Annotated in this window: 828 protein-coding genes, 3 tRNA genes, 2 other RNA genes, 46 pseudogenes and 1 riboswitch (2 of these 880 running past the window's edge); of the genes and pseudogenes, 396 read left to right on the forward strand and 483 right to left on the reverse strand. The window is 59.9% G+C overall.

The features are described 5' to 3' along the window. A protein-coding gene (locus ISN39_RS09620) for a GTP-binding protein (RefSeq protein WP_194729890.1) crosses the window boundary here: on the forward strand, window positions 1-35 show its end. It extends 1147 nt beyond the left edge of the window; 35 of the gene's 1182 nt are visible here — the last part of the coding sequence; the start codon falls outside the window, past its left edge; the stop codon is at window positions 33-35. 252 nt (window positions 36-287) lie between these two features. Here ISN39_RS09620 and ISN39_RS09625 read toward each other — a convergent pair whose 3' ends face one another. Then, the gene (locus ISN39_RS09625; RefSeq protein WP_194730144.1) at window positions 288-1025 is read right to left on the reverse strand and encodes an adenylate/guanylate cyclase domain-containing protein; all 738 of its coding nucleotides are present in this window, start codon (window positions 1023-1025) and stop codon (window positions 288-290) included. A gap of 240 nt (window positions 1026-1265) precedes the next feature. Between ISN39_RS09625 and ISN39_RS09630 the strand changes: the two genes are divergently transcribed. Continuing rightward, window positions 1266-1916 carry a glutathione S-transferase family protein gene (locus tag ISN39_RS09630; RefSeq protein WP_194729891.1) on the forward strand — a complete coding sequence of 217 codons (651 nt, stop codon included), beginning with the start codon at window positions 1266-1268 and terminating at the stop codon, window positions 1914-1916. A gap of 114 nt (window positions 1917-2030) precedes the next feature. On the opposite strand, the gene ISN39_RS09635 is transcribed toward ISN39_RS09630, so the two are convergent. The 12 genes from ISN39_RS09635 to ISN39_RS09690 form a co-directional block, all read right to left on the reverse strand. After that, window positions 2031-2462 (reverse strand): DUF4440 domain-containing protein, encoded by a 432-nt coding sequence (locus ISN39_RS09635; RefSeq protein WP_194729892.1) that lies wholly within the window; start codon window positions 2460-2462, stop codon window positions 2031-2033. Window positions 2463-2699: 237 nt separating this feature from the next. Then, the gene (locus tag ISN39_RS09640) at window positions 2700-3014 is read right to left on the reverse strand and encodes an RcnB family protein (protein ID WP_194729893.1); all 315 of its coding nucleotides are present in this window, start codon (window positions 3012-3014) and stop codon (window positions 2700-2702) included. Window positions 3015-3160: 146 nt separating this feature from the next. Further along, window positions 3161-3667: a GNAT family protein gene (locus tag ISN39_RS09645; protein ID WP_194729894.1), complete on the reverse strand. Its 507-nt coding sequence runs from the start codon at window positions 3665-3667 to the stop codon at window positions 3161-3163. A gap of 2 nt (window positions 3668-3669) precedes the next feature. Beyond that, window positions 3670-5283 carry a glycoside hydrolase family 43 protein gene (locus ISN39_RS09650; RefSeq protein WP_194729895.1) on the reverse strand — a complete coding sequence of 538 codons (1614 nt, stop codon included), beginning with the start codon at window positions 5281-5283 and terminating at the stop codon, window positions 3670-3672. Between the two features lie 93 nt (window positions 5284-5376). Then, on the reverse strand, window positions 5377-6408 hold the full coding sequence (gene mgrA / locus ISN39_RS09655) for an L-glyceraldehyde 3-phosphate reductase (protein WP_194729896.1): 1032 nt from the start codon (window positions 6406-6408) through the stop codon (window positions 5377-5379). A gap of 68 nt (window positions 6409-6476) precedes the next feature. Further along, complete coding sequence (locus ISN39_RS09660; protein WP_194729897.1) at window positions 6477-7610, reverse strand: Gfo/Idh/MocA family oxidoreductase; 1134 nt, start codon at window positions 7608-7610, stop codon at window positions 6477-6479. Window positions 7611-7619: 9 nt separating this feature from the next. Then, entirely contained in the window at window positions 7620-8381 is a 762-nt protein-coding gene (locus ISN39_RS09665; protein WP_194729898.1) for a sugar phosphate isomerase/epimerase, read from the reverse strand. 35 nt (window positions 8382-8416) lie between these two features. Continuing rightward, window positions 8417-10876: a glycoside hydrolase family 2 protein gene (locus tag ISN39_RS09670; RefSeq protein WP_194729899.1), complete on the reverse strand. Its 2460-nt coding sequence runs from the start codon at window positions 10874-10876 to the stop codon at window positions 8417-8419. A gap of 232 nt (window positions 10877-11108) precedes the next feature. After that, on the reverse strand, window positions 11109-12194 hold the full coding sequence (locus tag ISN39_RS09675) for an ABC transporter ATP-binding protein (RefSeq protein ID WP_074068605.1): 1086 nt from the start codon (window positions 12192-12194) through the stop codon (window positions 11109-11111). Between the two features lie 2 nt (window positions 12195-12196). Further along, window positions 12197-13114 carry a carbohydrate ABC transporter permease gene (locus ISN39_RS09680; RefSeq protein WP_074068607.1) on the reverse strand — a complete coding sequence of 306 codons (918 nt, stop codon included), beginning with the start codon at window positions 13112-13114 and terminating at the stop codon, window positions 12197-12199. Between the two features lie 12 nt (window positions 13115-13126). Next, complete coding sequence (locus ISN39_RS09685; RefSeq protein ID WP_074068610.1) at window positions 13127-14017, reverse strand: sugar ABC transporter permease; 891 nt, start codon at window positions 14015-14017, stop codon at window positions 13127-13129. A gap of 99 nt (window positions 14018-14116) precedes the next feature. Beyond that, window positions 14117-15352, reverse strand: coding sequence for an ABC transporter substrate-binding protein (locus ISN39_RS09690; protein WP_074068612.1), 1236 nt, complete (start codon window positions 15350-15352; stop codon window positions 14117-14119). A 456-nt stretch (window positions 15353-15808) separates the two neighbouring features. On the opposite strand from ISN39_RS09690, the gene ISN39_RS09695 reads away from it, so the two are divergent. Continuing rightward, window positions 15809-16849 (forward strand): LacI family transcriptional regulator, encoded by a 1041-nt coding sequence (locus tag ISN39_RS09695; protein WP_074068614.1) that lies wholly within the window; start codon window positions 15809-15811, stop codon window positions 16847-16849. 427 nt (window positions 16850-17276) lie between these two features. Here the strand turns inward: ISN39_RS09695 and gndA are convergent, their stop codons facing one another. Then, window positions 17277-18728, reverse strand: coding sequence for an NADP-dependent phosphogluconate dehydrogenase (gene gndA, locus ISN39_RS09700; protein WP_194729900.1), 1452 nt, complete (start codon window positions 18726-18728; stop codon window positions 17277-17279). Between the two features lie 158 nt (window positions 18729-18886). Between gndA and ISN39_RS09705 the strand changes: the two genes are divergently transcribed. Continuing rightward, window positions 18887-19285, forward strand: a complete 399-nt coding sequence (locus ISN39_RS09705; protein WP_074068619.1) for a polyketide cyclase — start codon at window positions 18887-18889, stop codon at window positions 19283-19285. A 3-nt stretch (window positions 19286-19288) separates the two neighbouring features. After that, entirely contained in the window at window positions 19289-19645 is a 357-nt protein-coding gene (locus ISN39_RS09710) for a VOC family protein (protein WP_194729901.1), read from the forward strand. Between the two features lie 9 nt (window positions 19646-19654). Here the strand turns inward: ISN39_RS09710 and ISN39_RS09715 are convergent, their stop codons facing one another. From ISN39_RS09715 to ISN39_RS09775, 13 genes are all read right to left on the reverse strand, one after another. Further along, the gene (locus ISN39_RS09715) at window positions 19655-20362 is read right to left on the reverse strand and encodes a PAS domain-containing protein (RefSeq protein WP_194729902.1); all 708 of its coding nucleotides are present in this window, start codon (window positions 20360-20362) and stop codon (window positions 19655-19657) included. 189 nt (window positions 20363-20551) lie between these two features. Continuing rightward, window positions 20552-21487 carry a lipid A biosynthesis lauroyl acyltransferase gene (locus ISN39_RS09720; protein ID WP_194729903.1) on the reverse strand — a complete coding sequence of 312 codons (936 nt, stop codon included), beginning with the start codon at window positions 21485-21487 and terminating at the stop codon, window positions 20552-20554. 4 nt (window positions 21488-21491) lie between these two features. Continuing rightward, window positions 21492-22520 (reverse strand): zinc-binding dehydrogenase, encoded by a 1029-nt coding sequence (locus tag ISN39_RS09725; RefSeq protein ID WP_194729904.1) that lies wholly within the window; start codon window positions 22518-22520, stop codon window positions 21492-21494. A 54-nt stretch (window positions 22521-22574) separates the two neighbouring features. Next, a complete protein-coding gene (locus tag ISN39_RS09730) occupies window positions 22575-23861 on the reverse strand; it encodes a beta-ketoacyl-ACP synthase (RefSeq protein WP_194729905.1) in 1287 nt (428 codons plus the stop codon). Between the two features lie 11 nt (window positions 23862-23872). Beyond that, complete coding sequence (locus ISN39_RS09735; protein WP_194729906.1) at window positions 23873-25078, reverse strand: beta-ketoacyl-ACP synthase; 1206 nt, start codon at window positions 25076-25078, stop codon at window positions 23873-23875. Further along, window positions 25075-25557 carry a 3-hydroxyacyl-ACP dehydratase FabZ family protein gene (locus ISN39_RS09740; RefSeq protein WP_074068632.1) on the reverse strand — a complete coding sequence of 161 codons (483 nt, stop codon included), beginning with the start codon at window positions 25555-25557 and terminating at the stop codon, window positions 25075-25077. Before ISN39_RS09740 ends, ISN39_RS09735 begins: the two co-directional genes overlap by 4 nt. Before the next feature lie 114 nt (window positions 25558-25671). Continuing rightward, window positions 25672-25989, reverse strand: a complete 318-nt coding sequence (locus tag ISN39_RS09745; protein ID WP_022715027.1) for an acyl carrier protein — start codon at window positions 25987-25989, stop codon at window positions 25672-25674. A 152-nt stretch (window positions 25990-26141) separates the two neighbouring features. Next, entirely contained in the window at window positions 26142-27122 is a 981-nt protein-coding gene (gene cbiB / locus ISN39_RS09750) for an adenosylcobinamide-phosphate synthase CbiB (RefSeq protein WP_194729907.1), read from the reverse strand. After that, window positions 27119-28120 (reverse strand): threonine-phosphate decarboxylase CobD, encoded by a 1002-nt coding sequence (gene cobD, locus ISN39_RS09755; protein ID WP_194729908.1) that lies wholly within the window; start codon window positions 28118-28120, stop codon window positions 27119-27121. Before cobD ends, cbiB begins: the two co-directional genes overlap by 4 nt. Next, a complete protein-coding gene (locus ISN39_RS09760; protein WP_194729909.1) occupies window positions 28117-29424 on the reverse strand; it encodes a cobyrinate a,c-diamide synthase in 1308 nt (435 codons plus the stop codon). Before ISN39_RS09760 ends, cobD begins: the two co-directional genes overlap by 4 nt. Beyond that, the gene (gene cobA / locus ISN39_RS09765; RefSeq protein ID WP_194729910.1) at window positions 29421-30263 is read right to left on the reverse strand and encodes a uroporphyrinogen-III C-methyltransferase; all 843 of its coding nucleotides are present in this window, start codon (window positions 30261-30263) and stop codon (window positions 29421-29423) included. Before cobA ends, ISN39_RS09760 begins: the two co-directional genes overlap by 4 nt. A 185-nt stretch (window positions 30264-30448) precedes the next feature. Continuing rightward, a complete protein-coding gene (locus tag ISN39_RS09770) occupies window positions 30449-31399 on the reverse strand; it encodes a nucleoside hydrolase (RefSeq protein ID WP_194729911.1) in 951 nt (316 codons plus the stop codon). 70 nt (window positions 31400-31469) lie between these two features. Continuing rightward, complete coding sequence (locus ISN39_RS09775) at window positions 31470-31889, reverse strand: cobalamin biosynthesis protein (RefSeq protein WP_074070300.1); 420 nt, start codon at window positions 31887-31889, stop codon at window positions 31470-31472. 100 nt (window positions 31890-31989) lie between these two features. Between ISN39_RS09775 and ISN39_RS09780 the strand changes: the two genes are divergently transcribed. After that, on the forward strand, window positions 31990-32802 hold the full coding sequence (locus ISN39_RS09780; RefSeq protein ID WP_074070299.1) for a TSUP family transporter: 813 nt from the start codon (window positions 31990-31992) through the stop codon (window positions 32800-32802). Between the two features lie 7 nt (window positions 32803-32809). Here ISN39_RS09780 and cobO read toward each other — a convergent pair whose 3' ends face one another. The 4 genes from cobO to cobU are packed head-to-tail and all read right to left on the reverse strand — an operon-like array spanning window position 32810 to window position 38978. Next, window positions 32810-33442 (reverse strand): cob(I)yrinic acid a,c-diamide adenosyltransferase, encoded by a 633-nt coding sequence (gene cobO / locus ISN39_RS09785; protein WP_194729912.1) that lies wholly within the window; start codon window positions 33440-33442, stop codon window positions 32810-32812. An 18-nt stretch (window positions 33443-33460) separates the two neighbouring features. Continuing rightward, window positions 33461-37390: a cobaltochelatase subunit CobN gene (gene cobN, locus ISN39_RS09790; protein ID WP_194729913.1), complete on the reverse strand. Its 3930-nt coding sequence runs from the start codon at window positions 37388-37390 to the stop codon at window positions 33461-33463. Window positions 37391-37399: 9 nt separating this feature from the next. After that, on the reverse strand, window positions 37400-38449 hold the full coding sequence (gene cobW, locus ISN39_RS09795) for a cobalamin biosynthesis protein CobW (protein ID WP_194729914.1): 1050 nt from the start codon (window positions 38447-38449) through the stop codon (window positions 37400-37402). Window positions 38450-38453: 4 nt separating this feature from the next. Next, window positions 38454-38978: a bifunctional adenosylcobinamide kinase/adenosylcobinamide-phosphate guanylyltransferase gene (cobU, locus tag ISN39_RS09800; protein ID WP_194729915.1), complete on the reverse strand. Its 525-nt coding sequence runs from the start codon at window positions 38976-38978 to the stop codon at window positions 38454-38456. Between the two features lie 316 nt (window positions 38979-39294). Beyond that, window positions 39295-39690, reverse strand: a riboswitch (cobalamin riboswitch). Between the two features lie 163 nt (window positions 39691-39853). Here cobU and ISN39_RS09805 point away from each other — a divergent pair. Beyond that, window positions 39854-41644, forward strand: coding sequence for a chloride channel protein (locus tag ISN39_RS09805; protein ID WP_194729916.1), 1791 nt, complete (start codon window positions 39854-39856; stop codon window positions 41642-41644). On the opposite strand, the gene ISN39_RS09810 is transcribed toward ISN39_RS09805, so the two are convergent. After that, entirely contained in the window at window positions 41641-43095 is a 1455-nt protein-coding gene (locus ISN39_RS09810; RefSeq protein WP_194729917.1) for a cobyric acid synthase, read from the reverse strand. The genes ISN39_RS09805 and ISN39_RS09810 overlap by 4 nt on opposite strands. 592 nt (window positions 43096-43687) lie before the next feature. On the opposite strand from ISN39_RS09810, the gene ISN39_RS09815 reads away from it, so the two are divergent. Further along, window positions 43688-44683: a glycine betaine ABC transporter substrate-binding protein gene (locus ISN39_RS09815; protein WP_194729918.1), complete on the forward strand. Its 996-nt coding sequence runs from the start codon at window positions 43688-43690 to the stop codon at window positions 44681-44683. A 95-nt stretch (window positions 44684-44778) separates the two neighbouring features. Then, the gene (locus ISN39_RS09820; protein ID WP_194729919.1) at window positions 44779-45129 is read left to right on the forward strand and encodes a hypothetical protein; all 351 of its coding nucleotides are present in this window, start codon (window positions 44779-44781) and stop codon (window positions 45127-45129) included. Between the two features lie 6 nt (window positions 45130-45135). Here the strand turns inward: ISN39_RS09820 and ISN39_RS09825 are convergent, their stop codons facing one another. Together ISN39_RS09825 and ISN39_RS09830 are read right to left on the reverse strand one after the other, a co-directional pair. Then, window positions 45136-45291 carry an entericidin A/B family lipoprotein gene (locus ISN39_RS09825; RefSeq protein WP_039845170.1) on the reverse strand — a complete coding sequence of 52 codons (156 nt, stop codon included), beginning with the start codon at window positions 45289-45291 and terminating at the stop codon, window positions 45136-45138. Between the two features lie 103 nt (window positions 45292-45394). Further along, on the reverse strand, window positions 45395-46336 hold the full coding sequence (locus ISN39_RS09830) for a LysR family transcriptional regulator (RefSeq protein WP_194729920.1): 942 nt from the start codon (window positions 46334-46336) through the stop codon (window positions 45395-45397). 67 nt (window positions 46337-46403) lie between these two features. On the opposite strand from ISN39_RS09830, the gene ISN39_RS09835 reads away from it, so the two are divergent. Then, on the forward strand, window positions 46404-46676 hold the full coding sequence (locus ISN39_RS09835; RefSeq protein WP_194729921.1) for a hypothetical protein: 273 nt from the start codon (window positions 46404-46406) through the stop codon (window positions 46674-46676). Between the two features lie 43 nt (window positions 46677-46719). Here the strand turns inward: ISN39_RS09835 and ISN39_RS09840 are convergent, their stop codons facing one another. Next, entirely contained in the window at window positions 46720-47529 is an 810-nt protein-coding gene (locus ISN39_RS09840; RefSeq protein ID WP_194729922.1) for a sulfite exporter TauE/SafE family protein, read from the reverse strand. Window positions 47530-47602: 73 nt separating this feature from the next. Then, on the reverse strand, window positions 47603-48505 hold the full coding sequence (locus tag ISN39_RS09845; protein WP_194729923.1) for a universal stress protein: 903 nt from the start codon (window positions 48503-48505) through the stop codon (window positions 47603-47605). Between the two features lie 365 nt (window positions 48506-48870). Here ISN39_RS09845 and ISN39_RS09850 point away from each other — a divergent pair, with 365 nt between their 5' ends. Beyond that, window positions 48871-49314: a hypothetical protein gene (locus tag ISN39_RS09850; RefSeq protein WP_194729924.1), complete on the forward strand. Its 444-nt coding sequence runs from the start codon at window positions 48871-48873 to the stop codon at window positions 49312-49314. Between the two features lie 37 nt (window positions 49315-49351). Here the strand turns inward: ISN39_RS09850 and ISN39_RS09855 are convergent, their stop codons facing one another. From ISN39_RS09855 to ISN39_RS09890, 8 genes are all read right to left on the reverse strand, one after another. Next, the gene (locus ISN39_RS09855; protein ID WP_074068664.1) at window positions 49352-49540 is read right to left on the reverse strand and encodes a hypothetical protein; all 189 of its coding nucleotides are present in this window, start codon (window positions 49538-49540) and stop codon (window positions 49352-49354) included. Between the two features lie 388 nt (window positions 49541-49928). Further along, window positions 49929-50615: a winged helix-turn-helix domain-containing protein gene (locus tag ISN39_RS09860; protein ID WP_074068666.1), complete on the reverse strand. Its 687-nt coding sequence runs from the start codon at window positions 50613-50615 to the stop codon at window positions 49929-49931. Between the two features lie 17 nt (window positions 50616-50632). Beyond that, window positions 50633-51316: a phosphate regulon transcriptional regulator PhoB gene (gene phoB, locus ISN39_RS09865; protein WP_022714998.1), complete on the reverse strand. Its 684-nt coding sequence runs from the start codon at window positions 51314-51316 to the stop codon at window positions 50633-50635. A gap of 34 nt (window positions 51317-51350) precedes the next feature. Continuing rightward, window positions 51351-52064, reverse strand: coding sequence for a phosphate signaling complex protein PhoU (phoU, locus tag ISN39_RS09870; RefSeq protein ID WP_074068669.1), 714 nt, complete (start codon window positions 52062-52064; stop codon window positions 51351-51353). Between the two features lie 34 nt (window positions 52065-52098). Next, entirely contained in the window at window positions 52099-52914 is an 816-nt protein-coding gene (pstB, locus tag ISN39_RS09875) for a phosphate ABC transporter ATP-binding protein PstB (RefSeq protein ID WP_074068671.1), read from the reverse strand. 13 nt (window positions 52915-52927) lie between these two features. Beyond that, window positions 52928-54214, reverse strand: a complete 1287-nt coding sequence (gene pstA / locus ISN39_RS09880) for a phosphate ABC transporter permease PstA (protein WP_074068673.1) — start codon at window positions 54212-54214, stop codon at window positions 52928-52930. Next, on the reverse strand, window positions 54214-55593 hold the full coding sequence (gene pstC / locus ISN39_RS09885; RefSeq protein WP_074068676.1) for a phosphate ABC transporter permease subunit PstC: 1380 nt from the start codon (window positions 55591-55593) through the stop codon (window positions 54214-54216). Before pstC ends, pstA begins: the two co-directional genes overlap by 1 nt. Before the next feature lie 61 nt (window positions 55594-55654). Then, window positions 55655-56692 carry a PstS family phosphate ABC transporter substrate-binding protein gene (locus ISN39_RS09890; protein WP_074068678.1) on the reverse strand — a complete coding sequence of 346 codons (1038 nt, stop codon included), beginning with the start codon at window positions 56690-56692 and terminating at the stop codon, window positions 55655-55657. A gap of 399 nt (window positions 56693-57091) precedes the next feature. Between ISN39_RS09890 and phnC the strand changes: the two genes are divergently transcribed. The 7 genes from phnC to ISN39_RS09925 all read left to right on the forward strand — a co-directional run bounded on the left by phnC (window position 57092) and on the right by ISN39_RS09925 (window position 63259). Further along, window positions 57092-57937 carry a phosphonate ABC transporter ATP-binding protein gene (gene phnC, locus ISN39_RS09895; protein ID WP_194729925.1) on the forward strand — a complete coding sequence of 282 codons (846 nt, stop codon included), beginning with the start codon at window positions 57092-57094 and terminating at the stop codon, window positions 57935-57937. A gap of 87 nt (window positions 57938-58024) precedes the next feature. Further along, on the forward strand, window positions 58025-58930 hold the full coding sequence (gene phnD / locus ISN39_RS09900) for a phosphonate ABC transporter substrate-binding protein (protein WP_194729926.1): 906 nt from the start codon (window positions 58025-58027) through the stop codon (window positions 58928-58930). Window positions 58931-59002: 72 nt separating this feature from the next. After that, a complete protein-coding gene (gene phnE / locus ISN39_RS09905; RefSeq protein WP_194729927.1) occupies window positions 59003-59965 on the forward strand; it encodes a phosphonate ABC transporter, permease protein PhnE in 963 nt (320 codons plus the stop codon). A 10-nt stretch (window positions 59966-59975) separates the two neighbouring features. Beyond that, window positions 59976-61505 carry a phosphonate ABC transporter, permease protein PhnE gene (gene phnE, locus ISN39_RS09910; RefSeq protein WP_194729928.1) on the forward strand — a complete coding sequence of 510 codons (1530 nt, stop codon included), beginning with the start codon at window positions 59976-59978 and terminating at the stop codon, window positions 61503-61505. Between the two features lie 539 nt (window positions 61506-62044). Next, complete coding sequence (locus ISN39_RS09915; RefSeq protein ID WP_194729929.1) at window positions 62045-62446, forward strand: hypothetical protein; 402 nt, start codon at window positions 62045-62047, stop codon at window positions 62444-62446. 21 nt (window positions 62447-62467) lie between these two features. Beyond that, entirely contained in the window at window positions 62468-62644 is a 177-nt protein-coding gene (locus tag ISN39_RS09920) for a hypothetical protein (RefSeq protein ID WP_194729930.1), read from the forward strand. A 234-nt stretch (window positions 62645-62878) separates the two neighbouring features. Next, window positions 62879-63259: a DUF6481 family protein gene (locus ISN39_RS09925; RefSeq protein ID WP_194729931.1), complete on the forward strand. Its 381-nt coding sequence runs from the start codon at window positions 62879-62881 to the stop codon at window positions 63257-63259. A gap of 76 nt (window positions 63260-63335) precedes the next feature. Here the strand turns inward: ISN39_RS09925 and ISN39_RS09930 are convergent. From ISN39_RS09930 to ISN39_RS09940, 3 genes and pseudogenes are all read right to left on the reverse strand, one after another. Next, window positions 63336-63494 (reverse strand): annotated as a pseudogene (locus ISN39_RS09930) (hypothetical protein); the annotation flags it as partial. Between the two features lie 18 nt (window positions 63495-63512). Beyond that, window positions 63513-63836: pseudogene (locus tag ISN39_RS09935) on the reverse strand (integrase core domain-containing protein); the annotation flags it as partial. Window positions 63837-64075: 239 nt separating this feature from the next. After that, window positions 64076-65149, reverse strand: a complete 1074-nt coding sequence (locus ISN39_RS09940) for a helix-turn-helix domain-containing protein (protein WP_246763316.1) — start codon at window positions 65147-65149, stop codon at window positions 64076-64078. 315 nt (window positions 65150-65464) lie between these two features. On the opposite strand from ISN39_RS09940, the gene ISN39_RS09945 reads away from it, so the two are divergent. From ISN39_RS09945 to ISN39_RS09990, 11 genes and pseudogenes are all read left to right on the forward strand, one after another. Beyond that, a complete protein-coding gene (locus tag ISN39_RS09945) occupies window positions 65465-67015 on the forward strand; it encodes an AbgT family transporter (RefSeq protein WP_194729932.1) in 1551 nt (516 codons plus the stop codon). Between the two features lie 37 nt (window positions 67016-67052). Beyond that, a complete protein-coding gene (locus tag ISN39_RS09950) occupies window positions 67053-68264 on the forward strand; it encodes a M20/M25/M40 family metallo-hydrolase (RefSeq protein WP_194729933.1) in 1212 nt (403 codons plus the stop codon). 87 nt (window positions 68265-68351) lie between these two features. After that, window positions 68352-70187: an SLC13 family permease gene (locus ISN39_RS09955; protein ID WP_194729934.1), complete on the forward strand. Its 1836-nt coding sequence runs from the start codon at window positions 68352-68354 to the stop codon at window positions 70185-70187. Window positions 70188-70264: 77 nt separating this feature from the next. Continuing rightward, window positions 70265-70795 carry a hypothetical protein gene (locus ISN39_RS36210; protein ID WP_246763317.1) on the forward strand — a complete coding sequence of 177 codons (531 nt, stop codon included), beginning with the start codon at window positions 70265-70267 and terminating at the stop codon, window positions 70793-70795. After that, window positions 70735-71307: an AI-2E family transporter gene (locus tag ISN39_RS36215; RefSeq protein WP_246763328.1), complete on the forward strand. Its 573-nt coding sequence runs from the start codon at window positions 70735-70737 to the stop codon at window positions 71305-71307. The genes ISN39_RS36210 and ISN39_RS36215 overlap by 61 nt, the downstream gene beginning before the upstream one ends. A 539-nt stretch (window positions 71308-71846) precedes the next feature. After that, the gene (locus ISN39_RS09965) at window positions 71847-72113 is read left to right on the forward strand and encodes a hypothetical protein (RefSeq protein ID WP_194729935.1); all 267 of its coding nucleotides are present in this window, start codon (window positions 71847-71849) and stop codon (window positions 72111-72113) included. A gap of 135 nt (window positions 72114-72248) precedes the next feature. Next, window positions 72249-73862 (forward strand): alpha/beta-hydrolase family protein, encoded by a 1614-nt coding sequence (locus ISN39_RS09970; RefSeq protein WP_246763329.1) that lies wholly within the window; start codon window positions 72249-72251, stop codon window positions 73860-73862. A gap of 657 nt (window positions 73863-74519) precedes the next feature. Continuing rightward, the gene (locus ISN39_RS09975) at window positions 74520-75719 is read left to right on the forward strand and encodes a succinylglutamate desuccinylase/aspartoacylase family protein (RefSeq protein ID WP_194729937.1); all 1200 of its coding nucleotides are present in this window, start codon (window positions 74520-74522) and stop codon (window positions 75717-75719) included. A gap of 433 nt (window positions 75720-76152) precedes the next feature. Continuing rightward, entirely contained in the window at window positions 76153-76449 is a 297-nt protein-coding gene (locus tag ISN39_RS09980; RefSeq protein ID WP_194729938.1) for a PRC-barrel domain-containing protein, read from the forward strand. A gap of 72 nt (window positions 76450-76521) precedes the next feature. Beyond that, window positions 76522-77150, forward strand: a pseudogene (locus ISN39_RS09985) (hypothetical protein). 198 nt (window positions 77151-77348) lie between these two features. Next, complete coding sequence (locus ISN39_RS09990; RefSeq protein ID WP_194729939.1) at window positions 77349-80687, forward strand: adenylate/guanylate cyclase domain-containing protein; 3339 nt, start codon at window positions 77349-77351, stop codon at window positions 80685-80687. Window positions 80688-80824: 137 nt separating this feature from the next. Here ISN39_RS09990 and ISN39_RS09995 read toward each other — a convergent pair whose 3' ends face one another. Next, window positions 80825-81040, reverse strand: coding sequence for a hypothetical protein (locus tag ISN39_RS09995; protein WP_194729940.1), 216 nt, complete (start codon window positions 81038-81040; stop codon window positions 80825-80827). A 489-nt stretch (window positions 81041-81529) separates the two neighbouring features. Between ISN39_RS09995 and ISN39_RS10000 the strand changes: the two genes are divergently transcribed. Continuing rightward, the gene (locus ISN39_RS10000) at window positions 81530-81778 is read left to right on the forward strand and encodes a hypothetical protein (protein ID WP_194729941.1); all 249 of its coding nucleotides are present in this window, start codon (window positions 81530-81532) and stop codon (window positions 81776-81778) included. Window positions 81779-81877: 99 nt separating this feature from the next. On the opposite strand, the gene ISN39_RS10005 is transcribed toward ISN39_RS10000, so the two are convergent. The 4 genes from ISN39_RS10005 to ISN39_RS10015 all read right to left on the reverse strand — a co-directional run bounded on the left by ISN39_RS10005 (window position 81878) and on the right by ISN39_RS10015 (window position 85889). After that, entirely contained in the window at window positions 81878-83644 is a 1767-nt protein-coding gene (locus tag ISN39_RS10005; RefSeq protein WP_194730146.1) for an adenylate/guanylate cyclase domain-containing protein, read from the reverse strand. 363 nt (window positions 83645-84007) lie between these two features. After that, window positions 84008-85129 (reverse strand): 5-methylcytosine-specific restriction endonuclease system specificity protein McrC, encoded by a 1122-nt coding sequence (gene mcrC, locus ISN39_RS10010; protein WP_246763318.1) that lies wholly within the window; start codon window positions 85127-85129, stop codon window positions 84008-84010. Continuing rightward, window positions 85129-85356: a hypothetical protein gene (locus tag ISN39_RS36220; protein WP_246763319.1), complete on the reverse strand. Its 228-nt coding sequence runs from the start codon at window positions 85354-85356 to the stop codon at window positions 85129-85131. Before ISN39_RS36220 ends, mcrC begins: the two co-directional genes overlap by 1 nt. After that, the gene (locus ISN39_RS10015; protein WP_246763320.1) at window positions 85353-85889 is read right to left on the reverse strand and encodes an AAA family ATPase; all 537 of its coding nucleotides are present in this window, start codon (window positions 85887-85889) and stop codon (window positions 85353-85355) included. The genes ISN39_RS36220 and ISN39_RS10015 overlap by 4 nt, the downstream gene beginning before the upstream one ends. Window positions 85890-86255: 366 nt before the next feature. Here ISN39_RS10015 and ISN39_RS10020 point away from each other — a divergent pair, with 366 nt between their 5' ends. Together ISN39_RS10020 and ISN39_RS10025 are read left to right on the forward strand one after the other, a co-directional pair. Then, entirely contained in the window at window positions 86256-86453 is a 198-nt protein-coding gene (locus tag ISN39_RS10020) for a hypothetical protein (RefSeq protein ID WP_194730148.1), read from the forward strand. A 295-nt stretch (window positions 86454-86748) separates the two neighbouring features. Next, window positions 86749-87768, forward strand: coding sequence for a GlxA family transcriptional regulator (locus ISN39_RS10025; RefSeq protein WP_039845252.1), 1020 nt, complete (start codon window positions 86749-86751; stop codon window positions 87766-87768). Between the two features lie 16 nt (window positions 87769-87784). On the opposite strand, the gene ISN39_RS10030 is transcribed toward ISN39_RS10025, so the two are convergent. The 7 genes from ISN39_RS10030 to ISN39_RS10060 all read right to left on the reverse strand — a co-directional run bounded on the left by ISN39_RS10030 (window position 87785) and on the right by ISN39_RS10060 (window position 96682). Continuing rightward, a complete protein-coding gene (locus ISN39_RS10030; RefSeq protein WP_194729942.1) occupies window positions 87785-89116 on the reverse strand; it encodes a diguanylate cyclase in 1332 nt (443 codons plus the stop codon). A 203-nt stretch (window positions 89117-89319) separates the two neighbouring features. Next, window positions 89320-90150 (reverse strand): response regulator, encoded by an 831-nt coding sequence (locus ISN39_RS10035; protein WP_183922805.1) that lies wholly within the window; start codon window positions 90148-90150, stop codon window positions 89320-89322. Between the two features lie 171 nt (window positions 90151-90321). Then, the gene (locus ISN39_RS10040) at window positions 90322-90585 is read right to left on the reverse strand and encodes a hypothetical protein (RefSeq protein WP_074068843.1); all 264 of its coding nucleotides are present in this window, start codon (window positions 90583-90585) and stop codon (window positions 90322-90324) included. Window positions 90586-90706: 121 nt separating this feature from the next. Continuing rightward, on the reverse strand, window positions 90707-93247 hold the full coding sequence (locus ISN39_RS10045; RefSeq protein ID WP_194729943.1) for a mechanosensitive ion channel family protein: 2541 nt from the start codon (window positions 93245-93247) through the stop codon (window positions 90707-90709). A gap of 88 nt (window positions 93248-93335) precedes the next feature. Then, window positions 93336-93887: a DUF924 family protein gene (locus tag ISN39_RS10050; RefSeq protein WP_194729944.1), complete on the reverse strand. Its 552-nt coding sequence runs from the start codon at window positions 93885-93887 to the stop codon at window positions 93336-93338. Between the two features lie 20 nt (window positions 93888-93907). Next, a complete protein-coding gene (locus tag ISN39_RS10055) occupies window positions 93908-94963 on the reverse strand; it encodes a histidine kinase dimerization/phosphoacceptor domain -containing protein (RefSeq protein WP_194729945.1) in 1056 nt (351 codons plus the stop codon). Between the two features lie 273 nt (window positions 94964-95236). Next, window positions 95237-96682 (reverse strand): MFS transporter, encoded by a 1446-nt coding sequence (locus ISN39_RS10060; protein WP_194729946.1) that lies wholly within the window; start codon window positions 96680-96682, stop codon window positions 95237-95239. 248 nt (window positions 96683-96930) lie between these two features. Between ISN39_RS10060 and ISN39_RS10065 the strand changes: the two genes are divergently transcribed. The 4 genes from ISN39_RS10065 (at window position 96931) to ISN39_RS10080 (ending at window position 98949) form a co-directional block, all read left to right on the forward strand. Further along, window positions 96931-97191: a hypothetical protein gene (locus ISN39_RS10065; protein ID WP_074068847.1), complete on the forward strand. Its 261-nt coding sequence runs from the start codon at window positions 96931-96933 to the stop codon at window positions 97189-97191. 109 nt (window positions 97192-97300) lie between these two features. Further along, on the forward strand, window positions 97301-98272 hold the full coding sequence (locus ISN39_RS10070) for a DMT family transporter (protein ID WP_194729947.1): 972 nt from the start codon (window positions 97301-97303) through the stop codon (window positions 98270-98272). A gap of 122 nt (window positions 98273-98394) precedes the next feature. Next, window positions 98395-98625 carry a hypothetical protein gene (locus ISN39_RS10075; protein WP_022714918.1) on the forward strand — a complete coding sequence of 77 codons (231 nt, stop codon included), beginning with the start codon at window positions 98395-98397 and terminating at the stop codon, window positions 98623-98625. 87 nt (window positions 98626-98712) lie between these two features. Continuing rightward, window positions 98713-98949, forward strand: coding sequence for a hypothetical protein (locus ISN39_RS10080; RefSeq protein WP_039846821.1), 237 nt, complete (start codon window positions 98713-98715; stop codon window positions 98947-98949). Between the two features lie 6 nt (window positions 98950-98955). Here ISN39_RS10080 and ISN39_RS10085 read toward each other — a convergent pair whose 3' ends face one another. Then, window positions 98956-99144 (reverse strand): hypothetical protein, encoded by a 189-nt coding sequence (locus ISN39_RS10085; RefSeq protein ID WP_194729948.1) that lies wholly within the window; start codon window positions 99142-99144, stop codon window positions 98956-98958. A gap of 257 nt (window positions 99145-99401) precedes the next feature. Between ISN39_RS10085 and ISN39_RS10090 the strand changes: the two genes are divergently transcribed. Then, entirely contained in the window at window positions 99402-99806 is a 405-nt protein-coding gene (locus ISN39_RS10090) for a hypothetical protein (protein ID WP_074068851.1), read from the forward strand. A gap of 61 nt (window positions 99807-99867) precedes the next feature. Here the strand turns inward: ISN39_RS10090 and ISN39_RS36225 are convergent, their stop codons facing one another. Next, the gene (locus tag ISN39_RS36225; RefSeq protein ID WP_239598311.1) at window positions 99868-100026 is read right to left on the reverse strand and encodes an entericidin; all 159 of its coding nucleotides are present in this window, start codon (window positions 100024-100026) and stop codon (window positions 99868-99870) included. A 242-nt stretch (window positions 100027-100268) separates the two neighbouring features. Here ISN39_RS36225 and ISN39_RS10095 point away from each other — a divergent pair, with 242 nt between their 5' ends. Further along, a complete protein-coding gene (locus tag ISN39_RS10095) occupies window positions 100269-100628 on the forward strand; it encodes an SPW repeat protein (protein ID WP_194729949.1) in 360 nt (119 codons plus the stop codon). Between the two features lie 555 nt (window positions 100629-101183). Here ISN39_RS10095 and ISN39_RS10100 read toward each other — a convergent pair. Together ISN39_RS10100 and ISN39_RS10105 are read right to left on the reverse strand one after the other, a co-directional pair. Next, window positions 101184-101503, reverse strand: a pseudogene (locus ISN39_RS10100) (hypothetical protein). A gap of 202 nt (window positions 101504-101705) precedes the next feature. Beyond that, window positions 101706-102008: an HNH endonuclease gene (locus ISN39_RS10105; RefSeq protein WP_194729950.1), complete on the reverse strand. Its 303-nt coding sequence runs from the start codon at window positions 102006-102008 to the stop codon at window positions 101706-101708. 428 nt (window positions 102009-102436) lie between these two features. Here ISN39_RS10105 and ISN39_RS10110 point away from each other — a divergent pair, with 428 nt between their 5' ends. The 7 genes from ISN39_RS10110 (at window position 102437) to ISN39_RS10140 (ending at window position 105084) form a co-directional block, all read left to right on the forward strand. Beyond that, window positions 102437-102763, forward strand: a complete 327-nt coding sequence (locus ISN39_RS10110; RefSeq protein WP_194729951.1) for a helix-turn-helix transcriptional regulator — start codon at window positions 102437-102439, stop codon at window positions 102761-102763. Window positions 102764-102779: 16 nt separating this feature from the next. Then, the gene (locus tag ISN39_RS10115; RefSeq protein WP_246763321.1) at window positions 102780-103016 is read left to right on the forward strand and encodes a hypothetical protein; all 237 of its coding nucleotides are present in this window, start codon (window positions 102780-102782) and stop codon (window positions 103014-103016) included. 261 nt (window positions 103017-103277) lie between these two features. Then, window positions 103278-103598: a helix-turn-helix domain-containing protein gene (locus tag ISN39_RS10120; RefSeq protein WP_246763330.1), complete on the forward strand. Its 321-nt coding sequence runs from the start codon at window positions 103278-103280 to the stop codon at window positions 103596-103598. Beyond that, on the forward strand, window positions 103595-103813 hold the full coding sequence (locus tag ISN39_RS10125; RefSeq protein ID WP_246763322.1) for an AlpA family phage regulatory protein: 219 nt from the start codon (window positions 103595-103597) through the stop codon (window positions 103811-103813). The genes ISN39_RS10120 and ISN39_RS10125 overlap by 4 nt, the downstream gene beginning before the upstream one ends. After that, on the forward strand, window positions 103810-104025 hold the full coding sequence (locus ISN39_RS10130; RefSeq protein WP_194729953.1) for an AlpA family phage regulatory protein: 216 nt from the start codon (window positions 103810-103812) through the stop codon (window positions 104023-104025). Before ISN39_RS10125 ends, ISN39_RS10130 begins: the two co-directional genes overlap by 4 nt. Window positions 104026-104508: 483 nt before the next feature. Further along, window positions 104509-104655 (forward strand): hypothetical protein, encoded by a 147-nt coding sequence (locus tag ISN39_RS10135; RefSeq protein ID WP_194729954.1) that lies wholly within the window; start codon window positions 104509-104511, stop codon window positions 104653-104655. Window positions 104656-104775: 120 nt separating this feature from the next. Further along, window positions 104776-105084: a hypothetical protein gene (locus tag ISN39_RS10140; protein WP_194729955.1), complete on the forward strand. Its 309-nt coding sequence runs from the start codon at window positions 104776-104778 to the stop codon at window positions 105082-105084. Between the two features lie 293 nt (window positions 105085-105377). Here ISN39_RS10140 and ISN39_RS10145 read toward each other — a convergent pair. From ISN39_RS10145 to ISN39_RS10155, 3 genes and pseudogenes are all read right to left on the reverse strand, one after another. After that, window positions 105378-106404 (reverse strand): annotated as a pseudogene (locus ISN39_RS10145) (IS110 family transposase). A 286-nt stretch (window positions 106405-106690) separates the two neighbouring features. Then, a pseudogene (locus ISN39_RS36230) lies at window positions 106691-106804 on the reverse strand (ATP-dependent DNA ligase); the annotation flags it as partial. 450 nt (window positions 106805-107254) lie between these two features. Then, complete coding sequence (locus ISN39_RS10155) at window positions 107255-107524, reverse strand: hypothetical protein (protein WP_194729957.1); 270 nt, start codon at window positions 107522-107524, stop codon at window positions 107255-107257. 1282 nt (window positions 107525-108806) lie between these two features. On the opposite strand from ISN39_RS10155, the gene ISN39_RS10160 reads away from it, so the two are divergent. Both ISN39_RS10160 and ISN39_RS10165 read left to right on the forward strand, forming a co-directional pair. Beyond that, window positions 108807-109028 carry a hypothetical protein gene (locus ISN39_RS10160; RefSeq protein WP_194729958.1) on the forward strand — a complete coding sequence of 74 codons (222 nt, stop codon included), beginning with the start codon at window positions 108807-108809 and terminating at the stop codon, window positions 109026-109028. A gap of 26 nt (window positions 109029-109054) precedes the next feature. Beyond that, a complete protein-coding gene (locus tag ISN39_RS10165) occupies window positions 109055-109354 on the forward strand; it encodes a hypothetical protein (protein ID WP_194729959.1) in 300 nt (99 codons plus the stop codon). Between the two features lie 60 nt (window positions 109355-109414). On the opposite strand, the gene ISN39_RS10170 is transcribed toward ISN39_RS10165, so the two are convergent. The 17 genes from ISN39_RS10170 to ISN39_RS10250 all read right to left on the reverse strand — a co-directional run bounded on the left by ISN39_RS10170 (window position 109415) and on the right by ISN39_RS10250 (window position 122477). Continuing rightward, window positions 109415-110593 (reverse strand): hypothetical protein, encoded by a 1179-nt coding sequence (locus ISN39_RS10170; RefSeq protein ID WP_194729960.1) that lies wholly within the window; start codon window positions 110591-110593, stop codon window positions 109415-109417. Between the two features lie 24 nt (window positions 110594-110617). Then, window positions 110618-110953 carry a hypothetical protein gene (locus ISN39_RS10175; RefSeq protein ID WP_194729961.1) on the reverse strand — a complete coding sequence of 112 codons (336 nt, stop codon included), beginning with the start codon at window positions 110951-110953 and terminating at the stop codon, window positions 110618-110620. Next, window positions 110950-111135 (reverse strand): anaerobic dehydrogenase, encoded by a 186-nt coding sequence (locus ISN39_RS36235; protein WP_246763323.1) that lies wholly within the window; start codon window positions 111133-111135, stop codon window positions 110950-110952. Before ISN39_RS36235 ends, ISN39_RS10175 begins: the two co-directional genes overlap by 4 nt. Window positions 111136-111178: 43 nt before the next feature. After that, complete coding sequence (locus ISN39_RS10185; protein WP_194729963.1) at window positions 111179-111574, reverse strand: hypothetical protein; 396 nt, start codon at window positions 111572-111574, stop codon at window positions 111179-111181. Next, window positions 111571-111870 (reverse strand): hypothetical protein, encoded by a 300-nt coding sequence (locus tag ISN39_RS10190; RefSeq protein WP_194729964.1) that lies wholly within the window; start codon window positions 111868-111870, stop codon window positions 111571-111573. The genes ISN39_RS10185 and ISN39_RS10190 overlap by 4 nt, the downstream gene beginning before the upstream one ends. Further along, window positions 111867-112397 (reverse strand): peptidoglycan recognition family protein, encoded by a 531-nt coding sequence (locus ISN39_RS10195; protein ID WP_194729965.1) that lies wholly within the window; start codon window positions 112395-112397, stop codon window positions 111867-111869. Before ISN39_RS10195 ends, ISN39_RS10190 begins: the two co-directional genes overlap by 4 nt. A 621-nt stretch (window positions 112398-113018) precedes the next feature. Next, entirely contained in the window at window positions 113019-113429 is a 411-nt protein-coding gene (locus ISN39_RS10200; RefSeq protein WP_246763324.1) for a hypothetical protein, read from the reverse strand. A 112-nt stretch (window positions 113430-113541) separates the two neighbouring features. Next, entirely contained in the window at window positions 113542-113955 is a 414-nt protein-coding gene (locus tag ISN39_RS10205) for a RelA/SpoT domain-containing protein (protein WP_194729967.1), read from the reverse strand. Window positions 113956-114322: 367 nt separating this feature from the next. Continuing rightward, on the reverse strand, window positions 114323-115072 hold the full coding sequence (locus ISN39_RS10210; RefSeq protein ID WP_194729968.1) for a nucleoid-associated protein: 750 nt from the start codon (window positions 115070-115072) through the stop codon (window positions 114323-114325). A 268-nt stretch (window positions 115073-115340) separates the two neighbouring features. After that, the gene (locus ISN39_RS10215; RefSeq protein ID WP_194729969.1) at window positions 115341-115505 is read right to left on the reverse strand and encodes an Arm DNA-binding domain-containing protein; all 165 of its coding nucleotides are present in this window, start codon (window positions 115503-115505) and stop codon (window positions 115341-115343) included. 158 nt (window positions 115506-115663) lie between these two features. Next, a tRNA-Lys gene (locus ISN39_RS10220) sits at window positions 115664-115739 on the reverse strand. A 125-nt stretch (window positions 115740-115864) separates the two neighbouring features. Next, window positions 115865-116779 carry a PhzF family phenazine biosynthesis protein gene (locus ISN39_RS10225; RefSeq protein ID WP_039845266.1) on the reverse strand — a complete coding sequence of 305 codons (915 nt, stop codon included), beginning with the start codon at window positions 116777-116779 and terminating at the stop codon, window positions 115865-115867. A 64-nt stretch (window positions 116780-116843) separates the two neighbouring features. Next, a complete protein-coding gene (locus ISN39_RS10230; RefSeq protein ID WP_194729970.1) occupies window positions 116844-117590 on the reverse strand; it encodes an NUDIX hydrolase in 747 nt (248 codons plus the stop codon). Continuing rightward, window positions 117587-118699 carry an endonuclease/exonuclease/phosphatase family protein gene (locus ISN39_RS10235; RefSeq protein ID WP_194729971.1) on the reverse strand — a complete coding sequence of 371 codons (1113 nt, stop codon included), beginning with the start codon at window positions 118697-118699 and terminating at the stop codon, window positions 117587-117589. The genes ISN39_RS10230 and ISN39_RS10235 overlap by 4 nt, the downstream gene beginning before the upstream one ends. Before the next feature lie 72 nt (window positions 118700-118771). After that, complete coding sequence (locus tag ISN39_RS10240) at window positions 118772-119800, reverse strand: ABC transporter ATP-binding protein (protein ID WP_194729972.1); 1029 nt, start codon at window positions 119798-119800, stop codon at window positions 118772-118774. Next, window positions 119788-121482, reverse strand: coding sequence for an iron ABC transporter permease (locus ISN39_RS10245; protein WP_194729973.1), 1695 nt, complete (start codon window positions 121480-121482; stop codon window positions 119788-119790). Before ISN39_RS10245 ends, ISN39_RS10240 begins: the two co-directional genes overlap by 13 nt. Before the next feature lie 17 nt (window positions 121483-121499). Then, a complete protein-coding gene (locus tag ISN39_RS10250) occupies window positions 121500-122477 on the reverse strand; it encodes an ABC transporter substrate-binding protein (RefSeq protein WP_194729974.1) in 978 nt (325 codons plus the stop codon). A gap of 172 nt (window positions 122478-122649) precedes the next feature. Here ISN39_RS10250 and ISN39_RS10255 point away from each other — a divergent pair, with 172 nt between their 5' ends. After that, window positions 122650-123708 (forward strand): aldo/keto reductase, encoded by a 1059-nt coding sequence (locus ISN39_RS10255; RefSeq protein ID WP_194729975.1) that lies wholly within the window; start codon window positions 122650-122652, stop codon window positions 123706-123708. Between the two features lie 22 nt (window positions 123709-123730). Here the strand turns inward: ISN39_RS10255 and ISN39_RS10260 are convergent, their stop codons facing one another. Beyond that, entirely contained in the window at window positions 123731-124951 is a 1221-nt protein-coding gene (locus tag ISN39_RS10260; RefSeq protein ID WP_194729976.1) for a PLP-dependent aminotransferase family protein, read from the reverse strand. Between the two features lie 213 nt (window positions 124952-125164). On the opposite strand from ISN39_RS10260, the pseudogene ISN39_RS37620 reads away from it, so the two are divergent. From ISN39_RS37620 to ISN39_RS10275, 3 genes and pseudogenes are all read left to right on the forward strand, one after another. Further along, window positions 125165-125371, forward strand: a pseudogene (locus ISN39_RS37620) (AbrB/MazE/SpoVT family DNA-binding domain-containing protein); the annotation flags it as partial. Between the two features lie 5 nt (window positions 125372-125376). Continuing rightward, window positions 125377-125565: pseudogene (locus ISN39_RS10270) on the forward strand (PIN domain-containing protein); the annotation flags it as partial. Next, window positions 125565-126137 carry a class I SAM-dependent methyltransferase gene (locus ISN39_RS10275; RefSeq protein WP_194729978.1) on the forward strand — a complete coding sequence of 191 codons (573 nt, stop codon included), beginning with the start codon at window positions 125565-125567 and terminating at the stop codon, window positions 126135-126137. The pseudogene ISN39_RS10270 and the gene ISN39_RS10275, both read left to right, overlap by 1 nt. A 55-nt stretch (window positions 126138-126192) precedes the next feature. On the opposite strand, the gene ilvC is transcribed toward ISN39_RS10275, so the two are convergent. The 3 genes from ilvC to ISN39_RS10290 all read right to left on the reverse strand — a co-directional run bounded on the left by ilvC (window position 126193) and on the right by ISN39_RS10290 (window position 128943). Continuing rightward, window positions 126193-127212, reverse strand: coding sequence for a ketol-acid reductoisomerase (ilvC, locus tag ISN39_RS10280; protein WP_022714456.1), 1020 nt, complete (start codon window positions 127210-127212; stop codon window positions 126193-126195). Between the two features lie 51 nt (window positions 127213-127263). Then, window positions 127264-127929, reverse strand: a complete 666-nt coding sequence (locus ISN39_RS10285; protein WP_194729979.1) for a TetR/AcrR family transcriptional regulator C-terminal domain-containing protein — start codon at window positions 127927-127929, stop codon at window positions 127264-127266. Between the two features lie 105 nt (window positions 127930-128034). Then, a complete protein-coding gene (locus ISN39_RS10290) occupies window positions 128035-128943 on the reverse strand; it encodes an AraC family transcriptional regulator (RefSeq protein ID WP_074068864.1) in 909 nt (302 codons plus the stop codon). Between the two features lie 272 nt (window positions 128944-129215). On the opposite strand from ISN39_RS10290, the gene ISN39_RS10295 reads away from it, so the two are divergent. Both ISN39_RS10295 and ISN39_RS10300 read left to right on the forward strand, forming a co-directional pair. After that, on the forward strand, window positions 129216-129587 hold the full coding sequence (locus ISN39_RS10295; protein WP_194730151.1) for a VOC family protein: 372 nt from the start codon (window positions 129216-129218) through the stop codon (window positions 129585-129587). Window positions 129588-130085: 498 nt separating this feature from the next. Then, window positions 130086-131132, forward strand: a complete 1047-nt coding sequence (locus ISN39_RS10300) for an NAD(P)-dependent alcohol dehydrogenase (RefSeq protein ID WP_194729980.1) — start codon at window positions 130086-130088, stop codon at window positions 131130-131132. 35 nt (window positions 131133-131167) lie between these two features. Here the strand turns inward: ISN39_RS10300 and ISN39_RS10305 are convergent, their stop codons facing one another. Beyond that, on the reverse strand, window positions 131168-132433 hold the full coding sequence (locus tag ISN39_RS10305; RefSeq protein ID WP_194729981.1) for an NAD(P)/FAD-dependent oxidoreductase: 1266 nt from the start codon (window positions 132431-132433) through the stop codon (window positions 131168-131170). Window positions 132434-132522: 89 nt separating this feature from the next. Beyond that, window positions 132523-132987: an Lrp/AsnC family transcriptional regulator gene (locus ISN39_RS10310; protein ID WP_028739539.1), complete on the reverse strand. Its 465-nt coding sequence runs from the start codon at window positions 132985-132987 to the stop codon at window positions 132523-132525. Window positions 132988-133144: 157 nt separating this feature from the next. Between ISN39_RS10310 and ISN39_RS10315 the strand changes: the two genes are divergently transcribed. From ISN39_RS10315 to ISN39_RS10330, 4 genes are all read left to right on the forward strand, one after another. Continuing rightward, a complete protein-coding gene (locus ISN39_RS10315) occupies window positions 133145-133864 on the forward strand; it encodes an aspartate/glutamate racemase family protein (protein WP_194729982.1) in 720 nt (239 codons plus the stop codon). A gap of 65 nt (window positions 133865-133929) precedes the next feature. Continuing rightward, entirely contained in the window at window positions 133930-134847 is a 918-nt protein-coding gene (locus ISN39_RS10320; RefSeq protein ID WP_194729983.1) for a helix-turn-helix domain-containing GNAT family N-acetyltransferase, read from the forward strand. A 62-nt stretch (window positions 134848-134909) separates the two neighbouring features. Next, window positions 134910-135527 (forward strand): TetR/AcrR family transcriptional regulator, encoded by a 618-nt coding sequence (locus tag ISN39_RS10325; protein WP_194729984.1) that lies wholly within the window; start codon window positions 134910-134912, stop codon window positions 135525-135527. Window positions 135528-135609: 82 nt separating this feature from the next. Then, on the forward strand, window positions 135610-136818 hold the full coding sequence (locus tag ISN39_RS10330) for an MFS transporter (RefSeq protein ID WP_194729985.1): 1209 nt from the start codon (window positions 135610-135612) through the stop codon (window positions 136816-136818). 8 nt (window positions 136819-136826) lie between these two features. Here ISN39_RS10330 and ISN39_RS10335 read toward each other — a convergent pair whose 3' ends face one another. Continuing rightward, a complete protein-coding gene (locus tag ISN39_RS10335) occupies window positions 136827-137246 on the reverse strand; it encodes a helix-turn-helix domain-containing protein (RefSeq protein WP_194730152.1) in 420 nt (139 codons plus the stop codon). A gap of 112 nt (window positions 137247-137358) precedes the next feature. Here ISN39_RS10335 and ISN39_RS10340 point away from each other — a divergent pair, with 112 nt between their 5' ends. After that, window positions 137359-138246, forward strand: a complete 888-nt coding sequence (locus tag ISN39_RS10340) for an SDR family oxidoreductase (RefSeq protein WP_194729986.1) — start codon at window positions 137359-137361, stop codon at window positions 138244-138246. Between the two features lie 332 nt (window positions 138247-138578). On the opposite strand, the gene ISN39_RS10345 is transcribed toward ISN39_RS10340, so the two are convergent. Beyond that, entirely contained in the window at window positions 138579-139331 is a 753-nt protein-coding gene (locus ISN39_RS10345) for a pyridoxine 5'-phosphate synthase (RefSeq protein ID WP_194729987.1), read from the reverse strand. Between the two features lie 427 nt (window positions 139332-139758). Between ISN39_RS10345 and ISN39_RS10350 the strand changes: the two genes are divergently transcribed. After that, complete coding sequence (locus tag ISN39_RS10350; RefSeq protein WP_194729988.1) at window positions 139759-140445, forward strand: MerR family transcriptional regulator; 687 nt, start codon at window positions 139759-139761, stop codon at window positions 140443-140445. A gap of 34 nt (window positions 140446-140479) precedes the next feature. On the opposite strand, the gene ISN39_RS10355 is transcribed toward ISN39_RS10350, so the two are convergent. Further along, a complete protein-coding gene (locus ISN39_RS10355) occupies window positions 140480-141607 on the reverse strand; it encodes an ATP-dependent RecD-like DNA helicase (protein ID WP_194729989.1) in 1128 nt (375 codons plus the stop codon). A 173-nt stretch (window positions 141608-141780) separates the two neighbouring features. Between ISN39_RS10355 and ISN39_RS10360 the strand changes: the two genes are divergently transcribed. Continuing rightward, complete coding sequence (locus tag ISN39_RS10360) at window positions 141781-142347, forward strand: DUF922 domain-containing protein (RefSeq protein WP_194730153.1); 567 nt, start codon at window positions 141781-141783, stop codon at window positions 142345-142347. On the opposite strand, the gene ISN39_RS10365 is transcribed toward ISN39_RS10360, so the two are convergent. After that, entirely contained in the window at window positions 142325-143923 is a 1599-nt protein-coding gene (locus ISN39_RS10365) for an ABC-F family ATP-binding cassette domain-containing protein (RefSeq protein WP_194730154.1), read from the reverse strand. The genes ISN39_RS10360 and ISN39_RS10365 overlap by 23 nt on opposite strands. A 259-nt stretch (window positions 143924-144182) precedes the next feature. On the opposite strand from ISN39_RS10365, the gene ISN39_RS10370 reads away from it, so the two are divergent. From ISN39_RS10370 to ISN39_RS10380, 3 genes are read left to right on the forward strand one after another with little or no spacing between them, the layout of a single operon-like run. Beyond that, window positions 144183-144563 carry a hypothetical protein gene (locus ISN39_RS10370; protein WP_194729990.1) on the forward strand — a complete coding sequence of 127 codons (381 nt, stop codon included), beginning with the start codon at window positions 144183-144185 and terminating at the stop codon, window positions 144561-144563. A gap of 10 nt (window positions 144564-144573) precedes the next feature. After that, a complete protein-coding gene (locus tag ISN39_RS10375; protein ID WP_194729991.1) occupies window positions 144574-145089 on the forward strand; it encodes an RNA polymerase sigma factor in 516 nt (171 codons plus the stop codon). Further along, window positions 145086-145868 carry an anti-sigma factor gene (locus tag ISN39_RS10380; protein WP_194729992.1) on the forward strand — a complete coding sequence of 261 codons (783 nt, stop codon included), beginning with the start codon at window positions 145086-145088 and terminating at the stop codon, window positions 145866-145868. The genes ISN39_RS10375 and ISN39_RS10380 overlap by 4 nt, the downstream gene beginning before the upstream one ends. A 3-nt stretch (window positions 145869-145871) precedes the next feature. Here ISN39_RS10380 and ISN39_RS10385 read toward each other — a convergent pair whose 3' ends face one another. From ISN39_RS10385 to nthA, 3 genes are read right to left on the reverse strand one after another with little or no spacing between them, the layout of a single operon-like run. Next, on the reverse strand, window positions 145872-146243 hold the full coding sequence (locus ISN39_RS10385; protein WP_194729993.1) for a nitrile hydratase accessory protein: 372 nt from the start codon (window positions 146241-146243) through the stop codon (window positions 145872-145874). Further along, window positions 146230-146889 carry a nitrile hydratase subunit beta gene (nthB, locus tag ISN39_RS10390; RefSeq protein ID WP_194729994.1) on the reverse strand — a complete coding sequence of 220 codons (660 nt, stop codon included), beginning with the start codon at window positions 146887-146889 and terminating at the stop codon, window positions 146230-146232. Before nthB ends, ISN39_RS10385 begins: the two co-directional genes overlap by 14 nt. After that, window positions 146886-147521, reverse strand: a complete 636-nt coding sequence (nthA, locus tag ISN39_RS10395) for a nitrile hydratase subunit alpha (protein WP_194729995.1) — start codon at window positions 147519-147521, stop codon at window positions 146886-146888. The genes nthB and nthA overlap by 4 nt, the downstream gene beginning before the upstream one ends. A gap of 99 nt (window positions 147522-147620) precedes the next feature. Between nthA and ISN39_RS10400 the strand changes: the two are divergent. The 3 genes and pseudogenes from ISN39_RS10400 to ISN39_RS10410 all read left to right on the forward strand — a co-directional run bounded on the left by ISN39_RS10400 (window position 147621) and on the right by ISN39_RS10410 (window position 149744). Further along, window positions 147621-148900, forward strand: a pseudogene (locus ISN39_RS10400) (SDR family oxidoreductase). Continuing rightward, window positions 148900-149376, forward strand: coding sequence for a DUF2269 domain-containing protein (locus ISN39_RS10405; RefSeq protein ID WP_194729996.1), 477 nt, complete (start codon window positions 148900-148902; stop codon window positions 149374-149376). The pseudogene ISN39_RS10400 and the gene ISN39_RS10405 overlap by 1 nt, the downstream one beginning before the upstream one ends. A 110-nt stretch (window positions 149377-149486) precedes the next feature. Then, complete coding sequence (locus tag ISN39_RS10410; protein ID WP_233426691.1) at window positions 149487-149744, forward strand: hypothetical protein; 258 nt, start codon at window positions 149487-149489, stop codon at window positions 149742-149744. A gap of 39 nt (window positions 149745-149783) precedes the next feature. On the opposite strand, the gene ISN39_RS10415 is transcribed toward ISN39_RS10410, so the two are convergent. Then, complete coding sequence (locus tag ISN39_RS10415) at window positions 149784-150377, reverse strand: LysE family translocator (protein WP_194729997.1); 594 nt, start codon at window positions 150375-150377, stop codon at window positions 149784-149786. 159 nt (window positions 150378-150536) lie between these two features. On the opposite strand from ISN39_RS10415, the gene ISN39_RS10420 reads away from it, so the two are divergent. Continuing rightward, complete coding sequence (locus ISN39_RS10420; RefSeq protein WP_194729998.1) at window positions 150537-151385, forward strand: aldo/keto reductase; 849 nt, start codon at window positions 150537-150539, stop codon at window positions 151383-151385. 35 nt (window positions 151386-151420) lie between these two features. On the opposite strand, the gene ilvN is transcribed toward ISN39_RS10420, so the two are convergent. Together ilvN and ISN39_RS10430 are read right to left on the reverse strand one after the other, a co-directional pair. Further along, window positions 151421-151993 (reverse strand): acetolactate synthase small subunit, encoded by a 573-nt coding sequence (gene ilvN, locus ISN39_RS10425; RefSeq protein ID WP_194729999.1) that lies wholly within the window; start codon window positions 151991-151993, stop codon window positions 151421-151423. 25 nt (window positions 151994-152018) lie between these two features. After that, window positions 152019-153812 (reverse strand): acetolactate synthase 3 large subunit, encoded by a 1794-nt coding sequence (locus ISN39_RS10430; protein ID WP_194730000.1) that lies wholly within the window; start codon window positions 153810-153812, stop codon window positions 152019-152021. 349 nt (window positions 153813-154161) lie between these two features. Between ISN39_RS10430 and ISN39_RS10435 the strand changes: the two genes are divergently transcribed. Continuing rightward, a complete protein-coding gene (locus ISN39_RS10435; RefSeq protein ID WP_194730001.1) occupies window positions 154162-156198 on the forward strand; it encodes an ATP-binding protein in 2037 nt (678 codons plus the stop codon). 4 nt (window positions 156199-156202) lie between these two features. Here ISN39_RS10435 and ISN39_RS10440 read toward each other — a convergent pair whose 3' ends face one another. Next, window positions 156203-156463 carry a hypothetical protein gene (locus ISN39_RS10440; protein ID WP_039845299.1) on the reverse strand — a complete coding sequence of 87 codons (261 nt, stop codon included), beginning with the start codon at window positions 156461-156463 and terminating at the stop codon, window positions 156203-156205. Window positions 156464-156535: 72 nt separating this feature from the next. Further along, on the reverse strand, window positions 156536-157438 hold the full coding sequence (gene miaA, locus ISN39_RS10445) for a tRNA (adenosine(37)-N6)-dimethylallyltransferase MiaA (RefSeq protein WP_194730002.1): 903 nt from the start codon (window positions 157436-157438) through the stop codon (window positions 156536-156538). Here miaA and serB point away from each other — a divergent pair, their 5' ends adjacent. Together serB and ISN39_RS10455 are read left to right on the forward strand one after the other, a co-directional pair. After that, window positions 157439-158329, forward strand: coding sequence for a phosphoserine phosphatase SerB (gene serB, locus ISN39_RS10450; RefSeq protein ID WP_074068891.1), 891 nt, complete (start codon window positions 157439-157441; stop codon window positions 158327-158329). It abuts the gene before it with no gap. Then, window positions 158326-158892, forward strand: coding sequence for a GNAT family N-acetyltransferase (locus ISN39_RS10455; RefSeq protein WP_194730003.1), 567 nt, complete (start codon window positions 158326-158328; stop codon window positions 158890-158892). Before serB ends, ISN39_RS10455 begins: the two co-directional genes overlap by 4 nt. A gap of 126 nt (window positions 158893-159018) precedes the next feature. Here the strand turns inward: ISN39_RS10455 and ISN39_RS10460 are convergent, their stop codons facing one another. The 5 genes from ISN39_RS10460 to ISN39_RS10480 all read right to left on the reverse strand — a co-directional run bounded on the left by ISN39_RS10460 (window position 159019) and on the right by ISN39_RS10480 (window position 163604). Beyond that, a complete protein-coding gene (locus tag ISN39_RS10460; protein ID WP_074068893.1) occupies window positions 159019-160626 on the reverse strand; it encodes a DegQ family serine endoprotease in 1608 nt (535 codons plus the stop codon). A gap of 102 nt (window positions 160627-160728) precedes the next feature. Then, window positions 160729-160914, reverse strand: a complete 186-nt coding sequence (locus tag ISN39_RS10465) for a DUF2065 domain-containing protein (protein WP_022714421.1) — start codon at window positions 160912-160914, stop codon at window positions 160729-160731. A gap of 9 nt (window positions 160915-160923) precedes the next feature. Further along, entirely contained in the window at window positions 160924-161856 is a 933-nt protein-coding gene (locus ISN39_RS10470) for a protease modulator HflC (protein WP_194730004.1), read from the reverse strand. A 3-nt stretch (window positions 161857-161859) separates the two neighbouring features. Continuing rightward, entirely contained in the window at window positions 161860-162936 is a 1077-nt protein-coding gene (hflK, locus tag ISN39_RS10475; protein WP_039845307.1) for an FtsH protease activity modulator HflK, read from the reverse strand. Window positions 162937-163085: 149 nt separating this feature from the next. Beyond that, the gene (locus ISN39_RS10480) at window positions 163086-163604 is read right to left on the reverse strand and encodes a dihydrofolate reductase (protein ID WP_074068895.1); all 519 of its coding nucleotides are present in this window, start codon (window positions 163602-163604) and stop codon (window positions 163086-163088) included. A 202-nt stretch (window positions 163605-163806) separates the two neighbouring features. Between ISN39_RS10480 and ISN39_RS10485 the strand changes: the two genes are divergently transcribed. Both ISN39_RS10485 and ISN39_RS10490 read left to right on the forward strand, forming a co-directional pair. Then, window positions 163807-164073: a hypothetical protein gene (locus tag ISN39_RS10485; protein ID WP_194730005.1), complete on the forward strand. Its 267-nt coding sequence runs from the start codon at window positions 163807-163809 to the stop codon at window positions 164071-164073. Continuing rightward, window positions 164074-164289, forward strand: coding sequence for a hypothetical protein (locus tag ISN39_RS10490; protein WP_074068897.1), 216 nt, complete (start codon window positions 164074-164076; stop codon window positions 164287-164289). It begins immediately after the preceding gene. Between the two features lie 12 nt (window positions 164290-164301). Here the strand turns inward: ISN39_RS10490 and ISN39_RS10495 are convergent, their stop codons facing one another. Beyond that, entirely contained in the window at window positions 164302-165219 is a 918-nt protein-coding gene (locus ISN39_RS10495) for a thymidylate synthase (protein ID WP_194730006.1), read from the reverse strand. 136 nt (window positions 165220-165355) lie between these two features. Between ISN39_RS10495 and ssrA the strand changes: the two genes are divergently transcribed. The 4 genes from ssrA (at window position 165356) to ISN39_RS10515 (ending at window position 166929) form a co-directional block, all read left to right on the forward strand. Further along, window positions 165356-165719, forward strand: a transfer-messenger RNA (tmRNA) gene (ssrA, locus tag ISN39_RS10500). A 128-nt stretch (window positions 165720-165847) separates the two neighbouring features. After that, complete coding sequence (locus tag ISN39_RS10505) at window positions 165848-166360, forward strand: SspB family protein (RefSeq protein ID WP_074068899.1); 513 nt, start codon at window positions 165848-165850, stop codon at window positions 166358-166360. Between the two features lie 64 nt (window positions 166361-166424). Continuing rightward, window positions 166425-166619 (forward strand): DUF4169 family protein, encoded by a 195-nt coding sequence (locus ISN39_RS10510; protein WP_194730007.1) that lies wholly within the window; start codon window positions 166425-166427, stop codon window positions 166617-166619. A gap of 97 nt (window positions 166620-166716) precedes the next feature. Beyond that, window positions 166717-166929 carry a ribbon-helix-helix domain-containing protein gene (locus tag ISN39_RS10515; RefSeq protein WP_022714412.1) on the forward strand — a complete coding sequence of 71 codons (213 nt, stop codon included), beginning with the start codon at window positions 166717-166719 and terminating at the stop codon, window positions 166927-166929. A gap of 9 nt (window positions 166930-166938) precedes the next feature. Here ISN39_RS10515 and ISN39_RS10520 read toward each other — a convergent pair whose 3' ends face one another. The 3 genes from ISN39_RS10520 to ISN39_RS10530 all read right to left on the reverse strand — a co-directional run bounded on the left by ISN39_RS10520 (window position 166939) and on the right by ISN39_RS10530 (window position 173280). Continuing rightward, window positions 166939-170652 carry an AsmA-like C-terminal region-containing protein gene (locus ISN39_RS10520; RefSeq protein WP_194730155.1) on the reverse strand — a complete coding sequence of 1238 codons (3714 nt, stop codon included), beginning with the start codon at window positions 170650-170652 and terminating at the stop codon, window positions 166939-166941. Window positions 170653-170741: 89 nt separating this feature from the next. Continuing rightward, window positions 170742-172154 (reverse strand): FAD-linked oxidase C-terminal domain-containing protein, encoded by a 1413-nt coding sequence (locus ISN39_RS10525; protein WP_194730008.1) that lies wholly within the window; start codon window positions 172152-172154, stop codon window positions 170742-170744. Window positions 172155-172245: 91 nt separating this feature from the next. Beyond that, entirely contained in the window at window positions 172246-173280 is a 1035-nt protein-coding gene (locus tag ISN39_RS10530; RefSeq protein ID WP_194730009.1) for an aldo/keto reductase, read from the reverse strand. 90 nt (window positions 173281-173370) lie between these two features. On the opposite strand from ISN39_RS10530, the gene ISN39_RS10535 reads away from it, so the two are divergent. Together ISN39_RS10535 and ISN39_RS10540 are read left to right on the forward strand one after the other, a co-directional pair. Continuing rightward, complete coding sequence (locus ISN39_RS10535; protein WP_194730010.1) at window positions 173371-174273, forward strand: LysR family transcriptional regulator; 903 nt, start codon at window positions 173371-173373, stop codon at window positions 174271-174273. Between the two features lie 214 nt (window positions 174274-174487). Then, window positions 174488-175579 carry an AbrB family transcriptional regulator gene (locus tag ISN39_RS10540; RefSeq protein ID WP_194730011.1) on the forward strand — a complete coding sequence of 364 codons (1092 nt, stop codon included), beginning with the start codon at window positions 174488-174490 and terminating at the stop codon, window positions 175577-175579. Here ISN39_RS10540 and ISN39_RS10545 read toward each other — a convergent pair. Further along, entirely contained in the window at window positions 175539-176426 is an 888-nt protein-coding gene (locus tag ISN39_RS10545; RefSeq protein WP_194730012.1) for an AraC family transcriptional regulator, read from the reverse strand. The two genes, ISN39_RS10540 and ISN39_RS10545, sit on opposite strands and share 41 nt — an antisense overlap. 31 nt (window positions 176427-176457) lie before the next feature. On the opposite strand from ISN39_RS10545, the gene ISN39_RS10550 reads away from it, so the two are divergent. After that, entirely contained in the window at window positions 176458-176865 is a 408-nt protein-coding gene (locus ISN39_RS10550; protein ID WP_194730013.1) for a DUF2000 family protein, read from the forward strand. A gap of 52 nt (window positions 176866-176917) precedes the next feature. On the opposite strand, the gene ISN39_RS10555 is transcribed toward ISN39_RS10550, so the two are convergent. From ISN39_RS10555 to ISN39_RS10570, 4 genes are all read right to left on the reverse strand, one after another. Beyond that, window positions 176918-177583 (reverse strand): OmpA family protein, encoded by a 666-nt coding sequence (locus tag ISN39_RS10555; protein WP_183922600.1) that lies wholly within the window; start codon window positions 177581-177583, stop codon window positions 176918-176920. A gap of 196 nt (window positions 177584-177779) precedes the next feature. Further along, window positions 177780-178778: a flagellin gene (locus tag ISN39_RS10560; protein ID WP_194730014.1), complete on the reverse strand. Its 999-nt coding sequence runs from the start codon at window positions 178776-178778 to the stop codon at window positions 177780-177782. 265 nt (window positions 178779-179043) lie between these two features. After that, window positions 179044-182196 (reverse strand): efflux RND transporter permease subunit, encoded by a 3153-nt coding sequence (locus ISN39_RS10565; RefSeq protein ID WP_194730156.1) that lies wholly within the window; start codon window positions 182194-182196, stop codon window positions 179044-179046. 2 nt (window positions 182197-182198) lie between these two features. Beyond that, window positions 182199-183383: an efflux RND transporter periplasmic adaptor subunit gene (locus ISN39_RS10570; RefSeq protein ID WP_194730015.1), complete on the reverse strand. Its 1185-nt coding sequence runs from the start codon at window positions 183381-183383 to the stop codon at window positions 182199-182201. A 352-nt stretch (window positions 183384-183735) separates the two neighbouring features. Between ISN39_RS10570 and ISN39_RS37860 the strand changes: the two are divergent. Together ISN39_RS37860 and ISN39_RS37865 are read left to right on the forward strand one after the other, a co-directional pair. Further along, window positions 183736-184590 (forward strand): annotated as a pseudogene (locus ISN39_RS37860) (UvrD-helicase domain-containing protein); the annotation flags it as partial. A gap of 147 nt (window positions 184591-184737) precedes the next feature. After that, window positions 184738-186327 (forward strand): annotated as a pseudogene (locus ISN39_RS37865) (3'-5' exonuclease); the annotation flags it as partial. Window positions 186328-186986: 659 nt separating this feature from the next. On the opposite strand, the gene ISN39_RS10585 reads toward ISN39_RS37865, so the two are convergent. The 3 genes from ISN39_RS10585 to ISN39_RS36250 form a co-directional block, all read right to left on the reverse strand. Further along, window positions 186987-187334, reverse strand: a complete 348-nt coding sequence (locus ISN39_RS10585) for a hypothetical protein (protein WP_074068909.1) — start codon at window positions 187332-187334, stop codon at window positions 186987-186989. 75 nt (window positions 187335-187409) lie between these two features. Continuing rightward, complete coding sequence (locus tag ISN39_RS10590) at window positions 187410-187811, reverse strand: DUF488 family protein (protein WP_194730016.1); 402 nt, start codon at window positions 187809-187811, stop codon at window positions 187410-187412. Between the two features lie 241 nt (window positions 187812-188052). Continuing rightward, window positions 188053-188304 carry a hypothetical protein gene (locus tag ISN39_RS36250; protein WP_246763326.1) on the reverse strand — a complete coding sequence of 84 codons (252 nt, stop codon included), beginning with the start codon at window positions 188302-188304 and terminating at the stop codon, window positions 188053-188055. Window positions 188305-188599: 295 nt separating this feature from the next. Between ISN39_RS36250 and pncA the strand changes: the two genes are divergently transcribed. After that, window positions 188600-189226: a bifunctional nicotinamidase/pyrazinamidase gene (gene pncA, locus ISN39_RS10600; RefSeq protein WP_194730017.1), complete on the forward strand. Its 627-nt coding sequence runs from the start codon at window positions 188600-188602 to the stop codon at window positions 189224-189226. Window positions 189227-189229: 3 nt separating this feature from the next. On the opposite strand, the gene ISN39_RS10605 is transcribed toward pncA, so the two are convergent. Further along, complete coding sequence (locus ISN39_RS10605; RefSeq protein WP_074070319.1) at window positions 189230-189478, reverse strand: DUF2164 domain-containing protein; 249 nt, start codon at window positions 189476-189478, stop codon at window positions 189230-189232. Between the two features lie 131 nt (window positions 189479-189609). Here ISN39_RS10605 and ISN39_RS10610 point away from each other — a divergent pair, with 131 nt between their 5' ends. Next, window positions 189610-190329 carry an AzlC family ABC transporter permease gene (locus tag ISN39_RS10610; protein ID WP_194730018.1) on the forward strand — a complete coding sequence of 240 codons (720 nt, stop codon included), beginning with the start codon at window positions 189610-189612 and terminating at the stop codon, window positions 190327-190329. A gap of 1 nt (window position 190330) precedes the next feature. Then, entirely contained in the window at window positions 190331-190639 is a 309-nt protein-coding gene (locus ISN39_RS10615; protein WP_039845329.1) for an AzlD family protein, read from the forward strand. A gap of 21 nt (window positions 190640-190660) precedes the next feature. Here ISN39_RS10615 and ISN39_RS10620 read toward each other — a convergent pair whose 3' ends face one another. Continuing rightward, window positions 190661-192496 (reverse strand): aminopeptidase P family protein, encoded by a 1836-nt coding sequence (locus ISN39_RS10620; protein WP_194730019.1) that lies wholly within the window; start codon window positions 192494-192496, stop codon window positions 190661-190663. A 277-nt stretch (window positions 192497-192773) separates the two neighbouring features. On the opposite strand from ISN39_RS10620, the gene ISN39_RS10625 reads away from it, so the two are divergent. Further along, window positions 192774-192947, forward strand: a complete 174-nt coding sequence (locus ISN39_RS10625; RefSeq protein WP_165918524.1) for a hypothetical protein — start codon at window positions 192774-192776, stop codon at window positions 192945-192947. 156 nt (window positions 192948-193103) lie between these two features. On the opposite strand, the gene ISN39_RS10630 is transcribed toward ISN39_RS10625, so the two are convergent. The 3 genes from ISN39_RS10630 to ISN39_RS10640 are packed head-to-tail and all read right to left on the reverse strand — an operon-like array spanning window position 193104 to window position 195737. Next, window positions 193104-193982 (reverse strand): 50S ribosomal protein L11 methyltransferase, encoded by an 879-nt coding sequence (locus ISN39_RS10630; protein WP_194730020.1) that lies wholly within the window; start codon window positions 193980-193982, stop codon window positions 193104-193106. 17 nt (window positions 193983-193999) lie between these two features. Beyond that, the gene (locus ISN39_RS10635) at window positions 194000-195127 is read right to left on the reverse strand and encodes an NAD(P)/FAD-dependent oxidoreductase (RefSeq protein WP_194730021.1); all 1128 of its coding nucleotides are present in this window, start codon (window positions 195125-195127) and stop codon (window positions 194000-194002) included. A 4-nt stretch (window positions 195128-195131) separates the two neighbouring features. Further along, window positions 195132-195737, reverse strand: coding sequence for an SCO family protein (locus ISN39_RS10640; RefSeq protein ID WP_194730022.1), 606 nt, complete (start codon window positions 195735-195737; stop codon window positions 195132-195134). A 153-nt stretch (window positions 195738-195890) separates the two neighbouring features. On the opposite strand from ISN39_RS10640, the pseudogene ISN39_RS36255 reads away from it, so the two are divergent. Together ISN39_RS36255 and ISN39_RS10645 are read left to right on the forward strand one after the other, a co-directional pair. Continuing rightward, window positions 195891-196175: pseudogene (locus ISN39_RS36255) on the forward strand (methyl-accepting chemotaxis protein); the annotation flags it as partial. A 2-nt stretch (window positions 196176-196177) separates the two neighbouring features. Beyond that, window positions 196178-196645 (forward strand): chemotaxis protein CheW, encoded by a 468-nt coding sequence (locus ISN39_RS10645; protein ID WP_022714385.1) that lies wholly within the window; start codon window positions 196178-196180, stop codon window positions 196643-196645. Between the two features lie 49 nt (window positions 196646-196694). Here the strand turns inward: ISN39_RS10645 and ISN39_RS10650 are convergent, their stop codons facing one another. Together ISN39_RS10650 and ISN39_RS10655 are read right to left on the reverse strand one after the other, a co-directional pair. Then, window positions 196695-197189, reverse strand: a complete 495-nt coding sequence (locus ISN39_RS10650; RefSeq protein WP_194730023.1) for a CreA family protein — start codon at window positions 197187-197189, stop codon at window positions 196695-196697. Between the two features lie 64 nt (window positions 197190-197253). After that, entirely contained in the window at window positions 197254-197844 is a 591-nt protein-coding gene (locus ISN39_RS10655; RefSeq protein WP_194730024.1) for a 3'-5' exonuclease, read from the reverse strand. A 310-nt stretch (window positions 197845-198154) separates the two neighbouring features. Between ISN39_RS10655 and ISN39_RS10660 the strand changes: the two genes are divergently transcribed. Then, window positions 198155-198646, forward strand: a complete 492-nt coding sequence (locus ISN39_RS10660; RefSeq protein WP_194730157.1) for a GNAT family N-acetyltransferase — start codon at window positions 198155-198157, stop codon at window positions 198644-198646. Between the two features lie 381 nt (window positions 198647-199027). On the opposite strand, the pseudogene ISN39_RS10665 reads toward ISN39_RS10660, so the two are convergent. The 10 genes and pseudogenes from ISN39_RS10665 to aqpZ form a co-directional block, all read right to left on the reverse strand. Beyond that, a pseudogene (locus ISN39_RS10665) lies at window positions 199028-199318 on the reverse strand (type II toxin-antitoxin system HigB family toxin). Beyond that, entirely contained in the window at window positions 199294-201450 is a 2157-nt protein-coding gene (ligA, locus tag ISN39_RS10670; RefSeq protein WP_194730025.1) for an NAD-dependent DNA ligase LigA, read from the reverse strand. Before ligA ends, ISN39_RS10665 begins: the two are co-directional and overlap by 25 nt. A gap of 236 nt (window positions 201451-201686) precedes the next feature. Further along, window positions 201687-203360, reverse strand: coding sequence for a DNA repair protein RecN (gene recN, locus ISN39_RS10675; protein WP_194730026.1), 1674 nt, complete (start codon window positions 203358-203360; stop codon window positions 201687-201689). 13 nt (window positions 203361-203373) lie between these two features. After that, window positions 203374-204243, reverse strand: a complete 870-nt coding sequence (locus ISN39_RS10680) for an outer membrane protein assembly factor BamD (RefSeq protein ID WP_183922579.1) — start codon at window positions 204241-204243, stop codon at window positions 203374-203376. 266 nt (window positions 204244-204509) lie between these two features. Next, complete coding sequence (lpxC, locus tag ISN39_RS10685; RefSeq protein WP_194730027.1) at window positions 204510-205466, reverse strand: UDP-3-O-acyl-N-acetylglucosamine deacetylase; 957 nt, start codon at window positions 205464-205466, stop codon at window positions 204510-204512. Between the two features lie 289 nt (window positions 205467-205755). Beyond that, the gene (ftsZ, locus tag ISN39_RS10690; RefSeq protein WP_194730028.1) at window positions 205756-207462 is read right to left on the reverse strand and encodes a cell division protein FtsZ; all 1707 of its coding nucleotides are present in this window, start codon (window positions 207460-207462) and stop codon (window positions 205756-205758) included. A 56-nt stretch (window positions 207463-207518) separates the two neighbouring features. After that, the gene (gene ftsA, locus ISN39_RS10695) at window positions 207519-208850 is read right to left on the reverse strand and encodes a cell division protein FtsA (protein ID WP_022714376.1); all 1332 of its coding nucleotides are present in this window, start codon (window positions 208848-208850) and stop codon (window positions 207519-207521) included. Beyond that, window positions 208847-209779: a cell division protein FtsQ/DivIB gene (locus ISN39_RS10700; RefSeq protein ID WP_194730029.1), complete on the reverse strand. Its 933-nt coding sequence runs from the start codon at window positions 209777-209779 to the stop codon at window positions 208847-208849. Before ISN39_RS10700 ends, ftsA begins: the two co-directional genes overlap by 4 nt. Continuing rightward, a complete protein-coding gene (locus ISN39_RS10705; RefSeq protein WP_194730030.1) occupies window positions 209767-210693 on the reverse strand; it encodes a D-alanine--D-alanine ligase in 927 nt (308 codons plus the stop codon). Before ISN39_RS10705 ends, ISN39_RS10700 begins: the two co-directional genes overlap by 13 nt. A 298-nt stretch (window positions 210694-210991) precedes the next feature. Beyond that, on the reverse strand, window positions 210992-211678 hold the full coding sequence (gene aqpZ / locus ISN39_RS10710; protein WP_194730031.1) for an aquaporin Z: 687 nt from the start codon (window positions 211676-211678) through the stop codon (window positions 210992-210994). Between the two features lie 253 nt (window positions 211679-211931). Here aqpZ and ISN39_RS10715 point away from each other — a divergent pair, with 253 nt between their 5' ends. Further along, entirely contained in the window at window positions 211932-213236 is a 1305-nt protein-coding gene (locus ISN39_RS10715; protein ID WP_074068925.1) for an MFS transporter, read from the forward strand. A 100-nt stretch (window positions 213237-213336) separates the two neighbouring features. Here ISN39_RS10715 and murB read toward each other — a convergent pair whose 3' ends face one another. From murB to ISN39_RS10800, 17 genes are all read right to left on the reverse strand, one after another. Continuing rightward, window positions 213337-214311 carry a UDP-N-acetylmuramate dehydrogenase gene (gene murB / locus ISN39_RS10720; RefSeq protein ID WP_074068926.1) on the reverse strand — a complete coding sequence of 325 codons (975 nt, stop codon included), beginning with the start codon at window positions 214309-214311 and terminating at the stop codon, window positions 213337-213339. Continuing rightward, window positions 214308-215723, reverse strand: a complete 1416-nt coding sequence (gene murC / locus ISN39_RS10725) for a UDP-N-acetylmuramate--L-alanine ligase (protein ID WP_194730032.1) — start codon at window positions 215721-215723, stop codon at window positions 214308-214310. Before murC ends, murB begins: the two co-directional genes overlap by 4 nt. After that, window positions 215720-216844 (reverse strand): undecaprenyldiphospho-muramoylpentapeptide beta-N-acetylglucosaminyltransferase, encoded by a 1125-nt coding sequence (gene murG, locus ISN39_RS10730; protein WP_194730033.1) that lies wholly within the window; start codon window positions 216842-216844, stop codon window positions 215720-215722. Before murG ends, murC begins: the two co-directional genes overlap by 4 nt. Before the next feature lie 191 nt (window positions 216845-217035). Next, a complete protein-coding gene (ftsW, locus tag ISN39_RS10735; RefSeq protein ID WP_039845350.1) occupies window positions 217036-218190 on the reverse strand; it encodes a putative lipid II flippase FtsW in 1155 nt (384 codons plus the stop codon). Window position 218191: 1 nt separating this feature from the next. Next, a complete protein-coding gene (gene murD / locus ISN39_RS10740; protein WP_194730034.1) occupies window positions 218192-219604 on the reverse strand; it encodes a UDP-N-acetylmuramoyl-L-alanine--D-glutamate ligase in 1413 nt (470 codons plus the stop codon). A 7-nt stretch (window positions 219605-219611) separates the two neighbouring features. Further along, entirely contained in the window at window positions 219612-220712 is a 1101-nt protein-coding gene (mraY, locus tag ISN39_RS10745; protein WP_022714365.1) for a phospho-N-acetylmuramoyl-pentapeptide-transferase, read from the reverse strand. Between the two features lie 22 nt (window positions 220713-220734). Beyond that, window positions 220735-222168: a UDP-N-acetylmuramoylalanyl-D-glutamyl-2,6-diaminopimelate--D-alanyl-D-alanine ligase gene (locus ISN39_RS10750; RefSeq protein ID WP_194730035.1), complete on the reverse strand. Its 1434-nt coding sequence runs from the start codon at window positions 222166-222168 to the stop codon at window positions 220735-220737. Next, entirely contained in the window at window positions 222165-223682 is a 1518-nt protein-coding gene (locus ISN39_RS10755; RefSeq protein WP_194730036.1) for a UDP-N-acetylmuramoyl-L-alanyl-D-glutamate--2,6-diaminopimelate ligase, read from the reverse strand. The genes ISN39_RS10750 and ISN39_RS10755 overlap by 4 nt, the downstream gene beginning before the upstream one ends. Before the next feature lie 6 nt (window positions 223683-223688). After that, window positions 223689-225440: a penicillin-binding protein 2 gene (locus tag ISN39_RS10760; protein ID WP_194730037.1), complete on the reverse strand. Its 1752-nt coding sequence runs from the start codon at window positions 225438-225440 to the stop codon at window positions 223689-223691. A 2-nt stretch (window positions 225441-225442) separates the two neighbouring features. Next, window positions 225443-225883: a hypothetical protein gene (locus tag ISN39_RS10765; protein ID WP_074068932.1), complete on the reverse strand. Its 441-nt coding sequence runs from the start codon at window positions 225881-225883 to the stop codon at window positions 225443-225445. A gap of 1 nt (window position 225884) precedes the next feature. Further along, window positions 225885-226910 carry a 16S rRNA (cytosine(1402)-N(4))-methyltransferase RsmH gene (gene rsmH / locus ISN39_RS10770; RefSeq protein ID WP_194730038.1) on the reverse strand — a complete coding sequence of 342 codons (1026 nt, stop codon included), beginning with the start codon at window positions 226908-226910 and terminating at the stop codon, window positions 225885-225887. A gap of 14 nt (window positions 226911-226924) precedes the next feature. Next, complete coding sequence (mraZ, locus tag ISN39_RS10775) at window positions 226925-227365, reverse strand: division/cell wall cluster transcriptional repressor MraZ (RefSeq protein WP_246763327.1); 441 nt, start codon at window positions 227363-227365, stop codon at window positions 226925-226927. Window positions 227366-227783: 418 nt separating this feature from the next. Continuing rightward, an RNA gene (rnpB, locus tag ISN39_RS10780) (RNase P RNA component class A) lies at window positions 227784-228181 on the reverse strand. A gap of 56 nt (window positions 228182-228237) precedes the next feature. Then, on the reverse strand, window positions 228238-229413 hold the full coding sequence (locus ISN39_RS10785; protein WP_194730040.1) for an FAD-dependent oxidoreductase: 1176 nt from the start codon (window positions 229411-229413) through the stop codon (window positions 228238-228240). A gap of 54 nt (window positions 229414-229467) precedes the next feature. Continuing rightward, window positions 229468-230031: a lytic transglycosylase domain-containing protein gene (locus ISN39_RS10790; RefSeq protein WP_074068935.1), complete on the reverse strand. Its 564-nt coding sequence runs from the start codon at window positions 230029-230031 to the stop codon at window positions 229468-229470. A 262-nt stretch (window positions 230032-230293) separates the two neighbouring features. Then, window positions 230294-231055 carry an N-acetylmuramoyl-L-alanine amidase gene (locus tag ISN39_RS10795; RefSeq protein WP_194730041.1) on the reverse strand — a complete coding sequence of 254 codons (762 nt, stop codon included), beginning with the start codon at window positions 231053-231055 and terminating at the stop codon, window positions 230294-230296. After that, complete coding sequence (locus tag ISN39_RS10800; protein WP_039845360.1) at window positions 231052-231759, reverse strand: DnaJ family molecular chaperone; 708 nt, start codon at window positions 231757-231759, stop codon at window positions 231052-231054. Before ISN39_RS10800 ends, ISN39_RS10795 begins: the two co-directional genes overlap by 4 nt. 389 nt (window positions 231760-232148) lie before the next feature. On the opposite strand from ISN39_RS10800, the gene ISN39_RS10805 reads away from it, so the two are divergent. The 3 genes from ISN39_RS10805 to ISN39_RS10815 all read left to right on the forward strand — a co-directional run bounded on the left by ISN39_RS10805 (window position 232149) and on the right by ISN39_RS10815 (window position 235112). Further along, the gene (locus tag ISN39_RS10805) at window positions 232149-233360 is read left to right on the forward strand and encodes a pyrophosphate--fructose-6-phosphate 1-phosphotransferase (protein WP_194730042.1); all 1212 of its coding nucleotides are present in this window, start codon (window positions 232149-232151) and stop codon (window positions 233358-233360) included. Between the two features lie 58 nt (window positions 233361-233418). Continuing rightward, entirely contained in the window at window positions 233419-234054 is a 636-nt protein-coding gene (locus tag ISN39_RS10810; protein ID WP_039845362.1) for a LysE family translocator, read from the forward strand. Window positions 234055-234167: 113 nt separating this feature from the next. Next, window positions 234168-235112 carry a lytic transglycosylase domain-containing protein gene (locus ISN39_RS10815; RefSeq protein ID WP_194730043.1) on the forward strand — a complete coding sequence of 315 codons (945 nt, stop codon included), beginning with the start codon at window positions 234168-234170 and terminating at the stop codon, window positions 235110-235112. Window positions 235113-235132: 20 nt separating this feature from the next. On the opposite strand, the gene ISN39_RS10820 is transcribed toward ISN39_RS10815, so the two are convergent. Beyond that, window positions 235133-236515: a serine hydrolase gene (locus ISN39_RS10820; protein ID WP_194730044.1), complete on the reverse strand. Its 1383-nt coding sequence runs from the start codon at window positions 236513-236515 to the stop codon at window positions 235133-235135. A gap of 178 nt (window positions 236516-236693) precedes the next feature. Between ISN39_RS10820 and ISN39_RS10825 the strand changes: the two genes are divergently transcribed. The 4 genes from ISN39_RS10825 to ISN39_RS10840 all read left to right on the forward strand — a co-directional run bounded on the left by ISN39_RS10825 (window position 236694) and on the right by ISN39_RS10840 (window position 240866). After that, window positions 236694-237938, forward strand: coding sequence for a DUF3419 family protein (locus tag ISN39_RS10825; RefSeq protein WP_194730045.1), 1245 nt, complete (start codon window positions 236694-236696; stop codon window positions 237936-237938). Further along, the gene (locus ISN39_RS10830; protein ID WP_194730046.1) at window positions 237935-238618 is read left to right on the forward strand and encodes a class I SAM-dependent methyltransferase; all 684 of its coding nucleotides are present in this window, start codon (window positions 237935-237937) and stop codon (window positions 238616-238618) included. Before ISN39_RS10825 ends, ISN39_RS10830 begins: the two co-directional genes overlap by 4 nt. 116 nt (window positions 238619-238734) lie before the next feature. Further along, window positions 238735-239532, forward strand: a complete 798-nt coding sequence (locus ISN39_RS10835; RefSeq protein WP_194730047.1) for a GH25 family lysozyme — start codon at window positions 238735-238737, stop codon at window positions 239530-239532. Between the two features lie 80 nt (window positions 239533-239612). Beyond that, complete coding sequence (locus ISN39_RS10840) at window positions 239613-240866, forward strand: lytic murein transglycosylase (RefSeq protein WP_194730048.1); 1254 nt, start codon at window positions 239613-239615, stop codon at window positions 240864-240866. A gap of 520 nt (window positions 240867-241386) precedes the next feature. Here ISN39_RS10840 and metF read toward each other — a convergent pair. The 5 genes from metF to ISN39_RS10865 all read right to left on the reverse strand — a co-directional run bounded on the left by metF (window position 241387) and on the right by ISN39_RS10865 (window position 246823). Continuing rightward, window positions 241387-242289, reverse strand: coding sequence for a methylenetetrahydrofolate reductase [NAD(P)H] (gene metF / locus ISN39_RS10845; protein WP_194730049.1), 903 nt, complete (start codon window positions 242287-242289; stop codon window positions 241387-241389). Between the two features lies 1 nt (window position 242290). Continuing rightward, entirely contained in the window at window positions 242291-243307 is a 1017-nt protein-coding gene (locus ISN39_RS10850; protein ID WP_074070323.1) for a metalloregulator ArsR/SmtB family transcription factor, read from the reverse strand. 165 nt (window positions 243308-243472) lie between these two features. Further along, on the reverse strand, window positions 243473-245122 hold the full coding sequence (gene ettA, locus ISN39_RS10855; RefSeq protein ID WP_194730050.1) for an energy-dependent translational throttle protein EttA: 1650 nt from the start codon (window positions 245120-245122) through the stop codon (window positions 243473-243475). Window positions 245123-245262: 140 nt separating this feature from the next. After that, on the reverse strand, window positions 245263-246027 hold the full coding sequence (locus ISN39_RS10860) for a methyltransferase (RefSeq protein WP_194730051.1): 765 nt from the start codon (window positions 246025-246027) through the stop codon (window positions 245263-245265). Window positions 246028-246082: 55 nt separating this feature from the next. Beyond that, a complete protein-coding gene (locus tag ISN39_RS10865; RefSeq protein WP_074068947.1) occupies window positions 246083-246823 on the reverse strand; it encodes a ribonuclease in 741 nt (246 codons plus the stop codon). Between the two features lie 149 nt (window positions 246824-246972). Here ISN39_RS10865 and ISN39_RS10870 point away from each other — a divergent pair, with 149 nt between their 5' ends. Genes ISN39_RS10870 through ISN39_RS10885 form a run of 4 tightly spaced genes read left to right on the forward strand, consistent with a single transcriptional unit; the run spans window position 246973 to window position 251755 of the window. Further along, on the forward strand, window positions 246973-247902 hold the full coding sequence (locus ISN39_RS10870) for an alpha/beta hydrolase (RefSeq protein WP_194730052.1): 930 nt from the start codon (window positions 246973-246975) through the stop codon (window positions 247900-247902). Between the two features lie 14 nt (window positions 247903-247916). Next, the gene (locus ISN39_RS10875) at window positions 247917-248867 is read left to right on the forward strand and encodes a DMT family transporter (protein WP_194730053.1); all 951 of its coding nucleotides are present in this window, start codon (window positions 247917-247919) and stop codon (window positions 248865-248867) included. Window positions 248868-248885: 18 nt separating this feature from the next. After that, on the forward strand, window positions 248886-250100 hold the full coding sequence (locus ISN39_RS10880) for a CaiB/BaiF CoA-transferase family protein (RefSeq protein WP_194730054.1): 1215 nt from the start codon (window positions 248886-248888) through the stop codon (window positions 250098-250100). Next, complete coding sequence (locus ISN39_RS10885; protein WP_194730055.1) at window positions 250097-251755, forward strand: thiamine pyrophosphate-binding protein; 1659 nt, start codon at window positions 250097-250099, stop codon at window positions 251753-251755. The genes ISN39_RS10880 and ISN39_RS10885 overlap by 4 nt, the downstream gene beginning before the upstream one ends. 40 nt (window positions 251756-251795) lie before the next feature. On the opposite strand, the gene ISN39_RS10890 is transcribed toward ISN39_RS10885, so the two are convergent. The 3 genes from ISN39_RS10890 to ISN39_RS10900 all read right to left on the reverse strand — a co-directional run bounded on the left by ISN39_RS10890 (window position 251796) and on the right by ISN39_RS10900 (window position 253446). Beyond that, a complete protein-coding gene (locus ISN39_RS10890; RefSeq protein WP_074068952.1) occupies window positions 251796-252140 on the reverse strand; it encodes a RidA family protein in 345 nt (114 codons plus the stop codon). Window positions 252141-252196: 56 nt separating this feature from the next. Next, complete coding sequence (locus tag ISN39_RS10895) at window positions 252197-252535, reverse strand: TIGR01244 family sulfur transferase (RefSeq protein WP_074061771.1); 339 nt, start codon at window positions 252533-252535, stop codon at window positions 252197-252199. Window positions 252536-252606: 71 nt separating this feature from the next. After that, the gene (locus ISN39_RS10900) at window positions 252607-253446 is read right to left on the reverse strand and encodes a DUF4432 family protein (RefSeq protein WP_194727516.1); all 840 of its coding nucleotides are present in this window, start codon (window positions 253444-253446) and stop codon (window positions 252607-252609) included. Window positions 253447-253691: 245 nt separating this feature from the next. Here ISN39_RS10900 and ISN39_RS10905 point away from each other — a divergent pair, with 245 nt between their 5' ends. Next, complete coding sequence (locus ISN39_RS10905) at window positions 253692-255071, forward strand: L,D-transpeptidase (protein WP_194727517.1); 1380 nt, start codon at window positions 253692-253694, stop codon at window positions 255069-255071. Window positions 255072-255297: 226 nt separating this feature from the next. Here ISN39_RS10905 and ISN39_RS10910 read toward each other — a convergent pair whose 3' ends face one another. From ISN39_RS10910 to ISN39_RS10935, 6 genes are all read right to left on the reverse strand, one after another. Beyond that, window positions 255298-256011: a ParA family protein gene (locus ISN39_RS10910; protein WP_074068955.1), complete on the reverse strand. Its 714-nt coding sequence runs from the start codon at window positions 256009-256011 to the stop codon at window positions 255298-255300. A gap of 232 nt (window positions 256012-256243) precedes the next feature. After that, the gene (locus tag ISN39_RS10915) at window positions 256244-257398 is read right to left on the reverse strand and encodes an iron-containing alcohol dehydrogenase (protein ID WP_194727518.1); all 1155 of its coding nucleotides are present in this window, start codon (window positions 257396-257398) and stop codon (window positions 256244-256246) included. Continuing rightward, a complete protein-coding gene (locus ISN39_RS10920; protein WP_194727519.1) occupies window positions 257395-258780 on the reverse strand; it encodes an aldehyde dehydrogenase family protein in 1386 nt (461 codons plus the stop codon). The genes ISN39_RS10915 and ISN39_RS10920 overlap by 4 nt, the downstream gene beginning before the upstream one ends. A 200-nt stretch (window positions 258781-258980) precedes the next feature. Then, window positions 258981-260351 (reverse strand): glutamine synthetase family protein, encoded by a 1371-nt coding sequence (locus tag ISN39_RS10925; protein ID WP_194730158.1) that lies wholly within the window; start codon window positions 260349-260351, stop codon window positions 258981-258983. Window positions 260352-260500: 149 nt separating this feature from the next. Then, the gene (locus ISN39_RS10930; RefSeq protein ID WP_194727520.1) at window positions 260501-262048 is read right to left on the reverse strand and encodes an amino acid permease; all 1548 of its coding nucleotides are present in this window, start codon (window positions 262046-262048) and stop codon (window positions 260501-260503) included. 124 nt (window positions 262049-262172) lie between these two features. Next, window positions 262173-262940 carry an N-formylglutamate amidohydrolase gene (locus ISN39_RS10935; RefSeq protein WP_194727521.1) on the reverse strand — a complete coding sequence of 256 codons (768 nt, stop codon included), beginning with the start codon at window positions 262938-262940 and terminating at the stop codon, window positions 262173-262175. Window positions 262941-263121: 181 nt separating this feature from the next. On the opposite strand from ISN39_RS10935, the gene ISN39_RS10940 reads away from it, so the two are divergent. From ISN39_RS10940 to ISN39_RS36260, 6 genes and pseudogenes are all read left to right on the forward strand, one after another. Then, complete coding sequence (locus ISN39_RS10940) at window positions 263122-263994, forward strand: MurR/RpiR family transcriptional regulator (protein ID WP_074068961.1); 873 nt, start codon at window positions 263122-263124, stop codon at window positions 263992-263994. 190 nt (window positions 263995-264184) lie between these two features. Beyond that, entirely contained in the window at window positions 264185-265288 is a 1104-nt protein-coding gene (locus ISN39_RS10945; RefSeq protein WP_074068962.1) for an ABC transporter substrate-binding protein, read from the forward strand. Between the two features lie 74 nt (window positions 265289-265362). Then, window positions 265363-266256: an ABC transporter permease subunit gene (locus tag ISN39_RS10950; protein ID WP_022714326.1), complete on the forward strand. Its 894-nt coding sequence runs from the start codon at window positions 265363-265365 to the stop codon at window positions 266254-266256. Further along, complete coding sequence (locus ISN39_RS10955; protein ID WP_194727522.1) at window positions 266253-267038, forward strand: ABC transporter permease; 786 nt, start codon at window positions 266253-266255, stop codon at window positions 267036-267038. The genes ISN39_RS10950 and ISN39_RS10955 overlap by 4 nt, the downstream gene beginning before the upstream one ends. Window positions 267039-267044: 6 nt before the next feature. Further along, window positions 267045-268106 (forward strand): ABC transporter ATP-binding protein, encoded by a 1062-nt coding sequence (locus ISN39_RS10960; protein WP_074068963.1) that lies wholly within the window; start codon window positions 267045-267047, stop codon window positions 268104-268106. 110 nt (window positions 268107-268216) lie between these two features. Beyond that, window positions 268217-268386: pseudogene (locus ISN39_RS36260) on the forward strand (MFS transporter); the annotation flags it as partial. Window positions 268387-268471: 85 nt separating this feature from the next. Here the strand turns inward: ISN39_RS36260 and ISN39_RS10965 are convergent. The 5 genes from ISN39_RS10965 to ISN39_RS10985 all read right to left on the reverse strand — a co-directional run bounded on the left by ISN39_RS10965 (window position 268472) and on the right by ISN39_RS10985 (window position 273802). Further along, complete coding sequence (locus ISN39_RS10965) at window positions 268472-269473, reverse strand: ABC transporter ATP-binding protein (protein WP_022714322.1); 1002 nt, start codon at window positions 269471-269473, stop codon at window positions 268472-268474. An 11-nt stretch (window positions 269474-269484) separates the two neighbouring features. After that, a complete protein-coding gene (locus tag ISN39_RS10970; RefSeq protein WP_194727523.1) occupies window positions 269485-270549 on the reverse strand; it encodes a Gfo/Idh/MocA family oxidoreductase in 1065 nt (354 codons plus the stop codon). Then, complete coding sequence (locus ISN39_RS10975; RefSeq protein WP_074068965.1) at window positions 270546-271388, reverse strand: carbohydrate ABC transporter permease; 843 nt, start codon at window positions 271386-271388, stop codon at window positions 270546-270548. Before ISN39_RS10975 ends, ISN39_RS10970 begins: the two co-directional genes overlap by 4 nt. 12 nt (window positions 271389-271400) lie before the next feature. Beyond that, window positions 271401-272345: a sugar ABC transporter permease gene (locus ISN39_RS10980; RefSeq protein ID WP_194727524.1), complete on the reverse strand. Its 945-nt coding sequence runs from the start codon at window positions 272343-272345 to the stop codon at window positions 271401-271403. A 197-nt stretch (window positions 272346-272542) separates the two neighbouring features. Then, complete coding sequence (locus ISN39_RS10985; protein ID WP_194727525.1) at window positions 272543-273802, reverse strand: ABC transporter substrate-binding protein; 1260 nt, start codon at window positions 273800-273802, stop codon at window positions 272543-272545. Window positions 273803-274325: 523 nt separating this feature from the next. Here ISN39_RS10985 and ISN39_RS10990 point away from each other — a divergent pair. Further along, window positions 274326-275210, forward strand: a complete 885-nt coding sequence (locus ISN39_RS10990; RefSeq protein ID WP_194727526.1) for an N-acetylglucosamine kinase — start codon at window positions 274326-274328, stop codon at window positions 275208-275210. Beyond that, entirely contained in the window at window positions 275207-275968 is a 762-nt protein-coding gene (locus ISN39_RS10995; RefSeq protein WP_074068969.1) for a GntR family transcriptional regulator, read from the forward strand. The genes ISN39_RS10990 and ISN39_RS10995 overlap by 4 nt, the downstream gene beginning before the upstream one ends. Here ISN39_RS10995 and ISN39_RS11000 read toward each other — a convergent pair. Both ISN39_RS11000 and metH read right to left on the reverse strand, forming a co-directional pair. Next, window positions 275932-276199 (reverse strand): annotated as a pseudogene (locus ISN39_RS11000) (type II toxin-antitoxin system prevent-host-death family antitoxin). The gene ISN39_RS10995 and the pseudogene ISN39_RS11000 sit on opposite strands and share 37 nt — an antisense overlap. Window positions 276200-276344: 145 nt before the next feature. Continuing rightward, a complete protein-coding gene (gene metH, locus ISN39_RS11005) occupies window positions 276345-280118 on the reverse strand; it encodes a methionine synthase (protein ID WP_194727527.1) in 3774 nt (1257 codons plus the stop codon). Window positions 280119-280292: 174 nt separating this feature from the next. Here metH and ISN39_RS11010 point away from each other — a divergent pair, with 174 nt between their 5' ends. Then, the gene (locus ISN39_RS11010; RefSeq protein WP_074068971.1) at window positions 280293-281552 is read left to right on the forward strand and encodes an AGE family epimerase/isomerase; all 1260 of its coding nucleotides are present in this window, start codon (window positions 280293-280295) and stop codon (window positions 281550-281552) included. A 193-nt stretch (window positions 281553-281745) separates the two neighbouring features. Here the strand turns inward: ISN39_RS11010 and ISN39_RS11015 are convergent, their stop codons facing one another. The 4 genes from ISN39_RS11015 to ISN39_RS11030 form a co-directional block, all read right to left on the reverse strand. After that, window positions 281746-282234 carry a heme-degrading domain-containing protein gene (locus tag ISN39_RS11015; RefSeq protein ID WP_194727528.1) on the reverse strand — a complete coding sequence of 163 codons (489 nt, stop codon included), beginning with the start codon at window positions 282232-282234 and terminating at the stop codon, window positions 281746-281748. An 80-nt stretch (window positions 282235-282314) separates the two neighbouring features. Then, window positions 282315-282716: a DUF4174 domain-containing protein gene (locus ISN39_RS11020; protein ID WP_039845403.1), complete on the reverse strand. Its 402-nt coding sequence runs from the start codon at window positions 282714-282716 to the stop codon at window positions 282315-282317. Between the two features lie 98 nt (window positions 282717-282814). Continuing rightward, window positions 282815-283198, reverse strand: coding sequence for a hypothetical protein (locus tag ISN39_RS11025; protein WP_039845404.1), 384 nt, complete (start codon window positions 283196-283198; stop codon window positions 282815-282817). Between the two features lie 240 nt (window positions 283199-283438). Then, window positions 283439-284149: an SIMPL domain-containing protein gene (locus tag ISN39_RS11030; protein ID WP_246763331.1), complete on the reverse strand. Its 711-nt coding sequence runs from the start codon at window positions 284147-284149 to the stop codon at window positions 283439-283441. A 191-nt stretch (window positions 284150-284340) separates the two neighbouring features. Between ISN39_RS11030 and ISN39_RS11035 the strand changes: the two genes are divergently transcribed. Continuing rightward, window positions 284341-284416 (forward strand) — tRNA-Ile (locus ISN39_RS11035). A gap of 587 nt (window positions 284417-285003) precedes the next feature. On the opposite strand, the gene ISN39_RS11040 is transcribed toward ISN39_RS11035, so the two are convergent. Together ISN39_RS11040 and ISN39_RS11045 are read right to left on the reverse strand one after the other, a co-directional pair. Continuing rightward, window positions 285004-285396 (reverse strand): hypothetical protein, encoded by a 393-nt coding sequence (locus ISN39_RS11040; protein WP_194730274.1) that lies wholly within the window; start codon window positions 285394-285396, stop codon window positions 285004-285006. A gap of 71 nt (window positions 285397-285467) precedes the next feature. Then, window positions 285468-286079 carry a hypothetical protein gene (locus ISN39_RS11045; protein ID WP_194727530.1) on the reverse strand — a complete coding sequence of 204 codons (612 nt, stop codon included), beginning with the start codon at window positions 286077-286079 and terminating at the stop codon, window positions 285468-285470. A gap of 940 nt (window positions 286080-287019) precedes the next feature. Between ISN39_RS11045 and ISN39_RS11050 the strand changes: the two genes are divergently transcribed. The 5 genes and pseudogenes from ISN39_RS11050 to ISN39_RS11070 all read left to right on the forward strand — a co-directional run bounded on the left by ISN39_RS11050 (window position 287020) and on the right by ISN39_RS11070 (window position 296466). Beyond that, complete coding sequence (locus ISN39_RS11050) at window positions 287020-292902, forward strand: AAA family ATPase (protein WP_194727531.1); 5883 nt, start codon at window positions 287020-287022, stop codon at window positions 292900-292902. An 852-nt stretch (window positions 292903-293754) separates the two neighbouring features. Next, on the forward strand, window positions 293755-294042 hold the full coding sequence (locus ISN39_RS11055) for a hypothetical protein (protein ID WP_246763184.1): 288 nt from the start codon (window positions 293755-293757) through the stop codon (window positions 294040-294042). A 65-nt stretch (window positions 294043-294107) separates the two neighbouring features. After that, a pseudogene (locus tag ISN39_RS11060) lies at window positions 294108-295073 on the forward strand (PepSY domain-containing protein). A gap of 166 nt (window positions 295074-295239) precedes the next feature. Next, on the forward strand, window positions 295240-295530 hold the full coding sequence (locus ISN39_RS11065; protein ID WP_194727532.1) for a hypothetical protein: 291 nt from the start codon (window positions 295240-295242) through the stop codon (window positions 295528-295530). 660 nt (window positions 295531-296190) lie between these two features. Continuing rightward, window positions 296191-296466, forward strand: coding sequence for a hypothetical protein (locus ISN39_RS11070; RefSeq protein WP_194727533.1), 276 nt, complete (start codon window positions 296191-296193; stop codon window positions 296464-296466). A gap of 214 nt (window positions 296467-296680) precedes the next feature. Here ISN39_RS11070 and ISN39_RS11075 read toward each other — a convergent pair whose 3' ends face one another. The 6 genes from ISN39_RS11075 to ISN39_RS11100 all read right to left on the reverse strand — a co-directional run bounded on the left by ISN39_RS11075 (window position 296681) and on the right by ISN39_RS11100 (window position 305407). Beyond that, window positions 296681-298846 (reverse strand): cellulose synthase catalytic subunit, encoded by a 2166-nt coding sequence (locus tag ISN39_RS11075; RefSeq protein ID WP_194727534.1) that lies wholly within the window; start codon window positions 298844-298846, stop codon window positions 296681-296683. Continuing rightward, complete coding sequence (locus ISN39_RS11080; RefSeq protein WP_194727535.1) at window positions 298831-300135, reverse strand: hypothetical protein; 1305 nt, start codon at window positions 300133-300135, stop codon at window positions 298831-298833. The genes ISN39_RS11075 and ISN39_RS11080 overlap by 16 nt, the downstream gene beginning before the upstream one ends. Window positions 300136-300170: 35 nt before the next feature. After that, window positions 300171-301556, reverse strand: coding sequence for an HlyD family efflux transporter periplasmic adaptor subunit (locus tag ISN39_RS11085; protein WP_194727536.1), 1386 nt, complete (start codon window positions 301554-301556; stop codon window positions 300171-300173). Between the two features lie 524 nt (window positions 301557-302080). After that, complete coding sequence (locus tag ISN39_RS11090; RefSeq protein ID WP_194730159.1) at window positions 302081-303850, reverse strand: adenylate/guanylate cyclase domain-containing protein; 1770 nt, start codon at window positions 303848-303850, stop codon at window positions 302081-302083. Window positions 303851-303857: 7 nt separating this feature from the next. Further along, the gene (locus ISN39_RS11095) at window positions 303858-304856 is read right to left on the reverse strand and encodes an ABC transporter substrate-binding protein (protein WP_194727537.1); all 999 of its coding nucleotides are present in this window, start codon (window positions 304854-304856) and stop codon (window positions 303858-303860) included. Window positions 304857-305167: 311 nt separating this feature from the next. Then, the gene (locus ISN39_RS11100) at window positions 305168-305407 is read right to left on the reverse strand and encodes a transporter (RefSeq protein WP_246763185.1); all 240 of its coding nucleotides are present in this window, start codon (window positions 305405-305407) and stop codon (window positions 305168-305170) included. A gap of 121 nt (window positions 305408-305528) precedes the next feature. On the opposite strand from ISN39_RS11100, the gene ISN39_RS11105 reads away from it, so the two are divergent. After that, window positions 305529-305786, forward strand: coding sequence for a hypothetical protein (locus ISN39_RS11105; RefSeq protein ID WP_194727538.1), 258 nt, complete (start codon window positions 305529-305531; stop codon window positions 305784-305786). Between the two features lie 541 nt (window positions 305787-306327). Here ISN39_RS11105 and ISN39_RS11110 read toward each other — a convergent pair. The 7 genes and pseudogenes from ISN39_RS11110 to ISN39_RS11140 form a co-directional block, all read right to left on the reverse strand. Beyond that, on the reverse strand, window positions 306328-307977 hold the full coding sequence (locus tag ISN39_RS11110) for a GMC family oxidoreductase N-terminal domain-containing protein (protein WP_194727539.1): 1650 nt from the start codon (window positions 307975-307977) through the stop codon (window positions 306328-306330). A gap of 14 nt (window positions 307978-307991) precedes the next feature. Beyond that, window positions 307992-308769: pseudogene (locus ISN39_RS11115) on the reverse strand (3-ketoacyl-ACP reductase). Further along, window positions 308769-310273, reverse strand: a pseudogene (locus ISN39_RS11120) (GMC family oxidoreductase). The pseudogenes ISN39_RS11115 and ISN39_RS11120 overlap by 1 nt, the downstream one beginning before the upstream one ends. Before the next feature lie 29 nt (window positions 310274-310302). Beyond that, a pseudogene (locus ISN39_RS11125) lies at window positions 310303-311586 on the reverse strand (aldehyde dehydrogenase family protein); the annotation flags it as partial. A 402-nt stretch (window positions 311587-311988) separates the two neighbouring features. Then, window positions 311989-312300: a hypothetical protein gene (locus ISN39_RS11130; RefSeq protein ID WP_194727541.1), complete on the reverse strand. Its 312-nt coding sequence runs from the start codon at window positions 312298-312300 to the stop codon at window positions 311989-311991. A 104-nt stretch (window positions 312301-312404) separates the two neighbouring features. Continuing rightward, complete coding sequence (locus ISN39_RS11135) at window positions 312405-312827, reverse strand: secondary thiamine-phosphate synthase enzyme YjbQ (protein WP_074068991.1); 423 nt, start codon at window positions 312825-312827, stop codon at window positions 312405-312407. A gap of 13 nt (window positions 312828-312840) precedes the next feature. After that, window positions 312841-313194 carry a DUF1428 family protein gene (locus ISN39_RS11140; protein WP_074068992.1) on the reverse strand — a complete coding sequence of 118 codons (354 nt, stop codon included), beginning with the start codon at window positions 313192-313194 and terminating at the stop codon, window positions 312841-312843. A 358-nt stretch (window positions 313195-313552) separates the two neighbouring features. Between ISN39_RS11140 and ISN39_RS11145 the strand changes: the two genes are divergently transcribed. The 3 genes from ISN39_RS11145 (at window position 313553) to ISN39_RS11155 (ending at window position 316579) form a co-directional block, all read left to right on the forward strand. Beyond that, on the forward strand, window positions 313553-314551 hold the full coding sequence (locus ISN39_RS11145) for an ABC transporter substrate-binding protein (RefSeq protein ID WP_022714285.1): 999 nt from the start codon (window positions 313553-313555) through the stop codon (window positions 314549-314551). A gap of 116 nt (window positions 314552-314667) precedes the next feature. Then, window positions 314668-315555 carry a proline/glycine betaine ABC transporter permease gene (locus ISN39_RS11150; protein WP_074068994.1) on the forward strand — a complete coding sequence of 296 codons (888 nt, stop codon included), beginning with the start codon at window positions 314668-314670 and terminating at the stop codon, window positions 315553-315555. Next, a complete protein-coding gene (locus ISN39_RS11155; RefSeq protein ID WP_194727542.1) occupies window positions 315548-316579 on the forward strand; it encodes a glycine betaine/L-proline ABC transporter ATP-binding protein in 1032 nt (343 codons plus the stop codon). Before ISN39_RS11150 ends, ISN39_RS11155 begins: the two co-directional genes overlap by 8 nt. Here ISN39_RS11155 and ISN39_RS11160 read toward each other — a convergent pair. From ISN39_RS11160 to dnaG, 13 genes are all read right to left on the reverse strand, one after another. Then, window positions 316576-316974 (reverse strand): DUF427 domain-containing protein, encoded by a 399-nt coding sequence (locus ISN39_RS11160; protein WP_194727543.1) that lies wholly within the window; start codon window positions 316972-316974, stop codon window positions 316576-316578. The two genes, ISN39_RS11155 and ISN39_RS11160, sit on opposite strands and share 4 nt — an antisense overlap. A gap of 69 nt (window positions 316975-317043) precedes the next feature. Next, complete coding sequence (locus ISN39_RS11165; RefSeq protein WP_194727544.1) at window positions 317044-317934, reverse strand: DMT family transporter; 891 nt, start codon at window positions 317932-317934, stop codon at window positions 317044-317046. A 71-nt stretch (window positions 317935-318005) separates the two neighbouring features. Further along, window positions 318006-318812, reverse strand: coding sequence for an AraC family transcriptional regulator (locus ISN39_RS11170; protein ID WP_194727545.1), 807 nt, complete (start codon window positions 318810-318812; stop codon window positions 318006-318008). Between the two features lie 64 nt (window positions 318813-318876). Beyond that, entirely contained in the window at window positions 318877-319041 is a 165-nt protein-coding gene (locus ISN39_RS11175) for a hypothetical protein (RefSeq protein ID WP_194730275.1), read from the reverse strand. A gap of 81 nt (window positions 319042-319122) precedes the next feature. Next, window positions 319123-320262, reverse strand: a complete 1140-nt coding sequence (locus ISN39_RS11180; protein ID WP_194727546.1) for a DUF930 domain-containing protein — start codon at window positions 320260-320262, stop codon at window positions 319123-319125. Between the two features lie 167 nt (window positions 320263-320429). Then, entirely contained in the window at window positions 320430-320723 is a 294-nt protein-coding gene (locus ISN39_RS11185) for a GYD domain-containing protein (RefSeq protein WP_022714277.1), read from the reverse strand. 222 nt (window positions 320724-320945) lie between these two features. Then, the gene (gene rpoD / locus ISN39_RS11190) at window positions 320946-323000 is read right to left on the reverse strand and encodes an RNA polymerase sigma factor RpoD (protein ID WP_022714276.1); all 2055 of its coding nucleotides are present in this window, start codon (window positions 322998-323000) and stop codon (window positions 320946-320948) included. A gap of 450 nt (window positions 323001-323450) precedes the next feature. Further along, on the reverse strand, window positions 323451-323798 hold the full coding sequence (locus ISN39_RS11195; protein WP_194727547.1) for a GFA family protein: 348 nt from the start codon (window positions 323796-323798) through the stop codon (window positions 323451-323453). 9 nt (window positions 323799-323807) lie between these two features. After that, complete coding sequence (tdh, locus tag ISN39_RS11200; RefSeq protein ID WP_092585140.1) at window positions 323808-324845, reverse strand: L-threonine 3-dehydrogenase; 1038 nt, start codon at window positions 324843-324845, stop codon at window positions 323808-323810. 170 nt (window positions 324846-325015) lie between these two features. Next, entirely contained in the window at window positions 325016-326203 is a 1188-nt protein-coding gene (locus ISN39_RS11205) for a glycine C-acetyltransferase (protein WP_194727548.1), read from the reverse strand. Between the two features lie 288 nt (window positions 326204-326491). Next, the gene (locus ISN39_RS11210) at window positions 326492-326953 is read right to left on the reverse strand and encodes a cupin domain-containing protein (protein WP_194727549.1); all 462 of its coding nucleotides are present in this window, start codon (window positions 326951-326953) and stop codon (window positions 326492-326494) included. Window positions 326954-327053: 100 nt separating this feature from the next. Further along, window positions 327054-328910 (reverse strand): DNA helicase RecQ, encoded by a 1857-nt coding sequence (gene recQ, locus ISN39_RS11215; protein WP_194727550.1) that lies wholly within the window; start codon window positions 328908-328910, stop codon window positions 327054-327056. Beyond that, entirely contained in the window at window positions 328910-330889 is a 1980-nt protein-coding gene (dnaG, locus tag ISN39_RS11220) for a DNA primase (RefSeq protein WP_194727551.1), read from the reverse strand. Before dnaG ends, recQ begins: the two co-directional genes overlap by 1 nt. Window positions 330890-331416: 527 nt before the next feature. On the opposite strand from dnaG, the gene ISN39_RS36265 reads away from it, so the two are divergent. Further along, window positions 331417-331638: a BrnA antitoxin family protein gene (locus tag ISN39_RS36265; RefSeq protein WP_246763186.1), complete on the forward strand. Its 222-nt coding sequence runs from the start codon at window positions 331417-331419 to the stop codon at window positions 331636-331638. Window positions 331639-332208: 570 nt separating this feature from the next. Next, complete coding sequence (locus tag ISN39_RS11230) at window positions 332209-333066, forward strand: hypothetical protein (protein WP_074069006.1); 858 nt, start codon at window positions 332209-332211, stop codon at window positions 333064-333066. 2 nt (window positions 333067-333068) lie between these two features. Here the strand turns inward: ISN39_RS11230 and ISN39_RS11235 are convergent, their stop codons facing one another. Next, window positions 333069-333521, reverse strand: a complete 453-nt coding sequence (locus ISN39_RS11235; RefSeq protein ID WP_039845442.1) for a GatB/YqeY domain-containing protein — start codon at window positions 333519-333521, stop codon at window positions 333069-333071. 274 nt (window positions 333522-333795) lie between these two features. On the opposite strand from ISN39_RS11235, the gene carA reads away from it, so the two are divergent. Then, a complete protein-coding gene (gene carA, locus ISN39_RS11240) occupies window positions 333796-335001 on the forward strand; it encodes a glutamine-hydrolyzing carbamoyl-phosphate synthase small subunit (RefSeq protein WP_194730160.1) in 1206 nt (401 codons plus the stop codon). 125 nt (window positions 335002-335126) lie between these two features. Then, on the forward strand, window positions 335127-335447 hold the full coding sequence (locus ISN39_RS11245; protein ID WP_194727552.1) for an antibiotic biosynthesis monooxygenase: 321 nt from the start codon (window positions 335127-335129) through the stop codon (window positions 335445-335447). A gap of 16 nt (window positions 335448-335463) precedes the next feature. Here the strand turns inward: ISN39_RS11245 and ISN39_RS11250 are convergent, their stop codons facing one another. From ISN39_RS11250 to ISN39_RS11260, 3 genes are all read right to left on the reverse strand, one after another. Then, window positions 335464-336867 carry an MATE family efflux transporter gene (locus ISN39_RS11250; protein WP_074070328.1) on the reverse strand — a complete coding sequence of 468 codons (1404 nt, stop codon included), beginning with the start codon at window positions 336865-336867 and terminating at the stop codon, window positions 335464-335466. 145 nt (window positions 336868-337012) lie between these two features. Continuing rightward, window positions 337013-338260 (reverse strand): TCR/Tet family MFS transporter, encoded by a 1248-nt coding sequence (locus ISN39_RS11255; protein WP_194727553.1) that lies wholly within the window; start codon window positions 338258-338260, stop codon window positions 337013-337015. A gap of 413 nt (window positions 338261-338673) precedes the next feature. Then, window positions 338674-338970 (reverse strand): LysR family transcriptional regulator, encoded by a 297-nt coding sequence (locus ISN39_RS11260; protein WP_246763187.1) that lies wholly within the window; start codon window positions 338968-338970, stop codon window positions 338674-338676. A gap of 116 nt (window positions 338971-339086) precedes the next feature. Between ISN39_RS11260 and ISN39_RS11265 the strand changes: the two genes are divergently transcribed. Next, window positions 339087-340082 carry an aldo/keto reductase gene (locus ISN39_RS11265; protein ID WP_194727554.1) on the forward strand — a complete coding sequence of 332 codons (996 nt, stop codon included), beginning with the start codon at window positions 339087-339089 and terminating at the stop codon, window positions 340080-340082. 80 nt (window positions 340083-340162) lie between these two features. Here the strand turns inward: ISN39_RS11265 and ISN39_RS11270 are convergent, their stop codons facing one another. Then, a complete protein-coding gene (locus tag ISN39_RS11270; protein ID WP_074069010.1) occupies window positions 340163-341095 on the reverse strand; it encodes a neutral zinc metallopeptidase in 933 nt (310 codons plus the stop codon). Window positions 341096-341606: 511 nt separating this feature from the next. On the opposite strand from ISN39_RS11270, the gene ISN39_RS11275 reads away from it, so the two are divergent. From ISN39_RS11275 to ISN39_RS11295, 5 genes are all read left to right on the forward strand, one after another. Continuing rightward, a complete protein-coding gene (locus tag ISN39_RS11275; RefSeq protein WP_194730161.1) occupies window positions 341607-342632 on the forward strand; it encodes a zinc-dependent alcohol dehydrogenase family protein in 1026 nt (341 codons plus the stop codon). A gap of 172 nt (window positions 342633-342804) precedes the next feature. After that, window positions 342805-346290: a carbamoyl-phosphate synthase large subunit gene (gene carB, locus ISN39_RS11280; RefSeq protein WP_194727555.1), complete on the forward strand. Its 3486-nt coding sequence runs from the start codon at window positions 342805-342807 to the stop codon at window positions 346288-346290. A 73-nt stretch (window positions 346291-346363) separates the two neighbouring features. Continuing rightward, on the forward strand, window positions 346364-347581 hold the full coding sequence (locus tag ISN39_RS11285) for a DUF2235 domain-containing protein (protein ID WP_194727556.1): 1218 nt from the start codon (window positions 346364-346366) through the stop codon (window positions 347579-347581). Between the two features lie 252 nt (window positions 347582-347833). Further along, window positions 347834-348310 (forward strand): transcription elongation factor GreA, encoded by a 477-nt coding sequence (greA, locus tag ISN39_RS11290; protein ID WP_194727557.1) that lies wholly within the window; start codon window positions 347834-347836, stop codon window positions 348308-348310. A gap of 39 nt (window positions 348311-348349) precedes the next feature. Then, complete coding sequence (locus ISN39_RS11295; RefSeq protein WP_194730162.1) at window positions 348350-349390, forward strand: glycosyltransferase family 4 protein; 1041 nt, start codon at window positions 348350-348352, stop codon at window positions 349388-349390. Between the two features lie 293 nt (window positions 349391-349683). Here the strand turns inward: ISN39_RS11295 and ISN39_RS36270 are convergent, their stop codons facing one another. Both ISN39_RS36270 and ISN39_RS11305 read right to left on the reverse strand, forming a co-directional pair. Next, a complete protein-coding gene (locus ISN39_RS36270; protein ID WP_237361691.1) occupies window positions 349684-349881 on the reverse strand; it encodes a hypothetical protein in 198 nt (65 codons plus the stop codon). A 150-nt stretch (window positions 349882-350031) separates the two neighbouring features. Further along, window positions 350032-350502 carry an Lrp/AsnC family transcriptional regulator gene (locus tag ISN39_RS11305; RefSeq protein WP_022714252.1) on the reverse strand — a complete coding sequence of 157 codons (471 nt, stop codon included), beginning with the start codon at window positions 350500-350502 and terminating at the stop codon, window positions 350032-350034. Between the two features lie 780 nt (window positions 350503-351282). On the opposite strand from ISN39_RS11305, the gene trxB reads away from it, so the two are divergent. The 5 genes from trxB (at window position 351283) to ISN39_RS11330 (ending at window position 356123) form a co-directional block, all read left to right on the forward strand. Further along, a complete protein-coding gene (gene trxB, locus ISN39_RS11310) occupies window positions 351283-352257 on the forward strand; it encodes a thioredoxin-disulfide reductase (protein WP_194727558.1) in 975 nt (324 codons plus the stop codon). Window positions 352258-352280: 23 nt separating this feature from the next. Then, the gene (locus tag ISN39_RS11315; RefSeq protein WP_039845452.1) at window positions 352281-353177 is read left to right on the forward strand and encodes a LysR family transcriptional regulator VtlR; all 897 of its coding nucleotides are present in this window, start codon (window positions 352281-352283) and stop codon (window positions 353175-353177) included. A 545-nt stretch (window positions 353178-353722) separates the two neighbouring features. After that, on the forward strand, window positions 353723-354016 hold the full coding sequence (locus ISN39_RS11320) for a metalloregulator ArsR/SmtB family transcription factor (RefSeq protein ID WP_194727559.1): 294 nt from the start codon (window positions 353723-353725) through the stop codon (window positions 354014-354016). A 105-nt stretch (window positions 354017-354121) separates the two neighbouring features. Continuing rightward, window positions 354122-355246: an alkene reductase gene (locus ISN39_RS11325; protein WP_194727560.1), complete on the forward strand. Its 1125-nt coding sequence runs from the start codon at window positions 354122-354124 to the stop codon at window positions 355244-355246. Window positions 355247-355319: 73 nt separating this feature from the next. Further along, window positions 355320-356123 carry an aminoglycoside phosphotransferase family protein gene (locus tag ISN39_RS11330; RefSeq protein WP_074069017.1) on the forward strand — a complete coding sequence of 268 codons (804 nt, stop codon included), beginning with the start codon at window positions 355320-355322 and terminating at the stop codon, window positions 356121-356123. 127 nt (window positions 356124-356250) lie between these two features. On the opposite strand, the gene ISN39_RS11335 is transcribed toward ISN39_RS11330, so the two are convergent. The 4 genes and pseudogenes from ISN39_RS11335 to ISN39_RS11345 form a co-directional block, all read right to left on the reverse strand. Next, window positions 356251-356535: a DUF2188 domain-containing protein gene (locus tag ISN39_RS11335; RefSeq protein WP_022714246.1), complete on the reverse strand. Its 285-nt coding sequence runs from the start codon at window positions 356533-356535 to the stop codon at window positions 356251-356253. Between the two features lie 224 nt (window positions 356536-356759). Next, window positions 356760-356864 (reverse strand): annotated as a pseudogene (locus ISN39_RS36275) (PIN domain nuclease); the annotation flags it as partial. Between the two features lie 77 nt (window positions 356865-356941). Beyond that, window positions 356942-357085, reverse strand: a complete 144-nt coding sequence (locus ISN39_RS11340; protein ID WP_156886434.1) for a hypothetical protein — start codon at window positions 357083-357085, stop codon at window positions 356942-356944. 96 nt (window positions 357086-357181) lie between these two features. Beyond that, entirely contained in the window at window positions 357182-358384 is a 1203-nt protein-coding gene (locus ISN39_RS11345) for a pyridoxal phosphate-dependent aminotransferase (RefSeq protein WP_194727561.1), read from the reverse strand. 352 nt (window positions 358385-358736) lie between these two features. Here ISN39_RS11345 and ISN39_RS11350 point away from each other — a divergent pair, with 352 nt between their 5' ends. From ISN39_RS11350 to ISN39_RS11360, 3 genes are all read left to right on the forward strand, one after another. After that, window positions 358737-359108 carry a hypothetical protein gene (locus ISN39_RS11350; protein WP_194727562.1) on the forward strand — a complete coding sequence of 124 codons (372 nt, stop codon included), beginning with the start codon at window positions 358737-358739 and terminating at the stop codon, window positions 359106-359108. Then, on the forward strand, window positions 359108-359470 hold the full coding sequence (locus tag ISN39_RS11355; RefSeq protein WP_194727563.1) for a hypothetical protein: 363 nt from the start codon (window positions 359108-359110) through the stop codon (window positions 359468-359470). The genes ISN39_RS11350 and ISN39_RS11355 overlap by 1 nt, the downstream gene beginning before the upstream one ends. Before the next feature lie 62 nt (window positions 359471-359532). Then, the gene (locus ISN39_RS11360; RefSeq protein WP_194727564.1) at window positions 359533-360681 is read left to right on the forward strand and encodes a PQQ-dependent sugar dehydrogenase; all 1149 of its coding nucleotides are present in this window, start codon (window positions 359533-359535) and stop codon (window positions 360679-360681) included. A 5-nt stretch (window positions 360682-360686) separates the two neighbouring features. On the opposite strand, the pseudogene ISN39_RS36280 reads toward ISN39_RS11360, so the two are convergent. Next, window positions 360687-361108 (reverse strand): annotated as a pseudogene (locus tag ISN39_RS36280) (DUF3052 domain-containing protein); the annotation flags it as partial. On the opposite strand from ISN39_RS36280, the pseudogene ISN39_RS11365 reads away from it, so the two are divergent. From ISN39_RS11365 to ISN39_RS11375, 3 genes and pseudogenes are all read left to right on the forward strand, one after another. Then, window positions 361101-361272: pseudogene (locus tag ISN39_RS11365) on the forward strand (EamA/RhaT family transporter); the annotation flags it as partial. The pseudogenes ISN39_RS36280 and ISN39_RS11365 overlap by 8 nt on opposite strands. Window positions 361273-361743: 471 nt before the next feature. Then, complete coding sequence (locus ISN39_RS11370; protein WP_007534130.1) at window positions 361744-361959, forward strand: cold-shock protein; 216 nt, start codon at window positions 361744-361746, stop codon at window positions 361957-361959. A gap of 145 nt (window positions 361960-362104) precedes the next feature. Then, on the forward strand, window positions 362105-362518 hold the full coding sequence (locus tag ISN39_RS11375) for a BA14K family protein (protein WP_039846847.1): 414 nt from the start codon (window positions 362105-362107) through the stop codon (window positions 362516-362518). 69 nt (window positions 362519-362587) lie between these two features. On the opposite strand, the gene ISN39_RS11380 is transcribed toward ISN39_RS11375, so the two are convergent. Beyond that, window positions 362588-363232: an MBL fold metallo-hydrolase gene (locus tag ISN39_RS11380; protein ID WP_194727565.1), complete on the reverse strand. Its 645-nt coding sequence runs from the start codon at window positions 363230-363232 to the stop codon at window positions 362588-362590. 276 nt (window positions 363233-363508) lie between these two features. Here ISN39_RS11380 and ISN39_RS11385 point away from each other — a divergent pair, with 276 nt between their 5' ends. Then, window positions 363509-364126 (forward strand): DUF1236 domain-containing protein, encoded by a 618-nt coding sequence (locus tag ISN39_RS11385; RefSeq protein WP_074069026.1) that lies wholly within the window; start codon window positions 363509-363511, stop codon window positions 364124-364126. A gap of 272 nt (window positions 364127-364398) precedes the next feature. On the opposite strand, the gene ISN39_RS11390 is transcribed toward ISN39_RS11385, so the two are convergent. Further along, a complete protein-coding gene (locus tag ISN39_RS11390; RefSeq protein ID WP_194727566.1) occupies window positions 364399-365292 on the reverse strand; it encodes a branched-chain amino acid aminotransferase in 894 nt (297 codons plus the stop codon). Window positions 365293-365584: 292 nt separating this feature from the next. On the opposite strand from ISN39_RS11390, the gene ISN39_RS11395 reads away from it, so the two are divergent. The 4 genes from ISN39_RS11395 to ISN39_RS11410 are packed head-to-tail and all read left to right on the forward strand — an operon-like array spanning window position 365585 to window position 368721. Continuing rightward, window positions 365585-366028 carry a MarR family transcriptional regulator gene (locus ISN39_RS11395; protein ID WP_051154449.1) on the forward strand — a complete coding sequence of 148 codons (444 nt, stop codon included), beginning with the start codon at window positions 365585-365587 and terminating at the stop codon, window positions 366026-366028. After that, window positions 366029-366727 carry a response regulator transcription factor gene (locus tag ISN39_RS11400; RefSeq protein WP_022714235.1) on the forward strand — a complete coding sequence of 233 codons (699 nt, stop codon included), beginning with the start codon at window positions 366029-366031 and terminating at the stop codon, window positions 366725-366727. Between the two features lie 28 nt (window positions 366728-366755). Beyond that, on the forward strand, window positions 366756-368132 hold the full coding sequence (locus ISN39_RS11405) for an ATP-binding protein (RefSeq protein ID WP_194727567.1): 1377 nt from the start codon (window positions 366756-366758) through the stop codon (window positions 368130-368132). A 7-nt stretch (window positions 368133-368139) separates the two neighbouring features. Beyond that, the gene (locus tag ISN39_RS11410) at window positions 368140-368721 is read left to right on the forward strand and encodes a DUF1349 domain-containing protein (RefSeq protein WP_194727568.1); all 582 of its coding nucleotides are present in this window, start codon (window positions 368140-368142) and stop codon (window positions 368719-368721) included. Window positions 368722-368789: 68 nt separating this feature from the next. On the opposite strand, the gene ISN39_RS11415 is transcribed toward ISN39_RS11410, so the two are convergent. The 5 genes from ISN39_RS11415 to ISN39_RS11435 all read right to left on the reverse strand — a co-directional run bounded on the left by ISN39_RS11415 (window position 368790) and on the right by ISN39_RS11435 (window position 371429). Continuing rightward, window positions 368790-369050: a hypothetical protein gene (locus tag ISN39_RS11415; protein ID WP_194727569.1), complete on the reverse strand. Its 261-nt coding sequence runs from the start codon at window positions 369048-369050 to the stop codon at window positions 368790-368792. Window positions 369051-369101: 51 nt separating this feature from the next. Continuing rightward, a complete protein-coding gene (locus tag ISN39_RS11420) occupies window positions 369102-369443 on the reverse strand; it encodes a tRNA-binding protein (RefSeq protein WP_022714231.1) in 342 nt (113 codons plus the stop codon). Between the two features lie 9 nt (window positions 369444-369452). Continuing rightward, entirely contained in the window at window positions 369453-370271 is an 819-nt protein-coding gene (gene proC, locus ISN39_RS11425; RefSeq protein WP_194727570.1) for a pyrroline-5-carboxylate reductase, read from the reverse strand. A gap of 1 nt (window position 370272) precedes the next feature. Next, window positions 370273-370773: a YbjN domain-containing protein gene (locus tag ISN39_RS11430; protein ID WP_194727571.1), complete on the reverse strand. Its 501-nt coding sequence runs from the start codon at window positions 370771-370773 to the stop codon at window positions 370273-370275. A gap of 395 nt (window positions 370774-371168) precedes the next feature. Continuing rightward, the gene (locus tag ISN39_RS11435) at window positions 371169-371429 is read right to left on the reverse strand and encodes an accessory factor UbiK family protein (RefSeq protein WP_022714228.1); all 261 of its coding nucleotides are present in this window, start codon (window positions 371427-371429) and stop codon (window positions 371169-371171) included. A gap of 193 nt (window positions 371430-371622) precedes the next feature. Here ISN39_RS11435 and lgt point away from each other — a divergent pair, with 193 nt between their 5' ends. From lgt to ISN39_RS11470, 7 genes are all read left to right on the forward strand, one after another. Further along, the gene (lgt, locus tag ISN39_RS11440; protein WP_194727572.1) at window positions 371623-372471 is read left to right on the forward strand and encodes a prolipoprotein diacylglyceryl transferase; all 849 of its coding nucleotides are present in this window, start codon (window positions 371623-371625) and stop codon (window positions 372469-372471) included. Window positions 372472-372492: 21 nt separating this feature from the next. Continuing rightward, window positions 372493-373593 (forward strand): class I SAM-dependent methyltransferase, encoded by a 1101-nt coding sequence (locus ISN39_RS11445; RefSeq protein ID WP_194727573.1) that lies wholly within the window; start codon window positions 372493-372495, stop codon window positions 373591-373593. Window positions 373594-373692: 99 nt separating this feature from the next. Next, entirely contained in the window at window positions 373693-374487 is a 795-nt protein-coding gene (pgeF, locus tag ISN39_RS11450; protein ID WP_194727574.1) for a peptidoglycan editing factor PgeF, read from the forward strand. Window positions 374488-374491: 4 nt separating this feature from the next. Further along, on the forward strand, window positions 374492-375643 hold the full coding sequence (locus ISN39_RS11455) for a Xaa-Pro peptidase family protein (RefSeq protein WP_074069034.1): 1152 nt from the start codon (window positions 374492-374494) through the stop codon (window positions 375641-375643). 98 nt (window positions 375644-375741) lie between these two features. Then, window positions 375742-376563: a hypothetical protein gene (locus ISN39_RS11460; protein ID WP_194727575.1), complete on the forward strand. Its 822-nt coding sequence runs from the start codon at window positions 375742-375744 to the stop codon at window positions 376561-376563. Window positions 376564-376668: 105 nt separating this feature from the next. Next, the gene (locus ISN39_RS11465) at window positions 376669-377601 is read left to right on the forward strand and encodes a ribose-phosphate pyrophosphokinase (RefSeq protein ID WP_022714222.1); all 933 of its coding nucleotides are present in this window, start codon (window positions 376669-376671) and stop codon (window positions 377599-377601) included. A gap of 119 nt (window positions 377602-377720) precedes the next feature. Further along, window positions 377721-378197, forward strand: coding sequence for a Kazal-type serine protease inhibitor (locus ISN39_RS11470; RefSeq protein WP_246763332.1), 477 nt, complete (start codon window positions 377721-377723; stop codon window positions 378195-378197). 93 nt (window positions 378198-378290) lie between these two features. Here the strand turns inward: ISN39_RS11470 and ISN39_RS11475 are convergent, their stop codons facing one another. Next, window positions 378291-378767: a 2'-5' RNA ligase family protein gene (locus ISN39_RS11475; protein WP_348651955.1), complete on the reverse strand. Its 477-nt coding sequence runs from the start codon at window positions 378765-378767 to the stop codon at window positions 378291-378293. Between the two features lie 129 nt (window positions 378768-378896). Then, entirely contained in the window at window positions 378897-380366 is a 1470-nt protein-coding gene (locus ISN39_RS11480; protein WP_194727578.1) for a hypothetical protein, read from the reverse strand. 370 nt (window positions 380367-380736) lie between these two features. Here ISN39_RS11480 and ISN39_RS11485 point away from each other — a divergent pair, with 370 nt between their 5' ends. From ISN39_RS11485 to ISN39_RS11505, 5 genes are all read left to right on the forward strand, one after another. Continuing rightward, window positions 380737-381351 (forward strand): 50S ribosomal protein L25/general stress protein Ctc, encoded by a 615-nt coding sequence (locus ISN39_RS11485; RefSeq protein ID WP_074069038.1) that lies wholly within the window; start codon window positions 380737-380739, stop codon window positions 381349-381351. A 185-nt stretch (window positions 381352-381536) separates the two neighbouring features. Continuing rightward, a complete protein-coding gene (locus ISN39_RS11490; protein WP_194727579.1) occupies window positions 381537-383894 on the forward strand; it encodes an EAL domain-containing protein in 2358 nt (785 codons plus the stop codon). A gap of 24 nt (window positions 383895-383918) precedes the next feature. Then, complete coding sequence (locus ISN39_RS11495; RefSeq protein ID WP_194727580.1) at window positions 383919-384638, forward strand: ABC transporter substrate-binding protein; 720 nt, start codon at window positions 383919-383921, stop codon at window positions 384636-384638. An 85-nt stretch (window positions 384639-384723) separates the two neighbouring features. Next, window positions 384724-385440: an aminoacyl-tRNA hydrolase gene (pth, locus tag ISN39_RS11500; RefSeq protein ID WP_194727581.1), complete on the forward strand. Its 717-nt coding sequence runs from the start codon at window positions 384724-384726 to the stop codon at window positions 385438-385440. Window positions 385441-385445: 5 nt separating this feature from the next. Next, the gene (locus ISN39_RS11505) at window positions 385446-385901 is read left to right on the forward strand and encodes a GNAT family N-acetyltransferase (protein ID WP_194727582.1); all 456 of its coding nucleotides are present in this window, start codon (window positions 385446-385448) and stop codon (window positions 385899-385901) included. Here the strand turns inward: ISN39_RS11505 and ISN39_RS11510 are convergent, their stop codons facing one another. Together ISN39_RS11510 and clpS are read right to left on the reverse strand one after the other, a co-directional pair. Next, window positions 385902-386285, reverse strand: coding sequence for a hypothetical protein (locus tag ISN39_RS11510; protein WP_194727583.1), 384 nt, complete (start codon window positions 386283-386285; stop codon window positions 385902-385904). Window positions 386286-386358: 73 nt separating this feature from the next. Next, window positions 386359-386670 (reverse strand): ATP-dependent Clp protease adapter ClpS, encoded by a 312-nt coding sequence (gene clpS / locus ISN39_RS11515; protein WP_074069044.1) that lies wholly within the window; start codon window positions 386668-386670, stop codon window positions 386359-386361. A gap of 366 nt (window positions 386671-387036) precedes the next feature. On the opposite strand from clpS, the gene ychF reads away from it, so the two are divergent. From ychF to ISN39_RS11530, 3 genes are read left to right on the forward strand one after another with little or no spacing between them, the layout of a single operon-like run. Next, the gene (ychF, locus tag ISN39_RS11520; RefSeq protein ID WP_194730163.1) at window positions 387037-388140 is read left to right on the forward strand and encodes a redox-regulated ATPase YchF; all 1104 of its coding nucleotides are present in this window, start codon (window positions 387037-387039) and stop codon (window positions 388138-388140) included. A 32-nt stretch (window positions 388141-388172) separates the two neighbouring features. After that, window positions 388173-388634 carry a MaoC family dehydratase gene (locus tag ISN39_RS11525; RefSeq protein WP_194727584.1) on the forward strand — a complete coding sequence of 154 codons (462 nt, stop codon included), beginning with the start codon at window positions 388173-388175 and terminating at the stop codon, window positions 388632-388634. Next, complete coding sequence (locus ISN39_RS11530; RefSeq protein WP_194727585.1) at window positions 388631-389098, forward strand: MaoC family dehydratase; 468 nt, start codon at window positions 388631-388633, stop codon at window positions 389096-389098. The genes ISN39_RS11525 and ISN39_RS11530 overlap by 4 nt, the downstream gene beginning before the upstream one ends. 9 nt (window positions 389099-389107) lie before the next feature. Here the strand turns inward: ISN39_RS11530 and ISN39_RS11535 are convergent, their stop codons facing one another. The 5 genes from ISN39_RS11535 to ISN39_RS11555 form a co-directional block, all read right to left on the reverse strand. Then, entirely contained in the window at window positions 389108-389650 is a 543-nt protein-coding gene (locus ISN39_RS11535; RefSeq protein ID WP_028739503.1) for an adenine phosphoribosyltransferase, read from the reverse strand. A gap of 117 nt (window positions 389651-389767) precedes the next feature. Continuing rightward, window positions 389768-390652, reverse strand: coding sequence for a cytochrome c1 (locus ISN39_RS11540; RefSeq protein WP_194727586.1), 885 nt, complete (start codon window positions 390650-390652; stop codon window positions 389768-389770). Window positions 390653-390673: 21 nt separating this feature from the next. Next, entirely contained in the window at window positions 390674-391945 is a 1272-nt protein-coding gene (locus tag ISN39_RS11545; protein ID WP_074069047.1) for a cytochrome b N-terminal domain-containing protein, read from the reverse strand. Between the two features lie 14 nt (window positions 391946-391959). Then, window positions 391960-392538, reverse strand: coding sequence for a ubiquinol-cytochrome c reductase iron-sulfur subunit (gene petA, locus ISN39_RS11550; protein ID WP_194727587.1), 579 nt, complete (start codon window positions 392536-392538; stop codon window positions 391960-391962). A gap of 241 nt (window positions 392539-392779) precedes the next feature. After that, a complete protein-coding gene (locus tag ISN39_RS11555; RefSeq protein ID WP_194730164.1) occupies window positions 392780-394669 on the reverse strand; it encodes an ABC transporter ATP-binding protein in 1890 nt (629 codons plus the stop codon). A 163-nt stretch (window positions 394670-394832) separates the two neighbouring features. Here ISN39_RS11555 and ISN39_RS11560 point away from each other — a divergent pair, with 163 nt between their 5' ends. Then, entirely contained in the window at window positions 394833-395057 is a 225-nt protein-coding gene (locus ISN39_RS11560; RefSeq protein ID WP_194727588.1) for a CopG family transcriptional regulator, read from the forward strand. Window positions 395058-395225: 168 nt separating this feature from the next. Here the strand turns inward: ISN39_RS11560 and ISN39_RS11565 are convergent, their stop codons facing one another. Beyond that, on the reverse strand, window positions 395226-397082 hold the full coding sequence (locus ISN39_RS11565) for an ABC transporter ATP-binding protein (RefSeq protein WP_194727589.1): 1857 nt from the start codon (window positions 397080-397082) through the stop codon (window positions 395226-395228). A gap of 381 nt (window positions 397083-397463) precedes the next feature. Between ISN39_RS11565 and ISN39_RS11570 the strand changes: the two genes are divergently transcribed. After that, entirely contained in the window at window positions 397464-397925 is a 462-nt protein-coding gene (locus ISN39_RS11570) for a tRNA (cytidine(34)-2'-O)-methyltransferase (RefSeq protein ID WP_194727590.1), read from the forward strand. A 202-nt stretch (window positions 397926-398127) separates the two neighbouring features. Continuing rightward, window positions 398128-399774 (forward strand): Na/Pi cotransporter family protein, encoded by a 1647-nt coding sequence (locus ISN39_RS11575; protein WP_194727591.1) that lies wholly within the window; start codon window positions 398128-398130, stop codon window positions 399772-399774. Window positions 399775-399777: 3 nt separating this feature from the next. Here ISN39_RS11575 and ISN39_RS11580 read toward each other — a convergent pair whose 3' ends face one another. Then, window positions 399778-400038 carry a hypothetical protein gene (locus ISN39_RS11580; protein ID WP_022714201.1) on the reverse strand — a complete coding sequence of 87 codons (261 nt, stop codon included), beginning with the start codon at window positions 400036-400038 and terminating at the stop codon, window positions 399778-399780. Between the two features lie 179 nt (window positions 400039-400217). Here ISN39_RS11580 and hemF point away from each other — a divergent pair, with 179 nt between their 5' ends. The 3 genes from hemF (at window position 400218) to ISN39_RS11595 (ending at window position 401841) form a co-directional block, all read left to right on the forward strand. Further along, window positions 400218-401132 (forward strand): oxygen-dependent coproporphyrinogen oxidase, encoded by a 915-nt coding sequence (gene hemF / locus ISN39_RS11585; protein ID WP_074069053.1) that lies wholly within the window; start codon window positions 400218-400220, stop codon window positions 401130-401132. A gap of 116 nt (window positions 401133-401248) precedes the next feature. Next, window positions 401249-401530, forward strand: coding sequence for a hypothetical protein (locus ISN39_RS11590; protein WP_194727592.1), 282 nt, complete (start codon window positions 401249-401251; stop codon window positions 401528-401530). A gap of 125 nt (window positions 401531-401655) precedes the next feature. Further along, window positions 401656-401841 carry a DUF1059 domain-containing protein gene (locus ISN39_RS11595; RefSeq protein ID WP_074069055.1) on the forward strand — a complete coding sequence of 62 codons (186 nt, stop codon included), beginning with the start codon at window positions 401656-401658 and terminating at the stop codon, window positions 401839-401841. On the opposite strand, the gene ISN39_RS11600 is transcribed toward ISN39_RS11595, so the two are convergent. The 3 genes from ISN39_RS11600 to ISN39_RS11610 are packed head-to-tail and all read right to left on the reverse strand — an operon-like array spanning window position 401842 to window position 404362. Then, entirely contained in the window at window positions 401842-403095 is a 1254-nt protein-coding gene (locus tag ISN39_RS11600; RefSeq protein ID WP_194727593.1) for a CCA tRNA nucleotidyltransferase, read from the reverse strand. Then, window positions 403092-403742 carry a CoA pyrophosphatase gene (locus ISN39_RS11605; protein WP_194727594.1) on the reverse strand — a complete coding sequence of 217 codons (651 nt, stop codon included), beginning with the start codon at window positions 403740-403742 and terminating at the stop codon, window positions 403092-403094. Before ISN39_RS11605 ends, ISN39_RS11600 begins: the two co-directional genes overlap by 4 nt. Continuing rightward, window positions 403739-404362 carry a DUF1285 domain-containing protein gene (locus ISN39_RS11610; protein WP_074069058.1) on the reverse strand — a complete coding sequence of 208 codons (624 nt, stop codon included), beginning with the start codon at window positions 404360-404362 and terminating at the stop codon, window positions 403739-403741. Before ISN39_RS11610 ends, ISN39_RS11605 begins: the two co-directional genes overlap by 4 nt. Before the next feature lie 158 nt (window positions 404363-404520). Between ISN39_RS11610 and ISN39_RS11615 the strand changes: the two genes are divergently transcribed. The 4 genes from ISN39_RS11615 to ISN39_RS11630 are packed head-to-tail and all read left to right on the forward strand — an operon-like array spanning window position 404521 to window position 411346. Then, a complete protein-coding gene (locus ISN39_RS11615; protein ID WP_022714193.1) occupies window positions 404521-405531 on the forward strand; it encodes a MoxR family ATPase in 1011 nt (336 codons plus the stop codon). 13 nt (window positions 405532-405544) lie between these two features. Further along, on the forward strand, window positions 405545-406465 hold the full coding sequence (locus ISN39_RS11620; RefSeq protein ID WP_194727595.1) for a DUF58 domain-containing protein: 921 nt from the start codon (window positions 405545-405547) through the stop codon (window positions 406463-406465). Beyond that, window positions 406462-409275 (forward strand): DUF4159 domain-containing protein, encoded by a 2814-nt coding sequence (locus ISN39_RS11625; protein WP_194727596.1) that lies wholly within the window; start codon window positions 406462-406464, stop codon window positions 409273-409275. Before ISN39_RS11620 ends, ISN39_RS11625 begins: the two co-directional genes overlap by 4 nt. Window position 409276: 1 nt before the next feature. Then, window positions 409277-411346, forward strand: coding sequence for a hypothetical protein (locus ISN39_RS11630; RefSeq protein WP_074069061.1), 2070 nt, complete (start codon window positions 409277-409279; stop codon window positions 411344-411346). A 7-nt stretch (window positions 411347-411353) separates the two neighbouring features. On the opposite strand, the pseudogene ISN39_RS11635 reads toward ISN39_RS11630, so the two are convergent. After that, a pseudogene (locus ISN39_RS11635) lies at window positions 411354-412668 on the reverse strand (MFS transporter). A 72-nt stretch (window positions 412669-412740) separates the two neighbouring features. Next, a complete protein-coding gene (locus ISN39_RS11640; RefSeq protein WP_194727597.1) occupies window positions 412741-413241 on the reverse strand; it encodes an N-acetyltransferase in 501 nt (166 codons plus the stop codon). Window positions 413242-413518: 277 nt separating this feature from the next. Here ISN39_RS11640 and ISN39_RS11645 point away from each other — a divergent pair, with 277 nt between their 5' ends. After that, window positions 413519-414508 carry a glutathione S-transferase family protein gene (locus tag ISN39_RS11645; protein ID WP_194727598.1) on the forward strand — a complete coding sequence of 330 codons (990 nt, stop codon included), beginning with the start codon at window positions 413519-413521 and terminating at the stop codon, window positions 414506-414508. 3 nt (window positions 414509-414511) lie between these two features. Here the strand turns inward: ISN39_RS11645 and ISN39_RS11650 are convergent, their stop codons facing one another. Continuing rightward, window positions 414512-414991, reverse strand: a complete 480-nt coding sequence (locus ISN39_RS11650; RefSeq protein WP_246763188.1) for an NUDIX domain-containing protein — start codon at window positions 414989-414991, stop codon at window positions 414512-414514. 59 nt (window positions 414992-415050) lie between these two features. Here ISN39_RS11650 and ISN39_RS11655 point away from each other — a divergent pair, with 59 nt between their 5' ends. The 4 genes from ISN39_RS11655 (at window position 415051) to ISN39_RS11670 (ending at window position 418201) form a co-directional block, all read left to right on the forward strand. Further along, the gene (locus ISN39_RS11655) at window positions 415051-415971 is read left to right on the forward strand and encodes a metallophosphoesterase (RefSeq protein WP_335727755.1); all 921 of its coding nucleotides are present in this window, start codon (window positions 415051-415053) and stop codon (window positions 415969-415971) included. Window positions 415972-416116: 145 nt separating this feature from the next. Further along, the gene (locus tag ISN39_RS11660; protein ID WP_194727599.1) at window positions 416117-416677 is read left to right on the forward strand and encodes a hypothetical protein; all 561 of its coding nucleotides are present in this window, start codon (window positions 416117-416119) and stop codon (window positions 416675-416677) included. Between the two features lie 168 nt (window positions 416678-416845). Then, on the forward strand, window positions 416846-417352 hold the full coding sequence (locus ISN39_RS11665; RefSeq protein ID WP_194727600.1) for an RNA polymerase sigma factor: 507 nt from the start codon (window positions 416846-416848) through the stop codon (window positions 417350-417352). 3 nt (window positions 417353-417355) lie between these two features. Then, window positions 417356-418201 (forward strand): anti-sigma factor, encoded by an 846-nt coding sequence (locus tag ISN39_RS11670; RefSeq protein WP_194727601.1) that lies wholly within the window; start codon window positions 417356-417358, stop codon window positions 418199-418201. A 3-nt stretch (window positions 418202-418204) separates the two neighbouring features. On the opposite strand, the gene ISN39_RS11675 is transcribed toward ISN39_RS11670, so the two are convergent. Next, entirely contained in the window at window positions 418205-419170 is a 966-nt protein-coding gene (locus ISN39_RS11675; RefSeq protein ID WP_194727602.1) for a zinc-binding dehydrogenase, read from the reverse strand. Window positions 419171-419175: 5 nt separating this feature from the next. Between ISN39_RS11675 and ISN39_RS11680 the strand changes: the two are divergent. Then, window positions 419176-419656 (forward strand): annotated as a pseudogene (locus ISN39_RS11680) (helix-turn-helix domain-containing protein); the annotation flags it as partial. Between the two features lie 43 nt (window positions 419657-419699). Here the strand turns inward: ISN39_RS11680 and leuA are convergent. From leuA to ISN39_RS11695, 3 genes are all read right to left on the reverse strand, one after another. Further along, window positions 419700-421415, reverse strand: coding sequence for a 2-isopropylmalate synthase (gene leuA, locus ISN39_RS11685; RefSeq protein WP_194727603.1), 1716 nt, complete (start codon window positions 421413-421415; stop codon window positions 419700-419702). 325 nt (window positions 421416-421740) lie between these two features. Next, entirely contained in the window at window positions 421741-422925 is a 1185-nt protein-coding gene (locus ISN39_RS11690; RefSeq protein ID WP_194727604.1) for a benzoate/H(+) symporter BenE family transporter, read from the reverse strand. 265 nt (window positions 422926-423190) lie between these two features. After that, window positions 423191-423778: an ATP-dependent Clp protease proteolytic subunit gene (locus ISN39_RS11695; protein WP_194727605.1), complete on the reverse strand. Its 588-nt coding sequence runs from the start codon at window positions 423776-423778 to the stop codon at window positions 423191-423193. 162 nt (window positions 423779-423940) lie between these two features. Here ISN39_RS11695 and ISN39_RS11700 point away from each other — a divergent pair, with 162 nt between their 5' ends. Beyond that, window positions 423941-424666 carry a hypothetical protein gene (locus ISN39_RS11700; protein ID WP_194727606.1) on the forward strand — a complete coding sequence of 242 codons (726 nt, stop codon included), beginning with the start codon at window positions 423941-423943 and terminating at the stop codon, window positions 424664-424666. A gap of 104 nt (window positions 424667-424770) precedes the next feature. Then, complete coding sequence (locus ISN39_RS11705) at window positions 424771-425538, forward strand: DUF2076 domain-containing protein (RefSeq protein ID WP_194727607.1); 768 nt, start codon at window positions 424771-424773, stop codon at window positions 425536-425538. A gap of 16 nt (window positions 425539-425554) precedes the next feature. Here ISN39_RS11705 and queF read toward each other — a convergent pair whose 3' ends face one another. Next, window positions 425555-426019 (reverse strand): preQ(1) synthase, encoded by a 465-nt coding sequence (gene queF, locus ISN39_RS11710; protein WP_074069075.1) that lies wholly within the window; start codon window positions 426017-426019, stop codon window positions 425555-425557. Continuing rightward, the gene (emfA, locus tag ISN39_RS11715; protein ID WP_194730165.1) at window positions 426019-426933 is read right to left on the reverse strand and encodes a CDF family cation efflux transporter EmfA; all 915 of its coding nucleotides are present in this window, start codon (window positions 426931-426933) and stop codon (window positions 426019-426021) included. Before emfA ends, queF begins: the two co-directional genes overlap by 1 nt. Window positions 426934-427147: 214 nt before the next feature. Between emfA and ISN39_RS11720 the strand changes: the two genes are divergently transcribed. Both ISN39_RS11720 and ISN39_RS11725 read left to right on the forward strand, forming a co-directional pair. Then, complete coding sequence (locus ISN39_RS11720; RefSeq protein WP_194727608.1) at window positions 427148-427636, forward strand: MarR family transcriptional regulator; 489 nt, start codon at window positions 427148-427150, stop codon at window positions 427634-427636. Then, a pseudogene (locus ISN39_RS11725) lies at window positions 427633-428312 on the forward strand (GNAT family N-acetyltransferase). Before ISN39_RS11720 ends, ISN39_RS11725 begins: the two are co-directional and overlap by 4 nt. A gap of 45 nt (window positions 428313-428357) precedes the next feature. Here ISN39_RS11725 and ISN39_RS11730 read toward each other — a convergent pair. Continuing rightward, complete coding sequence (locus ISN39_RS11730; protein WP_074069078.1) at window positions 428358-430547, reverse strand: anthranilate synthase; 2190 nt, start codon at window positions 430545-430547, stop codon at window positions 428358-428360. A 262-nt stretch (window positions 430548-430809) separates the two neighbouring features. Beyond that, window positions 430810-432945, reverse strand: a complete 2136-nt coding sequence (locus tag ISN39_RS11735; protein WP_194727609.1) for a TonB-dependent receptor — start codon at window positions 432943-432945, stop codon at window positions 430810-430812. A gap of 279 nt (window positions 432946-433224) precedes the next feature. Here ISN39_RS11735 and ISN39_RS11740 point away from each other — a divergent pair, with 279 nt between their 5' ends. Next, window positions 433225-434088 carry an extensin family protein gene (locus ISN39_RS11740; RefSeq protein WP_194727610.1) on the forward strand — a complete coding sequence of 288 codons (864 nt, stop codon included), beginning with the start codon at window positions 433225-433227 and terminating at the stop codon, window positions 434086-434088. 54 nt (window positions 434089-434142) lie between these two features. On the opposite strand, the gene ISN39_RS11745 is transcribed toward ISN39_RS11740, so the two are convergent. Both ISN39_RS11745 and ISN39_RS11750 read right to left on the reverse strand, forming a co-directional pair. Further along, window positions 434143-434331: a hypothetical protein gene (locus ISN39_RS11745; RefSeq protein WP_237361694.1), complete on the reverse strand. Its 189-nt coding sequence runs from the start codon at window positions 434329-434331 to the stop codon at window positions 434143-434145. Between the two features lie 65 nt (window positions 434332-434396). After that, window positions 434397-436073, reverse strand: coding sequence for a formate--tetrahydrofolate ligase (locus ISN39_RS11750; protein ID WP_074069081.1), 1677 nt, complete (start codon window positions 436071-436073; stop codon window positions 434397-434399). Window positions 436074-436977: 904 nt separating this feature from the next. Between ISN39_RS11750 and ISN39_RS11760 the strand changes: the two genes are divergently transcribed. Continuing rightward, the gene (locus ISN39_RS11760) at window positions 436978-437703 is read left to right on the forward strand and encodes a LuxR C-terminal-related transcriptional regulator (RefSeq protein WP_194727611.1); all 726 of its coding nucleotides are present in this window, start codon (window positions 436978-436980) and stop codon (window positions 437701-437703) included. Between the two features lie 33 nt (window positions 437704-437736). Then, window positions 437737-438195, forward strand: a pseudogene (locus ISN39_RS11765) (diguanylate cyclase). 3 nt (window positions 438196-438198) lie between these two features. Here ISN39_RS11765 and ISN39_RS11770 read toward each other — a convergent pair. The 3 genes from ISN39_RS11770 to ISN39_RS11780 form a co-directional block, all read right to left on the reverse strand. After that, entirely contained in the window at window positions 438199-439326 is a 1128-nt protein-coding gene (locus tag ISN39_RS11770) for a DUF2333 family protein (protein ID WP_074069083.1), read from the reverse strand. Between the two features lie 141 nt (window positions 439327-439467). Further along, the gene (locus ISN39_RS11775) at window positions 439468-440538 is read right to left on the reverse strand and encodes a hypothetical protein (RefSeq protein WP_194727612.1); all 1071 of its coding nucleotides are present in this window, start codon (window positions 440536-440538) and stop codon (window positions 439468-439470) included. A 52-nt stretch (window positions 440539-440590) separates the two neighbouring features. Beyond that, the gene (locus ISN39_RS11780; protein ID WP_074069085.1) at window positions 440591-441193 is read right to left on the reverse strand and encodes a thymidine kinase; all 603 of its coding nucleotides are present in this window, start codon (window positions 441191-441193) and stop codon (window positions 440591-440593) included. 235 nt (window positions 441194-441428) lie between these two features. Here ISN39_RS11780 and ISN39_RS11785 point away from each other — a divergent pair, with 235 nt between their 5' ends. From ISN39_RS11785 to ade, 9 genes are all read left to right on the forward strand, one after another. Next, window positions 441429-442382 carry a choline ABC transporter substrate-binding protein gene (locus ISN39_RS11785; RefSeq protein ID WP_194727613.1) on the forward strand — a complete coding sequence of 318 codons (954 nt, stop codon included), beginning with the start codon at window positions 441429-441431 and terminating at the stop codon, window positions 442380-442382. A 78-nt stretch (window positions 442383-442460) separates the two neighbouring features. Then, window positions 442461-443306, forward strand: a complete 846-nt coding sequence (gene choW / locus ISN39_RS11790; protein ID WP_022714157.1) for a choline ABC transporter permease subunit — start codon at window positions 442461-442463, stop codon at window positions 443304-443306. Next, entirely contained in the window at window positions 443303-444352 is a 1050-nt protein-coding gene (choV, locus tag ISN39_RS11795) for a choline ABC transporter ATP-binding protein (protein WP_074069087.1), read from the forward strand. Before choW ends, choV begins: the two co-directional genes overlap by 4 nt. Window positions 444353-444384: 32 nt before the next feature. After that, complete coding sequence (locus ISN39_RS11800; RefSeq protein ID WP_194727614.1) at window positions 444385-445140, forward strand: pyridoxamine 5'-phosphate oxidase family protein; 756 nt, start codon at window positions 444385-444387, stop codon at window positions 445138-445140. Between the two features lie 106 nt (window positions 445141-445246). Beyond that, window positions 445247-445564: a metalloregulator ArsR/SmtB family transcription factor gene (locus tag ISN39_RS11805; protein WP_074069088.1), complete on the forward strand. Its 318-nt coding sequence runs from the start codon at window positions 445247-445249 to the stop codon at window positions 445562-445564. Between the two features lie 290 nt (window positions 445565-445854). Further along, window positions 445855-447180, forward strand: a complete 1326-nt coding sequence (locus ISN39_RS11810) for an aspartate aminotransferase family protein (RefSeq protein WP_194727615.1) — start codon at window positions 445855-445857, stop codon at window positions 447178-447180. A 222-nt stretch (window positions 447181-447402) separates the two neighbouring features. After that, a complete protein-coding gene (locus ISN39_RS11815) occupies window positions 447403-448461 on the forward strand; it encodes an alpha/beta fold hydrolase (RefSeq protein ID WP_194727616.1) in 1059 nt (352 codons plus the stop codon). Window positions 448462-448728: 267 nt separating this feature from the next. Then, window positions 448729-449835, forward strand: a complete 1107-nt coding sequence (locus tag ISN39_RS11820; RefSeq protein WP_092585054.1) for a branched-chain amino acid ABC transporter substrate-binding protein — start codon at window positions 448729-448731, stop codon at window positions 449833-449835. Between the two features lie 133 nt (window positions 449836-449968). Beyond that, window positions 449969-451666, forward strand: coding sequence for an adenine deaminase (gene ade / locus ISN39_RS11825; protein ID WP_194727617.1), 1698 nt, complete (start codon window positions 449969-449971; stop codon window positions 451664-451666). A gap of 313 nt (window positions 451667-451979) precedes the next feature. Here ade and ISN39_RS11830 read toward each other — a convergent pair whose 3' ends face one another. Continuing rightward, the gene (locus ISN39_RS11830) at window positions 451980-453617 is read right to left on the reverse strand and encodes an alpha-glucosidase (RefSeq protein WP_194727618.1); all 1638 of its coding nucleotides are present in this window, start codon (window positions 453615-453617) and stop codon (window positions 451980-451982) included. Between the two features lie 268 nt (window positions 453618-453885). Here ISN39_RS11830 and ISN39_RS11835 point away from each other — a divergent pair, with 268 nt between their 5' ends. The 9 genes and pseudogenes from ISN39_RS11835 (at window position 453886) to ISN39_RS11875 (ending at window position 462676) form a co-directional block, all read left to right on the forward strand. Then, window positions 453886-455466, forward strand: a complete 1581-nt coding sequence (locus ISN39_RS11835; protein WP_194727619.1) for a peptide ABC transporter substrate-binding protein — start codon at window positions 453886-453888, stop codon at window positions 455464-455466. A 47-nt stretch (window positions 455467-455513) separates the two neighbouring features. Beyond that, window positions 455514-456437: an ABC transporter permease subunit gene (locus tag ISN39_RS11840; protein ID WP_022714146.1), complete on the forward strand. Its 924-nt coding sequence runs from the start codon at window positions 455514-455516 to the stop codon at window positions 456435-456437. Further along, a complete protein-coding gene (locus ISN39_RS11845) occupies window positions 456434-457351 on the forward strand; it encodes an ABC transporter permease subunit (RefSeq protein WP_194727620.1) in 918 nt (305 codons plus the stop codon). The genes ISN39_RS11840 and ISN39_RS11845 overlap by 4 nt, the downstream gene beginning before the upstream one ends. A gap of 2 nt (window positions 457352-457353) precedes the next feature. Further along, window positions 457354-458346, forward strand: coding sequence for an ABC transporter ATP-binding protein (locus tag ISN39_RS11850; protein WP_074069096.1), 993 nt, complete (start codon window positions 457354-457356; stop codon window positions 458344-458346). Further along, window positions 458339-459322, forward strand: coding sequence for an oligopeptide/dipeptide ABC transporter ATP-binding protein (locus tag ISN39_RS11855; RefSeq protein ID WP_074069097.1), 984 nt, complete (start codon window positions 458339-458341; stop codon window positions 459320-459322). Before ISN39_RS11850 ends, ISN39_RS11855 begins: the two co-directional genes overlap by 8 nt. Window positions 459323-459490: 168 nt before the next feature. Further along, window positions 459491-459802, forward strand: a complete 312-nt coding sequence (locus tag ISN39_RS11860; protein ID WP_239599483.1) for a hypothetical protein — start codon at window positions 459491-459493, stop codon at window positions 459800-459802. Window positions 459803-459967: 165 nt separating this feature from the next. Beyond that, a pseudogene (locus ISN39_RS11865) lies at window positions 459968-460310 on the forward strand (hypothetical protein). Between the two features lie 140 nt (window positions 460311-460450). Then, a complete protein-coding gene (locus tag ISN39_RS11870; RefSeq protein ID WP_194727622.1) occupies window positions 460451-461362 on the forward strand; it encodes a sugar kinase in 912 nt (303 codons plus the stop codon). A gap of 135 nt (window positions 461363-461497) precedes the next feature. Then, a complete protein-coding gene (locus tag ISN39_RS11875; protein ID WP_194727623.1) occupies window positions 461498-462676 on the forward strand; it encodes a glycosyltransferase family 1 protein in 1179 nt (392 codons plus the stop codon). 4 nt (window positions 462677-462680) lie between these two features. Here ISN39_RS11875 and ISN39_RS11880 read toward each other — a convergent pair whose 3' ends face one another. Beyond that, window positions 462681-463694 (reverse strand): alpha/beta hydrolase, encoded by a 1014-nt coding sequence (locus tag ISN39_RS11880; protein WP_194727624.1) that lies wholly within the window; start codon window positions 463692-463694, stop codon window positions 462681-462683. Between the two features lie 158 nt (window positions 463695-463852). On the opposite strand from ISN39_RS11880, the gene ISN39_RS11885 reads away from it, so the two are divergent. Beyond that, the gene (locus ISN39_RS11885) at window positions 463853-464293 is read left to right on the forward strand and encodes a MarR family transcriptional regulator (RefSeq protein WP_194727625.1); all 441 of its coding nucleotides are present in this window, start codon (window positions 463853-463855) and stop codon (window positions 464291-464293) included. 497 nt (window positions 464294-464790) lie between these two features. After that, a complete protein-coding gene (locus ISN39_RS11890) occupies window positions 464791-465228 on the forward strand; it encodes a hypothetical protein (RefSeq protein WP_074061913.1) in 438 nt (145 codons plus the stop codon). Between the two features lie 104 nt (window positions 465229-465332). On the opposite strand, the gene der is transcribed toward ISN39_RS11890, so the two are convergent. The 3 genes from der to ISN39_RS11905 form a co-directional block, all read right to left on the reverse strand. Further along, complete coding sequence (der, locus tag ISN39_RS11895) at window positions 465333-466751, reverse strand: ribosome biogenesis GTPase Der (RefSeq protein ID WP_194727626.1); 1419 nt, start codon at window positions 466749-466751, stop codon at window positions 465333-465335. A gap of 15 nt (window positions 466752-466766) precedes the next feature. Beyond that, entirely contained in the window at window positions 466767-467450 is a 684-nt protein-coding gene (locus tag ISN39_RS11900) for a tetratricopeptide repeat protein (RefSeq protein ID WP_194727627.1), read from the reverse strand. Window positions 467451-467551: 101 nt separating this feature from the next. After that, window positions 467552-468136: an NnrU family protein gene (locus tag ISN39_RS11905; protein WP_194727628.1), complete on the reverse strand. Its 585-nt coding sequence runs from the start codon at window positions 468134-468136 to the stop codon at window positions 467552-467554. 120 nt (window positions 468137-468256) lie between these two features. Here ISN39_RS11905 and ISN39_RS11910 point away from each other — a divergent pair, with 120 nt between their 5' ends. After that, window positions 468257-469255 carry a polysaccharide deacetylase gene (locus ISN39_RS11910; RefSeq protein ID WP_194727629.1) on the forward strand — a complete coding sequence of 333 codons (999 nt, stop codon included), beginning with the start codon at window positions 468257-468259 and terminating at the stop codon, window positions 469253-469255. A gap of 246 nt (window positions 469256-469501) precedes the next feature. On the opposite strand, the gene sbmA is transcribed toward ISN39_RS11910, so the two are convergent. Together sbmA and ISN39_RS11920 are read right to left on the reverse strand one after the other, a co-directional pair. After that, window positions 469502-470767 carry a peptide antibiotic transporter SbmA gene (gene sbmA, locus ISN39_RS11915; RefSeq protein WP_194727630.1) on the reverse strand — a complete coding sequence of 422 codons (1266 nt, stop codon included), beginning with the start codon at window positions 470765-470767 and terminating at the stop codon, window positions 469502-469504. Between the two features lie 120 nt (window positions 470768-470887). Continuing rightward, the gene (locus ISN39_RS11920) at window positions 470888-472069 is read right to left on the reverse strand and encodes a YbfB/YjiJ family MFS transporter (RefSeq protein ID WP_194727631.1); all 1182 of its coding nucleotides are present in this window, start codon (window positions 472067-472069) and stop codon (window positions 470888-470890) included. Between the two features lie 157 nt (window positions 472070-472226). Between ISN39_RS11920 and ISN39_RS11925 the strand changes: the two genes are divergently transcribed. Further along, window positions 472227-472817 (forward strand): PadR family transcriptional regulator, encoded by a 591-nt coding sequence (locus ISN39_RS11925; protein WP_194727632.1) that lies wholly within the window; start codon window positions 472227-472229, stop codon window positions 472815-472817. 109 nt (window positions 472818-472926) lie between these two features. On the opposite strand, the gene map is transcribed toward ISN39_RS11925, so the two are convergent. The 7 genes from map to ISN39_RS11960 form a co-directional block, all read right to left on the reverse strand. Beyond that, window positions 472927-473685 carry a type I methionyl aminopeptidase gene (gene map / locus ISN39_RS11930; RefSeq protein ID WP_039845544.1) on the reverse strand — a complete coding sequence of 253 codons (759 nt, stop codon included), beginning with the start codon at window positions 473683-473685 and terminating at the stop codon, window positions 472927-472929. Between the two features lie 41 nt (window positions 473686-473726). Then, on the reverse strand, window positions 473727-474788 hold the full coding sequence (locus ISN39_RS11935) for an LLM class flavin-dependent oxidoreductase (RefSeq protein WP_194727633.1): 1062 nt from the start codon (window positions 474786-474788) through the stop codon (window positions 473727-473729). 358 nt (window positions 474789-475146) lie between these two features. Then, window positions 475147-475614, reverse strand: coding sequence for an SRPBCC family protein (locus ISN39_RS11940; RefSeq protein ID WP_074069110.1), 468 nt, complete (start codon window positions 475612-475614; stop codon window positions 475147-475149). Between the two features lie 103 nt (window positions 475615-475717). Then, window positions 475718-476977 (reverse strand): RNA polymerase sigma factor, encoded by a 1260-nt coding sequence (locus ISN39_RS11945; protein ID WP_194727634.1) that lies wholly within the window; start codon window positions 476975-476977, stop codon window positions 475718-475720. After that, on the reverse strand, window positions 476974-477348 hold the full coding sequence (locus tag ISN39_RS11950; protein ID WP_022714124.1) for a YciI family protein: 375 nt from the start codon (window positions 477346-477348) through the stop codon (window positions 476974-476976). Before ISN39_RS11950 ends, ISN39_RS11945 begins: the two co-directional genes overlap by 4 nt. A gap of 142 nt (window positions 477349-477490) precedes the next feature. Beyond that, complete coding sequence (locus ISN39_RS11955) at window positions 477491-478045, reverse strand: TetR/AcrR family transcriptional regulator (protein WP_194730167.1); 555 nt, start codon at window positions 478043-478045, stop codon at window positions 477491-477493. Between the two features lie 15 nt (window positions 478046-478060). After that, the gene (locus tag ISN39_RS11960; RefSeq protein WP_194727635.1) at window positions 478061-478522 is read right to left on the reverse strand and encodes a nuclear transport factor 2 family protein; all 462 of its coding nucleotides are present in this window, start codon (window positions 478520-478522) and stop codon (window positions 478061-478063) included. A 165-nt stretch (window positions 478523-478687) separates the two neighbouring features. Between ISN39_RS11960 and ISN39_RS11965 the strand changes: the two genes are divergently transcribed. Continuing rightward, window positions 478688-479713 carry an acyltransferase family protein gene (locus tag ISN39_RS11965; protein WP_194727636.1) on the forward strand — a complete coding sequence of 342 codons (1026 nt, stop codon included), beginning with the start codon at window positions 478688-478690 and terminating at the stop codon, window positions 479711-479713. A gap of 30 nt (window positions 479714-479743) precedes the next feature. On the opposite strand, the gene glpK is transcribed toward ISN39_RS11965, so the two are convergent. Next, complete coding sequence (glpK, locus tag ISN39_RS11970) at window positions 479744-481237, reverse strand: glycerol kinase GlpK (RefSeq protein WP_194727637.1); 1494 nt, start codon at window positions 481235-481237, stop codon at window positions 479744-479746. Between the two features lie 221 nt (window positions 481238-481458). Here glpK and ISN39_RS11975 point away from each other — a divergent pair, with 221 nt between their 5' ends. The 4 genes from ISN39_RS11975 (at window position 481459) to xdhC (ending at window position 487212) form a co-directional block, all read left to right on the forward strand. Then, entirely contained in the window at window positions 481459-482235 is a 777-nt protein-coding gene (locus ISN39_RS11975) for a 3-hydroxybutyrate dehydrogenase (protein ID WP_092585026.1), read from the forward strand. Between the two features lie 29 nt (window positions 482236-482264). Next, window positions 482265-483731, forward strand: coding sequence for a xanthine dehydrogenase small subunit (gene xdhA / locus ISN39_RS11980; RefSeq protein WP_074069117.1), 1467 nt, complete (start codon window positions 482265-482267; stop codon window positions 483729-483731). Window positions 483732-483890: 159 nt separating this feature from the next. Beyond that, complete coding sequence (gene xdhB, locus ISN39_RS11985; protein ID WP_194727638.1) at window positions 483891-486230, forward strand: xanthine dehydrogenase molybdopterin binding subunit; 2340 nt, start codon at window positions 483891-483893, stop codon at window positions 486228-486230. Between the two features lie 169 nt (window positions 486231-486399). Further along, window positions 486400-487212 (forward strand): xanthine dehydrogenase accessory protein XdhC, encoded by an 813-nt coding sequence (gene xdhC / locus ISN39_RS11990; RefSeq protein ID WP_194727639.1) that lies wholly within the window; start codon window positions 486400-486402, stop codon window positions 487210-487212. On the opposite strand, the gene ISN39_RS11995 is transcribed toward xdhC, so the two are convergent. Then, window positions 487188-487391, reverse strand: coding sequence for a hypothetical protein (locus ISN39_RS11995; protein WP_074070342.1), 204 nt, complete (start codon window positions 487389-487391; stop codon window positions 487188-487190). The two genes, xdhC and ISN39_RS11995, sit on opposite strands and share 25 nt — an antisense overlap. Window positions 487392-487493: 102 nt before the next feature. Here ISN39_RS11995 and ISN39_RS12000 point away from each other — a divergent pair, with 102 nt between their 5' ends. Further along, window positions 487494-488390 (forward strand): LysR substrate-binding domain-containing protein, encoded by an 897-nt coding sequence (locus ISN39_RS12000; protein ID WP_194727640.1) that lies wholly within the window; start codon window positions 487494-487496, stop codon window positions 488388-488390. A gap of 6 nt (window positions 488391-488396) precedes the next feature. Here ISN39_RS12000 and ISN39_RS12005 read toward each other — a convergent pair whose 3' ends face one another. Then, the gene (locus ISN39_RS12005) at window positions 488397-488729 is read right to left on the reverse strand and encodes a hypothetical protein (RefSeq protein WP_022714113.1); all 333 of its coding nucleotides are present in this window, start codon (window positions 488727-488729) and stop codon (window positions 488397-488399) included. 537 nt (window positions 488730-489266) lie between these two features. Here ISN39_RS12005 and ISN39_RS12010 point away from each other — a divergent pair. From ISN39_RS12010 to ISN39_RS37870, 3 genes and pseudogenes are all read left to right on the forward strand, one after another. Then, complete coding sequence (locus ISN39_RS12010; RefSeq protein WP_194727641.1) at window positions 489267-490505, forward strand: urate hydroxylase PuuD; 1239 nt, start codon at window positions 489267-489269, stop codon at window positions 490503-490505. Beyond that, window positions 490502-491815 carry a guanine deaminase gene (gene guaD, locus ISN39_RS12015; RefSeq protein WP_194727642.1) on the forward strand — a complete coding sequence of 438 codons (1314 nt, stop codon included), beginning with the start codon at window positions 490502-490504 and terminating at the stop codon, window positions 491813-491815. The genes ISN39_RS12010 and guaD overlap by 4 nt, the downstream gene beginning before the upstream one ends. After that, window positions 491814-492099 (forward strand): annotated as a pseudogene (locus ISN39_RS37870) (transcriptional regulator); the annotation flags it as partial. The gene guaD and the pseudogene ISN39_RS37870, both read left to right, overlap by 2 nt. 4 nt (window positions 492100-492103) lie before the next feature. Here ISN39_RS37870 and ISN39_RS12025 read toward each other — a convergent pair. Next, window positions 492104-492952 carry a LysR family transcriptional regulator gene (locus tag ISN39_RS12025; RefSeq protein WP_194727643.1) on the reverse strand — a complete coding sequence of 283 codons (849 nt, stop codon included), beginning with the start codon at window positions 492950-492952 and terminating at the stop codon, window positions 492104-492106. Window positions 492953-493047: 95 nt separating this feature from the next. Here ISN39_RS12025 and ISN39_RS12030 point away from each other — a divergent pair, with 95 nt between their 5' ends. Together ISN39_RS12030 and ISN39_RS12035 are read left to right on the forward strand one after the other, a co-directional pair. Further along, on the forward strand, window positions 493048-494013 hold the full coding sequence (locus tag ISN39_RS12030) for a quinone oxidoreductase (RefSeq protein ID WP_194727644.1): 966 nt from the start codon (window positions 493048-493050) through the stop codon (window positions 494011-494013). Between the two features lie 76 nt (window positions 494014-494089). After that, window positions 494090-495232 (forward strand): alpha-hydroxy acid oxidase, encoded by a 1143-nt coding sequence (locus ISN39_RS12035; RefSeq protein ID WP_194727645.1) that lies wholly within the window; start codon window positions 494090-494092, stop codon window positions 495230-495232. Window positions 495233-495241: 9 nt separating this feature from the next. On the opposite strand, the pseudogene ISN39_RS36290 reads toward ISN39_RS12035, so the two are convergent. Beyond that, a pseudogene (locus ISN39_RS36290) lies at window positions 495242-495494 on the reverse strand (transposase); the annotation flags it as partial. A gap of 261 nt (window positions 495495-495755) precedes the next feature. On the opposite strand from ISN39_RS36290, the gene ISN39_RS12040 reads away from it, so the two are divergent. Continuing rightward, window positions 495756-496160 carry a hypothetical protein gene (locus ISN39_RS12040; protein ID WP_246763191.1) on the forward strand — a complete coding sequence of 135 codons (405 nt, stop codon included), beginning with the start codon at window positions 495756-495758 and terminating at the stop codon, window positions 496158-496160. A gap of 308 nt (window positions 496161-496468) precedes the next feature. Here the strand turns inward: ISN39_RS12040 and ISN39_RS12045 are convergent, their stop codons facing one another. Continuing rightward, the gene (locus tag ISN39_RS12045; RefSeq protein ID WP_194727646.1) at window positions 496469-497092 is read right to left on the reverse strand and encodes an FMN-binding negative transcriptional regulator; all 624 of its coding nucleotides are present in this window, start codon (window positions 497090-497092) and stop codon (window positions 496469-496471) included. Between the two features lie 27 nt (window positions 497093-497119). Here ISN39_RS12045 and ISN39_RS12050 point away from each other — a divergent pair, with 27 nt between their 5' ends. After that, window positions 497120-498622: a PLP-dependent aminotransferase family protein gene (locus ISN39_RS12050; RefSeq protein ID WP_194727647.1), complete on the forward strand. Its 1503-nt coding sequence runs from the start codon at window positions 497120-497122 to the stop codon at window positions 498620-498622. A 284-nt stretch (window positions 498623-498906) separates the two neighbouring features. Here ISN39_RS12050 and ISN39_RS12055 read toward each other — a convergent pair whose 3' ends face one another. From ISN39_RS12055 to tnpA, 10 genes are all read right to left on the reverse strand, one after another. Further along, window positions 498907-499146: a tautomerase family protein gene (locus tag ISN39_RS12055; protein ID WP_210388695.1), complete on the reverse strand. Its 240-nt coding sequence runs from the start codon at window positions 499144-499146 to the stop codon at window positions 498907-498909. A 229-nt stretch (window positions 499147-499375) separates the two neighbouring features. Next, complete coding sequence (locus ISN39_RS12060; protein ID WP_194727648.1) at window positions 499376-500116, reverse strand: metallophosphoesterase family protein; 741 nt, start codon at window positions 500114-500116, stop codon at window positions 499376-499378. A gap of 3 nt (window positions 500117-500119) precedes the next feature. Further along, window positions 500120-500476 carry a hydroxyisourate hydrolase gene (uraH, locus tag ISN39_RS12065; RefSeq protein ID WP_194727649.1) on the reverse strand — a complete coding sequence of 119 codons (357 nt, stop codon included), beginning with the start codon at window positions 500474-500476 and terminating at the stop codon, window positions 500120-500122. After that, the gene (locus ISN39_RS12070) at window positions 500473-500973 is read right to left on the reverse strand and encodes an ureidoglycolate lyase (RefSeq protein WP_074069131.1); all 501 of its coding nucleotides are present in this window, start codon (window positions 500971-500973) and stop codon (window positions 500473-500475) included. The genes uraH and ISN39_RS12070 overlap by 4 nt, the downstream gene beginning before the upstream one ends. A gap of 3 nt (window positions 500974-500976) precedes the next feature. After that, window positions 500977-501339 (reverse strand): DUF86 domain-containing protein, encoded by a 363-nt coding sequence (locus ISN39_RS12075; protein WP_074069132.1) that lies wholly within the window; start codon window positions 501337-501339, stop codon window positions 500977-500979. After that, entirely contained in the window at window positions 501336-501629 is a 294-nt protein-coding gene (locus ISN39_RS12080; RefSeq protein WP_074069133.1) for a nucleotidyltransferase family protein, read from the reverse strand. The genes ISN39_RS12075 and ISN39_RS12080 overlap by 4 nt, the downstream gene beginning before the upstream one ends. A gap of 57 nt (window positions 501630-501686) precedes the next feature. Next, a complete protein-coding gene (alc, locus tag ISN39_RS12085; protein WP_194727650.1) occupies window positions 501687-502709 on the reverse strand; it encodes an allantoicase in 1023 nt (340 codons plus the stop codon). Continuing rightward, on the reverse strand, window positions 502710-503207 hold the full coding sequence (gene uraD, locus ISN39_RS12090) for a 2-oxo-4-hydroxy-4-carboxy-5-ureidoimidazoline decarboxylase (protein WP_074069135.1): 498 nt from the start codon (window positions 503205-503207) through the stop codon (window positions 502710-502712). It abuts the gene before it with no gap. Further along, window positions 503207-504130, reverse strand: coding sequence for an allantoinase PuuE (puuE, locus tag ISN39_RS12095; RefSeq protein WP_194727651.1), 924 nt, complete (start codon window positions 504128-504130; stop codon window positions 503207-503209). The genes uraD and puuE overlap by 1 nt, the downstream gene beginning before the upstream one ends. Window positions 504131-504245: 115 nt before the next feature. Beyond that, complete coding sequence (gene tnpA / locus ISN39_RS12100; protein ID WP_281438282.1) at window positions 504246-504704, reverse strand: IS200/IS605 family transposase; 459 nt, start codon at window positions 504702-504704, stop codon at window positions 504246-504248. 36 nt (window positions 504705-504740) lie between these two features. On the opposite strand from tnpA, the gene ISN39_RS12105 reads away from it, so the two are divergent. Together ISN39_RS12105 and ISN39_RS12110 are read left to right on the forward strand one after the other, a co-directional pair. Then, a complete protein-coding gene (locus tag ISN39_RS12105; protein WP_194727652.1) occupies window positions 504741-505070 on the forward strand; it encodes a helix-turn-helix domain-containing protein in 330 nt (109 codons plus the stop codon). Beyond that, a complete protein-coding gene (locus ISN39_RS12110) occupies window positions 505067-506011 on the forward strand; it encodes an RNA-guided endonuclease TnpB family protein (RefSeq protein WP_194727653.1) in 945 nt (314 codons plus the stop codon). The genes ISN39_RS12105 and ISN39_RS12110 overlap by 4 nt, the downstream gene beginning before the upstream one ends. Here ISN39_RS12110 and ISN39_RS12115 read toward each other — a convergent pair. The 5 genes from ISN39_RS12115 to ISN39_RS12135 all read right to left on the reverse strand — a co-directional run bounded on the left by ISN39_RS12115 (window position 505988) and on the right by ISN39_RS12135 (window position 509964). Next, entirely contained in the window at window positions 505988-506290 is a 303-nt protein-coding gene (locus ISN39_RS12115) for an AzlD domain-containing protein (RefSeq protein ID WP_194727654.1), read from the reverse strand. The two genes, ISN39_RS12110 and ISN39_RS12115, sit on opposite strands and share 24 nt — an antisense overlap. Continuing rightward, entirely contained in the window at window positions 506287-506952 is a 666-nt protein-coding gene (locus ISN39_RS12120) for an AzlC family ABC transporter permease (RefSeq protein WP_194730170.1), read from the reverse strand. Before ISN39_RS12120 ends, ISN39_RS12115 begins: the two co-directional genes overlap by 4 nt. Before the next feature lie 106 nt (window positions 506953-507058). Beyond that, window positions 507059-507916 carry an AraC family transcriptional regulator gene (locus ISN39_RS12125; protein WP_194727655.1) on the reverse strand — a complete coding sequence of 286 codons (858 nt, stop codon included), beginning with the start codon at window positions 507914-507916 and terminating at the stop codon, window positions 507059-507061. 47 nt (window positions 507917-507963) lie between these two features. Then, window positions 507964-508671: a DUF1045 domain-containing protein gene (locus ISN39_RS12130; RefSeq protein WP_074069139.1), complete on the reverse strand. Its 708-nt coding sequence runs from the start codon at window positions 508669-508671 to the stop codon at window positions 507964-507966. A gap of 114 nt (window positions 508672-508785) precedes the next feature. Further along, on the reverse strand, window positions 508786-509964 hold the full coding sequence (locus ISN39_RS12135; RefSeq protein ID WP_194727656.1) for an FAD-binding oxidoreductase: 1179 nt from the start codon (window positions 509962-509964) through the stop codon (window positions 508786-508788). Between ISN39_RS12135 and mnmD the strand changes: the two genes are divergently transcribed. Beyond that, on the forward strand, window positions 509963-510679 hold the full coding sequence (gene mnmD, locus ISN39_RS12140; RefSeq protein ID WP_194727657.1) for a tRNA (5-methylaminomethyl-2-thiouridine)(34)-methyltransferase MnmD: 717 nt from the start codon (window positions 509963-509965) through the stop codon (window positions 510677-510679). The two genes, ISN39_RS12135 and mnmD, sit on opposite strands and share 2 nt — an antisense overlap. On the opposite strand, the gene ISN39_RS12145 is transcribed toward mnmD, so the two are convergent. Further along, complete coding sequence (locus ISN39_RS12145) at window positions 510676-514056, reverse strand: response regulator (protein WP_194727658.1); 3381 nt, start codon at window positions 514054-514056, stop codon at window positions 510676-510678. The genes mnmD and ISN39_RS12145 overlap by 4 nt on opposite strands. Window positions 514057-514306: 250 nt before the next feature. Here ISN39_RS12145 and ISN39_RS12150 point away from each other — a divergent pair, with 250 nt between their 5' ends. The 3 genes from ISN39_RS12150 (at window position 514307) to ISN39_RS12160 (ending at window position 518775) form a co-directional block, all read left to right on the forward strand. Further along, complete coding sequence (locus ISN39_RS12150; protein ID WP_194727659.1) at window positions 514307-514756, forward strand: hypothetical protein; 450 nt, start codon at window positions 514307-514309, stop codon at window positions 514754-514756. 333 nt (window positions 514757-515089) lie between these two features. After that, window positions 515090-516745 (forward strand): DEAD/DEAH box helicase, encoded by a 1656-nt coding sequence (locus ISN39_RS12155; RefSeq protein WP_194727660.1) that lies wholly within the window; start codon window positions 515090-515092, stop codon window positions 516743-516745. A 254-nt stretch (window positions 516746-516999) separates the two neighbouring features. Then, the gene (locus ISN39_RS12160; protein ID WP_074069145.1) at window positions 517000-518775 is read left to right on the forward strand and encodes a radical SAM protein; all 1776 of its coding nucleotides are present in this window, start codon (window positions 517000-517002) and stop codon (window positions 518773-518775) included. Window positions 518776-518781: 6 nt separating this feature from the next. Here the strand turns inward: ISN39_RS12160 and ISN39_RS12165 are convergent, their stop codons facing one another. After that, window positions 518782-519672 carry a DMT family transporter gene (locus ISN39_RS12165; RefSeq protein WP_074069146.1) on the reverse strand — a complete coding sequence of 297 codons (891 nt, stop codon included), beginning with the start codon at window positions 519670-519672 and terminating at the stop codon, window positions 518782-518784. A gap of 172 nt (window positions 519673-519844) precedes the next feature. Continuing rightward, window positions 519845-520837 carry an inositol 2-dehydrogenase gene (gene iolG / locus ISN39_RS12170; RefSeq protein ID WP_194727661.1) on the reverse strand — a complete coding sequence of 331 codons (993 nt, stop codon included), beginning with the start codon at window positions 520835-520837 and terminating at the stop codon, window positions 519845-519847. A gap of 153 nt (window positions 520838-520990) precedes the next feature. Here iolG and ISN39_RS12175 point away from each other — a divergent pair, with 153 nt between their 5' ends. Further along, window positions 520991-521227: a hypothetical protein gene (locus ISN39_RS12175; RefSeq protein ID WP_194730171.1), complete on the forward strand. Its 237-nt coding sequence runs from the start codon at window positions 520991-520993 to the stop codon at window positions 521225-521227. On the opposite strand, the gene ISN39_RS12180 is transcribed toward ISN39_RS12175, so the two are convergent. Together ISN39_RS12180 and ISN39_RS12185 are read right to left on the reverse strand one after the other, a co-directional pair. Beyond that, window positions 521228-521713 (reverse strand): hypothetical protein, encoded by a 486-nt coding sequence (locus ISN39_RS12180; RefSeq protein WP_194727662.1) that lies wholly within the window; start codon window positions 521711-521713, stop codon window positions 521228-521230. 57 nt (window positions 521714-521770) lie between these two features. After that, window positions 521771-522775 (reverse strand): LysR family transcriptional regulator, encoded by a 1005-nt coding sequence (locus ISN39_RS12185; RefSeq protein WP_194727663.1) that lies wholly within the window; start codon window positions 522773-522775, stop codon window positions 521771-521773. Window positions 522776-523047: 272 nt separating this feature from the next. Between ISN39_RS12185 and chvE the strand changes: the two genes are divergently transcribed. From chvE to ISN39_RS12235, 9 genes are all read left to right on the forward strand, one after another. After that, window positions 523048-524112: a multiple monosaccharide ABC transporter substrate-binding protein gene (gene chvE, locus ISN39_RS12190; RefSeq protein WP_074069150.1), complete on the forward strand. Its 1065-nt coding sequence runs from the start codon at window positions 523048-523050 to the stop codon at window positions 524110-524112. Window positions 524113-524210: 98 nt separating this feature from the next. Further along, window positions 524211-525749 carry a multiple monosaccharide ABC transporter ATP-binding protein gene (mmsA, locus tag ISN39_RS12195; protein WP_074069151.1) on the forward strand — a complete coding sequence of 513 codons (1539 nt, stop codon included), beginning with the start codon at window positions 524211-524213 and terminating at the stop codon, window positions 525747-525749. After that, complete coding sequence (gene mmsB / locus ISN39_RS12200; protein WP_022717091.1) at window positions 525746-526954, forward strand: multiple monosaccharide ABC transporter permease; 1209 nt, start codon at window positions 525746-525748, stop codon at window positions 526952-526954. Before mmsA ends, mmsB begins: the two co-directional genes overlap by 4 nt. Before the next feature lie 111 nt (window positions 526955-527065). Next, window positions 527066-528061, forward strand: coding sequence for an AraD1 family protein (araD1, locus tag ISN39_RS12205; protein ID WP_194727664.1), 996 nt, complete (start codon window positions 527066-527068; stop codon window positions 528059-528061). 71 nt (window positions 528062-528132) lie between these two features. Further along, a complete protein-coding gene (locus ISN39_RS12210; RefSeq protein WP_194727665.1) occupies window positions 528133-529566 on the forward strand; it encodes an aldehyde dehydrogenase family protein in 1434 nt (477 codons plus the stop codon). Between the two features lie 59 nt (window positions 529567-529625). Next, window positions 529626-531365 carry an L-arabinonate dehydratase gene (araD, locus tag ISN39_RS12215; protein ID WP_194727666.1) on the forward strand — a complete coding sequence of 580 codons (1740 nt, stop codon included), beginning with the start codon at window positions 529626-529628 and terminating at the stop codon, window positions 531363-531365. Between the two features lie 430 nt (window positions 531366-531795). Then, a complete protein-coding gene (locus tag ISN39_RS12225) occupies window positions 531796-532038 on the forward strand; it encodes a hypothetical protein (protein ID WP_194727668.1) in 243 nt (80 codons plus the stop codon). Between the two features lie 44 nt (window positions 532039-532082). Next, a complete protein-coding gene (locus ISN39_RS12230) occupies window positions 532083-532958 on the forward strand; it encodes a transglutaminase family protein (protein ID WP_194727669.1) in 876 nt (291 codons plus the stop codon). A gap of 90 nt (window positions 532959-533048) precedes the next feature. Beyond that, window positions 533049-533876: a transglutaminase family protein gene (locus tag ISN39_RS12235; protein WP_194727670.1), complete on the forward strand. Its 828-nt coding sequence runs from the start codon at window positions 533049-533051 to the stop codon at window positions 533874-533876. Between the two features lie 12 nt (window positions 533877-533888). Here the strand turns inward: ISN39_RS12235 and ISN39_RS12240 are convergent, their stop codons facing one another. From ISN39_RS12240 to ISN39_RS12265, 6 genes are all read right to left on the reverse strand, one after another. Next, window positions 533889-534152 carry a DUF1488 family protein gene (locus ISN39_RS12240; RefSeq protein ID WP_074069159.1) on the reverse strand — a complete coding sequence of 88 codons (264 nt, stop codon included), beginning with the start codon at window positions 534150-534152 and terminating at the stop codon, window positions 533889-533891. 4 nt (window positions 534153-534156) lie between these two features. Continuing rightward, window positions 534157-534387, reverse strand: a complete 231-nt coding sequence (locus tag ISN39_RS12245) for a hypothetical protein (RefSeq protein ID WP_194727671.1) — start codon at window positions 534385-534387, stop codon at window positions 534157-534159. A 99-nt stretch (window positions 534388-534486) separates the two neighbouring features. Then, window positions 534487-535305: a transglutaminase family protein gene (locus tag ISN39_RS12250; protein WP_074069161.1), complete on the reverse strand. Its 819-nt coding sequence runs from the start codon at window positions 535303-535305 to the stop codon at window positions 534487-534489. 12 nt (window positions 535306-535317) lie between these two features. After that, on the reverse strand, window positions 535318-536262 hold the full coding sequence (locus tag ISN39_RS12255; RefSeq protein ID WP_183922188.1) for an alpha-E domain-containing protein: 945 nt from the start codon (window positions 536260-536262) through the stop codon (window positions 535318-535320). Further along, entirely contained in the window at window positions 536262-537671 is a 1410-nt protein-coding gene (locus ISN39_RS12260) for a circularly permuted type 2 ATP-grasp protein (protein WP_022717103.1), read from the reverse strand. Before ISN39_RS12260 ends, ISN39_RS12255 begins: the two co-directional genes overlap by 1 nt. A 272-nt stretch (window positions 537672-537943) precedes the next feature. Then, window positions 537944-539167: an ROK family transcriptional regulator gene (locus ISN39_RS12265; RefSeq protein WP_194727672.1), complete on the reverse strand. Its 1224-nt coding sequence runs from the start codon at window positions 539165-539167 to the stop codon at window positions 537944-537946. 224 nt (window positions 539168-539391) lie between these two features. Between ISN39_RS12265 and xylF the strand changes: the two genes are divergently transcribed. The 4 genes from xylF to ISN39_RS12285 all read left to right on the forward strand — a co-directional run bounded on the left by xylF (window position 539392) and on the right by ISN39_RS12285 (window position 543016). After that, a complete protein-coding gene (xylF, locus tag ISN39_RS12270) occupies window positions 539392-540432 on the forward strand; it encodes a D-xylose ABC transporter substrate-binding protein (protein WP_074069165.1) in 1041 nt (346 codons plus the stop codon). A 263-nt stretch (window positions 540433-540695) separates the two neighbouring features. Beyond that, on the forward strand, window positions 540696-542009 hold the full coding sequence (locus tag ISN39_RS12275) for a sugar ABC transporter permease (RefSeq protein ID WP_022717107.1): 1314 nt from the start codon (window positions 540696-540698) through the stop codon (window positions 542007-542009). Window positions 542010-542023: 14 nt separating this feature from the next. After that, a complete protein-coding gene (locus tag ISN39_RS12280; RefSeq protein WP_074069166.1) occupies window positions 542024-542806 on the forward strand; it encodes an ATP-binding cassette domain-containing protein in 783 nt (260 codons plus the stop codon). A 133-nt stretch (window positions 542807-542939) separates the two neighbouring features. Beyond that, window positions 542940-543016: transfer RNA gene (locus ISN39_RS12285), tRNA-Arg, on the forward strand. 124 nt (window positions 543017-543140) lie between these two features. Here the strand turns inward: ISN39_RS12285 and ISN39_RS12290 are convergent. From ISN39_RS12290 to ISN39_RS36295, 4 genes and pseudogenes are all read right to left on the reverse strand, one after another. Then, window positions 543141-543407, reverse strand: coding sequence for a hypothetical protein (locus tag ISN39_RS12290; RefSeq protein WP_246763192.1), 267 nt, complete (start codon window positions 543405-543407; stop codon window positions 543141-543143). Then, complete coding sequence (locus ISN39_RS12295) at window positions 543388-545070, reverse strand: hydantoinase B/oxoprolinase family protein (protein WP_194727673.1); 1683 nt, start codon at window positions 545068-545070, stop codon at window positions 543388-543390. Before ISN39_RS12295 ends, ISN39_RS12290 begins: the two co-directional genes overlap by 20 nt. Before the next feature lie 11 nt (window positions 545071-545081). Continuing rightward, window positions 545082-547166, reverse strand: a complete 2085-nt coding sequence (locus ISN39_RS12300) for a hydantoinase/oxoprolinase family protein (RefSeq protein ID WP_194727674.1) — start codon at window positions 547164-547166, stop codon at window positions 545082-545084. Between the two features lie 327 nt (window positions 547167-547493). After that, window positions 547494-547760, reverse strand: a pseudogene (locus ISN39_RS36295) (DNA-binding protein); the annotation flags it as partial. A gap of 76 nt (window positions 547761-547836) precedes the next feature. Here ISN39_RS36295 and ISN39_RS37625 point away from each other — a divergent pair. Continuing rightward, window positions 547837-547971, forward strand: a complete 135-nt coding sequence (locus tag ISN39_RS37625) for a hypothetical protein (RefSeq protein WP_281438283.1) — start codon at window positions 547837-547839, stop codon at window positions 547969-547971. 488 nt (window positions 547972-548459) lie between these two features. Here ISN39_RS37625 and ISN39_RS12305 read toward each other — a convergent pair whose 3' ends face one another. Both ISN39_RS12305 and ISN39_RS12310 read right to left on the reverse strand, forming a co-directional pair. Then, on the reverse strand, window positions 548460-548828 hold the full coding sequence (locus ISN39_RS12305; protein WP_246763193.1) for a hypothetical protein: 369 nt from the start codon (window positions 548826-548828) through the stop codon (window positions 548460-548462). Window positions 548829-548868: 40 nt separating this feature from the next. Further along, window positions 548869-549219, reverse strand: a pseudogene (locus tag ISN39_RS12310) (DnaB-like helicase C-terminal domain-containing protein); the annotation flags it as partial. Window positions 549220-549652: 433 nt separating this feature from the next. Here ISN39_RS12310 and ISN39_RS12315 point away from each other — a divergent pair. Next, window positions 549653-550069, forward strand: coding sequence for a cupin domain-containing protein (locus tag ISN39_RS12315; protein ID WP_194727675.1), 417 nt, complete (start codon window positions 549653-549655; stop codon window positions 550067-550069). A 267-nt stretch (window positions 550070-550336) separates the two neighbouring features. After that, the gene (locus ISN39_RS12320; RefSeq protein ID WP_194727676.1) at window positions 550337-551311 is read left to right on the forward strand and encodes a dienelactone hydrolase family protein; all 975 of its coding nucleotides are present in this window, start codon (window positions 550337-550339) and stop codon (window positions 551309-551311) included. Here the strand turns inward: ISN39_RS12320 and ISN39_RS12325 are convergent. Then, on the reverse strand, window positions 551299-551643 hold the full coding sequence (locus ISN39_RS12325) for a diguanylate cyclase (RefSeq protein WP_281438284.1): 345 nt from the start codon (window positions 551641-551643) through the stop codon (window positions 551299-551301). The genes ISN39_RS12320 and ISN39_RS12325 overlap by 13 nt on opposite strands. A 224-nt stretch (window positions 551644-551867) precedes the next feature. Further along, window positions 551868-552143 (reverse strand): hypothetical protein, encoded by a 276-nt coding sequence (locus tag ISN39_RS12330; protein WP_194727678.1) that lies wholly within the window; start codon window positions 552141-552143, stop codon window positions 551868-551870. 581 nt (window positions 552144-552724) lie between these two features. On the opposite strand from ISN39_RS12330, the gene ISN39_RS12335 reads away from it, so the two are divergent. Next, complete coding sequence (locus ISN39_RS12335; RefSeq protein ID WP_194727679.1) at window positions 552725-553105, forward strand: hypothetical protein; 381 nt, start codon at window positions 552725-552727, stop codon at window positions 553103-553105. A 591-nt stretch (window positions 553106-553696) separates the two neighbouring features. Here the strand turns inward: ISN39_RS12335 and ISN39_RS12340 are convergent. From ISN39_RS12340 to ISN39_RS12380, 8 genes are all read right to left on the reverse strand, one after another. Then, entirely contained in the window at window positions 553697-554104 is a 408-nt protein-coding gene (locus tag ISN39_RS12340) for a cytochrome b/b6 domain-containing protein (protein ID WP_194727680.1), read from the reverse strand. A 1058-nt stretch (window positions 554105-555162) separates the two neighbouring features. Further along, window positions 555163-555507, reverse strand: a complete 345-nt coding sequence (locus ISN39_RS12350) for a hypothetical protein (RefSeq protein WP_194727682.1) — start codon at window positions 555505-555507, stop codon at window positions 555163-555165. Between the two features lie 79 nt (window positions 555508-555586). Then, the gene (locus tag ISN39_RS12355) at window positions 555587-556759 is read right to left on the reverse strand and encodes a low temperature requirement protein A (protein WP_194727683.1); all 1173 of its coding nucleotides are present in this window, start codon (window positions 556757-556759) and stop codon (window positions 555587-555589) included. A 734-nt stretch (window positions 556760-557493) separates the two neighbouring features. Continuing rightward, the gene (locus tag ISN39_RS12360) at window positions 557494-558783 is read right to left on the reverse strand and encodes an alpha/beta hydrolase (RefSeq protein WP_246763333.1); all 1290 of its coding nucleotides are present in this window, start codon (window positions 558781-558783) and stop codon (window positions 557494-557496) included. A 205-nt stretch (window positions 558784-558988) separates the two neighbouring features. Next, entirely contained in the window at window positions 558989-561223 is a 2235-nt protein-coding gene (locus ISN39_RS12365; protein WP_246763334.1) for a tetratricopeptide repeat protein, read from the reverse strand. Window positions 561224-561455: 232 nt separating this feature from the next. Then, entirely contained in the window at window positions 561456-562469 is a 1014-nt protein-coding gene (locus tag ISN39_RS12370; protein WP_194727685.1) for an HAD family hydrolase, read from the reverse strand. Between the two features lie 69 nt (window positions 562470-562538). After that, the gene (locus ISN39_RS12375; RefSeq protein WP_194727686.1) at window positions 562539-564155 is read right to left on the reverse strand and encodes an arylsulfatase; all 1617 of its coding nucleotides are present in this window, start codon (window positions 564153-564155) and stop codon (window positions 562539-562541) included. A gap of 170 nt (window positions 564156-564325) precedes the next feature. Then, window positions 564326-565993, reverse strand: coding sequence for an arylsulfatase (locus tag ISN39_RS12380; RefSeq protein ID WP_194727687.1), 1668 nt, complete (start codon window positions 565991-565993; stop codon window positions 564326-564328). Between the two features lie 349 nt (window positions 565994-566342). Here ISN39_RS12380 and ISN39_RS12385 point away from each other — a divergent pair, with 349 nt between their 5' ends. The 3 genes from ISN39_RS12385 to ISN39_RS12395 all read left to right on the forward strand — a co-directional run bounded on the left by ISN39_RS12385 (window position 566343) and on the right by ISN39_RS12395 (window position 569356). Next, a complete protein-coding gene (locus ISN39_RS12385; protein ID WP_194727688.1) occupies window positions 566343-568226 on the forward strand; it encodes a HAMP domain-containing sensor histidine kinase in 1884 nt (627 codons plus the stop codon). A 5-nt stretch (window positions 568227-568231) separates the two neighbouring features. Then, window positions 568232-568867 (forward strand): response regulator transcription factor, encoded by a 636-nt coding sequence (locus tag ISN39_RS12390; RefSeq protein WP_194727689.1) that lies wholly within the window; start codon window positions 568232-568234, stop codon window positions 568865-568867. Between the two features lie 102 nt (window positions 568868-568969). After that, window positions 568970-569356, forward strand: a complete 387-nt coding sequence (locus ISN39_RS12395; protein WP_194727690.1) for a response regulator — start codon at window positions 568970-568972, stop codon at window positions 569354-569356. 195 nt (window positions 569357-569551) lie between these two features. Here ISN39_RS12395 and ISN39_RS12400 read toward each other — a convergent pair whose 3' ends face one another. The 4 genes from ISN39_RS12400 to ISN39_RS12415 all read right to left on the reverse strand — a co-directional run bounded on the left by ISN39_RS12400 (window position 569552) and on the right by ISN39_RS12415 (window position 578624). Continuing rightward, window positions 569552-571819, reverse strand: a complete 2268-nt coding sequence (locus ISN39_RS12400; protein ID WP_194727691.1) for a glycosyltransferase family 4 protein — start codon at window positions 571817-571819, stop codon at window positions 569552-569554. Beyond that, the gene (locus tag ISN39_RS12405; RefSeq protein ID WP_194727692.1) at window positions 571816-575055 is read right to left on the reverse strand and encodes a glycosyltransferase; all 3240 of its coding nucleotides are present in this window, start codon (window positions 575053-575055) and stop codon (window positions 571816-571818) included. The genes ISN39_RS12400 and ISN39_RS12405 overlap by 4 nt, the downstream gene beginning before the upstream one ends. Beyond that, window positions 575052-577280, reverse strand: a complete 2229-nt coding sequence (gene glf, locus ISN39_RS12410; protein ID WP_246763335.1) for a UDP-galactopyranose mutase — start codon at window positions 577278-577280, stop codon at window positions 575052-575054. The genes ISN39_RS12405 and glf overlap by 4 nt, the downstream gene beginning before the upstream one ends. A 177-nt stretch (window positions 577281-577457) precedes the next feature. Then, window positions 577458-578624 (reverse strand): glycosyltransferase, encoded by a 1167-nt coding sequence (locus tag ISN39_RS12415; RefSeq protein WP_246763195.1) that lies wholly within the window; start codon window positions 578622-578624, stop codon window positions 577458-577460. 775 nt (window positions 578625-579399) lie between these two features. On the opposite strand from ISN39_RS12415, the gene ISN39_RS12420 reads away from it, so the two are divergent. The 3 genes from ISN39_RS12420 (at window position 579400) to ISN39_RS12430 (ending at window position 581577) form a co-directional block, all read left to right on the forward strand. Next, a complete protein-coding gene (locus ISN39_RS12420) occupies window positions 579400-579687 on the forward strand; it encodes an oxidoreductase (protein ID WP_194727694.1) in 288 nt (95 codons plus the stop codon). A 449-nt stretch (window positions 579688-580136) separates the two neighbouring features. After that, window positions 580137-581060 carry a PhnA-like protein gene (locus ISN39_RS12425; protein ID WP_194727695.1) on the forward strand — a complete coding sequence of 308 codons (924 nt, stop codon included), beginning with the start codon at window positions 580137-580139 and terminating at the stop codon, window positions 581058-581060. 25 nt (window positions 581061-581085) lie between these two features. After that, a complete protein-coding gene (locus tag ISN39_RS12430; protein WP_074069200.1) occupies window positions 581086-581577 on the forward strand; it encodes a ferritin-like domain-containing protein in 492 nt (163 codons plus the stop codon). A gap of 365 nt (window positions 581578-581942) precedes the next feature. On the opposite strand, the gene ISN39_RS12435 is transcribed toward ISN39_RS12430, so the two are convergent. After that, entirely contained in the window at window positions 581943-582653 is a 711-nt protein-coding gene (locus ISN39_RS12435; protein WP_074069201.1) for a Crp/Fnr family transcriptional regulator, read from the reverse strand. Window positions 582654-583336: 683 nt separating this feature from the next. Here ISN39_RS12435 and ISN39_RS36305 point away from each other — a divergent pair. The 3 genes and pseudogenes from ISN39_RS36305 (at window position 583337) to ISN39_RS12445 (ending at window position 585414) form a co-directional block, all read left to right on the forward strand. Beyond that, window positions 583337-583795 (forward strand): annotated as a pseudogene (locus tag ISN39_RS36305) (hypothetical protein). An 83-nt stretch (window positions 583796-583878) separates the two neighbouring features. Next, a pseudogene (locus tag ISN39_RS12440) lies at window positions 583879-584739 on the forward strand (SDR family oxidoreductase). 165 nt (window positions 584740-584904) lie between these two features. Beyond that, window positions 584905-585414 carry a sigma-70 family RNA polymerase sigma factor gene (locus tag ISN39_RS12445; protein WP_074069202.1) on the forward strand — a complete coding sequence of 170 codons (510 nt, stop codon included), beginning with the start codon at window positions 584905-584907 and terminating at the stop codon, window positions 585412-585414. A 104-nt stretch (window positions 585415-585518) separates the two neighbouring features. Here the strand turns inward: ISN39_RS12445 and ISN39_RS12450 are convergent, their stop codons facing one another. Further along, window positions 585519-585884, reverse strand: a complete 366-nt coding sequence (locus tag ISN39_RS12450; protein WP_074069203.1) for a hypothetical protein — start codon at window positions 585882-585884, stop codon at window positions 585519-585521. A gap of 592 nt (window positions 585885-586476) precedes the next feature. Here ISN39_RS12450 and ISN39_RS12455 point away from each other — a divergent pair. Further along, window positions 586477-586668, forward strand: a complete 192-nt coding sequence (locus ISN39_RS12455; RefSeq protein WP_194727696.1) for a CsbD family protein — start codon at window positions 586477-586479, stop codon at window positions 586666-586668. Between the two features lie 298 nt (window positions 586669-586966). On the opposite strand, the pseudogene ISN39_RS36310 reads toward ISN39_RS12455, so the two are convergent. The 6 genes and pseudogenes from ISN39_RS36310 to ISN39_RS12485 form a co-directional block, all read right to left on the reverse strand. After that, window positions 586967-587079 (reverse strand): annotated as a pseudogene (locus tag ISN39_RS36310) (ribonuclease); the annotation flags it as partial. A gap of 114 nt (window positions 587080-587193) precedes the next feature. Beyond that, the gene (locus ISN39_RS12465; protein WP_194727698.1) at window positions 587194-588183 is read right to left on the reverse strand and encodes a DUF3618 domain-containing protein; all 990 of its coding nucleotides are present in this window, start codon (window positions 588181-588183) and stop codon (window positions 587194-587196) included. Then, window positions 588180-588596: a phage holin family protein gene (locus ISN39_RS12470; RefSeq protein ID WP_194727699.1), complete on the reverse strand. Its 417-nt coding sequence runs from the start codon at window positions 588594-588596 to the stop codon at window positions 588180-588182. Before ISN39_RS12470 ends, ISN39_RS12465 begins: the two co-directional genes overlap by 4 nt. Next, entirely contained in the window at window positions 588589-589137 is a 549-nt protein-coding gene (locus ISN39_RS12475; RefSeq protein WP_239599460.1) for a nutrient deprivation-induced protein, read from the reverse strand. The genes ISN39_RS12470 and ISN39_RS12475 overlap by 8 nt, the downstream gene beginning before the upstream one ends. A 655-nt stretch (window positions 589138-589792) precedes the next feature. After that, window positions 589793-591835 carry an AI-2E family transporter gene (locus tag ISN39_RS12480; RefSeq protein WP_194730174.1) on the reverse strand — a complete coding sequence of 681 codons (2043 nt, stop codon included), beginning with the start codon at window positions 591833-591835 and terminating at the stop codon, window positions 589793-589795. A gap of 261 nt (window positions 591836-592096) precedes the next feature. Next, window positions 592097-592447 (reverse strand): DUF2200 domain-containing protein, encoded by a 351-nt coding sequence (locus ISN39_RS12485; RefSeq protein WP_194727701.1) that lies wholly within the window; start codon window positions 592445-592447, stop codon window positions 592097-592099. Between the two features lie 107 nt (window positions 592448-592554). Here ISN39_RS12485 and ISN39_RS36315 point away from each other — a divergent pair. Then, window positions 592555-592842: pseudogene (locus ISN39_RS36315) on the forward strand (Ku protein); the annotation flags it as partial. 112 nt (window positions 592843-592954) lie between these two features. Here ISN39_RS36315 and ISN39_RS12495 read toward each other — a convergent pair. Next, window positions 592955-593695 carry an SDR family oxidoreductase gene (locus ISN39_RS12495; RefSeq protein WP_194727703.1) on the reverse strand — a complete coding sequence of 247 codons (741 nt, stop codon included), beginning with the start codon at window positions 593693-593695 and terminating at the stop codon, window positions 592955-592957. Window positions 593696-593829: 134 nt separating this feature from the next. On the opposite strand from ISN39_RS12495, the gene ISN39_RS12500 reads away from it, so the two are divergent. The 3 genes from ISN39_RS12500 to ISN39_RS12510 all read left to right on the forward strand — a co-directional run bounded on the left by ISN39_RS12500 (window position 593830) and on the right by ISN39_RS12510 (window position 596917). Next, window positions 593830-594498, forward strand: coding sequence for a TetR/AcrR family transcriptional regulator (locus tag ISN39_RS12500; protein WP_194730175.1), 669 nt, complete (start codon window positions 593830-593832; stop codon window positions 594496-594498). Window positions 594499-595017: 519 nt separating this feature from the next. Further along, window positions 595018-596364, forward strand: coding sequence for a mechanosensitive ion channel domain-containing protein (locus ISN39_RS12505; RefSeq protein WP_194727704.1), 1347 nt, complete (start codon window positions 595018-595020; stop codon window positions 596362-596364). A 46-nt stretch (window positions 596365-596410) separates the two neighbouring features. Next, a complete protein-coding gene (locus tag ISN39_RS12510; RefSeq protein WP_194727705.1) occupies window positions 596411-596917 on the forward strand; it encodes a hypothetical protein in 507 nt (168 codons plus the stop codon). A gap of 29 nt (window positions 596918-596946) precedes the next feature. On the opposite strand, the gene arsK is transcribed toward ISN39_RS12510, so the two are convergent. From arsK to ISN39_RS12540, 6 genes and pseudogenes are all read right to left on the reverse strand, one after another. Further along, entirely contained in the window at window positions 596947-598173 is a 1227-nt protein-coding gene (gene arsK / locus ISN39_RS12515) for an arsenite efflux MFS transporter ArsK (protein WP_194727706.1), read from the reverse strand. Continuing rightward, a complete protein-coding gene (arsH, locus tag ISN39_RS12520; RefSeq protein ID WP_074069212.1) occupies window positions 598170-598895 on the reverse strand; it encodes an arsenical resistance protein ArsH in 726 nt (241 codons plus the stop codon). The genes arsK and arsH overlap by 4 nt, the downstream gene beginning before the upstream one ends. After that, window positions 598870-599292, reverse strand: coding sequence for an arsenate reductase (glutaredoxin) (gene arsC / locus ISN39_RS12525; RefSeq protein ID WP_194727707.1), 423 nt, complete (start codon window positions 599290-599292; stop codon window positions 598870-598872). The genes arsH and arsC overlap by 26 nt, the downstream gene beginning before the upstream one ends. Beyond that, window positions 599289-599981: an MIP/aquaporin family protein gene (locus ISN39_RS12530; protein ID WP_194727708.1), complete on the reverse strand. Its 693-nt coding sequence runs from the start codon at window positions 599979-599981 to the stop codon at window positions 599289-599291. Before ISN39_RS12530 ends, arsC begins: the two co-directional genes overlap by 4 nt. A 2-nt stretch (window positions 599982-599983) precedes the next feature. After that, window positions 599984-600492: pseudogene (locus ISN39_RS12535) on the reverse strand (arsenate reductase ArsC). Next, window positions 600489-600845, reverse strand: coding sequence for a metalloregulator ArsR/SmtB family transcription factor (locus tag ISN39_RS12540; RefSeq protein ID WP_194727709.1), 357 nt, complete (start codon window positions 600843-600845; stop codon window positions 600489-600491). Before ISN39_RS12540 ends, ISN39_RS12535 begins: the two are co-directional and overlap by 4 nt. A gap of 42 nt (window positions 600846-600887) precedes the next feature. Between ISN39_RS12540 and ISN39_RS12545 the strand changes: the two genes are divergently transcribed. Both ISN39_RS12545 and ISN39_RS12550 read left to right on the forward strand, forming a co-directional pair. Continuing rightward, window positions 600888-601412 carry a DUF6428 family protein gene (locus ISN39_RS12545; RefSeq protein WP_194727710.1) on the forward strand — a complete coding sequence of 175 codons (525 nt, stop codon included), beginning with the start codon at window positions 600888-600890 and terminating at the stop codon, window positions 601410-601412. 592 nt (window positions 601413-602004) lie between these two features. Further along, complete coding sequence (locus ISN39_RS12550) at window positions 602005-603417, forward strand: efflux transporter outer membrane subunit (RefSeq protein WP_194730176.1); 1413 nt, start codon at window positions 602005-602007, stop codon at window positions 603415-603417. A gap of 685 nt (window positions 603418-604102) precedes the next feature. Here ISN39_RS12550 and ISN39_RS12555 read toward each other — a convergent pair. The 4 genes from ISN39_RS12555 to ISN39_RS12570 all read right to left on the reverse strand — a co-directional run bounded on the left by ISN39_RS12555 (window position 604103) and on the right by ISN39_RS12570 (window position 608899). Further along, entirely contained in the window at window positions 604103-604870 is a 768-nt protein-coding gene (locus ISN39_RS12555) for a response regulator transcription factor (RefSeq protein WP_194727711.1), read from the reverse strand. Window positions 604871-605255: 385 nt separating this feature from the next. Continuing rightward, window positions 605256-605963 (reverse strand): Crp/Fnr family transcriptional regulator, encoded by a 708-nt coding sequence (locus ISN39_RS12560; RefSeq protein WP_194727712.1) that lies wholly within the window; start codon window positions 605961-605963, stop codon window positions 605256-605258. Window positions 605964-606212: 249 nt separating this feature from the next. After that, window positions 606213-607469 carry a polysaccharide pyruvyl transferase family protein gene (locus ISN39_RS12565; RefSeq protein ID WP_194727713.1) on the reverse strand — a complete coding sequence of 419 codons (1257 nt, stop codon included), beginning with the start codon at window positions 607467-607469 and terminating at the stop codon, window positions 606213-606215. Next, window positions 607466-608899: a hypothetical protein gene (locus tag ISN39_RS12570; RefSeq protein WP_194730177.1), complete on the reverse strand. Its 1434-nt coding sequence runs from the start codon at window positions 608897-608899 to the stop codon at window positions 607466-607468. The genes ISN39_RS12565 and ISN39_RS12570 overlap by 4 nt, the downstream gene beginning before the upstream one ends. Window positions 608900-609041: 142 nt before the next feature. Here ISN39_RS12570 and ISN39_RS12575 point away from each other — a divergent pair, with 142 nt between their 5' ends. The 4 genes from ISN39_RS12575 to ISN39_RS12590 all read left to right on the forward strand — a co-directional run bounded on the left by ISN39_RS12575 (window position 609042) and on the right by ISN39_RS12590 (window position 621328). Further along, a complete protein-coding gene (locus ISN39_RS12575; RefSeq protein WP_194727714.1) occupies window positions 609042-609899 on the forward strand; it encodes a glycoside hydrolase family 16 protein in 858 nt (285 codons plus the stop codon). Between the two features lie 266 nt (window positions 609900-610165). Then, a complete protein-coding gene (locus ISN39_RS12580) occupies window positions 610166-612085 on the forward strand; it encodes a non-ribosomal peptide synthetase (protein ID WP_246763196.1) in 1920 nt (639 codons plus the stop codon). Beyond that, window positions 612082-619683, forward strand: coding sequence for a non-ribosomal peptide synthetase/type I polyketide synthase (locus ISN39_RS12585; RefSeq protein WP_194727716.1), 7602 nt, complete (start codon window positions 612082-612084; stop codon window positions 619681-619683). Before ISN39_RS12580 ends, ISN39_RS12585 begins: the two co-directional genes overlap by 4 nt. A 49-nt stretch (window positions 619684-619732) precedes the next feature. Then, on the forward strand, window positions 619733-621328 hold the full coding sequence (locus ISN39_RS12590) for a hypothetical protein (RefSeq protein ID WP_246763197.1): 1596 nt from the start codon (window positions 619733-619735) through the stop codon (window positions 621326-621328). Here ISN39_RS12590 and ISN39_RS12595 read toward each other — a convergent pair. After that, window positions 621252-622046, reverse strand: coding sequence for a 4'-phosphopantetheinyl transferase superfamily protein (locus ISN39_RS12595; protein ID WP_194727718.1), 795 nt, complete (start codon window positions 622044-622046; stop codon window positions 621252-621254). The genes ISN39_RS12590 and ISN39_RS12595 overlap by 77 nt on opposite strands. A gap of 240 nt (window positions 622047-622286) precedes the next feature. On the opposite strand from ISN39_RS12595, the gene ISN39_RS12600 reads away from it, so the two are divergent. Then, entirely contained in the window at window positions 622287-623780 is a 1494-nt protein-coding gene (locus ISN39_RS12600; protein ID WP_194727719.1) for an oligosaccharide flippase family protein, read from the forward strand. 450 nt (window positions 623781-624230) lie between these two features. Here ISN39_RS12600 and ISN39_RS12605 read toward each other — a convergent pair whose 3' ends face one another. From ISN39_RS12605 to ISN39_RS12620, 4 genes are all read right to left on the reverse strand, one after another. Beyond that, window positions 624231-624914, reverse strand: coding sequence for a sugar transferase (locus ISN39_RS12605; protein ID WP_074069225.1), 684 nt, complete (start codon window positions 624912-624914; stop codon window positions 624231-624233). Window positions 624915-625122: 208 nt separating this feature from the next. Continuing rightward, window positions 625123-626424 carry a glycosyltransferase family 4 protein gene (locus tag ISN39_RS12610; protein ID WP_194727720.1) on the reverse strand — a complete coding sequence of 434 codons (1302 nt, stop codon included), beginning with the start codon at window positions 626422-626424 and terminating at the stop codon, window positions 625123-625125. Window positions 626425-626428: 4 nt separating this feature from the next. Further along, window positions 626429-629689, reverse strand: a complete 3261-nt coding sequence (locus ISN39_RS12615; RefSeq protein WP_194727721.1) for a Wzz/FepE/Etk N-terminal domain-containing protein — start codon at window positions 629687-629689, stop codon at window positions 626429-626431. A 32-nt stretch (window positions 629690-629721) separates the two neighbouring features. Next, on the reverse strand, window positions 629722-631062 hold the full coding sequence (locus tag ISN39_RS12620; protein WP_194727722.1) for a polysaccharide biosynthesis/export family protein: 1341 nt from the start codon (window positions 631060-631062) through the stop codon (window positions 629722-629724). A gap of 303 nt (window positions 631063-631365) precedes the next feature. On the opposite strand from ISN39_RS12620, the gene ISN39_RS12625 reads away from it, so the two are divergent. Beyond that, window positions 631366-632556 (forward strand): glycosyltransferase, encoded by a 1191-nt coding sequence (locus ISN39_RS12625; RefSeq protein ID WP_194727723.1) that lies wholly within the window; start codon window positions 631366-631368, stop codon window positions 632554-632556. Between the two features lie 42 nt (window positions 632557-632598). Here ISN39_RS12625 and ISN39_RS12630 read toward each other — a convergent pair whose 3' ends face one another. The 3 genes from ISN39_RS12630 to ISN39_RS12640 form a co-directional block, all read right to left on the reverse strand. Then, a complete protein-coding gene (locus ISN39_RS12630) occupies window positions 632599-633642 on the reverse strand; it encodes a Gfo/Idh/MocA family oxidoreductase (RefSeq protein ID WP_194727724.1) in 1044 nt (347 codons plus the stop codon). A 189-nt stretch (window positions 633643-633831) separates the two neighbouring features. After that, complete coding sequence (locus tag ISN39_RS12635; RefSeq protein WP_074069229.1) at window positions 633832-634173, reverse strand: SMR family transporter; 342 nt, start codon at window positions 634171-634173, stop codon at window positions 633832-633834. A 21-nt stretch (window positions 634174-634194) separates the two neighbouring features. Next, a complete protein-coding gene (locus ISN39_RS12640; protein WP_194727725.1) occupies window positions 634195-634758 on the reverse strand; it encodes a TetR/AcrR family transcriptional regulator in 564 nt (187 codons plus the stop codon). 154 nt (window positions 634759-634912) lie between these two features. On the opposite strand from ISN39_RS12640, the gene ISN39_RS12645 reads away from it, so the two are divergent. Together ISN39_RS12645 and ISN39_RS12650 are read left to right on the forward strand one after the other, a co-directional pair. After that, window positions 634913-635302: a group II truncated hemoglobin gene (locus ISN39_RS12645; RefSeq protein ID WP_194727726.1), complete on the forward strand. Its 390-nt coding sequence runs from the start codon at window positions 634913-634915 to the stop codon at window positions 635300-635302. Window positions 635303-635310: 8 nt separating this feature from the next. After that, entirely contained in the window at window positions 635311-635682 is a 372-nt protein-coding gene (locus ISN39_RS12650; RefSeq protein WP_194727727.1) for a DUF423 domain-containing protein, read from the forward strand. 2 nt (window positions 635683-635684) lie between these two features. Here the strand turns inward: ISN39_RS12650 and ISN39_RS12655 are convergent, their stop codons facing one another. The 6 genes from ISN39_RS12655 to ISN39_RS12680 all read right to left on the reverse strand — a co-directional run bounded on the left by ISN39_RS12655 (window position 635685) and on the right by ISN39_RS12680 (window position 638943). Next, entirely contained in the window at window positions 635685-636050 is a 366-nt protein-coding gene (locus ISN39_RS12655) for a VOC family protein (RefSeq protein WP_194727728.1), read from the reverse strand. Next, window positions 636047-636361 carry an antibiotic biosynthesis monooxygenase gene (locus tag ISN39_RS12660; protein WP_194727729.1) on the reverse strand — a complete coding sequence of 105 codons (315 nt, stop codon included), beginning with the start codon at window positions 636359-636361 and terminating at the stop codon, window positions 636047-636049. The genes ISN39_RS12655 and ISN39_RS12660 overlap by 4 nt, the downstream gene beginning before the upstream one ends. Before the next feature lie 10 nt (window positions 636362-636371). Continuing rightward, window positions 636372-636638, reverse strand: a complete 267-nt coding sequence (locus ISN39_RS12665) for a hypothetical protein (protein ID WP_194727730.1) — start codon at window positions 636636-636638, stop codon at window positions 636372-636374. After that, window positions 636635-637048 (reverse strand): DUF2325 domain-containing protein, encoded by a 414-nt coding sequence (locus ISN39_RS12670; RefSeq protein WP_039845630.1) that lies wholly within the window; start codon window positions 637046-637048, stop codon window positions 636635-636637. The genes ISN39_RS12665 and ISN39_RS12670 overlap by 4 nt, the downstream gene beginning before the upstream one ends. 109 nt (window positions 637049-637157) lie before the next feature. Continuing rightward, the gene (locus ISN39_RS12675; protein WP_194727731.1) at window positions 637158-638438 is read right to left on the reverse strand and encodes an energy transducer TonB; all 1281 of its coding nucleotides are present in this window, start codon (window positions 638436-638438) and stop codon (window positions 637158-637160) included. 61 nt (window positions 638439-638499) lie between these two features. Beyond that, window positions 638500-638943 carry a hypothetical protein gene (locus ISN39_RS12680; protein ID WP_194727732.1) on the reverse strand — a complete coding sequence of 148 codons (444 nt, stop codon included), beginning with the start codon at window positions 638941-638943 and terminating at the stop codon, window positions 638500-638502. A gap of 143 nt (window positions 638944-639086) precedes the next feature. On the opposite strand from ISN39_RS12680, the gene ISN39_RS12685 reads away from it, so the two are divergent. The 7 genes from ISN39_RS12685 to ISN39_RS12715 all read left to right on the forward strand — a co-directional run bounded on the left by ISN39_RS12685 (window position 639087) and on the right by ISN39_RS12715 (window position 644096). Next, window positions 639087-639266: a hemin uptake protein HemP gene (locus ISN39_RS12685; RefSeq protein WP_039845633.1), complete on the forward strand. Its 180-nt coding sequence runs from the start codon at window positions 639087-639089 to the stop codon at window positions 639264-639266. A gap of 9 nt (window positions 639267-639275) precedes the next feature. Continuing rightward, window positions 639276-640328: a ChuX/HutX family heme-like substrate-binding protein gene (locus ISN39_RS12690; protein ID WP_194727733.1), complete on the forward strand. Its 1053-nt coding sequence runs from the start codon at window positions 639276-639278 to the stop codon at window positions 640326-640328. A gap of 12 nt (window positions 640329-640340) precedes the next feature. Then, a complete protein-coding gene (locus ISN39_RS12695) occupies window positions 640341-641267 on the forward strand; it encodes a hemin ABC transporter substrate-binding protein (RefSeq protein ID WP_194727734.1) in 927 nt (308 codons plus the stop codon). Between the two features lies 1 nt (window position 641268). Next, window positions 641269-642384, forward strand: coding sequence for an iron ABC transporter permease (locus tag ISN39_RS12700; protein ID WP_194727735.1), 1116 nt, complete (start codon window positions 641269-641271; stop codon window positions 642382-642384). A 12-nt stretch (window positions 642385-642396) separates the two neighbouring features. Beyond that, window positions 642397-643191 (forward strand): heme ABC transporter ATP-binding protein, encoded by a 795-nt coding sequence (locus tag ISN39_RS12705; RefSeq protein ID WP_074069242.1) that lies wholly within the window; start codon window positions 642397-642399, stop codon window positions 643189-643191. A gap of 143 nt (window positions 643192-643334) precedes the next feature. Beyond that, window positions 643335-643685, forward strand: a complete 351-nt coding sequence (locus ISN39_RS12710) for a DUF883 family protein (protein ID WP_194730178.1) — start codon at window positions 643335-643337, stop codon at window positions 643683-643685. Window positions 643686-643694: 9 nt separating this feature from the next. Then, window positions 643695-644096, forward strand: coding sequence for a hypothetical protein (locus tag ISN39_RS12715; RefSeq protein WP_194727736.1), 402 nt, complete (start codon window positions 643695-643697; stop codon window positions 644094-644096). Between the two features lie 12 nt (window positions 644097-644108). Here ISN39_RS12715 and ISN39_RS12720 read toward each other — a convergent pair whose 3' ends face one another. The 3 genes from ISN39_RS12720 to ISN39_RS12730 form a co-directional block, all read right to left on the reverse strand. Next, on the reverse strand, window positions 644109-644630 hold the full coding sequence (locus ISN39_RS12720; protein ID WP_194727737.1) for a cupin domain-containing protein: 522 nt from the start codon (window positions 644628-644630) through the stop codon (window positions 644109-644111). 222 nt (window positions 644631-644852) lie between these two features. Then, complete coding sequence (locus tag ISN39_RS12725; RefSeq protein ID WP_022717008.1) at window positions 644853-645407, reverse strand: RNA polymerase sigma factor; 555 nt, start codon at window positions 645405-645407, stop codon at window positions 644853-644855. 10 nt (window positions 645408-645417) lie between these two features. Next, entirely contained in the window at window positions 645418-645624 is a 207-nt protein-coding gene (locus ISN39_RS12730; RefSeq protein WP_074069245.1) for a NepR family anti-sigma factor, read from the reverse strand. 270 nt (window positions 645625-645894) lie between these two features. Here ISN39_RS12730 and ISN39_RS12735 point away from each other — a divergent pair, with 270 nt between their 5' ends. The 4 genes from ISN39_RS12735 to preA all read left to right on the forward strand — a co-directional run bounded on the left by ISN39_RS12735 (window position 645895) and on the right by preA (window position 650966). Further along, complete coding sequence (locus ISN39_RS12735) at window positions 645895-646689, forward strand: response regulator (protein ID WP_074069246.1); 795 nt, start codon at window positions 645895-645897, stop codon at window positions 646687-646689. Window positions 646690-646927: 238 nt separating this feature from the next. Continuing rightward, complete coding sequence (locus ISN39_RS12740) at window positions 646928-647881, forward strand: sensor histidine kinase (protein WP_194730179.1); 954 nt, start codon at window positions 646928-646930, stop codon at window positions 647879-647881. A gap of 397 nt (window positions 647882-648278) precedes the next feature. After that, window positions 648279-649640: an NAD(P)-dependent oxidoreductase gene (locus tag ISN39_RS12745; RefSeq protein WP_194727738.1), complete on the forward strand. Its 1362-nt coding sequence runs from the start codon at window positions 648279-648281 to the stop codon at window positions 649638-649640. Between the two features lie 12 nt (window positions 649641-649652). Then, window positions 649653-650966 (forward strand): NAD-dependent dihydropyrimidine dehydrogenase subunit PreA, encoded by a 1314-nt coding sequence (gene preA / locus ISN39_RS12750; protein WP_194727739.1) that lies wholly within the window; start codon window positions 649653-649655, stop codon window positions 650964-650966. A 181-nt stretch (window positions 650967-651147) separates the two neighbouring features. Here preA and ftrA read toward each other — a convergent pair whose 3' ends face one another. Both ftrA and ISN39_RS12760 read right to left on the reverse strand, forming a co-directional pair. Further along, window positions 651148-652113, reverse strand: coding sequence for a transcriptional regulator FtrA (gene ftrA, locus ISN39_RS12755; protein ID WP_194730180.1), 966 nt, complete (start codon window positions 652111-652113; stop codon window positions 651148-651150). A gap of 74 nt (window positions 652114-652187) precedes the next feature. After that, window positions 652188-653510 (reverse strand): hypothetical protein, encoded by a 1323-nt coding sequence (locus ISN39_RS12760; RefSeq protein ID WP_194727740.1) that lies wholly within the window; start codon window positions 653508-653510, stop codon window positions 652188-652190. 111 nt (window positions 653511-653621) lie between these two features. Between ISN39_RS12760 and ISN39_RS12765 the strand changes: the two genes are divergently transcribed. The 4 genes from ISN39_RS12765 to ISN39_RS12780 are packed head-to-tail and all read left to right on the forward strand — an operon-like array spanning window position 653622 to window position 656333. Then, window positions 653622-654014 (forward strand): transposase, encoded by a 393-nt coding sequence (locus tag ISN39_RS12765; protein ID WP_194727741.1) that lies wholly within the window; start codon window positions 653622-653624, stop codon window positions 654012-654014. Continuing rightward, window positions 654011-654358, forward strand: coding sequence for an IS66 family insertion sequence element accessory protein TnpB (gene tnpB, locus ISN39_RS12770; protein WP_194727742.1), 348 nt, complete (start codon window positions 654011-654013; stop codon window positions 654356-654358). The genes ISN39_RS12765 and tnpB overlap by 4 nt, the downstream gene beginning before the upstream one ends. 45 nt (window positions 654359-654403) lie before the next feature. Further along, a complete protein-coding gene (locus tag ISN39_RS12775) occupies window positions 654404-656041 on the forward strand; it encodes an IS66 family transposase (protein ID WP_194727743.1) in 1638 nt (545 codons plus the stop codon). A gap of 19 nt (window positions 656042-656060) precedes the next feature. After that, window positions 656061-656333, forward strand: coding sequence for a hypothetical protein (locus ISN39_RS12780; protein WP_194727744.1), 273 nt, complete (start codon window positions 656061-656063; stop codon window positions 656331-656333). A gap of 328 nt (window positions 656334-656661) precedes the next feature. On the opposite strand, the gene ISN39_RS12785 is transcribed toward ISN39_RS12780, so the two are convergent. From ISN39_RS12785 to ISN39_RS12800, 4 genes are all read right to left on the reverse strand, one after another. Continuing rightward, complete coding sequence (locus tag ISN39_RS12785; RefSeq protein WP_194727745.1) at window positions 656662-657654, reverse strand: ATP-binding protein; 993 nt, start codon at window positions 657652-657654, stop codon at window positions 656662-656664. A gap of 45 nt (window positions 657655-657699) precedes the next feature. Beyond that, complete coding sequence (locus ISN39_RS12790; RefSeq protein ID WP_194727746.1) at window positions 657700-658083, reverse strand: hypothetical protein; 384 nt, start codon at window positions 658081-658083, stop codon at window positions 657700-657702. Between the two features lie 23 nt (window positions 658084-658106). Beyond that, on the reverse strand, window positions 658107-659945 hold the full coding sequence (locus ISN39_RS12795; RefSeq protein WP_194727747.1) for a DDE-type integrase/transposase/recombinase: 1839 nt from the start codon (window positions 659943-659945) through the stop codon (window positions 658107-658109). A 157-nt stretch (window positions 659946-660102) separates the two neighbouring features. After that, window positions 660103-660489: a hypothetical protein gene (locus tag ISN39_RS12800; protein WP_194727748.1), complete on the reverse strand. Its 387-nt coding sequence runs from the start codon at window positions 660487-660489 to the stop codon at window positions 660103-660105. Between the two features lie 107 nt (window positions 660490-660596). On the opposite strand from ISN39_RS12800, the pseudogene ISN39_RS12805 reads away from it, so the two are divergent. Further along, window positions 660597-661565: pseudogene (locus ISN39_RS12805) on the forward strand (ATP-binding protein); the annotation flags it as partial. 343 nt (window positions 661566-661908) lie between these two features. On the opposite strand, the gene ISN39_RS12810 reads toward ISN39_RS12805, so the two are convergent. From ISN39_RS12810 to ISN39_RS12820, 3 genes are all read right to left on the reverse strand, one after another. After that, a complete protein-coding gene (locus ISN39_RS12810; RefSeq protein WP_194727749.1) occupies window positions 661909-662556 on the reverse strand; it encodes a BON domain-containing protein in 648 nt (215 codons plus the stop codon). 124 nt (window positions 662557-662680) lie between these two features. Beyond that, window positions 662681-663460, reverse strand: coding sequence for a trypsin-like peptidase domain-containing protein (locus tag ISN39_RS12815; RefSeq protein WP_246763198.1), 780 nt, complete (start codon window positions 663458-663460; stop codon window positions 662681-662683). A gap of 107 nt (window positions 663461-663567) precedes the next feature. Beyond that, a complete protein-coding gene (locus tag ISN39_RS12820; RefSeq protein WP_194730181.1) occupies window positions 663568-664551 on the reverse strand; it encodes a zinc-dependent alcohol dehydrogenase family protein in 984 nt (327 codons plus the stop codon). A gap of 163 nt (window positions 664552-664714) precedes the next feature. Between ISN39_RS12820 and ISN39_RS12825 the strand changes: the two genes are divergently transcribed. After that, the gene (locus ISN39_RS12825) at window positions 664715-665014 is read left to right on the forward strand and encodes a hypothetical protein (protein ID WP_194727750.1); all 300 of its coding nucleotides are present in this window, start codon (window positions 664715-664717) and stop codon (window positions 665012-665014) included. 162 nt (window positions 665015-665176) lie between these two features. Here ISN39_RS12825 and ISN39_RS12830 read toward each other — a convergent pair whose 3' ends face one another. Beyond that, window positions 665177-665635, reverse strand: a complete 459-nt coding sequence (locus ISN39_RS12830) for a pyridoxamine 5'-phosphate oxidase family protein (RefSeq protein WP_194727751.1) — start codon at window positions 665633-665635, stop codon at window positions 665177-665179. 129 nt (window positions 665636-665764) lie between these two features. Here ISN39_RS12830 and ISN39_RS12835 point away from each other — a divergent pair, with 129 nt between their 5' ends. Beyond that, complete coding sequence (locus tag ISN39_RS12835; RefSeq protein WP_194727752.1) at window positions 665765-666586, forward strand: universal stress protein; 822 nt, start codon at window positions 665765-665767, stop codon at window positions 666584-666586. On the opposite strand, the gene ISN39_RS12840 is transcribed toward ISN39_RS12835, so the two are convergent. Together ISN39_RS12840 and ISN39_RS12845 are read right to left on the reverse strand one after the other, a co-directional pair. Then, window positions 666583-668445: a heavy metal translocating P-type ATPase gene (locus ISN39_RS12840; RefSeq protein ID WP_194727753.1), complete on the reverse strand. Its 1863-nt coding sequence runs from the start codon at window positions 668443-668445 to the stop codon at window positions 666583-666585. The two genes, ISN39_RS12835 and ISN39_RS12840, sit on opposite strands and share 4 nt — an antisense overlap. 28 nt (window positions 668446-668473) lie before the next feature. Further along, window positions 668474-668798 (reverse strand): annotated as a pseudogene (locus ISN39_RS12845) (TraR/DksA family transcriptional regulator). Between the two features lie 237 nt (window positions 668799-669035). On the opposite strand from ISN39_RS12845, the gene ISN39_RS12850 reads away from it, so the two are divergent. Beyond that, window positions 669036-671717 (forward strand): HAD-IC family P-type ATPase, encoded by a 2682-nt coding sequence (locus tag ISN39_RS12850; protein ID WP_194730182.1) that lies wholly within the window; start codon window positions 669036-669038, stop codon window positions 671715-671717. 66 nt (window positions 671718-671783) lie between these two features. Further along, on the forward strand, window positions 671784-672617 hold the full coding sequence (locus ISN39_RS12855; protein WP_194727754.1) for a universal stress protein: 834 nt from the start codon (window positions 671784-671786) through the stop codon (window positions 672615-672617). A 73-nt stretch (window positions 672618-672690) separates the two neighbouring features. Here the strand turns inward: ISN39_RS12855 and ISN39_RS12860 are convergent, their stop codons facing one another. From ISN39_RS12860 to ISN39_RS12885, 6 genes and pseudogenes are all read right to left on the reverse strand, one after another. After that, on the reverse strand, window positions 672691-673425 hold the full coding sequence (locus tag ISN39_RS12860) for a sulfite exporter TauE/SafE family protein (protein ID WP_194727755.1): 735 nt from the start codon (window positions 673423-673425) through the stop codon (window positions 672691-672693). 44 nt (window positions 673426-673469) lie between these two features. Beyond that, entirely contained in the window at window positions 673470-673967 is a 498-nt protein-coding gene (locus ISN39_RS12865) for an EF-hand domain-containing protein (protein WP_194727756.1), read from the reverse strand. Between the two features lie 97 nt (window positions 673968-674064). Then, window positions 674065-674676, reverse strand: a pseudogene (locus tag ISN39_RS12870) (HAD-IC family P-type ATPase); the annotation flags it as partial. Between the two features lie 257 nt (window positions 674677-674933). After that, on the reverse strand, window positions 674934-675878 hold the full coding sequence (locus ISN39_RS12875) for a lysozyme inhibitor LprI family protein (RefSeq protein ID WP_194727757.1): 945 nt from the start codon (window positions 675876-675878) through the stop codon (window positions 674934-674936). Between the two features lie 617 nt (window positions 675879-676495). Then, window positions 676496-676699, reverse strand: coding sequence for a hypothetical protein (locus ISN39_RS12880; RefSeq protein ID WP_194727758.1), 204 nt, complete (start codon window positions 676697-676699; stop codon window positions 676496-676498). Between the two features lie 10 nt (window positions 676700-676709). Beyond that, entirely contained in the window at window positions 676710-676895 is a 186-nt protein-coding gene (locus ISN39_RS12885; protein WP_194727759.1) for a hypothetical protein, read from the reverse strand. Window positions 676896-677161: 266 nt separating this feature from the next. Here ISN39_RS12885 and ISN39_RS12890 point away from each other — a divergent pair, with 266 nt between their 5' ends. From ISN39_RS12890 to ISN39_RS12905, 4 genes and pseudogenes are all read left to right on the forward strand, one after another. Further along, window positions 677162-678079 (forward strand): Ku protein, encoded by a 918-nt coding sequence (locus ISN39_RS12890; protein ID WP_194727760.1) that lies wholly within the window; start codon window positions 677162-677164, stop codon window positions 678077-678079. Window positions 678080-678094: 15 nt separating this feature from the next. Beyond that, window positions 678095-678907: a Ku protein gene (locus ISN39_RS12895; RefSeq protein ID WP_194727761.1), complete on the forward strand. Its 813-nt coding sequence runs from the start codon at window positions 678095-678097 to the stop codon at window positions 678905-678907. A 4-nt stretch (window positions 678908-678911) separates the two neighbouring features. Further along, a pseudogene (locus ISN39_RS12900) lies at window positions 678912-679173 on the forward strand (hypothetical protein). A gap of 66 nt (window positions 679174-679239) precedes the next feature. After that, complete coding sequence (locus tag ISN39_RS12905; RefSeq protein ID WP_194730183.1) at window positions 679240-679872, forward strand: hypothetical protein; 633 nt, start codon at window positions 679240-679242, stop codon at window positions 679870-679872. A 247-nt stretch (window positions 679873-680119) separates the two neighbouring features. On the opposite strand, the gene ISN39_RS12910 is transcribed toward ISN39_RS12905, so the two are convergent. Then, window positions 680120-681469 carry a hypothetical protein gene (locus ISN39_RS12910; protein ID WP_194727762.1) on the reverse strand — a complete coding sequence of 450 codons (1350 nt, stop codon included), beginning with the start codon at window positions 681467-681469 and terminating at the stop codon, window positions 680120-680122. Window positions 681470-681568: 99 nt separating this feature from the next. On the opposite strand from ISN39_RS12910, the gene ISN39_RS12915 reads away from it, so the two are divergent. The 12 genes and pseudogenes from ISN39_RS12915 to ISN39_RS12970 all read left to right on the forward strand — a co-directional run bounded on the left by ISN39_RS12915 (window position 681569) and on the right by ISN39_RS12970 (window position 692600). Then, window positions 681569-682522, forward strand: coding sequence for a hypothetical protein (locus tag ISN39_RS12915; RefSeq protein WP_194727763.1), 954 nt, complete (start codon window positions 681569-681571; stop codon window positions 682520-682522). Window positions 682523-683122: 600 nt separating this feature from the next. Further along, window positions 683123-684766, forward strand: a complete 1644-nt coding sequence (ccoN, locus tag ISN39_RS12920) for a cytochrome-c oxidase, cbb3-type subunit I (protein WP_194727764.1) — start codon at window positions 683123-683125, stop codon at window positions 684764-684766. Window positions 684767-684770: 4 nt separating this feature from the next. Then, window positions 684771-685523, forward strand: a complete 753-nt coding sequence (ccoO, locus tag ISN39_RS12925; RefSeq protein ID WP_194727765.1) for a cytochrome-c oxidase, cbb3-type subunit II — start codon at window positions 684771-684773, stop codon at window positions 685521-685523. A gap of 18 nt (window positions 685524-685541) precedes the next feature. Further along, window positions 685542-685712 (forward strand): CcoQ/FixQ family Cbb3-type cytochrome c oxidase assembly chaperone, encoded by a 171-nt coding sequence (locus tag ISN39_RS12930; RefSeq protein ID WP_003546168.1) that lies wholly within the window; start codon window positions 685542-685544, stop codon window positions 685710-685712. Then, a complete protein-coding gene (ccoP, locus tag ISN39_RS12935) occupies window positions 685703-686581 on the forward strand; it encodes a cytochrome-c oxidase, cbb3-type subunit III (RefSeq protein WP_194727766.1) in 879 nt (292 codons plus the stop codon). The genes ISN39_RS12930 and ccoP overlap by 10 nt, the downstream gene beginning before the upstream one ends. Further along, window positions 686578-686772 carry a hypothetical protein gene (locus ISN39_RS12940; protein ID WP_018484642.1) on the forward strand — a complete coding sequence of 65 codons (195 nt, stop codon included), beginning with the start codon at window positions 686578-686580 and terminating at the stop codon, window positions 686770-686772. The genes ccoP and ISN39_RS12940 overlap by 4 nt, the downstream gene beginning before the upstream one ends. Continuing rightward, window positions 686773-687597: a DUF2189 domain-containing protein gene (locus ISN39_RS12945; protein ID WP_194727767.1), complete on the forward strand. Its 825-nt coding sequence runs from the start codon at window positions 686773-686775 to the stop codon at window positions 687595-687597. 13 nt (window positions 687598-687610) lie between these two features. Then, entirely contained in the window at window positions 687611-689875 is a 2265-nt protein-coding gene (locus tag ISN39_RS12950) for a heavy metal translocating P-type ATPase (protein ID WP_194727768.1), read from the forward strand. Then, window positions 689876-690034: a cbb3-type cytochrome oxidase assembly protein CcoS gene (gene ccoS / locus ISN39_RS12955; protein ID WP_018072397.1), complete on the forward strand. Its 159-nt coding sequence runs from the start codon at window positions 689876-689878 to the stop codon at window positions 690032-690034. 34 nt (window positions 690035-690068) lie between these two features. Next, window positions 690069-690380 carry a hypothetical protein gene (locus ISN39_RS12960; protein ID WP_194727769.1) on the forward strand — a complete coding sequence of 104 codons (312 nt, stop codon included), beginning with the start codon at window positions 690069-690071 and terminating at the stop codon, window positions 690378-690380. Between the two features lie 308 nt (window positions 690381-690688). Beyond that, window positions 690689-691378: pseudogene (locus ISN39_RS12965) on the forward strand (DNA polymerase IV); the annotation flags it as partial. Window positions 691379-691628: 250 nt separating this feature from the next. Then, window positions 691629-692600, forward strand: coding sequence for a DMT family transporter (locus tag ISN39_RS12970; protein WP_194727770.1), 972 nt, complete (start codon window positions 691629-691631; stop codon window positions 692598-692600). 87 nt (window positions 692601-692687) lie between these two features. Here ISN39_RS12970 and ISN39_RS12975 read toward each other — a convergent pair whose 3' ends face one another. Then, window positions 692688-693200, reverse strand: coding sequence for a thermonuclease family protein (locus ISN39_RS12975; RefSeq protein WP_194727771.1), 513 nt, complete (start codon window positions 693198-693200; stop codon window positions 692688-692690). Between the two features lie 141 nt (window positions 693201-693341). Between ISN39_RS12975 and ISN39_RS12980 the strand changes: the two genes are divergently transcribed. After that, window positions 693342-693797 (forward strand): hypothetical protein, encoded by a 456-nt coding sequence (locus ISN39_RS12980; RefSeq protein ID WP_194727772.1) that lies wholly within the window; start codon window positions 693342-693344, stop codon window positions 693795-693797. A gap of 97 nt (window positions 693798-693894) precedes the next feature. Then, window positions 693895-694509, forward strand: a pseudogene (locus ISN39_RS12985) (SOS response-associated peptidase); the annotation flags it as partial. A gap of 451 nt (window positions 694510-694960) precedes the next feature. Here the strand turns inward: ISN39_RS12985 and ISN39_RS12990 are convergent. Further along, the gene (locus ISN39_RS12990; protein ID WP_194727774.1) at window positions 694961-695887 is read right to left on the reverse strand and encodes an ABC-three component system protein; all 927 of its coding nucleotides are present in this window, start codon (window positions 695885-695887) and stop codon (window positions 694961-694963) included. 344 nt (window positions 695888-696231) lie between these two features. Here ISN39_RS12990 and ISN39_RS12995 point away from each other — a divergent pair, with 344 nt between their 5' ends. Together ISN39_RS12995 and ISN39_RS13000 are read left to right on the forward strand one after the other, a co-directional pair. Then, on the forward strand, window positions 696232-696648 hold the full coding sequence (locus ISN39_RS12995; RefSeq protein ID WP_194727775.1) for a rhodanese-like domain-containing protein: 417 nt from the start codon (window positions 696232-696234) through the stop codon (window positions 696646-696648). A 111-nt stretch (window positions 696649-696759) separates the two neighbouring features. After that, a complete protein-coding gene (locus ISN39_RS13000) occupies window positions 696760-697812 on the forward strand; it encodes a magnesium and cobalt transport protein CorA (protein WP_194727776.1) in 1053 nt (350 codons plus the stop codon). Window positions 697813-697856: 44 nt separating this feature from the next. Here ISN39_RS13000 and ISN39_RS13005 read toward each other — a convergent pair whose 3' ends face one another. Further along, the gene (locus ISN39_RS13005) at window positions 697857-698867 is read right to left on the reverse strand and encodes an NAD(P)-dependent alcohol dehydrogenase (RefSeq protein WP_194727777.1); all 1011 of its coding nucleotides are present in this window, start codon (window positions 698865-698867) and stop codon (window positions 697857-697859) included. 102 nt (window positions 698868-698969) lie between these two features. Between ISN39_RS13005 and ISN39_RS13010 the strand changes: the two genes are divergently transcribed. Further along, a complete protein-coding gene (locus tag ISN39_RS13010; RefSeq protein ID WP_194727778.1) occupies window positions 698970-699869 on the forward strand; it encodes a LysR family transcriptional regulator in 900 nt (299 codons plus the stop codon). A gap of 128 nt (window positions 699870-699997) precedes the next feature. Next, window positions 699998-701506, forward strand: a complete 1509-nt coding sequence (locus tag ISN39_RS13015; protein ID WP_194727779.1) for a GAF domain-containing protein — start codon at window positions 699998-700000, stop codon at window positions 701504-701506. A gap of 23 nt (window positions 701507-701529) precedes the next feature. Here the strand turns inward: ISN39_RS13015 and ISN39_RS13020 are convergent, their stop codons facing one another. Beyond that, window positions 701530-702174 carry a TetR family transcriptional regulator C-terminal domain-containing protein gene (locus ISN39_RS13020; RefSeq protein ID WP_074069255.1) on the reverse strand — a complete coding sequence of 215 codons (645 nt, stop codon included), beginning with the start codon at window positions 702172-702174 and terminating at the stop codon, window positions 701530-701532. A 291-nt stretch (window positions 702175-702465) separates the two neighbouring features. Here ISN39_RS13020 and ISN39_RS13025 point away from each other — a divergent pair, with 291 nt between their 5' ends. Genes ISN39_RS13025 through hydA form a run of 3 tightly spaced genes read left to right on the forward strand, consistent with a single transcriptional unit; the run spans window position 702466 to window position 705448 of the window. Further along, window positions 702466-703719, forward strand: a complete 1254-nt coding sequence (locus ISN39_RS13025) for a Zn-dependent hydrolase (protein WP_194727780.1) — start codon at window positions 702466-702468, stop codon at window positions 703717-703719. Beyond that, the gene (locus ISN39_RS13030; protein ID WP_074069257.1) at window positions 703716-703997 is read left to right on the forward strand and encodes a hypothetical protein; all 282 of its coding nucleotides are present in this window, start codon (window positions 703716-703718) and stop codon (window positions 703995-703997) included. Before ISN39_RS13025 ends, ISN39_RS13030 begins: the two co-directional genes overlap by 4 nt. Continuing rightward, window positions 703994-705448, forward strand: a complete 1455-nt coding sequence (hydA, locus tag ISN39_RS13035; protein WP_074069258.1) for a dihydropyrimidinase — start codon at window positions 703994-703996, stop codon at window positions 705446-705448. Before ISN39_RS13030 ends, hydA begins: the two co-directional genes overlap by 4 nt. Before the next feature lie 210 nt (window positions 705449-705658). Here the strand turns inward: hydA and ISN39_RS13040 are convergent, their stop codons facing one another. Further along, entirely contained in the window at window positions 705659-706072 is a 414-nt protein-coding gene (locus ISN39_RS13040; protein WP_194727781.1) for a cupin domain-containing protein, read from the reverse strand. A 99-nt stretch (window positions 706073-706171) separates the two neighbouring features. On the opposite strand from ISN39_RS13040, the gene ISN39_RS13045 reads away from it, so the two are divergent. The 6 genes from ISN39_RS13045 to ISN39_RS13070 all read left to right on the forward strand — a co-directional run bounded on the left by ISN39_RS13045 (window position 706172) and on the right by ISN39_RS13070 (window position 714919). Next, window positions 706172-706954, forward strand: coding sequence for an ABC transporter ATP-binding protein (locus ISN39_RS13045; protein ID WP_194727782.1), 783 nt, complete (start codon window positions 706172-706174; stop codon window positions 706952-706954). Window positions 706955-706966: 12 nt separating this feature from the next. Continuing rightward, window positions 706967-707851, forward strand: coding sequence for an ABC transporter permease (locus ISN39_RS13050; RefSeq protein WP_194727783.1), 885 nt, complete (start codon window positions 706967-706969; stop codon window positions 707849-707851). After that, window positions 707848-708975, forward strand: coding sequence for an ABC transporter permease (locus ISN39_RS13055; protein ID WP_194727784.1), 1128 nt, complete (start codon window positions 707848-707850; stop codon window positions 708973-708975). The genes ISN39_RS13050 and ISN39_RS13055 overlap by 4 nt, the downstream gene beginning before the upstream one ends. Window positions 708976-709029: 54 nt before the next feature. Continuing rightward, a complete protein-coding gene (locus ISN39_RS13060; protein ID WP_194727785.1) occupies window positions 709030-710001 on the forward strand; it encodes an ABC transporter substrate-binding protein in 972 nt (323 codons plus the stop codon). 413 nt (window positions 710002-710414) lie between these two features. After that, window positions 710415-711602: an efflux RND transporter periplasmic adaptor subunit gene (locus tag ISN39_RS13065; protein WP_194727786.1), complete on the forward strand. Its 1188-nt coding sequence runs from the start codon at window positions 710415-710417 to the stop codon at window positions 711600-711602. Window positions 711603-711613: 11 nt separating this feature from the next. After that, window positions 711614-714919, forward strand: a complete 3306-nt coding sequence (locus ISN39_RS13070; protein ID WP_074069265.1) for an efflux RND transporter permease subunit — start codon at window positions 711614-711616, stop codon at window positions 714917-714919. A 171-nt stretch (window positions 714920-715090) separates the two neighbouring features. Here ISN39_RS13070 and ISN39_RS13075 read toward each other — a convergent pair whose 3' ends face one another. The 18 genes from ISN39_RS13075 to ISN39_RS13165 form a co-directional block, all read right to left on the reverse strand. Next, entirely contained in the window at window positions 715091-715360 is a 270-nt protein-coding gene (locus ISN39_RS13075) for a hypothetical protein (protein ID WP_194727787.1), read from the reverse strand. A gap of 783 nt (window positions 715361-716143) precedes the next feature. Further along, window positions 716144-716755: an urease accessory protein UreG gene (gene ureG / locus ISN39_RS13085; protein ID WP_039845662.1), complete on the reverse strand. Its 612-nt coding sequence runs from the start codon at window positions 716753-716755 to the stop codon at window positions 716144-716146. Between the two features lie 75 nt (window positions 716756-716830). Further along, entirely contained in the window at window positions 716831-717502 is a 672-nt protein-coding gene (locus ISN39_RS13090; protein WP_194727788.1) for an urease accessory protein UreF, read from the reverse strand. Between the two features lie 6 nt (window positions 717503-717508). Beyond that, a complete protein-coding gene (gene ureE / locus ISN39_RS13095; protein WP_039845664.1) occupies window positions 717509-717988 on the reverse strand; it encodes an urease accessory protein UreE in 480 nt (159 codons plus the stop codon). Between the two features lie 78 nt (window positions 717989-718066). Then, window positions 718067-718933: a GGDEF domain-containing protein gene (locus tag ISN39_RS13100; RefSeq protein ID WP_194727789.1), complete on the reverse strand. Its 867-nt coding sequence runs from the start codon at window positions 718931-718933 to the stop codon at window positions 718067-718069. A 344-nt stretch (window positions 718934-719277) separates the two neighbouring features. Further along, window positions 719278-720990 (reverse strand): urease subunit alpha, encoded by a 1713-nt coding sequence (gene ureC, locus ISN39_RS13105; protein WP_022716980.1) that lies wholly within the window; start codon window positions 720988-720990, stop codon window positions 719278-719280. Between the two features lie 3 nt (window positions 720991-720993). Further along, window positions 720994-721617, reverse strand: coding sequence for a Urease operon accessory protein (locus tag ISN39_RS13110; RefSeq protein ID WP_194730185.1), 624 nt, complete (start codon window positions 721615-721617; stop codon window positions 720994-720996). An 11-nt stretch (window positions 721618-721628) separates the two neighbouring features. Beyond that, window positions 721629-722042, reverse strand: a complete 414-nt coding sequence (locus ISN39_RS13115; protein ID WP_074069271.1) for a lysozyme inhibitor LprI family protein — start codon at window positions 722040-722042, stop codon at window positions 721629-721631. A gap of 23 nt (window positions 722043-722065) precedes the next feature. Further along, window positions 722066-722371: an urease subunit beta gene (locus tag ISN39_RS13120; protein ID WP_022716977.1), complete on the reverse strand. Its 306-nt coding sequence runs from the start codon at window positions 722369-722371 to the stop codon at window positions 722066-722068. An 11-nt stretch (window positions 722372-722382) separates the two neighbouring features. Continuing rightward, window positions 722383-722637: a DUF1272 domain-containing protein gene (locus ISN39_RS13125; RefSeq protein ID WP_074069272.1), complete on the reverse strand. Its 255-nt coding sequence runs from the start codon at window positions 722635-722637 to the stop codon at window positions 722383-722385. A gap of 10 nt (window positions 722638-722647) precedes the next feature. After that, window positions 722648-722950: an urease subunit gamma gene (locus ISN39_RS13130; RefSeq protein ID WP_024315673.1), complete on the reverse strand. Its 303-nt coding sequence runs from the start codon at window positions 722948-722950 to the stop codon at window positions 722648-722650. Between the two features lie 22 nt (window positions 722951-722972). Beyond that, on the reverse strand, window positions 722973-723794 hold the full coding sequence (locus ISN39_RS13135; RefSeq protein WP_194727790.1) for an urease accessory protein UreD: 822 nt from the start codon (window positions 723792-723794) through the stop codon (window positions 722973-722975). A 161-nt stretch (window positions 723795-723955) separates the two neighbouring features. Then, window positions 723956-724651, reverse strand: coding sequence for an urea ABC transporter ATP-binding subunit UrtE (urtE, locus tag ISN39_RS13140; protein WP_039845671.1), 696 nt, complete (start codon window positions 724649-724651; stop codon window positions 723956-723958). 221 nt (window positions 724652-724872) lie between these two features. Next, complete coding sequence (urtD, locus tag ISN39_RS13145) at window positions 724873-725628, reverse strand: urea ABC transporter ATP-binding protein UrtD (RefSeq protein WP_194727791.1); 756 nt, start codon at window positions 725626-725628, stop codon at window positions 724873-724875. 6 nt (window positions 725629-725634) lie between these two features. Beyond that, window positions 725635-726798: an urea ABC transporter permease subunit UrtC gene (urtC, locus tag ISN39_RS13150; protein WP_194727792.1), complete on the reverse strand. Its 1164-nt coding sequence runs from the start codon at window positions 726796-726798 to the stop codon at window positions 725635-725637. After that, window positions 726795-728414 carry an urea ABC transporter permease subunit UrtB gene (gene urtB, locus ISN39_RS13155; protein ID WP_194727793.1) on the reverse strand — a complete coding sequence of 540 codons (1620 nt, stop codon included), beginning with the start codon at window positions 728412-728414 and terminating at the stop codon, window positions 726795-726797. Before urtB ends, urtC begins: the two co-directional genes overlap by 4 nt. A gap of 120 nt (window positions 728415-728534) precedes the next feature. After that, complete coding sequence (urtA, locus tag ISN39_RS13160) at window positions 728535-729827, reverse strand: urea ABC transporter substrate-binding protein (RefSeq protein ID WP_074069277.1); 1293 nt, start codon at window positions 729825-729827, stop codon at window positions 728535-728537. A 200-nt stretch (window positions 729828-730027) separates the two neighbouring features. Next, the gene (locus ISN39_RS13165; RefSeq protein ID WP_194727794.1) at window positions 730028-731905 is read right to left on the reverse strand and encodes a phosphatase PAP2 family protein; all 1878 of its coding nucleotides are present in this window, start codon (window positions 731903-731905) and stop codon (window positions 730028-730030) included. 180 nt (window positions 731906-732085) lie between these two features. Here ISN39_RS13165 and ISN39_RS13170 point away from each other — a divergent pair, with 180 nt between their 5' ends. From ISN39_RS13170 to ISN39_RS13185, 4 genes are all read left to right on the forward strand, one after another. Continuing rightward, window positions 732086-735472 carry an ATP-binding protein gene (locus ISN39_RS13170; protein ID WP_194727795.1) on the forward strand — a complete coding sequence of 1129 codons (3387 nt, stop codon included), beginning with the start codon at window positions 732086-732088 and terminating at the stop codon, window positions 735470-735472. Beyond that, complete coding sequence (locus tag ISN39_RS13175; RefSeq protein WP_194727796.1) at window positions 735465-736382, forward strand: response regulator transcription factor; 918 nt, start codon at window positions 735465-735467, stop codon at window positions 736380-736382. The genes ISN39_RS13170 and ISN39_RS13175 overlap by 8 nt, the downstream gene beginning before the upstream one ends. An 87-nt stretch (window positions 736383-736469) precedes the next feature. Beyond that, a complete protein-coding gene (locus ISN39_RS13180; protein ID WP_246763202.1) occupies window positions 736470-736856 on the forward strand; it encodes a GNAT family N-acetyltransferase in 387 nt (128 codons plus the stop codon). 140 nt (window positions 736857-736996) lie between these two features. Further along, window positions 736997-738181, forward strand: a complete 1185-nt coding sequence (locus ISN39_RS13185) for an acyltransferase (protein WP_194727798.1) — start codon at window positions 736997-736999, stop codon at window positions 738179-738181. Between the two features lie 26 nt (window positions 738182-738207). Here ISN39_RS13185 and ISN39_RS13190 read toward each other — a convergent pair whose 3' ends face one another. From ISN39_RS13190 to ISN39_RS13220, 7 genes are all read right to left on the reverse strand, one after another. Then, a complete protein-coding gene (locus tag ISN39_RS13190) occupies window positions 738208-739176 on the reverse strand; it encodes a D-glycerate dehydrogenase (protein WP_194727799.1) in 969 nt (322 codons plus the stop codon). Window positions 739177-739311: 135 nt separating this feature from the next. Continuing rightward, window positions 739312-740433: a branched-chain amino acid ABC transporter substrate-binding protein gene (locus ISN39_RS13195; RefSeq protein WP_074069284.1), complete on the reverse strand. Its 1122-nt coding sequence runs from the start codon at window positions 740431-740433 to the stop codon at window positions 739312-739314. 120 nt (window positions 740434-740553) lie between these two features. Then, entirely contained in the window at window positions 740554-740907 is a 354-nt protein-coding gene (locus tag ISN39_RS13200; protein ID WP_074069285.1) for a DUF6867 family protein, read from the reverse strand. Window positions 740908-740931: 24 nt separating this feature from the next. After that, window positions 740932-741660, reverse strand: coding sequence for an ABC transporter ATP-binding protein (locus ISN39_RS13205; RefSeq protein WP_022716961.1), 729 nt, complete (start codon window positions 741658-741660; stop codon window positions 740932-740934). Further along, the gene (locus ISN39_RS13210; protein WP_022716960.1) at window positions 741660-742538 is read right to left on the reverse strand and encodes an ABC transporter ATP-binding protein; all 879 of its coding nucleotides are present in this window, start codon (window positions 742536-742538) and stop codon (window positions 741660-741662) included. The genes ISN39_RS13205 and ISN39_RS13210 overlap by 1 nt, the downstream gene beginning before the upstream one ends. After that, on the reverse strand, window positions 742538-743929 hold the full coding sequence (gene livM, locus ISN39_RS13215; RefSeq protein WP_194727800.1) for a high-affinity branched-chain amino acid ABC transporter permease LivM: 1392 nt from the start codon (window positions 743927-743929) through the stop codon (window positions 742538-742540). The genes ISN39_RS13210 and livM overlap by 1 nt, the downstream gene beginning before the upstream one ends. A 4-nt stretch (window positions 743930-743933) precedes the next feature. Next, a complete protein-coding gene (locus ISN39_RS13220) occupies window positions 743934-744836 on the reverse strand; it encodes a branched-chain amino acid ABC transporter permease (RefSeq protein WP_039845683.1) in 903 nt (300 codons plus the stop codon). 77 nt (window positions 744837-744913) lie between these two features. On the opposite strand from ISN39_RS13220, the gene ISN39_RS13225 reads away from it, so the two are divergent. Beyond that, window positions 744914-745222, forward strand: coding sequence for a hypothetical protein (locus ISN39_RS13225; RefSeq protein WP_194727801.1), 309 nt, complete (start codon window positions 744914-744916; stop codon window positions 745220-745222). 21 nt (window positions 745223-745243) lie between these two features. Here ISN39_RS13225 and ISN39_RS13230 read toward each other — a convergent pair whose 3' ends face one another. After that, window positions 745244-745636 carry a VOC family protein gene (locus ISN39_RS13230; protein WP_074069289.1) on the reverse strand — a complete coding sequence of 131 codons (393 nt, stop codon included), beginning with the start codon at window positions 745634-745636 and terminating at the stop codon, window positions 745244-745246. 329 nt (window positions 745637-745965) lie between these two features. On the opposite strand from ISN39_RS13230, the gene ISN39_RS13235 reads away from it, so the two are divergent. Then, complete coding sequence (locus ISN39_RS13235; protein ID WP_194727802.1) at window positions 745966-746448, forward strand: isoprenylcysteine carboxylmethyltransferase family protein; 483 nt, start codon at window positions 745966-745968, stop codon at window positions 746446-746448. Between the two features lie 148 nt (window positions 746449-746596). Here ISN39_RS13235 and ISN39_RS13240 read toward each other — a convergent pair whose 3' ends face one another. Next, window positions 746597-747286: a VOC family protein gene (locus tag ISN39_RS13240; RefSeq protein WP_194727803.1), complete on the reverse strand. Its 690-nt coding sequence runs from the start codon at window positions 747284-747286 to the stop codon at window positions 746597-746599. A gap of 298 nt (window positions 747287-747584) precedes the next feature. On the opposite strand from ISN39_RS13240, the gene cysQ reads away from it, so the two are divergent. Next, the gene (gene cysQ, locus ISN39_RS13245) at window positions 747585-748403 is read left to right on the forward strand and encodes a 3'(2'),5'-bisphosphate nucleotidase CysQ (RefSeq protein ID WP_194727804.1); all 819 of its coding nucleotides are present in this window, start codon (window positions 747585-747587) and stop codon (window positions 748401-748403) included. Window positions 748404-748934: 531 nt separating this feature from the next. Here cysQ and ISN39_RS13250 read toward each other — a convergent pair. Further along, window positions 748935-749681, reverse strand: a complete 747-nt coding sequence (locus ISN39_RS13250; protein WP_194727805.1) for a LuxR C-terminal-related transcriptional regulator — start codon at window positions 749679-749681, stop codon at window positions 748935-748937. A 392-nt stretch (window positions 749682-750073) separates the two neighbouring features. On the opposite strand from ISN39_RS13250, the gene ISN39_RS13255 reads away from it, so the two are divergent. Then, window positions 750074-750349 carry a DUF1153 domain-containing protein gene (locus ISN39_RS13255; protein ID WP_007533628.1) on the forward strand — a complete coding sequence of 92 codons (276 nt, stop codon included), beginning with the start codon at window positions 750074-750076 and terminating at the stop codon, window positions 750347-750349. Window positions 750350-750373: 24 nt separating this feature from the next. On the opposite strand, the gene ISN39_RS13260 is transcribed toward ISN39_RS13255, so the two are convergent. Next, window positions 750374-750841, reverse strand: a complete 468-nt coding sequence (locus ISN39_RS13260) for a paraquat-inducible protein A (RefSeq protein ID WP_074070367.1) — start codon at window positions 750839-750841, stop codon at window positions 750374-750376. A gap of 107 nt (window positions 750842-750948) precedes the next feature. Between ISN39_RS13260 and ISN39_RS13265 the strand changes: the two genes are divergently transcribed. Then, window positions 750949-751227, forward strand: a complete 279-nt coding sequence (locus ISN39_RS13265; protein ID WP_194727806.1) for a GNAT family N-acetyltransferase — start codon at window positions 750949-750951, stop codon at window positions 751225-751227. A 98-nt stretch (window positions 751228-751325) separates the two neighbouring features. On the opposite strand, the gene ISN39_RS13270 is transcribed toward ISN39_RS13265, so the two are convergent. Beyond that, window positions 751326-751676, reverse strand: coding sequence for a flagellar export protein FliJ (locus ISN39_RS13270; RefSeq protein ID WP_074062076.1), 351 nt, complete (start codon window positions 751674-751676; stop codon window positions 751326-751328). A 441-nt stretch (window positions 751677-752117) separates the two neighbouring features. Between ISN39_RS13270 and ctrA the strand changes: the two genes are divergently transcribed. After that, window positions 752118-752819, forward strand: a complete 702-nt coding sequence (gene ctrA / locus ISN39_RS13275; protein WP_003542362.1) for a cell cycle two-component system response regulator CtrA — start codon at window positions 752118-752120, stop codon at window positions 752817-752819. Window positions 752820-752946: 127 nt separating this feature from the next. On the opposite strand, the gene ISN39_RS13280 is transcribed toward ctrA, so the two are convergent. Next, window positions 752947-753309 carry a response regulator gene (locus ISN39_RS13280; protein ID WP_194727807.1) on the reverse strand — a complete coding sequence of 121 codons (363 nt, stop codon included), beginning with the start codon at window positions 753307-753309 and terminating at the stop codon, window positions 752947-752949. 119 nt (window positions 753310-753428) lie between these two features. Then, window positions 753429-754079, reverse strand: coding sequence for a histidine phosphotransferase family protein (locus tag ISN39_RS13285; protein ID WP_194727808.1), 651 nt, complete (start codon window positions 754077-754079; stop codon window positions 753429-753431). A 185-nt stretch (window positions 754080-754264) separates the two neighbouring features. On the opposite strand from ISN39_RS13285, the gene ISN39_RS13290 reads away from it, so the two are divergent. Together ISN39_RS13290 and ISN39_RS13295 are read left to right on the forward strand one after the other, a co-directional pair. Next, window positions 754265-754861: an EipA family protein gene (locus tag ISN39_RS13290; protein WP_074069309.1), complete on the forward strand. Its 597-nt coding sequence runs from the start codon at window positions 754265-754267 to the stop codon at window positions 754859-754861. 120 nt (window positions 754862-754981) lie between these two features. Further along, window positions 754982-756136, forward strand: a complete 1155-nt coding sequence (locus ISN39_RS13295) for a hypothetical protein (protein WP_194727809.1) — start codon at window positions 754982-754984, stop codon at window positions 756134-756136. Window position 756137: 1 nt separating this feature from the next. Here ISN39_RS13295 and ISN39_RS13300 read toward each other — a convergent pair whose 3' ends face one another. Together ISN39_RS13300 and ISN39_RS13305 are read right to left on the reverse strand one after the other, a co-directional pair. Next, the gene (locus tag ISN39_RS13300; RefSeq protein ID WP_194727810.1) at window positions 756138-756959 is read right to left on the reverse strand and encodes an RNA methyltransferase; all 822 of its coding nucleotides are present in this window, start codon (window positions 756957-756959) and stop codon (window positions 756138-756140) included. A 5-nt stretch (window positions 756960-756964) separates the two neighbouring features. Continuing rightward, window positions 756965-757348 carry a hypothetical protein gene (locus ISN39_RS13305; RefSeq protein WP_194727811.1) on the reverse strand — a complete coding sequence of 128 codons (384 nt, stop codon included), beginning with the start codon at window positions 757346-757348 and terminating at the stop codon, window positions 756965-756967. Between the two features lie 37 nt (window positions 757349-757385). Between ISN39_RS13305 and ISN39_RS13310 the strand changes: the two genes are divergently transcribed. The 3 genes and pseudogenes from ISN39_RS13310 to ISN39_RS13320 all read left to right on the forward strand — a co-directional run bounded on the left by ISN39_RS13310 (window position 757386) and on the right by ISN39_RS13320 (window position 760230). Continuing rightward, on the forward strand, window positions 757386-758411 hold the full coding sequence (locus ISN39_RS13310; protein WP_074069313.1) for an RluA family pseudouridine synthase: 1026 nt from the start codon (window positions 757386-757388) through the stop codon (window positions 758409-758411). A 172-nt stretch (window positions 758412-758583) separates the two neighbouring features. Next, window positions 758584-759492: an RNA polymerase sigma factor RpoH gene (gene rpoH, locus ISN39_RS13315; RefSeq protein ID WP_194727812.1), complete on the forward strand. Its 909-nt coding sequence runs from the start codon at window positions 758584-758586 to the stop codon at window positions 759490-759492. Window positions 759493-759588: 96 nt separating this feature from the next. Next, window positions 759589-760230, forward strand: a pseudogene (locus ISN39_RS13320) (glutathione S-transferase family protein). Window positions 760231-760278: 48 nt separating this feature from the next. On the opposite strand, the gene ISN39_RS13325 reads toward ISN39_RS13320, so the two are convergent. After that, complete coding sequence (locus ISN39_RS13325) at window positions 760279-762690, reverse strand: hypothetical protein (RefSeq protein WP_194727813.1); 2412 nt, start codon at window positions 762688-762690, stop codon at window positions 760279-760281. Between the two features lie 62 nt (window positions 762691-762752). Further along, window positions 762753-764051 carry an adenylosuccinate synthase gene (locus tag ISN39_RS13330; protein WP_194727814.1) on the reverse strand — a complete coding sequence of 433 codons (1299 nt, stop codon included), beginning with the start codon at window positions 764049-764051 and terminating at the stop codon, window positions 762753-762755. 195 nt (window positions 764052-764246) lie between these two features. Between ISN39_RS13330 and ISN39_RS13335 the strand changes: the two genes are divergently transcribed. Further along, window positions 764247-765164, forward strand: a complete 918-nt coding sequence (locus ISN39_RS13335) for a DMT family transporter (protein WP_194727815.1) — start codon at window positions 764247-764249, stop codon at window positions 765162-765164. Window positions 765165-765166: 2 nt separating this feature from the next. Here ISN39_RS13335 and ISN39_RS13340 read toward each other — a convergent pair whose 3' ends face one another. Further along, window positions 765167-766012: a GNAT family N-acetyltransferase gene (locus ISN39_RS13340; protein ID WP_194727816.1), complete on the reverse strand. Its 846-nt coding sequence runs from the start codon at window positions 766010-766012 to the stop codon at window positions 765167-765169. Between the two features lie 396 nt (window positions 766013-766408). Between ISN39_RS13340 and ISN39_RS13345 the strand changes: the two genes are divergently transcribed. Continuing rightward, window positions 766409-767257: a DUF6030 family protein gene (locus ISN39_RS13345; protein ID WP_246763203.1), complete on the forward strand. Its 849-nt coding sequence runs from the start codon at window positions 766409-766411 to the stop codon at window positions 767255-767257. Here the strand turns inward: ISN39_RS13345 and ISN39_RS13350 are convergent, their stop codons facing one another. The 3 genes from ISN39_RS13350 to ung form a co-directional block, all read right to left on the reverse strand. Further along, window positions 767258-767866, reverse strand: a complete 609-nt coding sequence (locus ISN39_RS13350; protein ID WP_194727817.1) for an alpha/beta hydrolase — start codon at window positions 767864-767866, stop codon at window positions 767258-767260. Between the two features lie 11 nt (window positions 767867-767877). Then, window positions 767878-768810, reverse strand: coding sequence for a VOC family protein (locus ISN39_RS13355; RefSeq protein WP_194727818.1), 933 nt, complete (start codon window positions 768808-768810; stop codon window positions 767878-767880). Between the two features lie 139 nt (window positions 768811-768949). Next, window positions 768950-769651 (reverse strand): uracil-DNA glycosylase, encoded by a 702-nt coding sequence (gene ung / locus ISN39_RS13360; protein WP_022716932.1) that lies wholly within the window; start codon window positions 769649-769651, stop codon window positions 768950-768952. 154 nt (window positions 769652-769805) lie between these two features. Between ung and ISN39_RS13365 the strand changes: the two genes are divergently transcribed. From ISN39_RS13365 to ISN39_RS13380, 4 genes are all read left to right on the forward strand, one after another. Beyond that, on the forward strand, window positions 769806-771233 hold the full coding sequence (locus ISN39_RS13365; protein WP_194727819.1) for a phosphomannomutase: 1428 nt from the start codon (window positions 769806-769808) through the stop codon (window positions 771231-771233). A 33-nt stretch (window positions 771234-771266) separates the two neighbouring features. Next, window positions 771267-772694 carry a mannose-1-phosphate guanylyltransferase/mannose-6-phosphate isomerase gene (locus ISN39_RS13370; protein WP_194727820.1) on the forward strand — a complete coding sequence of 476 codons (1428 nt, stop codon included), beginning with the start codon at window positions 771267-771269 and terminating at the stop codon, window positions 772692-772694. A 93-nt stretch (window positions 772695-772787) separates the two neighbouring features. Further along, window positions 772788-774098 (forward strand): UDP-glucose/GDP-mannose dehydrogenase family protein, encoded by a 1311-nt coding sequence (locus tag ISN39_RS13375; protein WP_194727821.1) that lies wholly within the window; start codon window positions 772788-772790, stop codon window positions 774096-774098. 9 nt (window positions 774099-774107) lie between these two features. Beyond that, a complete protein-coding gene (locus ISN39_RS13380; protein ID WP_194727822.1) occupies window positions 774108-775124 on the forward strand; it encodes an NAD-dependent epimerase/dehydratase family protein in 1017 nt (338 codons plus the stop codon). Here the strand turns inward: ISN39_RS13380 and ISN39_RS13385 are convergent. The 5 genes from ISN39_RS13385 to ISN39_RS13405 all read right to left on the reverse strand — a co-directional run bounded on the left by ISN39_RS13385 (window position 775072) and on the right by ISN39_RS13405 (window position 784468). Then, window positions 775072-776919, reverse strand: a complete 1848-nt coding sequence (locus tag ISN39_RS13385; RefSeq protein ID WP_194727823.1) for a GGDEF domain-containing phosphodiesterase — start codon at window positions 776917-776919, stop codon at window positions 775072-775074. The genes ISN39_RS13380 and ISN39_RS13385 overlap by 53 nt on opposite strands. A 131-nt stretch (window positions 776920-777050) precedes the next feature. Continuing rightward, complete coding sequence (locus ISN39_RS13390) at window positions 777051-778835, reverse strand: IlvD/Edd family dehydratase (RefSeq protein ID WP_194727824.1); 1785 nt, start codon at window positions 778833-778835, stop codon at window positions 777051-777053. Window positions 778836-778979: 144 nt separating this feature from the next. Further along, the gene (locus ISN39_RS13395) at window positions 778980-782177 is read right to left on the reverse strand and encodes an efflux RND transporter permease subunit (RefSeq protein ID WP_194727825.1); all 3198 of its coding nucleotides are present in this window, start codon (window positions 782175-782177) and stop codon (window positions 778980-778982) included. A 230-nt stretch (window positions 782178-782407) separates the two neighbouring features. Next, on the reverse strand, window positions 782408-783595 hold the full coding sequence (locus ISN39_RS13400; protein ID WP_194727826.1) for an efflux RND transporter periplasmic adaptor subunit: 1188 nt from the start codon (window positions 783593-783595) through the stop codon (window positions 782408-782410). Window positions 783596-783643: 48 nt separating this feature from the next. Further along, a complete protein-coding gene (locus tag ISN39_RS13405) occupies window positions 783644-784468 on the reverse strand; it encodes an alpha/beta hydrolase (RefSeq protein ID WP_074069330.1) in 825 nt (274 codons plus the stop codon). 165 nt (window positions 784469-784633) lie between these two features. On the opposite strand from ISN39_RS13405, the gene ISN39_RS13410 reads away from it, so the two are divergent. Then, entirely contained in the window at window positions 784634-785545 is a 912-nt protein-coding gene (locus ISN39_RS13410) for a LysR family transcriptional regulator (protein WP_194727827.1), read from the forward strand. Between the two features lie 256 nt (window positions 785546-785801). Here ISN39_RS13410 and ISN39_RS13415 read toward each other — a convergent pair whose 3' ends face one another. After that, a complete protein-coding gene (locus ISN39_RS13415; RefSeq protein WP_194727828.1) occupies window positions 785802-786542 on the reverse strand; it encodes an SDR family oxidoreductase in 741 nt (246 codons plus the stop codon). A 122-nt stretch (window positions 786543-786664) separates the two neighbouring features. Here ISN39_RS13415 and ISN39_RS13420 point away from each other — a divergent pair, with 122 nt between their 5' ends. Together ISN39_RS13420 and ISN39_RS13425 are read left to right on the forward strand one after the other, a co-directional pair. Then, window positions 786665-787567: a LysR family transcriptional regulator gene (locus ISN39_RS13420; RefSeq protein ID WP_194727829.1), complete on the forward strand. Its 903-nt coding sequence runs from the start codon at window positions 786665-786667 to the stop codon at window positions 787565-787567. Window positions 787568-787618: 51 nt separating this feature from the next. Next, complete coding sequence (locus tag ISN39_RS13425) at window positions 787619-788206, forward strand: DNA-3-methyladenine glycosylase (protein WP_194727830.1); 588 nt, start codon at window positions 787619-787621, stop codon at window positions 788204-788206. Here ISN39_RS13425 and ISN39_RS13430 read toward each other — a convergent pair whose 3' ends face one another. Genes ISN39_RS13430 through ISN39_RS13440 form a run of 3 tightly spaced genes read right to left on the reverse strand, consistent with a single transcriptional unit; the run spans window position 788207 to window position 791445 of the window. Then, window positions 788207-789751 (reverse strand): DHA2 family efflux MFS transporter permease subunit, encoded by a 1545-nt coding sequence (locus ISN39_RS13430; RefSeq protein ID WP_194727831.1) that lies wholly within the window; start codon window positions 789749-789751, stop codon window positions 788207-788209. Next, the gene (locus ISN39_RS13435) at window positions 789744-790988 is read right to left on the reverse strand and encodes an HlyD family secretion protein (protein ID WP_194727832.1); all 1245 of its coding nucleotides are present in this window, start codon (window positions 790986-790988) and stop codon (window positions 789744-789746) included. Before ISN39_RS13435 ends, ISN39_RS13430 begins: the two co-directional genes overlap by 8 nt. After that, on the reverse strand, window positions 790981-791445 hold the full coding sequence (locus ISN39_RS13440; protein WP_194727833.1) for a MarR family transcriptional regulator: 465 nt from the start codon (window positions 791443-791445) through the stop codon (window positions 790981-790983). Before ISN39_RS13440 ends, ISN39_RS13435 begins: the two co-directional genes overlap by 8 nt. A 406-nt stretch (window positions 791446-791851) precedes the next feature. On the opposite strand from ISN39_RS13440, the gene ISN39_RS13445 reads away from it, so the two are divergent. Both ISN39_RS13445 and ISN39_RS13450 read left to right on the forward strand, forming a co-directional pair. After that, complete coding sequence (locus ISN39_RS13445) at window positions 791852-793024, forward strand: efflux RND transporter periplasmic adaptor subunit (protein ID WP_194727834.1); 1173 nt, start codon at window positions 791852-791854, stop codon at window positions 793022-793024. Next, window positions 793021-796194 (forward strand): multidrug efflux RND transporter permease subunit, encoded by a 3174-nt coding sequence (locus ISN39_RS13450; protein WP_194727835.1) that lies wholly within the window; start codon window positions 793021-793023, stop codon window positions 796192-796194. Before ISN39_RS13445 ends, ISN39_RS13450 begins: the two co-directional genes overlap by 4 nt. A 3-nt stretch (window positions 796195-796197) precedes the next feature. Here the strand turns inward: ISN39_RS13450 and ISN39_RS13455 are convergent, their stop codons facing one another. From ISN39_RS13455 to ISN39_RS13470, 4 genes are all read right to left on the reverse strand, one after another. Beyond that, the gene (locus tag ISN39_RS13455) at window positions 796198-797205 is read right to left on the reverse strand and encodes an acyltransferase (protein ID WP_194727836.1); all 1008 of its coding nucleotides are present in this window, start codon (window positions 797203-797205) and stop codon (window positions 796198-796200) included. Between the two features lie 44 nt (window positions 797206-797249). Next, entirely contained in the window at window positions 797250-798515 is a 1266-nt protein-coding gene (locus tag ISN39_RS13460) for an O-antigen ligase (RefSeq protein WP_194727837.1), read from the reverse strand. An 11-nt stretch (window positions 798516-798526) separates the two neighbouring features. After that, a complete protein-coding gene (locus tag ISN39_RS13465; protein WP_239599444.1) occupies window positions 798527-799747 on the reverse strand; it encodes a polysaccharide biosynthesis/export family protein in 1221 nt (406 codons plus the stop codon). 121 nt (window positions 799748-799868) lie between these two features. After that, window positions 799869-800549 carry a sugar transferase gene (locus ISN39_RS13470; protein ID WP_022716912.1) on the reverse strand — a complete coding sequence of 227 codons (681 nt, stop codon included), beginning with the start codon at window positions 800547-800549 and terminating at the stop codon, window positions 799869-799871. A gap of 772 nt (window positions 800550-801321) precedes the next feature. Between ISN39_RS13470 and ISN39_RS13475 the strand changes: the two genes are divergently transcribed. Together ISN39_RS13475 and ISN39_RS13480 are read left to right on the forward strand one after the other, a co-directional pair. Continuing rightward, window positions 801322-801609 carry an exopolysaccharide production repressor protein gene (locus ISN39_RS13475; RefSeq protein WP_194727839.1) on the forward strand — a complete coding sequence of 96 codons (288 nt, stop codon included), beginning with the start codon at window positions 801322-801324 and terminating at the stop codon, window positions 801607-801609. Between the two features lie 134 nt (window positions 801610-801743). Beyond that, window positions 801744-802745 (forward strand): glycosyltransferase family 2 protein, encoded by a 1002-nt coding sequence (locus tag ISN39_RS13480; protein ID WP_194730187.1) that lies wholly within the window; start codon window positions 801744-801746, stop codon window positions 802743-802745. A gap of 6 nt (window positions 802746-802751) precedes the next feature. Here ISN39_RS13480 and ISN39_RS13485 read toward each other — a convergent pair whose 3' ends face one another. Next, window positions 802752-803711, reverse strand: coding sequence for a glycosyltransferase family 2 protein (locus tag ISN39_RS13485; RefSeq protein WP_074069345.1), 960 nt, complete (start codon window positions 803709-803711; stop codon window positions 802752-802754). Window positions 803712-803834: 123 nt separating this feature from the next. Continuing rightward, complete coding sequence (locus ISN39_RS13490) at window positions 803835-804290, reverse strand: hypothetical protein (protein ID WP_194730276.1); 456 nt, start codon at window positions 804288-804290, stop codon at window positions 803835-803837. Between ISN39_RS13490 and ISN39_RS13495 the strand changes: the two genes are divergently transcribed. The 7 genes and pseudogenes from ISN39_RS13495 to ISN39_RS13525 all read left to right on the forward strand — a co-directional run bounded on the left by ISN39_RS13495 (window position 804274) and on the right by ISN39_RS13525 (window position 812711). Continuing rightward, window positions 804274-805353, forward strand: a complete 1080-nt coding sequence (locus tag ISN39_RS13495; protein WP_210388697.1) for an acyltransferase — start codon at window positions 804274-804276, stop codon at window positions 805351-805353. The two genes, ISN39_RS13490 and ISN39_RS13495, sit on opposite strands and share 17 nt — an antisense overlap. Before the next feature lie 3 nt (window positions 805354-805356). Continuing rightward, a complete protein-coding gene (locus ISN39_RS13500; RefSeq protein ID WP_194727841.1) occupies window positions 805357-806148 on the forward strand; it encodes a glycoside hydrolase family 16 protein in 792 nt (263 codons plus the stop codon). Window positions 806149-806229: 81 nt separating this feature from the next. Next, window positions 806230-807372: pseudogene (locus ISN39_RS37875) on the forward strand (glycosyltransferase); the annotation flags it as partial. Between the two features lie 60 nt (window positions 807373-807432). After that, window positions 807433-808428, forward strand: a complete 996-nt coding sequence (locus ISN39_RS13510) for a glycosyltransferase family 2 protein (RefSeq protein ID WP_194730188.1) — start codon at window positions 807433-807435, stop codon at window positions 808426-808428. After that, entirely contained in the window at window positions 808428-809354 is a 927-nt protein-coding gene (locus ISN39_RS13515) for a glycosyltransferase (protein ID WP_074069347.1), read from the forward strand. Before ISN39_RS13510 ends, ISN39_RS13515 begins: the two co-directional genes overlap by 1 nt. Then, window positions 809351-810358, forward strand: a complete 1008-nt coding sequence (locus ISN39_RS13520; RefSeq protein ID WP_194727842.1) for a glycosyltransferase family 2 protein — start codon at window positions 809351-809353, stop codon at window positions 810356-810358. The genes ISN39_RS13515 and ISN39_RS13520 overlap by 4 nt, the downstream gene beginning before the upstream one ends. A gap of 4 nt (window positions 810359-810362) precedes the next feature. Further along, the gene (locus ISN39_RS13525) at window positions 810363-812711 is read left to right on the forward strand and encodes a polysaccharide biosynthesis tyrosine autokinase (protein ID WP_194727843.1); all 2349 of its coding nucleotides are present in this window, start codon (window positions 810363-810365) and stop codon (window positions 812709-812711) included. On the opposite strand, the gene ISN39_RS13530 is transcribed toward ISN39_RS13525, so the two are convergent. Further along, a complete protein-coding gene (locus tag ISN39_RS13530) occupies window positions 812712-813449 on the reverse strand; it encodes a metallophosphoesterase family protein (protein WP_194730189.1) in 738 nt (245 codons plus the stop codon). It lies immediately after the preceding gene. 224 nt (window positions 813450-813673) lie between these two features. On the opposite strand from ISN39_RS13530, the gene ISN39_RS13535 reads away from it, so the two are divergent. Then, window positions 813674-814750, forward strand: coding sequence for an acyl-CoA dehydrogenase family protein (locus ISN39_RS13535; protein WP_194727844.1), 1077 nt, complete (start codon window positions 813674-813676; stop codon window positions 814748-814750). Window position 814751: 1 nt separating this feature from the next. On the opposite strand, the gene ISN39_RS13540 is transcribed toward ISN39_RS13535, so the two are convergent. Beyond that, window positions 814752-815219: an Rrf2 family transcriptional regulator gene (locus ISN39_RS13540; protein ID WP_074069351.1), complete on the reverse strand. Its 468-nt coding sequence runs from the start codon at window positions 815217-815219 to the stop codon at window positions 814752-814754. A 334-nt stretch (window positions 815220-815553) separates the two neighbouring features. Here ISN39_RS13540 and ISN39_RS13545 point away from each other — a divergent pair, with 334 nt between their 5' ends. Genes ISN39_RS13545 through ISN39_RS13580 form a run of 8 tightly spaced genes read left to right on the forward strand, consistent with a single transcriptional unit; the run spans window position 815554 to window position 823636 of the window. Beyond that, the gene (locus tag ISN39_RS13545) at window positions 815554-816285 is read left to right on the forward strand and encodes a FadR/GntR family transcriptional regulator (RefSeq protein ID WP_039845753.1); all 732 of its coding nucleotides are present in this window, start codon (window positions 815554-815556) and stop codon (window positions 816283-816285) included. Beyond that, window positions 816282-817865: an ABC transporter substrate-binding protein gene (locus tag ISN39_RS13550; protein ID WP_194727845.1), complete on the forward strand. Its 1584-nt coding sequence runs from the start codon at window positions 816282-816284 to the stop codon at window positions 817863-817865. The genes ISN39_RS13545 and ISN39_RS13550 overlap by 4 nt, the downstream gene beginning before the upstream one ends. A 58-nt stretch (window positions 817866-817923) precedes the next feature. After that, complete coding sequence (locus ISN39_RS13555; protein ID WP_194727846.1) at window positions 817924-818883, forward strand: ABC transporter permease; 960 nt, start codon at window positions 817924-817926, stop codon at window positions 818881-818883. Between the two features lie 3 nt (window positions 818884-818886). Beyond that, window positions 818887-819762: an ABC transporter permease gene (locus tag ISN39_RS13560; RefSeq protein ID WP_194730190.1), complete on the forward strand. Its 876-nt coding sequence runs from the start codon at window positions 818887-818889 to the stop codon at window positions 819760-819762. A 19-nt stretch (window positions 819763-819781) separates the two neighbouring features. After that, complete coding sequence (locus tag ISN39_RS13565; protein ID WP_074069355.1) at window positions 819782-820699, forward strand: dihydrodipicolinate synthase family protein; 918 nt, start codon at window positions 819782-819784, stop codon at window positions 820697-820699. A gap of 8 nt (window positions 820700-820707) precedes the next feature. Beyond that, window positions 820708-821724, forward strand: coding sequence for an ABC transporter ATP-binding protein (locus ISN39_RS13570; protein ID WP_194727847.1), 1017 nt, complete (start codon window positions 820708-820710; stop codon window positions 821722-821724). Next, the gene (locus ISN39_RS13575) at window positions 821725-822678 is read left to right on the forward strand and encodes an oligopeptide/dipeptide ABC transporter ATP-binding protein (RefSeq protein ID WP_194727848.1); all 954 of its coding nucleotides are present in this window, start codon (window positions 821725-821727) and stop codon (window positions 822676-822678) included. A 19-nt stretch (window positions 822679-822697) separates the two neighbouring features. Then, entirely contained in the window at window positions 822698-823636 is a 939-nt protein-coding gene (locus ISN39_RS13580; RefSeq protein WP_246763204.1) for a dihydrodipicolinate synthase family protein, read from the forward strand. Here the strand turns inward: ISN39_RS13580 and ISN39_RS13585 are convergent. The 7 genes from ISN39_RS13585 to ISN39_RS13615 all read right to left on the reverse strand — a co-directional run bounded on the left by ISN39_RS13585 (window position 823633) and on the right by ISN39_RS13615 (window position 830112). Further along, window positions 823633-824664 carry an L-idonate 5-dehydrogenase gene (locus ISN39_RS13585; protein WP_194727850.1) on the reverse strand — a complete coding sequence of 344 codons (1032 nt, stop codon included), beginning with the start codon at window positions 824662-824664 and terminating at the stop codon, window positions 823633-823635. The two genes, ISN39_RS13580 and ISN39_RS13585, sit on opposite strands and share 4 nt — an antisense overlap. 14 nt (window positions 824665-824678) lie before the next feature. Continuing rightward, window positions 824679-826085, reverse strand: a complete 1407-nt coding sequence (locus ISN39_RS13590) for a TRAP transporter large permease (protein WP_194727851.1) — start codon at window positions 826083-826085, stop codon at window positions 824679-824681. 4 nt (window positions 826086-826089) lie between these two features. After that, window positions 826090-826662 carry a TRAP transporter small permease gene (locus tag ISN39_RS13595; protein ID WP_194727852.1) on the reverse strand — a complete coding sequence of 191 codons (573 nt, stop codon included), beginning with the start codon at window positions 826660-826662 and terminating at the stop codon, window positions 826090-826092. Window positions 826663-826725: 63 nt separating this feature from the next. Further along, window positions 826726-827700 (reverse strand): sialic acid TRAP transporter substrate-binding protein SiaP, encoded by a 975-nt coding sequence (locus tag ISN39_RS13600; protein ID WP_194727853.1) that lies wholly within the window; start codon window positions 827698-827700, stop codon window positions 826726-826728. 23 nt (window positions 827701-827723) lie between these two features. Beyond that, window positions 827724-828476, reverse strand: coding sequence for a FadR/GntR family transcriptional regulator (locus ISN39_RS13605; protein WP_194727854.1), 753 nt, complete (start codon window positions 828474-828476; stop codon window positions 827724-827726). Between the two features lie 113 nt (window positions 828477-828589). Continuing rightward, complete coding sequence (locus tag ISN39_RS13610) at window positions 828590-829666, reverse strand: Ldh family oxidoreductase (protein ID WP_194727855.1); 1077 nt, start codon at window positions 829664-829666, stop codon at window positions 828590-828592. 14 nt (window positions 829667-829680) lie between these two features. Beyond that, window positions 829681-830112 (reverse strand): helix-turn-helix domain-containing protein, encoded by a 432-nt coding sequence (locus ISN39_RS13615; protein WP_039845766.1) that lies wholly within the window; start codon window positions 830110-830112, stop codon window positions 829681-829683. A 97-nt stretch (window positions 830113-830209) separates the two neighbouring features. Here ISN39_RS13615 and ISN39_RS13620 point away from each other — a divergent pair, with 97 nt between their 5' ends. Next, entirely contained in the window at window positions 830210-831649 is a 1440-nt protein-coding gene (locus tag ISN39_RS13620; protein ID WP_194727856.1) for an MFS transporter, read from the forward strand. A 34-nt stretch (window positions 831650-831683) separates the two neighbouring features. Here ISN39_RS13620 and ISN39_RS13625 read toward each other — a convergent pair whose 3' ends face one another. Further along, the gene (locus tag ISN39_RS13625; protein ID WP_194727857.1) at window positions 831684-833519 is read right to left on the reverse strand and encodes a hypothetical protein; all 1836 of its coding nucleotides are present in this window, start codon (window positions 833517-833519) and stop codon (window positions 831684-831686) included. A gap of 84 nt (window positions 833520-833603) precedes the next feature. After that, a complete protein-coding gene (locus tag ISN39_RS13630) occupies window positions 833604-834224 on the reverse strand; it encodes a nuclear transport factor 2 family protein (protein ID WP_194727858.1) in 621 nt (206 codons plus the stop codon). A gap of 359 nt (window positions 834225-834583) precedes the next feature. Here ISN39_RS13630 and ISN39_RS13635 point away from each other — a divergent pair, with 359 nt between their 5' ends. Together ISN39_RS13635 and ISN39_RS36320 are read left to right on the forward strand one after the other, a co-directional pair. Beyond that, a complete protein-coding gene (locus tag ISN39_RS13635) occupies window positions 834584-837826 on the forward strand; it encodes an adenylate/guanylate cyclase domain-containing protein (RefSeq protein WP_194730191.1) in 3243 nt (1080 codons plus the stop codon). 26 nt (window positions 837827-837852) lie between these two features. Beyond that, a pseudogene (locus tag ISN39_RS36320) lies at window positions 837853-838040 on the forward strand (ISAzo13 family transposase); the annotation flags it as partial. Here the strand turns inward: ISN39_RS36320 and ISN39_RS36325 are convergent. The 5 genes from ISN39_RS36325 to ISN39_RS13660 all read right to left on the reverse strand — a co-directional run bounded on the left by ISN39_RS36325 (window position 838027) and on the right by ISN39_RS13660 (window position 841558). Next, window positions 838027-838167 carry a hypothetical protein gene (locus tag ISN39_RS36325; RefSeq protein WP_246763205.1) on the reverse strand — a complete coding sequence of 47 codons (141 nt, stop codon included), beginning with the start codon at window positions 838165-838167 and terminating at the stop codon, window positions 838027-838029. The pseudogene ISN39_RS36320 and the gene ISN39_RS36325 sit on opposite strands and share 14 nt — an antisense overlap. Before the next feature lie 179 nt (window positions 838168-838346). Further along, window positions 838347-839624 carry a HipA domain-containing protein gene (locus ISN39_RS13645; RefSeq protein ID WP_194727860.1) on the reverse strand — a complete coding sequence of 426 codons (1278 nt, stop codon included), beginning with the start codon at window positions 839622-839624 and terminating at the stop codon, window positions 838347-838349. Next, on the reverse strand, window positions 839611-839952 hold the full coding sequence (locus ISN39_RS13650; RefSeq protein WP_194727861.1) for a helix-turn-helix transcriptional regulator: 342 nt from the start codon (window positions 839950-839952) through the stop codon (window positions 839611-839613). The genes ISN39_RS13645 and ISN39_RS13650 overlap by 14 nt, the downstream gene beginning before the upstream one ends. Before the next feature lie 280 nt (window positions 839953-840232). Further along, the gene (locus tag ISN39_RS13655; RefSeq protein ID WP_194727862.1) at window positions 840233-840424 is read right to left on the reverse strand and encodes a DUF3008 family protein; all 192 of its coding nucleotides are present in this window, start codon (window positions 840422-840424) and stop codon (window positions 840233-840235) included. 114 nt (window positions 840425-840538) lie between these two features. Further along, entirely contained in the window at window positions 840539-841558 is a 1020-nt protein-coding gene (locus tag ISN39_RS13660) for a Gfo/Idh/MocA family oxidoreductase (protein WP_194727863.1), read from the reverse strand. A 537-nt stretch (window positions 841559-842095) separates the two neighbouring features. On the opposite strand from ISN39_RS13660, the gene ISN39_RS13665 reads away from it, so the two are divergent. The 6 genes from ISN39_RS13665 to ISN39_RS13690 all read left to right on the forward strand — a co-directional run bounded on the left by ISN39_RS13665 (window position 842096) and on the right by ISN39_RS13690 (window position 848374). After that, window positions 842096-843073 (forward strand): TRAP transporter substrate-binding protein, encoded by a 978-nt coding sequence (locus ISN39_RS13665; protein ID WP_194727864.1) that lies wholly within the window; start codon window positions 842096-842098, stop codon window positions 843071-843073. A 145-nt stretch (window positions 843074-843218) separates the two neighbouring features. Next, window positions 843219-843797 carry a TRAP transporter small permease gene (locus ISN39_RS13670; RefSeq protein WP_194727865.1) on the forward strand — a complete coding sequence of 193 codons (579 nt, stop codon included), beginning with the start codon at window positions 843219-843221 and terminating at the stop codon, window positions 843795-843797. A gap of 4 nt (window positions 843798-843801) precedes the next feature. Continuing rightward, window positions 843802-845082, forward strand: a complete 1281-nt coding sequence (locus tag ISN39_RS13675; protein WP_194727866.1) for a TRAP transporter large permease — start codon at window positions 843802-843804, stop codon at window positions 845080-845082. 9 nt (window positions 845083-845091) lie between these two features. Then, window positions 845092-845865, forward strand: a complete 774-nt coding sequence (locus ISN39_RS13680; protein WP_194727867.1) for a FadR/GntR family transcriptional regulator — start codon at window positions 845092-845094, stop codon at window positions 845863-845865. Window positions 845866-846057: 192 nt separating this feature from the next. Further along, window positions 846058-847968, forward strand: coding sequence for an adenylate/guanylate cyclase domain-containing protein (locus tag ISN39_RS13685; protein ID WP_194727868.1), 1911 nt, complete (start codon window positions 846058-846060; stop codon window positions 847966-847968). Between the two features lie 133 nt (window positions 847969-848101). Next, on the forward strand, window positions 848102-848374 hold the full coding sequence (locus tag ISN39_RS13690) for a DUF982 domain-containing protein (protein WP_194727869.1): 273 nt from the start codon (window positions 848102-848104) through the stop codon (window positions 848372-848374). 208 nt (window positions 848375-848582) lie between these two features. Here ISN39_RS13690 and ISN39_RS13695 read toward each other — a convergent pair whose 3' ends face one another. Beyond that, window positions 848583-850337, reverse strand: coding sequence for an ABC transporter ATP-binding protein (locus ISN39_RS13695; RefSeq protein WP_194727870.1), 1755 nt, complete (start codon window positions 850335-850337; stop codon window positions 848583-848585). Window positions 850338-850586: 249 nt separating this feature from the next. Between ISN39_RS13695 and ISN39_RS13700 the strand changes: the two genes are divergently transcribed. Further along, on the forward strand, window positions 850587-851768 hold the full coding sequence (locus ISN39_RS13700; protein ID WP_246763206.1) for an ELM1/GtrOC1 family putative glycosyltransferase: 1182 nt from the start codon (window positions 850587-850589) through the stop codon (window positions 851766-851768). On the opposite strand, the gene ISN39_RS13705 is transcribed toward ISN39_RS13700, so the two are convergent. Further along, window positions 851769-852683 (reverse strand): glycosyl transferase, encoded by a 915-nt coding sequence (locus ISN39_RS13705; RefSeq protein ID WP_194727871.1) that lies wholly within the window; start codon window positions 852681-852683, stop codon window positions 851769-851771. 260 nt (window positions 852684-852943) lie between these two features. Between ISN39_RS13705 and ISN39_RS13710 the strand changes: the two genes are divergently transcribed. From ISN39_RS13710 to ISN39_RS13720, 3 genes are all read left to right on the forward strand, one after another. Next, window positions 852944-853660 carry a membrane-anchored protein gene (locus ISN39_RS13710; protein ID WP_194727872.1) on the forward strand — a complete coding sequence of 239 codons (717 nt, stop codon included), beginning with the start codon at window positions 852944-852946 and terminating at the stop codon, window positions 853658-853660. Between the two features lie 322 nt (window positions 853661-853982). Next, window positions 853983-855911 carry an acyltransferase family protein gene (locus tag ISN39_RS13715; protein ID WP_194727873.1) on the forward strand — a complete coding sequence of 643 codons (1929 nt, stop codon included), beginning with the start codon at window positions 853983-853985 and terminating at the stop codon, window positions 855909-855911. A 197-nt stretch (window positions 855912-856108) separates the two neighbouring features. Continuing rightward, entirely contained in the window at window positions 856109-857188 is a 1080-nt protein-coding gene (locus tag ISN39_RS13720) for a polysaccharide pyruvyl transferase family protein (protein WP_194727874.1), read from the forward strand. A gap of 356 nt (window positions 857189-857544) precedes the next feature. On the opposite strand, the gene ISN39_RS13725 is transcribed toward ISN39_RS13720, so the two are convergent. Then, on the reverse strand, window positions 857545-858354 hold the full coding sequence (locus ISN39_RS13725; RefSeq protein WP_194730193.1) for a 3-deoxy-manno-octulosonate cytidylyltransferase: 810 nt from the start codon (window positions 858352-858354) through the stop codon (window positions 857545-857547). 68 nt (window positions 858355-858422) lie between these two features. Then, complete coding sequence (locus ISN39_RS13730) at window positions 858423-859127, reverse strand: glycosyltransferase (protein ID WP_194730194.1); 705 nt, start codon at window positions 859125-859127, stop codon at window positions 858423-858425. A 250-nt stretch (window positions 859128-859377) separates the two neighbouring features. Here ISN39_RS13730 and ISN39_RS13735 point away from each other — a divergent pair, with 250 nt between their 5' ends. Beyond that, the gene (locus ISN39_RS13735; RefSeq protein ID WP_194727875.1) at window positions 859378-860349 is read left to right on the forward strand and encodes a glycosyltransferase family 92 protein; all 972 of its coding nucleotides are present in this window, start codon (window positions 859378-859380) and stop codon (window positions 860347-860349) included. 335 nt (window positions 860350-860684) lie between these two features. Here ISN39_RS13735 and ISN39_RS13740 read toward each other — a convergent pair whose 3' ends face one another. Continuing rightward, window positions 860685-862697, reverse strand: coding sequence for an acyltransferase family protein (locus tag ISN39_RS13740; RefSeq protein WP_194727876.1), 2013 nt, complete (start codon window positions 862695-862697; stop codon window positions 860685-860687). A 596-nt stretch (window positions 862698-863293) separates the two neighbouring features. Between ISN39_RS13740 and ISN39_RS13745 the strand changes: the two genes are divergently transcribed. Next, window positions 863294-864010, forward strand: a complete 717-nt coding sequence (locus tag ISN39_RS13745) for a hypothetical protein (protein WP_194727877.1) — start codon at window positions 863294-863296, stop codon at window positions 864008-864010. Window positions 864011-864244: 234 nt separating this feature from the next. Here ISN39_RS13745 and ISN39_RS13750 read toward each other — a convergent pair whose 3' ends face one another. The 10 genes from ISN39_RS13750 to ISN39_RS13795 form a co-directional block, all read right to left on the reverse strand. Then, window positions 864245-866317: an acyltransferase family protein gene (locus ISN39_RS13750; RefSeq protein ID WP_194727878.1), complete on the reverse strand. Its 2073-nt coding sequence runs from the start codon at window positions 866315-866317 to the stop codon at window positions 864245-864247. Between the two features lie 374 nt (window positions 866318-866691). After that, window positions 866692-867540, reverse strand: coding sequence for a glycosyl transferase (locus ISN39_RS13755; RefSeq protein WP_194727879.1), 849 nt, complete (start codon window positions 867538-867540; stop codon window positions 866692-866694). Window positions 867541-867652: 112 nt separating this feature from the next. Next, a complete protein-coding gene (locus tag ISN39_RS13760; protein WP_246763207.1) occupies window positions 867653-868876 on the reverse strand; it encodes a right-handed parallel beta-helix repeat-containing protein in 1224 nt (407 codons plus the stop codon). Between the two features lie 63 nt (window positions 868877-868939). Continuing rightward, window positions 868940-870238, reverse strand: coding sequence for a capsular biosynthesis protein (locus ISN39_RS13765; RefSeq protein ID WP_194727880.1), 1299 nt, complete (start codon window positions 870236-870238; stop codon window positions 868940-868942). Beyond that, the gene (locus ISN39_RS13770; protein ID WP_194727881.1) at window positions 870235-871830 is read right to left on the reverse strand and encodes an LTA synthase family protein; all 1596 of its coding nucleotides are present in this window, start codon (window positions 871828-871830) and stop codon (window positions 870235-870237) included. The genes ISN39_RS13765 and ISN39_RS13770 overlap by 4 nt, the downstream gene beginning before the upstream one ends. Before the next feature lie 36 nt (window positions 871831-871866). Beyond that, the gene (locus ISN39_RS13775) at window positions 871867-872730 is read right to left on the reverse strand and encodes an SDR family NAD(P)-dependent oxidoreductase (RefSeq protein ID WP_194727882.1); all 864 of its coding nucleotides are present in this window, start codon (window positions 872728-872730) and stop codon (window positions 871867-871869) included. Between the two features lie 14 nt (window positions 872731-872744). Continuing rightward, window positions 872745-874160: an aminotransferase class I/II-fold pyridoxal phosphate-dependent enzyme gene (locus ISN39_RS13780; protein ID WP_194727883.1), complete on the reverse strand. Its 1416-nt coding sequence runs from the start codon at window positions 874158-874160 to the stop codon at window positions 872745-872747. Window position 874161: 1 nt separating this feature from the next. Then, the gene (locus ISN39_RS13785; protein WP_194727884.1) at window positions 874162-881604 is read right to left on the reverse strand and encodes a type I polyketide synthase; all 7443 of its coding nucleotides are present in this window, start codon (window positions 881602-881604) and stop codon (window positions 874162-874164) included. 224 nt (window positions 881605-881828) lie between these two features. Then, a complete protein-coding gene (locus ISN39_RS13790; RefSeq protein WP_194727885.1) occupies window positions 881829-883007 on the reverse strand; it encodes a polysaccharide biosynthesis/export family protein in 1179 nt (392 codons plus the stop codon). A 675-nt stretch (window positions 883008-883682) separates the two neighbouring features. Continuing rightward, window positions 883683-886154, reverse strand: a complete 2472-nt coding sequence (locus ISN39_RS13795) for a galactosyltransferase-related protein (protein ID WP_194727886.1) — start codon at window positions 886152-886154, stop codon at window positions 883683-883685. A 243-nt stretch (window positions 886155-886397) separates the two neighbouring features. Here ISN39_RS13795 and ISN39_RS13800 point away from each other — a divergent pair, with 243 nt between their 5' ends. The 3 genes from ISN39_RS13800 to ISN39_RS13810 all read left to right on the forward strand — a co-directional run bounded on the left by ISN39_RS13800 (window position 886398) and on the right by ISN39_RS13810 (window position 888947). Continuing rightward, on the forward strand, window positions 886398-887168 hold the full coding sequence (locus tag ISN39_RS13800; RefSeq protein WP_194727887.1) for a CatB-related O-acetyltransferase: 771 nt from the start codon (window positions 886398-886400) through the stop codon (window positions 887166-887168). Between the two features lie 182 nt (window positions 887169-887350). Beyond that, a complete protein-coding gene (locus ISN39_RS37630) occupies window positions 887351-888661 on the forward strand; it encodes a calcium-binding protein (protein WP_281438286.1) in 1311 nt (436 codons plus the stop codon). A gap of 94 nt (window positions 888662-888755) precedes the next feature. Next, complete coding sequence (locus tag ISN39_RS13810; protein ID WP_194727888.1) at window positions 888756-888947, forward strand: hypothetical protein; 192 nt, start codon at window positions 888756-888758, stop codon at window positions 888945-888947. Here ISN39_RS13810 and ISN39_RS13815 read toward each other — a convergent pair. Next, window positions 888912-890078 carry a capsular polysaccharide biosynthesis protein gene (locus ISN39_RS13815; protein ID WP_246763208.1) on the reverse strand — a complete coding sequence of 389 codons (1167 nt, stop codon included), beginning with the start codon at window positions 890076-890078 and terminating at the stop codon, window positions 888912-888914. The genes ISN39_RS13810 and ISN39_RS13815 overlap by 36 nt on opposite strands. Before the next feature lie 503 nt (window positions 890079-890581). Here ISN39_RS13815 and ISN39_RS13820 point away from each other — a divergent pair. Together ISN39_RS13820 and ISN39_RS13825 are read left to right on the forward strand one after the other, a co-directional pair. After that, a complete protein-coding gene (locus ISN39_RS13820) occupies window positions 890582-891619 on the forward strand; it encodes a phytanoyl-CoA dioxygenase family protein (protein ID WP_194727889.1) in 1038 nt (345 codons plus the stop codon). A gap of 124 nt (window positions 891620-891743) precedes the next feature. Next, window positions 891744-893636, forward strand: a complete 1893-nt coding sequence (locus ISN39_RS13825; RefSeq protein ID WP_194727890.1) for a hypothetical protein — start codon at window positions 891744-891746, stop codon at window positions 893634-893636. 95 nt (window positions 893637-893731) lie between these two features. On the opposite strand, the gene ISN39_RS13830 is transcribed toward ISN39_RS13825, so the two are convergent. From ISN39_RS13830 to ISN39_RS13840, 3 genes are read right to left on the reverse strand one after another with little or no spacing between them, the layout of a single operon-like run. After that, on the reverse strand, window positions 893732-895018 hold the full coding sequence (locus ISN39_RS13830; RefSeq protein ID WP_194727891.1) for an RkpR, polysaccharide export protein: 1287 nt from the start codon (window positions 895016-895018) through the stop codon (window positions 893732-893734). Further along, window positions 895018-895677: an ABC transporter ATP-binding protein gene (locus ISN39_RS13835; RefSeq protein ID WP_074069402.1), complete on the reverse strand. Its 660-nt coding sequence runs from the start codon at window positions 895675-895677 to the stop codon at window positions 895018-895020. The genes ISN39_RS13830 and ISN39_RS13835 overlap by 1 nt, the downstream gene beginning before the upstream one ends. Next, window positions 895674-896444: an ABC transporter permease gene (locus ISN39_RS13840; protein WP_194727892.1), complete on the reverse strand. Its 771-nt coding sequence runs from the start codon at window positions 896442-896444 to the stop codon at window positions 895674-895676. Before ISN39_RS13840 ends, ISN39_RS13835 begins: the two co-directional genes overlap by 4 nt. Before the next feature lie 534 nt (window positions 896445-896978). Here ISN39_RS13840 and ISN39_RS13845 point away from each other — a divergent pair. Continuing rightward, window positions 896979-898169 (forward strand): right-handed parallel beta-helix repeat-containing protein, encoded by a 1191-nt coding sequence (locus ISN39_RS13845; protein WP_194727893.1) that lies wholly within the window; start codon window positions 896979-896981, stop codon window positions 898167-898169. A gap of 309 nt (window positions 898170-898478) precedes the next feature. Next, window positions 898479-898919: a hypothetical protein gene (locus tag ISN39_RS13850; protein ID WP_194727894.1), complete on the forward strand. Its 441-nt coding sequence runs from the start codon at window positions 898479-898481 to the stop codon at window positions 898917-898919. A gap of 24 nt (window positions 898920-898943) precedes the next feature. Here the strand turns inward: ISN39_RS13850 and ISN39_RS36345 are convergent, their stop codons facing one another. The 6 genes from ISN39_RS36345 to ISN39_RS13875 all read right to left on the reverse strand — a co-directional run bounded on the left by ISN39_RS36345 (window position 898944) and on the right by ISN39_RS13875 (window position 901105). Next, window positions 898944-899411 (reverse strand): hypothetical protein, encoded by a 468-nt coding sequence (locus tag ISN39_RS36345; protein ID WP_246763209.1) that lies wholly within the window; start codon window positions 899409-899411, stop codon window positions 898944-898946. A 76-nt stretch (window positions 899412-899487) separates the two neighbouring features. After that, complete coding sequence (locus tag ISN39_RS13860) at window positions 899488-899661, reverse strand: hypothetical protein (RefSeq protein ID WP_194727895.1); 174 nt, start codon at window positions 899659-899661, stop codon at window positions 899488-899490. A gap of 129 nt (window positions 899662-899790) precedes the next feature. Further along, a complete protein-coding gene (locus ISN39_RS37635) occupies window positions 899791-899913 on the reverse strand; it encodes a hypothetical protein (RefSeq protein WP_281438287.1) in 123 nt (40 codons plus the stop codon). A 102-nt stretch (window positions 899914-900015) separates the two neighbouring features. Further along, window positions 900016-900294, reverse strand: coding sequence for a hypothetical protein (locus ISN39_RS13865; protein WP_194727896.1), 279 nt, complete (start codon window positions 900292-900294; stop codon window positions 900016-900018). Next, window positions 900291-900548 (reverse strand): hypothetical protein, encoded by a 258-nt coding sequence (locus tag ISN39_RS13870; RefSeq protein ID WP_194727897.1) that lies wholly within the window; start codon window positions 900546-900548, stop codon window positions 900291-900293. The genes ISN39_RS13865 and ISN39_RS13870 overlap by 4 nt, the downstream gene beginning before the upstream one ends. A gap of 80 nt (window positions 900549-900628) precedes the next feature. Beyond that, entirely contained in the window at window positions 900629-901105 is a 477-nt protein-coding gene (locus ISN39_RS13875; RefSeq protein ID WP_194727898.1) for a M15 family metallopeptidase, read from the reverse strand. A gap of 14 nt (window positions 901106-901119) precedes the next feature. Between ISN39_RS13875 and ISN39_RS13880 the strand changes: the two genes are divergently transcribed. The 3 genes from ISN39_RS13880 to ISN39_RS13890 all read left to right on the forward strand — a co-directional run bounded on the left by ISN39_RS13880 (window position 901120) and on the right by ISN39_RS13890 (window position 905880). Continuing rightward, window positions 901120-901260, forward strand: a complete 141-nt coding sequence (locus tag ISN39_RS13880; protein WP_194727899.1) for a hypothetical protein — start codon at window positions 901120-901122, stop codon at window positions 901258-901260. Between the two features lie 243 nt (window positions 901261-901503). Then, on the forward strand, window positions 901504-902436 hold the full coding sequence (locus ISN39_RS13885) for a methyltransferase domain-containing protein (RefSeq protein ID WP_194727900.1): 933 nt from the start codon (window positions 901504-901506) through the stop codon (window positions 902434-902436). Window positions 902437-902460: 24 nt separating this feature from the next. Then, window positions 902461-905880 (forward strand): HAD-IA family hydrolase, encoded by a 3420-nt coding sequence (locus tag ISN39_RS13890; RefSeq protein ID WP_194727901.1) that lies wholly within the window; start codon window positions 902461-902463, stop codon window positions 905878-905880. Window positions 905881-906163: 283 nt separating this feature from the next. Here ISN39_RS13890 and ISN39_RS13895 read toward each other — a convergent pair whose 3' ends face one another. The 3 genes from ISN39_RS13895 to ISN39_RS13905 are packed head-to-tail and all read right to left on the reverse strand — an operon-like array spanning window position 906164 to window position 908196. Further along, on the reverse strand, window positions 906164-906559 hold the full coding sequence (locus ISN39_RS13895; RefSeq protein WP_194727902.1) for a hypothetical protein: 396 nt from the start codon (window positions 906557-906559) through the stop codon (window positions 906164-906166). Then, a complete protein-coding gene (locus ISN39_RS13900; protein ID WP_194727903.1) occupies window positions 906513-907343 on the reverse strand; it encodes a hypothetical protein in 831 nt (276 codons plus the stop codon). Before ISN39_RS13900 ends, ISN39_RS13895 begins: the two co-directional genes overlap by 47 nt. After that, entirely contained in the window at window positions 907318-908196 is an 879-nt protein-coding gene (locus ISN39_RS13905; protein WP_194727904.1) for a hypothetical protein, read from the reverse strand. Before ISN39_RS13905 ends, ISN39_RS13900 begins: the two co-directional genes overlap by 26 nt. A gap of 433 nt (window positions 908197-908629) precedes the next feature. On the opposite strand from ISN39_RS13905, the pseudogene ISN39_RS13910 reads away from it, so the two are divergent. Then, window positions 908630-908782, forward strand: a pseudogene (locus ISN39_RS13910) (SOS response-associated peptidase); the annotation flags it as partial. Window positions 908783-909079: 297 nt separating this feature from the next. Then, window positions 909080-909934, forward strand: a complete 855-nt coding sequence (locus ISN39_RS13915; RefSeq protein ID WP_246763210.1) for a hypothetical protein — start codon at window positions 909080-909082, stop codon at window positions 909932-909934. Between the two features lie 253 nt (window positions 909935-910187). Here the strand turns inward: ISN39_RS13915 and ISN39_RS37880 are convergent, their stop codons facing one another. The 3 genes from ISN39_RS37880 to ISN39_RS13935 all read right to left on the reverse strand — a co-directional run bounded on the left by ISN39_RS37880 (window position 910188) and on the right by ISN39_RS13935 (window position 914811). After that, on the reverse strand, window positions 910188-912521 hold the full coding sequence (locus tag ISN39_RS37880; protein ID WP_194727905.1) for a M10 family metallopeptidase: 2334 nt from the start codon (window positions 912519-912521) through the stop codon (window positions 910188-910190). A 436-nt stretch (window positions 912522-912957) separates the two neighbouring features. Further along, window positions 912958-913662, reverse strand: coding sequence for an autoinducer binding domain-containing protein (locus ISN39_RS13930; protein ID WP_246763211.1), 705 nt, complete (start codon window positions 913660-913662; stop codon window positions 912958-912960). 243 nt (window positions 913663-913905) lie between these two features. Continuing rightward, window positions 913906-914811 carry a LysR family transcriptional regulator gene (locus ISN39_RS13935; protein ID WP_194727906.1) on the reverse strand — a complete coding sequence of 302 codons (906 nt, stop codon included), beginning with the start codon at window positions 914809-914811 and terminating at the stop codon, window positions 913906-913908. A gap of 167 nt (window positions 914812-914978) precedes the next feature. Here ISN39_RS13935 and ISN39_RS13940 point away from each other — a divergent pair, with 167 nt between their 5' ends. From ISN39_RS13940 to ISN39_RS13970, 7 genes are all read left to right on the forward strand, one after another. Continuing rightward, entirely contained in the window at window positions 914979-915890 is a 912-nt protein-coding gene (locus ISN39_RS13940; protein ID WP_194727907.1) for a nucleotidyltransferase and HEPN domain-containing protein, read from the forward strand. Window positions 915891-916087: 197 nt separating this feature from the next. Continuing rightward, window positions 916088-916336 carry a hypothetical protein gene (locus ISN39_RS13945; RefSeq protein ID WP_194727908.1) on the forward strand — a complete coding sequence of 83 codons (249 nt, stop codon included), beginning with the start codon at window positions 916088-916090 and terminating at the stop codon, window positions 916334-916336. 237 nt (window positions 916337-916573) lie between these two features. Next, window positions 916574-917614 carry an ABC transporter substrate-binding protein gene (locus ISN39_RS13950; RefSeq protein WP_194727909.1) on the forward strand — a complete coding sequence of 347 codons (1041 nt, stop codon included), beginning with the start codon at window positions 916574-916576 and terminating at the stop codon, window positions 917612-917614. A 9-nt stretch (window positions 917615-917623) separates the two neighbouring features. Next, window positions 917624-918505, forward strand: coding sequence for an ABC transporter permease (locus ISN39_RS13955; protein WP_194727910.1), 882 nt, complete (start codon window positions 917624-917626; stop codon window positions 918503-918505). A gap of 15 nt (window positions 918506-918520) precedes the next feature. After that, window positions 918521-919324: an ABC transporter permease gene (locus ISN39_RS13960; RefSeq protein WP_194727911.1), complete on the forward strand. Its 804-nt coding sequence runs from the start codon at window positions 918521-918523 to the stop codon at window positions 919322-919324. Continuing rightward, the gene (locus ISN39_RS13965; protein WP_194727912.1) at window positions 919321-920418 is read left to right on the forward strand and encodes an ABC transporter ATP-binding protein; all 1098 of its coding nucleotides are present in this window, start codon (window positions 919321-919323) and stop codon (window positions 920416-920418) included. The genes ISN39_RS13960 and ISN39_RS13965 overlap by 4 nt, the downstream gene beginning before the upstream one ends. A 116-nt stretch (window positions 920419-920534) precedes the next feature. Further along, window positions 920535-920895: the 5' end (the start) of a TauD/TfdA family dioxygenase gene (locus ISN39_RS13970; protein ID WP_194727913.1), read on the forward strand. It continues 509 nt past the right edge of the window; 361 of the gene's 870 nt are visible here — the first part of the coding sequence; the start codon lies at window positions 920535-920537; its stop codon lies off the right edge, out of view.

The following is a 920895-nucleotide window of genomic DNA, read 5'->3' on the forward strand; positions in this document are numbered from 1 at the left end:
AATGGCGGAATCTCCCCGACCCCTTCGCAAGCTGAACTGCACGCAGCATGACGGCAATCGCAATCAGGCCGTTTCGCTGTATCTGCGAGGAATGTGAACCGCTGCCGCCGATCGAGGGACTGAGCGAGCCCCCTGAGAATGGGGCTGCGTCTCGCGGGATCTCGCCAAGGGAGATTCTGCTATCTGCAGCCAAAAGCTGCGTTGGAAACGGAAAGCCGCCTGGGTAAACGAAAGCGCGGCCCGGCCCTAAATGTGCGGTATTCAAGCGACCCGGCATTCAACGGTGCTCAGATCGAGTAAAGCTCAATCGGCTTCTCAAAGCCCTTCAGGCGGTATGCCCGACCTTTGCTGTCGGCCGTTTGGCTCTGCGCCCGCTCACAAACGGCCTTGGTGACGAGAATCCGCCCTGCGTCAGCGACTGACTGCGCGCGAGCGGCAGTATTCACAACCGTTCCAATCGCAGTCAGGTCGCGATGCGATCGGCCGAACTCTCCGAAGCTGGCCTCGCCGGTGTCGATGCCGATGCCAATGCCGAGTTCACTTCCGTCCAGCCCGGCACCCTCAGCCATGTGACGTTCACGACGCAACTGGCAGCGGCGCTGAATCTCCCGTGCAGCGAGCACAGCACGTTCGGCGTGGTCCTGGTGGTGGATCGGAAAGTTGAATATTGCCATGATGGCGTCCCCGACCGTCTTGTTGAGAAGGCCGTCGTATTGCCAAATGGCTGTGGCACATTCATCGTAGAAATCATCCAGCAGCGACGAGACAGTATCTGCCGAAAGCGACTGCGAAAGCGTCGTATAGCCTCTCAGATCCGCAAAAAGCACGGATACATCAACAGTGATCTTGCGGGCTTTCATCACGCGTGTGAACATGAGTTCGCAAATCGTGCAGGTGTTCGGATTCATCCGGCTCGGGCGGATGCCGAAGGCGCGGAAGGGAATGGAAGCCGGTCCGCGCAGAGGCACCGGGAGGTGCATCTGCTGCCAGCAGCCCTTGCAAATCCTGGATCGAGAAAACGACATCTTGCCGCCGCCCTGTTTGCGTGCCGTTTCGCGATTTTCGCACATCCGGGCCGGAAAATCCTCAAAAAAGCCTGCCGTTGTTTTGCAACCGGGACCGCGTCATCAGAAGTCCCATTCCACGATTTGCGACAATACAAACTGGCGAAAGAAATTCATGGATGAAGGGGCGATCGCAGACATGGGTGTCTGAATCTCGTTTAGCCACTCGTCTTCAAGACAGACGTCCTATGGAGAACAGCGATGACTATCACTATTACCGCCTTTGAACGGTCGCCCGATGGCGGCAAAGGTCTGGCGCGTGACATGCGCGTTCGCTGGGCGTTCGAAGAGGTTGGCGAGCCTTACGAAGTTCGTCTTCTTTCGTTTAAAGCAATGAAGGAACCCGCGCATCTCGCGCTTCATCCTTTCGGGCAGATTCCGACCTATGAAGAAGGCGATCTCACCCTGTTTGAGTCGGGGGCAATCGTGTTCCATATCGCGGAGCGCCATGCGGCCCTGCTGCCGGACGATGCGAATGCCCGGGCGCGCGCGATCACATGGATGTTTGCCGCGCTCAACACGATGGAGCCGACGATCGTCGATCGCGAAGTCGCTAGGCTCTTGGAGGGCGACGAGACTTGGTACGAGCAGCGCCTGTCTGTCGTCGAGGAACGCATCCGTAAGCGGCTGAGCGAACTTTCCGATCGCCTTGGCGATGCCGACTGGCTAGACGGCGAGTTCAGCGCCGGCGACCTTCTGATGGTGTCGGTGCTGCTCAGGCTGAAAGGATCGGGCATACTGGACGAATATCCGAGCCTCTCCGCCTATGTCGCCCGCGGTGAAGCGCGGCCCGCATACAAGCGTGCTTTCGACGCTCAGTTGGCGGTTTTCATCGCCGCATCGACCGGCTGACAAAGGTCCGCTCTGGCCGGCTCGAAGCGGTCATGGAAGTCTTTCATCCAATTGTGATCCTGACCCCAGGAATCGCGCGACGGAGCGGTGTCGTAATCGGGCAGTGAGCGGACTTCAGATGATGCCGTGCTTCCTTAAAAGCGCCTGCTCGTCGCCTGACACCCAGCCGAAAACTTTCGGTTCCCCGTCCAGCTCTTGGACGAAGTAGTGAACATCAAATTCTATCGCTACGTCCGATTGATCCTTGCGGACATAGGTTGCCCTCCAAGCGACATGGGCCACGCAATGATGTTCATCTATGGGCGAGAGGCGGACATTGCGTATCCGCATCTCCTTCGTCCCTATCGCCCGATAGTGCGCATAACCTTGCGCCATGACTTGCTTGAGTTGATCGTCGTTCTTTCCAGTCATCACCCCAGCGGGCGAGGCAGCTATGAAGTCGGATGCATACAAAGATGCGACCTCATCCATGTCTATGTCGCTGCCGAGGGACTGCTTGAAACAGCGTTCGTATCGCTCGAAAAGCTTCCTTACGCTGGCCTCCATGGTTTCTTCTCCGACTGCAGATAGTTCTGTAGTGTCGTGAGCCGAAAAGACCCTATCGCGAAGTTCCGATTAAAGCGCCAGATTTGCAGCTGATTCTTACACCGTCGCAAAATTGGACTTTTGCCAGCACCAGCATTCACCAAGGCCTCGTGAAAATATCTTCAATGAGTCGGCCGCCCGCAGCGTCTTGCTGCGAGCGACTTTAGAGCCCAAAGGTGGCTTTTTAAGAACGCCCGATCAGCGGGCAGCGATGATGCTCGAGACAATCCCGCTCGTGACGCCGATCAGCAGGAACTCGTTGTCGACCCTGACCCAGCGATAGCCGCGCGGCGGCGCCGACAGGCGGTAGCGGCGGTAGTCGCGGACTTCGGCCATGTGGCGGCGTTCGGCAGCAGTCATGCGATGACCCTTCGTCCAGCGGTATTTGTGGACCACGACCTTCTTTTCGATAACGACCGGACGGCGGTGCTCGGCAGCACTTGCCTCTGATGCGAAAGCAATCGGCGCAATCAGGAAGGAAACGGAAAGCAGGGTTGTGAATATCTTTTTCATCGGGGGGATCCTCGTGTTGAACACGCCCGAAACTACGTCCAGGAAGGTGAACCGAATCTGAAAGTTAAATTAAACTTTTGTAATAGAAAACTGACGCTTATAAGCATAATCTTATACTTTTGTTTCGCCTTTTAAAGCGGCCGCATTCAAGTCAGGCTGAAGATCAAAGCCATGTTGACGACGTCGAGATAGCGGCCGTCGATATGAACGGCGTCCTTGCTCACGCCCTCGCTGACGAAGCCGGCCTTCTCGTAAAGGCGGATTGCGCGGGCATTGTCGGCATGGACGCTGAGCTCAACCCGTATAATGTCGTATTCCCTTGCCTGCTTCAGCGTCGTCTCCATGAGACGCAAGCCGAGGCCCTGTCCGCGATGGGCAGGGACGATGCCCATGCCGAGCGATCCCCGGTGCGCATGCGACGGAAAGAAATGCCGGCGGATATCGCACCAGCCGATCACCCCGCCGTCCTTTACTGCGACAAATTGCGGATGCCTGTTCTCGATCATGTCGAGAACGAATTTCCGTGTGTCTTCGAGCGGCGGGGCCTCAAGGAAGGTGAGATACCTGCGTTCACGCGCAACAACGTCGAGAGCCTGGTGATAGCTCTCGATGTGCCGGACGGCGATCGGTTCGATGACGATATCGGGCGCCATTTTCAAAGCTCTTCGTAGTTGAACCAGTCGAAATCGGCTGTCTTGGCACGCCCAGATGTGTCGAAGGCGAAGACGCCGGCGAAGGCACCGGTGAAGGAGCCGTGCTCGCCGCGGCCACCCTCGTCGGAGACAACGCCGGCATCGAGAACCGGGCCGATCGGCTGCCAGGCGCCCTTTCCTTCCGTCTGCCAGAAGAACTGCAGGTCGTTGTCGCGGATTTCCATAGAAAGCTGGACGCGGCCTTCCGCCGGAAGGGCGACGCCGCTGCCAGCCGGGAAGCTGAGACGGCCATTCGGATAATCCCCATTGCAGGAAAGGATGGTGACGCAACGGCCGAGCTTTTCGTGCAGCGTCACGGCTACGGCGTGCAACTTGTGGCGATTGTAGTAATGCGTCAGGCCGGCGACCTGCTGGTAGGTGTCCGGGTCGAACTCTACGACAGTCTCGGCTCGGAAACTGTGATGCTCCTGGCGGCGGGCGACGAGCGCCTGCTCGAACCACGAGCCGATGCTTTCGCGGGCGATGAGGCGCAGATGGCCGGGGCGTCCGGTCAGATCGAAGATGCGCTCCGGCTGCGGCGTGCGCAGCCACTGGAAATCCGCAGGCAACTTGCCGCCATCGAAGCTATATTCGGTGCGAACCGGTTTTTCGGCGCGAACCGCGCCCTTGAGGCCCGGAACTTCGACATCCGGCACCGTCGTGCCGTTTTCGAGGTAGAGCCAGCCGTCCGCCTTCCAGACGCATTTCTGCAGGCTGGTTTCGCGACCAAGCGTGCAGCGGCGCTTCGGCGGCAGCGGCCGCCCGCAAAGATGCGTGTGATAGACTTGCCCGTCGGGCGTCTCGACATACTGCCCATGCCCTGCCCGCTGCAGAACGGCTTCCGGATTGTCCTTGGAGGTAATGAGATGGATACTCGGATGCATCTCGTAAGAACCGTCGATGTTGCGCGAACGCGCCATGGTGACCGCGTGATCATAGCCCGTGCCGCCTTCGGCGGTCGTTAGATAATAGTAGCCGTTGCGCTTGAAGAGATGCGGGCCTTCGACAAGGCCGAGCGGGCTGCCGGCGAAGATGTTCCTGATCGGACCTTTCAGCGCCTTCGTGACTGGATCCCATTCCTGAAGCAGGATGCCATCGAAGGCCGGATGCTTGGGCGCGCCGCCATAGCTTTCCGTGCGGTGGTTCCACTGCATGTTGACGAACCACTTGCGGCCGTCGTCGTCATGGAAGAGCGACGGGTCGAAACCCGAGGAGTTGACGTAGACCGGATTAGACCACTCGCCCTCGATGGTCGGCGAGGTGACGATGTAGTTGTGCGCGTCCTTGAAGTTGCCGTCGAAGCGCTTGACGTCGGTATAGACCAGCCAGAACTGCCCATCGGCATAGGAAAGACACGGCGCCCATACGCCGCAGCTATCGGGATTGCCGCGCATGTCAAGCTGCGATTGGCGCTCCAGCGGACGGCGCACCAGTGTCCAGTTCACCAGATCGCGCGAATGGTGGATCTGCACACCCGGATACCATTCGAAGGTCGAGGTCGCGATGTAATAGTCGTCGCCGACGCGGCAGATAGACGGATCGGGATTGAAACCAGGCAGAACGGGGTTGCGGATCATGACAGCTGCTCCTCCGGATAGCCGCAGACTGCGGCACGTACGTCAGACTGAATGAGAAACGCCCGGCAGTTTCCGGCCAGGCGTTGCTTGCGCTTATTCTCGCTCTGCGGATTTCGCCCAGAGATTGACGTCGGCCTCGCGGGCGTAGACATCGATCTCCTTCAGCTCTTCCACCGTGAACTCAAGATTGTCGAGCGCCTTAACGCAATCGACGATCTGCGACGAACGGCTGGCTCCGATCAGCGCCGACGTCACCCGGTCGCCACGCAATACCCAGGCAATCGCCATCTGCGCCAGCGTCTGGCCGCGGCGTTCGGCAATGCTATTCAGCTTGCGGATGTTGTCGATGATCGACGGGCGGATGAAATCACGCTTCAGGAAGTGGTTCTGAGCCGCACGGCTGTCTTCCGGGATGCCGGCGAGATATTTGGTCGTGAGCATGCCCTGCGCCAGGGGTGAAAAGACGATCGAGCCCATGCCGACCTCGTCCAGCGTATCGAGCAGCTTGTCGTCCTCAACCCAGCGGTTGAGCATGGAATAGCTCGGCTGGTGGATGAGGCACGGCGTGCCGAGATCCTTGAGGATCGCGGCTGCTTCCCGCGTGCGCTGCGAATTATAAGAGGAAATTCCAACATAGAGCGCGCGGCCGGAGCGGACGATATAGTCGAGCGCGCCGCAGGTCTCTTCGAGAGGCGTATCCGGATCGAAACGGTGCGAATAGAAAATATCGACGTAGTCGAGGCCCATGCGCTTCAGGCTATGGTCGCAGGAAGCGATCAGATATTTGCGGCTGCCCCACTCGCCATAGGGACCCGGCCACATTTCGTAGCCGGCCTTCGACGAGATGATGAGTTCATCGCGCAGGCCCGCGAATTCGGTACGAAGGATTTCGCCGAAGGCGGTTTCGGCCGAACCTGGAGGCGGGCCGTAATTGTTGGCAAGGTCGAAATGGGTGATGCCGAGATCGAAGGCAGTGCGGCACATGTCGATCTTGCGCTCATGCGGCGTGTCGCCGCCGAAATTGTGCCAGAGACCGAGGGAAACGGCAGGAAGCTTCAGGCCGGAGCGGCCCGTGCGGTTATACTTCATCTTCGAATAGCGGTCGGAAGCCGGTTGCCAGCTCATGGTCCTGATCCTTTGGAAAAGTGCGCGCGGGCCGGAAAAGCCCGCGCGGAAAATAGCCCCTTGAAGGCCTACTTCAAGAGCGCCTGAGCCTCTTCGATGCCAAGCGCGGCGGGCTGCGTGCAGGTCGTCGTGAGTTCCACGAACCTGCCCTCCTCGCCCGATTTCAGGATCGAGGTCATGACGTCGACGCCATGCAGCGTGCGCTCCAGCGAGCAGCGGGCATCGCGGCCGTCGATCAGCGCCGCGACCATGTCAGCAAGACCTGCCGTGCGGTAGTTGGCGCGCGGGCCTTGCGGGCTTTCCTGGTTGAACCTGCCGAAGGGATGCTCCCAGGCTTCAAGCGGCTTGATGTCCTTGTCGCGGCCGCTGGCCTCGACGACGCCGCCAAAGAAGTTCGGGTCTGGAACGAAAAGGGTGCCATCGGTGCCGTAGAGCTCCATATTGGCATGGCGATGCGACCAGACATCCCAGCTCGCCGTCAGCGTCACCGTCGCACCGCTGACGAATTCCAGCAGTGCCTGGACCGTCGTCGGCGTCTTGACCGGAATCGTCTCACCGTGGCGTGGCTGGCTGGTGATTGTGCGTGTCTCCGACGCCATCGAGGTGATCGCGCCGACGCGCTTCACCGGGCCGATGAAATTGATGAGGTTGGCGATGTAATACGGACCCATGTCGAGGATGGGACCACCGCCCGGCAGGAAGAAGAAGTCCGGGTTCGGATGCCACATCTCCATGCCCGGCCCCATAACATAGCAGGCGCCGGAGGTGATGCGCCCGATGCCGCCCTCGTCGACATATTTGCGGGCAAGCTGGTGCGCACCGCCGAGGAAGGTGTCCGGCGCGCAGCCGACGGAGAGCTTCTTCTCCTTGGCGATGCGGCGTAGATCCTCACCCTGTTCCAGCGTCAGCACGAGCGGCTTTTCAGAGAAGACGTGCTTGCCGGCCTCAAGCGCCGCCTTCGAGACCGGATAATGCGCATCGGGGATCGTGAGGTTCACGACGACGTCGATCTCGTCATTGGCAAGAAGCTGCTCGATGGTCTGAGCGGTGACGCCGTATTCCTCGGCGCGAAGTTCGGCTACCTGCACATTGATGTCCGCGCAGGCCAGAATTTTCAGCCCCTTGAAGAGGGGCGCGAGCGAAAGGTAAGTGGTGGAGATGTTGCCGCATCCGATGATGCCGACGCCAAGTTCCTTGGTCATGGTTTGCCCTCAGTAGGTCTTGAAGGATGCGATCGAGCGGGTGATCAGGCGATCGATGTCGCTCGGATTGTCGTGCTCGACGACGTAGTGCTTCACCCTGGTCCCCTTGAGCGCAGCGATCAGCTTGGGCCAGGCAAGTGTGCCGTGACCGATATCGGCCCAGCCGTCCTCGTCCTTGTTCTCGCCGACCGGCGCGATGTCCTTGACGTGTACGGCAGTGATGCGTGAGCCGAGCTTCTCGATCCAGGCGAACGGATCCGCCCCGCCACGGACGACCCAGGCGATATCCGCTTCCCACGAAATGTCGGGCGCGCCTTCGAAGATGCGCTCGATTGGCAGCGAGCCGTCGGCAAGCTTCACGAATTCGAAGTCGTGATTGTGCCAGCCGAATTCGTAGCCGGCGTCCTTATAGGGTTTGGCCATTTCCTGCAGGCGCTTGCCAAACGCAAGCCAGCCGGCGCCGTCCGCTGGACGCTGGTCGGCGGCAAGATGCGGTGCGTAGATCGAATCCATGCCGAGCGTCTTTGCGATGTTCAGCGATTTCTTGACTTCGCCGTCGAGGAAATCCGGGCTGAAATGGCCGGTTGCCATCGTGAGAGCATTCTTGTCGAGATCGGCGCGCAGGCCCTTCAAATCAGCGTCGTTGAGATCGGCATAGATGCCTCCGAAGCCTTCGACCTCCGAATAACCGGCCTTGCCGAGCTTTTCGAAGATTGCCGAATAGGGCTGGAAATTGCGGGCGCTATAAAGCTGGAAACTCAGTTTCGTCATCATTTTCTCCTCGGGCCTCGTGCCCTTTCTCAAAATCAATCTGCGGACTGGCAGGAATGCAGGTCGTAGAAACGGAAGTCCGGAAGCTCGCCGTCTTGGAGCGGCTTTGCCGGGGTAAAGAGGATGCGGCGGGTCTCGCCAGCTGCCAGATCGAAGGCATTGTCGGAATATTTGCCGTCGGTCTCGGTCTCGATCATCACGAACAGCGCCAGTCCCTTGGCGGTGACATTGAGGCAGACCGAGCCGTCTTCCTCGACATATTCGCGGGTCACCTGGAGACCGGCAGGCTCCAATTCGAGTGCCTTGTAGGTGCCGTGAACGTAGTGCCCCTCACCGCCCATGCCGTTCGACGCCGTGAAGCGCCACCCAAGCAGCGTGCCCTCGGGGATATCCGAGACATTGATCGCCGTTGCCGTCACGGCAGCATCCGGCGTGCAGACGGCTTGGATATCCTTCAGGTGCCTGCGCTCGCCCTTCATCGTCAGAATGGAAATCGATAGATCGGCGCTGACCTCCGAAAGCGTGTCGTTGACCAGCGAGAATCGGATCGTTTTGCCGTCCTCCGATGGAATGGCGGCCACGGCGACCGGCTGGAAGAATCGCTTGACGAGATAGTGCATCGCCTTCCAGCGCCCGCCGTAGTCGAGGCTCGACCAGGACGCGACCGGCCAGGTGTCATTGAGCTGCCAGTAGATCGTGCCCATGCAATGGGGTTTGAGCGACCGCCAATATTCCACCGCCGTCTTGATCGCCAGCCCCTGCTGGATCTGGCTGAGATAGACGAAGTTCGGAAAGTCCTTGGGGAAGCGGAAATAGCGGAACATCGTGCCCGCGATCCGCTCATTGCCGCCGGCATTCTTTTGATGCAACTCCATCACCGGCGACGCGATGTTCAAGTCCCTCTTATCGGCATAAGTCTTGATGACCGGCAGTGAGGTATAGGACTGGAAACCGAATTCGGAGCAGAAACGCGGCCGCACCGAGCGGTAATTGTCGAACGACTTGTTTTCGTGCCAGACCGACCAGTAGTGCATGTCGCCGGAGCCATCTGCATGCCAGGCGTCGCCGAAATCCAGATAGCCGGAGGCCGGGCTCGACGGCCACCAGATCGCACCTGGCGCCGCCTTCTTCATCGCCTGCTCGATCGTGCGGTTCAGCCGATCATAGGAGACGAGATAGCGGTCGCGGTCCCGCTTCGACTCGTCGAACCAGGTAAGCGCACCGACCAGTTCGTTATCGCCGCACCAGAGCGCGATCGAGGGATGCGAGGCCAGGCGTTTGACCTGATAGTCGACTTCGAGCGCGACATCGTCGAGGAAGTCTTCTGTCGAGGGATAGAGGTTGCAGGCAAACATGAAATCCTGCCAGACCATGAGGCCGAGCCGGTCGCACAGGTCATAGAACCAGTCGTGCTCGTAAAAGCCGCCACCCCAGACGCGGATCATGTTCATGTTCGCAGCTTTTGCCGACTGCAGCAGGTCCTCCGTCTTCTCCGGCGACGACAGCGAAAACAGCGCATCCGCCGGAATCCAGTTCGCACCTCGGCAGAAGATCTCGCGGCCGTTGACCTTGAAAGCGAAGCGGCTGCCGGCCGCATCCGGCGTAGTGATGAGTTCGACGGTGCGAAGGCCGATCTGCTTCGTCACCACATCTGACGGCAGATCGACGGTCAGCGCATAAAGCGCCTGCTCGCCGCTGCCGGAAGGCCACCACAGTCGCGGTTTTTCGACATAGAAGATATGATTGACCACCGTCTCGCCGGCATTGACACCGACATCGAGTCGGATACGTTCGCCGTCGAGCGCGAAGTGCACCGGCACGATGCCGGGGTCCTTCGCGAAGAGCGTTGCCGTGACCTGCAGTTCGACGCTGCCGTCGAGGCTATGCGTCTGGCGCGTCGTGACGTGCTCGATGCGCGCCGTCTCGAGTTTCTTCAGTGCGATCGTGCCATAAAGCCCGAGCGGCGCGATCGCGATGTTCCAGTCCCAGCCGAAATGGCATTGCGGCTTGCGCAGCATATTGCCGTTGGCGATCGGCGAGTTGCCCGGGTGATAGGGTACGTAGAAAGGCTGCCTGCCCTGCCGCTCTGCGCCGGCGGCAATGCTCGAATGCAGCACGACGCGGATCGTGTTTTCACCTCCCTTCAACATGCTCGAAACATCCGGCCGGTAGCGGCGAAAGCAATTGTCGGCCGCTAGCACGACGAAGCCGTTGATAAAGACAGAGGCAACGGTGTCGAGGTAATCGATGTCGAGATACCAGTCGCCTTCGGCATCATCGAGCTGGAAGCTTCGCTCGAGCACCCAATCCCGATGCGCGACCCACTGAACCTGCTCTTCGTTGCGGCCGAAATAGGGATCCGGAATGAGCTCTGCCGCGTGAAGCGCCGTATGGAGGTCGCCCGGAAGCGTGATCGATGTGGTGACTTCGCCTTCAGCGGAGGCGAGTTGCCAGGAACCGGAAAGATCGATGGACGAAGTATTGGACGTGGTCATTCTCTGATCTCGAACATTGGAACGAGGATGCCCTCGCTTGCCCAGGAGCACGTGACTGCCCCTCACCCTAGCCCTCGCCCCGCCTGCGGGGAGAGGGAATTTGCCGAACGCAATATTGCGATCGGGGAAGGCGCTGCGGCATATCTGCTTCTCCCAGTCTGCGGGAAGAAGGTGCCAGGCAGGCGAATGAGGGGCTGGCTACCGCCCTCGCCCACCGCACACTCGCCGCCTCCTAAATTCTCTCCTCCGTCTCAGCATCGAAGAGCGATGCCAGCGACATGTCGAAGCTGAGCTTCACCGGTGTTCCCACCTTGAAGCGGCGCGCGCCATTGATGCGCACCGACATCGTGTGACCGGCGTGCTTCAGCCAGAGGAGGTTGTCGGCGCCCATCGGCTCCTCGATGTCGACGGTCGCATCATGCACTTCGGGGCCGAGATTTTCGTCGACCTTGATGTGCTCCGGGCGCACGCCGAGCACCACCTTGCGGCCCGATTGCAGCGGTTGAGCCGCATCATAGCCGTCGAGCGAGAAGCTGACGCCGTTAGATCTGAACACCGTCTTGTCGCTGTTCTTGGTCAGCTCGCCGTGCAGGAAGTTCATTGACGGCGAGCCGATGAAGCCTGCGACAAAAAGATTGCGCGGCCTGTTGTAGATGGTCGTCGGATCGTCGAGCTGCTGAATGATGCCGCTTTTCATGATCGCGATGCGGTCTGCCAGCGTCAGCGCCTCGATCTGGTCGTGGGTGACGTAGATCATCGTGTTTTTCAGCGACTGGTGCAGGCGCTTGATCTCGACGCGCAATTCCGAACGCAGCTTGGCATCGAGGTTAGACAGCGGCTCGTCGAACAAGAACACATCGACATCGCGCACCAGTGCGCGGCCGATCGCCACGCGCTGGCGCTGGCCGCCGGACAGTTCGGCGGGCTTGCGCTTCAAAAGCGGCTGGATCTGCAGGATTTCGGAGGCGCGCGCCACGCGCTTGTCGATCTCGGCCTGCGGCACCTTTGCAACGCGAAGTCCGAAGGACAGGTTCTTCTCGACACTCATCTGCGGGTAGAGCGCATAGGACTGGAACACCATGCCGATGCCGCGGTCCTTGGGCTCTTCCCAGGTGACGTTCTTGCCCTTGATGAAGATCTGTCCCGCGGATGCATCAAGCAGCCCGGCGATGCAGTTGAGCAGCGTGGACTTGCCGCAGCCCGACGAGCCGAGCAGGACCAGGAATTCGCCGTCGTTAATGTCGAGGTTCAGGTCCTTGAGGACGCTGACGGCGCCGAAATTCAGCGACAGATCTTTGATGGAAACGCTTGTGTTCATGATCAACCTTTCACTGCGCCAGCGGCGATACCGCGGACGAAGAGACGTCCGGACACGAAGTAGACGATAAGCGGCACCGCACCGGTGAGCAGCGTTGCGGCCATGTTGACGTTGTATTCCTTCACGCCCTGAACGGCGTTGACGATGTTGTTGAGCTGCACCGTCATCGGGAAATTCTGGTTGCCGGCAAAGATCACGCCGAACAGGAAGTCGTTCCAGATACCGGTGATCTGGATGATCATCGACACGACGAAGATCGGCAGCGACATCGGCAGCATGATGCGGAAGAACACCTGCCAGAACCCTGCCCCATCCACACGCGCAGCCTTGAAGAGTTCGGGAGGCAGTGATGCGAAATAATTTCGGAAGAGCAACGTGTTGATCGGCATGCCGAAGATCGTGTGCACCAGGACGACGGCCCAGATGGTCGAGAAGATGCCGAGCTCGCGCATGATGATGACGAGCGGATAGAGCATCACCTGATAGGGGATGAAAGCGCCGAAAAGCAGGATCGTAAAGAAGACTTCCGAACCCTTGAAGCGCCAGTAGGACAGGCCGTAGCCATTCACCGAGGCGATCGCCACGGAAATAATGACGCTCGGAATGGTGATCTTGACCGACTTCCAGAAGCCGACGCTGATGCCGGAGCAATCAAGGCCTGTACAGGCCTGGCTCCATGCCTTGACCCAGGGCTCGAAGGTGATCTGCACCGGCGGAGCGAAGATATTGCCCATGCGGATTTCTGTCATGTCCTTGAGGGAGGTCACGACCATCACATAGAGCGGCAGAAGATAATAAAGCGCGGCGACTGTCAGGATGCTGTAGAGGATGATGGTCGAGGGCGCGAACATGCGACGCGGCCTTGCGCCTGCCGGCTCGACGACGCTGGCGATGCTGTTGGTGGTGGTGGCTATGGCCATGATCGTGCTCCCTCAGGATCGCTTCTGGCGGAACTCGGCGAGAGCCCACGGAACCAGGATGATGAAGACGGTGACGAGCATCACGGTCGAAGCCGCAAGGCCCTGCCCGAGATTGGCGCGCTCGAACATGAACGAATAGACGTACTTGGCGGGCACTTCCGATGCAAAGCCGGGTCCGCCCTGCGTCATTGCGACGACGAGGTCATAGACGCGTACGATGCCGGAAGCGACGATCACCAGTGTGGTGACGAAGACGCCGCGCATCATTGGAATGATGATGAAGAGGTATGTGCGCCACGCCGGAATGCCGTCTACGCGCGCCGCCTTCCAGATTTCGGAATCGATGCCGCGCAGGCCGGCAAGCATCAACACCATGACCAGCCCCGTCCCCTGCCAGAGGCCGGCGATGACGAGCGCATAGATGACGGTATTCTTGTCGCCGAGCAGCGCGAGGCTGCCCCCCGGAAGACCAAGATCGTTCAAAACCTTCGGCACTCCGAGGCCGGGATCGAGAATCCACTGCCAGACGAGCCCCGTCACGATGAACGACAGGGCGAACGGATAGAGAAAGATCGTGCGGAATGTGTTCTCGAACCTGATCTTCTGATCGATGAGAACAGCCAGCAGGAAGCCGATGATGAAGACGAATGTCAGCACGCAGACGCCGTAGGTGGCAAGATTGAGAACCGACTGGTTCCAGCGCGAATTGCCGAAGAGGCGGCTGTACTGGTCAACGCCCACGAAATCGCTCGTCGGTAGCAGCCGCGACGACGTGAACGAGTAGAAAACGGTCCAAAGCGTGCAACCGATGAAAATCACGATGACGGTCAGCATCATAGGGATTGCTGCGACCTTCGCATTGAGGTTGCGCAATAGGCCAAACGGCCGGCCGGCATGAGCCATCAATACCTCCTGTTGGCGGTCAGGGGCGCGACCAGACTGGAAAGCTGTGTCCGCTCGCGCCCCATAAAACCGTCTCAAGTTATGAGAGCGTCTGTGGCCTTACTGGGCCTGCGAGATGATGTCGGCCTGACGATCGATTGCATCGTCCACAGACATCTTGGAGCTGAAGAATTCGAGCGCGAGATCCTGCAGCTGGCCCTGCGTATCGGAATCGAGCATCTGCTCGGTCGAAGGCAGAACGTTGTTGAGGTCCGACAGGATTTCGATGCCCTTCTTCATGCAGGCGTTCGCAGCTTCGAGATCGACGTCGCCTCGAACCGGCAGCGAACCCTTGACCAGATTGAATTTGACCTGGACTTCCTTAGAGAGAAGCAACTTGGCAAGTTCAAGCTGCGCCTTGGTGATTTCCGGATTGCTGTTCTTCGGGAAATAGAAGGCGTCGCCGCCCGTATCGAGCTGCGCATTGAAGCCGAGACCGGGCAGGCAATCGTAGTCGGTGCCGGCAACCTTCTTCGCGACGCCGAATTCACCCTGCGCCCAATCGCCCATGATCTGAGCGGCAGCCTTGCCCTCGATCACCATGTTGGTGGCAACGTTCCAGTCGCGGCCGGAATAAGCCGGATCGACCATATCGCGGGCCTGGGCGAATGCGGTCCAGACCTTCTTGTTCTGATCGCTGCGAACGGCCTCTTCGCTCTTCTTGTCGTTGATCTGCAAGTAGAGGTCTTTGCCGCCGATGCCGGCCTGCATGACGTTGCGGATGCCTTCGACCTGCCACGGGGCGCCGGTGGCGAGCGGCGTGATGCCCTTCTCCTTCAGCTTCGGCGCGTCGGCTGCGAGCTCGTCCCAGTTTTTTGGAACAGCCATGCCGTTGTCTTCGAAGACGTGGCGGTTGAGCCACATCCACTGCCAGGAGTGGATGTTGATCGGCACGCAATAGATCTTGCCTTCATAGACGCAGGCGTCGAGCAGCTTGGCCGGACGGATGACGTCCTTCCAATGTTCCTCCTCGGCAAGGGGCGTCAGATCCGTCATGAGGCCTGCCTTGATGAGTTCCTCGGCGTCGCGGCCGGTGTTCATCTGGGTAGCGCCCATGGGGTTGCCGCCGAGAATTCGACTAATGATGATCGGGTTGGCGGTGGTGCCGGAACCGGCAATAGCGCCGTCGACCCACTTGTTGCCACTCGCATTGAAGCTGTCGGCAAGGACCTTGACGGCGGCAGCTTCACCGCCGGATGTCCACCAATGGGTGACTTCGAGATCGGTCGCGTTGGCCGCGCCAAGCGGCAGCACGACGGAAGCGGCAAGCACAGCCGCCATCGAACGAAAATTCATGAGTTCTCCTCCCTCACTGAAACGTTGCCGGAAAAACTTAGTGCAATCGACATTTTGGCGCAACAGCCCGCTGTCAAAATTCTATGCGAAACTCGCCATTGCTACCCATGCCTGTTCTTGCTTCACAACTCCGCGACATATGGCGTTAGGTTGGGCATTCAAGATTGCATGATGACGAACGGAGCAATATATTGATATTATATATTAATTTCTATTATGGCGCATGTCGTCTGAAGAAATCGCCTTCGCAATTGCAAAGATCCAAGCTTGAAACCGCAATTCAACCTAAGCGTCTAGTGATGGTGCGAACATCATAAAAAGTGCTCGACATCTCCACTGTATCGTTACAGATTTAATGGCTCAAGTGAGGAGTGTTGTTCAGCGGGGAATGTGCTTACGGCTTTACGAAAAACATTCTATAAGCGGACCGAAATCGCACGAGGGTGACATAAAGGGATGGAAAACAAGGGAAATTCCGGGGGAGCGGCAGCGGCTATCCAGCGCGAACGGCCGACGCTGAAGACAATCGCCTTCATGACGGGCCTGGGCATTACCACGGTTTCGCGCGCACTCAAGGACGCACCGGATATCGGCGCGGAGACCAAGGAGCGCGTGCGTATGGTCGCCCGCCAGCTCGGCTACCAGCCGAACCGCGCCGGCGTACGCCTCAGGACCGGTAAGACCAATGTCATCGCGCTCGTTCTTTCCATCGACGAAGAGATCATGGGTTTCTCGAGCCAGATGGTCTTCGGTATTTCCGAGGTGCTGACCGGCACGCCGTACCACATCGTCGTGACACCGCACTCGCACAGCAAAGACCCGATGCTGCCGGTGCGCTACATCCTGGACACTGGCTCTGCCGATGGCGTCATTATTTCCCGCATCGAGCCCGACGATCCGCGCGTGCGGCTGCTCGCCGAGCAGAACATGCCCTTCGCGACGCATGGCCGGACAGATGCGGGACTGGTCCACCCCTATCACGATTTCGACAACGAATCCTTCGCGCACGAGGCGGTGAAGAGGCTCGTCGAGCGCGGCCGCAGGCGCATCGCTCTGCTCCAGCCGGCGAGCAAGCTCACTTACTATGCCCATACGAGGATTGGCTTCCAGACCGGTCTTCACGACTATGGCGCCGAGGAAGTCCCCCTGCGCGTCAACACCGATACGCCGCTGGAGGAGGTCAAGACCGCGGTCGAAGCGATGATGCGCATGCCGAACGCGCCCGACGGCATCGTCTGTTCGGCCGGAAGTGCCGCTATTGCCGTCAACGCCGGCATCGAGGCGACAAGTAAGCGCGTCGGCTACGATATCGACATGGTTTCAAAGCAGTCCGCGCCGATCCTGAACTGGATCAGGCCCGAGATCATCACCGCCAATGAAGACGTTCGCCACGCCGGCCGCGAACTGGCCAAGGCCGTCATCGCCCGCATCGATGGCATTGAGCCGGAACTGCTGCAGAGCATCAGCAAGCCGGTCTGGCCGGACGATCGCAGATAGGCGGTCACGTTTCCTGGTGCAGAGGCGCCGAATTATCCTTCTTCGCCGCAGTTCGGCACGGAAAAGCTGGCGCGCGCTTTTCGCGGAGTTATCCGATGCGGCTATCCTGGCTGGACACTCCCTCTCCCGCCTCAGTGGTTAAGGGTGAACGCTGCTCGCGGCAACTTGGAGTGTGTTGAGACGGTGCCAATACTTCTGGCAATCAAGCTCACCTAAGGCGCAAGATCGCACGGCGCGACCCTCAAGGCTGATGGCATGTCGTTTTTCCTCGCTCCTCACCGACTGACTTGATGAGGCCGCAGGAAAGCAAATGTGGAAGAGACCACGGGAAGCGGACAAGCAGCGCAGCTCCATGATCCTGCTTCGGTATGTTCAAAATAAAATAAGCCCGATCGAAACCGGGCTTTTTCCTTGTTCGATCGATACCTCAGAACGTCGAAGCGCCGCTGCCCCATGGGCCATGGTGGAAATCCTTGCCATCGAGGCGGTCGAAGCCGTGGGCGCCGAAGAAGTCGCGCTGGGCCTGGATGAGGTTCGCAGTGCCGCGGCCCTGGCGGTAGGCGTCGAAATAGGTGAGCGCCGAGGTGAGCGCCGGAACCGGCAGGGCGGCCGCAAGTGCTGCCGCAACGACGCGGCGAAGCGACGGGATCGATTCCTTGACCATTTCGGAGAAGGCCGGCGTGACGATGAGGTTTGCCGCATCCGGCGCCTTGGTGAAAGCGCTGGTGATTTCGTCCAGGAACTGCGAGCGGATGATGCAGCCGGCCCGCCAGATCTTGGCGATCACCGGCATCGGCAGCGACCAGTTGAACTCGCGGGAAGCCTCCGCCATCACGGCAAAGCCCTGCGCATATGCGCCGATCTTGGCGGCAAACAACGCCAGTTCCAGATCCTTGTCGAGGTCCTGACCGTAGGCGATCGGGAAATCGTATTTCGGCTTTCCGAAGATTCTCTCGGCGGCTTCGCGCTGGTCCTTCATCGAGGAGATGCTGCGCGCCGCAACGGCAGCTTCGATAGCGGTCGCCGGAATGCCCATGTTCTGTGCTTCGATCGCCGACCACTTGCCGGTGCCCTTCTGGCCGGCCTTGTCGAGGATCATGTCAACCATCGGCCCCCCGGACACGGGATCGGTCGCCGCCAGCACCTTTTCGGAGATTTCGATGAGGTAGGAATTCAGGCGGCCCTTGTTCCATTCGCCGAAGATGTTGCTGATTTCGCCGGCGCTCTTGCCGAGGCCGTCGCGCAGGATGCCGTAGATTTCGGCGATCATCTGCATGTCGGCGTATTCGATGCCATTGTGGATCGTCTTGACGAAGTGACCCGCACCATCGTTGCCGAGCCAGGCGACGCAGGGATCGCCGTTGTACTTGGCGGCAATCGAGGTCAGAACCTTCTCAACGCGCTTCCAGGAGTCTTCGGTACCGCCGACCATGATCGACGGGCCGTGGCGGGCGCCTTCTTCACCGCCGGATACCCCCATGCCGATGAAGGTCAGCTCGGTATCCTTGAGGCGGTCGAAACGGGCGATCGTGTCACGGAAATTGGCGTTGCCGGCATCGATCATGATGTCGCCTTTGGAAAGGTGCGGCCGCAGCGCTTCCATCTGCTGGTCGACAGCCTCGCCCGCCTTGATCATGATGATGATCGGACGCGGCGGGCGGATGGCCTCGACGAATTCCTCGATGGTCTTGCAGGGGACGATCTGCTTCTTGAGATCACCGGCGCTTTCGTAGAACTCGTCCGTCTTTTCGGGAGTGCGGTTGAAGACTGCAATCTTGTTGCCTTTTTCCGCAATGTTGAGTGCCAGGTTGGAACCCATGACGGCAAGGCCGATCAGCCCGATTTCTGCCTTTTCCACGATACACCTCCGATGAGTCATTTTGGACCGGTGTTGTGGCACTCTCCGGGAAAAACGGCAAGTCTGGAAGGACGCCGATCAGTTCGGCAGCGCACAGTTCGGAGGCTGACCGGCCGTTTCTTCAATACGCCGCCTTCCTGTCTGCTATTATCGGCGGAGGAAACACCAAGGAAAATCCGATGAGCACCCTGCCTGCCAAAATTGTTCACTGCTCGATCAATCGGTACTGGAAGGAGGTCTACGACTTTGCCGGCAAGCCGGAAAACATGTCGCTCTGGGCCTCGGGGCTGGCCTCCGGCCTCGAACCGCAAGGAAGCGACTGGATCGCGCACGGTCCTCTGGGAACGGTGCGTGTGAGCTTCGTCCCGCACAACGAGTTCGGCGTCATCGACCATACGGTAACAATCGAAAGCGGACTACGGGTCTACAACGCGCTGCGAATCGTGCCGAACGGCGACGGCTGCGAGGTGATGTTCACGCTGTTGAAACAGCCAGGCATGACGGACGACCAGTTCGCCGCTGATGCCGCCCATGTGCAGAAGGACCTCGGCGCCTTAAAATCGCTGATGGAGATATAACCGATGGAAAAAAGCGCAAACGACCTGAAGATCGACTACATTGAATTCAACGTCGCCGACATAGCGGCGGCAAAGGCCTTCTACGGTAACGCATTTGGTTGGAGTTTCACCGATTATGGCCCCAGCTATTGCGAATTCAATGACGGCCGCCTGACGGGCGGCTTCACAAATATCCAACCGCCGCGCCCGGGTGGTGGCCCGCTTGTGATCCTATACGCCGACAAACTTGAGGAAGCGCTGGAGAAGGTCGAACAGGCCGGAGGCAAGATCGTAAAGCCGATCACCGCCTTTCCGGGCGGCCGGCGGTTTCACTTCCTTGACAAGGATGCCTACGAACTGGCCGTGTGGAGCAAGACTTAAAGCCGGAAGCTAGGCAGCGATTGTCGAGATCGCATCGGCAGATTCCAGCACGACAAGCGCACCTAGAACTTGCCCGGACAGGTCGCGCAGCGGCGACATGCGGCAACGCGTGCGCCTGCTTTCACCGCGCTGTTCGTAGTTGTATTCGACATGCTGCCCCGCGAAGCAGGCGTCGAAGTTGGCTTTCGCTTGTGCCACGAACTGTTCCTCGCCGATGAATTCCATCACATGGCGGCCGATCATGTCGATCGGCCTTCGTCCGAGATATGCACAGTTCACCGGATTGGAATAAAGATAGCGGTAGTCGCGCGTGAGCACCGCAACACGATCCGGCAACGTCTCGAGAATCGCCGAATTGAGAAAATTCCCGTTGTCGACATTGGGCACATAGGCCTTCGGTGCAGGTAGCGGCAATTCCCGCGGCAACGCGAAATCCGCACGCGGCAGCGCGCCGAAATAGCGCTCCAAAAGGGATATGAGCATGGCTGAGTGATGGCTGACGCTGGCAGCGTCATCGGCATCCTGCTGCAGCAGATAGCCGACAAACTGAAGCTGCATGTACATCTCCATCAGGTTGGACGCGTGATGGTCCACAATTGTTTGGACCAAAAGATCGAGACCACCATCAAGAGTTGCAACACGCCGATCGTCGCCAAGACGAATTGCCTCTTCGATCTGCGAGCAGCGTGATGAGAAAGCTTGCAAAAGCTCGAGCAAGGCGCCTCCAGATCCCTTATTCTCCAAAGGGATTCACATTCTCCTCGCTTTGGCAGAATTCAACGCATATGACATAAACATGAATCCCGCTACTCGCCCTAGTAGCGACGGATAACATGATTAGGATTCACGTTCAACGTGGACGGCACATGGGTTTTAGTGGATGAGATATGAGAGGTTGAAAGCCCTTCACTTAAGAACTTCGTGCTTTACCTTCCACCGGTCGTGGTACCAGAGCCATTGGGCCGGGTATTCCCGCACCCAGCTTTCGACCTTGTCGTTCAGCATCTGAGCGGTCGCCGTCAGGTCGAGATTGCCCTTCTCGTCGCGCGGCATGTCCAGCTTCGGCTCGATCTCCAGCCGATAGCGGTTGCCGGGAAGCCGGATGCAGCGCGCAGGATAAACCTCGCAGTTGAACTGGCGGACGAGTTTCGGCAAGAGCGGGTTCGTCTTCGTGTCCAGGCCGAAAAAGGTGGTCTTCAGCCCTTTGCGGAACTTCTGATCGACGAGAACGCCGACACCCTGCCCGGCTTCGAGCTGACGCGCCAGCGCAAAGGCCGAGCCGGCATGCGACGGCACGAGCTTGCCCATGCGGGCGCTGCGGAAATCGAAGACCTTCTGGGCGACATAAGGATTGTTCGGCGGACGGAAGAGAACCGTCACATGCAGACCGAAGGCAGCGCTGCTGACGGGCAGGAGTTCGAAATTGCCCGTATGCGCCGTAAAGACGATGAACGGCCGGGGATTGTCCCGCAGGTCGAGGAAGATCGGGATGCCCGAGACCTCCACCCTGCCCGGATCGGTCCTTTCCGGATCGAAATCGAACAAACGGTCCAGAAAGACGTATTCGGCGGCGAGCCTTCCCATATTGCCCCAACTCGCCAGGGCGATTTCTTCTAGCTCGGCCCCACCCTTCTCGGGGAAGGCGTTGCGCAGGTTGAAGAGCATCAGCTTGTGGCGCGACGTGTGCGGACCGATCTTGCGGGTCAGCCAATCAGCAAATCGGATCGCGCTATCTGCCGGAAACAGCTTCAGGAAATTCATGAAGCCAAAGGCCAGCTGAGCGATCAGCCATTGGCGGAAATGCTCGAGCTTCAGAACGATCCGGGTGAGGAAGAGCTTCACCGGTTCAGTCCATCTTCAGGATGATCTTGCCGAAGATCTGGCGGGATTCCATGCGTTCGAGCGCACGGTCGATATCGTCGAAGCTGACTTCGGTGTCGATGACCGGATGAACGAGGCCGCGGCCCATCTTCTGCATGGCATTCGCCATATTCTCGATGCGGCAGCCGAAGGAGCCGAGCAGCTTCAGCTGCTGCTGGAAGAGCATCATCAGGTTCATGTCGGTGGAAACGCCCGACGTCGAGCCGCAGGTGACGAGGCGGCCGCCGCGCTTCATGCACAGCATCGAGCCCGCCCAGGTGTCCTTGCCCACGTGTTCGAAGACGACATCGACGCCCTTTTTTTTCGTGAGCTTGCGCACGACGCCCTCGAAGCGGTCCTTGCGGTAATTGATGACGTGATCGGCGCCGAGCGCCTTTGCCTTCTCGATCTTGTCGTCCGAGCCGACGGTGGTGATCACGGTGCAACCGATCTTCTTGGCGAGCTGGATTGCCGCCGTGCCGATGCCCGAACCGCCGGCATGCACGAGGATCGTCTCGCCGGGTTCGAGCTTGGCATTGTCGAAGAGCATGTGCTCGACGGTCCCGAAGGTGACGGGCGCCAGAGCCGCGCCGATGGCATCGACGCCGGGCGGTGCCGGAACGAGCAGGCGGGCCGGAAGGTTCACCTTCTCCTGCGCAAAGCCGTCAAGATGGAAGCCATGGACGCCGGAGACGTGTTCGCAGAGATTGTCGCGGCCTTCGCTGCACGGACGGCAGAGACCGCAGGTGCGCGCGCCGTAGATTGCGACCAACTGGCCGGGCAGGACATTCGCGACGCCCGGGCCGATCGCCTCCACGACGCCCGAGGCCTCCGCGCCGATGACGAGCGGCATCTTGCGCTTGGCGAATGCCATGCCGCGCCAGCCCCAGACGTCGATATGGTTGAGGGCGACTGCCTTGACCCGCAGCGTCACCTCACCGGCAGCCGGAGCATCCGGTTCCGGCAGATCGGTGATCTCAAGCTTGCGGTCATCGATCAGTTGCAAAGCGCGCATAAAAAACCTCTCGCCTCGAAGGCGTCTTCTCTCTCTTATTTTGTCGGCAACCGCTTAAGCCGGTTCGAGCGCCATGACAAGGCTGGCGTTCTGCCCGCCGAAGCCGAAAGAGTTCGAAAGCACGGCGGAGACCTGCTGTTCGCGCTTCTTGTTCGGTACGACATCGAGAACGATAGATGGATCCGGGTTGTTGTAGTTAATCGTCGGCGGCAGCGTGCCGGTGAGCATGGTCTGCAGCGAGAACACCGCTTCGACCGCGCCAGCCGCCGTCAGCGTATGGCCGATCATCGACTTGTTGGAGGACAGCGGAATGGAGGCCATGCGCTCGCCGAAGACGGCAAGCATCGAGCCATATTCCATCTTGTCGTTTTCCGGCGTCGAGGTGCCGTGAGCATTGATGTAGCCGATGCCGCTTTCATCGATGCCGGCATCGGCAAGCGCGGCACGGATCGTCGCGATCGCCGGGCCGCCATCCGGCGACGAACGGGTGCGATGGAAGGAGTCGGCCTTTTCACCCGCGCCCTTCATGATGCCGAGTACCTTGGCGCCACGCGCGACAGCCGCTTCCAGTGATTCGAGGACCAGCGTTGCTGCACCTTCGGCGATGACGAAACCGTCGCGATCCTTGCTGAAGGGCTTGGAAGCCTTGGTCGGCGGATCGTTCTGCGTCGACAGCGCGGAAAGCAGCGAAAAACGGATGAGCGCTTCGGCGCTCAGCGAACCATCGGTCGCAACCGCAAGGGCGCGATCGGTACGACCCTGGCGGATCGCCTCGATGCCGAGCTGGATCGCGGTGGCGCCAGAAGCACATGCGGTCGAAAGCGTCACCGGCAGCCCGCGCGTGCCGAAACGGTCGGCCAGACGCTCGGAGATCGCGCCGAAGAGTGCTGCTTCATGGAAGGCGGCATCCGTGCGCTGGCGCATCGCGGCCAGGAACCGCTCGTAGGCATCGCCCGGATGCTCGGACGGCGGCGAACGGTCGGCGAGATCGAAGCGGGCGCTCCATTCCGGCTCGATCGGCGGCGCGGCGAGAAAGAGCGGACCGTTGAAATCGCCGGAGATACCGGCATCGCAGAGCGCTTCAACCGTCGTTTCGCGGGCGAAGGCGTAGGAACGCTCAACGGCGTTCGGCACCGGGATGTCGATGAAATCAACAGTGCCGGCAATGCGGGTCGAGAGCCCGTCGGTCGGAAAGCGCGTGATGCCGTGGATCCCGGAAGTGCCGGAGGTCAGCGCCGCCCAGTTGTCCTTGAGCCCTTGGCCGAGCGAGGTGATGATTCCCATACCCGTGACCGCGACGATCGGGCGGCCGAGGTGATCCTTGTAAGTCGCTTCTGTCATTTGATCACTCCTCACGCATCCGCGGAAAGAACGGCGACACCCTCGCCGCGCTGGTGGCCGACTGCGGTGACGACAGCGGCCGTGGTACTCGCGCTCATCGGTTTTTCGTGCGCGGCATCGAAAGGCGGCACCTTCGCTTTGCTGTCGACGGCGAGTGCCGCAAAAGCAAGTCCAAGGGTAAACTGCGCTTCGATGGCATGGCCGGACACGCCGCCGAAGCCGCGGACGACCGCGCCCGGAAGCTGATGCTCCAGAACCGCCTTTTCGCGCTCTGCCAGATCATGCATGCCGGTCGAGCCCGAGAAGATCGCAGTCGTTTCCGGCGCAAGCTTCTTGGCCGGCTGCAGCAGGCGCTCGAGACGAACCTCAAGGTTTCCGGCATTCCGGTTACCGCGGTCGCCCTCGATGGAATCGATCCTCGCATAGATATGCGCCCCCCGCGCTTCCGCGTGCTTGCGCGATTCCAGAACGAGAAACGCCCCGGCCGAACCCAGGATCATGCCGCCGCCTTCGGTATCCTTGCGCGACCAAAGCGGCGCCCATTTGCCCTGCAGGTGAGCGCCGATCGATTCGGGCAAAAGGATCATGTCCTGACGCTCGGCGGCAAAGGCGCCGCCGACGAGCGCATGCGAGGATTCGCCCGACTTGATCCGGTAGAATGCGGTTTCGACGGCGGAGATGCCTGCAGCCTCCTCGCCCATGAACGTCCGCGAGGAACCGGTGACCTTATGGACGATCGAAATATTGCCGGCAAGGAGGTTGGAAAGCTGCGCCAGGAAGAGCGTCGGGCGCAGTTCCGTGGTCAGCTTCTCGTTGAGTAAGAGCTCGCGATCATTGCGCTTCAGGCCCTCGTCGACGATCAGCGTATCGACATTGATGTCACGCTCACCGCCGCCGGCGGCCACGATCATGTCCATCCTGCCGCAGGTTTCCGCATTCTCCTTGAAGCCCGCGTCATCGAGCGCCAGGCCGGCGGCAAAAACGCCGATGCGCTGCCAGTTCTCCATCTGGCGCTGGTCGCCGCGCTTGGCGATCTGCTGCGACCAGTCGATTTCCGGCAGCGGATGCACCGGATAGGGCTTGAATTTTTCAGTCTCGATGATCGGCTCCGGCGCTCGACCTGCCGTCAAGAGCGCGACATGCGCATCCTTGCCGACGCCCTGACAAGTGACGATACCGACGCCGGTGATGACGACATCATTTTGAGCCTTGCTCATCCCTTTACTCCCTGCGCGGCGATCGCATCCATCAGGCCGACCTCGCCCGCGCGCTTTTTCACGATATCGCCGAGCGGAACCTCGCTGAAGGGCATGGTGCGCAACTTCAGTTGCGCATCGCAGACCTTCTTGCCGCCGCTCGTGATCTTTGCCTTGGTCACGGCAAAACCGGACCCGTCATGCTCCAGAAACGCCTCGATGTCGAGAACCGCCTCTGGCTCGACGAAGGTTCGCATCTTGGCGCCATCCACCGACATCAGGAACGGCATCGCGGCAAAATCAGTCGCGGCCAGCACCAGCATGCCCGAGGCCTGCGCCATGGTTTCAATGAGAAGCACGCCCGGAACGAGCGGCATACCCGGAAAATGGCCTTCGAAGACGGGGCTATTCGCCGGCACAACGGAACGCGCCTTGAGCACACCCTTTTCGAGGTCGACCGCTTCCACGCGGTCAATCATCTGGAAATATTCCAGCAGCATCGGATCCTCCGGCCCGGCGGGAAAGCGAGCGCCGGATACGCCTAGTTAGGAACAAAACCGCCCGGCCGCTACGGTTCGCAGAGGCAGGGCGGAGAAAAAAGATAGCTGTGTCGCTCAGGCCTTAGCGGCGCGAAGCTCATCGATCTTGGCACAGAGGTTCTTCAGCACGAAATATTCCTCGGTGGAAACCTTCCCCTCGTTGACTTCCTGCGTCCACTTTTCGAGCGGGATCTTGATGCCGAATTCCTTGTCGATGGCGAAAACGATATCGAGGAAGTCGAGGCTATCGATACCGAGGTCGTCGATCGTATGGCTCTCCGGCGTGATCGTCTCGCGATCGATCTCGCTGGTTTCTGCAATGATGTCGGCAACTTTATCGAATGTAGCGGTCACGCGCTGTACCTCTTTCAATGACGAATTTATCCCCCTCATAGGCAAATCCATTTCAAAAGCCAATGCTTTCGCATGATCTGCTTTCAAATTTGACGGGCAACTGTTGCCGAAACAGCAATTCGCATAAAGGCTCGGAACACCAGGCCAGCATTCTTACCTGGATAGCGCCGCAACTCTCCTGCGAAGCACAGTCAAAGCAGAGCGACGAATGCCAGAAACACGGCGATCGCCAGTATCATGCAACTCGCATTGAATACTGCGATCCCGTCTTCGACGTCCTTGACGGTGGCGGTGCCGCGGCCCGCGCCGTTGATCATCGGTTCGCTGACGACAATGCCGGAATAGACGCGTGGACCTGCCAATTGAACATCAAGTGCACCGGCCATGGCCGCTTCCGGCCGGCCGGAATTCGGTGAGCGATGCAGACCGCCGTCGCGGATCGCAACCTGGAAGGCCTCGCGGCTGGCGCTTGCGCCGCGCCGAAGCCAGGCGCCAGCGGCAATCAGCACGATGGCAAGACGGGCGGCCGGCCAATTCGCCAGATCGTCGAGGCGAGCCGAGGCCCAGCCGAAATCGATGTACTTGTCCGACTTGTGTCCGATCATCGAGTCGGCGGTATTCAGCATCTTGTAGAGGAAGAGGCCGGGCAGGCCGAGGACGACATACCAGAGCGCCGGTGCAACGACGCCGTCGGAGAAGTTTTCGGCGAGGCTTTCGATTGCCGCACGGCAAATGCCCGGCTCGTCCAGTGTTTCTGGATCGCGCCCGACAATGCGGGAGATGGCCTTGCGACCGCCGACGATCCCCTCGCCGCGCAAGGCTTCCGCCACCGCAGACACGTGATCCGCAAGGCTCTTCTGCGCCAAGAAGATCGCGACGCAGGCAACTTCGAGAAGAATTCCCACAAAGCCGAACAGTCCGAAGAACCAGTGCAGCACGAGCCCGGCGGCGGCGCTGAACGCCAACAACACCGTGATCGAGACGGTGCCGTTCAGCCGCCGCTCGGCCTTCGTCAGCGTCTCGCTGTTGAACTGCCGGTCGAAATTGGAAATCGCTTTGCCGAAGAGGACGACGGGATGCGGCAGCCGCGACCACAGCCAATCCGGATCGCCGACGATCCGGTCGAGAAGGAGCGCCAGCAACAGCACGAGGAGATTTTCGTCGATCGTCATCCGTCAAAACTTTCCAAAGCGACCACAAGCCTGTTGTCGGCGGCGAAATCGGGCGGGAGGCCGAAACGCAGCCATTCCGGCGCATAGTCGAACTTGCGGACGAGAATATGGTGGCGGCAGAGATGCGTGTGAATGCGGCCTGCGCGGCTGTCTTCGACGAGCGAAAAGAGCCGAGTTCCGCCGGTCATTTCCAAACCGGCGCCTTTCAACACGCCCTCCAAGGCATCCTGGCGCTCGGCGATCTTGCGGATGATCGGAGCCGTATCCGACCGCAGCAAGGACGCGGCAATCGACAGCGCCGGGCCGGACACCGCCCAAGGGCCGAGCCAATCCTCGAAACGCGCGCGGATATCGCTTGCAGTCACGACGAAGCCGAGCCGCAGACCTGCGAGTCCGAAGAACTTTCCGAACGAACGGAAGATGACGAGATTTGAAAACCGCGATGCCAGAGGCACGAGACTCAAATTCGGCTCAGCATCGCCGAAGGCTTCGTCGACGACGAGACAGCCGCCCTGCCCTTTCAGCCGGTCATGCAGCGCGGCTAGCTCGTCCGGCTTATAGCTTTGGCCATCGGGATTGTTCGGATTGACGACGACGGCAAGCGCGTGCCGGTCGTCGACAGCCCCGATCCCATCGACCGCATCCACGATAAAGCCGGCTGACCGGAACGCCTTGTCGTATTCGCCATAAGTCGGCGAGACGATCGCGATTCGCCTGCCGGGCTCAACCAGTCTGGGCAGAAGTTGGATCACCGATTGCGTGCCTGGAACAGGCAACGGCAGGAGATCGCCGCTGCGGTAATAGTCGCTGGCAGCGGCAACGGCCGATTGCACCAGATATTTGTCCGGCAGGCGATGCCAGGATTCAGCAGGAATGTCCGGCAGCGCCGCCGGGCACGGATTGATGCCGGTCGATAGATCAAGCCAATCCTGCGGCCTTCCGCCAAAGGCAGCGGCGGCGGCCGAGATCCCGCCGCCATGCAGGATCGCAACACTCATGCGGCGGCTCCGGCAAGGTCGATCAGATGCATATAAGACCCAGCGATCTGGCCGCGGCGAAGGCCGGCTTCACCGAGACCGATGCCGAGAGCATCGCTCACCGTGAAGAGCCTGTCGGCGTCGCCTTCGCGAACGACAGTGGAGTAATGATATTCATGGGCCGTCATGGCATGGTCGAAGAATGCCCCGTCGACCGGCTGAACGCGGCGATAGCCGAGATGCCGGCTGCGCTCTTCATAGCTGGTCACAAGCGGCAGCAGGCCGAGCATCTCGTGCCGCGTGGCGCCGGCATCGATCAGCCCGTCGCCAAGAACCATGTAGCCGCCGCACTCGCCGTAAATGCGCGTGCCGCGTCCTGCAGCCTCGATCATCGCCCGACGGAAATTCTGCGCACCCGCGATCTCTCCGGCATGCAGTTCCGGATAGCCGCCCGGCAGATAGATCGCGTCGGCATCGGCAGCGGGTGCTTCGTCGGCCAGCGGCGAGAAGAAGGCGATCGTTGCCCCGCGGCGGCGCCAGCCGAGCAGCATATGTTCGTAGGAAAAGGCAAAGGCGATGTCGCGGGCAACGGCAATCCGGCTTCCAAGCGGCGCCAGCCGATGGATATTCGCCGCCGAGGGAACGTTGAGACCCTGGCGCGCGGTGCGCAGAAGAAACTCGAAATTGCACTCGTCGGATACGGCTTCGGCAGCATGCTCGATAAAGTCCTCCAGCCCCTGATGCTCGCCCGCCTGCACGAGGCCCAGATGCCGCTCCGGAAGCGCCAGTGTCTTGTCGCTGCGGATGACCGCGATGACCGGCATGCGGATCGCATCGAGCGCCTGGCGCAGCATCGTCTCGTGCCGCTCGCTGCCGACCTTGTTGAGAATGACGCCGGCGATGCGGACATCGGCGCGGAAGCTCGCAAAGCCGCTGACGAGCGGCGCGACCGAATGCGACATGCGCGAAGCGTCGACAACGAGCACGACGGATAGGCGAAGCATGGCGGCGAGATCGGCCGCGGTCCCCTTGCCGTCGGCCGCACCGTCGAAGAGGCCCATCATCGCCTCAATGACCAGGATGCGATCGCCGGACCGGTGCAGCGCGGCATTGGCGGAAATCAACTCGGGCCGCATGGCCCAGGCGTCGAAATTCAGGCAAGGCGTGCCGCTGGCGGCGGAGTGAAAGGCAGGATCGATATAGTCCGGGCCGGCCTTGCCGGGAGCGACCGCAACACCGCGGTTGCGAAGCGCCCGAAGCAGGCCGAGCGTGATCGTAGTCTTGCCGGAGCCGGAGGACGGCGCAGCGATCAGCAACCCGCTCATGCCGTCACCTTCCCTCCGGTGCGGCGAAACGGATCGGGCTGTAGCCTGCGCCCCGCCAAAGCACCCAGCCAATCGAGCGACGGGCGCAATCTCACGACCTCGCCGACGACGACAATTGCAGGCGGCTCCAAGCCGGACGCCGCGACGGCGCCCGGTGCTTCGCCAAGCGTCGTTTCTAGAACCTGCTGCCCGCTGGTTGCCGCGTTGCAGACGAAGGCGACCGGCTCCGACGGATTGCGGCCCGCCGTGATGAGGTTGGCGCTGATCTGGGCGATATGCTTCATCGCCATATAGATGACGATCACCGGCGAACCGCGGCCGATCGCCTCCCAATTGATCGCATCCGGCACGATGCCGGAAGAATCATGGCCGGTGAGGAACGTGACCGCATGGTTGATGTCGCGGTGGGTGACTGGAATGCCAGCATAGGCGAGCCCGCCGATCCCGGCCGTAATGCCCGGCACGATGCGGAACGGGATGTTGTGCTCGACCAGCGTCAGCGCCTCTTCGCCGCCACGGCCGAAGACGAAGGGATCGCCGCCCTTCAGCCGCAGCACGCGTTTGCCGGAGCGCGCAAGTTCGACCAGGCGAAGCGAGATATCCCGCTGATTCGCGGAAGGCTTGCCGCCTCGCTTGCCGGCATATTCGAGAACGGCATCGGGCCGCGCGAGCCTCAAGCATTCCTCGTTCACCAGCGCGTCGTGAATGATCAAATCGGCTTCCGCCATCGCCTTAGCGGCAAGCAGCGTCAGCAGGCCAGGATCGCCCGGCCCGGCGCCGACGAGCCAGACGCTGCCCGGCTCCAGCGCCGGCAGATGGGAGAATGCGCTTTCGATCATTCAGGTGATCTATGCCCGGCAGCAGGCAAGGTCAACGGCAACGGTGAAAGCCGACCACAGGCTGCCGGGTGAAAACTGACTCAATTTTGGAAAGGGTTGAATCCGAACTTAAGGAAAGCAAGCCATCCCATTGATCGGATTCAGCAAGAACCGGCCGGAGGAGACGCCGGCCGGTCGGCAATTCATCAGGCGCGCAGCAGCGTCTCGCGAACGAGGCCGATCACCTTTTCCGACTCGACGCCGGTGCAGACGATCTGGCTCGGCAGGCCGTCCCAATCGCCGGGCGGGAAGCGGCGGCCGTCCGGCTTCAAGATCGTCTGGCCGTCGGCAATACCGCCACAGACGACGCGAACAGAACCTGTGATGGTCGAAAAGAGTTCCGGCGCCACGACATAGACGCAGGCGCAGCTGTCGTGGACCATCATTCCGTCATCGACCGCATGCGCGTAGAAATCGATGTAGAACTGCGAGAGATCGTTCAGCAGTTTGACGGCCCTGTCGCCCTCTGCGGCGGCAGCGGCGAGATAGCGCCGGCTCATGGTCGTGACCGCCGTCACGTCGAGGCCGATGACCACAACCTTCCAGGGAGCGGTCAGGACGATGTCGGCAGCTTCCGGATCGCCGTGAATATTGGCTTCTGCGACTGGCGAGACATTGCCCGGCACATAAAAATTGCCGCCCATGATGACGACGGCCTTCACGAGCTTGGCGATCTCCGGATCTTCCTTCAGGGCCAGCGCAAGGTTCGTCATGCGGCCGACGGCAACGAGCGTCACCTCGCCCGGATTGGCGCGCACGGTGTCGACGATGAACCGGTAGGCCGGGCGCGGATCGAGCGGCACATCGACCGTTTCCGGCACGTCGATATTGCCGAGGCCATTGTCGCCATGCACGAAGGTCGGCCAGTCGATCTCCTTGCGCGACGGATCGATCGTCGTACCCGTACCCTTGGCGACGGGGGCTGAAATATTCCATTCGCGCTTCAAAAACAGCGCGTTGCGCGTCGTCGCTTCGATCGAGGCATTGCCGAAAACGGTCGTGATGCCGATCAGATCGACGTCGGGGTGACGATGCAGGAAGAGGAGCGCCATGGCGTCATCGACGCCCGGGTCCGTGTCATAAATGACCTTGTGCATGAGATTTCCTTTTATGCTGTTCGCCGCGTGCCGGAAAACGCCTCGCGAAGTGGCGACACCATAGCGCCCGTTATTCTTTCTGCAACCGCATGCGGGCGATCGCCGCAGTTGCGTGCGCAGATTTGATCTTGGGCACCGCAAGCTCTGCGTTGCGGCCGCAAGCGGCAAGCGCAGCCGACTCGGCAACGCCGTGGCAGCCGACCCGGGCAAAGACGATGTCGGATGGATTCTTAAGGCGCGGCGTCTCTTCCTCAAGGCGTGCGGCACTGAAAAACAGCATCGGCACGCCGAAATGCCTGGCGGCCTCGATAATAGCAGGCTCCCCGGCCCGGCCGTCGATCGACGCGATCGCGGCGAGTTCACCGGGCGCCAGACCGCCCAGCCACAAAACCTCGGCCGCAAGCGCCATGACTTCGTCGGGCGGCGTGCCGCGCTCGCAACCGAGGCCGAGGACATGGCGGCGTGAAATATCGAACGTGATCCCTGTCATCGGCCCTATTTTGAAATGCATGCGTGTCCTTCCAGCCATTGCAGCCGGAAGCCGGAAATGCAACATGGCGCGGACTTCAGTCCTGCCTTCGAGTTCCGCCGTGTCCGATATCGCACCCCATCTTCTTCTTCTCCTCTGCCTTGCCGGCTTTTTTGCCGGCTTTGTCGATGCCATCGCCGGCGGCGGCGGGCTCATTACCGTCCCGGCGATGCTGATCGCAGGGATTCCGCCGCTCCAGACGCTCGGCACGAACAAGGTACAATCCGTTTTCGGAGCAGCGTCCGCGACGATCGCCTATGCGCGCAAGGGCCATGTGAACCTTCGAGAACAACTGCCGATGGCCATGATGGCGGCTATGGGCGGTGCGCTCGGTGCGGCCCTTGCGACGATCGTGCCCGGCGATGTCCTGCGCGCCATCATGCCGGTGCTGCTTATCGCGATCGCGCTCTATTTCGCCTTCAAGCCAAACCTCAACGACCTCGATACCCACCGCCGCATCACGCCTTTCGTCTTCGGCATGACCTTCGTGCCGCTGATCGGCTTTTACGACGGAGTTTTCGGCCCGGGCACGGGTTCCTTCTTCATGCTTTCCTTCGTGACGCTTGCAGGTTTCGGCATGCTGAAGGCGACGGCGCATACCAAGCTTCTGAACCTTGGCTCGAATATCGGCGCGCTCATCGTCTTCGCCTCCTTCGGAGCAACGCTCTGGACGGTCGGGCTGATGATGGGTGTCTGCCAGTTCCTCGGCGCACAGGTCGGCTCACGGCTTGCGATGCGCACCGGCGCCAAGCTCATCAAACCACTGCTCGTGACGGTTTGCATCGCGTTCACGATCAAGCTTCTGTCCGACCCGACGAACCCTCTCCGCCTCTGGAGCCTGGCAATGGCCTCCGATTACCTGCCGGGAAATTGATCCGCCATCAGAACTCCACGCCGGGCTGTCCCTTGATACCGGAGCGGAACGGATGCTTGATCAGCTCCATTTCCGTGACCAGATCGGCGATCTCGATCAGCTCGTCCTTGGCGTTCCGGCCGGTCAGCACGACGTGAGTCATATAGGGTTTCTCGGCCTTGAGAAATGCGGCCACCTCGTTGACGTCGAGATAGTCATAGCGGAGCGCAATATTGATCTCGTCGAGCAGCACCATGGAATTGCGCTCGTCGCGGATCAGTTCCTTCGCCTTCTCCCACGCAGCCCTCGCCGCTGCAACATCGCGCGCGCGGTCCTGCGTCTCCCAGGTGAAGCCTTCGCCCATCGTATGAAACTGACAAACGTCGGAGAAATGCTTCTCGATCAGGTCGCGCTCGCCGGTCCACATCGCGCCCTTGATGAACTGCACGACGGCAGACGGTTTGCGGTGGGCGATATGTCGGAAGATCATCCCGAAGGCGGCCGACGACTTGCCCTTGCCTTTTCCGGTATGGACGATGATCAGGCCTTTCTCGTCGGTCTTCGTGGCCATGATCTTGTCGCGCGCGGCCTTCTTCTTGGCCATCTTTTCGGCGTGACGTGCATCGTCCTTCTCGCCGCTTTCCACTGCTTCTTCGCTCATTGTTCTTCCCTCTAAACCTTATGCCGTTTCTGTGTGACGTGACGGTGCGAGATCGAAGCGCGCCGAATTGCTGCGCGGCGTCCAGAGCCTGCGCTCGATCGCTTCGAGCAGCCGCTCCTTCATGTCCGCAAGCGCCGCCGGGTTCTTCTCCGCCATGAAATCGCGGACTTTCGGATCGGCGACGAAGGCCTGGTAGACGGCCTCGAAATGGTGGTTGCCGACGGCACCCGTCGTCGCTGCAAAAGCGAAGAGGTAATCGACCGTCGCGGCGATCTCGAAGGCGCCCTTGTAGCCATGGCGCATGACGCCATCGATCCATTTCGGATTGACCGCACGCCCGCGCACGACGCGACCGATCTCCTCCTCCAGCGAGCGGATCACCGGCTTTTCGGGCCGCGAGTGATCGTTGTGGTAGATCGCGGGACGTACTCCACCCAGTTGTTCGGCCGCGGCCGCCATGCCGCCTTCGAATTGGTAGTAATCATCGCTGTCGAGCAGGTCATGCTCGCGGTTGTCCTGGTTCTGCACCACGGCCTGGATGGAGCGCAGGCGCTCCTCGAAGACGCCGCGTTCGGCCCTGCCTTCCTCCGCCGCGCCGTAAGCATAGCTGCCCCAGACAAGATAGGATTCCGCCAGATCGGCCCGCCGCTCCCAGCCCTTTTCGTCGATCAAAGCCTGCAGGCCCGCACCATAAGCACCAGGTTTGGAGCCGAAGATGCGGTAGCCGGCGCGTTTCTGTGCGGATGCCTCATCGAGGCCGGCTGCGGCAAGGCGCGCGGCTTCGCCGCGCATGCGGGCGGCGATCGGGTTGTCGGCGGCATCTTCATCCAGAGCACCTACAGCGCGGATTGCCCTGTCAAATAGCGCGATCTGTTCGGGAAAGGCATCCCGGAAGAAGCCGGAGATGCGCAGCGTCACGTCGACCCGCGGGCGCCGGAGCAGCGCAGGCGGAATGATCTCGTAGCCGGTGACGCGCCGCGAGGTCATGTCCCAGACCGGCTTGACGCCGATCAGCGCCAGCGCTTGCGCGATATCGTCGCCGCCGGTGCGCATGTTCGATGTGCCCCAGGCCGTCAGCCCGAACGAGACCGGCCAGTCGCCATGGTCTTGAACGTAGCGCCGGACGAGCAATTCGGCGGATTTTTTGCCAAGTTCGAAGGCTGCAGGCGTCGGAACGGCGCGGCTATCGACTGAGTAGAAATTCCGCCCTGTCGGAAGCACGTCCGGCCGCCCGCGCGTCGGCGCGCCGGAAGGACCGGGAGCGACGAAGCGGCCGTCGAGACCGCGAAGAAGGCCCGCGATTTCAGCCTTGCCGCAGGCGAGGATGGAAGGCTTCAGGCGGGTTTCGATCTCGGTGAGAACCGATTGGGTTGCCGGCCAGTCTGGCGGGCATGGAATTTCACCGGCGACCAGTTCTGCGGCAAGCAATTCGATGCGCTCGACGGTGTCGCCGTTGGTGCGCCAGGGGGTATTGCAGGTCTCTACCAACAGCGAGGGCCGCGGACCGAGCCAGGGCGCCGACATATCGCAATCGAGGGGGTCGAAGGCTAGCGACTGTCCCCCAACGGAGAGAAGGTGGCCCGAAGGGTCGGACGAGACGCAGGGGGCGGAATGTTCGGCCTGGCTGGCGCCTGCTCGTTCGCTCCTTTTGTCGCTTACCCCCTCATCTGTCCTGGCGGACATCGTCTCCCCGCGCAGGAAAAGAGGGAACCCAAAAAACGCATCTGCCGCAATCGCCCGGTGCAGGCTGGCATCGCCCCGCTCGCCCAAACTGCGCGGAACGCGGGCCAGTGCCACCGTGAGATCAGTCAGTAACCGGCCCTGCGGCGCAACACCGAACACATGCAGGCCATCGCGAATCTGCATTTCCTTCAGATCGCAAAGATAGGCGTCGAGCTTCTTGAGCGCCTCGTCCCCGCTCTCGCCTTTGGCGATCCCCGCATCCCGGTCGAGACCAATATCGGCGACGAGATCAAGGATCTGCTTGGCGAGCAGCCGAATGCGCCGCGGGTCGCCGCCGGAGGCCTCGTAATACTCGTCGACCAGCGCTTCCAGGTCCTTCAACGGGCCATAGCTCTCGGCCCGCGTCAACGGCGGCGTGAGGTGATCGATGATCACGGCACTCGAGCGCCGCTTGGCCTGCGTGCCTTCGCCCGGGTCGTTGATGATGAAGGGATAGAGATGTGGCAGCGGGCCGAGGATCGCTTCCGGATAACATTCCGGAGACAGCGCCAGCGCCTTGCCCGGCAGCCATTCCAGATTGCCGTGCTTGCCCATATGGATCACGGCATCGGCGCCGAATTCCTCGCGGAGGAAGGCATAGAAGGCGAGATAGCCATGCGGCGGCACGAGGTCCGGTGAATGGTAGCTTTCCTTCGGATCGATGTTGTAGCCGCGTGCAGGCTGGATGCCGATGAGGAGATTTCCGAAGCGGGTGAAAGGCAGGGCGAAACTGCCGTCTTTGAAATAGGGATCGGACGCCGGGTCCCCCCAGCGGGCGGCAATCTCGTCTTGAATCTTTTTCGGAAGAGATGCGAAGAACGCTTTGTACCCATTCAAGCAAAGCGTCTCGCGGATCACCTTGCCATCGTGTCCGGAATTGGTCGGCCCCTCGGCGAGGTGCCGCATCAGCGCATCGCCATCAGCCGGGAAACCGGAAACAGCGTAACCCGCATCCCGCATCGCCTTCAGCACCTCGATCGTGCTGGCTGGCGTATCGAGGCCGACGCCGTTGCCGAGGCGTCCGTCACGGTTTGGGTAGTTTGCAAGCACCAGCGCGATGCGCCGCCCCGCAAGCTGCCTGTTTCGGAGGCGCGCCCAGTTGGCGGCGAGTTTCGCCGTATAACGCATGCGATCGGTATCCGGCTCGCTGGCGACGATATTGGCCTCGACGGCCGCGTCGTAACGGGCGGCAGACTTGAACGAAACGGCCCGCGCCAGCACGCGGCCATCGACCTCCGGTAGCGCGACGTTCATGCCGAGATCGCGGGCGGAAAGGCCTTGCGATGACGAGGCCCACGCCTCCTTGGATGTGGCGGAGAAAATCGCCTGGAGAACGACGGCGCCGTTTGTTTCAAGCACGCTCGGCGCGCGATCGGCGCCGGGCGCAGACACGGCAAAGCCGGTGGTGTTGATCACCACCTCGGGCGGCGCTTCTGCAAAGATGCGCTCGAGAATGCCGGTCGACAGCGGATCCTTGAGGCTATAGGCGAAGATCGGCAGAGGGCGCAGGCCTTCCGCCGCCAGCGCTTCGATGAGCGCTTCGACGGGGGCCGTTTCGCCGCTTTGCACGAGCGCGCGGTAGAAGCTGATGGCGACGGTGGGTTTGAATCCGGCCTCTTCCTTCGAGTTTGGGATACCGCACGCGGAAACAACTTTCCACTCCTCAACCCCAATCACACCTCGACCCGGCCACCAGATACCCGCCTTCATCAGCGGCGCAGCCGCGCCCGGCTTCTCATCGCCGGAGAGCATCGCCGTCGCGTAATCGAGAAAGCTTCGCGAATTCCCGTCGCCGCCTTCGATCAGATAAGCCCAGAGCGCGTTGAGATCGTTGAGCGGCACGTTCGAAAATGGCGTCAATCCGGCATCCGGCTTCGAATCCCCAGGCAGCACCGCAATCATCGCACCATGCCGCGCCGCGCAGGCATGCAGCGCCTCCAGCGCGTAGTGGAAGTAGCTCGCGCCCCCAAGCGCCCGGACGATGATCAGCTTTGCGCACCTCGCCGTGCGCTCGACATAGGCATCGACGGACATTGGGTGCTTGAGGCTCATCAGGCTGGCGAGCCGGAGCGTGAAAGGCCTTCCGCCTTGCGCGTGAGCCGCGGCGATCGCCGCAAGCTCCGTATCCGCCGCAGACAAAAACAGGATATCGGCGGGCGATTGGCCGAGGTCGATCGCCTCGTCGCCGTCGCTGATCGTTCCTCTCTGGGCAAGAAGCAGATGCATGGCCGAGCCTTAGACGAGTGCCTGGATGGCCTTGCGGACGGTATTCTGATCCATCTCGTGCAATCCGATCACCACAAGCCGTGTGCCGCGCGCTTCGCCCGGCGCCCAAGCGCGGTCGAAATACTGGTCGATACGGCTGCCGACGGCCTGGACCTGCAACCGCATCTGCTTGCCCGCGACATCGGCAAAGCCCTTCAGGCGCAGAACATCGTGCTCGGCAATCACGCCTTTCAGCTTCTCGGTGAAGCCTGCCGGATCGTCGATCGGGCCAAGGTCGACCACGAAGCTGTCGAACTCGTCGTGATCGTGCGGCGTGCCGTCCTCATGCTCCAGCTCGTGATGAGACTTGCGGTTGCCGATGTCCTCTTCAGTACCGATGCCGAGGCCGAGCAGCACGCTTGTCGGAACCTCGCCGTTCCTCGCCTCGATCATCGCCGGCTTGCGGGCGATGCGGGAGGCCACTTCGTGGCGCACGCGGCTGAGCCCTTCGCCGTCAAGGAGATCGGTCTTGTTGAGCACGATGAGGTCGGCGCAGGTCAGTTGGTCCTCGAAGAGTTCTTCGATCGGGCTTTCATGATCGAGCGAGGCGTCGTCTGCGCGGCGCGCATCCACCGCATCGTGATCGTCGGCAAAACGGCCGGCCGCGACGGCCGCGCTGTCGACGACGGTGATGACGCCATCGACGGTCACTTCGCTGCGGATATCCGGCCAGTTGAAGGCGGCAACGAGCGGCTGCGGCAGGGCAAGGCCGGAGGTTTCGATGACGATGTGATCCGGACGCTGGGCGCGCTCGAGAAGCTTCGTCATCGTCGGAATGAAATCGTCGGCAACGGTGCAGCAGATGCAGCCGTTGGTCAATTCGATGATATCGTCCTCAGTGCAGTTTTCCGCGCCGCAGCCCTTCAATACATCGCCATCGACGCCGAGATCGCCGAACTCGTTGATGATCAGCGCGATCTTCTTGCCGCCAGTGTTGGAAAGCAGGTTGCGGATCATCGTCGTCTTGCCGGCGCCGAGGAATCCGGTGATGACGGTTGCGGGGATCTTCTGCTGGCTCATAGGTTCAACCCTTCATTTTCAGCGGCAAACCGGCCGCGATGAAATACACTTCCGCGGCTTCCGCCGCTATCATCTGGTGCAGCCGTCCGGCATGGTCGCGGAAATCCCGGGCCATGCGGTTTTCCGGCACGATGCCGAGGCCGACTTCATTGGAAACGATGACGAGCCGCGCTCTTGCCTTCGGCAACCAAGCGGCAAGTGCTGCGAATTCCGCTGCCATGTCGCGCTCCTCCATGATCAGATTGGTGACCCAGAGCGTCAGACAATCGACGAGGATCGCCCGGTCCTCGCGGTCGATAATGGAAAGACGGGGGACGAGCTCCAGCGGCTCCTCCTGCGTCGTCCAGAGTGGGCCGCGATCGGTTTTGTGGCTCTCGATCCGCTGACGCATCTCCTCGTCCCAGGCCCGGCCCGTCGCAACGTAGTGGCGCTCAAGCCCGCTATCGGCAATCAGCTGCTCAGCAAAACGGGATTTGCCGGAACGCGCGCCGCCGAGGACGAAGGCGGTGCCGCATGTGGGATGAGTCATCTGGAGGCCTGCGGCGTAAGAAACGGCTCTGCCGAGGTATGGCGCAGCCAACCCTCATTCCTGTGCTTGTCACAGGAATCCAGTGCCCCCAAGTCCTTGGGCGCGGAAGACACCCTCGAGATGGCTGTTTCATTTACGGCGCGGACGCGCCGTGGCGGGTTTCTTGTGACAATCCTCGGGTTAAACCCGAGGACAGGAATGCGGGAAGTCGAAAGTGCGGTGTCCCGCAAAGACGCCACAAAATGCGGCATGGAATTCCATCGTTCAGCCATGACAACCTCCGTGCTGGCAGCGGGGAACAATGCCCAGAATGGGCTCTTCGCCCGGCACGCATGGCAGGTCTCCTGGCTCGCGGGTGTCGGCCGACCGGGGCGACCATCTAAGGTCGCCCCTGATCGCGCCAGTGGATCTTCCTCGCCTTCCCGGCTGCATTCTCGTGAAAAGGCGGACGATTCGTAGAAATAGAGGCGTCCTGCCCCGGCTGATCACAATGCATTTCCAGTGGCTTTTCCGGCGCCCCAGCCACTTCACCTGATCCGCAACATGCGAAAGGAGCCGTGAAATGGCCTGAACGCCGGACGGAAGACCCTGACCGCTCTACAGTCGCGGGGTCGGCTGTGATGAAGACGCCCGGCTTGGGTCCGTCCCTTCACATTCCCTTTTCATCCGGAACGGCATCTGCCGTCCCGGAACCATCCGTAAGTAATTCATCGTTAGGCAAGCCGCCTTCCGAAGTCAATTGCGGGCACCCAAATGAAACCGGCGGCGAACAGCTTCCAATTCGCGGTGCCTTTCGCGCCGGGCTTTCGCCACATTTCGGGAGCAAGCGCCCCTCTCGCCCTTGACGCTGTTGGCCGCCACCTAGTTCTTTGCATATGCTCACGAAATTGAATTTCCCGCGCCTCTACCGGCTCTACCGCCTGCTCGACGCCGGGCGGCTTCGTGCGCTTGCCCGCCGCAGTGAAATGGGCATGGTCTTCGCCGGGATCGCCGTCGGCGTGACGTCGGGCCTGGCTGTCACCGGCATGAGCCTCCTCTCGCGCGAGCTGCATCGCTTGATCTTCGGCATCAGCGACATCGAACGGCTGAGTTCATCGCAGACAAACGACAAATTCCTGCTTCTGATGGCGCCGGTCTGCGGCGGGATGCTGCTCGGCCTTCTGTTTTTCATCCTCGCGAGAACCCGCAAGAAGCCCATGGTCGATCCCATCGAAGCGAACGCTTTGCATGGCGGACGGCTGTCGCTGACGGATAGCATCATCGTCGCCGTGCAGAATCTGGTTTCGAACGGCTTCGGCGCCTCCGTCGGCCTCGAGGCGGGCTATGTCCAGCTCGCGGCGGGTATCGCCTCCAAGCTCGGACTGAAGCTGCAGCTCCGCCGTGCAGATCTGCGCGTCCTTGTCGGCTGCGGCGCCGCCGGTGCGATCGCCGCGGCCTTCAACGCACCACTGACAGGCGCCTTCTATGCATTCGAGCTCATCATCGGCACCTACACGATCGTGTCGCTGACGCCGGTCGTCGTTTCCGCGCTCGTCTCGACGCTCGTCGCGCGCCTGCTGGCGGGAAGCGATTTCATGATCGATGTCGGGGAGTTCGGCACGGTGGTTCCGGCTGATTATATCCCTGCCCTGTTGCTTGGCGCCTTCAGCGCCGGCGTCGGCATCCTGATCATGCAGGGCGTAGCCTTCATCGAGGAGCTGGCGCGCAAGAGTTCGGTTCCGACGCCGCTTCGCCCGGCGCTCGGCGGCATCGTCGTCGGCCTTCTGGCGATGATTACGCCGCAGGTGCTTTCGGCGGGCCATGGCGCGCTGCATCTGAACCTTGGCCGTGATGTTGCCATCCCGGTCCTGGTCGGTCTTCTCCTGCTGAAATCCTTCGCATCGGCGATCTCCATCGGTTCCGGCTTCAGGGGCGGCCTCTTCTTCGCCTCACTCTTCATGGGCGCTCTGCTCGGCAAGCTTTTCGCCTATGCTGCCCCCTATTTCGCCCATGCGACGCTGACGCCCGTGATCTATGCCGTGGTCGGCATGAGTTCGCTCGCCGTTGCGGTCATCGGAGGGCCGCTGACGATGACGTTCCTGGCGCTCGAGATAACCGGGGACTTTCCGATCACCGCGCTGGTACTTGCGGCCGTCATCACCTCGTCGCTCGTCGTGCGCAACACGTTCGGCTACTCCTTCGCGACATGGCGTTTTCATCTTCGTGGCGAAAGCATCCGCAGCGCCCATGATGTCGGCTGGATCCGCAATCTGACGGTCGACAAGCTGATGCGCTCGGACGTGAAAACGGCGAAGGTCAGCATCACGATTGATGATTTCAAGAAGGCCTTCCCGATCGGATCGAGGCAGCGCGTCATCCTCGTCGACGACTCCGACAAATATGCCGGCATCGTGCTCGTTCCGGAAATCTACGCGAGCCCGGTTGCCACCGACGACGAGGGCAAGGATCTGAAGGATTTCATCCGCTACCGGAACGACTTCCTGCAGCCGCAGATGAACGCAAAGCAGGCGGCGGCGATCTTTGACAAGACGGAGAGCGAAGCACTCGCCGTGCTCAACAATCTGATCGAGCGCCGCGTCGTCGGCCAGCTCAGCGAAAGCTATACGCTGCGCCGCTACAGCGAAGAGCTCGACCGCAGGCGCCGCGAGGTCTCCGGCGAAATCTAGCCGAGAAGCCCGGCCAGCCAGCCTTTGTCGAGATGGATTTCGAGTTCGTCCGCGACCTCGTCGAGCGCCTGGTCGACGCTTTGACGGTAGCTCCGCCGTTCGCCGGATAGGCCGAAGCTCTCGAGAAGCTTGCCGCGATAGGCATCGCTGCCGAAAAGGCCGTGCAGATAGGTGCCCATGATCCGGCCGCCAGCAGATACCGCGCCATCGGCCACACCGTCGATCACCGCTGATGGCCTGGCGCAGTCCGGCCCGGTCGTGACGCCCAAATGGATCTGGTAGCCGGCAAGCGGAACGCCGTGTTCGGCCGAGACCGCCAGGCTGTTCCGCACGGTCTTTTCCGGCGCCATTTCGGTCTCGACATCAAGCAATCCAAGACCCGGTGTCACAGTGCTCGCCCCCTCGATGCCGAGCGGATCGCGAACCGTGCGCCCGAGCATCTGATACCCGCCGCAGATGCCTATGACGCGCCCGCCACGCCGGATGTGCGTCTCCAGATCGCGGTCCCAGCCGGCAGCGCGCAGATCACGGAGGTCGGCAATCGTCGATTTCGACCCGGGCAGGATCACCAGCGCTGCATCGCCCGGCAGCCGGTCTCCCGGCTTCACGAAGACGAGCTCGACATCGGGCTCGGCACGCAGAGGATCGAGATCGTCGAAATTGGCGATGCGCGGCAGAACCGGTACGGCGATCTTCAACGCACCGGAGGCGCCCCTGGCGAGGCGCTCCAGCACGACGGAGTCCTCCGCCGGCAAGCGGGCGGCGGCCTTCAGCCAGGGCACCACGCCGAAACACGGCCATCCGGTGAAGCGATTGATCGCTGCGTTGCCTTCATCGAAGAGCGAAACATCGCCGCGGAACTTGTTGATGATATAACCGGAAATCATCGCCCGGTCGTCATCCGAAAGGATCGCGTGCGTGCCGGCAAGAGAGGCGATCACGCCGCCACGATCGATATCGCCCACGAGCACGACTGGCACCTTGGCGCGGGTGGCAAAGCCCATATTGGCGATATCGCCGGGACGCAGGTTGATTTCGGCCGGCGAGCCCGCGCCCTCAACGATGACGAGATCGGCGCCTTCCGAGACGATCGTAAAACTCTGCAGGACATGTTCAAGAAGCAGCGGCTTTAACCTCTGGTAGTCACGGGCCTTCGCCTGCCCGAAGACCTTGCCCTGCACGATGATCTGGCTGCCGTTTTCGGATTGCGGCTTGAGGAGAACCGGGTTCATGTGTATCGACGAGGACGTGCGCGCCGCAAGCGACTGCAGCCACTGCGCCCGGCCGATCTCCCCGCCGTCATCGGCAACAGCCGCGTTGTTCGACATATTCTGCGGCTTGAAAGGCTTCACCTTGAGGCCGCGATTGGCCGCAAGCCGGCAAAGCCCGGCAACGAGCACCGTCTTGCCGACATCCGAGCCGGTTCCCTGCAACATGATCGCCTTGGTCATGCGATGAGGCCTACAACGCGGTACGATCCGCGGTCAATCGTCTGTCCGAAATGCGAAAACCGCGCGGGCTGGCGGGCGCCGCGCGGTCTGCCGAAAACTCTGGCGTATTCGCCAATACACGGCGAAACTCGTATTCTCCGGGACGCACTACCTGATCCGGAGAAAGCGGCGGTTGTCCCCCGCCGTGGTTCAACTGATAGCGTGACATTCTTACCGGAGTGTTATTGCGGAACTCAGCAATGGTGGATTTTGACCTTTTTTGACATTTTACCGATTCTCGATCCGCATGCAGTTCATTGAGGTCAAGCTCGATGCAGACTTTCGCTCGTGGATCAGTGGGAATATTAGCTCATTCAAATCAGTCGTTTAGCTCAAAAAAATTCGGCCGCAAGCGGATTTCAATTGCCATGTCAAAGGCGTAGGCTGGGATGTAATCGGAATGTCCCAGGCCGGCGATCGCGATGCAAAAAAACGCATGGCACCTGAAATTGCGACGGCCAAACTGCTGCATGCATTCATTGAACGAACGCATTGGGCGGTTAGTATTACATCCAAAAGCTGCATGTCAGCATCAAAAATCGGGGAACGAGCGATGAAGATCATCCTGGCTTGGCTGTTTATTGCCGTATGTCTCGTCGCCGGCGGCCGCGCCGCGCAGGCTGATTGCGGTAATGTTTCGATCGCGGAGATGAGTTGGGCCTCGGCGGCGATTGCCGCCAATTTCGACAGCTTCATTCTCAAAAACGGCTATGGATGCAATGTCAGGACCGTGGCCGGCGATACCGTGCCCACTTTTGCTTCGATGGATCAGAAGGGCGAACCCGATATCGCACCGGAACTCTGGACCGCGTCCGTCAGGACTCAACTCGAGGCGGCAGTGAAGAGCGGGCGCCTGATCCAGGCCTCCGAGATTTTGTCGGATGGCGCAATCGAAGGCTGGTGGATCCCGAAATTCATCGCCGATGCAAATCCCGACATCCGCTCCGTACAGGATGCCCTGAAACGGCCAGACCTCTTCCCCGCGCCGAAAAATGCCGCCAAGGGCGCCGTCCACAATTGTCCGCCGGGCTGGAGCTGCCGGATTTCGACAGCCAATCTCTTCAGGGCCTTGAACGGCGAGAAGGCCGGTTTCGAGCTGATCGACAGCGAAAGCCCGCAAAGCCTGGACGATTCGATCGGCGCAGCCTTCGACGCCAAAGTTGGCTGGCTCGGCTATTACTGGGCACCAACGGCGATCCTCGGCAAATACGACATGACACGGCTCAGTATGGGTGTCAGCCACGATAAGGCGGAATGGCTGGCCTGCACCTCGGTCGAAGGCTGCGCGCGTCCGCAGCTTAACGCCTATCCCGTCTCCCAGGCCTTTACCGTCGTCACCAAGGCCTTTGCCGACCGTGCCAGTCCGGAACTCGCCTACTTGCGCTCCCGCACCTGGGACAACAACACCATAAACGACATTCTGGCGTGGCAGGACGAAAACCGGGAAAGCAGCGAGAACGCCGCGCTCTATTTTCTGCGCAACTACCCCGAACTCTGGACACGGTGGATGCCGGCTGACGTCGCGGAAAAGGTGAAGGCCGCTCTTTGAGCAATTCCAGCCTCGCGTAGGCTATCGCTCCTAGGCTGACGGCATATTCTAGTCAAACGACTGCCGGGCCATGGCAGCAACGCAATGGATGACCGATGACGCCAGCCGCTTCCTTTCCCGATCGCGACACTGTTGCCAGCAAATTTGCAGGCGCTTCCGAAGCGGACAGGTCGTATCTTGCGCTGCTCATGGAAAATGCAGCGCAGGACGACAGCCTGATCGACGGCTTGCATCGGTATCTGGATCTGGCCGCGGCTGCGCCCTTTCTCAATTCACTGAAACTTGAAAATACCGGAATGTGGGTTGGTGAAGCCGCGCCGGCGCGGCTTCAGATCCGTTTGACCGAAGCGGCGAAATCAAGCCAGCATCCGGCCTATCTTGCTTTCCGCACTGGCCTCAACCGATCGGGCGGCCTCGAACGCGCCTATCCTGCCGCAACGGTCTGAAAAGATTTAGCGGCGTGCGGCGCGGTTGACCGAATGGCCGGCATCCTGCGTCGCGTTGACGGCGTTTGCCGTATCACGGCCCACGCCACGGATGGTATTGCCACAGGAAGAAAGCGCCAGAAGCAGCATCAGCGCTGCGCCGATTTTGACCGTTATCGTCATTTTGGAAATCCTCTTTTGCAAACTAGAAATCGCGCGGCCGAGGCAGCATGCTGCTCTCGCCGTTCAACGCGCCGAAATCCATTAAAGTTCCTCGCCGTCCGGATCAAGCGGCGGCGGCCTTTGCCTTTTCCGCGAAAGCAAAGCGGATGCTGTCGGCGACCGCCTCCATAGGCCCCGAGAGCTGGGAGGCCGTCAGCAGCCGGATGTCGAACGAGCCGAGTTCAGGCAGGCCTTCTTGCGCACCGAGCATCACCATGCCGTCGGCCACATAGGAGCGCGGCAGCGGCGCGATCGCAAGGTCGGAAAGCACGGCGGCGCGCTGCGCCATCGTATGGCCGCTGAGATAGGCGACGCGGTAAGGCCGCTTGTTACGCTCAAGCTGCGCCAGTGCCTCCTGGCGCCAGATGCAGCCATCCTCCCAGATCGAGATCGGCAGGGGATCGCGCCTGTGGGCAGTACCGCATTTGGCGCCTGCCCAGACAAGGCGTTCACGAAACACGATCTCCCCGCCGGTCGGAAACGGCCGCGTGGCGCAATTGATCAGCGCCAGATCCAGCCTCTGCTCTTCCATGCGCTTCTTGAGGCCGATGCTCATGTCGATCGTCACGTCGACCATGATGCCCGGATAGCTCTCCGCGAAGCTCTTCAGGATACTTGGCAGCAGCCGCTCGCCGATATCCTCCGGCGCGCCGAGCCGCACGACGCCGCTGAGTTCCGGCATGATGAAGCGCGAGACCGCCTCGTTGGAGAGCGCCAAGATATTGCGAGCGTAAGTCAGCAAGAGCTCACCGTGCTGCGTCAGCGTCACCGAACGCGCATCACGCAAAAAGAGCGTCGCGCCGAGCTGTTCCTCGAGCTTCTTGATCTGCATGGAAACCGCCGACGGCGTGCGGAACACAGCCTCGGCTGCAGTCGAAAAATTACCCGTTTCCGCAATGGCGACAAAGGTTCTCAGAACATCATTGTCGAGCAACGGGATCGGGCGGCGAAAGGGCATAGTCATCGTCGCATCTTTCAATTTTTCTGATATTAAACACCATATCATTTCGTTTGTTTGAAAGTCAACGCAAAGCTATTTTAGCAACATGGCTCGATAAACAAAGGAGGCCATAATGACCGAGGCTGCACACAGCATTCTGGACATCTTCTTTGCGTTCAGGGCAAGGCAACTGCAGCGCACCACCTGGGAGAACACTATGCGGCAGATGACCGCGCTGCCCAGCCACCTGATCGCTGATGTCGACCCATATGCGCTCAACAATACCCGAGAAGGAGGCACGCAACCTTCTCCTCACCAGAGTTCTGCACGTTTGGCGATACAGACACTGCATGAAATGCGGTTCACGCCCGGCTCGTCCGCCGCCAGCTATCATCGCAACGTGTAGCTGGCTCCTAGGTGTGCAAGTCGGGGGTGTGCCCTCACTTGAACTATTGATGCCGCCAGACTTTCAACGCTGAAATCAGGAGGATCACGGCAAGCGTAGGCAATAGGAACACACTCGGTACAATGCTGAGAAGTAACCCGCCGATGAAGGTTCCGACAGTCGATCCCGCCGCCATCACGAGCAGAAATGCCTTGTTGCGACGGATAACCGAAAAGCTCTGATCCCGGCTGTAGCGGGTGAAGCCGACAAGCATCGTCGGCAGGCTCACCGCGAGCGAGAGGCTTCCGGCCAGCTTGATATCGGCGCCGAACAGTAGCACCAAAGTCGGTATCAGCAATTCCCCGCCTGCCACGCCGAGCAGCGAGGCTACCACGCCGATGACGAAGCCTGCGATCACGCCCGCGATCAGCTGGAACGGCCCAGTCAGAACCGGCTGACCTGCACGAGCGTCATGGCCGAGGACCAGCACCGCCGCGATAACAACGAGCAGGACGGCAATAACCTTGTAGAGCGTTTCCGATTTCAGGCGCGTTGCCCATCCGGCCCCACACCATGCACCAAGCAGGCTTCCGGCGAGCAGGTTGGCGGCGATAAGCCAGTTTTCGGCGATAACGGCGAAAGGCACCGTTCCGGCACGGAGCGGCAGGGCCGTCGCGACCACGACGAGGCTCATGGCTTTGTTAAGAATGACGGCTTCCAGGGCCGCGAAATTGAAGCGGCCAATCAGCAACGGCAAACGAAATTCCGCGCCGCCGAGGCCGATCAGCCCACCGAGCGCGCCAATAATTGCGCCTCCCGCGAATGCCATGGGTAAGTTGCGCGATTGAGATGCGGCCGCCGTTTCGTGTGTCATCGATATAGCCAGATGGAAGTACCGACTTTGTAGCGGCTTTTCTTGGCGCAGGCGAGATCAAGCGTCGCCGCCGCTAATGCTTCATCATCACTGGATGTGGCGAATGCGACAGCAGGTAGTGAGTGACACGGCCGAGCAGCAGCTCCAGGAAATAGCCATGGTTGAAAGCGCCAATCAAAAGGCACGTCGCATCCACCGACTTGGCGAAATCGAGGATCGCCTCTCCGACGGACCGGCTTCCCGAGCTGATTGCAACGACGTCGCCGTCAAGCCCCAGCTGATCTAGCAATTCCCTTGCCGTTGACTGGTAGCTTCCGTCCGGTTTGTCGTTGACGCATAGAACCGTCAAGCGATCGGCCGCAGCCAGCCAGCGCCTGGCGGCGGCGACGGCACCCTGCGCATGATCATGCGGTTTCCAGCCGATCACCACATGCCCCAGCAGATTGCCGGCATAGGCATCGGCAGGTGGTGCCAATACCAGCTTGTGCTCATTGAAAAGGAGATCGTGAAAAGCGTCGCGGGCATCCATGTTGCCATGGCATGGGGCGACGACGAGCGCCGTCTCATGGGCTTCGGCGGTCACGCAGCGATTGAGATCGCCGCGGCAGTCATCGAGAAGGAGCCGTTCTCGGCTGGGCTTGCCCTGCTTCCAATCCTCGAAGGCGCGGGCGACCCGCTCGAACCGCTCTTGCGGCGAGCCTTCGGCCAGGTCGCGCAGCATCTGCAGATCGATCTCCTCGGGCGCGGCGATCATCCGTTCCGGATCCGCACCGACATGGGCCACGGCCATGGTGCCGTGGATGGCGCGGGCGGCGTCTTCTGCGATATCCAGGCAAGGCTGCGCAGTTGCCGGATCGGGCAGCAGAGCGAGAACGTCGGCATGGACGGTCACTTCCCGCACATGGCCGGCGAAGATGACACCGGCTTCTGCCGGGGGCGGTTTCCGCGGGGTGTCGTTTACGGTCGCATTGCTCATACCGGGCCTCCTTTCGCGAGTGCTCCCACCTCGCTCCCGGTCGATCACGTTTGAAAGTTTACTCCTGTGTCCCATGGCTAGCAAACGCTGCACACTTGTTAGCACGCAATCACTCGTTGCCATGGAAGTGACGGTAGGAACTATTCCATGCACTTCATGACAACCCTAGCGTCATTGGCCCCACGGCCGCCCAGGCCGAAATGAAATGGAGAATCTACGCGAAATGCGCCTCCCTGCCCCGCGGCGGCCATCCCGCCGCGGAGCAAATGATCGTGGCGAAGCCGCGCCGCTTTCGCACCACTTGCGGCATCCTTTTGAACAATCAGGCAGTTTCCGCGTTCATTTGAAGGGCAAAGGAGCTCTTGATGTCATACGGATCGCTGAGTGCTTTTGGTGACACCTGGTGCCGGTACAGCCCGGACACCGAGACCCTCGAGGCCGCTCATGACCTGGTGGACCAATACCTCGTGTTCGCCGAGGAAGCGCAAGTGGGAAATGACATCATCGACGAGATCGAGCTGCCCGTCCCGAAGCCTGTCCTGATCAAGTCGTTTGGCCTCGTCATCGCTGCCGAGCACCGTCCGCAGATAAGAACTCTGCTGATCAAGGCCGCCATGACGCTTGCCCAGTACCGCGACGACGTCGGACCACGGATGCGGTTAAAGCCTACGACACCGCACGGCAGGCCGCGGGCGGCCCGATCGCGGGAATTCGAGCGCCGTCTCGAAAAGAAGCTTGTGGCGGTCGCTGCAGAACGGATCAACCTCGGCGCGTTCTATCGCCGCGCCTTTATCGAGGCCATGCATTGACGCCAGGTGCGGTCGCACCTTGCCTTGCCCGCGACGTTCAGATCGCCGCCTGCATCAGGTAGAGGGATCGTTCCGGAGGAAGCTGTGCAACCATTTTCATCATGATCTTGGGATCGACATGGGGAACGGATCGCAGTTGGCCGTCCCGGTAGATGATCGTCAAGACGCGCGTCTCTTCGTCATAATCGAGTTCAGCGATCGTTTTCGTGTACACCAGGAACCGCATGCCGTTTACACCTCGCTGGTCAATGGAACATCACCAAGGTGATGGTGCCGACCATGACCCACCCGGAAACGATAATCAGGGACATTCTCAACAACGCCGTCTTGATCGTCATGGAATACTCCAAATCGCTTCAACCAAACTAGCTGTACTTTGGGACGAGTGTGGCCTATCGGGCCGAACCCTCATCCCGGCGGGATTATATGTCTGACGCCCTTAGGCGAGTATGGGAGCCGAAGGCGTGACTGGAATCACCTCCAGCGCGACTAAGCACACCCTAATATAGGCAGTCGCGTGAAATCGACGTGACACACGTATTGCGCGAACAGCTGTATCGCGCGTCTCAATCTGTGCGCACAGCGACGGGGATAGGATAGGAACCTGATCCGGATCAGAAGTCGCCGAGTGCGTAGCCGGCGCCACGCACCGTCCGGATCACCTTATCGGCCTTGCCGAAACTGATGCCCTTCCGGAGACGCCCGATGTGTACGTCGACAGCGCGCTCATCGACACTGGCATCGTTACCCCACAGCGATGCCCTCAATTCCGATCGGGAGTGGACGCGGCCGGGGGACTTCATCAGAAACTCGAGCAGCCTGAACTCGGTGGGGCCGAGCTTGACTTCCTTCTTCTGCCTGTGAACCCGGCGGGCGTTCTTATCGAGCGTCAGATCCCCGACCTTCAGCGTGCTCTCCAGCAGCGCTGGATTGAGACGCCGCAGGAGGTTCCGCAAGCGGATGAGGAGTTCCACGGGGGAGACTGCCTTTATGAGGCAGTCGTCGGCTCCGGCGGAGAGAACGGCCAACCGGTCCTGCTCGAGGGCCGAGTCCAGCAGCACCACGATCGGAAGGCGGGCGGTCGCTCCAGTTGTCCGGAACTGGCGGCATGTCGAGATTGCCATCGAGCCAGGAGCCGGCGCACCGAATATCACCGCATCAGGCAGCCGCAACGCCACGAGCTCGACCAGCGACGCATGCGGGTGAAGACAGTTCACCGAATACCCTTCTGTCTCCAGAGCATGCTTCAGTGTCGCGAGCAGATCTTCGTCCTGCTCAACAACAAGTACCCGCACCGACATCTTCTCCGGCCTCCCTGCTATGCTTCCATCGAATATCCTGCGCCGCGGACGGTGCGGATGACGTCCTGCATGTTGGAGAAGTTCAGCGCCTTGCGCAGTCGACCGACATGAACGTCCACGGTGCGCTCGTCGACATAAATGTCGTGGCCCCAGACACCGTCCAGAAGCTGCGAACGCGAGAAGACGCGGCCGGGCGACGACATCAGGAATTCCAGTAGACGGAATTCGGTCGGGCCGAGACGGACTTCGCGGCTCTTGCGGTGAACACGATGCGTTTCGCGGTCGAGTTCGATATCGCCGCATTTCAGCACCGTGGAGAGCACCTCGGGCTTGGCGCGGCGCAGCATCGCCTTGACGCGGGCAACGAGTTCGGGCGTGGAGAACGGCTTGACCACGTAGTCGTCGGCGCCGGTGGAAAGGCCGCGCACACGCTCGCTTTCCTCGCCGCGCGCCGTCAGCATGATGATCGGCAGACGCTCCGTTTCCGGGCGCATGCGCAGGCGGCGGCAAAGCTCTATGCCCGACACGCCCGGCAGCATCCAATCGAGGATCAGAATATCCGGCGTGCGCTCCTGAAGCCTGATTTCGGCCTCGTCGCCGCGCAGAATGGTGTCGACCTCGAAACCTTCGGCCTCAAGGTTATAGCGAAGAAGCACGCTCAGTGCCTCTTCGTCTTCAACGACTGCAACTCTCGGGATCATTCGGTTCTGTCTCCTGAGGGCCGGTTCGGAATTGTCATTCCGTGACCGCGCCGACGGTGTTGGCAGTATCGTCCTTCGGACGTTCGCCTTCCGGCTGTGCGCCGGTCGCCATGTAATAGATCGTTTCGGCAATGTTAGTGGCGTGATCGCCGATGCGCTCGATGTTCTTCGCACAGAAGAGAAGATGCGTGCAGCTGGTGATGTTGCGCGGATCTTCCATCATGTAGGTCAACAGCTCGCGGAACAGCGAGGTGTACATCGCGTCGATTTCCTCGTCGCGCTCGCGGATCGACTTCGCCTTGTCGGCTGAACGCGAGGCATAGACGTCGAGTACTTCCTTGAGCTGGACCAGCGCCAGTTCGGAAAGATGCTCGAGACCGCGGGCGAGCTTGCGCGGAACGCCGGTGCTCTGCACGGCGATGACACGCTTGGCGGTGTTCTTGCCGAGATCGCCGACGCGCTCGAGATCGGCCGCGATGCGGATCGAGCCCATGATCTCGCGAAGGTCCGAGGCCACCGGCTGGCGGCGGGCAATCGTGACGATCGCCTTGTCGCCGATCTCGCGCTCGGCGTGATCCATGACGACATCGTCGGAGATGACCTTCTGGGCCAAGCCAGCGTCACCGTTAACCAGCGCGCGGACGGCGTCCGACACCATCTGCTCGGCAAGCCCGCCCATTTCCGAGATGCGGCGGGACAAATACTTCAGATCCTCGTCATAGGCAGAAAAGATATGGGTCGATGCCATTGGGATTGTCCTTGAATAGCCTGAACGCCGCAGCTCAGCCGAAGCGGCCCATGATGTAATCCTGGGTGCGCGGGTCGTCCGGATTGGTGAACATCTTGTCGGTGTCATTCTCCTCGACGAGATTGCCGAGGTGGAACATGGCGGTGCGCTGCGAAACGCGGGCTGCCTGCTGCATCGAGTGCGTCACGATGACAATACTGTAGTTCTCGCGAAGCTCGTGGATCAGCTCCTCGACCTTGGCGGTCGCGATCGGATCGAGCGCCGAGCACGGTTCGTCCATCAGGATGACTTCCGGGCTGACGGCAACGGCGCGCGCGATGCACAAGCGCTGCTGCTGGCCGCCCGACAGACCGGTGCCGGATTCCTGCAGGCGGTCCTTGACTTCGTTCCAGAGGCCGGCCTTATGGAGGCTGCTTTCGACGATCTGATCAAGGTCGGCCTTCGACCTCGCAATTCCATGGATGCGCGGTCCGTAAGAAACGTTCTCGTAGATAGACTTCGGGAACGGGTTCGGCTTCTGGAAGACCATGCCGACGCGGGCGCGGAGTTCCACGACGTCGATGTCCGGATCGTAGATATCCGCGTCGTCCAGCTTGATTTCGCCCGTGACGCGGCAATTGTCGATCGTGTCGTTCATGCGGTTCAAGCAACGCAGGAACGTGGACTTGCCGCAGCCCGATGGGCCGATGAGGGCGGTAACAGTGTTTTCGCGGACGTTCAGGTTCACGTCGAAAAGCGCACGCTTCTCGCCGTAGTAGACAGACACCGTCTTGCCGACCATCTTATAGGCGCTCGTATTCAGTTTCTGCTCCAGAGCCTTCTCAACTGCTGTTTCAGTCAACATGTTCATAATCCTTACTCCGTTACCAGCGGCGTTCAAAACGCTGCCTGAGGAAGATGGCGATTGCATTCATCAATATGAGGAAGCCCAACAGCACGAGAATTGCGGCGGAGGTCCTCGATACGAAGCCGCGCTCCGGGCTGTCCGCCCAGATGTAGATCTGGCTGGGAAGGGCCGTCGACGCCGCGAAGATACCATCCGGCGGGCTTGTGATGAAGGCGTTCATACCAATGAGCAGCAGCGGCGCCGTTTCACCAAGCGCTCGCGCGAGCGAGATGATCGCGCCGGTCATGACGGTCGGCATGGCGAGCGACAGCACGTGATGGAAGATCATCTCGTGCTTGGAGGCGCCGACCCCGAGAGCCGCCTCGCGGATCGAGGAAGGCACCGCTTTCAGCGACACGCGTGTGACGATGATGAGCGTCGGCAGCGTCATCAGCGAGAGAACGAGGCCGCCGACGAGCGGAGACGACCGCGGTAGGCCGAAGCCGTTCAGGAAGACGGCGAGCCCGAGGAGACCGAAGACCACCGACGGGACCGCCGCAAGGTTGTTGATGTTGATCTCGATGAGGTCGGTGAAACGGTTCTTGGGAGCGAACTCTTCCAGGTAGATCGCCGCCGCGATGCCGATCGGGAAGCTGATCGCGAAGCAGACCAGCAGCGACCAGAACGATCCGGAAATCGCGCCAGCCAAGCCAGCCAGTTCCGGGAAGCGGCTGTCGGCATTGAGGAAGAGCGCCCAGTTGAACGGGCTGGAGATCACGCCCTTGGATACGAGCTGGTCGATCATGCCGATCTGCTCGTCGCTGACGCGGCGCTGGCTCTCGGGCGTGTCCCGGCTGATCTCACCCTTGACGAACTGGTCGGCCGGGTCCGACATCGGGATAACGAAGGTGCTCGGCCCCTTAAGGCGCGCCGGATCCTTGATGACCGCGTCGCGGACGAGGAACGGTGCCGACGACGTGAAGAGGTCGAAGTAGGCCTTCTCCTGCCTGCGAGGCAAATCCCCCACCTGAGTGCGCAACGCGTCGCGTACAGCGCCGCGCCAATCGGCCTTCATCATATCGCTTGTATCGAGCTCAGCTTTGCTCAGGTCGATGTTGATGGTGGCCACCGTCTGGGTGAACGCCTTGTACCCCGTGAGCGTCAGAGAACCGATGAGGAAGGCGAGGAAGCCGAGCGCGAAAACAATCGCGATCATGCCATAAACCTGGAGACGGCGCTCGGCGGCATAGCGTGCCTTCCGGCGCGCCTTCATGTCGTCCGAATGCCAGTTGACACGCGTTCCGGCGACTGCGGTCGTGGACATCAGTATTTCTCCCGGTACTTGCGCACGGTGCGCAGCGCGATGAGGTTCAAGCCGAGCGTGACGAGGAAGAGCACGAGGCCGAGTGCAAAGGCCGCCAGCGTCTTCGGGTTGTCGAACTCCGAGTCGCCAATCAGCAGGGTGACGATCTGGACGGTCACGGTGGTGACCGCGTCGAACGGGTTGAGAGTAATCTTCGCGATCAGGCCGGCCGCCATGACGACGATCATCGTCTCGCCGACCGCACGGCTGAGTGCAAGAAGGACGCCGCCGATAATCCCTGGCAAAGCGGCGGGCAGCAGGACCTTGCGGATAGTCTCTCCCTTCGTCGCGCCAAGAGCCAGCGAACCGTCGCGCATGGCACGGGGCACTGCGGCAAAGGCGTCGTCCGAAAGCGAGGAAATGAACGGGATGATCATCACACCCATGACAAGGCCGGTGGCAAGCGCGCTGTTCGGCGACGAGGGTATCCCGACGGCCGCGCCCAGAGCCCTGATAGCAGGGGCGACAGTCAGCACGGCGAAGAAGCCGTAGACGACCGTCGGAACACCGGCGAGAATTTCGAGAAGCGGCTTCACGACGGCACGGAACCGCGGGTGCGCATACTCGGTCAGATAGATGGCGGAGAGGATGCCTGTCGGCACCGCGACCAGCATCGCGATCGCAGAGATGACAAACGTTCCGAACAGAACGGGAAGAACGCCGAACGCGCCCTGCCCCGCCACTTGGTCCGCACGAATGGCGATCTGAGGTTCCCAGCGCAGGCCGAAGAGAAATTCGGTAACCGGCACCTTCGCAAAGAAGTGCAGCGCTTCGAAGACGAGCGAGCCGACGATGCCCAGCGTGATGATGATGGCGACCAGGGAGGAGAACATCATGAAGCCCGTGACCGCAGTCTCGACGCTGTGGCGGGCGCGATACCGTGGGCTGATTACCTTCATGCCGAGGAACGCGCCGACGGCGGCGATGCAGAGGCCAATGGCCGTCATCAGGTAGGTAGAGTAGGTCTGGAGGGACCGCAGGTGCTCTGCTGCAGCGGCAACCTCGGGCGACGGCTGGCGGAACAGGTTTCCGGCCGCGACCTGGCGGATTTCGCCGATCAGCAGCGACCGTGCGGCACCGTCCATGGCTTCGGAGCCTGGATATGAGGCCACCACAAGCTGATTGATGACGCTGGACTGGAAGGCGAGCCAGAGAAGAAGAAATACGAAAGCGGGAACAGCAGTCCAAATCGCGGCATTGAGGCCGTGGTAAATCGGCCGGGAATGCGCCTTTATGCGGCTCGTTCCTGCCGTTGTCGCTACGGCGAGGGCGCGCGAGCCTCCAAAGTAGGCCGCGATCACGGCCGCGGCAACCAATACGAGGAAGAGATAACCGGACATGTTGCCCCCATGTGAGAAGAAGCCGCCCGCGGGGTGCGCGGGCGGCCGGTGAAATTCGATATTACGAGCCGAGCTTCTTGGCGGCCAGGACAGCCTTCTCGACTTCCTCGCGCTTGGAGTCGTCAAGCGGCGTCAGGCCACGTTCGGCAAGATAGCCGTCCTCGCCCATCGAAGCCTTGGAAGTGTACTCTTCCAGGAACTCCTTCATGCCAGGAATGACGTCGCGGTGCGCATTCTTGACGTAAATGAAGAGCGGGCGGGATACCGGGTAGGAGCCGTCCTTGATGGTGTCGAAGCTGGCTTCCACACCTTCGATCTTGATGTCCTTGAGCTTGTCTTCGTTCTCGTAGAGGAACGAATAGCCGAAGATGCCAACGGAATTCGGATCGGATTCAAGACGCTGAACGATGAGGTTGTCGTTTTCGCCGGCTTCGATGAACGGACCGTCCTGGCGCATGCGCGAGCAGGCTTCCGTGTATTTCTTCTCGTCGGCCTTCTTGATGTCGGCCATGCCAGGAACCTTGGCGCAGCCCTCGAGCATGACCAGTTCGACGAAGGCGTCGCGGGTGCCGGAGGTCGGCGGCGGGCCAAAGGCGACGATGTTGACGTCCGGAAGGGACTTGTCAATGTCGGACCACTTCTTGTTCGGGTTGGCGACGAGGCCGCCCTTGCCGTCGGGAAGCTGGGCAGCGAGCGCCTGGAAGATCTGTTCCTTGGTCAGGTTCCAGTCGCCAGTATTGGAACGGGAGACGGCGATCGAGAGGCCGTCATAGCCGATGAGGGCTTCTGTGATGTCGGTCACGCCGTTGCCGGCGCAGAGCTTGACTTCCGATTCCTTGATCGCGCGGGAAGCGCCGGTGATGTCTGCGAAGTCTTCGCCGACGCCGCCGCAGAAGGCCTTGAAGCCGCCGCCCGTACCGGTCGACTCGACAACCGGGGCAGGCTTGCCGGTCTTGTTCGCGAACTCTTCAGCGACGGCCTGGGTGTAAGGGAACACGGTGGACGAACCGACGATCTTGATCTGATCGCGGGCCGATGCGACGCCTGCGGTTGCCAGCAAAATAGCGGCGACTGCGCAGCTTCCGAGATATTTCTTCATGGATACTCTCCCGTAGAATTTAACGATGACGCTTCGGCGTCGGCTCCCCTCTATAGGCACCACGTAACAGTTTTGTGACAGTTTTGTATCAATTCATTGTACGGGAAGGAAGGCATCGGCGATGCGCGCCAGCTGCGCCAGTGAGGCCGATTTTTAAGTATCGAACCAAAAACAAATTAGACAAACAGAGTCAATGCCTTCCCGACACTTGCCCATCTGATTTCGAACTGAGCGGGCAGGTTCCGGCGTCCAGGCAGAAAAGAGCTGGCCAACACATCCATTATCCGTCGCGCAGCCAAGGGAAAATCGGCAAACATTATAAAAGTGACATAAAACCGACATTACACCGTTAAGAACGCGGCATATGTCCCCTCCAACGCAATGACGAGGGACGCGCCAATGCTGGAAATAACGGATTTGACCCGGCGGTTCGGTGGCAAGACGGCGGTCGACCAGACGAACCTGAGAATACCGCAGGGCCAAATGGTGGGCATCATCGGCCGCTCGGGCGCCGGCAAATCCACGCTTCTTCGCATGATCAACCGCCTGCAGGAGCCGACGTCCGGCTCCATCCGATTCAGCGGCGTCGAAGTCTCCGCACTCCGCGGCGAAGCCCTGCGCAACTGGCAGCGCGATTGCGCGATGATCTTCCAGCAGTTCAATCTCGTCCCTCGCCTCGACGTTCTGACCAATGTCATGCTCGGCCGCCTCAATCACCGCCCGACCATGCTGAGCATCCTCAACATCTTCAGCCGCGACGAGCGCATTCATGCGATTGCGGCTCTGGAGCGCCTCGGCATCGAGCAGACGGCGCTGCAGACCGCCGGCACGCTCTCCGGCGGCCAGCAGCAGCGCGTGGCGATCGCGCGCGCCCTGATGCAGAACCCGAAGATGGTACTCGCCGACGAGCCGATCGCCTCGCTCGACCCGCTGAACGCCAAAATCGTGATGGATGCGCTGCGCGACATCAACGAGCGCGAGGGCATTACCGTCATCACCAACCTGCATACGCTCGATACGGCGCGCAACTATTGCGAACGCATTGTCGGGATGGCCGCCGGCCGCGTCGTTTTCGACGGCAAGCCTTCAGAGCTGACAGCGGCTGCGGTCAAGGAAATCTACGGCACCGACAAGGATGGCGCCGGCATCGACGAGACCATGACGTCTACCTCGATCAACATGCCCGCGCCAGCCACCGCTCAAGCATCCGTCGGCCTGCAACCGGTTGCCCTGGCGGGCCTCTGAGAGACGGCGGCGATCGACCGCCCCGTCAAGGGCACACTTCTTCGTAACAGCAAGACCACCGGGGAACCGGTCAATCAGGAGAGAACCATGTTGAAGAAAGCACTCTTTGCCGCGACAGCGCTTTTAGCGCTTGCCGGCGCTGCCGCAGCCGAAGACCTCAAGGAATTCCGTGTCGGCATTCTCGGCGGCGAAAACGAGGCTGATCGCCTGCGCAATTTCCAGTGCCTGTCGGAAAAGCTTCCCGCTGCGATCGGTGTCGAGAAGGTCTCCTTCTTCCCGGCAGCCGACTATGACGGCGTCGTCCAGGGCCTGCTCGGCGGCACGCTGGACTACGCAGAACTTGGCGCCTCCGCCTATGCCAAGGTCTATCTCGCCAATTCCAAGGCCGTCGAACCGATCCTGACGACCGTGCAGACCGACGGCGCAACCGGCTATTACTCGGTCATGGTCGCCCGCAAGGACAGCGGCATCAAGAAGCTCGAAGACATGAAGGGCAAGAAGCTCGGCTTTGCCGATCCTGACTCGACTTCCGGCTACCTTGTTCCCCTCGTCACGCTGCCGGAAGCCATTGGCGCTCCGGTCAAGGAATACTTCTCTTCCACCGGCTTTGGCGGCGGCCACGAGAACCTCGTCTTGGAAGTCGTAAAGGGCAACTTCGACGCGGGCACCACCTGGGCGTCGGGCGTGGGCGAGTTCAAGGATGGCTACAGCTCCGGTAACCTTCGCAAGATGGTCGACAAGGGCATCCTGAACATGGACGACCTCGTCGAACTCTGGAAGTCGCCGCTCATCCCGAACGGCCCGGTCGTCATCCGCTCCTCGCTGAACGACGACATGAAGACCAAGTTCAAGGCATTCATGCTCGGCCTGCCGAAGTCGGACCCGGCCTGCTTCGCTGCCATCCAGGGCGGCGACTTCAAGGGCTACACCGAGGTCAACGTCGACTTCTACAAGCCGATCATTGACGTCCGCAAGGCAGCCATTGGCGGCTGATACCGTTTCCTCCCGCAAAGCCGCCGGATCCCTCCGGCGGCTTTGCCATATCCCACGTTCGACAGGCTGAAGATGAGCGACACTGCGCTGCGCCACCCCCCGAGTGAAACTGCAAGCATGATCGAGCGGCACTGGCATGAGCTTGCCTCCCGGCGCCGCGGCCAGACGTTGCTTGCCCTGTTTCTCGTCGTCGTCTTCACCGCGGGTTCGGTGTGGTTCGCCAATGAGACCAACGCGGGCAAATTTTGGGACCGCCTCCGCTATCTGGCGGACTTCGTGGGGGACCTCGTGCCGCGCGACGCGTGGGAGCCGGTGCGTGCCCTGCTCGATCTCCCCTCCCCCTATTACGACGGGAGCCAGAAGTACGACTACCCCGAGGGCCGGTTCTACGTCACGCAGACCCTCTACGTTCCGGAATATGTCGAAAAGATCGTCGAGACGGTGAATATCGCCATCTTCTCCACAGGCGTCGGCTTCTGCCTGGGATTCGTGCTCTGCTTCTCCGCAGCGAAGAACATGACGCCGAATCCTTATGTCAGGGGCGCCGTACGCCGCTTCATGGAAATTCTTCGAGCGTTTCCCGAGGTCGTCATCGCAGGCTTCTGTCTGGCAATTCTGTCGCTGGGGCCGGTCCCTGCGATCATCGCACTATCCGTCCACACCACCGGAGCGCTCGGAAAGATGTTCTTCGAGGTGGTGGAGAACGCCGACATGCGCCCCGACGAAGGCCTGCGGGCCGTCGGCGCGACCTGGCTCGAACGGGTCTGGTTCGCAATGGTGCCGCAGGTCATGCCCAACTTCGTGAGCTATTTCCTCCTGAGGCTTGAGATCAACGTGCGGGCGTCCACGATCATCGGTGCGGTCGGCGGCGGCGGCATCGGCGAGCTTCTCAGGCTCTCGATCGGACAGGGTCATCCGGCCAAGACTCTTGCGATCGTATTCCTGCTTTTCTGCACCATCATTGCCGTCGACCAGTTCTCCGCATGGCTGCGTAAAAGGCTGGTCGGCGAGCAGTCGTTCCGCGCCGTGGTATGAGGTTGCATCGATGAACACGCTTTCGCCCGTCCAAAAGGCCGACATCGCCGCGCGCCACCCGCAGCTCTTCGACACCACCTCGCTGCGCCGCTACCGCGCTCCTCTTCTCGTCATTCTCGCAGCCGCCTATGTCGCGTTCTCGTTCTGGTTCTTCGCGTTCGGAAAGGTCTTCTCTCAGGCCGACTACTCGATCGCCGGCACCTACCTTGCCGACTGGATCTCCTTCGAGGTTCGTCCCGAGATCGACATGGCAGCCGACGGGACCATGAAGATTTCCTATTCCCGGTTCGATCCGCTCGGCGAACATCCGAACCCCGACTGGGTGCAGACCGAAAAATCCGTCGTCACCCATCAGACCGGCACAGCCACACCGACGGCCAGCCCGTCCGAGCCACAGACAAAGCCGAAAAGCAGCATATTGCTGATGGCTCCCGGTGCGGCCATGGGATCGTCCGCACCTAAAGGGTCCGGCTCGCCCGCGCAGCACCCGGTGGCGACCGCTCCGGCAATCGTCACCGAGGAGGTTGTCACACGGGCGCGGATCGCCATGAGCAGCAGTTCCTCGATAGAAATGACTGCCAATAAGGCGGTGTTGACGAGAGGCGGAGAAACGGTCGTCGTGCCGATGGGCAGGCCGGACATCCGCATTGGAGCTCCCCTTCCGGACTGGGCGTCGCAGAGGCGGCCGGGCGAGAAGATCATAGCCAGCTTCGGATTCGCGGGCTGGGCGGAAGTCACGACCAACGACGTCAAGGTCCACAAGCGGTTTCTCGGGTGGGTGAATTTCCTGTTCGACACGCGGTCTCCCTTCTTCGGGAAGCCATATTCCGAGGTTGCAAGCCTCATCCTCAGCGGTCCACGCATCGACCCGGAGCGAAGCAACCTCGCTCTCGCCTGGGACAACATCCTCTACAACAGCGAATGGCAGCACCTCGACGTCTGGACGAAGCTCCTGCAGACCATCGTGATGGCGTTCGTGGGCACCCTGTTCGCCTCGCTCGTCGCTTTCCCCCTGGCATTCGTGGCGGCACGCAACATCACCCGCAACCGCCCTACGAACCAGGTGACGAAAAGGTTCTTCGATTTCCTTCGCTCCGTCGACATGCTGATCTGGGCGCTTTTCTTCACACGCGGCTTCGGGCCTGGGCCTCTGGCCGGCATCTCGGCGATCTTCTTCACGGATACCGGGACGCTGGGCAAACTGTATTCGGAATCGCTCGAGAACATCGACGAGAAGCAGCGGGAAGGCGTCCGCTCCGTCGGAGCGTCGCCGATTGCGGTGCAGCGGTTCGGCGTCCTGCCGCAGGTGCTTCCTGTCTTCGCGTCCCAGGCCCTCTACTTCTGGGAGTCCAACACGCGCTCCGCGACGATCATCGGCGCCGTCGGCGCGGGAGGAATCGGCCTCAAACTCTGGGAGGCGATGCGCACCAACCAGGACTGGGAGAACGTCGGCTACATGGTGCTCCTCATTCTGATTGTCGTGTTTGCCTTCGACGCCGTCTCGAATGCGATCCGGTCACGTCTGATGGGACGCCGCTGAACGCTTGGCAGCAGGCGTTTGGTTCTTGTGTCAGCTCACTGAATTACTATCTATGATGAGTGCTCCTACGAAGACTTATCGAGGTTTATTTTTCCTCGACTGCGTCTTTTGCTCATCGTTCAAGATGAGCTTCCTGAGTCAACAAACTGCATTTGGCAGACAAAAGAATTCGCCTCGTTTTGCCCACTTGCCGGCGGAAGTTGATAATGATTCAGCTAACTGATTGAAATACTTAAGCCTGGAACAAATATTGATCGAAGCCGCCCGTCACTTTCATCTATTGCGACAAGCCTCTTTTCCCAGTTTCGTCCCTAAGCGTACCGAGGACCGTCGCAGGCGAATCCGCCTTCGGCGCACTCTGCGATTAGCCGCATGATGAGAAGATCGAACTTCGCGTGCAACTCTCATTATCCGGGTCCTGGGCATTCAGCGTGTCTCCTGGTGAGCAGGCAACACACGACGCGAGGTTCGTTTCATTGTGAGGGAACATTCCCCATAGCATCTCAGTTTAGCGGCATGAAATTCAAGAGGATGATGCCATGGCTACCCATTTAGACGAGCGCGGCAACCGGGTCGCGTCAGAGGACAAGGATAAGGATAAGGATGTCGTGGAATCGCCGGTCGAAGCACGACAAGGGTTTCTGGGCCGTCCGGTCTTGATGGTCCTGGTCGGGGGCCTGTTTCTGGCGATGATCGCTTGGGGCATCTCGGAAATGTTTGGCGAGGCGGTTGACAACGATGCGGCGACCGACGTCAACCAATCGACCACGACGGAGCCGAATGCCGTTGTCACTCCTACCGACCAAAAGGTGATCGACAATACCCCTCCGGCCGGTGAGAAGATGCAAACCGCGCCGACGGATCGCGATCCGACTGCTGGATCCGGTACGGGCGGAGATTCTCAGTCTGTCGCGCCAGCAGGCACCGAGAAAACACAATAACCTCCGACGAAAAGAAGACACATGACAAAGCGCGAACTCATCGATAGCGGCACCGACAAACGCTACGTCCGGCGCGACGAAGACGTCCGGCTCAAGGAATCAGTGGACGTCGGAAAATCTCTGGCAACCGACCGCCGCACGAAGGCCAAGACAATGGCAAAAACGGGCGAAGGTGACAAAGGCGATCACGAGCGCTGATGAAGATCACTTTGTCTTGCATTGTCATGAATTCGCTTCGGAAAGGCGATTTCGCTCATTTCGGCCCTCGCGAGCCGCAGCCATTGTTTGACGCTTTTCGCCCCAGATTCTTAGCCGCCCCCGCAATTGTTTGTGAGGGAGGGTCAGGTTATTATAGAGCAATGCCGTGTCGTATGCTAAGTGCGTGGATAGCTGTGAACGGCATAGGAAAACCACACGACAGGACGATATAGCTTGAGACATCCAGGCGATGATAATTTTGCCAATCGTCGCAAAGCGGCGAACGAAGCCAAGCAGCACCTGCTTGACAAACTCAAGGCCGCGCCCAAGGCCGACGACCCTGAGATGGTCGCCAGGCGAGCCGAACGACGGGCCACAGCCGAGGCGCGTGAACTACGACGTGCCGAGCGCGTGAAGTCAAAACAGGAAGAAGCGGAACGCAACCTTGCCGCCGCAGCCGCCCTGGCTGACGCAGCCAATGCTGAGGCGCGGGCGAAAGCCGAGGAGCGCGAAACGCAAGAAAGAGAGCGAATTGCCAGAGTGATCTCAGACGAGGCAGATCGGAAGGCTGAGCGGGACCGCCGCTACGCAGCCCGCAAGGCGCGGCGCGTCTAAAAGACAAGGCAGGTCTGGTTGATCAAAGTCCTCAGACTATGAGGACGATCAGCTTTCGGTCGAACAGGCAGACGATGGATCGTGGTCGTTGGTTCGGTGGCAGCTTGTCAGCGAGGATGGCGATGAAGACCAGGTTGTCGATCCCCAACACGATTTCGAGAGCGATCAAGGTCGCAAGACCAGCCCAAGCCTCTGGATCAGACATGTCGACAGAGCCGCATACCGCGAAATGCATAGAGCGTGAAGACAGATCGTTGTAATCGCTGCGCCAACTAGAAAACGCCGACCGAACATGAGCCAGTGACGAGAAAAGCGTTTCATTCAATAGCTCATCTCGCAACCGTACATTGAAGCTCTCGATGAAGGCGTTCTGGATTGGCTTGCCAGGCGCGATGTAATCCCAACCCACCTTGGTTCAATCCGTCCATTGAAGGATCACGTTGCTGGTGAATTCGCTGCCATTGTCACTGACGATCATCTTGGATTTTCCGCGTTCCTCGATGATCCGATCCAGCTCACGAGCAACACGCAGGGCGGAGAGCGAGGTATCGGCCACGAGACCCAGGCATTCTCTGGTAAAAGAAAACTTCCTTCTGGAAGCAAGAAAAAGTTCCCCTGATACCACTATATGTGACGAACTCGGTTTAAAGAGAATCATCCAAGCCACTGATTTGCAACAACACGGTCAGCTTATAGCGGATCTCATCCGTCAGCACCCGTAGAACGACCGTGACTATCGTTGGGTTGTTCCGTTGTCGCGGAAGCGGGTCACCAATTCGCGATGCTCAAGTTAGGCAGGGCAGCAAGGCGGCCGGACTAGGCGACACCACGAAGGGCCTGGCAGAGTGTGAGCGGGCCTCCATGCCGAAGATTCTTCTCTCGTTGAACATGAAAGACATCCCGGAACCAACCGACCTCCCGCGCCTCTTTTGGCGTCATTCCAAACTCGTGTCTGAAGGCCCGGCTATATGCGGACGGATCGTCAAAACCCCATTCCTCCGCGATATGAAATATAGCCCGAACGTCATTGCTATTGGTGATTCCTGCACGCGTCCTGACCAGACGCTCATGCCGGATATAGGCCGCAACACCACCCAGCGGCTCGAATAATCGATATAACCGGGAGCGCGAGACACCTAGCTCGCTGCAGATCGTCTCGGCAGTGAGCGAGTGGTCGGCAAGTCTCGTGTTTATCAAACGCTTGGCGCGTTCCAGAACCACCGCCCCGATTGGTGTGTGAGCGTCTACGACCCGATCTTGCGAGGGAGCTAGACACGCGATGATAAGGTTCCTCGTGGCCTCGACCACGTATGGCACCTCTGCCACGGTGAGGTCGGCCAACGATCGAGCCAGAAGCACAAGGTAGTCGGCGAGGAGATGGCCGAACGCTCCCTCCATCTTCCTATGGAGCAGGCTCTCGAGCGTGGACGTCGCGACAAACCCATCTGACGGAAGAAAGACCGACAATGCGCCCTCATCTTCCACCATAACCTCGAACGGTTTGGCCAGGCATCGAAGATGGGGCAAGGTCTGCCCTCCAGAGGCGCGCTCCAGGGCCTGGACCGGCAAGCACAAATACCAGTTATCCAATGCCGCCTTCTTCACGTGCCGCCATTCGTGGGCGTAGCCTTTTCCTGGCAGGACAGTGGAAACAACCAGCATCGAACCGAGTATCCAGACCTTCAGTCGGGCGGGAAAGGAACCGTCCGCGCTCTTGCAGAATGTCAGATCAGCGACGCCAACGTGAGCACTCCTGAATATCTCGAATTGGTTGTCCCTGGGAAACGATTGGGTACTCAGATCTATCGAGCAAGGGAATTTGTAATCAATCGCTCGCTCGGTACCCGTCTCTGGCATGTTGTCCATGACAATACCTTCGCCGATGTCCACGAAAGATTTTTCATTTCAAACCTGAGCAGTAGTATCATTTTTTACAACAAACCACAACCGCTACGGAGGTATTTGGAGATCGTGATATCGCGCTACAGCTGCATTTCGCGCCGCACGGCGCTGTTTTCTACTTCGCGCTTCTTGTGGCGGCAGCCTCGCCCCACTGCGGGATCTTTTCGGGACACCCTGCTCAGGTTGTGGATTCTGCGCTCACGACTCTGCGGCTGCTCCAACTAAGATGGGTTGTAGTTCGTCCGCGTCGGCGATGTCGGCGTTGCGCCTCGCGCTGCGGGGCTAAGGGGTAGGAGATCACCCATGTCCACGGCGGGAGCGGCTCCAAAAACCGTTATGCAGAGATTCCTCGATGGGGTCGAAAAGGTGGGCAACATGGTCCCCCACCCCGTCATAATCTTTCTCATCCTCATCGCCATAGTGATTGGACTGTCGGCCCTTCTGGGTACATTCGGTGCCTCGATAACCTTTGAGCGGATCAATCCGGAAAGCCATGAGATCGAAGCCGCTACGACTTCGATCAGGAGCCTGCTGAACACCGACGGCATCCGCTTCATGTACGAGTCGCTCATCCCGAATTTCATGAGCTTCACCGCGGTCGGGCTGATGATAGCCGCGATGGTTGGCGCTGGCGTCGCCGAGGAATCCGGGCTTGTGACGGCGTTGATTCGGAAACTGGTGATTGTATCCCCGCGCTGGGCGCTGACCTACATCCTTGCTTTCGTGGGCATCATCGCCAGCGTTGCGGCGGACGCTGGCTATCTCGTCCTTATTCCTCTCGCGGGCATCGCATATCTCGCTGTCGGGCGTCACCCCCTTGCAGGTCTCGCCTTGGGCTTTGCCGCCGTCGCCGGGGCATTCACCGTGAACATGCTGATCAAGCCGCTCGACGCGGTTCTTGTCGAGTTCACCAATGACGCCGCCCATCTTGTCGACGCGACCAGGTCGATCGGGTTGGCCTCCAATGTCTGGTTCTCTGTCGCATCAGTTCTGTTCCTGACCGTAGTGATTGCCTTCATTTCGGACCGCATGATCGAACCGAGGCTCGGCCCTTACACCCCTGACCGACCGGTGGACGGTGAGCGCACCGGCGAAGGAGCGGTGCTTTCTGAATCGGAATCACGGGGGCTGCGGTTCGCGTTGTTCGGACTGATTGGCCTCGTGATCGTGTTCTGCCTCCTGACGCTGCCCAGCGGCGCACCGCTACGGAACGCCGAGACGGGCGAACTGATCGGCAACTCGCCTTTCATGAACGGCCTAATCGCGCTGATCATGCTGATCTTCCTTGTCTCCGGCTGGTGCTACGGAATCGGAGCCGGCACTCTTCGGACTCTCACCGAGGTGATCACGGCGATCGAGAAATCCGTCAGGAATCTAGGAGGCACGATCTTCCTATTCTTCGTGCTGAGCCAGTTCGTCGCCTATTTCACGTATACTAACATGGGCACCGTCATGGCCCTGAGCCTCTCCGGAGCGCTGCAGGCCGCCAGTATCGGAGCACTGCCCTTGCTCCTCGGATTTATCATCGTCGTCGCGATCATAGATCTCCTGCTGACGGGTGCGATCGCCAAATGGGCGATATTCGCACCAGTCTTTGTTCCCCTTCTGATGAAGCTCGGAGTAGAGCCGGAGGCGGTCCTAGCTGCCTATCGTGTTGGGGATTCTCCGATGAACGCCATCACTCCGCTGAACGCGTACTTCGCGTTGGTCGTAGGTTTCGCCCAGAAGTACGACAAGTCGGCTGGCGTCGGGACCATTGTATCCCTGATGCTGCCTTACGTGGCTTGGATGTTCGTGTCGTGGACCTTGCTATTCGCGGCTTGGAAGATGGTGGGACTACCCTGGGGGCTATGAGAGCTGCTTGAGCGCCAGAATCTAATCGCATCAAAGGATGGACACGATGGACAACCCCTCGATTCCCTTGGACAAGACTGCTGCCGAAGAACACCTCATGCGGTTCCTCTCCGTCGAAGGCGTGACAGGTCATGAGGCGAACATCGCGTCGGCGGTCATCGAAGCTCTGAAAGCTGTTGGCGTTCCTGAAGCGGATATCCGCTTCGATGATGCAAACGACAGGATTCCTCTGCCAACCGAAACGGGGAACCTGATTGTCGATCTTCCGGGAACCCGCCCCGGCCCTCGCCTGCTATTCTCCACGCATCTCGACACCGTCCCTTTATGTGCGGGGGCAAAGCCGCGACGTGATGGCGACCGTATAGTATCGGACGGAACAACCGCTCTCGGTGGCGACGCGCGCACAGGAGTAGCGCTTCTGGTGGTGGCGGCGGAGATGCTGATCAAGCATAACCTCCCGCACCCGCCAATCACCCTCCTGTTCACCGTGCGCGAAGAGAGCGGATTGCATGGCGCGCGCGAACTCGATCCGGCCGTCCTCGGCGGACCGGTGATGTGCGTCAACGTCGACGGCCAGCTCGCATCGGACCTCATCGTTGGAGCAGTGGGGCAGGAGAACTGGGAAGTGGAAATCCACGGACAGGCGTCCCACGCCGGCGTCGCTCCGGAGAAGGGTATCTCAGCGACGCTCGTGGGAGCTCTCGCCCTTGCCGAGGCCCATGCGGCAGGCTGGTTCGGGAAAGTCGAGAAACCCGACGGTCGCGGCACAAGCAACATCGGAATATTCGGGGGGAAGAACGGCGGGCCTGCCGGCGACGCCACCAACGTCGTCACCGACTACGCCTTCCTAAGAGGCGAGGCCCGCAGCCCCGAACTGACCTTCGCGACGATAATCGCCAAGGGATATAAAGCCGCTTTCGAGAAGGCGAAGAACAGCGTGAAAGACCACCACGGAGCGACTGCCCGCGTGACCTTTACCCACAAAATCGCCTACCCGCCCTTCAAGCTGAACGAAGATGCACCCGTCGTGGTTCGTGCGACCAAGGCAATGAAGTCGCTGGGACTCGAGCCGAACTATCTGTTCTCAAACGGCGGCCTCGACGCAAACTGGCTAGACAAGCACGGCATCCCGACGATCACGATCGGCGCAGGCCAAGCGGAAATCCACACCGTGAAGGAGTATGTCGACCTCGCGGAGTACGAGAAAGGATGCCGCCTGGGTGTGCTTCTCGCGACGATGCCGGACTAGCCTTCACTTAGGACGTGCGAATGATCGCGCGAACAGGGACCTGCAAAGTTTTCCGCCAGACGCAGTTGTTAGAAGGAAGCTGACCAATTGAGCCCGATAGCCTATATCGCCGCAATCGTCGCCGGGGCCGTCGTTTTGTTCGTTTGGAACAAGCTGCCAGTGGTTCTGGTCGCCATCATGACCGCAATGGCACTCTGGGCAAGTGGGGTGTTGACGGTCGAGCAGGCACTCGCAGGGTTCGGAGATCCTGCTGTCATCTTCATCGCATCACTGTTTGTGATCAGTGCAGGCCTCGAGGTGACCGGCGTGACGGCCTGGGCAGGACAGCTTCTCATCCGCGGAGCGGGCAAGGAAAGCAGATTTCGCCTTCTGCTACTGACCATGGGCCTGGTCGCGCTCCTTACAGCGCTCATCAGCGTCAACGGGGCCGTCGCCGCCCTGCTGCCAGTGGTGGTGGTTATTGCAGTAAGGCTCCGGCGGTATTCATCGCAACTTCTCATGCCGCTGGTGTTCGCCGCGCATGCCGGATCGAAGCTCGCGCTTACCGGATCCCCGGTGAACGTGCTGGTCTCGGACGCTGGCCGCGATGCTGGTGTAGGCGAATTCGGCTTCTTCGAGTTCGGGCTCGTCGGTGTTCCACTGCTTGCCGGAACCATGGCAATAATCATACTCTTTGGCCGTCCTCTCCTGCCGGAACGGAACGGCGCGGCGATGCCGGCCGACTTTAGCCGGCACGCCAAGACGCTGGTCGAACAATATGGCCTTGAAAGCGGTATTCACCAGATGCGGGTGCGGGCAAGCTCGCCTTATGTTGGCGCAGCAGCTTCGTCCATCGTTCTCTCGGGGACGGCCAATCTTCAACTGGTTGCCGTACAGGACGCCGAGACGGGCGCGCCTCTCCGCAGAGCTACTATCGCCGAAGGAGACTACCTCCTGGTGCGGGGCGACAACGAGGCGGTGGCGGCTCTCGCCGCCGACATGCATCTAGCCTTCCGTGAGAAGACTGAATCCTCAAGCGGCGAGGACATGCTCTTTAATCGCCGGTCCGGCCTTGCGGAGGTAGTCATTCCGCCCCGCTCGGGCCTAATCGGCAGGTCAGTGTTCCCTGGTATGGTCACAGAAAGCGGAGACCTCATCGTTCTCGCGGTACAAAGGGGCGGCAACGAGATCGACAGCGAGGCAGGCGGCAAACGCTCAGGCACGACCACCTTGCAGGCTGGCGACACGATGCTACTTCAAGGTACCTGGAAGGCATTGGATATGCACCTCGACGACCCGGATGTCCTGGTCGTCAGCTCGCCGGAACTTGTCCGGCGTCAAGCAGTTCCAATGGGTCCGGGAGCATGGCAGGCGATCGCCATCCTTATCGCCATGGTGTTTCTGCTCGCGACGGGAATAGTGCCTCCGGTTGTTGCGGGTCTCCTGGCTGCCGGCGCGACGATCCTCGCCGGGATCATGACGGTCGAGCAGTCGTATCGCGCGATAGGATGGACGACCGTGATTCTTGTCGGCGCCATGATGCCGCTTTCCACAGCGATGGTGGAGACGGGAGCGGCAAAGCTTATGGCCGAGCAGCTTGTCGATCTAGTTGGCGATGCGGGACCTATCGCTCTTCTGGCTGGTCTCTTTCTGATGACCGCCGTGCTGGGGCAACTGATCAGCAACACGGCGACAGCCCTGATCATCATTCCCATCGGCGTGGCCGCAGCGACGACCATGGGCGTTTCCCCTCATCCGGTTCTCATGAGTACGTCCGTCGCCGCAGCGGCGGCGTTCCTGACCCCGATCGCCACACCGACGAACCTGATGGTCATGGGACCGGGAGGGTATGCGTTCAGCGATTACTGGAAGCTCGGCCTGCCTCTGATTATATGGTTCTTCGTCGTCTCGGTATTCATCGTTCCTCTCATATGGCGCTTCTAGGGTGGAACTCCTACCGCCATAACCTCGGTTTATCCCGGAGTTGCCCACATGCCGCCGATTGTCCCTCGAGGTGCACGATGATTGAGCGCGCTCCGGCAGCTGTGCCGACCATCCTTACAGTGATCGGCACGACAACGGCCCTTTATTTCGCGGACGCGGTGCTGGCACCTGTCGCAGGCGCGCTGTTCATCATCGCCATACTGTGGCCGCTTCAAAGCCGCCTGCAAGTACATCTGCCCAGAGTTTTGGCGTTGGCCATCGTCGCGGCGCTGCTGTTAGGGATCTTTCTAGTGTTCATGTCCCTCCTGACGTTGAGCTTCGGCAGGATCGGGCGCTCGCTGATGGCGGATGTCGGTCAGTTTCAATTGCTTTACACTCGCCTCGCCGAATGGCTGGAGGGGCATGGAATACCTCTGGGCGGAGTCTGGGCCGATAACTTCAACTCCCGGGTCCTGTTGCGCGTCCTGCAAGGAATTTCGGCTCGGCTGAACACGATGTCGCGTTCTGGCTCGTGGTTCTCGTTTATGTCATCCTCGGACTTTTGGAGGTGCCCGACTTGGGAAACAGGATCCGTCGGCTGGCAGACAGCCGAAACGCTGCTCACATGATCAAATGCTTCGCACTCGCGTCATCGAGGATCCGACGTTACCTTCTTATCAGGACGATCATGAGCGCGGCAACCGGGCTGGCAGTCTGGGCACTTGCCGCTGCATTCGGTCTGCGATTGGCCGCCGAATGGGGAATAGTCGCGTTCGCATTGAACTATATCCCGTTCATCGGTCCCTGGATCGCGACGCTGCTTCCGACATGCTATGCCCTTGCTCAGTTCCAGTCCCCGCAGTCCGCTCTGGTCGTCTTTGCATGCTTGAGTGCTGCACAGTTTGTGATAGGGAGCTACATCGAGCCAAGAGTGGCGGGAAACACGCTCGGCATCTCTCCGTCGCTCGTCCTCTTTTCCGTCTTCCTTTGGACGTTTCTCTGGGGAATATTCGGCGCGTTCATCGGCGTGCCCATCACGATCGCGGTCCTCGCGTTCTGCACCCAGTTCGCGTCGACCAGATGGATAGCGGAACTTTTGGGCACAGAGGGGGTGGCAAACGGAGAACTTGAACGCAGCTGACGCTCGATCCGCCGCGCGCACTCCTGTCAAACTGATGTCTGCTAGGGACGAGAACGAGAACCAGCCGACGCCGTCTTGCATGGGCGATGTCTGGTTGATGAATCCTGACAAGGCCATCAGTTCGCCGTTGTCGCCGGTCGCCATTTTTAGCGCCTCTGCAGGTTTGTACGGCGACCAAGCCGTGCAAGCGAAGCTTCCGACCGGAACGGCTGGTTCCTCGAAGTCGTCTGCCAGGCTTGGAGCGAGCGCATCTGGCGACACAGTAAAAACGACCGATATTCATAGCCGATACCACCGTCTTCCGAAGCCTGCCATCCATGCACCCATCGAACAGATCCGTCGGCGCTGCTCCTCCTATTGACCACGGGCCTTTGTGGTAGCTTTTTCGCGGATCATAATCTTCTCGTAGTGGTGGTCATGAGCCGAGAATCCATGACCTTGACGCTCCGTCCCAATTCATGGAGCAGGTCGCCGTCTTCCTTGACAACCCACAGTCTCAGAGAATGATGCATCCATCGGCACAATCGATGGAGGTCGCGATGGGCAACTTTGTTGCCGCCAAGCTGTGCCTGGCACTGATCCTGATGACGTTCGTCTCCCAGCCCGCGCTCGCGCAATCTGTGGATGTCAATATCCGCATAGGGACAAGTCTCGTCGAGGCTACTTCGCCTCCGCGGATCCGATATCAGGCGGGTAGATTGCCGGGACGCTTCTACATCTACCGGGCCCGGCTCGGCATAAGACGGTTCGAGGTCGCATTGAACTCGCGTGATCGGGTGGTGGATATGCGGCCAATAAGGAGGTAGCAGCTTCCCCACGGCCATGCGCGACAGCCTATGCTCGTCGTGGATGTGCAATTGAGGCGGGAGCAGCTATGCAGAAGGTGTCTCGATTTGCCCCAATTTATCGAAAGGCTCAAGCTGCACTCCCGCGCGGGAGTGATGATGGCGCTGTTGTTTTTCGCCGGGTCGCTGACACCCAGCATGATTCCGAGAACCGACCTCATTCAAGGAATATTATCGGGACTCGCGACAGCGCTCGGGTATGGCATCGGGCTTTCGATAACCGCGACATGGACTTTTCTCCAGCTTCCACCGGCAAAGGGGCTGATTGCGCGGGTGATAGCTACGGCGGCCACGCTCGCATGCGCGGTAGTCGCGCTCGCGGCTCTTTTGAAAATGCCTGATTGGCAGAACTCCGTCCGGCTGTTGATGGGATTGGAAGCCGTCGAGATTGGCAGTCGACTACGGACTGCACTGGTGACGGCTCTTGTTTTTCTAATGCTTGTCCTTTTGGGACGTCTCTTCAGGTTCTGCTTCGTACGCGTCTCGACGACATTCGAGCGCTTCGTTCCCGTGCGGATTTCCTATGCGATCGGTGCGATCGTCGCGACAACCTTGTTCTGGTTCGCCGCCGAAGGTATTCTCTTTAGGGTGGCGTTGAGGGTGATGGATTCGTCCTTTCAGGAACTCGATGCTCTGGTGGAGGACGACATCCCCCGCCCCACACAGCCAGGGAAGACTGGAAGCCCCCCGTCCGAGGTGTCATGGGACAATCTGGGGCGGCAGGGACGCCGATTTGTATCATCCGGACCCACCGAGGCTATGATCCGGGACTTGTTCTACGGCGAAACCGTTGAGCCGATCCGAGTCTATGTCGGAATGAATTCTGCCGGAACCGCGGAAGAACGGGCGGAGCTCGCCCTGCGGGAGCTCATGCGGACTGGCGCATTCGAGAGATCGATATTAATCATTGTCGTTCCGACCGGGACTGGGATGGTCGATCCAGCCGCTCTTGATACGGTGGAGTACCTACATCGAGGCGACGTGGCGAGCGTCGCGGTTCAGTATTCCTATCTTGCAAGCTGGCTTTCACTCCTCGTGGAGCCCACCTACGGTAGCGAGACAGCCGTGGCCTTGTTCCGCGCAGTGTACAACTACTGGATCACGCTTCCACGCGACGACCGCCCCAAGCTCTATCTCCACGGACTAAGCCTCGGTGCCATGAACTCCGAGCTATCGGCCGATCTGTACGATATTATTGCCGATCCGTTCCAAGGCGCTCTGTGGAGCGGGCCTCCGTTCACGAGCAGAACCTGGCGGTCGGTGACGAACGGCCGCGATCCACGGACACCCGAATGGCTCCCGCGGTTCCGCAGCGGCTCAGTTTTTCGATTCACGAACCAGAAGAACGCATTGGATATCCCCGGCGCTGTCTGGGGGCCGATGCGGATCGTCTACCTCCAATATGCCAGCGATCCGATCACCTTCTTCGACACTGCCACGTTATACCGGGAGCCGGACTGGCTTCGTCCACCACGAGGCCCCGACGTCTCGACGGAAATCGCCTGGTATCCAGTCGTCACGATGTTGCAGCTCGCTGTCGACATGGCAATCGCGACAACGTCGCCAATGGGTTACGGGCACGTGTTCGCCCCGGAGCACTACATCGACGGATGGGTAGCGGTGACCGATCCGCCGAACGTAACCGCCGACGACATCTTGCGGCTGAAGACTTTCTTCGCCAATCGCCGAACCGGAAGCGGAACCGACTGACAGAAAGGAAGTCGAATTAGGGGAATCACGGACATGGACTGAGGCAACGATCTTAACCGCGCGCCCGGGGTTATCCCGGTGTGGCTGACTACATTGGACGATAGGCCGCGAGAACAGAGCAGCGCTTTCAAGAATATCGTCTGATGTAGGACGAGACGCACAGTTTTGGAATTCTGAGCCAATGGCAAGGCGGCCAGAAGGCGCTATCTTCAACGACTGAAACGGAACTGATTAGGTTTGACTATTCCAGTACTGATTATCTCGATGGTAGTGGAAAGCAACAGAACAACAACTGCGGCGCTGCGCTGCTTGCGCTCTCATATGCAGGCATCGTGAGGGTTCTCAAACTGTAACCACGATCCACCGGCGATTGCAACGAAGTCCAGGCATTCCTGAAGCAACCGCCCAAATTGCATCCCGGCTGCCCTCGGTTCTTGCCAACGGTGGCCTCCGGATTCGGGACTGTTGATCGAGCGTGAGCGGAAAGTGGTGCGGTGACGATGCTGTCGAAGGCATCGTAGCGGAACCGCGAATTTATGCACTAGGTGCATTCATCTCGCGAACGTGGGGGCCCTGCTCAGATGTCGATCGAACTAAATCATGAAATGCCAGGAAATCTATCCGCCACCCCACCCACATTTCACAAGGGACTTCATCATGTCCGGCAACTCCAAAAGAGGCCTCGACCGTCGCGATCTGCTAATAGCATCCATCGCCACGGTCGGCGCCGCGGCCACTCTCGCAGCTGGCTCTGTGAAAGCCCAGGATGCAGCGGCTCCCTCTGCCGAAGCCGCATCCGATGGGTCTCAGGGAACGGTCTATACCGGCGAAGTGATCCAAGGAAAAAAGGTCGTCAGCGCGCTCGACGTCAACGATCTGGAATCTGGGCAGAAGCACCTCTTGTATTTTCAGGGCGTGCAGATGCCCACCGGACAGTACTGGTATGTGTCAGTGACGGTCGCCAAGGGGGCGAAGCCGGGCAAGCGCGTCGTCATGACCAGTGGCGTGCATGGCGACGAGATGAGTTCCATACATACGGTCCAGACCGTGATGAACCAGCTCGACCCGGTGCAGATGTCGGGCACGGTGATGACGGTCACGGACATCTCCCGCCCGGCCATCGAGGGCATGCAGCGTAGATGGCCCAATTTTGGCAGGGGCAACGATCTGATCGACATGAACCGGGAATGGCCAGGGAACGAGAACGGCGCCACCGCGCCGAGCCGACACGCCGGGCTCCTGTTCAACCGACTGCTGCGGCCGAACGCCGACGCCGCGATCGACTTCCACACCGGGACGAGCGGTTTCGATGTCACTGCATTCAACATCGGCGGCATGGACATTCCCGAGGTCAAGGCGATGGTGGAACTCTACCCAGTCGGCCAGATCTTCGACAGTCATGTGTATCCCGGTGTCCTTCACAACGCTTTTGTCGACGCAGGCATCCCGTCCTTTTGCCCGGAGATAGGCGCTGCACGGGTCTTGGACCTCGAGATGATCTCGCTGTTCGTGGAAGGTACGATGAACGTCCTCAAGCATCACGGTATCATTGCTGGGCCCGTGGGGCGCACAGGCAAGGACGTGAGTGTTTTTCTTGGCAACAGTGCGTTCCCGATACTAGCAACAGAAGGCGGGATCGTCGAGCACCTGGTCAAGCTCAACGACAAGGTCGAAGCCGGGCAGAAGGTGGCGATCCAGCGCAACAGCTTCGGTGAGGTTGTTGCGGAATATACAAGCGGCGTTACCGGAGAGGTGACGGGCCAGCGCAGCGACGCGATGTCCGAGCCTGCCAACCCCCTTGTATTCATCCTTTTCCAAAAGCCGCCGCCGGAGGGCGTCGAGGCTTACCCTGAGTGATCTTACGCGGCCTCGACCGCGGCAAGTCAACACGTCGTGCTGAGCCGCGTGCTCAAGCGAAGAACGGGCACCGCTCCCGGAAAATGGCGGCAGATGATGTCCACTGCCGAACTAAGCACCTCAGGAGAGATACACACCATTGCACTTAAGCCAGAAGGCGGATCGTGTTCGTTCGACCTGTCAGCGGACAAGGGTGCGGCCTGGTCGACAATTCGCTGGCCACGAACGCTAGAGCGCAGTCCACAGAAGCTAGCCGCGTTGTCAGGCTCGATCCGTTATACCCTGACCAACCCAGGGTTACCTCGAATCCTCGACATGTATCTTATGTTCCCACCGCTATTGAGAAAGATGAGCCGATCCTGATTATCCGGCAACATCCGGAACATTCAGTCTGCGATCCGATTACCCCTCCTCCACATAGGAGGAAGCAATCATGGATCATACAAACCACGTTCGCCTGACCACCTCGGAACTCACTCCAGCCGTCCTCGAAGGAGCGACCATCTATGGCGCCGACGATCAAAAGGTCGGCAAGGTCGATCACATCCATGGAGCGGGCGCCGGAGGATCTGCCGTCATCGATGTTGGAGGTTTCCTAGGCATCGGTGCGAAGCCTGTTGCAGTTCCGATCTCGGATCTCGAGTTCATGCGCGATGAAGACGGTGATGTTCATGCCGTTACGAGCTGGACCAAGGACGAGCTCAAGCAGATGCCCGAACACCGCGACTGATGCGGCCATCCGATGCCTTCCGTCCTGTCGTTCTCGTTGACGCTGCAGGGCGGAAGGCCCATTTAATCCCGCATGGCAAAACCCAGGACCAATGACGATGCGGAGCTGATCAAGGAGTGGTCCCTGTCGCCCGCGGCTACGCTCGGATCATCCGTGCGTGCCAAGGGAATGTTGCTAGAAATTCGCGCCCGGCTTCTGCGGCGGTGAGAAAGTCGCTCGACATCGAAGCGGGTGTTCTGACATTGGCGATGGCTGAAAAGGCCAAGAGTGCGTTCCGTGCTACTTCATCGATTATTTCCAACGCGCTTGAAGGCATCGAAAGCCTGCCTGTCATCCCCCGTGAAATCCAGGATATCCTGACGATCTCTACCACTGAGAGGCATCGGTGGCTCAACGACGGTCGCTTGCCCAGCGCAGGAACCCGTACGGTAAAGCTTCGAGGGCGCGCGAGGAAGATTACCTTCCACGTCTTCGATCCACGTGTCGTCGAGGACATCCTGGACAGGGACTTGGTGACAATCTGGCGCGAGGAAGATGCCGAAGCTGCTGCCGAGAACAGGCATCGGGCCGCGTTGAAAGCGAAGCTCACGCGTTCGCTACGCAGCAGCAAGAAACCTTCAACAGAAGGAAGCTCCGATGATGCCTCGCGTCCGAAGTTAAGCGGATGGGAAGAGTTCGGCCGCGACGGACTCCTCCGCTAGTTTAGGAAAAGAGGGCCGAAACCGGATAAGGCAGCGCAAGGGATACCTTGTCATCTTCGATGTATTCGATAAGCGGGACGATCTCTTCCGGCCAGCCGCGCCTCGAGGCATGGAGCTTCAGTCGCTTGCGGGTTCACTCGCGATGGATGTGCGATCGACCACGGTCGTGGTATTATTGCCCACGGGGAGGTAGTTGTCATGCCGGACATCGCCTCATGGCTGGCCCGCCTCGGGCTGGACAAGTACACCGAGGCGTTCACCGCCAACGAAGTCGATTTCGATGCGCTTCGACATCTCAGTGAAGAAGACCTGAGCGAGCTGGGTTTACCCCTTGGGCCGCGTCGCAAGATCCTGGCGGCGTTTGCCGCAATGGACGCCATGTCATCAGCGAGTTCCGCCCCAACGCCTTCGCGAGCCGAAGCCGAACGGCGGCAATTGACAGTGGTATTCATCGATCTTGTGGGGTCGACCGAGCTGTCACAGCGGCTGGATCCGGAGGAAATGCGCGAGGTCTTGCGAGCGTACCAAAGTGCGGTATCGATGGCGATTGCACGGTACGACGGTTACGTTGCGAAGCTCATGGGCGACGGCGTCCTCGCCTATTTCGGTTGGCCAAGCGCGCATGAAGACGACGCCGAACGGGCAGTGCGGGCGAGCTTGGCGGCAGCGGCTGCGACCGCCAGCCTGACGACCCCGCTGGGCAAACCCCTTGCAGCCCGGATAGGCATTGCCACCGGTCTCGTCGTGGTCGGCGACCTCGTTGGCGAAGGATCAGCGCAGGAACAGGCCGTTGTCGGCGAAACGCCCAACCTTGCGGCGCGCTTGCAAGCCTTGGCCGAGCCAAGCACCGTCGTGATCGCTGACAGCACGCAGCGGCTGGTTGCCGGGTTGTTTGAGATGATCGATCTCGGTCTCCAGGGGCTCAAGGGCTTCGCAGCTCCCGTCCCCGCGTGGCGCATCGTCGGCGAGGCCGATGCCGAGGGACGTTTCGATGCGCTGCACGCCATCACGACACCGCTGGTGGGGCGATCCGAGGAACTCGACGTTCTGCTTCAACGTTGGCAGATGGCCCGAGAAGGGCAAGGTCAGGCGGTGATGCTGTCGGGGGAACCCGGCATCGGCAAGTCGCGCCTGACCGCCGCGTTGGAAGAGCGACTGAATACCGAGCCACACGCACGCTTGCGCTACTTCTGTTCCCCCTACCATGTGAACAGCGCACTCTACCCGGTGATCCAGCAGCTTCGGCGCGCTGCCAGACTTGGAAGGACCGACAGTACAAATGCGAAGCTGGACAAGCTCGAGGCGCTGATGCTGCGATCGACCCCGGACATAACCGAAGCTGGCCCGCTTTTGGCAACTCTGTTGTCAATCGACACCACTGGCCGCTATGCGCCGCTGACGCTGACACCGCAAGCGCAGAAGGCCCGTACGCTCAGCGTTCTCATCCAACAGCTTGAAGGGATCACGGCGAACCACCCTGCTACGATGGTCGTAGAGGATGCGCATTGGCTCGATCCGACGACAGCCGAATGGCTCGACATGCTCATGGAACGCCTGCCCGATCTGCCGGTGCTTCTCATCGTCACCTTTCGTCCCGAATTCCGCCCGCCTTGGCGGGGATTGTCACATGTGACGGCCCTCTCGCTTGGCCGTCTCGAGCGCGATCAAGGAGCAGCGATTGTAGACCGGGTAGCCGGCGGCAGGACCCTGCCTTCGGACGTCAAGAACCAGATATTGGCCAGGACGGAGGGCGTGCCGCTGTTCGTCGAGGAGTTGACGAAGACCATCCTTGAGTCTGGCCTCCTTGTCGACGTCGGCAATCATTATCGATTGAAGGGTCCATTGCCATCGCTTGCGATCCCATCGACTTTGCAGGATTCACTGATGGCCCGCCTCGACCGACTCTCTTCGGTCAAGAACATGGCGCAGATCGGCGCGTGCATCGGTCGCGTCTTCCACCACCGGCTGCTGGCGGCAGTCGCCGGATGTGATGCCGTCAGGCTCAGGGATGATCTTCAGAATCTCGAAAAATCCGGGCTCGTCCTGCGAAACGGCGTCGCCCCGGAAGCCACGTACGCCTTCAAGCATGCACTGGTGCACGACGCGGCGTATCAGAGCCTTCTCAGGAGCCGACGGCAACAAATCCACGCGAGCATCGCGTCAACTCTGGAGCGGCACTTCCCCGAAGTCACCGAGACCGAACCTGAGACACTCGCGCACCACTACACGGCCGCCGGGCTGGCCGATCAGGCCGGAGACTACTGGCTGAAAGCAGGGCGGCAGGCGCAGAAACGCTCGGCGAATATCGAAGCCTTGGCCCAACTCGGGAGGGGATTGGAGGTGGTCGCGTCATTGCCCAGCACGGAGGCCCGCTTAAAGCGTGAAGTCCATTTACAGAATGCCATGGGCGTGGCCGCAATGGCCGTCAAAGGCTGGGGCGCTCCGGACGTTTTGCACGCCTTCTCATCGGCACGCAAACTTTGCGAGAGGCTGGACGACAGCAAGGAGCTCTTCGTGGCGGTTCGGGGCGAAGCCTCATACCAACTGATATCGGGTCACTTGCGCGAGGCGGACGACCTCGGCCGCCAATGTCTGCGGATCGCTCAGTCGGCGAATGATTTAAGCCTCCTCCTCGAAGCGCATCATCAGTTGTGGGCAAGCAAACTCTTCCTCGGGGATTATCGAGCCGCCGAGGAACACACAAGCTGGGGGATCGCGAATTACGATCGCGAGCGAGATCATCGCCTGACCTATGTCTATACGGGTCATGACCCCGGCGTCTGTTGCAGGAACTACTCTTCGGAGATTCTTTGGATCCACGGTTACCCCGACCAGGCTCTGGACCGCGTTCGAGAGGCGGTGTCGCTGGCCAAGCGCGTGTCTCATTCCGTGAGCATCGCCACCGCGCTGAGTAACTTGGCCATAGTCCATCTCCTGCGCCGTGAACCTGGGGCAGCCCGCGAAGCGGCGCAGGAGCAGCTTGAGGTCTCGACCGAATTCGACTTGCCACTCATGGCCGGGGGGGCCCGGTCGAAAATCGGCTGGGCACTCGCCCAGCAAGGGAAATTGGAAGAGGGTATCCGGGAAATGCGCGAAGCGGTTGAAGCCGTTGCGGCTACCGGTGCAGACATGGGCATGGCGTTCCGCCTCTGTGTCCTGGCCCAAGCGCATGCGCAGCTCGGCGAGGTAAGCGAAGGGCTGATCTTGCTTGAGCAGGCGTTCGACATCACCGCCAAGACTGGATCGAAATATCAAGTGCCCGAGCTACTCCGCACCAAAGGCGAACTCTTATCGCGCATGGAACCCCACTGCAGCGGTGCTGAGAGGTGGTTTCGAAAGTCACTGACGATGGCGCGCACCGAGGGTACCAAATCGGCGGAGTTGAGAGCTGCCACAAGCCTCGCCAGGTTTTACTTCGACCAGGGCCGCAACAAAGAGGGTCGAAAGCTTCTTGCCCCCATCTATGCCTGGTTCACCGAAGGCTTCGAGACTGGCGACCTTGTCGATGCCAGGGCCTTGCTTGAGCACCTGAGGTAGGCGCAATCAAGTAGCCCTGCCAGTCTATCGCCTTCGTCGCGGCCGCGAAGGCCAAAGGGACCGCTTGCCGTTTGGGAGACGTCGCGTATCCTCCCGCCACGCCATCTCCTTCGCCTGCAAGTGACGACGTGGTGCCGCTAGTCGTTCTCGTCCTCGGCTGACGCTTCCTTCACATCCAGATCCAGAAAGCTCTCGTCCTTTTCGCTGACGACAGGATCCTGCCACGCGGCGACTAGCCATCCGTCATGGTTCTTCGAAACCTGACGGAAGCGTAGTTGCTTGTCTGATTGATAGTAGGCGGCGAACTTCTGATTGGCGCCTTCATCGAAATCATCAGGGTGTGCCTTCACCATGACGAGAAGCCCTGGGCGACCGAGGACACGCTGGGCTTGGGGGTGGGTTGAAACGATCCTCCGCTACCACGTTTCGTTAGGAAAAGCAGATACTTAAGTGTAGTCTGTCGCGTTTTGCAGGAATGCGAAATTGCAGCCGGTCGCTGTTGGAGACCGGTTTGCGCCATGCGGACTCCACCGTTGCAGTAGCAGGCGCTGCGATTTACATCGATCACGAATCCTGTTCAGATCGCGTTGAAACTGACGACATCATGTCGCTTGAATGCTGATGTTCCTGTAATGTTCCTTCTGGAAATCGGAGTCAATACGACGCCAGATAGGAATAATCTCCCACAATTTAGTTTTTCCGAAGATTGTTTCGATGAATCAGGCACGTAGCCGAATCTCGTAAGTCACCGGCTTTATTGAAAAAAATTTTGTCGTATGTGAAGGATTGCCTTCGCCGCCCTGTCCGATTAACAACCCGGCCGTTTCGTCATGGAGCCGTCGTTGCCCGGGAAGACCAAGAAGCCACTCGACTTGTCCTCGACACTGCGTCAGGTGCGCGATCCCATCATAGAGGTCGAGTGCCAGGCCTGCGGTCACTCAGGCAGCTACGTCCGCGCAGAACTCGTCAAGAAGCATGGTGCCAGCGTGACGTTCGCCCGGCTCCGGCGCATGTCAGCGTTAGGTTGCGACCGCTTGGTCGCTGCCGAGGGTGATCAATGCGGCACCCGCTTCCCATGCCTGCAGACCTAGTTCGTCAGGAAAATCTCGCCGATCTTAGAAGTCGGTGGGTACGGACGTTTCCCGCCACCACCTTATGATCTCCGCGTCCGAAACATGCCTTAACTGCAGTCAGTGTTCAGGCAATCCTGCTTGCCGCAAGCCCTCGGCCATTTGATCTGCCCATTGCGGTATGGCTCGAAACACAGGCCGTGTCAGATAGCGCTGGATCGTAAAGCCCGGCTCGGCTGCCAGCAGCTTTTTCGCCGCCCATCGAGCTGTGTCCTCGTCACCACTCATTGCCGACCAGGCAGTCATCATCCGGTATGGCCACGTCACCTCCGGGTGTTTGTTGACTACCTCCCGGGCGATGGTGACTGCCTCGGAAAGGTTGCCTGCCAACGCCAAGGAGAGAGCCAAGCCCATTCTCATATTGAAGGCGAGTGGATCCGCCGGACTAAGCGTCATCGCCCGCTCGAAACGCTCCTTCGCGCGATCAGGCTGGCCTTTGTAGCTTGCGACCCATCCATACCTCGCCCATGCCCAGGCATTGTTTGGATCGAGCGCCAGTGCTCTTTCGAGATAGGCCGACGCACCCTCCTGATCGCCGCAGTGACTCAACGCCCCCCCGGTAGCGGTCAAGGCAGTCGGATCATCGTCAATCGAGGCTGCTGCAGCCTCGATGGCGCTTAATGCGCATTCGAGGTCCTTCTCTGGTTCTTCAGTCCAGATGTAGCCGAGGTTCTGGGCATGGCACCAGGCTAAGAAAGCATGGGCGCGGCCGTACGTAGGATCGATTCCGATGGCGTCCTGAAGGAGCGGGATTGCCCGCTTGATAGCATCCTTGTTGTGACCCCAGAGGTATGGGTAAGCGCGCATGACGAGGTCGTAGGCGCGCAGACTGCTGGGCGGCTTGCGCATCGCGAGCTCGATTTCCGCGCTGCGAATGGCTGGATGGACTGCGCCCGCGACCTGCGCCGCGATCCTGTCCTGGAATTCGAAGATGTCCTGGATCGCGCCCTCATAGCGCTCGGACCAAAGCTGGGTCCGCATCTCAGCTTCAACAAGTTGCACCGAAATACGCAGCCGGTCCCCTCCCCGTCGGACGGTACCTTCGACCACATAGGTCACGCCAAGTTCCCTGCCGACACTACGCACGTCGACGAAGCGACCCTTGTACGTGAACGCAGACTGGCGCGCGATCACGAAGAAATTTCGAACTCGGGAGAGAGCCGCGGTGATTTCCTCCACGACGCCGTCCACGAAATACTCATCGCTCTGGCCGCTAAGGTTGTCGAAGGGCATGACCACGATCGATGGCTGGTCCTTGCCAAAGCGGGCCGAAAACGATCGCACCGACCCTGTCTCATTTCCTTCACCGTTCTCTTCCGGCCAATCCACGCGAAAGACAGAAACTGGCTTGGGGATGTTTTTCAGGACGCGCTCTCCAAGGCTGGTGAGCGTGAACAGTACTTTGCCGTCGAGATGCTCGCGCACCGACCCGGAAATGCATATGCCTGATGGAGCGGCCATCTCCTGCAGGCGCGCCGCGATGTTCACGCCGTCGCCAAGCAGATCATCGCCAGACACGATCACGTCGCCCAGATTGATGCCGATGCGAAATTCCAGGCGGCGATCCTCTGGAAGGTCGTTTGAGTGGCTGGGAAGGCTGCGCTGCATTTCAACCGAGCACCGGACGGCCTGCACAGCACTTGGGAACTCCGCGACAAGGCCGTCACCTGCGCTGCCGAAGATACGACCGCCATGCTCGCGCACTAATTCGGCGATCCGACTGTGACACAAGTTAAGTGCACGAACCGTGCTTTCCTCGTCCAACGCCGTAAGGCGGCTGAAGCCAGCAACATCGGCGGAAAGGATGGCTGCAAGCTTTCGATCCACAGCGGTGACCGCTCCTGCGGCGTACAATCGTTGGGTGGATATGCGCGCATTTAATGCCGCGACTTTACCTCTGAACATAGTCAAAATCCACCGCGCGTACACCTGAGCGCTGGCGGCTCCTCGCTGGCTCCTTGCTAGTCGTTCCGAAACCAGCGGGTTTTGCCGAGTAGCCTGTTTTGCTGCACTTGGAGAGTGTCTTTTGGTGCGTAGTTTGCGATCATGTTCACCGTTGGTTCGGCCTATTCAACGGCAATCGGTGGCGACTCGCATTTGGGGCAAGCAAGATCGAATCCATCCTGTCCGCGCTCCAGGTTTTCTCAAACACCGATAGCCTCAGACGCTGGCGCTAGCGTCGCGAGGCGATCACCGTCGATTTTCCATGATGTCCAAGAGGGATTGGCGCAATTCGCCGGGATGCAGAGACAAATCGACGGTAACGAAACGAAACCGATGTCCTTGGATTGTGACGGCTTCATCAATGTGCCGTTTAATGGATGGATGGAGTAGGATTCCTTCTGCTCGGTCGGCGCAATCATCTCCCAGTCCGGCCTGGGAGTGCAAATATGCGTAAAGCTGATAGATATGTGCGCTTTTGAGTCCTTCGGAACCGTGCGAACGCGGCGCAAGGATGCCCGTGAACTTTGTGTCCAGGACAACCCTCCGGTCCGTTCCTTTTCGAAAGAAGATGTCCGCGCGCATAACGGGAAGGATTGCATGGAGGCCATCCGTCGGCTCGCTGGCACTCCATCTGAATTGCGTTTGTCTGCTTACCGCCCATCCGTCACGTCCATGTAGCTCATGACGATAGAATCCAAAGTCAGCCTGCTCGAATATTTGGCGGAGAAGATGCTCGTCGCGGTTAAGGCCGGTAAGTCGTGTAGCACCAGCCTTCTCAGACGGGAGGACGAGATCCAATGCAAGTTTCGCAACTCGAACCATGAGCGCGTCGTCCCCGTCGTTACGGGCGAAACTGTCGCGTGAAACCTCCGCTCTCGACGGAAGTCTCGGCGCTACTCCGGCGTCGAGCAGTGTTTTCGCCAGCATATCACATTGGCGGGCCAATTCCAGGTTGCCTACCCTTGTACATGTCTGGATCAACGCCGCGAGCACGAGACGGTTACGTGGCGTATCGAGCGTCAGTTCCTCGAAACGGCAGGCAATCTGGCCCCGGCTCGTAAGTAGTTCGGCTTCTGTTCTCAACCAATCGATGCGTCCGCGGACCCGATTGAGATTTGCTGCCCGTGCCTGATACCCGCGCGAGAGGTTCCGTCGCAGTCTGCGCTCGACGACGAACGCTAGAAGCCGCCCAAGGATGTCCGGAAGCTCGGCATCGTTCTCGACTTCCGTTTCAAATGGATCAAAGAACTCTGCGAGGCCCGAGGCGTAGACCAATAGCACCCAAAGGTTCCGAATGGGGATGCCGGCTTGACTTACCCAGGCCTCCTCGCTCACGTGCGGCACCGAATCCGAAGATGCTCCCGCCATCAAATCGACTCCAATTGTGCGATCTGGGCCTCTGCTTCCTTGATGTTGTCATACCAATATTCTTCGAGAAGTGGCATTATCTCCGTACGCACAGTCTCCAAATACCACGACCTCCACTCCTGATCCGTGACGCCAGGCGCGACGTGCGGCGTTACGAAGCTGTGACCGACCTGGAACTGACGGCCGAGCGAGCGTTCTCCTTCGATGGCTGTATTAAGCGATGTCATTTCCGCCGCGATTGCGGACACAAGGTTCTCCGGCGCGCCCGTTCGACCAGCCATCGCTTCCAGGTTTCGTTGAACTGCGGTGAGAGCGACACGAATGAAAAACGACGCCGCAGCGCGAGATCGACGAGCGCGAGCGATCTGTCTGCCAGGTTCATGGTTCCGATGAGATATAGATTCTCCGGAACGTACACGCGTTCATCGATCGTCCTCGGATAGGCGAGCCGGAGAGCTTCGGCGGGCGAACGTTTTCCATCCTCGATAAGGGTTAGCATCTCGCCGAGGATCTGGGCAGGGTTTCCCCTGTTGATTTCCTCGACGACGAGCACGTGCGGCGTCTGAGGATCGGCTCTGGCGGCGGCGACCGCATCAAGGAAAACGCCATCGACAAGCTGCAGTCCTTTCGATCCATCAGGCCGCCAACCTCGAACGAAATCCTCGTAGGAGAGCGTGGGTTGAAATTGGACGGCCGTGAGTCTTTGATGGTCTCGCGCCCCAATCAGTGCATACCGGCGTCGACGCCACAACGGAAGCACTGGAACCGAAAAAAAAACGATTCAGGTTCGCGTGAAAAGCTGGGAAGATGAATTAGGAAAGCAGCGCAGGTCGAAAATGACGCGCGAATTTGGCGAAATGCTTCAATAATTTTTCTAAACTAGCAATAAGAAAAATGTCTTCATAACAATTGCTTAGCGCAAATTCCCACCCGCGCAGTATCAATTTTTTCGGCAAAAAGATCATTTTGAATTGGTCCTGTAATATGCGGTTGCGGCGGCAAACGGGAACCGCCCCGATAGGTTCAACAAATCTGATCGTATCCATAAAATCTATTCGTTTGTTTGATGGATGGCCAGGGAGCATATTAAGCATCAAGCGCAAACCTCGTGAGAAAGGAAACGATGATGACTACGATCGGTTACCGGGATGGCAAGAGCTCATCCTCCGACGCGCACTTTGATGTAGCAAGCCTTGCCCGCAGGCTCGCACATTCCTGGCACCAGTGGCAGAACGCGCGGGAAATCGAATCCATGCCTTTCGACATTCGCAAGGATATTGGTTGGCCGTCTGCGGAAGACGCGGATGAACGCAAGGTTATGTAATGAATGCGACATACCTCCCCGCTTGAAGGCGGCGCCAGCCCACCGGCAGCGCCGCCTTCATCGTCTCAGCGCCCCGCAGATTTAATCTTGAATTCTAGAGGCATATATCTTCAAACAAGCCGATGCCGCAACTTTTGCCGACTGTTTTCGTCATTTGACGACGATCAAATTCGCCAATGTCGCAAAATAGCTCTTCACGGCCGCATTTTTCCATGCGAATGTCGCTTTCGAGACATCGGAACGACGCATTCCACGCAACGAATAGGCAATCGCCCCTCGAGCATGGATTTTTCTCATGAACAAGATGCTGACCAAGAAGCGTTCTCTCGTCTTCTTTATGGTTCCCCAGTTCACCATGCTGCCCTTTTCGGCGGCGATCGACACGCTGCGCATCGCCAACCGCATGCTCGGCTATCAGGCTTATACCTGGCGGCTGACCTCGGTCGACGGCAACAAGGTCTATTCCTCCTGCGGCATCGGCGTCGAGGCAAATTCGTCGCTTGCCGAAGAGCGCCGACACCTCGGCGGTGAAAACCGCCCGAACATGGTGCTCGTCTGTTCGGGCATCGATGTCGAGGATTTCAACAACAAGTCCGTCAATGCCTGGCTTCGCGAATCCTACAATCGCGGCGTGGCCGTCGGCAGTCTCTGTACGGGCGCGCATGTGCTTGCTCAGGCCGGGCTCTTGAACGGCAAGCGCTGCGCGATCCACTGGGAAAACCTGCCGGGTTTCTCCGAAGCCTTTCCGCAGGCGGAGGTCTATGCCGACCTCTACGAAGTGGACAGCAATCTCTACACCTGCGCCGGCGGCACCGCGTCGCTCGACATGATGCTGAACCTCATCGGCCAGGATTTTGGCGAAGCGCTCGTCAACCGTGTCTGCGAGCAGCATCTGACCGATCGTGTCCGCAGTCCGCACGACCGCCAGCGCCTGCCGCTGCGCGCCCGCCTCGGCGTCCAGAATTCCAAGGTTCTGTCGATCATCGAACTGATGGAAGGCAATCTCGCCGAACCTCTGTCGCTGCTTGAGATCGCTGATGGCGCCGGCCTGTCCCGCCGCCAGATCGAACGGCTTTTCCGGCAGGAAATGGGCCGGTCTCCCGCCCGCTACTATCTGGAGATCCGGCTCGATCGCGCCCGCCACCTGCTGGTGCAGTCTTCAATGCCGGTCGTCGAGGTCGCAGTCGCTTGCGGCTTCGTTTCCGCATCGCATTTCTCGAAGTGTTATCGCGAACTTTACAACCGTTCACCGCAGCAGGAGCGCGCCGAGCGCAAGCTGACGATGGCAACGGCTCGCCAAGCGATCGCAGCATAACAAAGATGGCGGCGCACTACTGCGCCGCTTCCTCCGTCATCCTGGCGTCGGAATAGACCTGGTTACGGCCCTTGTGTTTGGCCATGTAGAGAAACTGGTCGGCGGCGTTGAGGTAATTCTCGAAGGTTTCGTAGCCCGAGATTTCCGCAACGCCGATCGAGATCGTGACCGACAGTTCCTCGTCGTCGGCAGCCACCTTCAGCCGTGAGATATCCGAGCGGATTTCGTCGCAGAGCTTCGTTGCCGCAGCCGAATCCACCATCGGGAAAAGGATCGCAAACTCCTCGCCGCCGAGGCGCGAGAGAAGATTGTCGCTGCCTTCGAAGATTGCAGCAAGCCGGCTTGCAACCGCCTTCAGCACCTCGTCGCCGATCTCGTGGCCATAGGTGTCGTTCAGCCGTTTGAAATGATCGATGTCGAGGATAGCGACTGAACTCGGCGATTTCTGCCTCAGGCACTCGTTCACGACCTTCGGCCCGTAATCGTAGAAATAGCGGCGGTTATAGAGGCCGGTCAGATAATCGCATGCGGCGGCGGATCGCAGTTGCTTCATCTGCGTCAGCGTTTCGACATTGTTGGCAATGCGGCACTGAAGCTCCTCGGCCACGAACGGCCTGTAAACGAAGTCGCTGGCGCCGGCCTTCAGGAAGCTTGCCGACAGCATCCGGTCGTTGGACGAGGAGATGCCGATGACCCGCATCCTGTCGGAACCGAAGCGATGACGGATTCGCCGTGTCAGCTGATAGCCCGTCATGTCCGGCATGTGATGGTCGGTCACTACGAGTTCAATGTCGCTATAGGCCTCAAGCGCAGCCAGAGCTTCGAGCCCCGAGGTTGCCTCGACGACCATGTACTGCTGCGCCTTCAAGAGGTCGACGAGCACCTGGCGCGCAGACGGAACGTCATCGACAACGAGGACGCGCGTCTTGCGGTTCAGCATCGCGCGGCGCACGGTCGCGACCAGATTGTCGAGCGCGAATTCATTGTCCTTGAGGACGTAATCGATGACATTGCGTTCCAGTATCCGGTTGCGGGTCGCGGTATCGAAGGTCGCGGTAAAAACGATCGTGGGAACATTGTGCTCGATCGTGCAATCAAGCGCCTCGCCATAGGGCGAATCCGGCAGGTTCAGATCGACGACGGCCATCGTGAAGCCCTGACCGTCCTGCGCCAGAGCCTCCTGCAGCGCCTTCAGCGAAGAACAGGGTTTGACGTTGAGGCCGAGTTCGGCCTGAAACCGATGGCAGAGCACGGCGGAAAACATCCGGGAATCTTCAACCAGAAGTAACTTCTGGGTTCCGAAGCGTGGGCCTGAGCCGTCCCGACTGAAATCCGCCTGAAATGCCATGCCCCCTACTCTCCCAAGTGCAATGAAAACCCGAATCGGCCTTCATTGCGGCGGCAGGGACGATAGCCGAGAGGCCGCAAGGGTTGAAGGGGCAGAACGGCTATAAAGTAACCTCTAATTGCAACAATTCGAGATATCTTAACAGCGGCAGGGGGCTCCTCATTCATCCGGGCGGCCTCCTGATACCGGGTTCGATCCTCGAATCAGGCAACGGCCCTCTCCTTCTTCATCGTCTGGATCTGCAGCAGCGTGTCGAGGTTTTGGTTGACGCGGCAATAGAACTCCTCGTCGATGAACGGGCGCAGCATGAAATCGTTGCCGCCCGCCTTGAGAAAGCGCGCCGAAAGCAGCCGGTTAGATGAGGACGAGACGCCGATGATGCGCAGCTGATGCGAGCCGATATTGGCGCGGATGCGCCGCGTAAGCTCGAAGCCGTCGATATCGGGCATGTTGTAGTCGGTGACCATGAGGCCAATGTCGCGATTGGCCTTCAGGATCTCGAGCGCCTTGGCGCCGCTCTCGGCAACGCTGACGCGGAAGTTATAGCGCCTCAGGCGGCTGGAGAGCAGCGCGCGCGCCGTGGCGCTGTCGTCCACGATCAGCACGTGATGGCGCTTGTTGGTCAGGAAACGGCAGATCGCTTCGGCGAGCAGATCGACTGCGAAGATGTTGTCCTTGAGGATGTAGTCGACGATATCCTTCGCCATCAGTTCGTCGCGCAGGCCCTCGTTGAAGGTGCCGGTAAAGACGATGGTCGGAATGCTGAGATCGACCAGATATTCCAGCGCCTCGCCCTTCTCAGCACCGGGGAGGTTGATGTTGGAGATCGCGAGCATGATCGGCTCGGAAGACTTGTCGTAAGCAAGCTGCAATTCCTCGAAATTGCGGCAGATCTCGACGTCGATATCGAAAAGCTCTTTCAGCCGTTTGCTGATCATCGACGTAAAGACATTTGAATCTTCAGCGAGAATAATACGCGCACCAGCAAACATCTCTCCGGAATACTGCATTCCCGAAATGCCTAAAAATGACATAGCAAACCTTTTGATGGAAATTCTGTCCCCGGCCGAACCGATACATCAATTCGTTTGAGTATTTGTTAATCGACGTAGCGCGATGCCATAAGAAGAAGGCAGTCCGTAAGACCGGCTGCTATTTCTCGACTTATGCTTAAGAGACTATGCGCGAAGGGCTGTGCCGAACGTCTACTTGATGATCGCCGAGCCTTTGACGATCTCGATAGTCTCGCCGCCGCCGAGGCCGATGCGGTCGCCATCCGGCGTCGTCATGAAGCAGCCTGTGGCGCAGAGCGTCTCCGATGCGCCGGCATCGACGAAGACCTCGACGCGGTTTCCGCCTTCGGTGACGATAACGACGACCGGTGCCGGATCAGTGTTGGTGATTGTCGCCGCTTCAGCGCCCGCGGCGATGAGAAGCGAAAGAAGCATGACCGTGGCAAACCTTGCCATTCAGCGCGGCGCAGCGATGCGCCCTCCCCTGGAGCGTCTCGGCGCTGCTGCCCCAGCAGCGAAATCCCGATTGCCCAGGCTTTATAAGCGAGAGCCTCTGAACGATCCCTGAATAAAATCCTTAGCCTTTGCGATTGCCATCGGCCGCTTTGCTGCGCAGCTGTCGCACCGCTCCGCTGTCCGTCACGCCGGTATCGCCGACAGGCTGTTCGTCTGCTCTTGTCGAGGAAGGTTCCAGCGCCGGAGCAGGCACGTGGTCGCGGTGAAAAATGACATCGCTCTGCGGCAGCGGGATTTCGATCCCTTCTTCCTTGAAGCGTTTGAGGATGGCGATACGCAGGTTGTTCCTGACGTTCATGCCCTCGCCCATGTCGGCCAGCATGAAGCGCAGCTCGAAGTCCAGCGAATAGGCGCCGAAACGCAGGAACTCGACATGCGGCTCTGGATTGCGCAGCACGAATGGCGCCTCGTTGACCAGCTCCAGGAGGATATCCATGACCTTCTGCGGATCGGCGTCGTAGCTGACGGAAATGGGAATTTCCGAACGGCCGACCTTGTTGCGGTGTGTCCAGTTGCCGACCGCAGCATTGATGAGTTCGGAGTTCGGCACGATGATCGACTGCTTGCGGAAAGTCTCGATCTCCGTCGCACGCACGGAAATGCGCGTCACGATGCCTTCTGCCGTGCCCGAGACGACATGGTCACCGACCTTGAATGGCCGTTCCACAAGCAGGATCAGGCCCGAAACGAAATTCGAAACAATGTTCTGCAGGCCGAAACCGATACCGACCGAAAGAGCCGAAGCAACAAGTGCCAGGTTCGAAAGGTCGATACCTGCCGCCGAAACGCCGATGATCGCTGCAACGGCGACGCCGAGATAACCGATGCCGGTCTTGACGGAATTGCGCACGCCGAGATCGACATGGCTTCGCGCCATGACGTTGCTGTCGAGCCATCGCTGAACCCAGCGGGTCAAGAAATAACCGCCGGCGAAAAGCAGAATACCGGTAAAGATGCCGAGCAGCGAAATGCTGATCCCGCCGAGGCGGACCTCCGTGAAAAGACGGTAGGCGATCAGCTGAAGATCCTGGATATGGAAGCCCCAGAGCAACAGGATCAGGGGAATGCCGGTCATGAGCGCAACGGCATAGATCGCAAGTCCCACGCCAAGGCCGACCTGATCGATCGCCACCGGCCCCATATTGAAGCGGCTCTTCAGGAAACGGCCGATGAAGGTTTCGCCGAAGCTCTCCTGCTTGGAAATCGCCTTGCCCGAGAGCAGGCCGATATAGGTGGTCACGATGATCGCGCCGGTGATGATGAACTGCGTGGCGACAAAGCGGGCAAGGCCGACATAGCCGGTCAGCGCGGTCACGATGAGACCTAGGCCGAGCAGGCGAAGGATGATCGCCATGCCGCGCGGCCAGTGGCGCCCTGGCGCATCGGGATCTCCGTCGTGCGCCAGCATCGGACGCCCGAAGGAGGCCGCGATCAGGATGAGACCGATAATCAGCGCCGCAATCAGGCTTCTGACGACGGTCAAAACCAGCGGTGAGCCCATCGCTTCGCTGACGCTGCCGAACAGGTAGTCGAGCGCATTGACAATCGCCATCGCCAGCAGGCAGGCGCCGATCGATTGCGCGCCGCGATTGGAAAGGCGCACGAGGCGCCACTGCGGCTCCCGGGGAGCGAAGACGGCATTGCTGAAGCGGCCGACGAAATAGATCAGCCCGATCGCTCCGAAAAGAGCGGCGACAACAGGCGCAATATCCGGCCTCAACACGTTGAAACCATTGAGGAAGATATATGAGGTCACCAGCACTGCGGCAAGCGCGAAGGTGCGGATCAGCGTCGACCAGAAGGCAATCGAGAGCCGGCTGATATAGGAAGGATTCTCGACGCCGTCGTCCCGCGTCAGGTAGCGGCCGAACATCCGGTAGCCGCCTGAAAGCATGACCAGGCCTGTCGCGAGCGACATGAAGATCGCGGCGAACATCGCGAATCGCTTGAACTTCCACACGAAACTCAGCCAGCTCGAAAGTGCCTGCCGGAACTCGCCAACCTCCTCGACAAAGGCCTTGGCCGCATCGTCGAGCACCGACACCGAAACCTCGGTGCGCCTCAGCAAAGTAGCAGCAAAAAGCCGCCGGCGGGTTTCAACCACTTCGTTCATCAGCTGGTTGATGGCAAGCGAGAGGTTTTCGGCATCGCCGGTCACGGCATTGATCTGCGCGCGCTCTGCCGTCAGCGCATTTCGCTCCTCGGTAACGATCTGCGCTTCCGGCGGCTGTCCCTCCTTCGGCGGATCGCCGAGCTCGGTGAGACGGCTCTTGATCTGATCGAAACGCGGGCGGAGATTGACGGAGGTCGTGAGAATGTGGCGTCCCAGTTCATCCACCTGCGCGGACAGGCTGACGAGAGCGTCGTCATTGTCGGCGTTCTGCTTCACGCCGTCCTGCAAGGACGCGAGCTTTGCCTTGGCCTTTTCGATCTCCTTGACTGCTTGGTCGAGCCCCGTATCCGCAAGGGGAGCCGGCGCCTCCGTCTGCGCCTGCGGTTGCGGCGGCTCCTGCGCAGCCGCAAAGCTGCCAGGCAGACCGGCAGCCGATACTGCAAGCATCAAGCAAAGAAGCGTCCGGAGCAGAATGATTGTCAGCCGCAAAATGTCCCCGCAAGGATTCTGTTCATCAGTGAGGCCTGCTTCTTATAGCAAAGAAAGGCGACAGAAAGGCGGAAGTTGTTTTCGCCGCTCAGAAACCGGCGCCGGGCCTGGCAAGATAATCCAGTTCGGCCGTCGTCGAAACTCTTCCGCTGATGGCGTTGCGGTGCGGAAACCGGCCGTAGGCAGCGATCACGTCGCGATGGCGAATGGCATAATCGAGATATTCCGCATCGCCAAGCGCCTGAAACAGCATCACCGACCGCTCCTGCTCCGCCATGTCCTCGGCATGCTCGAAAGGCAGGTAGAAGAATGTCCTGCATTCTTTCTCGACGATCTGATCGGCACCGGCATCGAGCGCCAGTTTCGCCTCGCGCAGCGCCAATCCGTCGGTCGCAAACGCAAGCGGCGTGTTCCGATAGATATTCCGCGGAAACTGATCGAGCACGACGACCGCGGCGAGCCGGTTCTGCGGGCTCGCATGCCAGGCGCCGATCACGCCGCCCGCCAGTGCCAGGTGCGTATCCCGGAAACGGTGCCGAATTTCCTCATCGAGTGAGAGGGTCCTTTCGAACCACTGCTCGCGGCTGCATTCCTCGAACCAGAAGGAATACACCTCCTCCGGCGTGCATATCTTGGCCACCGCTCCCCTCCCTGCGCCCGTCAATCGATGGAAAAGACCAGTATGGCCCGGGTGCCGCGATGGGCCGGGTCATAGGTCAACTCCGATTTGAGGCTTGCTGCCATCGCGGTCAATATCTTCGTGCCGAGGCCGGTGCCCTTCGCGGGGCTGGAATGGTCGAAGCCGGCGCCATCGTCCTCCACGACGAGACGCAACTGCTCGCCCGCTTGCTCGACGATGACCCTGATCTCGCCTTCAACACCTTCGTTATAGGCATATTTGAAAGCGTTGGTGACGAGTTCGCTGACGATGAGGCCAAGCGTGACGACCTTGTCGGTCGGCAGATCCATCGGCTGGGCGGTCAGAACGATTCGGTGCGGCCGCTTGTCGTCGCGAATGGAAGCCTCGAGTTCGCTCAAAAGGTTCTCGACATATTCGTCAAGCTGCACGGTGCCGATCTGGCGGCTGTTGTAGAGGCGCCGGTGGACGCTCGCGATGGCGTTGATGCGCATCTGCGTTTCGTGCAGCGCGTCGATCGCCACCTGGTCCGTCGTCATCGACGACTGCATGCGGATCAGCGCTCCGACAAGGCCGAGGCTGTTTGCGATACGATGATTGACTTCGGCAAGCAGCATTTCGGCGCGGTCCCTCTGCTGGCGGATCACTTCTTGCGCATCAGCCGTCTCGCGCCGGTAGCGCGCACGTTCCAGCCCTTGCTCCAGCGTCGCCGCAAGCAGATCGAAATAATCGGGGGAACTGCCCTTGAGGACATAATCGTCGGCGCCCGCCCTCAACGCCGCAACGGCAATGCCGGTGTCGTCGGAGGCAGTCGCATAGATCACCGGCGGATGATCCGGCAGCGCCATCAATTGCGGCAGGACATCGAGTCCGGTTTCCGTTTGCAGGAGATGGTCGATCACGACAGCATCGATGCCGCCTTCAGCAATCCGCTTCAATCCGGCCGCGCCGTCTCGCACCCATTCCACCGCGAAACCATGGCGAGCGAGGTTCTCCTTCAGCCGCAGCGCGAGCGTTTCGTCGTCATCGATGTAAAGGATGCGGATTTCGAGATTCGCATCATCAGCCGAGTCACGCATTGGGCCTCCGGACTTTGCCAAGCAGCAACGCAACTGCCCGGCGGCCGGGTCGCCTGCATTCGAATGTCGTATTGTATCGGCCATTGCGCGTAAACAGCGGCAAAGCCTCTGTCCCCCTGCAGACCTTCAATCGAAGGAAGTTCGCATTTGAAATCATGCCGGCAATATGACCCCGCCCGCTGGAGACTCCGCGGGATAAAAAGATACTGCGAACGCAGAAAGATGCGCAAACCCGAAACTAAACGCGGCCGGACCGGAATGGTTCCATCGCCTTCACTTTTCTTGAAAGCGCTTGTGCTTGGACACTTCCGCGCCGGCATCTGCAGGCAAACTGAAAAAGCGTAACGACGACATGATCCCCATCAGGCCGACCGCCAAAAAGGCCCAGCGGAAATCGATAAGCGCAGGCTCCAGTGCCGAGCGAAGCGCGGTTGAGATATTAAGCAGAGCCGCCGCAACAGCGACGCCGAGCAGCATGGCGGCCTGCTGGAGCATGCTTGATAATGTCGAGGCAGAGCTGCGCTGCGCCGGGCTGATATCGGCGAAGGCAAGCGTGTTCAGCGCGGTAAATTCCATCGAGCGTGAAAGACCGGCCGCAAGCAGGATCGCGTAGATCACCGCCAGCGGCGTATCCGGCGTGAAAAAGCCGCACGCAATGATGCATAAAGCCGCAATCAGCCCATTCACGCAAAGGACATTGCGGAATCCGAACTGCGCAAGCAGCGGCGTGGTCACTGCTTTCATGCCGAGATTGCCGAGAAAATAAACCAGCAGGTATGTGCCCGCGGCAATCGAGTTCAAACCGAAACCGAGCTGGAACAACAGCGGCAGCAGGAAGGGCGTGGCGTTGATCGCTATCCGGCAGGCCGTGCCCGCAGAGAGCGTCGAAATCGCAAAGGTCTGGACCTTGAACGCCGAGAGGTCGAGCAGCGGATTTTCCACCTTCAGGAAATGCCGGGTGGCCATGACGGAAAGCACGATGCCGGTTGCAAGCATGGCAAAGACTAGAAGCAGGCTGCCTTCCCGCTTCACGGAGAGCTCGAGCGCGGCAAGCACGAATGTCATTCCGGCACCGCTCAGGATGAAGCCCGGCACATCGAGACGACCCGGGTTCTCTTCGCGCTGCTCCGGCACGAAGCGCAGCACGAGCGCCATGCCGAGAAGGCCAATCGGAATATTGATCAGGAAGTTCCAGTGCCAGCTTGCATAGGTTGTGATGAAGCCGCCGAGCACCGGTCCGATGACCGGAGCCGTCAGCGCCGGCCAGGTGATGAGCGCGATCGCATTCACCAATTCAGACTTCGGCGCACTCTTCAAAACGATGATGCGCCCGACCGGCGTCATCAGCGCACTTCCGGCGCCCTGGATCGCACGTGCGACGATGAATTCCGTAAGACTGCCGGAAAGGCCGCAGAAGAGCGATGCCCCGGTGAAGACGCCAATCGACGCCAGGAATATCCGCCGCGCACCGAAACGGTCGCCAAGCCAGCCGGAAAGCGGGATGAAAGCCGACATGGACAGCATGTAGACGGTGATGCCGATGCTCATCGAGACCGGCTGCACGCCGAAGCTCGCCGCCATCTGCGGCAGCGAGGTCGCGACGATCGTGCCGTCGAGGATTTGCATGAAGAACGATACGGCGACGACCAGCGCAACGATCTTCGCCTGACCTGCGCTCGGCGCTTCGTCCGTTTTTTCACTCGTCTGTAGTGTTGTCATCGATATGCCATTGCGCATTGCGGAGGAGAAGTGCGTATCGCCGCTGGGAACCGGGCAGGCAGGAATTCGGCACCCTGAATACGCTCCTTACGCTGCCGGGAAAAGTCAAAACGGTCCGTGCCCGCTTACAATTTCCGGTTTCCTGCGCGATCCTGTACGCATCAACGGCACAAATTGGCTTCACAAGCGTTTGATGATGACCGGGGCGGCAGATTTCGCCGCGCCGGAATTCAACCGAGGATATTTCGATGACGCCGGAAGACCGCCGCGCCGTTTTCAGCCATCGCAAGATTGCAGCCATCGTCAAGGGAATGACACAGGAAGACGGAACTGACCTACCCATCACCGGCAAGTCGCTTGGCGAGGCGATCCTCTTCGTCTCCGAAGAAGCGGCAACCGATGCGTCGGCCGTGCATATCATCTACGGTGAGCACGGTTCGCTAAGCTACACGGATTGCCTGAGCATCTACCGTGAATACGGAGCAGAGCTTCGCAGCGAATTGACGTAGACGGAAAGAGCAGTGCCCATTCGCATGGCAGCTATTCGCAACCGCATCTGCTCTCCGCAAGGTTTTTTTCGTATTCGGGAGACAACCTCCTCAAGTTCGATTCGAGAACATGTCCCCCACCCATTCGCCGCTCCGCGGTGTCCTCGTCGCATTCGCCGCCTATGCAGTCTTCGCTTTTAGCGATGCCTCGATCAAGATCCTTCACGGTGCGATCCCGTCTTACCAGGTGGCCTTCATCGGCTCGATCTTCGGCCTGGTCGTTTTGCCGGTGATCAAAGCGCGGGATGATTCCTGGCTCGATATCGTCCAGACATCGAACCGCATACTGTGGGCGCTTCGCTTCGTCTGCGGAGCGATCGGCGCGATCGCCTCGATCATCGCCTTCACGAAGCTGCCGATGGCGGAGGCCTTCTGTCTCCTCTTCCTGCTGCCCTCCTTCGTGACGATTCTCTCGGTCATCTTTCTTAAGGAGGACGTGCGCTGGCAGCGCTGGACGGCTGTCGTCGTCGGTTTCATCGGCGTGCTGACCGTGTTGCGGCCCGGCTTTCGCGAATTGTCGGCGGGCCATCTGGCGGCCGCAATCGGCGGCTTGAGCGCAGCCATTTCCATCGTCATCCTGCGGGCGATGGGCCCCGCCGAAAAGCGCATTTCGCTCTATGGCGCCGGGCTTCTCGGAACGCTGATCGTCAGCGGCCTTCTGATGCTCTCGGATATTGCCGTTCCGACGCCGCGCGAGTGGCTCTTCATGGCGAGCTATGGCATTCTTGGAGCGATCGGCAACGTGCTTCTGATGACGGCGGCCCGCTTCGCGCCCGCAAACCTCGTCGCCCCGCCTCAGTACAGCCAGATGATCTGGGCAATCGTCTTCGGCTATCTCATCTTTGATGATACCATAGATCTCCCGATGGCCGCCGGCATCGTTTTGATCATCTGCTCGGGCCTGCTCACGCTCGCCCGCGAACGCAAGCGCGGTACGCCGCTTCCGGCCGCCGTCGTCTCGGTGGACAATCAGGCCCCCGTCTCTGCAACGGTGGAGCTTGCTGAAGCCAGCTTCGACGGCGTGGAACATCCTGCCGAATAGGCCCGCAGTGGCCATAGTCCGGCCCTCGCTCGCTGCTATTCGAAAGCCGGGACAGTCTTTAGCTCCTTCGGCAACGGAACAATCCGGAGAGGCGCTTGTTCCAGATAAAAGAGGGAGTTTTCATGACTGATGAACCCAAGGAACGCGGTGAGCCCGTCCCGCCGTCGCCCGCCGAGGAAGAAACGCGCCTACTGGCGGAGGAGCGGCGCAGCTGGCTGATCTGGACCTTCGGGATCGCCGGAGCGATCGCCGTTGTCATCATCATCGGCAGCATAGCCATTTCACCCGGTCCTGATCAGGCGACGACCGGCTCTACACGACCCCCGCCCCAGGTCGAAGCGCCGGCACCTTAAATGGGCTGGTGCCGCTGCATGAAAGCATTCTGGCTTTCATGTGCAGCCTTTCAGCTGTATGACGCGATAAAAATGAAAAGGAAGCCGATGGCCGCACGAGACCGTTTTTCGAAAAAGCTGACCTGCCCGCAATGCGGCAATACCGGCTTCGCCGAGGCCTCGGAGGACGACCACCCTTCGCGCAAGAATCCCGCATTTCGTGTCGATCAGCTGCCCAAAGGCTTCTTCGAGCAAAAATCCTCGAATTTCCAGGAAACATACATCATCCGCTGCGAATGCAGCCGCAAGTTTCCATTCCGCGCACTGACGGAAAAGACCGCCTGAACCGGCTCAGGCGAGGCCCAGCGGGATTACCGCAACCTTGCGGCTAGGACCATAATCACGCTCATGCGACGTAGGATAGCGGTCATTACGGCGAGCGCTGAAATCGATGCGGTTCGATTCGAAGATACCGTCGGGATAGGTGCCGGTGTCGTCGGTTTCGACTTCGGATTTGGCGGTAACGATTCTAAAGATCATGGGCTCCTCCAGTTCGCCGCCTTAACGGCCGGCGGCACGCTTCCGTTCCGTCATATCCCCGAGATAGTTAAAAATTAACCATACTTCGCGGACAGAAGACGAAATCAAGGGCCGCCTTTGGCTAAGCAAAGAGCCGCTGCCGCGAAGAGAGCAGTGCGTCTCTCCCTGCAAGGGATGTGGATTTACTTTCACCTTCCGCATTTTCCTACCCCCAAGGAAGTGGTATTCTTTACATGGATAAAACATAGGGGGAACTCATGCCACGCGTAGCAGAACTTTACTTCAAGACCGCAATCGTCTTCTTCATTATCGGGATCGCCATCGGTTTGAACATGGCCATTTCCCACGATCATACCGTTATCGGCGCCCATGCCCACTGTAATCTCTTGGGCTGGGTCAGCATGGCGATTTTCGGAGGGTATCATGCACTGAACCCGAAGAAAGCGGAACGCCGCATCGCTATGATCCAGTATTACATCTACACGGCGGGCCTTACGGTATTGGTCCCGGCGCTCTACATGATGCTGCGGGGGAATGCGGCCATGGAGCCGGTCGTCGCCGTTTCGTCACTGATCATCTTCGCCGGCGCTCTGCTCTTCGCCTTCATCATCTTCTCGCCGAAGGAACCGGCAATTACCCCGTCAGCAGCACCGGTGCGGTAGGATCAAGACTGAGACGCAAAAGCGAGGGGCAGCCCATGCTGCCTCCTGCTTAGCCCAACATCTACCTCTTTTTCGAATCAGCTGACAGCACGCGATGCGACGCGTCGTCCATAGCGCGGCTCGCTTCCTGGCCATCACGCTTTAGGCCCCAGGCCGTATTTCCGCAAGACGAAAGCAGCAGTGCCGCGAGGCAGGCGAAGGCGAGCATGGATTTCGGCATCGATATCCCCTGATAGGAATTGGCAATGCCGTGAACATGTTACACAAAACGGCAAAATCAATGCCGTGGGTCGAACAACTCCGGTCTTCAATCCCAAATCATGAATACGAAGATCGCCATTCGACGCGAAGGCCTCATCGGCGCAGCCACTTGAATGATGAACATCAGAAATTACTTATATTAATAGGCGTGCAGTGCACGCGGGAATGATGCTTAGCTAGGCATCATGCTGGGAGGTTGTTATGGCAAACACACTGATGGAAGGAAGAAGGATACAGGATTGGGTCAACCTGGTCCTGGCGGTATGCTTGTTCATCTCGCCATGGGTTGTCGGCTTTGCGGCTGAAGCCGCGCCGACCTGGAACGCATGGATCGTCGGCATCATTCTCGGCGCCCTGGCGATCACGGCGCTTTCGGCTTTCGCCGAATGGGAGGAATGGGCAAACCTGGTAGTCGGCCTATGGTTGATTGCCTCGCCATGGGCGCTCGGCTTTGCGGCCAGCGCAGCAGCGATGTGGACGGCCGTCATCATGGGAGTGCTCGTCGCTGCGATATCGCTATGGGCAGTCTGGGATGTTCATCATCCCCATGCTCACGCCTAGGCGCGGGTAACAGCAGTCCGACTGGCTGGATAGCATGCATTAAGGCAGTGAGGCGGCGTACAGCAAAACAGCCGCCTCGCGAAACGTTTGTTCGTTCTTACGGTTCTACTGAATGCCCTGCATAATAGGGAAAATGGTGGGTGATGTATCTGTCAAACTGTTTTTTTAAGTATTTGAATAAACGTACCTATCTCTTACAGCCATATGTATAATACCCCCAATTATACCCCCAAAGACCATCCCGCATCCCAAGAGTCCAGCTTCGCACAACCTTTGTATAATTTCTCCAGGTGCCGCCTGCTGATAGGTTGTCATTGCCTCATCTCACCCCAGCCCCCCCGGATGAGGCGAGCAAGCAGCGCCTCGGTGTTTCTACCCCATCTCTCACCGTGGCCGACGGATAACGCATCCGTCTTGACCGTCTCGACTGGCCAGGTTGAGACGGTCTTTCTTTCGCGTGTGCCACCAAGAAAAAAACCCGCCGGCTGATGAGGCCGACGGGCTGGGCTGAGGGGTAAACCGTTCGCTTTTTCCCTGACCTGCGAGCGCCACCGACTAGAAATCAAAATAGAGGGTCACTCCCGACCGCCGGTGGTAGCGGTAATGTCAGGATAGCCGCCGTAGTACCGAGGATAGCCGTAGTACCCGTATCGGCGAGGGTAGCAGTTGCCGTAGTAACGGCAGGAACGGTAGGCGTACCGCCGGTTCCAATTGCGACCCGAACGCCAATGACCATGGTGCCGTTTTTTGACCTGCACGACATCGCCGGTCTGCACCTGTTCTGCTTTCGGCACGAAGATCGGCGCAGCGTTTAGCGGTAGGGCGAAAGAGGCAGCCAGGACTACAGCTGCGAGGGCGGATAAGAGCTTTTTCATCATGAACTCCTCCTCGCTATCTACATTGAACCATCGCGCCTGAACCACCGATGAACGTTGCGTGGCGGCGACTTGCGCTTAGCAGAGTCAACTGGCCGGCGCGCTGCTGGCGTGGGTGCAGGTGGTGACCGCGCCGGCCTTTGGCAACTGGGAGCCGCCGGCTGCCATAGCGCGGCGTCGACGAGGCGGTTGGCGCTAGCCTCTAAGGCCCGCGCCGAGGCGCGCGGGGCGACGCGCACTCAATTAATTCCCAGAGTTCTCCACGACGGTACGTCGTATAGAGCAACCAATCCATTCCACCGCGCTCCTCGTTGCAGCGCTTGCACGCCAAGGCGATGTTGTCGCGATTGTTGCGGCCGCCTTCCGAGCGGCGCCGCAGGTGTTCCATAGTTTCAGCGTTTGGTGGCTGCTTGCGCGGCGGCTTGTCGCTCAGCACCATCAGTCCCCCGCAGAGACCACCTTGCTTCTCGCGAATCTTGATGCGGTTCTGGATGTGGCGTGTCATGTGGTCAGCCCTTGAGCGGTTCCAGGGCGCCGGCCATTACGGTGCGCAGAGGGCGCCCGTAGGCATCGCCGATAACTTCAATGTCGTATAGCTCGATGCCTCGCGCTGTTCGTCTGCGACCAAGCACCCTAGCCTTCATTTCACTTCCAAACTGGACGTCGGCGCCGATCCTGAACTTCCAAGCTGCGCGATAAACGCGCCGTGGTCTTCTGGCTGGGCGATCGGCCATGGTAACTGCCCGCGTTACGGGCAAGGCCACGGAGCCTCGTCTTGCAATGAGACCGCGCGGCAAAAGGGTTCTATCGTCGGGCTGATCCGCGTGTGCATGGTCACTGTGGCTCCTCGTTGTGTTTGTATTCGAAGTGTGCATAATAAATGCAACATCGCGCAAACCATGTCAACATAAAAAGTGCAATAAGGGTTATTTTATGATTACTCCCTCTCAAAGCCGCGCCGCGCGGGCACTCGTGGAATGGTCCCGTGAGCAGCTAGCAGAGGTCTCTCGCGTGGCTCTTCGAACGATTGTTGATTTCGAGCGAGGGGCCAGGGCGCCACGCGAAGTCACGATTCTCGCTATCGAGAGGGCATTTTCTGACGCTGGCATCGCCTTCCTCGACGGCGACTACTCCGGCTCAGGTGGCCCAGGTGTTCGGCTCGTGGCGCCCGCTGGCAAGTCGATCGACGCCGACGACACGCAGATGGTTCAATACCGCGAGTATCTCGTGAATGACGCGCCCCCAGGCGCTGGTGGCTGAAGTCAGCGGAGCCCCCTTGAATATTCCCGATCTAGTGGCTTCTGCTAAGACCGTTCACGCCCGTTACAGCGCGGGCCGCATGGAACGTGAGACCGTGAGAGAATGGATTGGCAGGCTCGGTGCTTACGATGGCCCTACTGGCGAACGCGTACGGGAAGCAGCTGAATGGTTTCGTGCCAATAAAAACGAACCGGTATCTGAGGAAGTCAGATTGAAGGATCTCGAACGGCTCGCTGCAATCTTTGCATCTTGACCAGAACATTATCTCTCAATAATTTCTACCTGCGGCTTCACCAACCGTAGCGGCAACCAACCTCACATCACCACATCGAGGAGACCGAAAAGAAGCTCTCCGGCATTCGTGCCGGCGGCAGGTCTGTAAACTCGTTATGTGGAACAAATGGACAAATCTAGACTTCAACAAGCCGCCCTCGCCTACGCCCGCTCCGCTCAGCCGCTCGATCCCGAAATAGGCTGGAGGCGCGAAGACGTGCAGTTGGCATTTATGGCTGGCATGGAAGCTCTGGCTGTGCCGCGGCTTTTATCCCTGCCGGAAGTCGCGCGCACCCTAAATGTGTCAGCGTCGACGATCCATGACCTTGTGCGCCATGGGGAGCTCGCGTTCGTTCACGCTGGCCGCGGCACAATGCGGAAGCACCTGACATTCAGCGCAGACGAGATCGCGAGTTTCATTAGGCGTAATACCCAGAGAACCTATTATGCCCCGGGACCGAAGACGGCCCGCTATGGAACGCGGAAGCGCCCGCACGAGCTCGCGGTCGAACGAGGAACGGCAATTGAACGCGCGAAGCTCAAAGAAGAGCCGAAGAAGTGACGCGAAAGATCCCAGCAGAGGAAAGCGTCATCCTTATCTCTCCCAAAGAAGTCACACGCCTAACCACCCTCAGCCGTACTCAGATTGATCGATATCGCGCCGACGGCCGATTTCCGATGCCCGTAATCATAGGGCCGAAACGCATGGCATACGTTCGCGCTGAGGTCATCGCCTGGATCAAGGATCGAATTGCCAATCACAGGAAGCCCGCATGAAACGCGTCCCCGATGAAGCTTCAATCCTCGTGTCGGTGAAAGAAGTCGAAAAAATGACTTCAATGTCCAGGACAATGGTCAATCGCTACCGCGAGCAAGGCCGCTTCCCGCAACCGGTGGAACTCGGCGATCGACGAGTTGCGTTCGTCAAATCTGGGATCATCGAATGGATTGAGGCAAAGATAGCAGCGCGCGGAGAGGCGGAAAAGTGAGTCACCTTCTTGATAAGCTCCTCACGCCTGAGCAGATCGCCGAGCGCATTAAGGCGTCCAGTGGAATACACCTCACTGGGCGCACAGTGTGGGAGAAGGCCAGACGACTGGGTATTGCGAGGAAGATTGGCCGGTCGATGCTCATATCAATCGACGACGTTCCCCTTTTGTTGAAGAAGAGACGAAAGAGGACAAGCGCGAGCGAGTGATGGAAAAATCTGCAATTCGGACGGGCGAGCAAGCTTTGGCCCTTCTCCGCAAGGCTCGCGCACAAAGGTCGAAAACGGCCCGGAAATGACCTCCTCCCCTCGCCTCATCGGCCGCAAAGAAGCCGCAGCTTATTGCGGTCTAACGCCTTGGGCTTTTCGGCTTGATAGCCTCAGGGGAGATGCCATCAGCCATTCCCGGAAGTGGGACAGAAGACACGCAAAGGTCAGTTATAACCTTTCCGCAAAAACCTTATACCCACCCGAAGACGCCTTCATGATCGAAGGCTTCGGCGCGTTGCCGGTGGTGCCGCCGAAATATGTTGCGGCGACGCTGCGACGCGGATTTAGGGCTTGGCTCGTCACAGACGAGGGCCACGCAGAAATTGAACGAACAGACACTTGGAAAAACTGGAAGTTTTGAGGCGTGGTGCCGGTATTCACGGACAATCGACGAGGCCGACATAGAGCGTCTTGCCGACCGCCACGCGGAACAAACACGCCATCGCTTCATTTCACTACCACCAAAGATGAGGAAAGTGGCATGACATACGACCCAAACAACCCGAACGACCCGAACCGCCCGCTTAACCCGACCAGCGAGCCTGACCTACGCACGACACCGGTTCGCCGGCCCTCGTGGGGCGCTTGGATCGCCGGGATCGCGGTCTTCGCGATTGCGGCTTTCGCAATCGTAGAGTGGCTCGATGAGCCGGATACGGACCCTGCGACAACGGCTTCAACGACGAATTCGGAGCCTGCTCTAGCACCGGCGACGCCGTCCGCGCCGGCTGACAACAATGCAACTCCGGCGCCGGCCGCTCCTCCGGCAGGTGGCGGCACGCAGCAGTAAGCTTGTCCTTGACGGCTGATCCCGCATGTACGGCGGGAATACGGGCCACCTGGAAAGGTGGCCCGCTCAGCGCAAACACTTCCCGGTCTTTGGCTATGGCTGCAGAGAGAGATACGGCATTGCGAGATAGTGCGCATGCCTGTCTGGTTCACGCGAGCAAAAACGACCATTTACAGCACCGTGCTTTGAGCACATTCTTCGCCACGGGCTGTTTCTGCTCAGAGATGACCATAGCTTATGTCCAGAATATTATTAAATGCTACGCCGATTGTTGCTTGACCGATCGGTCACAGCTATACCGGTTTGGCTTCAGGTCGACGATATACTCCGCCTTCGGTAAGCAAGGCCCAGACTATTCTCGCGGTCTTATTTGCAACTGCGACAGCAGCGACTTTATAGGGCCGCCTGGCAACGAGAGTTTTCAGCCAGGGGCTTGCGTTCCGGCCTATTTTCGCCCCGCGAAGTACCGCCATAGCACCGAGCACGAGTAATGATCGTAATGTCGGGTTGCCGCGCTTTGAAATTCTCCCGGGTCGGCTCTTGCCGCCGCTATCATGAGCTCTGGGCGTGAGGCCAAGCCATGATGCAAATTGCCTGCTAGATTTGAAAGCAGCAGGATCTGGTACATATGCCTTGATCGTGGACGCCGTAACTTGTCCCACCCCTGGAATCGTCATCAAACGAATAACGTCGTTGTCTGTCCTGGACAACGAGGTGATGTCACGTTCCAAGCGGGCAATTTTCTCTGAGCGCATCGACCTCATCCAAAATAGCGGAAACTGCATGGCCTACAGCAGAAGGGACGCGACCTGTTTGATCGCCGTCCAAGGACCTCGCTAAAGCCTCTAACCGGACTGTACCGGTGCCAACAATCAGTCCGAATTCTGCCAGATGGCTTCGGATGGCATTAAAGGCCTTCGTTCTCTGTCGGATGAACAATGCACGCGTTTTGATCAAAACGGTCAGCGCCTGCTGGTCAGCCGTTTTCACAGGCACGAGACGCATTCCCTCTTGTAGTGCAGCAACGGCGATGGCCTGAGCGTCGGCCGCGTCCGTCTTGTCTCGTTTGACAAATGGCTTGACGTACTGACCGGGTAGAATGATGGCCTTATGCCCCAGTGCTTCAATTTCTCGCGCCCAGTAGTGAGCGCTGCCGCCTGCTTCCATTGCAACGGCGCATGGTGACAATTGCTGAAAGAACGGCTGCACATCGCTGCGGCGGAGCCTCTTGTTGAAAAGCTTTTTGCCATCGGCGTCCAGGCCGTGAACTTGGAAAACGTTTTTGGCTAAGTCCAAGCCGATAGTCGCGACTTTCTCCATTGTTAATCTCCTCATGTGGATGGACAGAGGAGCCATATGTCGACTTCAGTTTCGCAATAATGAAGGCTGCGAAGGAGGATGAAACCGGGCCATCATTATTCGATAGGTGGCGAGTGGCGCCCCTTCGGGCCGAAAACCGCCTTTGGCAGGCACCGGAGGGCGTGCGAAGCTCGCCGAAAAGCGAATTTGCTTTAAAGTGGCGAGACTTGACTGAGGCGGCGGATGACCAGCAACGAGATCATCACTCTCATTCTTTCATGCGTCATTATCGTATCGGCTTTTGTTGCGGCATGGGATCGAGGGGAAGGTTCGGCTGCGCTGGATCGCGTGGCTTGCGCGGCCGGGATCGAACCGGCTTATCGGATGCGAGCAGCGGCTTTGAAGCTGGAGACTTGGCCATCTGATGATTGCATCAGGGAATGCTTAAAAAGAAAACGAAATTTGAGGCAATGACGACGGAAGAATATCAGCCGAAATACAAATGGCGCGAGACATGGCCCGGCGAGGGCCACCAGGACATTGTTTCTTTGGATGGAGATTTGTAGTTCGGGCGCATTTATCTCGACCTAACCAGCGGGTCGCGCATCCGCCAGTGGCGATGGGCGATCAATACTATCCCTTGGCAGAGCCAGAGCATCCTGCCTCACAACGGCTGGGCACCCACGGCGCGAGAGGCGTCGCGAAAGGTCGAAGAGCTTTATGAGCAGATCAAAAGCCTGCATGGACGGTAGTGGATAAAATCTAACGCTTGGTGCCCACTTCGCGAAGGGCCGCCCGCGCCGGAACGTCGGAAGGCGCAATCCTGGCCCAACTCAGCGTGATCCGTTTTGACGCACTTTCATCAGGCCGATCACTTGCCGCCCTCAACCTCGATGTAGATTTCGACTGGGTCGATAACCGTGTCTGCAGCCTTCGCCTTCGCGGTTTCCGCAGCGCCCATCGTCTCTTGCATTTTGGCGAGGTCGACATTCTCCCAGAGGATCGAGACACGGTTTGTCTCGGCGTGTTTGAAAATCCGATGGTTCGAGCAGAATTTCGAAAACACCGCTTTGCGGTTTTCGCTGCCCTTGAGCCAAATCTCCATATTGCCCACGGCGTGGGTTACGACCACCATCGTCATCGCGCTTCTCCATTGTCCGTTGAGCCGAGACCCAGAACGGCCTTGGCTTTGTGACGTTAGCACGCTGACACGCGTCCGCCCAATTCGAAATGGAGATGGGCATCAAGTGTCAGACTTTAGCCACTAGGGGATTTAGGCCGGGGCCATTTCACACCTTAGCTCGGCCAAGGAGCATGGCCCCTGCGCCGCGGTTATCAACCTCTGATCGGCGCAGGATAATGATAGGCTGCGCCGACCGCTACGGAATTCAACGCCTATCAGTTCGGCGCTGAGCTCTAGCACCCCACCAGACAAAGCTAGGGTACGGCTACGTCGTTCAACGTAATGTAGTCGTCACTAAAATATGCTTAATGAAGGCGAGGCGTTCCCGCCTCGATCTCCAATTGTCATGCTCTTTGGCCCGCCAACACCCCGGCGGGCCTTTTTCATTTCAGGGCTTGCCCCCCACAGATGATGGAGGGGTATACGAGTGGATAGCTCGCCTGATGCGAATGCATCTCTTTATTAGCAAGTACAAAAATGCTCTTGTGGGGATGCCTCCGCATAGGCAATCGTACTACCTCCCGATAGTGCGTGGGCTCTCTCTCCAGAGCCCGACTGCTTGGCCCGCCTCGCCTAGTGGCGGGCCCTTTTCATTTTAGTGGTCCCCCACCACATGATGATGCGGTGCGTGTTGCCCGCAAAAATAACCAATATGTCACATCCAAGTCACTCGACAATAAATACCAAGTATGTTGGAGTCGTTCTTGCTCGGCTAATCAGTTTTGAGAAATGGCGATACTTGCATGACACAAATTCGAAATGCACTACTGACCGTTGAGACTTGGGCGCGATACCCGTTGTCCGACGGCGAGGATATGGACACCAACTTGCCGGGTCTCCGTGAGGCTTGGGATAAGGATCTAGTTCGGGAAGACAGTTCCGGCTTCGACGCCTGCATGCATTTCTCATTGACCCGCGCTGGTGTGGAGTTCCTTCACGGCCCTCAACCTTCCTTACGTGACAAAATATTGAAGTCTGCGAGACGCCTGTTCGGTCATATCGTTGGAGATCCCGTCGCTGAACGAACGTCTTAAATGCGTTCAAGATTGCTGCCTTGGCGATGCGATTCGCTCAATTAATGTGAAGACCGCCGCCGACGTAGTATCCGGCTTTGAAGACGTTGGATGATGCGGTGGCTGGGGTGTTGCCTAAAAGGATCATGGTCATTTCTTGCACCCTTACCGTGCATTAACAATCATGATACTCGTCTCCTCCAGTCGTGTGGTTGGGGGCAAACACCGTGGCATTCGCATTTCCTCGCTTCGGCAGAACAGCCGAGCTAAGAGCTTTTGTTGATGAGAGCAAATGGCATCTCTGCAGAACACCGTTCTTCGCCAAGCGAACCATTGACGGAGGCAAGACCGGCGGCATGGGCAAGACTTGGCGGCGCAAAACCGTGAACGGATGGGAATACCGCCAAGACGCCGAAACCCTCGAAGAATTCGAGGCTCGCCAGTACTAGCACCATCAAACAATGCAGAGCATCAGATGCCATCGCAGCTTTACGACCTCGTCGTCGAAATCCACCGGGAAGCCGCCAAGTCCTTGGATGGGACATACACGCTCAGCGAGGCATCAGTCGATGACGAAGAGCGAAAGCTTATTGAGCAGGCGGCCCACGCCGGTCTGATTAACCTCAGGGTTAAAGATGACTTCGGTGACTATTTCATCATGTCATTGACGACTGAAGGGCGGCGCGAATTCAACCTCCCCGAGGTTAAGCGGAATCCGCTTTGGGCGCGGCTTCTCGCAATGATCTCCTCGGGTATCACCAGCCATTCGCGGTGATCCAGTTTGCAATGAAATTGCCCATTGCCGCATGCCCTGTGATGATGGGGCGGTGGGGTGTTAGGCGACCGGCTTGCTGCCGTAATCCCGTGCGATCAGCTCCGGCAGCGTCAGGACGCGCAACTCGTTTGCGTTCTGCTTAGCCTGCAAATAATCAAGGAACGGAATGTCACGAGCCGCGTCGTGATTGTGAATGTGAATAATAGCTGTTGTCCCGCGAAGTATGGCAAGGTCGACAACAGCTTGCATTTGTGCAGCCGACTGCCCGGTCGCCGTATTGCTGTTCATCATGAGTCCTTGATCAGCATCAAAGCCGAAGCGCGTATACTCCTGTCCGGTTAGCGTTGTTCTGCCGATCTTCAGGCCCGCCGCCTTGAGTGCGGTCTGAAGCTTTCCAACCGCGAAAGCGCCGCTCCAATCGACAGCAAGCGCCGGTTTCGTCTGCACCGGAACGGGATTGCTCAAGGTGAAATGCGTTGTGTCGGCCACGGCGGTGACGGTCGTTCCGGCTGGGATGCCGTAACCTGCCATGCTCATTCCGACCGCTACGGCAGTTGCGGGCGCGGCACCTGCAACAACGTTGTTCGATCCATCCCCGGTCAAGGCCGCGATCTGGATGCGGGTGGCATTGTTGTCGGTTTCACCGTTCGGATACCAGAACGCGTCCCAGCCCCATCCGAGCGCGCCCGCCGAAAGGCCATGATCAACAAGCCACTGCTTGCCTTCTGCTAGCTCCGTGACGACTGCAGCCGGGTTTGCCCTCAAGGTCATCAAGGCGTCGTCACGCGTGCCATCGAGGCACATCGCCGCGACACCCGCATCATACATTTCCTGAAGCTCTTCAATTAGCATACGGCCTGAGATGCGGGTTCCGTCCAGCCCGATCATCCCCCAAGGCACCATGCAGGTAAATTTCAGACTGCGATTCTGGTATTCCGGGAAAGCCTGCTGATGCTGCGACAGGAAGCCGTCATCGTAGGTTGGGCATATGGTCGGGATGCCGCCAGCGTTTCGCACGGCAGCATCCACCCGTAGCGTTGCGCCGTAGGGCAGAACTTGGGGAGCGGTGCCCATATACTTCGTTCCGGCACCGAGCGCCACGACGTTGGCATTTTCCGAGACGTGCTGTGCACCGAGCGAGTTGCTGCCGGAAATACTGGACGTATTGCCAAACCGAACCGCCACAGCAAATGAATTTGCTGCCGTTGAACCGACGGCCAAAAGTTGGGCTGCTGCCATGATGATCTCCTAGTATGTGGTTGGTTAGGCTCTGGTAGTGCGCGTGGTGCGCTCGAATGCGCGGTCTAGCCTCTCGTGGAGACCGTCGATGCGATTGCCGACGCCTTCGATGGCTCTGAGCAATTGCGCCGTCTGTTCTTGCATGCCAGCCTTGGTTGCGAATGTTTCTGCGGCATGGAGCTTGTGAGCGGCGAGGTCAGTAGTGGCCTTGTCTGCCTTGCCTTCTGCAGCCTTTATCCTGCCGTCCGTGGCCTTGTCTGCCTCCTTCACGCGGCTATCGATGCGCCACCAGATGCCCCAGCCAGCGCCAGCCACGGTCAGGAAGAAGAGAACCGCCTTCATGATTTCCTCTGGCGTCATTTCTTCACCGCCTTGCCAGCCAAGCCAGCATCGCGGTCGGCGTAGAAATCACGCAGCGCCAAATGGCGACGAACGCACGACAGCAGCCGTTCGCGGTCCTTGATCCACAGCTTCTCAAGCTGCGCTTGCGCCAGCGGCTTGTCGCCGATATCGACAGGCCCGACGCACTTCTCGAGCAACATGCTATCCGCCTTCCGCAACACAGGCGGCGGGACGACGACTAGTTTATCGTATCTGGTTGATACGGCGCACGCTGGGAGCACCAAGCACAGGCTTGCCAGCATCAGGATCTTGGTCAGCTTCACGCTGGAGCTCCTCAATTCTTTTTTCGAGTTGTTCGGTGATGGCGGCGTCGGCTGCAATGCGTGCGGCTTCGCGCTCTTTGGCTGCGTTGTTGGCCGCGTCCTGGCGCTCGATTTCGGCGGTGCGTGCGTCTGCGGCTTGCCGTTTCATCTCGGCTATCTCTGCCGTAAACTTGGCGCTAGCCGCACCGTACCCGCGGTCATAAATGCCGTCGTAAACCTTGTATCCAGCAAGGAGCACGAGGCCGGCCGCAAGCAGGATGGCCGCGCCCTGTACCAGCCATTTGTCGATGCCAAGGAATTTTGCGATCCACGTCATGCTAGTTGATCCTCCGGCGTTGCGGACTTTGTCACAGGCGGCTCTATCGGGTAGTAACCGCCCGCCGTCGCTCCGCTCTGCGTGATCGACTGCACGTAAGACCGCAGGTCCAAATGACCGACACCCAGATATGCGCCGGCGATTCCGAGCACGAAGGCGAAGCCGCTAGCCGCCACATACGCGGCCTGCAAATAAACGATGGCTAGATAGATCGCGCCCCAAGCAAGCGCGACGTTGATGCCAACGAGCCATTTTGAGAAGCGGCGCTTACTTCTTTTTATTGGTGCTACAGTCATAGCCGCCCCGCCACGGCCGCACGCAGCAGATCGCCGCACGCCTTGGCGCCCTTCACTTCAGGCGCGAATGCCAGCCGCGTGAAATCCCACTTGCCGCGCTGCTTGATCCCCAAGTTCCCCTGCACTTCAGCATGGCTAAGCACAGTGCGGGGCGTGACGGGGATGCCGTAGGCGTGGCACAAATCCGCCACCACGGAAGCCAACTTGTCCCACTGCGCCTTGGTCATCGGCGACTTGCCGGGATTAAACGGCGCCTCCGTCGCCAGAGCCATGCAGCACAACGACACGCCGATGCTGCCACTGTTGCAATTCAGCGTGTGAGCGGCATAGCCCTTCTTTGCTGGCGATTCGTTCAGTGCGATCGATGGGCGCCCGCGCACCACATTGCCATCGGCTTCAATCAGGATGTGATAGTGTTCACGATCGAAATTTGTCGCGTTGTGGCCGCCGGCCGTCCAATGGCAAATCACACGCTCCATTTGGGCGCGCGGAAGCCACCCCTCGGGCAGCGCAGTTGTGGTGGTCATTTGGTTGTCCTTGGTGGATTGGTGGCTAAGCAGAGCGCACGAGCCCGTTTGCAGGCGCGAGGACCGGCATGGCTTTCTCCAGAATGTGGGGAAGCGTGGATTGAGTTTGCGCTGTGGATATCGGGGAAAACCCCGAACAATCCTGAATGATGCTCACATAAAATCGACCGAAAGCTGCACCTGCACGCGGAGGCCGTCAGTCAAGTTCTCCAGATTGGGGAAGTATCCTACAAAAGAGGTAGATATAATTAGCGATCGCTTATGTTACGCATGCCTTCGCGGCAGTTGTATTGCCGTCGCCGCGCTATCAGAGCGGGTCGCATCTGGGGTGCGGCCCGTTTCATTTTGATCGATAGCATGTCGTTGAGGTCAGGCGCGGAAGCACCCGGCGCCAGTTGGCGGCGAGTAAGATATTCCTGTGGTGGTGAGATCAGATCGGCACGCGCCCGGTGGATATTAACCCGTCATTATCCTTACCGGATCATTGAGATGGTCGACAGCTGGCGAAAATCGGAGTCGTCCGGCCGAGCGCAAAGATCACCGTGGCATTAGGGAATGGTTTGTGACGGACGAGGGGCGCGCAGAGATCGAACGAATTGATACGTGGCGGGATTGGAAGTTTTAACCGTGCAGCCCGTAACCCAACAGTGAGTACAATGGCGCCAACTCTTCATCGCTTAGGGGACTATCAACTTTTGCGTTCTCGGGAGATCCCGAGATAGCGAAAAGCACAAGTAACACGGCTGGAACATCGAAAATAAAATCCGATGCATCCCGATTGGCGAGCCTTTCTCTGATGTAAGGCTTTTTGTCGAGCCATTCCCGCAGGTCGGCCGAAAAGTTTGCACCCGCAAACTTCTTATAGTGATCGATCAGCCGAGTGTTGAGAGGCGAAGGTATGGGTTCCCGGCCGGTGAGTGCACGATATTCCACCATGAGATCGGCCTCGACCTCGCGTGCCGACCTTTCTTTGGTGCGGATTATCTCGACCACTTCTGAGAAGTAATCGTCAGTCGCTTCGATGAGTGCCATGCTCTTGGCCGCGGCACGCATCATCTCCGGAGTAGTGGCAACGGAGGGCTTGTATATCGTGTCGTGCGTCAGCTCACTGTATGCATGTTGGAGCAATGTCCGAACTTGAATCTCACATGGAAGATCTGCCGGGAGATCCACCCCCGTGTTTCAAACCCGGTTTCGACCGGACTACGTAATGCAGTGACTGATAGTCGAAGACGGAGGGGTTGGCCTGTCGCTCTAACTCGAAGTCTCGAGCCTTATCCGCGGTCCAATAAGCGGTTGCGCTCTCAATGCATTTTCCTATCAGGCGGACATCTTCGTTCAGCAATACAACAAACCTCACACCGACTTTATCTTCGATGTCATTGTAGGGATCGGCATACTTTTTCCGGATGAAAGCTTTCTGAACAAGCGACTCCTCCGTCTTCACACGGGGGACGACAGGCATACGTAGAAACAGCCCCAAGCCTGTGGGGGCTAGTTCCACCGTTAGCAACTGCACAATCTTGTCGACAACGAAATGGCCCCAAGCATCATACACGGGGCGCTCACGTTGCCATCGTTCGACAAAAGCCTTTCGATCAGTCACAGCTGATCGGTCATCGTTCGATTAATGGTGATCTGGATCCACATTTGTTTGCCTTCGCCTCCAAACTCCTCAGCGGGAGCTTCTTTGATTGTAACTTCGTGGTTGTGCAACAATTCGGGCGGTACAGAAAACTCGATATTGTCACCGAATTAAAATTTCCTTCTCCTAAGCCGGGCGCCCATCTCGGCGGTATCCCTGACTACAGCCCGCTCGGGGAAGCGTTTCGACACCATGAAACGCTTGTAGGCGTCCTTTTGGTCGTTGGGCAGATACTTGTCTGCGAATTCGTGGGTAGTAAAGGTCGCTGCCTGCTCGGTCTTTACGAAAGTATAGAGCGCATCTCCGAGGTCGCGCTTCTTGTCAGGTGAAAACGGCCCGCGTCGCACAACTCTTTGGTCAGGTCGTAGAAGCGTGAGGTCTCGTATGCACCATTTGCTGGGAACAAGCAGCCAAAGAAGCTCTCGTAAAAGTATTGAGCAGCTGTTTCGCGGTGCGAACTCGAAATGTTGCTGTCGAAGATTATTGCTCGCCAGTAGAAACCGTCATCTTTGGGTTCCTGAACGAGAAAGCCGATTTTATACAATCGGGTGGCCGGCGTGAGAAAGATGTTGTCGAGGAATTCGGTAAGAATTTTCTCCGCGTTTTTGCTGCGTCGGAAGCCGCTCTGCGTTTCGGCCTTAATCACTCCCAGGAATTTTCGTTCAGGAACACCGAAGGATCCGTCGAATGCGATTACCACTCCTCCGGGAATGCTTCTCGCTTTCTGAGCAGATGCAAGACGCACCGCAATTTCCTTAGATACTTCAAGAAAATCAGTGTCATCAAGGTCGATAAGCCGGCCGGCGATATCGACCATGCTGCTAGCTGAAAAGTCAGAGATATGCATTTCAATGCTCTTTGACTGCGTCGACAGCGCTTCCGTTACTCGGAGCGTGAAGGCTCCCTTTGCCGCCGCCTCCAAATCTTCAAGCGCTTCACCGTACACGGGATCTTTTGGCTGCCTGTCGTCATCACGTTTCAACACCTCGTGCATGACCACGCGGTTAATCTTGAGGTTCTCCAGCTGCATTACGGCTCCGAATCAATGCTTGGTTGAAAGTAAAGTAGCATTGACAAACAACCCGTTATCACAACAGGAACATAAAGAGAACATTGTGCACGACGTGCGCGAAGTCAACAAGAAAATGGTTTTCTATTTTGAAGCTGGTCGTCGAGACTCGCCCGCCGCTCATCTGAACGCGTCCGGGCCGTAGTGCCAGCGGGAACGGAAACTTTTCACCGCGTCTTTGGTTTGACACACGGATCGCGCGGCACAGCCCTCCTGTAACAGTGCTTGCTTATGGTCCGAGCGATAGGAGCTTCTCGGCGCCAGCAAACCGATATTTGAGCCTCCAATGTTTTCCACCGGCCGGCGTGACATGGACGTAGAGCCCGCCGCTGTCGCTTAGTTTATAGGCCTTATCTTTCGCTGCTGCTTTTTTGATCGCTGTGTCGGTCAGCACTTATCATACCCCCAATGACGCGCCGCCTACCCCCATTCACACCCCCAATCTTGTGGGCTTGGGTGAATAAGATTGGCAACACATGGAAACAAAGAACCGCAAGAAGGCGTGAGTTTCAAGGCTTCTGGCAATTCATGAACTAGCATGGGAAAGATAAATGGTGGGTGATGTAGGGCTCGAACCTACGACCCGCTGATTAAGAGTCAGCTGCTCTACCAACTGAGCTAATCACCCGTTCGCGCTTGGCTGCGCGGTGTGACGGGGCGTATAAACAGGATCGCAGGCCTTGTCCAGCGCCCTGCGGAAAATTCTTTGATTAATTTCGAAGATTTTTCTGCATGGCTGAAATGGGAATGAAATCAAAGGTCGAGCGTACCCGTGGCAAGGCGCACCGCCTGCCCCCCGATCCGGGCATTGGAGATGGTGCCGGCCTCGACATCGACATGCAGGTGGATGAAGGATGGCCGCCCCATCTCCACCCCCTGTTCAATCGTGATCGGATGATGGCCGTCCGGCAGCCGGTCGAAATGGTGGATCGCTCCCGAAAGTGCCGCGACTGCGGAGCCGGTTGCGGGATCCTCGGATATCCCCATGTCGCTTGCAAACATGCGCGCGTGGAACTTCGCCGAATGGTTGACGCCGGCGCGGCAGTAGATATAGGCCGAGGCCAGCGAACCGTCGACGAAGGGCACGGTCTTTTCAAAGAGCTGCGGATCGAATTCCAGCCGTTTTGCAACCCCGACATCGTGGACCGGCACGAGCAGGAAAGGAACGCCGGCGCTCCAGATCGAGGGCACGTGATTTTCGAAACCGATCTCCGTCACCTTGAGCGACAGCGCATTGGCGATGCCGAGCTTTTCGAGCGGCATATTGATCTGCTGCGATTTCCGCGGAAGATCGAATTCGGCAAAGCTCACCTCGCCCCGCCGCAGCCGGACCGCGCAGCGCACCGGCCCGACATTTTCCTCCAATACCGAAACGAGATCGAGCGTCATGTCGCGGCCGTGCGCCTCTTCGGCAAGGGCAATCGCCGTGCCGACGGTCGGGTGGCCGGCGAAGGGCAGTTCGCGGCCCGGCGTGAAAATCCTGAGCTTGGCTGTATAGGCTGGATTTGCCGAGGGGCGTACGAAGACTGTCTCGGAGAGATTAATCTCGCGGGCGATCGATTGCATCGCCTCCTCGCTGAGATCGTCGCCGTCGAAGATGACGGCCAGCGGATTTCCCGCGAGTTTGCGGTCGGTGAACACGTCATAGACGCTGTAGCTGCGCGCCACATCGGCCTCCTTAATCGGTCATCGAACCTGCAACCTGCCCGACCGGCGAAACGAGTGCAAGATATTAGCCCTCGTTTGTACTAGCGAAATACCAATCGATGATCGGAAGCATGGCGACGTTATAGGGATAGGCCGAGTGATCAGCAGAACGGATCGCAACCGCTCCGGCAATTTCCTTGTCCTCGGCAACGAGCATATGGGCCGCGATCCGCCCAATCATTTCGTCCGCAGCCAGGCCGAAACGGAACAGCCGGAACACGGTGACCGCGCGGCGGAAATGGCAGGCGTAGTAAGTGGTATCCGGCGTTGCATTGCGAAGTTCCATGCCTGTCTCCTCGAGCACTTCGCGCCGCATATTGCTCTCGACGTCGCAACGGCCGCCGGCGATATCGTCGAGGTCCAGCGAGCCGGCGGCGCAATAGACCTGACCGGCATTTGCCGTATGCGCGCCCATGCGCACGGCGATGATCGCGCCATCTGACGAGACCATGATGCCGAAGGCAAAAAGGTGGATGCCGCCGCGGCGCTCGGCCTGCTTGCGCCACCACAGAAAGGTGGAGAAGGGAATGATGTGGCCCCTGCCCGCAATACCGCCATCGTTCAACGCAAGCTGATGCTGAAACACCATACGACCATCGAAAAGCTCCGGTTTGGCCGATATCTCGCGCTTCCAGTTCTCGCTCGCGAGTGCTGCATTCTGCAGATGATAAGGATGCTCGCCCGCCAGCACGCGAAGGTCGATGGAGGCGACAGGAAAAACAGTCTTCTCCGGCGGCCAGCCGGTAAGATCGTCTGAAAATGCAAGACTCATGTCAAATCCAGTGTCATGACGACGGGGCAATGGTCGGAGGCTTTCGGCCGATCCCAGCCGGTGCGCGGATAGCGCTCGACCTCCTGGCCGGGCGGAAAGATAGTGCGGAAGGGCTGACCGTTGCGGATGATCTCCGGCACCCGGCCGGTGTTCGCTTGCGCAAGCGCCGGCGAGAGCCAGAGATAGTCGAGCTGGCAAAGCCACTGCTCTTCCGGTCCCCGCGCGTGATAGAGCGTCCAGCGGTCGAGCGGATCGCGGCGGCGCGCGACATTCTCGGCAAAACCGTCATGGCTGAACACGTCGAGCGCGCTTTCGGTTTCGTCCGTGTGTTCGAAACGGTATCCGCTGCGACGCACGCCGATGACGTTGACGCGCTCCTGGTAGTCGTTCATGTCGCCGCAGATCACGAAATTCTTCCTGGCGGTATGTCCGGCGCCGAAACGGCTCTCGACAATCCGGCGCACGGCCAGCGCCTCCGCCCGGCGGACAGGCATCGTTGCCTGCCGGCTGCTGACGCCGTTGGTGCGCGGCCCATCCATCGACTTGAAATGCACGACATAGAGCGTCAGCGGCACACCGCCGATCGAGAGATCAAGTTCCAGGCAGTCGCGCTTGAAGATCTTGTCGTCGATGCGATTGGTGAGCGCCAATTGATCGTTGAACAGATCGAGCTCGCGATAGGTGAGCATCGCGTGGCTCTTGATCTCCTTCAGTTCGATCTTCTGGCCGTCGTGCGTTTCCTCGCGTACGAGGACCGCGACATCGATGCCGCGGCTGTCATTACCCTTGACGAGATACTTCTGCCGGTAGCCGGTTCCCACCATCCGGAAAAGATAACCGTACTCGAAGGCTTGCAGTGCCCCCATGCTATCAATTTCCTGCAGGCAGAGAATGTCCGCATCGGCATCGGCGATCGCAAGCGCCGTCATCTGACGTGTATCGTCGGTCGAGGCGACGACCCGCGCTTGCTCGAGCTGCTGGTAGACGCCTTCGCTCTGTATCTCAAAAAGCTTGATGACGCGGTCCTGGCGCAGTTGGTTGCGAAAACCGGTAAAATCGAAACGCGTCATCAGGTTTTCGACGTTGAACGTGGCAATGCGAAGCGACATCGAACATTTCCGGTTGGCGTTATGTCATTTGTAGAGACGAAAGAGGCATTCGGGAAGGCAGCGAGACGGAAATCAGAGCCGCCATGCCGAACGGATCGCAATCTTCAGCGCATCGCCCGCCTGCACCGTCGTGCGGCTGAAGGCACGCAGCATCTGGCCGTCCGCCAGGGCGAGTTTCAGCGCATAACGCTCGCCTTCATAGAGAACCGATTCCACCGTGGCCGGAATGCCCCCGCCACCGAGCAGGACGTCTTCCGGACGCACGAGCATATCGATCTGCGGCCCCTCGCTCGGTTGATCTAGAATGATGGCCTGCAGCGCATTCCAATCGAAATTTCGCTTATCACCGCCAGGGGACCGCGTAGTCAGGATCGCCCCCCGCCCGATCAATCCGCCGACCATCCGGCCTTCCGGGCGTGCATAAATCTCGGCAGGCGGCGCGACCTGCAGCAGGTGGCCCTCCGACATCACCGCAACGTCCGTTGCAAGCGCCATGGCCTCACTCTGGTCATGCGTCACATAGATCATGGTGGCGCCGGAGCGCAAATGAAACTCGCGGAAACTCTCTTCCATCTCCTGCTTCAGGTGCCGGTCGAGATTGGCGAGCGGCTCGTCGAGCAGAACCACATCTGGCGATGTCACCAGGCAGCGCGCCAGCGCCACGCGCTGGCGCTGGCCGCCAGAGAGGTCGGCCGGACGCCGCTCGGCGTATTCCGCAAGCCGCACGGTCGAAAGGGCGTCTCGCACCTTCCGGCGATAGGCTTCGCCCACAATGCCGCGCACCTTCAGAGGATAACCGACATTATCGGCGACATTCATATGCGGCCAGAGCGCGTAGGACTGGAAGACCATCGCCATGTTGCGCCGTTCGGGCGGCAGGGATTGCGACGCGTCCGCAAGCAGCCGCTCGCCGAGATGGATCGAGCCGTCGGTCGGCGTCTCGAAACCTGCAATCATTCGCAGCACCGTCGTCTTGCCGCAGCCGGAGGGACCGAGCAGCGCCAGGAATCCACCCTCGCGCACGTCGAGTGAAAGTGCGCTCACCGCTGGTCTTCCAGTGCCGAAATCCTTACCGACATGATTGAGGATCAGCTTCGCCATGGCACCACTCCCTTGGGCAGCCGCTTTGCCAGCAATTCCAGAAGCAGCATCATGACGATGACCATCAGGACGATAAGCACGGAAAGCGCAGACGCCAGATCCGAACTGCCGCTGTCATCGAGATTGTAGATCGCCACGCCAAGCGTCTGGGTGCCCGCAGACCAAAGCAGCGCCGAAATCGTCAGTTCGTTGCAGGCAATTAGAAAGACGAGGATGACCGAGGCGCCAGCCGCAGGCGCAATCAGCGGCACTATGATATCCCTCAGCCGGCGGAAGAAGCCTGCGCCGGAAAGCCGCGCTGCCTCCTCCAGCGCCGGATCGAGCTGATGGAACGCGCTGACGACCGGCTTCAGGCTGACGGCAAAGAAGCTGGAGAGGTAGGCGATCAGGATGATCCAGATCGTGCCGTAGAACGTGATGTTGAGAACCGGCAGCGGCGCGGCGAAGACGAGGATGAAACAAACGGCAATGACGATGCCCGGCAGCGAATAGGGTATCTCAATCAGACTTGAGACGGCGCGCGAAATCGCATCTCTGCGCCGCGTCAACGCATAGGCCGACAGAACAGTCACCAGCAGGAGACACATGGCCGTTCCGGCCGCAAGAGAAAGCGAATTGACGAAGGCCGTCCGCGTCACCGCCTGGCGAAAGAGGATTTCATGAAAAGCGTTGAAGGACATGGTCTTGAAGCTCAGTGGCACGCCATAGGCCGGCACCAGCGCGCCGGCGAGCAGCGCGAAGAACGGTGCGGCCAGCATGAAGAACAAGATGACCCAAAGCAGCGGCGCGAACAGATATTTCCAGCCACCGAGATCGAAGGTGGCAGTCGCACCCGAAAGGCCAAGCACGCGATAGTCTCGGCCGCGCAAGGCCCGATCCTGGATCGCAAGCCCGGCGACGGAGATAATCGCGATGATGGCCGACAGCAGAGCGACTTCGCCGAATGTGCGGCTGGTGAAGGCCGAGAATTTCGAGAAGATCAGCGTCGGTAAGGTGTAGATCGAGGCAGGAATGCCGAGGATCGCCGGGATGCCGAAATTGCCGGTGCAGGAGACAAACGAGATCGCCGCACCCGCGATGACACCGGGCAGCGACAGTGGCAGGATGATATCGCGAAAGACACGAAAGCTGGATGCGCCGGAAAGCCGCGCGGCCTCGACGCCGTCGCGCGGCAATGCCATCAGCCCGGCCCTCAGAGCCAGGTAGACGAGCGGCGCGTGCTGCACGCCATAGAGCAGCGCAATACCGCCGACCGAATAAAGCGGCTGCGGGGAGCCGAGCGGCGGCGCGATATGCAGCGCTTTGAGAAGCGGGCTCGACGGGCCGGACATCTGCACCCAGGCGAGAGCCGTCACCTGCGGCGGGATCATCATCGGCAGCACGAAGAGGAAGCTCAACAGCCCCTTCCCGCGAATATCCGTCAGTGTCAGCAGAAATGCGAAGGCGCAGCCGATGACGAGTGAAATCACCGTGCCAAGGATGGCGGTGACGATCGTGTAATAGGTGGCCGACCAGAGTGCGGGATCGGCAAGCACGGCAGACACGCCGCCATTTGCCAACGCGGCGATGCCTGCAACGGCAAGCCGCGCCAGCGGCAGCACGCTGAGGATCAGAACCACCAGAATGATGAGAGGAAACAACCAGGCCGGCTGGCTGCTTCCTGCACGAACATATCCCTGCATCGGGTATCCGGTGGTGATCAGTTCGATCCGTAGATGCCCGAGAAGGTCTTCAGATCCTGATCGGTATTCTTCAACGCTTCGCCAGCCTTGATCGGCAGCACCTTGATGCTGTCGCGTGCAGGGAAGCCTTCCGGCAGCTTCATACCGTTGCGGGCCGGAATATAGCCGAGCTTCAGGAAGCCTTCCTGACCCTTTTCGGAAAGCACGTAGTCGACGAATTTTTTCGCCGCTTCGGCGTTCTTGGTGCTTGCTAGAATGCCGACCGGCTCGGTCACGGCCGAAACACCCTCTTGCGGGAAGACGAACTCGACGGGTGCACCCTTTGCCTTCTCGCGGATCGGCATATAGTCGACGACCATGCCATAGGCCTTTTCGCCCGAGGCGACCGACTTCAAGACAGCGCCGTTGCCGCCGGCAGCTATGGCACCGTTTGCGGCAAGCGCCTTGTAGTAGTCCCAGCCGAGGCCATCGACTGCAGCCAGCGTCTGGGCGTGGATGAGCGCGGCACCCGAGGTCAGCGGGCTCGGCATGGCAACGAGGCCCTTGGCTTCGGGCTTCGTCAGATCCTTCCAGCTCGCCGGCTTCATCGAGGCCGAGGTATTGTACATGATGCCGGTGGTGATCAGCTTCGTTGAATAGTAGTGGCCGTCAGCATCGTAGAGAGCGGCGTCGTAGCTTGCGGCTTCCGGCGACTTGTAGGCGAGCAGCTTGCCGGCCTCCTTGAGGCGCTCCAGCGTCACCGTATCGGCGATCAGCAGCACGTCGGCAACCGGGTTGCCGGCTTCGATCTCGGCCTGCAACTTCGCCATGATCTTCGGCGTGCCGTCACGCACCCAGTCAACCTTGACCTCCGGATTTTCGGCCATGAAGCCATCGACCGTCGCCTGCGCGTCCTCGTTCGGCTGGCTGGTATAAAGCACGAGATTGGCAGCCTCAGCCGAAACGGAAACGAGACCGGCAGCCAGCAATGCGGCAAAGATGGAGAGCTTCTTCATGGCAATTCCCTCATGATGAACATGACGGTTCCATAGAGAGGCCGAATAACATGATTGTGACAGTCGGCCATGGCCTCCGCGAATACTGGCGCGAGCCGCACTTGACCACGACGGTACCCCGCTATTTTCTAACCCGCGTTTCTTTTTTGATTTTGAATTTGGGAGATGAGCAATGGAATATCGTCTACTTGGCCACTCGGGCCTCAAGATTTCGACCGTGACGATGGGCACGATGACCTTCGGCGGCAAGGGCTGGGCGAAGATGGTCGGCGATCTCGGCGTTTCCGAAGCCCGCCGCCTTGTCGATCTGTGCCTCGATGCGGGCGTCAACCTGATCGACACCGCCGATGTCTATTCGGCCGGCGTCTCGGAGGAAATTCTTGGCGAAGTCCTCGGCGGCAAGCGCAAGAACGGCGTGCTGATCGCGACTAAGGCGCGCTTCCCGATGGGCGACGGCCCGAACGATGCGGGCTCGTCGCGCCAGCACCTGATCGCGGCCTGCGAGGCAAGCCTCAAGCGCCTGAAGACCGATGTCATCGATCTCTATCAGCTTCACGAATGGGACGGCCAGACGCCGCTCGAAGAAACCATGGAGGCCCTCGATACGCTCGTGCACCAGGGCAAGGTCCGCTATGTCGGCTGCTCGAACTTTTCAGGCTGGCACATCATGAAGGCGCTCGGCATTAGCGAAAGGGACAAGCGCCAGCGCTTCGTCAGCCAGCAGATCCACTATACGCTCGAAGCCCGCGACGCCGAATACGAGCTGCTGCCCGTCAGCATCGATCAGGGGCTCGGGGTTCTCGTCTGGAGCCCGCTGGCGGGTGGTCTCCTCTCCGGCAAGCATCGCCGCAATCAGGCCGCTCCGGAAGGTACCCGTCAGTTTGCCGGATGGACCGAACCACCGATCCGCGACGAAAACCGCCTCTGGAATATCGTCGAGACGCTGGTGGCGATCGCCGAGAGCCGCGGTGTATCGGCCGCGCAGGTGGCGCTTGCCTGGCTGATCGGCCGCAAGGCCGTGACTTCCGTCATCATCGGCGGGCGCACCGAAGCGCAGTTCAAGGACAACCTCGCCGCTGCCGAACTGAAGCTGACCGAGGAGGAGCGCAGGCGCCTCGACGACGTCAGCCTGCCGCCGGTGATCTATCCCTATTGGCACCAGCTCAATACGGCGAGCGACCGTCTGAGTGAGGCGGACATGGAATTGTTCGCCCCGCACCTGAAGAAATAGGCTTCTAAGGGATCGGCGGCGCTCAGCCTTCGATTTCCTTTGCGATCAGCTTGCCGAGGCGGCCGATGCCTTCCTCGATCATGACGTCGTTGGCGCAGGAGAAACTGACGCGGATCGTGTTTTCGCCCGAGCCGTCGGCAAAGAAGGCCCTGCCGGGAACGAAGGCGACCTTTGCGGTCTCGATCGATTTTGCAAGAAGCGCCGCACCGTCCATGCCCTTCGGCAGCGTGATCCAGATGAACATGCCGCCTTCCGGCTTCGTCCAGGTGATACCGGCTGGCATATGCTTGGCAAGTGCGGCCAGCATCGCGTCGCGGCGGTGGCTGTAGGCCGCCTTGATCTTTGCGACCTGCGCATCGAAGCCGCGCTCGGCGACCTGGGTGATCGCCATCTGGTTGATCGTCGAGGAATGCAGGTCAGCGGCCTGCTTCATCAGCACCAGCTTGCGGATAACCGGCGCGTTGGCGACGACGAAACCGACGCGAAGACCGGGCGCCAGCGTCTTCGAGAAGCTACCGCAATAGATCGTGCGCGTGTTGTCGATATGCCCCTTCTTGGCGATCTCCAGCGCCAGGATCGGCGGGATCGGCTCGCCGTCATAACGCAGCGACTGATAGGCGGCATCTTCGATAACGGCGATATCGAGTTCTTCCGCAAGTTCGAGTACCTTTTCACGGCCCGCGCGATCGACGGTCTCGCCGGTCGGGTTCGAGAAGTCCGCCGAGAGATAGGCGAACTTCACCTTGCCGCCGTTCTGGGCGGCGGTGGCGCGGTAGGAATCCGGCGTCCGGTTGCCGTTCGGCGTCAACTGATCGTAAGACGGCTCGTATGCATTGAAGGCCTGCAACGCGCCGAGATAGGTCGGCCAGGTGACGAGCGCCGTATCCTTCGGCGACAGGAAGAGCTTGCCAAGATAATCGAGGCCCTGCTGCGAACCCGAAACGATGAAGACATTGTCGAGCTCACAGGGGATATCGAGCGCAGCCATCTGCTTCACCAGCCATTCGCGTAGCGGCTTGTAACCTTCGCTCACCGAATACTGCAGCGCCGAGCTCACTGCCGCACTATTGAAAATATCGGCATAGGCCGCCTGGAATTCCTTGTCGGGAAACAGCGCCGGATCCGGAATGCCGCCGGCAAACGAAATGATGTCCGGCTGATCGAGAAGCTTCAGCAGCTCGCGGATTTCCGATGCACGCATGCGCGACGATCGCGTCGCAAACATATTCTCCCAATTCAACATGGGCATTTCCTCATATTTTCTATAGCCGCCACCAGACCATGCAGCGGCATTTATGTCAATAATGCTGACCTATTTTCTTGTCCTGGTAACAAGTTTCAGGTCTTGTATTCGAAAGCTGCAAGCACAGGAATAGCGAGACAAAGGAAATTGAGCGGATCTTGACTGCCCATGCTGTATTCTTGCCTTATGGATATCGATAAAGCAGAGGCAAGAATGGCAACTGCGACCTTATCTGCGAAATTTCAGATTTCCATTCCGAAGGAGGTCCGGGACCAACAACATTGGTCGGCCGGACGGGAATTCGTCTTTCTCCCGAAAGGAAAAGGCGTATTGCTGATGCCTGTGCCGGGATTGAACGATCTCCGCGGCCTTGCGCAAGGCGCAAACCCAGAGAATTACCGCGACAGAAACGACCGCTTTGACCCGCCACATGCATCGTCGTACCGCTCGATACAATGCTCGCCCGGCGGGCGTCAGAGGTCTCGGCCTCTCACAAGCTGGCCATGGCCGACGCTATCGTCTATGCGACGGCAGAGCTTCACGATACCGATATTTTAACGCTGGACGCTCACTTCAAAGATTTGGAGCGTACCGTTGATTTCGAGAAAGCTTGATGACGCCCTCATTCTATGACGAAAATGCCGAAGTCTATGCCTTGCGGAACCGCAAGCTGCCGACGGCGCGGCTCGACGCGTTTCTCTCCGCCCTACCTTCCGGCGCCTGCATCCTCGAACTCGGTTGCGGCGGTGGACAGGATAGTGCCTATATGCTCTCCAAAGGCTTCGACGTGATGGCGACGGATGGCTCGGTGGAACTGGCCAAGCAAGCTGAAAAACTGATCGGCAAGCCCGTCAAGGTGATGCGCTTCGAGGAGTTGGAAGCCAAAGACGAATTCGACGGCGTCTGGGCCGAGGCCAGCCTGCTGCATGTGCCGCGAAAGGACTTGCCCGCTGTGCTAGCCCGTATCCGCCAGGCGCTGAAGGATGGCGGCGCGCTCCATGCAAGCTTCAAGGCGGGGACGGCAGAGGGACACGATAGCTTCGGCCGGTATTACAACTACCTTTCCGCGGCCTGTCTGTTTGAATTGCTGATGGCCGGCGGCTGGCGGAACATCACCATCGATGAAGTCGATGGTAGCGGCTACGACAACAAGCCGACGCGCTGGCTTCACCTGCGAGCACAATAATGAAAGGGCCGGAGCTTCCGCCCCGGCCCTTCCAATTCCAGCAGTCAAGACGCGCCTAGTTCACGCTCTTGTCGACCAGCTTGTTCTTGCCGATCCACGGCATCATGCCGCGGAGCTTCGCGCCGACTTCTTCGATCTGGTGCGAGTCGTTGACGCGGCGGATGCCCTTGAAGCGCGAGCCGCCGGCGCGGTATTCCTGCATCCATTCCGACGTGAACTTGCCGGTCTGGATGTCTTTCAGGACGCGCTTCATTTCGGCCTTGGTTTCTTCGGTGATGATGCGCGGGCCGGTGACATATTCGCCCCACTCGGCCGTGTTCGAGATCGAGTAGTTCATGTTGGCGATGCCGCCTTCATAGATCAGGTCGACGATCAGCTTCACTTCGTGCAGGCACTCGAAATACGCCATTTCCGGAGCGTAGCCGGCTTCGACCAGCGTTTCGAAACCAGCGCGGATGAGCTCGACGAGACCGCCGCATAGAACGACCTGTTCGCCGAAGAGGTCGGTTTCGCATTCTTCGCGGAAATTGGTCTCGATGATGCCCGAACGGCCGCCGCCGACGCCGCAGGCGTAGGAGAGAGCGAGTTCAAGCGCATTGCCGGACGCGTTCTGGTGAACGGCAACGAGGCAGGGAACGCCGCCGCCCTTCTGGTATTCGCCGCGAACCGTATGGCCCGGGCCCTTCGGCGCGATCATGACGACGTCAACGGAAGCCTTCGGCTCGATGAGGCCGAAGTGGACGTTGAGGCCGTGTGCGAAAGCGATCGCGGCGCCGTCGCGGATGTTGGCAGCGATTTCCGACTTGTAGATGTCGGCCTGCAGCTCGTCAGGCGTCGCCATCATCATCAGGTCGGCCCACTTGGCGGCTTCTGCAACCGTCATGACCTTAAAGCCGTCGGCTTCGGCCTTCTTGACGGTCGGCGAACCAGCCTTGAGCGCGATGACGACGTTGCCGGCGCCGCTGTCCTTCAGGTTCAGCGCGTGGGCGCGGCCCTGCGAACCGTAGCCGATGACGGCGACCTTCTTGGACTTGATGAGGTTGAGATCGGCATCACGATCGTAATAGACGCGCATTTGAAGTTCCTTCCCTTTTGCTTGTCGTGTTGATTGGTAAAACAGCGGAACTCAGCTCAGCGCCGGCATTTCCGCCAAAACCTTCTCCGTGCCGTAGAGGCGGAGGAAAGCAGTCACCGCCCTCTCCGCCTGCCGCGCGGTATCCTTGAGACCTGGCTCGCCGAGCAGCATGCGCACATGCAGGTCAGAGACGATCAGGCCGTAAAGCGTGTGATAGGCCTCGTCGGCATCATAAAAGCGCAGCAGCCCTGCCCGCTTCCCCGCATCGATCAGCGCCATGGCGCGGCGGTCGATCTGGCGGCGGCCGCGCTCCAGAAGCAGCTTGCCGAGCTTCGAGCCGTCGCGATGCGACTGGCCGATCGCCAGCCTGTTTAGCGCCAGCGAAACATCGCCGGCCAGAACCTCCAGCAGGTCGCGTGCGAAGAGGACGACATGGTCATGCAGACTCGTCGCCGTCAGCCGTTCGCCGTTGCGCTCGAACGTGCGCACCTTGCTGGCCTGATAGGCAATCATCGCCGACAGCAGGCCATCGCGGTCGCCGAACCATTTGTAGAGGCTTTCCTTGGAGCAGTTGGCAGCGCGTGCGACGCCCGACGTCGTCAGCGCCTTCTCCCCGCCATCGACAAGGAGCTGCAGCGCCTGCTCCAGAACGGCGTTCTGACGCGGCGAAAATTCGCTGGGCTCCAAGGTTTCGACAGACACGATATGCGCTCCCAAAATACGTACCGTACGGTACGGTTCGTGGATGCTTATCGCGCAGTCGCCCTCACCCGTCAAGAGGGGGACGAGAGGCGAAGCAAAAATTTTCTGGAGCCGGCCGCTTTATTCGGCAGCGGTCGCCAAGCGCTCTGCGTCGACGTCGCGCGCAGGCGAGATGCCGTAGAGACGACTGTATTCCCGGCTGAACTGCGACGGGCTTTGATATCCGACGCGATGCCCGGCCATTCCGGCATCCAGCCGCTCGACCAGCATCAAGCGACGCGCCTCGTGCAGGCGGAGCTGCTTCTGGAACTGCACCGGCGTCAGCGCGGTGACAGATTTGAAATGATGATGGAACGACGAGACGCTCATGCCAACAAGCTCGGCGAGCGCTTCAATCCTTAAAGGTCTTGCATAATTTTCCCTGAGCCATCCCACGGCGCGGGCAATCCTGTTGCTCTGGCTTTCTGCGAGCGCAATGTTCAAGAGGTGCGGGCCGACGGGCCCGGTCAGCACGCGATAGAGGATTTCCTGCTCGATCAGCGGTGCCATGGCAGCGATATCATTTGGACGGTCAAGCAGGCGCACCAGCCGCACGGCCGCCTCCAGCAGTTCCGGCGGCGCGGCGTTGACCGCCATGCCCCGCAGCCCCTCGGTATGCGCCGCTGGACGGGGGATATCGACGCGGCGCAGAAGCGCAGCAACCCTTTCGGCATCGATCGCCATTGCAAAGCATAGATGGGGCGCCTCCGGGCTTGCCTCCGTCACGCGCCAAGCGACCGGAAGGTCAAGTGACGTCAGAAGATAGTCGCCGGTGCCGTAGTTCAGCGTTTCCGTCCCGAGCCTGACGCTCTTTGCGCCCTGCAGCACCATAGCGACGCACGGGCGGTAGGCCGAGTGAAAGGGTCCCGCCGGCTTTGAACGGCGGCTCAGGAAGAGGTTGCCGATGGCCGTCGCGAACTCGCCCTCCCCGGACGTATGGCGCGCCGCGATAGACGCGATTTCCTGATAAGGGTTGAAGGGCAATGTCATGGGATAACTCGTTCTGAGATGGTGCAGGTCCACCTTATCTAAGCTTCACGGCAGCATCCTACAAACCCGAAGTCGCATTATCAGGTCTCGGGAAGCAAGGGAGTGGCCGCCATTGCGGAAATGGACCGCTGAGGACAGCTCGGCGTCAGGATCGGCCGTTGCGGCATTCGCGAAACCTCCTATTCTGCCAAGTTGCAAAAGCCTCATGCGGAACTCGCGCGCTTTGGTCAGTATCTTGCGGCAATGAATTTGAGCCTGTCGAGAGGAAAATGATGCGTTTTATCAATCCTATTCCTTTCGTTCGCGACATCAATCGCTCGAAGGAATTCTACAACCAGCTGCTCGGCCTGAAAATTATAGAGGACGCCGGAAATTTCGTCCTTTTCGAGTCCGGCTTTGCAATCCATGAGGGACGATCGCTTGAACAAACGGTCTGGCGCCAGGCGCGTGACGGAGCCGAATCCTATGGGCGAAGAAACTTGCTTTTGTATTTCGAACATGGCGATGTCGATGCCGCCTTTGAAAAGATCGCGCCGCATGTGGAGTTGATTCACCCCGTAGAAAAACAAGCGTGGGGACAGAGGGTCTTCCGTTTTTACGATCCGGATGGGCACGCAATAGAAATTGGCGAACCACAGAGCTGAAGAGGAACATTTGACTTCGAATTGTCCGGATTATCCTGACAGGTCAGGTGAACCCTGACTGCGAAGGCAGCCTTCGAATTGGACACGCTAGTCGCTGAATACGGCCGCATTTTAGAGTGCATTGCGGCGAGGCAACAACGGAAAGATTGCTAGCTCTACTCAGGCCGGCTCAAGAAGCGGTTGAGGGGAAGAGCACCAACTCCAATCGGTCGTGGAAACGCGTCGGTCCCGCGGGGTTAGTTGGAGGCGTTGCGCATATCCCGACAATCTGCGTGGCGACGTTTTTCACACGTGAAGGTCCGCTGATCATCATCCTGTAGCACGGCCCAGCACACCTGAATGACAGCACCGAACCTGCGACTTCCGCCAATAGCATTTTGCTGGCGGGTAGCGGATTTGCAGGATCGTGCAAAAAGCTCGCAGGATCGCTCTAACGCCACCTTGCAGTTTCGATGCATTGTCCGGCCGTCCAATTCCTCAAATCAAAGGAAGATTCAGATGGCTATTGCAAAAGGCTATGCCGCCACTGACGCGTCAAAACCGCTGGCGCCCTTCACCTTCGAACGCCGTGAACCGAATGACGATGACGTCGTCATTTCCGTCCAATATTGCGGCGTCTGCCATTCCGATATCCACCAGGCCCGCAACGAATGGGGCAATTCGCGTTACCCGATGGTGCCGGGCCATGAAGTTGCAGGTGTGGTTTCGGCTGTCGGCTCGAAGGTCACGAAGTTCAAGGTCGGCGACCGCGTGGGCGTCGGCTGCTTCGTCAATTCCTGCATCGGCTGTGCCACACGCGATCTCGATTACGAGCATTTCTTGCCAGGTCTCACCCAGACCTACAACGACGTCGAAGCGGACGGCGAAACGCCGACCTATGGTGGCTATTCCGACTCGATCGTCGTCAAGGAAGGCTATGTCCTCTCCTTCCCGGACAACATCCCGCTCGATGCCGGCGCGCCGCTGCTTTGCGCCGGCATCACGCTCTATTCGCCGCTTCGTCACTGGGGGGCCGGTCCCGGCAAGAAGGTCGCAATCGTCGGCATGGGCGGTCTCGGCCACATGGGCGTCAAGCTCGGCGCCGCCATGGGCGCCGACATCACCGTGCTCAGCCAGACGCTGTCGAAGAAGGAAGACGGCCTGAAGCTCGGCGCCAAGGACTATTACGCTACCAACGATGCCGAGACCTTCAAGAAGCTCGCCGGCACCTTCGACCTGATCATCAACACGGTCGGCACGGCGATCAACTGGAACGCCTACCTCAACCTCCTGAAGTTCGACGGTTCCATGGTGCTTGTCGGCGTTCCGGAACATGCTGTTCCTGTCCACGCCTTCTCCGTCATCGCCGGCCGCAAGAGCCTTTCGGGTTCAATGATCGGCTCGATCAAGGAAACGCAGGAAATGCTCGATTTCTGCGGCGCGCACAACATCGTCTCCGAAATCGAGAAGATCGCCATCCAGGACATCAACGAAGCCTACGAGCGCGTCATCAAGAGCGACGTGCGCTACCGCTTCGTCATCGACATCGCCTCGCTGGCGGCCTGACAACGGAAGGGCGGCTCACCCGAGCCGCCTTTCTCTTAATTCTCTTCCCGCATGGTTTCCTTCTGGGTGATCAGCCGCGCGCTGTGCTGACCGCTGAGATAGATCCACAGCCAGCTCCAGGCAACGGCAAAGCGCGAGCGCGTCCCGATCAGGAAGTAGATATGGGCAATGCCCCATATCCACCAGGCGATCCACCCCTTCAGCTTGATCTTGCCGAAATCGATGATGGCAGCGCTTTTCCCGATCGTCGCAAGGCTTCCCTGATGCCAGTACCGGAAAGGTCCTGGTGCCGGCTTTGCCTGTAGGCGCGCGCGGATGACCTTTGCGACGTAAGCGCCCTGCTGCTTGGCGGCAGGCGCGATCCCGGGCACCGGCTTGCCGTTGTCCTGAACGACGGACGCCGTATCGCCGATGACGAAGACATCTGGCAATCCCGGCGCGCGAAGGTCTTTTTCGACAATTGCCCGCCCTGCCCGATCGGCGGGAATATCTAGCCATTTTGCCGCAGGCGAGGCCTGCACGCCAGCCGCCCAGACGATCGTCTTGCTGGCAATGAACTTCTCGCCGACTTTCACGCCGGCGGCGGTGCAGTCCGTTACGAACTCGCCGAGGTGAACCTCGACGCCGAGCTTTTCGAGCGCCTGCTGCGCATAAGCCGAAAGCTCCTCGGCGAAGCTTGCCAGCACCCGCGGCCCCGCCTCGATCAGCACGACCTTCGCCTTGCGCGTATCGATGTTGCGGAATTCCCGCGGCAGCGTCTTGCGCGCCAGCTCGGCGATGATGCCGGCAAGTTCGACTCCGGTCGGTCCTGCGCCGACGATTGCGAAGGTCAGAAGCGCATCACGCGTGACCGGATCGGTTTCCGTCTCCGCACGCTCGAAGGCGAGCAGCACGCGCCGGCGGATCGTCGTCGCGTCCTCCAGCGTTTTCAGGCCTGGTGCGACGGGCGCCCACTCGTCGCGGCCGAAATAGGCATGCGTTGCGCCCGTGGCCAGAACAAGCGTATCATAACCTAACGTCAATCCGCCGCGTAACGTCACTTGCTTTGCCGCGGTGTCGACGCCGGTGACTTCGCCGAGCAACGTCGTAACATCCGGCCTGTTGCTGTAGAGATGACGGATCGGCCAGGCGATCTCCGATGTCGATAGGATCGTCGTCGCGACCTGATAGAGCAGCGGCTGGAAGAGATGGTGGTTGCGACGATCGACCAGTGTGATCTTGGCCCCTGTACCCTTGAGCCCGTTGACGAGTTGTAGCCCGCCGAAACCCCCGCCGACAACGACGACCCGATGATCGCTCATGACATAACCTTTTTGCTGTTTTGCTGACGCAAATGTCGCCCTTTGCAGGGAGGTTTCAACGGCCGGTTCGACATAGCTGCCGTGCGATCTTAATCGGCATAGCCGACCGGGATCGCGCTGCCGCTTTTCAATATCTCCATGGAAATCGAAGCCGAGACGTCGAACAGCTCGATCTTGCGGACGATCTGCTTGTAGATGACGTCGTAATGTTCGACGCGCGGCAGCACGATCTTCAGGATGTAATCCTGATTGCCCGTCAGCCGATGGGCCTCGACGATCTCCGGAATGCCGCTGATCGCCCTGCGAAACGTCTCAATCCATTCGTCGGAATGATGCGCCGTCTTGATCAGCGCAAAGACGGTGGTCGGCACGCCCATCTTTTCGCGGTCGAGCACGACGATGCGTCGAGCGATGTGGCCGCTTTCCTCAAGGCGCTGGATGCGCCGTGAACAGGCCGAAACCGAAAGCGCGACGCGCTCTGCAAGATCGCTTACGGAAATGCCGGCATCGGCCTGGAGAAGGTCGAGAATCTTTCTATCGCGATCATCAAGCATTGCCATCTCTTTAATTGACGCTGATTTTTTGCACATTACAGAAATCTTACGCAAACTGATAGTTCGTTACTGCAATCAACGTCAAAGAATGCAAACATTCGGCGCAGCGACTGAGGCATGCTTTACGCGTCAGAAATCAAAAAGCAGGAGCGTGGAAATGCAGACAATTGGCCTGATCGGCGGCATGAGCTTTGAAAGCTCGGCGGTCTATTATCGTCTGGTGAACGAGATGGTGCGCGAACGCCTTGGCGGTCTCGCATCGGCCGAACTCGTCATGCATTCCGTCAATTTCGAAGAGATCGTCGCCATGCAGAAGGCCGGCGACTGGGACGGCGCTGCAGCACGCCTCGGCAATGCAGCGCTTCGCCTGCAGACCGCCGGCGTCCGCTGCGTTCTCATCTGCACCAATACCATGCACCTGATCGCCGATCAGGTGGCATCGCGCCTCTCGGTTCCGCTGATCCATATCATCGACGAGACGGCGAAGTCGCTCAAGGCAGCCGGCCGCAAGCGTCCGCTGCTGCTCGCAACCCGCTACACGATGGAGCATGGTTTTTACGCGGACCGCATGAAGGGCCTGGGCGTCAACGTGACGGTCCCGGATGCAGCCGACCGCACCATCGTTCACGACATCATCTTCAACGAACTTTGCGCCGGAAAGGTGCTCGACAGTTCGCGGACGAAGCTGATGGAAATCATCGAACGCGAACGCGCCAAAGGCGCAGACAGCATCATTCTAGGCTGCACCGAGATCTGCCTCATCCTGGACCCCGGCAAGCTGCCTCTGCCCGGCTTCGACACCACGGCGATCCATGCAAGGGCGGCCGTCGATTTTTCAATCGGCAAGGAGCGGAGCGATGAAACAGAAGCTGCATAACATGCAGTTTACTTGACTGAGTCAATCAATTGCAGGACAAAGTCTCCTATCAGGAGATTTTGTCCATGCCCGATTCCTCCCTTATCGATGCCGCCCGCGACTTCAATCGCTTCTACACCAACTTCCTCGGCGTGCTGAACAAGGCCTATCTCGACTCGCCGTTCACCTTGACGGACGCACGGGTGCTGTTCGAGATCGGCTCGCACGACGGAATAACCGCCGTCGCGCTCGTCCGCGACCTGCATCTCGATCCCGCCTATCTCAGCCGCATTCTGAAGCGCTTCCGCAGCGACGGTCTCATCGAGACGAAGGCCGATCCCGCCGACCTGCGCAGCCAGATCATCACGGTCACCGGCAAGGGAGAGGAGCAATTGCAGGAACTCGGCCGCCGCTCGAATGTGCAGATCGCCGAACGTTTCGATGCGCTTGCCCTTGGCGAGTCGCAAAGCGTCTTAAACGCGATGCAAACCATCCGCTCGCTGCTCGACCCGGGCGTCAAACCGTCCCCCGCGGTCATCCGCGCACATAGACCCGGCGATATCGGCTGGATCGTGCAGAGCCAGGGCAAGGCCTATGCCGAGGAATATGGCTGGGACATGCGCTTCGAAGGCCTGGTGGCCGAGGTCGCCGGCAAGTTCCTGGCGACCTTCGATCCTGCGATGGAATATTGCTGGATCGCCGAGCGCAATGGCATCAACGTCGGGTCTATTCTTGTGACGAACGGCGGCGACGGCGTTGCCAAGCTCCGCCTTCTCTATGTCGACGAGGCCGCGCGCGGGCTTGGTCTCGGCAAGACGCTGGTCGACGAGTGCATTCGCTTCGCGCGGGCGAAAGGTTACCGCCAGATATCGCTCTGGACCAACGACGTTCTGCACGCCGCACGCAGCATCTATGTCAAAGCCGGTTTCCGTCTTGTCTCCGAAGAGAGACACCGCATGTTCGGGCCAGAGGAAAACGGCCAGACCTGGGTTCTCGACCTCTGATTTTGTCGTGTCGCAAAAGTTTCGCTTGATTTGGAAACGATCATTTCCTAATTAGGTGAGCCATGACGACGGCAACCCTCGATGACAAAATCCGATCCCGCGGCAGGCCGCGCGAATTCGACACGGACGCTGCGCTCGACAAGGCGCTCTGCGTCTTTTCCGAGCGCGGCTACCACGCAGCCTCGATCAGCGAATTGACGGACGCGATGGAGCTTACCTCCGGAAGCGTCTACAAGGCCTTCAAAGACAAGCGCGGCATCTTTCTTGCCGCCTTTGACCGGTACCGCGCCGTGCGCCGCGGCCTGCTTGATGAGCGCCTGGACAGGGTCGAGACCGGCCGCGACAAAATCCGTGAAATCCTGCGCTTTTACGCTGCGTCATCGCATGGCGTCATCGGCCGTCGCGGCTGCCTCGTCGTCGGTAGCGCCAACGAGCTTGCGATCTTCGACGAGGAGGCCGCGGAACGCGTCGCCGCTGCTTTTGCCGCCAACGAGGACTTGCTGCTGAACCTCATCCGGCTCGGCCAGTCCGACGGCTCGATCCTAAAAACGCTGGACGCTGTAACGGCTGCCCGCGCCCTGCTGTGCCTGACGAAGGGCATGCGCGTCGCCGGCAAGACCGGCCGCCGAGAGGACGACATGACCGCCGTGGCGGACGCCGCCATAAAACTTCTCGACTGACAGCGCTTCGCCCGCAACAAGCGGGTGGCGCAGAACGACTTCAAGACCGATCCTCCCCCAGATCAGCATACCGGAGTTTTTCATGAGCATTTCAACTGCAACGAATGAGACCGCTATACCCCGGGCGATCTCGCCTTTGATGACATTCCTTTTCGCGGCCGCCTGCGGCCTCGTCGCCGCCAATCTCTATTACGGCCAGCCACTGGCCGGCCCGATCAGTGCCGATCTCGGCTTCACGCCGGCAGCCACGGGCCTGATCGTGACGCTGACGCAGATCGGCTACGGTCTCGGCCTGCTCCTCATCGTGCCGCTCGGCGACCTGCTCGAGAACCGCCGCCTCGTGCTGATGCTGATCCTAGTATCGGCAGTCGCGCTCGTCGGCGCAGCACTCTCCTCAACGCCCGCCCTGTTCCTGCTGGCCTCGCTCTGTATCGGCCTCTCTTCGGTCGCGGTGCAGGTTCTGGTGCCTTTCGCCGCCCATATGGCGCCGGATGCGATGCGCGGCCGTGTCGTCGGCAACGTCATGGGCGGCCTTCTCTGCGGCATCATGCTGGCCCGCCCCTTTGCGAGCTTCATCGCCGAAGCCTCGTCGTGGCACATGGTCTACTACATCACCGCGGTCGTCATGGTCGGGCTGGTCCTCATCCTGCGCGCAAATCTGCCGGTTCGCACCCCGCACACGAAGCTCGGCTACGGTGCACTGCTTGCCTCGATGCTGCACCTTGCGATGACCTCCCGCATCCTGCAGCGCCGCGCGCTCTATCAGGCCGGAATGTTCGGTGCCTTCAGCCTGTTCTGGACGACGACGCCGCTTTTGCTTGCAAGCCCGGCTTTCGGCCTGACCCAGAACGGTATCGCGCTCTTCGCGCTTGCCGGCGCTGCCGGTGCCGTCGCCTCGCCGATTGCCGGACGCCTGGCCGATCGTGGGCTGACGCAGATCGCTTCGGCCTTTGCCATGCTGCTCGGCATGGTGTCCTTCGTCATCAGCCATTTCGCAGCCGACGGCTCGCTGACCGCGCTCATCCTTTTGACGGCAGCAGCGATCCTTCTGGATTTCGGCGTGACGACCAATCTGGTCTGCGGCCAGCGCGCGATCTATGCGATCAGCGCCGACCATCGCAGCCGTCTGAACGGTCTCTACATGGCGACCTTCTTTGCCGGCGGCGCTCTCGGCTCCGCGCTCGGCGGCTGGGCCTATGCGGCGGGTGGATGGACGATGACAGCCTGGATCGGCTTCTGTTTCCCGGCTTTCGCCTTCCTGCTCTTCCTCACCGAGGGGCGCGGCAAGTAAGCCGCGCCTCAACCTTCAGCGGTATCGAAGCGGGCGCGGGCGTCGCGAACGGCGTCATGATTTGCTTCCGCCCAGTTCAAAAGCAGCGCCAGCGTGGCGTAAAGCGAGCGTCCGAGTTCGGTGACCCGGTATTCGACGCTTGGCGGCTTCGTCGGAAACACCTCCCGCTCGATATAGCCTTCGCGCTGCAGGTCGCGCAGCGTCTGCGTCAGCATCCTCTGCGAGATATCTGGTATCTTCCGCCGCAGCTCACCGAAGCGGTATGGCCGCGCGGCAAGCGCTTCCAAAAGCAACGTCGACCACTTGCCGCCGATCTGCTGCATCATGTCCCGGACAGGACAATTGCTGAAATCGAGACTCCCCAGATCGATCTCCCGGCGGATGCCGGGGGCGGGCTTGCTCTTCAGATTGAGGACAGCGCTCATAATGGGACGGTTCCCTTTTGGTAACGTAGAGCGGAAAAACTGCCTTCTTTACAGCTCGAAGTCAATTCCTATTTTAGAGCTGCTCTCTTTTTGAGACCACCATAGAGGAAGACCTATGAGCGAAACGATTCTCGTCACCGGCGCGGCCGGCCAGCTTGGCCGGCGCGTCATTCATCACCTGCTCGAAACCTACAACGTTCAGGCCCGAAGCATCATCGCCGCCACCCGCGACCCGGCGAAACTCGCGTCGCTCGCCGCCAAGGGCGTTGCCACCCGCAAGGCCGATTTCGACGATGCGGCAAGCCTCGAAGCCGCTTTCAGGGGCGTCGATCGCCTGCTGATCATCAGCACCGACGCGCTCGCCGTCCCCGGCCAGCGTCTGACGCAGCACAAGGCCGCCGTGGAGGCTGCGGCAAAAGCCGGCGTGAAGCACATCGCCTATACCTCGATGCCCTCGCCGGACAAGTCGCTCGTCACTTTCGCGCCGGACCACCTCGGCACCGAGAACGCCATCAAGGCTGCCGGCATTCCCTACACGATCATCCGCAACGCCTGGTATTTCGACAACTATCTACACGGCATGCCGCATAACCTGCAGTCCGGCAGCTGGTACACGGCAAGCGGCGACGGCAAGGTTTCCAATATCTCCCGCGAAGACTGCGCATTGGCAATTGCCGCCGCCCTCGCCTCCGGAACGGGCGAGAGCGCGACCTACACGCTGACGGGCAGCCAATCGCTGACCGCCGACGAGATCGCCGCCGGCATCGCCGCTGCTGTCGGAAAGCCTTTGCAGGCCGTCAAGGTCAGCGACGAGCAGCTCGGCCAGGGCATGCGCGGCGCAGGCCTTCCCGATTTTGTCGCCGACATGCTGGTCTCAGCCGACGCCAACATCCGCGCCGGCAACTTCGACCTCCTCACAGACGACTTCAGGGCGCTGACCGGCAAGCAGACGCAGAAGCTCGAGGACTTCTTCGTTGCAAACAAGGCGGCTCTGCTGACGTAAAGCGTCGATTGCTGCCTCATCAAGAGTTGATGGGGAGGGCAAGGCGGGCATCTCCTGGCACTTCAATCGCAGGCAAGGGAGCGGCAAACAGGGCGCCGCTGTCTTGGCCTTCTCTCCCTTTTCTCATTCATGTGCCTTTCACAGGAATCCAGCGCGGCGCAGGAGACTCCCTTCAAGGTAAATGAGTCATTCACGGCGAAGACGCGTCGTAGCTGGATCTCTGTGACAATCCTCGGGTTTAACCCGAGGACAGAGATGAGAAAGATGAGACGTCGAGACCCTCTGCACCTCATTGCGCGCCCCTCGTCCTTCGAAAGAAGAAGCACTGTCCCTCATATCTTCTGCCCGCACGCACGGCAGAACCGCCGCACAGTTTCCGCCATGCCGTATCCCAGTGCATCCGCGGTCAGGCCGTGACCGATAGAAACTTCCGCAAGCCTCGGGATGCGCTTCACAAGCGGCGGCAGGTTGGCGACGGTCAGGTCGTGGCCGGCATTGACGCCGAGGTCGATTGCGAGTGCTGCGTCCGCCGTCTTGCCGAGCGCTTCGAGAATGGGGCCTGCCCGCTCCGGCGCATCGTAGCAGCCGCCATAAGGGCCGGTATAAAGCTCGATCCGGTCCGCTCCCGTCGCCTTGGCGATCTTCACCGCCTCGGCATCACCGTCGCCGTCGGCAAACAGCGAAACCCGGGTACCCATCTTCTTCAGTTTTGCGACGACATCCGTGAGAAAAGCCTGGTGCTTGCGGAAATCCCAGCCGTGGTCGGAGGTCGCCTGCGATGGATCATCGGGCACGAGGGTCACCTGCTCGGGTGCGGCACCTCTACAGAGATCGAGGAATTCCTGCGTCGGATAGCCCTCGATATTGAACTCGGCCTCCGGAAACTCGTCGTCGATCAGATTGCGGATCACCGGCAGGTCAGAGAAGCGGATGTGCCGCTGGTCCGGCCGCGGATGGACGGTCAGCCCGCTGGCCCCCGACTGCAAGGCGATGCGCCCCAGCGCCTCGACGCTCGGCCAGGGCAAATCGCGCCTGTTGCGCAGCATGGCGATGGCGTTGAGATTGACGGAAAGCGTCGTCGGCATGTCGATGATCCATTCAGTGCGATAAGCGTGAGCTGCTTTTTATGCCAATGGGCCCGGCGAGGCCAACGAGATTCGCATATGACTGCATGCAAATCTGTGATGGACGCCCGCATGGTCGGAAGTGTCTACGGCAGGAGTATTTCCCATTCCGCCGCAAGAAATTCAGCCGCCGCGGGCACCCTATCCGGCCAACCTTACGTTGGATATAAGTTTTCGGACGCTGCGTTGCTATCCTATTTAAAAGCGATTATTTTTAGCACTTACAAAAATGTCCGTTCACGCATAACGTGAGAATAAGTATCGAGTAAGTACGCCGCGTACTGCTTCTTCCCGACGACAAGAACGCCTCGAGGAAACACCACTCCGCAGCGCCTTCGAAGCAACTGGCAAAACCGCATGAGGTGCAACTTTTGCCCCAGGAGGGTTCATGCCAGACGGTACCAAACGTGCCGCCGCCGGTAAGTCTTCGGAGCGCCGGTCCAGATACCGGTTCCTGCCATCTGCCGCACTGCCGCCGGATTTGCCTGAGGGACCGGTGCCTATCGCCGAGATGGCGAACGCATTCGGGGTCACGCACAGGACGCTGCATTTCTACGAAGAGAAAGGACTGCTGTCGGCAAATCGTATCGGCCTGATGCGCGTTTACGGCGAGGACGACGTGATGCGCATGGCCGTCATCAACGTCTGCCGCGAGACCGGGATGCCGATCGCGGTCATTCAGGAGCTGATGGACGAATTGCGCCGTGCCTCCTCGCAGGACCAAGCAGAGGCAATCTTCCAGGAGGCGCTCGCCGTGCGCAAGCGCGAGCTGACGGCGGAAATGTCGACGCTGCACCGTCAGCTGCAACAGGTCAGCGATCTGCTCGACCCCGATGCCAGCAGCGAGATACCGCCGCTGAACGACAACGAGGATCAATCCGCCCTTTCGGATGAGGAACTGCGCTGCCTCTCGTTGATGGCCGAAGGCTTCTCGACGCAGCGCATCGCCCGCGCGCTTGACCTGAAGCATGACGAAGCACAGGCGCTCGAAGCTGACATCATCCTGAAGTTCCGGGCAAACAACCGCTTTCAGGCGATCACCAAGGCAGTGCTTCTCGGCATCGTCAAGGTATAACGTTCCGGCAACGGCCGCCACCGTTTCCGCAGCTTCACCGCACGATCGTCAGCGTCTCCGCCGCGCGCGTGATCGCCGTGTAAAGCCAGCGTTCGCGCGTATCGCGGAAGGCCCAGCTTTCATCGAAAAGCACGACATTGTTCCACTGCGAGCCCTGCGCCTTGTGCACGGTGAGCGCATAGCCGTAATCGAATTCGTCGTAGCGCTTGCGCGTATTCCACGGGATTTCGCCTTCGACATCCTCGAAAACCTGCTTCAGCAGCTTGATCTTGGCTGCGCCGCGATCCATGTCGTCGTCTTCCGGCCGCACGAGCAGGTTGATGCCCGGCTTCGTCGTCTCCTTCGATGACGTCATTACCTGCCAGAGCGAACCGTTGAGCAGCCCCTTGGCGGGGTCGTTGCGCAGGCAAACGAGCTTGTCGCCCGTCTGCGGATAATCCGCCGTGAAGCCCTTCAACTCCCGCAGGCGCTGGTTATAGCGCCGCCGCGTGCGGTTGGTGCCGACAAGCACCTGATCTGCATCGAGCACCAAGGCCTGGTTGACTTCGTTCTTGGCGATCACCTGGGCGGTGCCGTAGTCGCCATACATGATCTCCTTGCCTTCGCGCACCTGCATCGCAAGCTTGATGATCGGATTGTCGCGCGCCTGGCGGTGAATGTCCGTCAGCAGGTAATCCGGCTCCTGATTGGTAAAGAAGCCGCCGCCCGATACCGGCGGCAGCTGGCCGGGATCGCCGAGCACCAGGATCGGCGTGCCGAAGCTCATCAGATCCTTTCCAAGCGCCTCGTCGACCATCGAGCATTCGTCGACGATGATCAGCGCCGCCTTGGCGACCGGGCTCTGCCGGTTGATGGTGAACATCGGCGTCATCGAGGTTTTGCCGGTTTCCTCGTCCTCGACAGCCTCTTCCCCACGCGGGCGATAGATCAGCGAATGGATGGTCTTGGCATTGCTGGCACCGCGCGAGCGCAACACCTGCGCCGCCTTGCCGGTGAAGGCGGCAAACAACACGTCGCCATCGACATTCTCCGCAAAATGCTTGGCGAGCGTCGTCTTGCCCGTTCCGGCATAGCCGAACAGACGGAAGAGCGGCGACCGGCCCTCCTTCAGCCATTTCGAAACGGCCTTCAGGGCTTCGTCCTGTTGCGGAGCAAATTGCATGGGAGCGACTTGGCAGGATTCGCAGCCGCGAAGCAAGGTGGAAAAGTGCGCCCGCAGATTGCTGCCGCGCGATTGCCTGCTTTCAGCCGCTTGAACGCAGGTTTTGCGCCCTTTAGTGTCGCCACGTTGCTTGAGGGATTCACGTGAGAAGAAGCATTCAATTATGCCTGATGATGGCGGCCCTGCCGATACCTGCTGCCGCCCACGCGGAATGGCAGGCCATCGAACAGGTCAAGCCATATACAATCACTGGCAAATCCGGCGCCGAGCTCTACGCATCGATCGGCGAACACGGCCCGAAGGCTGGCATCGGACGCGTCATCGCGCACACGACGTTCAAGCTCACCTGGACCAGGAAATACGAGCCGCAGGCGGACAGGTCCTGCAGGCTGACTGTGGCTCGGCCGAAACTGATTATCACTTACACTCTACCTGAGCCTACGACACAGCTGCCACCTGCAACCAAGGCAAGCTGGGACAGCTTCATTACTGGCGTCGAGACCCACGAGCGCTGGCACGGCGAAACCATAAAGCATATGGTCAACGCGATTGAAGCCTACAGCCTCGGCCTCACCGCCGCCGACGATCCGGACTGCAGCAAGATCCGCGTCGTGCTGACAAAACGCCTCGGCGAACTCTCCGGCTACCAGCGCCAGCAGGGCCGCGACTTTGACAAGGTCGAAATGGGCCAAGGCGGCAACATCCAGCAGCTTATCCTCAAGCTGGTAAACGGCCCGTAGGCAACTCCAGCCTGCGCGTAATCCCAATGCCTTCCAGGAAGACTTCGTCGTGACTGACGACCAGCAGCGCGCCGTCATAGGCACGCAATCCGCTCTCGACCGCAGCGATCGAATCGAGGTCGAGATGATTGGTCGGCTCGTCCAGGATCAGGAGCGAAGGCGGTTCCGGTCCGCCCAGAACGCACGCCAGACCGGCCCGCAACAGCTGGCCGCCGCTGAGCGTCGATACGATCCGGAGCGCCGCATCGTCCCTGAACATGAACCGGGCGAGCGCCGCCCGACAGGCATTTTCAACCGCGCGCGGGTTTATCCGCAGGAAGTTGTCGCGGATCGAAATCGACGGATCGAGAAGACTCACCTGTTGATCGAGCATTGCGAACTTGGAAATGACCGAGACCGTCCCGGTCCACGGCTTCAACTCCGCGGTGACAAGCGCCAGCAATGTCGTCTTGCCCGAACCGTTCGGGCCGGTGACGGCGATGCGCTCCGGTCCAACGATGCCGAAGGACAGATCGCTGAGGACCGGCTCGGCAGGCCGATAGCCCGCCGTCACGGAATCCATCTTCAGGACGACCTTGTTGGCAGGCAGTCCGGCCGGCGGAAGCGTCACCGAAAAGGGCTGCAGGATTTCGATCTTCTCGCGCGCGGCTGCTGCGTCTTCGAGCGCCTGGGTGCGCCGGCGTTCGGCAAGCCGGGCGTTATCGCCGCCTGTTGCTTCGCTGCGCTCCTTCAAGCCGCCGGCGACGATACGCGGCATGTCGCCTCTGGCAGCCTTCTTCCGGCCGATACGATCCCTGCGAGCTTGCCGTTCGGCCGTTGCTTGGGCGCTTCGGGCAACCTCGGCCACACGCTTCTCGGCATCGGCGAGATCATGCTGCACGGCAGCCAATTCTAAAGCCTTGCGCTCCTGATACTGGCTCCAGTTGCCGACGTAACGCGTGGCCTCAAGCGAAGTCAGTTCGACGATGGCGTCCATGATTTCGAGCAATTCCCGGTCATGGCTGACGACGATGGCCCCCGCCCGCCAATTTGCAAGGAGTTCGATGACGGCGTGGCGGCCATCGCGGTCGAGATTGTTGGTCGGCTCGTCCAGGATGAGAAAATCGGGCTCCGAGAACATCAGCGCTGCAAGCCCTGCCCGCGTGCGCTGTCCACCCGACAGTGCGACAAGGCGCGTTTCGGGCTCAGCGTCGATCCCCGCGCGATCGAGAGCCGAAGCAATGCGGGCTTCCAGCATCCAGTCGGCAGATGCAAGCTCTTCAGCGGTCGCCTCGCCCACCTCGGCACGCCGAATGACGGCGAGCGCCTCGGTCACGCCGAAGAGATCGCCAACCGTCTCCTCGGCTTCCACCTGGACCCTTTGGCGGAGCACGCCCAGGCGACCGCCTAACGCAATCGTCCCGGACAAAGGCTGGAGTTCGCCTGAGATCAGCTTGAGAAGCGTGGTCTTGCCAACGCCGTTGCGGCCGACAAGACCCGTTCGGTCCGCGCCGAAGCTTAGATCGAGACATGAGAAAAGCGGGCGGCCGTCAGGCGCGGACCACAACAGATTGGAGAGTGTGATGAATGCAGGCATGGACATGAAATTCCCCGGTGGCAAGGCGAATTGGCGATGCGATCGGGTTGAAATCCATTGCTGCACACATCCTGTTGAGATCAACGATGGCCGGTAATTTAAGTGACGAGTGTATCTGGTTCAAGCAGGGTCAATCTCGGCACGGCACCAAACGCGGCATTCATTCAAAAATCCCTCACACCGCATGGAATAAAATCACTGCTTTCGGTGTCTCATCTCCGGTAAGCAAAAAAGCTGCCGAACGTGAGGAGAGACCCACATGAAATCCGTAAAATTCTTGATCGCTTTCGCCGTCGCATCTGCTGCGGCAACGGCTGCATTCGCGGCAGCGCCGGTCATGACCATCGAATCCGCCAAGGGCAAAGTGCTCGCCGGCGAAAACGGCATGACGCTCTATACCTTCAAGAAGGACACGAAAGGCGTTTCCAATTGCTACGACCAATGCGCCAAGAACTGGCCGCCGCTGATGGCCGCTGGCGATGCGAAGGCCGATGGTGCATATTCGATCATCGACCGCAAGGACGGCACAAAGCAATGGGCCAAGGACGGCATGCCGCTCTATTTCTGGGTGAAGGATACCAAGAAGGGCGATATCACCGGCGATGGCGTGGGGGGCAACTGGGACCTTGCCAAACCCTGAGTGGACCGGCGTGAAGACACCCGCACCCGAAACATTCGAGGGCCAGATCCTGGCCCTCCTTCCCTCGCTCCGGCGCTATTCGCGAAGCCTCACCCGCTCCGACGCCGACGGCGAGGATCTGCTGCAGGACTGTGTCGAGAAGGTACTTGCCCGCCGTTCGCAGTGGCGTGGCTTGAACCTGCGCGGCTGGGCGCTGACTATCATGACCAATCTCTACCGCAACACCCGCCGCCAGAGCCCGCCCAGCATGATGGTCGAGCTTGACAGCGCCGAAGACATGCCCTCGCCCGAGACGACCGCCGATCCGCTAGAGCGCTTGCGGCTGGAAGACGCGCTGAACAGCCTGTCGGAGGAAAACCGCGCCGTGCTGATGCTGGTTATCATCGAAGGCTATACCTACAGCGAGGTGGCCGCCGCGCTCGACATACCGGTCGGCACCGTCATGTCGCGCCTGTCGCGCGCGCGTCAGCGGCTTGGAGACCTAATGAAGGCCGACAATGTGATTACGCTTCGGAGACCGAAATGAACGAGACCAACTCGACCGTGCCCGAAGCGGACCTCCACGCCTATGCCGACGGGCAACTGCCCGAAAACGCCCGCGCCCGTGTGGAGGCTTGGCTGCAGGACAATCCCGAGGACGCTGCCAAGGTGACGGCATGGCAGGCGCAGAATGCTGCGATCCGTTCAACGTTCGCGCCTTACGAAAAATCCAAGGAAAGCGACATCCTGCTGGTCGATCCGGAAAATGGCGCTTCCGTTTGGCCGAAACGTTCGGCCATTGCCGCAGCCGCCGTCGCTCTCTTCGCGCTTGGCGCCCTTGCCGGTCATTACGGCCCTCCGCTCGTCCAGCAACCCGAACTGCAGCTTGCCGCTTCCGAGACACTGCCGGCAGAGGCGCAGAACGCCTTCCTGGTCTATGCAGGCGAGGTCCGCCATCCTGTCGAAGTCTTCGCCAATGAGGAAGCGCATCTGGCGACCTGGCTCGGCAAGCGGCTTTCTATTCCGAACCTGAAGGTGCCGGATCTACAGGCCCTCGGCTTCCGGCTCGTGGGCGGACGGCTGCTGCCGGTGGATGGAAAGCCGGGCGCGATGTTCATGTACGAGAATCAGGGTGGCGAACGCCTGACCGCGCTGATCGGCCGCAACAAGGCGAACCGGACGACGAGCTTCCGTTTCGCCTCCGCCGGCGGTGTCGAGACATTCTACTGGATCGACGGCGAGCTCGGCTATGCCGTCACCGGCGAGATTTCGCGCGATATGCTGCGGCAGGTGGCCGAGGAGTGCTACAAGCAGTTCCCGTCGTGACGATCAGCGCAGCGGATCGTTGGAAAGCTCGATCGGCTTTCCGTGCGGCGTGGCTTCCGCCGCACGCTGCCAGCTCTCCTGCAGCGAAAGGATGGCGCCGGCATCGGCGATGCCTTTGTTGACAAGGAGCGAGGATAGCGCCGCGACCCAGCAGTCGAAGTAGTCGCTGCCATCCACCACCCGGCCCGGCTTGTGCAGTTCGGCCGAAAGCGTCTCCGCCCACTCGCTCCATGTGAAGAGACCGCGTTCGTGGAGGTGCACTGTCATTGCAAAAGCAGCAGCCGCCCAGGGCTCGGGAAAGACCGGCTCGCCATCGGCGGATTTCGGCAGTTGGGGCGATCGCGTCAGCGGCGATGCCGTTTCACAAAGGCTCAAGGTAGCTCTCCCAGGCATCGATCGAAACCGTCAGCGATGGATCGGCGCCCTCGCCCCAGATTTCCCTGCCATCGAAAACGACGGTATAGACCCATTGTGGATTCTCGCCCTTGCCATGCGCATTGTCGTCCGGGAACACGAAGGAGCCTTGCACCGCCTCGACCACGCCATTCTTGGCACGCGCATAGCGCGGCAGCCGGGTATGGGTTTCCGGATTAAAATTCCTTGTCCGGACCTTCTCGCCGACGGCAAAGCGCGCAGCCCTTTCCACCGGACGGTCGCAAGCGCCGCCGCGCGCCAGAACGTTCGCAACCATATCCGCCTTCAGAACCCGTTTCGGCACTGCTCCGGCCGTCTGCTTGTGGCCGGCATCGATCTCCGCAGCCGTTGCAAATCCGTGCCGATCGAGCAGCACTTCCAGCGCCCGCATCCATATTTCGTAATAGCTTGCGGAGAGATAATCAGCTGGCAAAATATTCTCGCGCGCATGCCGGCTCTCATCGATCGTCCAGGCACCGAAGGCACCGCACGATAGCGTCAGACCAAGCGCACGCTTCTCCCACTCAGCATGGAAATACGGCTCGTCCTTTTCAGCCGCGACCGGCCCGAACCCCATCTGTCCACCAAGATCGTGCGGCCCGTTCATGCGGCTGCTCCCGGATTAGACGCAATTGCCGTCCCGATCATCGCATCGCGACTGACGAGACCGGCAAGTTGCTGCTCGCTCAGGCCTTCCGTTCCCTCGGGGCGCTCGGGAATGACGAGATAGCGCAGCTCGGCCGTCGAATCCCAGACCCGGATTTTCTTTTCCGCGGGCAGCGTCAGGCCGAATTCGGCAAGCACGCCGCGCGGATCGATCACCGCCCGCGAGCGATAGGCCGGCGCCTTGTACCAGACCGGCGGCAGGCCGAGCACCGACCAGGGATAGCAGGAGCAAAGCGTGCAGACGACGAGGTTGTGGGTCTTGGGCGTATTGAAGACGGCGCGCATGTGCTCGCCCTGCCGCCCGGTATAGCCGAGGCTCGCAATTGCCGCCGTCGCATCGCTCTCCAGCCATTCGGCGAATGCCGGATCGCTCCAGGCCTTTCCCACGACATGGGCGCCGTTGCGCGGGCCGATCTTCGTCTCATAGGTCTCGACGATCGCATCGATCGCCGCCGGATCGATCAGCCCCTTCTCCGTCAACACCGTCTCCAGCGCCTTCACCCGCGCCTGCATGTCCGAATAGCGGTTGTCGTGATGATGATGATGGTGATCATGATCAGGATGATCGTGCAAGACGAGGCCCTCCGCGCATAGGATGATTATCTTTAGGCGCGTGAATGCAGCCCGCCAAGCTAATCTATGCGCCTTGCGGTTTTTCGATATTCTCGGCGCATGAACATTCTGATTCTCGGCGCAACAGGTTTCATCGGCTCCGCGGTCGCCGCCCGTCTGGTGGCCGATGGCCATGCCGTGAGCGGCCTAGGCCGCACTCCTGTCCGGGCTCGAATCAAATGGCCCGATGTCCGCTGGCTGCGTGCCGATCTCGCCCACATGACCACAGCTGCCGATTGGCAAGAGACACTGAAAGACCAGCATATGGTCGTCAATTGCGCAGGCGCCTTACAGGACGGCTTCTCCGACGACCTTGCCGCATCGCAGGCAGATGCGATGCTGGCGCTCTATACCGCGGCCAAGCGTCGGACGTCCGCCTCATCGTCCAGATATCAGCAAACACGGATGCTCCAGTTGCCGACCTGCCGTTCCTCGCCACAAAACGCCGCGGCGACGATACCCTAGCGTCAAGTGGTTTACCTTACGTCATTTTGCGTCCGGCACTCGTTGTCGGGCGCAATTCCCATGGCGGCTCAGCGCTCTTGCGGGCGCTCGCATCAATGCCATTTGTGTTGCCGCTTTTCCATTCGCAAAGCCCGGTCGAGACGATCGATATCAAAGATGTCGCTGCAGCCGTCAGCGCAGCAGTCTGCGGCGAAATTGCCAGCGGAAAAGATATTGCACTCGCATCCAGCGAGACGCTCATGCTCTCCGAGCTCGTGAAACTGCATCGCCAATGGCTAGGCCTTCCGCCCGCGCCCATCATCCCCATCCCAGCAGCGCTGGCAAAACCCGTGACTTGGCTCGCCGATATTGCGGGGCGCCTCGGCTGGCGTTCGCCCTTGCGTTCGACCGCCATGGCCATCATATCCAAAGGCGTCACAAGCAATGGAACGGTTCCAGCCATCCGCAGCGGCTCAGTCGCGGCCACGCTGGCAGCCAACCCGTCGGGCATTCAGGATCTGTGGTTCGCGCGCCTCTATCTGCTGAAGCCGCTGATGGCCGCCGGCCTCGCTCTGTTTTGGCTGCTGTCCGGCATCATTCCGCTTCTGTCGCCACAGACGGCAAGTCAGCATCTTTTACCCTTCATGCCGACCGCCACTGCAATGGCGCTCACGCTTTTCACGTGCGCCGTCGACATCGCGCTCGGTTCAGCACTCATTTTCCGGCCCATCGCCCGCAAAGCCCTTCTCGCCATGTTCGCCGTCTCCCTCGCATATCTCGCGGGCGCAACCCTGCTCGAACCCTCACTCTGGCGCGATCCGCTGGGACCTCTCGTCAAGGTCCTCCCGTCGCTTCTGCTGACGCTCGTCACCCTTGCCATTCTGGATGAACGCTGATGCTTGCAGAACTTCTACTGCTTGCCCACGTGATCGGCGCGACCGTGCTCTTGGGCACCGGTGCAGGGATCGCTTTTTTCATGGCAAAGGCGCACAGGACGCAAGCGCCGGAACTGATTGCGCATGTCGCGGGAACCGTTGTGATCGCCGACACGATTTTCACCGCAACGGCTGTTTTTCTCCAGCCGGTGACAGGTTATCTGCTTGCCACCATCATCGGCTGGCCGCTCGGCGAAGGCTGGATCGCCCTCTCGCTCATCCTCTATGTCGTTACCGGCCTTTTCTGGCTGCCGGTCGTCTGGATACAGGTCAGGCTTCGCGATCTTGCACGCGCAGCCGCCACTGCTGGCGAACAGCTGCCGCCGGAGTATTTCCGGCTCTACCACATCTGGTTCGCCTGCGGGTTTCCGGCCTTCTTGGCAGTGATCGGCATCCTCTGGCTGATGGTCAACAAGCCTTCGATCACCCTGTTTTAGCATCAGTCAAGTTAGGCAGCGTCCCCAAGGGCTAATCCCATTGCACCCGAGGTCCAATCGGGTTTGCGTGATATTCTCCGCCATCTCGCAAGTAGGGGAAAGGTATTGCGATGAACAGGATCACTCTTCCCGCAGCAGCGCTCGGCGCTGTATTCGCTTCCTGGGCAAGCGCGGACGACTATCGCGATCTGAAAAAGGGCGAGTATCAGATCCCCGGACATCCCTATAAGTCCGCGGAGAACTGCCAGCGCACCGCTCCGGTCGGCAAGTTCGACCGCCGTTGCGACATTCCGCTCCTGGGCTTCCGCAACTTTACCGACCCGACGATCATCGTTCAGTCTGGCGGCATCGGCGGGTTCGGCATCTAAGCGCCTCTGCGGGCGGCCGCCTGGACCGTCCGCTTTTTTCTATTTCAACATCGGCCAGAGGCTCAGCACCAAGAGCACCGCCATGGTGACGTTGAACCATTTGAGCCGCACCGGGTCGGACAGCCATTTGCTCAATGCGGAACCGAAGCCGGCCCAGGTCGAAACGCTTGGAATGTTGACCGCGGCAAAGGCAAGGCCGACGATCAGGACGCTGGCGAGATAGAGGTCGGGATTGGTGTAGGTCGCCATGGCCGTTACCGCCATGACCCAAGCCTTGGGATTGACCCACTGGAAGGCGGCAGCAGCAAGGAATGACATCGGCTTGACGCTGTCCTTGCCTCCGCTCAGCGCCCGCGACGTCGCGATCTTCCACGCGATCCAGACGAGATAAATGCCGCCCGCAAATTTCAGCGCCGTGTAAAGCGCAGGCACCGTTCGCAGCAACGCGCCGAGCCCAAGTCCGACGCCGAGAAGCAGCGAGAAAAAGCCGGCGCCGATGCCCAACATATGCGGGACCGTCCGACGAAAGCCGAAATTCACCCCGGATGCAAAGAGCATCATATTGTTCGGCCCCGGCGTGATCGATGTCGTGAAGGCAAAGAGAACGAGAGCCAGAAACGTATCCAGCGGCATGGAACCTCCCGTAGATCGTCAACCCATGACGATCCCTGTCGATTGAAATCCGCTAACCCGCCTGCATTTCCTAAGCCAGATAATCATTGTCATGGTGACAGGATTGCTTGAAAGATGACGCGTCTGCGCAATCTTTGAGGAAAAATGAAAGATTCGGCCATGCAAGACGACCCTATCCCGGCGATCACCTTCCCGAACGGCATCGAAGTCCCCGCTCTCGGCCAGGGCACCTGGAACATGGGAGAACGGGCGTCGGAAGCCGAGCGAGAAATCGCAAGTCTCAAAGCCGGCATAGAGCTCGGCATGACGCTGATCGATACGGCCGAAATGTACGGCGAAGGCGATTCCGAGCGCATCGTCGGCCGCGCCATCAAGGGCCGACGCGACGGCCTGTTCATCGTCACCAAGGTCTATCCGTGGAATGCCAGCCGCAGGGGCACGATCGAAGCCTGCGAGCGGAGCCTTTCACGTCTCGGCATCGACCAGATCGACCTCTACCTGCTGCATTGGCGGGGCGAGCATCCGCTGGCCGATACCGTCGAAGCCTTCGAGGACCTGAAGGACGCCGGAAAGATCGGCGCCTGGGGCGTTTCGAACTTCGATATCGGTGACATCGAGGAACTGCTTGCCGTTCCGGGCGGCCGGCATGTCGCTGCCAACCAGGTCCTCTACAATCTCGCGCGCCGCGGCATCGAATATGATCTCCTGCCCTGGTGCCAGGATCATGGTGTCCCGGTCATGGCCTATTCGCCGATCGAACAGGGCCGCATCCTGCACAATCCCGAGCTCATCCGCATCGCCAAGGCCAATCAGGCAACCCCGGCTCAGATTGCCCTTGCCTTCCTTCTCGAACGCGACGGCGTGATCGCCATTCCGAAGACGTCGAATGCCGACCGCGCCGCTGAAAACCGCGATTGCGTCTCGCTCGATATCAGCGACGAGGACTGGGCGGCGCTCGACGCCGCCTTCCCGCCGCCGACCCGCAAATCGGCGCTCGAAATGCTCTGAGACTTCAGGCTGCCGCGCGCTGGCCAGACGCCGGTTCACATCCCCTGCGGACCGCGGTTCATGGCGGCGATGCCGGTGCGGCAGACTTCGATCAAGCCGAGCGGCTTCATGATCGCCACGAACTGATCGATGTTGGAGGACTTGCCGGTGATCTCCAGAATGAAATGATCGACAGTCGCGTCGACCACCTTGGCGTGAAAGGCATCGGCAAGACGCAGCGTCTCGGCCCGGGTTTCGCCGGTCCCGATCACCTTGACGAGCGCCACTTCCCGTTCGATCGGACGCTCCTGCCCGAGTTCGCGAGCACGCACCGTCAAGTCCACGACGCGGTGCACCGGCACGATGCGCTCGAGCTGGGCCTTGATCTGCTCCAGCACATGCGGCGTGCCTCGTGTCACGATGGTAATGCGCGACAGATGCGCCTGATGCTCGGTTTCGGAGACCGTGAGGCTTTCGATGTTGTAGCCCCGGCCGGAGAACAGGCCGATGACGCGGGCAAGGACGCCCGGCTCGTTATCGACGAGAATCGAGAGCGTATGGTTCTCGGCGGCTGCGGTTTCCGGCGAGATGAAGTAGGCGGAGCCTGTCGGCTGTAGATGTGCGTTCATTGTCTTGGCTTCCTCACCTTCGATATCAAACGAGCTGACGGCCCTTGGCGTCGATCGCATTGGCGACCGCTTCGTCCGTGGCTTCGTCCGGCAGCAGCATCTCGTTATGCGCCTTGCCCGATGGGATCATCGGGAAGCAGTTGGCGAGATTGGCAACGCGGCAATCGAGGATGACCGGCCTCTTCACGTCGATCATCTCCTGGATCGTACCGTCGAGATCATCCGGCTTTTCGCAGCGCAGGCCGACGGCGCCATAGGCTTCCGCCAGCTTCACGAAATCCGGCATCGCCTCCGTATAGGAATTGGATAGCCGGTTGCCATGCAGCAGCTGCTGCCACTGGCGGACCATGCCCATGTACTGGTTGTTCATGATGAAGATCTTGATGGGCGCATTGTGCTGGATCGCCGCCGACATTTCCTGGATGCACATCTGGATCGAAGCATCGCCGGCAATATCGATGACGAGGCTATCAGGATGGGCGATCTGCACGCCGAGCGCTGCCGGCAGGCCGTAACCCATCGTGCCAAGGCCGCCTGAAGTCATCCAGCGGTTCGGCTGTTCGAAACCGAAGAACTGCGCCGCCCACATCTGATGCTGGCCGACTTCGGTCGTGATGTAGGTATCGCGGTCCTTCGTCAATTCGTACAGCCGCTCAAGCGCATATTGCGGCATGATGACGTCGTTGCTCTTCGTGTAGGCGAAGGAGTTGCGCGCACGCCAGCGGGCGATATTCGTCCACCAGTCGGAAAGCTGGCCCTTCTCCGGCCTCTTCGGCAGAGCACGCCAGAGGCGAACCATGTCTTCCAGAACGTGGGCGACATCGCCGCGGATCGGGATGTCGACGCGAACATTCTTGTTGATCGAGGACGGGTCGATGTCGATGTGGATCTTCTTGGAATTCGGCGAGAAGGCATTGATGCGGCCGGTAATGCGGTCGTCGAAGCGGGCGCCAATGCAGACCATGACGTCGCAATCGTGCATCGCCATGTTGGCCTCGTAGGAACCGTGCATGCCGAGCATCTTCAGCCAGTTCTTGCCGGAGGCCGGATAGGCGCCGAGCCCCATCAGCGTCGAGGTAATCGGGAAGTCAGTGAGTTCGACCAGCTCGCGCAGCAGCTTGCAGGCTTCCGGACCGGAATTGACGACGCCGCCGCCGGAATAAATGACCGGACGACGCGCCCTGGCCATCAGCTCGATTGCCGCATGAATCTGATTGAGATCGCCCTGGAGTTTCGGCTGATAGCTCTTTTGGATCGCATGATCGGCCGGCGGCGTATAGGTGCCGGTCGCGAACTGGATGTCCTTTGGAATATCGACGACGACCGGGCCGGGACGGCCGGACTGCGCGATACGGAAGGCTTCATGGATGATGGCAGCGAGCTCGTTGACGTCCTTGACCAGCCAGTTGTGCTTGGTGCAGGGGCGTGTGATGCCGACGGTATCGCATTCCTGGAAGGCATCGGAACCGATGAGCGAGGTCGGTACCTGGCCAGTGAGGCAGACCAGCGGAATGGAGTCCATCAGCGCGTCCTGCAGCGGCGTGACGGCATTGGTTGCACCCGGACCGGAGGTGACCAGCATGACGCCGACCTTGCCGGTGGAGCGGGCATAGCCTTCGGCCGCATGGCCGGCGCCCTGCTCGTGGCGGACGAGGATATGCTTGATCTCCTCCTGCTGGAATATCTCGTCATAGATCGGCAGCACCGCACCGCCCGGATAGCCGAAGAGATGTTCGACACCGTTGTCCTTCAGCGCCCGCAGAACGATCTCCGCGCCTGTCATGCGAGTGTCTGGTGTCTGGTTGTCCGTGCCCGTCATGTTTTCTGTTCCGTTTTGACTGCTGGAATTGAGGTCTTCGGTGCGGAAGCCTGGATTTCAGGCATAAAAAAAGGCCCCAGAGGGAGCCTGTCAACTAGCGCATGGGTGGCTATCGCCGGATGGTTACACCATCCTGCCCATGCGCTTTCCCACCACAATAAGAGCTGCTGCTATTTTCATGGGCGCAATTGATAGACAGAAAATTTCACAGCGTCAACGCTTCCCGAAATAAAAAATCGGCGCGCGCTAAAGGATGTAGCGCCGGTTATCCCGCTAAAAAACAAGAGGCCCGAAGGGTTTTGTTAAAGGATAAATCATATGATCGCCTGCTAACGCAGGGAGTAGGCCGTTGCTCAACAACGACTTGCAAACGTCAGGCAAAGCCAGCGAGCAGGATCGCCGCGACAACCTAACCCCCGGGAATCGCTTCCTCGGCCGCGTCGTCGCGTGCAGCGGCTCACGCGCGACCATCGCCGCCGTCGCAGAGGCCGGCGGCACCGATCTCACCGAACTCTGGTCCGTCGGCCGCCTGATTTCGATCAGCGTCGGCCGAAACCGCGTCGTCGCCCTCGTTTACGCCATGAACACCGGCACGCATGCCTGGGGCGAGGGAGAGGACAACTATTTCAGGATCGAGACCGAGCTGCTCGGCGAAGTCCGCGTCGAGGAAAATGGCCGCGAGGAATTCTCGACCGGCATCTCACGCTATCCCCATCTCGGCGCCATTGCGCACCGCATCCGGGCCGCCGATCTGATGCGCATCTACGACGCAGGCACCGGGACGACGGCGGTCATCGGCAACCTCACCCAGGACGAAAGCATCGATGCGGCGATCCACATCCCCTCGATGCTTTCCAAGCATTTCGCCATCGTCGGCTCCACGGGCGTCGGCAAATCCACGGCCGTCTCGCTGCTTTTGCACAAGGCGATCGAAGCCGATCCGAAGTTGCGCGTCCTGATCCTCGATCCGCACAACGAATTCGCCGCCGCTTTCCCGAAGCATTCGGTCGTCATCGATACCGACACGCTCGACCTGCCCTTCTGGCTGATGCGGCTTGAAGAATTCGCAGAAGTCGTCTTCCGCGGCCGCGCGCCAGTGCCTGAGGAACTCGACATGCTTCGTGACATCATGCCGGACGCCAAGCGCGCCTTTCGCGGCAGCGACAATTCTCTGGTCCGCCGCACCACCGAGAAGAGCTCGATCACCGCCGACACGCCGGTCCCCTACCGCATGGCCGACCTGCTGGCGCTTATCGACGAGCGCATCGGCCGTCTCGAAGGCCGCGCCGAGAAGCCCTTCCTGCGCTCGTTGAAGATGCGCATCATCGCGGCGATCAACGATCCGCGCTACCACTTCATGTTCTCCAACAACACGATCAGCGACACGATCATGGACACCGTGGCGCAGATATTCCGCATTCCTGGCGACGACCGGCCGATCTGCACGTTCCAGCTTTCCGGTATCCCGTCGGAAGTGGTGAATTCGGTCGCCTCCGTCCTGTGCCGCATGGCCTTCGAAATCGGGCTCTGGAGCGACGGCGCTGTCCATATGCTCGTCGTCTGCGAAGAAGCGCACCGCTATGTTCCGGCCGATCCGAACCTCGGCTTCATCCCGACGCGCCAAGCCATCGCCCGCATCGCCAAGGAAGGCCGCAAGTACGGCGTCTCGCTCGGCATCATCACGCAGCGCCCCGGCGAACTCGACCAGACGATCCTCTCACAGTGCTCAACGCTGTTTGCCATGCGCCTTGCCAACGATCGCGACCAGGACATCATCCGCTCGGCAATCCCGAATTCGTCGATCTCGACGACGAGCTTCATTTCCTCGATCGGCAACGGCGAAGCGATCGCCTTCGGCGAGGCGATCAGCGTGCCGATGCGCATGCGTTTTTCGCGCGTCGAGCAGCATCTGCTGCCGAAGGCGAACGGGGCGACCGCCAAACATTCCGACGAGGATCCCGATACGGTCGATCTGCGCAAGATCGTGACGCGCATGCGCGCCGTCAGCGGCGGGCCGGATATTTCGTCTTTCCAGCAAAGCTACAGTGCCGCGCAGAGCGACATGCTGTTCGACGACGAAGAGCCGTCGGAGGATGCTCCCTATCCGGCATCCGTCTCTGCGCCGCCGCTGGCGCCGACCGTTTCCTACAGGCCGGACATGCTGCCGCGCAGCCATGCGCCGCGCGAGCCGCAAACCGCACCGGCGCAGACATCTTTGGATAGCCGCCTGGAAGCTCTCCGGCGAGAGATGCGCCGCGAGGAGACAACGTCCCAGCGGCCGGTGTTCTCTCAAGACCCGGCTGCCAGCCCGCACCGCGAACCCGGCATGTCGCTCCGCGAGAGCATTCTCAAGAAGCCGCTCAGGAGCCTCCATAACAAGGATTGAGGCCTCATTGCCCCTCAGATTGCCTGGCTGCAGCGGCAATGACACTCAGGTGGCGCTCTATCAGCGTCAGAAAGGCGATCGTTCCGCAGACCAGGGCGGCGACCACGATGCCGGCGATCGCGCCGAAAATCGCTCCGATCACGAACATTCCGGACCCGCCTTGAGCCGAGGCGGCGGTTGCGCCGGACAGCGTGAAGAAGGCCAGAATGACGATTGCAATCAGGGCATTGATGGAAGCAAGCGTCTTTGCGAGAAAATTGTTCATGACATCTCCTGGCCGATGGTTTCCGTTCGCAATGATGATAACCAGCTGACCGACTTGAAGCTTACGCCCTGATCACGGCTGCGGCGATGTCAGGCGCTTCCAGCTCTCGTCCATCTGATTGCGAAACCAGGTCATCTGCCGCTTGGCATATTGCCGTGTCGCGGCAGCACCCTTCTCGATCACTTGGCTGCGCGTCATCTCGCCCTTCAGCATGGCTGCAATCTGCGAAACGCCGATCGCCTTCATCGCCGGCCTTTCCGATGAAAGGCCGAGTGCCAGCAGCGACTTGACTTCATCTTCCGCACCCTGCTCCAGCATTTTCTCGAAGCGCCCGTTGATGCGCTGGTGGAGCACGGCGCGTTCCGGCAGGACGATGATCTTTTCCGCACGCGCCGGATCGACGATCAGCGGCCCCGCCTGCCCTTGGAAGCGCAGGATCGATTGCCCCGTTGCCTCCACCACCTCCAAGGCACGCACGATGCGTTGCCCGTCCTGGATGCTGAGACTGCCGGCAGCGGCCGGATCGAGCTTGGCGAGTTCGGCATGCAGCGTTTCCGCGCCGTCATTCAGCAGGCGCGCCCGTAGCCGGTTGCGGATGTTTTCCGGTATCGCCGGCATATCCGACAGGCCGCCTGTCAGCGCCTTGAAATAAAGCCCCGTCCCGCCGACGAACACCGGCAACTGTCCCTTGGCACGCAGACTGGGCAGCAATGCCGTGACATCCCGCAACCAGGTCCCCGTCGAATAGGCAGCGCCTGCTGGCACATGGCCGTACAGATGATGTGGCACGCCCTGCATCTCCGCCTCGGACGGCCGCGCCGTCAGGATGCGCAGCGTGCCGTAGACCTGCATGCTGTCGGCGTTGATGACAGCGCCGCCGTGGCGTTTCGCCAGTTCCACGGCAAGCGCGGACTTGCCGCTGGCGGTCGGCCCGGTTATCAGGATCGCACTTGTTGCGCTCAGAAGGTTTTCCATATGGCTCTCGTTGCCACGCTTGTTGCCAATCCGTCAAATCCCGTTCTCACGCCGAGGCTTGCCGAACAGGCCGCCGAAACCGTGACGGCATCCGGGCTCTACTGGCTGGCAGACGGCATCGCCTGCGATATCGCCCTTCGCGACGGCACCGATCCGCAAGCGGCGGAGGCGAATATCCTCGCGGCCATCGCCAGCGCACCGATCGATCTGGTCGTCCAGGAGGCCGATACGCGCCGCAAGAAACTGCTGATCGCCGACATGGATTCGACGATGATCGGGCAGGAGTGCATTGACGAGCTCGCAGCCGAAGTCGGCCTTAAGGACAAGGTCGCCGCGATCACCGCCCGCGCCATGAACGGCGAGATCGCTTTCGAACCCGCACTGCGCGAACGCGTTGCACTCCTGAAAGGCCTGCCGGTTTCAGTTATCGACGAGGTTATCGCCAAGCGCATCACGCTGACGCCCGGCGGCCCGGAATTGATCGCCACGATGAAATCGAAGGGCTATTATACCGCCCTCGTCTCCGGCGGCTTCACCGTCTTCACCAGCCGGATCGCCGCAACTCTGGGCTTCGACGAAAACCGCGCCAACATTCTTCTTGAAGAGGGAGCCTTGCTCTCCGGCTTCGTGGCCGAGCCGATCCTCGGCAAGCAGGCGAAGGTGGATGCACTCAGCGAAATTTCCGCAAGGCTCGGTATCTCCACCGAAGAAGCAATCGCCGTCGGCGACGGCGCCAACGATCTCGGCATGATCCACCTCGCCGGCTCCGGCGTCGCCCTGCACGCCAAACCCACCGTCGCCGCCGAAGCGAAAATGCGCATCAACCACGGCGATCTAACCGCCCTGCTTTATATCCAGGGTTACCGGAAGACGGATTTTGTGACGCCATGACAGTGATCGCGACGACGGACCGCCTGCTTTTGCGCAATTGGACAGATGCGGACCGGCCGCTTTTCCACGAGATCAATTCCGATCCTGAAGTGATGGAATTCTTCGCCTTTCGCCGCGACCGCGCCGAAGCAGATTCGATGCTGGATAATATCCGCAATGCCATCGCCACGGACGGGCTTGGTTTTTATGCCATGGCACTGAAAGAAACCGATGAGCCGATCGGCTTTTGCGGCCTCTGGAGGCCCGAACTCGAACCGTTCCTCCCGGCAGGCACCATCGAAATCGGCTGGCGTCTTGCCAAACGGCATTGGGGCAAGGGATATGTGACGGAAGCGGGAGAAGCATCACTTCGCCATGGTTTCACTCAGTTCAATCCTCCCGAAATCGTCTCTTTTGCGGTAGCGGACAATCATCGTTCCACCGCAGTCATGCGCCGACTTGGCCTACACCACGATCCGGACCGCGATTTCGATCATCCCCGAATTCCCGACACGCATCCGCATCTGAAACGCCACGTGCTCTATGCGATCAGCCGTCAGCAATGGGAACGAACGATCGGCTGACACCGATTACCCATGCGCGACAGAGACAGGAGAATGTCGTGCTGTTGTCGTATCGTCGTCACTGGCGCAGACATCGGTGCGGAGCGGTTCACCAGTTCCTGAAAGGATCAGCCATTCCGCGTTTTGTTATTCCATTGGCACTGCGATGAACCGCAGATCGCCGTTTGCCGAGGCGATCATCAGCTGCGCGTTGCGGCGGCCTTCCTGCTTCAACGACTGCACCTTCGCAGCCACGGCATCCGGCGACTTCATGAATTCCTGGGCGACCTCGACGATCACGTCGCCGGCCTTCAGGCCCTTTTCGGCGGCGGCCGAGCCGGGTGCCACCTCGGTCACCACGACGCCGTCCACGCTTTCCGCAATGCCGAAGGTCTTGCGGATCTCGGGGCTGAGCTGCGACAGCGAGAGGCCGAGCACATCCTTCGGCGTCCTGGCATCGGGCGTCACCGGCGCCTGCTGATCGGTCTGGCCCTTGCCGTCGGGTGCCGGCTGGACCTGATCCTGATCGGGATTCGGCTCGTCCATGTCGTCGTTCTCCTCCGGATCAGGATTGATCACACCATCCGGAGAGGTATCAGCGTCGTTGGAAGCGGCCTGATCGCTGTCCTCCAGACGACCGAGCGTCACCTTGACAGTCTGCTCCTTGCCGTCACGCAGCACCACGACGTCCACTTCCTTGCCGACTGGGCTTTCGGCCACGACACGCGGTAGGTCGCGCATCTCATTGACTGGCTTGCCGTCGAATTTCAGGATGACGTCGCCCGCCTTGATCGAACCGTTGTCGACCGGCCCGCCCTTGATGACACCGGCGACGAGCGCACCCTTGGCGGTATCGAGACCCAGGCTGTCGGCCACGTCGTCGGTGACCGGCTGGATGCGCACGCCGAGCCAGCCGCGGCGCGTTTCTCCGAATTCGCGAAGCTGGTTGACCACTCCCGCAGCAAGCTCCGAAGGCACCGAAAAGCCGATACCGATCGAGCCGCCGCTCGGCGAAATGATGGCCGTGTTGATACCGATCACCTCGCCCTTCATGTTGAAGAGCGGACCGCCGGAATTGCCCTTGTTGATCGCCGCATCGGTCTGGATGAAGTTGTCGTACGGGCCTGCGTTGATATTGCGGCCGCGGCCGGAAATGATGCCGACAGTCACCGACCCGCCGAAACCAAACGGATTGCCGATCGCCATCACCCAGTCGCCGATGCGCATGTCGCTAGAATCACCAAACTTCACGGCCGTCAGCGGCGTCCTCGGTTCGACCTTCAGTACCGAAAGATCGGTCTTCGTGTCCGTTCCGATGAGCTTGGCTTTCAGCTTGGTGCCATTGGCAAAATTGACCTCGATGTCGTCTGCGCCCTCGATCACGTGGTTGTTGGTGACGATATAACCCGATGGATCGATGACGAAGCCGGAGCCGAGCGAGCTGACATTGTGGTTGCCGCCCTGGCCGCCCTGCTGCTTATTGAAGAAGTCGTTGAAGAATTCCTGGAACGGCGAGCCGTCCGGTGCGCGCGGCGCCGGGCCGGCACCTTCATCGCCCTTGATGTTCTGCGAGGTGGAGATGTTCACCACCGCATCGAGAAGCCCTTCAGCAAGATCGGCAACAGAGGCCGGACCATTCAACGGAGGCGTGCTCTGCGCTTCAGCAGCGCCGGTCAGACCAATATTTGCCAGAAGTGCAACACCGGCCAGGAGAGCGAGCGATCGTCTGAAGGTCGGGCGTGTCGTGGGGGCCATCAAGCTTCCTCTTATGCGGTCAAAGCGGCAGTCTGACCATCAACATAGGGCGGAATGATGGAGCGTGAAATCACCTTTTCGCGAAATCCCGTGCAATCTGCGTCAGCGTCTGACGAACCAGACAAGCACGACACCGAGCACGACGGCGCCAAGTCCGAAGATGCGTAGCTGGCGCTCCGGAACCGTCGGAAGCAGCCGGGCCATCTCGACAAGAAAACGAGGGGCCAGTGCGTAGACCAGCCCCTCGATGATGAGAAAGAAAGCGATTCCTGTCAGGAAATCCTGCATCCGGATGCGTCAGTTTGATGGGACCGCAGGTGCCGGGGCTTGAGGTGGAGCCGGAGGCGTCGTGCCCTTGGAATTGTCGAAATACCGGAAGAATTCCGTATTCGGCGACAGCACCAGCGTCGTATCCTGGGACGACAGCGCGGAGGAATAGGCCGCCATCGAGCGGTAGAACTCGAAGAACGACGGATCCTTGCTGAAGGAGTCTGCGAAGATGCGGTTGCGCTCGGCATCGCCCTGACCGCGGATGATTTCCGCATCGCGCTGGGCTTCCGCCGTGAACTCGACCACCTGGCGATCGGCGATAGCCCGGCGCCGCTGGCCCTCTTCGGTGCCTTGCGCGCGCAGCAGCTCGGCCTCGGCGAGACGCTCGGCCCGCATGCGGCCATAAGTCTGCGGCGCCACCTGCTGAGTCAGGTCGGTCCGGCGGATACGCACGTCCTGGATATTGATGCCGAGATTTTCGGCGTCGCCATGCAGGTCGTCGCGCACTTCGAGCATCATCGCCACGCGCTCGTCCGAAAGGGCGGCATCAAAGTCGCGCAGACCGTAGACACGGCGGAGCGACGAATCGAGCTGGGTGCGAAGGCGCGCTTCGGCGGCCTCGCGGTCGCCCGATACCGTCTCGCGGAACTTGCGCACGTCCTTGATGTCGTAGATCACGAAAGCATCGACGTCGAACGTCGAACCGCCGCGAACCTGGACGCGAATATTGTCAAGGTCGAAGCGCAGCGCCTGCTTCTCGACGATCTGGACGCGATCGGCATCCATGAAGGCGAGCGGCAGCTTGAAGTAGATGCCCGGCTCCGTCTTCACCGACTGGATCTGGCCGAAGCGCACGACGATTGCCTGCTCGCGCGCATTGACCACGAAGACCGAGGAATAAGCGATGACAAGCACAACGGCGAGCAGGATGATGATAACGGGAAGTCTGTTCGATGTCATGGCTCAACCTCCCTGCTGTGCCGGTTTGCCGATCTCGTTGAGCGGCAGGTAGGGAACGATCCCCTGCTTCTCATCGATCACGACCTTCTTGGAATTCTTCAGCACCTGTTCCATCGTCTCGAGGAACAGGCGCTTGCGGGTCACTTCGGGAGCCTTCGAATATTCTTCGTTGATGGCAGTGAACCGCTGCGCCTCACCGTCCGCTTCCTTGACGACACGGTCCTTGTAGGCAGCCGCTGCTTCGCGAATCTGGGCCGCGTCGCCTCGTGCCTGGCCGAGCTTCTGGTTGGCATACTGGTTCGCTTCTTCGACGAGGCGTTGCTTGTCCTGTTCGGCGCGCTGCACCTCTTCGAAGGCATCGGCGACATCGCGCGGCGGCGCCACGTCCTGAATGGTGACCGCGGTTACCGCCATGCCCGCATTGTAACGGTCCATCGTGCCCTGCACGATGGCGGCAACCTCCGTTTCGATCGGCTGGCGGTTGTTGCGGAAGGCATCCTGCGCCGGGCGCCGGCCAATGATTTCGCGCATGGCGCTTTCAGCCACCTGCTGCAGCGTTTCGGCCGGGTTTTCGACGTTGAAGAGATAGGCCTTGGGATCGATGACGGTGAAGAAGACCGAGAACTCGACGTTCAGGATGTTCTGGTCGCCCGACAGCATGAGACCTGTCGAAGACGATGCCGACGTCGAACCGATATTCTGCTGCTGCACCGTCACCTTGACGATCTCGACGGTTTCCATCGGCCAGAGGTGGAAATGCAGCCCCGGCGTCGAAATCTCTTCCTTCGGCTGGCCAAAGCGAAGCTCGACACCACGCTCGTCCGGCTGGACGATGTAGATGCATTGGAAAAGCCAGAAGACGACAAGAACCGCGGCAATAATCACTGCCACGCCGCCGTTGAAACCGCCGGGTACGATGTTGCGGAGCTGATCCTGGCCGCGTCGGATGATATCTTCCAGATCGGGCGGCCCGCCCCGGCCGCCGCGCGGGCGGTTCGGCCCCTGCCCCCACGGTCCCTGATTATTACCGCCGCCGCCGCCCCATGGGCCGCCGCCGCCATTCTGATTGCTCCAGGGCATCAAAACCTCGTTGTTCGTTAAACTCCCAATCGCATCGTGCCCGCGGGGGCGGCAGGCTTTAAGCGATTGTGACCGTTATAGGTATCGCCGCAGCTGCTTTCAACGCGGCATGAAGAACTTGGCGATATTTATTGATAAATATTTCGTTTTCAGGCGCTGCGGCGCTCATAGACGACGAAGCGCGTCGGATAATTGTCCTTTTCCCCTGCCGGTACATCGATTTCTTCAATTACCATCCAGGCGGCAGGGTCGATCGAAGGGAAGGATGTGTCGCCCGCAACATGGGTTTGCACATGCGTGACGCACATCCGGTCTGCAAGCGCCATTGCCTGCGCATAGATTTCTCCGCCGCCGGCGATGATGATCTCGGTCTGGCCAGTCTCGCGCGCCAGCCTTTCGGCAATCCCGATCGCCTCGGGAAAAGAACGCGCCATTGTCACATCCGATTGCTCGATCGTCGCGTGCCGGGAAATCACCACATGCGGGCGCCCGGGCAGCGGCTTGCCAAAACTCTCATATGTCTTGCGCCCGACCACGAGCGGCTTGCCGAGCGTCATTGCCTTGAAGCGCTTGAGATCGGTCGAAAGCCGCCAGGGCATATCGCCGTCGCGTCCGATGACGCCATTTTCGGCCACGGCAACGACGATGGTCTTTCTGATGTCGGACATGAACTTCCTGAGGTTGAAGGGACGGCTTGGCCCGCCGGATCTACCGCCGGGCCGGCCAACAAGCAAGAGAGGCTCGATAAAATCCCGTCCACGCCTGCGGGCACGTCCGAATGCGAGATATCGCAACGCAGCATAAGCAATTCGTAAACCACGCCGTACGTTTCAATTTTACTCCAGAAAATGCTACGTTAAGTTGAGTTTTATGGGAAACAGATCTGCGCAAAACAATCGGCCGAGCCGCATCGACCTCGTCATCGTCGCCATGGCGGCGGGGCTTTTCGCGTGGGTTGTCACAGGCGGCAAGGCCGGTTCTCCGGTAACGACAGGCCTGGGCACGGCATTCGCCTGGCATTTTATGGGCTTTCCGATCATCCCCGTGAAACGCAAGGAACGCATGCTCGGTCGGTTCGGAAAGCGTCTGTTAACGGCTGTCGGCCTAATCCGGAAAGATGACGGAAGGCTGATGTGAATGATGAATGCGATGCCTCGATTTGACGTGATCTGCGACCCGATGAACCAATGGATCGTCTGGGACCACGTCACGGAGTCGCCTGCGTCGTTCGGCGGACAGATCCTCGACGGGCTGGACGAGCAGGAGGCAGGCCGGCTCGCGAAAGTCATGAACGAGCTTCACGGAAGTCAGCAAGCACTTGCCGATTGCAACGGAAAGCGCTCGGTCCGCTAGGACAATCGTCCGTCAGACGGCGACCGGGGCATCGATCCGATCGTGCGACTGATATCCTACGACCTCGAAATCGTCGATCCGATAACCGTCGATCTCGTCGGGCTCGCGCGTCAGCACCAGCTTGGGAAAGGGCATGGGCTTGCGCGCAAGCTGCTCTTTGGCCTGATCGAGGTGGTTCAGGTAGAGATGCGTATCGCCTCCGACCCAGATGAGTTCACCCCGATCCATCTGCACCTGCTGGGCGACCATAGCAAGCAATGCTGCCTGCTGGCATATATTGAAAGGCGCGCCAAGGAAAATATCGCAGGAGCGCTGGTTCACGAGCATGGAAAGCTGCGGCCGGCCGCTGCCGCGCTGCAGTCCGGAAACGTGAAACTGATAGGTCATATGGCACGGAGGAAGCGCCATCTGATCAATCTCGCCCACATTCCAGGCGTGGAACAGCATGCGCCGGCTCGTCGGATTGGTCTTGAGGCTATGGACGAGCGCGCCGATCTGATCGTGTTCAACCCCGTTCCGGTCAAGCCACCGCCTCCACTGCTTGCCGTAGACCGGTCCGAGATCGCCCCATTTCGCCGCGAAAGCGTCGTCTTCGAGAACGCGCTTTTCGAACCGGTCCTGGGATATCTCCTCGCCCGTCGCCTTGCGGTAAGCAGCAAGCGGCCAGTCCGTCCATATCTTGACGTTTTCCTTGAGCAGCGACTGGATGTTCGTCTGCCCGGTCAGAAACCAGAGCATCTCCTTCACCGCCGTCTTCCAGAAGACCTTCTTGGTCGTAAACGCCGGGAAGCTGCCGTCCGAAAGATCGAAGCGCATCATCGCGCCGAACGTCGAAAGCGTGCCCTCGCCGGTGCGATCCATCCGCCGATCGCCCTTCTCCAGCAGATGGGACATGATGTCTAGATATTGATATTCAGGATGACGCTGCATCCGTGTCTCCCCGTGTGCGATCACATGGTCGCGGCCGATTCCGTTTCCCAATTTAGGCGCTTCTGCCGCTGAAACCAACTGTGCGGAGGCTTATCCCGGCAATTCTCATGCTGCCTGCAACGGTTTTGTGACGTATCCCCTTTCCATGCGCTTCGGAAAACACTATATCAGCCTTGCCGGTTTTCGGACCGGCTATGGCGATAAATGAGCGGTGTAATAAACCTATTGGACCCGGGGGCGGTACCCGGCGCCTCCACCAAAAACAGCCGGTTCACGACTGCTTTTGATGGGGGCGAAACAGGATCGACAAGGGTGTAAAGATCGACTTTTTGCTCGGCATGATACCGCCGTTATCGGGTCACAAGTGTAGTTGCAAACGACAACAACGCTAAGGAATATGCTCTCGCTGCCTAACGGCGGTGCGGGAATTCCGCTCTAAGTCCTTTTGGTTAGCACCTTAAGGCGGGGTCCGAAGGCACCTGGCAACAGAAGCCTTCACCTTCTCCCTGCCGCCCAAATCATGTATTGTTTGTGAAGCTGACTCGGACACTTAGCCTTTCCCAAGGCCGCCGGACATGGCATATACCCTTGTGAAAAGACTTCCGAACCAAAGAAAGACAGGAAAAGTATGGGGCAGGACCACATCCGCTACGACATTCTGGCACAGGACGCGCTGCGTGGCGTGATCCGCAAGGTCTTGTCCGAAGTCGCAACGACGGGCCGCTTGCCCGGCGACCATCATTTCTTCATTACGTTTCTGACCGGTGCACCCGGCGTCCGCATCTCGCAGCATCTGAAATCCAAGTATCCGGAGCAGATGACCATCGTGATCCAGCACCAGTTCTGGGATCTGAAGATCACCGAATCGCTGTTCGAGATCGGCCTTTCCTTCTCCGACGTGCCCGAAAAGCTGGTCATCCCCTTCAATGCCATCCGTGGATTCTATGACCCTTCGGTCAATTTCGAACTTGAATTCGACGTGCCGCTGACAGACGGCGAGGAAGTTCCCGCGGCCGAAATCACCGCCTATCCGGTCGCACCCGAAAAAGGCGAGGAACCGCCGGCGGCAAAACCCGCCGAGGGTGACGAGAAGAAGCCGGGATCCGTCGTGTCGCTCGACGCCTTCCGCAAGAAGCAGTAGATGCCAAGGGAAGCAGACGCTTCCCTTTTTCATGTGCCCTTTTCCAGCCGGACGGAGGCAAGCCATGAGCGCAGAAATCGTTAATCTCCGCCAGTTCAAGAAGAAGCAGGCCCGTTCCGAAAAGGACAAACAGGCCGAGCAGAATCGTATCCGTTTCGGCCTCACCAAGACCGAGAAGCAGCTGACCAAAGCGCTGAACGAGAAGGCCGAAAAAGCACACCGACAAGGCCGAATCGAAAAGGACGAAGGCGGCGAATGACGGCGCAGACGGGCCGAAAAGAATCCGCAGTCAATCGCTTGGCGGTATTTCCTCCCTCAATCTGTGAACTCCGCGAAAAAGGCCTGCGGAAAGCCCGATGATCCGCAAGCATTCCGCCAGCCTGCATGGACACCGCACCAGCTTCTCGCTGGAGGACGAATTCTGGGCCGAGCTGAAAGCGATCGCCACAGCCCGCGCCATTCCGCTTGCGGCCCTCATATCCGAAATCGACGACCGGCGAGAGCCGGAAAGCAACCTCTCCTCCGCGCTGCGGATCCATGTCTTGAGCTGGTTGAAAAACCGCAGCTAGAGCGAGCCTTTACTGCGGCAACGGCACGCCCGGCAAGGCATCGAAATTCAGCCGGTTGCCGGTTATCGGTGGTGGCTGGTTGAGCTGCTGCGCGCGGCGCGCCGCCTCCTCAGCAGCGGCGTTCGCCTCGGCCTCCGCCTTCGCCTTTGCTTCAGCCTTCGCCTCCGCCTCGGCCTTTTGCCGCGCAGCTTCCGCGGCAAGTGCGCGCAGGCGCTCCTCTTCGGCCTTGCGCTGCGCCTCGATCGCCGCGGCTCTTGCGCGTTCCGCATCGTTGAACTTGTAAAGCGCCACCTCGCGCCGCAACCGCTGCTTTTCCAGGACGTTCGACTGCAGCCGCTCGACACGCCGGCGTTCGCGTTCGAATGCACGAAGCGACAGATATCCGGCGAGATCGGTTACATCCATCGTCCGGCCGGGCGATGCGAGCAATCCGGAATAGTTGAGCCGCAGCGCGGGCTCCGAGCCTGCAAGCGCTTCCTCGCCCGGATTGAGAGTGATGTTCAGCGATGCGTTGATGCGCTCCTGCGGCAGGCTGAGTTGCGCATTGCCGGTGACCTTGGCGAGTTCGTTGGTAACGGTGACGTTCTGCACGCGGAGCACGCCGTCGGTGATGTTGAACGGAATGCCCGTCGGCGGAAGTTTCGCCTCTCCATTGTTGAGCAGCGTTTCGACGATCGGATGTATCTTTCCGGCATTGAGCTGGTCCTGCATCGGATCCGTTGCAGCAAGTAGCGGCGGCAGGATCGCAAGGTTCAGCCCGCGCACGGTAGTCTCGCCAAGCCGCAGCTCGCCGGAGCCCGTGAGCGAGCTCACGAGGTCCGTCATCGTCTTGCCGGAGGCTTCCATACCGAGAGAAAGCCCGAACTTGCCGTTCGCAACCGGCGCGCCGTCGCGCGGCCAGACGACGCCGGCGAGATCGGAATCGGCAAGCGAAAGCTTCGTTTGGAAGAAGCCGGTGCCCTCGGCATTGGTAAAAAGCAGGTTGCCGGAAAGCTGGCCGCCGTCCCAGCCGCCCTTCATGTCGTTGAGCTGCAGTTCGTCGCCCTTGTAGACAGCATTGGTGGTGAAGCCGGTTACGGCTGCCGACCATCCCGGCCAGAACTCCTTGGACGAAAACTTCAGGTTGACATCCATATCCTTGAACACCGGCTGCCCAAGTACTGCGGTCGAGAAGTTGCCCGTCGCAGCATCTGTCATCGGGCCATAGACGGCCTCGCCCAGCCAGGCCGCGTCGGCGCGGTCAAGCGCAAGTTCGCCGCTCGCTGTCGTCCTGTCTGTCTTGCGATTGACCGTCAGCGCACCCGAAAACTGATTTTCCGCGGCATGACCCTTGAGGTCGGAGAAGACGACCTTGTCGCCATCGATGGTTGCCGTTGTTTGCAGCCCGAAAGGCAGCCCGGTTCCCATCTGCGGCAGCGCAATGCCGTTCATCACGAGATACGGATCGAGATCGGCGCTCTCGAGCGAGACGCCGATCTGGCCGTTCATGAAATTCCCGGGACGGACATCGACCTTGCCATTCGCAGTAAAGGACGTCCGGTCCGTCGCAAAGGTCAGCGATGCATCGGCCGGATCGGTACCGCTTGCCTGGACTTTCAGGGCGAGCCGGCCGTTGGCATCAGCTTCGACCGGAAGCGGATCGAGGCCCGCCTGCCCGAACAGGATCGAAGTCGTTCTGTTTTCAAGCGTCGCCTCCAGATTGGTCGTGCCCTTGCCCGTCAGCGCCAACAGATCCGACATGCGGTAGTCGAGGTTCACGCGGCTTCCGTTGGAAACGCCGGCAAGCGTCAGCGCAAGCCCGTCGCCCTCGTCGCCGCCAAGCGTCAGCGCACCGCGCAGCGCCGTGTTGGTGTACCAGGCGGCATTGCGCACCAGCCGGTCCATCACCGGATGCTGCGGCAGATGCTCCTTCAGCATCGTGAAGAAAGGTCCCGGATCGGCGGACTTCAAGGTGATCTCCCCCGAGCCCTTGTAATCGAGCAAGGAGCCTTCGGCGCGGCCGGTGGCGGTGATTTCGGCGCCCGCCAGATTTTTGGCGACCAGCTTGTCGACGGCAAGCGCCCCGTCTGCGATCGTAAAGCTGGTTTCGACATTCTCTGCCTCGACGCCGAAGGCGCTGAACTTATCCGCCTTCAGCTGTGCCGTAATCTTGTGGTCGAGCACATTTTCGCCTGCGTCCTGCCCCGTGAACAGACCCGTCAGCGCCCTCAGCGCATCGAGGTCGATCGCATCGCCGGCAAGGTCGACGTTCAGCAGGGGCGGCTGGTTCTCCAGCGCTTGCCGTTCCAGCTTGCCCTTCAGCGTAGCGGGGCCGATGGCAATCTCCAGATTGTTGAAGCGCTGCTGCTGATGCGTCAGGCTGACATCGGCGGAAAAGCCCGCCTGCTTCAATTGACGGATCGCGGGGTCGACCGAACCCGCAAGCCAGGAGGCAAGCCCCGAGGGCTGATTGGAGGCAACGGTAATCTGCCCGTTGAAGGAAGGGTCGCCCCTTAGCGTCAGCTGGCCCCGGCCCTCCACCTGGGTGCGCCCGGGCAGCGTCCCGACGGCATTGTCGATCGTCCAGCCGTTGCCGGCCGGCTGCAGATCGAGCTGCACGTCGCGGATGGTCGTATCCCCGGCAACGATCGCCGGCAGCTTGACGCTCGCCTTGCCCTGCACCTGCGGCACGGGAATCTGGGCGATGATGCTGATCAGTGAATTGAGCCGCTGCCGGGCGGACAGGCCGGGATCGCGCGCGGTCTTGCCGCCTGCGCCCTGATTGCCGATCCTGTTCACATCGATCTGCTGGCCGTCGGCGATCAGCAGGAACTCGGGCGCGTTGCCGGTATCGAGCGTCGCCTCGCCGGTGATCACATAGGGATCGTCCACTGAGCCGATTTCCATCCGGTACTCGGAAAGCCGGATGCGCTCGTTGGTCAGTTCGAAGCGGCCCTTGAGGCGCGGCGGCAGTGCATTCTTGTCGTCGGATTTGGCCGCGCCGCGGTTCTCGACCGCAGCCGACATGAGGCCCTGATAATTCGGCTTTCTGTCGGCCAGCTTCAGCTGACCATCGAGATCGATTTTGACCGGACGCTGATCGGGTATCAGCTGCGTCCTGACCTGCAGCGCGCCGGTTTCGTCGGGCTGTCCGCTGGAAATCGAAAAGCTGCCATGCTCGCCGTCGAGCGCCGCATCGCCTTCGATCCGCCAGGGGCCTGCCAGCGACCGGGCGGACATTTCCGCGTTCAACCCCGTAATGCTGCGGGCGCGGCCCGACTGATCGTCGATGAACTGCACGTCGCCGCCGGTGACATGCACACTTTCCAGAACGACGGTCTTTGCAGGAATCTCCGGCCGGCTGCCGCGCATCCAATCGAGCGTGCCGTCCTTCAACAGGCGAAGACGCAGCTTCGGATTGACGACGCGCATATCGAAAATAAGCGCCTCGCCGGAAAGGAACGGCGCAAGTTCGGCATCCATGGCGAATTGCTCGATCTGCACGATCGGCTGGCCGTTGGATTCCTGCCCGACACGCACGTCATGCAGCGTTACCGACGGAAAAGGCAAAAGGCGCGCATCGACCGTGCCATGCACCGTCACCTTCTTGCCGATGATGCGGCTTGCCTGCTCTTCGAAATTCCTGCGAAAGTCAGTCCAGTCGATGAAAAGCGGCGCGAGCAGTGCCACGAAGAGCACTACGACGATCACTCCCCCCAAAAAGACGAGGAACCGGCCCATCAAATCAAGCATTCTCCATTCGGGATTCCGTTGCCGACACTACTGTTATTCATGCCGGGAGCAAAGCCGAAGATCATGAGATTGTTCCGTTTTCACACAAGATGAAAAATCTTGCCTGGATTGAAGATATTGTCAGGATCGAGCGCCCGCTTGACCTGCCGCATAAGATCGACTGCACCGCCGAGTTCCTGCTCGAGAAACGCCATCTTTCCCTGTCCTATCCCATGCTCTCCGGTGCATGTTCCATCCATCGCGAGAGCCCGCTGGTTGAGCCGCACCACGAAATTCTCCGCAACCGCGACACCTTCCGCCGTCTTGTCGTCGAACAGGAGAAGCACGTGAAAATTGCCATCTCCTGCATGGCCGACAATCGGCGCCAGCAGACCATGTTCCTGGATATCGGCCTGCGTCTCGGCAACGCAATCGGCAAGCCGTGATATCGGAACACAAACATCGGTCGAAAGTGCGGCAAGCCCGGGCGCCAGCGCGCGGCAGGCCCAATAAGCATCGTGCCGTGCCTTCCAGAGCTTGTTGCGTTCCTCGGCGTTTGCCGTCCAAAGGAATTCGCCGCCACCGCATTCGGCCGCGATCTCGGCAAACTGCGCCGATTGAAGCTCGACGGTCTCGTCGGTTCCGTGGAATTCTAGGAACAGCGTCGGGCTCTCGGCGTAGGTCAGACCCGAATAGGCGTTACATGCCCGCATCTGCACGTCATCGAGCAATTCGATGCGCGCGACCGGAATGCCCATCTGGATTGTCATGATGACCGCGTCGCAGGCGGCTTTGATTGTCGGGAAGGAGCAAGCCCCGCCGGCGATCTTCTGGGGAATTCCCTGCAGCCGCAGCGTCACCGAGGTCAAAATCCCGAGCGTGCCTTCGGCGCCGACGAAAAGGCGCGTCAGGTCGTAACCCGCCGAGGATTTGCGCGCCCGGCGCGCGGTGCGGATTTCCTTGCCGTTGGCCGTCACGGCCGTAACCGAGAGCACATTGTCCTTCATCGTGCCATAGCGCACGGCGTTGGTTCCGGACGCCCGCGTCGAAGCCATGCCGCCGATCGAGGCATTCGCGCCGGGGTCGATGGGAAAAAAGAGGCCGGTATCGCGGAGATAAACGTTCAGTTCCTCGCGCGTGATGCCCGGCTCGACGGTACAATCGAGGTCTTCGGCATTCACTTCGAGAACCCGGTTCATCCGGCTGAAATCGATCGAAACCCCGCCATTCGGGGCATTCACCTGCCCCTCCAGCGAAGAACCGGTGCCAAAGCCGATCACCGGCACCTTGTGTTCGGCACAGACCTTGACGGCGGCCTTCACGTCGTCGGCCGTCTCGGCAAACAGCACACCGTCGGGCAACTGCGCGGGAATGTAGGTGGTCGTATGCGCATGCTGGGCGCGGAAGGATTCGCCGGTCTGGAAGCGCTCGCCGAAGCGCTGTTTCAAGATGCCGACGACCGCGAAAATGCCCTCCTCGTTGCGTTTTCCAGCCTTTGCATCGCTGAGCGCCATCCTGTTGATCTCCCATACTATCCGCCGTCACGGGCAGGTTGGTATGGGACAACGGATGGCGCCTGTCCAGTCAAGAGTCTCGTGAGATGGCTCAAACGAGCGGTGGATTGAGCCGCGCGAAGCCTTCCTGCCGCCTGTATGGGAAATACGGATAAGGCGCCGACACCGCGCTGACCTTTTCGAGCCTTTCGACCTGCTCCTTCGTCAGCGACCAACCGACGGCACCGAGGTTCTGGCGCAGCTGCTCCTCGTTGCGCGCCCCGATGATGACACTGGACACGGTTGGCCGGGCGGTCAGCCAGTTGATGGCGATCTGCGGCACCGTCTTGCCCGTCTCCACGGCAATCTCATCGAGAATGTCGACGATGTTGAAGAGCATTTCGTCATCGACCGGCGGGCCGTATTCCGCCGTCAGGTGCAGCCGGCTTCCTTCCGGTATCGGCTGGCCGCGGCGGATCCGGCCGGTCAGCCTGCCCCAGGCAAGCGGGCTCCAGACAAGCGCACCCACGCCTTGGTCGGCGGCGAGCGGCATCAGCTCCCATTCGTAGTCCCGGCCCGCCAGCGAATAATAGACCTGATGGGCCACGTACCGCGCGTAGCCATGCCGCTCCGAGACGGCGAGCGATTTCATCAGCTCCCAGCCGGCGAAATTCGACGCGCCGATATAGCGCAGCTTGCCGGCAGCAACGAGTCGATCGAGCGTCGAAAGCATCTCCTCGACCGGCGTCGAGGCATCAAAGGCATGCAGTTGCAGCAAATCGATATAGTCTGTGCCGAGGCGGCGAAGCGCGTCATCGACGGATTTGATCAGCCGCAAGCGCGAGGTTCCCCAATCTGCCGGCCCGTCACCCATCGGCAAGGCCATCTTCGTGGAGATGAGCACGGCGTCGCGCTTGCCGCCGATCGCCTGCCCCAGAACCTCCTCCGATGCGCCCGCCGAATAGACGTCGGCGGTATCGAAGAGATTGACACCTGCCTCGAGGCAGATATCGACCAGACGCCGCGCCTGCGCCGCGTCGGTATTGCCCCATGCGCCGAACAATGGGCCGCTGCCGCCGAAGGTGCCCGCGCCGAAACTCAAGACCGGCACTTTGAGGCCGGATGCACCGAGATTTCTGTATTCCATGGACTGTCTCCTGTTGTCTTGAGAGATAGACACTCGCTAAGGCGCGATATAGATTGCCAGCGAGAAAGTCATTTGTGATTTGAATTCATCATGAGCCGTCAGGACATCAATCGCGCCGGCGAAATGGACGTCTTCGTGCGCGCCGTCGAGCTCGGCGGCTTTAGCGCCGCGGCAACCGCCTGCCGGATGACCCCGTCGGCCGTCAGCAAGCTCATCGCCCGCCTCGAAGCTCGGCTTGGCACACGTCTCATCAACCGCTCGACGCGGCGCCTGCAACTCACGCCGGAGGGTTGCGCATTCTACGAAAGGAGCGTCTCCATCCTTGCCGATATCGCCGAGGCCGAGCGCTATGCCTCGGCAGGCGAACAGGCGGCCGGGCCGATCCGTATCAATACCAGCGCGTCCTTCGGCAATCATGTGCTCGCGCCCCTCCTATCATCCTTCATGGCGCTTTATCCGGCCGTGACGCTCGACATTTCCTACACGGACAAGGTCGTCGATCTCATGGAGGTGCGCGCCGACGTCGCAATCCGAGCCGGACCGCTGAAGAATTCCAGCCTGATCGCCCGCAAGCTCGGTGCAGCCCGCAAGCTCATCGTGGCCTCGCCGGACTACCTTCGCCGCCATGGTGAACCGAAGTCGATCGCCGATCTCCAACAGCACTGCCGCATCGGCTTTTCCTATTCCCGCGCCATCGGCGGCTGGCCGCTACTTGATCAAGACGACACGGTGCTTGTGACGGTGTCGCCGGGCATTCAGGTCGGCGACGGCGAAGGGATGCGCCACCTGGCACTTTCCGGCGCCGGCCTGGCGCGCCTTGCCGTCTTCACTGTCCGCGCCGATATCGCCGCAGGAAGACTGGTATCTGTCCTTGAAGATCTGAACCCCGGCGACCTTGAGGAATTCTATGCCGTCTATATCGGCCAAGGCGGCCCGCTGCCCGCCCGCGTCCGCGCACTGCTCGATTTTCTCGCAGCCAACGTTCGTCTCTAGCCCGAGCCTTGCGCCTGTCGCAACGCTGCTATTCGGCTGGCGCGCGCCAGGCGGAATTTTCGCCAACGCGGCCATATTTCGCAATTGCGGCCGGCTTAACCTGCCCATATACCGGCGATAGATTTCCGGCTGCTCCCGCCGGGTCCTTATGTTGCTACCGATGAATTTCTATGCCGTTCACCGCGGCCCATCGGACGGAAAAGACAGGCGTTCGATGCCGTTTAAAGCCGCAAGCCGAGCCATACGAGAAGCCAGCCTGCCGAGATGGGTTCTGCTGCTAAGCCTCTCCACCTCTCTCGTTGTCGTTCTTGAAGTTTTCGCCCTTCCGGCATCGCTGCTCGTTGGGCCGATGATCGCGGCGATCTTTCTCGCCTTGATGATCGGCAAGGGCCAGATGCGCGTACCCTACTGGTCCTTGCAATTCGGGCAGGCTCTGGTCGGCCTGATGATGGCGCGCGCCATCACGCCGGACATTCTCGCCACGATGGCCAAGGATGCGCCGCTCTTCATGCTGGTCATCGTCTCGGTGATCGCCATCGCAGGCGTGCTCGGCTATCTCCTGACCCGGCTGCAGGTGCTGCCCGGCACCACCGCCGTCTGGGGCTCCTCCCCCGGCGGCGCCTCGGCCATGGTCATCATGTCAGAGGCCTATGGCGCCGATGCCCGCCTTGTCGCCTTCATGCAGTATCTGCGCGTCGTCTTCGTCTGCGTGGCCGCTTCCGCCGTCTCGCGCCTCTGGGTCGCCGCCGACGGCGAGCTGCCACCGCTTATTCTCTTCCCGCCGATCGACTGGCCGGCATTTGCCGCGACTGTGCTGCTTGCCTGCAGTTGCGTCTATGCCGCCTTCCGTTTCCGAGTCCAGGGCGGCACCATCATCCTGCCGCTTCTCGCAGGCTCTCTGTTGCAGGGTTTCGACCTCCTGACGATCGAGCTGCCGATGTGGCTGCTCGCGATCAGCTATGCCCTGATCGGCTGGAGCATCGGGCTGCGTTTCACCCGTTCGATCCTGAAGCATGCCGCCCGCGCTCTGCCGCGCGTCTCCGCCTCCATCCTGCTTTTGATGTCGATCTGCGGGCTGATGGCCGTGGCCCTGCACAAATTCGCGGGCATCGATCCGCTGACAGCCTATCTCGCGACCAGCCCTGGCGGTGCGGATTCGGTTGCCATCATCGCCGCCTCTAGCGATGTCGACTTGCCCTTCGTCATGGCGATGCAGGTGGGGCGGTTTGTGGTGATCCTGTTTACCGGGCCGATGCTCGCGCGCTTCATCGCGCGGAGGAGCGGCCTGGCCGAGAACCCCGCCTGAGCGCGGCCCATTGGCCGGGCGTCATGCCGTAGGCTTTCTTGAAATGCCGGTTCAGGTGGCTCTGATCCGCAAAGCCGGTGGCAAAGGCGACGTCCGATAGCTCGCTGCCCTCGCCGATCATCGCCCGCGCCTGCTGCAGCCGCCGCATCAGAAGGTAGCGATGCGGACTGGTCGCGAATGCGGCCCGGAAATGCCGCGACAACGCAAAGCGGTCGAGTCCTGTTACCGATTCAAGCTCGCCGGAACGCACCGTTCGCGTCGCATGTGCTTCAAGGTAGTCGCGGGCGCAACGGGCCTGATTCCAGGCGATACTGGCGGGCAGCCTGCGCAATGCCTTCGCGTGCCTTACAAGCCCGTCGGCTATGCGCATCAGGAAATCGTCGACGAAGAGCTCGTCGAGCTCTCCATCGAGATCAGTCAGTGCGCCAAGCAGGACGCCGGCAAGAACCGCATCGCTGATGACAGGCTGGTCGACAAAAGGCAGCCCGAGTTTCCCGGCTTCCAGGCATTCGGCAAGCAGCGAGGGCTCCAGGTAGAGAATACGGTATTGCAGCCCGTCATTGGTGCCCGCCCCGCCGTCATGCACCTCGTCTGGATGCAGCACGATCACCTGACCGGGCATGCTGAAGCGCCTTTCGCCGCGATACGAGAAGGCCTGCACGCCCTTCAGCGTCACACCGAGCCCATAAGTGTCGTGCCGGTGCGGCTCGAAGGCATTTCCGCTGAATTTCGCCTCGATGCGCTCGATCCCGGGAAAGGCTGGCGCTGCCACAATGCCGTCGCCGCCCTGCGGCACGCACAAACGTTCAAGACCCTCGAAGACCTGCGGCGTTACATCCTGGCTCAACGCGACCTCGAACCGCATGAAAGAGACTGGAATGTTTGATACCAAAATTGCGATCGTTCTGCGAAACAATCTTGCGTCATGGCAGAAGCTGAATGTAACCGCCTTTTTGATGAGCGGCATCGCCGGGCAAAATCCCGCGATCATCGGCGAGGCCTACAGGGACCGCGCCGGCAACACCTACAATGCCATGTCAGTCCAGCCGATCATCGTGCTATCGGCCGATGAGGCGACGATTTCAGCGATACATCGCCGCGTGCTGGAGCGCGAGATTCCATCCTCGCTGTTCATCGAGGAGATGTTTGCAACCGGCCATGACGCCGCCAATCGCGCGGTATTTGCCGAATACGCGCCGGAAGATGCCAAGGTCGTGGGCGTCGCTCTGCGCGCCGGCAAGAAGATCGTCGACAAAATCACTAAGGGCGCGACGATGCATGCCTGAAACGAAAGACGGCCGGCGATGATCCGGCCGTCTTTGATAAATGTGGCGCAGTTCAGCTCTGCGTGATCGGCGCGATCTGAATCTCGACACGGCGGTTCTGGGCGCGGCCAGCCTCCGTCGCGTTCGACGCGACCGGTTGCGACGGGCCAAAGCCGACGGCAGAGACGCGACGCTGGTCGATACCCTGTCCGCCGAGATAACCGGCAACCGAAAGGGCGCGGCGCTGCGACAGATCCTGGTTATGCTGCAGGCTGCCGGTGGAATCCGTATGGCCGTTGACATCGATCAATGTGCGGTTGAACTTCCTGAGCACGATCGCTACCGAGTTCAGCGTCGGATAGAAGCCCGGCTTCACGGCGTCCTGGTCGATGTCGAAGGTGATGTTCGACGGCATGTTCAGGATGATGTTGTCGCCGTTACGCGTCACCGAAATGCCGGTGCCCTGGAGCTGGGCGCGGAGTTCCGCTTCCTGCTGGTCCATGTAGTTGCCGATCGCGCCGCCTGCGAGCGCGCCGAGGCCCGCGCCGATCAGCGCCGCATTGCGCGGGCCATGCCCGCGTCCGCCAAGGGCGGCACCCGCAAGCGCTCCGCCGACAGCTCCGAGCATTGCCCCGCCTGCGGTATTCGACATTTTCTGCTCGCCCGTATAGGGGTCGGTCGTGGTGCAGGCGGTCAGGTAGCTGGCGGCCATCGCCAGAAGTACGAATTTCTTGATCATGGACAGAAAGCTCTCCGTTCGAAGCTGGCCCGAGCAAATATTATGGAATGCGGCAACAAGATGAACGCGTCCCCTCCGATAAAACAAAATCAGTAGAATGGACACGTCTCGCTTGCACAAATCCCGAGGATATCGCCAATTTGCCACAGCAGTCTCGACAGGCTCGATAATATCGAGACGGGCGGGTCGCATGCGCTTAGAAGGCCTGGAAGAGCTGTCTTACGGTGTCGTAGCTGGCATTGGCGATCGAGAGCGCCTGCAGGCCAAGTTGCCGCTGCGTCTGCAACGCCGTGAGCTTGCTCGACTCCTCTTCCATATCGGCATCGACCAGACGCCCGATGCCTGAGCTGTACGCGTCGAAAAGCGTTTTCGCGAACTCGTTCTGCAGCTCGATGCGTTTTTCCAGCGCACCAAAAGCCGAGCCCACGGTGGTCGCCTGCCTGAGAATGCCGTCCACTACGCTGATCATCTCATCGACCTGATCTTTTGTCGTCGAGGATGAAAGCCCGATCTCCACTTGTCCGGCGGTATTGCCCGCCTTGCTCAAAATCATGACGTAGTTCTGCGAAGCGCCCATTTCCGTCGCGAAATAGGATGATGTCAGAGCGCCGTATTCGCCGCTCCCGCCGGAACGGTCGTCGACGAGGTAGCGGGCATCCTTCGATGTGGTGACGCCCGTCGACGGCAGGTCGATATGATAGGTCAGCGTGCCAACGGTGACGGTGCCGTCGGCATTGCGGATATAGGACGCCGGAATCTGCTTCGGCTCGGTGGGATTGTCTTCATCCGTAAGGACGACCCAGTTGTCGCTGTTGAAGGCTGCCGCTTCGGCGACGGAGCGCAACTGTGCCTTCAGCTGCGTCAGCTCCTCATTGATCTTTTCCTTGTCCACACCCTGTTCGGTCGCAGCGACAAGTTTCGCCTTGATTTCGGAAACGACGTCAACGGCGCGGGCAACGCCCGTATAGGCCGTACCCATTGTGGCGGCCGCCATGCCGAGCGCATCCTGAATGGCAGCATGCGCCCTATTGTCGGAGCGGGCCGTCGTCGCCACCGACCAGTAGGCGGCGTTGTCGCGGGCCTGTTCGACGCGAAAGCCGGACGAGACGCGGTTCTGCGTCCGCGTCAGGCTGTGGTTGATATCACGAAGCGTATGCAGCGCCGCATCGACAGATGTGCGTTGAAAAATACTCACGGGAACGGAACTCCGAACACAACTACATGCTACTCACAAACAGCGAACCGTGTCCGCGAAACGTCATGTTCGGGCGCTGAAATCAGCGGGTGGGCGAGCCTCCGAAACGCTGAGGCATCTGATCGGTTACGGGTAGATCATTGCGTTTTATGCTTAAGAAACATCTAACGTTCAGAAGAAATTTATTCTGTTTTGCAACGTTCATTGACCACGAACACGCCGCCGCGATGGGAGGCGGCGACGTTTTAAGCAGACGGCGTCAAATCTATTCCGCTGCCTGCAGATGCTTGGGATCGGGCACCGGTTTCGGCCGTGCCGCAATCGCCATCTCCTCGTGCAAACGGGCTTCCTCATGCGCATGTGGCTTGGCAAAGCGCGCCACCAGAAGATAGGCGACCGGCGTGATAAGGAGCGTGACCAGCGTTGCGAAACCCAGTCCGCCGACGATCACCCAGCCGAGCGCGATACGCGCTTCCGCGCCTGCGCCATGCGCAAAGACCAGCGGAACGCCGCCGAGGATGGTGGCGATCATCGTCATCATGACCGGGCGTAGCCGCAGTGCACAGGCGCGTTCGATCGCCTCGCGCACTTCTACCCCGCGGTCGCGGAGCTGGTTGGCGAACTCGACGATTAAGATACCGTTCTTTGCCATGACGCCGACGAGCAGCACGAGGCCGATCTGGCTGTAGATGTTGAGGCTCGATCCCGTGATAATGAGCGCGAAGACGGCGCAGGCAAGCCCAAGCGGCACGGTCGACATGATGATCAGCGAGGACAGCACGCTTTCGAACTGCGCCGCCAGCACCAGGAAGATGATCACGATCGCAAAGCCGAAGGTGAGTGCCATGCCGCTGGAGTTCTCTTCGAGGGTTGCCGCTTCGGCAAGCGGAATAAGACGCGCCCCTGGCGGCAGGATCGGCTCGGCAAGTTCCGTCACCTGCTTGACGGCATCGCCGAGCGACATGCCCTCTTTAAGGCCTGCCGTGATCGCGACGGAAGCGAGTTGCGATTCACGGTTCAGCTGCGGCGCAACCGCGCCTTCCTTCATCGAAGCGATGACCGACATCGGTACGATCTTGCCCTCGCCGGTCTTCAGGAAGACGTTTTCGAGATCCGTCGGATCATCGATCGGCCGCATGGTCGAAGTGAGCAGAACCGGATAGGCATCGCCATTGACGAAGACGTCGACGACGGAGCGTCCCTCGAGCAGCGACTGCATCGCCGTCGAAAGCCCGGTGATATCGATGCCGAGATCGGAAGCCCGCTCGCGGTCGATCGTGACCGAGACCTGCGCCTGCGTCGGCTCGTTGGTCAGGCGCGGCGTATCATACTGCCCGGTCGCGTCCAGCGCCTGCACCAGCTCGACGGCGGCAGCCGTCAGGCGGTCGTAGTCATTGCCGACGAGCGCCATCTGCAGGCCGCTGCCGGCGCCGCGAATGCGCAGGCTGTTCGAGGATATCGCATTGCCGCGAAGTGCGGGCACGCGCGATGCCGCCCGGTTGATGTCCTGGACGATCTCCGCCTGCGTGCGCTCGCGCTCGCCCCAAGGCGCCAGCGTCAGCACCATGAAGCCGCTATTGGCCGAGCCGCCCTGGCCGGAGATCGAAAAGACGTTCCTGATGTCGCCGCTGTCGACCAGCGGCTGCAGGTATTCTTCGACGAGCTGCAGCTTGTCGCGCGTATATTCGAGGCTCGATCCCTGCGGTGCGGTGAGCCGCATCATCACCACGGCGCGGTCCTCGTTCGGCGTAAGCTCGCTCTTGACCGTCGAGAAGGCGACAAGCGCCGCCCCGGCAAAGAAAACCGACGCGACAATGACGACCAAGGGCGCGTTGAGGCAACGCTGCAGGCTCCATTGGTAGACACGCGCAAACGCTCCGCCGAAGTGGCCGAGCGCGCCATGATCCTCCAGCATTGGCTTCGTCAGCATGCGCGAGGCGAGCATCGGACAAAGCGTCAGCGCGACGATCGACGAGAGACCGACCGAGAAGGCCAGCACGAAGCCGAACTCCCGGAAGAGACCGCCCACCTGCCCCGGCAGGAATGACAGCGGAATGAAGACAGCGGCAAGCGTTGCCGTGGTCGCGATGACCGCGAAGAAGACCTCGCGCGTGCCGAGGACGGCGGCCGCCCGCGGCCCCATGCCTTCGGCGCGCCGGCGCACGATGTTCTCGAGCACCACGATCGCATCGTCGACGACAAGACCTGTCGCCAGGACGATGGCGAGCAGCGTCAGGATATTGATCGAAAAGCCCACGAGATAGATCGCAGCCAGCGTGCCGATCAAAGCCACCGGCATGCTGACCGCGGGGATCAAGGTAGCCCGCCAGTCTCGCAGGAAGAGGTAGATGACGCCGGTGACGATGACGCCGGCAAGGATCAGCGCCAGCACGACCTCGTGGATCGCTCCCTGGATGAACACGGCGTCGTCGCTGGTGATCGCGATCTTCGTGCCTTCCGGCAGCGCCTTCGAAAGCTGCTCGACCACCGTCTTGATGCCGCTCGAAATATTGAGCGTATTTGATTGCGCCTGGCGGATGACGCCGAGGCCGATGCCGCGCTTGCCATTGGAGCGCAGCGCCGTATCGCCGTCACGCGGCCCGAGCGTCACCGTCGCGACGTCGCCGAGACGCACGCGGTCCTGCAGGATGACATTGGCGAAATCCTCCGGCTTCTGCAGGCTCGCCGTGGCGCGCACCACGATGTCCTGTGTCGTGCTCTTCAGCGATCCGGCAGGAACGTCGAGGGCGGAGTTGTCGAGCGCCTCCGTCAGATCGCCGACCGTCAGCCCGCGGCTTGCGAGAGCGCCCTGGTCGACATCGACCCGGAAGATCTTTTCCTGGTCGCCATATTGCTCGACATCGGCAACGCCATCGACGGAGGCCAGCCGGTCGACGATCTCGTTTTCGACGAGGAGCGTCAGGTCATCCATGTCGAGCTTGGTCGAGGTGACCGCAAGACGCATGATCGGCTGTGAATCCGCATCCGCCTTGACGATCTGCGGGGCGTCGGCATCGTCCGGAAGCTGCTCCATGATGCGCCCGATCGCATCGCGCACGTCGTTTGCGGCGACGGCGAGATCGACGGTGTCGGAGAACTCCAGCGTCACGCGGCTTTGGCCGAACTGCGATTGCGAGGAGATCGATTTCAGCCCGCTAACGCGCGCAACTGCGCCTTCGATGACCTTCGTCAGCTCTTGATCGATCGTCTGCGGTGCAGCGCCGTCGAACATGGTGCGCACGGTCACGACCGGGCGGTCGACATCCGGCAGTTCGCGCACTTCGACCCCGGCATAGGCAGCAAGACCCGCCACCACCATCAGCGTATTGAAAACCAGCGCCAGGATCGGGCGGCGCACGAAGAGTGCCGTAAAGGTCTGCTTGCCGGAGGCTCTCTCTGGAAGTTCGGTGACGGTCACGTTCATTGTGTCGCGACCCCGTTGTTCGAGGCCAGTTCATTGCCGGTCCGCACTGGCCCGCCCTCGCGGACGCGCTGCAGACCCTGCGTCACGATGGCGTCCCCATCCTTGATGCCGGCCTTCACGAGCACGAAATCCGGATTGCGTTGCACGATGCTGACGCGCACCTTGTGCGACTTGCCGTCGACCACCTGCCAGACGAACGAGCCCTGCGAATCCCACTGAACGGAAACCGGATCGACCGCAGGATATTTGTCGCCTGCGAACTTCATGCTGACATTGAAGGACATGCCGGCGCGAAGCTCGTCGGCGCGGTTGTCGATCTTGGCGCGGATGCGCAGCGTCCGGCTGGCCGCGTCGATGCGGTTGTCGACTGCCTGGACCTCTCCGGTGAACACCTGTCCCGGCCGCGCGACCGACGTTACCTCAACCGGCTGGCCGACGGAAACCGTATTGGCGAAGCGCTCCGGCACCCAGTAGTCGACCAGGATTTCCGAGCGGTCGTCGAGCGTCACGATCGGCGTGCTGGTGGTCACGTTGTCGCCGATGTTGACTGGGACGATGCCGACGATACCGTCGATGGGCGCCACGATATTGCGCCGGGTGAGATTGAGCTCGGCGGCCTGCAGCTGCAGCCGCGCGCCCTGCTCGGCAATCTCGGCATCGAATACGTCCATGCGCGCAACGCTGGATTTAATGTTGTGATAGAGATTGGATTTCTCGATCGCGCTCTTCAGCGCCACTTCGGCCTGCCCCTTGGCGATCACCTGCTCCTCGCTGTCGAGCTTGGCAAGCACCTGACCCTGCTTGACCTTGTCGCCGGACTTGATGAGGATTTCACGGATCGTGCCCATTGCCTGCGGCGTCACCGCCACCGAGCGGATCGCGTCGCCTGTGCCGATCGCGTTCAGCCGGTCGTTGACCACGCCCTGCACGACGGCCTGTGTCACGACTAGAACGGCGCTGTTGCGCCCGCCGCCATTGCGTCCTCCGCCGCCCTGGGCGCCCTCGCCTTGCCCCGACGCACCGCCACCGGGCTCCACGGGAGGAGCCATCTTGGCGACAATGTTTTCCGGGACGCCGGCATTTCTCAAAACATCAGCCGCACCCGGCACAAGAAAAATCCATCCGGCAAAGCCGGCCGCAATAACGATAAGAGAAAGAACAAACTGCTTCCAAAAAGCCATTCACGTCTCCGAAGGGACCAAGGGGGCAGACCTGGGACGATCGAAAGAGCGCCTTTAGACATATTCCCCACCTGACTGCGGCAATATCGCCCCTTTACAAGCGGCCATCAAGCGCACGTGCCAGTCATTACAGAATTGTAATCTCCATCCTCGCGAAAACAGGTCACTTTTGCTTGAGCGGAAGCGTATTTCCGGCCTGAATTGCCAATCGCTACTTTAGGGGATTGGATAGGCATGTGCCGCCGCCCCAAATGCGCCGCGCCGGCAAGGTCGGCTTTCGTCCTGGAGGCGCTGGAATGAACCAAGAACATCTTTTCTGGCCTTTCCATCCCGAATCACTACATTACGCGCCATGAGCAATAGTTTCGACGATATCCCCTTCTTCGACGAAGAACCGGGTGAAGCGCCGCGCAAGCCGCAGGCGCCCGCCCCTGCAGCCGGAGGGATTGCCGCCCGCGCCATGGCTGCCCGCGACGGCGGCAAGCGGCCGGACTACCTCGCAGGCCTGAACCCCGAACAGACCGAAGCGGTCGAAACGCTGGAAGGCCCGGTCCTCGTGCTGGCGGGCGCCGGCACTGGCAAGACCCGCGTGCTGACGACCCGCATCGCGCATATCTTGAGCACCGGGCGCGCCTTCCCCTCGCAGATCCTCGCCGTCACCTTCACCAACAAGGCGGCGCGCGAAATGAAGGAGCGCATCGCGCTACTCGTCGGCGGCGCCGTCGAAGGCATGCTCTGGCTCGGCACCTTCCACTCGATCGGCGTCAAGGTGCTTCGCCGCCACGCCGAGCTCGTTAACTTGCGGTCCGATTTCACCATCCTCGATACCGACGACGTCGTGCGCCTCATCAAGCAGCTGATCCAGGCCGAGGGCCTCGACGACAAGCGCTGGCCGGCCAAGCAATTCGCCGGCATGATCGATACGTGGAAAAACAAGGGCCTCGGCCCCGCCGACATTCCCGAAGGCGACGCCCGCGCCTTTGCCAACGGCAAGGGCCGGGAACTCTACTTCGCCTATCAGGCGCGATTGATGACCTTGAACGCCTGCGATTTTGGCGATCTGCTGATGCATCCCATCGCTATCTTCCGCAAGAACCCGGACTTGCTCAAGGAATACCACCAGCGCTTCCGCTATATCCTCGTCGACGAATACCAAGATACCAACACTGCGCAGTACATGTGGCTGCGGCTGTTGGCACAGCGGCCGAGCCGCAAGTCGATCTCCCCCCTTGTGGGAGAAATGCCCGGCAAGGCAGAGGGCGATATCCCCTCGGACAGCGGCGCGAGTACACCCGCCTCGGTCGGCTCCCCCGACATCTTCCCCACAAGGGGGGAGATCAGGGACACCACCATCAACATCTGCTGCGTCGGCGACGACGACCAGTCGATCTATGGCTGGCGCGGCGCGGAAGTGGACAATATCCTGCGCTTCGAGAAAGATTTCCCGGGCGCCAAGGTCATCAAGCTGGAGCGCAACTACCGCTCGACCGAACACATCCTCGGCGCCGCCGCGCATCTAATCGCGCACAACGAAGGCCGGCTCGGCAAGACGCTGTTCACCGACCGCGTCGATCCCGAAGACGTCAAGGTGCAGGTGCATGCCTCCTGGGACAGCGAAGAGGAAGCCCGCGCCATCGGCGAGGAGATTGAGGCCCTGCAGCGCAAGCAGCATAACCTCAACGACATGGCGATCCTGGTGCGCGCCTCCTTCCAGATGCGCGAATTCGAAGATCGCTTCGTGACGCTCGGCCTCAACTACCGCGTCATCGGCGGCCCGCGCTTTTACGAGCGCCTCGAAATCCGCGATGCCATGGCCTATTTCCGCCTCGTCGCCCAGCCCGCCGACGACCTCGCCTTCGAGCGCATCATCAACACCCCGAAGCGCGGCCTCGGCGACACGACCGTGCGCGCGCTGCACGACTACGCCCGTGCCCGCGACATCCCGATGCTCGCCGCAGCCGCCGACATCATTGAAACGGACGAGCTGAAACCGAAGGCGCGCAAGGCGCTCTTCGACGTGGTGCATAGCTTCAGGAACTGGCAGCAAAGGCTTGAAACGACTCCGCATACCGAACTTGCCGAGCAGATCCTCGAGGAGTCCGGCTACACCGACATGTGGAAGGCCGACAAGACGGCGGAAGCGCCCGGCCGGCTGGAAAACCTCAAGGAACTCATCCGCTCGATGGAGAGCTTCGAGTCGTTGCGTGGCTTCCTGGAGCACGTCGCGCTGGTCATGGATGCCGAGCAGAACGAAGACCTCGACGCCGTCTCGATCATGACGCTGCATTCGGCCAAGGGGTTGGAATTCGACACTGTTTTCCTGCCAGGCTGGGAAGAAGGCCTCTTCCCGCATCAGCGCTCGCTCGACGAAAGCGGCCGCGCCGGGCTTGAGGAGGAGCGCCGCCTCGCCTATGTCGGCATCACCCGCGCCAAGCGCCGCTGCCACATCTGGTTCGTCTCCAACCGCCGCATCCACGGCCTCTGGCAATCGACCATCCCCTCGCGCTTCCTCGACGAACTGCCGGAAACCCATGTCGAAGTCGCCGAAGTCGAGCAGAGCTACGGCGGTTACGGCCGCGGCGGCTACGGCCAGTCGCGCTTCGACAAGGCCGACCCCTTCGCCAATTCCTATTCCACCCCCGGCTGGAAACGCGCCCAAGCCAACAAGACCGACGCCACCCGCGACAATTGGGGCACCCGCTCGGGCCACGCGGTCGAACGTATCGGCTACGGCGAAAGCGGCCCCAGGGGCCGCACCATCGAAGGCGAACTCGTTGCCAAATCCACCTCCACCGAACCCTCCCGCTTCCAGATGGGCGACCGCGTCTTCCACCTGAAATTCGGCAATGGGAATATTACCGGGATCGAGGGCAACAAGCTGACGATCGATTTTGATCGGGCCGGGCAGAAGAGGGTGTTGGATGGGTTTGTCGAGCGTGTTTGACGAGCCGGCCCGCGCGGCACGAGGCATCTCGTCAAAAGGCTGACCCTGACATTCACAGCCGGCTTTTTTCGCGTTTATGCCGCCCCATTGCTTGAAGCAAAAAGCCGTCTCGGAATCGTCACACGCAACCCTGATTTCATTGTATCCATGCGACATCCATCGGCCACCTAGGCTTGTTTTGAAGCACCTTCGTACAGAAATTTGCGCAGTTAAATACGGATCAAGCTTAATCGTCGTATAGGCACTGCAATAAAACCCTGAATTTAGATTGAATGTATCCGGCATTTGGCAATCGTTGCAGACGAGAGCTCGAGACGCTGTTCGAACGGGCTGGGGCCTCATTCCGACATCGGCGTAAACTGCACCTCACCCCCATTCGTGACTTCCCCCTCCGAGCTCCCTCCCCCATACTCCCTTCGGGCTGGAATAGGAGGATAGAGATGAAACGCTATTCACTATCGGTGATTGGTCTGTCTCTGGTGATTGCCGTTCTCAGCAATCCGGGCATTGCACTGGCAGCTTGCAACAAGCTTATTGGGACCTGACCTCTTCAACCATCCATGCGGACGGCGACGCGACGGCGCTGCGCCCAAAGCGGAACCTGACGGCCGGGTAGAAGCGTGTGCCGAGCGTCTTGTGGAGCGGGCATGAATGCCCGCTCACCCCAGCATCGGCATCTTGCCCATCCCCAGAATATCGTTGACGAGCGCGATGGCGATGCCGATGGCGACGATGCCTAATCCGATCAGGAAGAGCCGCCGCGACCGGTCGTATTTGGCAGCAATCAGCGAATCCCGCGCCAAAAGGTCGGCGAAGACCTTCACCTGCAGACCGATGCCGACGGTCAGGAGCAGCATCGGCAGGATGTCGATGCGGCTCCAGTCGTTCGGGTTGGAGACCCAGCGGCTGATGAAGCTCAGCGAAAAGCCGAGAATGATGCCCGCAGCCGTCAGCGAGCCGTTGCGGAAGGTGGCGTCGATCTTCTCTTCTGGCCCTGGCTCGGTCATGGCTTGCTCCCGGCTGCTCTTCGTGGCCAAGGAAGGCAGAAATAACCGGGATCGGCAAGAGAGCGCATCTGCCGCCTAGGCGCTGGCCTTCGCCGTGAGCTGCGCGCCACGCTCCGCAAGAAGCCCGCGCAGCAGGCTGCGGTGGCAGCGGCTTTCGTTTTCGCAGTAGCAGCCGACGGCGAAGTTGGCGGTGTGCGAGAGTGCGGCCAGCGTGTCGAGGACCCGACTGGTGTCGGGTGCGGCCATTTCCTTGCGATAGGCGCGGGAAAAGGCCTTCCACTGGGCTTCGGTCTGCGCTGCCTTCGCCTCGGCCACCAGCTCCTGGCTCGGCGACAGCATCGGCAGCCAGACGTCGTAATAGTCGCGGCTCGCAAACTCCCCCTTCGGCACGCCGCGCGGCGGGCGGCGCACGGTGCCGATGCGCAAGCCCTCGTCCTTGCTCCGTGGCGAGCCCAGTTGCACGATGCTGATTGCCATTGTGGTCTCCTCGACTGGCCGGACGAGAAATCTAGCGCGATGGCCGTGTTTTCGCCAGCGGGCAAGACACACCCCCGTGGGTGCATGAGCCGGTTGGCGTCCAATCCGCTCGCGGGCCGGGCATTACAAAACCTTCGTTTTAAAATCATGTTTTATCCTTGCCAAGCCGCCGAGCGATCGACTGGTATCTGCTTGTCGGCGACGAGACCGCCTTCCCGCGATCGGCCGCCGCCTCGAGGAACTACCGGCTTTCGCCCATGCGCTCGTCGTCGCCGAAGTTGCAGGCCCCGAAGAGGAGCCGGCGCTGGAAAGCAAGGCCAGGCTGACGACACTCTGGCTTCATCGCGGCGCGGCACCGGCCGGTACCACGGATCAGCTCGACCAGGCTTTGCGTGGCCTCACGCTTCCCGCCGGCGACGGATATGTCTGGATCGCTTGCGAAGCCCTCGTCGCCAAGCGCTTGCGCGCCATCATGGTCGATGAACGCCAGCATCCGAAAGCCTGGATCAAAGCAGCGGGCTTCTTCTGTAACGGGCCTTCCCGACTCAATCCCTTATGAGCTTATCCCTCGCCGAGTGCTTGCTTCTGTCCGCAGTCGGCGCTGGGATAGGCTTGGGGCCTGCGTTACCCGAATGAGGCGCCGCGCGGCAGGCCGCGTCGCGCCATCTCACTCGCGGCGCATGCGCGCTTCCTCCAAAAAAAGCTTGCGCTTGACCACTTGCAAATCCACTAGTTGATAGCGGCATATCCGCTTGGCATGCTGCACCGCAAACGTATGGAGTCGCCGGATGAAAGCGTTATTGCTGGTCGATATTCAGAATGGTTTTTGCCCAGGCGGCAATCTTCCGGTGCCGGACGGCGATCAGGTGGTGCCGGTCGCAAACAAGCTGATCGACAGCGGCAAATACGATCTGATCGTCGCCTCGCAGGACTGGCATCCACCCGGCCACGGAAGCTTTGCCTCCTCCCATCCGGGCAAGAAGCCTTTCGAAATGGGCGAGCTTTCCGGCAAGCCGCAGATGATGTGGCCGGATCACTGCGTAAAGAACACCCTCGACGCCGAACTGCATCCGGCGCTGAAATCCGAAGAGATCGACCTCATCCAGCAAAAGGGCGAAAATCCGCTGGTGGACAGCTATTCCGCCTTCCGCGACAACGACCAGGATGCCTCGACCGGGCTTTCCGATTTCCTCGAAGACCAGGGCGTGACAGAGCTCGACGTCTGCGGCCTGGCGACAGACTATTGCGTCAAATTCTCGGCGCTCGATGCGCTGGAGATGATGCCCGGGATCAAGGTCCGCTTCATCGAGGATGCAAGCCGCGGCATCACGCCTGAAGGGGTGGCTGCCGCAATCGACGAGATGCACGCACGCGGCATCGAGATCATCGACAGCCAAAAGGCTCTCGCCGGCTGAGGCTCAGTCCCGCGCCGCCTGCTCCAGCCCGTAGATATCGTCTGCAAGGTCGTCGGCACGCTTCAGAAACGCCGCATGTGCATCCTGCAGGCCCTGCTTGTAATAGGCGGCGCCGATCTCCTTGGCGAAGAAGTCGAGGACCAGTTCCGACTTGAGCAGCCCGACCGGCTGATCCAGTTCCTTGTCGAAGAAGTGCTGGATCCGCGCAATCAGCGCCGCCTTATCGTCCTTGGAAAAGTCTATCGGCTTCATCGTCTCGTCTCCTGCCATTGTCAGAGGTTCCCACCGTTCAGCGAAATCGATCGGTCGATCAAGGAAATTCGATTGCGGCGGAGGCGCCGGGCACATAGAGCAGGTTCGTTTTTGAAGGAGGACAGCTGCCGATGAGTCGCGGGGATTTCGTCGAGGGTTTGCGGGGCGGCTTCACAGTCGCCGTGGCGTCCGCGCCTTTCGCAGCGCTATTCGGCGCGCTTGCCGTTGATAACGGCATGTCGCTCGGCGAGCTGACGCTGATGAGCGCCACCGTGTATGCGGGTGCCAGCCAGATGGTCGGCATCGAGCTTTTCGGGAACAACGTCCAGGCCTGGCTCATCGTCGCCTCCATTCTCGCAGTCAATTTCCGCCATGTTCTCTACTCGGCGGCGATCGCGCGCTACGTCCGCCATTTCACGCCGCTGCAGAAGTTCTTCACCTTCTTCCTGCTCGTCGACCCGCAATTCGCCGAGATGGTGAAGCGCGGCGAGGAGGGCAAGCCGGTCACCTTCATCTGGTATCTCGGCTTCGGCATCATCATCTACGTGCCCTGGGTGCTGGTCAGCCTTCTCGGCGGGCTGCTCGGCAGCTTCATCGGCGACCCGAAGGCGCTCGGCCTTGATATCCTGCTGCCCGCCTATTTCCTTGGTATCGTGCTCGGCTTCCGCAACCGCGACAACTTCCTGCCGGTCGCCCTCGTCAGTGCCGTCGCCTCTGCGATCGCCTACCATTATGTTGGCTCACCCTGGCATGTCAGCCTGGGTGCTGCGGCCGGCATCACCTTGGCTGCACTGCTGCCATTGCCTGGCGCGCTCAAGCCCGAACCCGAAAACGAACCGCACGAGGTCTGACATGGAATTCGATCTCCAGATGGTCCTTGTGATCCTCGCATCGGCTGTTGCGACCTATGCAACGCGCATTGGCGGCTATGTGCTCATCACCACGATGAAACGCATCCCGCCGCGCATGGAGGCAGCCCTCAACGCCGTCCCTGCCGCCGTGCTGACGACCATCGTCGCACCGGCCTTCTTCGACGGCGGTTGGGATTCCAAGCTGGCGCTTGTCGTCGCCCTCATCGTCGGTCTCAGGGTGTCGCACACCTGGATGCTCGTCGCGGCCTGGCTTGTCGTCATGGCCTGGCGCCGCACGATCGGATTCTAGGGCCGCGCGGCGCTTTAAACCTCAATATTCCAGCGGCAGCGTCGCATTCTCCAGCCAGGCTTTGACGTCCTCGTCGTGGATTAGCGGCATCAGCGCTTCGCGGGTGCGGGCGTGATAATCGTTGAACCAGTGCAGCTCGTCATGCGTCAGTAGTTCGGGAATAACGATCGTGCGGTCGATCGGGCAGAAGGTCAGCGTCTCGAAGCCCAGCATCGGCATGTCGCCGCCATCGATGTCCTCCGCCTCGCGCACATAGATCAGGTTTTCTGTGCGGATACCGAAGCTGCCCGGCCGGTAATAACCCGGCTCGTTGGAAAGGATCATGCCGGGCAGCAGTTCCTGCGTCGAAAGCCTCGATATGCGCTGCGGCCCCTCGTGCACGGAAAGATACGAGCCGACGCCGTGGCCAGTTCCGTGCCCGAAATCGACGCCCGCCCGCCAGAGCGCGATGCGCGCCAGCGGGTCGAGATCGCAGCCCCGCGTGCCCTTCGGAAAGCGCGCCGTACTGATCTGGATCATGCCCTTCAGCACCAGTGTGAAATAGCGCTTCTGCTCTTCCGAAACCGCGCCGATGCCGACGGTGCGGGTGATGTCCGTAGTGCCGTTGATGTATTGAGCGCCGGAATCGATCAGGAAAAGCTCGCCAGCATTGATCGTCCGGTCGGTGTCGACCGTCACGCGGTAGTGCATGATCGCGGCATGCTCGCCGGCGCCGGAAATCGTGTCGAAGGAAACATCCTTGAGCGGGTTCTGCATGTTCTGGCCGACGCTGGCGCGCACGGCCTCCAGCTTCTCGGCCGCGGCAATCTCCGTCACCGTGCCCGGCTTTTCCTGCGACAGCCAGTAGAGGAACTCGACCATCGCCGCGCCGTCCTGCAGGTGGGCCGCCGCCGAGCCGTTGAGTTCAACGCTGTTCTTCACCGCCCGCGGCAGCTTGGCAGGATCGGCACCCTCCACCACTTCGCCGCCTGCCTTGCGGATGATGTCGGCAAGCGCATAGGAGGCGATGTCCGGATCGATCATAACCCGGCGGCCATCCTTCGACACGGCCGCAAGCCTTTCGTCGAGCGAAGACGGCGGCAGTTGCACGCATATCTGCGCAAGATAGGCCTCCGGCTCGATGCTGGTCTTGCGCTTATCAAGGAACAGCTCGGCCTTGCCGTCTGCATGGATGATGGCACGGGCAAGCGGATGCGGCGTATGCGGAACGTCGGCACCGCGGATATTGAAGATCCACGCAATCGAAGACGGATCGGCGATCAGCACGGCTGCCGCATTCTTCTTGGCGAGATCGGCGGCAATCGTCGCAAGCTTGTCCTTTGCCAGCGTGCCGGCCTGGGCGACATTCTGGATGACGACGGCCCCGAGCGGTTCGGCCGGCCGATCCGTCCAGAGCCTGTCGAGCGGATTGTGCGGCAGGATCACCAGCGTGCCGCCGATCTCGGCAAGCGCCTTTTCAAGACGCCGCACGTCGGCGCCCGAATGCAGCCACGGATCGATGCCGAGACGCATGCCCTGCTTGCCGTTCTTGGGAATCCAGACATGCGGCGGCTCGTTGACGAGGTCGCCGCCGGTAAAGACGGAACTATCAACCTGCTCGGCAAGCTGCGTGACGTAGCGGCCGTCGACGAAAATGATCGCCTGGCTATGGGTGATGAGCGCAATGCCCGCAGACCCGGTGAAGCCGGTCAGCCACGCCAGGCGCTCCGCTCCCGCCGGCACATATTCGCCGTTGTACTCATCGGCACGCGGCACGAGAAAGGCGTCAATGCCGAGCGCCTCGAAACTCGCGCGCAGTTGCCCGACCCGATCGCGGCCGAATTGTGGCGTGGAGGTGACCTCAAAAGACTGGAACATCTGAAAACCCAATAGCTGTATCCGAATCCGCCAAAAAGCGGGGCGGCCCATGTTATCGAAAAATCAGGGCAATGGGAGAAAAAGCAGCCACTTTGCCCCATGTCAGGCCGCTCAATATTTTGGCAGAAATGTGACAAGAAAACCGAAACTGGCACGCTTTATGCATTCAACGCATGGCTCCCATGAATGAAACCCTCTGCCTCAGGATTTGGGAATAGCTATATACGGCGCATCAAACGGCTTCGGAAACCGAGCCTGCAACGAAAAGGAAATGAAAATGACTGCCTCTCTGTCGCGCTTCGCTTACAGCAGCCCGGTGCAGGCTGGCGAACGCCAGACTGTGCATCACGTCATCGGTGCCCGCCGCCCGCTCAATGGGGATAGCCTCAAGATGCTCGGCACGGGCCACAAAGTTACGCACCACAAGGGTGTACCCAGCTACGCGTTCTGAGCTATTTGCCGTTTCGTTTCTCCTCCTCCCTCAACGGACCGGCAATCAGAACTGTAGAGCCCGCTCGAGCGCTCCTCCTCCTTCGAGCTCGCGGGCATGGCCGTTTAACGGTCGAAGGCGGTGCCAATGGCACCGCCTTCTTTTTTTGCCGGTAGCTTACGGACGGTCGAGATGGATCGTCACCCAGCCGTTTCGCCAGATGGTGCGGACGTGGCGGAGCTTCGCGCCATTATAGGCCGAAAGCACCTTCCAGCGCTGTTCTGCGAGGATGCCTGACAGGATCACCGAACCGGAAGGCGCCAGGTGCTCGGCCAGCTTCGGCGCCATCTTGATCAGCGGCCGCGCCAGAATATTGGCGATGATAAGGTCGAACGGCCCGTGTTCCGCAAAGGCCGTCGAATGAAAGCCTGGCGCAGTCTTCGCAACGATCCCCGAGGCAATGCCGTTCCGCCGCACGTTTTCGGCCGCGACACGCGTGGCGATCGGGTCGATGTCGGTTGCGAGAACTGGGATATTCTTGAGCTTGCGCACCGCAATCGCCAGGACGCCGCTGCCCGTGCCGAGGTCCAGCGCATTGCCGACCGGCCGCGAACGCAACACGCTGTCGATCACCTCCAGGCAGCCGGCCGTCGTGCCATGATGGCCGGTGCCGAAAGCCTGCCCCGCATCGATTTCGATACCGATATCCCCGGGGCGGACCTTGCCGCGATCATGCGAGCCATGCACGAGGAAGCGCCCTGCCCGGACAGGCTTCAGGCCTTCAAGGGATTTCGCCACCCAATCGATATCGGGAATGACTTCGCGCTCGACCCTCAGGTCGGGGAACGGCGCCTTAAGCGCCTCCTCGACGCGAAGGCGAACCTCGTCCTCGTCCTCCCTCATCATATAGACGGAGGCTTCCCAGATATCCTTCTTCTCATCGATCTCGGTCGTCGCAATCGCGAAGTCCTCTTCACCGAAAACTTCGGTCAGAAGATCGAGAACCTGCCCGGCCTTTTTTTCGGCCGTCGTCACATACAGGCGAATTTCACTCACTCGAACTTTTCCTATTTCTATTGCGCGCCGTCGATCCAGACCGGCGGCGGCGTGTCATAACCGGCAACGCTGCGAAGAAACCGCCTGGCAAAGCCCGGAACGCGGATCAGCAGCGGTGTGAAAAAATTGCGAAGGCCGATCGCAACCGGATGATGCATGGTCACCAGCCTCGTTAGCCCATAGGTCTGCTTCAAGACCATTTTGACCGCCGGCATTCGAAGGTCCGCATAGTCCTGTTCCCTGCCTTCCGATATCAGATAGGCGAGCCAACAGGCATCCTCGATGCCGAGATTCATGCCACGGGCGCCCGCCGGCGAATGGATATGCGCCGCATCACCAGCGAGGAAGACGTTACCCTTCGACATGCGCTCGACATGCCGGAAATGGATGCGGAAATTCGCGGTCCACACCAATTCGCCGCCAGGCACCGGATGGGCGATGCGGCTTTCGAAATCGGGAAGCGTCGAGAGGTAGCGCACAGAATCACCGGAAACGGGAATCCGACCGACCATGCCGGGATTGAACAGGCTGATCTCGACGTAACGCGGATCGATCGGCTGCGGATAGCGGTAGTCCGCAAGATAGAAGGCCTTTTCGATCGCCTCGCCCGGGAAGCCGAGGCCTGCAGCCTTGCGCACGGTGGAATGTGCGCCATCGGCACCGATCAGGATATCGAGGTCGACTTCCTCGCGGGAGCCATCTGCGCGGCGCAGCGTCACATGCGGTCGGTCCATCGTGCCGGTGACGCTTTCAAGCACCGTCTGCCATTCAGGCTCGACTTCATAGTCGGAAAGCTTGCCGAGCAGCAGCCGTTCCGTATAGCCCTGCGCAAGCACCTGGATTGCCGGAAAGCGGCCGTCGATTTTGGAAGGATCGATCTCGAAAAGCACTTTCTTGCCCGACCGTACCCGAAAGCGATCGATCCGATAGGCCTCCTGCTGGATTGCGTCAGCGGCCCGGGAAGGCGAAAGCAAGGTCAGCGTGCGCGCATTGATGCCGAGCGCCCGGCTTTCCGAAAGCGGCACCGGGCCTACATCGCTGTCGATGATGCGCGGGCGAAAGCCTCGCCGGGCAAGCTCGATTGCTACCGCAAGACCCGTCGCGCCGGCACCGGCGATCAGGATGTTGCGATGCCCGGCCCCCATAGTTTCATCCCTTGCTGATCAAATTCTCCAGCTTCTTTACCGCCGTGTCCGGGTTTTCGCCATAGGCGATCGTGCCGGCGAAACGGCCCTCGGAATCAAGGAGGAAGACAGATGCCGTGTGATCCATCGTATATTCACCATTCGGATCCTTCTCATCGACCGGCACCTTCTTGGCGTAGACGCGGAAGCCCTTGATGACGTCGGCAACCTTCTCCGGCGGACCGGAGATGCCGGTGATGCGCTTCGAAACGTTCGAGACATACTGGTTCATGATTTCCGGCGTATCGCGCTCCGGATCGACCGTGACGAAATAGGCCTGTATCTTGTCGCCCGCCGGATCGACTTTCTCCATCCAGCCATTGAGCTCGAAGAGCGTCGTCGGGCAAACCTCGGGGCAATGCGTGAAGCCGAAGAACACCGCGGTCGGCTTGCCGCGCAACGCCTGCTCGGTGATCGGCTCGCCGCTTTGGGAAACGAGCGTGAACGGAACGCCGAACGGCCCCTCGGCGAGCGGCATATCCCTCGTCTTCGTGATGTTCAGCGTCAGCCATCCGAGCACCGCCGCGACGATGATGACGGCCACCCAAACAGCAACACGGAAATTCTTCATGTCTGCGACCCCTGAAAGCAAGCGGACGGCGCGGCCCGCGACTGCCCGCCTGATAGCTCTTCGGCGCCACGCAGGCAATTCAACATCCCGTTTTCCCGCCCGTGATTAATCGCCTCACCCTCCGCTTTGGCAGATGTTTGCGTATCGGCGGTGCACGTTAAATCAATCGTAACCTCTGCGAGCGAAAAATCCGTTGGACTGAACGACATCAACACTGCCATCAGCCACGGACGCCGAAATCCGATCCGCTGGGTAGGCAGTTCAAGACCGGCGAGGGCATGAACGCCCGTCACCCGCCGCGAGAAGCAACCGCCGCCTCGCATCCGAAACCTTTCACCTGCACGGAGCCTGATTGGCGAAGTCGCGGGCGCATTCAGTGGCGGCGCCGCCGCCAAAGCCGTGGCCGCTTCGGCCGGAGACAACTGGGAAGAATTCTGATCATGACAAGCGCCATCATCACACAGGCCGGTTCCCATCTCGAAATCGTTTCCTTTCATCTCGCCGAACAGGAATTCTGCATCGACATCATGGCGATCCGCGAAATCCGCGGATGGGCGCCGGTGACGCCAATGCCGCACACGCCGCCCTACGTGCTCGGCCTCATCAACCTTCGCGGTGCAGTGATCCCGGTCATCGACATGGCCTGCCGTCTCGGCATGAAGATGACGGAGCCGTCGGAGCGCTCCGCCATCATCGTCACCGACATCGCCGGCAAGCTCGTCGGCCTCCTCGTCGAGCAGGTTTCCGACATGATGACCATCAAGAGCGAAGACCTGCAGCCGCCGCCGGAAATCATCCCGGAAGCCCAGCGCGCCTTCTGCCGCGGCATCGTGGCGCTGGAAAAGACCATGGTCTGCTTCCTGAACCTCGACACTGTCATCGCCGACGAACTGGCACAGGCTGCGTAAGAAGCCTTCCGCTCAAAACCAGGGGCCCGGCGAAAACCGGGCCTTTTCGTTATTGCGGCTTGCCGTTCTTCCAGGTGACGTTCTGGCCGTAGAGCGGGATCGTCGAGATCGACATCTTCGCCGAGCCATCCGTCAGCTCGCGCGAATGTGCGAGATAGATCAGCGTGTCGTTGGACTTGTCGTAGATGCGGTTAACGACCAGCTTCTTCCAGATGAGCGACATGCCCGCCTTGAACACCTCGTCGCCATCTCTCGAGAGATTGATGTCACCGATTTCGATCGGTCCCGTCTGGCGGCAGGCGATCGAATTGTTCGAGGGATCCTCGAACCAGTTGCCGTTTTTCACCCGGTCGATCACGCTGCGGTCGAAATAAGTGACGTGGCAGGTCACGCCCTTCACCTCCGGATCGGCGATGGCATCGACGATGATGTCGTTGCCGATCCAGTCGACGCCGACCTTGCCGACGACCTCGGCAGACGCGGCCCCTGCGCTAAGCGCGGCAACCGAAGCGGCGGAAAGAACAAGCTTGCGCAAAGTGGACATGGCGGCTCCGTGAATAATCCGCTTCACTAGATAAGTACGGCCACCGCCAAAACAAGAAAGCTGGCTATGCCTTGCGGCAGGTGCAGGGTTCGTAGCCGTTTGCGGTGAGCCTGCCGGGTGTCATGCCGATTGCCGCGGGAATGGCATGCACCGCAACGGCCTTGACGGCCCTTGCCATCTCGATCGCCGCATGGGCGCAGACGGCAGCATCCTCCGCGGCATTGTGGTGGGAAAAGCGCAGGCCGAGATGCTCGGCGATCACGTTCAATCTGTGCGAGAGGAACTGCGGCCAGATGCGCTGCGCCATCTTGAGGCTGCAGAGATAACTGAGTTCCGGATAGGACTGGCGATAAAGGTCGAGCGAAGCGCGCCAGACGCTGAAATCGAAGGCGGCATTGTGCGCGATCATCGTCGCGCCCCGGAAATCATCGTGGAATTCCTCCATGACTTCCGGAAATTCCGGCGCATCTTCCACATGCTCGGGCCGGATGCCGTGGATTGCGATATTCATCCCGGAAAAACGCATATCCTTCGGCCGGATCAGCCGTTCCTCGACACGAGTGACCCTGCCCTCATCGATCCAGGCAAGCCCGACCGAACAGGCGCTGCCGCGCTGCTCATTGGCCGTTTCGAAATCGATGGCGATGGTCTTCAAGGCTGCTCCGCGATTCTGCCGTCAACGACAGGCTTATCGCGCGGCTTCAGCCAGGCAAATGCCGCAGGTTGACTTTCGCGAAAGGATCAACGACTTTTTGCTGATGATCCGATCGAACATCATTCCCACGGCCATCCATATGACCACGACCCATGCAGGGTGCGGGGCAGCATTGGCACGTTAGCCGTCCGATCAGTCCCGAAAGCCCTGCCGAGGTGAGCAGGGTTTTTGAAGTCTGCTCTCCTCTTTCAAATTCAAGGAGAGCATTTTGAAAGCGATAGAAAACAATCCATCCGAACGTCCGCCAGCGATGGCAGGCTTGACCATTCGGGCGTTGCGCGCCTCCGATATCGAGGCAGTGACGGCGCTCATCAACCTGCCAGGCTTCCGCTTCGGCACCCTGCGCCTGCCCTATCAAACCGTCGACGAAACCCGCAAACGCTTCGAAAACGCCGGCCCTGGCCAGGTCAACCTCGTTGCGGAATTGGACGACCGGATCGTCGGTGACGCAGGCATGATGCGCTATCTGGGGCGGCGCAGCCATGCAGCCAGCATCGGCATGGGGGTCCACGACGATTTCACCGGCAAGGGCATCGGCAGCGCATTGCTCGCCGAACTCATCGACATGGCCGACAACTGGATGAACATAAAACGACTGGAACTATCGGTGTACACCGACAACGAGGCCGCGATCGCCCTCTACAGAAGATTCGGCTTCGAAGAGGAAGGCCTGCTCAAGGCCTTTGCCTTCCGTGCCGGGGGGTATGTCGACGCTTATGCGATGGCGCGGGTGCGCCTCTAGCCGGTCTAAGCCAGGGCCAGCTTGTAAGGCTTTCCGAGGCGATCGGCCAGAATGGCCCCATGCCTCGTTGAGCTTAACGATCATTTCCACCGTAAGCGCGCGCTTGCGACGGAGAATCTCGAAGGCCCGGGAACGGGATCCAAAAACATCGCCGAGGTCAGCCTGCGTGCGGCCGGCATGTCCATGAAGGCATGAAGAAAGTCGACCGGCTCCACTTCGGCCGCCGGAAAGTGCCGGCTTTCATAGGCTTCGATCGGATCGGAAAGCACTCGGATCGATCCGCCTCCGCGCAGCCGGTTGCCAGAGGCGCACCGAAATACGGTGTGATTTCGCCAATCGCCCAAGCGAGATCAGCATCGCTTCCAATCGGCCCGATGTCCGTTACACAATCTGCGGATCGATCCTGTCACATTCAGCATGCGTCCCGACAAATTTGATCAGCCCACGCCATAACTATGCGCGACATGCACGATCAACCGGTATTTTGCGGCCGATGTCGAAGATCACCCTGTGATAGCCAGCGAGATCGACGTTGGTGCCGAATGTCTTCTTGATATCTGACGGTCCCGTCCGGTTCGCCTTGCTGACGATTGAATACCGAACGCCTAAAGGCACCTTCGCCCGAGGATGCCGCTCCTCAAGTGAGCTTATCCACGGATCAGCGCCAGCCACTCGTCCTCATCCATGGTCTGGACGCCAAGCTCGCGCGCCTTGTCGAGCTTCGAGCCCGCACCCGGTCCGGCAACGACGATATCTGTCTTCTTGGAGACCGATCCGGCGACCTTTGCGCCGAGGCTCTCGGCTTTGGCTTTGGCCTCGTCGCGGGTGAACTTCTCGAGCGAGCCGGTGAAGACCACCGTCTTGCCGGAAACCGGGCTGCCGGAGGTGACCGGCTGCTCCGCCTCCTGCGGCGTCACTTCCGAAAGCAGGGCCGAGATTACCTCGACATTGCGCGGCTCCTTGTAGAACTCCACGATCGCGCGGGCGACGATCTCACCGATGCCTTCGATGGCGTTCAGGTCGTTCCAGGCATCGCCGGAGAGTGGCGCGGCCTCCTTCATCGCCGCGGCAAAAGCCTCGTAGGTGCCGTAGGAGCGCGCCAGCAGCTTTGCCGTCGTCTCGCCGACATGGCGGATGCCCAGCGCGTAGATGAAGCGGTGAAGCGCGATGCTGCGCCGTTCGTTGATCGCCGCATATAGCTTGCCGACGCTGACCTTGCCGAAGCCTTCGATATTTTCGAGCTTCGTCAACGAATTCTGCTGGCGCCGCTCCAGCGTGAAGATATCCGGCGCGGTGCGGATCCTCAGTGCCTCCTCGTCGCTCTCGAAGAAGAAGTCGATCTGTTTCGATCCCAGGCCCTCGATATCCAAGGCATTGCGCGAGACAAAATGCTTGAGATGCTCGGTTGCCTGCGCCCGGCACACGAAGCCGCCGGTGCAGCGCGTGACCGAATCGAGCTTTCCGGTTTTCTCGTTTCTTTCGCGCACCGCATGCGAACCGCAGACCGGGCAGCGCTTCGGAAACTCGTAGGGCACCGCGTCCGCCGGCCGCTTTTCCATGACGACATCGAGCACTTGCGGGATGACGTCGCCGGCCCGCTGCACGATCACGGTATCACCAATCCGGATATCGTGCTCCTCGTCGCGAATGGGCTCACCGGAATTGCCGAGACCCTTGATGTAATCCTCGTTGTGAAGCGTCGCGTTAGTCACTACCACACCGCCGACTGTGACGGGCGTAAGCCGCGCAACAGGCGTCAATGCACCGGTACGCCCCACCTGAATCTCGATCTTCTCGACGGTGGTGAAGGCCTGTTCCGCCGGGAATTTATGCGCCGTCGCCCAGCGCGGGCTGCGCGAGCGGAAGCCAAGGCGCTGCTGCAGTTCAAGGCTGTCGACCTTATAGACGACGCCGTCGATATCGTAGTCGAGGTCGGGGCGCTTCAGGCCGATCTCGTCGTAATGGGCGAGGATATCGGCCACAGAATTCAGCCGCTTCATCGCCGGATTGACCGGAAAGCCCCAGTCCCTGAAGCGCTGTACCATGTCGAATTGCGTGTCGGCCGGCATGTCGGACATTTCGCCCCAGGCGTAGGCAAAAAATTTCAGCTTGCGGCTTGCCGTCACCTTCGCGTCGAGCTGGCGCAGCGATCCGGCTGCCGTGTTGCGCGGGTTGACATAGGTCTGCTTTCCCTCGGCCTCCATCTGCTTGTTGAGCGCCATAAAGTCGCTCTTTGCCATGTAGACTTCACCGCGCACTTCCACGACGGCCGGCACCCCCTTCGGCAGTTCGTTCGGAATCTCCTTGATGGTGCGGATATTGGCCGTGACGTTCTCGCCCGTCGTGCCGTCGCCGCGCGTTGCAGCCGTCACCAGCCTGCCGTTCTCGTAACGGATCGACATGGAGAGCCCATCGATCTTCGGTTCGGCGGTAAAGGCGATCGACTGGTCCGGCAGGCGCCCGAGGAAGCGATAGACGCCGGCCACAAAATCCTGCACGTCCTCCTGCGAAAACGTATTGTCGAGCGACAGCATCGGGCGCGCATGGACGACCGGCGCAAAGGTCACCGAAGGTGCAGCGCCGACGCGGCGCGACGGGCTGTCTTGGCGGATCAGCTCCGGAAACCGCGCCTCGATCGCATCGTTGCGCCGCTTCAGTGCATCGTAATCGGCGTCCGAAATCTCCGGCTGATCCTTGCCATGATAGAGCGCGTCGTGATGGGCGACCTCTTTCGCCAGCCGCGCGAGCTCGGTGGCGGCATCGTCGATCGTCAGGTCTTCAACTGCAACGGATTCGGTCGGCATACGGGATCACTCCAGAGAATCTGGAATCGTTTTAGAGCAAAAATTATGGATTGAAAGAGAGGTGGATGAGGCCGCCCTTCTTCCGCCTGCCGGCACCTTCTCCCCGTTGTGACGGGGAGAAGGTATATGCCCGCGCCGTTTCAGCAGTACGTCCGCTTGAGTGAAGCACGTCCCCTCTCCCGTCAAAACGGGGGAGAAGTTGGGGTGAAGATCAATCCCACGGCATGACCTTGTGCCTAACCATTTCCCGCCAACAGCCGAGCCGCAGCCGCCCTCGCCTCTTCGGTCACGGAGGCTCCAGCAAGCATGCGGGCGATTTCTTCCGTGCGGTCCTTGTGCACCATCGTCGCGACGCGCGTGGCAATCTTTTCAGAGCCGTCGGAAACCGGTCCCTTGGAGATAAGCAGGTGCGTTGCTGCACGCGCGGCGACCTGCGGGGCATGGGTGACCGAGAGAACCTGCACGCGGTCGGAGAGCCGCTTCAGTCGCTGGCCGATCGCATCGGCAACGGCACCACCGACACCGGTGTCGATTTCGTCAAAGACGAGCGTCGGCGCCGAACCGCGATCGGCAAGCGCCACTTTCAGAGCAAGCAGGAAGCGCGAAAGCTCGCCGCCCGATGCCACCTTCATGATCGAGCCCGGACGCGTCCCGGGGTTCGTCTGAACGTGAAACTCGACGACATCGATGCCCTCGGCCGTTGCGTCTGCCGCGTCGGTCGTCATCTCGATCATGAAGCGCGCACGCTCCAGCTTGAGCGCCGGCAATTCCGCCATGACGGCGGCGGCGAGCGCTTCGCCTGCGTGGTGACGCTTGTCCGAAAGCGAGCGGGCCGCGGCATCGTAATTCGCCTTGGCGACACCCACCTCGGCTTCGAGCTTCACCAGCTTCTCCTCGCCGGCATCGAGATCGGCAAGGTCGGCGATCATTCGCACGGCAAGCGCCGGAAGCTCGGTCACAGGCACGGAATATTTGCGGGACGCGGCGCGCAGGGCAAAGAGTCGCTCCTCGACGCGCTCCAGTTCCTTCGGATCGTATTCCGTCTTTCGGAGTGCTGCCTCCACTTCCATCTGCGCGTTGGAAAGCTGGTCCAGAGCCGCATCGAGCAGCGCCACCGTGTCTTCCAGCAGTCCAGGCGCCTCGTGGCTCTTGCGCTCCAGGCGGCGCACCAGCGAGGCGATATGCGGCACCGGAGAGGCATTGCCGTTCAAAAACTCGGAGGCCTCGGCGATGTCGCCTGCAATGCGTTGCGCTTTCATCATCTTCTGGCGGCGGTCGGCAAGCTCCTCCTCCTCGCCGTCCTGCGGCGAGAGCTTTTCCAACTCGTCGACGGAGGACCGGAGATAGTCGGCTTCGCGGGCCGCGTTCTCCACCTTTTCGCGATGCTTTTTCAGCGTTCGCTCCGCGTCGCGCCAGATGCGGTAAAGCTCGGACACCGCCGCCGCATCCTCGTTGATGCCGGCGAAGGCATCGAGCAGAAGCCGGTGCGCATGCGTATCGACAAGCGCACGGTCATCGTGCTGGCCGTGGATTTCGACGAGCATCTGCCCGGCCTGGCGCATCAGCTGCACGCTCACCGGCTGATCGTTGACATAGGCCTTGGTGCGGCCGTCGGCCGATTGCTGGCGCCGGAAGATGAGGTCGCCCTCGTCATCAATCCCGTTCTCGCGCAGAAGCTGGCGGACACCGTGATCCATCGGCACGTCGAAGACGGCCGTCACCTGCCCTTTGTCCTCGCCGTGGCGCACGAGACCGCCGTCGCCGCGCCCGCCAAGCGCCAGCGAAAGACTGTCGAGGAGAATGGATTTGCCGGCACCGGTTTCGCCCGTCAGAACCGAGAGCCCGGTTTCGAAGGCAAGATCCAGCCGCTCGATCAGAACGATATCGCGGATCGAAAGCTGGATCAGCATTGCGTGTCAGGCCTCACGAGCCGAGCAGCAGCTTCCTGCCGGCTGCGGAAATCCAGGAGCCCTTGTTCTCCCGGGGCTCCGCACCGCCCGACTGCAGCAGCTTGAAGGAATCGGCATACCACTGGCTATCCGGATAGTTGTGACCGAGAACGGCGGCTGCCGTCTGGGCTTCTTCGACGATTCCCATCGCGTAATAGGCCTCGACGAGACGCGCCAGCGCTTCCTCGATCTGATTCGTGTTCGGATACTTCTCAACCACGATACGGAAGCGGGAGACGGCTGCAAGATATTCCTTGCGCTCGAGATAATAACGGCCGACCTGCATTTCCTTGCCGGCGAGCTGGTCGCGGGCGTAGCGGATCTTGGCCTGCGCGTCGTCGACATATTCGGAGTCCGGATAGTTGTCGATGACGGCCTGCATGGCTTCGATGGTCTTGGAGGAAGCCCGCTGATCCTGCGTCACGTCGGAAATCTGCTTCGAATAGCTGAGGCCGATCAGATACTGAACATATGCCGCATCTTCAGACTTCGGATATTGCGCCATATAGCGGTTGCCCGATGCGAGGGCGTCGTCGATCTTGCCCTGGCGGTACTTCACGAAGGTGCTCATCACGAGAGCCTTGCGCGCCCATTCGGAGAACGGGTTTTCGCGGTCGATCGCGTCGAACTTGCGCGCGGCTTCGGCCATGTTGCCGGCCTTCATGTTGGCAAGCGCCTGGTTGTAGAGGACGTCCGGCGGATCGTTGTTAAGGCCGAGCTTGGTGATGTCGATATCAGGGTCCGACTGGCAACCGGAAATCAAGGCGCCTGCACTCAAAATCACGAGCGATGCGAGCAAAGCGCGCGCTGTCTTCATCATACCTTCAGACCTTGCATAATCCATAGAAGAATCCCAACTGCCGCTACCCCACCCTGCGGCAGCCACACCTCGCGGGCGTTTCTAGCCACAAATGTGTGGCGAGAGCAACGCAATGATGAGCCATTAACGCATTTTTGTGGCAGCAAGCGTCAGAATATCCCGGTTTTTGACTTTAATCGGACCTGTTGCTCCTAAGCATATGCTGCAGAACAGTTATCGGCTTACGGAAGTGCTTAAAAAAAAACCGCCTCCCGAAAGAGGCGGCCCTGGCCTGAAATTTGGTGTGGAGGTCATGCCGACCAGGGGGCGAATCCGGGAGCGTTAACGGCGACGAAATCGCGGGGTGTAACGCGCGGGCGCGCAGCAGAAGTCTCGACAACTTCGTAGGCAGTCGTGTCGCTGAGCAGCGCCTTCAAAGCATTGGCATTCATCTTGTGACCACCGCGATAAGAGCGGTAGCAGCCGATGAAGGGAGCGCCGGCAAGTGCCAGGTCGCCGACGGCATCGAGCGCCTTGTGACGCACGAACTCATCCTTTGCGTAGCGCAAGCCTTCGACGTTGATGACCGTATTGTCGTCGGAGATGACGACTGAATTCTCAAGTGACGAACCGAGCGCATGGCCGGAGGCCCAGAGACGCTCCACGTCACGCATGAAGCCGAAGGTGCGTGCGCGCGACAGTTCGGACTTGAAGGTCGCTGCCGTCAGATTTCCTTCCCATTTCTGATGGCCGATCAGCGGGCATTCGAAATCGATCTCGACTTCGAAGCGCGTGCCGTCATACGGACGGAACTCGCTCCAGGAGCCGCCATGCTCGATGCGAACCGGCTTGGTGATGCGGATATAGCGGCGCTTCACGCCGAGCGAAACGAGGCCAATCTGCTCGATCGCCTCGATAAAGGGTGCCGAACTGCCGTCCATGATCGGCATTTCGGCGCCGTAAACCTCGATCACGACGTTATCGAGGCCGAGCGCGTAGAGCGCTGCCATGACATGTTCGATCGTCGCAACCGAATGCGCCGGGGAAAAGCCAAGGACGGTGCAGAGATCGGTGCTGCCGACCTGAGCGGAGACGGCACGCAGCTCGGTGACGCTGCCGTCGTCATGCATGCGATGGAAAACGACGCCGGTATCGACTTCAGCCGGATTGAAAGTAATGGTGACTTCCGCGCCGGAATGGACGCCGGTGCCCGAAAGCGTCACCGGGCGCGAAACCGTCGTCTGGAAGCCAAGCATGCCAATAACCATAAAATTCTGCCTTTATTGCATTTACGGTCCGTAGCGCCAAAAGCACCGAATAACCAACCGCCAACCTATTTTGCCCATCGCCGAATTGTCGCCATGAAGGCGGCAAGGCACGGTCCCATGACGTCATTCATACGTGCGGCCGGGCTCCAATCCAAATCACTGTTCGTTTCGCTTTGTTACGAAACCATCCGCTTGAAATGATTTAGGAATCATCAACTTATATGACACTTTGAAACAGCTGCGCCCGGAACCGTGATCCCGGGCACATGCGTGGCGATTCTGTGTCCGCTCAGTTCGACTGGCGGCGCAAGAAGGCAGGAATCTCAAGCTGGTCGTCTTCCTGCATCATGCGGGCCTGCGGAACACTGCGGCCCTGGTCGTCGAGATTGCCGCGGCGTGGCGCATAAAGGCTCGCCTCGGGCGAGAGCGGGCGGCGCTGCTGCGAAGCGGCGGCAGGCGCTGCCGTCATCTCGGGAGCGACTTCCTCTTCGCGGCGGCCGAGCGAATTGGTGATTCGCTTCAGCAGGCCCATCGGGCCGCGCTCCTCATGCGCCTGTGCGGCAGCTGGTTGGGCGCGGTGATCGATCTCGGCCTGAACGACCGGCGGGAAGTCCTCGACCTTCGGCATGCGGACCGGCTGCTGCATGGCAGGTTCCTGGCGAACCGGCTGCTGCTGCATGACCGGCTGCGGCGCCGGCTGGCTCATAACGGGTGCCGGCGCGGGCTGCACCGGAGCCGGACGAGCGGCCGGAGCTTCTTGAGCGGCTGCGAAGATGCGGCTCTGCGGACGGAACGCGTCCTGAGCAACAGGCTGCTGAACCGGAGCTGCAGGCCGCGGAGCCGGGATTTCGAGCTCGCGTTCGATCTCGGCTTCTGCCATGCGGATGGTCTGCGCGATCGGATCGGCCGGCTTCGGTGCCTGCATGATTGGCGCAGGCTGAACTGCGGCCGGTGCCGGAGCAACGGCCGCGGAAGGACGGATAGTCGGCTTGGCGGCAGGCTGGAAGTTCTTGGCAGCAGCTTCGTTCATCGCACGGTCGATACCGGTCGCAACGACAGAGACACGGATGATGCCTTCGAGCGATTCGTCGAAGGTCGCGCCGAGGATGATGTTGGCATCCGGATCGACTTCTTCGCGAATGCGGGTCGCAGCCTCGTCGACTTCGAAGAGCGTCAGGTCGCGGCCGCCGGTGATGGAGATCAGGAGGCCCTGAGCACCCTTCATCGAGGTTTCATCGAGCAGCGGGTTGGCGATTGCAGCTTCGGCAGCCTGCATCGCGCGTCCCTGGCCGGATGCTTCGCCGGTGCCCATCATCGCGCGGCCCATTTCGCGCATGACCGAGCGGACGTCGGCGAAATCGAGGTTGATGAGACCTTCCTTCACCATCAGATCCGTGATGCAGGCAACGCCCGAATAGAGAACCTGGTCGGCCATGGCGAAAGCATCGGCGAAGGTCGTCTTGTCGTTTGCGATACGGAAGAGGTTCTGGTTCGGAATGACGATCAGCGTATCGACTGACTTCTGCAGTTCCTCGATGCCGGATTCGGCAAGACGCATGCGGCGGCCGCCTTCGAAGTGGAACGGCTTGGTGACGACGCCGACGGTCAGGATGCCCTTGTTGCGCGCGGCCTGCGCGACGACCGGCGCAGCACCCGTACCTGTGCCGCCGCCCATGCCGGCGGTGACGAAGCACATATGCGTGCCGTTGAGGTGATCGATGATCTCATCGATGCACTCTTCGGCGGCTGCGCGGCCGACTTCCGGCTGCGAACCGGCACCGAGACCCTCGGTGACGTTGGCGCCGAGCTGGATGATGCGTTCGGCCTTCGTCATGGTCAGCGCCTGGGCATCCGTATTGGCAACGACGAAGTCGACGCCCTGGAGACCGGCAGAGATCATGTTGTTGACAGCATTGCCGCCGCCGCCGCCGACACCGAACACGGTGATACGCGGCTTCAGCTCAGTGATATCCGGCTTTTGCAGCTTGATAGTCATGGTACCTGTTCCTTCTCTTTATGGCCGCATCGCCACGCCGGCCAATTCACTCAATATCAGAAGCTTTCCTTCAGCCACTGGCCCATCCGGGCGATGCGGCTGTTATTACCCCCAAGCGACATGAGCAGACCGCTCTGTGACGCATGTGTTTCCATGTCCGCGACCTGCGGATAGATCATCAGTCCGACCGCCGTCGAAAACGCCGGTCCCTTGGCTGCCGTCGGCAGACCCGAGACGCCCATCGGACGGCCGATGCGGACGTTGCGCGCCAGGATGCGCCGCGCCACTTCCGCAAGACCGGTCAACTGGCTTGCGCCGCCCGTCAGCACGACGCGCTTTCCGACGATCGGGCTGAAGCCCGAGCGCTGGATCCGGTCGCGGATCAATTCCATCGTTTCCTCGATGCGTGCACCGACGATGCGCGAAACGAGCGCGCGCGGCACCTGCGTCGGCTGATCGCGCTCGTCTTCCCCGATCGGCGGGATCGAGATGAGCTCGCGCTCGTCAGAGGAGTTCGAGAATGCCGAAGCGTGAACCACTTTCAGGCGCTCCGCGTCTTCGATGCGGGTCGAAAGGCCGCGCGCCAGATCGGTCGTGACGTGAAGGCCCCCAAGACCGACGGCATCCGTATGGACCAGCTTGCCTTCGGCAAAGACCGAGATCGTCGTCGCGCCGCCGCCCATATCGATCGCGCAGCAGCCGAGCTCGACCTCGTCGTCGACGAGAGCCGCCAGCCCGGAGGCGTAAGGTGTCGCAACGATGCCCTCGACGGAGAGATGCGCGCGATTGACGCTGAGCTCGAGGTTCTTCAATGCGGCACGTTCGGCGGTCACGACATGCATGTCGACGCCAAGCACATCGCCATACATCGCCAGCGGGTCGCGGATACCGCGTTCGCCATCGAGCGAGAAGCCGGTTGCGAGAGAGTGCAGCACGGCGCGATCCTGGCGCAGCGACTGCTGGCAGGCGGCTGCAAGCACCTTCTTGAGATCGTTGAGTTCGACTTCCTGGCCGCCGAGATCAATCGTCGCCGTGTAGATGTCGCTGCCCAGACGGCCGGCCGTCAGATTGACAATCAGGCTTTCGACGGTAAGGCCCGCCATACGCTCGGCCGCATCGACGGCAAGTCGGATGACGCCTTCGAGCGCATCGAGATCGGCGATGACGCCGGTCTTGATGCCGCGGGAGCGCTGGTGGCCGATGCCGATGATTTCGATGTCGTGCGTGCGGCCCGGAAGAATCTCGCTCTCTTCGCGGGGCGTCAGGCGGCCGATCATGCAAACGACCTTGGTCGATCCGATGTCGAGCACCGAAACGATATGCGACCGCTTCGACGACAGCGGCTTCAGGCGCGGCAATCCGAAATGGGACGAACCGAACAAGCTCATATATTCTGCCCCGCCTTCTTCAAATCCTTGGTCCGCTGATCGACAACGACCTGCCGGCGCGCCATCGCCTCCGGGGTCAGTTGGATCGCGGTCCTGTCCACCAGCCTGAGATCGACCGCTGCGATGTCGCGCGCCAGAAGATCCTGTTCCTTGTTGAATTTCGACAGCCTGGCGAGCGCCTGATCGACATCGTCGGACGGCAGCTTCACCACCACGCCGTTATCCATGTGCAGGTCCCAGCGGCGGCCGGAGACCCAGACGTAAGCCTTCACGCGCGACGTGATGTCCGGCCACTTCGAAAACTCGCCTTCGAGCGAAGCCGCAGCACTTTCTGCATCTCGGCCGACAACGAGCGGCAACGTCGAAAACTTGTTGTCGCGAAGCGGCGCAATGACGCTGCCATTCCTTTCGATCAGCGAAAGCTCCTGCCCGTGCTGCCAGATCGCATAGGCCTGGCGCTCCTTGAGCTTGACCTCGATCGTCTTCGGATAAATCTTCCTGACCTCGACGCTTTCGACCCACGGAAGCTTGACGATCTTCCGGCGCGCAGCATCGACATCGAGCGCCACCAGCGACGTCGTTCCGTCGAGACCAAGAAGTTCAAAGATTTCGATTTCGGAGGTTTCGGAATTGCCCGAAACCTTCACATCCTCGATGGCGAAACCGGCAGCCGTCGTCGCCGCCTGCGCGACTGTTTCCGTATGGCCGCCGAGCGACATGCCGTAGAGGCCGGTCGCCGCGAAGAATGCAAGGGCAGAAATCGTCCCGGCATGCGCAGGAATATGGATCCGGCCAGTTCCGAGACTGACGAGGAAGCGCACCGCACGGCGCAGCGGACGCGGGAGAACCATCCGCCCATCGCCCTCAGCAAGAGCGACGCTCGGTTGACGGCTTGGGCGCCCTATCCTTTTGACCGTCAACGAGAACAAGAGGCGTCCTCCACCATCCAACGCAAGAATTCACCAAAGGAATAACCGGCATGGCCGGCCATTTCGGGCACAAGGGAGGTTGGCGTCATGCCCGGCTGGGTATTCACTTCCAGCCAGATAACTTCACCATCTTCGGAGAACCGGTCGTCGTAACGGAAGTCGGACCGACTGACCCCACGACAACCAATTGCTTGATGCGCCCTTAACGCCAATGTTTGTATTTTTTGGTAAATATTCGGTGAAATTTTCGCCGGGATGACGTGTTTTGAGCCGCCCGCAGCATACTTGGCATCATAGTCATAGAAGTTGTGACCCTGCGGCACCACTTCGGTCACGCCGAGAGCCTTGTCGCCCATGACACCGCATGTCAGTTCGCGGCCATAGACATACCGCTCGACGATGACCTCTTCGCCATAGCGCCACTCCGGCGAACTGATGATCTGCGGCGGATGGGCCTGATCCTCGTGAACGATCACGACACCGAAACTGGAGCCCTCCCGGACAGGCTTCACGACATAGGGCGGCTTCATTGGATGCTCGGCCGGAAAGGCGAAGCGATTGATGACTTCCGATTGCGCCACAGGGACGCCGGCCGCCGCCGCAACCCCCTTGGCCTTGCCCTTGTCCATCGCAAGCGCAGAGGCAAGAACGCCGGAATGCGTGTAGGGAATTTCGAGATATTCGAGGATGCCCTGGATGGTGCCATCCTCACCGAAGGGGCCATGCAGCGCATTGAAGGCGACATCGGGACGAAGCCCCGCCAGCTTCGCAGAAATATCGCGATCGACATCGATCCGCGTAACCTGGAAGCCCTCGCCCTCGAGAGCATCCGCGCAAGCCGTTCCCGAAGACAGGCTCACCGGCCGCTCCGAGGAAAATCCGCCCATCAGGACAGCGACATGCTTGCGACTCATACGAACCCCCAAAATAAACCTCAGCCTGATTTTCGAGGCTTGCACCAAGCTTGCCCGCGAATCCGCTTCGCCTCAGACATGGGAGGGATATGACAACATTATGGTTAATGAAGTGTTTACTTTTATTAACCGGGTGCCTTCCCGAAAGGTTTCCACCCCTCAGGAACCCCTCTCGGCCTGCATGTTTCCGACTCGAAATCAGCGCGTTGGGGCGACATGCTGAAGTTCGCTCACAGCATGAAAAAACCCGCACAGATGATCCATGCGGGTTCGCCCGGACAGGCGGCGAAGGCCGCCCTCAGTCGTCCTTGTCGAGCAGGTTCCAGACAAGCCCGCCAAGCGCACCGCCGGCGATCGGCGCCAGCCAGAAGAGCCAAAGCTGCTGCAGGGCCCAGCCGCCGACAAAGAGAGCCTGGCCTGTCGAGCGGGCGGGATTGACGGATGTGTTCGTCACCGGGATCGAGATCAGGTGGATCAGCGTCAGCGCCAGGCCGATCGCAAGCGGCGCAAAGCCAGCGGGTGCCCTGCCATGCGTGGAGCCCAAAATGACGATCAGGAAGACCAGCGTCAGAGCGACTTCGATGACCAATGCCGAAGTCAGCGAATAGCCGCCGGGAGAATGCTCCCCATAGCCGTTGGAGGCAAAGCCTCCCAATTCAAAGCCGGCCTTGCCGCTTGCAACGAGATAGAGGAGAGCGGCGGCCGCAATGGCACCGATCACCTGCACGACGATATAGGGAACGAGGCGTCCCACCGGGAATCGGCCGGCGACCGCAAGGCCGACGGAAACGGCCGGATTGAAATGGCCCCCCGAAACGCCGCCCACGGCGTAAGCCATCGTCAGCACGGTCAGGCCGAATGCCAGTGAAACACCGGCAAAGCCGATTCCAAGGTCCGGAAAGGCTGCAGCAAGAACGGCACTGCCGCATCCGCCAAAGACCAGCCAGAACGTCCCCAAAAACTCTGCAATAAGCCTTTTCTGCATATTTCTTCCTTCAATCTCAATCAGAGAGCGAAGAAGGAAGTCGCCTAAAACTGATTCCCGTCAATCCCCTCAATTTCAGGTAGCGTTGGCCACGCAGCTAATCATAGTACGCGAGACGAAAATCATCGCGGTGCGGCGGCATCGGATTTCATCACTTTCTTGCCCATTCGGCGTTTGCGCGGAATTAAAATTGCGTTAAGAGCCTTCGACCCTTTCCAAGGGCGCTCTTTATTAAATCCCGAATGGAATAAAAATGTCTGACGCGATATCTCCCGTATCGCCGACCTCCGCTTCATCGAACAGTGCGCAAGTCAATTCGCCGGCGCGCGTTCTGATCGCGAGCCTTGTCGGCACCACGATCGAATTCTTTGATTTTTATGTCTATGCGACGGCAGCCGTCCTGGTCTTCCCGACGCTGTTCTTCCCGAACAACGATCCGACCACCGCCCTTCTCGCTTCCTTTGCCACCTTCTCGATCGCCTTCTTCGCCCGTCCGCTCGGCGCCGTTGTCTTCGGTCATTTCGGCGACAGGATCGGTCGCAAGACGACGCTGGTCGCCGCCCTCCTGACCATGGGTATTTCTACGGTCGTTATCGGCCTGCTGCCCTCCTACGGATCGATCGGCGTCGTGGCGCCGCTGCTGCTCGCATTGTGCCGGTTCGGCCAGGGCTTCGGCCTCGGCGGCGAATGGGGTGGCGCTGTTCTCCTCGCAACCGAGAATGCGCCGGAAGGCAAGCGCAGCTGGTACGGCATGTTCCCGCAGCTCGGCGCACCCGTCGGCCTCTTTCTCTCCTCCGGCGTCTTCTGGCTGCTGCTGCAGGTCATCTCGCAGGACGCGCTTTTGAGCTGGGGCTGGCGCGTTCCATTCATCGCCTCGATCGTCCTGATCGTCATCGGCCTGTGGGTTCGTCTCTCGATCACTGAAACACCGGCCTTCCAGAAGGCAATTGACAAGCATGAGCGTGTTGCCGTGCCGGTTGCGGAACTGTTCCGCAAGCACAAGCGCAGCTTGTTCCTAGGCACCTTCGTGGCGCTCGCGACCTTCGTGCTCTTCTACATCGGCTCGGCCTATCTGCTGTCCTACAACGTCAAGGTTCTGAAAATTCCCTTCCTGGACGCGCTGGAAATCCAGATTGTCGGCTCGGTCGCCTTCGGCATCTTCATCCCCGCCGCCGGCAGGCTCGCTGAAAGATTCGGACGCCGCGAAGTGCTGATCCTTACCACCGTCGTGATCGGTATCTTCTCGTTCTTCCTGCCCGGCCTGATGACGGGCGGCGAAGGCAGCATCGTCGTCTTCGCGATTGTCGCCATGGCACTCATGGGCATGACATACGGCCTGATCGGTACCGCGCTGGCGGCCCCCTTCCCGACCGCAGTGCGCTACACCGGCTCGTCGATCACCTTCAATCTTGCCGGCATCTTCGGCGCCTCGCTGGCCCCCTATATCGCCACCTGGCTGCAGACGAACTACGGCATGCTTTATGTCGGCTACTATCTCGGCCTTGCTGCCGTGATCACGCTGATCTCAATCCTGGCATCGGGCCGCGACGAAGTCTGATCGAGACTGCCTCCAGGTCAATCAAAGGCCGCGGCGGTTTCCCGTCGCGGCCTTTTTCATTACTGGCAATCGACTGGCCGTTCTGGATAGATAAAAATGGCTATTCGCTGGTCACACCCTGGAACGGGCGCACCTCGCGGCCCGGCATGAAGACGCCGAGGCGCTTGATTTCCCATTCGAGCTTGACGCCGGAATTTTCGAAGACTTCACGGCGAACCTGCTCGCCGAGATATTCGAGATCGTAGCCCGTCGCCTGCCCCATATTGATCATGAAATTGCAATGAAGCGACGACATCTGCGCGCCGCCGATGACGAGACCCCGGCAGCCCGCTTCGTCGATCAGCTTCCAGGCCGAATGACCTTGGGGATTCTTGAAGGTCGAACCACCGGTCTTCTCGCGGATCGGCTGCACGGTCTCGCGGTGATTGCGCACCGCATCCATGTCGGCGCGGATCTTCGCCCGGTCCTCCGGATAGCCCTCGAAAAGCACGGAGGTGAAGATGAGATCAGGTGAGGCCGTGGAATGACGGTAGGAATATCCCATGTCTGCATTCGACAGCACGAGCTTGTTGCCCTTGCGGTCGATGGCATTGACCTCGACCAAGCGATCGCGGGTCTCGCTGCCATTGGCGCCGGCGTTCATGCGCGCCGCACCGCCGATGCTGCCCGGGATGCCATAGAAGAAATGGAGGCCGCCGATGCCGTTGTCCATCGCCATCGCGGCCACATGCTTGTCCGGGCAGATGGCACCGGCGAGAATGCGGTTGTCGCCCGCAAGCTCGACCGAACCGAAGCCCTTGGCAGAAAGCCGCAAGACGACGCCCGGAATGCCGCCATCGCGCACGAGAATGTTCGAACCGACGCCCACGACCGTCAGCGGCACCTCTTCCGGCAGGATTTTCAGGAATGCGATAAGGTCCGCCTCGTCGTGCGGCTGGAACATCAGCTCGGCAAGACCGCCAGCATGGAACCAGGTGACACGGTCCATGGGGGCATCCGGCGTGATACGGCCCCGGATATCCTTCACACCTTCTCCGAGAGACTCGAGAAGCTTTTCCCCATTCACCTGTTTCATGCAGACTTTCCCGAAAGACCTTCCAGTTGCTTGGGCAGCGAGACTGCCCAGTAAGTTATATTCCCAGCCCCTAAGAGAACCACAAAATCGCCGGGCTTTGCAATGTCCGCGACCATTTCAGGCAAAAGCTCCTGATGAGCGAGGAAGCGCGCGTCGCGATGGCCACCCGCTTTGATGCGGGAAACGAGTGCCTCGGAATCCACGCCTTCGATCGGATCTTCGCCCGCGGCATAGACCGGAGCAAGGAAAATGCTGTCGGCATCGTTGAAACAGGCGGCAAACTCTTCGAACAGGCTGGAAAGGCGCGTGTAGCGATGCGGCTGATGAACGGTGATGACGCGGCCCTTGCAGGCTTCGCGCGCGGCCTTCAGCACGGCCTTGATCTCGACCGGATGATGGCCGTAGTCATCAAAGATCTGCACGCCGTTCCATTCGCCGGTCAGCGTAAAGCGGCGCTTGACGCCGCCGAAGGAGGCGAGGCCCTTTGCGATGTCGGCGCTCGAAATGCCGAGGCGGTTGGCGACCGCAATCGCTGCCGTTGCATTCGAAATGTTATGTCGGCCGGGCATCGGCATCACGAGATTGTCGAGCCTGATGACCTGTCCCGTGCGGCGGCGGCGGATTTCGACGTCGAAGATCGACCGTGCACCGTCGATGCGCACATTCATGAAGCGCACGTCGGCCTGCGGATTTTCACCATAGGTAATGACCTTACGGTCTTCGATGCGGCCGACGAGAGCCTGGACCTCCGGATGATCGAGGCACATGACGCCGAAGCCGTAGAAGGGCACGTTCTCGACGAACTGCCGGAAGGCGGCGCGCACGGCGTCGAAATTGCCGTAGTGGTCGAGATGTTCCGGATCGATGTTGGTCACCACCGCGACGTCAGCGGGCAGCTTCAGAAATGTGCCGTCCGACTCGTCGGCCTCGACCACCATCCACTCGCCCTCGCCCATGCGTGCATTCGTGCCGTAGGCATTGATGATGCCGCCGTTGATGACGGTCGGATCGAGCCCGCCTGCTTCGAGCAGCGTGGCGACGAGCGATGTCGTCGTCGTCTTTCCATGCGTGCCACCGATGGCGATTGCATTGCGGAAGCGCATCAGTTCGGCGAGCATTTCGGCGCGGCGCACGACCGGCAGCAGCTTCTCGCGGGCGGCGATAAGCTCCGGATTGTCCTTCTTGATGGCGGTCGAGACGACCACAACTTCAGCATCACCCAGGTTTTCCGCCTTGTGGCCGACGAAGACTTCGATGCCCTTGTCACGCAGGCGCTGCACGTTGGCGCTGTCGGCCTGGTCCGATCCCTGCACGCGGTGGCCGAGATTATGCAGCACCTCGGCGATACCGCTCATGCCGATCCCGCCGATCCCGATGAAATGGACGAGGCCGATCGCCTTCGGCATTTTCATGACTGTGTCCCCTTGAACTGTGCAATTGTACGTCCGGCGGCAATAGCCTCAACCATGCCGGCAAGCAAGTTCGCAGCGTCCGGTTTCCCGGCCTGCTTTGCGGCTGCCGCCATCCGGGCGAGCTTTTGCGGGTCGTTCATCACATGTGTCAGGATAGAAGCGATCTTCTCCGGCGAGAGCTCCGATTGTGCGATGACCTTCGCGCCACCGGTCGCGGCAAGGGCTGCGGCGTTCGCCGCCTGATCGTGATCAAGTGCATGCGGATAAGGCACAAGCACGGCCGGACGGCCAATGACCGAAATTTCCGAAACGGTCGAGGCGCCCGAGCGGCAGATCACCAGATGCGCATTTGCAAGGCGCTCCGCCATATCGGTGAAGAACGGCGCGATATCCGCCCCCATCTCAAGCCTGGCCACACAGCCGCTCACCATTTCCATGTCTTCGGGGCGCACCTGCTGGGTAATGCGCAACCGCGCACGCAACTCGTCGTCAAGCAGGCTGATCGCCGTCGGCATCGCCTTGGAGAAATATTGCGCCCCCTGGCTGCCGCCGAAGACGACGAGATTGAAGGGCTCTCCGGCATGGGAAGGCTTGTATGGCACCTTCGCCGCTTCGATGATCGCCGGACGCACCGGATTGCCGGTGGTCACGGTCTTCTCGGAATAAGCGCCGCCATTCTCCGGCAGGAAACCGCCGGCGATCGCCTGCACGCGTTGCGCCAGCGCCTTGTTGGCGCGGCCCATCACGGCGTTCTGTTCGTGGATCATCGACGGCACGCCGAGGCGCGTGGCGGCAAGCAGCGGCGGCACGGTCGGATAGCCGCCGAAACCAACGACGACCGCAGGCTTCAGCCGCTGGATCAGTTTCTTGGCGGCACGCATTCCGGTCCACAGCGTCCACAGCGAACGCGCGACTGCGACCGGGTTCTTCGAGCCGATCGTCGCCGACGGCACGACGTGGATTTCATCCGCGGGGAATTTGCCGGCAAAGCGCTCGGCACGGCTGTCCGTCACGAGATGCACGGAATAACCGCGCGCCTTCAGCTCGTATGCCAAAGCCTCTGCTGGAAACACGTGGCCGCCGGTGCCCCCGGCGGCGAGCAGGATGATACCTTTGCTCATCGGTAGGTTCGCCTTTCAACCAGGCAGCCGCCCCTCATCTGCCTGGCGGCACCTTCTCCCCGTATTGAGGGGGAGAAGAACGCATGCCGCAACTTCTTAGTACCCCTCACCGTCTCATGGGGCACGTCCCCTCTCCCGGCAAGCGGGCAGTGGGTTAGGGTGGGGGACAATTTAGACGGCACGGGCATATTTTACTCCGCCGGCATTCCGTGCGGCACGCGGAAGAGGCTCCGCTCCTGTGCACGTTTTTCCGGGCGATGGCGCGTCAGCGCGAGAATAAAACCGGCGGTCACGCAGATCGCGACCATGGACGAACCGCCGTAGGAAATCAGCGGCAGCGTCATGCCTTTTGCCGGAAGCAGCTCGAGATTGACGCCGATATTGATGATCGACTGGATGCCCATCTGAAGCACGAGCCCCGCGACGGCAAACCGGTTGAAGTCGTTCTTCTCCTTATATGCGTGCGATAGCCCCCTCAAAACAAGGACCGTGAAGAGCAGAACGAGCGCGATGCAGAAGATGATGCCGAATTCCTCGGCGGCGACCGAGAAGATGAAGTCGGTATGCGCGTCCGGGATGATGCGCTTGACGATGCCCTCCCCCGGTCCTTTACCAAACCAGTCGCCGCGGATGATGGCCTCGCGCGCAGTGTCGATCTGGAACGTGTCGCCCTCGCCGGTCATGAATTTGTCTATTCGCCCCGCCACGTGCGGGAAGACGTAGTAGGCGCTGAGCAGCCCGCCAGCACCGCCGGCGCCGAGCAGGATGATCCATATCCAGGGCATGCCCGCCATGAAGAACATGCCACCCCACACGGCCGTCGTCAGGATCGTTTGGCCAAGGTCAGGTTGGGCGACGAGCAGAGCCGCGACCATCCCAAAGAGGATGATCGCAAAGAGGTTGCCCGGGATTTCCGGCTGACGCGCATGCTCTGCAAAGAGCCAAGCACAGACGACGACGAAGGCGGGCTTCATGAATTCCGACGGCTGGACCGAGATGCCGGCAAGCGTCACCCAGCGTCGGGAGCCTTTGACCTCGATGCCGAAGAAAAGTGCCAGGACCATCATGGCGAGCGAGATGACAAGCAGTAGGATGGCGGTCCGTCGCACCTGCCGCGGCGTCAGAAAGGAAAGCCCGATCATGACGGCGATCGAGGGGATCATGAAAGCCGCGTGGCGCTTCACAAAATGGAACGGCTCGAGCCCGATGCGCTCGGCAACCGCGGGCGAGGCCGCAAAGGAGAGCATGAAGCCGACGCCCATCAGGAAGATGAACATCGCCAGAAAAAAGCGGTCGATGGTCCAAAACCAATCGGCCAAAGGCCCACGTTCCGCACGGCTCACCATGTCATTTATCTCCTGTTGCCGAACCGACCAGCATAGTCACTCCGTCGAGCGCTGCCACATGGCTGACAAATGCATCGCCCCTGACTTCGAAGTTCTTGTACTGGTCGAAGCTTGCGCAAGCCGGGGATAACATCACCGCGGATGGACCAGTGTCATCTTTTTCCGCATCGGCCGCGGCATGGGTAACCGCGCGTTCCAGCGTCCCCGAAATCTCGTAGGGCACCGCCTCGCCGAGCGTCGCGGCAAATTCCGCCGCCGCTTCGCCGATCAGATAAGCCTTGGCGATGCGCGGGAAGAACGGTGCAAGCGTCGTGATGCCTCCCGCCTTCGGCAGACCACCGGCGATCCAGTAGATGCGATCGTAGCTGGAAAGCGCGGGCGCTGCGGCGTCTGCGTTAGTCGCCTTCGAATCGTTGACGAAGACGACGTTGCCGCGTGTCCCGACCGGCTGCATGCGATGTTTGAGGCCGGGGAAGGAGGCAAGCCCGGTGCGAATCTCTTCGGCCGAAACGCCGACGGCAAGGCAGGCGGCGACCGCCGCAGCGGCATTCTGCGCATTGTGGCCGCCGCGTAGCGTCTGGATGCCGTCGAGATCGGCAAGCGGCAGAGCCGCAGCCGAAGAAGCCTGTATGAGCTTCGTACCCTCGGCATAGATTCCATCGGCCAGCGGATGGCGGCGCGAAATGCGGACGACCTTCGTTCCTGCCCGCTCGACGCGATCAGCGATCATTTCGCAATGACTGTCATCGACGCCAACGATAGCGGTGCCGCTGCCGGCAACCAGGCGCTCCTTGATGCCGGCATAGTGCTGTATCGTGCCGTGACGATCGAGATGATCAGGCGTCAGGTTGAGCAGGATGCCAGCAGAGGGATTCAGCGTCGGCGCCAGATCAATCTGGTAGGAGGAGCACTCGACGACATAGTAGCGTCCGGCCTTCGGCGGATCGAGCGTCAGCACGGCCGTTCCGATGTTGCCGCCAAGCTGCGTGTCGCGGCCGCTGGATTTCAGGATATGGGCAATCAGCGCGGTCGTCGTCGACTTGCCGTTCGTGCCTGTGATGGCGATGAACGGGCAATCCGGCGCATGCGCCCGGCGCTCGCGCACGAAGAGTTCGACATCGCCAACGATATCGACACTGGCGGCGCGGGCGAGATCGACCGTCCAATGCGGTTTCGGATGCGTGAGCGGCACACCCGGAGACAGAACGAAGAGCGACTGAACGCTCCAATCGATGCTTCGCAGGTCCGCGGTATGGATTCCCTCGGCGGCCGCCTTGGTGACACTGTCCGGATTGTCGTCCCAGGCCGTGACATGGGCGCCGCCCAGAATGAGCGCGCGGGCCGTTGCAAATCCGGACCCGCCAAGCCCGAATAGGGCGACCTTCTTTCCTGCAAACGTCGTGACAGGAATCATGTCCGCCTCACCGCAGCTTGAGGGTCGAAAGGCCGAGCATCGCAAGGCCGACGGCGATGATCCAGAAGCGGATCACCACTTGGCTTTCGGTCCAGCCCTTCTTCTCGAAATGGTGATGGATCGGCGCCATCAAGAAGACGCGGCGCCCGGTCATTTTGAAGAAGCCGACCTGGATGATGACCGAGAGCGTTTCTGCAACGAAGAGACCTCCGATGATTGCCATGACGATCTCGTGCTTGGTCGCGACCGCAACGGTGCCGATCGTGCCGCCGAGCGCCAGCGAACCCGTATCGCCCATGAAGATTGCGGCGGGCGGCGCATTGAACCAGAGGAAGCCGAGGCCTGCACCGATGACTGCGCCGAGAACCACGGCAAGTTCGCCCGTGCCGGGCACGAAGTTGATCTGCAGGTAGTTCGCAAAGACCGCATTACCGGCAAGATAGGCGATGATACCGAAGGAGGCGGCGGCAATCATCACCGGAACGATCGCTAGACCATCGAGACCGTCCGTCAGGTTGACGGCGTTGCCCGCCGAAACGATGACGAAGCCACCGAAGGCCACGAACACGATGCCGAGATTGATCAGGAAATCCTTGAAGAAAGGGAATGCGACCGAGGAGCCGAAGGTCGAGCCTGCGGTACCGGAGGCAAGCGCGGTGCGCATCATGAAATAGACGGCGATGCCGGCAATCACGAACTCTATGCCGAGACGCGCCTTGCCCGAGAACCCCTTATCGCTCTGTTTCGTGACCTTGAGATAGTCGTCGTAAAAGCCGATCGCGCCGAAGCCGAGGGTAACGAGCAGCGTCGCGACAACATAGACGTTGGAAAGGTCGGCCCACAGAAGCGAGGCGCCGACGATGCCTGCGAGGATCATCAGCCCGCCCATGGTCGGCGTGCCGGCCTTCTTGAAGTGCGTCTGCGGCCCGTCGGCGCGGATCGGCTGGCCCTTTCCCTGGCGGATTCGGAGCGAGTTGATGATCATCGGCCCGAAGAGGAAGACGATCAGTGCGGACGTGAAGAGAGAGGCGCCTGTACGGAAGGTAATGTATCTGAACAAGTTCAGAAATTTCAGTTGGTCCGACAGTTCGACTAGCCAAATCAGCATTCGGGGCCCCTTGTTTACCCGGTCAAAGTTCGCGTTGCGTGTCTACAAATGGCGCAAACCTGTCAAGGATCGCAGCGACAATCTTGCCGAAGCCTATCCCCAAAGACGATTTCACCATCAACACGTCGCCAGGCGCGACCGAGTTCAATACATATTCCGTCAGTTCTTCCGTCTTCTCGCGGTATTCGATCTGCACGCTGTCGGGAAGCGATTCCTTCAGCGCCAGCATGTCCTTGCCCGCAAGCCAGACATGTTCGATGCCGGCCGCAAGCAGCGGCCCGGATAGGTCGGAATGAACCTTTTGCGCGTATTCGCCCATTTCCAGCATGTCGCCGAGCACGGCGATGCGGCGCCCGCGGCCTGCCGGACCGGCTGTGGCAAGCAGCGCGATCGCCGCGCGCATCGAGGCGGGGTTGGCGTTGTAGCTTTCGTCGATCAGCGTGAAGCTGCCGTTTCCGATCGACAACTTGTGGCGGCGACCCCTGCCCTTTTCGGGCTGCAGGGTGGCCAGCGCTGCGATCGCCTTGTCGAGGTCCGCGTTAACGAGCGTGACGATGCCGAGAGCGGCCAGCGCATTTTCCGCAATATGCCGTCCGGGCGCGCCGATCGCCACTTCGAACGTGTCGCCGTCGATCGTCAGCCAGAGCGCCGAGCTTTCGTCCGAACCGTTGAATTCCGCAAGGCGGAACTCGGCCTTCGCGTGCTGGCCGAAGGAATGGATATTCTCGATGCCGAGCGACTGCGCCGTCCGTTCGAGGAAATTGTATTGGTCGCTGTCGCGGTTGAGCACGACATGCCCGCCGTGCACCAAGCCTTCGAAAACCTCCGCCTTCGCCGCGGCGATTTCCTTGATGCTCTTGAAATTGCCGAGATGCGCGGGAGCGATCGTCGTGACGACGGCGACATGCGGCCGGATCATCTTCACCAGCGGCCGGATTTCGCCCGGGTGGTTCATGCCGACTTCAAAGACGCCGAAGTGCGTGTCGAGCGGCATGCGTGCCAGTGTCAAGGGCACGCCCCAATGGTTGTTGAAGGAGGCGACGGAGGCGTGCACCTTTCCGGACGGCGAAAGCACGTGGCGAAGCATCTCCTTGGTCGTCGTCTTCCCGACAGAGCCCGTCACCGCAATGATCTGAGCCCGCGAACGCTGACGCGACGCGACGGCAAGCCGACCGAGGGCTGCGAGCACATCGTCGACGACGATCATCGGAACAGTCAATCGGCCAAGCCCCGGAAGGCGGGCTTCGCTGACGACGAGAAGTGCAGCACCGTTCGCCATCGCCATCGAGGCGAAGTCATGGCCGTCGACCCGGTCGCCCTTGATGGCGAAGAAGGCTTCGCCGGTACCGATCGAGCGGCTGTCTATGGAAATGCCGGTGATGCCTTCAGGAAGCGTGCCGAACGGGCGGCCCGCCATGGCGGCAATCATGTCATCGGTGGTCCAAAGCCAGTTCACGATTTCAGCTCCTCCAAAGCTTCGCGCACTTCGGCGTGGTCCGAGAACGGCAGCGTCACACTCCCGATGGTCTGCCCTTCTTCATGCCCCTTGCCTGCAACGATGAGTGTGTCGCCGGATTTCAGCATGCCGACGGCCTCGTAGATCGCCTCCGAACGGTCACCGATCTCGGTGGCGCATGGCGCCGCAGCCATGATCTCGGCTCGGATCGAGGCCGGCTCCTCGGAACGCGGATTGTCGTCCGTGACGATCACCACATCGGCCAGGCGGCAGGCGATCTCACCCATGATCGGACGCTTGCCCCGGTCGCGGTCGCCGCCGCAGCCGAAGACAAGGATCACGCGCCCGGTCGTGAAGGGACGCACGGAATTCAGTACATTTTCCAGCGCATCCGGCTTGTGGGCGTAATCGACATAAGCAAGTGCGCCATCCTTCGTATGGCCGACGAGTTCGAGACGCCCCGAGGCGCCCTGCAGCTTTTCAAGCGCGGCCATCGCGATCTTGGCTGAAACGCCGGTGGACATGGCAAGCGCCGCGGCAACCAGCCCATTGGCGACCTGAAAATCGCCGGCGAGCGGAATATCGACCTCGAAAATCTCGTCACCGCAATGAACTTCGGCGATCTGCTTGTGACGGAAGTGCTCGACCCGCTTCAGCGCCAGATAGTCCCCTTTGCGGCCGACGGTGCGGACATCGTGGCCCGCATCCTTCGCCGCTTTGATCGCCTGCTCGGACCAGGCATCGTCGGCGAAGATGACGGCAGGCGAACCCTTCGGCAGCAACGTATCGAAAAGCCGCATCTTGGCGGCCATGTAGCTTTCGACGGTCGGATGATAATCCATGTGATCGCGGCCGAGATTGGTGAAGGCGGCAGCCGAAAGCTTCACGCCATCCAGACGGCACTGATCGAGACCGTGGCTCGATGCCTCCATCGAAGCGTGCGTCACGCCCTCGTCAGCGAGATCGGCCAGCAGCTTGTGCAGCGAAACCGGATCGGGCGTCGTCAGCGAGCCGTATTCGTTGCGCATCGGCGAAACGACGCCGGTCGTGCCGATCATGGCCGCCGGATGTCCGGCATAGGCCCAGATCTGGCGCGTGAAGGAAGCGACGGAGGTTTTGCCCGCCGTGCCGGTTACGGCAACCATCGTCCGAGGCTGCCTGCCATAGAAATGCGATGCGGCAACGGAGAGAAAACGGCGCGGTTCCTTGACCGCCAGGACAGGAATGGGAGCCTCGACGGCTTGAGCCGACACGGCAAGGGTCGCGCCATGTTTGGCGGCATCGGCGATATAGACCGCGCCGTCCGCCTTCGAGCCGGCCACCGCAATGAACGCCATTCCGGCTTCGATCTTGCGGCTATCGGCTGAAAGCCCGGAAATCTCCAGCCCGCCTACCGGCCCTTCGAGTTGCTCCTTGATTTCCGGAAACGCGCTTCCGGCTATGTCCCGCAGTTTCATCGAATGTCTTTTCTCTCTCACGCCGCCCACCCCACGCGAATCGGCGCTGGTATTCATTCACACTCAATAAGACACCAGCAAGGCCGATCCGTCTTGGCCAAATTGCGGTTCGATACCGAGGATGGGTGCGGCACGCCGGATGATGTTCTTGACCATTGGCGCAGCCGTGTAGGCAGCGATGTTCTGGCCCTTTTCGCCGTTATGTGGCTCGTCGCAGAAGGTCAGCACGACATATTGCGGACTATCGATCGGGAACGCCGCGATGAAAGCGTTGAAATTCAAATCATTCGCGTAGCGGCCGTTGACGACCTTGTCGGCCGTGCCCGTCTTGCCGCCAACGTTGAAGCCTGGCACGTCGGCGTTGCGTCCCGAACCTTTGAGGCCGTTCAGCTTGAACAGGTAGCGGATTTCGTCGCTGGTGCTCTTCTTGACGACGACCTCGGCCGTCTCGTCTGCCTGGTCACGGGTGCGCGGCAGGAAGGTCGGCTCGATGAGCTTGCCGCCGTTGACGAGGGCTGCGCCGGCAACGGCCGTCTGCAGCGGTGTCGTCGAGACGCCATGGCCGAAAGAGATCGTGATCGAGTTGATCTTCTTCCAGACCTTCGGCTGGCTCGGCATCTTCACTTCCGGCAGTTCCGTCCGCATCTTAGTCAGCAGCCCAAAGCGCGTCAGATAGTCCTTCTGCAGGTCCATGCCGACGATATCGATCATCTTCGCCGTGCCGATGTTCGACGAATATTCAAAGATTTCCGGCACGGTCAGCCAGCGGCGCTGACCGTGGAAATCGTTGATCGTAAAGCCGCCGATGCGGATCGGGCGGCTCGCATCGAAGCTGTCGTTAATGCTGACCTTGCCGCTGTCGAGCGCCATGGCCGTGCTGAAGGTCTTGAAGGTCGAGCCCATTTCGAACGTGCCGTTCGACATGCGGTTCAGCCAGCCTTCCTTGGCGCCCTCTTCCGGATTGTTGGGGTCGAAGTCCGGCGCTGAGGCCATGCCGAGCACTTCGCCGGTATGAATATTAAGGACGACCGCGCCCGCGCCCTTGGCTTCGTAGTTGGTGACCGCGTTTATCACGACGTCGCGCACGATGTTCTGGACGCGCAGGTCGATCGAGAGCTTGACCGGCTCGAGCGGCTGATCGCTGGTCATTCCTACCGATGCCAGGTCGGCAAGGCCCTGGTCGTCGATGTATTTTTCCATGCCCGCGACGCCGCGGTTGTCAATGTTGACGTAACCGAGAATATGCGAGGCCGTCGGACCACCCGGGTAGAAGCGACGCTTTTCCGGACGGAAACCGATACCGGGAATGCCGAGCGCCAGAATCTGGCTCTGCTGCTTCGGGGTCAGCTGGCGGCGAAGCCACGCGAAATGCGAACTCTTGACCGAGAGCTTCTTGTAAGTGCCCTTCACGTCGAGATCGGGCAGGACAGTCGCAAGCTTCTCGATTGCCTCATCGGCATCGACGATCTTGTTCGGCTCGGCAAAAAGGGAAACCGTGCGGATGTCGGTCGCCAGCACTTCGCCGTTGCGATCGAGGATGTCGGGCCGCGACGCCATCAGGCGGTCCGGTGGCAGGATGCTGGAAACGACTTCCGGATCCTTCATCCCATATTCGACCAGGCGGCCGCCGATGACGCCGTAAAGCGCGGTGAACCCGAGGATCAGCAGGCCGACGCGGCTTTTGGCCTGACCGGACTTCTTCTTGCGCGAGCCTTCAAGCGGCAAGCTGCCCGACGGGCCACCGAAGCGGTTATAGACGCCGGAGGAGAAATGCGCCTGGCTTTTCAGGACCATGATGCGAGAGAGAAACGACATGGCTACTCCACAGATCCCGTTGACATCAGATCCTCTTCTTCCGCCCGCGGTGCCGGAGTGGGAACCGGCTGCGCCTTGGCAGCAACGGCCGTACCTGCGCGTGCACCAGGCTTCTGGCCGTTCTTCGCCTCCGTGATTTCCGGAACCGGAACCTGCGATTTCAACATCGGCAATTCGCGCATATGGACGAGCGCGGTGGAGTCCGTCGGCTGCAACTTCAGTTCGCCATTATAGGTGTTCACCAGCCGCTCCAGCCGGTTCGGCTGCGATTGCAGCGCCCAGTCGGCCTTGAGCAGATCGATCGTATCCTTTTCGAGCTTGATCTCGGCTTCGAGGCGATGAACCTCTTCGAGCTTCAATTCTGCGCGGTGCTTGATTGTATAGGTCACGGTGGCCGCTGCCGTCATGACGCCGATGAGCACAAAGTCGAACGTTCTCAGCATATCAACCCCCAAGCTTTCCGAGGCTGGCAAGACTGGGCAATCCGAAGATCGACATATCCCCAGCTTCGGCCGGCGCATTGGTACGCGTGCCGGCCCGCAGCTTGGCCGAACGCGCCCGCGGATTGGCCTCGGCTTCAGCCTTACCTGCAGCAATCATGGATTTACCGATTGGTTCGAAGGTCGCCGCGCGCTCATGGGCGATCGGCAGATGGCGCGAGCCTGAAGCTTTGCCCGCGCGGTCGGAGAAGAATTTCTTGACGATCCGGTCTTCCAGCGAATGGAAGGTGACGACCACGAGACGGCCGCCGGGCTTCAAGACGCGCTCGGCGGCAAAGAGCGCCTGCCCGAGCTCGCCAAGCTCGTCATTGACGAAGATGCGAAGCGCCTGGAAAACGCGGGTCGCCGGATGAATCTTGTCCTTCATCTTGCGCGGCGTCACCACCTCGATGAGCCCGGCGAGATCGCGCGTCGTTTCGAACGGCTTTTCGGCCCGGCGCTTCTCGATGGCATGTGCGATACGCGGCGCCTGATCTTCTTCACCGAGGAAATGGAAGATGCGGATGAGTTCGGCGACCTTTGCGCGATTGACGACGTCGGCGGCAGAAACGCCGGAAGCAGACATGCGCATGTCGAGCGGGCCGCTCTTCTGGAAGGAGAAACCGCGCTCGGCCTCATCGATCTGCATCGAGGAAACACCGATGTCGAGCACGACGCCGTCGAGTCCACTCTCAGGCGCATGATCGGCCAGGCTGGAAAACTGCGAATGCGTGAGCTTCAGGCGGCCGCCATAGGCTGCAACCATGTCCTGGCCGGCCGCAATTGCCGTAGGATCCCGATCCAGCGCGATCACATCGGCGCCGGCATCGAGAATGGCCGATGTGTAGCCGCCGGCACCAAAGGTTCCATCGAGAATGATTTTGCCGGAAGCCGGCTGAAGTGCTGAAAGCACTTCAGCAAGAAGAACCGGAATGTGGCGAACCGGTCCGCCACCGGCATCAGTTGAACCTCCGCCAGGATTCGCCGCCATTCCGTACCCTCGTTCTATCCGGAGCGCCTGCCCGCCAGCCTGCGCTCCCCTCGTGCCTGTATCTGCGCCGCCTGGAATGCCTGCGGCTGCCACAGCTGAAAATGGTCCGCCCGACCGACGAAGGCCACCTCGTCCGAGATGCCGGTAAAGTCGCGGATGAAGTCCGTGACCATCAGCCGCCCCTCGGCGTCGAGCTTCATGAAGACCCCGCCCCCATGGATAAGAAGCGACATCTCGTTCGCATCCGGCGAAAACGGATCCTCCGCAGCGATCTGCCGCTCGAACCTTTCGAGAAGATCCGGGCCGCCGACGCTGATCGCCGGAAACACAAAGTCCTGAAAGCAATAGAGCTCCTGGACTTTGCGCTGCGCCAGAACGGAGCGAAAGGCCGCGGGCACGGAAACCCTGCCCTTGGAATCGATCCGGTTGGTCGCATTCGAAAGGAAGCGGCTCATGACACGAAACATCCGTTCCCGAAAGAGCCCGAGCAGAATTCAGATGCCCGGAACCCTCAAATTCAGACACAGCTTCACCAGCCGGATGAACGAAAATCCATCCGGCGCCTCCGGAAAGGAAGACGCCTTGGCTTTGCGATTGACGGGCGTTTGATTGCCCTCGTGCAGTGCATTTATGGGATACCATGGGACCATATGGGCGTCAATGGGAAACGCCCGTCTCGCGATGAGCGCAGTATCGAAAATTTATAAGCTGTTAAGTTTAACAAAGGGTTAGGATCGACATTTCCGCTCGTCCCAGAAAGCATCGATGAGAAAAAGACATCCGCACGACGGCACATGCGCGATCATGCGCAAAAATCGCGAACAATCAGAGGATTACGGATCGGCGCCCCGAAATCCGACGCCACAGAAGTTAATCGCCAGTTGGCCTGTAAGCCGGGTTCTGTATGGCTCCGGCCGAAGCCGGAACGTGGCAGCCATTCCTCTGGGACAGCGTTTGCACGCTGCCTCACGCAACCCACCCGGATGACTGACCCGGAAACCGGCCGGCGGGCTTTCGCCCGCCACGTCATCCCTATTCGGTCTTGCTCCCGGTGGGGTTTACCGTGCCGTCGCCGTTGCCGGAGACGCGGTGGGCTCTTACCCCACCCTTTCACCCTTACCTGCGCAAGCGCAGGCGGTTTGCTTTCTGTGGCACTTTCCCTGAGGTCGCCCTCGCCGGACGTTATCCGGCACCGTATTTCCGTGGAGCCCGGACTTTCCTCACCTTACCGCCTTTCGACATTGGTAAAGCGCGGCTGCCCGGCCAACTGGCAGGGCTCAAATAGCCGAGAGTGCCGCCAATTGCCACTGGAAATATACGGATGACATTACCGGAAAGAAGGTTTGAAATCGGTAGCGTAGCCCTGATCCCCGATTTCACCCTTAAACAACAGCTCAGCCCCAAGACGGCCAATCTCGTCGGAACTCTTCGCCGAAGTGCCGGAGCAGCCGGTCAGCACCGCAAACAGTGGAGACGAAGCATAGCCGATCATCGGATAACGGCTCTTCGTATGCGAGACGGCGCAGGCCGCCGTCGAAACGGAAAGCGGCCGCAGATCCGGAACAAGACGGCGGACAATCGCCATGAGATGGTCGCGCACCGCCGGCCGGCCGTCGGTCCGGAACCAGGCACGCAAATCCTTCTCGGTCTTAAGTAGGTAGTCATCGGGATCGCCGCCGATCTTCAGATAGAATTTCAAGTCAGGATAGCGGATCGGAGGCAGCAGATAGATGTCGGTCTCCGGCGCCTCGACGATCAAGGACGGCATGGCGGCAAACTCTGCGGCCTGCGCCTCGTTCACCTCGAACAGTGCGACCGTGCGCCCATGAACCGACATATCAACCGATTGCGGCAACAGATTCTCGCCAATGGAAAAACCGCCTGCCGCAAGCAGCACTTTTTCCGCCGAGTAGACCTTGCCGCCCGAGGTCTCGACAACAGCAACCCCGCCCGCCTCGCGGATCGCCGTCACAGCGTCGCGAACGACTGTTGCACCCGCCTTTTCCGCAATGATCGACTGCGCCTTCACCAGTTTGCGCGGACTGATATGGCCGGCGCCCTTTACCTGGAATACGCTCTCGCAGCCGTCCGGCAGGGCAAAGAATGGAAACGCTGCTTTGAGGCTCGCCTCGTCGAGCAGCTTCGTTTCGACACCAAGCGATGCAGCGGCTTTGGTCGTGTTGACGATATAGTCGCTCTGGGCCGGCGCCACGAAGGCGCAACCCGCTTCGGTGTAGAATGTGATGCCGCTCTCTGCTTCGATCTCAGCATATCGGGCGATGGAACGATTGGCGAGCAGCGCCCAGTCGCGATCCGGATCGACGGTCCGGGTGATGCGGCCCTCGTCGTAATGGCTGGCGAAAACACCCTGATGCGCCTTGCGATTTTCCGGTTCGTCTGGACCGATCACGGCAACGCCGTCCGTCTGTCTCGCCAGATGCTTCGCCGCCGCCGCGCCCATCATGCCGCGGCCGACGACGATATATTTGAAATCAGCCGCCATATCTCACCTCGCTATGAGGTCCAGATAGCACGGCGGCCGACGCGATTCATATTCTTAAATCGAGGTTTGCGCCGCGCTTGACATAAGAGTCAGCACTTTGCCGCAATAGGCCTTTGAGATCGGGTTCATCTTCCGTGCGCCGTGGCCGGCATTGTATTTGAGGATGGTGTTGCAGGTCTGCCCGCCGCCGAGCTCGTGGGCAGCCGCTAGATATTTCATCCCATATTTGATGTTCGTTTCCGGATCGAAGAGGCCCTTCTTCGTTCCCGAATAACCCATCATGCGCGCCGTTGCCGGCTTGATCTGCATGAGGCCGATCTCGCCTGCGCTGCCGCGTGCCTTCGGGTTGAAATTGCTCTCGACACGGACGACGGCGTGGGCAAGCTCGACAGGCACGTCATATTGCTCGGCGTATTTGGCAATTAGAACGGAATACTTATTGGCCGTGAAATCGGGCATTGCATAACCGCTTTGGCGGTCGACGGTCTTGAAAAGGACCGTCTGGGTTTTCTCGTTGCCGTCATTGTTTTTATTACCTGCATCGCCAGCAACAGCGCAGCCGTACCCTGCCAGCAGCAGACTTGCGCATGCCGCTGCACCAATAATCAAATGTCTCATGTAGTCTAGTTACTCCGACCCAAAGAATTACTGGACTGCGCGCCTCGCCGTCTTCCGGTTCCACGTGCCAAGGACTGGCAACGTTCCGCAGCAATTCTTATCGTTTCATTTTGACTCCCGCAGCTACACACAAAAACAGCCGCGAGCGCCGTTCAGCGACCGGGGTTAGACCATCGCAATGAGGAGATAATAGGGAAATGATGTGGCAGTGCAGCATTCAAGGTCGTTTGCGCAAAAACGTTGCTTGAGCGTCACACAGACGTCATGAATAACGCGGCAGCGCAGAGAGCAGCCGGTGCAGCGTGTCGATCGTCGAAAAGTCGGCAATGCCGTCGACGCGCTCCTGGCGGAAATGACGCTGGAAGGCCTCCACGTCGCCCGCCGTTCTCTCGGAGAATTCACCTGTGATTTCCGTGGCATAACCGTAAAGCGAGAGCATCGACTGCAGGGCTTCGACCGGTTGGCCGCAGTCGCCCCGCTGGAAGAAGCGCCCGCCGGTGATCGGCGCTGGTTCGACCCAGTGTCCTACCCCTGCGTGATGCAGTTCCGCCCACGGAAATTTCTCGCCCGGATCGACCTTGCGAATGGGTGCAACGTCCGAGTGCGCAAGCACCCTTTCCGGTGCGATCGACCAACGTTTGCCGCAATCACGACACAATTCAATCACCGCCGCAATCTGCTCTTTAGGGAAGTCCGGCAGGCCGCCCGGATGCCCGGCATTGGCGATTTCGATGCCGATGGATCGGGAATTGATATCCCCCTCGCCGTGCCAGCTGCCCTTGCCGGCATGCCACGCCCGACGCGCCTCCGCAACGAGCTGAACGACGTCGCCGTTCTCGTGGACGAAATAGTGGCAGGAGACCTGGCTCTCCTCGCGACAGAGCCAATCGAGCGCCGAGCCCGGCGTCGGCATGCCCGTGTAATGAAGGATGATCATATCCGGTTTGCGCCCGTCCGCACGCTCGCCATGGTTCGGCGACGGCTGCACGCAAGCCTTGCGATAGTCGGCCTCGAACGAGGTCATGCGGCGCGGCGTTCCTTCTCGATCGTCGCATAGGCATCGTTGAGGGCAGCCATGCGCTCGTTGGCGATCGCGTGGAACTCCCTGGGCACGCCGCGCGAAATCAGCCGGTCGGGATGGTTCTCGCTGACAAGGCCGTGATAGCGGCGGCGGATCGTCGGGAAATCGTCGGAAGGCGAAACGCCGAGGACCTTGTAAGGGTCCCGGCCGATCGAAACATGGCGCGCCGCGATCTGCTCGAAACGTTCTTCGCTCATCTCGAAGATCTGGCCGATATGACGGAGGAAATTCATCTCCTTCTCATGGACCGCGCCGTCCGCCTTGGCGATGTGGAAGAGGCCGTCGAGCACGTCTTCCAGAACAGCGCAATTGGAGGCGCAGCTGACGCACAGTGAAGAAAGCTTCGCAGCATAGGCCTCGTAACCCGCGACATCCTGGCGCGCGAGATTGTAGAGGCGGGCAACGTTCTTCGCCTGGTCCTGCGGAAAGAAGAAAATGTCGCGGAAAGCCCGGACTTCCTTCTCGCTGACGATCCCGTCGGCCTTCGCCATCTTGGCGGAAAGCGCGATGATGGCAACGGAGAACGCGACCTTGCGACGGGTCTCGGGATCACCCTCGAAAACCGTGCGGATCGCCTCGACGATCGCCGAGAGCAGGTTACCCGCAGCGTTGCCAACAGCATTCAACAGTTTTTCCCAGAAGGACATCGAAGTTTCTCGCATCGCAATATGAAAATACCTTGATCAAATAATCATAGCCATTGCAAGGCGGCGATTGGTCGTAGGATTGAAAACACTTTTCACAATTCGGTAATTGTCGCGTCTCTTATCAGGCGAGAGACAGCATTCGCATGCGCACCTTTATGCGCCTTTCGGACAGGCTTCATTGCCTGCTCGAGATTTTCCACAGCGCGTCTCAGAAAGCAAATCGGGGCTTGAAACGATTAGATGCGTCCTTCTTGCCACCTTTCTTGCCTTGCCCGCCGGAGCCGCGCATTTTTCGTAAATTCTTTGCTTTACAGGCCTCTTTCCCTGCCGCATCCATGCGTTAGGTAAGCTGCATGCGACTACCCGCACGAAGCACTCAAGGAGGGAAAATGGCCAAACAGAAAGTAGCAATGCTGACCGCCGGAGGCCTGGCTCCCTGTCTTTCCTCTGCCGTCGGCGGCCTCATCGAGCGCTACAGCGACGTCGCGCCGGATGCCGAGCTCATTGCCTATAAATCCGGGTATCAGGGCGTGCTGCTTGGCGACAGAATCCAGATCAGCAAGGAAATGCGCCAAAAGGCGCCGCTTCTCCACCGCTTCGGCGGCTCGCCGATCGGCAACAGCCGCGTCAAGCTCACCAATGCCGCCGATTGCGTCAAGCGCGGCTTAGTCAAGGAAGGTGAGAACCCGCTTCGCGTCGCCGCCGAACGCCTTGCCGATGACGGCGTCACCATCCTTCACACCATCGGCGGCGACGATACCAACACGACTGCTGCCGATCTCGCAGCCTATCTCGCTGCCAATAATTACGACCTTACCGTCGTCGGCCTGCCGAAGACGGTCGACAACGACGTCGTGCCGATCCGCCAGTCTCTGGGCGCCTGGACGGCGGCTGAAGTCGGTGCGCATTTCTTCGACAATGTGAGCAACGAGCAGAGTGCGGCGCCACGCACGCTCGTCATCCACGAGGTCATGGGCCGCCACTGCGGCTGGCTGACGGCGGCGACCGCCCGGGCCTATCTCAGCCGTACGAAGAACTACGAATATGTCGACGGGATGATGATGAATGCGGGCCTGAAAAGCATCAATGCCGTCTATCTGCCGGAAATGGCTTTTGATCTGCAGGCCGAAGCCGAACGCCTCAAGGAGATCATGGACAAGACCGGCCATGCAACCGTCTTCGTCTCTGAAGGCGCCTGCCTCGATGCCATCGTCGCGGAGCGCGAGGCCGCCGGCGAGACCATCAAGCGCGATGCCTTCGGCCATGTTAAGATCGACACGATCAATGTCGGCGGCTGGTTCCAGAAACAGTTCGCCAACCTCGTCAATGCCGAGCGTTCGCTGGTCCAGAAATCCGGCTATTTCGCCCGCTCCGCGCCCGCCAATGCCGACGACCTCCGCCTCATCCACAGCATGGTTGACCTGGCTGTCGAAAGCGCCCTCAACAAGGTCTCCGGCGTCACTGGCCATGACGAAGGACAGGACGGCAAATTGCGCACCATCGAGTTCCCCCGCATCAAGGGCGGCAAGGCCTTCGATCTTTCGACCAGATGGTTCGCCGAAGTGATGGATACGATCGGACAAAAATACCAGGAAGCATGATTGACGCAGGGCTAATATGGTGTCTTTGCTTGTTTCCTAGGGATTAGGAGGAGATTCCATGTCGCTTGAAGCCTGGCTCGCTTTCGCCGCCGCATCCGCCATCATGCTTGCCATTCCGGGGCCGACCATCCTGCTCGTCGTGTCCTATGCGCTTGGCCATGGACGAAGGACGGCGCTGGCGACGGTGAGCGGCGTGGCGCTCGGCGATTTCACGGCGATGACGGCTTCCCTCTTCGGCCTCGGTGCGGTTCTGGCGGCATCGGCAATGCTCTTCACGGTGCTGAAGTGGATTGGCGGCGCCTACCTCATCTGGCTAGGCATCAAGCTTTGGCGCGCGCCGCTCATCACCGAACCGGTGGCCGACAACGACAACCTGCCGGAAGAGAAGTCGCTGAAGATCTTCCTGCACGCCTATATCGTGACGGCGCTCAATCCGAAGAGCATCGTCTTTTTCGTCGCCTTCGTTCCGCAATTCCTCAACCCCGCAAAGCCCTTCTTCGAACAGATGGTCATCATGGAGCTGACCTTCCTCGTTCTCGCCGCGATCAATGCTTCGACTTACGCACTTCTAGCGAATGCCGCACGCGGCCTCATCCGCAAGGCCAGCGTACAGCGCGCCGTCAATCGCACCGGCGGGACGTTATTGATCGCTGCAGGCGCCGTGACGGCCGGTTATCGCCGGATCGCCGCCTGACGATTTTCGCCGGGTTGCGGCGCAACAGCGAATAGGTTAATGGCAAATCAGGGTTCAGGGTCTCGATAAATTTTAAATGCTGCCAGGGCGGCGCGATTCACGAAAGTGACAGAATGGTAGCGAACGGATTTTCCGGCCTGAAACGCGGCCTTGTCGTGACGACAATGCTCTGCGGTATAGCCGGATGCTCGACGGTCGAGTACACGTCCCAGGCGGAATTGACCGCTGTGCAGAGCGTCGTTCCAACCCCGAAGCCTGGCGAAGATGCGATGATGATGGCCGCCGTACCGGCCGCCGACGGCACCAGCCATCCCGAAACCGCATTCGCAGCTTCCAACCCGCAGGCGACACCCGCTTTGACCGCCGCCGCAACGGCAATGCCGGCGACGGCAACGTCCGCCGATCCTGCCATGCAGCAGGCGATGACCGCGAGTGGCACACAGATTCCACTGACGCCGGAAATGACCGCGATCCAATCGGTCGTGCCGACCCCCCGTCCAGGCACTCCGGCATCGCCATCGAACCAGCTTGCCTTCGCAGCGACAGCGCCGCAGAGCGGCGCCCTGGCTGCCATCGCCTCCGTCGGGCCCACGCGGCGTTCGATGTCGGATTTCACCTTCGACGAGTCCGGTCCAATGGACCCGCCGGCCGCGCCGCCGATGTTCAGCGACAGCGACATTGATACGGCGCCGACCGCGGAAAAGAGCTTTATCAGCAAGCTGATCAGCAAATATTCGAAACTTTACGAAGTCCCCGAAACATTGATCCACCGCGTCGTGCACCGCGAAAGCCGTTACAATCCAAAGGCTTACAACAAGCGCGGTTATTTCGGCTTGATGCAGATCAAATACAATACGGCCAAATCGATGGGCTATGACGGCGCGCCCACCGGCCTTCTCGACGCCGAAACCAACATCAAATATGCCGCGAAATATCTGCGCGGCGCATGGCTCGTTTCCGACAACAAGGAAGAAGATGCCGTGAGGCTTTATGCGCGCGGCTATTATTACGATGCCAAGCGCAAAGGCATGACGAGTATTGCCCAGGGCAACTACTAAGCTTTCGCCTTCACATACGCTCAACTGGCAGGCAGCGCGGCCAGCAGCTCTTTCAGCATAAGCTGCGGCTTGTAGCCGAGGCGGCCTGGCGTCAAGCCCATGCGGACGAAGACCAGATCGGCGGACGGCACGATCGCCATGCTTTGCCCGTCATGTCCTTCCAGCCAGAAGGTATCTTCCGGCAGCCCCGCTTCGGCGCTCGTATCTCCGCCGGGTGCTACGAGCCATGCCTGACCTTGCGTATATTTACCGCCCGACGATTGCGTCGGCGTTCGCATCGCCCTGGCAAACCCCTCCGGCAACAGCCGCTGACCGTTCCAGACGCCGTCCTGAAGCAGGAATTGCCCGAAACGCGCCCAATCGCGCGCCGTCGCGTAGAGATAGGAACTGCCTGCAAAGGTGCCACGGGCATCGACCTCCAGCACCGCACTCGACATGCCGAGCGGCTTGAAAAGTGCCTCCCTCGGATAAGAGAAGGCCCCTTTCTGGTCGCCTACCCCATCCATCCAGATTCGCGACAATAGGACCGCCGTGCCGCTCGAATAACGGAAGCGTTCGCCGGGCTTTGCTTCGAACGGCGCATCGGCGGGCAACGAAACCATATCGGGGTCGAGATAGAGCATGCGCGTCACATCCGTGACATCGCCGTACTCCTCGTTGAAAGCCAGGCCGCTTTCCATGCCCAGGAGATCCCGGAGCCTGATCTGCGACCGTTCGTCATCCTTCCACTGCGGCAAAAGGTTGGTCGCGTTGAAATCCAACTTTCCATCGAGCATGGCGCGCCCGACGAGCGCCGCATTGACTGTCTTGGTCATCGACCAGCCAAGCAGAGGCGTCCTCGCATTAAAGCCTTCGCCGTAGCGCTCCGCCACGATCCGGTCGTTGTGAACGACGACCATCGCGCGCATTTGCGGACCGGCCAGCACGTCGTTTGCCAGCAGCGACGCAAGCGCTCCGTCGTTAGCTTCAGCAACGCTCTCGCCTTCCGGCCATAGTGCCGCGTTCTCCGGAACCATCTGCGGCGGCGTATCCGAAGGTGCCGCCTCGGCAGCAGCCTTGAAATTGCCGTCAGGCACGCTCGTGCAGCCGAACGCCCCCCGATAGAGCGCATATCCCGGTGCGAAGAGCCCCAGGATGCGCGCCGTCACATGCCCCTGATCCCGATCGACCGAAACCCTCACCAATCGCAGCAGCGGATTGCCCGGCGCCTGTACGTCGCCGTAGAGCACCGCTTGCGGGTCGCGTCCTGCCAAAAAGACATTCGAGCAGACGATCTTCGCCGCATATCCGTCACCCACGCGCAACAGCTCCGGCGGATTGACGTATAGCCAGGTCCCGCCTCCGATGACGATGACAACGGAAGCAGTGGCGAGTGCCTTCACGATACGCAGAACAAATCGCATGTCATAGCCTCCACGAATGGAGAAAAGCAGGAAATCTCTTCACAAAAAAGAGCACAAGAACGCGAGTGCCGTTTCCTGCCAGGCAATTCCTGTGGAAATCGATACCCACAGTCTGCGTCATCAAACTGTAGCAGGGACGCGCTACACGCCCTGAACGCAAAAAGGGTGACAGACTCATATGACGGAATTTGCACCGGATACCGGCTTCCGCAAGAACCGGAAACTCAAGGACGCTCTTCTCCGCCACAAGGCATTTTCCAAGGACGGCTTTTCGGAACGGCTTTTCGGCCTGCTCTTTTCCGGCCTCGTCTATCCGCAGATCTGGGAGGATCCGGATCTCGACATGCAGGCAATGGAACTGCAGCCGCATCACCGCATCGTCACGATCGGCTCGGGCGGCTGCAACATGCTCGCCTATCTCTCCAAGGCGCCGGCCTCCATCGATGTGGTCGACCTCAACCCGCACCATATCGCGCTCAACCGCCTGAAGCTTGCTGCCTTCAAGCATCTTCCCGGCCATACCGACCTGGTACGCTTCCTCGCCATGCCCAACGAGCGCTCGAACAGCCAGGCCTTCGACCACTTCCTGTCGTCCAAGCTCGATGAGACGACACGCGCCTATTGGAACGGCCGCAAGTTCGGCCGCCGCCGCGTCACCGTCTTCAACCGCAATTTCTATGAGACCGGCCTGCTCGGCCGCTTCATCGGCGCGGCCCATCTGCTCGCCCGCCTGCACGGCGTCGATCTCAAAGAGATGACAAAGACCCGCTCTATCCGCGAACAGCGCCAGTTCTTCGACGAGCAGGTTGCGCCCCTCTTCGAAAAGCCGGTGGTGCGCTGGATTACAGGGCGCAAGAGCTCGCTTTTCGGTCTTGGCATTCCGCCGCAGCAATATGACGAGCTTGCCAGCCTCGCCGCCGATCAGTCGATCGCACCGGTGCTGAAGCATCGCCTCGAAAAGCTCGCCTGCCATTTTCCGATGAGCGAAAACTATTTCGCCTGGCAGGCATTTGGTCGCCGGTATGCCTCCGATGACGAAGGCCCGCTGCCGACCTATCTGAAGCGGGAGCACTACGAGGTGATCCGCGCCAATGTCGATCGCGTCAACGTCCATCACGCAAGCTTCACCGAGCTTCTCGCCAAGGAACCCGCCGCCTCTCGCGACCGTTATATCCTGCTCGACGCGCAGGACTGGATGACGGACCAGCAGCTGAACGAGCTCTGGGCGGAGATTACCCGGACCGCCCGCCCCGGCGCCCGCGTCATCTTCCGCACGGCGGCCGAAAAAAGCGTCATCGAGGGCCGTCTTTCCCCGGCGATCCGCGAACAATGGGAATATTTCGAGGAGAAGTCCCGAGATATGACCGCACTCGACCGTTCGGCCATCTACGGCGGCTTCCACATTTACGGAAAAAAGGCGTGACCGAAATCCGCACCATCGTGGACGAGAAAACCGAAAAGCATGCCAATCTTATGGACGGCATGTATCGCTACCAGCGCCATATCTACGATCTGACGCGCAAATACTACCTGCTCGGCCGCGACCGTACGATCCGCAATCTGGACGTCCCGGAAGGCGGCACGCTGCTCGAAGTAGGCTGCGGCACCGGCCGCAACCTGGTGCTCGCACACCGGCTGTTTTCCGGCGCGAGGCTCTATGGCCTCGACATTTCGCAGGAAATGCTGATTTCGGCGCGTAAGACATTCGCCACGAAGGCCGCGGTTGCCGATTTTCGCGTTGCCGACGCGACCGCCTTCACCCCACGGGACTTCGGTGTCGGCGGCTTCGACCGGGTCCTCATTTCCTATGCGCTCTCGATGATTCCCAATTGGGAACGCGCCGTCGATGCCGCAATCGCCGCATTGAACCCCGGCGGGCAGCTGCACATCGTTGATTTCGGCCAGCAGGAGGGCCTGCCGGCCTGGTTCAGGGCGGTGCTGAAGTCATGGCTTGCAAAATTTCACGTCACGCCTCGCGCCGATCTGCGCGAGGTGCTGGAAGCGCAAGCCCATGAAAACAACGCGACATTGTCGTTCGAGACGATCGGCCGCGGCTATGCCTGGCGGGCAGCAATCATCGCCCGGCCTTCACAAATCACTTGAAACTAACCGATTTTTTACGTTGATATGTTGAAAGAGGGGGATTCCTCTACTGAAACTCGTCTTTCGAAGGTCAAGCTGTGGGGCAAGTCGATCATTCGGTCCACGACGGGACATTTATGCGCCGGATTTTGTTTTGTGTATTGCCATTGGCTATCATGTTGGCCGGCTGTACTTCATCGGGATATGATTATCTTGAGACCGCATCCATAAAACCGAAGACCCGCTTCAAGGATACCGACCCGCAGGATTTCGGGGCGAAGCATCCGCATCGGAACGAGGTTCACGGCATCGACATCTCCAAGTGGCAGGGCGATATCGATTGGCAGACGGTGAAAACTTCGGGCGTCGCCTTTGCCTTCATCAAGGCGACCGAGGGCAAGGATCGGTTCGACCCGCGCTTCAATGAATACTGGCAGCGCGCCCGCGCCGTCGGCATCCCCCATGCGCCGTATCATTTCTATTATTTCTGCTCGTCGGCCGATGAGCAGGCCGACTGGTTCATCCAGAACGTCCCGCAGGAATCGATGCGCCTGCCCCCGGTCCTGGACGTCGAATGGAACGGCGAATCGAAGACCTGCCGCTTCCGGCCGGACCCGGCGACCGTCCGCGCTCAGATGCAGCGCTTCATGGACCGCCTCGAAGCCTATTACGGCAAGCGGCCGATCATCTATACATCGGTCGATTTCCACCGCGACAATCTGCAGGGTTATTTCCAGGACTATCACTTCTGGGTCCGCTCGGTGGCCGCGCACCCGGAAGTCACCTATGCCGACCGCCGCTGGGCCTTCTGGCAGTACACGTCGACCGGTGTGATCCCCGGCATCAAGGGCCCCGCAGACATCAATGTGTTTGCGGGCTCCTCAAAGAACTGGGCCAACTGGGTGGCTTCCGTTTCTAAGGACAGAAATTCTTAGTAACGTCCGCCGATCTTTCTTGCTTCCGTCACATTCATCTGTGAAAGCAACGGACATATTTCGGATACAAGGACGAACTCATGCACCGCTCGCTTAGAAGCCGCTCTGCACTTGCTCTTTTGTTTGCAATCACCGCGGCAACCACGGCATTGGCTCAGCAGCAGGCAATGGCTCCGGCGGCCTCCCCGCCACCGGCGGCAACGCCTCAGGCTCCTCCCGTGGCTTGCGCCGGCGATCTTGCCGAATTTCTGGCTGGCGTGAAGGCCGATGCAATCGCCGCCGGCGCCTCCGCCGAAGCTGCCGACAAGGCGCTCGCCGGCGCGCAGATCGATCCCAAGGTTCTGAGCCGCGACCGCGCGCAGGGCGTCTTCAAGCAGACCTTCCTCGAGTTTTCGCAGCGTACCGTCAGCCAGGCCCGTCTCGATATCGGCCGCCAGAAGCTGAAACAGTTCGCAGACGTCTTCGCCAGGGCCGAGCAGGACTATGGCGTCGCCCCGGGCGTCATCACCGCCTTCTGGGCAATGGAAACGGACTTCGGCGCGGTTCAGGGCGATTTCAATACGCGCGACGCGCTCGTCACGCTGGCGCATGACTGCCGCCGTCCCGAACTCTTCCGCCCGCAATTGATCGCGCTCATCGAAATGGTTCAGCACGGCGACCTTGACCCGGCGACCAATACCGGCGCATGGGCGGGCGAAATCGGCCAGGTGCAGATGCTTCCGCGCGACATCGTCGCCTACGGCATGGACGGCGACGGCGATGGCCATGTGCGGCTGAAGGAGAGCGGCCCGGACGCCATCCTGACGGCTGCGAAGTTCATCCAGCATCTCGGCTTCAAGCGCGGCCAGCCCTGGCTGCAGGAAGTCACCCTGCCCGACAACCTTCCCTGGGAAAAATCAGGCCTCGGGGGCACCATGACGGCGGGCGAATGGTTTGCACTCGGTGTCCAACCGCGTGACGGCAACACCAGCTTCGGCAATCTGGAGGGTGACCTCGTTCTCCCGCAGGGCCGTCACGGACCGGCCTTCATCGCCTACCCGAACTTCAAGATCTATCTCGAGTGGAACAAGTCGTTCATCTACACGACCTCGGCCGCCTATTTCGCCACCCGCTTTGGCGGTGCGCAGCCCTATCTCAAGGGGACGCCGGAACAGGGCCTTGCGAATGACCAGATGAAGCAGTTGCAGACCAAACTGCAGTCGAAGGGCCACGATGTCGGTCAGATCGACGGCATCCTGGGTTCCGGCACCCGTGTCGCGATCCAGAAGGAGCAGCAGCGTCTCGGAATGCCCGCCGATGGCTGGGCGACGCCCGGCCTGCTGAGCGCGCTGTGATCAATCCATTTTCGTGAAGGCCGGCCCATTCGATCGCGTCCCGGAAAACGCCGGGGCGCGATTTCGATTTCCCGCATCATATCAGCAGCTTCCGGTCATGCCTTTATGTAGCCATCGCCGTTAACGGGCCAATCGCCCAATTTAACGCACGGTTAAAATGTGTGAATAAAATTCCATCGTGATTTGGCAATTAATTCCAATTGCTTAGCCGATCAGAACGTGGCTCATCCGCAGTCCGCCGCTGCGCTGCAGCATAGATTCCGCTTTCCACGCGACACAATTCAGACATATTATGTGCCGGTTAACGCGAGGAGGCAGACATGGGTATCACACGATCCTTGAATGTCCTGTTGGTCAGTGCAGCGTTCGCGTTCGTCTTGTCCATGCTCTTCATTTGAGCGGTCGGCGAACCCTATGACTGGAATACCTAGCTCCTGACAAGCTAACAGTTCAGCCAATTAAAAAGCGCATGTCACCGCCAGACATGCGCTTTTTTATTCGATGCCGATTGCCGCCGCTCTCAGGCAGCGGCGCCCGCTGCCCTCTTTGCGCCCTCGCGCCTGAGGCCGAGATTGGTGAGCACGGCTGATACCAACGGCGAGCGGTTCATCGTATAGAGATGAAACTCGTCCAGCCCGCGGCGGACAAGATCCTCGATCTGCTCGACGGCGACATCGACGGCAACCTTCGCCCGCTCCTCCACCTTGTCGTCGAGACCGGCAAAGCGCTCGTCGAGAAAGGCCGGGATCACCGTGCCGCATGCGCTGGCAAATCGCTTCAGCTGCGTCAGGTTCTGGATCGGCATGATGCCGGGAACGATCGGGATTTTGACGCCTGCGGCCCGCACCTTCTCCAGGTAGCGCTCGAAATTGTCGTTGTCGAAGAAGAATTGCGTCAACGCGCGGTCCGCGCCGTTGTCGGCCTTTCGCTTCAGCATGTCGATATCGGCCGCCACGTCCCGGCTCTCCGGATGTTTCTCCGGATAGGCGGACACCGAAATCTCGAAATCGCCGATCTCGCGAAGGCCGGCCACGAGTTCGGCCGCATTGGCGTAGCCGCCCGGATGAGGCTGGTAAGGCACCCCTGCCCCGCCCGGCGCATCGCCGCGCAACGCCACGAAGTGCTTCACGCCAGCCTTGCGGAAATGGTCGATCACCTGGTGCGTTTCTTCCTTCGTGGCGCCCACGCAGGTGAGATGCGACGCAGTCGCAAGCGGCGTTTCGTTGAGGAACCGCGTCACGGCCGTCATCGTCGGTGCCTTCGTGGTACCGCCAGCGCCATAGGTCACCGAGACGAAATCCGGATCCCAGTCCTGCAGCTCGGCCACGGTCTTCCAGAGCTGACCTTCCATCTCCTCCGACTTCGGCGGGAAAAATTCGAAGGAAATGCCGATATTGCGGCGGTCTCCGGTGTTCAATGCCATATCATACCTCCCCGGCCAATACTGTTTCGGCGCCTTCGGATGCAATGAGGCGCCTCGGATCGCGCGCAAGCCAGATCGTGACCGTAAGCCCCTTCTCGCCCGGCTGACCCGGATGAAGATCGACGGTCTGCTCCACATCGAGCCCCGTCTTGCGCAGCCAGTCGGTCATCGACTGATGCGAGAAACCAAGGCGGACATGCGCGTGCTCGTCGCGAAGATATTCGAGCCCATGCGGCGCAAGGTCGATGACCATGAGACGCCCACCGGGTGCCAGCATCCGCGCCGCCTCGGCGATCGCGATTTCCGGCTGATCGAAGAAGTGCAAAACCTGATGAATGGTGACGAGATCGAAATCCTGTCCCTCGAACGGCAGGTTCAGGATGTCGGCATGCCGCACCGAAGCCTTGGTGATGCCCGCCCTGTCGAGATTGGCGCGGGCGACGCTCAGCATGTCACGGCTGGCATCGACGCCGATCGCCCGGCGATAGAGCCCGGAAAGCAGCTCCAGCATGCGGCCGGTCCCCGTGCCGAGATCGAGCAGCGAATAGACCGGCTGGTTACCGAGCAGCTTGATGACCGCGGCATCCACCTCTTCGTCGGCGGCGTGGAGGCGCCGAAGCTCGTCCCATTCGGCGGCGTTGCGGCTGAAATAGGCCTGCGCCCGCTCTGCCCGCTGACGCTTCACGGCTAAAAGCCGCTCGCCATCGCGCAGGATCACCGGGTCGTTCTGGGACGCGTGTGTTAGCAGCACGCGCACCAGCGCCGCCGCCTTGCCGTCCTGCCTCAGCCGGAAATAGGCCCAGGCACCCTCCTGATAGCGATCGATGAGGTCGGCCTCACCGAGCAGCTTCAGATGCCGCGAAATGCGAGGCTGAGACTGTCCGAGAATTTCCGTAAGATCGGTCACCGTCAGGTCGCCGGCGGCAAGAAGCGCGAGAAGCCGCAGGCGCGTCGGCTCACCGGCCGCCTTCAAGACGTCCACCAGCGCATCCAATCCAAGCCTCACAGCTTCAGCCATATCCCGACCCAATCAACATATAAAGATATCTTTATGTGATTTGAGAAGGCCTGGCAAGCAGGAATCCGCTCTGTTCACGAAATTCACTGCTCTGAAAGCGACCGGCAAAAATACAAAAACCCCGGCGCTTGCCGGGGCTTCCGATCCAAGAGACGGCGCTGACGATCAGCGCGTCAGGCGCTTGTAGGTCACCCGCTTCGGATTGACCGAATCCACGCCGAGGCGGCGCATCTTGTCCTGCTCGTAATCTTCGAAGTTGCCTTCGAACCATTCGACATGGCTGTCGCCTTCGAAGGCGAGGATATGCGTTGCAAGCCGGTCGAGGAACATGCGGTCGTGGCTGATGATAACGGCGCAGCCAGCGAAGTTTTCGAGCGCGTCCTCGAGCGCGGCCAGCGTTTCCGTATCGAGATCGTTGGTCGGTTCGTCGAGGAGGATGACGTTGCCGCCGGCCTTCAGCATCTTGGCAAGATGGACGCGGTTGCGCTGGCCGCCGGAAAGCGTGCCGACCTTCTGCTGCTGGTCGCCGCCCTTGAAGTTGAAAGCGCCGCAATAGGCGCGCGAATTCACTTCGTGCTTGCCGAGCTTGATGATGTCGTTGCCGGCGGAGATCTCTTCCCAAACGGTCTTGTTGCCGTTGAGCGCATCACGGCTCTGGTCGACATAGCCGAGATCGACGGTATCGCCGATGCGGATTTCGCCGCTGTCGGGCTTTTCCTGGCCGGTGATCATGCGAAAGAGCGTCGTCTTGCCGGCACCGTTCGGGCCGATGACGCCGACGATGCCGCCCGGCGGCAGCTTGAAGCTCAGGTTCTCGATCAGGACGGTATCGCCATATCCCTTGGTGAGGTTCTCGGCCTCGATGACGACCTGGCCGAGACGCTCACCGACCGGGATGACGATCTGGGAGTCGCCGGGACGGCGGTCGGCAGCTGCCGCCACCAGTTCGTCATAAGCGCGGATACGCGCCTTCGACTTTGCCTGACGCGCTTTCGGGCTGGAGGCAATCCATTCCTGCTCACGAGACAGAGCCTTCTGGCGGGAGGCTTCTTCGCGGCCCTCCTGCTGCATGCGCTTCGCTTTCGCTTGCAGATAAGCCGAATAATTGCCCTCATAGGGAATGCCGCGGCCGCGGTCGAGCTCGAGGATCCAGCCGGTGACATTGTCCAGGAAGTAGCGGTCGTGGGTGATCATTAGCACGGAACCCGGATATTCGCGCAGGTGCTTTTCGAGCCAGGCGATCGTCTCGGCGTCGAGGTGGTTCGTCGGTTCATCGAGGAGCAGCAGGTCCGGCTGGGCAAGCAGCAGGCGGCAGAGCGCCACGCGGCGCTTTTCGCCGCCCGAAAGATTGTCGACCGAAGCATCGCCCGGCGGGCAGCGCAGCGCGTCCATCGCCATCTCGACCTGGTTTTCCAGGTCCCAGAGGTTCTGGCTGTCGATGATGTCCTGGAGCTTCGCACCCTCTTCCGCCGTCTCGTCGGAATAGTTCATCATCAGCTCGTTGTAGCGGTCGAGGATCGCCTTCTTGGAGGCCACACCTTCCATGACGTTTTCGAGCACCGTCTTCGACGCATCGAGCTGCGGCTCCTGCGCCAGGAAGCCGAGCGTTGCGCCCTCGGCGAGCCAGGCTTCGCCGGTATATTCCTTGTCGAGGCCGGCCATGATGCGCAGGACGGTGGACTTACCGGCGCCGTTCGGGCCGAGGATACCGATCTTGGCGTCGGGGTAGAAGGAAAGGTGGATGTTCTCCAGCACCTTCTTGTTGCCATAGGCCTTGTTGAGGCCGGCCATATGATAGATGAACTGACGTGCCATTATGCGCTGCTCCGGGCGGAAACTTGAAAACCGTGGCCGCTATGTAGGCGAAAGCCGGCTTTCGGGCAACGCCGAAACCGGCTTTCTCTACGGCAATCGATTTGGTTCCGTTCGAAAAGCAAGGGATTTGCCTGATCTCGTCAGGCTTTCCGCCCAGTCGCATGAAATAGCCGAGCCATCGCACGGTATGGGTCACGAAGCGAAGCAGCGCGCTCAAGCGCGATGAGCTCGGCGGCGAGCGCGCCGTCAAAGGTCTGCTCGTCAAGATGATCGGAAAACACGCGGACCCCTCGCCATTGGCAGTCGGCAAAGCCACAGGCCCCCATTTGCTGAACAACCGCCGAAGGATCGTCACCGCGCGTTCTAATTCCAAGGTTGCCGATGCTGGCTGCCGCGCCGGTTTCGATCAGTTCCCTTGCCGTCGCGTAGTCTCCACGCAGCGCTTGCCGGAAACCGCCAGAGAGTGCGTTTTTCGTCAAGATGCTAAGCAGCCCGCCGCGTTTCACATGGCTTGCCAATTTTCGGATGGCAGCGGCACTGTCGTCCAAGTACATCAGTACGCCATGGCAGCAAACTGCATCGAAGAGATGTTCTGATGCGAAATCGGTGATGTCGCGCAGCGCAAACTCAAGCCGGCTGCGCACTTGCTCCGGCAGCTCTGCCTTGCGCAGATTTGCCCGGCGCAGCATTTCAGGCGAAGCGTCAATGCCGAGAACTCTAAAACCGGCTTCGGATAGACGCGCGGATATCTCGCCATCGCCGCACCCCATATCCAGAACCGTTCCGCCGGCAGACGTGAGGCCGGCCACGACTTCGAACACCAGCTCGTGACGTATTTTGCCGCGTATCCCAGCCGAGTATCTCTGGTAGGCGTCCCCCACGCTTCCGAAGTCATCCAGCCGCATCGTTCTCCCACCCCGCTTCGAGCCGTGCTCCAGTCCCGAACCTCGCGACAAACTCTCAGAACCCCGCAGCGTCGACAACACCTTCGTCGCAGCCGAAGGAGGTGCGGCCGGCGTTTTGCATGAGTTTTGCAAGCCCCGCACCGGCGCCGGCGGCCGAGCCCGCATCCTCCGACAGCCCGATCGTCAGCTCGCTGATCACGCGGACGCCGCCCGCGCGCCGGCAGCTCATCTTCACACGCTCGCCAGCGCCCGCCCCGAAGCTCTTGTCGAAAGCCGTCTTGATCTGATCGGCCTTGACGGTCTTGCCGACATTCGCGGCAAAGAGGTCGCGCACCGCCGAGCCGTTGAGGTCATCCATCAGGCGGATCGCCACGCCGAAATAATCGTCGGCGCTCATCTTCGTGCAGGTGCCGTGCTTCGTCCATTCATGACGTTCGAGGCCCGATTGCGTTCCGGGCATGGCCTTTGCAAGGGCTGACGCATTCTCAACCGTCAGCTTGACCTCCGGCAGCTTTTGCCAATCGCCTTCTTTGTCGACTGCCTGCAAGTCCTTCGATACACCGCAATAGTTCTGCCGCAGCGGCCACAGGCCGTGCAGCGAGAAATTCGTCGCGTCGAAGCGCTCCTTCGTCTGGCTGCTGCATTCCGGCTTCCTTTGGTTTGTCTGGCAGAATGCCGGCTGCCAACTTGCGGCAAGGATGAAGCGCGTTCCCCCTTCGCCTTCCTGGGCAACCGCAAAGCCAGCCAAAACCATTGACAGAACAAACGCCATCCAGCGCAGAAACACCCTGCTCATCGCCACTCCCCGCAGACAGAACAATTCAGGAACAAGTAAGCACGAAGCCCAAAACCCTGCAACCCTCACTCGCAGGAAATTCCACTGCAAACATGCGCCGGGATGTTGCATTTGGCTCGCGATCTGCTCTGTTGCAGCGGGAGGATGGAATGTTTTCGCAGACACAATGGCTTAAGACGCCCGAGGCGACGCTCGCCTTTCATCATGAGGCAGCCAGCGGTGGCCCGCGCGGCATCGTGCTGATCTCCCACGGACTTGCTGAACATTCGAAGCGCTACGCAGGCTTTGCCAAGGCGATGGCCGGGCGCGACTATCATGTCTATGCGCACGACCACCGGGGCCACGGCGAGACGGTGGCCGACGGCGCGCCGATCGGCCAGTTCGCCCGCCGCAACGGCGTGCAGCAGGTTCTTGCCGACATGGTCGCCATGCGGGACTATGCGGCAGGGTTCCATCCAAACCTTCCCGTGATCCTCTTCGGCCACTCCATGGGCGGGCTGATCGCGCTCAACGCTGCAGTAACCTATCCGGAAAAATTCGGTGCCCTCGCCGTGTGGAATTCGAACTTCGCTGTCGGTCTGACAGGCCGGGCCGCGCAAGCCATCCTGCTTGCCGAGAAAGCCCTGAAAGGTTCCGACGTTCCGAGCGGCCTGCTGCCGAAGCTCACCTTCGACACCTGGGGCAAATCCATCCCCGGCCACCGGACGGAATTTGACTGGCTCTCCCGCGATCCGGCCGAAGTCGACAAATATATCGCCGATCCGCTCTGCGGCTTCGATGCTTCCGTTTCGCTCTGGCTCGACATATTCGAACTCACCTTTCGCGCGCCGCAGAAGCGGCATCTCGACAGGCTGCGAAGGAACCTGCCAATCCACCTCGTCGGCGGCGGAAGGGATCCAGCGACCGATTTCGGAAAAGCGGTGATGTGGCTGTCAAACCATTTGAAACGGCACGGTTTCTCCCGTATCACGGCCGAAATATATCAGGAGAAGCGGCACGAGACGCTGAACGAGATCGGCGCCGAAGCGGCGATTTCGGCCTTTGCCGATTGGTGCGATGAAGCAACCGCAAGATCCTGACCAGCGGACCGGAAATGAACAGCGCAATAACGAAGAATAGCTCCTCCGAAGTCAGCATGGGCCTGATGCTCATGTTTATTTCGGTGCTCGTATCGCCTCTGATCGATATTTTCTCCAAGCTTGCCATCACGACGATTCCGTCTGCGGAGATCACCGCAGCACGTTTTGCCATACAGGCTCTCTGCATGCTTCCGATCGTGATCTGGCGCAAAAAACTGACGGATTCGTCATGGAGGCAGAGCCTCTTCCACGCGATCCGCGGCGCCATCATTACCATTTCGATGATCTCGTTCGTCACCACGCTGAAATACATGGCGGTCGCAGATGCGATCGCGATCTTCTTCGTCGAACCCATCATCCTCACCATTCTGAGCAGCCTATTTCTCGGCGAGACGATCGGCTGGCGGCGCTACACAGCCTGCGGCGTCGGTTTCTTCGGCGCGATACTGGTCATTCAGCCGAGCTTCCAGGAAGTCGGCTACGTGGCGCTGTTGCCGGTCGTCAGCGCAGTCTGCATCGCCATCTCCGCAATGATGAACAGGGCGCTGGCGCAGCGCGAGGACCCGTGGGTGATGCAGTTTCACATGGGCTTGTGGGGTCTGCTCTTTTGCGGTGTCCTGCTTTTCTTCGCCCGTGGAAGCGGCTCGGATGTGTTCGAACCGGTAATGCCAACCATGATAGGCCTCGTCTGGCTCCTCGGCGTCGGCGTAACGGCCGCGATCGCCAGCATCCTCGGCGTCTATGCCTACCGCTCCGCACCCGCCTCCACTTTGGCGCCGCTGCAATATTTCGAGATCGTCTCGGCCACGATCTTCGCATGGCTGGTTTTCGGCGATTTTCCCGACGCCATCAAATGGCTGGGCATTCTCATCATCATCGCATCCGGACTTTACATCATCTGGCGCGAGCGCCGCTTTGCATCCAAACCCGTATCCGATACATCTGAGGCAACGCGGGCACCATGATCCGTTCTTGGGAGGAACATGACGGACAGTCGTAAGAAACCGCCGCTTGCCGGCATCAGGGTGATCGAGCTCGCCCGCGTCCTGGCAGGCCCCTGGGCCGGGCAGATGTTGGCCGATCTCGGCGCAGACGTCATCAAGGTCGAAAATCCGGACGGCGGCGACGATACGCGGCAATGGGGGCCTCCCTTCGTCGAGGGCGGCGACGGCGAAAACCTTTCAGCTGCCTATTATCACTCCGCCAATCGCAACAAGCGCTCTGTCACGGCCGATTTGAAGACCGAGGAAGGCCAGTCGCTGGTGCGACGGCTCGCGGCAACGGCCGATGTCCTGATCGAGAATTTCAAGCTCGGCGGCCTCGTCAAGTACGGCCTCGACTATGAGAGCCTGCGCAAGATCAATCCGAAGCTCGTCTACTGCTCCATCACCGGCTTCGGCCAGTCTGGCCCCTATGCCAGCCTCGCGGGCTATGATTACATCGTCCAGGGCATGTCCGGCTTCATGTCGATCACCGGCGAGCCGGATCGCCAGCCGATGAAAGCAGGCGTCGCCATCGCCGATATCTTCACCGGCATCTATGCCGTGGCGGCGATCGAGGCAGCCCTCATCCATGCGCTGAAAACCGGTGAAGGCCAGCTTGTCGATATGGCGCTGCTCGACGTGCAATCCGCCGTGCTCGCCAATCAAAACATGAACTATCTGGTCTCCGGCCGCGCGCCGGCGCGGCTCGGAAATGCCCATCCGAATATCTCTCCTTATGAGGTCGTGCCGAGCGCGGACGGTTACCTGATCCTTGCCGTCGGCAATGACAACCAGTTCCGGCGTCTCTGCGTGATCCTCGGCCTCGATGGCATCGCCGGCGACGAGCGCTTTTCGACCAACAAGGCCCGCGTCGTCAACCGCGACGAGGTGCGCCGCCTGATCTCGACCGAGACGTTGAAATGGCAAAAAGCCGACTTGCTGAAAGCCTGCGAAGAAAATGCCGTGCCAGCCGGCGCGATCAACACGATCGAGGAGATGTTCGCCGATCCGCAGATAAAGGCGCGCGGACTGCGCATCGATCTGCCGGATGCGGCAGGAAACGTGATCCCCGGCGTGAGGACGCCGGTTGTGCTCTCCGAAACGCCCCTGCGTTACGAGAGGCCGGGCCCTCGGCTGGGCGAGCATCAGGAAGAGGTTCTGGCTGAGCTCGAGGCATTGGAGCGCGCCGAACGGGAGGGGAAATCCGCACTATGAAGAAGACCGGCGGCGAGCTGATTGTCGAAGCGCTGAAGGCAAACGGGGTCAAGCGACTTTCCTGCGTGCCCGGGGAAAGCTTCCTCGCCGTGCTGGACGCGCTTTATGACACCGATATCGAAGTGATCGTCTGCCGTCAGGAAGGCGGTGCCGCGATGATGGCCGATTGCTGGGGCCGGCTCACCGGCGAACCCGGCATCTGTATGGTCACCCGCGGGCCTGGCGCCACCAACGCCACGGCGGGCCTGCATATCGCCAGGCAGGATTCGATCCCGATGATCCTCTTCATCGGTCAGGTCCAGCGCGATGCCCGCGAGCGCGAAGCCTTCCAGGAGGTCGAGTTCCGCCGCGCGCTGACCGAATATGCCAAATGGGTCGGCGAAATCGACGATGCGGCGCGCATTCCCGAATTCGTGACCCGCGCCTTTGCCATTGCCACCTCCGGCAGGCCCGGGCCTGTCGCGCTGTCACTGCCCGAGGACATGTTGCGCGACGAAGTAGACGCGCCGCGCGCGAAGCCTTATGCCCGCGTTCCCGCTCATCCCGGGCGCCGTCAGGTCGACGATTTCTACATGCGGCTGCTGAAGGCCGAACGGCCGATGGTCATACTCGGCGGCACACGCTGGGATGCAGATGCGGTTGCCGATTTCCGCGTCTTTGCCGAACGCTTCAAGCTGCCGGTCGGCTGTTCCTTCCGCCGCCAGATGCTCTTCGATCACCTTAGCCCGGGCTATGCCGGTGATGTCGGCATCGGCATCAATCCGGTGCTGGCCAAGGAGATCAAGGAGAGCGATTTGCTCATCCTGCTCGGCGCCCGGATGTCGGAAATGCCGTCGTCAGGCTATACGCTGGTCGACGTCCCCTACCCGGCGCAATCGCTCGTCCACATCTATCCCGACCCGTCCGAACTTGGCCGCATCTACCGTCCGGACCTTGCGATCTGCGCATCGCCGCAGGACTTCGTCGCCGCCCTTACCGATCTCGAAGCGCCTGCCGAACCGCGCTGGGCGGAACGGACGCAGCATATGCACCAAGCCTATCTTGCCTGGTCGAGGCCGCCGCAAACGGGCCCCGGCGCCGTTCACATGGGACCGATCATGGAATGGATCGAGGGCAACACGAAGGCCGACACGATCTTCACCAATGGTGCCGGCAACTATGCCACCTGGCTGCACCGCTTCCATCGCTTCAGGCAGTTCAATACGCAGGCGGCCCCCACATCCGGCTCGATGGGTTACGGCCTGCCGGCTGCCGTGGCCGCCAAGCGGCTTTTTCCGGAGCGCGAAGTCATCTGCTTTGCCGGCGACGGCTGCTTCCTGATGCACGGGCAGGAATTCGCCACCGCCGTCCGCTACGACCTCCCAATCATCTCTCTCGTCATCAACAACGGCATCTACGGCACGATCCGCATGCATCAGGAACGTGACTATCCCGGCCGTGTCAGCGGTACGGATCTCACCAATCCGGATTTCGCGGCCCTTGCCCGCGCCTATGGCGGCCATGGTGAAACGGTGGAGAAAACCGAGGACTTCGCGCCTGCTTTTGAGCGGGCCCGCGCCAGCGGCAAGCCTTCGATCATCGAGGTGAAGCTCGATCCCGAGGCGATCACGCCGACACGCACGCTTACCGAAATCGCGCAAACAAAAAGCCGGTGAGCGAACCCACCGGCTTTGAACCTGGCAAATGGCGCCGATCTTAGTCGATTGCGGCGATGACGATGAACTCGACCTTGTACTTCGGTGCGGCGAGCTTGGCCTCGCTGGTGGCGCGTGCCGGCGTGTTCTTCGGGTCGACCCAGGCTTCCCAGGCAGCATTCATTTCCGCAAAGTAGGAAATGTCGGAGAGATAGATCAGCGTCTGCAGAATCTTCGACTTGCTGGAACCTGCAGCAGCAAGCAGACGATCGACTTCGGCAAGCGCCGACTTGCACTGATCGGTCACGGTCTCGCCTTCGCCGACCTGACCGGCGAGATAGACGGTGTTGCCGTGGATGACCGCGCCGCTCATGCGGGCGCCGACGTCGATACGCTTGATGCTCATGATGTTCTCCTGAGTTTTATGAAATAAAGGGCACGGCCGAAAGCCGCGCCAAAAGATCAGCCGCGAATATGATGGGTCTTCTGATAGATCGCGGTAGAGCGTGCGCCGGAACGGCAATAGCCGAGCATCGGGCGCGGAAATTCGTCGAGTGCGTCGACCATGCCTTGCACGGCTTCCTCCGTCACGCCCATCGCGCCGACGGGCACATGCGCGATGTCGAGGCCGAGTTCCTTGGCGCGGGCTTCGATCACCGAAAACGGCGTCTGGTCCGGGCTTTCCTGGTCCGGGCGATGGCAGACGATCGACTTGAAGCCCATCGCCTTGATCTGGTCGAGATCTTCCAGCGTGATCTGGCCGGATACCGAATATTCGTCGTCGATCTGGCGGATGTCCATCGCGCGTTCCTCCTGAAAATCAATGGCAGAAGCTCTACGATGCGGGACCGGAAGCGTCAACAACAGTTCGCTCAGAGGAAGGCGAAGCGAAGCCCATAGCTGCGGCTCTCGCCCGGCTGCAGCATGTTGAACTCGCCGCCTGCTTGAAGCTCGCGACGCGAGACCCAGCGATGCGAAACCGGTTCGATGCCGAAAACGTCCGCCGGCGTCTTCTGGTTCCGCCAGACCTGCAGGTGCGGCAGCGTATCCGCGCGGAAACGCACGCACAGCGTCTTGCCGCTTGCGGCTTTCATCGGACCGAGCCGGACTTCGGCAAAGCCATCCGTCACGGCCGGGGCCTCGACGCAAAAGAGGCCGCCAAGCTCTTCGCCGAAGGTCCATGGAAAACCACCGCCTTCGAGCATCGTCCCTTCCAGGCGCGTACCGGCATCGAGCCATTTGCCGCCGGTATTCATGTGGTACATCAGGAAGGTCGGCACCGCCTGATCGCTGGTGTTGACGACCCTGTCGTCCAGCGAGACCTCCCCCGTCGCGCCGTCGATGCGCCAAAGCCGTTCGATCCGCTGCGGCAATCCTTCGACGGTAACGATATCGATGTGGGCGCAGCACTCGGCATTGCCGTTTTCGAATTTGGTCCAGAGAACCTTGGCCGGATGACCGGAGGCCGAACCGTGCAGCGGGTAGACCTTGCCATCCGTGCGCCCCCTGATCGGCTCGCGATGGCGGATATGATCCGGACCGCAGGTGAAGAGAAAGCCTTCGAGCGAGTGGTCGATACGCGAATCGCCGTCGTCAGGAATGGCGCGCTTCGGCGCGATATCGACGCCGTCGACGATGCATCCGCCGATATCCATCACCGATGTTTCGTCCAGCATCAGGCGCGGCCCCTTGGCGGCGGCAAACTCGATCATTGCAATTCCTCCCGATCTTAAAGCTGCCGTAGGGTTAGGATCCGTCCGCACATACGTCAATCGCGGCAAACCTGTTGCGCACAACCGGCGATGCGCCATGGAACCCGCTTGCCAAACCAAACGTTTTGCCTCAGGCAGAAAGCACGGTAATTTTCATCTTTTCTTTAGTACGAATTCATAAATTCCACACTAGCGTCAAAATTCGCAGGTGTGTGTCGGCCAAATCACTGTTCGAGGTGTAAGACGTGAATCGCTTTTTGAAATCGGGGATGTCCCTCGCCGCAGTCGTGCTGGCCCTTGCCGCTGCCGCACCGGTTGCCGACGCGCAGCAGTACGGCCGCCGCCAGCGCGATGTCGTGATGGTGACTCCCGACGGTGCGATCATCGATTACATTCCGCCAGGCGCCGACGTCTATTATTCGCGGGATCGCAACGGCAACCGCGTCCTGCTCGATGGTTACGGCAACGTCGTCGCGACGGAAATGCGCGGCAGCGGCTATTATCCGCGCCCCCCTGCCCGCGAAGCCCATAACAATGACCCCTACTACCCGGACAACAGCTACGGCAGCACGCGTTATGTGGAGCGCGGCGCCGTGACCGGCTCGATCCCGCGCGATGCGGAAATCCAGCGCGATCCACTTTACGATCAGCCCTATCCGGATGCCAACGGGGAAAGCTACCCGCAGAACGAGGACTATGCGTCGATTGAACCGGATCAGCCGTTCCCGGGCGACATGCAACCGAAGCTGCCCTCAGAACCGGTCATCACGCTCCAGGGAAAATCGAAGCCTGAGATCGTCGCCATCCAGGTCTTCCTCGACCGCGCGGGCGTTTCTCCGGGCGTCATCGATGGCCACATGGGGTCCAACGTCACCAAGGCGATCTATGCCTATGAGCAGATGACCGGCGAAAAGCTCGACCCCAACAATACCGAAGCGATCCTCGAGCAGCTGCGCCTGTCGGGCGGATTACCCGTCACCAGCTACACGATCACGCCGGCAGATGCCGCCGGGCCTTATGTGGCCGCGATTCCGGAAGACTACTCGCAAAAGGCGCTTCTGCCTTCGATGGCCTACACCTCGACGACCGAAATGCTTGCCGAGCGCTTCCACATGGACGAAGCCTTCCTCAGGGAAATGAACCCGGGCGCAGACTTCACCGTGCCCGGCACGATCATCAAGGTCGTCAATGCCGGGCAAGCCAAGACCGGCGCCGTCGCGAAGATTCTCGCGGACAAGGCCAAGAAGCAGGTCTTCGCCTATGACGCTGCTGGAAATCTCGTCGCCGCCTATCCCGCCTCGATCGGCTCCAGCGATACCCCTTCGCCCTCCGGCCTCGTCAACGTGGAACGCGTCGCTCTGAACCCCGGCTATACCTACAACCCGAAGATCAACTTCCAGCAGGGCGCAAACGACCGCATCCTGAATATCCCACCTGGCCCGAACGGTCCCGTCGGCACGGTCTGGATCGCCCTTTCAAGGCCGACCTACGGCATTCACGGCACGCCGGAACCATCCAAGATCGGCCGCACCCAGAGCCACGGCTGCATCCGTCTGACGAACTGGGATGCCACGGAGCTCGCCAAGATGGTAAGGCCCGGCGTGACAGTCGAGTTCGTCGATTGAATCCGCTGCCCCTCCGCCTGCCGGCACCTTTTCACCTTTCTGACGGGGAGAAGGGAGATATGCGGCATCTTCTCCGTTTCTCCTGGCCATTTCGCGAGCGGTTCCTCGCGCCGTTCACCGGGAGATGGTTAGGGTGAGCGCGTCCGCCACGACACAAGTTTGAGCCGAGCCCAAACAAAAAAACCGCCGGATCGCTCCGGCGGTCGGTTCAAATCATCCCCAATATTCAAGCCGCCGAACGGATCAGTGGTCCGGTTGTCCGGGCGCAAGCGGCTAGCTTGGCCGGCACCTTGCGAATGATTTCCTCGGCAAAACAGAGCGCATTCTCGCAGGCCTTCTCCAGATTGGAAACCCGCATCGGGTCCATATCGTGCAGCGTGCCGCCGCAATCGAAGATGTCGCGGAATGCCGCACGCTCGATGATCGCCGTATCGAGGACCGGAACGTTCCGCTCGTTGAGCAGCGCCTTGACGAGTTGCAGTGCACGGGTGGTCACCATTGAATTGACACGGGTAAGCACCACCGAATGGCCGATCTTGATGCCCGCCTTCTCATCCAGATACTGCAGCAATTCCAGCACCTGCGCCCCGCCGCGCGCATCCATGGCACAGCCCTGGATCGGGATCAGCACATGGTCGGAGAGGCCGATTGCGGTGGCCAGCAGCGGATTGCGGGCGCCCGGCAGGTCGATGATAAAGTAGTCCGTGGAATGCTTGTTCTCGCTGATGTGCTGCGGAAGCGAGGCGGACGTCACGAAGTCGATGACCTGAATATTCGCCACATGGCCGGAAATCTCGTGCCAGCGGGAAATCCAGTGCTGAGGATCGGCATCGAGAATGGTGATGCGGTAACCTTTGCGGGCAAGTTCCGTCGCGAGCAGAAGGACGGCCGTGGTCTTGCCTGCCCCGCCCTTGGTGTTTGCAAATGTGATGACTGGCATGTTCGATCCTCGAAGGGAAATATCGCGAGCCGGATATCGCTCTCTTTGCGCACTTTCGGCTTCATCGTGCGGTTAACGTATCCTTTCCGATGATGGTTAACAAAATCCAAACAAACGCGCCGAAATTGCAGCCCGCATTTTTCACATCCCTAAAAGTTGGGATGCCGGAAAACGAAAAAAAGCCCGGAAAGCTTGGGCTTTCCGGGCAAGTTTTGACGGTCCGCCTTTTTGATCAGAAGCAGTCTTTGAAAAGCGTCTTGGTATTTTCGAGCGTCATCGGGACGGGATTGCCGCCCGCGCTCGGGTCTTCGATTGCCATCGCCGAGAGCGCGTCGATCCGGTCCGGTGCGATTCCCATGGCCGAAAGGCTTTCCGGAACCCCGAGTTCAAAGCGAAGCTTCAGCACGTAATCATAGAAACCGTCGAAGCCGCCGGAGATGCCGAGATAGGCCGCAGCGCGTGCGATCTTCTCTTCGATCGCTGCGCGGTTGAAGCGCAGCACCGCCGGCATCACGACGGCATTGGTCATGCCGTGATGCGTGTTGTAGACGGCGCCGATCGGATGCGACAGCGCATGGATGGCGCCGAGGCCCTTCTGGAAGGCGACAGCGCCCATGGCGGCAGCCGCCATCATGTTGGCGCGGGCTTCGAGGTCGGTCCCTTCCTTATAGGCACGTGGCAGGAATTCCTTGACGAGGCGCATGCCTTCCAGCGCGATACCGGCAGACATCGGATGATAGAAGGGCGAGGAATAGGCTTCCAGGCAATGCGCAAAAGCATCCATGCCGGTCCCGGCGGTGATGATCTTCGGCATGCCGACGGTCAGCTCCGGATCGGCAATGACGACGCCCGGCAGGAATTTTGGATGGAAGATGATCTTCTTTACATGCGTTGTGGAATTGGTGATGACGCTGGCGCGGCCGACTTCCGAGCCAGTGCCGGCCGTCGTCGGCACCGCAACGATCGGCGCAATGCCCTCGACGCTCGCACGCGTCCACCAGTCCCCAATATCCTCGAAATCCCAGACCGGACGCGTCTGGCCGGCCATGAAGGCGACGCACTTGCCGAGATCGAGGCCCGAACCGCCACCGAAGGCGACGACGCCGTCATGGCCGCCGTCCTTGAAAGCCTTCACGCCGGCATCGAGGTTCATCTCGTTCGGGTTCGGATCGACGTCTGCGAAGATCGCGCGGCCGAGGCCTGCATCTTCCAGGATGTCGAGCGCATTCTTGGTAATCGCCATCGAGGCCAGGCCGCGATCGGTAATCAGCAGCGGCTTCTTCATGCCAAGGCTCTTGCAGGCGTCCGCCAGCTCCTTGATGCGGCCGCGGCCGAGCTTGACGGCTGTCGGATAGCTCCAGTTGGCTGTGATATTGCTGCTGCTCATGCTGTGACTTTCTTGAGGTGATAAGATTTCGGGCGCGTCAGATTGTGGAAGCCAATGATCGACAGCGAGCCGCCGCGGCCGGTTTCCTTGACGCCGGTCCAGCAAAGCGCCGGATCGAGGTAATCGGCACGGTTCATGAAGACGGTGCCGGTTTCGATTTCGCGGCCGAGCCGTCCTGCCCGCTCAGGGTCCTTCGTCCAGAGCGAAGCCGTCAGCCCGTACTGGCTGTCGTTCATCAGCGCGATGGCTTCGGCATCGTTCTTGACCTTCATGATGCCGACGGCCGGGCCGAAGGTTTCTTCGCGCATGAAGGCCATCGAGTGATCGACATTGACCAGAATCTGCGGCGCGAGATAGGCTCCGCCGTCATCTTGCGGGAAGAGCTTCGGATCGATTAGCGTCCTGGCACCCTTCGAGACGGCATCGGCGATCTGCTCGCGCACGACTTTGGCGAAACGCTTGTTGGCCATTGGACCGAGCGAGGTTTCCGGATCGAGCGGATTGCCGAGTTTGTAATTGGAAACCCAGGCGACCGACTTCTCGACGAAGCTGTCATAGAGCGACTCGTGCACATAGATACGCTCGATGCCGCAGCAGCATTGGCCGGAATTGTAGGTCGCGCCATCCATCAGCGTATCGACGGCCGCATCGAGATCGGCGTCTTCCATGACGTAGCCCGGATCCTTGCCGCCGAGCTCGAGGCCGAGGCCTGTAAAGGTGCCGGCTGCAGCCCGCTCCATGGAACGCCCACCTTCGACCGAACCCGTGAAGTTGATGAAATTGAAGCTTCCTGCCGCAATCAGCGCCGAGGTCGTTTCGTGATCGAGGAACACGTTCTGGAAGACATCCTCCGGAACACCTGCCTCGACAAAAGCCTGAACCAGCCGCTCGCCCACCAGAAGCGTCTGCGATGCGTGTTTCAGGATAACGGTATTGCCTGCCATCAGCGCCGGAGCGATGGTGTTGATCGCCGTCATATAAGGGTAGTTCCACGGGGCGATCACGAAAACGACGCCATGCGCTTCACGCTCGATACGGCGCTCGAACTTGTCGCTCTCTTCGACAACAAGCGGCGCCAGCGCGTCGGCAGCGATCGACGCGACATAGTTGGAACGCTCGTTGAAGCCCCGATATTCGCCGCCATACTTGACCGGCCGACCCATCTGCCAGGCGAGCTCCGGCACGACGAGATCGGACATCTCGTTGAGCCGCGCGACGCCTTTGAGCACAAGCTGCACGCGCTCCTCCAGCGGCCGCTTCGCCCAGGCCGTCTGCGCCTTGCGGGCGCGGGCGACAACGTCCTTAGCCGCCTCTAGCGAGAGCGCCGAGCGCTCTGCGAAAACCGATCCGTCGACCGGCGAAATGCATTGGATCATAGTCATGATCGAATCCTGCCTTTGTATTCTTCAAATCTCTTCGGGCACCAGCCCCTCATCCGCCGGCCGACACCTTCTCCCCGCAAGCGGCGCGAAGGAAGTATGCCGCACCGGTCTCGTCAATCGCAACGCCCCTTAGGGCAAGTCCCCTCGCCCCCTCAAAGCGGGTCAGGGTGAGGGAGAGCAACGACAGACCGCAAAATGCCTTACGCCCTTTCAAAGCCTCTCGCCACTTCCCAATCCGTCACGCGGCGGTCGTATTCCTCCTGCTCCCATTCGGCAGCGCGCGTGTAATGGTCGATGACGTCGTTGCCGAAAGCCTTCCGCAGCATCTTCGATTCCGTCATGGCGACCGTCGCGGCACGAAGCGTGTGTGGAATCTCGCGGATATCGCGCGCGCCATAGGCGTCGCCGACGAATGGCGCTTCGAGTTCGAGCCTGTTCTCAATCCCCTCGATGCCAGCCGCCAGCAGTGCTGCAAAGGCGAGATACGGATTGAGGTCCGAACCGCCGACGCGGCATTCGATCCGGATCGCTTTGGTTTCGTCGCCGCACAGGCGGTAGCCGGCGGTGCGGTTGTCCTTGCTCCAGATCGCCTTCGTCGGCGCGAAGGTGCCGGCCATGAAGCGCTTGTAGGAATTGATATAGGGCGCCAGGAAATAGGTGATCTCGCTCGCGTGGGCGAGAAGGCCGGCCACGTAGTTTCGCATCAACGGCGACATTCCGTATGTACCCTTCTCATCGAAGAATAGCGGCGTCTTGCCGTCGGCGCTCCAGAGCGACTGATGGATATGAGAGGAGCTCCCGGCCGACGTATAGCTCCATTTGGCGAGGAAGGTGATCGCCTTGCCCTTCGACCAGGCGATTTCCTTGCAGCCGTTCTTGATGATGGCGTGCCGGTCAGCCATCGTCAGCGCGTCGGCGTAGCGCACATTGATTTCCTCCTGCCCCGCCGAAGCCTCACCCTTGGAATTCTCGACCGGAATGCCCGCACCCTGCAAACCGGTACGAATCGCCCGCATCACATCCTCTTCCTTGGTCGTCTGGAAGATGTGGTAGTCCTCGTTGTAGGCGCTGGCGAGCTTGAGATTGCGGTAGCCGGCGGCATGCGCAGCCTCATAGGTCTGGTCGAAGAGGAAGAATTCGAGCTCGGATGCCATGAAGGCCTTCATGCCCATGTCTTCGAGGCGCTTGACCTGCTTCTTCAGGATGGCGCGCGGCGAATGCGGCACCTCTTCGTGCGTGTGATGGTCAAGCAGATCGCAAAGGACCAGTGCCGTTCCTTCGAGCCAGGGAATGCGGCGCAGCGTCGAAAGGTCCGGTTTCATCGTGTAGTCGCCGTAACCCTTCTCCCAGCTCGTCGCCTTGTAGCCGGAGACGGTTTCCATCTCCATGTCGGTCGCGACCAGATAGTTGCAGCTATGCGTTTCCTTCCAGGCGCTTTCGAGGAAATATTCCGCCTGGAAGCGCTTGCCCATCAAGCGGCCCTGCATGTCCACCTGGCAAGCGAGAACGGTATCGATGCGCCCTTCGGCCACGTCCTTCTTGAGATCATCGAAAGTATAGCTGTTGCTCATCATTTATCCGCCTGAAATCTGGATTGGAAACTCGGGGCAATGAAACGGCATGCAGGGGCCGCCATGACCGACCAGATGCCTTTTCGTTGAACCGGTGATGGGGCCGCGCGAACGGCGGCCCCGCCATTTGAGAGGGAAGCTCGGTTTTCTTACGCTTCGCCAACGGCCTTTTCGGCAGCCGCGATTTCAGCCTGGCGCTTGGCGACTTCCTCGCCGATCGGCGGGCCCTTGAAGCGGCGCTTTTCGAAGCCGTACCAGACGACGCCAGTCACAATAAGGAAGCCGACGGTGATGTAGAGTGCCCAGTCATTCGGCGGCTGGATGCCGAGAACGAAAATAAGCACCATTGCAATGATCGAGAGCACGGCAAAGAGCTTGAACATCGCCTCGCCGAGGTTCCACGGCCCCATCTTGTCCCACTTCGACGTACCCCAGGCGAAGAGGCCGAGCGTGATCGGGATCGCGAAGGAGAAGAAGAGGAAGATGACGGTGCACGAAACGACGATGGTATAGACCGGCGTTTCGCCGATCGAAACGAGCGACGAACCCCACACGAAGAGGACGGCGAGGATAGAACCCGTCCAGATCGCGGCAACCGGCGTGCGGTGCTTCGGGCTGACCTTCGACAGTGCCTTGGATGCCGGCAGACCGCCGTCACGCGAGAAGGCGAAGATCATGCGGGAAACCGAGGTGACCGTTGCGAGGCCGCACAGCCACTGGCTAATGAAGATGGCGAGGTAGAGCAGATCCTTGACGATCGGGTTCACCTGGCTGTCCATCGCCCAGAAGAACACGTTCCAGCCCTGCTTGGCAGCTTCGTCCATGCTGGGCAGCATCAGAACGAATGAGCAAAGCATGATGTAGCCGAAGAGCGCCGACCAGAGCACGGAGGAAATCATGCCGCGCGGCACGGAATGCGCCGCCTTTACGGTCTCTTCCGACGTATGCGCTGACGCGTCATAGCCGGTGATCGTGTAGATCGGCAGCAGGAGGCCGAGCAGGAACACCCAGGTAGCGGACGTCGCCGGCCACACGTTGCCGCCGGTTTCGCCCGAATAGTTGGAGAAGGTGAAGAGACGGCCGAACTCGTAGGACGGAGCAGCGATCAGGCAAACCGCGGCAAGCGCGATTGCCGTCGCGAAGATCAGGTAGCCAGAGAAGTCCGTGAGCTTGGCGGTCAGGCCGATGCCCATATGGTTCACGAGCGCCTGCGCACCGGTGATGATGATCAGGAAGACGATGCGAACGAATGTCGTGTCCGTCAGCCCGAGATAGCTCGTGCCGAAGGAGCCCATGAAGAAGTAGTACGTACCGACGTTGATGGCACCGAGCACCGTCACGAGGCCGAGCAGGTTGAACCATGCGGTCAGCCAGCCGGTGAAGCGGTTGCCGAGGATGGAACCCCAGTGGTAGAGGCCGCCCGCGGTCGGATAGGCGGAGCTGATCTGCGCCATCGCAACGGCGAAGACGAGCGAAATGAAGCAGCCGAGTGGCCAGCCGATGCCGATCGCAGCACCACCCGCGCCGGCAGTCGCCTGCGCCAGCGAATTGATGCCGCCGGAAAGGATGCAGATGATCGAGAAGGAGACGGCAAAGTTCGAGAACGAGCTCATCCGCCGTTCCAGTTCCTGGGCATAGCCCATCGAATGCAGGATGCTCATATCCTGCTTCTTATCAAGTTCGGTATAGTCCGACATGACTTCCCCCTGTTTGACGATCGGCAGCGGAATTGCCGCAGATCCAGTGCCAAAGTTGCCCGCTGGCTTTCGCCATACGGACAGATCGCAGTTAGACTGCTCCCTGGGGTCTTTTCTTTTATGGTCAGGCTTCCAGGCTTTGCTGGAGGAGCCCTGTCAGATAGTCGGCCATGACCCCTTGGCCGGCATCGTCGCTGATAAGGTCGTTGCGGACCTCGATCATTACATTGCGGAGCCCGTTCGAGAGCCCGTGCAGGATCAGCGTGTGCGTCACGCCGTCCTCAGGGCCATAGGGCTCGTTGCGTTCGGTTTTGTAGAGCGGCGCGTCAGCCGCCCCTGCCAACATGCTGTCTGCCAGCCGGCTGTCAGCATCGTGCAGGATGCCGAGCTCGACGGCACGCTCCTTGCCATTATAGACCGGCGTGAAACTGTGAACAGTGACGATGACCGTCTCGTGCCCCTGCGCCTGACGGTCCTTGATGAGACGGCTTACTGCATCGTGGAAAGGAAGATACAGCGCTTCGGTACGGGCCTGCCGCTCCTTTGCGCTCAGACTCTGATTGCCGGGGATGGCATAGATTTCGCTCTTCTCGGGCATTGCGCCCGGCGATTCCGGCGGGCGGTTGCAGTCGTAGATCAGGCGAGAGAAGCGCTGAAAGACGAGTGGTGCGTCAAGCGTCGTCGAGATGCCGCGTGCAACGGCCAAAGCGCCTGGATCCCAGGCGATGTGGCTATTCAACGCTTCTTCGGAAAGGCCGAGATTGCCGAACTGCTCGGGCAGCGCTCGCGAGGCATGTTCGCAGATGACCAGCAACGGGCTCTTGCCGTGCAGCCGCTCGATGCCGACGCAGTCTCCATCCGCTTCGCTTAGAATCTTGAGCTGAGTGAGCACCTACCCGCGCCTGCCCTTCCCTTAATAAAATCTTTACAAGAAAAGAATTCTTCAGTCTTCGGGCGGTGTCAAGCGCGCTCTGAAAATTTCTTTTCATGACAGTGGTTGACATGGATTGTGACAGCGTTGTTAACTTTGAGTGGGAAAGTGGCACAAGACCAATCCCGGGGAGCAAGATCGCGTGAGCGCTGCGTCGAAGACGGTTTCGGACGTCATCCATTCGCATTTCGAAGCGCTGACGCGCGCCGAGAAGCAATTGGCCGAGAGTCTGCTGGATAACTATCCCGTTTCAGGGCTGGGCAGCATCACCACGATTGCCGAGAACGCCGGCGTCTCGACGCCCACCGTCGTCCGCATGGTCCAGAAGCTTGGCTTCAAGGGTTACCCGGATTTCCAGGCGCATCTGCATCAGGAGGTCGAAGCGACGATCTCCAATCCGATCGCCAAGCACGACCGGTGGGCTTCCAATGCGCCGGGCACCCATATCCTCAACCGTTTTGCCGATGCCATCATCGCCAATCTGCGCCAAACGCTGAGCGGTCTCGACACCGCGACCTTCAACAGCGCCGCTGCCCTGCTTTCGGATCGCAAGCGCGGCCTTTATTTCGTCGGCGGTCGCATCACGGGCGCGCTTGCCGAATACTTCTTCACCCACATGCAGGTCATCCGGCCGAATACCGCCCTCTTGTCGTCCAACTCGTCGAGCTGGCCGCAGTATGTTCTCAACATGAATGCCGGCGACCTGCTGATCATCTTCGACATCCGCCGCTATGAGCAGGAGATGGTGAGCCTTGCCCAGGCGGCCCGCACGCGCGGCGCCGAAATCATCGTCTTCACGGACCAATGGGGATCGCCGGCGGCAAAGCTTGCGAGACACGCCTTCCGCGTCCAGATCGAGGCACCGTCGGCTTGGGATTCCTCGGTCGTTACGCTCTTTATCGTCGAAGCGCTCATCGAAGCGGTCCAGAATACCACCTGGGACGAGACGAAGGAGCGCATGAAAACACTGGAGGGCCTGTTCGAACAGACCAAGCTCTTCCGAAAACCCGGCTAGGAGGAGAGGCAGGAACGAACAAAAACAATGAGGCTGCGTGAAGGAAATAGAACTGCGTGTCGCAGACGAAACAGAGTTCGAGAAATACTGGGAATCATAAGAAAAACGAACGTCACGCGACCGTCATACAAGCTTCATGCAACGCCAGTAACAGCATCGCCAGACCACTGAAAACCGAAGGAGAACAACAGTGATCTCTAACATTTCTCGACTGCTCTCGCTTTCTACTGCGATCGTCGTAGCTTCGACTGCGATTGCCGCAGCAGAACCGAGCGCCGAACTCATCGCTGCCGCCAAGAAGGAAGGCACGCTGACGACCATCGCTCTCCCGCACAACTGGTGCGGCTATGGCGACGTCATTGCCGGCTTCAAGGCCAAGTATGGCATCGAAGTCAACGAACTGAACCCGGACGCAGGTTCGGGCGACGAAATCGAAGCAATCAAGGCCAACAAGGGCAACACCGGCCCGCAGGCTCCGGACGTCATCGACGTCGGCCTCTCCTTCGGCCCGTCGGCCAAGGCTGAAGGCCTCATCCAGCCCTACAAGGTCTCCACCTGGGATTCCATTCCGGACTCCGCCAAGGACGCCGACGGCTTCTGGTACGGCGACTACTACGGCGTTCTTTCGTTCGTCGTGAACACCGACATCGTCAAGAACGTCCCGAAGGATTGGGCCGACCTGAAGAAGTCCGAGTATGCCAATACCGTTTCGCTCGCTGGCGATCCGCGCGCTTCCAACCAGGCTGTTCAAGCCGTCTACGCCGCTGGTCTTGCTGCGGGCGAAAAGGATGCCACGAAGGCTGGCGAAGCAGGTCTTGCTTACTTCGCAGAGCTCAACAAGGCCGGCAACCTCGTTCCGGTCATCGGCAAGTCCGCGTCGCTGGCTCAGGGTTCCACCCCGATCATCGTCGCCTGGGACTATAACGGCCTCTCCTGGCGCGACAGCCTCAACGGCAACCCACCGGTTGAAGTCGTCGTTCCGGCCTCGGGCGTCGTTGCCGGTGTCTACGTTCAGGCGATCTCCGCCTTTGCTCCGCACCCGAATGCTGCCAAGCTCTGGATGGAATACCTCTATTCCGACGAAGGTCAGCTCGGCTGGCTGAAGGGCTATTGCCACCCGATCCGCTTCAACGACCTTGCACAGAAGGGCCTGATTCCGAAGGAACTGCTCGACAAGCTGCCGCCGGCTGAAGGCTATGCCAAGGCTATCTTCCCGACGCTCGACGAGCAGGCCGCAGGCAAGACCGCCATCACCACCAAGTGGGACAGCGTCGTCGGCGCCAACGTTCAGTAAGGCATGACATCCGGCCTCCCCGCCCTTATAGCGGGGAGGCATTTTCTTTCACTCCGACGCCCCCGGATGAGCGCATGAGCACCGTTTCAACGCCTATGGCGAGCACCGCCCCCCTGATCAATAAGGATCGCGTGATCGACTGGCTGGGTATCGCGCCCTTCGTCATCTTCGCTCTGCTGTTTCTGATCATCCCCACGCTTTATCTCGTCGTCGGCGCCTTCCTCACGCCGGAAGGCGAATTCACGTTCAAGAACATCGGCGATCTCTTCACGCCGTCGATCATGAGCGCCTATTGGATCAGCATCCGCGTATCGGTGGCTTCCGCTCTCGGCGGTGCGCTGATCGGCTTCTTTCTCGCCTGGGCAGTCGTCCTCGGGGGGCTGCCCTCCTCTGTCCGCTCGACACTTTTGACCTTCTCCGGCGTCGCATCGAACTTCGCCGGCGTGCCGCTTGCCTTCTCGTTCCTGGCAACGCTCGGCCGCACCGGCCTCGTCACCATCTTCCTGCGCGACTGGTTCGGCTTCAATCTCTACGGCACCGGATTCAACCTTTTATCCTTCTTCGGCCTCACCATCACCTACATGTACTTCCAGATCCCTCTGATGGTGCTGATCCTGACGCCGGCGCTCGACGGCATGAAGAAGGAATGGCGCGAGGCCGCTGAAATCCTCGGCGCCACGAACCGCCAGTACTGGACGATGGTCGCCCTGCCGATCCTCTGGCCGAGCCTGCTCGGCACGACGCTGCTGCTCTTTGCAAACGCCTTCGGCGCCATCGCCACAGCCTATGCGCTGACAGGAAGCTCCCTGAACATCGTTCCGATCCTGCTTTACGCGCAGATCCGCGGCGATGTTCTTCACAACCCGAACCTCGGCTACGCGATCGCGCTCGGCATGATCGTCATCACCGGCGTCTCCAACGTCCTTTACCTGATGCTGCGCATGCGCGCCGAACGGTGGCAGAAATGAAAGCTCAACGTCTCGGCGCCTGGATCGCCATCTTTTTGGGTGCGTCCTACTTCATCATTCCGCTGATCGGCACCATCGAGTTTTCGCTGCGCATGCGCCGCGGCGTATACAGCTTCGATGCCTATCAGTCGGTCTTTTCGGACATCCAGTTCCGCGAGACCTTCGGCTATTCCATGCTGATGGCCCTCTTGACAATCGTCTTCGGCATGCTGCTCGTCGTGCCGACGGCCTATTGGGTTCGCCTGCGCCTGCCACAGATGCGCCCGATCGTGGAATTCTTGACGCTGCTGCCGCTGGTTATCCCGGCGATCGTCATCGTCTTCGGCTATCTGCGCATGTACAATTCGTCGTCGGTCCTGCCGTTGACGGGTTCTACGACAGGTACGAACATCCTGCTTGTCTGCTCCTACATCACGCTGTCGCTGCCCTACATGTATCGAGCGGTCGATACCGCCATGCGCGCCATCGACGTCCGCACGCTGACAGAGGCGGCCGAAAGCCTCGGTGCCAGCTGGCCGACCATCATGTTCCGCTGCATCTTCCCGAACGTCATGAGCGGCGTGCTATCCGGCGCCTTCATCACGCTGGCGATCGTCATGGGCGAATTCACGATGGCTGCCCTCCTCAACCGGCCGGCCTTCGGGCCTTATCTGCAGCTCGTCGGCGCCAACAAGGCTTACGAGCCGTCGGCGCTCGCCGTCATTGCATTCTCCATCACATGGCTCTGCATGGGTCTGCTCAACCTCATCTCCCGCTTCCAAAAATCCGCCCCCGCAAGGTAACTGGCCATGTCATTCCTCACGCTGACCAATCTTCAGAAGTCCTTCGGCCAGGTTCAGGTCGTCCATAATTTCAACATGAGCATCGAGAAGGGGGAATTCGTCTCCTTCCTCGGGCCGTCGGGCTGCGGCAAGACCACGGTGCTGCGCATGATCGCCGGCTTCGAGACGCCGACCGGCGGCAGCCTGTTCATCAACGGCAAGGATCAGCGCCCGCTGAAGCCGAACCAGCGCAACATCGGCATGGTCTTCCAGGCTTACGCGCTTTTCCCGAACATGAACGTGCACGACAACGTCGCCTTCGGTCTCAAGGTTGCGGGCATGCCGAAGGCCGACATCGATGCGCGCGTGAAGGAAATGCTGGGCCTCATCCGCCTCGACCATCTCGCTGATCGCTTCCCCTACCAGATGTCCGGCGGCCAGCAGCAGCGCGTGGCGCTTGCCCGCGCGCTTGCCGTCAAGCCGCAGGTTCTGCTGCTCGACGAACCGCTCTCCGCGCTCGATGCGAAGATCCGCGTGTCGCTGCGCGAAGAGATCCGCCTCATCCAGCAGAAGCTCGGCATCACCACCATCTTCGTAACGCACGACCAGGAAGAGGCGCTCTCGATCTCCGACCGTATTGTCGTCATGAATGCCGGCAAGGCGGATCAGATCGGCACACCCTTCGAGGTCTACAACACGCCCGCAACCCGTTTCGTCGCTTCCTTCGTCGGCACGCTGAACATGATCGAGGCGAAGGTCGTCGATCCGGCGGCAAACCGCATCCAGATCGGCGACCAGGGCGTGACGCTCAAGCAGTCGCTCGCAGCCTACAAGGCGGGCGAGACCGTTTCGCTGGCGCTTCGTCCGGAAGCGGGCTCGCTTTCCGACAGCGTCAAGAGCGATACGGCGCTGACCGGTCAGGTCATCTCCGCCCACTTCCTCGGCTCCGTCATCCGCACCCGCATGAATGTCGGCGGCAACGTCATTTCCTTCGACATGTTCAACAGCCCGGGCGTCACCCCGCCGCAGGCAGGCGAAACCGTCACGCTCCGCTTCATGGCCGCCGACCTGCTCGTCGTCCGCGATTGATCTTGCTTGAATAATCGGACAAGGGCGCCATTCTCCGTGGCACCTTTTTCTCGATGCTGCTGGCCTGGATCCTGTCGGCCGGGATCGTCGTCACCACGCGGATGGCCGCGACCAACGCGATCTTCGGCGGCCTCACCCCGCTTGTGGTCGCGTCATTGCTGCCGATCAATCCGATGGCGCGTGCCTATTACCTGCTCTTCATCGCCGTACTGGCCTTCATCCTCGGACTTTACCTGATGCAAAGGGCGACAGCGTCGAAGCCGATATCGGCATCGAGGAGCGAACGGAGCGGCTGGCGCAGAAGGCGCGAGGAAGATCCGTATGGCGCGAGGGTGCGGCAGGAGGCCGCGCCCCTCCCGTCGCCCTTACCGTATCGCCTGCTCGTTTTCATCGAAGCGATGCATATGCGCCTTGTCCGGCGTCGCATAAACAATCTCGTCCGGCTCGTACTTGTGTTCGCCAAAGAGGCGCGCCGTCAGCAGGCCGCACTGGTCGGTCTCCAGATAGACGATCGTATCGGCGCCGAGATGCTCGACATGCACGATTTTCGCCTTCCAGGTCCCCTGCTCGCGTGAAAGCGTCAGATGCTCGGGACGAACACCGATCGTCCTCGCCTCCTTGTCGCTGAGCTTTTCTGCCGGGATAAAGTTCATCATCGGCGAGCCGATGAAGCCAGCGACGAAGACGTTGGCCGGACGATTGTAGAGTTCCATCGGCGAACCGACCTGCTCGATCGCACCGGCGTTCAGCACGACGATCTTGTCGGCCAGCGTCATCGCCTCGACCTGGTCGTGGGTGACGTAGATCATCGTCGCCTTCAGGCTGCGATGCAGGCGGGCGATCTCCAGGCGCGTCTGGACGCGCAGCGCCGCATCGAGATTGGAAAGCGGCTCGTCAAAGAGGAAAAGTTCCGGTTCGCGCACGATGGCGCGGCCGATCGCGACGCGCTGGCGCTGACCGCCGGAGAGCTCGGCCGGCCGGCGCGCGAGATAAGGCCCCAGCGACAGCATCGATGATGCCTTGCCGACGCGCGTCTCGATCTCGTCCCTCGGCATTCCGGCCTGCTTCAGGCCGAGTCCCATGTTGTCCTTCACGGTCAGGTGGGGATAGAGCGCGTAGGATTGGAAGACCATGGCGATACCGCGCTTGGCGGGCGGCGTCAGCGTCTCGTCCTTGCCGTTGATGAGGACGGCGCCGGAGGTCACGTCTTCGAGACCGGCGATGCTGCGCAGCAGGGTCGATTTTCCGCAGCCAGACGGTCCGACGAAGATGACGAATTCGCCGTCCCTGACCTCAAGGTCGATGCCCTTCAGCACCTCATGCGTGCCATAGGTCTTGCGTATGGATTTGAGTTGAAGCGATCCCACTAGTCGTTCCCTTACAGTTTGACCGGTTTGCCGGTGCGCACGCTCTCATCGGCGGCGAGGCAGATTCGTAGCGATTGGACGGCATCTGCCATGTGGCGATTGAGGTCGAGATCCTCGCGAATGGCCTTGAGCATGAAGGACTGCTCGCGGTCGCAGAGCTCCTGATGGCCGGGTTCGCCCGCCATCGTCATGTCCTGATCCGGATTGATGAACTTGCCGTCCGGCCCGGTTTCGGCATTGTGCAGCCGGATGACGGAGGTCTTGGTGTGCGTGTCGATGTCGTCCGATTTCGCCTTCGGGTCCATGACGATCGAGACCGCCCCCTTCGGCGACATGACATCTTTCACGAAGAAGGCCGTCTCCGAGATCATCGGCCCCCAGCCGGCCTCGTACCAGCCGACGGAACCATCCTCGAAGATCACCTGCAGGTGGCCGTAATTGTACATGTCCGGCGCGACCTCGCCGGAAAGCCGCAGCCCCATGCCGCGCACCTCGACGGGCTTGGCATCGGTGATCTGGCACATGACGTCGACATAATGCACGCCGCAATCCACGATCGGCGATGTCGTCTGCATCAGCGATTTGTGCGTCTCCCAGGTCGGACCGCTGGATTGCTGATTGAGGTTCATGCGGAACACATAGGGCGGCCCAAGTTTTCGTGCTTCCTCGATCAGCTTTATCCAGGATGGATGATGGCGAAGGATGTAGCCGATCACCAGCTTCCGCCCGGCCTTCTTCGCAGCCGCCACGACGCGCTCGGCGTCGGCGACAGTCGTTGCAAGCGGCTTTTCCACGAAGACATCGCAACCGGCCTCGAATGCGGCGACCGCATAGCCGGCATGGCTGTCGGAATAGGTGCAGATGGAGCAGAGGTCGGGCTTCAGCTCGGCCAGCGCCGTCTTGAAGTCCGGATAGATGCCTAAGCCCTGCAGCTCCGGCGCAAGCTCCGGCTTCGAGCGGTTGACGAGACCGACGATTTCGAAGTCCGGATTGTTGTGATAGGCGAGCGCATGGCTGCGGCCCATATTGCCGAGCCCCGCCACGAGAACACGGACCGGCTCCTGCGAAACGGTCATTTCACTGCTCCGGAGGTGATGCCGCGGATCAGCTGCCGCGAGAAGATGACGTAGAGCACGAGGATCGGCAGGATCGCCAGCGACAGCGCAGCCAGAACCGCGTTCCAGTTGGTGACGAATTGCCCGATGAATATTTGCGAGCCGAGCGTTACGGTCTTGGTGGATTCGGCCGGCGCCAGGATCAGCGGGAACCAGAGATCGTTCCAGATCGGGATCATCGTAAAGACCGCAACCGTCGCCATCGCCGGGCGCACAAGCGGCAGCACCAGCCGGAAGAAGATTGCGTATTCGGAAAGCCCGTCAATGCGGCCGGCATTCTTCAGGTCATCGGAGACCGTGCGCATGAATTCCGACAGGATGAAGATCGCCAGCGGAATGCCCTGCGCCGTATAGACGAGAACCAGCGCTGTCAACGTATTGACGAGACCCGCCGCCACCATGCCCTGCAGGATGGCGACCGTGCCGAGACGGATCGGGATCATGATGCCGATCGCCATGTAGAGGCCCATCAGCGTGTTGCCGCGGAAGCGGTATTCGGACAAGGCGAACGCCGCCATCGCGCCGAACAGCAGCACGAAGAAGATCGAGACGACCGTCACGATCAAGCTGTTCTGGAAATAAGTCGCGAAGTCGCCCTGCCCCAGCACCGTCTGATAGCCGACAAGGCTGAAGGTCGAGGGCGTCGGAACCTGCAGCGGCGAACGGAAGATCGCGTTGCGGTCCTTGAACGAGTTGATGATCGTGAGAAACACCGGAAAGACGGCGACGAGCGTGTAACCGATCAAAGCCAGGTGAACGAGCCCGGTGCGGATCGGCGATGTGCGTGCTCTGTTGGACATGGACCACGCTCCTCAGAACTGATACCGGCGCATGCGCCGCTGGATGGCAAAAAGATAGAAAGAGACGCCAGCGAGAATGATTAGGAACATCGTCGTCGCGATCGTCGCCCCCATGGAACGGTCGCCGAGCTGCAGCTGGAAGCCGAAGAAGGTGCGGTAAAGCAGCGTTCCCAGAATGTCGGTCGACTTGTCGGGACCGGCAAGCGCGCCCTGCACCGTGTAGATCAAGTCGAAGGCGTTGAAATTGCCGACGAAGGTCAGGATCGAGATGATGCCGATCGCCGGCAGGATGAGCGGTAGCTTGATCTTCCAGAACTGTGCCCAGCCGGTGATACCGTCGCATTCCGCCGCCTCGATCACCTCTTCCGGAATGCTGAGCAGCGCCGCGTAGATCAGCATCATCGGGATGCCGATATATTGCCAGTTGGAAATCAGCGAGACGGCGACCAGCGCCGGGCCGGACTGGCCGAGCCAGGGCGCGAAGAAGGATTGCATGCCAACAAGGCTCATCAGCCAGGGTGCAACGCCCCAGATCGGCGAGAGGATCAGCTTCCAGATGAAGCCGACGATCACGAAGGAAAGCAGCGTCGGCAGGAATATCGCCGTGCGGTAGAAGGCGACGAAACGCAGCCGCGGCGTGGACAGAAGCGCTGCAAGCGCAACGCCGATCGGATTCTGCACGCACATATGAATGGCGAAAAAGATCAGGTTATTGACAAGCGCATTCCAGAAATCATGCGCCCAGTGCGGATCGCCGAACAACACCTTGTAGTTCGCAAGGCCAACGAAGGCGGGCACGCCGTCAACCACATTGTAGAACGAAAGCCTGAGCGTTTCGATCAACGGCAGGATCATGATCGCCGAGTAGACGACGACTGCCGGGAGAAGAAAGACGCCGATATGCCAGCGCACCGGGCGCTTGAGCGAAATCGGGGTTTCCGATGTCAGATCGGTCATTGTTTCTGGCTCGCTTTGCTTCGTTCTCTCCCTCATCCCTGTCCTCGGGTTTATCCCGAAAATTACACAGGGATCCAGTTGCGCCGCCTCGGCGGCGCGGGAGACTCTTCTCACGCGAAAGACTTCGCGTGGCTGGATTCCGGTGACGAGCACAGGAATGAGGGCGGCGGAAGATCGCCGCCCTTCTTGCTGGAGGCTTACTTGGCCGGCTTGTACCAGCTGTCGAGACCCTTCTGGAGCTTTTCGGCGGCCACTTCCGGCGTATCCGTGCCGTTGATGACGTTGGCTGATTCAATCCAGGTTTCGTTTTCCAGGTTCGGCGTACCACGCTGCAGGATCTGATAGGTCGAGCGGACGGTCGACTTGTACGGGCCGCGCCAGGAAACGAATTCCTGAGCCAGCGGATCGCTCATCTTCACCTGGTTTGAGTTCAGGCTGAAGAAGCCCGGCAGCGAGTTCGCGTAGATGTCTGCGAATTCGGCGGAAGCAACCCAGCTCAGGAATTTCTTGGCTTCCTCGGCATGTGCGCTCTTGGTATTCAGGCCGACACCGATGTCCGGATGGTCGGAGATGTAGCCGGTGTCGCCAGCCTTCGGAACCGGCGGCGGGAATGCGCCCATCTTGAACTGCGCCTGGCTGTTGAACAGCGAAATTTCCCACGAGCCGGCCGGGTAGATCGCCGCACGGCCGAGCGTGAAGAGGTTCTGGCTGTCGGAATAGGTCTGCGCTTCGAAGCCGTCGCCGAGATAGGGCTTCCACTTGGCGAGTTCCTTGTAGGGCTCGACCCATTCGGCATCCGTCAGCTTCTTCTTGCCTTCGATCAGGGCCATGCGGCCCTCTTCGCCCTTCCAATAGTTCGGGCCGATATTCTGGTAGCCCATGGTTGCGGCTTCCCAAAGGTCCTTCGTGCCCATCGCCATGGGGATGTAGGTGCCGTCCGCCTTGATCTTTTCGAGAGCGGCGTAGAACTCGTCCTGCGTCTTCGGAACGGCGATGCCGAGCTTGTCGAAGGCGTCCTTGTTGTAGATGAAGCCGTGAATGACCGAAGCCATCGGAACGCAGAAGGTCGACTTGCCGTCGTCGGTCGACCAGGCAGCCTTCGCAACCGGCGTGAAGTTTTCCATGCCCGGCAGGCTTGTTAGGTCTGCAAGCTGCTTCTTGTTAAAGAGTTCGAGCGAGGCGTCGAACGGCCGGCAGGTGATGATGTCGCCTGCGGAGCCGGCGTCGAGCTTGGCGTTCAGCGAGGCGTTGTATTCCGTCGGCGCTGTCGGGGAGAAAACGAGCTTGATGCCCGGGTTCTTGGCTTCGAAGGCCGGGATGATCTTTTCCTGCCAGATCTGCAGGTCGTCGTTGCGCCAGCTTTCGATCGTCAGCGTGACATCCGCAGCATAGGCAAAGCCGGCAGACGTGAGCAGACTGGAGGCAAGCAGCAGGCTTTTCAGAGCAGTGTTTTTCATTTCCCTCTCCTGTTTTAAGCGCCGCAGGGCGCCATCTTGGTTCTGAAACAAGCAGTTGGCGTGCCTGAGGATTACACCCAACGCCCCTTGGAAGGGCCGCCAGCAACTGCCGGCCCCCGAAAGCTCGACGGACGCGGAAAGCAATGACGCTGCCGGCCCGTATGCGCCCTCCCGATACGCTGAACCGGGCGCGATAATCTCCTAAGGAAAAAGCTGCAGGCGGCTTGGTCTCCATGGCGTTTGCGCCGAAGCGGCAATCGTGATGCGACCTGAAACCGGCTAATGTCCTGATGCCGGTTTTTCTCTGCCTCTACGTGCTGTTCCCTTTTCCGGAATTAAGGCCAAAAAAATACCAATTGTCCAGCCGATTTTAACTTTTGGCGCCCAAAAATTTCAGTTAAAAATTTTATCATTGAAAATCAATAACATATAAGCGCAAAATTTTCGAACCAATTCTGCTTGGTAAATGGTATTTTTTTGGTATTGTAGCAAAAACCTAAAGCATGCAGCGTTCGGAGGCTCGATGACGGAATTGGCAATCGGCATAGACGGGGGCGGATCGAGCTGCCGGGCTGCAGTTGCGGACAGCAAGGGCAACGTTCTGGGCCGCGGCAAGGCGGGGCCTGCCAACATCCTCTCCGATCTCGATAACTCTCTCCTCAATATCATTTCGTCAGCGCGCGAGGCTCTGCGGGATGCGGGTCTGCCTGGTGAAACCGTTTCCAAGGTCTGCGCCGTCGTCGGCGTCGCGGGCGCCAATGTCGGCGACTACGGAGCCCGCATCGAGCACGCCCTGCCCTTTGCAGATTGCCATGTCGTCACTGATGCCCTGATCGCGCTTGAGGGCGCCCTCGGCGATTCGGACGGCGTCATCGGCGCTTTCGGCACCGGCTCGGTCTACAATGCCCGCAGGGACGGCAAATTGCGAGGTATCGGCGGCTGGGGCTTCGTCGTCGGTGATCAGGCAAGCGGCGCGCGCCTCGGCCGCGACCTATTGGAAAAGTCTCTGCTCGCCTACGACAAGGTGCGCCCGTCTTCGCCGCTGACGGTAAAGCTCATGACCGAGTATGGCGACGACCCCGAACGCGTCGTCGAATTCGCCCACGCCTCGAAACCCAAGGAGTTTGCCCGATACGCGCCGCTTGTCTTCGATTACGCCGCACAAGGCGACGAGATCGCAATAGGCATCATCAAGGACGCCGCTGCGGCGATCGACGATAACCTGGACGCCCTCCTCTGGCCGGAATGCCCAGCGATCTGCCTGCTCGGCGGCCTCGCAAAGGCCTATGAACCCTGGCTCGCCGAGCGGCACAAAGTCCTTCTCAGAGAGCCGAAAGGCGACGTCCTCCAGGGCGCGATCGATCTCGCATTAAAATTTCTTCAGGAGCGGCAGAAGGGTGCGGCATGACGGATGATTTCGCCAGCATCCTTTCGCCCGAGCGGCTTCAAGGCGGCGGCAGCGGCCCGCTCTATGTCAAACTGCGCCGCACCCTTGAAGAAGCCATTCGCGCCGGCACGCTCGGCCACGGCGATGCCTTGCCGCCGGAACGCGACATTGCGGAGTTCGCGACCGTCAGCCGAGTCACGGTCCGCAAGGCGATAGACGAACTCGTCGCGGACGGGCTGCTCGTGCGCCGCCACGGCTCCGGCACTTTCGTTGCCAAGCCGGTCTCGAAGGTCGAACAGCGGCTGTCCCAGCTCACCTCCTTCACTGAGGATATGGCCCGCCGTGGCATGACCTCGCGCTCCGAGTGGCTGCATAAGGGCATCCATACGCCCTCGCCCGACGAGATGATGAACCTCGGCCTTGCCGCCGATATCAAGGTCTCACGGCTGAGCCGCCTGCGCATCGCCGACGACCAGCCTCTGGCAATCGAGAACGCCAGTGTCTCGGGCGAATTCCTGCCGGACCCTTTCGTGGTCACGACATCGCTCTATGCCGAACTCGAGAGGCGCCAGGTTCGTCCCGTCCGCGCGGTGCAGCGCATCTCAGCCACCAATATGAAGGAGGCCGACGCCCATCTGCTTGGCGTCCCCGTTGGCGCCGCCGGCCTTTCGATCGAGCGTATCTCCTACCTCGGCTCGGGGCGTGCCGTTGAATTCACACGCTCGCTCTATCGCGGAGACGCTTATGATTTTGTGGCGGAACTGACGATCGGAGCCTGAGACCTACTACCTTCCCAAGCTGCGATGTCCTCCTCATCCATCAATTCGAAAAAGTTCGGACCCGTTCCGATAGCTTTCTCTTTGAGAAAACCAATCTGAAACGAGATCTGCGCGGGGCGCCAGCTTCGCAACCGGCTTCTGTCCCTTCACAATAACCACTTCTTCGCCAGCGCGTGCGGCCTCAATCAGCTTCAACACATTGATCTTGGCGGCGCAGACAGTCACCGTCATCAGCGCACCCTGAGCCGACTTAGCTATCTGCTCCATATACTACCGATTCCCCGGGCTTTAGAGATACCAAAAAAATAAACCCGGAAAGCGAAGCACTTTTCCGGGTTTCTTGATCAATGCCTGAAGACATCGCATACGCCACGCGTTACGCCGCGTCGTCGATCTCCTCGGCAGCCTTGCGCGGCACGTAGTTGAGCACTGGCCCGAGCCAGCGTTCCACTTCGGAAATCTCGATGCCCTTACGCGCGGCATAGTCCTCGACCTGGTCGCGCTCCACCTTGGCGACGCCGAAATAGTAGCTGTCGGGGTGGCCGATATAAAGGCCGGAGACCGAAGAACCGGGCCACATGGCGTAGCTTTCCGTCAGCTTCACGCCGGCTGCCTTTTCGGCGTCGAGCAGGCGGAAGAGCGTCGCCTTTTCCGTGTGGTCGGGTTGCGCCGGATAGCCCGGCGCAGGGCGGATGCCGGCATATTCCTCGGTGATGAGTTGCTCGTTGGTCAGCGTCTCGTCCTTGGCATAGCCCCAATATTCGCGCCGGACCCGTTCGTGCATGCGCTCGGCGAAGGCCTCGGCGAAGCGGTCGGCGATCGCCTTGACGAGGATCGAGGAGTAGTCGTCGTTGGCACGCTCGAACCGCTCCGCGATCGCAATTTCCTCGATGCCCGCGGTCACCACGAAGCCGCCGACATAGTCCTCGACGCCGCTCGATACCGGTGCGACGAAATCCGACAGCGCAATGTTCGGGCGGCCATCGCGCTTGGAAAGCTGCTGGCGGAGCGTGTAAAAGGTCGCAAGCTCTTCGGCGCGCGCCTCATCCGCGAAGAGACGGATATCGTCGCCGGCGCTGTTCGCCGGCCAGAAGCCGATGACGGCACGCGGCCGGAACCACTTCTCGTCGATCACCTTCTTTAGCATCGCCTGCGCATCTGCCCAGAGGGCACGCGCCGCCTCGCCCTGCTTCTCATCTTCGAGGATTGCTGGGAAGCGTCCGCGCAATTCCCATGTCTGGAAGAACGGCGTCCAGTCGATATACTTGGCGATCTCCGCCAGATCATAGTCCTCGAACACCTTGGTGCCGATGAACTGCGGCCTAGTCGGCTTGTAGGCGGCCCAATCCACCTGCTGCGCATTCTCACGGGCGCGGGAAAGCGGCAAACGAACCTTCTCGGCTTCGCTGCGCGCATGAGCAGCGGCAACCTTGGCATATTCGCCGCGGATATCGTCGATATAGCCCTGGCGCGTATCTGGAGACAGCAAGGACGAGACGACGCCGACGGCGCGGCTTGCATCCGTCACATAGACCGCCTGGCCCTTCGCATAGCCGGGATGGATCTTCACCGCGGTATGAACGCGGCTCGTTGTCGCGCCGCCGATCAGGAGCGGGATATCGAAGCCCTCGCGTTCCATCTCGGCTGCCACATGCACCATCTCGTCGAGCGACGGCGTGATGAGGCCCGAAAGGCCGATGACATCGACTTTTTCGGCCACCGCCGTCTCGAGAATCTTTGTCGCCGGCACCATCACGCCGAGGTCGATGATCTCGTAATTATTGCAGGCAAGTACGACGCCGACGATGTTCTTGCCGATATCGTGCACGTCGCCCTTGACCGTCGCCATCAGGATCTTGCCGGCAGTCTTTCTGTCGTCGCCGCCATTGAGGCGCTTTTCCTCTTCCATGTGAGGCAGCAGCACGGCGACCGCCTGCTTCATCACCCGCGCCGACTTGACGACCTGCGGCAGGAACATCTTGCCGGAACCGAACAGATCGCCGACGACGTTCATGCCGGCCATCAGCGGGCCTTCGATGACATGCAGCGGACGTGCCGCCTTCTGGCGGGCCTCTTCGGTATCGGCCTCGATATATTCTGTGATGCCGTTGACCAGAGCGTGTTCAAGACGCTTCTCGACCGTCCACTCGCGCCAGGAAAGATCCTGAACTCTGGCCTCCTTCGTCCCTGCGCCACGGAAACGCTCGGCGACTTCGAGCAGGCGCTCGGTACCATCCGGGCGCCGGTTAAGCACGACGTCTTCGCAGGCTTCGCGCAGCTGCGGATCGATCTGGTCATAGAGCGCAAGCTGGCCGGCATTGACGATGCCCATGTCCATACCCGCCTGGATGGCGTGGTAGAGGAACACGGCATGCATTGCCTCGCGCACCGGCTCGTTGCCACGGAACGAGAAAGACAAGTTGGAAACACCGCCGGAAATATGCACCAGCGGCATGCGCTGGCGGATCGTGCGCGTCGCCTCGATGAAATCGACGCCGTAATTGTTGTGTTCCTCGATGCCGGTGGCGACGGCAAAGATGTTAGGATCGAAGATGATGTCCTCTGGCGGAAAGCCCGCCTTCTCGGTCAGGAGCTTATAGGCGCGGGTGCAGATATTCACCTTGCGCTCGTAAGAATCCGCCTGTCCTACCTCATCGAAAGCCATGACGACGACGGCCGCACCGTAGCGGTGCAGCAGCTTCGCCTGGGCGAGGAAATTCTCCTCGCCTTCCTTCAACGAGATCGAGTTGACGATCGCCTTGCCCTGAACGCACTTAAGGCCCGACTCGATGATCGAAAACTTCGACGAGTCGATCATCACCGGCACCCGGGCAATATCCGGTTCGGCCGCGATCAGGTGCAGGAACTCGACCATCGCCTTTTCGGAGTCGATCAGGCCTTCGTCCATGTTGACGTCGATCACCTGCGCGCCGTTTTCCACCTGATCGCGGGCGACGTCCAGGGCCGCATTGTAGTCGGCGTTGGTGATCAGCTTGCGGAAGCGGGCCGAGCCGGTAACGTTGGTGCGCTCGCCGACGTTGACGAAAGGAATGTCCTTGGTCAGTTCGAAAGGCTCGAGCCCCGACAAAGACATAAAAGGCCGGTGTTCCGGGATCGGCCGCGGCTTGTACTTGGCAACCGTCTCGGCAATCGCGCGGATATGTTCCGGCGTCGAGCCGCAGCATCCGCCGACGATATTGACGAGGCCCTCGCGGGCGAAGCTGTCGATCTGCGCCGCCATCAGCTCCGGCGTCTCGTCGTACTGGCCGAATTCGTTCGGCAACCCGGCATTCGGATAGGCGCAGACGAAGGTGTCGGCAACACCCGCGAGCTCCTGCAGATGCGGACGCATCGCATTGGCGCCGAGCGCGCAGTTGAGGCCGATTGTGAACGGTTTGGCGTGGCGCACCGAGTTCCAGAAGGCTGAAGGCGTCTGTCCAGACAGCGTGCGGCCGGAAAGGTCGGTAATCGTGCCCGAGATCATCACCGGCAGGCGGATACCCTTGGCTTCGAACCGCTCCTCACAGGCAAAGATTGCAGCCTTGGCATTCAGCGTATCAAAAATGGTCTCGATGAGGATAATGTCCGCGCCACCGTCGATGAGGCCATCGATCTGCTCGCCATAGGCAATGCGAAGCTCGTCGAAGCTGATCGCACGGAAACCCGGATTGTTCACATCCGGCGAAATCGAGGCAGTGCGGTTTGTCGGGCCGATGGCGCCCGCCACGAAACGGCGGCGGCCATCCTCGCGCTCGGCGCGGATCGCCGCGCGGCGCACGATCTCGGCACCCTCTTTATTAAGCGCGTAGACCTCGCCTTCCATCTGATAATCGGCCTGCGCGATGCGGGTCGAGGAGAAGGTATTGGTTTCGAGAATATCCGCGCCAGCCTTGGCGTATTTATAGTGGATTTCCTCGATCGCATCTGGCTGCGTCAATATCAGAAGATCGTTATTGCCCTTCTGGTGACAGGCGCAACCGATGAAGCGATCGCCCCGGAACTGGTCCTCATCGTAGGCGAGCCCCTGGATCTGCGTGCCCATGGCGCCGTCAAGAACGAGGATTCGTTCGCTCGCGGCTTTCCGCAGAGCTGCAAAGACTTCGCTGCCGTCGCGTTTTGCCCCTTCGGGGCCGAAAAGATTGTCGAACACGGGCGGACTCCTTGACGTCGTTTTAAAGACCAAAGTGACCAAATCACATAAAGATATCTTTATGTCAATATATGCCTGACGTTTCCGGTTTTGCAAGGCTGGGCGGGTGACAGACCAGAGCGTGCTCTATATAGGCCTTTCGCAAGGCGTTGTGCATGAAATCGGAGGAGTAACATGGCACCTGCAATCGGCGGCACCGGGCTCGGAAACTGGAGCGCCCGCGCCTATCACCGCAACTGGCTTCTCACCCAGGCAAGCGGCCTTTTCGATTTCTTCCAGCACAATTCTGTCAATCCCAAGGGCGGTTTTTACGATCTCGACGATCATGGCAAGCCGCTTGATGCCGAGGGACAGGTTCGCAGCATTCATATTGCGTCGCGCGCAGTCCACTGCTTCTCGATCGGCGTCCTTCTCGGCCGTCCGGGTGCCGCCAGCGTCGTCGATCATGGCATGGACTACCTCTGGAACCGCCATCGCGACAAGAAGAATGGCGGCTATTTCTGGTCGCTGAACAATAATGGCCCCGTTGATTCCAACAAGCAGGGCTACGGCCACGCCTTCGTGCTGCTGGCTGCGTCCTCAGCGAAAACCATCGGCCATCCGCTGGCCGACGGAATGTTGGCCGACATCACGGAAATCCTGAACACGAAGTTCTGGGAGCCGCAGCATGGCGCCATCGCCGAAGAGTTCACCGCCGACTGGCAGCCGCTCGACGGCGGCGCCTATCGCGGCCAGAATTCCAACATGCACCTGACCGAAGCGCTGATGGCCGCCTTTGAGGCCACCGGCGACAAGGAATATCTCGCCAAGGCCGAAAGCATCGCCAATCTTGTCATCCTCCACGCGGCCGGTTCCGTCGGCTGGCGCGTCGCCGAGCATTTCAGCGCCGATTGGGCTATCGACAAGAACTACTATCATCCGAACGAAATGTTCCGTCCCGCCGGCACCACGCCCGGCCACTGGCTGGAATGGGCCCGGCTCATCCTGCAGCTGTGGTCACTCGGCGGCAAGCGCCACGACTGGATGCCGGACGCGGCGAAGGCCCTCTTCGCACAATCCATGGCGCTCGGCTGGGACGACGACAAGGGCGGCTTCTTCTACACGCTCGATTGGCACGACAAGCCCGCCAAGCGCAACAAGCTCTGGTGGCCCGCCTGCGAGGGCGCCGGCGCCGCCCACTTCCTCAACGAACACCTGCCGAGCGACTTCCACGAGCAAAGCTACCGCAAGATCTGGAACGTCATCGAACGCGCCTTTATCGACCATGAGAACGGCGGCTGGCACGAAGAACTGACGGAAGACCTCGTTCCGTCCCACAGCCTCTTCCCCGGCAAGGGCGATATCTACCACGCGCTACAGGCCTGCCTCATCCCGCTCTTCCCGGCGACCGGCAGCCTGACCAAGGGCATCATCGAGGCTGGCGGGACGATTTGAGGCAATTGCCGGCGCGGGCGCTTCCCTCAGACGCCCACATTCCTGTGCTTGTCACAGAGATCCAGCAGCGCCATGTCCATGGCGCGGGAGACTCATTGAGGCTAGCCAAAAAGAGAGTCATTCACGGCGCAGGCGCGCCGTGCCAAGCACAGGAATGAGGGTCACGTAAAGTGGCGCTCCGCAGTTAAATCCCTCATCTCAGCCGCAAGATATCCAAATCCTTCGCCAGCATCAGTGACAGCGCCTCCACGACGAGATTGTGGTCGTCGCGCTGCGGCAGGCCCGAAACCGTGACGGCGCCGATGCAGCCGGTTCCCTTGACGTTGATCGGGAAACTGCCGCCATGCGGCGCGTAGTCGGCGCCGGAAAGCCCGTTGTCTTCGACCGTCTTGCCGTCCTTCTGCAGCTTCAGGCCACAGGCATAGCTGCTCTTCCAATAGCGGAACACCATGTTGCGCTTGCGGCGAACCCACTGGACGTTGTCGGGCGTGGCGCCTGGCAGCGCCGCGTAGAAGACCGGCATGGAATGCAGCGTGACGTCGATTGCCACGCCAAGGCCGCGTTCGGTCGCGAGTTCGTGCAAGAGCTTGCCGAGTTGCCAGGCGGTGGTGAGATCGAAGGCGTCGAAGCTCAGCACCTTTTCCTGCTCAGCGATCCGGCCGAGATCCTCTTCGATGGTCATAAAACTCGCTCCTCTTGCGTCATCGAACCGGCGGAAAACATCCGCATCCGGCGGCAAAAGTAAAGCAGAATTACCGAAGCTCAGTGCGGCATCGACGACAGCGCGCCTATGATTTCCTCGGGCCGCACGGGCTCGCTGGAGCGCAGCTTCACGGTGCCGTCGCGGTCGAGCAGGACAAGGCCGAATTCACCGGGCTGCGGTCCTTCGAGGTCATCGCGGATTTCATCGGCGTCGAGGTCGTAGGAGCCTTCGAAAAGCGGAAACACCCCGCCACCGGCGATACTGAACACCTCGATATCATCCTCGATGAAACGCAGATGCGAGGTGCGTAGCAACTCGTCCTGAACGGCCGCACGATCATCATCCGCATCCGCAAATATGATGAGCACGCGCTTTGAGCCAATGAATGGTTTGAGACAGTCCGGCGAAACGGGCGCACGCGGCGCCGGACCCATGATTTCGCGTATGATTGATTTTAGCATGGTGCTCACATCCTTCGTGTCTGTCTTCAACGATTGGAAGTGAGACCGGTTCCCTGCGAGCGTGACGGGACCGCGGCCTGGCGCGATCCCTCAAAGGCTCATTCGGGCGGCTTGCGCTCTGCAGTGCGGCTGGAGACGGCCATGATATCGGCGCCGCCGTTGGCAAGAAGGCGTTTGCGCACCAGCACGCGCATGACGCGGGCGGCCGTCGAGAAGCTCATCTGATCGAGCGGCCCTTCACCTTCCCAGGGTTTGGTAAGTCTTTCGGTGACGGCGCCGACAATGTTCATCGGCACGATGTCGTCGCATTCGCGCATGGCTTCGAAGACGAGGCTGATCGGGATGACCCGTCCTTCGAACGTGACGATCGGTTCGGTAAGTTCCGTATCCCATTCCTCGAAGGCATAGAGCGCTTCGCGGAACAATTCCTGAAGGGTGATCGGGGCGTGTCCGTTGTGAAGTGGCGGCAAGGCATTCGTCATGTCTGTCTCCTCTTGTGGATTAAGCCAGTTCCTCCTCATCGGCCGGGATCGAAGCAGGACACACAGAACCCCAGGGTTCCCTCCGGACCGAATAACACGATCGATTTTATAGTGTAACACTCGCGTGATAAAGCGATTTATGCCCACCGGGCTGCCGACACGCCTCCGGAATGGGATAAGCCGCTGATATCGCTCAAGAACATCAACGGCTTTTTTTCACTTTGAAGTGGAGAATTGAGGCTACTGCTCGAGTGCGAAGGTGACGTTGACGGTAACATTATAGGCATTTTCGCCGCCCTGAACCGGCACAGCGGCGTCGCTTGCCTCCTTCATCATCGCCGCGCGATAGACCGGCTGCGGCAGCGGCCGAACGCTGTTTTCGCTGATTTCGATGATGCGGCCGAGCTTCACGCCGGCAGCCTCCGTCAGCGTCTTTGCCTTCTTGATCGCTGCCGCGACGGCATCCTTGCGGGCCGCCTCGATTGCCGCGTCCGGCTTGTCGTTGGTGAACTGGATGTCGCCGCCCTGGTTGACGCCGAGCGTCACGGCCTGGTCGATGATGCCACCCAGCTCGCCAAGATCGCGCACGCGAACCGTCAGCCCGTTGGAAACCTGGTAGCCGATCAGTTCCGGCGGCTTCGGCTGGCCGTCGTTGTTCTGCGGATAGTTATACTGCGGCTGCACAGAAAAGCCCGAGGTCTGCAGGTCCTTGTCGGCAATCCCGCCCTTCTTCAGCGCTGCCAGCACCCCAGCCATCGCCTTGTTGTTCTCGTCGAGCGCCTCGCGCGCCGTCTTCGCCTGCTTGACGACGGCAAGGTTGAGCACCGCCATGTCCGGCGCCAGCGCCGATTCCCCCTCGCCCGAGACCATGATCACCGCCTCGCGCGGCTTCGTTTCGTCGGCAGCCGAAGCCGAAGCCCCCGCCAGCCCGGCAGGCATGCCGATCAGCATGCCGAAAGCCACGTTTCTGATAGTCCGTAGCGCCATTTTTTCACTCCTTGGTTGTCGCCATCCCGCCTCACTCTTTGACGATTGATTGTGAAGCTATTGCGGCAGCGTCTTGTCGCTGCATCCGAATTGCGTTAGAGCGAAATCGCACCGGGGAGCCATTGCCCCGCTGCCCGCGCGGCAAAGCCACGCGAGGGCCTGTAGCTCAATGGTTAGAGCCGGCGGCTCATAACCGCTTGGTTGGGGGTTCGAGTCCCTCCGGGCCCACCATCATTTTCAACAAATTGTTGATTTTCCTCCTCATTTTCCTTGTTTCTGTCCCACTTTTCAAAGTTGGCCTATGAAAGTGGGACATTGTTCTCGTTTCGGTCGGGAACCAAGAGCTTCGCGGCGTGGCCTGAGAGCTTCTTGCGGCGAGCGGCACGAGTGTAAAGGTCAGCCTGCTGACTCGTCGTCCAACCGAAGATCGCTTTGAGCTGGTCGCTGGTCGCTCCGTTTTCGCAGCGATTGAAGCCCCGCTTCTTACAAGCCGTGCGCCGAGCAATGGAAAAAGCCAGCCTCGTCGCACCATTGGCGCATCTTATTTCCCAATCCTTTGTCGGAGAACGGCTTGCCGTATTCAGTGACTAGGAACGTGAGTGGACCAGCCGGCACATGTGCGAGTTCGTCCAACAGATTAGGCAGTACCGGTATATTGACATCTACGCGGCTTGACCGGCTCGTCTTGCCGGGCCAGCCGTCGCTCAGGTGTAGCCGCCCTAATATGGCAGCACCAGATAGCCGCACCCCGGTAAACATGAAAATTGCCAGCGCCAGGCGCGCAGTCGTCCCCGGCTAGTGACAAGCCTCGTATTGCTCTATCTCCTCAAGCTTCCATGTGTGAAACCCGTCGCCGGACTTAAGCGCTTGATGCCGTTACAGGGATTCGTCTTTGCCTCGCCAACCTCAATTGCCCCAGCGAAAAGAGCGCTGATTGCCTTCACTATGTTGTTGGCCGCGCCGGGAGCATCTATGCGGGCGTCGCGGATCGCGGTCACATGCTTGCGCTCAAGAAGCTCAAAGGGCTTGTCGCCGTGCTTGATGCAGATTGCATCTGGCGCTGGATGCATAGCGGCGAGATCATTGCCCATACTCTGACCGAACCAGGACACGGCCAGATCGGCGGTCCGACCGGACAGTTCACTGCCGACGGCGCCCATGGCGGAAAGCCAACCTACGATGCCGTCATCAACCACAGCGCTGCTGCCCATCCGGCGAGGTCCTGCCCCTGTGGGACGCGGACCGCCGCGAACGTCGTCGGATTGGAGATGAAGAAGGTCCTTCAGAAATTGAACCGCACGCCGAAGACATTTGCACTGGAGCCGCCGTGCACGTCGCCGAGCGTCCCCCAGGCTCCGGACCGGTGGTGTATCCGCCAGAAGAAATCGACGTCGGGCATGGCGTTGAAGGAAAGGTTCAACTCGGGGCCGAGATAGAACAGCGTTCTGGCGTCCCCGTTATGCTCCAGCTCGTTCTTGCGCTCCCGTCCCTCCTGGGTATGCGTGACATGGCTGATGCCAAACGTAAAGGCTGGTGAGATACGGACGGTATCACCAATCTCGAAACCGTCGTAGCGAGCGACGCCGCCGCCCCAGAATTCCGCATTCGGATGCCCGCCGGATCTTCCGGCGAGCCCCGCTTCCAGTCCGAACCTGAAGGAGCCCATCCTAGCCGGGAAGTACTGGTAGCCGAGGCCGAAGATCGGGAGGTCCTCGTATGTGACGCCGAAAGGATTGGCTGCCTGGAGGATGTCGGCGTCGACCATCGTGCCGCCGAAGGCGAATACCGACTGATTGACGTCGCGGTTCTGGGCCTGCGCGTCGGTTGTTCCCAAGAACGGCATAGTGGCAGCGCCAAGCAGCAGAGCAAGCGGGATGGCGGTTGAAGGCTTCATATCGGATCTAATCCTGGACTTCATGTTTTCTCCAGCGTGCGCATTCACCTAAGGCTCTGGAACAGCTCCTGACTGGGCGGAAGACACTGTCCGCTAGCCCCTGCATGCGGCCCCGCAGTATCGTCAACGGGGTCCTGAGTTCGGGGGATCGCGGAATTTTACCATCGACGTGCTCACGCCATTCCCTATCTATAAAATGTTCCATTTTGCAACGCGTTGCAAATCCCGTTTGAATGGCTGGAAGAACGAAGTTTCAGAAGTAATTTTGCGCCCCCGGCCTAAAACCAGCGCCAGCTTCGAAACGCGGTTGCAAACGGTCGATCGATAGGTTCCAACATTGGGTCCGACAAAAGAGAACTCGCATTGAATTTATTGCGTAAAATGTGTTGCTCCACCCTCCTTTGGTGCCTACCGCAGGTTAAGCGCGTTTGGAAGCCGTGACTTGCAACGCGTTGCAAAGTCAGCTTTGCGCCGATATCGTTGAAAAAGTCCGTTTTCTACAACGTCTGATTTTTCGGAGGGCCGTAGAGGCCGACACAGTAAATTGACGTGGGGACCTGCCTATTCTGCCATCAAGCAGCGTGTGAGCTGTGTAGCGGAATTGAGGCGGATCGAGCAGCAACATTCGCTTAGATCGCGAATTGGCCGACTTTTCGCTAAGCCCCAATTTTGGAGTTTTCCAACACAATCCGCCACTTCCGGAGCTTTGCTAATGATGCCGGGAACGTCGCGTTTCTGACCCCAAAGCGGAAGTTCATCGACCGGAGGAGACTGTCCCCTGCCGGTACACGGTCGAATGAGCAGACGAGATATGCTAGTATGCCTTCCGGCCAACTTGGGAGGACGAGGACAAAAAGACGGAGAATCTGCCAGGATCGCTAAGTCGGCGATGGCGTGCGGCAATCGACCCCTCGCGTTAGGCGCCGATGGAGATAACGCCTTGGAGGTGTTGTGGGAGGATAGTGAACGCGTGTTCTGCCGGGGACAGCGCCTGTGCGCTGACGGCCAGTGGAACGCTGTGCTGGCGGTGCTGCCCGCCGCCGAGCACCTGAAGCCCTCAAGCCTCGATCGCCTCGCCCACGAGTATCAATTGAAGGACGAACTGGATGGTGCATGGGCCGTGCGGCCGCTGGAGCTCGTGAGCGAAGGCGGTCGGACCATGCTGGTGCTCGAGGACCCCGGCGGCGAGCCGCTCGACCGCTTGATCGGCAAGCCCATGGAAGTGGGAAATTTCCTGCGTCTCGCGATCAGCATCGCTGTGGCGCTCGGTAAGGTTCACCAGCGCGGTCTCATCCACAAGGACCTCAAGCCGGCCAATATCCTGGTAACGGGCTCAGGCGCCGAGGTGCGGCTCACCGGCTTCGGCATCGCATCGCGCCTTTCGCGAGAGCGCCAGTCGCCCGAACCGCCCGAGGTGATCGCCGGGACGCTCGCCTATATGGCGCCGGAGCAGACCGGGCGCATGAACCGCTCGATTGATGCCCGCAGCGACCTCTATGCCCTTGGTGTGACCTTTTATCAAATGCTCACCGGCGTACTGCCGTTTACGGCTGCCGATCCGATGGAATGGGTGCACTGCCATATCGCACGGCAGCCGGTGCCGCCCACCGAGCGGCTGAAAGAAATCCCCGCCGCCGTCTCGGCAATCATCATGAAGCTGCTCGCCAAGACGGCCGAGGAGCGTTACCAGACCGCGGGCGGCGTCGAGCGCGACCTCAGACGCTGCCTTGATCAGTGGGAAACCGAGGGCCGCATCGGCGAGTTCCCGCTCGGTGAGTACGACACGCCCGGCCGTCTGCTGATCCCGGAAAAACTCTACGGGCGAGAGCGGGAGATCGAGATCTTGCTCGCTGCCTTCGAGCGGGTCGTCACCAGCGGGACGCCGGAACTGGTGCTGGTCTCCGGCTATTCGGGCATCGGCAAGTCTGCGATAGTTCATGAGCTGCACAAAGTACTGGTGACGCCGCGCGGGCTGTTCGCGTCCGGCAAGTTCGATCAGTACAAACGCGATATTCCGTATGCGACGCTGGCACAGGCTTTTCAGAGTCTCATCCGGGGGCTTCTCGCGAAGAGCGACGTCGATTTGGCACTCTGGCGCGACGCGCTTCTGGAGGCGCTCGGCCCGAACGGGCAGCTCATGGTCGATGTGGTCCCCGAGCTGAAGCTCATCATCGGCGACCAGCCACCGGTTCCGGAGCTTCCGCCGCAAGACGCGCAACGGCGATTCCAGCTGATATTCCGGCGGTTCATCAGCGTCTTTGCCCGGCCCGAACATCCGCTAGCGCTGTTCCTCGACGATCTCCAATGGCTCGACGCGGCGACGCTCGACCTGCTAGAGGATCTACTGACCCGGTCGGATGTCCAGCACCTAATGCTGATCGGTGCCTATCGCGACAACGAAGTCACCGCCGCCCATCCTTTGATGCGGAAGCTTGACGCGATCAAGACCGCCGGCGGCAAGGTCGCGGAAATCACGCTTGCGCCGCTTACTCAAGACCATCTCCGGCAGTTGATTGCGGATGCGCTCCACTGTCAGCCCGAGCGTGCAGCCCCGCTCGCACAGATGATGCTCGACAAGACCGGCGGCAATCCGTTCTTCGTCCGTCAGTTCCTGTTTTCTCTCGCCGAAGAGCGAATGCTCACCTTCGATCATGACGCGGCATGCTGGTCCTGGGATCTCGAGCGCATTCACGCCAAGGGATACACCGACAACGTCGTGCACCTCATGGTCGGCAAGCTCGCGCGCCTGCCGCCCGAAACGCGGGAGGCGTTGCAGCAGTTCGCCTGTCTCGGAAACATCGCAGATACCACGATGCTTTCACTCGTCCTCGAAACCCCGGAGGAGCAAGTCCCCGAGGCCCTGTGGCCTGCCGTCGCTCATGAACTGCTCGAGCGTCTGGCAGGCGCCTACCGGTTCGTCCACGATCGCGTTCAGGAAGCTGCCTATTCGCTGATCCCGGAGGAGCGGCGCGGCGAGTTGCACCTTCGCATAGGGAGACTGCTTGCGGCGAACACTGCGCCGGAGCTGATTGACGATTATGTTTTCGACATTGTCAGCCAGCTCAATCGCGGGTCCGCACTGATCACCTCAGCTGAGGAGCGCGAGCAACTGGCGAAGTTCAATCTGCTGGCCGGCAGGCGCGCCAAGGCCTCGACGGCATACGCCGCGGCGCTCAACTACTTCGTTGCCGGCACGACACTGCTGCCGGAAGACGCCTGGGAGCGCCAGCACCAACTGGCGTTCGCGCTTGAGCTGAACCGAGCCGAGTGCGAGTTCCTCATTGGCGCGCTGGCGGACGCGGAGGAGCGGTTAGCACAGCTTTCCAATTGTGCTGTCTGCTCCGACGACAAGGCTGCTGTCGCCTGCCTGCGCATCGATCTCTATACTGCGCTCGGTCAGACCAGTCGCTCCGTGGCCGTCGGTCTCGACTACCTCCGGCAGCATCTCGGTATAGACTGGTCGCCACATCCAGGCGACGAGGACGCGCGCCGCGAATACGCGCGAATCTGGTTGCAGGTCGGGAGCCGGACGATCGAGGAGCTCATTGATCTGCCATTGATGAGCGATCCGGCCTCCCTCGCGGCGCTGGATGTTCTGACGAAGCTCGTGTCGGCCGTTTGGCATACCGATGCGAATCTAGCGTGTATGGCGATCTGCGGAGCGGTCAATCTCAGCCTCGAGCGAGGCAACAGCGACGGCTCCTGCTACCACTATGTATCGCTTGGCCATGTTGCCGGGCCGCGCTTCGGCGACTATGCGGCCGGATTTCGATTTGGGCGGCTCGGATACCAACTGGTCGAACACCGCCAGCTGAAGCGCTTCCAAGCCAGGACCTATAAGGACTTTGCGGCTCACGTCTTACCTTGGACGAGACATGTCCGGGCCGGCCGCGACATCTTGCGGCGAGCGCTTGAAATTGCCAACCAGAGCGGCGACCTCACCTTTGCCGGATACAGCTATGTCAGTTTGAATTCGAACCTGCTGGCGGCGGGCGATCCGCTTATCGAAGTGCAACGCCAAGCGGAGATTGGCCTCACGTTTGCGCAGAAGGTGCGATTCCAGTTCGTTATAGACCTTGCCAGCGCGCAGCTCGGCCTCGTCCGGACGCTGCGCGGGTTGACCCAGAAATTCGGCTACTTTGACGATTGCGGATTTGACGAACTTGAGATTGAGCGCCGGTTTTCGCACAATCCAGATTTGGTTCTTGCGGAAACCTGCTACTATGTGAGAAAACTCCAGGCGCGGTTCTTTGCGGGCGACTATGAGGCAGCCGTCGATGCGTCATTGAGGGCGCAGCGGCTACCTTGGATATCCGTGGCGCCATTCGAAGAAACTGCGGAGCATCATTTCTACGGCGCCTTGGCCCGCGCCGCCTGCTGCGACTCTGCTGCCGCTGACAAGCGCGTTCGGCATTTGGAGGCTTTGGCCGCCCACCACAGACAGCTTCAGGTCTACGCGGAGAACTGCCCGCAGAACTTCGAAAACCGCGCCGCATTGGTCGGCGCGGAGATTGCGCGGATTGAAGGCCGGCCTTTAGAGGCCATGGATCTTTTCGAACAAGCCATTCGCTCGGCCCGCGACAACAGCTTCGTCCAAAACGAAGCCCTCGCCTATGAACTGGCCGGCCGCTTTTACTCGGCGCGCGGGTTTGAAGAAATCGCGCGCATGTATCTGAGGAACGCCCGGCACGGCTATCTGCGCTGGGGCGCCGATGGCAAGGTGCGGCAACTCGACGAGATGTATTCATACCTCCGGAAGGAGCCTGTGGCCGTTCCGACGGGCGTGGTCGGGACCTTGCTAGAGCAACTCGACCTCGCGATGGTGATCAAGGTCTCACAAGCCATATCGGGCGAGATCGTGCTGGAAAAGCTAATCGATACGCTGATGCGCACCGCCATGCAGCAGGCCGGTGCCGAGCGAGCCGTGTTGGTGCTTGCTTGGGGGCCTGTGCAGCGGATCGCGGCAGAGGCGACGACAAGCGGCGATGCGGTGAGCGTGCATCTGCGCGAGGAGGCGATCTCCGAGGCCGTGCTGCCGCAGGCCGTGCTTCAATACGTGCAGCGCACGCAGGAGACCATCATGCTCGATGATGCCGCGGGCCAGTCTCCGTTTGCTGCGGATCCTTATGTCCGACAGCGCACCGCCCGATCGGTCCTGTGCCTGCCACTGCTCAATCAAGCGAAGCTCATCGGGATGCTGTATCTCGAGAACAACCTTGCCCCCCATGTCTTCGCCCCGGCCAGTATCGCGGCGCTGAAGCTCATCGCCTCGCAGGCGGCGATCTCGCTGGAGAATACGCGGCTGTACCGCGATCTCGCGGAACGCGAGGCGAAGATCCGGCGCCTGGTCGAGGCCAACATTATCGGGATCATCATTTGGGATTTCGAAGGTCGGATCATCGAAGCCAATGACGCTTTTCTCCGCATGGTGGGTTACGACCGTGATGATATCGTCTCTGGTCGCCTGCGCTGGACGGACCTGACGCCGGCCGAGTGGCTCGAGCGCGATGTTCAACAGTTTGGGCCAAAGCTGAAGATGACCGGGAGCTTGCAACCCTTTGAGAAGGAGTATTTCCGCAAGGACGGCAGCCGTGTGCCCGTGCTGATCGGCGTCGCCACGCTACAAGAAAGCGGGGACCAAGGCGTCGCTTTCGTGCTCGATCTGACCGAGCGCAAGCGCGCGGAAGCGGCAGTCCGGCGGAGCGAAGAAGAGCTTCGTGATGTCATCGAGACCGTTCCGGCAATGGTGTGGACCGCCCTGCCCGACGGCAGTGTCGACTTTATGAGTCAGCGTTGGCAGGAGTTCACAGGCCTCTCTCCGGAGGAATCGTTGGGATCGGACTGGGGAGCCGCAGTTCACCCCGAAGACCGTGAGCAACACGAGGGTAGGTGGCGTGCGTCCCTCGACACGGGCCACTCGTTTGAGGCCGAGATGCGTCTCCGCAGCGCTGCTGGTGGAGATTATCGCTGGTTTTCGGACAGAGCCGTGCCGCTGCGGGATGAGGACGGAAACATTCTCAAATGGTATGGGTTCGTTGTCGACATCGAAGACCGCAAGCGAGCCGAGGAGGCGCTGCACAAAGCGGAGGCCGAGCTCGCGCATGTGGCGCGCGTGGCGACAATGGGGGCGCTAACTTCCTCCATCGCCCATGAGCTCCACCAGCCGCTGGGCGCCATCGTCACCAACGCTAATGCGGCCTTGCGCTGGCTCGCCGGCCAGCCCCCCGACATCGATGAGGTGCGGGAGACGCTGGGGCGCATCGTCCGGGATGGCCACCGGGCCGGCGAGGTGATCGGGGGGATGCGCGCGCTGATCAAGAAGACCGCCGCCGTCACGGCTCGGGTGGACCTGAACGGCCTCATCGAGGATGCGGTCGCCCTCGTCCAAAGCGAGCTGCGCCGCCACCGGATTTTGCTGCGGACCGAGCTGGCGGACGATCTGCCGCCCGTGGCGGGTGACCGGGTGCAATTGCAGCAGGTGATTCTCAACCTGATGATGAATGGCATCGAGGCCATGAATGAGGTGGCGGACCGGCCGCGCGAGCTGCTGATTACGTCGCGTCGCGAGGCATCCGGGGCAGTGCTGGTCGCCGTGCACGACACCGGCACCGGGTTCGACCCGCAGAGTGCGGAGCAGGTGTTCGCACCGTTCTACTCGACGAAAGCAGAGGGCCTCGGCATGGGCCTGGCGATCTGCCGGTCGATCATCGAAGCGCACGGGGGGCGATTGTGGGCAAGCGCCAATGAGCCTAGGGGTGCCGTGTTTCAGTTCACTTTGCCGTCAACACAAAATGAGATTGCTCCCGCCGAGCATGCCGGGTGACTGCCAGTGGCGTGAGCCTGCGAGTCCTGATTGGACGGTAGCTGAGAGCCGTCCGACAATGGCACGGGTTCTACTTCCTGCATTCAAGCCTGAGAGGCCGCAATAGCTTCGGTTCATTACGCAACCAAGGGCAGGAAATATCCTTTGTCGGCTGACAAGCCTGGCTTCTCCGCGTCTGACCACTGACCACCAACCCCTTGCGGGTCATTCCGGAATATCTCGATGTGGGGCGGCTTCGGGCCAGCAGCGGAAGATCGCTGACTTCCGGAATGCGCCAGCTAGTCTAGCGGTCGTTGACATCAGGCTCAAATGTCCGCAGCGGACCAAACCGTGGCGTGGCGTTGCCGTGACTGTCCTCGAGCGCGAATGTTCAAGCGCGTTCAGAAAGGGAAGCACCTTAATGGATGCCGATGGACCAATTGTCACTCCTTTCACTCGCCTGCTCGGTATTCGCCATCCAATCGTGTCAGCCCCGATGGGGCGTGCCTCACGGCCGGACTTGCCGCAGCAGTGACCAACGCCGGCGGCCTCGGCGGGCTTGGTTTCAGTTGGGACAGCCCACAACGCATCGAAGAGCTGGTTGGTGCCATGCGATGCTGGGCGCATCAGGTGTGCTTTCGGACCCATTGCTGACGTGTCTGCGAGGCGGCAATACTGAAACCATCAGCCCCCTCGCATTCCCGTAGTCCGACCAATTGTGTCCAGTGACTTTTAACCGCAACTGTGCGATGGGCACTCTATGAAGACCCTGCGGCTCATACCGCGAGACAGGATATCTGCAACAGCCATTGCGATGCTGCTCGCTTATCTGTTGCTGTTGCAGTGCTCTTGTCGGGCACGTCGCAAGGAACAATGGCAGCCCCTGCGGTCGATCCGCTCCACGCCATCTGCTTCTCATCGGGGTCCGTTGGCCAGGCAACGGACGATGAAAGCCCGGCCAAGAAGTCGATTGACTGCCGGTGCGGCATGCTCTGCCGCCTGGCTTCAACAGACATGCCGGCGATCGTCGGCGGAGAGGACCCGGTCGCTTTTGCCGCCCTTGAAGTTGCGATCGGCGCGGCGATTCTCTTTGAAGAGGTCGCCTCGCTGCCGCTCCGTCGTCTGATCGCCGAGCCTCGCGCCCCTCCGCTTTTCTCCTGATATCGCCGTTCAATCGCCGACCGCACATCGCGGATTGGCCGAGTTTTGATGTTTTGGAGTCACCAATGACGGACCTGATCATCGGGCAGGAGACCACCGGCGCTGCCGTGCCACCCGCGTCCGACCTCTATCGCGCCGTGTGGCGCTGGCACTTCTATGCAGGCCTGCTGATCCTGCCTTTTATGATCACTCTGGCGATCACTGGAGGCCTTTATCTCTTTCATAGCGAGATCGACGCGGTTGAAGCGCCGGGTGTTCTGGCGTGACACCCATGCGATCACCGGTATCCTCGTCGGCTTCTTCATCGTCTTCCTGGCCATCACCGGCATGCCCTGGTCCGGCGTCTGGGGCGCGAAGATCAACGAATGGGCGAATGGCAACAATTTCGGCTATCCGGCCGGGGTCCGCGTCGCCGTGCCGATGTCCGACGAACATCTCGATCATGTCGCGAAGACGTCCTGGTCGCTCGAGCAGGCACAGGTGCCGCAGTCGCCCGACCATCAGCACGGCGCTACCCCGATCGGCCTTGATGAAGCGGTCGCCACATTCGACCGCCTCGGCCTGCATCATGGCTATGCAATCAACGTCCCGACGACGTCGACCGGCGCTTATACTGGCTCGGTCTATCCCGACGATCTGTCGCAGCAGCGCGTAGTGCACCTCGACCAGTATTCCGGAAAGCCGCTCATCGACATGAGCTATACGGACTATGGGCCGCTCGGCAAGTGGCTCGAATGGGGCATCAACGTTCATATTGGGCAGGAGTTCGGGCTGGCGAACCAGATTGTGCTACTTGCGGTCTGCATCGCGATCGTCATGCTCGCAGTCTCTGCCGGCGTCATGTGGTGGAAGCGCCGGCCGGCGGGCTCGCTCGGCGTGCCGCCCTGCCGTCCGACAAGCGGGTGTTTCGGTGCCTGCTGGCAATTCTGATCGCTGGAGGTATCGTCTTTCCGCTGGTCGGACTATCTCTCGTGACTATGCTTGGGTTGGATTGGGGCTGCTCGAAGCTTTTGAGGCTGCGAACGGCCTGAACGAAGACGTCATCGCCGGAATGGCGTCCTCCTCGCGACCGCGCACATGCACACCGACAAGGCAATGCCTTCATTCAGGTCATACCTGGCCGTGCCGGCGACGTGAATGACTGCATCAGCGTCCTGACTGGCGAGTTCCGGTGGCTTGATGCCAAGGAGGTGACGCTTGTCCTTTCGAAGCCCGAAGCCGGCATTGAGCCGTTCACCGCACCGCCAGATGATGGCAATCGAACCGGGCGACAACGACAAGCTCAAGGAGCTTGAAGGCCTGCTCACTCTGGACGGCACCAAATTCCGGTATTTCACCGGCGTCTCGCGCCCGGAGCTGGTGTGCCCCGATAGCTACGTTCTGGACCAGTATTATCTCGATCTGCCAGGCAGAAAGGCGGCTCAGGTAGCCCTCCTTCTCGACTACAGAACCAATCCGCCGCAGTACCCTGTTGGCAAGCCTGGATGAGGGCGAATAAACCCCCGGCTCTGATCACGTGGGCGTAACGACCCGCTTTTCACTGCACCCGGGCGGAGGCCTACCGTGCCGACCCGCCGGACGCCAAGCTTCATTTCTCTGAAACCGGCCATTTCGCTCTCAAGGAATACCTGAACGAAATCGCCGCTTTGATCTCCGAATTTCTAACGAGCTTTAGGTGAAGCGTCCACGGAACCGAGCGACAATATCCCTCGGTATAGGCCCGCGATATCCAAGATCAATATTCGGGGCGTGGGGGGCTTGCTAAAGTTTCTGAACGGAAACCAACTCGGACATCACGACAATGCGACACGTCCCCACCCGCGACACTTCTCGCGGACACGCGCTACCCGTTGCGTTTGCCGGAATAGTACTGAGTATGATCGGCGCTTATGCCGTCGGCCTCGCCCTCATGTCGACAAAGCCCGCCGGGACGCGTATCTACGTCCCCATCCTTGCCGAATGCGCCATTCCCGAGTGCGGGGCATCGCCGGGGGCGACCTGCTCCGTCAACGGCGAGTTTGTCCGTATGAAGGTCGGACCGACCGAGCGATGTTCATAAAAGGTGCACGCCTTCCCCACGCACGTACCGGCGAAGGCAACGTAGCAAGCAACTGAGTTCGCCTGCATCCCCCACACCGGAGCGATAACATGGATGTGATCACGAACCTCAACAAGATGACGCCAGGCGAGAAGTACGGCGTTATTCGTCTCCTAAGCCGCAGGCTCCACTTCTCCGCCATTCTGGCGAAGCAACGCGGCGACGATTTCTGGGACAGGTTGGAGCGCCTGGCCGATCGGCTGCTCCGCGAGAGCGATGCTATGGTCACGGGGGGACCGTGCATCTCCGATCCCATCCTGGTCGAGGCAGCGGACCTGCTCGCTCGGTTCGACAACGCGGCCGTTGAAGACGTTTCCAAAGGATGATTTGAGTAACACGTCAAGCAACATTGGTGAATCGCAGAAAAATGTCGATCTTAACTCCGTTCTATCGAAACATATTCTGATTAACGGATAGAAAACCCGGTTTGCCTACCGATCGCTGACATAGAGCATAGAAGCTTGAATGATAGCCAACTCCCAACCGTTGAAGTTCGAGGTTTCCTGAGGCATCCGGACCAAGCGTTAGCAGTCGTTCCGCTCACTCCGCCAGAGGCGGCGCAGCACTCGCCGCTCCGATCCGCAAAAGCGGCGCCCTTGGTGCAACACGCGACCTCCGCCACCGTAGCAGAGCCTGCCGCGATCTGACGCTGACGGCGTGCTTTTCGATGCTACCGGCAAGCTTCGAGGGGCGATCGAACGCGCGGCGCCAGAGGCCGCGGATGGCGGCCAGCGGATAGGCGCGGGTGGGCATGGCCTGCGGCATCTCGCTGAACAGGCGCTGGATCATCTTCCGGCGTACATCCTCGGCGGTCTGCCGGATTTCCCAGTCGTAGCGGCGGTCCCGGACTGCGACGATGGACATGGATAGGCCGAGGCGCGCCCTATCCACGCCGCTCACCCTGCCCGCGACGTCGAAGTCGGCGAAGGGCGAAAAGATCACGATGTCGCCTGCACGAATCTGCCCGGCCGTCCGATTGTCATGCAGCGTGATCTCGGCCTTGCTGATTGAAATGGTGTCGACCGTGCAGGGCATACGATTGCCGTCGCGTGCAAGATCTGCCTGCCGTGCGACCGGAAACCGGATGCTGTCAAGCGGCTCGCGCGGAAGTTCTATGCAAACGAGCAGGGAAACGAAGGCATAGACCATGACGACCATGCCCCACGCGACGCTGAAGCCGTCGAGGTCGTTGTAGGTGCCCATCAGGGGACCGTTGAGCATACCCATGAACGTCAGGATGATGACCAGGAGGAACGTCCCGGCGATCGGGTAAAGAACATCGACGCGCGCCCGGTCCTCGCCCTTGGCCGTGACCTTGAACGGCCGCCCGAACGGATGGATGAGGGCGTGAAGCAGGGCGATCGTGATAGGGATCGCCGACACCATTTGCGACACTTCCGTAAAGAGCGGCATGCTGCGCCGGCCAGAAACCCAGGCATGAAATACCCACATGCCGCCGACCATCGGAAGCGCATAGAGGAAGAAGGCTTCCGGTTCCATCTGGATCGCCGGCAGGCCGAGGAAGTAGTAGAGGATCGGCGCTGCCATCAAAAGCAGGATGAACGGGCGGCAGAACCAGAAGAGCAGTCCGTGGAAATAATGCAGCCGTTGCAGGAAGGTGTATCCGCGGCCGAAGAACGGGCCATCCCGGAGCAGCGCGACCTGAATGGTTCCGAGGCACCAGCGGCAGCGCTGGGTAATATAGCCTGAGAGGCTTTCGGCCGAGAGCCCGACGCTCAGGCGTTCGTTCAGCCAGCGGGTCTTCAAGCCCTTCTGCAGCAGCCGGTAGGTCAGGTGGATATCCTCCGTGACCGTTTCCTGCGGCATGCCGCCAATCAGGCCGAGCGCATCGCGCCGAACGATGCAGGACGTGCCGACGCAAAAGGCAGCCCCCCATCCGTCCTTCGACGGCTGCATGACGTCGAAGAAGATGCGCTGGTCATCGACCCATGCCTTCGATGCCAGGAGGTTATGCTGGACGGGGTCGGCATTGTAGTAGAACTGCGGTGTCTGGATGAGCCCGATCCCTGGATCGGCGAACTGGCCGACGGTGCGCTTCAGGATGGCGCGTTGCGGCGCAAAATCGGCGTCGAGAATGAGGATGAAGGGCGCGTTGGTCTCCTTCGCCGACTGCCGGATGGCATTGTTGAGATTGCCGCCCTTGGCGCCCACATTGTCGCCGCGCCGCAGATATCGCACGCCAACCTCGGTGCAATAATCCTCCAGCCAGTCGCGGCGTCCGTCATCGAGCACCCAGACAGTGAAATTCTGATAGTCGATCGCCTTTGCGGCAAGGATCGTGCGCTCCAGAATGGATAGCTCTTCATTATAGGTGCAGATGAAGACATCGACGGCCGGCGGCGATGCGGCGCCGGCGATGGTGAGTTCGCTCGCGTCCGCAGCCGCACTGTGGTCCGTCCGCCGGAAGAAAAAGACGATCGAAAGCACCGTATAGAAGATGACGACGATTTCGAAAGAGAGATAGGCGCGCGGCCACAGCGCATAGGCGCTCCATTCGAAGTCCGGCAGCGTCTTGGTGATGCGGAAATAGAGATAATTCAACAACATGACGATGAGGATCATGCCGAAGATGACGCGATCCTTGCCCCGGCGGCTGTCGAGCAGCCAGGCGCAGCCCATGATGAGCGCAAGCGCCAGCAGCGAGAAGAGAATGGCGTCCGAGAGAGTGACTACTTCGGGGGACATGGGCTATCCTTGCTGATCAGCGCCTGGCCCGCGCGGCCGAGGAAAGGGTTGAGGTCAAGCGCGGCAAGCACGGCCCAGCCGGTCGCCCCGATATGCGGAAGACGGTAATATTTGAAATCGCCGGGCGAGGAGTTGGGACCGACCTGAAGGCCTGTCGAAAGCTGCTCGTTGACCGTCGCATAGATGAGTCCGCCGGGCGTGACCTGGGCAGCGATGGTCTTGAACAAGGGTTCGGCCTTTTCGGGCTGTCCGGCAAGCCGCAGAACGAGTGCTGCCTGCGCCGTGCCCTCGAGCCAGATGCCGTCCCGGTCGCTGTTGAAGTCGAAGCCGCCATCGACGCCATGGTTAAGCTCGGTCCATTCCATGACCCGCTCGACCTTGGTCTTGAAGTCCGGCACGGCGATCAACGGCCACAATTCGGCGTCGAGCCCCGACATCGCGATATTCGGAGCGTTGCTGTCGGGGGCGCTGCCGATATAGAAGCGCCCCTCGCCGTCGTCCCACATGGCACGAAGGAACTTCAGAGCGCTGTCGCCGCGGTGGGTCCAGTCGCCGCCGGCGTCCAGACGCGCAAGCCAGCTATCCGCGGCGTAGATATCCAGATTGTGTTCCGTCGATTTCCAGGTCATGCGCTCAGGCGCCGGCTCATGGCCGAAAAAGCCGCCGAAATAACCCGGGCTTTGTGGATCTGCCGTGCTGCGATGGATCCAATCCATGATCTTGCGTGCGGTGTCGAGATAGGCCGGCTGTTCCGTCTCCTCGTAGGCCATCAGCAGCGCCAGCGCGCCCCATGCGGTGCTGCCCGTCGCACTCCCGACTTGGTAGCCGTCCTCGATCCAGGAATTGCTGGCCGCACTCCAATAGCCGGGCAGCAGCATTCCCTCCTTGCCCGAAACGACCGGACCGGACCGGTAGGCATTTCTCAGCCGTCCATCATGATAATGACGGTCCGTCTCCACGGCGAGCACAAGGGCATCGGCGATGCGGCGCGCTTCGGCCTTTCGCTTGCAGCCGTAAAACGCCATTAGGGCAAGCGCGTTGTCATAGGTAAAGCCGGTGTTTTCCAGAGCCGGATGGAGCGCCGAGCCGCCGTTTGCCGGTTCGAAACTGCGCAGGACGAAGGGCTGCGCCGGATCGCCGCCCATCTGGGCAGCCAGCCCGTCGCAAAGCGTGCAGGCAAGCTCCTGATGTTCGCTATCGGCAAGCGCCGGGAATGCTGGCAGGACAATCACTGCCGCGGCGAGCAGCAGCAAGCGTCCTATGTTGATGGTCGATCTCAGATGCTTCATTGTTGACCCTCATCAATGCAGCGGAAAAACCAGCGTTACGGATTGGTGGGTTCGGCAGCGGCTGAGCGCGGCGCCGTCGCCTTGTCGAAAAGCGCGGACGCCGAATGTATCGTCCCGGGCGACGCCAGCCTGTCCATCGCCAGCTTCGAATAGCGGGCGATCCGGGAGACGATCGTCTCGCCCAATGAGACGATCACATCCTCGCCAACATGACATCCAAAGAATTTGTCGTTGTTCTGATGCGCCGGACCGCCTCCCTTGCCGGCCGGTTCGTCGATCTTGACGAGCACATAGACCTCGTGGCCTTCGGCTTCCGGAAACTTCGCGTAATAGCGATTTTCCGGGCCTGAGTTGAAGTAGCGCACGATCTTGTAGATATGGGCGTCGCGCTTGACGCCGAGGCTGCGGAAATTGACCATCGCCGGCATGCCGATCTCGAGCGACGTCACATCGCGGCTGCGATAGACGGCGGCAGCAAAGGCCTCGTTGCAATCCAGCGATTTTGCCACCGGCTGGCCCTGCATCACGAAATCGCCGAAGGATGCGTCGACGCTGACGATCTGGCCATGGCGCTCGGCGACGACCTCGGCGGCCCCGGTCTTGCCAAGCCGACCCTCCTCCCGTGCGATCAGGTTTTCGACCTGCTGCTTGCGCTCCGTCATCTGGTTGATCTCGATGTTGTCTTCGGCGATCTCGCCGGCAAGCTTGGTGCGCTGCATTTCAAGCGTCAGCAGATTGGCGGCGACGGTACCGCCGGTGTAGATGTCGCGTTCGACGAGCGACAGGACAATCTCGTTGCGGCGCAGTTCGCCGCGCGCGGAGTCGAGTTCGTACTGCGCGGCGTTACGCTTCTGGCGCTGCGGTTCGATGCTGGCCTCGGAGATCAGCTTCTTCTTCAGAAGCACCAGCTGCCTCTGCAGCAGGGCGTTTTGTTCATTGAGCCGCGCCTCGTAGGTCTGCACGTTGTAACGGGCATTCTCGATGACCGCCGAAAGCTCGCTGATCACGCCGTCCTTGACGTCCGCGATCTGGCTCTTGACCTTCTGGAGCTGGTCGGTGCGTTCCTGAACGACGCTTCTCGTATTGTTCAGCTTTTCGGTGAGATCGAGCTTCTCAAGCCGCAAGCCGGTCAGCGACGTCTGGTCCTGGTTGGGATTGGAGACCGTCGCCATGACATCGCCGAGCTTGACGACTTGTCCGACCTGCAGGGAAATCCTGTCCACCCTGCCGTAAATCGGCGAGGCGATCATTTGCACCGGCGCATTGATGACTGCGCGCGTGGAGACAATGAAAAACTGATTGGGGATCATCGCCATGGCGATCGTGAAAATCAGCATAAAGGCGAACACATAACCAAGTGCCCTTGATACTGAAAGTATCTTATGATCACGCGGATCAAGTAATAGATTTTCGTCCTTCATTTTCGCCAATCCTGACTTTTTACACTACAGGCCGAATAGAAGGGCGTTTCCATGTATATTTTTTATTAGTTATATTTTATATCGATGAAACTCGAGTATGCAAACGAAATTTTTTCTATGGTCTCGATGTTTAGATTCAATATCGGTACGAGAAGTATCACCGATAATGCAATCAACCATCTTGTTTAAGTAATTCATGCAATTAATACGCGCAGAACTGGATGCAATCGCGTTTCATCCATCCTCGAGCTCGCCTCTTCTAGTCCGCGGAATTTCGGCGCGATGGCCGCGACGTGCATGCTGACCAGAAGTTGTCAGATCGCTAAAACGCACAGTTTAAGCTAATCGCTCGTTATCATTATAAAAGATCGAGCTTTCCCAAGCTGCTGCTTGTCGACGCGCATGAAGTCGAATCCATCGCCCGCACCTAACGCGATGGCCGCTGTCAAAGAGCAAGAGAATTGGCCGCGAGATTATGGCGCAAAGTTGCCGCAGGCTTACGGCCAAACCTAACTTTTCGACCCTCATCCGGATGGCATGGCATCCGACCTAGCGCTTCCCGTTCCGAGCTCATACGCTGGTACTTGCTCATCGAAACCTTTGAGCTGCCGCGGGCCGAGCGCGACCAATGAAATTTTGCCACGCACGGATTGCGCCACGGCGTGATCGACGAGGATTTGCTGATCATCGGCGGACGAACAGAGTCGCGACGCAAGGTTCACGACATGTCCGATCGCAGTGTAGTCAACACGGGCTTCATAACCAATTCGGCCGACCGTCGCCCATCCCATCGCCAGTCCTATGCCGAAGCCAATCACATGACCGCGCAGACGCCATTCGGCGATCAGGCGCTGGATGGCGTCCTGCATGTCGATCGCCATCTCAACAGCACGAAGCGCCGGGTCTGCGCATGGCACCGGGGCGTTGACGAGCACCATCAAACCGTCTGCCGCGAAGTTGGTCAGCGTGGCCTCGTAGCGTGTAATGATCGCGCCGAGTGCCTCATAGTACTCCCGCAAGACCTGCATGATCTCCTCGGGTTCGGTGTGCGCCGAAAAAGCGGTGAAGCCACGTAAATCGCAGAACACAGCGACGACTTCTGCGCGCTGTCCGGCGAGCACGCTCTCGTCGCCGGACTTTTCGACGAGTTCCGCGACCTGCGGCGCCAGAAAACGCTTCAGCCGTGCAATCCGCTCTGAACGATCCCGCGATACGGCGAGTTCTTGCGCCATTTTATTGAACCGGTCCGCTAGCCGTTCGAATTCGTCTCCTGTGGCGATGTCGATCCGGTGCTCGAACTGTCCAGCACCGATTTTTTCGGTGCCTTCCTCCAGCAGGCGGATTGGTCCGGTCATCCGCCTGGCAAGCCAGTAGGCAAGCGCCGATGCGAAGACGGCGGCGGCGAACAGCAGGCCACCCGTCCGCCACAATGAAGCATACAGCGGTGCGAAAGCCTCGGCCTGCGCCTGCTCCACGAACACGGTCCAACCGAGATTGGGGATCGCCGCCATGGCGGTCACAACCGGTTCATTCTCGGCGTTGCGGGCCGTGGTCGCCTGTCCGCCTGTGGCGGCAATTTCGTCCCGCAATCTGATGAGGGCCGCCGCTGTCTTCTCGTCAGTGCCCTGCAACACCTTGCTGATATCGGGGTGGGCGATGAGCCGGCCGGTCTGATCGAGAACAAACGCCCGGCCACTACTACCGACGCGAATTTCCGAAACGACTGTCCAGACAAGCTTCAGGTTGATCTCCGCGACGACGATGCCACCTGCCTTGCGGTTTCCGGCCATGGCCATGGTCATGAACGGTTCGGAGCCATGGCGGAAGGTGACTGGCCCATACCATGTGCCATTCGAACGAACTCCCACGACAGCAGGATCGCCAGAGCGATCCGATCCGCCTTCCATCCTGTTCAAGTCAGTACGGGAGACATGCAGCCGTTCGACGCCGACATCGTCAACAAGGGTGATGCTGACGATCGCCGGGACTCGTCGCATCACTCGTAATGCATCCAGCCGATGCTGTCCCTCATCCTGGGTCCAGGATTGCTGGACCGTCCAACCCAGTTGATCCTTGATGCCGTCGAGAAAGCTCTGAATTTTGCCGGCCGCCGATGTGGCCTCTACCCTTAGTAGAGCGCTGAGCATGGCACGCTGGTCGCGATAGCCGAACCAGGCGTCGCCGATGCCGCTAACAGCCAGCGGGACAATGACCGCAGCGAAGAAGGCGAGGAAGTACTTCCGGAACAGCGATCGGCGCATCGGGGCGGCTTGGAGCTGGACCGAACGCCACACACCATCCTCACTCGATGACTTCATCAGCCATCAGCAAAACGGTCTGCGGCAGCTCGATCCCGAGGGCATTGGCTGTTTTCAGATTGACCGACAAGTCGAACTTCGTCGGCTGCTCGATCGGCAACGCCCCTGGGTTGGTGCCTTTCAAAATGCGATCGACATAAAAGGCGAGCCGATGTTGCATTTCGCCATAGTTAGCCGAATAGGCCATCAGACAGCCATCTGCAACGTACCACGAGCCCCAAGCCATGGTGGGCAGGCGATGCTCGATCGCCAAGGCGGCGATTCGCGACGACTGGTCGGCCAGCATGAGGTCGGGAAGCACGAAGGCAGCTTGAGCGCCATCGGCCTTCATGCGCGAGAACGCAGCATCGAGTTCGCCCGGCTCGCTGACTTGCTGGAGGCTCAACGCCACTCCGAGGTGGCGGGCAGCTTGCTTGGTGTCCGCTTCGAAGGGGAGATATGACACCACCGGGTTTGCCAGCACGCCGACAGTGGCAAGCCCCGGTATGGCCTCCATCAAAAGCTGCAGGCGTTTGGCAGCTAGTTCGGTGGCGTAATAAGTGACGCCCGTGAGATTGCCCCCAGGTTTTGCGAGGCTGCTCGCCAAGCCTACCGCAACCGGGTCACCGCTGATGATGGTCACGATTGGAATCGCATCGGTCGCTCCTTGAGCAGCATGCGCCGCCGGCTGAGACGATGTCACGATCACATCCACGGGGAGCTGCACCAGGTCCCTCGCCGCGGCCGCAAGGCGACTGTCTTGCTTACTCGCGCTCCGGCACTCGAAGCTGAGTTCGTGCAGCGTGTAACCCAGGTCGTGAAGCCCTTGCATGAACATTCCGAACTCACTGGTTTCGCTCGCATACGGCATACCGCAGGGCGACCATGCGAGAAGGCCGATTCGTGGCGTCTTGGCCGACGTCTGCTGCGCGCCGGCGATGGCAGGAAAGCTCATCGCAAGAGCAACTGCCAGGCAAAAGTAGTGTCGTCGTTTCGGTTTCATCCGAACACCCCTCGCCGACCACGGCACATGGCGGATGGATGGTGAGATCAAGCTAATTGCTGCAAGCTGACATTTCGACGCGCCCCTTCCCGAGAAGGAGCGACCGACGAACAAGCCAAGATATTCAGGGGACGAAAGTATAGTCGATATTGTCGCGGATTGGTAGCGCAGACGGGACATGGAGGCGTGTCCAACCAATCTCTTAGGCGGCGAATAGCGATTGAGACGGCGGCGAACGTCCCCAATCGGCGGTGGGTTCAATTGATCGCTGCAACACTCTGCGAACCTCTCCGCTGGTGAGACTGTCAGCGTCAGCCACGGTTCTCCGCTCCGAACTCGCAGTAGCCCTTCAGGTTCACATACCCGTCGGTGGTGTCGTTGGCTTCGAATTTGTAACCGATCTGCGGGCCGATGCCAAAGACGCGGGATTTGAAGTCCCCGAGCGTCGCACCCACGCCGCTATCGCCTGTCAACTGCCGGAAGATGTAATCCGACCAGACCGTATGGGTGTGCTCATCGACGAACTGCAGCCGCCCAGTCGATGTGGGCATCGATGCCGCTCCGAAATGCCGGCCTACTTTGCGAGCGCCTCGCTCGCCCTTCTCATAAAACTCGACAACAGAAAGCTTAAAAGCCAGGCTGTGTTTCGACATGCAAAACCCCCGAAGGTTGATGTCCAACATTCGGGGGTCAGTTCTGGCGGGCTTTTTATTACCTTACTGCTGCGCCGGAGGCGTTGCCGGCGGTGTTGCCGGTGCCGGTTCGGTAGCCGGCGGCGTTGCCGGTGCCGGAGTTGCCGGGGCCGGCTCGGTTGCCGGTGGCGTTGCCGGTGCGGTCGACGTTGCCGGTGGCGTTGTAGCTGGCGGCTGGGTCGTTGTTGTCTCGCCGGCGGGCGGTGTGGCTGGCGGTGCACTCGTGCGCGGCCAGTAAATCGCTGCAAGGGCTATGATTACAACAACAGCCGCGATACCGATCCACATTGCCCATGGTGACCGGCGGTCGCTTCCCGGTGTCGAACGAACATCCGGTCCAGGTCTATTAAAATCATTGGTCATAGTAGTCCTCCTGTACACTCTAAAACTACTAAGTGCATAAAAGGTTCCATGCTGTGTTATGATGCGACGCTCGAATATTGCAAAACCGCCTAAGTTTCGAATGCTATTCCTCTTCGGACATTCGCAAAGCGGTGTCTGCCGCACATCGCATCGAAAGCGATTATACCATCTTTTGCTCTTCCGATCGCAAAAAAGAGGAATTCGATATTCGGAAAGGTGATTTGCGCTCGTCATGATGCCGTGGCAGCATTCGCCTCCAGCATTCCGGCTTTGGCCGGCAGCATGACTGTCACCGAACAAGCATGAAAATCGTGCCCATGGGAGGGAAACATGTCCGATCAACTGCCGATGTTCATCCTTCAATCGATCGTTATCTTCGGCCTCGTCGGCGCGCTCTTCATTCGCGCCTGACCTGTCTAGCGAACGTCTGACCTTGCTCTCGGCCGCGTGTCGTTGCGTTCCCAGGAGAAGATGGCGCGTGGCAAGGGTTCGCGCCCGCGAATGATGTCGGCTCCCTTCTCCCCGACCATGATCGTCGGACCGTTGGTATTGGGAACACGCGGCATGACGGAGCTGTCGCACACGCGCAGTCCCTCCAGCCCCCTCACCTTCAGATCGAGACCCACGACGGCCATGGCATCCGCGCCCATCTTGCACGTGCCGACTGGATGGTGATCCGTCTTGGCATTGGCGCAGCCGTAGTCGAAAAGCTGCTCGTCGGTGACGACGCCGCTTCCCGGCAGCTTCTCCTCCAGCACATAAGGCTTCAACGCCGCCTGCTGCATGATCTCGCGGGCGATCTTCAAGCCCTCGATCGACATCTTCCGGTCATGCGGATCGCTCCAGTAATTCGGGTCGATCAGCGGCGCATCCGCCGGATCGGCAGATGCGAGACGCACGGTGCCGCGCGAGCGCGGATGCAAATAAGCGGAATTCAACGTCACCCCGGCGTTCTTCAGCCGGGCGACGCCCGCCTCGATACCGGAGCCGAGGCCGAGATGGAACTGGACATCGGGGGACCGCGCGTTTGGATCCGCATACCAAAAGCCGCCGGTCTCGAAGAGCGAGGAGGCCACGGGGCCTGAGCGGAAGAGCACATATTGCAAGCCCGCCCAAAGCGTGCGGTGCAGCTTGGCGACGCCGTCATAAGTGTGGTCGCCGGTGCATTCGGAAAGGACGAAGAGGTCGAGATGATCCTGCAGATTGCCGCCGACGCCGGGCAGATCATGCTTCACATCCACGCCAACAGCTTTCAGATGGTCCGCAGGCCCGATTCCGGATTGCAGCAGCAGCTTCGGCGACCCGATAGCACCAGAAGAAGCGAGGACCTCCCGCTCGGCGCGGATGAGCTCGACGCCGTTGCGTCCGGCAACCTCGACGCCGATCGCTTTTCTACCCTCAATCACGATCCTCACAACGCGGGCATTCATCCGGATGGTCAGGTTACCCCTGTCTCCGATCGGTGACAAATAGCCGAGCGAGGCCGAGGAGCGGCGGCGGTCGCGCTGCGTAAGCTGATAGAAGCGGACGCCCGCCTGCTGCCGGCCGTTGAAATCGTAGTTATAGGGAATGCCGAGCTCTTGCCCCGCCCGGATATAGGCGTCGCAAATCGGCAGCGCGGAAACCGGCATCGAAACGCCGAGCGGTCCGCCATAGGAATGGTAGTCGTCGGCAAAACGCTGATTGTCTTCGGCGCGTTTGAAGTAGGGCAGAAGGGAGCGATAATCCCAGCCATCGCAGCCCTCCTCGCTGGCCCAGAGATCGTAGTCGGCGGCATTGCCCCGCGTATAGAGCTGCGCATTGATCGACGAGCCGCCGCCGATGACCTTGGCCTGCGTATAGCGCAGCACCCTGCCCTTCATGTGCCTCTGCGGCACCGTCTCCCAGCCCCAGCTCGCGACGCCCTTCGTCATCTTGGCAAAGCCTGCCGGCATGTGGAACAGCGGGTTCCAGTCGCTGCCGCCTGCTTCCAAAAGCAGCACTTTGACATTTGGATCGTCGCTCAGACGGTTGGCGAGAACGCTGCCCGCCTGGCCGCCGCCGGTGATGATGTAGTCGTATGCCATCCCAAATCCCCCGCTCAAAGGCGGCCGATCGAAAGCCCGCCACCAGCATCGATCACCGAGCCCGTGGCAAAGCCGAAGCTCCCCGACGCGAGGGCTGCGACGATCGCGCCGATGTCCTCGGCCTTCCCCCAGCGTTTCATCGGCACGAGCCCGCCTGAAATCAACGCCTCGTATTTTTCGGATACCGTCGCCGTCATCGCCGTGCGGATGATGCCTGGCCGCACTTCGAAGACGCCAATGCCGCTCTCGGCAAGCCGCACCCGCCAATCCCTTGGTGAAGGCTGAAAGGCCGGCTTTGCTGATGCAGTAGTCCAGCCGCTCCGGCGACGTCAGCTCAGAGGAAACGGAGGTGATGTTGACGATCGAACGGGTTGCCTGCCCGGCGCCGCTTGCCAGCATCGCCTTGACGACCGCCTGCGTGAAGAACACCGTCCCCCGCAGATTGGTGTCGAGCACCGCGTCGAAATTCTCCGGCTTCAGCTCGATGAAGTCGCCGCGGACAATCGAGCCGATGCCGGCATTGTTCACCAGGCAGTCGATCGCCCCGAATGTCTGCAGGACGTCCTCGATGGTTGCGGCATGCCCGTCAAGGTCCGCCAGGTCAGCCTTCAGATAAGAGGCGTCGACCCCGAGCGAACGCAATGTCTCGACCACCGGATCGTTCGCCCCGGCATCCTCTATTCCGGTGATCGCGACGTCATGCCCCGCCTTCGCCAACGCCTCGGCAATAGCCAGTCCGATACCTTGTCTCCCTCCGGTGACAAGCGCGACCGGCCGCCTTCCCTGTGCCATCACGCGAGTTCCTTCTGCAGGATATGATCCCCGACGCGCAGCGCCTGCGCTGCCACCGTCAGCGCCGGATTGACCGCGGCGGACGTCGGCAGATAGCTCGCATCGACGACGAAGAGGTTCGGATGGTCGTAGGCGCGGCACCAGATGTCGAGCGGCGCCTGCGCCGGATCGTTGCCGATTCTGATCGTGCCGCACTGATGCGACGGCGTGCGCTTGTCGAATGGCCGCGAGAGCACCAGAGGAAAGCCCGCCGCCCTCAGCGCCTGCTTCAGCTTCTTCACCAGCATCAGATGCGCCGGCCAGTTCGTCCGCACCCACTGCAACAGAATGCGCTCGCCATCGACCATGATGCGGCTTTCGGGATGCGGAATGTCCTCGCTCATCGCATAGAAATCGATCGCATGCGCCGAGAGTTTGTTCAGCATCCATTCCGGCAGCGACGGCATATTGGCCTTGAGGATGGCGCCGGAAACGCGGCCGAGCAGCTGGACATTGCCGAGCGGCGGCCCGCTCTCGCCGTCCGTGAGGTAATAGTCGTTGAAACCGAAGGTCTTCTGATAGATCGCGTCGTTTCGATAGGTCGGCGAGACCGCGATCACGGCGCTCGAATTGTGGTTCATGAAATTGCGGCCGACCTGGTCCGAGCTGTTGGCGAGCCCTTTTGGGTTCTTCTCGTCCGCCGAGCGCAGCAGCAAGACGGCGGATTGCACCGCGCCGGCCGCAAGGATCACGAGCTTCGGAGAGACCGCCTCGTCGGCGCCATCCTTGCGGTAATGAACCGTCTCGTGCGCTTGCCGTCAGCCGCCGCTTGAAGCCGTGTCACCCGCGATCCGGTCTGCAGCCGGACGTTCGGATGCTGCAGCGCCAGCGCAAGGCCGATCGTCTCGGCATCCATCTTGCCGTCGAAACTGTTCGGATGCGCGTCCCAGGGCGTCTTCGCCTTGGCAAGCCAGCGCTCGATATCGATGCCGAGCGGCAGCGAATACGGATGCAGGCCGTTCCGCTTCATCCGCTCGCGCACAAGCGCAATCGACGGCTCGTCGGGCACGGGCGGAAAGGCGTAGTTCTGCGAATGTACAGGCTCGGTAGGGTCTTCGCCGATCTGCCCGCGCACCTGATAAAGCTGCTCCGCCCGGCTATACCATGGCTCCAGTTCTTCGTAGGCAAACGGCCATGCGGGCGAGATGCCTTCCAGATGCTGCATCTCATAAAAATCCTCGCGCCGGTAGCGCACCATGACCGCTCCGAAGAACTTCGAATTGCCGCCGACATTGTAGTAATTGCCGGGATTGAACGGCTTGCCATCCCTCTCGTACCAGAATTCCTTTGGCCGGAAGTGGCCGCGCTGGAAGATCGCGCGCTGGTCGCGGTTCTCCGGCCGGTCCTCGATATGCCCGCCCGCCTCAAGGACGAGGATATCGGCGCCAGAAGGAGCAAGCGCGGCAGCGATGGTCGCTCCGCCGATCCCCGAGCCGATGATGACGATGTCCTGCTGCTTCACCAAGCGATCCTCCCAGAACGCAAGCCCTTGGCTCAGCGCGGCATCCACCAGCCCGTCCGGGCGCCGATATGCATGTTGAGCGTCTTGGTCTCCGTATAGTCTTCCACCGCATGCCGGCCGAGTTCGCGACCGAGGCCCGATTGGCGATAGCCGCCGAAGGGCAGTTCCGCCGCACCATCCATGAAGGTGTTCATCCAGATCGTGCCGGCCCTTACCTTTCGTCCGATCGTCAGGCAGGTGTCGAAGTCGCGGCTCCAGACGCTGGCCGAAAGGCCGTAATCGACGGAGTTCGCGATGCGGACAGCATCCTCCGCAGTCTCGAAGGTCAGCACCGAAAGCACCGGTCCGAACACCTCCTCGCGCGCCACCGCCATCTCCGGCTTGACGCCGGAAAGGATTGTCGGTGCCATGTACTGGCCAAAACCGAAGTCGATATGGCTGCCGCCAAGCGTGACATTCGCACCACTGCCCACGGCGGCGGAAACATAGCCCTGAACCTTCTCCAGATGCTGCGGCGTGATGATCGCACCCACCTGCGCCGATGGATCCAGTGGATCGCCGACCTTCACCTTTTGCGACAGCGCCGCCACCCGCGACGTCACGTCGTCGGCGATGTCGCGATGCAGGATCAGTCGCGATCCGGCATTGCAGCATTCGCCTGCATTGAAATAGGCGCCGAAGACGGCGGCATCGACGAAGGCGTCGAGATCGGCGTCCGGAAACACGATCTGTGGATTCTTGCCGCCAAGCTCCAGCGACACTTTTTTGAGCGTCTTTGAGGCGTTTTCCATCGTCAGCCGGCCGATGCCGGTCGAGCCGGTGAAGGAGACCATGTCGACATCCGGATGCCCGGTCATCGTCGCGCCGACGGCTGCACCCGTGCCGACGATGATGTTGACGACGCCCGCCGGAACGCCCGCCTCCATCAGGATTTCGCCGAGCACGAGGGTCGAGCCGGAGGTGAGTTCAGATGGCTTGGCGACCGCCGTGCAGCCCGCTGCAAGCGCGAAAGGCAGCTTCTGGCTGACGATCAGGAACGGGAAATTCCAGGGCGTGATGATCGAGACGACGCCGACGGCCTCCCGCAGCACGACGCCGAGCGTTCCCTCGCTTAGCGTATTGTGCCCGTCACAGACGCCGAAGGCAACCGCGTCGTTGAAGCAGACCGCAGCCGTCGGAGGGGCAGCAAGCCGCATCGCCGTCCGCGGCCTTAAGCAGAGGATTGCGGCATTCACCTTGGCGCGCGTCGTTTCGTTAACGAGCGAGCTTCCCTGCAGCACGAGCGATACGGTCGACTTTGAAACGCCGGCGGCATTCGCAATGTCGATAACGGTCACCCGCTCCCTGCTCATGATTGCTCCTCCAAGACTATCCAAATTTGTCAGGAAATGAATTGCAGCGCAGTCACACCGTTCTCGGATCCGTTTGGAACGTTCTAAATCAAGGCGATAAAGCCCTGTAAAAAATGCATCCCCGAACACAAAAGCGTACCGGAATTGACAAAAGTGCACTTTGCAGCCGTACTCGACGGTACTAATGAAATGAGCGTCGCTTCTTCTTTTCCCCGAAGCGGCCTAGAACTCAGCCTCGCCCGTCGCGAGGCTTTTTTCATTTAGCGTCCGCCCGGCAATAAAAAACCGCCCTTGCCGTGATCCGAGAAGAATTGGCAAAGGCGGTTCTTGTGCCGCCGCGTCTGAAAGACCGGCGGCTGCTACTTTTTAACGGCGGATCAGCGGGCAGCCACGGACATTCGCGAAGGTCATGCGGTCCCAACCACGGCGGTCACGGCCGGCAACGACGACGCGGCGCGGTGTGACATTGACGACGCGCACGTCGCGCAGGCCGGTCCAGCGAGCCGCGCGGACAGCCATGACTGGCGAGCAACCGCGGTAGACCGGTGGCGGACGATGATACTGGACGTCGATGACAACACCGCGCTCCGGGCCTGCTGCGGCAGCAGTCGAGAAGCTGGCGGGGATCGAAGCAATGGCAAGCAATGCGGCAAACGATGCCTTGGCAATGTTGGTCATCGGGTTTTCCTAGTTTCAAAGAACGATCGAACTCCCTACCGGGGATGATTCGACAATAGAGGGCTAAAACTGAATGGCGTTCGAATTGCGTATTCAGGTTCGGTTCAGGCGCTGACATGCAGCACGATTTCGCGACGATGAGGACGGTCGCGATGCTCGAAGAGATAGAGCCCCTGCCAGGTGCCGAGCACCATCTTGCCGCTCGTAACAGGAATACCGAACGAAACCTGTGTCAGCGCCGCCTTGATGTGGGCAGGCATGTCATCCGGACCTTCGGTCGTGTGGACAATCCAGCGCATCGATGGGTCCGATGACGGCGGCACGAGCCGGCGGAAGAAGGCACTGAGATCCGTCCGCACATCCGGGTCGGCATTTTCCTGGATCAAGAGCGAACAGGAGGTGTGGCGCAAAAAGACGGTGAGCAAACCTTCGTCCACGCCGGTTGCGCGGACGAAGCCAGCCGCCTGGTCGGTGAATTCATAGAGGCCCTGCCCCCGGGTTGAAACGGAGATGATCGCCTGGGGCATGGAACTCCCTTTTTCAAAGTTCAACGACAGTTTCGAAGCCGCCGTAGATCATTCGCTTACCATCAAAGACCGTTTTCCATTCATCGCCCTGCAGGCGTGGATCGGACATGACCTTGGCCACTATATCGTCGCGCTCCGTCCTCGATCCATAGACGATCCAGGAAAACCCTACCACTTCGTCTTCCTTCGCCATCACCGCACGCGGAAACGAAGTGAGTTCGCCATAGGGCACGTCGTCGGCAAGGCACTCGACATATTTGAGCGCACCATGCTCTTTCCAGATCGAGCCGGCGAAATTCGCCAACTTCTTGTAAGCCTCGATATTGGCTTTCGGAACAGCCACGACGAATCCATCGATGTAAGGCATTGTCGTTCTCCTAACTTCGTTGACGATCATAGGACGGATGGCGAGCGCGAGGCCCGACACTATAGGTGAGAAAATATGCGTGATCCGCCGATTTCCAGCCCCGCGGCGTCCCGGTCTTGGCAAGATCAGGCAAAAGACGCGTTTCTTTCTGAATGATCCGCTTGGCACAATTTGCGTCCCATTGGAACGATTGTTCCGATCACCTGACCAGCCATTGAAAGAAAACGTCAATGCGCCATTTTTTGACGCAAACGGAATGGCGCATGGCGCATGAAAGCATGCTCAATAGGCTTGCTGGCGGACGCGGTGCCGCAGGCGCCCGGGTTCACGTCACACCGCGACCAGAGGGAACAAGAAAATGAAAGCACTTTTGGCTTCAACCGTCCTTGCAGCTGGCCTGATCGGCCTTTCGAGCACGGCTTCGGCCGCGGAGTGTGGCAACGTCACCATCGCCAGCATGAACTGGCAATCGGCCGAAGTTGCCGCAAACCTCGACAAGATCATCCTCGAGGAAGGCTATGGATGCACCGCCGAGATCGTCAGCGGCGACACGGTTCCGACGCTCACATCAATGGCTGAAAAGGGTGAGCCGGATGTCGCACCGGAAGCCTGGGTAAGCCTCCAGCCGGAACTCGTGAAGCGCGGCCTGGAAGGCGGCAAGGTGGTCGCTGCCTCGAAAATTCTTTCGGACGGCGCGATCCAGGGATGGTGGATCCCCAAATACATCGCCGAAGCCCATCCAGACATCAAGACGATCCCTGATCTCTTCAAGCATCCCGAACTCTTCCCTGCTCCCGAAGACAAGAGCAAGGGCGCCGTCTTCAATGGCCCTCAAGGCTGGGGCGGAACGGTCGTGACCTCGCAGCTCTTCAAGGCCTATGGCGGCGACAAGGCCGGCTTCACGCTGGTTGATACCGGCTCGGCAGCCGGCCTCGACGGTTCCATCGCCAAGGCCTACGAAGGCAAACAGCCCTGGGTCGGCTACTACTGGGCCCCGACCTCGCTCCTCGGCAAATATGAGATGGTGAAACTCGGCTACGGCTCCGAATACGATGCGGCGGAATGGAAGCGCTGTACCTCGGTTGCCGATTGCCCCGATCCCAAGCCGAACGCCTGGCCGGCCGACGACGTTCAGACGCTCGTGAGCAAAACCTTTGCCGATCGCGCCGGCCCGGCCATGGACTATCTCAACAAGCGTGCCTGGACGAACGACACCGTTAACAAGCTGATTGCCTGGATGACCGACAACCAGGCTACCGGCGAAGACGGCGCCAAGCACTTCCTCAAGGAAAACGAAGCCCTGTGGAAGGAATGGGTCTCTCCGGAAGTCGCCGAGAAGATCAAGGCTTCCCTCTGATCCCTCATGATCCGCAAGCAGGCGGTGCTTGACATCCAGGCACCGCCAGCCCGATCCTTTTGCGCGACGGCCATAAGAAGAACGGGCCGCCGCCGCTTTAGCCATGGGGAACTAACATGGACTGGCTCTGGAAATTTCCGACAATGGATGCCGACACGCTGCGCGTTCTCAAGAAGAACGTGGACGAAGGCTTTCGCGCTTTTACCCGCGCTTACGGCGACAGCATCGAAGGGCTGTTCAGCCCGCTGCAAAGCTTTCTGATCTGGGCTGAAAGGCTGCTCACCGGCACGCCCTGGCCGCTGGTGATCTTGGTCGTCGCCGGCATTGCCTGGCTTGGAAGCCGCAATTGGAAGATTGTCATCGGCTGCGCCGCGACGCTTCTGCTGATCGGCTGGTTCGACATGTGGGAAGACACGATGAAGACCGTTTCGATGATCTTCGTCTGCACGCTGCTTTCGGTCGCGATCGGCATTCCGATCGGCATCGGCATGTCGCGTTCCAACCGGCTCCAGAATGCCGTCAATCCGGTGCTCGACGTCATGCAGACCATGCCGAGCTTCGTCTATCTGATCCCGGTCGTCATGCTGCTCGGCATCGGCCGCGTGCCCGGCGTCATCGCCGTCGTCATCTATGCCTTGCCGCCGATGATACGCCTCACCAATCTCGGCATCCGCATGGTCGACAAGGACGTGCTCGAAGCGGCCGACGCCTTCGGTTCATCGAGCTGGCAGAAGCTGCGCAACGTCCAGCTTCCATTGGCGTTGCCGACCATCATGGCCGGCATCAACCAGACGATCATGATGGCACTCGCCATGGTCGTCATTGCTTCGATGATTGGCGTCCAGGGCCTCGGCCAGCCCGTCCTCAAGGCCATCGCCAACCAGTACTTCACCCTCGGCGTCTTCAACGGTCTCGCCATCGTCGGCATCGCCATCATCTTTGACCGCATCAGCCAGGCCTATGGTCTCAGGCTGCAGAAGCACCGGGAAATCGTGCATGGCTAGTCAGTCGATTGAAATACGCAATCTCTACAAGATTTTCGGTCCGCGTGGCGGCGATTTCATCGAAGCCGTCACCAAGGGCATGTCGAAAACCGAGCTCAACAAGGAGCACGGGCATGTCCTCGGACTGAAGGATATCAACATCTCGATTCCCGGCGGCAGCATCACCGTCATTATGGGGCTTTCCGGTTCCGGAAAGTCGACGCTGATCCGCCACGTCAACCGTCTGATCGACCCGACAGCGGGCGAAGTGCTCTATGGCAATACCGACATCTGCAAGATGAGCGAAGAGGAACTCCGCGAGTTCCGCCGCCGCAGGACGGCGATGGTGTTCCAGAAGTTCGGCCTGCTGCCGCATCGCAACGTGCTGCAGAACACCGTCTACGGACTGGAAATACAAGGCGTGCCGAAGGGCGAGCGCGAAGAGCGTGCGAATATCTGGATCAGGCGCGTCGGGCTCGACGGCTTTGCCGGGCATTATCCGAACCAGCTTTCGGGTGGCATGCAGCAGCGTGTCGGCCTTGCCCGTGCACTCACCAACGATGCCGAGATACTCTTGATGGACGAGGCCTTTTCCGCCCTCGACCCGCTGATCCGCGTCGACATGCAGAGCGTGCTGCTCGACCTGCAGAAGGAACTGAAGAAGACCATCGTCTTCATCACCCACGATCTCGACGAGGCATTGCGGCTTGGCGACAAGGTCGCCATTCTGCGCGATGGCGAGCTCATCCAGCAGGGCTCAGCCGCCGATATCGTGCTCAATCCCGCAAACGACTACATCGAGGCCTTCGTCAAGGAAGTAAACCGCAGCCGCGTCATCCCGATCGAAGCGCTGATGGAGCCGCTCAGCAATCCCGCAAGCGACACCGTGATCCGCATCCCCGGCAAATCGACCGTGGAGGAAGGTATGCGGATGATGACCGAAAGCAACGTCACGCACGCGACCGTCACCGGCGCCGATGGCCTGCCCGCAGGCCGCGTGTCGCTGGAAGGTCTCGTGCGCTGTCTTGTCGGGACGGGACACTAAAACTCGCCGGCCTCAGGCGCCTGCAGTTCTTCGATCGAATCGACGCGATCCGGATAGAACGCCATACGGTCCTTGATTTCGCGCATCGCCGCATGCGGGTTTTCATAGGTCCAGATGGCGTTCTTCGCGCGCTCGCCGCCAGGCGTGATGCTGTAATAGGAAGCCTCGCCCTTGTAGGGGCAATAAGTAGAGTGGTCGGTGCGTTGAAGCAGCGACATGTCGACATCCTTGCGCGGAATATACTGCACCGGCGGATAGGAAGCCTCGCGCAATGTCAGCGCATCGCGCGTATCAGCGACGATCTTGCCGTCGTGCTTGACGACGACGCGCGCTGGATTGTGGTCTACGGTGATCGGATGATCAGGCCCGGGAATCTTGATCGGCTTGTCTGACATGAGCGTTCGCCTTCGAAAGATTGCACTGTCCCTACATAGGGTCGTACCCGGCGCTTCCCAAGGGGTCCGTCACGCGCGCCGCACCCGGGCAAGTGCGGAAAAGCCGAGCCCCAGAACGGCGGCGAGCACACAGGCGACGCCGAAAATCTGATGGAGGCCGACCGGCTCGCCGAGCAGAACGAAGGCAAAAATGACGGCGGAGACCGGAGCGATTGCAGTAAATAGCGAAGCCTCGCTGCCGCTGACGCGCTCTAAGCCCGCGTACCACAAGATGAAGCCGCCGACGGTGGGCACCAGCGCATAATAGACGACGGCCGAGAGCGCCGCTCCCGAAAAACCGCTTGCGGCATGGCTTTCGAAGAGAGCCGGAATGCCGGCAACGAGGAAACCGATGCCGGTCATCAGCGCCGACTGCGTGAGCGGCAGGATCTCGCTCTGCATGCGCTTGTTGAGAAGAATGAACAGCCCCTCGCAGATGACGGCGCCGAGGATCAGCGCATTGCCGGCCAGTGAGCCGCCTGCGGATGCGCCTGGTGTCACCGCGACCCAGAAGACGCCGAAAGCAGCAAGCGCGATGGCAACCAGCAGGAAGCGGTGCGGCCTTTCGCCGAGAATGAGGATCGAGATCACCGCCGAGACGACCGGCAGCGTGCCGATGATGACGCCGGCATTCGTCGCCGACGTCAGCTGCAGGCCGGAGATCAACAACGTCGTATAGCCGACGCTGCCCGCCCCTGCCTGCGTCACGAGGATGAGCCAATCGTGGCGCGACAGTTTCGGCAGCCGCGATCGGGTGAGCTGCATCAGAAGCAAGAAGAAGGGGAATGCCGCAGCGAAACGCAGTGCCGTTGCCGTAAACGGCGGAAGGCCTGATGCGATGATCTTGCTGGCGATCACCGTGCTGCCGACCGTGATCATCGCCAGCGTCAGATAGATGTAGCCCTGAAATGCTTTTGTCATGGGATTCTCCGTTTCGATGGACGAAGAAAACCGCAAAGACGAAGTAGCTTCTTGAACGAAATTGCAGGCCGTCAGGCAAGTGCCGTGGCATAGACACGCGGCGTGAGGCCGTATTTGGCAGTGAAGACGCGTGTCATGTGGCTCTGATCGGCAAAGCCGCTGGCCAAGGCGGCTTCGGCAAGCGGCGTGCCGGAAGCGATCAGGCGGCGGGCCATGTGGATGCGCGCCTGGACGAGATAGGCATGCGGCGTCATGCCGGTTGCTTTCGCAAAACCGCGCAGCACCTGAAACCGGCTAAGGCCGCTTTCCCGCGCAAGATCGGCAAGCGAGACATTGGCGAGGGGATCGCCGTCGATCAGGCTCTGCGCCTTGCGGATCGTGCCCGGCGCCATACGCGCCACGTCCGGCATCGGCTGTTCGCGCATCACATCTGCAACAACGCCGAGGAGCAGTTCTTCGCGTGCAAGGTCATCCTGCGTGGAACTGCGGGTGATTGCGGCAAAGAGGCTCGCGAAGCGTGCTGCAAGGACGCTGTTTTGAATAACGGGGCGCGGAATTTCCGAGCGCATCATCCTGCTTTCGCCGGCATCCTGCGCGAGATCGCCGATGATCGCCGGATCGAAATAGAGGATGCGCCACGACCGCCCCTCGCCGATCGGTGCGCCGTCATGGACCTCGTTCGGATTGACGGTGATGAGATCGCCGGCTTCCGCCTCGACCATGCCGCGCCCGCTCAGCGACTTCTGCGCACCGGAGACTATCAGGCCGATGCCGAATTGTTCATGCGTATGCCGTGCGAAACTGTGGCGGGTTTCCGCTTCCACGGCCTCCACCCCGGCCATCGCCGAACGGTGCATTGTGAACTGACTTTTGGCCACGCAGCGTCTCCTTCCGGCCGGACTCTGCCAGCGGCAGGCGAAGCACGCAACGTCTTTGCCGAGATTAGTGAAGTGTTTCAGGCCAGATTTCGTCGGAGAGAATTTTCAGGGCGTCGTCGAGCGCTGCGACCAGAATATCGGTCAGCTCATCACCCTTGTTTTCGAGGAACGCCAGGCTCGCGGCCTCGTCCTGCATTTCAAAGAAGCGCTCGATCTCGTTCGACATCATCGTCCTTTCATTCACCGGAACATTCAGCGATGAAAGCAGACTAGGAGAGCTCACTTGCGCAGGGCTGGTGCGAGCCCCGTGTCAGAACTCCGGAAGATTACGGCTCCGCCACAGGCTGGGCGGGATCGGATCGCCGACATCGACGGCAAACGAGACGATCCTGGTTACGCCCTCGTCCACCTCGCAGCGGAATTGAACGTCGTACCAGCCCTCGCGCGTGCGGAAGGCACCGCGCCGGACATCGAGCACCGTACCGCGGGGCAGCGCGTAAGTGGGGACCATCACCGGATTGTAAGCGGGCGATCCGTGAACCAGTTGCTCGAGAAGCTCGGTGCTGCAAAGCTGCGCGGCGCGCCTTCCGCGCGGCATGTTGCCCATGGCGGTCCGGGCGATCGGATCATCCGTTTCGTTCTGCGAGAACAGCGTCTTTGCTTCCTTCAGCTCGGTAGGCTTTTCAGCCTTCGTCGTTTCCGTCTGGTCGATCTTGGGCTGGTCCGCAGGCTTTGCCTGTTCGAAGCCGATTTTCGCCTGGTCTCCTGCGCCAGCCGCAGGTCCGTTCCTCTGCGGGTCGATATTGGCCACATCAACCTGAGGCAGATTGACATCGTCCGGCACCGGGTTTGCCGGTGGCTGGTCCGTGGCGGGAGGCTTTGCCGCGGCCGTTTCGGCAGGCTTGGGCTCATCCGGTTTCGGCTCGTCGGGCGGCGTCACCGGTGGCTCGCCAGCCTCCGCCGAAGCATTGCCCGCTTCGGATTTGCGCGGGCCACTATCCTTGTCGCCAAATTCGAAGACGGGCCTCAGGACGGGCATTCTCTGTCCCTTCCCCTCCTTGTCGGAGGGATCGTTCCTGGCTTCGGATTTCGGCGGTTCGGACGGCTTCTCTTCCGGCTTGGCATCCGGCGGAGGAGGTGGAGGAGGAGGTGGTGGTGGGGGCGCTGGCGGTTTCTGCTCAGCCTTCTCCTCGATCTTCGGCAGTTCGGGAGGTTTCTCAGGCGGCTTTTGCTCTTCCGCCTTCTTTTCCTCGGCCTTCTTCTCCTCCGGCTTCTTTTCCTCTTCCGGCGGAGGCACGAGATCGACGTTCACCGTCTCCTCTTCCGGCGGCTGCGGCGTCTTTTCAGGCAGCTTCACAAGGAAAAACGCAACGACGGCAATATGCAGCGCGATCGAGGCCGCGACACCCCAACTGATCTCTCTCCAGCGCTTTGCGACGATCTTCTGCATGCCCGCGAATTATGCTCTCCGACAAGGTACGGATGTGGCCTTTTAAGAAGGCAGCATCAAGCCGCAAAACAAAAAAGTCCTTTGCCGCGCGACCGAGCTTAGGCCGCGCGGCGGATCGTCCACATCTTTTCACCTTCACGAGGCTGCGATCCGCAGGCCGATCGCCGCTAGCCGAGCGAGCCTATGATTTCGCGATAGGCAGCCTCCGGAAACGCCTTTAGCGTTTTCGTGCGAACGTTGCCGGCCGTCGCAAGCTGCAGCGTGAACCGCGCCATCACCGCGTCGTCCGGCGCCTCGCATATGGAGACCATGTCGTATTCACCCATCGTCAGAAAGAAATCCTTGAAGGAGCCGCCCATCTCGCCGAGCGCCTTCTTTGCCGCGTCCAGCCTTTTTGCCGAGTCGCGTGCACTGCGAACGCCTTGATCCGTCCAGTTGATAAGCATGACGTAAGTGGTCATTGCACACCTCCCTACGGAGGGTTTTGGTCCACGCAGGTATGTGGCGACCTTCGCTCACGCGCTGCGGCCGGTTCCGTCCCCCGTATCATCCGGATTATACCATTGAGCTGCGCGGAAAGCGACGGAATGTCTGGGAACCCAAAAAGAAAGAGCCGGGACGAACCCGGCTCTTCGATCATCAATCAGTCAACCGCAAGGCTGTCATCGCAGCCGGTACGGCTCTTAGCTGTCCAGGAAGCTGCGGAGCTTTCTGGAGCGGCTCGGATGCTTGAGCTTGCGCAGCGCCTTCGCCTCGATCTGGCGGATACGTTCGCGGGTAACCGAGAACTGCTGGCCGACTTCCTCGAGCGTATGGTCCGTGTTCATGCCAATGCCGAAGCGCATGCGCAGCACGCGTTCCTCGCGCGGCGTGAGCGAGGCGAGAACACGCGTCGTCGTCTCGCGCAGGTTCGCCTGGATGGCGGCGTCGATCGGCAGCAGCGCGTTCTTGTCTTCGATGAAATCGCCGAGGTGCGAATCTTCCTCGTCGCCCACGGGGGTTTCGAGCGAGATCGGCTCCTTGGCGATCTTCAGGACCTTGCGGACCTTTTCGAGCGGCATTGCGAGCTTTTCGGCCAGTTCCTCCGGCGTCGGCTCGCGGCCGATTTCGTGCAGCATCTGGCGGGACGTGCGGACGATCTTGTTGATCGTCTCGATCATGTGCACCGGAATGCGGATCGTGCGCGCCTGGTCGGCGATCGAGCGGGTGATCGCCTGGCGGATCCACCATGTCGCATAGGTAGAGAACTTATAGCCGCGGCGGTATTCGAACTTGTCGACCGCCTTCATCAGGCCGATATTGCCTTCCTGAATGAGGTCGAGGAACTGCAGGCCGCGGTTGGTGTACTTCTTGGCGATGGAGATGACGAGGCGAAGATTCGCTTCGACCATTTCCTTCTTGGCGATGCGCGCTTCGCGCTCGCCCTTCTGCACCATGTGCACGATGCGGCGGAATTCCGAAATCGAGATGCCGGTTTCCGTGGCGAGGTTCTGGATCTCCTGGCGGATGTCACGGATCGTCGTGTTCTCGCCCTTGGCGAATTCCTTCCAGCCGCGCGCAGCCAGATTGCCGATCGACTTCATCCAGTTCGGATCGAGCTCGGCACCCTGATACTGCTCCAGGAACGAGTCGCGCTTGACGCCGTAGGATTCAGCCAGACGCAGCAGGCGGCCTTCGTTCTGAACGAGGCGCTTGTTGATGTCGTAAAGCTGCTCGACCAGAGCCTCGATGCGGTTCTGGTTGAGTGACAGCGACTTGACGGCCTTGATCAGCTCGTCCTTGAGTTCCTTGTAGCGGCGCTCTTGGGCAGAAGACAGCGTGCCGGTCGCGGCAAGGCGCTGCTCGACCTGCTGGTCCTGCAGTTTGCGCAGCTTCTTGTAGGTCTCGGCGATGAGGTCGAGCGTCTCCATGACCTGCGGCCGCAGCTCTGCTTCCATGGCTGCGAGCGAGAGGTTGGATTCGTCTTCGTCCTCTTCCTCTTCTTCCACGGGCATGCCTTCGCCGCCAACATCGGTGATGTCGTCGTCGCCGGAACGCATGCGGCGGGTCTTTTCCTTCTCTTCGGCGGCCTTGCGGTCAGCCTCGATCTTTTCAGGGCTCTGGAACTGCGGGGCGGCCTTGGCTTCCGGACCGGAATAGGTCGTTTCGAGATCGATGATCTCGCGAAGCAGGGTCGTGCCCTCGTTCAGTTCGTCGCGCCAGATGATGAGCGCCTGGAAGGTGAGCGGGCTTTCACAGAGCCCGGCGATCATGGTTTCGCGGCCGGCCTCGATGCGCTTCGCGATGGCAATTTCGCCTTCGCGCGACAGGAGCTCGACGGAACCCATCTCGCGCAGATACATGCGCACCGGATCGTCGGTACGATCGGTCGGCTCCTTCTTCTTTGCCGTTGCAAGCGCGGTGCCGCCGGAAGGCGCGAGTTCGCCGCCTTCGCTCTCGTCATCGCCGCCCGCGTCGTCGTCGTCACCGCCGCTCTGGCCTGCCTCTTCGGCTTCTTCGTCTTCGATGACATTGATGCCCATATCGGACAACATCGCCATCGTGTCTTCGATCTGCTCGGACGTCACTTCCTCGGACGGAAGAACGGCATTCAGCTCGTCCATCGTCACGTAGCCGCGCTTCTTCGCGGCCTTGATCATTTTCTTCACCGCGTCATCGGAAAGATCGAGAAGAGGGCCGTCGGATGCGCCGTCGCGTTCGACTTCCGCTTCTTCGTTCTCTTTGACCTTGGTTACCATTTATATCGTCGCCTTCCTGACGCTATTCAAACTCGCTGCGGTGAACGGCCCTCGAAGCCTGAGTGCGCAAACCCAAGCCTCGAATCACCTTACCCACCTAACGGGATGACCTTTAATGCCCAATTAACCACGATCGCTGATGCCGGACGACAGAGCTTTAGTGCTTCGAAATTTCCGGCCATGGTTATGTGCGATCCGCCTCGACCCAGTTCACCGCTTATCAAGTCGAACGGTGATTCCCACAATTTTTGTTCGCGTCAAGCTTTTCCACTAAAAAAGCCGTCGAAAACACGGAAAAAGCCTTATCCACAGGCTGGGAACCGCTCAAGCGATTGCTTCGCTTAGATAGGATGTCACCGCAAGAAGACAAGGGGAGCAAGAATTCTTGCCACGGCAACGAGAGATCTTCCTGGTTTTTAGCTGCCGTTGCAGGATATCCGCCGCCCATCGCTATCGGAACGCACCATCGTAAGGCATGATTTCCAGAGAACCGAGATCGATCACGGGAATACAGCGCAGGTTGACCGATGCCATGGGATCGCCGTTCGGAAGAACGCCTTCGCCGTAGGGTGCAATACCGCAGTCGCTGCAGAAGTGATGTTTGATGACATGGTTGTTGAAAGTATAGGTCGACTTGTTTTCTTCCGGCGTCTGCAGCTTTAGCTTGTCGCGCGGTACGAAAGCAAGCAGGCCGCCCCGCCGGCGGCAGAGCGAGCAATTGCAATCGATCGCCGTCTTGAAGTCTCCGTCCACCTCGAATGCGATCTTGCCGCAATGGCAGCTTCCTTCGTAGATCATCGTTTTCCCCTAGTTCCAATCCATCACGACCTTGCCGGAATTGCCTGAGCGCATCGCCTCGAAGCCGTCCCGGAATTCGTCGATCTTGATACGGTGCGTGATGACCGGCGACAGATCGAGCCCGCCTTGCACGAAGGCGATCATCTTGTACCAGGTCTCGAACATCTCGCGACCGTAGATGCCTTTGAGGTTCAGCATCTTGAAGATGACCTTGTTCCAGTCGATCTCGAAACCAGCCGGCGCGATGCCGAGGATTGCGATCTTGCCGCCATTGTTCATCTTGTCGATCATGTCGCGGAAGGCGGGTGCTGCACCCGACATTTCCAGGCCGACGTCAAAACCCTCCGTCATGCCGATCGCCTTCATGACATCGGCAAGGTTCTCCTTCGACGCATCGACGACGTAGTCGATGCCGAGTCTGCGCGCCAAATCCAGCCGGTGCGGGTTGATGTCGGTGATGACGACTTTGCGGGCGCCGGAACGTTTGGCGACGAGCGCGCCCATGATGCCGATCGGGCCTGCACCGGTGACGAGTACGTCCTCGCCGACGAGATCGAAAGAAAGTGCTGTATGAACCGCATTGCCGAAAGGATCGAAGATCGCGGCGATCTCGTCCGGGATGTCGTCCGGGATCGGCACAACATTGGCTTCCGGAATGCAAACGAACTCGCCGAAGGAGCCGGGACGGTTGACGCCGACGCCAAGCGTGTTGCGGCAAAGGTGCCCCCTGCCGGCGCGGCAGTTGCGGCACTTGCCGCAGACAATATGGCCCTCGCCGGAGACCCGCTCGCCGACATGGTATCTGGTGACGGCGGAACCGATCTCGGCGATCTCGCCGCAGAACTCATGACCGACGACCATCGGCACCGGAATGGTCTTCTGCGCCCACTGGTCCCAGTTCCAGATATGGACATCCGTACCGCAGATCGCCGACTTCTTGACGCGGATCAGAACGTCGTTCGGCCCGACCTCGGGAACCGGGACGTTTTCCATCCAGAGCCCGACTTCCGGTTTCGACTTGACCAGCGCCTTCATCATATTCGACATTCGAGGTTTCCCGTCTTGTAGTGCCTAGCTTCGCTGTTTCCCTTCTCCCCTCGGGGAGCACGGCACACCGTTAATTGCTCTTCTTCCATTCAGAGCGTCGCTGACGCTTCGGCCCCTCATCTGTCCTTTTGCATCTTCTCCCCGCCGGGGAGAAGATGGAGCAAGCGGCGTCAAATGACGCCCAGTTCCCTGCCAGCTTCCGCGAAAGCCGCAACCACGCGCCCGACATCCGCCCTGGAATGCGCCGCCGACATCTGCGTGCGGATGCGCGCCTGGCCCTTAGGCACGACCGGGAACGAAAAGCCGATCACGTAAACACCTTTCTTCAGCATCAGCGCCGCCATGTCCTGTGCGAGCTTGGCATCGCCGAGCATCACGGGAATGATCGGATGCCCCTCGCCCGCCAGCGTGAAACCGAGCTTGGTCATCTCCGCGCGGAAGAGCGCAGCATTCGCTGAAAGTTTTTCGCGCAATGCGTTGCCGTTCTCGATCAGATCAAAGACCTTGAGCGAGGCGGCGGCAATAACCGGTGCAAGCGTATTGGAAAAGAGATAGGGCCGCGAGCGCTGCCGCAGCCATTCGACGATCTCGGCCTTCGCCGAAGTATAACCTCCCGAAGCACCGCCGAGTGCCTTTCCGAGCGTGCCGGTGATGATATCGACACGGCCTTCGACGCCGCAATGTTCCGGCGAACCACGGCCATGCCTGCCGACGAAGCCGACGGCATGGCTGTCGTCCACCATGACCATGGCGCCGTATTTCTCCGCGAGATCGCAGACACCTTGCAGGTTGGCGATGATGCCGTCCATCGAGAACACACCATCGGTCGCGATCATCTTGAAGCGGCTGCCTTCGGCCTTCTTCAACTCTTCTTCCAGCGCCTTCATGTCGTTGTTGGCATAGCGGAAACGCTTGGCTTTGGAGAGTCGCACGCCGTCGATGATCGAGGCATGGTTCAGCGCATCGGAGATGATCGCATCCTCCTCGCCAAGCAGCGTCTCGAACAAACCGCCATTGGCATCGAAACAGGAGGAATAAAGCAGCGTGTCCTCCATGCCGAGGAACGACGAAATGCGGGATTCGAGTTGCTTGTGCTCCTCTTGCGTGCCGCAGATGAAGCGGACGGAGGCCATGCCGTATCCATAACGGTCGAGTGCCTTTTTGCCCGCCTCGGCAAGCTCGTCGTTATCCGCAAGGCCAAGATAGTTGTTGGCGCAGAAGTTCAGCACGCGCTCGCCGGAGGCGATGGCGATTTCGCCGGCTTGCTTCGAGGTAATGACGCGCTCGGACTTGTAAAGGCCGGCATCCTTGAGCGCGGAGAGTTCGCCGCGCAGATGTGAGATGAATTGCGAGGTCATTGACGGTCTTTCTTCCGATGCTTCCGACTGTCGCCGAGTTAGCATATTGCCATCGGCTTGTCTTGTTCAGCGCTGAACCGAAACCAGCAGGAAGCAGCCTTCCGCAGCACGATGGAGCTGGCACGCACAACACCGCCCTTGATTTCGCCGATTGACCTCGCTCGGAATTGCCTCCTTCGTCAACGGCCATGTCCTGACCGTCGATTGCGGCATGACCGTCAGGATGTGAAAACTGCCCTTGCGGCTAGCTTCACCCGGTGGATGGACTGCAAGATGCCGATCTTGATCCTAGAGTTCGGCTTCCATTTCGACGTCAACAAGTCCGAAACGCTTCTGAATGGGAAAGATGGCCTCCGGCGTGCTGGCGCCGGTGCGTTCGAGTTCCATGAAGAAATGTTCGAAACCACCGGGCGTTACGACGGCCATCATGCGCCCTGTCGCATCGCTGATGTTTTTCCACGCATGCGGCACGTTCGGCGGCAGAACAACAGTGGTGCCCAAAGGCGCATCGATCACCTCGTTGCCGCACCAGAAACGATAGGCTCCGGCAATCACGCGGAAAACCTCGGTCTCCCGCGTATGCATGTGCGGCGCCGGTCCTGTTCCGGGCGCCGAAAATGTCTCCCACATGCCGAGCACGCCACCGGTTTCTTCTGTCGTCGCATGAATAAAGACCTGCCCGTCGTGCAGATGTCTAGCAATCCGCTCACGCCCGGGCAACGAAACCACCGCTCTGTTGAAAATTGTCATTGAAGCTCCCCCGGACTTTAGGGGAAACATATCAGAGGTCTGGCACGCAGAACATCACCCGATTGCATTAGACAGGCCCTTGCAACCGCCCCATTCCGGTCTAGTCGTCGTTTGCCAGAATGACGTCCAGAAACGCATCGCCATAGCGCTCAAGCTTCGATTGCCCTACGCCCGAGATGTTCAGCAGCTCCTTCCGGCTCCTTGGCCGCTCGGTGGCGAAGGCGATCAGCGTCGTGTCGGGGAAGACGACATAGGGCGGAACGCCGAGGGATTTGGCGATCGAGGTACGTTCGGCCCGAAGCGCTTCGAAGAGAAGGCCGTCGGCGCCGGAAAGGCCGGAGCGGCGCTCGCTACGTTCGGCTTTTTTGGTGCGGCGTTCCGAGGCCGGGCGATCCTTGCGGAAGAAGACCTGGCGTTCATGCTTGAACACGGCACGGGCATCCGGCTCCAGCTTCATCGCGCCATAGGCCTCATGATCGATGCGGATCAGACCCATGGCAAGAAGCTGGCGGAAGACGGATTGCCAGATGCGGGCCGGGATATCCTTGCCGGCGCCGAAGACCGGCATGTCCACATGGCCGAAGCGCTCGGTCTTTTCATTGTTATTGCCGAGAAGCACATCGATCACATGGCCGGTGCCAAAACGCTCGCCGGTGCGATAGACGGCGGCAAGCGCCTTGATCGCCGCTTCCGTCCCATCCCAGGTTTCAACAGGCTTCAGGCAGGTATCGCAGTTGCCGCACTTGCCGGCATGCGCCTCGCCGAAATGCCCAAGGATCGCCTGGCGGCGGCAGGAAGCCGTTTCGCAGATGGCGAGCAGCGCGTTGAGCTTGCCGCGTTCGATGCGTTTGATCTCATCGGCCGCATTGCCCTCGTCGATCATGCGGCGGCGCTGGATGGCGTCGGACATGCCATAGGCCATCCAGACCTCCGACGGCAGGCCGTCGCGCCCAGCACGGCCGGTTTCCTGGTAATAGGCCTCGATGGAGCCCGGCAGGTCGAGATGGGCGACATAACGCACATTCGGCTTGTCGATGCCCATGCCGAAGGCGACTGTGGCGACGAGGCAAAGCTCTTCCTCTTTCAGGAACGCATCCTGATTGGCATCGCGCAGCGACCGGTCCATGCCGGCATGATAGGGAAGCGCGCGGATGCCCTGGGTGTTCAGCCAATCTGCCGTGTCTTCGACCTTGGCACGCGACAGGCAGTAGATGATGCCGCTATTGCCCTTGTGCCTCGAGAGGAACCGCAGGAGCTGCTGGCGCGGCTGATCGCGCTCAACGATTTCGTAGGAAATGTTCGGCCGGTCGAAGCTGGTGGTGAAAACCTTGGCGTTGTTCAGCGCCAGCCGTTCGATGATGTCGTCGCGGGTGTGCGGATCGGCAGTCGCCGTCAATGCAATGCGCGGCACGCCCGGATAGTGTTCTGCAAGCCTGCCGAGTTCGCGATATTCCGGACGGAAGTCATGCCCCCATTGCGAGACGCAGTGCGCTTCGTCGATCGCAAAGAGGGCGATCTTCGCACTACCGATCGTCTCTCTGAAGCCGTCCATGAGGATCCGCTCCGGCGTGACATAAAGAAGATCGAGCTGACCCGCCGAGAGTGCCCGGCGGACATTGACGAATTCCTCGCGGGTGAGCGACGAGTTGATCGCTGCAGCGCGGATGCCGAGCTGCTTCATCGCCTCCACCTGATCGCGCATCAGGGCAATCAGCGGCGAAACGACGATGCCGACGCCGTCGCGGCAGAGCGCCGGGATCTGGAAGCAGAGCGATTTGCCGGCGCCCGTCGGAAAGAGCACCACGGCATCGCCGCCTGCCACGAGCTGATCGATCACTTGCTGTTGCTTGCCGCGAAACGCGGGATAGCCGTAGACGCGCTTCAGGATAACGAGCGGGTCCCGGCCGTTGCCGAAGAGCGCACCTGCGGCCGAAAATGCCATGTCGCCGCCGTCCATCAGTGGCTAGCCGCGCCCTTCACGCGGCCGGAAAGCACACCGAAACCATCGATGATGGCTTCCTGGTTCTCCAGCCGGAGGCCTTCGAAATGAACTTCCTGCAGGGCGCGCATCAACTGGTCGATGACATCGCCGTCTCCGGCCTCTGTTGCCTCTGCAATCTCGCGTTCGAGCTCGATCTTCTGCCAGCGCAGCGCCTTGGCGCGCTTGTGGAAGGCAAGCGCCTGGCGGTAGCCCTCGCGGGCATCCTCCATGGCCGCCTCCTCCGTCGCGATCCAGAGGCGCGCGTTGCGAATCTGCTGCTCCAGGCTCTTAAGGAGCGCGCCGAAACCCTGCTCCTCCAGCCGCTCGATCAGGTATTCGCGCGTCAGATGCGGCCCGGCGACGGCCGCCGCAGCACCGAGCACACCTGACCATAGTCGCTGAAGCTCGCGGTTGTCGTAATCGATCGAGGCGATTTCGTCATACTCGTCCTTCATCAGGGCGGGATGATTGACGATGGTGAGCGCCAGCACGCTTTCGCGCAACGCCGGAATTTCCTGATGCCCGCGCACGAGACCCGAACGCGCAAGGCGCTCGGAAACGCCGCCGCCGGAGATGCGCGCGCCGCGCGCCTCCTGCCCGCCGCGTCCGCCGGGCCGGCCGCCGCGATCGAAGCTTCGGCGCTCGCCACGGTTTTGGAATTGCGGCTGAAAGAATGCGTTGAGCCGGTCCCGGATGTCCTGCTGATAGTGGCGGCGGACATTTTCGTCGACGATGACGGCGACCATCTGCTTCAGTCGGGCTTCGAGTTCGGCGCGCGCCTCCGGCGTATCGAATTTGCCCGCGTTGATCTCCCGGCTCCAGAGCATCTCGGCGAGCGGCTTTGCCTGGCTCATCACCTTGTCGAAAGGCGCACGGCCATCGTGGCGCACGAGGTCATCCGGGTCCTTGCCATCTGGCAGCAGCGCAAAACGCACGGTTCGGCCGGGCTTCAGATGCGGCAGCGCCAAATCTGCGGCACGGTTTGCGGCGCGGATGCCGGCGCCATCGCCATCGAAGCAGAGCACCGGCTGCGGTGTCATTTTCCAAAGCAGTTCGAGCTGGTTCTCCGTAAGAGCCGTACCGAGCGGCGCAACGGCATTCTCGACGCCGGCCTGATGCAACGCGATGACGTCCATATAACCTTCGACGGCGATGATGGTGCCGGCGCCGTCTGCGCCTTGGATCGCTCGCCGGGCGCGCGCGAAATTGTAGAGCACATTGCCTTTGTGGAAGAGCTCGGTCTCGTTGGAATTGAGATATTTCGCTGGCGCATCCGGCGACATGGCGCGGCCGCCGAAAGCGATCACCTTCTCCCGCGACGAGAGGATGGGAAACATGATGCGGTCGCGGAAGCGATCGTAGCTGACCGGCACGTCGGGACCATGGACCACAAGACCGCAGGCTTCGATCTGCTCCTTGGCAACGCCCTTGCCCGCCAGAAACTCCTTGAGCGCATTGCGGCTGTCCGGCGCAAAGCCGAGGCGGAAGGTGTCGATTGTCCGGCCCGTCAGTCCGCGGTCGCGCAGGTATGCCCGCCCCCGCGCGCCGTTCGCCGTCTGCAGTTGGTCCTGGAAGAACTGCGTCGCCAGTTCCATGACGTCCTGAAGCGAGCCGCGCTCCTTCTCGCGCTTTTCCATGACAGGATCGGCGATCGGCATGGCGACACCCGCCATATCGGCGATCTGCTGAACGGCTTCGGGGAAACTCAGGCCCTCAAGCTCGGTCAGGAAGCGGAAATGGTCGCCAGTGACGCCGCAGCCGAAGCAGTGATAGCGGCCCTTGCGGTCCTCGCAGTGAAAGCTCGGCGACTTCTCGCCGTGGAACGGGCAGCAGGCCCAGTAATCGCCGCGCGAAACATTGGTCTTGCGCTTGTCCCAGCTCACGCGACGGCCGATCACATCCGAAATCTGGACGCGGTCGCGTATCTCATCGAGAAAGGAATTGGAAAAGCGCATATGAACCTCTTGGCGAACCATCATATACGCAGGTTTGGCGGAACCTGCCATGAACTTCGGCGGAAAGACGCGCTATTCACAGGCTTGACGCCCTCGAGTTTGCATAGACGACGACGCATGCGTGCCTAGAAGCAGACGCATGCGTGCCTAGAAGCAATTGAACTTTTAGACGCAACATGGAGCCTGTTCACAAGCAGTTCTCGTCCTTCGAATGGGACGAAAACAAGCAGCGAGCAGATATCCATGAAACCTGGAACCGACTTTCCAAAAGCAGCGGCTGCATAGAACGAACCGCATCTGGAAAGAATCCGATCGACATGGAGGAGTTCGCACATGGGCAATCTCTCCGGTTCGCTCATGGTAATCGCGATCGTCTATACGCTGCGCGCTGAATCGTGCGGCACGCAAGAACGAGCGAAGAGCGTATCGTCAGGTATTCGGCTGAAGAGATCCAAAAATGATTGCACGCGGCGAAGACCGGACCGACCACGCCCGCGTCGACGCCATGACCGACGAGGACATCGAGCGTGCCATGGCGACGATTTCGACTGGGTGGATTCGTCGACATTGACTGGTCGAAGGCGGAAGCCGTTTGCCCGACCGCCAAGAAACCGCTGTCAATATGGCTGGACCAGGAGGTAGTCGATTTCTTCCAGGCAAGCGGCAAGGGCTATCAAACTCGCATCAACGCCGTCCTGCGCCACGATGTCCAGCCGCAGAAGGTTTTGAAAGATCGACTCCGAAAATAACAAAAAAGACAATCAAAAAAGCGTGACAGCTTGCGGCCGAGGGGTGCGACAACTGTGCACGCCGACCGCCGGTCCGCAATCCGAACAGACCAAACAGGGTCGCGGCAAGACAAGCCTCCCGACGAATAAAATCATTGATTATCAATCGATTAGCGCGCGTTTAAGAAGATGGCGGGATAAGCCTGGCGTTGTCCGTGCGCACCGTTCATTCGCATTTAACAAGCTCACGATCGAATTATTATATTTTTGTAATTTGAATCCTCTGCTGCATCGCAATACGCTCCTTCCCAACAAAGCGATCCCCGAGCGAGGCTCCATCCCTACCCCCGGCGCCGCCTCGCAAGGGTGCCTTTGCAAATACGCCGCTGGTTTGGGTTTCGGCCTGCGTCGCCAGCGACAAGCAAAGAGCAAGAAGGCAGGAGCGCCCCCAGCTCCTGCCTTCTTTACTTTTGGGCTTTAACCTTGTCGGTTAACTGACCATCGGAATTTTGCAGCATCCTTGTGCAAAGTAACATTGACAGGCGCGTCCTTCATAACAGATGGAATACGTGTGCCCGCCTGGAATGTTCGATGTCTATTACCGCAGAAAAACTTGCAGCCGATGATCGTTTTTTTGAAGCGGTATTACTCTGCGCTAATGAGATGCTTGCGATCTATCGCGAAAGCCCGCGCATTGCCTCGATCTTTGCCGCACAGCAGCGCTGGCTGATGGCGCATGCCGGATTTGCGCTGCACTACGGCTATCCAGACGGCATAAAGAAAGGGCTTTACTCCGGCCGCTTTGTCGAATTCGTCGTCGCCAACAAGATCGCCAGCCGCAATACCGCTGCCGCTTTCATGCAGGAAATGCTTGCCTATCGCTTCCTGAGGCCGGCAAGCGGCCAGAGCGATCGCCGCACGCGGCTGCTTGAGCCGACGGAAACGGCCGAGCAGCATTTCCTGAAGTGGCTGCTCGCCCATCTGTTCATCCTCGACGGACTCGATGGCGGGAAACGCTTCGAGCGGGCAAGCGCGGATCTTTCCACCATCGGCAAAATTCAACCGCTGATCGCCAAGGCGATCATCGAAACCGATGCCGTGCGCGATCCCGGCAGGACCTTCAATCTCTTCAACTGGGCAAATTCGGGCGGGCTGGTCATGGATTATCTGATGTCGCGCCTGCCGGGCTTCGATCGGTCGAAGGAGCACATGGCTCTTGGTCCGGTATCACTCGGCGAAATCCGTGCGCAATTCATGATTTCGAATACGCACCTGAAGCGCCTGCTTTCACAGGCCGCCGAAATGGGAAGCATCGGCTGGGAGGAGCCGCCGCGCAAGGGCGATCTCTGGCTCTCGCGCGGCTTCATTCTCGAATACTGGAATTATCAGGCCGCGAAATTCGCGGTCGTCGATGCTGCGGCCGAGGCAGTGCTCGGCCCGGCTGCATAGGCCTATTTCAGCAGTTCTTTGACCGTGCCGGACGCCTTGGCGAAGTCCATTTGGCCGGCATAGTGTTCCTTGAGCGCCGCCATGACCTTCCCCATGTCCTTCGGCCCCTCGGCGCCGGTCTCCTTGATGATGGCAGCGATATTCGCCCGCACTTCGGAGTCCGAAAGCTGCTTCGGCAGGAAGTCCTGGATCACAGTGATCTCGGCACGCTCTTTGGCAGCGAGTTCCGGACGGGCGTTCTCTTCGTAGATCTTCGCCGATTCGTCGCGTTGCTTCACCATCTTGGCGAGGATCTGCAGAATCTCGTCATCCGGAGCCTCGCCTTTGCCTGTGCCGCGATTGGCGATATCACGGTCCTTGATCGCCGCCTGGATCAGGCGGACGGTCGAGAGCCGTTCGGCATTCTTGGATTTCATCGCGTCCTTGAGCGCGGTGGCGACCTGATCGCGCAGCATTATCTTCACTCCTGTTGAATGGCGCTTCATAAACCAGCCCGATGGCAGGGATCAAATAAATTGCGAGATTTGCGCGAGAAAGCGAAGGAAAAGGCGGCCGATCCACGCTAGAAAGATTGACGCCGGGGCACAGCGCGGCTATCTACCGCCACCTGCACCAAAATTCGTGATCAGGCCTGAGATGCGCTGCGAGAAGCTGCGCCCATACCCTTGCGAACACAAATGGCAGTCTGACGGCCCCAAGACGTCAGGACCTGCCGGAAACGGGATGAAGATGACCGCGACAGCACCCTGGACAACCGAAAAGCCGACCGCCCTGCTCGTTCTGGCAGATGGAACCGTGATCGAAGGCAAGGGGATCGGCGCCACCGGCAAGGTCCAGGCCGAAGTGGTCTTCAACACGGCGCTGACCGGCTACGAGGAAATCCTGACCGACCCCTCCTATCTCGGCCAGATCGTCACCTTCACCTTCCCGCATATCGGCAATATCGGCACAAACGACGAAGACATCGAAGACCTGACGCCGGCAGCGCGCCACGGCGCGGTCGGCGTCATCTTCAAGGCCGACATCACCGAGCCCTCCAACTACCGAGCCGCAAAGCATCTCGATGCCTGGCTGAAGTCCCGCGGCGTCATCGGCCTCTGCGGCATCGACACCCGCGCGCTCACCGCCTGGATCCGCGAGAACGGCGCACCGAATGCGGTGATTGCTCATGACCCGAACGGCGTCTTCGACCTTGAAACCCTAAAGGCGGAAGCCAAGGCCTGGAGTGGCCTCGAGGGCCTCGATCTCGCCAAGATCGCCTCCTCCGGCCAGTCGTCGCAATGGGCGCAGACGCCTTGGATCTGGAACGAAGGCTACGCAGAACTCGGCGCCGACAAGGCGAAATACCATGTCGTCTGCCTCGATTACGGCGTGAAGCGCAACATCCTGCGCCTCTTTGCAGGCCTCGACTGCAAGGTCACGGTCGTTCCGGCAACGACCAGCGCCGAGGACGTGCTTGCCATGCAGCCGGACGGCATCTTTTTGTCGAACGGCCCGGGCGATCCGGCGGCAACCGGCGAATATGCCGTGCCGGTGATCCGGAAGCTGATCAAGACGGACATCCCGGTCTTCGGCATCTGCCTCGGCCACCAGATGCTGGGCCTCGCGCTCGGCGCAAAGACCGAAAAGATGCACCAGGGCCATCATGGCGCCAACCATCCAGTGAAAGACCATACGACCGGCAAGGTCGAGATCGTCTCGATGAACCACGGCTTTGCGGTCGACACGAAGTCGCTACCGGAAGGCGTTGAGGAGACTCACGTTTCCCTCTTCGACGGCACCAATTGCGGCCTGCGCGTCGCCGGCAAGCAGATCTTCTCCGTCCAGCACCATCCGGAAGCCTCTCCCGGCCCGCAGGACAGCCATTACCTCTTCCGCCGCTTCATCAACATGGTGCGCGGGAAGAAAGGCGAAGCAGCGCTCGCCGAGCGTTGAGACGCAGTGGTCAGCCGAACGAAAGCCCGCCTGCCGCGGGCTTTTTCTTTTACCTGGCGCTTGACCTCAACTTAACTTGAGGAACTAGACCGGTTGCCGTGACATCGACAACCAAGGAGATGGTGATGAACGGCGCTTTTTATCGCGTGGACAAGTTTGCTGTGCCGGAGGAGGCACGCGAGGAGTTTCTGATCAATGTGTTGAAGACGCACGAGGTACTGCAGGCCCAGGAAGGCTTCATCCGGCACACGGTACTGGAGCAGGTTTCGGGGCCGGGCGAATTCAATTTCGTGACGATTGCCGAATGGGAAAGCGCCGAGATCGTCGAGCGGGTAAAGGCCGCCGTCCAGGCGGCGCACCGGGCGCGAAACTTCGATCCGCAGGCGCTTTTCACGCGGCTCGGCATTCGCGCCGACATCGCCAATTACAAGCCGGTTGCAGCTTGACGATTAAATGGCCGGTTCAGGCGCCGGCCATTTTCCCCTCGTGACGCACGAGAATGTAGAAACGTGCGCAGAGCATGACCGCGGCAGCCGCAAGGCCGACGAGAAAACCGAACCAGATGCCGACGCCGCCGAAGCCCATTGGGAAAGCGAAGAACCAGGCAAGGAAGAATCCGATCGGCCAGTAGGCAATCAGCGCCATGATCATCGGCACACGCGCATCCTTGAGGCCGCGCAGCAAACCATTGGCAACCGCCTGCATGCCGTCGACGAGCTGGAAGAGACCGGCAACGACGATGAGCGGACCGGCGTAAGCCAGCACCTGCGGCGCTTCCGGCGAACTGACGTCCAGGAACAAGCTGCCGAGGAATTCGGGCATGATGGCAAAAAGCACGCCACCGATACCGGAGATCGCCGCCGCGATGATCAGTACCGCGATCGAGGCGCGAACCAGAGCGGAATGGTCCCCCTGCCCGTGCGCAATGCCGACGCGGACAGTTGCGGCCTGCGAGAGGCCGAGTGGGATCATGAAGGCAATCGACGCCCATTGGAGCGCAATGCCATGTGCCGCAAGCTCGATCGTGCCGATGTAACCCATCAGCAGCGAGGCAACTGTAAAGAGGCTGACTTCCGCAAGAATAGTCACGCTGATCGGCAGACCGAGACGAACGACGTCCCAAAGCGCGTGCCAATCAGGCCGCCAGAAACGCACCAGGATCTCGTAACGCCGCGTCTCCTCCCTCATCTGCACATAGGCGAGGATGAAGAAAAAGCCCGCAGTCTGCACTGCGACCGAGACGATCGCAGCGCCCTGAAGGCCCATTGCCGGAAAGCCGAAATGACCGAGGACGAGGGCGTAGGCGAAGATCGCGTTCATCACCAGCATGGCGATGGTGACATTGAGGACGACGGCAGCCTTGCCGATCGCGCTGACGAGCGCGCGCACAACATTGTAAAGCAGCCCCGGCAGCACGCCGAAATGGCCGATCAGGATATAGCCGTGCGCAAGCTTTGCCACTTCCGGCTTCTGGCCAGCGGCGAGCAATATCTCCTCGGCATAGAAGAAGGCCGGCTGCATGACGAGCCAATAGACGGTGACCATCCAAAGGCCCATGCGCATCGAGCGACGAACGGTGACGACATCGCCCCGGCCGTAAGCCTGCGCGACCATCGGGATAACCGCGATGGCAAAGCCCGAACCGAAAATCAGGATCGTGAACAGAAACTGCGCCGACAGCACCATGGCAGCCAGGTTCTCGGCGCCGAGGCGGCCGACGATCATCACGTCCGTCGTGTTGATGCCAAGCTGGGCAAGCTGGGCGCCGATGAACGGAATGCCGAGCGCTAGCGTAGCGCGGAAATGCGCACCCCAGTGATTGTCGGTTTGCGGCGCAAGCCTGTGCACGTCGATCGGCGCGTCCATCAGAGCCATTCCTGTTTGGTTGAATCACTTCGGGCCGCATTTCGCGGCAAAGTAATACCGGGCCTTAGATCAAAGGCCCGCAAAGAGCCACCCTAAAAGGGGCAGATGATGAAAAATTCATCACATCATCACGAATTCTGATAGCTCATTGCGCCGGCGCCTCCAAGGCTTCCGAAGGTTTCGGTGTCCGGACCTTCGCGAGGAACACCAGGGCCGCCGACAGAATAAAGAAGGCGGCGAGCAGGTAGGGAGCACCGGCAAAGGTCACCGGAGCATCCGGCCCGGTGAAATAGCCGAACATCTGCGTGAAGATCAGCGGGCCGGCGATCGTCGTAATGCTGCTGAGGCTGGTCAGCGCTCCCTGCAATTCGCCCTGCGCGGATGGCGGCACCTTGCCGGCGGCGATGCTGCGAAGCGGCGGATCGGCGACGTTTTCCATCACGGTCAGAATAATGACCGTGTAGACGACCCAGCCCTCCCAGGCGAAAGCATAACCCGTCAGACCGACGGCAGAGAAACAAAGGCCGACGATGGCGGTCTTCCACTCACCGAGCACCGGCACGATCTTTGGCAGCACAAGCCCCATGACGATCGCAGCGCCGATGCCGTAGATGCCGAGCGAAAGGCCGATCTGGCCTTCGCTCCAGCCGTAGCGATAGGTCGAGACGAAGGACCAGACGGACGGATAAACGGCGTGTGCCAGCCAGAAGAGGAACATGACGGCGCCGACCCAACCAATGCCGGGATAATTGCGCATCTGCTTCAACGCGCCCAGCGGATTGGCTCGCTTCCATTCGAAAGTGCGCCGATGCTTGGCGTCCAGCGTTTCCGGCAACAGGAAATAGGCCGCAGCGAAATTGAGGAAGGAAAGCGCCGCTGCGCCGAAGAATGGAACACGCGGGCCGAATTCGCCGAGTAAACCGCCAATGACCGGACCAATGGTGAAGCCGACGCCGAAGGCGATGCCGATCAGGCCGAAATTCTTTGCGCGGTTCCCGTCATTGCTGATGTCGGCGATATAGGCAGAACACGTCGCATAGCTGCCGCCGCTGAAGCCTGCGAGCGCCCGGCCGACAAAAAGCATCCAGAAGCTGGTGGCGACCGCGCAGATCAGATTGTCGATCGCGAAGGTCAACACGGAGAGAAGCAAGATCGGACGGCGGCCGAAACGGTCACTGAGATTGCCAAGCAGCGGCGAGAACAAAAACAGCATGCCGGCGTAGACGACCAGCAGCCAGCCGCCGTCGAGTGCGGCATCGCTAATGGTTCCGCCGGTAAGTTCCTCAAGATAGGCGGGCAGCACCGGCATGATGATCGCAATGCCGATCACGTCCAAAAACAGGATCAGGAAAACGAGGAAGAGGCCGCGGCGAACGAATTTGGGATCAAGCATGGAACATCTCTCAACAGCGGATTGCTTTCTGGAAAGACGATCTCGTCGCCGGGGTTGTTACATAGCTCAACGAGAAAAATGAAACAATACGTGAACATTTCAAAGTTTTTGATCAAGCCGCCAGTGAAATTGATCGGCGGGCGGAACAAACGGGGACTCTAAGCGGGCCGCCGCTACTCCTTCACGAAATCGACGAAGGCGCGCAGTGCAGGCGGCATGTGCCTGTGGCTGGCATAATTGAGGAAGGTCCGGAGAATTCGGTGACTCACTCCTGAAGGATCGGGCAGATCGGCGCGAGTTCGCTACCTGCAATGGTTGGAGCGAGCCCTTCCTCGAAGGAACCGATGAGACCGGCGAACGCAGAACCACCTCCATCTCGATGACGTTGGCCACCAGCGGCCCGGACGGCGAGATCACCAGCGTTTCGCCGTCGCTCTCGAACTCCCAGTCGAGACGTGCGCCGCTTTGACCGAGTGCCGAAACAATCGCCAAGCGCCGACACGAGGCGCTCCTGGCCTTTCGCCTGCTTGGGTCGGCGTCATGCTGCGGGTCGTGGCGGTTGAGGAAACGCACGCCGAGCCGCTGTTCGAGCTACGGAGAGATGCGCTAAGCGAAGATGGCGACACACCGCGTTTGCGGGCTGCCGTGCGAAAGTTCCGTTCCCTTGCAATGGCGGCAAAGGCAGCCAGATCACTGAGAGGCAAAGTCATCCATTGTGCGTAGCTCCGTACAGGTTGGTCGATATTATACGGGTTATCGCACAAATTCAGGCCGGGTACAACACGTCTGAGGATGCCGCTAGGTTATCGAAAAAAGGGAAAAAGAGATGCACACCTATCGTTTGGCAAAGACCGGGCCCGAAGTTTCCGCCATCGGCCTCGGTTGCATGGGTATGTCGGGCATGTATGGCCCTTCGGATCGCGAAGAGGGCATCGCCACCATCCATGCCGCGCTGGATGCCGGCGTCAACCTGCTGGATACGGGAGATTTCTACGGCATGGGCCATAACGAGATGCTGATCGGCGAAGCGCTGAAGGGCCGCAAACGCGAGAATGTCGTGATCAGCGTCAAGACCGGAGCGCTCCGCGATCCGCAGGGCACGTGGCTCGGCTACGATTGCCGGCCGGCGGCGCTCAAGAACTTCGTCGCCTACTCGCTGCAGCGTCTCGGTGTCGACTACATCGACATCTACCGCCCTGCCCGCCTCGACCCGAACGTGCCGATCGAAGAGACCGTCGGCGCGATCGCCGACATGATCAAGGCCGGTTATGTCCGGCATGTCGGCCTTTCCGAAGTCGGCGCCGACACGATCCGCAGGGCGGCGGCCGTTCATCCGATCGTCGATGTTCAGATCGAATATTCACTGATTTCCCGCGGCATCGAAGATGCAATTCTGCCCACCTGCCGCGAACTCGGCATCTCGATCACCGCTTACGGCGTGCTCTCGCGCGGCTTGATCAGCGGCCACTGGCAGAAGGGCCAGGAATCGGGCAAAGGCGATTTTCGCGGCTACAGCCCCCGTTTCCAGGAAGGTAATGTCGACCAGAATCTGGCGCTCGTCGAAGAACTCCGCAAGATCGCCGAGGCAAAGCGGGTTTCAGTCGCCCAGATCGCAATCGCCTGGGTTGCCGCACAGGGCAAGGACATTATCCCGCTCGTCGGCGCCCGCCGCCGCGACCGGCTGACGGAAGCGCTCGGCTCAAGAGCCGTCGAGCTTTCTGCAGATGATATGGGCACCATCGAACGCGCCGTGCCGAAGGATGCGGCGGCAGGTGCGCGCTACCCGGATGCGCAATTGCAGCATATGGACAGCGAAAAATAGGGCCATAAGCTCCTGCTGGCAGCGCCCTCCCCAGCCCCCTCCCTGTCAAAATGAGGAGAGGGTGAGCAAAAGATGCTTGCTCAAACCGGGCCGGAGAACGTATCGCAGGCGGCGAGCTGGCCGCTGTCGAAGCCTCGCTTGAACCAGCGCATGCGCTGGTCCGACGTGCCGTGATTGAAGCTTTCCGGCACGACATAGCCCTGGCTGCGCTTCTGCAGCGTGTCGTCGCCGATCTGCTGAGCGGCGTTCAGCGCCTCTTCAAGGTCTCCGGCATCGAGCATGCCTTTCTGCTCGGTATATTTCCCCCAGATGCCTGCAAAGCAATCGGCCTGCAGCTCGACACGCACCGACATCTTGTTGGCCTCGGCTTCGCTCATGCGCTGGCGCGCCTCGTTGAACTTCGGCAGGATGCCGAGCAGGTTCTGGACGTGGTGGCCGACTTCATGGGCGACGACGTAGGCTTCGGCGAAGTCGCCGGAGGCGCCAAATTTTCTCTCGAGCTCCTGGAAGAACGCGGTGTCGAGATAGACCTTGTGATCGCCGGGGCAATAGAACGGTCCGCTGGCGGCGGATGCGAAACCGCAGGCCGATCGCGTAGCCTCCGCAAAGAGCACCAGTGTTGGCTCCTCATAATCCCTGCCCTGAGCCTGGAAGATGCCCTGCCAGGTGTCCTCGGTTTCGGCCAGCACGGTACGCATGAATGCGGTCATCTCGTCATCGGCGGGCGTGCTAGTGCCTTCCGATTGGCTCTGCTCGTAGCCGGAGCCGCCCGTCATGCCGCCATCCAACACCTGCATCAGGTCGATGCCCATCGCCTTGAAGATCAGATAGATGACAACGAGGAAGATGATCGTGCCGATCGAAAGCCCGCCGCCCCTGCGTCCCACACCGCCGCCGGTTGGAAAGCTGAAGCCGCCGTTGCGGCCGAACGGATTACGGCCGAACCCGCCACCTGTCGCATCACCGCGGCGATCCTCGACATTGTCCGACTGGCGGCGCCCCTTCCATTCCATCTGAACTCTCCCCTGGCGATGCGCAGGCATGCGCTCTAAGGCAATTATATATCCGGCGAGGGCGTGAAGGCCAGCAGGTTTCAGGCAAAGGGCTTTAGACGCGGACAAAGCGCAAGAATGGCACCGATCGTCGCGAGCACAATGCCGGCCATGGCAAAAGCCGTATCGTTCCGGCTGAAGATCATTTCATTCATGATCCGCCCCGGCACCAGAGTGAACAGACCGGTGCAAGATCGCTACGCCGAAGACGTGGCGCCTCGGCCGCGAACTCGTGTTCCTTGCGCTTTACCGATGCGCTGAAGGAGACGGATGCCACGGCCGATGCCCCTTGTCGAGCGCTTGAAGCGGGACAACGGAAGCTCCTTATCCTGACGCGCGAGGCCTTCGAAATCAGATCAGCCGTGGCTATGCGGCTGAGGTGCGGCGTCGCTTCGGATGAAGAAAATGCACCAAATGCTTGACGTGACTCCCGCTTTCGCCCTCACTGAAGGAGAGGATGCGGGAGGACATGATGAAAGCTGTACGCCTGGAAGCGACGGGGCGGCTTGCCGTGAGCCGAATGGAAAAGCCGGTGCCAGGCCCTGGCGAAATGCTGGTGAAGGTCGAAGCGTGCGGCATCTGCGGCACTGACCGCCATCTCTTCTTGGGTGAATTTCCGTCGAAGCCACCGGTGATACTCGGGCACGAATTTGTCGGCATCATCGAAACCGTTGGGCAAGGCGTGACCGCCTTTCGCCCCGGCATGCGGGTGACCGGCGACCCGAACATCGCCTGCGGACGCTGCCCGGAGTGCCAGCGCGGACGTGTCAATCTCTGCCGGAACCTGCAGGCGATCGGCATTCATCGGGATGGCGGTTTTGCCGAATATGTCTGCATGCCGGAGCAACAGGCGTTCGAACTGCCTCAGTCGCTGGCGCCGCTGCATGGCGCCTTTTGTGAACCCCTCGCCTGCTGTCTGCACGGCGTCGATCTGGCAAAGATCAGGGCCGGCGCATCCGTGGCCGTGCTCGGCGGTGGCGTGATCGGACTGCTGGTCGTGCAGCTTGCGCGGCTCGCCGGTGCAACGCGCGTCGTGCTGGTGACGCGCAACGCCGATAAACGGCGGCTTGCCGAAGACCTTGGCGCGACGGCAACGGCCGACCCCTCATCAGGCGACGTCGCCGATCTGGTGACGGCTGACCACGGCCTTCTGCCGGGCGGTGCCGATGTGGTGATCGAATGCGCCGGCGTTGCGGAGACCATGGAACAGGCTCCTCTCCTCGCCCGCCGCGGCGGCACCGTCGTGATCCTCGGTGTCATGCCGCAAGGCGCCAGGATTTCCATGCAGCCCTTCGATCTGCTGTTTCGCGAGATCAAGCTGGTGAACTCGTTTCTGAACCCCTTCACCCACGGCCGCGCTGCGGACCTGATCGCCTCGGGCGTCATCAAGGTCGAGCCTCTCATCTCCCGCCGGATCGGGCTTGATGACGCGCCGGAAGCGATCGCCAATCCGGCACGCAACGGCGAGATACGCGTCATTGTGGTACCCGGCCCGTAAACGGCATTTCAGGAGTTTTCGGATTCCTGTCGATTCCGCGATTTATGGGGTTCCGTTTGCAAATACATTTGCCTATAAGCCGCTTCTAGCCTGAAAAGACCCCTCGTGCGCGACCGACCCGGTGCCTCCCACCCTGGCCGGCTTTTTGCGCAGCTAGAAACGGATATCGTCCATGCCGAAGCGCCAAGACATCAAATCGATCCTCATCATCGGCGCGGGACCGATCGTCATTGGCCAGGCTTGCGAATTCGACTATTCCGGCACCCAGGCCTGCAAGGCGCTGAAGGAGGAAGGCTACAGGGTCATCCTTGTCAACTCCAACCCGGCGACAATCATGACCGACCCGGGTCTTGCGGACGCGACCTATGTCGAGCCGATCACCCCGGAAGTCGTCGCCAAGATCATCGCCAAGGAGCGGCCGGATGCGCTGCTGCCGACCATGGGCGGCCAGACGGCGCTGAACACGGCTCTTTCGCTAAAGCGCATGGGTGTGCTCGACCGATACAATGTCGAGATGATCGGCGCCAAGCCGGCGGCGATCGACATGGCGGAAGACCGCGCCCTCTTCCGTGAAGCCATGGCCCGCATCGGGCTGGAAACGCCGCGCTCGATGCTGGCGAACGCCACAGACATCAAGGACGCCGACCGCAAGATGCACGAGGCCGAGCGCACAAAGCTGCGCGAAAGCCTCTCCGGCGCCGCGCTCGACACTGCGCTGGACGATCTGGAAAACCAGTGGAACCTGGGCGAGAGCGACCGCAAGCAGCGCTATTTGAACCACGCAATGGCGATCGCCGCTCAGGCACTCGATGACGTCGGCCTGCCGGCCATCATCCGCCCGTCCTTCACCCTCGGCGGCACCGGCGGCGGCATTGCCTACAACCGTTCGGAATTTTTCGACATCGTCGGCGGCGGCCTCGATGCTTCGCCCACGACCGAAGTGCTGATCGAGGAGTCGGTCCTCGGCTGGAAGGAATATGAAATGGAAGTCGTCCGCGACAAGGCGGACAATTGCATCATCATCTGCTCGATCGAAAACATTGATCCGATGGGCGTCCACACCGGCGACTCGATCACCGTCGCTCCGGCGCTGACGCTGACCGACAAGGAATATCAGATCATGCGCAACGCCTCGATTGCGGTGCTGCGCGAGATCGGCGTCGAGACTGGCGGCTCAAACGTCCAGTTCGCCGTCAATCCGAAGGACGGCCGCCTCGTGGTCATCGAGATGAACCCGCGCGTTTCGCGCTCTTCGGCGCTCGCCTCCAAGGCAACCGGTTTCCCGATCGCCAAGGTCGCGGCGAAACTCGCGATCGGCTACACGCTGGACGAACTGGAAAACGACATCACCGGTGGCGCCACACCCGCCTCCTTCGAACCGTCGATCGATTATGTCGTCACCAAGATTCCGCGCTTTGCCTTCGAGAAGTTCCCGGGCGCCTCGCCGATCTTGACGACGGCGATGAAGTCCGTCGGCGAAGTCATGGCGATCGGCCGTACCTTCGCCGAATCGCTGCAGAAGGCGCTCCGCGGCCTCGAAACGGGCCTGACTGGCCTTGATGAAATCGAAATTCCAGACGTCGAGGAAGGCGAGTCCAGCCAGAACGCCATCCGTGCCGCGATCGGCACGCCGACGCCCGATCGCCTGCGTATGGTTGCCCAGGCGCTGCGCCAGGGCATGAGCGAGGCCGAGGTTCACGAGGGCTCCAAGATCGACCCGTGGTTCATCGCCCAGTTCAAGGCAATCGTCGACATGGAGGCCCGTATCCGCGAGCATGGCCTACCGAGCGACGCCGTAAACCTGCGCATGCTGAAGGCCATGGGCTTTTCGGACGCGCGCCTCGCGACGCTGACGAACAAGCGTCCGAAAGAAGTGGCGGAACTTCGCAACAGCCTGAATGTCCGCCCGGTTTTCAAGCGCATCGACACCTGCGCGGCCGAATTCGCCTCGCCGACTGCCTATATGTATTCGACTTACGAAACGCCCTTCGTCGGCGCCGCCCGCTCCGAGGCGCAGGTCTCCGACCGCAAGAAGGTCGTCATCCTCGGCGGCGGTCCGAACCGAATCGGCCAGGGTATCGAGTTCGATTACTGTTGCTGCCACGCCGCCTTCGCATTGAAGGATGCCGGCTACGAAGCGATCATGATCAACTGCAACCCGGAAACGGTCTCGACCGACTACGACACCTCCGACCGCCTCTATTTCGAGCCCCTAACGGCCGAAGACGTGATCGAAATCCTGCGCGCCGAGCAGGAAAAGGGTGAGGTCGTCGGCGTCATCGTCCAGTTCGGCGGTCAGACGCCGCTGAAGCTTGCCGAAGCGCTGGAAAAGAACGGCATCCCGATCCTCGGCACCGCGCCGGATGCGATCGACCTTGCCGAAGACCGCGACCGCTTCCAGAAGCTCCTGATGAAGCTCGACCTCAACCAGCCGAACAACGGCATTGCCTATTCCGTCGAGCAGGCCCGCCTCGTCGCCGCCGAAATCGGCTTCCCGCTGGTGGTACGCCCCTCCTACGTTCTCGGCGGCCGCGCCATGCAGATCATCCACTCGGAATCGATGCTGCAGACCTATCTGCTCGACACCGTTCCGGAACTGGTTCCGGAAGACATCAAGCAGCGCTATCCGAACGACAAGACCGGCCAGATCAACACGCTGCTCGGCAAGAACCCGCTGCTTTTCGACAGCTACCTGACGAACGCCATCGAGGTCGACGTCGACTGCCTCTCCGACGGCGATGACGTCTACGTCGCGGGCATCATGGAGCACATCGAAGAGGCCGGCATCCATTCCGGCGACTCGGCCTGCTCGTTGCCGCCGCGCTCGCTGTCGGGGGACTTGCTCGACGAGCTCGAGCGCCAGGCAAAGGCCATGGCCAAGGCGCTGAATGTCGGCGGTCTGATGAACGTGCAGTTCGCTATCAAGGACAGCACCGTCTACGTACTCGAAGTCAATCCGCGCGCCTCGCGCACCGTGCCATTCGTGGCAAAGACCATCGGCGCGCCGATTGCCAAGATCGCCGCCCGCGTCATGGCCGGCGAGAAGCTGGATGCGGCCTTCGCCGCCTACGGCCAAAAGCCCGATCCGCGCGCCCTGAAGCACATCGCCGTCAAGGAGGCCGTCTTCCCCTTCGCGCGCTTCCCGGGCGTCGATACGCTGCTTGGGCCTGAAATGCGCTCGACCGGGGAGGTCATCGGCCTCGACACCGATTTCGCCCTTGCCTTCGCCAAGTCGCAGCTCGGCGCCGGCGTTGAACTGCCGCGTGACGGGACGGTCTTCGTCTCTGTTCGCGACCACGACAAGCCGCGCGTGCTGCCTGCGATCCGTGTTCTTGTAGGCGAAGGTTTCAAGGTACTCGCCACCGGCGGCACGCAACGCTTCTTGGCTGAAAACGGCATCCAAGCGACGAAGATCAACAAGGTGCTCGAAGGCCGTCCGCACATCGAGGATGCGATCCGCAACCGCCAGGTCCAACTTGTCATCAACACGACGGACGGCAACAAGGCGATCTCCGATTCGAAGTCGCTCCGCCGCGCGACACTGATGCAGAAGGTGCCGTATTACACGACCATGGCCGGGGCCGAAGCAGCCGCCCAGGCGATCAAGGCGCTGAAGGCCGGCAACCTCGAGGTTCGCCCGCTGCAGAGCTATTTCTGAGCATTAGACGACCGGAAGTTGCCGTAAAACCTCCCGGATGTTACCGTTGCGGCGGTACATCCGGAGCGGTTGATTGGCAAAGAACATCGTCATTCTGTTCGATGGCACATCGAACGAGATTTCGGCCGACCGGACCAATATTGTCAGACTGTTCGGCACCTTGAAACGCTCGGATGAGCAGATCGTCTACTACGATCCAGGCGTCGGCACGTTCGGCGCGGCCAATGCCTGGTCGAGACTGCTTCGCAAATCCTATGAGGTTTTCGGGCTCGCGACGGGCTGGGGCCTCGACCAGAACGTCAAGGAAGCCTACCGCTTCCTGGTCGAAAACTACGATCGCGGCCCGCCCGACGCCGCTCGGCGGCATTCCGACCGCGACCGCATCTACATCTTCGGCTTCAGCCGTGGCGCCTATTCGGCGCGGGTGCTAGCGGGTTTCATCCATGCCTTCGGTCTTACAAGCCGGCATCATCTCAACCTGCTCGATTATGCCTACAGGACCTACAAGGGAATTTCCGCGCACGAAGAGAAAGCCGGCGGCGCTGCAGAGAATGGTGGCGAGGATCCGTCCTCTGCTTTCGCCGCCATGCGTCTCTACGAACGCATGCTCAGAAACGACCGCCCGCCGATCAAGCTGCTTGGTCTTTTCGATACGGTGACCTCAGTGATCGAAACGGGGAAATGGTTTCCGCAGTTCAAGACCCATCCTTTCACCCGCAAGAACCCGAGCGTCGAATGGGTACGGCACGCAGTCGCCATAGATGAACGGCGGACCATGTTCCAGCCAGAGCTCTGGGAGCGGGACCAGGAATATTGGGGCCGCCCGTTCCGGCCGAGGGCACCGGTGGCGAAGCAGAATTTCCGGGAAGTATGGTTCACCGGCGTCCACGGCGATATCGGCGGCGGCTATCCGGAAGCGCAAAGCGGGGCAGTCAAGATTCCCCTCGCCTGGATGATCCAGGAAACGCAGCCGGCCGGGCTCCTCTACCGCACCCGCATCGTCAACGACATCGTGCTCGGAAAAGGCGGGAAGAGGTATGTGCCGCTGGACGCCACTGCTCCATTCCATGATTCCATGACCGCCGGATGGAAAATCCTCGAATACATTCCGCGGCGCGTGCCGGAAAATTCCTGGCGCAAGCACGGCAACCGCAATGCGATCTATTTCCCGTTGAGCGACCTGCGCTTCATTCGGGACGATGCGCTGATCCATATCTCGGTCAAGGAACGGATGAATGCCAGCCCCTACAATCCGCCGAATCTGCCTGCAGATCCTGACTTCGTTTCTTAACGGCTTGAATCACTCTCTGCGATCAGTTGTCCAAGCGCTTGATCCGACTCACATCTTCACCAACGCGATCGGCGTGCTGCAAGGAGACAGTTAGCCGGGCGCGCCACATTACGAATTTTATGGAAATCGGCGGCAACGATCTGCTATAAGCGGGCGATTAGGATTATTGCACGGTTCCGAAGTCCCCTTCGGGACCTGTTTTCTTTTGTGTCGCTGCCTGACTATAGGACACGAAGATCAAAGGACAGGAAAATGGTTGATAAGGTTCCGATGACACAGGGTGGTTTCGTCAAGCTGCAGGAAGAGCTGCGCTGGCGTCAGCAGGAGGAGCGCCCGCGCATCATCGAAGCGATCGCCGAAGCCCGTTCCCATGGCGATCTTTCCGAAAACGCCGAATATCACGCAGCCAAGGAAGCGCAGAGCCACAACGAGGGCCGCATCAGCGAGCTCGAAGACCTGACGGCGCGCGCCGAAGTGATCGACCTTGCGAAGATGTCCGGCGACAAGATCAAGTTCGGCGCCAAGGTCAAACTCGTCGACGAGGACACCGAGGAAGAAAAGACCTACCAGATCGTCGGCGATCAGGAAGCCGACGTAAAAGCCGGCCGCATTTCCATCTCCTCCCCGATCGCCCGCGCGCTGATCGGCAAGGTAGTCGGCGATTCCATCGAGGTCATCGCACCGGGCGGCTCGAAAGCCTACGAAGTCCTGTCGATCTCCTGGGGTTGATTGCCTGTGGCGGAAACGGTCGAGCCGGCCGCGATCGATATTGCTGACGTCGAAATCATCGCACCGAACTTCAAACAGCGCCTGTCCGGCGTCACGTCGACGATCGTTCAGCTGATCCCCCTCCAGGTCAGACTCGGCATCAAGATTGCGACGCTCGGCCCCGGCTTACCGAAAGACCTACCGAAGCTGACGTGGAGACAGCTTCTTGGCGCATGGCGTCCGTCAGCCGGACGCCGGCAGCGCGTATGGCATGCACGCCGCAACAACGAGATGGCCGCTGGTATCGTGCTGCGGCACGTGTTGCGCATGCCGCTGAAGCTGCTTTTTACGTCGGCCGCCCAGCGCCGCCATACCGCCTACACGCGCTGGCTTATCCGCCGGATGGACGCGGTCGTCGCGACCAATGCCCGATCCGGTTCTTTCCTCCAGGTGCCGCATACTGTGATCCGCCACGGCGTCGATCTGGAACTTTTCCATCCACCCCAGACCGCCGAGGACACCATAGAGGCCACCGGCCTGCCCGGCAGGTATCTCGTCGGCTGCTTCGGCCGCATCCGGCATCAGAAAGGCACCGACCTTTTCGTTCGGTCGATGATCGATCTGCTGCCGCAACATCCGGATTGGACGGCGGTGATCTCCGGCCGGGTAACGGCAGAGCATGGAGCTTTCGCCGACAAGCTGAAGGCCGATATCGCCGCCGCCGGCCTTGCCGATCGGATCGTCTTTCTGGGCGAAGTGCCAGACATCAAGGTCTGGTATCGCCGCCTAACCCTATATGTTGCCCCTTCCCGAAATGAAGGTTTCGGGCTGACGCCTCTCGAAGCTATGGCCTCGAAGACTGCGGTTGTGGCATCGGACGCCGGAGCCTATGCCGAAATGATCGAGGACGGGACGAACGGAAGCGTCGTTCCGGCCGGCGATGGCGAAGCTCTCACGAAGGCAATCGCCCCCTATCTCGCCGATCCACAAAGGACGCTCGCCCGTGGCGAGATTGCGCTCGCGCATGTGCGGGCGAATTTTGCGCTGGAAGGCGAAGCGAGGGCGTTGAAGGCCGTCTATGAGGATCTTCTACGGCAGTAGCGGTCAATTCTATCGATTACGGCTTGCGCTTGAAACGTTCGAGATAGGCACTGGCGACCGCATCTTCCGAGAACCGCTTATCAGCGTCGCGTTGCCGCCCGCCGCCAGCTTGGCGGCGAGGACAGGATCATTGAATCAGCCGCTCGATCGCCTTCGCGAAACCATCGACATCGCCGATTTCGGCAAAGAGACCGTTCGCGCAGCTCGGCCCCTCCGATCGGCTCGAGACCACCGGCTGTGCTGCGCCCAGCTTCGAGGATAGCCTTGCCGAGCAGCTCATGGTTCGACAGGCATCACGAAGATGTCGACGTCGGCCGCGAAAGCCGCGCATCCTTCTGCCAGCCAAGGAAGCGGACACGATCGACAATGCCGAGATCGGCCGCAACCTTCTCGACATTCTTTCGCTCCTCGCCGTCCACGCCCGGCAGCTTGGCAATGGCAGGCGTCAGCAAAGCGAACTCCTTGCGCGGAACAAAGCGACCCATGGACATGACGACAGGTGCATCTTCCGGTGTCTTCAGCGCGGGCCCGATCGACCGGCGCGAGGCGCTCCCGTATTCGTGAAATTGGAAGTGACCTCGACGCCGCGCGTCCAGCCCAGTTCCTCTCTCGACAATCGGAGATACCGCGCGCCAGTATGTCTAAATATCTACCAGAGAGACATCCTTTACCTGTCGGATGGTCAACATCGTCCGCACGGTATCCACATTCTCCGTGGCCGTGAGCTCTTCGATCACGAAATCCTGAAAGCCCGCGAGGTTCTCAGCGACGCACTGCAAGAGAAAATCGGATTCGCCCGACACCATCCAGGCCTCTCGCACGAGCGGCCAATTGGCTGTCTGCTTCGCAAATGCCTTCAGATTGGCATCCGACTGGTGTTTCAGGCCGACCATACAGAAGGCCACCAGATCATAACCGAGCGCCGGCGCATTCAAAAGCGCCCGATAGCCACGGATGAAGCCGGATTCTTCCAGCTTACGCACCCGCCTGAGACACGGCGGCGCCGATATACCGACCCGCTCGGCAAGTTCGACATTCGTCATCCGGCCATCATTCTGGAGCTCGCGCAGAATCTTCATATCTATTGCATCAAGTTCGACGCGCATCACCATGGTAGAGCTTCCTGTTTCTTTTCGATCGGCCGTTTGCAGGCCGCTTCCTATTATTGCCCGCGACAACTTCAAACGCCGCGCTTCGCTGCCAAAGTATATTCAGTTGAGGTTCGAACTTGCCCTTGACGAGGGCATGCACGCCTGTGATGAAGCCTTGGATAGGTGCAAACCACACAGTATCTTAGCACCCGCGCCAATCCATACATCGTCCTAGTTAAGCGTCTACCGAACCGCCTTGCTTTATAATCGTGTTGCTGCCGAGATGCAGTGACCTCGGCAACAGCAAGCCTCTAGCGAGGCAATAGCGCGAAAGCGGCCCTATATGCACCTCGATCCTTAAGGCTTCTTCATCTGATCCGATGCCCAAATCTGGGATGTTGAGCCGCGCTCGACTGATTGGCCGGGAGAAGAATAGGTCAGAGATCCATCGTAGACAAAATCGATACCGCCTTTCGTCAGACACTGTTTTCAATATCTCTTGGTACTCGCTCGCGGATCCTTCAACGGAAATGGTGATCGGCGCTTGCCCATTGCTGGCTCTCTGTTGTAGCGGTGTCGATGAAATGGTCGATAACAGCATCAGCCAGCGAAAACGAGGGCGTCGGGGTCGAACCAACAAAAACATCTGCGGATAGCCCATGATAATAACGCAAGCACTTGTGCGTATTCCATGCTGTCCCCTTGAAAGGTAGCTTGGTTCATCCCTAGACTATACAAAAGCGTTTATTACGATATCTCGCACGGCTTCGACAGGATGCCTGCCACCAAAGGATCCGGACCATGACTGCCCGACACACTAAAGTTCTCATCATCGGCTCCGGTCCCGCGGGCTATACGGCCGCAGTCTATGCGGCACGCGCAATGCTGAAGCCGGTGCTGATCGCCGGGATGGAGCAAGGCGGGCAGTTGATGATCACGACGGACGTCGAGAACTATCCGGGCTTTGCCGATCCGATCCAGGGCCCGTGGCTGATGGACCAGATGCTGCAGCAGGCCAAGCATGTCGGCGCAGAGATCGTCAGCGACATCGTCACCGAGGTCGAGATGAACCAGCGGCCCTTCGTAGCCCGCACCGACAGCGGCCAGGTCTGGACCGCCGATACACTGATCATCGCGACCGGCGCCAAGGCAAAATGGCTCGGCATCGAAAGCGAACAGCATTTCCAGGGCTTTGGCATTTCAGCCTGCGCCACCTGCGATGGCTTCTTCTATCGCAACAAGGACGTCATCGTCGTTGGCGGCGGCAACAGCGCCGTCGAGGAAGCCCTTTATCTTTCCAACATCGCGAAGTCGGTGACGGTCGTGCATCGCCGCGATGCGTTCCGCGCCGAAAAGATCCTGCAGGAGCGCCTCTTCTCGAAGGAGAATGTGACGGTTCTCTGGAACACCGAAGTCGCCGAAATCACCGGCACGCCGGCGAAACCGCCGATGCCGCCTTCCGTTACCGGCGCGCGCTTGCGCGATACCCGCACCGGCGCCATCAGCGACGTTTCGGTCGATGGCGTCTTCGTGGCGATCGGCCATGCGCCGGCAACCGAACTTTTCAAGGGCAAGCTCAAGCTCAAGGACAACGGCTATCTCTGGACCGCTCCGGATTCGACTGCAACCAGCATAGAGGGTATCTATGCTGCGGGTGACGTGACGGACGATACCTTCCGGCAGGCGGTCACCGCCGCCGGCCTGGGATGCATGGCCGCCCTCGAAGCCGAGCGTTATCTCACGGGCCACATGCCCGTCGCCGTGGCCGCGGAGTAAGATCGGCTATGAGGGGTGGGGGGATGCCATTGGATTGGGACAAGCTGCGTATTTTTCACGCGGCTGCCGAGGCCGGATCGTTCACGCATGCGGCCGACAAGCTGCATCTCTCCCAATCCGCGATCAGCCGCCAGGTGAGCGCGCTGGAGCAGGACGTCGGCACCAAACTCTTCCACCGCCATGCCCGCGGCCTGATTCTGACGGAACAGGGCGAACTGCTCTATCGCACCGCCCATGATGTGCTGCTGAAGCTCGAGACGGTGAAGATGCAGCTCACGGAAACGACGGAAACGCCCAGCGGCAAGCTGCGGGTGACCACCACCGTCGGCCTCGGACAGGGCTGGCTGACGGACAAGATCCAGGAGTTCATGCAGCTCTATCCGGACGTCCAGATCCAGCTCATTCTCGACAACGAGGAACTGGACGTGAACATGCGTCACGCAGATTGCGCCATCCGCCTGCGCCAACCGCAGCAGTCCGATCTCATTCAGCGCAAGCTCTTCACCGTGCATATGCACGTCTATGCCGCTCCCTCCTATATTAACCGCTACGGCGAGCCTCAGTCGGTCGAGGATCTGGACAATCACCGCATCATCACCTTCGGCGAGCCCGCCCCCAGCTATCTGCTGGACGTAAACTGGCTGGAGATTGCCGGCCGCTCTTCGGACAACAAGCGGATTCCGCATCTGCAGATCAACAGCCAGACCTCGATCAAGCGCGCCTGCCTGCTTGGCATCGGCGTCGCCTGCATGCCGGATTACATCGTCGGACGCGATCCGGGCCTCATCCAGCTAGCGATCAACGCCGACGTGCCCTCGTTCGACACCTATTTCTGCTATCCGGACGAAATCAAGAATGCCGCAAAGCTGAAGGCATTCCGCGATTTTATCGTCAGCAAGGCGAGAAACTGGAACTTCTGATTCCCGTTTTTGTTCACTAAAATGCAGACCATGCAACCAACGCATGACTGGCATGCACAAAAGAGGGTTGCCGTTTGCTCAATTAAACACCATATCGCACTCAGCTGATGCACACGGTGGCTTTTCCTCCCAGTTCCACCGCATTAGCTGTTCCCCTCTGGAGGTTTTTGACCTTCACACCTTAAAGGGCCCCGAACTTTCGGCGGCCCTCTTTTTTTGCCCAGAATCGCTGCATCGCAACATAATTTGTGCAGCGCATGGCAGGCATGCATAATAATGCATTGAAAGCTGCCCAAGAAAGCACCATATCGCACATAGCTGATGCACTTCGGTGGCTTCTCTCCCAGTGCCACCGCATTAGCTGTTCCCCTCTGGAGGTTTTTTGACCTTCACACCTTAAGGGCCCCGAGCTTTCGGTGGCCCTTTTTTTTGCTTAAAATTTAGGCGTTCATCAAAACCGAACAGCTCACGTGCTCGTGATTTGCATATCGAAAAACGACGATCCATATATCGAAAGAATTCGTTTTATAGTTCGGCACGAGACGATGGATAGAGATGAAGTCCTGAAAGCGCTTTCCCATCCGATGCGGGTGGAAATCCTCAATTGGCTGAAAGATCCGAAGGAGCACTTCTCCTCCCAGGAGCACCCTTTGGAAATGGGTGTCTGTGCCAGCCAGTTCGAGCGCTGCGGCCTTTCGCAATCGACCGTATCCGCTCATCTCGCAACATTGAGCCGCGCCGGCCTCGTCACGACCAGGCGCGTCGGCCAATGGGTTTTCTACAAGCGCAACGAAGAAACGATCGCTGCCTTCCTCAAGCAACTAAGCCAGGATCTGTGACAGCCTGATCGGCCTCGTCGCCACCGCACTTGCCTATCTCTCCGCCGGGTCGAGTTGCCCCGCCATGGCGGAGTGATCCTCCCGCCAGAACAGGAAAGGACTTCCATGAACAAGCTTCTCGAACCCGCGCAGATTGGCGACATTGCCGTCAGGAATCGCATCGTCATGGCACCGCTGACCCGCAACCGCTCGCCCGGCGCGATCCCGAACGATCTGAACGTCGAATATTATCGCCAGCGTGCCACAGCCGGTCTCATCATCACCGAGGCAACGGCCATCACACACCAGGGCCAAGGTTACGCCGACGTTCCCGGCCTCTACAAGAAGGAAGCCCTCGATGGCTGGAAGCGCGTGACGGATGCCGTGCATGCAGGCGGCGGCAAAATCGTCGTGCAGATGTGGCATGTCGGTCGCATATCGCACACCACGCTGCAGCCGAACGGCGGCAAACCTGTCTCCTCAACCAATAAAGTCGCGACGGCGAAGACCTATCTGGTCAACGCCGATGGCACCGGCAGCTTCGCGGAGACCTCCGAGCCGCGTGCGCTCGAGACGTCTGAAATTCCCGGCATCATCGAGGATTATCGCAAGGCAGCGCGCGCTGCGATCGACGCAGGCTTCGACGGCGTCGAAATCCACGGCGCAAACGGCTACCTGCTCGACCAATTCCTGCGCGATGGTATCAACGACCGCACCGACCAGTATGGCGGCTCGATCGAAAACCGCGCTCGCTTCACCTTCGAGGTGGTCGATGCCGTGACCCGGGAAATCGGTGCCGGCCGCACGGCGATCCGTATTTCGCCGGTCACACCCTCGGGCGAAAGCTATGATTCGGATCCGCAGGCGCTTTTCACCTATGTCGTCGAAGGCCTCGCCAGATATGACCTCGCCTATGTCCACGTTGTCGAGGGCCAGACGGGCGGCGAGCGCGACTACACGCAAGGGACAAATCCACCCTTCGACTACAAGGATCTGCGCCAGGCTTATGAAAAGGCGGGCGGGCATGCAAACTGGATGGTCAACAACGGCTACGACCGTCAGATGGCAATCGATGCCGTCGAAAGCGGCCGCGCCGACCTGGTCGCCTTCGGCAAGCCCTTCATCGCCAATCCGGATCTGGTCGAACGCCTGCAGAAGAACTTGCCGCTGAACACGCCGGACCAGGCCACCTTCTATGGCGGCGGGGCAAAGGGCTACATCGACTATCCACTGCTCGAAAAGGTCGCCTGACCTTCAGACGTGCCGGACGAAATCCCGCCTTGCGCGGGATTTCTTTTTCAACTCCTGCCGTTAGAATGCGGCCATGTTCGAATCCCATCTCGACCGCTGGTCGCTGGCGCCCGACGGCGAACCGATCATCACCCATTCCAGTCACCTCCTGCCCGTCCTTTGGAACGGCAAACCGGCAATGCTCAAGAAGTCTCGTGACGAGGCCGAAAGGGCCGGCGGTGCGTTGATGCACTGGTGGGACGGCGCCGGTGCCGCCAAGGTCTATGCTCATGATGACGAAGCTGTTCTGCTCGAACGGGCGACGGGCGGTCGCTCGCTGCTGAAGATGGCGATGGATGGCGAAGACGATGAGGCAAGCCGGATCATCTGCCGCACCGTCGAAAGACTGCACGCACCGCGGCAAAAGCCCCTGCCCGGCCTCATTCCGCTGCGCCGCTGGTTCCGGGAACTGGCGCCTGCAGCGAGAGCTTATGGCGGCATTCTTCCCGAATGCGGTGCTATCGCCGAGGCGCTGCTTTGCGATCCGCGCGATCCGGTCGTGCTGCACGGCGACATTCACCACAGCAACATTCTCGATTTCGAAGAAGACGGGTGGCTTGCGATCGACCCGAAGGGCCTGATCGGCGAACGCGGCTTCGACTATGCCAATACTTTCGCCAATGAAGACCTTCCGGCCATCAGCGTGCCGGGGCGCCTCCAGCGCCAGCTCCGGATCGTTTGTGCCGAAACCGGCATGGAGCCCAGACGCCTGCTGCAATGGATTGCTGCCTATTCCGGCCTGTCGGCGGCTTGGTTCCTCGGCGACAATATGAATACGTCGGCAGAGAGCCCGCTTGCCGTCGCGCGCATCGCTCTGGCGGAGTTGCGGCAAGCCTAGCGGCTTCCTTCAATAAAGGTCAGAGGATGGTTTCTTCATGCGGCAGATCGTGCCACGCGCAAGAGCCTGCGCTTGAATGCCGCGGAAAAGCGGCTTCATCAACATGGTCGTCGAACGGGCGCTCGGCTCAGGCACGCGGAGAGACATCGGCGGAACCGCCACCCTTCCATTTGGTATCGACGACTTCCGTCTCCGGCCGGTCGCCGCCTTCGGCATATTCCTCATGCCATTTGCCTTTCTCGTCCTGCCAGCTGATCTCGGCGGAATCGCCGCCGACCTGCTGTTCGGCCGCGACGATGCGGGCTGCCTCCAGCGCTTCGGCATGCGACGGGAATGCTTCGGAATAGACTTCTCCCAGCCGGTAGGCCCAGCCGCCGTCATGGGGAACGACCTCGTAAACCACCTTGATCATGCACCTCTCCTCTTTTCTCGTTACCCGATCTGTCGGCAATCAGCCGAAGGTCGCCGGACTGCATCCGGTTCCATCGCGCGCGGCAAGGCGAGAATTACGAGGCACGCCGCGATTGCTTCCGGCTGACCAATATCGGCAGTATTCCATTAAATGCACAAGACTGCAAATTCGCCCCGCAGTCGCACTGCCTGATGGGGAAGATCATCGGCTGTCGAAGAACCGAATCAGAATTTCAGGGCCGGCGGATAACCTGCCAGAGCGCAGTCGATCGTCACAAGCTGCAGTCCTTCGACTTGCCATTGGGCGAGCAGAAGGCGGTCGAAGGGATCGCCTCTGGCAGGGGATCATCGAAGTCGTCGGATGAACATCTCCGCCCTCGTCATCCCCCTTGTAGGCTTCGGCCGGATCAAGGCTCACCGCCGCGCGTCTTATGCGGGACGAGATCGAAGACCGGACGGTCGTTTCGCGTTACGACAATCGTGTTCCCTTCCTCGACCTCACGGGCAAGCTCAGTCTGGCCGTTCTCGGGATTGCGGATCGAGGTTTGCATCCGTCAAATGCACGCGCAGCCACACCGTCAACGATCGAATGAAAAGGGAAAGGCCCGCCATCGCTGACGGGCCTTTCTTCAATTCTGCCAACTGCCTTACTTGCAGGCGGCGCAGAAGCGCTGGATGCGCTTGCAGGCTTCCTCGAGCAGAGCTTCCGAGGTCGCATAGGAAATGCGGAAGTTCGGGCCGAGGCCGAAGGCCGAGCCGTGCACGACGGCGACGCCTTCACTTTCGAGCAGCTCAGAAACGAAATCTTCGTCGGTCTCGATGGCCTTGCCCGAAGGCGCGGTTTTGCCGATAAGGCCGGCGCAGGACGGGTAGACGTAGAAGGCACCCTCCGGTGACGGGCAGGTGATGCCTTTGGCCTGGTTCAGCATAGAAACCACCAGATCGCGGCGGCCTTCGAAGATCTTCTTGTTCGCCGGGATGAAATCCTGCGTCCCGTTCAGCGCCTCGACGGCGGCCCACTGGGCAATCGACGTCGCACCCGAGGTCTGCTGCCCCTGGACCATGTCCATCGCCTTGATGAGCTCAAGCGGGCCGGCCGCGTAGCCGATGCGCCAGCCGGTCATCGCATAGGCCTTGGAGACCCCGTTCATCGTCAGCGTGCGATCGTAGAGCTTCGGCTCGACTTCGACCGGCGTGACGAACTTGAAGTCGCCATAGGTCAGGTGCTCGTACATGTCGTCGGTCAGCACCCAGACATGCGGATGCTTGAGCAGCACGTCGGTCAGAGCCTTGAGTTCGGCATGCGTATAGGCGGCGCCTGACGGGTTCGACGGCGAGTTGAAGACGAACCACTTGGTCTTCGGCGTGATCGCCTTGTCGAGATCGGCTGCCTGGAGCTTGAAGTTGTTTTCCTGCGTGGTCGGGACGATTGCAGGTGTGCCGCCGCAAAGCGCCACCATCTCCGGGTAGGACACCCAGTAGGGAGCCGGAATGACGACTTCATCGCCCGGATTCAGCGTCGCCATGAAGGCGTTGAACAGGATCTGCTTGCCGCCGGTGCCGACGATCGTCTGCTCCCAGGAATATTCCAGGCCGTTCTCGCGCTTGAACTTCGCGGCGATCGCCTTGCGTAGTTCCGGGATGCCGGAAACCGGCGTGTACTTCGTCTCGCCGCGATTGATCGCGTCGATGGCGGCCTTCTTGATATTGTCCGGCGTATCGAAGTCCGGCTCGCCGGCGCCGAGGCCGATCACATCGCGCCCCTTTGCTTTCAGCTCACGCGCTTTCTGGGAGACGGCGATGGTGGCTGAAGGCTTCACACGGGAAAGAGCATCGGCAAGAAAGGCCATGATATCGGTCCTATACGGTTGAAACGGGCAGAAGGCCGGGACCGGAGTTCTGCGGTTAGCTCTATGTCCAATGTGCGGCGGCATTTCAAGCGCAAAGGCGTGATGGTGCCAATGATTCTTATTGATCAATTGCCGGGCGCGGCGGCCGAAGTATGAATCACTTTGCGAAGAACTTGAATCATTCTCTGAAGAGATGCGGATTTCATCCCTGGAATCAAAAACTTCGCCGGATTCGGCCTTCGCCATGATTATGCCGCAACAAATGACACGGCATGCCGCAATTCGGTCGCGAGCCTGCCGGGATCTAAGCCTCATCTTTAGCGCTCCGTAATTGGTTGTTGAGGGTATGCCAATGTTTCTGGAGGACGAGCGAGCCGCAGCGCGGCTTCGCGCCCGCCGGGTTTCGCTTTCTTTTTTGATTGCAGCAGGCGTTGTCGCCGCTTCGACGATGATGGCATTCGGGGTCATTTCGACAGCTCGCGCCGAAGGGATGCCGCAGTTGCCGAAGACCGAGCAAACAACCGGCTCCGTCGCCGCGCCGGTGCCGGCAGCAACCGAAGCGATCGCTCGGCCTGCGGCTTCGGCGAAGCCGCCGCGGACGACGCACGCCGACGGGCAGATCATGCGCGGGCTGACCATGCTGCTTTTCGCCCTGACCGCTGCGGGCGCACTTGCAGTATGGCGCCGCCGTATCAAGCGCCTATTAACCACGAGGACCCGGTAATGATGTCAAGTCCCCGCAACGGAAACCGGCATCAGGATGCGTACGGGTTCGAACCGCTTCCCTCCTACCTCGAACTGGCCATGGCGACCGCGGCAGCCGCAGCCCATGATGGGCCGAAGCAGCGTGAGAAAGGCTTCCTTTTCTCGCGCTTTTCGACGGTCGAGCGGTTGATTGCGCTCGGCATTGCCGGGCTTGCCCTTTATGGTATCGCGCTGATGAGCGACGGCTTCTACATCAAGGGAAAGGCTGCCGTCGCGCAGATCCTGCTGCAGCGCGCCTTCGCGGGACCCGAGCTGGTGGACACGACGCCGACCGCCTCCATTCAACCTCAAAACACAAAGCCGTTATCCGCGCCGCAATAAGGTTGAAGCGCCCTGCCCTCCGCTCCACGTTGAAAGCGGATGAAAGCGACGGGAAACGTCACATGACTATCGCCAGAACATTCGCCGCTTCGCTGCTTTTCGGCGCGCCGGTCTTCGCACCCGGCTTTGCCGCGGCGGCAGACAGGGTCGAGACCGAAAAGGTCGCAGTCAGCGTCGAAACCCTGGCGGAAGGGCTGGAGCATCCCTGGGCTGTGGAAGTGCTGCCTGACGGCGCCTATCTGGTGACCGAACGGCCTGGGCGGATGCGGATCGTCAGGGACGGCACGCTTTCAGATCCGATCGGAGGCGTGCCGGACGTCCGCGCCCGTGGCCAGGGCGGTTTGATGGACTTGGCACTTGCGCCGGATTTTGCGACGAGCCGCACGATCTATTTCACGGCATCGACCGCCAATCGAAGAGGCTCGGGAACCGAAGCCTTCAGCGCCACGCTTGCCACCGACGGCAGCAAACTCGAGAACGTGAAGACGATCTTCACGATGAAGCAGTTCACCGGCGGCAGTATCCAATACGGATCGCGCATTGCCATCGCGGGCGACGGTAGTCTCTTTATCAGCATCGGCGACCGCGGCAACCGCAATCGCTCGCAGGACTGGAAGGATGATGCCGGCTCGATCGTGCATATCAATGCCGATGGCAGCATCCCTGCGGACAACCCGTTCAAGGACAGCGGAAAGGCGCTGCCGGAAATTTGGTCGAAAGGCCATCGCAACCCGCAGGGCATCACCTTCGACATTGCCGACGGCAAACTCTACACCGTCGAGCACGGCGCGCGCGGCGGCGACGAAATCAATGTCATTGAACCCGGCAAGAACTACGGCTGGCCGATCATCAGCTATGGACGCAATTACTCCGGTTCAAAGATCGGCGAAGGCACGGCCAAGAAAGGACTGGAACAGCCGCTGCATTATTGGGATCCGTCGATCGCGCCAGGCGCGCTCGCGATCTATCGCGGCAAAATGTTTCCGGAGTGGGACGGCGACTTCCTTGTCGCAGCGCTCAAATTTCAACTGCTCTCCCGCATGCAGCGCGATAAAAACGGTACCTTCGTTGAAGGGGAGCAGATTTTCGAGGGTGATTACGGCCGCCTGCGGGATGTTATCGTTGCACCGGACGGTGCGCTCTTGATAGTCACGGACGAGGCCGATGGCGCACTGCTGCGTGTCTCGCGCTCCGACCGCCAGAACGGATAGGCACTGCGCAGTTCCTTGCGGATCACGAATTTCAGGCCGGACCAGACGGCATCGACGGAACAGACCTTGACGTCCACGAGACCGGTCGGAAGCAGGATTTCCCGCAGCACATCCTCAGTTATCGTCGTCGGCAGGCGTGCTGCCTTCTTCGGCCAGGATATCCAAAGCATGCCGTCAGGCTTCAAGGCCCTCAAAAGGTGACCCGCCATCCCTTCCAGGACAACTCGCTTGGCTTCGAAGACATGTATGTAGTCAAAACATGTGCCGTCTTCGGGCAGCGCATCATCAACGCGCGAGAAGCCGGCAAAGCCGCGGATCTCGCCGAACGTGTCGGCACGCCGATCAGCAAGGCCGCCTGCCCGTCCCTCAGGCCGAGCTTTTTGGCATGCGGAGTTCCGGAGTAACCGGCGGTCATTCTAGCCGCCATCTTCCTCTCCCCCGAAGCGCTCTTCGGCTCGGCAACTCGGCGCCCTGCTGCTTGGAGAGACGATGCCGCCGCTCGGCTATGCAGGCTGTGCGCTGATGTTTATCGCTATGCTTGTGGTCGAATTGGTACCGGAAGTCGGAAAGAGGCGCAGCCAGCCCGCCTGAGGTATGGCTTTTTCCGGGTTGGACGGCAATTCTGGAAAAAAATTTAGGACGCGCTATCATTGCATTTTTGGGAAAAACTGCTCTCAACTTATATTGCAAGCAATACAAAACCTTAATCATACGTGGACTGCGAGCGAAATTTTGCGTTTTGACGCAAATAGGATAGCCGACCTGAATGTGCTTTCGATAACACGTTAAAAAACTTTTGCTTGCCAATTCCCCTTAATCGCAGCAATCTCACGGCGTTCGGGCATTTTGCGAGCATGGGAAGTCCTTAAGTATGTGCGCGCCGGAAACGCTAATATTCCGGTCAGCCGGTCTCGCCAAGATGGGGAATAATCCCGTCATGAGACAGGCCGAGGTAGAGGGGACCTTTTTCTCGAATTTCAAGAATTGCCTGCCAACGCCCCGCAAGGGACATAGTTGATGCTGCCCGTGTGGATGGCGGGCAGAGAGAAAAGGACCTGACGCATGGCCGAGACTGGCACTGTAAAATTCTTCAATACCGACAAAGGCTTCGGATTCATCAAGCCGGATAAGGGTGGCGCCGACATCTTTGTTCACATTTCTGCCGTTCAGGCTTCCGGGCTTGCCGGCCTGACGGAAAATCAGAAGGTCAGCTTCGACACGGAGCCGGATCGTCGCGGCAAGGGCCCCAAGGCCGTCAATCTGCAGATTGCGGGCTGAGGCCTCCACAAGGCCGTCGAATTCGAGTTGAGGCCCGGCAGCTATGCCGGGTTTTGTCGTTCAGCGTCCGTTCAGATACCGCCACTATGTTGTCATCATCACGGTGCAGGAACCGCTCACGGGGTTCCAAGAACAGGATATGATCATGAACAGGCTCGCCAAGACATTTCTTCTGACCGCTACTGCCGCAGCCCTCACCCTTTCTGTAATCGGCGAAGCATCCGCCCGTGACCGCTGGCACCGCCATCACAATGGCGACGCAGCGCTTGTCGGCGGCGCCGTCGGTCTCGCAACCGGCCTGATCGTCGGCTCGGCCATCGCCAATCAGCCGCGCTATTATGAAGAGCCGCGCTATATCGATCCGCCCTATGAGCCGGAATATGAAGCCGTGCCGGTTTACCGCGCACCGCCGCGTTACTACGCCCCTGTCCGCGCTGATATCGAGCCCTGGACGCCGCAGTGGGAGCGCTACTGCTCTTACCGCTACCGCAGCTTCGATCCGAGAAGCGGCACCTTCGTCGGCAACGACGGCCGCGAGCACTTCTGCACCGCAGGCTGATCCGCGGACCATTTTAAACGCAAAGCGCCGCTTATCGGGCGGCGCTTTTGTTTTGGTCGTCTGTCGAGATCAGATACCCCTGAGGAACGGGTTGCCGCGTCGCTCGTCGCCGATGCGGCTGCCAGGGCCATGCCCGCAGATGAAGCCGACATCATCTCCGAGAGGCAGCACCTTGTCGCGGATCGAACCCAGCAGCTGCTGGTGATTGCCACCCGGCAGATCGGTTCGGCCGATCGAGCCGTTGAAGAGCACGTCGCCGAGATGGGCGAAGTTCTGGGCGCGATTGAAATAGATGACATGGCCGGGCGCGTGGCCGGGCGTGTGATAGACTTCAAACTCGTGGCTACCGAAGGAAATCCTGTCGCCATCCTTCAGCCAGCGGTCCGGCACGACGTTTTGAAGACCGGTAATGCCGTATTGTTGCGCCTGCATCTCGATCCGTTCCAGCAATGGCCGATCGTCCTCGTGCGGACCGACGATTTCAACGCCGAGCGTTTCCTTCAGTTCTTTCGCGCCACCCGCGTGGTCGAGATGCCCGTGCGTCAGCCAGATCTGCTTGATGGTCAGGCCGTTCTCCTTAAGCGCTTTGAGAATGACCGGCACATCGCCGCCCGGATCGACGACTACGCCCTCCTTCGTGTCCGGATCGAAGAGAACCGTGCAGTTCTGCTGGAAGGGTGTCACCGGAATGATGCCGGCCTGGAGCATGCCCATGATATGCCTCGCTTGTCTCTGCCTGCTTCCGATATAGCCGGAAAGGTCATCAAAGCCAGCCGCTTTTTGGCGGGCATCGCCCTTGCCTCACGCCTTCAAGACGCATCGTAACAACAGTTCATCGCTTCTGAAATGTCCGGGCGCTGCCCAGCTTTATCATTAAATTTCAATTCGTTGCGATTTTCCGATGAATCCAGATTTCAGCCCGCGCGGTCAAGCGGCGGAACTAGATGGTGAACGAAGCGTTTCACTCCAGCTAAAGCAAGGAGAAAAAGAATGACCTTCACGAGAAATCTTTTCCTGGCAGGTGCCGTGCTCGCCGCGAGCGCTGGCTTTGCCCATGCGGAAATGAGCGCGACGGCCATCAACGACCTCAACGTGCGGTCCGGGCCTGGCCCGCAATATCCCTCGGTCGGCGTCGCAACGCGCGGCTCTGCGGCCATCTTGGATGGCTGCATCCAGGGCAGCCGTTGGTGCCGCGTCGATGTTAACGGCATGCGCGGCTGGGTCTATGCTGAATACCTGCAGGTCGAGCACCAAGGCAACGCGATGATCGTCGAAGAGAACGAGGCCGTTCTTGGCGTCCCGTCTGTGACTTATGAGTCGACCGCAACCGTCGTGCCCGCCGATCCGCAGCCCGCGCCCGGCGATGAACTGCTTGGCCCTGTCGGCTCCGTGGAAGCGATAACGCCACCGGAGACGGTCCGCACCTATATCGAAACCACGCCGACGCAGACGGTTCAGTTGGGCGGCGATGTCGTCGTGGGTGCCGAGGTTCCGGATACCGTGACCTTCCAGGAGATTCCCGACTACCAATACCGCTATGTGCGCATCAATGACCGGCCCGTGCTGGTCGATCCCGGCACCCGCCGCATCGTCTATGTCTATCAATAGGCGTGCGGTGTGAGGCGGTCGTTGGACCGCCTCATTCCGTTAGAGTTTCCCGCAGCTTTCTGCCGCACCGAACCGCGCGCATGGGTTGCTTTCGGCGCGGTGATCTGATTGCCCCGGGAGGAAATCATGGAAGAGCGCTTCCATTCATCACGCAACTGATTGCCGGTGCACGATGGCATCCTCGACCGTGGTCGGAATAATGATGGCGCGGGCGCGGCAAAACCAAAGTCCGGTGCGCGGAAGGCGCGACCGGGCTTTGTACGATGGAGACCTTACTCGGCCGCGATAGACGCCGCCGGATAAACTTCCTTCATGTAGTCGTTCATCAGCGTCTCGGAGATCGTTGCCGGCGTGAATTTATAAGGTCCGATCTCGGAGACCGGCGTCACTTCCGCAGCAGAGCCCGTCAAGAAGCATTCGCTGAAGCCCGAAAGCTCTTCTGGCTGGATTGCCCGCTCGACGACCGGATAGCCGCGGCGCTTGGCGAGTTCGATCACCGTCTGGCGCGTAATGCCGTTAAGGAAGCAGTCGGGAAGCGGCGTATGGATGACGCCGTCCTTGACGAAGAAGATGTTGGCGCCCGTCGCTTCGGCGACCTGGCCGCGGTAATCGAGCATCATCGCATCTGCATAGCCCTTGGCCTCCGCGGCATGCTTGGAGATGGTGCAGATCATGTAGAGGCCGGCGGCCTTCGACGAAGACGGCGCCGTCTTCGGGTCGGGGCGGCGATATTCGGCGATATCGAGGCGGATGCCCTTAAGCTTTTCGGCGGGATTGAAGTAGCTGCCCCACTGCCAGATGGCGATCGCGACATTGATGCGGTTCGACTGCGCCGAAATCCCCATCATTTCGCTACCGCGCCAGGCGATCGGGCGCACATAGGCCTCGGAAAAACCTTGGCGCTTCAGCAGTTCGATAGTTGCCGCATCGAGTTCCTCGACCGAGTAAGGCACCTTGAATCCAAGGATTTCAGCGGAGTTGTGAAGACGCTGATTATGCTCCGTCAGCTTGAAAACGCGGCCGCCATAGGCGCGCTCGCCTTCGAAGACCGCGCTGGCATAATGCAGACCATGCGTCAGCATATGAACCTTCGCGTCCTTCCACGGCACGAATTCGCCGTTGAACCAGATTTCGCCATCCAGCTGGTCGAAGGGAACTGAAGCCATTCTCTTATCCTCCGGCGCCCGCACGCCATGCCTGTTGATTGTTGCCCATATTACGTTTTATCCACTACGCAGTGGGGAAAAATATGCGTTGTATGGGGAGGAAAGACGGGCCGGTTTCGAACGAACGTCCCGCCTCCGCAAAGTCCGGGGAAGCTAACAGCGGCGTAAAATTGTGTCAACAAAGCTGACATATCTTTGCGTTTCCCGGGGCCCGCAGAACGAGAAAGGAAATGACGTGGCGGCACGACAGACCAGCTCGAAAGTAGCCAAAGGCGAACCATTGGCCGCACCGATGGAAAACACCGGCATCATCGATTTCGAGATCATCGAGCTCTTCTTTTTCGCCTATCGCGATTTCGTCTCTGATCCGGATGCGATCCTGGAAAAGAGCGGGTTCGGCCGGGCTCATCATCGGGTAGTGCATTTCGTTAACCGTGAACCGGGCATGACCGTTGCCGATCTTTTGGATACATTGAAGATTACCAAACAGAGCCTCGCTCGAGTGCTCAAACAACTGATCGATTCGGGGTATATTCGTCAGGTTGCTGGGCCTGAAGACCGGCGCCAGCGTAAGCTTTATCCGACTAAGACTGGGCGCGAACTCGCGCTCGCTCTGGCGGAGCCGCAATCGCGCCGCATTGAGAGAGCATTCGACGGTGCCGCTCCGGACGTGCGCGAAAGTGTAAAGGCATTTCTGAGGGGTATGAGGGACAGGCAAACAACGAAAGCGGATTGAATGGCGGGGAAGACAATCATTTCTGATGACGCGGCGCATCTGCTGGTGGTCGATGACGACACCCGAATCCGCGCTCTTTTGAACCGTTACCTGACGGAGAACGGCTTCCGGGTGACCGTGGCTGCGGATGGTGCCGAGGCGCAACGCAAGCTCGCCGGGCTCGACTTCGATCTCATCATCATGGATGTGATGATGCCGGGAGAATCCGGCATCGACGTGACGCGCGGCCTGCGCGCCATTAAGAACGTGCCGATCATCATGCTCACAGCGCTTGCGGAATCCGACAATCGCATTGCGGGCCTTGAAGCCGGCGCCGACGATTATCTCTCGAAGCCTTTCGATCCGCGCGAACTGGTGCTGCGCGTCAATAATATCCTGCGCCGCAACGCCTCGGACGCGCCGAAGATCGAGCAGATCATGTTCGGCCCATACACTTTCTCGCTCACCCGAAAGGAATTGAAGAAGGCGACGGAGGTGATCCGCCTCACCGACCGCGAGCAGGAAATCATGCTGCTTTTTGCCAAGCGCGCCGGCGACACCATTCCGCGGCACGAGCTCATCGGCAACGACGTCGACGTCGGCGAGCGCACGATCGACGTGCAGATCAATCGCCTCCGCCGCAAGATCGAGGACGACCCTGCAAATCCTGTCTGGCTCCAGACGGTTCGTGGTATAGGATACAGGCTGAGCATCGATTGATGGCCTCAACGTCAGGATCGCGATAGTGATGGTAACTTTCGACTCCCTGCGCCGCGAAGAACGATCGCCAGCCTCTGGATGGAAAGGATTAGGCCGCTGGCTGCGCCGCCACCTGCCGACCGGTCTCTACGTCCGTTCGCTGCTGATCATCATCATTCCCATGGTGCTGCTGCAGTCCGTCGTCGCCGCGGTCTTCATGGAGCGTCACTGGCAGATGGTGACGCAACGCCTGTCGATGGCCGTCACCCGCGATATTGCGGCGATCATCCAGATCATCGAAACCTATCCGCAGGATACGGACTACAGCGAGGCCACGCGCATCGCCCGCGAGCAGTTGAACCTGCAGATTTCGATCGAGCCTGACGGAGATCTGCCGCCGCCGCGCGAAAAGCCGTTCTTCTCCATCCTCGACGGCATCCTGAGCGATGAGATCAGCGACCAGATCAAACGACCCTTCTGGATCGACACGGTGGGAGACTCGAGCCTCGTCGAGATCCGTATAAAGCTGGACGACAAGATTCTGCGCGTTTTGACCAAGCGCAACCAGACCTATGCGTCGAACACGCACATTTTCATCGTCTGGATGGTCGGCGCTTCTCTCGTGCTCATCGGCGTGTCGATCATCTTTCTGCGCGGTCAGATTCGGCCGATCCTGACGCTCGCGCAAGCCGCCGAAAGCTTCGGCAAGGGACACAAACACGATGACTTCTATCCGCGCGGCGCCGACGAGGTCAGGCGCGCGGGTCTTGCCTTCATCCTGATGCGCGAACGCATCGAACGGCAGATCGAACAGCGAACCGCAATGCTGACCGGCGTCAGTCACGACCTACGCACGGTGCTCACGCGCTTCAAGCTGCAGCTTGCCCTTGCCGGCAATAGCCCGGAACTGCAAGGACTGAATGACGACGTCAACGACATGCAGTCGATGCTCGAAGCCTACATGGCCTTTGCGCGCAGCGAGATCGAGGAGGATGTCGGAGAACTAAAGCTTACCGAACTGCTCGGAAAGATCGCAACGGACTTTGCTCTGCACGAAAAGCACCTCACCTATTCGATCGAAGGCGAAGACAAGATCTCGGTCCGGCCGAACGCATTTACGCGCCTGGTGACCAACCTCGCATCCAACGCCCGCCGCTATGCGAATACGCTGAACATCGAAGCGAAGCACGGCGCAAAATGGCTGACGCTGAATTTCGACGACGATGGCCCCGGCATTCCCGAAAAGAACCGCGAGGATGTCTTCAAGCCCTTCTTCCGTCTGGATGAAGCACGCAATCTGGACGATTCCGGCACCGGGCTCGGCCTTGCGATCGCGCGCGATATCGCCCGTAGCCATGGCGGCAATGTCACGCTCGGCGACAGCCCGCTCGGCGGTCTCCGCGCCACCATCCGCATCCCCGCGTGAGTTCCAGATGGCAATCGACCGGAAAGAAATGACCTGGCTCAATCCTCCGCCCTTGGCGGAGCTTCACGAGGGTGCATTGCACGTCCGATCGGGCGACAAGAAGGACTTCTGGCAAGGTACCTATTACGGGTTCCACCGTGATGACGGCCATTTTCTCTATCACCGGCGCAAGGGCGACTTCACGGCAGAAGTGACATTTTCCGGACGCTATCAAGAGCTGTACGACCAGGCCGGCCTGATGGTCCGAGCAGATTCAGCGCACTGGATGAAATGCGGAATCGAATATACCGACGGCGCAAAACACTTCAGCACCGTCGTGACCAATAGCAATTCCGACTGGTCGGCCTTTCGCATCGAGCACGAATTCGAGCTGCTCTTCCTTCGCGTGACCCGCAACAGGGACGCTATTTTCATTCAGTACCGGACCGACCGGATCAGCGAATGGCGCATGGCGCGCCTCGCCTGGTTCGATCCGTCGATTGAGGAGGTTATGGTCGGCCCGGCATTCTGCTCGCCGCAGCGCTCTGGCTTCGAAGCCATCTTTCATGATTTCACACTGACCGATCCGGTCTCGCGCGACATTCACTGATCACATCAGCACGGTACGTTTTTTTTAACATCTTCCCGCCCTAAAAAACGGGGATTTTCAGGGGCGGCTCAGGCCGCCCTTTCGCGTTCTCGGGAGACGGGTTTAACCGCCTTCGATGGCCGTGTTCCGGCTGCTAGGATGTTGACCGCCGCGTTGACGTCGGCATGGTCTGCGTGTCCGCAGGAGAGGCAAAGGACCTTTGGGATGACCGACGCCATCCAAAAGCCCGCCGTTTTCGATTGCTGCAACGACATCTTCAAAGCATATTCGGCGACCGGGCGAGCCTTCAGCTGATTGTTTTTCTCAACGCTCCAAGTCGCTTTGATCATGCCCGTATTGTATCGATAACGTCTGGCATGCCAATTGAACCGAAACTCGGATTACATCAACTTCCTGCCGTTCGGCACCGGCTTGTCGGTTGCAGCAAGAACGATCGCACCCGCTTCGTCTTCGAAGCCGAGCGTCAGCACTTCCGAGCGGAACGGTCCGATCTGGCGCGGCGGGAAATTCACCACCCCGAGAACCTGGCGGCCGACGAGGTTTTCCAGCGTGTAGTGAACAGTGATCTGCGCCGAGGATTTCTTGACGCCGATTTCCGGGCCGAAATCGATCAGCAGCTTGACGGCCGGCTTTCGGGCTTCCGGAAAGGGCTGGGCCTCAATGATCGTACCGGCACGAATGTCCACACGCTCGAAATCGGCGTAGGTGATTTCTTCAGCCATAGCGCATCCTCAACCGGCAAGCTCTTCGGCACGCGCGCGCGCAGCCGCAAGAGCCTCGTCGAACAACGGCTGCATGCCCTCTTCTGCCATAAGCACTGAAAGGGCCGCGGCCGTCGTGCCGCCCGGCGAGGTTACGTTCTGGCGAAGCTTCGAGGCGTCGTCGGGGGACTGGTGTAGGAGTTCACCAGCCCCCGCGACAGTTTCCCGTGCAAGGCGCATGGCAAGGTCCGCCGGCAGGCCAAGTTTACGGCCTGCTTCTGCCATACACTCGACGAGATAGAACACATAGGCCGGGCCGCTGCCTGACAATGCCGTCACGGCATCGATATCCGATTCGGCCGAAACCCACTCGACCGGACCCGAGACGCGAAGAAGCGAATGAACGCGATCGCGCTGCCCGGCGCTGACGCGCGGATTGGCGAAGGCGCCGGTGACACCGCGGCCGATCATGGCGGGCGTATTTGGCATGGCGCGGACCATGGCGGCTTCGCCGAGATGCTTTTCGAGGAACGCCAGCGTCTTGCCGGCAGCCACCGAAACGACCACCGTCTTGGATCCGACGGCGCTTTTCACCGGTGGCAGGACTGTTTCCATCACCTGCGGCTTCACTGCGAGGAAGATGACATCCGCTTTGAGGCCGGCGGGAACGGTTGAGGCATGCGTCGCGCCCGCATCGCCGATGATCTTCATCATCGCGGGCGACGGACCCGGATCGACCACGACAACGGAGGATCCCGGCACTCCGCTCTTCAGCCAGCCGGAGAGCATCGCACCGCCCATATTGCCGGCGCCGACGAGAACGACTGTATCGGAAGACGATGGTGACATTTTACGCTTCGCCGACCGTTTCGAAGAGGACCGCTTCCATGGCCTTGGCAGCATCCAGGCCGGACCAGATGACGAACTGGAACGCCTGATAATAAGCTTCGCAGGTATCGAGCGCGCTGGAAAGCAAAACTTCTACCTGACGGTTGGTTGGCTCGGCACCGCCCGCCAGAAGCAGCGACTGCCGGAAGATGATCACGTCTTCCTGCCGCCACAGATCGAAATGACCCATCAGAACCTGCCCGTTGATCGCCGCCAAAAGCTTGGTGACCTCGTTGACGCGAGCTTCTGGAACCTTGATATCGAACGCGCAGCCGAGATGCAGCGCCTCGAATTCCTCCATCCAGGAGAAGGAAACGTGGTAATCGGCCCACTTCCCCTCGACCGTCATTGCGATCTCGTCCTCGCCCGACCGCTCAAACGACCAGTCGTTATTGGCGGCGACGTACTCGATCATGTCGACCGGGTTCGACTGACGCCCGAATTCCAATTCCATAAGGCTCATGCAGCACCTTCTTGACCGGAATGAATGCGACTGAACTTGGGTTTACGAACACAAGAAAAGACACACGCAAATACCGGAACCACCACTCGGATGTTCGTTGAACCGCTGCCAGACCTAACGCAGTGAACCTGCCCGGAGCTTACCAATGTCCGCTTCGAATCATCATTTAAAATCAGTGTATAACGCCCCCGGTGACAAGCCAGCCCCTCTCCGGTCATTTCCGGAAAGGCACTGTGGACAGCCGTTCGGAATTTGATTTCAGAAGGAGGTTGTAAACGACTCTGCGTATTGGCTTTTTTGGCAGTGTCCACAGGTGGAAAACGACACCTGATTTTTTTGTCGATGAGGCGGCGTGCCGCTTAAGCGCCACACCGTACCCTGTGCCTGAATGGGATTTACTTCGTTTTTGCGGCTAGCTTTGCTTCGAGCGCGGCGACTCGGGCAAGCAGCGCTTCGTTCTCGTCGCGCGCCTTGATCGCCATTTCGCGGACGGCCTCGAATTCCTCGCGCTTGACCACATCCATGGTGTTCAGCCAGCGTTCGGCCTGAGCGTTGAAGGCAGTCTCTATTTCCTTGCGCACACCCTGGGCAGCGCCCGCTGCATCCGTCATCAGCTTGGCGAATTCGTCCATGATGCGGTTTGTTCCACTGGTCATGGCGGTTTTTCTCCTTCCCACCACATGATTTTGATGGGCCTGAGGCCCTAGGAATGAGGTAGGGCTTTGCTGTTAAGGATGCAAGCGCTTTGCTCTGGATAAGCCGCTTCGGGCATTGCTCTGCCTCACAATCGACTTGACCGCTTCGTATCGCAACGCCATGTTCCGCGCACATCAACGGGTGGAAAAAACCTTGCCGACTGCAGCCAATCTTGTTTCGATCATGCCCTTTCCGGATATCGATCCGATCGCCTTTTCGATCGGCCCTCTGGCTGTTCACTGGTACGGTCTCGCCTATGTCGCAGGCATCATGCTCGGATGGCTCTATGCCCGGCAGATCGCCAGCAATGATGCGCTTTGGCCGGGCAATGCCTCGCCGATCACCAAGGCGCAGATCGACGACTTCATCGTCTGGGCAGCCCTCGGCATCGTTCTCGGCGGTCGCATCGGCTACATCTTTTTCTACGATCTGCCGGCCGTGATCGAGAGCCCGCTCCGTGCCATCGAGATCTGGAATGGCGGCATGTCCTTCCACGGCGGAACCATCGGCACGACGATCGCCATGATCCTCTTTGCGCGCAAGAACGGCATTCCGGTCTGGAGCCTTTTCGACATCGTCGCTACCGTGGTGCCGATCGGCCTATTCTTCGGCCGCATTGCAAACTTCGTCAACGGCGAGCTTTGGGGGCGACTTACGGATGTGCCCTGGGCAGTCGTTTTCCCGACCGGTGGGCCTTTTGCGCGGCATCCGAGCCAGCTCTATGAAGCAGGCCTCGAAGGCATCGTGCTGCTGCTTTCGCTTGCTCTTATCGTCTACGGTTTCCGGGCGCTGAAATCACCGGGGCTTGTTACCGGTCTCTTCGTCTGCGGCTACGCGCTGTCACGCATATTTGTCGAGTTGTTCCGCGAGCCGGATGCGCAGCTTGGTTACCTGCTCGGCACGAACTGGCTGACCATGGGCATGGTCCTTTCCTTCCCGATGGTCCTGCTCGGCATCTGGGCGATGGCGCGTGCCCGCCGCCAGGCCGCTTTGCAGCATTGAGCCCGTCAGGACGGTACGATCATGACGACCGCACTCGGTGAAAAGATAAAGTCGATCATTCAGGCGAACGGGCCGATCAGCGTCACGGATTATTTTTCGCTCTGCCTCGCTGATCCGGAATACGGCTACTATCGCACCCGCGAGCCCTTCGGCCGGTCCGGCGATTTTGTCACTGCGCCCGAAGTCAGCCAGCTCTTCGGCGAAATGATCGGGGTCTTCGTCGTGCATGCCTGGCAGCGCCATGGCGCGCCGGCAGGCGTGCGCCTCGTTGAAATCGGCCCCGGTCGCGGGACGATGATGGCCGACATGCTGCGCGTCATCGAGCGTCTCGCCGCGCCGCTTCTCGAAAATATAACGGTTCATCTCGTCGAAACGAGCGAGCGCCTGCGCGGTATCCAGCAGCAGACGCTTGACGCACATGAGGGCAAGATCAGCTGGCATGCCGATTTCGAGGAAGTGCCGCCGGGCTTCACGCTGATTGCGGCAAACGAGCTATTCGACGCCATACCAATCCGCCAATTCATCAAGACGCCGACCGGCTTTCGTGAGCGCATGGTTGGCCTCGATATCGATGGCGAGCTGACATTCGCCGCCGGGATCGCCGGCATCGATCCGGCACTGCTGCCTGAAAAACCGCAGGCCGCGCCGGCCGGCACGCTCTTCGAGATTTCGCCGGCCCGGCAGGCTGTGATGATGACGATCTGCGATCGCCTGAAGGCTTTCGGCGGCACGGCGCTGGCGATCGATTACGGCCATCTCGTCACCGGCTTCGGCGATACGCTACAGGCCGTGCGCATGCACGAGTTCGATCCGCCGCTTGCCCATCCCGGCGAAGCGGACCTGACGAGCCATGTGGATTTCGAAGACCTTGCGAAGATCGCTGTCGGCGCCGGGCTGCATCTCAACGGCGCGTTGCACCAGGGGGATTTCCTGATCGGCCTCGGCATTCTCGAGCGCGCCGCCGCTCTCGGCCGCGATCGTGAACCGCGCACCCAGCAGATCATCCAGAGCGCGGTGGACCGGCTGGCCGGCTCCGGCGAGGGCCGGATGGGCGAGCTTTTCAAGGCGATGGCCGTCTCCTATCCGGCCGTCGATCTCATGCCGTTCCGCCCGGTGGATTGACAGGATGCGCGGCCCTGGGCCAACATCCGGCGCAATCAAGAATGCTTCGCCGGGCGGGCCGGCGGACAATGTCGCCGTTCAAACACCCCGGAATCACTGATGCAAGACGCGGCCTCTCCCGCACCGATCGAAAGCGCGCTGTTGAACGAAGCGGCCGGCGAAGCGATCCGCCACGGCTATTTCACACGGGCGGGCGGCGTCTCGGAAGGGCTCTATCGCGGCCTGAATGTCGGGCTTGGCTCGAACGACGACCGCGCAAAAGTGATGGAGAACCGCCGTCGCGTTGCCGCCTGGTTCAGCCAGCCCTTGGAAAGGCTCGCGACAGTCCATCAGGTTCATTCGCCAGATGCGGTCACCGTCGACAGCAGCTATGACGGTACGCACCCCGAAGCCGATGCGCTGGTCACGGCAACGCCTGGCATCGTCCTCGGCATTCTTGCTGCGGACTGCGGCCCGATCCTGTTCGCCGACCCGGAAAACCGGGTGATCGGCGCCGCACATGCCGGATGGAAAGGCGCACTGACCGGCGTCCTGGAAAACACCGTTGCAGCGATGGAAAGACTTGGAGCGAAGCGCCGGACCATCATCGCCTGCCTCGGCCCCTCGATCAGCCAGAAAAGCTATGAGGTCGGCCCGGAATTCGTCGAGCGCTTCGTCACACAGGATTCGTCTTACGAGCGCTATTTCATTCCTTCGAAGAAGTCGGGCCATGCGATGTTCGACCTTCCGGCGCTGACCATCGACCGGCTGCTGAAGGCGGGTGTGCGTGCCGAAAGCCTTGGCATTTGCACCTATCCGGACAGCGAGCGCTTTTTCTCGTACCGGCGCACCACACATAATAAGGAGCCGGACTACGGCCGCCAGATTTCAGCGATCAGCATCAGGGAGATTTGACCGAATGGCACTGCATTTCGAAAGAGCCGAATTCGCAAGCCGCCTCACGCGCCTTACCGACCAGATGCGCGCGGAAAAGCTCGATGCCGTCCTGCTCTTCGCGCAGGAAAGCATGTACTGGCTGACGGGCTACGACACGTTCGGCTACTGCTTCTTCCAGACGCTGGTGGTCAAGGCCGATGGCACGATGTCGCTGATTACCCGCTCTGCGGACCTTCGTCAGGCCAAGCACACGTCGATCCTCGAAGACATCCACATCTGGGTCGACCGCGTCAATGCCGATCCGACGCTCGACCTTAGGAACCTGCTGGTCGATATGGACCTGCTGGGCGCGCGCATCGGCGTCGAATACGACACCCACGGCATGACCGGGCGAATCGCCCGCCTGCTCGACGCCCAGCTTTCCACCTTCGGCCAGATCGTCGATGCCTCCTATCTCGTCAGCCGCTTGCGCCTCGTGAAAAGCCCAGCTGAGGTGGTCTATGTCGAGCGTGCCGCAGCCCTTGCAGACGATGCTCTGGATGCCGCAATCGGGCTGACCAAGTCCGGCGCCGACGAAGCGGACATCCTTGCCGCCATGCAGGGTGCGGTCTTTTCCGGTGGTGGAGACTACCCCGCCAACGAATACATCATCGGTTCCGGCACGGACGCTTTGCTCTGCCGCTACAAGGCCGGCCGCCGCAAGCTCGATGCAAACGACCAGCTTACGCTCGAATGGGCGGGCACCTATGCCCACTATCACGCAGCCATGATGCGCACGATCGTCATCGGCGAGCCGACGCACCGCCACCGCGAACTCTATAACGCCTGCCTGGAAAACCTGCAGGCGATCGAAACCGTGCTGAAACCGGGGCACACCTTCGGCGACGTCTTCGACATGCATGCGAAGATCATGGACGAGCGCGGGCTTGCCCGGCATCGGCTGAACGCCTGCGGCTATTCCCTGGGCGCCCGCTTCTCGCCGTCCTGGATGGAACATCAGATGTTCCATGTCGGCAATCCGCAGCCGATCGAGCCGAACATGTCGCTCTTCGTGCACATGATCATCGCCGATTCCGACACCGGAACGGCCATGACGCTTGGCCAGACCTACCTGACGACGACGGATGCGCCGCGGACGCTTTCCCGCCACTCGCTCGATTTCATCGGCGCATGACGGGCAATCACCGGCAAGAATCCGGAATTGACAGCGGACAGCCCCCGCCCCCATAAATTAGGCGGGCTGATGCGAATGAGGGAAGGACGACGACAGCGATGACGCGAGCTCAGACTGCGCCGATGCTCCTTGCCTGCCTGGCCGCGCTTTCCGCTTGCAACACCACCGATGCGCTGACGCCGCAAGTCGATATTGGCGACTCATCGTTTGGCCGCTCCTCACCCGTCACCCAGCGCGAAGTCGAGCGCATGGCAGGCTCAGAGCCTCCGCGGGCCTTTGCTGGCGAATCCAGGCAGGCCGGCTATCACCCGGCATACAACAATCAGACTTACAGATCCGGCCCCGGCGCGCCGCCGACGACAATGCAGGAGCAGGCCGACGCGCTTGCCCGGCGCGGACCCTCGCCCGCAGCTTCGCAGCCTGTCGAAGGCCGGACGCTTGACGAACCGGTTTCCAATGCGCAGGCGGAAGAAGAAGACATGGGCAATCTGGCCCCTGCCCGCCAGCAGAAACGGGTCGCAGCCATCGATCCTGCCGCCTCCTCCGCAATCGGTGGCAACACCGTTCGCTTCCTGCCGATTATCGGTGCTCCCGTCCAAGCGGTGACGCCGCTTTCCCGCCAGCTTGGAGCCGAGGCGCGCTCGCACGGTCTCTCGATCAAGAGTTCGAACGACACCAGCAGCGACTATATCCTGAAGGGTTACCTCTCGGCCTTTACCGACGAAGGCAACGTGACCGTCGTTTACGTCTGGGATATCCTCGACGGCAGCGGCGCCCGCCTGCACCGCATCCAGGGACAGGAAAAGGTGCCGTCCGCGGCACAGGATCCCTGGGTCGGCGTTCCTGCCTCCGTCATGCAGCAGATCGCCACGAAAACGATCACCGAGTTCAATTCCTGGCGGCAGACGCGCGACGGTTAGCAACAGGCTTTTTACAAATATCAAAGCCTGTGGCGCCTTTGCGCTTGCATTCGGAAGCAAGCTGGCTAAAAAGCGCGGCTATCAGCAGACAACAGGCGGGCCAAAATGAAGGTTTTCGCAGGCAATTCGAACCGGCATCTTGCCGAAGCGATCTGCACCTATCTCAATGTGCCCCTGGGCAAGGCCAGCGTCAGAAGATTTGCCGATCAGGAAATCTTCGTCGAAATCCAGGAAAACGTCCGCGGCGAAGACGTCTTCGTTGTCCAGTCGACCTCCTTTCCGACCAACGATCATCTGATGGAACTGCTGATCATGATCGATGCGATGCGCCGTTCGTCCGCGCGCCGCATCACGGCAGTTCTTCCCTATTTCGGCTATGCCCGCCAGGATCGCCGCGCCTCAGGGCGCACGCCGATCTCCGCGAAGCTGGTCGCCAACCTTATCACCGAGGCCGGTGCCGACCGCGTTCTGACGCTCGACCTGCATGCCGGCCAGATTCAGGGATTCTTCGACATCCCGACGGACAACCTCTACGCCGTTCCGGTTCTGACGCGCGATATCAAGGCCAATTACGACATCAGCAACGTCATGGTCGTTTCGCCGGACGTCGGCGGCGTCGTCCGCGCCCGTTCGCTTGCCAAACGCCTCGACTGTCTTCTGGCGATCGTGGACAAGCGCCGTGACCGCCCAGGTGAATCCGAAGTCATGAACATCATCGGCGACGTCGAAGGCAAGGATTGCCTGCTGATTGACGACATCGTCGATTCGGGCGGCACGCTTTGCAACGCCGCCGATGCGTTGCTGGCCCAAGGTGCGGCAAGCGTCACCGCCTACATCACGCACGGCGTTCTTTCCGGGGGCGCGGTCACCCGCATCACCTCGTCGAAGCTGCGCGAACTGGTGATCACCGACTCGATCCAGCCGACCACCGCCGTCCAATCGGCCCACAATATCCGCGTCATCACGACCGCAACCCTTATCGGCGAAGCGATCAACCGCACCAGCCAGGAAGAATCTGTTTCCAGTCTCTTCGACTGAGAGTTTTCCTCGTCGGCAAAAGATAGGCAAGGTTGTATTTTTCGTCTTCTTCGGCGGCCCGCTTTCGGCTAGTCTCACGCAAAGTGATTTGCATGGGAAGCCCTATGACGGCAATCAATATGAAATGTTCAGTCGGCTCGAAGCGCTTTGCGGTTCTCGCGCTTATTCCCCTGCTTTCCGCCTGCACGGTAGAGGTCGATCCCGGTCCATCGCGCCCGCCGCCCCGCCCGTGGCCGCCGCAGCAGCAAATGTGCACCATGGAATATGCGCCGGTCTGCGGCGAACGCGGCGGCCGGCTTCAAACCTTCGGAAATGCCTGCCAGGCCCGCAACAGCGGCTTCATGATCGTCGGCCGCGGCGAATGCCGCCGCGCACCGCCGCCCTTTGCGCGCCCCGAGCCGGATCGTCCCGGGGGCCCCGACTGGCCGGATCGCCAGGACAGACCTGACCGTCCAGAACGCCCGGGCGGCATCTGCACGCGCGAATATGCGCCGGTCTGCGGTCAGCGCGGCCGTCAGACACAGACCTTCCCGAACCCCTGCGAGGCAGGCAATGCAGGCTTCCGGATCATCAGCGGCGGCGAGTGCCGCTTCTGATCATCGGCCCGATACCGGTGATGATGTTGGCCCAAAGGACCGGCCGCCTAGCCCGACTGTGCCAAAGCGGTTTGGAAAGGCGACTGCATGCGGTCATGGTGTCAACTTGACTTCGCTCAAGACCTCGACTGGCACAAACTGCACAATATCCAACGCATCGAATGTCACGGAGAATTGTGCCTCTGTTTCGGATGCCCACTTGATGGCGGGCTCGAACATGGACCCGGGGATCTTCATTGCGATCGTGCAATGAGGCACCCAGCGATCGGGTCGATAGTGCTCACGACAGAGCGCTGGGTCTATTTCACGATGGACGGCCGCGTGAAGTTGCAGCAGCCGATCATTCGATACAGGACGCGCCCACAACACTAAGAATTCGTGTTGAAAATAGCGAATACCCGAAAAAGTCACGGGTATTGCCGATTGAGCGCCTAAAATTCTGGACAGCACATCGGTGGGCGCAAAATCCTCATACACCGCTAAGGTCACATGCGCAGGATAGTCTAGGGCCTTCATCGATGGAGCAGGTTCGAACGCCGACGCTTCCTGCCAAAGCTCGACTATCGGCAATGCGGTCTCGTTTAAGCATTTCAGACTTATCGCATGAGGCATGCGCGAAACGCCTCCAACGCCATTGTCGGCCACTTTTAGGCGCCCAGAGGGGCCGTGACAATCATTGTCGCCTGGCGCTCAGCAAAATCATTCCTGCTTATCCGGCCCCTTGAGCTGTTGGCCATTGACGGTCACCGTGCCATCGGGGCTGACCGTCACGTCCCAGCGCTGCCGGCCGTCCGGATCTGTCTTGGCGAAACCCTTGACCATCAGCATTCCGAAGGACGCCTGATTGAGCTCGGGATTGGTCTTGGCAAGCTCCTGAACCGCCGCGATGGTCTTGTCGTAGTCGCGCGCCAGAATGGAGGCCTGCAGCGCATAGTCGTCCTTGCCCGCATCGATGCGGCTCTCGACCTTTGCGGATATATCGATGTCGTAGACGCCGGACTTGGCGCTGACCTTCGAAAAGTCGATCACAAACCTGCCATCGCGGAAAAGCCGCTCCACGGCCTTCTTGCCCGCGTCCTCCCCGCCCTCCGGCGGTTTGGTGAGATCAAGTTTCATGAATTCATCACCGAATGCCGCAAAATCCATATCCGGAACGGCGAACTGCACATCGACTGCCTGAGGCAGAAAGGCGGAATAGGCGGCCGGAACCATCGGGCTGTCAAATGTGACGTCGGCAGCATTCAATGCAACGCCAAGCTGCGTTGCATTGCTCGGCCCATTTACAGCCAGGCGGTAGCCGAAGCTCTTGGCGCCGCCTCCGCCCGCAGCACTCGTCACTGCAAGATTGTTGAGGGTGATGGTTTCCTCGAGCGAAGAGATCAGCGGAAAAGCGTCGCGCAGCATACCCTTCAGCTTTTCCTCGCTCTCCTTGCTCATCTGCTTTTCCTCGGCATGGTCGACTGCGAAGACGACAATGTCCCTCAATTGCTTTGCCGGCAGGCTGTTGACCTTGGCGTCGAAATCGATGGTATCGGCAGTGATCTGGAGCGGCGGCATTTCCTTCCCGCTCACCTGCTCGGCAAACGCTGTCAAAGTGCCGTTCGCCGCAAAGTCCGTCCTGTCGGCGGAAGCGCCATCAGCGGAGGTAAGCTTGTATTTCATGCCGCCGAAGCTGGCATTGACCTGTTCGGTATCGGTCGCGGTCGTGACTTTGATATCCTTGGCGCTGAAATCGCCGGTGCGGAAATAGCTGATCGCCGGATCGAAGACCGAGGTATAGACCATTGAGGCGATGGAATAGGTGAAATCGGTGCGCTTCTGGTCCGGTCCCTTGAAATGTCCGGAAACGTTCAGGCTGTTGTCGCCTTCGACATTCCAGAGCCCGTTGTCCTGCGGCGTGGCGAACATCGAAATCGGTTTCAGGCCGTTGATCGCAAGATCGGCCGGGTTGACCTTGGAAAGCAGCTTGGCCAGGTCGTAGATGATCTCGTAGCGCGCACCGGCCGGATTGACGGCGACGACGCCGCTCTTGGCAATGTCTTCGGGCAGCAGGCTGTTGAGATGGTCGCGAATGGCGTTTGCACCATCGCGGTCGATTTCAGCCGCATGGCCCGCCGTCATCAATCCGAAAACAACGGCGCTCGTCGCCGTGATCAGCCTGTACCGCATGTATGTGCTCCTCCGCCTCGTCGATCGGCGGTCATGTGAGAATGTGCGCGGCCGGATGTCAACTCAGGCTTGCCGAAAAGGCAAGCCCTGGAGCTGCTGAATCGCAACATTTAGAAACCGAATTTGATACCGGTCCTGTCTCTATTGTATTACCGCGTAGGATTTATTTCGCAGTATCCTGGCACTGACCGGCAACCCGAGATATAGGGGCCGCGTCGCCTTGCGTTTCCGCTTCACTTATACTATAGCGCACGCGTCCGCGCAGACACCCTTGGAGGCAACGCGGATGAGGAAGGCCCAAACGCCCCTCCAGTCACCGGAAGGATGATACCGCACGGAGACTCTCCAAATAACCTCGAAAGGAATAGCCATGAGCCAGGAAACTTACGAGCTCAAGGCCGAGGCGCGCGAACGGGTTGGTAAGGGGTCCGCCCGTGAACTTCGCCGCAACGGTTTGATTCCAGCTGTCATCTATGGTGACAAGCAGGCCCCCATTTCTATCGCTCTCAGCACCAATGAGGTGACGAAGCGCATTCATGCCGGTAGTTTCATGACCACTGTTGCGACGATCGACGTCGGCGGCGAGAAGTACAAGGTTCTGCCGAAGGACTATCAGCTCGATCCGGTTCGCGACTTCACGATGCACGTGGATTTCCTCCGCGTCTCCGGCAACACGCAGGTCACCGTCGAAATCCCGGTTCACTTCATCAACGAAGAGAAGTCGCAGGTGAAGATCGGCGGCGTTTTGAACATCGTTCGCCACACAATCGAAGTTCATTGCCCGGCTGATGCGATCCCGGAATTCTTCGATATCGACCTCTCCGGCAGGAAGATCGGCGACAGCATCCATATCTCCGAAGTCACACTGCCGAAGGGCGTGACAACGGTCATCGACCGCGACTTCACGATCGCAACGATCGTTGCTCCGGCCGCTGGCGTTGAAGAAGAAGCTCCGGCTGAAGGCGAAGGCGAAGCGGAAGCATAATCCGCATACACCAATTCGTAATTATAAGGCCCGCTTTCCCCTGGAAGGCGGGCCTTATCAATTTTAACGCGAGCCCACTTCAGCAACATTTAACACATTCGTGAAAGCATTCCCCAAGCATTTCTACACTTGCCGCTCTTTGCCGCTATGGCCGCGAAGCGAGAGCCCGGGGAGAAAACGGAACCATGAACAATTCCGTTGAGAACAGATTTTTTGCGATTGTTTGCGGGGCGCTTCTCATATTTGTCGCTCCGCTTTTTGTATTGTTTCTCTTCCTTTCCTCCGAGCGCGCCGACAAGGAAATACGCGACCACATCTCCGTTCTTCTGGTTGCCAATTCCCAGGCGCTTGCAAAGCCGCTCTGGGATCTGGACGAAGACAGCGTAACGCAGATCAGCGCCACGATGGTTTCGCAGGGCGCGATCGTGAAGGTCGAGGTTCGCGATCAATCCAGTCAGCTCAACGTGACGCAATCGACCATCCCGAAATCCTTTGATGGCGAGCTCGTTCAGGTTTCCCGCGCAATCATCTACAACACGGTCGACGGTCCGAAGAACCTTGGCAGCATCGCGGTCTATTATCCGAAGCTTGGCCTCTTCTCCGGCCTGAAGCATGAAGAAGTCGTTTTCATATCGATCTTCATCTTCGCCGTGCTCACCGTCTTCGGCACCGCACTGATCGGCAACCGCCTCTTCGTCATCCAGCCACTCATGCGGCTTATCGCGGCCATAGAGGCCACCCGTCAGCTTGGATCGCGCCATCACGTCGATTGGCAGTCAAGCGATGAGATCGGCCGCCTTGCCCGCAGCTTCAACGAGATGCAAACGAAGCTGGAGAGCGAGGAGAAGGAACTGAAGCTCGCCCACCGCCTCGCAACCGATATCTATAACCTCACGCCCGCCATGCTCTTCTCGCTGGACAACGAGGATCGCATCATAGCGGTCAGCGACTATTGGCTGGTCGCAACGGGCTACGGCAGGGCGGAGGTGATCGGACGCAGATTTTCCGAACTCGTGACGTCCGATACCCGCGACGCGTTCCAAAACCGCAAGGAAGGTTTCGAGAACGGCGCGGCACTGGACGTAACCGTGAAGTTCCTCTGCGCAGGCGGCCGCATCATGGACGTGCTGATCCTGGAATCCAAGACAGCCACCGGACCAAACCAGCTCTCGCTGTCGGTCATGACCGACGTGACCGCACTGAAGGCCTCGGAAGACCGCAACCACCGCCAGGCGATCACCGACCATCTCACCGGCCTGCTGAACCGCCAAGGCTTCGAGACCGCCCTCGACGGCAAGATCGCCGAAGCCGACGCCGCTGGCCAGGAGCTTGCCTGCCTCTTCATCGATCTCGACCGCTTCAAGTGGATCAACGACAATATGGGCCATGCCGAAGGCGATCGCGCACTGCGCGAGCTCGTCGAGCGGCTCAACAAGCATCTCGCGCCCTCCGATCAGGCAGCGCGCCTTGGCGGTGACGAATTCGCTATTCTGCTTCCGGCCAAGGACGGCGAGAAGCGCGCCAGGGCGATGTGCGAGCAGATTGCCACCGTCTTCGAGGCGCCTTTCGGCCCCGACCTGCATCTGAGCGCCAGCATCGGCATCGCCATCTATCCGCGCCATGCGTCGAATGCAGCCGAACTGCTGCAGAAGTCGGATATGGCGATGTATTCGAAGAAGCGTGACGGCAAGAATGGCGCGCAGATATTCGACAACAGCATGCTGGACAGTGCAAGGACGCGCGCCGAGATCGAAAGCCACATCGAAAATGGCCTCGCCGAGGATTGGTTCGACGCCTATCTGCAGCCGATCGTTGGCCTTGACGATCACCGCATCGCCGGCTTCGAAGCGCTTCTGCGCCTCAATCACCCCCAGAAGGGCCTGATGCCGCCGGCTGGCATCATCCACGTCGCCGAGGAGACCGCCAAGATCGTCCGCGTCGGCAACGTCATCATGGAAAAGGCGATCGGGCATCTGGCGAATATCTCCCGGATCCCGGGCATGCAGGATACCTATCTCGCGATCAATTTCTCGCCGCTGCAGTTCGAAGTCACCCTGCCCTCCCGCCTCGCCGGGCTCGTCGGGCGGCACGGCATCCGTCCGGATCGAATTGTCGTCGAAATCACCGAAGCCGTTCTGATGCACGACAATCCGCAAATACGCATGGTGCTGACCGAACTGCGCCGTTTCGGCTGCCGCATCGCCCTTGACGATTTCGGCACCGGCTACTCGTCGCTGAGCTATCTCAACCGCTTCCCGGTCGACATCATTAAGGTCGACCAATCCTTCACCCGGTCGATCAACGACACGAATGATGACGTCCGCCACAAGAGCCGGATGCTCATCGAAGGCATCACCACGCTCTCGCACAAGATGGACTGCACCGTCATCGCGGAAGGCATCGAAACCGAAGAAGAATGCCGCACCCTACACCAGATGGGGCTTGACTACGGTCAGGGCTACCTCTTCCATCGTCCGCAGAATGCCTCGAAATTGATCGAGGACCTCACAGCCGTGGTAAACGAGGTCGCCCAAGCCTCGTGATCGGCGCATTGAAGGTGGAAATAGATGAAAAAGCTCCTGCTTCTTGCTTTTCTGACGCTTCCTTGTGCAGCGCCGGCACAGTCGCAGACCGTCAATTTCACGACTGAAGAATACGCGCCTTTCAACTATCGCGACGGGAAGGTGATCAAGGGCGCGACCGTCGAACAAGTCGAAAAGGTCATGGCCGATATCGGCGTCGACTATACCATGGAGATGCTGCCCTGGGCGCGAGCCTACAGCCTCGCGCAATCACAGCCCATGACCTGCGTTTTTGCCACGGCACACAATGCCCTGCGCGATCCCCTCTTCAAATGGATTGAGCCGCTGCTCGTCGATCGCAATATCTTGATCACACGGAAGGGATCGGGCGTCGTTGCGAATGACCTCGAGGCGTCCAAGAAATATACCGTCGGCACGCAGCGCGAAGATTATACTGAGATGGTGTTGAGGCAAAAGGGCTTTACCAAGCTCGATATCGCCACCGACTTCAATGCCACGCTTCGCAAGCTTCTCGGCGGCCGTATCGACATGATGCCCATTTCAGAGCTTTACTTCGAAAAGCTGAAGGCGGATCAGCCGGTGGAGGTGGTCACCATGCTCTCCTCACAGCCGATGGGTATCGCCTGTCACAAGGATTTTCCATCCGATCTTCAGGTGCGGATGCAGACCGCCCTCGACAAGCTGATCACCGACGGCACCCAGAAAGAGATTTTCCTGAAGTATGGGCTGCATCTCGGCAATTAGCGCCGCGCCGTGCCTTTGCGCTTGACTTCCTGCCCGTTTCGCGGTGGGGAAGCGGGCAGTAGGCATTCAAGAAACGGACTGGCCAATGCTGATCATCGCGGGTCTCGGCAATCCCGGGAGCAAATATGCCGGAAACCGTCACAATATCGGCTTCATGGCAGCCGACGCCATCCACCGGCGCCACGGCTTTTCCCCCTGGTCCAAGAAGTTCAAGGCGGAAATTTCGGAAGGCGAGCTTGGTGGCGAAAAGGTGCTGCTGATCAAGCCGCAAACCTACATGAACCTCTCCGGCGAAGCCGTCGGCGAAGCCATGCGTTTCTACAAGCTGCAGCCTTCCGATCTCGTCGCCATCTATGACGAGCTCGACCTGCCGCCCGGCAAGGCCCGGCTGAAGATCGGCGGCGGCAATGGCGGCCATAACGGAATCAGGTCGCTCGACGCCCATTGCGGCAAGGATTACCGGCGCCTGCGCCTCGGCATCGGTCACCCTGGCGTCAAGGAACTTGTGCAGCACCACGTCCTCGGCGATTTCGCCAAGGCCGACCAGGTCTGGCTGCAGCCGCTCCTGGAAACGCTTGCCGACAATGCCGACATGCTGGTGCGCAAGGAGGATTCGCAGCTGATGAACAAGCTGGCGCTCGCCGTCGGCGGCAAGGCGGAGGAGGACAAGCCGAAGCCCGAAAAGAAGCCGGCAGCGCAATCCCACATCCATCAGGCGCGAAATCACGCGCAGCCTAAGCTGCCTGCGACCGGCCCTATGGCCGAAATGCTGAAGAAGATGTTCGGCAACAAGGGCGAGTAAGCAAGATGCCGAAGCGAGATATCATGATCAAGCCCGCCGGGCCCGGCGACTTACAGGCGCTTCTCGAGCTCTATCGCCACCTCAATCCCGATGATCCAGCGATCGATCCCGCCTGGGCAAGCGACCGCTTCTCAACCATCCTCGCCCAACCGGGCATGACCATATTTGTCGCGCTGGCCGCCGATATGCCTGTTGCATCCGCTACGCTGATCATCACACCCAATCTCACGCGAAACGGTGCTTCATACGCTCTGGTCGAGAATGTCATCACGCACGCCGATCACCGCAGGAAGGGTTATGCCGGCGCGTTGATCCGTCATGCCTGCGCAACGGCCTGGGCGGAGAATTGCTATAAAGTGATGCTCCTTACCGGTTCAAAGAACCCCGCGACGCTGCGTTTCTACGAAAACTGCGGCTTCATGCGGGATAAGACCGGCTATCAGATCAGGCGCCCCGGCTGATCAAAGCAATTGCAGCTCTTGAAGGCGGTCGAGGAGGAGTTCCCAAAGTGCCTTGGCTCCGTCGTCGATCGCCGTTGCCATCAGGATCGAGGCATCCTCTACGAACAGCATCGTGCCAATGCCGGCAACGACGGCAATGGAGCAGGCAATGCGCAGGTTCTTGAGACTGTCGGGCCGATAGTAGCCGGCATCGTCATATTCCGTTCCGAAGAGCATGTCGGAAAGATCATATCCGTCCGAAATGGTCAGATCAATGATCGGCTTGTCCGAAAGCCTGTCCGGATAGACGTTGAACAGCGCACGGACGACATGGCCTATCGCACCGAAGATCGCAAAGAGCGCCGCGGCGACGAAATAATGCCAAGTAGCTGCCTCAGCATGCATGCGCGCCTCCGTCGTGGGCGCAATCTAGCGGCAATTGACGGATGGCGGCTTAAGAAGATTGGTTAAGAAACGCCTATTCTTCGGGTTCTGCCGTAAACATCAGCGGGAAGCCTGCCTCCTTGGCATAGTCCATCGCCTCCTTGACCTTGGTCTCGGCAATGTCCTTGGCGCAGACGACGACCACGCTGGAGCCCATTTTATGCGCCGTCATCATCACCCGGTATCCCGTCTCCTCGCTCATACGGAAAACGGCTTTGAGGATCATGACGACGAACTCGCGTGGCGTATAGTCGTCGTTGAAAAGAAGAACCTTGTAGAGCTTGGGCTTATCCAGCTTCAGCTTGACCTTCGTTTTCGGCTTTATGGCAACGTCGTTGTCACTCATCGGAAAATCCACCCGTTGATGACATGAGAGGTAGTTTCTAAACTAGACAAGCATTGTCGGTTAGGGAATTTCGACACTCACCTGTCGATTGCGAGCCCGGACTACAGCCTTGCGATCAGGGAAGAGCTCAAGTTCAAGCTCGTCGCCGGGTGTTTGACACCAAGATGGTCTAGGTCTCCTTGGGTGAAGGTCACCTGCCCTTGGTGAAATCCGCAATATTACGTCTCGAAATCTCCGCGTGCAGAAAATAGGCCAGCGTTTCCCGATCGGCAAGTGAGCAGCGGTAAAAGCGGCGGAAGACTTGACCGCATGGCTCCTTTATCCCATAGGCAAGGCAACGATTTCAGCGAATACGGACATCCAGTCATGGGCTTCAAATGCGGTATCGTCGGTCTGCCGAATGTCGGCAAGTCGACACTCTTCAACGCGCTCACCAAGACGGCAGCGGCGCAGGCGGCGAACTATCCCTTCTGTACCATCGAGCCGAACACCGGCGAAGTCGCCGTTCCAGATCCACGGATGCAGAAGCTCGCCTCGATCGCCAGCTCGAAGGAAATCATCCCAACCCGCATTTCCTTCGTCGATATCGCCGGTCTGGTGCGCGGCGCGTCCAAGGGCGAAGGCCTCGGCAACAAGTTCCTCGCCAACATCCGCGAAGTTGATGCCGTCGTGCATGTGCTGCGCTGCTTCGAGGATGACGACATCACCCATGTCGAAGGCCGCATCAATCCGGTCAGCGACGCCGAAACCATCGAAACCGAGCTGATGCTTGCCGACCTTGAAAGTCTCGAGCGCCGTGTCGAGCAAACCCGCAAACGCGCCGCCTCCAAGGACAAGGATTCGCTGACCCAGCTTCCCGTCATGGAAGCGGTGATCAAGCTCCTCAACGAAGGCAAGCCGGCTCGTCTATTGCTGAAGACGCTCGGCGCCGACGAAATCGAAGTCCTGAAGGGCCTGAACCTTCTGACTTCCCATCCGGTGCTCTACGTCTGCAACGTCGCGGAAGCCGAGGCAGCAACAGGCAACGAACATACCGAGGCTGTTGCCGAGATGGCGAAAGCCCAAGGCGCCGAATGCGTGATCATCTCGGCCGCGATCGAGTCCGAAGTGGCTCAACTGCCGGAAGAAGAAAGCAAGGAATTCCTCTCCGCACTTGGTCTCGAAGAAGCCGGCCTCGACCGCCTAATCCGTGCGGGCTATCACCTGCTCGACTTGATCACCTATTTCACCGTCGGCCCCAAAGAGACCCGCGCTTGGACGATCGTGCGCGGCACCAAGGCACCGGCCGCTGCCGGCGTCATCCACACGGATTTCGAACGCGGCTTCATCCGTGCCTTCACTATCGGCTATAACGACTACATCGCGCTGGGCGGCGAAACCGGTGCCAAGGACGCGGGCAAAGCCCGGGACGAAGGCAAGGAATACGTGGTTCAGGACGGCGACGTAATCCACTTCCGCTTCAATACCTGATCGGCCGCACGGCCGAGGGAGGACGAGGCCAGATGAAGCTAGTTTTTGAAGACTTCGAGCCGGGCCGCAGCTTTGCGCTAGGCCCGATCGCCGTGACGGCGCAGGAAATCATTGAGTTCGCAACCGAATTCGACCCGCAGCCGATGCATATGGACGAGATGGCCGGACGCGCCAGCATCCTTGGTGGGCTCGCGGCTTCCGGCTGGCATACTTCCGCGCTCTTCATGCGCATGATGGCCTATGGTTTTCTGCTGAATTCACATTCCCAGGGCGCACCCGGCATCGACGTGATGGAATGGAGGAAGCCCGTGCTTGCCGGCGACACGCTGTCCGGGCGTTCGACGGTGCTGGAGTCGCGCACCATGCGCTCGCGGCCGGGGATCGGCATCGCCCGCTTCAAGCATGAGGTCCAAAATCAGCACGGCGATCTGGTCTGCTATTGCGAAAACTGGATCATGTTCAGCATGCGCTACACAGCGGAGACAAACCCATGAGGATGGCGGAGCTTTATACGATCGGCGAAAAGGCCGCGATCGGCGGCTATACCTTTACCGAGGAGCGGATCATCCATTTCGCCACGCGCTTCGATCCGCAGCGCTTCCATGTTGATAAGGAAGCAGCCAGGAAGACGCTCTTCGGCAATCTCTGCGCCTCGGGCTGGCATACATGCGCCGCCTGGATGCGAACTTTCCTGGATTACTGGGAAAAGGAAACCGCGCGACTTGCCAGGGAGGGCGTCGCCCCGCCGAAGCTCGGCCCTTCGCCCGGCTTCCAGAAGTTGCAATGGCTGCGTCCGGTCTTCGTCGACGAGACGGTCAGCTATTCGGTGACCTTGCTTGCCAGCCGGCCTCTCACATCGCGGCCGGGCTGGTTCCTCAATTCGACCCTCAACGAAGGCGTCAACCAAGACGGCGCGCCTGTCATCCGCTTCGAGGGCAGCGTGCTCGAATTCGAGTAAAGCCGGGCTTCAGTGCCCGGCGAATTCGACCAGCGTGTGGACATTCACCCCGAGCTCATCGAGCTTCCTGCGGCCGCCGAGATCCGGCAGATCGATGACGAAGCACGCACCGACGACTTCCGCACCCATCTGGCGAAGTAGCTTCGTCGCGCCGACGGCCGTCCCTCCGGTTGCAATCAGATCGTCCACGAGAATGACCTTCTCGCCCGGCTGAACCGCATCCCGGTGCATCTCCATCTCGTCGACGCCATATTCCAGGCTGTAGGCGATCCGCACGGTATCATGCGGCAGCTTGCCCTTCTTGCGGATTGGCACAAAGCCGGCCGAAAGCTGATGCGCCACGGCGCCGCCGAGAATGAAGCCGCGCGCTTCCATGCCGGCGATCTTGTCGATCTTCAGGCCCGCATAGGGCTGCACCAGTTCATCCACAGCGCGGCGAAACGCCCGCGGATTGCCGAGCAGCGTCGTGATGTCGCGAAAGATAATGCCGGGCTTTGGATAGTCCGGGATGGAGCGGATGCTAACCGCAAGCTCCGAGGCAATATTGTTCATGGAAAGTCCGTCTGTCTGCGAGGGCATTTAGTCGGTTGCACCCTATCAACTGACTGACATGGAACCAACAAAAAAGGCGGCCCGAAAGCCGCCTTTTGCTGGTTGAGCTAGAACCGCTCAGTGCTCCTTGTTGGCATAGACCGAGCGCTTCGTCAGGAAGATGAGACCCGAGAAGATCAGCAGGAACACGATGACCATGAAGCCGGTGCTCTTGCGCTCTTCGAGGTGCGGCTCTGCGGCCCACATCAGGAAGGCGGAGACATCCTTGGAGTACTGATCGACGGTCTGCGGCGTGCCGTCGTCATAGGTCACCTGATCGTCGGAGAGCGGCTTCGGCATCGCGAAGGCCGCGGCAGCGTTGAAGTAAGGGTTGTAATGCGCGCCCTCTGGAACCTGGAAACCCGCCGGCGGCTCTTCATAGCCGGTCAGCAGCGAGTAGATATAGTCCGGCCCGCCTTCCTGATACTGCGTGAAGATATCGAAGACGAACTGCGGGAAGCCGCGGGTTATCCCGCGGGCCTTCGCGATCAGCGAAAAGTCCGGCGGCTCCGCGCCATTGTTCGCGGCGGCAGCGGCCTGGGCGTTGGCGTATGGCGACGGGAAATAATCCGAAGGGATAGCCTTGCGTGTGAACATCTCACCCGCAGAATCCGGGCCATCTTGAACTTCGTAGTTCGCGGCAAAAGCCTTGACCTGCGCCTCGGAGTAGCCGAGTTCGCCGAGCATGCGGAAGGGAACGAGGCTCATCGAGTGGCAGGCGGAACAGACTTCCGCATAGACCTTCAGGCCGCGCTGCAGCTGGCCCTTGTCATAATGGCCGAACGGGCCGGCGAAGCTCCAGTCCTGCTCCCGCGGGTGCTTCAGCGGATAGTGCGGCGTGGCGCCTTCCTCGTGCTCGGCCGGAGCAGCGCCCTCGCCGTGCGTCGCTTCCTGAGCGAATGCAGCAGTTCCGAGGATAGCTGCGACTGCGAGCGGCAGAATGCTTGCAACAAGCTTTTTCATCGTTCTATTCCTTCCGCTCGCTTATGCCTTGACCGTAGCTGTTTGTTGATTGCGCTTTTCCAGTACGGCTTCGGTGATCGAGTTTGGAATGCGGCGCGGCGTCTCGACGAGACCAAGCACTGGCATGGCGACCAGGAAGAAAGCAAAGTAAAGCAGCGTGCAGATCTGCGAGATCAGGACGAAGGCACCTTCCGCCGGCTGGGAACCGAGCCAGCCGAGGATGATCGCGTCGATCACGAACAGCCAGTAGAACATCTTGTACCAGGGGCGGTAGACCGCAGAGCGGACCTTCGACGTGTCGAGCCATGGCAGGAAGAACAGCACGATGATCGCGCCGAACATCACAAGGACGCCGCCGAGCTTGGAATCGATCGGACCGATGTTGAAGGTGATCGAGCGCAGCATCGCGTAGAACGGCAGGAAGTACCATTCCGGAACGATGTGCGCCGGCGTCTTCAGCGGGTCAGCCGGGATATAATTGTCCGGATGGCCGAGGAAATTCGGCATGTAGAAGATGAAGTAGGCGTAGACCAGCAGGAAGATCGAAACGCCGAGTGCGTCCTTGAGGGTTGCATAGGGCGTGAAGTGGACGGTGTCCGTCTTGGTCTTGACCTCGACGCCGGTCGGGTTCGTCTGGCCGGTCACGTGCAGCGCCCAGATATGCAAGACGACAACGCCTGCGATGATGAAGGGCAGCAGGTAGTGCAGCGAGAAAAAGCGGTTGAGCGTCGGGTTTTCAACGGCAAAACCGCCGAGCAGAAACTGCTGCACCCATTCGCCGACCAGCGGGAAGGCCGAGAAGAAGCCGGTGATGACGGTCGCGCCCCAGAAGGACATCTGGCCCCAGGGCAGAACGTAGCCCATGAAGCCGGTCGCCATCATCAGCAGATAGATGAGAACGCCGAGGATCCAGAGGATTTCGCGCGGCGCCTTGTAGGAGCCGTAGTAAAGGCCGCGGGCAATGTGCAGGTAGACCGCGACGAAGAAGAAGGAGGCGCCGTTGGCATGCATATAGCGCAGAAGCCAGCCGTGGTTGACGTCGCGCATGATCTTTTCGACGGCATTGAAGGCGACCGAGGTTTCGGCAGCATAATGCATGGCAAGCACAACGCCGGTCAGGATCTGCACGACCAGCATGACCGAAAGCATGGCGCCGAAGGTATAGGCATAGTTCAGGTTACGCGGAACCGGATATGCAACGAAGCTGTCGTAGACCATGCGCGGCAGCGGCAGGCGCGCATCGATCCACTTCTCGAGGCCGGTTGATGGCTCGTAGCTGGAATGGCCACTCATAAATCAGTCTCCCCTCAACCGATCTTGATCACTGTATCGGAAACGAACGAATAGGTCGGAATCGGCAGGTTCGTCGGCGCCGGACCTTTACGGATGCGGCCGGCCGTGTCGTAGACCGACCCATGGCAGGGACAGAACCAACCGTTGTATTCGCCGGCCTGTCCGAGCGGCACGCAACCGAGATGGGTGCACGAACCGATCATGACGATCCAGTTTTCCTTGTCCTTGCCGGCAGAGCGGTCGACACCGGTTGCCTGCGCTTCGGCCGGAAGGTTCTCGTTGCGTGCGATCGGATCCTTGAGATCCGAAAGCGGAACCTCGTCGGCGGCCTTCACTTCCTCGGGCGTACGGTTGCGGATGAACACCGGCTTGCCGCGCCACTTGGCGGTCAGCGACATGCCCGGCCCAAGGCTCGATACGTCGACTTCGATGGAAGCAAGAGCGAGCGTGGACGCATCCGGACGCATCTGATCGATGAACGGCCAAGCGACCGCCGCAGCGCCGACGGCGCCTGCCATACCAGTGGTGAGATAAAGGAAATCACGGCGCGTGGGCTCCCGTGAAGCCTCGCTTGTCGTTTCGTGTTCGCTCACGGCTAAACCATCCTCTGCGCAATTTTCGCGGAATTCCGCCCTGCCCCTCTAAGCGGCGAATCTACACAGACACAATTCGGCCTTAGATTCCCCGCCAATCCGGCGCGTTCTATGCTTGATCGCAAATTATGTCCAGCCTTGACAATAGTATGAGGGCACAATGTCGCGGGTATTTTCAGATGATCTTTCTACCGCAATCCCCTGGATTCAGCGGATCGGAGCCTTGCTGGCGGACGCATGCCTAAACGGCCCTCGCCTCGCGCCCAGGCATATCTTCGTCTGCACCGAGGAAGCCGCCGGACTGGCGCGCCCATAGCTCGGCATAAAGCCCGCCACTTTCGACCAGGGATTTATGCGTGCCTTCTTCGATGATTCGGCCGCGATCGACAACAATCAGCCGATCGAGCGCGGCAATCGTCGAAAGGCGGTGAGCGATAGCCAGCACAGTCTTCCCCTCCATGATCCGGCTGAGATTGGACTGGATCACCTCTTCCACCTCGGAATCGAGCGCCGAGGTCGCCTCGTCGAGCACCAGGATCGGTGCGTCCTTCAGCATGAGGCGCGCGATTGCGATGCGTTGCCGCTGCCCGCCGGAAAGCTTCACGCCGCGCTCGCCGACATGCGCGTCGAAACCCTTGCGCCCCTGCTGATCGTGCAAGCGCTCGATGAAGCCGAGCGCCTCTGCCCGCCGTGCGGCATCGAGCAGCCGTTCCTCGTCCGCATCGGGCCGGCCGAAGAGGATGTTGTCCCGGACCGAACGGTGCAGCAGCGACGTATCCTGGCTGACGACACCGATCTGCATGCGCAGTGACTCCTGGCTGACCGCAGCAATATCCTGGCCATCGACAAGGATGCGCCCGCCTTCAAGGTCGTAGAGGCGCAGCAACAGATTGACCAGCGTCGACTTGCCGGCGCCGGAGCGCCCGACGATCCCGACCTTCTCGCCGGGTGCGACGGTGAGCGAGAAATTCTCGATGACACCCTTGCCCCGGCCGTAATGGAAGGAGATGTTTTCGAAGCGGATGCTAGGCTCCCTGACGACGAGATCGGGGGCATTGGGCCGATCGACGAGACCGAGCGGCTGCGAGATCAATTCGGCAGCATTCTGGATCGTGCCCAGATTGCGCATGATACCGTTGAACTGCGTCATCAGGCGCCCAAGAAGGAAGTTGAGGCGCAGGACGAGGGCCAGCGAAAAAGCCACGGAACCGGAACTCACCAACCCGCGCAGCCACAGATCGACGCTTAACCCGCCCATCGTCACGATCATCAGGCCGGAAAGCAGCGCCATGGAGGCACGTACACCGGTAATGAACCGGGTAAAGCGCAGCACGGTATCCTGATAGATATCGAAACCCTGGCGCATGTAGCGGTCGCTCTCCTCGTCACGAGCGAAAAGCTTCAGCGTCTGGATGTTGCTGTAGGAATCGACCATGCGGCCGTTGAGCATAGAGGCGGCTTCCGCAGTCTCGCGCGAGTGATAGCGGATGCGCGGCACGAAATAGCGGGCGAGCACGCCGAAGGCAGCGAGCCAGAACAGCACGACGGCCGCAAGCGAAAAATCGAGCTGAGCCACCAGCACCAGTGTCGTCGCCGCGTAGATTCCGACGAACCAGACGCTCTCCATGAGCGAGGTCACGAGATCGCCCACCGCCTGGCCGGCCGACCAGACCTTCGTCACGATCCGCCCGGAAAAATCGCTCTGGAAAAAATGCAGCGATTGGCGCGAGACGTGGAGATAGGATTGCCAGCGCGCGAGATTGTAAAAACCCGGCGTGATGACCTGCTGATCGACCAGCGCGATGAGGAAGACCACAACGAAACGGACAAAGCCGATCAAAGCCAGCATTCCGAAGAGCTCGCTGCCGTGTGCAGCAAGCATCTCGCTCCAGCCAACGCCCGGCCTGACTGTGCTCAAAATATCGACCAGCCGTCCGACGAACCAGAAAAGCGCCGCCTCGATCGCCGCCGACATCCCGCCGAGGACGAGCATCGCGACGAAGGGCCATTTCGCCTGGCCGATGTAGAACCAGATGAAGCCGGCCGTCGAACGCGGCGGCTGTATATTGCCGCGCCGGCGGAACGGATCGATCCAGTTTTCAAACAGATTGAGTATCGGGCGCAGGAGCATCATTGCGTTATAGTCCGAGACAACCCTGCGGCAAAGGCAACGGAGGGCGGACACAACCTTATATTTTGGTAATTTTCGGTAACATCGGCGGCATCCGTGTTGAATGTCGCTGACCTCGTGACGATCTCGGAGTACAATGGCCGCTTATCGGAGAAATACCGTCATGGAAACGAGGGTGCTCGCGTCGCATATTCCGCTTCCGCTTGCGGACAGACTCGATGAAACCGCAGCCCAACTCGGCATATCGCGCGACACGATCGTCAGCGAGGCGGTTGCCGCATGGCTCGACAACGAGGAAGAGCGCCGCGTGACGGCACTCCGCACGATGGCAGGCGCCATCGTCGTGGTCGAGCGTCACAGGGTAAGAGACTGGGCAGACAGCCTGTAAACCGGCAACGGATCTTTTGGGAATCATTCAGTGCCTGCGGCAGCTCGCGCCGACCGTGCTAAACGCGAAGAATGCCGCGATTTCTCTCCTGATCAGGATAACAGGGCTTCTTAACTGGTCTCAACAGTTAAGAAGCCCTCCCCGCTTTCGCCGGGAGGGCCTTTCGCTTTACTCCGCCGCTTCCTCCGCTTCTTGCGAACGATCGGCGAGGAAGCCGCCGGACTGGCGGGTCCAGAGATCGGCATATATGCCGCCCTGACTGACGAGATCGGCGTGCGAACCGGCCTCGATGATCCGGCCCTTGTCGAGCACGATCAGGCGGTCCATCTCCGTCAGCGTCGACAGGCGATGGGCGATCGCGATCACCGTCTTGCCTTCCATCAGCGCGAAGAGGTTCTCCTGGATCGCCGCTTCCACTTCGGAATCGAGCGCCGAGGTCGCCTCGTCGAGCACCAGGATCGGCGCGTCCTTCAGGAACACCCGGGCGATCGCAACGCGCTGACGCTGGCCACCGGAGAGCTTCACGCCGCGCTCGCCGACCTGCGCGTCGAGCCCCTTGCGGCCCTGCATGTCGACAAGCCCTTCGATGAACTCCCAGGCATTTGCCCGCTTCCCCGCCTCGATCACATCCGCGTCCGTCGCATCCGGACGGCCGTAGGCGATGTTGTCGCGGATCGAGCGGTGCAGCAGCGACGTATCCTGCGTCACCACGCCGATCAGCGAGCGGAGGCTTTCCTGCGACACCAGCGAGATATCCTGGCCGTCGATGGTGATGCGGCCGGCTTCCAGATCGTAGAAGCGCAGCAGCAGGTTCATCAGAGTCGTCTTACCGGCGCCGGAGCGGCCGACAAGGCCAACCTTCTCACCCGCCTTGATGTCGAGCGACAGGTTGTCGATGACGCCTTTGCCCTTGCCGTAATGGAAGCGGATGCGCTCGTAATGGATCGCACCCTTCTTCGCCTGCATCGGCGGTGCATCGCGCTTGTCGGTGATGTCGTGGTTCTTCGTCATCATCTCCATGCCGTCATAGACCGTGCCGATGTTTTCAAAGAGCGCCGATACCTCCCACATGATCCATTGCGACATGCCGTTGACGCGCATCGCAAGGCCGATCGCGATGGCGATCGCGCCGACCGAAATCTGGCCATTCAGCCAGAACCAGATCGATAGGCCCGAGATGGCGAAGAGCGCCACGCAGTTGTTGATGTAGACGCACACATGGAACAGCGTGACGCGACGCATCTGCTGGTGCACCGTCTGCAGGAATTCGTCCATGCCGGCCTTGGCATAGCCTTCCTCCCTGCCCGCATGCGAGAAGAGCTTGACGGTCGCAATGTTCGTGTAGCTGTCGACCACCCGGCCGGTCATCATAGAGCGCGCATCCGCCTGCTGCGCCGCGATCCTGCGCAGCCGGGGCACGAAATACGATACGATGCTGACATAGATGGAAAGCCAGACCAGGATTGGCACCATCAGCCGCCAGTCTGCCGCTGCGATCACGATGATCATCGTCAGGAAGTACGTGACGACATAGACGAAGACGTCGAGGATCTTCATCGTTGTTTCACGAACGGCAAGCGAGGTCTGCATCACCTTGGTCGCAACGCGTCCGGCAAACTCGTTTGCAAAGAAGGTCATGCTGTGGCGCAGCAGGAAGCGGTGCATCTGCCAGCGCGCGATCATCGGGTAGTTGCCGAGCAGGACCTGATGCATGATAAGTGAATCGAGCCCAGCCGCCAGCGGCAGGCCGACGAGGATCAAAGCCGCCATCCAGGCAAGCTTGTGCCATTCGTTCTGCAGGAACGTCGCCTTGTCGGCATTCGTCAGCCAATCGACGATATCGCCGAGGAACTGGAAGAGTGCCACTTCGCCGATCGCAATCAGCGCCGTCAGCACGGCCATGGCTGCAAGCCAGGGCGCCGCAGGCTTCGTATAGTGCCAGCAGAAGGCAAAAAGACCCTTCGGGGGAACGACAGGCTCCTCACTCGGAAAGGGGTTCAGTCGCTGTTCGAACCAGCTAAACATGAAAGTGCTCCGGAACTTCACCGTTCCACCTCCCGGCCTGCGCAAAACGCACTAAGGCACATATGGGAACCGGACGTTCGAGGGGCGAGGCCACGACAGCCGCGCAATGGATCAAAAATGGGGAATTTTAGAAAGCTTGCGCTCAGGAGCGCGAGATCGCCACGCTTGGTATCGCGGCTGGAAGGCGCGTAAGCATCAGAATATTCATGTCGGCCCTCCCTAGCTGGCGATTGAAGATGCGCACCAATAACGCGAAAATTGCGAAATTTCCAGTCCGAAGTCGGAAAAAATTGAACAATTCATGGGCAAAAGGCGCCCTGTTGCGCCGAAATCACAGTTGAACTAGGTCTCTTTGCCTCAAACAGCAAGACGGAACTTCGGATGACCAATCTCAGACTGGCGCTCTATCAGCCCGACATCCCCGGCAATACCGGCACGATCCTGCGTCTTGCCGCCTGCCTCGGAGTTGCCGTAGACATCATCGAGCCCGCCGGCTTCGACATTTCCGACCGCAACCTGAAACGCGCCGGCATGGACTATATCGCAACCGTTGCGCTCACCCGTCATGTCAGTTGGGATCGCTTCGAGCAATGGCGGGCTCCAACGGGCCGCCGCATCGTGCTCGCCTCCACCAAGGCATCGGTCCGATACACGGATTTCGCATTCCGGCCGGACGACATTTTGCTGTTTGGCCGCGAAAGCGCAGGCGTTCCGGATCATGTACATGAAAGAGCCGCCGGGCGTATCCTGATCCCGATGGTCGAGGGCCAGCGCTCGATCAATGTCGCGGTCTCCGCCGCGATGATCGCCGGCGAGGCCATGCGCCAGACCGTCTGGCGCTGATTTCGCTTCTGAGAGACCTCGTGAAGCCTCGCCATGATATGTCGCAAACGGCGTTGTGATATCCAGGAACAGGCGTATTATAATTAGCCGGACAATCAAAAAGTGAGATCCAGGCCACGATTTCAAAGAGATGGCAATGCGCTGAGACACCGATTGCGCAGCATTGCGCCGGCCGTGAACAAGAAGAAAAGACCCGCAGAGAATGGAATCCACGATCGTCATGATAAACCTGTTCGGCGCGGTAGCCTTGCTGCTGTTCGGCCTTGCGCAGGTGAAGGACGGTGTGTCGCGGGCTTTCGGTGCGCGGCTGCGAACAGGTCTTGCGACGGGCACGCGTGGCGGCTTGCGCTCCTTCGTTTCAGGCTTTTTCGCAACGCTGGCATTGCAAAGCTCCACGGCAACGGCGCTGATGGTCGCCTCCTTCGTCGAGCGCGAACTGGTGAAGCCACGCATGGCGCAGATCGTTCTGCTCGGTGCCAATGTCGGCACGGCCGTCACAGCCTGGATCGTCGCGACCGGTATCGAATGGCTGTCGCCGCTCGTCATCCTGGCGGGTATCATCCTCTATCGTAGCGGCTCGACCGCACGCCAAGGTGGTGGCACCGCACTGATCGGCATCGGCCTGATGCTCTTGTCTCTGCATCTTTTGAGCGGCGCGACAGAGCCTATGCGCCAATCGCCCGCGCTTGCCGCCTTTATCGGCTTGCTCGACAACGCCTGGCCGGTGGCGCTTGTGTTCTCCGCCGGCATTGCCTTCGTCTCCTCGTCGAGCCTTGCCGCCGTTGTCCTGATCCTTTCCCTGGCATCGACCGGTATTGTCTCGGCGGGATTGGTGATCGTTCTCATCCTGGGTGCCAATCTCGGCGGCGCAATTCCGCCGGTCGTCGCTTCGCTTGGCGGACCTGCCTCGGCAAAGCGCGTTACGCTTGGCAACCTGATCGTGCGGGCCGCCGGCTGCGTGATCGCACTCCCGCTTGCCGGCTACGGCGCCGAGCTTCTGGAGATGCTGCCGCTCGATCCCGCCAAGCTGCCGGTCGATGCGCATCTCGGCTTCAACCTGATCCTCGCCGCTGTCGCCTGGCCGTTCTCGCGCCTGTTGTCGCAGTTGATGCTGCGTCTCGTTCCGGAAGAAGCACAAACCGACAATGGGCCGAAATATCTCGACCAGCACGAGCTGTCGACGCCCGTCGTGGCGCTTGCAAGCGCCACTCGCGAAGTCCTCGGCGTCGGCGACCTCATAGAGCGCATGCTGATCCGAGCCTCCGACGCCTTCGAGCAGAACGACCTGACCAAGCTCAAGGAAATTCCCACGCTCGAAAAGCGGGTCGATAGCCTGCAGCAGGAAGTGAAGGTCTATCTTTCCAAGCTCGGCCGCGAGGGCCTGAGTGAAGAGAACGGCCGCCACTCGATCATCATCATCGACTACGCGATCAACCTCGAGCATATCGGCGATATCATCGAAAAGGGCCTGCTGCCGCAGATCAGCAAAAAGGCTTCGCTCGGCCTGCGGTTTTCCGACGACGGTTACCAGGAGCTCAAGAAGCTCTTCCATTTGACGATCGACAACCTGCGGATCGCGCAAACGATCTTCGTGACGCGCGACTTCAATCTCGCCAAACAGATGATGGAAGTGAAGGTCGAAGTCCGCAGGATGGAGAAGCAATCCGCCGAACGCCACCTTGAACGCCTGCGCGAGGGCTACGCCGACAGCCTGCAGACGAGTTCACTGCATCTCGACATGCTGCGCGATCTGAAACGCATCAACGCCCATATCGTCTCGGTCGCGCATCCGATCCTCGACGAGAGCGGATTGCTCATCGAGAGCCGCCTGCGCACGCCTGCGCAATGACGGTCAGTCGGCGGAAGGCAGCCGGCGCATGGTGAATTCGATCTGGTCGTTGTCGAGCTGCCGCCAGCTTTCCACTTCGGTCCAATAGGCCGCCTTCGGATATTCGGCGAACCATTCGCGTGCCTTTGCCCGCGCGTCAAGCAGGCCAAGCCGATAGGTCTGGCGCACGAAGTGATCACCCTTGCGGGCAGTGCCTTCCGCCCGATGCCGTTCGATCCTGCGCTTCAAGCCGTCAAACGACGGAGGTCCCGGGATTTTAGTCATGAAACCTACCTCTGAGCGGGAAAGGTAGTATTGAAAATATCAATTTGCGAGTCGAATCTTTGCCGCCTCGACTGCGGCTTTCCGCCGGCTGGCAAGGCACCGATGCACCTGATACCACGAAACCGTAATCAGCGATGATCGAGTCGCGTGTGATGCAATAACGACTGCTGGGGATAATGATGGAACGACCAGACCTGCCGATCGGCCTGCCGGACGATATCGAAGAAAAGAAGGTCGCCGCGCGCACTTGGTTCGAAGGGTTACGCGATACGATCTGCGCCTCCTTCGAGGCCTTGGAAGACGAGCTGACCGGCACTCTTTCGGACCAGGAGCCCGGCCGTTTCGTCGGCAAGGAGTGGTCGCGTGAAAATGGCGCCGGCGGCGGGGGCCGGATGTCGATGATGCACGGCCGCGTTTTCGAAAAGGTCGGCGTGCATACCTCCACAGTGTACGGGGAATTCGCACCCGATCTGCGCACCCAGATGCCGGGCGCCAGCGAAGACCCTCGGTTCTGGGCCTCAGGTATTTCGCTGATCGCCCATCCGGTGAACCCCAATGTACCCACAGTGCATATGAACACCCGCATGGTCGTCACCTCCAGCCGCTGGTTCGGGGGCGGCGCGGACCTGACGCCGGTGCTCGACCGGCGCCGCACGCAGGAAGACGACGATAGTCGCCTCTTCCACAAGGCGATGGAAATTGCCTGCCGCAGCCATTCGGCCGTCGCCGACTATGGCGCTTACAAGAAATGGTGCGACGATTACTTTTTCCTGAAGCACCGCAACGAACCGCGCGGCATCGGCGGCATCTTTTATGACTGGCTGCATTCGAGCGAGGAAGCCGGCGGCTGGGATGCCGACTTCGCTTTCACCCGCGATGTCGGCAGGGCCTTCGCCATGGTTTATCCGAAAATCGTCCGCTCCAATTTCAACAAGGAATGGACCGAAGCCGACCGTGACGAACAATTGATCAGGCGCGGGCGCTATGTCGAGTTCAATTTGCTCTACGATCGCGGTACAATCTTCGGGTTGAAGACGGGAGGCAATATCGAGTCGATACTCTCGTCGATGCCGCCGGTCGTCCGGTGGCCATGACTGTACGACAGCGTACGGGTAAAAATACATTACATGGCCTTCAAGAACCGTGAGCACGCCCTAAACTAACGTGCTAAACTGAGCTTGTGTTGCGTAACAATCGGAGGAGGATTGTCATGATGATACAGAGCGGTTCGCCGGCGTCTGGGGATGTTCGGGAGGCATCCCGCGCAATCGAGACCCCGGATTTCCTGAACCGCATTGCCGAAGAAATGCGAGCCACGAGCGGCTCGGACCTGCCCCTTTCCTGCTTCATCGAACAGGTGAGGTTGCAGCTCGCTGCCGGAAAATCGCTCGAAGAACTGCGCGGACAGGCAAGAGAAAGCGCAAATTCGAATGCGTCCTACCAGTCGTCCGACTGCTTCCGCGCCTGGGCGATGCCGGAATATCGCATGTGATTTGCCGGCCGATGTCATCATCGGCCGGAACCTTCTCTCCGTTTCGCACATTGAAGTTTCGCACATCGAGGAGAACCGCGTGTCAGCGCGATCATCCCGTCATGTTCCGGACAAAGGAGTAGACAATGCGACTTTTCGAATGCGGTACGCTCGTTCCGGGCTGCACCTGGCACACCCGCGCCGATGAGGACGCCGAAATCGTCCGCCGCGCGGTCGAGCACATGAAGTCCGCCCATGGTGAAACGACCATTCGCGAAAACATGATCGACAACATCAAGGCCCGCATCCGCGACGAAGCGACAGCGGCCTGATCACTTCGAAAGTTCGTTCAGCCGGGCGAGCAGCGTCGCCCGGTCGGCGGCAAAATTCTCGTCGATCCATTGGTTCTCGAGTTTCGCAAGCGTCTCGCCGACACGCGGACCTGCGGGAATTCCGGTGGAAACGACATCGCCGCCGCCGATTGGAAACTGCGGTCTCTTCCACGCCAGAGCCCGGTCCAACAGCTTGCCGAGCCTGGCCGACCGGCTCATTTCCTTCATGTCGCCTTCCGCCTTGCCGCGAGCAACGGCGAGCGCGAGCTTCAGGCGCGTGACGATACCGTCCGCACCACTGCGATAGAGCAGCCGGTCGAAGGCCGCGGCAGACATTTCGTCATCGACCGGGGGCGCCGCCGCCCAGGCCCTGAAATAGGCCGCTTCGGCATTCGAAAATCTCAGGCGGACCGCCATCTTCTCCAGCCGTTCGGCATCGGGTGGAACGATCGAAGCGAGCCGAAGAAGCGGATCGGACGTCCAGCCGAGCGCCTTTTCGGTAGCGACCAGTCCCGGGATGGCATCGATGCCCCATTTCTCCGTCTCCGGCAGGACTTCGCTGAGCACCGAAACCTGCCGCATCCAGAGCAGCGCCCGGCCCGGATCGTCGGCAGCAAGCAGCTTGCGAAGCTCGGACCAAACCCTTTCGGACGAAAGCGTAGTGAGCTTCGAACGCGCCGCCGAACAGGCCCGCAGTCCGTCTGCATCGGGCCGGCCGGAGCCGTAGTGAGCAAAAAAGCGGAAGAACCGCAGGATGCGCAGGTAATCCTCGGCAATCCGTGTCGCCGCATCCCCAATGAAACGGATGTTGCGCTTCTCAATATCGGCAAGCCCGCCGACGAGATCGACCACCTCACCCTTGGAATTCATGTAAAGGGCATTGATCGTCAGGTCGCGCCGTTCCGCATCCGCCTGCCAGTCGGTGCTGAAGGCGACCTTGGCGCGGCGCCCGTCAGTCTCGACGTCGGTGCGCAGCGTCGTCACTTCGAACGGCTTTCCTTCGATCACCAGCGTCACGGTGCCATGCTCGATGCCGGTGGGGATCGCCTTGCTGCCGGACGCCTTCGCCCGTTCCGTCACGGCGTCCGGCGTCAGCGTCGTCGCGATGTCGATATCGCTGACCGGAAGCCCCATCAGGCTGTTGCGCACGGCGCCGCCCACGACGCGCCCCTCCCCGCCGTCCGCGTTCAGGAGCGCGAAGACGCGCTGAAGGCGGGGATCCTTGAACCATGCTTCATCAGCAAGGCTGGTCATGCATAAAGCCTCTCGTAAAGGGTGCGGACGATGCCCGCCGTGATGCCCCAGATCATCCAGCTTTCATAGGGCATGCGGTAAAAATGCCGGTCGACACCCTCGACCAAGCGCCTGTCGCGGGTGTGGTTTTGCGGGTTCATCAGGAAGGAAAGCGGCACCTCGAAGACGTCGTCGACTTCCCGCGGATTGGGCTTCAGCTCGAACCCCCGCCGGACGACGCCGAGCACCGGCGTGATGCGGAAGCCGGTCGCGGCGAGATAGTGCGGCAGGCGTCCGACCGTCTCTACAAAGGAGCCGGCAATGCCGATCTCTTCCTGTGTCTCGCGGATCGCCGCCATCTCCGGAGAAATGTCCGTAGAATCGATCGCTCCGCCAGGAAAGGATATCTGGCCGGAATGCTTGCGCAGGTTCGCCGTGCGCTTGGTGAAGATGACCCGCGCCTCGTCGCCGTCGTCGACCACTGGCACCAGCACAGCGGCGTCGCGTAGGTGGAAGCCCTCGACCATCGCGACGATATCCGGATTGAGGATGTGGTCGCCGTGATCCCGCCAGGAGTGATCGACCGGCCCGCCGTTTTGATTGAGCGCCCGGCGGCGGAATTCGGCCGCGGAATAGAGTGGGTAGCTTTGGGTCGGGGCATTGCTCATCGGGACAGCATATCCAGTTCATCGGCGGCCATGACAGGGAAAACGCAGCCGGCCGAGCGGACGCAGAACATCTCCCTGCCCTCGATATCCGCAATCTCGCCGAGGTCTGCCAGTTCATACATCACGGCCCGCGACACCAGCGCCTCGAGACGCCCGCGCACATGCAGATAGGGTTTCAACTCGCTGTTTTCTCCATGAATCACGAAGCGCAGCGGATACTCCTGGCCGGCCTCGACGACATCGCCGGTATTGGTGCGGAATGTCAGCACCTGCTGACCATTGCGGTCCGTCACGCTCATCTCGACGGCAACGAACGGCGCGTCAGCGACCCTGATTCCGACTTTTTCCACAGGGGTGACGAGATAGGTCTTTCCGTCCTCGTCCTTGCGCAGGACGGTGGAAAACAGGCGAACCAGGGGCGCACGGCCGATCGGCGTTCCCATGTAGAACCATGTGCCGTCGGCGCGGATTTCCATGTCGATATCGCCGCAGAAGGGCGGATTCCATTTCTCGACCGGTGGAAGTCCGCGCTTCTTGCCGCCGGTTTCGCCTGCAGCGCGCGAAATCAGCGCGGCAAGCCCTGCGGCATCTTCACTCGCCCTGATCTCTTGCGCTGCCATTCTTCTGTCCCGGTTTGCTCTTAACGATAGAATAGTCACGAGATAGTCATTTGGAACGAACTTGTCAGCCCGCAACATATCCATAACTCTATAGGGTACGAGCCAGAGGCGTAAGTCCGCCGATTCGCGACGAATGATTCAGCCGTTGGAGATACTTGATGGGTATGATGAAGACCGAAGATAGCCTCGGGGAGAAGGAAATCATCGCTGCCGCAGAAAAGGCGCTCGCCGATATTGCCCTTGTGCGCGAAGAAGTCTCGAAGGTGATCTTTGGCCAGGAAAGCGTCGTCGAAAACACCCTGCTCGCTGTTCTTTCAGGCGGCCATGCACTTCTGGTCGGCGTGCCCGGCCTTGCAAAGACCAAGCTGGTGACCACGCTCGGCGAAGTGCTCGGCCTCGGCGCGAACCGCATCCAGTTCACCCCGGACCTCATGCCGTCGGACATCCTCGGCTCCGAAGTGATGGACCAGGACGAGAACGGCCGCCGCTCCTTCCGCTTCGTCAAGGGCCCGGTGTTCGCCCAACTGCTGATGGCGGATGAGATCAACCGCGCCTCACCGCGCACGCAGTCGGCGCTGCTGCAATCGATGCAGGAATATCATGTCACGATCGCCGGCCAGCGCTACGACCTGCCGACGCCTTTCCACGTTCTCGCCACCCAGAACCCGCTGGAGCAGGAAGGCACCTACCCGCTGCCGGAAGCTCAGCTCGACCGCTTCCTGCTGCAGGTGGACGTGCACTATCCCGAGCTTGCCGCCGAACGCCAGATCCTGCTCGAAACGACCGGCATCAGCGAAACGAAGCCGCAAGCCGTCCTCGACGCCGGGCGGCTGATGGAAATCCAGAAGCTCATCCGCCAGATGCCGGTGAGCGACAAGGTCGTCGATGCGATCCTCGATCTAGTGCGCTCCGCCCGCCCCGGCCAGGGCAACGCTGCGACCGACAAGAATGTGGCCTGGGGCCCGGGTCCGCGCGCCGGCCAGGCGATGATGCTCTGCGCCCGCGCCCGCGCGCTCTATGAAGGCCGTCTGGCGCCGTCGCTCGACGATATCCATGCACTTGCCGAACCCGTTCTCGAACACCGCATGGCGCTTACCTTCGCTGCACGTGCCGAGGGCATGTCGGTCCGCGATGTCATCGCCGGCCTCGTCAAGCAGGCCAAAGGATAAGGAAGCCGGACGCGTGGCATCTATCGGACAGATCGTCAATCCGACCCCTGGCAGCGATGCCCTCGCCCGCGCAAGACAGCGGGCCTCTCTGGTGCCGGACTGCCTGGTCGAAGCCAAGCGCATCGCCAACACCGTGATTGCCGGCTGGCATGGCCGCCGCAAGCGCGGTATCGGCGAGAATTTCTGGCAGTTCCGCCCTTATACCGAGGGTGAAAGCCTATCGCGCATCGACTGGCGTCGCTCCGCCCGCGACGACCATACCTATGTTCGCGAGCGCGAATGGGAAGCCGCCCACACCATCTGGCTGTGGGCCGACATGTCGCCCTCGATGATGTACAAGTCGACCTTCGGCAGTGTCTCGAAGGAAAGCCGCGCGCTCGTCATCATGCTGGCGCTCGCTGAGATCCTTGCGCGCTCCGGCGAACGCATCGGTTGTCCGGGCGTCATGGAACCGGTTGCCGCCCGCAACGCCGCCGAGCGGCTTGCAACCGCGCTCATGCATGCGCCGCTACCGGGCGGGCTGCCGGACATAGCCATGATCCGCGGCTGGAGCGATCTCGTGCTCATCGGCGATTTCCTGGACGATGCGCCGGCGATCATGGCCCGCCTCACACCGCTTGCCCGTCGCGGCCTTCGCGGCCACGTGGTCGAGATCGCCGATCCCGCCGAAGAGCTTTTCCCCTATACCGGCCGTACCGAATTCACCGATCCGGAAACCGGCTCGAAACTGGTGTCCGGCCGCGCGGAAAACATCCGCGAAGCCTATAGCCGCGCCTATCTGGCCCGCCGCGACGGTCTCGGCCAATCGCTTCGACATCTCGGCTGGACGTTCGTCACCCATCGCACCGATCACCTGGCATCCGAAGCGCTGGTTGCGGTGCATATGTATCTGTCCGGGATGCCGGCCAAGGCGACACATGGGGGGCTGCTATGAGCGCCCTTCCCTTTGCTTTCGCCTATCCTGCAATCCTCGGCGCGCTCGTCGCCCTGCCGGTCATCTGGTGGCTGCTGCGGCTTACGCCGCCGCGCCCGAAATCCGAAGTCTTCCCGCCGCTGAAGATACTGGCCGCCGTACTGAAGCGCGAGGAAACGCCCGCTCAGAGCCCCTGGTGGCTGACGCTGCTTCGAATGCTGCTCGCCGCTGCCGTGATCCTTGCGATCGCCGATCCGGTTTTCAATCCGCGTACCAATTCGCTCGCCGCAGGCGGTCCGCTCGTTCTTTTCGTCGACAATGGCTGGGCGACGGCGCCGGATTGGCAACGCCGCGTGCAGACCGCCGAAGCGCTGATCGACGACGCCGAATCGGCCGGCACCCCCGTCGCGGTCGCCTTTACCGCCGATCCCACCAACAATGCTGTGCCGGGCACCACAACGGCGGCCCGCGACATGCTGCGCGCCGCAGAACCGCAGCCGCTCGTTCCGGATCGCGAACGCGCCTTCGAGGCATTGCGCGCCGCCCTCAACGGCACGAAACCAGGTACGCTCGCCTTCCTTTCCGACGGCGCTGCCGCCAAGGAAAACGATGCGACCGTCCGCCAGCTCGCCGATCTGAAGCCTGCCGAGCTCCGTCTCATCGAAGGCGATACCACACGGACGATCGCCATCACCGGTGCCACGAATGCCGCCGACGCCATGAGCGTGACCGCGACGCGCCTCGACAGCGCGGGCGCCGCCTCGCTGCCGCTGACGGCGCAGGATGCCCAGGGCCGTGCGATTGCCGCAGGCACGGTGGATTTCCAGCCCGGGCAGTCGGTCGCCTCCGGCTCGATCCCCGCCCCCTTCGAGATGCGCAACGATTTCGCCCGCGTCAGCATCGACAATCTTGCGACGGCAGGTTCGGTCCATTTGCTCGACGATGGCTTCAAGCGCCGCCGCGTGGTGCTGCTTTCCGGCGAAGCGGGCGATGAATTCCAGCCGCTGCTATCGCCTCTCTATTACATCCAGCGCGCACTGCAGCCTTATGCCGATCTGATCCAGCCGAACACGCCGGATCTCGCTGCCTCCATCCCCGATCTGCTGTCGCAGAATCCGTCCGTCATCATCATGGCCGATATCGGTCGGCTGCCGCAGGAAACCTATGGTCCGATGCAGCGCTGGATCGCCAATGGCGGCACGCTGATCCGCTTCGCCGGGCCGCGCCTTGCCGCCGCCCCCGCGGACGATCCGCTGGTGCCGGTGACGTTGCGCCAGGGCGAGCGTGCGCTTGGCGGCGCGCTCTCCTGGGCCGAGCCGCAGCCGCTGGCGGATTTTCCGAACTTCGGTCCTTTCGCCGGCATGGCCAAGCCGACTGACGTGACCGTCAAGCGCCAGGTTCTGGCCGAGCCGACGCCCGATCTTGCCGAGCGCACCTGGGCAAGCCTTGCCGACGGCACGCCGCTGGTTACGACCAAGCCGATCAACGCGGGCCGTATCGTGCTTTTCCATGTCAGCGCCGAGGCAACGTGGTCCAACCTGCCGATCTCCGGCAATTTCGTCGAGATGCTGCGTCGCATCGTTCAGCTCTCCCGCTCGGGCGGCGTCACCTCTGAAGCCGGTGCTGCAACGACCGCTGAAGCCCTGCCGCCCTTCCGCCTGCTGACGGCGAAGGGCGTGCTCACGACGGAGACCGGCACGGCACGGCCGTTGATCCCGAACGCAAAGACCGAGCCCGTTTCCAATTTCGACAATCCGCCTGGACTCTATGGTTCGGAAGACGGCTTTACCGCATTGAATGTATTGCCGAATAACGCCGAGCTGAGGCCGCTCGACACAGCCGGCATCAATGTCCTGCGCGAGGGCCTGATCGGCGGCGAAACCTGGTCCGCCAAGCCCGCTCTCTTCCTCATCGCCTTCCTGCTGCTCCTGGCAGACAGCCTCGTCGTGATGTTCATGGGCGGCGCCTTCTCCCGGCTGCGTTCGGCGGCCCGGCCTGCGGCGATCATCGCAGTCGCCGTCAGCACGACCTTCTTCCTGCAACCCTCGCAACTGCGCGCCGACGATTCCAAGCCCGGCGACGACCAGATATTCCAGCGATTGGACAATACCCACCTCGCCTATGTCGTCACCGGCGAGCAGGATGTCGACAATATTTCCGAGCACGGCCTTGAAGGCCTGACCGAGTTCCTGACCTTCCGCACGACACTGGAGCCGGCGCCGCCCGTCGGCCTTGATCTCACGAAGGACGAGCTGTCCTTCTATCCTATCATTTACTGGCCGGTTTCCGCCTCCGCGCCGATGCCGTCGACGGCTGCGATCAACCGCATCGACGCCTATATGCGCGCCGGCGGCACCGTCCTTTTCGATACGCGCGACCAGTTCTCCTCACTGGATAACAATGGAGGTGCCTCGAGTGCCAACGGCGAGCGCCTGCAGCAGATCCTCGCCAATCTCGACATCCCCCCGCTGGAGCCGGTTCCTACGGACCACGTTCTGACGAAGTCCTTCTACCTGCTCTCCAGCTTCCCGGGCCGCTATTCCGGAAGCCCGCTCTGGATCGAGTCGAGGCAGGACAATCGCGCATCGGACACCAAATCGACGGCCTCGGCCGACGGTGTTTCGCCGATCCTGATCACCGGCAACGATTTAGCCGGGGCCTGGGCGGTCGATCAGAATGGCGCACCGATGCTGCCGACCGTTCCGCCGGATGAGGTGCAGCGCGAATACTCCTATCGCGCCGGCGTCAACATCATGATGTATATGCTGACGGGCAACTACAAGACCGATCAGGTCCACATCCCCGCGCTCCTCGAACGGCTGGGGCAATGACATGACGGTTGATTTTTCGCCCTTTATTCCCTGGCCGGTTCTTGCAGCGCTCGCGGCCGTCGTCGCGGTTGTCGCGGTCTTCGCCATCTGGCGCGGCATCCGCGGCGCCTGGATCCGCACGCTCGCCGCCCTCGCATTGCTGGCAGCGCTCGCAAATCCGCTACTCATGCAGGAAGATCGCGAGCAGCTTTCGACGGTCGTTCCCGTCATCGTCGATCGGAGCCAGAGTCAGCAGACGCCGGAACGTATCAAGATGACCGACGAGGCGCTGGCGCAGTTGAAGGATCGCCTCTCTCGTTTCCCGAATATTGAACCGCGCTATGTCGATGCGACCGAGCCTGAAAATTCCGATACGCCCTCCACACGCCTCTTTTCCGCCCTTTCGGCCGCCGTTGCCGACGTACCTCCAGCGCGCATCGGCGGCGCGATCATGCTGACGGATGGCGAAGTGCATGATGCGCCGGGCGTCAATCAGGCGCTCGGCTTTGACGCGCCGGTCCACGGCCTGATCACCGGCAAGGCCAACGAATTTGACCGCCGCGTCGAGGTGATCAAGGCGCCGCGCTTCGGCATCGTCAATGAAGAGCAGCAACTGGTCCTGCGCGTCTTCGACGACGGCCCGAGCCCGGGCACCACGGCCGATGTGACTGTGAAGCTGAACGGCGACGTGATCGCCGCGCTCCAGGCGACACCGGGGCAGGATACGCCGTTTTCCTTTAAGGTTCCGCGCGGCGGCAGCAACGTGCTGGAATTCTCGGTGGCCGGGCTGCCTGGCGAAGTGACGGAGGCAAACAACCGCGCCGTTCATGTCATCGATGGCATCCGCGAAAACCTGCGCGTGCTTTTGGTCTCCGGCGAGCCGCATGCCGGCGAGCGCGCCTGGCGCAATCTCCTGAAGTCCGACGCCTCGGTCGATCTCGTCCATTTCACCATTCTGCGCCCCCCTGAAAAGCAGGACGGCACGCCGATCAACGAGCTTTCGCTGATCGCCTTCCCGACACGCGAGCTGTTCGTCGACAAGATCAAAGACTTCGACCTGATCATCTTCGACCGCTACCAGCACCGCGGCGTGCTGCCGATCCTCTACTATGACTACATTGCACAATATGTCGAAAACGGCGGTGCGCTGCTGATTGCCGCAGGTCCCGAGCATGCCGGCCAGGATTCGATCGCACTGACGCCGCTTTCGGCCGTTCTCCCTGCCGAGCCGACCGGCCAGATGATCGACAAGGCCTTCTATCCCCGCCTCTCCGAGGAGGGCCGCAAGCATCCCGTCACCCGCGGCCTCGACGGCTCCGCTGACGAGCCGCCGCATTGGGGCCGCTGGTTCCGCAGCGTCGATGTCGCGTCTCCGCATGGCCAGACGGTCATGGTTGGCGCAGACAATCATCCGCTGCTGCTTTTGAACCGTGCCGGCCAGGGGCGCGTCGCCATGCTGCTCTCCGACCAGGGCTGGCTCTGGGCCCGCGGCTTCGAGGGCGGCGGCCCGCACGTCTCGCTCTACCGCCGCATCGCCCATTGGCTGATGAAGGAACCGGCGCTGGAGGAAGAAGCGCTGACGGCGCGCGCCTCCGGCCGCACACTGGAGGTAACCCGCCAGACGATCGGCGACAATCCGGGCGAGGCCACAGTCCGATATCCATCAGGCAAGACGGAAAATCTGCCGCTGAACCAGTCCGAACCCGGTCTCTTCAAGGCCGAGAAGAAGATGGACGAGATCGGCCTCTTCGAAATCCGCAACGGCGACCTGACGACGCTCGTTCATGTCGGCGCCGTCGATGCGCCCGAATTCAAGGCGATGATTTCGACGACGGATGTGCTGAAGCCGATTTCCGGCAAGACACGCGGCCTTGTCACCCGCGTTTCAGATACAAATGGAGCGATCGAAGTTCCGCCGATCCTGCCGGTTCGCGGCCAGGTTCGCGTCGCCGACAATGACCGCATGCAGATCAAGTTGACGAACGAGACCGTGCTGAAGGGGATCAATACCCTGCCGCTCTTTGCCGGTTTTGCCGGCGTCGGCGTGCTGCTGCTCGCCTTCGGCGCCATGTGGTGGCGTGAAGGACGATGAGTCTCGCTTAGGCGAGCGAGACCCGCCGCGTTTCCGCATCGATCGCGAGCGCGGCGATGGCAGCCACCACCAGCAGCGCTGCAAATAGCCCGATGGCGATGCCGAGGCCCAGCGACACGACGAATGCCATTAGCGATGGTGCGGCAAGCCCGCCGAGCCGAGCCATGGCGCCTGCGGTCCCCATCCCGGTGGCGCGCGATGCCGTCGGGTAGAGCTCGGGCGTATAGGCGTAAAGCGCCGCCCCAAGTGCCGAGCAGCGCGAAGCTCATGATCAGCAGCGATGCCCCGATCAGCACGTCATCCGGCGAAAGCACGAAGAGCAGGCATCCCGCCGCCGAAAGCAGGCAGAAGCCGATCAGCGTTGGCCGCCGTCCCCATTTCTCGACACCGTAGGCCGCGAGCACGTAGCCCGGTATCTGGGCGAGCGCCACGAAGGCGAGAAAGCCATAGCCGCGCACGAAACCGAAGCCCTCGCCGGCAAGCCTTGCAGGCATCCAGGTGAACACGCCGTAATAGGAGACCGAAACGAGAAACCATATCGCCAGGATAATCAGACTGCGGCGGCGAAGCGAGGCGGAGAAGATGCCCTCTGAAGGCGCATGCGGGGCCGGCACAATCTGATCGGCGGCGGCAAGCTCCGGCCTGCCGTTGCGTTTCAGCATGCGGTTGACGATCGCCTTGGCGTCTTCGGCACGGCCTGTCCGCAACAGATAGAGCGGCGATTCCGGCACGAAGAAGCGTAGCCCGATGCCGAAGATGGCGGGCAGCGCCGTCACGGCAAAGATGTAGCGCCACGCATCGGCAACGCCGGCGACGCTTGCGGCCCATGCGGCAAGCGCAACGATCAACGTGCCGACCGCCCAGAACCCCTCGAGCACGACGAGCCAACGGCCTCGGTTCTTTGCGGGCAGAAATTCCGCCATCATCGCATAGTCGACCGGCAAGGTGCCGCCAACAGCCATCCCCGTTAAGAAGCGCAGAACGAGCAGGCTGGTGAAATCCGGAGCGAAGATCGAAAGCGTACCGAACAAGGCGTCACAGGCGACCGTCAGGATCAGCACGGAGCGTCGGCCCACCCTGTCGGCGAGCCGGCCGAAGACGACGGCGCCGATCAGCATGCCGAGGAAGAAAAGCGTTCCGGTCTGCAGTGCCTGCGGCACCGTCATCTGGAACGTGGCGGCGATCGAAGCGGCCGTGAACCCGACGGCTAGCACCTGCATGGCGTCAGCCGCCCAGACAAGCCCGAAAATCGCCATCAGCCGCCGCTGAAATGCGCCCGTCCCGGCGCGATCCAGCGCCTCGTCCATCGAAATTCCGCTCATGCCGCCCTCCACCAAGCTGCCGAAACCTCGCGCAAAGTGAGGTCAGGGAAAATCAGCGATAGAACATATGAACTATGCACGCCAGCCGATTATACCCTTGAGACGCTGATGCGCATCTTCGGCAAACGAAACGACCAGAACGCGGGCGGGATCGACTGGCCCGGGAAAGGCGAGCGCGTTGTAGGCGACCTTCTCGAAGCCGAGCGGGCAATAATACGGCGGATCGCCGACAAGGATGACAGCCTCGGAGCCCTTGCGCCTTGCCGCCTCCACCGCGATCCGCACGAGTTCGCGGCCGATGCCCATATTCTTGTGCGTTGGCCGGACGGCAAGTGGCCCGAGCAGGTGCCCTTTAACATCGCCCGCCATGACCGGCGTCATCCTGACCGAGGCGATCGTTTCGCCGTCATCAGTACAGATGAAGGAGAGCGACAGATCGTGCGGCCCCTGCTCGCGGATGCGCGCAGCCGCACGCGTGTGCCGGCCAGGGCCGAATGCTTCTTCGTTGATGTGTTCGATAGCCGCGTCGTGAGACGCATCCTCGGTGAGGTAGACCAGATCGTGCTTGTGCATGATGAGACAGAAACCGGATAGACGGAAGCGATGATTTTCGAGCACGCGCTTAGGCGTTCGGAAGCATCAGCGTCGTCGCAGATTTCTGGATGCGTAAAACAAATCGGGTTCCTGAGAAAATGTGAAACGGCCGATAGCAGGAAAAATTTCCCTCGTCCAACGCAAAGTGACGCGACCGAAAAAACATTTGTGACGCACTGTTCAGTCTTTGCACCCCTGCAAAGATCGGCCGCGTGCAATATGTTTCTGCCAACGGCGAATTTGAAGGAAGCGCACAATGGGCATGCTGGTTGACGGCGTCTGGCAGAACGTCGGGTACGATACGAAAAAAACGAAGGGCCACTTCAAGCGCGCGGCCTCTCAGTTCCGCAACTGGATCACGGCCACTGGAGAGGCAGGACCGACGGGCACCGGCGGCTTCAAGGCCGAGGCTGACCGCTATCATCTCTATGTCTCGCTCGCCTGCCCCTGGGCACACCGCACGCTCATTTTCCGCAAACTGAAGAAGCTCGACGACATCATCTCCGTGTCCGTCGTCGATCCGCTGATGGCCGAGAAAGGCTGGGAATTCAAAGTCGGCGACGGCGCGACCGGCGATCACCTTTACGGTGCAAGGACCCTCTTCGAGATCTACGTGAAGGCCGATCCGCACTATTCCGGCCGCGTCACCGTTCCCGTGCTCTGGGACAAGAAGACCGGTACGATCGTCAATAATGAATCGGCCGAGATCATCCGCATGTTCAACAGTGCCTTCGACGGGCTGACCGATTCGAAGACGGATTTCTATCCCGCCGCTCTCCGCGCCGATATCGATGCGCTGAATACGATCGTCTACGACACCGTCAACAACGGCGTCTACAAGGCAGGCTTTGCAACGACGCAGGAAGCCTACGAAGAGAATGTCGTGAAGATTTTCGAAACGCTGGACATGCTGGACGAGCGTCTCGGCAAAAGTCGCTATCTCTTCGGCGACCGGCTGACGGAAGCCGACTGGCGGCTGTTCACGACGCTGGCGCGCTTCGATGCAGTCTATGTCGGCCACTTCAAGTGCAACATCCGCCGCATCGAAGACTACAAGAACCTCTCGGGCTACCTGCGCGATCTTTACCAGACGCCGGGCGTCAAGGAGACGGTGAACCTGCGCCACATCAAGGAGCACTATTACCGCAGCCACAGGACGATCAATCCGACGGGCGTGGTCCCGGTCGGCCCGGCTCTCGATCTCGACCGCCTGCACGGCCGCGCCAAGCTTGCCGCTGCCGCGTGAATCCTACCAGAAGTGAGCGGCTGGCTCTTCGCCGCTCAACTCCCTCAGCCTGCGCCTCGTCGCTTCAGTCGTGCCGTCCGGCAGACCGTCGAGCGCGAAGAAGCCGCATTCGACAATTTCGCGATCCGGCTTGCGCGGCGCGGTCTGCTCGACCTCGGCGCGGTAGAAGACCACATGATCGCGCCGGCTCGCCGATGCGTTGAAATAGACATGGAAGAGCTGCGGCCTGCCGATGATCTTGAGGTTGCCCTCCTCGCGCAGTTCCTTGATCAGCGCTTCCTCTGCCGTCTCGTTGCGCTCCAGCCCGCCGCCAGGCATATGCCAGCCGGGAAGGTAGCTGTGGCGGACCAGAAAAATCCGCCCCGACGAATCGAAACAAGCCGCCCGCACGCCCATGGTCATGCCGCGCGCGAGGGCGAAATAGCCATGCACGATCCGCATCAGCAGCTTGGATTGCCAGGGCCTGATTTCCTTGATCGTCATGGGTCTGTTTTCACTATTTCGTTCAATCGGATGTGTTTGATTTGTAAATATCCTGGTCTATGTGTCGTAGCATGTTCAAGCTCGCGCATATCTCGGATATCCACCTCGGCCCACTTCCCAATCTTTCATTCCGCGAGCTTTTCTCGAAGCGCATTACCGGCTTTGTGAACTGGCACCGCCACAGGCGCAAGCATCTTTTCGGCGGCACGCTGGATCTGCTCCTGGAGGATATCCGTGCGCGCCATGCGGACCACCTGGCCGTGACCGGCGACTTGGTGAATCTCGCAAGCGGCATTGAGATCCGCTCCGCCGCCGCCTGGCTTCGCGCGCTCGGGGAACCGGCGGAAACCTCCGTGGTTCCCGGCAATCACGACGCCTATGTGCCCGGCGCCTACGAGAAATCCATGCGCGCCTGGTATGACTATGTGCGCGGCGACCTCGCCCCAGCCGAATGGGAGGAAGACAAGCACATCTTTCCCTATCTCCGCGTCCGCGGCAAAGTCGCGCTCGTCGGCTGCTCGACGGCCGTCGCCACGCCACCATTTGCCGCCAGCGGCTTCTTCAGCCAGCGGCAGGCCCGCGAGACCGTCAACATGCTCCGCGCGGCCGGTGAAGCCGGCCTCTTTCGCGTCGTCATGATCCACCACCCGCCGATCCGCGGCGCGACTGCTTTCTACAAGCGGATGATCGGCATCCGCCGCTTTGCCGCCGTCGTCTCGACCGGCGGCGCAGAACTCGTGCTCCACGGCCATACGCATCTCAATACGCTCCACTGGCTGCGCGGCCAGACCGGTCCCGTGCCTGTAGTCGGCATTGCTTCCGCCTCGCAGGGACCAGGTGGCTTGAAGCCCCGTGCCGCCTATAATCTCTTCAGCATCGACGGTTCGCCCGGCGCCTGGGAACTGAGGGGCGAACGCTTCAGCTTGAACGACATGGGCGATGGCGTTTCGTCGGAAAGTGTCGACATTTTCAAGCTTTAGACGGAAAAGCGGAATCTTTTTCGCCGCTTTTTGAATCACTTTCTGAAGCCGCTACGATTTTCCCCCAGGCAATGCTTAAGCCCTTGGTATTTCCAAATCCCACTGTACAATCCGGCCGCAATCGCCGCCGATCAGGGAACAAGCCATGCGCGCCGCAGCAAACCGCATCTGCCGTCTCATCCTCGCATTCGGCCTTGCGGCCGGGCTCTCGGTACCAGCCTTCGCCGTCGGTGACGAAAGCGACGAGACGGGCCCGCCTCCGAAGACCGAAACCACGACCAAATGCGCCGACGGCAAGGTGTGGGACAAGAAGAGGAAGGAATGCGTCGCGCCGAAGAAGAGCAGCTTTAACGACGACGACCTCTACGAGGCAGCGCGCGAATTCGCCTATGCCGGCCAATATGAAAATGCCATCACCGTCTTGAACCTCGCCAGGAACAAGAACGATCCACGTATCCTGAACTATCTCGGCTATGCAAACCGCAAGGCGGGCCGGATGGAACTTGGAATGTCCTATTACCGCAAGGCGCTGCAAGCCGACGAGAATTATATTCTCGCACGATCATACATGGGCCAGGCCCTGGCCGAAGAAGGTGACATCCAGGGTGCCCGCGTCCAGCTCGTCGAAATTCGCGACCGCGGCGGGGAAAACACCTGGGCTTATCGGGCGCTATTGCAGAGCCTGAACGGCTACCGGACCTATTGAAACGGGGGCCGCTCCGGCGACCAAGAGAGAAACCTTTGGGAATTCTTCGACCGCGCCGTCTTCTTCTTGCGCGGCAGTGCAAAATTGTTCCATAAAGGTCACTTCCACGATATAAAAAGCTTGGCCCACATCGGGTGCCTCGCCCGAACACATTCATGAAATGAAACTATGCGTCAGCCTGTAACGACCATCGATATCCGACGCGACCTGGTGGGCCTGCTCCCGCGGCTGCGGCGCTTCGCGATGACGCTTGCCGGCGATGCGGCTGCTGCCGACGATCTGGTGCAGGCGGTCTGTCAGCGTGCGGTGGCAAAGAGCCACCAGTGGAGCGGCGAAGGCCGGCTCGAAAGCTGGATTTACACACTCGCCCGCCAACAGTGGAGCGACGATGGCCGCAGACGCAAGGCGCGACCGGCTTCCAAGAGCAACGTCACGGATATCCGCGACGCGGCGCGCGACCGCGCAGCCGTCGCCGATACCGATGCCATACACCGCATGCTCGCCGAAATGCCTGAAGGCATTTCGAGCGTCTTCCTGCTCGTCGCTGTCGAAGGACATACCTATCAGCAGACCGCCGACATCATGGGCATATCGGCCGGCAGCGTGCCCGCGCAGCTTGCCGCGGCGCGGCTGCACTTCGCAAGCCTCGCCGACGATCATCCTCACAGGTACTGAACTTTGCCCGATTTCAAAAAACTATCGCTTGACGCCCAGCTGACCGCCCTTCTCGACGGCGAAACGACGCCGGAACAGAAGCATGAGCTGGAGCAGCGCCTCGCCACCGACGAAGGTGCGCGCCGGCTTTACGACAAGCTGCGTCACGGCGCCGATTTCGGCCGCCGCCGTCTGGACGATATTCTTAAGGAGCCGGTTCCGCTGGCACTCGTGCGCTCGATCAAGAGCGTCCAGCCGCCCAAGGCGCCGATCGCGCCGCGAACCACCCGCCCGTCGATGAAGCTCGCGCCGAGCGGCACGCAGGCACTGGCCGCAGCGATCATCCTTTTTATCGTCGGCTGCGGCATCGGCTATCTCGCCGGCACGAGCCCTGGCACTCCCACGGGCAATGGCACGACGCAGATCGCGGACGACAATGCCAGCAGCAAGAACTGGCTGAACGACATCACCGCCTACCAGCGCCTAATGATCCGCCAGCCGCGGCATATCGTCGAGGTGCCCTCTACCCAGGCCGAGGAGATTTCCAACTGGCTGACGTCCACGGTCGGCGTCGCCTTCCGCGTGCCTGACTTGTCTACCGACGGCTGGGCCTTCCAGGGCGCCCGCGTGCTTCTTGGCGACGGAAAGCCGGTCGGCCAGCTGGTCTATACGAGCACGGACGGCGATCTCATCTCCATCTGCTTCCGCAAGGATGCCCAGCCGCCCGAGTCCGAGGATTTCAAGGAAACGATCAGGGACGAAATCGGCCTGATCACCTGGCACAATGCCGGCACCTCCTACGTCCTGGCCGGACCTTCCGCCGAAGCCTCGCTCAGCCAGATCGCCATGGAAGTCGCAACCGCGATCTGAGCCTTACGGGACCAGCACCACCTTGCCGCTGACGCCCCGGCTTTCGATGGCGCGATGCGCATCGGCAGCTTTGTCCAGCGGAAAACTCGCGCCCTTTGCGACGATCAGCGCGCCGGAGACGGCAAGCGAAAACAGCGCGGAGAGATCGTCCGCCAGCGTTTCAGATAACAGCGGCAGCAGCGCAAATCCCTTAAGCGTCTGGTTCGTCTCGAACATGGAATTCAGGTCGGCAACCTCAAGCCGAAAGCGGCCCAGTGCAGCAAAGACAAGCTCTCCACCCGGCGCAAGCGCTGCAAGGGAGGCACGTGTCACCTCGCCACCGATCGTATCGTAGATCAGATCGACGGGCGCCTTCTCACGGAGGGTCTCCTGCCAGCCCTCGGCTGTATAGTCGATCGCCGCATCCGCGCCCAGCGTGCGGGAGAGCGACCTCTTCTTCTCGCTGCTTGCCGTCGCGATGACCGATCCGGCGCCCTCACGCTTCGCCAATTGCACCAGCAGCGAGCCAACGCCCCCGGCCGCCGCGTGGACAAGAACGGTTTTGTCCCGTGGCGGCGCCTGACGCACCATATGCAGCGCCGTCAGCCCCTGCACCATCAGCGCAACCGCCGCCTCGAAGGACAACGCGTCGGGGATCGAGATCACTGACGCACCCGGCACGGCGACGTACTCCGCATAACCCTCACCCCGCCCGAGCGCGAAAAGCGGAACGGCAACGCGCGCACCGATGACAGCGGAATCAACTCCCTCGCCTATCGCCTCGACAACACCCGCGACTTCAACACCCGGGATCATCGGCAATTGCGGCGTCACTGCATACCGGTTGGCGCGCATCAGCACTTCGAAGAAGTTGACGCCTGCAGTACGGACCCGAACGAGCACCTCCCCTTCGCGCGGCATTGCTTTCGGCACCTCGACGACCTTGAGAACCTCAGGGGGACCGAAATGGCCGAAGCGGACGGCTTTCATGGGCAGACCTCACGTTTGAATGGCGTGGGCAGCGCTTTATCAGTAAGCTCGGCGGCAGGAATAGACACTCTTTCGTGCCATACCCACCAGGAAGTGACCATGGCTGAACTCATCAAGAGACTGCCCAAATTGCCCGTCGAACGCGCCCTAAAGGTGATCGCCGGGCGCTGGAAACCGGTTATCCTCTACTACGTTTTCTGCGGCCCGAAGCGCCTTTCGGAGCTGAAACGCATGATGCCGGAGATCACGCAGAAGGTGCTGATCCAGCAGCTACGCGAAATGGAGGAACATGGTCTGGTAAGGCGCGAGGTGTTTGCCGAAGTTCCCGCGCGCGTCGAATATACCGCGACGGAGCTCGGGCTTGGGCTTGAACCGGTGCTGCTGGCGCTCTGCCAATGGGGCCAGCGCCACGCCGAGGCGCAGAATGAAATCGCCGACATTGCCGACTGCATCGTCCGCCCGCGCAAGCCATCTTTCGCCGCCTGAGAGGCGAAACGCGCAGCCGGCGGCGCCCGCTGCGCAATCTCGATCAGTTCTTCCCGGCTCTCACATCCAGCACGCGGTTGGCCGCCGAGACGATCGCTTCGAGCGAGGCGCCGACGATATTGGTGCTGATGCCGGCACCGAAGAGTTTGCCGCCGGGATAGGCGGTCTCGACGTAGGAGATGGCCGCCGCATTCGAGCCGTGCTGCAGGGAGTGCTCGGAGTAGTCTTCGACCGACATCTCGATGCCGAGATAGTGCGAGAGCGCGTTGATGAAGCCGTCGATGGGGCCGTTGCCGCGGCCTTCGATACGCTTCGTCACGCCATTGTCGATGATCTCAGCGGCGACGACACGCACGCCCTTGCGCTCTGGATCGGCGAAGGTGTGATGATCGACGAACTTGATGCGGCCCTCGGGTTGCGTCACGTAGCGCTCGATGAAGCGGTCGTAGATGCGGCGCGACGGCAGTTCCTTGCCTTCCTCGTCGGTGATGCGCTGGATGTCCTCGCGGAACTCGACCTGGAGATTGCGCGGCAGATTGAGCCCGTAGTCCTGCTGCAGGATATAGGCGATGCCGCCCTTGCCGGACTGCGAGTTGATGCGGATGATCGCCTCGTAGGAGCGGCCGACATCCTGCGGGTCGATCGGCAGATAGGGCACTTCCCACACCGGATGGTTGGCGACCTTGATCGCCTTCATACCCTTGTTGATCGCATCCTGATGCGAGCCGGAAAAGGCCGTATAGACCAGTTCGCCGACATAAGGGTGGCGCTCGCCGATCGTCATCTGGTTCGAATATTCGAAGACGCTCTTGATGCGCTCGATGTCGGAGCAGTCGATTTCCGGATCGACGCCCTGCGTGAACATGTTGAGCGCCATCGTCACCACATCGACATTGCCCGTGCGCTCGCCGTTGCCGAAGAGCGTACCCTCGACGCGGTCGGCGCCTGCCAGCAGACCGAGCTCGGCTGCCGCAATACCGGTGCCGCGGTCGTTATGCGGATGCAGCGAGACGATCAGGTTCTCGCGATTGTCGAGATTGCGGCACATCCATTCGATCTGGTCGGCATAGACGTTCGGCGTCGCCATCTCGACGGTGGACGGCAGGTTGATGATCAGCTTGTTGTCCGCCGTCGGCTTCATCACGTCGATGACGGCATTGCAGATTTCCAGCGCCACTTCGAGCTCGGTACCGGTGAAGCTTTCCGGCGAGTATTCGAAGCGGTAGCCGCCGCCGGCTTTCGCCGCCATGTCGGTGATCATCTTCGCCGCATCGACGGCGATCTGCTTGATACCCGGCACGTCCTTGGCAAAAACCACGCGGCGCTGCAGCTCGCTCGTCGAGTTGTAGAAATGCACGATCGGCTTGTTGGCACCCTGCAGCGCCTCGAAGGTACGGGTAATCAGCTCAGGGCGGCACTGAACCAGGACCTGCAGCGAAACGTCGTCCGCCACATTTCCTTCCTCGATGCACCAGCGCGCAAAGTCGAAGTCCGTTTGCGAGGCGGAGGGAAAGCCGATCTCGATTTCCTTGAAGCCCATGTCGAGCAGCAGCTGGAACATGCGATCCTTGCGGTCATGGCCCATCGGGTCCACCAGCGCCTGATTGCCGTCGCGAAGGTCGACAGAGCACCAGACCGGCGCCTTGCTGATCGTCTTCGTGGGCCAGGTGCGGTCGGGAATGTTCACCTGCGGGTACGGGCGGTATTTCACGCCTGCGGATTGCATGCCTTTTGCGGGATTTTGCGTCTTCGCGTCCATTGTCTTCTTCCTCGTCCCGGCAATTTGCCCCGCGTCTTAGCCCATCATGGCGGGCTTGGCGACAGCAAATGCGGACCTTGTTGGTCTATGTTGAATTCAGGGAATTCGTCGCGAGGAGCGATAGGGCCAGCGGGCTTTCGGCCGCCGGGCGCTCCTCAAAGGACCCGGCAACCGCGTGTAAGGCCGAGGAGAAGAAGCGACGTCAGGGCGCGCGTGTTGTCACGCAGGGCAACGCGGCCGCGGACAATAGTGTCGGAAATCTTTGCGCCAGTGGTCTTCATGCCCGCGCTTATAGCTGCCGAACAAAAAAACGGCAACCCCCCGCCTATGTTCTTGCCGCCTGCACGAAACGCGACAGCGCCAGCATCAACCCGCCGGCCACGAGCCCCCAGAACGCTCCGGAAATGCCGGCGAAGGAAACGCCCGATGCCGTCACCAGAAAGGTGATCGCCGCAGCCTCGCGCGATTCCGGCGCCTGAAAGGCGGCCATCGCCGATCCGGAGAAGGCGCCGACGAGGGCCAGCCCTGCGACCGCCTGAATCAGGATCGGCGGCGCCAAAGCCACAAAGGCTGTCACGACGCCGGCAAGCAGTCCGAACACCACATAGCCGGCGCCGGAGATCAGCGCCGCCCAATAACGTCGCTTCGGATCTGCATGCGCGTCCTGCCCCGCACACATCGCCGCCGTGATCGCCGCCAGATTGACGGCATGGCCGCCGAAGGGCGCGGAAAGACCCGAAAAGAAGCCGGTGACGGCAAAGAGCGGCCCCGGCTTCGGATCATAAAGATTGACCTTCAGCACCGCGATGCCCGGAATGTTCTGCGATGCCATGGTGACGATGAAGAGCGGAAGCGCGACCGAAACGAGGCCCGCAAGATTGAACACCGGACGGACGATCTCGATTGTCGGCACAAGCGACCGCCCGATCAAGGCCAGCGCTTCGTCCGGAATGTCGATGCCGAATGTCAGTACCAGCACGAAGGCGCCGAGGGCGGCAGGCACTGCCCAGAGCCGCCTGAAGGCGCCGACGATGATCCAGGCGAGAATGATGGGCAGCCCGAGCAGCGGATTGAAGGCGATCGCCTTTACCGGCGCAAAGCAGAGGCCGAGCAGCACGCCGGCAAGCATGGCATTGGCAAGCGGCGCCGGGATCGCGGCCACCGCGCGGCCAAGCGGCTTGAAGAGGCCGGCGACGACGATCAGCACCGCGCAGATCAGAAAGGCACCGACGGCGGCATTGAACCCACCCTCGATCGCCCCGGTGCTCGCAAGAAGTGCTGCGCCCGGCGTCGACCAGGCAATACTGACTGGAAGCCGTGTTACCGCGCTCAGCACGATGCCGCAGATGCCCATCGAGATCGACAGCGCCATAAGACCGGAGGCCGCCTGCCCATCCGTTGCGCCCACTGCCTGCAATCCTTGCAGCACGACGGCGAAGGAACTGGCAAAGCCGACAAAGGCTGTGAGGACGCCCATGAACAGGGCCTGGAGGGAAAAGTCTTTGAGCATGGCGGGTCTCGGATGACTGGAAAAGTTGCATGGAGCCCCATCGAATGGAGTCGCGCAAGTCCAGATGCCCGCCTTATGGTTCCCTCGTCTCCCCTCAGGGAGAAGGTGCTCGTAAGGGAAATGTCCGGGCCGGCCTAGCCGGGCGATCGATCCTTGAGATCGGTGCAAACACCAGCTGCTTACCAAGAAAAAAGGGGCAACGCTTGCCGCGCCGCCCCCTCATTCGAGCCTTCAGCCCGCCTTCTCCCCACCGGGGCGAAGTGAATCAAATCTCGTTCTGCGACGTTACGATCCGCGAAACCAGGCCGTAAGCCTTGGCTTCTTCTGCCGAAAGCCAGTAGTCGCGGTCAGTGTCGGCGGCGATCTTCTCGATCGACTGGCCAGTGGCGGCCGCCATGATCTTGTTCAGCCGCTCGTTCATCTTGATGATCTCGCGTGCCTGGATCTCGATGTCGGAGGCCATGCCGCGCGTGCCGCCGGACGGCTGGTGCAGCAGGAAGCGCGTGTTCGGCAGGCAAAGACGCCGTTCCTTCGGTACCGCGACGTAAATCAGCGCGCCGGCCGAGGCGACCCAGCCGGTGCCGATCATCCAGACCTTTGGCTTGATGAATTTGACCATGTCATGGATCGAATCGCCGGATTCGACGTGACCACCGGGCGAACTGACATAGATACGGATGTCCTCGTCGCTGGCTGCGGCAAGCGCCACGAGCTGCGAGCAGACCTTCTGGGCGATTTCCTGGTTGATCGGCCCGTAGATGAAGATCGAACGCGACTTGAAAAGATTCGCCTCCGTTTCCTTGCCGAGCGGCAGCTCCTTCGTCTTGTCGTCGTCTTGTTCTTCGTCGTTCATTCGAACCTCTCTTACTTCCAAATCGGGTTCCTCGCACATAGTGCGACTCAATGGGTAAAACAATGCGGGAAAAAGACAAGGCACGGAACGGGTGAAGATATTCTTATGACAAACCGGCGATATGCTCGCATTCTGCCGGAGAGCTCGAAAGCGGAGGCGAAAATGACATCGGAAATGCTGCGCGCGGCTGTCCGCAACAATGCGCTGTGGTGCAATGCCGTCTGTCAGGCACAAGGCGTGTCCGGCGAATTTTCCGCAACCGTCTGGCTTCACCGCCAGGGCACGCCGCCCTTTTATCCGGACGTCATAACGCTGACGGGCGCTGATAGCGCACGCGAGCAGGAGGAAGCGATCGCTGTGCTGATCCGCTCGCGAAAAGGCGGCTGGGGCGTCAAGGACAGCTACGCCGCGCTCACCCTTACTCCTCTCGGTTTCGAAATCTTGTTCGAGGCCGAATGGATCGGCATCGAGGCGGCGGTTGAGATTCATGCGCCGAAAGAGCATTCCCTGACATGGAAGCGGATCACGACGGCGGTTGAACTCGAGCTTTGGGAAAGAGCCTGGGGCGCCGGCGAACCGCCGCAGACAACGCCGATCTTCGCTGAACCGCTGCTGCGCAATGCGGATATCGCCTTTCTTGCCGCCTTCGAGAGCGAAGCGCTCTGCGGCGGCGGCATTCTCAATCGCCAGTCGGATGTGGTCGGCCATTCGAATGTCTTTGCCATCAAAAAGAGCGACCGCGCCGTCCGCGCCGGGCTGGTGCAGAAGGCGGCCGAGATCTTTCCCGGCATGCCGATCGTCGGCTACGAGCACGGCGAGGATTTGAGCGATGCGCTGGAGCTTGGCTTTACGTCGCTCGGCCCGCTGCGCGTCTGGGTCCGGTCCTGAGCGCCTTACCGAAATGTAACGCGCCGCGGCTTTGAAAAGCCAAAATCCGTTCCTACGTCATCCTCAGGCGGCCATGTCCGCACGAAAGACACAAGGAGACAGCTATGTCACCGGAAGAACGCCAATTGCTGGCCGGCCTCTTCGACAGGATCCGCACCGCCGCTGCGACACCGCGCGACCGCGAAGCGGAGGCCTTCATCGATCAGGGCGTGCGCGAGCAGCCCTATACGACCTATTATCTGGCGCAGGCCGTCATCGTTCAGGAAAAGGGTCTTGAAGCGGCCGCCAACCACATCAAGGAACTGGAAGAGCGCATCCGCCAGCTCGAGGCCGGCGAAAGCCAACATCACCAGGCCGAACAGGGCGGCGGTTTTTTGAGCTCGATCTTCGGCACCGGCCAGGCGCAGCAGCCGGCACCGACCTCGGATCCCTGGGGCAATGCGCCGCGCCAGACCATCCATCAAGATCGCGGTTACGACGAACCCGTCCGCCCGATGCGACAGCAGCCGAGCGGCCCGTGGGACCCGCAACCCGGCGCACCGTCTGCTGGCGGCAGCTTCCTTCGCGGAGCGCTCGGCACCGCCGCCGGCGTGGCGGGCGGCATGCTGCTTGCCAATTCGTTGAGCGGCATCTTCGGCAATCATATGTCGTCGCTCGGCTGGGGCTCGCCTTTTTCCGGCAGCAACCCTTCTGGCAATGCCGGCGCCCCCACCGAGGAGACCGTCATCAACAACTACGATGGCGATCAGAACCCCCAGGTTGCCGATGACAACAATAATAATGACATCCGGCAGGCCGACTACAGCAGCGACGACAACAATGATGACGACGTCGCTAGCGATCAGTCCGGCGACGACAGTTTCGATGTCTGATCGATCGGCCTAAGCCTCAGCCGCGGCCGCGATAGGTCGCGACACCTTGGTCGGGCAGCCACACGCCTTCCGGCGGCTTGCCTGTCTGCCAGAAGACGTCGATCGGAATACCGCCGCGCGGATACCAATAGGCGCCGATCCGTAGCCACTTCGGATCGAGCAGTTCGACGATCCGCTTGGCGATATAGATCGAGCAATCCTCATGGAAGGCGCCGTGGTTGCGGAAGGAATGCAGGAAGAGCTTCAGCGACTTCGACTCCACCAGCCATTCGTTCGGAATGTAATCGATAACGATATGGGCGAAATCCGGCTGGCCGGTCATCGGGCAGAGCGAGGTGAATTCCGGCGCGGTGAAGCGCACCACGTAGTCGGTGCCCGCATGGTTCGACGGCACCCTCTCCAGCACCGCCTCTTCCGGCGACTTGGCTGTTTCGGTCTCTTTCCCCAGCATCGACAGGCTGGAAACATCGGTTTTCGGCATTAGACGTCCTTTACGACTTTGACGCGGATCCCATGGGCCCTTTCGCCCTCGGGCTCGACGTGAATGGCAATGCTGGCGCCCGGATGCACCGCGCGGATGGCATCTTCAAGGCAGTCGCAGATATCGTGCGCCTGCCTTACCGGCATTGCGGCCGGAACCACGAGATGAAAATCGACGAAGGTGACGGACCCCGCCCGGCGGGTCTTCAGGTCGTGAACGCCGATCGAGCCCGCCGCATGCGTGGCGATCGCCTGCTTGATCGCCTCCTCTTCCTCCGGTTCCACCGCCTGGTCCATCAGCCCACCGATCGAATGCGAGATCACCTTCCAGCCCTGATAGAGGATGTTGACGGCAACCAGGATCGCAAGCACCGGGTCGAAGATCGGATAGCCGGTCGCGATCGCCAGTAACAGGCCGATCAGCACGCCGACGGACGTCACGACGTCCGACATGATATGCTGGCCGTCGGCGGCGAGCGCCGCCGAGCGGTGTTTCCGGCCAGTCCGGATCAGCAGCTGCGCCCAGACGGCGTTGATCACGCCCGCCGCGAAATTGATCGCGAGGCCGAGTGCAGGCGCGTCAAGCATGCGCGGCGCCGCCAGATGGCCGATCGCCTCCTTGACGATCAAAAGCGCGGCGACCACGATGAGCGCGCCTTCGGTCACCGCCGAGAGATACTCGGCCTTTTGGTGCCCGAACGGATGGTCGTGATCGGCCGGCTTCTGGGCGTAGCGAATGACGAAATAGGCAATGAAGGCGGCAACGACATTGACGGTCGACTCAAGACCGTCCGAAAGCAGCGCGACCGAGCCGGTGACCCACCACGCTGCCATCTTCAGTCCCATGACACCGAGCGATAGCGGAATGCCCCAAAGCGCCAGCCGCTGAACCGCGAGATTGCCTTGTCCGTCCATATCGATCACCCTGCCAGCCTCAGTGCGGATGCGAATGAATTGCAGCATTTGGCCCATTCAAACGCAAAACCGCCCGCGCGAAAATCGCGCAGGCGGCCAATGCGGGTGATATGGGGGATTATAGGTATTTTGTCAAATTGGGACGCCCGCGGTATCGATTGACGAAAATTGCATAACACGTTATATAACTGCTGATTGATTGCGGAGGTTTCCTGTGGTTGACGACGTCGTGCGAACCCTCGGTTTTCTGTGCATGGGCAGCCGTTTCCGCCGCATCGGGGAGCGTCTGCAGGCCGATACCCAGCAGATCATCGAAGAATACGGCATCGCCATACAGGCTGCCCAGTATCCCTTTCTCGCAGCACTCGATCGCGCCGGCCCTTTGACGATCGGCGAGCTTGCGCAGGCGGTCGGCATCACGCAGCCGGGTGCCACCCGGACAGTAAGCCAGTTGCTGGAATTGGGCTTGGTCGACATGCAGGCAGCACCCGACGACCAGCGGCGGCGATTGATCTCGCTTTCCCGGAAGGGACAGGAACTCGTCGACTACTCGAAACAATCGGTGTGGCCGCGGATCTCGGCGGCAGTCGCCGATCTTTGCGGCGATCTGAACGGACCGATCCTCGCGCAGCTCGCCGCCATCGAGGACGGTCTTACCGAAGCTGCCCTCGCCCGCCGCGCCGCGAAGGAGGAACCGACATGAGACATATTCTCGACCGTCCGATCTGGAGCGCGCTCGACACCGCGCATGCGAGCCTCGCCGAAGGCAACGAGAGAGCCCGGCGATACCCGCCGTCCATCGTTCCTTTCGCAGCTCGGCGGATGAGACGCCGGAAAGTCTCGAGGCATTGGAAAACCTCCCGGAAGCCGACGAAACGATGCTACTTGTCGAAGCCGGCCCGATCGCCATTCCACGAGGGTTGGCTGCTGTTTCCGAGGCTTTAGCCGTCCAGATGATCGCCGAACGGCGGCATGAGAGGATCACGGATTCACGTATACAGCCGCTGAGCGAGGCTGACGCCGAGGAGATGCTGGCGCTTGCGACCTTGACCAAGCCCGGTCCATTCACGCGGCGGGCGCAGAGCCTCGGCACCTTCTGGGGGATCAAGGCTGAAGGCAGGCTCATCGCCATGGCCGGCCAGCGGCTGCGGCAGACCGGCTTTGCGGAACTCAGCGGGCTTTGCACGCATCCGCAATTCCAGCGGCGCGGGCTTGGAACGTTGCTCTTTCGTTTTGTCGCCGGCGAGATCGCCGCGCGGGGCGAAACGGCGTATCTGCATGCCTATGCAAACAATACGCCGGCAATCGGACTCTATAGGTCGCTCGGCTTCAGGCTGCGGTCCGACATGAACCTGCGCGTCGTCAAACGCCGAGCATAAACGGCCGATCCACGGCAGCGAACCGGCTGAAGTGCGGGCGTTCGCTCAAGCCGCCTTCGTCTTCGCCCTGCGCGCCAGATGCGCCACCACGTTCTCGATCATCCGCATGCCGGCGTCGCCGCCGAGCGTCATGATTGATTCCGGGTGGAACTGGACGGCGGCGATCGGCTCCTTCGCATGCTCGATGCCCATGATCGTGCCGTCCTCGCTTTCCGCCGTGATGATGAAATCGCGCGGCAGGGTCGAGGGATCGGCGAAGATCGAGTGATAGCGGCCGACCGTCACCTCTCTGGCGAGGCCCGAGAAGACGATGCCCGGCTCCAGCACCCGGATGCGCGACGGCTTGCCGTGCATCGGCAGCGCCAGATGGCGCAACTCGCCGCCATAGGCTTCGGCGAGCGCCTGTAGGCCGAGGCAGACGCCGAAGATCGGCAGGTTACGGGCGCGCGCCCTCTTGATCGTCGCCTTGCAATCGAAATCCTTCGGATTGCCAGGTCCCGGCGACAAGACGACGAGGTCCGGGTTCAGCCGGTCGAAAATCTCCTCCGGCACCGGCGTGCGCACGGTCGAAACCGTCGCTCCGGTCTGGCGGAAGTAATTGGCCAGGGTGTGGACGAAGCTGTCTTCATGGTCGATCAAGAGGATGTTGACGCCCTTGCCGACGGCGGCAACGTCGCGCTGGATCTTGCCGGCGTTGCCGGTCTTGGCATCGCGGATGGCAGAAAGCATAGCGGAGGCCTTCAGTTCGGTTTCGGCTTCTTCTTCGTGCGGGTCGGAATCGTTGAGAAGGGTCGCCCCTGCCCTGACTTCGGCGATGCCGTCCTTGATGCGCACGGTGCGCAGCGTCAGCCCGGTGTTCATGTCACCGTTGAAGCCGACCATGCCGATCGCCCCACCATACCACGCGCGCGGGCTCTTCTCATGGCTTTCGATGAAGCGCATCGCCCAGAGCTTCGGCGCACCGGTGACGGTGACGGCCCAGGCATGCGACAAGAAGCCGTCGAAGGCATCCATGTCATCACGCAAACGCCCCTCGATATGGTCAACGGTGTGGATGAGGCGCGAATACATCTCGATCTGCCGGCGGCCGATGACCTTGACCGAACCCGGCTCGCAGACGCGGCTCTTGTCGTTGCGGTCGACGTCCGAGCACATCGTCAGCTCGGATTCGTCCTTCTTGGAGTTGAGCAGCTTCAGTATCTGTTCGCTGTCGGCGATCGGGTCGTCGCCGCGCTTGATCGTGCCGGAGATCGGGCAGGTCTCGATGCGGCGGCCCGACACGCGCACGAACATTTCCGGCGAGGCGCCGACCAGATATTCCTGGTTTCCGAGGTTGATGAAGAAGGAATAGGGCGACGGATTGATCGCCTTCAACCGCTTGGAAATATCCGAAGGCTTGCTGTCGCAGCGCTCCATGAATTTCTGCCCCGGCACGACCTCGAAGAGATCGCCCTTGCGGAAGCTTTCCTTCGCCTTGACGACGAGTTCGGCATATTCGCCCGGCCGATGATCGCTCTTCGGCGGAATGGCGTCCGTCTGCTTGAAGGGCTCGGGCGCGATCTCGCCCTTCTTGCCCTCCGTCGTCAGGCCGTCTTTGGCGAAATCATAGCGGTCGATCCAGGCCTTGGCGGAATAATTGTCGACGACAAGGATTTCGTCCGGCAGGTAGAGCACCATGTCGCGCTGATCGGAAGGGCGCGTGAGCTTCAGATTGATCGCATCGAACTGGAAGGCGAGATCGTAGCCGAACGCGCCATAAAGGCCGAGGCTGGCGTCAGCCTGCGAATAAAAGAGGTCGGTGACCGAGCGCAGAACGGTGAAGACCGTCGGCATCTTCGAGCGTTCTTCTTCGGTGAAAACGCGATCGGGCATCTTCACCTTGAGATCGAGGCGGCGCGCGGTGGCAGCACCAAGCTCCAGCTCGGCAACGGTCTTGAGCCGCTCCGTCACGAAGCCGAGCAGCACTTCGCCGCGCTCGTTATAGGCTTCGATCCAGAGGTCGCGCCCGAAAGAGGAGATGCCGAGCGGCGGATCGACGACGGCCGTGTCCCAGCGTGTGTAACGACCCGGATATTCGTAGTTGGAGGAAAAGACCGCGCCGCGACGCTCATCGAGCTTGTCGACATAGGAGACCACCGCATCGGCATAGGGGATCGCCCTGCGCTGCCGGGTAACGGTAACGCCGCCCCTCGTCTCGTAGATTTCCGCACCATCGTCCCGAAGGATCGTTACCATTGTTCCACTCCGTTATCGGGGCCTGGACGACAGGCGGCCATTAAAAACAAAAAAAGCCGCCTCGAAGTCTCGGGCGGCTCACTCGTCGTCTTTGAACACGATTGGTCGAGGCCGCCTCAGCGAGCCCACCACCAAACAGCAATGTTCAACGACGTCTTCATGGGAGGATTGTTAGCGTGAGATTGGGGCAAGCGCAAGAGCGGTTTTAAGCGGGTTCGCTTTCGCCGGCTGGCACCAGTTGAAGCGAACCCGCAAAGTCGAACTACCAGTCGAGCTGCTTGCTCAAAGTGATCTTGAACGTGCGCCCCTTGGCGTAATCGTTAGACGTATTTTCCCGATAGTATTGATCGAAGAGATTGTTGACGCTGGCCTGGACCTGCCATCCCTGCATCTCACCGCTCTGCGGCCTCCAGGAGGCGAAGATATCCACGGTCGTCCAATCAGGCGCCGGCACGACGAGATGGTTGGGCGTGGAACCGGAGGATGCAGCCGTTCCGCGGACGCTGTTCTGCGCCTCGAAGGCATGCGTTACGCGGGTGCCATATTCGATGTCGCGCTCGGGAAGCCGGCCGCCCAGGGTGAAGGCGATCTTGTGGGCCGGCACGGTCGGCAGCGGCTTGTTGTAGTTCACCCCATCGCTGCGGTCCTGGCCCTGCGTGCCGGTATAGGCAAGCTTGGCGAAGGCGTAGTCCGATTCGTACGCCCCTTCGACTTCGACGCCATAGATGCGGGCCTTGCCGACATTGTAGAAATAGGAGGACGCGCCCGTGCCCGTGGTAGCGATGAGATTCTCCAGGTCATTGTAAAAGGCGGTCGTCTTGAAACTGATGTTGTCGCCCGCCTGGAATATGTCATCCCGTGTTGCTGTAAAGCCGACTTCGTAGTTATTGGACTTTTCCTTCTTGAGGTCCAGGCTTGTTCCTTTGCTCCAGGTGTAGAGCTCATCCAACGTCGGCAGACGTTCGGTGTGGGCAATCGATCCAAAAACGCCGAATTCGTCGGTGAGCTTGTAATGCGCGGCAAGCTTGGGCGAGAAAGCCTGATCGTTGACGTCGACGGCATTGCTGAAAGCCGCCGTGGAATCGCCGGGCTCTCTCCAGACGAAGTCGCCGCGAACGCCGCCGATGATGGTCAGCCGCTCGTCATAGACGAATTCGTTCTGCACGAAGAGTCCGACCTTGTTGTCGGTGCCCTCGGGATGTGTGGCGATCGCACCGGGCGTCGGGCTGGTCGCAAGCGGCGAATCCGCGGTGCGGTCCTGATGGCTCAGTTGGGTGCCGTAAGTCAGGTAGTTTACCCAGCTATCGCCGGAGAACTCGGACGTATTCTGGAGATTGGCCTGCCATGTCCGGTAGCCGTAATCGGCATCGATGATGTTCGAAAAACCGCCGAGCGTTCCATCGCTCTGGTCAACCGAAGTATCAGAGTATGAGAGACTGGCCTTGAGGTCGAGCCACGGATTGTCGCTGACGGGATTTTCGTAGCTCAGTACCGCGGTATCATCGATTACATGGCGGTCGACAGTACCGAATGCGGCCTGTGTGCCGGTCTGTGCATAGTCCTGGTCGTTAGCATCGCTGTCCCAATGCTGATAGGACAAGCGCACCGTTTGCTCGTCGCCATCGCCGAAATGGAAAGTCCCTTTGGCAAGACCTGACCACGACTGGAAGTCGGAGCCCGACAGGTCGGTGCCGTCTCCCAACTCGAATTGGCTGGACCCACGCTTGTTCAGCATGCCGAGGAATTCGGCGCCTTCGTTGAAGCGATGCGCGAAAATAGACGAGCCGAGGTAGCCGTTGCCATTTGTTTCATAGCTGCTCTTGAGCCTGAGAGCATTGTCATAACCCTCCTGCAGAAAGTCGGAGGCATCCTTGGTGGTGAAGTTGATGACGCCGCCGAGGGCACCGGCGCCGTAAAGCGTTGAAGAGGCCGGTCCGCGCAGCACCTCCACGGACTTGTAGAGTTCAGGGTCCGAGAAGAACGATCCCATCCGGTACTGTTCGTAGAATTTCTGGGCTCCGTCCACATTCACCACGATGCGCGAGCCGTCGGCGGAATCCTCGGTGGAGCCGATGCCGCGGATATTGAACGCCTCGCCGAAGACACGGTCGCTGCCGGCAATGGAGACGCCAGGCACATCCTTGAAGATATCCCCGATCGTTTCAGCCTGGAGGTCATCGATATCCTTTTGGTCGAGAACGGTAACGGCCTGCGGCGTATCGATGGCGATCTTTCGCTGCCCTGCACCGACGACGATCTTTTTAAGGGGCGTTACGCGATCCGTCTTTTGGGAAGCCGCCTCCTCTTCCTGGCTTTGCGAATACGCCGGGAACCCAGCGCCAAAGACGAACAGTGTAGTGCAAGCCAAAAGAACGGCGCGCGAATTGCGGACAATCATTAAACCAACCCTCTAGGATGAATAGCTACCGGGCTGGCTGGTCGGTGCGCGTCCGGCGCTCGAGGGGCTGGCTAGGCTTTTCGGATTTGCGGCGGGACCCAACATTCCGCCTTCTTCCTGCCGCATAAAAAACATGAGTATGATTGTCAATATAAACGCTCGGTTTATCTTGAATTCAATTATCAAGTTTTAAGGATGTCCGGGAACGTTGCGAAATTGCAACGAAATCCGCCCTCATGCGTTGCCCCTTTTCCATCGGCAGCCATGGACGGTTGAAGCTTGAAGAACATCGCAATTGCAGCGGCCACCGCAACCCTGATTATCCTCACTGGCGCAAGCCTCCCAGACAAAGGTCCCATCCCGCACAAAAAGCCGCAGATTGCCGGCGAAGCCACAACACCGGCAGAAACGACGCCAACCCCCGAACGGAGGCCATCAACCGTTAACGATGTACAGAGCACGCCCGCCCCTCAAAACGAGACGCCTTCGGAGGCGGCAAAGCCGCAGGACAAGAAGCCGGAGAAGTTCGGCCCGCCGGCGCCCGGCACGTTGGAAGCTCAGAACCTGACCATCGAAGCGGAAAGCGATGCCGATCACGCGGAATGCGTGAGGCAATTGCAGGCGCTTGGCGCCGTCTTCAAGGATATTCCGCGCATCGATGACGGCCACGGCTGCGGCATCGACAAGCCGATCAGTCTTGTGGAGGTGCTTCCCGGCATCAAGGTGAAGCCGGAAGCGACATTGCGCTGTCCGGCGGCTCTGGCGCTTGCCCGCTGGATGAAGGAGAGCGTCGTTCCAGCCGCCACCGCCGCCGCGAAGGAACAGGGCCGGATCACGGCGGTCAATCAGGCGTCGTCTTACCTCTGTCGCCTGCGCAACGGCGCGGCGAGAGGAAAGATTTCCGAACATGCCCGCGGCAACGCCATCGATATTGCAAGCTTCGGTTTCGAAAAGGGCGATGACATCGCGGTCAAGCCGCGCCGGGAAGATCCCACCCTCACCGGCGCCTTCCAGCGCACAGTCAGCGCCTCCGGCTGCCTCTATTTTTCCACCGTGCTCGACCCCGAAAGCGATAGCGCGCATGAGACGCATTTCCACATGGACGTGCTGCAGCGCAAGGGAGGATTTCGTTATTGCCACTAGCGTGCGTCGCGAGTGCGCCAATATCTAGAGCTGGTTGCCGAGCCGATCGCCGCTTCAGTTGTCCGCACGTCGCGTGCACACATACGGCTTCTTGACGCAGGCAATCTTTGGCGTGGAGCATTCGGCCTTGCCGTCGACCATGGCGCAGATCGAGCACTGGTCGCTGAACTCCAAGCAGCCAGGGGTGTTCTTGATGAAATCCGCCATGCTCTGCTCCTCGGCAGACGGCGGATCGGCGGCCATTGGACCATTCGCTGCAGACAGCGAAAGGACCGCCACTGCGGTGAAAATAAAGCTTCGCAGCAAATTCAAAACAACCCCTCGATATAACCCTGCTCATTCAGGAATATCCGCTCGGCGGATGGCGATTTCGGTAACCCCGGCATTGTCATGATTTCGCCTGTGATGACGACGACGAACCCGGCGCCTGCCGAAAGCCGAACTTCGCGCACCGGCACGATATGGCCCTCGGGCGCGCCGCGAAGGTTCGGATCTGTCGAAAAGGAATACTGCGTCTTCGCCATGCAGACAGGCAGGTTGCCGTAGCCTTGCTCCTCCCAGACGATGAGCTGATCGCGAACCGCCTTGTCCGCCGTCACCTCGCCGGCGTGATAGATCTTCGAAGCAACGATTTCGATCTTTTCGAACAGCGGCACGCTGTCGGCATAAAGCGGCTCGAATCTCGCCTGGCCGGATTCTGCCAGTTCCACCACCTTGTAGGCGAGATCCTCGATACCAGCCGAGCCTTCCGCCCAGTGGCGGCAGAGGATCGCTTCGGCGCCGTGGCGAGCAACGTATTCCTGGACGGCCGCGATTTCCTTATCCGTGTCCGAAACGAAATGGTTGATCGCGACCACCACCGGAACGCCGAATTTCCGCACATTCGCGAGATGCCGCCCGAGGTTCGAACAACCCTTGACGAGTGCTATGACGTTTTCTGCCGCCAGATCCTCCTTCTTCACGCCACCGTTCATCTTCAGCGCGCGCACCGTGGCAACGATCACCGCCGCATCGGGCTTCAGCCCCGCCTTGCGGCACTTGATGTCGAAGAATTTCTCTGCGCCAAGATCGGCCCCGAATCCCGCCTCGGTCACGACATAATCGCCGAGCTTCAGCGCCGTCTTCGTCGCAATCACCGAGTTGCAGCCATGGGCGATATTCGCGAACGGTCCGCCATGGACGAAAGCCGGATTGTTCTCCAGCGTCTGGACAAGGTTCGGCTGCATCGCGTCTTTCAGGAGCACCGCCATTGCACCGTCCGCCTTCAGATCGCGGGCATAGACTGGCGTCTTGTCGCGGCGATAGCCGATGATGATGTTGCCGAGGCGGGCTTCCAGATCCTTGAGGTCTGTCGCCAGGCAGAGGATCGCCATGACTTCTGAAGCGACGGTGATGTCGAAGCCGTTCTGGCGCGGAAAGCCATTGGCAACGCCGCCAAGCGAAGACACCATTTCGCGCAGCGCCCGATCGTTCATGTCCATCACGCGGCGCCAGGTCACGCGGCGCAGGTCGATGTCCAGCTCGTTGCCCCAGTAGATATGGTTGTCGATCATCGCGGCGAGCAGGTTGTGCGCGGCGGTGACCGCATGGAAATCGCCGGTGAAATGCAGGTTGATGTCTTCCATTGGGATGACCTGCGCATAACCGCCGCCGGCAGCACCACCCTTGACGCCGAAGCATGGCCCGAGTGACGCTTCGCGGATGCATACGACGGCTTTCTTGCCGATCCGGTTGAGGCCGTCGCCGAGGCCGACGGTGGTCGTCGTCTTGCCTTCGCCCGCCGGTGTCGGGTTGATGGCGGTGACAAGAATCAGCCTGCCATCCTTCTTCCCTGCCTGCGCGGCGATGAACTCCGCGCGGACCTTCGCTTTGTCGTGACCATAAGGCGCGAGATGTTCTGCCGGGATGCCGAGCGTCGCGCCGATCTCGAAAATGGGCTTCTTCGTTGCCGCACGCGCAATTTCGATGTCGGATTTGATGGCCACGCTGGTCTCCCCGGGAGCTTATGCTTCTGCCCCCGGAAACATGCCGCGATCCCCGCGCCGGAAACAAGACCCCGGACGCCGCTTTTTCATTGCCTCCACCACAATCGTACGTCACTCATGGACCCAACTTTCGAGAGCGTTATTCTTTGAAATTTGCGTTAAAGTGCAGACGCTTTCTCCCAAGGAAAACGGGAAAGAATCGTGAATCTCGTCATCTTGCTGCGACGGCACCTGGAACACACCGGACGCCACGGAAATCGGCGTGCCGAGCCCGACCAATGTCGTTAAGCTGCATAAAGCGCTGGCGCCATCAGATGCCGAGGGGATGGAACAGAAGGCTTGTTATTACCAAGGCGCCAGGGCGACACGTGATGGGACAAGGCGCTCGGCACCGGCAAGGGGGGACACGGTCGGCTCGCTTGGCATTCCCGATGACATGGTGTTTTTCAACCTTGCGTTGCTTCCTACTGCCGCCGCGTTGACAGAGAGCACCTGTTCGAGCGCGAAGTTGCAGATAGTCGGGGCCGCCCCTTGACGCGCGACGTTTCGATGCCTTCTCGGACGCCGTGAAACATTCAGACGACGTCATGGAGTGCCACATGGTCAAAGGCGGCTTCGTTTACGTCAAGGCACGCGCCGCTGGGCATGGAGACCCACCGGCAATTTCTTTCCGAAGTGATTCTGCCGCTGCCGGCGTGCGGAAACCCGCACTGATGCAGTAATAGAAGAAGTAAAGTCGGCCGGACTGCTACCTGTATAATATTAAACACAACCAGAGAGCGTGGCAGTGTGGTTAATTTTTAACAGTATGATTTAATCAGCGTATCCCAAGTCAATTAGGGCTAGCGTGACCGGCAATTAGCGTATTTGATAGCTTAAACATGAAGGCAAGGCGGGGCGCATTATGTCTTACATGACTACCTCCGAAAGGCAGTCACTTTTATCGGCAGAATTGGCATCGGCGCGAACGCGCGCTCTTTTTGTCCAGGCCTTGCACAGGATTGCAGATGCTTTTGGATTTGCCCATTATACGCTGATGAATAAGCCGTCCGCGGAAGACCTTTTTCTCAAACCGCTAGTAATCGAAACCTCGCTGACGGGCACGTATCTCAGAGAATTCGACCGCGCTCATACATTGCGCGCTTTTCCTTTTTCGACAGTGCTCGGAGAGTCCGTCGCCCCGCAAAAATGGAATCTCTCTGACCCCCCAACCTCTGAGATGTTTCGTTGCGAACTTCGCAGCCTGATGCTCCAGCACAAAATGCCGGTCAGCGTCGTTTTGCCGGTCAATGGGGCAGACGGCAAACGGCTGGTTTTCTGGTTCGCAGGCGACCGCGCACCGCTCAGCCAGAGCGAGATGAACGAACTCACGGCGATCGTGCTTCACGCCTTCGACGCCTACAGTGCGGTCAAGCGCAACGAAGACAGCACCTATCACGCGCTTTCCGCCCGCGAGCTCGAAGTCGTTCGCTGGACCGCCCAGGGCAAGACCTCCGTGGAAATCGGCCAGATCCTCGCCCTCTCCGATCATACCGTGAACGCCTACATGACGAACGCCATCAAAAAACTTGATTGCGTGAACCGCACACAGTTGGTTGCAAAGGCTATCCGATTAAAGCTCATCACCTGAGAAACGATAAGAGAACCAGCGCGTAAACCTCACATAGGAGGGAACGCGCCTCTTCGATTCGATCAGCCGGGACTCCACAAGAAAGAGCGTCGGGCGACCATATCGGCATCAGCGATGCTGAAAGCGTTCGACTTGTTTGCGCCCCCCGCCCTTCGGTTACTGGCGCATGGACATCGAGACAGCGCATTTCTTTGGCACTGAAGACGTCCATGCCATCTTCGACCTGCCATACACGCCCGGTGCCGAAAATCTTGTCGACTTGCTTTCACGGCTCCATGAAGAGGACCGCATCCTGATCGCGCAGACCTTCAAGCACGAGAGTCTGCACAAGGTTGGATTTCACCATGCTACAGGGTCGATAACCGGCACGGCGGCTACAAGATGGCGAGATTGATCAGGCATTTGTGCGGCCACGAGATCGTCGGCCTCACCTACGAATTCGTCGAACCGCTTCGCATTGCGGAGATCGAAGACAATTCGCCTCGGTCCTGACGATCAGCGGTCGAGGACGGAACGCATCTCCACGAGGTTAGACCGGACCCGTAGGATGTAGAAGCCCATTGTCGCCAGATGGCTCGGCATGATCCAGCCGTCCTCGCGGCCATTAGAAATGATCGCCGGCTGGATGCGCAGGGCCGCTTGAAACTGCTTTGTCGTGCCGCTCCAGATGGCGCCAAGATTGCGCTCGGCCACCACCTGCGAAAAGTCCGACTGTGCTGCCGAAAGGATGGCGTAATAGGCATAGAGCTGCCCGTAGGCGAACCAGAAACGGTCATCAGCACGCGTGTCGAACCAGCCGCGATTGTGATTTTCCGAGCGCTCCGCCAGCATGTCGGACGTGCCGCCGAGATCGTTGGCAATGCGGTCGATGAACTGGATGAGGTTGTCCGCACGGCCGTCAAAAACAGCGTTGCAGCTGGCAAGGTCGGTATTGAACTTGCGCAGGCTGCCGATGGCCGAACGATAGTAGCTCGGCGTCGGCGTCTTCGGCCCGAACGGATTGAGCCCGAAATACCAGCTGTATTCGTCGAATTGCAGATTGCCGCGGGCGTTCTGAAGATCGTTGTTGATGCCGGAGGTGCCGCGCACGCGCCCGAGCGTATCGACAAGCTCGGCCGATGTCCGCCTCGCCGCCTGATTGACTCCGCGCTGGAAGGACGCCTTGTTGTCGAGGAACGGCGTATGATCCCAGTCGATGCCGAAAAGCCCGAGCCGGTAGAGCAGCATGGACGATATCCATGCGTTCTGGTTGACGTTGAAGTCGGTCAGATCGGCAGCGACATCGACGATCGCAGAACGCTGGCAGGTCTTGGCCGCAGGTGCTGCACCGCCGGCAACCGGCAGTTCCTGGCCGGCCGGAACCTTGCGCTCCGAAAGACGGTACTGGTCGACGAAGGACGGATTGAAATTCGACCAGACCTGCGTCTGCCAGAAGAAATACGCGTAAAGGACGGCAAGCAGCGCCGCGAGCGCAATGATGGGAATTCGGATCATCCACGTCCGGCGCTGGTACCAGCCATGAGCGGCAAGGAAGGGCCAGAACGCCCAGGCGGCAAGGAGGCTGAACCAGCGGGCGATCGTGCGGCCGATCAGCCTGAAGAAACCGGCGATCCGGTCGAGCATGCCCTTCTCCTAGCAGAACGTCAGAAATTTCTGCTTTCACATATGTGTTTGCTCGATCGAGCACAACATGAAGGAGAGATTTTTAACGGATCGCGCGGGCCAGAAAGGACAGGGATCGCGATTATTGCCTTTAAGACGTCATCAAGAGCGCAGGAAGCGCAGTCTGAACCTCGAAGGCTTTTGCGTCAGGTCGATGATCGGGGCATCGGCCGCGTCGTGGCTTTCGGCAAAAGCCGCAAACTTCCGGGCGAAGGCCGCATCTGCTGCCGCCTTGCGCAGTCCGATTTCCTGCGGAACCAGCATGCCTTTTTCGAAGAGCGAGATCGGCCCGGCGATATGCGGAAACAGCTCCTGCGTTATCTTCCGTTTCGAACCCGGTGCGTCGGCATCCACCTGCGCCTGATAGATGATCAGTCGCTCTTCCGTATCGATCGAAAGCTTGCGGGCCAAGGCGTTGCAAAGACCGATCTGGCTGTTCAACCCGTCGACAAACGCCTGGAACATTGTAATGAAGCGTTCGCGGCGCTGGCTTTCGTGGCGCATCGTCTGCTCTTCTTCGGCGATCTTGTCGGCCTGCGCCTTGAGCGCGCGCCGCTCCTCCTCCATTCGCTCCCATTCGGTCTTGCCGCCGTAAAGGCCGATACGCCCCTGCGTCGTCAGTGCTTTTGCGTTCAGCTCCTTCATGCGCAGCCGCGCAATATCGATGGCATCGACAAGGAGCCGGCGCTGCCCGACAATCGTGACAACGCCGCGCTCAGCCGCCTTGTGGCAGGCAAGCGCGAATTCGCGGTGGCTGCCGACCAATCCCGCAATAATGTTCGATTTCGACAGCAGGTCGAGCAGCCGCTCGATCACGGGGGCCGCGCGCACGCGCTGACTGTGGAGGTGCCACATGCGCTGCCTCGAAAACCAGCCGGTCAGCTTCTCGCGCGCGGTCAGGCCGCGGAAACTGTCCAGATCCGCCGAAACCTCCGCCGTCATGCGGTCGAGGCCGGCCACCATTTCGCCAAGCAGCCCATCGAACTCCAGGCGCGCTGTGGCAAAAGCCTGGAACCGATCGCGCTGCGCCAGAAACGCCTCGTCGTCAGATTGCGCTCCGTTGCGCGCAAAGTCCTCGATGAAGGCAGCGCACGCGGCTGCGTCGGCGCGCAGGGTTGAGACAAGCGCATCGGCTGCTTCAAATAGACTGTCGAACGAGGGAGCTTTGCGCACCGGCTTCTCCAGAGAATCTCCGAGCCTAGCCTAGCCGCTCGGAGGCCGAAGCTCAAACCGCCTCGGCGCGCCATTCGCCGTTCATTGCATCGTCCCAATGCCTGCGGCAGAGCGATACATATTTCTCGTTGCCGCCGACTTCGATCTGCGCGCCCTCGCGCGCAACCTCGCCGTCAGCACCGAGCCGCACGACCATTGTCGCCTTGCGGCCGCAATGGCAGATGGTGCGCACCTCGCGCATCTCGTCTGCAATCGCCAGCAGTTCCTCGGAAGCTGGAAACAGCTTGCCCTGGAAGTCGGTGCGAAGCCCGTAGACCATGACCGGTATGTTCAGCCGATCTACCACGCGGGCGAGTTGCCAGACATGCTCGCGCGTCATGAAATTCGCTTCGTCGACGAAGATGCACGCGATCGGGCCGCCCTCGCCGCTCAATTCCTTGATGAGCCCGAAAAGATCGGTATGCCCCTCGAAAGCGATCGCGCTCGCTTCCAGCCCGATGCGCGAACCGATGATACCCTTGCCGGTGCGCTCGTCGAAGGCCGCGATCAAAAGCACGGTGCGCATGCCGCGTTCCTGGTAATTATAGGACGCCTGCAGCAGCATGGTCGATTTGCCGGCGTTCATGGTAGAGTAGTTGAAATAGAGTTTTGCCATCGTTTTCTCCGCATTTTGCTTCTTGAAAGCTCGAATCGGCAAAGAAAAGACCGCAGAATCGATAATCACAGGAAATCCGGAGGCAAAAATCGTAAAATGCCCGGGAAACCGGCCGTGTCATGAAAAATGCGACACGTCGCATTCGGGGTAGCCAATGCGGCGCAAACACACTGAGGTCGCTTGTAAATGTCCGCTATTGATGCTTGGCTTGGGAACCAAAGACTGGGAGTCTAAAATGAAAACAACAAGCGCATTCAAACTGACCACCGCCACTGCAGTTGCCGCACTTTCCATCGCAACCGCATCATTTGCCGCAGAACCCGAAAGTTGCTCGACCGTCCGTTTCTCGGACGTAGGCTGGACGGACATTACCGCAACCACCGCCGCCGCTGCGGTCGTTCTGGAGAGCCTCGGCTACGAGCCGGACGTCAAGGTCCTCTCCGTACCGGTCACCTATCAGTCGCTGAAGAACAAGGACATCGATGTGTTCCTCGGCAACTGGATGCCGGCACAACAGAAGGACGTCCAACCTTATCTCGACGACAAGTCGGTTGAATCCATCGGAGCCAATCTCGAAGGTGCCAAGTACACGCTTGCCACCAACGCCAAGGGCGCCGAACTGGGCATCAAGGACTTCAGCGACATCGGCAAGCACAAGGACGCCCTTGACGGCAAGATCTACGGGATCGAACCGGGCAACGACGGCAACCGCCTTGTCATGACCCTGATCGAGAAGAACGAGATGGGAATGGGCGGACTTGAAGTCGTCGAGTCCTCCGAACAGGGTATGCTGGCGCAGGTTGCCCGCGCCGAAAAGGACGGTAAGCCGGTCGTATTCCTCGGTTGGGCACCTCATCCGATGAACGAGAACTTCAAGATGACCTACCTGACGGGTGGCGACACCACCTTCGGCCCCAACTTCGGCGGCGCGACGGTCTACACCAACACCCGCGCAGGCTACGTCACCGAATGCCCGAACGTCGGCAAGTTCGTGTCCAACTTGAAGTTTAGCTTGGAGATGGAAAACCAGATCATGGGCAAGATCCTCAATGATGGTGAGGATCCGCAGGTCGCGGCAACCGAATGGCTGAAGGCAAATCCGACGGCAGTCGAGCCATGGCTCGCCGGCGTCACGACCAAGGACGGCAAGGACGCCGCCGCGGCCGTCAAGTCCGGCCTCGGCCTCTGAATCTGATGAACGGGGCGGCCCACGCGCCGCCCCTTTTTGTTTCATCCTGATCTCTGCTCTTTCGGATAGGCGCGCTCCTTGAACTGGATCACCGATTACAAAATCCCTATTGGCCCCGTCGCCAAATCCACCGTCGACTGGCTGACGTCGAGCGGCGAATGGTTTTTCGACAGGCTAGCCTTCGCTCTCTCGCACGTGATCGGCGCATTGCTCTTCATCCTGCAGGCGCCACATCCGCTGATCGTGCTCCTCGCCATCACGGCGATTGCCTATTGGCTCCGTCGCTCGATCGGCGTTGCGGTCTTCACCTTGCTCGGTTTGCTGCTGATCATGAACCAGGGCTACTGGAAGGAGACGACAGAAACGCTGGCGCTCGTTCTCGCCTCCACATTCGTCAGCATGGCGATTGGCATTCCGCTCGGCATTGCCGGGGCAAGACGCGCCTGGGTCTTCTCCATCATGCGTCCCGTGCTCGATCTGATGCAGACGATCCCGACATTCGTCTACCTGATCCCCGCACTCATACTCTTCGGCCTCGGCATGGTGCCAGGCCTGATCGCAACCGTGATCTTTGCCATCCCTGCACCAATCCGTCTGACCCGCCTCGGCATCATCTCGACACCGCCCTCCCTCGTCGAGGCAGCCGAGTCCTTTGGCGCAACCCCGACGCAGGTGCTGCGCAAGGTCGAGCTGCCCTTCGCGATGCCGCAGATCATGGCCGGCCTCACGCAGACGATCATGCTGTCGCTATCGATGGTGGTCATCGCTGCGCTCGTCGGCGCCGATGGCCTTGGAAAGCCCGTCGTTCGCGCACTGAACACGGTGAATGTCTCCATGGGCTTCCAGGCCGGTCTCTGTATCGTCATCTTGGCGATCATTCTCGACCGCATGTTCCGCACGGCAGGCGAAGGAGACGGCGCATGACCTCGGTCCGCTTCGACAATGTCAGCATCATCTTCGGCGACAAGCCGCAAACGGCCCTCTCTCTCGTCGATCAGGGAAAGACCCGCGACGAGATCGGCGCCGCAACCGGTCTCGTTCTCGGCGTCGCCGATGCCTCGCTCACGATCGAGGAAGGCGAAATCCTCGTGCTTATGGGCCTTTCCGGCTCAGGCAAATCGACGCTGCTGCGCGCCGTCAACGGCCTCGCTCCCGTCGTGCGCGGCAAGGTTTCAGTTTCCTCGGCAACTGGCCCGGTAGATCCCTATGCATGCAGCCCGAAGGCGCTGCGCGATCTGCGGATGCACACCGTCTCCATGGTGTTTCAGCAGTTCGCATTGCTGCCCTGGCGGACGGTTGCGGAGAATGTCGGCTTCGGCCTCGAACTTGCCGGCATGCCGGACGCCGAGCGCAAGAAACGGGTCGAGGAGCAGCTTGAACTCGTCAACCTGACGAAGTGGGCGGACCGCAAGGTCAACGAGCTCTCCGGCGGCATGCAGCAGCGTGTCGGCCTCGCCCGCGCCTTTGCGACCGGCGCGCCGATCCTGCTCATGGACGAGCCGTTCTCCGCGCTCGACCCGCTGATCCGCACCCGCCTTCAGGACGAGCTTCTCGAATTCCAGCGGCGCTTGAAGAAGACGATCCTCTTCGTCAGCCACGATCTCGACGAGGCCTTCCGCATCGGCAACCGCATCGCCATCATGGAGGGCGGGCGCATCATCCAGTGCGGCACGCCGCAGGATATCGTCAAAAACCCTGCCGATCAGTATGTCGCCGATTTCGTCCAGCACATGAATCCGATCAGCATGCTGACGGCGCAGGATGTGATGCAACCGGGCCTTGGCCATGCGGCGGGGGCGAGCGTCAGCGCCACGGCGCGCGCCCAAACGCCGCTCGTCGATATTCTCGACGCGCTCGCCCGCCAGCCAGGCAGCATCGGGGTCGTCGAGAACGGCGCCATCATCGGCACGATTTCGGCTCAGGATGTCGTTACCGGCCTGACCCAGCACCGGCGCAAAGAACAGGCTTGATCCCGCGGTCTGCTTCCGTCAAGAAAGTGGACATGAAAGATCAGGCTTCCGTACTCAGGGAAACGGACGAAGAAGCGCGCAAGCTCGCGCGCGTTCTTTTGCGTTCCGCCCGCTATGGTGCTCTTGCCGTGCTCGACCCCGCGACCGGCTTTCCGTTTGCGAGCCGCGTTCTGCTCGGCACGGATATCGACGGCGTGCCTGTCATCCTCGTTTCGGCGCTGTCGACGCATACTAAGGCGCTGGAGGCCGACCCGCGCGCGTCCCTCTTGACTGGCGAACCCGGCAGCGGCGATCCCCTTGCGCATCCGCGGCTCACCATCCGATGCATTGCCGAACCGGTCGAGCACGGAAACGCCGTTCACCAGCGCATCCGCACCCGTTTCCTCGACCGGCATGCGAAGGCGAAGCTCTATATCGACTTCCCGGACTTCCGCTTCTTCCGTCTCGTTCCGCAGTCGGCAAGCCTCAATGGCGGCTTCGGCCGCGCCTATCTTCTGGAAGGTACCGACCTCATGATTCTCTCGCCCGCGAACGAGGCCGTTGCCGCGCAGGCAGCGCAGACAGTGCGAGATTTAGTAGAGGAGCATGCCGACCTGTCCGAAGCGCTTGCGAAGCTTTTTAAGGCGCCGGGGGATGCGGGATGGCGCATATGTGGAGTGGATTGCGCAGGGTTCGACGCTATTTCCGGTGATTTGCTCAACCGTTGCGAATTTGAGTCACCCATCGAGAATGCGACGGACATTAAGTCACACATATCTAAAATAGCATACTCGCTACGTGAAATTTAGGTATATACAATCTTCCGGACCAGTTGCTACGTTTTGAACGTCCGCCAACCCCGTCTAACGCCCTGTGCCTATACGGATACATAGTTCGCTTAGGAAGATTGGAAATATGGAAACCACTAACCTTTCAGACCACTCTAACGTGGCGGCCGCCCTTTTATCAGCGATGGCGAACCCCAAGCGCCTCCTGATCCTCTGCAGTCTCGTCAAAGGCGAGGTTCCTGTCGGCGTCCTTGCGACCCAGGTTGGCCTCAGCCAGTCCGCGCTTTCGCAGCATCTGTCAAAGCTGCGGGCCCAGAAGCTGGTAAAGACCCGCCGTGACGCGCAGACCATTTATTACTCGAGCAATTCGGAGCCGGTGATGAAGATCCTGGCAACGCTCGAGGACATTTATGCAGTCCAGGGCCGCAGCAGATCTGCAGCATAGACGCAGACATAATGTTTGCTAAAAAGCCGTGCCGCCAAAGGGATGTTTCCGGAATGGCATGGTGAGCAGTATTTCAGCACGATAATATAACTTTGGCCGGCAAATCTCTCGATTTGCCGGTTTTGTTATTTGCGGGAAAGCTGCGACATTCCATACGCCAATGGCCGGAACGCGCCATCGATGGTGGCGTCCATGGCTTGACGCCCCAAGAAGCGCTGATAATTTGACCGGACAGTAAAAATATGGGCGCAAAGCCCCGGGGACGGCCCCGCGACGGCCAGGAGAACAGCATGTCCAATCGCCTCAACGCACCGAACGATCTTCGCGCCTTCTGGATGCCCTTTACGGCAAACCGGCAATTCAAGAAGGAGCCGCGCATGTTCGTCGGCGCCAAGGACATGTATTACACGACCCATGACGGCCGTCAGGTGCTTGACGGCACCGCCGGTCTCTGGTGCGTGAATGCCGGCCACTGCCGGCCGAAGATCACCGAAGCGATCCGCGAGCAGGCCGGCGAGCTCGATTATGCCCCAGCCTTTCAGCTCGGCCATCCGAAGGCCTTCGAGCTTGCGAACCGCCTCGTCGATATCGCGCCGGAAGGCATGGACCACGTCCTCTACACCAATTCCGGATCGGAGTCGGTGGAGACGGCGCTCAAGGTGGCGCTGGCCTACCATCGGGTGAAGGGCAACGGCTCCCGCTTCCGCCTGATCGGCCGCGAACGCGGCTATCACGGCGTCAATTTCGGCGGCATCTCGGTCGGCGGCATCGTCTCCAACCGCAAGATGTTCGGCACGCTTCTGACCGGCGTCGACCACATGCCACATACGCATCAGCCGGGCAAGAACACCTTCACCCGCGGCGAGCCGGAACATGGCGGCGACATCGCAACCGAGCTGGAGCGCATCGTCACGCTGCATGACGCCTCCACGATCGCCGCCGTCATCGTCGAGCCGGTCGCAGGTTCCACGGGCGTTCTGATTCCTCCGAAGGGCTACCTGCAGAAGCTCCGCGAAATCTGCACCAAGCACGGCATCCTTTTGATCTTCGACGAAGTCATCACCGGCTTCGGCCGCCTCGGCGCCCCCTTTGCCGCGCAGTACTATGATGTGAAGCCCGATATCATCACCACGGCCAAGGGCCTCACCAACGGCGTCATCCCGATGGGCGCCGTCTTCGTCACCTCCGAGATTCATGACGCCTTCATGAACGGCCCGGAGCACATGATCGAGTTCTTCCACGGCTACACCTATTCAGGCAACCCGATCGCCGCCGCCGCCGCGCTTGCCACCCTCGACACCTACAAGGAAGAAGGCCTGCTCACCCGCGCTGGCGAACTCTCGGATTACTGGGCCGACGCCCTTCACTCGCTGAAGGACTGCCCGAACGTCATCGACATTCGCAACACCGGTCTGATCGGCGCGATCGAACTCGACCCGATCGCCGGCGAACCGACCAAACGCGCCTTCACCGCCTTCCTGAGGGCCTATGAGAACGGCGTGCTGATCCGCACCACAGGCGACATCATCGCCCTTTCCCCGCCGCTCATCATCGAAAAGAGGCACATCGACGAGCTCTTCGGCAAGCTGCGCGGCATTTTGCAAAACAACATTTGAGACCGGCGCAAGCGTCTTAGTCGCCGTCCCGCCGAGTTAATACGGCGGTGTCGGCTATTGACGGTAGAGCTGCCGTCGTTGGTTTCAGGCATTCGCTCCATGGAACCACATCCATGAGAGGCGGAGATTTTCTCGAAGGCGGCGACCTCGATCGCGTTGCGGGTCGCCGCCCGCACACATTCCCGGCAGGAAAGACGAGTTCATTTCCAGCCGGAGGTTTCCATGCTCAAGTTCATGCTTTTTATCGCCTTGCTCGTCTCATTCTCCGCCCAGTCGGCATTCGCCGCGGTCGGGTTCCGCGAGATGACCTTGCCGGACAAACAGGGCCGCCCCATGCATGTCAGCATCTGGTATCCCACGGATACCGACCGGGAGCCGGTGCTGCTCGGCGAAACGCCCGCCTTCAGGGGCCAGCCTGTCGTCAAGGATGCCGAAGCCGGGACCGGCCCTCACCCGCTGGTGCTTCTTTCACACGGCTATGGCGGCAGTTGGCGCAACCTCGCCTGGCTCGCGAGCGAACTTGTCCACAAAGGCTATGTCGTCGCAGCACCCGACCACCCCGGCACTACCGCCTTCGATATGCGGCCACCTGAAGCCGTATTTCTCTGGAAGCGCCCGCGCGATCTCAGCCGCGTTATCGACGCGTTGCTTTCCCGTCGGGAGCTGACCGGCGGCATTGCGAGCGATCGCATCGCTGCCATCGGTCATTCGCTCGGCGGATGGACGGTCATCGAACTTGCCGGCAGTCGCTTCGATGCCAAAGATGTAGTGAAGAATTGCGTGACACAGTTCGGCTCTCTCTATTGCAAGATATTCAAGGCGTTGGGTGTCGGGCGGGACGCGGCCTCCACTTTAGCGATGGGTGCCGATCTCAGCGACCGACGGATCCGCGCGGTCGTCACGCTTGACCTCGGCCCCGGACGCGGCCTTACGCCGCAAAGCCTCGCGTCCGTCCGCGTGCCAGCGCTCGTGTTCGGAGCGGCCGAGGATGTCGACAAGGAGACCGCCGCCAAAGCGGATATCGCCGCCACCAACAAGGACTCTGCCTATTTGGCTCAGTATCTGCCTTCTGCCACGACCTCCTATGCTCTCGTCCCCGGCTCCCTGCATTTCAGTTTCATGCAGCCTTGCAAACCGGGAGCGGCAGCGCTGATTGAGGAGGAAGCTCCGGGCGAAAGCATCGTCTGCAAGGATGGTCAGGGCGCCGATCGAAACGCCATTCATCGACAAGTTGCCGATATGATCGTCGCCTTCCTGCAAAGAGCCCTTCCAACGAGATAGGTCGTGAAAACTTAAAAAAATCGCGATCGACGCCTGTTCCATTCCGGATTTGCCGAAGACGGGCCTCGCTTTGTTATCTCCTTGCGTAATCGCAGCAAAATTCATAGAAAATTGATCTGTGCCTTCCGAAGCCAAAAGTGGCCGGAAGGCGCGTTGACCGCACCGTAGCCGTCGTCTTTTGGCGCATCCCTTTGGGGTGTTGAACGGACGGGTTTCGTTGTCGCGGCAGTCATCGCGGGCCAGAAGCCCCACCCAAGGAGAACGAAAATGAGTCTGAAGACTTTGACTGGCGCGACCCTTGTCGCATCGCTGGCCTTTGCGCCATTTGCCTATGCCGACATCACCATCGGCCTGATCGCACCGCTGACCGGACCCGTTGCCGCCTATGGCGACCAGGTAAAGAACGGCGCGCAGACCGCCGTTGACGAGATCAACAAGAAAGGCGGCATCCTCGGCCAAAAGGTAGTCCTGAAGACTGCCGACGACGCGGGCGAGCCGAAGCAGGGCGTTTCCGCCGCAAACCAGCTCGTCGGCGAAGGCATCCGCTTCGTCGTCGGTCCCGTCACCTCCGGCGTCGCCATCCCCGCTTCCGACGTGCTTGCCGAAAATGGCATCCTGATGGTGACCCCGACGGCGACAGCACCGGACCTCACCAAGCGCGGCCTCACCAACGTGCTGCGCACCTGCGGCCGCGACGACCAGCAGGCCGAAGTCGCCGGCAAATACGTGCTCAAGAACTTCAAGGACAAGCGCGTCGCCATCGTCAACGACAAGGGCGCCTATGGCAAGGGCCTTGCCGACGCCTTTAAGGCAACGCTCAATGCCGGCGGTGTCACCGAGGTCATCAATGATGCGATCACTCCCGGCGACAAGGATTTCAGCGCGCTCACCACCCGTCTCAAAGCCGAAAATGTCGACGTGATCTACTTCGGCGGCTACCACCCGGAAGGCGGCCTGCTTGCCCGTCAGCTCGCCGACCTTTCCGTCAAGGCAACGATCATCGGCGGTGACGGCCTCTCGAATAGCGAATTCTGGAATATCGGCACGGAAGCTGCTGCAGGCACCGTCTTCACCAACGCATCCGATGCGACGAAGAGCGCTGACTCCAAGGCAGCCTCCGACGCGCTTGCCGCCAAGAACATCCCGGCCGAAGCCTTCACGCTGAATGCTTACGCGGCCGTCGAAGTCCTCAAGGCCGGCATTGAGAAGGCTGGCAGCGCCGAAGACTCCGAAGCTGTTGCCGCCGCCCTCAAGAGCGGCGAACCGATCGCAACCGCGATCGGCAAGCTCACCTATGGCGAAACCGGCGATCTCACCTCGCAGAGTTTTGCGCTCTACAAGTGGGAAGGCGGCAAGATCGTCGCCGCCGAATAAGGCCTGACAGTTGTGTCCCATTGACCGGGCGTCTAATCGGCGCCCGGTTTTCATTTGTGGGAGCAGTCTCGCTTATAGCGCTTTGTCCGGCACTTCAGTTATAACGGACGGATAGCCAGAGACGAGGATGCCCATGACCACCAAGCTCGAACGCCTCATCGACCAGGGCACAGGCCGCCTGCCGGCCGATATCGTTTTGAAAGGCGGACGTTTCTTCGATCTCGTGACCGGCGAGCTGGTCGAATCCGACATCGCCATCGGCAGCGATCGCATCGTCGGGACCTGCGGCACATATGAGGGAGAAACCGAGATCGTCATCTCCGGCAAGATCGTCGTTCCAGGTTTCATCGACACGCATCTCCACATCGAATCCTCGCTCGTCACGCCGCATGAATTCGACCGCTGCGTTCTGCCCTATGGCGTCACCACCGCCATCTGCGATCCGCACGAGATCGCCAATGTGCTCGGCACCGACGGTATCCAGTTCTTCCTCGATTCGGCGCTCGAAACGATCATGGATATCCGCGTCCAGCTCTCCTCCTGCGTGCCCGCCACACATCTTGAGACATCCGGGGCGGATCTGCCGATCGAGAGGCTCCTGCCCTTCCGCGATCATCCCAAGGTCATCGGCCTTGCGGAATTCATGAATTTCCCAGGCGTGATCCACAAGGACCCGGTCTGCATGGAAAAGCTCGAAGCGTTCCAGGGCAGCCATATCGACGGCCACGCGCCATTGTTGCGCGGGATAAACCTCAACGGCTACCTCGCGGCCGGAATCCGCACCGAGCATGAATGCACGACCGCAGCAGAGGCCCTCGAAAAGATCAGCAAGGGCATGCAGATCCTCGTCCGCGAAGGTTCGGTCTCGAAGGACCTGAAGGCCTTGATGCCGATCATCACCGAGCGTCTATCGCCCTATCTCGCGCTTTGCACCGACGACCGCAATCCGCTCGACATCGCCGAGCAGGGCCATCTCGACTACATGATCCGCACCGCGATCGCGAGCGGTGTCGAGCCGCTTGCGATCTACCGCGCCGCCTCGATCTCCGCCGCCCGCGCCTTCGGATTGATGGATCGCGGCCTCATCGCGCCTGGCTGGCGCGCCGATCTCGCCGTCATCGATAGCCTGGAGCGCTGCAAAGCCGAGATCGTCTTTTCTGCCGGCCGCCGCGTCAGCGATGAACTCTTCGCCACCCGCAAACCGGTTGCGCCAGTGGGTCTCGACAGCGTGAAGGCGCGACCCGTCAACGCCGCTCATTTCGGCGTCCCGGCCACCGAAGGCGAGACGCCGGTCATCGGCGTCACCCCCGGCAAGATCATCACCGAATTTCGACGGCACCGCCTTCCGGCAAAGGGAAACCAGACGGGCATCGACCTAGAAAACGACATCATCAAGGTCGCCGTCATCGAGCGTCACGGCAAGAACGGCAACCACGCCAACGGCTTCGTCCAGGGCTTTGGCCTAAAGAAAGGAGCGATCGCCTCCACCGTCGGCCATGACAGCCACAACATCTGTGTCGTCGGCGTCAGCGAGGAGGACATGGCGTGCGCGGCCAACCGCCTCGGCGAAATCAAAGGCGGCTTCGTGGTCGTCGAGGACGGCAAGGTGACCGGCGAAATCGCCCTCCCCGTCGCCGGCCTGATGAGCCTCGAGCCTTACGAAAAGGTCCGCGACACTCTCCACCATCTCCGCAAGGCAGCCTACGCGCTCGGCGCAACGCTGGAAGAGCCGTTCCTTCAGCTCGCCTTCCTGCCCCTGCCCGTGATCCCGCACCTGAAGATTTCGGACCGGGGCATGGTGGACGTGGATCGATTTGTGCTGATCGGGTGAAAGGCATTTTGGCGAATGAAAAGCAAACCGCTAACTTTTCATGCGGGAATGACGCGCGGAACACGCCACCGCAGAGTTCTTGAAAGTATAGGAGGCTTGACGGAGGAGCGGGTTCGAAGTGGCCGACGGGAGCTTTCCTTTGCTGAAATCGGATCCGAAGCACCCATCTTTGCATTTCAAAAACCTTGGCTGTTTCTGGTCCGCACGCGTCGGCTCCTCCTGGAGGACCTTGGCTTGCCGAGATGGCGACAGCGTCATCGGTTCACATGCCGATTACGAAAAGCCCTTGAAGTGATGCCTGCGACCGCCTGCGTCAAATCCGGCTACAAATCGCGCTTAGCGCTTCAAGCTGGATCGATTCCCCGCCAGCCAATCCGCCAGAGCCCGGCATATCGACGTGCTCGCCAAGCGTCATTCCCACGGGCAATCTAAACTCCGCCCACTTGCGGGTCAGGTTGAAGACGAAGAGCAGTTTCTCGCCATTTTTCTCGCGCGTGAATGCCAATAGATCCTGATTTGTACCGATGAATTCCATATCGCCGTCAAGCAACGCTGGATGCCGCTTCCGGAATTCCAGCATCTGGCGATAATGAGTGAGTACCGAGTTTACGTCCTCTTCTTGCGTATCGACGGAAAGGGCTGCCTGCTCGTAGGGAACAGGCAGCCAGCTTTTCTCTGCCGAGGTAAAGCCTGCATGCGCCTTGCCGGCCTCCCAGGGCATCGGTGTGCGGCATCCGTCGCGGCCCTTGAAGGCGGGCCAGAAGCGGATGCCGTAAGGATCGCGCAGATCCTCGAAGGCAAGTTCCGCTTCGGCAAGTCCCAGCTCTTCGCCCTGATAAAGGCAGATCGAGCCGCGCAGCGCCGCCAGCACGGAAATTGCCAGCTTGGCGATCATCGGCCGCTCCTCCTCGGCTTTTGCAAACCGGCTCACATGGCGCTTGACGTCATGGTTGGAGAAGGCCCAGCACACCCAGCCGTCGACAACCGTCTTTTGAAAGGTCTCGACGCAGTTGCGGATATGCGCGGCCGTGAAATCCGGTCCGAGCAGATCGAAGGTGTAGCACATGTGCAGCTTGTCGCCGCCGCTCGTATAGGCCGCGACGGTCTTCAGCGACCGCGCGCCGTCACCGACCTCGCCGACCGTCGCTCGCGCTTCATATTGATTGAGCAGCGTCCGCAAGCGCTTCAGGAAATCGAGGTTTTCCGGCTGCGTCTTGTCGTGGAGATGGTTCTGCATGCCGTAGGGGTTGCTGTCTGGCGCATCGAGACCGCCGTCGCTCGTATCCGGCTCATGGGGGGGATTGTCGCGAAGCAGCTTGTCGCAGAAGTAATAGTTGACCGTATCGAGTCGGAAGCCGTCGACGCCGCGGTCGAGCCAGAACTTCACGGTCTTCAGCACCGCATCCTGGACTTCCCTGTTGTGGAAGTTGAGGTCCGGCTGCGAGGTCAAGAAATTGTGTTGGTAATATTGGCGCCGCACGCCATCCCATTCCCAGCCCGGTCCGCCGAAGATCGAAAGCCAGTTGTTCGGCGCCGTGCCGTCGCGCTTCGGGTCGGCCCAGACATACCAGTCCGCCTTGGGATTCGTGCGGCTCGAGCGGCTTTCGACAAACCACGGATGCTGATCGGACGTATGCGAGATCACCTGGTCGATGATGACTTTTAACCCCAGCGAATGGGCGACAGCCATCATCTCGTCGAAATCTTCGAGCGTCCCGAAGATCGGATCGACGTCGCAGTAGTCCGAGACGTCGTAGCCCATGTCAGCCATCGGCGATTTGAAGAAGGGCGAGAGCCAGATCGCATCGACGCCGAGCTTGGCGATATGCGGGAGGCGGCGGGTAATGCCCTTGAGGTCGCCGAGACCGTCGCTGTTCGTATCCTGAAACGACCGTGGATAAACCTGATAGATGACCGCACCCCGCCACCAGTCCGCTGCCTGTATCGCCATTGCCGGATTCTCCGCGCCATTCGAAATGCGCACAGACTAAAGCCCGGAAAACAAAAAACAACTGCGCCGATGACCTCTTTTGGGCGGGACGCGCATAGCAAAGAAAACGCCGCCTACGGGCTTGTCCACACCTTGAGCAACCCTCTTTCATTGGGGGTTGCAACGCCAAACCTTTGCGATAAGGTGCGCATTGACTTGCACGTAACAGGTCAAAAACCGGGAACAAATGACTAAGAATAGGCAAAAAAGCCTGGAAAGGTGGCCCAATATGACCCATACAACGAAAAAATTTCTAGCCTCAGCAATGCTTGGCACATTACTGGCTTTCTCGGCCCACGCGGCCACGCTCAATATCCACAATGGCGGCGATCCGGCATCGCTCGATCCGCAAAAGCTCTCCGGCGACTGGGAGAATCGCATTGCCGGCGACATCTTCGAAGGACTCGTGGCCGAAGATGCTAAGCTCAATCCGATTCCGGGCCAGGCCCAAAGCTGGACCGTTTCGGACGACGGCAAAGTCTACACCTTCAAGCTGCGCGACGGCATCAAGTGGTCCGACGGCCAGCCGGTAACGGCCGGAGACTTCGTCTTCGCCTTCCAGCGCCTCATGGACCCGAAGAATGCCGCCGACTACGCCTATCTGCAGTTCACCATCAAGAATGCCGAAAAGATCAACAAGGGCGAGATCACCGATATCAACCAGCTCGGCGTCAAGGCAATCGACGATAAGACGCTCGAGATTACGCTCGAAGCCCCGACGCCGTATTTCATCGGCGCGCTGACTCACTACACCGCATATCCGCTGCCGAAACATGTCGTCGAAGCCAAGGGCGCGGACTGGGTCAAGATCGGCAACATCGTCACCAACGGCCCCTACAAGCCCGTCGAGTGGGTACCTGGCTCGCACGTTACAACCGTCAAGAATGACCAATATTATGGTGTCAAAGATCTGAAGATCGACGGCGCGAAGTTCTTCGTGCTTGAAGACCAGGAAGCCGCGCTGAAGCGCTACCGCGCCGGCGAGTTCGACATCCTTACGGACTTCCCGACGGATCAGTACGAATGGATGAAGAAGAACCTGCCCGGTCAGGCGCACGTGGCGCCGTTTTCCGGCCTCTATTACTACGTGATCAACTCGAGCAAGCCGCCGTTCAGCGACAAGCGCGTCCGCCAGGCTCTTTCCATGGCGATCAATCGCGAGGTCATCGGCCCGCAGATTCTCGGAACGGGTGAACTGCCCGCTTATTCGTGGGTGCCGCCGGGTACGGCCAACTACGGCGAGCCGGCCTACGTATCCTGGAAGGACTTGCCCTACAGCGAGAAGGTCGTCGAAGCGAAGAAACTGCTTACGGAAGCAGGTTTCGGCCCTGACCATCCCCTAACGGCACAGCTCAAGTACAACACCAATGACAACCACAAGCGCATCGCCGTGGCGATTGCCGCCATGTGGAAGCCGCTCGGCGTGAATATCGAACTCGTCAACGCCGAGACCAAGGTGCATTATGATCAGCTGAAAAGTGGCGAAGTGGAAATCGGCCGCGCCGGCTGGCTTGCCGATTACAACGATCCGGACAACTTCCTGAACCTGCTCGTTAGCGGCGTTCAGATGAATTATGGCCGCTGGTCCAGCCCTGAATACGACAAGCTGATCAAGGAAGGCAACGCGCAGACGGATCTGGCCAAGCGCGCCGAAATCTTCAAGAAGGCTGAGCAGCTGGCGCTGGACGATTCCGCCGCCTTGCCGATCTACTATTACGTCTCGAAGAACGTCGTCTCGCCGAAGATCGAGGGCTTCGTCGACAATGTGCAGGACATCCACCGTACGCGCTGGCTGTCGATGAAAGAGTAAGGAAAACGGCCCTTCCCGCGCTCTGCGGGTAGGGCCGGTCCACGATCATGATCAAATATGCACTCCGTCGATTGCTGTCGACGATCCCCGTTCTCTGGATCGCCGTCACAGCCTGCTTTTTCGTTTTGCGCCTTGCCCCCGGCGGCCCCTTCGATGGCGAAAGGCCATTGCCGCCGGTCATCATGAAGAACCTTGCGGCCCACTACAATCTGGATAAGCCGCTGATCCAGCAGTATATGATCTATGTCGGCGACCTGCTGAAAGGCGATCTTGGCCCGTCTTTCGCCAGCGAAGATTTCACCGTCGGGCAGCAGATCATGATCGGCCTGCCCTATACCTTCACGATCGGCACGGCCGCCTTCCTGCTCGCCATCCTTGTCGGCGTCACCGTCGGCTGTCTTGGGGCGCTCTACCAGAACAAGACGCCCGACTATATCCTGGGCGCACTCATTCTGATCGGTGTCGTGCTTCCCAACTTCCTGATCGCCCCGATCCTGCAGCTCGTTTTCGGTATCCGTCTCGGATGGCTTCCAGTCGGCGGCTGGGGTGACGGCTCCTTCAAGTTCCTTGTCATGCCGATCGTCGTTCTGGCGCTGCCGCATGCCGGCCGCATATCGCGCATCACCCGCGGCTCGATGATCGAGGTCATGAACCAGAACTTTATCCGGACCGCCAAGGCAAAAGGCATCGGTCCGCGCCTGACGGTCATGCGCCACGCGCTGAAACCCGCCATGATGCCCGTCGTCTCCTATCTCGGACCGGCGGCAAGCTATCTTCTCACCGGCTCGCTGGTTGTCGAGAGCGTCTTCGGACTGCCCGGCATCGGCCGCTATTTCATCACTGCAGCGCTGAACCGCGACTACGGCATGGTTCTCGGAACGGTCATCTTCTACATGGTGCTGATCGTCTTCCTCAACCTTCTCGTCGACATCGCCTATGCGTGGCTCGATCCGAAAGTGAGAAACCGATGATCCTCAACCCCGCAAGACGCGAGCTTCTCGCTGCCGAGTTGCTGCAGGCCGAAGGCCTAGCCCCCGAAGGCCGTTCGCTCACCAAGGATGCGCTTCGGCGCCTGTCACGCAACAAGGCCGCGGTGATCTCCATCGCGGTGCTGGCGCTGCTCGTCCTCCTCGCCTTCCTCGGCCCTTACTTCATTCCCTTCAACTATGAAGATCCGGACTGGGCCGCCTTCCGCACGCCCCCGGACTTTGCAAGCGGGCATTACTTCGGCACCGATCCGAACGGCCGCGATCTTCTGGCCCGCGTGCTTTACGGCACCCGTGTCTCGCTTGCCGTCGCGCTGACGGCAACCGTCGTCTCCGTCGTCATCGGCGTGCTCTACGGCGCCGTCTCCGGCTATATCGGCGGCAGGCTGGATTCGGTCATGATGCGTTTCGTCGATATCATGTATGCCCTCCCCTACATCCTGTTCGTCATCCTGCTGATGGTGATCTTCGGCCGTAACGTCTATCTGCTCTTCGCCGCGATAGGCGCGCTGGAGTGGCTGACCATGGCCCGCATCGTCCGCGGCCAGACGCTGTCGATCAAGCAGCGCGAATTCATCGAGGCTGCACGCGCCTCGGGGCAGAGGCCTTTCAAGATCATCCTCAAGCACGTCATTCCGAACCTGGTCGGCCCGGTGGTCATCTTTGCGGCACTCACCGTTCCCGAAATCATCGCCACGGAGAGTTTCCTTTCCTATCTCGGCTTCGGCGTTCAGGAGCCGCTGACCTCGCTTGGCACGCTGATTGCCGAAGGCACCGATGCAATGGAGAGCATGCCCTGGCTGCTGGTCTTCCCGGCAAGCTTCCTCGTCGCCCTGCTGCTCAGCCTGCTCTTCATCGGCGACGGCCTGCGCGACGCGTTCGACCCGAAGGATCGCTAACGATGACCGACAACCTTCTCGAACTCAAAGACTACTCGATCACCTTCGAAACGCCGGACGGCCAGGTGAAGGCCGTCTCCAACATGAACCTCACGATCAAGCGCGGCGAGCGCATCGCGATCGTCGGCGAGTCCGGCTCCGGCAAAAGCCAGACTTTCCTTGGCATCATGGGATTGCTCGCCAAAAACGGCAAGACCAGCGGCCAGGCGCTACTCGAAGGCAGGGATGTGCTGTCGCTGAAGCCACGAGAACTCGATCAGGTGCGCGGCAAGGACATGGCCATGGTCTTCCAGGATCCCATGACCGCCTTGAATCCGTCTCTCAGGATTTCCCGCCAACTGACGGAACAGCTTGAGGTTCATCGCGGTTTCACGGCGCGCGCAGCCTCTGCCGAAGCGCTCGACATGCTGAAGCGGGTCGGCATCCCCGACCCCACGCGCCGCTTCAACCTTTATCCGCACGAGCTCTCGGGAGGCATGCGCCAGCGCATCGTGATTGCCATGGCACTGCTCACCAAGCCGAAGCTCCTGATTGCCGACGAGCCCACCACCGCGCTCGATGTCACTATCCAGGCGCAGATCCTCGATCTCTTCAACGATCTGACGGCCGAGATGAATACGGCGCTCGCGATGATCACCCACGATCTTGGCGTCGTTGCCGGCCTCGCCGATCGCGTCGCGGTCATGTATGCCGGCCGCATCGTCGAGGAAGCGCCGGTCGATGAGCTCTTTGAAAATCCGGCACATCCCTATACGGCGGCGCTGCACGCAGCGATCCCGCGCCCGGACCAGGACGTCGACCAGCTCGTCGTCATTCCCGGGCGGCCGCCGAACCTGCAGCACCTGCCGAAGGGCTGCAACTTCTCGCCGCGCTGTCCCAAGGTAGAAGACGATTGCATCGATCGTCCGCCGCCGCTCGAAACGCTTTCACCACGCCATTGCGCAGCCTGCTTCCACCCCTTCCCGCGTATCGAGGAGCTTCTCAATCATGGCTGAACGATCGCTGTTGAGGGTCGAGAACCTGACGACCCAGTTCGAACTGCCCTCCAAAGGTTTCTTCAAGCCGCCGGTGATGCTGACGGCCGTCAACAATGTCAGCTTCGACTTGAAGGAGGGCCGCACGCTCGGCATCGTCGGCGAATCCGGCTGCGGAAAGTCCACGCTCGGCCGCTCCATCCTGCGGCTCCTACGCTCGCAGGAGGGCCGCATCCTCTGGCAGGGCCGCAACCTGCTGGACCTGTCGGACGAGGAGATGCGCGCCGCGCGCCGCGACATGCAGATCATCTTCCAGGATCCGATCGCATCGCTCGACCCGCGCATGACGGTCGGCGACATCATCGCCGAGCCGCTGACCGTCTTCGAGCCGAAACTTTCCAAAGCGCAGCGCCTCGAACGTGTGCGCGAGATCATGAGTGCTGTCGGCCTCGTGCCGGAAATGATCAACCGCTACCCGCATGAGTTTTCCGGCGGTCAGGCACAGCGCATCGGCATTGCCCGCGCGGTCGTGACAAGACCGAAGCTCATCATCTGCGACGAGCCGGTATCGGCCCTCGACGTTTCGATCCAGGGGCAGGTCATCACGCTCCTGCGCAAGCTCCGGAAAGAGTTCGGCCTGACGCTGATCTTCATCAGCCACGACCTTTCCGTCGTGCGGCTGATCTCGGACGACGTGCTGGTGCTCTATCTCGGCAAGGTAGTGGAAGCCGGCGATTGCCAGACGGTCTTCGAACATCCTGCGCACCCTTATACGCAGGCACTGTTTTCGGCCGCACCCATCCCCGATCCGAAGCTTGCCCGCCAGCGCACACGCATCCGCCTTCTGGGCGATCCGCCCTCGCCGCTGAACCCGCCGAAGGGCTGCGTCTTCTCGCCCCGCTGCTGGAAGGCGACGGATATCTGCCGGACAAAAATGCCGCCGACCGAGCATGTGCGCCCGGGTCAAACGGCAGCCTGTTACCATATGGACCGGTAAATCGCGTCCGCTCTGGGTCAGCTCGCGCGCAACACGCGCGTTGCCCAGCGCCTGCCCCGGAGCGGAACAATCGCGCTCCGGGGCAGTTCTCCCTTACACAAGCATGCGGGTCACAGCAGGGTTCCGAAGGAGGAGAAATTGCTCAAGCTGATATCCAATGCCGGCCTTGTGCTGGCGCTCACACTCGGGGGCGCTGTCGCGCCCGCGTCCTTTGCTCAGGCTCAGGACGTCCAGTTCCGTATCGGCCCGGACGGTGTGCGTATCTACGAACGCGATCGCGATCGCTATGATCGTTATCGCGACGACGACCGCCGGGGCTGCAGCCCGCGCGAGGCACAAATCGCCGCTCGCGATTCCGGCCTTCGCCGGCCTGAGGTCGTCCGTGTGACGAGGCGCAGCGTCACGGTGCAAGGCTGGACCCGTTATGGCCCGGACCGCATCGTCTTCGCCAACCGCCGCGGCTGCCCGGAGATCGGATAGGCAAACGAACGATCTGCGACATGAGCCCGCCGTCACGCCGGCGGGCTTTTTCACCAACTATACTGGGTCGGCGCCCCGTTCGGTGAGCCTGTAACGTCTTGACGATTGCCCTTCACTGGCCTCCGCTAAGAGGATTCTACCCAAACATGGTGGGGGATTCTTTTCATGAAACACACGGGCCTAAACGCTGCCGCAGCTGCTGCAGCGCTGCTTTTTGCCACCGCCTTTCCGGCCCAGGCCGAAGATCTGACGTTCAAGCTCATCAACGGCACCCAGTCCCAGCTGACGCGTTTCTACACCTCTCCGACGGGCATCTGAAGAGTGGGAGGATGATGTCTTCGGCGAGCAGGTCCTGAAGCCGGGCGAAACGATCAGCATCACCATCGCCGATGGCCGCGATGTCTGCAAATACGACATGCGCTTCGAATTCGACGAGGCTTCCGACCTCGATTCGACCGAGCACACGCAGGATCTCTGCCAGCTCGGCAGCTACACGATCCACGAATAGCAATCCGCCGTTAAACCTGCCTCGCAAACAGGGCGCGGCTGGCTTTTCCGGTAGCTGCCGTCCTACCGGCAAGGCCTGCGCTTGCCTCCAAACGTCTCTGCGCGTAATCAGCAGACGCGGAGAATTTTCGGGAGGCAGTTTTGAACGGACGGTTCTTATCGATCGGTGAGTGCATGGTGGAGCTTTCGCAGGCAGGCGGCGGCCTGCTGAGAAAGGGTTTCGCCGGCGATACGTTGAACACCGCCTGGTACGCTCGCGCCTGCATGCAGCCCGCCTGGAGCGTCGATTATTTCACCGCGCTTGGCGATGACGCCATGTCGGACGAGATGATCGCCTTCTTCGAAGAAGCAGGCATCGGCACGAAGCTCATCAGGCGCATCAAGGGCAAAGCGCCCGGCCTTTACATGATCAACCTCAGGAACGGCGAACGCACCTTCAGCTACTGGCGCGACAACTCCGCCGCCAGGCAGCTTGCCGCCGATCCCGACCGATTGCGCGAAGCGATCGAAGGCTCGGACGTCGTCTATTTTTCGGGCATCACGCTCGCCATTCTGCCGCGCGAAGACGCCGACACGCTGCTTGCCGAAACCCGCCGCGCCAAGGCCGCGGGAAAATTCGTGGTCTTCGATCCGAACATCCGCCCGCGCCTGTGGGCGAGCTATGACGTCATGCATACGACGATCAGCGAAGGCGCCCGCTCCTCTTCCCTCGTCATGCCGAGCTTCGACGACGAGGCCTTGCATTTCGGCGACGACTCCATCGAAGCCACCATCCATCGCTACCGTGCCCTCGGCGCACCGAACGTGCTGATCAAGAACGGCGCCGACGGCGCGACGCTGAACTTCGCCGGCCAGCAGAACTTCGTGCCGGCCGAAACGGTCAACGAGGTCGTCGATACCACCAGCGCCGGCGATAGCTTCAACGGCGCGTTCCTCGCCAAATATCTCGAGACGAAGGATGCGGTCGCCAGCGCCTGTTTCGCAGTGAAGGTTGCCGCGCGTGTCGTCAGCGAGCACGGTGCACTCGTGGCGAAGGATAAGCTCGGGCTCTGAGCCTCGATCGGCAGCCTGTAATAAATCCATCACAGAAAAGCCTCAAAATAAGCACGCGGGAATCACGTTCCTTTCGCCCGCTTGGGGTTGTGCCGCTGCCGTCCGATATGGCGTGGCGTGGATGGAAAACGGGACATGCTGCAACATCCGTCGAATAACTATCGCGGCGAGAGCTGGGCCAATACCGCGCCTGGAAGCTTGCCCGAGAGGCTGGTGATCGTCACCGACGCCTGGCATCCGCAGGTCAACGGCGTTGTCCGCTCGATCGAGAATACCAACCGCGAACTCGCGAAACTGGGGGTCGAAGTGTCCATGGTGACGCCCGAGCGCTTCAGTAGCTTCCCCTGCCCGACCTATCCGGAGATTCGCCTTTCGATCGCCAATTACCGCCGGGTCGCCCGCGAGATCGAAAAGCACAAGCCGTCCTATGTGCATATCGCCACCGAAGGCCCGCTCGGGCTGACGGCGCGGCGCTGGTGCCTGAGGAACCGCATGCCGTTTTCCACCAGCTACCACACGCGCTTCCCGGAATATGTCTCGGCCCGTCTGCCCATCCCGAAGCGCTGGCTCTACGCCTTCGTGAAGTGGTTCCACAATTCCGGCGCCGGCTGCATGGTGGCAACGCCGAGCCTTGCCCGCGAGCTATCGGAAAAGGGCATCCGCAACCTGATGCCCTGGAGCCGCGGCATCGACGCCGCGCAGTTCCGCCCGATGGAACTGGAAGAAAAGCCTTTCGGCCTGCAGCGCCCCATCTACATGACGGTTGGACGGGTGGCGTTGGAAAAGAACCTGCCCGCCTTCCTCGATCTCGACCTGCCCGGCTCCAAAGTCGTGGTCGGCGACGGCCCTGCCCGCGCCGAGCTGGAAAAGCGCTATCCAGACGTGCTCTTTACCGGCCTGAAATTCGGCGAGGAGCTTGCCAGGATCTATGCACAGGCCGATGTCTTCGTCTTCCCGTCGCTGACCGATACCTTCGGCAACACGATCCTGGAAGCGCTCGCCTGCGGCGTTCCCGTTGCCGCTTTTCCCGTCACCGGCCCGCTCGACATCATCGGCGAGGATGGCGAGGTCGGCGCACTGGACGCAGACCTGCAGGCGGCCTGCCTCGGCGCATTGTCCGCCTCACGCGAGAAGGCACGGGATCTTGCCCTGCAATATTCCTGGGAAGCGGCAACGCAGCAGTTCATCAACAATATCCGCGCCGCCAACGGCGTCATTACGCCGAAATGGAAGAAGGCCTGGCAATATGCCAAGACCTTGCCCAAAAGCAGAAAGGCCGGCGATGCCGCCGGCCCGATGAAATCCGGAACCTGATTTTTTACTTGTGCAGGGCGCTGCGCAGCGTGTCGTTGGCAAGCGTGATGGCGCTGCGGACGGCCGGGGTTTCGCTGATGGCGTTCAAGAGCACGAAGTCGTGGATCGTGCCGTTATAGCGGACCGAGGTGACCTTCACGCCGGCCTGCGACAGCTTGCGGCCATAGGCCTCGCCTTCGTCGCGCAGCACGTCGTTCTCATCGGTGATGACGAGTGCCGGCGGCAGGCCGTTCAGCTGTTCCAGCGAAGCGTTGAGCGGCGTTGCCGTCGGCTCCTTACGCTTGGCTTCGTCCGGCAGATATGCGTTCCAGAACCACTTCATCGCTTCCTTCGTGAGCCACGGGCCGTTGGCGAATTGATTGTATGAGCGGGTCTCAAAGTTGGCGTCGGTGACCGGGTAGAACAGTACCTGCTGATTGATGGCTGGGCCGCCGCGCGCCTTGGCAAGCAGGGTGACGGCCGCTGTCATGTTGCCGCCGACGCTGTCACCGGCAACGGCAAGGCGGCTCGCATCGACCTTGAACTCCTTGGCATGCTCTACGACATACTTCGTTGCGGCATAGGCCTGCTCGATGGCGATCGGATAGCGCGCCTCGGGTGAACGCTCGTAGTCGACGAAAACGACCGCAGCGTTGGCGCCATTGGCAATCTCACGGACGAGGCGGTCATGCGTATCGGCATCGCCCAGCACCCAGCCGCCGCCGTGGAAATACATGACGACCGGCAGCGCAGCCTTGGCATTTTCAGGGCGGACGATCCGGAGCTTGATGCTGCCCGTCGGGCCGGCCTTGATCGTCTTGTTTTCTTGATGGACTGCGGGCTTCTTCACCTCGCCCTTCTGCGCGCCGACGAGAATATTGCGGGCCTCAGCCGGAGAGAAGGTGTAGATCGGCTTGCTGCCGGCAAGTGCATCGATCAATTTCTGCGTGGCCGGTTCCAGCACGGGATCGGCAGCGGCGCCAAGGGCGGAGGCGGCCAGGATCGTTGCTGCGGAAAGTGCGGTCTTGATGGTCGACATCGTCTTGTCCTCTCAGTTTGCTGTTCGTTGCGAACGGCCTTTGTATCGCGCACGATTGTTTATTGCACAATTAAGAATGACGCATAGCTGCCATGCTCTAAAATCGCTTGCTATTATTTATCGCGCGATTTAAATTGATGTGTTTCCGGAGAAATGCCATGCAGGAGCAACCAAAACTCGACAATTTCATCTGCTTCGCGATGTATACGGCAAGCCACGCGATGAACCGCGTCTACAAGCCGTTGCTCGACGCGCTCGGCCTCACCTATCCGCAATATCTGGTGATGGTCTCGCTCTGGCAGGAAGACGACCAGACCGTCGGCGGCCTTGGCGAAAAGCTCTTCCTGGAATCGAGCACGCTTACCCCTTTGCTGAAGCGCCTCGAAGCCGCCGGTTATATCCGCCGCGAGCGCAGTAAGGAAGACGAACGCGTCGTCGTCATCCGCCTGAGCGGCGAAGGCATCGGACTGCAAGAAAAGGCCTGCGCGATACCCAATTGCATCGCCGGCGCTACCGGCCGGGACGCCGCCGGCCTCGCGCGCCTGCAGGCCGAGATCGTGGCGTTACGCGAGGCGTTGAATAGGAGTGTGGCGGCCTGAGAAGGGCGAGTGTTAGCTTTGAGTGACAGCCACCGACTTCGCCTTCCGGCTTAAACGGCCATACCAAAAACGTCGACGACTCTCTCAGAACCAGACATCAGCGACGGTGCGCAACGCCATAGCGGCGGCAGACGGCGCAATCGCAAATCGTGGCACCGATATCTGTGCTCGAAACTTTGAGCGCGCAGCGCCCCAATGACAGGAGCCACGCGTAATCTGAGGTGCCATGTGTGTCGGCAGTCGGCAGTGCCATGGTTGCCCTTTCACTTTTGTTCGTCCCAGCATGTTTTGCAGAGCAAAAAACGATGACTTTACCGGTCGGTGGATCATGATCGCCTGCCCAGCAAATCAGGCCCCGGCCCAAAAACGCTGCCGATGACGCAAAAAGCCGCCTCGATGAGCATCGTGATTGGACTTCCGCGCCCGCTGGAGTCAATCTTATTTCAGGGCAAAAGTGTAAGGGGGCGGAGCAGCCATCGTCTGAATCGGAGGCTAAAATGAAACATCAAGCACTTGACCAACTGCGGACCGTCGCAAACGTCAACCCGGATCAGCCGCGCCGGCCGATGTCGCGCAGCGAGCGCCTGCAGCGCTGGGCAGAGATCCTCGAGCAGTTCCCGAACCGGCATCTCTCGACACTGCACCAGACAGAATATCAGCCGGAAGCAGGGCGCGACATCATGCGCGCCGACAATTCGCCGATCTCCGTCGCGTTCAAGGATCCTGTGCTGCGTGCAGCCGGGATGGAAAACGACACCTATGGCGAAGCAAAGCGGTTTTTCGAGTTGACCGACAGGGAGTTGCATAAGGTCATCTGCTACTGCCACTTCGGCGCTACGGTAAACGCTGCAACCGCTGCCCGGCAAATCCGCTCTTTCTACGCTGAAGGAAAGCGCGGCATGCTCCATCGGCTGCGCGCGGCGTTCCTCGACTAGGAGCGCCAAGGTTCCGTAGGGTCATTGCTGGAGCGGCCCGGTCGGCAGCTCCAGCTTTTCCGCGCGCCGTGCGGCGCGCATTTCCGAACAGGAGCGAAAGGCGGCTATCGCTTCTTCTTCGACTCGTACGGATTGTCCGGCGAGCGGTAATGGATGCGGATCGGCACGCTCGGCATGTCAAAATCCTCGCGCAAACCATTGATGAGATAGCGCGTATAGGATTCCGGCAGCGCATCGGAACGCGTGCAGGAAATCATGAAGGCCGGCGGGCGGGCCTTTACCTGCGTCATGTATTTCAGCTTGATGCGGCGGCCGGAAACGGCCGGCGGCGGGTGCTGCACCTGCTGCTGCTCCAGCCAGCGGTTGAGCCGCGCCGTCGAAATGCGCTTGTTCCACACCTTGTCGGTATCGATGATCGACTGCATGAGCTTGTCGAGCCCGCGGCCGGTCTGGCCGGAAATCGGAACGGCGCGGATGCCGCGTGCCTGCGGCAGCAGGCGATCGGTCTTTTCGCGCAGGTCGGCGAGGACCGCTTGCGGATCCTCGATCATGTCCCACTTGTTGAAGGCGAGAACGGCCGCACGGCCTTCGCGCAGTACCAGGTCGACGATGTGCAGATCCTGTTTCTCGAAGGGGATCGTCGCGTCGAAGACGACGACAACAAGTTCGGCAAAACGGATCGCGCGCAGCGCATCGGCAACTGAAAGCTTCTCCAGCTTTTCGATCACCCTCGCCTTGCGGCGCATGCCGGCGGTGTCGAACATCTTGATCGTGCGGCCGCGCCAATCCCACTCGACGGAGATGGAATCGCGCGTGATGCCAGCTTCCGGCCCGGTCAGCAGCCGGTCTTCGCCGAGGAAGCGGTTGATGAGCGTCGACTTGCCGGCATTCGGCCGCCCGACGATTGCAACGCGTAGCGGCTTGGTATCGTCGTAGGCGGGCTCTTCGTCCTCTTCCCCCTCCACTTCGGACCGCGCAACGTCCACGTCGGTAACGGCGACGTCTTCCTTAGACGGATAGGCGCGCTCCTTGCCGAGCGCGGCGACGATCGCGTCGCGCAGGTCGAGCATGCCCTGCCCGTGTTCGGCCGAGATCGGCGTCGGTTCGCCGAGACCGAGCGTGTAGGCGTCGTAAAAACCGCTGTCGGAGCCCTTCGCTTCGGCCTTGTTGGCAACAAGCACCACCGGCTTGCCGCGACGGCGCAGCATTTCGGCCAAGGCGGTATCGACCGGCGTCAGACCGGTCTTGGCATCGACGACGAACAGCGATAGATCGGCCTCGTCGATTGCCGCTTCCGTCTGGGCGCGCATACGGCCCAGCAGGCTTTCGGCATCGGCCTCTTCGAGACCGGCGGTGTCGACGATCGTGAACTTAAGGTCGATCAGCCGCGCATCTCCCGGCCGGCGGTCGCGGGTAACGCCCGGCGTATCGTCGACGAGCGCCAGCTTCTTCCCAACCAGGCGGTTGAAAAGCGTCGACTTGCCGACATTCGGGCGACCGACGATCGCGACCGTAAAGCTCATTAGAGATCCTTAGATTCAGCCCTGCGCGGCGGGCGCCTTGCCGGATGCGGTGATATTATCAAGCATGATCTGGGCGCGGTTTGCAATGTTGCGCGGGCTTGCGGCATCGTCGGCGATCGCCTGATACCACTGGCGGGCCTGCGCCATGTTGCCGGCCTTGTATGCGGCAAGGCCCAGCGCTTCGCGGGCCGAGTGGCGGAAGGCGTTCGCCGGAATGGCCATTTCCTCGACGGCGGCGGAAACCTGCTCGTAAGTGCCGCTTTCGATCAGCAGCCAGCCGGCGCGCATCCTGGCGGCATCGCGGACGGCTTCCGGAACGGACTGGTCCTTGCCGATCGCTTCGAACGCGGCGATGGCCGCGGCATTGTCGCCCTTCTGCGCCTGAACCGAGGCCGCACGCATGCGGGCGAGAACCGGATAGGCGCCGTGGCCTTCCTTTTCGAGCGTGGCGAGCGCGGCAAGCGCCTCGTCGCTCTTGTTCTCGTCGGCAAGCTTCATCGCCGCCAGGAACTGGTCGCCGGTGCCGGACGAGCGGTTGTCGTCCCAGTAGTCAAAGGCAACTTTGCCAGCCGTACCGACCACGATCAGAACGGCGATGGCGATGACATAGCGGCCGAAACGGCGCCAGGCGCCCTTCATCTGGTCGGAACGAAGTTCCTCGTTGACTTCACGGATGAAGCTGTCGTCGTTGAATGCCATTCTCGTCTCCGGCACGGATAAGCCCATTGCATGCGTTGCCGCATATTGTGGGGCCTTCTACTCCATTTTGCGCCACTTGTAAGGGGGATCGCAAAGATTCGTCACACGGCAAGCGGCGAAACGCCGATCAGCCATTCGTGCACTCTCCAGATCAGCAGCCCCCAGGCAACAACGCCGATGACGGCGGCATAAAGATCATACTTGGCTGAAACGAAGGGCCGCAGCGTCAACTCGCCCGCCCGCTCGCGCCGCTTCAGCGAGATGCGGAGAATGACGCCCCAGGCGAGGAAGGCCGCAAACAGCAGAACGGACGAGGTCTCGCCATTGGCAAGCAGATGCGAAAGCGCCCAGATCTTCACCGAGAGCACCATCGGATGCTTGGTCCGAACCGCGATGTGCCCCGCCGGCAGCAGCGAGGCGGCAAGACAGATGAGCGCAATCAGCATCAGCGTCACGGCGATATGCGCCATCCACACCGGCGGCATGTACAGCATGCCGGTCACCTGCCGCGCCTGGCCAAAACCGTAGACCAGCAGGATCAGCGAAAGAAGGCTTGCGATCGAATAGGCGATCTTCCAGCCGTTCTCCCCGAGGCTTGCGATCATCGATTGGCGGAAACCGGGCGCGACCACCCGCACCAGATGGATACCGAGGAAAAGTATGATGCCGACGATAAGCAAGGCCATGGCGCGCGTCTCCTATCCGTTTCCCGAGGCTTAGCCGTAGCCGCAGGAAAATGCCAGCGGCACCGCAGCTTTGCCGCAATTCTGTAACAGGAAAGCCGCAAACAAATTTTCGCGGTGCCCATGTTTCGTTTCATTTTCCCTGCCTGCCTCGCCTTTTCCTTTGTCACCTCCCTTCCCGCCCAGGCAGCCGACCAGCCGCCGAAGCAGCTGGTGATCGTGTCCTTCGATGGCGCCCATGACAACGCGCTGTGGCAGAAGAGCCGCGAGATGGCAGCAAGAAATGGCGCGCACTTCACCTATTTTCTCTCCTGCACGTTCCTGATGAATCAGGTTGCGAAGAACGCCTACCAAGCCCCTCATCAGAAACGCGGAAAGTCCAATGTCGGCTTTGCCCAAAGCGACGACGAAATCCGCGAGCGGCTCGGCAACATCTGGCATGCGCATCTCGAAGGCCACGATATTTCGAGCCACGCCTGTGGCCATTTCGACGGCCGCAAATGGAGCGAGGCCGATTGGTCCGCCGAATACGCGACTTTCAAGGCGACGCTGAAGAACGCCTGGAAAAGCGTCGACCTCAAAGAGCCGCAAGGCTGGCAGGATCTGGTCGAGCACGGCATCAAGGGTTTTCGAGCACCTTATCTTTCCGCGACGGCGGGCGGCGACATGATCGCTGCGGAGAAGAAGGCGGGCTTTTCCTATGACGCCAGCCTCGTCACCAAGGGTCCGGCCACGCCCGTCGTCGAAGACGGCATCATCCGCTTCGGCCTGCCGCTGATCCCCGAAGGTCCGAAGGAAAAGCCGGTTATCGGCATGGATTACAACCTCTTCATCCGCCACTCCAAGGGCGAAGAAGACAAGACTGACAGCAAGGTCTTCGAAGAGCGCGCCTACGTGGCTTTCAAAGAAGCATTCGACAGGCAATATGCCGGAGACCGCATTCCCCTCCAGCTCGGGTTCCACTTCGTGGAAATGAACGGCGGCGCCTATTGGCGCGCGCTCGACCGCCTGGTGAGCGACGTCTGCCGCCGAACGGATGTCGCCTGCGTCAGCTACGCGGAAGCGATCCCGATGATCGAGGCGCGCGGGAAATTGCACGAACAGGAAACTTCGGGGCTTTGAGCGACGCCTCTGCGCGCCCTTTGAAACTCCTGCCGGCCGCGCCCTCGACCGACCTTCGGGCACCTTCTCCCCGCTGGGGAGAAGAGCAAAGCGGCGCGCCACTCTTATTGCTGCGCCCAGCATTCATCAGCGACACCGCCACCCCCCATCTTTCGAGTGACGCAAACGTCACCACGAGTGCCGGGGCAGGCGGATGAGGGGTTGCCGCAAACGGGACGCTCCCTCCAGCTTAGCGCGACCCAAGTCTTAGCCGTCCGATTGGACGACGCCCTCACGCTCCAGATAGCGCTGATCGATCTCCGGCAACGGCTCGTCGTCGATCGCCGCCTCGAAGGCCTTGAGACGCTTGTGGATCGACAGAAGCTCGATGATCGTCGTCCAGGAATTGACGAGATACTGGAAGGAGTTGCTGACCTGGCCGAAGGCCGTCAGGATCTGCTGATAGATACCATAGGTGATCTTTCCCGCCACGATCGTCGGCACCAGCATGAAGGTCACGAACAGCGCGTCGGCCTGCAGATAGAAGTAGCGGGCAACGTTGAAATAGAGATAGTGGAAATACATCCGGAAATAGTTGCGGCGGACGTTCGCAAACAGCTCGTTGACCGTCGGCGGCTGGGCCCGGTCGGCATAATCTTCGCCGTAAACCAGTTCCTTGCGGTAAGCAGCTTCCACGCGCTGGTTGCGGAAGTTCAATCCCGGCAGCTTGATACCGGCGACGGCGAGAAGCACCGTTCCGAACGCGGACCAGAAGAGTGCCAGCCAGAACAGCGTATGCCCAATTTCACCGACGATCGGCAGTTCGGAGACGTAACTTGAAAGGGCAAACAGGATCGGCAGGAAGACGATGAGCGTCATCACCGAATTGATCAAGTTGATGCCAAGGCCTTCAAGAATGCTCGAGAAACGCATCGTATCTTCCTGAACGCGCTGCGCAGCACCCTCGATATGGCGAAGCTTCTCCCACTTGGACATGTAGAAATCATTCATGGCCGTTCGCCAGCGAAACACATAATGGCTGGTGAAGAAGTCGGTGATGATTGAAACGAACATGCTGAGAAACGCGATCTGCGCAAAGATCAGCATAAGGCTATAGAAGTCCCAGACGGTGACAGGGGCCGTTTTCGCTAGCGCATTCTGCAACGTATCACCAAACGGACGGCGCCAGTTGTTGATGGCAACGGAAATCTGAACCCCGAAATATGTCGCCATGATAATGAGCGCAGAACCCCAAACGGACCAGATCCTCCAAGGATGGTCTTTCGCTCGCAGGTGCCAAAAACCGCAGAAGAGACCAACGCATATCAGGAAGAAAGCATAAAAAAACAGATTGTCGGGCAAGAGGAAAAAGTCGAGTCCGATTGGGGGCGCCTGCCCCTCGGGAAGCGGCCCGAAACCAAGAGAAAGTCCCGTCGATTCTCCGACGCCATACCAGATGGCGATACAGATAAGTGCCCAGATGGCTACTGACGGGAAGAAGAGTTTCGGCTGCGGGAAGAAGGAATGGAACACGAGCAGTCGCTTTCCTGAACTGGAATCTTGGGAGTATCAGCTAACTGATTGTGCCGGAAACTATGGCAGTTCGAAGAAGGCAGCAATGGGTTCGGCCCATTGTTACGCATTTGTAACGGCTTATCCCAATCTCTTGATGACGGGCAGTACGAGGGCGGCGCACAGGATGAGGGCTGCGGTAGCGATAAAAGTTGGCATGGTGAAGCTGCCGGTCTGCTCGGCAATCCAGCCGGCAACTATGGGGCCGATGATCTGGCCGAGACCGAAGGCGGCGGTCATTGTCGCGAAGATTCGGCGCGCGCTTTCCGGAGCCAGCTTGCGGCCGATCTGCAGCCCGTAGGCGGTGATGGCGAGGAAGGTGGCGCCGAAGAGAGCGCCGCCGATCAGCGGCGCCATCGAATGCGGCAAAAGCACGGTCGCGAGAACCCCGACCGCCTCCATCAGCAGGGCGGCGACATAGACCCAGCCGAGGCCAAGCAGATATACCAGCGGCCGCCATGCAAAAAGCGCAACGGCTGCCGTGAGCCCAGCGATGAACCAGCAGAGGAATTCGACCGTCTGCCCCGCCGCGTCCATGCGCGCGATTGTGACAAGGAAGGTCGCGGTGATCACGTAGCCGAAACCGAAGATGCCATAGGAAAGCGTGAGCAGGGCCACCGGCGGTTTCCAGACGATCGGCGGCTCCACGCCGGCATTGCCTGAGCGTATCGGCGCAGATGGCAGCAAAAGCCAGACGGCGGCGAAGCTGATTGCCGAAAAGATCGCACCGCCGATCCAGTCGGCTCGCCAGCCGGAGGCGCCGGCAAAGATGAGACCGATCAGCATCACCATGACCGAAGAGAGCGCAATGCCAGCCCCCGGGCCGCCGAAATGCGCCGCCTGAACGTGATCGTTGCCCGCCGCAGCGCCATGGCTCAAGACGATCGACGAGGTGAAGATCATCGCAAATGCGCTTGCCAATCCGGCCAGAAAACGGATGGTAGCGAAGACCGGAACGGAATTCGTGGCGGCCATGGCGGCAAGCAGCAGCGCGTTCGCCAGAAGCGCCGAGAGCGCGACCTTGCGTTCGCGGCCAGCGGCCCAGCTGTAAGTGGCAAGCACGGCGCCCGCGAGATAGCCTGCGAAATTGGCCGAAGCGATGAAGCCTGCATCGGCCGCCGAAAGCGGCACGCCGCTCATCATGCCGGGCAGGATCGGCGTATAGGAAAACCGCCCGAAACCCATGGCCGCCGACATCGCGATCATGCCGGCAAGCGCCGTCCGGAAGAGGTTCACTGGTTCGGTATCGCTGCGTACCAACATGCTTGGCTTTATCGCGCTGCACAACGGCCGGGACAAACGAGAAAATCTGATCGATCGATCAATTCCACAAATCCTCGGCGCCTCTTGAAACGACATATCTTACGATATATGTTTTACGATATAGTGAACGATACATCGAGTGACAAAGGAACGAACCATGAGAGGTTTCAGAGGTAGCGGCATGTTCGGTGAAGCGATGCGGATGGGAATGGGCCGCAAGTTTTCGGCTGGTGATCTTCAACTGGTGCTGCTGGCGCTGCTCGACGAGCGGCCACGTCATGGCTACGAGCTGATCAAGACCCTGGAGGAGCGCTCGGGCGGATTCTACGTTCCAAGCCCGGGCGTCATCTATCCGGCGCTGACCTATCTCGAAGAGACGGAACTGGCGGAAGTCCAGATCGAAGGCACCAAGAAGCTCTACAAGATCACCGAACGCGGCAGGCAAAAGGTCGAGGAGAATCGCGCCATGATCCAGCACACGCTGAACAAGCTCGAGCGCATCGGCGAGAAGATGGCTTTCGTCAACCGCATGTTCGATCCGGACCACCACGGCCGCCACCGCGACGCCGAGGACGAGGAGGATTTGATGCGCGACAACGGCGACATTCGCGCCGCCCGCACACTGCTGCGTGCCGCACTCAGGATGCGTTACCCGTGGTCGAATGCCGAAGCCGCCCGCATCGCCGGCATCCTGGAACGCGCCGCCACGGAAATTCTGCAGGGTGGCAAGCCGGAGACGAAGCGGTAAGGCAGGCTTCCTCTCCCACAGGCGAGAGGATACGAAATCTTGTGCTTGGCCACCGGCCAAGGTTTAGAGCTCGTTGGTTAGGGTGACACTACCTCGCGAGAAATCGCCGCTAAACCCCGCCATCCGGCAGCGTCAAAATCAGCGGCCCGTTCCGGGTCGCCACCACCGTGTGCTCGAACTGCACGGTTGGGGCCTGCGGGTCGGCGTAGAGCGTCCAGGCATCGTCGCCGCCTTCGGCCCATGTCGCGCCGAGCGACAGGAAAGGCTCGACGGTAAAAACGAGGCCTTCGGTCATCATCCGCTTTTCGGAAGGATCGGGCCAGGTGGAAAGCTCGGCCGGCTCCTCGTGCAACGAGCGGCCGACACCGTGGCTCGCGAGGTTGGCGACCAGTGTATAGCGGTTCTTTGCCGCAAAGGCGCCGACGGCCTTGCCGATCTTCGCCAGCGGCTCGCCGGCCTTCACCTGATTGAGGCCGACCCAGAGCGCCCGCTTGCCGTCGCGGCAGAGCCTCTCGATCTTCGGCTTGACCGGCGGCACGGTGAAGGAGGCGCCGGTATCGGCGAAGAAACCGTCCTTTTCGGCCGAGACGTCGATATTGATGAGATCGCCCGGGCGGACCATGCGCGATCCCGGAATGCCATGGGCGATTTCCTCGTTGACGCTGATGCAGGTCGCACCCGGAAACTGATAGCAGAATTCCGGCGCCGAACGCGCGCCCGCATCTTCCAGCACCTTGCGGCCGATCTGGTCGAGTTCCAGCGTCGTCATGCCGGGCTCGACTGCTGCCGCCATCACCTGAATGGCATTGGCGCAGATGCGGCCGATCTCCTTGAGCTTTACCAGTTCGTCGTCGTTTTCGATTACCATCGCTTTTCCCGGCCGGCCGCAAGGCGCAGGCCATTGCGGGTTCAGGCCGTGGCTTTCGCCCCTTCGCCCTTATCAGTCAATGCCTTTCTGACAAGCGGGGCCACTTTCGTGCCGTAGAGCTCGATGCCCCGCATCACCTGATCATGCGGCATGAGGCCGATGGCCATCTGCAGCAGGAAGCGATCGTTCCTAAAGATCTTGTGATGTGCGACGATCTTTTCGGCCACGACCTCCGGGTCTCCGACGAAGAGCGCGCCGGAAGGGCCGCGCGACATATCGAAATGCGCCCGGCTCGTCGGTCCCCAGCCTCGCTCGCGGCCGATGCGGTTCATGACCTCCGCCTGCGGGCCGTAGAATTGATCGGCGGCCGCATCCGTCGTGTCGGCGATGAAACCGTGGACGTTGATGCTGGTCTTCAGCTTCGCCTGGTCCTGCCCTGCCCGGCGCGCAGCCTCGCGATAGAGATCGAAGAGCGGCGCAAAGCGGCGCGGCTCGCCGCCGATGATCGCAAGCGCCACCGGCAAGCCGAGCGCACCGGCGCGCGCCACCGATTGCGGCGTGCCGCCAACAGCGATCCAGAGTGGCAACGGGTCCTGCAGCGGGCGCGGATAGACACCGCGGCCGTTGACCGGCGCCCGCAGCTCGCCCTGCCATTTGACGGTCTCGCTTTCGCGGAGCGTCATCAGCAGATCAAGCTTCTCTTCAAAAAGCTGGTCGTAGTCTTCGAGGTTGTAGCCGAAGAGTGGAAAGGATTCGATGAACGAGCCGCGCCCTGCCATGATCTCGGCACGACCGTTGGAAATCAGATCAAGCGTCGCAAACTGCTGGAACACGCGAACCGGATCGTCCGATGAGAGCACGGTCACGGCGCTGGTCAGCCGGATATTCTTCGTCTTGACCGCAGCCGCGGCAAGCGCAACGGCGGGCGCGGAGACGGCATAGTCGGGCCGATGATGTTCGCCGAGCCCGAAGACGTCGAGCCCCACCTGATCGGCAAGCTCGATCTCCTCGATCAGATGCTTGAGCCGATCGGCTCCCTCCGCACCCTTGCTGCGCTCAGGGTTCGGATTGACGTCGGCAAAGGTATAAAGGCCCAATTCCATAATCGGCATCCCGTTGAATGTGCCCATGGAGATAAGAAGACAAGCAGCGGAGGGCAACCGGAAATTCTGGAACGGACCGTTCGATGGAGTTGATGGGTCATTGCCCGGTACTTGAATGGGAAGCTGCAAGTCCGCTGGCAGGCTGCAGAGTTTCTCGGCTTGCGGACGCAAGCGGGCTGGATTCCTGTGCTCGCCAAGGAACAGCCACAGCAAGCCAGCGGGCGAAAAACTCGCATTTCTACTGTAAAATGAACCACTTCGCAGCTTCAACGGAATCAATTTCCGAACAGCTTTACAATGATAATGACCGGTCAGGAGAGCGGCGTTCAGCACCGATCTCCTGCTCCATTGCGGAAAGTCAGATGCGGGCCAGAAGCTCGGCGAGCTGATCGGCAGCCTTGCCCCAGCCTTCGTGGAAGCCCATCTTTTCGTGCTCTTCCTTGTCTTCGGCCCGCCAATGCAGTGCCTTGGCGGTGTACTTGGTCCGGCCGTTGCCGAGGTCTTCGAGAAGCACCACGGCGGTCATGAAGGGTTTTTCGGATGGAACCCAGGCGCTGGTATAGGCGTCAGTCAGGACGATCTTCTCGTTTTCGACGACTTCCAGATAGACGCCGTGGTTTGGAAATTCCTGGCCTTCCGGGCTGCGCATGACGACAAGGCTCGAACCGCCCGGGCGAACGTCGCTTTCGACCTTGGACACGGTCCAGGGGCGCGGGACGAACCATTCCTTCATAAGTTCCGGATCGGTCCAGGCCTTGAATATCTTTTCGCGCGGGGCATCGAATTCGCGGACGAGAACGAGTTCATGTTTTGCATCGGCAATCATTTCAGCATTCCTCCTGTTGAGCGAAACCTGTTTTCCATCAGGTTGTTACAAAGACGTGTCGCCATTTGCCGTTCCGACATCGCCCACGATTATTTCTTGAAGTTTATTTCGCAACCGGGTGTGCCGGCTCGCTCTGCAGCTTGTCGATCTGCAGGCGGATATGAGCCGCTTCGGCAGCGGAATTTGCAAGCGCGATCGCGCGGTCGAAGGCTTCGCGCGCCTCCCTCGCCCGGCCCATCTGCTTCAGCAGGCCGCCGCGCAGGCCATGATAGTAGAAATAGCCGTCGAGCTTTTCACCGAGCGTTTCGACAAGCCGCAAGGCCTCCTCCGGTCCCTTGAGCTTCGAAATCGCAACCGCCCGGTTGAGCGTGACGACCGGGGACGGCTGAAGGCGCTCGAGCACGCGGTAGAGCAGATCGATCTCTTCCCAGTCCGTGTCTTCAGCTCGCTTCGCCCGAGAATGGATAGCCGCAATTGCCGCCTGCAACTGATAGGGTCCGGGCCGGCGGTGGCGGATCGCCTTGTCGAGCAGATTCAGCGCTTCGTTGATCAAAGCATGATTCCAACGCGAGCGGTCCTGATCTTCGAGCAGCACCAGTTCGCCATTTGCGTCGAAGCGCGCGTCGCGCCGCGAGATCTGCAGCAGCATCAGCGCCAAGAGCCCCATGATCTCCGGCTCGCCCGGAAAGATGCGAAGCAGGAGACGGCCGAGCCGGATCGCCTCGTCGCTGAAGGCGGCAGCCTCGCGTTTCGGATCGCCCTGCGAATAGCCCTCGTTGAAGATCAGGTAGATCATCGTCGAGACGATCGACAGACGCTGCGCCCGCTCCTCGGGACCCGGCGTCTCGAACGGCACGCCGGCTTTCGCGACGCGTGCCTTGGCGCGGGTAATCCGCTGCTCCATGGCACTTTCGCCGACGAGAAAGGCCCGCGCGATTTGCTGCACGGAGAGCCCGGAAACGATGCGCAATGCCAGCGCGATCTGCTGGGTGGCCGGCAGATCCGGATGACAGCAGATGAAGAGCAGCCGCAGGATATCGTCGCGATAGTTGGATTCGTCCAGCCGGTCGGCGATATCGCTTTCGGCATCCTCCTTGTCGGAAATCAGGTCTTCATCCGGCAACGCCTGGGTCTTTGCCTGCTTGCGCACGGCGTCGATACCGCTGTTGCGGCCGACGAAGATCAGCCAGGCGATCGGATCGCGCGGCGGGCCTTTGTCCGGCCAAGTGCGGATTGCCCGCAGACACGCCTCTTGAAACGCTTCTTCCGCAATGTCGAGATCGCGGAAGTAACGCAGCAGCGCGCCCAGCGCCTTCGGCCGGGCAGCAGTCAGCGCAACGTCGATCCAGGCGATATCCGTCATGTCGAGGCTTCTCCGGGCCGGAAAACGTAAAACGGCCGAATTTCATAGGACGTCGAGCCTGGATTGACCGCCGACAGCTCCTTCGAAAAAGCGATCGCCTCGTCCAGGGTCTCAAAATCGACGACGTAAAAACCGAGAAGCGCTTCCTTGGTTTCCGCGAAAGGACCGTCGAGCACGAGCGGTTCTTCCTTGCCCTTGCGCACGGTGGTCGCCGCTGTCGTCGGCATCAGCCGGCCGGTCGGACCGAGTCTTCCGGCCTGAGCGACGGGGGCCTGCACGGCATGGAGCTTCGCCATGACGGCGTCTTCTTCCTCCTTGGACCAGGAGAAAACCGTCTCTTCATTGGCATAGCAAAGGATTGCGTAAAGCATCTCTCACTCCTCTTCCTCAATGACGAAGAAGTAACCCGGCATCCGACAGGGCGCAGCAAAAAATTATCGTTGAGAAGATCGGCAAGCCGTAATGGTGAAAGACCCGCGATCGCCGGCAGCCGCGTTGCCGCACCGGCTATGTTCAAGACGTGATCAACCGCTTCGCCATCTGATCCAGCGCCCGCTTGAACAAGGCCTTGTCATCGAGCGCACGCGACAGCACAAGAGCCCCCTGTATTCCGAGCACGGCGTTCTCCGCCGTCGCGCTCGCCTCGCTGGCCGGGCGGCCGCTGCGGACAAGGGCACCGGCGAGCGCATCGATCCACCGCTGGAAATAGCCGTTGATGGTGGCCGCAAATCGTTCACGGGTTTCATCCAGCGCGAAGGCGCCGACCAGGCAGATACGGCCGCCGGAGCGGAAATAGGCGTCGGCGTTCTTCCACATTGCCGCGATCGCTTCGGCAGGATCGTCGCGGCGCAGCGGCTCGTAAACGAATTGTTCGAACCAGGTGTCAACATCGGCGAGTACGGCTGCTGCCATCTCTTCCTTTCCACCGGGAAAGAAGTGATAGAGGCTGCCCTTGCCGATGCCCGTCCGCTCGGTGATCCGGCTGAGCGTCGCCCCTTCGAAGCCCAGCTCGCGGAAGATTTCCGCAAGCAGCGGTACGACGTCAGCGCGTTCGTAGAGCGTTCTCAGAGCTGCCACCTTCCTTCAGAGACCAAGGTCGGAGAGGCCGGGATGATCATCCGGCCGCCGGCCGAGCGGCCAGTGGAATTTGCGGTCCGATTCCTTGATCGGCAGATCGTTGATGCAGGCGAAACGCCGCTGCATCAAGCCCGCTGCATCGAATTCCCAGTTCTCGTTGCCGTAGGAGCGAAACCAGTTGCCGCTGTCGTCATGCCACTCATAGGCGAAGCGCACGGCAATGCGGTTCTCGCCGAAGGTCCAGAGTTCCTTGATCAGGCGATAATCCAGCTCCTTTGCCCATTTGCGCGTCAGGAACGCAACGATCTCCGCGCGGCCGTTTATGAATTCCGCCCGGTTCCGCCAGCTGCTGTCCGGCGTATAGACGAGCGATACCCCTTCCGGATTGCGGCTGTTCCAGCCGTCTTCTGCCATGCGGACTTTCTGCGTTGCGGTTTCCGGTGTGAAGGGCGGGACGAGTGCGCTCATGATCAGCTCCTGTACTGATTAGAATGCATTGTACCTATCAGTACAGAATTAGCAAGCGGCCTTGCTGCGCATTCCATCCCATGAAGAGATTGGCGATACGCCCACGCTTTTGACGCATTTCGTCTATTTGTTTCCTGCTGCAGTGCACGGTTAAGAGAGGGACCCATGCGGCAGGAAAAGACCCGCATCGATTGGCTCGACATCGCCAAGGGAATGTCGATCATCCTCGTGGTCATCTACCACACGCTCCTCTACCACGACTTCCACGAGATTGCGCCGGACCTTTATGCCCGCATCAGCGGCATCATGACGCCGATCCGGATGCCGCTGTTTTTCACCGTCTCCGGCTTTCTTGCGGCATCGGCCGTACGGGCGCCCTGGCGCGACTTCCTGAGCCGGAAGATCTGGCTGCTCATCTATCTCTTCGCCGTCTGGAGCACCGCGCGCTGGCTGTTCTTCCACTATATCCAGACCAATGCCCTGGTACCGGCCGAAGGCAGCGATCCCTACCAGCTGATCGAGATGTGGTGGGCGCCCAATACAGGCATCTGGTTCATCTGGGCATTGGCGATCTTCATGGTCGCCACGAAGCTTCTTTCTTCCGCCCATCATGCGACGGCGGTCGCGATCGCCGCCATGGTCTCGATCCTGACTTTCGGCGAGCATCTGCAGATCGATCTCTTTACCCATCGCAATGTGCTGCAGTATTTTGTCTTCTTCCTCTTCGGTTGCTGGTACGGAAAATCCGTGGTCGGCACGATCACGCAGCGCCCGCTTCTGATGGCATTCGGCGGCTTCCTGCTGTTTGCGGCACTCTATCTGTTGCGCTGGCGGCTACAGGCCATCGAGAAAGGCAGTTGGGCGCTGCTCTCTTCCATCGCCGGTCTGGCATGGCTTTGCGGAACCGCCGTACTGATGTCGCGGCTGCAGCCAGTTCGGCACGCTTTCGCCTATTTCGGGCGTAACACGCTTCCGGTCTATGTGACGCACGTCATGATTGTTTCGCTGCTGGTGGCGGCGATCGCAACGCTGGTGAAGGCGCACGCGGCAAGCGGCTATGTGACCGCGCCTCTTGTCGTGATCGTCGCGATCGGCCTGTCGCTCGCCATCAAGGCCGTTGCCGATCGCAGCGGCGCCGGCTGGCTCTACGTTCCCCCCGCAAGGCGCAAGCGGGAAGCGATTGCCGCTTGAAGCGGGCGATAGCCTGCGCCAAAACAAACGCTAAAGTTCGCTCAGCGTCCGCTTCACAGCATTGCGCCATCCCTTGACCTTCGCGGCCCGCGTCTTCTCATCCATGTCCGGCTCGAAGCGCCGGTCGCGTTTCCACGTGGCGGAGAAGGTCTTGCGGTCGGGCCACACACCCGCCCTGCTCCCGGCAAGCCAGGCAGCACCGAGGGCGGTGGTTTCGAGGATGACCGGGCGATCGACGGGAGCTTCGAGCAAGTCTGCCAGCCGCTGCATCGTCCAGTCGGAGGCGACCATGCCACCGTCGACGCGCAGCACCGTGTCGTCCTTGCCGTTCTTCCAGTCCTTTTGCATGGCATCAAGCAGGTCGCGGGTCTGGTAGCAGACCGCTTCGAGCGCCGCGCGGGCGAATTCGGCTGGACCGCTGTTGCGGGTGAGGCCGAAGATCGCGCCGCGCGCCTCCGGGTCCCAATGCGGCGCGCCAAGTCCGGTGAAGGCGGGGACGAGATAGACCTCTTGTGTCGGGTCGGCCCGTTCCGCAAGCTCGCCGGTCTTCGAAGCGCGGTCGATGATCCCGAGGCCGTCGCGCAGCCACTGCACGGCCGCGCCCGCAATGAAAATCGAGCCTTCGAGCGCATAGGTCGTTTCGCCGTTTAGGCGGTAAGCGATCGTGGTGAGCAGCCGGTTCTTGGAGCGCACCAAGTCGGCGCCGGTGTTCAAGAGCGCGAAGCAACCTGTGCCGTAGGTCGATTTCATCATGCCAGGCTCGAAGCATGCCTGTCCGATGGTCGCGGCCTGCTGATCGCCGGCTACGCCGAGAATCGGGATCGCGGCGCCGAATATCGAGGCATCGGCAACGCCGAACTCATCCGCACAGTCCTTCACCTGCGGCAGCATGGCGGCCGGCACGCGCAGGATTTCGAGCAGGTCTTCGTCCCATTTGTTCTCGGCGATATTGTACATCAGCGTGCGCGAGGCATTCGTGGCGTCGGTGACGAAGTTCTTGCCGCCGGTCAGCCGCCAGATCAGGAAGGTGTCGATGGTGCCGAAGCAAAGCTCGCCCTTGGCGGCACGCGCCCGAGCTCCCTTCACATTGGCCAGCAGCCAGGAAAGCTTGGTGCCGGAGAAATAGGGATCGAGGATCAGCCCGGTCTTCTTCGTGAACGTCCTTTCGAGGCCCTGGCGCTTGAGATTGTCGCAGTAGCTCGCCGTGCGGCGGTCCTGCCAGACGATGGCGTTCTGGATCGGCTTGCCGGTCTCGCGTTCCCAGACGACAACAGTCTCGCGCTGGTTGGTGATGCCAAGTGCCGCGATGTCTTTGGCTTCGATCTTCGCCTCGCGCAGCGCCATGTGGATGGTGGAGACCACCGAATCCCAGATCTCCTCCGGATCGTGTTCGACCCAGCCGGAACGCGGATAGATCTGCGTGAACTCCTTTTGGCCCGCGCCGGCGATCCTCATCTCGCTATCGAAAATGATCGCCCGCGTCGATGTCGTGCCTTGATCGATCGCCAAAACATATCCGCTCACGCCTGTCCCTCCCATGCGCATTGCTTTGTTGCAGAAATCAATAAGGCACCAAAGCGAACGTGAAAAGAAAATAAAACGAAAAAGAAGCTGCGCCCGTCCCGCCCTCGGCTGCTCTCCTTCCAGCCTGCAAATCGTCTCTCCCGCGCGATTGCCAGAAGCGCTGCTTTGGGCATAACCTTCGCGATATTGCGTCGCGAAAACAAGCCATAGGGAAGAACAGCATGAAGAGAACCGTTGTCGTCACCGGATCCACCAGCGGCATTGGGCTTGCGATCGCCACCGCCTTTGCCGGAAAGGGCGACAATGTCGTCATCAACGGCTTCGGAAAGGCGGACGAAATCAAGGCGATAGTGGAGCGGCTTGAATCGCTTTCCGAGGGAAGTGCCCTCTACCACCCAGCGGATATGACGAAACCCGCGGAGATCGCAGACCTGATCGCCACGGCGGCGAAGACCTTCGGCACCGTCGACGTGCTGGTCAACAATGCCGGCATCCAGCATGTCGAGAAGATCGAGGATTTCCCGATCGAGAAATGGGACCAGATCATCGCCATCAACCTGTCGAGCTCGTTTCATACGATGCGCGCCGCCATCCCGCAGATGAAGGCGAAGAAGCATGGCCGCATTATTAATATCGCCTCGGCGCACGGCCTCGTCGCCTCGCCTTTCAAATCCGCCTATGTGGCCGCAAAACATGGTATATTAGGCCTGACGAAGACAGCGGCGCTCGAACTTGCCGAATTCGGCGTGACGGTAAACGCCATCTGCCCCGGCTATGTGCTGACGCCGCTCGTCGAAAAGCAGATACCGGATACCGCCAAGGCCCGCGGAATGACGGAGGAACAGGTGAAGACCGAGGTCATCCTCAAGGCCCAGCCGACGCGCGAATTCGTCAAGGCCGAGGAGATCGGCGCCATGGCGCTCTACCTCGCCAGCGACGACGCCCGGCAGGTGACCGGCACCCACATCTCGATTGACGGGGGCTGGACTGCGGCATAACCATTTCAAAAACAAGAACAAGGAACAACATGAAAGACAGCATCCGCTTCATCCTCAACGGCGAGGACATCACGCTGAGCGATGTCCACCCCTCCGAGACGCTTCTCGATTTTCTGCGGTTGAGGCGCCGGCTGACCGGCACGAAGGAAGGATGCGCCGAGGGTGATTGCGGCGCCTGCACGGTGCTCGTCGGCCGGTTGCTCGACGGCAAGCTCTTCTATGAGACGGTCAATGCCTGTATTCGCTTCTTAGGATCGCTGAACGGAACGCATGTCGTCACCGTCGAGCATCTGGCCGCCAGGAACGGCACACTGCATCCGGTACAGCAGGCGATGGTGGACTCCCACGGTTCGCAATGCGGCTTCTGCACGCCGGGCTTCGTGATGTCGCTCTATGGCCTGTGGCTTTCCAACGAGAAGCCCGGACGGCCCGAGATCGAAAAGGCGCTTCAGGGCAATCTCTGTCGCTGCACCGGTTACGAGCCGATCGTCAAGGCGGCCGAAGCCGTCAGCCGCGCGCGTCCGAGCACGCTCTTTGATCCGCTCGAAAAAACCCGCTCCGAAATCGTCTCCAGGCTCTGGGCGATGCAGACACGCGAAACGATCACCATTGTTTCCGGCGAGGACCGGCTGATCGTTCCCGGCTCGGTCGAGGCGTTGGCGCGCGTTCTGGCCGATGAACCGCAGGCAACCGTCATCGCCGGTTCCACCGATGTCGGACTCTGGGTGACGAAGCAGATGCGCGCCTTGAGCCCCGCCATCTTCATCAATCACCTGAACGAACTGCAGGCGATCAAGACCACGGATGGCGGCGTGACGATCGGTGCGGGCGTCACCTATACCAAGGCTTTCGAAATCCTTGCGCCGAAGGTACCGACGCTCGGCAATCTCATCAACCGCATCGGCGGCGAGCAGGTGCGCAACATGGGTACGATCGGCGGCAATATCGCCAACGGCTCGCCGATCGGTGACAGCCCGCCGCCTTTGATTGCGCTCGGCGCCACGCTGAAGCTGCGCTCGGCAACGGGCACGCGCATGCTGCGGCTCGAGGATTATTTTATCGAATACGGCAACCAGGACCGCAAGCCTGGCGAATTCGTCGAGAGCGTCTTCATGCCCTACCCGGCCGAAGGCAGCCAGTTCGCGGTCTACAAGATCACCAAACGTCGCGACGAGGACATCACTGCCGTGCTCGGCGCCTTCTATCTAACACTCGACGAGGCAGGCGACGTCAACGACATCCGCATCGCCTTCGGCGGCATGGCCGGAACGCCGAAGCGCGCCCGCACCGTCGAATCCGATCTCATCGGCAAGCCGTGGAACGAGGAAACCGTCGACAGAGCACGCGACGCCTTCGACGCCGATTTCCAGCCGCTGACCGACTGGCGCGCCACCGCCGAGTACCGGCAACTGACGGCAAAGAACCTGCTGAGGCGCTTTTACCTGGAAACGGTTGGAACGCCAGTGGAATTGAAGCGGTTCGAGGGGGTGGCGTGATGACGATCATCAACATCGCCGCAAGCAGGCCCCCTCATCCGGCTGCCGCCACCTTCTCCCCGCCGGGTCCGTCATGCTCGGGCTTGAGCCGAGCATCCACGTCCGAGCGGCTAGAGTGGACACCAAGCGCCAGTGCAGGCAACTCGGAGGAGCCATCTGATGGATAAATCCACCTTCGACACCGCCAAGGTCATCATCAGCGGTCCCATGCACAGCGCACTGAAACATGATTCAGCGCATAAGCATGTCACCGGAACTGCCGATTATATCGACGATATTCCGGAACCCGCGGGCCTGCTGCACGGCGCGCTCGGAATGTCCGACCGCGCCCATGCCGAGATCCTCAGCATGGACCTTTCCGAAGTCCGCCGGCACCCCGGCGTCGTTTGGGTATTCACCGGCAAGGACGTGCCGGGCGTCAACGACGTCAGTTCAAACGGCAGCCATGACGAGCCGTTGCTTGCCGAAACCGAGGTCGAGTTCCACGGCCAGCCGGTCTTTGCGGTGATCGCCGAGACCCGCGATGCAGCACGGAAGGCCGCACAAAAGGCGAAGATCGAGTATCGCGATCTGCCGCACTGGAGCGATATCGACGGCGCGCTCGAAAACGGCAGCCCGCTCGTCATCGCGCCGATGACGCTGCAGCGCGGCGACGCCAAGGCCGAGATGGACAATGCCCCGCACCGGCTGAAAGGCCAAATGCGCATCGGCGGGCAGGAGCATTTTTACCTCGAAGGCCACGTCGCCATGGCGATCCCCGGCGAGGACGACGAGGTGACCGTCTGGTCCTCCACACAGCACCCGAGCGAAATCCAGCATATCGTCGGCCACGTGCTGAACATTCCGTCGAATGCCGTTACGGTGAATGTGCGCCGCATGGGCGGCGGCTTCGGCGGCAAGGAAACGCAGGGCAACCAGTTTGCAGCGCTTGCCGCAATTGCCGCCAAAAAGCTGAAACGTGCCGTTAAATTCCGCCCCGACCGCGACGAGGACATGAGCGCCACCGGCAAGCGCCACGACTTCCTGGTGGATTACGAGCTCGCCTTCGACAATGAAGGCCGCATCCACGCCGTCGACGCAACCTACGCGGCGCGCTGCGGCTTCTCGTCGGACCTGTCCGGCCCGGTGACGGACCGCGCCCTCTTCCATGCCGATTCCAGCTATTTCTATCCGCATGTGCATCTGACCTCGATGCCGCTGAAGACGCATACCCCCTCGAATACTGCCTTCCGCGGTTTCGGGGGGCCGCAGGGCATGCTGGGAGCCGAGCGCTTCATCGAGGAGATCGCTTATGCGATTGGCAAGGACCCGCTCGAAATCCGCAAACTGAACTTCTACGGTCAGCCCGGTTCCGGCCGCACGACGACGCCCTACCACCAGGACGTTGAAGACAACATCATCCTGCGCATCGTCGAGGAATTGGAGGAGAGCGCCAATTACCGGGCCCGCCGCAATGCCATCATCGGTTTCAATCGCGACAGCCGCTACATCCGCAAGGGCATTGCGCTGACGCCGGTGAAATTCGGCATCTCCTTCACAATGACCGCCTTCAACCAGGCGGGCGCCCTGGTGCATATCTATCAGGACGGTTCGATCCATCTGAACCATGGCGGCACGGAGATGGGCCAGGGCCTTTATACCAAGGTGGCGCAGGTGCTGTCCGACAGCTTCCAGGTCGATATCGACCGCGTGAAGATCACCGCGACGACCACCGGCAAGGTTCCGAATACGTCTGCGACCGCCGCCTCCTCCGGTTCCGACCTGAACGGCATGGCCGCCTATGACGCTGCGCGGCAGATCAAGGAGCGGCTCGTTGCCTTCGCCGCAGACAAATGGAGCGTCGATCCGGCAGAAATCGTCTTTTTGCCGAACCGGGTGCGCGTCGGCGAGAAGGAAGTCCCCTTCCCCGATTTCATCAAGCAAGCCTATTTCGCCCGCGTGCAGCTCTCGGCAGCGGGCTTCTACAAGACGCCGAAAATCCACTGGGATCGGGCAGCAGGGCGCGGCACGCCGTTCTATTATTTCGCGTATGGCGCCGCCTGCAGCGAAGTCTCGATCGACACCCTGACCGGCGAATACCTGATCGACCGCACCGACATCCTGCACGACGTCGGCCGCTCGCTGAATCCGGCGATCGACATCGGCCAGGTGGAAGGCGGCTTCGTGCAGGGCATGGGCTGGCTGACGACGGAAGAACTCTGGTGGGACGACAAGGGCCGGCTGCGCACGCATGCGCCCTCGACCTACAAGATCCCGCTTGCCTCCGACCGGCCGAAGATCTTCAACGTCCGTCTCGCCGAATGGTCGGAAAATGCCGAGCCCACCATCGGCCGCTCAAAGGCCGTCGGCGAACCGCCGCTCATGCTGGCGATCTCCGTGCTCGAAGCACTCTCGATGGCGGTGGCCAGCGTCGCCGACTACAAGGTCTGCCCACGGCTCGACGCCCCGGCAACACCGGAGCGGGTCCTGATGGCGGTGGAGCGGATGAAGCGGGTGTGAGAGTGGCTGGCTTACTGATGCCTCAAGCCAAGGTGAATGAGCGGGGGAGCAAGACTTGCCCGGCTAGAGGCAGTGACTCCCTGCAATCAGCAGGCTGCGATAATTTCATATCAGTCTTCCCACTTGTGAGGGAGGTGTCACGCAGGACAGAGGGGGGTGCTTTCGCGCCATGACGTCCTCTTTCCTCGCCTTCACGTCCGCTCACCCCGCCATCATCCTCATCGACATTGTCGAAACCCAAGGCTCCACGCCGCGCGAAGCCGGCACCTTCATGCTCGTCGCCGAAAATGCCACCTGGGGCACGATCGGCGGCGGGCAGTTGGAGTTCATGGTGATCCGCAACGCACGAGACCTGCTTATAGGCAGCGGCAGGGCGACCATGAATATTCCGCTTGGGCCGGAGATCGGGCAATGTTGCGGCGGGCGTGCTGAGTTGCGGTTCCGGCGGGTGACGGATGATCTGATGACAGAGCTGAAAGCAAGGCAGGCCGAAGAAACGTCACGCTTTCCGGACGTCTATGTTTTCGGCGCAGGCCATGTCGGGCATGCGCTCGCGGCCGCACTTGCGCCGCTGCCGCTCTTCGTGACAGTGGTCGAGACGCGTAAGGAAGAGCTTGCAAACCTGCCATCGGAAGCGAAGACGCAGCTTACGCCGATGCCGGAAGCGCTGGTGAAGGAGATGCCCGCGGGCTCCGCCGTCGTCATCCTGACGCACGACCATGCGTTGGACTTTCTGATCGCCCGCGAGGCGCTGGCGAGAACCGATCTTGCCTATACCGGCATGATCGGCTCGGCCACGAAACGGGCAGCCTTTGCAAACTGGCTTTCGCGCGAAGGCGGCGAGCGGAACTGGCTCGACCGCCTCACCCTGCCGATCGGCGGCTCGGTTGTCAGGGACAAGCGGCCGGACGTGATCGCCGCCATGACCGCTGCCGAAATACTGACGGCACTTTCGGCCTATCGGCAGAGATCGCTCTCGTAACGGGGATCGCGCCCGTCCAGGAAGCCAAGATCGCGCTTTACACGATCGGGAACGCCGTCGAGATCGAGCCGCGACGGGTGGAAGATCTTGCCATAAGCCCACCCTGTCACGCCTGAAACAAGTGACAAAAGCGAAAGATTGACGAGATTTGTGTTCTCTTCGATAGCATGGCAATCCATGACGTCACCCTTGTTCAACTGATGCTGAGGCTTGCAGATTGCCGCTAAAAATGGTGCAATTCCAATCGAACAACCGTCTATGTGCATAAAGAGAACTTATCCATGAAGCTGTCGAAACAGTTCCCGCTGAATGCGCTGCGCGTCTTCGAAGCCGTGGCGCGGCTTCGCAGCTTCACGAAGGCGGGCGAAGAGCTCGGCATGACGCAGACGGCTGTGAGTTATCAGGTGAAACTGCTGGAGGAGAGTATCGGCGAACCGCTGTTCCTGCGCCGCCCGCGCCAGATCAGCCTGACGGATACCGGCGAACGGCTGGCGCCGAGGGTGACGGAAGGTTTTGCCATCCTGAGCGAAGCAGTCGCCTCCGTCAGCGCCGCAGCAGAAGAAATGCTGCTTATCCACTCGACTCCGACCTTTGCGGCGCAGTGGCTGGCGAGACATATAGGCTCGTTTCACCTGAAATATCCGAGCACTGCCGTAAGATTGAAAACCTCAGACACGCTGATCGATTTTTCGCGCGAGTCCGCGGATCTCGCACTCCGCAGCGGCAAAGGCAACTGGCCGGGCCTGCGTTCCCATATGCTGATGAAGGTGACGTTTACGCCGATGCTGGCGCCCGCATTGGCCGAGTCGATCGGCGGCATCCATTCACCGGCCGACCTGCTGAAGCTGCGGCTGATCGATGCCGGAGACCCTTGGTGGCTCCAGTGGTTCACCGAGGCCGGCGTACCAAACCCCGATCTTGCCGGTCGTCCTCGCTCAAGGCTCGGCGCGCAGTCCTTTGAAGCAAGTGCCGCAATTGCCGGCCAAGGCGTTGCGATCTTGACGCCGGAATTTTATTCGGACGATCTCGCCGCCGGTAGGCTCTGCCAGCCCTTCGACCTCGTCTGCTACGACGGCGCCGACTACTGGCTCGCCTATCCGGAAAGCCGAAGGAATGTGCCGAAGATCAGGGCCTTCCGGAACTGGATCATCGGCGAGATGGACGCACACGCTCTCTGAGCGCGCTCAATAGCCCATTTCCGGCGCGTAAAAGCAGCGCGGCGTGTCCTCGTTCGGGAACAGGCAGAGGTGATATTCGCCATCGCCGGATTGCATCGCCTTCGTCATCGGCAGCATGAAGACATGCGCCCGCGTCACCAGCCGGTGGTCGCCGGGCAACAGCGTCACCCGATACCCTCTGGGCGTCACCTTGACGCTTTTCGAAGGAATCATCTGGCAATCGCCAGTATGGTTGTCGCCATTGCAACAGAAGGGTTCGTAAGACCAACCCGCTGGCGCGTCGTGGGCACTTACACTCGACGCGAACGCAATCATCACACCTGCCAGAATGCTGCGCATGGGCATCTTCTCCGTCGATGAATGCGCCGCCTCAATGCGGTTTCCACCTCATCCTGGCGGCCCATAATGGTAATTGTAACCGAGTCGTGACATTTCAAGGATCACTAAATTCTGCAGTGCAACATACTCAAACCAGACTTGCTGCCTTAAACCGTCCGCAACTTTCAATGACCTCACGGTCACATAATCCATGCTGACGGAGACCGAATTGAGGCTTATCGTGCGGAAATGCGTGACGGCAATGCTCTCGGGGGCAGCCTCAATCGCGGCCGAAAGATCGGTGTTACCCGTTTGAGACGCTCGGCAGAGCTCGACCTTTTGGCAGCCCTGCTTCGATCAAGCCAGCCCTGACGATTAAACTGCCAGGACTTTCACAGAAATGAATTGCGCGGACAGCAAATCCTCTGCCTTCACAATAATCGAGGGAAACAATCGCCGATGCGTGCTCCTCGGCAAGCAAGCGGCTGACGTCTTTCCCCTTCCCTCCCGCAGCAACTTTCTGCAATGTGGCGAGTCGGAGGAAGACAGGGGAACTGAATGTATGAATATGCCATAGCGTGGGAATGGCTGGCTTTTGCGACACGCTGGTTTCACGTCATCACCGCGATCGCCTGGATCGGCTCGTCCTTCTATTTCATCGCGCTTGATCTCGGGCTGGTGAAGCGTCCGCATCTTCCGCCGGGCGCCTATGGCGAGGAGTGGCAGGTGCATGGCGGCGGCTTCTACCACATCCAGAAGTATCTGGTGGCGCCGGCGCAGATGCCGGAGCATCTGACCTGGTTCAAATACGAAAGCTACTTCACTTGGCTCTCCGGCTTCCTGATGCTCTGCATCGTTTATTACGGCGGAGCGGACCTCTTCCTCATCGACCGCCATGTGCTGGACATCAGCGCGCCTGTCGCGATCCTGATCTCGCTCGCCTCGCTGGCCGTCGGCTGGATCGTCTACGACCTGCTCTGCAAGTCGCCGCTCGGCAAGAACACCTGGGGCCTGATGGCGGTGCTCTACGGCGTGATCGTCTTCATGGCCTGGGGCTATACGCAGCTCTTCACCGGCCGCGCCGCCTTCCTGCATCTCGGCGCCTTCACGGCGACGATCATGTCGGCCAACGTCTTTATGATCATCATCCCCAACCAGAAGATCGTCGTCGCCGACCTTATCGCCGGACGCACGCCGGATCCGAAATACGGCGCGGTCGCCAAGCAGCGCTCACTACACAACAACTACCTGACGCTGCCAGTCATCTTCTTCATGCTGTCGAACCACTATCCGCTGGCCTTCGGCACCGCCTTCAACTGGGTGATCGCAGCCCTCGTCTTCCTGATGGGCGTCACCATCCGCCACTGGTTCAACACGACGCACGCACGCAAGGGGCGCCCGACCTGGACCTGGATCGCGACAGTCATCCTCTTCATCATCATCATGTGGCTTTCGACGGTGCCTAAGGTGCTGACCGGTGGAAGCGAAACGGCTGCCGTCGCGCCGGCCTTCCATCAGTTTGCGGGTGATCCCCACTTCCCTGCGGTCAAGGAGGTGATCGGCACACGCTGTTCGATGTGTCATGCCGCCGAGCCAGTCTATGAGGGCCTTGCCCGGCCGCCGAACGGCGTCATCTTCGAAAACGACGCGGAAATCGCCGCCCATGCGCGTGAAATCTATATACAGGCAGGCCGCAGCCATGCCATGCCGCCCGGCAACGTGACGGAGATCACGTCGGACGAGCGGAAACTGCTCGTCGCCTGGTTCGAAAGCGCAGTCGAAGGCAAACAGCAATGATGACCAAACTCCTGCGCGGGCGCCTGCTCTCGTTCAAGCGCGCGCCCCTCAGCGTCACTGATACGGACAGCTACCGCTACGAGAGCGACGGCGGCCTGCTGATCGAGGCAGGCAAGATCGCGGCGATCGGCGCCTATTCCGACATCAGGAAGAAGGCTCCGGCAGATGCGGTCGAGATCGACCACCGCCCATACCTCATTATGCCGGGCTTCATCGACACGCATCTGCATTTTCCGCAGATGCAGGTGATCGCCTCGTACGCAGCCAACCTGCTCGAATGGCTGAACACCTACACCTTCCCGGAAGAATGCCGCTTCGTCGAAACCGCGCATGCCGAAAAGATCGCGTCGCATTTCTACGACGAACTGGCCCGCCACGGCACGACGACGGCTGCCGCCTATTGCTCCGTCCATAAGACCTCCGCCGACGCCTACTTCTCGGAGGCCATGCGCCGCAACATGTGCATGGTCGGCGGCAAGGTGATGATGGACCGCAATGCCCCGCAGGGCCTGCTCGACACGCCTGAGATGGGCTATGACGAAACGCGGCAGGTGATTGCCGACTGGCACGGCAAGGGCCGAAACCACGTCGCCATCACCCCGCGCTTCGCCATCACTTCGACGCCGCAGCAGATGGCGGCGGCCGAGGCTCTCGCCCAGGAATTTCCGGACCTGCACATCCAGACGCATCTTTCGGAAAACCACGATGAGATCAGGTTCACCTGCGAGCTTTATCCGGACGCGATCGACTACACCGATATCTACGCCCGCTACGGCCTGCTAGGCCCGAAGAGCCTCTTCGGCCACTGCATTCACCTCTCCGAGCGCGAGGCAGATGCCATGAGCGAAGCCGGTTCGGTTGCAGTCCATTGCCCGACCTCGAACCTCTTCCTCGGCTCCGGCCTCTTCCCGCTGAAGGCACTGGCGCGCCGCGAAAAAACCGTCAGGATCGGCGTTGCCACCGACATCGGCGGCGGCTCCAGCTATTCGATGCTGCGCACCATGGACGAAGCCTACAAGATCCAGCAGCTCCTCGGCGAGCGCCTCAACCCGCTCGAAAGCTATTATTACATGACGCTCGGCAACGCCGAGGCGCTCTCGCTCGCCGATAGCATCGGCACCCTGGATGAAGGCACGGACGCCGATCTCGTCGTCCTCAACGCCGCGGCAACGCCTGCCATGGCGTTGAAGATGGACGTGGTGAAGACGCTGCCGGAAGAACTTTTCCTGCTCCAGACGATGGGCGACGACCGGGCGATCGCGGAGACTTATGTGGCGGGCAAGGCAGCGAAGAGCAGCCTCACTCTCTGAAGCAGACAAACTGGACATTCTCGCGACGCTCATCGATGCTTATGAGGCGTCACACTCTCCAATCCATCTGCCCGACCCAGTCGCCGCCATTCTATTTACGCATGCATCAACAGGGCTTGAGCTGCAAGGACCTTCAACCGATGCTCGGCAGCCTTGGACGCGTAGCGGAAATTCTCAATCGCAGGCGATCCCTCTCGCTTGAAATGATCCGCCGGCTGCATGAGCATCTCGAGATTCCGACCGACATCTTGATCCAGCCGATCCGTACCAACAACACGGCATAGGATATCAATACGACCAGCTTTTCTTCAAAGCCCCCATCACTGCGCGGATGATCGGGACATTCCTGATGTCGGAGTGAACGACAAGCCAGACTTCGCGCGTCAGCGGCTTGGGCTCCCGAACGGCCTTCACGAGGCCATCCAAGCCGGCAAGGAGGAAATTCGGCAGGAGGGCGACACCGCCGCCGGCCCTCGCGGCGGAAAGCTGGAACTCGAGGGTCGTGGCCTTGATGGACAGTTTTCGCCCATTCGCCACCTCGAGCAGGCGAGTTGACTGCGGCGAGCTTGACATGGTTTCGTCATAGGCGATGAAGTTCCAGTCCTCTTCCGGCACACAAGCCAGATAAGTTGGCGCCGCATAGAAGCCAAATGCCACGTCGCCAAGCTTGGTGATGGTAAAGTCGCCCTGTTCCGGTTTCGTCATGCGGACCGCGATGTCCGCCTCCCGCCGGTCGAGCGAGGCGTATCGCGTCTCGCCGACAATGGTGATGGCGATGTCCGGATGGTTGCGCCGGAGCTCGACGAGCGGCCCGGCAAGCAGCGCGGCCGCAAGCGTCGGCGGTGCGCTTACCTTGACATCGCCGGCAAGCCTGCCGCCGGCAGCAAGGCTCACACGTTCGATCGCCCGCGCCTCCTCCCCCATGCGCTCGGCCATCGCCGCGACCCGCTGCCCCTCAGCCGTCAGCGATATGCGCCGTCCGCGCCGGTCGACGAGCTTCACGCCCATCTGCGCCTCCAGGCCGGCGACGCGGCGGGCGACCGTCGCATGCTCCACGGCGAGCGAGCGGGCAGCGCCGAGCAAAGTGCCAGTCTGCGCCAGGGCCGCGAAATAGCGAAGATTTTCCCAATCGAACATTGATCATTTTTTCCCATTAATTGGCAGACAATAGGGAATTTCCGATCAACAGGCCATCGGCCATGATTGCTGCGACAGCAAACCGGAGCACAGTCATGGACAAGATCGTTACACTTCAGGCGCCGGGCGGTATCGAGCAATTGCAGGTCCTGGAGCACACACCGCAGCAGCCTGGCCCCAATGAGATCCGCATACGGCATGAAGCGATCGGCATGAATTTTGTCGACATCTACCATCGGAAGGGCATCTATCCCTTGCCAGCCTATCCGGCAGTCCTGGGCGTCGAGGGCGCGGGCATCGTAGAGGCTGTTGGTACCGGCGCCGTCGAGGTGAAACCGGGTGACCGCGTTGCCTATGCCGGCGTGGTCGGCGCCTATGCCGCAACGCGCCTGCTCCCCGCCGCGCGCGCCATCCGACTTCCGGACGAAATTCCATCACGCCTCGCCGCAAGCTCGATGCTGAAGGGCATGACTGCCTACATGCTGCTGACGCAGACCTACAAGGTCGCCCCCGGCACGATCGTCCTCGTGCATGCGGCAGCCGGCGGGCTCGGCGCCATTCTGGTTCAATGGGCAAGGCATCTCGGAGCAACAGTTATCGGGACCGTCAGTTCAGCGCAAAAGGCAGTGCTCGCCTGCAACCATGGCGCCGACCACCTGATCGTCGGGCGCGATGCGGATGTCGTCGGCGAAGTGAAGCGGCTGACTGGCGGCCGCGGCGTTGATGCCGCCTATGACGGCATCGGCGGCAGCATGCTGTCCAAGACCATCCAATGCCTGCGGCCATTCGGCGTCGCCGCAACGATCGGCCAGGCCGGCGGCCCGATACCGCCTGTCGCTGTCGAGGAGCTGCGCCCCGGAAAATCTCTCGCCCATCCGAGCATCATCGCCTATGTCGCCGACCTCGATAACTACACAGGGGCGGCCAAAGCCGTGGTCGAGATTCTGCGTTCCGGCATCACCGCAACGATTGCCGGAGAATACGCTTTGCCCGACGCCGCCAAGGCGCAGCAAGTCCTCGAAGAAGGACGTGCTGCGGGTAGTCTCATTCTAGTTCCATAGGCGACGAAAGAGATACCCAACAGCTTGGAAATCATGTTAAGGGCCACGGCACTATCCAGATGCGAAAGTCTCGTCCATGGCCACTCCTCTCACCATCGCTGACCTCAAGCAACTCGCCCAGCGCCGCGTGCCGAAAATGTTCTTCGACTATGCGGATTCCGGTGCCTGGACGGAGTCGACCTATCAGGCGAATGAGAGCGATTACGCCAAGATCAAGCTGCGCCAGCGCGTACTCGTCGACATGACGAACCGCACGCTGGAAACGACGATGATCGGCCAGAAAGTCTCGATGCCGGTGGCGCTCGCGCCAACCGGCTTGACGGGCATGCAGCATGCCGACGGAGAGATGCTGGCTGCCCGCGCGGCCGAGGAATTCGGCGTTCCCTTCACGCTCTCGACCATGAGCATCTGCTCGATCGAGGATGTCGCCTCGGTGACGACGCGGCCGTTCTGGTTCCAGCTCTATGTGATGAAGGACAAGGACTTCGTCATCGACCTCATCAATCGCGCCAAGGCGGCCAAGTGTTCGGCGCTGGTGCTGACCGCTGACCTGCAGATCCTCGGCCAGCGGCATAAGGACCTGCGCAACGGCCTCTCGGCCCCGCCGAAATTCACGCCGAAGCATATCTGGCAAATGGCGACGCGCCCCTTCTGGTGCCTCGACATGCTGAAGACGAAGCACCGCACCTTCGGCAACATCGTCGGCCACGCCAAGAATGTTTCCGACCTCTCCTCGCTGTCTTCCTGGACGGCCGAGCAGTTCGATCCGCAGCTCTCCTGGGCCGACGTCGCCTGGATCAAGGAAAAGTGGGGCGGCCCGTTGATCATCAAGGGCATTCTCGATGTCGAGGACGCGAAGGCCGCAGCCGAGACGGGGGCCGACGCAATCGTCGTCTCCAACCATGGCGGCCGTCAGCTCGACGGCGCCCCTTCCTCGATCAGCATGCTCCCGCAGATCGTCGATGCCGTGGGACATAAGATCGAGATCCATCTCGACGGCGGCATCCGCTCCGGCCAGGACGTGCTGAAGGCCGTGGCGCTCGGCGCTAAGGGCACCTATATCGGCCGTCCCTTCCTCTACGGCCTCGGCGCCATGGGCAAAGAAGGCGTGACACTGGCGCTCGGCATCCTCCGCAAGGAGATGGACATCACCATGGCGCTCTGCGGCAAACGCGACATCAACGACGTCAACTCCTCAATCATCGCCGGGAGGCAGTAGCGCTCGCAAGAGGTGGACCTCCTCGCAAGGTCGCCGTTCCGACCGGATGCCCGTGCAGTAGCCGATGATCAGGCATCCGCATCATCAGCTCAGGATCAATCGAAGGACGGCCAGTGTTGCTATAGAACGGCTTCAACTGCGTTCGAACGCTGTCGAGGTCGAGATGACGGTCGACCCCACGCAGAAGGTGGTCCGCAGGAACGTGGTCATCAAGACTGAAGTCGTAGAAGAGCTGCGCCGGAGCCGCCTGACATCCCATCATCGCCCAATCCTCCGCAAATCAATGCGACGATTGAATCACGACACGACAGCGCCAGCAACGCCTAGTTTTTCAACGGTATCCGCCCAGAAGCGGCCACTCTGCCGACCCAATAGTCTCCATTATGGAAGGCAGCTCCAACTCGGAGCAACCAGTTCCGTGGTGTCATGGGCGTCGGTTACTCAGAGCGCCTTCTGACCGCATAGGCCTTTATGGTACCATTCTGATGCTGTGCATTATGGAATTGAGTTAAGGAACTGAGCATTGACACAACCCGCAGCCGATAAGGTCCGCTTTAAATTTGTCACGCAATGTCCAAGGGATGATGGCTGCGGCATTTTCGTCTTGCAGATGCTGACGGGCAAACCCTACGACCAAATTGCCAGCATGATCGATTGGGGCGTTCAGACCAATCATTACACAACGTGGAAAGAACTGCGCGGCGTCCTGACCGAGTTGGGCTGGCATACTCGCGGATTATGCAAGGCAAAGAGCTGGGGCGATGTTCGGGGGGTAGCGGTAGTCCATGTCGAAGGAGACCACTTTATCCTCTACGACGCCGATAACGGTATCTTCTATGATCCTGGGCAATCAGATGGCCCCGATCTGCATACCCGCCTCGTTCCTATGAGCTTCCTTCCAGTGCAATCGCCAGAGAATGGTGCATAAATCAAGAAATGTGGACCACTCTCCGGCCCTGCCCTTCCAACAGCTTGCAGCGTTCAAAACTCAGGTGCAGTCAATGGCCGCATTGTGCCGACTGCGGAAGCTTAGCCTTGGCCGGATTGCGCCCAGGAGCGAACATCATTGTTCGTCCGCTCGACATTCCTCTTCTACGTTTCAAGTGGCTGTCAGTATCATTAGCTCATCGGCCTCTTGGAAAAGACCAGTCCGAACCCGAGCGCGATCATTGCGAATCCTGAAAACTCGCGGATGCGCCGGAACGCGCCGGATGAAGATCGGGAAGGCCGCCGTCGTCAACCTGGGACCATCTGAGACACGATCCGATCCATCTCTTTTGTGCTTCCCGACAGGCCTGCCCTCACTCCGGCCCGGTCGGCGTCGGGCCTGTTCTGGCTCATCTTGCACTTGCCCTCCAACCTGCGGATCGACATGCGCATGCCAACGATCCCGCGGAGCTGCGCGGCGATGAACGCGGATGGCGCGTCGTTGACCGACCAAGGGTGGCTTCGGCCGCTCTCGTGCAAATTGGTAAGCTTGTCGACCACCGCGAGGAGACGATCCGCATCTTCGAAGAACTCGATCGGACCCATCGCATGCACCGCCGAGTAGTTCCAGGTCGGCACGACCTTGCCATGTTCCGCCTTTGAAGCGTACCAGGAGGGCGTAATGTAGGCTTCGGGCCCCGTGAAGACAGCCAGCCCGTCTCCGATCATTGTCGACGACCATTGCTTGTTGGCCCGAGCGAGGTGGGCGTAAATCACGCCGAACTCGCCCTCGGTCTCATCGATAAACGTCGGCAACAACGTCGCCATCGGCCCATCGGGTGTCGCGGTTATCAGGTTTGCCGTCCGACATTCACGCATCATCCGATGGAGATTAACGATGTCCTCGACGACGAAAGCGGGGGGATTGTACATTTAGATTCTCCTTGCATTGATATCGTAATGCACTTCAACTGGCTCGAATTGAACGTCCAGTTCAGGAGGATTTCAGTGGGCCAGTTGAAAGACAGGTCGAGGAACGTCGGGACGACCCGAAGGATCGTGGAAAGCCTGCGGGACCAAATTGCGACCGGTGTGTACGCGCCAGGCGATAGGTTGCCCTCGACGCGCGCCCTGGCCGTCGACCTCGGTGTTTCGCGTACCACAGTCACCGCCGCCTTCGACCAGTTGATCTCGGAGGGCTATGTCGTCAGCCGCCAAGGCTCCGCGAGTGTGGTGGCGGAGATTGGGCCGATGCGACATCGTCAGCCAGACGAGAAATCCGGCCCGGCAATCCCGAGGCTGTCATCGTATGCGCAGCGGCTCTCGCAACTGCCCGAGGGAGCTTCCCCTGTCCATTCCGGCCTGGCATTCAATTTCCGCTATGGGGACCTGTCGGCGGCGGATTTTCCCACGCTTCTGTGGCGGCGAGCACTGACCGAGGCGCTTCTCAAAACCAAAGGATGTCTCGCCTACGGGGTTCCCGCCGGAAATCCGGTCTTGAGGAAGGAATTGCAGGGATACCTCTGGCGTGCGAGGGGCATCAGATGCGAATCCGAGCAGATCGTGGTGGTGTCCGGTTCGCAACAAGGGCTCGACCTTTGTGCCCGCGTCCTGGTCGACACGGGCGACCGGGTCGTCATGGAGGAACCGGGTTACGTGATGGCTCGTCACGTGTTCGTGGCCGCCGGCGCGTCGGTGATCCCTGTTCCCTGCGATGATGGCGGCCTCGACGCCGCGGCCGTCGAAGACGTTCGCGACGCCGTGCTCGCCTATGTCACGCCCAGTCACCAGTATCCGCTCGGCGGCGTGTTGTCCGTCGGGAGAAGGGAGGCACTGCTGCGGTGGGCCGATGAAACCGGGGCATACATCCTCGAAGACGACTATGACGGTGAGTACCGCTATGACGTCAAACCCATACCGCCGCTCTACCAATCGCGCAGCGGGCGGGTCATATATCTCGGGACCATATCGAAGACGTTGTCGCCGACGCTCAGGCTTGGGTATCTGGTCCTCCCCGAGAACCTCGTCCAGGTGTTCTCCAAGTGCAAGCAGGCCGTGGACCGTCACAGTCCGGCCCACGACCAGGAGGCGTTCGCGAGCCTGCTAGAGAGCGGAGCCTATGAGCGCCATGTTCGGAAGATGCGGAGGGTAAACGCCGAGCGGCGCGCCGCTCTGATTGAGGCCTTACGGAAGACCTTCGACAACATTGAGGTCGTCGGCTCGTCGGCAGGGCTTCACCTCGTAGTCTGGTTCAACGGTCTTAAACCCGAGAACGAGGTCGACTTGGCGGCCGAGGCGTTGAAACTCGGAGTAGGCATCTATCCTGTCGATCCGCTGTACGCGGGACAACGCCCCCGGCGTGCGGGATTTGTGTTCGGCTACGCCACAACGACTCCCGCTGAGATCAAAAGTGGGATTGAGCTTCTTCGGCGGGTTCTCGGAAATCGCGACGCTTTCATTTGAACGAAGGAACGCCGCGTCGAGCTCAGGAAAATTTCAAAAGAGCTTCAAGTTGAGCGGAAAGTTGTAATACCAGAAGGTCGGCTCCCGGTTTGCCGCTGATCTGCACCCCGATCGAAAGGCCCGACACGCTCCTCAACCAAGGGCCCGAGACATCCCCGAAACTGTTGAACGACAGCGTCCCTGTGGCTGGCCAAACCGGGACGTTTCCTTTGCTTGTCACCTACGACCGCTTAGGGCCCGAGGCGGACGAGCGGCGTCGGCGGCTTTGCGGACGATGGAGATGCTCAAAGGCCCAAGACGGATTTGACGGAGCCGGCCGTACTAAACGACCAGTCAATCGGCTTGTTCTCAATCAAGAAGATAATCGCGTTCTCTGGGTTGAAGCCAATTCCGTCGAGCCGATCGCGCACATGCTTGAACAGTGCTTCCTTCTGGTCGTCAGAGCGTCCGGCAAGCAGGGCGATCTCGATGACCACAGTTGATGCAGGATCCCTCCTTCCCAAGAATGTAGGATGAAGGATCATGTCGCCTGCCGGATACGAGAAACTAGGCAGAAATTGTCATCCGGGTTCACGCCACAAGTCTCTACTAGGCTGTCGTGCAGCACATCGTTGATAATCTATCCTATCACGCCAACAAACCCATCTTGGACCGGCTCATGAAGGAAGCAGGCTTCGATGGCAACAATGCCGTTTCGTCTCTGCTGGACAAAGCCTGGCGCACCGAAGGTGCTTCACGAAGACGACTAAACAGCTATCGAATCCAGCCCGTTGCTAGCGCGGCCGCCCAGTCGGGGCGGCCGTTTGCTTTTGCAAGTCTCGACATCGCCATGTGATCGTAGGCGACGTTGCGGAAATAGGGTGTCCAGCCGGACGCGGATTTCTCCAGGATGGCGTAGCTTGCCATCGGATGGCCGGTCTCCACCTTGTGCGGATAGGGTTTGTCATCGTCATAAGCCGGGCCGCCGACGCTGCCGGGATTGACGATGAGGCGGCCGTCGCGAAGCTGGACAAGGCGCGAAATATGGCTGTGGCCGCACAGGATCAGCGGCAAATCGATCCCGTCCGCGAGCGCCTCGATTTCTTTCAACGGCTTCAGAAACACATGGCCCTCCGGAGCGACGGATTCCAGCCAGTAGAGATTGTCATCCTTAGGCGTCGCGTGGCAGAGATAGACTTCACCTTTGTAGATGAGATCGCTCGGCAGAGATCGCAGCCAATCGAGATGACGCGGTAGAAGCTGCTGATAGGCAGCTTTATCGGAAGCATGCATGGATTCCGGCTTCTGCTCGATCAGGTAGCGGTCGTGGTTGCCGCGGACTGTCGGAAGGGCGAGCGAGAGAAGCAGCTCGGCGGTCTTTCCTGCTTCCAGGGGGCTACTGAAGCAATCGCCGAGATCGACGATATCCGAAATGCCCTGCGCGCGGATATCGGCAAGCACGGCCTCCAGAGCCAGATGGTTGCCGTGGATATCGGCGATCGCCGCAAACCGCATCGGCTAGCTCCCGCGATAGGTGGAATAGCCGTAAGGCGAGATCAGCAGCGGCACGTGATAATGCGCGCCGGTGTCGGCGATGCCGAAGCGGATGGGTACGAGATCGAGAAAGGCCGGATGCGGCAGCGGCATGCCTAACGCGCGCAGATAATCGCCGGCATGGAACAGCAGTTCGTAGGTTCCTGCCTGGAAATTCGCGCCTGAGAGGATCGCGCCGCCGTCGACACGGCCGTCCGAATTGGTCTCGACCGTCTTGATGTGGTGGCGGATATCCCCCTCCAGGCGAAAAAGGTCGATCCTCAGCCTTTCAGCAGGCTTACCGGAGGAGGTGTCGAGAACATGGGTCGTCAGTCCGGTCATAGAGCTGGCTCGCTGATCGTGTATGAGGTTTCGAAGAAATGCTCTTGCAGATTGTCGCCGGGACCGTCCCTGTCGACAACGAGAAAGTCGCTTGATTGGCCGAGCACGAGCAGCGGGTGATGCCAGACGTTGCGGCGATAGTTCACGCCCTGGTCGCCATGTGCGAGAAACACCTGCGGCCTGCCGGGCTTTCCGTCCTGATCTTCCGAAACCACGACCAGAAACGGCCGCCCGGAAAGCGGCGAGAAGCTCTGGCTGCCGAAAGGATGCCGCTCCATCATGCCGATCTCATAGGGAAAGGCGCGCGGCTGGCCGCGGAAGAGATTGATGATGACGCGTGCGCCCTCGCCTGCCGCCTCGGCCGTAGCCAGCGCATGAAAGCGTTCCGTCGTGCCGCCGTTGATATACCGCATTGTTGCCGGATCGGCCTCGATAACGTCGCCGAACGGCGCGAAAGCAGTTTTGGTGAGAGGCTGGATGTCGAGAAGGTCTGTCAAATGTCATTCACCCTGGGCGTGCCAGTGACGCAATCCATGCAGTTGATCGAGAAGATCGGGGATGGCTGTTTGCGCAGTATCCCAAACGGTGTCTAGGTTCATGCTCATATAGCCGTGAGCGATCCGGCTTCTCATTCCGCGCATCTTTTGCCAAGGCACGTTGGAAAATTCCGCTGCAAACTCGGGATATTCCTCCATGATGCGCGATGTTGCCGCGCCGATCATCAGGAGGTTCATTCCAACTGCGCGCTGTCTCACAAGGTCCTTCAGAAATTCATCCTTGCTCATGTCCTTGACGAAATCGATGGTTTCGAATGCGACCTGCTGCATCTCGTCGAGATAGGTTCGAAGCCGATCGATACTCATACAGGCTTGGCTTCCTGCAGGACCCGGCTGCGGACACGTTCGGGAAAATCGCCTGGCGTCAGAACGTGGATTTCCGTCCCGGACATCAGCGCCTGCAACTCCTCCAGCAGCCCGCCGAGATCGAAAAGCGTCGTCCCCGGCAGCGCATCGACGAGAATATCGAGATCGCTGTCCGGCCTGTCCTCGCCGCGGGCGACGGAACCGAAGATGCGCGGGTTCGCCGTGTTGAAACGCGTCGTGGCGTCGCGGATCGCCTGCCTGTTCTTTTCCAGCACTTCCGATGGCTTCATCGAGGCATCACTCCTGATGCCTCGAATATAGGTGAGCGGCGATAAAGAAGAAAGAACTCACCCCTTCACCCCGAAGAGCCGCAGCCGCATGATGCCGCCATCCGGATGCATCGCGATGCGGACATGCGTCACCGGCCCGATATCGGCGATGGCATCCGCGCCATATTCGTGGATGTGGTCCATCTGCAACTTGGTGCGTGTCAGTATCGGCTTCCAGTTTTCCGAAGCCGCTGTGTCCACTTCGCTCAGCGTATCGCCAACATCGGGCAGATATGCGCCGAGAAGCTCGCAGGTATCCGGGAAATTGCCCTTGAAGAAGGCGGTATCGACAATGACGCGCTTGATTGTGCCGGGGTGGCCGAGGCGGATAACAGCCCAGTCGTGACCCGGGCCGCGGCGGCGCTTGGTTTCCCAGCCGTCGCCCATATTGATGCCGCGTCCGGGGCCGAGCATCTTGTCCGGGTGGCCGTAATGGGCGTCCGACCAGGCAAGCGACTTCGCGCCATTGAATATACAGCCGAGGTCAACTTCCTCGCTCGCGCCGACCTTCGACCAGTCGAAATAGGCCGAGCCGTAGACGCGCAGGCGCGCGACGCCGCCATCGGGATAGATATGCAGGCGCAGATGCGTCCAGATCTTCTCCTTGCCGGCATTCTCGAAGAAGTGATGCGCGCTTGGCCCCAGAGGCGACTTCGCGAGGATTTCGGTCCACACCGTTGCATCGGTCGGATCGCCGTCTTCGACGAAAGCGGCCTCGATCGAGCAATGCGGCGGATAGTTGCCGGTAAAATAGCTGGTATCGACGTCGAAGCCGAAGATGCGGCCGGGCATGGCAAGCTTGACGATCGCCCAGTCATGGCCGGGCACGCGCTTGCGGCGGCTTTCCCAGCCGTCCATGTACTTGCCGTTGTCGTCGTAAAGGTCCGGATCGAAGCTCGCCGGCACATCCTGCAGCATGCGCTCCAGCGGCGCAAAGAACTCGTCCGTCGCATAGAGGCCCCTGGCGCCGAGGCGCGCGGAAGCAAGGTTGATCGCGCCGTTCGCGAAGGACGGCAGGCTGGCATTGGTATTCTCGGTCATTCACTTCTCCGGAAGCATGGATGTCAGGCGCAAAAGCGCAATCTTTTCGACTTCAGCGCAGGCGGTCGCAAGTTCCTCGTCGCGGCTGTTGCCGATGCGTTTTTCGAAAGCCGCAAGAATATCGTCCTTGTTCAGTCCCTTCACGGCGACGATGAAGGGAAAGCCGAATTTCTGGACATAGGCGGCGTTGAGTTCGGTGAAGCGGGCATGCTCTTCGCGGCTCAGCCGGTCAAGTCCGGCACTTGCCTGCTCCTTCTTGCTGTCTTCCGTCAGTTCGCCGGCGACTGCCAGGCGTCCGGCAAGATCGGGATGGGCGCGAAGCACGCCAAGACGCTCTTCCTCGCTTGCCGCGCGGAAGATCGCGACGAGCGGAATGTGCACCTTGTCCACAGTCAACTCATCGCCAATGAAACCGTCGTCATAGGCGCGCTCGGCAATGAAGGGCGAATGTTCGAAGACACCGCCGAAACGCGACACGAATTCATCCCGCCGGATCATCAGGTCATGTCCTGCTTGTGGTTCTTGTGCCAATGCTCGGCAATCTCGATGCGGCGAGGGATCCACACGTTGTCGTGCTTCAGCACATATTCGATGAAACGCTTCAGGGCTGCAGCGCGGCCGGGCCGACCGACCAGACGGCAATGCAGGCCGACCGACATCATCTTCGGGCTGCCGGCCTTGCCTTCTTCGTAGAGCGTATCGAAGGCATCCTTGAGATAAGTGAAGAATTGATCGCCGGAATTGAAGCCCTGCGGCGTCGCAAAGCGCATGTCGTTCGTTTCAAGCGTATAAGGAATGATGAGGAACGGTTTGTCATCAACCCCCTTCACCCAGTAGGGCAGGTCATCGGCATAAGAGTCTGACGAATAAAGGAACCCGCCCTCCTCTTGAACCAGCCGCAGCGTATTGTCGGAGGGCTTTCCCTGGTACATGCCGAAGGGGCGCTCGCCGGTGAGTTCGGTGTGGAGACGCACCGCTTCGAGAATGTGCTTGCGCTCGAGGTCTTCCGGAAAATCCTTGTACTCCAGCCAGCGGTAGCCATGGCTGGCGATCTCCCAGCCGGCTTCTTTCATCGCCGCGACGGCCTCCGGATTGCGGGCCATCGCAAGCGTCACGCCGTAGACGGTCACCTGAACCTTGAGCTCGGTGAACATACGCCAGAGCCGCCAGAACCCGGCGCGCGAACCGTATTCGTAGATCGATTCCATGTTCAAGTTGCGCTGGCCGGGCCAGGGCGCCGCTCCCACGATTTCCGACAGCAGGTTCTCGGACGACGGATCACCATCGAGGATCGAGCTCTCGCCGCCCTCTTCGTAATTGATGACGAACTGCACGGCGAGGCGGGCCTCGTCCGGCCATTTCGGATCGGGGGTATTGCGACCATAGCCGACGAGATTGCGCGGATAGGTATCGGAAGCCATCAAATCACCTTTTGAAAGTCAGGCGAAACGGTAGCACCCAGAGACGGAATGTCGAGACGGAAACGCGAAACTGACTTTCGCCGCTACGGCACAAGTCGCCGCCTCTGCGGCTGGATCATCGTGAACCTCGCGGGATACCCCGGCGTTCAGGCCGGGGAGGAACGCGAGAGCGGCCTTGGGCCGCTTCCCGCTGGGATTTGACATATTCGGCGATCACCGAGAGCGGTGCGCCGCCACAGCTTGCCGCAAAGGAGGACGGCGACCACAAAACGCCCTTGTGGTAGCGCCCGGTGATTTCCGGGCGGCTCTCGCGCAGACGTCGGCTGGATACGCCGTTGCGGCTGTTGACCAGCTTCGACAGGGCGATCTTCGGAGGGTCATGCACCCGCAGGGGAACATGATCGTCCTCGCCGTCGCATTCGATCAATTCGGCCTCGAAGTCGCGACACAGCTTGGCGAAGATGCGCCGCCGGTGGCGGATTGCCGGTTCTGACAGAACGTCACGGCGGTATTTCGTGACAAAGACCAAATGACCATGGAGCATGTAGACGACATGCCTGCCGGTGCGATCCACGGTTGCGCTCCTTGGAGCAATTGATAGAATCGTAACATGATCCACCGCGCTTTCCGCTACAAGCTCGCTCCGACCGCCGAACAGGAAGTCCTGTTGCGGCAGTTCGCGGGGGTTGTGCGGCTGGTCTATAATCTGGCGCTGGAGCAGCGCAGGGACTGGTGGCGGCATTACCGGCGGCAGACCGGGAACCGCTTGAACGACATCGCCCAGGCGCGGGAATTGACCGCACTGCGGGCCGCGTTCGACTGGATTGCCGCCGTGCATGTGACGCCCCAGCAGCAGGCCCTGCGCGATCTGGATAAGGCGTATGCCAACTTCTTGGCCGGGCGCGCAGGATATCCCTCGCGGCCCGCAAGAAGGGCGTGAACGGCGCCTTCCGCTTTCAGGGGCGGGAGATCGAGGTCAAGCGCCTGAACGGCAAGTGGTCCGCCGCGCGCCTTCCCAAGATCGGCTGGGTGAAGTTCCGCGACACGCGGCTCCTGCGTGGCAAGACCATGAATGTGACGGTGAGCCTGGCGGCGAACGGCTGGCACATCGCCTTCGCCTGCGAAATCGACCATGCCGTCCCGCAAAACGATTTGCCCGCCGTGGGGATCGACCGGGGCGTGGCGAACACGCTGACGCTTTCGACCGGGGAGCATTGGTGGATGCCTGCCGGCCTTGCGGAGATCGAGCGCAGGAAGCGCAGGGCCCAGCGCGTTCTGGCGCGGCGCAAGCGCGGGTCGCGTCGCCACGCGAAGGCCCGCCGCCGCGTTGCCGCCTTGCAGGCCCGTGCTGCCCGCATCCGGCAGGATTGGCGGCACAAGGCCAGTCTTGATATCGCCCGTCGCTTCGCAACGGTCGTGCTGGAAGACCTCGCCACGCGCAACATGACGCGCAGCGCCAGGGGAACCGTGGACGCGCCCGGAACCAACGTCTGCCAGAAGGCGGGCCTGAACCGGGCGATCCTCGAACAAGGCTGGCACGGCTTTGCAACCGTGTTGGCCTACAAGCTCGAAGAACGGGGCGGATACCTGTGCAAGGTCGATCCCCGCCACACCTCGCAGACCTGTTCGGCCTGCGCAGCCGTGGACAGGGAAAGCCGCGAAAGCCAAGCGTCTTTCCGCTGTTGCCAATGCGGCTTGCGCGCCCATGCCGACCACAATGCTGCAATCAACATCCTGCGTCGGAACACGGCGTCTATGATCGTGGAGGAAGGGCAGCGGCTCTCCGTTGAAGCGATAACCATCGGCGGAGCTTCGCGCCCCCTCGGAAATCCCCCGCTTTTCAAGCGGGGGAAGATGTTAAATGCCTGCGGCCCGCAATAGCGCGACGCAGAAGACGCCGAGCGCCACGGAAACGAGCATCGGCAGACGGAGTGCGGCAATGGCGGTGAGCGCGCAGGCGATCGTTTCCGCAATGCCGGTGGCAAAGGCGGTCGGCGCGACGACCGCCATCAGAACGGCAGGCGGAATGGATTCGATCGCCTTTCGGCGGCTTCCCTCCAAGGACAGATGCCACACGAGCACAAGACCGCTCAGGCGCGTGAGCACCGTCACGGCTGCCATGGCGATGATCGCGACAAGGGTGGAGAAATCGACTGTCATTGCGTTACCTCCACGCGCCGACTGCCGCTGGCAACTGCCGCAAGCAGACCGGCGCCGGCGCCGGCTGCGATGTACCAGACGCCTGGTACGAAATGTTGGGTCGCTACCGCGGCCGCACCGCTTGCGATAAGCACAGCGCCGGTTTCCGGTCCCTTCCAGAAGCCCATGACGAGCACGATGAAGACGGCCGGAAAGGCGAAATCCAGTCCAAGCGCCACGGGATCACCGAGGAAAGCGCCGAGCGTCGCGCCCGCAAGGCTCGAAAGCACCCAGGCGAGATAGAAGGGCGCGGCAAGCCCAGCGAACCAGGCGGGCGTGAGCCGCGCAAGACCGGCGCGGAATTCCGCCATCGCCCAGATCTCGTCTGCAAGAAACAGGCATGCGAAATAGCGCCTGCGTCCGCCAAAAGCCTGCATCTTGGTGCCGAGCGAAGCACTCATCAGCACATGGCGGATATTGACGAGCAGGGCCGCAAAACCGACGCTCGTCCACGAGGCCGGATGCGTCCAGATATCCATTGCCACGAACTGCGAACCGCCGGCAAAGACCAACGCGCTCATCAGTGCCGTCTCGACCGGGGAAAGCCCTTTCGTGACCGCGACCGCGCCGAAGACGAGGCCGATCGGTATGACGGCAGCGATGAGCGGCGAAATGGCTCTCATGCCGCCCAGGAACTCCGCCCATTTTCCATTCTCATTCACGACAGGATCTCCGATTTGATGCGGAGGTTTTAGAATGGAGATGAATGGTAGTCTTGAACGAAAGTGACTACCGCGCGCGGTATTGGCCGGGCGTCACGCCGGTGCGCGCCTTGAAATGCCGGCTGAAATGCGCCTGGTCGGCGAAACCGCATTCGAGCGCAATCTCCGCCGGCTGTCCGCCAGCCTGCAGCTTGCGCCGGGCAACGCGAATGCGGATATCAGTGAGGAAGGCGTGCGGCGTGATGTGGAACTCCTTGCGGAAGGCGCGTATCAGATGCGCACGGCTGAGGCCCGCCACGGCGGCGAGTTCTTCAAGTCCGACATCAAAGGCGTAGTTTTCCATCAGGTAGTCACGGGCGCGCTGCACGGCCGACCGCTCCTGCGTGTCGATCGGCACGATAATTGAACTGCCGTGATGCCGAAACATGGCCTCGAGCACAAGGAACATGCCCTGACTGGTCTCCAGCGCACCGGCCCCCAATTCCAGCGCGCGGTGCGCATCATAAAAAGCCTCGGCAAGCCGGGGATCGTGAAGGATCTGCTTGCCGAAGGCCGGCATGCCGCTGAAGGTGCGGCCGGTGACATCTTCCAGGATTTCGCGGAAGAGTGACGTGTCCGGGTAGATCATCCGGTAGCGATAGCCGCCCTCGACAGGCACGCCGTCATGGATTTCGCCCGGATTGATCAGATAGAGATCGCCCGGCCCCGAGCTTTCGCGCGCCCCCCGGATCGTCGCGATCTGGCTGCCGCTTTCGATAGCGCCAATGCTGAAGGTCTCGTGGGCATGCGGCGCGAACTCATGCGTCAGGAACGTCGCGCTCAGGCACTCCATGCCGCCGAAACGGCTGTCACGCCAGAATCGCGTCGTCTCCGCTCCAGACAGCGGCATGGCTTCGGTTGCCTGTTCCTGGGAGATGTTGTCCATCGGCCGGATATAGCATCTTTGGGCCGCCCATTCTTGAACAAAAGTGATCAGGCGATCTTGCGCGCGCTGACCTTGCCCATCGGATGCAGCGAATGGACGCGGAACGGCCCGCCTGTGCCTTCCTCGATCATCAGCGCGATGTTGGCGACGGTGACCGGCTCAGCGAGAACAGGCTCGAAGACGTTACGCAGCGCCTGCTCGATGCGCGGCATATCGACAAGATTGACAGGACCCGTCACAGGCATGTGGAAGCGGAACTCGTCCATCACATAGGGATTGCCCCAGCGATGCAGGTTGGCAAACTGCGCGGCCGAAAGCCCATCCGGATCGATGCGCTCGATCTCGGCTTCGGAAAGGGGTGCACGGAAGCGGTCGAAATGCTGCACGACCGCAGAAGCGAGATAGTGCATGTGTTCGCAGGGGACCGACGGCACGAGGCTGAAGTAATTGCGCAGGCGCGCGACCTCGATCCTTGGAATCCGGAACGGCTGGAAGCTGCCGGAAAAGCGCATCATATCGCGTAAAAGTTGCGTTTCCGAAACATCGGGTGCAAGATGAAACGGCGCCTTCAGCACACCATGGAAACCGTAGCGGCGCGGCACGGCAGTATGGAACGCTATATCGTGGATGCCGATGCCGCCAATGGCCGGAGGTTCGACCATCTCGCCGGAAAAGACGTTGCGGCCAAGCCAATTGGCCGCCACCTGGCTGAGCGGATCGCTCGGCGTCGGCGTGAAGCAAATGGCGTAGCGCATGCAATCTCCTCCACCAAAGGAAGGGCGCGCAGACGATTCCGGCGCCGTCGATGCGCAAGCAGATAGGTGATTTGCATGACAGAATAACGAAAAGCACCAGCTTCTAATTCACGTTTAACGTGAAGCAGCCGTGATATGGCTCGAAAACGCGAAACTTTCCGGCAGGGCGAAAGGTGCGGAACGGCCGTCGGCCATATGTACGGCAGCTTCGGCAAGACGGTGGGCAAGGCCGAAGCTGACCTTGAAGCCGCCGGTCAAGGCGATGAGCTTCGGATACATCGGATGCGGACCGATCATCGGATCGCGGTCGATCGCCTTCGGACGAAGGCCGGCCCAGCGCTCGACGACCGGCGCCTCGCCAAGCACGGGGGCCATCTCGCGCGCCGCTTCGATCAGAGAGTCGAGTTGAGCATCGGTCGTATTGGGATTGTCAAAACGGTCCTCGCTGGTGCTGCCGATCGCAGCATGGCCGCCCTCATGAGCAATGATATAGAGGCCGTCGCGGAAGATGGTGGGAAAGGCGGGATCGATCTCGGCCTTCAACAGCGCCGCCTGCCCCTTGACCGGTTGGCCGAGCGGCCTTTCCAATCCGGGCGTGAACCGCTGCAGAAGTGGAAATGACTGGTGACCTGCCGCGACGATGCAGCGGCCGAAGGCGATTGTTCTCCCACCGGCGTCGGCGATCCCGCGTTCCGGTTCGAGACCGCCAACTGTAGCATTCTCGATAATGCTCACACGCTTTGCCTGCCTCAGAAAGGCGACAAGAGCGGCGACCAGCGTGCGGGGTGCGACGCGGGCAGCGAGCGTGTCGTGCACGAAGCCGCTCGCACCGGCGGCAGGGTCGATCCAGCCTGCAACCGGCGGAGCATCTGCGACATGCCAATGGAAGCTGCTGCCGTGCCGATGCCAGTGTGTTTCGGCATCGGCGGAATGAGTAAGCGCGATCTTGCGCAGATGCGGCTTCGGCAGCGGGATGATGCGGCCGGATCGGCGGTAGCCGGTGGAAAGGCCGGTGGCAGCTTCGATCGCAGAGATCTCGGTTTCGAGGGAAACCAGCGCATCGAACTGGAACTGCTTCTTGGCATTCCATTTGTCCGGCGAATGCGGCATCAGCGCGCCGAGCAGCCCGCCGCTCGCACCCTGCCCCAATTCGCCTGCATCGACGAGGAGCGTGTCGATGCCAAGTCGCTCGGCATGAACCGCCGCCCACAGCCCCATGATGCCGCCGCCGGCAATCAGCAGACTGACGCACGATTGACCGGAGGAGATGACCGCACTATCGGCTTTAGGCATGACAGAGATTGATCCCGATCAGATTGGCAGCACGAGCCAACCGCTCGAATGGCGCGACGGCGATATGCCCTATTCGCGGGCCTTTGGCGACCATTTTTATTGCCAGACGGACGGGCGGCTCGAATGCGGTCACGTCTTTCTGGCGGGCAACGGCCTGCCGGAACGGTGGACCGGCAAGGACAATTTCCGCATTGGAGAGTTGGGGTTCGGCACCGGGCTGAACTTCGCGGAAACATGGCGGCAATGGAAAGCGCATCGCCAAAGCGGCCAACATCTGAACTTCATTTCCTTCGAGCTTTACCCGATGCGTCCGCAGGAGATCGGTCGCGCACTTTCGCACTGGCCGCAAATCGACGCCGAGCGGCAGGCGCTAACGGTGCTGTGGCCCGGCCAGCCGCAAGGCACCGTGACGCTTGCATTAGACGAGCAGACGACTTTGAGCGTTGTCTGCAGCGCGGCAATCGATGGCGTTGCGGCCGCCGAACCCGGCTTCGACGCCTGGTATCTCGATGGTTTCGCGCCGTCGCGCAACCCCGACATGTGGTCGGAAGAGCTGATGCGGCTCATCTGCGAGAAGACCCTCTCTGGAGGAAGCTTCGCGACCTATGCCGCGGCAGGCTTCGTCAGGCGCAATCTGATGGCGGCGGGATTTGCGGTCGAGCGGCGCAAGGGTTTCGCCGGCAAGCGCGAGATGCTCTGCGGCGTAAAACCCTAGTGGCCTGAGCGGCCGGGCAACTGCGCGCTCTTGCCGAGCCAGAGCTGGATTTTCTCTTCCAGCAGTTCGGGGCTGATCGGCTTCGACATGTAATCGTCCATGCCGGCGTCGAGACAGAGCTCGCGGTCGCTTTCGAGCGCATGCGCCGTTACGCCGATGATCGGCACGCGGTGGCCCTGTCCGCGCTCTCGGACACGGATCGCGCGGGTCGCGTCGTGGCCGTTCATCACCGGCATCGAGACGTCCATCATGATGATCCGCGGCGCATGGCTTTCCCAGGCGTTGACCGCCTCCTGGCCGTTGTTGACGACGAGGAAACTCAGGCCGGTGCCCTGCAGGATCTGCGTGAAGACAATCTGGTTCACCTCGTTGTCCTCGGCGACGAGCACATCGATGAAGGCAGTCTTGCGCTGTTTTGAGGCCGGCGGCGCAAAAGGCTCCGGTTCCCTCATCTCGGTTTCTGCCTGCAGGCGGGCGATTTCGGCTGCAGAAGCCCGCTTCACGCGACTTGCGCGCACGACCTCGACGATCGTGTTGCGAAGAAGGTTGGCGCGGGCCGGTTTCATCAGATGCGCATGGCCGTTGAGGGCTGCGAACTCCTTCTCCGTGCCGGAGATATCCATTGAGGTCAGGAAGATGATCGGCAGGCTCTCGAAGCGGGCGTCGGCCCTGAGCCTGCGGGCGACTTCCGCACCGTTCATTTCCGGCATGTGATAGTCGAGCACCAGGGCATCGACCTGGACGCCGATCTGGTGTGCGGCCTCAAGGATGGCAATGCCGGTCCTGCCGTCTTCGGCAGCCACGCCGTCAAAACCCCAAAGCGACAGCTGCTCGGAGAGAATGCGGCGGTTCACCTCGTTGTCGTCGATGACGAGCACGCGTGCGCCGCGTACATTGACGGGCAGCGGCTTGGGATCGAGGCGGGCAGCAGCGATGGCGAAGGGCAGGTTGACAGTGAAGACCGAGCCCTTGCCCGGTTCGCTCTCGGCGTTGACGTAACCGCCAAAGAGATCGACCAGACCGGCAGTGATGGCAAGACCAAGGCCGGTACCCTCGTGGCGCCGCGTCGAAGAGGAATCGACCTGCGAGAATTTGTCGAAGACCGATTGCAGTTTGTCTGCCGGGATGCCGATGCCGGTATCCTCGATCCTGATCTCGACCATGACCTCACCGTCCGAGCCAGGCCGGAAACCGATATCGACGAAGACATGCCCCTTCTCGGTAAACTTGACGGCGTTGCCGACGAGATTTGTGACGATCTGGCGAAACCGCCCGGCATCGCCGATGACGGCGGCAGGCAGGTTCGGATCGGCGCGCACGAGAAGCTCGAGATCCTTCTCCGCCGCGGGCGAAGAAAGCAGCGTCGCGACATCCTCGACCGCTTCCACCGGATCGAAGGCCGCCTTGCGCAGCGTCATCTGTCCGGCATCGATTTTGGAGAAGTCCAGAATGTCGTTGATGATCGTCAGAAGCGCGTTGCCGGACTTGACGATGATGTCGATGAAGGTCTTCTGCCGCGCGTCAAGATCGGTCTTCGCCATCAGCTCGGCCATGCCGAGCACGCCATTCATCGGCGTGCGGATTTCATGGCTCATATTGGCGAGAAATTCCGACTTGGCGCGATCGGCAGCTTCAGCCCGTGCCAGCAGCCTCTCAAGCTCTTCCTCGCGCTCTTTCATTTCGGTGACGTCGGTGAAGAGCGCGACCCAATGGCCGCGCTCGCTGATCGTCGCCTCCATGTTCACCCAGCGCTCGCCGGCCACATGAAAGACAGTGGCGATCGGCTGCTTCGCAGCGATGTTTGAACGCCAATAGTGCAACACCTCGGCGGCGGGACTCTTGAAGTCGCCGCGATCGGCGCAGAAATTGAAGAGGTCGATCCAGCCGCGGCCTGCAACGAGGTATTCCGGCGGAATACGCAGAACGTCCGAAAGCGCATCGTTGGAGAGCTTGATGATGCCGTCCTGGACGATCGTCAGGCCTTGCGGCATGGCCCGCGTCGCATCCCGCATCAGTTCGCCGAGATGCTCCAGGGCAGCGCGCGCTTCATGGATTTCCTTCTCGCTCGCGCGAATGGCGCTCATATCGGAATAGGAGAGAAGAATGCGGTCGTTCGAGATGCGGCGGCTGTCGAAGATGATCGATTTGCCGCCCGACCAGCTGAGTTCGATCGGCTCCTGCTCCCCATCCGAACCGAAATGGCGCTGGCGCTCCGCCAGGATCTCTTCCGGGCTGTGCTCGTGGCCATAGCGCCCGAGTTCACAATTGCGGCGGATGACATCGATGAACGGCCGGCCGTCAAAACGATCGTCAGGCGGCAGATCACAGATCGTGTAGAATTCGTCGTTTATGTAGAGGATATCGAGATTGTTATCGAGGATCAGCACGCCGACCGGCAGCGAACGCAGGATGTTTTCAATGTCGCGATGCAGGATTTCGGCATGCTTCTGCGCCTCGATCAGCTTGGCTTCACGCTCCTTGAGCGGTGAGATGTCCGAAAAAGAGCCGACGACATAGACCCTGCTGTCCGGCGTCTGCACGCGATTGACGCGCGTCAAGATCGGATAAACTGTTCCGTCCGTGCTTGGAAGCTTACCTTCCACCTCCGTTAGCGAGCCGTCCTTGAGCGCCAGAGCGTTTTCCTCATAGATGCTGGCGCCACTCTCCTCGCCGAACATCTCAAACTCTGTGAGGCCAAGCACCTTTGACCGGACATGGCCGGTGAAGGTCTCGTAATACTGGTTGGCATAGACGAGGCGGTGCTGTTCATCGCGCGCGAAGGCGGCGACCGGCAGGTCTTCCATGATGGTCTGGAGGAGATCGAGCTCGTTGACGCTCTCGTGCCATCCGGTTTCAGCGGGCGATGCTTTGCCTCCACTTCGATAGGCCGAATTGACGATCAGCGGGCGGCCGTCGTCAGCGAAAATGCCGACCGGATGATCGAGTTTTTCCAGCGTGGCACGGACGCGCTCGAAATCGGCGAGCAAAGCCTGATCCGGCCCCGAGAGAACCGGCCGGCGGGGCTGCGCGCGCGCCTCGAAGATACCGAGAACATAGGCCCGGTCTTCCGACGGCATGAAGCTCTCGATCCGGATCCGCTCATGCTCGGTTGCGGCAGCATCGAAGCAGATGGCGGTTTCTTCGGTGCCGAAGACGAGCGCGCGGCGCTCCTTGTCTTCACGCTCCTCCTCTTCCGGACGGTCGAGAATTTCGCGGGTCCGGCGGCCGATGAAATCGGAAATTTCCCTGCCGAAGAAGCGGGCATAGGCTTCGTTGACGGCAACGTAGCGAAGCTCGCTGTTCTTGACATAGGCAGGCGTATCCAGATCTGCGATCCGGCTGCACGCCAGTTCGAGAAGGTCCCCGCTCGATGTCAAAGATGTCGCCTCGCTATCAGGAGAAACAGTGTTCTGGCATCCACTATAGGTGTAAGCCGTTTAACAAGGTTTTAACCATGACACGTTCCGGAAATCTGGAACCCGGGACAACGAGTTCGGGCCCAAGAGTATCAGGAACTATGCTATAATCTTCCACGTTGTAAGACTGAACTCGATCAGTTGGCCGCGTTTCGCCACGGTTTCTCCTGACGGCTTCAAGAAACAAGTTCGTCTATGAAAGGAGACGATCATGTCCGTACTTCACAAAAGCATGGCGGCGGGCTTGATGGCGTTGACTTTGACTGGCACCTCCCTCATTCCGGCAACTCCGGCGGACGCCGGTCACGATGACTTTTGGGGCGGTGTTGCGGCCGGAGCAATCGGCGGCATCCTCCTATCGCACGCTACGCGTCCCTACCCTGGCTACGGCTATTATTATCCCGGACCCTACTATGGAGCCAATTACGGAGCTTACTATGGAGCCGACTCCGGACCTTATTACGGAGCCTACTATAGACCGTACTACCGGCCCTACTACAGGCCGTATCCGGTCTATCGGAGCTACTACCGGCCTTATTATCGCTCCTACTATCGGCCTTACCCGGCCTATTATCGCAATTATGGATATTGCGGTGTGGAGCGCCGCTACGATCACCGATCGGACGTATGGGTGAGAGTTCGGGTCTGCCCCGGCTATTAAGGAGTATGTGTGCGGCACGCCGCTCGTTCAGGCGGCGCGCCGCAGCACCTTTCTCTCGCTCGTCTCTTGACTTTCAACCTGAACTAGACCAAATGCAGGCCAGCTTTCACCTTCCGGCCGCCGCGTGAGCTGCCCCTGCGAAAAAAGACAAACGCAAGAAGAAGGATAAAAGCGCATTTCATAGGACGCCGCGATCCCAAGTGCGGCCAGAAGCGCTGGAAAGTTTTTCCAACACACAAGTTCCCACTTCACGCGGGGTTCTTGACGCCAGAATGATACCGGACCGCATGGTGTGATCCGGCACATCGTTTCGGCGCCCCGAAAGGTTATGACTTGACTAATTTTGAATCGCTTGGTGTCTCCAAGCCGATCGTCGCCACGCTTTTTCAGCTCGGCATTGAAACGCCAACGCCCATTCAGGCGCAGGCAATCCCTCTTCTCCTCGAAGGCCGCGATCTGATCGGCCTCGCCCAGACCGGCACAGGCAAGACGGCTGCCTTCGGCCTGCCGCTCATTGAAAAATTGCTGGCCGACGACAAGCGTCCCGACAATCGCACGACCCGTACGCTCATCCTCGCTCCGACCCGCGAGCTCGTGAACCAGATCGCCGAGAACCTCAAGAACTTCGTCCGCAAGTCGCCGCTGCGCATCAATGTCGTTGTCGGCGGCGTGTCCATCAACAAGCAGCAGCTACAGCTCGAGCGCGGTACCGACATTCTCGTCGCGACACCCGGCCGCCTCCTCGACCTCGTCAACCGCCGCGCCATCACGCTGACCACGGTGCGCTATCTCGTGCTCGACGAAGCCGACCAGATGCTCGATCTCGGCTTCGTGCATGATCTGCGCAAGATCGCCAAGCTCGTTCCGAAGCGCCGTCAGACCATGCTCTTTTCGGCAACCATGCCGAAGGCGATCGCCGATCTTGCGGGCGAATACCTGACCGATCCGATCAAGGTCGAAGTGACGCCCCCCGGCAAGGCTGCGGATAAGGTTGAACAGTACGTCCACTTCGTCGGCGGCAAGAATGACAAGACGGAGCTGCTGAAAAAGTCGCTTTCCGAAAATCCGGATGGCCGCGCGATCGTGTTCCTGCGCACCAAGCACGGCGCCGAGAAGCTGATGAAGCATCTCGATCATGTCGGCTATTCGGTCGCTTCCATCCACGGCAACAAGAGCCAGGGCCAGCGCGAGCGCGCCCTGAAGGCATTCCGCGACGGCGGCATCAAGACTCTGATCGCAACCGACGTTGCCGCCCGCGGCATCGATATTCCGGCCGTCAGCCATGTGTTCAACTACGATCTGCCGGAAGTGCCGGACGCCTATGTGCACCGCATCGGCCGCACGGCTCGCGCCGGCCGCGACGGCATCGCAATCGCCTTCTGCGCGCCGGATGAAGCACGCCTGCTGCGCGATATCGAAAGGCTGATGGGCATCGAGATCATCGTTGCCAGCGGCGAACCGCCGGCAGACATGCGCGCGGCTCCGCGCCGCGGCAACGGCAACGGCAACAACCGCAATCGCGGTGGCCAGGGCCGTGGTGGCGAGGGTCGCGGGGATGGCCGTCCGGGTGAACAGCGCTCCGGCAATCGCCAGGACCGCCGTCCGCGCCGCGAAGGCGAAGCAGGCGAGGTCCGCGCGAACAACGAGGAACGCCGCGAGCGCCGTCCGCGTCCCGAGCGCCAGACTGCCCGCAACGAGGACTTCCGCGGCCAGCGCCGCGGTGAAGCGACACCCCAGGGACCGGACAACGATCTCGTATCGACCTCGGATTTCCGACCGGCCAAGAAGCCGCAACAGCGCCCGCACGGCAGCGCCGATGCGAACCGCCATCATCCCGGCGGCGCCCGTAACGCGCACGGTCGCCCTGGCCGCAAGCATGGTGAGGACCGCGGCCAGCAGGTTCACGGTGAGCACCGTCAGGACGGCTCTGGCGGCATACGTCGCAAAGGCCCCCGCAATGGCGGCGGCCAGCGTCGCGAACAGGCTTGAATACAGAACTGAAAGAGGCCGGGTAGCTTCCGGCCTTTTTTTGCTTTAAGCCTAGGTGAACGGCTTACCCCGGCGAGACGGTCTCAAAGGACTGCTCGCCGGCGACATGTGAAGACTATCGCAATCCGCATTGCTATTTTCCGGGCATATCTGCCGATCTTAGCAATTCCGGTTGCATGCCAGCGCCTTCGCGACACTGGCCCTCATTGAGTGCATTCAACGACAGACTGCTTATTCAATAAGAGAGATAGACCTTGCGATCACCCGTAGCGTCCGGCAGCCGCCGCTTTCAGCTCATTCTGCTCAAGCCGTCGCATTATGACGACGACGGCTATGTGATCCGCTGGTGGCGGGCCATGATCCCTTCGAACTCGCTGGCGGCTCTCTTTGGCATTGCAGCAGACTGCGCGGAGCGCGAAGTGCTCGGCCCCGGCGTCGGCATCGACATCAAGGTGATCGACGAAACCAATACCCGCGTGCATATTCCGGAACTGCTCGCGCTGCTGAGGCAGCACGGTAATTTCGGCATGGTCGCGCTTGTCGGCGTTCAGTCGAACCAGTATCCGCGGGCGCTCGACATTGCCCGGCCGTTTCGCGCGGCGGGCATTCCCGTCTCGATGGGCGGCTTTCACGTTTCCGGTTGTCTTTCGATGCTCGACGGCAAGGCGGTCGAACTCGACGCCTGCCGGGAGATGGGAATTTCGATGTTCGCCGGCGAGGCAGAAGGCAGGCTCGACAAGGTCTTGCAGGACGCGGCCTATGGCGAGCTCGAGCCCGTCTACAATTTCATGAACGACCTTCCGGGCATCGGCGGCACGCCTGTGCCCTTCCTGCCCAAAAAGAATGTCGAACACACGCTCGGGCTAAGCAGCAGCTTCGATGCCGGCCGCGGTTGCCCCTACCAGTGCTCGTTCTGCACGATCATCAACGTGCAGGGCCGCAAATCCCGTTTCCGCTCCACCGACGATATCGAAAAGCTGGTGCGGATGAACTGGGCGCAGGGCATCCACAAATTTTTCATCACCGACGACAACTTCGCCCGCAACAGGGACTGGGAAGCGATCTTCGACCGGCTGATCGAACTGAAGGAAAGGCATGGCATCCCGCTCGGCCTAATGATCCAGGTCGATACGCTCTGTCACAAGATCCCGCACTTCATCGAAAAGGCAAAACGCGCCGGCGTCACGCGGGTCTTCATCGGCCTGGAGAACGTCAATCCGGACAACCTGACGGCCGCCAAGAAGAACCAGAACAAGATCACCGAATACCGGAAGATGCTGCTCGCCTGGAAAGCGCAGGGCATCATGACGCTCGCAGGTTACATCCTCGGCTTTCCTTCCGACACGCCGGAAACCATTCGCCGCGACATCAAGATCATTCAGCACGAGCTGCCGCTCGATGTCATCGAGTTCTTCGTCCTGACGCCGCTGCCGGGCTCGGAGGATCACCAGACACTCTGGCGCAAGGGTATCCCGATGGACGCCGACCTCAATACCTATGACGTCGAACATGTCTGCACTGCGCACGAGAAGATGAGCCGGCAGGAATGGGAGAGCATCTATCACGAGGCCTGGTCGCTTTACTATTCGCCGGAGCATGTGAAGACGTTGCTGCGCCGGGCCGTTGCGAGCGGCTTGCCGCTTGCAAGCCTCGTCAAGGTGCTGGTGTCCTTTGCAACAACGGTGCCGCTCGAAAAAGTGCATCCCCTGCAAAGCGGTCTGCTGCGGCTGAAGCACCCCTCGGAACGGCGGCCCGGATTGCCGCAGCAGCATCCCCTCGTCTTCTGGCCGCAATTCGTGTGGGAAACCGTTGCCAAGCACGTCGCGTTGGCAGGCTCCATCCTGCGCATGAGCGCAACTGCGTTCCTCATCAAAAGAAATCCGGCATCAAAAAACTACATGGACCAGGCGCTGACGCCGGTTGATGACAGCGAGGAAGAGAAGCTCGATCTGTTCACCAAGACAGCCGGCGGTACCGCGGCCGTCACGCATGTGCGGAAAATCGCGCAGTTGACCCATGCCAACCATTAGGCTTGATCAAGCCTCAGCCATCCGGGCGCTTTTCCGGTTCGTCAGATAGACGCCGGTGACGACCACGATCGTTCCGATGATCAGCGGCACGGTCAGCGGTTCGCCGAAAGCGATGAAGGCCTCGATGGCGACCGTTGGCGGCATCAGGTAGATCAGCGATGCGGCCCGCGAGACCTGGCCGCGGCGGATCAGGTAAAGAAGCAGCCCGATCCCGCCCATCGACAGACCGAAGACCGACCAGATCAGCGCGCCGAAAGCCTCTGGCGTTGCATCGAAATGCAGGCGCTCGAAGGCGAGCGCGAGCGGCAGGGTGACGATAAGCGCCCCGACATATTGCATTGTCGCGATCGTCTTGAGATCACCCGTCTGCAAGTGTTTCTTCTGGTAGATCGTGCCGTATGTCACGGAGACCATGGCGATTAGGTTGATCGCGAGCGGCACCGCAGCGTGAACGAGGCTCGCGGAGGCTGGATCGAACAGTTTCGGGGAAACGGCGATCGCTATGCCGAAGAAGCCGAGGAGAAGTCCGAACTTCTGGGTGGGCTGCAGGCGTTCGCCGATCAGGAAGGGCGCCACCATCGCCGTCAGCAGAGGCTGCAGCGCGGCGATGATCCCGGAAATGCCAGCCGCAACGCCATTGGCAATCGCCCACCACAGGCCGGCAAGATAGAATCCGTGCAGAAAGAAACCGGAATAGATCGCGCGCAGAACCGTCGCGCGATCCGGCCATTTCGCCTTCAGCACCCAGCAGAGACCGAAAAACGCCAGCGCCGAAAGCGCATAACGGATGCCGAGGAAGGTGAAGGGCTCCGAATGGCGTGCTGCATATTTCGCGACGACCCAGCCGGTGGACCAAAGCAGGACAAAAATGGCGGGAGCGAAACGATCAAGGGTCATGGGAGGCCTGGGGGCAATGCGGTATCGGGCGCTGATAGCCCCCAAGCGCCCTCGCGTCAAAGGCGAAGCATTGATACTTATTTCAAGTTTCGCTGATGATTGGCGCAAAAAGCGGAAATGACCGGGCGTCTGCCCGGCCATCTCATGCGCAGCTTGCGGCCGGGAGTTGCCGTCAGCCGATCTTGATGAGCTTGCCTTCCTTGACGGACTGGACCGCCGCATCGGCGAGTGCCAGCGCGGCAAGGCCGTCGGCGCCGGAGGGCGAAATCGTTGCGTCCTTCTCGACTGCGGCGATGAAGCTTGCGATCTCGTTGGCATAGGCTTCCGTGTAACGGGTCATGAAGAAGTCGTGCAGCGGCGGGCGCGTGTAGCCGTCACTGTTGGCGACTTCGATCGAGACCGGACGCTGATTCTCGGCCGCCACCATTCCCTCCGAACCGTGCACTTCGATGCGCTGGTCGTAGCCGTACGTGGCGCGGCGGGAGTTGGAGATGATCGCCTGCTTGCCGGACTTCGTCTGCAGGATGACCGAAACGCTGTCATAGTCGCCCGCCTCGCCGATTGCCTTGTCGACAAGGACAGCGGCCGTTGCGGTTACCGAGACCGGCTCCTCGCCAAGCAGGAAGCGGGCCATGTCGAAGTCGTGGATCGTCATGTCGCGGAAGATGCCGCCAGAGCGCTTGATGTAGTCGACAGGCGGGGCCCCGGGATCGCGCGAGGTGATTGTCACCATCTCGACCTCGCCGATGCGGCCGTCGTCGATTGTCTTGCGCACGGCCATGAAATGCGGGTCGAAGCGGCGATTGAAACCGACCATCAGCTTCGCCTTAGTCTCATCGACAACCTTGATGCAGGCCTTGACACGGGCAACGTCGAGATCGATCGGCTTTTCGCAGAAGATCGCCTTGCCGGCCCGCGCGAAGCGCTCGATCAGATCCGCGTGCGTGTCGGTCGGCGTGCAGATAACGACGGCGTCGATATCCTTGGCCGCCTCGATCGCCTCGATCGTCCGGAGCTCGCAGCCATAAGCGGAAGCGATCGCTTCAGCCGCCTGAGGAAGCGCGTCGGCGACGGCGACGAGCTTCGCATTCGCGTCGCCGCTCACGGCTTTCGCGTGAACCTTGCCGATGCGGCCGGCGCCGAGAAGACCAAATCTGACTGTCATGAGAACCTCCCTGGAATTCGGAACAAATAAACCGAATTGTGACAATTGTGGAATTTTCATTCCATTTTCTGTTCGAGCCGTCAAGCCCGTTGCCCTTTCACATTCTCGAAATCCATCCTAAAGACAAGTGATCGAAATATGACCGGGGGACACATGCAGCTGATCGATCCAAACCATCCGGCCTACCGCCGCGTCTGGGTGCGGGCGCTGATCGTGGGCCTGTGCCTGGGCTGGGCGGCGCTGGAGTTCATTACCGGCGACCCGTTCTGGGGCGTGCTATCGGCCGGCGCCGGCGTCTATGCTTTCTACATGCTCTTCTGGACTTTCAAGCCGCAGCCACCCGCCGAACCCGCCCAGCCTCCCAAACCGGAAGAGACGGACCCCGAATAATCAGCGGCCGCGACGGCGCACGGCTTCATCGATCAGCAGGTTCGCGAGCATCATGCGCTTCGTTGCATTCTCCCGGAATGCAGGCGCGACGCGATCGGGATGGTTCGACTTGGCAAAGGCACGGCGCTTTTCGTTCAGCGTCTGCAGCGTATCGGCGGCTGTGATGGAGAGCTCCGCAGCGATATCGGCAGGCGCAGTGCGCGCAAGATGTTCCGGCATGACGGGTTCCGGCTCAGGCTCCGCAAGGGGCTGCGCCTGGATGTCCTCGTCTGCCCCGGCAACAGGCGTCTCCAGTTCCAGATTATCGAGATAGGCTTGGCCCGCCCGTTGCGAGGCCGCTGATACGCCCTCCATCACGTCGAAGGCGAGACCGGTGGTAAAGCCATGGACGCGATGCGCGACGGACGCCTCTGCCTCGTCTTCGCTCTCTTCTTCTGCTTTCAGCCGCTCCAGAACGGATTGAAAAACCGATTGCCCGAACAACATGCCCCTTCCCTTCGAAGTGGCGCATTGAACACCGCCAGCATGGCGCCGGGCTTGCGCTCATCCTCCCTGCTTCCGGCTTTCCTCGAGGATGAGGTCGTAGAGAAGCCGCGCGCTCGGAGGCAGGGCGCGCTCGCGTGCGGTGATGAGGCTGTAGGGCTTTACGTCGATCTTGAAATCGGTCGGCAGCACGCGCACGTCGGATGCCTTCGCATCCTGGCCGGCGAGGAACTGGGCAACATCCAGCGCCACGGGTGCGATCGCGTCCGTCTCGCAGATGATCGCGCAGGTGAGCAGCAAGGAAGACGTATTGACGATATTTTCCGGCAACGGCACGCCCGCCGCCAAAAAGATATCCTCCAGCGTCCGCCGGAGCAGCGTGCCCGGCGGCTGGAACACCCACCCGTAACCATGGAGATCGGCGAGGCTGCTCGCATTCTTCTTGAGGAGCGGATGGTCCCTGCGCACGATCAGACAGGCTTTTTCGATGCCGATCTCGCGCACTTCGAAGAGTCGCGGATTAACGTCGTCGGGAATGCGGCCGATGATGAAATCGTGCCTGGCGGCGAGCAATTCCCGCGCGAGAACGTTGCTGGTCTCGACCTCAATGTTGATCTCGATGCCCGGAAACGCCTTGCGAACCTTGTCGATGGCCGGAACAACAAGGCTCATGGCCGGCGCTGTGACCGCGCCGATGAAGACGGAACCGCCCTTGCCGCTCTTCAATTCGCTGATCTCGCGGCTGGCCTCGCGCAATTCCAGCAGAATTTTTCGTGCACGCTTGGCGAGTGCTTGTCCGAAAGTCGTCAGCACGACACCGCGGGCGATTCGTTCGTAAAGCGGCGTCTTAACGATCGATTCCATTTCAGCGAGCATTCTGGAGGCGGCAGGCTGGGAGATGTTCAGGATCTCCGCCGCCGCGGAAATCTGTCCGCTATCTTCGATTGCGACGATTATGCGCAGGTGATTCAGCTTCAAGCCCGCACGCAGAAAGGCATCATCGCCAATATTATCGCTGTGGATATCGATCCGATCCTCGGAAATCGACCCGGAAACAATCGCCATGGTTGCGGCCTCCCATCCGCCTTCCATCAAAAGTAATACTTTTTAACGATATACCAAATTTGTTATGCACTTTACCACTTATTCTATTTGACAGTTATAAGATTCCATACGAGTTTGCGGCCGTGTGCTGGTTGGCACTCAACACGTGTGAGATCGTGGAGGAGACCTACTTCGTTTCTCACCATCTGAAGTAACTATCCAATCTACGGAACCTGCCACAGTTTCGTGGCGGGCGACTATTCGTCCGCCGTCTATTAACAAGGGAGAGAGAAATGAAATCCATTATCTCATTGATGGCTGCGGCCGCCTTCGGCGTCGCTTCATTCGTTATGCCGGCACTGGCGCAGGACAAGGGGACCGTCGGCATCGCAATGCCCACGAAGTCTTCCGCTCGCTGGATCGACGACGGCAACAACATCGTCAAGCAGCTTGAGGCAGCGGGCTACGGCACCGACCTGCAGTATGCAGACGACGACATTCCGAACCAGCTGTCTCAGATCGAGAACATGGTCACCAAGGGCGTTAAGGTTCTCGTCATCGCCGCCATCGACGGCACGACGCTTTCCGACGTTCTCCAGAAGGCTCATGACGCCGGCATCAAGGTCATCGCCTACGACCGCCTGATCCGCGACTCGGCCAACGTTGACTACTATGCAACGTTCGACAACTTCCAGGTTGGCGTTCTGCAGGCAACCTCCATCGTTGACGCCCTCGGCCTCAAGGATGGCAAGGGTCCGTTCAACATCGAACTCTTCGGCGGTTCGCCGGACGACAACAACGCCTTCTTCTTCTACGACGGCGCAATGTCTATCCTGCAGCCCTACATCGACAGCGGCAAGCTCGTCGTGAAGTCCGGCCAGACCGGCATGGACAAGGTCGGCACGCTGCGTTGGGACGCGGCAACGGCCCAGGCCCGCATGGACAACCTGCTCTCGGCTAACTACACCGACGCCAAGGTCGACGCCGTCCTGTCTCCGTACGACGGTCTCTCCATCGGCATCATCTCGTCGCTGAAGGGCGTCGGCTACGGCACCCCAGATCAGCCGCTCCCGGTCGTTTCCGGCCAGGACGCTGAAGTTCCGTCCGTGAAGTCGATCATTGCTGGCGAACAGCACTCGACAGTCTTCAAGGACACGCGCGAACTCGCCAAGGTCACCGTTGCAATGGTTGACGCTGTCATGTCCGGCAAGGAGCCGGAAGTCAACGACACGAAGACCTACGACAACGGCGTCAAGGTTGTTCCGTCTTACCTGTTGAAGCCGGTAGCGGTCGACAAGACCAACTACGAGAAGGTTCTCGTCGAAGGCGGTTACTACACGGCTGACCAGCTGAAGTAACTGTACCAAGTTGGCCGGAATCCGCTGGTTGCGGGTTCCGGTCTTCACTTTTATGATCGTCGCGCCGAATTTCCGGCTGTTGGCGTTGGATTTTGACTATGGACAATACAATCCTCGAAATGCGGAACATCACCAAGACGTTCCCGGGCGTAAAAGCGCTTGAGAACGTGAACCTTAAGGTTCGTCAGGGTGAAATTCACGCATTGGTGGGCGAGAACGGGGCCGGAAAATCGACCCTCATGAAAGTTCTCTCCGGCGTTTACCCGGCCGGCACGTACGATGGCGAGATCGTCTACGAAGGCGACGTCCGCAACTTCAAGGTCCTGAAGGATTCGGAAGAAATCGGCATCGTCATCATCCATCAGGAGCTGGCGCTCGTGCCGCTTCTGTCGATCGGCGAGAATATCTTCCTCGGCAATGAGAATGCCAAGAGTGGCATCATCAGCTGGCAGGAAACGTTCAACCGCACGCGGCAGCTGCTCGCAAAAGTCGGCCTGCGCGAATCTCCGGACACGCTTGTCACCGACATCGGCGTCGGCAAGCAGCAACTCGTCGAGATTGCCAAGGCGTTGTCGAAGAGCGTGAAGCTCCTGATCCTCGACGAACCGACGGCATCGCTCAACGAAAGCGACTCAGATGCGCTGCTGAACCTGCTGATCGAGTTCCGCAACCAGGGCCTCACCTCGATCATCATCACCCACAAGCTGAATGAAGTGCGCAAGGTTGCCGACCAGATCACGGTTCTGCGCGACGGCATGACGGTCAAGACGATGGACTGTCACACCGAAGAAATCAGCGAAGATATCATCATCAAGAACATGGTGGGCCGCGAGCTTGCCGATCGTTATCCGCCGCGCTCCGTGCCGATCGGCGAAACGATCCTCGAAGTCAAGAACTGGAACGCCTATCACCAGCATCACCGCGACCGGCAGGTGCTGCACAATGTCAACATCAGCGTCCGCAAGGGCGAAGTCGTCGGCATCGCCGGCCTGATGGGTGCCGGCCGCACTGAATTCGCCATGAGCGTCTTCGGAAAGTCCTATGGTCACAAGGTCAGCGGCGAAGTGCTGATGCATGGCAAGCAGGTCGATGTCAGCACCGTCCGCAAGGCGATCGACGCCGGTCTCGCCTATGTGACCGAGGACCGCAAGCATCTCGGCCTCGTGCTCGGCGAGAACATCGTTCACAACACCACGCTCGCCAATCTAGCCGGGGTCTCGAACGCCACGGTCATCGACAGCATCAGGGAATCCAAGGTCGCATCAGACTACCGCTCGAAGCTGCGCATCCGCAGTTCCAGCATCTTCCAGGAAGCGGTCAATCTCTCGGGCGGCAACCAGCAGAAGGTCGTGCTGTCCAAGTGGCTGTTCTCCGATCCCGATGTCTTGATCCTCGACGAACCCACCCGCGGTATCGATGTCGGTGCAAAATACGAAATCTATACTATCATCAACCAGCTCGCCGCCGACGGAAAAGGCGTTCTGATGATCTCATCGGAAATGCCGGAACTACTTGGCACGTGCGACCGCATCTATGTCATGAATGAAGGGCGTATCGTTGCGGAACTGCCAAAGGGAGAGGCGAGCCAAGAAACCATCATGCGCGCTATCATGCGCTCAGGGGAGAAGAAACAATGACTCCGGTCAACCCTCCAGCCGCCGAGGAAAGCAACGTCGTTTCCGTTGCCGACTATATCCGTGGCAATATCCGTGAATACGGCATGCTCATTGCGCTCGTCGCGATCATGGTTTTCTTTCAGTTCTACACCGGCGGCATTCTCTTCAAGCCGGTCAACCTGACGAACCTCGTTCTGCAGAACTCGTTCATCGTCATCATGGCGCTCGGGATGCTGCTCGTCATTGTGGCCGGCCATATCGACCTGTCCGTCGGCTCGATTGTCGCCTTCGTCGGCGCCCTCGCCGCCATGATGATGGTCACGTGGCAGATGAATTTCGTGGTGGCGGGCATTCTCTGCCTGATCATCGGCGGCATCATCGGTGCCGCCCAAGGCTACTGGATCGCCTATCACCGCATCCCGTCCTTCATCGTGACGCTTGCCGGCATGCTGGTCTTCCGCGGCCTGACGCTCTTCGTACTCGGGGGCAAAAACATCGGCCCGTTCCCGAAGGATTTCCAGATTATCAGCACCGGCTTCCTGCCGGGCAGCATGATCGACATCGCCGGAACGCCGGTGCAATCCACGTCGCTGATCCTGACACTCATTATTCCGGTCGTGCTGTTTTACCTTGCCTGGCGCCGCCGCAAGGTGAATGAGAGCCACGGCATCGATGTCGAGCCGATGGGCTTCTTTATCGCCCAGAACGCCGTCGTTTCCCTGGCGATCCTCTTCCTCGGCTATCAGCTTTCGACCTACAGAGGCCTGCCGAACGTTCTCGTCGTCATGCTCGTGCTGATCGCAGCCTATGCATTTGTAACGCGCCGCACGACGATCGGCCGCCGCATCTATGCGATGGGCGGCAACGAAAAGGCCACCAAGCTCTCCGGTATCAACACCGAGCGCCTGAGCTTCTACACCTTCGTCAACATGGGCGTTCTTGCCGGTCTCGCAGGCATGATCGTGGCGGCTCGACTGAACTCGGCAACGCCGAAGGCAGGCGTGGGCTTCGAGCTCGACGTCATCGCGGCGTGCTTCATCGGCGGCGCTTCGGCCTCCGGCGGTGTCGGCAAGATCACCGGTGCCGTCATCGGCGCGTTCATCATGGGCGTCATGAATAACGGCATGTCGATCGTCGGCCTCGGTATCGACTTCCAGCAGATGGTGAAGGGCCTCGTGCTTTTGGCCGCCGTCTTCTTCGACGTTTATAACAAGAATAAGGGCTAAGCGCTCCGGCGCCAGTCCTCGCATTTGCAGTCATGAGAACGACCAGTTCCGGCTCCCTCGGGAGCCGGAGAGGCGGAGCTTTTCCGCACCCAGCTAAAGAGGATGAAAGCCGTGCTTATTTCGCAGATCAAGGGTTCGAACGGAGAGATCATCGTCGCCGTGCGTGAGCCGGGCGGTGCAGCGAAAGCCGTGAAGAATGCAGGCAGCGTATACGCGCTGGCAATGGAAGCTGCAGACGCCGGCAAGTCGCTCGTTTCCATCATCGAGGCGCATGGCTATGGCGATGCCGTCGATCTGGAAAAGGCCTATGCCGAAGGCAAATTCCTCCCGCCGATCACGCATCCGGATGCTGCTCACCTGCATCTGACGGGTACGGGCCTCACGCACCTTGGCTCAGCGGCGACCCGCGATTCCATGCACAAGAAGACCACCGAGGCCGCGGAAGAAACGCTCACGGACTCGATGAAGATGTTCAAGATGGGCATCGAGAACGGCAAGCCGAAGGCTGGAGAAAAGGGCGTCCAGCCCGAATGGTTCTACAAGGGCAACGGCTACGGCGCTGCAGCGCCCGGCGCTCCCCTCGTCTCCCCTTCCTTCGCGCTTGACGGCGGCGAAGAGCCGGAAATGGCCGGCATCTACGTGATTGCCAAGGACGGTACCCCGTTCCGCATCGGCTTTGCGCTCTCCAACGAATTTTCCGACCACGTCACCGAGCGGATTAACTATCTCTATCTCGCCCACTCCAAGCTGCGTCCCGCAAGCTTCGGTCCGGAAATCCGCATCGGCGTTGCCCCGGAAGACATTCGCGGTACCTCGCGCATCAAGCGCGGCGACAAGGTGGTCTTCGAAAAGCCGTTCCTCTCCGGTGAGGCGAACATGTCGCACACCTTCGCGAACCTCGAATATCACCACTTCAAGTATGGCCTCTTCCGCGTCCCGGGCGACGTTCACGTCCACATGTTCGGCACGGCGACGCTCTCCTTCGCAGATGGCGTCAAGACGGAAGAAGGCGATGTTTTCGAAATCGAGGTTGCCGAATTCGGCCTGCCGCTGCGCAATCCGCTGAAGGTTGCCGCCGAGGAAAATATCGCTGTGAAGCAGCTTTGAATTTTGCGCTGGGCTGGCCGCGATCTGCGGCCGGACCACTCTGTAAAGGGTAAAGGAGGCTCGTTCAGCCCATGACCATTTATCAAAACCTGATCGCCGGCGAATGGACCGGCGCCGACGCCGTCGAAAACATCAACCCGTCCGATACGAAGGAGGTCGTCGGCCTCTACGCCAGCGGCTCCGCCGCCGACACCAAGAACGCGATCGCCGCCGCCAAGGCCGCCTTCCCGGCCTGGTCGCGTTCCGGCATCTGGGAACGCCACGTCATCCTCAAGAAGGCCGGCGACGAGATCATGGCGCGCAAGGACGAACTCGGCGCGCTGCTTGCCCGCGAAGAAGGCAAGACACTGCCGGAAGCCATCGGCGAGACGATCCGCGCCTCGCAGATCTTCGAATTCTTCGCAGGCGAAGCGCTGCGCCTTGCCGGCGAAGTCGTGCCCTCCGTGCGTCCGAACATCGGCGTCGAGATCACCCGCGAGCCGCTCGGCGTCATCGGCATCATCACCCCCTGGAACTTCCCGATCGCGATCCCCGCCTGGAAGATCGCCCCGGCGCTCTGCTACGGCAACACCATCGTCTTCAAGCCGGCCGAACTCGTACCCGGCTGCTCCTGGGCGATCGTCGACATCCTCAACCGTGCAGGCCTGCCGAAGGGCGTGCTGAACCTCGTCATGGGCAAGGGCTCGATCGTCGGCCAGACGATGCTCGACAGCCCCGACCTTGCCGGCATCACCTTCACCGGCTCCGTCGGCACCGGCAAGCGCGTCGCGGTTTCCTCGATCGAGCATAATCGCAAGATTCAGCTCGAAATGGGCGGCAAGAACCCGATGGTCATCCTCGATGACGCCGATCTTTCCGTCGCCGTCGAAGCGGCGGCCAACTCGGCCTTCTTTTCGACCGGCCAGCGCTGCACGGCATCGTCTCGCCTGATCGTGACGGAAGGCATCCACGACAGGTTCGTGGCGGCCATGACCGAGAAGCTGAAGACACTGAACGTCGATCACGCGCTGAAGACCGGCACGCATATCGGCCCGGTCGTCGACGAGAGACAGCTCAAGACCGACACCGATTACATCGAGATCGGCAAAAAGGAAGGCGCCAAGCTTGCCTTCGGCGGCGAGCTGATCGCGCGTGACACGCCCGGCTTCTACCTGCAGCCGACGCTGTTCACCGAAGCGACCAACCAGATGCGCATTTCCCGCGAGGAAATCTTCGGACCTGTGGCATCGGTCATCCGCGTCAAGGATTACGAAGAGGCACTGGCTGTCGCCAACGACACGCCGTTCGGCCTGTCGTCGGGCATCGCGACCACCAGCCTCAAGCACGCGACGCACTTCAAGCGCAATGCCGAAGCCGGCATGGTCATGGTCAACCTGCCGACCGCCGGCGTCGACTTCCATGTTCCCTTCGGCGGACGCAAGGGCTCGTCCTACGGCTCGCGCGAGCAGGGCAAATACGCCGCCGAATTCTTCACAACCGTCAAGACCGCTTACACCCTGGCGTAACGACATCATCGGCTTCCGGGTCGCGCGAGGCGAACTGGAAGCCGTGAAGGACAGAGACTATGAAAAAGAAAGCTGAATGGCCGCGTAAGCTGCGGTCGCAGGAATGGTACGGCGGCACGAGCCGAGACGTGATCTATCACCGCGGCTGGCTGAAGAACCAAGGGTATCCACACGACCTGTTCGACGGACGGCCGGTTATCGGCATCCTCAACACTTGGTCGGATCTGACGCCGTGCAACGGTCATTTGCGAGAGCTCGCCGAGAAGGTGAAGGCGGGCGTATGGGAAGCAGGCGGCTTCCCGGTCGAGGTGCCGGTGTTCTCGGCATCCGAAAACACCTTTCGCCCGACGGCGATGATGTATCGCAACCTTGCCGCGCTCGCGGTGGAGGAGGCGATCCGGGGCCAACCCATCGATGGCTGCGTGCTGATGGTCGGCTGCGACAAGACCACGCCGTCGCTTCTCATGGGGGCAGCTTCCTGCGACTTGCCCTCGATCGTCGTCACGGGTGGGCCGATGCTGAACGGCTATTTCCGCGGTGAACGCGTCGGCTCAGGCACGCATCTGTGGAAGTTTTCCGAAATGGTGAAGGCTGGCGAGATGACGCAGGCCGAGTTCCTCGAGGCGGAGGCCTCGATGAGCCGTTCGTCGGGCACCTGCAACACCATGGGCACCGCCTCTACCATGGCTTCCATGGCCGAGGCGCTCGGCATGGCGCTTTCCGGCAACGCCGCGATCCCGGCAGTCGATTCCCGCCGCAAGGTGATGGCACAGCTCACCGGCCGGCGTATCGTTCAGATGGTTAAGGACGATCTGAAGCCCTCTGACATCATGACGAAAGAGGCCTTCGAGAACGCCATCCGCACCAATGCGGCTATCGGTGGATCGACCAACGCTGTCATCCACCTGCTCGCCATGGCCGGCCGGGTCGGCGTCGATCTTTCGCTGGACGATTGGGACCGCTGCGGCCGCGAGGTCCCGACCATCGTCAACCTGATGCCGTCGGGCAAGTACCTTATGGAGGAGTTCTTCTATGCCGGCGGCCTGCCGGTGGTGCTGAAGCGCCTCGGCGAGGCGGACCTCCTGCACAAGGACGCGCTGACGGTATCCGGCGAAACCATGTGGGATGAGGTCAAGGACGTCGTCAACTGGAACGAGGATGTGATCCTGCCTGCCGAAAGGGCACTGACCTCTTCGGGCGGCATCGTCGTGCTGCGCGGCAATCTGGCGCCGAAGGGCGCGGTGCTGAAGCCTTCGGCCGCCTCCCCGCATCTGATGGTGCACCGTGGCAGGGCGGTCGTGTTCGAGGACATCGACGACTACAAGGCCAAGATCAACGACGACAGCCTCGACATCGACGAAACCTGTGTCATGGTCATGAAGAACTGTGGACCAAGGGGCTATCCGGGCATGGCCGAGGTCGGCAACATGGGCCTGCCGCCCAAGGTGCTCAAGAAGGGCATCACCGACATGGTGCGCATCTCCGACGCCCGCATGTCCGGAACGGCCTACGGCACCGTCGTGCTGCACACCTCCCCGGAAGCGGCGGTCGGCGGGCCGCTCGCGGTGGTGAAAAACGGCGACATGATCGAGATGGACGTGCCGAACCGTCGTCTGCATCTCGACATTTCTGAGGAGGAGCTGGCCCGGCGGCTCGCCGAATGGCAGCCGAACCATGATCTGCCGACGTCCGGCTATGCCTGGCTGCACCAGCAGCATGTCGAAGGGGCCGATACCGGCGCCGACCTCGACTTCCTCAAGGGATGTCGCGGAAACGCGGTCGGCAAGGACAGCCACTAGCGGAGCGCATCGAGACAGCAAATCGATGAGGCGGGGTGAAGCCCGCCTTTTTCGTTGGTTGGTGGATAGAAAAGGCGCTTCAGCGCCGCGTCGCCGACTGCCATGGCGGCGCCGATCCAGGCCTTACGCACCATCCAGCTCGAGGTTTTCGATGAACTGGCCACGCGCCGCCGCCTGGTTCAAGCCGCAAGTGCCGTTCGAGGGCGGCTATGGCCAGCTTACATCAAACGGTCATACAGGCCGATAAGGGTGACGTCGATTTCCTGGTCGGCCCGTGCGGCTCGAAGATCCCGATGGACCGCGCAGCCCCTGGGGCCAAACGGTCACCAGCGTCAAAAGGCGGTACGAAAGTTCCGCCTTTTTCTTTGCGAACCGCATTTCTTCCGGAACGTTCTCGCCTCGCCGCCGTTACCGCGGTAGGGAGGGAACCATGCCTGGAGTGCAAAAATCGATTGTGCTCAGTGCCTTCAACAAGGATGAGCACGGTACCCTGATTCCGGCATTCGAGCCTCGGCAGATGAAGAGGGAAGAAACGGCCGTCTATATCGCCCAGACGCTCGTCAAGGATTATCATGGGGTCGTCGTCTGGTGCAGCGAGAAAAACCATGCCATCGGCGAACAAGGCCCATCGGTGATCCTGTTTCGCTCAGGTCTGGTGCCGGAATTCGAATAGCCACAGCCCTTATCGTATCAAAGCTCCGGGGCGGGCGAGGCAGGATGACCGTTTATTCCGTCAAGCACATCACGCATTATTCCTATAAACGGCCCGTTGCCTTTGGCCAGCACCGCGTGCTTTTCCGCCCGCGGGACAGCTTCGACCAGCGCCTTCTGGATGCAACGATGACGATCGATCCGGAACCGGCAGGAATCCGCTGGATACACGACGTCTTCGGGAATTGCATTGCGCTCGTGGATATAGACCGGCCGGCCGATCAGTTGCGGTTCGAGACCAATATTCGCCTCGACCACACGCCGCAGGTGCCGCTCGATCTCGAAATCGATCGAAAGGCGCTAACCTACCCTTTTTCCTACGACGACGAGGAGATGACGGATCTTTCCTGCACGATCACGCGCCACTACGAGGATCCGGGTGGTGCGGTCGCACACTGGGCGCATCAGTTCGTCGGAACACGCTCGTCGGGCCAGACAGGCCACGTCCTGATGACGCTCTGCTATGCGATCCACGAGAGTTTCGTCTATGCCCGCCGCTCTGAACATGGAACGCAGGCTCCGATCCAGACGCTGATGATGCGGCAGGGAACTTGCCGCGACTTTGCCCTGCTGATGATGGAAGCGGCGCGTTCGCTTGGCCTGGCCGCCCGTTTCGTCACCGGCTATATCTACGTGCCGGATCGCGACGGCTCGACGACGCTCGGCGGCGGCTCGACGCATGCCTGGTGCCAGGTTTATCTCCCGGGCGCCGGCTGGGTGGAATTCGATCCCACGAACGGCATCGTCGGCAACCACGATCTGATCCGCGTCGGCGTTGCGCGCGATCCTCGCCAGGCGGTTCCGCTCTGGGGCAGCTATGACGGAGCGGCGGACGATTTCGACGACCTGGTTGTGCAGGTCAACGTCACCACCCAACAGTAAAATATGGCGAAGGGTCTCTTCCCTGTGGAACCGAAAGGTTCTGCTGGCGTTCCTTGATGGCCTGCGGGCTTGCTGAACGAAGGAGCTTCCATGAAGATTCGCGCTGGTTTCACGATCGGCTATGAATGTGTGCAGCCAACGCCAATGCTTCTCGTCCTCAATGTCCACCCCTCGCGGCGTCCCGACCTTCTGACGGATCAGGTGCTGTCGTTCAGCCAGCCGATCGCGGCGTGGAACTACACGGATAGTTTCGGGAATTCCTGCACACGCATCGTCGCCCCGCCGGGACTGACCACGATTTCGACCGTGTTCGAGATCTACGACAGCGGCCAGCCGGATGCGGTGCCGCTGGATGCGCAGCAACACGAGATCAAGGACCTGCCGGACGACGTGCTCGTTTTCCTTCTCGGCAGCCGTTATTGCGATACGGACCGGTTGAGCGATTTCGCCTGGGCGACGTTCTCGAAGACGAAACTCGGCTGGCCGCGGGTGCAGGCCATTGCCGATTTCGTGCACGGCCATATCGAATTCGACTACCTGAAAGCCGATCTACTCCGTACCGCGCATGGTGGCTATTGCGACAAGACCGGCGTCTGCCGCGACTTCGCGCATCTTGCCATAACGCTCTGCCGCTGCCTGAACATACCAGCGCGCTATTGCACAGGATATCTCGGCGATATCGGCGTGCCGCCCGATCCCGCGCCGATGGATTTCAGTGCCTGGTTCGAAGTCTATCTGGGCGGCCACTGGCATACGGTCGATGCCCGGCACAACGTTCCGCGCATCGGCCGCATACTGATGGGAACCGGCCGCGATGCGACGGATGTGGCCATCTCGACCGCTTTCGGCCCGGCTGTATTGAAGCAGTTCGATGTCGTGACGGAAGAGGTGCCCAGCGATAACGACGCCATCTCCTGAACATTTTCACGATCAGCGGAAATCCCGTGCGGTGAGCGTCAGATTGTTTCCGCGCCGATTTGCATAGGCTCTGGCGGCTGCTTCCTGGATCGTAGAGCGTGCGGCGTCAAAGGCATTGAGACAGGCAAGCTCCGAAGCGTTCGCCGCAGCGGATTGTCCAAGCGCGGCTGCTTCGACGAGAAACCTGATTTCGAACATGCCGTCGTAGCCGGTAAAGCGTACAGCCTTCCTCGTTTCGTCGAAAGTACGGCTTCTGTTGGGAAAGATAAGCGTCATTCGGTTAGTCCTCCAAATGAGCGCGGTCAGCGCGAAGAGCTGCAGCGATCAGATCGCATTCAAAAGTGTGGGCACGCAGTTGCTGATTGAAATCGACGAGCTGTTCTGTGGCCAGCGAGGTCGGTTCTCCCCGCAGTAAAACACCCGCAATATGGGCTTCCTGCGCCGCGATGTGCTTTCTGTCTTCCGCCACGCGCCGGCGGGAAAGCTCCAGATCTTTCGAAGAATAAGCCATGGCTTATTATAGCACGGCTTTGAGCCGAAATCTAAGTAACGCCAAAATGAAAATCTTCCGATCTTCTTTTCTGCGAATAGTTTTAAGCCACGCTGGCCATCAGCTCTGGCTTTGCATCTGGCCCTGATCTTCGACCTTGACCATGACCGAGAGTTTCTCGCCCGGCGTGCCGATGCGCATGCCGGAAACAGGGGCTGCGTCGCGGTAGCACAGGCCGGAAGCGACGCGGACGTAGCGGGCATCGGGGCAGATGTCGTTTGCCGGATCGAAGCCGACCCAGCCGAGGCCAGGAATGTGCGCTTCGCCCCAAGCATGCGTCGCGGCCTGCTCCGCCTTTCCCTCCATCATCAGGTAGCCGGAGACATAGCGCGTCGGCACCTGCAGTGCGCGGGCCGCCGAAACGAAGATGTGGGCGTGGTCCTGGCAAACGCCGCTCTTCTTCTCCATCGCCTGTTCGGCGGTCGTGTCCGTGTTGCTGGTTCCAGGCTTGTAGTCGACCGCTTCGTGAATGGCCCCCATCAGCGCGTGCATCAGCGCGAGTTCATTGTCGCCGTTTACTGTCCGTATGAGTTCCCTGATGAGCCTGCCGGGCTTGGTGCGCGGCGTGTCGCGCAGGAACAGCCAAAGCGGGCAGAAGCCTGTATGCGGGCCGGTCACTCCATTGCGATCTTCGGTTTCGACTTCACCCTCGGCGACGATGCGCGTCACCTGCTGTTCGCCTTGCAGCGAGACGAGGTTCACATGGTTGCCGAACTGGTCGTCATACTCCACCTCTGGCTTGGCGCCTTCGACATGCAACGACCAGTTCAAAACGCTTTGACCGAAGGCTGAGGGCGGTGTCAGGCGCAGCCGCTGCAGCGAGAACTGCGACGGCTCGTCGTAGTGGTATTCGGTGACATGGCTAATCTTCAGTCTCATCTCATGCCCCGCTTATACGTAGAACCGATAGCCGTCGGAAATTTCCATGCCCAGCTGGTTGTTGCGATTGACGAAATCCTCAAGGAATTCGTGCAGCCCCTGGTCCATGACGTCCTTGATCTGCCTCGTTTGCAATGATGTCCGGATGGCGTCGGCGGTATCGTGGGCCGACAGCCGTTCACCACCGTAACTGCTCGATATATAGCCGAGGTTGCTGACGATCTTTTCGTAGCAATAGGCCAGCGACCGCGGCATCTGGCCATTCAAGATCAGGAAGTCGGCGATATTGGCCGCCTTGTACTCCTCATCATAGGCCCAGCTATAGGAACGGTGCGCTGAAACCGAACGCAGGATCGATTCCCACTGCACATTGTCGATCGAGGACCCCACCTGCGAGATGGATGGCAGCAGCACGTAGTACTTCACGTCGAGAATGCGGCTCGTATTGTCCGCCCGCTCGATGAAGGTGCCGATGCGCGCGAAGTTATAGAGCTCGTTTCTCAGCATCGAGCCATGAAAGGCCCCGCGGATAAGGCCCGCGCGCCGCTTGATGACATCGATGACCTCGGGCATTTCGGCCGCCTTGAGGCGCTTGGAAAGCAGGGCCTTGAGCTCGATCCAGCATTCGTTGGTCGCCTCCCAGGTCTCGCGCGTCAGAGCCGTGCGAACCATGCGGGCGTTGTTGCGGCCGGAATCGATGCACGACATCACGCTCGACGGGTTCGAATGATCGCGCAGCAGATAGTCGATCGCATCGACCCTGGTGAGTTTGGCGTGCCCTTCGTCGTAGGCTTCGCGGACACCCGCACTCTGCAGCACGCCATCCCAGTCGTCGTCGCCTGTGCCGCTTCGGGTCAGCGACATGCGCAGGCCGGCATCGATAAGACGCGCGATATTCTCGGCGCGCTCGATGTAACGGAACATCCAGTAGAGTCCGTTTGCAGTTCTTCCGAGCATCAATCCTCCAATACCCAAGTGTCTTTGGTACCGCCGCCCTGGCTCGAATTGACGACCAGCGAGCCCTGCTTCAGCGCGACGCGGGTCAAGCCGCCCGGAATGATCTGCACCTTGTCGGAAACCAGCACATAGGGCCGCAGGTCCACATGGCGCGGTGCGATGCCCTTGTTGACGAGGATCGGCACCGTGGAGAGCGACAGCGTCGGCTGGGCGATGTAGTTGTTCGGTCGGGCCTTCAGCTTTTCGGCAAAATCGGCCCGCTCCTTTTTCGAGGCCGTCGGGCCGACCAGCATGCCGTAGCCCCCGGAGCCATGCACCTCTTTCACGACGAGTTCTTCGAGGTGTTCCAGCACATATTTGAGGCTGTCGGCCTCCGAGCAGCGCCAGGTCGGCACGTTTTCGAGAAGCGCCTTCCGGCCGGTATAGAACTCGACGATCTCCGGCATGTAGGAATAGATCGCCTTGTCGTCGCAGATGCCGGTGCCCGGCGCATTGGCGATGGTGATGTTGCCGGAGCGGTAGACATCCATGATGCCCGGAATGCCGAGGGCGGAATCGGCACGGAATGTCAGCGGATCGAGGAAGTCGTCATCGACGCGGCGATAAAGCACGTCGATCGCCTCATAGCCGCGGGTCGTGCGCATCTTCACCTTGCCGTCGATGACGCGCAGATCCGCCCCCTCCACCAGTTCCACGCCCATCATGTCGGCGAGGAACGAATGCTCGTAATAAGCGGAATTGTAGATGCCGGGCGTCAGCACGGCGACGCGCGGCTTGCCCTTGCAGCCGGGAGGGGCGAGCGAGGCAAGCGATTGGCGCAGCAGATACGGGTAGTCCTCGACGCGCTGGACCTTGTTCTCGTGGAAGAGTTCCGGAAACATCTGCATCATGGTTTCCCGGTTTTCCAGCATATAGCTGACGCCGGACGGTGTGCGGGCATTGTCTTCCAGCACGTAGAACTGATCCTCGCCGGTGCGCACGATGTCGGTGCCGACGATATGCGTATAGACGCCGCCGGGGGGGCGGAAGCCGATCATCTCGGAAAGAAACGTATCGTTCTTCTCGATCAGCTCACGCGGAATGCGGCCGGCGCGGATGATCTCCTGCTTGTGGTAGATGTCGTCCAGGAAGGCATTCAGCGCAATCACGCGCTGCTCGATGCCCTGAGCGAGCTTCCGCCATTCGCGGCCGGAAATGATGCGCGGGATGATGTCGAAGGGAATGAGCTTCTCGGAGGAATCCGCATGTCCGTAAACTGCGAAGGTGATGCCGGTTTTCCGGAAGATGTTTTCCGCGTCGCGAGATTTGGCAATCAGATGCGCCCTGTCCTGGGCATTGTACCACTCGAAATATTTCTCATATGGCTGACGGGGATTTTCATCCCCGGTGATCATTTCATCAAATGCCAAAGGTGTGGCTCCCCTTCTTTTTGTTCATTTGAATACAATGCAAAAGGCAATGCAAGAACCATGCACAGTTCGAAGAGAAGATTCCTAAAATCCTCCTCGGCGCCAAAAACAGCCGAAAAACCGGGCATTTAGGCGGCTGCATCGCGAGGGCCTGGACGGCCGGTCGAGCGAGCACGACCAAAAAGTGGGCATGTGATTATTTTCCGCCCGCCCCGTCGAGGCAAATCGCGCCAGTGGACTTTGCGTGGAGTGCGCCCGCAACGGCCGATCGCTCAGCCGTGCCCCGGTCCGCCTGCATTGACGATATCTTCGTCGATCACGCCAAGCGCCCGGTTCAGATGTCCTTCGAAGACAAGGTTCTGCTCGTCTGCGACCACTCGCAATTCCGGCATGCCTTCCATGCGCACTATATGCGATTGCCCAAGGCCCTCCTCAATCCCCTGCCGCAGCAGATCGTAGTAGCGCGTGCCCGGCCCGGTGATTGCGACCGGCATGCGCTCCGTCAGGCTCAGCACGCGCGACAGCCCGTTGCCGAGCGCGAGGCCCGCCTGGCGGAAGGCGAAGGCCGGCATGCGATGCCCCTGGCGAGCCTGCGCGGCGATCTTGTCGAGTTCGGCGACCGGCACGAATTTTGCCGGGATCGTATCGAGCGGCACTTCGAAGGCCGTTCGAAGGATCGCATAGAACCCGGCATGCGCCTCAATGCATCCCTTGGCGCCGCAACGACAGAGACCGCCATTGGCCATGTGCAGCATATGCCCGAAATTCGGCGCCGATATCTCGTGGCCGCCATGCGGCGTGCGCCTGACAATGCCGAGCCCGATGCTGTGGCCGAGCGAGAGTGCGCCAAGCGAGCGGAAATCCTCGCCCTTTACATTCTCCTCGCGCGCGCCGAGCGCGGCGGCGACGAGCAGTGTTTCATTGTCCAGGATAATCTTCGCCTGCCATTCCGGACGCAGCGCCGATTCGAAATCGATCTGCTCGCTCCCGAAGATCGGCGACCAGACGAGCACGGGCTCGAGCGAATTCACTAGCCCTTTGCTGCTGATTGAGATCAGCAAGACTTTGTTGCGGCTGATCCTGGAACGCTCCAGGATACGTGACAGACCCGCCTTGACCGCAGCCGCGAAGCGCGCCGCCCCGGCAGGGTCATGCGAACGTTCCTCGCTGAAGCGATCGATCAGCTTGCCGGCGTAATCCACCAGCGAATATTGCACGGCGTCCGACGAGATGATGACCACGATCAGATAGCCGCAGTCCCGCCGCTGCCGGAAAAGCACGCGTGGCCGTCCTCTTCCGCTTGCCGCCTGGTGCTCCGATTTCTCGATGATCTGCGCCTTTTCGAGATCGGCGGTGATCGCAGAAACCGTCGCGGAGGACAGGCGCGTGTAGTCGGAAATCTCGGTATGCGCGACCGCACCGTGGCGGCGAAGAGCGGAAAGCACCAGCACGCTATTCCTCTGCCGGACCAGCTCCGTGCTCGATTTGGTCAGCATGAATGCCGCCCTCTCCCCGTATTCCGCCCCGCTTTCACACCGAATCTCCAGCCGATCTTCGCAATGGAATTTAGCCGGTAGTGCGGTGTTGACAGTTGAAAAAATCTCTGACACTAAATTTCTCGACTGTCGAGAAAATAATTCATCGATTTCTGGACAGCGATCCGCGGCGGCCGGAGGAAACATTCGGGCTGGGTCGACCGCAATTCATTCGGGAGGACAATATGAAGTCTATTTTGAAGCTGATGGCCGGCACGGCCATCCTCATTTCCGTGCACACGGCGGCCATGGCTGCCGATCTCGTCGTCGGCGTTTCCTGGTCGAATTTCCAGGAAGAGCGCTGGAAGACCGACGAAGCCGCCATCAAGAAGGCCCTCGAGGCCAAGGGCGCAAAATACATCTCTGCTGACGCCCAGTCGTCTGCCGCAAAGCAGCTGACGGACGTTGAATCGCTGATCTCGCAGGGCGCGAACGCCCTCATCGTGCTTGCGCAGGACTCCGATGCCATCGCTCCCGCCATCGAAAAGGCCGCCGCCGAAGGCATCCCGGTGGTCGGCTACGACCGCCTGATCGAAAATCCGGCAGCCTTCTACATCACCTTCGACAACAAGGAAGTCGGCCGCATGCAGGCAAAGGGCGTCTTCGACGCAAAGCCTGAAGGCAACTACGTCTTCATCAAGGGTTCCTCGTCCGACCCGAACGCAGACTTCCTGTTCTCGGGCCAGATGGAAGTGCTGAAGGCCGCAGTCGACGCCGGCAAGATCAAGAATGTCGGCGAAGCCTATACCGACGGCTGGAAGCCGGAAAACGCGCAGCGCAACATGGAACAGTTCCTCACCGCCAACGACAACAAGGTTGACGCCGTTGTTGCTTCGAACGACGGCACGGCCGGTGGCGCAATCGCCGCTCTCGACGCACAGGGTCTCGCTGGTTCAGTCCCGGTCTCCGGACAGGACGCCGACAAGGCAGCACTCAACCGCGTCGCCCTCGGCACCCAGACGGTCTCGGTCTGGAAGGACTCGCGCGAGCTCGGCAAGCGCGCCGCCGAAATCGCCCTCGATCTCGCCGCCGGCAAGACCATGGACAAGATCGAAGGCGTTGAGACCTTCAACGGCGGCCCGAAGGGCGTCGCCATGCAGTCCGTCTTCCTGAAGCCGCTGCCGATCACCAAGGACAACCTCAACGTGGTCATCGACGCCGGCTGGATCAGCAAGGCGGAAGCCTGCCAGGGCGTCAAAGCCGGTTCGGTTGCTGCCTGCAACTAAATCGCTGCCGACAGGTTGAAAACAGTGCCGGCGCCGCAACGGCAAACCGTTGCGGCGCCGGATGCGGATCGAGATCCGGCGCCAGCCCAGTAGCGACCGCTAATCGACCGCCATTACCCATCCCGACCCGATGCCGTCATGGCCGCTGAGACCGGATCTGCAGAGATCGGTGATGGTGATAGTTTAAGAACTGGGCGTAAGTGGCGGCGGTTGACTAAGAAAAGCGCCGCAGCCTGCCCAAACGATGGGGGAACGGCAAACCCATGGCCGAAACGGTACATTCCACGACTTCCAACGGGCCGCGCAACGCGGAAGCCAATCCGGTGGCGCGCTTCTTCCGCGCGACGGAGATCGACACCCGGCTTCTCGGCATGGTCGGCGCGCTGCTGATCATCTGGATCGGCTTCCAGATCATGACCGGCGGCCTCTTCCTGACGCCGCGCAACCTCTGGAACCTCTCGGTCCAGACCTCGTCCGTCGCCGTCATGGCGACCGGCATGGTGCTGGTGATCGTCACCCGCAACATCGACCTTTCCGTCGGCTCCATGCTCGGCTTCTGCGGCATGGTGATGGGCGTCTTGCAGGCGCAGGTGCTGCCGCAATATCTCGGCTTCAACAGTCCCGCCACCTGGATCATCACGCTTGCTGCCGGCCTCATCGTCGGCGGATCGATCGGCATGCTCCAGGGCATGATCATCGCCTTTTTGAACGTGCCGTCCTTCATCGTCACCCTCGGCGGGCTTCTGGTGTGGCGCGGCGCCACCTGGTTCGTCACCAGCGGCCAGACAGTCGCGCCAATGGATATCAATTTCCGCATCATGGGCGGCGGCACGGACGGCTCGATCGGCGCCACCTGGAGCTGGATCGTCGGCGTCATCGCCTGCCTCGCCATCATTGCCAGCATCATCAATTCCCGCCGCCAGCGCCGGCGCTTCGGCTTCCCGCGGCGCCCGCTTTGGGCCGAATACTTCCTTTCGGCCCTCGGCTGCGTGCTCGTGCTCGGCGCCATCGCCGTCGCCAACAACTATTACTGGCCGACAAACATCGCCAAGAGATATGCGGAGGCAAACAGCATTCCCTGGCCGGAGTCCGGCCTCGATATTCCCTACGGCATTGCCGTGCCGGTTCTGATCGCCGTCATCGTCGGCGCGATCATGACCTTCGTCGCGACGCGCCTGCGCTTCGGCCGCTACGTCTTCGCCATCGGCGGCAACCCGGAGGCAGCCGAGCTCGCCGGCATCAAGACCCGCTGGGTCACGGTCCGCATCTTCGCGCTCATGGGCCTGCTGTGCGCCATCGCCGGCGCAATCTCGACCGCCCGCCTCAATGCCGCGACGAACGCGCAGGGCGAGCTGGACGAACTCTATACCATCGCCGCTGCCGTCATCGGCGGCACGTCGCTTGCGGGCGGCACCGGCACCATCGCCGGCGCCATGCTCGGCGCGCTCGTCATGCAGTCGCTGCAGTCCGGCATGGTACTGCTCGGAATCGACAGCCCGCTCCAGAGAATCGTTGTCGGTGTCGTCCTTGTCGTCGCCGTCTGGCTCGACACGGTCTACCGCGCCCGCGCCAAGTAAGAGGAGGCCAAACCATGACACACCAAAGCACTCCCCTTGTGGAATTGAAAAACATCTCGATCTCCTTCGGTGGCATACACGCCGTCGACAACGCCTCGGTCGACCTCTACCCCGGCGAAGTCGTCGCCCTCCTCGGCCATAATGGCGCCGGCAAGTCGACGCTGATCAAGATTCTTTCCGGTGCCTACAAGCGCGACGGCGGCGACATCCTGATCAACGGGGAACCCGCCGACATCCGCAACCCGCGCGATGCGAAGAAATACGGCATCGAGACGATCTACCAGACGCTCGCCGTTGCCGATAACGTCGATGCCGCCGCAAACCTCTATCTCGGCCGCGAGATCCGAACGAAGTGGGGCACGCTCGACGACGTCGCCATGGAGGCCTCGGCCCGCGAGGTGATGGGGCGCCTCAACCCGAACTTCAAGCGCTTCAAGGAGCCGGTAAAGGCGCTTTCAGGAGGTCAGCGGCAGTCGGTGGCGATCGCCCGCGCGATCCTCTTCAACGCCCGCATCCTGATCATGGATGAGCCGACGGCAGCCCTCGGCCCCCAGGAAACGGCGCAGGTCGGCGAGCTTATCAAGCAGTTGAAGAAGGAAGGCATCGGTATCTTCCTTATCAGCCACGACATCCACGACGTCTTCGACCTCGCCGACCGCGTCTCGGTCATGAAGAATGGCCAGGTCGTCGGCCACGCCCGCACCGAGGACGTCACCAAGGACGAGGTGCTCGGCATGATCATCCTTGGCAAGGTGCCTCCAAAGGCGATTCCCGGCCCCGGCGCGATGCAGGTGTGAACGAATGGACCCGTGAACACCAAAGTCCGCCACTCGCAAGAACGGCGGACTTTTCAATTTTGGAGATTGAAGCGCAGGGCAAGCTAGGCTAAGAACCTGCCATCGGACAGGCGATTCAAACCGCCTCAGGCATGCACCCGTAGCTCAGCTGGATAGAGTGTTGGATTCCGATTCCAAAGGTCACAGGTTCGAATCCTGTCGGGTGCGCCAAATTTTGAAGGTCTTTGTCACCGCATAAGTGCGAACTCGCACCCGCGGTTCGCGAACTGTAGCCACCATAATTGCGAACTGAGTGTGGTCGATCGACTGCAGGCGAATAACGCCAACGGTATTTCTACGCCGCAGGAGCAACAACCGCTGTGGATCGCCTCGCGGAGTTCGGGCATCCATCCGGAGCGGTGTAGCGTGTCACCCCACGGCGCATCGCCTCGATGGCCGCGTCCACGATGTGGAGAGGCGTATCGAAGTCGGGTTCGCCAAGAGACAACTCGACGACATGCCCGCGCCTGGCGCGCATCGCCTTGGCGGCCATCGAGACTGCCATGGACGGCGAGGACTTGATCGTCGCAGCTCTCGAGCTTTCAAAAACCATCATGTTCATTGGGAGCCTCCGTGGTTTCGGCATGGTCGTATGCGGCGCGTTGTTCGTGAGTGATATACCCATGGCGGCGGTCGCTCTCCACCTGCGTGGTCGGTCGGCGCGCGGGATCGCCGAAGCCACCACCGCCCGGCAACTGCAGCACCAGCTTTCGCCCCTCGGGCACAAACTGCAGACCTTTGCCGCGAAGCTTCGTTCCGTCATCAAGCGAAACCGAGCCGGCTGCGCCGTCCTGCCCCCCGTCCCTGCCCCGTGCCGGATGATCCAGACGATCGAACATTGCGGAGAAGCGGAAAGCGTATCCCTCGGCGGCAGAAATCTCGATTGTCTGCCCAAGGCCGCCGCGCAGTTCACCCGCGCCACCAGAGCCCTCGCGCAACTCCTTGCGCCAGACGATGACCGGGCCGACATTCTCCGTCGCCTCGATAGGCATGGTGTGAACGCCGCTTGGAAACGCGGTGGCGTTCAACCCGTCCAGCGCGGGACGGGCACCGCTGCCGCCGGAGTTGAACATCAGTATTTCCGCGCCTTTGCCGCCGATCTGGTCGGCAACGGGACGGACGCTCATATGCAGGTTCCAGAGCGCGCTCGCGCCTTCCGCGGGCACTTGACCCGGCAGAGCCTGGTGGAGCGCGCCGAGCACAAGGTCCGGCACGAAGTGGCCGAGCACATGGCGCACCGCGACCGGAGCCGGACGCTTGGCGTTCAGGATGCAGCCTTCCGGCGCGGCCACCTCGAAAGGTGCCAGCGACGCAGCGTTGTTCGGGATTTCCGGGGCGACGACACATTTAATGCCATAGCAGGCGTATGCCTTGGCGTAGACAAGCGGCACGTTGATGCCGAATTTGCTCATCCCCGAAGTGCCGTCGAAATCAACGAGCACTCCTTCCGGGCCGATGGTGAGTTTGGCCGCCAGGTGGACAGGTTCGTCATAGCCGTCGAGGTCCAGAGAGTAGGCCCAGGTGCCGTGCGGCAGGTTGCACAGACGCTCGAGCGTGGCCTCCCGGCTGTGGTTGAGGATGAAGCCGCCAATCCTGTCAAGATCGGCGAGATTGAACTCCGTCAGCATGTCGACCAGGCGGCGATGCCCGGTTTCATTGCAGGCCGCGAGCGCATAAAGGTCGCCCACGACCTTGTCGTTTTCACGGACGTTGTTCCTTACGAACTGAATGAGGGTCTTGTTGACCTCGCCCCGTTCGAAGAATTTCATGATCGGAATGAAGAGACCCTCTTCATAGATTTCGCGGGCATCCGGTCCAAAACCGCGACCGCCGACGTCGACGACGTGCGCAGTCGATGCGAAATATCCAACATGTTTGCCGTGATGGAACGACGGGGTGACGATCGTGATGTCATGGAGATGCCCCGTCCCCTTCCAGGGGTCGTTCGTGATGTAGACGTCACCCTCGAAAATATTGTCACGGCCGATGTCGTTGATGAAGTGGGCGACAGATTCCGCCATAGCGTTCACGTGCCCCGGCGTGCCTGTCACCGCCTGAGCAAGCATTCTGCCTGCAAGGTCGAAGACTCCTGCTGAGAGGTCTCCGGCCTCGCGGACGCTCGTCGAGAACGCGGTGCGGATCAGGGTCCGGGCCTGCTCCTCGACCACCGAAACAAGGCGGTTCCACATGACCTGCATATGGATGTCGATCATTGACTGGTTCATTGGATCAATCCTCAGATACGGGTTACGCGCAGACACTCGTCACGCTGGACGATCGCCTTGAATGCCGCGGTGATGACTGTGGAGGTCTCGCGCTCGACGATGACCGCCGGGCCACGGACGACATCCCCCGCGGTCAGTTCGTCGCGATTGTGGATGCCAGCTTCCAGAAAAACGCCCGAAGCCGCATCGAACAACTGCCTGCGCGAGGTCGAATGAACCTGATTTCCCGTATCGATCGAGCCGATCCGTTCGGCTGGAGGAAGAGGCGAGCTCGCTTTGACCGACAAGCTGACGATCTCCATTTCTAGGCCTTCGATCGCTCGGCCGAAGAAGCGCCCATAGGCCTCCTCGAAAGTCTCAGCCAGCGATGCGGCGCTGCCGCCGTCGAATTTGGCAAAAGACAAAGCGACGGGGATGTCCCAGCCCTGTCCGGAGTAGCGCATAAACATCGTCCGTTCGATGACGGGTTCCTTGTCATCGAGGCCACCTTCGACGAAGCCGAGCGCCTCCTTCGTCATATCGTCGAGTAGGCGGTTGGCTGCGGCCCAATCGAAGCGCGAAAGATTGAAAACGGAACTTCTGACAGCCTCGTAGCCGAACGGTGCCCTGAGAAAGCCGATAGCTGAGCCGACGCCCGCGCCTGGGGGCACGAGGAAGGTGGTAATGCCCATCTTTTCGCAGAGGCGCGCGGCATGCAGCGGACCCGCACCGCCGAAGGTGATCATCGTGAAGTCGGCGATATTCTTTCCGTTCTCAACGGTGTGAACGCGTCCAGCATTAGCCATGTTCTCGTCGACGAGTTCGCAGGTTCCATATGCCGCTGCGATGTCGTCGAGGCCGATCTCCGACCCGATTTCGTTGACCATAGCCTTGCGGCTGGCTTCGACCGAGAGTTTGATCGCGCCGCCCGCGAAATTGTCGGGGTCGAGCTTGCCGAGGATGAGATCGGCGTCGGTGACGGTGGGCTTCGTGCCGCCCCGCTGATAACAGGCCGGGCCGGGTTCCGAGGCAGCGCTGTGAGGCCCAACCCTGATTTGCCTCATTGAGTCGACGCCCGCGATCGAACCACCGCCGGCCCCGATCTCCACCATTTCGACCACGGGAATGGAAATCGGCATGCCGCTTCCCTTCCGGAACCGATAGGTGCGAGCGACCTCGAAGGTCTTCGCCGTCTTCGGAACATAATTTTCGATGAGGCAGATTTTCGCAGTCGTGCCGCCCATGTCGAATGAGACGACCGAATCGAGACCGTGGTGCCGCGCGACGTTGGCCGCGAAGATCGCGCCACCCGCAGGGCCGGACTCGACGAGGCGCACTGGAAACTCGGAGGCGCTATCCACCGAGACGATGCCGCCGCCGGAATGAATCATGAAGACCGGGCAGACGACACCGATATCCTTGAGCGACACTACAAGGCGGTCGAGATACGACTTGATGGCGGGCTTCACATAGGCATTGGCACAGACCGTATTGAACCGCTCGAACTCGCGCATCTGCGGTGAGACTTCAGAGGAGATCGAAACCGAGAGGCCGGGGATGCGGGTAAGCAGCGCGTCGCGGACCAAAGTCTCGTGACGGCCGTTGGCGTAGGCATGGATGAAGCCGATCGCGACGCTCTCGTAACCGCCCTTCTCGATGGCATCGACGACGACGGCGACCGACGCCCCGTCAAGCGCCAACAACACCTTGCCCGAGGCGTCGACACGTTCACGAACGACGAACCGATCCGCACGCTCGATGAGCGCTGGGGGCAGCGAAATGTTGAGATCATACTGCTCGAAGCGGTTTTCCGTACGCATTTCGAGAACGTCGCGGAAGCCTTCCGTGGTCACGAGCGCCGTTTTGGCACCCCGTCGCTCGATAAGGGCGTTCGTCGCGAGAGTCGTGCCGTGGATTAACTGCCGAATTTCTCCGAGGTGGATTCCGGCGAGATCGGCGACCGCCTCCACCCCCCTGAGTATTGCCCGCTCGGGAGCCGTATAGTCCGTCAGGACTTTTGTCGAATGGAGCACGCCATCCAACTCAAGGGCGATATCCGTGAAGGTCCCGCCGATGTCGACCCCCACGCGGCAAATCCGTGATGCGCTGTTTGCCATTTGATTCCCCATTCTTGGTCGGTTGGCAGCTTCACATTCCCTGAAGCGGATTTCCAGCATCTGGGCGCAAGCCCCGAGTTCCCTCGCCAATTGATCGACTCCGTCGACGACACCCAATCGGCGGTTGCGACGGTTCGAAGTGTGACGCCGCGGTGATGCCCGCCGCGTGTTTTCCGCCGCGGCCGACATCAATTCTAATCTTGTCGGCCCAGCACGGAATAGCGGAAGCGTAGCCGCCGGGTCTGCCGCTGGTGAAGTCGAAGTCCGCTTAGGACCCGAACCCGGTCTTCCAACGCGTTCAAATTATGCCGAGCTTTCAATCCTAGACTACCGGAAATCTCGGGCCTTAGGGAATAGGCTCGGCATAGTATCGGACTCGGGATAAGTTTCCTTATGCCGAGTTCGGCATAAGGAAATGAAGATGTCCCTCGGCTCCACCGCTGGCTTTGGCTTGTCCCTCGGATCCGGCCCACCACCCCACGCAAACTCGTCGCCACGGCCGGGCTGCAGCTTGAACTCCATGTCGCGGTCGGCCAGACCTGTGAGGTCCCTGGAGAGATCGAAGAGCTGCTGTGCGACCAAATGGACGACATCAACCGTCCTCCACCGGCTATTGGCACAGCTAGCAAAGGATTGAACAATCAACAGACCGTGCGATGGGAGAGAGATAATGATCACACAGAAGACGCTGCTACTTCGTCACCCACCCTGCCCAATTGTGTCGGCCATCTACGCAAAAATGCTGGCCGAAAAGAAAAACAAGGACGGCTTCAATGAAGGTGGCCAGCGTCCGCATGCTCCATGAAATTGTCTATCAGTTGCTCGGAGAGGCTTCTCGCGGCCCATCGGTCGAACTCGAGTTCGAACTGTCTGCCAATAGCATGAATGACCATTAGGAAACCGTCATCACCATGCCTGTTGGTTCGATTTGATGAATAGGAAATCTAACGGTTAGGATTCGAGTGATATGGAGGTTTCAAGCCTCATGCATTTCGGATCGACTGAGATTGACTCTCGGGAAACGTCCCCGCTCCATCGCCCCCGCCACCATCCTGTTGCCTCGCCTGCGAGAATCGCAGACGTTTCCAATAGCACCAACATTACCCTCCGGCAGGGCAATTTTGCTGAATCCGCAGTTATGGTGGTACAGCTCTTCCCAGTTCACGCTTATGCGGCCCTGAGCCGCATTTATGCTCGCGGCCCTCGCAGAAAACTAAATGAATTCCGTGTTCGTGGATCCGCGCTTATTCGGCGACACAGAGAAGGGTCCATTCTGGACACATAGGTTACGGTTTATTCCTGAGACATAGGTAACACTTTCGGCCCGAACGGGTTTTGAAGTGGTTCCAGTCTGCATGTCTCGTCATCGAAATATCCCAGATCATAGTGCATGAAGCTGGCGAGCCATATGTGGTCTTCGACCTGTTTGATTCCGACGGTCTGCCCGGCGAAGACCTGGCTCAAGTTGATCTTCTTGCGTTTGTAGCAGATGCGCCCGCATGTGGTGACGCTCACCGCCTGGTCGTGGAAAGGATAGTCCAGACTCGGCAGTCCGCGGTAGGGGCGCAGTGAGGCGCTGTAGCACTCGGCTGGGCAGGCCATATCGAGGGCCTGATGGGGCCGTTCGATGTTGAATTCTTCGACGAAATCGTCTGATTTCATCCGACGTCACGATTTCCAGACTGTCGGCAACGCCGTGTCAGCCTTCATCCAAAGACTGAACGTGTTTGCGTGCCTGCTGCTCGGTAAGTTCTAGCGTGAATAATACCGCTTCTCTCTCGTCTCGGGCCGCGTCAAGCAAAAGCTGAAGTCCAAGCGAGGTCTTTCCATGTCCCGGCCGACCGGCCACCAATAGCAGATCACTATCATTCAGCCGGGATAATATTGTTTTGGACAGTGACCCCGCTGCGATTTGAGACGAGAGCAGGCTCCATCTTGCGAACCCCTCCTCTCGCGCAATTTGATCCAGGGCTTCGTGCAGCGGGACGTTACTATTCCGAGCCATGAGCTTGGCTCGGCGTTTCAATTGGAAGATCGGGGCAGAGAGTTTCATCAAAGGACCTCCATTCCGAGCCTGAAACGCAACCCCTCCTTATGCGACGCTCGAACAGATGGTTCGATGATGATGATGTCACCCCGTATGTGCGATACTTCCCCGAAAGGAGGGAGGAGGCGCGGGCCAAGCCTGTGCAGCGGAAGCTAGCGGGCCTGATGATTCGCCACAAGCGGTAAAGACCGCTTCGGGCCAACAGCGATCGGAATGCGCCAAAAGCTGAAGTCCATCTGATCCGGCCGAACGCTCATTGCCGCCCATTGCGGCCGCTCACTAATGGCCGCCGCATTATAATTGGGCGGAACTTTTCCGTACGGTCCCCAGTGGACGCGGCAGGTGCGCTATTTCCCAAAAGTTGATTTGACAACCCATCGTTATCGCTCTTAGGTTGATTTCGGATTACCTAATATTCCTCGACTAGATGGAGGAAGCGATGAACACGATTATGCGCACGTTATCCCTCACCTTGGGCGTTGCTGTTGCGGCGGGGTGCGCTTGGTTGACGCCGTTCCCGACGACCGTACTTGCCCAGGATCACTCGCACGAAGCCGTGGGCTTTGAAGGGAAAATTCTACTGAAGACGACGGCAACAGCAACTGACCAACCATTGACCCTGCCCCAGACTGATACGCCCGAAATAACCTCGATGGTCATTACAATCCAACCGAACGGTCACAGCAACCTTCATCAACATCCGGTGCCGGTCATCGCTCATGTGTTGGAAGGAACGCTGGAAACTCGGGTTGGGGGTGTATCACGGACCTATAAGGCCGGGGAGGCAGTAGCGGAGCCGATGAACACCCCCATGCAAGCCTTAACGGCGGCGTCCCCACGAAACTCCTGGTCGTGATGGTCGGAGCGAAAGGCAAACCCAGCTCCATTGCCGTCGAATAGCATTACAGAACGGGCAGCTACGATCAGTTGCGGAAGCACGAGAAACGCCCGTATAGGAGGTACGCTAAATCTTGATCGTACACGCTGTAGCAGGTCGAGATTTGCGGAATTCGGCAGCAAATCCCACCCTTGGATGGCATCATCAATCCGAGACAAGCTGTGGGAGAGTCAATGGCTTGGCGGCGTAACCTTCTAAGTTGGCCCCAAGCCGGAGGTGCTTATCATGGTACGCTTTATCGGAGCCGCCCTCACCCTGCTCTTTGTGACACTGTTCGCACCACAGGGGCACGCCGAGGAAGCCCGGCCAAAATTTCCGCCCGACGAAACGTTGACAGTGCCCTCGCTCATCCTGACGGACGAGCAGTTCCTGGAGGGTGACGCGGCGAACGGCGTTGCTGTGACGCTGACCGGCCAGCTTCGATTTCCAGGTTGGGATGAGCACCTTCCAGCCGTCATTTTGCTCCACGGAACCAACAAGAACGTCTCGGTAGTCCGATGGGCCGACTTTCTCAATAGAATGGGCATCGCCACGTTCCGTCTCGACAGCTTTGGTGGGCGAGGCATAGACGAGGTTGAAATAGACCCGTCGCGACTGAGCCCTTTCGCACAGTTCTACGACACCTATCGCGCCGTCGACGTGCTCGCGGCCCACCCGCGCATCGATCCATCACGCATCGCCGTGATGGGCTTCTCGCGCGGGGGCACCGCAGCACTTTACACCAGCATGCAGCGCTTCCAAACTCTCCATGGCCCGAGCAAAACGCGGATTGCCGCACACATTTCGTTCTATCCTGCCTGCAATACTCAGTTCGTCGATGAACTCGATGTCGCCGATGCACCGATCCGCGAATTCCATGGCACGGCGGACGACACGACCCTGGCTGCTACCTGTCGTGACTACGTCACGCGCCTCAGCGAAGCCGGGAAGGATGCTATCATGACCGAATATCGCGACGCGTACCACGGATTTGATAACCCCGATGCGCGGCCGGGTCTTAATAAAAGCGCACGGACACCGCGCAATTGTCAGCGCCGCGAAGAAAACGGTAAGATCGTCAACGTCGCGACCGGCAAACCCTTCACCTATGCGGATGCTTGTATGGCACTCGGTGAGACAAGGGGTTACGACAAGACTGCAACTGAGGCAGCACAAGCCGCCGTGAAGAAGTTTTTAGCTGAAGTCTTTCACCTCAACTGATTCGATGACCAAGCATCGCGAACGGGGGTGCTGCTGATAGTATATTCTGACAGCCATCTGGCGACACCTACGCAGCCCTTGCAACGTCGAAGATAACGCGGTTCCGGCCCCTGCCGCTTGGCCTCATAGAGACAGGTATCGGCCTTGCGCATCAGATCGGAGAGCGACGCTTCGGAAAAATCGCTCGTGGTGCCGCCAATACCGACAGTGAGGCGCAGCGTCGCACCCTCCGACAGATTTAACGTCGCGTTCTCGACTTCCTGACGGATTCGTTCCGCGACCTGCATGGCGTCATCTCTATCGGCCGCGATCAAGATGGCACCGAATTCCACCGATCAGTTGCTGTCCAAGATCGCCAAAGCCACCGTCAACGCAAAAGCTGCTTAAGCGATTAGGCGGGCACGTCGGAGGATGTGGCCGCCCAACTCGAAAACGCCAACTGTGTCACCAACTCCCGCCATAACGCTCCCTCAGAACCGTGATCCCGTACGCCGACACATAGACGCCGTCTCTCACGTAATTATGCAGTGCGTACGGCAGATTGATAGATCGAGCGTTACGCAGGCCAGTATTTATCGGATCGAAAATCTTCTGGAATATCATCCTGATTCAGCAGGCACTCGGCGACGAATTCGATTTGAATTTCAAGATAGCGAAGTTTAGCTGGCACCGGGACACCAACTGCCAACTCCCTGACGCGATGCCTGTTTAGGCCAAGGATATCGCGCCGCCGGGAGGCCTCCCGGCGAACCGCCTCAGGCGTTGGCTTTCCGTCTCGTGCCGTGAAATTATAGTCTTTGCTCTTGCCACCTTCGATGACAGTAAATCGCATTACTCGCATCCGATTAGTTTTGACCGTCTGGCGGAACCTGGAGTCGATAGCCTGGTACCATTGGTCTAGCCTTCCGATATGCGCCGGGAGAACACCTTCAACGGGACCAGATCGATTTCGACGCTCTGTGTCATTGCCACAATCCTCGGCGTTTCTCGTGTCGCACGATATGTTGATCCATGGGGGGCGATTGGGGTAACGGCCCCCCGGGGAGGATGTACCCTGACCATAACCGTACGCTCCGAGGCCTGACTATTGGCCGGGAGGAGGGATCGGATACCAACGAGGAGGGGATGACCTATACGCGGGTCTAGGTGCTTTTTGCGGCATTAGGTAGGAAAACAATCACGAGCCGCCCCGTGAGAACACGCGGCCTCGTCCGGCGCGGCTTCGGTTTGCAAACCGAGGCTACCCAGCCGCGCTCCGAAAAGTGGGTCATGCCAGATCAACGGCGGGACGTCTTTAGCGACGACGTGACGGAGGATATCTATCATTGCTGGGCTCTCGCGGTCGTGTTGGTCCAAGGAGCCAGCCTCCTGACGACTACGTCGGCCCACCCTTCGTCCTTCGGCTAAGAACCAATGCCGCTTCAGATGCGCCCGGACGTGCCGCCATTTCTCAGAGACGAGAATGGCCATATCCCCATGAACGATGAGACGGCCGACTGGCTCGTGATCGTCACCCGCGAGGCGTTGGAAGGCGTGGCGTCGCCGCCGGACGCTTCGGAGGAACGGCTCATGGAGTACGCCGACATCTTCGGAAAGGTCGCGACTTACAAGCTCGAACATGGCCGCGCGGGCGGAGAGGATACTATCTGGGTGCAAATGGAAGACGTCGTCGAGTGGAGAAGCGCGAACTACGTGAGTTCCATCGGCAGGTCGGCCACGGGCTTGTCGGACGACGCGAACATGGCGTGTCTCCGTTTGTTTGAAGGCAGGATTGTGCGTCTTGTACTCCAGTAAGTGACACCTTCCCTCTTGGTGATGCCGCGCGATCCACCCCTCACGGATGGACTTGGTTACCGCTGCGCCCGAATTTTTGGAGGACGCGCCAATGAGTGATCCCAATCGCCAGTCTGGAAAGCCGCCGGAGCGAGGATGCGCCGACTAGGGCTGCTGACTTTGATCGGCTTGGTGCTTTGGCTTGTCATCGCGTCGCTGCTTTTTTGTATGGCTGTTCGGCTTTTGGGGCTAGCACATCGTCTGCTGCAATTATGGCGATCCGGACCGCACGCTCCGCACCGGAACGCTATGACGTTCTGCCCGTTAAGGCAGTGGATGGCGCGGTATGTCATCATAGCCCACAACTCTGCCAGACACCGCGCGTCCAAAGCCAGCAATGCTGGCTACCTGGCCCTGCACACACCCCTCCTTAGCTGCAGGGCCGTTCTTTCTGCTCGGTGCCAGCCGCGCGGTCTCACTTCAGCTGGAAGCAGCCAGAAAACGAGGCCGCAGGCGATCAGGAGCACCGAAGCTCAGCTTTACGCAGCCTAAGCGGCCGTCGCCCTTGATCTAAATCGCCGACCGTGTGGCGCAAGGAGGGATCGATTTCGATCAGCCGTGGCACCGAGAACAGTCCGATAAACATGAAGGCCCCTCCCGCGCCGCGCTAAGCGCGAAGCCGAGCACGACCTGTGCAATGAGGAGCCCATAGAGCCCAAAATGAGCGAGCCTGGCGGCGATATCCATATGCCCGCTCGTCGTGGGAGGAAGGTTCCCGCGACGGGAGAGACGCCAGAAGCAGCGCAACAGCATGGTCGGCAGCGGCAGAATACCGAGAGAAACATGCACGGGTTGCATCTCGCTGCGAATCCAAGTGCCGCGCGGAAGGAATCCCCGCAGTTCGATACTCACAAAAAGGCAAATGACCAGCACGGCGGTCAGCCAATGAAGAGTTATGGTGACGCTGTCGTAGCTGTTCCCGGAACGCGAGGGAGCTGCGGCCATCGCATGATTGGTCATGTTACTACTCTCACACAAGGCCCACAGAACGGTTGGGGCGGAAATCCACTCCGCCGGGAGAATCACAATTCTCCCATGTCGGTGCGAAATCCACGACGGTACGGCAAGCTGACACTACCCAGAACGGTCTGCACGCTTTCATGTCGGAAGATAGGTGATGTCGGTCCCCGATTCCTTTGCTTCCTTGTCGAGCCAGCTGGTCATCTCTTCGATTTCCTTCTTCTGGGCACCATTTCCCCTTCGATGGTCCAGGCCCCGAGGCCGATCTCGGAGCCCGCCCTGAGGCAATCGTGCTCCGTCACCTTTCATAGCGCTGCTGCCACGATCTGAGGCTGAGCCTGATGCCGTCCAAGAACCGCAATGGTGCAGCGCTGCGGGACCTCTATTAGGCCGGAAGGGGGGCATGGGGGCTGACCGCGTGTGCCTTGTATCCGATCCCCCTCAGATGAATTTGAAACAAAACATCGGGGGGCGAGTTAAGATAAGCGGATGGCAACGCAAAGGTATCGCCTCATGGCCCAGAGGTATAGCCTTCACAGAAACCTCAATGTCTACTGGACGGTGTTCGATGTGGTCACCGGACAGCCGGTCGTTATCGATGGGATGATCATGGACATGCTCACCGACGAGGAGGCCTATGACTTGGTCAATCGGCTAAATCGTGAGAATGGCCAAGAGAGACCCTTTCGAGTGAACCCTGAAGATGAACCCTGAGGCTGGAGGTTCTGCCTCTGTCCTGTGTCCCCTTACCCCTCAGGTTTCCACCGGTCTCAGAAATTTGCAACAAACATTCCAGGCCCGCGTTATGACCACCGTAAGGCAACCCTTGAGGCGAACTGTCGCTCCCTACTTTATGGCGCAGACAATCGAGGCTTTTGATTGCCCTGGTAATCTAAATCGACGCCGGAGCTGTAATAACAGGCCAGTTGCACAAGCAGGTAGGGATTGCGGGGTCGCCGCTATGGCTGCACGCCGATTTTTGAAGCATCTATAAGATTTGCTTGCTTTCGGCTGGCGGCGTTTCACCGTGGTCAATACCGCTACGAACGGGATAAGACCTATTTCTTTTTAGCCAAGCGACGGCTGTTGGCGCGAACCCGCTTACCGAATGGTCTCACGGCGGCTGCGACGACCGCTTCGCGGGTTTTCGACACCGAGGGACGTCCGCCCATCATCATGTTGATCGTGGTGTCGAATGCAGCCTTTGACAGTGCCATGTTGACGGCCACCGCGCTCTCTGCAGTGGCCGCGACTTTTTCTGCGACCATGCGGTGAAGTTCCGCGGCATCCTGCGGTTTTCCTGTCAGGGCCGCGAGCTGCATCTGCTGGAGGCGGAGCGCCATCACGAACGGAGCTTCTAACCAGAACGTGACGGCATTCGTACGAAGTCGGCGCGGCGTCATGGTGAGTGCTCCTATGTTAGCGTGCGGCCATATAAGCATGCCTCCCTGGATGGACCTACATGAAAAAGACGCATGCGGCTCATGCGGACGATGGCGCTATGCGGCGTAACGCCAGATACTCCCACAAAGCCACCACAAAAAGGACGGCGGTTGCGAACATCTGGATGTGATAGTTGACCGTTATCGGCAGCAGCAGCGCGACCATCACGAGCAAAACGAGCCCAACAATATGCGAGACCGGCATTTCGCGGGCGGCGGCTAGTTTCACCCAGATATTTCCCACGAGAAATAGCGCCGGGCCGCCCAGTATCGCGAGCGCGTTTTTTAGCGTGCTTTCCTCGCTCGCATGCGAAAGGCTGAAGTCTTGGCCAACGGCTGCGAGGATGATGCCTGCAACAATTGGCAGATGGCCGTATGTGAAAAGGTTCAGCGCGACACTCTCCGGTTTAGACGTCGCTTCGGCCTTGTCCGCTGCTTTCTCCTGGCCGTGATGAAAATAAATCCACCACATGAACCCTGTGCTGAGGAAAGCGCTGCAGAAAACAGCAAACGTCAGATCGCCCGCCATGTGTTCGGCGGCATTGCGGCCGGTCGTCAGGATTGTCTCGCCGAGGCAGATTATCACGAACAGTGCACAGCGTTCGGCCATGTGCTCGCCTGAGACATCCAATGTCTCACGCGCCGATTTTCCCATGCCTGGAACGTAATATCGAACAGCTGGTGATGCATACTCGATCAGAAGTGCAAGCGACCAGAGGGCAGTACGCACCTCCAGCGCTCCCGCTATCCAAAATATACTCGACACCAGCATCCACAGGGTAATGCGCAAGAAGGTCAAGAATGATGCCTGATTGACGCCGCGAAATGCATAGAGCGTGAAGACAGAGCGCCCGACTTGCATGGCGCTATAGATTGCGGCAAAGACCAGACCTTGCGTTCCAAAGGCTTCGGGTATCGCAATGGCCAGCAGAATGCCACCGAACATCAGGCCAAAAAGCAGCAGCCTGACAGGGTCTTTGTCAGTGTCTAAGAGGTTTGTGACCCACGTTGTGTTGATCCAGACCCACCAGATCGCGAAGATGAGGAGAAGCGATTCAATCGCGGCCGTCGAACTAAAATCGGATGCGAGCGCATGTGACAGCTGAATGAGCGCGAACACAAAAACCAAGTCGAAAAAAAGTTCGGGAAAGCTGGTTCTAGTTTGAGCTACACCCTGCTTCCGGACCCAATTTCTGCTCCGGTCACTCGCCATGTGAAGCGCCGTTCCCGAGGATCACGTTGCGAAGGTCAGGGCCGCCTATGATGAAGAAAATCAATTGCATCGAAGTCCTACTCGACTGACGATGGAAAGGTAGGGCGCGACCTTGCTGTGACAATTGCTTGTTCAAATCACGATGCTGACTTGCCGGTGAGAAGGCGCATCGATGACCTATGCCCACCTTCTAATGAGGAAAGCACGGATAGCATGCTCGTCGTCCGTATCAACGTTCATGCATGCGCACCCGTAGCTGTATCGATTGATACCATGGCCAGGCCAAGGGTCTTGCTTTTGCCCGCGTGAACATATCAATTCCCGTGAGAGTTGCGGCGCAATTGCGGGTTGGAAGTGGCGTGGAATACAGAGTTGAAAACACTGTGCGGACAAGCACCAAGAGCCCGAATCCGAACCTCTATCCCTGGTTCATCGAGGAGCTTGATAGCGCCGGAAAACGGATCGGCCCTGACTACAAGCCCTGGGGCCATTCCTTACATTTCGACGTAAGGAACCTCGTTGTTTGTTAAGCCTGGGGACTACCGCAAATGAAAAAGCCCCCACTGTGTTTGCTTCGGCAGGCTGCGGGTCCTGGGTCAGGAGAGGCGATACGTCGGCCGCCTGGGCACCGCCGCAAATCATGGCGGCGCCAACCGCGGAGAGCCCGAGTTTCAAAAACTTCATCATCGTCCTATCCCCTTCTGTCGGAAGGCACTGCTGCCCCCATTGCTTTCTCAGTTCTGCGCCGCGCGGCATGCCGGATCCCGCGGCGCTGTCGGCTTCGATGGGCAGTCGTTCACCGCAATCTTCTGCTCTCCGCCGATGTGTCCGCCCATCCCGCTTACGTGGTGGGCGTAGTTGTCTCGGGTATGGGGATCCACCGCGGCGACCGGGGCTGCGAGGATCAGACCTGCGGCGTTGCCGGCCGCTGCCGCTACCCCCGTCGTCCCGGCGATCAGGTGATCCCCAAGGCCCATCCGGCTGTCGGTCAGTGTCTGGCCATCGGAGATGCGTGCGCCGATGAGCTGCACCACCTGCGGGGATTCCGCGAACTTGCTATGGTGGAGACCGTCGCCGGCCTTCACCTTGGTGAGGTCGATCACGGTGATCTCATTGGTTTCCATCTCGTCCTTGTAGGGCGCTTGCTCCGGATCGATCGACCCCAGCCGGGGGATGTCGCCCCAGACCCGGCGTGAGAAGGCGAGCGCGCGGTCATCGCGGGACACGAACAATGTGAAGCGTGGCTGCCGCTTGCCCATGTCCTCGATCTGCGAGCGGAACACGTCGACGTCGACGTCCGGAGCAGCAAGCATCACATTCTTGAACTTCGGTGGCAGACCACCGTTGCGGATCGCCATTTGGCGTAGCCCTTCGAGCGCCAGCCAGTTGCCCATCGAGTGCGCGAGGATCGAAACCTCCTTTACCTCCGGATCGGCGGCCAGGTACTGAAACAGCGTCTCCAAGGCGTTGCGCGTGTAGTTGGTGCTTTCGCGGTCATATCCATAGGCGAGCAGGCTGCCCCGCGACGGCCAGGTCACGAGAACGGGCGCGCTCTTGACGCCTGAATCATGGACTATCTGTGCGAAGCGGTAGACGGAGTCCTCGAACCGGTTGTTGAACCCATGGATGAACACAAGGACGCTGCGGTCAGGGCTCTTCTTGACGGCGGCGTTGAGCCAAGTCTTTGCTGCGTCTTTGGTCAGCTCATCCGCCTTCAAAGTCGCGAAGTCGGTCGCCGGATTGGGGGGAAGCCTCTTTGGCCAGGCGACTTCGCCGACCTTGCGAACAGGCGGGATCGACACCGTGATGTCCGCGAACGCAGGCGCTCGCGCCCGCTCGCCCGTGAACATCTCTCCGGCATGCTCCGAGCGGCCGCGCGTGGTGGTGATCAGCATGCTGACCCGGCTCGAACCGGGCGACGCGTCGGCAACGGGCGTCAACACGCCTTTTGGATGCCCACCACATCCCGCAGGGACGATGAGCGCAACACAAAGCGACAGCCGCCGAAGACGACGAAGAAACAATGACGAGGTGACGCGGAGGCCACCACTGCGTAGACTGCTCACGCTTCCCCCCGAGCCTAAGTCATGTTCAGCGCAGCAAGCGTCCCCAAGCTGTCTGCGCTTCGCAAAGACAAATCAGCTCTCTTCAGATAGCAAGTATTGGGGCCGAAGCACAGCAATACTTGGTCGCGCGGAGGCGACTGGTCGGCCGCATGTATCTTTGCCATCATTTCGTACCGGTTACTTCCCGCAATTGTCTGACCAGCTCTGCAATCTGTGGATCGTCCGGCCGCAGGCGGGCCAGCGTCTCGGCATATTCCAGCGTCTCCGGGAAACGTCGGAGCTTCAGTCCATACCTGACTGCAGTTCCGAGCAGATCGGCGTCGAGTTCTCCACCCGCAACTGCGCGACCGAGCAGGTAGAATGCTTCCTGCGTCCGGCCGAGCGAGTCGAGTGCGATGGCAAGCGTCGTCTTGTAGCGGGCATTTACCGGATCCAGCCGTACGGCTTCATCGAGTTCCCGGATAGCCTGCGGCATTGCTTTCTCGCGAACGAGCGACAGCGCGTGTCCGTAGCGCAGATCCGCGCGATCGGGCGAGATCGCGATGGCTTCGGCGTAGGCGCGTTCCGATTTGTCGTTTTGCCCCGCGGCGCGGTAGAGTTCGGCCAGGTTGATATGCGGACCCGCAAGCGCCGGGTCGAGCACGATCGCCCGGCGAAACGCCTTTTCCGCCTCTCCGGCGCGCCGCTGGCCGAACAGGAAGGTTCCGTAGTTGTTCTGTGCATCGGCGACGTCGACGTTGGCCTCGACATAAGCACGCAGGTCTTCGACGGCGCCGTCGAAGCTCTTTCGTTGATCGCCAAGGAGATCCAGCGACGGTGTGCTGCCGAGTGCCGTCGCTGCAGCCACACGTACAGCGCGGGTTTCATCACCGAGCAGCTTGCCGACAGCGTCCAATCTGAACTCGGGCGGCACGTTGCCGGCCGCCTCCGCCGCCCCCAGCCGGACCAGAGGATCGGAGTCGCCTGCGGCCAATTTTATGTCAGTGACGACGTCCGCTCCGCCGATGCGGCTCATCTGCGCGATCGCACTGCCTCTGACGATGCCAGCATTTTCTTTGTCCACGACAAGCTCGCGCAGAGCCCCGATCGAAGCTGGATCGCTTCTTGCGGCCGCGGCGAAAGCGTGCGCGATCGTCGGGTGCGCGCGCCAAGCGGTGCCGTACCACTTGTCCATATTCTCCACCGCCCAGGCATTGGTTTTGCCCTCATGACACGTCGTACAGGCATTCGGCGTTCCGTAAGCGGCGGAGAGATCAGGGCGCGGGATCACGAAGGAGTGGTCGCGCCGCGGATCGACCTTCATATAGGTGCGCTTCGGCATGTGACAGTTAGCGCACTGCGCGCCGCTCGAACCGACCGGATGGTGGGTATGGGCCGGGGCGTCGAACACGCCGCTCGGGTCATTCTTGGTGAACCGCTCAGGCGCGGTTTCCGTATGGCATTGCGTGCACAAGGCGTTGCCATCCGCCTTCAACGTTGCCGCGTGCGGACTGTGGCAGTCGAGGCAAGTGACGCCCGCTCTTGCCATCTTGCTCTGCTGGAAGGAGCCATACTCGAACACCTCGTCGAGAATCTGCCCGTCAGGAAAATAGAGGTCCGGACGGAGCAACGCCGGCGAAAAATAATCAAGAAAAGACTTCCCGGCAGCATAGCCGTCACCAAGCTTGATCCGCCTCGAGTGGCAACCGAAGCAGGTGTTCACGTCGACCAGCGATAGCCCCAGGCCGGGAGCGACGGGCATGGAAGCACCTTTCGACCTTGCCCCGGCCCACTCGACATGCTTGGCACCAGCGCCGTGGCAGGACTGGCAGCCGATGCTGGTCGCGACATAGGTTGATTTATAGTCATTCGTCTCCGGCTGGAAGTTGCGACGGGGATCGGTCGAATGACAGTCGATGCAGGTGCGGTTCCACCGGTAGAACGGACCTGTCCAATGATATGTCGAGTCCGGTTTTGCTGGCGCGCCTTCGCCAAGCCAGAACCATTCCTGCTTGCTGGTATCCCAGGCAATGTCGAGAGCCTGCAGCCTGCCGCCGCCCAGATCGACCAGATACTGCTGCAGAGGCGCATAGGCGAAGGTGTATTTGACCTCGAATTCCTCCTGCTTGCCATCCGGCCCTTCGGTCCGGACGAAGAAGCGGCCGCTGCGGCGAGAAAAGCTCGTGACGATACCGTCGTGATCGAACCGGACATTGTTGAAATTGCCCCGCACTGTCCTGTCATTGGCGAGTGCCATCGCCTTGGCGTGGTGCGACTTGGCGAAGGCGGCGGCCTGATCGCCATGACAGGATGCACACGTCTTTTCGTCCACGAATCCGTCGTGGATGGAGATCCGAGGATCTGCGGTGGACGCCGGAGCCACCTCCTCCGCGAGGGTCTGTCCGGCGAACGCAAGCAGGCACAGCAAAAGAGCTGCACGAAGAATTGCAGTGCGCCCGATGCGAAAATGCAATCGGGCCTTCCGCCGTCCGAGCGGAACTCGCGCATCGGGCTTCAACGCGCGACTAAAGACGTCGGGCGAAGAATTGGCCGACAAACGCGCCACTTTCATCAAACCTACCGTCACCAAAACTCCCATCGTGGAAGGCATCCCACAAAGACCCCCGCTGAAAATCAGCGCATCCGTAGTCCTACTTCTCCCGGAAAATCTGCTTCCAGTCGGCCTTCATGTCGACCACGGTCCAACCGGCGATCGCTGCCGCATCAAGCGCCTTGTCAAGGCGGCCGAATTCAGTGTCACGGTCGTAGGCATATTCGCGTTCCGCATCGGTGTGATGAATGATCATGCCGAAACGCGCGGGCGCACCGCCCATCGTCGTCCATTGCAGCATTTCAAGGTCACCGTCGGAGTTGCCGAAGGCGGCAATCGGCCGGCGGCCGATATGCTCGTTGATCCCAACCGGCTTGCCTGCCTTGTCGTCGATGAAGTTGACTTGCGGCAGGCGGTACAAGGTGGGCGTGTCGTCACGCATCCTGAACTCGGTCTTGATCGACGAGCCGATGACCTGCTCGGGCGGGACGCCGTAGACTTGCTCAGCCCACGGCCGCATGAACTCGACACCGCCACCCGAAACGATGAAGGTCTTGAAGCCGTTGGCACGCAGATAGGCGAGCAGTTCGATCATCGGCTGATAAACGAGTTCGGTGTAGGGGCGCTTGAACTTCGGATCTCGCGCACCCGAAAGCCAATCGGTAACGACCTTCTTAAAGTCGTCGCTGGTCATTCCCGCGTGGGTCGTCATGATGAGATCCACGAGGCCCTTTTCGCCGGATGCGGCAAGCGTCTTCATGTCGCCTTCGAGCACCGCCTTGAACGGCTGCGTGTCCTTCCATTCCGGATGCGCCGGTGCAAGTACCTTCACGCGGTCGAGCGCAAAGGCGAGCTGCGTGTACATCGGATGCTCGGCCCAAAGCGTGCCGTCGTTGTCGAACACGGCGATGCGCTCGGATTCCGGGACGAATTCGGGCGAACCCGCCTTCGTCACTTTCTCGACGAAGGCGACGACCCCCGCCTTCGGGGCGGTGTCGCTCCAGGAGGGAAGAGGATCGGTCTGGGCGAGAGCGAGGGGGGCGACGAGCAGAGCCGCGGCGGCAGCCAGTATGACGCGGCGGATCAGTTGGGGGAGATCATACTTCGCGAGCATGGGAGACTCCGTATTGTTATGTTGGCGGCCGATCGCAAGGAGCGATCAGCCGCGCAGATTCACACTGTGCTACTGCCCTTGGCGCTGCTTAACTGCTGCCTCGATCTGCGCCTTCACAGCGTCGAGGTTGAAGCTTGCGCCCCTCTGCAGCGGCGGATACTCGATTGCCGTCTGGGCGAGCTTAGCCACCTCTTGCTGGACGAACACGAACCGCCAGAATTCATACACGAACCAGCCCATGAAAGAGCCTTGCGCGCCATCCAGCGTGCCGTTTTCCGGATCGCCAAAACGCTCGAAAGGATCGAGGCGCAGGTTTGTCAGGTTGGGCGCGTTGAGCTGGTTCTTGACGCCGATCCAACCATGGGGCTGGTCAATGAAACGATACTTGTAGTCGCCCACGCGCACCGCTCCGAGAGTGCTCTCGCCAAAATAGAAGACTTCTTGCCTGGCTGAGGGTCCCTTGCCGGTGACCAAGTCCATCTGATTGTAGCTGTCGAGATGGTTCTTGTAGGTTTTGTCGCCGATAGTTTTGCCCTTCAGCAGTTCCTCCTTGATGTTCGGGTTGCCGGCAGCGGCAACGAAAGTGGGGAACCAGTCGAGGCCGGAGATGATGCCATTTTCGACCGAGCCGGCAGGCACTTTGCCGGGCCAGCGTATCATTGCGGGCGCGCGGAAGCCGCCTTCATAGACGGTGCCTTTTTGCCCCCTGAACGGCGTGTTGCCACCGTCGGGCCAGGTGAAGGTCTCGGTCCCATTGTCGGTCGTGAACACGACTATCGTGTTGTCGTCCACGCCCATGTCCTTCAACTTCTGCATGGTCGCGCCCACTATGTCGTCGAGCTGGGCCATGCCCGCTTCCTGAAGCGACCAGCCGTTCTCCGAATTGCGCAAAGCCTCGTATTTGGGCGACAGATGGGTCACGATATGCATGCGCGTGGGATTGAGCCACAGGAAGAACGGCTTGTTGTCCGCCTTCGCCTTGTCGAGCCACTTGAACGCGATGTCGCGGATTTCTTCATCCACAGTCTCCATCCGGTCCGGATAGAGAGTGCCGGCGTCTTCGATCCTCTGCTTACCGACCTTGCCCCAGCGCGGGTCTACCGTTGCATCGTCGGTTTCGGTGGCAAAGCTGTGGATCATGTTACGTGGGCCGACCTTGTCCAGCAGATCCTGCGGGTAGTTCGGGTGCGACGGGTCTTCCATGGCATCGAGGTGATAGAGATAGCCGAAGAACTCGTCGAAGCCGTGGACCGTGGGCAGGTACTCGTTGCGGTCGCCGAGATGATTCTTGCCGAATTGCCCCGTGGCATAGCCCAAGTCCTTGAGCGCCGTCGCGATGGTCATTGCTTCTGCCGGCAGACCGACGGTGGCGCCGGCTTGACCGACAGTGGTCATGCCGGTGCGGATTGGAAGCTCGCCGGTAACGAAGGCCGCGCGACCAGCCGTGCAGCTCGCCTCGGCGTAATAGTCGGTGAACAACATGCCCTCGGCGGCGATCTTGTCGAGGTTCGGCGTGCGCCCGGCCATCATGCCGCGGTGATAGGCGCCGATGTTCCAGATGCCGACGTCGTCTGCCATAATGACGACGATGTTGGGTTTTTCCTGTGCCGCCACGGGGTCAATCGCTGCTATCGCGGCAAAAGCGGAACCCAAAAGACCAAGCCAGACGTCTTTAAATCTATACATTGTTCAATTCCTCCCAACTGCCCAAGGCTGACCGGCGGCCTGCGCCGTCGTTGAAACTACCCAACTGACACGTCGCTCCCAATTTCGCACTGAGCCGGTCAGCAATCGGGTCGTTTGGACTGTAGAGTCCTGCAGGCGGCCCCGGCTTGCTCCAGGGCCGCCAAAGGCATCTAGTTTCCGGTCGGAGCGGAAATGTTGACACCCTGCTTCTCGAGTTGATCCCGTACCGACTGCAGCATCTGGTACTTGGAGAGCTCGAGCGGGCCGTCGTAGCCCATGCTCTGCAGCTCGCGCGGCGGATACTGGACATAGGTCTTCATAAGATCCTTGATCGCCGCGGAAATGGAAACTAGGGACCAGGTGTGCTCTGTATAGTTGTTCATGAATACGTCGTAGCGCTCCTGCGGGTCCTGCAATAAATCGAACACCTGCGGTACGATGGCGACGTAGGACTGGGCACCCTTCCAGCCCATGTTCGTATCGACGGCCAGGCCGCCGGTCGCCTGTCCGTTGTCACCGCGCAGGTTGAACACGGCCTTGTAGTGGCCGACGCGCGCTGCACCGGGCGTCAATTCGTTCTCAGTAAAGTAGAACCATTCCTTGCGCGCCGACTTGCCGTTGCCGAGCAGGACCGGCGACATGTCGTAACTGTCGAAGATGATGGGCTTGTCTTCGCGGTCCTTGTCGGGCAGCGGCACCCCGCCGATGGCGGCGAAGGTCGCCATCAGATCGAGACCGCCAACGATGTCGTGGTTCTTGACGTCAGGTTTGACCTTGCCAGGCCATACGGCGATCGCGGGAACACGATTACCGCCCTCGCGCACGGTGCCCTTGGTGCCGCGGAAGGGCGTGTACCCGGCATCCGGATAGACGTCCTGCCAGGCGCCGTTGTCGGTCGTATAGAAAACCAGCGTGTTCCTGTCCATGCCGGTTTCGCGCAGCTTGTCCATGATCCTGCCGATACGCGTGTCGAGTTCCACGACTGAGTCCGCATACTTGCTCTTCGAGATGGATTTGTGCTGGAACTCCGGGGCTGGAAGGTTTGGTTGGTGCACCTTCATGAAGTTGACGTTGATGAAGAACGGCTGATCCGGCTTGCTGGCGGCTGCATCGAGGAATTCAATCGCCGCCTTCTCGACATAACCATCGAAGTACGGGATGCCTACGACACCCGGCTTGCCGTCGATCACCGGCTTGTCGACGTACTGGCCGTTGATCTTGAAATCTTCCTTAACCTCGCCGCCAGCCTTGCCGGACAGCGAGCCTTTCGTCACCTTCTGGAATAGGGCCCGAGTTTCGGCGTCCATATCGGGGAACCAGGTGGGATCGGCGTAGGTATAGGCGTTGAGATGATAGAGGCCGACATATTTCATTTCGTCATAGCCCTGCGCGATCGGCAGCGCGTAGTCTGCCTCGCCAAGGTGCCACTTGCCCGTGAAATAGGTCTGGTAGCCGCCGCGCTTCAGCACCGACGCCAACGTCCATTCGGCTGCAGGCAGGCCGCCACCCTGGCCCTGGAAGGCAACCGTCGTCATGCCGCTGCGGTTTGGAATACGTCCGGTCTGCATCGCGGCGCGGCCAGGCGTGCAACTCGGCTGGGCGTAGAAGGAAAAGAAGGTCATGCCTTCATCCGCCAGCTTGTCGATGTTCGGCGTCGGCATGCCGCGGCCCTCGCCGCCGCCATAGGGCCCGAGATCGCCGTAGCCCGTGTCGTCCGAAACGATGAACAGAATGTTGGGCTTTGCTGGCGTTTCCTGGGCCTGCAGGGGCGATGCTGTAGACCAGAGAACAGTTGAAGCAGCCGCTGCTCCAATTCCGTAGATAATCCTGCGCTTCATCTTGAGTTCCTCCCGTGTGATTTCCGGCTGAACGATGATTCATCCAAACGCGCGACGGCAACCGAGCGCCGCCGGTCGCGTATTCACTCTGAATTCAATCGAAACAACTGGAGCAATTTCAATTTGCGGACGCCCTTCAGTCGGGAATGGCATCCAGCCTGAGCATCCGTTGTGGATGGTCAAGGACACTCATGGCTCGCACCTTACCGAACGGCAATCCGCGCCGATATTGTACCTTCGGGCAACCATGGATTTTTATAAGCTTCTTGAAATATATTTAAGCGGTTGCAAGGTCGATACGACTTGGCTTAACTGCTATTTGTCGATTAGCTTTTTCTGGGGGAAGGCTATGGGCTTGGGACGCAAGTGGGCGTTTCGATCGGACCGGCTCGGTCGGTGTGCGGCCCTCTGTTGCTTTATCCTCGTAATGGTCGCTTCGATGCCATCCGTGCCCATGGAGATCGTGAGCCGGGTTCCCCGTGTTCTAATTCTCTACCCATACGATGAACGAATAGCAGCGACCACCGCCGCCGGAGAGGCCGTGAGAAAGCGGCTGCTGGATGCCACCCAAGGAAAGATCGATCTTTTCTCCGAATTTCTCGACCTTTCGAGATTTCCGGAAAGCGCCCACGTTGATCGTATGGCTCGATATCTTTCCGCCAAATATGCTGATCGTCGTCCTGATGTGGTCGTTGCGCTCGGCGAGCAGTCGGCAAGATTCATCGTTGCAAACCGCAAGCAGCTTGCAGAGAATGCAACAATAATCCACGCAGGCTTCAGTAGCTCCACCGCCGAAAAAATAGACTTGCCCAGCGATGTGATCGGTGCCTTCACCGAGTTTGACATCCTGAAGACAGCGGAGATGGCGCGCGGACTCCAGCCCGAGGCCCGTTATCTATTCGTAATCGGAGGATCATCAGAATTCGATCGGTGGTGGCTCGCGACGGCGCGGGCCGACCTTGCGGCATTCTCCAAGGACTACGAAACGACCTACCTGGAGGACCTGACGATCGACGAATTCACCAAGCGGGCCGCGGAGTTTCCCCGTGACAGCATCGTCCTCGCGCTGACGATTTTCAAAGATAGCGCCGGCCGCAATTTCATTCCGCGTGAAGCGATCAGACAAATATCGCGGACTGCCAGCGCTCCGATATACGGTCCGTATCCCACCTACATCGATTACGGCGTTGTCGGTGGCAACGTTGTAACGTTCGAGTCGTTGGGCATGACCGTGGCGGACCTGGCACTCGACGCTCTCGCCGGCAAGCCGATCTCCAACGTCGAGTCTCCCCAGACCTATATCGCAGACGCAAGGCAACTACAGCGCTGGGGACTGCCGGAGAAGAACCTTCCTCCAGGCACAGTCCAGATGTTCAGGGAACCGACCTTCTGGGAGCAATACTGGTTCGCCGTGGTTGCGGCACTTGCCGTCATCACGACACAGGGAATCGTCATCACCGGTCTGCTTATCGAACGCCGCCGCCGCCGGAAGGCGGAGTTCGAATCGCGCCGCCGTCTCCTCGAAGTGGTTCATCTCAATCAGTCCGCGACAGCCGGCGCGCTGTCCGCCTCGATCGCGCACGAACTCAACCAGCCGCTGGGTGCCATCCGCAGCAACGCGGAAGCGGCTGCAATCATTCTTCGATCAGAGAGGCCCGATCTCAAGCTGATCGAGCAGATCCTGATAGACATTCAAGACGACGATCAACGCGCCGGCGATATCATTTCCCGGATGAGAGGCCTGCTTAAGAAGAGAAGCGAGATTGACTGGCAAGAGTTCGACCTCAATGAAGTGACGACCAGGGCCATACTGATCCTCCGCGGCGAAGCCGAGCGGAAGGGTGTTATTGTCAGTTCCAACCGGGCTTCACGGGAGCTGCCGGTCAGAGCCGACAAGATCCATGTCCAGCAGGTTATTCTCAACCTCGCGACCAACGCCATGGACGCGATGCTGGAGATGGTAGCGACTGAAAGAAGGCTCGTGCTTGAGACAACGCTGACGAAGGAATCCGAGGTCGAGCTGTCGATTTCCGATACGGGCCGCGGTATCCCTGACGAACAGCTCGCCTGTGTTTTCGAGCCGTTCTATACGACAAAGCCCACCGGGACAGGGCTCGGCCTTTCCATCGCGCGCGCGATCGTCGAAACCTATGGCGGCAAGATCTGGGCCCACAACCGCCCCGAGGGCGGAGCTGTTTTTCGTGTTGTGCTGCCTCTTGCCCGAAGCGGATAAATCCATTGGAAGCCGTCGTTCACATCGTCGATGACGACCAATCTTTCCGGACAGCAGTCGGACGGCTGCTGTCGGCGTCAGGTTTCCGCGTGGCTCTCTATGAATCAGGCGATCAGTTTCTCGCGCAGTTGCCCGCCACCGAGCCTGGTTGCGTCCTCCTCGACCTCCAACTGCCTGGGTTGAGCGGTCGGGAACTGCAAGACCGCCTTTTGGAGAAAGCGCCCCTGTTGCCGATCGTGTATCTCACAGGCCAAGGCGACATAAGGGCTAGCGTCAGTGCAATGAAGGCTGGCGCGGAAGATTTTCTGGAGAAGCCGGCGTCCGGCACCATCTTGCTGGAGGCGATCCAACGAGCGTTGGTCAAGTACGAAAAGCGGCGTGTGGAGCACGACCGCATTCGCGCGCTTCAGGTTCTGGTGGCTGGCTTGACACCTCGCGAAGCCGAGGTCTTCGCTCTGATCGTGCGCGGCCACCTCAACAAGCAAATCGCCTATGCCCTCGGCACGTCCGAGAGGACCGTGAAGGCCCATCGGCATAGTGTCATGGAAAAACTCGGGGTGCGTTCGTTGGCCGAGGCGGTGTCCATCGCCGAGAGAACGGGCCTCCTCGATCCCGATGCGAGACCGCTGCAGCGTACGTGAGCGTGCCGTTTCCCCTTAGGACAATATCCGACGTACCGTGGAAGGCCTACACTCACATGCACGAGCCGAACATCCTCCACGCGAGCGAAAGAGAGGCACAAGTTGGAAAACCTGCGCCGCACGGTGGCGATCGTTGAGGACGATGCAAGCATGCGAAGGAGCGTCCTGCGGCTACTGAATGCCCACGGCTTTCTGGCGGAGGAGTATACGTCGGCGGAATCGTTTCTCGGTCGCGATGTGGGAAGCCATGTGGAATGCCTTGTTCTGGATGTTGATCTGGGCGGCATGTCCGGGATCGAGCTACAAAGCCGATTGAAGGAGTCTGGCGCCGGCCTTCCGGTGATCTTCATCACGGCTCTCGAAAACGACGCCCTGAAAGCGCAGGCGACACGAGAAGGTTGCGTCGCCTATCTGCGGAAGCCGTTTCCGGCCGCCTTGCTGATCGACGCCATCAACAGGGTGTTCAAGTCACAAGGTCCATCGGCATGACAGCGGAAGGGGCGTCGTTTGCCAGCACACCCCTGGCTCGACGACTAACGCAACGTCCAGCGAACGTCCTTCTGCCGTATGACCGTGGGGCCGGTCCTCTTCTCCGCGCCTCTGGGGTCTTGGGTGGCCATCGTGGCTACAAAGCTGAACTCGATGTAACCGACGATGGCGCCGTCCTCGATTATCAAGTTAACTTTAGGAACGCCCGCTCCTTCCGATAACGTCTTGTTGTATACGTTCCAACGCTTCTGCTAAAGGTTGATATACGACACGAGTTGCGTCAGAAATCTCCGCTGACAGAAGACCGTTTTGACAGGGTCGATCATCGTCCCATCCGGAATGGTTTACGATGGGGTACAAGCATATACCTTCGATCGGGACCCCGGCATCCATCGCAGCAACGACCTCGCTATAAACATACATGATCCAACCAGGTCGCCTTTCAGCTTCGATACCGGTTTCGGCAACGAATATCGGCTTGCCATATCTGGCATAGGTTTCGATCAGAATGGTCCTAAATGGTTTGTAAAGCGCATTGGTTTCGTCGATCGGTGAACCACCGTGGATCCACTGATTGTTGTGATAGTAGTTCACCCCAACGATATCGAGATAGCGATCTGCGCCGCCGATTTGGGGCCATAGCCTTCCACCTAGTAAATCCCACCCCTGGAACTGCGACTGGCGATGTCCTTCGGCAAGTTGCCTCTCCCAGGGTCGCGACGGATCTAGGATGACGTTGATAACGGGATCGCAGTGCACAAAACGTGCCCGTGGATCGACCAGAAGGATGGCATCCATGGCGGCGATAGAAGCGCGCGCGAGCTGGACTTTCAATTCAAAGCCGCGTCCGTTTGCAAAAGGGTTCAGGTAGCCGACGTCTCCTCCACCCCACGACAAAAACGAGATCTCGTTTACGGGACAATAGAACGGAACCTCGCTCGTGTTTTCCCGCACCACTGCTGCCACAGCACCCGCAAAATTTGCAAGCCGAGGCGCAAAATCCTGCCCCCAAATATCGATATCGTCTGGCCAGCCATAGTGCAAAAGGTCCCAGATGACCTGAACGCCCACCTCTTTCGCTGCTTCGAGCATCGGAAGAAAGCTAGACCAATCATAGCGGCCAGATGCCGGCTCTATAAGATGCCAGCGGAGGCCGTCGCGCACGGTTTCGATCCGGTGCGCTTTCAGTTGATCGTAGTCCTGTCGCGCATGCGAGTCGTGGCCAGTAGAGGCGAGGACATCGAGACGCGTCCCAGCAGTTTCGCCCTCGCCTGGACGGAGGCGGTGCGTTGAACACTCGAAACCCCCCTGAATGAAGGATTTGAACAAACCAGATGGCCCGGCTCGCGCTCGATCTTCGAGAACATCCAGAAAAAGACCTTCCCATCGCGGCACGACAGTAGCGGCGCTGTAGTCGTTTTCAACTTTTGACATCAAGGCCTTGCCCAGCCGGGCACGCAGTTCGGCTGACATGATCAGCTTCATCATGGCCTGAGCGACAGCGGCGGGATCGTTGTAGGGCACGAAGAGACCCGAAGTCCCCTCCTCGACCTGCTGGAGCGCCCCGTTATCAGGCGTCGCGATTACGGGCAGACCTGCTGCACCCGCCTCCGCCAGAACGTGCGGCATCCCCTCGTCGCGCGAGAGCCAGGTAAAAATATCGAAGGCTGACAGAAGGTTGGGAACATCCTTTCGATCTCCGAGAAAGGAAAGCACGCCACCCAATCCCCGCTGAGCAGCAAGCGAATGCAACTGTATCGCATATTCCGGGTGGAACGCGTCGGCCCCCCCTACAATCACAAAACGCGCAGACGCAACGTCCTTGTGCACAATCGCCGCAGCTTCTATGAAGTCTTCGACGTTCTTCTTTGGATCAAGCCGTCCGACCCAGCCGACAAGGACCGAATCCTCGGCCAAGCCGAGTGACGAACGGGTTTCGGCACGCCGGGTGACGTCAAATTCCGAGAAATCGACCATCGACGGGATTTCAAGAGCACTTAATTCACGACCGGGCATCACGGAGGCTGCGGCATCGCGGATTGATCGACAGACGCCGACGTAGCGACTTGTGAAGTGCTTCGGCCCCGCAAGCGCCTCCGACACCAGCCCGCCATGTTCAATCAGCGGCGGGCGGAGGTGGATACGTTCAAGCGCCGGGTAAATATCGGCGACATTCTGACAGGAGACCACGACGTCATAGCCTGGGATCTTCGTTGCCAGATAGGTTATCGTATCCTTGAACGACAATGTGTAAGGGGTCGTATCGACATCCACGCCCAACGCCGTTAGCTGCTCGTGTGTCTGATCGGGCATGCTCGGTTTGTGGAAACATGCCACGACGTCAATGCGATAGCGGTTTCGATCGAGATTTCGGGCAAGGAGCCGCACTTCCGTCTCTTCACCGCCAACGACTAACCATGCGAATACGAAAAGGATTCGGACTGGTTGTTTGCGCGAGCTCATTCCTGAACCTTAAAAACAATCTGCAGGAATTCCGGCCGGTTCGTAACGAGATCGGCCAAGAATTGCGGCGCATCATCAAATGGAACGACGTGCGTGATCATGTGGTCCCGGATAGCAGAGCCGTGGCTCCGCATAAGGCCAACTGTCTCTTCGGCAAGCCGACATCGGTCCCACGACGCCCCCAATCCGCGCGGCACACGATTGATTTGTGCACACCTGATGTTGAGACCATTGTGGTGAAACTCTTCGCCAAGCCGCAATGCCTGGGCTCCACCTTGGTAAAAGGCGAGATCGATGACTGTTCCCTGCGGGCGCAACGTTTTGAGCGCAGTATGCAAGCTGGTCGCCTGCGCACGCGTCTGGAACACTACATCGGCACCGCGGTCTCTGCCGCCGTTGTGCCAACGCGCCTTCACGTACTGCCACACTAGTTCCTCCTCCATCGCGGCGAGGCCAAGATCGTGCGCCCTGTTCTGACGGAATTGCGACGGGTCGGCGACAATGACGTTGGAAGCTCCGCACTTCTGCGCAAACAGCGCAGTCATCAGACCCACCGTTCCCGCACCCAGGACAACGACGTTGCGTCCCTCAATGCCAGCGCCCAGGTAGGGCACGCTGCTTCCGAACGCCTCTGAATCGGCATGCAAAATTCCATTAGCCGCGATCGGTCCCATCTGAGCGACGAACACTCCAAGCACGGGATCGATATCGATGGGAAGCGGCACCAGCAAGTCATGGCAGGGGTCTGCAGTGTGACCGCTCTTATGCGCGAAAGTCGTCGCGACAACATCGCCATTCGCGAAGCCGGCAGCCCGTGTCTCCGAAACGCGCGCCACCTCCATGTAGCCCAGAAAGGGAACTGGATAGTGAAGGTCAGCCTCGCCTTCCACAAATACGCCTCTCTCCCCATCGAACCTCGAACGGAAGTAGGGGTTGGTATTTTTCATGAACGTGAGTTCGGTACCTGCTGAAAATCCGCTATACAGCGTCTCCAACCGGATATGGCCGTCGGCGGGCGGGCCCTCTTCGTATTCCAAAAAGAATGCTTTCCCAGCACGTTCTATGCCCAGCGAACGAATTCGCCGATGGCCGGGGGGCGGGCTCTGCGGCTCCTCTTTACGGGATTGATGCTGAAGAGGAGCCATTGGCCTGCGCTCGAAGACAGGAGGATCGAGTTTTACGGGTTCGTCTTGTCGGGCTGAGGCTGCGACAGCCAGCGCGATGCGATGCGTTGCGAGCGCGTCCGAGTAGGCACAGCGAATGTGGTTTTCTTGCCCGCGCACGGCGTCGACAAAGTCGCGATCCTCGCGCCAGACGGGATCGCCTTCGGCTTGACGCACCGGACGTCCTGCTCCGACATCGACCATGATGTCATGATCTGTCAATTCGATCGCAAGACGATCGGCGAAGATGTTGAGCCCGACCCTATGGTTCCAGCCGAGAAGGCAGGTCGACGAAATGTTGGCGATGACACCGGACTCGAAGGTCATTGTCGCAGTCGCAACTGCGGGCACATCGAGGCCAGGAAATTCTGACCGATCTTTAAAGCCAACACGACCATATACGTCCGTTACTTCGCCAATGAGGTAACGCGCCAAGTCAATGATATGAGTGGTCTGCTCGATCATCTGCCCACCTGATCGATCAATCTTCCACCACCATTGCGGTGGAGGCGTCTGGTCCAACCAGTAGCCGGAGAGAAGTTGCGCCGGGTTTTCCACCAACAACCGGCGGGCCTCCTCTACAGTATCGAGATACCGCCAGTGATAGCCCACGGCCGTGATTAATTTCGCCCCCGTAATCATGGCTGCAAGTTCTTCAGCAAGAGCCAAATCGAGAGTGACAGGCTTCTCGACAAAGAACGGGACGCCGCGTCGGATCAGCTCCCTTTCCGCGTCGCCGTGCGCAAAGGGAGGTATGCAAATATAAACTGCATCGAGCGCTTCGTCGTCCAGCATTGCCTGGTGGCTGGTGAACGCCTTCGCACCAAAGCGCGATGCAGCTTCGCTTGCGCGACCTAAATCAGGATCCGCAAAAGCGACGAGCGCCACATCGTCAAATCCGGTAAGAATGTCGAGATGGCGGCGCGCGATTCCTCCGACGCCGATGAAGCCAATCCGTGTCTTCTCCATGAAAGGATGTCCTCTTTCGACTTCTGTTTTGGCGGGGAGAAACCGTTGGTAGACGGCAACCGTTTCGGTGGCCATCCGATCCGCTGAAAAGGCGCTGTGAAATCGATCCATGCCAGACTGACCTATTGACCTGGCGCGAATGGGGTCAGAGAGCGCGTCGATCAAAACATCAGCTAAGGAGGAGGGATTTTCTGGCTCAGCCAAGAATGGGTGATCTTCGCCAAGGGCTTCGATGGTCCCCCCAATCCGGGTTGCGACGACCGTCAGTCCTACAGACATTGCTTCGAGCACCGCCAACGGCAGGCCCTCAAAGCGCGAGGGCAGGACAAAGAGGTCGGCATTCATCATGAGGTTGGCAACGTCGTTTCGGTGTCCTAGAAACTGGACATGATCGCGAAGTGCCAGTCCGTCGACCAGATCTTGGATAGCATTCATTTCCTCGCCCTCCCCCACCAGAAGAAGCAAGGCGGTGGGATGGGCTGCAACAACGGTTGGCATTGCCCTTACGAGAGCAGCGTGATCCTTCTGTTTTGAAAAGCGCGCCACCGTAAGCAGGGTTGGTCGGGATTGAAGCGCGCGTTCGCCGATGCCGTCTGCGTCGCTTTCCCCCCGCTCCAACGCATATATCCCGTTGCGGACAACCGTCAGCCGGGCCGGATCCACACCATTTCTTTCAAAACTCTTGCGAGATGCCTCGGAAACTACGATATGATGGGCAACTGTCAAAATCGATCTATGATATTGCGCGATTTGCTCGGCATCTGTCAGCAAATATGGCAAATGCTCCGTTCGTATGACGGGAATTCCGCAAACGCATCCTACACGGGCGATCTCGTGTCCCTCCCACCCGATGCCTGCATGGATGTGAAGCAGCGACGCACCTGATGAACACAGCCATTCCTCAAATGCCGCGGGATCATCGGCGTCCTTGATCGCCAAGCCGCGGCAGACGGCGCGGGTCAGCAACGCGCAATTCGGCGGAGCCGCTAGCGTGACTTTGTAGTGTGTTCCAAGCGCCTGCCCGAGCGTAAGCATGTGCTCGCCCATCCCGGACGGCTCGCGGCTGTCGGTGGCGATAACGATGTGGTGCAATTGACTTGTCATTTCACGCTCGCAGCAATGGTGCTCGCGCGCGCCTTTGACATCTTCCGGTATGTTGCCAGAGCCTGGCCGACCACCTGATCCATATTATAGTACTTGTATGTCGCGAGCCGACCGACAAAAGTTACGTCGCTACAACGTCGCGCAACAGCTTCATATTGCTTGTAGAGTTCCTGATTTTCCGGTCGAGGGATGGGATAGTAGGGCTCCCCTTCTCTACCGGCGAACTCATAGGAAATGGTAGTCTTCGGATGGATCTGACCAGTCAGATGCTTGTATTCGGTAATCCTCGTATACGGCACCGTCTCCGAGGGATAGTTGATCACGCCGACTGGTAGCAGCCGTCTGGCATCATGTGTTTCGTGCCGGAACTCAAGGCTACGATATGGAAGACGACCGAAGCGAAAATCAAAATATTCATCGATCGGGCCTGTGAAAATCGTATGCGCCGCCAGATTGTCCTTTCGGATGTCCGCGAATTCCGTGCCGAGCAATACAGTGATGCACTCGTGGTCCAACATTTTCTCGAACATCTCAGTGTAACCATGCAACGGCATGGCCTGGTAGGTGTCGAGGAAATATCGGTCGTCGTCGCTAACCCGTGCCGGGACACGCGACGTCACCGATCTGTCAAGCTGGGTCGGATCGAGACCCCATTGCTTGCGGGAGTATCCTTGGAAGAACGTGCGGTAGAGATCGTCACCGACCTGGGAGACCACCGCATCCTTCGCCGTTTCGATCGGATCGCAAGGTTCCGCACGAGCGGCCAAAAATAAGGCGGCCTCTGCGTCGTCCTTCAGATTGAGGCAATAGAGCCCGTTGAGGGTCGTTCGGTTGATGGGAACAGGCAATCGACGATCGCCAATATCGGCGAGCACACGGTGTTGGTACGGCCTCCAAGCCGTAAATTGTGACAGGTAGTCAAAAATTTCCAGACTGTTGGTATGAAAAATATGCGGTCCATATCGATGAACGAGGATGCCGTCTTCGTTGTGAAAATCGTACGCGTTGCCGCCGATATGCAGACGCTTATCACACAAAAGTACATGCTTCCCATCGGACGCCAATCTTTCTGCCATCACCGAGCCCGCAAAGCCCGCACCGACGATCAGGTAGTCGTAGGATGGCCTTGACCTGACGCTTGACTGTGAACAGGGGAACTGTGTGGGGGAATGCGGAGATGCGGACCGACGGATGATGGCTTCCTCAACCAGCACGTTCATCGCATCAAACGTGTCGTCCCAAGACGAAGCGGCGAGAAGGATATCAACTGATCTCAGCCAGGCGCTGTCGAATTCTTTGAGAGCAAGCGCGTCGTCGCACGCTGTGGCAAACCCCTCGGCATCTCGCGCAAGAGCAACACCGGAAACGCCCCCGTATTGACGCACTACGTCAGCGACAGGCGTCGATACGATTGGTCGACCGGCAGCAAGATACTCCGGAGTCTTGGTAGGGCTTATTAAACGTGTTGCGTCGTTCAGAGCAAACGGCATCAGTGCGACGTTCCAGCCCGACACATACGCTGGCAGTTCGCCGTATGCTTTTCGGCCGAGGTAATGGATGTTCGCCGCTTTGGGGAGGTCGTCGGGTGAAATCTTGACGATTGGCCCGATAAATACGAAAGAGAGGTCCGGCCTAGCGTTGGCTACAGCGCTTATTAGGCCGAGGTCAAGGCGCTCGTCGATGACACCATAATATCCGAGCTTTGGACTGCTGATAGACCTTTGATCGGCCGGCTCCTCGAGGTTTCCACGAGCAGCGTGGAAATGGTCTGCATCGACGCTGGACGGGAAAGGATGAATATTGTCATGCAGATGCCGCTTAGCCTCATACAGGCTGTAGCCGCCCGTGAAGGCCACATCGGCGCGTGCAAGGAGTGCAGCCTCGGCGTCCTTGAGAGTTGGCGGCGCAAACTTGAAGTTGGCCAACTCGTCCATGCAATCGTAAATGACCGCCGCCGCATCGATGTGGCGAGCGAACCCATACATGAGCGGCGTATAGAACCATAGTATCGGACGGGCCACGCCATAGATCGACAGCAGTTCATCCAACAGTTTTCTTAGTTCGCGCTCCCTCTCGTCCTCGCCTAACCAGTGAGGAATTCGAGGACGTATGGCTTTCACCGCCGTCCCCTCAAACGGATGGATCTCCAGATAGGCTAAATGATGATCTGTGGGGATGAATTCCTCGAAATAGAAGACCTGTCTATCGCGGGCGAAACGTTCCATCAAATGTTGCGGACGCTGCAGCACAAAATCCCAGCGCAAATGGGAAAAACATATGATCGGCGCCTTGCGTTGCAGGGCTTTATGGAGCCCTTGGGTGAATGAGCTGGAGAGATTCATTGCGGATCCGCCGTTTTATTAGAGGCCTTCTAACCTCCACTCTGGCGGTTTGTTCCGCAGTCATTTCTGCCCCGCATGCGAATCCATGACTTCGCAAAGCTTGCGGACCGAATGTGGCCACGTCCAATTGTCGAGTACAGCCTTGCGCGGGGAATAGTTTGAGAGGTTTTCAAGCATGCTCAAAATGCCATGGTCAAAGTCATCCGCTGCTGCAGTCGCTCCGGTTCGCGGCGTAATATACTGAAGGCCGCACACGAGTGCGCTATTAGCGAGAACAGGCAGGCCAGCGAGCATGTATTCGGTTAGGATCGCCGGCGCACCGTCATTGATGCCGCAGACCACACCGATCTTTGCCTGGCTCATTAGACGGTTGACGTCTGCATATCGCACGCCGGGCGGACCAACAAAGTCGACGGCAATTCCCAAGGCTTGCACTTGTGCACGCAGAATATCCCCGAGTTCCCCATAGCCGCAGACGCAAAGTGCACGGATACCACTCGGAAGCTTAGCGAGCGCATCGAAAAGGATATCGTGGCGCTTGTAGGCTTGAGCGGCGGCTACATAGATAACGTCATATCGTCGAGGGCCATCGAGTGGATAAAATGTGCTGTCAGAGGCAAATTCCGGTCCAATCGGAAGGACCGCCGTCTTCATTTTCGGATGTCGCCGCTTCACCTCCTGCGACTGCCACAAGGCGCCGGTAAGCACGAGGTCGAAATGTTGGCTGATTGAACGTGGAACTCGCCACGTGGGAGCATCGATAGAATTGTAGATTTTATAGCTGCTCTTGCATGCGACAAGTATATCTTCGGAAACGCCAAGCCCCCACACGCAGAGAATATCGGGAGCACCAAACGTAATGATGTGGGCCAGCATATCATTCGACGCGAATGGCGCCTCTGGGCCGTTCATTGCGAATGAACGGTGAACAAGAAACGGATTCGTCAGATCCTCTGGGGGCGGGTGGACGCCCCGCCAATGCGTCCAAATTTCGACGATGTCGACTATGCCCATCTTCAAGCAAGCAAGGGGCAGGCGTTCAATGTAACCGCCCCGCACCATTACATCCTGGATTGGCTGTTCGGCAGTAGAAGGACTTCCCCGCGCTCCGCTGGCCCACTGACCTCGCAATTCCTCGATAGAAAGCGGCGAGGACGGCTCGTACCAGCCGGCCTGATAGTCGCTGATAACGACAAGACGCTTTTTGGTTAAATATTCGCTGTTCAATTCACGCCACTCCGTCCACCCACCGTCCACCCATGACGCAGACCATTCCTTGCGGTTACTTCACAAGATCGATTCCGTGGCTGATCCGGCGATCGCTCTTTACCCATCGAATATGTTCGGAGGCGTACCGTCGGGATCGGTTTTCAACATGTACGGGACGACCGACGATATCAACGCGGCGGCAACGCCATCCGGCCGCAATTGCAGTTCAACAATGGTGGTCCAGGCTCCGTCGTCCATAGCCGCACCTCGTGAGATGATGAGCGGCTAACACCGGCGGTGTCGGTAAGTTCCGAATTTCCGCCCAAACCGGCTGTCATTGTTCGCTCTTAGCTCCCATTAAAGGACGAACGGTGACCAGCGGGCGGCGCGCGCCTCGTCGAGCCTTGCGACCACAGCATCCGGCGACTGGATGCCTGCGCTAACAAGCGCGATGGCGTGCCTCAGTGCGGCCTGACCGTGCTCGCTTTGGACGTTAATGTGATTTCTCTCTGACCAACGGCAGGGGGGAGGAATGAACTGACCCCATTAACTTGGACAGTTTAAAAGGCCAGGTCATCCGCGCAACAGGCAGGTCGCGCCTGGTCCATTCCCGACAAGGAAAGGGGCGTGCCTATAGAGGCATCCGGACGCGAACTCAGCGGCTTGTCCCGTAAGGAGGGCGACGACATAGCCGCGCAGCTCAACGTCGACCACTTTTCTTACACTAGATCTGGAACATCCAAAGATAAACGAGGTTCGGGATAGGTGAAACGAAGCAAAATAGGAGAATCCAATGCTTCTGAAACTCATCGCGGTCTCGGCACTTTCGATCGGTCTGGCAACTTCGGCCATGGCTCAGGCCAGCGGCGGCACAGGTGGAACTGGAGGAACCAGTGGTTCTGGCCAGTCCGACGGCGCTTCAGGTTCCGGTAGCGGATCTGGCAACATGTCCGGTAGCGGATCCGGCACTTCCACCTCCGGCACGGGCGCTTCCGATAAAGACAAGGATTCGACCGGCAAGCAAGACTCTTCCGATTGCATTCAGGGCCAAGTCAAAGATGCCGCCGGCAATTGCCAGTAAAATCTGGCTCATCGAAGAAACCCCGCGGTCAACTCTGCGGGGTCTCTGTGCCGTTCCTTCAACTGCGCTTCCGTTTTTACCTATGAACGAGAGCGGCACCCGCTACCAAGGATCGATGCGAGGAAGGCCGAGATGGAGCGGTTTTCTGACAGCTATAAGGGCGAGCCGTCGCGTGAACATCCGAGTTAGACAGGATGTGGCGGAGTCGATCGCCTAAACTGCGGTGGGCCTCTCACTGTCTTTCTCCGGAATTCGATTGTGGCCAGGTTCTTCGCGATCAGGCACGAGGTTTTAGGGTATTCGACACGTTTTTTGCGTCCTGCTCAGCATCATCGGTGTCGCTCAAAGGACCGCTAGCCGAAGCGAAAATACTTCTGGAACATTCGGGTGAAGCGGGAGTTGGGAGCGCATTCAAAGAACGGTGAAAAAAATCTCTGGAGGCTTCTACCATGTCCCAACCATCCATCTCCCGCCTGCCGGGCGATACTCCGTATGCGGTTAACCCGGTAGACCCGCGTATTACGGCCACCATCAACAAGATATCATGGGGTGCAGTGTTCGCCGGCGTCGTTCTCGCACTCGCGGCCCAGTTCCTGCTTAATCTTCTCGGTGTCGGGATTGGCGCTGCAGTTCTCGACCCTACCACGTCGGACAATCCTACAGCGACCAGTTTCTCCATCATGGGGGGCCTCTGGTTCGTCGTTTCCGGCATCGTCGCCTCGTTTATCGGCGCATATGCTGCAAGCCGGCTGTCCGGCCGTCCCAGCAAGTCCACAGGCGGTTTCCACGGCATCACCTCCTGGGCCGTTACGACGCTAGTCATTCTCTACCTCCTGACCACCTCGGTTGGCGCACTCGTCGGCGGCGCCTTCAGCGGCCTTTCGAGCGTGGTCGGCGGTGTCGGCAAGACTGCAGCAACTGCGGCGACCACCGGAGCGTCTTCGATTGCCGCAGCAACCGATCCGATGGCCGATATCGAACGGCAAATTCGCGAGGCCAGCGGTGGCTCCGACCCGCAAGCCCTTCAAGCGGCGGCAGTCACGGCGATGAAAGCCGTGGCAACGGGCGACCCGAGCAAGGTCAAGGACGCCAAGGCACGGGCCGCCGATGCTCTGGCGAAAGCTCAGAATATCCCTGTCGACCAGGCGCGGGCGAAGGTGGATGAATACGAGGCAAACTACAGGGCATCCGTCGATCAGGCAAAGCAGCAGGCTTTGGCGGCGGCAGAAACCACGACGAAGGTCGTGTCCAGCGGCGCCCTGCTCGGCTTCGTCGCACTCGTTCTCGGCGTGATTGCAGCTTGGTTCGGGGGGGTAGCTGGCACGAAACCAGGCCCCATCCTTGAAGAATATACACGCGGCCGAAACCTATAGTCATCTCAACACGAGGAACACGAACATGGCAGAACCTAAAAATCTTAGCGATCTCCTTTATGAGACCCTCATGGACATGTACTTCGCGGAAAAGCGGATACTGACGGCCCTGCCCGAGATGGCTGAAGCCGCGCAATCGCCTGATCTCAAGGAGGCATTCGAAACACATCTCGGTCAGAGCGAAGATCACGTAGCGCGCCTCGAACAGGCCTTCGAACTGATAGGCAAGCCAGCGCAGCCGAAGACCTGCAATGCCATCCTCGGCATCATCGAGGATGGCAAGGAAGTCATGGAGGCGTTCAAGGGGACGGCCGCCCTCGATCCGGGCCTGCTCGCCGCTGCGCAGGCTGTGGAACATTACGAGATCAGCCGCTACGGCACGATGGTCACCTGGGCCGAGACGCTCGGTTTGGATGACGTAGCTGACCTCCTCGCGGAGACTCTTGACGAAGAAGAAACGACAGACGAACGGCTTACCGAGATCGCCAAAGCAACCGTCAACGCGCAGGCCGCCTGATTGCCGGCGCGTGGTGACGGAAACGGGAGGTGCGCCAACGAGGTCGGTTGATCACTATGGCGCGCCGACCCCTGGGGACCTAAATCAACGCATGCGATGCTGCAAATAACATATTCATCCGAAGGACTTGCCGCTTCTCAACCGGGACTTAGCGTTGGTGCAACGGGTATTTGATGCTGTTAGAGCCGAAGCCGGCGCCAAACCCGGCGACCAATCAACCGCAATCATCAACCCTTTTTCCCCCGCCGCTCTTACGTTGAAAAAAGTAGCGCGCTATGAGCAGCCTCCTGCTGTCCGAATAACGGTCGAACCTCGTGATCTTCGCATTGTTCCGACCGGGCCTTCTTACGGTGGAGGGCGTGCGTTCAGGATCCACCTTCGATCGTCATTCTGCTCAGCACCCGTTCGGGCGTCCCGTAGGCGGCACCGGCGAAAGCCTCCAGCGCACCCCTATCCCGAATTCTGATGACACCCCGGTCGGAGTAGATGAGATTCTGCCCCTCAAGGACATGAAGAGCGTTCGTCACCCCCGGTCGTCTGACGGCCAGCATCACGGCGAGGAACTCGTGCGTCACGTCGATCCGGTGGCCGTCGACCCGGTCGTCGATCATGAGAATCCACCTCGCCAAGCGAGCGTCGATGCGTTGGACGGCGTTCGACAGCGCGGTATAGGCGGTCTGGGTGAACAGACTAAGAGCGAAGCGTTCCAGGATTCGTCTGACCTCGACGTTTTCCGCCAGGAGTTCCTGAAGGGCCTCGCGCTTTATCCGATGACCTTTTCCGGACACCTGCATCATGAATTCGAAGGGATGCCGCTCCGCATCGAGTATCGCTACGAGCGGCGTGACACCGTCCCTTCCGACAAGCCCGATTTCCGTGCGTTCGCCGGCCGCAGACACGGCGACCATCGACGCCACTCCGTCTTCGGGAAAGTAATGGTGCGCGATAGGGGCGTCGAAACCGGCGATATGGAAGTTTCGGGGAAGATCGATGGGTTCAAGCCTTGGGCGGATCGCATTCCAGGCGTCGGCGGACAGACCTGACAACAGGTGATTGCGGATAGCGGATTGAAGCATCGCGGTTCTCCAGTACAGCGAGCGCAGAGCATTCCGATCGTCCGCGCGGGACCGCCATCGTACTATCCGCACGTGACTGTGCAACCGCAAGGAGTTCACGCCGGCATGTAATGAACTTCGTACCATAACAGGCCGACGCCGGAACGCATAGCATTTCCGCTCATTCCCCTGTTGCCGCCCAAGGGAGAACGGCATGAACGAGGCTGTCCTGGCATGCGCCACCCTGGAAGATCAGCTCGCATTGATACCCGCCGTCAAAGGTTCGCGATGACGTTTGAATGATCCGCGTCAGATGCGGACGACCTCGCGCAGGGACGCGCTGCGCATGGCTCGCCCGATCTACCCCTCGGCCTGGCGGCACGCATCGGCAAGGACTCTTGACGATCACGGTTTCGAACGGAGGCGACGCCATTCCGCCGGAGACGATGGAGCGGCTGTTCCAGCCCCTCTTCCGCGGCGGCGAGCCGGCGCCAGGCAGGACGGCCTCGGACTAGGTCTCCACAACGCTTCCGAGATCGCCAAGGCCCATGCGTGGCACGCTCACCGTGACGTCCTCTCCAAAGGTGACCATGTTCGAGTTCCGGATGCCGAACCTCCTGTAGGAACTGTGCCACCGGGAGCTCGTGGCATATGGAACTTCCCGCGTCCTGCAGGATTTGGGATCGTGCAACCGGAGAACGTCAATGCCCAATCCAGAACAATCCCCAGCAGTGCAGTCTTTGAAAATCGAGCAGGCTTCCCAGCGCAAACGCGCGCTCAAGAGAGATCTGGCCAAGGGGCTGGAAGACACCTCCCCTGCTCAACCCGGTCTCAGCCACTCACAGTGCAATTCCTGTCGGCGGAGCCGACCTTGGTGAAGCCGAACGCGTCAAGCAGCAGCCCCTCGAGAGTGAGGAGAACTTCCCTCCCGTGAATGAACCCTTCGCTCAACGGGCGAAAGCGGTCCATCCGGTTATGGGTTCGACCGGTCACGAGGAGGTTCGCGGCGGAAACGGCGTCGGAACGCATCGGGAACGGCACGGGTCGCGAACGCGAAGCTTCGGAGCTTCGTTCGCGAAGTCGAAGACAAGATCCGGCAGCAGCCTCTCGCCGCGGTGGCTGTCGTCGCCGCCCTCGCCTTCGTCTTCGTCGCGAAGCGCTAACGAGGCTTTGCGTGAACGAGTCGCGGAACCGTTGCGTGTCGGACGTAGTTAGTCGTCCACAAACCCACCTTGGCGAGAACGACATGTCCGACGACACTCGCCGACCGACGCCACCCTATCCCGCTCAGCATCAGGAGCCGCCGGGGAACACCGCATCGATGCAGCCGATCCCGGATCATGGGGAGCATTCCTACAAGGGCAACGGCAGGCTGGAAGGAAAGGTCGCACTTATCACGGGTGCGGATTCCGGGATCGGCAAGGCCGTGGCGATCGCGTTCGCGCGAGAGGGCGCGGACATCCTCATCTCCTACTGAATGAAGACGAGGACGCCAAGGACACCGCCAAGTGGGTGGAAGAAGCAGGACGCAAGGCTGTCGTCGTCTCAGGCGATATCAAGTCTGAGAAACACTGCAACACTCTGGTCGAGCGCGCCGTCGACGAACTTGGCGGCATCGACATCCTAGTGAACAACGCCGCATTGGACCTATGCCGATATCAGCGACATCGGCGCCGCGGAATGGGACGAGACCTTCCGGACAAATATTTCCGCCCCGTTCTTCCTTGCAAAAGCGGCCGTTCCCCACATGAAGCCCGGCAGCGCGATCATCAATACGACATCCATCCAGTCCCGACAGCCATCTCCCCAGCTTCTAGCCTACGCATCGACAAAGGGAGCAATCTCGAATTTCACCGCGGGCCTCGCCGAGATGTTGGCGGGAATAGGGGTCCGCGTGAACGCGGTCGCGCCCGGCCCGATTTGGACGCCTCTCATACCATCGACGATGCCGGGCGAGAAGGCGGCCAAGTTCGGAGAGAACACGTTGATCGGACGCGCTGGGCAGCCTGCCGAATTGGCAGGGGCTTATGTCCTCCTCGCGTCGGATCTCGGCAGCTACATGACGGGCGCGGTCATTCCGGTCACCGGTGGAGAGATCATGATCTGACCGTCGTCGTTGCAGCTGCGCGACACAATGGCAACATCCTAGAAGTCGTAGAGCCATGTCATCAAACTCGATTGAAACCTTCTTTGGTTCGATATCGGACGGTGGGCGAAGAGCGGGAACCATTAGTGCGCGTATCCATTACGGTTGGTGCTCGGAGGAACCGCCATGCAATGCCCTTCCCTTGAAGATGAAATCGTTGCCTTACGTCCTGTAATGCAGGCCTTCGCTCATCGATTTACCAGATCGGATGCCGACGCCGAGGATCTGGCACAGGAAACGGTCTTGAGGGCCCTGGGGCATCTGGATCATTTCACGCCCGGAACCAGCCTCAAAAGCTGGATGTTCACCATCCTCCGGAACCAGTATTGTAGTCAGTACAAGCGGTCGAAGCGTTACCGTTTGGCCTCCGACATTTCCGAAGGCTCCTTCGAAAACTCCGTGCCATCGGATCAGGATTGGCCATTGCGGCTGAAAGATGTTTCCGAGGCGATCGACCGTCTTCCCAAACACATGCGACAGGCGCTGATGCTCGTCGTGTCCGGGCGCTCGTACGCCGATGCCGCAAAGGATTGCGGGTGCGAAATCGGTACCATCAAGAGCCGGGTCGGCCGCGCACGGATGGCGCTGATGGTGGCCTTGGACGAGGCCTCTTTCAGCGAAGCTGCTACCCGGTAAAAAGAAAGCGCCAATGCAGGCAATTTCAGGTGCACTCCACGTCGAGCACGCTCTCCAAGGAACTCAAACGCCCTGCGACCTTGATCGAAGAGTTCAAGCCAATCCTAATGTGCCCGAAAGATTTCCCAGAGGCGACGATGAATCGCCAAGATGTCTTCTTTCGCTTCACTCAGAACGAAGCATCCAGGGGGCTTTAATGAACTCGAAACGAAGGCGGCGAATACGAAAGGGATCTGGCGGGCCTCGAGGATTTCTACGCACGCAATCATCTCGTCACCCTCGTAGTCGAGATCGATGATCGCGCCATCGTGGCCGCCAAGGTCAAAAGATGAAAGAGCATTGGCCGCAATGGGGCCTGCCAGAACAATGTTGAGTGATCTCCAAGCGTTCGAAACGGTCGATGGGGTCGTACGACTGGAAATCACGAGAAAGCGCAGCATGTTGGTCAGCCCCCTGAGTGCGATGTTCAAACAGAACACACTCGGGGAAGTTCCGAAGGGAACCCCGGTGCCCCTTTACCTGATCGGATACGACCAGGATTGCAAGCATTTACTCAAAGGCGAACTGTGGGGCGCGCTATCACTCCGCAACGCCCGCATAGAGCGAGATCGTTAGATGTTGCGTCCTGAGCGTCGCTTCTATCAGATCCTGGAAAAAACGATGGTTCCGCGAAACCTTCATTCAACTCCGCCAGTCATCTTGGGATAGTCCGCTCGCCTCTCCCGCCTCAGGATTACGGTGATACGAAGCTCTTGGGAATCACCTGTGGGTCGGTAACGACACGCTGAGACGCCACTCCATCTCAGGTGTTGACCATTACGTCGTCCGATCAAGTTAGTTCGGGCTACGGCAGGACTGCGATCCTACTTCCATGTCCGCTCGGAGACACCTTCAACAGGGATCTCTAAGCATCGACCTCCCCTCGGTAATCGCGGCGCTCCGGTAGTCGAGGCGCTTCTTGCGATGATCGCCTAAACCAGCACCGTGCAGGGAACGAAACGACAGCCCCGCAGTTAACCGGCATGCAAACAATCATGTTTCGCGCTGTTCAGGAGAAGTCACGTGGGAAGCACATCTGACAAGGCATCGGGCAAGGCCAACGAACTGGCGGGCAAGGCACGCCAGGCTGCTGGCAAAGCCGTGGACAACAGGGAAATGCAGGCTAAGGGCGCGGCGCAGGAAGGCAAGGGCAAGGCCCAGGTCGCCAAGGGCAAAATCAAGGAGGCAGTCAAGGGCGTCGTTGATCGCACCTGACCGAACTCTGATTCCGTTGTCAACGACTGCCGCCCTTGGGCGACGGGGTACCGGGACATGCGGTGCGCCTGCATCGCGATCAAGGCCGGCGACGAGTCCAAGGACAAGACGAAACCGCCCAGCCCTGGCAGACCGACTTCACCTATCTGAAGGTGATCGGCTACGGCTGGTTTGACGACTTCTTAGCGCTCTTCAGCTTCTTGGATGAAGTCGGTACGCTACCGGTGACGGCAGAGGTGCAGCGTCACGCTTGTCCGCTAATGCAGCCGATCTGCGGTCTTTCCCATGTATCCGCGACCTACGCACCGCGCGACCCCATCGGCGAAGGCGGCCCCGTGGTGGTGTCCTTCGCCGTCTGGTGCTCAGTTCGGCATTCGACTCGCCGCTCACGATCAGGATGACGATCGAAAGTCATTTCCAGAAAGAAGCGATGCCGAGCGTTGAATTGGGACTTTGGGCGAGGCTTGTGATCCGACGGGCGATAAGGTCGAAAGCGCCGGGCGCAAGCAGGCCCGACTGCTCTTCCTATTTCGTCTTAAGACGTTCAGCCTCTTCTGTGATCCGTGCCTTCGCGGTATCGTGCACGTCGACAGCGACGGAAGCAGCCTTGTCGTAGACATCCGATGCGAGATCCTTGCCCTCATCAACAATCTCGGTGGCTTTCGATGCGACGTCCGCTTTAATGCTATCGGCTGCATCCCCAAGGACTTCATCTTCCTTGTCGGTGCGAGGAAGGGCAGCACCGATAGCGGCTCCCACGGCGAAGGCCAGCGCGCCCCCAACCAGCGGCTGATCGCGAAAATGCGCAAGGATCGCTGTATTAAGTCGTGTCGTTTTTTCTGCAAGTATTGAACTCGCCGAGGACGCGGACTGCGATACCGAACCTGCGGCATCGCTCGCCTGCTGAGCCACGTTCCCCGCGGCATCCTTAACTTGTTTCCAGCTTTCCGAAGCCCAGCCTGTCGTGGCCTCCAGCACAGCGCCTGCTTCATCTGTGATATTGGAGATCTGTTTACCCGTCGCGTCGGCAAATCCTCGGTATGCTCTTCCGCTCGAGTCGACGAAGTTGCCAGCGCGATTTCCGACCTCATCAGTCAAAGCCTTGAACCGCTCTCCGGCATCGTCGATGAAGTGGCTATATCTGGCGCCGCCAACATCCTCTGGCGGCCCGACGCGTCGAACGCCTCCGTGGGCAGCATAAAGCGGATAATTTTCAAGCGGCGTGTCAACGGCCGTGCGGGTAGGTGACAGCGTCCCGCCTTGTTTAGCCATCAACCATGCTAGGCTCACGCCGATCAAAGCGACGGGGAGTGGGTTGACCTTGAGGGCTGTTCCGAGGTTGCTGACATACTCCCCACCACCGCTTCCTTTGGCATACGCGAGGACCTCATCGACGAGCTGACCTGGGGACATTCTCTCCTGAATAGCGCCGATGCGGTCTTCGATCCTTCGACGGTCGGCATCGATTTCGCGCTGAATATCGATCGACGATTTCTCCGATGATTGATTCGTCATATTTTCTCCTTAACGACTCCGACATCTCGGCGGAGGGATGCAGCCGTTCGATCCAGTTTCAGATTGGCACCGCGCAATGTAGCAAGACCTTTAGACACCAGCACCCACGCGATACCGGCAATTAAAAAGCCGACAATCAGCGCGGATAGAGCCTGGGAGGATGTTTGCGTGAAGCCTTGCGTTACTAAGAACGCAGCTAAGCCGCTTACCAAGGCGCTTAGCAGGACACCGACAGCGCCGATTGCCAGCACCATGCCAATCACCAGGACCTCGACGCCGCTGAGCGCTTTAGAGACTTTTTCAGAGGCTTCCGTCTTAGCCAGGTCTATTTCCTTGCGAAGGAGGCCAGAGACATCGCTGACAAGGCCGCCAACGAGTTCCGATAATGGCGCGTTATCGCTTTCTTTAGCCATTGTGCGGACCTCCGGATGTTCCTGCGGTTGACGAAAGCTGGAAGTCGGTAGACGCCTGCATCTTCTCTGGTGCGCTCGGAGACGACTTTCGGATTGCAGAAGCAGTCAGAAAACGGCTCGCTGCCAAGCCGGCAAGTGCCGCTACCCCCAGAAAAGCCAAAGGCTGTTTGCGGCCGAAATCCTCAGCCATGCTGGCAATCTCTCGGAGATCCCGGCCTTCCATTTTTTTCGCGAGGACCGCGACGCTCTCGCCGATCTGCTTTGCATACCGGCCCACCTGTGCCTGATCGCTGCTTTCGAGTTCCGCGCCCACCTTCTGCAGAGCGGTTGCGATGCCACCGACCTGGTGAGCAGCGAAGTCGGTCTGTTCCGCCACAGTATCCTGAATCTTCTGCGTGGCGGTCTGGGCGGCATCCTTGGCCGCCTTGCTGACTTCCCCAAGGTCATCGCTGACCCTAGTTTTGAGATCACGAACTTCGACTGGCTGAATTTCGGTTGGGACGCCATCGTCCACCGGAGACCGTTCATCTTGCGACGGCATCGGCCCAGTTGGAGCCTGTATGATTTCGTCTGGCATTTTCAATCCTCCCAGAAGGTGCGAGCGGCGGATGCTGCGATCACCCCTAACCGGAAGAGCAGATGTTTGTTCCCAGTCACTCTGGGATTGCATCCAACTAAAAATTGGCGAATTGCCTCGACGGAAAAAGACATCGCTCCTTCGCTTCCTCGACATGATCGATGGCCAATTTGGCTTGCCCCGAACGACGCGTTTCCTCCTCGCCTCGAACGGGTCGCGGGCCGCATCTCCTGGCGCATAGTCGGCGAAAGTCGCTGTGAGAAGCTACGAAAGAGTTCGCAGAAGCGGCTGTAGCCGTGCCCTTCGGGGTGCGACCCACGATACTCCTCCCAGAGAATGAGCAAGGTGCCTGGCTTTTTGAGCTCGACGGCATGTTCAGCCCAGTTCGGTTCCGTGCGGCGTCTCGTGCCTTGTTTGACGCAGGCTTGCGGGAAGGTGTTGCTGAGATCGGGGCGGCCTCGATCCGCATTGCGAGTGCCGAGGCCTCGGATCAAATCGAAGACGCACGGAGCCGGATCAGGAACCGCCCATCGCAGCGGTGGGTCCCTCGCTGCGCTGATCGGCGACGTCTGGGGGATGACCCGCTAACACAATCTTCTGCAGGCAGTTGAACGATTGGCTATTCGGGCCCATGGGGCCGATCGGGAGGACCAGAGGGCGCTTTTAGGGCTGTGCCAGTCCCGGTTTTGGGTCGCCTGATTCGGAGCCTCCGAGGGCTTACCGGAGACGGCGGCGGCGCATCGGAGAGCATCTCACGCGCGGCGGTGGTCAAGGTGGAAGCAATGAAATCAGCCTCCGGAAGCTGGTGCAGTTGCGTGTCCTCATCGTTTTCAGACCACAGCACTGCGCCTACGCGCGTGGTGGGATACATGCGCTTGAAGCGGCGTACAAGTATGCCGGCATGCCTGACAGAGTCAAAGTTCAGGAAGCAGACGACGATGGCATTTGCTCCATTCGGAACGAGATCGCGGCTGCGGCGGCTGGCGATGTCGGAGTGCCTTGCTGCCACCACTTCCGCTCCTTGCACTTGGAGAACCTGGGCCAGCATCACCGCTGATGCATCGTCAAGAGGCCCCCTGCCACCAATGCAGAAGACCGTTTTCCCGGTCCCGTCCGGCAGTTCCTCGTCGCCCTCTCCCTCATCCTTCGTGGCCGTCAAGGGTGTCTCGTCTGCGGTTTTGTCCTCCTGCTCTTCTTCTTCCTCCTCCTCCCGAGCGATCTCTTCCAGATTCGAGACCAGCGTGATGGCGGTACCGAACACTTGTTCCATCTGCTCCGCTGTCAGGACGCCTCTACGGCGGTCCTGCTCGGCGAGCAGAAGGGCTGGAATAGCAACCTTGCCATAGTATTCCTCCAGATAATCTTCCTCGAGGATCTCCTCAGCGAGATCGGTGGCCTCGTCGGGATCCCCAGCTAAGAGTCTTTGATAAAGGCGTTCCTTGGGATCAAGCACCGGTTCGCTGCCAAACAGGACTTCCAAGAATTCAAACTGCGGGACATAACGCCCTAGAACTGCCAGGCACACGGTCAGCGGCGTCGACAGGATAAGGCCGACCGGTCCCCATAACCATGCCCAGAAAATAGCTGCAACGATGATGGCAAGGGGAGAGAGGCCTGTTCGGGAACCATACAGCCATGGTTCGACGATGTTGTTGCTCGTCAGCTCCAGCGCGAGAAAGATCGCGGCGACCCAAAGAACAAGGCTCCAGCCCGGATCGACTGCGAACGCCAGGAAGAGCGGCAGTACGGCAGCTATTACCGGCCCGATATATGGGACGAACCGCAGAACGATGGCAAGCATCCCCCAGAGCACTGCATTGGGAATTCCCACCGCCCAAAGCCCCAGCGCCAAGGGGATGCCGTAAGCGCAGTTCACGACCAACTGCATGAGGAGATACTGCGCAACGCGGCTTCCCGCCTCCTGCAGGGCTTCGGTGGTGCGATGGAGGTCTCCGTAGCCGACGAGCCGGATAAAGCGGTCGCGAAGCTCCTCCCGCTCCAGGAGCATGAATATGACGACGACTATGATTAGTCCCAATGACGCGATCGGACCGACCAAGGGGCCGATCAAATTTGTCAGCGTTGCAATGGGGCGGCTTGGCGCGAATATCTCTACGAGCAGAGGCTCCCTAGATGATCGCTCGCCCACGGGAGCAGTCGGTTTCTGCTCCACGCTGTTGAGTTCCCGTCCGACACTTTCGACGACTGAAGTCAGCCGCCGAACGATACCCGTATCGCTTCCGCTTTCCTGGAGCGCCCGGATCTTTCCCACAATGTTGGTCTGATAGGCAGGGAGGTTTTGCACGACTTCAGTAACCTGTCCGGCCACCACAAGGCCGAACAGGATGAGAACAAGAAAGGCGAGCATGACGGTAGTTATTACCGCCAGAATGCGAGGAAGCCCCAGCTTACGAAGACGTGAGGAGATTGGTGCCAGTGCGAACGTCAGCAGAACAGCGATTGCCAGAGGAAGGAGGACTTCCTTTGCAAAGTAGAGAATGGCAATGACTGCGAGCACACTCGCAAAGGCAGGCATGCGTGAGGGTGATGCGGGCGGAATTGAATATGTACGACGAGAACCCCCGAGGCCGTTTTTCAATTCCGCCTCCTTGCTATGGTCGTGACTTGAAGGCGTCGATATGCCAATTGGTCCAAGACTCATGGAGGTAGGGCGCAGATAGGACTTAGCAATGATTGCGCTGCTGCACTGGCCGAGCGGCAGGGTGCCACTCTCCAGGATGATGGTGTTCTCGCGGGACCCGGGATCCACGATGAATGCGCATCCTGCCTGGGTCGCGCTCCAGGCCGCCCCTCGGAAAGGATCGAGATTGGGTATGCAGCGACGGCGGGCCTAGTTTGGGCGAAGCGATCCCATGCCCAGGCTCAGAACATCAAGCCTTGCGCGTTCGAACCACCCGCCTGGCTATTTTCGCAGGATCTTCTCCATCGCTTTCCCGTTGGCGAGTTCGTCGATCAGTTTGTCCAAGTAGCGGATTTCCTGCATCGTAGGTTCTTGGATGTCTTCCACGCGAACGCCACAGATCGCACCGGTAATTAGCGATCGCGAGGGATTCATTTGAGGCGCTTGCGCAAAGAAGTCCTCAAAACTTGTGTCATTCGCCAACTGATTATCTAGCGTCTCTTGGGTATGTCCCGTCAGCCAACAGATGATCTCATCGACGTCAGCTTTCGCGCGCCCCTTCTTCTCCGCTTTGGCGACATAGTGCGGATAGACGCTCGCGATACTGACTGAATAGATTCGATGCTTCGTCATGCATCCCCCCGGCGGAAGCGTTGTGAGCTTTTGTCACCGCTAACTTAGCCAACGGACGCTCAACAGCAATCCTTTGCAGCGCGGGAGGCTTAAAGAGCAAGTCCGGCATGTCCATCAAGTGGCGCGAATCTCTGGGGCCGATAGCGGAAGACTCTGCACTTCAGGATGCGTTCGTCCTTCTGCGCGACGCCATGCGCAAGTCAAACGTGGCAGCAATCGCGCGGGCGGTGCTGTTGCGCAAGATGCGCACGGTACTCCGCGCTCATAGCAATGGCCTCATCGCCACCGCGTTGAACTTCGACTACGAAGTCAGGTCGTCCGCGAAGGCTTTCGACGAGATACCAAAGCTGAAGATGGAGGGCGAAATGCTCGATCTCGCAAAACACATCATCGCGTGCGTCGTTCGCCCGCACACCCTCCGAAGTTCCTTCGCGAATCCATCATCAAGCGTCTGCGAGCCAACGTGAGCAGTTTCGGGAACTTCGGAGGGCATCCAACTTCAGGCGGTCAGGTATTCAAGCCGCCATCCACTGTGAGGATTGTTCCTGTAATTTGCCTTGCAGCAGGGCTCGCGAGGAAGGCCACAGCCGCCGCCACATCTTGCGGCTCGCCATACCGGCCAAGAGGCATCAGTGCGCGCTGGAAGTCGGCAAAATCACCGTTGGCCGGGTTCATGTCTGTATTAGTCGATCCCGGCTGGACCAGGTTTACGGTGACATCACGCGCTCCCAGTTCGCGAGCGAGGCCGCGCGTAAACGAGTGGAGCGCGGATTTTGTCATGTAATACACCGTACCGCTCTCGCCAACGATGCGTTCGGCGCCGGCCGAGCCGATAGTAATGATGCGACCTCCCGCTTGAAGATATGGAATGGCGGCCTGCGAAGCGAGCACGGGTGATCGCACGTTGACGTTCAGCAGCGCATCGATGTGAGCGACGCTGACGTTGGCGATCGCATCGTAAAGCGCGATTGCCGCATTGTTGACAAGAATGTCGAGACCGCCAAGCGCCTGGGCGGCCTCCTCCACCGAGCGCTTCACGGCCGCCGGATCGGCACTGTCGGCCTGGATAGCAAATCCGCGCCTGCCCTTCCCCTCAATAGCTCGAACAACCTCTGCTGCGCGATCAGCCGAACGCTCGTAGGTGATCGCCACCTCCGCGCCCTTGTCCGCAAGTGCTAGCGCAATAGCGGCGCCGATACCACGCGATGCGCCCGTCACAAGAGCTCGCTTTCCAACCAATTCACTCATTATCTGTCCTTTCTGTAGTGATTGACACAGAAATACGTAGGGACGTGAAAGCGGTGCGTCAAGAATATTATATCGATCGATACAAAAACGTATGCAAGTTGCCGAGGAAGGATGAGAGGTTTATATAACGATTGATGCAGAAATCGGACCGAAAGCCTCAAGCCTGCGAATCTATTCCGTCCCGCGCTCGCGGGCGCCCTCGCGCATTTGATCGACAAGCCGCCTTGGCGAAGGCGACCCGTCTCTTCTGGCTCAAGGGCTTTGAAGCCACGTCAATGACTGATCTCACCGAGGCGATGGGGATCGGATCACCCAGCCTGTACGCAGCATTCGGATCAAAGGAAGCGCTTTACGCGGAAGCGGTGCGTTATTATCGCGAGAGCTACGAGGCGCTCGTCTGGGCTAAATTCCATTCAGCGCGGACGGCGCGCGAAGCGATCGCTTCATTTCTGCTGGACTCAGCTGCGGCCCTGACCGGCTGTGTTGCAGACATTCCCCATGGCTGCATGGTGGCCCTCTCATCGGTCGGCAGCGAAGGCCACTTGGAATTGGGTGAACTCGTACGATCAGCACGTGCCGTCACGCTCGAACGCCTGAAGGCGCGCTTGGATCGGGCCGTGGCGGATGGTGAAATTCCAGTCGCAACGGACGTCCATGCGCTTTCGCGTTTCGTGCAGACTGTCCAGTTTGGCATGTCAATCCTGGCTCGCGACGGGGCCAGCCGTGCCGAGCTTGAGGCCGTGGCTGAGGTCTCGATACTGGGATGGGATGCCCGCATCAGGAGCGACACCGATTCCGCGTAAAAGCACGCAGGCTTACGGGCTGCGCTCTATCGATTCTCATTGATAACGCAATCAACCGAGCAAAGTCATTCACCTCCGATGGGTGTCTCTCGAAACCGAGACCCGAGATATTTCTGCGATTGGAGGGAGGACCGAGCAGGAGGTTTGCCAATCGCTTCTAATTTAGGTGCGGCAATCGCGATAATAGGGCAGCTCTCGAGCAGAATATCGCCCAATCGGCGACAAATGGCGGGGGAAGGTTTTTGAAGACGGCTCCGTCATCGCCGGCCTTGAAATAGGATATGAAAGCAAACCTATCGAGTGGCGACGGCGTGAGGCACAATTGCTTGAAACCGAAGCCTAGGATGCACCCGATCAAGCGATCGCCCTTCCGCGGTCGGTCGATTTTACCTGGTGAGTTCGGCCGCAGAGGAACTCTACCCGCGTGCCCACTTCAGGCCGGACGAACTGCCTCGACACTCGCACTTGAACAAAACCCCTCTCCCGCTGGTTATTCTGCAAAATCGCGAGAGAACGACGATGGATTTCCTAGAGGCGGTCAACGCTGCCGGATCCTGGCTGCAGGCTTTCCTTCTCAATGAGTGGACGCTCTATCAGTCCGCCCTGATTGTCGCTGGTTACCTGCTTTCCGGCTTGCTGGCAAAACGGATCGAGCCGGCTCTGGAATCGCGCGCCCGCACCATCAAGGGAAATCCGGATCTGCTTCGCGTCATCATCGCATTCATGCGGCGAACACGCTGGCTCTTTCTGATTGTGCTGCTGGCGATTGCGGATGTGGTGCTGTTGCGAATTGCGTGGCCATCGCACCGGTGGCTGGTAGCAACAGCCCTCACTCTCGTGGTGGCGTGGTTCGTCATCTCGGTACTCACGCGCATCATCCGAAACCAGATGCTGGCGCGTGTCGTTGCCGCCGCCGGCTGGTTCTACTTTGCACTTTACGCGCTTGGGCTGGATCGCGCGCTTCTGGCAGCACTCGATGGTATTGCCGTCAATCTCGGCGCCGTTCGCCTTTCTATGCTGCTCGTCTTGAAGGCCATCGTCCTTTCCGTCGCGCTGATCTGGCTTGCGGTTCTGATCGGCAACATGTCGTCGAACTGGATCCAGAAGTCCGCGGATCTCACGCCCTCCTTGAAGGTTCTCATCAGCAAACTGATCAAGATTGGGCTCATTGTCTTTGCGGGCACGATCGCCTTGTCTGCGACAGGCATCGACCTGACGGCGCTCACGGTTTTTTCAGGTGCTGTCGGCGTCGGCATTGGTTTCGGCCTGCAGAAGGTCGTCTCCAACTTCATATCCGGAATCATCATCCTGCTCGATAAATCCATCAAACCGGGCGACACGATTACGCTGGGGGAAACCTTCGGCTCTATCCGCGACCTGCGCTCCCGCTTCGTCTCCGTCATCACCAGAGATGGCAAGGAGTACCTCATTCCAAACGAAGACTTCATTTCCCAGCAAGTCGTCAACTGGTCGTTTTCCAGCGATTATGTCCGCATCGAGGTGGATTTCGGAACCTCGTATGACAGCGATCCGCACGAGGTTGCCCGCATCGCGATCGAGGCGGCCAAGACCATTCCGCGGGTTGCCGGCACCTACGCCCAGCCGGTCTGCTGGATGACGGCCTTCGGGGCATCATCGGTCGATTTCAAGCTGAGATTCTGGATCTCCGACCCGAGCAACGGCCTTACCAACGTGCGCGGTGAAGTACTCATGGCATTATGGGATGCATTCAAGGCAGCCGGCATTTCGATCCCGTTCCCGCATCGCGAAATCATCATGAAGACACCTGTCGAGCTTGCCCGCGCATCTCTTCGGCAACGGCCAGATGATGAGCGCGCTTCCGGCAGCCCCAAATCCGGGAACTGAATTGCCTCAAAGACGTTCGGCAATATCCGTTCACGAGGTCACCGCCATGCGCCGCGCCGCTTACTTGCTCTCCCTCGCACTCGCCGGCTCCCAGCCGCTTGCGGCAGCCGCTCAGGAAGCCAATTTCCTCCAGTCGCTTGCCGGAAACTGGCAAGGCGCAGGCCAGGTGCTGATGCGGATCGGCAGCGATCCGGTCAACGTGCGGTGCAGCTTCGCAACGACGGCGGGCCGAGCCAACTTCTCCATGAACGGCAGTTGCCGGGGCTTTGTCGTCGTGCGCCGGGCCGTTTCGGCAAATCTGAGGGTCAGCGGCGGGCGCTATAGCGGGACCTATGTCGGACCGATGGGCCTGCCGTCTGCGCTTTCTGGAAGCCGCCGCGGAAACGCCATCAATCTTTCCGTACGCTGGGCCCGCCCCGTGAACGGCGACCGGAACGCCACCATGACCATCGAGAAGGTCGGGGCGGATGGCTTGCGCCTGCGCACGGTCGATCGCGACCATGCGACCGGAGGGTCGGTCGTCACCAGCAACATCGATCTTATGCGTCAGTGAACTTCCGCAAGTCTGTCCAGCCGGTTTCGTCAGTTGCTCGTCTGCGTCGCGGCCGCTTCCGGGGCCGAGCCGTTCCTGGCGAGTTGCCCGATGGCCACCAGAACCAGCACGGCAAGGACGCCTACCGCCGATGTCAACGCCAGCGACCAGACGACGCCGATGCTCCCGATCAGGTAGGCCAGCGCAAAGGGTGCGACCGCCGACACGATCAGGCGCGCCGCCATCACCCGGCCCTGCATCTTTCCATAGCCGTCGCTTCCGAAGAGCAACAGCGGAAGCGTTCCGGTGACGATGCTGAAAAGGCCGTTCCCCAGGCCGAAGACAACTGCGAATGCGATGGCGCCGGCAACGGAAGGCGCGGTCGGGATGAGCAGGAATACCGCTGCCGACATAAGCGTGGCCGCGATGATGGCAAGCTTGAGCGGCGGCAGGTTCACGCCGAAGAGCATGTTCGTCAACCTGCTGAGAACCTGCGAGGGGCCAAAGAACGTCCCGACCAGCGCCGCTGTCGCGCCGAGCCCGAGGCCGGAAAGCAGAGGCACCATATGGACGAGGATGGCCGAGCTCACCAGCGACTGGAGGGAGAAGGAAAGCGCCATCAGAACGAAACCCATCCTGCGCGCCGATGCGGCAAGCGTTCCTTCCACGCGTCTCGCCGGCGAGGCCTTGCCGCTTCGCTCCCGGTTTCGGCGCATCTGCCGCGAGAGCACGGCATGGATAGGCAGGCAGATGATGAGGTTGAGGCCCGCGAATACCAGATAGACCTGCTGCCACGACATCTCAGCGTGCAGCATCGTCGTGATCGGCCAGAAGATCGTCGAGGCAAACCCGCCGATGAGCGTCAGGTAGGTGATGCTCCGTTGTGCCGCCTGCGGCCGGATCTGCACGAGCAGCGCGAAGGCCGCGCCATATTGAACGAGGTTCGACGCCGCCTCGATGCCGATCAGCGCCGCCACGAAGGAAATCCTGCCGGGCGCCAGCGCGCAGGCGACAAGTGCCGCCGCCGCGATCGCCGATCCCGCCGTCATGATCCGTCCGGCGCCGAAGCGGTCGATCCATTTGCCGAGCGCAGGTGCCATAAGGCCGCCGATCAGGAGAGCCGCGGACAATGCGCCGAAGACGGCCTCGGACGGCCATCCGAGATCCCGCGACATATCGGGGGCGAGGATGCTGAAGCTGTAATAGAGCGTGCCGTAGCCGATGATCTGCGTGATGCCAAGGGCGATAGTGGCAGCAATCGGCGGAGGTTCGGTCATATGGATTTCAGGCTCACGCGCTGTTCGAGCTTATCGGCCTCTTCCTTGCGCTCGCTGTAGCGATCGGTGAGATAGGCGGAAGCGTCGCGGGTAAGCCACGTGAATTTCACCAATTCCTCGCAGACGTCAACCACCCGGTCGTAATAAGACGAGGATCTCATGCGGCCGTCCGCGTCGAACTCCTGAAAAGCCTTGGCGACTGACGACTGGTTCGGAATCGTGATCATGCGCATCCAGCGGCCGAGCATGCGCATCTGCCCAACGGCGTTGAAAGACTGCGAGCCGCCCGACACCTGCATGACGGCGAGCGTCTTGCCCTGCGTTGGCCGCACCGAGCCTACCGAAAGCGGAATCCAGTCGATCTGCGCCTTCATGATGCCGGTCATGGCGCCATGGCGTTCGGGCGAAACCCATACCTGCCCTTCCGACCACTGCGAGAGATCGCGCAGTTCCTGGACCTTCGGATGGCTCACCGGCTCCGCATCAGGAAGCGGCAATCCCTCCGGATTGAATATCCGCACCTCGCAGCCGAAGTGCTCGAGCAGGCGCGCCGCCTCATGGGCGAGCAGCCTGCTATAGGAGACCGTGCGTAGCGAACCGTAGAGGATCAGGATACGGGGCTTGTGCTTCGAGAATGGCGGTTGCAGCGCTGCCAGATCGAGCGGCCGCAGATGTTCGCGGGAGGCTGCCGGCAGATCAGACAATGCGCCTGCCTTCCGCATCGAGAACCTGTTCGCCGTCTTCCTTGGCGAAGGCGCCCTTATGGGTGTCCGGCAGGATATCCAGAACCGCCTCGGATGGCCGCGCCAGTCGCGTGCCGAGCGGCGTCACGACGAAGGGCCGGTTGATGAGGATCGGATCTTTCAGCATCGCATCGAGAAGCTGATCGTCGGTCAGGGCCGCGTCATCGAGCCCGAACTCCGCATAGGGCGTATCCTTCTCGCGGATGGCCTGGCGCACCGTCAGGCCGGCGTCGGCGATCATCTTGACTAGCTCCGCGCGCGACGGCGGGGTTTGCAGATACTCGATGACCGTCGGCTCGATCCCGGCATTGCGGATCATCGCCAGCGTGTTGCGCGACGTGCCGCAATCTGGATTGTGATAGATGGTGGCTTTCATAGCTTTGTCTCAGGTGAAAGGGTTGACGATGCACCCGGCTGCAGCAACCAGGTGAAAAGAAAGAGCGCCGCGACCGCGCCGGCGATTTCGGCGACCCAGAAGCCCGGAAGATCGACCGGACGGATGCCGGAAAAGGTGTCGGTCAGCGAGCGGGCGAAGGCAACGGCCGGATTGGCGAAGGAAGTCGAAGCGGTGAACCAGTAGGCGGCCGTGATATAAAGCCCCACCAACCATGGCACCGCCTTCTGCTCGAAGCGGATCCCGGCGAGGATCACCGCCACCAGGCCGAAGGTCGCGACACCTTCGGAAAACCATTGCGCCCCGCCGGTGCGCACCTTTGTCGACAGCTGGACGAGCGGAAGATCGAACATCAGATGGGCCGCAATCGTCCCGATGGCGCCGCCAGCAACCTGCGCCAGGACGTAGCAGAGGAAATCGCGTTTCGGCAGCGACCGCGATATCGCGAAGACCAGCGAGACCGCCGGATTGAAATGAGCTCCGGAAACCGGCGCGAGGATAGTGATCAGCACCACCAGGATGGCGCCGGTCGCCAGCGTGTTGCCGAGCAGCGCCAGTCCTACATCCTGCGTCAGCGATGTCGCCATGATGCCCGACCCGACCACGGTCGCGACGAGAAGTGCTGTGCCGAGGCCCTCGGACACAAGGCGGCGCGGCAAATCGAACATCATCGTTATCCTGCCTTCACCGGATTGCTCGTCGAACCTTCCATGGCGCCGATCTGGCGCAGGTGCTGCTCCAGAGCGAGCTTGTCGATCGACGACAAAGGCAGGCTCAGGAAGGCCATGATCCGGTTCTTCAGGAACCGCGCGGCCTGCGCGAAAGCCCAGCCCTTCTCGACTTCGCTGCCCTCGACAGCGGCCGGATCCTCGACGCCCCAGTGGGCAGTCATCGGATGGCCGATCCAGACAGGGCAGGCTTCGCCCGCGGCGCTGTCGCAGACCGCGCACCCGCCTCGGCAAACACGTCCCAGCTCTTCGAGCTGAAGCCGGTCGAAGGATAGCCCAGCGCCTGCAGCTCCTTCAACGCATAGGGATTGACCTTACCCTTGGGTTGGCTCCCTGCCGAAAACGCCCGGAAGCGGCCCTTGCCTTCGGCGTTGAGAATGGACTCCGCCAGGATCGAGCGGGCGGAATTGCCGGTGCAAAGGAACAGCACATGGTAGAGACGGTCGGCAGTCATTGCAGTTTCTCCTCCACTTTAGGCGCGCAGCATGCGGCGACCGCCGCCACAGGTGCGCAGATTTCAGGGTTCCCGGCGCAGCAGTCTTCCATCAGGAAGCGGATCAGACCGCCCAGCGCACTATAGTTCGCGGTGTAGATGATCGAGCGGGATTCACGCTTCTGGCTGATGAGGCCGGATCGTTCGAGCTCCTTGAGATGGAAGGAGACATTCGACGGCGAGACGGCCGTCTTCTCCGCAACCATGCCGGCGGCCATGCCGTCTGGACCCGCGACCACCAGCACGCGGACGATCTGCAGGCGGGTCTCCTGGGAGAGCGCGGCGAAGGCGCTCAGGGCTTGACGTTGATCCATATTTCAATAATCCTTGAATCGTTGAAATTAGGATTAATGCAAATGAACGCGATCGACAACAGCAAAATGCAGGACCGCGACGTCAGCCTCGGCCCGCTTCTCGACTTCCTGGCAGGCGCCAAGGATTTGCCCTTGGTTTTCCATTACGACGGTCGGCCGGTAAAACCGGGCTACCACGTCACCGAAGTCAAGGCCGGTGAGTTCGCAGCGCTCGACTGCGGCGCCAACCCGGAAGCATGGCGAGAGATTTTCATCCAGCTATGGGACATCGAAGAGGACGACCGCACGCATATGCCGGCTGGAAAATTCCACGCAATCATCCGCAAGGTGACCGAGCATGTGAAGCTCGACGGGTCTGCGAGGCTGACATTCGAAATCAGCGACGGCGTGCGGCCAATGCAGCTTTATTGGGCGGCCATGCCGGCCCTGCTGGGTGGCATGGTGCACGTCGAACTTGCGCCTCGCCCGGCAAGCTGCAAGCCGCGCGACCGCTGGCTCAAAGAGGAAGCACGAAAGACTGAAGCCTGCTGCAGGCCCACGCATGGCAAAGATACCTGCTGCGCCTAGAAGGCATTGAAAAGCCAACGGCCCACATCAGCGACAGTTATCTCCGGCCCTTCCTAATCATATTGGGCAGGTTGATATGTCGTCGGGACACTGCCGTTATACGTTCCATGAGGTTTGTGCTGTTTTACATTGTAGTGTGCTTTTCCGTCAGCCTTGCTGTGGGCGTCACCATATATCCGATCTTTGAACCGCCACCCGGGCCGGCGCAGGATTCCTCGCGGCAAAGCTCCCGTCCTCAAGCAGCCAGGATGGCGGGCAAGACCTCTCGCCTGATGCCTTGCGCCAATGCCTCGTCCTGCCTCCAGGCGCCAACGAGCGCTGACCCGAACGACGCTTTTCGTTTCCGACCACCGGTTTTTGTGCCGGCCTCTCCCCGCACCCCGTCGGCGGGTGTGCCCGCGAGACGTGAGCTTTAAATGGTTGCCCCGGCCCCAGACCAAGCCCTCCGCATCGTCGCATTCCGGCAGCAGGTCGACCGAACGCGCGAATGCAACGCTTCATTAACCACGTCTAGCGTACTTTTGGCAAAACCAAGGAGGTCGGCAGGTTGAGGGGGCGAACAACACTAGCTCGTAGCGCAGCGTATTTCGTAATCGCGTCTTTGCTGGCGGGCTGCGTGAGCGGACCGGACCACACGCCTCCGGAGATGCCGCTGCCGGCGAAATTCGGTGAGGGCAGCACCAAGAATATCGGTGATGTTGCGACGGTGGCCTGGTGGTCGGCCTATCGCGACAGGCAGCTCGACAGCCTGGTGGCGCGCGGCATCGACCAGAACCTCGACGTGCTGCAGGCGATGGAGCGCATCAATTCGGCGTCCTCGAATGTGACGGTCGCCGGGGCCGGTTCGCTGCCGAGCCTGGTGGTCGGTGCCTCGCACACGGTGTCGGGCCAGATGGGCTCGGAGCGCACCCGGGTGGGTGCTACCAACACCACTGGCGGCGAGGCCAATGTCTCCTGGCTGCTCGATCTCTTCGGCCAGTACCGCCGCTCCAAGGAAAGCGCGCTTGCCTCGCTCGATTCGGCCTATGCCAGCGCCGACGTGGCCCGGCTTGCCTTCCTGCAGGATCTCGTCTCGACCTATATCGACGCCCGCTTCTACCAGGAGCGCATTGCGCTGTCGAAGGCCAACCTGCAATCGCGCCGGGAGACCTACGACCTCACCAAGTTCCAGCTGGAAGCCGGGGCCGCCTCCAGGCTCGACGTCGTCCAGGCCGAGGGCCTGGTGCAGTCGACGCAGGCCGAAATCCCCGGTCTGGAAACCAACTTCCGCGTCTCGGCGCATCACATCGCCACGCTGCTCGGCCTGCCGGCCTCCTCGCTGATGGCCGAACTGCAGAGGGGGGCCGCCCAGCCGGTCTACCGTGCCGGCATCATCTCCGGCATCCCGGCCGACCTGATCCGCAACCGTCCCGACATCCGCGTGGCCGAGCGCAATCTGGCAGCGGCGACCGCCAATATCGGCGTCGCCCAATCGCAGCTTTATCCGTCGATCGCGCTGTCCGGCTCGATCTCGCCGACCTGGGTCAACCCGGCCAGTGGCCGCGGCGGCGGCCTGACCACCTGGTCCTTCGGCCCGACGCTCAACCTGCCGATCTTCGACGGCGGCCGCCTGCGCGCCAATGTCGACATTGCCAAGTCGGACGCCAAGACCGCCTATCTCGCCTGGAAGGCAGCGGTGCTCAACGCCGTCGAGGAGGTGGAGAACGCGCTGTCGGCGGTGCGCCGCGACGCCCAGACGGTGGAAGCGCTGCGCGCCCAGGTCAAGACGACGCAGGAATCGCTGGAACTGTCGACGGCAAGCTACAAGGACGGCGCCTCCTCGCTGCTCGACGTGCTCGACGCCCAGCGCCAGGTGTCGCTGGCCCAGGCGAGCCTGGCGGCGGCCGTGCAGCAGATGGCCAAGGACTACGTCTCCCTCAACGTCGCCATCGGCGGCGGCTATGCCCCGGGCGGCAAGGTCAATTCTGTCTCCGCCACCGTGGCAAAGGGCCCCACAAAGAGCTGAAAAAGCCGAAGCACGCGGCGCGACCGCTCGCGGTCAAGGGAGGAAAAAGGACCCGTTCTGCCTATTGACGAGCCCTTCTCCCTTCATCGGAGGAGTAATGAGACGGTCTCGCAAGGATGATACCGCTCTCAAGCATCAGACCCACGATTTCCCGGTCTTGAACATTTCTACAAATGGATGAGCCTGCCCTACGCCCCGATACGCACTATGACGATCGCGCGAACGCGCTTCCTGTGCCGGAAGAGGACAGGAACCGGCCCGCTCGGCTATCACCCAAAGGGATTAGTTGATTTCGTGCAGTAGTATGGCATCCTTGCGTCGGGATCGGGGGCCGTACCGAGTAGAACCAATTCCAAATGCGGCAGCTAATACTCGCGGGCTAATGACCGCGAAAAGCTCCTTGCGGAAGGGCTCGCTTCATTGCTGAAGCGAGCCCGGCTTTTTCGGCCCCCAAGAATATCGAGCAGTCTTCAGTCTTATACAGAATAACAGCGTCCCCGCTTGTAGGGGCGCCGGGGATACTCAGATCCTCTTCCTTCTCGGCCAACAAGCATCGGAACTCGGCTCCTTCGAGGCAAACCGCGCCTTCCACCCCTGACCCAGGTGGCACTCGAGACGGCCCTGCCCGCGAAAGCATGCGAAGCCTTCACAGCAGTTCGGGGAGTTCAGCAGCAACCACGCATGATCAATGCATGAAATCCCTGATCTTGTAGGCAACCTCCGTCCGGTTGGTGGCATTCAGCTTTTTCATGATGTTGCGGATGTGAACCTTTACCGTACTTTCGCAAAGCTTCATTTCATACGCGATGATCTTGTTGGCCTTGCCGCGCAGCAAGGCTTCTGCCACGACCGCTTCACGCGGCGTGAAGAGTTCATCGGTGCAGTTCATGCCGTTGCTGACAGCACTGATCACATGCCTCGCAGCAAGAATGCTGCTCGCGGGAATGAAAATTCCCCCGGCCTGGGCCAGGCCGATCGCTTCTGCAGCAACGCCAATACTGACAGTGGTGGGTATGTAGCCTCGGGCGCCGTATTCCAGCGCTTTGAGGATTTGCGAAAGTTCGTCGCTTTCCGCCCCCACGACGACAGGGCTGGATTTGAACTTCTCGGTCAATTTCGCGATCGCTTGGCCCACATCGGCATCCGTGATCTTCTTTCCGCCGATCATCAAAAGGATGACGGCGGGATCATGCTGGATATGCTGGTTCTGCCAGTCCTCCAGCGAATTGGCGGAAATGATGTTCAAGGCCGGTTGATACTCGCGAAGGCTGCGTGACAGGCACTCCCGGTCAAGCGCCCGCGAATCGATCAGCAGCAGATACTCCGCATGCTCTTCCGTCGTGACGATATTCGCCGACGACAGACTCCGTACCGGATCCCTCGCCTTCAAGGAAATGAGGCGGGTTGTCCTTGCGATACCAGTATTTTCGCTGGTTATTTGTTGCCCGTTCATAGCCGACTCCTACTCTCAACAAAATTGGCAGCCAAAACTAGAGACCAATTTGAAATACATACGCTTTACTTGCAAATCATACGATTAGATCAAACTTTAGGGCCAGATCTAAAGTACTTTTACAGTCGTATGAAATCCAAACGCCCAACATTAAACTTGCATTAATTATAAATGTCGGCATTAACATATGTTAACCACTACTCATAAAAGATCACATCTAGAACTTATTTCTTACCGCACAATAACATTGCCCCTAATCACTTTAGCCACAAAGAGCTACGAATATTGTGAATAATCCTCATATTTTATAGAATTATCCACAGAGATGCCCTGTCGGCTCTTCTTTTCGAATAGCCCCCAAAACACCTGGAAGTATTTCAGGAATTTACAGCCGGCGCTCCGCCGGCGGCGCCAGGTAGCTTGGGTCGAAATCGACCAGTTCCTCGAGTTTCTTCCTGTCGAGGAATTCGACGACGCCACTTTTGAATACAAGCAGGCCGCTGAGCCGCATATCTTTCAGGACGCGATTGATATGGACGGTCGAAAGACCGACGGCATCACCGATTTCGGCCTGTGTCAGCGGACATTCAAAACCATCCGCCGACTCGTGCTGGAAGACACCCAGCCGGACGGCCAGCTCGAGAAGAAGATGCGCCGTCCGGGCAAGAGCATCGCGGCGCCCGATATTCGCCATCCTTTCGGTCAGCCGGGCTTGACGGCGCACCATCTCCAGGAGCAGCGCGCGGTGCAGGTCGTTCGAAGCGCTCTCGGGCTTTCGATCGCCGAGCGCCGGCAGTTCGTAGATGCGGATGTTGGAGAGCGCCTGCATCGTCTCGCGCGACAATTCCGCCGAAGCAGTCCACACGATATCGCCGGGAAGCGAAAAATCGGACACCATGCGTGTGCCATTTGGAAGCAGCTTCCAGGATATTATCCAGCCGCTGATCAGATAGAAGATGCGGGCCCGGCGATTTCCGACCTCGAAGATCGTTTCGCCGGCTTGGTAACCGCGGTACGCTCCCCCCGCAAATTCGCGACGCTTGAGATGACGACTTGCCGAAAGCTCATATTCCGCGGTGGTCAGTGTTACCATTCCCCAAACCCCGTAAGCGAACATCCGCTTTGACTGAACAAAAGTATAATCTTAAGGTTGGAAAATACACAATATCATGCGTCTTTTGCCGTGTCGCTTACTCCATATTGCTTAAGTTGCTTGGGAGTGTGGTGTTGCAGCCTGTCGCAGGACTTTACGCGCATACATTGAATCTTTTGCGGGCGACGGGAAACAACGCTCCGCTGTGATCGGCAAGCCAGGGGAACATCTGGTCTTTCAATGCGGAATTCAACGAGGGCCGGCCGCAATGCCTCGCACGTCGTCCGACATCGGATATTCGCTGATCAGGCCTGGCCGCAGCGCAAATCGCAAGCGCCGCATTCCCGTTTCCGCACAGTCCATCGTCAGATTATATCTTTCCTGATCAATACCTTGGGCGAGCGCGGCTTTTAGAAGAGCAGGAATTTCGCTCACCGGCACATGCTCTTCATCCACAAAATAGGCTTCGCGCCCGACGGAGCGGAAGAAGCCCTCGACCTTTTTATCCCAGCTAAGTCCGACATGCGCAATGCGCAAGGAATAGGCGGCGATGCAGGCGTGGAGGCGATGGGAAACGATGGCATCCGCGGCATTCAGCAGCCGCAGCAACTGCCCTACGTCCGCAGGCCGATCGGCAAGATGGAGTACGCCTGAGGTAAGATGACGTACCATCGAGCCTTCGTTCACGATCGTCCTCGCGAAAATGTGATCTTCCGTGGCGCCGTTGCAGAACAGCATGACGCTGAATCCGTCCTCGATCAGCGCGTTTACAAGCTTGCAATACCCAGCCGCATCCCCAAGCGGTATCGGGCCCGTCTGGCTGGCATGCCGCGTGAGCACGACCGGTTCCGTGACGCAGATGGCGACCGTCTTTTTCGCGCTCGGTACGCGCGTCGTATCGGCTATCTGGGCGATCAGGAGCCCGGGATCAGGGATGATGTCCGGAACTGGACCGGTCGGAAAATGACGGCGCCAGCTATCGTAAGCAAACCTGTCGCGCACCGAGAGGTGCAGCAGCCGCACGCCGCCGATGCGGGCGAACAGTCGCCTGGCTGGCTCTGACCAATCGGAGCTTACGCCGACAGCATAAATCGCAAGCGGGCGGTCGAAGCGCCGAACGCAATCCAGAACTGTTCCGATCTTTAACGGGAAATTCAGGTCGTCGTCCTGGAACAGATTGCCGCCTCCGATGACGACTGCATCCGCCGCGGCAATCTTCCGTTCCCATTCCCCACGCTGCCGCCGGAGCGCTCGCCGGACGACGAACCCGACAGCCAGCCGCCGCGCAGGCTTTGGCAACCTTTGAAGCAGCTTGAGCAGATGCCGGCGCCGGCTGCTGCTTGCACCGCCGAACCCGCGACGGCCGGCAAGATCGACAGTCTCCACCTCGATGCCGCCGCCCGTTTGCGAAAGGCCGTGCTCGATGCAAAAAGCCAATATGCCGTCGCCAAGGTTCTCGCTGTATTTGACGTTGAAGACGACGATCTTGAAGGGCATCCTGCTCATGACCGCCTCTCCAATAAGCTCATGGTATTAGAGGCAGAGGCCCTCGCGCGGAGCGGATAGGGCGCAGTCAGGGCGGTCGTGGCGCCGGCAAGAATGTAGATCATCAGCCCGAGATCATAGACGGTGCCGGATGTGGAAGCCGTGACCAGCACCGCCAGGATCCCCATTTTCGCGGCGCGTATTGCCGCACCGCATTCATTCGGCTGCGACGATCCAACAGCCGGCTTCAACGACAGTACGGACCATATGAACAGCGCGAACAAAAACGCGCCGAGCACCCCGATATTGGACAGCAGCACCAGCACGAAGCTGGAGGCCCGTGCACTACCCAGCCCCGCACCGAAACCGAACGTGTCGAGGAACGTCTTGTAGGCAACGGCATTCCATTCCGCACGCTCTTGTCCCGACTGGCTGTCGACTTTCGAAAACAGCATCTCGTCGAAGAAGCCGGCAACGCCTGCCGAAAGTCCGGGCAGCGTCGCCAGGACAAGAAACACGATGAGCGGGGCCGCCGCGAGCGAGCCGGCAAAAAAGAGCGCCGGCTGGCGAGATCGGTCAGCGGGCGACTGGAAAAACGACCGCAAGAAAAGGACCGGAACAATAATCGCCAGACCGATAAGCCCCGTCGCCGATGTCGAAAAGAGCAATGCGATGAACAGAAGCCACGTCAAAGGGCCGATTGCCCGGCCACGGACGCCTTCGAGCCAGAGGCTGGCGATGATGGCAAACAGCACCAGCGTATAGCCAGCAAATGCCGATGCTTCCGGAAAAGTCCCCGAAATCCTCTTCAGCCCGCCCTTTTCGGCAGCGGTCAGCAGCGCGTAGTTTGCCGTCCTGACAAAGCCGAGCAAATATTCGGTCCGCGTGAAATAGGTGACGATATCGGCCAGTGCGAAGCTCAATGTCACCGTCGCGGTGACCAACACGGCTTTGATGAGATCGTCATGCGCGCCTGCGCGCCTAAAGAAGGCAAAGGTGCTGGCGAACGCCACCAGGCCGCCCACGGCATAGACGGTCTGCGTTATATTGCTCGACGAGGCACGCAGCGGCACGAGCGAGATTATGTTTCGCAGGCCGACCGACCGCTCGACGATCATGGTTTCCGTCATTCCTTGAAACAACCGCGGAAAGAACAATGCCGTAAACAGTCCGAAGACCGTCAATACCAACAGGATGAATCCAGCGCGCGACGGAGAGACTGCAGCGAAGATCTGTCCCTCGCCGAATGCCATGAAGATGCGTAGAACGAAAAACAGCAGAAAGAGGTTGGGCACCAGGATTGACGCTCCGCCCATTCCGGGCAGCGCAATGGCCGCCGCCGCGCCGAATGCAGTCGACAGCATCATCCATGTGAAAGAATGCCTGACCGGGGCGAACACCAGAATTGCCCCCAGCACAATGGTCATCAGCCCAATGAATTCGACCCGCATCCACCGCACCCAGTTTTCCTCAACAGAAAGCTATCATGCGCCGAAGCGGCTTGTATTTACGTCCGCCTTAAGCCCTTTGCGGTAGTCCTTCGGTCGAATTGGGCCCTTTCCCGCGAAAGTGCGCGTCGGTACGGTCCGCGGCATGAGAACGTTTACGCTCAAAACCTGTCTTCGTCGTACAGGCTGGCCGCGATCGTCTGGCCGCCGGCTGGGCATCGCGATCGCTGCCGCGCTTCTGTGCGCCGGCCTGGCAAATGCCGAAGACTGCGTGCCCGGCGACACCGGCGATCAAATCGATACCGAGGAGATGAAGCTCACTTTCGAAGACAACTTCGACGATCTCAGCGTGTCGGCCTGGGGGCCTGGAACCCGCTGGATCGCTCATACGCCGTGGTCCGGCGATTTCGGTGGCGCCCGTTTTGCCAATCCCGAACTCGGTTTTCCGTTTGTCGTCACCGACGGCGTTCTGCGCATCGAGGCGGCCCGCAACGCCCAGGGCGATTGGCGTTCCGGGCTGCTTGCCTCCGTTGACCCCAAGGGAATTGGCTTTTCGCAGTGCTACGGATATTTCGAGACGCGCGCCCAGCTGCCCATCGGGCCTGGCGTGTGGCCAGCTTTCTGGCTGATTGGCAAGGATAGGTCGAAATCGACCGCCGAGATCGATGTTCTTGAATTCTACGGAGACAAACCGGAAGGATATTCTTCGACCGTCCATGTCTGGCACCGCGGTGGCGGGCATTATTCGGATTTCTCGCGCATCGAGGTGTTCCGCGACGCAAGGCCCACCGACTTTCATACATATGGCGTGAAAATAGATTCCGAATTCATCCGCATGTATTTCGACGAGAAGCTGGTCTGGAAAACTAAAACCCAGCCGGAGCACCGCCAGCCGATGTATATCCTTGTCAATCTGGGACTGGCGAAAGACGCTGGCGAAATGAACGTTCCCGATCCTTCGCATATGTTCGTGGATTACGTCCGGGCTTACAGCGTCAGGTGACGCTCCGCATGGACCGCAGGCTCACCCTCGCATCCGATCAATTATCCGTCCGCACTCTAAAAAAACGCATGTATCACAAGGCGTTAGCAGAGGTGCGCGGGCGCCTGCCACATGGGACAGGGTATGGGAAAACCGGCCCTCTAAGACTTTCGTGCACTTGCTGTCATCCCAATGATCAACTGGCGATTTTCCTCGATCATGAAATCCTGTCTCCTCATTCTTTCGATGGGACGATCTCCTGCAGGGCAATGATTGGGGGCAAATCAGTGACTGATCCGGCGTTTCTTGAAACGAACGAAGCCGATGTTGTTGTGTCTTATGACCGGGACCGCTCTCTCCAGGACATCGTACGTCAGCAGGCTCGCATCGCTCCGCAGGCGACGGCGATTGTCTTCGGCGACGAGCGTCTCACCTACGATGAGCTCGACAGATTGTCCGACGCCCTGGCGGGACACCTCGCGGAGCTTGGAATCCGAAAGGGCGATGTCGTGGGCATGCTGCTTCCGCGCGCGCTCAATACCGTCATTTGCATGCTTTCGATCCTGAAGGCCGGCGGCGTCTATGTACCGCTCGATCCGGCCTATCCCGAAGAGCATCTCGCCTATGTCGCCGCCGAGTGCGCCCCCAAGGTTGTCTTCGTCGATGCAGAATCCGCTGGAAGGGCTAGCTCCGTCCCCGACCTGCGCGGCACAATCATCGATGCAGGAGTTGTGATTGGAAGGCTCGCACACAGCGCCGTCGCCAAACGGCCGGCCATCGAGGTCACTGGCAGCGACCCGGCTTACATCATGTACACGTCCGGTTCCACGGGCCGGCCGAAGGGCGTTACGATTGCCCACCGCAGCATCGCGCGGGTCGTCCTCGATCAGAACTATATCGATTTCAGACGTGACGACGTCATCCTTCACGCCGCTACAATCGCCTTTGACGCGACGACCTTCGAAATCTGGGGCGCGCTGCTGAACGGATGCACGGTCGCCGTCATGCCCGATGCCGATTTCTCCCTGGCGCGCCTTGCAGGCGTCATGCGTGACACCGGCGTCAGTATGACCTTTCTCACCACGGGGCTGTTCAATCTCTTCGCGGACTATGCAGGGGGCGATCTGCCGAGGCTGCGCCATGTGCTTTTCGGCGGCGACGTGGGCTCTCCAGTGCATGCCCGGCGATTTCTCCAGCGCTATCCCGGCTGCCGGCTGAGCAACGCCTACGGCCCGACCGAAACTACCGTGTTTGCAGCGGCCTTCACCGTACCGCCAGGCTTTGCGGAGGCGGAGCTGCCGATCGGCAAGGCGATCGCCCATACCGGGATCTGCATTTTGGACGAGGAATTGCGGGAACTTCCGCCCGGCCGCGAGGGGCAGCTTGCGATATCCGGCGACGGCTTGGCGATCGACTATTTCCGTTGTCCGGAGCGCACCGCGGAAAAATTCGTCATGGTCGCCACGGAGGCCGGCCCGAAACGCTGCTATCTGACCGGCGATATCGCCCTTCTCCAGCCCGACGGCACGGTAAGCTTCAAGGGACGCCGCGACCGGCAGGTCAAGATCAACGGCAAGCGCATCGAGCTTGACGAGATCGAGACCGCACTGAGGAACGACCCGGCACTCTCCGACGCCATCGTTCTCTGCCACCTCCAGGGTCCCACCCTGAAACGTATCGTCGCCTATCTGCGCCCGCGCGCGGAAACTGCGCTTTGCGATCCGGCATTCGCACAAGAGGTCATGTCGAGGCTGCGCGCCACACTTCCGGTCTACATGATTCCGAGCGCGACCGTCGTGGTCGATGCATTCCCACTCACCCCGGCCGGCAAGGTCGACCGCGCGAGCCTCCTCCCGCCGCCGATCGAGGCCGCCCGGCCCGATGCGGAAGCCGTGGCAAGCACGCAAGCGGAAACGCTACTGACGCAGCTCTGGAGCGAGGCGTTGGGTGCCGAAGGGATCGATCTCGACAGAAACTTCTTCGATCTCGGCGGCACCTCTCTCCAGCTTCTGCAGGTGCATGCGGGACTGGAAGCAAGGCTCGGGCGCGCCGTGGATGTCGTCGCACTGTTCAAGCATTCGACCATCCGCGAGCTTGCCCGCCATATCGAGGGCAAATCCCAGAACACCGCGCGATCCATCGCCGCTGCCCAGCGGGCGGCACTTCAGAGGAAAACCATGTCCCAGTTCCGAAGGAGCGCTTCATGACGGGAATTCACGAAACCGCCCACGCCGATCTCGATCGAATTGATATCGAGGACGATCAGGGTCCGGGCGGCATCGCGATCATCGGCATGTCCGGGCGCTTCCCGGGCGCACCCACCGTGGAAGCGCTTTGGGATCTCGTCAGTGACGGCCGGAATGCCTTTTCGATATTTGCGCCGGACGAAATCGAAGATTGCTTCACCGACGAAGAACGCGCCGCCGCAAATTATGTCGCTGCCCGCCCGCATCTTCCGGACGTGGACATGTTCGACGCCGAATTCTTCGGCATGTTTGCACGCGAGGCAGCACTCACCGATCCGCAGCATCGCGTCTTCCTGGAAATCTGCTGGGAAGCGCTCGAAAACGGCGGCTACGATCCGCATCGCTATCCGGGCATGATCGGCGTCTTTGCCGGCTCGTCGATGCCGACCTATCTGATCAACAACGTCCTTGGCGATCGTGCCAAGGCGGAGGAATTCGCCTCCAATTATCAGATCGGCTGTTTTCAGCAGCTCGTAGGAGCGCTCAACGACGCGCTCGCGACTCGTATTGCCTACAAGTTCGATCTGCGCGGCCCCGCCTTCACGCTGCAATCGGCCTGCTCGACCTCGCTACTTGCCGTGTCGCAGGCCTGCCAAAACCTACAGACCTATGCTTGCGACATGGCGCTCGCTGGCGGCGTGTCCATCACGCTGCCGCAAAAACGGGGGTATATCTACCAGGAAGGCGGCATGGCTTCGGCCGACGGCACCTGCCGGCCGTTCGATGCGAACGCGGATGGAACCGTCTTTGCAAGCGGCGCAGGCGTCGTACTCCTGAAGAGGCTGGAAGACGCGCGAAGGGACCGCGATCGCATCTTCGCAGTCATCCGCGGCTACGGCATCAACAATGATGGCTCCGACAAGGTCGGTTTCACCGCACCGAGCGTCCGCGGACAGGCCGAGGCGATCTCCGCCGCCCTGGCAAATGCAGGAGTGCCAGCCGCATCAATCGGATACGTCGAATGCCACGGGACAGCTACGCCCCTGGGCGATCCCATCGAGTTCGGCGGCCTGAAGGAGGCCTATCTCGACATTGCGGACGCGCGGGAGAGCTGTGCGCTCGGTTCAGTGAAGGGCAATGTCGGGCATATGGACTGTGCTGCAGGCGTATCCGGTCTCATCAAGACAGCGCTGATGCTTCATCGCGGCAAGATTCCGCCGATGCCCAACTATAGCCGCCCCAATCCTCGGCTCAATATCGAGGAGAGCCCGTTTTATATTCCCACCGAAATGACGGACTGGCCGGCACAGGGACATCCGCGCCGCGCAGGCGTCAGCGCCTTCGGCGTCGGCGGCACGAATGTCCACGTCATTCTCGAAGAAGCGATTGGCGAAGACCGCGAGGCATGCTCAGACGTCACCAAGCCGTACATCCTGCCGCTGTCGGCACGCAATCCGGCAGCCTTGTCGGCTATGCGCGCCAATCTCAGCGCTCACCTGACCGAGCGCCCGGAGATTTCGCTCGCAGACGTCGCCGCAACGCTGCAGAACGGCAGATGCGAGTTCAGCCATCGCTTTGCGATATCGGCCCGGACCGTCGAAGAGGCGCGGGATAAGCTCGGCGCGGAACGCCCTGCGGATTCCATCGCCTCGGACGCCCCTCCGGTCGCGTTCATGTTTCCGGGACAAGGCGCGCAATATGTCGGCATGGGTGCTGGACTCTATGACAGCGAACCGGAATTCGCACGCTGGATCGACAGGGGCGCCGAACTGCTGAAGCCTATGCTCGGCCTTGATCTTCGGATTTTCATCTGCCATTCCGGACCGGTGCCGGAGTCAATGGCTGACGAACAGCGCAACACGCGCATCGCTCAACCATGCCTCTATCTCGTCGAATATGCGCTGGCACGGCTGTGGATGAGCCGAGGCCTCAGGCCCTACGCGATGATCGGCCATAGCGTCGGCGAGTTCGTAGCAGCAACGCTTGCCAACGTGATTTCTTTCGAAGATGGACTCCGGCTTGTCGCCAGCCGCGGGCGTCTCATGCAAAGCCAGCCGCAAGGCGCGATGGTTTCGGTTCGCGCCGACGCGCAAACCGTCTCCGCTTACCTGAAAGGCGATGTCGAGATCGCCGCCGTCAATGCTCCGAAGCTGTCGGTTATCTCCGGCCCGTTCGCGGAGATCGACGAGGTTTGTTCAGCGCTCGAAGCTGGTGGCATTGCCTTCAGCCGCCTGCACACGTCGCATGCCTTCCATTCGCCGATGATGAACGAGGCGGCAGCCGCACTTTACGACGAGACTGCCAAGGTAACCTACGGAACCGCAACGGTTCCCTATATCTCTTGCGTGACCGGAGACTGGCAGACGGCGCAACAGGGCACTTCGCCGGATTACTGGGCAAGGCACTGCCGCGACGCCGTTCATTTCGCCGCTGGCCTCGCAAAGCTTTGCGACGGGAGGAAACCCATACTCCTGGAGGTTGGTCCAGGGCGGACGCTCTCCGTATTTGCTTCGCAGACCGTTGCACGGGACAATCTGAATACCGTGATCCAGTCTCTGCCCGAACACGATCGCGCGCCCGAAGCTGCCGATGTCTTCGCCGGCGCCCAAGGCAGATTGTGGATGGCTGGCTGCGTCCTTGAATGGCCGGAACTGCCCAACGGCGCAACGGCACACCTTGATCTGCCGGTCTACCCGTTCCAGCGCCAGCGTCACTGGATCGATGCGCCTCCATCGGCGCGCCGCAATGTAGGCTCTTACGCGCTGTCTCGCTCCGAGCTGCAAATCGTGGTCGAACCTTCGGCTGCGATCCAAATGCCGGCAACTGTCAGCGTCGCTCCAACGAACGCCCCCTCTTCCGCCGATCGTACCCCTGCGCTTGAATGCGAATTGCTGGCCACTCTCGCCGAGATGTCGGGCAATGCATTGAGGCCGGCCGACGTCGCCGCGACATTTATCGAGCTGGGCTTCGATTCCCTCTTCATCGGGCAATTCGCGCAGAGGATCGAGAAGGACTACCGGGTCAAGATTTCGTTCCGCGATCTTCTGAGCACCATTCCGTCGATCGCCAACCTGGCGAAACATCTCGATGAGAAAATGCCGGAGAAAGCGCTGGCAGCATCTCCGCCGCCTGCGGCGTATCTTCTTGCACCAGCGGCGGTTTTTGCCGCGTCGGAGATGCCTCTTGCGCCTACCCCTTCGCCGTCCGCATCGATGGGCGAAGTGCAGGCCCTCATTCAATCGCAGATTCAACTGCTCCAATCACTCTTCGCCCAGCAGCTCCAGTTGCTGCAATCCTCGGCGACCTCTCCACCGGTGGCGGTGGCAGAAAGCGCCGCAACCGTAAGCATGCCGCAGGCGGTACTATCAATTGTTCCGGCTCCAGCTGCTGCTGCCCCGTCCGAAGCGGTAGATGCGCCGGTCACGCCCGCAGAAAGGCTGGAATCCGTCCCGCTCACGGAAGCTCAGACGGAGATCTGGCTGGCAGCCCAGACCGGCGATGAAGCGTCCTGCTCCTTTAACCTGTCCATTTCGCTGACGCTGGATGGCGAGTTCGACGAAGCTGCCTTTTCAAAGGCACTGAGCCTTGTGACGGATCGTCATGATGCGCTTCGAATCCGCTTCAGTCGCGCTGGCGATTACTTCCGCTTCGCCGACGATTTCGCGCTGAAGGCGCCGCTGGTGGATTTCGCCGGCAGGCCCGACGGCGAAGCGCAGCTTCGGGAGATGCTCGACGAGGATGCAAGGACGCCCTTCGACCTCGTCGACGGCCCGCTTGCCCGCGCCTTCATCGCGCGTCTGGCAGTCGACAAGCATGTCTTCGTCTTCAGCGGACACCACATCATCTGCGACGGCTGGTCGATCAGCGTGCTTCTCGATGAGCTAGCGATGGCCTATGCGGCTTTCCGCAACGGCGAGACACCGCAATTCGAGCCGGCGCTCTCCTTTGCCACCTATGCGACGAAGCTTGCGCCCACACCCGAAAAATCCGAGAAGGACGAGCAGTTCTGGCTCGATCAGTTCAAGGAGATTCCGGAACTGCCGGAACTGCCGCTGGACCGGACGCGGCCCGAACATCGCAACTTCGCCAGTGGTACCTGCACGGGCTACATCGAGGGCGATGTCTACAAGGCGTTGAAAAAAGCTGGCGCGCAGTCCGGCGCAACGCTGTTTTCAACCTTGCTGGCGATGCTGCAGGTCGTCGTCTCCCGGCTTTCCAGGCAGGAGGACATCGTGATTGCGGTTCCTGCAGCCGGTCAGAACCTGATCGGAGAAGCGATCCTTTTCGGCCATTGCGTCAATCTCCTGCCAATCCGCCAGACCGTCGCATCACAGACGAGCTTCTGCGAGCATCTGAGGGCAACGCAGCGGCTTGTTCTGCAGGCGGTAGAGCATCAGTCCTGCACCTATGGCACGCTCGTGCGCAAACTCGGCGTAAAGCGGGATTCGCGCCGCCTGCCATTGACGGAAATTCAGTTCAATCTGGACCACACCGCAGCAGATCAGCCCTTCGGGAACCTGACGGCAAACATGGCCAACAACGTGAAGGGCTTTTCCAATTTCGACATGTTCTTTTGCGCGTTCGAAGAACAAAACGCCGTCCGCATCGATGTCGAATACAATGCGGAGGTCTTCGACCGATCGACGATCGAGCGCTGGATCCAACATTTCGCAACGCTCGCCGAAGCGCTGTCCAAGAACATCGACGTCGAGATCTCGAGGCTGCCGTTATTGAGCGACGACGAACGCGGCTGGCTGATCGACGGCTTGAACGACACGGCGGCAAACTATCCGCGAGATGAGCACGTGGTCTCCCTCTTCGCCCGCAAGGCGTCGAAGCAGCCCGATGCGATTGCAGCCGAACATGGCGGCCGCTCCATCACTTACGGCAGGCTGGAAGCCCGCTCCAATCAGTTTGCCCGATATATTCAAGAGGCGATTCCCGAGCCCGGCCAGCGCATCGCACTGCTCGTCGACCGGTCGCTAGACATGGTCGTGGCGCTGCTGGCGATCATGAAGGCCGGGCACACCTACGTGCCCATGGATCTTTCCCATCCTGAAGAGCGCCTCTGCCAGACCCTCGACGTCGCGCGCGTCGGCGGCCTGATATGCGACAGCGATGCCATGGCGTCCCTCGCCCCCGCAAACATTCCCGTTATTCGCATCGACGAGGAAGCAAAGGCGGTAGGCCGAATGACCAGCACTGCGCTTGACGCTCTGCCGCCCGATTCCGCTGCCCCTGCATATGTCATCTTTACCTCCGGCTCGACCGGGGCACCCAAGGGCGTCGAAGTGTCCCATCGGGCGCTGACGAACTTCCTCCTCTCCATGGCGAAGGAGCCCGGCTTCACCGATCGGGATACGATCCTTGCGGTGACGACGATCTCGTTCGACATCGCGGGGCTCGAGCTCTACCTGCCGCTCGTTACCGGTGGGAAGATGGTGATTGCCGACCGGCAGCAGGTGCAGGATGGCTTCGCCATTGTCGATCTCGTGGAAAAGAGCGGTGCGACCGTGCTTCAGGCGACCCCCACGCTCTGGCAGATGCTTGTCGAGGCCGGCCTCGAGGACAAACCGCACCTCAAGATGCTGTGCGGCGGAGAGCCCATGCCGAAAGAACTCGCCAAATCCCTGCTGAAAATCGGCGGCGAGCTCTGGAACATGTATGGCCCGACGGAGACGACGGTCTGGTCGTCCGTCGCGCGCATTACCGACGCGGAGGCACCGATCACCATCGGCCATCCGATTGCCAATACCCAGCTTTACATCGTCGACCGCAACAACGACATCGCGCCCATCGGCGTCACCGGCGAGCTGTGCATTGGCGGCGACGGCCTGGCGAACGGCTACTTCGACCGGCTGGATCTGACCGAGAAGGCCTTCGTTCCGATCTCCTTCGGCTCGAACCGGCCAACGCGGCTCTATCGGACCGGCGATGTCGGACGCCGTCTTGCGAACGGTTCGCTGCAACTGCTCGGACGCCGAGACCAGCAGATCAAGCTCCGTGGCTTCCGCATCGAACTCGGCGATATCGAAGCCGTCGTTTCGAAGGCTCCCGGCGTGCGCCAATGCGCGGTCGTCGCTGCGGAGAAAAAGAGTGACGGCAAATTGCTCGTTGGATACATCGTACCGGAAGCAGGCGCCGAGCCGAGCGCAGCCGAGCTCTCGGACTTCGTCACGGCGAAGCTGCCCCGCTACATGGTGCCGACCTGCTGGGTGACCGTCAGCGAACTGCCGCAGACAGGCAACGGCAAGCTCGATCGCAAGACGTTGCAGCAGCGTGGAATTCCTGCCCACAGCACCGAGGCTAAAAAAACCAAACCGCGCACTCCAATGGAAGAGCAACTAGCGGCTATTTGGCAGGACATACTCGGCAGCCAGGATATCGGCGTGGACGACAATCTCTATGCGCTTGGAGCCGACTCCCTCACGATTTTCCGCATGGCAGCGCGCATGCTGGACGCCAATCTCCCGCTGGAAGCCAAGCACCTCTTGCGCTACCCGTCTATCGCGCAATTGGCCAGGTTTGCCGAACAGCAGATCCGGCGGCGAGAGAAGCTGTCCAAACGACTGTCCTCAATGTGGTGCAGCGTCTTGAACGTTGACCAACTGCAGCCTGATGACGATTTCTTTGCCGTCGGCGGCAACTCCGTTCTCGCAGCAAAACTCCTGCAAGAAGTAGAGGCGGCCTACAAGATCGTTCCAAATCCCGAAATGATTTCCAAATTTCGGACATTCCAGGATTTCACGGCAAAAATCGCCAAGACACTGGAAGGCGTTGACACGGAGTCGTCCCTTTGGGAATTGGTGACATGCAAGACAGGCAGCAGCGATGCTGTTGTCTATACGTTCAATCATCCATTCCTGTATTACGCGCTCGCCACCGAGATCGACGACAGCATTTCCGTTCACAACCTGAACATGTTCAGCGCTGATTTGACGAGCGCACCGGCGGATATGTCGGTGGAAGATATAGCCAGACAAGCGATCGAAGCGATGAAAATTCCGGTGGGAACCCGTCGTTTGGCCTTGGTCGGTCTGTGTGTGAACGGCATTTTGGTCATGGAGATCAGCCGGCAGTTGCGCGAAAGCGGTATAGACGTACGCTGCACCGCTGCCATCGATAGCTGGTGCCCCACGTTCGTATCATCGCTGCCCAAGAGCCGCCTAATGTGGTGGCAGACGGAGCGGCGCGCGAAGCGGGTCTTGCACTTCACCAGCAAGCTGATGAAGGGGGACATTACCGCCCAGGATTACTTCAGGCACTTCAACATCTCATGGAAGCTGATGCAGCTTCTTCACGTGAAAAGTGCCGAACCTTTGGAATCAGATCGCGCCAATGCGATGGTCACAGCGTTCATGAATTCCGCAGCCGCGCATCACAATGACCCGGCGATCAGAGATTCATCAATTGTCCTGGTGCGCAGTCAGGCGCACAATAGCCGGGCACGAAAGTTGAGGTTCGGCTGGAGGAACGCCGTCGCCGAGGACACGCCAGTGCTCGACCTGGAAGGCTGGCATGAGGACTCGCTGATAGATTCCGGCAAGGCTCTGGCAAGTCTCATATCCGCGCGGCTTGGAGTCTCCTCGGACGTGTCATCAGGCGGAATAGCTCACTGAGCGCAATCCGTCAGACGTTCGTCTATTTTGGGAGCACGCGTGGATGGGAATGGCAGCACACAGACCTTTGAAAGTTGCGGTCCTGGCAAGGTCGAGGGATCGGCTCGAAGCATGGCAATTGATGGTGCTTGACCGGCTTGCTTCCGAGCCTCTTTTTGATCTTGCAAGCATCATCGTGCATCAGACGGCACCTAAGGTTCGGGTGCCGAAGCTCTTCGCACTCGAGGCCCGTCTGGAACGCAGGTTCCTTACCCATGAGACCCCCTATCTGCCGAAATCCTATTCGCCGGAATCCCAGCGGTTCGACGACATGGGATCGCACGATTTAGAAACGGCGGAGAGCCAGGACATCCTTCGACGCCTCATGCAGGACCTGGAAGTGGACATCGTCATTCGTATGACGCCCTCGGGCCTGCCATCAGGCGTAAGTGATGCCTTGCCGTTCGGAGAATGGGCGTTGAGTTGCAGCGATCAGGTCTCGGAAAATGTCGACTGGTTCGCCTATCGTGGCACAATTTCGAAGGCGGCATCGGTCGAGCTCTTGCTTTATAAATCCGGAGCACCAGACGGAAGCGTTGACGTCATTGCGTCTTCCTTCTTCAATACCAAGACAAGTGCTGCGCGCGTTGCCGCCTCCATAAAGGAGCGTGGCGTGACCTTGCTTATGCGCGAATTGAGACGCCTTGCCGAAACACGGCAACTGCATGTGATCGCCCGCCGGCCCATCCCGGCAATCCCCCCGCCGTCCGCTTCAGACCTTGGCCGCTACGTTGCTGCGCTTGCTGGCGACCTCGCCGCACGTTGCATCAAAATGCTGAGGAAGAAGCTTCATTCCGGTTCGTCCGTTTGGGCCCTCTATACCGGCGGGGGTCACATCGAGGATTTCGACCCACAGCAATCCGTTGAAATTCCGCCAACGATGAACGAGATCAAGGCGGATCCGTTCCTTTTCGAACACGAGAACGAATGTTACCTCTTCTGCGAAGCCTATGCGGATGGCCAGAAGAATGCCCACATTGCCGTCGGGCGCTTCCGCGGAGACAAGCTCGAACACCTCGGGATAGCCTTGCGTTGCGAGCACCACCTTTCCTATCCTTTTGTCTTCAGGGATGGCGAGGATATTTTCATGATGCCCGAGCGGCACCAATCGCGCCAGATCCAGATCTGGCGCTGCGTCGAATTTCCGCTGAAATGGGAATTGTACTCGACGGCGCTCGAAGGCAGGTCGGCCGCCGACAGCGTGCTGATGCGTCATGGAGGAAAATGGTGGCTTTTCACCAATCTGTCGGATTTCCACGACTATGAAGATCACTGCAGCGAACTCTATGTTTTCGAGGTCGACGGTCCAAAGCTCGAGCGCGTGATGCCGCACCGGCATAATCCGGTCGTCATAGACAGCACGCTCGCGCGAAATGCCGGACGCATGTTCGAACGCGGCGGCCGCCTCTACAGGCCTTCGCAGCGCAATGCCTATGGCATCTACGGATATGGACTGAACATCATGGAAATCGACGAGCTGAGCCTCGACAGCTACAGCGAGCGGTGCATACGAACGATTACGCCGGACTTCAAGAAAGGCCTGCTTGGCTGCCATCATTTTGATGAGGCGGCCAATCGTTACGTTCTGGATGCGCGCTTGACATGAAGAACAGGGCGTTTTCGTCTCGATAGTTCAGGCTGACATGCCTTCCGCCGGTCAGCGCCGCAAGCGTCCCGACAAATGGAGGTGGCATTTCGAGGTCGAACAGACTCCAATCCGCCGGCGTATTTCCGTCTGCATCCAGGCGCTCAAGGCGCGGCGGAAGACCATCGCCAACGGTGACGTCGAATGCATCCAGAGGAAACGAGAGACCGACGCCGATCGCCTTGACGAAGGCTTCTTTGCGTGTCCAGACGGAATAAAACGCCCGACGATACTCTGCGGCCGGAAGTGCAGCGAGGGTCGTTTCCTCCTTCGGCGACAGGAAACGGCTGACATTGTCTTCCTTCAGAGGCCGAACCTTTTCTATGTCTATCCCGACCTGGTAGCAGCTTGATACGGCAAGCGCCGCCATCCCGCCGCAATGGCTGAGGTTGAAATGCAACATCCTGCCGTTCGACGCTGCGATGCGCGGCTTGCCATAGGCATTGTAGCTCAGGCTGAGGCGGTTGGGCTCAATTCCGAGGTAGCTGCCGACAATTCGGCGCAGCCCCGACCGGCCTGCAACGAACCTGCGGCGATCACGCTCGTGAACAAAGCGCGCTGCCGCATCGAGCTCGCGGGCCGTCAATGGCGTTGCGAGATATGGTGCCTGCGAAGTGCTTGCCTCCTCCAGGTTCCATATCCAGATATCGATGACATCAGCGCTCAAGCCGTCACGCATTACCCCCACCCCCTGCCGACAGTTCATAGAGAGCGATCAGGACCGCCGTTTGTCTGCCAGCCAAGCTCAGAATGGCAGCAGGCGTCACCTGCACGGAGCACCAGTTTGTCTGGTCTGCGGCCCGACAGGCAAGCTATCCAAAGTCGGTAGAGAGTTACGCTTATGGGCACCTTGGCCATGCTCCGGCCTTCGCCGTATTTTGGTAATCTTCAAAGTGCCGGCACCGATGGAGTCGTATTAATGAGTTCGCGTCAGCCATCGTCGCTATCCAGCCTGACGGCAAAAGCCGGCACCTGGACGGTTGGCAGCAAGTTGGCTTCAAAGGCACTGGATTTCGTAACGCTCCTGTGCCTCGCCCGGCTGCTCGGCCCATCGGATTTCGGACTGGTGGCGATGGCGATGTCTTCGGTTCTCATAGCCGAGGCGATTTTCGAGATGCCGGTTGCCGCCGCACTCATCAGAGACCCGTCGCCAACCAAGGATATGTTCGACACGGCTCTGACGATCGGCCTGACAAGGGGTCTGATCGTTGGCATGCTGCTGTGTGCTCTCGCCTATCCGCTCGCATTGTTCTATGACGAGCCGCGGCTGACCACCCTGATCTGCGTGCTTTCGCTGGCGCCTGTCATGCGCGGGCTTAAGAGCCCGAAGCTGATACTTTTTACGCAGCGCTTCGATTTTCGCCCGGACTTCATCCTGGAGGCCGCGGGCAAGATAGCGTCCTTGTGTGCTGCCGTAGCCATGGCCTTGTATACCGGAAGCTACTGGGCGATCGCGGTTGGCACGGTTGTCGGCCCGATGCTGATGATGATCGTCTCCTATATCTACGCGCCACAGCGGCCAGTTCTGTCACTTAAGGACTGGTCGATGTTTGCGCCCATTGTCGGATGGTACATGCTCTCGCAAATTCTCCAATCGGTGAACTGGCAGCTCGAAAAACTCCTCCTGCCGCGCTTTATGGACCTGGTTTCCTTCGGCCGCTATTCCGTTGCAAGCGACATTACTGCCGTTCCCTATCAGTCGGTGGTCCAACCGCTCTTCAGGCCGTTTCTCGTCGCATTCTCGCAGATTCCGTCGCATGAAAAGCTTGGTGAAGCCTATCTGCGCGCCACAAGCACGATCGTCTTCCTGGTCGCGCCGGCGCTTGTGCTTCTGTCGATCCTCGCGGATGTGGTCGTCACGATATTACTTGGGCCTTCCTGGCATGGTGCCGCCTTCATCCTCACATGCCTGCCGCTGATCGCCATCATCAGCCTTCCCACGGCACTCGTGAACTCCATTTGCTTCCTGGCCGACAAGATGCATCTGATCGTCGTCAAGAACGTCATCGAGCTTTGCTCCAAAATGATGCTGATCTGCTTGCTCGGATATGCTTACGGGCTGTATGGCATACTGGCCGGACAGGCGATCGCCGCCGCGATAAGCCTCACCACTTCGCTTGCCATCGTCCGTGCATCGATCGGCCTGAGCCTTGCCCGGCAAGCCAAGGAAGGGGTCAAATATTTCGCTCCGATCTTGCTGATGGCGCTCTGCCTGGTGCCGGGAATCTATCTCGGCGACTCCGTTGACCATCCTCTGCGGCAGTTGTGGCTATCGATTGCAACGGCCGCCGTTGCAGCGCTTGTCTATCTTGGCAGCATGTTTTTCATGGCCCGCATGTCTTCGTCCGAAGGACTGCATGAATACGACTTCGTCATGCAATATCTGAGAAAGAGATTCAGGCCGGCCATTTAATGGATGCAGTTCGGCCTGTTCGTAATCTATCGGTTTCCCTGATCGAACGGCGCGAGCCGCTGTCAAATATAGCCTCTGCTGCCCTTATGTTTCAGGCTATAAAACCGATGGGAAAGCCAAGTAGACTTGCGAGATAGAGGAGAATCGCCATAAAAGGAGCACAACCGGACGCATAATTGGCATGTCGATTGACATTCATGCTTGCTGTTGTCTTCGTCGAAGCGAAGAATGTTTTGCGGGCAGTTCAGTTTGAAGTTGCGCGAAGCAAGGCGTCTAAGCCCAACCAGTTTCGAAGCCAAGGAGTCTTGGTGTTGAAACGTCGGCAGGAGGCCGGACGGATGCATTCAAAAGTCCCTTTCGAACGCATGCGTTCTCCCACCGCAAAATTCGTTCTGCGGTGGGCGGCTATTCTCTTTTGCCTGGTGATATGGGGCGCCGTGATGGCCTTTTTCATCTGGTAGATTCGTTGCGCGCGAAAAGAACGATGCCGATCGTCTTCCAGATAATCTTCAAATCAGCCGACATCGAGCAGCTGTGATAATAGTCCACGTCGAACTGCACCCGTTCATCATAGGTCGTGTCCTTGTTCCGGTGCACCTGCCATAGACCGGTAAGGCCCGGCGTCATGGCGAGATAGTAATGGATCTGACGGCCGTAACGCTCCATTTCATCGGCCACGATCGGCCGCGGGCCGACAAGGCTCATATCGCCGCAAAAGACGTTCCAGAGCTGCGGCAGCTCGTCGAGGCTCGTCATCCGGAGATATTTGCCAAGCCAATGGACGCGCGGGTCGTTGACCAGCTTCTGGGTTTCATTCCATTCGGCGCGCCGCACGGGATCGTTGGCGAGAATGCTGGCCAGCCGCGCATCGGCGTCCTTCCGCATCGAGCGAAATTTCAGGCATGGGAATGAACGGCCGTAGCGGCCGACACGCTCGTGTCGGAATATGAGCGGCCGCCCATCAACCAGCAGCAGGGCCACCGCGATAAGCGCGAAAAACGGCAGAAAGAAAACCAGCGCCGATCCGGAAATCAGGATGTCCCCGGCACGCTTCAGGCGATAATCTCTCGACGTCGGCCGTCGTAGCCGAGCCGATTGCCCGTCCTGAGCAACGCCATCAAAGAACGATAGCATTTTGAAACCCCGTTTGTATCTCAACCCACAGTTAAGGTTGGCAGTGTCGGCCAGAATAGACAATTGACCAGAACGGCTAAGCCTTAGTCAGATAGAAGTAGGCCCGAATACCGATGGCGGGACCATTGATTTATTCACCTCTTAAAACTGTCGATACACGAGAGGACGCAACCGCTTTCAATAAGGGTATCTGCTTGATGCCGTTCAATTAAATGAACGGATGGCGATGGGCGGCGGATCGATTGCCGGATCGTTCAGGTAGCCGGCCGGCAACGCCAGCCAAGCTCGTTCGCGCCAAGATCCGGCCGTAGAGAGCGATCAGCGCTTCGCCCCAGGTTTCCGGCGAATGAGCAAGCCCGGGCGCCTTGCTGAGGCCGTTCAAGCTCATGGAGCGTACCACCGCATCATCGGCTGCGAGCCGTCGCATCGCCGTCGCCAGCGATCCGATGTTCCCCGTCCTGAATGTCAGCGCGCAACCGAATTCCTCAAGCTCGTTTCCCAACAAGGCGGCGTCCGGCACAATAACGGGAATTCCGCTTCCGATCGCTTCGACGGCTGCAAGCGCGAAAGGTTCCGGCACGCGCGACGACACGACGATGGCGCGCGCATTGCGCAGGAGTTCGTGCATCTCCCCTTTCGCTTTCCAGCCGTGGATGACGACTTCAGGATAGTCGCGCTCCAATATCGACCGCCCTGCGCCATCGCCAATGATCTGGAGCCTCACATTGGCAAGCCGCGCCGCCCGCGCGGCATCCTCGAACCCTTTTTCCGGCTCGAGCCTTCCCACGAAGAAGAAATCCCGCATCGTCCAGGGTTCGGCCCCTCTGCGCAGAAACGGCTCCACCGGATTGCGAATGGTCTCGATATGATCGGTGCAGATGCCGGCGCGCTCGAAATATTCACGCATCCGCTGATGCACGATGACGATATTGGCCGGGAGCTCGTCCGTCGGATAGAGCCGCTCCCGCAGCAAGTGGCGTGCAGAACGCCAGATCTTCTCGTGATAGCCGCGTTTGTCGCATTGCGTCGTCATGCACGGAACCGACATCGGCGTGAGCGTGCAGACGGTGTCTTTCCGGTAGTTCGCAAAGCCGCCGTTTGGGCAGCACAGGAAATAATCGTGTGCATGTAGAACCACGCGCTGGCGGACGGGCCACAGGGCCTGGAAGATGGAGGGCGAAAGGATCTTCGACCAGCCATGGACGTGATAGATGGTCGAGGCCGTGTCGGCACTATCGATGACCTCGCGCACCGCATCGAGCGCCTGCCTGTTGTAAAGCCCGTTGATCGAGGCTGCGATCCGCCCCTGCGCGGTCAGCGGTGCGCCGCCGAGATTGATGGTGTCGTCCGCCGGTAGCTCGCTTCCGGCCGCGTCGCCCGCCAGATAGGTTACGGCAATGCCGGCGCGTTTGAGCAAATGCGCCGACAGAATGGCAAGGTTGGAGGCTCCCCCGACCTTTGTCGAACGGTCATTGATGACGACAACACGATCGGGATAGCGCTGAATCACGATCCTACCCCATCGTCCTGATATTCTGCGGGGCAAGCCTGCCCATCAGAAGATCGAAAATTGCGATCGCATTGCCCTTCAGGCGCCCTTTCCGGTCGACCCAGGGTTCGGGGCGCCAGGCTTTGACAAGATTGGCGGCCAGGTTCCGGCCCATTTGCGCAGCCGCCCGTCCCGAACTCAGGGTGTTCTTGCGCACGAGATAGATGGGATTGGCGATCTGCGAATATCCGAACTTGATGCCGGTCGTTCGACCGGCCTTCGTGCCGAGATGCACGCCCTGCAGATGGTCGGCACAAATGACTTCGCCATATCGCGCCATCATGCGGCTGAAGTCGACATCTTCAAGCCAACCATAAAACGGCAGATTCTCGTCAAACCGGACGCCTGAAGCCATGATCGCCGAAACACGGACAGCCATGTTGCAGCCATAGGCGTTATAGATCGGCTTAAAGGATTTCTCCCGTTTCTGCGGGCGGCGAACCTTCTGCACGAGTTTCAGGCCGTCGCAGACCGAGATACCCGCCCCGGTGATCCCGTCGGCGATGACCGTGCCCGTCGACATGACGATATCGCGCCGGGTGCGAAACAGCAGCTCAGTGTCCTCGATGTAAGTGGGCGTCATCAGGAAATCGTCGTCGAGGAAGAGCACCACATCCGCACCGACGATGCTGTCGAGAATTGTATTGCGCTGAAGGCAAAGTCCGCGCTCTGAAACCAGTACCCTGACCGGGCATGCGAGCGAGGAAAGGCTCGTTCGGTCGACATCCTCAAGCGACGGCACGCAGATGACGACCTCCTCGGGCTGACGCGTCTGGTGCGATATATGGGGAAGAACGGCAGAGAGGATTTCGCGCCTGCCCGAACTCGCGATGCCGACAGCCACCTTGAGCGGGCGCCCGCGCGGCTTGTCATTGAAGGCCAGATGGGGAGCGGCCGGCTTTGCGGTAGGTTCGCTCCGCCGCGACGAAGCAGGCTTTCCCGGTGGACGCTTGCTGCCACCGCTGCGATTGGCGATGATCCCGAGCAGGTTCACCCGCGACGCGCCGAAGCTCGCAAGCGCGGCCGACAGCCGCTCGATGGTCATTTTCTTCGGCTTGCCGACGACAATGGCGATGCCATCCAGAAAGTTGAAGATATGCCGGGTATCCGCCGAGCCTTCGAATGCCGCAAGGTCGACGATGACGACGCCGTAGTTCTGGCGGAGTAGCTCAATTTCCGTCTTGAGCGCTGCAAGATGACCGAATATCTGGTGGCACGCGGCAGACCGCCTTGTCTCCTCAACGGTCAGCACGGGAACCAGGGTGGAGGCTTCAGCATGCTCGTCGTCCCTGTTTCTCCTGCTCCTGCGGCCGTGCTCATCGTGACCCGCCCCGACATGTTCGGCGGCTTGCGGCTCATGCTCGCCAACATGATCCATCCGCAGCAAGCCGAGCCCGAAGTCCTCCCCGGCGGCACTCACCACTTTGCTCAGGAAGCCTTTTTGGAAATCGGCATCGACGAGGACGACCGGCGTGCCTTCATTTTGGTAGAGCTGCGCGAGGTTCGCCGCAACCGTCGTCTTTCCCTCGCCGCTGCCGACCGACGTGATGCCGATGACCATTGGCGAATTGGGGCGGAATGCCGTACCAATGGAGTTCTTCACGCCTCGCAAGGCTTCGGTGAAATCGGAATAGGGCGCATCGAGCACACCCCGCAGCGGCATCGCGGCCTGCAGGTTTGCCGCCTTCGCCCCGGCGGGCAAAACTGCCGTTGCGCCCTGAAGAGGCAGGCTGCCGAGCGACGCTATACCGAGTTCCTGCCGCAACCTGGAGTTCAAGTGAATCCCCTTGCCCCTTCCATCAAAAAGCAGCGCGAGCAGGAGACCACCGGCCAGGCCCATCAGCGTGGTGAAGGGCAGGATGATGGAGGGTTTCGGCGAGCTCTTCGTCAGCGGCGCGGACGCGGCCGTCACGACACGGGCATCTCCGAGCGGGAAAGACTGCTTCTGCAACGTGCCCGTCAGTTGTTGGAGAATTCCTTCATAGATGCGGCGATAGGTCGTCGCACGGCTTTCCATTTCGGTGAGTTTCACACGCGCCAGGTTTTTGTCCGTGCCGGTAGCAGTCAGCGCCGCCATCTGGTCATTGAGGAGGCGTTCGCGGGTTTGCGCGACCTGCAGGTTCGTTTTGTATACTTCCTGGATGCGGACGAGTTCGTTCCTGATATCGCCGGTTAGCCGTGCAACTTCCTCTTTGGCGGCCGCGATCGCGGGATTGCCAGGATCGTAGCGGCTTATCAGATTGTTCAGCCTGGTCGTAGCAAGGCTGACGTCCTCCTGGAGTTTCTGTATGCGGGGGTTGTCGATCGTCTCCTGAACGCTGCCGCGAACCGTTTCCCCCGCCATCATCCGATTGAGGGTATCGAGCTTGGCGGACGCGGCAGCGGTCTCGGCGCTTGCGGAAATGGCTTGGCTGCTGATCTCGGACAATTGCTGCTGGTCCAGGGACGATGTGGTGCCGAGTTCCATGATGCCGTTCATGGCCCGGAATTCTTCTGCATCCAATGCCGCCTGCCGGGCTTGCTTCTCCACGTCGATCAACCGGGTTTCCAGCCAGTTCGCCCCGCTTTGCGCTGCTGCGGCGCGCGCGGAGACGGCCGAATCCATATAAGCTTGCGCAAGGGCGTTCGCGACGCGAGCCGCCTTTTGCGGATCGGTAGATTTGTAGCCGATTTCGAGGATATAGGATTGCCCTACCCTGACGACCGAGACCCGCGACAGGAACGACGCCATCGTCCTGCGCATGCGTATCTCCTCGTCCGAGGCCTCCTGGCCGGGTGCGGCGGGTGCAGCCGCTTCGCCGACCATCGACTGCAGCCAGTCCTTGACGATCGACCGCCACGACGCATTGTCCTGGATTTCCGGATCCTCGGAGAGATTGAGTTTGTTGATGACCGCTTTCGCGATCGGCTCCGACTGGATGATCTCCACCTGACTGGCGATTTCAGCCGCCTCGATGATGATCGTTCCAGTGAAAGCATCCTGGGACGCGATCCGGCCCTGCTCGGGATCCATGACGAGGCGGGCAGCCGCGAAGAAGAGCGGCGGCTGGGTGGCGACATAAACACCGCCCGCGGCAGCGCCTACCGCTGTGAACAAGGCAAGTATCAAGGTGTGGCGCCTCAGAAAGCGCCATATGTCGCCGAACGATATATTTTCCGTGTCAGCTGATTGCTTCTTGCCGAACTGATCGCCGGGGATAAGCTTGCCGATGTCGTGAACAACCATATTGTTTTGCCCGATCCTCGAATTCATATGATTTACTGCACCCGCGGAGGAGGATTGGCGGACGAAAGCATCGAGCCGTCCAGGTTCTTGGAGACATTGTAGCGAACGTCCAGCACATCCCCCGGCTCAAGCTCAGCGCTATCGGGAACCGGAGCGGCAGTGCCCGAGTCACCGCCGCGGGTCAGCCAATATTCCAGCGGTTGCACGTCGACGGCCTGGAGGCTTTCATAGCGTGCAATGGATGCGCCTGCGGCCTGCAGCAGCTGAACGGTCGTGGAGCGCTTCAACCGCACGTCTTCCAGCTCCGCTTCTGTTACCTGCAGTTCCTGCCCCACCTCTGTCTTGCGCTCGCCCTTCAGGTTGAGTGCTTCGCGTTCGGTTTCGTTCAGCTTCTGCTTGGCCTGCATGGACGCGACGACCAGATCGAGCTTGTCGCTCTGCATATCGGCGACGATGCGTTCGAGGGATGTCTTGCGGGAGGTGGTCAGGATCTTGGTGTCGACGAGTTTTGCGATGTCGCCAAGCTCATCCTGGGCGATCTGGACTTGCCTTTCCTGCGCCACCATCTTCTCGTCGAGCACAGTGATCTCGCTTCGCAAGAGCTTCATGAGATCTGCTGCGGATTCCAGCTGGTGCCGCAAGGCGTCGGCTCTTGCCGTGAAGAGAGCGCTTTCGCTTTTCAGTATCTGGCCCACGACTGAACCTTCGGGGGCGCCGGTCAGTTCCGGAGGAAAATCCACGGAAGGCTTGTCGTTCAGCTCGGCGATCAGTCTGGCGCGGCGGGCCATGAGCTGTTTTGCCTGAAGCTCGAGGCGGCTGAATTCCCCGGCGTAACGAATCTGCTCGGCGTCGGCATATTCGCCGGAGCGGTCGTTGCGGCGTTCCCGTCCGCCAGCCAGGGCAAGCGCTTGCTTGACGGTCAGTCCTGGCCGGAATTCGAACTCGTTCGGCCGCTCGACGGCACCCGTGACATAGACCATCGGATATCTGGCGATCTCAACCGAGGCGATGGGAGCGGTCGCAAGCCCCGTCAGTTTTTTGATCCTCTCACCGATCAGGATCGCCGTTTCTTCCGTCGTCTTGCCGAGAACGGCAATCTCGCCGACCATCGGCATCGAGATATCGCCGCGCTGAGACACGGCAAATTCGCCGTTGAGAGCGGTCCATTCTTTGTACTCGCCCGTTGAAGACACCCATTCCACGACCGAGACCTTCATCCTCGTCTGCGCTCTGATGCGGTAGCTGTCGTCTGCGGCATGGACGGCTTGTCCGGTCAAAGCGGTGCCAATGAGCCCTGCCGCCATGATGAAGCGGAGGACACGACGGGCGCCGGGCAATGCGGTTTTTGAATTGCGTACGGCAGCAATGGGCATGGCGCGACCTTGTTTTCCTCGTCATTCTGCAGCGGGCAAACCGCCGAATTTCGATGATGCGCCTAATGCAACTCGAGTAAATCCACCGCGACGCAGGCTGCTTTAGTCCAATCTGAGGAAGACGGAGTAGAAAACCACCGGCCGCTTCCCCCAGTTGCGGTATCTCCGGCGAAGTGCCCACTCCACATAGGTCTTTCGGCCGTGGCTCTACCCCGTTTTAGGGCCGTTGCAGACCAATCTAGGCTCTGTGGAATGTCCCCCGCTTCAACGATGATGACTCGACTGGTTGGCGAGGGAAACATCATGCGTGTCGCGATTGTTCATTACTGGCTGGTTTCGATGCGCGGCGGCGAGAAGGTCGTCGAGGCCCTCTGCGACATGTTCCCAGACGCCGACATCTTCACCCTCGTTTACGATGAAAGCCGTGTCTCCGAAAAAATAAGGGGGCATGTTGTCAAGACGTCGTTTCTGCAGCGCTTGCCGGGTGCCGTCAGGCATTATCAGTCGCTGCTTCCGCTGATGCCCTTCGCGCTCGAAAGCCTCGACCTCAGCGGATACGACCTGATCATCTCAAGCGAATCAGGCCCCGCCAAAGGCATCATTGCTCCGCCGCATTCGACACATGTCTGCTACTGCCATTCGCCGATGCGCTATATCTGGGACCACTATCACGTCTATCGTTCGCATGCCGGCCTCGCTTCCAGAATGATGCTTCCGGTGATCGCCCCGCTTCTGCGGTCCTGGGATGTCAGCACCAGCATGCGCGTCGACCGTTTCGTCGCGAATTCGCACCATGTAAAAGCGCGCATCGGCAAGTATTACGGACGCTCCGCCACGGTCGTCTATCCGCCAGTAGCAGTCGAGGACTATGCGCCGTCGGATACCATCGAGGACTTTTATCTTTGCGCCGGGCAGCTCGTCTCCTACAAGCGGGTCGATCTCGCCGTGAGGGCCTTTTCCAAAATGGGACGCAACCTCGTCGTCATCGGCGAAGGCAAAGAGCTTGCCATGCTGAAGTCGATCGCGGGGCCGACCGTGAAATTCCTGGGGCGGGTGCCCTTTCCGGTTCTCAAGGAAAAACTGGCCCGATGCCGCGCCCTGATCTTCCCCGGAGAGGAGGATTTCGGCCTTGTCCCGGTGGAAGCCATGGCGAGCGGCCGGCCGGTCATCGCTTTCGGCAGTGGCGGAGCGCTTGAAACGGTCGTGCCGGGAGAAACCGGCCTCCTCTTCTACGAGCAGAACGTTGAAGCCATCGTCGACGCAGTGCGGTCGTTCGAAGAACACGCCGAGGATTTCGATCCCGAAACCATTCGCACGCACGCAGCGCGGTTCAGCACCAGGAATTTCAAGTTCGGCATGGACTCGATCATCCAGGAGGAACTTCGGGCGAGAAGAAGTAGCGCGCTTGCTGCGAGCTCCCATGCGGAGGCCCGCCGGTTTCCTCTGGACAGCGTCTTTCCCGTCCCCCCGCCTGGAACGGATATCGTCCACTGACGGAGCGTCCGCGTTGGCAGGGCGCGCAGAGCTTTTGCGAAATCACACCTTCAGTTCACGCCGTTCGCGCTCGGTGATCATGGCAAGATCGATCACCTTCTGCAGGTTGGCGGCGTGGCGGAAGTTGGGGTCCGGCTGCAGGCCGCTCATCACCGCGTCGGCAAAGCGCTGGTAGTTGGTCGCCACCGGAGCGGCCTCGATCTCCCTCCAGGTCGCACTTTCGACGTTGTCGCCGAGGCAGCCGCGCAAATCCGAGCCGGAAGGGCGATGGTTGACCTCAAGACTTCCCCTCTCGCCGTAGATGCGAAGCTTGAGCTCGTTCAAGTGGCCCGTCGCCCAGCGGCTGGCATGCACCACGCCGAGCGCGCCATTGGCGAAATCGAGCGACATCGTGAAGCTGTCGTTCGCATCCAGAAGATATTCGCCGATCTGGCCGCCCGGTACCTTGTTGAAGGTCTTCAGCCGGGCAAAGACGTGATCGATATCGGTCGCTGCACCATAAGCGGCGAAATCAAGGATGTGGATGCCGACATCGCCGAGCACACCGGTCGAGCCGTGGCCGGTCGAAAGGCGCCAGAGCCAAGTCGATTCCGTGCGCCAGTCGCCCCAGGCGCGCGACACGAGCCAGCTCTGCAGATAGGATGCTTCTACATGCTTGATGGTGCCGAGCTCGCCGGCGAGTACCATCTCGCGGGCGCGCTGCAGCGGCGCGACGTTCCGGTAGGTGAGGTTCACCATGTTGACGACGCCTGCCGTTTCCGCCGCTTCCGTCATCTCCAGAGCCTTCGGATAGTTTTCCGCCAGCGGCTTCTCGCAGAGCACATGCTTGCCGGCAGCAATCAGCGCTATGGTCGTCGGGTGATGGATGCGATCCGGCGTGACGTTCGTCGCGGCGTCGAAATCACCCCAGGCTATGGCGTCGTCCAATGTCAGGAAACGCTTTTCGACGCCGAATTCATCGGCGAAGAGCTTCAGGCGATCGGGATCGGTATCGACCGCGCCGACGACCTCGACACCATCCATGTGCGCGAAATGGCGCAACTGGTTCTTCGCCATCACGCCCGTACCAAGAACGAGTAGTCGCATGGATGCTCCCTCAGCAGTGAGCTGCTTGGCCGTCCGGTGCGGTTTCGGGCCGCGCTCTTCAACCGGCTCCAGTGCCTTCCTTACCGGCTCATTTGGGGCATCCGCGATGCTCGTCAACGCAGCCGGCACATAGACCTCTTGGCGCTGCTCTTGCAAAGCGAGGCAATGAACGGAGAAAACCAAGAAAATTCAATGAGAAATGGATTTTGAAAAGAGGTTGACGACCAGAACGCCGGCAATGATCAACCCGAGCCCGAGCACGGCGGGAAGATCGAGGCGCTGCTTGAAACAGACAAACCCGACCACCGAAATCAGCACTATTCCCAAAGCGCTCCAGATCGCATAGGCAATGCCGACCGGGATCACCTTCAAAGTGAGCGACAGGACGTAGAAGGCAGCCGTGTAACAGACGACGAGAAGTACGCTCGGCCAGAAACGCGTGAGCTGCTGCGAGAGCTGCAGCGCGGTCGTGCCGATCACTTCCAGGATGATTGCGGCGAAAAGCAGCGCGTAGACGGCAGCCGGGCTCATGGTTCTGTCCTTCGAAAATAATTAGCGCTTCGTGAGTTCGGTAAGCCGGGCAATCAGCGCGCTGCGTTCGGCAGTACCGATCAAGTTGCTTTCCGTCGCGTCGGCAAGCCAGAGACCGTCCGCAGCAAAGCGCACGATCTGAGCGTCGATCGACGAGTCGGTGCCGACATATTCTTCCGCCCGCTCCCGCACCCATTCCCGCCAACGCTGGCGCAGTCGCGGCTCGGCCAGCATTGCAATCGTCACCTGCGTCCAGTGACGGGAGTCATCCGTCCTTTTGCTGATGTCGGCGCACACGAAAAGATAGGCGCGCGTGAAGCGCCCTTGCGGCACCGGATCGGCCCGCATCAGTTCATCGAGTTCTTGATCGAAGCGCTCGAGCAGACTGTCGAACAACGCATCCAGCAGCGCGTTCTTGGTCGGGAAATGGTGCAGCAAACCGCCCTTGCTGATGCCGGATGCGCCGGAGACGGCATCGAGCGTCACCGACGCCATGCCCTGCTCCGTCGCAAGGCGTGCGGCGACATCCAGCAATTGCCGGCGCACGAGAACAGGCTGTTTCTTGCGATGATGAGCAGTTGACATGTTCTATAAAAATACCGTCTGGACGGTTTTGTCAATCAGAATCTGCGGGCACGCTCTGCCTCAGGCATCCTGGGCGAAATGCCGCGGCGCATCGCAACCGGTTGCGAATAGCGCAGCAGCAGTGCATTAAGAAGTGCATTTCAGGGGACGGAATTTGACGGAAGAGGTTATCACGCTCTATCAAGCGATCGGCGGCGGCCTCACGGTGCGGGCGCTGGCGCAGCGTTTCTACGAGCTGATGGACACGCTGCCGGAGGCAAGGCGTGTCCGCGCGGTCCATCCGCCGAGTCTCAAAGGTAGCGAGGAGAAATTCTACGAATATCTGACCGGCTACCTCGGCGGCCCGCCGCTCTATACTGACAAACGCGGCCATCCGCGGCTGCGCAGCCGCCATTTCGTCGCCGCGATCGGCCCGATCGAGCGTGACGAGTGGCTGGTCTGCTTCCGCCGCGCAATGGACGAGACGATCGTCAACGAGAAGCTGCGTGAGATCATCTGGCCGCCGATCGAACGGCTGGCGTTTCATATGCAGAACAGGGAGTAAGATCAGCCATGATCTCGAACACGCGTGCCGCAGCGTTTTTCTTCGTCTTTGCCGGTCTCTTCGGCGCGGCAGGCGTGGCACTTGCCGCCCTCGCGGCCCACGGTGGTGGTGAAGCCGCGCTCGCAGCCTCCGCCTCCGCGATGTGCCTGGCACACGCCCCTGCACTATTAGGTCTCGCAATTGGAATTAAGGAGATCAGAACCGCCCGCCTGGCCGGTTTTCTGATCATCGTTGGCACACTGCTCTTTGCCGGCGATCTCGTGATGCTGCGCCTTGCGGGGATCGGGCTATTTCCCTTTGCCGCCCCGACTGGCGGCTGGGCGATGATGTTCGGCTGGCTGGCGATCGCCGCCGGCGGCTTGATGCGCAACAAACCATAAGCTTAGCGCTGCGGCACCCGGCCGAAGCGCAGCAGGTTCCCGTGCGGATCATGGATGTAGAATTCCTCCATGTTCCAGGGTCGCACTTGCATATCCGTCAGATGCCTGACGCCCTTCGCGCGATATTCCGCATGGAGGGCCGCAATGCCCCCGCCACGCAGGTAGATCGACGTCTTCTCCGGCAGGCTGGCATCGTCGGTGCGCCAGAAATGCAGTTCCATCTCATCGCGCCTGACGATCAGATAGTCAGGCGTATGGTGCACGATCTGCGCAAAGCCGAGTTCGTCACGATAAAAGGCAAGCGTCTCGGCAATATCGAGCGACGGCAGGACCGGAAGAACTTCGATACGGTCCGGATCGCCGCTCATATGCCGTCCACGACGTTGAAACCTTCGAATACCGGCGGCCCCTTGTACATGACCTTATGGTTACCCGCATTGCGGTGCGCCGCGCGGAAGTTTTCGGATTTCGTCCAGTTCTGGAAATCCTCTTCGCTCTGCCAGACCGTGTGCGACGAGAATAGCGTATAGCCCTCCTCCGCATCCGTCGTGCCGCGCAGCAGGCGGAACTCGACGAAGCCGGGCACCTGCGCCAGACTGGAGTCGCGGTTGCGCCAGACATTTTCGAAATCCGCCTCGGCGCCGGTTGCGACCTTGAAGCGGTTCATCGCAATATACATCGGGAGCTCCTCACACCTTCGTGCCGTCCGCGCGGGCCTGCGGGAAGGCAACGACATTATTGCCGTTTGCCGCCTCGCGGCCAAGCGCTGCATCGGTCTTTTCTCCCGGCATGCGCGCTTCCCAGACGGGAAACTCCGTCACGTTCGGATAAAGCTGCTGGCGCTCGGCATTTTTCACCAAGAGATCGTAGAGCTCAGGCACGAGGCCGTCGCCATTCTGCGCGGCGAGCTTATGCAGGCCGATCATCATGAACCCGTCAGGGCGCTGGTCTTTCATCGGGAATTGTCTCGTTCGTTCATTGTCTGCAGCGCACGCTCGAGGCTCGATTTGCTGCCATTGCGCAGCGGAATGAAGGCCTTGCCGAACTTCTTGCAGCCGGTCTTCACCCGCAGGCAGGCATCGTGGCTGATACAGTCGATCGGGCAGAATACGCAGTCGACGGAGGGAAGAACCGTGTCGATCCGCGAGACCGCCTCGCGCAGCCCGCCGTCATGATGGATCAGTTCGGCACCGAAGCTGCTCGCGATCTGGCGAAGATGCGCCACCTGGCAATCGCGGCCGCCGACATAGAGGAAACTGCGGCCATCCAGTTTCGATCCGCCGGAAGATTGCTGCGCCGTCTGCGCTGCCACATCCGCGCTGACGCGGATTTCCCGGTTAGATCCCTTCTTCGCCTTCCGAGCCATTTATCACCCGTTCGCTCGTTGATCGTCACACGATTCTAACGTGCGCGAACGGACCTTATTAAACTTGATTTTTAGAGTAAAGTATAAAGTTGATATTTTTTGTCATATTTTATCGCCGGCCCGAGATCTGCACGTCCTGCGTGAAGGTCCAGCTCGGCTTGCCCCACTCGGAAGGCAGCGGCGGGAAAGGTGAGGCACGGCGCACGCCGGCCACAACCGCCTGATCCAGCTCGGGAATTCCGGAGCTGCGCGCGACGGAAAGAGACACCAGCGAACCGTCGCCGCCGATCGTCAGGCGCACGCGGACACTCATCGAAGCGCTCATCCGTTTATATTCCGTAGGCACCTTGACTGCGCGGCGAATGCGCGACTGCACCTTGCCGGGATAGTTGGCAACGGCTGCGCTCCCGGCTCCGCCGGAGCTCCCGGCGCTGCGCGAGTTCTGGTCGGAATCTGCCGTCTCGCTTCCGTCGCTGGCCCCTCGCCTGGAATCCTGCTTGTTCTCGCCTTGGGAGCCGGCAATCTTCTTTTCCGTCTTCTTCGGCTGCTGCTTCTTTTCCACCGGCTTCGGCTTTTCAGCCTTCGGCTTGGCTGTCGGCGTCGGTGCCTCTTGCGGCTGCACCGGCTCCGGCAGCGCTTCGGCGGTCTCGACCGGCTCGACAGGCTTCAGTTCCTCCGGTGTCTCCGTGGCCATCGGCTGCACGACCGAGGTCTCAGCAGGAACATTCGACGTCAACACCTCAGGCTCTGCCGCCGTTACTGTCTCGGGAGAAACACGCGTAACCTCCTGCATTGGCGGTACGGCTTCCGCCTGGGTCGGCTGCACCGTTTCCGGTGGAACCTCCGTCGGCTGGACTTCCGTGGGCTGGACAGTCTGCGGCTGCACCGTTTCGGCAACCACTTCTTCCGGCTGCGGCTCGACCTGCAGATCCGGATCGCCGGCAGAGGCCTGGTCGGCTTCGGAATCGCCAAGGATGACGACGCTCACGGCCTCGCCCGCTTCCTCCTCCGGGTCGTGTGGCGTCACGACGAAGCCGATTGCCAGGGCCGTGAAGAGAATGGCGTGAAAGGCAAAGGACGTCAGGCAGGCAGCGGCGACGCGTCGCTTGGTCGGCTTTGGCTCGTTTGCCTGCTTTTCAAGGGCACCATGGTCCATCGGCGGGGCGTCTGCCGCGGCTGTCTTTTGCGTCTGCGGATGTTCCGGGAAAGATTCGATCAGCGAGAGGCGCGCATAGTGGATCACGGCTTCTGCGGCGGGCTGGCGCTGCGCATTGCGCAGCTCGGGCATTTCATGACCGGGGTGGATACCCGGCATATTGTCGTTCAAACCGTCAGCATCCTGCTCCACGATGAAATCGCGTCGCAACTTGGATTTCGCTGAAACTGCCATGTGCCTGCCCCGGCCGGTTTGAAACTGAAGCCCGCCGGAGATCAACTCCGGCGCGAATTGCTCACCCCTCGAAGGGAACGGAAATCTGCGAACGGGTAACGAGACCTTTCATGCATTCGCCCGCTGCCGGGCCGTCGCAGACCGGCGTATCGTTGATGAGAATGCGGGTTACGGCCTCGCACTTCACATTCGGCATGTCGAACTGCCGCACCCGCTTCTTGCCCTGCGGCAGATCGCGGAAGTCGAGCACGGTGATCTTGTCGACGGCGTTCTTGTCGTTGAAGAAGGCAAGCTCGAAAGAGATCTTGTTGACGGGTGCGGCAAGCTTATTGAGCGCTACGAAGGTCATCATGCAGCCCTTCTGCGAGGGCGTCAGCGCATTCAACTCGACTTCGAGGGCATTCGCGGGGGCGGCCGCGGCGGCATCCTGCGCATAAGCGGGGCAAAGACTTCCGGCCGTCATCAATCCGCCTGCCACAAGTGCCGCAAATCTGCCCGCCGCCATACCGTTCTCCATGTAATTTCTAAAACTTGAGTTGAAAAGTCTTCTATTGCGTCTTTAAAAAATGGTGACTATGAAAGTCAAGATAATTGTATCAAGACCGGAGGAAAACAAGCCCCCGGCACCAGCGGAAATTGCCAACCGAAATGATGGTTGAGAAGCCAGACACCTTTAAGCATGCACCTCTCCCGCGGGAGGCAGCCGAAATTCGCACCATCGAAAGCGCGGACATTTTCCGCGGCGCGAACGAGATCATGATCCGGCATGACGGCGTGGTCTACCGCATGAAAATTACCCGGCAGGGCAAGCTCATTCTCAATAAGTAAGGGTGGCAGATGACTGATGAGACCAGACCGGCACCGGCCGAAATTCGCGCGTTCCGCGCCGAAAATTCGCAGATGCGCGAGCGCGATATCGCAGCGCGGCTGAACATTTCCGAAGCGGCCCTCGTCGCCGCCGAAGTCGGCATTTCCGCGACCCGCATCGACGCCAGCGCGCTGAAGCTTCTGGAGCGCGTGGCCAAACTCGGCGAAGTCATGGCGCTGTCGCGCAATGAAAGTGCCGTCCACGAAAAGATCGGCGTCTTCGAAAACATCAAAATGGGCATGCAGAGCGCAATCGTGCTCGGCGAAAACATCGACCTTCGCATCTTCCCGAGCCGCTGGGCCTATGGCTTTGCCGTCACGAAGAAGAATGGCGACGAGGAACGCCTCAGCCTGCAGTATTTCGACAAGATGGGCAACGCGGTCCACAAGGTGCATCTGCGTCCGAATTCGAACGTCGAGGCCTACCGCTCGATCGTCGCTGATCTGAAGCTCGACGACCAGTCGCAGGAATTCGTCGAAGCCGAAATCTCCGCTTCAGAGGATGAGAGCGGCGACGTCGGCCGCGACGAGCTGCGCGACAACTGGAGCAAGCTCACGGACACGCATGAATTCTTCGGCATGCTGAAGCGCCTGAAAATCGGCCGCCAGGCCGCACTGCGCACGGTCGGCGACGATTACGCCTGGAAGCTCGGCAACACGGCGACGGCCGAGATGATGCACGCATCCGTCAAAGCCGGTCTGCCGATCATGTGCTTTGTCGCGAACAACGGCATCGTGCAGATCCACGCCGGCCCGATCTTCAACGTTCAGGCGATGGGACCTTGGATCAATATCATGGATCCGACCTTCCACCTGCACCTTCGCCAGGACCACATCGCCGAGACCTGGGCCGTGCGCAAGCCCACCAAGGATGGCCACGTCACTTCGCTGGAAGCCTATGACGCCAAGGGCGAAATGATCATCCAGTTCTTCGGCAAGCGGAAGGAAGGTTTCGACGAGCGTATCGATTGGCGCGAAATCATCGAAAGCCTGCCGAAGGCCGGAACGAGCATCGCAGCGTAAAGGAGCGGAACGATGAAAATACCTTCGAACTTGCGCCGCCGCCGGCTTTGCGAACTGACGCTGACGGCGGCCGTCATGGCACTGCCTTTGCTGCCCGCTGCAACCGCGGAGCATAGTTTCATCCGGGCGGCGCAGGCCGAGGAACCGAAAAAGATCGACACCTCGCGCCTCGTCGCCGTCGGCGGCGACGTGACGGAAATCGTCTATGCGCTCGGCGAAGAAAGCCGCCTCATCGCCCGCGATTCCACTAGCACCTATCCCGAAGCGGCCATGAAGCTGCCGGACGTGGGCTATATGCGGGCTCTCTCGCCGGAAGGCATCCTTGCCGTCAACCCGACCGCGATCATCGCTGTCGAAGGATCGGGCCCGCCGGAAGCGCTGACCGTCCTCAAGAACGCCAGCGTGCCGTTCGAGACGGTTCCGAATACCTACGATCGCGAAGGTATCCTGACGAAGATCGACAAGATCGGCACACTGCTTGCGGTGCCCGACAAGGCCAAGGCGCTGGAAACCAAGGTCGGCGCCGATCTGGATGCCGCGATCGCCGATGCCGGCAAGCGGCCGGAAGCGAAGCGTAAGCGCGTGCTTTTCATCCTCAGCACGCAGGGCGGCAAGATCATGGCCTCCGGCACGGACACGGCGGCTGATGGCATCATCAAGCTCGCAGGCGCCATCAATGCCGTCGGCAGCTTCTCCGGCTACAAGCCGGTGACCGATGAGGCGATTGTCGAGGCAAAGCCCGATGTGATCCTGATGATGAACCGTCAGGGCAGTCACGCGGCGGCCAACGACGACCTCTTCAAGCAGCCGGCGCTCGCACTGACCCCCGCGGCCCAGAAGAAGGCCATCATCCGCATGGATGGCCTGCACCTGCTCGGCTTCGGTCCGCGCACCGCAGGCGCCGTCCGCGAATTGAACGCGGCCATCTACGGGGGCTAAGATGGCTCTGCTGGACGCCATGACGGGACAGAAACGATCACTTTTTTCGATAGCCGCGCTTCGCGAGCACCGCGAGGTAGGCGATCGAGGGCGGCTGGCGCTCCTCGTGATCGGCCTGCTCGTGGTGGGTTCCGTCTTCTCGCTGCTATTTTCGGTGACGACCGGCGCCTCGGATGCCTCGATTGTCGACGTGATTGCAAACGTGGCGGGTTCGGAGGCGGCGCTCAACATGCGCGACCGGATCATCATCTTCGACATCCGGATGCCGCGGGCCATCCTCGGCTTTCTCGTCGGCGGCTCGCTCGCCGTCTCCGGCGCTGTGATGCAGGGACTGTTCCGCAATCCGCTTGCCGATCCCGGCCTCGTCGGCGTGTCGTCCGGAGCGAGCTTCGGCGCCGTCGTGATGATCGTGCTCGGCGGAACGATCGCCATGCCATTCCTTGCGCTGCTCGGCATCTATACCCTGCCGGTTGCAGCTTTCGGCGGTGGCCTTGTTACGACGGTGCTGCTTTACCGGATCGCAACGACCAATGGCCAGACCTCGGTCGCTACGATGCTGCTGGCGGGGATCGCGCTCGGAGCTCTGACGGGTGCGATGACAGGTCTGCTGACCTATATCGCCAACGACCAGCAGCTTCGCGATCTCACGTTCTGGTCCATGGGCTCGCTCGCAGGTGCAACCTGGATGAAGATCGCCGCCGCCGCGCCGATCATTCTGGCATCCTTCGCAGTCCTGCCCTTCATGGCGCGCGGACTGAATGCCATAACACTTGGTGAAGCGGCCGCGTTTCATATGGGCGTCCCGGTTCAGCGGCTGAAGAATATCGCGATCGTAACCGTTGCCGCCGCAACCGGCGCATCGGTTGCCGTCAGCGGTGGTATCGGTTTTGTCGGCATTGTCGTGCCGCATCTGCTGCGCATGATCATCGGCCCCGACCATCGCTATTTGCTGCCAGCCTCCGCTCTCCTCGGCGGCTCGCTCTTGATCTTCGCCGACGTTCTGGCGCGCACCATCGTCGCGCCCGCCGAATTGCCGATCGGCATTATCACGGCTGCAGTCGGCGGACCCTTCTTCCTCTGGATATTGTTGCGGCAGCGCTCGCGGCTTGCGCTCTAAAAGTGAATTTCGATGATCGAACTTTCCGGCATCTCGGTCCGCCTGTCGGGCAAGTCAATCGTGCATGACGTCAGCTTTACGGCGAAGGCCGGCCAGTTGACGGCGATTGCCGGACCGAACGGCTCCGGCAAGACGACCACGATGAAGGCGATCTCCGGCGAGCTTTCCTGCGACGGCTCCGTGCGCATCAACGGCGAAGAGGTCAAGACAATGCAACCCTGGCAGCTGGCCGCCATTCGCGGCGTGCTGCCGCAGGCAAGCGCCATCTCCTTTCCCTTCACAGTGCGCGAGGTCGTGCGCATGGGACTGACGACAGGGCTGAACCTGCACCCCGAACAGGCAGAGCAGATCGCGGCACGGGCGCTCGCCGCCGTCGACCTCGGAGGCTTCGAAGGCCGTTTCTACCAGGAGCTTTCGGGCGGCGAGCAGCAGCGCGTCCAGCTCGCGCGCGTGCTGTGCCAGATCTGCGAGCCGGTCGCGGACGGAAAACCCTGTTGGCTGTTGCTCGATGAGCCGGTCTCCAGCCTCGACATAAGCCATCAGCTGACGATCATGAGCCTTGCGCGGAAATTCTGCGATGCAGGCGGCGGCGTGATCGCGGTCATGCACGATCTCAACCTGACCGCTCTTTTCGCGGACCAGATCGTCCTCATGAAAGCCGGGGGACTAGCCGCTGCCGGCAGCGTCAGCGACGTGCTCACCGACGAGCGCATGCAATCTGTATTCGGATGCCCGCTGCGCATCAATCAGGTTCCGATGGACGCAACACCCTTTGTCCTGGCTCACAGCGCGCTTGCCGGCCGCTGAACCGCCGGAACTTTTGATTGGCCAGCGCGTTGTCGTGTCGATGATTTGGATCAATGCCGGGCGATACGACTTATTGCAATGATCGGTGCTGACCTCGTTTGAAACCGGCCCGCGACTTTGCGCGCGCCCATGCCAAGGAGAGCATCATGGCTTCCATCCTCCCGTCCATTCGCGGCCGGCGCCATGGCAACGGTACGCTTCATGACATCGAATCCACAATCGAGGATCAGATCGAAAGCCTGCGCGACGAAATCGCGACCCTGACGAAGCTGGTTACAAAGAATTCGCGACGGCGCGGCGAAAAGCTCCGCTATCAGGCGGCTGCTGGCTATGACGAACTCCTTGGCCGCAGCGAAGACCTCCTCCACGATCTGCAGGAGAGCTATCTGCGCGGCGCAAAAGAAGTTCGCCATACGGTACGCAGGCATCCGATCGCAACGATCGGTGCGGCGGCCGCCTTCGGCCTCGTGCTCGCGCTCCTCGCACGCCGCTAAGGAGGATCGATGCTCTTTCCGATCCTCAGCCTTTTGATAGGAAACAGTTTTCACAGGACCGTTGCGCGAACCAAGCGCAACGGTATTTTCATTGTGCTCGCCGCAATCTTCCTTCTGAGCGCCTATGTGCTTGCGGTCACAGCCGGGACAATCTGGCTCGCGGGCATCTACGGCGCGGTGGGTGCTGCGCTCTTTCTTGCGGCATGCGCCCTGCTGATCGGCATCGTCGTGCTGATCGTCATGAAGATCATGAACGCACAGGAAGCGCGTCGCGCGCAGGAGCGCCGCCTGGCGATCGAGTCGCTGGCAGCCGTCGGCATCAGCCTTGTCCGTTCACAGCCGCTTTTGACGGCTGGCGTGCTTGCCGCGCTCGTTGCAACAAACCTGATGGGCTCCAAACACCGCGACTAGGGATCCTGACCTCTAGCCCGTTTCGCTCGCACTTTTCCGAATGCGGTCCGGAAGTCCATCATGGGGGCCAAGTGGCCGCTTCGGCCAATCGTCCCACCAGTCGTCAATCAGCTCCTTCCTTTCCGGGTTGAGAGGATAGTGAATACGGTTCTCCGGCTTGTGTCTCTCTCCGACCACGAGCAGCCGGACCTCCTCCTCGGTGTTATTGATGAAATTATGGGCTATGCCGGTGCCAGCCGGGAACCCCACGCCGTCGCCAGGTGCGAGCCGATGCAGATGGCCATCGATCCACACGTTGGGATATCCTTCAATAACGAAGACGAATTCCTCCTCCGCGCTTTCGGCATGTGGAAGCGATGTGCGCCGGCCGGCCGGCAACCGCTCATGATGAATGCCGAGTTTCGAAAGGCTGAACGCCCGGCCAAAAGGCGCGCCAATGCTCATGCGTTCATCGCGTCCTGAATAATGCGGCTCATCGGGTCGCTCGATATTGCGCCAGTGGGTGATAAATGGTGGGCGTTCGTTGCTGTCCATGAGTTGCTCCTCGGGTAGCCCATGCCCGCAAGCCACGCTCAAATCCGCAACGAGCACCGGTCATGAAAACAGCTAGTGACCGCGCCTCAATCGTCAAGCATCCTGCGCAGCGGCGCCACCGGCATATTTGCTGCCAAGTTTTCAGGGCTAGTCTTCATCTCTTGCACAACAAAAAGCCGGCGCCTGAGGCAGCCGGCCTTTTCCTCCCATTCAACGCGTGGATCAGAAGGCGAAGGCCTTCGACGTCAGCGGCGCGGACGTCGAATCCGGGCCGAAATCCGCTTCGCCGGAAATCTGCAGAAGTTCCTGGAGCCGCTGGCGCGCACGATTGACGCGGCTCTTGATGGTGCCGACGGCGCATCCGCAGATCTCCGCGGCTTCTTCGTAGGAGAAGCCTGATGCGCCGACGAGAATGATCGCCTCGCGCTGATCCGGCGGCAGTTGGTCAAGCGCCTTCTTGAAATCCTGCAGGTCGAGCGCGCCGTATTGCGCCGGATGCATCGCCATGGATTCGGTGAAAAGGCCGTCGCTGTCCTGGATCTCGCGGCCGCTCTTACGCATCTGGCTATAGAGTTCGTTGCGCAGGATTGTGAAAAGCCAGGCCTTCATGTTGGTGCCCATCTCGAAGTGATCCTGTTTTGCCCAGGCCTTCATGATGGTGTCCTGCACCAAGTCGTCGGCGCGATCGTGCCGGCCGATCAGCGAAATCGCGAATGCACGCAGACTCGGCAAAGCCGCCAGCAGTTCGCGTTTGAAGCTTGGTTTAGCCTTATCCATCAGCTCGCCCTTACTCGGCCAGTTTGGCCGAAGCCATCATCTCAGCCTGGTCCAGCTTCTCGAGCAGATCGAGAAAACGATCGGGGATCGCCTCGTCCTGTGCCGCCGCATAAAGGGACCGCAGTTTGACGCCGATCTGGTTGTTTGGATCGAGGATATCGCTCGCGCGCATTTCCAGCCGCCGCTGATTCTGTTCTTCGTTCTGCTGCTTTTTCATAAACTCGTCGCTTCTCGCCGTTGTCTTTGTCTGAATGGACGATACGTTTGCGCTGCGGCGTGATATGCCAACAGCACCCTCCGCCGCTCGAGGCGGTTGGTGCTCAGATACTTGCCGGTTTATCGAGGCTCAAAATCGCGGTACGCCCTTCATTCGTCGCCACCATAATGCAAGGCTGTGAAAAAAGTTCCGCATATACTGGAACTTTTTTAATAGCGCGACGTTTCCACTGCATTAGAGCCAGTTATGGCCTACGGACGGGAGTTTTTAATGACACTTTCTACTCGAATTGCGCCGCATCTTCCTTATTTGCGTCGCTATTCCCGCGCGCTTACCGGCACCCAGACTTCGGGTGATGCTTACGTTGCCGCAGTTTTGGAAGCGATCATCGCCGATATATCCATTTTCCCGGATACCGAGAACGACCGCGTCGCACTCTACAAACTGTTCACGAAACTGTTTGGTTCCACTGCCATCCAGATTCCCGAGCCGGCGTCGCCTTACGCCTGGGAGCAGCGTGCGACCGTAAACCTCAGCAAGGTCTCGCCGCTTGCCCGCCAGGCCTTCATCCTCGCGTCGGTCGAGAATTTCCGCGTCGGCGAAATCGCCGACATACTCGAGACCGACGACCAGGAAGTGATGAGCCTGCTCGACAAGGCCTCGCAGGAGATCTCGCGCCAGGTGGCAACCGATATCATGATCATCGAAGACGAACCGCTGATCGCGATGGATATCGAGCAGATGGTCGAAAGCCTCGGCCACAAGGTGACCGGAATCGCCCGCACGCATTCCGAGGCCGTGGCTCTTTACAACAAGACCAAGCCGAACATGGTCCTTGCGGATATCCAGCTTGCCGACGGCAGTTCCGGCATCGACGCCGTGAACGACATCCTGAAGACATCAAGCGTGCCCGTGATTTTCATCACCGCTTTTCCAGAGCGCCTTTTGACAGGTGAGCGGCCGGAACCGACGTTCCTGGTCACCAAGCCCTTCAATCCAGACATGGTCAAGGCTTTGATCAGCCAGGCGCTATTCTTCAATGAATCCACCAAGGTTGCGGCATGAAGCTGAACCGTCAAAGCGACGGAACAAAGCCAATAGCGAGGCGTTCCCAGCTAGCTGGGCCGCTCCGGCAACAGCTTTAACGGTTTCTCCAACGCTTGGTCATAATATGACCAGCGGGGTTCCTGAAATGGCAACCTCTTTCCAGCTGCGCAAGAAGGATCGAAGGAAAGGCGGCCTGGTGAATACGACAGAACCATTAACCGGCAAGCCTTTCGCGCTGGAGGGCAAGTCCGCGATGATGGAGCGGGCGCTGAGCAGCGCCGGAATTTCGATTCTCTTCCAGGATTCCACCCTGACACATTCCTACGCCGAAAATCTTCCCCGCCATTTCGCCGAACTGTTTTTCGCCGGCGGCAGCGACAGCGACCTCTTCGGCAAGGCGCACGGCGATTATCTGAGGACACTCAAGTTCAAGGTGCTCGAAACCGGGACGGCGACGAATGCCGAGATCGATATGGACGTCGATGGCGAGGTCCGGACCTACGAACTCAAAGTACAGCGCATCAATAACGGCGGCTCGCTCGGCATTCTTTCGGTCATCTCCGAAGTCACCGAGATGCGACACCGTGAAAAAGTGCTGAAATCGCTGCTGCGCGAACTGTCGCACCGCTCGAAGAACCTGCTCGCGATCATTCAGGGCATCGCGACGCAAACGGCCCGCAATACGCTGTCGCTCGACAGCTTCCTTGCAAAGTTCCGCGGTCGCCTTCAATCGCTTTCCAACTCGCAGGATCTGATTACGGATTCCAGCTGGCGCGGCGCCTATCTCTTCGACCTTGCGGAAAAGCAGTTCGCACCCTATTGGCCGGAAACGGCAGGTTCCATGCCGATCTTCGGCATCAATGCGCATATGACGCCAAATGCCGCCGTACATCTCGGATTGGCGCTTCATGAGCTGATCGTCAATTCGGCCTCCTATGGCGCAATTGCCGGCGGCGCGTCTTCGATCACCCTGAACTGCAAGGAAGCGAAGCACAACGGCAAGAAGGCGATCGAGATCGCCTGGGTGGAAATCCTGCCGAACCGGACAGAGATTCACGAGTTCAGTGAAAACAGCTTCGGCAAGACCGTGCTGGAACGCGTCGTTCCCTCGTCCATGAGCGGCAAGGCGGAGCTCCGGCTCGTTCCTGGCCGTATCGAATATTACCTGCAGATCCCCGAGACGGAATTCGAAATCCTCAAGCGCCCCTGAGTTTCGCCGTTGCTGGCCAGAACAAAAAACAGCCAGTGCGAGGGCGGCGCACTGGCTGTTTTCACTCATCGGGAGGGGACCGTGAGTAATCCGGATGATGGGTTGGGGGCGCGCATGTTGGGTCGATGCGATCATCATCCGGATGCCGCAATAACGACCGCGTTGACCTTTGGTTCCGCCGGATCCGAAAAAAATTGAATTTTTATGAATCTTTTTTGCAACGTGGCGAATGGCTGCCTTCGTGAATGATGGGCACAGGTGCTCCACGGCGCGACTTAAAATAACAAAAACAAATACTTATGCGAATATACGTTTCAAAATTTTACCGTTTGATAAATTTTTTATCCTGAGTTACGCTTTCCCTCACTAGCCGTTTACCAATAATGAGGGAACTTCAATGGAACGACTGGAAACTGGGATTCATTCCGGCCGGCTCTCGACCGCCGAGTATGAAACTAATTTTTCCGATCTGCATCCGCGCCTCGACAAGCATGAGGCGCTGGTGGCCGCCGACCGCTGCTATTTTTGCTATGATGCGCCGTGCATGACGGCCTGTCCCACCTCCATCGACATCCCGCTCTTCATCCGTCAGATTGCAACCGGCAACCCGATCGGTTCGGCCAAGACGATCTTCGACCAGAACATCCTGGGCGGCATGTGCGCCCGCGTCTGTCCCACCGAAGAGCTCTGCGAACAGGCCTGCGTGCGCAATACCGCAGAGGAGAAGCCCGTGGAGATCGGCCGCCTTCAGCGTTACGCGACTGATACGGCCATTCAGGCAGGCAGGCAGTTTTATGAACGCGCCGCCTCGACCGGTAAGAAGATCGCCGTTGTCGGCGCCGGCCCGGCCGGCCTTGCCGCCGCTCACCGCCTTGCGGTGAAAGGCCACGACGTCGCCATCTACGACAGCAAGTCGAAATCCGGCGGCCTGAATGAATATGGTATCGCCACTTATAAAACGGTCGACGACTTTGCCCAGAAGGAAGTGGATTACGTGCTTTCGATCGGCGGTATCGAAGTCCGCCACGGCCAGCAGCTTGGCCGTGATTTCTCGCTTGCCGATCTGCAGTCTCAGTACGACGCCGTCTTCCTCGGCATCGGCCTTGCCGGTGTCAATGCGTTGCGCGTCGATGGTGAGAACCTGCCGGGTGTCGATGACGCGGTCGATTTCATCGCCGGTCTCCGTCAAGCCACGAACAAGGCGGACGTTGCCGTCGGCCGCCGCGTCGTCGTTCTCGGCGGCGGCATGACCGCCATCGATGCGGCCGTTCAGGCCAAACTGCTTGGCGCCGAAGAAGTGACGATTTGCTACCGCCGGGGCAAGGAGCACATGAACGCCTCGGAGTTCGAGCAGGACCTCGCGACGTCCAAGGGCGTCATCATCCGCCACTGGTTGGCGCCGAAGTCAATCCTGTCGCAGGACGGCAAGGTCGCCGCGATCGAGGTGGAATATACCAAGCTCGCCAACGGCCGTCTCGTCACGACCGGCGAAACCGGCGTCATCGCCGCCGATCAGATTTTCAAGGCGATCGGCCAGACCTTTGAAGCATCCGGTCTCGGTTCGCTGCGCATGGAATCCGGCCGGATCGCCATCGACGGCGAAGGCCGCACCTCGCTCGACGGCGTCTGGGCGGGCGGCGACTGCGTCTTCGGCGGCGATGACCTGACCGTATCTGCCGTCGCGCAAGGCCGCGATGCTGCCGAATCCATCAACCGTACGCTTGCTGCCGGTGCGCAGCCAGCCGTCGTCGTCGCGTGAGGAGAATGAACAATGGCTGATCTCCGCAACAATTTCGTCGGCATCAAGTCGCCCAACCCGTTCTGGCTCGCCTCCGCGCCGCCGACCGACAAGGCCTATAACGTCGAGCGCGCCTTCAAAGCGGGCTGGGGCGGCGTCGTCTGGAAGACGCTCGGCGAGGAAGGCCCGCCCGTCGTCAACGTCAACGGCCCGCGCTACGGCGCGATCTGGGGCGCCGACCGCCGCCTTTTGGGTCTCAACAATATCGAGCTCATTACCGACCGCGACCTTTACACCAACCTTCGCGAAATGAAGCAGGTGAAGATGAACTGGCCGGACCGCGCCCTGATCGCCTCGATCATGGTTCCCTGCGAGGAAGACGCCTGGAAGGCGATCCTGCCGCTCGTGGAGGAAACCGGCGCCGACGGCATCGAACTCAATTTCGGCTGTCCTCACGGAATGTCCGAGCGCGGCATGGGCTCGGCGGTCGGGCAGGTGCCGGAATATATCGAGATGGTCGTGCGCTGGTGCAAGCAGTACACGCGCATGCCGGTCATCACCAAGCTGACGCCGAACATCACCGACATCCGCAAGCCGGCACGCGCCGCCAAGGCCGGCGGTACGGACGCCGTCTCGCTGATCAACACCATCAACTCGATCACCGCAGTCAATCTCGACACGTTTTCTCCTGAACCGTCGATCGATGGCCGCGGCAGCCATGGCGGCTATTGCGGCCCGGCGGTGAAGCCGATTGCGCTCAACATGGTGGCCGAGATCGCCCGCGATCCGGAAACCTACGGCCTGCCGATCTCCGGTATCGGCGGCGTGACCACCTGGCGCGATGCTGCCGAGTTCCTGGCGCTCGGCGCCGGCAACGTGCAGGTCTGCACCGCGGCCATGACCTACGGCTTCAAGATCGTGCAGGAGATGATCACCGGGCTCTCCGACTGGATGGACGCCAAGGGCCACAGGTCGCTCGACGATATCACCGGCCGCGCCGTTCCGAACGTCTCCGACTGGCAGTATCTGAACCTCAACTATGTCGCCAAGGCGAAGATCGACCAAGACGCCTGCATCAAATGTGGCCGCTGTCACATCGCCTGCGAGGACACCTCGCATCAGGCGATCACGCAGTTCGTCAACGGCATACGCCATTTCGAGGTGATGGAAGACGAATGCGTCGGCTGCAATCTTTGCGTCAACGTCTGCCCGGTCGAAAACTGCATCACCCTGGAAGCCCTGCCCGCCGGCGCGCTTGACAAGCGCACGGGCCGTCCCGTCGACCCGAACTACGCCAACTGGACGACCCACCCGAACAATCCGATGGCAAGACAGGCGGCAGAGTAGAAGGCGGTCGCGACCTCGCAAGACTGCGGCGATGCCCTCATCCGGCTGCCGCCACCTTCTCCCCGCAGGCGGGGAGAAGGAAGTATGCCGCACCGTTTGGGCATTCGACCTTGAGGATGGTACGTACCCTCTCCCCGCATACGAGGGTGAGGGTGAGGGGCAGCAACATGGCGCCCCGCAACTAAACCCCGAACGACTTCCTGTAGGCACTCGGGCTTGTCCCGAGCCGCTTGCGGAAATGATGCCGCATCGTCGCCAGTGTGCCGAAGCCGCTGGCGGCGGCGATATCGTCAAGCGATGCGGCGAGTTCCTTTTCCAGGAGATTGCGGGCGTGGCGAAGCCGCTCTTTGAGCAGCCATTCGCCCACGCTGAGGCCCGTCGTCGTTTCGAAGCGGCGCTGGAAGGTGCGCAGGCTCATGCCCGCCTTTTGCGCCAGCAGGCTGATCGACTGCTCCTCGTCCAGCCGCTCCCGCATCCATTGGAGCAGCGGCCCGAGCCGTATTCCCTCCCGCTCTTCGAGCGCGGGCGCGCTGATGAATTGCGCCTGCCCGCCTTCGCGATGCGGCGGAAGCACCAGACGGCGCGCCACACTGTTTGCGGCTTCTGCGCCAAAATCACCGCGCACGACGTGCAGGCAGAGATCAATGCCGGCCGCACTGCCCGCGGCCGTCAGGATACTGCCCTCGTCCATGTAGAGAACGTTCGCATCGAAGGCGATCTGCGGATAGCGCGCTGCGAGCGACGCGACATAGCGCCAATGCGTCGTGGCACGCCGGCCGCTCAAAAGACCGGAAGCGGCAAGCACGGCAACTCCGGAGCAGAGCGACATGATACGGGCACCGCGCTCATGAGCCTGACGCAGCGCATCAATCAGCGGCTCCGGCACCGGCGCATCGATCGACCGCCAGCCCGGCACGACGATGAGATCGGCTTCGGCCAGAACCTCCAGGCCCCGATCGACCGAAACGCTCAATCCGCCCGCAGCACGGAGCGGCCCCGGTTCGACGCCGCAGACCGAATAATGATACCAGCCCTCGCCCATTTCGGGACGTGGAAGACCGAAGACTTCGTAAGCAATACCGAATTCGAAAGTGCATAGCCCGTCATATATCGGTACCGGCCGAAACCGTTCTACTACACAGTTGATTTTGCTTCACCGACGAATGAAGAATCGATTCTATCGCCTAGGGTTAAACTGATTCTACCAGCGCCCGGGATCATCTAAGCCCGGCAAGCCAAGCGTTCTCCGAAATGCCCTTCAACGACTTGCCGTTCATAAATCATTGCCGTGCCTCGCCCAACACCTTGGTAGACTTTCAATTCTCCGGCGAACTTTTTATGGTGTTTTAACAAGTGCCCATTCATCGCAGCGCGACGCGTAATTTCGGGCGCCATGATGAACATCTCATGAAACAACCACAAATTCTTCATACTGAGGTCTCGCTGAAGTAGATAGGTATTGTGCAACCTCACCAGGGCGCTGTAGCCCAAACCCATAACCACGCACGCAGTGCGATTTTCTACAGGGAGGTCATCTAAATGTCCTGCGACCTCGGCGACTTCGAGTATTGACCGTAGCTTATCAAAATCTCGCACGCGCAAGCGTGTCATGAGTGGGCCTTTTTCTTGCGCGTGCCAAAACTCCAAAGAGCCTTGCAACATAGCGTCCAAGGTCACCACGAAGGGGTTGATCCTTCGACCGGATAGAGCAGTCAGAGCAGCGCCCAATGGCAGCGTTAGCGAGGGCATTTCTCGATGCGATGCACGTAATAGAATGCGTTTTTCGAAAGGCACTTCAGGGGGTCTGTGGCTGCGCCCAAGATAAGGATCGATGGCATGATCTAAAACCTCAATGAAGTTCCCCGCAAAGAAGTCGACGAGAAAAGGAAGCGGAATACCGGAATGCTTAGCGAATGACCGAGTTGTCTTCGAACTTGAAAGCATCACGTATCTAGCATCCGGAAGTTTAACGTAAGCATCTTCCTGGCGGCTCAAAACGGTAACGCCATTGGCGCGCCTTAATCCGTTAGTGCCGCCTGAACGAAAGATTGGGGAAGTTGAAAGCTTGAAGTGCGTGCCGGCGTAATCGGACTGCGCTGTTATTGAGGCAAGCGATCTGAAGGCCAGACGCCGCCGCTCTTCATGAGATTTGGAAAGTAGTAGCCTTTGAAAGTCTCTATCAAGCAGAGACACGACTTCACGTATAGGCGGATGTACGCGGGCGTTTTGTTTTTCGCCGGTTGTTGCGGACTTGGTTCTCTGGTCGTTGAGCATTCTTTCATGGAGCAGATTAAGCCCCTCCGGCCAAGACATCACCGCCCGCGTTGCCTTCGCCATATCGTCAGGGAATGGCGTCCGGTACTGTAGCAAGAGGTCGCGACTAGCTGATCCTTGCTCCCGGTAGCGGCTCAATAACCGCGCTATGTTGCTTATCAGTTCAAAGACAGCGCCCGGGCCGAAGGCTCGAATTGCATCGGGTACCTTCGAGAGGTCTAACACAGCAACCCTTACAGCCGGATCGATGAGCGCAATACAAAATCGCAAGGCTTCCTCGTCATCAACCTCAACAGAAGGCTGGTATCCCCACGGTGACGGCCGCCTTGCTGAAGAGGGCTGAAGACTGCAAGTCCTAGTGCAAGCACTAGGGATAGTCTTATGACAAAGCAGCTTGTTGAGGTTATCACATCGGTCGAGCGACGTCGGCGCTGGTCTCGGGAGGATAAAGAGCGGCTGGTCGCGGCAACGTTTGAGCCAGGAGCCAGCGTGTCGGAGATCGCGCGATCTGCTGGTATCCATTCCGGCCAGTTGTTCCGCTGGCGAAAGGAACTGTGCCAGGTATCGGCGCCCTCAATCTCACGGTTTATCCCTGTCGAAGTTGTCGCGAGCTTGCCAGCGCCTGATGCGGTGGAAACGGCCCCGCCTGCACGGTCGCGCAAGAAGACGAGCATCGTGACGATCGAGCTTGGCCGCAGCCGGCGCCTTCGCGTCGAGAGTGACATTGACACCGAAGCCCTGGTTCGGATCCTCGATATCCTGGAGCGGCGATGATCCCGGTTCCGAGCGGCGTGAAGGTCTGGCTGGCAACAGGTTACACGGACATGCGAAAGGGTTTTCCCGGCCTTGCCCTGATGGTGCAGGAGACGTTGAAGCGCGATCCTCACAGCGGCCATTTGTTCTGCTTCCGCGGACGTCAGGGTGGATTGATCAAGGTGATCTGGCATGATGGCCAGGGTGCCTGCCTGTTCACCAAGAAGCTGGAACGGGGTCGCTTCTTATGGCCGTCGGCGGCCGATGGCACGCTGGTGATTACGCCGGCGCAGCTCGGTTATTTGCTCGAAGGCATCGATTGGCGGATGCCGCAAAAAACCTGGCGGCCGACGTCGGCTGGATGAGCAAAACCGCTGGCATGACGGGAGCGAATATGATTCCATCTCGTCATGACCGACGCGGCCGATCAGCTTCCCGACGACCTTGCCAGCGCTCACGCGATGATCCTCGCGGAACGTGCCGCCCGTCGTGAAGCCGAGGCCGTTGCTGCTCGTGCGCAAGCTGTGAACTCGCATTCCGATGCGCTGATCGCCCGGCTGAGACTGGAGATCGAGAAGCTCAAGCGCGACATCCATGGCAGCCGCTCGGAGCGGAAGGCCCGGCTTCTCGAACAGATGGAATTGCAGCTCGAAGAGCTGGAAGCCGACGCCAGCCAAGACGAACTGGCGGCAGAGATGGCGGCACGATCATCGACAGTCAGGGCCTTCGAGCGCAAGCGTCCATCGCGCAAACCGTTTCCCGAGCATCTGCCGCGCGAGCGCGTCGTCATTGCCGCGCCGACAAATTGCCCGTGCTGTGGCTCGGCCAGGCTGGCGAAACTGGGCGAGGACATCACTGAGACGCTGGAGGTAATCCCGCGCCAGTGGAAGGTGATCCAGACGGTGCGCGAGAAATTCTCCTGCCGCGAATGCGAGAAGATTACTCAGCCGCCTGCGCCCTTCCATGTGACGTCGCGTGGCTTTGCCGGGCCAAACCTGCTGGCGATGATCCTGTTTGAGAAGTTCGGTCAGCATCAGCCGCTGAACCGGCAAAGTGAGCGCTATGCCCGCGAGGGCATCGATCTCAGCCTGTCGACGCTTGCCGACCAGGTTGGCGCTTGCGCCGCGGTCTTGAAGCCAGTGCATGGATTGATCGAGGCACATGTGCTGGCTGCCGAGCGGCTGCACGGCGATGACACCACGGTGCCGATCCTGGCGACGGGAAAGACCGAAACTGGCCGCATATGGACCTATGTCAGGGATGACCGGCCGTTCGGCGGAACATCGCCACCGGCAGCCCTCTACTATGCCTCGCGAGATCGTCGCCAGGAGCATCCCGAGAGGCATCTCAAGACCTTCACCGGCATTCTGCAGGCAGACGCATACGGCGGCTACAATCCCCTGTTCAAAGTGGATCGCAATCCAGGTCCGCTGACGCAGGCGCTGTGTTGGGCGCATGCCCGTCGCAAGTTTTTTGTGCTTGCCGACATTGCCACTAATGCGAAACGGGGAAAGAACGCAGCAACGATCTCGCCGGCTGCGCTCGAAGCGGTCAGCCGCATCGACATGCTGTTCGACATCGAGCGCGAGATCAATGGCTTATCTGCCGGTGAACGACTGGCACGACGGCAACAAGACAGTCGTCCTCTCGTCGACGAGCTTGAGGAATGGCTTCGTTCTGAACGAACAAAGCTGTCGCGCAGCTCACCGGTCACCGAGCCCATCGATTACATGCTGAAGCGTTGGGAGGGCTTCACGTCCTTCCTCAACGACGGCCGCATCTGCCTCAGCAACAATGCTGCTGAGCGGGCCCTGCGTGGCTTTGCTCTCGGCAGAAAAGCGTGGCTCTTTGCAGGCTCTGACCGGGGTGCGGATCGCGCCGCCTTCATGGCGACGCTGATCATGACAGCCAAGCTCAACGACATTGATCCGCAAGCTTGGCTCGCCGACGTGCTCGCCCGCATCGCCGACACCCCCATCACTAAGTTGGAGCAACTGCTCCCTTGGAATTGGTCGGCCGTGGGGGCGATTGCCGAAAAGGCGGCGTGATCAAAGGACTGGATCGGCGATGGGATACCGCAACACCACGCTCTACACCCTTAAATATGTGGCTGAGATGCTCGACGAGGACGAGGACTTTCTCCACGATTGCTCTATCGAGATGTTCTCAGAAGATGGACGCTTGAGTGCCTACGACACCTATCCGGCATCTGAACTGAGCGAAACCATCGTCGTCTTCACTGAAGACGGAATCGATAATCTTCAGCACATCGTCAATGTACGTAGAGAAATGGGTGACGCTCCACCCAAGCCTGCCGCTATCAAACCGCCGGAGCCGTAGCTGCTGCGGCCTTCACCGGACGGGTACGAAGGCTGCGGGAAATCTCTGAGATCAACTATGCGGCCGCCATTGTAGCAGATGAGGAAAGCGATCCGCTGCGGGTCAATCGCTTTGCCGGCGAGTGCCAAATGCGTGAGCTTCTGCCCACTCAAGCCCGCCAGAGCCATCACCACCGAGGTCCTAACATAGCCGTTCTCGGCAGAAGCTCGAAACAGAAGGTCAGCAAGCCCCTCTCCTGGCATTAACCTGACGGGATACGATAGTTCGCCCGCGTCGTAATCAGCGGCGTTTTTCTTCACTCCGCTTGGCATTTCATCCCTCCTTGAACTCAGTGTTTTTTTAGCGGCATCGTTGACCTGGGTCCTTCTCTGAAAGGATTGTAATCGATGTATTTTTTGCGAATCGCGAACATATCAGTAGCCCTCTCGAGGTGTGTACGTTCGACGCGCATAGCGCCTTCCTCGAAAGCGATCTCGGCCGCCTTCCACAGAAGGCGCACCATCGATCCGAGTAGCCCTTTTCCCGCCAGAAAAAAGCACTGCAAAGTGTCGCCACTCAGGAAATCACTCCACTCGCGCATAATTCCTTTTTCCTTCAAGATGATCCCCAGATCGGCTGCAAAGTCCATGAGCAGCTTGAAGTCCTTCTCGTTGGCATAATCGAGCGCATCTGGACTGATCGGGTATAAATCCCGCTCCAGCATTTGATCTTCACTGAAAAGCTTACCGTGTGCTTCAGGAATCCCGACGAACATGATTGGGTATCCCGCTATCAACAGGCTCTTTAGGTGGTTGTGCACCGAGGTGGCTTCATCACGCTTTGTGGTGCTTCGTGGAGGTGGAACCCGGAGGTGATCGACTTCATCGATAATAAGTAACTCCACCTTATGTTGCCGCATTAACTTTTCCGCACTGTATATCTGCGCATCTACATTTGGCCCTGAGTCGGGCCGAGGGTCTCCAAGAGCGCTAAGCAGCTTTTGCATAAGGCCCTTCATTCTGGTATTCGACGGAAGGCTCACGTGGAGCACCAACCTCTGCCTATCCATTACTCGTTCGCGCGGCGTACTTCGGGTAAACAGTCCGCGCTCGTAACACTCGTTTACGACCTGCCGCTCAAGGTACATTCGAATGATGGTAGATTTTCCATAGCCACTATCGGCGAAGTAAGTTCCAGCGACCATCTCGTTTCTACCGGGCGTAAGTCGCCTTCCTTCCCGCATGGCGTCGAAAGTTTCATAAACTAAATCCGCGCGCGGGTGGTCTATGCGCATGGCAAGAAACCGAGCCGCTATTTGCCCTTTTGATCTCACCAGATCCATCACCAACGTCCCCCCTTCTCTGCAGCACGCCGCCGCATGTATTCTTCAATATTCCACCACCATCGAGGACTGATCCGCCTCCTGAAGGATGGAATGTGGCGACAAGTCGTCATTGAAGTGCGGAGTATCTTGAGCCGCTGACGATGCGCGCTCCTCATTGCGAGTTTTTTCAACGGAGCTTTTGGTTGATTTCTTTGAGGTGCCGCCGCGCCGCGGCCCGATGGGTGCGGGACCGTGATTTCGGCGCAGCGTCACCGGCGCGGTATTGGGGATGTTAGGTCCGTTCATTCCAGTAACGGAAGGATCGACCGCAACCTCGACGACTTCGTCGCCAGGAACCAACGTGAGCGCTTCTGCGTGATAGCTACGAAGATCCTTTCGGTTATTCTTCTTCCTTTCACCCAATTTCTCTTCCAGGTGTTCCAGCATCTTCCAGCGCGCCTGAGCCCGCTCTATGTCGGAGTGGAATGCAAGGTCCTCTTCTCTCGCATAGCGACGAAGCTGCTTTGACATCTCGAACGACAAGCCCTTGGTCGACACGGGGTAGCGATGCCTATCCTCATCAGTTGTCCGGTCCCCTCATTGAGGACGTTCAAGAAGGAGCAATCGAGCGGATCGCGAAAGGTGTTCACCCTTAGAACGATCGACTGTCCGGGCGCGCGCTGCTCGCGCTTTTTCGCGAACCGCGCCATATCCCGTATCAGTATCGAAGTGACGGCTTGCTCATGGTACTCCTCTCCCATCAATTTAATGCCACTTGTGGTCAGAACTGCGCGGCCGTATTGGCCAATCTTCCGGTCGAGGACGTTCACGTCGTCAACCGTGTTCCTTCCATACTCGACAATACCGTTCGCCCATTTCCTTGCAGGTGCTTTGCCGCCTTTCGGGCGCTCCACGTGGTATGAGCACACTATAAATTCGCTGAGTTTGCGCATTGCCTGCGGAAGAGTGTACTCGGCATCTTCGCGAACATCGTGGTCAGGCATCTTACGCTTGTCTAAACCACCTGGCCGTCCTCCCGGTAACTGATGCCACAGACCATTGGTGGTGCCGAAAATGCGTTCCACCCTCGTTTTGTGCTCTGGCGTTCGCAGAGCAGCGTATTCGATATCGATGCCTACGCCCTCCATGACGGTCTGCAAGGAAACACCGATGTTTTCGAGTCCATTGTCCAAAATAAGGACGGCCGGCTTTCCCCAGCCGTCGGTCGCACCCTTGTATAGCCCAAAGCGCTCCTCGAGTTCCGCCTTCGGCCGCAAGACGTGCCTTATGCACTTCATCAAGCTGTAGACCGAGGGTGGTTCGAATGTCAGGAAGAAGCCGAGAACCATTCCGGAATAAACATCGAGCGCGTAAACCAAGTAGGCTCGCATCGTGCCGACGACGACGCCTTTGCTATTAGTCACCTGCAGCGATAGGTCGACTTGCGTTTGATCGAGGACGACATATTCAAGAGGCTTTGAGGCCTTTATGCTGTCCACGGTGCCGACATGCCGTTTATGGGCATTCCGGCTGCCATATTTTTTAGCGTACCGGTCTTGGGTTTCAGACTCCCGCATCCATCCGTTAAGGGTTTCTGGGGCGGGTGGCTTGATTAGAGTAAGACCTCTTCTCTTCCGTTCTTCCTCAAACTTCGTGATGTAGAAATTGCGAGCGGTATCGACTGTGACCGAGCGTGCCGACCAATACAGCTCGATCATCTTTGACTTCAGTTCGTCCATCCAGTCTGGCCAACGGCTAACCCGATGCTTTCCTGAAGTGGCCAGGATCTGTCCGAGGGTCCGATTTCCGGGCTCACCAAAGTAATTCAAAAAGATGCGAAACTGGCTCTCAGAAATTCTCCATTCGAACCGATACTCATCCCATGCCCGCCTTGCAGTTTGATCCAGAAACCGACCGAGCTTTGGTCCGTAGGTTGTTACATCGGGCGCCGCATCGTACTGTTTAAGAAAGTAGAGAATAGTGCGCGCTCGCACTATTTTCTTGGCCGCTGCAAGACGCCTTTGGCGCTCCTTCTTGCCGATTTCTTTGTCATCCGCGTCGAGCAAATGATAGGAGCCGAGTGCATCTGTGTACGTCGGAACGCCTTTGCGAACCGTTCTAATCGCAACACCCAATCCACGCATGATTGTAAATGACGCATAGGAAACGACCCGTTCCTTGCCCGTTTCACGATCGCGTAGAACAATCGACCCATCGCCATTCGTTCGAACAAACTTGAAATGGCCCGCCAAGTCCGGGTCTGAGATGCTGTATTCATCTCCTTCGTTTGCGTCGACAATTTTTGCCATCAGGTACGGCCTATCTCGAATGCGGGGACGTTGGGGTTGGGGGTCAAGGGCGACAGATCGACATTGATCATCCGAGCCGCGAAAACGGGTCGAGCCAGTGTTGCGGCACCGATCCGGAGGTCACAGCTTTTCCTTACTCTCGCGAGCTTTGGCATCATCACCGTCCCGGGAAGTTGATCAGGCTGTCATCCCCGAGTTCATCGCGGAGATCGATTGAAAGAACCCGACGGACTTGGAACGCGGCGACTTTTGCAAAGCCTACCGGACCGCCCCCCAAAGCCTGGACGACTTCGGCATACGTAAGTCGCATCTGCCTGCGCAGATAAATCGAACGCAGAACGTCGAAATCCCGCAGCGTGACCGTTGTGTGCCGAGCATCAGTAATTCTCTTCAGACGGATGTGTAGCTCACTTGGGATTTCATCACTGCGGACCGTCAGAAAAGGCTGTCCAAGACGCGCGTAGATTTGGCCAGCCAGATCGAGCTTGGTCAGATACCAGGGGTCATCAAGACGCGGGTCGTTATCGCGCTTCACTTCGATCACTATCCTGCGGCACCTCGACCGTGGAGTTATGGTCGTCCTCGGTTTCAACGCCAGTTCCCAGAGCGGGGCACCGCGGCGCAGTTCCGCCCTGAGTTCATCGTCCACCCACCTCGCAGCTTCTGGCGTTCGGAAGGCGGCAAGCTCTCGCACCGAAGGTGCTGGACGTCGGCGCCCTCCTTGGAGAATTTTCAGACCTCGTCCAGCGAACGCTCGGCGACTCCGTCGAGTTCCGGACGATCATTCCTGGACGGCGGCTGAGCGCAATGGCAGACAAGGCGCAGCTCCAAAGCGCGCTTCTCAACCTTTCGATCAACGCTAGGGACGCGATGCCTGCCGGGGGCCGTCTGACGATCGAGATATCCGGCGTCGAGATCGACTCCGACTACGTCGGGATGTACCCGGCGATCCGCCCCGGCAGATACGTCCTCATTTCGGTCACCGATACCGGCACCGGAATGACATCCGAGGTGATGGAGAGGGCTTTCGAACCGTTCTTCACCACCAAACCGACGGGCTCGGGAACGGGGCTTGGACTCAGCATGGTCTACGGTTTCGCAAAGCAATCCGCAGGGCACCTGCAGCTCTACAGCGAACCTGGCGAGGGGACGACGGTGCGCCTCTTTCTTCCACGCGCCGACGCCGGAAAGGATTCCCATCCGGACGAGCAGCAGGCCAAGGACGCCCCGTCTCGCGGAACCGAAACCATTCTCGTGGTCGAAGACGACGCGAGAGTTCGCCGAGTGACGGTCAGCCGTCTGCAGACGCTTGGCTACTTCGTGATCGAAGCTACGAACGGGATCGACGCGTTGAAGGAGCTGGAGGCGGGGCATGACGTTGCGCTCCTGTTCAGTGATGTGGCTATGCCGGGAATGAACGGCGACGAACTGGCCCGGAAGGTCCGCGAGCGCTGGCCGAGGGTGAAAATTCTCCTCACGTCGGGCTTTTCGGAGCCCCATGCTGCGGAGAAGGAGATCGAAGCAGGCGCCGGCTGGCTAAAGAAGCCGTACACGGCGTCGGAGATGTCGACCCGCCTCAGGCTGTTGCTCGACGCGAGACATGGTGGCGATCCTGCGTGACGGCGGGATTCCAACTCAACTTAGAGGAATTGAGAAGGATCATACTGTCGCAATTCGCATACGCGACATCGAGTCGGTGTCCGTCTTCGTAGAAGATCCAGTCAACGTCCCACTGATAGATCGGCTCTCCGGACAACAAGTACGTTCCCGACGCTCGCGACGGAGCTCTGCATTGGCAGGCAGAAGGTTCGTTCGAAGACGAGATTGACGCGGCAGTCGGGCAAGGCCGAAGAGACGCTCTGATCTTCGATCTCGGGATTGGTGGCGTATGCGAGGGCGCTCGCAGCGGCGCCCTTGCTGCTGAGTGAGCGGAGCGGCTAACGTCCAGCCGCCCGATATTCGATCACCCGACCGTCAGCCGATCGTCGAGAGTGCTGATCCCCGGAGCGGACCATGCAGCGCGCTCCGCAGCCTGCCGTTCCGACCAGGTCTTCACCTTGCCGGAGAGGATAACCTTTCTGCCTTTGACGTCGATCCTGATTGCATCGGCCTCAAGAGCGGCGTCGCGCTGGAACGCATCCTCTATGCGCTTCTTGACGTCCACGGCCGTAACGCGGGGCTTCAGCTCCACGAGGTTGGATACCCCCACCACGCCGGCGAGATCGCGCACTGCGTCGTAAGCTGCGTTCTTTTGATATTGCCACTCGACCTCGCCCCGCAGGGTGACCCACCCCTTGAGGACCCGCACCTGCACCGAATTCTTTGGCAGGGAGACGTTCCAGTCGAGCATCTTGACAGCCCGCCGGGCGATGTCGTCGTCGCCTGTTTCCTTGGGGCCGAAGATTCGCACTTCAATTTCGGCAGCTATTCCGCGTACGCCCTTGACGCGACTGGCCACCCGCTCGGCTGTTTCCTTCTCCGCGTAGGTGCGCACATGACCAGTCAGGGTTACAATCCCGCTGTCGACCGCGACTCCAATATCAGCCGCGTCGATGCTGGGCTCGAATTCCATTTCGTCGAGAATGCTCTGTCTGAGATGAATGTCGTTCATGACAACCTCCTTCAGGTTTGCGACGTGCCGACCGTGCCAGCGCCGTAGAATTTCGTCGTTGATCTTCATCAAGCACGAGAGCGACCTTGAGATTTCGGCGGACAGAACACCGTCTACGGGGCTGCTACTGGGTCTGCACGTCGGCCACGAAGAGGTGATGGCCGTTCCTCACGACGGTGACGAGAGCGCGGGCATGCTCCTTCACGAGAATTGCGAGCAGTTGCCCGACGTCCGTCACCGCGCTGTTGATCCCGACGACGACGCCGTCCTCGTTTACAAGCGCGCCGCCGGAGTTGCCGGGATTGGTCGACGCGTCCGTCTGAATGAATCCTTCGTACCCCTCCGATCCAACGGCGCGGCGTCCCAGCGCGCTGACGATGCCCATCGTGGCGGTCTGGCCCAGCCCGAAGGGATTCCCGATCGCGACCACGACGTCGCCCACATGCAGGGACGACGCGCTTCCGAAATCGGCCTGGACAAGATGATCGGGTGGAATTTGAACGACAGCGACATCCGTCTCGGGATCGGCGCCGACGAGTTTCGCCTTGAAGCGGCGGCCGTCGGAGAGCGCCACCTCGATCTTGGAGGCGCTTTCTATGACATGCTGGTTGGTGACGATGTACCCGTGGACCTGGTCGATGACTACCCCCGAGCCGGCCGATTGGAAGCCGTGCTCTGTCGGCGCGGCGTCATCAGGGAGTCCGAAGAACTTTCTGTAGAAGGGATCGGCGAGCGTCGCATCCGCGTCGTCGAGTTCCTTGCCCTGCACCGAGACGCTGACGACGCTCGGCACGACACGCTGGAGCATCGGCGCGAGGGACAGGCTATTTGCGACGGCGGGCACCGATAGCAGGCTTTCACCTGCGATGAAGAGCGCCGCCAAGGCTTGCAACGAACGGGACATGTCTGATCTCCTCGCGAAAGCGCCGACGGCTGTCGACGGACGTGTGACGGAGAAGCTTCTGTGTTGCGCGGACAATCCGCATTGATCCTCGTCAAGGAGGACGTCGGCTACGGAACGATCACGGCGGCGCCGGTGAGGCGGCCTGCGCGCAGGTCGTCGAGGGCATCGTTCGCGTGCTCGAGAGCGTAGACACTGGTGACGCATCGGACGCCGGCCGCCTTCGCGATCGAGAAGAATTGTGCTCCGTCTTTCCGGGTCAGGTTCGCCACCGAGACCACACGCCGCTCGCCCCAGAGCAGGCGGTAGGGCATCCTCGGAATGTCTGACATGTGGATGCCGCCGCAGACCACCGTTCCGCCCTTCCGCACCACGTCGAGCGCCATTGGCACGAGCTCGCCGGCCGGCGCGAAGATGATGGCGGCGTCGAGCGGTACCGGCGGCCTTTCACCGGAGAACCCGGCCCAGACGGCGCCAAGATCTAGCGCGAACTTCCGTCCGACCTCGTCTCCGGGGCGCACGAATGCATAGACGCTCTGACCTCGATGTTTGCAAACCTGAACGAGGATGTGGGCGGCCGCGCCGAACCCGTAGATGCCGATCGTCCTCCCCTCGCCCACCATCTTCAGGGATCGCCACCCGATGAGGCCCGCGCACAGAAGAGGCGCGGTCGCCACCGGGTCCGTATCGTCAGGCAGTTCGAACGCGTAGCCCGCCTCGACCACCGCATGCGTCGCGAAGCCGCCGTCGATGGTGTACCCCGTGAAGCCAGGGTCGTCGCACAGGTTCTCGCGACCCTCGCGGCAATATTCACAGTGCCCGCAGGTGTGGCCCAGCCACGGTATCCCGACCCTGCGACCGATAAGTCGAGCAGGAGCGCCCTCGCCTGTTGCGATCACGGTTCCCACAATCTCATGCCCTGGAACGAGAGGAAGCTTTGGCTGGGAGAGGTCTCCGTCGCAGACGTGAAGGTCCGTCCGGCAGACGCCGCAGGCCTCCACCTTGACGACGACCTGGCCGGGCGGCGCTGGCGGGTCCGGCCGCTCCACGAGATGAAGCGGCCGCCCCACCTGTTCGAGTACCATCGCCCTCACGTTACCCTCCATCGGCATATACCACTGCGCTAGTCGTATCACCACCTTCCCGGCCTCGACTTGATTCCGGTCAAACATCCGGATTGATGCTCGTCAAAGACGAAATGCCTTGGGGCAGATAGGCTCCTGGACAGCGCCACGACCTCGTCCAAAGGAGACGGACATGCGCGAACAAGAAAAGACCCGTAAGGGAGCAACCGATGTAGCCACGATCATTCCTCCGGTCGAGCGAACGTCCGCAGACCTTGTTCTCGAGCGTCGGGACGAGGATCGCTGGGAGGTGACGGCGACGACGCCGCGAGGCCTGGCGTGGGCGAGAGACCATTTCTGCTGCGCGCTGCGGCAATCCTTCAGTGGCACCATGTGCCTCGACATCATGAGTGCAGATCGGCTGCTCAAGGAAGCGCATGGCGATGGACTGACCACCGAGTTCGTCAGCCTGTCTGGAAAGGACATATACTGACATGTTCGCCACCATCGTCTGCGCCATCGGCCGGGGATCCAGGCAACGCGATACAGCTCGTCGAAACGGTCGCGCCTACGCACCGCCACGAATAACGGCTTCGAGGTGGAAGGTAAGAGCCCGTGACCTATAATTCGGGATTTCAACGCGCGGGACAGCGGATCAGTCCGCCTTGACCGCGCTCCGTCCCGACACGGCCGTTACGACTATGCCGTAGAAGACGTGAGGAGAGCTATCGACCATGGGGAGTTCGTGGGGCTTCATGGAGCCGATCTCCCACCAGTCCGAATACTTTTGGAGAAGCGACCATGCATGGAGCCTTTCGCTTCCTCGCGCGTCGCTGTCCGGAAACTCCGCGAACCTGCCTTCGACGACGACGCTCGTCCACCCACCGCCGCTCGAACGCTGCTCGACGTGAAGGCAGACCCTGTCGTTCGCTCGCATCCAGTCGAGCTTCTTGCCGGGCATCGTGAAGCTATAGGCGACGCCGCTGGAAAAGGCGAAATAGATCGCCGCCACGTAAGGCTGCCCATCCTTGCAGCATGCTAGATGACCGAAGCGCTCGTTCTCAAGGATCCGGTAGCACTCAGCGGGGTTGATCTCTGTCAGCTTGATCGTCATGGCCATGTTCTCCAGCTCTAGTGAAGGCACGATCATAAGAGCTTCGTTGCGTCGCGGCCTTGACAAAGCGCAATGCGAACTCTCTCTGCGGCATGCATCATGACGGCTGTTTAACCTCAGGAGGCCAGCATGAAGCCGCAGTTCCATCTTCCATTGTCGACCTATCCCGACGCGAGTTCCTTCACCATAATCGAAAATGCTATCGACCTCGCTCGGCAGAATGACGCCCATCTCGTCGCCAGTATCCCGCAAGTCCGAATCCCCCAGGTCCATCCGCCCTTTCCCACCGTTATCGATGTCGACACATGGCGGGGACAAGCAGAGCGATATAGCCGGGACAGCGGGACTTCGCTGCGGGAACATCTCACCCACGCTGTTTCGGAGACTGGCGTCCAGGTGCGAATCCATGGATTCGAGGCCAAGGAGCCGTTCGTGTATGAACGCTTTTCCGAAATTGCCAGGTGCCACGACCTGTCCATCGTCGAGGCCTCGGAGCTTTCCCGCCAGCTTTCCGAGACGCTGCTGTTCGGGAGCGGCCGTCCACTCGTCCTATTTCCCACGACGAGCGTCTGCTCTCTTGTAGATACGATCGCCTTCGCCTGGGACGGCAGCGCCACCGCGGCGCGTGCCCTATCCTGCGCCCGCATCTTCATCGAGCGCGCGACCAAGGTGCAGGTCATCTCGATCACCGACGACAAGGAGATCGACGACGCCAACCGCGCGCTACTGATCTCATCTTTGAAGCACTCGGGATTCGACGTGGAAGACGTATCGATTCAGGCAGGCGGAGAGACCGCGACCGCTGCCATCCAATCGGCCGCGCTGGAACGAAAAGCGGACCTCCTGGTCGCGGGCGGATTTGGCCATTCCCGGCTTCGTGAATTCATCCTTGGCGGCGTGACTCGGGAACTGCTCGTCAAGGCCGAGCTGCCGGTGCTTCTCGCCCATTAGAGGGCGCGAAGGGCATTGAGGATGACGGCCACGTCGATGGCCTCCTGAAGCAATGCGCCGCCAACTGGCGGAAGGTATCCCGCTCCCGCGAACCCCATCGCGAGGAGCGAGAGACCTATGCCGGCATAGATGCTTTGAAGCGCGATCTTGCGGGAACGACGCGCAATGCCAATCGCCGTCGCTATCTTGGTGAGGTCGTCCCGGACGAGCACGATATCCGCAGCCTCCGCGGCCGCCGCAAGGTTCTCGACGCCGACCGCAATTCCGACGTCGGCTGCCGCCAGCGCTGGCGCGTCGTTCACGCCGTCGCCAACCATCAGCACTTTCCCGTGCACGCGCTCCTTTTCGACGACTGCGACTTTGTCTGCGGGAGCGAGCCTCGCCGCGACGTCGTCCAAGCCAAGCGAGCGAGCGATGGCTGTCGCGATAGCCAACTCGTCACCAGAAGCTAGGACTACTCGAGAGATTCCTGACGCCCTGAGCTGGGTGACGAGTTGGACAGCGTCTTCGCGAAGCCGGTCTTCGAGCGTGATCGTGCCAGCCGGCGTGCCGTCAAACAGCACCTTGACACGCATTGCGCTGCCTGCCCCGTTAGGCCCGGACGGCGGCCCCTCTCCGAAATACGTGTCTCCTCCGACGCCGACACGCACGCCATCGACGATCCCGGAAATTCCGGATCCCGCGGTCTCGGTCACCTCCGATGGGCGGCTCAGTACCAACCCACGTCTATGCGCCTCGTCCACCAGCGCGCGTCCGACCACGTGCCCCGACGCCTGGTCCAGCGAGGCGGCCAGCCGCAGGATCCTGTCGGGATGTTCCGGTCCCTCGATGTGGCCGACTTCCGGCTGTCCCGCAGTGAGCGTCCCCGTCTTGTCGAACACCGCCACGGTGGCCTGGGCGAGCGCCTCGAGAGGTCCCGCGCCCTTCACCAGAACGCCCTCCTTGGCGGCTTTTGAAGTACCTGCCGCAAGTGCGACGGGTACCGCCAGGATCAACGGACAGGGCGTGGCGACGACCAGCACCGCCACGATCCTTGCCATGTCTCCGGATATGAATGCCGAGACTCCTGCAATCGCTACCGTGGCGAACAGGAACCAGATCGAGAACCTGTCGGCCAGGCGCATCAGCTTCGCCTTGGAGCGCCTCGATGCTTCCACGAGCCTGACTATTCCTGCATAGGTGCTGTCCTCGGCGCGGCTTAGAACGCGGATTTCGATCACGTCCCCCTCGTTCGTGGCGCCGCTCGAAATGTTGCCACCCCTGGCGATGCGCACCGGGAAAGGCTCTCCGGTCAGCACCGCCTGATCAATCGTCGCGACTTCGCCGACGAGGGCTCCGTCGGCCGGTACGACGTCGCCCTTGCGTATCAGGAGCACGTCGCCGACCGCGACCGTCTCGATCGGAATTTCTTCGAAACCGGTTCCGGCAAGCCGCAGGGCCGTCCGCGGAACTTGCGCCAGCAAAGCCGACATACCCTCGTCGGCGCGACGATGTGCGTATGCCTCCAGAAACTGACCGCCGGAATACATGAGACCGACGATCGCGCCGGCAAGATATTCGCCGAACCACAAGGAGGACCCCATCGCCAGGGCCGCGATAAGGTCCAGGCCGTATTCCCCTTTTCGCACCTTCTTGGCGATCTCAACGCAAAGGGCCGCGAGAATCAGACTGGTGCAGCCGATGAGGATTGACTTATATCCAAGGCCGTTGCCCGCGAGATAGAAGGCAAATGCGATCATAAGTGCAAAAAGCGACGACAGCACCAGAAGGCCGGACCGGGATCTCCCGTCCGTTAGACGCGAGAGGCTGCCCTGAGGGTGCGTCCACCTATCAGCCCACCAAGCCGCCGCTGTAGCCACCTCTCACCCTCCCATCAATCCAGAAGCCTTAGCGGAACGATTTTGCGCAATCGATGCAGAACGGCGTATAGGGAACGGCAGTCAGCCGCTCCTTGCCGATTGGATGGTGGCCATTTGGCGCATTGTCCATATGTGCCGTCGTTCAGCCGGTCGATCGCCGCGTCGATGGCTGCGATCTGGTCGCGCCCCTCGGCTTGCATCTCGCGAAGAACCTCATCGTTCTCAACCTGGGTCGCGCGCTCCTCGCTGTCCTTCTCGAGCGCGACGCAGAGGTCCGCATCGATAGCTCCGAGACGACGGACAAGGTCATCCTTCATCGTCTGCAACATGGTCTGCACCGAGCTTTTATTCATTTAAATCGCCTTTCAATCTTGCCGGATCAATCTGGGTCCACACGCGACGTCGTCGGAACACCGATCCAAACGCACCGCCTTCGAAACGCTGTGCCGCATATGCCGCGGCCCACAAATCGTCTGCAGCATATCTCAGTCCGATCGAAGCTCCTTGATCCCGGTCAATGCCGCGTGCGCGGGTGCTCATAGGCTGTTGCGCGAGCTTTCAATGAAATCGTTGCGACAAGCCCGGAGCCCATCATGAATCTCACGGCGCAGACACCCACCCCCGCGACGCCTAAGGCGAACGGACTGACGAGCGTCGAGGCCGAGGAACGCCTTGCCGCGCTCGGACCAAACACGTTGCCCGAGCCTGAGCCGCCATCGCCGCTGAAGGTATTCCTCGTTCAATTTCGCAACCCGATCATCTACATTCTTTTGCTGGCCTCGGCGCTCTCGTTTGCGACCGGCAGGATCGAAGACGCCCTGTTCATTCTCGTCGTGCTTCTGATCAATGCCTCCATCGGCACGTATCAGGAGTATTCTGCGGATCGAGCTGCCGCAGCCCTTCGAAAGCTCGAGCAGCCGTCGGCCAGGGTCATCCGGGATGGCGTGGCTTGCAGGATCGAGGCCAAGCGGCTGGTCGTGGGCGATCTCGTTCTTCTGGAATCCGGCGACAGAATCCCTGCCGATCTGGCGCTTGTCGATGCAAGTGACCTCCGGTGCGACGAGTCGCTTCTGACCGGCGAGTCGATGCCAGTCCCCAAGGGGCGGACGGTCGAAGGCTCGTCGGATGAAAACCGCAATTCCTTGCTGTTGCTCGCAGGTTCCCTGGTGACGCGCGGGCGAGCTAAAGGCGTTGTGACCGCTACGGGCCCCGCGACGATGCTTGGCAGCATCGCCGTCGAGTTGGGAAGAGCCAGCTCGTCGCAGCCCCCGCTCGTCGCCCGTCTAGCGAAGTTCACGAACGCGCTCGCGGTTTTCGTAGGATTGGCAGCATTGGTGCTGGTGCTAGCAGGCTTCCTGCGGGGCCTCCCTTTGCACGATCTTGTCATGATGTCCGTAGGTCTGGCAGTGAGCGCTGTTCCGGAAGGGCTTCCGATCGCCATCTCCGTCGCGCTTGCCGTCAGCATGCGGCGGATGGCCGCCCGCAACGTCATCGTCCGAAGCATGCCGGCCGTGGAGGCTCTAGGTTCGACAACGATGATCGCCACGGACAAGACGGGGACATTGACCAGCAACGTGCAGACGGTGACCGAAATTCGCCTGCCGGACGGCACGGACATCGCCCTGGACGCCCATGCCGATCTCGACAGGTGCGAGATCAGGGCGAGCGGCCTGGACGGCGACCTGGTCCGCGAGAGGGCGCGCAGGCTGCTACGCGCTGCACTGCTCGCAAACGAAGGAACCCTCGTTCGCCGGGACAACCTCTGGGTCGCCGCCGGAGACACGGTCGACGTGGCGCTTCTTGCAGCGGGGCGAAAGGCGGGGCTGGGACAGGAAGAGCTGAACGACCGATACCCGCTGGCTGCAAGGATCGCCTACGAGCCCGAGCACAAATACGCTGCATCTTTCCACCACGGCAGCGATCGGATCCATGTCTTCGTCAAGGGGGCGTCGGAGGTGCTCATCGAGATGGCGGATCGAATGGACGTCGCGGGCCGCGCCGTCGAGATCGACCGCGCGTCGCTTTTGGCGCAGAAGGAAGAAATGGCCGCTCGATGCCTCAGGGTGCTCGCCTTCGCCGAAGGAGAGGTCGGCGCGACGCTCGCCGGAAGTCTCGGACACGGTCACCTTGTCGATCTCGTGTTCTTGGGGCTGGCAGGACTGCAGGACCCGGTCCGGCCCGAAGTGCCGAACGCTATGAAAGAATGCCGCGCGGCGGGCGTGGAGGTCGTGATGGTGACCGGGGACGACCCGCGGACCGCTGCCGCAATCGCCAGAGATGCCGGTTTGAGCTTTCACGCCAGCCAGGTGGTTTCGGGCCACGACATCGATGAAGCTGCACGAGCGGGCGACCAACGCCTGGACGAGATCACGAGAGGAGCTCGCATCTATGCCCGCGTGCAGCCGGCGCAGAAATCGGCGATCGTCGGATCCCTGATCCGCAACGGCCACATCGTCGCCGTCACGGGAGACGGCGTGAACGACGGTCCGGCTTTGAAGAAGGCGCATGTCGGTGTCGCGATGGGGCTCAGGGGAACCGAGGTGGCGAAGGAAAGCGCCGATCTCGTGGTCACGGACGACAATTTTGCATCCATCGTCACGGGGATCGCCGAAGGCCGGGCGGCCTATCGCAACATCCGCAAGGTGGTGCTGATGACGGTCGCAACGGGCGCCGCCGAGGTCCTGCTCTTCATGCTCGCGCTGCCGTTCGGCCTGCCCATGCCGCTCCTCCCTGTTCAGCTCTTATGGCTCAATCTCGTGACAAACGGCATCCAGGACGTTGCCCTTGCGGGCGGAAGGCCGGAAGGAGACGAGCTGGCGGGGCCGCCGCGTTCTCCGCTCGAGCCCATCCTCGACCGGACGATGATCCGGCGCGTCGTCCAATCGACGGTCGTCATCGGCGGGGCAGCGTTCCTCGCCTTCCAGTGGATGGTTGCGCATGGATATGGCGTTCCCGAAGCCCGCAACATAACGCTTCTCATCTTCGTGCTGTTCGAGAACGTCCAGACTCTGGCATGCTCCTCCGAAAGACGATCGATATTCTCCATCGATATCCTTCGAAACCGCTTCCTGCTCCTCAGCGTGCTCGCCGCCCAGACGATCCACATCTCTGCGATGTACATACCCTGGCTCAGCAGAACTCTTGGCCTTTCGCCCATCACTCCGCTTGAATGGGGTCTCAGCATGCTGGTGGCGAGCTCCCTCGTTCTCGTGAGCGAACTCGACAAGTTCTTCTCCCGGAAACGCCGCGATCGTTCATCCCGTGTTGCTTGACGAAGATCAAAGACGTCGCCGCAGGTGCCGGTATCCTCTCAATATTCAACAAGAGAGGTGATCGAAATGTCCATTCGCACGGTATTGAGCATTCTGACTTCCAAATATTTCGACGAAGACCTGGAGGCCGCCGTGGAGTTTTGCGGAGCCTCCGGAGCGCATCTCAGCGCGGTCGTGATCTGCATGGGCGCGTCGCCGATGATGGGAGAATACAACTCCCTGTCGACCGTCTGGCTCGAAGAACGCCAGCGCGAAATCGAAGAGCTCGTCAAGAAAGCCGAAGAGATCAAGGCATACCTTTCGCGCACCGACCTGTCCTACGACGTGCAGGACGTCTATACGGAATATGCTTTTGCGCGGGAGGATATTGCAGAACGGGCGCTCTATGCCGACGTCGTTCTCGTCGGCCGCCAAGCGTGCAAGGACGAGGAACTGCAGAAACGGGTCATGGATGGCGCTCTGTTCCAGACGCCGACGCCGGTCATCATCAACCGCGGACGGCGGCCGCTCTCTTCAACTTCAAAATCGATCGTACTGGCGTGGGATTCGAGCGACGAGGCGTCGCGTGCCGCAAGGCAGGCCCTAGATCTGTTGAAGATGGCTGACTGCGTCTACGTGACGATGGTCGATCCAGTCTCGCGAGAGCGGGTGAATGGAGAAGAACCAGGCGCCGACATCGCGAGCTTCCTCTCCCGTCACGGTGTCAAGGTTCAGGTGGATCGTGTGGCCAGCGGCGGAAACAGGGCTGACGAGATCTTGAGGCAGCATGCGACGGATGTGAATGCCGACTTGGTCGTCATGGGCGCATACAATCACCCTCGCTGGCAGCAGACGCTCTTCGGAGGCGTGACGCGCAACATGATCGAGCAAAGCAGCATGCCAATATTCATGGCGCATTGAGGGGGGAAGGACACTGCCGCGCTCCATGCGCGGCCGTGCTGGAGTACACGACGAGAGCCCTTCGCTTGTCGCCTTAGCCCGGCACCACCGTCCCCCAGTTGCGATACAAGATGTAAGCAGCAACCATGAAGATGAGCGCTGCGAACAGGCGGTTGAGGATGTTCGTGTACGCGCTGAGCCGCGTCGCGAGCAGCATGCCAAAAACGCCGCCGACAATGCCGCCGCCGATGAACTCGGCGGCAAGCCACCAGTCCACAAGGCCTGAACTGGCATAGTTCAGGGCGGTCGCCAGTCCGAACGCACCGACGGAGAGGAGAGATGTGCCGATCGCGTTGATCATCGGCATGCCCGTCGCCAGCATGAGGCCGGGCATGATCAGGAAGCCCCCGCCGATCCCGGAGAAACCGGATGCAGCGCCGGCGGCGAGTGCCACGGCCGCGGTGGCGAGGCACATCCTGAGGTCGACCGGGCGGCAATCGACGGCCAACGCCTTCCGGGGTTCCAGCATCAGAGCGCCAACGACCACCATCACGATCCCGAAGAAAAAGATCAGGCGATCTCCGTCCATCGCCTTGCCGAGGCTGGAACCGCCGACGGCGCCGAGTGCGCAGAAGACGGCCGCGCAGCGCCACCATACGTGACCCTTGATCGCGTGGCTGGCAAAATTTGCGAAACGCGTTCGCCGCCAGACTGAGACTGACCGACCGGCTGCCGCCGAACAAGCCGTATGGAAGACCGCATGCTCGGAAACCACCGATACCGATGCGGACTGCGCGCAACCGATCAAAGTCAGAAGGACTCGGCGCATTTACCCTCCGGAGGCTCCGCGCCAGCGCCTTCGGGTCGCCTCCGCTACGGTCCCCAGAACGTCTGCATTTCTTCGGGCGTGACCTTGCCGTCCTTGTTGGCGTCCACGCTACCGAAGATCCGCCTGTGGATCGCCGTCACCTCCTCGAAGGACAGCGCGCCATCCCCGTCGGTGTCGGCGATTGCGGACATGATCTTCATCATGGATCCGCGCACACCCATCGTCGGCATGCCCCCCATCATGCCGGGCTGCATCGGCATGCCCCCGGCTGCGCCTGGCTGCATCATCATGCACTGCATTCCGCCTGGCATCGTATTGCATTGGCCTTGTCCCATCATGCCGGGCTGCATCATGCCTGATCCGCCCGGCATTGCGCCCTGGCCTTGCGCGGTCGTGTCCTCCATTCCCGACGGCTGGGTCGCCTGCGCCGAGTTCGCAGGATGATGGGGATCCGCCCCACTCGTCTGCGCAAGGGCGAGCCCTGCACTGCTGACGGCGATCGCCGCGGCCAGCAGGATAACATTTGCAATTGTCGTTCCCATGTCGTTGCTCCTTTAGTTGGGTCTATCCGCGCCTGCTTCCCGAGGTGGGAACAGGATGGATTCAAATGTCGTGACCGCGCATACGCCGCCGGGCCACCTAGTCGATTGCCGAACGGCGCAGCCTGAGCGAGTTGCCGATGACGCTGACCGATGACAGCGCCATGGCCGCGGCAGCGATGATCGGCGAGAGCAGCAGCCCGAAGGCGGGATAGAGTACGCCTGCAGCGATGGGCACGCCCGCCGCGTTGTAGATGAAGGCGAAAAATAGGTTCTGGCGGATGTTGCTCATGGTCGCATGGCTGAGCTTGCGCGCCCTGGCGATGCCCTGCAGGTCGCCCTTCAGCAGCGTGACGCCCGCGCTCTCGATAGCCACGTCGGTTCCCGTGCCCATCGCGATGCCTATGTCGGCGGCGGCAAGTGCTGGCGCGTCGTTGACCCCGTCTCCCGCCATTGCGACGACCCGTCTCTCGCTGCGAAGCCGTGCCACCACCTTACCCTTGTCCTCCGGCAGGATCTCGGCCTCGACCTCGTCGATGCCGAGCCTTCTCGCCACCGCCTGAGCCGTAGTTTTGTTATCCCCAGTCAGCATGACGACGCGGATGTCCGCCTCCTTCAGCGAGCGCAGCGCCGCCGGCGTTGTCGCCTTGACCGGATCGGCAATGGCCATAAGGCCGCCGACCTTGCCGTCAACGGCGACGTAGATCACCGTCGGCTTGACGACCGCCCGCGCGGCGGGCTTCCTCTCTTCATGATGATGTTGACCGCCATGCGAGCGCGCATGGCCTTCGTGCATGTGACGATCAGTCATGGACCGCTCCTCCCCGATGACTGCCCACTGCATCCGCTCCGCTGCCGAGCCGTGGAACACATGCAGCCACCTTGACAAGCGAACAATTCACCTGCCGGTCGCTTGCTTCCTTGATCTACATCAAGAACGCAACACATTGTCTCCGAGGGTGGCCCGCGTCACAGGCTCTCGCGACTTTCGATGAATTCTTCGAGGCTTTCCGCACGCTCTTCGGCAAGCGCCTGTCGCCATTCCGCCACCAGCATGGGGTGAAGCGTTCCATCTTCGGCGAAGGAGGCAAAGAACGCCGCGTCGCGCTTGCAGAATTCTTCCCACGCAGCCTGGCTCTCTTCCAACAGTTGGAGATTGATACCCGGAATTTCACGGATGGTTGCCAGCAGGGAGGCGACCTCATCCTCGGCGGCTTGAAGATTTTGGACAGCGTCCATTGTCATCTGCGTCTGCGTGAATGGAAGCGTGCCCTCGATATGCTTGACGGTAATCCAGTCGCAGGCTTCGATAAAAGCCGCGGCCGCGCTGCAGAAGTTGGCGACGTCCTCGTCCCCGTAGGGCCTTTGCCCCGAGAGTTCGTGCACCAGGATGTGCCGGGCCATGAAGATCCCGCTCAACAGGCGCATAGTTGCGTCGATGTCTTTGATTATCGGCTCCAGCGGAAAGCGTTCCTGATCCTCCGTCCAACGTCGATGGGATGTCCGAAGCTCCTCCTTGGCGTTCGGCAGCAAGGCCGTCAGAACTTTCATGATGGCGTCCACGCTGCTCAGGCTGATCGCGTGCGCGACGATGTCGCCAGGGCTGAACTTTTGCCTCTCGATGCCGTCGGCGAAGATGAAGTCCAGTTTCAGATCCTTGACCAGCAGCCTCGACCTTTCGGTGAAAGCCTCTTCGCTGGAGTCGACCATTTGTCCGACCATGGATCGCACGAATACTTCGAGGATGGTCGCAAGCCTGACTACCACATGGTCGCCGATGAAAGTTTCGCCCGGGGGCCTGGCCTCCCAGGCTTTAGCCAGTTCGGAGATCTGGGAAACAAGATCCGATCCCCGCCGCGGCTTCCCGTGGCGCTCCTTCCACTCGATGATTTGCTGCGGGTCGAGATATTTCATGCCGAATAAGTACCAAATCTGCCGCGGTGGGCAATCCAAGAGATCGCGCAGGCGAACACCAGTGGCGCGGTGAATTCTTTCTCGGCCGAATCCTGCGCGGGTTGATATGATGCCCTCGCCCTTGTTTCCAGTTGAGCAACGCCCGCATATGCACCGGAATGATTGATCAACCGCATTTGATCGCATCCCTTCCCGGACCGTTAAGAGCCTCTCGGATTGGACTGAGGCCGAGCGCTGCTTCCGGAAGGCCTATGAAGGCGGTACAGGTTCGGCGGCACTTTCTGTGATCATTCCCGGCTCCCTGGCAATGATTACAAAATCCACGTTTTGGCCACGGAAGCCGTCTACATTGTGATTTCGTGGAGTGGCAATACGAGCTGCATCTGCACCAAGATGCAAAGAAGGCGTCGGTCAGGATGACCTCGTCGCAACAAAAAAGGCCGGGGCGAAACCGCACCGACCTTCCTCATCATCGCCAACTACCAGTGCCAGTACATCCGTGGTCAAAAGCATTCTAGCGATGCGGCGTTGCGAGCAGCGAATTTCAGCGCTCGTCAGCAATGCCGATGAAAGTGTTCTACCTAGCAAATGTGTTCGCAACAAGCCGTAACTAGAAATCAGGCACTAGGCCAGTCGTTGGCGGGCTCCTCGACCACGCTCGGATCATCTGCTGGATCCGGATCCCGGTCACAGCCCGCCTTCATTTCAGCCAGCTCTTTTTCGAGCGCGGCTATGACCTCCGGAGCCTTCGCTCCTGAAGTGACGTACTCATCGACGAGCTGCTCGAGTCGAAGGCGGAGCTGGCCGGAAATGTCGGTCATCAGCCTGGCCTCAGTGTTTTGAGGTGCGACGGTCGCCCTTGTCGCCCTCGCCCGGCTTGGCTACCGTCTTCGCCTTTTGACGCTTGTCGGCGGACAGCGAGCGGCCGACATCGACGCTTTCCTTGAACTGCCCTTGTTCGTCGCGGCGTACGTAGCGCTTGTCGGTCCCTGTGTCGATCATTTCACGCTTGGTCATGAGATCCTCCATTGGTTGGAAGAGAAAGAACGCGTGGGATTCTAAAAAGATGCGTGAGCAGCGTGAACGTGGATTGGACCACCCGTCGCGGCCGGGAAACTTCCCGCAGAACAGGACCGGAAACCCGCCACCGCAACTCTGAAAGGAAATTGAATCGAACTCGGAAGAAGATTCCATAAGTCATTGAAAAATGATTCGCTTTGAGTCGGAACGAATCACCTTCGCACGTCTTTGAGTCGCGACTTAGTGATTCGGAGGATGCGTCCATGGCATCGGGACATCGCGCGCAGTGGAAGGGCTTCTTACGGTTTGGCGAGGTAAGCTGCGGCGTGGCGCTCTACACAGCCGCGAGTACATCCGAGCGCATCACGTTCAATACGATCAATGCGAAGACAGGCAACCGGGTCAACCGCGTGTTCATCGACAGCGAGACCGAAGAGCGCGTGGAGCGCGAGGCACAGACGAAGGGCTTCGAGATCGACAACGGGCAATACATCATTATCGATCCCGAGGAAGTGGCCGCGACCATCCCGCAAAGCAACAAGACGCTCGAAGTGCAGGCGTTCATCCCCTGCAGCGAGATCGACGACATTTTCTTCGACAAGCCGTACTACCTCACACCGGACAAGATGAACGCCGACGCCTTCGTCGCCCTCCGCGAGGCCATGAAGAATTCCAAGGTCGCGGCAATCGCGCGTGCCGTCCTCTTCCGGCGAGTCCGGACGGTGCTCATTCGCCCGCACGGCAAGGGGTTGATCGCCACCACGCTTAACTACGACTACGAAGTTCGCTCCTCGAAAAAGGCTTTCGAAGAGATGCCGAAGCTGAAGATCGAAGGCGAGATGCTCGACCTCGCAAAGCACATCATTTCGACGAAGAGAGGCGAGTTCGACCCGGCCACATTTGACGACCGCTACGAAGCCGCCTTGGCCGAGCTCGTGAAGGCGAAGTTGGAAGGCAAGGTGCTTCCGAAGCCGAAGAAGGTCGAGATTTCGAAGCCGAACGATCTGTTGGCCGCCCTTCGCGAGAGCGCCGGGATTCTCAAGGCTGGCGCGGCCGCAGACAACAAACCGAAACGCACCGCCGCCAACGCCAACAAAGGCACTGGTCGGGAGCGCGCCGCGCGCGGAGTGGCCTCGAAGGCCGCCTCGTCCGGAGCTGCTCCGCGTCGCAAGGCAAGCTAACAGGAGACCGTGACTATGGCCCCTCGCTACTATTGGAAAGGGTATCTGAAGCTATCGCTGGTCACGTGCCCCGTTGCGATGACCCCGGCCACTTCGGAATCCGAGAAGGTTCGCTTCCACACGCTGAACAAGGCGACCGGGAACCGAGTGGTTTCGCAGTACGTCGACTCCGTGACCGGCAAGCCAGTCAAGGACGAGAACGAGGCCAAGGGCTACGCGCGCGGCGAGAACGACTATGTCATCCTGACGGACGACGATCTCGACCGGGTCGCACTGGACACCGTGAAGACGATCGACATCGAGAAGTTTGTGCCCGCCGACTCAATCGAGTGGACCTATCTCGAGAAGGCCCATTACCTCATGCCTGACGACCCGGTTGGCAATGAGGCGTTCGCCGTCATCCGCGATGCCATGAAGGCGGACAAGGTATTTGGCGTCTCGAAGCTGGTGATGGGCCGCCGCGAACGCGCCGTCATCCTGGAACCGCGCGATGAAGGCATCGTTCTTTGGAGCCTGCGGTTTGGCGACGAGGTGCGGCCAGAGGATTCGTACTTCGAAGATATAGACGAAGATGCGGATCCCGACATCGTTCCTCTCGTGCAGAAGCTCATCAAGCAGAGGTCGGCGCACTGGTCGCCGGAAATGGCCAGCGATCCGATCCAGACCAGCCTACTCAAGCTCATTGAGGAGAAGAGGAAGGCGCTGAAGCCGAAGAAGGTGGCGAAGGGCAAGCCGGCCGAGTTCACACCGAAATCCAACGTCGTCAACATCATGGACGCTCTCCGGAAGAGCCTCGAAGCCGATCTCAATGGTAGGAAGGCAGGGTGATCTCATGCATCTGACGAACACTAAAATTGCCCACGAGAACGGCGGTTGGCGCGTCGACTTCGTCGGAGACGACGGCGATTCAGTCACCGTTCATGTAGCCGACGCCGGCAATAGCGATGAGGAGGCTGCGGTCGAACGCGCACGCGCCATCATGGTGAAGTTAACGGCGTCGGTACGCGAAGCGGTGGTCGAGCGTGAACACTTACGATGCCGCCAGCAATGGGAATTTCGACGACGATCTGCCCCTGCTTGATACTCGGCACTGATTACTCCGCCGCGGCAAGACAGGCAGCCCGTTGACGCTCGCCCCTTCCGATCCCATCTGCCCCAGTATGCCCAAGACGAAAACGAAGAGCGATGATCCTGAGCTGATCAGAGAGTGGTCGCTCCCGGTGGAGGCGACGCTCGGATCGGCTGTCAGGGTGAAGGGAATCCTGCAGGAAATCCGATCTCGACTGCCTCCCGCCGTCAGGAGGTCGCTGGATATGCAGTCAGGCGAGCTTACTCTCGTCATGCCGGAAACTTCGAAGACAGCGTTTCGCGCGACCTCGTCGATTATCTCGGAATCGGTGCAGGGGATCGCAGATCTTCCGATCATCCCTCGTGAGATCAAGGACATCCTGGCGATCACGGCTTCTGAGCGGAAGCGCTGGCTGGAGGACGGGCGCCTTCCCCGCGCCGGAACCCGAACTGTCAGGCTTCAGGGCCGAGCGCGGCGGATAACCTTCCACGTATTCGACCCGCGGGTTGTCGAAGACCTGTTCGATCGCGGGGCCGTGGACGAATGGCGCGAGGAAGACGCGGCGGCCAAAGAAGAAAACCGGAGGCGCGCCGCGTACCAGGCGAAGCTGACGCGTTCACTGAAAAAACAAGAGAAAGTCAAACAAGCCGATCCGAACGCTGAAGACGTTGCGACCGGGTTGAGCGGTTGGGACGAGTTCGTGAGCGAAGGCCTGCTTCGCTGAAGCGTCGAGCGCGCGTCCGGCTCTAAACTCACTGTCCCAAGCGACGCTTCGCGGGCTGTCGCGCTTTTAAGCCTCGGCCGAGACTTAGATGAACAACACTGTGCGCTGGGCCGGATCCACGCCATGCGCCAGGGCAGAGACGCTGGCGCAAAACCGCAACGCGATCCCGGCAACTCCGGCAATTTGACCGCCGTGCCGCAGGATGCAATCGAGCCAGTGACGATGTTTGAACCGTGCCCTGAGCGAACTACCCCTCTATCTTACAACTTCCGATGGTATTGCCTTCCCGGGAAAGTGTCCCGTTGGCGTCAATGACAAACTCACGCTGAGGTTCAAAGAGGTATGGGGTCCTTATCTTCACGATCAACTTTCCTCGGGCTCCGCGCGTCACCGTTCCACTTTCGACGCCAGTCAGCTTCAGGTTGGGCTCGACGTAAAACCACCCGTGTTCGTCAGCGCCATTGCATTGGAGCCTATTGCCACGGGCCGTTATGTCCGGAGCAGGGCTTGCCTGTGACGGCTTCTTTTGCTTGTCGGCCTCCGGTTTCTTGGAGCGGGGTGCGAGCGTCGGCTTGACGAGAGCCTCTTTGACCGCTTTGCCGTATACGACCTCGGATGTGAATGGGGGATTGGCCCCGACATTGGTGAGCACCACGGTCGGCGTCTTGTGCGGGATGCTTTTACCCTTAGGAAGGTCCCATGTCAGAACCCACTGATTGTCCAGGATGGGGATCGCCTCCATCTCAGGCAGTTTGGAAATTTTTGTCATGAAGGCGGTCTTCTTCTCCTCCGCCGATTGCGCGATGCTCGTAAATCTGCCCACCAACTGATTGGGATCAAGCTCTTGAGGGTCTACACGCGGCTGCCCATTTTCATCGAAGAGGATCCTGCCCTTCGCATCCCGTGCCCATGTCGTGTTTGAGACGCAGTCCACATCTTGAGCGGATATGCATTGCACCGTGTCGGCGGCGTCCGTGAGATCCGGGGAATAGGCCTCAGCTTTGTCTCTGCCAGCCTGGATCAACACTGCGCCGGCCGACTTGAGAAATCCGTCGGTGATAGCCTGCTCATCACCTCCGGCCGCTGCTACGGAAATGCCTCCTGCCGCACCCGACAAGGCGGCTTTCTTGACGATCTCTGACGTCGTATCGGACGGCAGGCTGGCGCTTGATCCACCATATTGTGAGGCAAGCCCAGCCGCTATCCCGGCTCTCAAGGCCATGTCTGCGTCGCCGGTGCGGCGATAGGTTGACCAGGCGGCGTATGCCGCCGCACCTGCGGGTCCGCCGTAAGCTGCGGCCACGGATGCAGCCGCTTGATTGAGCAACTCGCTCTCTTGTGTGGCTTTGGCAAAATTCTCTTCGCCGGCCTGAGCCGGCTCAATTGCCATTCCCCACATAGAGTCGACGACCTTCCCGTCAGTCAGTCGCTTTTCCGCAGCCTTCAATGCGTCCAAATGCGCCTTGGTCTGGTTCTCGGCGAAGCGGGCGACGGCTTTGCCAGCGTCGACCACATCCTCGAAGGCTTTCTTGCCCCCGTTTCCCACGTCGCGCCACGCCTTGCGATAGGTTGCGGCCGCATCGTCTGCCGCCTTCACGACCGTTTCGACGCTGTCTTTCCCCGCCTTTTCGATCGTGGTGACGGTGTCCTTGCCCGCCCTTTCGAGCGTGCGGACTCTGGCGAAATCTTCATTGCAATGACCGGGGATGCCAACGAGTTGTGGGCGGACTGCCTGCAGCGTGGCGTGGTCGCTCTCGGCTACGACAAGCTCTATTTCGATGCGTGGCAGGCGGGGGACAGGGATGAGTTCCTCAGAATAGAGATGCAGTCAGCTCCCAAAGGAACAAGCGAAAGTGATGTCAAGGCAAGATCCACACTCTGGTTCAACCGAGCAACGCGGATAGCCGAGAGCGAGAATGACATCTGGCTCCACCGCGCGGGCAATGATCTCTACTGGGCTGTGACCACGGATGCTTCGCCGATCTTCGAGGAATACGACGGCAAGGTTATGATCGCGAAGCCTGTCTCCGGATGGTCGCGCCGCAGCAGAAGAACCGCCGCCCTGACGTGGAATTCCGTCCACCCGAAGGCAAGGGACTATCTGACGAGCCAGCAGGCGGTTTTCAGAGTGTCTGATGAGACCATGAAGGACTACATTCAGGCTCTCATCGGTGGAGACGACCTTGAACGCTGGCACGGGCAACCTGAATGGCGGGAACGTCTTGGCGAGGGCAAGGGGCGCACACTCGGCCGCAATGTCGAGCTGTCTGAACTTGTCATCACCCGGATGATGATGACGATCAGGGACACGGTAAAAAACTCAAATGGCCAACAAGTTTTGAGGACTCTTCGAGAGAAGAGGCTGCTCTGCTCGGAAGCCGAGATGAAGGCGCACCTGGTGGATCTGATGATCAAGCAAGAGGGGCTGTGTGCGATCACGAAGCTTCCGATGCATATCGACGGCCAGGATGACCTGGATTACGACATGCTCGCGTCTGCGGATCGAATTGACAGCAATGGCCATTACGAGCCGAAAAACGTGCAGCTCGTCTGCCGTTTCGTGAATTTCTGGAAGTGCTCGCAGGAAAACGGGAAATTCATGGAACTGCTCGATAAGGTCGTGAACCATCGACTTAAGGCCGCGTACTGACAGGACGTTTGACGGTGAACTGAGCCCTATTGGAAGTTCCTCGCCTTTACCTTCAGCGTGTCGATATGCAGATCCCTGACTTATCCCGAGCAAGACACTATGCCGAGCCAGTTCCCGAAAGCCCGCGACTTCCGATTGGGCCAGATCGCAAGCTCGGCATAATAAGTAGCCTCCGCACAGCAAACCTAGCGGAGACATCTATGACTACTACTCAATTGGAGAACTCGGCGCGCGTAGGTTTTGCTCGATCGTGACGCGAGGCACGAATGGCGAATTGACTTGCAACGAGCTGGCATTCTCGGCCGCGGTCCTCCGGTTTCCGGGGCCGAACTGGCGATCCGCAGGCTGATGAGCAAGAGCGAGGATTTCTTCGATGTGTGTGCCGACCTCGCCGAAGCGGAGCGGGACCTCGTAGACGTCCCTGAAGTGTCGCCAGCAATACGGGAAGCGCGGCGGCAGGAATGGCAGGAGATGATCGAAAAACCTCGTCTCCGAGATCGGGCGAGGTACCGAGGGAGAGCCAGGGCCGGGAGGTTCAGGGCTGATTGCCTTTCATAATATTATGGCGCACGATAATCGGCACAGCCGGGGGATGGAACAATGGGACAGCTCACGAGCGCGGAGCGGGGGTTCGCGGCAGCTATACTTATCGCTTTGATGGTTGTCGGCGTCGCGATGGCCGCCGCTGGGCGCTTTGATCCCATCGGCATACACGGCGTTATCGTCCTCGTGTATTGCGGGGCATTGTTCTGCTACATCCTAACTTTGGCTTTCGGCGAAGAGCCGGATGCTTCGCGCTTTTCCAGCTACTATGACGATCCGATCAAGGTGGGCGTGGCCCTCACATTGGCGTGGGCGATCTTTGGCATGTTCATCGGCGTCTGGGCGGCCGCCCAGCTTGCCTGGCCGAGCCTGAATTTCGATACGGCGTGGTCGAGCTTCGGCCGCATACGGCCCGCCCATACGACAGGGGTGATCTTCGGCTTCGGCGGAAACGCGTTGATCGCGACATCATTCCATGTCGTTCAGCGAACATCGCGCGCAAGGCTGGCCGATCAACTCTCGCCGTGGTTCGTGATCTTCGGCTTCAACCTTTTCTGTCTGATCGCGGTCAGCGGGTATTTCATGGGTGTTACCCAGTCCAAGGAATACGCGGAAGCGGAATGGTACGCCGACCTCTGGCTTGTGATCGTTTGGATCGCCTATTTCGCGCTTTTCGTACGCACCTTGGCGCGGCGCAAGGAACCTCACATCTACGTTGCCAACTGGTATTATCTTGCCTTCATCATCGTGGTGGCGATCCTCCATATCGTCAACAACCTGGCAGTGCCCGTATCGTTCGGACACGCCAAAAGCTACACGGTCTGGCCCGGTGTACAGGATGCGATGGTCCAGTGGTGGTACGGGCATAACGCCGTGGCGTTTTTTCTGACGTCGGGCTTCCTAGGGATGCTCTACTACTACCTGCCGATCCGCGCTGAGCGGCCAATTTTTTCCTATCGATTGTCAATTCTCAGCTTCTGGGGGATCACCTTCTTCTACATGTGGGCGGGGTCCCACCATCTCCATTACACCGCGCTGCCTATCTGGGTGCAAAACCTTGGAATGACGTTCTCGGTCATGCTGCTTGTTCCGTCGTGGGCGTCCGCCGGAAATGCAATGCTCACCTTAAATGGGGCTTGGCACCGCGTGCGTGATGACGCCACTCTCCGTTTCATGATGATGGCGGCGTTCTTCTACGGGCTGTCGACATTCGAAGGGTCTTTCATGGCAATCAGACCCGTGAACTCACTGTCCCATTATACCGATTGGACGGTCGGACACGTCCATGCGGGTGCGCTGGGCTGGGTAGCCATGATGACTTTCGGGTCGCTCTACACGCTCATTCCATCGATATGGAAGCGCGAAAGGATGTATTCTGCAGCCCTGGTCGAAGTCCATTTCTGGTTGGCGCTCGCAGGCACGCTCATCTACGTCTTCGCCATGTGGAATTCCGGCATTATCCAGGGATTGATGTGGCGCACATATTCAGCCGACAACACCTTGGTCTATTCATTCGTCGACAGTCTGCTGGCGATGTATCCCTACTACATCGCACGCGCTTTCGGAGGGCTGCTTTTCCTCCTTGGGGCGATCGTGGCGAGCTTCAATATCTGGATGACCGTCCGAACGGCTCCCGCCGCGGAAGCAGTTCACGACGCGCCCCTGACTTCGGGCGTGCTCGAAAACGCGCCGGCGGAGTGAAGAGATGAGCGACCCTCTGCACAGAAGACTGGAACGAACGGCCGTCGGGTTCATGCTGGCGATCGTTGTGGCGGGAAGCGTCGGCGGGCTTGTCGAGATCGCTCCGCTGTTCACGATCCACGAGACGGTCGAGGACGCCCCCGACATGAGAGTGTACACACCCCTCGAGGCGGCGGGCCGGAACATCTATGTTCGCGAAGGCTGTTACGCCTGCCACAGCCAGATGATCAGAACGCTGCGGGACGAGGTCGAGCGGTACGGTCCTTATTCTCTTGCGGTCGAATCCAAGTACGACCATCCCATGTTGTGGGGATCAAAGCGCACGGGTCCCGATCTGGCGCGCATCGGCGGGAAGTATTCCGATCTTTGGCACGTGGCCCATTTGATCAACCCTCGCGAGGTCGTGCCGGAATCCAACATGCCGTCCTATCAATGGTTGGCAACAACCCCGCTCGATCTGGCCGATCTGCGCGACCAACTGGCGGCGCTGAGAGCCGTGGGAGTGCCTTATACGGACGACATGGTCGCGAACGCGTCTGCCGATGGCTTCGGCCAAGCCAATCCAGACAGCGAACAGTCCTCTGGCGTCACGGAACGCTATGGGCAAGACACGCAGGTCTCTGCGTTTGACGGCGTAAAAACCAGCGTGACGGAAATGGACGCCATGGTCGCGTATCTGCAGGTGCTTGGCCGGCTCACAAAGGCTGCCTACCAGAACACTGCGGCACCGGAGCAGATGCCGAACCCCAACAATTGATTCCTCAGGGGATTTGAAATGGATCTTACCCACGAAACCATGTTGGAACTGTCCAAGGTTTGGGGCCTGTTCTATCTCATTCTGTTTTCGATCGGGGTGATCATCTACACCTTCTGGCCTTCCAACAAGGCGCGTTTCGATCGGGCGGAAACGGACATATTCGATAAGGACGACACCCCATGGCGATAGAGGAAGTCGATCCCGTAACAGGCCGGAAGACGACGGGACACATTTGGAACGGTATCAAGGAACTCGATACTCCTGTACCGCGCGGGGTTCTGCTCTTCCTGATCATCACGCACCTGTTCGCCGCTCTCTGGTGGATACTGTATCCGACCTGGCCGCTTGGAAGCACGTATACGAGGGGCCTGATCGGCACGGGTCAAAAGCAGGCGGTAGAGCGAAAGATCATAGAAGCCGATGCTTCGCGCGCGCTCTGGATCGAGAAGATCGAGACCAGTTCCTTTGATGAAATCCGTGCAGACGAAAAGCTGATGGAGAAGGTGGCCTCCAGCGGCCACCAGTTGTTCGGAGATAACTGCGCCGCCTGTCATGGAAGGGACGGCAAGGGCGGACGAGACTTCCCCGATCTTACCGATGACGACTGGCTTTGGGGTGGAGGACCAGAAAAGATCGTCCAGACCATGACGGTGGGAGTCAATACGACGCACTCGCAAAGCCGCGTGTCGCAGATGCCTGCGTTCGGAACAGACGAAATGCTCAACCGAAAACAGGTGAGCGACGTCGCCGCCTATGTCTATTCGTTGAGCAATTCGTCCGCCGAAGCAGTAGACGCCAGCCAGATAGCTGCTGGCCGTCAGGTGTTCATGGCTAGCTGCGTGGCATGCCACGGCGAAGATGCCAAAGGCAAACAGGATGTCGGTGCGCCGAACTTGACTGATGGCCGCTGGATTTACGGCGGGGGTATCGAACGGATCGTCCAGTCGATCCATGGCGGACGGCAGGGACATATGCCGACCTGGGACGAACGCCTAAGTCTAGCTGAGATAAAGATACTCGCGCTTTATGTGAATAAGCTGGGTGGGGGTCAGCCGTGACGTCCGAAGCGAAGAGACCCATACCACGCGTTTTCAAGTGGCTGCTGATCGGGCTGACCGGCGCGATCTTTGTCGGCGCTAACGCCCATTTTGTTTACATGGCGATCACCACTCAGCCCGCCTGCATCGAGCATATCAAGGAAAAAGGCCAGCAACCCAACCAATTCAGGGCCGCCGCTTCAGCTTGCTGAATGCGCAAGGAGGATCAGATGCCGCAGGACGACACTTCCGGCCGATATCGGAGCGAGGTATCAGGGCTACAGGAGACGATGAATCCCAAGTGGCAGCGGCATATGCCCCTCGGCGCTCCTCTCGGTTGGCTTGGCCAAGGCTGGCAGGACTTGATCCGGCAACCCTGGCAAAGTCTGGCCTACGGGTTCGTGGTGTTCTTACTCGCGTTGGCGGCCACCGTGATGCTGTTTCGGCTCGAGCGCGACTATCTTCTCTTTCCCGCATTGGCGGGCATATTGATCGTCGCGCCGCTCTTTGCCGCAGGGCTCTATGTCAAGAGCAGGAGTTTGGCGAACGGGGAGCGCATCACGCTTCGTGAGATGTTATTCGTCCGGCCGAGAGCTGGGGGGCAGGTGTTTTTCACGGGAATGCTGCTGTGCATGGTGATGCTGCTCTGGATGAGGGCGGCGGTCATTATCTACGCGCTCTTTTTCGGCGTTAATCCGTTCCCCGGCCTTGACGGCGTAGCAAGGCTATTGGTCACCACCCCCTCGGGCTGGGGCATGCTGATCGTCGGCTTGTGTGTGGGCGCATTGTTCGCTGGATTCGCTTTTGCAATCGGGGTGTTCTCAATCCCGATGCTGCTGGATGAGCGCATCGACGCCTTCACAGCGATGGGCGTCAGCGTTGTCATGGTCTGGAACAACATGGGACCGTCAATGGTCTGGGGCGCGATCGTGCTCGCCCTCTTCCTCGCCAGCCTGCTGACGGGACTTGTCGGACTGATCGTCGTTTTTCCTTTGCTCGGCCACGCCACATGGCATGCCTACAAGGCAATGAGGTAGCGAGGAACGGACAATGACCTGCTGCGCGTCAATTGCGTCGTCGCTCCACGAGCCCGGACCAAGAAGGCCGGGTGTGGATGAGGTTGCGTTGGCAAGCAGGGATTTGGGCAATGGTCTCAGGCAGATCACCTTGTCAGTTCCGGACATGCGATGCGGCGCATGCATGGCGCTTTTGGAATCGACCCTTGGCAAGCACCCCGAAGTTCACATGGCGCGCGCCAATCTGACGGCAAAGCGCGTAACCATCCATTGGCACGCGGAAAATGGTTCGCCTCCCGATTTTGCCGCCCTGATCGGAACGATCGGTTACACGGCCGTCTTGCCGGCGGAAGGCCGCGATCAACCGGACGGTGAGATATCAGGCCTGTTGCGCGCGCTGGCAGTCGCCGGCTTTTGCTCGATGAACATCATGGTGCTGTCCGTATCGGTCTGGGCGGGCGCGGACCCGGCAACACGTCAGACGCTCCACCTGATGTCGGCTGCGCTCGCACTACCGGCCGTGATCTACTCCGGGGCGACATTCTACCGGTCGGCGTGGCGGGCGCTCGTGCACGGTCGGGCAAACATGGATGTGCCGGTCAGCATCGGGGTCCTGCTCTCGTTCGGTCTCAGCGTATACGACACGTTCGCCGAAGGACGGCAAGCCTACTTCGAGGCCAGTACCTCGTTGATCTTCATTTTGCTCGTCGGACGCACGCTGGACCATCTGATGCGACGGCGGGCGCGATCGGCAGCGGCATCTCTGGCCGACATGATGCCGAAAGGCGCGAATGTGATCCGCGCGGATGGACGGATCGAATATGTTCCACTGAGCGACATCGTTTCCGGCACCCGCACCCTGATTGCAGCCGGCGATAGAATTCCGGCCGACGGGACGATTCTCTCCGGCCTGTCGGAACTTGACCGTTCATTGCTGACGGGAGAGAGCCGTTGGGAGACGGTTGGACCAGGCGGACAGGTTCGCGCGGGAGATTTGAACGTCGGCCATCCCCTGACTGTCGAAGCCGCCGCCGCACCGGGAGATTCGACAGTCGCCGAGCTGCATAGGATGCTGGAAGCCGTCGAGGACGGCCGGTCCCAATACCGGATACTCGCCGACAGGGCCGCGCGTCTTTATGCTCCCGTTATCCACGGACTGTCGGTGCTGACATTCCTTTCGTGGTTTGCGGTGATACGGGACATCCACCTCTCCCTGACGATCTCGATTTCGGTCTTGATCATCGCGTGCCCTTGTGCGCTGGGGCTGGCGGTTCCGATGGTTCAGGTCGTTGCAGCACGCAGATTGTTCACCCAGGGCATCGTGGCACGGGACGGATCGGCATTGGAACGTTTGGCGGAAATCGACACCGTCGTTTTCGACAAGACCGGTACGCTGACGCAATACGAGCCGACGCTGTTGACCGGGAACTGGACCGGTCCATTGGAATTTTCATTGGCTGCATCGCTGTCACGGTTTTCGAGCCATCCGATGTCGAGAGCGATCGCGGATTACGCCTCACGGCGCGAGTGGGAGGCGCTCGCGCTCGATGACGTCAGGGAGATACCCGGCAACGGTCTCGAGGCGTCTTTCCGAGGGGAGGTTTATCGACTTGGGCGAGCGGCATGGGCGGCGAGCGGCGATGCAGACCGGACTGCCGCAGCTTCTACTGTCGTCCTGACGCGACAGGGAGAAATCCTCGCCTCTTTCTTTTTTGGAGAGAAGGTTCGAGCCGGGTCGGCGATGGCCGTCCAGTTCTTGAAGAGCCGCGGCATCGCCGTCGAAATGCTGACGGGCGATGTCCCCGAAGCGGCTCTTGCAGTGGCACGGGAAATCGGAATCGACTCCGTAAAAGCAGCCGCCCTCCCCAAGGATAAGGCCGAGGCGATCGATGCGCTGCGCAGTCTCGGACGCAAGGTGATGATGATTGGTGACGGAATAAACGACGCGGTCGCGCTGAAGACCGCGCATGTTTCCATGGCTCCGGCGTCAGGAAGCGACATCGGTCGCAGCGCCGCAGATTTCATCCTGCTCAATGGAGACATGGACGGAATAAAGGTCGCGCTGACGACGGCGGGTCGTGCGGCCGTGCTGATCCGCCAAAATTTCGCTTTGGCTATCGTCTACAATGCGTGCAGCATTCCTCTCGCGCTGTTGGGTTATGCCAATCCGCTCATCGCCGCGATAGCGATGTCGACGTCGTCGATATTGGTCGTCGCGAATGCGATGAGGCTTGAGATTGACGGCACGCCACCAGAGCGCGAAATGCGGCGGATAAATAAGCTGGCGGGAGTGGGATAAATGAGCGCATTGTCGTTTCTGATACCCATAGCTCTGTTCATGGGCATCGCCGGGCTTGGCGCCTTCCTTTGGTCCCTGCGCACCGGTCAGTACGAAGATCTGGATGGCGCAGCAGAAAGGATATTGTCCGAAAAGGACGACAAGCCTCTCGGCGGCTGAAGGATCGATTGTAAATGCTTTGAAGGAGGGTCGAATGGAAGACACGGATCGCCAGTCTCCGCCGGTTGAAAATGATACCGCCCAAGCGCCACGCAGCCCTACCATTGATCCATCGGAGGCTGTGACGGGGGTTGCCATTGGCTTAGGCATCCTTGGCGGAGCAATCGGCGTCGTTTCCACGTTGTTCCTGGCCGATGCATCCAGTGTTGGCTCCTGGATCGTCTACTGCCTCATTGCAGCGTTGGCGGGCGGCTCTGCAGGTATCGTCGTTGGCGGAATGTTTGGAGCGATTTTCGCGGTAACCAGGGGAATAATGGTACCCGCCCGCAGTGATCGGGGGGGCTAAAGAGATTAGATCGGCCGCGTGGCACGAGAGAGCCTGCGAGTGTGCTCCTTCCATGCCGGGCGACTGTTCGGGTGGCATTTGCAACCTCACCGCTGAGCCTGGACAATCGGACTACAAGGGCACGATTTTGCTATTGCGGGTGCCTGCTTATGACGCGATTCAGCCGGGCGCAGAGCGAGGTTTATGCCGAGCTTTCAATCTGGAACTATCGGAAATCGCGGGCTTTAGGGAATGGGCTCGGCATAGTATCGGGCTCGGGATAAATCCCGTTATGCCGGACGCGGCATAACGGAATGAATATGTGCCGCCGCGCGAGGATCAAGGCGGCGACGGGGCTCAACGCGTCGGCGGGAATCTCGTACAATAAGTTCCTGGCCAAGATGGCCAGCGACCTCAACAAGCCGAACGGCCAAGCCGTCATCACCCCGAAGAACGGCCCCGCCTTCGTCGAACAGCTTCCCGTCAAGAAATTCCATGGCGTGGGACCGGCAACGGCCGAGAAGATGCATCGGCTCGGGATCGAAACGGGCGCGGACCTGAAGGAGAAAACGCTCGACTTCCTCGTCGAACATTTCGGGAAGTCAGGACCGTATTTCTATGGGATTGCTCGCGGGATCGACAATCGCCAGGTCAAGCCTGACCGGGTGCGGAAATCCATCGGAGCGGAAGACACGTTTTCGCAGGACATCCATTCCTATGAACCTGCGCGCGCAGGGCTTCAGCCGCTAATCGAAAAAGTCTGGAGCTACTGCGAGGCCAATGAGATCGGCGCCAAGACGGTGACCCTCAAGGTCAAATATGCCGACTTCAGCCAGATCACCCGCAGCAAGACCGTTCCCGCACCTCTGCCGGCGATCGGCGAACTTGAAGACGTGGTCGATATGCTTCTCGCGTCAATCTTCCCGCCGCGAAAAGGCAAACGCCTGCTTGGCGTGTCGCTGTCTTCGCTGGAACGGCGGAGATCTGAAGCGACGCCGCAGTTGCGGATGGCGCTTTAGACATGCGCAATGCCTTGCGAAGCTAACCGCTGGACGCGCGTCGTCAAACACTGGTGGATCGAGATGACCGCAATTGGCGCAAAAGCGGCCGAGGCTCGTCGGCGATCGGTCGCAAGCAGCCAGCGGCTAGCCATCGCGAAATGCTGCGTTTTAATCGTCGCTGGCCCCCCGGGGCTGGAGGTCGTCCTCAATAGACGAAGTGCCGCCGCCTCATCTGTGCAGCGCACGGGAACTGTGGCATAACTGGGCCATGGCGATACATGTCTTGGCGGTCCATCGCGACACGGTCGGGACGGGACAGGCGGCGGGCGGTTCGCTTGCAGCCGCCTATTCCGTGGGGGTTTTCTGCTGGCTCCTGTCGGCTGGCGTCTATATCGCCGCGAAATGGGTCTCTTCGGAGATGCCGCCCTGGGCGCTTTGCTTCTGGCGCGTGCTGATCGCCTGGGCGATCCTGATGCCGATCGTGTACCATCATTTCGGCGCCATGGTCGCGCTCGTGCGGGCGCGCGGCCTCGAGTTGCTCGCCATCGGCGGTATGGGGCTTGCGATCTGCCAGGGCCTGATTTTTGTCGGCCTCGAACATGCCGATGCCACTACCGCCGGCATCATCATCGCCCTGATCCCGATCATCACCATGATTCTTGCCCGTTTCATTCTGGCTGAGCCGATGGGACGCTGGCAGGTGATCGGATCGATCCTCGCCTTTCTCGGGATCGTGGTCATCATCGTCAAGGGCAGCCCGGCTGCGCTCTTGCGTCTCGACCTCAATCCCGGAGAGCTGTGGATCGTCGCTGGCGCGTTCTGTTTCAGCCTCTATACTGTCCTGCTCCGCCGGGCGAAATTCGATGTGAGTCGCCTTGCGCTCCTGGTACTCCTCCTCGGTGCGGCGGTGCTGACGGCCCTGCCCTTCTACCTGTTTGAGCTTGTCTCCGACGAGCGCTCGACGCTGAATACCAGCGGCCTTATCGCGCTCGGCTATGTCGCGATCCCGGGCGGCGCGGTTATGTATTATCTCTTCAATCGCAGCATCGAGGCCTTGGGGGCGGCGCGGGCGGGCGTGCTGCTTTACATCCAGACGATCTTTATCGCCGTGCTCGCCTACCTGTTCCTCGGCGAACAGTTGCAACGCTATCATCTCGAAGGCGCGGCACTCATAGTCGCCGGCTTGCTTCTCATCATCCTGCTGAAGCCAACGACCAGAGCGGAGGCGACCAAAGCCTGATGACGAACGCAATGGCTTTCCTAGTGACCGCTTCTGGCGCGAAGCGCCTCTTGTAGGTTTGGGGGATTCATCGGCGAATCCCGCGCCTCAGCAGGCCGCCCGCCGCTTTAAGCGCGCTGCCCTCGCCTCACATGGAATTTCGAACGACCCACGCCAAACCCCGGTACGCGCCCCCTGGGCTATTGCCTGATCGCCCCGGAACACGCCCTTCGAGTATCGGAGCCAGTCGATCGCCCAGCCCTGCCTGACCAGCCAGGAATTCACGCTCTGCCCATCTGCCCTGAAGCAATCGGCAACAACGCGCCGATATCTGTCCTTGCCGTGGCCCACGCAGCGGATCGGGCGCGATTTCGAAAGGAACTCGTCGAGTGCGAACGCGGCATCCTCGCCACAACGGTACGGCCTCCCTGCCGCGTCACGACAGGCCTGCCAGCTTTCCGGAGCATCGATCCCATTCAGCCGGATCCGCTGCCCGGCGATCTCAATCGTGTCGCCGTCGATGACCGACGCGCGGCCGATAAATTGCTCTGCTCCGGCAGATACGGATGAGAAAACCAGCCCGGCCAAGAGCAGCGGAAACAGCGGGATTCGCTTACGCATCGACTTCAAAATATCAATACAGAACAGCAGGTTGGCGACAATGGAATCACTCCTTGGTCAAAACTGTTGACATCGATGCATATCAGAACATCCAGGTGACAGAAGTCGCCAATCTGAAAAATTGCAGGTGGGAGAACGACGATGCAGAAGCATTCGAACGGCGGCGGAGCTGTGCTCATTGGTGTGCCCCTAGCTCCGATGACCGAGCTTTACTGGGGGCCGCTCGCCCCGTTTAAGATAGTCGAAGCCCACGACGAGATGGTGAAGGCGATCCAGGGTAGACCCGACATCCAGCTTCTGACGGCAAATGTTTACAACAAGCACTCGGGCGCTCCGTCGGGCAGGTTCGATATCGCAATCGATGGTCGCTCGGGTGACGGATGCGGAATGTACCGCTCCCTCATGATGGTGAAATCGACTGGCGAAATGCATGACCTCGCTACGCCGCCCCTTTGGTACCAGTTTAAAGATCCTCAGGATGTGATCGCGAAGGTCTATAAATTCCTCACAGGCATGCAGTTCTTCGAGAACCTCGACGCCTTCGCCGATCACGCGATCAATCTCAATGAGGCAGAGGCAAGCGGACAGATCCATTGACTGCCTTCCAGCGTGAACCCGACCTGGGTTGACAAACGTCACCGACGGCAAGGATTCTGGCGCTCGCAACTGACGTGCCGGAGGAGGTTCGGGCGAGATGTGCAACTTGTACCGCATGGATGACAAAGACTGGATTCGGAAGTGGGCGATCGATGCCGAGAGCATGATCAACTTGATGCCCAGTTATCAAATGAACCCTGACCAGATGGGGCCGATCGTCCGCAACACTGCCGACGGCAGCAAGCGGCTCGTCCATGCCCGCTGGGGTCTGCCATCTCCGACGCGCGTCCAAGAGGAAGCTGCCAAAGGCCGTGCCGCGAAACTCGCGGCCAAGGGGAAGTCTTTCGATATGGACGAACTCCTGCGGATGGAGCCTGATCGCGGCGTGACGAATGTCCGGAAGCTCAATCTCAAGCATTGGAGGCAATGGTTTGGCGTCGAGCATAGATGCATCGTTCCGGTGACAACTTTCGCTGAACCCGATCCCGACAGTCAGGAGCCGGGAGGGAAAGTCCGGAATGCCTGGTTCGGGCGAGACGAAAGCAAAGAGCTTATGTTCTTCGCCGGGATCCACGTGCCGCAGTGGACAAGCGTACGGAAGGTGAAGGACGGGCGGACGACAGACGATCTATACGGTTTCCTCACGACGAACCCAAACGACATCGTGAAGCCCATTCACTGGAAGGCGATGCCCGTCCTGCTGCTGACGAAGTAGGAGACGGATGTCTGGATGAATGCGCCCTGGGAGGTCGAACGTTCTTGCAAGCCATTGCGACCGTGCGCGCAGCGCTTCCGCATAAGGGGACGTCAGCAGGCGGACAAACGCCGTCGTCAGCTCCGATCCGACGAAATAAATGCCGCTCCCAGTTAGCTTTTTCTCGACGAGGTCGCGCGCGAACATCAGGCCTAGTCCCATATTGATTACATCCCGCTTCACCACCCATTCGGAACCGCGGTTCGGGACGGCGGGATGAAGGCTGTGGAATTCGCTGGAGACGTCACCGGAATGTACGAGCAGGTAGTCGTAGCTGATCAACCGCTGCAGGTCGCATGGTTCCGGACGGCATTCGGAGAGAATGAACAAGAGCCTAAAACCGGCTTCGAGCGGCGTGTTGAAGAGTCGAACCGGCGGCCTCGGTTGTAGGGGCGTCCGACCTGCATTCTCAATCATGATCGCACCACGTCAGGCTCTCGTCGTTTGCGAGATGATGGCAGATCCCCTCCCTGTCGAAGGCCGTCAGATGCGGTCCTAGGACATGGCCGTCGACCTGCTGCACCTGTGCGGCCTGCACCGTGCTCCTGATCCGTTCGTGGCCGCTCGCTGCCGGAGCCGTATAGGTGTAGTACAGGCCGGTTCGAAACTGGCCCAGCAAGTCGTCGAAGAATTCGACCTGATCCATCTGGTCGCGAGCAAGCTCCTTGAGTCCTTCGGCGCTGTAGAAGCTCGCACGGGAGCGTTCGAAGAGATGCGCAGGCTTCTGCTGTCCCTTGAAGTCGGATTCCTGCTGGATCGGCGAGCCCGTCATTTCTTCAATGACCTCGAATAACTGTCGGACATAGCTTCGCTCTTTCTCCGCAATCGACGACGGCGGCGCCGATGGCTTCGGCCGCTCGATCAGCGGCTTTCCGAACACGACCAGATGGTAAGCAGTCTGACCGTGCTCCTTAATGAGCTCAAGGTGCTGTTTCGCCCGAACGATAGGAAACTCCGGTCCGTTGATGAGAGCCAGAAGACTGTCGTCGAGCGGAACTTTGTGCTTCGTGGTGATCGTCGTTTCGCAGTTTTTCACCCACGTCTCGACCAACGTTTTCTTGAGCTTCTCCGGATCGTCGAGCAGGTCCTGCAACCCGTTCGTGACGCCTTTCCGGGTTACGAACCAGTATTCTCTGGGCAGGGTGAAGTCGCCTTGCGAGGCGAAGTAGAGCACTTTGCCGATCTCCGCTAGGGCCGACGCCTCGCCTAGGGCACTGCTATACCGCTTGCACTGGTAGAGGTGCCAGTAACGGTCCGAAGCGCCCGGCTCGCCAAACCAGACGACAATGTCGCGCCCTTTGTCGCCGGCTCCGCCGCGCTGCTGAAGCTCGCTCACGCCAAGGACCTTCTCCGCTGCGTCAGCAGCAACGTTGTAGGCATCTGACCCGCGAATTCACAAAAATTGGCCAGAACCGGTCAAAGCACTGGAATACCTGAATTTTCGAATAATTTGTGCCGGGTAGATTCGATTCTAGGATCGTTTTTCGCCCGGTTTAGACCTGCTTTTGTCCCGATTTGGAATTGTCTTTGTCCGGTGCCAATATCATAGGCAAGCACGACGACATGCGGACGTCTGGGCGAATTTGGCATGATCTTTACGCTAACCGTCATTAAAGCCAATTTCGCCATGCCATAACATCGGCGATGGTCGGCGGCAACTCGAACCGTGAAAGGAAAACCATGGCGAGCCCCGTCAGCGAAACACCCGCCGCCTCCCCGGAGGAAACCGCCGCCTACTACGCCCGCAAGCTCGCCTTCGAAACGGACTGCTGGGACGTCCAGGCCTCCATTTCCTCGGGCAAGGCTGACTTCGTCCTTATCGACGTTCGATCCCCGGCGCTCTTTTCCCGCTCGCATGTGCCGGGCGCGATCAACCTGCCGCATGGCAAGATGACCGCCCACCGCATGTCGGCGTGGCCGGCCGATACGCTCTTCGTCGTCTATTGCGCCGGGCCCCATTGCAACGGCACCGACAAGGCGGCGCTGCGCCTGGCGCGGCTCGGCCTCTCCGTCAAGGTCATGATCGGTGGCATGACCGGCTGGGCTGACGAGGGCTTCGCCTTTACGGACGGTGAAGCCCCAATGGCCGCGCAGTGACGGACCTCCTTTAACGCTATTGCGGATGCGTATTTCGCAAAATGGAGCTATGGTTCTTTGCGTTTGGGCAGGTATCGGCCGGGGATGCCGCAGTGGGAGGAATAGACGGTTTTGGAACGAACCAAAGATCTGAACAGCACCTCCGCTCGCGCGGAAACCGGCGCGGTTGCGCCGGCATCGTCGTCCTCTGCCCGTCCGGGGGTCGTGGCAGCTGCCGTTTACCAGCAGGGACAGCGCATCCGCGATATCCGGATAGAAGAGGCCGGCGAATGGCGAACGCACGAGAATGCAGTCGTCTGGATCGGATTGCACGAGCCGGACGAGATGCTGCTGCACCAGGTACAGGCCGAATTCAATCTCCACCCACTGGCGATCGAGGATGCTGCCCAGCCGCATCAGCGCCCGAAGCTGGAGATTTATGGCGACGCCATGTTCATTGTTGCCCGTACCGCCCACATGAAGGACGGCGAAATCGTCTTCGGCGAAACCCATCTTTTCGTCGGCCGGGGCTATGTCGTTTCCGTGCGCCATGGCGCATCGTCCTCTTACCTGGCGGTGCGGCAGCGGTGCGAGGCGACGCCGGCCGCGCTCGCCCATGGGGAGAACTACATTCTCTATTCCATCCTCGATTTCATCGTCGACAACTACATGCCGGTGATCGAAGTGGTGCAGGAAGAAGTCGAGACGCTCGAAGATCTGATGCTGCGCGAACAGCTTACAAAGGTCGACATCGAGCGCCTCTACATGCTACGGCGCAAGCTGCTGCGGCTGCGCAATGCCGTCGTGCCGCTCGTGGACGTCTGTCGCCGCTATGAGCATATCGACCTTCCGGGTATGGACTCGACGCTTCAATCGCTGTTTCGCGACGTCACAGACCATGTGCGCCGGGTCCAGGAGGATATCGACGCGCTGCGTGAAGTCCTCGCCTTCGCCTTCGAAGCCAGCGTGATGATCGGCCAGACCGAACAGACCGCGATTGCCCGCAAGCTCGCCGCCTGGGCGGCGATCCTTGCTGTTCCGACGGCGATCGCCGGTATCTACGGGATGAATTTCAACGATATGCCGGAACTGAAATTCCAGTACGGCTATTTCGTGGTGCTGGGCGTGATCGCAACCTTATGCGTAACGCTCTTCGCCTTGTTCCGCCGGGCGAAGTGGCTGTAGCCGCGGCTCCCGCCAGAATGCTCTGACGGGAGTGGAGAGCCGGCTCAAAACTCGATGACGATCTTTCCGAAAGGGCCGCGATCGAGGTGCTGAAGCGCCTTTGGCAGTTCGTCGAAGCTGTAGCGCTTGTCGATCACCGGCTTCAGGCCGGTGCGGTCGACGGCGCGGACCAGGTCCTCCAGCGCGCGGCGGTGTCCCACACTGAGGCCCTGTACCGTCGGCGACTTCAATAGCAGCGATTGCACCGGCGCAGATAGATCGAAGCCATCCATGACACCGATCACCGAAATCCGGCCGTTGACCGCCACAGCCTTTAGGGACTCGCCGAAATTGGCGCCGGCTGCGATTTCGAAGATGTGGTCGGCGCCGTAATCCTCCGTCAGTTCGAGGACGCTTTCGGCCCAATTCTCCCTGCCGATCCCATGATCGGCGCCGAGAGCACGGGCGCGCTCGAGCTTCTCGGCATTTGCCGAGGTGATGATGACTTCGGCACCGTGCATCTTGGCAAGTTGAAGACCGAAGAGCGCCACCCCTCCGGTTCCCTGAATGACCACCTTGTCGCCCGCCTTCAGCCTGCCGAGTTCGATGAGCGCGAACCACGCCGTCAGACCTGCGCACGGCAGCGTGCTCGCCTCAACGGCATCGAGCGTCTTGGGCGCGTGAACGAACCAGTCCTCGGAAAAGGTCACATACTCGGAAAGCACGCCCGGGTAATATCCGCCGAGCGTCTTGTAGGGCGGATGGCGGGCATCGCCGAGGCCTGGCCCGTTGATGCGCCCGGGAAGAAAGGTCGTGATGACGCGGTCGCCCGGCTTGAAGCGCGTGACGCCGGGGCCGACAGCTTCGACCACGCCGGCAAGGTCCGATGCCGGAACGAACGGAAACTGCAGCGGCAGACCCATTCCGGTCTCCAGCACCAGCTTGTCGCGATAGTTCAGCGATACGGCCTCGGCACGGACCAGCACCTTGTTGCCGCTCGCCTCTTCGACCGCCGCTTCACGCACCATCAGATTCGTCGGTCCGATATTGTCGATCGACCATTGCTTTGCCAACATTCTTCTCACTCCATTCGGTTGACGGAGCCGAAGCATATCGTTGAAATTTGATCGACAGTTGCGTTATTAATTCCACAAAATGTTGCCCTAAAGGATCCAATAATGGAACAACTCAAAGGCATATCGGTGTTTGTCGAGGTCGCGGAAGCAGGCGGCTTTTCCGCAGCCGCCGAGCGGCTTCATTTGACGCGCTCAGCCGTCGGAAAGACGATCGCACGGCTGGAACAGAGGCTTGGTGTGCGCCTGTTTCACCGCACGACCAGAGCGCAGAGCCTGACGGAGGAAGGCCAGTTCTTTTACGAGCACTGCCTGCGCGCGGTCGAGGAGATCACGCGTGGCGAAGCGCTTCTCGAAAGCGGCAAGCGGGAGGTGCGCGGGCGCCTGCGGGTCACAATGCCGGTTCTTTTCGGCCGTCAGTGTGTGGCGCCGATACTCATCAAGCTGCTCGACGAACATCCCCATCTCGAACTTGATCTTTCCTTCAACGACCGAATCGTGGATCTGGTCGAAGACGGCTTCGATATTGCCGTGCGCAACGGCCCTCTTGGGGACTATCCCGGCCTGATGGTGCGCGTCATCGCCCAGCAGCGCATGACGGTTTGCGCCTCGCCGGGCTACCTCGAACGCCGCGGCATTCCAGCCAAGCTCGAAGACCTCGAAACCCATGACGGCATCGTCTATGGGAGGCAGGATCGAAACCGCACCTGGATATTCCCGACAAACGCCGAACCCTTCCGGCAGGTGTTGCCGCGATCGCGGCTGCGACTCGACGATCTTGCCACCATCGCCGACGCCGCGGCACAAGGCGTCGGCCTTGCCTGGCTACCGTGCTGGCTCGTGCGGGACCGCGTTGCATCCGGCGAGCTTCGCCGGGTCCTGACCGATATTGCGGCTGTTGCCTTTGACGCCAATGTCGTCTGGGTAAAGTCGCCTGCAATGCAGCCGAAGGTTCGGCTCGTAATCGACACCTTGGCCGCGAAGCTCCCGGCTCTCATGAGTTAGCGAAGAAAGTCTCGGAACCCTCTGAATTTTTTGGTGTATTCACTGGAAATAGTGCGTTTCCGCCGTATATCCCTTTCCTTGTTACGCCGAAATGGGGTAACTGAAACGGAACCGGAGTCTCCTGTCTCGTGAGCAAAGCCTGCAACGGTGCGGACCTGACGAATTGCGACGGGGGAGCTATCCTTCAGCGCGCCGCCATCCAGCCCTTCGGTTTCCTGCTTGCAGCTTCCGCCGACTGGAGAATCGTCCGCGCGTCGGCCAATCTCGAACAGTTTCTTGGCGTAGGCTGCGAACAGGTGCTTCGGCAGCCCCTCTCCGGCATCATCATGTCCAGGACGCTGCACACGATCCGCAACCGGCTGACCGTCATCCGAGGTCCGGTCATGTTCGAGCGGCTGTCCGGCATCGCCTTTGCGGAGGGCGGCCCCATTTTCGACGTGGCTCTGCACTGCAGCGAGGGTGAGTTCGTCATCGAGGCCGAACCGTCGCAGCGCGAGGGCCAAGGCGGCTCGACGCTGTCGATGCCCGCCATGATGGCGCGCATCGACCAAGCGCAGACCCTGGAAGCCTTTTTCCGCGAGAGCGCCCGGCAAGCGCGCGGCATTACCGGCTTCGACCGCGTGATGGTCTACCGCTTCGATGACGAAGGGTCCGGCGAAATCGTGGCGGAAGCCGCGAGATCCGGCATAGGATCCTTGCTTGGCCTTCACTTTCCGGCCACCGACATTGCGGCCCAGGAGCGCGCCTTCTATGCCCGCAATCTCTTCCGCATCATCGCCGATGTCGATGCCGCGCCGGTTCCGGTCGTGCCGGAACTCGACGCGCACGGCCGGGCGATCGATCTTTCCCTGTCGCTCCTGCGTGCGAGCCCGTCGGGCCATATCGACCACCTGAAGGACATGGGCGTCGCCGCCTCGTTTTCGGTTCCGATCGTCGTGGATGGCAGGCTCTGGGGCCTGTTTGCCTGCCATCATTATGCTGCCCGCCTGCTCCCCGTCGAACGGCGCTTGACGGCGGAACTCTTCGCCCAGATGTTCGCCTCGCGGCTCGAAACCCGGGAGTGCCGGCTAGCGCTGGAATTCGAAACCGGGGCGCGAAAGATCGTCGAGCGGCTGTTGGCCGCCGTTGCGGACAATACCGGCCTGCCCGATGATCCGGCCTGGCTGGCCGAAGTGATCGCGGGCGCTGTTCCGGCAGACGGCATCGGCGTCTGGATCGGTGGCCGCACGGCGCTTTCAGGGCTCGCTCCCACTCAGCAGCAATTCTCTGCGCTGATCGATACGCTGAACCGCAAGGTATCCGGCCATGTATTCGCGACCGATCGTGTTGCCGAACTCTGGCCCGAGGCGGAATTGAATGGCGACGTCGCCGGATTGATGGCCATTCCGACCTCGCAGCCACCGCGCGATTATATCGTATTCTTCCGCCAGGAAATGCTGCGAACGGTTCATTGGGCTGGCGGTTCGCCAGGGCCAGCAGAACACGACGCCGACAGCCACGCCCTCACCTTCCACAAGAGCTTCCAGGCCTGGTCTGAACTGATGCGCGGACGATCGCTGCCGTTTTCCGCGACGCAACGCCATGGCGCGGAGACGATCGGCGTGACGCTTGAAGCCATTCGCCGCCTGACCGGGTGAGGCAGCACCACTGACGAGGGCTGTCAGGCCGGGCGAACCATCAGCCCGCCGATGAAGAGCTGCTCGAGGAAGCGCGCCGCATCCTCGAAGCGCCCTGCCCCGGCATGCTCCTGTCCGAGCACGGCGCGCACCTGGACGTCGAAGTCGGCATAATGCTGCGTTGTCGACCAGATCGAAAAGATCAGATGGTAGGGATCGCATTTGGCGATCTTGCCGGCCTTCGCCCAGGCGCGGATGACCTCGGCCTTCTCATCGACGAGCTGCTTCAGCGGACCCTTCAGCTCGTCTTCGATATGCGGCGCGCCCTGCAGCACCTCGTTTGCAAACAGCCGGCTTTCTCGAGGAAAGTCGCGCGCCAATTCCAGCTTGCGGCGAATATAGCTGCGGATTTCGGTCTCCGGATTGCCCTCGGCATTGAAGGCGCGAAGCGGCTCAAGCCAAGTATAGAGCACCCGGTCGATCAGCGCCCGGTGCATCGCCTCCTTGGTACGGAAGTAATAGAGCAGGTTCGGCTTCGACATGCCGGCCACCTCAGCGATCTGGTCGATCGTCGAGCCGCGGAAACCCCTGGCGGAAAACACATCGAGCGCAGCTTCCAGAATCTGCTCTTCCTTCTCCTCCTGGATCCGCGTGCGCCGCTGGGTCTTCGCTGCTCTCGGAATTGCCATCTGGCTCTCGTTTCCCCTTGAAATTCAATTGCTTCAGTCGAACGGTTCCTTCTGCCGTCCTTTTGAGCAACTCCCTGCAATTTTGTCTGAATTTTTCCTGATTTTCGTCTTGAGCCCGGCGCGGGAAGCTGTAATGTTTACCAATCGGTCAAATTATCTGTCAGATGCAAAACAAAGGCAACTGGCGATTTTCCGGCGTAACAAAACAAACAAGCGCGCCGGGAATTGACGATGGGAACAGACGGCGCATGTTCTTTGCATGACCGTAAAAAACAGGTGAGGATTTCAGACATGGTGGCAGCACCAGGCGAGAATATGCGCGTCAACGGAGACCGTCTCTGGGACAGTCTCATGGACATGGCAAAGATCGGCCCCGGAATTGCCGGCGGCAATAATCGCCAGACGCTGACGGACTCCGATGCCGAAGGCCGCAGCCTCTTCCGCACATGGTGCGAAGCCGCAGGCCTGACCGTCGGCGTCGACAAGATGGGCACGATGTTCGCAACCCGTCCTGGCACCGATCCCGATGCGCTCCCCGTTTATGTCGGCTCGCATCTCGACACCCAGCCAACCGGCGGCAAATATGATGGTGTGCTCGGCGTGCTCGGTGCGCTCGAAGTCGTCCGTACGATGAACGACCTCGGCATCAGGACGAAGCACCCGATCGTCGTCACCAACTGGACCAATGAGGAAGGCGCCCGTTTCGCCCCGGCCATGCTTGCCTCCGGCGTTTTCGCCGGCGTTCACACGCTAGACTATGCCTATGGCCGCAAGGATCCCGAGGGCAAGACGTTCGGCGACGAGCTGAAGCGCATTGGCTGGCTCGGCGACGAAGAAGTCGGCGCCCGCAAGATGCACGCCTATTTCGAATATCACATCGAGCAGGGTCCGATCCTCGAAGCCGAGGAGAAGCAGATCGGCGTCGTCACCCACTGTCAGGGGCTCTGGTGGCTCGAATTCACGCTGACCGGCAGGGAAGCCCATACGGGCTCGACGCCGATGAACATGCGCGTCAATGCCGGGCTTGCCATGGCGCGCATCTTCGAGATGGTACAAGGGGTTGCCATGAGCGAGCAGCCGGGCGCCGTCGGCGGCGTCGGCCAGGTGCTCTTCTCGCCGAACTCCCGCAACGTGCTGCCCGGCAAGGTGATCTTTACCGTCGACATCCGCTCGCCTGACAAGGAAAAGCTCGACCGCATGCGCGCCAAGATCGAGGCCGAAGCGCCGAAGATCGCCGATGCACTGGGCGTCGGCTGTTCGATCGAGGCGATCGGCCATTTCGAACCGGTGACCTTCGATCCGAAGCTCGTCACCGCCGTGCGCGACGCCGCCGAAAGGCTCGGCTACAGCCACATGAACCTCATCTCCGGCGCCGGCCACGACGCCTGCTGGGCTGCCAAGGTCGCGCCGACGACGATGATCATGTGCCCCTGCGTCGGCGGCCTGTCGCACAACGAGGCGGAGGAGATTTCCAAGGAATGGGCGACCGCCGGTGCGGACGTGCTGTTTCATGCCGTAGCCGAGACGGCGGAGATCGTCAGATGACGGCCGATGCGGATGCCGATCTGAATACCATGACGCATGCGGAATTGCTTTCGGCAGCCCGCGCCATGCGCCGTGCGATCCGCACCCACCGGGATACGTCCATGCACGAGCTCTGTTGGCATCACCCCGACATGTGGGCGCTTCTGCCGGATTCACCCACAGGCGGCCAGATCGTGCCGGATTGGCCCCAGTTCATGCGCGGCTGCATCCGCTACCGCCAGTCATTGGATAAACAGCTTGCGCAGGCACCGCGCAGCGCCAGGGAGTTCGGAGAATGAGCACAGTCATCAAGGGCGGAACCATCGTCACGGCCGACCTCACCTACACGGCCGATGTGAAGATCGAAGACGGCAGGATTGTCGAGATCGGACCGAACCTTTCCGGCAATGAGACGCTGGATGCGTCCGGTTGCTACGTGATGCCGGGCGGCATCGACCCACATACGCATCTCGAAATGCCGTTCATGGGCACCTACTCCTCCGACGATTTCGAGAGCGGCACGCGCGCGGCCCTTTCCGGCGGCACGACGATGGTGGTCGATTTCGCCCTGCCCTCGCCCGGCCAGTCGCTACTTGAAGCGCTGACGATGTGGGATAACAAATCGACCCGCGCCAACTGCGACTATTCCTTCCATATGGCGATCACCTGGTGGAGTGAGCAGGTCTTCAATGAGATGAAGACCGTCGTCCAGGATAAGGGCATCAACACCTTCAAGCATTTCATGGCCTACAAGGGTGCGCTGATGGTGGACGACGACGAGATGTATTCCTCCTTCCGGCGCTGCGCCGAACTCGGCGCGCTGCCGCTGGTCCACGCCGAAAACGGCGACGTCGTCGCGCAATTGCAGGCAAAGCTCATGGCCGAAGGCAACAACGGCCCGGAAGCGCACGCCTATTCCCGGCCGCCTGAAGTGGAAGGCGAGGCGACCAACCGCGCCATCATGATTGCCGACATGGCCGGCTGCCCCGTCTATATCGTCCACACCTCCTGCGAACAGGCGCACGAAGCGATTCGCCGCGCCCGCCAGAAAGGCATCCGCGCCTATGGCGAGCCGCTCATCCAGCACCTGACGCTCGACGAGACGGAGTATTTCAACAAGGACTGGGATCACGCCGCCCGCCGCGTCATGTCACCGCCCTTCCGCAACAAGCAGCATCAGGATAGCCTCTGGGCTGGCCTTGCCTCCGGCTCGCTACAGGTCGTCGCGACCGACCATTGCGCTTTCACGACCGACCAGAAGCGTTTCGGCGTCGGCGATTTCACCAAGATCCCGAACGGCACCGGCGGCCTTGAAGACCGCATGCCGATGCTCTGGACCTATGGCATCAATACCGGCCGGCTGACGATGAACGAATTCGTCGCCGTGACCTCGACGAACATCGCGAAGATCCTCAACATCTATCCGAAGAAGGGCGCGATCCTCGTTGGTGCCGACGCGGATCTCGTCGTCTGGGACCCGAAGCGCGCAAAGACCATCACCTCGAAAAACCAGCAGTCGGCCATCGACTACAACGTCTTCGAAGGCAAGCAGGTCACCGGCCTGCCGCGCTACACGCTGACGCGCGGCGTCGTCGCCATTGAAGAGGACACGATCAAGACCCGCGAGGGCCATGGCGAATTCGTCAAGCGCGAACCGGTCACCGCCGTCAGCAAGGCGCTGTCGACCTGGAAGGAAGTCACCGCGCCGCGCAAGGTCGAGCGCACCGGCATTCCGGCAAGCGGCGTGTGATCGGAAGGGATGTCGAGCGTGCGGGATACTCCCTTCTGCCCCTTCGTGACATCTCCCCCACAAAAAGGGAGAGCGGGAACATGCGGCTACCGCATCACCGTAGTTGAACGGCACAATGCGCCCGGCGCTTTCATGGGGATCGACGAGCGTCCTCCATCCGATCTGCCCCCTTGTGGGGGAGATGCCCGGAAGGGCAGAGGGGGGTATTTTTCACCCCTCCACCAATCTATCCAGTTCCGGCAGCAGCACGACACTTTCCTGCTCGTTGGGATCTGTCCGCGCGATGATCGCGGTGCACGGCGTGCTGCTGAAGTTCGCCGGCAGGTGCGGGACGCCCGCCGGAATGTAAAACAGCTCGCCGGCATGGACGACGACATGATGCTCCAGCTCGTCGCCGTACCAGGTGTGCGCTTCGCCGGAGAGCATGTAAATCGCCGTTTCATGCGCCTCGTGCAGATGCGCCTTGGCGCGTACGCCCGGTGGGATCGTCAGAAGATGCATGCAGATGCCCTTCGCGCCGACCGTTTCCGCAGCGATGCCCTCGAAGTAGCTCAGCCCCTGCTTGCCGCTATAGGCGTGGCTGGGGCGAATGATGTGGCAGGTGGGCTTTGACTTCGCATCCATCGTCATTCTCCATGAAATTTGCCGCGGCAAAGAAAACCGGCGATCATCATAGCACGCAAACCGCGGCGACGCGGGGAAAACAGGACTGGTAAAGCATCGATGCAAGCATCCGTCGTATCCGCAAAGGATCTCTGTCTCACCTACCAGACGAATGACGGGCCGGTGCATGCGCTGAGCGATGTCAATCTCGATGTCCGCAAGGGCGATTTCGTTTCTTTCATCGGTCCATCCGGCTGTGGCAAGACGACGTTCCTGCGCGTCATCGCCGATCTGGAGAAGAAAACCTCAGGCGAGATCACCGTCAACGGCATGACGCCGGACGACGCCCGCAAGGCGCGCGCCTATGGCTACGTCTTCCAGGCGCCGGCGCTCTATCCTTGGCGGACGATCGAGAAGAACATCGCGCTCCCCCTGGAAATCATGAGTTATGCCGCCGCCGACCAGAAAAAGCGCATCGCCGAGGCACTGGATCTCGTCAACCTCTCCGGCTTCGAGAAGAAGTTTCCCTGGCAGCTTTCCGGCGGCATGCAGCAGCGTGCCTCGATCGCCCGCGCACTGGCTTTCGACGCCGACCTGCTGTTGATGGATGAACCTTTCGGCGCACTCGACGAAATCGTCCGCGACCACCTGAACGAAGAGCTTCTGAAGCTTTGGGCGCGCACCAACAAGACGATCTGCTTCGTCACCCACTCGATCCCCGAAGCCGTCTACCTCTCCACGAAGATCGTCGTCATGTCCCCGCGCCCCGGTCGCGTCACCGACGTCATCGACTCCACGCTCCCGGCGCAGCGCCCCCTCGGCATCCGCGAAACCCCGGAATTCCTGAAAATCGCCCACCGCGTGCGTGAGGGGCTAAGGGCGGGGCATAGCTATGAGGAGTAGGAGGGCAGGCCTATGAAACCCGATACCCTCAAGGACAAATTTATCCCCGTCCTGACGATCCTGCTGGCGCTCATCGTCGTCTGGTACGTCGCGGCGATCTTCATGAACGCGACCTTCCAGCGGGACATGGATCAGCGCGGCAACGTCACCTCTACCGCGATGGAATTCGTCGAAAAGACGCTCTCGCAGCCGAAGCCGATCCTGCCGGCGCCGCATCAGGTGGCAAGCAATGTCTTCGAGAACACCTTCCTCAGAAAACTCTCCAGCAATCGCAGCCTCGTCTACCACGCCGGCGTGACACTGTCCTCGACGGTTCTCGGCTTTGCGCTCGGAACCCTGCTCGGCATCGCGATCGCCGTCGGCATCGTGCATATCAAGACGCTCGACCGTAGCCTGATGCCGTGGATCATCGCATCGCAGACGGTGCCGATCCTGGCGATCGCGCCGATGGTCATCGTGGTGCTCGGCGCCATCAACATCACCGGCCTGATCCCGAAGGCGCTGATCTCGACCTATCTCTCCTTCTTTCCCGTCGCGGTCGGAATGGTGAAGGGTCTGCGCTCGCCGGAGATCATGCATCTCGACCTGATGCGCACCTATAATGCGACCGCTTTGCAAACCTTCTGGAAGCTGCGCGTCCCGGCCTCGATCCCTTTCCTCTTCACGTCGATGAAGGTGGCGATTGCCGCGAGCCTCGTCGGCGCAATCGTCGGCGAACTCCCGACAGGCGCGGTCGCCGGCATCGGTTCGAAGCTGCTGGCGGGCTCCTATTATAGCCAGACGATCGATATCTGGGCGGCACTCGTGGCAGGCTCCGTGCTGGCGGCCATGCTCGTTGCGATCGTCGGCCTCGTGTCGAAGTTCGTCGATCGCGCCATGGGAGGCAGGCCGGCATGAAGAAGCTGAATATCTCCTGGCAGGCCTTGGTCGCTCTTTTTCTCTGCGGCGCGGCGCTGCTCTCGCTGCCGCTCCTCAGCGAAGCCGCCCCCCGCCCCTTCAGCGATGAAACGGTGACACTTGTCGTCGTCATCGTCGCGGCATCCGCCCTCATTTCGGTAGCGCCTCTGCCGCGGCTCTATTCCGCAACCGTTTTGCTGATCGGCACTCATGAAGCCGCCTGGATGCTGCTTTCCGGCATTGCCGGCAACGAAGGCATGGCGGCGAAATCCTTTTTCTTCCTGATCGCCGCCTGCTGGCTGCTTGCCTGGCGCTGCGTCACCGTGCTTTGCGAGATCAAGCCTGCCTCGAATTTCGAAAGCTCGTTCCTGCGCCTGCTGATCCCCGCGATCTTCGGCGCCTGGATCCTGATCCTTTGGGAAACGGCGACCCGCGGGGCGGGCATTCCCTTCGTGCTCCTACCGCCGCCAAGCGCTATTGGCGCACGTATCGCCGGGTCGCTGCAGATCCTCGGCGAAGACGTTAGGCAGACGATCTTCAAGGCCGTGTTGATCGGCTACGCCGTTGGCTGTGCCAGTGGCTTTATCGTCGCGATCCTGGCCGATCGCGTGGCGTTCCTGCGCCGCGGCCTGCTGCCGATCGGCAATATGGTCTCGGCGCTGCCGATCATCGGCGTGGCGCCGATCATGGTCATGTGGTTCGGCTTCGACTGGCCGTCGAAGGCCGCCGTCGTCATCATCATGACCTTCTTCCCGATGCTGGTGAACACCGTCGCGGGCCTGGCCGCGTCCGGCAGCATGGAGCGCGACCTGATGCGCACCTATGCCTCGAACTACTGGCAGACGCTGCTGAAGCTCCGGCTTCCGGCAGCCATGCCCTTCATTTTCAATGCGCTGAAGATCAACTCGACGCTGGCGCTGATTGGTGCCATCGTTGCGGAATTCTTCGGAACGCCGATCGTCGGAATGGGCTTCCGCATCTCCACCGAGATCGGGCGCATGAATGTCGACATGGTCTGGGCCGAAATCGCCGTTGCGGCGCTGGCAGGCTCGATCTTCTATGGAGCCGTCGCCCTCGCCGAAAGGGCGGTGACTTTCTGGCATCCGTCTATCCGTGGTGGTTAGACGTCGCTTTATTCTCGCAAATGGGATTGGGCATAACTTCAGAGGGAAAAGAAAATGAAAAAACTGATGGTTGCAATGATGGCAAGCGCAATGTCGCTCGCGGCTGCCCATGCAATGGCCGCCGACAAGGTGACGCTGCAGCTGAAATGGGTCACGCAGAGCCAGTTCGCCGGCTATTACGTCGCCAAGGAAAAAGGCTATTACGAGGAAGAGGGCCTCGACGTCGACATCAAGCCGGGCGGTCCGGACATCGCACCCGAACAGGTCATTGCCGGCGGCGGCGCCGACGTGATCGTCGACTGGATGGGTGGAGCGCTGGTTGCCCGCGAAAAGGGCGTGCCGCTCGTCAACATCGCCCAGCCCTTCCAGAAGTCGGGTATGGAGATGATCTGCCGCAAGGACGGCCCGATCAAGTCCGAAGCGGATTTCAAGGGCCGCACCCTTGGCGTCTGGTTCTTCGGCAACGAATATCCGTTCTTCGCCTGGATGAACAAGCTCGGCCTCAAGACCGACGGCGGCGCGGATGGCGTGACCGTTTTGAAGCAGAGCTTCGACGTGCAGCCGCTCCTGCAGAAGCAGGCAGATTGCATCTCGGTCATGACCTACAATGAATACTGGCAGGCGATCGATGCGGGCTTCAAGCCGGAAGAGCTGATCGTCTTCAACTATACGGAAATGGGCAACGACCTTCTCGAAGACGGTCTCTACGCAATGGAAGACAAGCTCAAGGACCCGGCCTTCAAGGAAAAGATGGTCAAGTTCGTCAAGGCTTCGATGAAGGGCTGGAAATACTCAACCGAAAACCCGGATGAAGCAGCCGAGATCGTCGTCGATGCCGGCGGCCAGGACGAGAACCACCAGAAGCGCATGATGGGCGAAATCGCCAAGCTGATCGGCGACGGCACCGGCAAGCTCGACCCAGCGCTCTACGATCGCACGGCCAAGGCTCTTCTCGACCAGAAGATCATCACCAAGGAGCCGGCCGGCGCCTGGACGCACGAGATCACGGACACGGCTGCGAAGTAATTCCAGCCAATGCAAAAATGGGAACGCGCGGCGACACCCGCGCGTTTTCGGTTTTTTAACGTCGCTTCAAAAATTTCGGGGACGATGTCGCATCGGCAGGCTTTCGCACGTCATTAGGAATATACGGCTGCGATCAATCATCGGAATGACCACATAACCATGCGGTGATTGATCTGGACGTAAACGGCAATTAGTATGTTCGGATAGGGGAATTATTTTCTGCCGGTCTTGCGCGTCGAGCAAATCGATACCAAGTACAAGCCGGATTTGCCGGAGGAGTGACTTCTCTGTAATAGAGACGGCAAATAATGCGGGAATGCCTCTGAGAACACAGAGACGAAATGGCCTGTTCGCGAGCTGAGGGACAACGCGCGATTTTGGCTGACTATGTCATATAATTTGGATCACGACGCATGGCACGCACGCTGACTATACTACGCGCCTCCACCCTTTTGATCGCCGCGCTCGCGCTAACTCCCGCTTTCGCGCAGGAAACCGCAACCACGAAACCGCAGCAGAACCTGCCGGCGATCGTCGTGACCACCGCCAAAATTCGCACACTCGTCGACCGTGTCGTTGCGACCGGCACCGTGAAGCCGGTCGAGGAAGTCTATATCCAGCCGCAGGTCGAGGGCCTTTCAATCCGCGCGTTGAATGCCGATGTCGGCGACAAGGTTGCAGCAGACAGCACGCTTGCGACGCTGAACGACGACGCGCTGCTCTTGCAAAAGAGCCAGATGGTGGCAACCAAGGCGAAGGGCGAAGCAACGCTCGCGCAGTTGCGGGCACAACTGGTCGAAGCAGAGGCGAATGCCGAGCAGGCCCGCCAGCAGCAGGCCCGCGCGCAGGAAATGGGCAAGAAGGGCACGGTGTCCACTGCGACGGTGGAACAGGCAGATGCCGCTGCCGCTTCTGCCAACGCCCGTGTGAACTCCGCCGAGCAGGCGATCGAAGTTGCCCAGGCGGACCTTAAGGTCGTCGACAGCCAGATCGCCGACACGGATTTGAGGCTTGCCCGCACCGATGTGAGGACGCCAGTCGCAGGCACGGTTTCGGCAAAGAACGCCAAGGTCGGCGCGATCGCCCTGGGTTCGGGCGAACCACTCTTCACCGTCATCCGCGACGACGATATCGAACTGGTCGCCGAAGTCGGCGAGAGCGATATCATCAAGATCGAGCCGGGCCAGAAGGCAACGATCTCGCTTGCCGGCAGCCGCGACAAGCTAACGGGTTCGGTGCGCCTCGTTTCGCCAACGGTCGATCCGACGACGCGCCTCGGCTTCGTCCATATCCTGATCGATGATGACAGCAAGGCGCGTTCGGGCATGTACGGCAGCGCCGAAATCATCATGAAGACGGCCGAGAACGTGGCTTTGCCGCTTTCGGCTGTCCTGACGAGCAGTGAAGGCTCGTCCGCCCGCAAGGTCGAAGACGGAGTTGTGAAATTCGCCGAAGTGGAAACCGGTATCCAGGACGGCGCCTATATTGAGATTGTGAAGGGCCTGAAGGACGGCCAGGAAGTCGTTGCCAAGGCCGGTGCTTATGTCCGCGACGGCGACCGCATTACGCCTGTTCGCGAACAGCCCGCTGCTTCCAACTGAGAGACGGCCCGATGAACTTTTCAGCCTGGTCCATCCGAAATCCCGTAGCGCCGCTGCTGCTTTTCGCGCTCCTGCTTTTTGTCGGCATTCAGTCCTTCAACAAGCTGCCGATCACGCGCTTCCCGAACATCGACGTGCCGCTCGTCTCGATCACCGTGACGCAGAGCGGCGCTTCGCCTGCCGAACTCGAAATGCAGGTGACCAAGGAGATCGAAGACGCCGTCGCCTCGATCAACGGCATCGACGAAATCCAGTCGACGGTCACCGACGGTCAGTCGCAAACCAACGTGATGTTCCGCATGGAAGTGCCGACGGAGCAGGCGGTCCAGGACACCAAAGACGCGATCGACCGCATCCGCAGCGATCTTCCGGCCAATGTCGAGGAACCGATCGTCGCCAAGGTCGATGTCGAAGGCCAGGCGATCCAGACCTTTGCCGTGTCCTCGCCGGACATGACGCTCGAGGAACTCTCCTGGTTCGTCGACGATACGATCAAGCGCGCCCTCCAAGGTCAGGCCGGCATCGGCCGCGTGGACCGCTATGGCGGTGCCGAACGTGAAGTACGCATCGAGCTCAACCCCGACAAGCTGAACGCCTACGGCATCACTGCCGCCAGCGTGAACAAGCAGTTGCACGGAACCAACGTCGACCTCGGCTCCGGACGCGGCCAGGTCGCGGGCAGCGAGCAGGCGATCCGCGTTCTCGGCGACGCCCGCAACGTGGCGGAACTCGCCAATACGACGATCGCCCTGCCGAACGGCCGTTTCGTCAAGCTCGCCGAACTCGGCGCTATCAAAGACACCTATCAGGAACCGAAATCCTTCTCGCGTTTCGACGATACGCCCGTCGTTACCTTCGGCGTCTTCCGCTCCAAGGGCGCCAGCGAAGTCAGCGTCGCCGAAACGGTGGCGCAAAGCCTCGACAAGGTGCGTGCGGAAAATCCAAATGTCGGCATCGAGCTGATCAACGACTCCGTCTACTTCACCTACGGCAACTATGAAGCTGCCCTCCACACCTTGATGGAGGGCTCGCTGCTGGCGGTCGTCGTCGTGTTCCTGTTCCTGCGGAACTGGCGCGCAACGCTGATTTCGGCGATCGCCCTCCCCCTGTCCGCGATCCCGACCTTCTGGATCATGGACCTGATGGGCTTCTCGCTGAACCTCGTCAGCTTCCTCGCGCTCACGCTCGCGACAGGTATCCTCGTCGACGATGCTATCGTGGAAATCGAAAACATCGCCCGGCACATCAAGATGGGCAAAACCCCCTATCGGGCGGCGATCGAAGCGGCGGACGAAATCGGTCTCGCCGTCATCGCCACGACGTTCACGATCATTGCCGTCTTCGTACCGGTCTCGTTCATGCCGGGCATTCCCGGCCAGTACTTCATCCAGTTCGGCCTGACGGTCGCCTTTTCGGTGTTCTTCTCGCTCGTCGTGGCACGTCTCATCACTCCGATGATGGCCGCCTACCTGATGCGCCCGCAAGATGGCCAGGACGACCATCATGACAATGACGGCCTCTTCTTCCGCGGCTATACGCGTCTCGTGCGCGCCACGACCGCCCGCTGGTGGACGCGCTATGCGACGCTCTTTGCGGCGATCGCCTTCCTGATCGGTTCGGTAGCACTGCTTGCCCAGGTTCCCGGCAGCTTCCTACCGCCGGAAGATGCGTCCCGCATCGTGCTTTCCGTCGAGCTGCCGCCGAACGCGACGCTCGAAGACACCGAACAGACGTCCAACGCGATCTACAACAAGGTCAAGGACATCAACGGCGTCGAAAGCGTCTTTGTTCTCGGCGGCGCATCCCCCAAGGGCGACCTTGAACTGCGCCGTGCAACGATCACGCTTTCGCTCTTCAAGCTGGACCACTCGCTGGTGAAGAGGGTTATCAACGATGTCTTTGGCTCCATCCCGGTCATCGGCCCGCATCTGCCCAAGGTCGAGGTTCATGGCCGCGAACGTCCGCAATGGGATATCGAAAAGGAAGTCTTCGCCAGGGTGAAGGATATTCCCGACGTTCGAATCTTGAAGCTCAACGACCGCGGCGAGCGTGACCTGTCGTTCAACTTCCTCTCCAAGAACGAGAAGGATCTGAACGAGGCTGTCGGCCTTCTGGAATCGAAGCTGCGTGCAGAACCGCTGCTGGCAAACGTCAGTGCCGAAGGCGCCCTGCCGCGTCCGGAACTGCAGGTTCGTCCCCGCAAGGACCAGGCCGCCCGCCTCGGCATCACGCCGGAGCAGATCTCCGATACGATCCGTGTCGCCACGATCGGCGACGTCGATGCGGCGCTTGCCAAGATCAACCTCGACGACCGCCAGATCCCGATCCGCGTTCAGACCGCAATCGATATGCGGCGCGATCTTGCGGCCATCCGTGCGCTGAAGGTCCAGACGGCGAGCGGCGCGATCGTGCCGCTCTCGACCGTGGCTGACATCGACTATGCGGAAGGCGCGAGCTCGATCAAACGCAACAACCGAAATCGCGTCGTCGCGATCGGCTCCGACCTACCGCAGGGCGTGGCTCTCGATACGGCATCGGCTCGCTTCCTGCAGATCGTCAAGGACACCCATATCCCATCGACCGTGCAGCTTGTCGAAAGCGGCGATACAAAGGTCCAGAAGGAAATGCAGCAGAGCTTCGTCAACGCGATGCTGATGGGCCTGATGCTGGTTCTGGCCGTCCTGATCCTGCTGTTCAAGGATGTGATCCAGCCGTTTACCATCCTGTTCTCGCTGCCGCTGGCAATCGGCGGTGTGGCGGTTGCTCTGATCATCACCAACAATCCGCTCTCGATGCCGGTTCTGATCGGCAACCTCATGCTGATGGGCATCGTGACGAAGAACGCCATCCTGCTCGTCGACTTCGCAATCGAAATGCGCCGTCACGGCATGACACGCGTCGAAGCTATGGTGGAGGCCGGCCGCAAACGCGCCCAGCCGATCATCATGACCTCGATCGCCATGTCCGCCGGCATGCTGCCCTCGGCACTCGGCGTCGGCGAAGGCGGTTCGTTCCGTGCGCCGATGGCGATCGCCGTGATCGGCGGCATCATCGTCTCGACGGTGCTTTCACTCGTCGTCGTGCCGTCCTTCTTCCTGATCATGGACGACCTCTCGCTCCTGCTCGGCTGGCTCTTCGGCCGCCTCGTCGGCAAGAAGGATCAGGAGGAACTGGCGATGTCCCGAGAGGAACTGACGGAAGCTGTCGGCGCTCTCAGCGAACGGGTGGAGGCGATCGAGCACCCGGAAGGCAAGCGCAAGAGCGCCAATGCCAACGACAAGAACGTGCTCCGCCTGCCGCCTTTCGCAGCGGAGTAAGCTTGCACTGAACAATGAAAGGCCGGGGCGAACCCGGCCTTTCATTTATGTGGAATTGGAATCGCGAAAGCTGCTTGCAGCCGCCGTTGTGAGCGGGTTTCCTGTCAAATCTACGAAACAAAGGTAAGCAGCGAAAAGCAAGGCGGCTTGATTCAGCCGCCTTGGATGCGATTATGGACGGAAGCTCGATGCTCCCTGTGCCTCGGCCAGTTCGTCACCGGGATCAGGATCGACATCAGGCGCGCGATCAAGGATGGCAAGCGCGGCATCGACATTTCCGCGTGCCGCCCGCTTTTTCAGGCTCATGATGGCACGTCGATGACCAATGCCGTCAGCGATAAACGCCGAAAGCAACTGGTTCAGTGATACGTTGTCTTCCGCCGCTGCTCGCTTAGCTTCTTCCATGACATGATCTGCTATTCTGAGAGGATAGGTACTCATGTTGGCTGTCTCCTTCTCGTTAGTTCTGCCACAAAATCTCCGGCTCTCATGACAGACATACCGAATGCCCTCACGGCTGGATGTAGGAAGTGCCTGTCACTACTTACGACAAATGTCGCACCAGCCGTCAAAGCGCATTCAATGTAGATGTCATCCTTCGGATCGGCCAAGAACGGTCTGAAACGAAACCATGGAGAAACGAGATGAGCCTGACTGAAAACCGCATCCAGCACAGTGTCAATCTCGTCCTCGCTTAGCCATGGTTCATCACCAAGAACACCTGGCCGCTTCAGAACGTCCTCGTATTCCAGCGCCACGGCAGGAGAAACGGCAAAAGGAACATCTCCAGCAAGCATTTCCCGCAAGAGTTAGTGCGACGCTCCTCTTGACGACCGAAAGGCCGAAAGCATGACATTTGCATCAGCAACAATCATCGCATTAATATGATATCGTATGTGATGTCATATCAAGTCGCCGATGTTGCTAAGCTAAACCCTGGCGCAATTTGGCGGCCGCCACTCCGTCTCTCCCTTTTTGGAGCGGCGGACTTGCCGACCACCTTCAAGCCGATGGCGGCGCATTTCGAATGCAACTGCCATTGGTACAATACAAATACAAATGCGAGGCGCCGGCTATCGAGGCGATCGTCGCATTCGAGTTTTTCAGTTGGCGAAGAAATTCCGGAAAGCGAGTGGGAAACGCATTTCCTGCCCGTGGACGACGACGAGGCTAACTAACGCCGTCGCCATGTGGGAGATACAGGAACCAGGGACGCGTCCGTTCTTAGAGCCCGCCCTGCTCCTTCAGGAAGCTGACGATCGGGCCGATGCCCTCGCCACGCTTCATGTCAGAGAAGACGAAAGGACGCGTCTCGCGCATGCGCGCCGCATCGCGGTCCATGACGTCGAGATCGGCGCCGACATACGGTGCGAGGTCCTTCTTGTTGATCACCAAAAGGTCCGACCTGGTGATGCCAGGCCCGCCCTTGCGGGGGATTTCCTCGCCCTGGCAGACGGAGATCACATAGATGGTGATATCGGCCAGATCGGGCGAAAATGTCGCTGCCAGATTGTCGCCGCCGGATTCGATGAAGACGACATCGAGGTCCGGAATACGCTCATTCAGTCCAGCGATCGCCTGGAGATTGATCGTCGCATCTTCGCGGATTGCCGTATGCGGGCAGCCGCCGGTTTCCACGCCGACGATGCGGTCAGACGGCAGCGCCTGCATGCGCATCAGCGCTTCGGCATCCTCGGTCGTGTAGATGTCATTGGTGACGACGGCGATAGAATAGTCGTCACGCATCGCCTTGCAGAGCTTCTCCGTCAACGCCGTCTTTCCAGAGCCGACAGGCCCGCCGATGCCCACACGAAGAGGTCCGTTTCTTGATTTCATATGTCACACTCCAATTCGGCCGATGATAGCGTCCGGATAACGGCGCTGCCACCGGCAAATAGCGCAGAGCTCCGATCAGGAGCGGAAGAGCCTCGTTGTCTGCGTCTCGTGCCGCAGCGAGGCGATATCCGCCTGAACCGCCGCCGAACCCAGATCGTCGAGCGTCGAGCCTGACGCACGGTGAGCGGTCGCGGCAATCGCCTCTTCCAGCCGCGCAAGGATAGCCACGCCGTCCTTCTGCCCGGCAACGCCGAGCCGGATGCCCGCCGAGACCGATTGCGAGACATAGGCATGCAGGAAGGCTGCGAGCGCATTTTGCAGGTCGATGCCATGCGCTCCGGCGACTGCGCCGACGGCAACGGGATAGGCAACGGCCTGCGGCAGGCGATCAACGACGGTATCGGGCCAGGCGCGCGCCGCCGCCAGAAAGGCATCGCCGAGCAGCGTGGTTTCCTGATGGCGCTCCCGCGAGCCGGCAAGAGCCTCCGCCAGCGCGGCAAGCTCCGCAAGCACTCCTGCATCCGATTGCCCCCGCCAGCTCGCTGCAAAGAGCACGGCATCGTTCCAGATGCTCCCATGCGAAAGTAGCGTTTCGATCCATCCGTCCAGCGAGGCTGCATCCGTAACAAGCCTGTCATGGACGGCGCGCTCGAGTCCTCCGGAATAGGCAAACGAGCCGACCGGAAAGGCCGGCGAGAGCCATGCCATGAGACGCAGCAAGGCCTGGAGGTCGCCGCTCTCGCTCATTGCAGTTCAATCATGCGCGTGGTGGCCGTGGTCGTGCCCATGTGAGTGGCCGCCGTGTGAATGGTAGGCGCCGCGGGCGGGCTGGAAAGGCTCGGCGACCTCGCTGACCGTCGCTCCGAGCCCTTCGAGCATCGACCGGATCACGTGGTCGCGCAGGATCAGGATGCGCTCCTCTTCGATCTGCGCGCCGAGGTGGCGGTTGCCGAGGTGCCAGGCAAGCTCGATGAGATGCAGCCGGTCCCGGCCCCTGATCTCGAAAAGCTTCTCGTCCGCAGCCTGGATTTCGATGAGTTCGCCGTCCTCGAGCACCAGCATGTCGCCGCTTGCAAACAGCACCGGCTCCTTCAGGTCGAGCATGACCATGTCGCCGTTATCGAGATGCAGGAGCTTACGGCGCAGATGCCTCAGATCATGGGGCAGGACGACTTTGCCGATAGGATTGGAAGACGGGGTTCCGGCCGGAAGATAGGAGGTGACGCGCTGCATGACATGTCCGTTTCTGTGAGATCACGACCATGCAAAATAGCGCCTGGCAGCGCAAGCGCCAATGCTTTCGCGCGGCCGTTATATGCCATAGGCGCGTTGCGTATCTTCGAAATCTGGCACTGCACCCTGGACGCCAAGGCCGCCCTCGACCAGATGGTGATGCCATGTGTGGTCCAGCGCGTTCCTTTCATGAACGACGCGGTTGCGGCCGAGCGCTTTTGCCAGATAAAGCGCCTTGTCGGCGGACGCATAAACGGCCTCCTTGCTGCGCCCGGGCAGAAGATCGGCAATACCGGCCGAAATAGTGATCGATATGTCGCAGCCGTCGGCAGCGATCGACCGTCGGGCAATCTGCGTCTTCACCGCTTCGATCTTCTGCAGCCGTTCTTCGACGTCACCGCCTGAAACGATGACGCCGAACTCCTCGCCTCCGAGACGCGCAACAACCGAAGAACCGTCGAATGCCGAAGCGAGAATTGCGGAAACGGCTATGATGACGGCGTCGCCGCAGGCATGGCCGAAACGGTCGTTGATCGCCTTGAAACGGTCGACATCGAAAATCACCAGCGAGGCGCCGTCATCGATGCTGTCGAGCGCTTCCGCAAACGCACGGCGGTTCAACAGGCCGGATAGCATATCGATCCGGCTGAGCTTTTCGAACTCCGCGCGCGATACCGTCAGCTGATGCATTGCATGGCCGACGATCAGCGAAAGAATTCCGCAGACAATGCCACTGAGAAGCCAGGACAGCGCGATGCTGTAGCTGATGGTAAGAGCGAGCGTGAACGGCAGCACGCCGAGGAAGGCAAGCAGCGGCATCACTGCGAGGATCAACAGGATCGACAGGATAACGGCGGCAAAACTCATCTTCAGCGCAAAGCTGAAAATCGTGCCGCGATGGTGAAAATTGCCAAGTTCAGCCTGGAGAAAAATCCAGCTCCTCATGAGAATCGACCTCCAGCTCGGCGTCCCCGGAGATATCTGATTAGAGCTCAACTCCTGCCGGCTTCTTAAGCGGTTCGTTAAAATTGGAACGAGTTTATACGATTTAATGTTGTATTGGTTTGTCGCGCCGAATGGACGCCGCAGCAAGCAAAATCGATAGCCTCCAATATAAATCCAAGCAATTGAAAATAAAAGGTTATTATAAATCGAAAGGATTCCGGCATCTCAAACGGAAGCGACCGTTGCTCGCGACAAATTTTCATCGCATTATACAACCCTGTGATGAGCAATTTTGATATGGCGCTTTAAGAGCGCCGGCGGCCGAAGCCGGCGCTCCTGGTGCCCTAAAAGAGGAAGTAGCGCTGCGCCATCGGCAGCACGGTTGCCGGTTCGCAGGTGAGCAGTTCGCCGTCGGCGCGCACCTCGTAGGTTTCCGGATCCACCTCGATATGCGGCGTCAGGCTGTTGTGGATCATCGATGCCTTGGAGATGCCGCCGCGGGTGTTCTTGACCGCAACGAGGTCCTTGGCGACACCCAGCCTTCCCTTCAGCCCGGCATCGAGCGACGCCTGGGAAACGAAGGTGACGGAGGAATTGGTGAGGCTCTTGCCGTAGGAGGCAAACATCGGCCGATAATGCACCGGCTGCGGCGTCGGGATGGAGGCGTTCGGATCGCCCATAGGTGCAGCGGCAATCGAGCCGCCGAGCAGCACCATGTCCGGCTTCACGCCGAAGAAGGCGGGATTCCAGATGACGAGGTCGGCGCGCTTGCCGACTTCAATCGAGCCGATCTCATGGGAAAGGCCATGCGCAATCGCCGGATTGATCGTGTATTTGGCGATGTAACGCCGGACACGGAAATTGTCATTGTCGCCCTTTTCTTCCTTCAAACGGCCTCGCTGGCGCTTCATCTTGTCGGCCGTCTGCCACGTGCGGATTGCCACCTCGCCAACACGGCCCATGGCCTGGCTGTCCGACGAGATGATCGAGAAGGCGCCGATATCGTGCAGGATGTCTTCTGCTGCGATCGTTTCCTTGCGGATGCGGCTTTCGGCAAAGGCGATGTCTTCCGGGATCGACGGCGACAGGTGATGGCAGACCATCAGCATGTCGAGATGTTCGGCGATCGTATTGACCGTGTAGGGCCGCGTAGGATTGGTGGAAGACGGGATGACGTTCGATTGGCCGCAGATCTTGATAATGTCCGGCGCGTGGCCGCCGCCTGCCCCTTCCGTGTGAAAGGCATGGATCGTGCGGCCCTTGATGGCGCCGATCGTGTCTTCGACAAAGCCGCTTTCGTTTAGCGTGTCGGTATGGATCATCACCTGCACGTCGTATTGGTCGGCAACCGTCAGGCAGCAGTCGATCGCGCCGGGCGTCGTGCCCCAGTCTTCGTGCAGCTTCAGCGAGGTGGCGCCCGCAAGCACCATTTCCTCGAGCGCGCCGGGCAGCGATGCATTGCCCTTGCCGGCGAAGGCAAGGTTCATCGGGAAGGCGTCGGCCGCTTCGATCATCCGGGCGAGGTGCCACGGGCCGGGCGTGCAGGTCGTCGCCAATGTGCCATGCGCTGGGCCGGTGCCGCCGCCGAGCATGCAGGTGAGACCGCTCATCAGCGCTTCTTCAATCTGCTGCGGGCAGATGAAGTGGATGTGGCTGTCCATCCCGCCGGCCGTCACGATCTTGCCTTCGCCCGCGATCGCTTCGGTGCCTGGTCCGACGATGATATTGACGCCCGGCTGCGTGTCCGGGTTGCCGGCCTTGCCGATCGCGACGATCCGTCCGTCCTTGAGGCCGATATCGGCCTTCACGATGCCGGTATGATCGACGATCACCGCATTGGTGATGACGGTATCGACCGCACCGTTGGCGCGCGTCACCTGGCTCTGCCCCATGCCGTCGCGGATCACCTTGCCGCCGCCGAACTTCACCTCTTCGCCATAGGTCGTGAAATCTTTTTCGACCTCGATGAAGAGCTCGGTATCGGCGAGGCGTACCTTGTCGCCAACGGTCGGGCCGAACATGCTGGCATAAGCGGCGCGGGAAATCTTGTGGGGCATATGTCAGGCTCCTTGGGAGGAAGAAAGAGACGTATCGGCAGGATGGCGCGTCAGCCGGCCATTGGCGATGTAGCTGTCGACAAGCTGCCTTTCGGCGGCGAAAGGATGCCACTGCCAGCCGGAATGACTGAAGCCGGCAAGGCCGATCTCGACCTCCGGAAACCTGCGGAAAGTCGCGGCAATCGCAATCATGCCGCTGCTCGGAACGACATAAGGCGCGGGATCAAAGGTAGCCAGGGCGTCATCGACTGCTTCATGAATCACTTTCTCAACGACTATATGTTCCTTGCCAGCGTCCTTACAGAAGACGTTGAAGTGACTCGTATAATCGTCACAGAAGTCATCGAGCTCCGGATGCGAAACGGCGAGCGGCGCACGCAAGACGGTGAATTTTTCGGGATCGCGGACGCTCCAGATTTCCGAGGCCTCCATGACGGCCGGGTGCGTCCGCCACGTATCCGAACCCAACATCGCCTTGGCCGGGCGCCCGGTGTTGCAGACGGCTACGACGTCGGTGCGGCCGGGGCTTGCGGCATAGGAGCGGCATTCGTTGAAACGGATGACGAAGTCCGCAGCCGCGATTGCCGCTGCTCCCTCCTTGCTGATTTCCCCATTGCCGACGATCATGATCTTGCCGCTCACCTCAGTCCCACCGCGTCGGAAAGCTCTTTGAGCTGCTTGGTGCGTTCATCGCTCAGGTTGGCAAGGCAACCTGCGACCAGCATAGGCTCCATCGTGCCGCCACGCGCCTGGAAGCCGTAAGCCTCGCACTGGGCGTCCCGATAGGAAATCCAGGCGCGCTGCGCGGTTAGCAGCGCTTTTTCGGCTCCGCGATCCTTCTCGTCCAGATCCTTGTCGGTCGCTGCGAGCGCTGCGCGCGTCTTCTTCCACTGCTCGTTGAGCGCCGTGTCGGCCGCCTCGTATCGGGACTGCTCGCAGAAAGTCATGTCGGCCTGCGTCTTCGGGTTCTTGCAATCCGGCTCCTGGGCCTGCGCGGCACCAGCCACGATCATTCCCGCCGCAGCACCGGTCAGGTACAAATTCAACCGCATCGATTTCCTCCCGGTTTTTCTTCTCAGAGCTTGCCCATCACGAGCTGGCGGAAGCCATAGACCTCACGCTTGCCGGAGAGCGGGATCAGCGTCACGGAACGCGTCTGACCCGGCTCGAAACGCACGGCCGTGCCCGCCGGGATGTCGAGGCGCATGCCCTGCACCTTGTCGCGATCGAAGGAGAGGCCGGCATTTGTTTCGGCAAAATGGTAGTGGCTGCCGACCTGCACCGGTCGGTCGCCGGTGTTCGACACTTCAATGGTGACGGTCGGTGCACCGGCGTTTAATTCGATGTCGCCGCTTGCGGCAATGATTTCGCCTGGGATCATCTTAATTTTCCTCACGCCGCCTTCACGGGCACGCAGCCCTCGGCCTTCAAGATACGTTTCGTCGATGCCGGATATTTGGCGAGCATGGCGGCCGGACGCACCGGGCGGCAAGTGAACTCACCGCCGCAATTGGGGCATTGGCCCCGGAGCACATCGCTTGCACAATCGGCGCAGAAAGTGCACTCGAAGGTACAGATCATCGCCTCGCGGCTTTCCGGCGGTAGATCCTTGTCGCAGCATTCGCAGTTCGGACGAAGTTCGAGCATTGCGACCTCCTCAGCGGATCGGTTCGTGGACGGTGACGAGCTTGGTGCCGTCCGGGAAGGTCGCTTCCACCTGCACATCATGGATCATCTCGGCGACGCCCTCCATCACCTGATGCCGGCCGATGACATGAGCGCCCGCTTCCATCAGTTCGGCGACCGGGCGGCCGTCACGCGCGCCTTCCACGACAAAGTCGGTGATCAGCGCGATCGCTTCGGGATGATTGAGCTTCACGCCGCGTTCCAGCCGGCGCCTCGCCACCATCGCCGCCATGGAGATCAGCAGCTTGTCTTTTTCTCTCGGAGTGAGGTTCATCGTCCATCCATCTGCTTTGAAACTAGAGATTCCAGACTTTCGGCACAGGCGCACCGTTGCGCAAGGCGGAAATAACCGGGATCAGGATTTTTCTGAGGGCAAAGCCGTCAGCGGCTGCAGCGCGCACGACGAGCTTGCCGTTCCAAGCGCTGGCGCCTGCCGCATGTCCGCCGAGCAGCGGGCGCACGCTCGCGAGATAGGCTTCCGCAAGCGGCCCGGCATAGAGCAACGTTGCAAAAGCCACCTGTCCGCTGAGGACGGGCTGGCGAGCAGTCAGCGCGCCGATGGCGCCATCAAGCCGCAACTCCTCGGCATGGATCAGCTTGCCAGCGCGGCGAATCCGCCAGCGATCACGGAAAAGGCCGGTCTCCATCTTCTCGCCCATCGCCTTGCGGCCGAGCAGGATCGCCTCGACGGCCAGGAACTCCGCCGTCTCGTCGAGATCGACGTCGAGGCGGCGGAATAGCGAGGCGCGATCGAACAGGATCGTCTCCTGCGGCAGCCAGTCGACCCGTGCATTCGCGCCGGCCTCGATCGTTGTCGTGACTTCGGCCGTTCCAGCGGATGCCTTGTAGATCTTCTCGCAGGCCTGTGTCGTCACATCGATACGCGTGGTTGGACCTGCAACGACGCTCCAGTTCATCTGGTCGCCACCGGTCAACCCGCCCGCCGTATTGATGATGACCGCCTCCATGGAAGCATCGAAAGTCTCCGGGAGGCGTATTTTGGCGGCACCTTCCTGATAGAGTTCGTGGATGCGCGCCCGCCCGTCCAGCAGCTTCGCGGCCAGGTGCCCGCGCCCCTGTGCCCTTTGTGGCCTGGTGATTGCCGCCGCGATCGTCATTCCATCCCCTGGTGCCTTTACCGTTTGTCCGGCCGTTCTCATTCAATGCCGCAAATAATTGAAAGCAAGCAATTTTTATGCCGCCTGCCGATCTTGAAGGAACGGCGGCAGACACGGTTGCCCAGAACATGGAAGCTGCCTTGGAAAGCGGCATATGCCGCTCAGACGGTCAGGTGGCGCCTGGCCTCGGGCGTATCAAGCGTTTCCGCCAAACCCTCGTGGACGATCTCGCCGCGGTCCATGATGTAGACATAGTCGGCAAGCTCGCGGCAGAAGTCGAGATACTGCTCCACGAGCAGGATCGCCATGCCGGTCGAGTCGCGCAGATAGCGGATTGCCCGGCCGATATCCTTGATGATCGACGGCTGGATGCCTTCCGTCGGCTCGTCCAGCACAAGGATCTTCGGCCGCGTCACCATGGCCCGACCGATCGCCAGTTGCTGCTGCTGCCCGCCGGAAAGATCGCCGCCGCGACGGGACAACATCGACTTCAGCACCGGGAAGAGGCTGAAGATATCGTCGGGGATGTTGCGGTCGCGGCGGCCAAGCGGAGCAAAGCCGGTTTCGAGGTTTTCCTTGACGGTGAGCAGCGGGAAAATCTCGCGCCCTTGCGGCACATAGCCGATACCCTGCTTGGCGCGCGCATAAGGCGGCAGGCCGTTCAACGCCACGTCATTGAAGCTCACGGTTCCGGCCGACAGCAGATGCTGGCCGGTGACGGCGCGGAGAAGAGAACTCTTCCCCACGCCGTTCCGCCCCAGCACGCAAGTGATCTTACCCATCTCCGCCTTGATCGAGATGCCGCGCAACGCTTGTGCGGCGCCATAGTGCAGGTTTGCGTTTTCGACTGTCAGCATGAGACCGCCTCCTGGCGCGTTGCGGGTTCAAAGGCCCCTCCCCAACCCCTTCCCACAAGGGGCAGTGGCTGACTGGGAGCGACCGCCTTGCTTTCCATAAACCCATGCAAAAGCGGGTAATCATGGCAATGAGGGAACGACCCGGTTAGACCCCTCCCCCTTGTGGGAAGGGGTTGGGGAAGGGTCAGCGCTCTGCCAACGACAAACAGATCAATCATCCCTCACCGCCCCAAATAATTCTCGATCACCTTCGCATCGGAACTCACGAAATCGATCGACCCTTCGGCAAGCACGGAGCCTTCCGCCAGGCAAGTCACCTTGACGCCGAGGTCGCGGATGAAGCCCATGTCGTGCTCGACGACGACGACCGAGCGAGTCTTGGCGATTTCCCGGAGCAGGATCGCCGTCTCCACGGTTTCGGCATCCGTCATACCGGCAACCGGCTCGTCGACCAGCAACAGCTTCGGCTCCTGTGCGAGCAGCATGCCAATCTCCAGCCATTGCTTCTGCCCGTGAGACAGACTGGCTGCCAGCTCGTCGCTACGATGCGTCAGCCGCACGGTCTCGAGGATTTCCTCGATGCGCGCCTTGTCGTCGGACGAGAGGCGATAAAAGAGCGTCGGAAAAACGCCGCGCTTGCGATTCAGCGCGAGTTCCAGATTGTCCCAGACCGTATGGCTTTCGAAGACTGTCGGCTTCTGGAATTTGCGGCCTATGCCGAGCTGGGCGATATCGGCTTCATCTTTCTTGGTGAGGTCGATCTCGCCGTTGAAATAAACCTCGCCCTCATCCGGCCGCGTCTTGCCGGTGATGATGTCCATCATCGTCGTCTTGCCGGCGCCGTTGGGGCCGATGATGGCGCGAAGCTCGCCAGGCTCGATGACGATCGAAAGCGAGTTCAGCGCTTTGAAGCCGTCGAAGGAAACCGAGACGTTGTTGAGGTAGAGCACGCTGTTGGGTTTGATATCCGGGATCATAGCCGCTCACTCCGCTGCCTGGATTTTTGCATCGACGCCTTCTTCCTGAAAAGCAGGCGGCGCGGTTTCCGTCCTCGGCTTCTTCTTGCCGAGGTATGGGGCGATCGTGCCGACGATACCTTTCGGCAGGAACAGCGTGACGGCAACGAAGAGACCGCCGAGCGCAAAGAGCCAGAACTCAGGAAAAAGGCCGGTGAAGATGGTTTTGCCGCCATTGACCAGAATCGCCCCGATGATCGGACCAATCAGCGTCGAGCGGCCGCCGACGGCCGTCCAGATGACGACCTCGATGGAGTTTGCCGGTGCGAATTCTCCGGGATTGATAATGCCGACCTGCGGCACGTAGAGCGCACCCGCAATACCCGCCATCATCGCCGAGACGACAAAGGTGAAGAGCTTGAAGTGTTCGACGCGGTAGCCGAGGAAGCGCGTTCTGCTTTCCGCATCGCGCACACCGACCAGCACCTTGCCGAACTTCGAACGCACGATGGCCGAAGCAATCAGCAGCGACAGCGCCAGGAGGCTTGCGGTCGCGGCGAAGAGTGCGGCGCGCGTTGCGTCGGCCTGCACGTTGAAGCCGAGGATGTCCTTGAAGTCGGTCATGCCGTTATTGCCGCCGAAGCCCATGTCGTTGCGGAAGAAGGCAAGCAGCAGCGCATAGGTCATCGCCTGGGTGATGATCGAGAGATAGACGCCGTTGACCCTGCTCCGGAAGGCGAACCAGCCGAAGACGAAGGCGAGCAGCCCAGGCACCAGCAGCACCATCAGCGCTGCAAACCAGAACTGGTCGAAGCCGTACCAGAACCAGGGCAGTTCTTTCCAGTTCAGGAACACCATGAAGTCGGGCAGGATCGGGTCGCCATAGACGCCGCGCGACCCGATCTGGCGCATCAGATACATTCCCATCGCGTAACCGCCGAGCGCGAAGAAGGCGCCGTGACCGAGCGAAAGGATGCCGCAGAAGCCCCAGACGAGATCGAGGGCCAGGGCCAGCAGCGCATAGGTCAGGTATTTGCCGAACAGCGCCATGATGTAGGTCGGGATATGCAACGGGTTCGACGGACCTGTCATGAGGTTCAGAACCGGCACCAGCACGGCGACCATGAGCAAAACGGCGATGGCAATGGAAATCTTGCGATCGAGAGACCGGAGAAGGAAGGCCGTAATCATGCTTCCACCGCCCTTCCTTTGAGTGCGAAGAGCCCGCGCGGACGCTTCTGTATGAAGAGGATGATGAGGACGAGCACGAGGATCTTGCCGAGCACTGCGCCGGCGAAGGGCTCCAGGAACTTGTTGACGACGCCGAGCGACAACGCACCCACCAGCGTGCCCCAAAGATTGCCGACGCCGCCGAAGACCACGACCATGAAGCTGTCGATGATGTAGCTCTGTCCAAGGTTCGGCGAGACGTTGTCGATCTGCGAAAGCGCCACACCCGCCATGCCGGCGATGCCGGAGCCGAGCGCGAAGGTGAAGGCATCGACCCAGCCGGTGCGGATGCCCATGGACGACGCCATTCGGCGGTTCTGCGTGACCGCGCGCATTTGCAGGCCGAAGGCAGAGCGCTTCAGGAGCAGCAGTAAAGTCACGAAGACGATCATTGAAAAGACGATGATCCACATGCGGTTCCAGGTGATCGACAGCCCGCCGAGTTCGAAGGCGCCGGACATCCAGCTTGGATTGCGCACTTCGCGATTGGTCGGGCCGAAGATCGTGCGAACCGCCTGCTGCAGGATGAGGGACACGCCCCATGTCGCCAGCAGCGTTTCGAGCGGGCGGCCGTAGAGATAGCGGATGACCATGCGCTCTATGACGAGGCCGACGAAGCCGGTGAATAGGAAGGCCGCCGGAATCGCAATCACCAGCGAATAGGTTGCGAGCTCGGGAAAGTTCGATGCGATATGTTCCTGCACGACGTAGGTAGTGTAAGCGCCGATCATCACCATTTCGCCATGCGCCATGTTGATGACGCCCATGACACCGAAGGTGATAGCAAGCCCGATTGCCGCGAGCAGCAGCACCGAGCCGAGCGACAGGCCGTACCAGACGTTCTGTACGATATCCCAGAGCGCCAGATTGCGCTTGATACCGGCGATATTGGCCTCGATGCCGGCCTTCAGGTCGTCGGGTGCAGTCTCCATCGCGGTGGTCAGGATGGTGAGCGCATTGCGGTCGCCGCGCGCCGCGATTGTATCGATCGCCGCCTTCTTGTCTTCGGCGCTGACATCGCTCTTGAGCATCATGACGGCGCGGGCCGCTTCCATCGTGTTCTTGATTTCGGCATCCTTTTCATCGGCGAGCGCCGAGTTCAGAAGCTCGAGATTGGAAGGGTCGGAATCCTTCAGCAGCCCTTGAGCGGCGGAAAGCCGTGCGGAACGGTCCGGGCTCAGCAGCGTCAGCGTGCTCATGGCGCTGGCGATCACGCCGCGCAGGGAATTGTTGATCTTGACCTTGGACATGTAGTCCGGATCGATATCGGCGACAGCCTCGCCGGTGATCGGGTCGGAATAGGTCGGCTCGTCGTCGGAGCCACCCTGGAGGAGAACGGGGCCGCCCTCTTCGGAATTCACGTAAAGCTGGCCGTCACCCAGCTGCTGCAGGATCTGGCCGACATGCGGATCTCCTGAAGCCACAAAAGCCTTGATGGCAGCCTCGCGCTCCGGAAACCCGCCGGCGCCGAGTGCATCGACAAGGGCGTGGATATCGTCCTGCGCCTCGAGCGCCGTGGCGAACGCCGGCAGGGCAAGGCAGATCGTCAAAAGGAAAATCTTGATGGCGCGAAACATGGGACTCTCTCGCCTGGCTTGTCGTTGGCCTTGTGGGCAGCAATCGCTCGGGACGGAGCTTCCGCCCGGACAAGGGATCCGGACGGAAGGCTTCAGGCAGTCAACGGATCGGGTTCGTACTCAGGAGCCCTTGCCGCCGCACTTGCCCGTTGCAACGTTGAAGTTGCCGCAGTTCATGGGCTTGCGCCAATCGGAGATCAGGTCCTTGGAGTCCGGCAGGAAGTCGGACCATTCGTCGCCGACGACGGCTGACGTTTCCTGGACGATTTCGAACTGGCCGTCAGCCTGGATTTCGCCGATCAGCACCGGCTTGGTGATGTGGTGGTTCGGCATGACGGTGGCATAGCCGCCGGAGAGGTTCGGAACCGTGGTGCCGATGATGCTGTCGAGAACCTTGTCGGTATCGGTCGTTCCGGCAGCCTGAACAGCCTTAACCCAGGCATTGAAGCCGATATAGGCGGCTTCCATCGGGTCGTTGGTCACGCGCTTGTCGTTCTTGGTGAAGGCGTGCCATTCCTTGATGAACTTCTTGTTGGCCGGGCTTTCGACCGACTCGAAGTAGTTCCAGGCTGCGAGGTGACCGACGAGCGGCTTGGTGTCGAGACCGGCAAGCTCTTCCTCGCCGACCGAGAAGGCGACAACCGGGATGTCGGTTGCCTTGATGCCCTGATTGCCGAGTTCCTTGTAGAAGGGAACGTTGGCGTCGCCGTTGATGGTGGAGACGACGGCAGTCTTCTTGCCGGACGAGCCGAATTCCTTGATCTTGGAGACTTCCGTCTGCCAGTCGGAGAAGCCGAACGGCGTGTAGTTGACGATGATGTCTTCCTTCGGAATGCCCTTGGATACGAGGTAGGCTTCCAGGATCTTGTTGGTGGTGCGCGGATAGACGTAGTCGGTGCCTTCAAGCACGAAGCGCTTTACGCCTTCCTTTTCCATCAGGTAGTCGACGGCCGGGATCGCCTGCTGGTTCGGAGCAGCGCCCGTGTAGAAGATATTGCGCGAAGACTCTTCGCCTTCATACTGAACCGGGTAAAAGAGCAACGAGTTCAGCTCTTCGAAAACCGGCAGGACCGATTTGCGCGAAGACGAGGTCCAGCAACCGAAGACGGCCGCAACCTTGTCCTTTTCAATCAACTCGCGTGCCTTTTCGGCAAACAGCGGCCAATCGGAGGCTGGATCGACGACAACCGCTTCGAGCTTCTTGCCGAGAAGGCCGCCCTTCTTGTTCTGCTCATCGATGAGCATCAGCATGGCGTCTTTCAGCGTTGTTTCGGAAATGGCCATGGTACCGGAGAGCGAATGCAGAACGCCGACCTTGATCGTGTCGTCGGCGGCAGCGGCTCCGTGGAAGGCGGCTGACGCCGCCATGACGACGCCAAGCGCGGCGCCCGTTACATAGGACTTGAGATTCATCTGGTTGAACTCCCCTCTTCTTGTTCCGCAACAGGCCGGAAACGGAGATTAACTGTTGCTTAAAGAACTATCGGGGGCTGCAGCGCAAAACCGTATACGCAATATGACGTAGAGGTGGGGGCGAAATGGGCAGGTCGGCGCGAGACGCGGCGGAGATTTGGACCCTCCCCGGTTAAAAACCGAATGGCCCGATGTTTAGCCTAGCTGTTACCCTCGATGGTCAGCGTCACCCCGGTCGGGCCGTAGGCAACGCTTGCCTTATGGCCCTCGACGGTGACGTTCCCGAAGGTCCCGCTGACGGAACCCGCCTTTAAGAACTCGATCTTCGTTCCCGGCGCCGGCGCATAGCCATCGGCAAGCGTCACGCGAAGCTCGCCGGAAAGCGCCGCCTTGCCCTTGACGATGAGCCCGCCCTTGCCGTCTTCTCCGAGCGTCGGCTTCATCGCGGCGTTGGTGCGCTGGCGGTAGTCGCCGCCGATGGTCACGGGCCTTTCGGCAGCCAGAATGAGCGAACCGCCATCGACCGCCAGATCGCCGTTGCCGAAGGCTGTCGGCGACAGGGCCGCCAAAGCCCCCTCCTCCAACACCGTGCCGCCTGCATAGCTGTTGGCGCCGGAAAGCCCGAGGATGCCGCTGCCGCGCTTGACGAGCCGGCCCTTGCCACCGATGGCGTTCTTCCAAGTATCCAGCTCGTTGAAGCCGCCTTTGGCTGCGTCCATCGTCACCGTCACGTCATCCGCAAAGGTGCCGTAGCCGTCGGCGGCGGCAAAAAAGTTGAGGCGGCCGTAGCCTTCCGCGTCGTCGAGCAGCGGATAGCCCGAAGCGATCTCGGTTGTCTTCAGCACATCGCGGCGCTGCTCGGCATCGAGATAGGGCAGACGCGTTTCGAGAAGCACTTCGGCGCCCTTCGGCACGCGCGGCGGCTGGTCGGTCGCGTCGATCGGCGCGAAACCGTAGGACAGGCGTTCAAGCACATAGGCGCTGTTCGCGCTGCTGTCTGCGAAGCGGTCGTTGGCAAGCGGCGCCGCATGCGCCAAGGCGTCAAGACCGGCCTCGCCCGTCGCGCCGCTCTTGGCGGCGAGCCAGGACTGCGCCTGGCGGTAAGCATCACGCTTCAGTGCGGCGTTCTCCGGCTTGTTGAGGTTGTAGACAACCGTCGCGGTGGCCAGCATGCGGCCGCCCATGACGTCGAGCGGCGAGTGCATGCCGGCAAGGATGCGGCTCTCGCCCATTTCGCTGGCGCGTGTCAGCATTTCCTGAAAGCGTTGCGGCACGAGATAGGCCATGGCGAGTGCATCGCGCCAGGCTTCCGCCGCATGCCCGCTCGGGAAACCGCCGTCTTCGGCCGGCTTGCCGCTCTTGGCCGGCTCCAGCGTCGGGAGGACCACCACGTCCTGGGTCCAGCGGTAGGGACGCGCATATTTGAAATAGCGTTTGGTAGGCTCAGTTGAGCCGAGATCTACCGCAAGGCCCAGATCCGGATTCGCCGCCATCTTGGTCTTCTCGTCCGCTTTGCTGCCGAGTCCGCGATTGTTGCCATTGTCGTCGTACTTCACTGTCGTCGCGTCGGCGGCAACCTCGGTGATCGTCGTCGTCTGCTTTGACCCGGCCTTCCAGGCATCCGTCAGCGGCCCGAGACCATCGACAACGCTGGCATTCTTGCCGCGCCGGTCGTCGAGATAGGCGGCGATGGCCTGCTGCGCGGTGCGCGCACGGGTCACCTTGACCACATAGGCGATATTTGCGTGGTGAACCACCTGGTTGGCGATATGGCCGTCGGTCGGGCTGAAGGGAATGCCGTCCCAATCGGAATTGGCAACGGCCGGGCAATTGTCCTTGGCCGGTGCGTCGACACCCGCATCGACGAACGGCGTGCGCGGCGTCCAGATCTTCAAAAATCCGGAGAGAAGCTCGACGGCGGCGTTGCTGTTAGCCGTCGAAAGGCAGGCATCGCCGCGCTTGTTGGTGACGCCGGCATCGACATAGGCCGGCGCCGACTGGGCACTCGCAAGCGACGGCACGACGGTGAGGAGAACGAGGAGCGCGGTGGTCAACCGGCGATGGCGCAACACAGACATAGTGGATTTCCGAATTTTTAGGAAGGAATGCCGGAGTGGTAGGATTTGGCTGTGACAGACGCGTTTCAAAAAATATGGATGTTCTGTGAACTTGCGAGACTGCGCCTCTTGCGTTTTCCGTCATTCCTGCCAAAGCTGCCTATTCAATGATCACTTTATCGAGAGCGCTAGAAAATAGGCATGGCAGCGCGCCAACGCATCATTCCGGTGAGACGCGAATATAATCGCTGGGTCGCGAACCAGACGCTGGAAGACTACGCGCTGCGCTTCACTGCCAAGAGCGCCCGGCAATTTTCCTCGCAGCGCATCTCGCAGACGGCGATCGGTGCGATTTCCTTTCTCGCGCTCGAAGCGATCGGCGGTGCCATCACCCTTTCCTATGGCACGACCAACGCCTTCTTCGCGATCGTCGTCGCCTCGATCGCCATGCTCGCCATCGGCCTGCCGATCAGCCGCTATGCAATCAGGCACGGCGTTGACATCGATCTTCTGACGCGCGGCGCAAGCTTCGGCTATATCGGCTCGACGATCACCTCGCTGATCTATGCCAGCTTCACCTTCATGCTCTTTGCGATCGAAGCTTCGATCATGTCCGGCGCGCTGGAACTGACGCTCGGCATCCCACTTTGGATCGGCTACATCGTCAGCGCCGTCATGGTGATCCCGCTGGTGACCTACGGTGTCAAGCTGATCAGCAGGTTCCAGCTCGTCACTCAGCCCTTCTGGATCGTGCTCAATATCCTTCCCTTCATCTTCATCGCGATCCTGGATTGGGAAAAATTCGATCTCTGGCGCGCCTTCGCCGGCATTCGTCACGCTTCGGGCCCGCCAGGTACAATCGCGGATTTCAACCTGATGGAGTTCGGCGCCGCTTCGGCCGTGATCCTTGCCCTCATGTCCCAGATCGGCGAACAGGCGGACTTTCTCCGCTTCCTGCCGCCGGACGGGCATCGCAAATTGCGTCATCGGCTCGCCGTCTTTCTGGCCGGCCCCGGCTGGGTGATCATCGGCGCACCAAAGCTGCTTGCCGGCTCCTTTCTCGTCGTGCTGACGTTAAGTGCCGGCGTGGCCGTCGACCGCGCCGCCGATCCGGCGCAGATGTACCTGACCGCTTTCGGCTACATGATCCCTTGGCACAACGGGGCATTGCTGCTGATGGCGGCCTTCGTCGTCGTTTCCCAGTTGAAGATCAACGTGATGAACGCCTATGCCGGCTCGCTCGCATGGTCGAACTTTTTCTCGCGCCTGACCCACAGCCACCCCGGCCGCGTCATCTGGCTGATCTTCAACGTGGCGATCGCCCTGCTTCTCATGGAACTCGGCATCTACCGGCTGCTTGAGGAAACGCTCGGGATATTCTCGATCATCGCCATGGCCTGGCTCTGCACGATTTCGGCCGATCTCTTCATCAACAAGCCGCTCGGCCTTGCGCCGCCCGGCATCGAGTTCAAGCGCGCACATCTCTACGACATCAACCCGGTCGGCCTCGGCGCCATGGGTCTTTCGGCGACGATTGCGCTGATTGCGCATTTCGGCGCCTTCGGCGCAATCGCCGCTTCGCTTGCACCTTACATCACGCTGGTGATCGCGCTTACAGCCTCGCCGCTAATCGCCTGGGCGACGAAGGGCAAGTTCTATCTGGCGCGCAAACCGCGTCACAGCTGGAAGAACTTGACGAACATCACCTGCTCCGTCTGCGAACATCCGTTCGAGCCGGAGGACATGGCCTGGTGCCCGGCCTATGCAGCGCCGATTTGCTCGCTCTGCTGCTCGCTCGACAGCCGCTGCCACGACATGTGCAAGCCGAAGGCGCGGTTCAACACGCAGGTAGGCACTGTCGCCAAGACCTTGCTGCCGGAGACGGTGATCGAGAAATTGTCGACCCGCCTCGGACGTTACGGCATCGCCGTGGTTCTGGCCCTGACAGCGGTCGGCGTAATCCTTGCGATGATTGCCCATCAGGTCGCCTCGGCCTCTCCGGAAACGGCGGAGGTCGTCAACGGCACGATCCTGATCGTCTTCTTCGTCTTCTCCGTCATCGCCGGCGTCGTCTGCTGGTTCTACGTGCTGGCGCATGACAGCCGCGTCGTCGCCGAAGAGGAATCTTCGCGTCAAAATACTCTGCTGCTGAGGGAAATCGCCGCGCATAAGAAGACCGACGCAGCGCTTCAGAATGCCAAGGAGGCGGCAGAAGCCGCGAACCGGGCGAAAAGCCGCTATGTCGTGGGCTTGAGCCATGAGTTGCGCACGCCGCTCAACGCCGTGCTCGGCTATGCCCAGATTCTGGAGCGCGACGAGACCATCCCTGCGCCGCGCCAGTCATCCATCAAGGTCATCCGCCGCAGCGCCGAGCATCTTTCCGGCCTGATCGACGGTTTGCTGGACATTTCCAAGATCGAGGCGGGCCGCCTGCAGGTCTATTCGAATGAGATCAACATCCACGATTTCCTCGACCAGATCGTCGACATGTTCCGCCCGCAGGCGCAGGCGAAGGGTCTTGCTTTCACGCATGACCGCTCTCAGTCTCTGCCGCAGTTCGTCCGCACCGACGAGAAACGCTTGCGCCAAATCCTCGTCAATCTGCTTTCGAACGCCATCAAGTTTACCGACGAGGGGAGCGTGACCTTCGATGTCGGCTATCGCAGCCAGGTCGCGACCTTCACCGTTTCCGACACCGGTCGCGGCATTGCCGAAAAGGACCTGAGCCGCATCTACGAACCTTTCCAGCGGGGTGAGGCCGATAGCATCCGCCCCATGCCGGGGCTTGGATTGGGCCTGACGATCACGCAACTCCTTACCAACACGCTCGGCGGCGAAATCGCTGTCGTCAGCGAGAAGGACAAGGGTTCGACCTTCCGCGTTCGCCTGATGCTATTTGCCGTGATGCGCGAAATGATCGCGCCGCCCCAGGAAAAGAAGATCGTCAGCTATGACGGCCCGCGTCGGACGATCGTCGTCGTCGACGACAACGAAGATCATCGCGAGATGATGCGGGAAATCCTGGTGCCGCTCGATTTCGTCATGCTGACGGCGGGCAACGGCCCCGACTGCCTCACCCTGATCGAAGGCATCCAGCCGGACCTCTTCCTCGTCGATATTTCGATGCCCGGCATGAACGGCTGGCAACTCGTATCGCGCCTGCGCGAAAGCGGCCAGACCTCCCCGATCGTCATGCTCTCCGCCAATATCGGAGACGCGGCAGCCGCCGCCGACAGCGACGGCAGTCACAGCGATGCAATCGGCAAGCCGGTCGATATCAAGCAGCTACGCGACAAGCTGGCGCTGCATCTTGGCCTGAAGTGGATCTATGCCGACGCCGCCCAGGCAACCGTTCCCGTGGCTCAACCGCCGATGAAAAGCCCCGGTTGCGCGCATATCGAGGAATTGCTCCGCCTCGGCGAGATCGGCTATATCCGCGGCATCGAAGCCAAGCTCGCAGACCTTGCCAAGGTGGAGGCAAATCAGCCATTTACGGATGAACTCCGCACCTATGTCGCCGCCTTCGATCTCGCCGGCTTCATGACTTTCCTGCACGGCTTCGACGAAAAGGTAGAAACCATTGGCTGAACCGGCCCTCCCCCGCGATATCGTTCTGCTGGTCGACGACTCCCCCGAGGCGCTGGGATTCTTGACCGATGCGTTGGAGCAGTCCGGTTTTTCCGTGCTGATTGCAACCTCGGGCTCTGCAGCTTTGAACATCGCCGAGCGCATCACGCCGGATCTGATCCTGCTCGATGCGGTCATGCCTTCGATGGATGGCTTCGAGACCTGCCGCAAGCTGAAGGCCAATGCGGCCGTCAGTCAGGTGCCGGTGATCTTCATGACCGGCCTCACCGAAACCGAACACGTCGTCCACGCGCTCGAATCTGGCGGGGTCGACTATCTGACCAAGCCGATCAATATCGATGAGCTTCGCGCCCGCATTCGGGTGCATCTACGCAACGCGCGTTCGGCGCAAAGCGCCCGCGTGGCCCTGGACGCTGCTGGACGTCACCTGCTTGCCGTCAAAGGCGACGGTGCCGTTCACTGGTCGACGCCGCAGGCAACCCGCCTCGTCAATGCAGCGACGGGCAGTGACGACGGCATGGATATCGTCACCAATCATATTGCCGAGTGGATGAAAATGCGCGCTGCAGCCGGGCGCGATGCCGTCATCTCCATCGCGAACGCGGGCCAGGCAACGCTTCAACTCGGTTTCCTCGGCACCATCGGACCCGACGAATATCTCTTCCGCCTGACCGCCGCCAATCAACGCAGCGACGACGCCGTGCTTCGCCAGCATTTCTCCCTGACCCAGCGCGAATCCGAGGTGCTGCTCTGGATCGCCAAGGGCAAGGCGAACCGCGATATCGGTGAAATTTTGGGACTGTCGGCACGCACGGTGAACAAGCACCTGGAGCAGATCTACGTGAAGCTTGGCGTCGAAAACCGGGCCTCGGCTGCGGTCAAGGCGGCGCATGTGCTGCATGAGATATGAGCGTCTGGGCAGCTTATCGAGATCCCGACACGGCAAAGGCTGGAGATATTGATCCGGAAGGCGAAAGAACGGGATATCGCACGCATCGTGGAAATCCGAAACGGCGTTCGTGAAAACAGGCTATCCGATCCCGGCAAGATTACACTCGACGATCTGCGCTGGTTTATTGCAAACCCGGGAATATTCGTCTGGGAACAGGATGGCGAGGTCCAAGGTTTTTCCGCCGGCGACCCGCGGAACGGCAACATCTGGGCGCTGTTTGTCGATGATGCTTACGCAAAGCGCGGTATCGGAACGGCCCTTCTTGCCAGCGCCTGTTCGGTCCTGAAGGATGCAGGCCATGATCGCATCTGGCTGACAACAGACCCGGGAACAAGAGCCGAGAAGCTCTATCGTCAAGCTGGCTGGGAACTGATTGGCGAGAAGGACAACGAACTGCTTTTCGAACTGAACCTGCCGGCCGGCAGTGCCTGATTGGCACGCATTTCATCAGTGGATGGGGATCTGCGCCTTCCGGTAGGAGAAATATTTTTTACCAAGCTTAGGCAGCGATCCTTAAATCCTTTGCGCGTATGCAAAAGGCACCATAGGCGATTGAGCGGCAGGCGGCGGGCATGAAAAGCAGGCTTTACTATGTGGATCGGTTGAGGATCTTCGCCTTCGCCATTCTGCTCGTCTACCATTCGTCGGCGTCCTTCCTGCCCGACATCAACTGGCTGATCCACAGCGACAAGACAAGCGCCACGCTTTCTTTGGTCATGGACTTCCCGCGCGCTTGGCGCCTTGCGCTATTATTTTTCGTCTCGGGCATGGGAGCGGCCTTTACCTTCGGCTCGGCAGGCAGCCTGTCCTTCCTGCGCAAGCGCACGTTTCGTCTGCTGATACCCCTCCTCTTTGCCATGGCAGTGATCGTTGTGCCGCAGGTGTGGTACGAACGAATGTACGAGAACGGCTATCAGGGTTCACTTCTCGAATTCTGGACGACCCGCTACTTCACCGAAGGTCGCTACCCCAAGGGCAACTTCACGTGGGCGCATATGTGGTTCGTCGCCTATCTGCTGGTCATGTCAGTGATCTGCTATCCCATCTTCGGATACCTGGTACAGCCCGGAAACAAGATCGCAGCCTGGTTCGAACGCACTTCGAAAACCGGCTTCATCTACCTCTTTTTCCTGCTGCCGCTCGCACTCAACCTGGCGCTTTCGCCTTTCTTTCCGAAGCAAACGAATGCCCTCTACAATGACGGCGCGTGGTTTGCCGTTTGGGCAAGCTGGTTCGGACTGGGCTTTCTCATGGCCCGCCATCACAGCGCGCTAATCGAAACGATCATCGGCCGGCGCTTCGTCAGTGCTGCGATCGCCCTGGTGACAAGCGGGCTGCTCTATCGCTACGCCTGGACGGTGCCGGAGGACCAGGCGATCGGCAGCTACGCGCAAAATACGCCGCTATTCAAGGCAGGGATCTTCTTGCTGGCCTGGAGCATGATCCTGACGCTCGTCGGATTTGCGGCTCGTCACTTCAATCAGCCCAGCGATAAGCTGTCTGCGATGAACCGGCTGGTATTCCCGCTGTACATCGTGCATCAAACCGTAACGGTAGCCGCGCTGTACTATGTCCTACCGCTCGATATGACGGTCGCCGTGAGCTATTCGATCGTCACGGCCGCCACTATCCTGCTTTCGGTGCTGTTCGCCGTCTGTGTCGACTTCGTGCCTGGCCCGGCACGTGTCCTGTTCGGCTTGAGCGGTCATGGCAGGAAGATTGCAACAAGCGAGCCCGATCGTCAGCTCTCGCGATAGGTTATCCTGCGCCAAAAGGAACGAAATCAAACGACGCGATCGGGCGGCTCACGCCCGTCGAAAAAGCCGGTGATGTTTTCCACCACCTTCATGCCCATTGCCGTTCGGGTCTCCTCCGTCGCGCTGCCGAGATGCGGCAGCAGGACGACATTCTCCATCGACTTCAGCTTTTCCGGCACCTGCGGCTCCGCTTCGTAGACGTCGAGCCCCACGCCGCGGATGCTGCCGCTCTGAAGGGCGCTGATCAATGCCGCCTCGTCGACCACGTCGCCGCGCGCCGTATTGATCAGAAACGCGCTCGGCTTCATCGCCGCAAAGCGCGCTGCATTCATCAGATGCCGGTTCTCCGCACCGCCGGGGCAATGGAGCGAAACGAAATCGGAAGCGGCCAGCACCTCCTCCATCGTCGCCAGCTGGCGAGCCCCGTAGCACGCAGCCTCCGCGGCATCGATCGTCGAGCGATTGTAGAAGACGACGTCCATCCCGAAGCCGGAATGGCAGCGCTTCGCAAAGGCCCTGCCGATGCGGCCGAATCCGATGATCCCGACCGTCTTGCCGGCCACCTTTGTGCCGATCATGTGCGTCGGGCACCAGCCCTTCCACGCGCCGCCGCGAAGCTGGCGCTCGCCCTCCCCGCCCCGGCGGGCAACGGCGAGCAGGAGCAGCATGGCGATGTCTGCGGTGCAGTCGGTGAGCACGCCGGGCGTATTGGTGACCAAGATGCCTTTCGCCTTGGCGGCGGCGATATCGATGTGATTGTAGCCGACGCCGAAATTGCCGAGAATTTTCGTGCGGATATCACCTTCGAAAACGCTGGCAGGCAGCTTGTCGGAAACGGTGGGAAGGACCGCATCATAGGCTGCCATCGCCTGCCGCATTTGATCGAGACCAAGCGGAATATCCTTCTCGTTGAAGGTTACGTCGAAACGTTCGGCAAGGGCGGCTTCTGCCGCGGCGGGCCAGCGGCGGGTGACGAGAATGCGCGGTGGGGACATTGGTGCTTCCGTCTCAAAATTCTACGCCTCAAAGAACTAGAGGATGACCGCAAGAATTGAAACGCCTGTTCAAAAAGAAAGAAGCCCGGTCGAGACCGGGCTTCCGTAAACGGTACTGGACCGTGCAAGCGAAGCTTACATAGTCTGCGGGAAGTAGCTGTACTTGCCGTCCGGACCCTTCTTCCATTCGTACATGATGTAGCCCGGAATCTTCGGGTCACCCTTTTCGTCGAAGGAGATGTCGCCGAGAACGGTCGGGAACGGACCCTTTTCCTTCATCGCGGTTGCGACAGCTTCCGCATCGGTCGAACCGGCCGCCTTGGCAGCACCGGTGATCGCCTGCATGGCCGCGTAGGCGTAGAGAGTGTAAGCTTCCGGGTTGAAGCCGGCAGCCTTGAACTTCTCAACGAGTTCCTTGTTGGCCGGGTTGAGCGTCGGATCCGGGCCGAAGGTGTTCAGCGTACCGGCAACTGCGTCGCCAGCGATGGAAGCAAGTTCGTTCGAGACGATACCGTCGCCCGAAACGAGCGTTGCCTTCAGGCCCTGGTCGGCAGCCTGACGGATGATGAGACCGGCTTCGGTGTGCAGACCACCCCAATAGATGATCGAGACGCCGGCTTCCTTCATCTTTGCGATGAGGGCGGAGAAGTCCTTGTCGCCGACATTGATGCCTTCATACATGGCTTCGGTGACGCCAGCAGCGTTCAGAGACTTCTTGGTCTCGTCGGCAAGACCCTGACCGTAAGGCGTCTTGTCGTGAACGACAGCGATCTTGGCGTCCTTGAAATGATCGGCAAGGTATTTACCGGCAATCGCGCCCTGCTGGTCGTCACGGCCGCAGGTACGGAATGTGTTCCACAGGCCGCGCTCGGTGAACACTGGGTTCGTTGCAGCCGGGGTGATTTCGAGGATGCCGTTTTCAGCATAGACTTCAGACGCCGGGATCGAAACGCCCGAGTTGAAGTGGCCGATCACGAACTTCACGCCGTCAGCGACGAACTTGTTGGCGACCGAGATGCCCTGCTTCGGGTCGGAGACGTCGTCACCGAGTTCGAGCTTGATCTGCTCGCCGTTGATGCCGCCTGCGGCGTTGATATCAGCGGCTGCCTGCTCGGCACCCTTCTGAAGCTGAGCGCCGAACGCAGCGTTCGGGCCAGTCAGAGGACCGCCGACGCCAATGAGAATGTCGGCCCAGGCGTTGCCGCTGAAGGCGACCATCGCCGTCAGTGCCACTGCCGACAGAAGAGATTTCTTCATATTTTTACTCCCAATTTTTGGGCGGGTTCCGGTCCAAGACCCGGCGCATTACCCACCATTGACTGCGCCAGGAAAGCTGTTCCACTCTGAAGGCAATTCATGCCTAGTTTCAACGGACTGTCAATGTTTGTCCTTCCACGAGAACGCGGAAGTTTTTTCGTACAGCCAGTAATAGTTGTTGACCATCTGATTGGTGCGGCGATAACGGAAACCCGCCGTCGAGAAGACGAGCAGCAGCACGAAATCGATGACGTAAAAGAAGGCGCTGAGCATCGGCCCGTTGAAGAGCGCATGATGCAGGAACTGCATCACCCAGGCGAGCAGGAAGGTGTAGACGACGACCAGCGGATAGTTGCTCCAGCTTTCAGCTGCAGCCCTGCCGGCGCGCCATGCCGTCCAGAACCCGATCAGCACGACCAGCCCGCGGATGACCATCCGCACGCCCGTATCCGGTTCGAAGAAAAGTCCCTGCATGTCAAACTCTCCCTTCTGCCCGGCTCAATGTCTTCCACCTTCGAGATAGGCGGCACGGACTTCCGGATTGGCGAGCAGTTCCTTGCCGGACCCGCTCATCGTTACCTTGCCGTTCACCATCACGTAAGCGCGGTGCGAGAGCTTCAGGGCAGCAAATGCATTCTGCTCGACGAGGAAAACGGTGAGGCCTTCCTGCTCGTTGAGCTTCTTGATCGCCTCGAAAATACCCTTGACGATCAGCGGCGCGAGACCGAGCGACGGCTCGTCGAGAAGCAGGAGCTTCGGTCGCGCCATCAGCGCACGGCCGATTGACAGCATCTGCTGCTCGCCGCCGGAAAGCGTGCCGCCGCGCTGCGCGTGGCGTTCCTTGAGGCGCGGGAACAGCGTGAAGATCTTCTCGACGTCCTCGTTGAAATGTTTGAGGTTGTCGAGGCCCGCACCCATCTGCAGGTTTTCCGTGACGGTCATCCGCGGGAAGATGCGGCGGCCTTCCGGCGACTGCGCAATGCGAAGCCGCGCGATGTCGTGCGTCGGCATGCGGGTGATGTCGCGCCCTTCGAAGATCACCGCGCCGGTGCGCGCCTGCGGGCTGCCGCAGATCGTCATCATCAGCGTCGACTTGCCGGCGCCGTTGGCGCCGATGAGGCTGACGATCTCACCCTTGTTGACGTCGACATCGATGCCCGCGAGCGCACGGATATTGCCGTAATAGGTTTCGACGCCCTGAACCTTGAGAAGCTGTTCGCCGGCCATCAGTTTGCGCCCCCTTCGAGGCTCTCGACGGTTGCGATGACCTCTTCCACTTCCTTGTCCTCGACACCGAGATAGGCCGCGATGACCTTCGGGTCGTTCTTCACATGCTCCGGCGTGCCGTCGGAAATCTTCTGCCCGTATTCCAGCACCACGACATGGTCGGAGATTTCCATGACCACCGACATATCGTGTTCGATAAGCAGGATCGACGTACCGGTATCGGCGCGAATTCCCTGCAGCAATGCGTTGAGAGCCGCCGATTCACGCGGATTGAGGCCGGCGGCGGGCTCGTCCAGGCAGAGCAATTCCGGCTCGGTGCACATGGCCCGGGCGATTTCGAGACGCCGCTGCGCGCCATAGGGCAGATCGCCTGCAGGATCGTCGGCGCGGCTGATCAGATCGGCCTTTTCCAGCCAGAAGCGTGCGAGCTCGATGGATGCTGCAGCCTCTTTCCTGTAGGGACCGATGTTGAGAAGGCCGAGGATCGTGTAGCCCGATGCCTTCATCAGCTTGTTGTGTTGGGCAACGAGCAGGTTCTCCAGAACGGTGAGGCCCGAGAACAGGCGGATGTTCTGGAAGGTACGCGCGACACGGGCTTCCTTGGTGATGCGGAAATCCGGCAGGCGCTCGAGCAGGTACTGCTTTCCGCTCTGCTGGTTCAGTGTGATCATTCCCATCGTCGGCTTGTAGAAGCCGGTGATGCAGTTGAAGACGGTCGTCTTGCCGGCGCCGTTCGGGCCGATCAGCGCGGTAATGTCACCGCGCTTGGCTTCGAAGGACAGGTCGTTGATGGCCATGAGGCCACCGAACTTCATCGACAGATGCTCGACCTTGAGCAGAGTATCGCTGGACATTGTCGTCATTTCTGCGGGGCTCATCAGCCGTGCCCCTCCTTGATAAAGCTTCCGGAAACTGCCCTGCGCTCCTTGAGGAAGGCGGTCGGTTCACGCGAGCCGACGAAGCCGCGCGGCTTGAACAGCATGACGACGACCATGGCGAGGCCGAAGAGAAGCATGCGGTAGAGTTCCGGCGTGAAATCCGGACCGAAGACGGCTTTCAGGAAGTCCATCTCGCGCAGCAATTCCGTCCCGCCGACCATGACGAGCGCAGCAATCGCAATACCGGTCAGCGAGCCCATGCCGCCGAGGACGACGATGGCCAGGATGACGGCCGATTCCAGGAACACGAAGGATTCCGGAGAGACGAAGCCCTGGCGCACTGCGAAGAACGAGCCGGCAATGCCGCCGAACATCGCACCCGTCGCAAAGGCTGTGAGCTTGGTCGTGACCGTATTGATGCCGAGCGAACGGCAGGCGATCTCGTCTTCGCGCAGCGCTTCCCAGGCGCGGCCGATCGGCATGCGGCGAAGCCGGATCGTGACGTAGGCCGTCAGCATGCAAAGGCCCAGGATCAGATAGAAGAGGAAGATCTTGTAATAGGCCGACGACATCGGAAGGCCCATGAGCTTGGCAAAGCCGCCCGACGTCGCATCGAAGGGAATGCCGAACAGCGTCGCCTTCGGGATGCCCGAGATGCCGAAGGTGCCCTTGGTCACAGCCGTCCAGTTGATGAGCACGAGACGGATGATTTCACCGAAGGCGAGCGTCACGATGGCGAGATAGTCGCCGCGCAAACGCAGGACGGGGAAGCCGAGGATGACACCCCAAAGCGCCGCCAGGATGCCCGACATCGGCAGCAGAAGCCAGAAGGACAGGCCGAAATAGCTTGAGAGCAGCGCATAGGAATAGGCACCGACCGCGTAGAAGGCGACGTAACCGAGGTCGAGCAGACCGGCAAGGCCGACGACGATGTTAAGGCCCCATGCGAGCATCACATAGATGAGAATCTGGATGCCGAAGTTGTCGACCCATTTCAGCGAGCCCTGCGCGCCGAAAGCCGCGTAGATGGCCACCGGATAGAGCAGAAGCGCGACCAGCGCGATTTTCAGGAAATGCTGGCGGAGAAAACCCTTCTCGGTCGAGATGTCGAGCTCGCCTTGCTTCGCCTTGGCAAGCTTGCGCTTGTCGATGTTCGGCTTGACGAAAACGACGATGACGAAGCGGCTGATCGCAGCGATCGCCACGAAGATCGCGAGCAGGCCCCAGCGCTGAACAATGATGAGCTCGTTGTTGATGTTCTGGTCGGTCTTGAGGCCGACATAGAGAACGAACAGACCCAGAGAAAGGAGGGCCGCGAATAAGGCTTCCGTAAGGCCTTTCTGGACAAGCCCGGGTGCGGGCTTGCCAGCAGGATTTTCGATGTTTGCCATGATGTTATACCTTCTCGACTTCCGGCCGTCCGAGAATGCCGGTCGGCTTGAAGATCAGGACGAAAGCGAGGATCGCAAAAGTCGCGACATCCTTGTAGGCGATCGTGAAATAGGCGGACCAGAGCGATTCGATGAGGCCGATCATCAGGCCGCCGAGAACGGCACCCGGCAACGAGCCGATGCCGCCGAGAACGGCTGCGGTAAACGCCTTGACGCCCGGCGTGAAGCCGTCGTTGAACGAGGCGACGCCATAATACATCAGGTACATCGTGCCGGCGACTGCGGCGAGCGCCGCGCCCATGATGAAGGTGATGGAGATCGTCTGATCGACGTTGACGCCGAGAAGAGCGGCCATCTTGCGGTCCTGCTCCGTCGCGCGCTGGGCGCGTCCGAGCGCCGTGCGGTTGACGATGTACCAGAAGGCGGCCAGCAGCACCACGGTGATGACGATGATGATGATCTGCTTCAGCGAGATCGAAATACCGCCGATATTGTAAACCGAACCGACGAGCGGCGGAATCGGCTTGTTGCGCGGGCCCTGCGTCACCTGGATGAAGTTGGACAGCGTGATCGACATGCCGATCGCGGTGATCAGCGGCGCCAGGCGGAAGGAACCGCGCAGCGGCCGGTATGCAACACGCTCGATCGTCCAATTCCACAAACTCGTCATCAGCATCGCAACGATAAGCATCAGCAGCAGCAGAACTGCCACCGGAACGCCTGCAAAGATGGATGTGAGAACGAGAAAGACGATAAGAGCGGCGAAACCACCGAGCATGAAGATATCGCCATGGGCGAAATTGATCATGCCGATAATGCCATAAACCATCGTGTAGCCAATAGCGACAAGGCCATAGATGGATCCGAGCGTCAGCCCATTGAAGAGCTGCTGGACGAAATACTCCATATGTCATTTCCCCTGGATGCGAGCCAACATGACTGCATCTCTTTTTGGTCTGTAGTTCCCTTTTATCGGAACCTCATATGCGGCATCCATACCGTTTTCCGCGAAAATGTGAAGACAAAAAGGCTTTACTGGGTCAGATTCTTGGCGAAACGGACGTAAATGGCGCGTTTCGGCCCAAAATCCACATTAAAGAGGCATTCCCTGAGGAAATTTTAGCCAGAAACCCGCTGTGGATTAACCAAATCGGCTGTGAGGCGGGCAAGGCGGGCAGCTTTAAGCATGGCACTTATTCCATAAAACCGGAGCTTTTGGCAAATTCCTACGAAATTCGAGGGCTGGACGCGAAAAACGTTTCAAACGAACGTCCTGCCGGGCGTTGCAATTAGCAAATGCGCCAGTCCCAACTCTCACGGATTCCAGCCGCCGCTGCCATAAGGACGCGTGATGATTTCGAGCAGGTGACCGTTCGGATCTTCGAAATAGAGACCACGTCCACCGTCGTGGTCATTGGTTTCGCCTGGCTTTCTCTGGCCGGGATCGGCCCAGTAACGCAGGTTCCGCTCACAAATTCGATTGAATATCGCGTTGAATTCAGCGTCGCCGACCAGGAAGGCGTAGTGTTGGCGTATGATCTCACCTTTCGTATCCATATAGTCGAGATTGGCATCGTTGTCGGTCGTGACCATGTGGAACGGCCCCCACCGCCGCGGCGGCGACAGGCCCAGCATATCGGCCAGGAAATCTGCCGAGGCCTTACTGTCTCGAGCCGACAGGATGGTATGATTGAAGTGGATGGCCATCTTGGTCTCACGGAAATGAGGCGGAGCTTCAACGCGGTGGGTTTGGGCGGTTAACACGCCCGCCCGTCTCTTTGTTCCGGGCAGTCACACCTTGAGCTGAGGCGGGCGAATGTTGCACGATCACAAAAGTCGGCCGCTTCATCGGAAAACGTGCACCTTAAGTTAAAATCCGTCGCTTCTCTGGAGCTGACATTTGCATAGCGAGAAGCGTCGGCCGAAGTCGATCCTTGGCTGTCCACGCCCCTCTGACTTCAAATCTCTTTCGAAGCAACGTAAACTCCCACCGGTGGAAGGGCCTTGGTAGGCGAGGAGCAGATCGGGCGGGCGGCATGAACGAGGTGAGCGGGAATTGGCGTGACAGTTCGGGCGCGGCGGTACGGCCGCCGATCGCCTGGGCGCTCGCTGTAATTGCCGGGCTCGCGCTCGACTGGCTCTATCGGCTGCCCTTCCTGCCGGCGGCCATGCCGGCCGGCGCGCTCGGCGTCATCGTGTTCCTCGCCGGCCTGGCGCTGCTGATCTGGGCGGCGGGGACCTTCCGCCGTGCGGGGACGCAGATCCAGACCACCCAGCCAACGGCGACGATCGTCGACGAGGGACCCTACCGCTTCACGCGCAACCCGATCTATATCGGCATGTTCCTCGGCCTCATCGGCTTGGCCATCGCCATCGACAGTCTGTGGCTCATCGTCCTGCTGGTGCCGTTCTATCTCGTCATCCGCTACGGCGTGGTCGCCCGCGAGGAGGCCTATCTCGAGCGGAAGTTCGGCGACGTCTATCTCGCCTACAAAGCCCGCGTCCGGCGGTGGCTGTAGCGGGACGAAGAGGGATCAACCTGCTGGAACCCACCGCGGAACGGGTCGAGACGCGACATCCGCGGCATCATTGGCAAGATCCGGTCTCGGTGGCGCAAAACAGATGTGCCTTTGCAGCGACCGTCGTGGCTGCCGTCGGGTACCGCCCTTACGATGGCAGCTGCTTGCCGGCCTGCTCGCTGACGATGTACTCGGCGTACCAGTCCGGCCAGCCCTCATCGTACTCGCCTGTCAGCTTCTCGTGCTCGCCATGCGCGGCAGCCGCACGCCGGAGGGCGGCCGCAAGCTCTGTGGACGAGGTGAATGTCGTGTCGTCGGCGTCCACGCGTCCGGGCAATCGGGCGGTAATCTCCTGGAGCAACCAGCCGTTACCATCTGGATCGCTGAATGAGGCGAACGAGCGGTAGCTGCGATGCTCGGGATCCGGACCAGGGATCCGGAGCTGCCCAAACAGGTAGGGTTCGTCGGTGCCAGCGTACACGCCGCTGGCGTCGTGGAACACCTCGCTGACCTCGACCCCACGCCCGAGCAACTCGCGTCGGGCGGCCTTAATGTCGGAGACGATCAGGTACAAGCCCCGCGCGGAGCCGGGTGCTGCTGCAGTGACGTTCTGGCCGAAGATAACCGAGCACCCGGAGCCAGGCGGCGTAAACTGGATTACGCGAAAGCCCTCATCGGCGGCGAAGTCGGCGTCGAGCCTCCAACCCAGATCGCTGTAAAAGCCCTTCGCGCGATCCACGTCCGAAACAGGAATAACGACGATCTCGAGCTTCATATCGATCGTCTGCGTTCTCGGGGTCTCGACAACAGGTTTGCTGTGCTCCTGGCTGTTGCTCATGTGGAGCTCCTTAAATTGGCAGCCTTCAGGGCGGCGGCACATGCCAAGCGAGTGGATCACAGCGGAGGCGTGCAGTCGAATCAATTATGATGTGGTGCTAATGGACCCTGCGCTAACCTTCGTTGTGGAGACTTCCGATTGTGATGAGGAACCATTTGCCCCTCATATGGCCTGTTGCCATCGCGGTCGCCAGCAATCTATCTTCTCGAATGACGGCTATGCCCCGCGCAAAAAGGTGACTCGATCACCATATATGTCTTTATACTGCTTCCGGATGCTGACATCCGTTGAGGGGAACATGTTAGCGATATTCGAAAAGGCGGCGCTTGAGGCGGGTAGAACGATCATCGCGATCTTCGACGAAGGGTGCGCTGTCGCGACGAAAGCAGATTCAAGTCCCGTGACCCGCGCGGATGAAGAAGCGGAGCGGATCATCCTGGCCCATCTTGCACGCAGCTATCCGGATATTCCGGTGATTGCCGAAGAATCGGTGGCGGCCGGTCACGTGCCGGATATCGAGGGAAAGGCTTTCTTCCTTGTCGACCCGCTCGACGGCACGCGCGAATTCGTCGACAGGCGGCGCGAATTCACGGTCAACATTGCCTATGTGGAGCATGGCGTGCCGCTTGCGGGCATCGTCTATGCACCGGCACTCGGTATTGCTTTTGCAGGCAAGGCAGGACACGCGGAAAAACTCCTCGTCGGCGCCGATTTTACGGTGACGGAACGCATTGCAATCACGGTCCGCGCACCACCTGCCAAGCGCCTCGCTCTTGCCAGCCGCAGCCACAAAAGTCCCGCGACCGACAGCTTTCTCATCGAGCAGGCGATCTCCGAATGCACCAATATCGGCTCTTCGCTGAAATTCTGCCTGCTTGCCGAGGGAAAGGCAGACGTCTATCCGCGCTTCGGCCGGACGATGGAATGGGACACGGCGGCGGGCGACGCGATCCTGCGCGCTGCGGGCGGCACGACCGTTACCATGGACGGATTGCCGCTGACCTACGGCAAAACCGGCGGCAAGGCGGATTTCGACTTCGCCAATCCCGACTTCATCTCCTGGGGCGGCAAGGAAATGGCTGTGCAGATGCGCATGGCTTCGGGCGAAAACCCTTAAAAATCAAAAAAGGAATGGCGTGCAGCTGACCGTGACGGCAAGGCGGCCCTCCCGCCCGAAACGCCGTCCGAAGGGATGGGTATCTAATTGCCTCCGGAACCGGCGATCTCTGGACCGGCGAGGAGCCGGCAACGACGAATTTGCCGTCAAAGTGAGCGCCGATGGCGCAAGCTGGCAGACGGAGCTCGCCATTGCGGCCGCGGCATTGTGAAAACGCCGGCACGTCCCATCGTCCGCGTCTTGCTTTCAACCTCCACATCGACCTCGGCAAACAACGGCAAGACGGATTTCAACACCATGCACGCGGAGCAACGGGATCGACGCTCGGCGCTGCGGTCCCGTCAGGTTCAGGACAACGGGCAGCCATTCCCCGCAAAGGGTCTCGGTCTGCTGATTCTATCAGCGAGCACCGGCATTCGGCCTCGCGCAGCTTGCGAGCGGCGACTGGCTCTCGATCATTCGTACCGGCGCGGCCCAATACGAGTTCGGCGCCGGGAAGGCCGAGGTCAGCGCCATTCCGCTCTGAAGGGCTTACAGTAGCCTGTAGCGGAAGGCGCGGGCGACGGCTTGCATACGGTTTACCGAATCGAGCTTGCGCATCGCGCCCTTGAGATAGCCGACCACCGTATGCGGCGAGAGGTCGAGAATGATTGCGATCTCGTCGCTGCTCTTGCCCGCCGCCGACCAGCGCAAGCATTCGATCTCGCGGCGGGTGAGATTTTCCGAAGGCCCCTCGTCTGTGCGGTTCTCGCTGCTGAAACGGTCGAGCGCTTCCATCGCGGCATAAAGAAGGTCCATCTCCTCTTCGCGCGAAAGCGCAGAACGGCGACCTGAGAAGGCGAATATGTATTGCTTCAGGTCAGCGTCGTGCAGCGAAAAGCCGAACGTCTTCTGCAGCCCATGCATCTGGAACAGCGCATTCAGCCGGCGATTCTCCTGATTGGCGGCACCGCCGGCGAATGGGCTGGCATCGCAGAAAACCGGCATGATCGTTCGCTTCAGTGCGCCTACCAGCCGGCTGCAATAGAACAGATCGACCTCGTCGTAGAGATTGGTAAGGTTCTGCGGCCAGTTGCTGATAATGCGATTTTCGAGAAATGTCGTGCTGTCGGCGCGCGGAAAGGCTACGAGGAGGTAATAGTCGAAGCCTGCAGCTTTCGTCATGTCCTCCAGCCGGCTCTTCAGTTCGGCTTTCAGCTCGCCGGTGCGAACGGCGGTGGAGAGCGGAAAAGCGTTATCCTCTGCGCGGTTTCGGGCTGCGCGCTCACGTCTTGTCATCGACTTGTCCTCAGCCGCGGGCCATCGGTTCGGGTCTCGCAGAGGAAGCGCTACGGCGCCGGACAACAGCAAGACTGCAACGATGCCCCGCGTCGTAGGGACGTGAGGCATGCCGAGGCAATCTTTGACTGATGCTGCGAGAAGAACGGAGACGAGGTCTTGCGCTCATTCATGATGTTGCTGCGCTTATAAGGCCGTCCCCGAAATATCTGTAATATCTATTCGGCATGGGAGCCATGCATCCGGTACAAATTGACGCGACGGCAGGCAGCCCGCCCCGGCGGGCTGTGAGGCAGCTAAAGTTGTTATCAAAGTCTTACTGTGCGCTTAGGCAATTTTTAAATGTGACAAGCTAGAGTGCCCGCGTGGTCTTGAGTTGTGTAGAGAGTCCAATGACCGAAATGATACGTCCCCGAGTAAAATATGTCATCGGCCCCGATGGCAGCCCGCTGACGATTGCGGATCTTCCGCCGCCGAATACCCGGCGCTGGGTTATCCGTCGCAAGGCTGAGGTTGTCGCCGCGGTGCGCGGTGGCCTGTTGAGCTTGGAAGAAGCCTGCGAGCGTTACACGCTCACCGTCGAAGAATTCCTGTCCTGGCAGTCGTCGATCAACAGTCACGGCCTTGCCGGCCTGCGCACGACGCGTATCCAGCAATACCGTCACTGAACCATCTGCCTCAGGCAAAGACATTTATTTCGGGCCGGACGCATTTCCCTGAAGGGAGTGAAGAAGGCCCGAAATTATTGTTGACGCTGCGTAGCACCAGAGTCCCGGTTGAGTAAAAGCATCCGCCAGGCCCGTGGTCTTCGCCGCTGCAATCACGATCGCCACCAGTAATACGTCCATCATCGACCACTTGGACAGATACGGCACGGCGTGACGATAAAACCAGCTGCCGGTCCCGCCGCCGGCAGCCGTCGCCTCGGCGGCAATGCCGATGATCTTCAGGATCGGCAATACGATTGACACGATCGCGACGATCAACGCGAGCGGGATATCCCCTCCGCTCCAGAGCGCAGCAACGATCTCCACCAGCGACGGCGTTTCGTCGAAGAAGTAGAGTTTCTCGAATCGGATCAGAGGCAGTACCAGCCCAAGCGCCAGGAAAAATGGTGCTGCAGCAAGCAGTACCGGCCGGATTCCCACCAGTCTTCTCATCGAATACCCCTTGGTTGAACACTGTGTCGTCACCTGCACCGGCTTGGCATGGCATGGCCGCCATGTCACGGTCTGCCTGAACAACATCGGTTTTCGGAGAACATACAATGGATATTCGGAACGAAGACAATGCCTCGGGCGGGCGGTATGTGGCCAAGGTCGACGGCCACGAAGCCGAAATGAGCTATTCCCGCACGTCGCCGAAGCTCGTCATCATCGATCACACCGGCGTGCCGGATGCCCTGCGCGGCAAAGGCGTCGGCCAGGCGCTTGCGCTTCACGCCGTCGAAGAGGCGAGAAAGGGCGGCTGGAAGATCTTTCCGCTCTGCCCGTTCTTCAAGGCGCAATCACAACGCCACGAGGAATGGCGCGACGTGGTGAATTAACAACACCAAAAGCCATGTATGACGGACTTACGGCCCGTCATACATGGCTTCTTCAGGCGATCCCCAGGACGCCGCAGCCGGCGTCCGCTGCCAATCGATCAGGCGCGGGCCCGAATGGCGCTATCTCGCTCTTCGAGCGCGGTAGCGCGGGCATATTCCGCCTGCATCTCCTCGAGCGCCTGCTCCAGTGACTCTTCCTGCATCTTCAATTCCTTGATGGAAACCTGAAGATTGTCGGCGCGCTGTCGTGCCGCCTTCGCGAAGGTCGGGTAGGCGAAGTGATTCGGGTCGGAAATGCCGGATTTCTTCTCTTCGATGACGATCTGACTTTCCAGATCCTTCGTCATTCGTTCGAATTCCGACATCATCATCTGCAATTGCTGCAGCTGACGTCGTTTTTCGTTCACCTGAAACTCCTTCAGGCGAACTAGGCTCTCACGCGACTTCATACGCATTACTCCAGTGATGCGAGATCCCGGCTCTACTAAAATTGCCCTTGCGCACCGGTTTGAAACGGCCTGCCAAAAATATTTCCATCGGTATTAACAAAAACCTACCGCTGGTAACCTTTCGTTTACGGGCATCGTTAATGATAGTGCCGATGATTTAAGGGTCGGTAAACATCACTACGCGATTTCCGGATCCTGTTCATTGGTGAGTCGAATGAATCGCTTACCGGCCATTCTTAATGTAAAAGTTAAGGAAATGGCGTTGCGGATTCTCATTGGAAAACAGCGAAATGGACAAATTGCTTAATAAATTCGTTACCTCTTGCCAGAGTGAATCAGAATTTGTTAACCATTTCGTGGCAGCTTCCAAATCACGCAGTGAAGTATTCGGTATCGCGTAGGGGGCCAGACCACCTTTCGGCGGCGGTAAAGGGGATAATAATGCGGGTACTACTTATCGAAGACGACAGCGCGACAGCGCAGAGCATCGAACTGATGCTGAAATCCGAGAGCTTCAACGTCTACACCACCGATCTTGGTGAAGAAGGCGTCGATCTCGGCAAACTGTATGATTACGACATCATCCTTCTCGATCTGAACCTTCCAGACATGTCCGGATATGAAGTGCTGCGCACTCTCCGCCTGTCCAAGGTCAAGACACCAATCCTGATCCTCTCCGGTATGGCAGGGATTGAAGACAAGGTCCGCGGCCTTGGCTTCGGCGCCGACGACTACATGACCAAGCCGTTCCACAAGGACGAATTGGTCGCTCGCATCCACGCGATCGTCCGCCGTTCCAAGGGCCACGCCCAGTCGGTCATCATGACCGGCGAGTTGATCGTGAACCTCGACGCCAAGACCGTTGAAGTCGGCGGCCAGCGTGTTCACCTGACGGGCAAGGAATACCAGATGCTGGAGCTGCTTTCGCTCCGCAAGGGCACGACCCTGACCAAGGAAATGTTCCTCAACCACCTTTACGGCGGTATGGACGAGCCGGAACTGAAGATCATCGACGTCTTCATCTGCAAGCTGCGCAAGAAGCTCGCAAATGCTGCCGGCGGCGCAAACTACATCGAAACCGTCTGGGGCCGCGGCTACGTTCTGCGCGAGCCGGATGGCGCCGAATACGCCGAAACCGCCTGAGACACCGAATTTCCCCTTTCGATCATGAGATATCCCGCTTTTCCGGCGGGATTTTTCGTTTCGATGCATGGCCTCGCAAAAAACAAAGCCGCCCGGAGGCGGCTCAGACCTTAAAGAATATAGGAAATCAGGCGGCGATGGCGCGGTTGCCGAAGACGGCCGTCAGGATCTTGCGGTCGAAGGGTTTCAGCAGGAAGTCGGTGGCCCCTGCCCGCTTGCCCATCATCAGCTTCTTGAGATCGGCCTCGATTACGCAGTAGTAGATCTTGACGTCCTTGCCGCCTTCCATCGCCCGGATGGCGGAGATCAGTTCGAGCGCGCCCTCCATGCCGGAATCGACGATCATATATTCCGGAAGCTCGGCCTGGCAGCGCGAAAGCGCTTCGCTTGCATTGGACGCCTCACTGACAAGGAAATCGAGTTCGGAAAGGATACGCTTTCCGACTTTGCGGACGACATCCGAACTATCAGTGATCATGAACCGCTGCATGCCTGCTCCTTCGCTCCACTTTTACCCCAGTGGCGCTTCCTCAGTCCCTGAGAATAGGTCCATTAGGCTAAGGAAGTGTTACCTGGGACGTGCCAGGCTGCAGCGATGCAACCATGACGCTAGACAAAAACCGACTCCGCGGTGAAGATAATTTCTTCGCCCGTCGCGCTGTGGCCGAGCTCCATGCCGCTCTCTTCGGCGAGCAGGACCGTGTAGTAAGGCTGGATCGAATGCGCATCGATCGCCTCCTCGACTTGGCCCGATGTGATTTCCACGAACTTCGCCGGCAGGCGCATCAGCTTGCCCTTGGCAACGATCTTGAACTTGGCGTCGAACTCCGGATTCTCAAGCGTTACTTCCAGCGAGCCGCCGCGTGGGATCGAGGAATAGGCAACCAGGAAGAGATTGAGCAGCAGCTTGACACGGTTTTTCGCGACGATGGCGCGCGGCCCATTCCAGGTCACCTCGGTCTTCTTTTCGGCAGCTGCGAAATCCTTGGCTGCGCGCTCTGCCTCACCGGTATCGATCGAAGCGCCGACCGAACCGGAGGCGCCAAATGCCAGGCGTGCAAATTTCAGGCGAACCGAGGCATTGAGCGCACTCGTGCGGATGAGGTCCATGGCGTCCGAATCGGCGCCGCCTTCGTCCAGCAGCTCGAGACCGTTGTTGATCGCGCCGACGGGCGAGATGACGTCATGGCAAACACGGCTGCAAAGTAGCGCGGCCAGATCCGGGCCGGTCAATGTGAGATTGGGGTTCTTGGACATCATCGTCTCCTAAAGGCGGCAAATTTCATCCCGCCTATCATGCTTGATCAAAATTGCACGAAGTTTGCGCCGTACTCGTCGCCATAATGACACCATATTTGGTAAACCGATTATTAAGACGATCCGCGCAAAATGCATCCACTGCCGGAAACGGCTCATCGAACCGACCATGATGAACGGATGACACCATGCGCCTTCAATCCCCCGGAAGATTTATGGGCTTTTGCCGACTCTTCGTCGCGCTGACCATTGCAGCATTTGTGCTCTCCCCGCAGCAGGCGGCGGCACAGCAGGCCAACAGCAATCAATACACCATGCAGGAGATCGTCGACGCTGGCCATTCCTTTTTCGGATCGACCAGCGGCGGTCTGGCAAAGGTAGTTGAAGCGGCCTTTCAAAAATATGGTCTGCCAAACGGTTACGTTTTGGGACAGGAAGGGTCCGGCGCCTTCATCGCCGGCCTGACCTACGGAGAAGGCCAGCTCAACACCAAGAACGCCGGCGCCCATTCGCTCTACTGGCAGGGACCGTCCCTCGGCATCGACTACGGCGGCCAGGGCTCGCGCGTCATGATGCTGGTCTACGACCTGCCTTCGATCGACAGCATCTATGCCCGCTTCGGCGGTGTCAGCGGCCAGGCCTTCGTCATTGCCGGCTTTGGCATGACGCTGCTCAAAAACAATAATGTTCTGGTGGTTCCGATCCGCACCGGCGTCGGCGCCCGCCTCGGCGTCAACGTCGGCTATCTGAAAATCACGCCCGGCCCGACCTGGAACCCCTTCTAATCCCACGATCGGCGGCGGGTTTCTTGCCCGCCGTCACCTATCCGCCACTTGCTCTAGGTGCAGCGCGTGCTTTAAACATTGGCGCTGACGCAAATCAAACCTTAAAGCAATGGCCGCGCCGTGATCGAATATGCTCTTCTGTTCGGACTGGGTTTCCTGACGGCGGCGTTCCTCGTCTTCCTGATCTCTCCTGCAATCCATCGCCGCATCGTCTGGTATACGGAAAACCGCATGAAGGCGACAATGCCCCTCACCCCGCAGGAAGTAAGGGCGCAGAAGGACATGGTACGGGCGCTCTACGCTGCGGAGAATGCCAGAACGGCACAGGACCTGATACGCGAGCGCGAAAAATCCCTGTCCCTGCAGCTTCGCCATGATTCCCTTGCGCTCGATGCCGGCCGCTTGTCGTCCGAACTCGGCGCATTGCAGGCGCAGATCGGCGATCTGAACGTCGAGGCTGCCGAAATGCGCTCCCACCTGCGCATGGACGAAATCTATATCAGCCAGTTGAAGACGAGCCTGCACATTGCCGAACAGGCGACTTCTGCAAAGGAAAGCGAGATCGAGACGCTGCGCACGCGCCTCAACAAGCTCGCCGAGCAGGCGGACAACCTCAAAATCGACATGGCGGCGCGCGAAACCGAGATGGAAAGTCTAAAAGTCCGTGCCAACGCGCTGCGCGACGAACGCGACACCTTGCGCCAGGACGTCAATCTTCTGCAGAAGCGGGCCAAGGATGCCGAGCAGAAGCTGACGCAGCAGGAGCATTTGGTGATCCGCCTGGAGGACAAATCCGCGCGCGAGGCAGTTGCCGCTGCCGACAAGGAAACGCTGCTCGGCCGCCGCCAGCAGGAAATCGCCAAGCTCAAGGAGCAATTGAAGTCGCTCAATGCCGGCCTGCGCAAGGCAAACCGCGCGCTTCACGATGCGGGTCTGGCAACGGTCGAAACCAAAGGGGAGGAACTGATGCAGGAAGAATCTCCAGCTTCCGAACTTGATTCAGCAGCGGTTGCCGCCCGCCTTGCCGAAGAAGTTCGCGCGCGCAGTGCAGCCGTTTCCGATCGCATTTCCAAGGCGAAGGCGACGACGGGCAACGACAGCGCCATGCGCGAAGAGATCGCCTCGATCGCGGCTGGCATGGTGGCACTGACGGCGCTTAACGAAGGCCCCTCCTCGCCGATCCGCGACCTTCTGCCGGAGGATGCGGGTAACGAAGAGGGCGAACGCGTGAGCCTCGCCCAGCGCGCCGCAACAATCCTGTCGCAACCGGGCTGATTCAGAGACGAACGGCCGCCGATGCCATCGCGAACAAAGCGATGCCGGTCGCCGTCGCGACATTGAGGCTGTCGAGGCGGGCAGATTGCGGAATGCGCGCACTCCTGAAACGCGCCAGGACAGCTTCCGGCAGCCCATCTCCCTCGGTACCGACCACCAGCGCCATGCGATCCGAAGGTGCTATCGCACGGATATCCGTCTTGCCGCGCGGCGATAGCGTCCAGATATCGAAACCGCGTTCTGCTAGTGCAACGAGGATATCGAGAGCACTGCTGCTCCGCTGATAGGGAACGCTCAGCACGGAACCTACCGAGACACGCATCGCCTTCCGGTAAAGCGGATCGCAGGACGTCTCGTCGAGGAAGATGGCGTCCGCGTTGAAGGCGGCCGCATTGCGGAACATCGAACCGGCATTGTCGTGATTGGAAATGCCGCAGCCAACGAGCACCAGCGCGCGCTCCGGCAGGTTGTCGAGCAGGTTCTCGCTGCCCGGGATGCGTCGGCCGAGCGCCAGCACGCCGCGATGCAGATGGAAGCCGACGATGCCGTCGAGAACATCCGCCTCGGCGACATAGACTGGGACATCGTCCGGCACGCGCGCAAGAATGTCTGCGACGCCTTCGGCGCGGTTTCGCAGCAGCAGGATTTTCTCGGCCTCGAAGCCGCGTCTCGTAGCGTGGGCTTCGGCCAGCATGCGCAGCACGACGGTGCCTTCGGCAATGAAGCGGTTCTGCCTGCCCGTCAGGTCGCGTTCGCGGATCGCGCGGAATTCCGCAATGCGCGGATCGTCGGCGCTTTCGATCGTGATCGGCGCGGCAGCCATCGGCCTCAGTTGCCGGCGACGGTGATGTCGGCGACGAGCCGACCCGCCTCGATGTCGAAGACCAGCGCCTTGCGCTTGCCGTCGATTGATTGGCCGAAGAACAGGATCTGGCTGCCGGAGAGCGACGTGGACTGCACGGCGAACCCGAGCGGCAGGGAAACCGTGGATCTGACCGGCGAATCCGAAGGAACGCCGGAGCCCGAGACAGCTGCCGTTTCTGCCGGTTCGGCCTTCATCGTCTTGTAGACAACGGCGCCGAAGACCGCCATAAGGCTCACGAACATGATGGCGCCGGAGACGATCTGCAGGCGGACCATCTTGCGCCGGACATTTTCCATTGCCGGATCAAGGGGCTGTTCTTCCTGATCGTCCAGCTCGATTTTCGTCATCGTGGTGTCCTATGAAATACTTCGGAGAAGAAGCGTCTTGAGCGACCCCTTTAAACAAGCATCCGGCATTAGGAAAGTCCTGACTGCCGATGAGAATGCCGAAGGCCGCCTCGACGCCTGGCTGACGGCCCAGCTCGGCGAGGAATTTTCCCGCAGCCGCGTCAAGGTGCTGATCAAGGATGGCCAGTTGCTGGTGAACGGCGCCGTCGTCCTCGATCCGCAAAAGAAGGTGCGCTCCGGCGACAATTACGAACTCCTGCTGCCCGAGCCGGAAGACCCGACGCCGAAGGGCGAAGACATCCCGCTCGACATCCTTTACGAGGACGACGACCTCATCGTCATCTCGAAACCGGCCGGCATGGTCGTCCATCCCGCTGCCGGAAACTGGACGGGAACACTCGTCAATGCGCTGATTCACCACTGCGGCGACAGCCTCTCGGGCATTGGCGGCGTCCGGCGGCCAGGCATCGTGCATCGGCTCGACAAGGATACGACCGGCGTCATGGTCGTCGCCAAGAACGATATTGCACATCGCCACCTGTCGCTTCAGTTTGCCGATCACGGCCGCACCATGCCGCTCAAGCGCGCCTACCAGGCGATCGTCTGGGGCCGGCCGCGCTCGCTCTCAGGCACGATCGATGCGCCGCTCGGCCGCTCGACCGGCGACCGCACGCGCCGCTCCGTCAAGCGTCCTGACAGCCAGGAAGCCGACGAGGCCATCACGCATTACGCAGTGCTTGAACGCTTCCACGAGAGCCCGGATGCAACAGCGCTTGCCGCCCTCGTCGAATGCCATCTGGAGACCGGCCGTACCCATCAGATTCGCGTCCATATGGCCCATATCGGCCATCCGTTGCTTGGCGATACGGTCTATGGCGCGCATTTCAGAACCAAGGCCAATCTACTGCCCGATGAAGCACGTAAAGTCGTCAACAGCTTCGGCCGTCAGGCGCTCCATGCCTATATGCTGCAGTTCGAGCATCCCCGCACGGGTGAACTCATGCACTTCGAAGTGCCCCTCCCCGTAGATATGGTGGAACTCGCAGAAGCGCTCCGCCGTTAGCAGTATAACGTCTTCGTGAAGGCTTTTGATGGGCTTGAACCGCTGTTCCGCCATACTTATCTGTATGTTGACTTAGTGCGGGCTTGGATTTGAGCCGCACGTCCCGGTTCGCCAGTTCCGACGCGGGGACGCGTTCCATCGGGAACCGGAATCTATATAGGAGGGTGCAATCATGGCCCGCAATACCTTGCCGTCCATTACCGCCGGCGAAGCCGGTCTCAATCGTTATCTCGACGAAATCCGCAAGTTTCCGATGCTGGAGCCGCAGCAGGAATATATGCTGGCAAAGCGTTATTCCGAGCACGGTGACCGCGAAGCTGCGCATAAACTCGTCACCAGCCACCTGCGTCTCGTCGCCAAGATCGCGATGGGCTACCGCGGCTACGGCCTGCCGATCGGCGAAGTCGTGTCCGAAGGCAATGTCGGCCTCATGCAAGCCGTCAAGAAATTTGATCCGGAACGCGGTTTCCGTCTCGCCACCTACGCGATGTGGTGGATCAAGGCCTCGATCCAGGAATACATCCTGCGCTCGTGGTCGCTGGTGAAGATGGGCACGACCGCTAACCAGAAGCGCCTGTTCTTCAACCTGCGCCGCCTCAAGGGCCGGATCCAGGCAATCGACGAAGGCGACCTGAAGCCGGAGCATGTCGCGGAGATCGCCACGAAGCTGAACGTCTCCGAGGAGGAGGTCGTTTCGATGAACCGCCGCCTTTCCGGCGACGCTTCGCTGAACGCGCCGATCAAGGCCTCCGAAGGCGACAGCGGCCAGTGGCAGGATTGGCTCGTGGACGACCACGACAGCCAGGAAGAGGTGCTGATCGAGCAGGACGAGCTCGAAACGCGCCGCCGCATGCTCTCGAAGGCGATGGGCGTGCTGAACGACCGCGAACGCCGCATCTTCGAAGCACGCCGCCTTGCCGACGATCCGGTCACGCTGGAAGATCTGTCGACCGAGTTCGACATCAGCCGCGAACGCGTGCGCCAGATCGAAGTCCGCGCCTTCGAAAAGGTGCAGGACGCGGTGCGCAAGGAAGCGCTGGAAAGGGCAAACGCCGTCCGCGTCGTCGAAGCCACGGCATAACGGGTTCGCGCCTCGGTATGAGATCGGAAAGCCGCTTGCTGCAGATTGCGGCAGGCGGCTTTCTTCATTTTAAGTTTGCAAGAGGCACCTTCCAGGATGAGGCAAAAGCCGAAACTGTTCGGCGCGGATTACAGCGTTTATGTGCGGGCCGCGCGGCTCACCTTGCATGAGAAGGGCGTTGACTACGATCTGGTGCCTGTCGATGTCTTTGCAGCGGCAGGACCGCCGTCATCCTATCTCGCCCGGCAGCCGTTCGGCTGAATCCCAGCCTTGGAGCATGACGGCTTCAATCTTTATGAGACCGGAGCGATAACCCGCTACATTGATGCGGCATTCAACGGTCCAAGCCTGCAACCGGCAACTCCAAGGAAGTGCGCCCGGATGAACCAGATCATCAGCATCGCGGATGGATACATCTACTCCAACCTCGTCTGGGGAATGTATGTGGAACTGGTGTCGAAGCCGCTGCGCGGAGAGCCAAGCGATGAGGCGCGCGTGGCCATCGCTCGATCCAAAGCGCCTGTTTGCCTGCAGGCTCTTGCGGATTTGATGGATGGCGAGCCTTGGCTCGCGGGAGAGACGCTGACATTGGCGGATCTGCACGTCGCACCAATGATGGATTATTTCCTGACGGTTCCCGAAGGGCGGAAGCTGCTTGAGCAGCACACCGGTCTCACCGCCTGGTGGCAACGCATCGCCGAGCGTCCAAGCATGCAATACACAAAGCCAACGACATGAGCCCGGCAGCGGGTTGTTCCGCTGCCACTTTTCCAGGCGACCAGCGCGTTACTGGCTCGTGCTAACGTCGCCGAGCGCCGTCCATTCTTTGACTGCGGTATTGAAGGCTGCTATGCCGGTCGGACCCTTCTGCATCGTGATCAGCGCGCGGCGGCCGTTGCGATAGGTGATCGGAATATCGATCCAGTCACGCGTCGAAAGCAGGTCGAGGTTCGCCTTGCGGGCATCCGGATAATCGTTCAGCGCGATCATGTGGAAGTCATCGGTGATTTTGGCAGGAACCGCGATCAGCGGGTCGCCGCGATCTTGTTCCGTGCGCTTCATCGAAATGCGTTGGACGCTATCGATACTGCCGCCTTCGAAATTCGGCGGAAGCGAGAAGACGATCTCGACAAGGTGGCTCGCCGGAAGCGACGGATCGGAGTTGCGCTTGAAGGTCACGAGAGCCGAAAGATTGCGCTCCGGCACCGTCACATTGGCCTGCACCGTCGATTCTTGCTTGCCGCCCTGGCCGGCTTCATGCTGGACGCTCCAGGCGACGCCCCCCTGGATCGCCGTTGGCGAGCTCTGGCCGATCCGCTCCTCATAGAGGAACATCTTCTCGCTCGCACCGGCCGGCACCTGCTGCGGGGCAGCGGTCGGGCCGTTCGGCGGCGGCGTCTCGGCGGACGCCCCACCTGCCTGCACGGGCGGAGCCGGCGCGGTGGATGCGACATTCTGCTCGGCGACCGACTTGCCTTCGGCGGTGGGCGTACCGGGCATGGCAGCCGGGCCGCTGTCGACTTCCGTACCGTCTGCCATGAGGCGCTGGTTGAACTTGTTGTCGACCGAAGAACCGTCATCGAGCGCGGCAACCTGCCGGCCAGGTTCGGCAGGCTTGGCCGCTTCGGTGTTGTTTGTCGAAGGGCTTGCCGGCGTCTCGTTCTGCATAGCAGCGGGCTCGCTCTCGGCCGTTTTGGACGGAGCGGCGCTCACCAGATTGTCAACCATCGCGATCAGCTCGGCACGGTTCATCCAGGCGGCATAGGCACCGCCGCCCAGCACTGCCAGCACGCCGACAACGGCAATGATCGTGCCGATACCGAAGCGGCGGCGCTTCGGTTCCATGCGGAAATTCTTGCTCTGCAGTTTGGCGGCAACGATCTGGTCGATATCGGCAGCTGGCGCCGAATCGTCGTCTTCCGCAACGACGCCGCGGCGACTGTAGCCCCGAAGGGCCTTGGCTTCCTGCCACTCTTCGCCCGGTACGTCGGCAGCAGGCGCCGCAGGCTTGCCGTGGATCTCGGCGAACAGGTCCGAATCGTCGAAGTGCGCTGCGACAGGGGCCTTCTTGTTGGTGCCTGCCTCGATCGGCGGCAGATCGTCAAAGGCGGCGGCTTCCCAGGAAAAGCCCTCGTTCGCGGCCGGCATCTTCGCGGGCGGCGGCGGATTTTGAAGACCAGCAATGGCTTCCTCGAAGGCGCGCGCGTGGTCGTTGGCCGACTCCGCTGGAGGAACGCTTTCTGAGAAGTTCCTGACCTCCTCCGTGGCCCATTCAACCTCTGCGTCCTTCGGTGGCTCGGCCGGGGTTTCGGCAGCCGGCTCGGCCCAGACGGGATCGAAATGCGCAACCGTTTCGGCCTGCAGCGGCTCCTCGCGGCTGTGCTCGACGAACTCCTCCGGCTTCTCGAAAGAGACGAACGGCTCAACGAGCCGGTTCGACGGATTGTATTCGCCGGCAGGACGAAGGGATTCCGGTTCGACAGCCGGTTCGGCCTCGACGGCAGGCGCCTCCTCGAGATACTCCTCCGGCGGGAGTGCGTATTCCTCGACCGGCACTTCATCGCGATGCGACGCAGCCCATTCCTCAGGAGGTGCTGCTTCCGCCTCAGCCGCAGCAGTAACTTCCTCGACCGGGCGGTCCCATCGTTCTTCTTCTTGTTCTTCCGGCACCGCCGCTACCGGCGCGGGCTCCTCGTGAGGCTCCTCGTAGGGCGCCGCCTCTTCCTGTGGTTCAGGCTGCGGCTCTTCGTGACGGTATTGCGCTGGTTCATCCGCATCGGCGAGATGCTCTTCTGCGACCGGTTCTGCGGCAACCGGTTCGTCAGCAACCGATTCTGTGGCAACCGGTTCGTCAGCGACCGGTTCTTCAGCAACCGGTTCTTCAGCCGGCTCCGGCGCGGCAGCATACTGTGCTGGCGGCTCGGAAACAGGCTCTTCATGGACAGGCGCTTCTGCTGCAGCAATGGCTGCCTCATCGTCCGGCAATGCCTCGGAGTGCTCGGCCTCCACCTCGCGGATAGCAGTATCGAGCTTATCGAGCTGGCGCTGCAGCATCGCTTCCGGCGGGCGCGGCTTCATGTTTTCGAGCTGCCGCTGCACCGCGCCGCGGGCACGCTCGTAAACCTTCGCCCGCATCTCGGGGGTGTTTTCAGCCAGGCCGTCAACCGCCCGCCGGATAACTGCAATAAAATCAGCCATTAGTTACTTTTCTCGAGAGGCCCGATTCGCGGCCGGGCCAGATGCCATAATGACCCGCGACATTAATCCTCAAACGGATCAGTCACAAGTATGGTGTCATCGCGCTCAGGGCTTGTGGACAAAAGCGCGACAGGCGCACCGATTAGCTCCTCGACCTGGCGGACATATTTGATCGCCTGCGCAGGCAGATCGGCCCAGCTGCGGGCGCCGACGGTCGACTCCTTCCAGCCTTCCAGCGTGATGTAGACCGGCTCCACGCGAGCCTGCGCCGCCTGACTTGCCGGCAGATGGTCGATCTGCTCGCCGTCGAGCATGTAGCCGACACAGATTTTCAGCTCGTCGAGACCGTCAAGCACATCGAGCTTCGTCAGCGCAATGCCGGTGATGCCGTTGGTCGCGACCGACTGGCGTACAAGCGCCGCATCGAACCAGCCGCAACGGCGCTTGCGTCCCGTCACCGTTCCGAATTCATGGCCCTTCTCACCAAGGAACTGGCCGACCGAATCGTTGAGTTCCGTCGGGAACGGACCTTCGCCGACGCGCGTCGTGTAGGCCTTGGTGATGCCGAGGATATAGCCGAGCGAGCCAGGTCCCATGCCGGAGCCGGCAGCAGCCTGGCCGGCGACCGTATTCGACGAGGTCACGAAGGGATAGGTGCCATGGTCGATATCGAGCAAGCTGCCCTGCGCGCCTTCGAAAAGAATGCGCGCGCCCTTGCGGCGCTCCTTGTCGAGGAGCAGCCAGACCGTTTCGCGGAAGGGAAGCACGCGGTCGGCGATCGACGTCAGCTCCGTCATGATCGCCTCGTGGCTCACCTCGGCAACGCCCAGGCCGCGGCGAAGCGCGTTGTGGTGCGTGAGGATACGGTCGACCTTGCCCGGGAGCGCCTCCAGATCGGCGAGATCCATGACGCGGATCGCGCGACGGCCGACCTTGTCTTCATAGGCCGGGCCGATGCCGCGGCGCGTCGTGCCGATCTTCGTGCCGCTGTTGGAGGCGGCATCTTCGCGATAGGCATCGAGCTCGCGGTGCAGCGAGAGGATCAGCGTAGCGTTGTCGGCGATGCGCAGGTTGTCGGGAGAAATCTTGACGCCCTGTTTTTCGAGCTTCTCGATCTCGGCAATCAGCGCGTGCGGATCGACGACGACGCCGTTTCCGATCACCGCCATCTTGCCTGGGCGCACGACGCCGGAAGGCAACAGCGACAGCTTGTAGCTCGTGCCGTCGATGACGAGCGTATGGCCGGCATTGTGTCCGCCCTGATAGCGCACAACGATATCCGCACGTTCCGAAAGCCAATCGACAATCTTGCCCTTGCCTTCGTCACCCCATTGCGAACCGACCACGACTACGTTCGTCATCCAACTCTTCCTGTTACCGGCGGATTATCCGCGCTCTGCTCAAACCCGCGCATCTATAAAGCTTTGTTTTTTGGAAAGCGACCCTGTTATCAGGGCGAAATGGGCTTTTTACGTGACAAATCAGCCAGTCCCGGGCTATTGCCGGTCCGTCGGCAGCCATTCGAACTACTTTTCGGAAGACGGAAAGAATCAACCTTGCATATCACGGCCTATATTTGTCTCGCCATTGCGACGTTGTGCTGGGGTGGAAACACTGTCGCCGGAAAGCTGGCGCTCGGCCATGTGAGCCCCATGACGCTGACTTTCCTGCGCTGGACTATTGCGACCGCGCTCATCGCCGCGGTGTCGCTTCCGCAGATCAAGAAGGACTGGCCAGTCGTCCGCAAGAAGCTGCCACTGCTGCTTTTCTACGGCATGGTCGGCTATACGCTCTTCAACGCCATGCTTTACTCGGCCGTGAAATACACCACCGCCATCAATGTTGCGATCGAGCAGGCAGGCATCCCGATGCTGATCTTCCTGCTCAATCTGATTTTCTTCCGCACCGGCGTTTCGGCCGCGCAGGTCGCCGGCTTCGGCATGACGCTCGTCGGCGTGGCCTTGACCGCCTCCCATGGCGATATCGCGGCGCTGCTCAGGCTCGGTCTCAACCGCGGCGACGCCTTGATGCTGGTGGCGGTCGCCGCCTATTCGATCTACACGATCTTTCTGCGCTGGAAGCCGCCGGTCGACTGGCGCACGCTCATGGCCTTTCCCGCCCTGGCGGCGGCGCTGACGTCGCTGCCACTGCTGCTTTGGGAAAATGCGGCCGGCAATGTCCAGATGCCGGACGGCAAGGGCTGGATCATCACGTTTTACACGGCGATCTTCGCCTCGCTGGTTGCGCAGATCCTCTATATCAAAGGCGTGGAGTGGATCGGCGCCAACCGGGCCGGCCTCTTCATCAATCTCGTTCCGGTTTTCGGCACGCTCTTATCCGTGCTGCTGCTTGGCGAAGCATTGCAGCTCTTCCATATCGTCTCGCTGGTGCTGACGCTGGGCGGCATTGCGATCGCTGAGACGGGACGTCCAAAGCTTTCGGCTTCGACCGCCCCCGCCTCGCCTATGGACTAAGATCAGCCGAGTTCCAGCGTCGTGACGCCGTAGACGTTCCTCAGCGGAATGGCAGGTGCCGTGCCGCGATACATGCGCGCCGTCTCGAATACCGGTTCGAGCCCCATGCTTTCGGCAAGCGCGATCGCTTCCCTGTTTTCGGCGGGGACATCGATGAACACCGGCTCGCCGCCAGCCTCCGGCAGCAATTCGGCAAGCAGCGCGGCTGCGGTATCGGTATCGGCGGCAAAAAGCGGCCCGATCTTGTAGCCTTCGTAACAGCGGCGGATTGTGGCGTAGCCGCGGATCTTGCCGCTCTTGCGCGCGATCGCCGTCTTGCGCCCGCGCCGCCGCTTGCACCATGCGGCAACGAATGCATTGCGTGGCTCGGTGAAAATCGCGGCATCGTAACGGAACAGCCCGTCCAGCTTGTCCGACACCGGATGCGCTAAGAGCGAGGATTGCGGAAACACCGCCGGAATGCCGCCATACCGGATCGTAGTATAGGCAGGTTCGAAGCCTGCCTTGCGGTAATTCTCCTGCTGAGCGACGACGCCGTCGAGACCGATCGTGCGGTCTGCCGCAGACGCCATGCCGGCATTCCAGAGCGCCTTGCCGTAGCCTTTGCCACGGAAATCCGGATGGACGATGTAGAGGCCAAGAAACGCCAAGTGTTCGCCGTATTTCACCACCGAAATGGAACCGACCGGAACTTCACCAACCGCACCGATGAAAAAACCGGACGGGTCGGCTTCCTGGAAAGCGAGCGAATCGTCGAGTCCTGGATTCCACCCCTCCTGCCTTGCCCATTCGAGCACAAGCTCCAACTCACCCGGCCGCATCGCGCGAACCGCAAATTCCGAACTCATGCAACCTTCCCAAGCAAACCCTGCCTTAAGTTTGCAGGGCAGAATAAAGCGTTAAAGTTTGAACCGCGGCATCGCTACCGGGCGCGAAGAAACATGCTCATTGCTGAAACGACCTGCATCGATCGTCATAAGGCACGACACGAAAATCTTCGCATCACAATTATCATGAAGCAACGCCGTTGAAATCTCAAGAGAATTACTTCGCAGAAGCAGCAAAGCGTAAATGACAGCACCGCTTTGCTGGTACTGCAGATTGGTTCGCGTGGCCGCTTCCGGCCGTCCTAGCGCAAACCAGGTGAATTCTTTGCTAATATAGCCCGTCCGGCGCTCAATTTGGTTGCAAGTCAAACCTGAAGCATGCTGTCTACAGGGGCGCATCTGCAATGAGTGAAAACCTTGGCCACGCAACCGTCCGGCCCGCATATGAAAACGCCGCCGCCGCGCCGCAAGCGCCGCGCAGCATTGTGGCTGATGCTCACGCTTTCGATCTCGCTCGTTGCCGGCACGGTCCTGCTATCCAACGACATGCGCCATCTGCGCACCCTGGCAGCTTTGTCGGGCTACGGTCTCAACCTGCAGGTCCAGCAACCAGAACCACCGCCGCTACAGCTGGTAGAGGTTGCAAAGCGTGCTTCCCAGCTGCCGGTCAAGATCCCGCCGAGGCTGATCGAGGTTCCGCAGCCCGAGCTCGCCGGAAATTTCCTGCGGACGTGGCGGAAGTCCGGACCGGACATGTGCGAAACGTTGCGCAAGGCAGGCATAGAGATGACTCAATGGCGTGCCTCCGCCATGGGCAGCAGCGCCTATGAATGCTCTTTTCAAGAGGTCTACAAGGAAGATGGGGAGCGCCCACTGAGTTCTTTGTTTCTGATCATTCGCGGAGATCGCAAAGGCGCGATTTCCAACATGCGCGCCAAGATCGTCGGGCCGGCGACGGATAGCGCGGGCCGGCTCGATCCGTCTTTCATGCGCGTTTTCGACACGGTGCTCGCACAATCGCACTGGCTGGATTTTCACGATGCCTTGAGCGCGATCCGAGAACTGAAGGATGTCAGAGAGGAAGGTTTTGGCGCGAGCGTCGTCTTCTCCCGCGAATTCAGCAGCGAGAACAGCTTCAATTTTATCATGACGATCAAGGCGGCACCCGGTCCGCAGATGCGGACCAGGGCCTTTTTTTCTACCGGACGCTGGATGCCCGCGCCGGACAATGAGGTCTCGGAAGCACTGCCGCCAATCTTCCGGTAGTTAGAAATAAGGCTCGAAGAAGCGCCGCACGGCGTCGATCTCGTTCGGACGGATGTCATGTCCGCCCGGGTGCCACTCGGTCTCGGTCGCAGCCCCCTGCCCGGTGAAATAGCCGGCGAGCGCTTGGGTCAGACCGACCGGAGAGATCGGATCACGTTCGCCCGCCGTAATCAGCACCTTGCGGCCCTGGAGTTCCCGATTCGCCTTCGGCCGAAACGGAATGAGAGGATGCATGAGCACCGACGCATCGAACAGCCCGTTTTCGATCAAGACATTCGCCAGGATGTTCGCACCGTTTGAAAAGCCGAGGCCAAGGATGTGCGACGCGCCGTGATCGACCGTCATGTCTTTCACGAAAGACGCCAACTTCTGCGTGGCCCTGGCAAGATCGTCCATGTCGTAGACGCCCTCGCCGGTGCGCTTGAAAAAGCGTGCCGCGCCGTGCTCCGAAACATCCCCGCGGGGAGAGACGATCGTCGCATCGGACAGAAGCCGCCGTCCGAAGTCGAAGAACTGGTTTTCATCCCCTCCGGTGCCGTGCAGCACAAAGAGGATGGGTTTTCCCGGTGCACCGGCATGGAGCCGGTGCACATAGCTGTGGTCGTTCATCGATCTGCCCCTTAAGCTTCGAGCGGTTGCAGGTGCTGCTCGATCAGTTGCCGCAGATGCGCGTGCTGCTGCGGCAGCTTCAGCGCTTCGCCGAGATGAGCCGTGTCTTCGTCCCGGTCGAAGCCGGGTTCGTTGGTGGCGACCTCGAAGAGAATGCCGCCAGGCGTGCGGAAATAGATCGCCCAGAAATAATCGCGGTCGATGACCGGCGTCACCTGGTAGCCTGTATCCACCAGTGCCTTTCGCACCTCGAGCTGCTTTTCGCGGTTGTCGACAGCAAAGGCGACATGGTGCACGGAACCGGCGCCCGGCAGAGCACGGGAGATATTCGGCATCGTTTCGAGATCGACCAGATGCGCACCGTTGCCGCCTGGCATCACCAGCCGCTTCACGCCGTCTTTCTCGTCTTGAACCTCATAGCCCATGAATTTCAAGAGTTCGGACGTCGCGCCCTCATCGCGAAGGCGCATGGCGACGGAGTGGAAGCCACGGATGGCGTGATCCTCGCCGATGCCGCCATGCGTCCACGGCTGGCGGCCGTCGTCCCTGACTTCAACAAGCGCGAAACCGTCGCCATCAGGACCCGCAAAGTGCAGTCGCTTTTGGCCGAAGCTCTCGTCCGCCTTGAGACCGCTGACGCCGAGCTTGGTGAGACGGTCGCTCCAAAAGCCGAGCGAGCCCTCGGGAACGGAGAAAACGGTCGTACCGACTTCGCCGGTGCCCGGACGGCCCTGCGCCATCTTGGGAAACGGGAAATAGGTCATGATCGAACCCGGCGAACCGGTCTCGTCGCCATAATAGAGATGATAGACGTCGGGCGCATCGAAGTTCACGGTCTTCTTGACGCGGCGCAGGCCGAGCGCGTTTGTGAAGAACTGGTTATTGGTACGGGCGTCCTCCGCCATCGATGTGACGTGGTGCAGACCCTTGATCTGGTTGAGCATGTCGAGACCCCTTTCTTGCCCGCAGCGGCGAGCCTTCATGGGTCATAGATGATTGCTTGGAGCGATTTGGAATAGTCCCGGAGACCAAAACGCATTGTCTCCTTTTATTGAACACCGGTCCGGAGATGTTCAGAAAACTCTAGGCATCCTGCGGATTGGCGGGCAACTCCCAGTCGACGGGCGCGCGGCCGTGAGACTGCAGGAAAGCGTTTGCTTTCGAAAAATGCCTGCATCCGAAAAAGCCGTTATGCGCCGAAAGCGGCGACGGATGCGGCGCCTTGAGGACGAGATGACGGTCGGTATCGACAAAGGCCGCCTTCCGCTGCGCGTAGGAACCCCAGAGCATGAAGACGACGGACTCGCATTCCTCGTTGACCTTGCGGATCACCGCATCGGTGAAACGCTCCCAGCCCTTGCCCTGATGTGACGCGGCCTGCGCCTCCTCGACGGTCAGAACGCTGTTCAGCAACAGCACGCCCTGGCGGGCCCAATGCTCCAGAAAGCCATGCCGCGGCGGCTTGATGCCGAGATCGGTTTCCATCTCCTTGTAGATATTGACCAGCGACGGCGGAATGCGCACGCCTGGTCGAACGCTGAAGCAGAGTCCATGGGCCTGTCCGAGGCCGTGATAGGGATCCTGCCCCAGAATGATGACCTTCACCTTTGCAAGCGGAGTGAGATCAAGCGCGCGAAAATATTCCGACCCTTTAGGGAAGATACGCTTGCCGCTTTGCTTCTGCACCAGCAGGAAATCCTTGAGCTGCTGCATGTAGGGACTGGAAAATTCGGGCGCGAGTGCCGCCTTCCAGCTCTCTTCGAGCGCGATGGTCTGTTCGCTCATCGATAGTCCTCGTTCCACCGAAGGGGGGATAGATTTGCCCTGAAAAGGGAGGCGCGCAATATTTTAGTCACCTATCGCGGCCAAAATTTACGAAGTATCGTTAGACTGGTGATAATCGCGCAGGAAAGCAAGCGTCAGCAAAGGCTTAACACGCATGAAATTTGGAACAAGCGGCCTGCGCGGCCTTTCCGCCGATCTGAAAGGCAGGGCGTCGGTGGTCTACGCGACAGCGTTCGGGCAATATCTTCTCGAGAGCGGGCGCGCGCAAAAAGGCGACCTCGTCATGCTCGGCCGCGATTTTCGCGATTCCAGCCCTGCAATCGCTGCGACATGCGCTCTCGCGCTCACCGCGCTTGGCTTCAGGGTCGCCGATTGCGGCACCGTCCCGACACCAGCGCTGGCATTTTATGGATCCCGAAACAAGGCCGCGAGCCTGATGATCACCGGCTCGCACATCCCGGCGGACCGCAACGGCATCAAATTCTACCGACCCGATGGTGAGATCGACAAGGCGGACGAAGCCGCGATTTCCGATCTTGCCGTCAAGCTCGACCGCTCCCTGCCTGAAGCGGCAATGGCGGAAAAAGCGAAGGTCGAGGACCGGTCCGGCGACTGCGCTAGAGCCTTCATGGCGCGCAATGCCGGCATTCTCTCCAAAAATGCCCTTTCCGGCCAAAGGATCGGCGTCTATCAGCATAGCACCGTTGCCCGCGACATGATGGTGCAGCTTTTGTCGCACTACGGCGCCGAAGCCATCGCGCTTGGACGATCGGAGACCTTCATCCCGGTCGATACCGAAGCCGTTTCAGCGCAGACCGTTGCGCTCCTCAAGGATTGGGCGCAGTCGCTGACACTTGATGCGCTCGTTTCGGCCGATGGCGACGGCGACCGGCCACTGGTGACGGATGAGAACGGCACCCCCCTGCGCGGCGACTTGCTGGGGCTGATCACTGCGAATTTCCTGGATGCCGGGACCGTGGTCACGCCTGTCACCTCCAACTCCGGCATCGAAGCCGCCGGCGCCTTTGCCGTCGCCCGCACGCGCGTCGGCTCACCCTTCGTCATCACCGGCATGCAGGAGGCGATCTTCGCAGGCAAGGACCGCGTGATGGGCTTCGAGGCCAATGGCGGCCTACTGACCGGTTCGGATTTCAGCGTCAATGGCAGGACGCTTGAGGCACTGCCGACACGCGACTGCTTCCTGCCGATCCTGGCAGTCCTTGCGCTGGCAGCGGCGCAAAAGAAGCCGCTGTCGGTCATTGCCGCTTCCTACAATCTCCCGATCGCGGCGGCCGATCGGCTGGAGAACTTCCCCGTCGAGACGAGCGCAAAATTGATGGCTTACCTGCGCGCCTTGCCGGAAAACCTGGCGGATTTCCTGAAGCCCCTTGGAAGCCCGTCCACGGCGAGCGACATCGACGGCTTGCGCGTCACGCTGGCCGACAGGCGCATCATCCACTTTCGCCCCTCGGGTAACGCGCCGGAGATGCGCTGCTACGTCGAAGCGCAAACCGAACATGCCGCAAGCCAGTTGCTTGAAGCCGGACTGAGCCGGATCAGGCAGTGGGCCGCACAGAACTGATTGAAGACAGAAGATTTTGAGGAAACGCACCCGATGACGCAAAAGATCGTTCCCGTGATCATGGCAGGAGGCAAGGGCACACGCCTGTGGCCGCTGTCGCGCGCTGCAGCCCCCAAGCAGTTCATTCAGTTCATCGGCGACAAGACGCTGTTTCAGGAAACGCTCGCCCGCGTCTCCGATCCGGCCCTCTACGAAGCACCGGTCGTGCTGACCAATGAGGAATTCCGCTTCCTCGTGGCCGAACAGGCCCGCGAACTCGATCACGCGCTGAAGGCGATCCTGCTGGAGCCGGTTGCCCGCAACACCGCACCCGCCGTTGCCGCCGCTGCCGCCCTCGTCGCCGACCTTTTCGGCAAGGACGTGATCATGCACGTCCTCGGCTCGGACTATGAGATCGTCGCCGATCAAAGCTATTTCGACAGCGTCCGCGCCGCGCGCGAAACGGCCGCCAGCGGCAAGCTCGTGACCTTCGGCATCAAGCCGACCGAACCGGCAACCGGCTACGGCTATATCGAAGGCGGCGAGAACCTTTCGGCAGGCGCACAGACCGTGAAGCGCTTCATCGAAAAGCCGCCCTTGGACAAGGCAAAGGAGATGGTGGCTGCCGGCGGCTTCTACTGGAATTCCGGCATGTTCATGTTCCAGGTGGGCGCGCTCCTCGCGGAAATGCGCAACTATGCGCCGGACGTCGTCGCCGCTGCCGGTGAGGCTGTTGCCAAGGCGACGCGCGATCTCGACTTCACCCGTCTCGACGCCCAATCCTTTGCGAACGCCCCCAGCATCTCGATCGACTATGCGATCATGGAAAAGACGGCCAATGCCGCTGTCGTGCCCTCGCCCTTCAAATGGTCGGATCTCGGCAGCTGGGATTCCGTCTGGAAAACCGGGACGCGCGACCCGAACGGCAATGTCGCGACCGCCAATACGACGCTTGTCAACAGCCGCAACTCGCTGGTGATGAGCCACGGCGTGCATCTTGCCGTCCAGGGGATGGAGGATGTCGCGGTGATCGCCAGTGAGGATGCCGTCTATGTCGGCAAGCTGCAGGACAGCCAGAGCGTCGGCGACCTCGTCAAGACGCTCGCCGCCCTGCCCGCAACGTCGAAACTGACGCAGACCCATCCGACCTCGTACCGGCCGTGGGGCGGTTATACCTCGATCTTCAACGGCGACCGTTTCCAGGTAAAGCGCATCTTCGTCACACCCGGCAAGAAGCTCTCGCTGCAGAAGCATCACCACCGCTCGGAACATTGGATCGTCGTCAAGGGCACGGCCGAGGTGACGATCGGCGAGAATGTGCAGATGCTGCGGGAAAACGAGTCTGTCTATATCCCGCTCGGCGAGGTGCACCGCCTCGCAAACCCGGGCAAGATCTTGCTCGAACTGATCGAAGTGCAGACCGGCTCCTACCTCGGCGAGGACGACATCATCCGCATCGTCGACGAGTTTGGGCGCAGCTGAGAAGGGGCTGTCTTGAATTTATAACGGTGCGCCTGTAACACGATCGCGTTTTGCCGCCGGCAGGCCGCGATCGTTTTTGATGAAGGTTATTCCATGCGCATTGTTATGATTGGTTCGGGCTATGTCGGTCTCGTCTCCGGCGCCTGCCTTGCGGATTTCGGCCACCACATCACCTGCGTCGATAAATCCGAAGCGAAGATCGACGCCCTTGAACGCGGCGAAGTGCCGATCTTCGAGCCGGGCCTCGATGCCATCATCGAGCACAACCGCAGCGCCGGCCGCCTGGATTTCTCCAAGGATCTGGCTGCACCGGTTGCAGACGCCGATGTCGTCTTCATCGCGGTCGGCACGCCGTCGCGCCGCGGCGACGGCCATGCCGACCTGAGCTACGTCTATGCCGCCGCGCGCGAGATTGCCGCAGCCGTCAGCGGCTTCACCGTCGTCGTCACGAAGTCCACCGTTCCCGTCGGCACCGGCGACGAGATCGAGCGCATCTTCCGCGAAGAGTTCCCCGGCAAGGACATCGCCGTCGTCTCGAACCCGGAATTCCTGCGCGAAGGTGCTGCCATCACCGACTTCAAGCGCCCCGACCGCATCGTCATCGGCACCGAAGACGCGCGCGCCACGGAAGTCATGCGCGAAGTCTACCGGCCGCTCTACCTCAACGAGGCACCGCTTTATTTCTGCGAGCGCCGCACGTCGGAGCTGATCAAGTACGCCGCCAACGCCTTCCTCGCCATGAAGATTACCTTCATCAACGAGATCGCCGACCTTTGCGAACAGATCGGTGCGGATGTGCAAAAGGTTGCCAAGGGCATCGGCATGGACAAGCGCATCGGCGACAAGTTCCTGCATGCCGGCCCCGGCTATGGCGGCTCGTGCTTTCCGAAGGACACGCTGGCGCTCGTCAAGACCGCGCAGGACTATGACAGCCCGATGCGCCTCATCGAAACGACGGTTGCAATCAACGACAACCGCAAGCGCGCCATGGGTCGTAAGGTGATCGCCGCCTGCGACGGCAGCGTGCGCGGCAAGAAGATCGCCGTCCTCGGCCTGACCTTCAAGCCGAACACCGACGACATGCGCGATGCGCCGTCGATCACCATCATCCAGGCCTTGCTCGACGGCGGCGCCACGGTTCATGTCTATGACCCGGAAGGCATGCAAGCGGCCAAGGAAATGCTCGGGCCGGTGACCTACGGCAATGACCCTTACGAGATTGCCGAGAGCGCCGATGCCATCGTGCTCGTTACCGAATGGGATGAATTCCGCGCGCTCGACTTCAAGCGCCTGAAGACCACGATGAAGAACCCTGTCGTCGTGGACCTGCGCAATATCTATCCCATCGCCGAAATCACGCGCCACGGCTTCAGCCACTTTGCCGTCGGCAAGAAGACCGAGTAGAGATAGAAAATGCATTACTTCATAACAGGCACCGCAGGCTTCATCGGCTTTCATCTCGCGCGGCGCTTGTTGCAGGATGGGCATCGGGTTACCGGTTTCGACGGCCTGACGCCCTATTACAGCGTCAAGCTCAAGCATATGCGGCATGCGGCTCTGGCGCAGTTCCCGGCCTTCAAGCCGGTGGTCGCCATGCTTGAGGATCAAAAGGCGCTCGAAGATGCGGTCGGCCAGGCAAAGCCGGACATCCTGATCCACCTCGCGGCCCAGGCCGGCGTCCGCTACAGTCTTGAAAACCCGCGCGCCTATCTGAGCTCGAACGTCGAAGGCTCCTGGAACATTCTGGAAACTGCCGAGCGCCACAATGTGCAGCATCTGATGCTGGCCTCGACCTCTTCGATCTATGGCGCGAACCCCCGCGTTCCCTTCCATGAGACCGACAGGGCCGACGAGCCCCTGACGGTCTATGCCGCGACCAAGAAGTCGATGGAGCTGATGGCGCACAGCCATGCGCATCTCTACAAGCTGCCAACCACCGCCTTCCGCTTCTTCACCGTCTATGGTCCCTGGGGCCGCCCGGACATGGCGCTCTTCAAGTTCGTAAAGAGCATGCTGGAAAACCAGCCGATCGAAATCTACGGCGAAGGCAAGATGAGCCGCGATTTCACCTATATCGACGATCTCGTCGAGTCGATCGTGCGGCTTTCCGCGATTATGCCTTCGGAAGAAAACCGCATCGCCGACGACAAGGTCGAGACGCTGTCCCGCCAAGCGCCGTTTCGTGTCGTCAATATCGGCGGCGGTCAGCCGGTCAGCCTGATGGACTTCGTGGAGACCGTGGAAAAAGCGCTCGGCCAGCCGGCCCAGCGCAAAATGCTGCCGATGCAGAAGGGCGACGTGCCGCGCACCTTCGCCAGCCCGGACCTGCTTGTCGCCCTGACGGGTTACAAGCCCGATACGAAGCTTGAAACCGGCGTCAGGGCCTTTGTCGAATGGTATCTGGAAGCCCGCCGGGAGCTCGAGCCGTAACCGCCAGCATCCGGCTGCCCGCGCCCGATTTGGCCGGGGTCCGGCCGGCCGGCGAAATGAGCTTGCCGATCTCCGCAGCCGGCATCGGATAGCCGAGCGCGTACCCCTGCAGCATGTCGCAGCCGAGCTGCGTCAACGCTTCGGCATGGCCCTCCGTTTCAACGCCTTCAGCAATCACGCCCACATTGAGCGCCTTGGCGATGTCGATGATCGAGCTGACGACACAGCGCTGCTCCTCGGATTCGACGATGTCAGTCACCAGTTGCCGGTCGAGTTTCAGGCATTTTGGGCGCAGCCTTGCCAACCCGATCAACGAGGCGTGCCCCGAACCAAAATCATCGATCTCGATATCGATGCCCATCTGTTTGATCTGATCGATGTTGCTCAGCAGCTTGTCATCGGGATCGTCGAGAAAGATCGTCTCCACCAGTTCGAAAGAGAATTCGCCCGGAGGAACCTCCAGCGCCTGCAGGCTGTCGAGCAGCGCCGGATCGAACAGCCGCGCGCTCGAAATATTGACCGCTATGCGCGGAACGGCGGTACCCCGATCCTGCCAATGCCGGCGATCCTCCAGCGCCATTTTCAGAATTGCCGCGTCGATATCCGCCGACAGCCCATTCTCATCCGCGGCCTTCAAGAAGACGGCCGGCGACAGCACACCCCTTTCTGGATGAATCCAGCGGGCAAGCGCTTCGAGGCCGGAAATCGACCGCGTCTTGGCGTCGAACTGCACTTGGTAATAAGGAACAATCTCTCCGCGCTCCAGCCCGCGCTTCAGCTCTTCGGCGAGACGCCGTTTGCTGAGCAGGTCCTCCCGCAATTGCCGGGTAAAGAATTCGATGCGGTTTACCCCAAGTTTCTTCGCCTGATAAAGCGCAAGATCGGACTCGGTGAACAGATTGCGCGTCCGCCGGCCGGCACTCCATGATATCCCGATCGAGGTACCGGACTGCAGCAATTCCTGGCCGAACCGGATCTTCTTTCGCAGCCGCTGCTGGACATCCGCGGCAATGCGCGTGAGCTCTTCGACACCTGCGAAATCCCACAGCAGAATGACGAATTCATCGCCGCCAACGCGCGCGACGAGGCTGTTTCCCGGAACGGCGGCCGTCATCCGCAGCGCGGCCGCACGCAGAACGGCGTCGCCTGCGGCGTGGCCATAGCTATCGTTGATCTGCTTGAACTGGTCGAGACCAAGGTGAAGGATCGCAAGCGTCGAGATCGACTTGTCGGCATGCAGTTCGACAAACCGCCTGTCGAACAGGCGGCGGTTGGGCAGCCCGGTCAGATAGTCATGTTCGGCAGCATACTCGATCCGTGCGTTGCTTTCCTCGAGCGCCCGTGCCCGCGCTTCGGCGACTTGGCGCTGACGCTTCAGCTCCGCGTTCAGCATGACATCGGCCGTGACGTCCCACTCGGCGCCGATGAATGAGGGAGCACCCTCCTCGCTGACGTAGAAATGCGCCCGCGAGCGCAAATGCCGGATTTCGCCGTTCGGCAGGATGATACGGAATTCGGAATTATAAGCGCCACGCCGGGCGATCGCCTCGTCGAATTCCTGCACTGCGCGTTGCCGGTCTTCCTGATGAACCGCGTCAAACCAGAACGATGTGGGAAGGACGCGCATGGTCTCGCCCGTTTGATAGAGCCGGTGCATTTGCGCATCCCAGAGGATCTGGTTGGTGCGCACATCGTGCTCCCAAACGCCGATCTGCGACGCATCGAGCGCAAGCTCGAGGCGCCTTAACAGATCCTGGAATTCCTGTTCCGACCGGGTCGGTGTCCTTTTCGGCAATTCGGTGTCTCAGACTTAAGCAGATGCGAGAAATCATAATACTGTCTCAAGCCCACATTAACGAAGCCTTTTATGGATTGCCGAGCTGGCTATTGGGAGTAACTTTCCTTACTCCCGCAGGAAATAATCTTCTAATGATTGTGGCGCGGCGGAACCCTTGCAATCTGCCGGAAGTCTGCCGCCCCTTCAAGCACAGCCCCTTCCGAAAGCTGACTGACCGACCGACGGTAGATCTGCTGCCACGGCGTCGCATCCGCCGGCACCGGCGGAATACCCTCGCCCTTGCGCCGTTCGATCTCTGCGTCGTCGACCAGCATGTCGCAGCGGCCCAGATTGAAATCGATGCGGATGATGTCACCGGTGCGAAGCCAGGCGAGACCGCCGCCGGCGGCACTTTCCGGCGAGGCATTGAGGATCGAAGGACTGTCCGCCGTACCGGATTGGCGGCCATCGCCGATCGTCGGCAGGCTGCTGATGCCGCGTTTCAAGAGGTGGTCCGGCGGCTGCATATTGACGACTTCGGCTGAACCCGGCCAACCGATCGGCCCTGCCCCGCGGATGACGAGGATGGTATTCTCGTCGATATCCAGCGACGGATCATTGATGCGCTTGTGATAGTCCTCGGAACCGTCGAAGACGGCCGCCTTGCCCTCGAATATGCCTTCACGACCAGGCTCCTGCAGGTAGCGTCTGCGGAAATCGTCGGAGACCACGCTCATCTTCATGATCGCGAAATCGAAGAGATTGCCCTTGAGTACGAGGAAGCCAGCCCGCTCCTTGAGAGGTTCCGCAAACGGCCGGATGACCTCACGGTCGCTTGCCTGCCGGCCTTCCAGGTTTTCGGCCAAGGTCTTGCCGGTGACTGTCCGACAGTTGCCGTCGAGCTTACCGGCCTGCAGCAGTTCCCACATGACCGCAGGCGTGCCGCCTGCCCGGTGATAGCGCTCGCCGAGATAGGCGCCTGCCGGCTGGACGTTGGCAAGCAGCGGGATATCGAAGCCATGGACCTGCCAGTCGTCGGGATGAAGCTCGACACCGGCATGTTTCGCCATGGCCGCCAGATGCGGCTGCGCATTGGTCGAACCGCCGATCGCCGAATTGGTGCGGATGGCGTTGAGGAAAGCCTCGCGCGTCAGGATATCCGACGGCTTCAGGTCTTCGAACACGATCTCGACGGCACGGCGCCCGGTGCGATAGGCCATCTGGCCGCGCTCGCGGTAAGCCGCCGGAATGGCGCCACAACCCGTCAGCGACAGGCCGAGTGCTTCGGCAAGCGCGTTCATCGTCGAAGCGGTGCCCATCGTATTGCAGTGGCCGACGGATGGTGCGGAATCGAGCGCGGCCTGAAGAAACTCTTCGCGGTCGATTTCGCCGGCACCGTATTTGCGCCGCATGCGCCAGATCACAGTTCCCGATCCCGCCAGTTCGCCCTCGTGCCACCCATCAAGCATCGGCCCGCCTGAAAGTACAATGGCGGGAATATCGACGGTTGAGGCCGCCATGATCGCCGAAGGCGTGGTTTTGTCGCAGCCGGTGGTCAGCACGACGCCATCGAGCGGATAGCCGTAGAGAATTTCGACGAGCCCGAGATAGGCGAGATTGCGGTCGAGTGCGGCCGTCGGACGCTTGCAGTTTTCGAAGATCGGATGCGTCGGGAATTCGATCGGGATGCCGCCGGCATCGCGGATACCGTCGCGCACCCGCTTGGCAAGTTCGACATGCACCCTGTTGCAGGGCGTGAGATCGCTGCCGCTCTGGGCAATCCCGATGATTGGTTTGCCGCAGCGCAACTCTTCCGGTGTGATGCCGTAGTTCATAAAGCGCTCCAGATAGAGCGCCGTCATGTCGATATGGTCAGGATTATCGAACCAGTCCTGCGAACGCAGGCGGCGCGTCGGCGGCTTGTAGTCGTTCATTCTTTCCTCCAGAACGGGCAGTCGGCATATCTTCCCAAATGCTCCGTCGATGTACGTTCATCAAGACATAAACCTGCGACGCCTCCATGCAAATAAAAAAGGCGGGACCGGATGTCCCGCCTCTTGATTTGATGATGTTTTCGCTTACTCCGCTGCGACCCGAATGGCGGCCTCTTCCGACGGCGGACGATTGTCGTTGTGCTGCACCAGCGGACGGTTGCCCGTCAGCTTGCGGAGCAGCACATAGAAGACCGGCGTCATGAAGATGCCGAAGAAAGTCACGCCGATCATGCCGGCAAAGACCGCGACACCCATGGCGGCGCGCATTTCCGCACCGGCACCGGTGGAGACGACCAGCGGCACGACACCCATGATGAAGGCCAAGGAGGTCATCAGGATCGGGCGAAGACGCAGACGGCTTGCCTCGATCGCCGCCTGGACCGGCGTACGGCCTTCGAACTCCAGTTCACGGGCGAATTCAACGATCAGGATCGCGTTCTTCGCCGAGAGACCGACAAGGACCACGAGGCCAATCTGCGTGAAGATGTTGTTATCTCCGCCCGTCAGCCAGACGCCCGTCAAGGCGGCCAGCACGCCCATTGGCACGATCATGATGATCGCAAGCGGCAGGGTCAGGCTTTCATACTGGGCAGCTAGCACGAGGAAGACGAGGAGCAGCGCCAGCGGGAAGATGATCACGCCGGAATTGCCTGCCAGGATCTGCTGATAGGTCAGATCCGTCCACTCGAAGCTGATGCCCTTCGGCAGCGTCTCGTTGGCGATTTTTTCGATCGCGGCCTGCGCTTGGCCGGAGGAGAAGCCCGGAGCAGGACCGCCGTTGATATCGGCGGAGAGGAAACCGTTATAACGGTTGGTCCGCTCCGGCCCGGTCGTCGCGCTGACCTTCAGCAACGCCGACAGCGGGATCATCTGGCCCGATGCCGAACGAACCTTCAACTGGCCGATGTCGTCCGCCTGGGCGCGGAACTTCGCATCGGCCTGCACCCGGACGCTGTAGGTGCGGCCGAAAGCATTGAAGTCGTTGACATAGAGCGAACCCAGATAGATCTGCAGCGTTTCGAAGACATCGGTCACCGAGACACCGAGCTGTTCGGCCTTCGCGCGATCGAGGTCAGCAAAGAGCTGCGGAACGTTGATCTGGTAAGCAGAGAAGATGCCGGTCAGCTCAGGCGCCTGGTAGGCCTTAGCGATCATTGCCTTGTTGGCCTCGTCGAGCGCCTGGTAGCCGAGACCGGCGCGGTCTTCGAGCTGCATCTTGAAGCCGCCCGTCGTGCCGAGGCCATTGACCGGCGGCGGCGGGAACATGGCGATGAAGGCATCCTGGATCGCCCCGAACTTCTGGTTCAAGGACATGGCAATCGCACCGCCGGAAAGCGCCGGCGACTTGCGCTCCTCAAAATCCTTCAGCGTCACAAAGACGATGCCGGCATTTGAAGAGTTGGTGAAGCCGTTGATCGACAGGCCGGGAAAGGCGATTGCGTGGGCAACGCCGGGCTCGGCCATGGCGATATCGCTCATCCGCTTGATGACGTCTTCGGTCCGGTCAAGGCTTGCGGCATCCGGCAGCTGGGCAAAACCGATCAGATACTGCTTGTCCTGTGCCGGCACGAAACCGCCCGGAACAGCATTGAAGAGGCCATAGGTCGCACCAGCCAGCGCCAGGTAGATGACCATGACGATGCTCTTGCGCGACAGCAGGCCGCCAACGCCCTTGCCGTAGGCTTTCGAACCTGCACCAAAAACGCGGTTGAAGCCGCGGAAGAACCAGCCGAAGATGAAGTCCATGCCGCGCGTCAGCCAGTCACGCTTGGCGTGGTGGCCCTGCAGCAGGAGGGCTGCCAGCGCCGGAGACAGGGTCAGCGAGTTGAAGGCCGAGATAACCGTCGAGATCGCGATCGTCAGCGCGAACTGGCGATAGAACTGCCCTGACAGGCCGCTGATGAAGGCGAGCGGCACGAAGACGGCGACGAGCACCAGTGCGATCGCGATGATCGGGCCGGAAACTTCCTTCATGGCCTTGTAGGTCGCATCGCGCGGGCTGAGCCCATTCTCGATGTTGCGCTCGACGTTTTCGACGACGACGATCGCATCATCCACCACGATACCGATCGCCAGCACCAGGCCGAAGAGGCTGAGTGCGTTGATCGAAAAGCCGAAGACGTACATCACCGCGAAAGTACCTATGATCGATACCGGAACGGCGATTAGCGGGATGATCGAGGCACGCCACGTCTGCAGGAACAGGATCACGACGAGAACGACAAGAGCGATGGCTTCGAGCAGCGTATCGACGACCTTCTCGATCGACGAACGGACGAATTTCGTCGTGTCATAGACGATCTCGTAGCTGACCCCGTCCGGCATTGCGATCTTCAGCTCCTCCATCGTCTTCTGGACTTCGTCCGAGATGGTGATGGCGTTGGAGCCCGGAGACTGGAAGACCGGGATGGCGACCGCCGGCTTGCCGTCGAGGATCGAGCGCAGCGAATAGTCGGCAGCGCCGAGTTCGATGCGTGCAACGTCGCGAAGGCGGGTGATTTCACCGTTGGCCCCCGACTTGACGATGATGTTGCCGAACTGCTCCGGCGTCTGCAAGCGCCCTTGAGCGTTGACGTTCAGCTGCAGCTCAGTGCCTGGCAGGCTCGGCGAAGCGCCGATCGTGCCGGCAGCGGCCTGAACGTTCTGCTCGCGGATCGCATTGGTGATATCGCTGGCAGCGAGATTATGCTCGGCGGCCTTTTGCGGATCGATCCAGACGCGCATCGAATAGTCGCCCGAACCGAAGACCTGCACCTGGCCCACGCCATCGATGCGCGCCAGCCGATCCTTGATGTTCAGGACGCCGTAATTGCGCAGATAGGTGATGTCGTAGCGGTTGTCCGGCGAGATCAGGTTGACGACCATCATCAGGTCGGGAGAGCTCTTGACGGTGGTGATGCCGATGCTCTTCACCTCATCCGGCAGGCGAGGTTCGGCCTGCGAAACACGGTTCTGAACCAGCTGCTGCGCCTTATCGGGGTCGGTGCCAAGCTTGAAGGTTACCGTCAGCGTCATGACGCCATCGGAAGTCGCCTGGCTGGACATGTAGAGCATGTCCTCAACGCCGTTGATCTGCTCTTCGAGCGGTGTCGCAACCGTCTGCGCGATGACGTCCGGATTGGCGCCCGGATAAGTGGCACGCACGACGATCGACGGCGGCACGACCTCCGGATATTCGGAAATCGGCAGTGCCCTGAGGCCGATCAGACCGGCTACGAGGATGAGGACCGAAAGCACGCCGGCAAATACCGGGCGGTCCACAAAGAATCTGGAGATGTTCATTTCAAAGCCCTCTCCGGGATGAACTTGGATGCAAACCCCTGCCAGGCGGTTGGGGTGCCGCCGGCGGGTCAAATCATTTCGTTGGTGGCCCGAAGGGCCGGGCGACGGGGAGGCTCGGCAGGTGTCGTCTTCGCTTTTGGCTCAGACGTTCGCCCGTTCGTCGCTCACCCCCTCATCCGTCCTGCGGACGTCTTCTCCCCGCCGGGAGAAGGGGAATTGCTCTGGCGGCCCTACTTGGCCGCCACTTTCTCTTCCATCTGCGGCTCGACCACCGCACCCGGACGGATGCGCTGCAAGCCATTGACGACGATCTTCTCGCCCGGGTTCAGACCGCTTTCGACGACGCGGAGGCCTTCACTTACCCTACCGAGCTCGACCGGCCGATAGCTGACCTTGTTCTCGCCGTCGACGACGAAGACGAACTTCTTGTCCTGGTCGGTGCCAATCGCACGCTCGCTGACGAGAATCTTATTCTCGGCTTTCGGCTGGCCCATTCGGACGCGAACGAACTGGCCGGGGATCAGCTTGCCGCCCGGATTGTCGAACACGGCGCGGACTCCGATTGTGCCGCTTGCGGCATCGACCTGGTTGTCGACGAGCTGGAGCTTGCCCTTGATCGGCGTGCCTTCATCAGCAAGCGTGCCGACCTCGACCGGGATCTGTTCGAGGGCCCGGACTGCACTGTCATTGGCCGGAAGCTGCGACAGCGCCTTCGTCACCATCTCTTCGCTGGCGTTGAAGCTCGCATAGATCGGATCGATCGAGACGAGCGTCGTGAGCGCTGGGGAAGCCGAACCCGCAGCAACAAGGTTGCCGGCGGTGATCTCCAGCTTGCCCACTCGGCCAGAAACCGGAGCCCGGACCTCGGTGTACCCGAGATCGAGCTGAGCCGACTGCAGCGCCGCCTGCGCGGTACGGAGCCCTGCCTGCGCCTCGGTAAAGGCGCTCTGGCGCTGGTCCATATCGCTCTGCGAGATCGTGCGGCTATCCGAAAGCCGGCGGCCACGCTCAAGCTCGATCTGCGCCAAGCTGACCTTGGCCTCGGCGGAGGCAACCTGCCCTTCGGCTTGAGAAACCGCCGCTTGGTAAGGGGCCGGATCGATTGTGAAGAGCAGGTCGCCGGCCTTCACCAGTGCACCTTCGCGGAAGTGGACCGACTGGATGGCGCCCGCAACGCGGGAGCGTAGCTGAACTCGGTCGACCGCTTCGAGACGGCCCGAGAACTCTTCCCAGGTGGTCACATCACGGCTTGCGACGACGGAAACCGTCACCGGCACAGCGGGAGCTTGTGCAGGGGCGGAAGCGGCCGTAGCAGCCGTGCCCATCGGCAATTCAAAAAAGATGGCGGCTGCTGAAACAGACGCAACAAGCCCGATGCCAGCGCCCACCAGGGCCCAGCGCTTCTTTCTGGACGTCATTGGTACTCTCCTTACGGCCCTATACGGCCGACGATAATCAGTTCGTTTTCAATGCAATTGGTGTTGGACGCTTAACTCCTGAACGAAACTTCTGAACTCGCGGCTGACGTTCTCCTGCCAGTTCGACGTGCCGTCCGTTTTCCCGCCGTAAATAGATGGCCAGCCTGCCCCGGCGGGGAGGATATGCTGGCGGACCTCGACGCCTGCCGCTTTGAGGCGGGCGGCATACCCGACGGTCTCGTCGCGCAGAGGGTCGTCCTCCGCCGTGAAAATCAGCGCCGGCGCAACGCCGGCAATGCGCGAACAGAGACAGGGCGCCGCATAAGGGTGACAGCCGCCGCCGCTGAGATAATGGCTCCATCCTTCCGTCCAGCGCTGGCGCATGCCGATGCCGTCAGCCTTGCGGATGGAGGAGGTGCCCATGAACGGATCGAGGAGCGGCGAAATCAGGATCTGGCCGTCGAGCGCGTCGGCATAGTGATCGCGTGCCTTCAGCGCTACACCCGCCGCAATATTGCCGCCAGCCTCTTCGCCAGCGATCAGGAGCAGCGAGTTGCGATCGCCAATGCCGGAGGCGCGCTTGTTGGCAAGATAGGAAAAAAGGGAATAGCCGACTTCCAGCGGCTTCGGAAAGACGTTGCCGAGCGGCGCGTTGTAGTCAGGGATCGCAACAATCGCACCGGCTTTCGCCATGCTCTCAGCAACCGCACTTTCCTTGATGCCGGCCTGAACGCCCGATTCCAGGAAGGCGCCGCCGTGAAAGAACAGAACGATCGGCGCCCCTTTACCGAACTCGGCGCCTTGATAGACGCGCGCGGAAACGGGGCCGATGCCCACCTTCTCCAGCACCATGTCTTTCACCTGCACCGTCATCGGTCCGGCTTTCGCTCAATCAAAGATAACGCATGGAAAGCACCTACAGCTTGCCATTCTGATAAAAAAGATATTGTTATTCACATCGCGGAATAAGAAGCTGTATTATGATTACACTGTTCCGATTTTCGAATAATATCGCAGTGCAAACTGTGGAGATCTCCGATGGACCAGCTCTCGGCAATGCGCGCCTTCATACGCGTCGTTGAGACGGGCAACTTTACACGGGCGGCCGACACGCTCGCAATGCCCAAAGCGACAATCACCAATCTCATCCAGGGCTTGGAAGCGCATCTGCGCACCAAGCTGCTCAATCGTACGACGCGGCGCGTCATGGTGACGACGGACGGCGCACTATATTACGAACGCGCCTCGCAGATCGTTTCCGAACTGGAAGAGCTCGACGGCAGTCTTTCCAACTCCCAAAGCCTTCCAAGCGGCCGCTTACGCGTTGAAATGGCAGGCGCTTTTGCCGACACCATCGTCGTGCCCGCACTCTGCGATTTCTACCTGAAATATCCCGATATCCGCATTGATCTCGGTGTCAGCGACCGCACCGTGGACTACCTTGCAGAAAACGTCGACTGCGCCCTTCGCGCCGGCACCCTCGCCGATCAATCGTTGATCGCAAGACGTGTATCCGAAATCGAAATGGTCACCTGCGCATCGCCCCGATACATCGAGAAATTCGGCATGCCCGCGCACCCGCAAGAGCTCGAAAGCAGCCATTACGGCATCAGCTATTTCCGCGCACAGACCGGCCGCACGATCCCGTTCGAATTCAAGAATGGCAACGAAGCGATCGAGATAAACCCGAGATATATCGTCTCGGTGAATGACGGCAGAACCTTCATGAGCGCCCTCACCACCGGCCTCGGCGTCGGCCAGACGCTCCGTTTCATGGCGCGCAGCGCCCTCGCAAGAGGCGAACTCGTCCAGGTTCTGCCGGAATGGAAGCGCGATCCGCTGCCGCTCTACGTCGTCTACCCGCCGAACCGGCACCTAAGCAACAAGGTACGCGTTTTTGTGGACTGGATGGTAAAGCTGCTTGCCGACGCCAAGCTCAACGACGCTTGAAAACGGAAGCGGCCCGGAAGGCAGAAAAACCTTCGACGGGCCGCGATCGGATCAACTTCGAATATCGAGCCCGCCGCATCACCAGGGAAAATGATGCGGCGGGCTTTTGGAGGCTTGGCGCCGGAATGGGGATTTCCGTTCGCTCCTTGCCAAGGAATATAGCTGCATCCCGACCGAATGTAAGGCGCAACTTCGCGCATCACCGTTCAGAAAAACGGAACAATGCCGCCACCGAGCCGCGAACAATGTCATCGAATTAGACCATGCCGCCATTGGCGCGCAGGACCTGTCCGTTTATCCAGGAGCCGTCCGGACCAGCGAGGAAGGAAACGGCAGCGGCGATGTCTTCCGGCCTACCGAGGCGTTCGAGCGGGTTCATCTTCGCCATGCGGGCGACGAGTTCGTCTGATTTGCCATTGAGGAAGAGATCGGTAGCGGTCGGGCCGGGAGCGACCGCGTTGACCGTGATGTTCCGGCCGCGCATTTCCTTCGACATGATCGCCGTCAACATTTCCACCGCCGCCTTGGTGGCGGCATAGACGCCGTAGGTTTCGAGCTTCACGCCGACGACACTGGTCGAGAGGTTGATGATCCGGCCGCCGTTGCGCAGCCGCTTACCGGCTTCCCGAAGTGTGTTGAACGTGCCCTTCAGGTTGACGCTGACCTGGCGGTCGAAGTTGGCATCGTCGGCATCGGCGATCGCAGACAGCATCATGATGCCGGCATTGTTGACGAGAACGTCGATACCGCCGAAGGCTGCTTGCGCAGCATCGAACATCCGGCGCACCGCTTCGGGATCGCTGACATCGGCCTTCGCCGTCTGCGCCCTGCCGCCGGCCTGCTCGATTTTCTGGGCCAGTTCTTCGGCGGGAGCGGCATTGCCGGAATAGTTGATAACGACGGTAAAGCCATCCTTGGCGAGACGTTCGGCAATGGCGGCACCGATGCTGCGGGATGCACCCGTGACAAGCGCGACCCTGTTGTCATTGCTAGCCATTTTCCTTCTCCTTCAGTTCCTTGCGCCGCAGCGCGTTTTGATGAGGAGAAGATGATACTTTCCATAGTGCGGATAATCATGCATTCTTCGGCATCACTATCCGACAAATGCGAACAAATACCATGGACCGATTTGATGCCATGCGGGTCTTTTGCCGCGTCGTGGAACGCCGCAGCTTCACGCTCGCAGCCGAGGATACGGGCCTGCCCCGCTCGACAGTGACCGATGCCGTCAAGCAGTTGGAAGCGCGCCTCGGCGTGCAACTGCTCCAGCGCACAACCCGCCATGTCAGCCCGACGCTCGACGGCGAGGCCTATTACCAGCGCTGCCTTTCGATCCTCGCCGACATCGAGGAGGCCGAAGGCGCCTTTGTCGGCGCCAAACCGAAGGGCATGTTGCGGGTCGATGTGCACGGTACGCTTGCCAGGCATTTCGTGCTGCCGAGCCTGCCATCCTTCCTGGAGACGTATCCGGATATCGAATTTTACATGAGCGAAGGCGATCGTCTGGTCGATCTCGTCCGTGAAGGCATCGATTGCGTGTTGCGAGTCGGCGTGCCGCAGGATAGCGACATGATCGCCCGCCGCGTGGCCACGCTGGAAGAGATCACCCTCGCCTCACCCGCCTATCTCGAACTCCATGGCATACCGGAACATCCGGACAAGCTCGACGGCCACCGCATGGTCGGGTTCCGGTCCAGCGCGACGGGCGGGCTGCTGCCGCTCGAATTCATCATCGACGGGCAGGTCTGCAACATGTCGATCCCAGCCATCGTGTCGGTCAATGCAGCCGAAAGCCTCCATGCGGCAGCACGCTGCGGACTGGGCATCATCCAAGTGCCGCGCTACCATGCCGAACGCTACATCGCCTCCGGCGAGCTGGTTCAGATCCTGAAAGGCTTCCCGCCGACCGAGACGCCGGTCTCGCTCCTTTATCCGCGCAATCGTCAGCTTTCGCCGCGCGTCCGCGTCTTCATAGACTGGCTGGTGAAGCTCTTTGGGCAGCAGCGGGCAAGTTTCGGGTAGTCGCATTTGATGCGCGATGATATCGGCCGGAATCAAACGACAGGAACTTGAATGACGAACACAAGTGCCATTGGAAACGCTCCCTTGACCGGTAGTGAGCTTCGAGGCTTCTTCGAGCGCGATGCGATCGCCGTCGCGCGCGATCTCATCGGCTGCCACCTGCTCGTCAACGGTGCGGGCGGGCGCATCACCGAGACGGAGGCCTATTTCCCGCACGACGAGGCCTCGCACAGTTTCCGCGGACCGACCAGGCGCAACGGCGCGATGTTCGGCCCGCCGGGCAACGTCTATATCTACCGCATCTACGGCATGTACTGGTGCCTGAACTTCGTCTGCACGCCGGGCTCGGCCGTCCTCATCCGCGCGCTGGAGCCGCAAAGCGGTACCGCTGGAATGATCGAGCGTCGCGGCACCGATGTGGTCACCCGGCTCTGCAGCGGTCCCGGCAAGCTCTGCCAGGCGCTCGATATCGATATCGCGATCAACGACCGCCTGCTCGACCGCCCGCCATTTGCGATCTTTCCCTCGGCGCCGGTTCCGATCGCCTCGGGCACGCGGATCGGCATAACGAAGAATGCCGAAGTTCCATGGCGCTTCGGCATTCAGGGCTCGCGATATCTGAGCAAGCCGTTCCGCTGATCACTCCATGACGGCGCTGTGATCCGTTGATGCCGGCGCCGCCTTGGGTTTGCGCAAGATGAGCGCCAGCGGCATCACCGCAAGCGACATCAGCATCAGGAGCTTGAAGTCGTCCATGTAAGCGATGATCGTCGATTGCAGCGTGATGAGCTCGTTGAGCGAAGCCCGGCCTGCCGCGGTGAGCGGACTGAGCGACTGCGCGGCGGCGGCATCAAAGGCCCGGTTGAACGGCGTGACATAGGCCGCGATCGAAGCGTGATTGCTCTGCGTATTCTCGACGATCAGTGCCGAGACGATCGAAATGCCGACGCTCGAGCCGATGTTGCGGGAAAGATTGTAGAGGCCCGTGCCGTCGGCGCGCATATGCGCCGGTAGCGTCGAGAAGGCGATCGTCGTCAGCGGCACGAACAGGAAGCCGAGACCGGCACCCTGGATGAAACCGACCGAGACGATCGTCCACTGCGAGACGTCCGGCGTCCAACCCGTCATGTCGTACATTGCCCAGGCCGTAAGGCCGAGGCCGAACACGAGGAGCCAGCGGGTATCGACCTTGCCGATCAATCGCCCGACGATGAACATGCAAAGCATGGTGCCGATGCCACGTGGCCCCATGACGATGCCGGCCGTGATGACCGGATAGCCCATCAGCGTCTGCAGATAAGGCGTCATCAGCGCCAGCGAGGCGAGATAGGTGACGCCGACCACGAAGATGAACACCATGCTGATCGCGAAATTCTGGTCGAGAAACAATCGTGGATTAACGAAGGACTTTTCGGCTGTCAGCGTATGAACCAGCAGCAGATAGAAGGCTGCCGCGCAGACGATCGCTTCGACCATGATCTCGCCGGACGAGAACCAGTCGAGCTGCTCACCGCGGTCTAAAAACAGCTGCAGCGCGGCGATGAAGAGGCTCATCATGCCGAACCCGAACCAGTCGAGCTTTGCGAGCGCATCGCGCTTCGTTTCGCTGACGAAGATGACGATGCCCGCAAAGGCGAGCGCACCGATCGGCACGTTGATATAGAACACCCAGCGCCAGCTGATGTTGTCGGTCAGCCAACCGCCGATGACCGGCCCCAGGACCGGCCCGACCATGACCGAGACGCCGAATAAGGCCATGGCCGAGCCGCGCTCCTCGACCGTATAGATGTCGAGGAGGATGCCCTGGGAGAGCGGTACGAGAGCAGCCCCGAAGAGGCCCTGGAGAAGGCGGAAGGCGACGATCTGCGGCAATGATTGCGCTACGCCGCAAAGCACCGATGCCACGACGAAGCCGGCAATTGCCGTCAGGAGCACGTTCTTGCGGCCGAACTTGGCGGCGAGGAAGCCCGACGGCGGCGTCATGATGGCGGCCGCGACGATATAGGACGTCAGGACCCAGTTGATCTGGTCGGCGGAGGCCGAAACGCTGCCCTGGATATAGGGCAGCGCGACGTTGGCGATGGTGGTGTCGAGCGCCTGCATGATGACGGCGAGAATGACGCAGGCCGTGATCGCACCGCGATTGGCAACCGGGCCGGCGGGAGATGCTGCAGCGTTACTCATGGCCCTTGCCGGCTTCGCGGCCCAACAGCCTGTTGACGAAATCCGGCAAACCGCGGGCATGGCCGGTATCGACATCGACGATCGTGCTCATGCCGACGCGAAGCGGCGGCTTGCCGTCGGCATCGTCGATGCTGACATGGATCGGAATACGCTGCACGACCTTCACCCAGTTGCCAGTGGTGTTTTGCGCCGGAAGCAGCGAGAAGCTGGAGCCGGATGCCGGACTGATGCTTTCGACCTTGCCCTTCCATTCGACGCCCGGATAGGTGTCGACAAAGATGCTCACCTCTTGGCCCGGCTTCACGTAGGTAAGCTCGGTTTCCTTCGGGCTTGCAGCGATCCAAAGCCGATTGGTCGCAACCAGCGAGAAGGCCTGTTGCGAGGCCTGCAGGTAGGAGCCGACCTGCAGCGCGTTGACATTGGTTACGACGCCGTCGAACGGCGCCTTGACGACGCTATGGTCGAGCTCGCGCTGGGCATTGTCGACATTTGATTTTGCCTGCAGGTAGAGCGGGTTCTGCTCGACCGGCTGGCTGGCATCGTCGCCGAGCTCTGCAAGCGTGGTCGCAGCCTGCGCCCTGGCGACGGCAACCTTCTGAAGCGCAGCATCGAGATCGTGCTTGGCTTCATCATAGGCGGCACGTGTTACGGCCGAACTGTTGACGAGGCTCTGCTGACGATCGAACTGCGCCTGGAAATACGGGATGTCGGCCTGCGCCTGCGTGATTTCCGCAAGCGACTGCCGGTAGCTGGCCTTCAGGTTTTCGATCTGGTTGCGCTGGACGCCAAGCTGGGCCTTTGCGCCGTCGAGCGCGATCCTGAAGCTGTCGGATTTCAGGCTAAAGAGCACCTGCCCGGCCTTGACCGTTTCGTTCTCGTGAACGTTGATCTGGTCGACGATGCCGGAAACATCCGTCGTCAGGCCGACCATATCCGCCTGGATATAGGCATTGTCGGTTGACATGACCTGCCCGCCATTCACGTAGAAATAGCCGCCGGCAACAAGGGCAATAGGCAGCAGCGCAAACAGCACGGGGCGGGTGAGGCTGCGCCGACGGCGGACGCTGATGCCGTCGGACGCAGCCACTGCGGCGGCCGGCGCTGAATTGGATGAAGGCGCTTCGGCTACCGTTTCCTGGGTTTCGGAGACTTCCTTGTCTTCGATCGGATTCTTGTCTTCGGTCGGATTCTTGGCGTTGGCGTCGTCAACGACGCGGAGGGAAGATTTTTCAACCATGGTTCTGCTCATTCCCGGCGGCCGGTGTGCGGCACGCCTGCACTAGATTTGTTTTCATCAGCGATAGGATTTGAAAGAGCTGTTCGCGCTGCTCGGCGCAGACGCCGTCGAGGGCTTCGACGCGCGTGGCTTCTCCGATCACCCGCATTTGTGCAAGCAGCGGCAATGCCTCGTCACGCATGTAAAGAAGCCAGACGCGCCGGTCCGCCGGATGCTGCCGCCGTTCGACAAGTCCGCGTTCGGCAAGCTTGTCGAGAATCCGCACCAGCGTGATCGGCTCGACTTCGAGGATCTCGGCGAGCCCACCCTGGTGAATACCCTCGTTGTTCGCGAGATAGGCAAGCGTTTGCCATTGCGAGCGGGTCAGCCCGAGGCATTTAGCGCGCTGCTCGAACCGCTTGCGAAGCAGACGGGCGACGTCGTGTAGGACAAAACCGAGGGTCGGATAGGCGCTCATGAAAGCTATGCTAGCTATTTATAAGTGTGCTTATAATGTTGATAGATATAGTGAGCATGTGCAACGCACAAGATCATCGGCCGCAGATTCCGCGTTGCGGCCAAAATGCCGCAGGGCACGTGTGGCAAGAGCTGATCGTCGACCCCCTGATCCCGGTCAGATTCTCAAACTACCGGCGATTGGCGTTTGCAATTTCTGCCTACTGACGTTTATAGTCCGATTTCATAGAGTTACCGGAGCAGACCTTCGGCCTTTTTTTGCAAGCTGGCACCCCTGCCGATCGGCCGGTGCGTGACAAGAGCAACAAGACGAAGGCCGGAAAGCCGGGTTCGACACAGCAGAAATGAATCGCATCGTTACCGCATAAGTTTGGCGGCATACCGGCCGCCCAGAATGGGGGATCGCTATGCCTTACTCTCTTCGTGAAGCCCTTGCTCTCACTTACCTTATCCTTTTTCCCGCGACCGTCATTGCCCAGGACGCTCCGCCTGCTCCGCCCGTCACGGTTGCAAAACCCGTCGTTCGCGATGTCGTGGACAGCGACGAGTTCATCGGCCGCTTCGCGGCGGTCGACGAGGTCTCCGTGCGATCGCGCGTCGGCGGCTACCTGCAGGAAGTACATTTCACCGATGGCGCGATGGTCAAGAAAGGTGACTTGCTCTTCGTCATCGATCAGCGCCCCTTTGTCACTGCGTTCAATGAAGCAACCGCTGCGCTTGAAGTCGCAAAATCGACACTGATCTACGCTGAAGCGCAGTTCAAACGCGCAGAATCACTCGCCACCAGCGGCAGCCAGTCGGTTTCGACGCTCGATGACCGGCGCCGCGAATGGGTTTCCGCTCAGGCCAATGTCCGCGGCGCCCAGGCCACGGCAGATCGGGCCACGCTCGATCTCGAATATACGAAGATTACCGCCCCGATCAGCGGCCGCATCGACCGGCGGCTGATCTCCGCCGGCAACCTCGTCCAGGCCGACCAGTCGGTGCTGACGACGATCGTTTCGCTCGATCCGATCGACTTGTATTTCGACGTCGACGAGCGCCGGCTGCTGAACTTCGCGCAGACGGCGCGTGCGCGCGGCAGCGACCTTCAGCAGGGCGGCGGCGGTCTTGAGGTGCAGGTCCGCATCACGGATGCCAACGAGAAGCCGTTCACAGGCAAGCTCGATTTCGCCGAGAACCGGGTCGACAGCCAGACCGGCACGATGCGGGTCCGCGCTCGCTTCGACAATCCGAACTTCGTGCTTCAGCCTGGTCTTTTCGGCCGCGTGCAGGTGGAGGCGTCCAACGTTTATAGGGCCATTCTCGTGCCGGACGAGGCAATCGGCTCCGACCAGAACCAGCGGGTCGTCTATGTCGTCGGCAACGATGGCACGGTTTCGACCAAGCCCGTGCGGCCCGGCCCGCGGCTTTACGGCTACCGCGTCATCCGCGAAGGCATGGAAGGCAATGAGACGATCGTCGTCAACGGCCTGATGCGCGCTCGCCCGGGAGCCAAGATCACGCCGCAGATGACTGAACTGCCGCAGAGCCGCGAGGATATCCCGCCGGAAGCTGCAAGCATGGAGCTTGCCCAATGAGGTTTGCGCACTTCTTCGTGGACCGACCGATATTCGCGTCCGTCCTCTCCATAGTTCTGCTCATTCTCGGCGGCCTCGCCTATTTCCAGTTGCCGGTGGCGCAGTTTCCCGAAATAGCACCGCCCACCATCGTCGTGCGCACCAACTATCCCGGCGCCGACGCCCAGACCGTCGCCGACACGGTCGCAACGCCGCTCGAACAGGAAATCAACGGCGTCGAGAACATGCTCTACATGTCCTCCTATTCGACTGACGACGGGTCGATGTCGCTGACAATCACCTTCAAGCTCGGTACCGATCTGGATACGGCGCAGGTTCTCGTCCAAAACCGGGTAGCGATCGCCGAACCGCGCCTGCCCGATGAGGTTCGCCGCAACGGGGTCACCACCGCGAAGAGTTCACCCGACCTGATGATGGTCGTGCATATCCTGTCTCCGAACAGCCGCTACGATCAGCTTTACGTTTCAAACTACGCCCGCAGCCGCATCCGCGATGTGCTGGTGCGTCTCGACGGCGTCGGAGACCTCACCATCTTCGGCGAGCGCGAATATGCCCTTCGCATCTGGCTCGATCCGCAAAGGCTGGCCTCTTATAGCATGACCCCGAACGATGTGGTGGCTGCCTTGCGCGAACAGAACGTGCAGGTTTCGGGTGGCTCGATCGGCGGGCCGCCGGCGGCGGGCATAAACGCATTCCAATACACCGTGACGACGCAGGGCAGGTTCTCCGATGCGCGGCAGTTCCGCTACGTCATTGTGAAAGCGACAGAGGACGGCCGCCTCGTACAGTTGCAGGACATCGCCCGCATCGAGCTCGGCGCCAAGCAATACGCCACCAACAGCTACCTCGACGGCAAGCCGGCGGTGGCGCTCGGCATCTTCTCGCGTCCGGGCACAAACGCGCTCGCTACCGCCGCCGAAATCAAGGCGAACATGGAACAGCTCGCCAAGGACTTTCCCCCAGGGCTGGCTTACGACATCGTCTACAATCCGACCGAGTTCATTTCCGAGTCGATAACAGAGGTCTACAAGACCATTTTCGAAGCGGCCGTGCTGGTCGCAATTGTGGTGTTGGTCTTTCTGCAATCGTGGCGCACGGCCATCATCCCCATCGTCGCGATCCCGGTGTCGCTGATCGGCACTTTCGCTTTCCTGCTCGCCTTCGGCTTCTCGCTCAACATGCTGACGCTCTTCGGGCTCGTGCTCGCTATCGGCATCGTGGTAGACGATGCGATCGTCGTCGTCGAGAACGTCGAGCGAAATCTGGCCAAGGGCATGACGCCGAGGGAAGCGGCGCATGTTACCATGGACGAGGTCGGAACGGCGGTCATCGCGATCTCCCTGGTACTCATCGCCGTGTTCGTCCCAACAACCTTCATCCCAGGCATTACCGGCCAGTTCTACCGGCAGTTTGCGGTGACGATCTCGGTCGCAACGGCAATCTCGGCGGTCAACTCGCTGACATTGTCGCCAGCCATCGCTGCGCTCGTGCTGCGGCCGCACGAAGAACATGCGAAGGAGACGCGAAATCCGTTCACGCGACTGGGCCGCGGCCTCGCCAACGGCTTCAATCGCGGCTTCGACCGAATGAGCCACGGCTACTCATGGATTGTTCGCCGCACCGTTGCGACAAGGACGGCCCTGTTCTGTGCGCTGCTGGTATTTGCGGGACTGCTGGCATCGACCTACTACATGGGCCGAATCGTCCCGAGTGGCTTCATCCCCAATATGGACCAGGGCTATGCAATCGTCGTCCTCCAATTGCCCGAGGGCGCCTCGCTCAACCGAACCGATGCCGTCGTGCAGCAGGCGGCGGAAGTCATCCGCAACACGCCTGGCGTCTCTCACGCGGTGGCCTTTGCAGGCTTCAGCGGCGCCACCTTCACCAACGCGTCCAATCAAGGCGTTGTCTTCGCACCCTTCGACACCTTCGAACACAGGCTTGAGCAGGGTCTGAGCGCCGGCCGGATCATCGGTCAGCTCTACCAAAACCTGCAGAGCATCCAGGAAGCCTTCATCATTGCCATCCCGCCGCCGTCGGTCAGGGGTATCGGCAATTCCGGCGGCTTCAAGATGCAGCTGATGGACCTCGAAAGCGGCGACATGCGGCGGGTTCTGGCCCTTGCCAACCAGATGATGGGTACCGCCAATCAGACGCCCGGGCTGACCGGCGTCTTCACGACCTTCTCCGTATCGAGCCCGCAATTCTTCCTCAATATCGATCGCGACAAGGCACGCATGCTGAACGTCCCGATCTCGAACATATTCGATACGCTCTCGATCAATCTGGGCACATCCTATGTCAACGACTTCAATGCTTTCGGCAGGGTCTATCAGGTGCGGGCGCAGGCCGACCAGGAATTCCGCCTCGAGCGGGACGACATCCTTGCCCTGAAGGTCCGGTCGGCGACGGGCGCGCTCGTGCCGTTGGGAACCCTCATCGAAGTCCAGGACAGGAGCGGTCCGGCGCTCGTCCAGCATTACAATATGTATGTCTCGGTACCGCTACAGGGCAATCCGGCGCCGGGTGTGTCGACCGGCACCGCCCTCGACAGCATGGAGAAGATCGCGGGTTCGCTACTGCCCTCGGGAACGACCTTCAACTGGACCGAACTCGCCTTTCAGGAGCGCGGCACCGGCAACACAGCGATCTTTATCTTCGCGCTTTCGGTGATTTTCGTCTTTCTGGCCCTGTCGGCGCAATATGAAAGCTGGGTGCTGCCGCTCGCGATCATCCTGATCGTGCCGTTGGCCATCCTTGCGGCCCTGCTTGGCGTCCATCTTCGCGGCATGGACAACAACATCCTGACGCAGATCGGCCTCATCGTGCTAATCGGCCTTGCGGCAAAGAACGCGATCCTGATCGTTGAATTCGCGAGGCAAGCGGAAGAGGACGGTAAGACGCCGGTGGAGGCGGCGATTGAAGCCAGCCATCTGCGCCTGCGCCCAATCCTGATGACGGCATTCGCCTTCATCTTCGGCGTCGTGCCGCTGATGATCGCGACGGGGCCAGGCGCGGAAATGCGCCAATCGCTCGGTACTGCCGTCTTCTCGGGAATGCTCGGCGTCACGATCTTCGGCTTGTTCCTGACGCCAGCCTTCTACGTCGTGCTGCGCGCGCGCCGCCGCAAAGTCGCGCCGAAAGGGCAACCGGTCGAAGAAACAGGTTGATCGTTACGAAGGGCGCTGCTCAAGCGGGCGGCGCTTGGGTGCTTCGTTGGACAGGAGCTTGCGCAGCGGCTTCTCGACCATCTCATAGGCCGCAATCCCGAGCAACGTTCCACCGCAAATGGCCGCAACGACGGCAAGGCCGCCCGGAATTCCGAGAATTCCTGCAGCCTTGATGGCGACCGATACCGCAAACGTATGCCACAGGTAGATGGAAAAGGACGCATCGCCGAGATAGGTGAGCAGCGGCACGCGGCCGATGCTGCCGTCGGCCTCCAGCGAGACCATGCCGAACACCAGCGCCATCGCCAGCGGTCCGCATATGAATTCGTCGAACCCGGCACCCATCAGGTGAATCGCCGCAAAACCGCAGAGTGCGGCGCCGACGCAGCCAAGCCCGAGACTATTTCCGGCGGTCCAGCGCCGCAACCACAGCTCGGCAATGAAGACGCCGCCGAGGAACTCCAGGATGATCGGCCGCGTATAGGTGGCGAGCATCGGCGAAGACGGCTTCCACATCACGCCGACCACGACGAAGAAGCCGAACGCAACGGAGAGGAAAGGCAGCCGCCACTGGCGCGGCAAGAACAAGGCGCCGGCAAAAAGGACATAGAAGAACATCTCGAAATTGAGCGTCCAGCCCTGAACGAGGATCGGCCAAATCTCGCCGGTGCTCGGCGAGTGCACAGGAACAAAGACGAACGAACCCAGGACGTGGCCTGCATCGAGCTGTAGGTTCGGAAACAATCCTGCCATCGCTCCGCCGATCATGATGACCGTCACCAGCCAGTATGAGGGTGCGATGCGGCGGATGCGGTCAACAAGGAAGCGATGCGGCGTCAGCGGCTTGCGGTCGCTAATCACCCACATGATGAAGCCGCTGATGACGAAGAAGACGTCGACGCCGGCAGCACCGATCGTGAAGTGCCCGCCACTTCTTTCAGCCGCATGGAAAACGACGACGGCCAGTGCCGCAAAGGCACGCAAATATTGGATCCCGTAAAGGGTCTTCATGCATATCCCTCGTTGCGCCGCTTTTTGCGGCGTACGTGCAAAAATCAGGAACGAACAGGCTTAGCAGATTGGTAATGGTGCAGGCCGGCCATCGCCGAGCGCTGGCGCGCGCCGACAAGCTTGCCTGCGGAAAAATAAAGAAGAAAGGTACCGACGTTATAGGGCGTCAAAACGTCGATCTCAACGAACGAACGGATCAGAAGCAGCACGGTGATGCCGAAAAGGAAATAGGATTCATCATTGCGCACGTCCTCGATCAGCCGGCGCAGATGCCCCCAGAGGGTCGCGATGATCGTAACAGCAAGGATGAGCACGCCGATCAGACCGAGTTCCACGGCCGTCTCGATGTAGGTATTATGAAAATGGAAACCGGCTCGCGAGGCGATGAAGAATTCCTTCCATAGCCGCTCAGGCTCTGCGAAGCCCTGAACCCAATAAGCCTGATAGCCGATGCCGATGGCCGGGTTCTGCGCCGCAGCCGCAATACCCTGTTGCCAGAGATAGGTGCGACCCGTCAGGGTCGAATCCTTGCCGAAGATGCCCAAGACCGCGTCGACAGCGCCTAGATAGACGCCCGCCACCACCAGGATGACAGCCGCGACGCCGCCGCCGACCACCAGCAGCTTGCGTTGTTGCGGCGACAGCATGAGCACGACGCGAAACCCTATCAGCAGGGCAACGACCGCCGCCGTCGTGATGACCGAGGTGGCCGATTGCGAGGTAAGCAGGCAATAGGCCGCCATAAGGCCGACTATGCCCGACGCCATCATCCAGAAACGGCGCTCGCCGTAAATGAAGACGGCGGCAAAGGCGAAGATGATGCCCAGCGACGCATAAAAGCCGAGCTGGTTCTTCGATGCGAAGGCGCCAACGAAACTGTAAGTCCCGTCCAGCGCGTCATATTCGTAGTAGCCGAAGAGGATCGAGTAAAGCAGCACGACCGCCGCGCCTGCCACGACCCCGAGCGTCAGCGTCCGGACATCAAGCACGCGCACGGCAATCAGCGCACAGACCACCTGCGTCAGATACTGGATGCTCGCCCTCAGCGACACGCTCGGCACGGCGGACCAGAAGACAGAGAGGAAGGCGAAACCGGCGAAGGCGAACAGCCAGATGAAGCGGCTGTAGCTGCCGAGCACCTTGCGATAATTGACGGCGACGAGCGGCAGCCACAAGGCATAATAAAACAGGATCGCCACCTGCCCGAAGCGGATCGAGTAAGCAAAGCAGAAGAGAGAAAGCGCAACCGCCGGAATGGCGTAAAGCTCGTTCTCACCTGGCTTTATCAGCACCGATTTGGCGATCCGCATGCGGGTCTCCGCTATCTCATCGCAACCCCGGCCGTGACCCTGATCAGGTCGCCCGGTTGCAATGTGCTATTTTCCGTGACCGGAACTTCCTTCGACTGGCCGTCAACCTCCCGCACGATGGAATAGCTGATGCTGGCGGCATTCTGAGGGTCGAAACGAGCGGCGTCGTTCGATTGCGCCAATGCTTCCGACATCAGCGCATCGCTGGTGGCAATCTTCAGGTTGAGCGTGTCGAGTTCGGATTCGGTGTCCTGCAGTTCCTGCGACAGCTTGGCGTCCCAGTCGTTGCGCAGGGTGATCTCGTCCTGATTGGCCTGGCTGATGTCCTGCTTGGCCTTCAAGATGTTGGTATCAATATCGAGAAGGGTCGCCTCGGTATCGGCGGCGCGCTGTTCGGCGGCCATTTTTCGGGCGCTGAGCGCAAGGCCCTTCTCGGCCAGGTTTTCGACCTTGTCGCGGTCCTCCTTGGCAAGCTCGAGCTGGCGCGTCTGTGTCTCGGTCTTTTTGCCGAGAGATTCGATTTCGGCCTGCAACAGCGATTTCAGGTCGTCCAGCGCCTGAAGCTGCAGCGTGAGCCGCTTCTTGCGCGTGTTCATCAACGCCATTTCGCTGGCGAGCAGGGCTTTTGCCTCGGGCAGATCCTTGAGCTCCTGCGGCATTTCGATCGTGTCGCTCTTGGAGGTTTCCGCCTGCAGCCGCGCCTTGCGGGCAATGAGCCGGTTGCGCTCCGTCGTATAGACGACGGCGTCGCCCTTGGCGTTTATGAAATCGCGGGCAAAGCGCTGGCCGGCATCAGCCCGCCGCAGGCCGCCAGCGATGCTGACGGCCTTCACGACTGTCAGATTGGGTGCGAAGGGATACTCGCCGGGGTTTTCCACATCGCCGGTCAGAAAGACCGGCCGGAACTGGGCAAGTTCGACGGACGCCGACGGCCGGTCCTTGAGGCCGAACTGCTTCTGAAGCGCGACGCCGATTTCCTGCGCGATTGCATCCGTCGTCTTTCCGGAGGCCGGGAGGTCGCCGACGAACGGCAGTGAAAGACTGCCTGAGGGGCCGATCGTGTAATCGCCGCTCACCACTGACCAGTCGCGGATCGCGCCTTCCGCCGTTTGCCATTCGGCAACGCGGATGCGCAGCTTGTCCATGGTGCCGAGCTGGTAGTCGGCAGCCCGGGCAAAGCCGGAGGACCCGATCAATATGCTAAGCCCCGCAACAAAAGCGAGGCCGTGCATAAAGGAATTTCCAAGCAGGTTGCGGCGCAACAGGATTTCTCTCATTCAGTCTTCCTCGTAAATCGGCACGGCAAGCCAAAAGCAGTACCGTACGTTACTTGGCGTATATGGAAGCGGTTTGTCAGTAGCTGCCACGCTGCATGCAGACGGCGGGGATCGTCTGTGCAATGATCTTCACATCGCGGATGAGCGACCAGTTTTCGACGTAGTGGGTGTCGAAAGCCACGCGGGCAGCATAGGACACGTCGTTGCGCCCGCTGATCTGCCAAAGTCCGGTAAGACCCGGACGCGCCTGTAGATAGTAGACGGCCGAAGACTCGTAGAGTTCCAGTTCATCAAGAACCACGGGCCGCGGCCCGACAACGCTCATTTCGCCGCGAAGGATGTTGATGAGCTGTGGCAGTTCATCAAGGCTGAGCTTGCGAAGCACGCTTCCGACCGTGGTGACCCGCGGATCGTCCTGCAGTTTTCGCGTTTCACGCCATTCTTCCATCGCCTTCGGATTGTTGCGCAGATGCTCCTGCAGGACCTTGTCGCCGTTGACGACCATGGTCCGGAACTTCAGGCAACGGAACTCCTGGCCGTTGTGGCCGATACGGCGATGCCCATAGAAAGCCGGCCCCTTGTCGGAGAGCTTTACGAGCAGCATCACCATCAGAAAAATCGGGCTCAGGAAAAGGAGCCCGAGCGAGGCAGCCGTGATATCGAATGCCCGCTTCATGATCCCGCCAGTCGGCGGAAACACATTCGCATGAACCACGCCAAAAAATGGCGTACTGTCCGATCTCGTCGCAGACTTCATAGAGTTAACTCCACTTATGTTTGCCGTTTGGTCGGTAAGCCCAGGCCGCTAAGCTAGCGCTGACGAGTGAGGAGTGTATGGGTGGAATTTGTTTTTTTAAGCCACAATTTCATGGCGATTGTGTAACGGCCCGTTTCCGGCGTGTCTTTATCACATTTCTTTTTTTAAGGGTTCTCTAAATTTCATATGCAAAGCATGCAATGTTTTTGAATAGACTCTGTGCGGCGCACTAAAGGTCTTCGTGTTTGCTTCGCGTCGCAAAAAGATTGAAGAATAGATCTTTCTACGCCTTTCGGGTGACATTTGACTAAGCACTACGGGCACTGCCGAGAGTAGGTCAACTATATTGTCTTATCGCGGAATTTATTGCATCGCACCATCGATTTTGCGCCGCACACTCAAATCGGTTTAGATGAAAACTTTGTAATAAAAGTTGAACGCATTTGGCTTTCATGCGTTGGTTCGGTAGGCAAATGTGACGCAAAGTACCGCGTGCAATGACATAATTCGAACAACCTGAAGTAAATTCGACACATTTGCACCCCGAATCCTCGTCACGGCACTCCTTAACGAGGCTTGGTCGATTTTACCCAAAGCCGGAAGGAAACCTTAAACCGAATACTGTAGATAACGAGACGACGGATGAAAAAGAATGCTCTCGTTCGGTTGAAACAAGGGGCCTTCTAAAATATACAAAGTAAAGGGTCCTTAGGGAGGAAGCCCGAATTCAATGACTGTTCATTGAACGAACCTCCCCAAGGGAGGCACGGTTATGTATGCACCTCGCGTTTTCGTTAGCATGATCGGCGCTTTGGCCGTTTTTGCGGTTGCGACTTATTGGCTGAACGGCTCACTGGCAACGACACTGATAGACACGGTGATCTGTGCCGTTCTCCTGCAATTGGGCTATTTCGGCGGCGTCCTGTTCCTCGTGTGGAAGGAAGCAAAGGCGCGCAACACCCAGGGCACCACGGCGGTATCCCATACACCGGCCCGAAGCGACGACAAGGAGAAGATTCCGGTCTCGCCCTTCAATGGTTCCGAGCCTTTCAACCGTTGAAAGCAACGCTTGTTTGGCGACACGGATAGCGGCCAGCTGATCCCGTAATATCTTTTGAAGGCCTTTTGCATTGCCGCAGACGCGGCGACGTCCTAACTCTTGCGCGAGACAACGGAGGGTACGACGTGGTTGAAATGGCTAAGGCAAGCGTTTGCGTGATCATCGCCGCCAAGAACGCGGCCGATACGATCGGAATGGCTGTCGCTTCGGCTTTGCGGGAAAAACAGGTGGCTGAAGTCGTCGTCATCGACGACGGATCCGGCGATGGAACCGCCGGCGCTGCCAGAGCTGCCGATGACGGCAGCAATCGCCTGAATGTCGTTTCCTTCGAAAAGAACAGGGGCCCATCGGCCGCCCGCAATCACGCGATCGAAATCTCCACCGCCCCACTGATCAGCATACTCGATGCCGACGACTTCTTCTTTGAAGGCCGGTTCAGCCGGATGCTTGCGGACGACGACTGGGATTTCGTCGCCGACAATATCGCTTTCGTCGAGGCGGAGACCGTGACGCGTGCGCCCCAGCAACTCGATCATTTCCTGGACCGTCCGCTGTTTCTCGACCTGGTGGCCTTCGTCGACGGCAATATTTCGAAGCGCGGCGTCCGGCGCGGCGAAATCGGCTTCCTGAAGCCGGTGATGCGGCGCGCGTTTCTTAACGCTCACAGACTGCGCTATCGCGAGGAGATGCGTCTTGGGGAGGACTATGACCTCTATGTCCGGGCCCTGGCCAACGGCGCGCGCTACAAAGTGATCCACAGCTGCGGCTACGGTGCTGTCGTGCGTGGCAACTCGTTGAGCGGCAGCCACCGGACGGAGGATCTCCGCAAGCTCTACGAAGCCGACCAGGCGATCCTGGCGAACTGCAGCCTGACGCCGGAAGCCGCCGCCGCCGTGCGCCGCCACGAGAGCCATGCTCGCGGCAAATACGAACTTCGCCATTTCCTCGATATCAAGAAGCAGTCGGGCGCTGGTGCAGCCTTGCGCTACGCCCTCACCCATCCTTTCGCCGTTCCGGCGATTGCCGGCGGCATCTTCATGGACAAGACGGAACGTTTCCGCAGCCCCGGCGGCGTCGAGATCGCCACCAGAGGTGCTGGCGGCCTCAGATATCTGCTGCCGTCGTCAGCCGAATAGGAAGCGCTACTTCGAAAGCTTGCCGCCGGCGATCTGAAGAGCACTCGCAAACAAGGCCGGATCACGCCACGCCCAGCGGGCCAGCATTTGGAAGTCCGGCAGGCGCCGCCGGCGCACCAGCCGCACCTGGCTCCAAAGCGCCTGCTTCCGCGCCCGGTTCTTGTAGGCCTTGATGGTCTCGATCTCCTGCGGACGCTTCGAAAAACGGCTTTCAAGCCGGTCGAGCGCCATCCAGGTGATGAACTGCTGCTTGAGAAACTGCGGTGAATCGTTGTCTACGCCGTGGAAGATGTTGATGCCCTCTCCGCGCAAGGCGCCCGCCTCCACGCAAAGGAGCACGCGCCGCGCCGCAAGCATGCAATCGCAAAAGAACAGCACGTCCTCCGCCGCCAGCCGCAGCGCAGCGTCGAAGCGGACCTTGTCGATCAGCGGCCGGCCGATGACCATGCACGACATGTGGAGAAAGGCCCAGTTCTTGAGCATCACGCCGGCAATGTCGGGAATCTCGAGCAACAGCGGGTGCTCGGAAAGGCGCACCGCCTTTTCACTGGCCTCTAGGTCGGCGATGCTGAAATGATAGTCGAATTCCTCACCTCCGTGGATCGACGCCCAATAGCAGTCGGCATCGAACGTCTGCAGCGCATCATGGGCATTCTGCAGATGTTTTGGCGTCCACAGGTCGTCTGAATCGAGGAAGGCTGCAAAGCGCGTTGCCGCCGGAACATTGTCGAGGCCTGTATTACGCGCCCCGCCCGGTCCCGCATTCGCCTGCTTCACAACCGCAATCCGCGATCGCTGGCCTTCGGCAAGTGGCTTCAGCTCGTCTTCGGCGGGATAAGGCGACTGGTCATCAACGACGATCACATCGAAGTCCTGAAAACTTTGGGCAAAGACCGAGGCCAGCGCGCGGCGCAGAATGCCGTCCTCGCGCTGATAAAAAGGGATGATGATCGTGAAGGTCGCCATTCTTTCTCCTGAAGAGTCCGGTGATGGGCACATAGGGTCGAGACTGCACCCGAGCAAGTTGCTGCACTGCGAAATGATGTAGGTCATTCCGGCCGAAATTTGTCAAAGCCCACCAGCGCGTTGTCAAATAGCCATGTGCCGAATAAACCCATTTGGGGAGCGACGCCACATTTCAGCCACATTCAGGCACCCGGCATCGCGTGAAAACCGATGGACTTCTTCACCAAACGACAAAACTTTTCCGTCGCGGCGGCTTTCATCGCCCCCCAATTTGAATTTATGATGACTTTCCGATATACATTGCCCCATCGGCGTTTCAGTTCCTTCTCTTAAAGCCAAGCCCGATAAGAGCCGTCGCTGAGCCGTCCGAATCAGCCGTCCCGAAACGGGATCGCCGATCATTTTTGCTGCAGTGCCATATTTTCTTCCGCAAAAACGCTCTAGCTTTTGGTCTGCGGGCTCGAGTCTGCTCTCGTTGAAACGGTCGCAAGGGGGGTGCGACCCAATAGGGGTGACTGATAACGTGAACGTTGACGCCAACGTATCCTCGCGGATCAACCTGATGCGCATCGTGCTCATTTCGGGCATCGTGTTCGTCCATATACCGTTTGACCCTGCCAATACGCCGTTCAACGGAAACTACGGTTTCTTCGACTGGCTGCGGGTCTTCCTGAGCGAAGCGCTCTTCCGTGTCGGGGTTCCCTGCCTCAGCGCCATTTCCGGCTACCTGCTGTTTCGTGGCGGGACGGAGGGCTTCAACTATGTGAAAACCGTGTGCACGAAAGCGCAGACCGTTTTCCTGCCGTTTCTCATCTGGAACACGGCATTCTTCATCGCCGCGCTTGCGATGCTGAGCGTCGGCATCGGTGACGGCTATGTCGTAAGCCCGTGGACCGCATCGGTGCGTGGCCTTCTCAGTCAGCTCTTTGCGGCCGAGGAATTTCCCACCAACATCCCGCTTTACTTCCTGCGCGACCTCTTCGTCTGCATCCTGCTTTCGCCGCTGCTCGCCTGGCTCATCCGGCGCATCCCCCTGCTGACATTGTCGACATTGTTGCTGCTCGCGCTCATTCCGGAAATGTCGCTCTATATCGTGATCAAGCGCTCGATCCTCTTCAGCTTCGCTTTCGGCATCTATGCGAGCCTCTACAACATCGACATCAAGGCGCTCGACCGCTTTGCACCACTTGGCGTGGCGCTGCTGCTTGCCGCTTCGGCGCTGCTTGCAACCGCGATCTACATGACCGGCCCATCGATGCCGGACTGGGTGGAACTATGCCGAAATGCACTGGCAATCGGCGGGGCTGCCGGCTTCTGGATGCTCTCGGCACCGCTGATCAAGACCCCTCTCGGCCAGCGTCTTGCAAAGACCGGAAGCTTGAGCTTCTGGATCTTCTGCGCCCATTATCCGCTGCTCGTCCTATTCTTCATGATTTGGGGAAAGACGGGCATCGGCTTCTATCCGCTCTTCTTCTGCGGCTCGCTTCTGGTGCTCTTTCCAGTGCTTGCGCTTTCCAACAGCTTTGTCCGCAGCAACGCACCGCGTCTCTACGCCGTTTTGACCGGCGGCCGGACCAAAAAGAGCTCTCAATCCGCTTCCCGCCGGGATGTCCCGGCAGAATTCGTTCCACAGCAAAGGTGAGACATGACGGCCAAAATCGCGCATGCGCGACTGCTTTGCCAGAGTTTGACGATCGGCGCCCTTATCCTCGGCGCCCTCCCCGCCCATGCCCAGCAGGCAAAGGGCAAATCCTTCGTCGATGATTTCGATAAGATCGACCGCAGCGTCTGGTACGTTTCCGACGGCTGGAACAACGGCGCCCACCAGAACTGCACGTGGTCTAAGAACCAGGTGAAGGCTGAGGGCGGCATGCTGCAGCTGACCTTCGCCGAGGGTAAATCCAAGGACCGCAACTATCTCTGTGGCGAGATCCAGACGAAAAAACGCTTCAGCTACGGCACCTATGAAGCGCGGATCAAGTCTGCAACCGGCAAGGGCCTGAACTCCGCCTTCTTCACCTATATCGGCCCTGCCGATAAGCAGCAGCATGACGAAATCGACTTCGAGGTGCTCGGCAAAGACACGTCGACTGTTCAGGTGAACCAATACATCAAGGCCAAGGGCGGTAACGAAAAGCTCGTGCCCGTCGGCCAAGGCGCCGATCAGGGCTTCAATGACTATGCATTCGTCTGGGAGTCGGGCAGGCTTCGCTATTACCTGAACGGCAAGCTTGTCCAGGACGTCACCGACCCGTCCAAGATTCCCCAGAACCCGCAGAAGATCTTCTTCAGCCTCTGGGGAACGGACAAACTTTCGGACTGGATGGGCAAATTCGCCTACACCCAACCCACGACGATGGAAATCGATCGGGTGGCCTACACGGCGCCGGGTGACAAATGCCAGTTCCAGGGTTCGATCGCCTGCACGCTCAACTAAGCCTTCTGATAACCGCCGAAACATTGCACAGCACACCCGAAACGGACTCCGGTGACATCCGGGATAGCGCAAGGAGTATTGATGCTCAAAGTCCTCTATCTGGCGCATGATCTGGCCGATCCTGCCGTGCGGCGCCGCGTGCTGATGTTGACAGAAGGCGGCGCCTCGGTGACGCTTTCCGGCTTCCGGCGCGGCGAGAACGCGCTTGCCGCCGTCAACGGTCTCACGCCGATCGAACTTGGCCGGACCGTCGATGCCAAATTCGGCCAGCGCATGGGCGCTGTCGCAAAGGCGGTCGCCGGCCTGCGGGGCCTGCTGAACGGTGTCGAACGGCCGGACGTGATCATCGGGCGCAATCTGGAAGCGCTGGCAGTCGCCGAACGAGCCAGCCACCTCTTCGGCGGCGTGCCGATCGTCTACGAATGCCTCGATATCCATCGCCTTCTCGTGAATGACGGCATAGCCGGCAGGGCTGTGCGCCGTGCCGAAGCCTATTTCGGGCGAGATGCGAAACTGATCCTGACGAGTTCGCCCGCCTTCATCGCGAACTACTTCGTTCCGCGCTCGGCTCTCAAGGCGCCTATCATGCTTGTCGAGAACAAGGTGCTCGCGCTGAACGGCATGCCGGAAGCAACCCCGCTCCGCTTGCCGCCGAACGAGGGCGAGCCCTGGAAGATTGGCTGGTTCGGTGCGCTCCGCTGCCGCAAGTCGTTGCAACTGCTTGCCGATTTCTCCAGCCGGATGAACGGCCGTGTCCGCATCGTGCTGCGCGGCCGGCCGGCCTATTCCGAATTCGAGGATTTCGACGCCTTCGTCGCCAATGAACCCTACCTGAGCTTCGAGGGGCCGTATAAGAACCCGGAAGACCTGCCGGCGATCTACAGCGACGTCCACTTCTCCTGGGCGATCGACTTCTTCGAGGAGGGCCTCAATTCCAGCTGGCTGCTTCCCAACCGGATCTATGAAGGTTGCCTCCATGGCAGCGTCCCCATTGCGCTCGCAGGCACCGAGACGGCTCGCTTCCTCTCCCGCAAGGATATCGGCCTGACGCTGCACGACGCCTCTGTCGAAAGCCTCGAAGCACTTTTCGAGAACCTCACCGGTGAACGATACGGCACACTCGCTGCGGCAGTCGCCGCCGAGGATCGGAAGAGCTGGCTCGCCGACCGCAGCGATTGCCGCGCCTTGGTCGACAATCTGTCCCGCCTTGTACCGTCCGCCGCCGAAGCGCAGACGGCCGATGCCTCTAACCCCGCAACCGCAGTTCCAGAAGGGTCGACTGCAATGAAGACTGACGTTTGTTCCAGCGTCGCCAGCCTCATCATCATTCCTTGCCTGAACGAGGCAAAGCACATCAAACCCTTGATCGAAAAACTCGGCCCGGCGCTTGATGAGTTGAACGCCCGCATCGTCGTCGCAGACGGCGGAAGCACCGACGGCACGCGTGAGATCGTCGGCCGTATCAGCCAAACCGACCCGCGCGTCATCCTGCTCGACAATCCCCGCCGCATCCAGAGCGCAGCCATCAATCTCGCGGTCAAGACCTTCGGCCGCGATTACGAATACCTGATCCGGATCGACGCCCACGGCGACTATCCGGCGGACTACTGCCAGCGGCTCGTCGAAGAGGCCGAGCTTACTCAGGCGGATTCGGTCGTGGTCGCCATGGAGACGATCGGATTCGGCATTTTCCAGAAGGCCACCGCTTTCGCGCAGAACTCCAAACTCGGCAACGGCGGCTCGAAGCATCGCGAGGGAGCCAAGGGCCATTGGACCGATCACGGCCACCATGCGCTGATGCGCGTCGCAGCCTTCGAGACCGTCGGCGGCTACGATGAAACATTCAGTCATAATGAGGACGCGGAATTGGATTACCGTCTGAAAAAGGCGGGCTTTGGCATCTGGATGACCGACAAGACACGGATGATCTATTATCCAAGATCAACCGTTGGAACGCTTTTCCGGCAATATCTCGGCTATGGCCGGGGCCGTGCGAAGAACATTCTGAAGCACGGCAGCATGCCGAACCTTCGCCAGATGCTGCCGCTCGCGGTGGTTCCGGTCTTTATCGGCGCGTTTCTGGCCGTGCTGAGCTGGATTGCGGTCATTCCGTTCAGCCTCTGGGCCGTCGCCTGCGTCGGCTACGGTTTCTGGATGGCGGTCGGCCAGCGCAATCCATACGGGCCGCTTGCCGCACTCTCGGCCATGGTGATGCATTTCGCCTGGTCGGCCGGTTTCTGGATGGAGCTCCTGAGCTTCCGCAACCGCAAGGCGTCTTGATGAAGGACCAACGCATGCAGATCGATATCGGCGTTTGCACCTATCGCCGCGCCTCGTTGGACGAGGCGCTGCTTTCGCTTGGCGTGCTTGCGGTTCCTGAAAACGTCACCCTGCGCATCATCGTTGCCGACAACGATGTGACGGCGAGCGCGCAGGAACGCGTCGACGCGCTCCGCTCGACGATCCCGCACGAGATCGCCTATGTGCACTGCCCGGCATCGAACATCTCGATTGCCCGCAACGCCTGCCTCGAAAATGCCAAGGGCGATTTCCTGGCCTTCATCGACGACGACGAGGATGCCTCGGAAAACTGGCTGGTGGAGCTGCTGAATGCGGCGAAAAAGACCGGCGCCGATGCGATCCTCGGCCCGGTCCGCAGCGTCTATGCATCGACCGCTCCTGCCTGGATGCGCGAAGGGGATTTTCATTCGACGTTGCCGGTCTGGGTGGGCGAGGAAATCCGCACGGGCTACACCTGCAACGTGCTGCTCCGTCTCGGCTCCGAACATGTGAAGGGCCGCCGCTTCAACCTAGCGCTTGGAAAGACGGGCGGCGAAGACACCGAATTCTTCAGCCATATGCACCGGGACGGAGGACGCATCGCCTATGCTCCCGAAGCGCATGTCTATGAGGCGGTGCCGGAAAAACGGGCGGAGCTTTCATGGCTCGCAAAACGCCGTTTCCGTTTCGGCCAGACGCATGGACGTCTATTGCAGGAGAGGCATAGGGGTCTTAACCGCCTGAAACAGATCGGACTTGCCACCGCAAAGGCCGTTTATTGCCTGGGCGTGGCGCTCGTCTGCATCCTGGTGCCCGTTCCACGCTATCGCTATGCACTTCGCGGCACGATGCATCTCGGCGTCGTCAGCGGCCTGCTCGGCGTGCGCGAGATTCGCCAATATGGCGCAGCAGAGGGGACCGCATGACGAAAGAGCTGCCGGACATCAGCTTCATCATGGCTGCATATAACGCAGCCGAAACGCTTTCGAAGGCAATCGAAAGCGCGCTGGCGCAGACCGGCGTGACCGTCGAGGTCATTATTGCAGACGATTGCTCGGGCGATGACACGCGCGAGGTGGCCCGCAGCTATTCGGACAGGAATGTCCGTCTGCTCGCGCTCGAAACGAACGGCGGACCGGCCGCAGCGCGCAACGCAGCCATTGCCGCGGCAACGGGCCGGTGGCTTGCCGTACTCGATTCCGACGATGCGATCGAACCGGGGCGGCTGGCCAGGCTGATTGCCCGCGCCGAGAAAGCTGGGGCGCAGATCGCGGTCGACAATCTGCGGGTGATCCGCGCCGATGGCACGCCGCCGGAAACCATGTTTTCCGAGATAGCGTTGGCAGCCATGCCGGAACTGACGCTGGCCGATTTCATTCGCTCCAATGCGCTCTTCCAGACGACGCATAATTTTGGTTATCTCAAGCCTGTTTTCGAACGAGCCTTCATCGAGCGGCACGCACTGCGCTTCGACGAAAATCTGCGGATCGGCGAGGACTATGTATTCCTCGCCTCCGCACTGGCGCTTGGCGCGCGCTGCGTGGTCGAGCCCGTTGCCGGCTATGACTACAATATCCGCGAGGGTTCCATCTCCCGGGTGCTGGAACTCCGGCATATCGAGGCGATGATGGAGGGAGACAGGGTCTTCCTTGGCAAGCATACGCTCGATGTGGAGGCCTCCTCTGCGCAGAAATTCCGGACACGCAGCCTGCGGCAGGCGAGATCGTTCCTTCTCCTTGTCGACAGCATGAAGAACAGATCGATCTCCGGCACGATCAAGGCGGCATGGAGCGATCCGATTGCGCTGCGCCACCTCAAGATGCCGATCGCTGTCCGCATCAACAGATTGGCCGCGGCATTGCGCAATCGCGCCGGCCTCAAGACAGACATTCCAACGTTCGGCGGCGCGCCGCGCTCGCCCAAAGGATGACCTCATGAATCAACGAAACCTGACCCTGCACAGCACGGTACCGAAAGCGTCCGACGATTCCGACAGCTTCATCGATATCGATCGGCTGATTGCGATCCTGTTTCGCCGCGCCGGTTCGATCGCGCTTTGCGTCGTCGCGTTCGTGGCGCTTGCTGCCATCTATCTGATCCTTTCGACACCCGTCTACACATCGATGACGCAGATCCTGCTCGATGACAGCATGACCAAATATGCCGAGGATGAGGCGCCTGCCGCCAGTGCCCAGCAGGTGGATATGCAGATCGCGAGCGCCGTCGAGATTCTGAAGTCGAACGAGTTGGCGCTGAGCGTCGTCGATGCTCAAAACCTCTCCGAGAACGATACCATCCTCGATCCCGGCCAGGGGGCCGTCGAACTGGTGAAATCCGGCGTGAAACTCATTGCCAGCGCCCTGACACCGGGCGGCCCGCCGGCCTCGGAGGAGAATGCCCGCAATGGCCGCCGTCAAAAGGCTGCGGCCATGCTGCAGCAGGCGCTGTCCGTGGAACGCGTTTCCCGCAGTTCTGTGATCGCCGTCGCCTTCCGCTCGACGGACAAGATGCTGGCGGCAAGGGTCACGAAGGCCTATGCCGACGCCTATCTGAACGACCAGCTCAACGCGAATTTCGACGCAACCGAACGCGCCTCCGTCTGGTTGCAGGAACGTCTTGCCGACCTGCGCGACCGTTCGCAGCAGGCTGCGCTCGAAGTCGCAAAGTTCAAGACCGAAAACGGCCTGACCTCGGCGAACGGCGAACTGATGTCCGAGCAGCAGCTTGCCGACCTCAACAAACAGCTCATCGTCGCGCAGGCTGATGCGGCCAGCGCCTCGGCCCGTTACAACCAGTTCAAGTCGATTGTCGATCAGGGTCCGGAAGGTGCGGTCAACAACGCCGCAATTTCCTCCGGCCAGACCGACAATTCGGTGATCCAGGACCTGCGCACACGTTATATCGGGGTTACCCGCCGCGAGCAGGAGATCACCACCAATTTCGGTGCCGACCATCCGCAGGCGGTGCAGCTCCGCACGGAAAAGGAAGACCTGACGGGTCAGATCTTCCAAGAACTCCAGCAGCTTACCTCCAGCTACCGCAACGAGTTCGAGGTCGCGAAATCGCGTCAGGAGTCGCTGCAGGAAAACATCCGGCATCTGACCGGAAAGAACTCGGAATCCGACAAGTCGATCGTCAAGCTCAACGATCTCGAACAGCGGGCAACCGCGCTGAAGACGCTTTATGAAGCCTATCTCGGCCGTTACGAGGAGGCAGCACAGCAACAGTCCTTCCCGATCGCCAAGGCGCGTGTGATTTCCGAAGCCGGTATCCCGACGTCACCGTCGAGCCCCAAGAAGACGATGACGCTCGGTCTGGCGATCGTCCTCGGCCTGATGGCTGGCGGCGCGTTGACGGCATTCCAGGAATTCCGCGAGCGCTTCTTCCGCGTCGAGGGTGACGTTCGCTCTATCCTGGGCCTGAAGTTCCTCGGCTATCTGCCGCTGGTCGGCAAATTGCCGAAGGAGCGCAAGGTCTTCCAGCCGCGCAAGACCCCGCTACCCCCGGCCCCAGAAGTGCCGGAAGACGGCGCGAGTTTCGAGCGCATCATGCGTATCGTTCTCGAAGCGCCCCGCTCGGTCTTTGCCGAAACGCTACGCAACGCCAAGCTTGCAAGCGACGTCATGTTCCAGGGCAAGAGCGACCGCGTCATCGGCGTCGTCTCCGCCCTTCCCGGCGAAGGCAAGTCGACGACCGCCGCGAACTTCGCAGCACTGCTTGCCTCCAGCGGCAAGCGCACGTTGCTGATCGACGCCGACCTTCGCAACCCGGGGCTTACGCGCATGCTCAAGACCCCGCCGCAGCATGGTCTGGTCGAAGCGGTGCTCGGCGACGTACCGTGGGCAAGCGCAGTCAGGGTCGACAGCCGCACCAAGCTTGCGATCCTGCCGGTCGTTTCGAACGACAACCTGATGCACACCAGCGAGCTTCTTGCCTCGCAGGGCATGTTCAATTTGATGGAAAATGCCCGCAAGATGTTCGACTACATCGTCGTCGACCTTGCACCGCTCGGCCCGGTCATCGACGCGAAGGCCTTTGCGCCCCAGGTCGATGGCTTCCTGTTCGTGACGGAATGGGGCCAGACGCCAACCAACATGGTCCGCGATATCGTGAATGCCGAACCGCAGATCAAGCAGAAGATCCTCGGCGTCATCCTCAACAAGACGGATATGACCGAGCTCGCCAAATTCAGCAACTTCGGCGGAACGGAACGCTACCACCACAAATATGTCAGCTACTACACGGAGGAAATTCCCCCAAAGCGGCAGTCTGCCGAAGCCTGATCAGGTGGAGAAGAGGTGAACCCGACCCCGCCACAGGCGGGCGACGGTCAGCCTCCCGCTCTTGAAGGCCCGCGTGTCCAGATTGAGCCGCCGCGGCTGGACGTCCGGCTCGCTGCAGGGCGTATGGCCATGAACGACAAGCTTCGGCAGCGCGATGCCGCTGTCGAGGAACCGCTCGCGGATGAAGACGAGGTCCTCGTCGCTCTGCTTCTCGATCGTAAAATTTGGGTCGATCCCGGCATGGACGAACAAAACGTCCGGCGTATCGACGAGGATCGGCAGCGCCCGCATGAAATCGATATGCTGGCGCGGCAGCGATTGGCGGATGAAGCCGTCAAGCTTGGAAGCCGTCGGAAAGATGAGCGGCAGATGCTCGGCGTCGAGACCATAGGAGCGCAGCAGCGAATCGGCGCCCATGCGCATCCATTCGGAAAACGAAATCTTCCCGTCGATATAGTCGAGCATCATGATTTCGTGGTTGCCGGTCAGGCAGATGCGGTCGAAACCGTCCGGCACCGGCCCCATCAGATGCGAGATCACCTGCGCAGATGACGGTCCGCGGTCGATGTAATCGCCAAGCATGATGATGAGCTTGCGCCCGGGCAGGCGTGCTGCATCCCGCACGATCGTATATTCGGCCATCTGCAGCAGATCATGCCGCCCATGGATGTCGCCGACGGCATAGATCGGCCTGTCGCCGGGATCGAGCTGAAGGCGTTGCCGGGCGGGCGATAGCATCATGGGAACCTCTTGGTCATCTTCAATGGATGAGCCATAATCAATCCTGTGCCTGACTGAAAGCTGCGCGGTTGAGAATTGAAAGGTTTGTGGGATGGTCAAGCATGGCCATCTCTATCAAGCTGGTAAGAAAATTCAAACCACACCGACTTTGTAGAAAAACCGGCCTTATCATCTAGGTGGTGATCCATCACTCCTATCATCACCGAACAAGAGTACGATCGATGGGAACCGTATCGCAATTTCACGACCGGGCGCGACCGGTCGCACAGCGCATCGGAAGCGAGGAAGAGGCGATCAGCACAGCGCGCACCCTTGCCGCCGCCTTTCAGCGGCAGTCGAGCGAGCGCGACATCAATCGCATCCTACCCTATCAGGAAATCGACGCCCTCTCGCAATCCGGCCTTGGCGCGATCACCGTTCCGCCCGAATATGAAGGACTGGACGTTACCAATTCGCTGCTCGCCGAAATCGTTGCGATCATCGCTGAGGGCGATCCTTCGATCGGCGAGTTTCTCGAAGTCCATTTTACAGTCCTCGACGGACTTCGGCAGCAGGCTGGCGAAGAGCTGCAGCGCGCCCTCTTTGCGCGAGTACTTGCCGGCGATCGTTTTGCCGCGGCCACTTTTGCGGATGCTGCCGCAGTCAGTCCCCGCGGTCTCGGGTATCGAGTGAATGGCCGCAGCAGGTCTTCGCCGGCGGTGCTCTTTGCCGATTGGATCGCGGTCGAACATGATCAGACCGCGCTTTACCTCCCCTGCGACAGCGAAGGCCTTCAACTTGTCGATGATTGGGACGGCCTTGGCCAGCGCACCAACGGCACAGCCGCCATCGTGGTCAGCGACTTGCATGTCAACGCGGACGCAGTCGCGCTTGTCGCGCACGCGCCATCGGCGATCGGCGAATTGCTGCATGCCGCCGTCGATCTCGGGATCGCGCGTGCGGTTCTTTCCGCCGATGCCGGCGCAGCACAGGCAAACGACGTTGGCAAGCTCGCGATCGGCATAGAGACGGTAGCCGCGCTCCTGGAAAGGGCGGGCCGCAAGCTCGACATCGCGCAGATCAATATGAGCGGCCCGGCGGCCGAAGATGCCTATTTCTCCGCTACTGCGGCGCGCGCCGTCGCAAGTAAGGTGGCAATAGATGCCTCGAACCTGATTTTCGAACTAATGGGGGGAAACACCGCGAGTATCGGCCTCAATCTCGACCGGCATTGGCGGAACGCCCGCATCCGCGCACTGAGAACATCCGCCGATGTTCTTCATCAGCGCGCCGCCCATCATCTGCGTAAGGATCGCTAGATCAGCCTGCCGCGAAAACCGGCGACGTCTCGTGGTCTCCATCGCTAAGCTTGCCGCCCTTCGCGACGAATTGCTCGAGCGTCATGTTGTCGAGGATATCGGCGATCGCATCGCGCACTTCGGTCATCGAGCGGCGCACATGACAGGTTTCCGGATCCGAACAGTCGTCGCAGGCTTCATAAGCGGTGCGGCTTGCGCAGCGAATGGGAGCGAGCGGCCCGTCAAGCGTGCGGATGACATGGCCGATGCGGATTTCCGACGCTGGCCGCGACAGCGAATAGCCGCCGCCCGGCCCCTTCTTGGAGCGAAGAATGCCGACATTGCGCAGCTCCAGAAGGATCGTATCGAGGAACTTTTTCGGGATATTGTTGCGTGCGGCGACATCGTTGATGAAGGCGGTTTCTCCCGGCGCCAGACGCGCCAGATCAACCAGTGCCTTCAATCCGTATTTTCCCTTTTTGGTCAGCATTTTCGATCATCCCGCAGATGCGCCGCTGCTTTCTTTTATCCATGCAAATAGCGCCGAAAGCATGAACGCACAATAAATAGCTATTATTTATATAGGTTAAGTTCAACTTTATGGCTCTCCCCAAAAATCATGATCTTGCCTTAAGATTTTCGGCGGAATAATCGGCAGATCGCGAGAACGGTCACGCCGGGCTCTCCGAACGATTTCAACCACAATGGATGCAACCGATGCCGCTTTTACTCAAGGCGTGGCTATGCTATATGTCCAATTGACAGATATCCTACAAGTGGATATGTCTATCATTATTCTGAACTCATGCATGGACGAAAACGGCATGACGCTTAAGACGATGAAGCCTCTGACGCGGGCGCCTTTGCTGCACGTTTCGGTGCAAGAGAGCCTTCGCGCCTATATCGCCGACAACGGCCTTGCTCCCGGAACTTTGCTACCGGCCGAGGGAGAGCTTGCAAGCCAACTCGGCGTCAGCCGCAATTCGTTACGCGAGGGCATCAAGGCACTGGAGTCGCTTGGCGTTCTGGAATCGCGGCGCGGTGTCGGCATCTTCGTCAAGGCCTTCTCCTTCGAGCCGCTGCTCGACAATCTGGCTTACGGCCTCGGCGGCGCGCTTCGCCAGATCGAGGAAGTCCTCGAGATCCGCCGCACGCTCGAAGTCGGCCTCATCGGCAAGACGCTGGAGATGATCAGCGATGAGGATATCGCCGAGCTGCGTGCCACGGCAAACAGGATGCGCCTCCATGCCGAGCGCGGCGAATCCTTCGCCGAAGACGACCAGCTTTTCCACCGCCTGCTTTTCCGCTGCCAGAACAACGAGACGCTCGTACGGCTGATCGATGTTTTCTGGCTGGCTTTTTACAAGGCGTCCGACTTCGTCAATCTCGACAATGTCGATCCCATGGCCACCTGGAGGGACCACGAGGCGATCGTCGATGCAGTGGAAGCGAAGAACCTGGAGGAAGCGCGCATACGCCTGGATCGCCATTATGCCGGCATCTCCCGGGTGATCGCAAATAACAAGACAAGTTCAAATGTGGGAGGAACACAATGAAACGACTGTCCAGATTATCGGCCATCGCACTTACCGCGATGATGGCGACGACCGCCATTCCAGCCTTCACGACGCCGGCTGAAGCGGCAACGCTTTCCGGCGGCTTCGACGTCGGCCCCGGCGGCTTTCAAGGCAATTTCAATCCGCTGGCCGCGACCGCCGGCTTCACCTGGCTCAGCATCTATTATGAGCCGCTCGTCGCCTATGACGAGAAGCTGCAGAAGGTCGTCGGCGTGCTTGCCTCGTCTTATGAGGTCAGCGAGGACCAGAAGACCTACACCTTCAAGCTCGCGGATGCGAAGTGGCATGACGGCAAGTCCTTCACGGCGAAGGATGCGAAATTCACCATTGAACTGGCGACGAACGCCAAGACGGGCTCGGTGCTTGCCGCGCGCCTCAAGCCGGTTTCCGCGGTCGAGGCACCCGATGACCATACGCTCGTCGTCAAGCTGAGCGCACCGAGTGCCAGTATCCTGGATACCATGACCAAGGTGATGATGCTGCCCGAGCACGCGCTCGCCTCCACCCCCGCCGACCAGCTTGCAAAGAGCACCTGGTGGTCGACGTCCCCGATCGGTACTGGCCCGTTCAAGTTCACCAAATACGTCACCGATCAATATGTCGAGCTCGCTGCCAACATCGATTATCGCGGCGGCAAGCCGGCGCTGGAAAAGGTGATCAATCGATATTTCGCCGATCCGGCGGCAGCGATCGCCGCCCTCCGGTCCGGTGAAATCCAGTTCACCTATGTCGATTCCAACGACGTGCCGACCTTCAAGGACGACAAGTCCTTCAAAGTCATCGAAGGCAACTCGTTCGTCGTCAACTATCTGGGCTTCAACCACGATTCGCCGATCTGGAAGGATGTGCGCGTCCGTCAGGCGGTGATGTATGCCATCGATCGCGACGCCATCATCAAGAGCCTTTACAGCGGCGCTGCGACGCCGGCCAATTGCGCCTATATCGCCGATCGGCTGGTGCCGAAGGATATCGAAGCCTACGCCTACGATCCGCAAAAGGCCAAGGAACTGCTGAAGGAAGCGGGCTGGGATCAGATCAACGGCGCCAAGCCGATCACGCTTTTGACCTACTACACGACGCCGCTTGCGACCAACGTGCTCGCGGCAGTGCAGGCGATGCTCGCCCAGGTCGGCATCAATGTCGTGCCGCGCGCCGTCGATGCGCCGACCTACAACAGCATCGTTCTGAAGGCAGATGCCGACATCTCGCAGTTCCAGATGGTCTATGCCGGCCTGCAAAACGGCCCGGATGCCGGCAGCATCAATCCCGGCCTCAACGAAAAGCAGATACCGCCGGCAGGCCCGAACGTCGTGCGCGCCCGCATGCCGGATCTGACCTCAGCACTCGATGCTGCCCTTGCCGAAACCGACAGCAGCAAGCGCGATGCCCGCTATCAGCAGGTCTGCAAGGTGATGAACACCGAGTTGCCCTGGGGAACACTTTGGGTCGCGAACCGCTACGGCGTGGTGTCGACCAAGGTCAAGGATTTCGTCTGGACGCCGGCTCCGGGCGGCGGGCCATACCAGGCCAATCCGCAGCAGTGGTCGATCGCCGAATAAGGCGCTCTTCTTGAACTATCGAGGGTGGCTTCGGCCACCCTCACGGAATGGATTTCCAATGCTCAGATACAGCCTCCGGCGCGTGATCATCGGGATGGGCATGCTCCTTGCCTTGAGCGCGCTGATCTTCCTGCTGCTGCGCCTTGCGCCCGGCGATCCGATCGATGCCTATATCGATCCCAACATCCCAATGTCGTCGTCTGATCTTGCTGAATTGCGCAGCCGGCTCGGGCTCGACCAGCCTTTGCCGGTTCAGTATCTCGCATGGCTGCAGCAGGCGCTGGCCGGCAATCTCGGCTATTCGATCAAGCGGCTGGACCAGCCGGTCCTTAGCCTCGTGCTTTCGCGCATCGGCCCCACGGTGCTCCTAATGGGCACCGCGCTGGTGATCTCCATCGTCGCCGGGATTGCGATCGGCGTCATCAGCGCCGTGCGCCGCAATTCCGTCGCCGACATTTCCTTTTCGGTCTTCGCACTTGCCGGCATTTCCAGCCCGGCCTTTCTGAGCGCGCTGATCGGTCTTTACATTTTTTCCGTCCGGCTGAACTGGACGCCATCGGGCGGCATGCTGACGCCGGGCGAGGAGTTCTCAGTCCTCGACCTCCTGCGGCATCTAATCCTGCCTGCAGCATTGCTCGCCATCGCCCAGGCTGCCTTGATCATGCGCTACACGCGCGCCTCGATGCTCGAAGTCCTCAACCAGGATTACGTGCGCACCGCCCGCGCCAAGGGCGTCGTCGAATTCTGGGTCATCACCAAGCATGCGCTCAGAAACGCGCTGCTGCCCGTCGTCACGCTGATCGGCTCGACCATCGGCCTTGCGATTGGCGGGGCGATCTTCATCGAAAGCGTCTTCAACTGGCCGGGCATGGGCCTGCTGCTCGTCGATGCCGTTGAGACGCGCGACTATCCCGTCATCATGGGTGCGACGCTCGTCATCGGCGCCTGCGTCATCATCGTCAATCTGCTGACCGATATCGCCTATGCGGTCATCGATCCGCGCATCAAGGTGGGCTGAGTGATGCTGGCCCGCACCGCAACCCACAGACCCGGCCCTCTCGCCCGCGCCTTTGACCGCTTCCTTCTCAACCGGGCAGCCGTCTTCGGGTTATGCGTCGCGATCCCGATGCTGGCGATCATCCTCTCCTATCCGCTCTGGTGGCGTTTCCTGCCGAACGACATCGATCTCCTGGCGATGAACAGCGGCCCGACCGCGACGCATTGGTTCGGCACGGACGGCGTTGGCCGAGACGTCTTTGCCCGGGTTCTGGAGGGCGGCCGCATCTCGCTTCTGGTCGCCGTCGCCTCGACTGCGATCTCTGCGATGATCGGTTTCCTCTTCGGCGCCGTCTCCGCCCTGGCCGGCCGTTGGGCTGATGCGCTTTCGATGCGCTTCGTCGACCTGGTAATGACGCTGCCGCCCGTCATCTTCCTGCTCGTGCTCGCCTCGATTGCCGGTACCGGCATCTGGCCGACGGTGATGGTGATCTCGCTGCTCTCCTGGCCGCTGCTTGCCCGCATGATCCGCTCGCGACTGCTGGAACTGCGCGAACGCGATTTCGTCCTGGCGGCGCGCGGCATGGGTGCCGGCCTGCCACACCTGCTCTTCCGTCATGGCCTGCCGAATTCGATCGATATCCTGATGGTCTATGCGACGCTGCAGATCGCCAATGCCATTCTTCTCGAGGCCGGCCTCTCCTTCCTCGGGCTCGGCATTGCGCCGCCGGCTGCAAGCTGGGGCAACATGTTGAATGCCGCCCGCTCCACCGCAGTTCTCGAACAATATCCATGGCAATGGCTCTTCCCCGGTGGGGCGCTGGTCCTTGCCGTGCTTGCGATCAATTTCATTGGCGATGGCCTGAGGGACGCCTTCGATCCTCGCGCCGAATTAAACTGACAATCGAAAGAAAGCGAAAATGAGCAAATTCAAGGGTGTGGTTCCTCCTGTCGTAACGCCGCTGAACCCGGATTTCACCGTCGACTATCCCTCCTATACGCGCGTTCTGGAGCACCTGATCGGCGCCGGCTGCCACGGGGTCTTCGTGCTCGGTTCGACGAGCGAGGTGGTCTTTTACGACGACAAGACGCGGCGCGAGATCATCGAACATTCGGCGAAGGTGGTAAACGGCCGCGTGCCGCTCATCGTCGGCACCATCGATCCGACGACCGATCGGGTCATTTCGCATGCGAAGATCGCAAAGGCAGCGGGCGCCGACGCCGTTGTCGTAACAGCGCCCTTCTACACCGTTACCAGCCAGTCCGAGATCCTCGACCACTTCCGCTATATCCGCGACGCCGTCGATGTGCCGCTCATCGCCTATGACATTCCCGTCTGCGTCAACGTCAAGCTGCAACGCCAAACGACGGTGACGCTCGCCAAGGAAGGCACGATCATCGGCTTGAAGGATTCAAGCGGCGACGACGGCAATTTCCGCTATGCGCTTCTGGATCTCGCCGCGCACAAGGACATTTTCCTGATGACAGGCTCGGAAATCGTTGTTGATACCGCGCTGCTGATGGGGGCCCACGGCGTCGTTCCCGGCATCGCCAATGTCGACCCGCACGGTTATGTCCGCCTTTGGGATGCGGCGCAGCGTGGCGACTGGGCTCTCGCGAAGAAGGAGCAGGAACGTCTTTGCCGGCTCTTCGAAATCGTCTGGATCGCGCAGGGCCGTGTCAGCGGCGGCGCCTCGGGCATCGGCGCCTTCAAGACCGCCATGAAGCGGCTTGGCATCATCGACACTGCCTTCATGCCGCGTCCGCGTGCTCCCCTTAACGAAGCCGAGACCGCCAAGATCGACGAGATCCTGCGCGCGACCGAGCTGCTTGGCTGATGATCGCCATGCAACAGACCGCCGATCCCATTCTCGACATTCGCGGACTGCGGACGATCTTTCGCATCCGCGGCGGCGAGGTGACGGCGGTCAACGGCATCGACCTGACCGTCGCCGCCGGCGAGACGCTGGCACTCGTCGGCGAATCCGGCTCGGGCAAGTCGGTAACGAGCCTTTCGGTCATGCGGCTACTGACCCGCAATATCGGCGCGATCGCCGCCGGCAGCATTCGCTTGAAGCGGAAGACCGGCGCCGTCGCCGACCTCGTCCTGCTTGACGAGCACGACATGCGAAAAGTCCGCGGCGACGATATCGGCATGGTGTTTCAGGAGCCGATGTCGAGCCTCAATCCCGTCTTCACCATCGGCGACCAGATATCGGAGCCGATCCGCATTCATCGCGGGGCGGATCGGAAGGCCGCGATGAATGCGGCCATCGCCCTGCTCGAAAGCGTTGGCATTCCGGATGCGAAGCGCCGTGCCGGCCAATATCCGCATGAACTTTCCGGCGGCATGCGCCAGCGCGCGACGATCGCCATGGCGCTCGCCTGCGATCCGGTGCTGCTGATTGCCGACGAGCCGACGACGGCGCTCGACGTAACGATCCAGGCACAGATCCTCGACCTTCTCTTGAAGCTGCAGCGCGAGCGCGGCATGGCGATGCTCTTCGTCACCCACAATCTCGGCGTCGTCGCGGAAATCGCCCACCGCGTCGCGGTCATGTATGCCGGGCGGATCGTCGAGCAGGGGCCGGTCGGCGAGGTTTTCCGCCATCCGAAGCACCCCTATACGATCGGCCTGCTCGCCTCGATGCCGCGGCTCGGCGACGCAACCCGCATGAAGCTCGCCGGCGAAAAGCTCGCCGCCATTCCCGGCATGGTGCCGAGCCTGATGAAAATGCCGCCGGGCTGCGCTTTCTCGCCTCGATGCAAGTTCGCCATAGACGCGTGCCGCGCGGCTGTCCCGCCGCTCGAAGACGTCAATCCGCAGCATCGAAGCCGCTGCATCCGCTGGCGGGAGATTTAGATGAACGAGCCTTTGCTTTCCGTTCGCGGTCTCGCGAAACATTATACGTCGCGCGGCACGAAACTTACGATCCTGCAGGATATCTCCTTCGATATCGGCAAGGGCGAGGTCGTCGGCCTCGTCGGCGAATCCGGCAGCGGCAAGACGACGATCGGCCGCTCGGTGCTACGGCTGGTCGAGCCCTCTTCCGGAAGCGTGCGCTTTGACGGAACCGAACTCACCGAGCTGTCCGCCTCCGCCATGCGGCGCGCGCGGCCGCGCATGCAGTATATTTTCCAGGACCCCTATGCCAGCCTCTCGCCGCGCATGACGATCGGCGAAATCCTGACGGAGGGGCTGAAGATCCAGGGCATCGGAAAGCGCGAGGAAAGGCTCGACCGGGCGCGGTCCGCCCTCGAAAAGGTCGATCTTCCGGCCGACGCACTCAATCGCTATGCGCATGAATTTTCCGGTGGACAGCGCCAACGCATCGGTATTGCCCGCGCCTTGACGCTGTCGCCGGAATTCATCGTTGCCGACGAGCCCGTTTCGGCGCTCGACGTCTCCATCCAGGCGCAGGTCATCAACCTGCTGCGCGATCTGCAGCAGCGCCTTGGCCTCACCATGCTGTTCATTTCGCATGACCTGGCGGTGGTCGAATATATCTGCGACCGCGTGATCGTGCTCTATCTCGGGCGGATCATGGAGATCGCAACGAGCGCCGATCTCTATGCCAGGCCGCAGCATCCCTATACCCGCGCCCTACTCTCGGCGATCCCCTCGCCTGACCCGGATGCCCGGCGTAACCGGCAGATATTGAAGGGCGACATTCCAAGCCCCGCCAACCCGCCAAGCGGCTGCGTCTTCCGGACGCGCTGTCCAAAGGCGCTGGATGCCTGCGCCCGGACCGTGCCGGAACTGCGCGAAGTGGCCCCTGGGCATTTCAAGGCCTGCATTCGAGACGACCTGGATTGATCGGCAAAAGGAGCATTCGGTGACAGAAAAAAGGCGGCATCCGATCGGCGGGAACTGGGCAAGCCTTCTTTTGCCGATCAATCCAGACGACAGCATCAATTTCGATAAGCTCGGCGAGGAAATCGATATTCTGATCGCAGCCCGCGTCGACGGCATTTATTCGAACGGCACGGCAGGCGAATTCCACAACCAGACCGAAGCGGAATTCGACCGCATCCAGTCCATGCTGGCAAAGCGTTGCACGAAAGCCGGAATGCCCTTCGTCATCGGCGCATGCCAGCCGGATGCGATGATCCAGCTGGACCGCGTCCGGCGTGCAGCCTCGTTCAGGCCGCTTGCCATTCAGGTGATCCTGCCGGACTGGTGGCCGCTCAACGATCTCGAAGCTGCCGATTTCCTGGCGAGGGCATCTAAGGTCGCCGATGGGATTGCGCTGATCCTCTACAATCCGCCGCATGCCAAACGCGTTCTAACGCCCAGAGAGCTCGCAAATATCTGCATCCCCTGCCCTGATATCGTCGGGATCAAGCTTTCCGATGGCGGCGCGGACTGGTATGGCGAAGCGCGGAAACACCTCCAGGAATTCTCGCTCTTCGTACCCGGCCATCATCTGGCGACCGGCATGAGAGAAGGCGTGGCTGCAGGCGCATTTTCCAATGTCGCCTGCCTCAGCCCGCGCGGCGCGCAGCGATGGACCGATCTGATTGAGACCAACCTCGAGGCCGCATTGGAAACGGAACGCCGGATCTGCCGATTCATGGACGAACACATCGTCCCCTTCCGCCAGAAGGCCGGTTATTCGAATGCCGCGCTTGATAAACTGCTGAGCGCAATCGGCAATTGGGGACCTGTCGGAACACGGCTGCGGTGGCCCTACCGCGCCATCGACGAGACGGAGGCTGCGCGGCTTAGCGAGATCGCGCGCGAGGCGCTAGGCGAGCTCTTTTTTGCGCCCTAAAACACCAGCTGCACCTTGCACGCAGCCGAGCGGTCGCCGGCCTGCTCGAAAGCCTCCAAAGCGCGTTCGAGGGGGAAGCTGTGGCTGATGATCGGACGGATGTCGATCTGCCGGCTGGCGATCAATGCCACCGCATCTTTGAATTCGCTGTGAAAGCGTTGCGAACCGTGGATATGCAGTTCCTTGCCGACCAGGGCATTGAGCGGAATGGCTATGTCGCCGGTCACGCCCACCTGCACGATCGTGCCGCGCGGCTTGACCGACGCGATCGCAAAGCGGATTGCCGGCGCTGCGGCAGAGCATTCGAATGCAAGGTCGAAATAGCCTTTGCCGGCTTCGTAGGGCGCGAGCGCATCCTGATCTTTTGCATTGATCGTTTTGTCCGCTCCCATTGCGCTTGCGCGCCGGAGCGCGGCGTCAGCAAGGTCGGTGACGACGATTTCCGCAGCCTGACGATAACGCGCCGCGGCAACGGCAAGGCATCCTATCGGGCCGGCGCCGGTGATCAGCACCTTTTTTCCCGCGATCTCGCCCGCGCGTGAAGCTGCATGCAGGCAGACGGCCAGCGGTTCGGCGCATGCCGCTTCGGCCGCGCTGACATCACCGGAAACAGCAACGCATTGCACCGCCGGCACGACCAGCCACTGGCGAAACATGCCTTGCTCATGGGGAAGCCGCATGGCGCTTCCCATGAAGCGCATGTCGAGGCAGTGGATCGGCTGCCCACGCTTGCAATATTCGCACGATCCGCACGGCTGGCTCGGATTGACGGCGACCAGGGTGCCCTCAGGCAGGGCCACTCCGGCGCCCGCCGTCTCGACGAAGCCCGACGCCTCGTGTCCGGGAATGATCGGCTCGCGCACGCGCACCGGCCCAAAACCGCCGTCCTGGTAGTAATGCAGGTCGGAGCCGCAGATCCCTGCAGCCGCCATGCGCAAGAGCACTTCGCCTTCGCCCGGTTCCCGCACGGAGCCTGCCTCGACCCTCAGGTCCCGCGCTCCGTAAAGCCGGGCAAATCGCGTCTGCATAAGCTTCCTCCCCATTACTTCAGCAACCCGAGCTGCTGCGGCAGCCAGAGCGAGACCGACGGGATAAAGGTGATCAGGATCAGTGCGACGAACAGCGGCGCGAGCCAGGGCAGGATCGCCATGGTCGTGCGCTCGACGGAGAGCTTTGCCACCCGCGAAAGGACGAACAATACCATTCCGAGCGGCGGATGAAGCAAGCCGATCATCAAATTGAGCGTCATGATCAGGCCGAACTGCACGGGATCGATCTGGAATTGCGTCACAATCGGCAGCAGGATCGGAACAAGGATGGTGATCGCCGCGATCGTATCCAGGAAGCAGCCCACGAAAAGCATCAGCAGATTGACGAGGATCAGGAAAACCCACTTGTTGTCGGTGATTGAAAGGATCGCCGTCGACAAGAGCTGTGCGGCCTGGCTGACCGTCAGCAGCCAGGCAAAGACCGAGGCCGCGGTGACGATGAAGAGAACCGAGGCCGTGGTCTCGATCGTATCGAAGCTCGCCTTGGCGAGCGTCGAGAGTGTCATGGTGCGGTAGCGCACCAGCCCCAGGAAAAGCGACCAGAGCACAGCCGCGACTGCCGCTTCCGTCGGCGTAAACCAGCCCATTGTCATGCCGCCGATGAGAATGACCGGCGTCATCAGGGCCATGACGGCTGAAAAGGAGAAATACCAGTCCAGTGCCAGAAGCGCGGCAAGCGCGATGCCGGCCGACACGTTCATCGACAAGCCGGCAAGAATCATGAGGTAGATCGCGACGGGAACGAGCAGCACCACGACGATTTCCAGCGACGCCGACAGAAGCTGCTTGACATCGAAGGGTGCGTCCGAGCCCCAGCTCCGCGCATAGGCGAATGCGGCAACGGTCACCATCATCAGAACGGTCATGACGATGCCGGGCAGAATACCGGCCATGAACAGGGCGCCGATCGAGACGTTCGCCATCATGCCGTAGATGACGAAGGGTAGAGACGGCGGGAAGATCGGGCCGAGCGTCGCCGAGGCCGCCGTGACGCCGACGGCTGCTTCAACCGGATAGCCGTGGTCCTTCATCGCCTTGATCTCGATGGTGCCGATCCCGGCGGCATCCGCAAGCGCGGTTCCCGACATGCCGGAGAAGATCACAGAGCCGATGATGTTGACCTGCGCGAGGCCGCCCTTCATCCAGCCGACGAGGGCGACCGCAAACGAATAGATACGTCCGGTCACGCCTGCCGAATTCATCAGGTTGCCGGCGAGAATGAAGAAGGGAACGGCAAGCAGCGGAAAGCTCTCGACGCCGGCGATCATTCGCTGGGCGACGATGATGTCGGGCGCGACGCCGTAAAGAACGATATAGAGCACCGAGGCGGTCGCCATCGAGATCGCGACAGGCACGCCGATGACCATCAGCAGGAGAAACGAGCCGACAAGCAGGAGCATGTGATCAATCCTCGATTTTCTGGAATTCCTCGGGCCGCTCCAGAACGGAATAGCCGCGGCGCATATTGGCAACGAAGACCACGATGGCGCGCAGCAGCATCAGGACGAATGCGGCAAAGACGCTGTAGAAAACGATGTTGCGCGGCAGCGCGATGGTCACCATCTCCTCCCCGGCGACGATCTGCACATAGCGCCACATCAGATGGCAGGCGTAGGCAAAGAAGCCGATACGGACGACATCGACGAAGCTGGCAAGGATCCTCGCCATCCGCTGCGGCATGTAGTGGTAGAATACGTCCACCTGGATGTGGCGCGAGGTGCGCACGCACATGACCGAACCAAGGAAGACGACGCCGATCAGGCAGTTGATGGCGATCTCTTCCGTCCAGGCATAGCTGTCGTTCAATACATAGCGCGTGAAGAACTGCAGAAAGACGCAGCCGGTCATGAGCCAGAAGACGATCAGGGTGATCCAGTCCTCCGGGGCATAATCCGAGGCTTTGGCGGTCGGAGCCGCGCCTTCGAACGTATGGGCAATCTCGTCTGGGGTGATCTGGGTGTGGACTTCTTGCGACATGGGGAACGTCCGTTTTCGCCGGAAGGGAGGATGCGGCGCTGAATGGCGCCGCATCCTTTGCGATTATTGGATAGCGCGGATGGCTTCCCAGTCGGTCTTTTCGTAGCCGAAATCCTCGAAGGCCACTTTCTCGGCAACTGCCTTTTCGAAGTCGGCCTTGTCGACTTCCGTCACGTTGAGCCCCTTCTCCTTGAAGGTGGCGATGAGGCCGTTTTCCCGTCCTTCGATTGTCTTCGTGGTGCGCTCTGCAGCTTCCCGCATCACGGTCTCGAAGATTGTCTTGTCCTCGTCGGAGAGGCTCGACCACAGGGTCTTGGAAACCACGGTGTTCAGATGATCGACAATATGGCCGGTCAGGATGATGTTCTTCTGAACTTCGTAGAACTTCTTCGCCTCAATCGTCGTCAGCGGATTTTCCTGTGCCTCGACCGTGCCGTTCTGAAGCGCAAGATAGACCTCGGCAAAGGCGATCGGCGTCGTGTTTGCGCCGCAGGCGCGCGGCATTGCGAGATAGGCTGGAACGTCGGGAACGCGGATTTTGAGACCCTGCATGTCGGCGCACTTGGCGATCGGCTTGTTCGAGGTCGTCTGGCGCGTGCCGTAATAGCTGACGGCAGCAATATGGTTGCCGGTCTTGTCTTCGTAGCCTTGGGCAAGGCGCTTGAAGACATCGCTCTTGGTGTAGGCGATCAGATGTGCCGGGCCGCGGAAGATATAGGGATAGTAGGTGACGCCGATCGGCTTGTAATCGCGGGCGGCAAAGCTCGAGCCGGAAATGATGATATCGACGGTGCCGAGCTTCAGTCCCTGGTTGATGTCCGCTTCCTTGCCGAGCTGTGAAGCGGGATAGACCTCGATCTTGTAGCGCCCGCCGGTGCGCTTGTTGATCTCCTCGGATGCCCAGACCGAATCCGTGTGGAAGGGTTCGGACGTTTCATAGACATGGGCCCATTTCAGGACCGTCTGTGCATGTGCGGCAATTGTCGTCGCCATGATGGCGGCTGCGGTGCAAACTATCGTAGCCAGTCTGATCTTCATCGCTCTTTCCTCCCGAGCTTGCGTTAGATCTTTGCATTCCTCCGGGCCGCAGCGCGGCCGCCTTCGTCTTCCCCGAAAAGCTCCTCCCCGAAGCTTTCGGAAAATCTCTTCTGCGATCTGTCGAGATGGGTCCGCATGGCCTGTTTGGCGGCTGCGGGGTCATTGGCGGCGATCGCATCTCTGATGGCGCGATGCTCCTCCATCGCGCGCGTCCAGGAATCAGGTCCCTCGAAATGGCTCGCCAGCTTCTCGAAATACGGCGTCATGCGCTGATCGTAGATTTCGCCGGTGAAGCGGATGAGCGCGGCATTTCCGACGATGCCGGCAATTGCCGTGTGGAAGGCGCGGTCGATTTCGAGCGCCGCATCGGTATCGTTCACAACGCTTGCCATCTGCTGCAGGTTCTCGTCGAGCACTGCAATGTGGCTGGCGGTTGCGCGCTGCGCAGCCTCCTCGGCGATCGCGCATTCGATGATGGAGCGGGCCTGCAGCAGCTCGAACGGCCCTTCGAACGGTTCGCGCTCCGGCTGAGCGGGCTGAACGGTGTGCTTGCGGGCGACATATATTCCCGAGCCCATGCGGATATGCACGAGCCCTTCCACTTCCAGCACGATCAATGCCTCGCGAATGGTCGGACGCGAGACCGCCAGCTTTTCGGCCAGTTCGCGCTCCGGCGGGAGGCGCTGGCCAACGGCCAGCTCGCCAGCCGCGATCATCGAACGAATTTGGTCAGCCACCTGCCTGTAAAGGCGGCGCGATTCAACAGCCGAAAACATCTAGCCTCCCCGGCGCGTTTCTCCTCAAACGCGCAATTGGCCAAGTGGCCTGACCAATTCATCCATTCGTAACATTGATCGTCTTATGCGTCAATCCGCCGCAAGGACGGGCTCTATGGACCGAACGGCGGTTGCAGAGCGTAACGTGCGGCAAGCGCCGCAAAGGATGCCGCTGTCGCAGGGTCGAGTTCGACACCATTTTTCTCGCGGTCTTCGGCGACTTTCCATTCGCGGTCGCCTGGCGCCATGACGTTCAAGTCATCGCGGGCCGGCGAATTGCGCAGCGTCTCCAGATAACGCGTCATGGCAGCGTCGAAGTGGTGTCTGTCCAGGAAAGCCTCAGGCTTCATCGCCAGCACGAAGGCACCCAGTCCGCGCGGTGTCGAGAAGTCCGGACCGGGCATTGGCGCGATGTCGAAGCTCAATTTCATGCCGGTCAGGACGGCGCTGAGGATTTCGGCCAATCCGGCCAACCCGGCCCCCTTGAAGCCGAATTCACCGCCAAGCGGCGCCAGCATATCGGCCTGCTCCGGGTCGGTGGTATCGTAGCCGTGGCTATCCGAAGCCGTACCGGCCGGCAAACTCTTGCCAAGGCTCCTGTAAAGCTGAACGCGATTATAAGGCACCGCGCTGGTGGCCATGTCGAAGAGCCAGGGATTGTCGTTGGGAACCGGCACCGCACAGGCGATCGGATTGGTGCCGTGAAAGCGCATCGCGCCGTCATGCAAGCGGACAAAACTGTCGGAATTGCAGAACGCAAGACCAATGAAGCCCCGCCGGGCCGCATGAAGCGCATAGGCGCCGGCCGGCCCGAAATGCGAGGAATTGCGGATGGCCACGGCGCCGATGCCATGGCGGTCCGCCAATTCGATCGCATGATCCATCGCCACGAAGGTAGCAAGCCCTCCATGGCCATTATCGGCGTCGAGCACACCGACCGCTCCGAATGCCGAAGCAAGCGCCACTTTCGGCTGCCGGTTGATGCGGCCCTTCATCAAGCCTTCGACATAGTGCGGCAAAAGCCGGACGCCGTGGCTGTCGATGCCGAGCCGCGTCCCATGCATCATCGCCCGCGTCGCTCCATCGCTGGTAGCCTCGTCAGCACCCGCTGCAATGAAGACGGCGCGGCAGAAGCGATCGATGGAAGCAAGCGTCGCCCTTACAGGCGAAGTCGGATGTTCAGTCGGCATCGGAAAATCACCTTTCACCAGCGCTCGCTGGCTGCCTTGGCGTCGTAACGGGCTCGGGCCGCCAGAATTTCAGCCTGGTTCGATTCCGTCCACCCCACCAGCGCGCGGATGGTTTCGTGCAGAGTGCAGCCGAGCGGCGACAGCGCATATTCAACGCGCGGCGGCACGACGGGATAGACCGTTCGCTCGATAATTCCGTCGCGTTCAAGGTTGCGCAAGGTGGTCGTCAGCATGCGCTGGCTGATGCCTTCGATGCTATTGCGTAATTGCGTGAAGCGGAGCGTGCGCTTTTCCAGAAGAGCGATCACCAGCAGCGACCATTTATCGGCGATCCGATCGAGGATCTGGCGCACCTCGCAGCCTTCGCGCACATCCCATTGCAGGACGTCGTAATCCGCCTCGCTGCTGCAAAGGTTACTCGGTGAGTTTAAAGTGCCTTCTTTCATGGGTCCGGAGCATGGCCTAATTGTTTGATGGTTACAAGAGGGAACTGACTGACGAAAAGTCACTCGCTCCCTTCATCGTCAACGAAGGACCAAGCCTATGTCCACGACCCTTTCTTCTTCCGAAGCCGGCGCCGCACCTATGACGCCGCGTGCCGCAGCGACGCTGATCGTCCTTTGCGGAGCCATCTTTCTTGAGGGCATCGATGTTGCCATGCTCAATATCGCGCTTCCGGCAATCCGGGCCGATCTTAATCTGACGACAACCACGCTGAGCGGCGTGGTGAGCGCCTATGTGCTGGGCTATGCCGGTTTCATGCTGCTCGGCGGCCGTGCTGCGGACATTTTCGGCAAACGCCGGGTCTTCCTTTTTGCACTTGCCGTCTTCATTGCATTCTCCGGACTCGGCGGCCTTGCGACGGAGGGCTGGATGCTCCTGTTGGCCCGCTTCGTCACAGGCGCCGCCTCGGCATTCATGACACCGGCCGGCCTGGCGCTCGTCGCGACGAATTTTCCGGAGGGTCCCCAGCGCAACCGCGCAGTGACCATCTACGCCTCCACGGCTTCCGCCGGTTTCTCGCTCGGGCTCGTCCTGGGCGGATTGCTTGCTGCAATCGACTGGCGCTGGGTGTTCTTTGCCCCGGTGATCCTGGCGCTCCTCATCTTTGCCGCCGCAATCAGGCTCATCGCCGACAAACAGTCTAGAACCACCAGGGAGCGCTTCGACATTCCAGGCGCCGTTACGCTCACAGCAGCGATGCTGCTTGTGGTTCATGGCGTGACCCGCCTCGAACATCCGGACCAGAACCTGGCATGGACGCTCGGCATCTTCGGCGTGAGCGCGGCCCTGTGGCTTGCCTTCTTCCTGATCGAGCGTCTGTCCGCCGCGCCGCTCGTGCGTTTCGGAATATTCCGCTCCGGCTCCCTCGTCCGGTCGAACCTCGGAGCGCTGCTGTTTGCCGGGTCGTTCTTCGGCTTCCAGTTTATCGCGACGCTCTATCTCCAGGAATTGCTTGGCTGGACGCCGATTGAGACCAGCATTGCGATGCTTGTGATCGGCATCGACGCGGTCGTCGCTCCCATCCTGACGCCCAGGCTTGTCGATCGCTTCGGAAACGACCGCGTTATCTTCGCAGGCTTCGTTCTTGCCGCCATCTCCTACGCATTGCTGTTGGGGATGGAGCTCGACTGGACATATGCCGCAATCTTCCCAAGCATGCTTTTGCTCGGACTGGCCTTCTCTATCGCCTATAGCCCGCTGACAATCGCCGCCACCGATGGCATTCATGAAGACGAACAGGGGCTGGCCGGCGGGCTGGTCAATACCGCCTTTCAGTTCGGCGCAGCCCTCGGCCTGTCGGGTGCAAGTGCCATCGGCGCCTATGTTCTTGGCGAAGCTACATCTGCCGAAGCCCGGCTGGTATCGCTTCAAACGGCGCTGATCGTCCCGGTCGCAGCCGCCGTGGCTGGCGCGCTGATCACTGCCATGGGCATCAGGCGCTGCCGCGATCTGCCCTGCGATCAGGTCATGCCATCCTGAACCCAAGAGATGGCCGCGGCTCCAGTCGCGGCCATCAATCGCATCGGACATCCGCTAAAAGCAGATAGTCCTCCGAGCCATAGGCAACATCGCTTTGGTCGAAGCAAAATCTCTTCGGAAGGATGCGGATCGCATATCGGCGATTGCAGGTACCGGGAAAGTCCAGCCGGTATTCCCGGCGTTCCATTGAACTCGACGCCTCGGAATATTGTGCGTGTCCGAAATAGGAGGCGTTCTGCATCAGCCGTGCCGAACCGGACAACCCGACCTTCGGGCGAAGCGCCCGGAAATCGTTGCCCATAGCTTCATCCAAACTTGGATAGTCCTTCGCATGCGGTTCCTCGCCTGCCGCAGGAATGAGGCTCTCCCTGACGGCCATGTTGAATCGCACGTCGTCTCTGCCGGGGACTTCGCCGTAGCTGTTGAGGTACTTCCAGCTCACACGAATACGCCGCTCCGCGGGCGCGTCGGGGTCCGGCGGCAAAACGGTGACGGCGAGGTCGCCCGGAGCCGATCCGTCACCGCCCGCCCCTTTTCCCGGAGCGGGACAGGGCGTGTAGAGCGGGCGGTAGCCGCATTCCGGCCCGCCACCGCCCCATAGGCAATCGCTGAGCTCGCGCCACGCGTCAAGGCTGATCTGCGATGAGTGCCCGGATACATCGTTACCGTTTGCCGGAACCATCCAGGGGTGAATTCTGCCGCCGCCGGAGCGCCGTGCCCATTCCGTCCGGTGCATATCCACCTGCCGGAAGTTTTCCTTCTCGGCGCGAAGCTCCAGAAGCTGTGCCCAGCTGGGATTGGAAATGAACGGCTCACGCCCAACCGCGTCAGGCGCGAGACGCTGCCCGGTCGTCTGCGTCGTCAGCGTGTGGCACTCCGTGCAGTCGCCGTTCGGATCTCGTACCGTGCTCGCGTTCTTCAGTTCGGCCGCGTAGGTGCTGGTATAGCCGGACCCGATGACGCGAAAGGGCGTCCTCTCATCACGGGGGAGTCTCGGGAGATAGGCGCCGAGGCTGAAGGCCCGGGCTCTCGGATCATTTCTGCCGTCCGGATAGCCAATTCTTGCCTGTCCGATATGCGGATTGATGACGTAGGGATTCTTGTTGTCGTGGCATGCCGAACATTGAATTTGAAACGTCTGATCGTAAAGCGCTTCTGCCGCCGCCCGCCCGGCTGTGTCGGAATATGACCGACCGCCCGGCGGGACGAACGGCTTCGACCAGTCGAACACCTCCTGGTCCTTGCGGCCGTCGAAGAACACGATCTCGCCGGTGCCCCTGTTGAACCCGATCGAGCCGAAGCGCGAGAATTTCGGATTTGACCGCTGCCAATAAGGATCGGGCTCAAGCTCCAGGCTGGCATTGGACTTGCGGCACAGGAAGAGCCATTCCACATTGCCTTTCACGACGCGGTTCAGACGCGAGTTCAGGCCGCAATAAGTGACGTTGCCGGCAAGCGACGGCTTATCGCATTTTGGAATGCTTGCCGTCCACTTGACCACGGCGCCGTCCGCATCCCGGTGTTCGAATTCCAGCGGATTGCCCGCCTTGTCGGGGTTTGGTTGCAGGTCGACGATATTGCCGTCGACTTCGAGCGGGATCGTTTTCGCACCCCCGCCGCCGCAATCTGCGTCCGGGATCGGCCCGAAAACCGCACGGGCCTCGTCACCGAACCGGGTCGTGATGTTGGTGCTGGCAGATGCCGGCTCCCAGAGGAAGGCGCCGTTCCACCGATCAACGGTTTCGGCGAACTTTTCGTCGGCCGACTCTGGATTGAAAACGTCATCCGCCTTCGGCCGATCCAGGGCATTAGCCGGGGCAAGCGCTGCAGCCCCGATCATGAATGCGAAGCCGATACCCTTCACACCCATTTCCGCACTCCTCCGGCACAGATGCTTCGCCCGGTTGGCCGGCGCCCGAACACGCGAAATCTCGAACCGTCAGAAACCTGACCTTCACCGCGCCCGCGTCATAACCTTCGGCTCGTCAGTAATCAGCGTCAGCATTTTGAACTTCCAGGCACCGTTCTCCTTGAAGAAAACCGCCCTTAAAACCGCAGCATAGTCGAGCGTGGGCACTTCGTTGTCAGCCCGCTGGATGACTGCCAGCATGGCAGACTTTGCTTCGACCGTCCCCGGGGCATTCGGATCGACAATGTTCAGGAGCGTATTGCTTTCAAAGTGGCGGATACGCGATTGCGCATCATTGAGATCGAGAAAAAGGCCTTTGAAATAGTGCTCCAATTGCTCAGGATCGTCACTCTTCTCGCGTTTGAGCCCTCCGCCTCCGCTACAGACCTGATATTCCGCATCGCGCGTAAACATCTCGGCAATGGCGGATGCATTCTTTTCGTCCAGCGCCCAGTAGTAGCGGTGGATCAGATCCATAATCGCTTGCCGTTCGGCCGGTTCGGGATTCGTAATCGGGTATTTCCAGTTCTTGGCGGTGGGATCGTCACATACTGGGTCCACTGCCAACGCCGGTCGATCGGATATCAGCCAGATCGCCGCAGCGGCCGCCAGCATGAATGCAGCAGGTATATTTGTCGCCCATTTCTCTTTTCGAAGAATAGCCACGTTTCCCTCCTGTTGATCGCGCCTCGATTGAAGATCGGCAGATGCCTTGGGCACCGGACTTTGCGAGATTATTGCCGAACGGCTTTTCTCTCCGGATCAGCATAGTCGTTCGACTGAAATCGAAGCCGCCGCAGTCCGATGCACTGTTTGATGAAGTCCCCAACTAACGGTAGAATACATTATATTGAAATAGTAAGAAAGAAATTGCTAAATTTAGAAGAGTTACATGTTCCGCTTTACTCAGTGCTCCATGTAACATGAATCGGACGCCGCGGGACGACGACACCGGCGGCGTGATTGCGATTGACCTCAGCAGATCACCGTGAATGCCGAAGAACGGATTTCTCGCAGGGAATACGATGGACGAGGTTTCAAAATGGTTGAACACGCTCGGCCTTAGTCGGCTTGGGGAAGCTTTTGCGCAGGCGCAGATCGATTTCGACACGCTTCGTCTCTTGTCCGACGATGACCTCAAAGAGCTTGGAATCCCTCTCGGTCCGCGCCGAAAAATCCTCTCCGCCATCGCACAGCTGGACGATGCCCACGAACCGCGTCAGCGGCCGATGGTGCCCGTGGAACGAAGGCCGCTGACCATCCTGTTCTGCGACATGGTCGGCTCGACAGAATATGCCGCGCGCCTCGATCCCGAAGACTTCAGCAAGCTGACTCAAACCTATCTCAACCGATGCGCCGCACTCGTGGATGCGCACGGCGGGTTCACCGCCAACTATATCGGCGACGCGCTGCAGGCATTGTTCGGTTATCCGACAGCGGAAGAAGATGACGCGGAACGCGCGATCAGGCTCGGCTTCAGCCTCATACAGGCGATGCCGCAGATTGAAACGCCTGACGGATCCCGGTTGCAGATCCGCATCGGGATCGCAAGCGGGCTTGTGGTTGTCGGCGATTTCGCTGGAGCGCCCGCCGGCGTGTCGACTGTCGCCTTCGGACCTGTGCCAAACCTCGCCCAGCGGCTGGAGACATTGGCCGCCCCTCAGACAATTCTTGCCGACCAGAAGACCCGCGACGCCGCCAACGGAGCCTTCGATTTTGTCGATCTTGGTGCGAAGTCGTTGAAGGGGTTCGGCGATCCGGTGCGAATCTGGCGTGTCGACAAGGCGCGAACGCTGGAAAACCGGTTCGCAAAAAGAACCCACTTGACGAAGCTTGTCGGCAGGCGCGCCGAACTCGACCGCCTGCGTGAACTTGCAGATGGGATCGTGGCTGAAAAGGGCGGACGGGCGATCCTGATCTCGGGCGAAGCGGGCATCGGCAAATCGCGGCTGATTTTCGAGGCGCGCTCACGCGCTCCGCACTTTACAGCTTTGACGCTTCAATGTGCGCCTGCCTATTCCAACAGCGCCTTGTATCCGTTTCTGGATCTGCTGAAGCGTCATGCGGGGATCAACGATGCCGCGCCGGCAAAGGCGAATGCGGAACTGTTGGAGACGATCCTTGCCTCCAGCGATATTCCGCTTTCCCAAACGCTGCCCGTGTTTTCGCGACTGCTGGCAATCGAGCAAACGGACTATTCCTTGCCGGACCTGACATCGAAAGAGCAGCAGACGATCGTGCGCCGCTTTTTCGTCGAATGGCTGCAGGGCATGTCGCAGGCCAACCCGCTGTGGCTGACGATCGAGGACGAACAATGGATCGACCCCTCCTCCGGCGACGTGCTGAAAACGCTGATCGATGAAGTGCGGTTCGCGCCCATGCTGGTCGTCGTCACCTCGCGTGAGGCAACGCTGCAGGCGCCTGTGAAAAATCCATCGCTGCACGGGCTCCGGCTAAAGCGGCTGACCCGCTTCGAAGCCCAGACGCTTTGCCGCGTGCTGGCAGCCGGCAGCGCTATGACCGATGACGCCAACGATTTCGTTCTCGCCAGGGCCGAAGGAGTGCCGCTCTACGTCGAGGAACTGTGCCGCGCGGTCGCCGACGGCCATGCTGCCAGCATATTGAAGGAAGGACCGGATACGGCGGCGGGCATACCGGTGACGTTGCAGTCTTTCCTGCTCTCGCGCCTCGACAAGCTGGGGAACGGCAAGATGATCGCGCAAATGGCGGCGGTCATCGGCAGAGTGTTCAACATCGGGCTGCTTGCGCATCTTTCCGGTCTGTCCGAAGAGGCTCTCGTTTCGATCCTGGATCGCCTGATCCAAGCCGGACTGATCGCGCCGCAACCGGCGATCAACTGGCCGAGCTACAGTTTTACCCATGCCCTCCTGCAAGAGGCGGCCCAGGCAACCCTCCTACGCGAGCGCCGCCGACAATTGCACCATCTTGTCGCCGAAGGGATCGAAAAGCTCTATCCAAGACAGGCGGCCGAGCATCCGGAAGTCCTTGCGCAACATCTCGCTGCGGCCGGGCTCTACCAACGGGCAGCCGATTGCTGGCTCACCGCTGGCCTCAAGACGGGCGCCACCTGGGCGAAGGTCGAGGCCGCCAATATGTTCGCAAACGGGCTGGAGTGCCTTCAAAAATTGCCGCCATCGCGGGAACGCGACCGGAAATGCCTCAAGCTCGAGCTCGAACGCGGCGATGTGCTTTATGCCACGTTCGGCCACGTCACGCCCGAAGGGAGCGCGGCCTATCGCAATGTCATGTCTTTGAGCGAAAGTCTCGGCGATCCGGAAGCGGGTATCCGCGCCCTGGACGGGCTGTTTGGTACCGCCTTGAATTCAGCGCGGTTCGCCGATGCGGAATGGGCAAGCGACCAGCTGCTCGATATGGGGCGTCAGCAACAGAATTTGAAAGCCCTCGTCCTCGGCATGCAATTCAAGGGCATGTGCCTCTTTTCGCAGGGCAAGCTCGAAGAGGCCCGGCAATATCTGGAGGAGGCTCTCGATTATCGCGCGAAGGCCGATGAGGTCGGCAGCGATTTTCCGAACATGACGATGATCTATCTGTCATGGACACTGCATCTGCTTGGACATCACGAGCGCGCCATCATGCTTTATCACGAGGCCGAGCAGGGCGCGCGCCAGCAATCCGATTACCAGTTGGCGGGCTGGCTTGGAAACGGCTGCGTTCTGATGGCTCTGCGCAAGGACGTGGCCGCCTTGCAGGCAATGGTGGACGAGTTGGGCCCGCTGGCCAAGGCGAACGGCTTTCAGCTATGGGCGAACCTGGCATCATTCTTTCAGGGCTGGGCGATGGTTCATGCGCATCACGACGGCCGGGGCTTGCAGCAGATGCGCGGCACCTGCGACAACCTCGGCGAACAGCAGATAGACAAGCCCTGCTATCTCGGCCTGCTGGCAGAAGCGAACCTCGCGCTTGGCGAATTCGAAGGTGCCGTCCGCGTCATCGATGAGGCGCTGGCGCTGACCAAGAAGACAGGTGAGCATTACTTTACAGCGGAACTGCTCCGCCTCGGAGGCGTGGCCGGCCTGTACCTTAATGGCGATGCTCACTCCGCCGAGCGCGCGTTCCGCAAGTCGGCCGCCTTCGCTCAAAAACAGGGCGCAAAGACCTGGGAACTGAAGGCCACGCAAAGCCTTGCCGAGCTCCACCGCTCGACGGGCCGCAAAACGAGAGTGGAACGGCGCCTCGACGCCATTACCGGATGGTTCGAAGGGCAGAATAAAACGGCAAGGATGTAATCCCTCGGCCACAACGTGGTGGCTATCTGTTGCGGCAGATGGGTTACATTCTGCGGGCCAACCGCAAGGCCTGCGAGGGAATAAACCATCCCGCCCGCGATGCGCAGTTTGGCTACATCAACGATCGGGTGAAAGAGGCGCTGGCGGTAGCTGAGCCGGCGATCTCGGTCGACACCAGAAGAAGGAACTGGTCGGAGACATCAAGAATGGCGGCCCAAAAGGCCGATATCGACATAGAGCTGAGGCGTGTGGGCCGCATAGGTCGTAAAGACCCGGTTGAGCGCCGGATCCTGGTTGGCCGCGAACACAAGGCCGAGGGCGCTGCGCGATTTCGGCGGCACTGCCGCCCGCTGAGACTCAGAAGCTGGTATTCGAAGCTGCTGCCCATGCCGAGGCCGATGATCGGCGGCAGATTGGAGACGATGACATTGGCTTCCCGGATGGCTTGAAGTTCATCGCTGAGTTTCGCGGAACTGTGTAGCGATGATCTCGCAATCGGTCGGAAGGCTGACTTCATCACTCACAATTTTTCGGCCTCGAATCCTGGATAGACGAATGCGCCTTCAATGGTCCTGCAATCGCTTTCAGATACTCCCGCTAATCGGGCAATATCGTACCATGTCGTCCGAACGATTTTTGTCATGTCTTTTACAATCTTAACGGCCTCCTCCTTATCTAAGAGGAAACGATGGCACTGAGAGAGAAAATTGCTTGCGCGAGCTATCCTACCTTGATCTCCACAAATGAGCGCCAAGTCTCTTTGTTCAACACTTATTGGCGTCGAGGGAGTCAGGTCATAGGCGGGCGACAACTTCCAGCTCCGGTTCTTTGCAATAGCTGCGTGATTTCGGGGATGGTCGTCGGTGTTCGAGATAAGTGCATTGAAGCACATGCGTTTGAATAACTCTTGTGCCTGACGTTGCGGTTCTGCGCACACACGACGTAATTCTTCCGCAAGTAAAATGTATGACCATAGATCACGAGAACGGTGGCTGTCCTCGGCACGGAGCAACGTCAATCCGCTCACCATCCTCGTTCTGTAATAGCCGTCTTCGGATTTTTCTCGATCAAACCGTTTCACCAAAAGGACATCCCGCCCGGCGACTGACGTAATGCGACTATCAGCCGTCACCAGACCGCATTCACGGCCGAGTCGTAGCATCGCATGCTCCACTCGCGCTTGATTCCAACGATCATCGGTACGGTTAAATTTGGCGAGCCATAGGCCGCTCTCGTCTTCTACGACTGCTTTCGGTCGTGCACCGCCCATGGACGTGCCGAGCAATAGGATTTTCTCGATCTGCTCTCGTTCGGCAGCTTCGTCGACATCCTCGTCGCGCACTATTGCGTCCGCGATTTCTTGTAGTCGTGCAAGGTCAATGGTCTTATTGAAATGGCGCCTCGGAGCAGGTGGCTCGACATTCAATCCGAAACCTAATGCGCCCGCGCGGTCGTCAGGGGAATGGAGTAGATAGTCCAGTTCGCCCAGAGGCGCTTTGCCAACGTATTTCTCGATCAGTCTACGCCCCCAGTGGTCTGGTCCTGCGTCGCGTAATGAACCAAACATACCACCCATTGCCGCTGTTTCATAAGTTCGAGCGGCAATTTGTAGTTCAGCAGGGTCAATCTCAACGGCTTCCGGGTTTTCCCGATAGCTCCGACCGTAGACAAACTGCCCCACGTTTGTGCCTCGCCGATCCTGTTTTAGCGAAAAGCGGCCAGCGGTTACCGGCTTGGTCTTTTCTGGAAGGGTTATATAAACAAAGCAATCCGAAGGACCGTCTTTAGAAATTGTCATCCAATGTTCTTTCCTGTCGTGCCCGCTGAGGTGTCCGTGCCCTTTCGAGAGCTTTCCCTTCCTGATCTGTTTCGGGATCGGCAACTTGCGTGAGTTGTTCCGTAAGGCCATATGCCCAAAGCAGCGCGATATATACGGCAATGCTGGTTGAAGGCTTACCCTTCTCGGCGTCTGAAACCACGCGCCTGACGACACCGATCTTTTCAGCGACCTCCTGAAGCGTAAGATTTCTACGAAGGCGAGCTGTCTTGAGGTTTGCCCCAAGGACGTTCAGTGAGCGCTCTACAGCGTAAGGGGGCGCCAAAAGTAATGCGCTTTTTGCCACCATGATACCTTGAAAGCTCCTTATCTGTCGTAAAGTAACCTCAAGAGAACATTGCAGCATGTACTCAATTTGTCAACCCGATGTCACCTCAAGGTGTCATAAATTGAGATAGCGAGCCTTCAAGGTAACATTCTTCGATCAGTACATCGAACAACGGAAGAAGGAGCGGTCCTTGTGGTAATGCCGGAGTTTAACGGCAGTCGCGGCACCGGTTTTATAGCGCTCGCGTGTTCGAGCCCTTACGGATTGCGTATGATCGGTGGTCGCCTTTGACGCAGTTATCCTACTTCTTCCGGGAGATGTGTTCTGGCTTTCCTTTGGTCTTGGTCGCGGCAAACTCCTCGAGCTGTTTCTCGCTCATGGATTCAACCATCTGCTTGGAGGCCCCCTTAAGCTCGCTTTTCGGTATTCCGCCTCGCTTTGCGGAGAGGGCTGCTCCAGCCGCCTTCTGCTGTGCTTTGGATTTTGCTGGCATGTCGGTTCCTCCTTTCCACGCTCAACTCCCGCCGGGAAGCTTGGTTCCTGAGCCAGTGCCAAGTAGAACCAGACGGAGCTTACCGATGCCGGCTTGGTTGCTCGCGGGAGCTTTTTATGGACGTTCCGGCTGGCCACTTTGGGCGGCGGCGAGAATGGCGTCGATGAGGAGGTGAACCTGCAGTGCCTCGCGCCCGTTGACGCGCGGCTCGCGTCCATCCTCAATGGCATCGAGAAAATCGGCAAGCACGGAGCGATGATGGTCGTGCGGGAAGGCCATAGGATCGGCGCCGGCACCGCCGGCTGCTTCGTCTTCGATTGAGATTTCGGTTCCATCGTGGAAGGAAGCGGCAAGACGTCGCCCGTCAAGGCGGGCCATGCCGCGCGTGCCGATGACGTCGATCTCGTCCGGATAACCGGGGTAGGCACAGGTGGTAGCGCTTACCGTGCCTATTGCTCCGCTTGCGAAGCGAATGGCAGCCATCGCCAGATCTTCCGTCTCCATGCGGTGCACCTTGCTGGTTGTCGTATAGGCTCTGACCTCCTCCGGAAGGCCGGCGAGCGAAACCAGAAGGTCAAGTGTGTGGATGGCCTGGGTGAGAAGCACGCCGCCGCCATCGCGAGCCCGCGTGCCGCGTCCCGGCTGGTCATAATAGCTTTGCGGCCGCCAGTTGTGGAGACGCGCCGAAGCGCTGACGATCTCGCCGAGGCGTCCGTCATGGATCAGTGCGGCAAGTGCAATTCTGACCGGACGAAAGCGATGCTGAAGCACGATGCCAAGCTTTATGCCGGCATGCTCCGTCACCTCGACCAGCGCCCTCGCCCGCTCCTGTGTGATCTCCAGCGGCTTTTCGAGAAGCACATGCTTGTTTGCTTCGGCTGCCCGCCGCACCAGCTTAAGATGCGTATTGGGCGGCGTCAGGATCATGACCGCGGCTATAGACGGGTCGGCGAATATTGTCTCGGCGTCCTCGCAAGTCGCAAAACCGTAAGTTCCTGAAAATGCTTGCCGCCTCGCAGGCGTCGGGCTGAAGGCGGCAGCGACCTCCACCCTATCTTGAAGATCGAGCAGCCCTTTGGCATGCGGCGCTGCTGCCATGCCGAGACCGATCAGCCCGATGCGCAATTTTGCCATCTCAGTCTCTCCGTCAACCCGTCAGTCGGTCGATACAGGAATGCCCGCATTCACCTGCTTGTCAATGTCTTCGATATGGCCGCGTCTCCAACTTCCTCTGCCTGTTTTCTCCCGCGCACTGACGTTGAGAAACCGCCGCGGCGGCGCAAAAAATTCATCATACAAGTGCGTAGGTTTTGTATGTTGACATTACACCTTGCTGGTTCTAGCCATAATGGGCCGGTTGGAGGAGCGGCAAGAATGAGGGGGCTGATCGATCCAAATCTTCTGTATCCAGGAGAAAAGCGCACGCGCCTCTATTCGGAGGTAAGCAGCGCGCGCCATCGTGAGCCTAATGGGCACCGAGATGTGTCGGTTGCCCTCGATGAACCCTTTTCTAATTCCGCGGAGCTTCTCAATCGTGCCGGACCACCAGCGTCCGGTCGCGAAAGAGCGCCGGAAGGAGGACGAAAGCTTGCGAGGGCCCGTTTTTTGGCTCGCAAAGAAGGCGTTACCTGATCTGAAAAATTAAATCGTCATGCAAAACGGGAGGAGAGCATGAAAAACTTAGTTAAACTGGCGGCGGGTCTTATGGTTGCCGCCTCGTTCATGAGCAGCGCGGCCAGCGCTCAAACGGTGCTGAAATCGTCCGATACTCATCCGGACGGCTATCCGACCGTCGAGGGCGTCAAATATTTCGGCGAGCTGGTGAAAGAGCGCACGCAGGGCCGCTATTCGGTCGAAGTTTATCATTCCGCCCAACTCGGCGAGGAGAAGGACACGATCGAGCAGGTGCGTTCGGGCGTGATCGAGCTGAACCGCATCTCGATGGCGCCGTTCAACGGGACGGTGAAGGAAACCATCGTTCCGGCGCTGCCCTATGTCTTCCGTTCGGAAGAGCACATGCACAAGGTCATGGACGGCGCGATCGGCGACCAGATCAAGAAGGCGTTCGAACCGGCCGGCCTCGTGGTGCTGGCATATTATGACGCCGGGGCGCGGTCGTTCTATAACAAGACGAAGCCGATCAGCACGGTTGCCGACATGAAAGGCCTGAAGTTCCGCGTAATCCAGTCCGACATCTTCGTTGACATGGTGGCGGCCCTCGGCGCCAACGCCACGCCTATGCCCTATGGCGAAGTGTACTCGGCGATCGAAACGGGCGTCATCGATGGCGCGGAAAACAACTTCCCGAGCTACGACACCGCCAAGCACGCAGAAGTGGCGAAGAACTACTCGCTCGACGAGCACACGATCCTGCCGGAGGTGTTCGTCATGAACAAGGTCGCGTTCGACAAGCTGACGCCGGAGGATCAGGAGATCTTCAAGCAGGCGGCCAAGGACAGCGTCGCCAAGCAGCGCGAGCTTTGGGCAGCCAAAGTCTCTGAATCGCGCGCCAATGTCGAAAAGCTCGGCGCGCAGATCACCACGCCGGACAAGCAGGGCTTCATCGACGCCATGGCCCCGGTTTACGAGAAGCACGTCACCGACGACGTGCTGAAGAAGATGGTCGAGGATGTAAAGGCGGTGCAGTAGCCGCACCTTGCCTTTTTTGCGGGAAGGCGACGTAAGCTACCGGGGTGGGCGGTCATCTCCGCCCCGGTTCATCTGCCGTTTCGCGCATATCTTCATCGATCCTCCCGATAAGGGAGAGTGAACGCCCAATTCGACGAGGTCCTTTATGTCGAATAGCCTGACACCCGCCGTCAACTTCCTGGCGCGCCTGAGCAACGCCGCCCTGTGGCTCGCCGGCGCCGGCCTGGTGCTGATGACGGCCTTCGTCGCCTGGCAGGTATTTTGCCGCTACGTGCTGAACGACTCGCCGAGTTGGACGGAGCCGGGCTCCGTCATGCTGATGAGTTGGTTCATCTTCCTCGGCGCTGCCGTCGGCATCCGGGAGAACAACCATCTTGGTTTCGACGTGCTGCTCTACGTGCTGCCGAAATCCGGCAAGCGCGTCCTGCGCATGATCTCGGACGTGGTCATTCTCGCCTTCGGTGCCGGCATGATCTGGTACGGCGGTGCGCTCATGAACCTGACCTGGAACACCACCTTGCCGTCGTTGGGAATTTCGGGCGCGTTCGACTATCTGCCGCTCGCCGGCGGCGGCGTGCTTGCCGTGATCTTCTCGCTGGAGCGCATCGTGCTCCGCCTCGCCGGCGAACCGATCGACGATGCGCTGGATGAGGTTTTGCCGGCCGAGATCGCCGTCGAGATCGAAAACGTCAATGCCGACCCGAACGTCAAATTGAAAGTATAGTGCGATGGAACTCTGGATCCTGTTCGGTGTCTTCACCACTCTGATGCTGATAGGCACGCCGATCGCCTTCTGCCTCGGCGTCGCCAGCTTCGCCACGGTGGTCTACATGGGCCTGCCGCCGCTGGTCGTCTTCCAGCGGCTCAATTCCGGCATGAGCGTGTTTTCGCTGCTCGCCATCCCCTTCTTCATCTACGCCGGCGACCTGATGGTGCGCGGTGGCATCGCGAGCCGCATCGTCTCCTTCGCCGCTTCCCTCGTCGGCCACGTGCGCGGCGGCCTCGGCCAGGTCAACATCGTCACTGCGACGCTGTTCGGCGGCATTTCCGGTTCGGCGGTGGCGGAAGCCGCAGCCGTCGGTGGCCTGATGATCCCGCAGATGAAGCAGCGCGGCTATGGCGCGGACTACGCCGTCAACGTCACCTCGATGGCGGCGCTGATCGCGCTGCTTCTGCCGCCCTCCCACAACATGATCATCTATTCGATCTCTGCCGGCGGCAAGATATCCATCGCCGACCTGTTCACCGCCGGCATACTGCCAGGCCTTTTGCTTGCAGTTGCACTCATGGTGACTGCCTACATCGTCGCGCGCTCGCGCGGCTATCCGACGGAGCCGTTCCCCGGCTTTACCATGGTGGCGCATCTGCTCGCTGTCGCGTTGCCCGGGCTCCTGCTGATCGCCATCATCTTCGGCGGCGTGAGGTCCGGCATCTTCACGGCGACGGAAAGCTCGTGCATCGCTGTGCTCTACGCGCTGCTGGTGACCGTCTTCGTCTACCGCCAGATGAGCTGGAAAGACTTCGTCCACGCCACGCAAGGCGCCGTGCGCACGACGGCAATGGTGCTTTTGATCATCGGCACCGCCGCCGCTTTCTCCTGGCTGATGGCCTTCCTCAAGGTGCCTGCCTCGCTGGTGGCCTGGATGAAGGCCGTGGCCGACGATCCACTGACGGTACTGCTCCTGCTCAATGTTTTGATGCTTGTGCTCGGCACCTTCATGGACATGGGACCGACGATCATCATCTGCACACCGATCTTCCTTCCGGTGGCGCAGGCCTACGGCGTCGATCCGGTGCATTTCGGCGTGATCATGATCCTGAATTTCGGCATCGGGCTGAACACGCCTCCAGTCGGCGCGGTGCAATTCGTGGCTTGTGCGGTCGGCAAGATTTCCGTCTGGGAGGCTATGCGTTCTATCTGGCCGTTCTACGGCGCAGGCCTCGTGGTGCTCGGACTGGTCACCTACATCCCGGCCATTTCGCTGTGGCTGCCGGCTGCGTTCAAGTAGGAGAGCGACATGGCGGCCGATGCAGTCGTTGATTTGAGGATCGAGCGAAGGCCGAAACTCTCTGAAAGCGTGGTTTCGGCCATCCGCGCGCAGGTCTTGTCTGGGGAATATGCGCCCGGCCAGAAGCTGCCGACGGAGAGCCGGATGGGCGAGCTCTTCGGCGTCAGCCGCACCGTTGTCCGCGAGGCGATTGCGACCCTCGCCGCCGATGGACTCGTCGAGGCGCGGCAAGGCGCCGGCGTCTTCGTCAAGGACCACCCGACGCTTGCCTTCGGTTCGATCACCCTCGACGTCGGTAACAAGATCTCCCATGCGCTTAACGTGATCGAGGTGCGCATGGGGCTCGAGATCGAAAGTGCGGGGCTTGCTGCGCTCCGGCGCAATGCCGCCCAGGAGGCACAGATCCACGAAGCTTTCTTCGAATTCGACCGGCTGCTTGAGCGTGGCGAGGCAACGGGCAAGAGCGACTTTGCTTTCCATCGCGCAATTGCGGCTGCCACGAACAACTCCTATTATGTCGAGGTTCTCGATGCACTCGGCATGCGGGCAATCCCCTGCGACGTCGCTTCGCCCTGGGGTACCGACAGCATGCTATCCCGCAACTACCAGGAAGGTCTGCAGCGCGAGCATCTGGCAATCCTGAAGGCGATTTCCGCAAGCGACCCGGAAGCCGCCCGCGCCGCCATGCGCGCCCACCTGACCGCCAGCCAGGAACGCTATCGCGACCTGTTGAGCGGCCAGCAGGCAAAATGGATTTCAGGAACGGCCAAGCGCAAGGGCTGATATCCTTTTCTTCCAACCCGAAGGTAGCCTGTGTTGGCAGAGCCCGCTCACACGCAGCTTCAAAAAACTGGCGTCTGTTTCAAAAGGGCCATGCAGATCGCATCGACGGCTGAAACCTTGTGCGCACTCAACTGTGAATGGCTGAAATCGCGACCATGCTGTAATCTTCAGCCGGAATAACGAGGACTCAACGTGGAACGAAAGCTCGCTGCAATCATGGCCGGCGACATCGCCGGATATAGCCGCCTCATGGCCGAGGATGAGGCGGCGACCTATGCAGAGCTGCGTTCAGTTTTCGACGATATAATCAAACCGTCGGTCGAGCGCCACGGTGGCCGGATTTTCAAGAGCGCCGGCGACGGGTTCCTTGCCGCATTTCCAAGCGTGAATGAAGCCCTTGATGCGGCTATCGGCATCCAGCTCGGCTTTGCCGAAAGCCCTTTCAATCTGCGTCTCGGTATAAATCTTGGAGATGTCATCGAAGATGATGGCGACATGTTTGGTGATGGCGTCAACGTCGCGTCGCGACTTGAATCCATGGCCGAGCCTGGCAGCATTCTTGTGAGTGCTGCGGTCGTCCGGAGCGCCGACCGCGGTCGTAGTGACCTTTTCCAAAGAATTGGCTTCCGGCAAGTCAAAAACATCCCTGAGCAACTTGAGGTATATGCGGTCAGGTTAGACGACGCCAGTGGTAGCGGATTGAGGCGGCTCACGCGCGCCCTGCACGGGTCGCGCGGAGCGGTGCCCTATGCGATTGGCCTAAGCATCCTCCTGCTTTTCATCGCAGCAACCCAGGTTCCTGGATTGAAAGCGATGACAGAAACGATCGCCGACAGGGTTACCTGGCTGTCCGGCGTCGGAGATATGGATCGGCGTCCCTCAGTTGCCGTGCTTCCCTTCGACAATATGAGTGGCGATACGGGACAGAACTATTTTGCCGATGGACTCACGGAAGACATCATCACGGAACTGGCGCGCAATCCCGAGCTTCAGGTGATCGCTCGCAATTCCACATTCGCATTGCGTGGAGAGGCGGCCGATATTCGCGAAGTCGGCGAAAAGTTGGATGCTGGCTATATCGTGGAAGGCAGCGCGCGGCGAGTGGGTGATCAGCTTCGCGTCGTCGCGCAGCTGATTGATACGCGCAGCGGCGCCCATCTGTGGTCGAAAAGCTATGATCGCCGCATCGCAGACGTCTTTGCCGTACAGACGGAACTCACGACCGAGATTGTTTCGCACCTCGTATCATATGTTCGCGAATCTGAAGTTGCCGACGCCTCAAAGCGGCCAACCGAAAACCTGCAGGCCTATGACCTCGTCCTCCAAGCGCGCGACCGTTACAAACATGGTTCGAAAGACAAAGAAGCGCTTCTTGCCGCGCGAGCACTCTATCATCGCGCGTTGGAGCTGGATCCGGGATATGCGTTGGCACGAGCCCATCTCGGCATGACCTACATCATCGACATGACGCAAGGCGTAAGCGGGCGAGCCACGATGGCCGACGTGGAGACGGGCTTGAGCGAGGCGCGACAGGCGATCCGTCTCGATCCCAACCTTGCCATTGGTTACCAGGTGTTGAGCTTCGGTCTTGCAGCCAGCGGTGATTATCCCGGCGCCTTGCAGGCCGCGGGTCGCGCGGTGGAATTCAATCCCAACGACCCTGACAGCCTGATGGCCTTGGCAAAGGCGCAGGTCCGTTTCGGAGCTTACCGCGAGGCAGTAAGCAACGCCGAACGCGCGCGGCGCCTACACCCTATGGCGCCGGAATACTACACCTATGTCCACGGCCAGGCACTTTATGCCGCTGGTCGTCTGGAAGAGGCAGACAGCGTCATTGGAGAGTGCCTGATCCGTGCGCCGCAGGACGCGGACTGCCTGCTGATCCGAACCGCATTGTTGGCGGGTCGCGGGGATGTGGCGGAAGCCCAGGTTGCAATGGCGCGATTGGTACAAACCAAACCCGAGTTTTCGCTGGCCTCCGAACGCAACTATCGACGCTTTGGAAATTCTCCTCTGATGGAACAATTCCTGCAGGAACTTTCCCGTGCAAAGGCTCCAGAAACCGCTTTGCGTTCAGGCTTTATCGAACGAAACACGGCATGAGCGCGGCAAGTGCTCCCCCCGCGTTCTTCTGTGCCTTCTGGATCGATGAGAAATTAATCCAGCCTCTGAATCCGCTTGCGCCTGCGCAGGATTCCAGCGAGTGTTAACTTGCCAATAGGTTGTGGGATGAGCCATGGACAGTGCGCAGTGGGTTCAGCCGGTAATGATCGTCTGCAAGCAAAGCGGACAGCTCTACACTATTACAAATACCCAGGAAGCCCTCGATATCCTTCTCCGGTATTGGCCAGTCTCTGATGGCAAAGCTTTTTTCGATGCCATGGAAGTATGCATCGGCGTAGCTGAGGGAAGAACGTCAAAAGAGCAAGCAAGACAAGCCTTCATCGATGCCGCCCACGAGGCGCAAATCCCCGTCGAAATTCCTGACATCATCAGAGTGAGAGTCTGATTTTCCGTGCAATTCTAAGCTAAGCAGCTGGCTAGGATGCGTTTTTATCATATCGCATTCTTGCGGAAGCGCTTTGTGAGGTCACCGAAGGCATTGGACCGCGCGCCCTCGGCGATTATCGTTGGCGGCAGCTCCCGTTCGAGCACAAGGCACTACGGGTTTGCGGCGAAGACACCAAATTCCGCGCGAGTTCTGAACCGCAACGATTTTACGCACTGAATCCCAACTGGCTAAGCCGAGCGTAAAGACCGTCATCGAGCTTCGCAAGCGTCTCGTGATTGCCTTCTTCGACGACACGGCCCTGCTGCATGACGACGATCTTGTCGGCGCGCACGACGGTGGAAAGCCGGTGGGCGATGACGACGACAGTGCGGCCGGTCATCGCTTCGTCGAGAGCCCTTTGGACGGCAGCTTCGGATTCGGTGTCGAGAGCGGAGGTTGCCTCGTCGAGCAAGAGGATCGGAGCGTTGCGCACTAGCGCGCGGGCAATCGACAGGCGCTGGCGCTGGCCGCCCGACAGCGTCACGCCGCTTTCGCCGACGGGCGTATCGTAGCCCTGCGGCTGCGCCAAGATGAAATCATGCGCGTAGGCAAGCCGTGCGGCTTCCTCGACCTCGGCATCGGTCGCATCCGGCCGGCCATATCGGATATTGTTGCGGATCGAGCCTTCGAAGAGGTAGGGTTGCTGCGAGACATAGGCGAGCTGCTCACGCAGCGACTGTTTGGTGACATGGGCGATGTCCTGCCCGTCGATCAGGATCTCGCCGCCCGCCGGATCATAGAAGCGCGGGATCAGATTCATGATCGTCGATTTTCCGGCGCCGGACGGGCCGACGAGCGCTGTCGTCTTACCGCCTTCGGCGACGAAGCTGACCCCGTTGAGAACGCTATCGGCGCCATAAGCGAAGGAGACGTCGCGAAATTCGATCCGTGCCTCCGTCGGCCTCAGCGGCTTAGCATCCGGCAGGTCGCGCTGGCGTGGCTCCATGTCCAGCACTTCGTAGATCATCCGTGCGTGGACGGCCGCGCGCTCCATCTGCACCTGCAGCTTCGCAAGACGGCGCAGTGGATCGTAGAGCAGCAGCAGCGCCGTGAAGAAAGAGAAGAAGGCACCCGGCGGTACGTTGAAATAGATCGAGCGATAGGCGGCATAAGCAAGTAAACCGGCCAGCATGAGGCCGGCAAAACTCTCGGTTACGGGTGCATTGCGTTCCGATAGGCGGGCAAGGTGATTGGCTCGATTTTCGACCGCAATGATGACGTTTTCGACCCGGGCCTCCAGCGCGCGCTCCATCGTAAAGGCCTTAACCACGGAAATGCCCTGGATCGTCTCCTGCAAAGTTCCGAAGAAAATGCTGTTGAGCCGGATGCCTCTTGCCGCAACCTCTTTGAGGCGACGTGAAAAATACCTGAGCCCGAAGAGCAGCGCCGGTGCCATCACCAAAACGACGGTACTTAGCAGCGGGTCCTGATAGACCATCACTGCGAGCAGCGAGACGAAGGAGAGCATGTCCCTCGCCGTCGACGTAACCGTCAGATTGAGAACGTCGCGTATGCCGGAAATATTCTGGCTCAATAACCCAGCGACCTGCCCCGACCGTCGCTGGTCGAAAAATTCGACCGGAAGCGTCATTAGATGGGCCGCAAGCCGCTTCTGGTAGCGGGCGACGATACCGTTGCTGACCCTTGAAAGAGCAACAGCCTGACCATAGCTTGCAAATCCTCGGATGACGAATGCGGCGAAGAGTGAGAGACAGATTAGCGCGACGAGCTCTGCGTCTTTACTGACGAAGGCCTCATCGACAATGCTCTTCATCACGTAAGCCGTATAGGCAGTAGAAAGCGCGACCGCAGCGAGGCAGGCTATCGCGAAGCTATAGCCTGGAATATGGTCCCTAAAATTTTCGGAGACCACCCGCTTCAATATCTCAAGAGTGCGGACGTTCTGTTTTGCTGGAGACATGAGCGCTCGTATGAATTCCCCGCCGGCTCAGCCAAGCGATAAGGTTCGAGCTGGCGTCTTACCGGCCAATGACCGGAAAGTCGAGTATTCATCGCGCCTGACGAAACGGCGCGTCTGCCGGGAAGCATTCGGCTGATCGTGTTGCATAGCCGTCAGATTCCTATAGACCCTGCGGAGGAACGCGACTGCCATTAAGTTTAGAATGGGGTCGGGCAGCAGATTGACGTCACGCTGCTGCCACGAGATCACGTGGCCGTCCTCGTTCTGGCCTGCGAGCCGTTTGCCGCCTTGGGAGATTGCCAGACACGAAAAATGTCGCAGAATCCTGATCTGGTCTCCTGCTACTCACTTGGTGAACCTCACTTGGAATCGGTGAGACGGCTTGATAACAACATGACCTCGGAAAACAACGGAAGGGACTACGTCAGCCACGTGGTCTCGAACAGGGCAATTAGAATGGATCCGGTCAAGAGCGACCTGCTCAACGCATGGGTTGTCAGCGAGTCTAAAATTGGTACGATGTCTCAATGCACCGGCGTAGCAAATAATTTTGGTGGGCCAGTCCTTCAAAAACCCGTTGTGGTAAAACACGGCATCTCAAAATATTTTTCACCGCGTTTGTTCTCTTCACGAGAAGCAAGGCCTGATGTCATCATTTCCTGTGGTTTCAGGTCTGAGAGCCACGTCATAAAGATGAAACGAGCCTTCAAACGCCGGCCGTTTATAGTGCATCTCCAGCGCCCGAGGGTATCCGGTTATGATTTGGTTTTCGTATCCAATCATGACTGGACAAATGAGTTCGATGAACTGCCGCAATACGAGCGGATGGTAGGCGTGCCACATCGGCTCCGGGCCGAAGAGATACTGCTGCGGCGGGAAAATGCCAGGCGCCTGTATAATCCGCAGGGACGCAAAATAGCCTCCGTGTTCGTGGGAGGTTCAAACGGTGCCTACGTTTATGACGATCGGGCGATAAGCGGCATCCAGGACGCGGTTAGAACTCTTGCAGACGACGACTGGCAAGTTCTCGTGTCAACATCTCGAAGATCCGACGATGAGACGTTGCGAAAACTACGCGAGATTGAATCGCCAACCGTCACCGTTTGGGATCGATGTGAACCAAATCCTTACATTGACTACGTCGCGGCGGCTGACGCCTTTCTCATCACAAAGGATTCAGTGACAATGCCATGCGAGGCGCTAGTGACCGGCCGACCGGTATATTCCTTGGATCTGTCAGCTGTTCCCGGCGATAGGCTGGTGAAGTTTGAGCGCTTTCATCGAGATCTGCGAGAAACATTGAAGTTGACGCGGTCGTTCGAAGGTCGACTTGAGGCTTATTCGTATTCACCGCTAAATGAAGCCAAGCGTATTGCGCGCGTCATTGAACGAAGGATCGGGTTCCAACCCGGCCCATTGACTGGAGAATAGTCAGACGTTTTCGAAGCGTCCGTCGTAGCGATAGCCGATTTTCAGCAATGCGGAAACGGGCGAAAAACAATCCAATTCAATGGACTTTCTACCTGCATACTGCTTTGCCGCAGCGAAGAACGCGAGAATACGATGCTCTGCCGATAGTATTCCAGTATAAGCGGAGGAGGTTTCATTTTCGTAGAACCGAGGGAGATTCGCGTTCGAAATATCTATACCAAAAAGGCCAATGCGCGTCGCGCCCGACGCTAACGCAAATTGCATGGCAGTTGCGGCGACAGAGCCCGCGGGGAATACGCCTTTGTCAGGATCTATCGATACTGCCGAATTCTCACTCCGGAAAAGCAAGCCGCTCTGAACAGCCCCTTCTGAACGTCGTTTTTGCCCATATGGTGCAAGAATGTTTCTGATGAGCACTACCTTTCTGTCTCGAAGCCAGGCACTGTCAATCTCACAAATCGCTCGAATGACGCTGATCGATAGTAAACATGGAACGTTCTGAGGAACCTTTTCCTTAAGGAGAGTGAAATGCCTCCACACGAAGCGCTCATCCTCCACAACTACAGCGAGCGGCTCTTGTATCTTTGATCCAATAAGGCTTATCGCTCCGTTGAGTAACAACGCACTGCCGGCCGGTATCTTCTCAATTGCGCACTGGTTGATTGACGGGCCGCTGCCGACGATAAAAACACAGTCAGGTTTGTTTGGATTGACATCAGCAAAAGCCAGCGTTTCAACAATATCGACCGACCGATAACGAATTAAGGCTTGTTGCCGCTCCTCGAAGGAAATGATTTTGAGCCCCGGCAGCCAATCTTGAAAATGGCTTTTAGATCGGCCGAGAAACAGCCTAACGCCGATTTTGATAATGGATCGTGCCAACGGGCGGTTTGCTGAGTGAAATATCTCTCCCATGACAACGCTACCTGATCGTTTTCTTAGCAAGAGCGGGCGCTTGAAATCTTCGCTATCTGTAGCGTCTCCTGAAGGCCGGCCGCGCGTGTGATTGTTCAAAGTGTGGTCTGTGCAAAGTTATTGGCTTGCGACTACTAGGAGTGTCAAGGTAATAATCGCGACGAGAACAAAACCGTATCTCGACTGCCGAACGTCGAACTGACCGGTAGAAAACTGGCTGTCACGCGAACTGCCTACTTCTATGAAATCCTTGAGTTATTATGAACATTAGTCAACTTCGCAAGCGGGTGTACCGAACACTAAAATACAAACTTGCACGGCCAAGCCCTCCGGATTTACGCAGTCCGTTTCGCGGTCCCGTCGTCGTGGTTGGATCTGCCCCGCAAGCAAATCTCCCTGCTGGATTAGATCGCAATTATAGCATTGTGACAGTCAACGGGTCTCAGGCTGTCACAAAAAACTGGGGCATCGAGAGACCAGACATTACATTCATGCAATTCAACCAGATCAGAGGTCAAAATACCAATGCGGTTGAGGTTCGCCGGGTGCTGCGGGGACAGTCTACAAAGGCCTTATATGTCTTTCTCTGGCCGGAGGGTGAGGAAGCACTCAAGGCGGGCTTGAGCGCATTTCACTACCATTACGAGAGTCTAACGCTTGTCAACAAATACGAAAGAATGGCGCTACTCGATAAAGTTTGCGGCCTAAAGACTGCGGAAATGGACGCGAGTGAAAAGTGTTCCAACGGGGTAAATGCGGTGCTGTTTGCCTTTTGCCATGGCGCGAGTGAAGTCATAATTACCGGTATTAATCCTCGGTCCACTGGGCATGCGTACAACAACGAAAATCTTGGGCGACTTCATCAAACTATGGACGAGATGGTTTTCAGTAAGCTGTTGCGCGATGGGTGGCCGCTTTACACCGCGGATCCTCAAGTTTCTTCAGCGATCGGCATACCGCTATGGATGCCGGCGTAATGCGTGAATGCGACGTATAGCCACACGAGGTTGATCGCAGAACTCACGGGAGACCGGAACTTCGTAAGGCGGTCCCCGCCGGAGGGTAGTGGCAGGTCACAATGATGGGATAGTCGAGTATTCATCAAGATTGCCAACGGGCGTGGCTTCGGGAGCCAATTCGGCTGATGGTGCGTGCACACCCATCAAGAGCGTGTAAACGCCGCGGCATTTTCGCTGTGGCTTACCGGAAGCGCCCCGATTGAAGGAGCCGCCTCGATATTGCTATTTTTGCTCATTCCAATATGACCTCGACTTCTCAATCACTCGTGGGCGCCGATTTATGAAGTACAGGACAGAGATCGAAGGACTTCGCGCCGTAGCTGTCTTGTCCGTGATTGTTTTCCATGCGTATCCAAATGCTCTGCCAGGAGGCTTTATCGGCGTCGATATATTTTTTGTGATTAGCGGCTATCTGATAACATCGATCATCGTAAGGGACATAGAGGCAGGAACTTTTAACATCGCACGCTTCTTCGAAAAGCGTGCGCGGCGAATTCTGCCCGCTCTTATTTTTGTAATTGCATGCTGTGTTCCGGCCGCGTGGTATTGGATGATGCCGGCGGAATTACGCGCGTTCTCGGATTCAGTTATTGCAGCATGCCTCTCGGTATCAAATATCTTCTTCTGGACAAAAAGTGGGTATTTTTCGCCTGAAACGGCCCAAATGCCGCTACTTCATACATGGAGCCTTGGGGTCGAGGAGCAGTTTTACGCGATCTATCCGTTTTTGCTACTTGTAATAGGCAAGAAGTCATACAAGAAGAACGCAACGCTACTATTTTTAGTGGCGGGAGCCACAGTCAGTATTATAGTAAGTTACATATGCTCGAAATATGTCCCCGAACTGAACTTTTATTTTCTTCCGACACGAGCATGGGAGTTTTTCTTTGGAGGGGCCTGCGCTGTCTTCTCCGGCGGCCGAGAACGCGATCATGGATGGTGGGCTTGCGCGGGGATCATCCTTATCGGCTTTGCGGTTATCTGTTTCGATGAGAGCTCTCAGTTCCCCGCAGCAAGTCTAGCGGTAGCTGGAACGTGTTTAGTCCTAACATTTGCGAGAAGCGGGAATTTTGTAGGAAATTGCCTATCCCTATCACCTCTCGTGATGGTCGGCAGCATCAGCTACAGCGCGTACTTGTGGCATCAGCCCCTGTTTGCTTTTGCTAAAATTCGCAGCGTAGACGCGCCAAACGGAATGACGATGTTCGCTTTGATAGTCGTCTCCTTGGCATTGGCATATTGCACATACCGTTTCATTGAACTGCCATTCAGACGCAAGCCTGACCAAGAAATTCATGTTAGCAAGGGATTCGTCGGTGGCTGCGCTGTCTTTACAATCGCGCTTGTTAGTTTTGGAATCTACGGAAACCTCACAAAAGGCGCCCCATCCCGGCTACCACCTCAAATTTCCAATTTTATTCAAGAGAACGCATGGAATCGACGCTGTCTAGCATTTAAGGATCCTTCTCCGCTCCAATTGCCGGAACCAAGTTGCGTTTATAATTCTGAGCATGATTCTAGCTACGCGATCGTAGGGGATTCCATAGCTTCGTCACTGAGCCCCTCTCTAGCCGCGCAACTCGATCGACACGGCATTGCTTTGGAGCAGATGACACATACCGCATGCGCTCCAATCGTGGGAATTAAGAGCAGTGGAGAGTCCGCACAAGGCTGTCCAAACTATATTCGGACTGCATTCGAACGTATCAAAGCCAGTGGGGTTAAAACAGTCATCCTAGCTGGGGCGTGGATCACGTTTTTCGACGAGAAGAACCTGGTGCTCAACAAACAACAAATCACGCTTGCCTCTTCGAAGGGAAAAGCCCTGGTGCGTGAAGCGCTTCAATCGACGGTGAATGAACTAAGGGAATCCGGCATTCGGGTCGTTTTGCTGTACCCTGTCCCCAGGGGAGATTCACAGGTTGTGGCCAAGGTCGCCAAACTAATGCTAACCGGCAACCTGAAGCCAACAGTTTCGGTTTCTAAGGAAAAATATTCTTCCCAGGCGAAAGACGCAGTTGGTTACCTGGACAGCATTAAGGGCGGTAATATAATCAGGGTTTTTCCCTCGCATTCGTTTTGCAGCACAGCTGACAATAACTGTGTTTTAGCATCAGGAGGCCAAGCTTATATTTACGACAAACTTCACCTCACGAGGGCAGGTGCAGATGTTGTCGCAAAGAATATCGTTGGCGCTCTAATTAATTGACCGAGCTCCAGGCGCATTGCCTCATATTATCGTCTTTATAGGTGTTTAGAATTGGCGTTATCAAAGCCCTGCCTTACAGTCCGGCGAACTCATGGCCGACGATGGATAGATCCAGTTTTGGCCTTCTTACGGCACTCGATCTTCTTCTGCATCTGCTCAAGGCAGGCAAACATGTTCTCGTATTCTCAGGATTTTCCATGGCCAATCGCAAAGCCGTTTTGATCAATGATACCTCTACAAAGCCGCACCTAGGATGCCGTCTCGTTGTAGCTCAAATTGTAAACCTCGCCTCTCAAGAGGGCATCGAAATTAGCGCGACGTCATCCGTTCATGTCGATTGGCGTGAGCAGCCACTTGTACAGGAACATATGCGAAAGGCCGACCTCGTTATTGTTAATGGTGAAGGTACTCTCCATGATGCAACCAAACAGGCAAAGGCTCTCGCAGATGTCGCTCCTTTTTGCCGTGATGCGGGGGTGGCTTGCGTACTCATAAACTCGGTTTTCGAAAGAAATGACGAGGCTATCGCAAAGGCATGCAGTTTTTTCGATAAGATCTATGTCAGGGAATCTCTGAGCGCAAAAAGCGCCACTTCATTGGGCCTTAGGGTCAATGTGGTGCCGGATTTGACGATCTCAAGCAATGTATTTGCTCCGACGTCCGGAACAGAGCGGAATACCCAAATTGTTGTCACGGATAACGCCAACAAGGTGGCGCAAAAGGAAATCATCGATCTCGCGATTCGACGGAAGGATACGACTTTCTTGAATCTCAACACGAGCGACTTGGAAAATCCCTTCATGGATCAACAGCTGCGACCTCGTGTGGTATTTTCCCCTAGCGGCCAAGTAACGGGGACTCCGCCTCATCGCTCTCCTGGGCGCATATCATACAAGGCTTTTCGAAAGTCGGTCTTCCGGCCCAACATGATGCAGCGCTGGGCCATGACTAGAGACTTTTCTCGTTTCCGTCCAGCGACTGAGATTTTGGCAACGATCGCCCAGGCAAAATGCGTTGTCGCGGGACGTTTTCATGCCGCCTGTCTCTGCCTTCTTGCCGATACTCCCTTTGTCGCTGTTGCGTCAAACACGTCCAAGACGCGCGGGATGCTGATAGACGCGGGCATTCCGGGGTTGCTGGCGACAGACGCGGGCACAGCGTTTAGCTCGGAGTTCAAATGGGGCGATGCCGAAAAGGTTGCTGCTGCAGAGTATGTTGCGCGAGCTAAGCGCGACGCGACAGCGATGTTTCGTGATATCGCCTCTTTAATTGATTAGGGCTCTCGCTTGCAGTGTCTCGTCATGGCTTGGAACTTCTTGATCTAGTTGGCATTTTCAAGAATTCCGTTGACGACGCGTGCGATTGGTGGCGTGGCGTCGATTTGTGATTGCGTCCTTTGGAAGGTCTTCTTTCGTCGCATGTAATCGCGCGATGAATTCCCGTTCGTTGCTCGTCCGCTCCCTGAGTGTTGATTTTACTCTGGCACTGCAAGGTAAAGTAGTGAATGGGTGAACGTGGAACCTGAAATATTGGATACTGCCTCAAGGACGAGGCGATGCGACGATGCGACGAATTGGAAGCGGCCGCGGCCGAACGCCAGACGGTCAGCAATGAAAGTTCGTTCGCCGTTGATCTATTCTGCTTTGGACCCAGGAAAATGCGGCTTCTTTTTTTTCATCCACGCCGGTCTGAGCGATCGAAACATCTGATCGATCTTTCGCGCCGCGCCAGTCAGACTGATGAGTTTATCGACCTCGGCATCGGTGTTCCCGAGACGCTCGGAAAGCACTTCTGCAGCGGCCAAGGCAATGTCCGTCTTTGAAATTTCCGGAAAGAGATCACTCAAGTTCTCGTAAACGTTTACTGCAACGCCATCATGTATCGAAATCTTGTTGGCCCTTGCTAGCAGTCTAAAGCAAGTTTGCTCGAAACTCCAATCGTGTGCAGCAACCACTCTCCATTTTTCGGTCCGGCGCGCTGAGAATCCCGCGAGTACGATAGAGCCGGGAAGGTCCATACGTGTCAGCCACATCGCCATCGCAAAGCCGCTGGTCGGCGTTTTTCCGGGAGTGTAGAAACGGTCGGCAAAGCCAACAAGATCGAGGTGACCGGTCGGGGCACCGTGGAAATCGGCCGACGTATTCAGCTTTTCCAGCACGGACAAGCGGAGATTCAGAATGCCAAGAAATGTCGCTTGCTCGAAAAACGCGAGAACCTCGTCCACTTCGCCCTTGTAGACGATATTTGCTCCCGCGGGTTGGCCGCGCGAGACCAGAATAGCGTTGCCTTTGAAATCTTCAGACAAGGTTTTGTAGACCTTGTTGAAGAACACGAACAAGGCGCTCGCAGGATAATGGCGCTGGAGCAGTTGGACGTCATTTAGACCGCTGTTGGCGACAAGGACAATGTGTGAGAACTGGGAGAAAACTTTCTTCCAGTCCAAGGTATCAGTGAGATCAGCGACGGCGCCCTTAAGCTGAAGCGTGCCTGCGCTTTGATCGGTAGACGTGATCAACCTGGGCTCCCGACAGCCTTCTGGGTCACGGCAAGCACGCGCTCGCGCATGGCAAACCATTCGTCGGAGTAATCGTCATTCTTGTACTCGTCGAAATATGGGCCGCCATCGGTAAAGTGAACGATTTTCGCATCGTCGCGCTTGTCGTACTCGTTTACCAGGTAGTTCCAAGTGACGGGAATATCGCCAATCTGCTCGTCGGAGTCTAGCCACTTGAACTGGTGCAACTGCAGGCCAGTGGCCGTGTTGACAAAGTCCTTGGTCAATGCCCTGCACTTTGAGTTGTTGAACAAGATCATGCTCGACCAGTTCTTCTTCTCGTACTTCGTCTGAGTCTGGCCCAGAAATTTGGTTTCAACCTTCGGAACGTAGTCATGCTTCACGCACATCGCAGCATATCGATCATCCCGGAGTTTCCAAAGCTCTGCGATGTCGGCCCGCGCCAGCATGTCGCAATCCATGAAAATACTCCACCCCTCATAGTTGCTGAGGTAGGGAACCAGAAAGCGAGAGAAGGAGAACTCCGTCGACTGCAGCGCATTGCGCTCGCGCGTGAAAATGTCCCTCAGATTATCGAGGACAATAGGCGAAAAGGCGACAGGGATCGAGGAGTGCTCTATAATGCTCTGGCACAGAACATGATAGGCAACTACCTCCTTGGAATCAAAACCGACAAAAATTCGAGCAACGTCATCTCTCATCGATGATCCTTTCATTTTGGCTGTGCAGAGACCTCTTTTAAGGTCGCCCCCCTCATGGAGAGGGAAAAGTTCCTCTGACGGTCCGCAGCTGTGCACCACCAGAAACCCTGTGTCAATTCACATGGAGTCCTTCCGGGGCCGGCTCTCAAAAAAGCCGCGACGTCACTTGATTCTAATCCAGCGCTATTATAGCGCGACTTTCCTGAAACGAGATTCAACTTCTACCAATCCAGGGGCATAAGGCGGCAAAATGTCGTGGTTCAGACGAAAGAACACTCCGATCAATAGTCTTGCCATCATTCCGCCGGAGCCTCTGCCAGGCCGGTCCGGAATCGCGATTGCCGTAATCGTTAAAGACGAGGCATCATATATCGAAGAATGGGCGATGTTTCATAAAGCCGTCGGGATCAGTCACTTTGTCGTCTATGATAACGGCTCGACCGATGCCACATGCAGCATATTGCAGTCGGTTCTCAATGCCGACGAGCTTACGATCATTCCATGGTCCGGCAAGATGTACCTGGAATCGAGATTCATCAATAGCCAGGTTCTCGCCTTCTCCCATGCCGTCGCCACTTTCGGCGGTAGATTCAGCCGCATAGCTTTTATCGATGTCGACGAATTCTTGCTTCCGCGCAAGGGAGGCACGATCGAGGAAGCGCTGGAAGCAACACAGGGATTTCCGAATGTCTCCTTGCCTTGGCATATGTTTGGCACGGGCGGACATAAGGTGAGGCCGCAAGGCCCCGTTGTCATGAATTATACGTGGCGCAACGACGATCCGCTTAGCAAAGCGAAGCACCTCTCCAACTTCAAGTGCATCGTAGATCCCTGCGAAGTCGTAGAGGTTACGGTGCACCAATTCAAGACGCGGTCGTTCGGCGATCTTACCGTCAATGACACAGGATTTCGCACGACCAGGGACGGCAGGAAGAAACGAAGTTTTTATTCAAACGAGTATCTCCAACTGAACCACTACTACTGCAAGTCGGCTCAGGAAATGGCCGAGAAGATCGCCCGCGGGTCCGACTACATTGTCTCAGCGGATTTCCTGAAGAAGAAAATGGAAACGACCCTTCGAAACATAGAAGCAAGTTTAGTGGAAGACCGCTCGATGGTCGAATTCGTGACCGGTCGCTCGATCGCCCTCTCCCGACCCGAGATATCGTCGGTCTCACCGCTGTCACGCTGGCAAAGCGCCAGTCCAAATCGGGATGCCTGAAGCCTGCGACACATATGGATCTGCTGTAGCGGATATCCCTTCTTGATAAGATGCTCCAGTATCCGTCCGATCCATATCCGTGTGCAGCCGCACCAGGTTTTCCTTGTTGTAGGCATGGCCGACTGATTTCGGGTAATGCCTGTGATATGACGGCCGGCGTCTTGTGACAGAGCGGGCGTTTATGCCGTTTGAGCATTTCTGATCCGCATTGAGTTCAGCGGTTTAAGCCCGCAGACCTTGTGCAGGAGCGCCATGCGCTGATATCTGCAGTTCATCACACTGGTAGTACTCTAAGGCTCTCCTCCAGCGCCGCTTGGCCGCGTTTTAGCGAAAGGTCATGATCGCTTTTCAGACGTCAAAGAAGGGACGCCCGCTCTTATAACACCCATGACGGGGCGGAAGACTTCCGAGAGACTCGCCGCACCCTTGGCCGATAGGTGATCTCCGTCCTTATACAGGACAGTGCCCTCTCGCATCACGTGACACCTGAAAGCATCGCAGATTGCGCCCATGGGGTCTACCACCAGCGCTCCGTTCGATTTGGCTGCCTCGTCCAGCACCCGCCGTGCTAACGCCTGCCGTTTGCTCGTGTAATCAAGAGGAGGGGCAATATCAAGCGATCTTCCATCGACTACGGCTTTGGCGAGCGCTTCTGGGACGTCGGAGCCAACCTCCGGTACATCCATTACCAGCACCGCCTTCGTCCCTTCCTGAGCGAACCTAGCGAGTGTGGTGTTTAGACTCGCCCTGACAGGCGAAGACCAATCTGCCAAGGAGGGTTCTACACGCGGGTCGAAAAAGACGCCCCCACCCGGAAGCTCGGCCCTATGAACGTATTTCGGCCAGTAACCAACCATGAAGATGAAAGGGAACTTTCTCTGCTCGATAAACGACATTACTGTTGAATTATACTCGATGCACCGCTTCACCGCCCAAGGGGGACCGAAGTCCGCATTCGGTAAGGGCGGGCAGGAGGCGCGGCCGAGGAACATACCAGACAGACCCATCTCGCGCGCCGCAACGTCGATTGCCGGAGCAATGGCCGCGGCGTGAGAGTCACCCCACACAAGGAACTGCGGCTCACTTGAAGATTGCACTCCAATCCTGCAAAGTTCGCCTCTTCTTATCTGAGCCAAGGTCAAGCCATCCCCGTCCGAATCGGCAAAGCACAGCCGAGAGAAAAACGGGCTCTCATCATGAGTGGCTTGGTAAAGCCGGAGCGCCTCTTCGGGCAAACGATGGGGAATGCCTTCAAATCTTTTGACGACAGTTCCGAAGGCGATCGCCGAAACAATTGCGGCGCTGCTCAGGCCGGCTATGGCTGCACCCGAGGGCGCTAGCCTCCCGTATCGGGCGGGTTGCTCTACAAACCTCCAAGAAAGGTAGGCCAACGCGAACGACAGTGCGACGACCGTCAGTGCCCACTCGGTCGTCAGTTCGTGTTGAAGAGCGGAGCGCGAAAACACGATAACGGGCCAATGCCAAAGATAGAGGGAATACGAGATGCGGCCGATAAAGACCGAAACGGGATTGTCGAGAAAGCGGGCAATCAAGCCGTCTCGGCAATTGGCGTGGATCACAAGGGCCGTACCAACACAGGGAACTGCGGCATTGAACCCCGGGAAAGGAGTGCTAGGAGAATAGAGAAAGACGGTTGCGAAGATTGCAACGAGCCCCAGTGCTGTCATGGCTTGAGACGCGCGGGCTCGATAGTTCGCTTGCGGCGCAATAGCGACCAGAACTCCTACTAGCAATTCCCAAACGCGGAAATGCAGCAGGTAAAATGCTTTCTCCGGTTTATGATATACTTCGAAGATGCTTGCTATAAACGACAGCAGCGAGACCGCCAAAACGATCCCGAACATGCGCCTGCCTGCAAATTTATAGCAAATGAAAAGCGCGACGGGGAAAACAAGGTAGAACTGCTCCTCGACAGACAGGGACCAAGTATGAAGCAAAGGCTTCATCTCGGCGGCAATATCAAAATAGCCACTCTCGCGATGAAACAGAACATTTGAAGTGAACAATGCGGCGGCTATTAGGCTATCAGCGAAATACCAAAATTCCTGTGGCATGAACAAGAACCATGCCGCGACAGCCGAAACAGCCATCATTGCGAACAGCGCCGGGAAGATGCGCCGCATGCGCCGGACATAAAACTCCAGAAGACTGAATCTGCCGCGGTCAAGGTCGGCCAGGATGATCCTCGCCATGAAAAATCCCGAGAGGACGAAGAACACATCGACACCGACGAAGCCGCCGCTGAACGCCCCGAAACCTGCATGAAATAGGAGCACCGGCAAGATTGCCACGGCTCGCAATCCGTCCAAGCCGGGTCGATACTCCATGGGTCGATATGTTAAAATCGAGGTGCTCCTCTATGAACTACCGACCGCGGACGTTGCCTCAGGCATGGGTAATGTAATCCGCTCAACCCTTTGGCCGGCTACTTGTAGCCGAGCCGTTGGCCTCGTCAATCACCTGCTCGCGAAATGTCGCTAGGCAACGCCGGCACAGAGAAGATCGGCATATGCAAGATCCAGGCGGGCCGGCCGTTATGGTCAGTCACAAACAGAACATGGACTTTTTTGCGACTGCATCATTTCCATCGCTGAGCCTGCAAGCACAAACCTCGATCACTCGCGCGGAGGAAGGCCACAGCGGTGTTCGGAGGAACGATAGCCACACTGTCGGCATCGGACGTGACGGGATATGCCCGCCGCAGCCCAACAGCGCCTTCACGAAACCTGAGTCCTACCATCGTGGCCAAGTTGTTCAAGTAACCGTGCATCAACCGTCTTGATGTGCGGGAGAGGAATCGCCGAATATAAACTGCCTCGATTAACGGCGTCACGGAAACTCAGCGCGGAGTGGACACGTCGATTGGGTTATGCAAGACATTGCGCAGAATATTACTTGCAAACTAAGCGACGGAAATTTCTAGATGACAGCTGGACCTGACGCGCTCGAAATCCTCCGGGAAAAACACCGCCGCTGGCTCTCGCAGCTCGACATTCGCGATCAGCCGTGGTTGATCCTCGGCTCCGCCCCATGCCCTACAATACCGGCTGACTTGATCGGACATTGCGCTCGCGTCGACGTCAACAACTCGGGCAAGACGGCTGCCGCCTTGGGTCTCCCACCGGCCGACCTGACGTTTCGAAAGAGAAAGAAGTCTTGGGATGAGCATCCTCACGTGAGAACGAGAGGTCTTTTATGGCTCCACACGAAACCCCTATGGTTTATGCGGCTTAGGCTGCTGCTGATGCCCCAGGTGCAGTACAAGAGTCTGATGCGCGCCACCAAGGATGAGCGCGAGGCGATCGTCACTGCCGTGAGCGGTGGCCTTCCCCCTGGTGTGGGAGAACTCGGAAAAGTCACAAACGGAGTTGCAGCTGTTTGTTACGCCCTTTTCATGGGCGCGCCATCAGTGACCCTGGCCGGGTTCTCCGTGACGAAAATGGGCCATTCTTACAACGACAAGGGCAAGCTTCGGCGACAGATCGCGGAGGACACTTTTGTGCTGACGCAGCTTCGAAACCGCGGGAATGTGTTCACCACGGAGGGCGAGCTCTCCGCACAAATCGGGCTTCCCCTCGTTCGAAACAGGGATGACATCGAAAAACACATGGCTAGCCCGGTCTGTGTTGTCCGCAGTTAACGTGTTCTGCCCAGGAGTAAGCGAAATGGTACCATTGCCCGCGCGCTCGACGTTGTATTGTACGGAATAGATATCAATTATCGGCCTCAATTCAGCCATGCCGACACCCGTTAAGGCCGCAGTGTCAAGGCGCGCCCGCACGGCCATGACTGGCAAGACCTAGCTTTGGGTAGTGGTGCGAGCCGCAAAGCCATAGGTCAAGAGAAGCAGCAGAGCATGCATCCCTTGCGTATACTAAAACGCCACATCGAATGGTGGTTTCATCGCTTCTGACCTTCCAAGCTTCCCGCCAACTGCTTGCGCAGGAATGGAATGCGCAATCACGTTGATCACACCGTCGAAGATGGGAGCAAGAATTCTAGCACCCGATGCGGAAAGATGATCGGGGTCCTTGTACATTACAGTGTCTTTGATCATCGCGTGGCAGCGGGTAGCGTCGCACAGCTTAGGGAGAGGGTCCACGAGATAGGCATTCTTGCGCTTGGCGACATCGTTCAGCACCATTCTTGCCAACGACTGTCTTTGGTCGGTGTAGTCGCGCGAGGGAGCAATATCCTCAGAGCGGCTTGTCGTTACGGCTCTCGCTAGTGCTTCGGGGACCGGTACGCCCATCTCAGGAACGTCAAGTACCAATACAGACTTCGTGCCAGCCGCGTCTAACCGTGTGATCGTTTCCTCGAGGCTGTTTCGCACCGGCCCGGACCAGTCTTCGACCGGTGGAGCAGCGTTAGGATCGAAGAAGATGCCCTGGTTAGGCAGCTCGGAGCGGTGGACATATTTTGGCCAATAGGCGACTAGAAATACATAAGGGATCTTCTGTGTTTCAATAAAGGAAAGCGCCGCCTTGTTGTGATCGACGCAGCGTTCGACGTTCTTTTGAGATGCAAATGCGGCGTTAGGGAGCGGTGGGCAACCGCCACGACCGATAAGTACACCCTTTATTCCTACCTTACGCCCTGCAAGATCGATTGCAGGAGCCATCGCGGCCGCATGCGAGTCTCCCCAAACGACAAAGGACGGGGGAGCAGTTGTGGAGTGATCACCCACAACGCAAAGCCGGCCTTCCTCTATGGCCGCGACGGACAGGCCGTTTCCGTTGGTATCGGCAAAGCAACGCGGTTGAGAAAAAGGACTTTGATCGTAAGTTGCCGCATAAAGCCGGAGCGCTTCCCCACTGAGACGCCACGGCATCCCATGGTAGGCAATGATCGTGCTCCCAACTACAACCGAGGCCCCAAGTGCCGCCGCGCCCGAAACAAGCGGCGTGACTATACTCATGCCGCCGCCGTGCCTGAATGGTTGCTCGATAAAACGCCACGAGAGGTATCCGAGCGCGAGCGCGCAAGCAAAGACCATTGCGCCTTCCAACCAGGCCTCCATTCCGAGGTTGAGGTAGCGGGTAAAAACGATAATGGGCCAGTGCCAGAGATAGACAGAGTACGAAATCTTTCCGATGAACACCATCGGGGGCGCCATTAGAAGGGCGTAACTCCAACTCCCCCGGGCCTGTGAAAATATCACTGCGGCAGCAGACAGGCACGGCAGGAGCGCGTAGTAACCAGGAAAGGGCGTGTCAACATTGTAGGCGAAGAAAGCAGCGATGATTCCAAGCAGGCCAACCCCGGCAATCAAGCTTTCGCTGCGCTGCGTCAGTTTCGGTGCAGGAACAAGGGCAACCAGCGACCCAAGCAGGAGCTCCCATACCCGAAAAGGAAGCAGGTAAAACCCCTGAGATGTGGCGTTGAAGGCCGCCCAGCAGCTGGCGGCAAATGACAAAAAGAATGCCGCTATTAGAATTGCCAATGTCACTGCGCGCGACTTCCGCGTCAGCAGGAGGGTAAGCGGAAAGAATATGTAGAATTGCTCCTCGACGCTCAGTGACCACGTGTGAAGCAAGGGCTTCGTGTGCGCTTCAAGATCGAAGTAGCCGCTTTCTCTTTGGAACAGTATATTGGCGGTAAAAGTAGCTGCTCCAATCAGACTTTTAGCGAAGTATTCGAACTCCTGAGGCATGAACAGGAACCACGCCGCGATCGTGCTTGCGGCAAGAACCGCGGTGAGCGCGGGCAAAATTCGTCTGATGCGGCGGCTATAGAACTGCCAGATATTGAAGGAGCCCGCCGCGATATCCGACGAGATAATTCTGGCCATGAAATAGCCAGAGAGGACAAAGAAAACATCGACGCCAACGAAGCCGCCGGGAAGCCAGGCCAGGCCGATATGATAGAGTACAACCGGTATAACGGCGACGGCCCGCAGCCCATCGAGCTCGGCCCTATAACTGGGCCGGCTTTGGCTCAATATCATTTCGGCTCCTTTGGAAAGTTCGACCGCTGAATCGCGGCTATCCGTAGCCGTACGATTTGCCCGCAATGAGGCAGGGACTTCAGATTTCCGCCAAGTGTCATCGCTATATTCTCAATCAAGGACGTCTCCCTAGCCGCTGACTGCCAGCGAGCCAACAGGTTCGGAGCATTGTTCAGCGGCGCTCCGAGGACCGGCTAGCTTCGTGCGGACGCAAACGGGATCTCTCAGGTTCGCAGGTAACTTATCCTGCACGTATGCCGTGCTCCGAAACCCCGGCTGAATCGGTCATCCCGGCAATGCGGACTTTCCGATGCTGCCCCCGGTCCCAACACGGCGAAGGCTCCAGCGTCCACATGATTTCAAGGCTAACGCACTTACTCCCTCCAGTGATCCGCCACCCAACGTGTCGGGAGGATAAAATGCCGAAGATGCGCGAAGAACGAGTCCCGCTTCTGCCGCTTTGTCTTGTTGAAACTTGCCATGAGATGTCCAAACAGAGTGTCGGCGCCCCGTGGGTGGTACTTCCCTCTTATCGCCTGCTCTGGGCGAAGGCCACGAGGGAAAATTACTACTTTTGCGCTCTGGGGGAGCCGCGGCGCAAGGAAGTAATTGAGCGGCCATGCACGGCGGCAATCTTGACGAAAGTGCAGCACCCACTCGCGCGGGAAAAACTTCGGACCATCCGGAGCGTTCCTGGTCACGAAACGCTGCTCAAACCGGTACTGATCCGCAATCACCTGTGGTGCCGCCTTAAATTTCTCTTGCAGCGGTGCGAGCTTGCCCACCGGAAATCGAAATAGCGAAGTCTGTCCTAGCTTTTCAAATGGCGTGGTCTGATTGCGCGCCATAACAACGTCCTCGGCGCTGCCAACCTCAAAGAACGGATCGAGTGACGCAACAACCACAAGGTCCAAATCGAGGAACAAAACTGGGCCGCTGAGTGACCCTAAAGTTTCCCCCCAAAGCCGCGCCTTATTCCAAATGCCTGGGGATTTCTCTGGCATCGTCGGGACGTCTAACGGTGGTAGGTCCTCGCAAAGAACCTCAGGCCGAATGCCATCTCGCTTATCGGTGAAACATGTGAAGGTAAACGGCGGAGTGATGTTTCTCGCAACCATTGCATAAAGGCGATTGATATAGGGGGGGCCGAACTTCGTACCCCAATTTATGCAGATCACCTGTTTCGTCGTGCCTACCGCAGGTAGCGTCTCGCTCACAGCCATTTGCTCCGCTATTCCTTTCTAAAATCCCAATGCTTCAAGCGCTTAGCACAGATACGGCGCGTGCCAGCAGATGCAAAATAGCACGGCCATGGTTTCCGTTGTCAGAAGCCGTCTATTGTGACGTGTTGTCTCGAACGACATTGTTGCCGCCCCTGCTAACGATCAGATTGCGACCACCACCGACGATCCTGTTTCCTTCGACATTGTTGTTGTCAGCAAAGTCTGCATTGCTTGCGCTGCTGCCAAATGGATAGGCCGGGTCGGTAAAGCAATAGTCCTTGCCTCCGTTGCGGGATCCCAACCAAACTGCCGGTTGCTTGCGGCCGGAAGAATACCGAAACGTGTTCTGCGTTATTTGATTGAACTCCGGTTTTTGGTGGCGAATAACGCCGCCTTCTCCGCAATTGCGATAGACGAATATTCCGCCATTGTCGGAGTTTTCGAATGTATTGCGGGAAATCGTATTTCTTGCAGAACCATCGATCGCGATCAACTCACGCTTGTCCGTTTTGATGCTGAAGACGTTTCCGGAGATCGTATTGCGGGCTGACTCGGCGTCAAGATATACGGCAACCGCGGTGCTGCGGCCTGATATTTGAGACGATATCAAAGCCGCTCCCGTTACGCCCGGCCCCACATAAAAGGGGATGCCATTGGGCGCCTCGATCTGGACTTTTTCAAATCTCACGTTGGCCGGTGCCGCGGCTTGGGCATAACTGGTGTGGTCAGCCTTGAGTGACGAAGCCTTCATCACTTCGCCGTTCGCATTTTCTCCGAGACCGTAGATCCTGACAAATCCTCTGATCCGGCAGTTGCGAATGGTGACATTGCGCGGTGCATCCCATTGCCCTGACGCAATTCGCGTTGAGCGAACGATGATCCCGGTTTTCTGCATGCGTGAACCACCGGAACTAACGTCAATTAGCCCCCCGCCACAATCAAGTACCGCGTTTGAAGCGGAACTTCCTTCGAAGATCAGCTGATGGGTCACGACGTCACGCGAAGACAGCTGGATGTTGCACCGCAAAGAAACCGGCTCTGAACCAGGGGCCCTAATTTTGGAGATCGTCGCCTGTCCGCACGGTGTGTTCTGTCCAGCCTCTTCGCTTGGTGGCGAGGTGTCGGTGGGGCTTTCCTCGACGGGCGTTAGTGGCCCAGTGTTTTCGCCTTCATCGGGCGACGGCACGGACGGGCCTGGTCGCTGAGGATGCGGTCTCTGATACCCAAGATCCGGCTGCAAAAAGGAGCTGTCAATATAGGCCGTTCCGCCCTGGCAGCCAACCAACAAGGCGAGGCTCGTTGACATTATGACAGCTTTCGTCTTCCCGAGTATCATTCTATCTCCGTTGCCCAGCGTAGTGGCGAATCTTCACCCTGCCGACTTCTTACCAGATGTTGGTCAAGGGACGTCTATTTTCATCGGATGTTTTCGGATCGGCGGCTCGACGTATGCGCCCGGCTCGTTGACATTTCGCGCCAGCAACCTCGAGGCAATGCTTTCGGCAGCAGCCTTCGCTCCCTCTTTCGAATAGAAGTTGCCGCGAACCTGCACGGAGGCTGCGAGCAGTCGCATGAACGCGTCAAGAAGCTTTGCCGATGGCGGTTGTGGATCTTGCCAGAAACGATCGATGGAACTTGGATCCGTCAGCCCTTCGATATCATAGATCGTAACTCCGAGCGTCTTAACAGGCTTGAGTGCCTGCAATGCTGAAAGCGCAGCTGTCGAATTGACGGTGACCATGCCCCGGCTTGCAGCGATCAGCGCCGAGAGATCGCCGCCGTCGATAACCTCAACGCGGCCGGACAGGCCGAGCGACAGGGCGGTGGCGTTCACATAGTCGTCCCAGTCGATAAGCCCGTTATCGAGCGGATGCACTTTGACGAGCAGCTTGGCTTCTTGCGGTGCGTGCTCCGCAAATGAGCGCAGAATAAAACGGATGGCATCCCGCTGGCTGTGGAACGGCGAATGGGCGCGCAACTGATAATCGGTCTCAATCTGCAGGGGATAGACAAAGAACGCTGCGTTATCGGAAGACAGCCGGCCAACTTTGAAATTCGCCTCGCGAGCCCTCTTGCGGCCGGTTGCGAGCCTCCTCAGCCAGCCGGCATATTCGGCGAGCGGATGAAACAGCCCGTGGCGCCGGTAATGCGGATAAAAAAGCGAGAAGAACACGGTCGGCAGGTAATAAAGTAAATCGGCGACCGCTTCCGAGAGAAAAGTGTGACTGTAGCGCCTATTCCAATCCGGCGCCGGCAGGCCCTCCGCAGCCGCAAGTATATGATTCGGATCAACAGGAAAGCGCGAGTTGGAAGAAAGGCCCTCGCGCTCGATCGTCACCCAATCAGGCCTCAAATGGCCCATCTCGATGGCGTAGATCGAAACGCCCATCGCGCGGGCTTCGGCGATGGCAGCACGGTGGTAGGGTCTTTCCTCTCCGAGGACGATAAGGTCGGTGATCTTGCGGTCCGCGATGAGATGACGGACATAGCCCGGCCAGGCGGCGAAAGGACCGCGATAGTTCAAGGCACCACGCCTGCGCCAGAACAGCCAATCCCCGCTGTTGAGGTTGACGCGAACGCACGCGCAGCCTGCTGCCTCAAGACGGTCCGCAATCCGGCAATAGAGGATGGACGATGGCCCCTGGAGAAACAGGAAGACGCGTTTCGCCTTCTCCTCTGAGCGGACCTGCACGATCATTGCGCCGGCAACTCTTTGCTAAGACCAGCAAAGCGCAGCAGCGTTCCGAGCAGGTTCCATGGCGCCTCTTCCCGCGGAGGGACAGGACGCTGCGAATGCGAGCGAGCGCGACCGAGCGGCACGATCACGTAATCGGTACGAGGATCCGGAAACGGATCGGCAAAAGCCTTCAAGAGTGGCGCATGATCACCGTAGAAGAGCAACCAGACTGGCCGGTCCAGCGTGTCGAGATGATGGGCCAGGTTTCCAAGCGCGTGATCGGCGCGACGGAGGAGCTCGGAATAGATCTCCACAGGATCCGTGAGATCACCGACGCGACCGGCCTCCCAGGGGCCATGGTTGGCCATTGAGGCGACGAACAGGAAATTCTTGATATCCGGATCCTTTTCAATCTCGCGGATGACGCTTTTCGTCAGCGCCTGATCGCTGACATAAGGGCCGTCGCGCTCCGGATTGTGATCGAATTCGTCGAGCATCATCATGTGATCGAAGCCGAGCTGCGGCATTGCCTTATGACGCAGGAAGAAGGTGCGGTCGTAGGGATGAATGAACTGCGTCTTCCAACCGGCATCCTTCAGCTTGTTCGGCCAGACGACATCCGTGTATTGGCTTGCGCTCAGATATGGATAGCTCGCATCGATATGCACGTCGTCCGGCTGAAGGCCGCTTAAGATTGCAAATTCGGTGCGAAGCGTATAGCCGCCTTCGAAAACGCTCGTCATACGGCCCCACTGCGCCGCCCGCTTTCGCAGTCGATCAAGATTGGGAAGCTTTAAATCTTTGACCTCGAAATGACGAAGGTCGATGAAGGATTCCGACTGCCAGACGACGATGAGCGGCGGCTCGTTATCGCCGTCCGGATCCCAAAGATCGTGCAGCGCCGACTTCAGCATGACCGACAGCTCGTGCACGATCTTCTCGCGGCGGCGGCCAAGCCATATGATAAAATGCAGGACGACAGACGTGAACGTGCCGAAGCGGACCGTATTCTTCTTGATATCGATCGGTCCAACCAGCTGCTGAGTGGCCCGCGAAACCGGCCCGTTCACAGGGCCGTAGAAAAGCGCCAGCCACGGGCCGAAGGCAACGGCAAGTCCGACCAGCACCCAGAACACCCGTGCGCTGTCAGGCAAGATATGCGGCTCGAAATAGAAATAGAGCCCGGTCACGCCGAAGACGTAAAGGAACGAGAATATCCAGAAGAAGACGTTCAGCGAGGTGGCGTAGAAGATCTCCTTGTATTTGAAGACATCGACGACGAGCGCGATGTCGGAGAAAATCAGCGGCTCTCGGATGAACTTGAATTTGGCGCGCGAAATCCCGGTGAAAATCACAAAAAAGCTCATCGTCGCCTGCATGGCGTAGATCGGCCGCCACGTCACCGAAAAGAAACCCGCAAAGACCAGAGCGATAACCGGAAGGCGCGCCGCAAGATCGAGCGCATAGCGTGCGGGTGTTCGCTCGATCTTGTTCTGGCGATAGACGGCAGACGGCATCGCAAACCAGTCCGTTGCGTAGACGAAGATGCACGTCAGGACGAAGCAGGAGGCAACCAACAGAAAGGGGACGTCATGTAAGCGCAAAGGAACCATCGATTTTCTATTACCGGCAACAAATGCCAAATCCGACTAAAGCTTGGGCGTGTCAATGCCCGATGATATCCCTGTCTTCAAATGCACAGTCGATGGCGTTGCATGCGTTTCCCTTGCGCCACGCTTCAATCGATATCGGTACCAGCGCGAAAGCAGCGGCTTGATGAACGGCCCCAGATAGGCAAGCGCCATGAGAGATAGCGTAAAGTGGATCTTCGAGCGGTTGCGGTCGATACCGGCGATTATGCGCTGTGCAATTGCTTCCGCCGTCCAGGGCTTCACCTTGCCCATGAGAACCTCGGCCTGCCATGGCCGCATCGTCATTTCACGCTGATACTGGGGTGTCAGCGTGTCAGGCGGAAAGCAGATGGAGACGCGAATTCCCGTTCCGACGGCTTCCGCCTGTACGGCTTCCGCAAAACCCTTGAGGGCCGATTTAGAGGCGCAGTAGGCCGCATAACCGTGAAGGCCAATCAATGCGGCACCCGACGAGACCACCATGATGGTGCCCTGCCCCCTCGCCTTCATGCTGTGATAGACGGCACGGGCGGCATTTGCGGTGCCCAGGAGATTTGTGGTTATTTGCTGGTCGAAGGCCGCGGCCGAAATAGCATCGAAGGCGGCCGGCTCGACAATGCCGGCAGAGGCGATCAGCACATCGCAGGGGCCGTTTGCCGTTTCACAGGCTTTGACTGCAAATGCCAGGTCCTCATGCTTGGAAACGTCAGCCGAAACGGCAAAAGAGCTTCCGCCCTTCGATACAGCCTGGACGTCTCGAACCGCCTGATCGAGGCGTGCCGCATCGCGTGCGATCAGCGAAACACGCTCGCCTCTGGCGGCGTAAGCCTTTGCGACTGCTAATCCGATACCGCTTGAACCGCCGGTTACGATGACATGCATTGCATCGTCCTGCCTTAAGGCTTGCCCGCCATCTGGTTCATCGGCAGGAGCTTCATGACCTTTTCGAAGTCGATCGAACCTAGGCCGAAATTGCGGTCCTGTAAATCTTTCAGCCGCTTTGCCGTCACAGTGACGGCATGGCTAATCTGCTCATCCGTGTGATTGCAGGTGATGAAGAAACGCAGCCGGGCCATGCCTTCCGGAACTGCCGGATGGATGATCGGCAGCGCGTTTACGCCCTCTTCGAGAAGATCGTTGGAAAGCTGCACGGCGCGAACGGAATCCCCAACGATCACCGGAACAACGGAATAGCCGGTCGCAAGCCCGGTATCGAGACCGGCTTCCTTCGCAAGCTTGAGGAAGAGCGCGCCGTTGCGCCGCAGCCGGGCGGTACGCTCCGGCTCTTTCGTCAATATTTCCAGCCCGGTCAATGCCGCAGCCGCCAGTACCGGCGCCAGGCCGACGCTATAGACGAAGCCGCCGGCCTCCGCCTTCAAGACGTCCGCCAAAGCCTGGCTTCCGGCTATGTAGCCGCCGCAGCTCGATGTGGTCTTTGAAAGCGTTCCCATCCAGATGTCGACGTCATGTGGATCGATGCCGTAATGTTCGAAGCTGCCGCGACCGGTTTCTCCAAGGACGCCGAGAGCGTGCGCCTCATCGACCATCAGCCAGAAGCCGTAACGCGACCTCAGCTCGACCAGTGCCGGCAGGTCGGCGATATCGCCATCCATCGAGTAAACGCCTTCAACGATCACCAGGATACGCCGGAAGTCGGAGGACAGAGACTTCAGAACGGATTCGAGGTTCTCGACGTCATTGTGCTTGAAGAGACGGCGCGTCGCGCCTGACTGCTTGATCCCGGCAAGCGCACTGTTATGGATGAACTCGTCATGGATCACGAGATCCTGCGGGCCCATCAGACAGCTGATCGCAGCAACATTGGTCAGGTAGCCGCTGACGAAGCAGACGGCAGCGTCGACGCCGTAGACCTTGGCAAGAGCACGTTCAAGTTCGACATGCACGGGCCGCTCTCCGGCAACCAGCCGGCTTGCTGATGCAGAAATGCCAAAGCGATCTATCGCCTCTTTTGCCCGCTGGTTGACGAGCGGGTCGGTATTGGTTGCGAGGTAGTCATAGGAGGCAAAGTTTGCGAATTCCCGGCCGGCCATGACAGTCGTTGCACCTGCCGCCTTGTCATGAGATCGGTAGAAGGGGTTGCCGATGCCAGCCATCTGCGCCCCGATCTTCTGGGTCATCACCCGCTGATATTCCGGCAGTTCGTCGAATCGTGTCACCTGGCGAACCGGCGGCTGAGGGTGGCGGTTCATCCGGGCTGCCCGGTTTCTGCCGGACGACTCGTTGGCGTGCCGCATCTGATCGAGCAGTCCCGTTTTCCGGTCCTGCGCCTTGCCGTCTGGACTGTCCGTCATTTCACATTGCCGCTTTCTGAACCGTGCCAGAATGACTCTGGATCAGCTGGCTGACAACCTGCTCGGCTTCGCCTGCTCCCTCGTTTCCACCGCTACGGCTGGCCACGCGCTCCCGCAGACGAGCCACAACATCGCCGATGGTCGTGCCATCGCTGATACCGCTCAGCGGTATGTCGAAACCGGTCTTCTGTTGGAAGCTCATGCCGAGTTCCATCGCCATCAGGCTGTCGAGCCCGATATCCTTCAGCACTTTTTCCGGTGTGATCCCATCTTCGGTGATACGCAGGATCGCTGCGATTTCGGCAGCGACCAGCTTATGGAGAAGGGCCTGCGCTTCATCTGCAGACTTGCCGGCGATCATCGCCTCGAGATCGATGGTTTCGTTGTCATTGGTCGCCTGGCTGCTTCCTGCCTGGCGCATGATCGTCTCGAAGAGCGACTTTCCGGCAATTGGAAGAAGCCGCGCCGCGCTCCAGTCGACCTCGGCGATCATGACGGTCGCACCCTCGATGCGGCCCTGATCGGCAAGCATGTAGCGCTCGACCTGCTCCAGCGCATCGCCCGCTTTCAATGCCGACTTGCCGATGCGCTTCGAAAGCACCTCGTTCACCTCGGCGTTACGCGCCAGGTAGCCCTTGTCTGCAATCGCGCCGAAGCCGACCGCCAGACCGGCAAGTCCGGCTGCGCGGCGTTGGCGCGCCAGACCTTCGAGGTAGCCGTTGGCTGCGACATAGTTCGCCTGCCCTGGATTGCCGAGCATCGTCGTCGCGGACGAGAACAGCAGGAAGAGATCGAGGTCGTCATCTGCCGTCAACCGGTGGAGGATTTCCGCGCCCTTGACCTTGACGTCGACGACGGGCCGGTTGCGTTCTGCGGTGAGGTTCGAAAGCAGGGCATCGTCAAGCACCATGGCTGCATGGACGATGCCCTTCAGCGGCGCCTTGGTGCGCAATTCGCCAAGCAGGGCGGCGACCGCCTTCTCCTCAGTAATGTCGCAAGCATGCACGCTTGCCGTGACGCCCTTCTTTGTCCATTCGGTGATCGCCTTGCGGGTCTCGTCGTCGGCAACGCCCTTGCGCGAACAAAGCGCGATCTTCCGGGCGCCCTTCGAAACCAGCCAGTTTGCGGTCGCAAGGCCGAAGCCGCCGATACCGCCTGCCACTAGGAAGATGCCATCGGACTCGAAATGAAGCGCCTTGCCGGGCGCCGGAAGGACCTTGTCCTTGCCGATGACCGGGGGACGGACGACTATCTTGCCAATGTGGCCGGCATTCTGCATGAGACGGAATGCGCTGCTGATCTCGTCATAACCGAAAGCGCGATAAGGGATCGGCACCAGCTTTCCGGCGGAGAACAACTCTCCGATTTCGGTGAATATCCGCTTCGTGAGTTCCGGCACATTGACGAGAAGCTGGTCGGCATCGATGCCGAAATAGCTGATATTGCGGCGGAAAGGCCGGAGCCCGATCTTGCGGTCGGAATAATAGTCGCGCTTTCCAAGTTCAAGGAAGCGCCCGAACGGCTTCACGAGTTCCAGGCTACGTTCCATGGCTTCGGAGAAGAGCGAATTGAGAACGAGATCCACACCGGCACCATCGGTAATCCGGCGGATATCGGTCACGAAGTCCAGGGAGCGCGAATCGAAGACATGATCGGCGCCGAGCGTTTCCAGGAAGCGACGCTTCTCAAGCGTTCCCGCCGTGGCAATGACCGTGGCACCCTTCAGCTTTGCGATCTGCAGGGCAGCCAGGCCGACACCGCCTGCGGCACCATGGATCAGGATCGTCTCGCCGGGCTGAATGCGGGCGAGCTCGACCATGGCGTAATAGGCCGTGAGGAACGCGACCGGCACAGTTGCTGCGGCGACCGTATCCATCCGTTCGGGTAGCCTGGTGACACCATCCCGGCGAACCCTCACATGCGTCGAGAAGGCGGCCGGGCCGATGCCCATCACCTTGTCCCCAGGCCTCAGATCACTGACGCCCATGCCCGTTTCGACAACACGTCCGGCAAACTCCATGCCGATCGTGGCGCCAGCAAAGCCGTCCTCCAGTGCTTCTTCGGGGAGCAGGCCCATAGCCCACATGACGTCGCGGAAGTTGAGACCCGTTGCCTCGACGGCAACGACGATCTCACCGTCGGCAGCAGACGGTACGTCACATGCTTCCCAGGCAACACTGTCGAGTCGTCCGGCCGAATGCTGGCGGATCGTGGCAGCGGCATAGCCGTCGGTCATCCGGGCAGAGGACGCTGAAGGCCCGGTAACAGCGCGAAGTTCACGGACCTCGCCGGTTGCCGGGTCGAGCATCCATTCGCGGTTTGCCCCATGTGATGCGAAAATCGAATTCACGATGCCGGAAACACGCCGATCGCCGGGTTCCCCATCGAGCATGTGGACGTCCAGGAATTCATACTCGTTCTGCAGGACGCGGGCAAAGGCCCAAAGCCCGGAGTTTGCGCCGTCGGTCCCCTCACCGGAAAGCGGCGAGCCGCCGGGCGCGATGAGAAGAAGCTGCGGACGGCTGTTTGCGGCAGCCTCGCCGGATTGCATGTAGGCGGCAAGCGCTTCTGCGAAAGACGCAAATGTAACGAGCCGATCCTGTGACAGCTTCGATGGGTCTTCCTTCGATGCGCGCTCGGCATAATAGACCGCGCGCACCGGCTGGCCCGCAAATTTGGAGAAGGCTTCAGCATAAGCCGACTTCGGCTCCTCCGCCGCAACGGATATTGTTGCCAGCCCGCCGAAGTCCGAGGCGTGGCTTGAGCCTTCGCCGATCACAAATAGCGGGCCATTACCGGCCTCGGCGGCCAGTGGTTCTTCGCTTACCACCTTCGGCTGCGCGATCAGCGAAACGAGCCTGCCTTCCGGATACTCGGCTTCGTCGACCTTTGCGTCCGCAAATCCGAGCGAATGTGCAAGATCCTCAATCTGCCGGGCGGTTCCGAGCTTTCCGATCGGAAATTCCGGAGACTGGCTGCCTGCAAACCAGCCGTCCGACAGGCCGAATACGAAGTCGTTGAAAGCGGAAGGCGCACGATCGGCAAGGACGAGCGTCGCACCGTGAGCAGCTGCCTTGCGCACGACAGCCTGGAGCGCCTCGTCGCTGGAAAGATACTGCTGGCTCTGATCGCCCGCAACGACAACCAGATCGGCCGCGGCCTGATCGCCGAGCTTATCGGGGTCTGCGACAATGACATGCGCACTGTCTTCGAAGGCGAGTTCCAGCGTGCGCCGGATATTTTCACGCGGGTCGGCAATGACCAGCAAAGCGCCGTGTTCGGCTGCTGCCAGGGCAAGCTTGCGGCTGAAGGCGGTCGAGATAGACCCAACTTCCAGAATCCGACGGATGCCGCCTTTCTTCGCTTTCAGCACACCATCGACCATGCCGCTTACGACAGAAAGGCGGTGCAAGCTCAAGGGCGAATGGACGAGAACATGCTCCAGCGTCGCTTCGCTGACCGACTTCGAAGAAGCAATGTCGTTGCCCTGCTTGAGGGTGGCGATTTTCTCGAGAGCGTCGCGATGCGCATCGTTGATGAGGACGGCTTCCGCGATGCGGCCGGCATCTTCACCATAGAGTTCCCGCAGAACCTCCTGGACCGGCGGCAGCGTGAATTCAGTCGCAACGGTCCATTTTGCATCATCGGACGAGGCAATGCCCGCGTCTTCAAGGCTGAAGAGGCAGCTGGTGAGGAAGGATCTGAATGCGGCATCGCCGGGAAGGCTACCAATCGTAATCGAGCCATCCTTTGCCGCGAGCGCAAGCGCGATCTCGTGGCATGCGCGATAGACGGCGGCGTCGAGCAGAAGGGTTGCGTTATTCAGCGCAACGTCCAGGGGGCCAGCAATGACCGGAAGCGCATGAATGTCGGATGTCGCGGCAAAAAGCGCGGACGGGACGCTCTCATAGTGAAAGGCGACGGAATCCAGCGTGTGGTGACGCCTCAGATACGTCCGGCGGAAGCGGCAATCGTCGAATGCCGCAACCTGCGTGCCGGCATCGTCGAACATCCGGAAACGCACCTTGATCGAATTCTGGCTGAACCGATCGATCCCGATCGTCGCCTTGACGACCGGGCGTTCAGAACGCCTGACGCGAACGGAGCCGAAGCGCACAGGGATATAGGGCGCGCCTGCCTGATCGCCGGATAGCTGATCGAAAAGCGCCACCAGACCGTGAAACGCTGCATCGACCGACATCGGATTCAGATTGTAGCTCAGGTAAGGGTGTGCAGGTTTTTGTGCCGTCTTGAGATCGACCTCTATCAGACCGTGCCCGAAAGCGACGGCCTTCGACAACAACCTGAAATGCGGACCATATTGCAGGCCGAAGCGCTCAGCTGTCTCATATGTCTTTTCGGCCGTCAGAACCGATTTGACTTCGCCGGCGACGGGGGCTGCGCGCTCGTCGGCCACAGCATCGATCGTCTTGCGCACCCGGGCTACGGCATGAACGGTCCAGTCGTCATTGCTCAGCCGTTCACGCGAGCGGATTTCGATGTTGCCGGTTTCGGGAGAAAGGACCGTCGAAAGTTCGGCGATACGATCTTGCCGCAATTCCAGCGGCCGGACGATCTCCAGATTTCCGAGTTCGACCTCGTCCGTATCATAATATTGCTGCGCAGCCGTTACGGCGATCTCGATAAAGCCGCTGCCAGGCATGATCGCCTTTGAATCCACGACATGCTCTGCAAGGTCTGGCAGCAGGTTGGCGTCGACATGGTTCTTCCAGCTCGATGCGTTCGGATCGGTTCGCCACCCGAGCAGCGTATAAGGCACACGCTGATCGCGGCCAAAGATGTCGATCTCGTCGCTCGTCGGCTGCGGGCGCAACTCGATTTTCTCGAACGGCAGCGGAGGAAGTTGAATGAAGGCGTTGCGACCGGCGGCGTTGCGTGAGCGAAGCGGCGATACGCCATGAGCCACAGCACGCGCGAAGGACTGCGCGACCGGATCGCGGCCGGTTACGCTTTCACGTGCAAGCGTCGGGATTACGGCCGCTTGATGCGAAATGTTCTTGGCGTTGTCCGTCACATAGTTCGAAAGAATCGGGCGGGGCGAGATTTCGATGAAAAGGTTGCAACCCATTTCCATCGCGGCTTCACAAGCGTCCTTGAACAGCACCGGATCGCGCACGTTGCGCCACCAATAAGCCGTGTCCAGCGTCTGCCCATCAGCATGGCGGCCCGTGACGGTGGAAATGAACGTGCCGACGCCGGCATCTGGCTCAAGATCCGGCAGATCGTCGAAGAATGCATCTTTCGCCCGATCGATGATCGGATGATGGAACGGATAATTAATATCGAGCACATGCGCCACGATCTGCGCCTTGCGGGCGGCGTCGCGGAAGGCTTGAACCTCGTCTGATGGGCCGGAAATCGTCACTGAATTCGGCGCGTTGATGGCTGCGATGCAGATATTGTCGAAGCCGTTCGCATTTGCGAAAGCAAGCGCGGCATCCGCGCTCATGACGACCGCTGCCATCTTGCCTTCGCCGGCGAGCAGGTCCTGATGCTGCGAACGCTTGGCGACGATTGCCACAGCTTCTGCGGCCGTCAGCACCTTGGCGGCGTAGGCAGCGGCAATTTCGCCGACTGAGTGACCAAAAACCGCATCGGGTCTCAGGCCCTGCGCCGAAAGACAGTCGGTCAACGCCGCCTGCACCGCAAACAGCATCGGCTGAGCGATCTTGGTGTCTGCGAGCCGCTCCGGCAGGTCTTTGGAAAAAAGCAGATCAGTCAGCTTTTCGCCGAGATAATATTCAAAGAGCGCGCTGAAGGACTGGAAGCATTGGCGGAAATGCGCGTTTTCGCGATAGGCATCCACGCCCATGCCCGGCCATTGAGAGCCGTTTCCAGCAAAGACAAATGCTACCCGCACGCCTTGACCAGGAACCTCGCCATGCTCGCCAGCCGTCGGCTCGCCTGCCAGATGAGCGCTGATTGCGGCCAGCACTCCGTCGCTGTCTTTCGCTTTGACAGCAAAACGGTGGCGCATTGCCTCACGGTTCGCCACCGCCGAAGCGACAAGCTGGCGCGCCTCTCTGGTCTCGGCCTGCTCCAGACGCTGCTTATAGTTATCAAGCAGGCCCTCAAGTGCCGAGGCGCTATGGGCGCTTGCCATGAAGATGACGCGATCACCCTTTGCTTGCGGCTCAGGCGGTGCGACAGGATCCGGATCGCTGATCACGACATGGGCGTTCGTGCCGCCAAAGCCGAACGAGTTTACGCCTGCAAAGCGCGGGGTTTTCGCAGGCATTAGCTCGATCGGAGACGTGTTGACGCGAACGTTCAGATCCTCGAAATCGATGTCTTCGTTGGTCCGCTCGATATGAAGCGTTGCCGGCAGGAAATTGTTTTCAAGCGCAATGACTGCCTTAAGGAGACCGAAGAGGCCGGAGGCTGGTTCGGTATGACCGATATTCGATTTGATGGAGCCGATCGGAACTGGCGCGCGGCGGTTCTTGCCGATGACGTTGCCGATGGCCCAGACTTCAGCGGGGTCGCCGACGCGCGTGCCGGTACCATGGCCTTCTATGAAGGCGATGCGGTTCACATCGATATTGGCGCCTTCATAAACCGACTTCAGGAGGGCAGCCTGCGCCTCCCGCGACGGCAAGGAAATGCCATTGGTACGCCCTGAAGAATTGACGCCGGTTGCATGAAGGCGGGCGTAGCTGCGGTCCCTTTCGCGCAGAGCCTTGTCGGTGCGGCGAAGCACCAGCACGACGCCCCCTTCGGCGCGCACATAGCCATGGCCATTCGTGTCATAGGCTCGGCACAGGCCTTCGGGCGACAGCATACGCGCCTGCGCAAAACCGACGAAGGAAAGCGGATGCGCCAAAAGATTGATCCCGCCCACGATCGCCGTATCGATGTCGCCGCGATCAAGCGCGCGGACGGCTTGGTCGAGCGCCACCAGCGACGACGAACAGGCGGTGTCGATCGTCATGCTTGGACCGCGCAGCCCGAAGATATGCGAGATACGGTTCGAAACGATCGAAAGCGTGTTGCCCGTCATGAAATAAGGGCTGCCGGTCGCCGGATCCTCGACGGCAAGGTTGCCGTTATCGAGGCTGGATGCACCGACATAGACGCCCACCTGCTCGCTACTCAGGGAAGCTGCAGGAAGATTGGCGTCCTCAAGCGCACGCCACACAAGGCCCAGCAGTATCCGCTGCTGCGGATCCATCTGCATCGCTTCGCGCTGGGAAAGACCGAAGACTGCCGGATCGAAATGATAGACGTCAGTAAGAACGCCGGCGGCGAACGTGTAGGTCTTGCCCTGGATGCCTTGATGCGGGTGCCAGTAGCGGGCGAGCTGCCAGCGCTCGGCCGGGATTTCGCTGACGGTGCACTTCCCATCCTCGAGAATTTGCCGCAGTTCATCCACTGAAGAAGCGCCTGGAGCAACGCTTGCGCGCCCAATAATCTCAATCGTCATGTTCACCCGGTGTCGTTATAGCGGTAGGCGGCAGAGGGTGGCTGTCAATGCCAGCTAAAGTTCACATCATAAAAGATACGGCTTGTCATCCGAAAAAGTGGCATCTGTGGTTGTATTCCCATAACTTTCAATAACAACCGTAACCGATTGTAAACAAAGGAAGGAGCACCATCATTTCCTGATGGAGCCCCTTCCAAAAGCATAGCAACAATCAGAAACTAGATCTAATCGTTCATGTTGTTGTAAATTCCAGCGCTCTGCGCTGCAATACCGACCGGTTGCCCGACAATACCCAGGAACATACGAATATCGACGGCAGGATGGCGCGAGATGTAGATAACGTCGCGATTTTTGACCGGGAACGTCTGCCCAACGATCAGGCTATCCGGATGACTCATGTCGAAACGATAGACGATCGGATAGCGGCCAACGCTGTCCGGCGCCAGTCCCTTGTTCAGCAGCTCATGGAACCGCTTGGTGCCAAGCAGGCTCATGACGACATCAGGCTCTTCATAGCGGAACAGGAAATATCCCTTTGCGTCCGTCGCCTGATCATTGCCGCCTCGACCAAGTGCGACCGCCTCAAGCAGATTGAGATCGTTCGCACCGAAATTGATACGTGCGTTCAGATTGGCGGAGCCAAGGATTGTAAACGTCCGCGGGTCCTTCGACACGAAAATCCGGTCGCCGGGCTGGACGTAAATGTCTTCCGAGGGATTTTCGATGATCGACTTCAGAAGCGCCGTACCGGTTTTCTTGCCGCGGACGAGCGTGACATAGGCCTCGTACGGCTGCGCCTGCGAGCCGCCTGCCTTCGCAAGCACTTCGGTGATCTTCTCGCTGACGAGGCTCAGCGGCACCTGGGACGGCTTGCCGACCTCACCAGACACCGTCACGTTTCGGGATGCCGTGCTCACGCTCGTCACGATGACGTCCGGCTCGACGGCTTTGTTCGCCAGTGACGCAAGAATTGCCTTACGGGCTTCTTCAAGTGTCTTGCCCTCAAACTGAACCGATCCTGCATAGGGAATTGCGGCCATACCATCTGGCTGCACTACGATATCGAGGTTCGTCTGCTTCGATTCCGTCGTCGAGAAGAGCCCGTCGCTGCCGGCTTCGAAAATCGTAACCTTCAAGTGATCCCCGACGCCAATGACCACGCGACCCACGCCACCACCAATACCGAAACGGCGATTGAGAGCAGTCGCCACATAATTGGAGACGAGAGTGGCAGAACGGCTGTCAACGTCAACGATATCGAAAACGGCAGCATTACGGCGACCGACTTCTGCAGCGGATCGCCCGGCATCCTTGTTAATTGTATCGGCAAGAGGTCCCTGCGCAGGCAACCCCTGGCAGCCCGCCAAGGCAAGGCAGATCAACACAATACTCGATCGAACCAATTGATTTCCCTCGATATCGGCAGTGACATTCTTGCTGGTTGCCACAGCCGACCTATTTGCAAAAGATTCTAATTCGCACCTGCAAAGCACACTGAACGTCTCACAACAAGCCAATTGGCGGACCGATCCCTAAAAAAATCACAGCTGCGTTATCAATGCTATAGTGCAGTAAGGGCTCAACCACACTCCCGCAAGCAGCCCAGCGAACTATCTACAATTTGAGTTAAAGGCGCTTAAACAGGCCGCGGGAGTGGAACCCACGATTCCTTTGGAGGGGATTCTCCGGTGACGCTCTACCGCATGCTTAATCTTAGAGGCGAGTCGCAGATGCGCTACTACGACCAAAACTACCGCGATAGATACGACAGCGCGATCATCAGGGCGAGTATGGGCGACGAGGCGACACCCCATGGAAGGAATGCGAATGGAGCAATTTTCTCATGAGGGCCGGGCATGCAACGCCCTACGGCCCGAGGATTTCTGTAGTGTACTTTCCGGTAATTTGCTGCAATTTGGACTGCACATAATCAAGATTCTTCACGGAACCGCTGACTTGCCACTGCCACTCAAGATCTCTTGGGCAGGTCCCAGTTTCTCCCTTGAGTGGTCAAGGCAATGCATTTGCTTTGATCTTTAACGCCGCGCATCGTCCGCATTTTACAATGAGATTGCAACTTAAGGTTCAGGAATTTCTATGGCGTTATGACCAAAGATATAACGCAACTTTGAGTTTTGCATGACCATCAATCTACGGCGGGCGCGCTTGTTATTTGGAATGATCGAGCAGGCTTCCTTCTGCTGGGCTATGGCGGTTTTCGCGTCTCCAGCTCGGTAATTCGCTTCGGCAGCAAATCGCAGAAGCTTTGCTTTGTCCTTGCCGACTTTGTGAGCTTCCTCGAAATGCCGTGCTGCGTCCGCGTAGCGACCTGAATAGAACGCTTTGCATGCTGCCTGCCTCAGGGACTTTTCATCGTTCCAATCAGCAGGGTTTGAGCTTGGGGCTATGCGTGAAACTGCATAGCTTTTCCATGAGAATGGTGCGATCTGTTTTAACCTTGCCAGATTGTGAGAGTGTTCACGCCACCTAAACTTGGTGATCATGATGTCTTTGTATCCATGCGCTCGACGTGTTTCGAACTCTCGAATGGCGTCGGTGGCGATAAACTCCGAGTATTTTCGCTGGGTAAACCACGCGGCCAAACGAAGGCATGTCTGTCCCGCTGGTTTAGGAACTCGACCCGCCTTGAATGCCTGGATCCCGTCGGCAGCTGACGATGCGCGATAGCCGACACCATCGATGTTATAGAAGGCGTTTCCAAGGGTGACGGTAGGGGTCTCATGCAAGATCGAAAGGAGACCGACGCCGGAATTGTAGCAGAGCGTCACGTCAGCCAGATCAAGGAGGAAATGAACGTTGTCGGCCCGGTCAGCGATGACGACATTTGGGGCCGATCCGACGTGGTCCGTCTTTGAAAGAGGATGCGGCTTCACAACGAAGACGATGTCCTCATTCTTCTCAATAACGGATCGAAGGCTTGCAACGAACTCTGGATACCGCTGCTCACCCTTGATGAACATCGTAACCGCCATGTCGTCCTCAAGCTGAAGGGGTACGAAACAAATCTTTTTTCCGGTGATCGCCGAAAGTGCACAGTGTTTTGCCGCAGTGCTCTCGTAAGGATCCATCGCCTCAAGCGTCTTCGCGCCGAGGCGGAGGTCTCGCATGTATTCCCCTGCTTCGAGCAGTTCGTCTTCGGTGAAGGTTGAGGCTATGAAATCCTCTTCGCTGAAACGCTCGCTGTTATAGCACACGTCGTCATCATAGTAGATTGTCGATGGGAGAGCACCGCGTTCAATAACGATGACATTGCGATTGAGTTCACGCGCAAGCAGGACGATGCCGCGGAACGATGAATGGCTCTTCATATATGGGTTGAAAATAGCGACATCATCGATCTCGCCGTTAATGAGCCCCTGCGTAATTGCCTGGATAGTTGTCGGCCGATCGTCGAACACGGGAACAGTACGATAGCCAGCGAGGCGCAAGGGCATGAAATACCCCCAAGTATCAGCGTTTTTGCAGAGGCAAGCGATTTTCTTCTGTCGCGGAAGGTGATCGATATCAAGCAACCGGTGGTGATCAAAAAGGAATTGTCCGGTGGTGGCGGAAAAGCGATCCCGGCGCCAGTCGTTATTCCCGTACCAGGTTGGATCCGTGCCACGCGGGTGATGAAGATGAAAAACCTTCAAGCCAAGTCCCTCGGTGGGCTGAGACATAAGCTCGAACATCCTTCGAAATCCGGAATATGAGCGAGCCCTGAAGAAAGCGTCCCTCAGCGGGCCGTGCAGATCCTTCTGAGGTTCATTCGGTAGCGGTAGGTGGGCTGTGTGGATCGCAAGACGAAGTAGAAACTCGAAGTCTTCAGACCCATGGCCTCTGAACGACTCATCATAGCCTCCGACCATGTTAAACATGTTCCGGTTGATGAGGAACACATTCGAATACGGAGCGACAAATCGGCCTTCGGCAGTAGAGACCTCTGCGTAATTCAACTTGAAGGACAGGTATCGTAGGAAAGACGATCGCTGCTCACGGTCATCCAGCCTCTCAAAAATCTTAGTATCAGCCTCATCAAGGTGAAACGCCGGCGGATTGAGGACGATGTCGACGACGTTCCTCATATCAAGGGCAGAGGCATTCCGAGCCAAACGCGAGAACATGTCGCGTTCACCTACAAAATCGGGATCGCAGAAGAAAACAAAGTCTGTTTCTACGAGACTAAAAGACGCATTCCTGGCTTGTGCCAGCGAGAAAATATGAAAGTCCTCAATGAAAAGGTATTTGTATCCCTTTTTCTCGCATATCTGCTTGATTTTCGACGCGTACTCCGGTGCGGAACCAAAGTCGACGACCGCGATGCTGGGGCACGGTTCGTAATAGCTGGCCATCATATCGAGTCGATCAGCGAGCCACGGATTGCCCTTATGGAGGCGCACGCAGAAGGTCATCGTGATGTCTGCGGGACTGATGTCATCGAAACTCGGAGCAAAAACGACCCTAGTAGGTTCCGGACCTACCTTGATTGGAGCAGCGCCAATCGCTGAGTTTGTTTCATCAATGAGTTTATCGTGGTTTCCGGTATCCATTTGCAACCTCGTCTATCGCCCCCCGTGGAGCATAGGCGCCTGAAACCTGTCAAGCACAGTCCAGAAAAAATATATCGTAGGTTGTTCACTTTCTGAAACCTATCAGCAATCCCCAGTCTCTTATACCCGTAATATAGGCTGCCAGTCACTTGTTGATACGATATCCTAATAGCGCGTTTTGACTTGCATATCACCAGAAGCCGCATATTGATCGTTGATGAGTATCTCGTTGGGGGGGCGAGGATGAATGACGAATTAATTGCTGCTATGAGGCGTCGGAAAATCTCCTTTATGGGAGGGCCAGCAAGAGTAAAACTAGGTATCGGTACTACTCGCCCGGTTCTCTCCTTGGAACCATTCATCCAGTTTAGGGCTGGGGCTTATGATGTCCGCAGCATTGGAGCTTTCACATATCTCGGCTCTGAACGGTCCTACTACCGACACATCGACAGCATCGGCCGTTTCTGTTCTTTGGGTCCGGACATAACGACCGGCGCCGCTGAGCATTCCACATCAACTCTGTCTACCCACTCGATGTTCACAGGGCAGTGGAACAGGACATGGCCGGAGCTTTTCTCGGATTTCGGCCTCACAGAAGAGCAGACTGCGGTAGGCAATGCCGCCTTGCAAGCCGAACTGAAGCATAAGGCAAAACGGATCGTCATCGGCAATGATGTTTGGATGGGCGATGGCGTCTATGTATCACGCGGTATCACCGTCGGAGATGGCGCAGTGATCGCTGCCCGTTCCGTTGTCACAAAGGACGTCCCGCCTTATGCGATTGTCGGGGGAATCCCGGCAAAGGTTATCAGGCTGCGCTTCGATGAAGAGACTGTTTCTCGCTTGCTCAATATTAGATGGTGGGATTACGGCCCGGCCATTCTGGCAGGGGTCGATTGGTCTTCGCCAACAGATTGCCTGGATATTCTTGAAGGCCGCATCAATGCAGGCGCAAAAAAATACAGACCTCAGTGTCTGATTGTACAGCCGGACGATACCTTCGAAATCCGTTGATCGCGACCCACTGGTGCGGGCGCTGCGCCGGCCTGTCGGACAGGACAGGACGCGGCGCATCATATGCTCATTCGAGTTCATCCGCACTTTGGTGTGGTTAATTATGTTGTAACTTCAGAGTTGCGTCCGAACCGAAATTCCCCTAACCGTTTCGGCGGGGTATCTTTACCTGGGGGCACATCATGGCAAGAATTAGCGTAGCGTCGAACTACTCGCTCGACATGAGCGTGTTCGATTTCTCATCCATTTACTATGGAGAATCTTACGTCCAATCGGGAGCCCTGTTCCGGGTCAATTATGGCGACGGAACCGTCGAAGAATTTAGAGGGACGGGCTTCCGTTACAACGCTTATGGCGAGCCGATCTCTGGCACAGTTACGAGCTACGCCGCATTCTATGATGGACAGCGGCTGTTCTATGTCGAAGGCGGAAGCGTTGCCGCGACCAAGATCGTTGCCGCCGCGAACACCTATGGTACAAACGATGATGCTGGAGTCGTCGCGGAAGTCTTGAAAGGAAACGATGCGATCTCGGGCGGCAACCTTGGCGATGTCCTTTTCGCGTTCGATGGTAGCGACGTCATCAATGGAAACGGCGGAAACGACCTACTCTACGGCTATGCCGGCAACGATACGATTGTCGGCGGGACTGGGCGGGACCGGATCGACGGCGGCAGTGGGAATGACACGGCTTCATACGCGACCGCGGCAGCCGGGGTCACAGCGAGCCTCACCGCTCCGTCGAACAATACAAATGACGCCAACGGTGACACATACTACTTCGTCGAAAATCTTCTCGGTTCTCGCTACGCCGATGTCCTTTCCGGAAACGGATGGGTGAATATCCTAAACGGCGGTGACGGAAGCGATACCCTAGTCGGCGGAGCGGGTGGCGATAAGCTCTATGGTGGCAACGGGACGGATACAGCGTCTTACACCAATGCTTGGACGGGTGTCATCGCCAACCTCGGCAGCCCGAGCAACAACAGCGGAGATGCGAAAGGCGACACTTATTCCGCGATCGAGAACATTATCGGATCTAATTATGCGGACCAATTGTACGGTACCGCGAGTACGAACAGCCTGACCGGAGGCGCAGGCGATGATACCATCGGCGCAGGCGGGGGCATTGATTGGATTAACGGGGGAACAGGGGCCGATCGACTGAGCGGTGGAACGGGCGCCGACAGGTTTGTCTTTAAAGGGGTCTCCGATTCGACCGGAGCGACTTTCGACACGATCTTCGATTTCCTGCCCAGTGAACAGGACAGAATCGATCTCTCCGCGATCGATGCCAATTGGAAGGCTTCAGGCAACCAGGCGTTCACGTTCGTCGACACCGCTGCATTTAAGGGCGTGGCTGGAGAACTTCGCTACGTCAAGCAGTCATCCGACACGTATATCTACGGCGACGTGGACGGCGATAAGGTAGTCGATCTCAAAATCCACCTGGACGATGCGGTGACGCTGACTCACGACTATTTCTTTCTTTAGATAGCCACGAACCGCTAGTCGCTGAGAAGGCTCTTGGGAAGCCCCCAGGAGAACTCGCATGCGGGCGACACGCAACTGGATGGTGATCTGTTAAATGGCTCGACGATTCGTGATGATGCGTTATCGCCCACCTTTGAAGGTCGAGGCAATCGCCGACGCCAAGATCAAGACGGAGATCGACGCCAGGGTGCTGGCACAAATTGCAAACCGCGAACGCCCAGCGAAAGAATATCCTGATGCGGGGCTGAAGTCACTCTTCCACCGCTCCAGTGAACGCATCAACTGAGCGTAAGCTGGAGTTCGGAGAGATATATGCCGCCTTCATTTCGGCCAACAACTCAATAGCCCGCTCGACGTCGATGTATTCTTTGGCGATAGGATCGAAATATCTCGGATAAAGAATATAGGCACCGGCAAAAAGCTGCTCAACAGTCAGCTTCCGCGTTCTTCTGTCCGTCGGCTGGCGATCGTCAGTCAATCCCCATCCAGAATAAAACGGGCATCCCAAAGTCGTGACCTTGAGCCCTCGCAAGAGCGCTTCGAAGCCTGAAAGAGAGGTGATCGTATAAACGTGATCAATCGTCCGGAAGCTCTCGGCGAGGCTTATATTTTCCTCTAAGACCTTGCATATGCCGCGGATTAGGTTTGGATCCGACGTGGGCTGCGCCGTTCCCTGAAGAACCTCCGGATGAGGTTTGTAGATGATTTGCGCCCCGGGATTTTCCCGATATGCGAGCCGGACGAGGTCATTGTTGTTGTACTTCTCCCGTGATCCGTAGGCAATGGATGCATCGCGTTCGACCTGCCCGATGACGAGAACGCGTTTCCCAGTTTTGGGGCCGTAAAGCTCTTCGACCGCAACATTGGCGCCCGAGTTGTATTTGCTCAACCCCGTGCTTAGAAGCTTTTCGATTAGCGCTTTTGCTCTCAGCTGCAGGTCGCCATCACCATCAAAATCATAGATCGACAATATTGTTTCGAGATCCGTCGGGCCATTGGCATTGAAATACATATCCTGCCGGTCAAATGCCAGGGACATCGGCGGCGTCTCCAATGCCCCAAGCGACACCGATCGAATAAAACCGTCCTCGACATAGTGAAATGGGATGTTCTTGCGCGCGCAGAAGTTCTTCAACTGAGGCAGGCCCTTGTACTGCCACGCCATGACTTCGGCCCGCCGGTCACTTAGGATCCGCCATTTCCAGTTGATCTCGAATTCGATCGGCCACAGACCAGTGGGAGCAAATATGACCTCCTTGTCCGGGAACCAGTCATACATGAACGTCTTCCAAGCGGCGAATCCGAACAGAAAGAGCGGCGGCTTGCCCCGCTTCGGAAGCGGCCGTCTCGCAACGCCGGCGATGATCCTGAACGGCGTTTTTGCTGCTTCAGCTAAGATCGTCGTTGTGTCAACCAATCGCCTGTTCCGGTTTTTAGGGGCAGAATCGCATTCTAAGTTTCGTTGCTTATGCGAAAGCTTGAAAGCGGGTAATGCACTCAAGCCTCGATGGCAAGAATTGGGCGACAGATATTTCAACACATCAAGTCGCGAGATGACCTTGCAAGTCTGACAGTACGATCCCAATCAAGTACATGGCTGCAGAGGCGCGTGTCCGACATCTGAGCGTAGTCCGAGACCGAAGATTGTCTGACGGTGCGTGTGGAGTTGCATGCTGTAAGTAAAGCGCAACAAAGGAATATCTCAACAAATCCCCTCATTCGTGGCTCCTCTCCGCCGGCGCCGCGGTCGGCGGGAACTTTCCAAGTTCCACTTCATTGAAAGCGTGCACCCAGCCTGCGCCAGAATAGCATATCGCACACAGCACCTACCGACAGATGAGGACAAAATAGATCCGTCCTTGCGCTTCCGGCGAATCCGCGGCATTTATCGCGTAACTGGGAAAGCGGAAGGAGGGAACAATGCCGAAGCAAAAGTGGTCGCCGCTGAAGGTGCTGATGCTTCCTTTTTATGTGTTTCAGATCGTCACTGGCGAAAAACGGTTCATTGAGAATCCGCTGCTTGGAAGCGAAAAGCTCAACCGGAAAGGGCTCCACATCTGGCGCGTCAAAACTGCCGCGAGAATTGTAGAGTCGCGACGCCGGCGCCTGCAGCACCTCATTCCTCAGCATGAGCGCGCCTTCTTCGCTGAGAACGGCTATATAGAACGACGGAATTTTCTAACACCGGAAATGTTCGCGCAGTTGCGGTCCGAAGTTGAGGCTCTTCGCGCGCCGGCGCGCGAAATGACCCAAGGGAAAGCGGTGACGCGTAGGACCTCGCTTACACCAGAGGTCCTGAAAAATTACCCTGCCATCCGCGCCCTGGTGGACAGCAACGGCTGGAGAAATCCGCTGCGTTATGTTGGGGGGTTCAGGGCAGAGCCGGCCATCTGCATCCAAACGATTTTTGGGACGGAGACAGAAGAAGGCAAGGGGAAGGACCCGCAAACCGATCTTCATATGGATACGTTTCACTCGACGGTGAAGGCCTGGTTCTTCCTTTGCGACGTCCCTGAAGATGAAGGCCCGTTCACCTATGTTGCCGGCTCTCACAAACTGACCAAGCGGCGGCTCGCCTGGCACAAGAGGAAGAGCATCCTGGCGTCCATCCGGGGCGAGAATGGCTCATTCAGGATTCCAGAGCACCAGCTGCACCTTTTGCGTTTGCCTGAACCTACCAAGTTCGCCGTTCCCGCCAATACGCTCGTGGTCGGAGATACATTCGGCTTCCACGCCAGGGGCAAATCCGCCCGTCCATCCGTGCGCGTCGAGATCTATGCGTCGCAGCGACCCAATCCGTTCCTTCCATTTGTCGGCCTTGACACAGCATTCTTGCCTTTCGTGAAGGGCCGAAAGGAGGTCATCGGCTGGTTTATCGAGGATTGCCTCGTCCGGTTGGGACTGAGGCGGCAAATCTGGAAAGATATCGGTACGGCGGGGCCGCTGGATCCCCGGTGATGGCCGACGAGTTCTTTTGCGGCAAGGATGACAACGGGTTACTGCCAGACGGGAAGAGATTTGCGATCCGCGAACGGCCCATGCGAACTTCGTCTTGCGATCGAGACAGCTAGATCGAGATGCAATGAATTACCTGATCGACCGATTGGCGGAACGCGTTCAAGATTTGATCGAACGGAAGAGGTTCCTCAATGTCCTGAGCGTAGCCCTTGCCGCCGTTGCCTTCATCGTGCGTTTTCTGCCGATGCCGGCACACCGCCGTCGCATCTGTGACGGCCGGATGTATATTGCCTGTCAGCAAAAGAACTTCGAAAAGGCAGCCAGAATCCTCGGTGATCTAAGCAAACGGGAGACACCGGGTGCGGATTCGATGCGGTTATTCCTCTACGAGGTTCTCGGGCACGTTGATCCTCGATACGCCGACGAGTTGATGAAAGCGCCCCGGTTCGATCGAAAGCTGTTGCCAGTCATGGAAGCGGCGCTTCTGCGCAGGAATGGAGAGTATGACGCAGCTCTCTCTGCCTTGGATTATACTGCAGAGTCATTTCCTGCACGGGTTCAGGTCGCCGAGTTCAAGAGAAGTTTGTTGCTGGAGGAACGTAGGCACGAGGAGTTCGCCGTCGACGGTGTGACGCGGCTCTCGCATGATCCCGAAAAACCTCTCTTCCAGTTCGCGGCTTCGGTTGCGGCCGCAGCCGATAGTGCGGGCCGTCATGATATCCTTCGGTCGGCAATTGAACGAATATTCCGTGACCGCGATGCAATCCTCAAAGATCCTTCGCTTCTTTCAAGATTTGCTCAGCAGTCGGTCGAAGCCTCGATGTGGCTCCTTGATCTGGCAGGAGCAAATCAGGTTATTGAGGTGCTTCGCATCGCCGGAATGGAAAAAGCCGCAGTCCGGTTGGAACGACGCTTCAAACTCAAAGCACTTGCGCCAATGTCCCACCTAATCGAACGCGCGCATCAGGATATTCTGACGCGCGTTGGACTGAGGCCTCCGATAACTCAGACGCACAATGCGGTGATCATCATCCCATCCGCAGCACTGCGGTCCAACAAGATTGACTATTCCGGCTTTCGCGCCGATATCCGGTTTGTTTTGCAGACCATCGCGGAGTGCCTCGACACAATCGGACTCGATTACGGGGTGAAGGGGCAGATCAAGCTGCACGGTATCGAAGACTTGCCGGTACCTTTCTTTTCGTATCACACGGTTTCCCGGCATCGAAATGGTCTTCACTTCAAGGAGACCGACCGCCCATCCCACTTCAGCTTTGATACCGGCGGCTACTCCGGGTGGTCGGAATTCTCAAGAAAAAGCCTCGCCGAACTGCCGCTCTATGAGGTGGATGCGCGGACGGCCACAAACTTTTTTCAACAGGATCAAGCGAAAACCATTTCCCGCAACCTGTCTAAATATGCTCAAGACCCAATTCATGCTGCAGAGATTTTACCCGGCCGCTTCGTTTTCATCGCACTTCAAATGGTGGGCGATTCAGTTCAGGAACTGGCGTACTACAGCCTCATCGAAATGATGGAGGAGGTCGTAACCACGTGCGAGAAGATCGGCTACTCCGTAGTCGTAAAACGCCATCCGCTCTGCGGCTCGACAGTGATCGGAAGGTATATCCGAGAAAACGAAATCGCCGGTCGGCTCATCTCAGCCACCGGCAGCATTCACAGCATCATCGCCAAATCAACTGCCGTATGCGTGATAAACTCCGGCGTGGGCGCCGAAGCCCTCCTGCACGAAAAGCCGGTATATGTCTTCGGCCGATCCGAATACATGGCCGCATGCTTCGTTTGCGAGCAGCGGGGCGACTTCGAGAAACAGTTCCAGCCTGGAGGAACTGCTGCATCAGCCGAGGACCTTCGACGCTTCTGGTATTTGCTGCGCAACGAATATGCGGTGGATTTGCGGGATACGGAAACCGCCAAAGCGGTTATCCGAATGCGAGTCAAACAGCATATCTTGGACGTTGGTGAGAACGGGAGAGTAACCATGAAAGTGTCGTGAGGCTGCATTGCCCGGCCTTCAAGACCACCGGATAACGAATCGTGAGGCAGCGGCCCGCTAAGGCACGTCGCGATTAGTCCGCCAGCAACGGTGGATTAATTTCTGTCCCGGATATTGTAATAGCCCATTACGGACACGCCCCAAGCAAAAAGACATCCGAGAAAGACCAGGGCAGACACCATCAGCCGGCTTGGATATTGTGCCTCTTCAGACAGAGTTGGCTGGATGAATGTCGCCAAATAACGCTGCTGATTGTTGGCATCTATGCGTGCCTTTTCCAGGCTGGCAAGAGCGCCGGTATAGGCCTTCTCGGCAAACTCCCGCTCGGTTTCGAGTTCCTCGTATTGCAAAATACGGCTCGCAACATCGCTACCTCCAGCTCCACCAACCGACCCGCTGCCGAAACGCTGTTTTTCCTGTGCCAGCTGTTTTTCAAGACTGTCGATCTGCGTAGTGAGCACGCGCATGCGCGGTGAATCAGCTGCCATTCGCGTCCGAGCGGTCATCAAATCAGTGTGAAGCTGGGTGAGTTGCTGTTCGAGGGAAGCAACCAGTTGGCCAGCCAGTTTCGCCGCTTCTACCGGATCGGCCTCCTGAGAGACATCCCGGAAATTGCGCAGGGCGTTCCGCGCTGCAGATAGACGGCCTTCCGCCAGCGCTACTTCGTCCTGGGATGCTTTCAGAACACCGTTTCTTGCCTTGAGCGAAAGGTCGTTGATCAGCCTCTCACTCTCACCGATGATAATGGATGCGATTTTTTGGGAGCTTTGTGGATCAAAGGCCTTGACCGTCAGGTTCAGAATGGACGAGGTGTGGTCGAAATCGACATGTACCATTTTTTTCCAGTATTCGAGCCGCTCCTCAATCGGCAGGCCAGCCGCCATGCTGAAATAAAAGTCGGCACCGTGGCGAGCAAAGGCGGCATCGAGATCGACGGTCTTTTCGACGGCCTCGATCATCCGCTCGCTTTCGACATAGTCGAGCAGCATATAAGAGTCCGCCCCTGTCGTACTGCCCCCGGTAGTCTGCGTAAACATGCCCAGGATATCACTACTTGCCTTGCCGTCGATGCTCCGCACTGCAAAGGCGGCCGAGCTGTGATATTGATCCGCTGCGACGAAGAACATGTAGAACGATGCAAGTGCGGTTGGAAGCGCGACGGCCAACGCGAAGCTGCCGGCGATAATTAAATGCCGCAGCTTCAGGCGCCCGACCTTCAACGATCCGAGCACTTTTTTCTTCTTCGATGGCTGTGCCTCGCGCCTTTCGGGGCGCACGTCGACCTTTCTAAGATTGTCGAGCACCGTAATATTCGGCTTCTTCACGGGAGCCTGGACATCTTCCGTCTTGTGTTCTGGACCTGGCGGCTTGGCAGTCGTCATCAGTTGCCCTTCATGTTTCGCTCATGAACCCGGATAGCATCTTCCACATCATCGAAATACGTGAGTTTGCCATTTTCGAGAACCACTCCGCAATCGCAGTACTCGCGGATGGTACTTGTGCTGTGGGAAACCATGATAACGTCAGAATCTTGCAATCGGTGTTGGAAGACATCATGGCATTTTTTTTTGAAGTTCGCATCCCCGACCGCAGTGATCTCATCAACCAGATAATAATCGAAGTTGACGCCCATGCTGACACCGAACGCGAGACGCGCCTTCATGCCGGAGGAATAAGTACCAACAGGGGCGTGGAAGAATGGGCCCAGCTCGGCAAAATCGGTGACATAATCGACCAGCTCTTGGGTATCGACACCGTAAATCCGCGCGACAAAGCGAACATTCTGCTCTCCGGACATGCTTGGTTGAAAGCTACCTTGAAAACCGAGAGGCCAGGAAATTTTCCCTTGTCTTACTATGCGCCCCCGATCAAGCCGCAGCGATCCTGCGATCAATTGCAAGAGCGTCGATTTCCCAGCGCCGTTTCGTCCGAGCAGGCCGACACTCTTACCACGCTTGATCACAAGGGAGGCGTTCTCGATGATTGGCTTCGTCACGCCCTTGGTCTTCACATACTTGGTCGCGCGTTCAAGTCTAATCATCGGCCTCTCGCTACCGCAGCGGAATTGGTGAAGACAAAGAGACCGGCGAAGATCGCCGTAAAAACAAAAGAATAAAGATAGAACATGTCGAGTTCCGCAGCCCTGTATTGGGGGTAGAAGCCTTGGCGGAACAGCATGACCACATGAACCAAAGGATTGAAAAGCACGACCTCACGCATAGGTCCCGGAAGCGCGTCGGGCAAGAAAAAAACGCCAGAGATCAGAAACATCGGTCGATTGACGATGTTGAAGACCTGTTCGTAGAATGGAAAACGCAAGAACATTATGGTGTTGAATATGCCGACACCAAGACCCAGGAGCGTCGCGGCAAGTGCCGCCTCCAGGATCGCCGGCCAATAGAGCTCAGGCGGTTGATGCATTGTCACAATGATCGCGCCGAGAACACAGATGGCGACGAACACCGTCGTAGCAGCCTGAAGGATGTACCGCGCGACGATGGTATCGATCGGGGCAACATTTGGATAGCTGAGCAATGTCCGGTTAGATTTGATAGCGCCGTTCAAAAAACCGCACATCGCGGCGTAAAATTGGAATGCAATATAGCCGGTTGCGAAAAACAGCGGAAAGCTTGTGCCGAGAGCCGGCAATTTTGCGATACCCATGAAGATCACGGACATGAAAGCGATATGGGCCGCAGGATCGAGAATTGCCCATATGTATCCCCCGGGTTTATTGCCGAAGCGGGTCGACATTTCGCGAATGAGCAATGCGGCAACAACGCGAATATGGGTCGTCAAGTAATACAATAAGAGGCCCCCGAAACAAGCCGCTTCACCAATCCGGCATTAATATCATTGTTTGTGGTGAGAGTTAGCCCCTCGGACCAGATTCCTCCATCATTAATAAGATCGAACGTGTCTCGCAACAAGGGCAGGAGCCCATCACCGCAACGATCGTTTCTCCCCACGTCCCAATCCGATAGCGCGCACTCAAACCAGAATGAGCTTCGTCGCCACCGCCTGTTGCCTGCAGCAAGGTGCGGCATCAGCTTTGAGCGAGATAGCTGACAGGGTTTCGGCATTTGAGATCGTCCGCCTCTACCTTCAATGCCCCCAGCGCCGCAATTGGCGAAACTCTCCAGAAGGGCAGTTACTTAGGTCCAATCTTCAATCAACGTCCAGGCTGCCGCCTGTTAGGCGCACTGACGGCGCTCACGATCGTCTCTCCGAATATTATGGAAGATGACTATAGAATGAAAAAGCCTCCGCCGCAGCGAGCCTTGGCATTGAACCTAATCAGTTCAAACAATACAAATCTTTCAGTTATCTAAGGAGACGAGGATGCGGTTTTCGCTGGCGTTGATGCTCTATGGCACCATTCAAACGTCCGTCCCACTTCATGCGGCGCTCTCGCAACAAACGCCGTCCGACTGCACCGCGCCACAGAATGTCAGCGCCAATCTCAGACTAGATCGGAATTGCAGATATACCGGACCGATATTGATCGACACATCCAACGTCACTTTAGACTGTGACGGGGCGACAATAGATGCAACCAGATCCAGAAACGGCATTACGATTGAGGGTCGAGGTATCCGAAATGTTGCCGTAAAAAGCTGCAAGATCGACGGTGCGAAGCGCGAAGGTATATTCATCAAGCCGCCCTTGATTGCTCCCGATATGGCTGCGTTACCTAAGGCCCAACGATATGATATCGCGCCCCAGAATGTGTCCATCATCGATTCCACTGTGACGAATTCAGGGAGCGCCGGCATCTATGTAGGGAATTACAGCCAAAGCACGCTTATTAGGAATACATTGGTTGCGAACTCGGGCGGCACAGCAATCTATCTTGATGCCTCTTCTGTTCGAACCACCGTCGAGAACAGCACTTTCAACGGCAATGGCTTTGGAGACCCTTTGGGCAGAAGCAAAGGGAAGCTCAATCGTGAGGCAATCGCTATCGATTCCTCCGCATACAACACCATTCTGAACAATACTTTTTCTGGAAACTCGGCCGGAGGTGTCTTTCTCTACAAGAACTGCTGGGAGCGCCACGACAGTGCAAAACAGGCCCAGCGATGGCAACATTCCAGCTTCAATACAATTAATGGCAATCGATTCACTGAGAAGGTTGGCGTGTGGATTGCGTCACGCCAGGCGAAAAACTTGACCAATTGGAACTGTGGAGATCCGCCACTTGCTCCCGGATATTTCCGCGATTACGCCGACCATAACACTGTCGTTTCCAACGTTTTCACGGGAGGGGACTTTGGCGTCATCATCCAGGATGACTTTACGACACTCAAAGAGAACCGGTTTTTCAACCAAACGCAATCGTGTGTAGTTCTGGGTTCCGAACTGAGAGACAGCCTTTTGGGTGCTCCGATTGAGGGTACGATACTGGCCAAAAACTCCTGCGTTGGATTGCGCGGCGGTAACGGCTTCCGTCCCGAGGGTAAATCGGTGTTTAGAGTCTGCTCCGAAAATTTCTTGGACAATCAACCGTTTAATTGCGGCGGTATTCGTTGAGCCTCAGTCGCCAACGCCCTAGCCGTGGTCTGTAGCGAGAGAGTGGCAAGACACCTGCTGGGATTGGCGGGCCGCAACGCCCCGCGCTGGACGCAGCGGGCAACCATCGGTCCTGCGGCCTCGGATGCGACGATCTGATCTACATGTTTTCGCCGCCGCCGGCTACCGATGAATTTGCCACGTTGCAGGAGGAATCGTAGCATTTTCGAGAGATAGCCGGAGCTTGACAAATACATCCTTGAGAAATTAAAGGGCAGCTAATGTAATCCTCGCTATTGCTGGGTAGCGAAATGGGGGTGGGGCGTCACAATGAACTTTTTAACCCGGCTCGCCGGGATATTTCGGCGCTCGAAATCGCCGGATTTTGTGTCCTTTTGGCACGGCCCCATCGATGGATTAACATATGGCTGCCTTGCATCTTTCCCGTATCACGGCGCCCGGCTTCGGTTATACTCTTACGACGACAATATCAAAGTTCCTCCTGGAATCGATTTGGCTGATGCGCGTGAAATTTGCCCAGATACGAGCTTGACCGGGCGCTATATCGCCGATGGAAAGGTGGAGTTCTCGAAATTCTCGAATCTGTTTCGTTATGTATTAATCAAGCAAACTGGCTGCTGTTGGGTCGACTGCGATCTCGTTTGTTTAAGGCCGCCTGAATTTCAACATGACGAGATGGTTTTCGGATATCAGTATCCTAAGGAAAATGTGCAAGCGATTAATGGAGCAGTTCTTAAAGCTCCCTCGTGAACACGCTGTCTTGGCGGACCTGATTCAAAATGCGCGCGATGTCGGCAAATACGACTCCCTTGGGGGAGCGATATCCTTGTTGTACCCGGCCAATTCGAATTTTTTATGCCAGAGATGGAGGAGCTTGGACGCGCGCACAGCCGATTCAACGCTTTCTCGTCCTTCTGGTAATATCAGTTTCCAGAAATGAGCGGGGGAAATTGGATAAAAATCAGCCATTGCACTGGCAAACTCTGATAAACCGGCCTCATAAAATTTTGTCGTGATTAGCCGGGGCCCGATGGCACCCCAACGCTGGTCCAAGTCCACCATCGCGCATTGGAGCGCGTCGGCGGATTGGATAGATTCACCGGAATATACGACGGCGATGAACTTAGAGTGCAACTCGGCCGCTGGTGCCTTCAGCGCAATAACTACCGGGAAGGTCGCAGAGGCGTCGAGCGCGGCTACAACTGAGGCGTTTTTTGGATCGCACGCGGCTTTCGACATCATTAATTGGCTGCGCGTTCCACCCTATGGCCTCACGACCGGTGTTCGGAAGAGTGTCTTGTTCGCCCTGCTCTGGGCATCATCGAGCTTGCTGCTCAGCACTTCGACGCGTTGCCACCTTATTGATGCTGTCGATCGCGGTGTCGAGCTTTCCACTCAACGATTCGACGACGCGATCAATGCGTGAGTTTGCCGCCTCGAGGCCCTTCTTGTTCTCGGCAATGCCTTCAATGGCGTGCCCCACGCCGCGCAATCGTCTGCCTTGCGATCTCGATTATCCGCTGTCACTTCCCACCGGTTCTGTATCCAGCGGAACTTCTCCCCGACCTTCGGCTTGACGCGCTGGACATGAGCCGTGCAGGCATCAGGAAGAGGCGGGAAGTCAACGGCGGCGGCTGTTTGCCCCTTGGTATCTGCGGCAGCCTTTGCCCTTCCCTCCGACCGTCTGGCAACCGGCCAGCGGCATGAGCGAGAAAGCGAGCACGATGATCAGCGTCCGTCCCATCGATCGTCCTCCTCTGTCCATCGGCCGCCATCGGGGCTCGTGTCTGCAGCAATCCGCGCCTCAAGTTCGGCCTCTGCCTCTGATTTCGCCCGCAGAGCCGCATCAGCGCGTTTCGACGTTTCCGTGGTCAAGTTGATCCGCAATTAGGCGCCTTCGCTTCTCCTCGGCCAACTTGGTCACCATCTGCGACGTGGCGAGGCGCACCTGATCAGCGGCATAAGAATGAGCTCGGCTAGTCGTGAGATCGCCAATGATCGGGATGCTGGACAGGTATGGAATGCGGGATGCACCGGGAATGCCCCAGTCGTAGGTATACAGGCCAAGGAAGGCCACGCCGCCGATACCGATCGTGCGGAGCAGCCAGGTGAAGACGGCGGTCATTCTGCAAACCCCGGAGGTGGTTCCGGATCGGTCTGATCCGGCTTCTGCGGGACCGCGACACGCTCTCGATACACTTCGTGCTGATAGGGCTGATCGTAGTCACCACCCCATCGAGCCTGATCGCGATTGCGGTCATCCCAGACGGCCCCGAAGACATAAGAGCCGATCACAGACGCCATGAGCAGAAGGCAGCCGTTCACGGTCGTCTCGGACAGGTTGCTATCCCTCCCCCAGACGGAGAGATAATTAACCATCCCGACGCACCAAAGAATGGTGCCGATGATGATAGCTCGGCGGATTCGCCACGAGCGATCGAAGGGAACTCGGCGCGCCATCAGAGCCTCGCGAACTGGAAATGCATGAAATCGCGGTTAGCCACCCGCCCGAGCGAGACAGCGCCTTCACTCTCCACGATATTCCAGAAGGGTACATATTCAGGCTTGGCGAACTTCGCGCGGTCCCTGCCCCATTTAAGCTGGTTGTTCTCAGGATCGAGATCGACAGCGATGCCGAAGGCGTGCATGGACCAGCTCTTCCCGCCGCGCATCGGGCGGTAGTTGTAGCAGCCGCCGAAGATATCGAGCGCAAGCCGGGAGACATCCGCCGCGCCGTAATGGGCAAGCATCTTCTGGAAGATGCGTTCCAGCGGGGCTCCCACCTTCGCATGGCAGCGGAACCTGCGGATAACTTGGCTCTTGTCCCATGCGATCTTCATCGGATAGGCGAGATCGACCATCCCTGCCGTTGCCTGCGGGCTTCCGGGCTCACCGAAAAAGCTCCGCACACCCGATTGTGTCGGCCATTCAGTCATAGCTGAAACCCCAAATGCGCACACATGGTGGCAAAGGGGCGGAAACCTGCCAATTACAATTGACCGAACTTCGCGACTACCGCGACGCCGACAACAATTCGCTGACCGTGGGCAATGACACGCGTTTCACTACCAGCAAGGCTGATGTTCAATGAGATCGGGGCCTAAAGTTCATATGGCAGTCCGCTTCCGATGCTCTAGGTAGTCAAAGTTAGGAAATTCAACGAATGCGATCAAAAAACTTTGCGGTTCGATCGCTCTTAGGTGGTGTTGACAACGTCCACTCTTGTCTCTAAGTGGGCGTTGTCAACTCGGCAGTATTAGCAGCGGTTTAACGTGTTCCAACGTGGAACGGTGATCGCGCGGACGATATACGATTTGATGAGGGTGACAGCGAGATGACCGCAGACGCAGTTCAACTGAAGAAAAACCAGATCCTGGCGCAGCCGGAAGAAACAGCGAGAGTTGTAGAGCGAGCATCGCGAGAGATAGTCAAAAGCAAGCGCTCTAAACGGTTCTTCGATGATTCTTATGCGTTCAATTATTCGAAATTTGAATTGGATCGACGCCCTTTCTTGAATATCGGACCTGGCTCATTCAGGCATCCCTACTGGCGCACGGCCGATAAGAAGTACGGCGGCCAGGCGTGGACTGAGGCAAGACGCGGGGTGCAACAGGCACCAGTTGACTACTACTGGGATGTCTACTCCGGAGAACCGCTTCCGGAGAGAGACAAATTCTTCTCCGTCATCTACACCAGCCATGTAATTGAACACCTCTTTCCGCAAGATACTCGACTCCTCTTTTCCGAGGCAAAGCGCGTCTTGAAGGAAGGCGGCATCATCCGCGTTGTATGCCCTGATGCCGCGCTGATGGTGCGAGCATATCAAGACGAGGACTGGGCATACTTTCTTCACTATCTCGACGTCAAGTCATCAAGGCTTTCGAAATCTATCCATTCCCTTTCGGCGATAGAACTCCGGGAAATATCCGCACAATTTCTGATAGATTGGGTAAGCTTGATCGTTCACCCAGACAATCCTACGAGACTAGCGAAAGCGGAATGTCCGGCCTTCCTCACTCGATATGACAATATCTACCAGGCTTTAGACGCAGCATGCGCGTTGTCAGACAGAGAAACCAATAAGACTGCGGGAGCGCATGTGAACTGGTTTACGTTCGAGAAGCTGGAATCCATCCTAAAAGAGGCAGGATTCACCGACATTCGTCGGTCAGGATACCTACAAAGCACGGCACCTATTCTGAGAGACAGCTTACATTTCGATCGCACCGATCCAGAAATGTCGCTGTTCGTCGAAGCGCGGGCTTAGATCAACATGTTGGGGTAAAATTTTATGCACGTTCTAATTTGGAGCCCACCATGGCCCACCCAGGGCGGCGATCTGTTTTTTGGGCTTAATGCATTCAAAAAGGGCCTTCTAAAACAAGCTGAGGCGCTTCTTTCGCAAAAGTGCAAGGTATCGATTGCCTTTCCCGACGCCTTTTCCGATCACCTTAAGGGCTTTGAGGGCCGATGCGACCTTATACCGGTCAGCTCTTTGGACGTTATCAATCTCATCGGGAGTTGGGCGGACCCGTCTGTTGATCTCTACATGAACGGTCTCAATTCTCACCTCGTGCCTAAGTTAGCAGAAACGCTGAGGGATAAGCTGCCTACGGCTGTCGATTGCGTTCTTCTGTGGGAAACTCCCGTTCCATATTTGCGCGCCATTTATCCGGAAGCGCTCATCGTCAGCCAGATGCCTGGATCTTTTGCGCGCGCACCATACCCACATACGGTGGTCTTTGACACTCTTGGACTATACCGCGAAGGTACGATGTTCACGCATGCCGCGGATATTCTCTCGACTCATGCCAGGACTGCCGGGGTGGTATCTGCGTTCAAGGCAGTCGCGCGTGAGATTTTCCATCAGTTCCCCCTCCCTATCGCCGATCGCATTCGTTCATCGGGCCGCAAGTTCACACTGCTGCCGCTTCAGATCTCGGACCACTACGCTTTTAAAGCTGACGCCGGATTTTCATCTCAGGCCGAGTTTTGCATTCAAGCATTAGGTCAGCTTGACAGTGCGAAGGCGGCGGTCGTCACTCAATACATCTCGAACATGTATCGAGATGAAGTCATGACGCCTGAATTCACGGCGTTCTTGGCTCGAAAACACCCTAACCTGGTATTCGATGCTGAACTTGGGAAGATTCCCTCGGTGAGTCAGCATCTGGTGCAAGATGCCAGTGAGATCGCTGTCGCTACGACTGGGCTTGGCATGCAGGCAATGATTTGGGACGTTCCCCTAAAGGTAATCGGAAACACGCATCTAAGTCCGTATGATGGCATCAGGGTCGGAACCGAAATGCAGCGTGACAATGTGCTTTCATTTGCCCTAACCAAAAACCAGCCTATGGCATCCAAGCTATACAATGGTCATTTTCTGGTTGGTCTTCTTGAAGAACTGGCAAGTCGCCGTAATCGCCCGTTCGACGAAAGATATCCGCGCTTCAACGATATTGATCCCCATTACGACGAACTATTGCTCTCCTCCTTCCGGCAGAAAGAAGTAGAGCGTGACTTTATCAAGGTCGGGGCAACGATTGAACCTCCTTCAAAGGCAAAGCAGTTTGCGTCCCTTCTGGGGCATAAAAAACCCGCGATTGTCTCGTTTGACCTTTTCGATACGCTTGTGCTTCGGGGATTTGAAGCCCCTGCCGACCTGTATCGATTGCTGGAACTGGAAGTTATTAGTCGTGGCCTTCGCCCGATCTTCGACTTTGCCGGAAAGCGCTTAGCTGCGGAGCTCGCTGCGCGCCGTCATTCATCGAATGAAGAAATCACGCTTGATGACATCTATGCGGAATTAGCGGAGAGCGAGGAACTAACCTTCGAAGAAATCCTGCCATATCGAGACATCGAGTTCGATGTGGAGGTCAATGCATGCCAAGTCAGACCAGTAGGGAAAAGGATGTTTGCTGAGGCAAAAGCCAAAGGCATCCCGGTCGTCATTACGAGCGACATGTACCTCCCCCGGGCTTGTATCGACACTATCCTTAAGCGGACTGGATACGATCCTGATGCCATATATCTTTCCAGCGAGATCGGCCTGACAAAGAAGTCGGGGGCACTCTTTGATCATATTTCTCGCGATCGAGACATCAATCCGACATCAATGGTTCATGTTGGCGACAACATCCGGACCGATGTTCATCCGGCGGAATCGCGGAAGATTAAGGCGTTCCACGTACCGAAGTCGGTTGATTACATAGCTAGGCATCCTTCGCTTTCGGCGGTTTTCACACGTAGGCCGCCAATGACCAGTTTGGGGCGTAGCGTGACCGCTGCTGCGATAGCGCATAAATTATTCGATGACTCAAAGGCCTCGTCGTTTGATAGCCTGTCACGAGGCGATCCATGGCTACTTGGCTACATCACGATCGGACCGCTGCTGGTTGGACTAGCGTCGTGGATTCGCTCCACTGCGATCGAGATGAAGCTTGAGAAACTCCACTTTCTCTCTCGCGAGGGAAAGATCATCAAGGATGCCTTCGATCGAATTTGTGCCGCGGCGCCCTGCGAGACGAAGTCCAACTACCTTTACGGTTCGCGCCGTGCAATTCGTGTTGCCCAACTGGAAAGGTTCAGTGATATAGCGGAGCTTGCGTCTCAGACGATTGCCAGTACAGCCTCACTCGGATCTCTCTTGGCGGGTCGGTTCGGTCTTGATCCCGAAACCGTGGCGCTCGAGCATCTGACGGCAACCGGCTTCGCCGACATGCGTGCAACGCTTGGTCGCTCCAACGCTGATCACGCAAAGCTTCTTGGCCTCCTAAAGAGGCTAGAGCCCCAAATCTTGGAAGCTGCCGGGCGCGAGGCCGAAAATTATCGCGACTACCTCTCCGAATGCGGCCTCTTCTCAAGTGAAAGGTTCGCGCTCGTTGACGTCGGGTGGAATGCGAATATGCAAGGAAGCCTTGGGCAGATTCTAGGCAAACCCTTAACCGGGCTGTATCTTGCATCCCTTGAGGCGGCCGGACGTTGGAAAAATATAGGTCATGTTGTACGAGGCTACCTCGCTGAAGATTTTACTGTAGCAGATCGGCATCCGATCCTCTCCAACCGGTTGATGGTGGAGAATATACTCTGCGATATCACACCGAGTGTTGAGCGCATTGCCAAGAACGAGGATGGGAGCTTTGAGCCGATCTTTTCTGGCGTGACCTCACACGTTCGGCATAAGCTGGTTCATCCGATCCAGCGGGGAGCGCTGAGTTTCGTGGAAGACGTATGCAGGGTGCTTGGGCCTAATATCGCTTCAGTCGATTTCCGAGCCGATATGATGACATCCCTTTTAGCGGACTTCCTTGATGCACCGAAGCCTGCCGATGCAAAACTATTCGTCGGGTGCGAGCTCGAAGATACGTTCAGTGGCACGGCAACGCGTTATTTCATAGCGCCAAGCACTGAAAATGGAACAGGCACTCCATACGAATCTTACTGGAAACAAGGAAAGCACGCTCTTGTCGCTTCTAAGCACGCTCTTGTCCCTTCTGATGGCAAGACTATCCAAAGCGCTATCGAACGCCCTAAGGTTTCAGCTCTGCGACGACCAATGGTACCCGTTGTTCGTCCCTTTATTCGATTGCTCGGAAGCGCGAATGACATCAAAAAGTTTGACAAAGACCCAGTAGGCTATTTCCAGAAGCTTAAGAACCCGACATACCGCGTAATAGGAGCTGTGATCTTCCCTCCGAAAAGGGAAAGCTAAGTCATGAGGCTCATATCCAACTTAATACGTCGTCGTCACAAAAGCGTCCCGGCAGCTGCGGAGAACGAACGGGAAATCGGAGGCCACGAATGTGTCGCGAACCTCCTATACCCAATTGAAAAGCCGGAGCCAGAAATCGTCACCAGGCTCAAGGAGCATGCTGCTTCTCTTCGCAAAAGCGGATGGTGGAGCATGACATCGAGTGCCTGGCAGAGGTAAAGATGAACCTCTACATGGATAAGCGCGAAGGCTGGTCGTCAAAGCCTCCCCTCCAACGGATAGATTAGACCGGCGTGATCGTGCTGCCGTTCATGAAGTCCTTCCATGTCGCCGTCGCTGTAGAACCATTTGCACGCATGACGATGCCGGTCGTGGAATTCATGACGATCTTGTTAAGGAATTTCCCGGTCGTATTCACTGCATGCGTAGCGCTCGTGAGTTCTGCCGTCGTATAGGACGGAATTTGCAGCCCCCCGGTGTTTCCAAAGGTCATAATGCCGGCACTGGTAACTTGCATCGCAAGAGAGTTGTCTTCTCTGTTGATCCTCCAACCTTGACCGGCGCTCAGCTTCGGTCCCATGAACGACGCAAAGCGCTGCTCGTCGCTGTCGTCGTCAATGCAGACGGAAGGATTAAAAAACCCGCCGACGCGTCGTGTACCGTCCTGGAAGAGCAACATCACGAGGCTTCTTCGGCGAGAGGTCAGTCGCAAATTTTCGATTATTTCTGTAGATGACAAGGCTAAGATCGGATGTCGCAACAATACGAGCGCCTTGGCTGTTCGCTAAGTCGGAACCGCTTACCTTGACTGGTTTTGCTTCTGCATAGACGCCATCAAAGAGAATCTCATCAGCATTCCCGAAGAAATCGCAGATATCATCATAGCCCATGCGGCGGCCGCCGAAGATGTTAATGCGTGCCATCGTTCCGCCCGCGAGATCCAAGCAGCCCGAAGGCGCAGCGAACGGCGTGGCCAGGGAACTTGACGTTGCCAAATGTCCAGATTGATGCATGAGCGAGCGAATATCGCAGTTCTCGAAAACGCTATCCGCAAAGCCCCAACTGCTGCCTACAATGACTTCAGGGCTTCGAATTGAAACGCCCCAATACCCCTGAAATTTGCAACGTATCCAGCGCTGGCTTTCGGCCGATGGTATGCGACCATCGCCGAGATCATGCGACGACATCAGCAGCGCCGCCTTACGGAAATGCCCGTAAGCTATGGTGTCCACTCCCCCTGCCCAGTCTCCGTTGCGCGACCATATGCCAACGTCCCAATCGTCGGAAAGCCTGCCGTCCGTTCCCTTGTAGCCATCGACGCCATCGAAATAAGGATAGACACCGATACCGTTAATTCGACATCCCGAATCGATGATGATCCCGGCCGAGAAAGCGACGGTCCAATCAACGTTTCGATAGGTGTTGCCGCGCGTGCCGCTATGCCAGATACGGCGCGCCAACATCAGGATTAGCAACACTGCGCGACGTGGCCCCGGCAATCGTGTGCTCTTTAAGGCCGGTTCCCTTGAGTAGAATTTTCGTGGCACTGTCCGGGAAATATCCGGAAGGCGTTCCAAATTCCAGTATCGGCACGCCGCCGTGGCCGTTCCAATGAACGCCGTTCTTCGGGACAAGCTTTCGTGTCGTGATGTACGATTTGCGCCCAAACTCAGCGTGCATGCCGATATTCACGACAGCTTCGAGAGCGACAGTATCGTCAGCAACGCCATCGCCGACAGCTCCGAACCATTCCGGAATGACGCCTCGAACAGACCATCCGCTTTGGCGAACCCACGCTCCCGAAGTCACGGGAATGGCATCTGCCTTGATATACAGGCCTTCCTGCGTATCGGCCGCGATCTCTACGGAATAGTCTCCGGATTTCCAAGAAAACAACCCATCGCGGCCAGATTCACCGAGGAACACGAGTGTCGTGACCGCTGTGTTAAGCGCCTTCAGCGCTGTTCTCGTGGCAACATTCTTGATATTTACGCTGACAGCAGCAGCTTCAGCCGCCGCCTGCGCCGCTTCCGCAGCAGCAACGACTGCTGCGGAAACCTGATCGCTAAGCAGGCGGAACGTCGATCCGGATACGATGCCAGCGACGGTCATTCCGGCCACAAGGCCTCCAGCGGCGATATCATTGCCGCTGTTCGTCTTAATGGTGAGCGTAGATCCGCCATTGAACGAGACGGTGACCGGCGAGGCAGTATTCGCCTCGAAGATGTTCATCCAGACCAGCGTAGAGCCCGAAACCGGAATGCTGGACGTCGCTTGTAAGAAAATATCCCCTCGGCAGCGCGTAGCGATCTTCAACAAATTCCAGTGCCTTGAGAGTATGGTCTTTTCCTGGCTGTCCTTTGCCTAAAACCCACCTTCGAAGCGTGACAAAGGCAATTCTATGCCCAGCCGCCAACATCGCGTGTAAAAGAGACCACGTCGTCTCGTTGTGTTTCTTTATCTGATATCGAAGGGCCTCTGCGAAATCTGCTGGTTCGTTGCCCAGCAGGGGATTTGACGGCGCGGCCATTTCGGTTCTCCTGCAAGAAGCCTAAGTGCTCGCCCTGCATACAGAGTAGATCACGTGGCGGGATCACGATAGACCGTACCGCCGACATTGACGAAGCGGCTCGCGGCCGAATACGCCATCAAGGCCGCCCGTGATATCGCCGTGGCCGCATCGGCCGATCGCTGGAGAGCTAAGGCTACGACGCTGGCTATCGTCGTTCGCCTCCATCTTTGGTGAGCACCGATCCATGAGAAGGCCATGCCGGTCATCCTGTCGAACGAGGATGAAATCGAGAGCTGGCTGACGGCCCCATGGGAAGAGGCACGTGCGCTGCAGCGTCCGCTACCGAATGACCAGCTCGTGCGCTTGCCTGTCGAGCTGGCGGTCGCGTGATGTACGACAATGACGGACACATCGTCTGGGTTGAAGGGATCCCTCTGCCGCCCGCTATCTCGCGCCAACCACATGTCAGAGCTGAGATTGAACGTGCTCTCGACCGCGCGCATCGAGGTCACCAGCCCTTCGATCTACATGCCTCGCCGGCTACCGATGAATTTGCCACGTTGCAGGAGGAATCGTAGCATTTTCGAGAGATAGCCGGAGCTTGACAAATACATCCTTGAGAAATTAAAGGGCAGCTAATGTAATCCTCGCTATTGCTGGGTAGCGAAATGGGGGTGGGGCGTCACAATGAACTTTTTAACCCGGCTCGCCGGGATATTTCGGCGCTCGAAATCGCCGGATTTTGTGTCCTTTTGGCACGGCCCCATCGATGGATTAACATATGGCTGCCTTGCATCTTTCCCGTATCACGGCGCCCGGCTTCGGTTATACTCTTACGACGACAATATCAAAGTTCCTCCTGGAATCGATTTGGCTGATGCGCGTGAAATTTGCCCAGATACGAGCTTGACCGGGCGCTATATCGCCGATGGAAAGGTGGAGTTCTCGAAATTCTCGAATCTGTTTCGTTATGTATTAATCAAGCAAACTGGCTGCTGTTGGGTCGACTGCGATCTCGTTTGTTTAAGGCCGCCTGAATTTCAACATGACGAGATGGTTTTCGGATATCAGTATCCTAAGGAAAATGTGCAAGCGATTAATGGAGCAGTTCTAAAGCTCCCTCGTGAACACGCTGTCTTGGCGGACCTGATTCAAAATGCGCGCGATGTCGTGGACTTGGACCAGCGTTGGGGTGCCATCGGGCCCCGGCTAATCACGACAAAATTTTATGAGGCCGGTTTATCAGAGTTTGCCAGTGCAATGGCTGATTTTTATCCAATTTCCCCCGCTCATTTCTGGAAACTGATATTACCAGAAGGACGAGAAAGCGTTGAATCGGCTGTGCGCGCGTCCAAGCTCCTCCATCTCTGGCATAAAAAATTCGAATTGGCCGGGTACAACAAGGATATCGCTCCCCCAAGGGAGTCGTATTTGCATCGCGCATTGGAGCGCGTCGGCGGATTGGATAGATTCACCGGAATATACGACGGCGATGAACTTAGAGTGCAACTCGGCCGCTGGTTGCCTTCAGCTAGACAGTAGGCATCATGAGCGGCGATCTATAGCCGAAGAGTATAAGCCCGAGGCGGAATGGCGCGGAGCTCGCAATGCAAATCCGGTATTTCTTGGAACGATCCACCGAGCCGAACGTTAAACCGCGTCGCACTGGAGCAGAGAGGATTTTGTAAACCATCGACAATCCGTTCGGCACGAGATTGTCACCATTTTAGGTACAAGAAGTTACATTTGTCTGTCGGCGCAAGGCCGCGCCCTGACTAACCTGCCATGATTGTCTTCATACAAAGTAAAAGTCGTCACTGGTAAGGCCACTGAGGGTGATGCCCTTCAACGTGACGATGTTATTGATATCATAGGAAATGACGGTATCAGCCCCGACCTGATTGGTCGATGAGAGCATCGAGGTAAAATCGTCGAAAATATCCCTTGCGAAACATATGAGGTCTTCCGACGCTGTAACAAAATCTTCAACCAAATCCCTACCGAAATTCGGGGAGAAGATGAACGAATCGTCACCGGTCCCGCCGAGCAATGTGTCATTTCCGCCGCCGCCACTAATCTGATCATCACCTGCACTGCCGTTCAAACGGTTGGCACCTGCATTGCCATACAGCGTATCGGCAAAAGTCGAACCGGCCAGATTTTCAATTTCGGAATAGGTATCTCCGGCAGCATCCCCGCTGTTCCCGGAGCTGTTCAACAGACTGACCTTAACGCCTGCAGCCGCAGTACCATAGGAGGCAGTGTCGACACCGCTTCCGCCAACGAGCTGGTCGGCACCGCCACCTCCGCTCAACCAATCATTGCCTGCACCGCCGTTCAAACGGTTGGCGCCGGCGTTGCCATACAGCGTATCGGCAAAAGTCGAACCGGCCAGATTTTCAATTTCGGAATAGGTATCTCCGGCAGCATCCCCGCTGTTCCCGGAGCTGTTCAACAGACTGACCTTAACGCCTGCAGCCGCAGTACCATAGGAGGCAGTGTCGACACCGCTTCCGCCAACGAGCTGGTCGGCACCGCCACCTCCGCTCAACCAATCATTGCCTGCACCGCCGTTCAAACGGTTGGCGCCGGCATTGCCATACAGCGTATCGGCAAAAGTCGAACCGGCCAGATTTTCAATTTCGGAATAGGTATCTCCGGCAGCATCCCCGCTGTTCCCGGAGCTGTTCAACAGACTGACCTTAACGCCTGCAGCCGCAGTACCATAGGAGGCAGTGTCGACACCGCTTCCGCCAACGAGCTGGTCGGCACCGCCACCTCCGCTCAACCAATCATTGCCTGCACCGCCGTTCAAACGGTTGGCGCCGGCGTTGCCATACAGCGTATCGGCAAAAGTCGAACCGGCCAGATTTTCAATTTCGGAATAGGTATCTCCGGCAGCATCCCCGCTGTTCCCGGAGCTGTTCAACAGACTGACCTTAACGCCTGCAGCCGCAGTACCATAGGAGGCAGTGTCGACACCGCTTCCGCCAACGAGCTGGTCGGCACCGCCACCTCCGCTCAACCAATCATTGCCTGCACCGCCGTCAAGCGAATCATTTCCGCCATTGCCCCAAAGGGTATTGCTGCTCTCGTTGCCGACAATCGTATCGTTGCCGGAGCCTGCCTGAACATTCTCGATCAACGACGCAAGGTTGTTGTGATAAAGAAGCGCGTTGAAAATGTTACCACGAGCATAGCCGTTATTCGGGCCACCGTTCAGATCGGCCAACTGGCCTTGGGAAAAGACCGAGTAGCCGCCTGGTTGCAGGTCGATTGTAAGGCGCGTGGTATAGGCGCTCAGATCATAGGTGTCGACACCGCCGCCGTCCCAGATTGTTGCGAAGATCCTGTTGTCATCGGGCGTAATAGCCGCGACCCCGTTGACATAGGTGACGCCTTCATTCGGCTTCCACTTATAGACGCTATTTCCACTGTTGGTCGTGTAGTCCGCACCATACATTTCCTGTAGGGCGGCAATGTCGAGCATCATGAAGGACTGTGGCGCACCATTCTGCTCATAGCTGTAGCCACTCGTATCGTCTCCGATATACGTGCGGTAGGTCATGATCGTATATTCGATAGAATCGTAGGCGCTGGGCACTATCGCCGGGTTGATGTCCGGTTCATGACCATGTTTCAAACCGAGAGCATGACCCAGTTCATGAGCCAACGTATGTCCCGCATAGTTGCCGAACTCCGGCAGGCGATAATCACTTTCTGTGCCTGCATATTCCGTCCCGAACCAGACATCGCCGCCCCAGCTATCTGTGCTTGGATAATAGGCGCCTGCCGTCGGGAGACTGGGGTGGGACGACTGTGCGAATCGCAGCGACGCGGTGTCCCCGTGCCCGATCACAAAGTTGGCGTTAGTAAATCCCTCTACTGAGAAACCATCATTCGCCGTGTTTCCAGAGGATTGTTCCATAAGGAACAATGCAGCAGACTGCTGTTGCTGGGAGATTGAAGAGAAACTGTAATCTTTCTCGCCACTGTACGAGTACGATGTCGAGCTGGTGGGAAACGCATAGGTTATCGTTCCGTCCCACGCATAGCCGCTGATAAGCCCGTCAATTCTCTGATCTCCCGTCAAACTAACGCTCTTTGTCGAAGTAACAACGCCCGTCATAGAATCCCGCCTGCTTATTCCACTCTACCGTGCGTTATGTCGGTTCACCTCTCCATTCGCAAGAGGAAACAATCGCGCTGGCAACAGGCCACTTCACGGTTAAAGGGAAAGAAAACTATAAACTTGTTAATAGTTTGAGAGTGGTTCGAATTTAGGAGGGCTTAGCGAAGGACGAACGTGGCCGATCCTGCCTCGTTGAGCGAATCAATGCCCGGCTCTACGACCCCGCCATCGCACGGTTCATCTCACCAGACGATGGGGATCCCACCAAAGGTGTCGGCACCAATCGATACAGCTATGGCGACAATGACCCGGACAACAAATCCGATCGGAACGGACATGCCGTCGATTCCAACTCCAGCAAATACGGCAGCGAGAGGACAGGTAGCAATGCCACCTGGGTGGATTGCCGTGAAGACAAGTGCTCCTCGAGCATTTAGATCAATTTCAGCTTCGTGGCCAGAGCTGTTGCCTGCGGCAGAGTGCCCGCGTCTAGGGCTTTACGAGCTTTATTCAATTGAAAGTTCACATTGCTGTAGGTCATATTCTCGATGGTAGCCATCGCTCTCATAGACTTGCCCTCGGCCGACCATTTCAAGAGTTGGACTTGTTTCAGCGTCAGTCGAATCCTCGATTCTGCGGTCGGATCAAACTCCGCTTGCTCAATCCTTGCATGAAGCTGTGCGACAGCCATTGCGGCGGCAACCTGATCTATCTCTCGAGGAAGCGAAATGGACGGTTTATGCGAAGCAACCGTCAACATTGACACGCGCCCGAATGCCGTTGCAACAGGAATGGTAATGCCAGATCGGATACCGAAGTCGGCGGCATCCGTATAAAATCGCCGGATCGGCTTTGACGCGCGCCTTTTTGAGGTTTCGGAAGACCAGACAAAAGTCCTCATCGTGGATTTGGCGATTGCGACGATAGGATCGACCTCGTCCAACTTGTTCGTGAAATATCGCTCCTGCCAGTCGGCAGGATAGTTAGAAAAAGCAGAAGTACCGCTCGGCTGAACATTGAGGTAGGCGTAATAGTCGAAACCGAACTCCCGGGTGAGGCCGGACAGCGCTTCCTTCAACATCTCTTTGGTTCGCGCCAAAGCCGAAATATCAATTAGCTTTTGAAGCCAGATCTTCACCTTCTGAACTCCCTATATCATCCGCCAACAGACGTCCGCGTTGTCGACGGAAGTTGAAGTAGTGGAAACTGTTGGTCGCTCTCGATCAAAATGTCTTGACGATTAGCGGATCGGCAAAGACACCCTTGTCGGATCGAACTCCGCCTGTTTCGACTTCGCGAGTAGGCCCGATATTCTTTGCCTTTTTCTGCGTTCTCGGCAACCGTAGATTTCAATGGGCTCTGCTAGGCCATTCGCAGATCTTCATCTTGAGCCGCTTACTCGCGTTGCCGATGCCAGCGATCGGGCTATCTCGACTATCTCGTCGCGGTTCGCCGTTGGATCTTCCTTGTTCCAGGCGAGTCCCAAGCCGATTGTGAAGCTCATGTCCTGCACCTCACGAAGTAGAAACGATCGATTGGGCAGATCCTTCGTCCATTCCGGAACGAAGCCTATGCCGATGCCGGAAGAAACCAGTGAGACGAGTGAGAGCGTGTCGTCGCAACTGCAGGCAACGTTGTCGAGAAGCCCATGCTTCCTGAACTGGTCGAAGAAGAACTTTTCCGTGTAGGAGAGATTGGAACGGGAAAAAGAAATGATCCTTTCCCGTTTCAGATCGCTCATTGTGACTTTCTCTGCCTCTGCAAGCGCGCTGCCCGCCGGTACTGCGAGGAAGTACCGTTCATTGGCGATGCTCTGCCAGCGCAGCGACCCGATGTTTTCGACCGGTCGGATGAAACCCAGGTGCACACGACCTTTTTCGATGTCACGGACAATCGCATCGGTGGAGCCGCTATTGATGTGTATCTGGATATCGGGAAATCGCTTACCCAGCTTGGTTAGAAACTGTGGGAGGACGCCGAATGTGGCGGGATAGATTGTGCCGATCGTGATCCTGTTGACATCCTTACCGGCCACGGCTTGGACGATGGAGGAGCTGTTTTCGACCTCTTGCAGGATACGGATGCACCGCTCGTAGAAGACTTCGCCGGCTTTCGACAATTGGACTCTTCGGGTTGAGCGGATGAGAAGTTGAACGCTGAGCTCCTTTTCGAGCGTCTGGATTTGAAGGCTGAGAGCTGGTTGCGCCATGGACAACATGGCCGCTGCCCGGCCGAAGTGCAATTCCTCAGCTAAAGTTGCGAAACATCTGATCTGACGCAGCTCCATTCGCTATCCTCTCTACGCGTGCCTCCGGTACCGGTCGTAAGTCGGTTGCCCGCGCCCTAGATCATCGATTAATAGCGCGTTAAGATCAATCCGCTGTTTTTTAATACCGCATTTCCTATAATTTCCAGTAGTAGACGGCGAATCGTCTTTGGCCTATCGATGGACCCATGCGATCGTCCTTGGAACATCTGCCGGAAGAAAAGCAGCGCGAGCTTTCCCGCGTCGTTGCGATCATCCACGAGGAGTTTGCCGATGCGTTGTCAGGCACCTCGGCTGCATTCAAGAAGCGCGGCCGGATCTTAAAGATCATCCTGTTTGGTTCGTATGCGCGCGGCAGCTTCGTCGACGAGCCGCACACGATGAAGGGCTACCGATCCGATTACGATATCCTCGTCCTTGTCAATTCCAAGCAGCTTGCGGAGCCGCACTACTGGGACAAAGCTACCGACCGGCTGCTGTGGGACAAGGATGTGCAGACGCCGGTCGGACTGATCGTCCATGGCGCCCGGGAGGTGAATAACTTCCTGGCCGACGGCCAGTATTTCTTCGTCGACATCCTGCGCGAGGGCATCGTGCTCTACGAGCTCGATGACCGGCCGCTTGCCGAGCCGAAGCCACTCTCGATTGCGGATGCACGGAGGGTGGCCACGGAGCACTTTGAGAGGCAATACAAGGCCGCAGCAGAGTTCCGTCAGCTTGCCAAGTACGCAGCTGAGAGCGGCTGGCAAAAGCGTGCGGTTTTTCTCCTCCACCAGGCTGTTGAAACTGTCTATTCCTGCCTCCTTCTCACGCTGACCAATTACAGCCCGCCATCGCACAACTTGAAATTCCTTCGGGGACTGGCCGAAGATCAGGACCGCCGGTTGATCGACGCTTGGCCACGTGATCAGCACCGCTATGCCGCCTGGTACAACATACTCAACGAAGCCTACGTGAAGGCGCGCTACTCGAAGCACTTCGAGATCACCGAAGAAGCGCTAGGCTGGCTACTTGAGCGAACGGAGCATCTCCATCAAACTGTCGCGGCCATTTGCAGCGAGCATCTGGCTGAACTGGAGCGCGCAAGCGATGGCACCTGACCGCCGCGCCATTGGCACGGCTTCCAGAAACAAGCGGACAAAAAATAATTTTACTTCATCTCCAGCGGGAAATGATTTAGGATTCAACTTAGCCGACACGTAGGACATATGTGCTTCCGGACAATGCGATTTCGACTCGCTGTGAAAACCGTCCGGCCACATTCTTCTTGGCGCCGGACTCTCACAGGAGAGTCTCCATGTCGAAGCTATTGAAACATAACCCAGACCCGTCATTCGGGGCGGATATGCAACATGACGTCGCGGTCGCGGCGGCAGTAGAACTCGCAATGGAATTCTACGGCTGCGATGCGGTAACTGCCGCGGCGAAGCGTGCCATCGAGGCCAGAGACCTTGATCGCGAAAGCCACTTCCGGTTCTGGGTGAATGTCTTCAAATCCCTAAAATCCCAACCGAACCTGATCGCGGAGATCTGCCGCTCGGGCTGACAATCGGATGCATAGCCGTTTTGACGTCATCCGCACGCGATGAGCGCCTTTAACAGCGCACAGCCCACGCTTCGATGGTCCGTCGTATACGAGTCCGTCCACGTTGCCGCACATCAACCGCGGCGAAAGTAACGCCATTGATATGAATTTCATATCAATGGCTACGAAACAATATTGGAAATTCCCCAATCGCCCGGCGCAATGTCGCCGGATCGAGAACTATCAAAGGGAACAGCCATGAAATTTTCCATGCTCAGCGCGACTGCGCTCGTATCGTTGGTGTTGGCCTCATCGGGCAGCGCCGAAACGCTCGTCGTCAACAGTTACGGCGGCCCCTATGAAAAGATCATCCGCGAACGGATCATTGAACCCTTCGAAGTCAAGTTCGGCATTGACGTCCTTTACGATGCGGTCGGCTCGGCGTCGCAAGATTACGCAAAGATCAAGGCCACCGGCGGAAGACCCGGCTTCGACGTCGTCGTCATGACCGCCTCCCAGTCTCTCGATGGGTGCAAGGAGGGCCTCCTGGAGAAATTCACACCGGAGACAGTTCCCAATCTTACACGCCTGTCGCCAGCGATTGCAGCTGTCGCCGGGCCCTGCGGCGCCGTTCACGAGGTGCAGTATCTCTCGCTGCTCTACCGCAAGGACAAGCTACAGAAGGCGCCAGATTCCTGGTCCGCGCTTCTCGACGAGAGCCTCAAGGGAAAGATCATCCTGCCGACCTTCCAGAACGTCATGGCCGCCTACCTGATGGAGGTCCTCTCGGTCGCCAATGGCGGCGACCTGCTCGACAACGTCGAACCCGGCTTTGCCGCCATGGCAAAACTTGCCAAACAATCAATCGGTTTTGAACAGTCCTCCTCGGTCATGGAAACATATATCAAGGACGGCCAGGTCTGGGCCATGCCTTTCTGGAATGGGCGGGCCCAGCTTCTGGCCGATAGCGGACTGCCCGTCGACTACGTTCTGCCGAAGGAAGGGTCGATTCCCCTTGTCACCACTCTGAACATTCCCAAGGACGCCGAGAATCGGCAGGCGGCGCTCAGGTTCGTGAATTTCTTTCTCGAAAAGACGAGCCAGGAGGCGTGGGTTACGGGATACAAGGTCGGAAGCGCAAGGACGGATATCGACGTTCCCGCCGACATCCGCGCCAAGCAAATCACCACTGAGGCCGATCTGAAGGCGCTCCTCCTGCCCGATCTCGGGGCGGTCGCCATGCGCTTGTCAGCTTGGGGCAAACGCTGGGAACGCGACGTCGTCGCCGCAGCCGAGTGAGGTGAAACCATGGCGACGATTGCTTTCTCCACTCCGCAAAGGCCAACACGCATCGCCTTTCCCTTCAAGGTGTTTCTGCCGCTATCACTGCCGTCGATCGTGTTGCTCCTGTTCTTCGCAGCTCCAATGGGTCTGATGCTCGGCCTCAGCTTTCAGGACCAGGAGACCGGCACCTTCACGTTGGCGAGCTATGGCCGCTTCTTTAGCGACGAGCTTGTGCTTAAGGGCCTCGGACGCACCGTCGTGATGTCGGGATTGGTCGCCATTTGCGTGACGATCCTGGCCTATCCCCTCGCCTACTATCTTGCACGCTCGACATCACGCTGGCGAACGCTTGTCTTTGCTCTTGCCATCGCCCCTGAGCTGGCAGGCGTGGTGCTTCGGACCTATGGCTGGCTTGTCATTCTCGAAGATCGGGGCTTTATCAATTCAGCATTGATTTGGAGCGGACTGATTTCCGAGCCCTTGCCTCTTTCGAAGAACCTGTTCGGTGTCGTGGTGGGGCTGACGCATGTGATCCTGCCGTTTGGCATCCTTTCGCTGCTCACGAGCCTCCAGGGAATCAATCCAAATCTGGAAAAATCGGCTCAGATTCTTGGCGCTTCGAGACTTGCAGTCATCCGCTACATCGTCCTGCCGCTCTCTGTGCCGGGAATCGTAAGCTCGCTCCTGATCGCCTTTACGATGGCGGCAAGCGCCTACGCCACCCCGGCCCTCCTCGGTGGCGCTGCCTTCAAGGTCATGGCCACAATGGTCTATGAGCAGGTGCTCTTCTACATCGACTGGTCCTTTGCGGCGGTCATGGCCAACGTCCTTCTCGCCATGATGCTGGTTTCGGCTTTTGTCGGATCCAGGCTCGAATCCCGCCTTCAACAGAAACTTCACCTGTAGTCTCGGGAGACTTCAATGAACCGAGTGCTCACCATTCTGTTCAGGGCATCGCTGATTGCAATTCTTGCATTCATCACCTTGCCGCTCCTGGTCGTTGTTGCAGCGTCCTTCAGCCCTACGTCAGCCGTCACCTTCTGGCCGGGCGATTGGACATTTCAGTGGTATCCGGCGCTTCTGGAGAGCCGCTGGCTTGATCCCTTTCTGCTCAGTGCAGAGCTCGCGATCATCGTCAGTCTCGTAAGCGGGTTGCTTGGCGTCCTTGCAGCCTACAGCGTCGCTTATCAGAAATGTCCGGGCCACGCTGCCATCATGTCGTTCCTGCTGTCACCCATGGCTGTGCCGCAGATCGTCAAGGGTGTTGCGATTGTTCTCTTCCTCTCATCGGCCGGCCTTTACAAGCTGCTCGGGACACCGGGGCTCGTCATGGCCCACATTGTCCTCACCATGCCATATGTCATGCGCATGGCGGCGACCGCGATGTTCAATTTCGACAAGCGGTTAGATCGGGCCGCCCGCATCCTTGGCGCGGGTCCGGTCCAACGGATCAGATATGTACTTCTGCCGCTGATCCGTTCCGGCCTGTTCTCAGGTATGACCTTCGCCTTCATCATTTCGTTCAATAATATTCCGTTGTCTGTCTTTCTCGTGAGACCCGGACAAACGACGCTCCCGATCGCCGTCATCAATCATCTCGAATACAGCCTGGACCCGGTGCTTGCGGCAGTGAACGTCGCATCACTCCTCTTCGTCCTCGGCACGATCATCCTTTTCGAAAAGATCGGCGGGTTCTCCGCGCATTTCCATGGGGGTAGCAAATGAGCAACAACGATATCGAGCTTCTTTCTGTCAGCAAGCAATTCGGCGCCAACTGCATCGTCGACGACATCAACCTTGTCGTTCCGAAAGGCAAGTTCGTCAGCATCCTCGGCCCCTCCGGATGCGGAAAGACAACGACGTTGAATATGATCGCCGGATTCGAAAAACCCTCGAGCGGAGAGATCCGCATCCGGGGTCGCAACCAGGCAGGAGTCCGCCCGGAGGCTCGCAAGATCGGGCTCGTCTTCCAGAACTACGCGCTGTTCCCACACATGACGGTCGCGCAAAATGTCGGTTTTGGCCTCAAAATGCAGGGCAAACCACGCCAAGACATCTCTGAGGAAGTCGCGCGCGCCTTGAAAAGCGTTCATCTCGAGGGCTTCGAAAAGCGCTATCCGAAAGAGCTGTCGGGCGGTCAGCAGCAGAGAGTGGCGGTCGCCCGTGCCATTGCGCCGTCACCCTCTGTCCTGCTTCTCGACGAACCGCTTTCCAACCTCGATTTGAAGCTTCGCGAGGCCATGCGTGTCGAGTTGAAGGAAATCCAGCAAGAGCTCGGCATGACTTTCGTCTATGTGACGCATGACCAGGAAGAAGCGATGGCGATGTCCGACCGGATCATCGTCATGCAAGGCGGTGTCGTGGCGCAGGAAGGTTCGCCGGCGGACATCTACAATCAACCGAAAACATCCTTTGTGGCGGACTTCATAGGCAAGTCCAATATCCTGCCGGTTTCGGGTCTGGATGACACTGCAATCGATGACGCGTGCGTGCGTGTATTGCTCGGAGAAGCAAGCCTTCCGATCATCGCCGCTTGGCCGCAGGACCTCGTTCCGGGCAAGGCCCGGTTCTGTTGCATAAGGCCCGAGGCAGTCAGGCTTGCAGATGCTGCAGGCGATATGGATGGGCCTGTGAACCTCCTGACGGCATCCGTCCAGAAGGTCGTCAACCTCGGCGCCTATCTGGAGGCCTGGTTGTCCGTGAATGATGAGACGACGTTAAAATCCATGATCCGCTCCACGCGCCTGGACATGCTTTCTGTTGGCAGTCGCGTTGAACTTGCCATTGCCCATTCCGCGGTCCAGTTGCTCGAGCAATAGCTCAATTAATAACAATCCTATATCAATAACTAATAATTGATATTGGAAACCTCATCGAACCCTTGGCTAGACTTCATGCGATCCCAAGTCCGGGATCTCCTAAAGGAGGCACAAGAATGCTCACCAGAACGAAGGTTTCCGCGGTCCAGAACTCTAACAATGTCTGCGCCGACATCGTTGGGTTCGACTTCTCCAACTATGACGACAAAGACATTGCCGCAGTCCGGTCATACTGGCTGCAATACGGCGTTGTCCGCTTTCGCGCAGCCCATATCACCGATCAACAGCAGGTGGATTTTTCCCGTCACTTCGGCGACTTCGTCATCCACCCGAAGCAGTTGCAGGAAGGCGGACACCCTACGCACCGTGAGATCCTGGTAATCAGCAATGTGATGAGGGACGGCAAGCCAAGCGGCGCGCTCGGCAACAGCGAAGCAACCTGGCATACCGATACCTGGTTCTACGAACGTCCGCCGG

Origin of the sequence: Rhizobium sp. 007, assembly GCF_015353075.1 — a bacterium.
Lineage (GTDB): Bacteria > Pseudomonadota > Alphaproteobacteria > Rhizobiales > Rhizobiaceae > Rhizobium.

Bases quoted from the DNA above. Each gene is read 5' to 3' on its own strand.
- ISN39_RS11785 (WP_194727613.1), top strand. From the start codon at position 441,429: ATGAAAACAACAAGCGCATTCAAACTGACCACCGCCACTGCAGTTGCC.
- ISN39_RS09845 (WP_194729923.1), bottom strand. From the start codon at position 48,505: ATGAGCAATGCGACCGTAAACGACACCCCGCGGAAACCGCCCCCGGCA.
- ISN39_RS11535 (WP_028739503.1), bottom strand. From the start codon at position 389,650: ATGAACAATATTGCCTCGGAGCTTGCGGTTAGCATCCGCTCCATCCCG.
- ISN39_RS12950 (WP_194727768.1), top strand. From the start codon at position 687,611: ATGACCTGCTGCGCGTCAATTGCGTCGTCGCTCCACGAGCCCGGACCA.
- ISN39_RS10755 (WP_194730036.1), bottom strand. From the start codon at position 223,682: ATGAATACCAGCGCCGATTCGCGTGGGGTGGGCGGCGTGAGAGAGAAA.
- ISN39_RS09820 (WP_194729919.1), top strand. From the start codon at position 44,779: ATGACGCCAGCCGCTTCCTTTCCCGATCGCGACACTGTTGCCAGCAAA.
- ISN39_RS13780 (WP_194727883.1), bottom strand. From the start codon at position 874,160: ATGACGGACAGTCCAGACGGCAAGGCGCAGGACCGGAAAACGGGACTG.
- ISN39_RS11660 (WP_194727599.1), top strand. From the start codon at position 416,117: ATGCGCGCCGCAGCAAACCGCATCTGCCGTCTCATCCTCGCATTCGGC.
- ISN39_RS10255 (WP_194729975.1), top strand. From the start codon at position 122,650: ATGGAATATCGTCTACTTGGCCACTCGGGCCTCAAGATTTCGACCGTG.
- ISN39_RS10120 (WP_246763330.1), top strand. From the start codon at position 103,278: ATGGAAGCTCTGGCTGTGCCGCGGCTTTTATCCCTGCCGGAAGTCGCG.
- ISN39_RS11210 (WP_194727549.1), bottom strand. From the start codon at position 326,953: ATGACAATTTTCAACAGAGCGGTGGTTTCGTTGCCCGGGCGTGAGCGG.
- ISN39_RS10820 (WP_194730044.1), bottom strand. From the start codon at position 236,515: ATGCGATTTGTTCTGCGTATCGTGAAGGCACTCGCCACTGCTTCCGTT.
- ISN39_RS10370 (WP_194729990.1), top strand. From the start codon at position 144,183: ATGAAATCCGTAAAATTCTTGATCGCTTTCGCCGTCGCATCTGCTGCG.
- ccoN (WP_194727764.1), top strand. From the start codon at position 683,123: ATGGGACAGCTCACGAGCGCGGAGCGGGGGTTCGCGGCAGCTATACTT.
- ISN39_RS10985 (WP_194727525.1), bottom strand. From the start codon at position 273,802: ATGAAAAACACTGCTCTGAAAAGCCTGCTGCTTGCCTCCAGTCTGCTC.
- ISN39_RS11580 (WP_022714201.1), bottom strand. From the start codon at position 400,038: ATGACTAAAATCCCGGGACCTCCGTCGTTTGACGGCTTGAAGCGCAGG.
- ISN39_RS09695 (WP_074068614.1), top strand. From the start codon at position 15,809: ATGGAAAACAAGGGAAATTCCGGGGGAGCGGCAGCGGCTATCCAGCGC.
- ISN39_RS11455 (WP_074069034.1), top strand. From the start codon at position 374,492: ATGGCACTGCATTTCGAAAGAGCCGAATTCGCAAGCCGCCTCACGCGC.
- ISN39_RS11850 (WP_074069096.1), top strand. From the start codon at position 457,354: ATGACCGACAACCTTCTCGAACTCAAAGACTACTCGATCACCTTCGAA.
- ISN39_RS10970 (WP_194727523.1), bottom strand. From the start codon at position 270,549: ATGACCGTTTCGCAGGAGCCGGTCCGTGTTCTCGTGGCGGGGCTCGGC.
- ISN39_RS13260 (WP_074070367.1), bottom strand. From the start codon at position 750,841: ATGAGAAGACTGGTGGGAATCCGGCCGGTACTGCTTGCTGCAGCACCA.
- mgrA (WP_194729896.1), bottom strand. From the start codon at position 6,408: ATGAGCTGGCAACCGGCTTCCGACCGCTATTCGAAGATGAAGTATAAC.
- ISN39_RS13705 (WP_194727871.1), bottom strand. From the start codon at position 852,683: ATGGGAGAGATATTTCACTCAGCAAACCGCCCGTTGGCACGATCCATT.
- phoB (WP_022714998.1), bottom strand. From the start codon at position 51,316: ATGATCCCGAGAGTTGCAGTCGTTGAAGACGAAGAGGCACTGAGCGTG.
- ISN39_RS12125 (WP_194727655.1), bottom strand. From the start codon at position 507,916: ATGGACAACATCTCCCAGGAACAGGCAACCGAAGCCATGCCGCTGTCT.
- ISN39_RS11180 (WP_194727546.1), bottom strand. From the start codon at position 320,262: ATGCAGAAGATCGTCGCAAAGCGCTGGAGAGAGATCAGTTGGGGTGTC.
- ISN39_RS13465 (WP_239599444.1), bottom strand. From the start codon at position 799,747: ATGCACGGCCTCGCTTTTGTTGCGGGGCTTAGCATATTGATCGGGTCC.
- map (WP_039845544.1), bottom strand. From the start codon at position 473,685: ATGGTAATCGAAAACGACGACGAACTGGTAAAGCTCAAGGAGATCGGC.
- ISN39_RS11965 (WP_194727636.1), top strand. From the start codon at position 478,688: ATGCGGCAGGAAAAGACCCGCATCGATTGGCTCGACATCGCCAAGGGA.
- ISN39_RS10065 (WP_074068847.1), top strand. From the start codon at position 96,931: ATGACGCCGGAAGACCGCCGCGCCGTTTTCAGCCATCGCAAGATTGCA.
- ISN39_RS11085 (WP_194727536.1), bottom strand. From the start codon at position 301,556: ATGAAGGACGAAAATCTATTACTTGATCCGCGTGATCATAAGATACTT.
- ISN39_RS12120 (WP_194730170.1), bottom strand. From the start codon at position 506,952: ATGAGAGCCATTTCGCCGCTCATCGCTGCCGTCATACCGATCGGCCTC.
- ISN39_RS11645 (WP_194727598.1), top strand. From the start codon at position 413,519: ATGGGCATGCTGGTTGACGGCGTCTGGCAGAACGTCGGGTACGATACG.
- ISN39_RS12705 (WP_074069242.1), top strand. From the start codon at position 642,397: ATGATCGAACTTTCCGGCATCTCGGTCCGCCTGTCGGGCAAGTCAATC.
- pstB (WP_074068671.1), bottom strand. From the start codon at position 52,914: ATGAACATGTTGACTGAAACAGCAGTTGAGAAGGCTCTGGAGCAGAAA.
- ISN39_RS12830 (WP_194727751.1), bottom strand. From the start codon at position 665,635: ATGACGATCAAGCTGACAGAGATCAACCCCGCTGAGTGCTACCGGATC.
- ISN39_RS10060 (WP_194729946.1), bottom strand. From the start codon at position 96,682: ATGACAACACTACAGACGAGTGAAAAAACGGACGAAGCGCCGAGCGCA.
- ISN39_RS12405 (WP_194727692.1), bottom strand. From the start codon at position 575,055: ATGACAAGTCAATTGCACCACATCGTTATCGCCACCGACAGCCGCGAG.
- ISN39_RS13535 (WP_194727844.1), top strand. From the start codon at position 813,674: ATGGGAACCGTATCGCAATTTCACGACCGGGCGCGACCGGTCGCACAG.
- ISN39_RS11340 (WP_156886434.1), bottom strand. From the start codon at position 357,085: ATGCAAACCTCGATCCGCAATCCCGAGAACGGCCAGACTGAGCTTGCC.
- ISN39_RS09825 (WP_039845170.1), bottom strand. From the start codon at position 45,291: ATGACGATAACGGTCAAAATCGGCGCAGCGCTGATGCTGCTTCTGGCG.
- ISN39_RS10660 (WP_194730157.1), top strand. From the start codon at position 198,155: ATGGCAGGCTTGACCATTCGGGCGTTGCGCGCCTCCGATATCGAGGCA.
- ISN39_RS09645 (WP_194729894.1), bottom strand. From the start codon at position 3,667: ATGGCGCCCGATATCGTCATCGAACCGATCGCCGTCCGGCACATCGAG.
- ISN39_RS10075 (WP_022714918.1), top strand. From the start codon at position 98,395: ATGACTGATGAACCCAAGGAACGCGGTGAGCCCGTCCCGCCGTCGCCC.
- ISN39_RS13115 (WP_074069271.1), bottom strand. From the start codon at position 722,042: ATGCGGTTGAATTTGTACCTGACCGGTGCTGCGGCGGGAATGATCGTG.
- ISN39_RS09670 (WP_194729899.1), bottom strand. From the start codon at position 10,876: ATGACCACGTCCAATACTTCGTCCATCGATCTTTCCGGTTCCTGGCAA.
- ISN39_RS13375 (WP_194727821.1), top strand. From the start codon at position 772,788: ATGCGCATTGTTATGATTGGTTCGGGCTATGTCGGTCTCGTCTCCGGC.
- ISN39_RS11530 (WP_194727585.1), top strand. From the start codon at position 388,631: ATGAGGATGGCGGAGCTTTATACGATCGGCGAAAAGGCCGCGATCGGC.
- ISN39_RS12420 (WP_194727694.1), top strand. From the start codon at position 579,400: ATGCTTCTGAAACTCATCGCGGTCTCGGCACTTTCGATCGGTCTGGCA.
- ISN39_RS12915 (WP_194727763.1), top strand. From the start codon at position 681,569: ATGACCGGGGATGCCAACGAGTTGTGGGCGGACTGCCTGCAGCGTGGC.
- ISN39_RS11335 (WP_022714246.1), bottom strand. From the start codon at position 356,535: ATGATCAAGGTGGTTTACGAGGTCGTTCCCCATGACGGCGGCTGGGCC.
- ISN39_RS12275 (WP_022717107.1), top strand. From the start codon at position 540,696: ATGGCCGAAACGGTACATTCCACGACTTCCAACGGGCCGCGCAACGCG.
- ISN39_RS09965 (WP_194729935.1), top strand. From the start codon at position 71,847: ATGGGCAACTTTGTTGCCGCCAAGCTGTGCCTGGCACTGATCCTGATG.
- ISN39_RS11935 (WP_194727633.1), bottom strand. From the start codon at position 474,788: ATGGAATTGGGCCTTTATACCTTTGCCGACGTCAATCCGAACCCTGAG.
- ISN39_RS13430 (WP_194727831.1), bottom strand. From the start codon at position 789,751: ATGAGTAACGCTGCAGCATCTCCCGCCGGCCCGGTTGCCAATCGCGGT.
- ISN39_RS10490 (WP_074068897.1), top strand. From the start codon at position 164,074: ATGATGAATGCGATGCCTCGATTTGACGTGATCTGCGACCCGATGAAC.
- ISN39_RS11760 (WP_194727611.1), top strand. From the start codon at position 436,978: ATGTCTTACATGACTACCTCCGAAAGGCAGTCACTTTTATCGGCAGAA.
- ISN39_RS10310 (WP_028739539.1), bottom strand. From the start codon at position 132,987: ATGCTTGATGATCGCGATAGAAAGATTCTCGACCTTCTCCAGGCCGAT.
- cobA (WP_194729910.1), bottom strand. From the start codon at position 30,263: ATGATCGAAAGCGCATTCTCCCATCTGCCGGCGCTGGAGCCGGGCAGC.
- ISN39_RS13125 (WP_074069272.1), bottom strand. From the start codon at position 722,637: ATGCTCGAACTTCGTCCGAACTGCGAATGCTGCGACAAGGATCTACCG.
- ISN39_RS12225 (WP_194727668.1), top strand. From the start codon at position 531,796: ATGCCTGGAGTGCAAAAATCGATTGTGCTCAGTGCCTTCAACAAGGAT.
- ISN39_RS10915 (WP_194727518.1), bottom strand. From the start codon at position 257,398: ATGAGCAGCAGCAATATCACAGCCAACTGGAGCTATCCGACAGCCGTC.
- ISN39_RS13735 (WP_194727875.1), top strand. From the start codon at position 859,378: ATGTCGTGGTTCAGACGAAAGAACACTCCGATCAATAGTCTTGCCATC.
- ISN39_RS10200 (WP_246763324.1), bottom strand. From the start codon at position 113,429: ATGGCACTCATCGAAGCGACTGACGATTACTTCTCAGAAGTGGTCGAG.
- ISN39_RS11245 (WP_194727552.1), top strand. From the start codon at position 335,127: ATGAACGGCGCTTTTTATCGCGTGGACAAGTTTGCTGTGCCGGAGGAG.
- ISN39_RS13740 (WP_194727876.1), bottom strand. From the start codon at position 862,697: ATGGAGTATCGACCCGGCTTGGACGGATTGCGAGCCGTGGCAATCTTG.
- ISN39_RS11495 (WP_194727580.1), top strand. From the start codon at position 383,919: ATGAAAAAGCTCCTGCTTCTTGCTTTTCTGACGCTTCCTTGTGCAGCG.
- ISN39_RS13765 (WP_194727880.1), bottom strand. From the start codon at position 870,238: ATGATCGTGCAGGTCCGCTCAGAGGAGAAGGCGAAACGCGTCTTCCTG.
- ISN39_RS12815 (WP_246763198.1), bottom strand. From the start codon at position 663,460: ATGTCCCGTTCGTTGCAAGCCTTGGCGGCGCTCTTCATCGCAGGTGAA.
- ISN39_RS13565 (WP_074069355.1), top strand. From the start codon at position 819,782: ATGAGCAAATTCAAGGGTGTGGTTCCTCCTGTCGTAACGCCGCTGAAC.
- ISN39_RS11380 (WP_194727565.1), bottom strand. From the start codon at position 363,232: ATGGGCATGCTCCAGGCCGGCATCATTCCGGTGACACCCTTCCAGCAG.
- ISN39_RS12650 (WP_194727727.1), top strand. From the start codon at position 635,311: ATGATCTCGAACACGCGTGCCGCAGCGTTTTTCTTCGTCTTTGCCGGT.
- ureE (WP_039845664.1), bottom strand. From the start codon at position 717,988: ATGCAGCGCGTCACCTCCTATCTTCCGGCCGGAACCCCGTCTTCCAAT.
- ISN39_RS12640 (WP_194727725.1), bottom strand. From the start codon at position 634,758: ATGTCAACTGCTCATCATCGCAAGAAACAGCCTGTTCTCGTGCGCCGG.
- ISN39_RS10110 (WP_194729951.1), top strand. From the start codon at position 102,437: ATGATTACTCCCTCTCAAAGCCGCGCCGCGCGGGCACTCGTGGAATGG.
- urtC (WP_194727792.1), bottom strand. From the start codon at position 726,798: ATGATTACGGCCTTCCTTCTCCGGTCTCTCGATCGCAAGATTTCCATT.
- ISN39_RS11135 (WP_074068991.1), bottom strand. From the start codon at position 312,827: ATGCCCCAGGCGATCATCTCCGTTTCAACCCGGGGGCAGGGCCTCTAT.
- ISN39_RS12265 (WP_194727672.1), bottom strand. From the start codon at position 539,167: ATGCTGACCAAATCGAGCACGGAGCTGGTCCGGCAGAGGAATAGCGTG.
- ISN39_RS13455 (WP_194727836.1), bottom strand. From the start codon at position 797,205: ATGAAGACCCTTTACGGGATCCAATATTTGCGTGCCTTTGCGGCACTG.
- ISN39_RS12465 (WP_194727698.1), bottom strand. From the start codon at position 588,183: ATGACGAATCAATCATCGGAGAAATCGTCGATCGATATTCAGCGCGAA.
- ISN39_RS11800 (WP_194727614.1), top strand. From the start codon at position 444,385: ATGAAAGATCAGGCTTCCGTACTCAGGGAAACGGACGAAGAAGCGCGC.
- ISN39_RS12280 (WP_074069166.1), top strand. From the start codon at position 542,024: ATGACACACCAAAGCACTCCCCTTGTGGAATTGAAAAACATCTCGATC.
- ISN39_RS13350 (WP_194727817.1), bottom strand. From the start codon at position 767,866: ATGAACGACCACAGCTATGTGCACCGGCTCCATGCCGGTGCACCGGGA.
- ISN39_RS10510 (WP_194730007.1), top strand. From the start codon at position 166,425: ATGAGCGCAGAAATCGTTAATCTCCGCCAGTTCAAGAAGAAGCAGGCC.
- ISN39_RS12250 (WP_074069161.1), bottom strand. From the start codon at position 535,305: ATGAGACTGAAGATTAGCCATGTCACCGAATACCACTACGACGAGCCG.
- ISN39_RS11815 (WP_194727616.1), top strand. From the start codon at position 447,403: ATGCTCAAGTTCATGCTTTTTATCGCCTTGCTCGTCTCATTCTCCGCC.
- ISN39_RS13450 (WP_194727835.1), top strand. From the start codon at position 793,021: ATGAGGTTTGCGCACTTCTTCGTGGACCGACCGATATTCGCGTCCGTC.
- ISN39_RS11615 (WP_022714193.1), top strand. From the start codon at position 404,521: ATGGGTATGATGAAGACCGAAGATAGCCTCGGGGAGAAGGAAATCATC.
- ISN39_RS10635 (WP_194730021.1), bottom strand. From the start codon at position 195,127: ATGGGGGCCGGGCATCGCAACATCCTGATCGCCGGTGCCGGCGCGACG.
- ISN39_RS10195 (WP_194729965.1), bottom strand. From the start codon at position 112,397: ATGACCACCACAACTGCGCTGCCCGAGGGGTGGCTTCCGCGCGCCCAA.
- ISN39_RS13720 (WP_194727874.1), top strand. From the start codon at position 856,109: ATGGCCAATCGCAAAGCCGTTTTGATCAATGATACCTCTACAAAGCCG.
- ISN39_RS11015 (WP_194727528.1), bottom strand. From the start codon at position 282,234: ATGACCATCGAAGAGGATCTCGGCCGGATCGCTGAGCAGGAAAAGGTG.
- ISN39_RS13605 (WP_194727854.1), bottom strand. From the start codon at position 828,476: ATGTTTTCGGCTGTTGAATCGCGCCGCCTTTACAGGCAGGTGGCTGAC.
- ISN39_RS12355 (WP_194727683.1), bottom strand. From the start codon at position 556,759: ATGGCGAGTGACCGGAGCAGAAATTGGGTCCGGAAGCAGGGTGTAGCT.
- ISN39_RS12010 (WP_194727641.1), top strand. From the start codon at position 489,267: ATGTATGAATATGCCATAGCGTGGGAATGGCTGGCTTTTGCGACACGC.
- ISN39_RS12735 (WP_074069246.1), top strand. From the start codon at position 645,895: ATGACACTTTCTACTCGAATTGCGCCGCATCTTCCTTATTTGCGTCGC.
- ISN39_RS11925 (WP_194727632.1), top strand. From the start codon at position 472,227: ATGAGAGGTTTCAGAGGTAGCGGCATGTTCGGTGAAGCGATGCGGATG.
- ISN39_RS09685 (WP_074068610.1), bottom strand. From the start codon at position 14,017: ATGGCTCATGCCGGCCGGCCGTTTGGCCTATTGCGCAACCTCAATGCG.
- ISN39_RS13525 (WP_194727843.1), top strand. From the start codon at position 810,363: ATGAATCAACGAAACCTGACCCTGCACAGCACGGTACCGAAAGCGTCC.
- ISN39_RS09950 (WP_194729933.1), top strand. From the start codon at position 67,053: ATGGACACGATGGACAACCCCTCGATTCCCTTGGACAAGACTGCTGCC.
- ISN39_RS10525 (WP_194730008.1), bottom strand. From the start codon at position 172,154: ATGGCGCTCAGCGATGCAAAGGCTGGAAAACGCAACGAGGAGGGCATT.
- ISN39_RS10535 (WP_194730010.1), top strand. From the start codon at position 173,371: ATGAGCCGTCAGGACATCAATCGCGCCGGCGAAATGGACGTCTTCGTG.
- urtD (WP_194727791.1), bottom strand. From the start codon at position 725,628: ATGATCCCGGATATCAAACCCAACAGCGTGCTCTACCTCAACAACGTC.
- ISN39_RS13485 (WP_074069345.1), bottom strand. From the start codon at position 803,711: ATGGCGACCTTCACGATCATCATCCCTTTTTATCAGCGCGAGGACGGC.
- ISN39_RS09730 (WP_194729905.1), bottom strand. From the start codon at position 23,861: ATGACAGAAGCGACTTACAAGGATCACCTCGGCCGCCCGATCGTCGCG.
- ISN39_RS12165 (WP_074069146.1), bottom strand. From the start codon at position 519,672: ATGACCCTTGATCGTTTCGCTCCCGCCATTTTTGTCCTGCTTTGGTCC.
- hemF (WP_074069053.1), top strand. From the start codon at position 400,218: ATGGAACGACCAGACCTGCCGATCGGCCTGCCGGACGATATCGAAGAA.
- ISN39_RS12780 (WP_194727744.1), top strand. From the start codon at position 656,061: ATGGGATACCGCAACACCACGCTCTACACCCTTAAATATGTGGCTGAG.
- recN (WP_194730026.1), bottom strand. From the start codon at position 203,360: ATGCTGATCCAGCTTTCGATCCGCGATATCGTTCTGATCGAGCGGCTG.
- ISN39_RS12255 (WP_183922188.1), bottom strand. From the start codon at position 536,262: ATGCTCGGAAGAACTGCAAACGGACTCTACTGGATGTTCCGTTACATC.
- ISN39_RS11020 (WP_039845403.1), bottom strand. From the start codon at position 282,716: ATGCTAAAATCAATCATACGCGAAATCATGGGTCCGGCGCCGCGTGCG.
- ISN39_RS11545 (WP_074069047.1), bottom strand. From the start codon at position 391,945: ATGAGTGGCCATTCCAGCTACGAGCCATCAACCGGCCTCGAGAAGTGG.
- ISN39_RS11375 (WP_039846847.1), top strand. From the start codon at position 362,105: ATGAACAGGCTCGCCAAGACATTTCTTCTGACCGCTACTGCCGCAGCC.
- ISN39_RS12835 (WP_194727752.1), top strand. From the start codon at position 665,765: ATGAAGCCGCAGTTCCATCTTCCATTGTCGACCTATCCCGACGCGAGT.
- ISN39_RS13655 (WP_194727862.1), bottom strand. From the start codon at position 840,424: ATGCCAGCAAAATCCAAAGCACAGCAGAAGGCGGCTGGAGCAGCCCTC.
- ISN39_RS12625 (WP_194727723.1), top strand. From the start codon at position 631,366: ATGCGTGTCGCGATTGTTCATTACTGGCTGGTTTCGATGCGCGGCGGC.
- ISN39_RS12660 (WP_194727729.1), bottom strand. From the start codon at position 636,361: ATGTATATTGCGATGAACCGCTTCAAGGTCGCAACCGGCGCCGAGGCG.
- phoU (WP_074068669.1), bottom strand. From the start codon at position 52,064: ATGGCATCGACCCATATCTTTTCTGCCTATGACGAGGATCTGAAGTAT.
- ISN39_RS12500 (WP_194730175.1), top strand. From the start codon at position 593,830: ATGCAGAAATCGGACCGAAAGCCTCAAGCCTGCGAATCTATTCCGTCC.
- ISN39_RS13745 (WP_194727877.1), top strand. From the start codon at position 863,294: ATGACAGCTGGACCTGACGCGCTCGAAATCCTCCGGGAAAAACACCGC.
- arsK (WP_194727706.1), bottom strand. From the start codon at position 598,173: ATGACCGAACCTCCGCCGATTGCTGCCACTATCGCCCTTGGCATCACG.
- ade (WP_194727617.1), top strand. From the start codon at position 449,969: ATGACCACCAAGCTCGAACGCCTCATCGACCAGGGCACAGGCCGCCTG.
- pstA (WP_074068673.1), bottom strand. From the start codon at position 54,214: ATGTCCACGACCGCAGTCGCCGGAACGCGTGTCAACTGGCATTCGGAC.
- ISN39_RS11435 (WP_022714228.1), bottom strand. From the start codon at position 371,429: ATGACCAGTGGAACAAACCGCATCATGGACGAATTCGCCAAGCTGATG.
- ISN39_RS11330 (WP_074069017.1), top strand. From the start codon at position 355,320: ATGTTCGAATCCCATCTCGACCGCTGGTCGCTGGCGCCCGACGGCGAA.
- ISN39_RS12380 (WP_194727687.1), bottom strand. From the start codon at position 565,993: ATGAAGCGCAGGATTATCTACGGAATTGGAGCAGCGGCTGCTTCAACT.
- alc (WP_194727650.1), bottom strand. From the start codon at position 502,709: ATGACCGAGAATACCAATGCCAGCCTGCCGTCCTTCGCGAACGGCGCG.
- ISN39_RS13870 (WP_194727897.1), bottom strand. From the start codon at position 900,548: ATGGTTAATTATCTCTCCGTCTGGGGGAGGGATAGCAACCTGTCCGAG.
- ISN39_RS13670 (WP_194727865.1), top strand. From the start codon at position 843,219: ATGTCGAATAGCCTGACACCCGCCGTCAACTTCCTGGCGCGCCTGAGC.
- ISN39_RS11305 (WP_022714252.1), bottom strand. From the start codon at position 350,502: ATGGTGATGCGCGTCGAACTTGATGCAATAGATATGAAGATTCTGCGC.
- murC (WP_194730032.1), bottom strand. From the start codon at position 215,723: ATGAAAATGCCGAAGGCGATCGGCCTCGTCCATTTCATCGGGATCGGC.
- ISN39_RS13340 (WP_194727816.1), bottom strand. From the start codon at position 766,012: ATGAGTTCGGAATTTGCGGTTCGCGCGATGCGGCCGGGTGAGTTGGAG.
- ISN39_RS12210 (WP_194727665.1), top strand. From the start codon at position 528,133: ATGACCATTTATCAAAACCTGATCGCCGGCGAATGGACCGGCGCCGAC.
- ISN39_RS13470 (WP_022716912.1), bottom strand. From the start codon at position 800,549: ATGAAGTCTGCGACGAGATCGGACAGTACGCCATTTTTTGGCGTGGTT.
- ISN39_RS11355 (WP_194727563.1), top strand. From the start codon at position 359,108: ATGATGTCAAGTCCCCGCAACGGAAACCGGCATCAGGATGCGTACGGG.
- ISN39_RS11905 (WP_194727628.1), bottom strand. From the start codon at position 468,136: ATGGCCTTGCTTATCGTCGGCATCATACTTTTCCTCGGTATCCATCTG.
- ISN39_RS12180 (WP_194727662.1), bottom strand. From the start codon at position 521,713: ATGTTGTTCGGGCAATCGGTTTTTCAATCCGTTCTGGAGCGGCTGAAA.
- ISN39_RS11485 (WP_074069038.1), top strand. From the start codon at position 380,737: ATGAGCCAGGAAACTTACGAGCTCAAGGCCGAGGCGCGCGAACGGGTT.
- ftsZ (WP_194730028.1), bottom strand. From the start codon at position 207,462: ATGACTATCAAGCTGCAAAAGCCGGATATCACTGAGCTGAAGCCGCGT.
- ISN39_RS12075 (WP_074069132.1), bottom strand. From the start codon at position 501,339: ATGAGTATCGATCGGCTTCGAACCTATCTCGACGAGATGCAGCAGGTC.
- ISN39_RS12475 (WP_239599460.1), bottom strand. From the start codon at position 589,137: ATGCCGTCGCAAGATGAACGGTCTCCGGTGGACGATGGCGTCCCAACC.
- ISN39_RS13775 (WP_194727882.1), bottom strand. From the start codon at position 872,730: ATGCATGTCATCGTAACCGGCGGTTCAAGCGGTATCGGATTAGCAGTC.
- ISN39_RS09815 (WP_194729918.1), top strand. From the start codon at position 43,688: ATGAAGATCATCCTGGCTTGGCTGTTTATTGCCGTATGTCTCGTCGCC.
- recQ (WP_194727550.1), bottom strand. From the start codon at position 328,910: ATGGACGGCGGCGACATGGCATTTTCGGCCGCAGGTGCGCTCTTCGGC.
- ISN39_RS11350 (WP_194727562.1), top strand. From the start codon at position 358,737: ATGTTTCTGGAGGACGAGCGAGCCGCAGCGCGGCTTCGCGCCCGCCGG.
- cbiB (WP_194729907.1), bottom strand. From the start codon at position 27,122: ATGACGATCGACGAAAATCTCCTCGTGCTGTTGCTGGCGCTCCTTCTC.
- ISN39_RS13610 (WP_194727855.1), bottom strand. From the start codon at position 829,666: ATGCCGACTGAACATCCGACTTCGCCTGTAAGGGCGACGCTTGCTTCC.
- carB (WP_194727555.1), top strand. From the start codon at position 342,805: ATGCCGAAGCGCCAAGACATCAAATCGATCCTCATCATCGGCGCGGGA.
- ISN39_RS13730 (WP_194730194.1), bottom strand. From the start codon at position 859,127: ATGAGAGATGACGTTGCTCGAATTTTTGTCGGTTTTGATTCCAAGGAG.
- ISN39_RS10360 (WP_194730153.1), top strand. From the start codon at position 141,781: ATGGCGGCCCTGCCGATACCTGCTGCCGCCCACGCGGAATGGCAGGCC.
- ISN39_RS37635 (WP_281438287.1), bottom strand. From the start codon at position 899,913: ATGGGACGGACGCTGATCATCGTGCTCGCTTTCTCGCTCATGCCGCTG.
- ISN39_RS09760 (WP_194729909.1), bottom strand. From the start codon at position 29,424: ATGAGCGGGTTGCTGATCGCTGCGCCGTCCTCCGGCTCCGGCAAGACT.
- ISN39_RS11595 (WP_074069055.1), top strand. From the start codon at position 401,656: ATGCGACTTTTCGAATGCGGTACGCTCGTTCCGGGCTGCACCTGGCAC.
- ISN39_RS13250 (WP_194727805.1), bottom strand. From the start codon at position 749,681: ATGACAAGACGTGAGCGCGCAGCCCGAAACCGCGCAGAGGATAACGCT.
- ISN39_RS13895 (WP_194727902.1), bottom strand. From the start codon at position 906,559: ATGTTGCTCTTCCAGGACGGTACACGACGCGTCGGCGGGTTTTTTAAT.
- ISN39_RS10260 (WP_194729976.1), bottom strand. From the start codon at position 124,951: ATGTTGAATTGGGAGAATATGTTTGCGACGCGATCGTCGCGCATGCGT.
- rpoD (WP_022714276.1), bottom strand. From the start codon at position 323,000: ATGGTAACCAAGGTCAAAGAGAACGAAGAAGCGGAAGTCGAACGCGAC.
- ISN39_RS13635 (WP_194730191.1), top strand. From the start codon at position 834,584: ATGGACGAGGTTTCAAAATGGTTGAACACGCTCGGCCTTAGTCGGCTT.
- ISN39_RS13595 (WP_194727852.1), bottom strand. From the start codon at position 826,662: ATGTCGCAAGAAGTCCACACCCAGATCACCCCAGACGAGATTGCCCAT.
- ISN39_RS10300 (WP_194729980.1), top strand. From the start codon at position 130,086: ATGGCTATTGCAAAAGGCTATGCCGCCACTGACGCGTCAAAACCGCTG.
- ISN39_RS09630 (WP_194729891.1), top strand. From the start codon at position 1,266: ATGACTATCACTATTACCGCCTTTGAACGGTCGCCCGATGGCGGCAAA.
- ISN39_RS11360 (WP_194727564.1), top strand. From the start codon at position 359,533: ATGACTATCGCCAGAACATTCGCCGCTTCGCTGCTTTTCGGCGCGCCG.
- ISN39_RS12105 (WP_194727652.1), top strand. From the start codon at position 504,741: ATGATCCACCGCGCTTTCCGCTACAAGCTCGCTCCGACCGCCGAACAG.
- ISN39_RS11370 (WP_007534130.1), top strand. From the start codon at position 361,744: ATGGCCGAGACTGGCACTGTAAAATTCTTCAATACCGACAAAGGCTTC.
- ISN39_RS13875 (WP_194727898.1), bottom strand. From the start codon at position 901,105: ATGACTGAATGGCCGACACAATCGGGTGTGCGGAGCTTTTTCGGTGAG.
- ISN39_RS12790 (WP_194727746.1), bottom strand. From the start codon at position 658,083: ATGCTGGAACACCTGGAAGAGAAATTGGGTGAAAGGAAGAAGAATAAC.
- ISN39_RS10105 (WP_194729950.1), bottom strand. From the start codon at position 102,008: ATGACACGCCACATCCAGAACCGCATCAAGATTCGCGAGAAGCAAGGT.
- ISN39_RS11025 (WP_039845404.1), bottom strand. From the start codon at position 283,198: ATGACGAATGCCTTGCCGCCACTTCACAACGGACACGCCCCGATCACC.
- ISN39_RS09770 (WP_194729911.1), bottom strand. From the start codon at position 31,399: ATGCACAAGGTCATTTATGACACGGACCCGGGCGTCGATGACGCCATG.
- ISN39_RS13755 (WP_194727879.1), bottom strand. From the start codon at position 867,540: ATGGCTGTGAGCGAGACGCTACCTGCGGTAGGCACGACGAAACAGGTG.
- mcrC (WP_246763318.1), bottom strand. From the start codon at position 85,129: ATGGCGGGAGCATCTTCGGATTCGGTGCCGCACGTGAGCGAGGAGGCC.
- ISN39_RS12945 (WP_194727767.1), top strand. From the start codon at position 686,773: ATGCGCAAGGAGGATCAGATGCCGCAGGACGACACTTCCGGCCGATAT.
- ISN39_RS10240 (WP_194729972.1), bottom strand. From the start codon at position 119,800: ATGGCGAAGCTGATCCTCAATCATGTCGGTAAGGATTTCGGCACTGGA.
- ISN39_RS11075 (WP_194727534.1), bottom strand. From the start codon at position 298,846: ATGTCCCCCGAAGTAGTCACTCTCTCGGACGCCATTCTCTTCTCGCTG.
- uraD (WP_074069135.1), bottom strand. From the start codon at position 503,207: ATGATCCGGCGGGATGAATTCGTGTCGCGTTTCGGCGGTGTCTTCGAA.
- ISN39_RS12675 (WP_194727731.1), bottom strand. From the start codon at position 638,438: ATGGCAGTTTCAGCGAAATCCAAGTTGCGACGCGATTTCATCGTGGAG.
- ISN39_RS11770 (WP_074069083.1), bottom strand. From the start codon at position 439,326: ATGCTCGACCGGATCGCCGGTTTCTTCAGGCTGATCGGCCGCACGATC.
- ychF (WP_194730163.1), top strand. From the start codon at position 387,037: ATGGGCTTCAAATGCGGTATCGTCGGTCTGCCGAATGTCGGCAAGTCG.
- ISN39_RS10850 (WP_074070323.1), bottom strand. From the start codon at position 243,307: ATGGCTGAAGCTGTGAGGCTTGGATTGGATGCGCTGGTGGACGTCTTG.
- ISN39_RS11490 (WP_194727579.1), top strand. From the start codon at position 381,537: ATGAACAATTCCGTTGAGAACAGATTTTTTGCGATTGTTTGCGGGGCG.
- carA (WP_194730160.1), top strand. From the start codon at position 333,796: ATGACCGCGACAGCACCCTGGACAACCGAAAAGCCGACCGCCCTGCTC.
- ISN39_RS11480 (WP_194727578.1), bottom strand. From the start codon at position 380,366: ATGCGGTACAGGCTGATCACGGCGACGAGCGCCGTTGTTTTCGGATTG.
- mmsB (WP_022717091.1), top strand. From the start codon at position 525,746: ATGACTCCGGTCAACCCTCCAGCCGCCGAGGAAAGCAACGTCGTTTCC.
- ISN39_RS12765 (WP_194727741.1), top strand. From the start codon at position 653,622: ATGACAAAGCAGCTTGTTGAGGTTATCACATCGGTCGAGCGACGTCGG.
- ISN39_RS13300 (WP_194727810.1), bottom strand. From the start codon at position 756,959: ATGGCTGCCGCGCCGATCACGATCGAAAGCGCCGACGATCCGCGCATT.
- ISN39_RS09725 (WP_194729904.1), bottom strand. From the start codon at position 22,520: ATGCGCGCTTTGCAACTGATCGATGACCGCAAGCTTGAGATCACCGAT.
- urtA (WP_074069277.1), bottom strand. From the start codon at position 729,827: ATGAATCTCAAGTCCTATGTAACGGGCGCCGCGCTTGGCGTCGTCATG.
- ISN39_RS10645 (WP_022714385.1), top strand. From the start codon at position 196,178: ATGACAAGCGCCATCATCACACAGGCCGGTTCCCATCTCGAAATCGTT.
- ISN39_RS11700 (WP_194727606.1), top strand. From the start codon at position 423,941: ATGACATCGGAAATGCTGCGCGCGGCTGTCCGCAACAATGCGCTGTGG.
- ISN39_RS10485 (WP_194730005.1), top strand. From the start codon at position 163,807: ATGGGAAACAGATCTGCGCAAAACAATCGGCCGAGCCGCATCGACCTC.
- ISN39_RS13575 (WP_194727848.1), top strand. From the start codon at position 821,725: ATGAACGAGCCTTTGCTTTCCGTTCGCGGTCTCGCGAAACATTATACG.
- trxB (WP_194727558.1), top strand. From the start codon at position 351,283: ATGACTGCCCGACACACTAAAGTTCTCATCATCGGCTCCGGTCCCGCG.
- ISN39_RS13030 (WP_074069257.1), top strand. From the start codon at position 703,716: ATGACGGCCGATGCGGATGCCGATCTGAATACCATGACGCATGCGGAA.
- ISN39_RS09745 (WP_022715027.1), bottom strand. From the start codon at position 25,989: ATGAGGGGGATAAATTCGTCATTGAAAGAGGTACAGCGCGTGACCGCT.
- ISN39_RS12230 (WP_194727669.1), top strand. From the start codon at position 532,083: ATGACCGTTTATTCCGTCAAGCACATCACGCATTATTCCTATAAACGG.
- greA (WP_194727557.1), top strand. From the start codon at position 347,834: ATGGTTGATAAGGTTCCGATGACACAGGGTGGTTTCGTCAAGCTGCAG.
- ftsA (WP_022714376.1), bottom strand. From the start codon at position 208,850: ATGAGCTTGTTCGGTTCGTCCCATTTCGGATTGCCGCGCCTGAAGCCG.
- rsmH (WP_194730038.1), bottom strand. From the start codon at position 226,910: ATGGCGGCGAATCCTGGCGGAGGTTCAACTGATGCCGGTGGCGGACCG.
- ISN39_RS10650 (WP_194730023.1), bottom strand. From the start codon at position 197,189: ATGTCCACTTTGCGCAAGCTTGTTCTTTCCGCCGCTTCGGTTGCCGCG.
- ISN39_RS12670 (WP_039845630.1), bottom strand. From the start codon at position 637,048: ATGGCTCGGAAGGCGAAGAAGGGATCTAACCGGGAAATCCGCGTCAGC.
- ISN39_RS11730 (WP_074069078.1), bottom strand. From the start codon at position 430,547: ATGGTAACGATCCTTCGGGACGATGGTGCGGAAATCTACGAGACGAGG.
- ISN39_RS13945 (WP_194727908.1), top strand. From the start codon at position 916,088: ATGTCGAAGCTATTGAAACATAACCCAGACCCGTCATTCGGGGCGGAT.
- ISN39_RS13750 (WP_194727878.1), bottom strand. From the start codon at position 866,317: ATGATATTGAGCCAAAGCCGGCCCAGTTATAGGGCCGAGCTCGATGGG.
- livM (WP_194727800.1), bottom strand. From the start codon at position 743,929: ATGGCAAACATCGAAAATCCTGCTGGCAAGCCCGCACCCGGGCTTGTC.
- ISN39_RS12720 (WP_194727737.1), bottom strand. From the start codon at position 644,630: ATGGACAGCAACGAACGCCCACCATTTATCACCCACTGGCGCAATATC.
- ISN39_RS09970 (WP_246763329.1), top strand. From the start codon at position 72,249: ATGATGGCGCTGTTGTTTTTCGCCGGGTCGCTGACACCCAGCATGATT.
- ISN39_RS10320 (WP_194729983.1), top strand. From the start codon at position 133,930: ATGCCCGATTCCTCCCTTATCGATGCCGCCCGCGACTTCAATCGCTTC.
- ISN39_RS11900 (WP_194727627.1), bottom strand. From the start codon at position 467,450: ATGGCATTCAACGACGACAGCTTCATCCGTGAAGTCAACGAGGAACTT.
- ISN39_RS11230 (WP_074069006.1), top strand. From the start codon at position 332,209: ATGTCTATTACCGCAGAAAAACTTGCAGCCGATGATCGTTTTTTTGAA.
- ilvC (WP_022714456.1), bottom strand. From the start codon at position 127,212: ATGCGCGTCTATTACGATCGTGATGCCGATCTCAACCTCATCAAGTCC.
- ISN39_RS11395 (WP_051154449.1), top strand. From the start codon at position 365,585: ATGGAAAACACCGGCATCATCGATTTCGAGATCATCGAGCTCTTCTTT.
- ISN39_RS11155 (WP_194727542.1), top strand. From the start codon at position 315,548: ATGGCTAGTCAGTCGATTGAAATACGCAATCTCTACAAGATTTTCGGT.
- ISN39_RS13865 (WP_194727896.1), bottom strand. From the start codon at position 900,294: ATGACCGCCGTCTTCACCTGGCTGCTCCGCACGATCGGTATCGGCGGC.
- ISN39_RS13235 (WP_194727802.1), top strand. From the start codon at position 745,966: ATGAACGAGGTGAGCGGGAATTGGCGTGACAGTTCGGGCGCGGCGGTA.
- ISN39_RS11430 (WP_194727571.1), bottom strand. From the start codon at position 370,773: ATGAGCCTTATGGAATTGGAATTCGGGCGTCAGTCGAACCCGGTCGAC.
- ISN39_RS36220 (WP_246763319.1), bottom strand. From the start codon at position 85,356: ATGACATCGCTTAATACAGCCATCGAAGGAGAACGCTCGCTCGGCCGT.
- ISN39_RS10890 (WP_074068952.1), bottom strand. From the start codon at position 252,140: ATGAGCATCAAGCGTATCGACGTCGGCGCCCGCATGAGCGGCGCGGTC.
- ISN39_RS12510 (WP_194727705.1), top strand. From the start codon at position 596,411: ATGCGCCGCGCCGCTTACTTGCTCTCCCTCGCACTCGCCGGCTCCCAG.
- pncA (WP_194730017.1), top strand. From the start codon at position 188,600: ATGAAAGCGTTATTGCTGGTCGATATTCAGAATGGTTTTTGCCCAGGC.
- ISN39_RS13650 (WP_194727861.1), bottom strand. From the start codon at position 839,952: ATGGTGGCAAAAAGCGCATTACTTTTGGCGCCCCCTTACGCTGTAGAG.
- ISN39_RS10550 (WP_194730013.1), top strand. From the start codon at position 176,458: ATGTTTGATACCAAAATTGCGATCGTTCTGCGAAACAATCTTGCGTCA.
- ccoP (WP_194727766.1), top strand. From the start codon at position 685,703: ATGGCGATAGAGGAAGTCGATCCCGTAACAGGCCGGAAGACGACGGGA.
- ISN39_RS11385 (WP_074069026.1), top strand. From the start codon at position 363,509: ATGACCTTCACGAGAAATCTTTTCCTGGCAGGTGCCGTGCTCGCCGCG.
- ISN39_RS13100 (WP_194727789.1), bottom strand. From the start codon at position 718,933: ATGAGGAGCTGGATTTTTCTCCAGGCTGAACTTGGCAATTTTCACCAT.
- pgeF (WP_194727574.1), top strand. From the start codon at position 373,693: ATGCAAGACGCGGCCTCTCCCGCACCGATCGAAAGCGCGCTGTTGAAC.
- ISN39_RS12585 (WP_194727716.1), top strand. From the start codon at position 612,082: ATGACGGGAATTCACGAAACCGCCCACGCCGATCTCGATCGAATTGAT.
- ISN39_RS12825 (WP_194727750.1), top strand. From the start codon at position 664,715: ATGCGCGAACAAGAAAAGACCCGTAAGGGAGCAACCGATGTAGCCACG.
- ISN39_RS09690 (WP_074068612.1), bottom strand. From the start codon at position 15,352: ATGAATTTTCGTTCGATGGCGGCTGTGCTTGCCGCTTCCGTCGTGCTG.
- ISN39_RS11875 (WP_194727623.1), top strand. From the start codon at position 461,498: ATGCTGCAACATCCGTCGAATAACTATCGCGGCGAGAGCTGGGCCAAT.
- ISN39_RS13810 (WP_194727888.1), top strand. From the start codon at position 888,756: ATGGCTCGACGATTCGTGATGATGCGTTATCGCCCACCTTTGAAGGTC.
- ISN39_RS13420 (WP_194727829.1), top strand. From the start codon at position 786,665: ATGGACCGATTTGATGCCATGCGGGTCTTTTGCCGCGTCGTGGAACGC.
- ISN39_RS11675 (WP_194727602.1), bottom strand. From the start codon at position 419,170: ATGAAAGCCGTCCGCTTCGGCCATTTCGGTCCCCCTGAGGTTCTCAAG.
- ISN39_RS12295 (WP_194727673.1), bottom strand. From the start codon at position 545,070: ATGAACCAGTCAATGATCGACATCCATATGCAGGTCATGTGGAACCGC.
- ISN39_RS12050 (WP_194727647.1), top strand. From the start codon at position 497,120: ATGCACTTCAACTGGCTCGAATTGAACGTCCAGTTCAGGAGGATTTCA.
- ISN39_RS10495 (WP_194730006.1), bottom strand. From the start codon at position 165,219: ATGCAGCGTCATCCTGAATATCAATATCTAGACATCATGTCCCATCTG.
- pth (WP_194727581.1), top strand. From the start codon at position 384,724: ATGCTGATCATCGCGGGTCTCGGCAATCCCGGGAGCAAATATGCCGGA.
- ISN39_RS10920 (WP_194727519.1), bottom strand. From the start codon at position 258,780: ATGACTATGATCCAATGCATTTCGCCGGTCGACGGATCGGTTTTCGCA.
- ISN39_RS10340 (WP_194729986.1), top strand. From the start codon at position 137,359: ATGAGCGAAACGATTCTCGTCACCGGCGCGGCCGGCCAGCTTGGCCGG.
- glf (WP_246763335.1), bottom strand. From the start codon at position 577,280: ATGGAACGTTTCGCCCGCGATAGACAGGTCTTCTATTTCGAGGAATTC.
- ISN39_RS11690 (WP_194727604.1), bottom strand. From the start codon at position 422,925: ATGCTCAAAGACTTTTCCCTCCAGGCCCTGTTCATGGGCGTCCTCACA.
- ISN39_RS13940 (WP_194727907.1), top strand. From the start codon at position 914,979: ATGCGATCGTCCTTGGAACATCTGCCGGAAGAAAAGCAGCGCGAGCTT.
- ISN39_RS11625 (WP_194727596.1), top strand. From the start codon at position 406,462: ATGAGCGCCCTTCCCTTTGCTTTCGCCTATCCTGCAATCCTCGGCGCG.
- ISN39_RS13380 (WP_194727822.1), top strand. From the start codon at position 774,108: ATGCATTACTTCATAACAGGCACCGCAGGCTTCATCGGCTTTCATCTC.
- ISN39_RS12565 (WP_194727713.1), bottom strand. From the start codon at position 607,469: ATGAGCAGGATGCCCTTCAAGATCGTCGTCTTCAACGTCAAATACAGC.
- xylF (WP_074069165.1), top strand. From the start codon at position 539,392: ATGAAGTCTATTTTGAAGCTGATGGCCGGCACGGCCATCCTCATTTCC.
- ISN39_RS11095 (WP_194727537.1), bottom strand. From the start codon at position 304,856: ATGAAACCGAAACGACGACACTACTTTTGCCTGGCAGTTGCTCTTGCG.
- ISN39_RS11150 (WP_074068994.1), top strand. From the start codon at position 314,668: ATGGACTGGCTCTGGAAATTTCCGACAATGGATGCCGACACGCTGCGC.
- ISN39_RS12860 (WP_194727755.1), bottom strand. From the start codon at position 673,425: ATGCGCCGAGTCCTTCTGACTTTGATCGGTTGCGCGCAGTCCGCATCG.
- ISN39_RS11950 (WP_022714124.1), bottom strand. From the start codon at position 477,348: ATGCTTTACGCAATCCTTTGCTATGCCAATGAAGAGACGGTTTTCTCC.
- mraY (WP_022714365.1), bottom strand. From the start codon at position 220,712: ATGCTGATTTGGCTAGTCGAACTGTCGGACCAACTGAAATTTCTGAAC.
- ISN39_RS13165 (WP_194727794.1), bottom strand. From the start codon at position 731,905: ATGTCTGTGTTGCGCCATCGCCGGTTGACCACCGCGCTCCTCGTTCTC.
- ISN39_RS10910 (WP_074068955.1), bottom strand. From the start codon at position 256,011: ATGCCAGTCATCACATTTGCAAACACCAAGGGCGGGGCAGGCAAGACC.
- ISN39_RS10540 (WP_194730011.1), top strand. From the start codon at position 174,488: ATGCCGTTTAAAGCCGCAAGCCGAGCCATACGAGAAGCCAGCCTGCCG.
- ISN39_RS12865 (WP_194727756.1), bottom strand. From the start codon at position 673,967: ATGGGAACGACAATTGCAAATGTTATCCTGCTGGCCGCGGCGATCGCC.
- ISN39_RS10345 (WP_194729987.1), bottom strand. From the start codon at position 139,331: ATGCCGACGACGCTTTCCGTCAATCTCAACGCCATCGCCATGCTGCGC.
- ISN39_RS10515 (WP_022714412.1), top strand. From the start codon at position 166,717: ATGATCCGCAAGCATTCCGCCAGCCTGCATGGACACCGCACCAGCTTC.
- ISN39_RS10950 (WP_022714326.1), top strand. From the start codon at position 265,363: ATGAGCACCGTTTCAACGCCTATGGCGAGCACCGCCCCCCTGATCAAT.
- chvE (WP_074069150.1), top strand. From the start codon at position 523,048: ATGAAATCCATTATCTCATTGATGGCTGCGGCCGCCTTCGGCGTCGCT.
- hydA (WP_074069258.1), top strand. From the start codon at position 703,994: ATGAGCACAGTCATCAAGGGCGGAACCATCGTCACGGCCGACCTCACC.
- ISN39_RS11270 (WP_074069010.1), bottom strand. From the start codon at position 341,095: ATGGAATGGAAGGGGCGCCGCCAGTCGGACAATGTCGAGGATCGCCGC.
- ISN39_RS10810 (WP_039845362.1), top strand. From the start codon at position 233,419: ATGTCGCTTGAAGCCTGGCTCGCTTTCGCCGCCGCATCCGCCATCATG.
- ISN39_RS12335 (WP_194727679.1), top strand. From the start codon at position 552,725: ATGCCGCTTCAGATGCGCCCGGACGTGCCGCCATTTCTCAGAGACGAG.
- ISN39_RS11575 (WP_194727591.1), top strand. From the start codon at position 398,128: ATGGAATCCACGATCGTCATGATAAACCTGTTCGGCGCGGTAGCCTTG.
- ISN39_RS13325 (WP_194727813.1), bottom strand. From the start codon at position 762,690: ATGGCTGATTTTATTGCAGTTATCCGGCGGGCGGTTGACGGCCTGGCT.
- ISN39_RS09675 (WP_074068605.1), bottom strand. From the start codon at position 12,194: ATGAACACAAGCGTTTCCATCAAAGATCTGTCGCTGAATTTCGGCGCC.
- ISN39_RS12890 (WP_194727760.1), top strand. From the start codon at position 677,162: ATGGCATCGGGACATCGCGCGCAGTGGAAGGGCTTCTTACGGTTTGGC.
- ISN39_RS10555 (WP_183922600.1), bottom strand. From the start codon at position 177,583: ATGATCAAGAAATTCGTACTTCTGGCGATGGCCGCCAGCTACCTGACC.
- ISN39_RS13070 (WP_074069265.1), top strand. From the start codon at position 711,614: ATGAACTTTTCAGCCTGGTCCATCCGAAATCCCGTAGCGCCGCTGCTG.
- ISN39_RS13950 (WP_194727909.1), top strand. From the start codon at position 916,574: ATGAAATTTTCCATGCTCAGCGCGACTGCGCTCGTATCGTTGGTGTTG.
- ISN39_RS13220 (WP_039845683.1), bottom strand. From the start codon at position 744,836: ATGGAGTATTTCGTCCAGCAGCTCTTCAATGGGCTGACGCTCGGATCC.
- ISN39_RS13515 (WP_074069347.1), top strand. From the start codon at position 808,428: ATGAAGGACCAACGCATGCAGATCGATATCGGCGTTTGCACCTATCGC.
- ISN39_RS13540 (WP_074069351.1), bottom strand. From the start codon at position 815,219: ATGCTGACCAAAAAGGGAAAATACGGATTGAAGGCACTGGTTGATCTG.
- ISN39_RS11070 (WP_194727533.1), top strand. From the start codon at position 296,191: ATGGATGTGATCACGAACCTCAACAAGATGACGCCAGGCGAGAAGTAC.
- phnD (WP_194729926.1), top strand. From the start codon at position 58,025: ATGTTGAAGAAAGCACTCTTTGCCGCGACAGCGCTTTTAGCGCTTGCC.
- ISN39_RS13200 (WP_074069285.1), bottom strand. From the start codon at position 740,907: ATGCAGGGACTTTTCTTCGAACCGGATACGGGCGTGCGGATGGTCATC.
- ISN39_RS11470 (WP_246763332.1), top strand. From the start codon at position 377,721: ATGAAATGTTCAGTCGGCTCGAAGCGCTTTGCGGTTCTCGCGCTTATT.
- ISN39_RS11880 (WP_194727624.1), bottom strand. From the start codon at position 463,694: ATGTCGACCATCAAGACCGCACTTTCCGCAGCAACGATCCTGGCCGCC.
- mnmD (WP_194727657.1), top strand. From the start codon at position 509,963: ATGACAGAGATTGATCCCGATCAGATTGGCAGCACGAGCCAACCGCTC.
- ISN39_RS13645 (WP_194727860.1), bottom strand. From the start codon at position 839,624: ATGACAATTTCTAAAGACGGTCCTTCGGATTGCTTTGTTTATATAACC.
- ISN39_RS12045 (WP_194727646.1), bottom strand. From the start codon at position 497,092: ATGTACAATCCCCCCGCTTTCGTCGTCGAGGACATCGTTAATCTCCAT.
- pstC (WP_074068676.1), bottom strand. From the start codon at position 55,593: ATGTCCGGTTATCTCTTCCTCGTATTGGTTGCCGCGGCCGTGATCGCG.
- ISN39_RS11510 (WP_194727583.1), bottom strand. From the start codon at position 386,285: ATGCATGCTGAGGCAGCTACTTGGCATTATTTCGTCGCCGCGGCGCTC.
- ISN39_RS13400 (WP_194727826.1), bottom strand. From the start codon at position 783,595: ATGACGTCCAGAAAGAAGCGCTGGGCCCTGGTGGGCGCTGGCATCGGG.
- ISN39_RS13770 (WP_194727881.1), bottom strand. From the start codon at position 871,830: ATGGTTCCTTTGCGCTTACATGACGTCCCCTTTCTGTTGGTTGCCTCC.
- ISN39_RS12590 (WP_246763197.1), top strand. From the start codon at position 619,733: ATGGCAGCACACAGACCTTTGAAAGTTGCGGTCCTGGCAAGGTCGAGG.
- ISN39_RS10295 (WP_194730151.1), top strand. From the start codon at position 129,216: ATGCGTTTTATCAATCCTATTCCTTTCGTTCGCGACATCAATCGCTCG.
- ISN39_RS13190 (WP_194727799.1), bottom strand. From the start codon at position 739,176: ATGTCCCCACCGCGCATTCTCGTCACCCGCCGCTGGCCCGCCGCGGCA.
- arsH (WP_074069212.1), bottom strand. From the start codon at position 598,895: ATGCGGAAGGCAGGCGCATTGTCTGATCTGCCGGCAGCCTCCCGCGAA.
- ISN39_RS09975 (WP_194729937.1), top strand. From the start codon at position 74,520: ATGTCCGGCAACTCCAAAAGAGGCCTCGACCGTCGCGATCTGCTAATA.
- ISN39_RS10035 (WP_183922805.1), bottom strand. From the start codon at position 90,150: ATGTCATTTTTAGGCATTTCGGGAATGCAGTATTCCGGAGAGATGTTT.
- ISN39_RS12960 (WP_194727769.1), top strand. From the start codon at position 690,069: ATGGAAGACACGGATCGCCAGTCTCCGCCGGTTGAAAATGATACCGCC.
- ISN39_RS12570 (WP_194730177.1), bottom strand. From the start codon at position 608,899: ATGCGGGTCGAATTCATTGGGCTGATGACCATTGTGCTGGGGGCAATT.
- ISN39_RS12540 (WP_194727709.1), bottom strand. From the start codon at position 600,845: ATGGATCAACGTCAAGCCCTGAGCGCCTTCGCCGCGCTCTCCCAGGAG.
- ISN39_RS11940 (WP_074069110.1), bottom strand. From the start codon at position 475,614: ATGATTGCCGATGCAAAACATGAACTCGTTCTCGTCCGCGAATTCGAT.
- ISN39_RS13660 (WP_194727863.1), bottom strand. From the start codon at position 841,558: ATGGCAAAATTGCGCATCGGGCTGATCGGTCTCGGCATGGCAGCAGCG.
- ISN39_RS13005 (WP_194727777.1), bottom strand. From the start codon at position 698,867: ATGTTGGCAAAGCAATGGTCGATCGACAATATCGGACCGACGAATCTG.
- ISN39_RS10095 (WP_194729949.1), top strand. From the start codon at position 100,269: ATGGCAAACACACTGATGGAAGGAAGAAGGATACAGGATTGGGTCAAC.
- ISN39_RS12435 (WP_074069201.1), bottom strand. From the start codon at position 582,653: ATGCTTCAATCCGCTATCCGCAATCACCTGTTGTCAGGTCTGTCCGCC.
- ISN39_RS11885 (WP_194727625.1), top strand. From the start codon at position 463,853: ATGCAGGAGCAACCAAAACTCGACAATTTCATCTGCTTCGCGATGTAT.
- ISN39_RS37625 (WP_281438283.1), top strand. From the start codon at position 547,837: ATGATCACACAGAAGACGCTGCTACTTCGTCACCCACCCTGCCCAATT.
- ISN39_RS11415 (WP_194727569.1), bottom strand. From the start codon at position 369,050: ATGATCAAAGCGACTTGGAGCGTTGAGAAAAACAATCAGCTGAAGGCT.
- ISN39_RS13195 (WP_074069284.1), bottom strand. From the start codon at position 740,433: ATGAAGAAATCTCTTCTGTCGGCAGTGGCACTGACGGCGATGGTCGCC.
- ISN39_RS12980 (WP_194727772.1), top strand. From the start codon at position 693,342: ATGCAGAAGCATTCGAACGGCGGCGGAGCTGTGCTCATTGGTGTGCCC.
- ISN39_RS13025 (WP_194727780.1), top strand. From the start codon at position 702,466: ATGGTGGCAGCACCAGGCGAGAATATGCGCGTCAACGGAGACCGTCTC.
- ISN39_RS10185 (WP_194729963.1), bottom strand. From the start codon at position 111,574: ATGACGTGGATCGCAAAATTCCTTGGCATCGACAAATGGCTGGTACAG.
- ISN39_RS09775 (WP_074070300.1), bottom strand. From the start codon at position 31,889: ATGACAGGGATCACGTTCGATATTTCACGCCGCCATGTCCTCGGCCTC.
- ISN39_RS13255 (WP_007533628.1), top strand. From the start codon at position 750,074: ATGACCGAAATGATACGTCCCCGAGTAAAATATGTCATCGGCCCCGAT.
- ISN39_RS10615 (WP_039845329.1), top strand. From the start codon at position 190,331: ATGGAATTCGATCTCCAGATGGTCCTTGTGATCCTCGCATCGGCTGTT.
- ISN39_RS12730 (WP_074069245.1), bottom strand. From the start codon at position 645,624: ATGAAAAAGCAGCAGAACGAAGAACAGAATCAGCGGCGGCTGGAAATG.
- ISN39_RS12905 (WP_194730183.1), top strand. From the start codon at position 679,240: ATGCCCAAGACGAAAACGAAGAGCGATGATCCTGAGCTGATCAGAGAG.
- ISN39_RS11460 (WP_194727575.1), top strand. From the start codon at position 375,742: ATGACGCGAGCTCAGACTGCGCCGATGCTCCTTGCCTGCCTGGCCGCG.
- ISN39_RS13280 (WP_194727807.1), bottom strand. From the start codon at position 753,309: ATGCAGCGGTTCATGATCACTGATAGTTCGGATGTCGTCCGCAAAGTC.
- ISN39_RS09805 (WP_194729916.1), top strand. From the start codon at position 39,854: ATGCTCACGAAATTGAATTTCCCGCGCCTCTACCGGCTCTACCGCCTG.
- ISN39_RS11830 (WP_194727618.1), bottom strand. From the start codon at position 453,617: ATGGCGATACAGGCAGCGGACTGGTGGCGGGGTGCGGTCATCTATCAG.
- ISN39_RS11195 (WP_194727547.1), bottom strand. From the start codon at position 323,798: ATGATCTACGAAGGAAGCTGCCATTGCGGCAAGATCGCATTCGAGGTG.
- phnE (WP_194729927.1), top strand. From the start codon at position 59,003: ATGAGCGACACTGCGCTGCGCCACCCCCCGAGTGAAACTGCAAGCATG.
- ISN39_RS12060 (WP_194727648.1), bottom strand. From the start codon at position 500,116: ATGCGGTTTGCGGCGATCGCCGATATCCACGGCAACCATCTGGCTCTG.
- ctrA (WP_003542362.1), top strand. From the start codon at position 752,118: ATGCGGGTACTACTTATCGAAGACGACAGCGCGACAGCGCAGAGCATC.
- ISN39_RS10715 (WP_074068925.1), top strand. From the start codon at position 211,932: ATGTCTGACGCGATATCTCCCGTATCGCCGACCTCCGCTTCATCGAAC.
- ISN39_RS13265 (WP_194727806.1), top strand. From the start codon at position 750,949: ATGGATATTCGGAACGAAGACAATGCCTCGGGCGGGCGGTATGTGGCC.
- ISN39_RS11910 (WP_194727629.1), top strand. From the start codon at position 468,257: ATGTTTCGTTTCATTTTCCCTGCCTGCCTCGCCTTTTCCTTTGTCACC.
- ISN39_RS13210 (WP_022716960.1), bottom strand. From the start codon at position 742,538: ATGAGCCCCGCAGAAATGACGACAATGTCCAGCGATACTCTGCTCAAG.
- ISN39_RS09650 (WP_194729895.1), bottom strand. From the start codon at position 5,283: ATGATCCGCAACCCCGTTCTGCCTGGTTTCAATCCCGATCCGTCTATC.
- murD (WP_194730034.1), bottom strand. From the start codon at position 219,604: ATGATTCCTGTCACGACGTTTGCAGGAAAGAAGGTCGCCCTATTCGGG.
- ISN39_RS11250 (WP_074070328.1), bottom strand. From the start codon at position 336,867: ATGGACGCGCCGATCGACGTGCACAGGCTTGCGCCGCAAACCGACAAT.
- ISN39_RS12400 (WP_194727691.1), bottom strand. From the start codon at position 571,819: ATGAGCTCGCGCAAACAACCAGTCCGAATCCTTTTCGTATTCGCATGG.
- ISN39_RS13060 (WP_194727785.1), top strand. From the start codon at position 709,030: ATGAAAAAACTGATGGTTGCAATGATGGCAAGCGCAATGTCGCTCGCG.
- ISN39_RS09625 (WP_194730144.1), bottom strand. From the start codon at position 1,025: ATGTCGTTTTCTCGATCCAGGATTTGCAAGGGCTGCTGGCAGCAGATG.
- ISN39_RS13570 (WP_194727847.1), top strand. From the start codon at position 820,708: ATGCAACAGACCGCCGATCCCATTCTCGACATTCGCGGACTGCGGACG.
- ISN39_RS11600 (WP_194727593.1), bottom strand. From the start codon at position 403,095: ATGACCAGCCTTGCTGATGAAGCATGGTTCAAGGATCCCCGCCTTCAG.
- ISN39_RS11505 (WP_194727582.1), top strand. From the start codon at position 385,446: ATGCCGAAGCGAGATATCATGATCAAGCCCGCCGGGCCCGGCGACTTA.
- ISN39_RS12290 (WP_246763192.1), bottom strand. From the start codon at position 543,407: ATGAACATGATGGTTTTTGAAAGCTCGAGAGCTGCGACGATCAAGTCC.
- ISN39_RS13850 (WP_194727894.1), top strand. From the start codon at position 898,479: ATGAACTTTTTAACCCGGCTCGCCGGGATATTTCGGCGCTCGAAATCG.
- ISN39_RS13965 (WP_194727912.1), top strand. From the start codon at position 919,321: ATGAGCAACAACGATATCGAGCTTCTTTCTGTCAGCAAGCAATTCGGC.
- ISN39_RS13845 (WP_194727893.1), top strand. From the start codon at position 896,979: ATGCGGTTTTCGCTGGCGTTGATGCTCTATGGCACCATTCAAACGTCC.
- ISN39_RS12545 (WP_194727710.1), top strand. From the start codon at position 600,888: ATGAACGCGATCGACAACAGCAAAATGCAGGACCGCGACGTCAGCCTC.
- ISN39_RS11325 (WP_194727560.1), top strand. From the start codon at position 354,122: ATGAACAAGCTTCTCGAACCCGCGCAGATTGGCGACATTGCCGTCAGG.
- ISN39_RS10585 (WP_074068909.1), bottom strand. From the start codon at position 187,334: ATGACCGAGCCAGGGCCAGAAGAGAAGATCGACGCCACCTTCCGCAAC.
- ISN39_RS10465 (WP_022714421.1), bottom strand. From the start codon at position 160,914: ATGCAGGATTTCCTGACAGGAATCGCTTTCTTTCTCATCATCGAGGGG.
- ISN39_RS10765 (WP_074068932.1), bottom strand. From the start codon at position 225,883: ATGCTGAGAACGTTCGACTTTGTGCTCATCGGCGTCATGACGGCAGCG.
- ISN39_RS10570 (WP_194730015.1), bottom strand. From the start codon at position 183,383: ATGGCTTTTTGGAAGCAGTTTGTTCTTTCTCTTATCGTTATTGCGGCC.
- puuE (WP_194727651.1), bottom strand. From the start codon at position 504,130: ATGGCTTCCGATACCTATCCGCGCAATCTCGTCGGCTATGGTCGCAAT.
- ISN39_RS09980 (WP_194729938.1), top strand. From the start codon at position 76,153: ATGGATCATACAAACCACGTTCGCCTGACCACCTCGGAACTCACTCCA.
- ISN39_RS12370 (WP_194727685.1), bottom strand. From the start codon at position 562,469: ATGCTCGCGAAGTATGATCTCCCCCAACTGATCCGCCGCGTCATACTG.
- ISN39_RS13445 (WP_194727834.1), top strand. From the start codon at position 791,852: ATGCCTTACTCTCTTCGTGAAGCCCTTGCTCTCACTTACCTTATCCTT.
- ISN39_RS11590 (WP_194727592.1), top strand. From the start codon at position 401,249: ATGATGATACAGAGCGGTTCGCCGGCGTCTGGGGATGTTCGGGAGGCA.
- ISN39_RS10365 (WP_194730154.1), bottom strand. From the start codon at position 143,923: ATGCCTGCATTCATCACACTCTCCAATCTGTTGTGGTCCGCGCCTGAC.
- ISN39_RS09810 (WP_194729917.1), bottom strand. From the start codon at position 43,095: ATGACCAAGGCGATCATGTTGCAGGGAACCGGCTCGGATGTCGGCAAG.
- ISN39_RS12430 (WP_074069200.1), top strand. From the start codon at position 581,086: ATGGCAGAACCTAAAAATCTTAGCGATCTCCTTTATGAGACCCTCATG.
- ISN39_RS13395 (WP_194727825.1), bottom strand. From the start codon at position 782,177: ATGAACATCTCCAGATTCTTTGTGGACCGCCCGGTATTTGCCGGCGTG.
- ISN39_RS12810 (WP_194727749.1), bottom strand. From the start codon at position 662,556: ATGAACGACATTCATCTCAGACAGAGCATTCTCGACGAAATGGAATTC.
- ISN39_RS10840 (WP_194730048.1), top strand. From the start codon at position 239,613: ATGCACCGCTCGCTTAGAAGCCGCTCTGCACTTGCTCTTTTGTTTGCA.
- ISN39_RS10900 (WP_194727516.1), bottom strand. From the start codon at position 253,446: ATGATCGAGTTTGCCGCCGCCAAGGGGCCGCGCCTGATGCTGGACGAA.
- ISN39_RS10170 (WP_194729960.1), bottom strand. From the start codon at position 110,593: ATGGCAGCAGCCCAACTTTTGGCCGTCGGTTCAACGGCAGCAAATTCA.
- ISN39_RS09835 (WP_194729921.1), top strand. From the start codon at position 46,404: ATGACCGAGGCTGCACACAGCATTCTGGACATCTTCTTTGCGTTCAGG.
- ISN39_RS10090 (WP_074068851.1), top strand. From the start codon at position 99,402: ATGCCACGCGTAGCAGAACTTTACTTCAAGACCGCAATCGTCTTCTTC.
- ISN39_RS11705 (WP_194727607.1), top strand. From the start codon at position 424,771: ATGTCACCGGAAGAACGCCAATTGCTGGCCGGCCTCTTCGACAGGATC.
- ISN39_RS12875 (WP_194727757.1), bottom strand. From the start codon at position 675,878: ATGAAATATCTCGACCCGCAGCAAATCATCGAGTGGAAGGAGCGCCAC.
- ftsW (WP_039845350.1), bottom strand. From the start codon at position 218,190: ATGGTGAGCCGTGCGGAACGTGGGCCTTTGGCCGATTGGTTTTGGACC.
- uraH (WP_194727649.1), bottom strand. From the start codon at position 500,476: ATGACCGGACTGACGACCCATGTTCTCGACACCTCCTCCGGTAAGCCT.
- ISN39_RS11140 (WP_074068992.1), bottom strand. From the start codon at position 313,194: ATGCCTTACATCGATGGATTCGTCGTGGCTGTTCCGAAAGCCAATATC.
- ISN39_RS13795 (WP_194727886.1), bottom strand. From the start codon at position 886,154: ATGGATACCGGAAACCACGATAAACTCATTGATGAAACAAACTCAGCG.
- ISN39_RS13825 (WP_194727890.1), top strand. From the start codon at position 891,744: ATGAATTACCTGATCGACCGATTGGCGGAACGCGTTCAAGATTTGATC.
- cobU (WP_194729915.1), bottom strand. From the start codon at position 38,978: ATGACTCATCCCACATGCGGCACCGCCTTCGTCCTCGGCGGCGCGCGT.
- leuA (WP_194727603.1), bottom strand. From the start codon at position 421,415: ATGGACGCGAAGACGCAAAATCCCGCAAAAGGCATGCAATCCGCAGGC.
- ISN39_RS37630 (WP_281438286.1), top strand. From the start codon at position 887,351: ATGGCAAGAATTAGCGTAGCGTCGAACTACTCGCTCGACATGAGCGTG.
- ISN39_RS36270 (WP_237361691.1), bottom strand. From the start codon at position 349,881: ATGTCCATGGGTCGCTTTGTTCCGCGCAAGGAGTTCGCTTTGCTGACG.
- ISN39_RS12150 (WP_194727659.1), top strand. From the start codon at position 514,307: ATGTCCGTACTTCACAAAAGCATGGCGGCGGGCTTGATGGCGTTGACT.
- ISN39_RS13520 (WP_194727842.1), top strand. From the start codon at position 809,351: ATGACGAAAGAGCTGCCGGACATCAGCTTCATCATGGCTGCATATAAC.
- ISN39_RS13695 (WP_194727870.1), bottom strand. From the start codon at position 850,337: ATGTCTCCAGCAAAACAGAACGTCCGCACTCTTGAGATATTGAAGCGG.
- ISN39_RS13880 (WP_194727899.1), top strand. From the start codon at position 901,120: ATGCGCACACATGGTGGCAAAGGGGCGGAAACCTGCCAATTACAATTG.
- tnpB (WP_194727742.1), top strand. From the start codon at position 654,011: ATGATCCCGGTTCCGAGCGGCGTGAAGGTCTGGCTGGCAACAGGTTAC.
- ISN39_RS10235 (WP_194729971.1), bottom strand. From the start codon at position 118,699: ATGTCGCTTCGCATTGCCACGTTCAACGTCGAAAACCTGATGACGCGT.
- ISN39_RS10415 (WP_194729997.1), bottom strand. From the start codon at position 150,377: ATGCCGCTGGATACGTTTCTGGCTCTCGTTCTCTTTGCCTTCACGACA.
- xdhA (WP_074069117.1), top strand. From the start codon at position 482,265: ATGAAAGACAGCATCCGCTTCATCCTCAACGGCGAGGACATCACGCTG.
- ISN39_RS13560 (WP_194730190.1), top strand. From the start codon at position 818,887: ATGCTGGCCCGCACCGCAACCCACAGACCCGGCCCTCTCGCCCGCGCC.
- ISN39_RS10860 (WP_194730051.1), bottom strand. From the start codon at position 246,027: ATGCGGCTGGATGACTTCGGAAGCGTGGGGGACGCCTACCAGAGATAC.
- ISN39_RS12930 (WP_003546168.1), top strand. From the start codon at position 685,542: ATGGATCTTACCCACGAAACCATGTTGGAACTGTCCAAGGTTTGGGGC.
- ISN39_RS13615 (WP_039845766.1), bottom strand. From the start codon at position 830,112: ATGAAAGAAGGCACTTTAAACTCACCGAGTAACCTTTGCAGCAGCGAG.
- ISN39_RS10055 (WP_194729945.1), bottom strand. From the start codon at position 94,963: ATGCGTGACTCGGCTGATGATGCGAATCTCGAAATCCGCATCCTTTAC.
- ISN39_RS12315 (WP_194727675.1), top strand. From the start codon at position 549,653: ATGAACACGATTATGCGCACGTTATCCCTCACCTTGGGCGTTGCTGTT.
- ISN39_RS12375 (WP_194727686.1), bottom strand. From the start codon at position 564,155: ATGTATAGATTTAAAGACGTCTGGCTTGGTCTTTTGGGTTCCGCTTTT.
- choV (WP_074069087.1), top strand. From the start codon at position 443,303: ATGACCTCGGTCCGCTTCGACAATGTCAGCATCATCTTCGGCGACAAG.
- ISN39_RS11420 (WP_022714231.1), bottom strand. From the start codon at position 369,443: ATGGCTGAAGAAATCACCTACGCCGATTTCGAGCGTGTGGACATTCGT.
- ISN39_RS13330 (WP_194727814.1), bottom strand. From the start codon at position 764,051: ATGACGAACGTAGTCGTGGTCGGTTCGCAATGGGGTGACGAAGGCAAG.
- ISN39_RS09890 (WP_074068678.1), bottom strand. From the start codon at position 56,692: ATGAAGAAATATCTCGGAAGCTGCGCAGTCGCCGCTATTTTGCTGGCA.
- ISN39_RS13110 (WP_194730185.1), bottom strand. From the start codon at position 721,617: ATGATCGTCGGCAATGGGGAAATCAGCAAGGAGGGAGCAGCGGCAATC.
- ISN39_RS11235 (WP_039845442.1), bottom strand. From the start codon at position 333,521: ATGCTGCGCGATCAGGTCGCCACCGCGCTCAAGGACGCGATGAAATCC.
- ISN39_RS10455 (WP_194730003.1), top strand. From the start codon at position 158,326: ATGACAGTGATCGCGACGACGGACCGCCTGCTTTTGCGCAATTGGACA.
- ISN39_RS13960 (WP_194727911.1), top strand. From the start codon at position 918,521: ATGAACCGAGTGCTCACCATTCTGTTCAGGGCATCGCTGATTGCAATT.
- ISN39_RS12175 (WP_194730171.1), top strand. From the start codon at position 520,991: ATGCAGCTGATCGATCCAAACCATCCGGCCTACCGCCGCGTCTGGGTG.
- ISN39_RS12505 (WP_194727704.1), top strand. From the start codon at position 595,018: ATGGATTTCCTAGAGGCGGTCAACGCTGCCGGATCCTGGCTGCAGGCT.
- ISN39_RS11845 (WP_194727620.1), top strand. From the start codon at position 456,434: ATGATCCTCAACCCCGCAAGACGCGAGCTTCTCGCTGCCGAGTTGCTG.
- ISN39_RS11320 (WP_194727559.1), top strand. From the start codon at position 353,723: ATGGATAGAGATGAAGTCCTGAAAGCGCTTTCCCATCCGATGCGGGTG.
- rpoH (WP_194727812.1), top strand. From the start codon at position 758,584: ATGGCCCGCAATACCTTGCCGTCCATTACCGCCGGCGAAGCCGGTCTC.
- ISN39_RS09830 (WP_194729920.1), bottom strand. From the start codon at position 46,336: ATGATATGGTGTTTAATATCAGAAAAATTGAAAGATGCGACGATGACT.
- ISN39_RS12595 (WP_194727718.1), bottom strand. From the start codon at position 622,046: ATGCGTGACGGCTTGAGCGCTGATGTCATCGATATCTGGATATGGAAC.
- queF (WP_074069075.1), bottom strand. From the start codon at position 426,019: ATGCCGAAAACCGATGTTTCCAGCCTGTCGATGCTGGGGAAAGAGACC.
- ISN39_RS13390 (WP_194727824.1), bottom strand. From the start codon at position 778,835: ATGAACGACTACAAGCCGCCGACGCGCCGCCTGCGTTCGCAGGACTGG.
- der (WP_194727626.1), bottom strand. From the start codon at position 466,751: ATGAGCTTTACGGTCGCGATCGTCGGTCGCCCGAATGTCGGCAAGTCG.
- proC (WP_194727570.1), bottom strand. From the start codon at position 370,271: ATGTCACCATCGTCTTCCGATACAGTCGTTCTCGTCGGCGCCGGCAAT.
- ISN39_RS10230 (WP_194729970.1), bottom strand. From the start codon at position 117,590: ATGAGTCTTGCATTTTCAGACGATCTTACCGGCTGGCCGCCGGAGAAG.
- ISN39_RS12240 (WP_074069159.1), bottom strand. From the start codon at position 534,152: ATGACGCTTATCTTTCCCAACAGAAGCCGTACTTTCGACGAAACGAGG.
- ISN39_RS12690 (WP_194727733.1), top strand. From the start codon at position 639,276: ATGACTGATGAGACCAGACCGGCACCGGCCGAAATTCGCGCGTTCCGC.
- ISN39_RS13055 (WP_194727784.1), top strand. From the start codon at position 707,848: ATGAAGAAGCTGAATATCTCCTGGCAGGCCTTGGTCGCTCTTTTTCTC.
- ccoO (WP_194727765.1), top strand. From the start codon at position 684,771: ATGAGCGACCCTCTGCACAGAAGACTGGAACGAACGGCCGTCGGGTTC.
- ISN39_RS10420 (WP_194729998.1), top strand. From the start codon at position 150,537: ATGCAAGACGACCCTATCCCGGCGATCACCTTCCCGAACGGCATCGAA.
- ISN39_RS13510 (WP_194730188.1), top strand. From the start codon at position 807,433: ATGAAGACTGACGTTTGTTCCAGCGTCGCCAGCCTCATCATCATTCCT.
- ISN39_RS13675 (WP_194727866.1), top strand. From the start codon at position 843,802: ATGGAACTCTGGATCCTGTTCGGTGTCTTCACCACTCTGATGCTGATA.
- ISN39_RS13410 (WP_194727827.1), top strand. From the start codon at position 784,634: ATGGACCAGCTCTCGGCAATGCGCGCCTTCATACGCGTCGTTGAGACG.
- ISN39_RS13710 (WP_194727872.1), top strand. From the start codon at position 852,944: ATGAACATTAGTCAACTTCGCAAGCGGGTGTACCGAACACTAAAATAC.
- ISN39_RS13625 (WP_194727857.1), bottom strand. From the start codon at position 833,519: ATGGGTGTGAAGGGTATCGGCTTCGCATTCATGATCGGGGCTGCAGCG.
- ISN39_RS10315 (WP_194729982.1), top strand. From the start codon at position 133,145: ATGCAGACAATTGGCCTGATCGGCGGCATGAGCTTTGAAAGCTCGGCG.
- ISN39_RS12715 (WP_194727736.1), top strand. From the start codon at position 643,695: ATGCTCTTTCCGATCCTCAGCCTTTTGATAGGAAACAGTTTTCACAGG.
- ISN39_RS12725 (WP_022717008.1), bottom strand. From the start codon at position 645,407: ATGGATAAGGCTAAACCAAGCTTCAAACGCGAACTGCTGGCGGCTTTG.
- ISN39_RS12185 (WP_194727663.1), bottom strand. From the start codon at position 522,775: ATGGCGATTGTTTCCGGGTCGATTTCCGAGGATCGGATCGATATCCAC.
- ccoS (WP_018072397.1), top strand. From the start codon at position 689,876: ATGAGCGCATTGTCGTTTCTGATACCCATAGCTCTGTTCATGGGCATC.
- ISN39_RS10405 (WP_194729996.1), top strand. From the start codon at position 148,900: ATGCTTGCAGAACTTCTACTGCTTGCCCACGTGATCGGCGCGACCGTG.
- ISN39_RS13045 (WP_194727782.1), top strand. From the start codon at position 706,172: ATGCAAGCATCCGTCGTATCCGCAAAGGATCTCTGTCTCACCTACCAG.
- ISN39_RS13240 (WP_194727803.1), bottom strand. From the start codon at position 747,286: ATGAGCAACAGCCAGGAGCACAGCAAACCTGTTGTCGAGACCCCGAGA.
- ISN39_RS12245 (WP_194727671.1), bottom strand. From the start codon at position 534,387: ATGGCTTATTCTTCGAAAGATCTGGAGCTTTCCCGCCGGCGCGTGGCG.
- ISN39_RS13435 (WP_194727832.1), bottom strand. From the start codon at position 790,988: ATGGTTGAAAAATCTTCCCTCCGCGTCGTTGACGACGCCAACGCCAAG.
- ISN39_RS12620 (WP_194727722.1), bottom strand. From the start codon at position 631,062: ATGCCCATTGCTGCCGTACGCAATTCAAAAACCGCATTGCCCGGCGCC.
- ISN39_RS12685 (WP_039845633.1), top strand. From the start codon at position 639,087: ATGATGGTTGAGAAGCCAGACACCTTTAAGCATGCACCTCTCCCGCGG.
- ISN39_RS10930 (WP_194727520.1), bottom strand. From the start codon at position 262,048: ATGTCGGACTATACCGAACTTGATAAGAAGCAGGATATGAGCATCCTG.
- serB (WP_074068891.1), top strand. From the start codon at position 157,439: ATGGCTCTCGTTGCCACGCTTGTTGCCAATCCGTCAAATCCCGTTCTC.
- cobW (WP_194729914.1), bottom strand. From the start codon at position 38,449: ATGAGCCAGCAGAAGATCCCCGCAACCGTCATCACCGGATTCCTCGGC.
- ISN39_RS11805 (WP_074069088.1), top strand. From the start codon at position 445,247: ATGGAAACCACTAACCTTTCAGACCACTCTAACGTGGCGGCCGCCCTT.
- ISN39_RS10330 (WP_194729985.1), top strand. From the start codon at position 135,610: ATGAGCATTTCAACTGCAACGAATGAGACCGCTATACCCCGGGCGATC.
- ISN39_RS10080 (WP_039846821.1), top strand. From the start codon at position 98,713: ATGGCCGCACGAGACCGTTTTTCGAAAAAGCTGACCTGCCCGCAATGC.
- ISN39_RS13835 (WP_074069402.1), bottom strand. From the start codon at position 895,677: ATGATTAGACTTGAACGCGCGACCAAGTATGTGAAGACCAAGGGCGTG.
- ISN39_RS10800 (WP_039845360.1), bottom strand. From the start codon at position 231,759: ATGTCCTTCTGGGAAAAACTGTTGAATGCTGTTGGCAACGCTGCGGGT.
- ISN39_RS13585 (WP_194727850.1), bottom strand. From the start codon at position 824,664: ATGCAGACGCGATTTGCCCGGCTTTACGGAGCGCGGGACCTGAGGGTC.
- ISN39_RS10305 (WP_194729981.1), bottom strand. From the start codon at position 132,433: ATGAGCGATCATCGGGTCGTCGTTGTCGGCGGGGGTTTCGGCGGGCTA.
- ISN39_RS10275 (WP_194729978.1), top strand. From the start codon at position 125,565: ATGACGCCCTCATTCTATGACGAAAATGCCGAAGTCTATGCCTTGCGG.
- ISN39_RS10790 (WP_074068935.1), bottom strand. From the start codon at position 230,031: ATGAGACATTTGATTATTGGTGCAGCGGCATGCGCAAGTCTGCTGCTG.
- ISN39_RS10190 (WP_194729964.1), bottom strand. From the start codon at position 111,870: ATGACTGTAGCACCAATAAAAAGAAGTAAGCGCCGCTTCTCAAAATGG.
- ISN39_RS10880 (WP_194730054.1), top strand. From the start codon at position 248,886: ATGACGGACAGTCGTAAGAAACCGCCGCTTGCCGGCATCAGGGTGATC.
- ISN39_RS12330 (WP_194727678.1), bottom strand. From the start codon at position 552,143: ATGCGATTTACTGTCATCGAAGGTGGCAAGAGCAAAGACTATAATTTC.
- ISN39_RS10325 (WP_194729984.1), top strand. From the start codon at position 134,910: ATGACGACGGCAACCCTCGATGACAAAATCCGATCCCGCGGCAGGCCG.
- ISN39_RS12975 (WP_194727771.1), bottom strand. From the start codon at position 693,200: ATGCGTAAGCGAATCCCGCTGTTTCCGCTGCTCTTGGCCGGGCTGGTT.
- ISN39_RS12795 (WP_194727747.1), bottom strand. From the start codon at position 659,945: ATGGCAAAAATTGTCGACGCAAACGAAGGAGATGAATACAGCATCTCA.
- ISN39_RS12530 (WP_194727708.1), bottom strand. From the start codon at position 599,981: ATGATGTTCGATTTGCCGCGCCGCCTTGTGTCCGAGGGCCTCGGCACA.
- ISN39_RS12135 (WP_194727656.1), bottom strand. From the start codon at position 509,964: ATGCCTAAAGCCGATAGTGCGGTCATCTCCTCCGGTCAATCGTGCGTC.
- ISN39_RS11205 (WP_194727548.1), bottom strand. From the start codon at position 326,203: ATGACCTCGCAATTCATCTCACATCTGCGCGGCGAACTCTCCGCGCTC.
- ISN39_RS36225 (WP_239598311.1), bottom strand. From the start codon at position 100,026: ATGCCGAAATCCATGCTCGCCTTCGCCTGCCTCGCGGCACTGCTGCTT.
- ISN39_RS09635 (WP_194729892.1), bottom strand. From the start codon at position 2,462: ATGGAGGCCAGCGTAAGGAAGCTTTTCGAGCGATACGAACGCTGTTTC.
- ligA (WP_194730025.1), bottom strand. From the start codon at position 201,450: ATGCCGACCGAATCCGTTGCAGTTGAAGACCTGACGATCGACGATGCC.
- ISN39_RS13405 (WP_074069330.1), bottom strand. From the start codon at position 784,468: ATGACGGTGCAGGTGAAAGACATGGTGCTGGAGAAGGTGGGCATCGGC.
- ISN39_RS13885 (WP_194727900.1), top strand. From the start codon at position 901,504: ATGACCGCAGACGCAGTTCAACTGAAGAAAAACCAGATCCTGGCGCAG.
- ISN39_RS13555 (WP_194727846.1), top strand. From the start codon at position 817,924: ATGCTCAGATACAGCCTCCGGCGCGTGATCATCGGGATGGGCATGCTC.
- ISN39_RS13690 (WP_194727869.1), top strand. From the start codon at position 848,102: ATGGACAGTGCGCAGTGGGTTCAGCCGGTAATGATCGTCTGCAAGCAA.
- mmsA (WP_074069151.1), top strand. From the start codon at position 524,211: ATGGACAATACAATCCTCGAAATGCGGAACATCACCAAGACGTTCCCG.
- ISN39_RS11960 (WP_194727635.1), bottom strand. From the start codon at position 478,522: ATGAGCGCACTCGTCCCGCCCTTCACACCGGAAACCGCAACGCAGAAA.
- ISN39_RS12785 (WP_194727745.1), bottom strand. From the start codon at position 657,654: ATGGATCTGGTGAGATCAAAAGGGCAAATAGCGGCTCGGTTTCTTGCC.
- miaA (WP_194730002.1), bottom strand. From the start codon at position 157,438: ATGGAAAACCTTCTGAGCGCAACAAGTGCGATCCTGATAACCGGGCCG.
- nthB (WP_194729994.1), bottom strand. From the start codon at position 146,889: ATGAACGGGCCGCACGATCTTGGTGGACAGATGGGGTTCGGGCCGGTC.
- preA (WP_194727739.1), top strand. From the start codon at position 649,653: ATGGCTGATCTCCGCAACAATTTCGTCGGCATCAAGTCGCCCAACCCG.
- arsC (WP_194727707.1), bottom strand. From the start codon at position 599,292: ATGAAAGCCACCATCTATCACAATCCAGATTGCGGCACGTCGCGCAAC.
- ISN39_RS11560 (WP_194727588.1), top strand. From the start codon at position 394,833: ATGGAAACGAGGGTGCTCGCGTCGCATATTCCGCTTCCGCTTGCGGAC.
- tdh (WP_092585140.1), bottom strand. From the start codon at position 324,845: ATGTCGAATATGATGAAGGCGCTGGTCAAGTCGAAACCGGAAGTCGGG.
- ISN39_RS13760 (WP_246763207.1), bottom strand. From the start codon at position 868,876: ATGATACTCGGGAAGACGAAAGCTGTCATAATGTCAACGAGCCTCGCC.
- ISN39_RS10955 (WP_194727522.1), top strand. From the start codon at position 266,253: ATGAAAGCTCAACGTCTCGGCGCCTGGATCGCCATCTTTTTGGGTGCG.
- ISN39_RS13090 (WP_194727788.1), bottom strand. From the start codon at position 717,502: ATGAGCGAGAGCGGCGACCTCCAGGCCTTGCTGCGTCTCATGGCATGG.
- ISN39_RS10040 (WP_074068843.1), bottom strand. From the start codon at position 90,585: ATGGCAAGGTTTGCCACGGTCATGCTTCTTTCGCTTCTCATCGCCGCG.
- dnaG (WP_194727551.1), bottom strand. From the start codon at position 330,889: ATGCGCTTTTCCAATTCCTTTCTCGATGAGATACGCGACCGCGTCCAG.
- phnC (WP_194729925.1), top strand. From the start codon at position 57,092: ATGCTGGAAATAACGGATTTGACCCGGCGGTTCGGTGGCAAGACGGCG.
- ISN39_RS10640 (WP_194730022.1), bottom strand. From the start codon at position 195,737: ATGAAGAATTTCCGTGTTGCTGTTTGGGTGGCCGTCATCATCGTCGCG.
- ISN39_RS13500 (WP_194727841.1), top strand. From the start codon at position 805,357: ATGACGGCCAAAATCGCGCATGCGCGACTGCTTTGCCAGAGTTTGACG.
- ISN39_RS10590 (WP_194730016.1), bottom strand. From the start codon at position 187,811: ATGGCAATCAGCATCGTGCAACTGGGCTCGCCACGGAGCAAGGACGAG.
- ISN39_RS13935 (WP_194727906.1), bottom strand. From the start codon at position 914,811: ATGGAGCTGCGTCAGATCAGATGTTTCGCAACTTTAGCTGAGGAATTG.
- cobO (WP_194729912.1), bottom strand. From the start codon at position 33,442: ATGAGCGAAGAAGCAGTGGAAAGCGGCGAGAAGGACGATGCACGTCAC.
- ISN39_RS13665 (WP_194727864.1), top strand. From the start codon at position 842,096: ATGAAAAACTTAGTTAAACTGGCGGCGGGTCTTATGGTTGCCGCCTCG.
- ISN39_RS10865 (WP_074068947.1), bottom strand. From the start codon at position 246,823: ATGAGCAGGGTGTTTCTGCGCTGGATGGCGTTTGTTCTGTCAATGGTT.
- ISN39_RS11890 (WP_074061913.1), top strand. From the start codon at position 464,791: ATGAAACATCAAGCACTTGACCAACTGCGGACCGTCGCAAACGTCAAC.
- ISN39_RS11540 (WP_194727586.1), bottom strand. From the start codon at position 390,652: ATGAAAAAGCTTGTTGCAAGCATTCTGCCGCTCGCAGTCGCAGCTATC.
- ISN39_RS12115 (WP_194727654.1), bottom strand. From the start codon at position 506,290: ATGACAGTCGATTTCTCCACCCTTGTCGCGATCATCGCCATGGCAGCC.
- ISN39_RS11110 (WP_194727539.1), bottom strand. From the start codon at position 307,977: ATGGCATACGACTACATCATCACCGGCGGCGGCCAGGCGGGCAGCGTT.
- ISN39_RS12615 (WP_194727721.1), bottom strand. From the start codon at position 629,689: ATGGTTGTTCACGACATCGGCAAGCTTATCCCCGGCGATCAGTTCGGC.
- ISN39_RS13370 (WP_194727820.1), top strand. From the start codon at position 771,267: ATGACGCAAAAGATCGTTCCCGTGATCATGGCAGGAGGCAAGGGCACA.
- ISN39_RS12970 (WP_194727770.1), top strand. From the start codon at position 691,629: ATGGCGATACATGTCTTGGCGGTCCATCGCGACACGGTCGGGACGGGA.
- ISN39_RS36250 (WP_246763326.1), bottom strand. From the start codon at position 188,304: ATGCTGGCGTTCATCGACCATGATGGCGCGCAAGCGCTTGGCGACGAG.
- ISN39_RS12700 (WP_194727735.1), top strand. From the start codon at position 641,269: ATGGCTCTGCTGGACGCCATGACGGGACAGAAACGATCACTTTTTTCG.
- ISN39_RS09860 (WP_074068666.1), bottom strand. From the start codon at position 50,615: ATGTCGGTGCGGGTACTTGTTGTTGAGCAGGACGAAGATCTGCTCGCG.
- ISN39_RS12320 (WP_194727676.1), top strand. From the start codon at position 550,337: ATGGTACGCTTTATCGGAGCCGCCCTCACCCTGCTCTTTGTGACACTG.
- ISN39_RS12445 (WP_074069202.1), top strand. From the start codon at position 584,905: ATGCAATGCCCTTCCCTTGAAGATGAAATCGTTGCCTTACGTCCTGTA.
- ISN39_RS11840 (WP_022714146.1), top strand. From the start codon at position 455,514: ATGATCAAATATGCACTCCGTCGATTGCTGTCGACGATCCCCGTTCTC.
- ISN39_RS12575 (WP_194727714.1), top strand. From the start codon at position 609,042: ATGAGAACGTTTACGCTCAAAACCTGTCTTCGTCGTACAGGCTGGCCG.
- ISN39_RS13900 (WP_194727903.1), bottom strand. From the start codon at position 907,343: ATGTTGGCGCGCCGTATCTGGCATAGCGGCACGCGCGGCAACACCTAT.
- ISN39_RS10250 (WP_194729974.1), bottom strand. From the start codon at position 122,477: ATGAAGAAGCTCTCCATCTTTGCCGCATTGCTGGCTGCCGGTCTCGTT.
- ISN39_RS13290 (WP_074069309.1), top strand. From the start codon at position 754,265: ATGCGCCTTCAATCCCCCGGAAGATTTATGGGCTTTTGCCGACTCTTC.
- ISN39_RS10505 (WP_074068899.1), top strand. From the start codon at position 165,848: ATGGGGCAGGACCACATCCGCTACGACATTCTGGCACAGGACGCGCTG.
- ISN39_RS11835 (WP_194727619.1), top strand. From the start codon at position 453,886: ATGACCCATACAACGAAAAAATTTCTAGCCTCAGCAATGCTTGGCACA.
- ISN39_RS13020 (WP_074069255.1), bottom strand. From the start codon at position 702,174: ATGGCAATTCCGAGAGCAGCGAAGACCCAGCGGCGCACGCGGATCCAG.
- ISN39_RS12000 (WP_194727640.1), top strand. From the start codon at position 487,494: ATGAAGCTGTCGAAACAGTTCCCGCTGAATGCGCTGCGCGTCTTCGAA.
- ISN39_RS13230 (WP_074069289.1), bottom strand. From the start codon at position 745,636: ATGGCCATCCACTTCAATCATACCATCCTGTCGGCTCGAGACAGTAAG.
- ISN39_RS13460 (WP_194727837.1), bottom strand. From the start codon at position 798,515: ATGCGGATCGCCAAATCGGTGCTGATAAAGCCAGGTGAGAACGAGCTT.
- ISN39_RS11945 (WP_194727634.1), bottom strand. From the start codon at position 476,977: ATGACGGATATCGCCTGGATCGACGTTGCGCTGACTGCTGCCCGGCCG.
- ISN39_RS09920 (WP_194729930.1), top strand. From the start codon at position 62,468: ATGACAAAGCGCGAACTCATCGATAGCGGCACCGACAAACGCTACGTC.
- ISN39_RS11695 (WP_194727605.1), bottom strand. From the start codon at position 423,778: ATGAACGACGAAGAACAAGACGACGACAAGACGAAGGAGCTGCCGCTC.
- ISN39_RS10825 (WP_194730045.1), top strand. From the start codon at position 236,694: ATGACGGAATTTGCACCGGATACCGGCTTCCGCAAGAACCGGAAACTC.
- ISN39_RS13680 (WP_194727867.1), top strand. From the start codon at position 845,092: ATGGCGGCCGATGCAGTCGTTGATTTGAGGATCGAGCGAAGGCCGAAA.
- ISN39_RS11040 (WP_194730274.1), bottom strand. From the start codon at position 285,396: ATGGGCAGCAGCGCTGTGGTTGATGACGGCATCGTAGGTTGGCTTTCC.
- ISN39_RS11855 (WP_074069097.1), top strand. From the start codon at position 458,339: ATGGCTGAACGATCGCTGTTGAGGGTCGAGAACCTGACGACCCAGTTC.
- ISN39_RS12745 (WP_194727738.1), top strand. From the start codon at position 648,279: ATGGAACGACTGGAAACTGGGATTCATTCCGGCCGGCTCTCGACCGCC.
- ettA (WP_194730050.1), bottom strand. From the start codon at position 245,122: ATGGCACGTCAGTTCATCTATCATATGGCCGGCCTCAACAAGGCCTAT.
- ISN39_RS10440 (WP_039845299.1), bottom strand. From the start codon at position 156,463: ATGAACAATTTTCTCGCAAAGACGCTTGCTTCCATCAATGCCCTGATT.
- emfA (WP_194730165.1), bottom strand. From the start codon at position 426,933: ATGGACGGACAAGGCAATCTCGCGGTTCAGCGGCTGGCGCTTTGGGGC.
- ISN39_RS13120 (WP_022716977.1), bottom strand. From the start codon at position 722,371: ATGATCCCAGGCGAAATCATTGCCGCAAGCGGCGACATCGAATTAAAC.
- ISN39_RS11565 (WP_194727589.1), bottom strand. From the start codon at position 397,082: ATGTTTAGCTGGTTCGAACAGCGACTGAACCCCTTTCCGAGTGAGGAG.
- ISN39_RS12880 (WP_194727758.1), bottom strand. From the start codon at position 676,699: ATGACCGACATTTCCGGCCAGCTCCGCCTTCGACTCGAGCAGCTCGTC.
- ISN39_RS09660 (WP_194729897.1), bottom strand. From the start codon at position 7,610: ATGACCAAGGAACTTGGCGTCGGCATCATCGGATGCGGCAACATCTCC.
- ISN39_RS11275 (WP_194730161.1), top strand. From the start codon at position 341,607: ATGAAAGCTGTACGCCTGGAAGCGACGGGGCGGCTTGCCGTGAGCCGA.
- ISN39_RS10705 (WP_194730030.1), bottom strand. From the start codon at position 210,693: ATGAGTCGCAAGCATGTCGCTGTCCTGATGGGCGGATTTTCCTCGGAG.
- ISN39_RS12605 (WP_074069225.1), bottom strand. From the start codon at position 624,914: ATGCTATCGTTCTTTGATGGCGTTGCTCAGGACGGGCAATCGGCTCGG.
- murB (WP_074068926.1), bottom strand. From the start codon at position 214,311: ATGAAACAGGTGAATGGGGAAAAGCTTCTCGAGTCTCTCGGAGAAGGT.
- ISN39_RS11570 (WP_194727590.1), top strand. From the start codon at position 397,464: ATGACCAATCTCAGACTGGCGCTCTATCAGCCCGACATCCCCGGCAAT.
- ISN39_RS37880 (WP_194727905.1), bottom strand. From the start codon at position 912,521: ATGACGGGCGTTGTTACTTCGACAAAGAGCGTTAGTTTGACGGGAGAT.
- ISN39_RS10605 (WP_074070319.1), bottom strand. From the start codon at position 189,478: ATGAAGCCGATAGACTTTTCCAAGGACGATAAGGCGGCGCTGATTGCG.
- ISN39_RS13915 (WP_246763210.1), top strand. From the start codon at position 909,080: ATGAACTTTTTAACCCGGCTCGCCGGGATATTTCGGCGCTCGAAATCG.
- ISN39_RS10030 (WP_194729942.1), bottom strand. From the start codon at position 89,116: ATGGCATTTCAGGCGGATTTCAGTCGGGACGGCTCAGGCCCACGCTTC.
- ISN39_RS10870 (WP_194730052.1), top strand. From the start codon at position 246,973: ATGTTTTCGCAGACACAATGGCTTAAGACGCCCGAGGCGACGCTCGCC.
- ISN39_RS13955 (WP_194727910.1), top strand. From the start codon at position 917,624: ATGGCGACGATTGCTTTCTCCACTCCGCAAAGGCCAACACGCATCGCC.
- ISN39_RS10805 (WP_194730042.1), top strand. From the start codon at position 232,149: ATGGCCAAACAGAAAGTAGCAATGCTGACCGCCGGAGGCCTGGCTCCC.
- ISN39_RS10990 (WP_194727526.1), top strand. From the start codon at position 274,326: ATGACGGAATTGGCAATCGGCATAGACGGGGGCGGATCGAGCTGCCGG.
- ISN39_RS12635 (WP_074069229.1), bottom strand. From the start codon at position 634,173: ATGAGCCCGGCTGCCGTCTACGCGCTGCTTTTCGCCGCAATCATCCTG.
- ISN39_RS13545 (WP_039845753.1), top strand. From the start codon at position 815,554: ATGACGCTTAAGACGATGAAGCCTCTGACGCGGGCGCCTTTGCTGCAC.
- ISN39_RS10995 (WP_074068969.1), top strand. From the start codon at position 275,207: ATGACGGATGATTTCGCCAGCATCCTTTCGCCCGAGCGGCTTCAAGGC.
- ISN39_RS11665 (WP_194727600.1), top strand. From the start codon at position 416,846: ATGCGTCAGCCTGTAACGACCATCGATATCCGACGCGACCTGGTGGGC.
- ISN39_RS09995 (WP_194729940.1), bottom strand. From the start codon at position 81,040: ATGGTGAAGGCACACCCTGATGATTTCGATGAAGGCGCCAATCAGAAG.
- ISN39_RS12425 (WP_194727695.1), top strand. From the start codon at position 580,137: ATGTCCCAACCATCCATCTCCCGCCTGCCGGGCGATACTCCGTATGCG.
- ISN39_RS10350 (WP_194729988.1), top strand. From the start codon at position 139,759: ATGCCAGACGGTACCAAACGTGCCGCCGCCGGTAAGTCTTCGGAGCGC.
- murG (WP_194730033.1), bottom strand. From the start codon at position 216,844: ATGAGCAAAGGTATCATCCTGCTCGCCGCCGGGGGCACCGGCGGCCAC.
- ISN39_RS11975 (WP_092585026.1), top strand. From the start codon at position 481,459: ATGAAGAGAACCGTTGTCGTCACCGGATCCACCAGCGGCATTGGGCTT.
- ureG (WP_039845662.1), bottom strand. From the start codon at position 716,755: ATGAAATCAAGAAACGGACCTCTTCGTGTGGGCATCGGCGGGCCTGTC.
- ISN39_RS09915 (WP_194729929.1), top strand. From the start codon at position 62,045: ATGGCTACCCATTTAGACGAGCGCGGCAACCGGGTCGCGTCAGAGGAC.
- ISN39_RS12995 (WP_194727775.1), top strand. From the start codon at position 696,232: ATGGCGAGCCCCGTCAGCGAAACACCCGCCGCCTCCCCGGAGGAAACC.
- ilvN (WP_194729999.1), bottom strand. From the start codon at position 151,993: ATGAACGCACATCTACAGCCGACAGGCTCCGCCTACTTCATCTCGCCG.
- ISN39_RS09740 (WP_074068632.1), bottom strand. From the start codon at position 25,557: ATGCTGCTGGAATATTTCCAGATGATTGACCGCGTGGAAGCGGTCGAC.
- ISN39_RS13820 (WP_194727889.1), top strand. From the start codon at position 890,582: ATGCCGAAGCAAAAGTGGTCGCCGCTGAAGGTGCTGATGCTTCCTTTT.
- ISN39_RS13225 (WP_194727801.1), top strand. From the start codon at position 744,914: ATGCGGCATCCATACCGTTTTCCGCGAAAATGTGAAGACAAAAAGGCT.
- ISN39_RS11410 (WP_194727568.1), top strand. From the start codon at position 368,140: ATGGCAATCGACCGGAAAGAAATGACCTGGCTCAATCCTCCGCCCTTG.
- ISN39_RS13425 (WP_194727830.1), top strand. From the start codon at position 787,619: ATGACGAACACAAGTGCCATTGGAAACGCTCCCTTGACCGGTAGTGAG.
- ISN39_RS09665 (WP_194729898.1), bottom strand. From the start codon at position 8,381: ATGACGAAACTGAGTTTCCAGCTTTATAGCGCCCGCAATTTCCAGCCC.
- urtB (WP_194727793.1), bottom strand. From the start codon at position 728,414: ATGTTTCGCGCCATCAAGATTTTCCTTTTGACGATCTGCCTTGCCCTG.
- ISN39_RS12855 (WP_194727754.1), top strand. From the start codon at position 671,784: ATGTCCATTCGCACGGTATTGAGCATTCTGACTTCCAAATATTTCGAC.
- ISN39_RS12695 (WP_194727734.1), top strand. From the start codon at position 640,341: ATGAAAATACCTTCGAACTTGCGCCGCCGCCGGCTTTGCGAACTGACG.
- ISN39_RS11640 (WP_194727597.1), bottom strand. From the start codon at position 413,241: ATGCACAAGCACGATCTGGTCTACCTCACCGAGGATGCGTCTCACGAC.
- ISN39_RS10795 (WP_194730041.1), bottom strand. From the start codon at position 231,055: ATGACCTCGTTCGAGGCCGACTATCGCAAGGCTTGCGTGCAGCCGTCG.
- ISN39_RS12300 (WP_194727674.1), bottom strand. From the start codon at position 547,166: ATGGCAAACAGCGCATCACGGATTTGCCGCGTGGGGGTCGACATCGGC.
- ISN39_RS12885 (WP_194727759.1), bottom strand. From the start codon at position 676,895: ATGACCAAGCGTGAAATGATCGACACAGGGACCGACAAGCGCTACGTA.
- ISN39_RS11160 (WP_194727543.1), bottom strand. From the start codon at position 316,974: ATGTCAGACAAGCCGATCAAGATTCCCGGGCCTGATCATCCGATCACC.
- ISN39_RS09710 (WP_194729901.1), top strand. From the start codon at position 19,289: ATGGAAAAAAGCGCAAACGACCTGAAGATCGACTACATTGAATTCAAC.
- ISN39_RS13050 (WP_194727783.1), top strand. From the start codon at position 706,967: ATGAAACCCGATACCCTCAAGGACAAATTTATCCCCGTCCTGACGATC.
- phnE (WP_194729928.1), top strand. From the start codon at position 59,976: ATGAACACGCTTTCGCCCGTCCAAAAGGCCGACATCGCCGCGCGCCAC.
- ung (WP_022716932.1), bottom strand. From the start codon at position 769,651: ATGAGCGAACAGACCATCGCGCTCGAAGAGAGCTGGAAGGCGGCACTC.
- ISN39_RS10140 (WP_194729955.1), top strand. From the start codon at position 104,776: ATGACATACGACCCAAACAACCCGAACGACCCGAACCGCCCGCTTAAC.
- ISN39_RS10020 (WP_194730148.1), top strand. From the start codon at position 86,256: ATGACTACGATCGGTTACCGGGATGGCAAGAGCTCATCCTCCGACGCG.
- ISN39_RS11315 (WP_039845452.1), top strand. From the start codon at position 352,281: ATGCCATTGGATTGGGACAAGCTGCGTATTTTTCACGCGGCTGCCGAG.
- ISN39_RS13785 (WP_194727884.1), bottom strand. From the start codon at position 881,604: ATGACGATTGAGATTATTGGGCGCGCAAGCGTTGCTCCAGGCGCTTCT.
- ISN39_RS11265 (WP_194727554.1), top strand. From the start codon at position 339,087: ATGCACACCTATCGTTTGGCAAAGACCGGGCCCGAAGTTTCCGCCATC.
- ISN39_RS12680 (WP_194727732.1), bottom strand. From the start codon at position 638,943: ATGGCGGCGGGCAGATTTGCGGCACTTGTGGCAGGCGGATTGATGACG.
- ISN39_RS13415 (WP_194727828.1), bottom strand. From the start codon at position 786,542: ATGGCTAGCAATGACAACAGGGTCGCGCTTGTCACGGGTGCATCCCGC.
- ISN39_RS13185 (WP_194727798.1), top strand. From the start codon at position 736,997: ATGAAAAGCAGGCTTTACTATGTGGATCGGTTGAGGATCTTCGCCTTC.
- ISN39_RS13590 (WP_194727851.1), bottom strand. From the start codon at position 826,085: ATGCTCCTGCTTGTCGGCTCGTTTCTCCTGCTGATGGTCATCGGCGTG.
- ISN39_RS12030 (WP_194727644.1), top strand. From the start codon at position 493,048: ATGGACAAGATCGTTACACTTCAGGCGCCGGGCGGTATCGAGCAATTG.
- ISN39_RS13495 (WP_210388697.1), top strand. From the start codon at position 804,274: ATGCGCATCGTGCTCATTTCGGGCATCGTGTTCGTCCATATACCGTTT.
- ISN39_RS10925 (WP_194730158.1), bottom strand. From the start codon at position 260,351: ATGAGCAACAGCTATACTTTCGATGATCTCAAGAAGGACGTGGCCGAA.
- ISN39_RS10210 (WP_194729968.1), bottom strand. From the start codon at position 115,072: ATGCAGCTGGAGAACCTCAAGATTAACCGCGTGGTCATGCACGAGGTG.
- ISN39_RS13040 (WP_194727781.1), bottom strand. From the start codon at position 706,072: ATGGATGCGAAGTCAAAGCCCACCTGCCACATCATTCGCCCCAGCCAC.
- ISN39_RS10785 (WP_194730040.1), bottom strand. From the start codon at position 229,413: ATGGCGGCTGATTTCAAATATATCGTCGTCGGCCGCGGCATGATGGGC.
- ISN39_RS13130 (WP_024315673.1), bottom strand. From the start codon at position 722,950: ATGAACCTCACTCCGAGAGAAAAAGACAAGCTGCTGATCTCCATGGCG.
- xdhC (WP_194727639.1), top strand. From the start codon at position 486,400: ATGACGTCCTCTTTCCTCGCCTTCACGTCCGCTCACCCCGCCATCATC.
- ISN39_RS10610 (WP_194730018.1), top strand. From the start codon at position 189,610: ATGAGTCGCGGGGATTTCGTCGAGGGTTTGCGGGGCGGCTTCACAGTC.
- ISN39_RS13550 (WP_194727845.1), top strand. From the start codon at position 816,282: ATGAAACGACTGTCCAGATTATCGGCCATCGCACTTACCGCGATGATG.
- ISN39_RS10480 (WP_074068895.1), bottom strand. From the start codon at position 163,604: ATGTCCGACATCAGAAAGACCATCGTCGTTGCCGTGGCCGAAAATGGC.
- ISN39_RS11465 (WP_022714222.1), top strand. From the start codon at position 376,669: ATGAAGGTTTTCGCAGGCAATTCGAACCGGCATCTTGCCGAAGCGATC.
- araD (WP_194727666.1), top strand. From the start codon at position 529,626: ATGAAAAAGAAAGCTGAATGGCCGCGTAAGCTGCGGTCGCAGGAATGG.
- ISN39_RS11100 (WP_246763185.1), bottom strand. From the start codon at position 305,407: ATGCCCACATCGACTGGGCGGCTGCAGTTCGTCGATGAGCACACCCAT.
- xdhB (WP_194727638.1), top strand. From the start codon at position 483,891: ATGGATAAATCCACCTTCGACACCGCCAAGGTCATCATCAGCGGTCCC.
- ISN39_RS11650 (WP_246763188.1), bottom strand. From the start codon at position 414,991: ATGACGATCAAGGAAATCAGGCCCTGGCAATCCAAGCTGCTGATGCGG.
- ISN39_RS11080 (WP_194727535.1), bottom strand. From the start codon at position 300,135: ATGAAGCATCTGAGATCGACCATCAACATAGGACGCTTGCTGCTGCTC.
- ISN39_RS10625 (WP_165918524.1), top strand. From the start codon at position 192,774: ATGACTGCCTCTCTGTCGCGCTTCGCTTACAGCAGCCCGGTGCAGGCT.
- cobN (WP_194729913.1), bottom strand. From the start codon at position 37,390: ATGCATCTGCTTCTTGCCCAGAGAGGAACGATCAGCGACGGCGACGAG.
- ISN39_RS10680 (WP_183922579.1), bottom strand. From the start codon at position 204,243: ATGGATTATGCAAGGTCTGAAGGTATGATGAAGACAGCGCGCGCTTTG.
- ISN39_RS11255 (WP_194727553.1), bottom strand. From the start codon at position 338,260: ATGCTTGATCCCAAATTCGTTCGCCGCGGCCTCTTCCTCGTTTTCCTG.
- ISN39_RS11655 (WP_335727755.1), top strand. From the start codon at position 415,051: ATGTGTCGTAGCATGTTCAAGCTCGCGCATATCTCGGATATCCACCTC.
- ISN39_RS09850 (WP_194729924.1), top strand. From the start codon at position 48,871: ATGTCATACGGATCGCTGAGTGCTTTTGGTGACACCTGGTGCCGGTAC.
- ISN39_RS11165 (WP_194727544.1), bottom strand. From the start codon at position 317,934: ATGACAAAAGCATTTCAGGGCTACATCTATCTGACGCTGGCGATGATC.
- ISN39_RS12055 (WP_210388695.1), bottom strand. From the start codon at position 499,146: ATGATCCTTCATCCTACATTCTTGGGAAGGAGGGATCCTGCATCAACT.
- ISN39_RS09680 (WP_074068607.1), bottom strand. From the start codon at position 13,114: ATGGCCATAGCCACCACCACCAACAGCATCGCCAGCGTCGTCGAGCCG.
- metF (WP_194730049.1), bottom strand. From the start codon at position 242,289: ATGGCATTGAACACCGGAGACCGCCGCAATATCGGCATTTCCTTCGAA.
- guaD (WP_194727642.1), top strand. From the start codon at position 490,502: ATGATGACCAAACTCCTGCGCGGGCGCCTGCTCTCGTTCAAGCGCGCG.
- lpxC (WP_194730027.1), bottom strand. From the start codon at position 205,466: ATGGTTATTGGCATGCTTGGCTTCCAGACGACGGTTTCGCGCCCGGTG.
- ISN39_RS11445 (WP_194727573.1), top strand. From the start codon at position 372,493: ATGACGACCGCACTCGGTGAAAAGATAAAGTCGATCATTCAGGCGAAC.
- ISN39_RS13715 (WP_194727873.1), top strand. From the start codon at position 853,983: ATGAAGTACAGGACAGAGATCGAAGGACTTCGCGCCGTAGCTGTCTTG.
- ISN39_RS12080 (WP_074069133.1), bottom strand. From the start codon at position 501,629: ATGAAGCCATCGGAAGTGCTGGAAAAGAACAGGCAGGCGATCCGCGAC.
- ISN39_RS13890 (WP_194727901.1), top strand. From the start codon at position 902,461: ATGCACGTTCTAATTTGGAGCCCACCATGGCCCACCCAGGGCGGCGAT.
- ISN39_RS11555 (WP_194730164.1), bottom strand. From the start codon at position 394,669: ATGCTCCTGCGCCCGATACTCAATCTGTTTGAAAACTGGATCGATCCG.
- ISN39_RS12035 (WP_194727645.1), top strand. From the start codon at position 494,090: ATGGCCACTCCTCTCACCATCGCTGACCTCAAGCAACTCGCCCAGCGC.
- ISN39_RS11525 (WP_194727584.1), top strand. From the start codon at position 388,173: ATGAAGCTAGTTTTTGAAGACTTCGAGCCGGGCCGCAGCTTTGCGCTA.
- ISN39_RS13065 (WP_194727786.1), top strand. From the start codon at position 710,415: ATGGCACGCACGCTGACTATACTACGCGCCTCCACCCTTTTGATCGCC.
- ISN39_RS10975 (WP_074068965.1), bottom strand. From the start codon at position 271,388: ATGTCCAACAGAGCACGCACATCGCCGATCCGCACCGGGCTCGTTCAC.
- ISN39_RS09855 (WP_074068664.1), bottom strand. From the start codon at position 49,540: ATGCGGTTCCTGGTGTACACGAAAACGATCGCTGAACTCGATTATGAC.
- ISN39_RS11405 (WP_194727567.1), top strand. From the start codon at position 366,756: ATGGTAACTTTCGACTCCCTGCGCCGCGAAGAACGATCGCCAGCCTCT.
- ISN39_RS10355 (WP_194729989.1), bottom strand. From the start codon at position 141,607: ATGCAATTTGCTCCGCAACAGGACGAAGCCCTGAAGGCCGTTTCGAAA.
- ISN39_RS10960 (WP_074068963.1), top strand. From the start codon at position 267,045: ATGTCATTCCTCACGCTGACCAATCTTCAGAAGTCCTTCGGCCAGGTT.
- ISN39_RS10070 (WP_194729947.1), top strand. From the start codon at position 97,301: ATGTCCCCCACCCATTCGCCGCTCCGCGGTGTCCTCGTCGCATTCGCC.
- ISN39_RS10815 (WP_194730043.1), top strand. From the start codon at position 234,168: ATGGTAGCGAACGGATTTTCCGGCCTGAAACGCGGCCTTGTCGTGACG.
- ISN39_RS12495 (WP_194727703.1), bottom strand. From the start codon at position 593,695: ATGAGTGAATTGGTTGGAAAGCGAGCTCTTGTGACGGGCGCATCGCGT.
- ISN39_RS36210 (WP_246763317.1), top strand. From the start codon at position 70,265: ATGATTGAGCGCGCTCCGGCAGCTGTGCCGACCATCCTTACAGTGATC.
- ISN39_RS10290 (WP_074068864.1), bottom strand. From the start codon at position 128,943: ATGACATTGCCCTTCAACCCTTATCAGGAAATCGCGTCTATCGCGGCG.
- ISN39_RS13170 (WP_194727795.1), top strand. From the start codon at position 732,086: ATGGCAGCGCGCCAACGCATCATTCCGGTGAGACGCGAATATAATCGC.
- ISN39_RS13830 (WP_194727891.1), bottom strand. From the start codon at position 895,018: ATGACGACTGCCAAGCCGCCAGGTCCAGAACACAAGACGGAAGATGTC.
- ISN39_RS12305 (WP_246763193.1), bottom strand. From the start codon at position 548,828: ATGAAATCAGACGATTTCGTCGAAGAATTCAACATCGAACGGCCCCAT.
- gndA (WP_194729900.1), bottom strand. From the start codon at position 18,728: ATGACTCATCGGAGGTGTATCGTGGAAAAGGCAGAAATCGGGCTGATC.
- ISN39_RS13600 (WP_194727853.1), bottom strand. From the start codon at position 827,700: ATGAAGATCAGACTGGCTACGATAGTTTGCACCGCAGCCGCCATCATG.
- ISN39_RS13530 (WP_194730189.1), bottom strand. From the start codon at position 813,449: ATGCTATCGCCCGCCCGGCAACGCCTTCAGCTCGATCCCGGCGACAGG.
- mraZ (WP_246763327.1), bottom strand. From the start codon at position 227,365: ATGAGCCGCTTCCTTTCGAATGCGACCAACCGGATCGATTCCAAGGGC.
- aqpZ (WP_194730031.1), bottom strand. From the start codon at position 211,678: ATGCAGAAAAGGCTTATTGCAGAGTTTTTGGGGACGTTCTGGCTGGTC.
- ISN39_RS09990 (WP_194729939.1), top strand. From the start codon at position 77,349: ATGCCGGACATCGCCTCATGGCTGGCCCGCCTCGGGCTGGACAAGTAC.
- ureC (WP_022716980.1), bottom strand. From the start codon at position 720,990: ATGCCCCACAAGATTTCCCGCGCCGCTTATGCCAGCATGTTCGGCCCG.
- ISN39_RS12775 (WP_194727743.1), top strand. From the start codon at position 654,404: ATGACCGACGCGGCCGATCAGCTTCCCGACGACCTTGCCAGCGCTCAC.
- ISN39_RS10530 (WP_194730009.1), bottom strand. From the start codon at position 173,280: ATGGAATACAGAAATCTCGGTGCATCCGGCCTCAAAGTGCCGGTCTTG.
- ISN39_RS09640 (WP_194729893.1), bottom strand. From the start codon at position 3,014: ATGAAAAAGATATTCACAACCCTGCTTTCCGTTTCCTTCCTGATTGCG.
- ISN39_RS11010 (WP_074068971.1), top strand. From the start codon at position 280,293: ATGGCACCTGCAATCGGCGGCACCGGGCTCGGAAACTGGAGCGCCCGC.
- ISN39_RS12480 (WP_194730174.1), bottom strand. From the start codon at position 591,835: ATGAGTCTTGGACCAATTGGCATATCGACGCCTTCAAGTCACGACCAT.
- ISN39_RS10245 (WP_194729973.1), bottom strand. From the start codon at position 121,482: ATGCAGGGATATGTTCGTGCAGGAAGCAGCCAGCCGGCCTGGTTGTTT.
- ISN39_RS10760 (WP_194730037.1), bottom strand. From the start codon at position 225,440: ATGTCGTTTCTCTCTCGCATCATGGTCCTGAAAAGCCAGGCGCATTTC.
- ISN39_RS12895 (WP_194727761.1), top strand. From the start codon at position 678,095: ATGGCCCCTCGCTACTATTGGAAAGGGTATCTGAAGCTATCGCTGGTC.
- ISN39_RS13270 (WP_074062076.1), bottom strand. From the start codon at position 751,676: ATGAAGTCGCGTGAGAGCCTAGTTCGCCTGAAGGAGTTTCAGGTGAAC.
- ISN39_RS36345 (WP_246763209.1), bottom strand. From the start codon at position 899,411: ATGATGTCGAAAGCCGCGTGCGATCCAAAAAACGCCTCAGTTGTAGCC.
- ISN39_RS10025 (WP_039845252.1), top strand. From the start codon at position 86,749: ATGAACAAGATGCTGACCAAGAAGCGTTCTCTCGTCTTCTTTATGGTT.
- ISN39_RS10165 (WP_194729959.1), top strand. From the start codon at position 109,055: ATGCCATCGCAGCTTTACGACCTCGTCGTCGAAATCCACCGGGAAGCC.
- ISN39_RS09705 (WP_074068619.1), top strand. From the start codon at position 18,887: ATGAGCACCCTGCCTGCCAAAATTGTTCACTGCTCGATCAATCGGTAC.
- ISN39_RS12600 (WP_194727719.1), top strand. From the start codon at position 622,287: ATGAGTTCGCGTCAGCCATCGTCGCTATCCAGCCTGACGGCAAAAGCC.
- ISN39_RS10885 (WP_194730055.1), top strand. From the start codon at position 250,097: ATGAAGAAGACCGGCGGCGAGCTGATTGTCGAAGCGCTGAAGGCAAAC.
- iolG (WP_194727661.1), bottom strand. From the start codon at position 520,837: ATGACAGTCAGATTTGGTCTTCTCGGCGCCGGCCGCATCGGCAAGGTT.
- ISN39_RS12340 (WP_194727680.1), bottom strand. From the start codon at position 554,104: ATGACCAATCATGCGATGGCCGCAGCTCCCTCGCGTTCCGGGAACAGC.
- ISN39_RS11820 (WP_092585054.1), top strand. From the start codon at position 448,729: ATGAGTCTGAAGACTTTGACTGGCGCGACCCTTGTCGCATCGCTGGCC.
- ISN39_RS11745 (WP_237361694.1), bottom strand. From the start codon at position 434,331: ATGGCCGCCGATCCGCCGTCTGCCGAGGAGCAGAGCATGGCGGATTTC.
- ISN39_RS10430 (WP_194730000.1), bottom strand. From the start codon at position 153,812: ATGACGGGCACGGACAACCAGACACCAGACACTCGCATGACAGGCGCG.
- ISN39_RS11400 (WP_022714235.1), top strand. From the start codon at position 366,029: ATGGCGGGGAAGACAATCATTTCTGATGACGCGGCGCATCTGCTGGTG.
- ISN39_RS13490 (WP_194730276.1), bottom strand. From the start codon at position 804,290: ATGAGCACGATGCGCATCAGGTTGATCCGCGAGGATACGTTGGCGTCA.
- ISN39_RS13135 (WP_194727790.1), bottom strand. From the start codon at position 723,794: ATGACGATCGCGGCGGCAATCACCAGGCCACAAAGGGCACAGGGGCGC.
- ISN39_RS11605 (WP_194727594.1), bottom strand. From the start codon at position 403,742: ATGAGCAATGCCCCGACCCAAAGCTACCCACTCTATTCCGCGGCCGAA.
- ISN39_RS10620 (WP_194730019.1), bottom strand. From the start codon at position 192,496: ATGTTCCAGTCTTTTGAGGTCACCTCCACGCCACAATTCGGCCGCGAT.
- ISN39_RS11780 (WP_074069085.1), bottom strand. From the start codon at position 441,193: ATGGCAAAACTCTATTTCAACTACTCTACCATGAACGCCGGCAAATCG.
- ISN39_RS13355 (WP_194727818.1), bottom strand. From the start codon at position 768,810: ATGCTCAACCAGATCAAGGGTCTGCACCACGTCACATCGATGGCGGAG.
- ISN39_RS36235 (WP_246763323.1), bottom strand. From the start codon at position 111,135: ATGTTGCTCGAGAAGTGCGTCGGGCCTGTCGATATCGGCGACAAGCCG.
- ISN39_RS12485 (WP_194727701.1), bottom strand. From the start codon at position 592,447: ATGACGAAGCATCGAATCTATTCAGTCAGTATCGCGAGCGTCTATCCG.
- ISN39_RS10980 (WP_194727524.1), bottom strand. From the start codon at position 272,345: ATGACCGATCTGACATCGGAAACCCCGATTTCGCTCAAGCGCCCGGTG.
- ISN39_RS09840 (WP_194729922.1), bottom strand. From the start codon at position 47,529: ATGACACACGAAACGGCGGCCGCATCTCAATCGCGCAACTTACCCATG.
- ISN39_RS11260 (WP_246763187.1), bottom strand. From the start codon at position 338,970: ATGACTTTGCCTCTCAGTGATCTGGCTGCCTTTGCCGCCATTGCAAGG.
- ISN39_RS10470 (WP_194730004.1), bottom strand. From the start codon at position 161,856: ATGACATCGAACAGACTTCCCGTTATCATCATCCTGCTCGCCGTTGTG.
- hflK (WP_039845307.1), bottom strand. From the start codon at position 162,936: ATGCCCTGGAGCAATCAGAATGGCGGCGGCGGCCCATGGGGCGGCGGC.
- ISN39_RS13480 (WP_194730187.1), top strand. From the start codon at position 801,744: ATGGCTAAGGCAAGCGTTTGCGTGATCATCGCCGCCAAGAACGCGGCC.
- ISN39_RS12560 (WP_194727712.1), bottom strand. From the start codon at position 605,963: ATGGTAACACTGACCACCGCGGAATATGAGCTTTCGGCAAGTCGTCAT.
- ISN39_RS13365 (WP_194727819.1), top strand. From the start codon at position 769,806: ATGAAATTTGGAACAAGCGGCCTGCGCGGCCTTTCCGCCGATCTGAAA.
- ISN39_RS12665 (WP_194727730.1), bottom strand. From the start codon at position 636,638: ATGAAAGACCAGCGCCCTGACGGGTTCATGATGATCGGCCTGCATAAG.
- ISN39_RS13440 (WP_194727833.1), bottom strand. From the start codon at position 791,445: ATGAGCGCCTATCCGACCCTCGGTTTTGTCCTACACGACGTCGCCCGT.
- ISN39_RS12555 (WP_194727711.1), bottom strand. From the start codon at position 604,870: ATGAACGGGCAACAAATAACCAGCGAAAATACTGGTATCGCAAGGACA.
- ISN39_RS11175 (WP_194730275.1), bottom strand. From the start codon at position 319,041: ATGATGTCGAACGAGATCGAGCGCTTCTTTGAAATGCAGGACGAGGCC.
- ISN39_RS11055 (WP_246763184.1), top strand. From the start codon at position 293,755: ATGGCAGCCCCTGCGGTCGATCCGCTCCACGCCATCTGCTTCTCATCG.
- ISN39_RS11735 (WP_194727609.1), bottom strand. From the start codon at position 432,945: ATGATTGTCCGCAATTCGCGCGCCGTTCTTTTGGCTTGCACTACACTG.
- ISN39_RS10460 (WP_074068893.1), bottom strand. From the start codon at position 160,626: ATGGCCCCCACGACACGCCCGACCTTCAGACGATCGCTCGCTCTCCTG.
- ISN39_RS10380 (WP_194729992.1), top strand. From the start codon at position 145,086: ATGAACGAGACCAACTCGACCGTGCCCGAAGCGGACCTCCACGCCTAT.
- ISN39_RS12655 (WP_194727728.1), bottom strand. From the start codon at position 636,050: ATGAGCGGCGATCCGGACCGTATCGAAGTTCTTCCGGTCCTGCCGTCG.
- ISN39_RS12235 (WP_194727670.1), top strand. From the start codon at position 533,049: ATGAAGATTCGCGCTGGTTTCACGATCGGCTATGAATGTGTGCAGCCA.
- ISN39_RS13075 (WP_194727787.1), bottom strand. From the start codon at position 715,360: ATGAGTACCTATCCTCTCAGAATAGCAGATCATGTCATGGAAGAAGCT.
- ISN39_RS11920 (WP_194727631.1), bottom strand. From the start codon at position 472,069: ATGTTGGTACGCAGCGATACCGAACCAGTGAACCTCTTCCGGACGGCG.
- ISN39_RS11345 (WP_194727561.1), bottom strand. From the start codon at position 358,384: ATGGCCTTTCTTGCCGATGCTCTTTCCCGTGTGAAGCCTTCAGCCACC.
- ISN39_RS10410 (WP_233426691.1), top strand. From the start codon at position 149,487: ATGAACAGGATCACTCTTCCCGCAGCAGCGCTCGGCGCTGTATTCGCT.
- ISN39_RS09945 (WP_194729932.1), top strand. From the start codon at position 65,465: ATGTCCACGGCGGGAGCGGCTCCAAAAACCGTTATGCAGAGATTCCTC.
- ISN39_RS11810 (WP_194727615.1), top strand. From the start codon at position 445,855: ATGTCCAATCGCCTCAACGCACCGAACGATCTTCGCGCCTTCTGGATG.
- ISN39_RS11030 (WP_246763331.1), bottom strand. From the start codon at position 284,149: ATGCTGATCGGCATGCCTGCCGGGCTGGCGGGGGCTTCGGCTTCGGCT.
- ISN39_RS11610 (WP_074069058.1), bottom strand. From the start codon at position 404,362: ATGGCAGCGCAAGAGATCAGGGCGAGTGAAGATGCCGCAGGGCTTGCC.
- ISN39_RS12470 (WP_194727699.1), bottom strand. From the start codon at position 588,596: ATGGCTAAAGAAAGCGATAACGCGCCATTATCGGAACTCGTTGGCGGC.
- ISN39_RS11145 (WP_022714285.1), top strand. From the start codon at position 313,553: ATGAAAGCACTTTTGGCTTCAACCGTCCTTGCAGCTGGCCTGATCGGC.
- ISN39_RS12385 (WP_194727688.1), top strand. From the start codon at position 566,343: ATGGGCTTGGGACGCAAGTGGGCGTTTCGATCGGACCGGCTCGGTCGG.
- ISN39_RS13285 (WP_194727808.1), bottom strand. From the start codon at position 754,079: ATGATGTCCAAGAACCCCAATCTCACATTGACCGGCCCGGATCTGGCC.
- ISN39_RS13620 (WP_194727856.1), top strand. From the start codon at position 830,210: ATGTCCACGACCCTTTCTTCTTCCGAAGCCGGCGCCGCACCTATGACG.
- ISN39_RS11630 (WP_074069061.1), top strand. From the start codon at position 409,277: ATGACGGTTGATTTTTCGCCCTTTATTCCCTGGCCGGTTCTTGCAGCG.
- ISN39_RS11130 (WP_194727541.1), bottom strand. From the start codon at position 312,300: ATGACCAACATTGCCAAGGCATCGTTTGCCGCATTGCTTGCCATTGCT.
- ISN39_RS11185 (WP_022714277.1), bottom strand. From the start codon at position 320,723: ATGACCACTTACGTCATGCTTATCAACTGGACGGATCAAGGCGTTCGC.
- ISN39_RS10895 (WP_074061771.1), bottom strand. From the start codon at position 252,535: ATGGACATCCGCCAGATCGACGACGAATATTCGGTATCCGGCCAGATC.
- ISN39_RS13800 (WP_194727887.1), top strand. From the start codon at position 886,398: ATGAATGACGAATTAATTGCTGCTATGAGGCGTCGGAAAATCTCCTTT.
- ISN39_RS13305 (WP_194727811.1), bottom strand. From the start codon at position 757,348: ATGACGAAAATCGAGCTGGACGATCAGGAAGAACAGCCCCTTGATCCG.
- ISN39_RS11390 (WP_194727566.1), bottom strand. From the start codon at position 365,292: ATGGCTTCAGTTCCCTTCGACCAGCTGGATGGCGAAATCTGGTTCAAC.
- ISN39_RS13475 (WP_194727839.1), top strand. From the start codon at position 801,322: ATGTATGCACCTCGCGTTTTCGTTAGCATGATCGGCGCTTTGGCCGTT.
- ISN39_RS09735 (WP_194729906.1), bottom strand. From the start codon at position 25,078: ATGAGCAAGGCTCAAAATGATGTCGTCATCACCGGCGTCGGTATCGTC.
- ISN39_RS12025 (WP_194727643.1), bottom strand. From the start codon at position 492,952: ATGTTCGATTGGGAAAATCTTCGCTATTTCGCGGCCCTGGCGCAGACT.
- ISN39_RS12740 (WP_194730179.1), top strand. From the start codon at position 646,928: ATGGAGCGGGCGCTGAGCAGCGCCGGAATTTCGATTCTCTTCCAGGAT.
- cysQ (WP_194727804.1), top strand. From the start codon at position 747,585: ATGTTAGCGATATTCGAAAAGGCGGCGCTTGAGGCGGGTAGAACGATC.
- ISN39_RS10835 (WP_194730047.1), top strand. From the start codon at position 238,735: ATGCGCCGGATTTTGTTTTGTGTATTGCCATTGGCTATCATGTTGGCC.
- ISN39_RS10875 (WP_194730053.1), top strand. From the start codon at position 247,917: ATGAACAGCGCAATAACGAAGAATAGCTCCTCCGAAGTCAGCATGGGC.
- ISN39_RS10130 (WP_194729953.1), top strand. From the start codon at position 103,810: ATGAAACGCGTCCCCGATGAAGCTTCAATCCTCGTGTCGGTGAAAGAA.
- ISN39_RS12630 (WP_194727724.1), bottom strand. From the start codon at position 633,642: ATGCGACTACTCGTTCTTGGTACGGGCGTGATGGCGAAGAACCAGTTG.
- ISN39_RS12350 (WP_194727682.1), bottom strand. From the start codon at position 555,507: ATGACGCCGCGCCGACTTCGTACGAATGCCGTCACGTTCTGGTTAGAA.
- ISN39_RS11045 (WP_194727530.1), bottom strand. From the start codon at position 286,079: ATGAAGCCTTCAACCGCCATCCCGCTTGCTCTGCTGCTTGGCGCTGCC.
- clpS (WP_074069044.1), bottom strand. From the start codon at position 386,670: ATGAGTGACAACGACGTTGCCATAAAGCCGAAAACGAAGGTCAAGCTG.
- ISN39_RS10135 (WP_194729954.1), top strand. From the start codon at position 104,509: ATGATCGAAGGCTTCGGCGCGTTGCCGGTGGTGCCGCCGAAATATGTT.
- ISN39_RS13205 (WP_022716961.1), bottom strand. From the start codon at position 741,660: ATGGCCGGCGAACAGCTTCTCAAGGTTCAGGGCGTCGAAACCTATTAC.
- ISN39_RS12130 (WP_074069139.1), bottom strand. From the start codon at position 508,671: ATGCGCTACGCCATTTGCTTCACGCCGACGCCGAGCGATCCGCTCAGC.
- ISN39_RS13010 (WP_194727778.1), top strand. From the start codon at position 698,970: ATGGAACAACTCAAAGGCATATCGGTGTTTGTCGAGGTCGCGGAAGCA.
- urtE (WP_039845671.1), bottom strand. From the start codon at position 724,651: ATGCTGACAGTCGAAAACGCAAACCTGCACTATGGCGCCGCACAAGCG.
- ISN39_RS10155 (WP_194729957.1), bottom strand. From the start codon at position 107,524: ATGACGATGGTGGTCGTAACCCACGCCGTGGGCAATATGGAGATTTGG.
- ISN39_RS10175 (WP_194729961.1), bottom strand. From the start codon at position 110,953: ATGACGCCAGAGGAAATCATGAAGGCGGTTCTCTTCTTCCTGACCGTG.
- ISN39_RS10085 (WP_194729948.1), bottom strand. From the start codon at position 99,144: ATGATCTTTAGAATCGTTACCGCCAAATCCGAAGTCGAAACCGACGAC.
- ISN39_RS11995 (WP_074070342.1), bottom strand. From the start codon at position 487,391: ATGGATTGCCATGCTATCGAAGAGAACACAAATCTCGTCAATCTTTCG.
- ISN39_RS12005 (WP_022714113.1), bottom strand. From the start codon at position 488,729: ATGCGCAGCATTCTGGCAGGTGTGATGATTGCGTTCGCGTCGAGTGTA.
- ISN39_RS11105 (WP_194727538.1), top strand. From the start codon at position 305,529: ATGTCCAACATTCGGGGGTCAGTTCTGGCGGGCTTTTTATTACCTTAC.
- cobD (WP_194729908.1), bottom strand. From the start codon at position 28,120: ATGAGTGTTGCGATCCTGCATGGCGGCGGGATCTCGGCCGCCGCCGCT.